Genomic DNA, 922,746 nt, shown 5'->3' with positions numbered 1-922,746 from the left:
GCAAGATAAAAAATCAGTCAAAAAAATCGCTGGGCAACCCGAATGCATCATGATTATGCAGGTACATGATGAATTGGTTTTTGAAGTAGAAGAAAGTGTGATTGGTTCGACAAAAGAAAGTGTCATTGAGCAAATGGAAAGCGCTGCAGAACTATCGGTACCATTAGTTGTAGATGCAGCCATTGGTAATAATTGGGATGAAGCTCACTAGCACAGATTCAGCTATCAGTTAGTTACCTATATGCGTAGCAGTATTGCGCAGTTAAAATTCCCACTTATCATATTGGCCTCACCATTTATCTTGCCTGATACGCAGAGTCGTAACGTAGAAATATAATTCTGGTTAATTCACTTGGAGTTGGAACGCTTTACAAAGTGAAGATTACTTACTCTCTATAGGACGGATAATGATAAGGAACATCATTACTGCAGCCATACTTCTAGCGGCTTTAGTATCTATGGCATCCATCGCACAGATTGCGAGCGCCGTTGAGCCAGAATTAAATTTAGATATTTCTGCTTATAAAGATAATGTAGCCACTTCGAGCAGTGCGTCTGCTCATCCATTCTCATGGACACCCGATTTGTCACAACAAGCAAGAATCATTAAGTTGTATGAGCATATGATTATGCCTAATACTATAGATACCACTGGTTTTCCTGTTGAATCTGCGGCACATGAGCAGCGCCTAATATCGTTTGAAATATATCAAGGCGATGGCTTAGACGAGTTGCGTCAAAGGTCTAAATACCACAATAGCCTTACACTTCCAGATGAAGACCCCGAAGCGTATGGGATCACGGTAAAGCAACGATTTTAGCTTTTTAAGATTTCTCCCTGCTGTTTACTACAGGTATGGCACCAAAAAGCTGTCTATTTATTAGCCGATATGACCACCAATTTATGCCATTTTTAGCGAACTTTTTTTAGTAACGATCCTCTAACTTATAACGCAATAGCGTTACCCGCTTCCCTCCCTTAGCGGGACAAAAAGACTCGGGTTCCCCAACCGAGTCAATTTTAGCCCCGGTTACCTAATGTTTAACCGGGGCGCTTTTTTTCATACTCATCGGTCATGGCTGCATCTAACCACGCTCTAATTTTATTTTGGGCCTGGCTTAAGCCTATTTGTTTGGTGGCGGAGAACGTTTGTATGCCGAATTCAAAACCTTCTTGTTCAAGTTTAGAGCTGACTTGAGTCATGGTTTTTACCGTATGGTTTCGATTAACTTTATCGGCTTTGGTTAACAAGATATAAAGTGGGAGATGGTTATGACTTGTCCAGCGAATCATAGTCCAATCAATTTCAGTCAGTGGATGACGTATATCCATCAGCAAGATTAGCCCACATAGTGGATTTCTATGCATCAGGTACGTCTCCATTAACTTTTGCCACTGTTGTTGCACTTTAACGGGTGCTTTGGCATAGCCATAGCCTGGCAGATCGACCAAACAGGTGTCACCGTCTAACTTAAAGAAATTGACTAATTGGGTGCGACCTGGGGTTTTGCTTGTGCGAGCTAGCGAGTTTTGACGGCAAAGCGTGTTAATCGCACTCGATTTGCCCGCGTTAGAACGCCCACAAAATGCGATTTCGGCTTTGATATCATTTGGGAAGTCTTTCTCAGAAGATGCGCTGCGCAAGAATTGTGCTTTGGAAAGCAAGGTAGTCATTTAGAGGCCTATAATGGATAGATATACAGTTAGTAAGATAGATTTTAACGCATTTGAGCTGAACAATTGTGCCTACAGCAAATCAGCTCATTATCATTGAGTTTCTTGGCTGTTTTGCGGCCATAAGTGCTATATGCTATGCCCCAGTAAGTTTTAACAAGAAAGGTTTTGAATAGGTCTGCTTCAATTTAAACTGCAACGCTATGATAGTTTAATAACAAAGCTTAGTTACCAATATTAATATCTGTAGTAAGGATTCTATACATGAAGAGAAAACAGTGTTTGCTAATCGCAATCTTAATTCTGGTCGGATTTTATGTGGGCGGTGTTCATGCCGCGGGTGATGCTGACGCTGGCAAACAAAAATCTGAACCATGCGTTGCATGTCATGGTGCAGGTGGAGTGAGTGCAAATCCTGCATGGCCAAAATTAGCTGGGCAAGGTGAAAAGTATTTAGTAGACCAACTGCATCTCTTCAAAGAAAAAGTTCGTGTGAGCACGCTGATGAATTCACAAGCTGAAAATCTATCTGATCAAGATATAGTAGACATAGCTGCTTACTATTCAAGCCAAGCCACTAATGCAGGTAGTGCAGACCCAGATAAAGAATTTCAAGGTGAAAAGTTACATATTATTGGCGAGCGAATTTATCGTGGCGGTAATGCTGAAACCGGTGTGCCTGCATGTATGTCCTGTCATGCGCCTGATGGTGTGGGTAATACTGCAGCAAAATTTCCTGCTTTAGCAGGCCAGCACGCGGTATATACCGCAGCACAACTAAGGTCATATCGAAGTGGTGCTAGATATCAACCTGATGATAATTTAAATATGATGAAAGAAATCGCAACTTATTTAAGCGATACTGAAATCGACGCAGTTGCTGAATATATTTCTGGTTTACACTAAATAAAGGCTTTCTAAGAATTGGAGCCAGAAAATTAACCTGATAGGTTGACCCGAAAAGTTAACCTAAAAATTGATAAGATAAGCGGTAGAATTTGTCTAACGATGGCAGAACTACCGTGTATTATCAGTGTCTATATAAGTAACTAATACTTTGCCTAAAAATAAAACATAACTATGCACAACCTTTATCGTATTTTTCCGAATCTACTCGCTGCTCTAATTTTCTCATTGTTAACTGTAAGTGCTAGTGCTGAAGATGGACATGATCATGCGCCGATTACTAATTTTGTAGAAGGTAAACATTATCATCGCATTTCTCCTGCAGTTGAGACGGATGTGGAAGATGGTCAAGTTGAGGTGTTGGAATTATTTTGGTATGGCTGCCCACACTGTTTTCAATTTGAACCACATTTGTCGGGCTGGAAAGATACCAAAGCAGATTACATAAGTTTCATTCGTATGCCTGCTGTACTTAATCGAGGTTGGCTTGCGCATGCACGAGCCTATTACGCATTAGAAACTATGGGTGAATTAGAAAGAATGCATCCTATATTTTTTGAAGCGATTCATGTTCAGGGTAGACGTTTACGAGATGTAGAATCGATGGCACGATTTTTATCACAACATGATGTGGATGCCGATAAATTCAAAAGCGCTTATGATTCTTTATATGTAGAGACTAAAATTAATCGCTCTGGACAGATGGTTCGTCAATATGGTTCAAGCTCTGTACCTACGATAATTATTAATGGTAAATATCGTACATCCGCAGGTGATGCTGGAGGCTTTGAAAATGTTCTGCGTATCATAAATATGTTGGCAGAAAAAGAAGCAGGTATAGCGGCTGCTAACCTTACTGAAGAAAGCGCTGAATAGATTAGTTACTAAGCTTATTCTTTGCTGCGAACTTGAGGGTCTAATTCCTCATAATCGCGAATCAACTTATCGACGTTATCACTTCTTCGGGATTTCATCCTAGGCTGTTTTTTTCTAAGATTATTAAAAATCTTTCTAATAGTGTCTTTAACTTCCTTGTCCACTTTACGCTACCTTGATACATCCATGTTTAAGGTCAATCCATTTTAGAGAATTTGAGAGTGGCTATGGTCTGGATGAGGATAGGAGGGATGGCCGGGGTGATAGATGGGGAAGTTTTGTGAATGGATACTGTTTGATAAGCTAATAGAAACGGCCACCGCTAACGAATCGTGGTTGCCAATAGTTGTCGTTTAAATTATTCACTGCCACACGCTTACCACTTTTTGGAGCATGTATGAAACGACCGTTACCCACGTAAATTCCAACATGTGAAACGTTAGTTTTATTTAGAGTAAAAAATACCAAGTCACCAGCATGTAAATTACTTAGATTGATGTTCTTTGCACTTTTATATTGTTGCAATGATGTACGTGGTGTACGAATTCCTAATTTTCCGTGTGTGTAATGCACCAAGCCACTGCAATCAAAACCCTCCGGTGACGAGCCACCATATTTATATGGACTGCCCAATAATGATGTGGCTAAATTCGCAATTTCATCACCTGCATTAAGTTTCTTCTGATTGCTTTTCGCCGTTGTAACTTTGGTTTTGCTAGATGTTTCACTGTGTTGAGGTGAATGCGAGCAGGCAACAAGCAAGCCTGAACATAATAGCAAGAATATAAGTGGGCGAAGAATAGAAAGCATACGATAAGTTATCTAAAGGAAATTTGAGTTCTATTTTATAGTAAGCAGCTGAACACCAGTAAATGAGATGGTATAAAGACTAAATTATACTGGATGGATGACTGTTATTGGCCCAAGGTGGGCATAAAAAACATGTATTTATCAATGGTAATTAACGATGACTAATGCAAATGTATTGATATTATTTTTTGGGCTATTAGGCCTAATGGGTTTGGTTTTTCCAAAAGTTATTCAAATTATATATGCTGAAATTGTGAAATTTAATTTACGGTCTCAGAATGAACTAAACAATGAGCTTGATTCATTATCGAGTACAAATCTAATTCGTTTGTTAGGTATAGTCGTACTGCTTATCTCTACGCTAGTTTATTTTCTTGAATGATGATTACACCTCATTCGTTTAGTATTGATCGTGTATCCATGTCGAGTGCATATAATTAATTTTTGATGTGCTAGCAGTTTAAATCTTCTTATATTCGATAAATATTTTAAGGCCGTCTTGCATTGTTAACGGCACAATAGACTGTGCACGCTTAACTATAGAATTTAAGCTAAGTAACTGCTGGAAACAGAATTAGGCATTTCCAAATAAAATAATAGAGATACCTAACTCAATAGAAACTATCGTTCTCTTTATTTGATTCTATTTATGAATTATTATGATTTGAAACTACTTGGTTGGAGCAAAGTATGTTATTTCCCCCGATACCGCAAAATGAATCTAGTCGATTAGTCGCGTTGCGCGCGCTGGAGATTCTCGACACTGCTGCTGATGTTCGGTTTGACTGCATTACACGGTTTGCTGCAGAAAAACTTCAAGTGCCAATCGCATTGATTACTTTTATAGATTCCGATCGCCAGTGGTTTAAGTCTGCGTGGGGAATTACACCAAAAGAAATATCACGAGACATTTCTATTTGCGCACATGCAATTTGTGAACTAACAAGTAATCATCCTTGGGGGCGTATTTATGAAATTTGTGATACGAGTGAAGACAGTCGATTTTTTGATAGTCCACTTGTGGTAGGTGAACCGTGGGTACGCTCTTACATCAGTTTTGTTTTGCAATCTGATTCTGGAATGAATATTGGCACGCTATGTTTAGTGGATACTCAACCCAGAAGATTCGACAATGATGAAATTAATTTGATTGTAGAACTTGGTTCAATGGCTGAAGATATAGTAAATGGCCGCCAGGTTTCTTCTAATAATATTAATTAGTCTGTTAATATATCTAACTAGTTAATTAGATTCTCATCATCAAGCCACGAAATTTTTATAAATCGTAAATCCACGGTAATAGCCACGAATAACTCAACCACATAATTATCGTTAGTGGTGTGCCTACTTTTACAAAATCCATAAATTTGTAACCACCTGCATTCATGACTAATAAATTAGTTTTGTAGGCCATTGGTGTGATGTAGCTCATATTGGCACCAAATAATACGGCTAAGATAAATGGAGCTACGGGTTGATCTAGTTGTTGAGCAATGCTTACTGCAACAGGTGTACCAATTACGGCTGCTGCATTATTAGAAACAATATTAGTAAGTAATGCCATCAACAACATTAAACCACTTAGTACTATTGGTGCGCTTGCACCTGCTGTGAGATAAAGAAACACACTTGCTAAGTATTCTGTGCCACCTGTAGCTAGCAGTGCTGCGCCCATGGCTAAACTTGCAACGACAATAAGTACAATTGGAGTGCTGAGCGCTTGCGTGGCATCACGCCAGTTTAAACAGCCAGTTACTATCAACAGCAGCACTCCACACACTGCACTAATGGCAATGGGCAAAACACCAAGTGCAGCGGTTGCGACTATGGCAATCATGATCCATAACGCTAACGGCGCTTTAATAGAATGCGGGAGATCTTCTGTGGAATCTAAAATTAGTAGTTCACCACTTTGTTTCAGTTTTTTTAGTGCTTCGGCTTTGCCTTGCACTAAAATAATATCGCCTGTGCGCAACCATACTTCGCGTACACCAGAATGTAGTGTATCGATGGTGGTACCTGCATGGTGTAATGCAAGTGGTATAAGTTGATAACGGTCGCTAAAACGTAACCGAGAAATTGTGGTGTTTTCTAGCGGCGAGCCTTGTGAAACCACGATTTCTGCCAACTGTTGTTGCGAGCTGGACTTTAATTCGTCTTCGTCAATGAGCTCGTTGTTTTTTGAATATAGTGTAGCGCCTAGAACATCTTCGTATTCTTTTAATTCTTTAGGTGTGTCACGCACGAATAAACGATCACCTGCTTTAATTTCTACATCCGGTAATAAAGAAAGTTGTGTGTCTTCGCCTCTTTGTATGCGTTCTACTTTCATTGCGCCATTAGTGAGTTTAATTATTTGCGCCAAGGTTTTACCTACCACACGACTTTCTTCCGGTATATGTAGTTGAGCCAGAAATACACGAGGTGAGGTATCTGATAAAGGGGTGTCACGTTCAGAAACAATAAGTGGTGCAATCAGCCATAAATAAGCAATTCCAATTACTGAAGCAATGCTTGCAGGCAATACGAAATCAAACATGGAAAACTTTTCCACGCCCATGTCAGAGGCAACAGACACCACTAATAAATTAGTAGAAGTACCTATTGTTGTACACATGCCCCCTACCAATGTGGCAAAGCCCATTGGCATTAATACACCCGAGGGAGAGCGATTAGTTCGTAGAGAAACACTCACTAAAATTGGCAGCAGTAGTACGACTACAGGAGTGTTATTAATAAATGCACTGAGCACCGCTCCAATAATTAATGTTAATAACAATGATAGTAATGGGCTCACTCTCCAGAGTTTTGCAAGTGAACGACCGATAGGTTCGAGTGCGCCAGTACGCACCAGTGCTTGTCCAGCAATCATTAAGGCACATACCGCAATTAAGGCTTCGTGCCCAAATCCAGAGAATAGGTCAATGGAGTGGAATTTTTCACCTTCTATTTGATAGGGAAACAGTTCAAACCCTACGGCCAAGATCGCTATCACTAATAAGCTAGAAGTCTCTAAGGGGATACTTTCTCTTGTGAATAGAAATAATGCGAAAATAGTAAGTAGTAAAATACCTATGGCATGGGGGTCTGGGCTGGATGGGAATGGCATGATAAGACCAGATTAAGTCATATTTGTAGGTATTAAGTCGAATAGCATAGTGAGCCCTACCTAAAAATTTTCCTATATATAACTGTTATAGGTGATTGGTTTCATGTCTCGCATTCACTATAATTCGCCACGCTTAGATAAGGTAACAACAACAATTTAGGAGTTTGTGTGAAGGACAATCAGTTTGCAACGACATTGATGACTATTGTAGGCGTACTCATAGCGCTAACGGTCATTATTTTAGTGATTTCAAATATACTCACAAATACTGATTATACTGATGATAGTCTTGTGCAGGGTAATATAGAAGATCGAATTCAGCCCGTCGGTACGGTAGCTATCGCTGGCGTTACACCCGTTAATGCAAGTGAAGGCGGAGAAAGTTCTGCTGATACAGTGATGGCATCGAATGATGCAGGTGAGAGTAAAAGTGCTGCGGATCTTTATAAAGGTTGTGCAGCATGCCATGACTCTGGTGTGCTTAATGCGCCAAAGCTAGGCGATAAAGCTGGATGGGGTCCTCGCGTAGCGAAAGGTGCAGATGCACTATACTCAAGTGCTATAAATGGTATTGGTACAATGCCAGCTAAGGGTGGTCGTGCAGATTACTCTGATGACGACATTAAGAAGGTTGTCGATTACATGTTGGAATCAGTAAAGTAGTCAACTATTTCTAATTTAACCTACTTATTGAGTAGGCGATCATATTGTCGATAACTAATTGCCTCACTGAGGTGATTAGTTTCGATGCTTTGCGAATTATCTAGATCTGCAATGCTTCTCGCGAGCTTGAGTGTGCGATGGTAACCTCGTGCTGATAATCCTAATTGTTCAAATGCTTTATCCATAAGTTTGTCGCAGTCTTCATTAAGTACACAAAATATCTCAATTTCTTTGTTAGTCATATAAGCATTGGGTTTTTGCTGTCGATTAATTTGCAGCTCGCGCGCAGCGCACACTCTTTTTTGTACGTCATGACTTGTTTCGCTGTTGTTCGGACTTTTTTGTTTAAGTTGTTCTTTAGCTACACGCGGTACATCAATATGAATATCAATTCGATCCAATAGAGGTGCTGAGATGCGTCCTCGGTAGCGGCGAATTTGTTCTGGAGTGCAGGCGCAATTTCCATTTATATCAATATCACAACCTTGCGGACATGGATTCATCGCGGCAACGAGTTGAAAGCGAGCAGGGAACTGCACCTGTCTCGCAGCGCGAGAAATGGCAATGTTACCTGTTTCAAGAGGTTCTCGAAGCACTTCTAAAACATGTCGATCAAATTCAGTCAGTTCATCTAAAAATAAAACACCATGATGCGCTAGGGATATTTCTCCAGGCATCGGGTTGGAGCCTCCGCCGACTAATGCGACTCCTGATGCAGTATGATGCGGTGCGCGAAATGGGCGAATACCCCATTGATCACGAGAGAACCCACCATGACTTATTGAGTAGATAGTTGCAGACTCCACTGCTTCAGTTTCACCCAACGGTGGCAGAATACTCGGTAGACGACTTGCCAACATGGTTTTGCCACTGCCAGGGGATCCCACCATTAACATATTATGAAAACCTGCGGCGGCTACTTCTAAAGCCCGTCTTGCACGGTGTTGGCCGCGTACATCATAAAGATCTAATGCTTCTATGCTTTGATTGGGCTCGATATTATTTTCATAAGCCGTTAGCAATTCTTGTCCAGATAAATGTGCGCAAAGTTCTAGCAAGCTATTACTTGCAAACACCGTAGTTTGTTTTGCCAGTAAGGCCTCGTCGCCATTTTCAATTGGCGCCACAATTGCGCGTTGTTTTTTGCCGCTTGCAACTGCTGCAGGCAATACACCATGTATGGCACGCAACTCGCCACTTAAGCTTAGTTCACCTAAGAACTCGTACGAGGTTAGAGACTCTTTAGGTAATTGCTTTGATGCAGCCAAAATTCCTAGAGCAATAGGTAAGTCAAATCTTCCACCTTCTTTGGGAAGATCTGCTGGCGCTAGATTTACAGTGATACGCCGTGCGGGAAATTCAAATCCTGAATTCAGCAGTGCTGCACGGACACGATCTTTACTTTCTTTTACAGCAGCTTCAGGTAAGCCAACAATAGATAATCCAGGCAAACCATTTGAAAGATCTACTTCAACAGTGACTAGGGGTGCGTCCATACCCGTTTGAGCGCGGGAGTAGACAGTGGCGAGACTCATTAGAAATTATTTTTATTATGGATTTTTATTATTCCTTAAAATTCATTTCTTATTTACTGCTTCTTCCAACTCACTAATTCGTTGTTCCAGATCTTTCACACGTTGCTGACTTTTTGATAACAACATAACCTGAATATCAAATTCTTCACGGGTGACAAGATCAAGACGTTGAAAGGCGCCTTCAACTGTAGCGCGCGCATTTTTTTCTAGTCCTTCTTTAGCTGTTTTTAAGTCTTCAGGTATCGCGGCACTGATTTTTTGAACGATCTCGCTGACTGTTTTATCCAACCCTTCGGTATCAATCTTCATTTCTTTTGCTCCCACATTGTGGCTACTAGTTTAACGGAATCTTAGTAAATTTCAGCGCACCATTTAAGAGCAAGAGCATGTGTTCGTGGTGCATAATTTTGCTGCATGAGATTACTTTTCAAGTAAGTGATTGTTTTATATCGAATAAAAAGTTGGCACGTCACATGCATTAGTGAAAGGAAATGGTAAATCGGAAATATAAACAATACCTATTTTAAAGGGAGATATCTAAATGAATAAGAAACTACAACAACTGTCAATAGCAGCTGTTCTAGCCACCAGCACTATAGTGCTATCAACTAATGCATCTGCATATGAGGCGACACTTACCGGTAATGCAGGGGTTTTGTCTGAGTATATCTTTCGCGGCATCGTGCAGAACGATACGGCATCTGGCAACGGTGGAATCGATATAGAAGTTGGTGGTTTTTATGCCGGCACTTGGATTGCCGATGTGGATGATGGCATTGAGTACGATCTCTATGCAGGCTATGTACATGAGTTCACAAATGGATTTTATCTAGGTGCTGGCGGTACGAGTTATCAATATTCGGATAGTTTTGATAATGAATACAACGAAGCGAATTTTTATGCTGGCTGGTCGAATGATCTTTGGTCATTAGATCTTGAATATTCCAAAGGTGATTACAACGGTGATTTTGTTGATGACGCAGGCAATATCGAAGGGGATGAGTATGACTTTATTGGCGCCTCTGTAGGGTGGAATGGTGCGTATCTCACATACCGAGTGTTTGGAGATGATGCAGACGATCAATTAGGTGAATCGTTTGAGTTTGGTTATGGCTTTGAATTAGCAGGTTTTGATGTCACGGCAGCTGTGATGCATACCGATTTGGATAAGGATCCTGCAGGACTCACCAGTGATTGTGGCAGTGTGGTAAGCGCAGATTGTGATGGCTTGGGAGATGGCGATGAAACTTCGGCTTATGTAGGCATTCATCGTAGCTTCGACATCATGAAATGGGGAAGTGGTAGCTAATCAAATAATAATTCAACTGTGCTCGGGAACTTGCACAGTTATCCACTTAAGAAATTACAAACTAAATCCTAAATAAGGAGATAAATTATGAAGCTTGTTACAGCAATAATTAAGCCTTTTAAGCTTGATGATGTACGCGAAGCTTTATCTGAAATTGGTGTAGCGGGCGTTACGGCCACAGAAGTTAAAGGATTTGGCAGGCAAAAGGGTCATACCGAGTTATATCGTGGAGCAGAATATGTGGTCGACTTCTTGCCAAAAGTAAAACTCGAGATTGCGATTGATAGCAGTCTTTTAGATTCTGTAATCGAAGCAATTATTAAAGCTGCAAATACTGGAAAGATCGGCGATGGAAAAATTTTTGTTTCATCGCTAGAGCAATCAGTGCGTATACGAACTGATTGCTCTTTAAGTACTTACAAAAAAATTCCTAATAGGAGGGAATTGTGGAAAACAATATATTTGAATTGCAGTATGCATTAGACACCTTTTATTTTTTGATGTGCGGTGCGTTAGTAATGTGGATGGCGGCAGGTTTTGCAATGCTAGAAGCTGGTTTGGTGCGTTCTAAGAATACAACTGAAATCTTGACCAAAAATATTGCTTTATATGCAGTGGCTTGCACCATGTACATGATATGCGGTTACTCAATAATGTATGGCGGAGATGATTTCACAATGTTTTTAAATGGCATTGCTGGTGACGGGGTTGCAGGAGCGGAAGAGCCCGCAACATATGCACCATCCGCTGATTTTTTCTTTCAAGTAGTATTTGTTGCGACGGCTATGTCGATTGTCTCAGGCGCGGTAGCAGAAAGAATGAAGCTATGGGCCTTCTTAATATTTGCCGTTGTGTTAACAGCATTTATTTACCCAATGGAAGGTAGCTGGACTTGGGGAGGTCAGCCCGTATTTGGTATGTATACCTTGAGTGACCTTGGATTTTCTGATTTTGCAGGCTCTGGAATTGTGCATATGGCAGGCGCTAGTGCAGCTTTGGCTGGTGTTTTATTGCTGGGCGCGCGTAAAGGTAAGTACACGAAAGATGGTAGGTCTATGGCATTACCAGGCGCTAACTTACCATTAGCAACATTAGGTACGTTCATTTTATGGTTAGGATGGTTTGGGTTTAATGGCGGATCAGTATTAGCCACAGCAAGCGTGGAAAGCGCTAACTCGGTTGCTGTTGTGTTTATGAATACCAACGCTGCAGCTGCAGGTGGGTTGATTGCTTCATTAATCCTGGCACGCTTTATGTTTGGTAAAGCTGATTTGACCATGGCATTGAATGGAGCATTGGCTGGTTTAGTTGCAATTACTGCAGAGCCATCAACACCAACTGTAGTACAAGCAACTATGTTTGGCGGATTGGGTGGAGTCATGGTTGTGCTTAGTATCCTTGCGCTCGATAAGATGAAAATAGACGACCCAGTAGGCGCTATATCCGTTCACGGTGTAGTTGGTTTATTAGGCTTGTTATTGGTCCCTGTTACGAATGGTGAAAATTCATCATTTTCTGGTCAGCTTATCGGAGCGGCAACGATTTTTGTTTGGGTATTTGTAGCCAGCTTAATTGTTTGGGGCATTCTTAAAATGGTGATGGGTATTCGCATATCTGAAGAAGAAGAGATGGAAGGTGCAGATATTTCAGAATGTGGGATGGAAGCATACCCAGAGTTTGTGATTAAGTAAGGACATGTTGTATGTAAAATATTTTAGCGTCTTCATATGAGGCGCTTTTTTATGGAGAAATAAATTCCTAGAATTGTTTCAATAGAAACTGAGGTGAGGCAAAACTCGCTATGTGGATAGCGTGATTGTAATATTGTGTTTCAAACTGTAAAGATTTTGACTCTTGCTCTCGACAATAATGAATCGAACTTTGTTTGTTTGCTAGCGTAGCTGACCACCATCCAGTCGGGTAAACAGGTTGCGGAAAGTTAAGTAATTGAACGTTTGTAAAGCCTGCTTCACCCATATACTTGTGCATGGGATTGATGATGCTATCTAGGTGTATGAGGGGCGACTCACTCTGTTGTACCAGCAACCCATCTGTTTTTAGTGCACGAAAGCAGTCTTTATAAAAGGGTGTTGAGAACAACCCTTTAGCAGGACCAATTGGATCTGTACTGTCTACTATTATTAAATCTATTGAATTTTCTGGCGCATTTCTCATCCACTCGATTGCATCATCAAATATTAACTTCACGCGTGGATCATAATTTGCTGCACAAAGTTGTGGGAAATATTCTAAAGATAAATCAGTGACACGTCGGTCTATTTCAACTTGTGTAATTTTTTCAACGCAATCATGTTTAACAACCTCTAATAAGGTGCCGCAATCTCCGCCACCTACAATGACAATATTGCGCGGCATTAGGTGAGAAAATAGCGCGGGATGACTCATCATTTCATGGTATATAAAGTTATCGCGTTCCGATAACATGATAAAACCATCAATCACCATAAGTTTGCCAAAGTTTTTGGTCGAGTATATTTCTATTTTTTGGTATGGAGTTTTTTCCTCATGCAGTTTTTCGTTAATTTCTAGTGAAAATGCAGTGCCAGCCGCGGCGCACTCTTCCGTAAACCAATTATTATTTTGCATTCTTTGATCCTGCGTATATTCTAAGTTCTATTAACCAAGCTGTACTATAAATTGCTGAGTATAAAAATATATAAAAAAGTCTATTCTTTATGAGTTACCAAAATAAATGGAATGTTAAACAAGCAAAAAATCATTATCGAGTAGATGATTGGGGTTTGCAGCATTTTGATATCAATAACCGAGGACATGTGGTTGCTAAAGTGGCAGCTGCAGAGCTAGATCTATACGAACTCACTGAAAGTCTCAAAGGTAAAGGTATAGGTTTTCCGATTCTGGTGCGTTTCCCACAAATATTACAACAATCATTAAGTAATCTAAATTTGGCTTTTCAGCAAGCTATTAAAGCTAATAATTATTTTGGTAAATACATTGCTGCCTATCCTATTAAAGTAAATCAACAAGCTACAGTTATTCAGCATTTCCATGATCAGGAACAGTGGCCCATCGCCTTTGAGGTGGGAAGTAAGGCTGAGCTGATAGCTTGCTTAGGCGCAAATAAAAAACAGCAAACCATAATATGTAATGGCTATAAAGATGAGAAGTATATTCGCCTTGCTTTAATAGGTTGTTTGCTAGGAAATGAGATTATAATTGTTATGGAGAGTCTGGCAGAATTTCAACATGTTCTAAAGCAGTGTTCAGAACTCAATGTACAACCACTCCTTGGTATGCGTGTACGTTTAAATTCAATCGCGCAAGGTAATTGGCAAAATACAGGCGGAGAGCACTCTAAGTTTGGTTTAACTTCAAATGAAGTGCTTGCTTTAGTTAAGCAGCTGCAAGAGAGCAATATTTTGCATTGGATGAAAATGTTGCATTTTCATATGGGTTCACAAATTCCATCGCTACAAGATATTCAGTCAGGTATGCAAGAAGGTATGCATTACTTTTCTGAGTTAACAAAACTGGGTGTGAAATTCGAGTTGCTGAATATCGGTGGCGGATTAGCGGTGGACTATGAAGGAAACAATACTAATTCATATTTTTCTATGGACTACACGTTAAATGATTACGCCGAAACAATTATTAAAATCGTTACGGATAGTTGTGAAAAACATTTGTTAACTCAGCCTACAATCTTTAGTGAAAATGGCCGTGCTATGACCGCTTATCATGCGGTATTGTTAACCGATGTAATTGATATAGAACATGCACATTTAGATGCAAAGGCTGATCAAAAAGAATTGGTTAATGATTGGACTTCAAGTGCTAGTTTGAAATTACTTGAAAATTATATAAAAAATATTCAAGCAGTATCTTTTAATGAATATGATTCGCCGAAAATAGCTGAGAGTTATGCAGAATTAAAAAAACTTGCCTATGAAATTGAGCGAGAATTCTCTTGTGGAGATCTTTCGCTAGTTGAAAAAGCTGAAGCTGAAAAACTATTGAGTATTGCTTATAAAGAGATATTTAAAGTTAAGCATTGTTTGGTAGATTCAGATCGATTAGATCTTGAGGGCAAGTTTGTTGCGAAATACTTCTGTAATTTTTCTTTATTTCAGTCCACACCAGATATTTGGGGCTTGGATCAAATATTTCCAGTTATGCCACTACATCGGCTTGATGAACATCCTACAATTAAAACAAGAATTTATGACTTAACTTGTGACTCTGATGGACGAATAGATAGGTATATAGAGGCAGGATCTATCCTGCCTTATCTATCTTTGCATGATATTAGTGAACAGCAAGATTATATATTGGGCCTGTTTTTAGTCGGGGCATACCAAGAAATTCTTGGTGATATGCATAACCTGTTTGGCGAAACCAATGCGGTCAATATAGTTATAAAAGCTGATAATTCATATCAAATTTGTGATGAAGAACCTGGAGATACGATTTCGGAAATATTATCTTATTTGCACATGGATACTGGTAGAATGCGCCAGGTTTGGCGGGAAAGGCTTTCGAACAATAATGTTTCGAAGCAAGAAAAAGAGCTTGTAATGGATGAATTAGAAGCGTCTTTAAATTCAAACAGCTATTTAAGTTAAAAAGGCTTTAGGGGTAAAAATATGCTAGCTCAAGTTGTTTTGATTCTTGCACTACTATTGATTTTAGTGGGCATGATTATGGTGCTGCTAGATGCATTTAATGAAAGTTTTTTTTGGGGGCTGATGGTTTTATTAATACCACCAATATTTGTGCCTATTTATAGTTTTGTTAAGTGGAACAGAAGCCAGGCTCGCAATGGCTTTGCAATGGGCTTAGTAGGCTTGGTCATGGCCGGAGTTGGAGCTTATGGTGGAGGATTAAAAAATATCCCACTTTTGGATGACAGTGAAATTGTAAGTAACATACCAACTGCAACACCTAAAGATGAGCCTTTGCCTAATGCAGAAGAGGCGGCTGAAGTTGAATTAGAAGATGAAGGCACTTATGACCCTATGCTAAGTACTGATAAAGATCGTTTTTCTTCTAAAGATATTGAACCGTTAGCACCAGAAGAAGATAAAACAGTAAAAAATATCGGCAAAGGCAAATCTAGCGCGGTTCGCATTGCACTTGAAAATATTAGCGCTTCGATGGGCTCGAATATCGAAATTACGCTCAGCGATGGTGTAAAACATATAGGCACATTGGTGAGAAGCACAGAAAATTCAATTTCAATTGAGCAGCAATCTAGTGGCGGTACTGTTTCATATGAATATACTCTAGATAAAATTAAGTCAGTTGTACGGCTTTCCCGACCTACAAATACGGTTACTCCTCCTGTAGTTGAAAGTGGGGATGAGCCATAAAAATATTCTGCTGGTGTTGGTGATGAAATGTTTTGTGTATAAAAGTCTCAAGAAAGCTGATAGTTATATCTATCTCAATGAGAAAGATAATTTTAAAAATATACCTGAACAACTATTTGTGCTCTTCGGAAAACCTGAATTTACCTTAGAATTTGATCTTACTGAGGATCGTAAGCTTGCTTTAGCAGATGCACAGCAAGTGCTTCAAAGTATAAATGATCAAGGGTACTACTTGCAGATGCCATCTAAAAATAGTCTGCCCATCTGATTGCATATAAATATTTAAAGTACATATGTCCGCTCGATTAATTTTACATCTCACGTTAACGCTCATTTTGTTCGCATTTGGTTGGTGGCTGTATATGCGTTTAGAAGATAATAGCTCTACTGCAATTGACTCTGTTGGTGTGGCGGCATACTGGTTTGCGGTACTAGTATATGTGCTATTTAGCTGGCTCTTTTATTGGATAGTGCATAGGCTCAAATTAAAAGCTTGGGGAGTCGCGCAGATTTTTGCAGTTGTAATAGCTGCTGTTTCCACTAGTTCACTATTATTTGTTTCCCACGAACATCAGATGCAGTTGGAAGCCGAAGCTCTGCAGAAAGAAGAAAGTAAGGATGCCCTGAGCTCTGAAAAGGTGCAAGAGGCTAAAGCAAGGGCTAATCAAGAGGATAAAATAAAAACGTTGAATCTTTCCGAAGATGATGAAGTCGATGACTCAATACTTGAGCCAGAAGAAGGACAATAAGAACAGTAATTAAATATAAAAAGAATTGGACAGTTAATTTTATAATTTGAACATGGATTTGCTTGCGCGTCTAAGCTCGGTAAGAATATCTTTTTGCAATTGATCCAGTTCGACCATTTTATTTTCAGCTGCACCGCTAAGCCATGCGGTAGCCGTGTTTTTCTTCTTGGTAAAATAGTTCAGAATAAACGTCTCAGACATCAACACAAATTTAATTGCTTTTTCAGGGTCAACCTGTATGAAAGGGTTTTTTGCAATTTGAATTGCTGAGGCTTCTTGTGAGGCACAGAATTTATTTAATAAATAGAATAATGAGATTCTTGCTTGTCTCAAGGATTTAAGAACTCTTTGCTTTGAGCCTTCGTTTAAGCTGGCTTCAACAATCGCATCTAACCAAAGGATTAAGTCACTTTCAGCAATGACAACTTCGCTGGCTTTAATTTCATTAACTAAATCATAAATTCGCTGTTGCGTATCTTTGGTGTCATCTATGGTTTTCTTTCGCTTCATGGTGCGGTTCCATAAAGTTTGCGCTTCTTTAAGATCGGTTTGTAAATCATCAAGCTCTTGTTGTTTTATTTGCGTTGTTTCTTCCCGAATCTCAATCAGTTTACGTTTTTGATGTATAGCGCGCGCTAGTACTTTTAACCTTAAAATATAATATTCAGAAAGAATTTTACCTACTGAAGTAGTTTCTTTCTTTAGTGAATATAATGAAGATGAAAACCTTTTTTTGTCAGCGTCATTGATTGGTTTTGATTTCTGCAAAACCACTATATTTTCATGCAAGCTTATCGTTTCGCTACGCACATCAATTAACAGATTATTTATAGATGTAATATGTTTTACAAAAGTATCATTACCAATCTTCTTGGTGCCGCGTTGAGTGGATTGAAGCATCTCCACTAATAAAAGAATTTTATTTTTAAATACACGTAAATTCGCAGATCCTGATGCGCCCTTGGCTTTGTCTAATGCAGTTACCACATGTGTACCATAAGACTCTTGATCTCGCATGCGACGCTTAAGGTGAAAAGAATTCGCAGTCATGATCAGATCATCGACGGCACTTCTCGATGCCATTGGAATCTTTTCACTAATATCTGCCGGTATATTATTTGGCAGTTTTTCTATCGGTAAATCTGCTATACGCCCAGGCGGAAGCTTCTGCAACAGCTTGATGAATTGCTGCAGGGAAAGTGGATTTTGAATTTCTATAGTTGCTTGAGCAGTCATTAATTGTTTAATTAGGCTGAATGTACTTCCCGCTGAAAGGCCTCTATCAGCTATTAGTGCCTGATATTGCGTGAATTTTAGCTAAAAGTTTAGGGACTAGTGCACAAAAGGTACGAAAGGGCGACGAACTCTATTATTCGACAGTTTAGAGGGTGGCTTTGCCTATAAATGGGCACTTTGAAGGCTATTAGTGGGCAACAAATTCGAGCATCCGGCTGGTTGACCGGTACGCTTTTTGACGAATATCCTCGTCGACAAATATCTCATTTTCACCTGATTTGAGGCCAGATTCTAAAACTGCCTCCAGATTATGCAAACCATTCATGGCCATCCATGGGCAGTGCGCGCAGCTCTTGCATGTTGCACCTTCTCCTGCAGTTGGGGCTTCAATAAAAGTTTTGCCCGGAGCTTCTTGCTTCATTTTATAAAAGATTCGATTATCAGTGGCAACAATGAATTCTTTATGCGGAAGTTCTTTTGCCGCTTTAATAAGTGCTGTAGTGGAGCCCACAACATCAGCAATATCTATTACAGCAGCAGGTGATTCAGGGTGTACTAAAATACCGGCATCTGGGTGTTTTTCTATTAATTCACCCAATCCACGCGCTTTAAATTCTTCATGCACAATGCATGCACCTTGCCATAGCACCATTTCTGCACCAGTAACTTTTTGAATATAGTGCCCAAGATGTTTATCCGGTGCCCATAAAACCTTTTTTCCTTGGTCCATTAAGTGTGAGACAACTTTAAGCGCAATACTTGAAGTTACAACCCAATCTGCTCGTGCTTTAACTTCTGCACTAGTGTTTGCATAAACAACCACTTCATGATCAGGATATTGATTACAAAATTCATTAAATTCTTTGCTAGGACAACCTAAGTCGAGTGAACAAGTTGCCTCTAGGGTTGGCATAAAAACGCGTTTTTCTGGACTTAATATTTTTGCGGTTTCACCCATAAAGCGTACCCCTGCAACAATTAAAGTTGTTGCGGGATGGTCATTACCAAAACGCGCCATTTCTAATGAATCTGATACTACGCCACCTGTTTCTTCAGCAATCATTTGCAGATCTTCATTGGTGTAATAGTGGGCCACTAGCACAGCATTTTCACGTTTTAACAAACGTTTAATGTTGGCGATTTTTTCATCGCGTTGTTCTGCGTTATAAATTGGCAGATTGGACTGAATCACTGCAGTTTCGGGAATGCCTTTTAGAGGCACAGCAAATTCAACAGGTGTTTCCGTTATATTTTCAGACATATTCTAGAATTGCGATTGTGGGTAACATTAGTTATTTAATAAAATATGGGTGCAATAAGTAGCAAATTCAACCCCAAAAACTAAGGGTATTTATTACGTAACTAAATATAACAGGGGCTATGATAATTAGGCAATTTGCTATAAATAATAGTGATTATTGAATATTTTAGTTCAAATTAATGCCTTTAAGTCAGATGATGTGAGATATGGCAAACACCGATTATATAACACCAGAAGTTGCAAAGACGCTACCGGGTTTGTTGCAGCAACGTGTCCTGCATTCTGCTAATGCGATCGCTTATGGCTACCATAATGGTGAGCAAGGTTGGGCAGATCTTAGCTGGCAAAATGTTGCTGATCAAATTGCGAATATTCAACAAGCGATCAAGCAAGAACAACTTGAAAGAGGCGATCGTGTCGCCATCATGTTGCGAAACTGCCCTGAATGGGTGATGTTTGATATCGCTGCTATGGCTTGCGGTTTAGTAACGGTTCCTTTGTATACCAATGATCGGCCGAACAATGTTGCATATGTTATTAAGGATGCGGGGGTAAAAATTTTATTGATTCAAAATCAACGTCAGTGGCGAGAACTATCTAAAATTCCATCTATAACGGACGCGCTGCAACGTGTAATTAGTGTTGAGTCGCCAGAAGATGATCAACAAAGTGAGCAAATAATTCGTTTGCATCAATGGATAAATACAGGTGAGGCAAGTACGCCATTTACAATTGAAGGTGTTAATAGTGAAGATTTGGCGACGATAGTGTATACCTCCGGCACCACCGGGAAACCTAAAGGTGTGATGCTGAGTCATAAAAATATTTTGGCGAATGCTTATGCCGCCTTGCAATGTGGTGAATTTTATCCTGACGATGTGTTTTTATCTTTCTTGCCCTTGTCTCATACTTTAGAACGCACCGGCGGATGCTTCTTGCCGATGATGGCTAGTTCAAAAGTATCTTTTGCACGCTCTGTTCAGCATCTTGCTGAAGATATTCAAGCAGTAAGGCCAACAGCCTTTATTTCGGTGCCGCGTATTTATGAAATGATTTACGCTAAAGTGTTGGGTTCCTTGCAGAAAGAATCTTCTTTTAAGAAAAAAGTATTTGAGCTCACACAGCAAGTGGGTTGGCGTCGGTTTCAATATCAAACTAAAGCTACAGGAAGTCATTGGAGTTTATTATTTTGGCCAATACTAGATTTTTTGGTAGCTAAGAAAATTAAACAAAGATTGGGTGGTAGGCTTCGATACGCAATTGCTGGTGGAGCGGCTCTAAATAAATCTATTGCGCAATTTTTTATCAGCTTAGGTATACCGGTTTATCAAGGCTATGGTATGACCGAGTGCAGCCCCACCATAAGTGTAGGTCGCAAAGAGGATAATGACCCATTTAGCATAGGTAAGCCGCTTCCTGGTATAGAAATTAAAATTACCGAGCAAGGAGAGTTGTGTACTAAAAGTGATTGTGTAATGCAGGGTTATTTTAATAACCAGCAAGCTACCGAGGATGTTATTGATGAACAAGGCTGGTTACATACTGGAGATCTAGCCTCTATTAGTGATGATGGATATCTGTATATTACCGGCCGCATCAAAGATATTATTGTTTTAGCCAGTGCAGAAAAAGTGCCTCCACAAGATATGGAAACTACAATTTGTGCGGATCCACTATTTGACCAAGCGATGATAATAGGTGAAGCCAAGCCTTTTCTAGCGGCTCTATTAGTTTTAAATGAGGTTGAATGGAGAACCCTTGCCAATAAACTAGGTATAGATCGAAATACACCAGAAAGTTTGCACGATACTGGTGCACATAAACATATTATAAAACACTTATCAAAATGCCTGAGTGAATTCCCAGGTTATGCTCAAGTGCGGCGAGTTAGTTTATATCTGGAACCTTGGAGTATTGAAAATGGATTACTTACTCCAACGCTAAAAACAAAACGTCCTCAACTTTTGCAGACATTTTCTGAAGATATCGAATCTATGTATGAATCGCTTACATAATAACAATTACAGCAGTTTTGGGGTCTTAGGGACAATTGGATCAGATCTGCCCGATAAAGACCAAACTGTAGTTTCTTTCTAAATTATCGTTCAGTAAAAAGATTCGTAAATTAATACTACTTTTTAGCTTGCAACAGAATCGTATCGATTTGACTGGACTTTAAACGTTTGCGAAGTTTCTCAAGCGCATTGCGATCATTGGAAGGGCCAATTTGCACGCGATGCCATTTGGTTTTATTCACCTCTACAGATTGAATATTCGCTTCTACGCCAATTAACGCTAAGCGTGCTTTCAGACTGTCGGCCTCATTAAATTGTTGAAACGAACCTGCTTGTAATAAGTAACCGCCTCTATAGTTTGTTTGTTGTTTGTTAGTAGTGTCGGGTGAAGCAGAGGGTTTCTGTTTAGGTGGTTGTGACTCTTCCAGAGGTATCACAATTTCAAGTTCAGGCAACAAGGTATAAAAATCGAATTTGCGTTTGGTTTCAGGTTCTTTAGTGACTTTTGATTGTGAAGATGTAGTCACTTGCTCTACATTGCCGACATTTGAACCGGTAAACATTGCTATACCCAAGCCGATTAAAATACCAAGCGTCAACCATATCCATGCTGGAATGATGCTGGATGATTTCGCTGTAGAGCGTTTTCTTTTGCGTGCCATGAGTTTTCTAAACCTGCTCTTTACATTCTTTGGGGTGCACTTACATCAAGAAGCGTCAAGCCGTTATGGATGACAATTTTGGTGGCATATATTAACTTAAGTCTAGCATTCCGTAATACGACATCATCAACTAATACCTTATTTTCTTTTTTGTCATAAAAACTATGGAAAGCATTCGCCACATCGCGCAGATAGTTTACTAAAATATGTGGAGATAGTTTATCTGCAGAAGATGAAATACTTTCAGTAAATTGACTTAATATTTTCAATATATTTTTTTCATATTCATTCGATAATTTCTCAGTATCTGCATTAATAACGGTTTGATCATTCATATCGATGCCTGCTTGTTCAAATATCCTACAAATTCTGGCATGTACATATTGCACATAGAAAACAGGATTATCCTTCGATTGCGAGGTAGCAAGATCCAAATCAAAGTCTAAATGCTGTTCATGTTTGCGCATTACATAAAAAAAGCGTGCAGCATCTTTACCCACTTGTTTACGAAGCTCGCGCAAGGTAACAAACTCACCAGAACGCGTAGACATTGCAAGTTTCTCACCGCCTCTATACAGATTTGCAAATTGTACTAATGGAATTTGCAAGCATTTAGGATCTTTGCCTAATGCTTGCACCGCAGCTTTTATCCGCGTTATATAGCCGTGATGATCTGCGCCCCAGATATTAATTAGTTTGTCAAAGCCACGTTGATATTTGTCTAAGTGATAAGCTATATCAGATGCAAAATATGTATGCGAGCCATTAGCACGAACTAAAACTCGATCTTTTTCGTCGCCAAAGTTAGTACTACGAAACCAAATTGCATCATCTTTAATGTAACTGTGACCGTTTTCTTCTAGCGTTGCGAGTGCAGCGTGTACCTTGTTATTGGTTACTAGTGATTTTTCTGAAAACCAATTATCATAATGTACACCGAATAATTCTAAATCGTCTTTGATATCATTAGTGATCGTATCTAAAGCACATTTGGTAAAAGTGCCATAACCACTTTCACCTAATAAAGTTTTAGTTTTAGCAATGATGGCATCGATATAAACTTCTTTATCGCCACCTTTGGGTTCGTCAGCAGGTAGGTCGGACACCCATTCTTGAGTTGCGTGGTTATATTTATCAGCATGTTCACGATGTAATGTGGCTGCAATATCCCAAACATAATCGCCTTGATAACCATTAGTAGGGAATGCAAATTTTTCATCACATAATTCTAAATAACGCAGCCAAACAGATGCAGTCAGGATATCGATCTGTCTGCCGGCATCATTTACATAATATTCGCGCTGTACTTCATAACCTACTGCGGCTAATAGATTTCCAATAGTAGCGCCATAAGCTGCACCTCTACCATGACCTACATGTAAGGGTCCTGTAGGGTTTGCGGATACGAATTCAATCTGTACTTTTTTATCCGCATAAATTTTTGAAAGACCGTATTGGTCTTGTTGCTGCATGATGATATTAAGCACCTCACCATGTAAGTTTTCTTGTATATAAAAGTTAAGAAAACCAGGTCCAGCAATTTCAATTTTTGCCACGATAGGGTCTTCAGGCATGTTAGCCAGTAGCATTTCTGCTAATTTTCGAGGCGGTATTTTCGCTTGTTTCGCGAGTTGCAAAGCAACATTGCAGGCAAAGTCTCCATGAGTTTTATCTTTACTGCGAGCCACATGCACATCTGTTCTTAGATCTTCGGAAATGCTTCCAGCCGATTGAAGATTCGCTATTGCTGCGCTGATAAGTTTGGCTATTTGTGATTGCATGTAGGCAGGTTTGGGTCTTTAAAGGCGTTGCATTGTACTGAATTTCAGAAGATTTGCGTTAGTTATGATAGTGAATAAAGTAGAGATAGCCTAGTTCATTTCTAGTAAATCGTTAATTCATCTCTAGGGGGTCAACCTCAATATCCCACCGTACGCGCTTGGCGAGTGGCCGTGCGGTGATCGCTTGGGTCCAATTGGTTAAATTTTGTTGAATTGATTTCCTGTGCTTGGCAAAAATAATCAACTGGCTTTGATACATTCCTGCTTTACGCTCCATCATTGCAGGAATAGGCCCATAGATAGTTAAGCCCTGAATGTTTTCTTTTTCCATGAGAGATTTAACGTCCTGTAAAAAGTTTTGTGTCAACCCCATACTATTGGCACGCGCACGAACCATGAGCATAAAGGTGTAGGGGGGTAGGGCGCATTCTTTGCGAATTTTTAATGCTTCTTTACTAAAAGCGGTATACCCCTCGGCCAATAAACAATTTAATTGCGGGTGTTCTGGCAAATAGGTTTGCAGTAATACTTTACCTTTTTTTGTACTTCGTCCAGCCCGGCCTGCGACCTGTACAAGTAACTGCGCAAGACGCTCGGTAGCACGAAAGTCAGTACTGAATAGACCATGATCAACATTCAAAATGCCGACTAAAGTAACATTGGGGAAATCATGTCCTTTGGATAACATTTGTGTGCCAATAACGATCTGATATTTGCCAGAATGAATTTCATTCAGCTTCTCTTCTAAGGCATTTTTTTTACGTGTACTGTCGCGATCAATACGTGTGATCGCTGTATTCGGAAAAATTTCTTTTAATTTATTCTCAATTCTTTGTGTACCTTCGCCCAACCATAAAAGTTTATCTGAGTTACACGTGGGGCAAATTTCAGGAACTTTTTCTTCCTTCATACAATGGTGACATTTTAAAATATTTCTTTTTTTGTAAAATGTCATACGCGCATCGCACCTTGTGCATTCTGCTATCCATGCGCATTCTTGGCAGAGTATGGTTGGAGCGTAACCGCGACGGTTTAAAAATAATAGTATTTGATTGCCGTTCGCTAGCTCAGTTAGCATCGCTTGTATGAGTTCATTAGATAGGCCGTCTGATGAAGCTACTGAACGCATATCAACTAATTTAACATCGGGGACACTTGAATCTTTTGCCCGCTTAGAAAGCACCAATTTTTGATAACGCTGGTTATTAACATTGTGCTGAGTTTCGAAAGAAGGTGTTGCAGTACCAAGTAAAATAGGTATTTTCAATTGATGGGCGCGGTAAACTGCAATATCTCGCGCATTGTAAAGAAATCCTTCGTGTTGTTTAAAAGATAGATCATGTTCTTCATCTATTATAATTAATCCAAGTTTGGAGTAGGGTAGGAAAATAGCCGAGCGCGTACCTACTACTATGCTTGCTTTATTGGTTTTTGTTGCAAGCCAAGTTTGTGCGCGTTCGTTATCGTTTAAACCTGAATGCGTTAAATGCACTTTCTCGCCTAAGCGAGATTCAATGCGTTGTAATAGTTGAGGCGTGAGACCAATTTCAGGTACAAGTATAAGAACCTGCTTCTTTTTTGCTATTACATCTGCAGCTAGAGATAAATAAACTTCAGTTTTTCCACTACCGGTAACACCATCTAATAAACAACAATTAAATTTATTAAGCTTAGTGGTTAATTCCTCATAAGCTTGTTGTTGCTCTGTGTTTAAGTTCAATTTCTCTATTGATTTTTCAGTGCTTATTGATTGGGGTAAAATTTCTTGTTGAACCTTCTTTATGAAATTTTTACTCAAAAGCGCATTCATAGCGCTTCGCCAATTAGGCATATGAATTGCGACTTCTTCAGCACTGAGTCCGTTGGGGCTCGCTTTTAATAACTCAACGATTAAACGTTGTTTGGGTGCACGAGCTAATTCAGAATCTAAATTTTGATCAGTGGATAATTTGTATAGTGTGCTGGTTGTGGGAGTAATTAACTTGCCTTTACGTAATACCGAAGGTAGTGCGGTAAATAATACTTCACCAATAGCTTGTTGATAGTATTCTGCCGCCCAGAATAATAATTCTAATAACGCCTTATCAAATATTGGTTCATCATCTAATACTTCTGTTACACGTTTGAGTTTATTGATGGGCAGTGAGCTATTAGCTGCCTTTTTTATAATTAGACCAATCAGCTTGCGTGCTCCAAATTGCACACGTACACGTGTACCTATTTTGTAATGTTTAAAATCCAGGTCTTTAGCAGGTAAATACTCAAACGTCTGGTATAGCGGGATGGGTAAAGCAATGATTAAAACAGAGGGAGAATTCATACGTATTTGTGGATAACTCTGTGAATAAAATCGCTAACAAATATGAGAATATAAAGATTTAATTGCATTGAATGGGTAAATATACGGTTTTAGTACCCTTAAAGTACTGATATTCATAGTTAAAATATTTTATCGAACTGCATTAAGCTGAAACTTATACTGGATTTTCTAATTACAGGATAATGTGCATAAACTACATTAACATTGTGAACTATCTAATGCTTTTACTTAGGTGAATATGTCAACCAAATGAGCGCTCATGCGTTGTTAATATTGTAAGGGCATTCTATGTCGTGAAATGTGGTTCTTCCACATAGTTAGCCAGCCTATCAGCACGGTATATGATTTTGCTGAAAGATTTAATTAATAAAGCTGCTGAATAAATGAGGAAAGTTTGAATTCAACACAGTCACAGCAGCTTGAAGAGTTTCTAATGAAGACGGAAAGACGTGCCTTTCGTATGGCTCAACTGTCAACTAGAAACCGAGAAGACGCTTTAGATGTAGTGCAGGATGCCATGATGCAGTTAGCGAGTAAGTATGCCAATAAGCCTGCGGATCAGTGGGCGCCGCTGTTTTATCGCATACTGAATAATCGCATAATGGACTTTCACCGCAAAAACACCACGCAAAGCCGCTGGCGGGTTTGGTTTAGCAATGCTGATGATGAAGACGATGGTTATGATCCAGTGCAGCACGCACCTAGTAGTGATTTAGGTCCCGGTGCAGTTGCAGATTTAGATGACTCTGTTGAACGCGTCGATCATTTTATTCAACAGTTATCGCCACGTCAGAGACAGGCTTTTTTATTGCGTGCTTGGGAAGGTATGGATGTAGCAGAAACCGCAAAGATTATGAAATGTTCACAAGGAAGTGTAAAAACACATTACTCAAGAGCTGTGCATTTTTTGCGTGAACAATTACAGGAAAACTTATGAACAAAGATGACCAAAATGTAAATGATGAAAAACTAGTTTCAATAGTATGTGATGCTTTGGATGATTCTATAAATCGCATCGATGCAGAAACCAGTCAACGTATTGTAGCGGCTAGACAGCAAGCTTTAGATAAACCCTCTAGAGGGTTTAATGTACCTAAGCTGTTTGCAGCTGCGGCTACAGCCTTCTCAATTTTTATCGCAGTAGTGATTGTAACCACACAATTGAATCAGCCCATGGATGCCGAAGAGGTTCAAGAAATTGAGCTTGTCGCTACTCAAGATGCAACTGAATTATACGAAGAGCTAGAGTTTTATACTTGGTTAGTCGAAGAAGATGTTACAAGTTAATAGGCAACAATACTGAATCCGCTGATGAGTAAAGTACTTACTACAATTATCTTGCTAATGCTTTGTGTGAGCGCGCATGCACAAGATCCCATTGCGTGGGATGATTTAAGTGCTGAGCAGCAGCGAGTGTTGAAAAAGTTTGAAGGCAAATGGTCTGATTTACCCCCGCACAAGCAAAATAAGTTGTCACGTGGCGCTCAGAATTGGCAAAACATGACGCCAGAAAAACAAGATAAAGTTCGTGAACGTTACAAGTGGTACAAGGATTTACCGCCAGAGAAAAGAGAAAGATTGCGTGAGAAATGGCAGAGCATGTCTCCGGAAGAGCGTAAAGCATTTCGTAAAAAACACAAAGGTAAGCATAAGCAGAAAAAGAAAAAAGGCAGTTGGAATAAAGACCACTAATTTGACGCTATATAAATACTTGTCATTACAATTATCTATTTAGCGCTTATAGGCCTGAACGAACCAATACTGTTTTGCATTCACACATCTTTAGGATAAAGTATATTCTTTAACCAGCACTATTTACTTCATGACTATAGCGCCTGGCGATACCCGACAACTTTCCACGCTGTCACGGCTTGGTTTGTTTGGTGCGGTAGATTTGGAGCAATGTTCCGAGTTATTGGTTAAGTGTTCAAGTAAGTCTTTAAACCCTGGTCAGATGTTGTTGTATAAAGACCAGGAGAATCACTCCATGTATGTCATTGTTGACGGCCATTTAGGTATGCATCTTCAAGAAGATGCATCCGCAGTTGTGACATTAAATCCTGGCGATACGGTAGGCGAAATGTCTGTCATTGGTGGTCAAGCGACAAGTGCATTTGTAATTGCCCAATCCAACTGCAAAGTACTAGAAATTCCTGAAAAGCTTTTATGGGAATTTGTTTCCAGTGATTTAAATTTCGCAAAAAATTTAATGAAGCTATTTGTTAAGCGTATGCTTGATTTAAATCGTTTGCTGTACCAACGCATGCATGAAGAAGCTAGAAGTAAAATTAAAGCAGAAAAAGATCAAGCAACCGGTTTATATAATATGGAGTGGATGAAGGAAACACTGCCGTATGAAATGACGCGCTGCGCAATGCGCAATCGTGCATTGTCGATCATGATTCTAAAGATCGATCGTTATGATAATTTTGTTCATTCTTACGGATCCTATACAGCAGATAAAATATTTCAAGCGGTGGCTAATGCAGTGCAAATTCAGCTGCGTGGTATGGATATGGCCGTTAAGCACGATGAAGGATGCATAGCATTGCTATTAATTGGCACAGATGAGATCCAAGCTGAAAATGTAGTGAAACGAATACATAAAGCCGTAAACCACCTTGTCTTGGGTGATCAAAAGCTAACTGAAAAATTTACACTTTCGGTTGGTGTAGCAGAAATGGCAGAAGAAGATTATGCAGAACTGTTGATAGCAAGAACTCAGGCTGCATTAGATCGAGCTGTAAATGATGGCGGTAATCAAACTTCACACTAATTATGCAAGTAGTAACTCTTAGCCTTAATTGATGTAAATTTAAGCAACCTCAGGCTATAAGTCTCATATTTACTGAGGTTTTAAGAATTTTATATTATCTCTCTGGTCAAATCTTTAATTGCAATGCTTTACGGTTTACCTATACAGTTTGCAACCTAAGGCTATCGTTGGAGTAACCAGAGTGATTGATCTCGGTCTACAAATACTACGCACGGATGTGTCAGGTATGCCAATGGAATGGATTAACTACCAAGATGCTGCGCGTCTATATCATGTCGGGCAGGTGGCTTATACATGTGGTGAGCGTATGTATGAGATACACGGAGGTATTAATGCACGCAGTGGTCTTAGAAGCACATTAGATGTTCATTCGATTATTGCTACCTACGGCAATAATAAGTCTTTGCACGATAGCTATGTTCCTCCACTTAATAACCGAACCTTATTCAAGCGCGATGCAAATTTGTGTTTGTATTGTGGCGATCACTTTGATCGTCGTGAATTATCCCGCGATCATGTGCGTCCCATCAGCCAAGGTGGTGTAGATCTTTGGAATAATGTGGTGACTGCCTGTAAGCGCTGTAATAACCACAAAGCCGGCCAAACACCTGAGGAAGCGGGGATGCAGTTATTAGCGATCCCGTTTAGTCCTACGCATGCAGAGTATATATATTTACAAGGCCGCAGAGTACTTGCGGATCAAATGAAGTTTTTGCTCGCCCATTTCCCACGTACAAGCCCTTTGCATCAACGGCTCAGCAACTTGACGTAATGGCCTAAAGTATAAGCCTGCCCAATAGATTGAGCTAGAAGATTGAACCAGTAGATTAAACAAGACAGATCGTCTATAAAAACTCGTGAAGTTTTGCTTATAGACAGGAAATTACAGTAGTCTTAGTTTAAAGTCTTTACCTTAAAAAATAATTCAAAACACTCATGCCAAAATTTCAAGGCAGTCAAAATTATGCGCACGGCAGTAATACTTGCCTGGGTGTGTTAATTACTAATCTGGGCACACCTGAAGCGCCTACCCCGCGAGCGATTAGAAAATACTTAGCTGAATTTCTTTGGGATCCACGTGTGGTTGAAATCCCAAGGCCTATTTGGTGGTTGATTTTACATGGTGTAATTTTACGCACGCGTCCACGGGCAAAGTCAGGAGACTATGCAAAAGTATGGACCGATGAAGGTTCGCCACTTTTAGTAATTAGTAAACAGCAGCGTGATGCGTTGCAAACCAAGCTTAGTAATCTTTGCTCGGGTCCAGTAAAAGTTGAACTTGCCATGCGTTATGGGCAACCTTCCATCACTTCAGCTTTAGAAAACTTAAAAGCGCAAGGTGCACGTAGAATTTTATTATTTCCGTTATATCCTCAATATTCAGCTAGCACAACGGCTTCAACATTTGATGCGGTAGCAAAAGTATTTATGCAGCAACGTTGGATGCCTGAACTTCGAATGGTAAATAATTATGGTGCTGATGAAGGCTATATCAATGCTTGTGCTACACAAATCCAGAATCACTGGGATAATCATTCGCAAAGCCAAGAATTAATATTTTCATTTCATGGTCTACCGAAACGAAATTTAGAGCTAGGCGATCCCTATCATTGTGAATGCCAACAAACGGCCAGGCTTATTGCAGAGAAATTAAATTTAAATGAATCGCAATGGCGGTTAACATTTCAATCACGGTTTGGTAGAGCAGAATGGATGCAACCCTATACGATTAAAACTATGGAAGAACTTCCTGGTGAAGGGGTTAAGTCTATCGATGTGTTTTGCCCGGGTTTTTCAGCAGACTGTATAGAAACACTTGAAGAGATTAGTTTAGAGAACCGCGATGTATTCTTACATGCAGGTGGCGAGTCATTTAGTTATATTGCAGGCCTTAATGCAGAGGCTGTTCATATTGATGCACTTGCAAATATTGTTATGCAGCACACTCAAGGTTGGCCTGAAGTGTCATCAAACTATCAAGGGTCTGATGAGGGTACTGCTAAAGAACGTGCAATGAAGTTGGGCGCTATGCAATAACGAATGACCGCTACGACCGCCATGGATGGTGGAAGTGCAGAAATTGCACGACTGCATGGGTGCAGGAGATAGAGCAACGCAATAGCAGTTGCCGAGGAGAAAATTTCTACCAATCTAATACAGACATTCGACTTAATGATTAATTAAATGGCTACTAATGATTTTCGAGAAAACTTAATTAGTTTATTGCGCACTATTGCTTCGGATGGAAGTCAGCACAAATATGAAAAAGAAGTATCAATAGGAAATGTTTCGGAAGAATTAATATGCGGGTGGTGTGATGATTTATATCATCCAAATACATCGTTGTTTGAATCAGCATTTAATTCTCAAGAACGAAGAGAGTTAGATAGGTTTAATTACTTTTTTGATAAATATATAAATTCAATTCCTGAAAAGCAAAAATTAATTGATTTGCAAAATAGCTATGAATGGAAAGAAATACAATCATTGGCTAGTCAGACAATAATTAAATGTGGCTGGGACGAATGACCGTTAACGACCCAAAGCGGACATAAATTTCTGAAATAATGTAAAGAAAAATAAAGCACAACACGGATTAGTAATTTTGTAATTATCGAAAAACAATATCGAGGTAATAGCATGACATTTGCAAAGGAATGGAAAACAGTACAGGCAAAAATTCACAAGAACGCAGTAGATCGTGGATTTTGGGACAACGAGCGCAACGAGGGCGAATTGATTGCGCTGATTCATTCTGAGTTAAGTGAGGGGCTAGAGGCATTGCGCAAAGATTTAGATGACGACAAAGTCCCAGAATTTAAAGGCATAGAGGCTGAGTTAGCGGACGCTGTAATTCGCATTATGGATTATGCGGAAGGGTACAACTACAGAGTGGTCGAAGCTATCGAAGCGAAGATGGCTATGAATAAAACTAGAGAGAGAATGCACGGCAAGAAATTTTAATTACGTTATCTAAATATAACGGCTTATAGTTCAAAGCGGACATTATCTAACTATATTTTAAAATTTTTAATATCCATACTTTTGTACTCGCCAAGAGTAAGCGGGCCTAATTCAATTGGCCCAATCTGGTGGCGGATCAGTCTAAGGGTTGGATGATTCACGGCTGCCGTCATGCGCCGTACTTGTCGGTTGCGACCTTCTTTTATCACGATATCTAACCATTGTGTGGGGATGGTTTTGCGAAAGCGAATGGGCGGATCGCGTTCCCATAAGTTTTTTGGTTCATCTATACGCGTGACTTCTGCGGGGAGTGTTATTCCATCTTTTAACTCAACGCCTTGCCTTAGTGCGTGTAATGCTTCATCACTGACTTCACCTTCTACTTGCGCCCAATAATGTTTGGTCCATTTGAACTTAGGGTCAGCAATGCGTTGTTGTAGTTTGCCATCGTCGGTAAGGAGCAATAAACCTTCGCTATCTTTATCTAAACGGCCAGCAGCATATACATTAGGAGTATCGATGTAGTCTTTTAGCGTTTGCCTGTTCGAATTATTATTGGCATCCGAGTCCGTAAACTGGCTGAGTACACCAAAAGGTTTGTTGAATGCAATTAATTTTGCCATCTAACTTACTTGAGCTAGGCAGCTTTTAAAAATCTCATCCACTTTTCGCGCCGGAATTCACCAAAATTTAACACCTCAAATAAATCATTCAGCATGGTGAAGTCGGGCATGTTGCGTTTCAGTGTGACACTGTCATCAAGTTCAACTTCACAGTGAATTTCAGTGAGCTTTTTATATAAAAGCAATTCTTCTTCATGGTCAGCTAGTAAGCCCTGTATACGTTTGGCACCGCGTATTTTCATTTCACTGACTTTATGAATATTTCGCAATAGTTCGTCGAGACTTGAAAACTTGTTTAACAACTTTGCAGCAGTGGCCATACCGATTCCAGGTACTCCTGGGATGTTGTCGGCAGTATCACCGGCAATTGCAAGCTGATCTGCTATTTGATTTGGGTACACCCCAAACTTTTTTTTGATTTGTGGGATAGAATTGCGTTCGCCTTTAGCAAAATTCCAAAAAATATCATCTTCAGTGATGAGCTGTGCGAGATCTTTGTCTGCAGATAGAATCGTAATAGGGTGGCCTTGATTGCGCATACGTGTCGCTAAGGTGCCGATTAAGTCATCTGCTTCATAATGTGGGCTGCCAATTTCGCAAATCCCTAAAGCTTCTATAAATTCTCGGCAATACTTAAATTGGCGTTTTAATTCTATAGGCGCTGGATCACGGTTCGCTTTGTACTCTGGGAACATTTCATTTCGAAATGAAGACTTCAAGCTTTCATCAAAAGTAAACGCTACATATTTGGGTTTAGCTTGTTGTAGAAATTGATAGACAAAATCTGCGAAACCATACACTGCATTTACTGGTTCATTGGCTTGATTTACAACACTATCCGGTACCGTGAACCAGGCACGGAAAACATAGATACTAGAATCTATTAAGTAGACGTTATCGGTCAAAATATTAAAGAGATGTGCATAAAAAAAGCGACTCTACTAGAGAGTCGCTTTGAAGTCATCAACAGAGGTTTGTAGGTTTATTGTACGATTTTAATCAGTTGTCCAGCTTTTGGTTCACCCTCAGGGTACATGCCGTTAAGTAAACGTAGTTGCTCAACTGGATGATTTTGTAGATCAGAACGCTTGGCTAGTTTTGCAAAGGTGTCTCCCGACTTTGCACGTATTATCTTGATGTTTTTTGGTTTAGCTAATTTTCTTTCGGCAGTTTTAAGTTGGCGCATGCTTTTAATGGCGCCTAATCCTACAGAGTCATACTTATCCAACGCTGCACTATCTTTACCAGCAATTAAAACTTGATAAATACGTTTACCGTGGAAAACAGCAGCAACACGACTGGGTACACTTCCATTTTTAGTAGAAAGATTGGTATAGCCAGTATAGCCTTGGAAGTTAGCCGTTTGGACAGGTTGACCTTTAGTCACTTTACCTTTGAACTGTTCATCCAAATATTGTTTTGGTGTTTGTTTCTTGTTCAGGTCATCAATCGTGATTTGTAGTTGTACATCACCTGTTTTCGGTGTGGCGATGAGGCGGTCTGGTAAATTATTTACTTTCCAGCCTTCAGGGAATGCAACAAATAAATTTAAATCACTATGATAGAACCTATTCTTACGTAGCACACCGTCTTGTTCGGCAGTACCTAAGACTGCGCCATCCATATATTTTAAAAACTTCTCGCGACCTGCTTCACGAGTAGCAGCGGTTTTAATTTTATCTGCTGCGCCTATTACTTCTTGTAAGCGCGCATCATTTGCAGGGTGAGTAGAGAATGTGCCGTGATAAGCGCGAGGTTCGCGACCTTCTTCTTTAGCGAGTTGCTTATCAAAATCTTCCTGGTCTTTAAGAATTTCAACTACCTTAAGCATTTCTTGAGGGTCGTAGCCCACATTAGCTAAATACTCAGCGCCTAAGCGATCGGCTTCTAATTCATGGTTGCGGCCATAACCACGTATCAATGCTGTACTTCCAACATTGGCAGCTTGTGCAGCTTGGCCACTACCGGTAAGAATTCCAACGCCTGCACCTAAGATGCCTGCAACCGTTCCAGCACTTTGTTGGCGCACACCATGGCGAGCGGTAATGTGTCCTAGCTCATGTCCTAATACACCAGCAAGTTCGGCTTCAGAATTCATATAAGCCATGATGTCGCGAGTGATGTATAGGTAACCGCCAGGGAGTGCAAAAGCGTTTATTTGTGGGCTGTCTAAAACCGTTACATGGTAAACTAAATTACTACGATGACTCTTATTGCCTATTTCTTCTACAAGACCTTCAACATAACTTTGTAAAGCCGGATCATTGTAAGGACGGTATTGTTTCATCACTTGTTGATGAGCTTGTTTGCCTAGATTGATTTCCTGCTCTTCAGACATCAATACAAAATCTTGTTTGCCGGTAACAGGGTTTGTGGCACAACCCGAAAAGAAAAGGCTTCCAAGTAGGAATATGCTCAATACGAAAAGGTTTGCTTGCTTGCCCATCATCGATTCCTCATTTTTTTTGGCTTCAATTTTTTGCTTGGTGTTCTGTTTATATTTTGACGTAGATTAACCATATAAAGTTTCCACTTTTACATATACTTTTTTATAATATGCGCAATCGTAGCCCTGATTTGGCGATAAGCCAAATGTCAGTAATGATAAAACCCTAAATTAGAGGGTGTTATAAATAGACTGTGTAATGTTTGCTATGGGGTTTGCTAGATAAGCAAGAGCAAGATTTGTGTTAGCTTTTGTTGCCGTAACGTTTGCGGAATTTATCTACCTGACCAGCAGTATCCACAATCTTTTGTTTACCCGTAAAGAATGGGTGACACTTAGAGCATACATCAATGCTCATGGCGTCATTACCATAAGTGGAGCGAGTAGCAAAGGTGTTACCACAGCTGCACGTCACATTAACTTCTTGGTAATTTGGATGTATGTCTGCTTTCATGGCCTAATAAATGTGGTATGGGTTTCTTTGTAGAGCCAGCGGATCATACGCAACCCTAAACGCCAACTCAAGTGTCCTAATTAGGCTATCTCATTAGCCCATAGTTTGCGCCATTCCTTTATAAAATTCCTGATGATTGAGTCTTAAGTGATTGTCCAAATAGAGGTTTATCACTTATCCACAAAATCTGTGGATAAATCTGTGTGTAAATTTAAAGTCTATCGACAAAACACGAGTTTTTTGACACTTTTATTAAATCGCCTAAATAATGTACAAGAATTTAAGTTGTTGATTAGTAAAGAGTTACACCTTTAAGGGTTAGCTTGATGATTTATTGATCAATAAAACCTACTGTACATGAGGATATTGTTTCACTTGTGTATAACCCGACCGATAAATACCAAATATAGGGTCTGAAATGGCTGAATTTTAGTCTGTATCTCGTTTGGATTGGATGTTTGCTATTTCACCAGAAGAGTCAATTTGCACAGATATTTCAATAGGTGAGCAACACACTTGGCAGTCTTCTACATAGTCCTGATTACCAGCACTGCTGTCTATGAGTATTTCTAACCGCTCACCACAATAGGAGCAATCAATGCTTGAGGGTGTGAGGAGATTGTTCATTGTGGCAAATCAGCTTCTTGTTTAGGCAGGCGCGCATAAAGTTCCTCAGCGCGTAGTGGATCGTTATAAGAGATTTGATCGGCAATTTGTCGGATCAAGGCATTGCGTTGTGTTTGAGTCGGCATGCTGTGTGCAAGCTCTAATGCATATTCCACATCACTACTGGTGGCAACCCCCACAACCGAGCTAAGTAAGCTCTCGAAAATGGCTTCGCCTCTAAAGTTTTCAACCCAAGTTGCCGCTTCGTTTAAATCGTAAGATGAATAATAATAGGTAATATTCTGTGCCCAACTATCACGCACTGGGCCAGAAAGTTGCGGCAAGTAACTTGCCGCTAAATCTGGATCTACGCTAGCCAGTTGATTGCCGATACTAATCAACCCATTTTCTTGAACTTGCCCGCTTTTGCTGTTTACCCAAGCCATCGCTGCATCTGGATCACTATTTGCCCAGTTATATACCACGGAGTTAATCGTTTCTGCATTTACATCTGCATATGGTAATTGATCAATCATTTCTGCAGCGCGCTGGGGATCATTGTAAGAAAGGTTATCCACCACCGTTACGATAAGTTGCTTTCGTAGTGTAGGTTGTTGTGAGCTCAGTGCAATTTGCAATGCACGCTCAGGGTTTTCAGATGCAATTTGAGAGACAACAGTATTCTGTAAATATAATTGTCCAGTTGGATCTTGTTCGCGCGCCCAAGTTAAAGCTTCATCTGGTGATTGCGTACTTAAATATTGGATAACCGTTGGCGCGAGTTGCTGCTTCAATTGTTTATTGTCTAGCTGGGCTACAAAATTTGCTGCAGCTTGTGCGTCACTTGCTGCCCAAGTTTGTATCGTAGCGTTATAGGCATCCACTCGACTACGAGAAGAGGGAATATTTTCAATTATATTAAGTGCGTCTCTAGGATTCTCATTTGCTAAATAGGTAAACACCGTATAACTAATGCCGCTGGTTCTTCCTGCATTGGGCAGTGTTTGTAATTTGTCATAGGCCTCTTGAGGATCGGTCTCTGCCCATCGATATAATACGGTCTCTAATAACTGTTGACGTATGCGATTGTCGGCAATGCGTTCAACATATGAAAATGCTTGTTGAGGGTTTTGTGTGGTCCAAGTGTCTACAATTCCTTGAAGAGCACTATCTCGTTCATATCCAGTTATCATTCTCATAGCTTCTTGTATAGCGGCTTCTGGATCTTGAGAAGCTTTTTCTATTAAAGCATTGCTGACATATTGTTCTTTTGAAGATTCTATTCCTAAGCGTTTAGAAACCTCCGTTATCAACTGAATATCATTAACATTGATTGCGGTTATCACACCTTGTGATGCAGTATTTTTTTGGTAGGTGTTTTTAATGTCATTTGCGCTCTTAATAGCAGTTTCTAGATCTAGCTTTGCCCAATGCTGATATACCTGAGGAAGTAAGGAAGGATTTTTATTTTCATAGGCATCCATTGCGATGTTTGCAGCGGTTTGAGGGTCTATCTCAGTAAAACGAGCCATTAATATTTTCAATATGCCTTCACGTTGTTGTGTATTAACTACACCTGTTGCCTCTTTTAGTAACTGTTGTAAGTGAACTCTATTAGCGCGGCCTGCAATGGCATGTAACGCTTCTTGTTGTGCAAATATTGACGGTAAAGATAAAACTTCAGCAATACTGTTTAGGCTTTGATAATGTTCTTTACGCTGTAGTTGTGCAGCTTCGACTGTTATGGCCTCTGTAGTTTCAATTGGTGTTAAAAGTTTTTGGCTAAATAGATCACTCTTGGCGCCACTTCTAAAATTTTTGCCGAGCCAATATCCACATACACTCGTGAGAATTAAACTTAATACAACTAAGGGTAGCCATTTCGTTTGCATTGCAAGTACCTATTAATATTTGAAAGCAAATTTTCTAATATAATTATGTTTTAAATATGTCGGGTTTGTGTCATTGCATGTCTGTAATAAGCAAGACGACGCAACAAGCCAGAGTTGTGAGTTGAAAAAACGGACGGTGTTGAGACATTTAAGTTGTCGTGGCTTGCGGCAACCAGTTTTGTAAAACATCATCTAAAAATCGATAACCACGACCACTGCAGTGGATGTTATCGTTAGTTATTACCAATAAGCCTTCAGAAATGTGGGACTGTAAAGGCTCATTAATTATTTCAATAGGCAAGCCTGTGTGCAACTCAAATTGTTGTTTTGTAAAGCCATGCTTTAAACGTAATGCGTTTAACATAAATTCAAAAATAATATCTTCTTCGATTAACGTATGAGTACCCAAAGAAGGTTTTCCTTCATTTATGTAACGCATATATTGCTGTGGATGTTTGGGTTTTTCACAGCGAGTAATAGAATTTGGTTCATGCATAGTTGAACTTTGTTGGGTTAACTTTTGATGTGCTCCCGCACCAATACCCAAGTAATCACCAAATTGCCAATAATTAGTGTTATGCATGCATTGAAAATCGTCTTTTGCATAAGCCGATACTTCGTACTGTTGGTAACCGTGATTGGCGAGCAATTCCATTCCACTTTGTTGTATTTCCCAGCTTTCTTGGTTATCGGGTAGGCGTGGTGGTTGCCGATAAAAGCTAGTGTTCGGTTCTATGGTGAGTTGGTAGTATGAAATATGGGTTGGGTTTAGGCGGATCGCTTGTTCAATGTCGTGTAGTGCCGTGGTTAAGTTTTGTTGCGGTAGCGCATACATTAAATCGATATTAATGTTTTCAAATCCAGCTTGCTTAGCAATATTTACAGCGTTGATAGCATTTTGTGCGTCATGAATACGCCCAAGTTTTTTTAGTTGCGTGTTTGTAAAACTTTGTACACCGATGGAAATGCGATTCACTCCAGCCGCACGAAAGCCGGAAAAATTTTCTTGGTCGGTTGTGCCAGGATTGGCTTCGATGGTAATTTCTGCAGTAGGGTTTAGATTTAGTTCATTACGAATTGCGTCTATAAGGCGCTTAATGTTTTTGGCCGTAAAAATACTAGGAGTGCCGCCACCGATAAAAACACTATTGATATCTCGATCTTGCGCTTCTTTCGCATGAGATTTTAAATCAAGAATTAATGCATCAATATATTGGTCTTCGGGGAGCGTATTTTGTATTTCGTGTGAATTAAAATCACAGTAGGGGCACTTCTTGATGCACCAAGGGATATGCACATATAATGATAAAGGAATACTGTTTTCACGTTTGGTCATATTTGATCATGATGACGCATGCTCAATTCTTGTTACACTAATTTAGTTTAGAAATTAATTTCTGTAAAGCTTGTGCACGATGACTGATACGGTTTTTTTCCGCAGGCTCTAATTCAGCGGAAGAGCATCCGTGTGTCGGCACAAAAAATAACGGGTCATAGCCAAAGCCATTAGGGCCCGTTAAATCATGCAATATTATTCCTTCCCAACTGCCTTCGCAGATGAGTGGCATAGGATCTTCCGCGTGACGCATGTGCACAATGACGCATTGAAAACGTGCTGTACGGTTTTCTTCTGTTACATCTTTCATCTCAAGGAGCAGTTTTTTATTGTTGGCATCATCCGCACCATGCTTGCCGGCATATCGTGCGCTGTACACACCGGGTGCACCTTGTAGTACATCAACTTCTATACCGGAATCATCAGCCAGTGCAGGTAGACCGGTGAGTTCTGCCGCATGACGAGCTTTAATGATGGCATTTTCAACAAACGTTGTACCCGTTTCAGGAACATCAGGGACATTAAATTCTGATTGTTTAATTAGTTTAAAGCGTTGTTGATCTAGAACCGCTTGGATTTCTCTTAACTTTCCTGAGTTCCCACTGGCCAATACGATTTTCTCACTGTTCATTATGTTAGGTATGGCCTATTGAATTAACGAATTAGCTTAAACAAGCTTTCTGCTGCTGGATAATCTCTTGAATGCCTTTGTTGCCCAAGCCTAATAAGCTACCTAATTCATCTTGAGTAAATGCTTGTTGCTCTGCGGTGCCTTGAATTTCGATGAATGCTTGGTTGTCGTTCATCACAATATTCATATCGGTTTCAGCATCACTATCTTCAGCATAGTCGAGATCTAGGATCGGTACATTTTTATAAATACCTGCTGATATGGCAGCTATATAATGATTCACAGGGTCTTTCTTGAGATCGCCAGAGGCCAACATTTTTTGAATAGCATCGTAGAGCGCAACAAAGCCGCCTGATATAGAAGTAGTACGTGTGCCTCCGTCTGCTTGGATAACATCACAATCTATAGTGATTGAGTACTCGCCAAGCTGTTTTAGATCTACAGCTGAGCGCAGCGATCTGCCAATTAAGCGCTGAATTTCAAGTGTACGCCCACCTTGTTTGCCGCGAGAAGCTTCGCGCCCCATTCTGCTGTTCGTAGAACGTGGCAACATGCCATATTCTGCAGTGATCCAGCCTTGTCCTTTGCCTTTTAGAAACCTTGGTACTTGATCTGACACGCTGGCGGTGCATAGAACCTTGGTATCACCAAATTCTGCTAATACTGAACCTTCCGCATGCTTGGTATAGTTACGGGTAAAGCAGATATCGCGCATTTGGTCTGGTTGACGGCCGCTAGGTCGAGCGATGGTTGTACCTGATGTATTGGAAGAATTCATAAAACTACCTGGTGGAATTGCAAAGAGTCGCGCATTATACGCAAAAAATTTCCATAGTATTTCTACTTATAAGAAGACATGCTTATTTATGTAGTATGAGAATGTAAAAGGATAAAATTAAATGCTTTGTAGTATGACGGGGTTTGCCCGAGTTGAAGATGTATGTGATCAGGGTAATGTGAGCTGGGAGCTGCGGTCAGTTAATCATCGCTATCTAGAGATAAATTTTCGTCTACCTGAGGAAGTTCGCAGAATTGAGCCGCAATTGCGTAAGTTGCTTCAATCTAAACTTGCACGGGGTAAAGTGGACTGTACTTTTCGTTATCAATTGGCCGAGGCGCAAACGGCTGCACTAGAGATTAATGAGCCTCTACTAGAGAGTCTGATAAAACAGGTCAATCACGTAAATGAAAAGCTGCCACAAGCCACCCCAGCAGAGGCGGTGGATCTTCTTTCTTGGCCAGGCGTGGTACGTACTGCAGAAACAGATATGAACAGTTTTCATACAAGCTGTTTGGAATTATTCAAAAACGCAACTGATCAGCTTGTAGACATGCGCGGTACAGAGGGTAAGCGTTTAAAAAATATGTTACAAGAACGCTGCGATGAAATTACAAATATTGTTAAGCGTGTGCGAATACGTTACCCGCAAGTTTTGGAATCAATAAAACAAAAACAACAACAGCGCATTGATGATCTTAATGTGGATATGGATCAGCAACGTTTCGAGCAAGAGCTAGTATATGCATCGCAAAAATTAGATGTCGCTGAAGAGCTAGATCGGTTGGATAGTCATTTAACCGAAATGCAGACAATATTTGACCGCAAGGATCCTATTGGTAGACGTTTGGACTTTTTAATGCAAGAGTTTAATCGTGAAGCGAATACTCTGGCATCAAAGTCTGCAGATGTTGAGACCACGCAAGCCGCTGTAGATTTAAAAGTATTAATTGAACAGATGCGTGAACAAGTGCAGAACATAGAGTAAAAGTAGGTCATACATGTCAAATCAAGAGCATTCTAAAAATCATCAAGTCAAAATATTTTGTACCGGCGGTACGATTGATAAAGTTTATTTTGACGCATTAAGTGACTACCAGATTGGCGAGCCTGTAGTCGGTAATATCTTAAAAGAAGCGTTAGCTAAATTTTCTTTTGAAGTAATATCTATTCTTAAAAAAGATAGCTTGGAAATTACTGATCAAGATCGCGACATGATTTTTGATAAAGTATCTATGGATGCTTGCGAGCACATTTTAATTACTCATGGAACGGACACGATGATTGATACTGCACAACGTTTAGAAGAAATTAAAGATAAAACGATTGTCTTAACCGGAGCGATGCAGCCTGCACGTTTTCGCAATACCGATGCAATCTTTAATATTGGTTATGCAATTTCAGCCGCACAGCATTTACCGCATGGAATTTATCTTGCCATGAATGGTCAAATTTTCACGCCTGATGCGGTGCAAAAGAACCGTGCTGCAGCACAATTTGAAGCTACCTAGAATAGGGAAGTTACCGGTAACTGCATCCTCGGCAACTGCTCCTGCGTTGCTCTACCTCCTACATCCTTGTAGTCGTGCATTATCGGCATACATTACATCCCTGTAAATAAAAACTTTAAAAATAGCTAAATATTCACTTGAAAAGCCAAAATGAGCCCATATATTTTAACTATCAAAGTTAATTACTCTAATGTGAGGAGGCTAAAATGCTTGCACGAGTTTATCGAGATCCAATGGATTCCTTCCGCGAGTTTCGTGGAGAACTAGATCGTATATTTAATACTAATGCGGCTGCATATACCGATACCGATACCGATACAGAATGGGTGCCTGCTGTAGACATCAAAGAGGCTAAGGATGCCTATGAAGTGGTTGCAGATGTCCCGGGAGTTGATCCGAAAAATATTGATGTTTCAATTGAAGACAGTGTGCTAACCGTTAAGGGTGAGCGCAAGTCTGAAAGCAAGGATGAAGGTGAAGGATTCACCCGCACAGAGCGGGCCTACGGAAGCTTTTATCGTCGCTTTACGCTTCCAGATACTGTAGATGCAGAAAATATATCGGCTAAAACGGAACATGGTGTTCTTAAACTATATATTCCTAAAAAGGAAAAGGTATTGCCGAAGAAAATTTCGGTTGAAGGATGATCTGACTCAACACGGATGTGATTACATGGAAGTTCCCTGGAAATAGCAAAAGGGAATAGATAGGGAATATGGACAAGGCGCCGCGTTTATTCGCGGCGTTTTTATGTAAGGCTAGTGAAAATAGATTAGTATCATTGGGATCTTATGGAATACAAAGACTATTACAAAATACTTGATGTAGAGCGCGATGCAGAAGAAGCTGCAATTAAAACGGCTTACCGTCGTCTTGCGCGCAAGTATCATCCTGATGTTAGTAAAGAAGCAGATGCAGAAAAGAAATTTAAAGAAGTAGGCGAAGCCTATGAAGTGTTAAAAGATAAAGAGAAGCGTCAAGCATATGACCAACTAGGTGCGAATTGGAAGCAAGGGCAAAACTTTAATCCTCCGCCAGGTTGGGAAGATGTATTTTCAAATGCGGGTTCTTCTGGTCACGCAACGGGTGCAGGTTTTGGTGGTGCAGGTGACTTTAGTGATTTCTTTGAATCCATGTTTGGCGGTGGGTTTAATCAATCTGGTGGTTTTCAACAAGGTGGCTATCAGGCAAAAGGTGCTGATCAAAATGCGAATATCTCTATAACACTGGTAGATGCCTATGAAGGGGTTAAAAAAAATATTCGCCTGGGAAACAAGCAAACCGGTAACGGTCGTAATCTAGATATAAAAATTCCTGCTGGAATTACTTCAGGTAAGCGCATACGTCTCAGCGGGCAAGGTGGCCAAGGTGCAGGGGGTGGTCCAAATGGCGACCTGTATTTAGAAGTAACCATTACTCCACATCGACTATTTAAAATAGATGGGAAAAATATTTTACTAGATCTTCCGATTTCTCCTTGGGAAGCGGTATTAGGTGCGCAAGTTAAAGTGCCAACCTTAGGTGGGTATGTGGAAGCTAAAATTCCCGCAGGCTCACAGTCAGGAAAAAAACTACGATTAAAAAATCGAGGTCTTAAAGGTCAATCAAGTCAAGGCAGCCCTACAGGCGATCAGATTGTAACGTTGCAGATTGTTATGCCTGATAATGGTTCAGAAGTAGATAAGGAATACTTTGAGGATATGGCGAAGCGATTTGATTTTGATCCACGTCAAAATCTCTAACTCGTAGCTATGCTGCGAGTTTTATACACTAAGGGATCTTTATACATATAATAACGTCTTACTTGCAAGAATAACCAATAACAATTGTTCAATATGAAGCTACCTATCATTTGCAGTCTTATCTTATTAACGCTGTTGTTAAGTGCTACTAATGTTTTTGCTGGCTTACCCAATAGCGTAGACGGCCAACCGTTGCCAACGTTAGCGCCCATGTTGGAGCGTACGACTCCTTCAGTAGTAAACATTTCTACTACCGGCAAGGTAATGGTTCGAGGTCCATTTTTTGATGACCCGTTTTTCCGGCGATTTTTTGATGTGCCACAGCAACAACGCGAACGACGTACAACCGGATTAGGTTCTGGGGTGATTATCGATGCACGCAATGGTTACGTGGTTACTAATTCACATGTCATTGATAAAGCACAAGATATCGTGGTGACGTTGGAAGATGGCCAACGTTTTGATGCACAAGTGATTGGTAAAGATCCTGGTGCAGATATCGCAGTGATACAAATTGATGCTACAAATCTCAAAGAAATTTCTTTAGGAAATTCTGATGATTTGCGACAAGGCGATTTTGTTGTAGCGATTGGCAATCCATTTGGATTGGGCCAAACCGTGACTTCTGGAATTGTGAGCGCCTTAGGTAGAAGTGGGCTGGGGATTGAATCGTATGAAGATTTCATCCAAACCGATGCTTCGATTAACCCGGGAAATTCCGGTGGAGCATTAGTAAATTTACGCGGCGAGTTGATTGGAATTAATACGGCTATTTATGGGCCTAGCGGTGGCAACGTGGGGATTGGATTTGCCATACCCATGAACATGGCAAAGCAAATCATGCAACAACTCATTGAACACGGAGAAGTGAAACGTGGGCGTATAGGGTTTAGTGCGCAAGATTTAACGCCTGAACTAGCAGAAGCGTTCGGGATCAACCGAAATAAAGGGGTGGTGGCACGAGTTGAGGCTGATTCACCTGCTGATAAGGCTGGAATGAAAGTTGGCGATGTTATTATTGAAGTGAATGGCAAAGAGGTTCAAAGCTCCGGGCAGGTGAGAAATGAAATTGGTCTGCTACGTATTGGCAGCCATGTAAAAATTGAAGTACTACGTAACGGTAAATCACGCACCTTAACTGCAACCGTAGAGGATCAAGTAACCAATAGTGTAGCAGGTGTAAAACTTAGTAAACGTTTAGCGGGAGCAGAGTTTGGTGAGGTGAGAGAAGAAACTTCGCGGGGATCGATTTCTGGGATAGAGGTGCTAAGCGCCAGCGGTAAAGCCGCTTCAGCTGGATTGCGTAAAGGCGATATTATTCTGAGTGTGAATAAAAAACGCGTAAAAAGTATTGGTGATATGAAAACGGCTATTAAAAGAAATGCAGACGCAATGTTGCTAAACATTCAACGAGATTCGCGTGGTTTATTTTTATTAATTCAGTAAAAGCTTTTAGTCACTTTCATAACCTTTGTGAACAAGAGAGGCTTTTAACCATTGATTGCCTTTAAACCCTACATAGAGATGTATCAATAATAGTAATAGAGTCGGTATCAGTAGATAAAACTCTGGTAGCTTCTTAGCATCTATTAAATAAGCCATCACAACAGAGTGAAAAAAATAAACTGGGATATAGGTTAGTAAAACAAAAAGACCTTTAATCCAAAGTCCTCTGGATAATAACCAACCCCAAGCAAACACTAATCCGAAAAAAGTAAAACCGTTGCCGACATTAACTACGCGATGTTCGCGTTTATAATTAGCCACCCGTTACCGGCGGAAAAAATGCAACTTCATCTCCATCACAAACTTCTTTATCAAAGCTTGCATATTCTTGGTTGACAGCTACTAACAAGCGATCAGGTTTTTGCATGTTCTGGGTGGCATGCTTCCATACTTCTGTAACCGTGATGGTAGTTGTAAACGGTATATCATCGTGGCTGCGACCCATAGCTTCTCGCAAACTAGCAAAATATTTAACGTGAACTGACATCCTCTAAATATTAACCTCGAAATCTTTGTCTACAAACCGATCCGAAATGGTACCATTTACCTAACATGAGCAAACTAACCCACTTTAATAAAGAAGGTGAAGCCCACATGGTTAATGTGGGGGGGAAACCCGTGAGTCATCGTATTGCGGTTGCGGATGGCCGCATTCGTATGCAAACCGAAACCTTGAAGTTGGTGCAAACGGGTGGTCATAAAAAAGGTGATGTTTTAGGCATTGCACGCATTGCGGGCATTATGGGCGCTAAAAAAACCTCAGAGTTAGTACCGTTATGTCATCCTTTGGCGCTAACTTCAGTCGAAGTTGAATTTCATATCGAAGAAGCCCCGGCAGCAATTTATTGTAAAGCGACTGCAGAAACACGAGGGCAAACGGGTGTTGAAATGGAGGCAATAACGGCTGTTCAGGTTGCATTGTTAACGATCTATGACATGTGCAAGGCGGTAGACCGAGGTATGATTTTGCAAGATATCGCATTATTAAGTAAGACGGGTGGGAAATCAGGTACCTGGACGCGCAAATCATAAACTTATCGTTTAGTAAGTGGTCCATTAAAGAATAACTATAAGAGTAGTCAGGAGAACGACCATGAAAATAATTAAGTATCTTGTTATCGCGATCATTTTGTTGGTTGTGGTCGTGATTGGCGGCGGAGTATTTTTTCTTAGCACCTTAGACGTCAACAATTATAAGGAAGAAATTGCAAGTGAAGTTAAAAAGGCAACGGGAAGAGATTTAGTCATTACCGGGGGTATCAAGACTTCTTGGTGGCCGCTCGGCTTAAGTTTAGGTGAAACCACCTTTGGTAATGCACCTGGCTTTGGCGACACACCCATGGCTACTGTAGAAGAAGTTAGCATAAGTGTTGCAGTACTGCCTTTACTTAAGAGCAAAGTAGAAGCCTCTAAATTAATATTACATGGCTTAAAAGTGAACTTGCATAAAAATGCGCAAGGCGTTACCAATTGGGATGACTTAGTGTCTGAAGAGTCATCAAGTGAAGAAACATCAGATGGAAGTTCGGCAGCACCGGAATTGGTGATCAACGGAATTGATATTAGTGATGCAGAATTCCATTGGCAAGATGATCAAGTAGGCACCAAAATTCAAATTGCTCCGTTTAATTTAACTACGGGTGAATTAGGTGATGGCAAAGCGACTGATGTAAAGATGGATTTAAAACTGAAGAATGCTGAGCCAGTGATGGATGCAAGTTTAAAGATTGTTACTAAAGCATTGTTTGATTCAAAAGCACAAACCTTGAGTTTAAAAGATTTAGATGTGGAGCTGCATAGTACGGGTGAATCTTTTCCAAATGGTGCGATGGATTTAGATTTAAATTCTGATGTTAGTGGAAACTTTGCGACACAAAAATATGCGATGCAAAATACGCAGATAAAAATTTCTGGCACTGGAGATGCTTTCCCAGAGGGTAAGCTAGAGGTAGCGTTGCAAACTAATATTGATGCGGATGTTGCCAATGAAGCATTAAGTCTATCGTCGCTTGTAGTATCGATGTTAGATACACAACTAACAGGTAATGCATCCGTAAAATCGTTTAGCAAACCCGATGTTAAGTTTACTTTAGCATCTGAATTACTAGATTTAGATAAATTATTGCCAACTTCCAGTGCGGATGAAAAAGCAGAAAGCACCTCGGCAGATGAAAACGAACCGATTGAGCTGCCTACTAAAACATTGAGAGACATGCGCGTAAATGGTGATATAGCCGTCGGAAAATTAATAATTTCCGGCATGACCATGACGAACGTCAAAGCGACCGTGACAGCTAAGGGCGGTTTGCTGCAAGTCACTCCTATGTCGATGAATCTTTACGATGGAAGCATGAAAGGTAAGGCCAGTGTAGATGTACGTGGCGATAAACCAAAATATGCTTTGGCTACTGATATTGCTAATGTAGCCATCGATAAACTCAGTATTGATTTTCTAGGAGAAGAGCAAGCATATATAAGAGGTGCCAGTAATCTCGCATTAAATATTCATACTACGGGCAATAGTATTGCAGAACTTAAACAAGCGCTTGGGGGTAAAGTTAATCTTAAAGCGAATAATGGCGCATTACGCGATGAAAAGTTAGCGTCCAATGTTGAAAAAGCGGCGGCATTATTGAGGAAACGTGATGCTAAGCCGAGTGGAGAGGAATTGGTATTTGATGAATTGTTTGGTAGCTACAATATTGCCAATGGAGTGGCGACTAATAAAGACCTAACGTTTAAATCCCCGGTGGTTAATGCTAAGGGCGAGGGTACGATTGATATTGGAAAATCAAAAACAGATTATAAAATTGCGATAGGTTTATCGGACGAACCTGATAAATGTGGCGTACCTGTGAAGATTAAAGGGCCCTTTGAGGATCCAAAATATGGTTTGGATACAGAAGGTTTATTGAAGTGCACCTCTTCAGAGAAAATTGCAGAAAAGAAAGAAGAGTTAAAAGAAGAGTTCGAAGAGAAGAAAGAAGAAAAAGTAGAAGAGCTTAAAGAAAAATTTGGCGGCAAACTAAAAGATAAGCTCAAACTATTCTAATGAAATGCATGATATGCGTTTTGCTGTTTGGGCTAAACGTATGTGTGGTTACTCATGCAGTTGAAGTGAACGTGCGTTATGCGGATAAAACCTATTTTCTAAGCGCAGAATTTACAGTCGAAGCCGCGCCCGCGCGAGTGATGGAAATACTAACCGATTTCAAAAATATATCAGATCTTAATCCCTCTATTATCGAGAGTGAAATACAAGATTCGTCAATAGCAGACAGCCTGCGAGTAAGAACGGTAGTGCACGACTGTATTTTATTTTTTTGTAAAAGCATTACGCGGGTGGAAGATATTACTCAATTTGAAAATTCAAAACTTGAAGCTTTTATCCTTCCTTTGCTTAGTGATTTGCGTTCTGGTTACGCTGTGTGGGGACTCACACAACATTCGTTAGATACCGTGGTGAAGTATGATGCAAGTATGCAGCCAAAGTTTTGGATTCCTCCCATTATACGTTCCTATGTTTTGAAGAAAAAATTCAAACAACGCGTCATTGAAAGTGTCAAATTGCTGCAACAAAAAGCTAAAGAATAACAACTTATAACACAATGAAGAAAACCTTTAGCCAGCAGGTGTTGTATTGGTTTGAAGATCATGGCCGTAAAGATTTACCTTGGCAATGTGATCGTGATGCGTACAAAATTTGGGTGTCGGAAATCATGCTTCAACAAACGCGTGTAGATACGGTAATTCCTTATTACAAAAAGTTCATACAACACTTTCCTGATGTAAATACACTTGCTACTAGTGATATTGATGATGTGCTGCATCATTGGACAGGTCTGGGATATTATGCGCGCGCACGAAATTTGCATAAAGCTGCGCAGCAAATCTGTGCGTTACATGAAAGTAAGTTTCCAAAAGAAACTGAACAGGCTATTGCATTGCCTGGTATAGGTCGTTCGACTGCAGCAGCAGTTCTAGCGTTAAGTTATAACCAACCTCATGCCATTTTAGACGGCAATGTAAAACGAGTATTGGCGCGGTATTTTGCGCTAGAGGGTTGGCCAGGTGCGCGAGAAATAGAGCAACAACTTTGGCAGCATGCGGAATCTTTATTACCTTCCGAATCATTTGCTGAATATACACAAGCCATGATGGATTTAGGTGCGAAGCTTTGCACGCGTAGTAACCCAAATTGCAGTGCTTGTCCGGTCCAAGAAAACTGCATGGCTCTTGAGCAGCAGCGACAAAACGAATTACCCACACCCAAGCCATCTAAAAAAATCCCACAACGGGATGTGGTGGTAGCCATTATTCAAGACTATCAAGATGACTCGATTTGGTTGGGAAAGCGGCCACCGACAGGAATTTGGGGTGGGTTATATAGCTTTCCGGAATTTGAAGATAGCGCCAAGCTGGATGCTTGGCTGAGCCAGCATTATGAAAATAGCTCACCTCGTTCCAGGACATTGCCAGTAATTTCGCACACTTTTTCTCATTTTAAGCTCCATATGCATCCCAAACTCATTCAGATCAATAAAAAACCCAATGGTGTAATGGAAGACGATCTCGGGGTTTGGTATAAACTTACAGATCAAAAAGTTGGCCAAAAAATTGGCCTGGCAGCACCCGTAAAAAAGGTGTTAGAACAAGTCTTAAACTGTAACAAGGAACAACCTCATGGCGCGCATGGTGCAATGTGTGAAGCTCAATAAAGAAGCTGAAGGTCTCGAATACTTACCCTATCCAGGCGAGTTAGGTCAGAAAGTGTATGACAACGTCTCACAAGAGGGCTGGCAAATGTGGGTGGGTCACCAGACCATGTTGATGAATGAGTATCGCCTCACTCCAGTGGACCCTAAAGCACGTAAATTCCTAGAAGAAGAAATGGAAAAATTCTTTTTTGGTGAAGGCTCAGAAGCTCCTAAGGAATTTGTTGATCCTAACGCTAGATAAGGATTAGTTATCAAAAACGTATTGACTCACTATATAGAGCCACGTTTAATAGCCCGTTTTAAGTAAACATCCCGTCTTTGGCCTATGTAGCGGGGTCGTGTAGCGACAAGGTAGGCTAGGTTGAAAATAGTGTTTTCAATCTCCGCAATGTAAAAACGGGAACCCGTTTCAAAATTTGGCCGAGTAGCTCAGTTGGTAGAGCAGTGGATTGAAAATCCTCGTGTCGGTGGTTCAATTCCGCCCTCGGCCACCATTTATTCAATAATTTATAAAAGCTCTTGAGGTAAGAAGGCACAAACTTTTTGATTTTCCACCATTCTTCCACCAAGAAAAATTATACCTTTACGATAATTTGTATTTCTTCAGCGACTTTTCTCTAAGTACTAGATATTTAAGCAGTAGTTTAAGAGCAGGAATTTTTGTCTCAAAAGAATATGTTGTTTGAGTATCTTTTTTATCTACCTTTCTTAAAGTAACTGCAGCCCATGGTAGGGGTTCATGCAATTTTTATCTTTGATGAATGTAGCTGAACGACATTATTTTTTCGATTTTTAATCTCATATATTAAATCTTGTCCCTCATTTATCATGGCTTGAATTGAGCTATGTTTTAAAGCGTCGAATTCAACTGTGCAGTGGGTAAAGGCTATAGTGTATCCTTCCTTTACATTGTTGTTGTACACATCAATAAGTTTTTGAAATACTCTAATGCAATCTTCTGCTTGATTTTTATCTTTATTGCCAAGCAGTAAACCAAATTCATCGCTTCCAATTCTAGCGGGTACTTCACATGTTCTAAATGAATCTTTCAACATTTTTGTAAAACTTATTAAAAGTTTATCGCCTCTTGCATGACCAAATTCATCATTAATGGATTTAAAATTATCAATATCAAAGTATATAAGTGATGCTGGGAACCCATGTTGAATACACACATCCAGATTATTTTGAGCTAACATCTTAAAGCCACGGAGATTAAATATTTTTGTTAACTCATCATTGGTTGCAATATGCAGCATGGAAAGTTCTCGTTCTGCTATGCAACCTAAGTCTATTAGAGTTTGAGCATTCTTATCGTTTAGAGCTCTAGGCTTACTATCAATAATGCAGAAGGTACCAAGTCTTTCCCCGTTCATTGCCTTTAGCGGATACCCCGCATAAAAACGAATCCAGGGTTCACCTTGCACCAATGGATTATCATGAAAGCGTATATCACGTTTAGCATCACGGATTATGAAAATATCGTCGCTGTGAATAGCGTGACCACAAAATGAAATGTCACGGGGAGTTTCACTAACTTCTAAGCCAACGGATGACTTAAACCATTGCCTATTCTCATCTATAAGACTCACCAAAGCAGTGGGCACATTAAATACTTCTCTTGCTATACGCGTCAGACGATCAAAACGTTCCTCAGCGGGTGTGTCTAAAATCTTGAGTGCTTTTAATGTTTCAATTCTAGTGTCTTCGCTTAATGTAATTTTTGGCGTTTCCAATGCAGAACTCCCAAGAGTCATGAGTTATTCAATTATTATTAAATTCATATTTTGATGAATTACATCTAGTGAAGTTTTTTTGACTAGATAGCAAATATGTAACGGCATGAGAATACATTTCTGAAGAGATTATTAAGTAATAGATAGGTCCATAAACGGACATAGTTATTAGTTAAATATTACTTCAGACAGAAGTCGGGCGGACAAAACAGTGGGAAAATTTGCCGCTCTTTTCAATTGAAAGTCAGTCTTAACTCCACATATTCTTTCATAACTGCCCCGAGGAGGTGTAGTTCTCAGACCACTTAAAAATTATCGATCTTGTCTTCGAGAACACAATCCTTTTCGTGGAATGTATTATTGCTTAGGTGACAAAGGAAGTCCTAACTAGAAGGAACAGAAGTTTCAGTTCTCTCTAGTTGGAACTGGTACTGCAGTTTTGGAACTTTGCCATCGATAACAATCCCACTTACATCGTAGACTTCACTGCTTAGCTTTTTAATATGCTCTATACCTCGGTACTGATGCTCAGGCATCTCGTAGCATTTAAATAAGCTATCCGCTGAGATAGTTATCACTCCTACCAATTCGCCAAAAATAAAGCAGTTTCCTATGAAGCGAGAAACTTTAATATCATCCAAGATTGGAGGAACATGCATAACCACTTGGTTTTCAGGACCACCCGAATTAACAAAATCATTCCTGATGGTCCATATTTCTTCATCGTGCGTTATAGTCGATAAGCCAACTAAAGGTAATAATTCGCCATTCTCAGTTGCTGCTTCACCGTTAATGTTCCAAGTAGATTCTTCTAATAGATAAGTATTTTCTGATTCAGTTAAATTTGTAATCTGATAAACTTCATCGCTAAAAACTATATCCACTAGACTTACATCATCTGTGTTGCTGCATTTTGCTTCAATTATATTGAGTGCTCTCGTTATACGCGATGCATCAGAAAGTAGTTTCTTTATATCTCTACTCTTATTCCGTAGCACTGTTCTAATATCATCGATGTTATCTTTATGCTTATCGATCTCAATAATTTCTTTGATCTCAGTCAGGTTAAAGCCAAGAGCTTGAGCACGTTTTATGAACTCGACTTCTTTAATGGACTCGTTATTGTAAATTCGATAGCCCGATCTTCGCCTTTGAACGGGGAGTACTAGCCCCTGCTTTTCATAGTATCGAAGTGTATCGATATTAATTCCTGTTTCTTCAGATAGTTTCCCAATTTTGAATTCCATAGGATGACCTCAATTAGTGCATAGACTTTAAACTCTGGACCGGTACTAGAGTCAAGTGATTACGGAATGGAATTATTAAAGTTTTTAATGACACTTATACTTATATATGTGTCCAGATTTGGACCTATTGCTAGTATGAAGACTGGCTTACGTTTCCGCCGTAAAGTGAAATAGTTTCGTCGCTTGGATAGCCATACAGCTGAACATGGTCGCCATCACCTTCTCTCAGCGTGCCGATTATATTGCCGTCTTGATTAAGGTAGGCTCTGCCGTAAGCATATGTGCCATCTTCCATGAGAATTTCAAATTCCCATTCCATTAGGACATTTTCAGCGAATACGCTAGTTGAAAAAAATAATATTAATAATGAAATCCATTTCTAAGTTGGTTCCTATTCGTTTATATGAGTTAGTTCTATTGGTAGTCCGTAGTACCAGACTAAATTCTGTGCGCGATTAAAAAATTTGAAATCTTCTGGTTTTTTGTAAATCAGAACACATGCGCCCTTTCTGTTGGTAAACATGCCGTAATGTAACGCTTGTGTTAAGCATTCCGCCCATTTCTCAGCGAAGTCGAACTCGTAAGCCACATCTTTAGTTAAGCAATCGACACGCGTTTTGTCGCGCAGTGTTACCTCGGCCTTGCCTTTACATTCACGATCTACCACATCGCGCTCTGATGCATGGACTGCCGTGAGCATTAAAATTAAAGCAATCATGTATTTCATTTCTTTTTAACTTCGTATCCATGATCCTGTAAGTATTTAATATATTTTGCAGCCTTATCATCTTCACTTCCCTTGCACTGTTGTTGCTCAGGATGGCATGCACAATGTAGGTTCATACGGTGCACATGGTAGTTACCCGTCTTACGATTATTGTGGCCGCCACATGTATTTAGTCCACCGCCATGCGCAAGCACTTCACCTGTAGTAAATATTATAAGTAACGCAATCCATCGCATTAGTTTTTTCATTATGAATTTTCTTGTTCGGTAAATGTTGCTCTATTTATACCTAGAGCATTTGCATTTACGTTTGCTAATACCCTAAGCGTTTACGTTTAACTATTAACTGGTCGCCTATCATAAGTCTGTATATGTCCAGAGTTTATAAAGAATTATTTAATAAAAAATAAACATTGACTCTAGACTTAGGACAAGACACATACTTAATAAAAATTCTATTAACTATCATTAAGTTTTTAATTGTCCAAATTTGGACTAAGTCCTATGGAATCGAATTAACAGTATAAATAACCTAATTTAATTGATGATATGAATTACTGATGTTAACGAAGGAACAGTTGATTGCGATTGATAAATTGCGTGGATGCATTCATGCCGCACAACAATTTGTAAATAAAACATTTAATGCACATCATTTAGACATTTTATTTCTGATTAGTTTACAAAAAGGCATAACACGCAAACAAATTAATGAAGCGCTCGCTCCGCAAGCATTAACCACTACCAAACGTTATGTAGGAGATTTAACTAAATACGCCTTTGATCGTGACCGTGACAATAAACAACGACTACCGGGCTTTGATTTGATCTATGAAGAAGAAAATGAATTTGACAGTAAAACGAAACATCTTTTTCTCAATGAGCGCGGAGAAAAATTATGCGGTGTATTAGCCAATCGCGTATTAAGTGAGTTACCTACACTGAATGATCGAAAATATGAGAATTCTAACCAAGACTCTTGATTCACTATGCCATGTTTAAGTTCACGCATAACTATAACGCCTTTGTAGGGTTGGTCAATGAGAACCTTAAAAAAAGAAACGAACTTGCAGTGAAAGAAAATGATTTGGTTTATGTCAACAAATGGTTTCATGCACAAGCTACCGAACGCGCCGCATATATGAAAGCGGTAGAAGAAATTATTCACGTAAGAACACATCCGAAGGAAGACTAGGTAATTACTGATAAAAAACCATGAGTTTAGATCTCAGGTTCGTCAAATTAAGGGAGATAGATTCATTGTCCCCAACTCCAAACGAACCTGAGATCACCTTATGTCAACTGGTGTTAATGGACGTTGGAAATCACGTTAACTTAAATAGGGAGTAAGCAATGAAGATACATTTTGTATTGACGTTATTTCTAATATCCATAACTAGCACGATAACAATAGCCCATGCTGAAAGATCAGACACGGGATTTTATGCAGGCGTCGGGGTAAGTCAAAATTACTTTGACGTGGACGATCTCGAGGATGATTTAGAGGGCATAGCTGGTCCTCCATTTTCAGCAGACATAGACGACGATGATACAGGATTCAAAGTTTTTGCAGGGTATAACTTTGTTAAGAACTTTGGTTTCGAAATTGGCTATCACGATTTAGGTTCTCTTGATGGTGAAGTGAATGCTACTGGTGCTGCTGTTGATTTAGCAACAACAGAAGTTGACGACATACAAGCATTCAGTGCAAAACTTATTGGCAGATATCAAGTATCTAACTATGACTTCTTTGCAAGTGCTGGCATTGCGTTTATCGAAGCAGATGCAGAGATAGTCGTAGATCCTTCAGGTCTTGCCGGTGGGCCGCTAGTTGCATCAGATGATTTTGATGATGAAGTATTCACATTCGGTGCTGGCGCTACTTGGTATTCCCAAAGTGGCTTTGGTATCCGAGGTGAGTGGGAGTATTTCGATGAGTTTGAAGATGTGTCAACCAACAGTTTCACGCTTGGCATTTTATATAACTTTTAAACTGAGTTATGTCGCGCTGAGTGTTGTGTATGTCAGGACTTATTTCCAACGTCCATCTGGTGTACAGCTTTGGCGTGACACCTATTTAATTAGGTTTATTGCATCTGGGAATCTCCACCTTGAGGTTAAGTTGATATTCCAACAACTTATCCCAGGTGCGATTTTATTCAATAGGTACGGTGTAAGTCGGGTTCATATACGTCGTTTGGGTGGGCATGGCGGTGGAAAGATGGATACCAGTAAGCACGTGAGCTGTAACACCTGTGCAGGCTTGGTGTGATACTAAATGATCGGTGGAGGGTACATCCTCGTGTAGATGGTTCAATTGCTCACTACGTCCATGTAGTTTACCCTTCAGGTCAGTCTATGGCTGTTCAAAAATTGCTCCTGGCAATTTTGTCCTTCAGGCCTCCATTCAAATTTTATATTACTTGCTATGTCTACCGATTGTATTTTTTGTAGAAAACTTGATCTTGTTTATCAGGGTGATCTAACGTTTATTAGTCAGGATAAATATCCTGCATCTCCTGGCCACCTGCTTATCATTCCAAACCGACATGTACCCAACTACTTTGATTGCATGCATGAAGAAATAACAGAGTTATGGGAGAACGTACATCGTGCTAAGCAAATGGTGGAAAAAGATCACCAGCCAGATTCCTATAATATTGGTATTAATGTAAGTAAAATTGCGGGGCAATCTGTACCGCATACTCATATTCATTTGATCCCTAGATATGAGGGAGATGTTGAAGACCCTAGGGGTGGGATTAGGAATGTGATTCCGGCAAAAAGAACCTACAAATAATATATTTTTAGATTATTTGGCACAATTAATAAGTCTTATATCGTCATTTCCGACGAAACGTTAGTTTAACTTCACATTTTAGGCATATTTGGGTGATTCCAGCGCTGCTCTATTCAGAATGAAATGTACTATTTTCAGACAGATTCAGGCATATTTCAGCCCCGGCTAGAGGCTGGGCCACTGATTATCAAATTCAAAAACACTGGAATTAATTTTGTCTGAATCGTTAAGAAATATTGCAATTATTGCTCACGTAGATCATGGAAAAACCACTCTGGTTGATAAGTTATTAGCACAGTCTGGCACCTTGGATCGTAAAAGCATGGATGCGGAGCGCGTCATGGATTCTAATGACCAAGAGCGTGAGCGTGGTATTACTATTCTGGCAAAAAATACTGCGATCTCATGGAAAGATCATCGTATAAATATTGTGGATACACCTGGACATGCTGATTTTGGTGGTGAAGTAGAACGTGTGTTATCGATGGTGGATAGTGTTTTATTGTTAGTGGACGCAGTTGACGGGCCTATGCCGCAAACTCGTTTTGTTACGCAAAAAGCATTCGAGCGTGGTTTAAAACCTATCGTCGTTATCAATAAAGTAGATCGTGATGGTTCGCGGCCTGACTGGGTAGTAGACCAAGTATTTGATTTGTTTGATCGCTTAGGCGCGACAGACGAACAATTAGATTTTCCCGTCGTGTATGCCTCAGCATTGGAAGGTATTGCAGGGTTGGAAGTAGATGCCATGCATGAAGACATGACGCCGATGTTAGATTTAATTATTGATAAAGTGCCTGCGCCAGAAGTGAATTCAAGTGGCCCATTGCAAATGCAAATTAGCGCGCTGGACTACAACAGCTATGTTGGCGTGATTGGTGTAGGCCGTATCACTCGAGGAGTGATCAAAAGAAATATGCAAATTGCTATTGCAAGCTCAGATGATAAATCTCGCAATGGAAAAATTCTCAACGTAATGACCTACCATGGCTTAGATCGTGTAGATGTAGAGCAAGCTGAAGCTGGCGAGATTATATGTATCACTGGCATCGACGGTTTAAATATCTCGGACACCATTTGTTCTCCCGATGCGATCGAAGCTATGCCGCCGTTATCTGTAGATGAACCTACGATCAGCATGACGTTTCAAGTGAACGACTCACCGTTTGCTGGACAAGATGGAAAATATGTAACCAGTCGTAATATTAGAGAAAGGCTAGATAAAGAGTTGATTCATAACGTGGCTTTACGCGTAGCAGAGGGCGACACAGCGGATAAGTTTAAGGTATCTGGGCGTGGTGAATTGCACTTAAGTGTATTAATCGAATCGATGCGTCGTGAGGGTTTTGAGTTGGGTGTATCGCGACCTGAAGTGATACGCAAAGAGATTGATGGAGTCATGCACGAACCGTATGAGCAGTTGGTGATTGATTGTGAAACGGAACATCAGGGCTCAGTGCTTGAAGAACTTGGTGAGAGACGTGCTGAAATTAAAAATATGGTGCCAGATGGTAAAGGCCGAATTCGACTTGAATTTATTGTTCCTGCACGCGGATTGATTGGGTTTCGTTCCCAGTTTATGACGATGACATCAGGTGGTGGAATCATGACGCATATATTTGATCATTATGGACCCGTGAAGGCTGGTCCGGTTGCTAAGCGTCAAAATGGCGTATTGGTTTCAATGGTGTCAGGTAAAGCGCTTGGTTATTCACTCTATGCATTACAAGAAAGAGGGCGTTTAATCATTGGTCCTGCGATTGAAGTATATGAAGGTATGATAATTGGTATTCATAACCGCGATAACGATCTAGCCGTGAATCCAATTAAAGGGAAACAGCTGACAAATGTTCGTGCCTCTGGAACGGATGAAGCGATTACCTTGACCACTCCAATTAAACATACTCTTGAACAAGCCCTTGAATTTATCGAAGAAGACGAGCTTGTTGAAGTAACGCCAAATCATATACGTCTACGTAAAAAATACCTTAAAGAGATTGAGCGTAAACGTGCGGGCCGAAGTGCTGCAGCTTAAATAAAATTAAGTTTTTAAATTATATAGGAGAGCGATAACATGTCTGGAAGAATTGGAATGCGAGTAGGTGAATCATTAGTTGCTGGTGGCCCAGCGGGAACTGCTGCGGAGCCAGAAGTTGTAATTGGTGAGCTAGATGGTCCTGTAGGCACAGCATTTGCAACATTACTTGGAGACCAAGTTAAGGGTCATTCAAGAGTACTTGCAATCATGAATACAGATATCCAAGTTCGCCCTGCAACCTTGATGGTAAGTAAAGTAACGGTTAAAGACGAGCGCTATACCAATATTTTAATGGGCACGGTTCAAGGCGCGATAGCAAATGGTGTATTAGATGCAGTGCGTGCAGGCGACATCCCTAAAGAAAAAGCAAATGATATTGGTATTATTGTATCGGTTTGGTTGAATCCTTTAGTAGCCAAAGCGGATGACTTAGATCATAAAATTTTATTTGATATCCATCGTAAAGCGATGGCAAGCGCTATTCATAAAGCAATGAATAATGAACCCAGTATTGATTGGTTGTTAGAGAACCAAGAAGAGATTACACATAAGTATTATCAAATGGGTTTGGATGGGAAGATATAAATATATTTTTGCACTAGTCGTACACATGGATGTGCATAACGTATGTTTGTAGGTTGAAAGTAGAATTAGCAATACTCAAGCTAATTATTTTATTGAATTTCTATTCATAACTAGCTGTAATTTCGATAGTTGTTGTGTGCAACCACTGGTAGCTTAGTTTCTACTAAATATCGGTAAGCCTCTAAAGTTTCTAAAAGGCATATGTATACTATAAATATTATAAGTATTTGTATTTAATATACTTATTTTTAATTTTCGAGAGCAAGGTTGGTATTCAATGTCGGATAGTTCTGCAGAAATTGAATCATTAAATGGTTTAGATACTGCTATGTTAAATAACCAGGGTTGGCATTTGGTGACGCATTTTCGTGTGCGAGAGGGCACTGATGGCTCTAAAGCTTATAACTATGCTGTTGATAAAGTTCAGAACCATAATCGGCATGCAGGGATACGAACTATTATTAGGGGTGGTGTTACTTACCACGAGATTTGGGACTTTTGGAAGTAACGATTGTTGTATTTTTAGTGCGTTACATCGCTAAGTTAAAAGCCTCTTTTTTTTATTCATTCAATTTCATAGCAAGGTATGTAGCCGTTACTTGAAATTTTCATTCGCTGCATAGCTGCAAAAGATTCTAATAATAAAGATAAAGGTTTCAATATTTCCTGATCACCTTTGATTTTAAATGGACCATTTTCTTCTATAGCTTTAATACCTTCTTCTTTTACATTGCCCGCAACGATCCCTGATAAGGCGTTACGAATGTTTGCGGCAAGCTGATATTTTTCTTGATTAAAGTGTAGCTGTAAGGCCAGCATATTCTCATGGTTAGGAATAAAGGGCACTTGCATCATTGGGTCTATGTTGAGTGTCCAATTAAAGTAGTAAGCGTCATTTTTATTTTCACGATATTTTCTGACTTTTTTAATACCATTTTGAACTTCTTTGGCAACCGCTTCAGAATCTGCAATGATAAGTTTATAAAACTTTTGGGCTTCTTTGCCTAAAGTGCTTAAGATAAAGTTATCTATTTCCATAAAATAATCTTTTGCACTTTCTGGTCCGGTAAAAATTAATGGGAAAGGAATATCCCGATTACTCGGATGCATTAAAATACCGAGGGTATAGAAAATTTCTTCTGCAGTGCCAACGCCGCCAGGAAACACGAGCATGGCATGTCCAAGACGTACAAATGCTTCTAAACGTTTTTCAATGTCAGGTAATATAACCAAGTCATTCACTATGGGGTTAGGTGGCTCAGCAGCAATAATTCCGGGCTCGGTTAGTCCTAAATACTGTGAGCTTCTGATGCGTTGTTTGGCATGCCCAATGGTGGCACCTTTCATTGGACCTTTCATTGCGCCGGGGCCACAACCTGTGCATATATTTAAGCCACGTAAGCCTAATTCGTAGCCTACTTCTTTAGAATAATCATATTCTTTTCTGCCAATTGAGTGGCCACCCCAACAAACGACTAAGTTAGGTTCTGTGTTGGGTTGCAGTACATCTGCATTACGAAGAATGTGAAATACCGCATCAGTGATTCCTTCTGAGGTATTCAAATCCAGTTTAGGGTTTGAATATATTTCATCATTTACATAAATAATATCTCGTAATACTGCAAATAGATGTTCACCAATACCTTTAATTATAGTGTTGTCGACAAATGCGCTGGCAGGTGCATTTTTTAATTTTAGGCTAATACCTTTTTCTTCTTGAATTAAGATGATGTCAAATGATTGATATCGTTCTAATAATTCTTTCCCATCATTAAGAGGATTTCCACAATTCAGTACTGCTAGTGAGGAATTACGAAATAGTCTGTATAAACCACCTTGGCTAGTGTCGAGTAATCGACTTACTTCAATTTTAGATAAAACATCCAATTGCCCATCGGGATAGACATGTGCATCGATAACTTCGTAATTCATTTTATAGCTTTTTTTATGAGAAAATATTTATAGTCTAGTAAACTAAATGCTAGAAATGTGATCTGTTATTAAATATTAAGGAGTTCGGCATGGCAAATGAAGGTTATCATGAACCAATAGGTGAAATATCGGATGAAACGCGTGACATGCACCGTGCGATAACATCTTTAATGGAAGAGCTCGAGGCCGTGGATTGGTATAACCAACGTGTAGATGCTTGTAAAGACGCTGACTTGAAAGCCATCCTAGCGCATAACCGTGATGAGGAAAAAGAGCATGCAGCAATGGTATTGGAATGGATACGTCGCAAAGACCCTGTCATGGATAAAGAGTTAAAAGATTATCTTTTCACTGATAAAGAAATCGCTCATAAATAACGGTTTAAAACTCTAGTGAGCATGAAAGATTGCTTGAATCTAAAATATATTAATAGAAAGTTATGATTTTTCGCCAACTATTTGAACCTAGTTCCTCTACCTATACTTATCTTGTTGCTTGCCAAGAGCAAGGTGTTGTTGCGTTAATTGATCCTGTATTAGAAACGATGAAGCGAGATCTAGAGCTCATTCAACAGCTAGGGTTGAAGCTCACGTACACGATCGATACACATATCCACGCAGACCATCTCACTAGCGCAACTAAGCTTAAGGCGGTAACTGGAAGTGAAATTGTTTATCCTAAACAAGCTGAGTTGCCTTGTGCAGATATTCAGATAGAAGAGGGTAAGGTTTTCCGTATTGGCTCAGTAGAACTACATCCATTATTTACGCCGGGACATACAGATCATCACTATGCATATTTAATAGATCATGCACCGCAACAGATGGTGTTTACAGGCGATGCCTTGCTAATAGATGCGTGTGGCCGAAACGATTTTCAATCTGGTGATGCAGGAATGCTATTTGATAGTATTCAACAAAAGTTGTTTACGTTGTCTGATGAAACCTTAGTCTATCCTGGGCATGATTATTCTGGACATCATATTAGTAGTATTGCGCAAGAGAAGGCGCGCAATCCAAGGCTGGGAAATGATATGCCAAGAAATGAATTTATACATATGATGGACAGCTTAGATTTACCGTACCCAAGAAAAATAGATTTCGCGGTTCCCGGAAATGAAGCTTGTGGGGTATGTCCACCTAATGTACCTGAAGAAATGCGTAGTCCATGCGAAGTGCATGATCAGGGCTGATCTAAATAATAAATTTATTGCTCGTAGTTACAGGTGCCATAAAACTGGCTGGGGATAAGTTCACTATCTAAAATCGTATTCCTGCTATGCGCTGTTTTGCCATGGATATCAACAGTCGTTGTGAGTACATTGCCGCGTTCATTAACTTCGATAAAAGTAAACCCGCCACCGCTAGGATATAAATCCACATCCGTTACGCCTGTTTTACGAATAATCTGTGCTTCACTGGTCTCAGTATCTACCGTGAATACTAATTGCATGATCTCAATAGCTTGTTCAACTCTTTGAATGGATGCGAAGGCGTCGTAATCGCATGTAATGGTGGTCACTGCTGAATATGCATGTTGAACAGTCATACAATACAAGAAAATGGTGAATATAAATGCTTTCATAGTCATAAGCATGTAAATACGAGAGTGCGGCTTAAAAGATATATCGGCCAATAGGCTGTAATCTGTAACAAATAGTAGTATGTGTTTTCTAAGTTATTGGTGGTGTTACAGAGCGAAACACTGAGAGAGCATCCTACTAAGTAGTGTGGCCAGGAGTAGGTTGGTTATTTATACAGCCCCATTGCATTGGCAGTCTGCGAAGATGAATACAAATAACCCGCACAAATAAATAATTGAGTAGCCAAATAAACGTTTTGTACTTTGGTGCGTAATAGGTTTGCGTGCAAAATCTATAGTGATGACTAAATAGATAATGCCTAGTACTAAAGCAGCAACTAGGTAGATAGGGCCAGCCAGTTTGAACCAATACATTGTGGTGCTGACGGGTATCAATACGATGGTGTAGAGCAGCATTCTAAATTTAGTCACCTCCATACCACTAACCACTGGTAGCATGGGTAAGTTAGCTTTACGATATTCATCTGCACGTAGCAAGGCTAGCGCCCAAAAATGTGGCGGCTGCCAAATAAACATTATTAAAAACATTACCATGGCTTGCCAACTGATATCGTTGGTAACTGCAGCCCAACCAATAACGGGAGGTAATGCACCTGCAACTCCACCAATTTCTGTGCACAATGGAGAAGTGCGTTTCAGCCAGATGGTATAAATCACAACATAGAAAAATGTAGTGCCTAACGCTAAGTATGCGGTTAGTGGGTTTACTAAATAAAATAAAATTGCGAAAGAAGAAATGCTTAGAATTGCACCAAACCATAAAGCTTGTTGCGGTTGTAGTCTTGAGGTTGGCAAGGCACGATTACGTGTGCGCGCCATGAGTTTATCAACCTCACGATCTACGTAATTGTTTAATGCGCCACTTGAGGCAGAAGCTAAACCTGTGCCAATGAGTGTGTAGATGACTAAGTCTAATGGTACATAACCTCCACCCGCTAACCACATACCGGTAAAAGTAGTAAGCAAGACTAATAAAGCAATGCGGGGTTTGCTTATCTCAAACAGATCACTTGCCTGGGTGCGTACCGCTGAAATGGTGGCGTTCAAATCTTAGACTCCAAAATTGAGAAGAGATTATAACGGGTTTAATTCTAAGAAACTGGCAAATTATTTATATCCTTAACAGGATAGATTGCTCAGGCTGCAATGCTATTTCTTTAGCAATAGGATGGGTAAAATTCGCTTATTTATGTGGATTAATTAGCCACTTCGAATCTGTTATGAGCGGTGCAGATAAACTATGTAGAAAAAGTGTAAGTCGTTTTCTTTCTTTTTTGCTGAGTTCAAGAGGATTAGCTTCATTGTGTCCAATCATTGCCAATGGTGCTTGATTGTAATGTTCTATAACTTCTTCCAAGGTGCTTAATTGTCCTGCATGCATATAGGGTGCGGTGTCTGCTACATTTCTCAATGTTGGTACTTTATGGGCAGCTATTAATTCATCACCTGTTTTAACAAAGCGTAAATGTGCACATTGACTTGAAGCAGCATCACTAAAATTACCTTGGCAGTTAAATGGATCAGCTAAGACAACTCTAACGCCGTTTACACGCCCTAAACTTGGTAATTGTCGTGCAGCAGAAAGGACGCCAGTATTATGAAATTCATTATTGGTTAACAACGGCCCATTATGACAATTTATACATTGTGCTTTGCCAATGAATAATCTTAAGCCCATAACTTCATTTTTATTTAATGATTTTAATTTTTCAGAATCTTTATTAATTACTCCTTCAATATAGGTATCAAACCTTGATGCTGCGGGCTGCAGCAATCTTTGATATGCGGCTATAGATTTTGCAATGTTTGAAAAAACTATATTTACTGTTTTTTGATCTTCGGAGTTCATTGCTTGCCATGCATTCTGCAACTCCTTGCTATCTGTAGGGGCAGCCATAATTGGAAAACGTTTCATGTCAGATAAATCTGGCATCGGCCCAAATAATTCAGCGTAGTATTCGCGATAGTTTTTGTCTGCAAAAATAATATGTGCAAACTGATTTCGAGAACCCGCATGTTCCAAACTATTCTCCAGCGGTGCTAAAGCTTGCGACCATAGACTATCGCTGCGACCATCCCAAAATTGCCATGGACTATACGCGGTACCTACTAAAGTAGGAGTATTGCGAATACCGGCTTGCGCACCTGCGGCGGTGACTAAGCCGTCAGTAAAATATTGTTCAGGTATGTGACAAGTTGCGCATGAGATCTTTGAATTATAGCTAAAGCGCTCATCAAAAAATAACTGTCTGCCAAATTCTGCTGCGCTTAAGTTATCTGCAACGGCATTGCTGCGATCATTTGGTAGTGGTGGGAGCTCTCTTATGGATAGAGATTGCAGAATTTTAATTTCATCTGCAGACCAATCATATGGGTTGTTATTTTGGCAGCTCCATAACGTAAGTATAGAAACAAATATTATTACAGCGGTCGCAAAGCACGTATTGCGGGGATACTTCGGCATTAGCGGTTTTATAATTTAAGATTAAAAGTGACAACGTCGCTAATATCTTTAATAGTGATAGATACAGTCACGGTCCACCATCCCAACATGTGAAACTTCATGCCTTCAAGCAAGTAACATCCATCGCCGAGATCTTTGGTTATCTGCGGTTGTGTAGGAAGCCCATGGTTATGTTCGGGCATGCCGCCAATTACGTTAACTTCTGCATTGGGGATGTCATTTCCATCTTTATCTTTAATATGAATAATCCAAGCGTGTAGATTGTTAATTTCTATTGGCTCCAGTTTGCTGATGTAACGAACTTGGAAATGTCCATTGTCCGAAGACTTACTTGCTGCAAGATCCATCTCTGCAAGCGTTGAAGTACAAAACAATAAAGAAATAAAAATAATAATTATTGTTCTCATGATTTAAATAGTTTCCGTAAATGAGTAAAGCCACCATTCATTAACCAGTAATTTAGTTGTAAGAATAATGCTAAACTTATTATCGCTGGAATATAGCCCCAGTTACTACCACCTACTTGAAAAGGAAATACAGCTGTATATATTTTTTCTTGATCTGGGTATTTAGCAGTGACTATACCTATATAGTATTCCTTTTCAGTGAAATCGTATTGTGCCAGGTAAACACCATCAATATTGAATGTGGGGGCTTGGTAAAATATGGTTTGTTGCTGTATATCTTCTAATTTTTCAATGTCTTCAAGTTTGGCAAAACGACCAAGTTTCTGTGTATCTTTAATAATCCGAAAATCTACTTGCATGTCGCGTAAGCCATCGTGTAAATATTCCATGACAAAAGTACTTTCGCCAATTTCTGGAATGTCTTCACAGAATTGTTCGTGTTTGCTGATTTGTGGTTGGTAGATAGTGAAATGCGCTTTATAGAAATCTATTTCTATAATACATACGTCTTGTTCAAGAAATACGCCACCATGAGCTCCTACACCCGCACTGTGCAGTGCTAGGGCAAGAGCTAGGCATGTAAAAACTAATTGGGAATTACAGCGAAGGCGATAATTTATAAATCGAATCGTGGAAAGGGAAATATCAATCAAATAATTTAATGTTCTTTTTTCCCATGGTGTTCTACTACAGGTGCTTCGTCAAGACCAAAGAACGTTGCTCGTTGTGAGTGAGTATATTTTCCTTCGATGGACATTAATATGATAAGAACCAATAAGCATAAGGGGGGGACTAATATGGCACTTATCAGTGCAATTCGTTCCCACGTCATATGCATAAAAATAGAAACAATAAATCCGGCTTTCAACATCATGAAGATGATGATCAGGTTCCACCTTAATGCACCTTGAAGCTGATAATAATCCACCATATAAGAAAAGGTACTGAGTACAAACAGTAAAATCCAAATCCAAAGATAGATACTAAGTGGATGCTCTTGATGTCCTGAATCTGTCGCTGACATGGTTATACCTCACCAAAGATAAAAGAATGCAAAAATAAATACCCAAACTAAATCGACAAAGTGCCAATATAGGCCACAAATTTCGACAATGTCGTAACCTTTTTTCTCATAACGCCCATTCATCACGCCAATGGCAACGTAGGTTAAATAAATTACGCCCCCCGAAACGTGTGCGCCATGAAAGCCGGTAATCATGAAAAAGCATGCGCCAAATTGTGGTGCACCAAAAGGATTGCCCCAAGGTCGAATACCTTCTTCTACTATGAGTTTAGTCCACTCAAAAGCTTGCATACCAACGAATAGCAAACCAAATGCTGCTGTGATAAATAGCAGGAGTGCTGTTTTGTTACGATCACGTCGATAACCATAGTTCACTGCGAGTGCCATGGTGCCGCTACTGGTGATTAATACAAATGTCATGATAGCGATTAAAATTAAAGGAATGGGGTCGCCACCAAAACTGAGTGCAAATATTTCACTAGCATTTGGCCATGGGATGGTGGAGCTAGTGCGTATCTTCATGTAGCCAGTGAGAAAAGAAGTAAAAATAAAAGTATCACTTAAGAGGAAGATCCACATCATGGCTTTGCCCCAGTGCACTTTAAACACTTCTTTATCGTCGGCCCAATCCGTGATTAGCTCATCGACTACACCACTCTCAGCGACTTGACCTGAATCTTGTGACATACGCTTATGTTCCTTTCTATCTTAAGTAGATAACAATAGTGCAAAAAGCACTAACCAAACCAGTAATAAAAAGTGCCAATAGATCGTACATAGTTCGACACTTACGCGAATTTTATGAGCTTCAGCTTTGTTTTGTAATTTGAACACCGTTTTACTCCACACCCAAAGACCACCAATAATATGCAATGCATGTATTGCAGTTAACACATAAAAGAAAGAGTTGGCAGGGTTTGAGGTAAGAAAATAACCTGCATCATATAATCCTTGCCAAGCCCATAATTGGCCGGCAATAAAGGTAAACGTAAACAAGCCAGCAATGAGCAAGTTGATTTTCACCTTACTCACTTGGCTTTTAATCGCGGCGTTACGTGCGCGTTGAAAAAACACACTGCTTAATATTAATAAAACGGTATTTACCCAGAGCACACCAGGTTCAATAAGTGGCGTCCAGTCACCGTAGTCCATGCGCTGAAAGTAAGCACTTACAAAAAGTGAAAATAATGAACTAGCAACTGCCAGAAAGGCGACTAAGCCAATTTTTGCTGCTGGGATAGAAAGGGGCCCGCCAGCATGGTGCTGTTCAATGGGTCCTTCTTCTGCCCAAGGTTGAACATTAATCGTCTGGCGAATTAGCCAGAACACAACTGTGCCCATTATTATCGCTAGGATGATGAGTGTTGCAGTCATGATTAGTGCACATCGCCTTTAGTATTTTCACTAGGCTCTTCAGTTTGAGGAATGAAATCTTCAATTGCACCCGGCACGCTATAGGAATACGCCCATCTGTGAACGATAGGGAGCTTTGCTCCCCAGTTGCCATGCTTGGGTGGATAATCTTCGGTTTGCCATTCCAGTGAAGTCGCACGCCAAGGATTACGTTCGGATTTCTTGCCTTTGAAGGTGCTCCAAACAAGATTTATAATAAATAAGAATTGCGCACCACCGACAATGAGCGCTGCAATCGTAATGCTTACATTTGCAGCTTGTACGGAATCCGGCAAGAACTCGGTTGACCCATTTGCATAGTAACGACGCGGTACACCCAGTATGCCGATGTAGTGCATCGGTAAGTAGATGGCATAGGTGCCTAAGAACGTCGTCCAGAAATGCAATTTGCCCATGGTGTCATTAAGCATGCGCCCCGTGAGCATTGGAAACCAATGATAAATGCCACCAAATACGACTAAGAACGGTGATACGCCCATCACCATATGAAAGTGTCCCACTACAAAGTACGTATCAGAAAGCGGTACGTCTACCACAACATTACCTAAGAATAAGCCGGTGATACCGCCATGGATAAAGGTAAACACAAAGCCAATGGCAAATAACATTGGCACATTAAGATGAATGTTGCCTTGCCAGAGAGTTAACACCCAGTTGTAGACTTTAATCGCTGTCGGTACCGCAATGATCAATGTCGTGGTTGCAAAGAAGAAGCCGAAGTACGGATTCATTCCACTTACATACATATGGTGTGCCCAAACAATAAAGCTTAGTCCGCCAATGGCGACTAAGGCCCATACCATCATGCGGTAGCCAAAAATATTTTTGCGCGCATGCGTACTAATTAAATCTGAGACGATGCCGAAGGCAGGTAATGCGACGATATACACTTCAGGGTGTCCAAAAAACCAAAACAAATGTTGAAAAAGAATAGGGCTGCCACCATCGTGACTTAAGTTTTCCCCAAGTGACGATATTGCAGGAATGAAAAAGCTGGTGCCTAAAGTTTTATCTAACGTCATCATTATCACGCTAACTAATAAAGCAGGAAACGCTAGTAAGCCCAGGATGGTGGCCATAATAATGCCCCAAACAGACAAAGGCATACGCATGAGTGTCATGCCACGTGTGCGTGCTTGGAAAGCGGTGGTGACATAATTTAATCCACCCATGGTGAAAGCAATTACAAACAGTCCTAGAGAAACTGTCATACAAACAATTCCCCAGTCAGCCCCGGCGGTTCCTTCCGTGATGGCTTGCGGTGGGTATAAGGTCCAACCTGCTCCAGTGGGGCCTTCAGGTATAAAGAAGCTCGCACATACCACTATCACAGATAGTAAGTACACCCAGTAGCTAAGCATGTTCATGAACGGGAAGGCCATATCTCTTGCCCCACACATCAGTGGTATTAAGATGTTACCGAACCCCCCTAGGAAGAATGCCGTCAGCATAAACACGATCATAATCATGCCGTGCATGGTGACGGCTTGGTAATATTCGCTAGGTTGAATTAAATCAAACGCACCGGGGAAACCTAGTTGCAAACGCATCATGAATGATAGAACTAACGCTACAACGCCTACTGCCGTGGCAGTGAGAATATATTGAATACCAATAATTTTATGATCTTGGCTCCAGACATATGCGCCTATCCACGTTTTAGGGTGGGCGAGATCTTGACCTTCATCGGCTAATGCTACATGTGCCATTTTGTTACTACCTCATTTACAAATACAAAATTTAATATCAAATAAAAATTTACAGGGAATTAATGTATGCAATTACATCTTGCATCTTTTCTTCATTTAAACTTAAAACCATCGATTCCATTTGCCTTCCAGTAATGTCGCCAGGATGGGCGCCACGTTTTCCATCTTTAAAGTTTTTTAATTGCGTGAGCAAATACCAATCACTCATGCCTGCCATGCGTGGAGCATTTAAGGCCCATCTGCCTTCTGCTTGCTTTCCATGACATTTGCTACATGTGATATAAAGTTTTTTACCACGATCAGCATCGCCTTTGATGGTTTGTGCTGCAGGTTTGTTTGGTAGAGCTTCAATATAAGCTGCAACATTATTCATTGCAGTATCATCCACTAGCGTTGCCGCCATGGGTGCCATTTGTGCACCAAAAGTGTCATCTGGGTTGCTGCCGCGAATGCCGTGTTTGAAGTATTCAAGTTGACGTTTTACATACCAAGCTTCTTGGCCACTAATTTTTGGTGAATTGAGTGCGGGGTTACCTTCACCCTCTAAACCATGACAGGAAGCACATACTTGATAGTTTGCTTTACCAGCGTGTGCATCACCTTGCGGTGCAGCAACGAGTTGAGCATAAGTTTTTTGAGCAGCAAGCCATGTTTTGTATTGTTCTTCTTCTTCAACTACTACTCTGCCACGCATAGTGTGATGGCCGATGCCGCATAACTCTTCACAAAGTATTTCATAGCTGCCAATGCGTGTTGGCGTTAACCATTGCCAAGTGATCATTCCTGGTACTAAATCCATTTTCACGCGAAATTGAGGTACAGTGAAATTATGCAAAACATCTTTTGAACGAAGATTGAACTTAACTGGTTGATCTATAGGGATGTGTAGTTCATTAGATGAAATTAAAACATCATCTTGACCGTAAGGGTCGTCAGCATTCATGCCAAATGGATTATCGATACTTATCTTTCTTGCATCGACTGTACCGAGTCGATTGTCTTCACCCGGCAAACGAAATGTCCACTGCCATTGTTGTCCTACGGCTTCAACAATAGCTGCATCTTCAGGCGGTGATACAAACTTTGCCCATACCACTAAACCTGGCGCTAACATTGCAGTTACACCAATGGTAGTAATTATCGTTAACCAACCCTCGAGCTTTTTATTTTCCGGTTCGTATGCTGCGCGCTGCTCTTTGCTCTTGTTACGAAACTTAAAAATGCAATAAGCCATAAACAAATTAGATGCAACAAAAACTATTCCGCAGACAATAAAAGTTATCGTCACGGTGGTATCAATATCACCCCAATTAGAAGCCAGTTCGGTGAAGTACCATGGACTCATGAAGTGGAAAACAATGGATCCAATCACTAAAAGAACTAATACAATGGCCATAGCCATACTCAATACTCCCTATATATAAGGTGTGTTCATGCGGCAGCACCGCCACACTTACAGTCAATAAAAATTAAAGTAAATAAACCAAGTAAATATAAAATTGAAAAGCCGAATAGTTTTCTTGAGCTTTTGTGCGTGATCGGCTTGCGTGCAAAATCGATCGTTAACACTAAATAAGTAATACCCAGGATCGAGGCTAAAACTAGATAAGTAGGCCCAACAAGTTGTAGCCAGTACATTGCTAAACTAGTGGGAATTAAGGCGATGGTATAAAGCAACATACGGTTTTTTGTTGCTTGGTCACCATGCGTGACGGGCAACATGGGTAACTTTGCTTGGCGATATTCATCTTTACGTAATAACGCTAGCGCCCAAAAATGTGGTGGTTGCCAGATGAACATAATTAGAAACATCATCAGTGCCGGCCAACCAATATCATTGGTTACAGCAGCCCAACCAATTACAGGCGGCATCGCCCCCGCTATTCCGCCAATTTCAGTGCATAAAGAAGATTTACGTTTTAACCAAATAGTGTAAATCACGACATAAGAGAATGTAGTGGCCTGAACTAGGATCGCAGTTAAGGGATTAACTAAATAAAAGAGAATTGCGAATGACCACAAACTTAACATTACGCCAAGCCATAAAGCTTGTTGAGGGTGTAGTCGAGAAGAGGGTAGAGCGCGCATTCGTGTTCGCGCCATAAGCTTATCGACTTCGCGATCAACATAATTGTTGAATGCGCCGCTTGCAGCAGAAGCAAGACCGGTGCCTAGTAATGTAAGTAGAACAAGATCAAATTCTAAAGACGTGCTTGCAGCTAACCACATGCCAGCAAAGGTGGTAACTAGTACAAGTAATGCTATGCGCGGCTTGCAGATTTCAACCAGGTCAGATGCCAGGCTGCGGGTTGCTGTTATCGTTACACTCACTATTAATTTCTTATTATTGTTCTTGCTTGATGTTGTAGCAGGTTAATTTTCTATTCTCTTAAGCGGGCAAAAAGGATTGAAGTATTGAATATCCGTTGCAACCAGTTCTGCTTCTGGATGTTTCTTTGCCATTACCTCTTTGACAGTTTGCTCTTGGCTTTTCCAAACGTAGATTAGAATTAAATATTTGCCTGCTTCTAGGTCATCATGAAACTTAGCAAGCTTTTTATTTTCACTGGCGACCCCAGCAAGACCACCTTCCCATGTGCCAAATAAAGTAAACAGAGCAACAACAATTAGATAAACGAACTCCGGCATATTGGGCCCAAATGGTTTGAAATACATTAATGCACCTGCTGCGAATACTCCAATGATGAAACCAATTAAAGCGCCGATTGCACCATCACGTACTAAATCTAATGTTTCTAAATAATTACTAGAGTGTACATGCTCTTTGTTGAGACCCGCTTCGTCTTTACTAATAACATGAATAAATAAATCGTTAACGCCTACTTCATGTAGATCGTCTGATATTTGATGAGTGCTTTTTAAAGTAGGTGAAAGATAGTAATTAGTTTTCATAGATACTCTACCTCCAGTTAAGCATCCTAATTAAAATACATCATTAAAAGTTACTCTAGATTATAGTGGCAACCAATAATGAAGCTCTTGCTACAGCATTAATTTATCGACAATTCCACTTTATTTAAACTGCCAAAATAGCTTATGTGCTTCGTTTATTATTTTTATGAGTGTTATGTTCTTTTATAAGTATTATTTAAGTAGATCATAAGATTTATAACACGAGTTTATTATGCATGATAAAAAGCGGACTATATATAATAGTTTTATATGTGCCTCATAAATTATTTTAGAATTATTAACGATATGTTTCTTTGTGGCGCATAAATTAAAATATACTTATGAGGCTTAATAATTAAATTTATGAAACACGCAGTAAATATTGATCAAATATTTATACTATTAATAAAAGATCTCGCATGATAAATAGATATTCTCAATAATGAATTCAAATACCATCACTATTTCTTATAGTAATGGTATTTAATGGAAAAAGTACAGTCATTAAATGCTGAAAAAAACTTTAGATGTCAGAAATAAAAAAGCCTCCGTTTAGGAGGCTTTTAAACATTAGAGGTGAGTGCGCTAAATCACTTTTTCGCTCATTTGTTTTGCAATGTAATCTGCTTGTCGAATAGCAAGCGTTACAATAGTTAAGGTTGGATTTTCTGCAGCACCGGTAGTGAACTGGCTGCCATCTGAAATAAATAGATTAGAGATGTCATGAGCTTGACCGTGTGCATTACATACACCATCATCCGCTTTTGCGCTCATGCGACAAGTGCCAAGATTGTGTGTGGAAGGATACGGCGGAACTAAATAATTTTCTTTAGCGCCTGCTGCATCGTATACCGCAGAACCTTGTTTATACGCATGCTCACGCATCGCAATGTCATTTGGATGATCATCAAAATGAACATTGGGTGTTGGCATTCCATGCTGATCTTTATTTTCAGCATGCAAAGAAACCGCATTGGACTCTTGAGGCATATCTTCACCGACAATCCACATGCCTGCCATGTGACTGTATTCATCCATCTTTCTGGTGAAATCATGGCCCCATGAGCCAGGATCAAGAAACGCTGCCATGAACGGCAGACCAATGGATAAGGTTTCTAGTTCATAACCTCCGACAAATCCACGTTTCGGATCGTTAACAGATTCATCTGTGATGATGCCGGCCATCGTAGTACCTCTCCACATGTGAACAGGTTTTTCAAATGCGGCGTATACAGAACCTGTCATGTGTCGCATGTAGTTTTTACCAACCTGGCCTGATGAATTGGCTAATCCATCTGGGCTTTGGCTATTTTCTGAATTTAATAATAAACGTGGTGATTCAATTGAATTACCTGCTACGCAAACCGCACGCGCCTTTTGCATGTGTTGATTACCATCTGCATCCGCATAGACAACGCCGCTGACTTTGCCAGATTTGTCTTGTTCAATTTTTAAAACATGTGACTTAGGGCGTAGATCCAATTTACCGGTCGCTTCTGCTTTTGGAATTTCAGCAACAAGAGTCGACCATTTAGCACCGGTTTTACATCCTTGGAAACAAAACCCAAGTTGTAAACAAGAAGCGCGGCCGTCGCGTGGTTTACTATTGATCGCCATATTTCCGGTATGACAATTTTTATAGCCAAGTTTTGTGGCGCCAGCGTGCATGACCTTAAAATTGTTATTGCCCGGTAAGCCAGGAATACCATTAGTACGAGTTACACCCATTTTGTCTTCGGCTTTATCGTAATAAGGTTCCAAGTCTTTAAGCGTAATGGGCCAATCTAAAAGATTTGCGCCATCAATGTCACCGTATTCAGTTTTCACTCTTAACTCATGCTCTTGAAAACGCAAGCTAGCGCCTGCCCAGTGGGTGGTTGAGCCACCTACGGTTTTACAAATCCATGCGGGTAAACCATTAAAATCTTTGCCTACACGCCAGCTACCGGAAGAGCTGCGTGAGTCTAACCATGAAATTTGTCCAAACGAAGACCATTCGTCATTTACAAAGCTTTCGTTAGATTCATGTCCGCCGGCTTCAAGTAATACAACTTGAACGCCTTTTTGGCACAACTCATTGGCTAACGTGCCGCCACCTGCACCAGAACCTATTATTACGACTACTCCATCATCATCTAAATCATATTTTGCCATGATGTTTTCTCCTTATGCCTTAATTATTATTTTAGGGCTGAAAATGCTGCGGGACTCGCATCAGCAGGTGGATCGGGTAGCCAGTTCAAATCATCAAAGCCACGTGTGAGGTAACCGCCTTGTTCCCAAGCGTCTCCTTCATAACCAAAATGCGCCCAGGCCATTTCATTGTTATATAGAGAGACAATGGCCGTGCCACGAATTTTTTCAAAAAAGTCATTGCCTGCCATTTTTTCAATCACTGAAAACTGTTTGTCGTTATCTGCTGCTAACCAATCACCGCCCGCGCCTGCATTCAGTTCAGTTGCACCATCAGTAAGTAATTTAGCTACGCCATCATCACCTGCAGCAGCGGCATCTAAGTCTTTAACCACTAGTGCATAGACAGCATCGTCTAAGGTTGCATGAGGTAATATGTGCCGTGTGGCTTGTAAGAGTGTTTGACCCGTAGCTTTATCAAGCTTGGTTAACTCTAAAGCCCAGGTTTGGCTTGGCGCCAACAAGCCGAGCACACCTGTGCTGGTTGCTAATGTTCCCATTAACACTGTGCCGCTGGTTTTTAAAAAATCGCGACGCGTTAGATCAAGGTCTAACATAGATACCTCCTCCGGTAAGCCTCAAGTTTTTGTTTTATTTTGTTGAGGCGGTTTTTTGTGTTTTACGTATATGCTCCATGCCTTTGTAATACTTCGATCTCATATCCATCAGGATCTTTAATGAAGAAAAATTTTGCTAAAAGTTCACCACCTGGGCTGAATGACACTACGTCTTGCGGTTCATAACCGAGCGATTTAATGCGTGCATGTTCTGCATCTAAGTCATCAACGCAGACTGCGATATGCCCATAACCATCTCCATGGGTGTAAGCATCTTTTTGATCTTTGTTTAAAGTAAGTTCAATTTCAAAGTCGTTTTCATCATTGCCTAAGTACACCAATGCAAAGTCATCAAAATCGAGATAACGTTTTTCTTTTAAACCAAATGCCTTTGCATAAAAATCTTTGGAGCGTGCAACATCGAGTACACGAATCATTGAATGAATAACTTTCGCCATGTTGATCCTCTTAGCTAATAAATAAGTATAAAAACCTATTAAAAAATCAGGTAGTAAGTGAATACTACTTGTGCATATATAATAGTTGCACTATAAGTAAGTATAAAATTAATAAATTAACCATAATATTTATAAGGTTCAAATTTTATGTGCAATGTTTATACAGGAACCCCGCAAGAGCGCTATGAAAGTGATTGTCGCTCCATACGTATACAGGGCTGTGTGACGAGTATTCGTTTAGAAACAGAATTCTGGGAAATCCTCGATCAAATGGCAGATGAAGAAGATCAAACCGTACCGCAGTTTATTAATGTTCTGTATGGCGAGATATTAGAAAAACATGAAGATGTTAGTAATTTTACATCCTTTCTGCGTGTAGCTTGCGCAATTTATTTGCATCGGAAAGGTGAAGTTGTACAAGCGTTAGCTTCTTAAGCTCTATTTATCTACTTCTCAAATAGTAGCCTACTTAAAGCTGGGCTTTAAATATATGAATTTTCGTGTTGCTTCGTTCAATTTGCTTAATCTTGTGAGGCCTGGCGTACGTTATTACGGTCTGCCACCACATACAGAAGATGAGCATGAGCAAAAAATAAAGTGGATTGCTCAAACACTAGATCGAAGCCAGGTAGACATTGTTGGTTTTCAGGAAGTATTTAGCAGTTCGAGTCTACAATCTGCCGTTTCCCTTTCACAACATTTCACTAATCATGCACAAGCTCAAGAGCAAGTATTGTCGCCAGGAGCAAGCGTTGAAGATAATGAAGAAAAAGGTAAAGCCTTGCGTCCAAAAGTTGGATTGGCTAGCCGTTTTCAAATTGTGCGTCATGAGTCGATAATAGAATTTCCTTCAACGGCTGATTTCCAAATACCCAGTAAATCACCTGAAGGAGTAGAGCAGCTTATCGATGTGCCGATCAAACAATTTGAACGCCCGCCCTTACGCGCTGAAATTTTAATACCTGATGCAGATGTAACCGTTGTTGTTTATGTAGCGCATTTAAAATCAAAACGACCTATCTATAAAGAAGACGAAGATCGCGAAAATCCAATTCATCGTGCTTTAGGCGCATTGCGAGCACAAGTGATACGTAGTTTAGAGGCCACAGCACTTCGCGCAAGAATAGTTAAAGATATAGAAAAGAACCGGCAGCCATTAATAATGTTGGGTGATCTGAACGATACGGTTGAGAGCACCAGTACGCAAATCATTGCCGGCCAAGCACCACATTTTCGTTGGCCCGCAAAAATTAAACGCATGTATTGGGACGTGTTGCTGTATAGCACCAACACTATTCAAACGCGACAAGATTTAAAGGACTTCAGCTACACGCATATACATCATGGCCAGCGTGATGTGTTGGATCATATTTTAGTGTCGCAAGAGTTTTATCATCGTAATTCAAAGCGAATAGGTAAAGTAACGTACCAACATATCTTTAATGATCACTTATTTGATTGGTCGTTAACGGAACGAGAGCCTAGTCGGGTGATGTCGGATCATGGTGTTCCGGTAGCTGAGATAGAATTGGATGCATCGTCCTTGTAATCAACCATATAAAACAGGTTGTGCATTATCTGTGCCCAGCATTAATAATGCTTCGGGATTGCTAGAGCATATCGATACTTCAACTTCAGGAAATGCAGATTGTGATTCTTTTATATCTGCGCTGAATTTAACTTTTTGTCCGGGAGAAAACTCTTCCCAGTAACTTGGGTTAGAGGTTTCCATGGATAAGAAAATATAGTTGGCAACAATCAAGCGCCCATCTAGCAATCTAATTTTTACTTCAGGCATGTCTATTGCGATACCTTTAGAAAAATTTTGATCTAGTTCATTGTTCCTAATGGTTCCTGACCAGGTAACTGTACTGCCAGCGAAAACATCAGTAAGCTCGTCTTGGTTCATTCCATCGGAGTAACCCTTCGCTACTTCCTGTACAAACTTTTCCCAATCATTTTTCCATAAGTTCATTTTCTAATTAAAAATATTTTTAATTAAATTGTGAATGGACGCATTCATGAAGTTCAATGCCATTGGGTATAGGAGCATGTGTTGCAAAACCGTAGGTAATGTCTACTCCGGACAAATAACCTCGGTCATCCGTGAACACTAGAAAATCAACGACATCATCTTTGTTGGTATTGAAGGCTGCTTCAAAAAACAGGCCATTGCCAGGCGCCAAGGGTTCCAGGTCTGCATCGCTAGGAATTTCAATTTCAAATGAATTGCATCCACAATTGCACAAATTGGTTATTTTTCCTGCAAAGACGTGCTTCTTAAATAGGTTTTTATCGGGTAGTTCAAAGTCGTATATAATTTTCAGCCATTTAGTGGCTTGAACTAAATCATTTTTCATAATATATCTGTAAGTACGCTACTCAATGCTGTAATTCTGCACATTAAACTGCAATTTTTCAGGATTTTAGCTTAAATATTACGTTAATAGCCTAAAGGTAATCTAGATCTAGGCGATAAGCATTTGTACTATGGAGTAACATAAAGATACGTACAAATTTGTATGTTTATTGTACGAATTCTATGAATCTTAATTAAACCAAAGTTGGAGTCCTAATCTTGAAAGCAGTTGGCTTATATAAGTATTTACCAATCGATTTACCTGATTCATTAGTGGATGTTGAAATTGACAAGCCAAGCCCGAAGGGTCGTGAATTGCTTGTAGGAGTACGTGCGGTAGCGGTAAATCCTGTGGATACTAAGATGCGTTCCCCACAAGATAAGGTGGAAGATAGTCCGCGAATTCTTGGTTGGGATGTAGCCGGTGTAGTTGAGGCAGTAGGGTCAGAATCGAACATTTTTAAAGTTGGAGACGAAGTGTTTTATGCAGGTAGTTTTACTCAACCGGGTTGCAACAGTGAATTTCACATAGTGGATGAACGTATTGTTGGGTGTAAACCAAAAAATCTAGAATTTCCCCAAGCTGCAGCAATGCCTTTAACTAGTATTACTGCTTGGGAGGCAATGTTTGATCGTTTAGGAATTGATAGTGAAGGAGCTGATGCAGGTAAGCACCTATTAATTATTGGTGGTGCAGGTGGAGTAGGTTCTATTGCCACACAGTTTGCAAAACAGCTTGCGAAGCTCACGGTTACCGTTACTGCTTCGCGACCTGAATCTAAAGTATGGGTTAAAGAATTAGGTGTAGATCATATTATCAATCATTATTTAGATATTCCCGAACAAGTGAATAAACTTGGCATAGCAGGATATGATTATATTTTGTGTTTTAACGATACCGATGAGCATTGGCAATCTATGGCGACCGTCGTAGCGCCACAAGGAAAAATTTGTTCGATTGTTGAGACGGCTGGCGATGTTGATCTTGGGGCTTTGAAGAGTAAGAGCGCGACATTCTCGTGGGAGTTTATGTTTACACGGTCGATGTATGAAACCGATGATATGATTGAGCAGCATAACTTGTTAAATCGAGTAGCAGCTTTGGTGGATGCTGGTACGATTAAAACTACAACTAATCAAGTGCTAGAGCCTATTAATGCGACGAACTTAAAAACAGCGCATGCTGGGATTGAAGGCAGACACGCTATAGGGAAAATTGTATTGCATGGTTGGTAAACGTCTTTAAAAAATTATGAAAATAAAACTTCTAGTTATTCTTGTTACAGCCTTATGTATAAGTGTGATTTCGTTAGGTGGTTGTGCGTCTAAAAAGAAAAATCAAACATTAAGTTCATTTGATGAGACGACCAAACTGTATGGAAGGTTATTGCGTTGGAGAGAATTCGAAGGTGCGGTAAATATGATTCGTCATCAAGACGAGGCAAGCGTAGAAATTGATTTGGATAAGTATAAAGATTTACGTGTTACCGATTATGAGATCAAGCAAGTAGTTATGGGTGAAGAGTTAAAGACCGCTGTAGTAGAAGCAGATATTTCTTACTATTTTGAAACAACAAATAGCGTAAAAGAGATTCGCGACACGCAGAGTTGGTGGTATTTAGAAGAAGCAGAAAAGTGGTTTTTGGATGATGATTTCCCAGCCTTTTAGCCAGGTTTTTATCTAGTAGTAATATTCTCACTGAGAAAATTGCGCCACTGATTATTCATATCTCCAACTGCAAGAAAAGGCGGGTTTAATAACGAATCTTTTGTATTGTATTGCAATGTTTGTAAATTCATATCTACAATTTCTCCACCTGCTTCATTGACCACGCAATGTGCTGCTGCGGTATCCCATTCTGATGTAGGGCCAAAGCGTGGGTAAATATCGGCGACACCCTCGGCTACTAGGCACATTTTAATCGAGCTACCCATGCTGATGAGATCAAAGTTTCCAATTTTATCTTGTAGTGCCAGTAATGATTTACCCGCATGTGAGCGGCTACCGCAAATGGTTGGTTTGTTATCCGGTGCTGAAGTTCGTGAAGTAATTATCTCAGCGGTGGAATTTTGATTTTGTTTGAATGCGCCTTGATTCCGGGACGCAGAGTAGCAAATATCTTGAACGGGAATATAGACTACTCCTAGGCTTGTTGAGTGTTCAGTGACGAGTGCAATGTTAACGGTGAATTCACCATTTCTTTTAATGAATTCGCGTGTGCCATCCAGAGGGTCAATTAGCCAGTAGTTTTCCCAGCTAGATCTTTCCGCATATGAGATTGAAACAGACTCTTCAGACAAGATAGGGATATCTGGAGTGAGTTTTTTTAGACTCTCTAGTATGAGGTGGTGCGAAGCTAAATCTGCAGTAGTAAGCGGCGAATGATCTTGCTTTTCCTCTATCTCAAAGCCTTCCGCATAGATTTTCATAATCTCAGCACCCGCTTGTTTTGATATTTCACAAACTGGATTGACCAGTTCCTTCAGCCGTATATCATTCATTTCCATAACAATGTTAATTATCTAGGATCTATTTTTTAATGCAAACACTGATGGACTGGAAATCAATCACAGCGGTCTTTCTTGATATGGATGGCACATTGCTGGATTTGTATTTCGATAATTATTTTTGGCATGAGCATGTGCCATTACGATTTAGTGAGAAGCATGCAATTGAGCTGCACGCTGCAAAACAACATTTGCTAACACGCTACAAAAGCAAATCTGGGACGCTTGATTGGTACTGCGTAGATTTTTGGGCAAACGAGCTTGATCTAGATATTGTTGCATTAAAACGTGAAGTTTCTAAACATATTCAGATCTTTCCAAATGTTGAAAAGTTCCTAAAAAAGCTTAAATTACATAAAAAGTATATTGCCATGGTGACCAATGCGCATCGTAAAAGTATTGCTGTCAAAATGGATCATTTGGATCTAGAAGGCTATTTCGACAAGGTTATTTCATCTCACGATTATGGTCACGCTAAGGAAGAACAAGAATTTTGGCATACACTGATGCATGAAGAGCCATTTGACCCGGCTACTACGTTATTTATTGATGATAATTTAGCCGTGTTAGCGGCAGCAGAGGCTTATGGAATTCAGCATCTGCTTTCTATTCAAAAGCCTGATAGTTCACAGCCGTTGCAAGACACTCTGCACTATCGCGCTTTATCTGATTTTGATGAGATTATGCCTATACAGCTTTAGTGTTTACCTGTAATTGTTATCCTCTTTTCCAGCGCTTAAAGCGTTTTTTGCAATATATTAATAAGCTTTCGTAGTCAGAAAAGTACAAATCAAAATCATCTTCAGCCGGCGAGTCAAATTCACAATAGTCATTAGTATGATCACGACATATTTGGGGGCGCGCTTCATAAATGCCGCAACCGCCATCAGCTTGCAAGTGATTGCACTTCGTAGCAAAGGATACCCACCAGCCTTCATCATCTTTGTAGACAGACACATTCTTGTGCGAGACTTGCCAAAGCATATGCTCGAAGTCGACTTTTGTTTTCGGGGTTTCAAGCTCTTCAGTAACATATGAGCAGCAATAGGAATTTGTGCAAAATCCACATTTATTCTCGGCAGTGATTTCAACGCCAGGTTTGAGCTTAACTTTAATGTCTGCTAATAGTTCCATTTCAATACACTTATTTGTTGAACGAGACCAGCATTATAAGCATGCGAGTGCATGGAGGGAATAAACTTAAGCTATTTATATACTGGTTAATATTATTTTTATGATGGATGCGTTATTTGTAATTACTAAGAGACTCGCTCCATGAGAATGCACAATCTAGTTCGGAGCGCACCATGCGCAAGCCATTTAATCCTTGTTCTGACAAAATGGATAAAGGTGGTTGATTTTGAAAGCGTCGATGTGGTGTATGCATCCATAGAATTCCCATATGCGCATTACGCGGGAAACTTGTACGCAATGCATCGGCAATTCCAGCAATATGTTCAATGCGCTCTAGTGTTGTCTGTGATTCCGGGAAAGCCTCACCATCACGAAAGCGATCTAAATTTCGTAATCGTACTTTGTTAGGTAATTCCAAGAGTTTAATAATTTCTTTGCCAGGTAATTCCCATTCGTCTAAAACACGCATGATATGCCGAGTGATTTCGACCTGATTCTGTAATGAGGCGGACATTAATTAAAAGGTTATAGTTTGCTCAATCAAGAATATGCTTAGTCATCACTGGGAGTTTTGTCGGGTTTTACTTTATTAGGTGCTTTGAACTCTAATACTGTCGAAGTTTTAGGTTCATCGACATAACGAGGTCGGTCTTTATTCTCAATACCTGCTTGCTCAGAAAGTTCCCGTTCTCTAGCAGAAATGAGCCCAAAGCAATCACGTATATCTTTTATAGTTTGCTCATTCAGTGGATGACGCATACCGGGACCAGGAGTTGTGTCTTTTACAATTTGTGCCAACAGCTTGCGCATCACAACTAGAATACGTTGTTCCTTGCTTCGAGTAGTCATTAAATAGCCAATTTGTGAATTAAGTATATGAAGAGAAAGCTCAAAATGGTTCATAAATAATCAACTATAGCCTAGCAGATTATGTTGTTTATACCATTGATCTTTTATGCGTAAGGCCCATAGATAGCGTAAAATCTGCGTATTCTTTATAGCAAATCTAATATCTAAGGAGCCACCCTTATGCATCAAGCACAGTTTTCAATTGGCCAACTTATCGTGCATAAGAAATTTAACTATCGCGGCGTAATTTATGATGTAGATGCTGAATATACGGGCACCAAAGAATGGTATGAGAAAGTCGCAAAATCTCAGCCACCAAAAGATAAGCCTTGGTACCATATTTTAGTTGATGGACAACTAATGACAACCTATGTAGCAGAAAGAAATCTTGATGTTGATATCAGTGCAGAGCCTATTACACATCCTTTAACTGAAGATTTCTTTGATAGTTTTGAGGATGGCGCCTATCAAAATTATAGACTTAATAATTAGGCTGTATTGGGAAAGTAGCAATGTTTAAATCCATATCAAAATTTGTACAAGAAACAATTCGCAAAGACTTTGATGATGATGCGGATGAGAAGCAGCTCATGCACTTGGCATCAGCGGCATTATTGTTAGAAGTGAGTCGTGCAGATTTTGATATTCAAGATGAAGAATTGGAATCTATTGCTAAATCATTTACTGAAAGATTTAATTTTTCAAAACAAGAAGCAGATAGTCTTATTGAGTTAGCAAGAACAGAGCAAGACAGTCATGTGTCAATTCACCCATTTGTAAAAATTATTAATGATGGATGTTCGATGAATGAAAAAATACTATTACTAGAGGATTTATGGCGAGTTGCTTATGCAGATGACAAGCTTGATAAATATGAAGAATATCAATTACGAAAAATTGCAGACTTATTGTACATTCCGCACAGTATGTTTATTAAAACTAAATTGAAAGTAATCGAATCTTAACCGAAATAATTTTTCGGATAGAATAATTATAAAGCTTAACGAGAGAGTATCGAGGGAATAACTTTTTAACTTAAAAAAACAGGGTGCTGTAATTTAAGAAAATCAAGCACCCTGTTTTATTTAAACCATGCTTTTCAGACCTTTAAGCGGAAGTACTTTTATACCTTTGCTAGCAGGTTTTGCTTTAAACATCATTTCTTCACCAGTGAATGGGTTGGTGCCTTTGCGTGCTTTTCTTGCAGGTTTTTTTACTACTTTTATCTTAAGTAAGCCTGGGAGGTTAAAATAACCAGCGCCACGAGGCTTAAGCTCTTTGGAAATTAAACCTTCAAGAGACTCAAGTACTGATGCAACTTCTTTTCGAGAAAGATCAGTATCAGCAGCGATGTTATTTAAGATTTCTGATTTTGTAGGTGGTTTCTTAACGGATGAGCTTTTTGTAGCGGCCATGCATAATTCCTCTAAATCGATAATGAACAATTAATTAAGTGCGGCGGTATGATCAAACACTATGAATAGAAATACAATAGCAATGTTAGGAAAAGTGCGAGGAAGTTATCACTTTTTTCAATTTCTATGAATGATCGAATGAAATTATTCTTCGAGACCAATCATTTTTTAAGCCGATCTTGAATTTGCAGCTTAGGCTGAGTTTTTGCAAAATCGATACAGGGCGATTTCGCCAAGTAAATTTGGAAACAATTTGCTTCCCAAGCTATATCGATGAGCGTGATCTACCGCTGCGCGCTGTATGATTTTTATACTGTTAGTGTCGCATAGCGCTTCAAAATCTTGCAATGAGCATAGATGTATATTTGGAGTATCGTGCCAATTATCAGGCAATGTACGCGTAATCGGCATATGTCCACCAAGCGCTAGCTGAATTCGATTTTTCCAAAAAGCCATATTTGGGAACGTTACAATGCCTTCTTTGCCTATTCGCATCATTTGTCTTAATAGTTTTTCAGGGTGTTGAATGGCTTGCAATGTTTGGGTCATAACAACGTAATCAAAAGAATTTTCATCAAAAAATTCTGTAATGCCTTCATCTAAGTTGGTCTGAATAACTTGTACACCATTGACGACACACTTAAGAATATTTGTGTGATCGATTTCTAAACCGTAACCCGTCACGTTGCGAGTCTTATGTAAATGATTAAGTAATGCGCCGTCACCACAACCCAAGTCAAGAATGCGAGTATCAGGTTTTATCCATTCACAAATAAGCTCTAGGTCTGGTCTTAATTTATTGTTTAAGTGTTTATCGCCCATGGAACTACTCAATATTATCCATATAGGCATTAAGCACGCCATGATATTCAGGTATAGGCGTTAGAAATGCATCGTGACCAAGTTCGGCATCAATTTCTGCATAGCTTACTTTTTTATCCGCGGCAACTAGAGCTCGAACAATTTCACGTGAACGTGCAGGTGTGAATCTCCAATCTCCAGTAAATGACACTACTAGAAAATTAGCATTGGTATTTTCAAATGCGCTTGGTAGATGATTATTAAATTGTAAGGCGGGGTCAAAGTAATCTAAAACTTTAGTCATTAGAAGATAGGTGTTTGCATCAAAGCGATCAACAAAAGACTTTCCTTGGTAACGCAAGTAACTTTCAACTTGAAATTCAACGTCAAAACCAAAACTAAGTTTACCTTCGCGTAAATCACGTCCAAATTTTTCACGCATTGCGTCATCAGATAAATAGGTAATATGACCTAACATGCGAGCAAGCATTAAACCTTGGCGCGGAATCGTTTCGTGCTCATAGAAGCGGCCTGCGTGAAAGCCAGGGTCAGAGAAAATGGCTTGGCGTGCAACTTCGTTAAAAGCAATATTTTGAGCTGTGAGTTTAGGTGTTGCAGCGATTACTAATGCATGACGTAGGCGATCTGGATAATCAATGGCCCATTGCATCACTTGCATGCCGCCTAGGCTGCCACCAATTACGGCTGCCCATTGTTGTATGCCTAATTCATCAGCAAGGTGGCCTTGGCTAATAACCCAATCATGTACGGTGAGTAATGGGAAATCAGGGCCATAAGGCTTACTTGTTGCTGGATTGCTGGTGCTGGGTCCACTACTACCTTTGCAGCCACCTAAATTATTTGGACAGACGATGAAAAAACGATTGGTGTCAAATGGTTTGCCGGGGCCGATGCAGTTATCCCACCAACCTGGCTTGCGATCATCCGTGCTGTTGTAACCCGCTACATGCTGATCGCCTGAGAGTGCATGGCAGATTAGCAGCGCATTGCTTTTGTCATCATTTAGTTTGCCATAGGTTTCATATGCAAGCGTAAACTCAGGTAGTGAGCGACCGCAATCAAGCTCTAACGGTTTCTTAACCGTTAAAAATTGTGTCTCGACGAGACCCACTGAATCTGGTGCAAATGTTTTTGGCACGTTTAAATAAAGTAATGTTACTAGAGTATGGAGTGTAATGAGTGCGTGTAACGCACGCAATCATTTAGAATGAGTGCAAGAAGATTTTAATGCAATATAAACCAAGTAACACTACAAAAGTTGAAAGATCGAAAACTCCCACAGGAGGGATAAGTTTTCGAGCTGGGCGAATCAATGGTTCCGTGATGGAGCGTAATATCGGTGTAATCGGATTGCTTTGCCCATGTATGTGAGGGGCAACCCAACTGATCACGACCAATATAATGATCGCAAATATGAAAATATTCACTACCTGATTAAGCACGCCAAATACTGAAGGCACAATAAGCGAAGTTAGTAAAACTTGTTTGCTAATTAAGAAACTTCGTGTTGCTAATTCAACAAATTTAAGCACTAGTATTAAAACAATTGCCGATGTGTCAATTCTCCCAATGCTGGGCAGTAGCTTGCGAAGTGGTGTGAGTACGGGGTTAGTAATAGATAAAATAAATTGAGAAAATGGATTATAAAAGTCAGCGCGTGTTAACCCTAATAACATACGAATAATGACCGCATAAATATATGAGGTAAATAAAACATGAATTAAAAAATCTAATACGTTATTAATTGGACTCATATTTTCTTTGCCTAGTTACTTGCTGGTATCAGAAAGTTGTTGAGATCTTTTTGCAGCATTCTGAATAGCTGTTTCAATGATTTTCTTCATTTCATGCTGTTGCAGGGTGTTAATTGCAGCTTCGGTAGTGCCACCTTTTGAGGTAACTGCATGGCGTAATGCTTGCGCTGATTTATCACTATTAGAAATTAATTTTGCTGCTCCAGTTGCTGTAGCCACGGTGAGTTCACGAGCTTGTGCTTCATTTAAGCCTAAATTCTGACCAGCTTCCATCATGGCTTCAATTAAATAAAAGAAATAAGCAGGACCGCTGCCAGATACAGCGGTTACTGCATCCAATAACGATTCATTTTCTATCCATAAAGCTGTGCCTACACTGTTAAGAATTTCATAGGCAAGTTCACGCTGTCCAATTGAAACTTCTGGATTGGCAAATAAACCGGTAACCCCAGCTTGTACTAATGCGGGAGTATTTGGCATGCAACGAATAATCGGTAATTCGCCACCCAGCCAAGTATCGATACTATTAATAAGTATTCCTGCTGCAATAGATATGATTAAAGGACGCTTAACTTGGCATTGTGTGGCTATTTGTTCACAAGCTGTTTGCATGGCTTGTGGTTTTACTGCTAACACTACAACATCAGCAAGATTAAGTGCAGCTTCAGACTGTGTGTAAACATGACAATGAGAAAACTTCTCGTTTAGCGTAGTTGAAATTGCCTGGTCATTATCAACAATTGCGATATTGTCAGCATTCCAGCCATTATCTAGTAAGCCAGTTACTAGTGCTTGGCCCATATTACCGCCGCCGATAAATACGATACTAAGGTTTTGCATAGTTTGGTTCATCTAGTCAGTTTTCATTTTTATGTTTTAGCAGATCGTTTTCCAAATATCGCAGTTCCAACACGCACCATCGTGGCACCTTCAGCAACCGCAGCTTCCAGATCATCACTCATGCCCATAGATAAAGTGTCAAGTACAAAACCATTTCGGTTTAGATGTTCAAGCTGTTCGCGTAAATTTGCAAAGGATACCCTTTGCTTACTAGTATCGCTATTAGCTTGAGGAATTGCCATCAATCCGCGTAATTTAATGCGTTCTAATTTCGATATAGATTCTGCCAAGTCTTGAATATCTTCAGTTTTGACGCCTGCTTTTGAAATTTCATTATCTATATTTACTTGTATGCAAACTTGTAAGGGAGGTAATGAACTAGGACGTTGATCGTTTAAGCGTTGTGCAATAACCAGGCGATCTAAACTGTGCAGCCATTGAAAATGTTCTGCAATTAAGCGGGTTTTGTTTTTTTGTATAGGCCCAATGAAATGCCAATGCAGTGTTGGCTTATTTAATTGTGATACCTCAATTTTTTCTATAGCTTCTTGGACGTAATTCTCGCCAAAATGTATTTGGCCAGCTGAATTTGCAGCGTAAATATCGTTGATAGGTTTGGTTTTGCTCACAGCGAGGAGCTCAACACTTTTAGCCGAACGTTGGTACTTTATTTCCAGTGTACGTAAAGTTTCTAAAACACGTTTTAGATTAGCTTCAATTTGTGGATTTTGTTTTGAATTTTCTGGCATATTTTTTATTAAGGCTAATGATTAAATCAGGATAAAAGTACCCATTGAGGCCGACTCAGAATATTGACTGAGGTCACATAAGTAACTCAATTACCCTCAGTTTTTTAGCATGCATAGGGCATATTGGCCAGTTATCTGGCCATTTAGTCGCATGAATGAAACGGCTTGTCGAGAATCAAAGTCCAGCTCTGCATATTCGATCAAAACTAAGGATATTAGATACCTAACCCAGGGCAAAACCGCCTTATAACTGACTGAGGTGGGAAGGGTTAATCCATGGGGTATCTATAAACCGAATTAGATAAAAGGAGTATTCGTGGACATTTCGCAGTTACTTGCATTCAGTGTTAAAAATGGCGCTTCAGATTTACATCTTTCTGCAGGCGTTCCGCCGATGATTCGAGTCGATGGTGACGTTAGACGAATTAATGTTCCTGCAATGGAGCATCGGCAAGTTCATGAAATGGTGTACGACATCATGAATGATAAGCAGCGTAAAGATTACGAGGAATTTTTAGAAACAGATTTCTCGTTTGAGATTCCTGGTTTAGCTCGTTTTCGTGTTAATGCATTTATTCAAAATCGTGGTGCAGGTGCAGTTTTTAGAACTATTCCTAGCAAGATCCTTACTTTAGAAGATCTAGATTGCCCTAATATTTTTGCAGAAATCGCCAGTTATCCACGTGGTTTAGTTTTGGTTACTGGGCCGACTGGTTCTGGTAAATCAACAACACTCGCTGCGATGATGGATCATAAGAATGAAAATGAGTATAGCCATATTCTAACCATTGAAGATCCAATTGAATTTGTTCATGAAAGTAAAAAAAGTTTGGTTAATCAACGCGAAGTGCATCGTGATACCTTAGGTTTTAATGAGGCATTGCGCTCAGCACTGCGTGAGGATCCCGATACAATTCTAGTGGGTGAGTTACGAGATTTAGAAACCATTCGACTTGCGCTAACGGCTGCAGAGACAGGCCACTTGGTATTAGGCACATTACACACTAGTTCTGCCTCAAAAACGATTGATCGAATTATTGATGTATTCCCAGGCGCTGAAAAAGATATGGTGCGCTCGATGCTGGCCGCATCTTTGCGTGCGGTAATTTCACAAACGTTGTGTCGAAAAATTGGCGGCGGCCGTGTTGCTGCGCATGAAATTCTGATTGGTACTCCAGCGATTCGCAACTTGATTAACGAAGATAAAGTTGCACAGATGTATTCTGCAATCCAAACTGGCAACAGTGTAGGCATGCAAACTCTTGATCAAAACTTACAAGAGGTTCTTAAGAAGGGATTGATAGCGCGTGAAGAAGCGCGACGTAAAGCAGAACACAAAGCCGACTTTTAAGGCTAATTTATAAGGGCAGATTTTTAAAATTATTTTGAAAAAAATTCTAGTTAAAGGAAGAAACTATGGATAGAGATAAGGCCATCAGCTTCATGCATGACCTGCTGCGCAACCTGCTTACTAAAGGTGGTTCTGATTTATTTGTAACGGTTGGCGCACCACCTTCAATGAAAATTGATGGCAAAATGGTGCCGGTTACTAACCAACCTTTAACCATTAGCCATGTGCAAGTTTTAGTACGTTCCATCATGAACGACAAACAATCAAGGGAGTATGAAGAAACACAAGAATGTAACTTCGCAATCAGTTTGCCTAACGTTTCTCGTTTTCGTGTTAATGCCTTTGCGCAACGCGGAAGCCCCGGCATGGTGTTGCGTGTGATTGTTTCTGAAATTCCAAAATTTGAAGACTTGCAACTGCCTCCAGTATTGCGAGATATTTCAATGACTAAGCGTGGCTTAGTTATTTTCGTTGGTGGTACGGGTAGTGGTAAATCAACTTCGTTAGCGGCCATGGTGGGCTATCGAAACGAAAATAGCTTTGGGCATATCGTTACTATCGAAGACCCAATAGAGTTTGTACATAAACATAAGAACTGCATTATCACTCAGCGTGAAGTGGGTGTAGATACTGAGGATTATGATATTGCGCTGAAAAACACTTTGCGTCAGGCGCCAGATGTTATTTTGATTGGTGAGATTCGTGATCGAAAAACGATGGAGCATGCGATAGCTTTCGCAGAAACTGGACATTTATGCTTATCCACCTTGCACGCTAATAGCACTAACCAAGCATTAGATCGAATCATCAACTTTTTCCCAGATGAACGTCGCGCCCAATTGTTGATGGACTTATCTTTGAATTTAAAATCTGTTATTTCACAACGACTGTTACCCATTAAAGGTGAAGAAGGGCGTGTGCCTGCAGTAGAAATATTATTGAACACACCGCTAATGGCTGACTTAATATTTAAAGGTCAGGTGCATGAAATGAAGAGTTTGATTGCAAAATCAAATGAGTTAGGTATGCAAACATTTGATCAGCACTTATTCCACCTTATTGAGGCCGGATTAATCACTATGGAAGATGGCTTGCGTAATGCAGATTCCGTTAATGATTTGCGCTTACGTTTGAAACTGGACGGGAAAGACGCAAAAGACCATGATCTGCTTGATGGTACGGCTGACTTGATGGTGGAAGAAACCGATGATGATGCAGGTTTAATTGCTTCAACGAAACGCGCTAATTTAGGCTAAATCGATATAATGTTGAGTAGAGTCTAAAATACAGCATGAATATAGATCCTTATTTAAAACTAATGGTGGAGCAAAATGCTTCCGACCTGTTTTTTACAACAGGTGCTCCTGTATGCACTAAAGTTGAGGGTGTTACTCGGCGTGTAAGTAGAAATGTTCTAGAGCCAGGCGTGGTGAAGAAAATTGCTTACAGCATCATGGATGATCAACAGATCAGAGAGTTTGAAATGACTAAGGAAATGAACCTTGGTATTTCAATAGCCGGTGCAGGACGTTTTCGTGTAAATGCGTATTATCAGCGCGGCGAAATTTCCATGGTAATTCGTTATATTAAAGGCGATATTCCTGAAATGGCGGAGCTAGGCTTGCCGCCTATTCTTAAAAAGTTGGTGATGCAAAAAAACGGTTTAGTTTTGCTGGTAGGCTCTACAGGTTCAGGTAAATCAACATCACTCGCTTCGATGATCGAGCATCGAAATAAAGCACAAACCGGACACATTCTTACTATTGAAGATCCAATTGAATATGCCTTCAGTCATAAAAAATCTATTATTGGCCAACGTGAAGTTGGTTTAGATACACTTTCTTATGAAAATGCTTTGCGAGAAGCGATGCGTGAAGCTCCTGATCTGATCATGATTGGTGAGGTGCGCGATAAGCAAACCATGGAAGCTGCCATTACCTATGCGGATACTGGTCATTTATGTTTAACCACATTACACGCGGTAAACGCGAACCAAGCATTGGATCGCATCGTTAACTTTTTTCCACCAGAAGGGAAATCTCAAATATTGATGGATTTGTCCTTGAACTTGCGTGGAATTGTAGCGCAACGATTGATTCCAGATGTAGAAGGTGGTCGAGTACCTGCGGTAGAAGTATTAATTAATACACCATATGTTTCTGAGCTTATCAAGCGCGGTAGTGTGGGTGAAATTAAGCCGATTATGGAAAAAGGGGCTGCTGCAGGTATGCAAACCTTTGACCAATCACTTTACGATTTATATAAAGGCGAAAGAATTTCACTTGATGATGCACTTGGTAATGCCGATTCTCGTGGCAATCTCGAATGGCAAATTAACTTTGGTGGTGGTGTTAAGAGCGTAAGTGAAACTAGCGACCAACTTGTTTTTCCAACGGAAGAACCTGCTAGTAAAAAAACAACAAATGGCAAAAAGAAGCCACCCGTTTTATCTACTCCCGCTAGCGATGAAGAAGCATTGGATAGTCATGTAGGGTTTGATGACCAAGAGTTTTTGGATGAGATGTCTACAGAAGAAATTGCATCTGTCGAAGCAGGTGAATCTTCTATTCTTGATAATGAAGATGGGGAAGGTAAGGACTCGGGGTATTTTGATCGATTGAAGTCGGTGTTTGGGGATCAATAATTTCTTTTTTTAGTTTTTATATAACTTAAATTCATCTTTCTAATTAATTTTATTGCTGGGTTCTCGCAGCTAGGGGCGAGTAACTTTTGTTACGTCTGCTATGGATGGCGGAAGTGTAGATATTTCAGGAGCAAAATTTTTCCGACCCAAAGTGGACATTCAGAAGTACAGATTTTAAATCTCTTTATAGCATTATTCAAAGTAGTATCTTTCATCAATCTCACATGCACAGTACATATATTTTTATTAATGCTATATTTTCTTTCCAATTTTGACATTCAAAAACGTGGCGTGCGTCGCATTGGGTCTTAGGTTTCAACTATAGAATAACAATTATTCCAAATATATTAGAGTTAATGTAAAACTATTGTCAGCTGCTATGGAAATTAATATTTCTTTGAAATCTACAACTAAGTTATATATTAAATTATTTGCACTTGTTCTCCTTCTGCATTTCTTAACTCTTTTTGTAAAGCATGGTCTTGGATTTGAAACTGCAAAGGGTTTTGTGCCTCTTTTCCATATGGATTTTGAAAGAAATATTCCTACCCTTTTCTCTGTATTTATAATTTTGCAATTGTCAGCTATTTGCATGGTTATTGGATTAAGTGTGGCAAGAGATAGAAAGTATTGGCTGATACTCTGGTTAGTTTTTGCCTTTCTTGCAATTGATGAATTTGCATCAATTCATGAACGTCTTATCGATCCAGTTCGCGAAGTATTTAATACATCAGGAGTTTTTTACTTTGCGTGGATAATTCCATATAGCTTAGCGACATTGATTCTTTGTATTTACTTGCTTCCCTGGTTAATTAAACTTCCGAAATCTACAAAATATGGCTTCGTATTTAGTGGTTCGTTGTACCTGTCGGGTGTTTTACTACTCGAAGGAATAGGTGGTTGGCACCATGAAAACAATGCAAGTCAAAAAAATCTGGTATACGACTTGATAACAACTGCTGAAGAAAGCTGTGAAATAATAGGACTTTTAGTTTTTTTTTACTTCTCTGTAAAATATTTAATAACAAATGCTGGACTTAAACGAATACAGCTGAAGGAATAGACTTGTTGTTATGGCTGCGTTACAACATATTCATGCAGGATAAAAACACTACGCTTTACCTTTTGTATGACCTCAATTGACTGAAAGAAGATATTTAAGATAAGTAAGAGTTTAATCTGAATACATTATCCAAGATGCAACATTTACTCGCACACCCATGTGCTTGCTAATTGGTCAGCAGAAATTTGCTCCTCGGCCACTACTCCTGCGTTGTTCTCGGTCTCTTTTCCCGGCTCGACTCTACCGATTCCTTTCATGGAATCGTACCTCCTGCCTCCATGCAATTTCTGCACTTCCACCATCCATGATGGTCGAATGCAGACATTTAAGAATTAATAAATATTCTCAGAATTGAATATTGGACCATCTACACAGACGCGTTTCATGGCTACAACCATATCATTTTCTTTAAACGGCACAACGCATCCTGCACAGCCGCCTACGGCGCAGGCCATGTGTTCTTCTAGGGAAAGTTGACAGGGTAGGTTGTGCAGTTTAGCGAAAGCTGTAACGGCTTGTAGCATGGGGGTTGGGCCGCAGGAGAATACTTCTACTCCGCTGGTGTCATCTAAACTCTCTACCCATTTTTCAGCGAGCTCGTGTACGTAGCCTTGATAACAGCCTTGATAATCTTGTTGGCTGGTGAGGCGTGAGGCTATTCCCCAGTCATCGAGTAGCGGCATAGCGGCGATGACATCGTTTGGAATGCCGGGCATTAATATTTTTGAGGGTTTAGCGGTAAACGGAAAAGGAACTTCCGAACCCATGATTACGAAAGGTGTTAGTGCTTTGTCTTTTCTAAGTTCATCTGCTAGAAATACCATCGGTGGAATGCCGACGCCACCACCTAGTAACAAAGGATGTGTGGTGGATTCGTTAACTGTGAATTCATTTCCAATTGGACCTAAGCATTGAATAGTATCGCCGGCTTTGCGAGTGGATAAAAGCGAACTGCCTTGACCAACTACTTTGTAAAGAATATCGATGTGACCAGTTTGTTTGTTCGCACGCATAATGGAATAGGGGCGGCGCATGACTAATTGTTGATCACATTGTATATGCACAAAATTACCTGCACGTGCACGTTGTGCGCAATTTGGTGCATGTAAAGTGAGAAAGTGTTGCCCTGCGGCGAGGGCTTCTTGATTAATGACGTTTGCAGTTTCTTCAAAGATGGGATTGCGGTTAGATTTCAGTTTGTTGTCCTTAGTTTTCTAATGAATTTTCGTAAATTAATTTGCCATTAAGAATGGTGTGTGTGACGCGACCATTTAGTTGGTCGCCTAACAATGGAGTATTTTTACCTCTACTGAACATGTTCTCACTATTAAGAATCCAACTATGTTTTAAGTCCACTATGCAGGCATCAGCATTCGCCCCTACACAAAGATTGCCAGCTGGAATACCTAAAATGTCTGCAGGTTGTTGGGTGACTAAATTTACAGCATCACTTAAAGTTAATGCATCTTCTTTAACTAATTCTAAAGTTAAAGGCAGTAGGGTTTCTAATGTGGAGCTTCCAGGCTCTGTAGATTGAAACGGAGCCAACTTAGCTTCAATTTCATGTGGTTGATGGTCTGCGCAAATTGCCGAGAGTGATCCATCCTGAAGGCCTTTGCGTAAATCTTCGCGGTCATCGTATGTTCTAAATGGAGGTTGATTGTGGCACAAACCATCAAAACCCTGAATTTCTTGATCAGTTAAATACAAGTGCAATATGCTGGTATCTGCCGTAAGTGGCAATTTGTCAAAACGTGCGCGTGCAATCATATTTACTGACCGACCGGTAGAGATGCGACAAAAATGTGTGCGTACATTAAGCTCTTCGATCAACGCTATCTGAAAGGCAACCGCAGCCGTTTCTGCAGCAGCTGGGATACCTGGCAAACCTAGACGTGATGATGCAATGCCTTCATGTACACAGCCATTGTTAGCGAGCGCATGCACGAGTGGGTAAGAGAATACGGTTAAGTCTTGACTGCTGGCGTACTCCATTGCGCGACGTAATACCAATGAACTTTTCATCGGATGAAATACATTACTAACGCCCACACAACCTGCAGCTTTTAATGCCGCCATTTCACTTAAGTTTTCGCCGTTGAGATTGGTGGTTAACGCGCCGATGACATAAACATTGCATTGCCCACTACTTTGCGAAAGCTGTTCGATTAATTCTACCTGAGCAGGAGTGTCGACAACGGGATCGGTTGTAGGCAAACAAGCAAGGCTCGTAATGCCTGCAGCGGCAGCTGCTTTGGTCTCAGATCGCACGGTGGCTTTATGCTCATGTCCAGGTTCGCGCAAGCTTGCGGATAACTCTACTAAGCCGGGTAGTACTAGTTTACTTTTTGCATCAATACTCTGGTCGGCTTGCCAATCTGCAGGTTGTTTGCCAACCGCGATTACTTTGCTATCGGCAATATATACATTAGCTTGTTGATCAATTTCATTCTTTGGATCAACAAGATGGCCATTTATAATTTCAAGTTTCATCAGTTGTTGCTCCCTGTATCAGGGGAGTCATCTGAACTCATGGCAAGAGACAAAATGGCCATACGTACTGCAATTCCGTATTCCACTTGTTGTAAAATTACTGATTGTGGTCCATCGGCAACTTCAGAACTTATTTCGACACCGCGATTGATCGGGCCGGGATGCATTACAATTGCATTAGGGTTGGCGATAGCTAAACGTTCGGGTGTTAACCCGTAAAGTTGGAAATATTCATGTTCACTTGGGATAAAGCCACCTTGCATACGCTCTTTTTGTAATCTAAGCATGATGACTACATCTGCATCGCGTAAGCCTTCTCTGCAATTTTGAAAAACTTCGACACCAAGTTGTTCTACGTTTGCTGGCAGCAAGGTTCTTGGTGCGATTACACGTATTTCTTTGGCACCTAACAAATTTAGCGCTTCAATTTGTGAACGTGCCACGCGTGAATGTAAAATATCTCCAATAATCGCAACACTTAGTTTAGAAAAATCTTTGAAATGTTTGCGAATGGTAAACATATCTAGCATGGCTTGAGTGGGATGAGCATGCCTTCCATCGCCTGCATTAATAACGCTGACATGTGAATCTACATATTTACTTATGAATTCTGCAGCACCGCTTTCGGGGTGACGGACAACAAACATATCCGTATTCATAGCTTGTAAATTAAATAATGTATCGAGTAGGCTTTCGCCTTTGGTGGTCGCAGAAGTAGCAATATTAATATTCAACACATCAGCTGAAAGTCGCTTAGCGGCTAATTCAAATGTAGTTCGTGTACGTGTGCTGGGCTCAAAGAAAAGATTAACAATGGTTTTGCCGCGTAATAGCGGGACTTTTTTTACTGCACGGTCATCTACACTGGTGAACGATTCTGTGGTATCTAATATATGATGTAGATCTTCTGTGCTCAGTCCGTCTATTTGTAAAAAATGCCGCATTATTATTTATGTTTTGGGTTGCTCATCTTTAGTATTAATAACTTCTAGAATTTTCAGTTCTAATGGATTTGGGCCGCTTAACTTGATGTGTTGGGTTGCATCTAAGGTAAGTGTACTAGCCACTACATCTGCTTGTATGGGTAGTTCGCTACCGTTTCGCTGTACTAAAACCACCAAGCTTACTGAAGCGGGTCGACCGTAATCAAATATTTCATTTAAAGCTGCGCGAACGGTGCGTCCGGTATATAAGACATCATCGACCAATACAATATGTCTGTCATTTACGTTCAATGGTAATTTAGAAGGCTTTACGGTTGGCTGTATACCCGCTTGGCTAAAGTCATCGCGATAAAAGGTAATGTCTAGCACGCCAAGTTTGTCTTTATTGTTTAATAAAGATTGCAATTGTTTAGCTACCCATACACCACCAGTTTGAATGCCAATGAAAATCGGATCATCGATTTTATGTTCGGCTAAATAGTTATTGAGACCTTTGGCAAGATCTTCAAGTAATTGATGGGCATTTAACTCGGTCATTACTTTAGTTTTGTGGCATCTTTAAATGAAAACCACGAATCAAGAATGATAGCAGCAGAGGCTTTATCTATGTCCATCTTATTAATTTTTTTACGTTGCCCTTTGCTACGTAGATCTTTAAGAATTTCATAAGCTTTCACTGAGGTATTCGACTCATCAACGGTCTCTACTGGTAAATGGTAGCGTGTATTTAGGATTTTGCAAAAGTTCTGTACTTGTTTTTGAATGGCATTATTATTTTGAGTAGCGTGAGTTACCGTGCCTACGATCAGTGTGCTGGGTTGCCATTCTTCGATTATAGTGGTGATCTCATCCCAAGGGATGCCAGAAGGTGGAACAAGGATAGCGGTAAGCGGGTTGGCAGTTTGCAGATCTTTATTACCAATTGCGATACCTATTCTTCGTTGTCCGTAATCAAATCCTATTACACTAGACATAGCACTTGAGGCTGAGTGTAACGGCTTTTAGGTAGAAAATGTTGCCAGATATTAAGCTGGGTATATTAAAAATATAGTTATGCATGTCCAGCCTGATTGGAGATCAGATGTAAATCTATGCCAATTTTAGTCGCTGCTCTTTGCCAACGTTTTTCTATTGGAGTGTCAAAAATAATGTCAGCTTCGTATGGCACGGTAAGCCAAGCGTTTGCAGAGAGCTCTTGTTCCAGTTGACCGGCTTCCCAGCCTGCATAGCCAAGTGCTATTAAGGTGTTTTCAGGGCCTTTTCCTTGTGCAATCGCGAGTAGTATATCTTCAGATGTGGTAAGGCTTAAATCGTTATCAATCATATGAGTCGATTCCCATTGCTTATCGGAGTCATGCAAGATAAATCCTCTATCTATTTGCACCGGACCGCCGGCATAAACTGGCTCATGATTGTGAAGGGGGTTTAGTGGCTTATCTTCTGTGTCTTTGTTATTAGATTCTGTTACATCAAAATTACTGAGCAACTCATCAACAAAAAGTGTAGTGGGCTGATTGATGATGATGCCCATGGCTCCATCTTGGTTGTGTTCACAAATTATGGTGACAGTACGAGAAAAATTGGGATCTTCCATGCTAGGCATGGCGATGAGTAATTGCTTGGTCAGGTTTTCTGACATTCTATATTTTTACTGCACCATTTTATTCGGTAACTAGGGTGTTATCTTTTCCAAACAACCAGGTCCGTGTAATCATTAATTGGTCGTAGTTATCATGCATTTCAGGCGGGAAAGACTGATACGGAGAGGCTATATTAACAATTCTTTTTGCTGATTCATCCAGCAAAGATTTGCCTGCCGATGACCGTACTTCCATCAATTCCACAGTGCCATCATGATTTATAAGTACACTAAGTATCAATGTCCCAGATAGATGATTATTTCTAACCTCATCGGGATAATTTAGGTTGCCTACTCGCTCTACTTTTTCTACCCATTCGCGTACATAGGTTGCTTCGGTAGCGGTTTTAGCGCTGAGAGTATCGATATAGTTTACTCTTGGGCGCTTGGCGTAATCACTCTCCTCTTGTCGCAATTCTGCAACTAGTTTAGCTAATTCTAATTGTTGCTCAGAAATCTTTTCTTGATAATTGAGATTAGGTTGGTCAGGTGTTTCAGTTGCTTCATTTGCAAACACATTGGTAGGCGCTTCATTCTGTACGATTAACTGCTCATGTTGTTCGTTTAGTTCTGATGCGGGCGACGACATTGCGCTGCTTTGTGTTTGAGCAATACCTTTGCTGTCATCTAAACTAGTGCCTGTAAACGGAGCTGAAGGTTGGTTTTCTTGATCAGTGCTGCCACTGGCTATTTGGTTTTCGCTAGCTATATGCTCAGCATTTATAGGTTCTTGGTGAGTTTTTGTAAGCACCATAGTGACTTCAAGCATTGATGCAGCGTTAAAATCACGAGCAAACGGCAGTCCAAAGCCTAAACCTAGAATGAAAATGGCATGCAAAATTACAGCAACAAATATACTAAAACCTAGTCGATCGGACGCAGTAACCTGGGCAGGATCCATTACTGCTGACATGTGTATGTATGTAAATATTGCATGTAGCTATGTTAGTAACTGCTTATTATGAATTTCGCAAATGTATTGTAAAAGTTTATAAGTCAGAAATGTCTTGTTACAGATTGCGTTTATCTTGTGATATGAGCCATAGGGTGAGAAATTAGTTAGCTTTAAGTTGAGTTTCTATGTGATCAAATAAGGTTGCGCTAATATTTAGCTGGTACATCTTATCTAATTCACGGATTCCTGTGGGACTAGTGATGTTAATTTCTGTTAGATATTCGCCAATTATATCTATGCCTACAAAGCTGAGTTGCATATCTTGCAGAGCAGGTTTGATCTGCTCACAGATGTAATGATCGCGTGCATTGAGCTCTATTCCCTCTCCAGTGCCTCCTTTAGCTAGATTTGCACGCAGTTCTCCTTTTGCAGGAACTCTAAGTAATGCATAGGGAATTGGTTCTCCATTGATAAGTAGTACGCGTTTATCTCCTTCTACATACTCTGGTATGAGTTTTTGTGCCATCACAGTGCGTTGTTCTAATCTCGTAATGGTTTCTAAAATTACGTTCCGATTGGCATCATTGTGGTTGATTTGAAAAATAGAATCACCGGCCATGCCGTCAAGAGGTTTCACGACAATTTGTTTATGTTCATCAATAAACTCGTTTAATGCTGCTTGTTGTTGTGTTACGAGGTACGGTACTACGCAATTGCTAAATTGCGTGGCAAATAGCTTTTCGTTGGCATTGCGTAAACTCGTAGGGTGATTGACTACCAGTGTGCCTAGTGTATTTACTCGGTCTAGCAAGTAGGTGGTGTAGATGTACTCCATGTTAAAGGGAGGGTCTTTGCGCATCAGTACGACGTCAAAATATGACATTTCTACTGCTGTTGAGTCTTCTGCGGCAAACCAATTGCTGTATGTGTCTTGGACACTAATTTGTGCAGTATTCGCGAACACACTACCATCTTTGAGAAATAGATCAGGGGCTTGTAGATAGTGGATTTCGTAGTCACGTTTTTGCGCCTCTAATAGCATGGCAAAGGTGCTGTCTTTGCTTACATTAATGCCCTCTATCGGGTCCATGATTACGCCTAGTTTTACGGTCATCTCTGTATACCTCGTCTGAGATTAGACTACTTATATCGGAAGCTTGTTGTCCTATATTCAATAGCTGGCATGGTTAGGACCTCACCTGCGTTAGTTTAAGTAAGTAATTATGCTTGTGTGGGTTACAGAATAACAATCTGATCATTAAGGATACTTAAGGTTCCAATTTCGATCTTTAGGAAGCAATTATGCAAGAAAGTGGTTTAGCGCTAGACGATTCTACACAAGCCAGTGCTCACGCATCCGGCGCATTAAAAGTAATGGTGATTGACGATAGTAAGACTATTCGAAAATCAGCTGAATCTCTACTAACAAAAGAAGGTTGTGAAGTATTTACAGCAAATGACGGTTTTGAAGCTTTAGCTAAAATTGCAGAGCATCGTCCAGACTTAATTTTTATCGATATTATGATGCCACGTTTAGATGGCTATCAAACCTGTGCACTAATCAAAAATAATCGATTATTTAAAGCGACTCCTGTGATTATGTTATCGAGTAAAGATAGTATTTTCGATAAAGCGCGAGGCAAAATTGTTGGTTCAGAGCAATATCTGACTAAGCCTTTCACCAGAGACGATTTACTTGGGGCCATTGCTGATTACAGTGGCAAATAGTAAACAGAATATAGCTGATATGGCTCATATCTTAGTCGTAGATGATTCTCCTACAGAACGTCATTTCATTTCAAAATTGCTAGAACAAACGGGGCATAAGGTCTCCACTGCAGATAGTGGTGAAGAAGGAGTTGTGGCGGCAAAAGATATCCATCCTGATTTAATCTTAATGGACATAGTTATGCCAGGTATGAATGGCTTTCAGGCGACACGACAAATAACCCAAGCTCCTGAGACTGCTGAAATTCCAGTAGTAATGGTGTCTACAAAAAGTCAGCAAACGGATAAAGTTTGGGCCACTAGACAAGGTGCAAAAGGGTATTTAGTCAAACCTGTCAGTTCTGAAATGTTAATCAATTCGATTAAATCATTTTTAGCTGCTTGATGCTTGTGTAACTTTTAGGCATGGCGGCTTCCGAAGAAACAACACCCTTTGAATATTTATTATCCGTAGATCGTAAATGTATAGCGCATCAAGGCGGTTTGGTGCAGCAAGAATCTGATGTTAGTTTTTCACATGGTCTAGCTTTTCAGTTAGGTACTCATCGATACATTATTCCAATTACTGATGTTAGTGAAGTGTTGACGGTAAAAGATCTTACCTCAATTCCACGTTCTCCTTCTTGGTTAGTAGGTATATCTAATGTACGAGGCAACTTAATCACCTTGCTTGATATTCATGAGTTTGTTTTTGGCACTCCTATGAAAGAAAAGTATGACTCAAAACGTATGCTGCTTATAAAGCAAGAAGATCATTTCTATGGGTTAATTATTGATTCAATAATTGGTATGAAATCGTTTAATGAAGAGCAAGCTACTGATGAGGTGCCAGAATGTTTCGATTATGAACATATTGATCATATCAGCGCTTTTTACACATCTGGAGAAGAATGGTTTGCAGCTTTGTCTATACAAAGTTTGTTGTTAGATGAGCGTTTTACTCAACTACGTAATTATTCTTAAAGACCGCTTTCCCTGTGTTGCCGCAGTTGAAGCTAACTGCTTGCGATATTCAAGCGCCTAGCTTCAATTTGGCTGATATTGCACTTTGAAGCCCATCATGCAAACCGATAAAAGTGAGTATTTTCACGACACAGCTATGACTTGACTAACGGCATTCCCCCGTATCATTAGTATCTGGAAATTATTGATTCTAGGTGGGTATTTGAGAGACCACAGAATTTTCTCGGATCAACACAAATTATTGAAAAACGAATAAATTAAAAAAGTGTCTATTAGGAATTCTTGAATTATGGCGTTAACAAAATCTATTGCTCGTGCAGACAAGGATAGTCAATCTAGCAAGTCAACTTTGACAGTATTGGCACTATTTGCTTCTTTAATTATGGGTGCAATGGCGATACTGGCTTTCGATTTAGGAAAGTTTGCCGGTTTAGATTCGAATGGTGGTTTTTTCTCTGCGGCTATCTTTGTGGTGGGAATGGTTTGTTTAGTAATGTTATTGGTATTTGCTAATAAGTGGGGCAGTAAAGTTAAACAACAACTGTCTGCAGTAGATGAACAAAACCGAAGAAACCAACAAGCTATTTTGTTGCTGTTGGATGAGATGACTAATTTAGCTGAGGGTGATTTAACCGTACACACAACAGTAACGGAAGATATTACGGGTGCAATTGCCGACTCAGTGAATTATTCGATTGACGCATTGCGTAATCTTGTGCACACCATTAACAACACTTCAAAACAGGTTGCATCGGCAGCCGATGTGACGCACGACTCAACACAAAAACTTACTACGTCAAGTGAAAAACAAGCGCGAGAAATTGCCAATGTAACTTCGGCGGTTACTGAAATGGCTAAATCTATTGAGCAAGTTTCAGAGCACGCTAAGAGTTCAGCAGATGTTGCACAACAATCCGTTGGCATTGCACATAAAGGTGCGCAAGCTGTGAGTAGGACTATTGATGGTATGGATACAATTCGCGAGCAGATACAGGAAACCTCAAAACGAATTAAACGCTTAGGTGAAAGCTCTCAAGAAATTGGCGACATTGTTGGATTGATTGATGAGATCGCAGATCAAACTAACATTCTTGCCCTTAATGCCGCGATTCAGGCATCTACTGCTGGTGAAGCGGGTAGAGGATTTGCGGTAGTTGCAGATGAAGTACAAAGACTAGCAGAGCGCGCAGGTACAGCGACTAAACAAATTGAGGCATTAGTGAAGACCATTCAAAGTGATACTAATGAAGCGGTTATTTCCATGGAGCAAAGTACCTCCAACGTTGTGAGTGGTGCGAGACTTGCCGAAAACGCTGGTGAAGCGTTGGTAGAGATTGAGTCGGTATCCGATAACTTAGCTGCACACATTCAAAACATTACCGATGCAACAGATAAACAAACTGTGGCAGCGAGCAACGTGACTAAGACTATGAATGTAATTCAAGAAATCACTATGCAGACATCTGACAGTGCAAGTAACACAGCAAGTTGGGTAGGTAAGCTTAAAAATCTTGGTCAAGACCTTAAACGATCTGTTGCTGGCTTTAAGTTACCGCAAAATATTGAAGATACTACTATTGAAAATAGAGAAGCATCTTAATAATTGAGTCTAATTTAGAATTACATAAATATGAAAATGCGAAATAGTGCGCTAGAAAAAGTAGCGGTAAAAAAGGTTAAGCATGAAATCGATACTATTATCGATGTCGCTCGCGCTAAATTAGAAGAATATGTTGAAGATGGATCTGAGGCTTCATTATTGGCAGAGGTTTCTACTGCACTAATACAAGTAGAGCGTACATTGCAGCTTGTACAAATCAATGGTGCAGCTGTATTAGCCCGCGAAATGTGTGAAGTGGTTGATGGGCTAGTTAATGGCTCCATTCAACAACAAGATAAAGCTCAAGAATGTTTGTCTCGAGGCATTTTGCAAATGTCTGACTATCTTGAATATGTGCAGGCAGGTAATAAAGACTTACCTGTAGTGCTATTACCATTATTGAATGATTTGCGTGGTGTTAGAGATGAGCCTTTGCTTTCAGAGCATATCTTATTTTTCCCTGACCTAGATGATATCGATGTTCCAAATGTAAGTGTGAAGTTAGGTATGCCTGCGCAGGAATATGCAAAGAAGATACGTTACGGCTTTCAAATAGGTTTGGTTGGCATTATTCAAAACAAAGAAATTGATATAGCTGCTACCAAAATGTGCAAGGTCGCTATTCGTTTACATCAATGCTCGACTACAGCTGCATCGCGAAGACTTTGGTGGGTAACTAGCGCAATTGCCCAGGCAGTAGCGATCGAAGCTTTGCCTACGAGTATGGGTTTAGCATCTTTATTGGGTCAGGTTGATCGCCAGATTAAAAAATTTATTGAATTAGGTGAGGCTAATTTCGCAACAGAAATTCCATCTGGTCTTATTAAAAACCTACTTTATTATGTTGGTATTGCAGATGAGCGTGGCCGTATTGTTAGTAAGGTAAAACAAGCTTATAGCTTGAATGAACTAATACCTGACGAGATGGATATCGATCAAATGCGTGAAGGAATGGCTGGCCCTAACTCAGATGTGCTAGAAGCAGTATCTAAAGCACTGCATGAAGATATTGAAACTGTTAAAGATTCAATTGAAATGTATGTGCATAGTAAAAATCGTTCTCCCGAAAGCGTGGCTGAGGTGAGTAAAGAATTACAAAAGATTGCAGATACCTTAAGCATGTTAGGGCTGGATGAACCAAGAGAAGATGTATTGCGAGAAGTGACGGCGTTAAATGGTTTATCTTCAGAAGAATTAGAGCATGCAGATAGCAATTTTATTGCTATTGCAGAAACATTGATTAAAGCCGAAAACATTGTAGATAACTTTGTTAATTACAGAGTTTTAAATAAACCAGCTGTTCAGGTGGTTGATGCCGTAGATGATAGTTTAGATGTTCCAAGTGATGCAGGTCAGCTTAGGAAAATACAGGTACAAACAATTTCGGAAGCTTTGAGTGAATTAGAAGAAGCTAAAAATGCTTTTTCACAGGTGCTTACTTCCCCAGAAGATGAAGATCAGTATGAGAAAGTGCAAGACTATTTCCGCAAAGTTATAGGTGCACTATCCATTCTAAATTTAGATGACGCAGCAAAGATATTAGAATGTGTGCAAGTGTTTTTACTAGATGATAATGCGACACAAGAACTTAGTTCTAATTCCGATAAGCTAGATGCGTTTGCAGACTCTATTACTAGCGTGGAATGTTATTTAGAGGCACTTATTGTAGACGATAGTGATCCAAAAGATATTCTCGAGTATGGAATTAAAAATGCGTCTAAGCTGGTAGGTAGTGAAATCGAATTATCAAGTAGTTCTGGGCCATTACAAACGGTAGAAGTTGAAGAGCTTGCAAGTGTAGACCCAGTAGCAGATGACGATTCGCTAGCATTACTCAGCTCGACAGATCTAGAATTAAAAAAAAACCAAAAATACCCGTAAACTACGATTTAAATAATGCTGCTACTGAAGAAGCGCTTGTTAAACAGGCTGATTCAGAAGAGCTTGATTTAGAACGATTAAGTGCAACCTCTTTAGACCTCGCTGTTGATTACGATCTGTTTGAAATCCAAGAGGAAACAAATAAAGATGAGGCTGCAACAACAACAGATACTAGCGCAGTTGAAGAGCATACAGAGCTGTTTGATTTGCCTAATGCTGAAGAAGAATCCGAGCTATCTCCTGAATTAGCAATACTTGAATCTACCAGTATTGAGGAAGCAGCCACTGAGCTTAATAGTATGGCTAATGTAGCTTTCGAAGATGCTCTTAACATAGATGTTAGCGATGAAGATGAGAGTGTTGGTGTAGTAGAAGTTGATCTTGACGCAACTAACTTACTCGAGCTTGATGAACTCGAAGAGCAGCTTAGTACTAATTCTCAAGCATATGATTTAAGTGAGTTAGATGAGCAGGATGAGTCAGTTTTCCTTGATGAGGCCGATCTAGATGAGCTTTCAAGCCATGATGCAACAGAATTACTGTTACCAGAAATGATTAGCGAAGATTCTATTGCTGCTGAGTTTGATGATAAGTCATATGCAATCACAATAAGTATCGATGGTGTAGAACAAAGCTTATTAGCTAATAGGGGAGATGCTGATGAGGAAGTGATTGAAATATTTATCGAAGAGGCTGAAGAAGAAGTAGAAAAAATAAATTTAAATCGAACAATATGGAGAGATGATACTGGGAATGAGGATGCATTAACTATTATCCGCAGATCATTTCATACCTTAAAAGGTGGTGGACGACTTGTCGGTGCTGAAATTATTGGTGAATATTCCTGGCAACTTGAAAATACTTTAAACAAAGTAATTGATAAATCATTCGTAGTTACAAGTGATCTGCACGATTTGCTAGAAAACGCTGTTGCGTTATTGAATGAATTAGTCTTCCAACTTAAAACTCATCGTGAACCTGTAGCAGATGTCGTGGGATTGTTTGGTGAGGCGCAAAGCTTTTTAGAAAAGAATAAAGATATAAAACAAACTGCGGATGAATCCATTGAAACTTTTGACCCCATTGCCACCAATATTGATGTAGTCAATATAGATCTAGAAGAGCTAGAGAAAATTGAACAACAAAATATTTATGATGATGTTCTAAAAGATGCAGTAGATGATGTATTACCTAAGGATGATCTTGAAGAAGAGCTTTATGCGCTATTTCTCGATGAAGCTAAGCATCATGTAGATTCAATTGAAAAAATTCTAGCGACTAAAAAAGAACATAAAATATTACCTGTTGACGATAAGCTGCTACATGCATTGCACACCTTGTATGGTTGTTCGCGCACTGCTCGGGTTGCTTCTGTTGCTAAGCTTATCGCTCCTTTGGATAAATATTGTCAAGAATGCAATCAGAGTAATAAAAAACTTAAAGCAAAACAATTTGATGTATTTGTTGAATGTATTGAATATGTGAAACTGGGTATAAATGAAAAAGCTGCGTCATTAAGGAATTCAGAAACTAATGATGCACTATTGCAAAAAATAAATGATTTAAATTTTGTTGAAATACCCGTATTAGAGAATAGGGTAGCAAATGCAAGAGATGTTAAGCATGAAAAAAATCAGAATCAATCAGAATCTGAGGCAGTATTTAGATCTGAAACTGAACTAGAAACATCATTTGATGATGCGGTGCAAATTCTTCACAAAGCTATACCTTCTGATATCAATATTACGGCTAATGAGTCACATGAGCATGTAGATATTTATGTCGGCAAAGATGCTGATTTGGTGGAGATATTTCTAGAGGAAGCCAGCGATATTCTAGAAACTTGTAATCAATGTTTGGAAAAATGGAGAAGCAATAATGACGAGGAAAACATTGTTTCCGAATTTCTTCGTCAATTACATACCCTTAAGGGTAGTGCGCGCATGGCAACCTATAGCAATATCGGTGATTTCAGTCATACATTCGAAACTTTTGTGATTGATATTTCGGAATCATGTATAGACGCAAACGATAAAACATTTGATGTTGTGCAGCGTTGTCTTGATCAAATAAATGAAATGGTAGACCTTGCGGTTGCTAGAGAGCCTGTATTACCTGCATCAAACATGATTGCGGAATTAGAGGCACTACAATCTGGGCAAGAGTATTGTGGTATTGAACAACCAGAACAACCAGAACAACCAGAACAACCAGAACAACCAGAACAACCAGAACAACCAGAACAACCAGAACAACCAGAACAACCAGAACAACCAAGAACTATTGATAAAAGTAAGCCTGCTACGAAAGCGGCGACTAAAGCGAAACCAGGTAAAATCGTAAAAATTCCTGTTTTACGCAATCCTGTAGATTTGAATACTCAACAAAATGCTCAGCCATTAATTTCTGGTCAACAAGCCGTAAGATTGCAATCGAGCATGTTGGATAACCTTGTTAATAACGCAGGTGAAGTAAATATCTTTCAGGCCCGCTTGGAGCAAGTAGGTAATAACTACAATGTAAATATATTTGAACTCGAGCAGGTTGTTGATCGATTGCGCGAACAACTGCGTAACTTAGAAATTGAAACGGAAACACAAATTTTATCTCGCCATGCGCATGAAGTTCCTGAGCAAGAGGATTTTGATCCTCTGGAACTAGATCGTTATTCCAATATTCAACAGCTTTCAAGATCACTAGCAGAGAGTGTTAATGATCTATTAAGTATAAAAGACATTCTTTCAGATCAAGTGCGTGAATCAGAATTATTACTTGCTCAGCAACGACGTATAAGTGGAGATTTGCAAGAAGGATTAATGCGTACTCGCATGGTGCAGTTCAGTCAGCTTGTGCCGCGTTTGCAGCGCATTGTAAGACAAACCTCTCGCGAGCTAAATAAAGATGCTGATTTAAAAGTCATTGGTCAAAACACTGAGGTAGATAGTTCGATTCTTAATCGTATCGTTGCACCGCTAGAGCATTTGGTTCGTAATGCAATTTCACATGGAATAGAAGAGGAAGGGCTTCGCGAAAAAGCTAAAAAGCCTAGGCAAGGTGAAATTAAGATCGATGTAATTCGTGAAGGTACAGAAATTGTAATAGTAGTATCTGATGATGGTGCTGGGCTTGATGCTGAAAGAATTAAAAGCAAAGCATTGGAACTGGGAATTATTGATGATAGTGAATTAACTGAACGTGAAGCATTAAATCTAATTTTAACTCCTGGCTTTAGTACTGCTGGGGAAGTTTCACAGGTATCAGGACGTGGTGTGGGTATGGATGTAGTTGCCAGCGAACTAAAACAGTTAGGTGGTTCTCTGCAAATAAACTCGGTATTAGGTGAAGGTGCTAAATTTGTTATTCGTATTCCAATTACCTTAGCAATCACTCAGTCATTGCTAGTTAAAAGTGGAACTGAAATTTATGCCATTCCTTTAGCGAGTGTGGAAGGTGTAGTGCGTTTGTCTGCCCATGAGTTAAAGCAAAAGTACGCAGAAAAAAATGCTAGCTATCATTATGCTGATAGAGATTATCGCTTATGTCATTTAGGTAGTTTATTAGAAATATGCCAAGCACAACTAAGCGGTGCCGATAAAATGTTCCCAGTCTTATTAGTGCGTTCTGGTGATTCGCGTATGGCCATTCATGTGGAGGCTACATTAGGAAATCGCGAAATTGTTGTTAAGCCTTTGGCAACTCAGCTAAGTCGGTTGCCAGCGATTTCAGGCGCAACTATCTTGGGTGATGGCAATGTTGTATTAATTCTTGATATTCAAGGTTTGATTCGCATGGATGCTGTTAGTCAGTTTGAAGATGCAGCTTTAAATATTGCAGAAACTGTTGATAATGCACAAGCTACTATTATGGTTGTAGATGATTCTATTACCATTCGAAAAGTTACCACGCGCTTCCTTGAGTGAAATAACTACCAGGTAGTTACCGCTAAAGATGGTGTGGATGCGGTGCAAAAACTACAAGATTTTACGCCTTCCCTTATATTGTTGGATATCGAGATGCCGCGAATGGATGGTTATGAGCTAGCGACTCATGTCAGAAATAACGAACGTTTAAAAAATGTGCCAATCATAATGATTACCTCTCGTACTGGTGAGAAACATCGCCAACGCGCAATGGATATAGGTGTGCAAGAATATTTAGGTAAACCTTATAATGAAAGTGAGTTATTGGCTTACGTGCAAGATGTGGTGAAGTAATATTATGTCTCTACCCGAATCTACAGTCTATCCAACCCTAAGTTGCATGCTATTGCCTCTCAATGGCAACGATGTGTTAATACCCAAGTCGATTGTTAAAGAAGTTATTTACAAGCCAAATATAAATCTTTTGGGAGAAGAGGAAGATTGGTTAATTGGTGAAATTGATTGGGAAGATTACGTGATTCCTGTAATTTCATTTGAGCGGCTTTGCAACCAAACTAGATTAGTAAAATCAAAGAATATTCGCGCAGTAATTTGCCATGTAATTGATAATACTGAATCGTTTCCTTTGTATGCAATAGAAGTGCAATCGATGCCTAGGCCACTGATTTTAGATAGCCGAGCTTTATTTAATCATGATGGCATGATGAATAAATATTCAGAGCTGGTTTCCTACTATGTAAAAATCGGCAGTAAAGAGTTGGCAATTCCTAACTTCCAGAAGTTAGAAGAAATACTTTTAACGCGCGCTACTTAATTAAAATTATTGTGTTAGCAATGGAAAGTAATAGGCCATAGTAATCTAACATTTCATTTACTTTGCAAGATCACCCCATAGTTGCTGAGCAGTGAGCACTGCAGCAAGTGCCGCGGTTTCTGTTCGCAGTATGCGTGGCCCAAAGCGCACAGATTGAAAACCTTTTAGCGATACAACTTTTACTTCACTTTCAGTTAGCCCGCCTTCAGGGCCAACTAACAATTTTATCGATGATGGTTTATTTATGTTTAAGCTATTAATGGTTTGATTAGAGCTAGCATCGAATGTCAGGCCATGCTCATTATCATTCAGTTGTTCAATCTGATTGAGCTCGGTTATAGGTAATAACTGGGGAATGATAGATCTGCCAGTCTGTTCACAAGCACTATGAATAATGCGTTGCCAGTGTTGATGTTTATTCTCAGCAGATTTATCTGTTGATTTGTTAACAATGCGTTCAGTAATTATAGGGTGGATATTCGTTACACCTGCTTCCACAGATTTTTGAATTGCAAAGTCCATGTGCGAACTTTTTGATACGCTGAGGTATAAATGTGTAGTTAATGAAGATTCGCTATACAAGGTTAACTTTTCTGTGATTTTGACTCGCAGGATTGCTTTACTGTAATCGATGATTTCGCAAGCATAATCATGCCCATCACCATTGAAAAGTCTTAATGAGGAACGTTTATTTAGCCTGAGGACGTTTACAGCATAATGTCGAATATCATCATCTAGCTCCAGTTCTATATTTGGAGCTAGACTTTGATGGGTATGAAGGCGAACTACTCGCATTGAGTGTTCAGTGTAGTGCTTTATGCAGAATTAATAACGATAATAGTCTGGTTTGTAAGGACCATTCACATCAACACTAATATAATCTGCTTGTTCTTTAGTGAGTTTTGTTAACTTCACACCAATTTTTTCTAGGTGTAAGCGCGCAACTTCCTCATCCAATGATTTAGGTAAAACATAAACTTTATTCTCATAGGTGCCAACATTTCCCCAAAGTTCCATTTGTGCCAATACCTGATTGGTGAACGAGTTAGACATAACAAAGCTTGGGTGTCCTGTTCCACAGCCTAAATTCACTAAGCGACCTTCGGCTAACATAATAATACGTTTTCCATCCGGGAATATGATGTGGTCTACTTGTGGCTTAATATTTTCCCATTGATACTGTTTCAAGCTTGCGATATCAATTTCATTGTCAAAATGGCCAATGTTGCAAACAATCGCTTGATTTTTCATCGCTACCATATGGTCATGGTTAATAACGTTAAAATTACCTGTGGTGGTTACGAAGATATCTGCTCTGTCTATAACATCTTCTAATCTCACAACGCTATAACCTTCCATTGCAGCTTGTAATGCACAAATAGGGTCAATCTCAGTGATCAAAACAGTTGCGCCAAGTCCGCGTAGAGATTGCGCACTACCCTTACCCACATCACCATAACCACAAACAACTGCAGTCTTGCCTGCAACCATCACATCGGTTGCACGTTTAATACCGTCTACTAATGATTCACGGCAGCCATATAAATTATCGAATTTAGATTTGGTTACCGAGTCGTTAACATTAAACGCAGGGACTTTTAATTCGCCACGTTTTTCCATTTCGTGTAAGCGGTGTACACCCGTTGTGGTTTCTTCAGAAACACCTCTTACATCTTTAAGCATTTCAGGATATTTTTCATGCATGATTTTGGTTAAGTCACCACCATCATCCAAAATCATATTGGGCTTCCATCCATTTGGTCCGGTAATAGTTTGTTCTATACACCACTCATATTCTTCTTCAGTTTCGCCTTTCCATGCGAAGACCGGTATGCCTTTTGCTGCAATGGCCGCTGCCGCATGATCTTGTGTTGAAAAGATATTACAAGAAGACCAACGAATTTCTGCACCTAGTTCAACTAAGGTTTCAATTAACACAGCAGTTTGAATAGTCATGTGCAAACAACCAACGATACGCGCACCTGTTAGTGGTTTTTCTTTACCGTATTTTGCGCGCAGTGCCATTAAGCCTGGCATTTCTGTTTCAGCAATGGCAATTTCTTTTCTGCCAAATTCAGCACCGTTTATATCGGCAACTTTAAAGTCCGCGTCGATTTTTTCAGCAGATTGAATAGTCATATTTAATTATGCTCCTTAAGCATTAAGTAACTTATTTAGTAAATGTGGTGTAACTATGATGCGCGGTCTTTTAATTCTGAAATTTTATCAGTTCTTTCCCAATGAAAACTATCTTCACTACGTCCAAAATGGCCATAAGCTGCTGTAGATTGATAAATTGGGTGTAGTAAGTCGAGCATAGTAACGATTCCGTATGGGCGAAGGTCGAATACATCTTGTACAACATCTTCTATTTTGTTATCCGCAATTTTACCAGTGCCAAAAGTATCAATCGATACCGAAGTGGGTTGTGCTACACCAATTGCATAAGAAATTTGTATCTCACATCTCTCAGCTAAACCTGCTGCGACTATGTTTTTAGCTACGTAGCGACCAGCATACGCTGCTGAGCGATCTACTTTAGATGGATCTTTGCCAGAAAACGCTCCACCACCGTGACGGGCCATGCCGCCGTAAGTATCTACAATAATTTTACGGCCGGTTAAGCCACAGTCACCCACTGGCCCACCTATTTCAAAATTACCAGTAGGATTGATGTGGTACTTTGTGTCTTTTGATAACCACTTTTCAGGCAAGGTCGGTTTAATAATGTGCTCCATTACCGCTTCATGTAAATCTTTTTGACTTACATCAGGGTCATGCTGGGTGGACAACACCACTGCATTAATGCCAGTAGGTTTACCATCTTCATAAACAAAAGTGACTTGGCTTTTTGCATCCGGGCGTAACCAGGATAATTTACCCGATTTTCTAACTTCAGATTGTTCTTGTACTAGTCTATGTGAATATGTAATCGGTGCAGGCATGAGTACATCTGTTTCGTTACTTGCGTAACCAAACATCATGCCTTGGTCGCCAGCGCCTTGTTCTTCTTTGGATTTCCGATCTACACCTTGTGCGATATCTGGAGACTGCTTGCCAAGTGCATTTAGCACAGCACAGTTATGGCCATCAAAACCTACATCAGAGTTGTCATAACCAATACTATTAACTGCGTCACGTACAATGTTTTCATATTCGATTTGCGCAGAAGTTGTTATTTCACCTGCAAGTACTACCATGCCGGTTTTTACCATGGTTTCGCAGGCTACACGAGCGTTGGTGTCTTGTTTTAGAATTGCGTCTAGAATGGCATCAGATATTTGATCTGCCATCTTATCTGGATGGCCTTCAGAAACAGATTCGGATGTAAAAACGCGAGTGATGGGCATTACTAATTCCTTGGTGGAGGCTACTATTTAAGCGACATTTTATTACAGGTGTAGAATAATTAATTAACTCATTAGTTATATGAGTCACATTCAGGCGCGTTATTTTACGTATGTGTAAGCCAATGAAAAGTAAGCAGATCACGTTATGACACAGACCCCTTCAAATATGTTGCCTTTAGGCACACATGCTCCAAACTTCACCTTACCAGACGTTGTGTCTGGCAAAGACTTATGTTTGCAAGATTTACGAGGTAAGCGAGCGACACTGATTATGTTCATTTGTAATCACTGTCCGTTTGTAATCCACATTCAAGACGAGCTGGTAAGGCTTGGGTTAGACCTCCCTCTAAGAGGAGTTAGTATGATTGCGATTAGCTCTAATGACGTAGAAAACTATCCTGAGGATGCTCCAGAAAAGATGAAGCTACAGGCAGAATCATTAGGTTATAACTTCCCCTATTTATATGATGAAACCCAAGATGTTGCAAAATCCTATGATGCAGCGTGCACACCAGATTTTTATATTTTCGATAAAGAATTAAGGTGTGCATATCGAGGTCAACTTGATGATTCTCGTCCAGGTAATAATGTCCCAGTTACAGGTGTAGATATACGCCATGCTCTTGACGCTATTACTGAAGATAAAGAATTTAATCTTCAGCAGAAACCTAGTGTTGGGTGCAATATCAAATGGAAATAATACTAAGTTTCTAGCTAAAGTTATTCTGTAATTTTCGTATATAATTGAATTATATAGAGTTTTTCGCGTCCACACACAATTGTGTTTTTTTGTTAAAAATAATCTCCTTTTGTCCTTGCAAATCAACAGTTTATCGTCAAATCAAGTTAATATTTTCTTAAGTCCGTCTGTCACCAAATTGGCCTCCTAAATCGGTTATACCCCTCTGATTCCTTAGTTTTGAGACCTGTACCGTCTAAAATTTGACGCTATAGCCGTAATATTGACTTCAACAAGGAGATATAGAATTTCCTTCAAAAGTCAATTGTTTACGTCAATTGCTCTGCATGCAGAAGCAATTATTAGTGCCTCATCTCGACTTGAATAGCTCAATATTTTTTGAGTAGCAATTTAGGTTTTTTCTAAATTGTTGGCGGGCGAGTGTGGGTTGATGAACGCGTTAAAGGAATAACGAGTGTTAAAACTCAGAAAATTAAATCATTCTTGCAGACATGCACAAAAGTGCATGCAAGCATATTTATGTTTTTTTTCATTATTTCTTTTCTTAATTTCTTTTCCAGTTCATGCAGCATTTCCTGATCCACTGGTAAATACGGCTACTGTTACTGCTCCAGTTGGTGTTACTGATCCTGCTGGTAACAACATTGCTACTGATAGTAATAATCTTGATTTGCCAAGTTTAGCGATTGTTAAGACCTTGGATAGCAATGCCGATGAAGACACCAGCACCACGGTCACCTTGAATGACACCTTAACTTACAGTGTCACGGTCACCAACGATGGCAACACCACGTTGAATAATGTTGTGGTCAGTGATGCGTTGTTAACGCCGAACAGTAATACCTGTGTGACCTTGGCACCGAGTGCGACCTGTGTATTAACCGGCACGCATGTGGTGAGCCAAGCGGAATCGGATGCGGGCACGGTGGATAACACCGGTAGTGTGACCAGCACGGAAGTGCCAGGTCCGACCACCGACACGTTAAACACGCCAGTGATCCAAGATAATAGTTTAGCGATTGTTAAGACCTTGGATAGCAATGCCGATGAAGACACCAGCACCACGGTCACCTTGAATGACACCTTAACTTACAGTGTCACGGTCACCAACGATGGCAACACCACGTTGAATAATGTTGTGGTCAGTGATGCGTTGTTAACGCCGAACAGTAATACCTGTGTGACCTTGGCACCGAGTGCGACCTGTGTATTAACCGGCACGCATGTGGTGAGCCAAGCGGAATCGGATGCGGGCACGGTGGATAACACCGGTAGTGTGACCAGCACGGAAGTGCCAGGTCCGACCACCGACACGTTAAACACGCCAGTATTATCATTTATAAGTATCAATGACGTAACAATAGTGGAAGGTAATGCTGGTGTCACAGCTTACAATTTCACAGTCAGTGTAGATGGTGGTGGCAATGCAGCGAACAACATCGATTTCACGTTTGATACTGTAGACGGCACAGCAACCTTAGCGGATACCGACTACGTACAAGTTACTGGTGGTAGCGGCACCATTGTGGCCGGAACCAACAGCACTACAATCACGGTAAATGTAAATGGTGATACCAATGTCGAGACAAATGAAACCTTCTTGGTAAATGTAAGCGCACCGGTAAATGCAACAATAAATGATGCACAAGGTATTGGTACGATCAATAATGATGACTCTGCAGTTAGTGTTGCAAAAGCTTGTGTGCCAGATACGATCGTTGCAAATGCGCCAACTACTTTAACCATTTCTTTAGGTAACTCGAATGTAGGGTCAGCCACATTAACGGCAGACCTTGTTGATAATATGCCAACGGGGATGACAGCACTTGCTGTGAATCCTGCAACAACCTGCCCAGGTGTAATTGATATAAGTGCAAGTTCAGTTGTTAGGTATGTGTCTGGTTCTAATATTCCATCGGGCGGTTGTGATATAGCAGTTGATATAACATCAAATGCACAAGGTACTGCTACAAATGTTATTCCAGCTAATTCTCTACAAACAACTCTTGGAAATAATTTAGTAGCTGCAACGGATGACTTAACAGTGATAGGTGATCCATTGGGTTATTTTTATTGCGAAGCCACAGGCCAAATTATTCCAGGTGGTAATGTAAGTTTCACGCCACCGGGCGGCGGCGTTGTGACATTACTTGAAGATGGTTCAGCAGGTAGATATCAAGCTTTGTTTGCTGGTGGTGGCATATATAATATGAATATAATGGTTCCTCCAGGAACAGCTTTGAGCACATCGAGACTAGTTGACCCATTAGATTTTGATGGAACGGGTGGGCCTAATCCAACCATTCTAGGTAGTGGCGAAGGTGTTGCAGGATTTTTAGCAGACTTTAGTTTAATTACTAATACACCGTGGTACGACAGTTTTGATTTTACTGCTGGTGATCCGATTGTTCTAAATAATAATATTCCACTAACCAATTGCGCTGCAATTACCGCACCCGTTTTGCTAACAAAAACAGCAACACCTGATGAAATAAGTATTGGTGATGTTGTTCAATACAATCTACAAATCGAAAATAGTTCTGGTGCTGCATTCACTGGCACAAGAGTTGTCGATAATATTCCTGGTGGATTTAGTTATGTGGATAACTCTGCTTTATTGATAACAGCTGGGCCAGACGGAATTATCAATACTGGTGACGATGTTGAGTCTGCTATTACAGTATCGGGTGCAGATCCAATAACATTTGAGAATATTGATATACCCGTTAATCAAGTTCAACTAATACGGTACTTATTACGTGTAAGTTCTGGTGTGGTTGAAGGTGAATATGTGAACACAGCTCGTATTGCGGGTGTAGGTGGCGTAAATGTTAGTAATGAAGCCAGTGCAACCGTTCGAGTTATTCAAGACCCAATTCTGCAAAAGACTACTATCATCGGAAAGGTCTTTAATGACCGTGATGAAGATGGCTGGCAAGACAGTGCGCATGCAACGAAAGTTACTATTAAGAGTGAATACTTTGGTTGGGATGGGCATAGTCTTGGCACTATATTCGGCCGCAACAGCGAGTTTGATTCTATAGAAGAGAATCAAGTGGAAGTGCGTATACCACTTGATCTACAGGGTGATAACAGCTTTGTGATTGAAAGTGCTGAAGGTACGGTTATTAAAGTAGATAACGATGGCAATGTGCAAGCAGAGTACAGAGATGAGAAACGTAAAGGTTTAACTGCGCAAGATCTAACGGTCATGACAGTACGTGATAGTGATGAATTTGTTATTACGATTACAAACCATGGAATTCAAGAAGCTGGCATTCCAGGTGTGCGATTGGCAACGGTTGAAGGATTATTGGTTGAAACTGATCAATATGGTCGTTATCACTTGGCAGATATTGATGGCGGTCGTTGGGAGCGTGGAAGAAACTTTATTATAAAAGTAGATCCAGCAACGTTGCCTGAAGGAAGCGAGTTTACAACTGAGAATCCGCGCGTACTACGTATCACTCAAGCACTAATGAGTAAGTTTAACTTTGGTGTGAAATTGCCATCGCAAGAAGCAGTAATGATGGAAAGAGGGTACGGTGCATCAAAACGTGTTGAACGAGATGTTGAAGTGGTAGAGACGCGAGAAATTAAAGATGTGGTGGATCCGATTTACTTTAGCTCGGGTAAAGCCAAAATATCGCAAACAGCGCTTAATACTTTGCAGCAAGAGATTTCTCGTTTACAAAATAAAGAGAGAGTGGTTGTACGTATTTCCGGTCATGCGGATAGTCGAAAACTTTCAGAAAAAACAAAAGCTAGGTTTGGGGACAACCATGGCTTAGCGCAAGCGCGCGCCGAACAAGTTGCAAAAATATTGCAACAAGAATTAAATCTAAACGAAAACATGATTACGGTTGTGGAGCATGGTGCGGATAAACCTATTGCATCAAACGATACCAAAGTTGGTAGGGCGCAGAATCGTCGCACTGAAATCGATGTGGTTTACGATGAGCGTTATACCAAGACTGTAGTAGAAATTGATTACACTCCTACATCAGAGCCAATTATCAAACGCGAGTCTGAAATTCCAAATGGTGGCGCAATTTGGGCAGTGGAAGATCCTGCAACATTAGATCCACGTTTAAACGCAATTGCACAGGGTGGAATTATTCTTAAACGCGGTGAAGTTAAAGATCCAATTAATTTCACGCTTTACAGTAACTACATTGCCTTTATCGATCGTTGGGAATTATCTGTTTACGCAAACAATGATCGGGATTTAATTAAACCAATCGCGACACAATCGGGTGATAGATTTGCTTTTACCGACACGGTTGAATGGCAAGCCCAATTAGTTGATGAGAAGTATTTTGAAGAAGGGGAAAGCTTGTTTTATGTGTTACGTGTATTTGATAAACAAGGTCGTATGGATGAAACCATTCCACGTGCATTGACAGTTACAGATGAATTAATTATCAAAGTTGAAAGACGTGAGCTTAAAGAAGAGCGGGAAGAGGTTGCGCTAGCAAGCTATGGTGAATCGAATTTGCTTCGTCAGACCATTCCATTGGCTGGGTCGCGTGTACGAGTAAATGGTGTTGATCTTGATGAGGATTACACGATTAAAGTTAATGGCGAAAAAGTGATTGTTGATGAAGATGGTAAGTTTGTACTAGAACAGCATTTGCCATTAGGAAAACATCAAATGGTGGTTGAGGTGAGTGATGCCAATGGCCTTGATTTTGAGCGAACTCTAGATGTTGATGTAAGCGGCAAGTATATGTTCATTGTTGGGCTTGCAAACTTAACCGTAGGCGAAAACGACTTGTCCGGAAGTGTTGAGGCATTAGGTGATGATGACCACTTTGATGAAGATGTTTGGGTCGATGGCCGTGTTGCGTTCTACCTAAAAGGTAAGATTAAAGGCAAGTATTTAGTTACTGCGCAATTAGATTCCACTGAAGACGAGTTGCGAAATTTGGGTGATCGTTTGGAAGAGGAAGATCCAACCGAAATCTTTAGACGCCTTGACCCGGATCGTTACTACGCAGTTTATGGTGATGATTCTACAACAATTGATGATACCGATAGTCAAGGTGCAGTGTATCTACGTGTCGATTGGGATAAGAGTATGGCACTGTGGGGGAACTACAATACTGACCTTACCGGTACTGAGTTTGCGCAATACAATCGTAGCTTGTATGGCGCTAAGTTAGAGCATAGAAATGTAGATACCACTAAATTTGGTGAACATAAACATGAAGTGCATTTGTTTGGTAGTGAAGCGCAAACGGCTGCAGCGCATAATGAATTTATTTCAACCGGTGGGTCACTTTACTACTTACGAGATACTGATGTAGTGCAAGGCTCTGAAAAAGTTTGGGTGGAGGTGCGCACACGTAATACTGAGCAAGTGGTTGAGACTCTAACCCTTGAGCATGGTCGTGATTTTGATATTGATTATCTGCAAGGCCGCATTATTTTAACTCGCCCGCTGACTCAATTTGATTTAGGGTCAGGCCCGTCAATCATTAGAGACACACCATTAGATGGTAATGATGTGTTCTTGCTAGCAGATTATGAGTATCGACCAGATGCCTTTAGCGCAGATGACATTACTACAGGCGCGCGAGGTAAAGCTTGGTTAAATGATTTCATTGCGCTGGGTGGTACCTATGTCAATGAAGATCGCGATGGCGTTGATTATGAATTGAAGGGTACAGATGTAACGTTGCGTGCAGGTAAAGGAACCTACTTACGACTTGAATATGCAGAGTCTGATGCTAAGCAAGCGGATAATAATTTCTTGTCTGCAAATGGTGGTATTAGTTTCAATAAGCAAAATAATCTAAGCGATGATGCTGATGGCGAAGCCAAGGGAGTTGAGGCGCGCGTTAACTTTGCTGAATTAAGTGATCATAAAGGTTACTTAATGGGTTGGTGGAAAGATCGTGATGCTGGCTTTTCCTCTACTGCACGTTTAGATGATGGTATTGAAACCATCGACACAGGTATTGAAGCGCAATGGCAAGCAACCGAGCGTTTAGATTTAACGGCACGCGCGACGAGCCTTGATAAGAAGACAGAAAGTGAATTTTCGGCAATCAGCATTCAAGGTGACTATGAAGCTAGTGACAGATTAAGTGTTGGTCTAGAACTACGACATGAAGATGAAAAAGACGAAATTTTAAATACCGATGGTGAAGCTACATTAACCGGTGCGGAAATACGTTATGACTTAACTGAGCAAACTGAAGTGTATACCAGTGGGCAAGTTGTTGTGGATGATGAGGGTGATTATGAAAGCAATGCCTTAGCGACCGTTGGTGTTGAAACACAAGTTAATGATCGGTTGGCATTGAAAACTGAACTCAGTACGGGTGATCGTGGAGACGCCGTAGTTTTGGGAGTTGAATATGATGTTACGCCAAATATGAATATAAGTTTAGATGCGGGCTTTGGCAGTGGTGCGACTAGTCAGGTCGGTACAAATTACACTACCGCAAATGGATTAGAGCTATATGGTAGCTATGCTACAGACCCCGATCGCACGGATAGTGGTGAATCGCTGTATACATTTGGTTCTCGTAAGAATTATGGAAATGGACTCTCTATATATAGTGAAAACCAATTTGGTGAGGGTGAAGAAGAGCAAAGTATTGCACGTACTTATGGACTAGATTTTGATCTCACTGATCAGTGGCGTTTGTCTGCATCCATGCAAAAGAATGATATTGAATATGATCAGGGCGACATTGATAGACGTGCCGCAACTTTAGGTGCGAGTTATAAAGGTGATGATCTTAAATTTGGTTCGGTGCTTGAATTCCGTGAAGACGATAATAGTCAAACTAATGAAGATGCAGCGCAATGGGTTACTTCAAACACCGTTGAATGGCAACAGAGTGAAAGCTTGCGTTGGTTAGGTAAAGTTGAATTATCGACAACACATAGTGATGCAAATAAGAGTGATGAAGCTAAATATGCTGAGCTAGATATAGGTTTTGCATATCGACCTGCATTTAATGACCGATTAAATATTTTGGGTAAGTACACTTTTGTATATGACCTAGCGAGCAGTGGTCAAGATACCTCGTTTGCTGATCAACGCAGCCATATCTTTGCAGTGGAAGGAATTTACGACGTAAATCAGAAATGGGAAGTGGGCGCCAAGCTTGCATACAAGACCGGTGATACGCGAGTGACTCGTGGAGCCGGGCCGTGGTTTGAAACGGGCGCACACTTAGCTGTAGCACGTGCCCGTTACCACATGCTTAAGAAGTGGGATGCATTGCTTGAATATCGTTGGCTAGAGACTGAAGAGCGTGATGATAGTAAAGATGGTGCTCTGTTAGGTGTGTATCGCCATGTTGGCAAGCACATGAAGGTGGGTACGGGTTATAACTTTACAGATTTTGATGATGATCTAACTGATAACGATTATGACTCGAACGGTTGGTTCTTTGACATTACAGGAAAATACTAAGAGTTAAGTTGTGAATAATCTTAATTTAATAAAAGTTTCTACCAAGATATTAAGTGCCAGATTTTTAAGCATCCTTCCTTGGGTGGTTATTTTAATTATGTTTTTTCCTATGTCTGCACAAGCTGCAATATTGGATTGGAGCGCGAACGCATGGGCGCCAACGGGTGGCCTTACAGAAACATATAGTGTAGGTGGTAGCAATGTAATATTTGCTTTTGAGGATTTAGATGGTGGGTTGACTACCACAGCAGATGGTAGTCCAGGATCACCAGAGACTAATATATTTCAAACTGGCGGGACTGGGGATACAACCCTTTTTATTCGCACAAATTTTACAGATGTTTTTAATGACGAGATTACAATCACAATAGATTTTACTCACCCTGGTGGTGTTAGTGACGTTAGTTTCTCTTTGTTTGATATGGATGCAGCATCACCGCAGTGGATTGACGAATCAATTGTTACGGCAACAAACGGCACGAATACATTTGATCCAAGTTCTATAATCTCTAGTGTATCAAATCAAGTTATTGGTACAAATACTGTTCGGGGTACGTCAAGCGCAGGAAACACTTCTGCGAATGGTAATGCTACTTTCACATTTAACCAAACAGGTATTACTCAAATTACTATTGTTTACAGTAATGCAACTGGTACTAGTCAGCCGCCGAATCACAATCAATGGATCTCGCTACACGATATTACTTTTGATGTGCCGCCTACTGTTACAAAGCAGTTTAGTCCGAGCACGATTACGGCTGGCGGTGTAAGTACTCTAACAATTGATTTAGGTAATAACGACACCACTGCAGCAACACTTAGCTCAAGCTTAGTTGATAACTTACCGGCTGGTGTAACGGTGGCAAGTCCTGCCAATATAGGGGGCACATGTCCTGGCACTATAAATGCACCTGTAGGTGGTGGAACTATTACTTATACAAATGGTTCTTCTATTCCTGCTGGAGGTTGTTCGATTAGTGTGGATATTGCATCCACTTCGATTGGTACAGTTATTAACACAATTCCTGCAAATGCTTTGCAAACAGATCTAGGCAGTAATGCCAATGCAGCAACAGACAACTTAACAGTAAATTTTGCAGCACCAGCGATTACTAAAGGCTTCACTACAAGTCCAATTAATATTGGTGGGGTAAGCACGCTTACGCTTACGCTAAGTAATCCTAATGGAACTGCACTAACAGGAGCAGCGATAACTGATACATATCCTGTTCAAATAATTAATGCTACACCTTCGAATGTAGTTACAACATGTGGCGGCACCGTTACTGCAATAGATGGCGGCCCAAGTGTTAGTTTGTCTGGTGGTGCAATACCTGCTTTAGGAAGTTGCACAATAACTGTAGAGGTTACTTCTAGTACTGCGGGCACACATACCAATACAACAAGTGTAGTCAGTACAGCGCAAGCTCCCAATAGTTCAACGGCTAGTGATGATTTAATTGTCAATGCTGCGCCTACAGTAAGTAAAAATTTTGCAACTGACCCCATTGCATATGGTGCAACAAGCGTTTTGACTATTACATTGGGTAACACAAATGCTACAGCTGCAACTTTAAGTGCAGCTTTGATTGACACGTTACCAACTGCTGGGAATGGTGATGTTGTTATAGCCGCATCGCCTAATATTGGAGGTACTTGTAATAGTGCAGATGTTACGGCAGCAGCAGGTGGATCTACAATTACTTATGCAGCAGGTGCGAGCATTCCAAGTGGTGGTTGCTCTATTACAGTCGATATTTCTTCTACATCCACTGGCACTCATACAAACACGATTTCCGTAGGTGCTCTGCAAACTGATATGGGTAATAACACTGTTGCGGCTAATGATGACATCACAGTGAACCCGTCTGTGGCACCGAGCGTGAGTAAAATATTTAGTCCAGATCCAATTAGTGTTAATGGGACTAGCACCCTCACCATTACTCTTGGGAACACAAATGGAGTTGCTGCAATATTAAGCGCAGATCTTGTTGATACATTACCTACAAATGTAGTGATAGAGAATCCAGCGAATATTGGTGGCACATGCCCAGGCACAACTAACGCTACTATTGGAGGGGGCACCGTTACATATACAAATGGATCATTAATTCCTGTAGGTGGTTGTACGATTACGGTAGATGTTACATCTTCGGTTGCAGGAAATTACACAAACACAATCCCTGTAGGCGCATTACAGACAGATATAGGTAATAATCTTGTAGCGGCAAGCGACAATTTGACAATAAATATCACAGCACCGCCCACGGTTGCAAAATCTTTTAGTCCAAACACGATCAATGCAGGTGGAACCAGCCAACTAACCGTTACACTTGGAAATACAAATGCAAGTGCAATTACCTTGACGGCTAATATGGATGATAATCTTCCGGCCGGCGTTACGGCTACATCCTTAAGTGGTGCCACAACCTGTCCCGGTACGGTAGATATCAGTACCAATACACTTGTTCGTTATACAAATGGTTCTAGCATTCCAGGCGGAGGTTGCATTATTGTTGTTAATGTAACGTCTAGTACTCTTGGTGTAGTGACCAATACAATTATTGTTGGAGCACTGCAAACAAATGTTGGTAGTAATGCAAGTACAACTAGCGATAATTTAACTGTTAACGCTAGTGGAGGATCGCCTTCTTGTCCATCGGGAACAACACTTGTAACGCTTGGCACACCACGAAATGCAGATGTTGTAGTGGCAGGCAACCCATTTAATCCTACACAAGCACTGGGAACGATTTTGTCTCTAGGAAGTGGTACTAATGATAGCAACTCAGCTAGATTAGTGAACTCCAGGCCTACGATGACTTTAGATTTAACAGATACAGTGCCTCAGAATGGAACAATTATTCTTTCTATTGCGCGGAATAACAACGGCGGTAATTATGATGTTGATAGTTCAAGCGACAATGTAAGTTTTGCAGGTGTAATTAATTTTAGTGCAGGGCCAAATGATATTTCTCAACAAATTAGCTACACCGCGCCAAGTGGTGGCACAAGATTTGTTCGTTTTACCCGTAATGGTGGAAGTTTATGGGTTGATGGAGCGCAGTACTCGCAAATTTGTGAGCCTGTTCCACAAACAGATCTATCAATAACTAAAGATGATGGTAGTGCAACCTATACACCTGGAGGAACTGCTACATATACTATAACCGTTACCAATGCAGGACCAAGTAACGCGAACGGTGCAAGTGTAAATGATATCTTGCCGCGCGGCGTCAGTTTTAATGGATCTGTTACCTGTGTTGCAAATGGCACAGCCAATTGTGGAACCATAACTACCGGTAATAATGGCGGGGATGGCACGCAAGATTATTTCAATGCAATAGGTATTAATGTAAATGCCGGTGTGGGCAACAGCGCTGTCTACACTGTGCCGGTGCTGTTCTCGCCAGATATGACTGATTACTAGTTAGTAGCAATCAATATAGAGCAAATTTTACCCACTTAGTGTTGTTGCCCTTCTGAGGCAACTATTTCACAATAGCCCCAATTAATTATAGTACTGAGCCCTGTTAGACGCAGGGCTCTTTTTCTATAGAAATCTAATAATAGCTAGATAGCGGCCTCAAGCCCTACACCTTATATATAAGTATATATCTTCATGGATAATCGTCGAGAAATTGCCAATGCCATCCGAGTGTTGAGTATGGATGCCGTTCAACAGGCTAATTCAGGACATCCCGGTATGCCTATGGGTATGGCAGATATAGCCGAAGTGCTCTGGAATGACTTTCATAAGCATAATCCGAAAAACCCAAATTGGTCAGATCGTGATCGATTTGTGGTTTCAAATGGACACGGGTCCATGTTGTTGTACTCGCTACTACATTTATCGGGATACGATCTTTCCATTCAAGATCTTAAAGATTTCCGTCAGTTGCACTCGAAAACACCAGGCCACCCAGAATATGGTGACACGCCAGGTGTAGAAACCACTACTGGTCCGCTAGGCCAAGGGGTGAGTAATGCTGTGGGGCTTGCGCTAGCTGAAAAAATACTCGCGGCGCAATTTAATCAAGACGGGCTCGATATTGTTGACCACTATACCTATGCATTTGTAGGTGATGGCTGTTTGATGGAAGGTATTTCGCATGAAGCTTGTTCCTTAGCTGGAACATTGGAGCTTGGCAAGTTAATCGTTTTTTATGATGACAATGGTATTTCTATTGATGGCGAGATTGATGGTTGGTTTACCGATGATACGCCTATGCGATTCCGCGCTTATGGATGGGATGTAATCGAAAGTGTAGATGGCCATGATGCCGCGCAAATAAAAAGTGCAATTGAATCTGCTAAAAAAGAAACTTCTAAGCCAACGATTATCTGCTGCAAAACCGTTATTGGTTGGGGGGCGCCAAATAAGCAAGGTACTGGTAATGCGCATGGTGCACCACTTGGAGACGATGAAATTAAATTAGTGCGTGAAAAATTAAATTGGTCGCACGAAGCCTTTGAAATTCCAGATTCAATTTATAAAGAATGGAATGCAGACGAGAAAGGTGTACAAGCCGAAGCACAGTGGCAAGAAAAGTTTAATGCATATAAAACGAAGTATCCTGAATTAGCAGCAGAATTCGAACGTCGTACTCAGAATAAACTTCCTGATACTTGGCAGAAAGATTCTATGCAAGTTATTCAGAATGCGGTAGATGAGAAAAAGACGGTTGCAACACGAGTTGCATCTCAGCTGGCATTAGATGGTTTTGCAAAATTGCTACCTGAGTTGGCAGGCGGCTCTGCTGACTTGACGCCGTCTAATAATACTTGGTGGTCAGGCTCTAAGGATCTTGCTAAAACCGATTGGTCAGGAAATTACATACGTTATGGCGTACGTGAATTTGGCATGTCAGCGATTAATTCAGGTATCGCATTACATGGTGGGTTTATTCCATATAGTGCAACGTTTTTAGTATTTTCAGATTACGCGCGCAATGCACTACGTGTAGCAGCATTAATGAAATTGCGTAATATATTTATTTACACTCATGACTCAATTGGTTTGGGTGAAGATGGACCCACGCACCAAGCTGTAGAACAAACCGCGACCTTGCGCATGATTCCAAATATGTCAGTTTGGCGTACCGCAGATACGGTAGAGTCCGCTGTTTCTTGGAAGCACGCAATCGAGCGTGAAGACGGGCCTACATGCTTGGTATTCTCACGTCAAAATCTTCCGTTTTTAGAACGAAGTGCAGAACAAGTGGATGCTATCGCAAAAGGTGGCTACGTGCTGCATGATTGTGATGGAGCTCCAGCGCTTATTTTAATTGCTGCCGGTTCGGAAGTTGGGATAGCAATGGATGCAGCCAAACAACTTAACCAGCAAGGCAAGCAAGTACGTGTGGTATCGATGCCAAATACCAACCTATACGACCAACAGGATGCGGCCTACAAGGAATCAGTTTTACCTGCAGTAGTAAGCAAGCGAATTGCAATCGAAGCTGGTGTATCAGATTACTGGTGTAAATATGTAGGTTTACAAGGGCGTACAATTGGTATCGACACATTTGGAGCATCCGCTCCAGGTGGTGTGGCGATGAAGCATTTTGGATTTAGTGAAGAGAATATCATTAAGCAAGCATTAGAAATGCTAGCGTAAGACAACAGAATTTATTCATATTTAGAGATAGAGTACGGAGAAAGAAAATGGCGATAAAAATTGCAATTAATGGTTATGGGCGTATTGGCAGAAACATCATGCGCGCTATCTATGAATCAGGCCGCAATAATGAAATTCAAGTGGTTGCAATTAATGACTTAGGCGATGCAAATACTAATGCACACTTAACTCAGTACGATACTGCGCATGGAAAATTTAATGGGACTGTAGTTGTAGATGGTGACTACATAGTTATTAATGGTGACCGTATTCGTGTTTGCTCCGAGCGTGATCCAAGCAAACTTCCTTGGGCCGAACTTGGAGTAGATGTTGTACACGAAAGCACTGGTTTTTTCGCCAGTAAAGAAAAAGCTTCTGCACATTTAAAAGCGGGCGCTAAAAAAGTAATTATTTCTGCACCGGGTGGAAACGATGTTGACGCTACGATTGTATATGGCGTGAATCACGATACATTGAAAGCCAGTGACACGGTTATTTCTAATGCTTCATGTACAACAAACTGTTTGGCGCCATTAGTAAAGCCTTTGCATGAAAAGATCGGTGTTGAGAATGGTGTGATGACCACAATTCATGCTTATACCAACGACCAAGTTTTAACAGATGTATTTCATAGTGACTTAAGACGTGCGCGTTCAGCAACCATGTCGATGATTCCAACAAAGACTGGAGCTGCAGCTGCGGTAGGATTGGTGTTACCCATGTTAAATGGGAAGCTCGATGGGTTTTCAATGCGTGTACCAACTATAAATGTCTCTGTGGTAGATCTTACTTTCTTGGCTTCAAGAGACACTACCGTTGAAGAAGTTAATGCAGTAATGAAAGACGCGGCAGATGGGCATGTACTGGATTATGTAGATGCGCCGCTGGTATCGATTGATTTTAATCATGACCCACATTCTTCTAATTTTGATGCGACGCTTACGAAAGTGATGGGTACGCGTACTGTCAAAGTATGTTCTTGGTATGACAACGAATGGGGCTTCTCAAATCGTATGATAGATACCACCGTTGCTTTAATGAATGCTAAATAAGCAAGTGGTAAAAACACAAAAGTTTTAATTTTTATTTCATCGATGAGGGTTCTATAAAGCTATGTCAGTCTTAAGCATGGCTGATCTAGATCTTGCGAATCAGCGTGTGCTAATTCGCGAAGACCTGAATGTCCCAATAAAAGAGGGTCGTGTCACCAGTGCAAAGCGCATACAAGCTGCATTGCCTACTATACAATTTGCTGTAGATAAAGGTGCAAAAGTAATTTTACTTTCACATCGAGGTCGACCTACTGAAGGTAATTTTGATCAAAATCAATCACTACAGCCAATAGCGGATTACTTGAGAGACCAATGTAATCTTAAAATCAGATTGGAAAAGGATTGGTTGTCCGGAGTAGAACTTAATGCTGGTGAAATAGTGCTATGTGAAAATGTTCGCTTCCAAGTTGGTGAAAAAAGTAATGATGACCAGCTTGCTAAACAGATGGCACGTCTCTGTGATGTGTATGTAATGGATGCATTTGGTACTGCACATCGCGCACATGCTTCAACACATGGGGTAGCGAAATTTGCTCCAATTGCCTGTGCTGGCCCTTTATTAAAGAAAGAATTAGATTCTTTGCAAAAAGCATTAGCTGAACCTGCTCGCCCAATGGTTGCAGTTGTTGGAGGATCTAAGGTTTCCACCAAGCTAACGGTGTTGGAAACTTTATTAGATAAAGTAGATCAATTGATAGTAGGTGGAGGAATTGTGAATACATTTCTCGCTGCAATCGGCAAGCCAGTTGGCAAGTCTCTTTATGAGGCTGATTTAGTGGATACTGCAAAGTCCTTGCTTGATGTGGCTGCCAGTAAAAATACTGAGATTCCACTACCTGCTGATGTGGTATGTGCTAAGGAATTTTCTGAGACAGCTGTGGCTACGACAAAATCAGTAAATGATGTGGCAGAAGACGATTTAATATTAGATATTGGGCCTGAGTCATCTAAGCATATCGCGTCATTGATGCAAGATGCTGGCACAATTGTTTGGAATGGCCCTGTTGGTGTATTTGAGTTTGATGATTTCGCAAATGGAACTGAGGTGATGGCGAAAGCTATTGCGAATAGTCAGGCATTTTCAATAGCTGGTGGTGGCGATACACTTGCCGCAGTAGATAAATTTGGATTAGAAGAAAAGATTTCATATATCTCAACCGGTGGCGGAGCATTTTTAGAATACCTTGAAGGCAAGAAACTTCCTGCAGTTGCAGTCTTAGAACAAAGATTTAATGAACAACAATCTGCCTAAAACATATAAAGCGAAATATAAACAATGAGTTTAGTAACTGAAATACGCCAACGCAAAGCTATTCTGCGGCATACAAAAATTATAGCCACGCTTGGTCCTGCCACTGATAGTGAAAAGGTGATGGGCGAATTGATGGATGCAGGAATAGATTTAGTGCGCCTGAATTTTTCTCATGGCACGCATGAAGAGCATGCTTGGCGGATAAAAACTTTACGTAAGCTCAGCAAAGAAAAAGATTATGAAGTTGGAGTGCTGGGAGACTTGCAAGGTGCGAAAATTAGAATTGGTATATTTAAAGATAAGAAAATCCATCTTGAAGTCGGTGACCCGTTCTGCATTGATACTAATTTATCAATTGATGAAGGAAACCAACAAAGAATAGGTACGACGTATAAAGGATTAGCGGGTGATGTTGGTCCTAAGGATATTTTATTGGTTGATGATGGGCGCATCGTTTTAAAAGTGCTGGATGTTGAAAAGGGTAAGATCAATTGTGAAGTGGTGATGGGAGGCGAACTCAGCAGCAATAAGGGTATTAATCGCAAAGGTGGCGGTTTATCTGCACCAGCACTTACAAATAAAGATCGTGAAGATATAAAGCATGCAGTTGATTTTGATGTTGACTACATTGCAATTTCATTTCCACGTGATGCAGAAGATATTTTACTAGCCAAAAAATTATTTGAAGATGCTGGCGGTAATGCAGGAATCATTGCAAAAATCGAGCGTGTTGAATCATTGGAATCGATCGACGGCATCTTAGATGCGGTTGATGCCATTATGATTGGTCGCGGAGATTTGGGTGTTGAAATTGGTGATGCAGAAGTACCGGGTGTGCAAAAGTCTTTAATTGAGATGGCGCACAAAAAAAATCGTATCGCAATAACTGCAACTCAAATGATGGAGTCAATGACCTATAGCCCAATTCCGACTCGTGCTGAAGTATCTGATGTCGCCAATGCGGTATTAGATGGCACCGATGCAGTGATGTTATCGGGTGAAACGGCGGTAGGGAATTACCCGGTAAAAGCAGTGAAGGCGATGAACCGAACCTGTCTGGCTTCCGAAAGACAGGCTTTGAAAAAAATATCGGAGCAACGCACCAGTACAAAGTTTGAGAGAGTGGATGAGGCAATTGCGATGTCGGCCATGTACACCGCTAACCGTTTAGAAGTAGCAGCGATTGCAGCATTAACCGAATCTGGATCAACTGCATTGTGGATGTCGCGGGTTAATTCAGCGATACCTATTTATGCGCTTACACGCCATGAGAAAACTTTGCGTTTAGTGACATTATATAAAGGTGTCTATCCTGCAAAATTTGACGTACTGGGTCGTACCCATGCAGAAGTGAATAAAGAGGCAATAGATGTACTACAGATATGTGGGGTTGTTCAAGAAAACGACTTGGTCATAATTACTAAAGGTGACCTGATGGGTGCAGGCGGTGGTACAAGCGCTTTAAAAATTGTTCGAGTCGGTCACTTAATTGATCCTCAATAATTGCTAATATAAATCCCATAATTTATTAATAAAAATTTCGTAATTCTAAATTATAAATTAGTAGGTCTCATAGGAGAATAGAAATGAATGTTCAAGAATTAAATATAATCGCATCTGCCATGGTGGCCCCAGGCCGAGGTATTTTGGCTATGGATGAAAGTCATCCTACCTGTAATAAACGTTTTGAAGGCTTGGGTATCACAACTACAGAAGAAATGCGTCAAGCGTATCGCGACATGTTAGTTACAGCACCTGGTTTGTCTGATTATATTGGTGGCGCGATTCTGTTTGATGAAACCATTCGCCAAAAAACTTTAGAAGGTACTCCATTTGCTGAATACTTAAGAAAAAATGGGATAATCCCAGGAATTAAAGTTGATGCAGGTGCGAAAGTTCTAGCTGGACATGAAGATGAAAAAGTTACCGAGGGTTTAGATGGGCTACGTGAACGTTTAGCAGAGTATTATAAACTGGGCGCGCGTTTTTCTAAGTGGCGCGCGGTTATTACCATTGGTAAAGATATTCCTAGTTGGGCATGCATAGAGGCAAATGCGCATGCGCTTGCTCGTTATGCATTGCTCAGCCAAGAAGCAGGCATTGTGCCAATTGTAGAGCCAGAAGTTTTAATGGATGGTGATCATTCTATAGAGCAATGCTACGAAGTGACTGAATTAGCACAGCGTATTACCTTCCAGCAAATTAAAAATCAAGGTGTTGCGCTTGAAGGCATGATTCTAAAACCTTCCATGGTGATCTCGGGTGCGTCAGCTGCTAATCGTGCTGATGTGCAAACGGTTGCTGAACAAACTATTAAATGTTTATTAGCATCGGTGCCCGCATCAGTCCCTGGTATTGCATTTTTATCAGGTGGGCAAAGTGATGAAGAAGCCAGTGCACATTTAAACGCTATGAATGCGATGGGTGTGAAATTACCTTGGGCATTAACTTTTTCTTATGGCCGTGCATTGCAGCAAACAGCAATGAAAACTTGGATGGGTGAGAGCGCAAATGTTGAAAAAGCACAAAATGCATTGTTATGGCGTGCTAAATGCAATGGTTCTGCTGCTCTTGGAAAGTACACTGAAGCTATGGAAAAGCAAGCTGCTTAAATTCTACAGAAATTATTGTGGGGGAGCTTGGCTTCCCTACAAATTGATACTTCTGTGTCTTGCAAATTTTTAAGTTACTTTAACGCTCAATAAATACTCAAATCTGTAAACATGCGCACTTTATTAGTGCATATGCATGTAAATGGCCAGCAATCTCGTTACCCACTTATCGCTACTATAGTGCAATCGCACTACATATTATTTATAGTACTTTTATATTAGGAATGGGCTTGAGAGAGTCGCCCAATTATAAGAATTACATCTGTCAGTCAATAAAATTATTGAAATTAGGAGTGCTGTCATGAAAATGGTTACAGCCATTATTAAACCTTTCAAGCTTGATGATGTTCGCGAAGCATTATCTGAAATAGGCGTTATGGGTCTTACCGTAACGGAAGTAAAAGGCTTTGGTAGGCAAAAAGGACATACCGAGCTTTACCGTGGAGCAGAGTATGTAGTCGATTTTTTACCAAAAGTTAAATTAGAAATTGGCATTACTGAAGAATTAGTTGAATCCGTTATCGAGGCGGTCACCAAAGCAGCTAATACAGGAAAAATTGGTGATGGAAAAATATTTGTAACGAATATCGAGCAAGCGATTCGTATCCGTACCGGAGAAACCGGGAAAGATGCTTTATAACAATAATAAATTAAGAATCAGTAAGGAAAGATTATGAGTTTGTTTGCTAAAAATAAGTTATGGCTACTTAGCCTGGTATTTTTTGCATTGCCAAGTATGGCCTTTGCTGAAGGAGTTATAGATTCTGGGGACACTTCCTGGATGTTGACTGCTACCGCATTGGTTTTATTTATGACTATTCCTGGCTTGTCACTTTTTTATGCAGGTCTTGTGCGTAGTAAGAATGTTTTATCAGTGTTAATGCAATGCTTCACTATTACATGTATAGCTTCACTGGTTTGGCTAGTATTTGGTTACAGCCTTGCATTTAGCAATGGCGGTGAATCGCTAAATAACTGGATAGGTGGATTGTCTAATTTCTTTTTATCGGATGTAACACGCAGTTCGTTAAGTGGCACGATTCCAGAGAGTGTGTTCGTAATGTTCCAAATGACGTTTGCCATCATTACGCCTGCATTAGTGGTTGGCGGTTTTGCAGAGCGCATGAAATTTTCTGCGATGATGTGGTTTTCAGTTTTGTGGCTAGCTGTTGTTTATCTTCCAGTTTGTCACTGGGTGTGGGGTGGTGGCTGGTTAGGCGAAATGGGTGTATTAGATTTTGCTGGTGGGCTGGTTGTACACATAACTGCAGGTGTGGGTGCAATCGTGGCAGCGATGGTGCTGGGCAATCGAAAAGGATTCCCAAGAACCGCCATGCCTCCGCATAATTTAACCATGACTGTTACAGGCGCAGGAATGCTGTGGGTGGGCTGGTTTGGCTTTAATGCAGGTAGTGCAGTTGCTGCAAGTGGCGATGCAGGCATGGCTATGTTGGTTACACATATTAGTGCTGCGACGGGTTCATTAGTGTGGATGTTTGCAGAGTGGGTTAAATATGGGAAACCAAGTGTATTGGGAATAGTCACTGGCATGGTGGCAGGTCTTGGAACCATAACCCCTGCATCTGGATACGTAGGTCCAATGGGAGCAATAATAATTGGTGCTTCAGCAGGTATTGTTTGTTTTCTGGCTACAAACTTTATAAAACGCGCACTCAAAATTGACGATTCACTGGATGTTTTCCCAGTTCACGGAGTGGGCGGAATATTGGGAACACTACTAGCTGGTGTTTTAGTTGCAGAACAGTTTGGTGGAGCAGGACTAGCAGAAGGCATGACCATTAGTTCACAACTAGGTGTGCAAGCAATTGGAGTGATAGCTGTATTGGCGTGGACTGCTGTAGCAACCTTTATCATACTAAAAGTGATAAAAGCTATTATTGGCTTACGTGTTGATGAGCAAGAAGAAACTGAGGGTCTAGATATCACTCAGCACGAAGAGACTGGCTACAACATGTAGAATTAGTATCAGCAATAGTTTTAAAAAGGGCTGCAAATCGCAGCCCTTTTTGTTTCTAAATGCTGATTAGAAAGTCCACTAGAGGCTTATTGCTCTTAATTAATTCGTTGTGAGAGATTAAAAATATAGGAATCTCGAAGTAATTTTTTAAATCATCCAAATTATCCATAGCATCGTCATGTGTGGCATTTTTACTGTTTAGAATTACTGCACTTAATTCAAGCTCTTTTTGTCGAATGGCTTCAGCAGATAATAAAATATGGTTAATACATCCAAGTTGATCGTTAGCAATTAACAGCACAGGTAGCTGAAGTGCTTTTGCTAAATCCGCATTTAATCCATCTTCACATAATGGTGAATAGAAACCACCAGCACCTTCAACAAATAAGAAATCATCTGATGTACTATTTTTTAAACAAACATTCTTCAATTCTTTGATTGTTATCGGCTGTTTAACCAATCGTGCTGCGCGCTGTGGCGAAATAGCAGGCTGAAAACGAAATGGGCATATATCAGTTAATGGAATATTTTTTTCTACAGCATCATAGTAGTGATTAGCATCCGCGGGCTGTAACTCACCATCCAGTAGCCCGCAACCAGACTCAATTGGCTTACGTGGCTGCACAGAAATTTTCATTCCATATAATAAAGATACAACTTGTGAACCAATATAGGTCTTGCCAACATCAGTATCTGTACCTGTTATAAATAAGCCGTTTCTCTTCGTAGTATTTTTCATTTATATAATCAATTAGTTATAAGATCTGTTGACAAACATACCGTATGGTATGTATAACATACCGATCGGTATGATATGAAATATAAAGAATAAGCCATGCCATCTACAGCAAAGAATACTGAACAAGAAGTTGCTACCCGGCAAGTGATTTTAGAGGCTGCCTATGAAGAAATTCATGCGCGTGGGTTTCAGGGCGCAAGTCTGTCAAAAATATTGTCTTCAACAAACGTTACTAAAGGTGCGTTGTATCACTATTTCCCAACTAAATTAGAACTTGGCTATGCAGTGGTGGATGAAATTCTTGCCGAGCATATTCAACAGCAATGGGTGCAGCCACTATTAGAAACCGACGATCCTATTGCTAATTTTAAAAATATCATTATGCAAACTGGCGGGGAAATCACTGAAGAAGATATTCAATGTGGTTGTCCATTGAATAATCTCGCGCAAGAAATGGCTCCGATAGATGAAGGGTTTCGGTCACGTGTAGAAGCAGTTTATCGTTCATGGCGAAAAGGTATTGAAAGTGCATTGCTGATAGGTCAAGAAAAAGGATTTGTTAAAAAAGAAGTAAACGTTAAAAGTGTTTCCACTATGGTGGTTGCTAGTCTTGAGGGATGTATGGGTCTTGCAAAAAATGCACAAAGTAAAAAAGTATTGTTCCAATGCGGACAAAGTATTATTGATTATCTTGAAAGTTTAAGAGCATAAGGAATCGAGCATGTTAAGTAAGTATTCAGATTTTATTCTTCGATGGCGTTTTTTAGTAGTGCTCATAAGTTTGGTATGTGTGTTTTTATTTGCAGCAGGTGGGAAGAATTTAGTATTTACTAATGACTACCGTTATTTTTTTAGCGAAGATAATCCTCAATTGCTCGAATTTGAAACATTGCAAGATACTTATACAAAAAATGATAATGTTTTCATTATGTTGGAGCCTAAGGATGGCAATGTTTTCAATAAATCTTTTTTGACTGCACTAAAAGAGCTTACGGAAAATTCTTGGCAAGTACCTCACTCTATTCGGGTGGATTCCATCACTAACTTTCAGCATACGTATGCACAAGGCGATGATTTAATAGTCATAGATTTGGTTGACAATGTTGAAAGTTTGTCTAGCAAGGATTTAACTTACATTCAAAACGTGGCGCTAAATGAACCATTGTTGGTGCATCGATTAGTGTCTGCTTCATCTGAGGCTGCAGCAGTAAACATTACTATAGAGCTCCCAGGTAAGAATGAAATTATAGAAGGACCTGAAGTTGTAAACTTTACTAGGGACATGGTGATGAACTTTGAGCAGTCACATCCTGAAATTAATGTTTATAGCACAGGTATTGTGATGATGAATAATGCTTTTCCCGAAGCTAGCATTAACGACATGAAAAGTTTGATTCCCCTGGCCTTCGTCGCAATAATCATAGGGCTTTTCCTATTTTTACGCAGTATAAGCGCAACTATATCCGCATTAGTTGTAATTATTTTTTCGATTATGATGGGAATGGGTGCCGCTGGATGGTTGGGTTTTAAATTAACTCCTCCTTCAGCATCAGCACCAATTATGATTCTTACTCTTGCAGTTGCAGACTGTGTCCATTTTCTCACGACATTCTTGCATTCCATGCGCAATGGTTTGGATAAATTTGCAGCGATAAAAGAATCCCTGCGGATTAATTTTAATCCTATATTTTTAACATCACTGACTACAGCAATTGGATTTTTGAGCTTAAACTTTAGTGATGTGCCGCCATTCCATGATTTGGGCAACATCACTGCAATGGGAGTGACCTTTGCTTTTATTTTGTCTGTATTTTTCTTGCCTGCATTAACTGCGGTCTTACCATTTAAAGTGAAGCAGGGTGTGGATAGAAAAACTAAACTTATGCAAAATATTGCGAAAGTAGTGATATTGAAACGCAAAGCATTGCTATGGGGAATGGGTGCTGTGATCCTTGCGTTTTTAGCTATCATTCCACGCAATGAAATTAATGACCGTTTTGTTGAATACTTTGATGACTCTATTGAGTTTCGGCGTCATACAGATTATGTAACGGAAAAAATTTCAGGTTTATATAGTGTCCAATTTTCTCTGGAAGCTGAATCTTCAGGTGGTATTAGTGAGCCAGCGTTTTTACAGAAAATGGATAGTTTTGTCGAGTGGTTGCGCCATCAGCCTGAGGTAATGCATGTAAACGCTGTTTCAGATACATTTAAACGTTTGAATAAAAATATGCATAGTGATGACGGAAGCTTTTATAAATTACCAGGTTCACGAGAGTTAGCTGCACAGTACTTACTGTTGTATGAATTATCTTTACCTTATGGACTGGACCTAAACGATCAAATTAATATTGATAAATCATCTACGCGTATATCAACCACATTAGCAACGCTCAGCACAGATCAAATGCTAGGGTTTGAGCAAAGAGCGCGAGATTGGATTATAGGTAATGCTTCCGATATGAAAATGATTGCATCGAGTCCAGCGGTAATCTTTTCTCATCTTGCGGTGCGTAATATCGATAGCATGATAATTGGTACTTTGGTTGCATTGGCGCTTATCTCTATTATTTTAATATTTGCATTGAAATCGTTTAAGTTGGGATTAATAAGTTTGATTCCTAATCTGACCCCAATAGGCGTCGCATTTGGTATCTGGGCAATTTTTGATAGTGAGATTGGTTTAGCTTTATCTATTGTTGCTGGTATGACATTAGGAATTGTCGTTGATGATACGGTTCATTTTATGAGTAAATATTTAAGAGCGAAGCGAGAAAAAAATCTTTCAGCTACGGAAGCTGTACGTTATGCATTCGAAAATGTTGGCACTGCACTTTTAATTACTACCATTGTCTTAGCAGCAGGGTTTTTAGTGTTATCCATGTCAGCATTTGAGTTGAATTCGGCGATGGGTTTGTTGACCGCTATTGCTGCAGATAAACGTGATACCGGCTTTGAATCGCAAACTGCGGAAATGGTAATGACCTTGCGCAATCGTCAGGGTCAAGAAAGCACGCGTTATATTCGAACTCGTACATTAGAAGTGGAAGGCGATGGCGATAAAACCTTATCCATTTTTGATCGTCCTGCAGACGTGAAGCACACTGCAGTATTAACCTATAGCCATGGGCTGGAACCGGATGATCAATGGCTATATTTGCCTGCGCTCAAACGAGTTAAAAGAATTAATTCGCGAAATAAATCTGGCCCTTTTGTGGGAAGCGAATTTGCGTTTGAAGATCTTGGTTCACAAGAAGTAGAAAAATATTCTTATAAACATTTGCGAGATGAGTCATGCGGTGAATGGGAATGCCATGTAATTGAACGTTACCCTGAATATGAGTATTCGGGTTACACGCGTCAGATTGGCTGGATTGATAAAGCGGAATATCGTGTAGTCAAGATAGAGTTTTATGATCGCAAAGATGCACAACTAAAAACGTTAAGCTATTCAGGTTATCAAGAATACGAGGGAAGGTTTTGGCGACCGGATGAAATGTTTATGGTTAATCATCAAACTGGGAAAGAGACGACGTTAAAGTGGTCAAATTACGAGTTGAAGACAGATGTGCCAGAGCGTGATTTTAATTCTAATGCGCTGCCGCGATTACGCTAAAATTAATTATTAATCATGTCTACTTTACGTAAGAAATATTCTTACTTGTGTGTACTGATATGTGTTGTATCGCAAACAGTATTTCATGTTGTATCTGCGGACGAAGACTCTGCGGGAGTTTGGTCTGGCTATGTTTCTGGCCAGGGGCGAGGGTTTTGGCAAAACCCACAGTTTGATGACCAGCGTGATGGAGATCTATCATTTGCTCTCGAGCCTGAATACTATAAAGATTGGAATAACGGATTACGCGCTGTAACTTTTAAACCTTTTGCACGTCTAGATTCAACCGATCCCGAACGTTCTCATGTTGATATTCGCGAAGCGCATTATTTACATGTGCTGGGAGACTGGGAATGGCGTGTAGGTGTTGCAAAAGTATTTTGGGGAGTAACCGAATCCCAACATTTGGTCGATATAATTAATCAGACAGATCTTGTAGAGAATCTAGATACCGAAGACAAGCTGGGTCAACCCATGATAGAGACCACTTGGCTACAAGATTGGGGCGTTGTCCAATTTTACGTATTGCCTGGATTTCGAGAACGCACCTTCCCAGGGCGTAAAGGTAGGTTGCGTACAGGTTTGGTGGTCGATACGGATGAAGAAGAATATGAGTCTGGTGCCGAGGAACATCATGTTGATTGGGCGCTTCGCTTAAAAACTCAACTTGGCCCTTTCGATTTAGGGTTATCTCATTTTAATGGCACTTCACGCTCGCCAGAATTGCGAACTAAGCTAAATTCAAACGGTAGTGTTGAACTTATACCTTACTACGGGTTGATTGATCAAACGGGTTTGGATCTGCAGGCGATTTTAGGTAATTGGACCTGGAAACTAGAGTCTATTCTGCAGACTAAAAAAGGACGTGGCTTCACTGCAGCAGTAGGTGGTTTTGAGTACACCTTCTATGGAGTCAGTGAAAGCGGAGCGGATTTGGGTGTGTTATCTGAATATCACTTTGATGATCGTCATCGAAATGCTCCGGTTGGTTTTCAGGATGATATGTTTTTAGGGGCTCGCTATGTATTAAATGACGCACAAGATACGCAACTTCTGGCAGGTGGGTTCTATGATTTTGACTACAGCAGCAAAAGTGTGCGCGTTGAGTTGCAGCGAAGATTTAGCGATAGCTGGAAACTAGAAAGTGAATTGCAAATGTTTAGTGATGTAGCGAGTGAAGACCCACTACATACATTTCATCGCGACGACTATTTCCAAGTAGATCTTGCTTATTACTTTTAATTAAGTTTCTAAATGTAATCTTAAAAATTTGGAAATGCTTTGTTCATCCAGCAGTTTAAAAGATTACTAAGCTCATTTTCTAATGTCTCATCCGTGCATTCAATTTGTTTAATACTTTCTTCAATAGGAGTATAAATGCGAATTAGAACTGCTGTTACGATCCCTAATATTACAACAACAATACAATCAATAATCCCATTGTTTAATAATGTCATTATTGCAGTGAGGGAGCCTAATCCTAGAAAGAAAAACAAAATAAGTGCTGAATACATATTCTCTCTTGCGATAGGTTTTAGAATTTCTAGTGCTACACCGTTTTCAATCACTGGATGATCGTGAAGAAAAGTCTCTAGTTTTTTCTTGCCGTAAAGAATAATCGCGATCATGCAGGTCTCGCTGACAAGAAACAGCTCGAATGCAGCGCCTTTTAGCGAGGCAAGTAGTCCTGTTTCAACGCCACCGTTCAATGTAAATATCCAATATCCAACATATATGGTGAGTACCATAACGACTGAAACTGGAACAATGATGGGTGTCTTAAAGTCTCTTCGGTTTTTATCTTGAGACTTGGGTGCTGAATAAGGGTTTTCCATAAAATGCATCCTCAGCTGTCTGAAAATTTATCTTATGAGAATTATGTCTTGTGCGAGTACCGTTACATATTGAGGAAGCGTAAGGAGGTCAAAACAGCAGATGAATTGCATAATTGAACTCAACACATTTATCCGTTACTGGCAGTATTAAAGCTTTAAGCCGGTTAACCGCTCACAGGCTTCTAGGTATTTCGCGCTGGTATTGTCGATAATTTTTTGCGGAAGTTTGGGTCCGGGTGCTTGCTTATTCCAATCAAGAGTTTCCAAATAGTCACGCACATATTGTTTGTCATAACTTTTTGGGCTTTCGCCAATTTTGTATGTGTCTTGTGGCCAAAAGCGTGATGAGTCAGGCGTTAAGGCTTCATCAATTAACACGATTTCATCGTTTTCATCTAAGCCAAATTCAAACTTGGTATCGGCAATAATAATGCCTTTTTGTAATGCAAAATCGGCAGCTTCTTTATATATCTCTATGCTTAAGTCTTTTACAGTTTCTGCAATATTTTCCTCGACTAAATCTATAATTTTATCAAAGCTGACATTCTCGTCATGGTCACCGACTGCTGCTTTGGTAGAGGGGGTAAATATAGGCGAGTCGAGTTTCTGTGCTTGCTCTAAGTTTGGTGGAAGCGGCACGCTACATATAGCTCCAGTGTTTTGGTATTCCTTCCACCCGGAACCAATAACATAACCGCGTACAATCGCTTCAAAGGGTAGTGCTTTTAATTTGCGTACAATGACGCTTCTACTTCTGAGCAGTTGAATTTCTTCATCGTCTTGAATTACATCTTCCAGTTTGATATCGCTAAGGTGATTTTTTACTTTGTTGGAAAAACGATCAAACCAAAAATTCGATACTGAGGTCAGGACCATGCCTTTTTTTGGTATGGGGTCAGGTAGAATTACGTCAAAAGCTGAAAGTCGATCACTGGTGACAATTAACCAATGTTGGTCGTCTACCTCATAGATATCGCGAACTTTGCCTTGGTAGACCTTTCTGAGCGATTTTAGGTTGGATTCAAATAGCATTTTTATTCTTTTAAGTGCCTAATTCTCTTATATATGCTGGTTTTATTGGTCTGTCTCAGCCAAAATGCCCGCTTATTTTTTTATTATATTTTTCTATAGGTATCAGGGGTAGCATAAATGGCCAATCCACAAGTCAGCATAATTATGGGTAGTGATAGCGACTGGCCCGTCATGCAGGCTACTGCCGCAATTCTGGATCAGTTTGGCATATTGTACGAGAAGCGCGTGGTTTCTGCCCACCGAACACCAAAATTAATGGCTGAATTTGCTGAGTCAGCAGCATCCCGTGATGTTAAATGCATTATTGCAGGTGCAGGTGGGGCTGCACATCTACCCGGCATGGTAGCTGCGATATCAACTGTCCCTGTGCTAGGTGTACCTGTACCAAGTAAGCACTTATCGGGCCAGGATTCTTTGTATTCAATTGTGCAAATGCCTAAGGGTGTACCCGTTGCTACCTTTGCTATCGGGGAGGCGGGTGCAGCAAATGCAGGATTATTCGCAGTGGCCATGTTGGCAAATAACAATTCAGATATAAAAGCAAAGCTTGATGAATTTCGAGCATCTCAATCAGAGAAAGTTTTAAACACACAACTTCCGTAATACGCATGATTTTACCTGGCGCAACTCTTGGCATGTTAGGCGGCGGTCAGCTTGGCCGGATGTTTGTGCATGCTGCTACTTCAATGGGCTATAGAGTCATTGTGCTTGACCCAAATTCTTCGAGTCCCGCGGGTGAAATTGCTCATCTGCATCTGCAAGCTAAATACGATGACGCACATTCTCTAAAGGCATTAGCGCAAGAGTGTTCTGTAATTACTACTGAATTTGAAAATGTGCCTGCAGAAGTGTTTGAACATCTTGGTAAAGCTTGTTTAGTGTCTCCAAATGCGCGTGCCTTAGAGCTCGCACAAGACCGCATTAAAGAAAAACAATTTGCACTGTCACTCAAAATCCCACCTACACCTTATTATGCGGTTAGTAATACACAGGATATAGAGCAAGCATTTGCAGACTTAGCATCACCGATGATATTAAAAACAACTCGCTTAGGTTATGACGGTAAAGGCCAAGCAGTGGTTAACACAATACAAGAATGCATTGATCAGTGGAATACATTAGATAATGTTGAATGTGTGTTAGAGAAAAAGATTACGCTTAAGTCTGAGGTTTCAGTTGTGCTTGCGCGTTCCACTACTAAAGAACTTAGCTTTTTTCCTGTTGCAGAGAATGTGCATAAAGATGGAATTTTGTTTACCAGTACGGTACCGGCAAAGGTAAGTGAAGATGTTCAAAACTTAGCTAAATCACACGCGCAAAAAATTGCTGAGAATTTAGATTATTGTGGTGTACTTGCAGTTGAGTTTTTTATTGATAATGATGGCAACTTGTTTTTTAATGAGATGGCGCCACGTACACACAACAGCGGACATTATACGATGGATGCTTGTTATACCTCGCAATTTGAACAACAAGTAAGGGCAATATGTGGTTTGCCGCTTGGAAACCCACAAGCACATAGTGCTGTATCTATGGTGAATATTTTGGGAGATCTTTGGAATGCACAAGACGAGCAACCAGATTGGTCGCGCATTTTGACAAAGAACGTAAAATTACATCTATATGGTAAACATCAAGCTCGTGTTGGTAGGAAAATGGGTCATTTTAACTACCTTGCCGAACAAGGTACGGATACACTGACTAATGCAATGAATTCCTTCGTGGTGCTTTCGACAGAATAGCTTCAAAATTTATCTACATGAAAAAATTTCCAGCATTTCGAATATTTTCAGATCAACAACACACTCGTTCGGGGATAGAGCAACTTAGTATCGATGATCTTTGCGAAGGCGAAGTGGTCATTCGCGTCAAGTACTCAAGTGTTAATTATAAAGACGCGTTAGCAGGTACGGGTAAAGCTCAAATTCTTAGGCGATCACCCTTAGTGGGTGGAATAGATCTGGCTGGTGAAGTAGTTGAATCAGCTAGTAGTGATTTTGGGCAAGGCGACCAAGTACTTGTAAATGGTAGCGGCTTAAGCGAAACCCATGATGGTGGCTACGCAGAATTTGCACGCGTTCCAGCAGACTGGGTGGTGCCATTACCAAACGGTTTGACGCTTGCTCAAACGATGATTATAGGTACTGCAGGATTTACTGCGGCACTGAGTATTCATCTGTTACAACAAAATAACCAACAAATAGAAGATGGCCCTATTGTAGTGACAGGCGCCAGTGGTGGTGTTGGAAGCTTTGCTATCGATTTGTTACATAAATTAGGTTACGAAACCATTGCAGTAACTGGTAGTCAAGATGCGCATGAATATTTGTATGAGCTAGGAGCGAGTAAAGTTGTTGCACGCGAAAAAATACAAATTGGCAGCGGAGTATTAGAAAAAACACGTTGGGCAGGCGCGATAGATAATGTAGGTGGCGATACCTTGAGCGCGTTGGTACGTGCCAGTAAACCTTGGGGAAATGTTGTTAGTGTGGGTATTGCAGGTGGTGTAAAGTTTAAGCTTTCAGCAATGCCATTTATTATTCGCGGGGTGAACTTATTGGGGGTAAGCTCGTCTAATTGCCCACAATTACTTAGAAAACAAATATGGAGTCGGCTAGGTGATGACCTTCACCCAGAACATATAGCGAAAATAAAAACGCAGACAACTAATCTCGATAATTTACCAATGGTATTTGAAAAACTATTAAATAATGAAATTCGAGGCCGAGTACTGGTTGAAATTTAAGGTGGAGATTTAATAATGATTAAGACACATATAACAAAACGTCTATATATAGTTGCACTGTTGAGCTTAACTTTGCTCTTAAGTGCCGTGGTTTATGCAAAACAAGTTAATCCGCCAGCCACCATGCCTGAGTTTACGCAAATTGATGAGGCAGCATGGCTTAACTCAAAACCACTAAGTTCAAGTGATTTACGAGGCAAGGTGGTTTTGATCGATGTCTGGACCTACGGTTGTTGGAATTGTTACAACTCGTTTCCATGGTTGAGGAGTGTAGAAGAAAAATTTTCTGATCAAGATTTCACTGTTATAGGTATCCATACTCCAGAATTTGATCACGAGAAAGAGCGTGAGAACGTAGTTAAAAAAATTGAAGATTTTGAATTACACCATCCAGTGATGATGGATAATAACAAGGCTTATTGGCGCGCACTGCGCAATAGATATTGGCCGTCGTACTATATTGTCGATAAGCAAGGCAATATTCGAAAAGGCTTTATTGGCGAAACTCACGAAGGTGATCGTCGCGCTAAAAAGATTGAAAAGCTGATTGCTAAATTACTAAAAGAATAAAATATTCTTTAATTTACACAGGCTTTGCAGATTGCTTCTATATGACGGTGATCTGTACCGCAGCAACCACCAAGTACATTTAGATTCGGTAGATACTCTCTTAACTGACGGTATTGATGACCAAGTTCTTCAGGATTGCCTTCATCCAGTACTTCTGCTTCATCTAGTTCAGCATGACTACAACTTGAAGCATTTGCACGCAGACTTCTAATTTTATCTAACCAAGGTTCGCCAGTTGAAATAATATTTTCAAAATGACTTGGGTGAGCGCAATTAATTTTATAATAAATAGGGGATTGATCCGTTTCTGTCTCTACTTGTTCAATGGCATCTCTTAAACTTTGGCCTGTAGGCAGTTTGCCATCTGTTTCAACAGTAAACGAAATAACGGCTGGCATATTGTGTGCCTTTGCTGCTCGCGCAATACCAATGGCTTCGTCAACGTAGTTAAGCGTGAGCACGGTCAACATATCTGCTGAAGTTTTGCTGAGAGTTTCAATTTGCATGGAGTGGTAGTCTTCGGCTTCATCAATTGACATTAACTCGCCTGGCACATAGCCGTCACCGCGTGGACCGATGCAGCCGCTTAATACCATTTTCGATTGTTCATTCTCGTATTCCTCTCTAAAAGGCATTAAGAACTCTACTGCTTTATGTAACATTTCATCTAAGCCAGGCTTAGAATAACCTAGTTTTTCAGCCCAATCTAAACTGGCACGCCAAGTAACAGCTTCTAAAATAAATCCGACTTTATATTTAGCTGCAATTGCACAGTGATTATGAAAATATTTTGTAAGGGCTGCTTGTCCTTTTGGTTCATTTAATAAAGTAAATGCAGCAAAGTGTGGCAGATCTAAACCTTCATGAAATAGCATGGTAGTTTCTATTCCTCCGTCGGTAAGAAATAGATCGCCAGATAGTTGAGGCAAACTCATTCTGTATTTAGCCATTGCGGACCTCAGCTTATTACAAAATATCTATTATAAAGTTGGTTCTGAGAGGTTGGTAGTAATTGGCTACTAATATTTATGAAAAAAACCAATAACCAACAAATATTGCCGCTGTAATGCCAACAAAATCTGCAAATAAACCACAGCCTATAGCATGGCGTACGCGTTTAATGCCGACACTACCAAAATATACTGCTAATACATAAAAGGTAGTTTCTGTACTACCTTGCACTATGGCGGAAACATTTGCAGCAAATGAATCTACACCATACGTGTTCATGGTCTCTAGCATCATGGCGCGAGCACCACTACCTGAAAAGGGTCGCATTAATGCTGTGGGTAGTGCTGCAATAAAGTCTGGATTTAATCCCAGGGCAATCACGATCTTTTCAATACCTGCTAATACTGCATCTAACACTAAGCTGGCACGTAACATTCCAATCGCCACTAACATGGCCACTAAGTAAGGGATAATTTTTAAGGCCACGTCAAAACCTTGTTTGGCACCATCGATAAAGGCGTCATATACATTTACTTTGCGAAGAAAACCCATGGTTAAAAACGAAATGATTACCAGTAGCAAGAGTACGTTGCCCAAAAAGCTAGAACGTTCTGCTAATGAGGCTGAATTGCTATTGAGCAGGAACATGAGTAACAACCCAATTACAGCTAATAATCCTGAAGCATAAAGAAATATAGTTTTATTGAATAAACTCAGTCTCTGAATGTAGGCAACTATTAATAGGCCCGCCAAAGTGGATGCGCAGGTGGTTAATAAAATAGGAATAAATACGGCCGTTGGATCAACCGAGCCTTGTTGGGCACGAAACAGAAAAATGGTAACGGGCAATAATGTGACAGAAGAAGTGTTTAAAACTAAGAATAATATTTGTGCATTGCTTGCAGTATCTTTTTCAGGGTTTAAGTCTTGCAGATCTTGCATGGCTTTAAGGCCAAGCGGTGTTGCGGCGTTGTCTAGGCCCAACATATTGGCAGCCATGTTCATGGTGACGGAACCAATCGCAGGATGATCACTGGGCACTTCCGGCATAAGTTTTTTAAACAAAGGTCGAAATGCTTTCGTTAGTAACTCTACAAATCCAGCTCGCTCAGCAATAGTGAAAAAACCTAACCATAAACACAGTACACCCACGAGGCCGAGTGCAATTTCAACACTTAAACTCGCCATATCAAATGTTGCTTGCACAACTTGTGCAAAGATAGCGCTATTGTCTTTAATGAATGCTGAAAAATGCAGCTGATAAATGCTGCAATAAAAAAACCAATCCAGATGTAATTGAGTACCATTTGTGTTTTGGAGGGTTACTTTTTAGCGACCAATGGCTAAAAAGAATGGCAGCCACATTATTAATAAGAAAAGCGCTGCTGCTAATTCTATATATCCGATTGTGCTGAATTTTTCGCGAACAGCTTCATCCGACATGCGAATACGACACATCATAAAGTCAAACATCAATACCATGAATATTAGAGGTGTGGCGGCAGGGATAACAGCAGTGGGTATTATTCCCCAACCATCAAGATCTACAGAAGTGCCTGGTTCGGGTGATAAAAAAGCAATAATCAATGCACTAGCAACGAGTATTAATCGTAGTGCTCCTAGCTCTTTAATTATATTCATCTACAATAATTTTCCTTATTGTTGTTAACAACTGTAAATCATCAGTGATGCTGCTCACGTTTGCAGTAAAAATAATGGACCAAATTTGTCACTTTTAGACCCACCTCAACACTTTAGCGAGTGCCGTAACCTCTTGTAACTAAAGCGCTTTATCTTATCGGGCGAGATAATCTAAATTAAAATATAAAGATATACTTTAGCTCATTGATCTGTGATTTGAACCCATTCGTAGGGAACTCAGCAGAAAAAAGATTTTAACACCAAAGTGATTTGGGAAAAATTTTAAACTTATATAAGGATTGTAAAGATGGAAATGAATAAATTAGTTAAAGGATTGACGGCTGCTGGACTTATCGCATTTGCGGGTAATTCGTTTGCAGTAACTGCAGATGGACCTTTAGATACAACATCAGAAGGTACCGTAGATATTATAGTTGATGTGGGTGATTTAGTACAAATCAGCGGCCTCATTGGCATGACGGGTCTTACCAACACATTTGGTTCAGCTACCACTGCAAGTACCCCTGCATGCGTTTATCGCAACGGCAGTGCAGACTATGAAGTAACAATGTCTAGCGATAATGGTTCGGGAACGGACTTCTTTTTATCTGACGGAACAAATGACATTGTATATGACGTCACCTTTGATGATGGAGTGGTAGTAACTGCTACTGATATGGATCATGGTGCTGCAGCAGTAAACTTCACTGGCGCTGATACTTCTAGCACTAGTTGCGGTATTGCTGGTAGTAACGCACTCATTTCGATTTCAATTCCGGAAAATGATCCAAGCCCTACTCTAAATGGCTGGTCAGAAGTTCCTGCGGCGACCTACATTGATGAATTATCAATCACTGTAGCACCTCGTTAATTTTTTTGAAGATCTAGAGTGCTGTCAGTTTCCGATTGGCAGCACTTATTTTTCACAAATCTAGTTGAAATAAAATGCGATTAAAGCTCATTATCAAATCTGCAATTCTAATGTTTGTGCTAGTTGTATTTTCTAGCTCAACATTCTCTGCCACTACACAGGGTACGATAGATCTATATGCATCTACTGGTTCTGTAGATATCTCGGTGACCTCAGGCAATATCATTCAAATTTCTGGCTTACAGCCAGTGAATTTTGGTCCATGGGTGGCGGGTGATGGTGACTTAGCATTAGATCAAGATATCTGTATTGGTAAATCAGATTGGTTTCAAGGTTATGCCATTGTTGCTTCGGGTGATGGGGATGCATTTGATCCATCAGCTTTTACTATTACCAATGGTTTAGACCAAATTTATTACGATGTGAGTTGGAATGACCAAACAGGCACAACTGGTTCAACAATAGTGTCACCAGGTTCAATACTTGGAAGTCAAACTGGTTTCTGGAGAGATTTTCTATACAACTATGCGTTTTCCTTCATTTTTGGTGGCGCACCTTGTGATACACCATTAAATTGGTTTGGTAATCCGCGGCGTCCGCCTAATGCAAATCTAGAAGTTAGAATTCCTTCAGCTCAATTGACGGGTGCAATTGGTGGTTCATACACTGGAGTCTTGACTTTACTAGTAATGCCTCTATAGCCTAGTGTTTTAAACGCAGGTCATGCGTTAAACGTAGGCGTATCTTGTTAATATTTCAAAAACATATAGCTAGATTCTTTATCGTATTGGCAACTTGTGCTGCATTTGTGCCACAAGTGCATGCCCAAATTATTGTCTCAGAGCTCAAAACCTTTTCATTGGGAAGGTGGGCTTTAAATTCAGGTAATATCACTGCTAATCAGAATATATGTGTTGGCTTACGGCCACGTGGACCTTATAGCGTAACGGTAAATGGTGATACGCATGCTGGATCATTCGCATTAAAGGATGGATTAAATAGTATTGCCTATCGATTATTTTTCAATGATAGACCACGAACCAATGGGCGCGAGGAATTAAGACCTGGGCAAGCGCTTACAGGGCAACGCGGACGTAGGTTGAGAGCTGACGGAACGTGCAGGCGCCTAAGCGCAAATCTTTCACTAATCGTTCGAGAATCTAATATTCGAGCTGCAGCTGCTGGAAGATACTCTGCCACTATTGTGATTTTGGTAAGTCCTGAATAGGGCTGCAAACAATTTCATCTAAAAATGCGACACCTTGTTGCACTTCGAATTCCGGAAGGACTATTTCGCATAGCGGTTTGCCTTGCTTGGATAGAACTAATGGCTCTCGGTCAGCGATTTCAATTTGGAACCATCCACCAGCATCGGTTGCCGCAAAGTTAATGGTGTTTTCAAATTTGGCAAATTCTACCGGGGAGCCATCCTCAGATACTGCATTGGAGATCAAGATGGTTATCGGGCTAACTTCCCAGCTTAAGGTTTCTACATTTCCAGGATATAAGGTTACCCTTCTTACTCGATCATCGAAGTGTACAATTTCATCACCTCTTGGTTTAATTTGAATTTCATATTCATTATAGCTACGTAATGCAATAACGGTAGATTTCCCAGTTTCAGCGTAACCATAGGGTTGGCGATTCACAAATACTTCAAATGGTGAGTCCGTGGCATCACTTTCTAGCTCAATGATCACTCCTGAGTCTGCTCTCTGTTCTCCACCCCAGGCAAGTTTTTTGTCACTACTGAAGATGCTGAAGCTAGCATTGCCTAGATAGCGAGTTATATCATCTGAAGTTTCATTGTCTATGTTTTCAAGCAGCAGATCCATTTTACCTAAGGAGGATTGGGAGCGTGCTCTAGCACCAACAGACTTGCTGCTTACCGTGTCATTGACGTGCAACCCAAGGCTATATTTTCCAAATGTAGGGTCCTGATCTGAATAAACTGCATTGCCAAAATATTCGACATCGCTATCAGTGATTCCGTTATTGTCTTCATAGGTATATCGGGTGTTACTGCTTAGTTGAAAACTATTTGCTGAGCGAGTGAATGTAAGACCTAGGTTTATAGACATGTCGTCATCTTCAATAAACCCACTCGTATTAAAATTAATTTGATAGCGATTTTTTCTATATATAGGTCTTCTATATTGTAATCCAATAGAATCTACAGAATCATTTTCACCACGTTTATTTTGGCGTGCCCGAAAATTTATTGTGCCGCCTGCAAACGCCCTGCTGGCAGAAAAAGATGCTTGGGTAAAACTTTGAGGGATAATTGAAATTTCATTTTCAAAATTACTTTCATCGTTATTGTCTACTTTTCTATAATTAAGATTAAATTGACTGCCGAATTTTTTCATTTGACCATTTAAATCAATTCCCCAGTCTCCTTCATTGCTGTACATAAGATTGGATTGAATATTATATTGATTTCCTAAGTAAACCCCTCCACCTTGAATGACACCTATATCAGAGCTCTGCAATAATTCAAAATTTGCTCCTAAATTATCTTGTAATCTATATGAAGCCCCAGCTCTGCCAAAATATTTGTCGATAAATTTAGGGAATAAATTGTCTTGTTCAGACTCACCAATTTTCCCTAGTTCCGCAAAATATAGTGGTTGATCTTTGGGTGGTAAAAGTTCGGTCTTAGCAAAGAAATATTCTTCTTCCCTAGTGACTCCTTGGGAATCAGTAATACGAAGAGTTATAGGATAGGATCCATTTGGTAGGTGTCTGGTATCAATTTGTTGGTTACCTGCTTCATATTCTTGTGCAGCAGCTAATTTCTCATCCTTATATATTTCTACAACACTTGGACTTGATAAGAACAGAAATATATCTGTGCTATAGGAATAATCTAAGTCTGTACGAGTGTTGGTTGAAGAATAAAGTCTAGCACCTAATAACTCTATTTCATTATAAAAGCTAGAATTTCTAGTGGATGACTTAAACACACCTGCTTCAGATGTCCATACAGATTTATCATTTTGTAATGAGATATTATTTACAGATATATTTTTTGTGTTTGACAGGTCCCAGTCAAAACGAAATCTAGATTGTTTGTAGCCAAAAATTTCACTTGAAGCGAATGTGTAGTTGTCTTCATTGTCATTGCCGCTAAAGCTAATATTGTTAGAGCCGATAGTGGAAAAACCAGTTTCCGATTCTGGTATAAACTTACTGTATGCAATATTTTGATTCTCTAGATAATAAGCATTGATAAAAACGGTTAGTCTAAAGTAGCCTTCATCAAAGATGATGCCGGCAACTGCAGGTTCTAAAAAACCACAATCACGTTGTATTTCAGTTAGGCATAATTTATCAGCATTTGTTTCTAGTGGGCCACTTAAAGCTTCTTGCACTGCTTCAAAATTTTCAATACGGGGAATTAATGAAACTATTTCCTCTGGGTAATCAAATTCAATAGTTTCGGGTGTGTAGGTTGCAAGTGTAGTGCCCACTAAGCGATCTCCATAGTACACGTCCACTGCAGTTGTTTGCGGATTGGCTAAGTCTTCGAATCCTGGCGGAGCACCTGGTTTAACTTTAATGCTAGTGTCTTGATGGGTTACTTCAGTGTCGACTAAATGCTTAAACTCTGATGGAGCGTCTGAGTTATTTCCTGATTCTGGGTTTGCATTTTCCTCTGCTTTAGCGAATGAGCAGATGCAAACAAAAAGAATGGCATAAGCCAAAAACTTTTTCATTTTGTAATGTTATAAGACTAGTACTCTTTTATAGAGTTTTTAGTGCCTATGCTCAGATAGTATTTAACCGGCTGACTATTTGGTAATTTTATTGTCCATTCATTACCCGCATAAAGGCGATTGCCTTTGAATATTTCACATTCTTCATCAAGGCTATCTTTAGAGGGGCATTGCTTACCTTCGCGTAAAAGAATATTTGTATTGCCATTATTTTTAAAGCGAATAGTGCTGCCTGAGCGTGTAGCAATTAAGTCTGGTTTTGGGTTTAGCGGCTGTGCTAACACAAGAACTTGATAAGCAATCACAATTTTAACGCCAACTTGATTATTTTCCGCTATCAATTGATTTGAAATTGGTTTGAAAGTTACTCGGTAAACTGCTTCTTTGTCTGTTGGCGGCTTGAGTAAAACAAAACGTGCGAGCTTTCGACCTTTTGGCGGAATAACTAATTTATTTGGAGAAACAAGTAAACCCGATTCTCTTGGGTCTTTGATTATTTCCCTTGTTTCATTTTCAGTGCCTGGGTTTTTACAATTATTGGCTCCACTTGAATGTAGAGTGTTTCACTACCCGCATTCTCTACTTCAATGTCTTTGCGTAAGGGTTTGCCAGGTTCAAAATGTATGATTGCATCGCTTAGCACCATGTTTGCAAATACTGACGATGTAGGAACGGCTAATAAAAAACACAGTGAAAGAAATACCGCGGCATGCGAAATTAATTTCTGTAGTGTTAGATTTTTCAAATGTGCGAGCATGAGAATTGGGATCCTTTGTATTGTACTCATTTGTATATGCACGGGATTAGACCGCCTAATTGACTGAAATTCCAACAGAAAATGCTCAAATGCACATTTGATTGGCTGGTTGGATCGGGTGTTTAAATTGCTTCTAGCACGTCTACAACAAAAACAGTCTGTCAACATATTCAGGCCATTCATCATTGGAAGCCACTCTAACTCGCTTTCCACAATTATTCATTTTGAACGCATATTTTCGTCATCTTTCCTAGTTAGCCTCTTGAGCAAACCACAAATTACTAACGGAAGTTGCATGTTTATCGGGGTACTTTTTTCGCTCATATTATTAGCCATGCTCGTAGGTATCGGTTTAATAATCTTTTTATTAGTTCGCAAATTTTTACAGGTAAATCCAACAGATATGAATAGTGTAAAAGACACCTATCAAGGTGTGGTAAAAAATATGAACCAAAAATTAACTGTACGCGGGGTCATTATAGGAATACTAGCGATTGTAATGTTAATTCCATTGGGCATGTTTGAGGGAGTTGTGCACGAGCGGAATGGCCTGTATCGAAATGTATTACAAGAAATTTCCAATACATGGGGAGGGCAACAAACACTCCAGGCACCAATTTTAGTCATCCCATTTGTCATTGAGCATGTAAGTAAAGAGACAACAACGGATGAATACGATAGGGAGAAAACTAAGACCAAAATTAAATACTTAACGCGTTATGCAGTGCATTTACCAAAAGATTTAAAAATTGATGTGGATTTGTTAGAAGAGCACAGGAAACGTGGCATTTATGATTCTCTAGTATATAAAGCAGACATCTCGTTAAGTGGCAGCTTTGAAAAACCTAATATTGAATCATTGTCTGATCATATACACCGCATTGATTGGGATAAAGCATTTGTAATATTAGGATTATCGGATACACGAGCAATTAATAATGTAACGTCACTAAATTGGAATGGTGTAGAGAATGGTTTTAATTCTGGAACAAAGCTTACAAAACTTTTGCAATATGGTTTTCATGCAAGCTTGGCTGATTTTGATTCATCAAAGGATAAGCATGAATTCAATGCCAATCTCTCTGTTAATGGTAGTAAAGGTTTTCGTTTTGCGCCCTTTGGAGAAAACACAGTGGTTAATATGAATTCTAGTTGGCCGCACCCTAGTTTTCAGGGCATGACATTACCAACTGAATACAAAATCAAAGAGGATGGTTTTTCGTCAATGTGGTCGATTCCGCATTTGGCTAGAAATTTTCCACAATCTTGGGAATCGTCCTCGAATTCCTATAATTTGAATGAGTTTATTGCCGGCGTAGATCTTTTTGAACCGGTGTTTTTGTATTCTAAAGTTATTCGTGCTGTGAAATATGGAATTTTATTTGTTGGGTTAACTTTCTTAACTTTTCTAATTTTTGAATTAACCATGCAGGCGAGGTTACACTTTGTGCAGTACGGATTAATTGGAATAACGCTTAGTTTGTTTTATTTGATTCTTTTGTCGGTTGCGGAGCATATGGAATTTCTAACAGCATACATTATTGCTGCAGCAATCAACGTTGGATTAATAACGTTGTATACGGCGGCAGCGTTAAAAAGTTGGTCACGATCTGGCGTTATACTTGTCTTACTAGGTGCACTTTATTCTGTTTTGTATTCATTATTACAGTTAGAGGACTACGCGTTATTAATGGGTACAATGTTGTTATTATCTGTATTGATGGTCTTAATGTATGTAACACGTAATCTACGTGTGAATACGTCCGATTCTAGTCAAATTCCACATCTAGGCAATGGATAAAATGAGTAAAATTATGCAAAATCTGCTTCGCTAATGAACCATTAGCTAACATAAGCAATCAAAAGCATATAAAATTTCACTACAATTATTCGGAGCATTCTAAATGAAACACTTAGTAGGGGTTGTTAGTATTTTGTTGTTATCACTTTCTTCAGTTGTCGTCTATGCGGGTGATGCAGAGGCAGGTAAAGCAAAGGCAGTTACTTGTGCAGCATGCCATGGTGGAGAAGGTATAAGCCCAACTGATATTTGGCCAAACTTAGCCGGGCAGAAAGAACAGTATTTATTAGCACAAATTAAAGCGTTTAAAGATGGCACCAGAGTGAATGCACAAATGGCGCCGATGGTGGCTAATTTAAGCGATGATGATATGGCTAATTTAGCTGCCTATTACTCTTCACTAGGTTGCAAAGAGTAATAATTAAAATAAGCTGATGTACTGCAGGTGGTTTAAGGTGTTCGTTAGACTGCAATATAACGTAAGCCGCCTGCAACCATTACTACAATCACGCCAAGTAATAAATTAATACCAATAAACTTGCGAACTTGCGCAAGGTTCTCGCTCGCCAGCTGAAAATTTTCTTGTTTCACTGCTTTGCACAAGCGTCTAAAGGGCGAAAAGAAGACGTGCATAAAAATTAAAATCATAATAATGCCGATCACTTGCATAAGATGAATATGCCATCCTACACGTGCCATGCCACCGTAATGTTCGACAATTATCCAGTAACCGGTTGCGGGTAGCGTAATTACACAAACCCATACCCAGAAGAAGAAACTTGATAGTGTTCTTTTCCATAGCTTTAGCCGTTGTGGCATTTCCAGTGCCTTAGCGGCCGCTGGTCTTGGTGAGATATAGGCAAAAAACATTCCTCCTACCCAGATCACTGCGGCAATTAAATGACCCGCGATTGCGGCAGGGAAGTAATACGGTTGTAAGTCCATTATTGTGGTCTCTCCTTGGGCTCTCTTCTTTTGATAAGTATTATTTTCTTAGAGTGAAGATAATTGGTGTCTATTTATGGATAAAGTTTACTGGAACTTTGCTGCAAATTACATGCTGATAAGCTAAAGTGCGAGCCTCATTTTTGTCAAATGTCGTGAATTTATGTCAACAGACTCAACAATGGACTGGATAGCCCCCTCAATATTGTCTGCAGATTTTGCGCGCCTCGGTGAAGAGGTGAGTACCGTGCTTGCTGCAGGGGCTGATATTGTTCACTTTGATGTAATGGATAATCACTATGTACCGAACCTGACTTTTGGGCCGGTTATTTGTAGGGCCTTGCGAGACTATGGTGTGCAGGCTCCAATCGATGTCCATTTGATGGTAAAACCGGTGGATCAAATGATTGCAGATTTCGCCGCAGCGGGAGCAAGTTATATCACTTTCCATCCAGAAGCCTCTGAACATGTGGATCGCAGCTTACAGTTAATACACGATCAAGGCTGTAAGGCAGGTTTGGTATTTAATCCGGCGACGCCGCTTGATCAGTTGGAATATGTGCTCGATAAAGTAGACATGGTGTTACTGATGTCGGTTAATCCTGGTTTTGGTGGTCAAAAGTTTATTCCTGCAGCGCTCACAAAATTAAAACATGCAAGAAAGATAATTGACCAATCTGGTTTGCCAATTCGTTTAGAAATCGATGGTGGGGTGAAAGTCGATAACATTGCAGAAATAAAAGCAGCGGGCGCAGATACTTTTGTTGCAGGTTCTGCAATATTTAATACTAAAGATTATCAAGGCACGATTGCTAAAATGCGCGAGCAACTCGCTAGCAGCAATAAAGTTACTTCCTAAAGCATTTCTTTTAGATTAGTTTTGTTATGAGTGCTCAATCTCTAGTGCAAACGCGTTGTGTGATGTTTGATTTGGATGGCACATTGGTCGATAGTGCGCCGGATATCGCCATCAGCATGAATAAAATGTTGCTGGAATTAAATTTTCCACCGCACGATCTTGCTCAAGTACGTGACTGGATAGGAAATGGCGCGGGTCGTTTAATTAAACGTGCATTAACAGGACAATTGGATGGCGAGCCGCCAGAAGGTTTGTTTAAGCAAGCACATCAATTATTTTTTGATATCTATGAACAACATATACATGTTGAGAGTGCAATGTACCCTGGTGTATTGGAAGGTTTAATGGCATTGCGTGAGCAATCCTATATTTTGGCTTGTATAACTAATAAGCCAAGAAGATTCACGCCACCGCTTATGGAGGCATTTAAAATAGACCATTTTTTCGATTACCTGATCTGCGGTGATGACTTAACTGTAAAAAAGCCCGATCCTCAAGTGTTGCAAGCGATTCTCAAGCAGACCAACTTGAGCCCACAGCAGGCAATAATGGTGGGGGATTCCGCTAGTGATATAAAAGCGGCTCAATTGGCGAATATGAAGTCATTTTGCGTCAGTTATGGGTATCATCAAGGGAAAGGAGTTGATGCTTTGGGCGCAGACTATATAATTGACTCCATTGCGGAGATACCGCAATACCTTCTTTCAACCGCGTAAGGAATTATTTTTCAATGTTCATCTCATTGCAAAAAGGAATTGCTGAGTTATTTAGTTGGCGTTGCTAGTACAACACTAACGTTTTTGCTCGCTTTTCTTTTTAATATTCTGGAGATGACATGGATTCCGCACAATTTGATTTACTAACTAGCCAAGGCTATACCTGCATTCCGCTGGTGCGGGAAGTGTTAGCTGATCTTGATACTCCTCTTAGTGCTTATCTAAAACTGGCTCATCAGCCATATACCTATTTATTTGAATCGGTACAGGGTGGAGAACGATGGGGTCGTTACTCCTTTATAGGTTTGTCTAGCGCCGAACACATCAAAGTGTTCGGTAATAAAGTGGTGCATGAGAAAAATAACCAAGTTCACGAACAGAATGTACAAGATCCATTAACTTGGGTGCAAAGCTTTCTACAACAATTCAACGTGCCTGATATTCCAGAATTGCCGCGTTTCACTGGCGGAGTAGTGGGATATTTTGGTTACGAAACTATTCAATATATTGAACCACGTTTGAAAGGCGAGGCTAAGGCGGATGTTTTGCAAACACCCGATATATTTCTCATGGTGTCTAAAGAGCTAGTGGTGTTCGATAGCTTAAGCGGAAAAATATTTATCATTGTTCATGTTGATCCAAAACAAGAACGTGCATTAGCATCAGGTGAAATGCGTTTAGATGAGATTGCTGCAATGCTGCAACAACCTGCACCAAAAGTTGCTGCGAAAACTCCACAAGTACCGGTAAATTTTGTTTCAGAGTTTCCTGAAATTAAATTTAAGCAAGCAGTGGATGGGGCACGTGAATACATACGCGAAGGAGATGTCATGCAAGTCGTGTTGTCACAAAGACAAAGTACTGAATTTACTGCGCCGCCAATTAATTTATATCGAAGTTTGCGTAGCTTAAACCCATCGCCATACATGTACTACTTGAATATGGAGGACTTTTATATTGTGGGTTCTTCTCCAGAAATTTTAGTTCGCTTGGAAGATGATGAGGTAACCGTTAGGCCCATTGCAGGTACGCGACCAAGAGGCAAAGATGCGCAACATGATCTCGAGTTAGAAGCAGAGCTTTTGCAAGACCCAAAAGAGCTTGCGGAACATCTTATGTTAATTGATCTCGGTCGTAATGATGTTGGCCATGTAGCGAAAACAGGTTCGGTAGAGCTCACTGATAAAATGATTATTGAACGTTATTCTCATGTTATGCATATCGTTTCAAATGTTACGGGTCAGTTAGATGGAAAATTGGATGCGATAGATGTATTAAGAGCGACTTTCCCTGCAGGTACGGTAAGCGGCGCACCTAAAATACGCGCTATGGAAATAATCAGCGAATATGAGCTTACTAAACGCGGCATTTATTCTGGTGCAGTAGGTTACATATCCTGGGATGGCAACATGGATACTGCGATTGCAATTCGCACAGCCGTTATTAAAGACGAAAAACTTTATATACAAGCGGGAGCAGGAATCGTTTATGACTCTGTTCCTGAAAATGAATGGATTGAAACGAATAATAAAGCAGGCGCAATGCTTAAGGCTGCTAAAGCTGCGGCATCCATTGTATAGTTCATTGAAAGACTGCTAGTGGCTCAGATATAAATAATCCTATGATTTTAATGATTGACAATTATGATTCATTTACCTACAACCTGGTGCAATACCTCGGGGAGATTGGTGAGGAAGTTAAAGTTGTACGTAATGATCAAATTGGCATTAAAGAAATAAAAGCGCTGCAGCCACACCACATTGTTATTTCCCCTGGCCCTTGTACACCAAATGAAGCAGGGATTTCATTAGAAATCATTGCGGAGTTAGGCGGAGAAATACCAATTTTAGGAGTTTGTTTGGGCCACCAAAGTATTGGTCAAGCGTATGGCGGTAAGATTATTAAAGCCCAACAAGTCATGCACGGTAAAACGTCAATGGTGCATCATCACAATCAACATGTTTTTGAAAAATGCGACAATCCATTTACGGCTACACGTTACCATTCATTAGTCATTGAAAAGCAATCGATACCAGATTGTCTGGAAGTCACAGCTTGGACAGAAGATGCTGCCGGCGAATTAGATGAAATTATGGGTGTGCGCCATAAAGAACTTGCAGTTGAAGGTGTGCAGTTTCATCCGGAATCGATTCTCACAGACTTTGGTCATCATTTGTTAACTAATTTCGTTCGTCAAAACTAATATTTCTTTTAGTGCTCTTTTTATGAATATTCAGCAAGCTATTAATACTGTAATCGAAGGTAATCATCTTAATTCAGAGCAAATGACAGCGGTCATGCGTGTGGTAATGTCGGGTGAAGCAACACCTGCACAGGTTGCGGGTTTTCTAGTAGCGCTACGTATGAAGGGCGAAGTGGTCGAAGAACTCACCGCTGCTGCTGCTGTAATGCGTGAGCTTTCTGCAAAAGTAAATGTAGCCACAGAAAACTTAGTCGACACATGTGGTACAGGTGGAGATTCGAAAGGTACCTTTAATGTTTCTACATGCGTTGCGTTTGTGGCCGCTGCAGCCGGCGCAAGAGTCGCTAAACACGGTAATCGTTCAGTTTCTAGTAAAAGTGGTAGTGCAGACGTATTAGAAATTGCAGGTGTAAATCTTCAGCTAACGCCAAAGCAAGTTGCTAATTGTATAGAAGAATTAGGCATAGGCTTCTTGTTTGCCCCAGCGCATCACAGTGCAATGAAACATGCGATTGGCCCGCGCAAAGAGTTAGGTGTGCGCACTATGTTTAACTTATTAGGCCCGCTAACGAATCCAGCCAGTGCGCCGCATCAAGTATTGGGTGTGTTTAGCAAGCAATGGCTTGAGCCGTTGGCAAATGTACTAAAATCATTAGGAAGTAAGCATGTACTCGTCGTGCATGCAGACGATGGTTTGGATGAAATTAGTATTGCCAGCAATACTCAAATTGCCGAACTAAAGAATGGAGCGGTATCTTGTTATAGTATTTCGCCGAAACAATTTGGGCTGGACGAAGGTAATCTTGCTGATATTGTGGCGAAGGATGCTGCTAATAGTTTACTAATAGTGAATGATGTTTTTGAAAATAAAACAGGTGCAGCGTTAGATATTGTAAAGCTAAATGCAGGTGCTGCATTGTATGCAAGCGATAAAGCCGCAACGCTGGAAGAAGGGGTTAGTTTGGCGGCGGACGTTATTGCTTCTGGTGAGGCTAAGAACAAATTTCAACAATACATAGAATATACAAATAGTTTTAAATAATAAAAATGATAAATACTCAACCAAGCTCTCAAAATGACACCCCAGAAATTCTCACCAAGATAATTGAGCATAAAAAAAATGAGCTAGTGGAGCGTAAGCTGCATATGCCGCTGGATAAAATTCAAGACATGGCTAATGATGCGCCTAGTCCACGCGGCTTTGAGCGTGCATTGCGTGGTGCGCAAGCGGCTAAACGTGCAGGCGTAATTGCAGAAATTAAACGTGCCTCACCAAGCAAAGGTATTCTACGAGAAAATTTTAACCCCATGGAAATTGCAGCAGGCTACCAAATGAATGGCGCAAGTTGTGTGTCTATATTGACCGATACAGAATTCTTTAAGGGATCTTGTGCAATTTTGGAACTTGCGAGAAAGACTTGTTTCCTGCCTATTTTACGCAAAGACTTTATTATCGATACCTATCAGGTGTATGAGACACGTGCGGTAGACGCAGATTGTTTGTTACTGATTGCAGCATGCCTGGAAGATGATCAAATGGCAGAGCTATATGCACTCGGTAAAGAATTACGATTAGATGTACTGATTGAAGTGCACAATGCAGAAGAAATGGGCCGTGCCTTAAAACTCGAGCCCACAATGATTGGGATTAATAATCGTAACTTACATAATTTCGAAGTTTCTCTAGATACAACGTTTGATCTGTTATCTAAAGTGCCAGAGGATTGTCATGTAGTTACCGAGAGTGGAATTCATACTAAAGAAGATATCGCTTTGATGATTGATAAAGGAGTTAACTCCTTCTTAGTAGGTGAAGCATTTATGGTGGCAGAGAATCCTGGCGCTAAATTAAAAGAATTGTTTTTTTAAAATTAAAATAAATTGGAGTGACTTATGGCTAAACCTACATTAAATAATTCACATCCAATTATGCGCTTTATCTTGTTTGTCGAGCGTGCCGGACTTGTGCTCATTACACTTGCAACGATTGTAGCGATTGGGCAAGAGTTACACGTTATATATCAGCAAGGCAGGGTAGAGCTGCACGATATCTTGCTGTTATTTATCTACTTAGAAATTCTAACCATGGTGGCGTTGTACTTCACTAGCGGTAAGCTTCCAGTACGTTATCCGATTTACATCTCAATTGTAGCGATTACACGATTTATAATTTTGGGTATGAAAGAAATGAATGCGCAGGATATTATTTTACTAGCAGGCGCCATTCTTTTACTAACACTTGCATCCGTTGTGTTGAGGTATGGGTCTTTTAAGCTGCCTTATAAGCAAGACAATATTGATTAGCAAGCACGGAGGATGTGCCTAATTACGTAAAATAATCATTCTCGTATTAGGATCTAACTAACGTATTCCTACGACGTTGCTCATTTGTACTATAAAGCTGCTTGCGAAAGATGATTTTTATGGCATTTTGTTTGGGATCTCTATATTTCTCAGTTTTTTTCCAATTATTGGCGAGATAAAAATTACTAGCACTAATATTTTCTTCAAAACTTTCTAATGCAATTACTTTGTAGTGTTCAAATAGTAGTTCTTCGCAATGATGAAGCAATATTGTTCCATATCCCTGGTGATGATAATCCACATCGATCATCATAAAGTCTATTACATTATCGATACATATTGAGAAGCCAAGAGCAGTAGTATTTTTATGCAAAATCCAAGTATTGTTAATATTGCTTTCTAAGAATACTTCAAGATGTTTACTATTTAGGTAATTATCTACCGTAAAGTTATCAAGAAAATCTCGATAAGATCGATCTATCGTTTTATTAGCAATTGCTTGTATAACATATTTGTCGGATAAACTAGCGCGTGTAAAGGTTAGGTCTGCCACAATTATTTGTCTTTATATTTTTCAAAGCATGAATTAAAAGCATCCTTTGATAGATTTGATTCAGTAATATCTAGTCCTGATGCATGGCAATTATTTTGAGCATGATGATCATGGGCAGCAGTAGTATTACTGCTATTTTGCAAAGAAAATGTTTCATTTACCTTTACGGTTATTTGCTCAACGTTTAAATGATTAATTTTGATATGGCCCATATACTTACATCCATGTAGGTAGAGTCCGGCAATTATAATTAGCATTCAAAAATTATTGAGTGTCCTAAGTCCTATAAAATTACCGTTCATAGTAATTTTCGTACCGCCCATACCTAGTATTATTCTGAGCCGTAAGAGGGAGATGCATGGCTGAGCATCTCAAAATTTAATTTTATGTCAGCTAACGATTCAAGGCGGACATTCAGAGTTAATTAAAGGTCTTGGTAGAATAATTCTTAATGTAGCGTATAAAAAACTACGATGAGCGCGCATACAAGCAGTATTTAATTATATTTATTAGTTCGTTACTTCTGTTTTTAATAATTAAACAGAATAAATAACGATTGCTACATTAATGTGGGTTGATTACGATAATGAACATTCAAGAATAGGATTGTTCTTGAATAATAATAATTATAAAAATAACTAGAGAGAAGCGACGTAGCTAGTTTGGAGTTGGATAAGAGCCTCTTTACTTACATATCTGTAAGTAAACCTTTCCTTGTGCCTCATTAGCAAATAGAAATTGCGAAACAAGGCGGTAACGCAATGTTAATTAACGTAGTTAATAATGCGTCGAGGTCTCAATATGTATTTATCAGCCCATTTTTTACAGTCTGTTCGTGGTTGTGTTTTTAATTTCCAACTAACCAAAATTTTACCATTTATTATTTTGCTTCTAGGGTTTGAGTTTGTACAAGATGTGCAAGCAGAACTGGTGCCTTGCGATAAAGTAGATGCAGGTACCGTGAATGCGCCAGGCGGGTGTATTGCTAAACGTTTAGATGAGCAAATTGGTAATGGTCATGGTGATAAAAATACTGCAGGTTCGGCTGTATATTTAGTTAAGCGGGATCCAGCAAGATCCATACGCCGTGGCCGACAACTTTTCCAACGAAAGTTTTCTACAGACGAAGGTCTCGGCCCACGAGTTAACGCGAGTTCAACTGGCGATATCACACAAAATCGCGCATTGGGTGCGGGTCTTACAGACAGTTGCGCAGCTTGTCATGGGCGGCCTAGAGGTTCTGCTGGATTTGGTGGTGATGTTAATACCAGGCCGGATAGCCGAGATGCCCCACATTTGTTTGGCTTAGGAATAGTGGAACAACTCGCAGAAGAAATGACGCAACGGTTGCGTAACCGTCGTGCTCGAGCACTTGAAGTGGCTGAGCAACAAAACAGATGTATCACTACGCCATTGCGCGCAAAACGTGTGTCGTTTGGAATGATAACTGCTTGTCCGAATGGAAAAATAGATACTTCTGAAGTTAAGGGTGTCGATGAAGATTTACGTATTCGCCCGTTTTTTCATCAAGGTGGCACAGTATCCATACGTGAATTTATCATTGGTGCTTTTAAAGATGAGATGGGCTTACAAGCGTGGGATCCTGTGTTGTGTGCAGTAACGGATCCAGAAAACCCACAAGCTGTTGTTAGCCCTAGTGGGTTTGCATATGACCCAGCACAAGATACATTTGAGCGTCCGGCTGTATGCGATGCCAGTGATGATACAGACAATGATGGTGTTGTCAGTGAAATTGATCCCGCATTAATTGACCATATGGAATTTTACTTACTTAATTACTTTAAGCCTGGACAATACCAAGTGACACAACAAGCTGAGCGTGGTCGGAATCTGTTGAAAGAAATTGGCTGCACTTCTTGTCATAAACCTAATTTAAGAATTAATAGTGATCGTCGTGTGGCAGATGTTGAAACGGTTTACGATCCTGAGCGTGGCATCTTTAATCAACTGTTTGCTACGGCGACTGAATTGTTTACCCTTGAAGATGATGGGAATGAATATCCATTGCTTCTACCCAAAGGAGAACCATTTATTGTTAAAAATTTCTACTCAGACTTGAAACGACACGATCTGGGACCGGCATTTCATGAGCGCGATTTTGATGGTTCCGTGGTAACAGAGTTTGTTACTGAGCCACTTTGGGGTGTGGGTTCAACGGCACCGTATGGACATGATGGACGTAGTATCAATTTAGATGCAGTGATAAAGCGCCATGGTGGTGAGGCTGCTGAATCGAGAGATGCTTACTTAAATCTTAGTGTAAGAGGTCAACGGCGCATCCTCGCTTTTCTGGAAACATTAGTGTTGTTTCCACCTGATGACACGGCTTCAAATTTAAATGCTGGAAATGTTAATGATCTGGAAACAATTCAGTCACCCGATACGCATGGTAGTATTAATCTAGGCGCCTTGTTTCAAATTGATGGAGAAGGCGCTGAATAGAAATATTAATTTAGCTATCTAAGATAGTTTAAGTGTTTGTTATTTATTTTTGCCTGAAATATTGCTCCAAGCTATATATACAAGTGCGATGCCCATTATTAAATAAATGGGGTTGTACAAAACATTTTGCATCTCTTCCATGTGTTGTGCTCCTCAGTCCAGGCAACTTAGGTGCCAGACAATAATTAGTAAGTGATGACATAGTGTCATGCCATGAGTAGATACCCTTTCTGGGTCAGTCTGGTAAGAGGCGTATGAGGTGAAGCTTTTAAGCTGAAAAAGACTCAGTTATATGCCGCTAAACAGGCAGGTCCTGATTTAGATAAATAGTAGGTACACTCTATAAGGTTGCTGTGGCTTTAGCAATTAACCTTATATCCATATATTTATGCAGATAACAATATGAAAACCATCGCTATTTTTGCAGACGTGCAAAATATTTACTACACCACGCGCGATGCTTATGCGCGTCAATTCAACTATAGAGAATTGTGGAAACAGCTTAGTTCAGAAGGCAAGATTGTGATAGCAAACGCCTATGCCACACAAAAAGGTGATGACAAACAACATAAGTTTCAAAGAGCATTAGAACATATTGGATTTAACGTAAAGCTTAAACCGTATATTCAACGCAGCGATGGTTCAGCAAAAGGTGATTGGGATGTAGGTATCACTATAGATGTGATGGAAAAAGCTAAAGAAGTCGATGTTGTAGTGTTGTTGTCAGGGGATGGGGATTTTGATCTTTTATTAGAGAAAATTAAAACCGATTATGGCGTAACAGCTAAAGTGTATGGCGTGCCAGGCTTAACTGCAAAAACGCTCATTGAATCCGCAAGTGTGTATCACCCGATTGAAGAGGATTTACTACAGTAAATTATTAAAGTGCTGCTGAACATCGGGCATTATGCGATGCTCTTGTGGTGAGTACATTACTAATATGTCCAGCTGCATGAATGATGCCGCCAATTATAGTTAATACAGTTTCGCCTGTGGGTGAAAGCAAGTGATTATGGATAAGTGGCTCTGCAAAAAGTGCAACAGTTACTAAAATACATAAGCCGAGGCCACCAATTAGCATGGGCAAATTCTTTCGATGGCATCGATATCCTGCAACTAATGCAAACAAGCTAACAGGGATTATGAAAAATAGAATGAATTGGTGAAACCAAAACTCATGGCTGTCATGACCATGTTCAACAGTAGATATAAGAAGCGGGGTTACACTTGCGGCAATTGGTAAGGCTATGCAGTGGATAGCGCACAAGCTGGATAAAGCTATTGCGAAGCGGTCAAAAGTTTCGTGTCGAATCATTTTTAGTATTCTTGATTTATTCGCGTGCGCAATGTGAGCATGTGCCGTGAATTTCTACATTTACAAGGCTGGGTATGAATCCTTGTTTTTTACTGATCTCGCTAAGCGTTTTGTTAATTTTCGGTTCGCTGAGTTCTTCTACTTCATTGCATTGGTCACAGATAAGAAACTTGCTATCTAAAGTTCCATGATCAGTGTTACATCCAATATAAGCATTTTGGCTTTCGATGCGATGGATTAAGTTGTTCTCAATTAAAAAATCCAGCGCTCGATAAACTGTAGGGGGTTTTTCAATAAAATCTTCTGAGCTTAGTTGCGCTAATAGATCATAAGCTTTAATGGGTTTATGGCTTTTCCAGATTAGCTCCAACACTTTTTTGCGTATAGGTGTGAGTCGGCATTTGTGATCGATACAGATCTGTTCCGCATTACTAAGTGCTTCTTTAATGCACTGACTATGTTGATGTCGTTGCCACATTTTGTGATGTTATACTATAACATTAGCTAGTTCAATTAGTAGTGAACAATCGCATATGCACAGCAGTTCCCCTGACGGATGTCAGGTTAGTAAATCGGATTGTATGGATGTATTAAGTTAGGCTAAGCTAAGAGCTTAGTCTAAAGAATTAACGAGTGCCGTAGACGACGATGGTTTTACCATGTGCCGAAATTAGGCCTTGTTGTTGGAGTTCTTTTAGTACTCGACCCGCCATTTCACGCGAGCAACCGACAATTTTGGCGATCTCTTGGCGAGTAATGCGAATCTGCATGCCTTCTGGGCGCGTCATGGCATCCGGCTGTTTCGCTAAATCAAGTAAAGTATGTGCAACACGACCGGTTACATCTAGATAGGCAAGATCAATTACTTTTTGGCTTGTGTCGCGTAAACGCTTAGCAAGTTGCCCCGCCATGTGCATTAAAATATCGGGTTCAGTTTGTACTAACTCACGAAATTTTGAATATTGAATTTCGGCAACGTCACATTGCTCTTTAGCAATTACTAAAGCACTGCGTTCGTTTTCTGCAAATAAACCCAGCTCACCAAAAAAATCACCTTTGTTGAGATATGCTAATACCATTTCATGCCCAGTATCATCTTCCAGCATGATCTTCACAGAGCCATGCGTGATGTAATACAAAGTATTGGAAGGGTCACCCGCATGGATAATGCGATTCCCAGAGGCATAACGTTTGGTATGGCAATGTTCTAGAAATCGGTCCACAACAGGTTCCTGTACTGGTACGGTTGGATTTGGATTGTTCAAGTTCGTATTCAGAAATTGTGATTTTCACTAGTCTATGCCAGATAACTTACTGATGTCGATAGTAAAAAGGATCAAACGGTAGAAATGCAAGTACGAATCAAGTGGTTAGAGCAACGATCCTTCCAAGCTGAGACGGGTAGTGGGCATACTTTGACGATGGATGGCCCTCCCGAGCACGGTGGGCAGAATATAGCTGCTCGCCCTATGGAGATGATTTTAGTGGGTTTAGGGGGCTGCAGTGCCTTTGATGTCGTGGAAATACTCGAAAAATCCAGGCAAATCGTGAACGATTGCCAAATAGAAATCGATGCTGAAAGGGCCGATGAAATTCCTGCCGTGTTTACAAAAATTCATATGCACTTCATTATCGCTGGCGATGAATTAAACGAAAAACATGTGAAACGAGCCGTGGAGTTGTCGGTCGATAAATACTGTTCTGTAGTAAAAATGATGCGGCCTAATGTAAACATAACGTTTGATCATGAAATTAGATGAAGCTTAAAACTGTATTTATCCTAAAGGCAATAGTTTAAATAACACAAAAATTACAATATGGAACATGCTAAATGGACCTGGGTGATAAAAAAATACAATTACATGGATTTAATAATCTTACTAAAACCTTAAGTTTTAATTTTTATGATATTTGTTATGCGCGGACTCCAGAACATCAACAAGAGTATTTAGAGTATGTTGATGAAGAATATAATGCTGCTCGTTTAGAGACTGTATTAACTGAAGTTACGAACAGAATTGGCGCAAGTATTCTCAATATGTCTGTTTATGACTACGAGCCGCGTGGCGCAAGTGTTACTTGCATGATATCTGAAGAGCACGATCTGGCAGAAGCGATATTCTCTAAAGAAGATACACCGTATGAAGTGGTTCAGAACGAAATCAAGCAATCTGTTGTTGGACATTTAGATAAGAGCCATGTAACGGCGCATACATATCCTGAATATCACCCTGATAATGGGATCAGTACTTTTCGCGTAGACATAGATGTTTCGACTTGTGGGAGAGTGTCGCCACTTAAGACGCTAAATTATCTAATCGATAGTTTTAACGAAGATATTGTTATCTTGGACTATCGAGTACGAGGATTTACCAGGGATATTGATGGTTTAAAGCACTACATTGATCATGAAATAACATCGATTCAAGACTTTTTGTCAGAAAAAACAAAAAACCAGTATCAAATGATTGATATGAATGTTGATCAAGAAAATATTTTCCATACTAAGATGATGTTGAATGACTTTGATCTTGATAGCTATTTGTTTGGGAAAGGAATGGGTGCGCTAGAAAGCTCAGAACAAGAAAATATTGAAGAAAAATTGAAGAAAGAAATGAGTGAAATATTCTATGGTATTAATTCCCTAGACTAATGATTCAAATTTATTAAATCCAGTAAGAAGTTTTTGTCATTACTTTTGAAACGGCAGCCATCAATGTTTTGGCAGGCTGCGGTAAATCATAGGCGCCAGCAGCTTGAGCACTCTTATCATGCATCGCTTCTTCTTCGCGCATTGTTAATAAAACTTCACGACTTTTAATATCATCTTCGGGTAGACGTGATAGATGTTTGTCTAAATGTTTTACTACTTGTTTTTCGGTTTCTGACACAAAGCCTAGAGACCATTTGTCTCCAAGTGCGCCTACTGCTGCGCCCATTGCGTAAGAGCCAAGATACCAAACGGGTGTGAACACACTGGGACGATCTTGAAGTTCATCAAGACGTTTTTCGCACCAACTTAAATGTGCCTCTTCTTCTTGTGCGGATTGGTTAAACTTTTGCTTAATGCTTTCGTCTTTAGCCATTAGCATATGTCCATGATATAGGCCTTGAGCAGCAATTTCACCTGCATGATTCACGCGCATTAATCGAGCGGATAATTTTTTATCAGGCTCACTTAACTCAGGTTTGCTCTGTACTTTATCCGCAGGCGAAGATGATTTTTTCGCATTCGGTTTAGCTAATAAAGTTCTTAAACCTTTATCAACATGTGAAAGGAAATGGTCAGTTGTATTGAAGTTACGCATATAATTAATCTCTCTTGAAATTATAGCATCTGTTGTGCGAGTAATGTGATGGGGTGGCAAACCTGTGTGTCGATATTTTTGCGCTTTAGCTGTGAATGGAGGTGCAATACACAGCCAATATTACTGCTTACAAGATAATTTGCTGAAGAGCTTTTTATCTCATGAATTTTATTTTCAATAAGTTGATCTGCAATTTTTTCTTCCGTGATGGTATTCATCCCTCCGGCACCACAGCATGCCAACTGATCTTCAAAATGAATGATTTCAATATCAGGAATAAATTGTAGCAAGCGCTCTACAGCTTTAGGATCGTTTGTTATTTGTTGTTGCGAGCAAGGCTTATGTAGATAAACTATTTCTGCGAGAGGTTTGAATGTTAGGTCGTTTATATTTAGCTGCTGTAATACAAGATCATTTACGTCTATAAGTTTATTAACAAGATCGTTTGTACTGGGCGACTCATCAAAATTTGAGTAGCGTTTGATCTGTGCACCACAACCTGTTGCTAAGCTGACTACGTGATCTAATTTTTGCGTCTCAAGGGAGTGTAAAAAATCTTCTCTTAATGACTCTGCGGTTTTTAGATTACCTGTGTGTTGATGTAGTGCGCCACAACATTGAGTCTGTTTCTGCGGAATAACATTGCATCCTAATTTAGATAAAATTAACGCTGCCGACTTAATTGTTTGGTCATTAATAAGATCAGCAGCACATGAGTTAATGATGGCTACCTTGGGGCCGCTACTGCTGCTATCTATATTATTGTTCGGAATGCTAATTGAGGTTTCAGGCAGTAAGTTAAATAAACGGATACTTGAAAATAAACCATATAAACCAAGCGATTGAAAAATTGAAATACACATTTTTGTAATTTTTCGTACGCTAATACTGCTTAATATAAACAATAGCAGAGACTGTGTTAGTGAATTACGCTGCTTGCGAGTTATCGCACGACCTGCATCAATAATTTTTTCATAGTCAACATTTGCGGGGCATACGCGTTCGCAACTCATACACGTAAGGCAATGATCCAGGTGTGAACTTATGGATTCACTTGCATCTAATTGCTCTTCATATAATGCACGCACGAGTGCGATGCGGCCTCTAGGTGATTCCGGCTCCGTTTTTGCAATTGCATAGGTGGGGCAATGAGGTAAACATAAGCCACACAGCACACACTGGTCTGCAGCCGTAATGATCTCTTGCTTGCTTATATTCTCGGCTATCGACATAGGTTTAGGCATCTATATTTAGGTATGCTTTTAAAAACGTTCTTGGCCCAACTAGGAAATGGGTGGAGAATCCTGTCTTGATACAATTATGAAAGTTTAATCACCAAGTAGTTTGCCCTATATAAATTAAGAAGGGCAAATCGATAAAGGTATAAAAGATGTCTTATTACAAACGTCACTTGTTTATGTGCGTGAATGAACGTGAAGACAAGGCCTGTTGCCAAGATCATGATGCAGCAGAACTCCGAACTTATGCTAAAACTAAAACCAAAGAACTGGGTATATCGGGTCAGGGTGGGGTACGCGTTAATCAGGCTGGTTGCTTAGATCGTTGTGATGAAGGGCCCGTTGCCGTGGTATATCCAGATGGAGTTTGGTATCGCTATACGAATGAAGAAGATTTGGATGAAATAATCACTAAGCACTTGATGCATGGTGAAATTGTCGAAAGGTTAAAAATTTAAAATTATTATTTATCTCAAGATAGATACAACTACCGGCAATAACGCTATATATAGCAACAATTAGCTACAATATTAGTTGACAATAATAGAAGAATATTAGAACATACACATATTCTGATAGCCGTTAAAGCTTCAGAACTCCTCCATCTACTTCTAGTAGATATATTATTAAGCGCGGTACGCAAGTTTCCGCGCTTTTTTTTGCCCTAAGAAAATAGGCGAGAAATGGCCAGAAATAGGAATGTATAGCCAAATAGTTAGCTAAGTAGGCCTCGATTTCCTTGTAAGCATGGGCGTAGTTCGATAGTATTTCGCGCCTTTCCTGAGATATAAGTCTCCAGAATAAACCAGATATAAAACAGTAGAAGAAATAAGATGTTAACTACCAGTACTGTAAGCGCCAAACCAGCAGAAGTAGAAAGAGACTGGTTTCTAGTAGATGCTACCGATAAGACCCTTGGGCGCTTAGCGAGTGAGATTGCCAAAAGACTAAAAGGTAAGCACAAGCCTATTTATACTCCTCACGTAGATACAGGTGACTGTATCGTTGTGATTAATGCTGAAAAAGTACGTGTTACTGGCAATAAGCTTGCAGGCAAGATGTACCACAAGCATACCGGCTATGTGGGTAACCTTAAATCAGTTCCTTTAGGTGAAATGTTGGAAAAACACCCGACGCGAGTACTAGAAACTGCGGTTAAAGGCATGTTGCCAAAAAATCCACTAGGTCGAGCCATGTTTAGAAAATTAAAAGTATATGCTGGTCCTGAACACAATCACGCTGCACAACAGCCACAAGTTTTAGATATATAGGTTTATAGAAATGGCATTAGAACAATTTTATGGCACCGGACGAAGAAAGAGCTCAACGGCTCGTGTTTACATGAAGCCGGGTTCGGGCACAATCACCATTAATACGCGTGCCGATGATGTTTATTTTGGTAGAAAGACATCACGCATGATTATTCGACAACCATTTGAAGTTACCGAAACATCAGACTCTTTTGACCTTAATATTATGGTTAAAGGTGGTGGCCCAAATGGTCAAGCGGGTGCAATTCGACTAGGAATCGCACGTGCGTTATTAAAATACAATGAAGAGCTTCGTTCACCATTACGCAAAAGTGGCTTCCTTACTCGCGATGCTCGTGAAGTTGAACGTAAAAAAGTTGGCTTACGTAAAGCTCGTAAGAAAGAGCAGTACTCAAAGCGTTAAAGCAATTATTACTTGCTTCAATCTTCAAGTTATTAGCAAGTTATTTTTTGAAACACTGCCCACTTAATGTGGGCAGTGTTGTTTTCAAGGAATGCTTATTTGCAGAAGCTTGAAAAATTTAAAATCTTCCAGTCAAAAAGCTTGAGTTTTTTGTAATTTTTTTGCAAAAATGCACTCACCATGTCGATTCAATTTAAAACGGGCCAGTTACAAGATTGTGATCAGATTGCTAGTTGGATCAATTCAGTTGGTCATGGGCATATAGAGTACTTGTTAGATTCACTGGTGCCTGATTTATTTGCACTGCGACATCTAGCTTTAGTGCTTGCTGAAGATTCGAACTACTCGTATAAAAATGTAGATCTAGTCCTAGATGAAAATAGCATCGCTGGACTAGTATTTTCCTATCATTCAGATTCAAATCAATTAACTTCAGAAATACAAAGCGTACTAAGTGAAGACCGTGTTCAATGGATGCGGTATTTTTCTGATAATCAGATTGATAATAGTTGGTATATCAACACATTAGGTGTGGCTGATAAATATCGACGCCAAGGTCTGGGGAGCCAATTACTTGACCATGCTGCTAAAAGAGCATTGCAAAAAGGAATTCAGTGTTTAAGCTTGCACGTATATGCAAATAATATTGCAGCAATAAAATTATACGAGTCGTACGGATTTTCTAAAGAAAAGGAAATAGATTTAACAGCACATTCATTTTTCGTTTCCAGAAACCTTTCTGAAAATATTTTAATGAAATGTGATATTTCTGATTTTTGAATGTAGCACTTGTATATTTTAGGTTCGTTGCAGTAGTAAAGTTTAATCATTGATTCAAGCGATAATATAATGCCAAGTATGTTTCTATTAGTGGTTGTAATTTTGACTGTAGCCGCAGGTTTATTGGTTATTTTGCAGCACAAAAAAGTTATTTCTGTTAAAAAAAATAGCTACAATATTATTTTGCATTTTTCCTTAGTTATTGGAATTATTTACATTGCACTATCTTTGTTTGGTGGGCCACTGTTAGATAAAATTAATGCATATCGGGAAGGTGTTCTGATGGAATCTGAAGAACAATGTAAAGGTGAAAATGCGCCTTATTGGTGCCATTTGTGAAAATATGAATAAATGTATTAAAAGAATTTCAATGACTGTATTTGCTGCTTATGTTATCCAATCATCAGTAGCATACGCAGAAGTTTATGGCGGGGGTTATTGGGAAGCGATTGGCTTGGGCAATATGCAATGCGCAGAATTCACTATGAAAACTGAAGAAGAAAGCTATAGGGAGCTCGGAGCTGTGTGGCTTTCAGGATTTATGTCTGGAGTAAATTTCACATCCGAAGATGTTTATGACATTACTTGGGGAGAAGATATTTATGTACTTACAGATTTGGTGATTAAGCGCTGCTCTGAAAATCCAAAAAAATTATTATCAGATGTTGCGACTGAATTGGTTTATAAGCGTTACCAAGACAAAAATTACTCTGCTACAAAAGACGTTAACGACAAATAACGAAGCTGATTTATTTTTGGTCTATATGCTAGGTAAATATTCTAAAAAAAGTCTTTTCAGGTTTCCACCCATTATTTTGTGTACTTGTGGTTCGCTAAATCCAGCTTGAGTTAGTGCATGGGTAAGTTGCTCGATACTTGATGAAGTGAAGGGTACCAGTACATTGCCATCAAAATCGGACCCGAGACCAACATAATCAATTCCCACTAGGTCGCTTACATAGCGGATGGGTTGCACGATGCCAGCTATGCTTTTATTGCACGTGGCTGTGGGCCAAAAGCCAATCCCGATTAAACCACCTGATGCGGCAACTCGCGTAATTTGTTTGTCGGTTAAATTTCTTTTTGATGCAGAGGCGCAAACCGTTTGCACACCGGTGTGAGTGGCTAAAATAGGGCGTTTACTTAAGGTGAAAATATCCTCTATTAACAAAGGAGAAGCATGTGATATATCGATAAATATATTTAGCTCATCCATGCGTTTTAGCACCTGTTTACCAAATTTTGTAATCCCCCCTTTATTGATTCCATGCGCTGATCCGCCCAACGCATTATCAAAAAAATGTGCGAAGCCAATGACCCTGAATCCTGCCTTAAATAAGTTATCTAAATTTTCAAGTTTTCCTTCTAATGCGTGTGCGCCCTCAAGGCTAAGTAGCCCTGCAGTAATGTGAGGATTATTTTCACGTTTTTGCAAGTAGTTTTTAAAATCTTGTTGATTTTCAATTAAGTGAAAATCACCTTCTGAATGATCCGCTACACGATGTAGTTTTTTTGCTTGGTAGTTGGCTCGTTCAAATAAGCTAAACCAAGATTCAATTGGCCACAGCTGTGCGATAGCAAGTAAGGTGATGTTGTCCGTATCATCAGAGTTTTTAATTAAATTAAGGTTCTTGGGTGTCTTCGTGACGACTGAAAAAACTTGTAGTCCAATATTGCCTTCGATTAAACGTGGGATGTCTACATGTCCGTAGTCCGATTTTTTGGCTAAATTACGGTTCCACAATAGTGAATCGCTATGTAAATCTGCAATGAATAACGATTGGTGTAGTATTTTCGTTTCAGCTGGAATCTCTGCATCTACACTAGGCAATACTCGATTTCTCGATTTTTCTACATATGAAGGTAGCCAGGTAAAAACGACTATTGCTGCAGCCATGAAGATTGCGCCTATTACATATGAGAATTTATGTGCGATTTTCACAGTTTGAAAGAGTCTTGTATGGTGGGTGGTAGAAGGTGCTAGGGCATGAATTGATTATTGAAACCATCTGCTACATGTTCGGTCTATAAATACTTGGTTGATGTAAAATTATAAAAGTTATGCGGATAAAACAAAGTTATGTGAAGGTAATATTTTGGATAGTAGCTATAGCCGTTGCAGTTTTATCATCGATGCCAGGTTCGGTTAGCTATTCGATAAAAAATTTGGACAAACTTGCTCATTTTGGAACATTTTTCCTTTTATCCATTTTATTGTTGTTTGCATACAAATTCAGTAAGCCTTTTTTTACCACCGCGCTGGTAATGGCGGTGTTTGGTTTAGCGATTGAAGTGTTACATCTTTATGTGCCTAGACGGGTATTCAGTATGTATGATTTTGCAGCAGATTTATTGGGAATAATCGTTGCGCTGATAATTTACCGTATGATCCGTAGCAAATTTATCGCTACAAGCTAATGCTTTATCTAAGTTCAAGCTTAATTGCATCACCCGATTGCACATCTTTCAGTGCGGTTAAATCATAATCAGTATCTGCCCAAATATTGATGCGAGCTGCAAGTCTTATTTCATCAGCTTGAGAAATAGGAGTGGGGCCAAAGCCTATAGCAATGCAATCACCTTCTACCCAAAATGCGAGCTCACCTAATTCAACAACATCTTTGGCATCGTTTTCTAAGATTTGATGGGACACAGGAGTTGAGAAATAAACTTCATCACCCCAAGTTTGCACATTCGATGCAAACGGTAAAGCAGCATAAACTGCATTTGCTGTGGCAGTGTTGCGTAAGCTTGCGAATATTTTATGTTCGTTAATCGTTATTTCTAGTTTACGAGACATGATCAGATTGAATTTAAGCGTTCATTTCATCTAAAAGCAGTTGTGCGCTATTCAAAACGAATAAACTATCTACGCCAATAGTAAGCAGTGTGAAGCCTTTTTCCCTATAGGGAAGCACTGATTCCGCATTCACCCCAAAATAACCTAGTTTTACGCCTACTTGTTTGCATGCAGATTCAACTTTATCAATAGCTGCAACTACTTCCGGATGTGTAATCTCGCCTGTATAGCCAAGATTGGCTGATAAATCATAAGGGCCTATTAAAATTGCATCGACATCTTTGATCGCAACAATTTCTTCTATGTGCTCAATAGCACCACGCGTTTCAGCCTGTATCACCACACAGGTTTCATTATCTGCTTTGGTTAAATAGTCAGTAAACGATATCCCATATTCATGCGCGCGCTAAGCCAACTCCACGATTACCTTGTGTTGGATATTTGGCTGCACGGACGGCTGCTTGGGCTTCTTCTGCATTATTAATTTGCGGAACAATGATGCCAGCCGCACCGATGTCTAAAGCTTGTTTGATGTAAACCAGATCATTGCTAGGAACACGTATTAAACATGGGCAATTATTACCCGCTGCTTGCAGCATTCTTTGCATTTCAAGCGTGCCAAAAGGACCGTGTTCGCCATCGATAAACAGCCAATCAAAATTTAGCTTTGAAAGTAACTCAACAACCTCAGGGCTTGGAAATGAAACCAGGGTGCTTAATAAAACTTCACCTGCTTGCAGGCGTTGGCGAAAAGATTTCAAAAATGCTTCACTCAGCTACATGAATTATAATTGGCTTAGATAGAATAATAGGATCGTGAGGGATATGTACAAAATCAGCAAATAAAAGCTGCATTGAGTGTGTACCCGGCGAAAGTTCTACTAATGCTTCTGTTTGCCCTTTGCCAAAGTGTACATGGTTTTCATCAGAGGGAATGGGTTTAGTCGTATCCGGTAAAACTTGTACATCTATTAATAAATGATGATGGCCAGTATTTTTTATTTCGGCTCCGGCAGGTGCAATACCCATGCCTCGCAATCCAAACTTTACTAATACCGGGCTGTTTACGACTTCTCCATTTACGGGGCTGATGATGTAGACATAGGCTTCTGGTTCAGGGGGTGTTTTGGCATGGCTAGGGATAAAGAATACGCAACATGCCAATAATAAATATAGTGCAATTTTTATATTCATGAAATTCTCCAAAAAATTCAGTATTCTGAGGTTAGAGTCCTTTTAGCCTAAGATGTTTCAGCTCCTTGGTCGGTGCCGAGAATAAGTACATCTGCAGGGCGAATTGCAAAAATACCTACTGTGACAACCCCTGCTAAGTTATTTAACTGCTTCTCCATCTCTATTGGGTTCAGTATCTCAAGGTTATGTACATCCAAAATAAGGTTGTCGTTATCGGTTTTAAAGTCTTCACGTAATTCTGGAGCTCCACCCAATTTTACTAATTGTCGAGCAACATAGCTGCGTGCCATTGGAATAACTTCTATAGGTAGAGGAAAATCACCTAATACATCGACTAATTTTGAATCATCCGCGATACAAATAAATTTTTCGCAGATCGCTGCAACAATTTTTTCACGCGTATGCGCGCCACCGCCGCCTTTGATTAAATGTTTATGCATTGTGGTCTCGTCTGCGCCATCTACATAGATTGGTAGCGATGCAACACTATTTGAATCCAACACAGCTATGCCATGTTGTTTTAATCGCTCAGAAGACGCTACAGAGCTTGCTACGGCACCTTCTATTTTACCTTTAAGCTTTGCAAGACCATCAATAAAGTAATTTGCAGTGGATCCAGTGCCTACACCGACAACATCATTAAGTTGGATATAATCTAGCGCGGCTTCAGCAGCAATTTGTTTCTTTTTTTCTAATGACATGTATGTATCGACTTGGTTTTATTGAATAATACCCACAGTCGCTGCCAAAAGCATCGTAAATTTAGCGAATAAGAATTTCATATTAAGACTCGAATGGCTAAAAATAGGCCAAAATAACGAACTCAGAAAAGTGGATCAAGAAAGTGAACGAGCAACTAATAAAAAATATAGAAAGCGCACGCGTCTATGATGTGGCAATTGAGTCACCACTTGATTACGCAAAAGTCGTTTCTGCGCGTCTTGGAAATAAAATATTTCTAAAGCGGGAAGATCAGCAAAGTGTATTTTCTTTCAAACTAAGGGGTGCCTATAACAAAATTGCACACTTAACCGAAGAAGAACGTAACCAAGGTGTAATTGCTGCGTCTGCCGGTAATCATGCGCAAGGTGTGGCGTTAGCTGCAAACAAGCTTGGAATTCCTGCAACTATAGTCATGCCAACGACGACTCCAAGCATTAAAGTTGAATCGGTTACGAGATTAGGTGGCAAAGCAGTGTTATTTGGAGACACCTATGACGAGGCATATCAGTATTCATTGCAATTGGCTGAGCAACAAAATCTTAGCTATGTGCATCCCTATGATGATGAGGATGTAATTGCTGGGCAGGGCACGGTTGCCATGGAGATACTGAAACAACATCCTGAACCTATTGATGCCATTTTCATTGCAATAGGTGGTGGTGGTTTAGTGGCAGGTATGGCCGCATATATCAAATATTATCGACCGGAAATAAAAATTATTGGAGTCGAACCGCAAGATGCGCCGACTATGCATGCTGCGCTTAAGGCCAATAAAAGGGTGGATTTGGGCCAAGTAGGTATTTTCGCAGATGGTGTAGCGGTGAGGAAGATAGGTGAAAAGACCTTTGAAATAGCAAAAGATCTTATTGACGAAGTATTGCTAGTCAGTACAGATGAAATCTGTGCCGGGATTAAAGATATATTTGATGAAACTCGCTCTTTGGTTGAGCCTGCAGGCGCATTGTCTTTAGCGGGCATTAAGCAATACATCGCTAGAGGAAATGCTCACGGCGAAAAGATTGCTAAACAAACGTTAATTGGAATTAATTGCGGGGCAAACGTTAATTTTGATCGTTTGCGTCATATTGCGGAACGCGCTGAACTTGGGGAACGTCGCGAATGTTTATTTGCGGTCACCATTCCTGAGCAGCCAGGTAGTTTCTTAAAATTTTGTCGAATCTTGGGTTCACGCGGCATTACCGAATTTAATTATCGTTATGCGGATAATCGCGCTGCGCATATATTTGTCGGAGTGAGGGTCGAGAATGCGGATCAGGAAAAGCAGCAATTGTTGCAAACCATGAATTCCGATGGTTATTCTGCTTTGGATATCTCAGAAAATGAAATGGCGATTTTGCATTTACGTCATATGGTGGGCGGTCATTGTTCAGAAATTAAAGACGAAATACTGTTTAGATTCGAATTTCCCGAGCGTCCAGGCGCTTTGTTAAAGTTTTTAGAAACTATCAGTCACGATTGGAATATAAGCTTATTTCACTATCGTAATCATGGGGCGGCATATGGTCGCGTTTTGGTAGGTATACAAGTTCCCGTATCGCAACGTACTCGTTTTGATGAGTTTCTAGAAAAACTAGGTTATCGGTATTGGGAAGAATCAACTAATCCGGTCTATAAACTGTTCCTAGCCTGAAGTTTTGCATGACGTAGCGTAAATCCTATATATAAAGCTATTTATAGACTTAATTTACAGTCTTTAAATGATTCTTCAGACATAAAAAAGGGCTCTTAAAGAGCCCTTTTTTGTTTGGATTATTAATCCAACTACTACTATCTACGACGTTTAGTCTTGCGCTTGGTCTTACGCTTAGTAGTTTTGCGCTTGACCTTACGTTTGGTCTTGCGTTTTGCTGCTTTACGCTTGGTCTTACGCTTAGTAGTTTTACGTTTAACCTTACGCTTAGTTTTGCGTTTGGTCTTACGCTTCGCGGTCTTACGCTTAGTTTTGCGCTTCGTCTTGCGTTTCGCAGTCTTACGCTTAGTTTTGCGCTTCGTCTTGCGTTTTGCAGTCTTACGCTTAGTTTTGCGCTTCGTCTTGCGTTTTGCAGTCTTACGCTTAGTCGCTTTACGTTTAGTTTTACGTTTAGTCTTTCGCTTAGCGGTTTTACGCTTTGCTGTAGATTTACGTTTCGTAGCCTTACGCTTAGTCGCTTTACGTTTTGTAGCGCGACGTTTAGTGGTAGATTTACGTTTGATGGCCATCAATACTCCCTCCAAACAATTATATGTGAGTTGTAAACGCGGCAAAGTATATATATTTAATCTATAAATACTAGTATTTTTGTAGTGTTTTTATAACTTTCCATCGTTAATGTTTTTTAGTTTGTTAAACTTTTTTCGTTTTTAAAATTACAAACGTTTTTTTTATTTATATAAAAGTGTGACTGCATTCACGTCAAAAACAGCGAAAATAGCTATTTATTTAACATAACAACAAGTATTTTGCTTAAATCAGGGAAAAGTAACGGAAAATTTGTAGTTTGTGCGCAACGTTTTTTTATTAATAAAACGTTATTTAATATAGAAAATTAATGTGAATTTTTTTTAAAAAAAACTAAAAAAATATTAAAAAAAATGCAAATTTAGTAAAAATAATTAGTTTTTTTTACTAAATTTATAAAAAAAACAAAGTTTTTTATAAATTTTTGTAAAGAAATCACTCTAAAGACAGAATAAATTCCCAATGTTTTTCACTTACCGGCATGATTGAGAGTCGGTTTCCGCGTTTTAATAATTGCATCTCTAATAATTTTTTATGTTCTTTTAGTTCTGCAAGGGTAATGGTGCGTTTTAATTTTCGCTTGTAACGAACATCAACCATAAACCAACGTGGGTTTTCAGGATCGCTTTTTGGGTCATAATGCTTGTCTTTTTTATCAAACGCAGTGTGATCAGGATACCCTTCATGCGCAATGGTCATGATTCCAACAATACCTATCTGGTCGCAATTAGAATGATACATAAAGGCTAAGTCGCCTTTCTTCATTTCTTTGTTCATCATATTGCGTGCTTGGTAATTTCGCACACCATCCCAGGGTTCTACTTTAACTTTCTTTAAATCATCAATACTGAATTCGCTTGGCTCGCTTTTCATTAACCAGTACTGCATAGCTATGTTTCCTCGAAAATTAAATTAGTTCTGAAATGCGTTTAAAAATAATGCGGGTACCCCACGAATACCGTGGCTGCCGTTGTCCTTGAACCAAAGGTTCAAGTGGGAGCACCGGAAAATGAATTAGGCTCTCCGCAGAACGGATATGCACATCAACATCTAAACAGCATTGCCCCCGGGGGTAAAAGTAGGCTCAAGGGAAATACCAGGAAGCACACCTGTACCGCAGCGGTACCCGACGTGTGAAATTTTAACAGATATCTAGAGTGCGCGAGCGGTTACAGCTCGAGTTGTTGCGTATTCTTCAATGCAACATCGATGCGGTCTTGTAAGCTACGAACACGATTGAAAAATGACTTGCTATGTTTTTCATGGTCAGTTTTCTGATTCAAAAACTCATGAGATATGTTAAGCGCTGCCATGACCGCAACACGGTCAGTGCCAATTGCTTTACCGCTATCACGAATTTCTTGAATTTTTGTGTTTAGATAATGGGCAGAGGCCTGGAGGGACTCTTCTTCACCTGTAGGGCAGGCGATACGATATTCTTTTTCTAGGATATTGAGAGTAATCGGTTCGTCCATAAGATTAAGCGCTTACTTCCATTGACTTGAGACGGGTTATCATGGCTTCAACTCGCTTGCGTGCTTGTTCGTTTTTGTCGATCAAATTAGCGCGTTCTGATGAGTAAGAATCTTGTTGTAACTTTAAAAGTTTATTTTCTTTTTTCAGTTCTTCACAAGTGGTGATCAATTCGTTTACACGAATTTCTAATCCCTTTAAATCTTGCTCGCTGAGCTTTCCGGTGTCTCGCTTTTCCATGGCAAAATGTTAGGCTGTACAGGCTTACTCGTCAACTAAAATTGTTAACAAAATTACCAATAAAAACCTTTTAATACCGCTTTAATTTCAACCATAATTTCATGATAGAAATAAGGGAAATGAGTTTTAAAAGCAATAATTACAAAACTACATTTTTATATAGACATCTTTAGCGGATCAATTTCGAGTGATTACGCTGGTGAGATGTTAGAATCAACAACCTATGACACCTGACTACGAAAAAATTCAAGATATTCTGTCTTACGTGCAATCACCTTACACACCGGAAGATTGCCACGGCATGCTGTGCGCAATGTTGATAGTGAATAATTCTTTGCAATGCAAAAGGTGGTTGGGTGAAATTTGCACACAAAATGGAGAAGGGGAGTCGCTAGAAGGCGATCATCACGACACCCTTTGCGCATTATATGAACATACCAAACAAGAGCTGAATGATACCTTGTTGAATTTCACATTGCTCATTCCCGAAGAGCACAATAGCTTGAACGCTAGAGTAACCTCACTAAAAAAATGGTGTGATGGTTTCTTGTTTGGATTAGCGCTAGCCGGCGTAAAAGATTTAACCCACGTGCCAGAAGACTCAATGGAGATCCTGCAAGACATCACTACAATTTCTCAGGCTTCAGAAGAGGAGGAAGAAGATGAGATGAATGAAGTCGCGTACTCGGATATCGTTGAGTATGTGCGTATGGGGGTACTCCTTATTAATGAGGAAATGCACCCAATGAATCGGCCCCAAACGATTCAATAATCTCTTACAATAATCCCAGATATAATCTGTGTTCAATAATTCCTAATCTAACGTTAAGTTTTTAGTTTGTATAAGATTGATCAAAAAGAGCTACTAAAGCGACGCAAAACACTCATGCGTATGGTGGGTAATGATGGTGTAGCCATAATTCCTTCAGCAACATCAATTTCCAGAAACCGTGATGTAGATTTCGTCTTTAGACAAGACAGCGATTTTCTGTATTTAACCGGATTTGATGAACCTGATTCATTGGCGTTGATCTTGCCGGGCAATCCAAAAGGCCAATTTATTCTATTTTGTCGAGAACGAAATCCAGAACAAGAAATTTGGGATGGTCGCCGAGCGGGTCTTGAAGGTGTGAAAGAAAATTACGGCGCGGACCTTGCATATCCGATCGAAGAGCTTGATGAAATGGTGCCGAAACTATTTGCAGATCGTGAACGTTTCTTTTATCCCATGGGCCGTGACACTAACTTTGATCGTCGCCTAATCAACTGGGTGAATCAATCACGTGGCTCTGCACGTAGTTCAAAGCATGTGCCTCATGAATTATTGTCGTTAGACTATTTTGTACACGACATGCGTTTGTATAAATCACGCAGCGAACTCACACTTATGCGCCAAGCTGCTAAAGCGGCTATCGCAGGACATACTCGCGCCATGCAGGCATGTCAGCCCGGCATGTATGAATACGAAGTGGAAGCGGAATTATTGTATGAGTTTAGAAAAGCAGGTTGCGTAACTGCGTATCCTTCTATTGTAGGGGGTGGTGACAATGGTTGTATTTTGCATTACATCGAGAACAATCAAGAACTCAAAGACGGTGATCTTTTATTAATTGATGCCGGAGCAGAATACCAAGGTTATGCAAGTGACATTACGCGCACGTTCCCAGTAAATGGCACATTTTCTAAGGCGCAACGAGAAGTGTATGAGCTAGTACTAGAGTCGCAACTTGCTGCGATTAAAAAAGTGAAGCCGGGCAACCACTGGAATGATCCGCATCATGAAGCGGTAAAAGTACTAACCAAAGGTCTAGTAGAAATTGGTTTGCTAAAAGGCAAACCCGCAAAACTCATCAAAGATGAAGAATATCGGCAGTTTTACATGCATCGCACTGGGCATTGGTTGGGTTTAGATGTGCACGACGTGGGCGATTACCGATTTGATGAAGAATGGCGTCTGCTAGAACCAGGCATGACACTTACCGTTGAACCAGGCTTATACATTTCTAAAGCTAGAGGTGTGCCGAAGAGATTTTGGGATATCGGTATTCGTATAGAAGATGATGTATTGGTTACCAAAGACGGCAGTAGTGTGCTCACAGAAAAACTTACTCGTGATCCAGATGAAATTGAAGCGCTTATGTCAGCTTCTGTTCATTAAAAATAAGCCATGTCTGAATACGACATTGCAGCTTATTAATCTAAAATCTACTCATGGCTTCACATTATGATATCGCAGTAGTAGGCGGGGGGCTGGTTGGCAGTAGTTTAGTATGTGCCTTAGCTTCTTCTTCATACCGTATTGCATTAATAGATTCTCAACCATTGGTTGATATAGAACTCAAAGCCGATCAACTTGATGGACGCAGTATCGCGCTCGCACTGTCCTCAAAGAAAATGCTGTCTGCATTAGGCATGTGGGAAAAATTACAAGAACACGCGACAGCAATAAAAAAAATTCATATTTCAGACCAGGGCCACTTTGGTGCTACACGCTTAGACAGTGCGCGTTATGAAGTAGAAAGTTTCGGTTACTTGGTACCTGCAGACCATCTTATCCATACACTGAATAAGCAGGTGGATGCCTTAGACAACGTGACACGTATACAACCATATGAAGTATCCGCAATTGAAAATCACAGTGACCACGTCACTCTCAAACAGAAGAGTGGCGAAGAAATTCAAGCTAGCTTACTCGTCGCAGCAGACGGCGCAAATTCCTTTATTCGTAAAGCGCTGGAGATAGAGGTGGAAGAAAAACAATATCAACAGTCAGCTATTGTCGGAAGTGTTGAGTGTGAGGGAGTACATAACAACACCGCTTATGAGCGCTTTACAGAAGAGGGCCCGCTGGCCTTGTTACCCAGAGAAGGAAATCGTTGCGGCTTTATATGGATGAATCCAACGGAGGCCGCTGAAAATCATCTCGCATTAAGCGATCAAGCTTTCAAGGACAAACTCCAACAGGCGTTTGGCTTTCGTTTAGGCCATTTTCAAACAGTGAGCAAACGCTTTGCCTATCCATTGGCCTTGCTAATGAGCGAACAACGCGTGCAACAGCGTGTTGTGTTAATTGGTAACGCTGCACAAACTTTGCATCCCATTGCAGGCCAAGGACTGAATCTCGCGTTACGTGACATTGCAGAACTAGTTGAACTATTAAATGAGAATGATCTAAATAGTTCCGATGGAAATCTAGACAAGATGCTCATGTGCTATGCGCGTAAACGCCAGCCAGATATAGAAAAAACGATTCGTTTTACTGACCGATTAAATTTTTTGTTTAACGCCGACTATCCTGTATTAAAACAATCACGAGGTTTGGGGTTAGCCATGCTGGGAGCAATACCAGTATTAGAAGAGCGGATTGTGAAACAAAATCTTGGCGAGTCAGTTTCTAGCGCCAACCTTCTGCGTGGGAATGCAGTTAACTCATGAAATTAATTCTCTTAACATTTAATGTAGTTATTACAGGCGCTCATACAAGCCTGCTTAGAGGTAATTCGGTAAACTCATGACATCTGAGCATTTTTCAGTTGATGTAGTTATTACGGGAGCCGGCATGGTCGGACTAACCCTAGCAAACTTACTTTCTAAGCAAGGTAAGTCGATTGCCATTATAGATCGAAGCGAAGTTGCAGCCTTTAAAGATCAGCAAAAATATCAATCACGTGTCACAGCAGTAAGTCCAGGCTCACAAGCCATCTTTAAATATTTGAATGCATGGCCTGCCATGCAAGCTAAAAGGGTTTCACCGTTTCAGCATATGCATGTGTGGGATGAGGCAGGTGGCTCCCAAGAAAATGGTGGGGTTCACTTCAACGCGAATGACATGGATAGGAACAATCTTGGGCATATCGTTGAAAACTTTGTCATCCAATCCAGTCTGAATGAAGTTTTGCGGCAGCAGGAGAATGTTGAATGGTTTTTGCCAGAACACATAAGCAAAGTCATAACCTTTCAAGATCATGCGGAAGTAGAGTTAGATAGTGGCACGGTTATATCTGCCAAACTAGTGGTAGGTGCAGATGGTGGTCGCTCAACCGTACGCAATTTGGCAGAAATTGCCTACACTGAAAAAAGCTATCAGCAAATAGGATTGGTAGCGTTAGTGCAAACAGAACAGCCGCATGAAAATACTGCATGGCAACGTTTTTTAAGCACAGGACCGTTAGCACTTTTGCCACTAGATAATGGCCAATGTTCGATAGTTTGGTCAGTCAGTGGAGACTATGCAGATGAACTCATGAAGCTCAATGAACACGAGTTTGCAGAGGCCTTAACCCAGGCCAGTGATAGACAGCTAGGCAGCATCACATTGAAATCAAAGTGTGCAGCCTTTCCATTAGTATCAGGTCAAGCCGAGAGCATGGTGCAGCCTCGTATTGCATTGGTGGGCGATGCCGCACATGCATTGCATCCATTAGCAGGCCAAGGCGCAAATTTAGGATTTACCGATGCAGCAGTGTTAGCAGATGTTCTAGAACAAACAGAACGTGACATCGGCAGCTTAAAAGTATTGCGTAAATATGAGCGTGCAAGGGTGGGGGAGACACAAATTATGCAAAGTGCAATGGATGCATTTGTTGCGGCATTCGGTTCAAGCAATAGTACGGTGGTGACAGCAAGGAATGCAGCTTTGCGATCGGCAGACTCCATTCAACCCGTGAAGAAGTTTTTTATGAAGCATGCCATGGGGTTGAGTAAGGACAGACCCACATATGCAAGATAATCATTTAATGTCTGCTTACGACCCAAAGCGGACATTATATGACGAAAATACTTTGTAAATTAATTCAAATAATTAAACATAAAAATGGGGGAATCATGAACTCTTTTTCTTACATTCGTATACTTTTAATAATCAGCATAATTACTTTATTTATAAATATAACCAGTGCAAATGAACTAGATTTTTCTGATGAAGCAGTCGCAAAAGAAATTATAGAGGGGAATTGGACTTGTTCTCATTGGGACAAATATGGATCTGGAGAGACATACTGGAATTTTAAAAAAGTTACTGGCAGAAAAGTAGCAGGGGAAAATCATTATGGATATTGTCCTTCTGAAAAAGGAACAGTGAAAGGTAAATTAAAAAAGAATAATATGAGAATAAATGTAAAAAGACCATTACCATGCTCAGATTTAACTGGTGTGCTTACGTTTCAAGCCAGTGATGATGGGTTACACACCGCAGAAGGTATAGTCGTGCTTACTAATCACGAACGTACAAGAGGCACGCTTAAATGTGTAAAAGCTAACGTTAGAGATAAAGGATTGTTATCAGAATAAATCTAAGTATATACAGTAAATAATTTTGGCAAATGTCCGCTATTGGCCGAAAGCGGACGCTTGGAGTTTAATTAAAAAATGAAGCTCATGAAAGGCTTGCGGACATAATTGCGGAAATGCGTGATTTGGATTGCGAGTGTCGGAAAAAGTATGCTGCACTTATAAAAGACAACTTCCAAATACGTCTAGTCTCTTTGCAGGCAGCTAATGAGAAGCTAGGCGACTATATGAAGACAAAATACATGGCTGTGGTAACAGAACTAAAGCGAGATATAAGAATATTTACAGGAAGTAATATGCTTATATTTTTTCTATTATTAGTTGCTTCTTTATTAAAACCCAAAGCAATGACACATCTTTTTCTTCCAGGTGTGCTACTAGTAACTTCAACCTTGATTTGCTCATATTTTTATATTTTTGAACAAAACTGGTTGTTCACAATTATCTATAGTGACTATTTAGGTTATGGGTATCTAGCCTATGTCGGAGTACTGTTTCTATTTTTGTGTGACATAGTTTTCAATAGAGGTAGAGTTACTACCGAGATAATTAATGCCTTACTGAATGCAATAGGCTCGGCTGCCTCACTGCTACCATGTTAATTATTTATGGTTGATGAATGTCCGCTATTGGCCGAAAGCAGACATAAACTAAACCATTGAATGGGATTTCAGGTTGGATTCAAAAATAAACAGAATTAAAATGACTGCTAACGACCCAAAGCGGACATTTAACAAGAAGGAAAATTCATGAGTACTCGAGCAGGTGAGTTAATAGAAATCATGAAGACTCGACTTGAAATGCAAAAAGACGGAATTACAAAACCACCACCGTCTGTAAAAATAGCAACTGAAACGCTAGTCGAGAGACTTTCAGAAATGGAAATGGATGAGAGAATAGAAATTAATACAGACACAGAGTCGGTGGCGAAATATATTCATTCATCGACTGGTGAAATTTTAGCTGAAATACATATTCAAGATGACCGCTAACGACCCAAAGCGGACAATCATAAATTAACCTGGGTGCTGCGATAGCAATGCAAATTAGTCATTTATTACAATGTAATTTAAAAAAGAAAAATGACCCGCTCTAGTATATTTTCTTTATCATGTATTGCGTTACTAGTTAGCTACCTCCTCTATCTAACTTTTTTCTACCAATCCTCATCAGACAAATGGCATGATTGGATTCGTATTAATTCGTTGAAAAATCCACAAAATGTAGTAGAAGCCATAATTGAGAAGAATCTTCATTTTGGTAATGAAGTGGTCGGCAATCTTTTACGAGTTTCATTAGAATCTGAACATGATGAAAGAATAACTGTTTGGGAAAGTACCGATAAATCATATCCTTCTTTAACTTGGGATTCTGATACTAACCTAATCATTTCCTATAAAAGTATCTCAACACACTCATATAGTTCAATAATAGAGCTAGATGGCGTTACCTATACTATCTCGCTAAATATGAATCCAGATTTTGAGCATGTTACGACGGATGCATGGACTGGTTGGGAATGGCATCATGTTAGTACAATTGATCATCCATCAAATAAAATCACTACATTTATAGAACGTGGCACTCATAGAGATGCGTCACCAGTAATACGTGTATTACTGTCAAGCAACCATCCCCCAAACAGCGAAGTGTGGGTTGGTGCAGAATTCAATAATCCAGATATTTCATGGGAAGGAGATGATCAGTTAATAATTTCTTCTGACGAAAACTATTTTTATAGCTACTTCCCTACATATAAAGCAGGTGAGATGATTTACAAAATAACTCTACGGAAAAAATAATAATTGCTTTTCACATAACAAATGCATGCAATCGGACGCAGCAAAACTGCGATAATGATGAATAGCGTTTATGACCGCTTATGGCCGAAAGCGGTCATAAATCAATTCAAATATGGGGAATCTTGGTTGGAAACTCTAAATAACAACTTTAAAATGTCTGCTTACGACCCAAAGCGGACATTCACACTATTAACAAAATGCTAGATAAATACATACTAGATCAGTCTCAATTTGATTGGTCAACAATACTGAAGACATGGCATTGGTTGCTGCCCACAGAATTTACAGTGTGGTTTATGAATCGTTTTGGAGACTTATTTATCGTCACAGATAATGGGTCTGTATGCCACTTACACATGGACGATGGTGTCTACAATGAAGTGGCAGCTAATAAAGATTTATTTTCAAACGTTATAGATGAAGGTAATAATGCAAACGAATGGTTATATATCCCTCTGGTAGATAAATTAGTTTCTAGTGAAGTTCATTTACAGGAAAGTGAATGCTACGGTTTTATCAAACCTCCTGTAGTTGGTGGAGATTACACATTGGAAAATATTAAACCTATTTCTGTATCTGACTATATTTCGTATCTGGGTACATTTTACGAGCAAATTAGAGATTTGCCTGATGGTGCAAAGATAGAGTTTAGAGTAACTGACTAATGTCCGCTATTGGCCGAAAGCAGACATAATCATTTTAAATAAGGGGAATCTTGGTTGGAATCTCAAAACTACACACTTAAAATGACCGCTTACGACCCAAAGCGGACATTCAAGATTCATAAATATTAATCATGGATAACCAATATTCAACACCAAAAAGCAACTTAACAAATAAGACAAAGAAAAGTACAAGTGGTAAGTGGATAAGTGTATTTGCTGTAATTCTTGCTGGTTTGTATTTTGTGTGGTGGGCCTATCAGTCTAATCAGTGGAATTACGCGATTTATTCAATTCCATATTTATTTGCAGGCATAGCTTTAATAATGAATAAAAGCTGGTCTCAATATATTTTTTATATCATTGCAATTTTTCATATTGGATGGTGGTTATATAAGCTTCTTTCGGTAGAAGAATGGAATTATGTAGGGCTTTTAGATCTCTTTATAAGTCTAGTCCCAGGATTATTATTTATGATTGTAAATATAGGTTTAGTTGTACTGATTTATAAACATTTTCGTAATACTTAATGTCTGCTTATGGCCGAAAGCAGACATAAACTACACTACTATCGGGAGAATCTGGTTGGATTCAAAAACATTATTGATTAGTAGTATTTTTCTTTTCTTATCGGGATGTGGTTGTACAGGCAATCTATTGTTCGGTAATGCTGGATTTGAAAAAGATATGCAACAACATATAGGCGATCATCTTAAAGATAAAATCAGCATTAACGCATATGAAAATCTCTTAGAATCAAGAATATATGAAAGTAAGACTCTGACTCCTAACAATCAGTCTTTAACACAATTTAACGAAGGGAAACTATTGTATAAATCAGATAGACAGCCATTCATAAACAGCAATGAAGATAAATGTAACGTTTCTTTAGTTATTAATGAAAAAACTATGGTTATAGAAGACTTCATTTACGTAAGCGAGAGAAGTGCTTGCAAACTCGATAAGCATTACTGTGGTCCGTGGTAACGACGTTTTATGAATGTCCGCTATTGGCCGAAAGCGGTCATAAATCAATTCAAATATGGGGAATCTTGGTTGGAAACTCTAAATAACAACTTTAAAATGTCTGCTTACGACCCAAAGCGGACATTGAGTCTTGAGCAAATAAGGGAATATATATTAATATGAATAACCTTTCATTATTTTTGCTCTTTTCTTTTTTTATTTTGGTTTTGTTGCTCTCAGAGAAGAGCTTTAAAACTCAATTATATTTTATAGGGTTAGGGGTTCTAATTGGCCTATTAAGTCTATTTAAATGTGATGTTGCAATACTTTCTTATCCAGAATCATTGAAAAATATTATATTGATGGAGGGTCGGTATGGATCTTTTTGTTATGTAGTTCATATCGGCTACGGAATTACTTTGGCAGGAATATTTGGAATACTTATTGTCTTTTTTACTGCAAAAAAATAGTCACTTGATGTGCCTTCATGCTTGAAATTGCATCTTACATAAAATGACCGCTATTGGCCGAAAGCGGACATAACTTAAACCACTGAAGGGGATTTCAGGTTGGATTCAATAAATAACAATCTTAAAATGACTGCTTACGACCCAAAGCGGACATTCAGAGGTTAGCATTGCAGAGTAATTATGAGATCAAATTTCATACCTTTTTTGATCATTGCACTAATATCACCACTTGAGATTTGTGCGGAAATTACAATTTCTAACCTTTTGGATTCAGCTATCTCTCTAAATGAATCGAACAAATACGATAAAGATTATGAATTTGTAAAAGAGTCATACGAATTAGCAAACTCACCACAACTATTTTATGCCTCAGTTGTAGAAGGTTCAAAAGGAAATGAGCTGGAAGCAATTAAATATTTAATTGCTGGTCAGATCCGTAGTACAGCTGATATGAAACTATTTACAGCCAATTCAGAAAGTGATGGAAAATTAGTTGGAGAGCTTTGGGAGCTAATATTTTATCAATTTGGCGGGGCTGGTGGCACTGTGCGCTACAGGGATAAAGAAATATATGAAGAAATATTTAGAAACATAAATAATTATTCTCCAATTATAAATGATAGCTACAATCCCGGATGGCAATTTAGAAGTTCTATAGACACGATTGAGTACTCTAAAGAGATAAGTAAAAGCAAAGAACATCGACTTCTGCAATTACACGGCTTGGTAAAGCTTATGAAGAACGATGAATATTATGCTGCCAGTATGGAGCTTCAAGAAATTCAAGAAAGAATTAAAAGAGGTACTAAAATTGAATCTGACGGAGAGCGCTCAGTGGAGCTAGTTAATAAAATGAGAGAAATATCAGGTGAGTCTAAACTACCGATTCCCAATTAAAATTTTGAATGTCCGCTATTGGCCGGAATCAGACATAATAATAATTAAACTATGCTTTCAATATAGTTAATACTGGTTATCCAACTTTATAAATTCACTTAAACCAGGGAAATCTAAATGAAAATTCTTATGGTACTTACATCGCATGATCAGCTAGGTGATACTGGAAAGAAAACTGGATTTTGGTTAGAGGAATTTGCAGCCCCGTACTATGTATTCAAAGATGCAAATACAGAGATTACACTTGCATCACCGAAAGGCGGGCAGCCACCTTTGGACCCCAAAAGTGATGGGCCAGGCGCCCAAACAGAAGCAGTCAAAAGATTCAAACAAGATAATGATGCTCAAGCAGTATTAGCAAATACCATTTGCTTATCTGAAATTTTGCCAAGTGATTATGATGCGGTATTTTATCCTGGAGGGCATGGACCTCTATGGGACTTGGCAGAAGATGTGGATTCAATAGCATTGATTGAAGCGATGCATCAATCTGGGAAACCGGTTGCTGCAGTATGTCACGCACCGGGAGTACTTCGACACACTAAAAATTCTGATGGATCACCATTAGTTGATGGGAAATCGGTAACAGGCTTTAGTAATTCTGAAGAGGACGCAGTCAAACTTTCTGAGATAGTGCCTTTTCTAGTTGAAAACGAGTTAAAGGCTAAAGGTGGAATCTATTCCAGTGTTGATGAATGGCATCCATATACTGTCACCGATGGCAACCTGATTACCGGCCAAAATCCAGCCTCATCATATCCTGCTGCGGGTGCTTTGTTAGAGATGATTAAGACATAGATACCCATTTAATTAAATGTCTGCTTATGGCCGAAAGCGGACATTAGGTTAAAGAGTTAATTTGAAGGCATCGTCCAGGATGCGCCTCTTATTCGTACGGTCGCTTCCGACATCCTGTCTCACGCGACACTTGTGCATCCTGCACATCGTCCCTGTACTCATTAACTGTCCGAATTAGGACATGCGCGACTGAAGGTCTGCGAATTAAAGCTCTTTTTCTAAAGCTTTTGTGCAGTTAATATATTTCTCAGTTGCGCTTTCGACCATGGCCGTAAAGTCTTCTTTTGAAATTGTGCCGCTTTCAATGTCGGTTTTCATCATTTCATTTACTTGTTTGGTAACTTCGCTTAGATCTCCACCTTCTGCTACTGGGTTGATGGAAGCATCTTGATATTTTTGCGGGTAGGCGCTGAGCGTTTCAATTTGGCAATTAGCCATACCTTCTGCGACAAGTTTTAATTTAGCTTGCGGATCTGCTTCAGTCGCTAAAGCATCTTTAAACTGTTTTTCAAGAATAGGGGTTATCTGTTCAATATAGACTTGTTTGTATTTTTCTACATTGGATTCTGCATGTGCAATATTGAGTAATGCGACAATAATAACTCCGAAGATGATGTGTTTCATTTTTATAAACATTACGGTTGAAGTTATTCAGGGATTTTGTTTTGACATATTATTGAGGCATATTGTCTGGATTCGGCTCGGCGTCGCTTAGGCAAATCTTGTATTTTTCAACCGCAGCTTCAGTCATTGTTTTGAGTTCTTGATCGGTTACTTCGCCGCTTTTGATATCTTCTTGAATTATTACCTTTAAGTCTTCATTCGCTTTGTTGAGATCGACGCCATTTGCAATCGGTACGATTGAGGCATCTTGATACTTTTGAGGGTAGTTTTCTAGTGCGATTAATTGACAGCTTGCCATTCTGTTTGCCAGTGTTGTGACATGCTCATGTGCATCAGCCTCAGATTGAATTTTAAGCTCCATACCCATTCGTTCTTTTAATAATGGAATAAGTTGTTTCGCATAATTTTCTTTATATTTTTCAATGTTTGTTTCTGCATACACATTGCTAAACAGTGCAATGAATATAGCGAAAACGAAAATGTGAATTTTCATATTTTATCCTTGGAAGGATTGCGTTTTGGTTGTAATGGTATTAACCACTTCATCATACGCTTGTTTATTGGGTAGTGCGCTCTGCTGAATAGCGATGTTGCCGTTTGTATGTTCAATTTTAAGCATTCTTTGTCCTTTGACCGATATGGGTGCTAAGTGTGTGATATCAGAATAATGTACGGCCACTATAGTATTGCCGATGAGACTTTTTGGTGCTGAAAAACCAGTTTCCATCAAGATAATTTCATTTTTTGAAGTTAAGGCTGAGTAAATACCTAGCAAACCAATGACTACAAATATTGTAGCTGCAGCTGTCAAGCACCAGTAAAAAATCGTTGCATTTATCGCAGAGAATTCAACAAAGCGATTTAAAATTAACCCTTGTGTATTTGATGAAGCGACTTTAGATAGAATGGCTGCACAGCCGCCAAAAAATAGTGTGATAAATATGAAGGTCAGAGGGTTGGGTTTATATGGATGTTTAATTTTGCTCAATGTCGATTAGTCTCGTACAAGCACACCTTCAAATTGCTTTTTCCCGCCAATATTAACTTCGACTTTGTCGCCTTCATTAGGTTTTTGAAGAGCAAATTTTTCATTAATATATGTTCGAGCACTAGTATTTTTGGATACAGGTATCGTATAGATAGATTTATTATTTAGAATGATTTCAATGTCTTTGTTTTGATAAAGGTCTTCTAGGGTGAATTTTAATTCTATAGAGCTGCCTTTTTTCTTGTGGCATTCAAACTCTACCTCACCGCGACCCACACCAGGTTTCGTTGGAAACTTAACTTCTAGTTCCCATAGTTTCTGGTCACCAAATACGAACATAAAAATAATAAAGCCGCCAAATGCCCAAGCCCAAATTGGAATGGTGGAAAGTAATTCTAGAATTTGAGTGAAATCCATTTTTACGCCTTAAACATTGAATTTAGAGCGCATAATTATATCTACAAGCGAAATGAATTCGAATTCTAATCAGTCTCAACTGTAGCAATTTCATGCCGTGCGTTAGGAAAAAACAATTGCTGATCTTCCAATGTATAGTCTGCAATGGCTTGTTGGCCTTCGTTTGAAATGAGCCAGTCAGAAAACTGTTTAGCGTGTAGGTATTTAATATGCCCATGTCGATCTGGGTTTACCAAGATCACGCCGTATTGATTAAATAACGGGGGGTCATTTTCAAATAGTAAGGTGAGGTCATCACGGTTTTTGAACGATAACCACGTACCGCGATCTGTCATGGTATAGGCACTCATGCCGTTGGCAATATTAAGGGTAGCCCCCATGCCGGCACCTGCTTCACGATACCAGTCGCCGCTGTGCTTAACAGCGTCTACGTTAGCAAGTGACCATAACTCTATTTCTTTTTTATGTGTGCCGCTGTTATCTCCGCGCGATACAAAAGGAACTTGGTGCTGACTAATTAACTTAAATGCGTCTGCTGCATGTTTTAACTCATTAATATCTGCAGGATCATTTTTGGGTCCTACTATCACGTAGTCGTTATACATGACATCGCGGCGGTCTATTCCAAAGCCGCTCTCTACAAATTCTTCTTCAGATATTTGATGATGCACTAATACAATATCTGCATCTCCTCGTTCACCCAATAGAAGTGCTCGACCGGTTCCTACTGCAATGACACGCACATCGATACCGGTTTTGTTTTTAAACTTAGGAATTAAATATTCCAACAAACCAGAATTATCAGTAGACGTAGTTGAAGAAAGAGTAATAAATGATTCATCCTCGGCAAGTACCACATTCATCGTGATGAGCAATAGAAAAAAGATGGTTAAAATCCTATTCATTATTTTCTAATCTCCATTTAGTAATTTTCCTGCAATAAAGTCCTGTGCCATTTTGCTTTGTGGCTGTTCAAAAAAAGATTTAGCGGGCGTGTGCTCGACTAATTTTCCTTGATGTAAAAATACGATGTCATTAGCTAATCTATGTGCCTGGCCTAAGTCGTGAGTCGACATGATTATTTTAGTGCCTTGTTGGGCAATTGTCTTGATTAAACGTTCAATAGCCGCAGTCCCATTGGGGTCTAATTCTGCAGTGGGTTCGTCTAGCAGAATCACTTTGGGCTGTAATACCCATGCACGAGCGATGTTGAGGCGTTGTTGCTCTCCTCCTGATAACACGCGCGCATTGCGATCCGCCAGTTGGCTTAATCCAGTATGTTCTAGTGCTGTATCTATCAATGAAGTGTATTCGGCCTTGTTGATATTATGTAGGGATAGCACATATTCAAGATTAGCGCGCACACTGCGGCGCAATAATACTGGTTTTTGGAAAATATAGGCACGCCAAGAATGTTGTGGTTGAGGGGTATGTGTATTCCATTGCAAAGAACCTTTAGAAAGCGTTTCTAAACCATGTGCTGAGCGTAATAACAGGCTTTTGCCAGCACCATTCGGGCCAAGAATAACGGTTACATCATTAGATTCTATCGAGAGCGTGACATCGCTTAATAGAGCATTACCATTTTTAGTAATTTGCAGATTATTCACCTGCAAAGGCAAAGCATTTACTTCATTCATGTTAGCTATGATATTGGTATGCAGCATGCTTAGCGCTCATCACAAGTGAAGTAACAATTAAAGAAATAGTAATAAGAATAATACCAAGAGCGAGAGCAAGTTCGATGTCGCCTTTGCGTGTTTCTAGTGCAATGGCAGTGGTCATGACTCGAGTTGCATGGTTGATGTTGCCACCTACAATTAATACCGCACCTACTTCGGCAATGGCGCGACCAAAACCTGCAAACACGCCTGTCATTAAACTAAAGCGTGTTTCCCACAATAAAGTTTTCATCATGCGTGATGCTTTGGCACCTAGCGCGCGCAGTTGTTCATGGTATTCAACATTGGCATCAAGAATGGTTTGACGTGTAAGGGCAGCGATGATAGGAGTGATTAAACACACTTGTGCAATGATCATCGCAGTGGGTGTAAACAATAAACCTAACACTCCAAGCGGGCCCGAGCGCGATAAAAGCAAATACACTACTAACCCCACTACTACAGGTGGCAATCCCATAAAAGCATTCAGTAGTGCAACAATTATTCCGCGGCCATGAAATTTATACAAAGCCAGTGCTGCACCCAGCGGCAAGCCAATTAAGCTGGCAATAAAAACGGCAGTTATGCTCACACGCAAAGATAGCCCAATTATTTCTATCAGAGCTGGGTCTAATTGAAATATAAGTTGGAACGCTTTGGAAAAAGCATGTGAAAAATCGTTCAAGACAAGTACCAATTGAGTTGCAGATTATTAATACATCTGCATGGATAATTATTTTTAGATAACGGCTACAGAGATAATACCGAATTAAGAATCTCGCTTACGCGTTATTTGGGGATAATATTCTTATTAAGCCTTGTGATTATTATGGTTATTGTTTATGAATTAGGCTTTTTAACCGGCATTACGATATCGACTTCCTGAATATTATCGTCCAATTTTAAGCCGACCGTTACGGTAATTTCATCATTGGCTTTAAAAGCAGATTTTGGAGTCATTAGCATCAAATGATAACTGCCTGGCTCCAGTATAAGCGAGCCACCAGCAAGTATTGGTAAGTCCTCTTGGCGCCGCATTTTCGCCACACCGTTTTCCACAATAGTGCGGTGAATTTCAACTGCATTGAATTGATTGCTTTTTGCAAAGGAAAGTATGCGGTCTTGGTCGGTATTGTTTTTAATAGTTACATAGCCAGCCATAGCGCCCGCATTGGGTGGTGCTTCACGTACCCAGGCACCTTCAGTGCTGAAGGATTCTGTAGGGGTTTGATTGCAGGCTACAAGTAGTGTGATAAAACTAAATAAGATTATTTTGTACATTAATTTGACGGTAGTTATAGGGTAATTACGGTTCGATTACAGTGCATGAAACTTTTATAATTATACAATGAATAGCATAAATTTATGAAAGGACCTGAGAGTTTATTATGAGTGAAAGCCCTGACGATCGCATATATTCAGAAGAACATATTTGGTTGCTGTTAGAAACTGATGAAATAGCCACCATTGGTATTACTGAGTATGCGCAGTCTGAATTGGGCGACATTGTATATGTAGAGCTGCCAGAAGTTGAGAATGAGTATCAGCCAGGTGGTGCTTGTGCAATCGTGGAATCCGTAAAAGTTGCAAGTGATATTTTTGCACCTATTGGATGCAAAATAATTGCAGTGAACGAGGAACTTGTTGATTCGCCTGAAGTATTAAATGAATCACCTTACGATGAAGGCTGGTTATGCAAGATTGAAATATTAGATAAATCATCAATTGACAGCTTATTGAATGCAAGCCAATATGATTCTTCTATTGAGAATTAGTGTTTAAAAATTAAACACTTCAAAATAATAAATAAGCCATAACGCAAGTTATCTCGGAGAAATACATGGCAAAAATTACATTACAAGGTAATGAAATACACACAAATGGAAACCTTCCAGAAATTGGTTCTACAGCACCCGATTTTGTATTGGTTAATAAAGATTTAGAAAATGTATCGCTTGCATCTTTCCCTGGCAAGAAAAAGCTTCTTAGTATTGTTCCAAGTTTAGATACACCGGTTTGCGCAACTTCTACAAAGAAGTTTAATGACTATGCTAAAGAGCATGAGGATACAGTGATTTTAGTCATTGCAGCCGATCTACCATTTGCAATGTCACGTTTTTGTGGAGCTGAAGGGGTGGATAATGTTAAGCCACTTTCAATTATGCGATCTAACGAATTTTCGCGCGATTACGGCGTTTTAATAGAAGACGGTCCTCTGGCAGGGATTACAGCACGTGCACTAGTAGTTCTTGATCAAGAAAACTCAGTAGTTCACGCTGAGCTTGTGGGTGAAATTGCTAATGAGCCCGACTACGATGCTGCTATGCAGGCATTAAATTAACGTTAAATTTCTATTATTTGCGCAATCGTATCTCTTGCTGATTGCGCAAGTTCTTTTCTAAGTTGATCTTTACTTTTTATAGGGTTACATAAAGTCACGTCAGCAATCGTGCGTTTAGCACACATAATTCTAAAAGCATGTTGCACTAAATTTGGTCCTTCAACATAAGGAACAATCGGATTGATGTTTTCAGTAGATTGATTTTCTAATGGCGGATAACGCAATGCGACAGCTTGCACAGGTGTGTCTGTCTCAATTGCAGCTGCAAATAAACGCGCATGAAACATTTCTACTGAACTACCTTTAGTAGTTTTGGCTTCTGGGAAAGATGCCACGCTATGACCTGCTTTTAATTTTATCTTTACGAGTTCAACCGCTTCCGCAGCACCATTTTTTGAACCGCGATGAATAAACAAAGTGCCTGCCTTAGCAGATAAGGTGCCTACGATAGGCCAATTGCGTATCTCTGCCTTAGATAAAAATGAAACCGGCAGTACGGAAGATATGATTAATATATCGAGCCAAGAAATATGATTAGCAACAACGAAAGCTGGAGCCACAACTGGAGTACCTTTGACCTGAATTTCAATTCCAATAATTTCGGCAGTTTTTCGCAGCCAGCTAAGAATGATGTGGTGTTGTTCTTGTGATAGATCATGGCTTTGCGTGCCATGAAGTTTTGTATATGACAAAAACAGCCCTTTGAATAGATGTGCAACGAGATGAAACAGTCGCAAAATGCCACGTAATGCACTCATGTTTGAAAATTATTATTGGGTTTAATTTGTTGGTGGTTGAATGCTTGTATCAGCAAGAATCTTCTGTAATTCAGCAAATGATTCAATGGGCGCATCGCATTGCATGCCTTGACAAACATATGCAGTAACACCTTCGTTGCTTGAAGTCTTATGCTTCTTTTCAGCAACGGCTTCAGGTAGGTCTTTAGTTTCTTCATCAATAGCATACACCATGCGTTGCGGCGCATAGCCTCGAGTACATTCTTCATACCATTTTGTTAACGCTTTCTTTTTTCCATTGAGAATAATAATTTGCGGTGGGTGCAATTGTTCTTCAAAAGCATGTAACAAGCTTGTGTGGCCCATAGGTGATTGGCTGATGGCATGTGCTGCAAACTGAATTACGCGTTCAGCAGCTTCTATATACTTTGAATCTGCTAATAAATAGCCGAGACGCGCTAATGCAAAAGCAGCAACACCATTACCAGAAGGAGTGGAATCATCACTAATGGTTTTCGGTCGTTGAATGAGTTGTTCATGATCACTGGCAGTGAAATAAAACCCACCCAGTGTTGGGTCTTCAAACTGTTCTAACATAACATCTGCAATTTCACATGCCCAATTCAGATCTTCTGTATTCCAACGAGCCTGTAACATTTCTAGCAAGGCATCTAGTAAGTATGCATAGTCATCTAAATAAGCATCGAGATGTGCTTTACTTTCTGTGCCAGAGGCTTTATAGGTTGCAAATAAACGCTGGTTTTTCCACATGGTGGTTCGAATGAAGTTAAGAGCACGATCTGCGGACTCTATATATTCGCCATTGTTTAAAGTGCGGCCAGCTATTGCCATGCCGCGAATCATGAGTGCGTTCCAGCTCGTTAGAATTTTTTCATCACGACCAGGGCGAATGCGTTTTTCTCGTAGTGCAAATAATTTTTGTTTAGCGCTATTTAATAGTTCATTAAACTCAATAATACTAATCGATTGATCTTCACAAATTTGTTTATCGGTTTTAAAAATATGCAAATGATATTGGCCCTCAAAATTAGCTGCGCCATCCAAACCAAAGTGTGGTGCAAAGATGGCGTATTCTTCAGCACTTAGAACATTTAGAACTTCAGATTTATCCCATACGTAGAATTTTCCCTCTGTTCCTTCCGAGTCTGCATCCAATGTTGAATAATAACCTCCTTCAGGAGACTGCATCTCACGCATCAGCCATCTTGTAGTACCTTCGCAAGCTCTTTTAAACTGGTCTGAATAATTTAACGAAAAAGCTTGTGCATACAGTGCTAGTAAAGGGCCATTGTCGTAGAGCATTTTTTCAAAATGCGGGATCATCCAATATTGATCTACAGAATAACGACTAAATCCTCCTCCAAGATGATCATAAATTCCACCTGCAGCCATTTTTTCCAAACTGAAAATAGCGGCATGCAAAGGGCGAGATTTTTCTATACCGGCTAACTTTGATAGGGCATAAAAACGTAATAGCCGTTCTATGTTTGTTGGGTGCGGAAATTTTGGAGCATTACCAAACCCGCCATGTTCCGCATCAAAAGTTTGTTCGAGGAGTTGATTGCAACTATCAAGAATATCTGGTGTTAAATCCGTTTTTGTGTAATTGGGTTCATAGATATTTTGCAACGCAGTATTCATTGATTCATTTTGAGCACCAATTTCTTCACGTCGGCTTTGGTAAAAGTCAGAGATGTGATGTAGCAGTTCTTTAAATGCAGGTAGTCCATGACGAGCTGTATCTGGAAAATAGGTGCCACCAAAGAAGGGCATTTGATCGTCAGGAGTTAGAAACATCGTCAGGGGCCAGCCGCCTGAACGTTGTGTCAGCAAAAATTGTGCGGTTTGATAAATTTTGTCGATGTCAGGACGTTCCTCTCGATCAATTTTTATATTGATGTATAACTCGTTCATTATTTTCGCAGTGGCCTCGTCTTCAAACGATTCATGCGCCATGACGTGACACCAATGACATGCAGAATAACCAATCGATAACAATATGGGTTTGTTTTGCTCTTTAGCTAAATTTAGTGCGAGCTCACCCCATGGATACCACTCTACTGGGTTGTATGCATGTTGTAGTAAGTAGGGGCTGGTTTGATCAGCGAGATGGTTTTTGTTTTTTGTCATTTCTGTATTTTCTTAATTTTCATCACACAACACATCGCTCAGGGTGTTCAAATTTTATACATTATTTTACTTGTTACTACCAAAGTCTATCTATTGTTATAGTGTAAGTATGCTAACTTTTCCTGAAATAGAACCTGTAATTTTTGCACTTGGCCCACTTAAATTACGCTGGTATGGGCTTATGTATGCCATAGGCTTTTTAGGGTTCTGGATTTTGGGGCGAATCCATGCCAAAAAACCACATACCGTGGCGCAACCCGATGACGTCGGCGATATCTTATTTTACGGTATGTTAGGTGTGATCCTAGGTGGACGCATTGGTTCAGTGTTGTTTTATAACTTTTCTTATTTTTTGGAAAGCCCACTATACCTTTTCAAAATTTGGGAAGGTGGTATGAGTTTCCATGGCGGGTTGCTTGGAGTAATCGTCGCATTATGGATGTATCAACGGATAAAAGGGTATGGTTTTTTGCGATTATGTGACTTTGTTGCGCCGATGGTACCTATAGGGTTAGGCGCGGGTCGCATTGGTAATTTTATAAATGGTGAGTTATGGGGTCGAGTTACAGACGTTCCTTGGGGAATGGTGTTTCCGTATGCAGGAGAATTGCCACGACATCCATCGCAGCTGTATCAAGCTTTTTTAGAAGGTTTGCTTATGTTCATCATTCTTTGGATGTTTGCACAAAAGCCTCGTCCAGTCGGGGCAGTGTGTGGTTTGTTTGTATTGTTATACGGTGTTTTCCGATTTGTTATAGAGTTTGTGCGTCAACCGGACGCGCATTTAAACTTTATTGCTTTTGATTGGTTAACCATGGGGCAGTTATTGTCATTACCGATGATCATTGTAGGCATCGTAACGATGTGGTTAGCCTATAATAAATTTGGAATGGCTAAAGAATAATAAACCATGCAGCAGTATCTTGAACTTCTAACTCATGTCATCACGAATGGTGCTGAAAAAGGTGACCGCACAGGTACTGGAACTGTGTCTGTGTTTGGGTATCAAATGCGTTTTGATTTACAAAACGGTTTTCCGATGCTGACAACTAAAAAGTTACATTTAAAATCCATTATTCATGAATTGCTTTGGTTTTTGCGTGGCGAGACCAACGTAGACTACTTGAATAAAAATGGTGTCTCGATTTGGAACGAATGGGCAGATGAAAATGGGGAGCTCGGACCGGTATATGGTTCGCAATGGCGAAGTTGGCAAGGGGCTAATGGCACTGTGGATCAAATTAGCCAATTGATTAAGGACTTAAAAGAAAACCCGCTTTCTAGACGCCATATCGTTAGTGCATGGAATGTGGGTGAGCTCGACAATATGGCTTTACCGCCATGCCATGCTTTTTTTCAGTTTTATGTCGCACAAAATACACTTTCATGCCAGCTTTACCAGCGCAGCGCAGATGTTTTCTTAGGTGTGCCGTTTAATATCGCCTCTTATGCATTGTTATTGCAAATGGTAGCGCAAGTAACGGGTTATCAAGTTGGAGAGTTTGTGCATACCTTTGGCGATGTGCACTTATATAACAATCATATTGAACAAGCGAAGAAGCAATTAAGCCGTACACCCTATGAATTACCACTAATACATATTAATCCTGATGTTAAATCTATATTTGATTTTACATATAAAGACTTTGAATTACAGAATTATAAATGTCATGAACATATATCTGCGCCGGTAGCTATTTAAATATTCTCTAGTATGGAAATTGCAATCATCGTCGCGATGACACCACAAGGTCTTATCGGCAAAGATAATCAAATCCCTTGGCACTTGCCAGCCGACTTGCAACGCTTTAAAAAAACCACTATGGGCCACCCCATTATCATGGGACGTAAAACTTTCGAATCGTTACCAGGCCTACTCCCTGGTCGCCAACATTTTGTGCTAACACGAAATACTAATTATATTGCAGAAGGTTGCACGGTTATAACTAACTGGGCACAACTTGAGATCTTGATTGATGGTAAAGCGTTTGTAATCGGTGGGGCGGATATTTATAACTACGCATTGCCCATATCCAAACATCTTTATACAACCATCGTGCACGCAGAGCTAGAAGGGGATACGTATTTTCCAGCATGGGATAAAGACGAGTGGCAAGAAGTTGAGCGCGAGTTTCGTGAGAAGGATGAAGAAAATAAATTTGATGTAGATAATATCTTATTCAAACGAATTACTTAAATTATTGTTGAAACTAATTATTAATATTCTATTTCAAGGTAATAGGAGGTGTAATGATGCAAGCTGTATGCAAAATATTCCTACTTAGTATGCTCGGACTCTTGTTGATCAGTGTTGCTTCTGCGGAAAAGCCAAAGGATACAAATGCATTAGAAAATATTGAGGTAGGGAAGGTGGTTTGGGATGTGTTGGCAAGTCGTCCTGATCGGTTGCTTTTTTATTTAAAATTAATTGACGAAACTTATGATGACCTAGTGAGACAGGATGTAGAGCCGGATATGGTTTTTATTTTTCATGGCCGTGCTTTACAGCTGATAAAGTCGGAAAAAGTGGATTTCCTTACTAAAGACAAGCAAGCACATCAAGAAGTCCTGACTTTAATTAGTGATCTTAATGCTAGGCCAGGTGTGCAAATGGAAGTATGCTCGATTTCAGCGCGTATGCAAGAAATTGAAAATGACGGCATCATTTCAGATGTAAAGATGGTCGGAAATACATATGTGTCGTTAATAGGCTATCAATCAAAGGGATATTCTGTAATACCTATACATTGACTTATTTCATTTATCTTGGGACTTGTCTTTTTGCTTCGCATTCAACCTGGTAAGTAATAAATTTATCATTTTCGATTTGCACAGCAGTTAAGGCGCCGCCCCATAAGCACCCTGTGTCGGTAGCAATGATGTTGTAATTATTTACGTGCCCTAGTGTTGACCAGTGACCAAAAACAATTGTGGTGTCTTGGCTTTTGCGCGAAGCTATTTCATACCATGGTTTCATGCGAGTACTTTGGGTTCCAGGTGGACCTTTATCTGTAAAGCTCATTACACCTTGGTTGGTGCAGTAACGAACCCGCGTCATGAAGTTGGTAATGGTGCGGAGGCGGTTCCAACCTTTTAGTCTTCCATCCCACTGGTTGGGTTGGTCGCCATACATGTTGTTGAGAAAGTCTTTGTAGTTTTTAGAGCGTAACTTTGTTTCAACCTCTTTGGCATAGCTTAAAGCTTCTTTGATGTCCCACTGCGGTGCCAAGCCTCCATGTACCATAGCAAAGTCTAATTTCTTGCTATAACTCATCAAGGGTTGTTGTCTTAGCCAATTGATGAGTTCGTCTATATCTTTGGCTTTTAGTACAGAGTTTAAACTACTAGTGGAACTTAGTTCTTTTATGCCAGCATACGCCGCTAGAAGATGGAGGTCGTGATTACCTAATACGGTAACTGCAGCGCTACCTAATGATTTTACCCAACGTAAAGTCTCTAACGATTTAGGACCACGGTTAACTAAATCGCCAACAAACCAAAGTTGGTCTTTCTCTGGGTTGAATGAAATATAACTAACAAGTTCTTGTAGTTCGTCAAAGCATCCTTGCACGTCGCCTATTGCGTATATCGCCATTTCAAATTGCACTCACTAAAAGAATTTACCAAATATTTGGCAAGAAATAATTTTGGTGAATTGTATATCAGCTTTGATAAAAGCCGAATGCAAATCTCGTAGAGTTTGTCTTAGTGTAAAACTCGTGGGGCGGCTAAGGTAAAGGCGTTAATCGGCGCATCAAATTCAGTTCCGTCGTCCGCCACCATTTGATACGTGCCTTGCATGGTGCCAACGGGTGTCTCTAACATCGTGCCACTAGTATATTGAAAGGCTTCGCCAGGTCGTAAGTAAGGCTGTTCGCCGACAACCCCTTCGCCTCGGACTTCCTGTGTTTTTCCGTTAGAGTCTGTAATCAGCCAATGACGTGTGACTAACTTTGCAGGCACGTGTCCTGAGTTGTGAATAGTTACTGTATAGGCAAATACAAAACGACTTTCTCCCTCATCAGACTGAGCTTCTATATAAGAGGTATCTACACTGACGTCAATCTCGTTCTTATTTGTCATGTCACTATTATTTTCTTCCATGATGGTAATTATACCTAGTTAAAAATAAAAAACTCAGAAGTAGCTAACAGAATATACTGTTTACTTATTAACCACTATCGCCTTAAGCCTATTACTCTTAGGCAGCATGAAGCTTAAAAGATTCAATTAGTTGCAGAGGTATGGGCTAGGCAGCTAACTCATTGGAAAGTTTTATATATTGTGGAATAGAGATGTCTTGAGGCCGCAGACTGGTCTTTATATTTGCATTAGTCAATTGTTCTTCAGTGGCGAGATTCGACAAGCTATTTTTGATGGTTTTGCGACGTTGTTGAAAAGCGGTTTCTACCAGTTTACTAAACGCCAGGAGATCTTTAATTTGCTTAGAGTATTCATCGCTAGGAGTGAGGCGCATAAAACTTGAATTAACTTTGGGTGGAGGGGAGAACTCATTAGGACTGATGTCGAATAAGCTTTCAACTTTGTAACTACATTGAATCATGATGCTTAAGCGACTGTAGTTGGAGTCGCCCGCAGAAGCGATAATACGGTCCACCACTTCTTTTTGCAGCATGAAATGCATATCGATGATTAAATCAGAAAACTTTAATAAGTGGAACAGAAGTGGTGTCGAAATATTATAGGGTAGGTTGCCAAATAATCGTATCGGACTGCTTGAGTTTGCAACTTCATTAAAATCAAAATTAAGTACATCGCCTTGATGAATTATTAAATCACCAATAGCTTTACAGTTTTCACTTACTTCATGAGCAATGTCGCTATCAATTTCTATAGCATGTAATTGGCCAATACTTTTAAGAATCGGAATAGTTATTGCGCCACGACCTGGGCCGATTTCAACCAATTTGTCATTATTTTTAGGATAAATAACTTTTACAATATTATTTATTGTATTTGGGTTGGTTAACAAATGTTGACCAAAGCGCTTTCGTAACGGCCTAGTCATTAATGTATCTTTCGGAAGAATTCATAAAACATCCTTCATCAATGCACAATTTATGTATTTTTGGCTCATTATTTTTTTGGTTAGAGATCGCTATAACGTCATCGTTAAATTGATTTACAATTTTTTAATGTAAATCAAACGATATTTTATTGATGTTGTAAGAGCAGAAAAGATGAGATTAATTCGTAGTAACTTCTGGTAGGTTTTCCGCTGGAGCAATGTCGTTGTTAGTTCCTGGCTGTTGAGCAGATGTGGTAGGTGCGACTTGCTGTGAATCAGTTGGAGGTGGGATTACTACTTGCTGGTTTGCGTCTAATTTAACAAGATCTTTTAATGCATAAGTGCAAATAATTTCATAATCACTGCTTTCATTAGGTTTTGCTAAAGCTAGAGTAATGGTTACGCTTGGATGATATAATAATAATAATTCATTTGTTTTTAAGGCTTCTGATGTATTGGAGTCTGCGATGACTCCAAAACTTACATCTAAGCTTTCACCTATTTGATCGGCTATAGAACGTAATGCTGATAACGCAGTGTTGTTTTCTTTTAATTTAATCTGCCCAAGGTAGGCAACGCCTAATGCCGCTGCATCATTAGTAATTTCTAGTTTGCGAGCATCTTCAGACAAAGGTTGAAATTTAAAGGTTACAGTATTTGCTTGAACTAATTCAAAGCGCTCGTTACCTTTAAGTGTAATGGTTTTGTCTTCTAATCCTGCTGCGAATCCAGCGCTTGATATTGCAGAGAAGAACAATACCAGAGCGGTAAAAAATATTTTGTATTTCATAATTTTTGATAATTTGTTAAACAACTTGTTCAGCACCGTAATACACTTCTTCAATATTTAGGACTAATGCGCCTTTGCCTGGAAATTTAGGGTCTAACCAAATTTTCATATCATCATAGATCGGCCCGTCCGTATGGTATTCCAATGTGCCTTTCACTTGATAAGATTCTCTCTCAGGCGCTATGTATAGTAATGATCCTCTACTTCCAAGATTAATATTTTGCAATGTTTTACTAAATGCATTATTTGCTATTACAAATTGATCATCGTTGATCAGTTTTGCGCAGATCACCCATATAGAATTAGGCGCATTATCTTGGCTAGTAGTCGTCAAGACCATTCTTTCATCATGATTATTCCAAGCTTCTAAGGCCTGAGATGTAAGTTTTGCCATGTGTTTGTCCAGATGTATAGTTTTTCGTTACCGAGGTTTGCTCAGTTTTGCTGCTAAATTTGCTGCAGTGAGCAGGCTACTTTCATCTGCAATACCTTGTCCAGCAATATCTAAGGCTGTGCCATGATCTACTGAGGTGCGAATGATGGGTAAGCCTAGCGTAACATTGACGACTTCTCCAAAACCTTGATGTTTTATGACAGGAAGTCCTTGATCATGGTACATCGCTACTATGGCATCTTTCCCTTTGAGCTTGTGTTGAGTAAATGCGGTGTCTGCAGGTAAAGGACCTTCTAGATTCATGCCTTGTTGGCGTAATTTTTCAATAGTAGGAATAATAATGTTAATTTCTTCTTTGCCAAGATGGCCATTTTCTCCAGCATGGGGATTTAATCCACACACCGCTATACATGGCTTAGCAATGCCAAACCGATTAATTAAATCATGATACAAAACTGTTAGTACTCTAGTGATTCGGTCAGCTGTGATGTGTGAGGCTACTTCGCTTACTGGCAGGTGAGTGGTTATTAATGCAACGCGTAAATAGGAATCAGTGTTTGCGTCTATTTTTTCGTTTGCAAGTAACATAACAGGATGCCCACCCGTTTTGTTAGCAATGAATTCTGTATGTCCAGAAAAAGGGATGCCAGCATCATTAATAATGCTTTTTTGTACTGGAGCTGTGGTTAACGCTTGCAGGGTATTATTTTCAACAAGGTCGACTGCACTATTAAGTGTTGCGATTACGTAGGCAGAGTTACTGGTATTCAGCTGCCCAAACTCAACTGCGTTAGGTAGATCGACATTAAATACTTTTAGAGTGTTTGCTTGGTGTGATGTACTGGTTGCGCTTGCATCAAAAGGCGCTAGTTCTATTTCTATACCAAAATGTTTAGCTTGCTGTTGCAGTAGCTCATGGCTTGCGATGGCTACTATTTCATAGGCTAATGGTTGCTTGGCAAGTTTTAGGGTTAATTCTGGGCCAATACCTGCAGGCTCTCCTGATGTTACAGCAATTCGAATAATCTTAGACATTAACTTCAGCAGGATTAGTTAACAAGCAAGGCGAGCTTGCGTAACTAATTTGATGTGTGTAAGCGGTTTTCTATGTAACTTTCATCACGAAGTTGTCGCAACCACAATTCTGTTTCTTCCTCAATTTTACGTTGTCTAATTTGCTCACGTGCTTCTACACGCATCGCTTCTTGAGAATTGTCATGTTTGCGTTTATCTAGAACCTCCACAATGTGCCAGCCAAATCTACTTTGGAATGGTTCACATATTGTTTTAGGTTCAAGGTTATCGACAGCCTCTTGAAATTTTGGAACAAAATTGCTACTTACAGTCCAATCCATATTGCCACCACTTACTGCACTTCCTGGGTCTTCAGAATTTGCACGCGCTAACTCTTCAAAGTCATCGCCATTTTCGATTCTTCTTTTTAAGTCCTTAAGTTTTCGCTCTGCAGTTTCATCTGTCACTAAAGCATTGGTGCGAATTAAAATGTGTCGAGTAAGAACTTGATCAACCATAGTATTTTCGATTGCTCTTCGATCGAGCAATTTAAAAATATGGTAACCCGTTGCACTTTGTCCAATTCTGCTTATGTCGCCGACTTGCATGCTATCAATTTGTTGTAAAAAAACTTCGGGCAATTGGGCTGTATTGCGCCAACCAAGGTCACCTCCTTGTAAAGCATCTTGTGCATCAGAGGCTGCAATGACCAATTTGGAAAAATTATTTCCAGATCTTGCACGGTCATGCACAAGAGATGCGCGATGTTGAGATTTTTCGATTTGCCCTGGTTTAGGGTTTTCAGGCACAGCAATGAGAATGTGTGCAATATTGTATTCATATTCTTTCTTTAATAAGTCTTTATCTACCTTGGTTACTAATTCATTTACTTCGCTTTCCGATATTTGTATGTCATCGTCTATGATGCGTCTACGTAGTTGATCGAGTAACATTTCATTGCGTACTTGATCACGGTAGGCAATATAATCTATACCTTGTTTAATTAATGCTTCGCGGAATTGTTCTAGTGTCACACGGTTGCGTTTTGCTAAATCACGCATTGTTTGATCGAGGCTCAATTCATCTACTTGAATGCCTCTTTGTTCGGCGAGTTGAAGTTGTAGGCGCTCGACAATAAGGCGTTGTAGAACTTGCTCAACGATAACATCTTGCGGTGGCAGCGCTTCCGGGTTGCCTTCGAACTGTTTTAGAAGAACGTTTACACGCTGGCGTACTTCACTTTCCATGATTACATCGTTTTCTACTACAGCGACAATGCGATCAAGGAGTGTTGCATTAGCGATAGAAGTGAATGCAAAAGCTAGCAGCGCACTTGTGAATAGTGTTGCAGTGAAAAGTCTAAGCTGTTTTATATTAATCATATTCATTTTCAAAAATACTCATCGTCTCTGGCATCGTAGCCGCGTATACCACGTTCTAGTAATTCACCAATGGGTGATCCAATTTGGCCTAAGTCCTTTAATACGAGTTGAAGCTCAATGCTATTATTATAATCTTCATCAGTATTCTGATTATAGCGGCGTCCTGCTAAGCGAAGTTTCCAGCAACAAGTGTCATATTCGACCCCTACTAGTTGCTCTAAGTTGCGTTTTTCCTGTAAATCATAATTCCAGCGAGTGACTGCACGCCAATGTTCATTGATAGGCAACACCATAGAAATATCGGATTGCTCTAGATTTTCTCGCCTGTTGCTTAAGGAGTCGATGGGCTCAATGTCTCTTCTACGATAGCGGTATCCCATGTTAAAAATAAAATCATTCTCGCTATGGTACTGGAAACGTACTGAATTTCTTTCGGTATGGTCGTCGTGGGTGTCGTATAAAGTCGATGCGATAGCCTCCCAACGATCGTGCAAACCGATTTTAAGTTCGGCTGCCACTTCGGAAGAGTCTGCACCATCACGGGATTCTCCAGGTAGCGCCACTTTGCGATCACGAAAATGAAAAATCCGACCTATACTGGCGCGAAATTTTTCAGCCCCATTTTCAAGGTCAAGTACACGAGTCGTTAATCCTATGCTTAAACGGTCTGCGTCACCTATGCGATCACTGCCGCTGAAACGATCGTCACGGAATAATTGTTCAAATCCAAACTCATATTCAGCAGAATCAAATACAGGGATATCGTCTTGATTGCGAAAAGGTGTGTGTAAATAATAAAGGCGTGGCTCTAAAGTCTGGATATGAGCAGATTTTTTTAAATTCTTTTCAAAGATCAGACCAGCATCTAAATGCGCGCTGGGTATGCTGCGCGTAGGTTTGTCGTCTACACCATCTCTACGATTTAAATCATATTCAGTATAGTTCAGTCGTGCGCCGGGGCGAATAAAATATGCATTACTTTCAAATGGGCGCTCAAGCTCAATGCCCAAATGTAAGCGGTCTCCATCGATCTTATCATCATGCTCAAATTGCACCCACTCGCTTTCTGAGCCGAAATCAAATCCACCTGGTAAATTATAATAATCACTATCGAGTTTAATTTGCGGTATACGTTTAAAAGGCTTGTCAATATTGGGTAAGCTCTCATCGGCAATTTGAAAGCTTTGCGCTCGTGCTAAAAAGTCCCAATGGTCAGTTTGATAACTTAAATCTCCATGGCGCTCTACATACTGCGTACTACTTAATCCTAGTCCGTCACCTAAGTCTTCAAAGTAATTTTCATCAGAAAGTTTGTTGTATAACAAATCAAGTTTTAGATTTGAGGTAAATTGGCTAATGTGCTCAAAGCTTGCTAAATAGCGATCATCTTTAAATTCACTATCATCTAAATATTCCAAACCTAATTGACCAGCACTTTTTTTGTTTAAGTAACGAAAGTTAGATTTTAATTGTAAGCCTCGATCAGTTAACAGCCTTGGTGAAAAAATTGCATCTTTGTTTGGCGAAATATTCCAGTACCAAGGTGTTTCAAGTTCAAATCCTGAATCATTAGAGCTGCCTATAGTAGGCGCTAAGAATCCAGATTTTCGTCTGTCATCAATTGGGAAGCGAATCCAGGGTGTATAGAAAATGGGCACACCTTTGAATTTAACTAACACGTCACGTCCGATGCCATCACCTGTAGATTTGTTTAATTCAACTTCATCTGCGGAAAGTTCCCAAGTGCGGTCGTCTTCTTCACAGGTACTATAGGTGGTATCTTCAAAACGTACCAAGTCAGCAGAAGAGCGTTCAATACTTTTTGCCTTACCACTTGCGTGCAATGGTTTATATATGTAACTGGCATCTTCAGATTTTGCATAATCTGTTTCAAGATTGAGTTCTGCAGCTTGACTGGTAATTATTAACTGTTGATCTTCGGCGCGAACATTGCCGCTGGCGACAACATTTTTATTGTTCTCGTCATATTCCAATTTTTCGGCATCAACTGTCTGTGTGCCGCGTGTCATTTGCACCGCCCCCTCTAAGGTTGCTATTCCATTTTCATTACGTTTCGCTTGATCTGCGGTAAACTCTGCAGGCGTATTAGGGTCTAAAGGTATAACTTGTTGGCTAGATTCTGTAACTGAGCTGTCACTACATTGGCCATACGGGCTGTCTGCCGCTTGAGCCCACGTTGATAAGAAAACGCATGTCAGCGCTAAAACGGATACATACAGCTTGCTTATGGCTTTTATCAACACGGGATATAGGTAGAGTTGGCTAATTAAAGTACGTTAAAACGTGTTTATTATTGATTCTTATTATATGGGATCTAACCGCAAAGTCTGATTATTAATCAGACACTTACAGTGTAACAGTTTTAGGGTGAGTCATTGACCGAATCTGAGCAGCATAATGATAATTCTATGGGTAATTCCAGTGGTTCAAAGCAATTGGCTGGAAGCTTGATAGCGATTCTTACCGCAGGTTTATTGGTGGGTGCTTTATTTTGGACAAAAAAAGGCCCAGAAGCCAAGCTAGAGGAATTGCCCCCACTCAAAGTCGTACTTTTAGAGGTGCAACGACAAGACTTGAAGCCAACGGAATCTCTAACTGGCCGCTTGCAGCCTGTGAAAACAGCACAACTGAAATTTGAGGTTCAAGGCAGAGTGAAGAAGCGCTCGGTTGAACCCGGCGTATATGTTGAGCAAGGTGATGAGTTATTAAAGCTTGATGCTCAAGATTTGCAAGATCAATTCACTCAATCTAAATCTCAATACGACATTGAGCAGGCTGGAATACGGCGTGATCAGCGTATGCTAAAACTAGCCAAACAAAATTTAGAACTTCAAAAAGCTGAAGTACAGCGATATGAGCAACTAAATAGTGATTCACTGATTTCTGCATCTCAGTTAGATGCTGCGCGCCAACAAATGTTAACACTAGACTCACAAGTTTCTGACCTGCAATACAAGGTGACTACCTCAAAAGCTAGAGTCGCATTGAAAGAATCAGAACGTGATTTAACACAACGAAATTTGCAGCGTGCAACGCTTGCAGCTCCTTTTTCAGGTTATGTGAATGAAATTAATGTCGAAGTTGGTGACTATGTTACAGCAACTCAAGTTGTTGCAACGGTAGTTGATACGAATTCTTTAGATTTGCATCTCGATGTCCGCGGTGAAGTGGTTGCTGCTTTAAAGCTTAATCAAAAAATTGATGTGATGATTGGCTCAAACACCATGCCTGGGGAGCTTATCGCATTGCAACCTGATCCAAATATTACAACGAATACTCATGCGATTCGAATAAGACTTGCAGGTGATCAAGTGCAGTCCGGAATGTTGGCGACTGCAGATGTTCCATTAGGTCAGCAGATTGGCGTGCTTACGGTGCCTGTATCTGCTGTATCTACGAATGCGGGTGAAAGTTTTGTGTATAGCTATCAAGATGGTGTGCTAATTAAACTACCTGTGGTAGCCAGTAATAGAGTAGGAAGTAATTACGTTATTGCGTCGGGTGTTAAAGCAGGTGAAAAAATAGTAGCGCGTGATGTTGCAGGACTTAAGAACGGTCAACGAGTAATTGTTGCGCCTTAGTTTATTAGACTCTATACATGCAAAAGATTAGTGATTTAAATGTGCAGCATTTGGGAAAACTAGAAGGATCAGTATTAATATTTGGAGGTCCGTATAGTAATCTAGCGGCTAGTCGAGCAATACATAAGAAATCACAGGAATTAGGTGTTGCACCTCAAAATATAATTTGTACAGGTGATGTAGTGGCATACTGTGCAGAACCTGAAGAAACAACACAGCTTATAAAAAATTGGGAAATTCCAGTAGTAATGGGTAATTGTGAAGAATCTTTAGGAGATGATGCAGTTGATTGTGGTTGTGGATTTGAGGAAGGTTCTACTTGTGCATCGCTATCAGTAGACTGGTACAACTATTCTTTGCCAAAGGTCAGTGAGAAAAGTAAAGCATGGATGCGAGGGTTACCGCATGCAATAGAATTTAATTTGAACGATAAACTATTCAGAGTTGTTCACGGAAGTGTCAGTAGTATAAATAAATTTATATTTGATTCATCTCCAAATGATCTGTTTCAGAAAGAACTTAATTTAACCAGGGCAGATATTGTTATAGCCGGCCATAGCGGGATTCCATTTGGCAAACAAATCGAAAATAGATATTGGTTAAATGCTGGCGTGATCGGTATGCCAGCTAATGATGGAACTAGAGATGGTTGGTTTATGCTGCTCGAACCTGAAAATGAATCCATTGTCGCTCGTTGGTTTCGATTAAAACATGATTATTCATTGACCTCGCAAACAATGAAATCAAGCGGATTGGCAGGAGGCTATGCGGATTCAATTACTTCAGGATTATGGCCGAGCATGGATGTATTGCCAAGATTGGAAAAAACTCAACAAGGCACGAAAATACAAGTTCATTCAATGGTGATTTAGAGACATCCGGCTTATTTTTGATTGAAGCCTTAAATCAAAACTATCTATTTTTAAAACTGTAGACAATTATTAAAATGGGAATCATTAATTTCTCAATCAAAAACCCCCTTGTAGTGAACCTTTTTCTAGTGCTAATTATTGTGCTAGGAACTTTATCTTGGCGCAGTATGCCGCAAGAAATGTTTCCAGTAGTTGAAATTGATAAAGTCCGCATTAATACCATATTTGAAGGTGCGCCTCCCGAAGAAGTTGAGTCGCAAGTAACGATTCCTATAGAAGATGAATTAGATCTACTTGCAGATATTGATGTGGTGACTTCTGAAAGTAATGAGGGCGTGTCTAAAATTGTTATTGATCTTAAGCCAGATGCTAACATAGATGAGTTTGTGCGTGATCTGCGGTCTACCGTAGATGCAATAACTGACCTGCCAGAAGAATCAGAACGACCTACGATTACGCGGCTAAAAACTCGTTTTCCGGTTATTAGTATTAGTATTTATGGCGACGCGTCAGCCGGAACTTTGGTGCAGACCGCTAAAGATATTAAAAGTCGTTTACAACAAATTGATGGTGTTGCCAGTGTAAGCATTGCCGGCGAGCGTGAATGGGAATTATGGATCGTGGTTGATCCTTTTGTCTTGTCGGCACGAAATGTGTCATTGGCTGCGGTCACTATTGCATTGCGTAACAATCTGCGAGATTTGCCTGGTGGGTCACTGAAAGCATCAGAAGGCGATATTCTTTTACGAGGCAAAGGGGCGGCGCCGAATATCGAGGCGACCAAGAAGATTGTTTTACGTAGCGATACAAACGGTGGGCAACTTGTATTAGGTGAGGTCGCTGATGTGCAACTGCGTTTGGAGGAGACTAAAACCTTAGGTCGTTTCAATAATAAACCCTCTGTAAACCTCACCATTACTAAAACGGCTAAGGCTTCTACCATTGAGGTATCTAGATTAACACGTGAGCTTGCGGCGCAATTACAACAAGAGCTTCCACCCAATATTAAAGTTGGGTTATTTAGTGATTTATCTATTTATGTAAAGACTCGGCTAGAAACCTTAAAGTCATCTGGTGCAATAGGGTTAGTTCTGGTTTTGTTGTCACTGTATTTGTTTTTAAATTTTAGAGTTGCTGCAATTACTGCTATGGGAATACCGGTTTCATTTTTGGTTGCTGTAATTATTATTTATTACCTAGGCTATACCATCAACATGGTCTCCATGTTTGCGTTCTTAATTGCCTTGGGGATGATTGTTGATGATGCCATCATCGTGACTGAAAACACCTACCGTCATTTAGAGGGCGGTATGGGTGCCGTGCAAGCAGCAAAGAAGGGTGCGAATGAGGTGTTTTGGCCAGTAATGGCATCAACCTGCACCACAGTTGCTGCTTTTTTACCAATGTTTGGCGTGTCTGGAACGCTCGGCTTGTTTATTCAAGTGATTCCGGTTGTGGTTACAGCAGCCCTGGTAGGTTCGTTGTTAGAAGCTTTCGTTGTTTTGCCTTCACATTCAGCCGAGATGTTGCGTTTAGCTAAGCAAAAGAAACGCAGTAGGGTAGATTGGAATAAATGGTTAGAAAAGTATATTTCCGTTGTGAAATACGCTTTGCACAATCGTTATTTTATTTCTGCAATAACAATAGGTGTGTTAAGTGTTGTGTTGGCATTCGCTAAGACGCATATGCCATACAATCAATTTGGTGATGTTGAAATTGGTCAATTTCTGGTTAATGTTGAAGCACCCAATACCTACAGTATTGAAGATACTACTGAGCTAGCAATTCAAATTGAGAAAAAATTCGATGGAATATTTCAAGAGAACGAATTGGATACACTGCTAACGAATGTGGGTGTGACACTAATCGATTTTAATCGTTTAAAGCTTGGCAGCAACTACATTCAATTTGTGGTGGACCTAAAAAAACCAAAACCAAAAGGAGTTGTTGAAAAATTTGTAAGTCCATTGGTGAATATGCGTTTTACATCGCAAGGAGTACGAGAGCGTAGTACTGAAGAAATTTTAAATGAAGTGCGCGAGAGCGTGTCTTCAATACCTGGTATACAGCGTTTTTCTATATTGCGTCCACAAGGTGGTCCTGCAGGATCTGATATAGAAGTGGGTATAGTCGGTAAAGAAACAGAAAAATTACTGAGTTTGTCTGGTGAGGTAGTTACGTTTTTGCGACGTGTACCCGGAGTGCGTGATGTACGGCAGGATTTAGAACCCGGCAAACTTGAATATCAATACACTATTAATGCACGAGGTCGAGAGTTAGGTCTTACGCAAACGCAAATTGCCGATGCAGTACGTACAGGTTACTTGGGCTTGGAAGTGATGCAGGTAAATTGGAAATCTGACCGATATCCTGTAAGAGTGATTTATCCAGATTCGATACGTGAAGATGGAGCGGGTCTTAATCGCTTGCCGATTACACTAGAGAGCGGCGGTACGGTTTATTTAGGTGAGGTGGCCACGATAGAACTGGGTCGTGGATTGGGTGCAGTGCAACGACGCGATTCAAAACGATTATCTTTAATTACGGCTGAAGTAGATAAAGATGCCATTACACCACTAGAAGTAACAGCACTGTTAGAAGAAGAATTTAAAACTTTAAGTGATGATAATTTTGGTTACTCATTATTATTCTTGGGCGAGAAAAAAGAGGCGCAAGATTCCTTTAATGATATAGGTAAGATGCTGATAATTGCTTTGGCAGTTATCTTTTTTATCTTAGCCGCACTATTTAAATCATTATTAGATCCGTTTGTAATCATGTTTGCGATACCATTCGCAATTGTAGGAGTGATTGTTGGACATATGCTCTTCGGGTATAACTTGCAGTTTTTATCTATGATAGGTTTTCTTGCTTTGACGGGAATTGTAGTGAATGACTCACTGATTCTGATTGATTTTGCTAAAAAGAAAATTGCAGATGGAGCGAATTGTTTTGATGCGTTAGTTGAAGCAGGGCGGGTAAGGATTCGGCCTATTTTATTAACCACCGTTACTACATTCTTAGGTATATCGCCGCTGATATTTTTTGCTAGTGGCCAAACTGCATTTCTTTCACCGATGGCAGTAAGCTTAGGATTTGGTTTGATCTTTGCGACCGTATTAATACTTATTGTATTGCCGTGTTTTTATATGATTGCAGATGATTTACGTAATTATACTTCTGAAAAAATTAGATCTATGAAGGAAAATCCTGCATAGAAGCTTTACATTTAGGTTTATGAGTTTTGGTAATACGGATATTGGTAATATGATTTTGGTAATATAATGAGCCTAGCCTTTTGCGCACTTATGTTGGCCAAAAAACCTGCTATAGTCATTTTTCAATCTAAGGTGCACATTGGTCTGCATCCTTGTTCAAAACGGTAATCATATTGATTCACCTCAGTAAAACTAAAATAAACACAAAAATAGTTTTCGCCTAGACCATTCCAAGCTTTTGCATTGGGTGGGCCGATCTCTGGAGATAGTAAAAAAATGTCATTTGAATCACTCGGTTTAAGAACCGAATTACTCCGTGCTGCGTCTGAAAAAGGCTACAGCACTCCTACACCCATACAAACCCAAGCCATTCCTCCTATATTAGAAGGACGCGATCTAATGGGTGGCGCGCAAACTGGTACCGGGAAAACCGCTGGATTTACTTTGCCGATGTTGCAAAGACTGATGGAAAGCAAACCACAGAAAGGTCGACGTGTAATACGTACTTTAGTGCTCACACCAACACGTGAACTTGCCGCACAAGTTACCGAAAGCGTACGTACGTACGGCAAATATTTGCCTCTTCGATCTACTTCAGTGTTTGGTGGCGTAAGTATAAGACCGCAAATTAAAAAACTACGCGATGGTGTAGATATATTGGTTGCGACACCAGGCAGATTATTAGATCACGTAGGTCAAAACACAGTAGATTTATCTAAGGTCGAGATTTTAGTGCTTGATGAAGCAGATCGCATGCTGGATATGGGCTTCATTCATGATATCCGCAAAGTTCTAAAGTTAGTACCTAAGCAAAAACAAACACTACTATTTTCCGCAACGTTCTCAAATGAGATTAAGCATTTGGCGGGAGATTTACTTCACGAGCCCGAGTTAATTGAAGTAGCTCAACGTAATACTGCAGCGGAACGAGTAACGCAAGTGGTTCACCCGGTAGATGCCAAGAAAAAGCGCAAACTACTTTCCAAGCTCATTGGTGCTGGTAATTGGAAACAAGTACTAGTGTTCGCACGTACTAAACGAAATTGTGATCGTCTTGCGCTAGCATTAGTTAAGGATGGCTTGGATGCTGCTGCAATCCATGGCGGCAAAAGCCAAGGCGCTAGGACCAAAGCATTAGCACATTTTAAATCTGGAAAAGTGAGAGTGTTGGTGGCAACAGATATTGCAGCACGTGGCTTGGATATTAGCCAGCTCCCACATGTCGTGAATTATGAATTACCGCATGTGCCAGAAGACTATATACATCGAATTGGTCGCACGGGTCGTGCGGGTCATGAAGGTGAAGCGGTATCGTTAGTATGCATAGACGAAGCAAAACTACTAAAAGATATTGAACGTCTGATTAAGATTGATATTCCTAAAGTAATTATTGAAAACTTTGAGCCCGATCCGACCATCAAAGCGCAACCGATTACTATGGGGCGTCAGCAACAGCCGCGCCGTGGCAAAGGGCAAGGTGCTAAAAAACCATCACAAAGAAGGCAGTCTGGATCTGGAAAGAAACAAGCCAATGGCAATAAAAAGAAGCCATCTCCTTCTTCGTCTCCATATAAGGGTCGTTCTAATAATCAAGGACGATCAGGCAATCGTGCACGCCAGCAGAGCTCGCATGCTTAAGTAATCAGTCTGTTAAATGTCCGCTTTCAGCCATAAGCGGACATTACTCAATACCACCTATATTAACTTCTACTCATTCCAGTAGTCCGTTACTCGGTTGATTTCCCCATTTTCATGCTCCATAACTGTAGCTCCACGAACATCCCAAGCCTCATCACCACTGCCACCACTCATAGTCCATTCGATCGCAGCTTTATTGTTCAAAATCATGATGTTGTTCGGAATCATTTTGAGCCCTGGCGTGTCGTTCAGAAATTTTTGTATGAATGCTCGTGCTTCAATTTGTCCTGTAGATAATTTACTTGTTGGAATATCTTCATAAACAATTTCGTCTCCGAAATAGGCCATAATTTTATCTACGTCACCCACAGACCATGCCTCAAAATATTTCTTTATATCTCCTTCACCTAGTCCACTTGTCATTATGATCTCCACTAATATTGATTAGAAAAATTTTGTAATAGCATAAATTATAGGACCTAATTTACACCTCACATTCATTCCTACTATCACATACCTCAGTAAAAATGAGAATGTCTGCTTTCGGCCATAAGCGGACATTTTGATCTGTTAATAGACACCAATTCTAAACCAAAAAAAACGCCGAATAAAAGATTCGGCGTTTTTGTTTACCTAGCATTAATAATTAAAGTAACGGTGCAATCACTAAACTTACTATTGCCATTACGTTAATTAAAATGTTCATGGATGGACCTGAGGTGTCTTTGAATGGATCACCTACGGTATCACCCACCACTACTGCAGTATGGGTATCGGAACCTTTGCCACCCAAGTTACCTTTTTCTACATACTTTTTAGCGTTGTCCCATGCGCCGCCTGCGTTGGCCATCATCAGTGCCATGAGTACGCAAACGAGTAATGCGCCGCCTAACATTCCGCCAAGCGTTTCAGCACCAAATCCAAAACCAACTGCTACCGGTGCGATAACCGCTAACAAGCCGGGTGGGATCATGCGCTTTAATGCAGCTGTAGTTGCAATATCTACACAACGAACCGTATCGGGTTTTGCGGTGCCTTCTAACAGACCCGGAATCTCTTTGAATTGGCGACGAATTTCTTTAATCATGTCAAAGGCTGCATCGCCTACAGCAGTCATGGTCATGGAGGCCACAATGAATGGGAATATTCCGCCTATGAATAATCCGATTAACACTCGAGGATTACTAATATCGAGAATGATCTTACCGCTACCATGTGCGCTTACTTCCGCAAGGTAGGCAGTAATGATCGCTAATGCAGCTAATGCGGCGGCACCAATTGCGAATCCTTTACCTATCGCTGCAGTGGTGTTACCCACTTCATCAAGTCCATCCGTTATTTCTCGAACGTCTTCACCTAGCTCGGCCATTTCGGCAATTCCACCTGCGTTATCGGCTACAGGCCCGTATGCATCAATCGCCATGGTAATTCCTACGGTTGCTAACATGCCTACGGCGGCTATTCCTACACCATATAGATCCGCAAACTGGTTGGCGAAGAAAATAATTGCGGCAATGGCTAATACGGGTACCACTACCGATTGCATGCCGGTAGCTAAGCCAGAAATCATTACCGTTGCAGGACCAGTTTCACCACTTTTAGCAATATTTCTTACAGGAGGGCCGCCGGTGTAATACTCAGTTACGAGTCCAATAACGATTCCACCTACTGCACCTGCAAGTACTGCAATCCATACGCCATTATCAACACCTAGTGATTTTATGGTGAAGTATGCAGCGATAATGAAAACCACAGCGGATGAGAATGTGCCAATACGTAATGCGGTGGCAGGGGCTTTAGCGGCAAATATCTTAACAATTATGATGCCAAGAATTGAACAAAGCAGGCCAACCGAGGCTAAACCTAATGGCAAGAACATTAAGGTCTGTTTTGCGCCTAGTTGTTCTAATACTAAGGGGCTAAGTGTTGCAGCAATTGCGATAGTGGCAATAATGGAACCGCAATACGATTCAAAAATATCTGAACCCATACCGGCAACATCACCTACGTTGTCTCCAACGTTGTCGGCAATTACGCCTGGGTTACGTGGGTCGTCTTCCGGGATACCTGCTTCAATCTTTCCCACCAAATCCGCACCAACGTCAGCGCTCTTGGTAAAAATGCCGCCGCCAACACGAGAGAATAAAGCAACAATAGAAGCGCCCATGCCAAAGCCATGTATTAAATGGGCTGTAGCGGGATCACGCCCAAACATTAAATAGAGTGCGCCTAGTCCTAATAAACCCATTGAGGCAACCGTGAGGCCCATTATAGAGCCGCCAAAAAAGGCCACGTTTAATGCCGCACCTGCGCCTTTCTCGCTCGCGGCCGTTGTGGTGCGAACATTCGCTTTGGTTGCGGTATGCATGCCGATGAAGCCGGCAGCAGAAGAGCATAATGCGCCAACAGTGAAGGCGATGGCAGTTTTGTAGCCTAACGAGAGCCAAACTGCGACACCTACGAAGGCTGCAAAAATAAATAAGATTGTGTACTCACGGCGTATGAAGGTCATAGCGCCTTTATGAATTTCTTCACCAATTTCAACGACTTTGCCGCTGCCAGGTGAGTAGCTCATAATAACTCGGTAAATAATAAAGGCTGCGACGAGGCCTATTCCTCCAAGAATTACGGGTAGCTGGTCGATGTTCATTAATCTTTCTCCAAAATCGCTGGTTATTTATGTCAAAGGTGAGAGCAGTCGAATGGTTGTCGTTATTCTAGTCATTTTCGACTGGCCGCTGATTATATAAGTAAATTGGGGTGATTCAACTAATGAATAATCTTATGCAATCAAAAAATTGAATTGGTTAAAATACACTATAAAAAGTAGGTTAGAATCTTTTACCTGTTTCTCTATATATAAGGTGTATTAGCGAATTGGCATCACGCGATTTTCTCAAAAACCCAAAGCTTGAAGAGCGCTATTTCCGTGCACGCGTTTATGTGGTCGCATTTTTAGTTTTTTGCTGCATTTTTGTGCTGGGTGCTAGGCTGTTTCATCTGCAGATTGTCAGCAATGAACATTACACAACCTTATCTCAAGACAATCGAGTCCGTGTGGTGCCCATAGCGCCTACGCGCGGGTTAATTTTTGATCGCAACCTGAAATTACTAGCGGATAATAAATCGACTTATCAAATAGAGATTACTCCTGTACAAGTGGATGACCTCCAACAAGTTGTCCAGCAGCTTGGAGAATATATTCAACTAGAAGAGCATCATTTAAAGAAATTTTTTGAAGATGTGAAACGTAAGCAATCATTTGAATCGATTCCGTTGAAATTAAATTTAAATGAAATTGAAGTCGCAAAATTTTCAGTAAACCGTCATCGTTTCCCTGGTGTTGAGATCACGGCACGTGCAAATCGTTTCTATCCTTTCTCAGGGATGAATACCCATGCACTGGGTTATGTGGGCCGAATTAATGCACAAGAAGCACAACGGATTGATAAGCAAAAATATAGTGGCACCACTCATATAGGTAAAGTGGGAGTAGAGAAATTTTACGAAGATGTATTGCATGGTGAAGTGGGTTATCAACATATTGAAATTAATGCTCAGGGTCGTAAGCTGCGCGTATTGGAAAAAGTGTTGCCCACTCCAGGTGCAGATTTAGTTTTATCGATTGATGCGCATTTACAAAAAATTGCGCAACACAGCCTAGGTGAACGAAATGGTTCGGTAGTGGCAATGGATCCTGTCACTGGAGAGGTTCTTGTATTTGTAAGCACGCCCACTTTTGATCCCAATCTTTTTGTAAATGGAATTAGCAGTAAGCAATATTCTCTGCTGCGAGATGATGATGATCGTCCTTTATTTAATCGCGCACTGCGTGGCCAATACCCCCCAGGTTCTACGATAAAACCAATGATGGCATTGGCAGGACTGCATTATGGCGCAGTCTGGGCAGGCGAGACTATGTATGCCGGGCCGTTTTATAAGTTACCAGGACATGAGCGAAAGTATCGTGATTGGAAAAAAGGTGGTCACGGTAAAGTTGATATGTATAAAGCGATTATCCAGTCTTGCGATGTGTATTTTTATACTCTGGCAACTGAACTCGGTATTGATAAAATTTCAGAGTTTTTAGTTCAATTTAATTTAGGTTCTCGAACTGAGTTAGATACTTGGGGAGAGGCAAAAGGATTAATACCGTCGGTACAGTGGAAAAAAGCAGTTTATGGCCAACCTTGGTACCCAGGGGAGACGGTCATTACCGGTATTGGTCAAGGATATATGCTGACGACACCTTTGCAGCTCGCCACAGCAACCAGTGCGCTAGCGATGCGTGGGCAAGGTATACGTCCTAGATTTTTACGTTCAACACGTAAACAAGATCAAACTGAAGAGTCTGCAAGTGCCACTGCAATGCCATATATAAATGTAGAAAGTGAATTGTATTGGGACCAAGTAATATCCGCGATGATTGATGTGGCGCATAAACCAAATGGCACAGCTTTTAGGATAGGCAAAGACGCAAAATATAAAATTGCAGGTAAGACGGGTACGGCGCAAGTTTTTGGTTTAGCGGAAGATGAAGAGTATGAAGAGGAAAACGTAAGTGAAAAGCTACGTGATCATGGGTTGTTTATTGCCTTTGCACCAGCAGATGATCCAAGAATAGCGATTGCTGTGATTGTTGAGAATGGCGGCGGTGGTAGTAAATCGGCGGCTCCAGTAGCAAGAGCTGTAATGGATCATTATTTGCTGAGTAAAGAAGAGTTGATTGCCACATACGGTGCTAACTATGGCTCTGGGGATCAACAACAATTTGGTAAATCGTCTGCAGCGCTTGCAAGTTCATTGGTGCAATAAATAAAGTAGAATATATATGGCAAGTAGCTACTCCATTAAAGATTCATTGGTAACTTCGCCAATCCGGGAAGAACGGAATTTATTTAATATTGATCCAGCTTTATTTGTTTCTCTATTGTTGCTTTGCGGCATAGGTTTAGCGGTTTTATATAGTGCTACTAGTGGAGAAATGGCAGCCATCACACGGCAATCCATTCGTTTTGGATTAGGATTTGTGGCGCTATTATTTTTAGCACAAATTCCAGTAAAAGAATTAGCGCGTTGGTCACCATGGTTATATTTGTTAGGAATAGCCTTATTGTTAGTGGTAATGGCAATTGGCTACAGTGGTAAAGGTGCACAGCGTTGGATTGATCTTGGTTTTGTGCGCTTTCAGCCATCTGAGCTGTTAAAAATTTTCCTACCCATGATGGTGGCTTGGTATTTCAGTGAAAAACCTATGCCACCCACCATCTTGCAAATCTTTATTGCATTATTGATGATTGCGATACCAGTAGGTTTGGTATTGATCCAACCAGATTTAGGCACCGCCTTGTTAATTGCATTTGGTGGAATTTGCGTAATTTTTCTTGCCGGGATTACTTGGAAGTTGCTGGCAATATTTGGTGGAATCGCAATGGCATTAATGCCGGTGTTTTGGTTTTATCTGCATGAGTATCAGCGGCAACGTATCCTCACAATGTTTAACCCTGAGAGTGATCCACTTGGAACTGGTTACCATATAATACAGTCTAAGATAGCGATTGGCTCAGGCGGTATATATGGTAAGGGTTGGTTGAATGGTACTCAGTCACAGCTTGATTTTATTCCAGAAAGGTCTACAGATTTTATATTTGCCGTGTTTAGTGAAGAATTTGGTTTTCTTGGTGTGGTGGTGTTGTTATGTGTTTATGGCTTTATTGTTATGCGTGGTTTGACGATTGCCGCACGTGCACAAGATACTTACTCTAGGTTGTTGGCGGGGAGTTTGAGTTTGTCATTTTTTGCCTATTTTTTAGTAAACATTGGCATGGTGAGTGGACTGCTCCCAGTGGTGGGGGTGCCATTACCATTAATTAGCTATGGCGGCACCTCTGCCGTTACAATTTTAGCTGCATTTGGAATTTTAATGTCAATCCATTCACATCGTAAATTTTTATCTTACTAATTTTATGTATAAGCATTTAATTTCAGTTGCAGTTTTATTTTTTTGTTGTAACACGCAAGGATTTTCTGAAAACGATTACCTAAACAGAGCCGAGGTAAAGCAATTCATTGATGAATTTTCATCTAAAAACAAATATCCAAAAGAATCTTTGGACGATCTATTTAAAAATGTCTCAACGCAAACACAGGTTTTAGAGGCTATACAGCGACCTGCTGAAAAGAAAAAAAACTGGCAGGAATATCGCAAGATATTTATTACCGACAAACGAATTCAACAGGGTCTTGCATTTTGGAGTGAGAATGCCTCCATTCTGGCTGCGGCAGAGCGAGAGTATGGAGTGCCGCCAGAAATAGTGGTGGCCATAATTGGGGTTGAAACTTTTTATGGACGTTACAAGGGGAAGTATCCAGTGCTTGATTCACTGGTAACGCTTGGGTTTGATTATCCGCCTAGACAGAAATTTTTTCGTAGTGAGCTGGAACATTTTCTTTTGTTAGCACAAGAAGAAAAGTTAGATCCTTTAGCAATAAAAGGTTCTTACGCCGGTGCGATGGGTAAGAGTCAGTTTATTTCTAGTAGTTACCGACACTATGCAGTTGATTTTGATGAAAACGGAACACGCGACCTTTGGGGCAGCAATGAGGATGTGATCGGTAGTGTGGCAAATTACTTTAAGCGTCATGGGTGGAAGGCAGATGAAGTTGTAACGGTGCCAGCAAAAGTGCAAGGTAAACGTTTTAAAGCATTGCTAGAAAAAGGACTTAAACCAGTTGCATCCGTTTCTGAGTTGCCTCAATATAATGTGACTTCTGAATATAATGCAGATACAAAACGAGCTGTTGCTCTACTTGAGTTTAAAAATAATAACTCCGAGGAGTACTGGTTAGGATTTAATAATTTTTACGTTATTACTCGCTATAATCATAGTCATATGTACGCCATGGCAGTTTATCAATTGAGCCAGCAAATCAAAAAAGATATTAAAGACTACGTTGTTCAAAATTAATTCCATTCAGCATAGCCATAATCTAGCTATATGGATTTTGGTTTTGTTTGTTCTCAGTGCATGCTCTTCCACGCGCCCCTCTATATCGGATGATCCACCGTTAGATGTGGATCGAACTAAGTCTCAGTTACCAGCAGATCAAGTGCCAAGAGTAGAGCCACTTAGCAAGTATGGGAATCCCAGCTCATATGTTGTGTTTGGTAAAACGTACCATACCTTGCCAAGTAGTCAGGGATTTGTGCAGCGAGGTATCGCTTCTTGGTACGGTAAAAAATTTCATGGTAGACGCACATCAAGTGGAGAACCCTACGATATGTACGGCATGACAGCCGCGCATACGCAATTGCCATTACCGACATACGTGCAGGTTACTAATTTAAACAATGGTAAGCAGGTTGTTTTGCGTGTAAATGACCGTGGGCCATTTCATGGTAATAGAGTTATTGACTTGTCGTATACGGCAGCCACCAAGCTGGATATCGTTAAGGAAGGAACGGGGTTAGTGGAAGTGCGAGCACTCGATCCGCGTAACTATCGAATCACTCATAACCGAGTTGTTAGTGCCAGTAGTGAACTAGATATTAATGTGGAGTCTGAAATGGTTGCAGATTCATCGCCCGAGATTGTTACAGAAGCTACCACTATTTCTAATCAAGGGCCGAAAATTTTTGTGCAAGTGGGCGCTTTTGGTGAGTTTAAGAATGCAAGTCAGTTAAAGAGTCAGCTCAGTGGGCTTAACTTGGGTGTAGTGACCATTTCTTCAATAGTGAAAGATACTAAGCAGCTGCACCGAGTTCGTATTGGTCCAATAGCGACGGTAAAGTCTGCAGATGATACGGTTGCAGAGTTAATTGCAATGGGTATAAGTGATCACCGCGTAGTGATTGAATAATTAATTAAGGAGCGGTTTTTGTGGAGGCATTGGTGAAATTTACAGTTATAAAACTTAGCGCTAAAAAATTAAGTGCAATTATTTTTTTAGCATTGATGTTTCTTGCAAATATTGCAAATATTGCAATTAGTGCGGAGCCATTACCGGTGCCCGCGCCACCCAAATTCGATGCGAGCAGTTATGTGTTGATGGACTTCGCTAGTGGCGCAGTGCTAGCAGACTACAATTCAAATGAGCGCGTTGATCCTGCGAGCATTACAAAAATTATGACAGCCTACGTGGTCTATAAATCTTTGCAGGCAGGAGATATTAGGTTAGATGACCAAGTAGAAATTAGTGAATATGCTTGGCGAAGTATTGGTTCAAGAATGTTTGTTGAAGTGGGCAATAAAATTTTATTAGATGATCTAATGTTAGGGCTCATTATTCAATCTGGCAATGATGCGAGTATTGCGTTAGCCGAGCATGTTGCGGGTACTGAACAAGCGTTTGCTGATGTAATGAATGCTCAAGCGATGCGAATCGGAATGAAAGATACACACTATATTAATGCTACAGGCCTACCGGATACAGATCATTATACCACTGCATATGACATTGCTTTATTGTCGCGCACAATGATCAGTGAATTTCCTGAAGAATATGAGCGCTACTCACAGAAAGAATACACCTTTAATGGCATTAAGCAGTTTAACCGTAATCGTTTGCTTTGGCGTGATAGTGCAGTAGATGGAATTAAAACAGGTCATACAGAAGCGGCTGGTTATTGTCTTGCGGCATCCGCACTGAAGAATAATATGTGCTTAATATCTGCAGTGATGGGAGCTAATAGTGATAGAGCGCGTACGGTAAACAGTCAAGCGTTGTTGAACTATGGTTTTAGATATTATGAATCTCATAAATTATATAAAGCTGGAGAAGTATTAGCTCAACAACGAATGTGGAAAGGCGAGTCAAAGTCCATTCAACTTGGTTTGGATAACGACTTGTTTGTGACTATTCCAAGAGGGCGGTACGAAGATTTAAAAGCTGATATGAGTATTGATACTGAAATTATCGCACCGATTGAACAGGGTGATCACGTTGGGGTGGTTAAAGTCACACTAAAAGGTGAAGATTATTTAGAGCAAGCGTTAGTTGCGTTGCAATCAAACCCTGAAGGTGGCTTATGGCGACGCATTGTGGATTTCTTCGTGAAACTATTCTTCTAAGTCATACGTTCTGTGGCTTCTGTTCCTGCATTTTTAAATGGCGAATACCTGCCGTTAGAGGATTGTCGTGTTTCCGTATTAGATCGCGGCTTTCTATTTGGCGATGGTATCTATGAGCTAATCACGGTCTATCAAAATAAGGCTTTTTACTTGTCCCAACACATGGGTCGTTTGCAACGCAGTATGGCGGAGATAAAAGTAGTTAGTCCGTATAGCGAGTCTGATTGGCTATCATTAATTGAAAAATTAATTCAGCAATCAGAATGTGATGATCTCGCCATTTATATTCAAGTTACTCGAGGAGTTGCGCCACGAGATCATGTATTCCCAGATGCCACGCAAGCCACAGTGTTTGCTATGGCTAATCCGCTTCCAATAGTGCCAAGTAAATATATAGAGAATGGTGTCGAGCTGATAACGACTAACGACACTCGCTGGCAACGTTGTGATGTTAAGGCAATTAGCTTGTTGGCAAACATTCTTGCTAAACAAGAGGCTGCAGAGGCTGATGCCGTTGAAGCGATAATGATTCGTGATGATTATGCGTTGGAAGGTTCTTCTAGTAACTTATTTTTAGTGCGTGACGGGATAGTGTATACGCATCCAAAAGACAATTTAATATTGCCGGGTATAACGCGAGATTTTATATTGGAATTATTGGAAGAGCTTGGTATTGAATGCAAACAACAACGCATTCCAAAAGATTGGTTATATTCCTCAGATGAACTTTGGATTGCAAGTTCTACAAAAGAATTGTTGGCTGCAACTAAAATTGATCAAAGAGTAATTGCTGATGGTAAGCCAGGTAAAATTTGGCAAAAAACGTATAAATTGTATCAACAGCGCAAGATGTAGATATCTTCTAAATTCTAAATTTATTTATGTCAGACGAAGAGTCGTTATTAGTTTTTCCATGTGAGTTCCCAATTAAAATAATGGGAAAGAATCATCATGGTTTTCATAAAGCGGTAGTCGAAATACTAAAGAAACATCTTAACGATTTTGAAGATACCAAGATCAATGAGGTGGAAAGTAAGCAAAAGAATTATTGCAGCATCACGGCAGTGGTAAATACGACAAGCCAAGAGCACTTGGATGGAATTTATATGGACTTAACTGCCAGTGAATGGGTCATAATGGCACTATAAATAAACGCCGATTAATCCTTTCATGATTAGAATTCATGGCTGTAAAATAGCTGAGCTTAATAGATGTGTGAACTACACATACGTAATCTAGGTTTACAAGAATACAGTTCTGTATTCAATAAAATGCGTGAATTCACCACGCAACGAACTTCAACTGCAGCGGATGAAATTTGGTGTGTGCAGCATCCTGCAGTAATCACCTTGGGTGCGAATGCCGATCCGCAGCATGTTCTCAGCCAAACTGATATTCCTATTGTGCAATCTGATCGCGGTGGGCAAGTGACTTATCACGGGCCGGGGCAAGTAATCATCTATTTATTGGTCAATTTGAAACGTAAATCTATAGGTGTGAAACGTTTTGTTCAGCTTGTTGAGCAGGCAGTAGTAGATTTGTTAAATGACTATAAAATTGATTCTCAGGCACGTGCTGAAGCGCATGGCGTATATGTAAATGATGCGAAAATTGCATCGCTTGGTTTACGCGTGCATAGTGGCTGCAGTTATCACGGAGTTGCATTGAATGTTGATATGGATCTAAGTCCATTTTCGTTAATCAATCCCTGTGGGTTTCCGGGATTGACGGTTACTCAACTTAAAGATGTTGGAGTAACTGAAGGCATACATGCAGTTTCGGAAAAATTAATGCTTAAACTATGCAAACATTTAGAATATAAAGTTAATAAAATAAATATTCATGACAGCTAAAAATTCAAATACTTCGCAATCTAAGTCACATGTGGCAAAGCTTGGTGTTAAACAAAGAGGTCATGAAAAAGTAACTAAGATTCCTATTTCATTTAAATCTCTAGATGAAATTACCCGGAAACGCATACCTAAACCTAAATGGTTGCATGTCAAAGCTCCTACATCAGCTAAAGTTCGAGAATTGAAGAGCTTATTGCGTGAGCAGAAATTAAACACTGTTTGCGAAGAAGCATCTTGTCCAAATTTAACCGAGTGTTTTGATGGGGGCACTGCAACTTTCATGATTATGGGAGATGTTTGTACGCGGCGATGTTCGTTTTGCGATGTTGCGCATGGCAGACCTTTGCCTTTGGATGTGAATGAACCTGTAAAGTTAGCAGAAACTGTATTGAAGTTAGGTTTGCGCTATGTTGTGGTCACTTCTGTTGATCGCGATGATTTAAAAGATGGTGGCGCTAGTCATTTTGTTGATTGTATTCGAGAAATTCGTCAACAAAGTAGTGAAGTAAAAATCGAGATTCTCGTGCCTGATTTTCGAGGCAGGATGGATAAGGCCCTTGATGTTCTAAGCAAAGCGTCAGCAGATGTATTTAATCATAATTTAGAAACCGTACCGCGATTGTATCCAGCGGCGCGCCCAGGTGCGGACTATCTACATTCATTACAGTTGTTACAGAAGCACAAGCAACGAATTAAACATGTACCTACGAAATCTGGATTAATGCTGGGTTTGGGCGAAGAGATTAATGAAGTAATAGAAGTGATGAAGGATTTGCGTGCGCATGATGTTGATATGCTAACTTTGGGTCAATATTTGCAGCCTAGCGCCCACCATTTGGCTATGCATCGCTATCTAGATCCTAAAGAGTTTGAAGCCTTGAAAAATATAGGCAACGAATTGGGTTTTGAGCATGTGGCCAGTGGTCCATTAGTGCGATCTTCTTATCATGCAGACCTTCAAGCGCAGCAAGCATTGAGTTACTCTTAAGCTATGAACTCTGAAACATTACGCATTGTATGCGACATTTTGCTCCCTCCATCCGGATTTATCGTCTTATTAGCAATTGGCCTATTTTTCTGGTTGATTCGTCTGCGTAAAACAGCTGCTTTTAGTATTTTGTTAGCATCGGTACTGTTGTATTTTGCCAGTACACCGTTCATGGCGCATAAATTGTTGGATCCATTGCAATTTGAATATGATGTTCTAAAAGAAGTGCCTCAAGATACTCAAGCTATAGTGGTTCTATCAGCGGGACGAATTCCTATAGCCCGCGAATATGCAAATCTAGATACGGTAAATGCAGCCACATTAGAACGCTTGCGATATGCATCAAGGCTTTCGAAAGTGCATCAGCTACCTATAATTATTTCTGGCGGCAGTGTGAATGATGAACGAGATTCTTTAGCTAAGTTAATGAAAAAGACACTTGAAACAGATTTTGGTGTTGAAGTGAAATGGTTGGAAGAAAAAAGTAAAACTACTTTTGAGAATGCAATGTTCACTAAGAAAATACTAAATGAAAATTCTATAAGTAAAGTTTTGTTAGTTACGCATGCTTATCATATGCCTAGAGCAATGTGGTGTTTTGAAGACGTGGGGCTAAATCCAATCTCCGCGCCGACTGTATTCTATAAACGCAGTGCCTCTACTTCAGAATTGAAAGAGTATATTCCGAACGCTGGCGCACTAAAACAAACAAGCAATGCATTGCATGAGTACGTGGGTAAGTTTTGGTATAAATATATTGGTTATTGAGAAATAAAGAATATTGTAAAGAGTTAGTTAATTTTTGATACATAAGCTTCAGTTTCCACCAAACGTTCTTGTGTTCCAATATCAAACCACTTACCGGTAAAATATTCTGCACTCACAAGTTCTTGATCAATTGCATCTCTAAGAAGCGGCGCTAAAGCACGTTTTTCAACTGTGAAGTCTTTAAATAAATTAGGGTCGTATATGCCAATACCGCTAAAGGTGAAGTGGCTACTTCCAGTATTATATATTCTCCCAAATTCATAAACGAAGTCGCCATCAGGGTTATGTGCTGGGTTATCTACTAGCACTATATGGGCAAGCTTGCCGTGTGTAAGGTTTGCAAATGACAGCGAGTGATTACACCAAATGTCTGCATTGAGTACTAAAAATGGTTTATTGCCTAATAATGGTAAGGCGCGAATGATTCCTCCTGCAGTTTCCAGTGGAGTTGCGCCTTCGTGAGAATATTCAATGGCTAAATCAAATCGAGAACCATCGCCAAGATGCTCTTCTATCATTTCGCCTAGATGCGAAAGATTGATAACGATTTCCTTGAAACCTGCGGATTTTAAGTTTTCTAAATGATATTCAATAAGTGGTTTTCCTGCGACCTCAACTAAAGGTTTAGGAATTTTATCTGTAATAGGGTGTAGACGTCTGCCTAATCCAGCTGCGAGTAACATGCATTTCATAACGATATTAAATGTTCACTTTGCTATTGATGAAACTTGCTAGACTCTTTGTTTGTGGATAAATATTTGCGATAGATTTTATATAGTTTAATGTGCGAGGAATATCATCTAAATAGTTTGGCTTGTTGTCTCTGATATTAAGGCGAGAAAATATACCTACTGCTTTAAGGTGTCGTTGAATTCCCATTAAGTCAAACCATTGTATAAAATTTTGCTCACTTACCTCGTTAATTATTTCACAAGAAATAGCTTTTTTATGGAAAACTAACGCTAATTCTTTTACCTTCTCATCGGGCCAATTAATGTAACAATCACGCAATAAAGAAACAAGATCGTAGGTGACGGGTCCAAGTACTGCATCTTGATAGTCTATAATTCCAGGGTATTTCCCATCAATATTCATCAAATTGCGTGAATGATAATCACGATGAACAAAAACCTGAGGTTGTTCAGTGGCATTTTTAATTAAGCTTTTGAAAGCTTCACTAAGTAAGGTGTTTTCATTTTCACTGATTTGTAATTTTAATTTTTTAATGAGGAACCAATCTCTAAATAATTCCATTTCTTGCGCTAATAATTTTTCGTCATAAATAGGCAAGTTAGTGGCCTCTGTTTTTTGAATTAATAACAGTGCATTAAGAGCTTTTTGATATAATCTTTCAGCATTCTCCGTGGTGAGTACATTAAGTAATATGTCGTCACCCAAGTCACTCAATAGAAAAAATCCAAAATCTAAAGAATTGTAGTGAATATGTGGTACAGGTAGACCTTCTGCACCCAATAAATGCGTTACATTTATAAATGCATCATTGCTTTCTTTTTCGGGTGGTGAATCCACAGCAATGTACTGGGCATGTGGAGTGACTAAGCGAAAATAACGCCGAAAACTTGCATCACCAGAAACAGAATTTAGCGAGTATTCAATATTTCCAAAGATTTCTTTTATCCACTCATGCAGTTGAGTGAGACGAGGGTCTGAATTCATTTTTGTTATTCGACAAATGACTCTAGTTACCAGCCGCCACCACCGCCTCCTCCTCCTCCGCCTCCAGAGGAGCCGCCACCTCCAAAACTACTGCTACCGGAAGATGAGCCAGGAGCCGTTGAGGATGATGAGATTGCTGAGTTTAGTGAGCTACCTACTGAATCAGTGAAAGAACCTAAGTTGTTGTTATTCCAATGACTGCCACTATACCACGCTGGATGATAGTCTTTATTTTCGCCGTGCATGCTAAATACATTAGTGAACTGTTCTGCCCATTCGTTTTCTACACCAAGAGCGAGCGCATAAGGCAAATAAGCCTCAAACAATTTTGGTGTTTTTCTGGGCGGGTGTCTCAAATTTAATTCTTCTTGCTCTGCGACTTCTAAATATTTTTTAAAGCCCTCAGTTTTGTCTAATAGTTTTCTTCCTTCCAGTGTCGGTTTTTTGAGTAAAAAATAAAAAATAGTATTAACGATAAAAATTGAGATTAGCATTAAGCCATTTGCTATACCTATTATTGAACATAATGCTACTAAGGCGCCAATTTCGCCTGCCGACCATGCTCCTGCAAAAATGGTGGCTACAGGTAGTTCTGCCACCTTTCCTATAGTAAAGCGAGATTTAAAAAGGTTGAACCATGCAAGAATTAAAAAAACGGTTACCGGTGTCCATATAGATAGCCAAAATATGAGAAATAATGCTGCTCCAGCATCTTCACCTTTGTTTAAATTGAACAAAATAACCGCGCCAATAATTATTGAGATAAGGATGCCTATATAAAGAACTTTACGGTTATGAATGAAATAACTTTGACTATATTCTTTTTTTAACGCGCCCTTGTGTTGCGAGATAGCTTTAGATATTTTTTCATGGTTAGTATTTTTTAACTCTATATTGTGATCAGCTTTACCAAAAAAACTAGAATGGATTGCTTGTTCGCCAGGAGGTAATCTGAGATCAGTGTTCTTTAATTTATGCAATTTATATGTTTTGCCAACTTCTTCTATTTTCAAATAACCTTTTACTGCAAGACTTAGTAGAGCTGCAGTAAAAGCTTTTTTGTCGTGGCCCATTTCTTTGATATAACGAAGTCCGCCAGCTGGAAAACCTGCAGGTGGTTGGTAGCGGGGAATGATGATACCCGGTTTTGGGTCTCTGCCTAATTGCCACCAGGCACTTAGATAAAAAATTAATAATCCTAAAAAACCGAGTAAGTTAATGGGGCTATCGATATTCGCTTGCCACCACCATATCGCTTTCTGTGTGAAACTCGGCAGATGTATATGGCCCTTAGGCCAGGTAACTACGATAGTTAAGCCTTCCCTATTTGCAAGGGGTCTATTGGTTTTAAATAAGTAATTGCCAGAATAACCTATATCAGTGTCATAACTCTGGCCACGACTACCAGTGAAACCTGTATATGCCTCAAGCTTAACTTCGCTTGCTTGAATTGAGTCTGGTAAGTGCACGCTTGCCTTAGCTTCAAGAATTGGGAATTCCCATCCATTGCCGGTAACGTTCCAGTAAAGTTCATCATGTGAGCCAAAAAAACCAAGTTGCTGATTGGTTTTATATTTAATGGAATATTTGTGTTCGCCTCTATTTATGTAGCGATTTTTATCTCCTATATAGATGCGAATGCCATTGCTCATTTTTTTTGTATGATAAGGCTCTAATACACCATTTCTCAATACTTCAATTATTTCAAAACCGACTTTAATTTTATTACCAAGTTTTCCGTTATATTTTGTAGGAAAGTCACGGTATATGCCGCGGTTTATTTTTTTGTTTTCTGCGCGTACGGTTATTTCTTCAGTCACAGACATGCTAGAGTCGTCATGAACTTGAATGTGGCTATCAAAAAATAAGATTTCTTCGGCAGAAAAAGCCTGTTCTGATAAGCAGAAAAAGGTAACTATTAAAGCTAGAAAAGTATTTATAAATATAAGTATTGTGCGTTGCTTAATCATCTAATTGAAAATATTCATGATATTTGTATTTAAAAAAACGAGCGATAATTAAATCTGGGAAAGAATCAATACGCGTATTGATATTACGAACTGCTCCATTGTAATAGCGTCTTGCATATTGGATGTTATTTTCCACGTCAGAAATATCTTTTTGTAGTTCCAGAAAATTTTGATTTGCTTTTAATTCTGGGTAGTCTTCCACTACAGCGATAAGTTTATGCACTTGTGATTGCAATTCGCGTTCTACATTCTCGCGATCTGATATATTTTCAATTGACTTTGCTTGTGAGCGTAATTCAGTTACTGATTGTAATAAGCTGCTCTCGTAGTCTGCATACTGTTTAATTGCTTCAACTAGCTTTGGAATTAAATCATGTCTACGTTTGAGCTGAACATCGATGTCACTCCAGGCTGCAAAGGATGTATTTCTGTCATACACAAGGCTGTTGTAAACTAATATCCCCCATATAAGTACAGCAACAATAATTGCAATGATTACAATAGATGTCATAAGTAAGTATTCAGATAGAGTGTAGTTTATTCTATGAGTTTTAAGCTGTATCCAAGGTCGATCAAGGCATTATTTATTGTATTAATATCATAACCATATACTACCTCTGGACCGATGGCCGATACTGGAACCCCTCTAGCACGTAATGCCCAGAAACCTGCGATGCCCGAAAGTGATTTTTCAATATCATGTTCCGTGAAAGGGATGCTGTTTGCCTGGAAGTGTATTCGCAGGCTATTGCAATATGGGCACCACTTTGTTGTGTAAAGAACAATATCTGTAGAACCGGGTTTGGGTTTATAAAGAAAGGCAGCACTTCGATCTATAGCCAGTAAAATTATGACTGTAAATAACAGCGTATATAGAATACGTTTTTTCATCTCGCTTTTAATGTTTGAAAGGCAATAAAAGCAATATATAAAAATATTAAAACATTTATGAAAAAGAAACTATATGTAGCGGTGCCGGCTTCTACCATTCGCCAAGCTCCAATTGGTACCACCATCGCTAGTCCTAGGGTAATTACTGCAATGCGTTTTGTATGTCGATCACTAAAAATGCTGAGCAGGAAAAGTACATGCGCTACTACTATAGGTTTAACTAAAAGTTGGTTATAGAAAAAGAACTGTAATGCAGCTGCTACAATTAAAATTACTGCAATTATTCTTAATGGCATGGTTAGAGACATTTTAAGCTAGCTTTTTAACGGTTTTGTAGCGAAAACAATCAGCCGTATGGTCATTTACCATACCCACAGCTTGCATAAAGGCATAACAGATCGTAGTGCCAACAAATTTGAAGCCGCGTATTTTTAGGTCTTTACTCATGGCATCTGATTCTATTGTATTAGCAGGGACTTGAGATGAAATTTTCCATGCATTTTGAATCGGCTTACCGTTTACAAATTGCCAAATATAGTTATTAAAACTTTTGAATTCTTGTTGTATTTCTATAAAAGCTTTAGCATTTGTTACTGCTGAGTTAATTTTAAGTTTATTGCGCACAATTTCAGGATTCAGTAGTAGCTTTGCTATTTGATTATTTGAATAGCGTGCAATTTTTTGAGCTTCAAAATTATCGAAGGCTTTTCTGTAGCCTTCACGTTTATTTAAAATAGTAGACCAGCTTAAACCTGCTTGTGCACCTTCTAGGATTAAGAACTCAAATAAAAGTCGATCATCGTGGAGTGGAACACCCCATTCTTCATCATGGTATTTTTCTTCTGAGGGACTGGTTTGAGCCCAAGTGCAACGTTTCATCGATATTGTTCATAAATGCGATGCACCCAGTCTAGTTTATCTCCGTATTTACGGATAGTACTATGTAAAGGTTCTGGAAACTTTTCAGGCCATTCTATGCCATAGCCTTTTGTTCTACATAACGGTGCCAATAATGATGCTACTGAAAGGTCTGCGCGGCTGAAAGTATTGCCTACAAAAAATTCTCTATCTTTTATATGAGCGTAGATCTTTTCAATCGTTTGAGTGAGTCTTTGGTTAATTTCTATTACGGTTGTATCGTCAAGCTTCATTAATTTACGCATAGTTTTAGATAACTTAGGGAAAGTGACATTCATATAGAGCTTTCCATACCAGGGGCCATCAATTGTAAAATAAGGAGTGATGATATCTGGATGGTTCAGTAAGGTGTGATAGCAAATGCGACGTACATCTGATCCAATTTCTTCGTCTGCAAATTTTTCCCATTGTGTAGCTTCTTGTTTTAAATACTGGTCACTTGGGGTAAGAGAGTTGTTAGGGAAGGCCTGGTCAAGATAGCTAATAATTTTACTAGATTCGTTGATTACTATTTTATCATGAATAAGTATCGGTAAAGAGGAAGTAGAGGTAAGGTTTTTTGCTTTTTTAGTATGAAGTCCAGGCAGTAAATTTACTTTTTTATATTCAATATTTTTATATTCCAGTGACCAGCGTATCTTTTCGCAATAATGAGAAATTGGGAATTGGTACAGTGTTAACATATATATTAATTATTGTGTACTTTGGATTATTTATAATAATTATCAGAAATTTATATGTCTTATAATAAAGATAAACCATTTGTGCGATATTATAAGCGTTATAATTACATGACGAGATAAGAAAATAAAACAAACCTACATACCGATTTACCCAGATCTAAAATTTTAGGAGGGACACCATGTCACAAGCAACCGTAAAAACCGCTGTCGATAGTTTAGCGGCAGCAATCACTGATAATCCAAAATCTGCACAATTAAAATATCGTGCAGAAGTAATTTGGGATGGCGATGTTCACTGCACATCACAAGTTCGAAATTTGCCGCCTGTTCCAGTTGATGAGCCTGCAGCTTTTGGTGGAGGTGATGCTGCACAAAGTCCTGGAGATTTAATTCTTACCGCTTTGGGTACCTGCCAAGGGATTATGTATGCAGCTTTAGCCTCTGCAATGGGAATTGAATTAACATCATATAAAGTAAAGCTTGAAGGTAACCTAGATTTGCATGGCTTATTTGGTATGGGTGCGGATAAAGGTATCCCGCCAGGTTTTCAAGATCTTTCTTTTGAATCCATTATTGAAAGTCCAGCAAGCGATGAGGAGCTAAGGCAGCTCGTTGATGCTGTTGAAGCGCAGTGTCCGATTCTAGATACCTTGGTGAGATCTATCCCAGTTACAGGAACAGCAACCATTAATGGTAAACCTGGCTATATCGCCGCAAAAGCAGCATAGACCCAATATAAAATTAGATGAGCATAAATTAGAAGAGCAGATTTTTATCTGCTCTTCTAATGGTTAGCTATTGTGCTGCTGAATCTGCAGATTCAGATACTGTTCCCAAAGCAGTATCATTCGTACTTTCTGAAGCAGAACCAGCCACACTATCAGAATTGTCTGCTTCGTCTGATGAATTTTGCTGTGCTGCAAGTTCATTCGCACATTTAGTTGGGCCCGTCATAGTCAATGTCATTACATTTATTTTCTGGTTTGGCTCTAGTGTTGTATGCCCTTTATTTACTTTTTCTTGATCTTTCGCAGCTATAGCGTAAAAAAATTCAAACTCTTCTTCGGATAATTCTTTCCCTTTACTGCCCATGCATTCACATAATTCAGGGCCCATTTTGTTAGCTTGATTGTCGGTACAAACTTTTACATACTTATCTAGTGATGTTGCATAAAGGCATTGCGAAAATAACAAAATAAACATAATAAAGATTCTTTTTAGTGTGACCATGAACTTCCTCCACTGCTAGTTTCTAGTTACTGAAAATTACTATTTAAGCTATATTAAATTATCAGGAATTATGCATCCAGTTTTAATCTATGCGGTCGTATTTATAGCAACAACAATAGGGTTGTTATTTGTTTTTGAGAATTATCAGCTCGGATCGATTTATTTATTGCTATTAATCTCTTCAATATTCACTGCAGTTGTAGGGAAAGCACTGGCAAGATTATTTCCGTCCGAAGATCCTATGCAGGATGAAATAGAGAAAGAAGATCTAAAAGTGCGTGCGAATCAGTATCAGCGTGAAATCCGATGTTTATTCAATATTGTTCAGCCTGATCCAAAATTTCAACCTAGCCCTAAAAGACTAGGAGAAAGTTTGAATGAATGCTTTGATCTAAGTGTGGATGAAATGAATGTACGCCTTAAATTATATTTTGGTGATTCGTTTAATATTGATATAAATCAGCCTCTTCCAGACATGGTTGAAGAAATGAAACAACAATATAAGAGTTGGCTATCTTAATTGGTATATAAATTAATTACACAACAGACATTATTTCGCGCTGTATTTTTTTAGTAGTAAAAAAAGGTGGAGAAGAGTGTAGTAAACCAGATTTTGCTGTAACCAAAATATCCGTGTCGTTGCTGCAATGAAATAACACTTGATCTTCAGCAATGGGTTCATGATTTTCTAGTAAAACGGTTGAGTAAATATGGCCAATATGTTTTTTGCATAAAACAGTTAAGTCTTTTGATAACAATATAAACTCTTGTGATTCTTCGTATGGGCAATCCCAGGAAGTTACGATTAGATATAAGTTCTTATACGCGTACTGTGCACCAATCACAAAACCTGGCACATATTTTCCAGTACGTTTGCCATTCAAAATCAGTTCAGAGCATAAGCTCCATGTTTCATAGGGACCAGGTTGTGGTTTGAATGAGAAAATGGATACTTCTTTCATGTTTATCTCCTTAGGCGTCGATAGGACTGCCCATCTGTTTTCCAGAAAGTTACGGCTGCAAAAAAAATGATGCTGAGCTCAACTAATGCAGTCCAATGTAATATGTAATTCCACACCCAGTAGTTTTGTCGAGCAGGTATGGAAAAAATGTTGATATATGAATTTTGAAAAGGGTATAACCACTTGATGCCACCACCGGCAAATGTATCGAGTGACAAATGCAACAAGATGCAGCCAATAAATACTGTTGCAGAAGCTACAAGAAATCGTGATTTAAGAAAGGCTGCTATTGTGTAACTAACCGCTAGTAAACAAACCCAATAAAAAGGGATGTGTGTCCAATAACTGTGATGACCATGTTGTCTATTATCGATCAAATAAAAATAGAACATGTCCAGGTCTGGAAATATGCTCCCTAATAAACCCAAGAACAGTAACCATTTTGTTTTAGGTGGATCTAAACAAAATTGCGCAACTAGGAGTTTGCTTGCTAGATAGCCAGCCGGCATATGTGCCAAAAACATTCGAGACTCCTTAGTAACTAGTGAGCCTCGAATTAAACAGTTTAATTATGGCAAGAATATGACGTGCTTATAGCGATATCATGGAATTTGTTTTCCATGTGGTTATCTAGGGTTGTTTTATTGTTATCTGAAAAAAAACTTTTTAATTAGTGAGGTAAACAATAATGCCCATGGAGCGCCATGTAAAAAGAAATCAAACCAATCAATCGGTCGCATTCCTTCGGCGCCAGAGATAACCCATTTTAATTTTTCCCAAACATGAGGTTCAGGGGAGAAGGGTGCTAAACCCAATGTTAAGGCTATCACTAGCCATAACATAGGATTTAGAATTATATTTGAAGTTTTTGCCACTAAAGTGGGCTGACATTCTCGGCTTGCAGGCCTTTATCTCCATCGACAATATCCATTAAAACTTTTTGGCCTTCGCGTAGTGATTTTCTACCCGTGCCTATTATAGAACGGTGGTGAACAAATACATCTTCACCATTTTCTTGTTCGATAAAGCCAAACCCTTTTTTATAGTTAAACCATTTAACCGTGCCCGATGTTTGATTTGAACTCAGACCCGAAGTGGTAGCTTTTTCTTTTCTTGGTCTACTTGATATTTTTCTGACTAGATTCTTAATAAAAGTTAAAACGATCGCAAATGCAAATAAACCGCCAGCAATCTTAAGAGCAGTGTTGATAGGTTGAAAAGACATATTTTCAGTAAACATGGTAAGGATGACGCCTAAAAGAATACCTAGGCTAATTAATATCTTTGAATCGATCTTCATGATTCTGTTCTCTCTCCCTGGTGTAAAATATTTTTGTGGTGTTTGGAGTATGTTTCCAGCGCTGATTATAGTCACTTAGCGCTTGGGCGTAAGCCCCTCCGTCCTGGCTATACCGCTTTGCTATAGGCCTTTGAATTTCGCTGATAGTTGTATAAAGCCCTCTTTTTCATGGGTAGGGACTCTATTTTGGAGGTTTTAAAGCCATGCTCACGAAACCAATGAGAGGTTTGTGTGGTGAGCACAAAGAGCAGATTGACCCCAGCTGCTGTGGACTTTTTTTCTAAATGGGTCAGCATTTTGCTGCCTCTTCCGTTAGATTGGTATTCTGGGTGCACGGCAAGGCAGGCTACTTCTGCTGCACTTTCTTGCGCATAAATTTGTAGAGCGCCACACGCTAGCACCATGCCATCTCTCTCAATGACATCAAAACTCTCAATTTCTAATTCAAGCTGCTCACGTGTACGTGACACTAATGCACCTTTGTCTATGAGTGGTTGAATGAGTTCAGTAATTCCACCGACATCATTGATGGTTGCCGGTCGAATTTCGTCATAGGTTTCTGCAGTTACTAAGGTAGCCACACCATCTAGGGTGTAGAGCTCTTCTAGCAGCGCGCCAGGTTTAGAAGCATCTAGCAAATGCACTCGTTTTACGTTTTCTAAACAAGCTTGCACAGCTATACCTAGATAGTCTTTAAGTAATTGTTTGGTATTCGGTAATTTTTTAGCTAGCTCTTTAGCTTCATTTACATTGAAGTGATTGTCACTTTGTTTCTTTTTTCCAGGTACGCTAAATTTATCTAGCATAAGAATCAGTTTTTCACTTTGCAATGCACACGCTGCATGCTTTGCTACTTCCATACTGGTTAAATTAAAAACATCTCCCGTTTTCGAATAGCCTAAGGGCAACATTAATACAATATTGTTTGCATCTAATTGTTTCTGAATTTCTTCTGCGGCAATGCTGCGTACTTCGCCCGTGTGTTGGTAGTCTGTGCCATTGCGCACACCTACCGGTTTGGCACGCACATAGTTACCGCTGACAACATTCAGCTTCATTCCAGACATAGGTGTATTGACCAGACCAATAGAAAATAGTGCTTCTATGTCTGTTTTGACGCATCCTGCAACCTCTTTAATGGTATCCAATGTTTTTGCATTGGTAATGCGCCAATTATTCTCAAATGAACTAGCAGATTGTTTGCCAAGTTTTTTATCTATAAACGTGCGTAGACCTAACACTAAAATTAGCTTTACGCCTAAGGTATGTACGAGTGCCAGATCATGTATAAGTGAAGCTCGGTTGTCTTTTGCTAATAAAGCATCACTTATGTAGAGCACAAACGTTTTACTACGATGCGCATATATATATGGCGTAGCTTGTCGAAAACTCTCTAGCTGAAATGTGGAATCTTTTGGCACGGCTAAATTATGGTTAAAACTTTATAAAATTAATTGGTATCGTATTTGTTAAGTCTATGAATTCGCATAGATTATTGGTACTAATCTTTTGCTATCTTAGACCTCATTAGGACCTTATAATAGGTGAAGAGAATTTGCCTACGGTAGCGCTATTTCACTAGCCGGTCGAATTTTATACATCTAATCAAAAACATGGAACCAAGAATGCGAAAAATACGGCTAATTAATGCTGGCATATGTATAACTTTGATGCTTTTCATCAGTTCAACCAGTTTTGCTGGGGGCGAGACCATTAAGTCTCCTATCTTAGATCGAGTAAAGGTACTGCATAAGGTCCCAGAGAATCTAGGCGGTCTTAGTATGCAGCAGCTGCATGCTGAGCGAGAAACACGACAGCGAGATCTCGATGTAATTCGCCAAGCTAGCGATGAACCTGAAGTCGCTAAACAACGGTTGTTAGAAACCATCATGGCTCACGATGATGTGCGTTTGAAGATCGCGCAAGTTATTCCAGTGATGATTGAAGATTATAAGATAGAAGGCAAGTTTCGTGATTCACTGATGGGTTATAGCAATACCTTTAATGTAGATATGCGTGAGGCGCGCAAGGATGTACATTCAATTGGCGACTATAAATCCTATGATTTTCGTTTTTCGGCAGTTTATATGTCCATGATGTTTAAATTTAATGAAAATCCAGAGTTTCATAAAAGATTAGTGTCAGATATGCAAGATTCGGATACGGCCATTGGTGGTTACCGAAAAGAATTAGATGAATCTTATGCCATGGTTGAGCATGATAAGTATCTAATTCAAAATATTTATTCTGTGAATGAATTGGAACAATCCATCGCTGCGATAGACGAAGAAATATCAAAGCGAAAACAAGCAGAGTTATAACACTTAATATAATTTTAAGGTTAAGCAGGTAGACTTAATCTTTTTATACTGAGGAGTTGGGTATGAGTAGATTAATGTATAGATCTTTATGGTCCACCTTGTGGATTATGTTGTGTGTATGGTTAGTTGTTGGAGTTGTTAATGCAGAAGAAACTTCGGAAGCTCTACCGCCGCCAGAAATTGTTATTGATACCCCGCCACCTACGCAGTCACCGGTAAAACAAGAGGCAAGTGGTAGTGAAACTGTTACCATTTATGAATCAAAAGTGTTTCCAGGTTTCCGCCCTTGTACGACTGAAGATTACCGTAATCAAGACACTGATCCAGTGGCCTGTCAAGATGAAGAAGCTGCACGTGTGATTTCCACCCGTGATAGTCAAGCAGTATCTGATGATCTAATTGTAGAAGATGATGCGGTACCGCAAGGTAATATTTTCAAATTAAAGTTTGAGCGTTTTAAGAAAAAGAAAACTAATTAAGAATTGGTGTACTTTGCGGTCCGCAAGTATTTTTACATTAAAAGGTGAGCCCATGACTAAATTTTCACATTTAGCAATTGTTTATGTTTGTGTTTTTGCACTCGTATTTACTCACACTATGCCTGCATATGCAGGAATGGTTGGAACGAATGAAATATTGCAAGAGCAATATACTGATCTGAAAAGAGAGAATCTTTATCAAATTTTATATCAAGCTGAAGCGCGCAGTCTCTTAGAGCAACATGGCGTTACTGCAGAACAAGCACAAGAGCGTATTAACTCCTTAACCGATGAAGAAATAAGGGTATTTGCGCAGAATTTCGAAGATCTGCCTGCGGCAGGTGGAATAGGTGGTGCAGCTGCTATTTTGATATTAGTGTTGCTTGTAATTATTTTGGCGCTCGCTAAATAAACGTTTTTCTTTGTGATGTCCGCTTTCGACCCAAAGCGGACATTCGGACTGTCTAATAAATAGCATTATCAAGATACTTTAAAATTCTCTTACTTAGTAATGAATACAGATAGATAACATTATTACTTTTTCGAGAGCTAGAATTCCCTTTGCTAGGCCTTCTAAACCTACGAGGAAATTTAATTACATTATTAATAGGGAAGTCGCACTTTTGTTTGGTGGAAACATCTTCTGTAATACTTTTTAGCAGTAAGTCTCTAATAACTTCGCTTGTTTCTTCAATGCTATTTAAATCATTCACACAAAGTTCGCCTTTATTTAGCCAATCATTTAACACGTCACCTTCAATATGATAAACCATTCTATTTGTAATGGATTCTCTTAGCTCCAAAATAGGATTTTCGCGTTCTAGCCAAGCATTGAGGAAAAAAGTCATAAATACTCCATTAGCCTACTTGCAAATGATAATCATTCTCATTAATATTTACAAGTATTAAAGATTAGGAGTGATGTATGGATTCAACTAAACATTCATTGGAACAGGAGCCCTTGGTAAATCGGACATTAGTGAACTTTAAACCTGATGAGTACGAAAGAATTAAAACAGCTGTAGAGCAAAATATAGATGTAGTCGCACGCACATTTTGTGAGTCAGAGCTTTCAATGTTATGTGCAATTAGAAATGGCGACGTAGTTATTGGAACCGTAAACGACCATCAAGGGGCTTTTTGTATTTATATAGAGTTTCAGGGTAGGCAAGCACTTAAACCTGTGCATGTAATTCATTAATCTTAAGGAATGTTTAATGTCCGCTATTGGCCGAAAGCGGACATTAGGTAAAAGAGTTAATTTGAAGGCATCGTCTAGGATGCGCCTCTTATTCGTACGGTCGCTTCCGACATCCTATCTCACACGACACTTGTGCATCCTGCACATAGTCCCTGTACTCACACATCGTCCATGTGTTTATTTAATGCAAACTTCGTGAATCACATTCTTCAACAATTCAATCGTAGGATTAATTGAATCTAACGTTAAATATTCATTTTGCTGATGAGCCTGGTCTATAGAACCAGGACCCAATACAACGGTTTCCATGCCCATTGCATTAAAGTAAGGACCTTCGGTTCCGAAAGCAACGCTTGTGGGTTTCTTTTTACTCAATTGTTTGGTGAGTTGAATGATCTTTGAGTGTTTATCTGTCTCAAAAGCAGGTACGCCATCAAATAAAGCTTCAAATTCAATTTTTAAACCTAGTGGTTCAGTTATTTTTGTAACGCGTTCGCAAAGTTGTTCTCTAAGAGTATCAATCTGCATACCAGGCAAAGGGCGCAGATCAATATGTAATTCGCAATCGCCGCAAATTCGGTTCGGGTTATCGCCACCATGTATGTGTCCTAAATTTAAGGTCGGGATCGGTACAACAAAGTCATGATTGATGTATTTATTAGCAAGTTCTTGTTTGAATTGATCAAGCTCATTAAGTACAACACGCATTCCTTCCAATGCATTATTGCCTAAGCCAGGGTCACTAGAATGTCCGGCTTGACCATGAATTTTAATCGCTTCCATCATTACACCTTTGTGTTGGTGTATAGGAGTTAAGTCTGTAGGTTCTCCAATGATGCAATATTTGCCAAGCTTTTGACCATTAGTCTCCAATGTTTGAACTAACGTTTTTGCACCTTGCATAGTGGATTCTTCGTCCGCTGTGGCAATGATGGTTAAGCGTTGCTTAAAATCTTTGTTGGTAAACTCTTTTGCCGCCTCAATCGCGATAGCCAAGAAAGATTTCATGTCCGCTGTGCCTAGCCCATATAATTTATCGTCTACTTGAGTGGCTTTGAATGGATCGGTATTCCAGCCAGTTTGGTCAAAGTTTACCGTGTCGGTATGACCGGATAACACTAAGCCATCGTCGCCATCACCTATACTGGCAATTAAATTTACTTTAGGGCAGTTAGAATCTGATGAATCAGAATTAGCAACAATTTCAGTTTGAAAACCTAAGTCATTTAACCAATTTGCAAGACTGTTGACGACAGGCTGATTGCTAGTATCAATTTCAGCTTGGGTGCTGCTAACGGAGGGGAGGGCAATTAACTGCTCGATCATTTCGAGCAGTTTGGGGAAGCCTTCATAAGAAAATTATTTAAGCCATGCTCTGAGCTATTTTATAAATAGCTTCTGCATCCAATGCAATATCATTTGATTCGAATAGTTTAGCAATGCATGCACGGTGCAGTTTTAGTTTTAGTGCTCCAATGCCGATGCCACCAAACACTCGCTTGCCATGGCGTTCAGTATCTTTATCCATCACATCAATGCCTTCAAATCCTAGAATTTTAGAGGTGCCTACATCCGCAATCAGTTCTAAAGTAGGATGATCTTGCCACTGTTTAGCATTGAGTAATTGAATTCCCGCTTTTGCTGCGCCAAATACGACATGGGCGCCATCCATTGCAGCTTGTATGGATTCATCGTCACTGGCTTGCATAGGCGTCATTACAACGCCAAAGCGCTCGCGCATTTCATCACAGGCTTCCACTGAGCGGGACTGTTTGCGGGAGGTAAGCCGAACCTTAGCGCCACTTTTAGCGAGTAACACTGCTGCACGCTGCCCTACCGGACCGGTGCCAGCGAGCACTACTGCAGTTTTGTCTTGCAAATTAGTTGCTTTGCTCAACAGCGCAACGCCTGCTGCTGAGGTGGTATTGCAACCATTGCTGTCTAACATAACCGATACACGGAAGTTTTGAAAAAACTGATCATGTACTAGTTGAAAAAGCCTTTGACCTTCAATTAGATCACTGCCCCCTACAAAAATTGCAGTATTCTTTTTGTCTTTTGGGGCACGTGTATAGATTGCACCTTCTACGAGGCCGCCACAATTTTCTTCATTGACGCCACCTAGTTGAGTTACATGATCGGCGCCACCATCGTAAGCGACGACTGAGTCAAATACGCTAGGTATAGCATCGGTATCAAAATGGTATAAAAGTTTTTTCATGTTTATTATTTTAGGTCTTATTATTTTTAGTTTTTAAAATTTAACCAGTACTGCCTATCCCCGCTGCTACGCAGTTAATGGATAACAATAGTGGAACTAACACGTCTTCTATATTTTGGATTTCATCGCCTTCGCTTCGAAATTTCTTCACTAGTTCTACCTGTTCAATACCCACTTGATTGAGTGATTCGATGCGTCGATAGAAGTGGCGTTTAAAATTAGGGAAGCGATCACAGAGCTGGTCTTCGCCAGTAATTTTTAATATATTATTCTTCGTCAGTTCATATTCTTCTTTTATGTCAGAGAATATCTGAGTTCGATGTTCTTCGTTTGTAACCAGTTCGCAATACTTCTCAGCAACTTCCATATCTACTAGTAAAAGTGTTTTTTCAGCACCGTCTAATATTAATTTAAACAGCGGGTGTTTCTCGTACATTTTATTAAGGAGATCTGTGCCGAGTTCACCACGTATCTTGATGATTTGCTCTAAGCTGCTACCTACTCCATACCAGCCAGGGACTAGCAGTCTATTTTGCGTCCATGCAAATACCCAAGGAATAGCGCGTAGATCATCTAGAGAGGCTGCACCAAAGCGTCGCGCAGGGCGCGAACCAATTTTCATTAAGGTTAATTCTTCAACTGGACTGGCTTGCTGATAAAAGTCGACTAAACCCGGGTGCTCAATTAATTTTCGATACGCGACATAGGCGGTTCCAGAAAGCGCTTCTAGCACTTCATCTAATTCTGAATTGCTTTGGTATGCAGGGTCTTTGCCGGACATAAGTGAGTGCGTGATGACACTGGAAGCCAAAATTTCCATTTGTTCTTCAGCAAAGCCACGGTTTGCGTATTTATATGAAACCACTTCACCTTGTTCGGTAACTCGCATACGGCCATCAATAGTGCCAACCGGTTGCGCGGCAATCGCACGACCACTCGGCGCACCGCCACGACTCACCGAGCCGCCACGACCATGGAAAAATGAAATCGGTACTTTATGTTTTTCACCAGCTGCATGTATTTCTGATTGAGCTTTGCTGATAATCCAGTTAGAGGTAAGAAAGCCGCCATCTTTGTTAGAATCTGAGTAACCCACCATAACCTCTTGTGAGCCACCGAATTTTTTAATCGTGCGTCGCACAAATGCATGTTCTAAAAGTTCTTCTAATACAGCTGGGCCGTTTTCAAGATCATCAATAGTCTCTAGCAGTGGCACAATCATAATGCGACATGCTTCAAGTCCATCAGAATCAGTAAATAGTCCTACATACTTTGCTAATAGATATACACCCAGCACATCCGTTGCGGTTTGCGTCATACTTAATACGCATACACCAAATGCTTTTCGATCTAGTTTGTTTTGGAAATACTTAACTTGTTCGAGCATGGCCAACGTAGATTGCGCTTGTTTGGATAAATTATCGAAACGAGGAACTACACGTAGAGGTTGCGTTAATTGATTAACAATCCAGTTATTCCATTCTTCAGATGTTGGATCAGGTAAATCTATATGAGTTTTTTGGTGCAATGCTTGCCATATCTCTGCTAGCACACTATTAACTACCGTAGTATTTTCTCGAATGTCTAAGCTAACCGTTCTAAATCCAAAGGTGTCCACCATGTGTCGCAGAGGTCGTACATCTGCATCACTTAAATGTCCGCATTTGGCATCGGATAGTCCTTGTTCCAGAAGATAGAGGTCCGCCGATAAATCTGCTGCACGATGATAGGCAATTTTAGACTTACTTGGATCATTAATATGCTTCAAGGTCGCATCAATTCTGGCCAACATGTAACGCAAGTACTGCCTAAATATTTCACCTGGATTGCGTTGTGAATAGGCTTCTGTTTCGCCCAGCATTCCAAGTTTTTCTTGTAAAACTTTAGTAAAGTTTTCTGAAACGTTGACTGAATGATTAGCAATACTTAATTTAGAACCAAGCTCAAAAATATCTTGCCGATAACGTTTAATGCATGCTTTAGCATTCGTTTGTATTGCGGAAGCAGTAACTTTATGTGTGACATTTGGGTTTCCATCACGGTCTCCGCCAATCCATGATCCAAAACGGAAAATAGGAGGCACTTTAAATTCATAATGAGGATAGGCTTGTTCTAATGCGCGATCCAATTCTACATACAGTTCTTTTACACCATCAAATAATGATTCAACAAAAAAGTGCAAGCCCCAAGTTACTTCTTGTCCAACACTGGGCTTTTCTAAACGAATTTCGCCCGTTAACCAAAGTAAATCAATTTCGTTGCGAAGTTCATTAGCTAAGTCATCTCTTTCTCTAGGGGTCCAGCGTTCGAGTTCTAACTGTTTAAGTAATACATAGATTCGACGATGTACTTCTAATACCGTTACACGTTTCGCTTCTGTAGGGTGCGCTGTGATTACAGGGCTGATTAAACTATTATTTAGTAAGGTTTGAATATCTTCTGCGGAAATACCTTTTTGCTCAGCACTTGAGAAGGAATACGCAAAAGTGCCAGGTACACGATCACGATTATATTCTTTTTCAATTTGTCGACGTTGCTGCACCATGGCATTTTGTTCAGCAATGCTTAATAGTTGGAACCATATTCCATAGGTTTGCAGGACATATAGAATTTTTGAAGTAGGGCAGTCGCGAATATCTTGCTGACCATTAAAATAAGCTTCGATATCAGGTTGACGCGCTCGAATAACACTTAGTAGTTGTTGATAAAGTAACTCTACTAATTCATCTTCATAGGATGCCGCAGGATTGATAATCATACTGCCGGTGGCAACCTTGGTAAGTTGCGTCCAGGAAAGCGGGGAGTCGTTGTCAGTCATACTTGTTTTAGATTAATAATTTTAAGCTACACATAGTAAAAGAGGTCCAAAAAAGGACCTCTTCATAATAGGACTGATCTAGCCATTTTGATATGCCCGAATGGGCATAGATTGGCCGATGATGGCCTATCTACTGGCTTATACGAGCTTATCTCGTGGAGTTTCGCCTGCTTCAAATGCCTCTAGGTTCTCAAGCACTCGATTGCCCATGGCTACGCGTGTCTCGATAGAGGCACTACCTAAGTGCGGAAGTAGAACAGCATTCTCAAGTTCTAGAAAACGCTCATCTAACGCGGGTTCTCCTTCAAAAACATCAAGGCCTGCACCTGCAATTACACCACTCTTAAGAGCTTCGATGAGTGCATCATTATCAATTACATCTCCACGAGCAGAGTTGATTAAAAATGCAGAAGGCTTCATTTTCGCAAGGCTTTCTTTATTTAATAGATGGTAAGTATCTTTTCCGCCTGGGCAGTGAATAGAAACAAAATCAGAATTGGCTAATACTTCATCTATCGAGTCTACTTGTTGCGCATTGTACTTCTTAATTACGTCAGCAGGAGGTGGGTAAGGATCAGAAAAAATGATTTTCATACCGAAGCCATGATGCGCGCGTTGTGCCATGGCTTGTGCAATACGTCCCATGCCAATTAAACCTAATGTCTTGCCAGTGACTTTGGTGGCTAACAAGTGAGTAGGGCGCCATCCAGCCCAAGACTTAGAGCGTAATTCTCTTTCGCCTTCACTGGTGCGACGTGCAACCGTTAACATCAAAGTCATTGCAATATCCGCAGTACAAGCAGTTAATACTTCAGGTGTATTAGTAACGGTTAAGCCGCGTGCTTTGGCAGCATCTAAATCGATGTGGTTAAAACCAACACCAAAGTTACCAATGAACTTTGCGCGTAATGGTTCTGCACTGAGTACTTCTGCATCTACTGGATCAGTTACAGTTGGTAAAAATGCATCACAGTTAGCTAATGCTTCTTTCATTTCATCTTTGGACATGGCCACGTCATTTTCATTCAACGTTACGTCATATTTTTCTCGTAACGTGGCTTGAACTTCTTCAGGCCAGGCGCGTGAAACGATTACTTTTAATTTGCTCATTATTATTCTCTCCTACAAGCTTCAACTACGAGATGTCTTTCATTACTCTTTCCATCGTTGAGCCTAGCTCAGATGGATTTGGCGCAACAATAACACCTGCTTCTTCTAGCATTTCTACTTTCTCCGCAGCACTCTCACCTTTGCCTGAAACTATCGCGCCTGCGTGACCCATGCGACGACCTTTCGGTGCAGTTAAACCTGCAATATAAGCAACCAAAGGTTTGGTCATATGCTCTTTAAAGTATTCGGCAGCTTCCGCTTCTTGTGGGCCACCAATTTCACCAATCATCATCACCGCTTTGGTTTCAGGATCCGCTTCAAATAACTCTAAGATATCCTTGTGTGAACTTCCGTTGATGGGGTCGCCACCGATACCAATACTGGTGCTAATACCGATGCCTAATGCTTTCATTTGTGATGCAGCTTCATAGCCGAGTGTGCCAGAACGCGCAACTACTCCCACATTTCCGGTTTCATAAATATGGCCAGGCATAATGCCCAATAAACATTTTCCTGGGCTGATGCTACCAGCACAGTTAGGGCCGGTTAGGCGCATACGATCTTCTTTTTTGTAGCGATACATATAACGTTTAACACGCATCATGTCTTGAGCGGGAATTCCATCCGTGATGGAAACACAAGTTTTAATCCCTCCATCGGCAGCTTCCATAATTCCATCTGCAGCATAGCCACCTGGAACAAATACGATACTAGCTTCGGCACCGGTGCTTGCTACGGCATCTTTAACTGTATTAAACACAGGTAATCCCATGTGTGTTTGACCACCTTTTCCAGGAGTAACACCACCCACCACTTTGGTACCGTACTCAATCATTTCTTCAGCGTGAAAGGTTCCGATTTTGCCAGTAAAACCTTGAACAAGAACTTTAGTATTTTCATCAATCATTATTGTCATTTTATTTCTCCCTAGCCTTTTGCAACACGGTTGCGTTCGGCTACCGCTTTTTGTGCGGCTTCGTCTAAAGTATCCGCTGTAATGAGTGGTTGACCGCTGTCTTTTAGTATTTGCATACCTTTTTCAACATTGGTGCCAGAAAGTCGTACGATAACCGGTACTTTCACCTCTAATTTTTCAAACGCTTGTACAACACCTTCGGCGATCCAATCGCAACGATTAATACCAGCAAAAATATTAACTAATATTGCTTTTACCTTTTCATCATCAAGTACTAATTTGAATGCACTGGTAACACGTTCTGGTGAAGCGCCACCACCAATATCTAGGAAGTTGGCCGGTTCGCCGCCTTTATGCTTAATCATGTCCATGGTGGCCATAGCAAGACCGGCACCATTGATCATGCAACCGATATCGCCATCTAGGCCTACATAACTTAAGCCTCGATCTGACGCCGCTGTTTCGCGAGGATCTTCTTGCGATTTATCACGCAGTTCTGCAATCCGTGGACGGCGGAATAATGCGTTGTCGTCAAAACCCATTTTTGCATCGAGTGCTAATACGCGATCATCTTTAGTAATGACCATAGGGTTGATTTCAACCATAGTCGCATCGTAATCACGGAATGCACGATATGCACCTTTGATTGTGTGAACGGCTTGGCTCGTAAGTTCAGGCTTTATGCCTAATGCGAAAGCAAGTTCGCGTGCTTGAAAGTCACGCAGACCTACTGCAGGCTCAACTTCTAATTTGTGAATCGCTTCAGGCTTGGTTGCAGCCACTTCTTCGATATCCATACCACCTTCAGTTGAGGTTACAAAAACAACACGTTGCTTATCGCGATCAAGTACCAGTGCTAAATAAAGTTCTTTTAAAATATCCGTAGCTTGCTCGACGTAAAGTCGATATACCACTTTGCCGGCAGGGCCAGTTTGGTGAGTTACCAAGCGTTTGCCTAATAGTTCATCCGCTGCATTCCAAATTTCTTCGTCATTGCTGCATAGCTTGATACCGCCAGCTTTGCCGCGAGCACCAGAGTGTATTTGTGCTTTAATGGCCCATTTGCTGCCACCAATTTCTTTGGCTCGGTAAACTGCTTGTTCAGGGCTATATGCTAGTCCACCTGCTGCTATGCCTACGCCGCACTCGGATAATATTTCTTTTGCTTGATACTCATGGATATCCACTAAAATTCCCTCCCGAGAAAATGATTCGTTTTTATCTTATTGGCTTAATCTTGGAGGCCGCCTTATAGATCGTTGTAATTTCGGCAGACCAAACGACTTTTATAGCCTATTCTGACGCCCAAGGACAAACTCTCTTGTTGGGTAATTGCTCAATTCATGAGCAATAAGGATGGGCAAAAATAGAAATTCTAAAAGGAAGAAACAAAAGTGCCCGCAATGCGGGCACCTAGGACATAAAAAATAACAACAATAAAAGTTAGGTAATTCTAACTTTATGACTTCGCAGCAATGGCCTCAGCTGCTCTAACAACATTTTCTGCCATTTTTGCAGAAGCCGCATCGATCATTTTGCCATCTAATGTTGCCGCGCCTTTACCTTCTTTAGCTGCTTTTTCGAGTTCTTCAAGAATTCGATGCGCCTTGGCTACTTCAGCTTCTGGTGGAGAAAATACCTCATTCGCCATTTCGATTTGTGATGGGTGGATGGCCCACTTACCTTCAATACCTAATGCTGCGCCACGACGGCATGCAAGCATGTAGCCTTCAGGATCCTTGATATCACCAAATGGACCATCAATAGGACGCAATCCGTATGCACGACATGCAACCACCATGCGTGAAATAGCGGAATGCCATTGATCGCCAGGATAATCAGGATTTAAGCCACCGATATTGACCGTACGTGCACGAGTACTTGCTGAATAGTCCGCCACACCAAAGTGCAAGGCTTCTAGGCGTGGGCTAGATTGTGCAATGGCTTCTACATTGGCCATGCCTAGTGCGGTTTCAATGATTGCTTCTATGGCTATTTTGTTTTTAAACCCTTTTGCTTCTTCTATTTGAGTAAGAAGTGCATCCACCATGTATACGTCTGCTGGGTCACCTACTTTTGGAATAAAAATCGTATCTAGCTTACTACCCGCTTGTTCAACAAGATCAATGACATCACGATACATGAAATGAGTATCAAGACCGTTAATACGCACTACAATGGTTTTTCCTTTGCCTGCCCAGTCGATACCATTTACGGCTTCGATTGCATTCTTGCGTGCTTGTACTTTGTCTCCAGGAGCAACAGCATCTTCTAAATCTAAAAATACGAAGTCTGCATCGCAGTCGGCTGATTTTTCAATCATTTTAACGCTGGATGCAGGAACAGCAAGTTCACATCGCTGTACTCTTGATCTTGCTGGTGTAGGTTGTGTAAAACTCATAGTATGTACCTTCTATTTGTTATCTATTTATTTTCTATTCGTTATTTATTTCTTGGGGGCTTTTCTTTTAGCCGGTGCTTTTTTCTTAGGTGCTGCTTTCGGAGCAGCAAACTTTTTAATTTTCTTGCCGGTCTTGCGGTAGTACTCACCTGCAGCAGCAACGCCACTTCCTGGCTTAATTTTAATGCCTGCGTCTAGCAGTGCCATTTCTACAGTACCTAAAGCTGCCATCATACGCGCTTCGTTGTTATCGCCAAGGTGACCGATGCGGAAAACCTTACCCGCAACTTTAGATAAGCCAGCACCTAATGAAATGTTGTACTTATGGTATGCAATATGGATTACTTCATTCGCATTTTTGTTTTCAGGAACCAATATTGCAGTTACGGTATCTGAATTCAACTTAGAAGATTTTGCACAAGTTTTTAAGCCCCATGCTTTAACCGCAAGACGCACACCTTCTGCAAGACGGTAATGACGTTTGTGACAGTTATCAAGACCTTCGCCTAAAATCAAATCAATCGACGCACGCAGTCCACGTAACATGGGTACAGATGGAGTGTAAGGGAAGAAACCATCTTTGTTGGTATTAATGTGGTCTTGAATATCCAAGAAACAGCGTGCACATTTTGCAGATTTACGTTTTGCTAATGCGCGTGGGCTGAATGCCAAGATAGCCATGCCTGCTGGAAGCATGAAGCCTTTCTGAGAACCACTTACCGCGATATCAACGCCCCATTTATCCATTTGGAAATCGATACTGGCAACAGAACTTACACAGTCCACCATTAATAATGCAGGATGCTTAATTTGCTTTAGCATTTTGCCAACTGCACCAATATCACTGGTCACACCCGTTGCAGTTTCGTTATGGCAACAAACAACAGCTTTAATTTCATGATTCTTATCTGCTAGGAGAATTTTCTTAAACTTCTCAACAGGAACACCTTCACCCCATGGAGTTTCAATTAGATCAACTTCCAAGCCGATGCGGCAAGCCAGGTCGTACCATAAGTGGCTGAACTGACCAAAACGTGTAGTTAAGATTTTGTCACCTGGTGACATGGTGTTTGCTAAGGCAATTTCCCAACCCGCTGTACCGGTTGCTGGGAATAAAAAGCATGTGCCTTTAGTGGTTTTGAAAATCTTTTTAACGTCGCGTAATAAAGGCTTAACGAGTTCCGGAAAATCTGGTGCACGGTGATCTTCTTGAGGAACGATCATTGCGTTTTGTACTGCTTGTGGTATGTGTGTTGGGCCTGGGCAGAATAAATAATTTTTTCCAGGATAAGACAGTTTTTGTCCAGGCATTAAGAGAACCTTTATAAGTGATATTAATTTTTAGTTTAGAAGTAGCTCCGCTATATATAGTTTTTATTCGAGATGGCCAGAGCTGCCAATATATTTACGTGCAAACAAGTCGCGCGAAAGGTCAAGCATCTTGCCATAAGCCCTAAAGTGGCTCAAGCCATTTGCATATTACGAGTTGGGTATTATAGGGATATAAAAGTGGTTTTAGCGAATGTGTTGTATCAATTTGCAGTGAGCATTGCTTATAAGGTGTTTTGTAATTTGGCCGCATACAAAGTGTTTTCTAGTAAACAAGCTACCGTCATAGGTCCTGTGCCACCTGGCATAGGTGTGATGGCACCCGCTATTGATTGCACGGCATCAAAATCTACATCACCGCGAATACCTTCATCGGTTCGAGTGACGCCTACATCAATCACAGTAGCGCCTGGTTTGATGTGTTCCTGTTTAACAAGATGGGCAATTCCGGCTGCGGCAATCACAATGTCTGCTGATTTTGTAAATTTGCCAATATTACCACTACGAGAATGAGCCAAAGTTACCGTGGCATCTGTGCCTTTACGGCCTAGTAATAAAACTTGAGGGAGGCCAACTAAAGTAGAGCGTCCGATAACCACGGCGCGCTTGCCACTGGTTTCTATTTCATAGTGTTCGAGTATGCGCATCACGCCAAGAGGGGTGCAGGGCACTAATCCAGGTACACCACGAATTAGTTTGCCCAGATTATTTTCACTTAAACCATCGACATCTTTTTCAGGCGGCAATAAATCGATAATTTTATGTGTGTCGAGTTGTTTGGGTAACGGTAACTGAATCAAGATTCCATGCACGCTTGGATCATTCGCAAGCTTAATAATTTCTTCACAGGCTTGTGACATGGATATATTGCCAGCGAGTTCAACATGCTTGGATTGAATGCCAATGGCGGCTGCACGTTTTTCTTTCATGCCCACATAAAGTTTGCTAGCGGGATCGTCTCCTATTAGAACGGTGGCAAGCGTTACCTTTGCGTTAGGAGATTGTGCTAGCTGCTTGGCTATTTTACTTTGAACAGCTTCGGCAACCACGCTTCCATTCATAAGGATTGCGCCGCCAGGAGTCCTTTCATATTGTTTGGAAAATTCTGTAGTCATTTGAATATTATGCTTTAGAACTTGTGTTTAGGATAGGTGGGGGAAGTGATACCTAAATTAGGTTACGCAAAAAAAAAGCCGCTAGAAGTAGCGGCTTTTTTTAAACATGTACTACTTAATTATTCAGCAGGCTGTTTACTTGGATCTAGATAGATAAAGCTCTTACCTAACTTTCCATTGTAGTTGCCAGCAGAAATCATAATCAGTCCTGGTGTGTCTACCGAAGCTTTAATCGCAGCTTGCGTGGCATCAATAATCGGTTGCATACCTTGGCCATTCATGATGATTTCCATTACACAGTTAACGCCTTCTGGTAATCCAGCTTCAACCGTAGGATCATCTTGTAACATTGGGCAGAATTTTTCGTACGTGCTGGCAATGGTAAAGTCGTAGTTACTTCCAGCTTTTGAACCACTGCTTGCAATACCGCCAGGGAAGGTTGAGATAACACCCGGCATTGGTAGGATCGCTTCCACGCCTTTTTCTGCAGCAAGTAGTGCAGAATCCACACTGTCACCGAAGAACCAAAGGTTGCCGCCCATGAGCCCATCTGCATAACCAAGACGACGATCTAAAATGAATTCTCCACCTAGGGTTGGAATCCACCACATCTTGCGACCAAATCGTTCGATACGTTTCTGGTAACCGTTACCAAAGTAAGCCACTTTACGACCCATATGGTAATACTCTTCTGAATCAACCAAGTTGAAACATGAGGCGGTAGGGCAAGTCATAACGTTTTGACTGATACGCACTAATGCAGATTTTTCTAACGCTTTTACACGATCTTTGCGAAAGCGTGGAATGTGAAGTTGTACGATAGCCCCTGGGCGACCGTCAGGAGTCTCAAAACTTTCATCACCACCAGGACCGACATAGCGATCCATTCCAGCTTCACAATCACACAAGATTGAACTTGATGCGTTGCCCGTTGCAGCATTAACCGCGTGGTCTAGCCATTTGCGGTCACGTGCAGTGATTAAGAATTCTGTATAGAGACTTTTAAACGCTTCTGCGTAAGTATCATCAATTTTTGCAGCCATAATAATTAACCTCGACCGATGCCTTCGTACACAGCATCTTCAGTAACCACTTTGTCCATGAATACATCATGAGGCGCCACAAGAATTTCATCAAACATTTGTGACTCATAACATAGTGCTACTAGAGGACAATCTGCGCGAAGTTGCTCGAGTAAACGATCGTAATAGCCTTGACCATTACCCATGCGACCACCTTTCTTATCAAAGCCAGTGCCTGGAACCATAATGATGTCGATTTCTTCAGGAGTTACTTCTTTTTCTGGGTTGCCCCATAATTCTTTAGGTGGCTCTAGGATGTCCCATTTGCCAACAACCATTTCTTCCAAGCTTTCCATCCACCACAGGCCAAGCTTGTTATCGCCATTTTCGTCTTCAGTGCAATAAGGAACAATAATTTTCTTTTCCCCTTTATTAACTTCTGCAATTAATTCATCTTTAGTGCGAGTCTCTGAGCGGCAATCGATGTACCACATAGCAACATTAGATTTTTGGTATTCAGGAAGTGTCATAAAATTTGCACATGCTTTTGCGCTAACTTCTTCTTTATTTTCTTGTGCAGCACGGCGGTCATATGCTTCGCGACGCATTTTGTTTTTGCGCTCTATGACCTCTTCTAGTGCTTTACCTGTGAGTAATTCCGCCATCGACAGCTCCTTAAAGTTTTAGTGGTAATACTAAAGTGGTAATAATTAGAACGGGCAATCCTATCTACTTATTCCACGCCTGACAATTTATGCTTTATAGATACTTAGTAGCTCTGAATGAAGCCATTCTGAGTTCTTCAGAGACGAAAGACGATAATGCGATATCTTTTTCACGATTTACAATCACTTATGTGCTGGTAAATCAGTGATGCTTCCCTGCATCAAAGCGAATTTATAGAGCCATCAATTAGGTTAGTCCGTTACAGCGCCATTTGATGCGGAAGATACTTGTGCTGCATATTTAGCTAAAACCCCACGTTTATAACGGGGTTTAGGTGCAGTCCATTTCTTTTTACGCAGCGCGAGTTCTTTCTTAGATAGATTCACGTTGATTTCGCGCTTCTGTGCGTCAATGGTGATTTGATCGCCATTCTTTACTAGAGCGAGTGGCCCACCAACCGCAGCTTCTGGGGTGATGTGGCCGACCACAAAACCATGACTACCGCCTGAGAAGCGGCCATCGGTAATTAAAGCAACGTCTTTGCCGAGTCCTTTTCCCATGATTGCAGAAGTAGGTGACAACATTTCGCGCATCCCCGGTCCGCCTTGCGGGCCTTCATAGCGAATCACGATTACATCACCTTTCTTAATTCCACCATCTAGAATTTTTTCTAAAGCTTTTTCTTCTGACGCAAACACCCGCGCTTTACCGGTGAAATTTAAACCTTCTTTGCCGGAAATTTTAGCCACAGCTCCTTCGGGCGCTAAGTTTCCATATAGAATAACTAGATGGCTGTCTTTTTTTATTGGATTATCAAAATCACGAATAATATCTTGCGACTTTGGATAAGGCTTAACAGTTTTTAAATTTTGCGCCAATGTTTTGCCAGTCACCGTTAGGCAATCTCCATGTAATAATCCTTTGTCCAAGAGCATTTTCATCAGCGGTTGGATGCCGCCAATTTCTATCAGCTCGGACATCATGTATTTGCCGCTCGGGCGTAGATCTGCAAGAACCGGTACTTTTTTACCCACGCGAGTGAATTCATCAATGGTGAGTTTCACTCCCATAGCATGCGCCATGGCAAGTAAGTGCAGTACTGCATTGGTTGAACCGCCTAGAGTAATCAGAACCGTAATAGCATTTTGGAACGCTTTTTTAGTCATGATATCTTTGGGTAAAATATTTTGTTTAATTAAATCCATCACCGCTTCGCCAGCAGCGATGCAATCATTTTGCTTATCATTTGAAATGGCATTTTGTGCGGAACTATTAGGCAAACTCATACCTAAGGCTTCTATAGCTGAAGCCATGGTATTGGCGGTGTACATGCCGCCACATGAGCCGGCGCCAGGTATTGCTGTCGACTCAACTTGCTTAAGTTCTTGATCGCTTAATTCTTTTTTAGCGTGCTGCCCCACGGCTTCAAAAACGGAAACCACATCCACTTTTTTGTTTTTATAATTGCCAGGCATGATTGTTCCGCCATAGACAAATACTGAGGGACGATTCAAACGCGCGAGCGCAATCAAACATCCCGGCATGTTTTTGTCGCATCCGCCAATGGTGACGATGCCATCGAAACCTTCACAACCTGCCACCGTTTCTATTGAATCAGCAATTACTTCGCGAGACACCAAGGAGTACTTCATTCCCTCTGTGCCCATCGAAATGCCATCGGAGATTGTAATGGTGTTAAAGATTACCGCTTTGCCACCAGCCTGGTTCGCGCCTTTTGCAGCCTCATCAGCAAGTTTGTCGATGTGCATATTGCAGGGGGTAACCATGCTCCAGGTAGAAGCGATTCCAATCTGTGGCTTGTTGAAGTCTGCATCTTCAAAGCCTACTGCACGTAGCATGGCGCGGCTGGGCGCACGCTCAACCCCATCGACCACCATCGAGGAATATTTTCTACTAGCTTTGTTTTTAGTTTTTTGTTTGGCCACTTTTACACCATGCAGAGATTTACAGGCTGCATAGTGTAAATGTAATCGACTGCTGGTGTCAGCATATGTGTATCGATGTTTGGTTTATCGATTTATCGTTACATGGACGTATCTAATCAGACCTAGGCAAGAGTGGTTGTAGGGGAGTAAACCCGCACCATAATTACTTATGGGCTGCCACAACGGATTCTCGGGCAAGACTTTAGGGTTGATTTGTTGGTTGACTGAGTGATTTCGCGATGCGAGTCCAGGAATTCAGCACTACTGGGATCTAAAGAAATTGCACAGTTAATTGAACGTAATGATGACTGGTAACAAGATTGTGCTTGTAGACTATAGGCGAGATTGTTATAGATATCTGCCCGTTGCGGTTCCAATTCAATAGCACGCAAATAGAATTTAGTAGCGTTATCAGGATTGTCTAACGTTAAATGCGTATTCGCAGTACCCATTACGGCAACTAAACTATCTGGCCAACGTTTTGTAATGGTTTGATACGTTTGATTTGCGGCTTCGACTTGGCCTACTTCTTCTAAGTCTACTGCCGCTTGTAATACATTTATAAGATTGCGGTCATTGGGTAATGTGTCTGTTGGCAGCACTGCCATCGCCCAGCGTTTCGAACGTTTCCAGGTAAATTCAAACACACTCATTGATACCGCGTAATTTTTATTTGTGCCTGAGTGTAAATAAATTTGTTTTTTATTTAAGTCATAACCAATAACTAAAGCGTAATGCCAGACAGGGTAATATTTAATAGATTTGTTTTGTAAAATAATAACTGGGTGTCCCACCGAAACTTCGGCGAGTAAATAGACCAGTTCAGGAGTGAGCTCATATGCAATCATTCCGCGTTTGCGTACCGCTGCTTTCATTTCTGCTTGAAAACTGCCTTTGCGGCCTGGAGTGAACACATCTTTAGCAAGATTTTCAGGCGTTACATTTTTACTATAAAAATTCATTGCCATGGCTAAGCTAGAAGGGCCGCAATGAAATTGCTGTTGCGGGTAAAAGGGTACGTTTTTTATAAACGCTTTGGTCGGTAGGTCGTGCGGGCGCTCTATTTGTAATTGCTTAGTTTGAGGCGCAACGCATGCAGAAAGCGAGATTAAGAACAAAAAAATGCCCGCAATACAGCGGGCATTATTAAGTATGAAAAATATTTTACGGGCGATCAAATGCCGGTAAAGATATCGGTAATACCCGCAAGTTCAAGGACCAATACAACTAAAGCGATCACAAGAACAACCACTGCTGCGTCACCTGCTGCAGGTAATTCATCAAATTTCTTCGCCATCTGGCTTACTTCTTTATCTGTCAGAGAATCCACACGCGCTTGTGCTTGCTCCATAGTCAGGCCATTGGTTTCTAGTAGTAAACGAACCTCGTCACGTGACATAAGTGCGCGTAAGTCTTCACGGTCTTGCTGGATAGTTTGCTCAGATAGATAACTATCCGTTCCAACGATGCCAGCAAAAGCGGGTGAAATTTGTACAAAAATAAATGAAAGTATTAAAAGGTAAATTATGGATTTACTAAGTCTCATGCTTGACTCCTCTAGTTAGCATCTTCCTTATAATTGTTGTGGTTTATACGCCTAAGGTCAAGTCCAATTTAATAATAGGCCTCTAAGTCCTTGAATGCTCATTTATGAATGGATTATATCTATCCATCACGAAGGGAGACCAATAGAGGTTCAATGTCCAAAGTAATGCCAATTAAGCCCTTGGGAATACCACTAAATGTTCTAGATCCAGCTTTATACCAATCGGTTCACCAATTTTATGATTGTGGTGACTAGGCGCGTAACAGAGTACAAAATTGCCACTTTGAAGACGTAATTTGTAGAGGAATTCTGCGCCTCGAAAACGCTTTTCTTCAACCAGCGCAGTAATATGGCTACTATCGTCATGTGGAATGTCATCGGGCCGCACTAATAGGTCTACCGTGTCGCCAATAGCGTGCTCACCGTTAAGCGCACCTTTTACTTCACCAAATTCTGTATCCAGTGTTTCATCATTTACAACTGTAGCCGGAACCATGCTCCCCAAACCTACAAAGTCAGCGACAAAACGGGTTTTAGGTTTATGGTAAATATTGTAGGCACTGTCCCATTGAGCGATGTTGCCATTTTCCATTACTCCAATTTCATCGGCCATAGCAAAAGCTTCGAGCTGGTCATGGGTTACGAGTACTGCAGTTACATTTTCATGTTTAAGAATCTTGCGTACTTCAGTGGCAACCTGTTCTCTTAAGTCAGGATCTAAGCTTGAAAAAGGTTCGTCGAGTAAAAGAATTTCTGGTTTCGGTGCAAGTGCACGCGCTAAGGCAACGCGCTGTTGCTGGCCGCCAGATAGCTGATGCGGATATTTTTTTTCTTGTTGATCAAGTTCGGTTAATTCGAGCACATGTTTAGTTCTTGCCTGCTGTGCTGATTTTACAAGTGATTTAAGGCCAAAGTTAATATTTTGCTCGACCGTTAAATGTGGAAACAATGCTAAATCTTGAAACATCATACCCAGGTTCCGATTTTCCGGTGCTAAGGAATAACCTGGTTTGCCGAACAATTTGTCGTGCACATAAATTTCGCCTTTGGCAACGGGCTGAAACCCTGCAAGAGTTCGCAATAAAGTTGTTTTGCCGCAGCCACTTGGCCCTAACATTGAAGCAATTTGACCTTGCTGTAATTGCAACGAAACATTCTGCAATACTTTTCTGCCTTGCAGTTCAACACTAAGGTTGCGCACATCCAGTCTTGTGGTCATAATTTTTTATTCACTATTATTCTTTGGCATAATCGCATCTTGGTATTACTGATTCTTAGTGATAGAGCGATTTAGGATTAGGATGGGCAGGATACCTACTGCAACGATGAGTAGTGCACTACAAGCTGAATCCGCTAATCGTTCGTCTGATGCTAGCTCATAAGTTCGAACAGCGAGGGTATTAAAATTAAATGGGCGCAATACTAATGTTGCAGGCAGTTCTTTTATTACTTCGACAAATACAAGTAATGCTGCAGTAAGCACACCGCTACGGATTAAGGGTAGATGCACACTGAAGAAACGATCAAAAGTTTTATGCCCTAATAGTTGTGCAGCATCATCAACATTGCGGTGAATTTTAGCAAGACTTGCATCAACAGAGTTAAGGCCGATTGCCATGAAGCGCACAACATGCGCAAAAACCAGTGCTGCAAGTGTGCCAGTTAATAGTAAGCCACTCGATATTCCAAAGTTGTTTTCTAACCAAGAATCCAACGCATTATCGAACCATGCAAAAGGTAGTAAGACACCTACTGCAATAATAATTCCTGGAACGGCATAACCCATTGCGCTGATATTAACACTGTAAGGGACGATATAATGAGAGCTTACGCGTTTCCCATAGGCCAGAAAGGTTGCAGCTGCTACAACGAGTGTTGCAACCATTAATGCAAGTCTAATGGTGTTAAAAACCAATTCGTAAAACGAGTTGTTAACAATATCCGGTGCTGTTTTGATGGCCCAGAAAAATAACTGTAGTGCTGGAATAATAAATCCTAACAAAATGGGTATTGAGCAAATAAATATTGCTAACGTTGCTTTGGTGCCTGATAAGGGGTAGCGCCATTTTTTTTGTGCGTTAGAAAGATTCTGATATTTTTCTGATTTACGACTGTAACGTTCGATAATTATTACTAGAAACACAAAAAGTAATAATAGGCTGGCTAATTGTGTAGCAGCAACACGATCACCCAGTCCAAACCATGTACGAAAGATTCCTGTGGTAAAGGTAGGAATGCCAAAATAATGTACGGTTCCATAGTCTGCTAAAGTTTCCATTACCACGAGTGTTAAACCAGCAATTATCGCGGGTCTTGCTAAAGGTAATGCAGCTTTTAGGAATGTTTTACCTAGGCCTATACCTAGTATATGACTGGCTTCGCGAAAGCTTGCTGATTGCTCTGAAAAAGCGGTGCGTGTAAGTAAATAGATATACGGATAGAGCACCAATGATAGCATCGTGATTGCACCGCTAAGAGTGCGCACTTGTGGAAACCAGTAATCTCCAAATCCCCAGCCAAATTGTTCGCGTATGATACTTTGTATTGGGCCAGCAAAATCCAGCAAGCCTGTGTAGGTATAAGCGATGATATAGGGTGGAAAGGCGAGAGGAAGAAGTAATAACCAACTAAATATTTTACGTCCCGGAAATTCGCATACGCTACATAACCAAGCCGTTGTTATTCCAATGGTGAGCGTGCCAACGCTGACCCCGATTACTAGCAGGAGTGAGTTTTTTATGTATTCTGTTAGTACTGTAGCTTTGAGATGTTGCCAAACATCGCTACTTGGAAGAATTATTGAAGATAAGACCGTAAGAACAGGAATGCTAATCAATAAGGCAATAACGACTGTGCCTAGAATCCATCCAAAGTTGCTTTTTTGCTGCAAAAAATTGCGCAATAAAATGTGTTGCTTGTCAATTTCGTGAGTTGCGTCCATGGGATGGTTACAGAAGTATTTTTATTTATCTAATTCCACTAGCTCATTTCCATTTGGCACGATCCATAATCATCACGGCTTGCGCATTATGTTCGCCGAGATGATGCAAGTTTAATGAATCAGCCTTAAATTCACCCCATGACTGTAAGATCTCACTAGGTTGTATCCCTGGTTTGATAGGGTACTCAAGATTTTTTTCTGCATACCATTGTTGTGCGGCATCACTTACTAAGAATTCTAGTAATTGGAGGGCAGCTTCCTTGTTTTTAGATGAAGCGGTTATGGCGGCACCGCTAATATTGACATGTGTGCCTCTATCTTTTTGGTTTGGCCAAAATATTTTTACCTTTTTAGCTGCTTCAGCTTCCGATTCATTTTTAGAGGTCAGCATATTGCCAAGATAATAATTGTTTACTAATGCGATATCACACTGTCCTGCTGCAATGGCTTTAATTTGATCGCGATCTCCACCTTGAGGCGGCCGAGCAAAGTTTTTTACAAATGATTCAGTCCATTTAAAGGTATCTTCTTCGCCTAACTGCGCAATTAAAGAAGCGACGAGTGATTGGTTATATATGTTGTCCGAGGATCGTATACAAATTTTTTGTTTCCATTTCAGATTAACTAATGCTTCATAAGTTGAGAGTTGATCGGGCTGCACACGATCTGTAGCGTAAACGATTGGCCGTGCACGTAGTGTTAGGCCAAACCAGTAGCCCTCTGGATCTCGATATTGTTCTGGGATCGAGATTGTTAACGTTTCGGAGTCAATTTTTTGTAAGACCTTTGCATTTTTTGCACGGTATAGACGACCCGCATCTGTGGTAATTAAAATATCTGCGGGGCTGTTTTTACCTTCACTAATTAAACGCTGCAATAGTGCATCCGCTTTTCCTGTAATGAGATTAACTTTAATGTCAGTGTCTTGCTCAAACTTTTCAAGAATGGGTTTGATGAGATCTTCTTTTCTCGCAGAATAAATATTAACTTCAGCGGCGCTGGCGACTGCAGCTAACAGCAACATTCCTAGAGCGATGGTTGAGTAAATTTTAGGTAGAATATTTGTATTCATATATGCACCGATCATTGTTGATATAATCCATACTATAATTATGGATAAACTTAATATAAATGATACCTATTCTCATTAGCATTTAGAATATCTAAATCGCACAGGTTGGCCAACAGGCTGGCTAATTGACTGGTTTGAATAGATGTCTCGAAGGTTGTTATATACCAATGCTTAAGCCTGCGCCTAAAACCGCAATATCTAAGTTTCAACAAGATTTTGATACCGTTCTTGTTGATCTCAAAAATGATTCAAATATTCTTGAGAATAGAGACGAGCTGTTCGCAGTTTGGTATGCGAGTCCCTTTATAAAGCGTGTTTGTATTTCCCATCCTGGGTGGCTAAAAAAGTTATTGGCCAGTGGAGAACTGCATGTTGATTACGATATAGAAGTATATCGTCACTTGTTGAGTGAGGCCATTTCAGAGGCTAATAGTGTTGAGGGGTTGCAACAACTATTACGACAGATAAGAGCAACTTGCTTTGCAAGAATTGCTTGGCGGGATCTTCAGCAAAACACGACAGTACAACAAACACTAAGTGAATTAAGCTTTTTTGCAGAAATTTGTGTTCAAGAAACATTGCAATGGTGTTTTGATTGGCTTCAGTCACAATCGCTTGTCAAAGATTTTGTAAAAACTTTACCGCAAAACATTGTTATTTTTGCGTTAGGTAAATTAGGTGGAGGCGAACTTAATTTTTCATCAGATATCGATATTGTTTTTGCCTATTCTGATAACGATGAAAATAATCAACAAGTAGTTGGGCAAGAGCAAGCAGGTAAGGCGATAGAGTTTTACCTTAAAGTCGTTCAGTTATTTATAAAAATTCTTTCTGAGCCAACTCAGGATGGGTTTGTGTTTCGTGTTGATACAAGACTAAGGCCATTTGGAAATTCTGGAACACTTGTTCCTAGTTTTCTATCTATTGATCAATACTTTCAGGCTCATGGGCGTGACTGGGAGCGTTATGCGTGGATGAAAGCGCGTGTGATTGCTGGAGATCGTCAAGTTGGCGAACATTTCCTGCAAGAAGTCACTCCCTTCATATATCGACGTTATCTTGATTATGGGACGATACAGTCATTGCGAGAAATGAAGGCTTTGGTGGATGCAAAAGCACGTCAAGATGCAGCAAAAGAAAATTTGAAGATTGGTTTTGGCGGTATCCGTGAAATTGAATTTATTGCGCAGATGTTTCAACTTATCTATGGAGGGAAAGATTCGTCATTACGCATTCGTTCTACACTCAAAGCTTTGCAGCAGTTGCAAGAGCAGAGCTTGCTTAGTGCTGAGTGGACTGAGAATTTGACAGATGCTTATTTATTTTTACGTAAGGCGGAGAATGGTTTGCAGCTTCGTGAAGATCAGCAAATCCATGCGCTACCGTTTGAGCGTCAACAGCAGGCGCACTATGCATATTTAATGGGGGTGCAAGATTGGCCAGCATTTTATGTTGAGTATAAAAAGTATACAAATATAGTAAATACTGTATATCAATCTTTATTAGAAACGACGAATCTGCAAATGAAGATGGACATGATGAAGAAGAGTTAGAAAAGGTATGGCTTCAGATTGACGATGAACAGCATTGTTTAAATGTTTTAACAAAAAATTACTTTAGTGACGCAAAGTTTATTTATGAGCAGCTGAATAACTTTGCCGTAAGCAGTCTTGTGAAAAAGCTTATTCCGGTAGCAAGAACTAGGTTAGATAGCTTCATGCCAATATTTTTGCAACAACTTTTGCAATTTGAAGAGCCGTTGCCAATTTTTAATCGGTTTTTAAATATATTGAAAAAAATTGTACAGCGTTCTACTTATATTTCTTTGCTGATTGAGAATAAAAACAAGATTTCAAAACTCTTTGAGCTTATACATGCAAGCCCATGGGTCTCGCAATATCTTGCAACCCATCCTATTTTACTTGACGAAATACTAAGTATGGATGATGCATACGAGCCACCGGGCATGCTCGAAATGCAGCAACAACTAACCGCAAGTTTAGTGAATTTCGATTCCGACTTGGAAAAATACATGGAAGCTTTGCGCGAATTTAAGCATACGCAAATGATCCAAATAGCTGCTGCAGATATTGTAGAAAATTATCCAATCATGAAAGTAAGTGATCATTTGTCATGGTTAGCCGAAACCTGTATCAATAGTGCAGTCCAGTATTCCTATAATATGTTGCTAGAACAGCATGGTGAACCACAATGCGTATTGGGTGAGCAGACTTACGTGCCAGAGGTGTTAATTGTTGAATACGGAAAGTTGGGTGGTTTGGAGCTGGGCTATGGTTCAGATTTAGATATTGTATTTTTGCACAACAGTATGGGAGAAAATTGTGAGACAAGTGGAGATGGAGCTGCAGGCAGTAAAAAAATACATAACGATATTTTTTTTACTCGTCTTGTGCAAAAGTCTATTCATAGTTTGTCTACAGTTACAGCAGGTGGCAAAGTTTTTGATACTGACTTGCGACTACGTCCGCATGGAGAGTCGGGATCAATTGTTAGTTCGATGCATGCATACGAAAATTATCTAATTAATGATGCTTGGATGTGGGAGCATCAGGCATTAGTGCGTGCACGCGCCATAACGAGCAGTCAGAAGCTCAGTAAAGAGTTTTTAAGAATCAGGCAACGAGTGTTGTGTCAATCACGCGTAGTTGGAGACGTTCAGTCTTCAATTATAGAAATGCGAAACAAAATGCTGGATGCGAATCCAGTTAACACAGAAGCTGATTTTAACATTAAGAAAGATGTGGGAGGGGTAATTGATATTGAGTTTATCGTGCAATTTCTTGTGCTGAGTTATTCTGATAAGCATCCTCAAATTTGTGAGCATACTGATAATATAAGAATTCTTGATGCCTGCGCGCAGGCAGATTTGTTGGGGCAGCAGAATGTACAAGAGCTGAAAGAAATTTACCTAAAATACCGTAAGTATTTGCATCAACTAAGCTTAAGGTTATTGCCTGAAACTGTGGGTATGAATGTATTTGAAAATGAGCGAATCGCGGTGCAAAATAATTGGGCAAGTCTGTTACACTCAGATGCTACTTAATTTACAATGCAATTCTGCATATTTGTGATTACGTTTTCTTGGCTGTATTTAGAGTAATTTATAGGGAGTTAAGCTCAGGTGTTGATGTCTGATAGAGATGGATGGATTTGGTATGACGGTGAATTTGTGCCGTGGCGCGAAGCGACTACACATGTACTTACGCATACCCTGCATTATGGAGCAGGTGTGTTTGAAGGTGTTCGTGCTTATAAGGCAGAACAAGGGACGGCAATATTTAGATTGTACGATCATACCGAAAGACTTTTCAATTCAGCAAAAATAATTGGCATGCCAATGCCATTTTCAGCAGAAGAAATCAATCAAGCGCAGATTGATGTAATTAATAAAAATGAATTGAGCTACGGATATATGCGGCCGATGTGTTTTTACGGTTCAGAGGGTATGGGGTTGCGTGCGGATAATTTGAAGACACATTGCATTGTTGCTGCATGGGAGTGGGGATCATATTTAGGCGAAGAAAATATGAAGAATGGCATACGAGTAAAAACATCATCCTACTCACGACACCATGTAAATGTTGCAATGTGCAAAGCAAAATTAAATGGCAATTACGTGAACTCTATGCTGGCATTAAACGAAGCATTGCATGACGGTTATGATGAAGCGTTATTGTTAGATGTTGATGGCTTTGTGGCTGAAGGTAGTGGTGAAAATGTATTTATCGTTAAGAAAGGTAAATTGTATACACCAGAGCTAACCTCAGCATTAGATGGAATTACGCGTAAAACAATTATCACACTTGCAGGTTTGCTCGATATTCCTGTCATAGAAAAACGTATCACTCGCGATGAAATGTATACCGCTGACGAAGCGTTTTTTACTGGAACTGCGGCTGAAGTCACTCCCATTCGAGAACTAGATAATCGCATGATAGGTGAAGGTGTCCGAGGCGAAATTACAACAAAACTTCAATCAATGTATTTCGATTCTGTGTATGGCCGTCATAACTACGATGATTCATGGCTTTCTTATGCAACTCTAGTAGCTTAACTCTTTGGTTATTTTGCCTAGATAGTATTCTATTTCGTGTTTGAAAAATCTGATTTAATTTTGCCTAATTGGAAATTTATTCCTATCGGGCTGTTAGTTTTTTTACTTCCTTCAGTAGCGGTAAGCGTAAAGTCAGGAGCTACAAGTGTTTTTTTGCTGATTTTAGTACCAAGTCTAATTTTTGCTTGGATGAGTTTGGAGAAATTATTTAAAGAAGAGAAGTTTTTGCTTTCATGTTTCTTGCTATATGTATTGCTGGTTGGGTTTTCCTTAATAAATAGTAGTGATTTGAATGAGGGGTTTGGGTCATATGAAAGATTTTTAAGATTCGTAGTCTTTATTCCTATGTATATGTTTGTCCGCAAATATAGTCTTGAGCTTGGGCCATGGATTGCATGGGGACTTGTTCTGGGTTGTGCGGTAACTGGTATGGTGGCTATTTATCAACATCATTGGTTGGATGTGGCAAGACCTGGTGGTGCGCGACATTGGTCTAGGTATGGCTTGACTGCGGTAAGTATATTTTTATTATTGAGTCTGGCAATTATTTTCGAGTACCGCAAAACAAAATTTCTTGTCTTGGGTTTAATTTCAGCAGTAATAATTTTATATGCAATCAAGCTAAATCAAACTAGAGCAGCTATGCTTTCAGTAGTCCCATTTATTGGGCTTTTAGGTTTTTATTTCATAAATAAATTTAATAAAAAGACCGCCCTTGTCTTTGCATTGTTTGGTGTTGCGATTGCAGTAGTATTTTTGCATCCGTCTTCTCCAGTTGCGCAGTCATTTCTTCAGGGTATAAATGAATTGCAAAACATGGCTAAAAATCCGAGCGAAAATTATTCTTCTTCATGGGGCTTGAGGCCACATATGATGCATACCGGGGTATTAATATTTTTACAGTCTCCAATTATTGGCACAGGCTTGGGTGACTATGCCTTGGATGCGCAAGCGCTGATGGATAGTGGCAGAACGTATATTAAAGATGGTTGGTTATTAACTTCTCCGCATAATATTTATGTAAGCATTTTGGCAGAAGCAGGCTTGTTAGGGTTTGTCGGATTTATTATGGCAGTTTGTATTGCTCCTATACATTGTTACTGGAAAATATATAAGCAGTATGGTCAAAGCCCTAGAATAGCTTATTTGGTATTATCAGGAGTGACCACTTCTATTTGTTTTCTTTTATTCGGTTTTTTCCATACCTGGATAAATATCAATAACGCGGTTTCTATATTTCTGTTACTTCACTTAGTGTTTTTAAGTAATGCATTTAATCTGATACAAAAAAATAAAGCTGTATAAATTTAAAAGTTATGTTCTGATTAATGACAGTGGATATATCGGTAATAGTTAGCACTTACAATCGACCTGATGCACTACTAAGTGTATTAAATTCCTTGAATGATCAAATGAACTTATCGTTTGAGCTAATAATCGCTGATGATGGTTCTGTCGACGATACGAAAGATATAGTTGCCAGGTTTCAAGAAATAGCAAGATTTAAAATTCAACATGTTTGGCAAGAAGATGATGGGTTTCGCGCTGCACAAATCCGTAATAAAGCAGTTGCAAAAGCAAAAGGAGAGTACCTGATATTTATTGATGGTGACTGTGTAGTTTTCCCTGATTTTATAGAACGGCACGCTCAGTTAGCGGAGCAGGATTATTTTCTAAGAGGAAGCCGTGTAATGATGTCAGAAAGTTATACCCAAGAGTTTGTTGGTTCTGTGCTAGCTCCATCAAAGCTGACATTTACTGACTTGTTGAATCTTTGGAGAATCAAAGACATTAAACGAGTTCTCCCATTAGTACGGTTGCCAATTGGGTGGTTGAGAAAACTAAAAAAGAAAGAATGGTATGGGGTCAAAACCTGTAATCTAGGAATGTGGCGCAAAGATTTCATGGCTGTAAATGGATTTGATGAGCAGTATGTTGGTTGGGGTCACGAAGATGCAGATTTAGCAATTCGACTCATCAATAATGGTGTATATAGAAAAGAGGGTGTTAATGCTGTATCGGTACTACATTTGTGGCATTCTTTGAATGATCGCTCACACCTTGAAGATAATGAGCAAAGGCTTAAAGAGCGTATACAATCAAACGTCACACGTATTGAGAATGGCGTGTCACAGTATTAATTACTTACATTTTACATATGCCAACTTCTTTACCAGATTTCTCAAAGGCTAACATTCTTGTTGCGGGTGATCTAATGTTAGATCGTTACTGGAATGGCGATACACAAAGAATTTCTCCAGAAGCACCAGTGCCTGTGGTGTTGGTCAAAGATTTTGAAGAGCGGCCTGGAGGGGCGGGTAATGTGGCTCGTAGTATCACTGCATTAGGCGGTCAGTGCACACTGGCAGGATTGCTGGGTGAAGATGAGGCTGCAGAGCACTTAGAAAAATTATTGCAGCAGGAAGATGTAGCTCTGCATTGCATAAAAGATCCGTTAGCAAAAACCGTAGCTAAGCTACGTGTTCTCAGCCGCCACCAACAACTAATACGCTTAGATTTTGAAGGTGAGTTTTCAGGAGATAGTGTCAGTAAATTAACTAGCAGGGTTTGTAATGAAATCGAAAGGCACAATGTTCTGATTTTATCAGACTATAAAAAAGGCGCATTAAAGGACATTGCTGAGATTATTAACAAAGCCAACTCTATGGGTACTAGTATCTTTGTGGATCCTAAAGGGGGTGACTTTTCTAAATATAAAAATGTAACCGCAATTACACCTAATCAATCAGAGTTTACAGCTGTAGTTGGGCAAGTTTCCAGTGAGCAAGAATTAGTAGATAAAGGATTAGGCTTGTTAAGCGAGCTAAATCTAAACGCTTTAATCATTACTCGCAGTGAAAAAGGCGTTATGCTTATAGAGAAATCAGGTAAAACTGTGAATATTCCAGCCCGAGCCAAAGAAGTGTTTGATGTAACCGGTGCTGGCGATACATTTATTTCCGTATTAGCGGCCTCTTATGCTGCAGATTCTTCATTCGAAGATGCTGTGAACATTGCTAATGCAGCGGCGAGCGTTGTGGCGGGTAAACTTGGTGCAGCTACGGTAACAAGAAACGAAATTGAACATGAACTCAATAGATCTAGTGAAATTTTAGGCAAGATAATTCCTCAAGATGACTTGATTAAAAAAGTAAAATCTCTTCGAGGTGAAGGAAAAAAAATTGTTATGACCAATGGTTGTTTTGATATTCTGCATTCTGGTCATGTTGAATATTTGTCGAAAGCAAAAGAACTTGGTGATGTATTAATTGTGGCCGTTAATTCTGATCGTTCGGTGAATAAAATTAAAGGTGGTTCTAGACCAATCAATAAAATTAAGGATAGGATGACCGTTTTGTCTAGTTTGCAAGCTGTAAATTGGCTAGTAGAGTTTGATCAAGACACGCCTGAAGAATTAATTCGTGCAATATTGCCGGATGTTCTGGTTAAAGGTGGAGATTATAAGATAGAAGATATTGTTGGTGGTGAATCGGTAACTGCAAATGGTGGTGAAGTTAAGACTATTGAATATGTTCAATCTAGGTCAACTTCTGAGCTTATTTCAAAAATAAAAACTAGTTAATTATTTTCTTTTTTTCTCAAATTTAAACCACTTGGTGAAATTAAACCCACCAAGCATCCAAAATTCTAAAACTATAGCCCATAATTTAGAATGTTTATTTCCCATATAAATCTTTAACATATCTTGCTGGTTTAGTTTGCCTAGTGTGCAACGTCTAAAACAGCGAACATCAAAAAATAGCTTTATATGGCTAGCATTAATTCGAGCATTACTGAACTTATCTAGGTCTATGATAGATATTTGTGCTTGGTTTATTTCATCAGTAGTCAGCTCTGATATCTTTTTGGTAAAGTTTGAAATTAAAAAATTACCAGGGTGAGGGTCGCCTTGTCTGTAGCCTGCGCTATGTATACTTTGCACAACGCGAACTATTTTGTTTGCGAGCACATTCTGTATTTCGTCTAAGCTGGATTTACGTTTAGCGCTCAACTTTTCAGCAAAGCTGTGTACAGTGTTATCAGCTTCGATCATTTCATAAAGATAATAACTTTTTTTAATTAAAAAATAATGCTTTTCGTTCCAGTAGGCTATCGGCTCTGGGCAAGTAATATCATTTTCACGCAAAAGGCATGCGCCAGAAAATGCACGAAAATTATAATCATTAAGTAAGGTGGATAGATATAAGTTAACTCTTCTCGTAAGCTTGTATTGCTTGTCTATTTCGGAAACCTTGAGGATAACTTGTTTATCAAAAATTGGGTGTTGAAAAGTATATAGTTTGTTTCGTTTGCGGGTGTGTCGAAGTAATTGATTACCACCATTTACGAATTTTTCGAAATTCTTGTTTTGAATCCAACTGAGCAAGGTGTTTTTATCTGATATATTAGGGGAAATTGCATAGACGCCACTTTTGCCATCTATATATTTCACAGGTAGTTTTTTAAAAATCATGTTTGTTTTAACAATTTCTTGTATTGGATTATAAGGCAAAATTAAAAACTAACCATGTCCAATCACAATATAAAATTATCTATAATTATTCCCAGTTTTAATTATGCAGACTATATTGACGTAGCGATCAAGTCAGTTATTGATCAAACCATGTCTGCTCACGAAATCATCGTTGTGGATGATGGTTCAACGGATCATACAAGCACGGTAGTAGAGGCTCTGCAGGGCAAGTATTCTAATTCTAATATTTGTTACTTTTATCAAGATAATCAAGGTGTATCCACCGCAAGAAATTATGGATATAAACGATCCAGTGGGGATTATTTACTATTTCTGGATGCGGATGATAAGTTGTTGCCGGGTACTTTGAAGGTTGTTTATGAGGAAATTAGTAATCGATCAGAAATAGATATGATCTTTGGTGGTTATCAAGCTGTAAGCTACAGTGGTGAATTGCGATTACGTACGCCTGTAAAATTAGTAGAGAGCAATTTGGAAAACGTTATAACTCTTCTGAATGGAAAGATGGTTGGTCTACGACCTAGTTCATCAGTGTTAAAGCGATGTGTATTAGATAAGATTAAATTTCCTTTAAAGGTGCATGTGGATGAAGACACTATGTTTTTTAGCCATGTTATGTATCATTATAAATGTGTTTCTATTCCAGACATCTTAGTGGAGATGCCAAGGCATACAGATAGCTTGCGCGAAAACTATCAACGAATTATAGAAACTGGAGTACATGGTGTTGAGGAATTATTTGCGAGCCTGCCTTCTAGCAACGAGCTATTAAAATTAAAAAAGCATGTATTGGTAAAAAGATATTTAAAAGTTGGCAGAATATCTTGTATCAATAAAGATTATAAAATTGCATCACAAAATTATTTAAATGCTGCCAAGCTTGAGCCAAGAGCGGTATTAAATTTGAAGCATTTTCCAAGATTAATGAAAAGTTTAGTGTTGCGTTAGTGTAATAATAGATCGCCTGGATGAGCGCATATCCCTAACAAGAAAAAGTTCCATGGAATCAAAAATAAATTTACCGAATGATATTGAAATTGCTGAGTATATTGGTAGAGGTGGGCGTGCTCACGCATATAACGCATACGTAGATAGCGAGCCGGTAATTATAAAGATCTACCATGAAGAGGTGGCGCAAAAATATGCACATAAATATCAAGTTGATATCGCTAAGTATGAATATGGTAGAAATGTGGCTCTGTATGAGTTGCCGAAAATAAAGCGATATATTGCTAAGCCTTATAGAGTATTTCCACAGGATGGCGAGTTTACTCACTGTATGGTTCAAGAGCGGGTTACGGGACAAATACTAAAACAAGTGATAGTTGAGCTTGGTTGTTTACCTAGTGAAATATTGGAGTCCGGTTACGAAATAGTGCGCGAAGCAGAGGCAAATGGCATACACGATCTAGATATTAGTGTTGGTAATGTGCTTGTAAATAAAGCAAGTGGAAAATGGATTCCTAAGCTGTATGATTTTAATATTATGCCGCAATATCTTTTCCCGCCTAATCCAATTGTTGGGCTTGCATTTAAACTAGGTATCCGAAAAAAATCATTTCGTGACTACCGTAGTTTAAGAAACTGGGATAGAAGGGGTAAGCAAAAAAAATGGATTGGTAGAAATTGAGGTTGCGTAAAATTTATGAGTAAAGATTTACATAAAATAGTTTGGTTGTTGTTACCCATTGTTGTTGCGGTGATGCCTTATATAGCTCGTTTTATAGGCGTGCATACAGATGCATATATGTATGGAGAAAAGGGGATAATCGAAAATATTACAGTGTTATTTTTACTTACTGCAATAATTGCCTGTTTGTTATTTTTATTTGCAAAACAGAGAGTACAGTTTTCTGGCTTGAAGATCTGGATGGTTTTATTTTTACTAGGTGCTATTTATTATGCTGGCGAAGAAATGAGCTGGGGGCAGCACTTTTTTGGCTGGGGTACTCCGCAACAGTGGACTGAGTTTAACGATCAACAAGAAACCAATTTACATAATACTGCTGCTATATTTGATCAAATACCCAGAACTTTATTGTCACTAGCTGCTTTGATTGGTGGAGTGTTAATTCCTATATTTAGAAGGTATAAACATCATATGCCTAATAAAGAGTCATTTTATGATTGGTTGTTGCCGACCTATGTTTGTTTGCCAGCTGCATTACTTTCTTTGTTAGTAAGCTGGCATGAGAAAGTCTATAGGCTGCTTGAAATAGATATCCCAGTTGTCTTGGATATACGTGCGGGTGAAACTAAAGAATGTTTACTCGCACTCTTTATGATGATGTATGCGCTTTCTGTCTGGTATCGCAATCGGAATGTAAGTGGCAAGTAACTTAGTAATCCGCATAAGATTTTTCTTCAACGATCATCGATCCAAGCTTTAGGTTAATTTTTTTCTTCGTATCTGCGCGCTTGTCATTTTGAATATATACAGAGCGAGCTAATTCAATAAATACGTGATCAAATTCTTTATTAGATTCCTTGATACGAATTTTATCTTCAATTTCCCATAGAGCTTTATTATTGTCTTTTAACTCTTTTTTTAGAGCTTCGAGATCTGAATCTTGCGATGTATTTCCCCAAATTTTACTTAAAAGATTCAGTTCTATTGCAACGTTAGCAAGTTTTTCTTCATTTTCAATATTTTCAGATTTAATTTCTAATATTGTGATTTTGTCTAAGAGCTCACCGGGGGAGATTGGTATGTTAATGTTTTCCATATTTGTATATTTAATTATTGCCTTTTGTTTGTCGTTTTACGAGTTGTTCTAGTTTGCATGTAACGTCATCTACGGTGATTAAATCCATAACGCCATCATATTCTAATTTTGTACCCCATTTAAGTTCATTGGCAGGTTTGTTCTTAAATCTTATTGCTGCATCATTATACTTATCTATACACCAATCTTGACTAAGATAGGGGCCACTACGTTTAGGATTGCTTGCTGCATGTAAACCAAGTACGGGGGTGTTAAACCCGGTTGCCATGTGTGCCGGGCCGGAGTCAGGTGTGATAATGGCGTCAGCATATTTTAAAAGCGCAAGAAACTTATTTAAAGTGTCTTTGCCAATCAAATTTGTTGCTCGAGCTTGCATAGATCTTTCAATCTCGATACCTGCTGTTTTTTCTAAATCGGATGGGCCGCCGCATAACATTATATGTGCATCTAATGTTTGAGCTGCGTAATCTGCAACGGCAGCATAACGTGCGTTACTCCAATTGCGTCTTGGGTGGCTTGAGCAAGGGCTGATAATTAAATTAAAACGATTTTTATCGATGTGTTGACTTGCAAAACTTTGAGCGTCATCAGAAATTTCATATTTCCAACTAAGTTCGCGTTCATTTAAGCCAAGATATTCAATAAAGCTAAAAAAACTATCTAAAACATGTTGTTCAGGCGTATCTGAAATACTTTCATCAATAAATAGTGTATGTAGATCTTTTGCGCGTGCTTTGTCGTAACCAAGTTTAAGTTTGGCAGGTATGAGTGTGCTGATAAAATTAGCTCGGAATGATACTTGTGCACAAACCAATACATCAAATAACTGCTTTCTCATCGCTTTAGCAATGGATCGGTAGCTTGCAATAGTATTGGATTTATCGAAAATGATGAAATCGATACCAGGAAGGTCCTTGACTAAATTAGCCTCACTTTTACCAATAACCCAGGTAAGTTTGGTGCTGGGCCAGTATTTTTGCAGGGTATGTACTACTGGGATCATGTGGGTTACATCACCAATTGCGGATAAACGCAGTATGCAAATTGAGTTTGGCGGATGTTTCATTGTGGGGTTAAATCAGTAGAATCAAATACGTAGAATTAGATTTAGAGTCAAAAACAAATATTCAAGATAACGTAATGAAAGATATTGAAGTCAACTATGAGGGTGATGATATCGTTGCCTACAATAAATTACTATTCGAAAGGTTTCCGCAAGCGTTATTTGACCCTGATTTCCTAGAATCTAATTCGCTACTAAGTATTAACAATGCAGAATTGCAGCATGGCAGAGGGGGTATTTATGGTTTTGAATATAATGAAATAAACTTAGTATTGCGTCATTATCGGCGTGGTGGTGTTCCCGCTATATTCATTGATGATAAGTACTTATGGATGACCTTGGCTAAAACCAGAGCCATGCAGGAAATGGAAATATTGTTAACAATGCATGGAGCTGGGCTTCCTGTGCCAATACCTGCGGCAGCGCATATCCATAGAAATGGATTAACGTATCAAGCAGACATCATCACAGTTTTGATACCCAATGCAAAAACACTTAGTTCCCTGCTTGTGGAAGATTCTGTTTCTAGTGAGGAATGGCAGAGAATGGGTCAGATTATCAAAAAATTTCACCATTATAATTGTCATCATGCGGATTTAAATGCACATAATATTATGCTGGATCAGCAAAAAGAGATTTACCTGATCGATTTTGATAGATCGATTATTAAGGCTTCATCAGAAAAATGGAAGATGCAAAATCTAGGCCGACTCAAGCGCTCGCTAGAGAAATTAGCGAATAGCAATAAAGATTTTCATTACCATCCAACAGACTTCTCATCACTAATGCAAGGTTATGCAGATTAAGACTAGGAAAGTGGTTAATTTGATTTTTCTAAGATCGGTTGCAAGTACTCTAAGTAGGCATACAAAACACCTGATTGCTTTTCCATAAAATGCATAGCATTTTTTCCATAATGTTCTCGTTGTAAGTCATCTTTCAATAAGCTGATGAGTTTAGTGCCTAGCTGGTGGTTACCTCTTACTTGTATGAGCGCATCTACTTGTAATAATTCTTTGGTTTCTAGCGCAAAATTATCCGTGTGAGGACCAACAATTATACATTTCCCAAAACTTGCTGGTTCTAATATGTTATGCCCGCCGCGAGTGATAAGAGAGCCGCCTATAAATACTAGCGCAGCTTCGTTAAAAAACACATTTAATTCACCTAACGTGTCTACAATATAAATATCGGTTGCGTCTACAATTTCATCGCGTTGGCTGCGCACAGCAACCTTCATTCCACTGTTTTGAAACTGTTGCGCAAGTTGCTTGCAACGATCTGGATAACGCGGTGCAAAAATAAGCAAATAGTTTTTTCTTTTTAATAACTCAACATGTTCGGCAATCTGCGTTTCTTCGTCTTCGTGGGTAGATGCGGCTAAGAAAAAAGGACGTTTGATGGTGGTGCATGCGAGTTTTTTATGTGCACTTTCGGTTATAGCGTATTTTAAATTTCCAACGGCGTGTGATTTTTCAGTCATTGCGCCGAGTTCTATATATTTATCATGGTCTTCTTTTGAGCGGGCTAATATTAAGCTTATATTTTTGAGTGCACGTGCATATTCACTTTTAATAAATTGGTTTGTTTCAGAAGTTTTGTTTGAGAGCCTGGCATTAATAATTATGATTGGAATTAGTTTATTTGCAGCAGAAGAATAGTAGGTGGGCCATATCTCTGTTTCTAGAATGAGTGTGCAATGTGGGTGAATCTTGTTTAAAAAGCGTTTAACAGAAAAGGCTAGGTCTATAGGTAAATAATGGTGAGTAATATTCTTATGATCGAGTTTATTTACTAATTTTGCTGCAGTAGGCGTGTTTGTAGTTACAACGATATTTTTATCAGGATATTTAGCATGTATAACCTGTATTAGAGGTTTTGCAGTGATAAATTCACCTACCGAAGCACAATGAAAGTGTATGGGGCGTGAGCTAGTTTGCACATACCCAAATCCAAATCGTTGTTTGAAGAAACGCCATCCACCGTCTTTGAACGCGCGATAGGCTACATGAGCCAGTGCGAGAGGGCTTAGCGCTAGAAGTGAAAGTTTGTATCGAGTGCTTGTAGGGTGCAATGTTTTAGCATCTGAAATTAATTTAGCCAACCATCAATCTGAACTAAATCATCAACACTAAGAGTACCTACAGCCTGTTTTAAATTCAATGTATTTAATAAATAATCATAGCGTGCGCGTGAATAATCACGTTTAGCACGGAATGTTTCTCGTAGAGCTAGCAAGACGTCTACCGATGTTCTGGTGCCTACTTGAAAGCCTGCTTCTGCAGCGCGAGCTGCTGCTTCTGTGGATTCAAGCGCTCGTGCAAGCGCTTTTACTCGACTGACGCCAGAAATGACATTTAAGTACGCGTCACGTGTGTTTTTTATGGTTTCTCTGCGTATTTTTTCATGCTCGTTTGTTGAGAGCTCTGCTCTGTAGCGTGCTTGTTTGGTGCGATAGTGTGTGCGGCCGCCCTCAAATATAGGGAAGCTTAATTCAAGACCTATACGTGAATCTTCAGATTCTCGATTCCCTGATAATCCGCCAGTGTCTGTGTCCGTGTGCGTAGCGACAATATCAAGTTTTGGATAGTGCTGAGATTGTTGTAACTTTACTTCTTGTTGCGCAATTTTTCTTGTGTGTTCACTGGATAGTAAAGTTAAATTTTCATTCAAAGCTTTGTTGATCCATTCATCAACATCATTAGGGACAGGGGTAATTAATTGCATACGATCAGACAAAGAATTTAGTTCGCTGGCACGTTCAGCAATAATGACTTCCAGCGAATCTTTAGATATCTCAAATGCATTTTGGGCTTCGATTTCACTGGCTACCGCTAGATCATAAGATGCTTGAGCTTCCTTAACGTCGGTAATGGCAATAAGTCCAACTTCAAATCGCTTTTTAGCTTGTTCAAGTTGACGTTCAATGGCTTCTTTTTCAGATATTCGAAAATTTACATTATCTTGTTCGGCTAGAACGTTAAAGTATGCATCCGCTGTTCGTGTTATTAGTTCTTGATATGAGGCGTCTAAATCAATGCCAGCTCTTGCTACTGACGTTTTCGCCTGGCGTAATTGAACATAGTAATCATGATGGTAAAGCGCTTGGGTGATGCTTAACGTGTAGCCGTGATCATTAAAATCTACTTCTCTGCCAGATACACCAAATGTTGAGCCATCGGTTTCTTGGTTAACATCTGTTGTATTGGCATTAATACTGGCTTGTGGTAATACATTGGCGCGTGCGATGGGTGTTTCTAGTATTTCAGCGTTGTATCGCGATTCAGCAGCATGAATATCAGCATCTTGTTGTTTTGCCATCATGTATACATCCATTAGGCTGAATGCATGTGCTGGGTTAAAAAACGACAATACCAGCATATATATTGTGCTGAGCAGAATGAAATTAGGGAAATTAAGAGTCTTTTTACTTGGAAATTGCATGCCTATGTATCTGTAATTTACGTGATGTATTAAGGGAATATTGAATGATCGGTAGTAATTCATTAGTAGATGGGCATGGTGGTATCTATATCTCGTGCCCAACCGTCAATACCTGTCGATAGATTAATCACTTTTGAATAATTTTGCTGAGCTAAATAGTTTGCTACCGCACGACTGCGTATTCCATGATGGCATATCACAACAATCTCTTCATCTATATCAAATTCACGTAATGCACTGGGTACTTGCCTCATAGGAATTAACTTTGAATTTTTTATATAACAACGTTCAAACTCCCAAGGCTCTCTTACATCTAATAAGATCGGTTGTTTGCTTACTTGTTCGAGATGATCCTGTAATTGTTGGGGGCTGAACTCCTTAAACATAATAAAAAAAGTCTCATTACAGCTCAAATACCTGTGCTGCCTGTAAGCCTATTAAGGGCTGCAGATTAGTTTCAAAAAGATTTGTATAGGTAAAACCATGATTATCGATGCGAGTAATAATTTTTGCATGCATGACCGGTGCGTTGTCAGTCACTACAAACATGCGCCCATTTTCGGTCAAAAAGTCTTCAAACATATCGTTATAAATAGGCATTGAAGCGGTAATAGCGATGACATCATATTTTTTATTAATATGGCTGCTAAAAAAACTTTTATCCAAAATGTCACCCGTTTTAAAACAAATGTTTGTTATTTTTTGTTGGTGTAACGTTGTTTGGGCATGTGCGCTTAGATCTTCGTATAGTTCTATCGTGTCAACATGATTACTGAGCTTTGCTAGGCAAGCCGTAACAAATCCAGTTCCTGTACCGATCTCTAGAACATTGTTATCTGCTTGTAATTGCAATGCTTGTAGCATCCTTGCTTCTAATTTGGGCGACATCATGAATTGATCATGATTGAGAGGAATCTCAAGATCAGAAAAAGCTAGTTTTTGATGTTGAGTGGGCACATACAATTCTCGTGGTGTATCTTCGATAACCTTCAAAACATCAACATCTAATACATCCCAAGGACGTATTTGCTGTTCAATCATGTTGAATCTTGCTTGCTCTATATCCATATGTTTCTATACCCAGCTGATTTATCTGGTTTAGTGGTGTGTTTTATATTATATGCACGTCATAATATCAGAATACATCCGTGCATTATTATTTATAAATCTACTACGGTTATTCATCGCTTTTGAGTACAAATAAGATACTTGTAATTGGCCCCGCTTGGGTTGGTGATATGGTGATGGTTCAGAGTTTATTCATTGCTCTGAAACGCCAAAATCCAGGCAACATCATTGATGTGGTAGCGCCCGCATGGTCAGCACCCGTACTTGCGCGGATGCCAGAAGTGCGCCAGGTTATAAAAGTGAATCTCCAGCACGGTAAGCTACAAATTGCTGAGCGTTATCGAATAGGCAAAAGCTTGCGAGGTGAATATGATCGGGCGATTATTCTGCCGCGTACCTTTAAGTCTGCATTAATTCCATATTTTGCCAAAATCCCAAAACGCATCGCCTATCGAGGGGAAATGCGCTACGGGGTTGTAAATGAAATGCGAGAGCTTGATACAGAATTAACCTATAAAGCTGTGGAAAAATATCTGCATCTGGCAGCCGATCCAGAAAAAATAAAACAGGCTCCGCAAATCTACTATCCTCAACTTATGGTGGACGAGAAAAAACGTCACCAAACTGCAAAAAAAGTAGGAGTTGATGAGTTAACTCCTTCGATAGCATTCATGCCTGGTGCTGAATTTGGACCATCTAAACAATGGCCAGGAAAATATTTTGGTGAGCTTGCTATTCGATTTAAGCAACAAGGTTATAACGTGTATGTTTATGGTTCTCAAAAAGATAATCCAATTGGCGAAGAAATTGCTCAAGCTTCAAATGGCGATGCAGTTAATTTGTGCGGACAAACTAATCTAGAAGAAGCTATTGATTTACTTTCACTGGTAAAAGTGGCAGTTACAAATGATTCTGGCTTAATGCATATAGCAGCAGCAGTAGGCAGTCCAGTGGTCGCTATCTATGGCGCGATAACACCTAAGTACACACCGCCATTAACAGATAAGAAAGAAATTCAATACTTAGGTTTAGAGTGCAGTCCTTGCTGGAAGAAGCAATGCCCTTTCGGGCATTACAACTGTTTGAATAATATCGAAGTTGATAAAGTCTACGAAAGTGCGCAGAGATTATTAGAGAAAGAAGTCGCCACGATCAAAACTTGAATCTAATGAGTCTAGTTTTTCAGGATGATTGATTAAATCCTCAATAAACCAGTTTGCATGATTATATAAACAGGTCACATCTTTGCATTCTTCTGTAGCATCAAAAGCTTCAATAAGGCGCAATGTATTTTTTTGTGTTTCGATAACACCAGCTTGTGTATCGTAAGCATGTTTTTCACCTAATAAAGCTTGTGGTACATGGCGATATACTGGGCAATTGAATACACCAAGTGGGCTTAGTACTTGTCTGAAATACTGCATATGACAGTTATGTGGCTGTTCAGTGTAGTTCATGTAGGTGCCATTTTCTAACACACGTAAATTTGTGCTTTCAATCACGGCAAAGTTATCGTCTTCTAATTGCATAGATTCTGTAACTGAAGCACGAATTTTTTTCATGATTGATTCAACATGCTCTTGTTCTTTATCAATGCCGATAACTTCTGCGTTGTTTGCCTCTGCGCGCGTTAAGAAAGGCTTGAAAGAGATGTAATCGAATTGATGGTCTTTCGCCATTTTGGCGGCAGCAAGCATCTCATCAACGTTTTCGATGATTTTTGTATCGTTGGTTTCGCAGTCTTTCCATACAATAATGAAACTAAAACCAATTTTAAATTTTGGGTTAACCTTTTTGATATGAGGAATATGGCTACAAATCCATTCTAGAGTAACTTTCTTGCTGCCAGGCTTATGCATTGCGCGAAAGGTTTCATTGGTTCCAGAATCTAAAGATAGTCGCACCCAATCACGTTCATCTAGCACTTCGGCAACTGCTTCAACTTTCTTCATCAAGCTGCCATTGGTTACCACACCAATCTGAATGCCCATTGACTTTAAATGGCGAACAATATCTTCAAAGCCCTTGTAAGCCGTGGGTTCGCCGCCGCCAATAATGATTACAGAGCGTAGGCCTTTTTCTGCTAGATAAGTGAGTGAGTTTTTTAATTTCTCATGCTCGTAGTGAATATTTTTATTTAGAATATCCATGTCCACGCAGTGATCACATTTGTAATTGCATACGGTGGTAGCGTCTAAGTTAATAGAAATAGGTGCGCTGATAGGTGCCATTTCTAAGGCTTCATCAAGCGTCATAGAGTTATTAGCGTAACCTTCGCGCCATTGTACTTGCCATTCGACGTATTCTTTTAATTTACCAAGCACTTCCGGTTGGCGTAGCTTGCCCATGAAGTCATGAATGGGGGACAGCTCAGTCTGCTTAACGACTTCGTGTGAAACAGTCTTCACATGAAGTGGAGTAGAATCTTGTTTTTCCTCAAAGTTATGCTTAGTAAAATCAATGAGGGGTGAAAGAGTCATTAACACTTCGCCGCTTTCAGTATGTATTTTTTCCATTATTCCAATGTATTCTTTGGTTGGGTTGCCGCTTGATAAATTTGCGCTAGCTGCGTCATGCCGTCAATTAATGTGACTTCATCAGATGTGGCTTTAGAGTGAATAGTACTTATAAAGTTCTTGATAGAGCAAACCAGAGGGTCTTCTACAGGTAATTGATGTTCAACTGAGCGTAATGATATCAGGTAATGAGGGAGTTCAACATGTCTATCAGCCCGCAGATCGTTAATGGCATAGGCTGCTGGTTTGGGGGAGGTATTGCTAGAAGTTAGTGAGATCGAAACTCGCGTATCCCCGAATGCATGTAAGTAATCGAATTTAATCAGTAAGTCCTGATCAAGATTTGCTGCAATATAATTTGATTCGATATTATTGATTTTTCCATTGCCGACTATGGAAAACAGCATGCTTAATAAATGCGGGACAGCATCTACGATCATAGCGCTGCCTTGGCTTTGTGGCGATAGCCACATTGAAAATGACTCGATAGCCTGTGGGCTTTTTAGTTGTGGGTATAGCTCATAGTATGTGGGCAGTGTGTAAGGCCATTGAGTATTTAATTGCAGTAATACTTTGTTGGTACGGCATAAATTTACTACCTCTTTAGCTTCACTGGTGATTTTTCTTATATCACTTTCAGAAGTAAAATCTAAATTAGACCACCAAAGAGGTTTTTCGCAAAACACATGACATCCTGCCTGGACTGCTGTGATTAGGTGCTGAAGGTGGGTATTGGCTGGACTACTGATTACGACTATGTCAATTGAGTGAGTTTTTAATAACGCTTCAAGATTTTCATAAGCTGTGCAATTAATTGCATACTCATTTTTCAAAACATCGGCTGCCTGATGGCCAGAATCTAGCGAGCTGCTAACTATAGCTTGGACGTCGCATCCCAGCTGTTTAAAAGTTCGCGCAATGAATGGGCCTGTGCCTTGCTTGCTTCGGCCAGGTCCGACAATAGCCACGTTAAAAGTCATAAATAAGTTTAATAAATCAGAATATGTAAAAGGGTACGGTGTGTTCACTGTTTGAGCAACACATTCAAGTAATTCTTATACCAATAATGATCCCTTAACCATATCAATGCAGTCGTGATTCAATTAAAATTACAGATCCTGAAGCTGGGGGAGTCCATTGCACAAGGCTTAAATTAGTTATTGGTGTATTGGGCTGAGATTTACCCTTACAACCTGAACCAGATAATGCTGGCGGAGGGAAGCTACAGCTTAAAAGCCAATTAGCTGCGCGCCCGCCATACAAGAGGTCACTACCAATGAGCGCAAATGCTGAAAGCATTCAAAGTAAAACAGCCCAATTATCAGAAGAGCTTACACAAGCTTTTTCTGGCTCAAAAAAGATATTTGTACAAGGATCTCGCGACGATCTTAAGGTAGGTATGCGAGCAGTTTCATGTGCAAGCACCTCCGCAAGTTTTGGTGAAGAAGTAAATCCCCCGATAACGGTTTATGACACATCGGGTCCATATTCAGAAACAGATGTGAATATTGACTTGTTAAAAGGACTTCCGTCCTTAAGAAGCAAATGGGTTGAGGAGCGCAATGATACAGAACTCTTATTAGGTCCTTCTTCTGAATTTGGCCACGCTAGACAAGAAGACCCAAAAACTGCGCATTTACGTTTCGCTCATTATCATGCGCCACGTCGTGCAAAGGTGGGCAAAAATGTAACGCAAATGCATTATGCAAGGCAAGGTATTGTCACGCCTGAGATGGAATATATTGCAATTCGCGAAGACATGCGTTTGCAAGAACATCGAAAAGATCCACGTTATAAAAAAATATTAAAACAACACAAGGGGGTCAATTTCGGTGCAAACATTCCGGAACAAATTACACCTGAATTTGTGCGCGATGAGGTGGCAAGTGGTCGCGCTATCATTCCAAATAATATAAACCACCCTGAATCAGAACCGATGATTATCGGTAGAAATTTTCTAGTTAAAATTAATACTAATTTAGGAAATTCAGCGGTAACTTCTTCTATTGAAGAAGAAGTTGAGAAGATGGTTTGGGCAGTACGCTGGGGTGGCGACACCGTAATGGATTTGTCTACCGGCAAACATATTCATGAAACTCGAGAATGGATTATCCGTAATTCCCCTGTGCCGATTGGTACGGTACCCATTTATCAAGCTTTGGAAAAAGTAAATGGAAAAGCGGAAGACTTAACCTGGGAAATGTTTAGAGACACGTTAATTGAGCAAGCCGAGCAAGGTGTGGATTACTTTACGATCCATGCTGGTGTGCGTTTGGCGTATGTGCCGATGACGGCAGATCGCGTAACCGGTATTGTTTCGCGAGGTGGGTCCATAATGGCGAAGTGGTGTTTAGCACATCACCAAGAAAATTTTTTATACACGCACTTCAGTGAAATCTGTGAAATCATGCAAGCCTATGATGTGGCTTTTTCATTAGGAGATGGTTTGCGTCCAGGATCCATAGCCGATGCAAATGATGAAGCTCAATTTGCAGAATTAGAAACGTTGGGTGAGCTAACAAAAATAGCTTGGGAGCATGATGTTCAAGTCATGATTGAGGGGCCGGGGCATATTCCTTTGCAAATGATCAAAGAAAATGTAGAAAAAGAATTAGAAGATTGTTTTGAGGCGCCTTTCTATACGCTTGGACCACTGATAACCGATATTGCACCTGGGTATGATCATATAACCTCAGCCATTGGTGCTGCGAATATAGGGTGGTATGGCACGGCTATGCTTTGTTATGTAACACCTAAAGAGCACTTAGGGTTACCTAACAAACAAGATGTTCGAGATGGAGTTATTACCTACAAGATTGCCGCACATGCAGCAGATTTAGCCAAGGGTCATCCAGGTGCGCAAATTAGAGACAATGCGCTCTCAAAGGCGCGATTTGAATTTCGTTGGGATGATCAATTCAATTTAAGTTTAGATCCTGACCATGCGCGTGAACTACATGATGAAACATTGCCAAAAGATTCTGCCAAAGTGGCGCATTTTTGTTCAATGTGTGGGCCACATTTTTGTTCCATGAAGATTACTCAAGATGTGCGTGAATATGCGGCTAAGCAAGGCATTGAAGCGATTCCAGTTGCAATAGAGCAGGGTTTGAAAGAAAAATCGCAAGAATTTAAAAATGCTGGTGTTGAGATCTATCAAAAAGTATAAATTTAATTATATTTAACAAATCTACACATTTGCATTGTGTAAGTGATTCTATAATCTAACGACATGGCAGGTTCTTCTAAAAAGGTAATTTTTGCAGCGCTGATCGGTAATGCAATTATTTCAATAATGAAGTTTGCTGCAGCAGTATTTACAGGTAGCTCTGCTATGTTCTCTGAGGGTATTCACTCATTGGTGGATACTGGCAATCAAGTCTTACTTCTATTCGGCTTAAGGCAGGCAAAGAAACCTGCTGACAAACGATATCCATTCGGACATGGAAAAGAAGTGTATTTTTGGAGCTTTGTGGTTGCGATTCTAATTTTCGCGGTCGGTTCAGGCTTGTCTATTGTTAAAGGCCTGGAGCATATTAAGCATCCTCAAGTTATCACTGATCCAATTGTAAACTATGCCGTATTAACTTTTGCTTTAATTGTAGAGGGGTGGGTTTTTTACATAGCAATTAAAGAATTCAACAAAGTAAAAGGCTCCAAAGATTATTTGCAAGCCATTCAACAAGGAAAGGATCCTGGTTTATTTGTAGTTCTTCTTGAAGATGCTGCTGCAACTTTAGGTCTTATTGTAGCAATGATTGGTATCGCAATCAGTCAACTTACTGGCAACTATATTTATGACGGTGTTGCTTCGGTTGGTATAGGAATAATTTTAGCGTTTGTGGCGGCATTGTTAGCTTATGAAACTAAAGGTTTGCTTATCGGGGAGAGTGCAGATGATGAGGTCGTGGATGGAATACGAGAAATGGTTGACGGATTCACAGGTGTAGAGCGCGTTAACGAAGTGCTTACCATGCATATGGGGCCTGAATATATATTGGTTAATCTAAGCGTTGAGTTTAATGATGATATTCATACAGAACAAATGGAATCTGTTATTGCGCATATTGATAAAAATATTAAACAAAGCTTTGTAAATGTTAAGCGCGTGTTTATCGAAGCAGAGTCGTGGAAGTTTACGCATTAGAAAATGTCTTCAGGGGAGAATTTAACACAAGAGTCACTTAGTAAGACTATGCGAGTCTTTTTGTTGTTCGCAACAATTATAATCATAAGTATCACGGTTACATTGATGTTTAAAAAGCAGCCAGAAATCACGCAAGTTGCTCTGCAACAAGAGATTCAATCCTTACAACAACAGCTGCCGATAAAAATTGATGCGCATACTGAGCTTCAAAATGTTGAAGCAAGGAGAATGGAGATAGAATATTCATTTATGGTAACCGATGGCTCAACACAGCAAGCAGGTATCAGTGTTAAGGAGGATAATTTTGCTCAACAAATCGAAGCTGCTGTAAAAACCAGTGCTTGTCAAAATAAAAATACCAGACGTTATATAAATAGCGAAGTATCATTATCTTATCGTTACGTTAATGCAGATGATATTCCCATCGCAGACTTTGTCGTCCCTGCAGGTTTCTGCAAAAAATAAGCGAATAGAAATGCTATGAGCGCTTCAGGTCATTCATCTTCATTAAAAGCTATTTTCTTTGCGTTCGGTGCTAACTTAGCGATTGCATTAATGAAAACTGCGGCAGCGATTTATACTAACTCGGGTAGCATGTTGGCGGAGGCAATACATTCATATGCTGATACCGGCAATCAAGTTTTACTTTATTTGGGTTTAAAGCAATCTCAAAAGCAGCCAGATGAAAAACACCCGCTTGGTTATGGTAAAAATAGCTACTTCTGGAGTTTTGTTGTTGCCGTATTGTTGTTCAGTGTAGGTGGATTGTTTTCTATATACGAAGGATGGCATAAATTGCAACATCCTGAGGCGCTAAATCAAGCGTGGATCGGCTTGCTTGTTTTAGGTGTAGCTATAATTATAGAAATAATTAGTTTATTAGGTTGCTTGAGTGCAATTAACGATGTTCGTGGTGAAAAGTCATTAGCTAATTGGCTAAAGCATACGCGTAATGCTGAGTTAGTGGTTGTCCTTGGAGAAGATAGTGCTGCAATCTTAGGTTTAATTATTGCTTTTGTGTTTGTGGGCATTAGTGTACTCACGGATAACCCTATCTATGATGCAATAGGTTCTATCTGTATTGGCATTGTATTGATCATAGTTTCAATATTCGTAGCATGGCGCATTAAAGCATTAATTATAGGCGCGTCGGCCGAGCCTGAAGTCAGAGAAATAATTAATCAAATTATCCAACAAGATAAAAATGTCGAGCAGCTGTTTAATGTAATCACTATTCAGTTTGGTTCAAGGATTATGTTGGCAGCAAAAATTAAATTACCTGATGCCATGCCTACAAAAGAATCAGTTGAAAATATTAATGCGTTAGAGAAAAAAATTAAAGCACAGCTGCGTGATGTGGGTTGGTGTTTTATAGAGCTAGATAGCAAAGATTAAGCTGCAGAGTGATAAATTTTATTAATTAGCCCTTATAAATTATATAATGCGAACAGGTTCAAACTTTTAATTTTATTAGCTCTAAGGGTTAAATATTTCACACCGTTTAGCAGAAAGGCCGATACGCATGCATGAATTGCTCTTAAGAGTTGCCTATATAAGTAGATAAAATATAGGCAGACAATAATCACAAGCAATGCTTGCATCATTATAAGGAGCGTAAGATGAAGCACCTTACTATAATTGTTCTTTTATATTTATTTGCCACGGCAGGTTATGCTGCAGATCTCACTTGTCATTGGCCTACTAATCAAATTCTAAATTCTATTGTTCCTATCGAAAGCGGTGAGAACAGTCACGCTAGTGGCGTCGTTGTGTCAAGTAACTTAGTAATCACTGCAGCGCATGTTTTGGAAGATTACTATAATACCGCTGTAGAAATTAATAATGCGATGTATTTAGCATCAGTATTGTTGGTAGATAAAGAATCCGATATCGCATTACTATCCGTATCGACTGAAAATCTTTATCCAATTCCTTTAAGTAAGAATGACTTATATGAGAGCCAAGAAGTGTGGGCAGCTGGGTACCCACGTGCACAAAGTTTGCATACAAGTTCAGGCAACTTTGTTTCCAAAAAGGCTGAAGCGATTCATACCAGTGCAGGGATAGATTCGGGTGAATCAGGTGGTGGTTTGCTTAGTTGCGAGCAAGGTGAATTTGTCTTGGCAGGAATGTTGCGTGGGTATGGTGCATACCGTACCGATCAGGGTTTAGTAAGATTAGAAGATTATTCAATCTCTGTTGCAGCGAGTGATATTAGATTCACCTTAGATTTAAGTAAACTAAGTCATAACGAATTTTAAATTCTCTATAGTTTCAGGATTTATAAAACGTTAAACTGTTGGCTTCACAACCAACAAGTTAGCGATGCCATATTCTTATTACAAAAGATTGCCTGCCAAAGATAAAAAAATCTATCGCGCCAGCGATAAAATTTCTAATGTGAGCCTAAAAGATTCAGCTGAATTATTGCCATTGGTGCGCTCTGTGCAATCAGCGCTAAAATCAAAAGAGAAAAGAATTGTATTGCAGGCCAGCCAAGCATTAGTAAATCAGCTCACCCACCAACTTACAATTCCGCCAATTAAAGTAAAGGTACTTACCAGTCGGCCGCATAATAATTATGGTGAATTGCACGGTTTGTATGAACCTGTGTCGAAAAAAGTAAAAGTTGCCGAGATTTCTGTATGGATGCTAACTGCAAAACGTAAACAAGTAGTCGCTTTTAAAACCTACATGCGCACTTTGTTTCATGAGGTCTGCCACCATCTAGATTATGAGTTGTATAAATTAGAAGACTCTTACCACACGGAAGGTTTTTTTAAACGCGAATCTAGCTTGTATACACAATTAGTTTTGGAAGGTTTGGTGCAATAGAGTGATGTCTGATCTTGTAGTGAGTTGGGCAGCTATTAACGATTTTCTAGAAATAGCAGAGTTAGATAGAATCTCCTGGTTGCATAATAGAAATTCGGAATTTATTCCTGATGGCGAGCATGTGTGGAGGCATTGGGTGGAGCATGGTTATGTTTGTGTGGCAAAACAGAATCAAGAAATAGCAGGGGTTGCACTTTCATTTGCATCTACACGACCTAAATTTCATTTTTTACATAAAGTATTTTTGGCAAAAAGTTATACCGGCCAAGGTGTTGGTAGAAAACTGCTGAAAGTACTATGTGAAAAATATGATGAAAATAAAATTTCAGTTCAATTAACAACAGATACGAATAATATGGCCATGCAATGCTTAGCAGAAAGAATGGGATTTTCTGAGAAGGAATTAGTTAAAGGTTACTATCGAGAAAATGAAGATAGGTGGGTGTATACAAGGGTGCCTGGTTAAAAACTGTTTTCGATTCTGAACAGATATTATGAATATTAATTTGATAAGTGTGCCGCAGCAAGAATGTGAAGAAATCGCCGCATTCGTAACTAGTTTGAAATCAGAAATTGTTGAAGTTTAATCACTGCTAACGACCTAAGGCAGTTATGTAATGTTGTAATAGAATCCCAAAATTTATGAACTGCTATGAAATGGAATGAAGTAACTAGAATCGAAGTTAAAGGAAAAACACTTGCCATTAAAGATGCAATGGTGATGCTCAGCAATAATGAAATTACACCAGAAGGACCTTCGATTACCTGCGAGCCTGGTGAATACATATTAGAAATTTACGTTCCAGTTCCATTTCATGCGCATCGTGTAAGGATGAGGAAAGTTGATTCAGATCCAAAACTTGGTAATGAGATTGGCGCAGTTGAAATCGATCACGCTTTTGTGGGTTTCATTGACTACGAGTTGTTTTTAGCTAGTATCAAAGAGGACTTTGAGTCGTACGAGGAATGGACCATGATGGAGTTAGATGATGAGTTAACTCTTAATTTTTCAGGTGAAATTTTATTTAATAATGAAAAATTAGTATATGTAAAATCAGGTGATGGTGATGGAACTTATCCTGTTTATGAGCTGGTCGCTAATGACAAACAAGTTGGAATTGAATGTGTCTTTATTCCGTAAGTCTATTTCTTGAAAAGCTTAGAAACTGCTTTTAACGGGTTGTTGATTATCTTAGAGTTTGTAGTTCTTCGACTTGATTTCCTTCTTTCTTTCATAACAAGCTTGCTATCATCATCTACGAAAGGAAAACGAATTTCTTCATCAGATTTTCTGCGATCTGAATTTTTTCTTCGATTAATTTGAGTGCTCTCAGTCTTGGTGGTCTGAGAGTTTTTATCTGTATGTAACATATTCTAAACCCAACGATTAGATGTGCGTAAATATTAGGCTTTACCTCCATGAATAAAATGGAAGACGGAACAAGAGGTTTGACTTACACCCTGAGCGGCAAATAGGTTGTTATAAATGTGATCTTCCACACACCAGTTTAAATGGTTGCTCGTTTCTGGAATGGATGTACACAGCAAAATAGAGCGCACCTTCCTTGGTGCGACTCTTAAGCGTGCATCCATGTGCTCATTAGTTGCGTTTGTCATGATGCTTCTTATGACGCTTGGCGTGCTTGTATTCTCTTTTGCTTACTTTTCCATCATCGTTAACATCGATTCGATCATGCTTTTTCTTTGCGTGTTTATATTCTCTTGGTCCTATTTTGCCATCGTTATTTTTGTCGGCAGCATTATGAATCTTTCCGGCCCGTTTATATTCTTTTCGTGAGACTTTCCCATCGTCATTGTAATCTGCAGCTTCATGGAAGCGTTTTGCACGGTTTGCTTCACGTGGACCAATTTCACCATCGTTATTATAGTCAGCGGCATTATGCACTCTTCTAGCACGATGAAATTCAGCACGGTTAATGGCGCCGTCATCGTTATAATCGATAACATTATGTGCACGGCGTGCTAAGGCTTTCTCGCTCTCATTGAGCATGCCGTTACCGTCTTTGTCAAAATATTCAAATGCCTTTTCTGCGCGCGTACCAGCCACCTCGGTGTCATCAGCGTTAGAGGTAAAAGGCAATGTCATTAAGGTAGCCAATAGTGCCGCGCATAATTTATTGCTGGCCCTAAAAGCCAGCATGCTTTTTTTATTTAAATGAAACATAATAATTCTCCCTATATAACTCAATTTAAAAATGCTTTGTGTAGGTTCAGTAACGCGCAAGTTGTGAATTGGTTGACAGTTCGCGTTACACTAGATTTTGTAATAGAGATGGCTTGATTAACTCATTGAATTAAATATGTTGTTTGCAAATAAAAAGACCTTAATGCCTTCACCTCAAGATGCGTTGCCTGGCAGAGCAGAAGCAATACAAGTAAGTAAACTGCATTACGTAAATGAAAATACAATCGTGCCACCATTTCCAGATGAGTTGGATATGGCGATGTTTGGTTTGGGTTGTTTTTGGGGAGCCGAGCGTAAGTTCTGGCAGCTGGTTGGTGTGTATTCCACCGCGGTGGGTTATGCAGGTGGGTTTACTCCAAATGCTACGTACGAAGAGGTATGCACGGGTTTAACCGGCCATAATGAGATGGTGCGTGTGATGTTTAATCCAAAATTTATGAGTTATGAGAATCTACTCAAGGTATTTTGGGAGTCGCATAACCCGACTCAAGGAATGCAGCAGGGTAATGATGTCGGCACGCAGTATCGCTCTGGTATTTATACCTATAGCGAAGAGCAACAAGAGATAGCAGAACGAACCCAGCAGGCATATCAGCAAGCCTTGTCTAAGCAGGGGTATGGGGTGATTACAACAGAAATTATAGAGGCGCCTGAATTCTATTATGCTGAAGATTATCATCAACAGTACTTGGCAAAAAATCCTGGGGGCTATTGCGGATTAGGCGGTACTGGCGCTTTATTAAATCAAGATTAGTTTAGAAAAAAAGAAGTGAATAATATAAATGAGCAAGGAAATTCATCAGCTACGGAAGAATTATCAAACCATAATGTTAGAAAAAAAACACTCAAGTAAAAACCCATTTTCACAATTTAAAGTTTGGTTTGATGAAGCTCGTGATGCGGAATTTGTAGAACCAAATGCCATGAATCTGGCTACTGCTGATAAATATGGAACAATTTCGTCTCGTATGGTGTTGTTAAAGGCATTTGATGAAGTTGGGTTTGTGTTCTTTACTAATTATGCAAGTAATAAAGCGCAAGATTTGGATAGCATAAAGATGGCTGCGTTGAATTTTTGGTGGGATAAGATGTATCGCCAGGTGCGTATTCAAGGTCGGGTTGAAAAAATTTCAGCGAGTGAGTCTGAGGAATACTTTCATTCACGTCCCAAGGGTAGTCAGATTGGGGCGCTTGCTTCTAGGCAAAGTTCAGTGATTGAGAGTTACGGTGCTATCGAAAAAGAATATCAGCGTTTGGAGCAAGAATTTGGTGATCAAGAAGTGCCTTATCCAAGTTTTTGGGGCGGTTACAGGGTTGTGCCAGAGCTATTTGAATTTTGGCAGGGAAGGCCTAATCGCTTACACGATAGACTTCGTTATGCTAAGACGGATTCTGGTGAATGGAAAATAGATCGACTTTCACCTTAGTGGAATGATTCTGGCTTAACTGTAGAGTCTACTCATATAAAATATGCCATTCTGGGGCTGCTTTAACTTTTTCTGGCCAAAAAGTTTTTTCAGGATTTTTCTCATTTAACTCAGCGCACTTTTCTTTAGCTTCACCATAGGTCATGGTGTTGTCTTTCATTTTGCCTGTTTCAAAATCGTATTTAAGCTTCCAGGCAATAATGTAATCAGAATCGCTATCGCGGCGTATGAGATTTTCAGCAACCATTTTATATTCCATCTATGTAAATGCGTGCGGCAAATTTTTGTCTTACAACTACGTCATTCGTTTGGCGTAGTATCAAATTTGAATTGTAAAGATACTATAAAACCACTTAGCTTGCCATGCCGAAGACTTTAAGTAAGAAGGCGTACATTAATGCCACTTCTTTAAGATAGTCAAAACGTCCTGAAGCACCTGCATGTCCGGCACCCATATTCATTTTTAATACTAGTATATTATTATCTGTTTTCAGTGCGCGTAGTTTTGCCACCCATTTTGCCGGCTCCCAATAGGTTACACGTGGGTCGGTTAGTCCTGCAGTAACTAACATATGCGGGTAATTCTGCTTAGCAACGTTTTCGTAAGGGGAATATTGTGAAATATTTAAATAATCAGATTCATTATTTATTGGGTTTCCCCACTCGGGCCATTCTGGAGGGGTGAGAGGTAAATTCGCATCACTCATAGTATTGAGGACGTCAACGAAGGGAACATCAGCAATTGCGGCATGAAATAATTCAGGCTGCATATTAAGCGTAGCTCCAACCAGCATACCGCCTGCAGATCCACCATGAACGACTATTTTTCCTGTTTGAGTATAATTATTTTCAATAAGGTGGTTGGCGCATGTGATGTAGTCACTAAAAGTATTGGTTTTGTTTTCCAATTTTCCACCATCGTACCAGGCATATCCTTTTTCCATGCCGCCACGTACATGGGCGATCGCATATATAAACCCGCGATTTACCAAACTAAAGCGATTAGTTGAAAAACTAGCAGGCATTGTGCTGCCGTAGGAACCATATGCGTATAACAACATTGGTGCACTGCCATCTAAAGGTGTTGTGTTTTTGTAAAGTAAAGAGATGGGAACAGTTTCACCATCTGCGGTGGCGGCAAATAATCTACGAGTTGTATAGTCCGTGGCTTGATGTCCACTCGGCACCTCTTGCTGTTTAATGAGCTCGCGCTGACGTGTCGACATCTCATAGTCAAAAATTTGTGTAGGAGTTGTCATTGAAGTGTAAGAGAGTCGTAATATGTGAGTATCGAACTCAAAGCCACCCATAATATTTAGCTCATAAGCTTCTTCATTAAATTCAATACAATGTTCTTCTGAAAAATTATCATTTTGGAAACCAACCACTACAATGCGTGGTAGGCCATTTATCCGTTCTGATCGAATTAAAAACTCCTTAAATATATAAATGCCTCTTAATAGAGTGCCTTTAGGAGGTGTGTACGTATCTTGCCAATTAATTTGTTCAGAGTGCTGCAAGTCAGTTTGCATAATCTTATAGTCTGCAGCGCCATCTTTATTGGTAACAATATAAAAAATACCATTACGTTCTGAGATTTCATATTCAACACCGGTTTGTCTTTTGGAAAAACATAGCGCAGCTTGTGTGGGCTGGTGTGCATCGATGGTATATATTTCACTGGTTACATGGTCATGTGCTGAAATTAAAATAAAATTATTAGATTCAGTGATATCTAGTGAAACAAAAAAGCCAGGATCATCTTCTTGGTAAATAATTTCGTCATTTTCTGTATCTGTACCTAAGGTATGTCGAATAACTTTGTCAGGACGATGGCTGTCATCCAAAGTGGTGTAGAAAATAGTGCAGCTGTCCATGGCCCATACGAAAACACTTTGAATATTACTTATTTCATCATTAAGTAGCTTACCGGTTGCCAGCTCAAGGGTATAAAGCGTATAAAACTCAGACCCTTTGGTGTCGGCGCTGTAAGAGAAATATTTATGATCGGGGCTATGGCCCGCATCTCCTATATCAAAATACTTGTGGTCTTTTGCGGCTTCATTTGCATTTAACAAGATCTCTTCTTGCTCAGGAGAGTCTTTGTGATAACGGCAATAAATTGGGTACTGCTGATTTTCTTCGTAACGATCATAATAAAAGTAATCGCCATCTTTATCGGGCACGGTGCTGTCATCTTCTTTAATGCGTGCGCGTAATTCAGCGAATAACGTTTCCTGTAATGGCTTGGTGTCACCTAGGGATTCTTCTAAGTATGCATTTTCCGCTTCAAGGTAATCTCTAATTTCTTTTGCTAGCACGTCTGGTGTTTGGATCACCTGCTGCCAGTTTTCATCTTTTAGCCAGGCATAGTCATCTGTGCGAGAGTAGTCGTGCTGGATGATTTCAGTTTTTTTCTTATCCGCAATAGGAGGAAGAGCTTTAGCAGCCATCAAGTTAGAACCTTTTTAGTGGTGATTATTTATTTTTTAGAGGCTGGTAATGCTACTTGCCACTGCACACGGTACACGTTGCGATTGGGAATGGGCCCCTTGGGTCCGCTGTGACTGATCGTAGTGGATTGTGGCCCCATGACTTGTTGATAGTATTGTACAACCATTTTAGAAAAATCATCACAATCGAAGGGCAGTTCATAGCGTACTTCATAGATGGGTCTACCGTCTGCTTCCCATTCTTCTTCGTCAACAGGCCATAAGTCTGCTAACAAGTGAGAATGAAATTCACCTTCGAAGTCTACATCAAATAACACTTTGCAAACTTGCTTGCCGCTACCTTCATTGGCTTCGATGTGGTCTGGAAATAATCCATGAAAAAAAAAGTTTGCTGTAGACACAAAAAACCTAATAGAAATATTCTGAGTTATAATGAATGCATGAAGTATAAGTTAGAAACCGACGTATCAACATTTGAAATACAAATTGAACCGCTAGGATTGTGGGACTTGTGGGTGGACAATATGCCCACATTGACTTTCCATACCCCTGAAGAAGCGGCACTCGCAGTGTATGAGCAGCAATCGGGTTATACTACCTGGGATTTATTAGAAGAACATACTGCTCCTAAAGACTTAAGTGGCTGGCAAAAAGTTGAAGATTAGCGGTTTTATAAGCGATAACATGACAGAACTAAGACTTAGCGTTAGAGTCTTAATATTATGTATATAAGTAAGCGTAATTCCCCAATACTTATAACGTTATTGTTTTGTGTAGTAACGTTGCCGGTGTATGCAGGTGCTGTGCATAAATGGGTGGATGCGCAAGGGGTTACGCATTATTCAGATCAGTTGCCTGAAAATACCTTGAACACCGTCAAGCAAATAGATGTATCAAATGTGTACAGCAATTCTGCCAGTAGGGATTACCAGAGTACGGCTTACCAAGAGAATTATTATTCGGTCACCAATCAGTGGGCTAGAATGAAAGAGGAGCGTTTAGAGCGCAAGCAATTACAGCTAGAAAAAGCTAAACAGAAAGCAGCCCAACAACCGGTGGTGCCGCAAGTTGTATATCTTAATCAGGCTGAAGAATATCGGCCTGGAAATGCCTACTATCCAGCTTATTTTGGTCATCGTGGTAATGGGTATAAATACCATAATCAAAATAATCACTATGCTGGTAGAAAGCGCGGTGGTGCTTATTCAAGTAGATTTACGGATAGATATTCTCGATCAAATTGTAGATTGCCACGTAATGGTTATTCAAGACCAGCAAGGTCAGGTATTACTCTAACCATTCGTTAGGGCGAAATACCGCAATTTATTCGCATTCGCGAATTAAATATTTTATTAATTTACTGCATTGTCTTGCAACCCGGGCTCTGCTTGAGCAGAATTCATCCTCGATTTTATTCTATCCAACCAAATTTATAAGAATAACTAGCTATGGCGGATGCAGCATTTCATTTAACTGAAGAATTTATCACTGAAGATTTAGAGTATTACTTTTCAGGCGAGCGTGATAAGAATAACCAGATACGCCCTGACGATAATATTTACAGTATGACGCCAACTTCAACTCATTTAAGCGTGAGTTTAGAAGATGACAAAGTGGGCAATTTTTTTTACCCAACATTGCCTAATCTTTTTGACAGAGTGTATATCGGCATCAGTATTCCTTTGTTTGCAAGTAATTGGGGCGCGTCATTTTTGTTGGAGCTATTAAAAGTGGTTAAGCCAGGTGGGGTCATAATTTTACCTGTTTATCCTGAGGGGCAGGCTCAGGAAAAAGGCCATTGGTCGCGTAGTTTTTTAGAGAATATTTTCTTAAGTCGCGAGCGTTGGACAGGTTTCAGTAATGTGCGTGCAGAAAATGATGGCGTGATGTCTTTAAGTGTAGGTCGTAAATGGCCTGATCCGATTGCAAGTACCGCGCAGTGGTTTTATCAACAGCGTGCAAATCTTGCCCTAGGAAAACTATTAGAAGCGGGAAATCGTGATGGTTTGGCTGAGGCATTTGCTGAAATTGCCACAAGAGTATGGGCAAATTACACGCACAATTCAGTTATAGAGCGAATTATATTAGATACCTTTGGAGTAAAAGCACCTGTAAAGGTGAATTGTGTCAGCAACGATTATGGTTTGTTAGTTACCGATTTATTGTTAAGTAGCTATATTAATGTTGAGGGGGGCAGTACGGTACATATAACTCAAACTGAAGAAGCCGTTGCGAAAAGTTTTGCCAGTTATTTTGCTCCGCATACTGGAGATCAGCATGATGTGAAGATGGGAGATAGGGATAGTATCGAATTTAATAATAATTCTGATGTGATTTGTTTGATTCACGCACTATCGGGATTAAACCAATCACAACAGGAAGCATTGATCGATAAAGCTTGGGGAAATCTCAATACGAATGGATTGTTAATTGTGCATGATGTTATGCCCTCTGCTTGGCATAAGTCTAGTGAAGCTGGGCTGCATCAAAAACTAGAAAATTTAGGTGCTCTAAGTACGTATTCGTCCATTGTTGCATCAAAGATTGAGAACAACGTGGAAATTAGTCACTATTCTTCTATTCAAGAGGCAAAGTTAGTTGAAGAGCGCGAACAACAAGCTACTGTATTCAAAGTCATACAAAAGATGTAGTGTTTATATCCATGCATACAAGTAAAACGCGTACGCTAATATGCAAGTACAAATAATAAAAATGATTAGGTTTAATAACAAAGGTTTTGTTATTTGATTAAACTCACTTTTACCGCTTATATAATTAGATAGGTCTTGCTGTATAAGATTGCCGCTTACAATTGCTGGTAAAATCGCTAATGCAGCCAATACTAGCCACCCATATGAATAGTGAGGAGCGTTAAACAGCGCCTCAATAAAATTCTTAACTGTATCCATAGTTTGCGAATTTTAAGCAAATTGTCAGTTCATAGCATAATCTTACTCTTCAGTCGGGATGAAAGGCCTGCACAGTACATGCAGCCGTTAGCATGGGTATACTATATAAACACTTATATATGCGTGGAGGCACCATATGGGTATGCGAAAATTACGTGACAAGGTATCAACACCAGGCACAATAGTTGGTAAAGATTTCATTATAGAGGGTGATGTAAAAGGCACTGGTTCTATAATAATCAGCGGCACAGTTAAAGGTAATGGCGAAATTGATGGTTTAGTGGAGCTTGTTTCGACAGCTGTTTGGGAAGGCGATATTCATACCGACGATATTACTATTGGTGGCACGGTGAAAGGCGATGTATTCGCTCGCGGCAAGCTAGAAATCACAGGAAGTGCTAGAATCTTCGGCAATGTGAGTGGTACCAGTGTATCGGTTGCGCAAGGTGCGATGATCGACGGTACAATGAAGATACACGATGGAACTGGTCTGGTTGACCAATCAGATTCGAAAAGTGCTGAAATTGCCTCAAATAAATCTCAAGAAGAGCTCAATAAATCTTTCGAAGAAGCCACTTCGTTCTAAATACTATTCTAAAAATTCTGCACAGTGTTTATTCTCGCTGTGTAGATTTTTTCTTAAACCCAATCCATTTTCAAGCCACTTTTCGCTAACTTGTTTATCGGGCAGTGTCCTACTGTCGTGTTTGTTATTCGGTATAGCTCATGCAGATACTGAATGGTCTCATGAACGAGAATTATATAATAAAGCTCGTGCTGCACTAAACAAAAAACAAATCAATCAATACAATAAATATCTTACGCAACTAACAGAATATCCTCTCTATCAATATTTAGTTTATAACGAGTTGCGTACGCGACTTTCGAGGTCAAATGATGAGGAGATAGATGCGTACATAACGGCATATAGTGATGGACCTTTAGCTAGAAGATTACGATTGGCTTGGTTGTCACAGCTACAAAGAAAAGGTCGTTCAGAAAGTTTCCTTAAATATTACCAAGACGAACAATCTGCAAGTCTGCAATGCTATTATTTGAATACAAAAATTCGCAATCACCAGTTTGAAGAAAATAAACAACAATTTTTGAATCAAGTTCGTGATTTATGGCTGATTGGAAAATCGCAGCCAACACAATGTGATCCGTTATTTAAGTGGTATGAGGATCAAGGTTATTTAACTACCGAACAAGTTTGGGAACGATTCTATTTGGCTATGGATAAGAATCGGCCAGGTTTAGCAAAGTATGTGGCTAAAAAATTACCGACCAGTGAACAGTCTACCGCAAAGGTTTGGCTTGAGGTTCATAGCAGTCCCAAAAATAAAATTCGTAGTAAATCTTTACTAAAAGATAATCACCTTAATCGTCAAATAGTTCGCCATGGTCTTAAACGTTTAGCCAGGAAAGATTTAACGTCAGCGCATAATGTATGGTTGGATATTCAAGAAGACTATGCGTTTGGTTCAGATTTGCATGATGAGGTTGAACGAAATTTGGCATTGCGGGCAGCATATAGACACGATGAACGGGCGACTGCTTGGATGTATCAGCTGCCTAAAGATCTAGTTGATCCTTCCACAGGTATGTGGCGCGCGCGTTCTGCTTTGCGCAGTCTTGATTGGGATTTGGTGCTACGTGGTATCGCGATGTTAAATGAAGTAGAGAAGGCTGAGCCGCAATGGCAATATTGGAAAGCACGCGCATTTTCAGAAAAAGGTTTGCAGTTAGAGGCAAAATTAATATATGAAAAAATTGCTAATGAGCGAAGCTACTACGGTTTTTTAGCGGCAGATAAACTTTCGGTTCCATACAATATCGTGGATGAGCCGGTGCAGTACAATGTTCAGGAGCTAGAGAAAATAGAGCAAACGCCAAGCATCGTTCGCGCAAGAGAGTTGTTATTAGTGAATCAATTAACGGATGCGCGTAGAGAATGGAATCATGCAACGCAAAATTATTCTCCTCGGCAATATCAAATTTCTGCGTCTTTGGCACATCAATGGGGCTGGCATGATTATGCAATTCGCACCATTGCTAAGGGCGAATATTTTGATGACCTGGGTATTCGTTTTCCCACTCCATTTACGACTCAAGTAAATAAATACTCGACTAAAAGAAGTCTTGAGCCTGCTTTTATTTTCGGAATTATTCGCCGAGAAAGTGCATTTAATCCGCAAGCTAGGTCTCCAGTGGGTGCGCGTGGACTCATGCAACTTATGCCAGCCACTGCTAAACAGGTATCTAGACAATTAAAGATCAAGGCTCCAAGTCGCTATGATTTGAACACCCCTGGCTTGAATATCAATCTTGGAAGTAAATATATAAGAGATATGCTGAAAAAGTTTAATGGCCACCGAGCTTTAGCCTCTGCTGCTTATAATGCCGGCCCTCATCGCGTCAACGCTTGGTTGCCAGAGAAAAACGAATTACCTGCAGATGTTTGGGTAGACACGATTCCATTCACCGAGACACGTGAGTATGTGCGCGCAATATTAGCGTATACAGCGATGTTTGAATGGAAACTAGACCAAACACCCACGCGCTTAAGTGTGCATTTACAACCAATTCCGCCTTCACCCAAATCATAATTCACTGAATTTTCATAGTAAAATTCTAGTTCACATTTTTCTGAAGTTTTAATCATGACAAATGGGCAAAATTAACGGATCAGTGGTCTGTTATAAATTATTAAATATTCTTTGAGGCCACTATCATAGGCATTGCATATTAGATCATGAATGTTTGGTCTTATATTATTGATTTTATGTAAGAGAAAGCTTTGCGAAAGTAAAATTATTTCTAATTACATTAAGCACTTGCATTAAATGGAAAATAGGATTTTTCGGTTTAGCTGTAAGTAATAAATAAATTGATTTCAATTGGAGTTGGAACAATGAAAGGTATTATAAAAAGTATCGCTGTAATAGCGATCATATCGTTTGGTTTAAGCGCATGTGGCGGGTCGTCATCTGGCGAAAGCACAGGCACAATGTCGAATGGCCCTGTTGCAAATCTTTCACAATTATCAGCAGAAGCTGTGCGTGGTTATGCTCTTTATAATGGTGCTACACAAGCTTGTTCATCTTGTCACGGTGCACAAGGTCAAGGCACACCAAGCGCTTCAAACCCAATTAATAGTGCTGCATCATGTATGTTTGTGGATTGTAATGATGTTACGGCGCTGACAAATTACAATACTTTTGCAATGCCTAAAACGCCTTATAGTCCAGGTGCGTGTGTAGGTGCTTGTGCATCGGATGTATCAGCATTTATTCATGAAGGATTTATTCTAGGCTTACTTACTTATGATACGGGTGGCAACAATAATCCACCAACACCGAATTTGAATTTAACTGGTACTGCAAACTTTAGTACCACAGAAGGGGCCAACAGTAGTTTTACAATGTCGTTAACTACAGAGCCTGCCGACACAGTGACCATCGATTTCGCCATTAATCTAGCTGGTGAAGCGACCATGGTACAAACTAGCTATTCTATATTGCCTGCAGATTGGCAAACTCCTGTAACCGTGACGGTAATGGGTGTTGATGATAACGTGTTAGATCCACTAGCAGCTACGCCATATAGTATTGCCGTTACTACAATTAGTAATGATCCTGATTACAATGCGTTATCCATCCCAGCGATATCCGCAACCAATATGGATAATGAGCTGGTGGCTCAAGGTCAATTTGTATTCAATCAAACCATGGGATTAATGACCACAGAAGATGCTGGAACTGACAGTTTTACAATCGCGCTAAACACTTTACCTGCTCAAGATGTGGTGGTAAGTCTTAGCAGTAGTAATGCGCTGGAAGGCACAGTGAATCCTGCAACTCATACGTTTAATGCAGGTAACTATAATACTCCACAACTGTTTACCGTGACGGGTGTGAATGATACTCCTCCAGTTATAGATGGTGCGATTGCTTACAATATTGTAGTAGCGGCTACCAGCACAGATCGTGCATATATGGGAGTTGACCCCTCTGATGTAATGGTGACTAATCAAGATAATGATGTTCAAGTGAGCATCGCTAGTTTCACTTCCAATGCAGTAGGCAACTTACCTTATGGTAGTGATGTAGTTTTAACATGGGCTTCTGATGGTGATTCCTGCACTGCGGGTGGGGCAACTGCCAATGGTCAATGGGCAGGAGCGCTAAATGCTTCGGATAGTGCAACCTTAACGAACCTCACGACTGCGGGTGTAAACACCTTTAGCATTACCTGTACGAATGCTGCAAATGCTGTACCGGCTACTGCAAATACAAACGTCACAGTGGATGCACAAATTGGTGCACCCGTTATAAATACCTTTACTGCTAACCCCACTACGGTTAACTATAATGGTACAAGTACGATTAGTTGGACCACCACAGATGCGGCTTCGTGTAGCGCAACCTCGGTGCCAGCAAATGCGGCGTGGGACAACGCGAACAAAGCGGTAAATAATGCTGCAGGTGAAGCAATAGGGCCACTTACAGCGACTACCACATTTACACTTTCATGCACTAACGCGAGCATGTTAGTAACGAATGGACAGGTAATAGTTACCGTAAATCCTGCTCTACCAAGTCTTACTTTTAGTGCAAATAACGCAATGGTTAATAGTGGCGACCCGGTTACGTTGAACTGGAATGCTACGGACTTAGCCACTTGTACTGCGAGTGCGACACCTGCTAATGCTGAGTGGGTAGGTGCTAGAGGCGTGATGCCAACAAACAGCCAAGTCGTTAATAACTTGACGGCTGATACTACCTTTACCTTGGCCTGTACGGGCATAAATAATGTTGCCCTTGCACCTCAGAATGCACTGGTAACGGTTAATGCTGGTGATCCGGAATTATTACTCGGCAAGTTTGAATACGAAAAAATTGTCAACAGCCAAAGCTGTGCAACCTGCCATGGTGTTACAGGAGAAGGTGGATTGGATGATTCTGTTACTCCTTATTTGGACGTAAATGATTTGACACTCACAACTGGTTACGTCAATTTCGTTATGCCGAAGTTCGTTGATTACGGTGGTGGTGTAATGGGTGGCGGTACCCCAGTTGATTGCATGGGTGCCTGTGCCACTGCTGTTGCTAAATACATGAAAAATGGCTTTAGCGTATTCCCAGCGGCTCCTTAAAGTATAACCGGGACTTCCTTAAAACCTACTGTGTCTCATGATGCAGTAGGTTTTTTTATGTTTGTAGGTTTTTAATAACTTGTTCGTCAATCCAATTCATATTAAACAATCCGTTTAAATAGCCACAGTGGCCTCCAAACTGAGTACGGTGAATATTTAGGTATTCAGATGCATGTAGATTCTCCCAGTCATTAGAAGGAATCACAGGGTCGTCTTCAGCTATGTATACATCGCTATCTACTGATAGAGAATTTAGGTAATCACCCGTAATTGAATAGCCTTCTAGGTAACTTTTTACAGAATTAAATTCTGTATATTTTAATAATAAATGTTCAGTCATGTTGGTGAGTGATCTTTGCTTATTGATGGTGGCTAAATCATAATTATCGGGGAATAGCTTATGTTTTACCTTCAACATATTTTTCCAGCGCTGTAGATAATATTCTGTATAAATTTTCAACATAGAATTAGTTTCATCTAGAGCATTAGTTGCATTCATGACGGGGCAAATGGAGATGATCTTATCAATCGTTAAATTTTTGTCTTGTGCTTTTGAGCCAATGCGTAACGCAAAATTTCCACCTAGTGAAAAGCCTACAATATAAAAATTTGAGTGTGGTATTTGTTGTTGAATCGCTTGAGTGGCGTTTAATGCTTCATCTAAACGACAGGAATGGAAGAGGTCTTCATTTAAATGTTGTGTACCACCGTGGTCTCTAAAGTTTAGGCGAAATATATTGAAACCGAGATCGTGTAACTTGCTGGCGATAGGTAAAAGATATAAGGAATCAGCACAACCCAACCAGCCATGAAGAATCATTACTAAAGGTTTTTGGCCCGAGAATGAGTTTGAGGTTTGGCTTGTGTCTTTGTGTGTAGTTAATAATCCTTGTAACTGAACATTATTTTCAAGGGATAATATGAGAGATTCACTGTGTTCGCGTAAGTTATGACTAACTCGCAATGCATAGGCTTTGCGAAGGAAAGTTGCCGCCGCAATGGTATTGGCATGACCATTGCGGTAAATGATAGGTGGTTTGTATTCCGCCACTACCTAGCTTTATTCAGAGCTTGCTCAACATCTTCTAAAATATCGTCTATATGCTCAATACCAATGGAGAGTCTTACTAAATCTTCACTTACTCCTGCAGCAGCTTGTTCATCTTTAGAAAGCTGACGGTGAGTGGTGGTAGCGGGGTGGCAAGCTAGTGATTTAGCATCTCCAATATTGACCAGGCGCACTATGAGCTTAAGGGCATCAATAAATTTGGTGCCTGCCTCAATACCGCCTTCAATACCGAAACTTAATATTCCCGAAGCGCGCCCACCAAAATATTTTTGTGCGAGTTTGTGATCAGTATGTGAAGACAATCCTGCATAGCTGACCCAGTTTACAAGTTCATGCTTATCTAAATATTGTGCAACGGCCAAAGCATTTTCACAATGCCGGTCCATACGCACTGCAAGCGTTTCAATGCCTTGTAATATTTGAAAACTATTCATGGGGGAGATCGCAGCGCCCATATTGCGTAATGGCACTACTCGAACGCGGCCAATATAAGCAGCTTTGCCAAACGCTTCGGTGTATATAACGCCATGATACGAAGGATCGGGTTCATTCAATACAGCGAAACGTTTTTTATGTTTTTCCCACGGAAAGTTTCCTGAATCGACCACGACTCCACCTATAGAAGTTCCATGTCCACCCATGTATTTGGTTAACGAGAGAATGCTGATATCCGCGCCAAAATCAAAAGGTTTGCATAAGTAAGGTGTGGGCACAGTGTTATCCACCATTACCGGGACGCCTTTATTGTGTGCAACCTTTACTAATGCTTCTAAGTCGATAACATTCCCGGCTGGGTTGCCTAGTGATTCGCAAAATACTGTTTTAGTATTGTCATCAATCGCGGCGTCCATGGCATCCATGTCACGATAATCAACAAACCGAACTTCTATACCAAGCTTTGGTAAGGTGTGCGCAAAAAAGTTATAGGTGCCACCGTATAAGGTAGATACGGAAACAATATTGTCGCCTTGTTCGGCGAGTGCAAAAATTGCATACGTTATAGCGGCCATGCCAGAAGATAATGCCAATGCGCCAACACCGCCTTCCATTTCTGCAACACGCTGTTCCAGCACTGCCGTGGTGGGATTCATGATGCGTGTATAAATATTGCCTTCAACTTTTAGGTCAAATAAATCTGCACCATGTTGCGTGTTATCAAACGCGTAAGAAGTGGTTTGATAAATAGGTACTGCAACCGCTTTGGTAGTAGGTTCTGGAGTGTAACCACTATGAATGGCTTGAGTTTCGATTTTCATATTTAAATACCTCTAAATTTTATGAGGCGAATCTAAAAGTTAATGACTAACCCTATAAGCGTGAGTTTCGTTAATGTGTATTAGCGAAAATTTCTATGACAATAACGTAGACTCTTTATTGCTACGATTATGAAAAGGGATGTGTTAACCATTGAATCCGTCTTCAGCTTCAAATTAATTTGGCGCTGACTCGACCTAGAAGCTTTGAGGACGGTCATCGCTTTAGCAGTATTTATGTGTCGCCCTGCAAGTTGTTGAATTAAAGCAGCGACTAAATTAGCTAGTGATTTAACCAGCTGTTAAAAATGCTATGGATATTTCAGCCCGTTGTCAATCTTTGATGGGCTAGAGGGGCACTTAGACCTTCAACGGTGGGGTTTAAGTATGGTTTCATTTAATGGTCGAGATTCAAAATATGTATCTCGTAGCTTCCAGGTCGGTATGCTTTGAGAATTAATAATTTGCTGATTTATGAGCCATTGCAGTACTTCTTCAGCGTCTTGGGTGAACCAGGCATAGCTTGAGCCAAGTCTAAAACTGTAACCCCAGGCATCCATATCTTTCATCAGCTGGGAGCTACTGTAGCCATCAATATGATCGGCTAACAAGATCTGTAAATAACAAGTCGCATTTTCTTCCATAGCGGAACCTTTGGCATCAACATGCGGGAGTGAGCGTTGCTCTTCAGGCATGCATATGTAGTGGCAGGATTCATGCAGAATCGAATGGATTGGTGTATCGGCACGTATATATAACCGATTTTTTTTGCGTCCGGCTTCGGGGGTTCCCCAGAAGCTATGAGGTATAGCAACTCCAGGTGCAGAGCAATTAATCTGTATACCATAGTGGCTCAGCAGCTCTTTAATAGAGTCGGAATTTAAATTTTCGTAATGCACCATTTTAATGACGGTTATATGACATTTATAAACTTTTATCTATTGCCATGTTTCTTTTACGTATCCACTGCCAGATTTACCTCTTGTCCAAAAGGAGAGATCCCTATTGTATGAAAACTAGGTATACTCAGCGACCAATTTCTAGCCACACAACTTCTACGGAGAGAATCAACTATGCGTTTATTTCTACGCACCACATCATTGATTATAGCTTTAGGCTTGTTTGCGACTTCTGCAGGTTTTGCAGCGGGAAGTATTGAGCAAGGCAAATTGAAATCAGAAACTTGTTTGGGTTGCCACGGTGTACCGAGCTATACAAATGTATATCCAACTTATCATGTTCCTAGATTAGGCGGCCAGTACGCTGACTATATTGTTGCCGCGCTTAAAGGGTATCAATCAGGTGAGCGGAGTCACGGCACGATGCAAGCACAAGCAGCAGGTTTAAGTGAAGAAGATATGGCAGACATCGGTGCCTATTTTCAGTCACTTCAATAATAAATATATTTCTCTCAATTAAAAAATAGAAGATAAATCATGAAAAAATTATTCATATACGTTGTGGTTGGTTTATTTGTTATAGCAGCGGAACCCAGTTTCGCTTCAGAAGAAGAATCTCATGAATCAAGTCATGATGCAGCGCCAGCTAAAAGTGGTTCGGAAGTAGCAACGCAATGTGTTGCTTGTCATGGTGAAGATGGCAATAGCCCTACACCTAATTTCCCACGCATTGCAGGGCAGCATGCTGATTATATGTTTCATGCGCTAATGTCTTATAAGAATGGGGACCGTAAAAATCCCATCATGGCAGGAATTGTTGCTGCACTGAGTGAAAAAGAGATGAAAAATGTTGCTGCGTTCTATGCAAGTCAGAATGGCTTGTCAGTAGTGGACATCGATGACGAAGATAAGCACTAAACTTGTTTCTGAAGATGTGTATTTAAGCGAATAAATCAGAGTTTTCGTTACTTAATTTTTTCCCATTCTTCCGGTGTGTAGGCCTTAATGCTCAAAGCGTGTAACTCGCCGCTTGCGAGTTGTGGCTTAACTGTGGCGTACACCATTTGGTGTTCTTTAACCATGCTCAAATCAGCAAAGCTCTTGCTAATCACGATAGCTTCGTATTTGCCTTCACCACCACTTACCATGGCTTGTGAGTTAGGCACACCGGCCTCAATTAATTTTTGAATTTCATCAGTAGTCATATCGGCAATTATCTATTAAGGGCTTATATATGCTATATCGCATTGGCCATAGCACCCGGCCATATCATTCAGGTCCTATTAATTAGCTTTGTGCATTAGATTGGATTGCTGGATTCAATCAGTTCTACAAGCGCATCACCAATAAGCTCTTTTTTCCAGCTAGATAAGATATCTAATTCTCGTTTACCGCGGATTAGTTTTTCAACCACACTGCGTGTAGCCAATAAGCTTGGTGAAATATTTAGCTCTTCAGCTCGCTCACGAATAAAAGACTGTGCTGTCTTGATGAGTTTGCGCTGCTCACTGCTTAGTGGGCCAGTAAAATTGGTTTCAGGCCATTCTGCTTCAGGAATATTTTTGGCTATACTTATTTCTTCAAAAAGTGCATCTACATATCCAACATGTTCGCGATTGATATCATCTACATGTTGCAGAGAATTTGTATCGATAGGTTGTTCTATAGCTAAACTGCGTAATGCTTTGTCACTTAAAACCCAGCGGCGAGGTTTATTTTCTGCAATGGCTTGAAGTTCGCGCCACTGTGCGAGGTGCTTGAGTACGACCAGTTGTTCGGATTCTAATTTTCCAACGCCTTTAACGGTTTTCCAAATTTTACTCGCATCCACTTTGTATTTATCTAAAGCAGATAAATTATTGCATTCAAATTCAGCCCAATGACTGCGTTGCTGTTGGGCAAGTTCTTCTTTTAAATACAGATAAACTTTAGCTAAATATTTAACATCATCTACTGCATATCGTATTTCATCACCTGTTAACGGTCTGCGTTCCCAGTTTGTACGAGAGAGAGATTTATCAAGCTCCACGTCACATATCTCATTTACCAAATAGGCATAACTCACTTGATCGCCATAGCCTAATAAGCTGGCCGCAATCTGAGTATCAAACATAGGAGTAGGGACTTCGTCATAAAGGTTTACAAAAATTTCAAGATCTTGGCTTGCGGAATGAAATATTTTAGTAATAGATGGTAGATATAACAGCTTTCTAAGCGAGGAGAGGTCTTTGATAGCAATGGTGTCAATGCAAACAATGTCTCGTTCCGAGGCAATTTGCACTAAACATAAATTTGGATAGTACGTCCTTTCACGTATAAACTCTGTATCAAGCGCTAGCCATTCAACGTCGTAGCATGCTGTGCAGAACCTCTCTAACTCTTGTGTTGTGGTTAATATTCTAAATTCCATTATGAATACATTGGTGATTCTAAAGTTTCGGAAGTATTGCCTGAAGCATTATATGAAACATTTTCTGAATGTTTTGTTGCTGATGTTATTCGTTTTCCAGGGCAGTGTAACAGCTAAGCAAGGGCCAAAGGACTGGCAATCACCTTTTTTTCAAGACCATATATTAGTGGGAAAAATTTGGGATACCCATAAAAATGTATGGCTTACCAATAAGCAGTTTAATCAAGAGTTGTTGTACTACGACTATATACTTTTAGGTGAAGCGCACACCAATGCTGATCATCATCTTTTACAGGCCAAGGTTATTAATACACTAGTAAGTTCAGGTGTAAAACCAACCGTAGTGATGGAAATGTTGTCACAACAAGCATGGCAAGAACAACCGCATGTATGGAACAAGTCTGATGAGTTGCAAGAGTTAGCAGGGATGCTAAATGAGGGTTGGCCTTGGGAATTGTATACGCCAATATTACAATCTATCGTGCAACATCAACTTGAATTATATGCGGGTAATATCAGTAGTGAAGAATTGCATCGTTGGTCTAATGAAAAAAGTACTGATAAAAAAATCGATGTACTGCGCGAGTATTTTTATACAGAAGATAATTTTACAACTTTAAATAAAAATATCATTGATTCTCATTGTGGTCATGCTAACCAAGGGTTTGTAGATTTTATGTCGCGAGCACAAATGCAGCGCGATCGTATAATGGCAACTTCGCTAATGGGCAAAAAACTTCCTGTGGTTTTTATTGCGGGCAATGGTCATGCAAGAAATGATTACGCGGTGCCTATGCAACTGCGAAGAAAATTCAAGCAAACATCTTATTTATCTATTGCGTTTATTCCGGTACAGGAAGGTAATGATAATCCTCAGGAGTACTTGCAAGATGAGTTGGCGATTTACGATATTTTATATTTCACGCCTAGTCATACAAATGAAGATCCCTGTGAGAAATTTAGAAAACAATTGAAAAATATGCAGCAAAAACATCCATAACACAGACTCCATAAGGGGTTGAAGGCATATTGATGCCTGTAGTTGCTTGCAGATGTTCCGCTATATGCGACAATAACTGCCACTCAACTTTATCGCTACATTTAATAGGACATTAAATGCTCACTGGGCCCGATGCCAATCTTAAGGCAAGAATAAAAAGCCTTCGCAGCCATATCAAAAACGAAAACCCACTACTTGTAGAAGTGGTGGATCATTTTTGTGAGTTAGATAAGCTCGCATACAAGCTAGGCATTCTTACTAATAAAGAATCGTATTCCACCGATATTTCGTGGTGGCCGTTAATCTCAGTACTCGGTACCTTTTCAGCCGGTAAGTCCACCTTCATCAATCACTTTGTGCAAACCGATTTACAAAAAACCGGCAATCAAGCGGTGGACGATAAATTCACTGTAATTTGTTACAGCAGTGATGACAAAGTTAGAGTACTTCCCGGCTTAGCGCTAGATGCTGATCCACGTTTTCCGTTTTACCAAATCAGCGATGAGATTGAAAAAGTATCCGCGGGAGAAGGTTCGCGCATAGATACGTATCTACAACTTAAAACCTGCCCAACGGATCTTATTAAAGGCAAGATTTTTATCGATTCGCCTGGCTTTGATGCCGATGCACAACGCACCTCAACGTTGCGGATTACCGATCACATCATTAACTTATCCGATTTGGTTTTAGTATTGTTTGATGCGCGTCATCCTGAGCCAGGAGCAATGAGAGATACATTAGAGCATTTGGTTGCAGGCACTGTGCGCCGCAATGATTCCAATAAAGTGTTATTTATTCTTAATCAAATTGATACCACTGCGGGAGAAGATAACGCTGAAGAAGTAGTCGCCGCATGGCAACGAGCAATGGCATCCGGTGGTTTAGTCAGTGGACGTTTTTACGCTACCTATAATGAAGATGCAGCGGTGCATATAGCAGATAAGAATTTGCGTGACCGTTATCAACGTAAACGCGATGCAGACTTAGGTGAAATTTATCAGCGTATTTCTGAAGTCAGTGTAGAGCGCGTGTATCGCATAATAGGTTCATTAGAAAATACCGCGAACCAAATTGAAAATAGTTTGGTTCCAAGAGTGCAAGAAGCCACACGCACATGGGTAAAGCGTGTACTGATGGTGGATGTATTTATTTTGTTACCCATTTTTTTCGCTATGTTAATTTATTTCATTAAACATTTCGGCACCGGTACGGCTTTTGATGGTTTCGGTAATGCAGGAACGATAACCGCCATTATTTTGGCGCTTTTATTGTTGTTTGGCATACATCAATTCGTTAGAAAGTTAGCGGCTAAGTGGGTAGCCAGATCTTTACCTGAAAAAGAATTGACTGGAAGCGTTCGCAATGCATTTCTACACAATACGCGTTGCTGGCAGCCATTAGCGCGGCCATTTGTGGTCGGGTGGAATAAACATGCGCGCGGTAAACTGATAAAAATTCGTGAAGATGCAAATCGATTCGTCCAGCAATTGAACGATGAATACACAAACCCATCGGGTGAAAATTAAATCTCACATAAAAGTTTTTTATAATTTATATTCTTAGTTATAAAGTTAAGTAACTAATTTTAATAATAAATTAAATATGTAGTAATTCTTTACTACATGCATATATAAAACTTTACTTGACGGTTAATTAACAAGAGGAGCAGAATAAACTATAGAAAAATAAAATAATTCTTTGGGAGAAGAGCTATGAACCTAGTCGGGGTGCGTTCATGCTTTATGGTTGGCACTGTAAAGATATTTTTTGTTTTATCTATTCTTTTATCATCGCTATATTTTTCACAAGCGTTAGCTTGTCCGTGGTGTCCACCGCCACCACCAACACCCACTTTACAATCCATTTCTCCAAGTAGTGGGACATATGAAGGATCAGTGACAGTGTCCATTGTTGGAAGCCCATATGTCAGATATTCGACGAATGGCTTCACACCTAATTCAAATTCTCCAAGGTATACAGGTCCATTTACAATAACGTCTTCAACAACGGTCAAGGCTAGAGCATATCGAATTAACAATTGTGGTGCTCCAGGGTGTGGTACCGGTCAGAGTATTTGGGGTGGGAGCGCAACGGTAAACTATACGATAGATACTGATGTCGCAACGCCTACAATTACGCCTAATGGTGGTTCATTTGCAAACAATGTCACCATTTCATTATCTTCACCCACTTCAGGTGCGCAGTTACACTATACAACCAATGGTTCTGCACCAACTTCAGCTTCACCTCTATATACAGGTTCAATTGATTTAATCAGTAGCACTCACTTAAAAGTGATCGCTGTTAAAAATGGACTAAATGATAGTGAAGTGGTTACTGCTGAATTTAATATAAATGGGCAGTTAGCTGCACCTACCATTACGCCAAATGGCGGTACACACAATGGAAGTGTGCAAGTGCAGCTTTATTCACCAGATCCAGGTGCCGATATTCGTTACACCATTGACAACACGATCCCAGACTCAAATTCGCCCTTATTCAGCAGTCCTTTCACGTTAAGCACTGCAGGTACAACTACAGTTAAAGCAGTCAGTGTTAGTAATGGCTACTCGAGTAGCAATATATCAAGCCGTGTTTTCACAATTGAATCAAGCAATCAAGCATGTACTGCTGATAATGGATCTCCAGCTTCCAGTCGTATTACAGTTCCATCAGAAAGTGATGCTTCTGTAGGAGCAATAGCGGGACAGCATTCTGTTGGAACAACAGGTGTGTCTACCTATAGCATTCCATTGAGTGTTTTACCGGGCACTGCTGGAGTAGAGCCGAAACTTTCGCTCGAGTATATGAGCGGGAGTGGCAATAGTATTTTCGGATTAGGTTTTCAACTCAGTGGTTTGTCTTCCATTGCACGTTGTGGAACTACGATTGTAGATGATGGTGCATTTGGTGCAGCAGATTTAGATGCTGATGATAAGTTTTGTATTGATGGTGCGCGTTTGGTTGCGGTCAATGGCGGAACATATGGCGCTCCTGACACTGAGTATCGCACGCAAATAAATTCATTCAATAAAATAGTATCTCTGGGTACAACGGGCATCGGTCCGGAGAAGTTTCAAGTGTGGACGAAGTCAGGTGAAATACTTGAATATGGGTTTACATCTGATTCCAAAATTACAATCAATAGTGATGTCGTAAATTGGTCTTTAAATAAACTCTCCGATACTAAAGGTAACTCTCTAAACGTCATTTACAATTATGACGCTTCCACACATGAACAAAAACCATTCCGTATTGAATACACAGAAAATGATAGTGCAAGTCTAAGCGCAAACCAATTTGTTGAATTTGTGTATGAGTCACGAACGGATGACGTGAGTTCAATTGCAGGCACTACAGTGCTCTCAACCAATGAGCGAGTCTCGCAAATTAAAATTGGTGAAGGATTTACTGATAGAAAACTGTATAAGTTTACTTATAAAGACCCCTATACCGATGCATCTCTGCTCGAGCAAGTGGATGAGTGTTATCTAGATGCATCACAAGCAGAGCATTGTGTAAGACCGACAAAATTTGAATGGGAAGAATCCACAGGTGATTTACAACTCGGCGCTTCTCAAGATTGGAGTCCTTCAAACACACGGAATATAGAACATAGTTTAGTGGGAGATGTGAATGGAGATGGATTAGATGATTGGGTTTATTTTGAAAGACCAGCAGACAGTCCAAATGGACACCCACATTATGGCAGTCCAACCAATATCTATATGCGTCATTCCACAGGCTCAAGCTTTGGTCCTGAAATTCAAATTGCAACCTACACACCCAGTTGCAAATGTACTTTAAGCAATGGACATATTGGATGTCAAGACACTGTTTGTAATTTCGATGGGTATACCCATCTAATCGATATTAATGGGGACAATAAAAAAGATTTCCTATTAGAAAACACGATTCGCATATCCAATGGAAGTGATTTTCAACCTGCACAAACGTATTCAGGTAATTACACGCACGATTTTAGTGATGTAGGTGATTTCAATGGTGATGGTTATGAAGACATTGTTTATAAGAATGGTTTAGGGTTGTATTTGCATGCATCGGATGGAACCAACTTAGCCAGTATTTCTTATATTGATGCTTTGTTTCAGTATCCTGGGAAAACAAAGGTATTTGCAGCGGATTACAGCGGAGATGGTCGAGATGACATTTTGACCTATTATGAAATTTCTGGTCAAACGACGTTATGGAATTCTCGCTTATCTCGAGGCGATGTGTCCTTTAATGAAGTCCCTTTTTATGCTGATGGAATTTATGCTGATAGTAATGTTATCCATTTTAAAGATATTTCTGCAAATGGAGTGGACGACTACATTCGAGTCTCTGGTAATGGTGGGTCAACACAAAGATATAACGGAGCGCCGGGTGGTGGTGGTTCAAATTATCCGCTGAATAAAACTTTTAATGCACCCATCACAATCCGTAAAGGTTCTGGACTAGCCATTGGAAGTTCAGTAAGTCTAGGTTCATATAGCGTTACCCAGTATTGCGATATACCGTATTTCAATTCTTTGCCATTTGGTGGGACTGAATGGGGAGGATATAAATGTCCAAATGCTAGTGTTGGCGTTGGAGACGTTAATGGTGATGCGATTGCAGATGTGGTGATGTTTGATGAAACCGGGTTTAGTGGTGCATCTGTACGCATCACTGAAACACCAACGCCGACTATAATCAAAAAAATTACCGAAGGGTATGCGGGTAATGGTGAAGGCAAATCAATTGTATTTAATTATGCAACACTTGATGATCCAAATGTTTATACACCGGGAACAGGAGCAGTGTTTCCTAATCATGATCTAAGCGCATCCGTTCATGGCAGTGTTGTTTCAAATGTACTAGTGGACAATGGTATTGGCGGGCAACTATCTACTTCCTATAAATATAAACACTGTCGTGTAAATTTCCATGGTCACGGAAATTTAGGTTTCGAAGAAGTTATAGAGATAGATGACGCCACCGGCATTCAAACCATCACTTACAGTAAGCAAGAGTACCCTCATATTGGAGAGGTGTATAAAACAGAAACGAAGTTACCGTCAGGTGATCTGTTAAGTGTTTCTGAAGTGTTGGAATTCGATATTAAAGGCACTTTAGGCACCGAAGGTAGTTATGGCGATGGCGACCCGATCTATCCGTACGTTAAAAAACAAACCGAGCGCACCTATGATCTTTTAGATCATCAACTCATCACCACGGTTACAACAGAAACTACGTTAGATGACTATGGTAATGCGTTAACCGTTTTGGTAACCACAACGGATGCAGAAAGTGGTAATGAATACACTACTTCTACAGCAAGCCTCTATGACAACATTGAAAATGATCCTGAAAAATGGCATTTAGGTCGCTTAACGCAAGCCACAGTTACGAAAACCGGTGGCGTTGCAGATCCAACAGATGGTTCACCGCCGAACGATACGCGTGTTTCTGCATTCACCTATGCTTCTGATACAGGATTCTTGCTAACTGAAACGATAGAACCGGGACCAAATGCACTTACAAAAACGTACATCCATGACGATTATGGCAACCGCAAACAAGTTGAAACAACAGGGGCAGGGCTTGTAGGTACGCGAATTACTAAGACTACATATGATGCGAACGGGCGCTTCCCGGTGTATGCAGAAAATGCAATGGGTCCCACGCATAGCGAAACGCGGGAATACAACAACCCATGGGGTGGGGTTACCAAGCTCACTGGGCCGAATGGCTTAGACACCATCTGGCAATACGATGCACAAGGAAGAAAGATAAGAGAGATCCGTTCGGATGGCACCGAAACCAACATTTATTACAACTGGTGTAATAGTGCTTGTGAAGATCCAAATGCGGTATTTAAAGTCACTACCACATCAACGGCTGGGGCTACCAGTGTCGCGTACTTCGATAAACTTGGTCGAGATATTTTAAAAGAATCTGAAAGCTTTAATGGCGCTTCAGTATATGTGGCAACTGATTATGACTATTTGGGCCGGACTAAAAAAGTCTATCAACCCTACTCAGACATTAGCGGTGGCCCAGGTGCGTTTACTGAATATCATTACGATTTACTCGATCGTGTTAAACAAGAAGACTCACCAGTAACGGGCACCACTACTAGTGATTACGACGGATTAAGTGTTCTGATCACAGCCGTTAATGCTAATGGCGAAGGTGAAGCGAAAGATCAAGAAACCATAGAAGTTAAAAACGGCTTGGGGTGGACACTCAGCACTACCGATAATGGCTTGAACACCGATGTTGGAGTACCAGGCGACACCATCTTCCAATACGACTCGTATGGCAACTTGCGCTTCGTTACCGATGAACACAGTAATATCACAGAAAACCGCTACACCATCCGAGGTTTTAAACGCTATATGGATGACCCTGATATGGGCGTGTGGCTGTATGAGTACAACGTACTAGGTGAGTTAACTCAGCAAACTGATGCGAAACTTAAAGTCGTGGACATGAAATACGACGTGCTGGGTCGACTCTATGAACGCAATGAATTTGAAGGGCAAAGTACTTGGACCTATGACTGTAATGCAGATAGCACTAGTAGTTATCAAGGTATTGGTAAATTATGCGCTGATGGTCAAGATGTCGGGTTAAGCAGAAGCTACAGCTTTGACAGCTTAGGTAGACCGACCGAAACCGCAACGACAATTGGTGGAATAACGTACACCGCTAGCGTGAGTTATGACAGCGTTGGGCGTGTGGATATCAACACTTATCCAGAATCTGGCCCTGGTAATAGCTTCCAAACTCAAAACATCTACAACGCAGTTGGTTTCTTAGAAAAAGTACGTGAGGCCAAAGGCAGCTGTATTAATTACTGGCAAGCACTCGCAGCGAATGACTATGGAAGTATCAGCTTAGAGACATTGGGCAACAATGTAATGACTGCACGCTCGTACTCCCAAAGTACAGGCCGAATAAATTCTATATACAGTGATGGAGGTTTTCTGCAAAATTTAACTTACGTTTGGGATGATGTAGGAAACCTCAAACAACGAAATGATCTAGAGCAAAACTTCACCGAGAATTTCTTATACGACGGTTTAAATCGTTTAAAGTCAGCAGAATTCATTGGTGTTGGAGCAACTACTAAAACATTCACCTACGACAGTATTGGCAACATAAAAACCAAGTCCGATGTAGAGGCCGGTGCAACCTACAACTATGGTACGCGTAATATAATTGGTTCTGTTGATGCAGGGCCTCATGCGGTAACGAGTGTAGGCAGCAAAACCTATGTCTACGATGACAATGGCAATATGATCTCAGGGGATGGCCGCACTATAGAATGGAGCAGTTACAACAAACCGATTTCCATAACTAAAAACGGCAGCGAATCAGAGTTTAAATACGGGCCGAGCCGCGCGCGTTACGAGCAAAACTTAATTGAAGGCGGTGTAACCACCACCACCTATTTAGGTGGTATGGAGAAAGTAGAGAAGAGCGATACTAGCGTTACCGAATACAAGCACTTCATTAGTGCTGGTGGCAACACCATTGCAATATATACCCATCGCAGTAACAACACCAACGACACACGATATCTTCATCGCGACCATTTAGGTTCCATAGATGTAATTACTGATGAAAACAAAGTGGAGGTAGATCGCCTAAGTTACGATGCGTTTGGTAAACGCAGGCTAGCCAATTGGAATGATGGCATCCCAACCATCGCCAGTAACAACACACGCGGCTTTACCGGGCACGAAATGTTAGATGCCGTCGGCATCATTCACATGAATGGCCGTGTGTATGATCCAACACTGGGCAGGTTCTTAAGTGCAGACCCGAATGTGCAAGCACCGAAGAACATGCAGAGTCTCAATCGATACTCTTATGTATTAAATAATCCACTGAGTTATACCGACCCCAGTGGCTTCTTCTTTAAGAGTTTGTTTAAGAAAATTAAACGAGCGATACGAAGATTGGTGCGGAGTATCGTTCGCGCCATTGCAGATTTTATAAAGAAATATGGTAGGACAATTGTGTCCATTGCGCTTGTAGCCATACCTATACCCGGCGTAAATGTATATGTTGCAGCTTTTGCATCGGGGCTGGTGGCAAGCGGAGGTGACCTTAAAGCAGGATTGGTAAGTGCGTTGACGGCAGGTGCGTTTAATCAAGTGGGCGGCTACTTTAATTATTTAGAAGGAGGTAATGCGGTCACAGGCTTGGCTAATGGATTAACTAAAGGTCAGCAGGCATTAAAAACACTAGCGCATGGCGCAGTGGGTGGAGTATCGAGCGTTGTAAGTGGCGGTAAATTTGGCGAAGGTTTTGCAGCCGCAGGAGTAACGCAAGTATTTTCAAAACAAGTTGGCGGTATTGATAGTGGAAACAGAGGTTTTAGCACTCAGCGTACAATAGCTGCATCAATTGTTGGCGGAACAGCTTCTGCAGTAAGTGGTGGCAAGTTTGCAAATGGTGCAGTTACAGGTGCATTTTCAAGGGCGTTTAATGATGAAGCGCATTCAGGTGGTTTTTCACCTACTTCTGGTGAATTTGAGACTTACGACGGCCAAGTAGTGTCGCTAACTGTTTACAGTGCTGAGGGTGGATTTACATACCTGGCTGATGGAGACTTCAATATTTATCAATTTGATTACCGAACTGGTTATGTTGAACGAGCATTGTTTAGTGGTAGTGCAGAGTCAGTTTGTCCAGAATGTTATTTAATAGGCGGTACAGGTGCAATTAGGGGTTTTGCGCGCGGAGGTGAGATTGCATTTAGTAAAAACTTTAGAATAGCACCATTCGGTAATAGAACAGGAAATGCAATTGGGAGATTTCCGCATTATCATCGTAGAGGAATTAATGTTTTGACTGGAAAAACCAAGCCAGGACAAGGTATAGGAAGACATAGACCGTGGGAGAAAAAAGCTACAGATAAAGGTTTTGGGGATCGTTTTTAGTGAAATTACCGATAATTTTAAATGAGAATAGCGATCTATTGTTATTTTCATCTGAAGAAGAACTTACTTCGTATATAGAGCCTATCGATGTCAAGAACAATGAATATGTGGCATACGATGCGAATGGTAAATTATTATCTTTGCTGGTAGAGGCGCAAGAATATAAGGGTAGATTATTTGGAAAGAAAACTAGAGAGATTGTTAAAATTTCATCTAGCAGTAATATTCAAAAACCTTCGGAACTAAAATCTTCAATCGAAGAGTACTTAATTAATGTTAATGTATTGGATAAAAGTGAGGCTTTAACATTATCTGAATTAATATTTAAACTAAAAGAATTTCTAAGAGTATAAAAAATCAATCGAGTTCTGTTACGTATGAGAGTAAAAGAAGAGGTCAGACTTTTTTATAAAAAAATTAATAAATCAAAGCCGTTTTTCTTACTGCACGCAACACCAAAAAGATCCACGGCCAAACTAACACGCTGGTGATCACCGGTGCCCAATAGACCCAGGTCTTAGGGTCTTGTCCTAAGATTCCTAAAATCCATAAAGAGATGCTCATGTAGGGCAATAAAATCATGCCGACAAACATGGCTTGCTGGTGTAATGGATACACGCGCACGCGCTGATGAAAGCGAATCGCGATGTAAGCGGTAATCGCAAAGCCTAATGCATGTTGGCCGAGTAAAGCACCTTGAATGACATCCACGCATAAACCCAACATCCAAGCGATGCCGACGCCGACTTTTTTCGGTACGGCAATGTTCCAATAGATAAGGGCTAATACAATCCATTCGGGTCGGTACGCGCGCGCCCAATCAGGCAAGGGCATGATCATTAGCATCATCGCTACTACAAAAGTTACCACAATGGTGAAAAAGTCAGAAGAGTTATTCATGTGTTCAAATCAATTACGAGTGCCTGAGTTTTGAATCACAACATTTTTGTCGCCAGAATTTTCAAGAGTATTCTCAAGTTTGTTCTCTTGAATATTCTGGGCACTATAGTCTGCATCGGCAGCGCTTGGCCAAATTAAAAGCACTTCGCGAATACTATTTAATTCTACCAATGGTTTGGCTTCGATTTTAACAAACGGGTCGCCCGACACTTGTTTGATGCTGGTGATTTCTGCAACCGGATAATCGGATGGATAGCGATCATCTAATCCTGAAGTAATGACTAGATCACCAATTTGAATATCAGCCGTACTGGTTAAATGTAATAACTCGAGTTGTTGAATGTTGCCGGTGCCGACCACTAAGCTGCGTTGCCCACTTCGCGCAATGACACCCAGCAAAGCATGATTCGGATCCGACACTAATAGTGCTACAGAATTAAAGGGTCCGGCTTTATCGATTTGTCCAATAATGCCTCGTGCGCCTAATAAAGGTTGTCCTTCGTAGACACCATCTCGTGTGCCTTTGTTGACGACAATGCGTTGTTGGTACGGATCTAAATCCACCGAGAGTAGTTCGCCAATGAGTATACGTTCTTCTTTAAAATACTTAGCAGAACTAAGCATTTCTCTAAGTCGAGTATTTTCTTGTTCTAAGGTAGTAAGTTTTTGCAGTCGTAACTCAAGACGTATTTGATCTGCACGCAGTTCTGCATTGTTGCGAAGTAATTTATTGCGCCCCGATAAAGATTCAGATCCCCAGTTGTACACTTTTGCAGGCAGGCCGGCTAAATATTCAATTGGATACATGGCCACGCTAATGGTTTGGCGCACTTTGCTTAAATGATGAAAGTGATGATCTACCGTCATCATTGCGACGGATGCCAAGATCAGCAAGAGTAATCTTGTAGAGGTGGAAGGGCCGAGGCCGAACAGCGTTTTTATAGCGAATTCTCCATAAATTACACAATAATTATCCCACTAGATTAGACGCAATCTATAATAACGAATTACTCGTTATGCGTCAGTGTAAAGCGTTGGGGGAATATTAAGTGTCTACGGTGAGGAGTTCGTTGCCTAACTCATCCATCAGCTCTAACGCTCGACCGCCGCCGCGTGCAACAGAAGTAAGAGGGTCATCGGCAATGACGACGGGGATACCTGTTTCTTCCATAATAAGGCGATCTAAGTCGCGTAGTAATGCGCCGCCACCGGTTAATACGATGCCTCGATCGGCAACATCGGCACCTAATTCTGGTGGTGTTTGTTCAAGCGCTGTTTTTACTGCACTGATGATTCCATATAGCGGTTCTTGTAATGCTTCAAGGATTTCGTTGCTGTTAAGAGAGAAGCTTTTTGGAACGCCTTCTGAAAGATTGCGGCCTTTTACTTCAATTTCCAACATTTCTTTGCCTGGGTAGGCCGTGCCAATTTCATGTTTGATGCGTTCAGCAGTTGATTCACCGATTAATACGCCGTAGTTGCGACGAATATAATTCACAATGGCATCATCAAATTTATCACCACCAATTCGTACGGATGATGAATACACAATGCCATTGAGCGAAAGCACGGCGACTTCTGATGTGCCGCCACCAATATCTAGCACCATCGAGCCACGCGCTTCTTCTATCGGTAAGCCTGCGCCGATTGCGGCTGCAATGGGTTCTTCAATTAAATAGGTTTTGCGAGCGCCTGCACCCATGGCAGATTCGCGAATCGCGCGACGTTCAACTTGGGTGGCGCCACACGGAACACACACTAATACGCGTGGACTGGGTCTAAAATAACGTCTTTCGTGCACTTTCTTTATAAAGTGCTGAAGCATTTTTTCGGTAGTGGTGAAATCGGCGATTACGCCATCTTTAAGGGGTCGAATAGCCTCAATATTGGCCGGTGTTCGGCCCAGCATGCCTTTAGCGGAGACACCAACCGCTTCAATCGTGCGTTGCCCACCTTCAGGGTTTTTGCGGATAGCAACGACTGAAGGCTCATTCAGGACAATACCTTTATCACGCATGTAGATCAGCGTGTTGGCGGTGCCTAAATCAATGGATAGGTCGTTGGAGAAAGCCCCAAGAATGCGTTTAAACATATAGGATTAATTTTTGGTATTAAATTCGTGAGTTAGCGTACTCTATCAGTGGCCTAAATATTCGGCAAGCCATTAAATATAAGGGATAAGTGTGATAGTTTTGCCATTCATTTGTAGATTTGTCTACCCCGCAAATAGCTAGTCGGTAGTAATTTACATAGTCTTCTGTTTTGTCGGCAGGCTAGAATAATTTAATAACACAAAACCTGTATCAGTTACCTGAATAAGTAAAGAGCCATGTCTATTTCTCCTGAAGAAGTTTTAAAAATTGCCAACCTGGCGCGCTTGCAAATTAAGCAAGATGAGGTGGAGCAATATGCAACGGATTTATCCAATATCATAACTTTAGTTGAGCAAATGAATGCGGTGGATACCCAAGATATTCTACCAATGGCGCACCCCTTAGACGCTACACAACGCTTGCGTGAAGACAAAGTTACTGAAGAAAATCAACGCGATAAGTTTCAAACCATTGCTCCATCAGCAGAGAAAGGTCTTTATTTGGTGCCTAAGGTTATTGAATAAGATGTATTGCCGATTTCAATTATTAGAGCTTATTTAAATTTACATGTACGAACTTTCCGTATCACAATTAATTGACGGTTTACGCAACGGCGAATTTTCTAGTGTTGAGTTAACGCAGTGCTTTGTAGATCGCATGCAAAAGTTCGGCGACCTCAATGCATTCATTACAGAACTTGGTGAGCGTGCAATGCTGCAGGCAAACCATGCCGATAAATTAATTAAAGAGAATAAACACGGTTTGTTAACCGGTGTGCCAATTGCGCATAAAGATATTTTTTGCATGTACGGTGTGAAAACATCATGCGGTTCTAAAATGTTAGACAGTTTTAATGCACCGTATGATGCAACCGTTGTAGAGAAATTAGATCAAGCGGGTTGTGTAACCATTGGCAGAACCAATATGGATGAATTCGCAATGGGTTCATCAAATGAGAGTAGTTATTACGGACCGGTAAAAAACCCATGGAATACGGATTGCGTGCCAGGGGGTTCTTCAGGGGGTTCGGCTGCTGCAGTTGCGGCACGCATTGCGCCCTTGGCAACCGGCACCGATACCGGCGGTTCTATTCGCCAGCCTGCGGCCTTATGCGGTGTTACCGGCTTGAAACCCACTTATGGAAGAGTGTCGCGTTATGGGTTGATTGCTTATGCCTCGAGTTTGGATCAAGGCGGGCCATTTGGAAAATCTGCTGAAGATTGTGCCTATATGTTGCAAGCCATGGCGGGGTTTGATGAGAAAGATTCCACCAGCTTAGATCAAGCCGTGCCTGATTATGTCCAGCCACTTAATGACTCGTTAAAGGGAAAAGTGATTGGGGTGCCGGAAGAATATTTTAGTGAAGGTTTAAGTGCTGAAGTTAAGAGTGTGATTGAAGATGCTATTAAATGGTATGAGCAACAAGGCTGTGAAATAAAAAGTATTAATTTGCCTAATACTAATTTAGCTATTCCTGCCTATTACGTCATTGCACCGGCAGAATGTTCTTCAAACTTATCGCGTTTGGATGGTGTGCGTTATGGGCATCGCTGCGAAGAGCCGCAAGATTTGCGTGATTTGTATGATCGAAGTCGTAGTGAAGGGTTTGGTGATGAGGTGAAGCGTCGCATCATGATAGGAACGTATGCATTATCAGCAGGCTATTACGATGCTTATTATTTAAAAGCACAACAGATTCGACGTTTAATAAGTGAAGACTTTAAAAAAGCCTTTGAAGGTGTTGATGTAATCTTAGGGCCTACCACACCGGAACCTGCTTTTAAGATTGGAGAAAAAACGGCAGACCCTGTCACCATGTATTTGTCTGATATCTATACTATCTCGATTAACTTAGCAGGCTTGCCGGCGATGTCCGTGCCGTGTGGGTTTTCAAACAGTTTGCCGGTGGGTATGCAGTTAATTGGAAATTATTTTGAAGAAGATACATTATTAAATTTTGCGCATCAGTATCAGCAGGATACGGATTGGCATAAAAAGTCTCCGCCTGGTTTTAATGAGTAAGGTGTTTAAATAGTGATGCAGTGGGAAACCGTTATTGGCTTAGAAATTCATGTGCAGTTGGCCACCAACAGCAAGATTTTCTCTGCGGCATCAACTGCATATGGTGCGGAGCCTAATACACAAGCTTGTGCGGTAGATCTTGGATTGCCAGGTGTATTGCCAGTTTTAAATAAAGAAGTGGTGCGCATGGCAGCGATGTTTGGTTTGGCGGTGGGTGCTAAAGTGGCTGAGCGTTCTGTGTTTGCACGCAAAAATTATTTTTACCCTGATTCACCTAAAGGTTATCAAATTAGCCAATTTGAATTGCCTATTGTTGAGCACGGTACTTTGGAAATTGTTTTGGGTGATGGCGAGCGTAAAACCATTGGTATAACGCGTGCACATTTGGAAGAGGATGCGGGTAAATCTTTGCATGAGGAATTTCCAGATTCAACAGGGATTGATTTAAATCGTTGCGGCACGCCATTAATTGAGATTGTATCTGAACCCGATATGCGCTCTGCTGAAGAAGCGGTGGCGTATATGAAAAAAATACATTCTATTGTGCGTTACTTGGGAATTTCGGATGGCAACATGCAAGAAGGTTCTTTTCGTTGTGATGCAAATGTTTCGATGCGGCCTAAAGGGCAAGAGGAATTTGGAACGCGTACTGAAACTAAAAATTTAAACTCCTTTAGATTCGTAGAGCGTGCTATCCACTATGAAATTGAGCGACAAATTGATGTGCTTGAAGATGGTGGTAAAATTGTTCAAGAAACGCGTTTGTATGATGCGAATAAAGATGAAACGCGATCCATGCGTTCAAAAGAAGAGGCGAATGATTATCGCTACTTCCCAGATCCTGATTTATTGCCGGTTGTTATTGAGCCAGAATTTATAGAAGAGCTTAGAAAGCAATTACCAGAATTGCCTGCAGATAAAATTACACGCTTTAAACAAGATTACGAGCTCAGTGATTACGATGCTGAAAATCTTGCGATGAGTAAAGAAACTGCAGAATATTTTGAAGCAGTGGTAAAAAGTTCTAGTGCAAAAACCCAGTCTAAAATATATAAGCTAGCGGCGAATTGGGTATTGGGTGACCTTAGTGCTGCGTTACATCAAGATGACATGGAGATTGGTAACAGTCCGGTTTCATCTTCAATGCTAGCGGGATTATTAGATCGTATTGAAGACAGCACCATCTCAAGCAAAATTGCGAAAGAAGTTTTTCAAGCTATGTGGGCGGGTGAAGGCGATGTTGATACCATCATCGAGGCGAAAGGCTTAAAGCAAATCACCGATAGTGGCGAGATAGAGGCATTGGTTGAGCAGGTTGTGAAGGATAATCCTGGCCAGGTTGAACAATATAAATCAGGCAAAGATAAAGTATTTGGCTTCTTTGTGGGTCAAGTGATGAAGCTTTCAAAAGGCAAGGCAAATCCACAACAAGTTAATGATTTGTTAAAAGATAAATTAAAGTAACTTGTGTATGTCTGTTCAATTATTCAGGCTTAAAAATGTTCCTGATGATGAGGCAGAGGAAATTCGCAGTCTCTTAGAAAAAAACTACATTGATTATTTTGAAACTCCTGCAGGCAGTTGGGGAATTTCGATGCCAGCCATTTGGTTAAACGATGAAGATCAGTTAGAAAAAGCTATGCAGTTAATTGATAGCTATCAAAGTGAGCGACTCGCAAGATATAGAAGCGAGCCTGCTGATCGTAAAAATATATTAAGTGAGTTGTTCAATAATCCTGTTCAATTTGTTGCTTATATCGCTTTTGCAGCAGTTATTCTTTATTTTTCCATCAAACCTTTTTTGAATTTTGGCCAATAGAATCAGATTAGTAATCGTTCATATCTGTAGAAAAGTTTACAGGTATTGAGAAGACCAGAGATTTTCCTGCAGGGATATCTATATTTTGATTAATATTCCCTGTTCCTGTTGCGGTAGTGCCTGCGGCAGTGCCGGTAATACAGCTCGCGGTTCCATCTCCAGGTGCAATACTCGGATCGCATGTCCAATTACCGTTAACGGTGACGCCATCTGGCAAAGTATCACTGACATTTATATTTGTCACATCCACTAACCCGTTATTACTAACAATAATGCTGTATGTAGTATTTCCACCCGGTGTATAAGAGTTAATGTTGTCGGTTTTAGTAATGGAAATATCTGCTAATACTTCTGTGCCAATAAATGCTGTGCTGATGTTTTCAACTGGACACTGTCGTGTTACTAAGTTTAAGTTTGCTGCTGAAAGTTCTTGAAATGACCCGCCTGGGGTACGGAACTCAATGCTTGCGGGTCCATCACAACATGCTTCTGAGCCTAAGGTACGAAAACTATGGAAACCGGTAGGCAGAGGAGTTGTAGTGCCGCTTAATATTTCATTTACGTTTCCAAAATTAAATGACCACCAAAGATCATCATTCCACTCGGCGTCTACTGATTGGTTATCAATATATAGATCGCCACCAAGACCAAAGTCGGGCCCAATACGAAATTCCCATATGCCTGCGTTGGCTGCAGTGACTTCAAAAAACGTTTCGGTAAAATAAATAATGTCATTATTTGGACCGGTGAATGTTCCGCTATTATCAATATTGGTTATATTATTTAGTATTGTGCAACCATAGCCAGCAACGTTGTCGGGTAAGCTGTTAAAGTCTGCCTCAGCTTGAGCGCGTGTTGTAGGATCAAATGTAGTATTTCGCGTGTGGTATTTTATTCCAGTTTCGCTAAAAGTTGCAGCTGCGTCACTAACATTAGTTGCAGCATTATTGTGGTAATAAATATAAATAGTGCGAACTTCGCCATTATTAAATGTTGGAATGTTTACCCAAAGAGTTGCAGTTTCTGTGGCAGAATTTAAACTGTCAATATAGAAATCAAGTTGCGTAATTTCATCAGTATCAATTACACGCAAATCGTCGCCGTTATTATTCCAGTCAAAGCCAGGCAAGTTACTGGCAGATATATCAATGTCTACAGGGTAGTTGATTAAGTTACTTCCAGAACTATTGGTGAGTTGCAATGAGACATTACGATTCCAGTTGTTATCCCACCATGCGGCTATGCAAATATTTTGCATACATAGGAGTAGTAGCAAAATTAAAACAGATTTAATTTTACTGAGTATGTGGAGAATATTATTGTGCATAATATTGATTGGATTACCGGCATTACAAACATGCATTTTTATAATAAATTAGTGACGAACAATGTCATAGTGTGTGTGTATGAATGGTTGTAAAACCCACACAAATGGAATTTTGACTGAGATGGTTACCCAGGTGAAGTGATTATATTTATTGTCAGATAGAAGATTATCTAAAAGACGAATTATAGGATAAGGGTTGAGTCGAATGTTCTTGCTTTTAGGTCTTTGCTGAGTGCATCTAAGAAATTAGAATCATTATCAAGCAAGTAGTTTTTTTCTACTCCTGTGCTTACTCGAAAAACATAAAGGATGTACTTAGGGTCTGGCTGACCTTGCGAATAAGAATGCACACGTTCCGTGGATATCTCAAAATCGCGATAATCGTATCCCTTTTTTTCCATCACAGCTATTACTAACCCCAGGTAATTTTTTGTGATTAAAGTTCTGTCGTTCATCGGAGTTTTTAGCAGCATTTATGATGCTTGTGTAATGCATATATTTTTTGTGATCAATAAAACATTTGAGCACATATACATAAAAAGAACTCGATACTGGTTAACAAAAATAATTTGTTAAAGCAGACTATTGTATTGCTCGATTAAGTATTACCCATAGTGCAACGAAGGTTTCCTGCTAAGTCTTTATGCGTACTTACATTGTTGTAGTTAGCATTGGCGAATAATTCACTCACTAAGTCGGCTTGTTGAAAACCATGTTCGACAATTAGGCTGCCAGTACGCAGTAAATAATTTGGAGTATTTTTTATTATTTCGGTTAAAGCGTGTAATCCATTTTTTTCACTTAATAATGCTTGTTTAGGCTCATATTGCGATACAAATTGATCTAATTCTGTGTCACTTATGCTGATATAGGGTGGGTTAGAAATAACTACATCATATTTTTTCTCAGGCACACTTTTATACCAATCACTATGTATAAATGTGATGTCTGCTTGATGTTGTTTTGCGTTGAGCTTCGCTAGTTCTAATGCTGGTAAAGAGATATCGGTTGCAGTTATATCGCAATTCTCTCTTTCTTTAGCGAGGGCAACCGCAATGGCGCCAGAGCCTGTGCCTAATTCTAAAATACGGGGGGTATCTATGTTTGAGATTTCTTTGAGAGCAAGTTCTACTAACAGCTCTGTGTCCGGTCGTGGGATGAGTACTTGTTCATTAACCATGAGCTCAAGCGACCAAAATTCTTTTGTACCCGTGATATAAGCGAGAGGCTCACCTTTAGCGCGTCGATTTAATGTCGAGGTAAATATTTCTAGCTGTTGTTCGTTCAGCGCTTGTTCTGGATGAGCAATAATTTTAGTTTGCTTAATTTTGCATACATGGCAAAGAAGAAGCTGGGCATCCAGTTTTGCACTATCACTGATTGTGGAGAGTGTAGTGGTGGCGAGCTCCACTGCCTCTTTAAGAGTCATAATAGGCTGTTATAGATCGCTCATACTGGCGAGTAAATCAGCTTGGTGTTCGTTACGTAAAGGTTGAATCACTTGATCCACATTGCCTTGCATCATGTCGTCTAATTTGTAGAGGGTGAGGTTGATGCGGTGATCAGTAACCCGGCCTTGTGGAAAATTATACGTGCGGATTCTCTCCGAGCGGTCCCCGCTGCCGACAAGATTGCGTCGAGTTTCTGCTTGCTCATCAAATTGTTTTTGTCGCTCTTGATCTAATAGTTTAGCGCTGAGCAATGACATCGCGCGTGCTTTATTTTTGTGTTGTGAGCGTTCATCTTGGCACTCAACTACTACACCAGTTGGTAAGTGCGTGAGGCGTATCGCAGAGTCGGTTTTATTAACATGTTGTCCACCAGCGCCTGATGCGCGGAAAGTGTCGATACGTAAGTCAGAGGTGTCAATTTCAATCTCACCTACTTCATCTACCTCAGGCATCACTGCAACGGTTGCAGCCGAGGTATGTACGCGTCCTTGAGATTCGGTTTCAGGCACACGCTGTACTCGATGAGCACCGGATTCAAATTTCAAGTTAGAAAACACTTCTTTGCCGGTTATTTTCACAATTATTTCTTTGTAGCCACCATGATCACCTTCGTTTTCATTCATCACTTCTACTTTCCAGCCTTTGTCTTCTGCAAAACGTGAATACATGCGATATAAATCTCCTGCAAAGATAGCGGCTTCGTCACCCCCGGTGCCTGCACGTATTTCTAAAAATACATTGCTTTCATCATGAGGATCTTTAGGGAGTAATAAAGTCTGTAATGCTTGTTCGAGTTGTTCTAATGCTTGCTCAGCGGTTTTTATTTCTTCTTGAGCCATGGCCTTCATATCTTTATCAGAATCATTTGCCATTTCTTGAGCAGTTTCTAAATCTTCTACCGCTTGTAAATGTTCATTAAATTTAGAAACGATAGGGCTTAACTGAGCATATTCCTTTGATAATTTAGTGAACTCATTTTGATTATTAATTACATCAGGATCAGAAAGCTCGGCAGAAATTTCTTCATGCCGTTCTTTAATATTTTCTAGCTTTAATAAAATAGAGTCTTTCATGCGTTATAGTCTTTACAAATAATTTATATAAACTCGATATAGAAAATTCGAGCGTTGCGTGGAGAAAAGTTATTTGTAGCTAATGAAAACGCAGAGCGAGATTCTTGCCCAGATGGTGAAGAAGATGGGTAACGTCAGGAATAACTTGATTGTTGAAGGCAGTATTCATTTGAGATTAATCGTTGGGTGAGATATTTAACAATATACGAGCAGCATCAATCAACTCATTTTTGCCTTCTTTGCCTGCGATGTTTAATGCCTCTGTCGGGTCATGTGTGAGTTTGTTGGTAAGAGTATGAGCTAAAAATTGCAGTACTTCTTCAACTGATTTCCCTTGCTCTAGCATTTTATGTGCTTTGTCTAATACCGCGTCTCGCTGCAATTCAGCTTTATTGCGAAATGCACGTACGGTATCCACAACTCCTTGTCCACGCAGCCATAATGAAAAGTTTTCCACTTCGTGGTCTATAATTACTTCAGCTTGGTGTGCAGCTTCTTTGCGTGATTGTAGATTGGATTCAATTACATTTTGCAAGTCATCAACTGTGTATAAATACACATCAGAAAGATTGGCAACTTCCGGTTCAATGTCTCTTGGCACTGCAAGGTCAACCATAAAAATAGGTTTGTGCTTGCGTAGTTTGAGTGCACGTTCGACTAATCCCTTACCTAGTATTGGTAGAGTGCTTGCGGTTGCGGAAATAACAATATCTGATTTTGGTAAAATTTCATTTACAAACATTAAAGTTACGCCAAAGCCATCCACTTGATTAGCAATACGCACTGCGCGTTCAATGCTGCGGTTAGCAATGGTAATTTTTTCAACACCTGAACTTTTTAAATGTTCCGCTGCAAGTTCAATAGTTTCACCTGCACCAATGAGTAATGCAGATTGTTTGCTTAGATCGCCAAATATTTGTTTCGATAAAGATACGGCAGCAGACGCTACAGAAACTGCATTAGCTCCAATGGCAGTGTTGGTGCGAACTTTTTTCGCTACATTGAATGAATGTTGAAATAGGTGATTTAAATTTCTACCTAAGGTTCCTGCTTCAACTGCATCTTGGTATGCCGATTTTAATTGCCCCAATATTTGTGGTTCGCCTAGCACCATGGAGTCGAGACCGCAGGCAACACGAAAAATATGTCGAACTACTGAGTCATCTAAGTGGTCATAAAGATATGGTTGTGTATCGCTGGATTGGAGATTGTGAAAAGTGTTGAGCCAGGCAAGGATTTCTCGTTTGCCTTGATCAACATGATTCACTTTGCAATATAATTCTGTGCGATTGCAGGTCGATATAATTGCGGCCTCATCAACCTGTGGAACGGTGATTAATTTTTTCAGCGCATGTTCTAGGTTTTGCTCGTTTATAGCCACCCGCTCACGCACCTCTACAGGGGCAGTGGTGTGATTGATACCTAGGGTGAGTAATGACATGAGAGTTTGAGGGTTTTTACGCTGTACAGTTGTAACAATATGATTGAGTTTAATTGATTGAATGGGCCCGCATAAACTGGCCTAAGTACCCGTAAAATCTGTCAAAATGCGTATGCATTACTCAGATATCTACAGTACTATTAGGTATAGTCTAATCGACCCAGCTACACAACACAGTATATTGAAGATCAACGTCACAATTCCACGGATTCTCTACCTATCAGGAGCTATATTGCTGGCTTTTGGGCTGGCTAGTTGTTCATCGATACCAGGTAGCACAGGCGGTGCTCGCTCCTCTGAAAACTCGATTCAGATTCGCAAACCCCAATCTGAGAGATATGATGCCCAATCTGAGCTCATGTATGAGGTCTTGGTAGGTGAGCTATCAGGGCAGTTTGGAGATGTAGATCAGGCGCTCGAGCATTATGTAAATGCTTCATTACTTACAGACGAGCCATCAGTGGCTGAGCGTGCAACTCGAATTGCAATGTTTGCTAAAGATTGGCCGGCAGGCATAAAGGCTGCGAGCCGCTGGTCTGAGTTGGTGGGTGAAAATTTAGAGATTAGCCAAATTTTGGGTGTGCTTGAATTGCGAAGCGGTAATGTTGACGGTGCTGTGCCACACTTTGAAAAGATTATGCTTGCTGCGGATGACTCGCCTGCAAAAGGTTACAGTATTATTGGAGCAGTGCTTGCACGTGAACCTGATTCCGAGTCTTCACTTAAGTTGCTTGAAAAATTAGTTAACAAGCATTTTGAAAATCCTTACGGACATCTAACACTAGCTAGTCTTGCGTTTCAGTCGCAAGACTTTCAACGCACAATTGATGAAAGCGAACTCGCTCTTGGTTTTAAGCCTGACTTGATCGAAGCACGTGCGATGCGTGCGCAAGCCTTAATGAATCTTGATGAAGTTGATCAAGCGCTTGCGGAAATGAAAATTATTGTAGAGGAAGAGCCGGGTAATCGTGAAATGCGCACCGCGTATTCACGCATGTTGATTGGGGCAGAGCGTTATGATGAAGCTATTCAAGAGTTTGAAGTATTGCTTGTGGCGAATCCAAATGATGGCGAACTTGTATATCGGTTAGGCTTGTTGTATTTGCAACAAGAAAAATATGCAAAGGCAAAAGTTAAGTTCAAGAGACTAGTTGATCGTAAACAGCGCGTTGATGAAAGTCATTACTACATTGGGCGTACAGATGAAGAACTAAAGAATTATTCTGAAGCGATTGCTGAATTTGAAAATGTAAAGCAAGGTGAATATTACATTGATGCAAAAGCTAGAATTGCGTCTATACATGCTGAGCGAGACGGCCTTGATAAAGCGCAAAGCTACTTAAAAGACTTGCGTGACACTCTGAGCGCGCCGGAATCAATTATTGAAGTGTATTTAATTGAGGGCCAATTACTGCATGATGAAGAGCTTTATGTTGCTGCAATGGATCTATATAGCGAAGGTTTGCAAGAGTTTCCTGGCCACAGCGATTTGTTATATGCACGTGCCTTAATGGCGGAAGAAATAGATCGTATTGATCTATTGGAAGCTGACCTGAAGACAATCCTTTCTGAAGACCCAGAAAATGCATCCGCACTCAATGCATTGGGTTATACCTTAGCAGATCATAATACTAGAGTGGATGAAGCGCTGGGATACATCAAAAAAGCATTAGAAATTCGCCCTGATGACCCTGCGGTGATGGATAGTATGGGTTGGGTGCATTTTCGTTTGGGTAACTATGCTGAAGCCGAAACGTATTTGCGCAAAGCGTTTGGTATCTTAGAAGACGCGGAAATTGCTGGCCATCTTGTAGAACTTTTATGGGCGCAAGGTAATTACGATGAAGCCAATAAAGTTATGAGCGATATGCTAAAGCGATACCCTGAAGATGAGTACATATTAGAGTTAAAACAAAGACTCCAATAATGAAGCGCTACTCGTTGCGGAGGCAGGTGCGCCTTCGTAAATTATCTAATCTAGTTTGGTTGTTATTTTCTGTTTTTATCTCATCGGCATGTGTCACGGTTGAGAAACATCAACTCCCACCAGGCTCTGAAATCAGCAAGCAAGCGGCTTGGGAAGTTCACCGTGCAAATATTCAAAGTGTACAAACCTGGAAATTAAAAGGTCGTGTAGCAGGGAAGTCAAATAATGAAGGATTTCGTGCAGGTGTGCAGTGGAATCAATTGCAGCACAATTTTATTATTGACTTGCATGGGCCATTGGGAAGAAAAGTAGCGGTAATTACTGGCAAGCAAGGTAGTGTTCAGTTAAAAACGTCTAAAGGTGAACATTTTGATGCGCAAGATCCAGAGGAATTAATGCAAAGGTTGTTTGGCTATTCTTTGCCTGTGAATGGATTGCGACATTGGTTGCTGGGAATCCCTGATCCCAAGCAATCGTATGGTTCATTAGAGTTGAATGAGCAAGGTCGCTTAAGGCAGCTTAATCAAGCGGGTTGGATAATTGATTATAAGCGTTATCATGATAGTGAGCCTGTATTGCCAGCTTTAATTCAAATATCTAGTTCGACATTGAATGCCAATATTAAAGTTGATCGCTGGACTTTGGGTGCGCAAGAAAATTAAATCAAATTTAGTTAGCTGATTCTGCTATGCAAACATGGTCTGCACCCGCAAAGTTAAATCTTTTTTTGCACATTATTGGACAGCGCGAAGATGGCTATCATTTGCTACAAAGTGCAATTCAGTTTATTGATCTTTGTGATGAACTAACATTTAATTCGCGTGCTGATGCCAATATCGTTTGCAAAAATTCTAATTCCAGTATTTCTCAACAAGAAGATTTGTGTGTTAAGGCTGCGCAACTGCTGCAGAATAAAATGGCCGCAAAGTCTGAAAATAGGCAAGGCATTGATATTCAGGTAAACAAGAAAATCCCTCTTGGTGCAGGATTGGGAGGAGGTAGCTCAGATGCTGCAACAACTTTATTGGCACTAAACCAAATCTGGGACTGTGGATTTCAGCAGCAGGAACTTGAGTTAATGGCTGCGCAATTGGGTGCAGATGTACCAGTATTTGTTCGTGGGCACGCGAGTTGGGTAGAAGGGATAGGTGAACAGCTTTCATCTATTACTATATATGAGACTTGGTTCGTGGTGGTATTTCCTGGTGTGCATTTGAATACACAGCAGATGTTTGCAGATTCAGATTTGACACGCAATTGCGTGCCGATCAAAATACGCGACTTCTTGAGCATGTGTAATAAGGGGTCTTCATGCTTTGCGGATACTCGGAATGTATTTGAACCCTTGGCGCGACGCCACCCTGTAGTAGAGCGTGCTTTTCAGTGTTTAGGTGAGTATGCTCCTGCTCGATTAACAGGTTCTGGAAGTGCATTGTTTACATCTTGTGCATCTAAGCCACTGGCTGAAGAAATAGCTGCAGGCTGTGCAAAAGAATTTACTGCTTACATAACGAAAGGCTTAAATGTATCACCTGCTATTTCGTTAAGTGAGTATAATCAGCCATAGTTCTAGTGATAGTTCTGGTAATTATGGATATTAAAAGAATTGGGCCGTCGCCAAGTGGTAAGGCACTGGGTTTTGATCCCAGCATTCGCAGGTTCGAATCCTGCCGGCCCAGCCAATTTTTTGTCATATAGTATGACGCAATAAAAAACTTAAGGCATTAACTCAACATGCTTCGTCAAAGATCGCTCCCCGCAGATAGCAATTTAATGGTTTTTTCTGGTAATGCACATCCAAAACTTGCACAGGATGTTTGCGATGATTTAAACATTCCGATTGGAAAAGCGTTTGTTAGCCAATTTAGTGATGGTGAAGTACAGGTTGAGATTCAAGAAAATGTGCGTGGTAAAGATGTTTTTGTAGTGCAACCAACGTGTATGCCTACCAATGACAATGTAATGGAATTACTGATTATGGTGGATGCGCTAAAACGTTCTTCAGCAGATCGTATTACCGCCGTAATGCCATATTTTGGTTACTCGCGACAAGATCGACGCGTGCGATCGATTCGTGTGCCTATTTCAGCCAAGGTGATCGCTAACTTACTACAGGTTGCTGGTGCGGATCGGGTGTTAACGGTGGATCTGCATGCCGATCAAATCCAAGGTTTTTTTGATATTCCAGTGGATAATATTTATGCCTCACCCATTTTGTTAGGGGATGTGTACAAACGTAAAGACCCAAATTTAATTGTGGTCTCTCCCGATGTGGGCGGTGTAGTGCGTGCGCGAGCCCTTGCAAAAAGATTGGATGATGCCGATTTAGCCATTATTGATAAACGTCGTCCTGAAGCGAATAAGTCTGAAGTGATGCATATAATTGGTGAGGTAGAGGGTAAATCCTGCTACATCATTGATGATTTGGTCGATACTGCAGGCACGCTATGTGCTGCGGCCACTGCACTAAAAGGGCATGGGGCCACAAGTGTGCGGGCTTATGCCACTCACCCGGTGCTTTCGGGCAAAGCCATTGAAAACCTTGAGAATTCTGTGCTGGATGAATTGGTGGTAACTGATACAATTCCGCTCCGCGAGGACGCTAGGCAGTGCACTCGAATCCGCCAAGTAGAGGTTTCGGGCTTAGTAGCAGAATCAATGCGTAGAATTAACCAGGAAGAGTCGGTTAGCTCTCTATATATGGACTAAGGTATATGGATTTACTAGGCGCTTTGCCTGCACCATAGCCGCAAATTTAGATCGTTGAAATTAAAGAGAATATTGAAAGTTTGGAGTAAGTAATGAGTGTCGATTTCACATTAAATGCAGAACTGCGTAACGAGCAAGACCTTGGTAAAGGCGCTAGTAGAAGATTGCGTAAAAAGGGCAGAGTGCCTGCAGTAATTTATGGCGGTGGCGAAGATTCAGTTTCAGTAACCTTGGACCATAATTCATTAGTGCATAGTCTTGAGCAAGAAGCTTTCTATTCTCATATTTTAAATGTAGAGGTTGCTGGTAAATCACAGCGTGCAATTTTGCGTGATTTGCAACGTCATCCATATAAGTCAACGGTTTTACATATGGACTTGTTGCGAGTACGTGAAGACACTGCAATTAACGTTCACGTTCCATTGCACTTCTTAAATGAAGATACCTGCCCAGGCGTAAAACTTGATGGTGGTGTAATCAGTCATAATACAACTGAAATTGAAATTTCATGTTTGCCTAAAGATCTACCCGAATTCATTGAAGTAGATGCTGGAGAACTTAAACTAAACGATTCATTGCATCTTAGCGATATTAAAGTTGCTGATGGTGTAACCATTGTTGAGCTTTCGCATGGTGAAGATCACGATCACGTTGTGGTTTCTGTGCATGTTAAACGTGCTGTAGAAGAAGAGCCGGTCGCAAGTGATGAAGTGGCTGAAGGTGAAGAGGTCGAAGGTGAAGAGTCTAAGGAAGAGGGCGACGATAAGGGTGATGATAAATCATCTGGAGATGATTCTTAGTAAACCACTTGCGTCCTGAACACTATGTCTAAGTTTAAGGGCATACGTCTGATTGCCGGTCTCGGTAACCCAGGCGAAAAACACGCACAAACCCGGCATAACGCCGGGTTTTGGTTTGTAGATACCCTAGCCTGTAGAGAAAACGCAACGTTTAAACTAGAAACAAAGTTTAAAGGTGAGGTTGCTCACTTTTCCTGTCAGGGTGAAAAGATCTGGTTACTTAAACCCCAAACCTATATGAATGACAGCGGTGAATCGCTGCGACCTTTTTGTGACTTCTATAAGATTTCCCCCGAACAAGTTTTAGTCGCGCACGATGAAATCGATTTACCGAATGGTGAGGCGAAAATTAAATGGGCGGGTGGGCACGGCGGCCATAATGGTCTGCGCAGTATATTTTCTCATTTAAGTAGAGATATTTGGCGATTACGGTTAGGAGTAGGTCATCCAGGGCATAAAGACCAAGTGGTCGGTTATGTGCTTAAACAAATCAGTAAGAGTGATCGCGCTGCAGTCGATGATGTAATTATCGATGCTATGAACACAATTGAAGACTGTGTTAGCGGTGATTTGGAAGCAGCCATGCGCAGACTGCATTCTAAATAATGTGCATGTAAAGACTTTGGGTATTAGATATGGGTTTTAAATGTGGAATCGTGGGGTTACCTAATGTTGGTAAGTCGACATTGTTTAATGCGTTAACTGCGACAGAAATTGCCGCGGAAAATTATCCGTTTTGTACGATCGATCCAAATGTAGGTATCGTGCCCGTACCAGATCCGCGTTTAGATCAGCTAGCAAGCATTGCAACTTCAGAAGAAATCATTCCAACCACGATGGAATTCGTGGATATAGCCGGATTAGTTGCAGGAGCATCAAAAGGAGAAGGCCTGGGGAATCAGTTTTTAGGTCATATACGTGAAACCGATGCGATCGCTCATGTGGTGCGGTGTTTTGATGATGAAAATATTATTCACGTAGATGGCAAGGTGGACCCATTATCTGACTTGGAAACCATTTATACCGAATTAATTTTGTCAGATTTAGAAGCAGTTGAAAAAGCGGTTTATAGAGTAGAGCGTGTTGCAAAATCTGGTGATAAAGAAGCGGTGGCCCAGCTGGAATTATATAAAAAGCTAAAAGAGCATTTAGAAAACGAAGAAGTTGCGTTTACCTATACAGTTAGTAAAGAACAAATGCCTTTGATTCGCGAACTGCAATTAATTACCGGCAAACCTGCATTTTATATCGCCAATGTTGCTGAAGATGGTTTTGAAAATAACCAACACTTAAATAATCTTGAAGAGCTAGCCAAGAAGAGATCTATTCAAGTGATTCCTGTATGCGCGCAAATCGAAGCAGAAGTTGCGCAACTTGATCGCGATGAGCAGCAAGAATATTTATCAGAATTAGGTTTAGAGGAGCCGGGGTTAAACAGAGTCATTCGAGCGGGCTATGAACTACTTAGTCTGCAAACGTTTTTTACTGCTGGCCCAAAAGAGGCTAGAGCTTGGACCGTTTCAAAGGGAGCTACGGCACCTCAGGCCGCTGGAAAAATCCACACCGATTTTGAAAAAGGTTTTATACGTGCTGAAGTGGTGGGCTTTCAGGACTACGTGGATGCAAATGGTGAGGCAGGAGCCAAAGATGCTGGGAAATGGCGCCTAGAGGGAAAGGATTACCTCATGAATGAAGGTGATGTAGTTCATTTTAGGTTCAATGTGTAGGGCTTAAATACCTAGAACTGGATCTGTAATAATTGGGGTCGATTTAGGTAGAATTGACACTGGTCGCGACGTTTTATAAGGTCCGCCATCAAAAATCAAATATGGCTATGTAGCTCAGCTGGTTAGAGCACAGCATTCATAATGCTGGGGTCCGTGGTTCAAGTCCACGCATAGCCACCACCCTTGCGTGGGGGTATTCCACGTAAATTAGTTATCGCGAAGCGATACACAAATTTATCAAAGTACAACAAGTCAGGCAATCAAATAGATTCAATCAAACGAATTGCAGCAATTTTTGAATCGCTCCTAAATGTTTTCATTGAACCCAATGGGCTAAGTGATTCTACATTGAAGTAAATACCCACAAGTCCTGCCGCAACAATTCGATAATCACTCGGTTTAGCTTTTGGATTGATTTGCTTAAGAGTTCTTATAATTGACTTAGTAAAGTGTTCAGACCACTTTTGTAATCGGGGCCTAATTTTTGGGTAGTTGGGTGCAGCAATAATTAGTGCCATTGCTACAAGAATAGATTGTTTGTCAGAATATGACTCATCAAACAAATAGTTAATAAATTCTTTTGGTGTTGTTTTACTGGATATATAGGATTCAAGTAGTTTTGAATCATTCATAGTTTTTGGTATGAATCTATCTACTAGCGCATAGAGTAAATCATCTCGATTGCCCACATTGTGCCTAAGTAAGCTGCGTTGCAGTTGAGCTTCTTCTGCTATTTTTTCTAGAGTAGCGCCCTCTACACCGTATCTCGAAACACAACGCTCGTAAGCATCCAATATCTCTTCACTTCTCTGGGCTTTCAGGCTTGGTCTTGGCATAGACCCTTAGTTTATTATCAAATTTGACAATAAACAACTACAAGAGTTAATTATCAGTATTGATAATTAACTGGATATAAACAAATGGATCTCGCGAACGTCAAATGGCGAACTATTATTGGATTGATCTTGATCTACATAACGGTAGTGCTTTATCCAAATTATCAGTGGATATGGGCAATTCTATTTTTATATTGGGTGATACCGGATTTATTTACCGGTACAACTCATTTTATCGAGTCCATACATCGAAATGTAAATCCAATTTTATACTGGATAACTGTGTTAACTTGGCTTTGGTTCAGTGCATACATTATATGGGAGGCGTTCCAATGAGTAATAAAGTACCTGTGTTGCCTAAAGAAGCTTACCTATCGCAAGAATGGTTCGATAAAGAACAAGAGTTTTTATTTTCTAAGACCTGGCAGTTTGTGGGATTAATTGAAGATGTTAGTGAACATGGAGATTACACAACAGCACAAGTAGGAAATCATCCGATACTAGTCGTTAATAACAACGGTACATTAAAAGCGTTCCATAATATTTGTCGTCATCGTGGTACACCACTAGTAACAGGTAAAGGAAAGTTATCCGATTTTATGACGTGCCCTTATCATCATTGGTCGTATGATTTAAATGGTCAATTAAAAGGTGTTCCTGAACGTAAAGAAGAATTTTCAGACTTAGATATTGATAGCATATGTTTGCACTCTGCATCCGTTGATGTGTGGCGGAGCATGTTATGGGTGCATGTAGATCCTGATGCAGGAAAAGCAAGTGATTACTTTGATCAAGTACTTCCACACTTAGGGCCACACCATCCTGAAAAGCTTCAAGAGTATCCTGAATACAGTACACATCACGAGATTAAAGCGAACTGGAAAATCGTTGTAGAAAATTTCATGGATGTTTATCACTTGCGATACTTGCATCAAAAGACGTTATATATGTACGACCATAAAAAAGCAGATTACGGATGGGATGGGCCACATTATTGGTTTTATGAGCCATTAAGCAAAGGGCATAAGCCAGAGATGCCACTCATTGATCATATTCCAAAAGATAAAGTAGGGGCTTACGTTCCTATGTTATTTCCAAATTTAGGGTTGGCTGAATCAGAATCTACATGGAGTACATTCCATGTGAAACCAGTAGCACCTGACAAATGCGTTGTAGAAACGCGGACACGTGCTATGCCTTCCAAAACAGCAAAACTTCTTGGCTCTGCAATCTCTTGGTTATATTCGAGTTCGGACAAATCAGATGATCAGCTTAACTCCGGGGATTTCATGGAAGAGGATATTTACGTATGTGAGCAAGTGCAGAAGGGAATGAATTCCCCTTTGTACAGTGTTGCGCAGACTGCTAAACGAGGAGAAAGTACAGTAAGAACGTATCAGGAAAAAGTATTAGCATATATTGGACATAGCAAATGATCTCTTACGACCTAAAGCGAATATAATATTTATGAAATTGTGACAGTATCAATCGTTGGTGAGCTGGGTTGTAACCTGATTGAACAGGGTTTTTAATAAGGGCAGGTGTCGTAAGTGGCTGAATTTATTTAAAGTTAATTATATAAAGTTAAAGTTCATAATGCTGGGGTCCGTGGTTCAAGTCCACGCATAGTCATCACCTATGCGCGTTGGTACTACACGCAAATTAATAATTGCGGAGCGATACTTACTGTTATTTTGGATGGCAGGTAGCATTACCCTTGTATGTATTTCCATCTGTCCATTTGAAAGAATAAGGTCCTTTCATATAAAAACTTCCATCTTTCTTTTCGTAAACTTTGTAATGCCCCTTGGTGGTATCATTGCAAGGTTCAGATTGTGTTAAAACACCATGTAATTTTCCTTTCTTATAATTACTTTCAATTGCACCAACACTATCAGGACAGTATGAATTGACGACTTTTGCGGTGATTTTGTTTAGAGATACAGTTTCATATGTATAAGTCTTTGTGCCTGAGGTTGTTGCTGGTGGTGTATGTTTCCATTTGCATTCCCATTTGCTGCCTACTTTAATAACTTCTTGTAGCTGCGCATCGTTTTCAAATTTCACTTTCTTATCAGCGCTTGCGGTGGCTGCTGAAAATAACAACAGCACAGAAGAAGTTGCTATAACAATTTTTTTTACTATTAAAAATTCCACAATATAAATCCCCTGTTTAAAATAGGTTTACTATTGATGTTATTTATTATCTCAAAATTAGCCTACGCCAAACATTATACTTGCGCAATCTCATTATGCTTTCTTAATAAAGTGATGTATACAAAGTGCTTTTTTGGGAGAGGTATGCGATTGTCCAAAATATGTGAACACTCGTTCAAATAAGACTATAAGTTTTGATGTAAAGAATAATCTGCCATGATATTGAAACGTGACTCAAATGTAGTAGCGACTACAACTTTTCTGTGTTGACGCTACACGCAAACTAAAAAACTATGGTGTGATGTAAGTTATTTATGAGGCCATTGCTAGTTTAGGTTTTGCGCGGTGGTCTTTTGTGCCGGGGATATATTTTGCTATACGTGGTACTGCATGGGCTAGCACACATACATCTTTTATGCCTTTTTCTTCGGCTTTCGATTCTACCGCATCCGTTACTGAGTCGGCTGTTGCTTGATTTGTTATGCAGCGAATCGTTGCATATTCTTGACTTACATGTGCGTTAGCTATATCGGGATGTTCATGCGTTTCTTCGTTCATTGCAACAAATCGTGAGTAGCTGACATTTAAGCCTGGCGCTCCTGCGTCTAGCATGAGATCCATAAAATCTTGTGATTGGTCACGGTTAACGACTGCAGAGAAGCATATTTGGTTAGTGAGTTCTTGATTATCTTTCTGCCCAAGATTTAGTCCAATTCCTTTGCCTTCACCGCCCACATTGAACACTGCTTGATCACGCCAATGTTTATGTCCCGTTAAATGATCAATTGCATGAATAATTTGTTGGGTGTTTGCAGGGTAGTGAGGATTTGCAATGCGACCAGGCAAATTAAACATACCTTTATCGATCGGAAGTCGATACATAAAGCCTCGTCCTGGCAAATGAAATTCACCAGCTTTAGCCATCGCTGCAAAAATTCCTTCTACATCTGAATTGTCAGCAAGAACCATTAATATTTCTTGTTCACTGTCTTTGGTAATACGCAGCCATCCGAGACGATCCCGTAAGCCTTTGCCTTCTGCGTAATGCACAATAGGTCCGTGTGCTCCGGCATTGATTGCAGCTTTGGCAATTCGATCACTTAAGCTGTGACCAACACTGCAAAAGATTGCACTTAAATTTTCAGATAGTTTGTTTGATTCGGTGGTGGTATTTAACGTTTCTTTAGTACGCAAGTTATGAAACTCAGATCCAACGTAAGCACTTTCACATGGTGTGCTAAAAACAGCTCCTGCTGCTTGCAAGTCGAGTCGTCCTTCAGATATTACGGTATTGACAACGCGATCTACATCGGGCGCAGAAACGACCATGCGTAACATGGTTTTTGAAGGGCTAATGGGCGGCACCCAGGATTTCCACCAATGATCACGAAGCAGTGTTCCACGTGCATTTGAGACTAAAACATCAGTCACTTCGTTTGAGGTTAGATCATCTATCACTGCTTTAGCAGATGGTTCTGGTAATACTGCTGTGATCAGTGAAATATGGTGTTTACTGTTAAACATTTATGCGGCTCCTAGTTGTTTTGAGTCACTATCTAAATCACTTTCAAGATTAGGCTCACTTGCTGCTTGTAGTTTTTTCTCATTTCTTTGGGTGTAGAGGCCAACTGAAAGTACAGTCATGATTGGACCTACTGATGCGAGCGCAAGTATTCCAAATCCATCGCTTACACCTGGAACATTGGCGCCAACACCAAGGCCCATGGCTAATACAAGAGGGACGGTAATGGGTCCAGTTGTAACTCCTGCGCTATCCCAACCAAAATTTACAAAACTATTTGGTGCGCGCCAGGTTAATAATAAAACTAAGGCGTAAGGAGGAATGAGCATCCAGATTAATGGCAAGTTATAAGCCATTTTCACGATGCCAGCTCCAATTCCTAAGCCAACGCCTATAGCAACCGCCTGCATAAGTAGCTTTTTGCGGAAGGCGCCGACAGTGATGCGTTCAACGGTATCACCCAATGCATTTAGCGCAGGTTCCGCAAGCGTTGCTCCGTAACCTAAGAAGAATGCAAAGCCGATGGCGACTAATTTTCCTAGATGGCCTTCGCCAAATAATGGCCCTTCTGAATGATCAAGACCCCAAGGTACTATTTCTGCAAAGGATATAGGTATATTGCTACCAAGTTGACCGCCGAGAGGAGTTAAGCCAAGCGCAATGCCAAGACTAAACAGTGCCATGCCAATCAGTGCAAAGGTCACACCAATGCCAACGTCATTACCTTTGTCTAGACGTTGTTTAAGCACTAGGCGAAGTACAAAATATAAAAATAAACATAGTGGAATGATTGCTCGAAGTGCACCAATAGTGGCTTCTTTTAGTTGAGTGTAGAAAGAAGACTCAGCATCCCAAGTTTTCTCATCAATAATTTTATATTCACGCGAGTATATTTTTTTAACGACTAAATTTGGATCAGTTACAACAATTTCTCCATTAATTAGTTCAGCACGACCACCATTAAAATCTAGTTCATAACCATCAGGCAGTTCGCCAGTTTTTAAATATCTATCAAATTCAACATCGGTTATTGCAACTAATTCTGTGTCTACGCTTTTCTCATCGCTGGTTGCGTCAATTGATTGAGTTGCTACGATTTCAGTGCCTTTGTAATTAGATACTCCATAATAATCATTACTTGTGTAGTGATATAGAGAAAGAAGTAGAACAGCAAGTATTGGGAACAATGATGCTAGTGTAACAATACCAAACCCAGAACCACCGCCACCACCTGTGCTACTACTAACGACACGACATACACCTATTCCAAGTGCAAGCACTAATGGAACGGTAACGGGGCCTGTTGTTACTGCACCGCAATCCCATGCAAGTCCAAGTATGTCGCGTAATTCTGGAACTTGGCTAAAGAAAAAAGATAGTGTAAGCAAAAGAAGTACTGCAGGTATGGCAAGAAATTTTAACGGCCATGCATAGAAAAAACGTAATACACCTAACATTACTGCAAGACCAACGCCGACTCCAACACTGCTAACGAGTTGGCCAGAAAAATCATTTAATAAGCTGTACAGTAAGGGTGCTTTATCAGGTAGTACACCACTACCTGCTGCTTTAAGTACCGCTATAGCAGGTTCAGCAAAGGTCGCTCCAGCGCCGAGTAAAAATGCGAATAGTAAAATGATGGGCATACCGCTACTGCGGGGTAAGATACTGCCAATAATTTCACCTAGTGGCATTAAGCCTAATCGCAGGCCTTCCATGAAAAACATCAAGCCGACTGCGACGATAAAAATTCCCACTGCAATCATGGCTGCATACACAATAGGAAGTTGCAGAACTAATAGTTGAAATATAATGAGATAAAAAACAATAAACCAAATACCTTCAATTTGGCTCATGAAGTTTCGTTTACTGTAGGGCCATAACACACGCAAAGTGTCACGAAGACTTAAGCGAAAGCGAGGATTATCAGGGGTCTTGAGGGTGTCCATTATTTTAAATCACTTGTTGAGTTAATGAGTTATATCGGCGGCTCCCTATATTCCTTAAGTTTTCAACAAGATGAATGGTGTTAATGTAATTATTAACCTGAAATATGTTCTAAATGCTAATTGAATAGTAAAATTACTAGCTAACATCCTGTTTTATAAGGTCTAATATTTTTATTTTATTGGTGAGACGATGAGTGGAAAAAGAAAAATATCATTAGTATTGGGTAGTGGGGCAGCGCGTGGATTAACCCATATTGGTGTAATACGTTGTTTGGAAGAGCATCACTACGATATTAAATATATATCGGGTTCATCTATAGGTGCGCTAGTAGGTGGAATTTATGCTGCCGGTGAACTTGACGTATATGTTGAATGGGTAAAGGCATTAAAAAGAAGAAATATTATTCGATTGTTGGATATTTCATTTAGCAGAAAATCATTATTTAAAGGTGAGAAGATAATTGAGGTACTTAATGAGATTATTAAAGACCGTACGATTGAGGACTTGCCTATTGGTTACACCGCAGTCGCTACTGATATTCTAGAGCAAAAAGAGATATGGCTTACAAGTGGGTCCTTGTTCGAAGCCATACGAGCTTCAATTGCAGTGCCAATGATATTTTCCCCAGTACAATATTCAGATCGTCTACTTGTGGATGGTGGAATTATTAATCCTGTACCCATTGCGCCAACCTTAAATGATGATACTGAGTTAACTATAGCAGTTGCGTTAAATGGGCCATCTGAAATATTTTCGACTGAATGCGAAGAAGTATCTGAAGCTAGCGAGGAAAACCACGCTAAAAATAAATATCAATTAGGTGTTGAGAAACTAATAGATAGTATGTTGCCTAAAGGCGATGTTGAAAAGGATAAGCACAATTTAGGAATTTTCAATTTAATGACTCAGTCGATGGATACCATGCAATCTTCAATAACACGCTTTAAGTTGGCAACCTATCGGCCTGATATTGTGATTGAGATTCCGCGAAATATTTGCGGCTGGTTTGATTTCGATCGTGCGGATGAATTGATTGAATTTGGTTATGAGCGAACAACGGATGCTCTTAAACAGTATGAAAAACTGCTAGAACGTAGAAAGTAAGTTTTAGTAAGGCGTTGCTAAATACTTTTACTAGATAATCAACTTTATCAACTAATATTCATAGGCATAGCCTTGTATTCCCTATATTTGTCCAAATATGCAATTCGCTACATAATTTTTAATCTGGGTGCGTTAGGGTCTAAGAAGAGCTTGATCTAGGTCTAGGGATATTAGATTAATTTAATTAATAACTGTTCAGATATGGAAATCATTTGTATCAACAAAATCGATCAATAGCAGCCTTAGATTCAAATATTTCAGAATTGAATGCTTCTAGTATAAATTTTCTATGCTGGAATATTAAAAAAGGCCTTAAGCCAAATTGGCGAGAAGATTTATCGGATCTTGCAAATGGTAAAGATCTTGTGATCATCCAGGAAGCAATACTTCATCCAGATTTAACTGAGGCCTTTGATGAGTCCGTGCATTGGTCCTTTACAAAAGGTTACAAGACAAAAAACGCACAACGGGAGTAATGACGATAAGTAAGCATGAGCCATTACGATCTCATAATCTCACTTGCTGGGAGCCATGGTTAGCAACACCAAAGGCTACAAATATTACCGAATACGCTTTGTCAGATACTGATGAAACACTTATTGTAGTTAATATTCATGCTATTAATTTTACTTTTGGCGTTAAGCAATTTCGCAAACAAATAGATAAAGTAAGAGAAGTGTTAGCTAGGCATACTGGGCCGATAATACTTTCTGGTGATTTTAATACTTGGCGTAAAAAGCGCATGAAAATTCTTGAAGCGTTGGCATTTGAGCATGAGCTTGATGCTTTAACCTTTCAAGAAGATCATCGTAAAACTGTATTTGGTCAATTATTAGATCATATTTACGTGCGCGCACTCACTCCGAAGAGTACTGGAACGCACCATGTTAAATCTTCAGATCATAATCCACTCTCTGCTGAGTTAAGATTTAGTTGGTCATCGGGTTGCCTATGAGTTTGGTGCACCAGTCCATCAATACCTTAATGGTCCACAACTAGAAACTGATTGGGCCTTTACGGTGAGTGATCAAAAAGCCTTTTAGCAAAGTATTAAACTGATTTTAGAATGTAACTAATTAGTGGCCTATAGAGGTGTCTATCGGCTTTTTGCTACATGCTGTTATGCATAGCTTGACCACAATTTACCTTGCATAAACAATTGAATTACAAAAGAATAATCAATATTCAATTAATTCTATAATAGTATTTAGGGAAGTAACTGTGTCTGTACTTGAGACGATTATTGGTAAAAGAAAGCCAAATTTTGATTCTTATAACTTGATATTAGACTTGTTGCAGAAGTTTATGATCGAGAGTAAATCACAAGCGTCAATACGTGATGTCACTCCACCTCAACAGGCTGTTATGACGATGTACACCTATGGTGCGTTGGCATATTTTGCGGAGGTGCATGAAGTACCAGAGCAAGAATTAATTTTAGTGTTAGATTCTTATCTACAACGCCAAGGTCTGTCCGATAAACAATCAGTTATGGAAGCAAGAATAATTGTTGAGCAAGCTAAAGACCCAGCCATGCAATGGGGTATAGAAACCGGCTATAACTCTTCAATGTATTGGTATAAAGATAAAAATTCTGACGCACCAAAAGCACTTGCGCGTCTGTTAAAGACAACAAGATAAAAATTTACGCATTAGTTATTAACAGGTATTGAATTGACGAGGCTTAAGCGAGTGTTAAACCTCGTCAAAGTATCCCCAAACCCAAGTAAAATTCTCAGTAGTATCACGAAGCATTACTTTCAATAGAGAAAGTATGTGGTTTGAGAGGAAATGTGTAAATCCGTATCTCTACATCCGTATGAACACGGATGTATTTCTTTAAGATTTAGATAGATGTATTGGCGGCTGTTTAGGTATTTTGAGGTTTAAGCTGTACAGAGCTTGCACTTTTTACCATAGTTATTAGTTCATACAGTGAGTTAGCTTGCATTTTCAACATAATTTTTGCGCGATGGTCTTCAACGGTACGATGACTAATATCTAATGCTTCGGCTATTTTCTTATTAGAGGTGTTGGCGTTGTCAGTAGCTAACATAGCCAATACTTGTTTTTCTCTGGGCGATAGGCGGTTAATGCGTTCATTATAACTCGCTAATTCTGCTGATTTTTGTCTAAGTATTTTGGATTGGTCCAACGCTTGTTCGATTCGATCGTGTAATATTTCTTGCCGATATGGTTTTTCAAGGAAATCTATCGCGCCATTTTTAAGCGCTTGAACTGACATGGGAACATCGCCATGACCTGATACGAATATTATGGGTATGTTGTGATTTTTTTCAGCAAGAATTTCCTGTAACTCTAGTCCATTTATTCCTGACATACTGATGTCTAATACCAAGCAGCCAATTTTATTGTCTTGGTAAGAGCGTAGAAAATCCTCTGCTGATTCATAGTTCTCAACTACTAGGCCGCGTAGTTCTAGTGATGCAGTAAGTGCATTACGAATTGCGGGGTCATCATCTACAACATGAACTGTACCTTGTGTTGACATCTAATTATCTTGTATCAATAGGTAATGTGAAGTGAAACTGCGTTTCTTTTTTATGAATGGGGTCAAGCCAAAGCTTGCCGCCATGGGCATCGATTATTGAACGGCTAATGGATAAACCCATTCCCATCCCGGTTGATTTGGTGGTATAGAACGGTTGAAATAAATTATTGATTTGTGAAATTTCAAGACCCGGGCCGGTGTCTTTAATCGACACTTGGGCTTCAGGCTTATTTTTATTTTTTCCATTGAGGTGTGTGTAGATGGTAAGGGTGCGAGCTTTTCCATTATTGTTTTGCATGGCTTCTAAGCCATTGCGTATTATGTTCACCAATACTTGTTGAATTTGAACTTTATCTACCTCAATAGAGGGCAATTCTTTATCTAATGTGACGTTTATTGAAATATCATGGTCTAGGGCATCTGAATTTAAGAAACGCACAGTTTCTTGGGTGAGATCATTTAAGTTTATCGCGCATTTTTCCATAGGTTGTTTACTGGCGAATTGTCTACAATGTCGTACGATTTCCCCGGCACGGTGGACTTGTTCGGATGCATTTTGAATGATCTCTAATAGTTTATGGTTAATATTAGGTTCAGCAGCCACTAGTGTTTGTGCAGCATCACAATAAAGCGAAATAGCACTTAAAGGTTGATTAAGTTCGTGCGCTAAACCGGTAGCCATTTCATTCATATTGCTTAGTCGTGAAACATGCGCCAATTCATGTTGCAGTTGCTTATGTTTCTTTTCGCTTTCTACACGATCTGTGATGTCTTTCATAAAGCACTGATGTCCTATGAAACATCCATTGTTATCCATGCGTTTTGAAATCAAAATATGTTTGAAGATAGTCGATCCATCTTTTTTAACGCCTTTAATATCGAATTCTACATTCTCCTTTTCGAGCATTTGTCGATAACCGCGTTCACCAATAACTAGTTCACTGGGATCTACAGTCACTTTCCAGGATTGACCGATAAGCTCTTGTCGCGAGTATCCTAGTAGCTCTGCGTAAGTATTGTTGACATAAGTGTACAATCCATTGTTGTCTAAACGTGAAATTCCTGGCAAAGAGTGGCTGAGCGCAATATTTATTTCACGTAGCTCTTGTTCAGCATTTTTTGACTTGGTGATGTCTCGCATAGCCCCCAAAACTCTTGTAGCCTTGCCTTTTTTGTCTCGTGCGATGTATGCATGATCATCTACATAGCAATAACTACCATCTGGTTTTTTAAATTGATATTTTTCATCCCAGCGTTCTGAAGTTGATTCCGTAATATTCGCAAGAGAACTTTGTACGCGTTCTCGGTCATTAGGGTGGATTCTCTCTAGCCACCAATCCCAGGTATTTTCTTCTGGTGGTCGACCAAAATTGTCGGTATAGGTTTTATTCCACCAGACTTTATTTGTGATTTTATCCATATCCCAAACACTGTCATTAGTAGCACACATAACAAGCTCTAAGCGTTCCATTTCTTTTGCCAATTTTTCTTCAGCATTTTTGCGAATAGAAATATTCTCAGAAATGCCCATAAGCTTGGTTACATTGCCTTGTAAATTTTTAATTGGAACAAAGCATGATGAGTAAATGTCTCCATTAGTGCCTGCAAATTCAAAAGTAGATGTTTGGCCTTGTAAAGCGCTATCAAGAAGGCATTTAATTCGGTCGTAATCTTTTTCTGCTACATTAGAAAGGTAGGGGGTTCCTCGCACTTGGCTTTCCAGTTTTAGGTCTAGCATTTTTAATCCAATTGGATTCATGCTGGTAAAGCAGCCATCTAGATCAATTCCATGAATACATATAGGGGCATGTTTGAAAAATAAACGACTACGAGATTCTTGTTGCTGTTTCTCTACTTCTAAGCGCTTAGATTCAAGAGATTTCCCAACAATTTTACTGAGCTTTTGTAATGATTTAATTTGAAATGAATTTAGATGATTGGGTTTATCGTCTAGCACACAAAGCGCCCCAATTGCGTGGCCATCAACTGTGATAATAGGAAAGCCTGCATAAAAGAAAAAGTTTGGATCATTCGTGACCACGGGGCTATTTTTGAAGCGTGGATCTAGTCTTGCATCTTCTACTATTAGCGGATCTGTCCCCATTATTGTGTGGTGGCAAAATGAAATATCTCTAGGTACGCTGGATACTCCGTCTAAGCCGCACTTAAATCGAAGTTTTACATCATTGGTATCCACAAAACTCACTAAAGCGATCGATACCTTGCAAATATCTGCCGCTAATTCGGTGATGGTATTAAATTCCGTTTCATCAGAATAATCGATGTCACGGTAGCGCATCAGCGCAGCAATACGCGAGACTTCTTTGTCGAGTGGAGGAGGGTTGATTGCCATGGTGTTGTTTAATCAACTTCTATAATTATAAATAAGCTTATTATTGCATTAATACTATTATGATATTCCTTATAAAAACTATGGTGATTTTATTAGATTTCTGATTAACGTATTGAATTTAAACCTGAATTATTATCTTGTGTACATTATCCGCCGCTTCTTATTGCAAGATTTGCAACGGCATTGCGCAAGTTATCTGCATGTGAGTTAGTGGCTTTACGCTCGATCAAAATTTTGCGCGGTGCCGTTTCGCTACCGTAATAATCATGATTCCAGTCATTGCGTATTTTTAATACAGCGCCTTCAATATTAACACCGCCATAAATTCCTTTGGTTCTTGAGAATGCTAAAATATCTGCAGTTTGAGCTTTGGCACCGGCACCGATGGGGCCTGCGGCAATACTAACATCGCCGCCTAATTTGAAAGAAGAAGTAAGCAGTGCGTCGACGCCTCTATCGGTCATTACCATTAAAATAATTTCGGATACCTCAACACCAATTTGAAAACCTACGGTTCCAGATCCCATTGTGTAGAAAGCAGGATCACTCCAGATATTTCCGCCACCTTTCACCAGTAGAACACCACTGCCACCTGACCCGCCAAATATGAAACCACCTTTAACCAGTTGAGGCACGACTAAGACGCCTTTGGCATTGCTCATATTGTCTCGGAACCATTTCATGTCAGGGTCAATCGTGAAAGTGTTTACTGAAGTAGTAGCTGCATCAACCAATGCTTCAGCGGTAGCTTCATTTGCAGTTACTTGAGAAGAGGAGATAAGTAAAATGCCTATAAAAAGTAAACTCAGAAGAACATGTTTATGCATGATTTTGATCCTTAAGATGAACAAAGCTAGTGATTGGAAAATATGGTTATAACTTTAAACCATAATTAGCAGATAAAGTTCAATATTACTTATTAGTTTGCTACGGGTTTATATAGCGCTTAGTCCAGCATGCGATATTTTCTGCAATATACTCAGCATCGCGTTTTTTGGAAATTAAATGATCTGTGTGATCTAGCGATATAAAGCTTTTGGGGTGTTTGGCTTCCATAAAAATTCTTGCAGCTTCATCGATTGAAACGATGTCATCGAAAGGTGAATGAAAAACCAGTATTGGTTTATTCAGATTTCTTATGAAATGGCGTTCATCATAATCTTTAAGATCCAAAATATATTCTTTGGTGAGTCTGAATGAACGATCAAAGACTGTTACGTCATCAAAACCATTTTTAAGAATCTTAGGAATATGTTGCTCGAAGTGATCAAGCACATGTGCAGGACGGCTAGGTGCAGCAATAGTCGTTACGGCTTGAATTTCATCTAATTCACATGCCGCCGCTACTGCAGCAATGCCACCCAAACTATGGCCTATCAATAATTGTGGCGCTGAGTGATTTTTGGTTAAAAAGTTTACTGCAGCTTTAATATCATCGATGTTGCTGGAGAAGTCAGTAGTAGAAAAGTCGCCTTCACTTTTACCAAGACCAACGAAGTCAAAACGCAATACCTGAATGCCTTGATCAGCAAGAGCTTTGCAAATGCGATAACTCGCCGCATGGTCTTTGGAGCAAGTGAAGCAGTGCGAGAAGATAGCTTGTGCAATCGGATTTTCTACTTGGTCGATTACGCCTGCTAATATTTCGCCACGGTTATTTTCGAAAGTTACATCCATAAGTATTTATTTGTTTGCACTTTCTGGAGGCGCTTTATCCCAAGGATAGCCGTCTTTAGCAAGTTCATAACCAATATTAAATAGTGCTTTAGTGTATTCGGGATCAAAGGCTTCTTTAGGTTTTAAATCAAAAGATTTAGGAATAATAGCTAAGTTATAGTCTATTCCATCGCGTGAGGTTATTTCATAAATTCTATACAAGTCACCCACCGCTTTATTTTCTATAGTCATACTAAGTGATTTAAGAGCAATCGAATATAGGCTGGTTTTTACCGGTTCATATATAGCCTGACTCCGCCCATTGCGTATGATGTAAAGTCTACGCTCAACTCTATTTTCTACTGCTTCAATAAGGTCGGATTCAACTAATTGCGGTGGATATAGGAATGCTTGCCGAGTTACACCTCCATCAACATGAAGCTCAGTAAAAGGCTGATTTTCTGCAGTTACATTAATAATTACTGGCGGGAAAATTCCAGGTACAGCCGATGATGCTAATAAAATATTATGAACCAGATCTAATGAATTTGGTTTTCCGCTGAGTGCAATTTCTCCAATATCCCAAATTACGGGTCTACCTGCATCGAGATTGGTAGTGCCTATCCACAGTCGCCGACCTTTTAAATGCTGCTTAGAAATTAAATCGAGGATTTCAGCAGTTACGTATTGGCTAATTAAGTTCTTTAAGGGGCGGGTATCTAAGATTGCGCTACCACCGAATAGGCCGCTGAAAATTTGCGTACGATAAATATCTTCTTGCCCTAAATTTGAATACACATCAAAAAGCATGTCGTCATATTCAGAGCCTAAAAATACAAACGGTGCTGCTAGGGCGCCAGCACTAACTCCCGTTACCACATCAAATTCTGGTCGATCACCATGACGCGTCCAGCCCGTGATAATGCCTGCTGCAAAAGAACCATCTTCACCGCCGCCTGATAAAGCAAGAAAGTTAATTATAGGTGTGGATTTATTCGTGCCCCAGTATTGTGATCGTTTTTGTAGCCATTCGGTTAAGTTGTGTGTGTTTCGAAAGTTTTCAGATTCTTCGTCTCCCCAAAAACGTATCGAGGGAGTGTCAATGACAGTGGCTTTTGATACAAGTTGTTCAGGAACAGGAGAGTGTGTTAATGAAGTTGCGCATCCTGCGAGAGAGAGAAGTATAAGTGGTAAGAGTGTTTGTGAATGCATGCTTTTATGCTGCGAAGTATTTAGAGCTTATGCGCTAATAATATATATGCTTAATTAATTATATACATAAAGTATAAATTAATTTTTTCATAGTCTCGATTATAGTTGACTTTCTTCAATAAAATTTCTACTCAAGGACAGGTGAAAGCTATGATTAATTTGTAGGTTTTGCCATGTCTGGAACTTTCTTCTATAGTCGCACTCAATTAAATATCCTTAGCTTAGGGGTTTGTGCTTTTTTATTAGATCTCATATTGAAGATTAATTTAAGTTTTAGCAACTGGAGGGTGGAATGAGCAAAATATTAGCAGTGTTAATTATTGTTGTTATGGTGTCTCCCGCATATGCTGTGGCGTATCACTTTTATAATGGTGAAAAGTTAGCGGAAGCGGCTTTGGAGTGGGAAAAATCTCAAGACTCGTCTAAAGATGCGGACTTACTTCTCGTAGCTAAATACGCCGGCTATGTGGGGGCAATGTTTGATCATTTATCTGTGTCATTAGCGATCTGCGCACCAGATGAAATGACAAAAAATGAAGTGCTTAAGGCTGTGGCGGACCATGTGAAAACAAAAAATAAAGGTCTCAAGTATTCTGCTTCGATTATCGTTGAAGAAGCATTAGTTAAATCGTATACCTGTAAAAGGTAATGGTAAAATCTAAAATCACAATAACGATGGTCATGGGCCAATAGAACTAGTCAGAAAATTCAGGAGTGAGTAATGAGATTTAATATTTTTATTGTTTTACTGTTGATGTTATCTGTGTGCGTGCAAGCTGATGAGCATATAAATAGTGAGCAACTTTCAAAAATCTATACGGAAGAAATTGCATACCAGGTAGGTGATACAAAGTTAAATGGTTATTTAGCATATGATTCATCTACCGATACTAAACGTCCCGGTATATTGGTGGTACATGAATGGTGGGGCCACAATGAATATGCACGCATGCGCGCTGAAAAGTTAGCAGAACTTGGTTATGTTGCCTTTGCGGTAGATATGTATGGAGATGGCAAGCTAGCTGAGCATCCTGGTGATGCGGGCAAGTTCATGAAACAAGTCACTGGAAATATACCTCTGGCAGAAAAGCGCTTAGCAGCAGCATTTAAAGTGCTTAACCAGCAAGATAAAACCGATACTTCTAAAACAGCTGCAATAGGCTACTGTTTTGGCGGTGGTATGGTGTTGCATTTAGCTAGAATAGGAACTGATGTTGATGGCGTGGTGAGCTTTCATGGCAGCTTGGGTACTGAGACTCCCGCTAAGAAAGGTTCTGTTAAGGCTAGAGTTTTAGTGTTGCATGGGGAAGATGATCCATTTATTCCAGCAGATCAGGTAGATGCTTTTAAAGAAGAAATGCAAAATGCTGGTGTAAAGTATGAATTTATAGCCTACCCGAATGTTAAGCATAGCTTTACTAATCCACAGGCAGATGAGTTTGCTAAGAAATTTAATCTACCCGCATTAGGATATAACCAAGATGCGGATGAAGACTCTTGGAACCGTATGCAGGTGTTTTTTGAGCAGATTTTTAATTAATATTTTTTTATTTAAGCAAGTTTATTGTACTAATAAGAATATTTTATGTAATCAATTCATTTCCACAAAGGTCTCTTTTTGTACCTGTGAATATTTATTTAAAAATGGAGATTATTATGAAATATATACTATTAGCCTTAATGGCACTTTTTTTAACTACACAAATAGCGATGGCGCAAGGTGGCGGGCCATCTTTTGAGCAATTAAATAAGGCAAATCCTCAAGGCAAACAAGTTGTTGAGTTAATTGATAGTGCGTCTAAAAAAGGACACCAGGAAATTTGTTTAACAAATGCTGGGAAAAATATAGTTAAGGAAAAGATCTGCTAGATTAAGGAGAGTTAACAATTGGCATGGATGCCTAAAAAGCCCTGTGAACTTTCAGTTACGGGGCTTTTATGTTTTAAGCTAGTAATTAATACAGCCTTAGCTGGTAATGCTGTAAAAATTTAGCCAACTCATTTTTCAAAGCTTGTGTCATACAGGCGTCGCGCTCATTTAAGTGCCAGCTACGCTGCATTTCATATTGTCATTTAGCAACTAAATATCTGTTTCTGAATCCGCCTACAGCGGCATTTATTCTAATGACGTAGTGCTAGTATTGAATATTTCCAGTTGAATTTGGCCTAATTTCCCGACCAGTAACCTCAAGAATTCCTAAATACCACTCATAATAAAGAATAGGTCCTTTCAGGATGAAATAGGGCTGCGTAAATCTAGCTGAACGTATCGAAATTATTGCGTTGAGCCAAACAAGGAAGTGAGTGGTTGAAAATGTTGCGGAGATTTTCTGTAAAAATATTTGTTATAGCAACACTGTTTACGTTGTTGCTTGCAGCTGTATCTGCACAAGATCAAGACAAATGGGAAGGGTATATTGAATTCTCGGCTAAACCTGGAAGTGATCGCTCTCTAGCCAAAGGCGACTTATTTCTACCTATTCAACAAAATGAAGACTCCCTATTATTTGTTAGTCTTAAAACAAATTTTGATGACCATAGTTATAAAGAGGGCAATGTAGGTCTTGGTGTTAGAAAAATTTATGACAATTGGATTGCTGGTGGGTGGGGTTTTTACGATTGGAAAGAATCCACTACGGATAATACGTTTGATCAGATGACGATTGGTGGAGAATTGCTTAGCACTGAATGGGATATTCGTGCAAATGCTTATATTGCTGAAAACAAAAAGAAAGATTCTGATCGCGCAAGTGTTGTTGAATTAAATGGTAATCAAATACAAGCAAGACTTGGTGAAGAAAGAGCTTTGTCTGGTGTCGATTTGGAAATCGGGAAAAAACTTCCTTTTTTAGAGGATTCCCGTTTTTTTGTCGGTGGTTATCACTACGATGCGAACGGGTTTAAAAAAGTGAGTGGCCCTAAGCTTAGATTCGAGATGCGGTTTCATGATTTGCCTATGCTCTCATCTTTTTCACAAGGGTCACGTCTAACCCTAGGCGCAGAATATACAGAAGATAGTGTTCGCGGTAGTGAATCATTTGCTTTGCTTCAACTTAGAATTCCATTCGGTGGGAAAAGTAAAAAACCATCTTTATCCTTATTAGAAAAAAGAATGGTTGAAATTGTTAAACGTGATGACGACATCATAACGAGTGAGCGTCAAGGTGATACGTTAATGTCCTTGCTTAATCCTAAAACGGGCCAAGTGATCAGTGCGGTTGAAACGATTAATGCATCCACCACAAATGTCGCAAGCACGGTAACTGCAGCAGGCCAGAATAGTTTGATTATTGCAGATGGTAGTGAAGGTGCGATTAATGTAGGTGGAACAGCAATCAATACTGCACCTGGACAGATTATTGTAGGTGGTGGTCAGAACATTACATTGCAAGCGCAAAAGCCAGATGGCAGTTTAATTGATATGGATTACACGCCAGCAGGTGGTCGAGGAAGTATTTCGAGAACAGGTAGTGGGGAACTCATCTATGTTAATAACGATGATGATGTAACCATCACAGGTGTAAATTTATCTGGTGGTAGACCGATTAGAGTTAATAATTCACAAAATGTATGCGTGTTAAATACGAATGTATTAAATTCTGCTTCAAATCGTCAAGGTATCTATGTGCAAAATAATTCCGAGGTTAATTTTGAAAATATCAATATATCTAATATTGGTCGTCAAGGATTACTATTGACCTCGGGTTCTAGTGCAGTCGTTAATAACCTACATGTGTCTGATACGGATTTTGAAGCCGTGTATTTTAGTGGCAATACTTCAGCCAATTTAAACAATATTAATATTTCAAATTCTGGGCGAGAAGCTTTGCGGATACGTTCAGGTTCTAATGTCACGGCTAATAATGTAGCAATTACCAAATCAGGTTCTGAAGCAATTGAGCTACATAATTCTGTACTAAATTTAAGTAACGCTTCAATTACAGATATAGACGTGAATGCAAACCGTGATGGTATTTATGCATATGCTGGTTCAACATTAAATGTAAATAATTTGTTAATAGATAATGTAACCAGTCAAGGAATTATCACTAATAACACTACATCTAGCATTAAAAATGCAATTATTCGAAATACTGGTCACCAGGGGGTATATGCATACGGTAATTCTTCAATGGATTTGGAAAACGTAAGTATTGCTAATGCAGGTGCACAAGGAATTTATACCCGAGATGCAACTTTAAATGCCGAGAATTTAAGTGTTAATAATTCTGTAAGGCAGGGTATTTATTTGCTAAGAACAGCGGCAAATTTTGATAATGTCGATATTATGAATTCAGCTCAGCAAGGATTGTATGTAAATAGAGGTTCATTAGATTTCGATGATGTGAGTATTCAAAACTCTGGTAGGGAAGGTTTACTTGCGACGAGTACTACTTTCTTTAATGGATCTAATTTGACTGTAAACAATTCGTCCAATCGCGGAGTGTATTTAAATAGCACAACTTCTAATTTAAATAATGTATCTATCGATGCTACGACTTCGCAAGGTATGTTAGTCAGAAACACAAATTTAACGATTGATAACCTGGATATACGTGATGCTGGAACACAAGGGCTATATGTATATAACGGCTCTATTGCAAATATCACAAATCTTGATATTACAGATGCAGGCAGACAGGGTATATATAGTCGTGGTGCAACGTTTAACGCAACAAATGTAGATGTGGTCAATGCAAATAATCAGGGCGCATATCTACACAGCACAACATCAGTTATAAACGGAATTCGGATTAACAATGCGGGTCAACAGGGTTTATATTTAACGAATAATTCCGACGTTGCGATTACCGATGCAACTATTGATTCATCAGCTAGAGAGGGGCTATATCTACGAGATTCGGATTTGAATTTAACTAATGCATCGATTACGAATATCACTGCTTCTGCAAATAGAGATGGAATTTATATTTATAGAAATTCAGATGTTACATTAAATAATGTAACAGTCAGCAATGTAACAGGGGATGGTTTTCAAGTACAGGGTACGTCAACCATTGCGCCTATCGTTACCGCTACAAACTTAACTGTTTCGAATTCTGGTCGATATGGCGTGGTCAACACATACGGTGATGTAACGTTTAATAATGCCAATATTTCTAACTCAGTGTTTGATGGGATTTTGGTAAATCGTGGAAACTTAAATATAAATATGGCTTCGGTTACCAATAGCGGTCGATTTGGTGTTTATGCCTTAAGAAGTACTGCAGCTATTCAAGACTTATCAGTCAATACCACTGCAAGAGATGGAATGTTGATTAATCGCAGTATTGTTTCTTTAGATACTTCTTCAATTAGTAATATTGGTGATGGTGATACGAGCGATGATGCAATACAAGTTACAAATTCCACTGTGTCGGGTGTTGGAAACAGAATTGAAGGGGTTATAAATAGTGGCGTTGCATGTCGTGCTACGGGTACGAATACAGGTAGCATAGGGTTTTCTTCTGGGCCTATCGCTTCTTGCCCATAAAACATACACACATAAAAAAGCCCCGGGAGTGTTAACTCGCGGGGCTTTTGATTTTTTGCTAGTTAAAAAAACTATGCAGCTTTTGCTTGTAAGGCTGTAGAGATTTTAGCTAACTCATCTTTCATGGCTTGTGGCATACGTGCACCGTACTCGTCTAAGTATTCGCCGATTGCCGCAACTTCTTCTTGCCATTGACCTACGTCAACACCAAGTAACGCTTCCATAGTTTCGTTAGAAACATCTAGACCTGAGATATCGATATCAGAAACATTTGGTAAGTAACCAATTGGCGTTTCTCTAGCATCGATTTTGCCTTCAACACGATCAAGGATCCATGACAGAACACGCATGTTGTCTCCAAAGCCAGGCCACATGAACTTGCCATCTTTATCACGACGGAACCAGTTAACATGGAACATCTTTGGTAGCTTGTCTGACTTTCCATTAAAGCTTAACCAGTGTGCAAAATAATCCGCAAAGTTATAACCACAGAAAGGTTTCATGGCCATTGGGTCACGTCGAACCTGTCCCGCACCACCGATTGCCGCAGCAGTCATTTCAGATGCACAAGAAGCACCTACTAGAACACCGTGATTCCAGTCTTTGGTTTCATATACAAGTGGAGCCAATTCTCTGCGTCGGCCACCAAATACAATTGCTGAAATTGGAACACCATTAGCATCATCTGCCATTGGAGAATATACAGGGTTGTTCTTAGCCGAAACGGTAAAGCGTGAGTTTGGATGTGCAGCAGGACCTACGTCTGCATCGTATGGGTTGCCTTTCCAATCAGTAGCAGGGACTGTTCCATCATCTTTCTCTTCCCACCATGGTTGGTTGTCTGCTGTTGTGCCAGCGTTTGTGAAAATAGCATCTGACTTCAAGCATTCATATGCATTTTTGTTTGAATGTTCGTTAGTTCCTGGAATAACACCAAAGTAACCCGCTTCTGGGTTAATCGCCCATAAACGACCATCTTCACGTAAATGTAACCAGCAAATGTCATCACCGACTGTAGTAACTTTCCAGCCTTTGTACTGCTCTGGTGGAATTAACATGGCAAGGTTAGTTTTACCGCATGCTGAAGGGAATGCGCATGCAATGTAATGAGTTTCACCTTGTGGGCTTTCTAAGCCAACAATAAGCATGTGCTCTGCAAGCCAACCTTCAGTACGTGCTTGCCAACTTGCGATTCGAAGTGCGTGACACTTCTTACCAAGCAGTGCATTACCGCCATAACCAGAACCAATGCTCTTAATAGAAAGTTCTTCAGGGAAATGCATGATAAAACGTCTTTCTGGATCTAAGTCACCCGTTGAGTGTAAACCTTTAACAAAAGTGCCATCTTTTTCTATGCGGTTTAATGCAGGAGTACCGATGCGAGCCATTATTTTCATGTTGGCTACTACATAAGGGCTATCGGTAATTTCAACACCGTTTCTAGATAGTGGTGAATCAATTGGACCCATGCAGTAAGGTATTACATACAAGGTGCGCCCTTTCATGCAGCCATCAAATAAAGCATCTATTTTTTTGTGCGCTTCTGCAGGTTCCATCCAATGGTTATTTGGACCAGCATCTTCTTCACTCTTAGAGCATACAAAAGTTAAGTGCTCAACACGTGCAACATCAGAAGGATCCGAACGGTGCAAATAGCAATTAGGGTGAGTTTCTTCGTTAAGTTTACTTAGCGTGCCTGTTGAAAGCATCTGATCAACCATGCGATCGTATTCAGCATCACTACCATCACACCAAACAATATTGTCAGGTTGTGTTCGTGCCGCTACCTCTTCTACCCATTTTGCTAGGGCATCATTTGTCGTACTCATCAGTAATTCCTTGGTTTGTATGAATTTATGTCGCTCGACCTAATTATTATTATGGTGGGCAAGCACTAAAAAAGGAGCGTCCGATTATACATAGGGAGGTTAAAATTTTAAGACTTGGAGTGAATTTATTACGAGAAGCTTGTAAAATATATCTCATTAGAGATATCATATTAATGTAGGTTCTTAAATAAAGGTGTCAACTAGAGGCTTAATTTCTCTAATTTGGACTGACTACTAGTATCAATAACCCAGCCGCATTGGACTGTAATGCTGTTTTCTTAATAGTATTATTTTTTTCGATTAAAAGCTGCGCGCCTGTATTAGAGCAATCACTTATTAAATTATCGCTTGTTTTTAAGCTGCTGTGTTTGGATAGTGCAGTACCTTTTATAAGCAGTTGTTTACTTTTGTTTGAATTTTTATCTTCTAAGTAAATGTTAAACGGTAGTGAATGTTGCTTTTCGTTTACTGGAATGAGTCGATCAACAATTAGCTCGTAAGGTACGCTGGCATTTTTATTGAATCCATTGTGTGCAATGCAGAATGGTTTGTTAGCCGTCAAGCCAGATTGATTAAAATTGTTTAGTAATAGTTCATTTGGGCTTACTGCGCTTAAAGATTGATTCACTGTAACTGCAATTTCAACCGATGCAGTAGATTCCGTGCCCAATTTTCCTTGTGACGCAGCATGGGCAACGTTGAAAATTTGAAAAATTAATATGCATACGAATAAAAACTTTACAGAGAAGTAAAGATTACCAAATTTTGAATGCGCAATTGAATGGTACATATGTTATTCCGATATCAAGTCGCACGGTTAACAAGACCACTCAGATGAACATGAATACATGCTCGATGTTTACTGGCGGTCCCGCTATCTTAGATTTATGCATTCTCAATTTCAGAGTTTGCATGGCATCCTTAGACCGGTGACTTTGCGTCTCCATCTTTCGATGAATTTGCCTTTTTATACACATCAACGTAACGGCCGTTGTGTAATAAAATTGAGCGCTAAATCCTGGATTCGGGTGACTTAGTTCTATTTATACGAATTATGTATTTAAGAGCCTTTATTTTTATTATTATTATAATATCTCTCTATTATTCTGAGAGTTATAAAAATTAGTGAGTCTATTCTTTGATGCGCTAAAATAGTGTTCATAGATAAACTATTATTTATGCGAGAGTTAATTATTGAGTGCTTGAATCAAGTTTGCAAATACCAACAACTAAATTAAGTGTTTAGTTGGACGGTACCTATAATTTCAGCCGAACCTGGAGGTGTAGAATATGAAAGCTAGTATCTTTTATAAAGGATTATTTTTAATTTTTATCTGTTGTTTTGTTTCGACTACAAATATTCATGCAGCAGATTCATCTTACAAATATCGAAGTAGTCATCATGGCTACCAATTTGCAGAATCTGGCTCAGCCGAAGTGATGGTTGCAGATGCTATTGTTGCAAGACCCATTGGTTTGGTTGCAACGGTGGTAGGTTCGGCAGTTTATGTAGTGTCTTTGCCATTTAGTATATTGGGTGGCAATGAGAAACAGGCAAGGGAAAAGCTAGTGACAGAACCTACGGCATTTACCTTTAAGCGGCCATTGGGTAAATTTCCCAGTTTGGACTGATCGAGCTTAGATTAGTTTATAGCGTGCTATGTAAAACGACTTTATTTCTGCCGTCTTGTTTGGCTTGATAAAGTGCTTTATCCGCTTTGCGTAGTAACTCACGGCCAAGATCAAAAGTATTCTGTTTTGTATTTGGATTTTCAATAGTTGAAACACCAATGGAAACGGTTAAAGAGCAATTCTCGCCACTAACAAAAGTAGTTTCCGCAATGCTTTGTTGAATACGGTCAGCGACTTCTTCAGCCCAGTCTTGACCAGACTGCTCTAGCAGCACTGCAAATTCTTCTCCACCGTATCGTGCAACTACATCAATATTTCGTAATTGTGCTCTGATTAGTTCCGCAACTTTAGTGAGCACTCTGTCACCGGTTTCGTGTCCAAAGCTATCATTAACAACTTTGAAGTGATCGATATCAATAAACAAACAGCTAACAGATGATTTTAGGCGTTGCGCACGTGATATTTCTTCGTTGAGACGTTGGTCAAAGAATCTGCGGTTGTTTACTCCGGTTAGTGCATCGGTTAAGCCTGCTTGTTTGAGTTTTTCTTGGGCGATCGTGGTGTCAAGGCAGGTGGCTAAAACAGCCGCTAGATGCTCGAGAAAATCAGTCGCATCTTGTTTGTTAAATCTACCTGTCTGAAAACTACCTAGGTTCAGGCTGCCAAGTAATTTATTTTTACGAAATAGCGGCAGCAACGCTACACTGCGCGGGAACTTTCTATCCGTTAGAAATAATTCTTCGTGAAGATTACCATCGAATGATCCAAGTAGTGGTTTTTTGAATCGGCCGTAAAATTTCTTAAGTTGTAAAATGTCATTTGTGAAAACAAGTTCTGGATATCGGCTAGTGTCTTCGCCGACATCGCGCAATAATCGTTTTATGTCCTGATGCTCGTCATGCAATATGATTGTTAATACATCCCATCCAAAGGTAGATTTACTTTTGTGAGCAATCAGCTGCATAAGTTCAGCAAGTGAGCTACAACCTAGTAACCTTAATTCTAAATTTTGGAATTTGCGTAAAGTGACTTCATTTCTGCGTGCATCATGAACCAGAGATTCTAATTTGTTGCGCAGAGCATCCACTTCAGTAATTTCTTGTTCGATATGTGGTGAGATAGGCATGGCTTAACTTAGCTGCTTCAAGCCTTCAATTGGGACAGGAGAGCCCATGGCGTAACCTTGCGCATAATCCACGCCAAGTTTGCGCAGCATATCAACGACTTCTTCACTTTCAGCGCATTCAGCAATAGTACCTATGCCCATAATGTGGCCTACCTGATTAATTGCTTCAACCATAGCGTGATCAATTGAGTCATCAATCATGTCATGCACAAAACTGCCATCAATTTTTAAATAATCAACTGGCAGATTTTTTAAGTAGGTAAATGATGAAAGTCCGCTGCCAAAATCATCTAAAGCAAAGCGACAACCAATTCTTTTAAGCTCTAGTATCAGTTGGCTAACTTGATCTAAATTGCTGATTGCAGCAGTTTCTGTAATTTCAAAGCAAACATTCGAAGGTTCAATTCCAGTTCGGGTAATCTCGCCTTTGATAAAATCGAGTAGCGAATCATCATTTAGTGAATTGCCTGATAAATTAATAGAAATTTGCACGCCAGACTCTTTGCCAAAGATGTCGTTATAACTATTGAAAGCAGTGCTTATCATCCAGCGATCTAGACTAGTCATTAAGCCATAACGTTCTGCTGCTGGAATAAAACTGGCAGGCATAATCAAATCGCCTTGAGGGTCAGTTAACCGTATTAACAACTCATAATGTAACGATTCATTTTGCTTAGGTGATAATGGTACAATCGGTTGGCAATAAATACGGAACCGATCTTCTTGTAGTGCGCCGGTTACGCCAGCTGCACGCATCATTTCAGTATGCCGACGTGTTAGCTCATCATCTTCTTTTCTGTGGATGTGTAATTTATTTCTTCCATGGTCTTTTGCGGTAAAACAGGCAAGCTCTGCACGCGTTAACATATGTGCAGGATCTTGGGAGTGTTTATCTATAGTAATCAGCCCGATACTTATGCCAATCTCAAAATGTTGATCACGCCACTTAAATGTGGAGCTGCGAATTGTGTTAATAAGATTTTGTGCAAGTATTTTGGCCTGGTCTGCTGTGGTGTTAACCAGCAGCAAAGCAAACTCATCGCCACCTAAGCGGGCGAATACATCAATGCTGCGCATATGTTGCTTCATATGTTCTGCTGCTTGTTTTAGAACAATGTCTCCCGCAGTGTGGCCAGCTTGTGCATTAATGATTTTGAATTGGTTGAGATCTAGGTAGCACAGAACATGTTGAACATCATGTGTTGCAGCACTGGAAATTGCGCCATCTAAGCGTAATTCAAATTCTTGTCTGTTGAGTAATCCAGTTAAGGCGTCATGCGAAGCCTGATGGCTGATCTCTTGTGTAAGTCGATTTGTTTCAGATGCGTCTTTAAATATTAAGACTAAGCCACCAGTTTCAATATTCAATGAGCTGCTGGGTGTTACCGATAATTCTATTGGATGCTCGTTATTGAAGCGATCAAGCAAAATGAGATTGCTTCTTGATTCTATAGGCTTGCCGGTATCTAAGCAGCCTTTGCCTAAGTTTGTAATGCGCTCTCTTGTTGTAGCGTCTATTAACTTAAGGATGCTATCAATATGATTACCTTTTGCTTCATAACTTGGCCACCCTGTTAAGCCTTCAGATACAGGGTTCATAGACTCAACTTGGCACTTCATATCTGTAGCAATTACACCATCTTTAAGTAATTTTAAAGTGATACGGTTGCGCTGTTTTTCTTGTTCTAGTTTATTTTCGGTAATTGATGTTTTAGTAATGTCTTGTAGAACTAAGCTAAAAACAGATTGATCTTTGTCATCATCGTTGAAGGCAGATGCTCGAAAGAACTTTACCGAATCATCTAAGCCAAGAAATTTTATTTCTGGATTGATCTCTTCTAAATTATCATCGCAGGTATTAATAATATGATGTAGCTTGATAATTTCGGATTGCTTGAAAATCAATGATAGTGGTGTGCCTAATGAATCTTGCTCATCAAGATTTAGCATTTTTGCAGCAGTACTATTCAGTTCGACGAGAGTGTCTTCTTCATCAATACTCAGGAGGCCAATTGCTGCAGCTTCTAAGATTGTATCCAGCTTGTTTTCAGAATTTAGCTCTGGGTCTATTGGAATAATATCTGGTTTAGATTCAAGAGAAGTTTCAAACTCAATTAGTTTGTCTTGGTCTGTGTTGGGATCATCTAATGAGTTTTTTAATGCCGCAGGCAGTGCTTTTATATTAGCCGTTGACCAGACTTCTACGTCTTTTGCTAGCACAGGTGAAGCTTGAATAGCTTGATCCATAAGATCAAAGTCAGTGGGTTTGCGTAGTAAAAAGATTTTGATTGTTACGTCGTGTTCGAGAATCCAGTTGATTACATGTAACGGTTCTTTCATATGATGGCCAAGTACTATTACTTTGCTGTCGATATGGCCATCGTGGAGAATGTCTGTTAATTGCTGCTCGTTTGCTAAGTTAGATATAGCAAGTGGTGGTGGGGTATGGCGACAAAGATACGTCCAAAGATCTTTACCAACATTAACTAATGAAACTTTTATGGCCATATTTGATAATTGGCTAGTATCGCTATCACTATGTGCGTGATTTGCGCTCACCTTATTTTTATAGCGTTTGTCAATGGTTCGGATCACGTGTTAAATAAATCTTCTTGTGAATTAGCTTTTATATATTGCCGTATCCACTGCCTAACAAGGCGAGAAGCGCTATCGTCTTCATCTTTAACCTGGCGCATAAATTCATCACGTAGATCACGAGATATCCTTACTTGCAATAGGGCTGAATTTTGAGGTCTTTTCTCTTCGGGTGGTGTCATTTCATTATCATTCGAATATCATGATAATAGTATGACAAACTTCACATAACTATACAAAAAAAGTGGTTTCAGAAGTTCTCGGAACGTATTGATATATATAGAAGCACGGCATTATTCCGAGGCATATACCTCTTTAATAAGATTATTATTAAATACTAATATATAAGCTCCTACCCAATCTTTAATTTAAGTCTTCAATTAATCAGATATATCGATGGATAATTTACTGCGTTTACTCAATATTATGCAGGTGCTGCGTGATCCAGAGAATGGCTGTCCTTGGGACATTCAACAGACGTTTGCCTCTATCGTGCCATATACGATTGAAGAGGTGTATGAGGTTGCTGATGCCATTGATCAGCAAGATATTGTGCAATTGAAAGATGAGTTGGGTGATTTGTTATTACAGATTGTTTATTACACGCAAATGGCAAAAGAGCAAAATCTATTTGATCTGGAAGATGTTGCGGCCAATATTTGTGACAAGTTGGTACGCCGTCATCCGCATGTGTTCGATAAACAAAATTCAGAAAATAAAGATTGGGCCAATGAAAGTTGGGAAAAGATTAAGCAGCAAGAGCGAAGTGAAAAAGCAGATGAAACTTCGGTAAGTTTATTAAGTGATATTCCTGTTGCTATGCCGCAATTGCTTCGTGCAAAAAAAATACAAAAACGAGTATCTAGTGTCGGTTTTGATTGGCCAGATCTTTCTGGAGTAATTGAAAAGGTAGAAGAAGAATTAAATGAGTTAAAAGAAGTTATTAATACTGATAATAAACAAGAGGCTCTTGAGGAAGAGTTAGGTGATTTATTGTTTTCCGTTGTTAATATCAGCAGACATATACATGTTAATGCTGAAGATGCTTTACGCAAAGGCAATATAAAGTTTATTAAACGATTTCAGTATTTAGAGGAGCAAGTTCGGTGCGAAGGTAAGCTCATAGCTGATTATTCATTAGAAGAGCTAGAGCAATTTTGGCAACAAGCGAAAAAAGTTACTCAGAAGTAAAACGCATCGAGAAATCTATTGCTTGAACATGTTTGGTGATTGCGCCAATAGAAATATAGTTCACGCCAGTTTTTGCAACTTCACGTATGTTTTCTAAGGTCATATTGCCTGAAGCCTCAAGTTTCTTTTTCCCATCCGTTGTTGTAACAGCATTTTCTAGCTCAGCTAGGGAAAAATTATCAAGTAAGATAACATCAGTCTGAGTTTGTAATGCTTCTTTTAGTTGCTTGGCGTTTTCTACCTCAACTTCTAATTTAATAGAGGGGTATTTTTGCTTGGCCTCGTTCACTGCTTTTGATACAGACCCTGCGGTTGCAATGTGATTTTCTTTAATCAAAATTGCATCGTATAAACCCATGCGATGATTCTCGCCACCACCACATCGTACGGCATATTTTTGTGCATAGCGCATTCCTGGCAGTGTTTTTCTTGTATCCAGTATTTGCGCATTAGTGCCTGATATCCGATCCACATATATTTTGGTTTTAGTAGCCGTGCCAGATAAAGTCTGTAAAAAATTTAATGCAGTGCGTTCACCCGTTAAAATGGCTTGCGCATTCCCATTCAAAGTGCAAACTGCTACATCTTTATCTAACTTGTCACCATCGTTAAGATCCCAGTTGATAACAATGTTGGGGTCGAGTTTATGGAAAGTTAATTCGAACCAGTGTTGTCCGCATAGGATAGCCTCTTCGCGGCAAATGACTTTCGCTGAAGCCATTTCGTTATTGCTGAAAGAGGCTGCGGTGACATCTCCGCTACCTATATCTTCTTCTAGTGCAGCATTGACGGCACTATTGATCGCTTTTAAAGCATCCTTGCTATGGTTGGGTAAGTCCATTTCGTATTACTTTTTAACAGCTAAAGGATTAATTTTTATTTAAATAATCTTTAGTTACTTTGAAGATAACAGGGCTTAACAATGCAAGTGCAATTAAGTTAGGTATTGCCATAAAGCCATTCATTACATCTGCGAGTAACCAAACAAAATTAAGTTTAATGAGTGCACCGGTCATTACTGCAACCACCCAAACTATTCTGTAGGGAATAATAACACCAGTGCCAAATATATATTCTGCACAGCGTTCGCCATAATAGCTCCAGCCAATTAATGTAGTGAACGCAAAGATGACTAAACCAATCGTTACAATATAGTTTCCACCAGCAATACCTTGCCCATAGGCTAGTGTCGATAATGCAGCGCCAGTTTCGCCACTAGTCCAAGCTCCTGTTAAAATAATCACCAATGCGGTCATGGTGCAAACAAGAATAGTGTCAATAAAGGTTCCTAGCATTGCAATCATGCCTTGGCGCACGGGGTCATCTGTTTGCGCGGCAGCATGTGCAATCGGGGCGCTGCCTAAGCCTGCCTCATTAGAAAAAATACCTCGTGCGACACCAAAACGAATTGCAGCCATTACAGCTGCGCCTGCAAATCCACCAGTAGCAGCAGTGCCACTGAAGGCACTGGAGAAGATAAGGCTAAATGCGTCTCCAATCCCTCCAAAATTCGCAAATATAACGAGTAGTGAACCTCCGATATACGCTACTGCCATGACTGGAACAAGTTTTCCAGCTACTTCACCTATGCGTGTAACGCCACCGATAATGACGAGTCCTACAAGTATCGCTAGTACAATGCCTGTGATCATAGGGTCAACATTAAAGTTGCTATGTAGTGCGTCGGCTACCGAATTTGATTGCACCATATTGCCAATACCAAATGCTGCGATGGTGCCAAATAGCGCAAACATAAATCCTAGCCATTTCCAATTGTCGCCTAAGCCGTTTTTAATGTAGTACATGGGGCCACCTTGGCGTTTACCCCGTGAATCTACTTCTCGATATTTCACTGCTAATACCGCTTCTCCATATTTTGTAGCCATACCAAACAAAGCGGTTACCCACATCCAAAAAATGGCCCCGGGTCCACCTAAGAATATTGCGGTTGCCACACCTGCAATATTTCCTGTACCGATGGTTGCCGAGAGTGCTGTCATTAATGCTTGAAAGGGACTAATGTCGCCTTGGCTTTTATCAGCTTGTTTTGAAAAGAGTAATTTAAAACCATGACCAATTTTTAGCCATGGCATTAGTTTTAAGCCCAAGGTTAAGTAGACTCCTACGCCGAGGAGCAAGAACAGCATGATGGGCCCCCAGATAAAACTACTTAACGTACTTAATAGTGATGTTAATGCTTCCATTAGATCCTCCCTCAATAATTTACTGCAGCAAATTATTTTTTATGAAGTATGTTGAAAATATATAAAGCTAAAGAGTGTAATTCTTATTTTTATTTAGCTTTGTTAGTAATGCTGCAATTTCACAGCTATTTATAGACAGTTTCAAATTAGACTGTTTCTAGTTGCAATGCTACCCTGATTTTAAAGTGATATCTAATGGATTTGTCTCTGCAAAGTAAACGGTTTCATATACATGAATTACCCGCCCAAGATTCATCTGATGTGTTGCGACAGGATGTCCAAGAGGGTTTATTTGAGCGCCCGCGCAGCCTTCCGCCTAAGTATTTTTATGATGATGAAGGTTCTAAGCTCTTTGATGCCATCTGCAAAACGCAGGATTATTACCCCACAAGAACAGAGGCAAAATTATTGCAAGAGCACGTTGCATCCATAATTGATGTTGTAAAACCGAACTCTTGTGTAGAGCTTGGTGCGGGCACTTCTGCAAAAACTGAAATAATTTTATCTAAGCTAAACTCAAGTTTAGATTCTTTTTCATATTTAAGTATAGATGTATGTGAAGAGGTGTTATGCGAATCTGCACTTCGCTTGCTAGATAAGTATGAAAATTTGCACGTTGAATCGGTTGTTGGGGAATACATTCCTGCAATTCAAGCTGCGCCAAAACTTAAAGGTCCAGTTCTTTATGCATTTATCGGCAGTTCAATAGGCAACTTTACTGAACAGGAGTCTATAGTACTTTTGTCAGCAATTGCCAAAAAAATGAATACAGAAGATTATTTTTTGATTGGCATGGATCGTGTAAAAGATAAAGGTGTTCTTGAACGCGCATATGATGATAGTGAAGGGGTTACTGCAAAATTTAATCTGAATGTTCTGAATGTATTAAATTATAAATTAGGTGCTAATTTTGATTTAAATAAATTTTCTCATCAGGCACTTTATAACGAGTCATTGCAGCAAATCGAAATGTATCTAGTTTCACAATGTGAGCAAGATGTAACTTTCCCTACGCTTGATAAAACAGTTTCTCTAGAAAAAAATGAGAAAATACTTACTGAAGTAAGTAGAAAATATACTAAATCGTCTATTAAAAATTTATTTGAAAAAAGTGGCTTGCAAGAGGTAGAGCATTACGAACTTTTTAATAAGTATTTTTCACTGGTGTTAGCTAAAAAGAAGATGTAGTAGAAACTAGGAAGCTTAGAGGCTTTAGTTGCACACCAATTTATTTAAGGATCCTCCTAGTTAATATAAATATTAAGATAATAGATTTTCCATTAAGGCTTTCTGGGCATGCAAACGATTTTCAGCTTCATCCCAAACTACGCTCTGTGGTCCATCAATTACTTCTGCGGTCACTTCCTCGCCTCGATGTGCTGGCAAGCAGTGCATGAATAAAGCATCTTTGTTGGCTAAAGAAAGTAGTTCTTTGTTGACTTGGAAAGCTTGAAATTCTTTTTGTCTTTCGTTTTGTTCATTTTCCTGACCCATGCTAGCCCAAACATCGGTGACAATAAGGTCAGCATGTTTAACGGCTTGGCTTGCATCCTGAGTAATCATGATTCTGTCTTTGGCTTTATTAGCAAAATCCGCATTTGGGCTATATGTTTTTGGACAGGCAATATTTAACTGAAAATCTAGCTGAGTTGCCGCGTTTATATAGGAATGGCACATATTATTGCCGTCTCCTATCCAGGCAACCGTTGCGCCTTTGATGTCGCCTCGATGTTCAAACCAGGTTTGCATGTCCGCTAACAACTGGCAGGGGTGAACTAAATCAGTCAATCCGTTAATTACGGGTACAGAGGAGTGCGCGGCAAATTTTTCTACATTGCTGTGTTCAAATGTTCTGATCATTACGCCGTCTACCATGCGTGATAAAACGCGCGCGCTATCTTCAATTGGTTCGCCACGACCAAATTGTGTGTCCCTGGGAGAGAGAAAAAGAGCGTGGCCGCCTAGCTGCACCATGCCTGTTTCAAAAGATACACGTGTACGAGTGGAAGACTTTTCAAATACCATTGCCAAAGTTTTGTTTTGCAGAGGCGTATGGCTAGTTCCGTTTTTAAGTAATTTTTTTAGTTCAACTGCGCGCGTTAACAGTGCCCGTAATTCATCAGGATCGAAATCTAATAATGTTAAAAAATGACGAGTGCTCATATTGAATGAATGTTATTAAATTATGTTTGCGTCACAGAAAAATCTTCAATGCAATTGACTAGTATTTCAACCATAGTGTCTGCATTCGATTTATCAAATATTAATGGTGGTAGTAAGCGTATAACACGTTCCGCAGTTACGTTAATCAATAAATTCTGTTTTAGGCAGCTATCCACTAGCTCGGCGCAAGATGCATTCATTTCTATGCCTATCATGAGCCCTTTGCCTCGCACTTCTTTGATTAGTGTATTAGAAGAAAGCTTTTCTTGTAACTCGCTAACGATATAGTTACCCAGTTGCTCGGCATTTTTGATTAAATTATTTTTTTCAATGGTCCCTATCGTGGCCAAGGCAGCACGACATGCTAATGGATTACCACCAAAGGTAGAGCCGTGGGAGCCGGGAGAAAATAAATCAGCGACTTTTTTCGTTGCCATGCAGGCGCCAATTGGCACCCCATTGCCTAAGCCTTTTGCAGTTACTAGTACATCGGGTTGTATGTTTTCATGCTGAAAACAAAACCATTTTCCAGTTCTGCCGTTACCCGTTTGCACTTCATCTAACATCAATAAAATTTCATGCTTCGTGCATAAGTCTTTTAGTTTAGAAAGGTAATTTTGTTGTGGAATAATAACTCCGCCTTCACCTTGTATCGGCTCAACTAATATAGCGGAGATGCTGGTATTGTTATTTATAATATTTTCAACAGCGGCTAAATCATTGTAAGGTGCTCTTACAAAACCAGGTACAAGTGGCTCAAATCCAGCATGTGCTTTTCGGTTTCCCGTTGCGGTAAGTGTTGCCATCGTTCGCCCATGGAAACTGTTTTTCATTACGATAATGGCAGGTTCTTTGATGTTTTTATGGTGTCCGTAAACGCGTGCTAATTTAATGGCAGCTTCGTTTGCTTCTGCGCCCGAGTTGCCAAAAAACACAGCATCCATGCCGGATAGCTGGCAAAGTTTCTTTCCCAGTTTTTCCTGTAATTCAATTCGATAGATGTTGGAAGTGTGCATTAATGTTGCAGCTTGGTCGGCAATGGCTTTTGCCACGTCTGGATGCGCATGTCCTAATCCACACACAGCAATGCCTGACAAAGCATCTAAATATTTATCCTGTTGATCAGAGACTAACCACACACCCTCGCCACTTAAAAAAGTGATCGGTTTGCGTGCATAAGTCGACATCAAATTGTGCTCATTCTTTGGCATTCAGATTTACATAATTACTTAGGTCAAAATAAAAACGGCAGCTATAAAAGCTGCCGGAGGCAAAATTATACTGCTGTCTAAAAAATAAGCAAAAAAACCCGACTCTAGCGGAGCTAGGGCCGGGTTTAGCTCTATTTGGCTACCTTATTCAGGGTTAGAGCAGTATTTGAAAAAGCTCTGCTTTAGAAAAATAACCCGTGCCCAGGCGCTACCATGCAAGCCAGCATGGGAATAGATAGCAAAGTGTTGGTGCGAGACGCCATGAAAGCGATCTTTTTCGCAGTAGCTTTCTCATCATCACTCGCTTGTTTTATACCAAGTACTTTTTTCTGGTTTGGCCAAATTAAGCCCCACACATTTAATAACATGATGGTGCCAAGCCACGCGCCTATTCCAATGATAGTGATTCCATTGGTAAAGAAGAAGTTCTCCATAATTCCACCAACATAATGTAAAGCGGCTGCACCGGTTATCCAAGTAGCCAATGCGCCCCAGCGAAACCATGCTAATGCACGTGGCGCTACATATTTACCTATCGCGGCGGGTCCTGGTCCGTCGCTGTCTGCAGCGGCTTCACCTAATGCAGGCACCTGTACGAAATTAAAATAGTACAACAGACCAATCCAGGTAATTCCTGCAAGGACGTGAAACCATACAATTAGTGACCAAGCGTGTAATGCATTTGGATCAAATGCGAATGCAATTATGATTGCAAGAATAAAACCAGCAATGATTGTGCCGAGTATCGAGTTTAATGGATTCATTGATTACGCCTCTCTAGACTGAATATAGTTATTATTTGAATTATTTTTCTGGAATAGGTCATATTGACTTATTCTTATTTGGCAAGATTATAACCAACCCGATCTATAAACTTAACTATTATTATAAGTGTATGAATCCTGTGCAATTAAGCCTGCGGATGTGAATAACAAACGGTCAGGTATGGTTATATCTGCATTATCACTAAGATTAATCAAAGGATTATAAATGTGCGGCGTATGTGGTGAATTTCGATTTGATGGAAATGTGGTGGAGCCGCAGACATTGCAGCGCATGCTTCGGCCACTGCGAAATCGAGGTCCAGATAATGAAGGCGTATTTCAATCCAAGGCGATTGGTTTAGGGCATCGTCGATTATCGATAATTGATTTGTCGGCAAATGCTAATCAACCGATGCTAGATAGCAATACCAATCTTAGTATCGTATTTAACGGCACGATTTATAACTATCCGCAGTTACGTGAACAGCTCAAGCAAAAAGGTCATAGTTTTGTTTCTACTGGCGACACTGAAGTTATTCTTAAAGCATATGCAGAATGGGGTAAAGATTGTGTAGAAAAGTTAATCGGTATGTTTGCATTTGCAATATGGGATGATGCTAAGCAAGAATTATTTATAGCGCGTGACCGTTTAGGTATAAAACCTATTTACTACAGCCAAACCGAGAAACATTTTCGTTTTGCATCCAATACGCAATCACTGCTCGCGGCAGGTGATGTAAATACGCAATTCGATGCTATGGGTTTGCATCACCATTTAACCTTGCATGCTGTCGTGCCTGCGCCGACTACCATTCTAAAAGGTATACGTAAAGTTCCGCCAGCTCATTACATGTTAATTAATCAATTTGGGGAAGTGACTACTGAGCGTTATTGGAAACTTCGTGCAGATAATGTTGATGCTCATCGTGATGAACAGGAATGGCTGCATGATATTCGTGCTGCGTTAAGTTTGGCAGTTGAGCGTCGACTTAACATTGCGGATGTCCCGGTAGGTGTGCTGCTTTCAGGAGGGTTAGACTCTAGTTTGTTAGTCGGTCTATTAGCTGAGTCAGGAGTATCTAAAATACAAACCTATTCGGTTGGATTTGAAGATCAGCCTGAAGAACAAGGCAATGAATTTGAATATTCTGATGCAGTGGTTGAACAATTTTCTACTCAACATCATAAGTTCTATATTCAAAACAATGAGGTGCTACAAAGACTTCCGCATGCAATAGAGCAGATGTCAGAGCCTATGGTTGGGCAAGATGCCGTAGCCTTTTATTTGCTCGCGGAACAAGTCAGTCAGCATATTTCAGTTGTGCAATCCGGCCAAGGTGCAGATGAAGTGTTTGGGGGTTATTTTTGGTATCCCTTGATGCAGGCTGAAAAAAACTTTTCAGTTGAAAGTTTTGCTAAACATTATTTTGATCGCACTCATGTAGAAATGACTGAAACTTTACATCCGGATTTAATCATGGAAGATTTTACTGTTCAAAAAGTCTCGCAATTATTGGAAGAAGCAAATACTAAAAATTTTTTAGATGCAGTGTTGCATATGGATGTTACGACCTTGGTTGTGGATGATCCGGTTAAACGAGTTGACAATATGACGATGGCATATGGCCTAGAAGCGCGTGTGCCTTTCTTGGATCATGAGCTAGTTGAATTAGCGATGCGTACGCCGACGAAATATAAAACTAAAGATGGCGGGAAATTTTTGCTTAAAAATATCGCGCGGGGTTTGTTGCCAGATAAAGTTATTGATCGTAAAAAAGCTTACTTCCCTGTGCCGGCTTTAAAATATGTGCGTGGGGAGTTTCTAGAATTTATGTGTGAAATATTGAGCACAGATGCGTGTAGGCAGCGTGGTTTGTTTCAGCCTGCGTATATAAACAAGCTACTGAATAAACCTGAAGCGTTTATGACTCCATTGCGAGGTAGCAAACTGTGGCATTTAGCCTTATTAGAGTTGTGGTTACAGCGCAATGTGGATACAGCTATTGCCAGCTAATTTAAGCACAGTAAAATAATAATCAGATTATTAAACAAATATCGGAGCTAGATGAAATGGACGTATTAGAGCGCATAAAAGAACAAGTGGAGTCAAACTCAGTCGTTCTTTATATGAAAGGTACCCCGCAAATGCCGCAATGTGGTTTTTCAAGTCGCACTGCAGAAGCGCTAAAATCATGTGGTCATGAGTTTGCATATGTGAACGTGTTAATGGATCCGGAAGTTTTTGAAAACTTACCAAAGTTTGCTGATTGGCCAACCTTTCCTCAGTTGTATATTGATGGTGAACTCGTAGGTGGGTGTGACATCACCATGGAGTTGCATGAGAAAGGTGAATTGCAAAAAATGGTTAGTGAAGCAATAGACAAATAAAGTTAACCCAACAATATTTACCCAATCTAATTCACTAGAATGCTAACTATTTTTTATAGTGGGTAACTGATTGCGCATATTCATGATCTTGCAGAATACATCGGCAGTTTTTTCAGCATCATAGACTGCTGAATGTGCACAGTTGTTGTCCCATTCTATTTCTGCAGCCTCTACTATTCTAGATAATACGGTTTGTCCGTATGCCATTGCGCCGAGGCTAACCGTATCTAAGCAGCTAAAAGGATGGAAAGGGCTATTTTTAATCCCGGTGCGTGTAGCCGCTGCGTTGAGGAAACCTAGATCAAAAAAAGCATTGTGGCCGACTAAAATCGCGCGAGTGCATTTATTTTCTTTTACATGTTTACGTACGGGTTTAAAAATTTCAGGTAAGGCTTGTTTCTCATCTAAAGCGAGTCGCAATGGATGATCTGGGTCGATACCATTAACCTCTAAAGATGCGGGTTCTAAATTTGCACCTTCAAAAGGTGTTACATGGGTAGAGAGGGTTTCTTTTCTAACCAGTTCGCCGTCTTGATTGATACTTATTAATACTGCGGCAATCTCGAGTAATGCATCGGTGTTGGAATTGAAGCCTCCTGTTTCGACATCTACGACAACTGGGCAAAAGCCGCGCAGTAGATTGGCGAAAGGGCTAAATTCTTGTGCTATTTCTTCGCTCACTTGGTAATGCTTCACCCATATATGTTTTCACTTGTGGGGCCTTGTCATGGTAATGTCTGGCATCGAGTTATAATTCAACATTCATATTAAACGTGCACTAAGTGCATCAATAAAATACATACTATGTCATCAGTTCGTAAAGTTGTACTCGCCTATTCGGGTGGTCTAGATACCTCAGTAATTCTTAAATGGCTGCAAGAAGTCTATGACTGTGAGGTAGTCACCTTTACTGCCGATATTGGTCAAGGAGAAGAGGTTGAGCCAGCACGTGCTAAGGCGCAAGCGCTAGGCATTAAAGAAATCTATATTGAAGATCTCACTGAAGAATTTGTAAAAGATTACGTATTTCCAATGTTTCGTGCCAACACCGTCTATGAAGGTGAATATCTATTAGGAACATCTATTGCCAGGCCATTGATTGCAAAACGTTTAGTTGAAATTGCAGCTGAGACTGGTGCAGATGCCGTGTCACATGGCGCAACCGGCAAAGGTAATGATCAAGTGCGCTTTGAATTAGGGGCTTATGCGTTAAATCCTGATATTAAGATTATTGCACCCTGGAGAGAATGGGATCTTAACTCCAGAGAAAAACTATTGACCTATGCCGATAAGCACAATATTGCAGTGGAGCAAAAGCGCGGTAAAAAATCCCCTTATTCGATGGATGCTAATCTCTTGCATATTTCATATGAAGGTGGGCCATTAGAAGATCCGTGGTGTGAGCCTGAAGAGGATATGTGGAAGTTAAGTTGCTCACCTGAGAATGCGCCAAACGATCCGACATATTTCGATATTGATTTTGAGCAAGGTGATGCGAAAAGTATAGATGGCAAAGATCTAACACCTGCGCAATTGCTCACTGCGCTTAATTCAATTGCATGTCAGCATGGTGTGGGTCGCCAAGACATTGTTGAAAATCGTTATGTAGGCATGAAATCACGCGGTTGTTATGAAACACCAGGCGGCACGATTTTGCTAAAGGCGCATCGTGCAATGGAATCACTAACCATGGATCGTGAGCTTGCACATTTAAAAGATGAGCTTATGCCGCGGTATGCCAAGCTAATTTACAATGGCTATTGGTGGAGCCCTGAGCGACTGGCAATGCAACAGCTTATTGATGCTACTCAGTCAAATATTACCGGAACCGTGCGTATAAAATTATTTAAAGGTAATGTTAGCGTAGTGGGGCGCAAGTCTGAGAATCATAGTTTGTTTGATGCTAATATCGCCACCTTTGAAGATGATGAAGGTGCCTATAATCAACAAGATGCTGAGGGTTTTATTAAATTGAATGCTCTACGTATGCGAATAGCGGCAAAATCTTCTAGACATCGCGGCTAAATCAATTTACAACATCAACTATTATTATTTTTTATAATTCATTATGGCTAAATATCTAACTTTCTTAATATTAATCGCTTTACTAAGCGGTGGTTGTGCTACGTCGCCCGACATTGTCGCGGATGATAGAGATCCTTGGCAAGGCTTTAACCGCAATGTTTATAGCTTTAATGATGCGCTCGATCGGACGTATCTAGTGCCTGCGGCTGAACTTTATCGTGGAGTAACGCCAGAATTTGCCGAGAAAGGCGTACATAATTTCTTTGCGAATTTAGGTGATCTTGGTGTGGCGTTTAACAACACTCTGCAATTCAAATTTCTAGATGCAGCTTCTGACGTGGGTCGAATAATCGTTAATTCAACAATTGGTTTGTTGGGTTTTATGGATGTAGCGAGTCGCATGGGATTAGAAAAACATGATGAAGATTTTGGTCAAACTTTAGGGTACTGGGGGATGGGAACAGGCCCTTATGTCATGCTGCCATTTTTTGGTCCAAGTAATTTGCGCGATGGTCCCGGGAAGGTGGTGGACTCATTTATTTATCCTCCAAATTGGGCCGATATAAAAACTTCTGAACGTAATGGTTTGTTCGCATTAAATCTGGTCAATACGCGTGCTGAATTAATGGTTACGGAAGAAAAAGCTAAAGAATTAAGCCGAGACCGGTATGTATTTATTCGTGATGCTTATCTAGATAATAGAGAGTTCAAGGTGAATGATGGCCAGTTGTCAGCTGATGAAGGGCTTTATGATGAGTTGGAAGACGAATAACATTCCTCAGTAGTTAATTCCCCAGAATAGTATGAATTGTGGCTAAGTGCGTTGTATGCAGCAAGTCTGCCGGGCCATTTCATTCATTGCACAAATCCTGTCTGCCTGAATATCAAGGCACGCGAAAATGTCTGCATGATGTATTTTCTGACGGTGTGTCGTCAGAGGAAATGTCAGTAGATGTAATTGCAAACATAAGATCTTGCAAGTCTACAGCACAATTTTTGGATTCCCAATTTAATGAACTGGTTGCTAAGGCTTGGCACAAGCAAGCAGATATTGTCGTCAAAGATTCTTCGTATAACCTTGTAGCAACTAAAAACTTATTATGTATTGCTGATGAGTTTGGTATTGATAAAGCAGATGACGACGACTATAAGTTAGTTCGTTTGTTAAATGCTGAATATCTAGACCGTATTCAAAACAACCAATTCATTGAAAAATCTTTTCCACAGGTATTGGAAGGTATCGAGCTAGGACAAGGTGAACGGGTTGTATGGGAATTTAAAGAGACTGCAAAATCAGAACCACAAAGGCATGCGCAAGAAAAACAATGGACTGTTTTTAGTTCTGTGTTAAATAATATTTTGATGAGAAAACGTTATAATGAGTTAGCAATTAAAATCGAAAAGTCAGGTGTGTTGATTATTACAAACCAAGGACTTTTTTACAAAATCAACAACTCCATTTCGCAGACTAAGTATTCAGAAATTCATTCCCTTACGCCCATGAAAAATGGTGTAAGGGTGCAAGCAAACCTAAGTGGCGCAATGCCAGATACCTACGTTACAGGTGATGGTCGTTTTACTTATGCCTTGCTGCAATATGCGCAAGGTTTGAATCGTTAGTGTTAGCCGCCAAAAATTCGTTTCAACCAACCCATTAACCCGCCGCTACTTTGTGATGGTTTGCTTTGGTTGTTCTTGTTATTAGAAGAATCGTAGTGTCGACGAAGAACAGAGTCTGTGGGAATTGCATTACTCATAGTTATACCCTCTAAGGTTATTTTTGGAATCATTAAAGTTGTTGGGGCTTTTTGGGCTATCAGCTAGCCAAGGTCATTTTCTGCTTTCGTATAGGGTGGGTCAACACAGATAAAATAGATTTTATAAATAAAGTGCTTATATTTCAATAATGGGCAGTTTTAACTCGTCAGCAATAAGCTGTTATTATGAGAACACATAAAATTATTAATCATTTTACGATCTGTAAGGAATGCTCGGGATGAACAAGAAAACATTAGAAGTGCTAGCTGGTGGCAGATATTTTGAAGACACCATTATCCCTAGTGATGATAAAAATCGTGATACCGAGCTTGAAGGTCACGTGCGCAAAATGTTGCAGCTGCTTGGCGAAGATCCTAAGCGTGAGGGATTATTGGATACCCCTAAACGTGTTTCCAAGGCCATGCATTTTCTTACCGGTGGATATCAGCTTGGAGTGCAAGACGTCGTCAAGAATGCACTGTTTGAAGAAAAGTGCGAAGAAATGGTTATCGTTAAAGATGTTGAATTTTATTCACTATGTGAACACCACATGCTGCCATTTTTCGGGCGTGCACATGTTGGCTATTTGCCAAAAAACAAAGTGATTGGTCTAAGTAAAATTGCACGTGTGATTGATGTGTTTGCCAGACGTTTGCAAGTGCAAGAAAGACTCACCACACAAATTGCAAGTGGGTTAATAGAAGTGTTAGATGCGCACGGTGTTGCAGTGGTGCTGGAAGCCAGTCATTTTTGCATGGTGATGCGTGGTGTACAAAAACAAAACAGTAAAACGGTAACCAGTTCTATGTTGGGAGCATTCCGTGAAGATTCGCGGTCTAGGTCTGAGTTTATGGAGTTGATTAGAGACTAAATTATATGTCTGAGTAGGTTGGAACGTTCAAATCAAATGTTAAGAATGTCTGCTTACGACCACCATGGATGGTGGAAGTGCAGAAATTGCACGACTGCATGGATGCGAGAGGTAGAGCAACGCCGGAGCAGTTGCCGAGGAGCATAATTCTGTCGACCCAAAGAAAGCGGACACGCATATCTAGCTGATATCAGGTCATGATGCTCGAAAAGTGGTCTGGCACAAAAATTTGATCATGCATTGGTGGTCGCACATAGTTTCCGCCTGATTTTCTTGGAGGTAACTTAAAGGGTTTAGGCGTTAAGTCTTGATATGGAACAGCACTTAACAAGTGCTTAATGCAATTTATACGCGCTTTTTTCTTATCATCAGATTCAACTACATTCCAAACTGCAGGTTTAATATCAGTATGCGCAAACATATCATCTTTAGCATTAGAATAAGCTGCCCAGCGTTGTCTAGACTCTAAGTCCATTGGACTAAGCTTCCAACGTTTAGTTGGGTCTTTTAAGCGGCCTTGGAAACGTTTTTCTTGCTCTTCATCACTCACAGAAAACCAGTATTTAATTAAAACTATACCTGAGCGAATCAGCATGCCTTCAAATTCAGGGCAGTCTCGTAAAAACTTGCGATATTGTTCTTCAGTGCAGAAATTCATTACACGTTCTACGCCAGCACGGTTGTACCAGCTTCTATCGAAAATGACCATTTCACCAGCAGCAGGTAAGTGAGATACATAGCGTTGAAAATACCATTGCGTTTTTTCACGGTTAGTTGGCGCTGGTAATGCAATGATACGACAATGACGAGGGTTTAAGCGTTCTGTAATTCGTTTAATAGTACCGCCTTTTCCTGCTGCATCACGGCCTTCAAAAATCAATACAACTTTTAAACCTTTTTCTTGAATCCAGTGTTGTTGTTTAATGAGTTCAATTTGCAATTTTCGTAATTCATTTTCATAACGTTTACTACGTTCCTCTTTGCTTGTTGCCTTTGTTTTTTTTATTGTTTTCTTTTTACTCATCTCGAATTCCTAACAGTGGTTTTTAAGTATTTAGTAACTACTTTTGCAATGCTGATTAATCGATCAATATGCTCTTCAAGCTTAGTATCTAAAACTTTAAGCGCTAGTAGTGTGTCAAGGCGAGTATTTTCACCAGGAGGAATCTCTGGTTTCTTCATATGAATACCGAATAAATACTAACTCTTAAAGTTATCGGCAGACATTTAAATTACTTTAGAGTTAGCATAAATAAGGGCTAAGCTAAGTATTCAAACAAATTACATTTTATAGATTTGCTATTTAGCTAATGGCTGCTATTGGCCAAAAGCATATATAAGTTAAAAGGGATTTAATCTGTTGCATCGTCCTTGTTGCTACTCATTTTCGTACGGTCGCTCCCGACGTCCTGTCTCACGCGACACTTGTGCATCCATACACATCGCCCCTGTACTCCACAAAAATCGGCCGGCAGAAAACTGTTCCTCGGCAACTGCTTCTGTGTTGCTCTCGGTTTCTGTGCTCAACTCTACCGATTCCTTCCATGGAATCGTACCTTCTGCGTCCATGCAGTCGTGCATTTTTCTGCACTTACGCTGTCCATGGTGGTCGAAGCAGACATAAAAAAGGCAGCTTTAAGCTGCCTTTTTTGTTTTTGTAGTGATTGATTTCTAACTATCAGCTGCAGGTTCCGCTGTTTCTGCGGTTTCATCCGAACGCGTAATTGTTGCTTTGCCTTCTAACTCATCCACATAACTCTCAATCGTCTGACGCGTCAAACTTTGTTGAACGTTTTGTTTCACGTCATCAAACGCAGGTTGTTCAGTGGTGCGCTTGTCTTCTAGTAATATCACATGCCAGCCGAATCGAGTGTTCACGCCTTCAGTGGAGTAAGCGCCTTTCTCCATTTTGCCTACCGCTTCAGCAAATGCAGGCACCATGGTTTCTGCTTTAAACCATCCTAAGTCACCACCATTAGGAGCGGATGGACCTTGAGATTTAGCTTTTGCCAATTCTTCAAAGTTTGCTCCGCCATTTAATTCTTCGATCACTACTTTTGCTTCATCTTCTGTTTGTAACAAAATATGACGGGCTTTAAATTCGCTTGCATCATTCAGTCCAATCAGTCGATCATATTCTGCTTTAAGCTCATCATCAGTGAATTTTAAATCTGCAAATTTTTCTGTCATTAGTGTATTTATTAAAATATTACTTTCTTGAAGTTTTATTTGCTCAACAATTTCTGGGCGTTTTGATATTCCAGCATTAATTGCTTCTTGACGTAAAATTTCAGTTGCAATCAATTCGTCGGCAATAGCTTTGTCGCTGAGATTTGCTTCAGGTTGTGATTCACGTTTCCCTTTTGCAAATGAGGCAAAATCATTGTTGCTGATTACGACATCATTAACGCGTGCATACTCACCACTTTCGTCAATAACGGCAGCCATCTTAGGTGCTTCTTCACCTTTGCATCCAAATAAAAGGCCAAAGCAAAACAGTGTTGCTGCCATCGCAGCGAATGTTTGTTTAAACATGAAAAATTCCTTAATAGTTTGAGAGTAAAAAAATAATGGAACTGTAAATAATTATGGTAAGACGAGCTTAAAAGGTTTTACGATAACTTTTTCATAAACGCCAGCTTCAATGTAAGGGTCACTATCAGCCCAAGCTTGTGCAGCAGTTTGTGATTCAAATTCAGCGACAATTAAGCTGCCCGTAAAACCAGCATCACCCGGGTCGGGGCTATCAATCGCAGGGTGTGGTCCTGCAATTATGAGTCGGCCTTGGTCTTTTAGTTCATTTAATCGTGCAACGTGTTGGTCACGTACCGATAGGCGTTTTTCAAGACTGTTTTCAACGTCCTGGCTGATAAAGGCATATAGCATAGAAAATAGATTATTTTAGGGTTCTAGTTTTATTTGAAAAGCGGTAAATGTTTGCAGAAACTAGCGTAATAACGGAACGGAGTATAGCAATAAATAGATGAAAAGCAGCCCAGAAGTAACCAATAACTAGCTTAGTAGTGGCTCAAGATCAGCAATAATGTTAAATAAGTTCTTATGAGCCAGTACTTTGTTATACACCCTGTCACACCTCAAAAGCGCTTGATACAGCGTGCAGTAGAAATAATTGACCAGGGTGGAGTGATCGCTTATCCCACAGATTCTTGTTACGCATTGGGTTGCCATATAGGTGATAAGCAAGCGATGCAAAGAATTCGTAAAATTCGCAAGGTTGACGATAAGCATCATCTAACTTTGGTGTGTAAAGATTTGTCCGAGCTATCTACTTATGCGGTGGTAGACAATAGTGCCTATCGTTTGATGAAAAACTGTACTCCAGGGCCATATACCTTTTTATTAAAAGCGACGCATGAAGTGCCCCGTCGCTTGCAAACCCCTAAGCGCAAGACCATTGGATTGCGAGTGCCAGACCATCCCATTGCGTTGAAATTGTGTGAGGAGCTTGGGCAGCCATTAATGAGCAGTACGCTAATTTTACCAGACCGTGACGAGCCGCTTTCTGATCCTCAGGAAATGCGTGAGTTGCTAGAGCATGATGTGGATCTTGTTATTGATGGGGGTTATTGCGGTATTGAGGCGACAACGGTAATAGATTTTGTAGATTCAAGCCCAACTATATTAAGGCAGGGGAAAGGTGATGCCGATTGGTTAAATAATTGATGGCTTCGATCAATAACAGGTTAAAAGCTAGGCAATATAGTCATTACGAGCATACAACTTCATAAATACGCTGCGTATAATGGGCGCAACTAATGAACACCATTCAAACGATCACAATCTGGGCTATACCTGTACTTTTCGCGATTACTCTTCATGAAGTGGCCCACGGTTGGGTAGCAAAAAAGTTTGGTGATACAACGGCTCAGTCTTTGGGGCGTTTGAGCCTTAATCCTCTTAAGCACATTGATCCTGTAGGAACTATTTTGGTGCCAATCGTTTTAATTGTAGTTACGGGTTATGCGTTTGGCTGGGCAAAACCTGTGCCAGTGAATTTTAACCAGTTACGTAATCCTAAAAAAGATATGGTTTGGGTTGCAGCAGCCGGTCCATTTGCAAATGTCTTAATGACAATGCTTTGGTCGATTATTTTAGTTACTGCTATTAGCAGTGCGGGCAGTGAAAATAAGTATGCTGAATTTTTTGTTTTAATGAGTATGGCTGGAATTTTTATTAACTTAGTATTAATGGTTTTGAATTTACTTCCTATTCCACCTTTAGATGGTGGTAGAGTTTTATCAGGATTGGTGCCAAATAATATTTCAGCATTGTTGTCTAAAATTGAGCCGTATGGTTTGTTTATTCTCCTGGGCTTAATGTTTATGGGATTGCTAAATAAACTCGTTTTTACTCCTTCAATATTAATACTTTTTTTTATAATGTCATTTTTAGGAATCCTTCCTCAAGAATATATACCGTACCTTGAAAAGCTACTGGGCCAAGCAAGTTAATATTTAGTCATGAATACAAATCCTTCTCAGAATAATCGCGTGTTATCTGGCATGCGTCCAACAGGAAAATTGCATCTTGGTCATTTGCATGGGGTGTTGCATAACTGGTTAGAATTGCAACATACACATGAATGTTTTTTCTTTGTTGCAGATTGGCATGCATTAACAACGGAGTATGACAATACACAAATTATTTCAGCAAGTTCGACTGAGATGGTAATTGATTGGCTATCGGCGGGAGTGAGTCCCAGCGCAGCAACCTTATTTATTCAATCGCATGTTCCCGAGCATGCGGAGTTGCATTTGTTGCTTTCGATGATTACGCCATTAGGTTGGTTAGAGCGTGTGCCTACCTATAAGGATCAGCAGGAAAAGTTAAAAGAAAAAGATTTAGCCACTTACGGATTTTTAGGCTATCCATTGTTACAAAGCGCAGATATTTTGGCTTATAAAGCGGGTAGTGTTCCAGTGGGTGAGGATCAAGTTGCACATGTGGAGCTCACGCGTGAAGTGGCGCGCAGATTTAATTTTTTATATGGCAAAGAGCCCGATTTTGAAGAAAAAGCTAAGTTAGCGATCAGTAAAATGGGTAAAAAAAATGCCAAGCTATATCGCGAGCATCGCAAACGTTACCAAGAACAGGGTGAATTAGAAGCGCTTGAGGTTGCTCAGGCTTTGTTGGAATCTCAGCAAAACATCTCAATTGGTGACAAGGAGCGGTTGTTTGGCTATTTAGAAGGTGAGGGCAAAATAATACTTCCTGAGCCACAATCGTTGTTAACGAAGGCTTCTAAGATGCCAGGTCTAGATGGGCAAAAAATGTCCAAGTCTTATAACAATACGATTACTTTGCGCGAAGAAGCTAAATCGGTTGAGAAAAAAATTCGCACCATGCCGACCGATCCTGCTCGCGTGAAAAGAACTGATCCTGGTAGCCCTGAAAAATGTCCAGTTTGGCAATTTCATGAGATATATTCTTCAGAAGATACTCGAAGTTGGGTGAAACAAGGATGCACTACCGCAGGCATTGGTTGTATTGATTGCAAACAGCCTGTTATCGATGCGGTTGAGTTAGAATTGCAACCCATACGTGAGCGTGCAAATGAATATCTTGAAGATGAAGCAACCGTGCAAAGCATAATCAAAGAAGGTTGTGAGGAAGCGCGCGATGTTGCGCGAGATACTTTGGACGACGTTAGGGAAGCAATTGGGTTATCATAACTACGCATGACAGATAACGAAAACACACCACAAGACAACCTTCAGGGCGAATTACCTTTTGCAGTAGTCAAGGGTGAGCCGATGACGGTTCCACCAGAAGATTTATATATTCCTCCGGATGCATTGGAAATATTTCTTGATGCTTTTGAGGGTCCGCTAGATTTACTTTTATATTTAATAAAACGCCAAAATTTAGATATTTTGTCGTTGCCTGTTTTCCAGATTACTCAGCAATATATGAACTATATTGAGCTGATGAAAGAAATGCGCTTAGAGCTCGCAGCGGAGTATCTTGTGATGGCGGCCATGTTGGCTGAAATTAAATCGCGTCTACTGTTGCCGCGACCCGTTGAAGAGGATGACGAAGATGATCCTCGTGCAGAACTGATTCGTCGCTTGCAAGAATACGAGCGATTCAAAAAAGTTGCAGAAGACATAAATGAAATTCCACGTATGCATCGCGATACGTTTGGTGTATCAGTTATTCAAGCTGATTATGATTATGAGCGACCGCAACCGACGGTAGATCTAAAGGATGTTATTGCAGCATTTCAGGAAGTTATGCAGCGTGCACAAATGTTTGCCAGTCATCATATTGGGCGTGAGCCGTTATCGGTTAGAGAAAGAATGTCACGTATACTTTCGATGTTAAATGTAGAAGACTTTGTCGAATTCAATCGTTTTTATGATGTGGAGGAAGGACGAAGTGGAGTAATTGTTACCTTCTTAGCTATGCTTGAGCTTATTAAAGGCCATGTCATTGAACTTGTCCAGTCTGAACCTTATGCGCCTATCTATGTTAAGCCTGCGGTTAAGGGCCCTATAGAAAATGAATTAGATGATGATGAATTTAATTAAGGCTAAATGATTAGGAACGTGTTTTATGAAAGATGATCAACTAAAAAATATTATTGAAGCCGCGTTGATGGCGGCAGATAGTGCACTCAATATTGATCGATTATTGCAATTGTTTGAGCTCGATGAAGAGAAGCCCACGCGCGATCAAATTAAAGAAGTGTTAGCAGCATTAGAAGCAGAGTGCGAAGGGCGAGGGGTGGAGCTGAAACGTATTGCTAGCGGTTATCGATATCAAACACGAACAGATGTGCAGCCTTGGGTGGCGCGTTTGTGGCATGAAAAACCACCGCGTTATACACGTGCATTGCTAGAGACATTGTCTTTAATTGTTTATCGCCAACCCATTACGCGTGGTGAGATTGAAGAAGTCCGTGGTGTTAGCGTAAGCAGCAATATCATTAAAACCTTGTTAGAAAGAGAATGGGTCAAAGTGGTTGGTCATAAAGAAGTGCCTGGCCGCCCTGCGTTGTATGGAAGTACCAAACAATTTCTAGATTACTTTAGTTTAAAAACCCTAAATGAGTTACCAAGTCTTGCGGAGTTGGCAGACTTAGATCAAGAGCACCCGGAGCTAGATTTGGGTGCCCCTGAAGATACTGAAGAGCAGGCGCAATTAGGTGTTGTTACGGATGAAGGTGAAATTGTGGAGTCTAATCAAACCCGCCATTAATTTTTTTAAAACCGATACAGTTTTAATTAAATGTAATTTTGTCATAGGTTATTCGAATCCAGAGTCGAGGTAATCAGATTTTTCCAAAAGTACTAATAGCATTTGCGTCGAACATCACATAATTCTAATTATGCTCGATAAATTTGGCGGCTAACCAACTCGCTACGTTTAAATACGATTCTACTTCCTCTAAAATAACATTGTGCTTCTCCATATGATGTAATTTGCGATTTAGATGAGATGGAAATATGTTTAATAACTGTTTACTACCCAAAGCGCGCAAACGTATATTTTCCTGACAGCTGCGATTCCCATGCTTTATTACTCAGTTATCACGGTTAAGATGAGGATTAAATATAAAATCACCTTAATTGAAATTCTTGCGTATATAGAGTGATATCTATGCAACATTGCCTTGTATTAAGATGTTGAGTTTGAAAAAAAGCATAAACTATAAAATATACACACTTTGAAATATTCAAATGAATATAACAATTGATTTCAAATCATATGATCCGCTAACTGAAATTACTACAATTAAAAACATTTGGTCTTTCTTGCTGCCTAATTGTAGTCACAGCTTTTTCCTATCAATTGATTGGATCTTTACTTGGTTATCTACTTTGCCAGAACAGCAAAAAATTACCTGTGTTGTTGGCTATATGTCCAATAAGCCTGTGCTGGCTTTTTTTATTGGAGAAAGAAGGGTTGTAAGAAATAAATTATTTCATTCCCAAGGCTTATATTTAAATACTACAGGCATTGACGATTATGATGAATTAACAATTGAATATAACTCAATTTTAATATCTTCAAGCATAAATGAAAAGATGCGCCCTATTGTGTGGTCGGAAACGATAAAGTATCTGGATACATTTACCACATGGGATGAATTATACATTCCAGGGGCTACAGAAAAAATGCGTACGCTGTGTAGCGAGGTGATAAAAATTCACAAAGACACTTTAGTTTTTTTAGAAAATAAAAATGTCAATTCATATTATGTTGATTTAAAGAAAATTCGTACCAATAGCATGGATTATATCGGTTTATTGAGTTCAAAGTTTAGAGCACGAATAAGAAGATCAATAAGGGAATATGAAAAAAATGGGGAAATAAGAATGAGTCAGCCAGAAACTATAGAAGATGCTATTTCGATGCTGAATGGATTGGCAGAATTACATCAACAGGAATGGAAAAAAAGAGGACACCCGGGTTCTTTTTCTAACAATTTCTTCTTTAATTTCCATAAGCAGTTAATTGAAAACACATTCGAGAAAGGGAATATTCAATTGTTGAAGTTCTACAATGATTCATACACCATTGGCTATATTTATAATTTCATATATGGAGAAAACATATTGAACTATCAGTGCGGTTTTAATTATTCAGATAATCATAATATGCGGCCAGGTATAGTTTCGCACTACCTGGCAATTATTTACAACGCAAAAATGAATTACAGAAAATATGATTTTCTTGCTGGTGATTACGAATATAAAAGAAGCTTATCGACAGATGCAAACAAAATGTTATGGTTGGTTTTACAAAAAAACAGGAAAAGATTCTTGATGGAGAAAATTCTTAAATATATTAAAAACACTATTAAATAAATCGGAGGAGCGCAAAGGGGTAAAGAAATATTGGCTGACATATTAAATACAGCAGGATTTTTTGATATCTTAAGGAAGTAGAGCGAAGATAATCATCTTGTTATTAATTACCATCGTTTATATTTACCTCCTCTTCATACTCCGCTAATTTCATTCGCTTCAATTAAGAGTTAGAGCATTGTCCGAAAGAATTCAAAAATTACTTGCTAATCAAGGCATCGCTTCGCGACGAGAAATTGAGCGTTGGATTAAGGCGGGTGAAATTTTGGTGGACAGCGAGCTTTGTGTTTTGGGTCAAGTGATAACAGGCTCTGAGCGGATTGAGATTCGTGGAGAACTCATAACCCTGAAAGCGAGTGTGCACAGTCGAGTGATTATGTACCACAAGCCGTGTGGTGAAATCGTTTCTCGATCAGATCCTGATAACAGACCAACTGTGTTTCATTCTTTGCCTAATTTAAAAACCGGTCGATGGGTATCTGTGGGTCGTTTGGATATAAATACATCTGGTCTTTTGCTGCTGACCACCGATGGAAAGTTGGCAAATGATTTAATGCACCCCAGTAATCGCGTCGAGCGTGAGTATCAAGTTAGGGTGCAGGGCAAAATCACAAATGAAATTATGTCGAACATACAAAATGGAGTTCAGTTAGAAGATGGTTTAGCTAAGTTAAAAATCCTAGAAGTGAAAGAGGGCGAGGGTGCTAACACGTGGTGTAAAGTAGTTTTACAAGAAGGTCGAAATCGAGAGGTGCGTAGAATTTGGGAGTCGCAAGATTTACGTGTGAGTCGTTTGATTCGTACTCGTTATGGGTCAATAGAGTTGCCGTCCGATATGAGATTAGGTAAATATCTGGATCTCACTCCAGGTCAGTTTAAAGGGTTACAAAGTTTGGTTTCGGCTCCTGATTCAAAGTAGATTAGTTGTTTATATATAAAATTTAACCAATAAAGTCTGTATTAAGTTTATAATTTTCCCCTGTAATACCTTTGCTATCCGATCCAATAAAATAAAGGTATGGCGCAAGTACATCTTCTGGTGCGGCAAAATTTTCAGGATTAATTCCTGGGAAATTTGTGAGTCTCAATTTGGTTCTGACCGGTGATGGGTCAATGCCATTTACTCTAATGGGTTTATCACCATCTAATTCATTTGCAAGAATTTTCATCATGCCAAGTTGTGCAGACTTGGCAACACCATAGGCACCCCAATACGCTTTGTTGCAATCGTGGGTAGAAAAAACAATGCTAGGGTCATCTGACATTTCTAATAATGGGATGCAGCATTTTGCTAGCATAAAAGGCGCATGTTGATTGACTGTAATAGTACGTAGCCAAAGTTCAAGTTGATAATTGCGTATGCCTTGTAGGGCATCTATGTAGCCTGCATTTAATATAAGTGAATCAATTGGTTTGTTTTTTTGAGTAAGATATTCAGCAAACTTTATATAATCAGATTCTCCTGCAATACTGAAATCTATGAGATAGAAGCTATGGTTTGCATTTGAGAATTGTGATAATTCTTCAATAAGTGAACTTAGTTTTTTTTCATTCTTGGAAATTAGTAAAATTTTTGCACCATATTGCGCGCACGACAGCGCTAATGCTCTACCGATACCATCAGTAGCCCCAGTGATTACAATATGTTTTTGGCTAAATGAATTCTCTTGAGGTATGTACTGGTCTACTAATTCTGTCTTATTCAAGAGATTTCTTCCATGAATTGTGTAATGTCTTATAGAGACTTGGGAGTGTTTTCAACAATCTTTAGTTCGGGAATAGTCTTTTTCTTTTCTATTCCTAATTCAGTGAATTTTCGAGCGCCACTTAATACTTGACGGTCTAGTGAGCCAGTTGCCTTGTTGAATTGTTCTACACTGGCATCTAGATGTTTGCCTAGTTTTTGTAGATGCTCTGCAAAAGTAGCTAATCGATGGTAAAGGTCTTCGCCTAATTCACGAATCTTTTCCGCATTTTCCGCTACCGCAATTTGTCGCCAGCCAAATGCCACAGCCCGTAGCAGAGCTATGATGCTCGTTGGGGTTGCAAGTATGACTTTATTCTTCAAAGCATCTTCTAGTAGCTGAGGGTCTTTCTCCAATGCTGCAGATAGGAATTGTTCACCTGGTATAAATAACACTACAAAATCTGGAGAGTTTTTAAATTGACTCCAATAAGACTTGCTTGCAAGTTCGCGCATTCTTTCTCTCACATTACGTGCATGCCGCACTAAAGATTGGTCGCGAATTTCAGCATCAGTGGTTTGTGTAGCATTTAAGTAAGCATCCAGAGGGGTTTTGGCATCAATAATCAGTTCACGTTGATCAGGCATGCGTACAATCATGTCTGGGCGCATTCGTGAATCACTGCTTTCACTTTGCTGTTGTTCGTAAAAGTCACAATGATCAACTATGCCGGCAAGTTCAGCAATGCGCTTTAATGTTAGTTCACCCCATTGTCCTCGCACTTCAGGCCGGCGTAGTGCTTGCACTAAATTTTGGGTTTCAAGTCGCAAATCTGCTTGGGATTCGTTAATTATTTTTAGGTGTTGCGATAATGAACCAAAAGATTCTTTGCGATCTTTTTCAATTGATTGAATCTGTTCTTCAGTATTTTTTAACGCTGATTGAATTGGCTGCAACAACGTTTCAATTGATTTTTCTTTCTTGTCTAGGTTGGCTTCAGCTTTGATTTGAAACTGAGAAAGCTTTTCGTTTGCAAGTGTGAGGAAATTTTCGTTATTTAATTTTAGTGCTTGTTGTGAAAGTACTGTGAAAGAGCTCTCTAATTGTTTTCGCGATTCTTCGATAGTTTCAATTTTTTCAAGATAGCGTTCTTTTTCCAGCTGCAGCTGCATGGATAATTGTTGAGAAATAGACTCAAGCTTTTCATGTTCTTTGCGAGCGCGGTTGCGCATAATGAGCGCGCCTAAAGCGGCACTTAATAAGCAAAGGCTTGCGCATAAAAGCACAAATTGCCAAGCATTTTGGAGTTCTACACTGATCATGTAGATATTGTCGATCAGCTGTTGCTAAAAAGCCAATCCTTCAGGTCTAAGGCTTGATGGAGGATCGCATCTGCATCCCAAGTGAGCGGGTCTTGATCGTCTTGTATATATCCATAGGCTGCAACGGCGGTTTTCATGCCAGCAGCTTTGCCAGCAATGACATCTCTAGGGTCATCTCCCATATAGACGGTGTCTTGTTCGCTGATGCCTAGCATGTTGGCTGCATGATGCAGTTGGTCGGGATCTGGCTTTCTGCGTGTTAGAGAGTCACCACTCACCATGCAAACTGCATTAAATGCGATACCAAGTTCCTGCACTAAAGGTTCCGCCAGATTGCCAGGCTTGTTGGTTACAATACCCCAGGGGATTTCAGAGTCATCTAAATGCTCTAGTAATTCTGTAACACCTGGGAACAAACGAGTTTGGTTACATAAATTTTCAGCATAAATTTGTAAAAATTCATCTCGTAATTGATGGCTATAATTTTCCTCTAACGTTTCTTCAAAGCCTAATTGAATCATTGCCACACTGCCGCGTGATGTATGCTTACGAACTAGCCCGTAATCTAGAGATTGTTTGTCATGATTTGCGAATAATTTATTGAGAGCATCTGCCATATCGGGTGCAGTGTCGGCTAGGGTGCCATCTAAATCAAATAGAACGGATTTAACTCTTGCGTTGTTGTGCATCAATCTAATACTTTTTTCTTGCCGGAAAACTTTTTTGTTAAATATTTTTCGAGTGTACAATGTAGTTAACGCTTGTGTCAGAAGATAATTTATACGTTTTGTGAAGTGGGTTGTAATTCATGCCGACAATTTCATTAGTTTGTAGTGATGCTTGTCTTATCCAACGATCAAGCTCTGAAGGGCGTATGAGTTTTTCGTAATGGTGAGTGCCCTTGGGTAACAGGTTAAGCACATATTCAGCGCCCACGATGGCAAATAAAAACGATTTTGGATTTCGATTTATGGTGGAGAAAAATACATGACCGTTAGGTTTAACTAAGGCAGCGCAAGCAGTTACGATCGCCGCTGGATCAGGAACATGTTCTAACATTTCCATGCAAGTAACAATATCGTATGAGCTAGGTTCTTGCTGCGCTATATCTTCTGCAGCAATAGCTTGGTATTCAATCTCTAGGTTTACTTCTTTAGCATGTATTTTTGCTACCGTTAAAGGGGCTTCTCCAAGATCAATGCCTTTAACTTTGGCGCCGCGCTTAGCCATAGATTCTGATAGGATTCCGCCGCCACAGCCAATATCCAACACCTTTTTGCCCGTAAGATTTGCATGCTTATCAATAAAGTCCAAGCGTAGTGGATTAATGTCGTGCAGAGGCTTGAATTCGCTTTCAGTATCCCACCATCGAAAGGCTAATGCTTCAAACTTAGCAATTTCTTGTTGGTCGACATTGTTATTTATTTTTTCTTGTGCGTTATTCATTCTTTGCAAGCTATTGGTTGATTTTTTGATTCCATTCTTTGGTTTTAGCTAAAATTTCATTTTTATCTAGTGTTAATAATTCTCGATTACTTAATAGTTGTTTTCCTGCTACCCAAACATCCGATACTTGGCTGCGTTGTGTTGCATAAACCACATGACCGATTGGATCATACATCGGTTGCGCTTCAAGTATATCTATATCAATAACTGCTAAATCAGCAGATTTCCCTATTTCTAATGATCCGGTGTCTTGGTCTATTCCTAGTGCAGTTGCTGCATTAATGGTTGCGCAACGAAGCGCTTCATAAGCAGGTAGAGCAGCTGCGTTATTCGCTACGCCTTTTGCTAGCAAAGCAGCGCTATGCATTTCACTTAGCATGTCTTGGTCATCATTGCTTGCGCAGCTGTCTGTTCCTAGTGCAACGTTGATATTTTTATCTCTGAGTTTTTGTACAGGGCAATAGCCACTGGCTAATTTCAAATTTGACTGCGGGCAATGCACAACATTTGCATTAGTTTCAGCAAGCAGATTAATTTCTTGATCTTCAATATGTGTCATGTGTACAGCCAGTAATCCACTATTTACTAATCCAATATCGTGCAGACGTTGTAGTGGACGAGCTTTATGCTGCTCCATGCTTTGTGAGATTTCGTCTCGGGTTTCATGTAGGTGTATGTGAACCGGTAGTTCTAGCTCATTGGCTAGCATGGCAACACGTTCTAATGGCGCATTGGAAACCGTATAAGGAGCATGAGGAGCAAAGGTACATTTGACTAATGGATGGGCTTTGAATTGATCATATAAAGCTAGACCCTTAGAGAAGTACTCATCTGCGTTGTTTGCATATTGCGTAGGAAAATCCAGCAAAATCATACCGATGTGCGCGCGTATGCCGGACTTGGTGGCTACCTGTGCAGTGGTTTCTGAAAAGAAGTACATATCATTAAAACAGGTCACACCACCGCGTAACATTTCTGCTATGGCTAGTTGAGTACCTAGTTGCACGAAATCTTCGTTTACCCATTTTTGTTCTGCAGGCCAAATATGTTTTTCTAACCACTCCATAAGATGCAAGTCATTCGCTAAGCCACGAAACAATGACATCGCAGCATGTGTATGCGCGTTAATGAGCCCGGGTATTATAATATGATGCTTGTAATCTAAGTTAGACTCGCTTGAATATTTTGCAGTTGCTTCTGAAGTAGCTAATACATCTAGGATACGACCATCTTGAATGGCGATGCTATAGTCTGTTAGAACGTGCGCATTGTTGTTGCTCGTATTTTTTTTTGTATCATCGCTCATAGGAATAATTGTTTTCCCATGAATGAGTGTTTGCACCTGTTCCATTTTGCGGCCTAAGTAATAAAGCTTTATGCTGACTTTAACAGATAGTTCAAAGCGACAATATATAAAGCTACCAAAACGAAATATATATAAATATTCACTTTTCAGTCAGATATGCATAGTCTTGCAGCATGCTGAAATAAGGTTAATTTAGTTGGAAAAGAATATGAGCTCGTTAGCGGATCAAGCCATCGCATGGCAAGACAATCATTTAGTGCTACTTGATCAGCGCAAGTTGCCAAATGATGTTCAGTTTATAGATTGTCATGAAGTGGTGGATATTATTCATGCGATTAAAGATATGGTCGTGCGAGGTGCGCCTGCAATTGGTGTAACTGCTGCATTTGGTGTGGTATTAGCAGCAAGAGCGCGTTTCAAAATATCCGCAGAAAATTGGAGACAAGAAATAGAGCAAGACTTACATGACATGCTGCTTGCAAGACCCACTGCTGTGAACTTGCAATGGGCGATCGATAAAATGCGTAGTGAGATTGTAAGTTTGCCTGATGGTGATCCTGTGCCAAGCCTATTGGTTGCGGCTCAAATTATGCATCAAGAAGATATCCAGGCAAATAAAACCTTGGGCGATTTCGGCGCAACATTATTAACAAATGAGTCTGCTGTGCTGACACATTGCAATGCGGGTGCGTTGGCAACAGGTGGGTATGGAACGGCTTTAGGTGTAATTCGCAGTGCTTATGCACAAGAAAAAATCACTGCAATTTATGCGGATGAAACTCGTCCTTGGTTTCAAGGAACAAGGCTTACTGCCTGGGAATTACTACAAGATAATATTCCATTAACTTTAATCTGCGATAGCGCAGCTGCAAGTTTGATGCGTCAAAAACAATTAGCATGGGTAATTGTTGGGGCAGACCGTGTAGCCAGTAACGGTGATGTGGCAAATAAAATTGGTACCTATTCACTTGCAGTGATGGCGCGTCAGCATAATGTGAAATTCATGGTGGCGGCGCCTACAAGTACTATTGATATGCAAATAAACAATGGTGACGATATTGAAATCGAAGAACGAGCAGCTAGTGAAATAACCAGTGTGCGAAATCAGTCTATTGGTCCAGATCAGGCGGGTGTTTGGAATCCGGTTTTTGACATTACACCTGCCGAATTTGTCACTGCCTTGGTGACTGAGAAAGGCATTATCGAAGCCCCAAACGCCAGCAAAATACAGATACTCATGGAATCCTAGTGATTTAGCGGTTTCTGGTACAGGCAGGTATAAATATCAGGCTTATAAATCTATTAAATTGATTTTTAAGGCAGTCAGTTCGATTTTAAATGCCTTTTCTTGCAACCCACTCTCCTAGACTTGTGTTATAATTTCTCGCATTAGAACGAATATAAATAACCCTCTACAAAGCACATAAATGGCTGCAATCGCCAAAGAAATACTGTCAGTAAATCTCGAAGACGAGATGCGTCAATCGTATCTTGATTACGCGATGAGCGTAATTGTGGGTCGTGCGCTACCTGATGTCCGAGATGGTTTAAAACCAGTGCACCGCCGTGCTTTATATGCCATGAGTGTATTGGGTAACGACTGGAACAAGCCGTATAAAAAATCTGCTCGTGTAGTCGGTGATGTAATTGGTAAATATCATCCGCATGGCGATACCGCGGTATACGATACCATTGTGCGCATGGCGCAGCCGTTTTCCATGCGCTATATGTTGGTTGATGGTCAGGGTAACTTTGGTTCGGTGGATGGTGATGCGCCTGCTGCAATGCGTTATACCGAAATACGCATGGCGAAGATTGCACATGAAATCGTTGCCGACCTTGAAAAAGAAACCGTTGATTTCGTTCCTAACTACAATGACGAAGAAACTGAGCCTTCAGTTTTTCCAACACGCATTCCAAATTTATTAGCCAATGGCTCTTCAGGCATTGCTGTAGGTATGGCGACGAATATTCCGCCGCATAATTTAACAGAAGTCATTAATGCCACGATTGAGCTAATTGAAAACCCAGAAGCTGACTATAAAGAATTAATGGAACATATTCCTGGGCCGGATTTTCCTACTGCCGCATTAATTAATGGTCGCGCGGGAATTGTTGAAGCATACCGTACTGGGCGTGGGCGTGTGCATATGCGAGCACGCACACATATTGAACAAGATGAAAAGAGTGGTCGTGAGCGAATTGTTGTTACTGAGCTACCTTATCAGGTTAATAAAGCTAACTTGATTATTAAGATTGCAGATTTAGTGAAAGAAAAACGCCTTGAAGGTATTGCTGGCGATGGTTTGCGTGATGAGTCAGATAAAGACGGTATGCGTATTGTTGTAGAACTGCGCCGTGGTGAAGTCAGTGAGGTTATTCTTAATAATCTTTACAAGCACACTGCAATGCAAAGTGTGTTTGGTATCAATATGGTGGCCCTGGTCGATGGTCAACCACGATTGTTAAATCTTAAGCAAATACTACAAGCCTTTATTAGGCATCGTCGAGATGTAGTAACACGGCGTACCATTTTTGAGTTACGCAAAGCACGTGAGCGCGCACATATATTAGAAGGCCAGGCCGTTGCGCTGACGAATATTGATGAAATCATTGCATTAATTAAAAAATCTGAAAGCCCTGCAGTTGCCAAAGAAAAATTAGTTGCAAAACCTTGGAAGCCTGGTGTCGTAGTCAAGATGTTGGATCGAGCAGGTGCGGATTCATCGCGGCCCGATGATCTTGATGCAAAATGTGGTATGCATGAAGGTGAATATCATCTTTCGCCTACGCAAGCACAAGCAATTTTAGATTTGCGTTTGCATCGTCTTACTGGTTTAGAGCAAGACAAAATTGTTAGCGATTATAGCGATCTGTTGGAAAAGATTATTGACTTGCTGGATATTTTGCAAGATCCAGAGCGATTGTTAAACGTTATCCGTGGCGAGTTAGAAGAAATTCGTGATCAATATGGTGATGAGCGTCGTACTGAGATTAATGATGCGCAAGCAGATCTTACTATGGAAGACCTGATACCTGAAGAAACAGTAGTCGTTACTTTGTCGCATGCGGGTTATGCGAAGTCACAGCCATTAGATACATATCGTGCACAACGTCGAGGTGGTCGCGGGAAAGCCGCTACATCTGTTAAGGCAGAAGATTTCGTTGACCAGCTATTTGTTGCTAATACGCATGATACGATTTTATGTTTTTCCAGTCGTGGCAAGGTGTATTGGTTAAAAGTCTATGCATTGCCGCAAGCGGGACGTACTGCGCGAGGCAAACCAATTGTTAATCTTCTGCCTTTGCAAGAAGATGAACGTATTAATGTTGTATTGCCTGTTAAAGAATACAGTGAAGATGCATATGTAGTAATGGTTGCAAGTAGTGGTACGGTTAAGAAAACAAAATTGACTGAATTCTCAAGACCACGCGCCAGTGGTATTTTGGCGGTCGATTTGCGTGACAATGATCGTCTTATTGGGGTCGAAGTAACTGATGGTAATACAGATATATTGTTAGTAGGTGATACAGGTAAAGCGATTCGCTTTAAAGAAGATGATGTGCGTGCGATGGGTAGAAATGCTACCGGTGTACGCGGTATTAAATTAGCAGAAGGGCAGCAGGTTGTTTCATTAATTACCATTAAAGAAAACATGAGCTCTACCGATGTGCTGGTTGCAACCGAGAACGGTTATGGCAAACGCACAGTGATGGAAGAGTACCCAGTTCAAAAACGTGGGGGCCAAGGTGTAATTGCCATTCAAACATCAGGGCGTAATGGCAATGTGGTGGGTGCGGTTGCAATATCTGATGACGATGAAATTATGTTAATTACGGACAGTGGTACATTAGTTAGAACTCCTGTTAAAGATGTTTCACAGATGGGCCGCAATACACAAGGCGTACGATTAATTCGTCTTTCTAAAGAAGAGCGTTTGGTTGAGGTTGAGAAGATTGAAAATTTGTCTCAGGATGACGAGCAAGCTGAAGACGATGAGTCTTCTAGCGAATAGATATATTTAGATTTATGCATGTTTAGGGTTTCTTTCTAGCCTTTTCTCTTTTTAAGTTGATTTTTTATAAAATCTTTACTTATATAAATTAGCTTTTAGTCTTTATTATGCAAGAAACCTTTTATTTTGGTGCGGGGCCTGCAGCTTTACCTAAAGTGGTCTTGGATAAGATTAAAAATGAGCTTATGGATTATCGCGGCACAGGCCTATCTGTGCTCGAGTTGTCGCATCGCAGTGATGAGTTCATAGAAATTCTAGACCAAACAGAAAGTTTATTGTGCGAATTGATGGGTGTACCTAATGATTATGCAGTGTTGCTATTGCATGGGGGTGCTACTGCACAATATTCAATGTTGCCGCAAAATTTTTTACAACAAGGTGATAGCGCCGACTATGTTTGTACCGGTCATTGGTCGTTAAAGGCAAGTGAAGAGGCGAAAAAATTTGCTGATATAAATGCAATACAAGCGCTTGTTAAGTCAGAAGAGATTGCTATTAGACCAATAGAAGAATGGGGATTAAAAGAGCAATCGAGCTATATCCATTACTGCGATAATGAAACCATTAATGGCGTAGTTAATGACATTGCTGGAGTAGAGAGTTTTAATATGAATGATGCAACATTATTTTGTGATATGACTTCTTCGATCTTAACCCGACCCATTCAAGTAAAAGATTTTGGTTTAATTTATGCTAGTGCGCAGAAAAATTTGGGGGTGGCTGGCTTGTGCGTAGTGATTGTTAAAAAAGAGTTGTTGGGTAACGTTTGTGGGAATGTGCCAAGAATTTTTAATTATAAAAAATGTTTCGCGAATAGATCGCTAGTGAATACGCCACCGACCTTTGCTATTTATGTTTTAGGTCTGATGTTAAATTGGCTTAAAGCAGAAGGTGGGGTGGAGAAAATGAACCAACGAGGACAACAGCAAGCAGATGCTTTGTATGATGTGATTGATACTAGTGAGATTTATGAAAACAAAGTTAGAGTAAAAGATCGCTCGAAAGTTAATATTCCATTTAAAATTAAAGATAAGTATTTGCAAGACAAATTCTTGCAACAAGCAGAGTATCAAAAATTGCTAGGTTTGTGCGGACATAAGTCTGTGGGGGGGGTGCGCGTTAGTATGTATAACGCAATGCCGCAACGGGGTGTTCTTAAGCTGCTTGAGTTTATGCGTTACTTTGAAACAAACCATCTATGATTGATTGGAGACTATCAGGTTTGCAGGCGACGTTCGAAATACACCATGGTCCCATCTTCACAAGTAAGCGGGAAACTGCAAGAAGTATTTCTGCGGCGTTCTTCGAGGTTAGATGGGTCACGACCTGCTAAGGATGTTTGATCAGATCTTGAAGATGCTATGATTGCGCATAGCGAAAGAACGGTGATACCTGAAACAAGTACGATCAAGCCTATAGTAAGCAGAATATTTACCAGCTGCATGAGATATGCTCTCCTACATTCATTATAAAGGTACGATACTAATTAAATATTTAGTTAGTAAAATCAAATAATTACTAACAAAACAATAGAATCTATAGGGGAATGATACCTAAGCCATTGTTTGCAGACAAGGGCCAATTATTGACGGAGTAAAATCAGGGGTTTAGGTGTTATAAAATTCTTTGTACCAATCTACAAAGTTTCGGATGCCCACTTCTACAGTAGTATTTGGTTTGTAATCAACATCTTGCACTAAAGCTTCAACATCAGCATAAGTGTCTGGTACATCTCCAGCCTGCAAAGGTAGCAGATTACGTTCGGCTTTTTTACCAAGACAATCTTCTAAAACTTCGATGTAGTGACTGAGCTCAACAGGTGCATTATTGCCAATATTATATAAACGGTATGGCGCAAAACTGGATGCGCTATCTGGGGTGTCGCTATCCCAAGCTTCATTTTTTTCTGGCAGATGATCTAGAGTGCGAATGACACCCTCTACAATATCATCAATGTATGTGAAATCTCGTCGGTGATTACCATAGTTGAATACGTCAATCGGTTTGCCAGCCAAGATATTTTTTGTGAACAAAAATAATGCCATATCGGGTCGACCCCAAGGTCCATACACGGTAAAGAATCGCAGGCCGGTAGTGTGTAAGCTATATAAATTGCTGTAGACGTGTGCCATGAGCTCATTGGCTTTTTTAGTTGCTGCATACAAACTTAAAGGATGGTCGACATTTTGGTGCACAGAGAAAGGCATTTTTGTATTTGCGCCATAAACCGAACTACTTGATGCATAGACAAGATGTTCAACGCCATGATGTCTACAGGCTTCTAAAATATTACAAAAACCAACTAAGTTAGTGTCTACGTAGGCAGATGGGTTCTCAATTGAGTAACGTACGCCTGCTTGTGCTGCTAGATTGATTACTCGTTGAGGTTTGAATTTTGATATAGCAGCTAAGATAGCTTCTTTATCTTCTAAATTAATTCGTGCCTCTGTGAATTTATCATAGGCTTTTACTCTTTCTAGTCTGCCGAGTTTTAAATTAACATCATAATAATCGTTAAGATTATCTATACCTAGAACCTCATCGCCACGATTTAATAAGTGCATCGCAACGGATGAGCCAATAAAACCAGCTGAGCCAGTAACAGCAATTTTCATATTATATTCTTATACTTTTGTTTTGACTTTAATCTATTGCTAGATTGATTGTATCAGAGACGGCCATCTGCTTGATCTTTTGGAAGTACATTTTTAACATCAAATAAAATGTGATTGTCTTTTCCTAGTGCATGTATTTTTTCTGCGCCTAAGTTTTTGAATTCATCATGATTTACTGCAAGTATAATTGCATCATACTTGCTTGATGGAAGCTCGGGCAAGAAAGAAGCATGATATTCTCCATGTGCTTCTGTAAGGTCAATCCAGGGGTCGTAAATATCAACTTTAGAATGATAATTGTCAAATTCTTTTACGATATCAATTACACGTGTATTGCGAATATCTGGACAATTTTCTTTGAAGGTAAACCCAAGTATTAGAATTTTTGCATCGACAACATGAACCTTTTTTTGCAACATAAGTTTGATCACGCTTTCTGCAACATGAGGGCCCATACCGTCATTTATGCGGCGCCCAGATAAAATTACCTCTGGGTTATAACCAATCTCTTGTGCTTTGTAGGTTAAATAATATGGATCAACACCTATGCAATGTCCGCCTACAAGTCCAGGTCTAAACGGAAGGAAGTTCCATTTAGTGCCAGCAGCTTCAAGGACCTCAAGTGTGTCGATATTCAGGCGCCCAAAAATTAGGGAAAGTTCATTTATCAATGCAATGTTGACGTCGCGTTGAGTGTTTTCAATTACTTTTGCCGCTTCAGCCACTTTTATGCTACTAGCTTTATGTGTACCGGCAGTAATAATTTTCAAGTAGAGCTGATCAATAAATTCAGCTGCTTCAGGAGTTGAGCCTGAGGTCACTTTCTTAATGGTTGGTAAGCGGTGTTCTTTGTCACCAGGGTTGATTCGTTCAGGGCTATAGCCTACGTAAAAATCATTGTTGACAGTGAAATTAGTGCCTGACTCTAAAATCGGCACACAAATATCATCGGTAACCCCTGGGTAAACAGTTGATTCATAAATTACGACATCGCCTTTTTTTAATGCCTTGCTAACGGTTTCTGAGGCATTACGAACTGGAGTTAAATCTGGGACTTTATGCTCATCGATCGGGGTGGGTACTGTTACTATAAATACGTTGCAAGTTTGCAAATCCTCTATAGAGGATGAAAAGCTTAGATTAGCCGAGGAAGTAAGTTCTTCTTGGGTTACTTCTAAAGTACGATCAATGCCTTGTATTAGCTCGCTGAGGCGAGAAGTGTTGATATCAAACCCCATGGTTGGGAGATGTTTGCCAAATTCTACAGCTAGGGGCAGGCCTACATAGCCTAGTCCGATAACGCCAATCTTGATTTCTTTAGGTAGCACGATGATTGATTTCTTTTGGTTAATTATGGGGTTTGTAGCTAAACAGTTATTAGCCGACATAAAATAAATGGATTCACTTAAGAATTATGTGATTTTCGCCACGTGGTTACAAATCTTAAGGGGATATAGTGCTTTATTTCATGTCTGAGAGGAGCTGGCTGGGGATTTAGTAACAATAGTGTATTTTTCATCCAAGCTGCACATGATTAAATTGAGCAAAATACTAAAAATTAAAACTACTATGAACTTTTATGTTTGATATAAAAATAGGCGATCAGCACATTAAGGCCCCGTATCTTTTATTAGCTTTAGCAGATGCAGTGGTGTTGTTTATCAGTGTTTATATCGCTGCGTATATGCGTTTTTTCGGGGAGCTCGATCCATTATCTTCAGCAGCAGAAAATGTAGGTAATTTATTTCCACGAGCATTAATGCATGCCGCTGTAGTAATTGTCACACTTTTTAGTATGGGCATGTATCAGAGGCAGCGCCGAGAGCATATTGTTAATAAACTTAGTCGTCTAACGGTTGGATTCATTATTGCTTTTGTTGCATTTGGATTCATATTTTACATTTTTCCAAATATCTATATGGGCCGAGGTGTATTTTTAATTGCAGCCAGTCTTTCATTTGTGTTTTTAATTATATTTCATTTTATATTTTCACATACTGTCAATCTAGATGCACTGAAGAGAAATGTGCTTATTTTGGGCGCAGGAGAAAAGGCAACTTGGGTTACAAAATTGCGGAGGAAATCAGATCGCAGTGGAATTAATGTAGTAGGTTATTGGCCTGTTGGCAACGAAGCAATAAAAATCCAAGTTGATTTATTGCTTGATAAGAATAAATGCTTTATGGAATTGATAAAAGTGCATGAAGTTGATGAGGTTGTGGTTGCCTTGACAGACCGTAGAGCTGCTTTGCCGCTAAAAGAGCTTATGGATGTACGATTAAAGGGAGTTAAAATTGTTGAGTTAGTTACTTTTTTAGAAAGACAGCTAGGCAAGGTGTACTGTAATTTACTTAATCCCTCATGGATAATATTTTCAGATGGGTTTAAACAAGATAACATCCGTTATTTTACTAAACGTGCGTTTGATCTGATTGCAAGTTCAATCTTGCTAGTTACCACTGCACCTATATATATATTTGCAGTTATGATGATTTGGTTTGAATCAAAAGGTAAAGAGCCTGTTTTTTATCAGCAAACTAGAGTGGGATATGGCAATAAGAATTTTAATTTACTTAAATTTCGTACTATGCGTTCAGATGCAGAGCAGGAAGGTAAAGCTGTTTGGGCAAGTCAGGGCGATCCGAGGGTAACCAAGATTGGTAAATTGTTACGTATCTATAGAGTGGATGAATTACCACAAATCTATAATGTGTTTCGAGGTGATATGAGTTTAGTTGGGCCAAGGCCAGAACGGCCCGAGTTTGTCAAACAGTTAGCTAACGATATTCCATTTTATAGTGAACGTCATCGTGTTAAGCCAGGATTGGCGGGTTGGGCGCAAATGAAATATCCCTATGGTAGCTCTGTGCAAGACGCGATAGAAAAACTTAATTTTGATTTATATTACGTCAAACACCATAGCTTAATATTTGATTTAGTTATTTTGTTGCAAACCGCTGAAGTTATTCTGTGGGGTAAAGGTGCACGATAATAAGAAATTTAACTCTACGCAGAACTATTAGACAGAGGCTTAATTAATTGGATGGTTATTACAACTTCGGTATACGGTAAAAAAAATTCTCAGTTAGCTTTGGGTTTTTTGATTGCTTCATTGATTGTATTCGTTGCAATCTATAAAGATTTACTTATTCTGCTTGCTAGATACTGGGAGGAGGCTGGATCGTATTCTCACGGTTATTTAACCGCGATATTGTCTATAGCATTAATACTCCTTAATAAAAAATTTAAGTCGTTGAGAATCGTAAACCCATCTTATGTGGCAATTGGGTTTATTTTTATTATGTCATTGGTCTGGCTTGTGGGAAGTGTTGCTAGTGTAAACACCATCCAGATGCTTACTATTCCTTTATTTTTAGGCTTAATTGTAACAATATTTTTTGGATGGGCTGGTACTAGAATATTGTTAGTGCCTATTTTCTTATTATTTTTCTCAATTCCAGTATGGTCGATTCTACTGCCTTATATGCAGTATTTGACAGTAGAAGTAACAAGGATAGCGCTAACGTTATTTGGAATTCATTTTCAAATCAATGCCAATGCTGTATCGATTCCCCAAGGCGTATTTCTGATCGAAGAAAGTTGTAGTGGGCTGCGATTTTTATTGGTTGGGATTCTACTGTCTGTGGTGTACGGGCATCTAAACTATTCTAGTTATTGGAGCACAGTTAAATTAGTGCTTACGTCTATTTTAATTATGCTAATTGGGAATTACATAAGAGTGCTGATAATTATATTTATTGGAATAAGTAAAGGCATGTCTTATCCGCTTGTCCAAGATCACGCAAATTTAGGCTGGATTGTATTCGCATTTTTGCTCATACCTTTGTTTATTGTTGCATATAGAATAAATCCTGGGGTTCCATGTAGTTCTAACAGTGAATCTGAGGAGGTCAATAGTAATAGATCTGATTGCAAGAGTGAGGGTGTATTTAAGTTTAGTGTGTGTTTCGCATTTTATTTAGTCGCTATTTCCGCTGCCCCTTTGTACGCAGGCCAATTAACAAATAAGTTTGATTATAAATTAGATTTAAATCGAAGTAATTTCCGTGCTTCAGGTGAATGGATGGGGCCGATCACATACCTATCCAATTGGGTTCCAAGCTATAAATCTTATGATGAAATATATACTGCACAATATAACAAGCAGAGCAACAAAGTAACTTTAAATGTCTTGCTTTATCTTAAGGAAAGCCAAGGTAATGAATTAATAAGTTCTGGCAATAGACTTGTTGATAAAGATATATGGGATGTAGATGATGATTCAAAAAATCAAGTTGTTCTTGGTAAAGGAAATACAACTAATTTAGAAGTAAATAAAGCAACTATAAGCTCTAGGGTTGATGGCCAATGTGCGCGAGTTTGGTATTGGTTTGAGATAGGTGGAAATTATTATACTAAAAAATGGCAGGCTAAACTTTATGGTGCGCTAGCAAAGCTTCAAGGGAATTTTGGAGCTGCTTTTATATCTGTTTCGACTACATGTCTTGAAAGTAATAAGTTGTCTGATGCGGTTTTGAATGAATATGTCCTAGATAACTATCAAGCAACTAGGAAATCTATAAAATGGTAAATCTGTTAACTAATAATTTTGCGTTGTAATAATTTATGAAATTTATAAGCTCTTGTGCACTGATTAACTGCGTTTGTTTAAGTCTTATGCTCATATCATGTACAGATAACATTGAACAGTCAGTCAGCGAAAAAAATCTAGGATTAGCCCAATTCTATTTTGATAAAGGTCGGTATAACGACGTATTTGTTGAGGTTCAGAAGCTGTCTGATGAAGAGAAAAAAACCCAATTGCAAGATTTATAATTGCTAAAACGTTTTTAAATATTGGCTATGCTGACCGGGCTTATGATCAATTTAAGCAATTGGAGCAAGTAGCAGAAATAGATGAAATTGAGGTATGGGTTATCGAATCGTTATTTCAACAAGGCAAAGTAGCAGAAGCAAATGAAATAATGAATTCGGAGAAGATTCGTACTAAATATATAAATAATTCAAAATTTATTTTAGTAAGCGGCCAGATTGAATTGGCTATGAAAAAAATTAAAGTAGCAAGATCTACGTTTGAAAAAATACCACAAGACGCAGCAGAGTATCCGTATGCGCAAGTGTGGCTATCAAAAATAGATGTGATTGAGCATAAAGATGTGGATGCAAAAGAGAGAGTTGAGAAATTATTGGCTGATGATCCGAATATTAGTGAGGCATGGGCTTTTAAAGCAGATTTAAATTTCGCAAGTGGAAATTATGATGCTGCAGAAAATGCATATTTACAAATACTTAGGTTAGATAATTCAAATATTCTGACTGAAAAGAGTTTGAGAGTGGCGCAAAGTGTTGTTCGTTCAAAAGTTGCGCTTGGTAATTCTATTGGCGCAAATGATTTTTATAAAACGTTTATAGAATCATATCCTAAATCACCTACTTATTACTATGAGCTTGGTAAGTTAGCGTACTCAGAAAATAATTATATGTTGGCTGAGGAGCACTTTGGGCAAGTCTATGCATCTATGCCTGAGTCTCCAAATATTGTTTTACTGCTTGCAAAAGTATTAATTAAACAAGAGAAGTTAGAAGATGCAAGGGAGCTACTACAACAGAATTTAGTTAATGAAAGTGAGCGTATTGAATATGCAATATACACAGCTGTAATAGACATTAAACAAAATAAATTTACTACTGCAGCTGAAACTTTGAATGAGTTTGTAAATAAAAATGTAGACCATAAGAGCTCATTAGTCCCTCTGATTTCCTATGTGTATCTTCGGCAAAGTAATAAGGAAAAATTTGATTCTTTACTTCAAGATTATAAAATTTCGGAACCAAAGCATCTAAATGCTGTGAATAGTATACGCGCAGTATTTTTAGATTTAGGGGCTCAAATTGAGGCAGAGAAAATTTTAACAGAGCTAATAGAATTTTATCCTAATTCGTTTGAGCTTAAATCAATGCATTTAAATACGTTAGGTATTCTGGGTAGAGAGAATGAAGTGGGTGACACAATTAGCTTATGGTTGACTGCGCAGCCACATAACCTAACTTTAAAATTTGCATGGATTAATTATCTTATAAATAATAAAGATTTTAATACTGCGATTAATACGCTATCGAATATAGATGCTGTGAAACTCACAGAAAATGAAGTGAGCCTATTATTGAATATCTTAAATATTGCGGCGGCACAAATTAAAGAGTCTGAAGGGCGAGCTAAAATCATTCAGTTGACTTTGCATTGGGCAAATAAATTACCAAAGCAACTTAGGCTTAAATTGCTACTTGCAAATATGTATATCGCTGAGAATAACTATAAAAAAGCTATACCATATTTTGAGGATGCTATTCAAAATAATACAGCAAGTCCTGTAATCTTAAATAATCTTGCATGGAGTTACTATGAAGTTAATGATCCGCGAGCTTTGGCGACAGCGGAATTAGCTTTCACAGGTAATCCAAATGACGCATCAATCTGTGACACTTTAGGTTGGATATTAGTTAAAAACGGGAAGGTGGAGCGTGGACTTGAGTTGATCACAAGAGCGTTAAAGATAGAGCCTGATAATCTTGCAATTCAAGAGCACTTTGAAATAGCTAGCAAATAAGCGTATGGCCTATTGCGTAAAATAGACGAACCTATTGATTAGATGACGTATTCTTGAATCAAACACTATCATCATAGACTGGCTAGACTGATTGGCACGGATGTCGAATTTTTAAAAAATAGATCCTAATGGTATTATTTTATATATCTGTCAGTTTTGCCTATTCGCCGTTCATTTCATGCTGATTATTGGTGAATAGTGGGACATTACTCACGGCGTTGGACAATATTTTCCTTACAATTAGTCTTTGAATTAAATGACAAATTCACGAGCCAGCATTAATATAAACATATGAAAATTAACATCCTTTTATTCAGTACTATATTTGCAATTATTTCTTGTGCAAGCCCAAATATTCCGACTGACGTATTGGACACAAATCAGCATTCAATTGTAACCGATGAATACCGTATTGGTGTTGATGATGTAGTTCAGGTTCATGTTTGGGGAAATGAGCAGCTATCGGTCTCGGTTCCTGTGAGGCCCGATGGTAAAATATCAATGCCATTGCTTGGTGATGTTGCAGTTGCGGGCAAAACTGCTGAAGAGGTTTCTACAGATATTACGCAACAACTTAAAAGTGATATCCGAGATCCTAATGTAACGGTAACGATGGTTTCACTCGATAGCAAAGAATATTTACGACGCGTAAGGGTTACAGGTGCTGTACTTGAGCCTATATCCCTAGATTATAGGCAAGGAATGACTGTGATCGATGCGGTGTTAGAGGCTGGTGGATTGGGAGAATTCGCCGCTGGGAACCGTGCAATTCTAATTAGAAAGAACGAAGGCAAAACAGTATCGGTGCCGCTGAGACTGGAAGATATGTTGGTTAGAGGGGAAATAAATTCCAATCACATTTTATTACCTGGAGATATTATTACAGTTCCAGAGAGAAGGTTTTAAGCTGCGGTTGTTTTGTTAGAAAATAGTTACGGAATAAATTCATTATGAACATTTTACAATTACCACCAAATTTAATTATAAAATTATTTTTTGAGCTAGCTAAAAAGAAAATACTTTGGTTGTGTGCAGGATTTGCAATTATATGTTTTATGTTTTTAGCTGCAGCATTCATTTGGCCAAAGTCGTACACTTCATACACTACTGTTTTAGCTGACAAATCTGGGGTTTTGTCACCGTTGATGGAAGGGGCTGCGGTAACAACGGAAACTGGCGGACCTGCTGGTCAGCGCATTGAGCTATATAAAGAAATGCTTTTTGGTGCAAATATTATGCAGCCGGTTATTGTAAATGCTGGATGGGTAAGTTCAGATGCATCGGATGTTGTAAAAGCTAGAACAACTATAGAGGTTATCGAGAATATTGAGGTTTCGTCGGCGGGGCCGAATTTGGTTCGTATAGAGGTAAGCGACACAGATCCAGAGAAGGCTTATCTAACGGCAAAATTGCTGGGTGATGGGTTTATAGAAGAGAGCCTTAACAGCAAACAGCGAGAAAGTAGAGCTGCATTTGAGTTTGTGGACAAGCAAGTCAATGATTACCACAATAAGCTTTTAAAAGCAGAACAAAAATTAAAAGAATATAAAACGATAGCTATGGGCGAGCATGTGGGTGATGAACTTAGCGTATTTGATAGGATAGGAGATTTACGTGCTTCAATTGAAGAGTTAAGTTTGCAAGTGCAGGAAGAAAGAATTCGTGAACGTGCGTTAATGAGTCAGCTTGCAGGTGAGAAACAACTGGGCGCATCTGTTCAGCGAGCGGGAGGATTAACTTCTCGTATTGCGGCTTTAGAGCAGGAGTTAGCAACATTGCGTTTAGATTATCATGACACTTATCCAGATGTTGTGCGCCTTAAACATCAAATAAGTGATCTTAAGGAGATGCTAAATTCTGGTGATAGCTCTTCACCATTTGCAACAAGTGCAGGCGTAGGTGATTTAGATACTGTATATGGAGCGTTGCGAGATCAGTTAATTAATACAAAAACAAATATTGCTGCATTAAATTCTAGGCACGCACAATCTAAGAAGCTCTTAGAGGTCGAGTTAGAACGAGCCAAAAAGTTACCTGGAGTTGAGGCTGAACTTGCTGAATTAACACGTGATTATGACGTGACAAATGATGTATACCAAGATTTAGTCAAGCGACGTGAAAATGCTCGTGTGTCAATGAATATTGATGTTGAGCAAAGTAGTCAGCGATTTGCGATTCAAGAGCCTGCATTATTGCCGCTTACATCAGATGGTTTGCGTTTTTTCCAAGTTGCCGGCATGGGACCGCTATTGGGATTACTAGTACCATTGAGTATTTTATTTGCGTTTTTTCAAGTAGGCACAAATATAAGAGATAAATCGTATATTACAAAATCAATGGGCGCAAAATTATTAGGAGAAATTAGTTTTGCTCCTTTGCCAAATTCGAAAAGGCCTCCTAGTAGGATTACATTGTTTGCGTCGTTAGCGATTGTTGCAATAGTGGTAAATGTATTTATATTTGCGGTGTATATAAAAATGCAACAACTGGGAATATCAATCTCGTTAGTTTAATTAGAAAGATAAATACATAATTAGGAAATTAAGTCATGAGTTTAATAGAGCGTGCGTTGCAGAAAACAGATTCAGAAGACGACAGAGGAAAATCTAGGTCGCAGCATATTAAGCGCAGACATGGAAAAATTTCGCCGACTAAAGCTTTAAAAGACCTTCAGAAAATGATTGAGCGGAATCCGCTTAGTAATAAAGAATTAACAAAATTAGGCATTGCCACAGACAGAAAGACTGCAAATAATTACAGAGAGTTAAGAACTGAGCTACTTAAGGTTACTCACGCAAATAATTCCGTGTTAGCGATAAGTGCATGTAAGGATAATTCTGGAACATCGTTTGTGGCTAAAAACTTAGCGGTTAGTTTTGCGCAAGATTCTACTAAGAGCGCGTTATTGGTTGATTGTAATTTTCGAAACCCATCATTTGCAAAAACATTTGATATGGATATTGGTGCAGATTTAACAGACTATCTTACTGGTGATGTTGCGGTTGAAGAAATAATTTATTCAGTAGGAGTTAATAATCTAAGAGTAATTCCTTCACGTGAAAGTCGCATAAGTGAAATTGATAATTTTGCTACTTCCTCTAAGTTAGGTGAGTTAATATATCAGCTTAAAAATAGATATCCAGATCGTTATATAATTCTGGATGTGGCAGATATGAAATCTTCGGCAGATGCAAAAATACTTGATTTGATTGCTGATTACTCAGTACTCGTAGCTGGACATGATACAGTTACTGAAGATGAGCTGCGTATAGCCATTGATGGTTTCAATCCGAGCAAATTTTTAGGTATTATCTATAATCACTGCCCCTCATAGCCACTCGAGCTATAAAACTGGGCCGAATTTATTAAATAATTTCAAAAGGCTCTTAATATGTATAATTACAAACTTACTTGTTATAAATTTTTATTAGTTTTCTTAGTACTGTATTTCTTGATTGGTTCACTTGCTCAAGCGGCATGGAAGTTTAATTGGGAGGCAGGAGTGTTTTTGGAGCATTCTGATAATATAGGTCGTGCTGATACTGATGAAGATGATGGGACCGTACTTGAGCCACGCGTAGCAATTTTAGCAATTCACGAAGGCCCTAGGCTTGATGCAGAAATTGGTGTTGCTAATGAATATCGTGATCATTCAAGTGGCGTAATAGGAAGTAATAATAATTTTAATCTAGATGGTGTAGTAGATTGGAAAATTATGCCAAATCTACTGGTTTGGACCTTTGAAGACCATTTTGGAAGCGAATTTCCTGTTGATATTAGGGATTCTCCGGATGAAGAAAATAGGCAAGATGTAAATACTTTTTTAACTGGACCAACTTTTACACCCCGCATTTTTAGTCGTACTAATTTACTGTTAGAAGGTCGTTATATTAATACGGAAGCAGAAGAAACTGACATCGATAATGATAGGTTGCAAGGTAAAATAGGAATACAACGCGATCTAACACCAAATAGTAGTATTTCTATCAACTATCTATATGAAGATACAGATTTTGATGAGGATACTCTAGATCCAACAATCGGAAATATTGATTTTGATAGAGACAACTATTTCCTAGAATATAATCTAGCGAGAAGATCATTAGATATTAGAGCAGTTGTTGGCTATTCTGAAATAGAACGAGACGAGGGTGCTAATAGAAAGTCTGAGGGGGGGGGTAATAACTTGCTATCTATTTCCTACGTAATTAATTCTACATCTTCTCTTAGCCTGACGGCTTACGATCAATTTACGGATACAACCAGTGACTCAAGTACTAATGGCGAGGCAGGATTAGGTGGCGGATTTGGTGGTATAGGATCTGGAGGGAGTACAGGAGTGGCTGGTGGAATAGATGTTGGCGATATTGCGATGGATGTTACGGGCGACACGGTTGATACAGAGGGTTTCGTAATAGATTACAGTAAAAGATTTTCAAGAATTGAGTCTAGCTTTTCATACTTTCAAAGTGATGATGATCATGATTTGGTAAATATTAATGATCGTGAAACGAATGGCGGGACAATTTCATTTGAATTGCCACTGAATGGCACTACTACTATTGGGCTAGCGAGTGAATATAGAGAAACAGAATTTGATGTCGATAGTCGAGAAGATGAGGATTTTCTTATTATGCTTAGTGGAGAATATCACGCTAGACGTAATCTCGTATTTGAATCGACGCTTGAATATCAAGAAAAAGATAGCGATGCGGTCGGCGAAGACTTTGATGAGCTGGTGGCAAGAATTGGTTTTGTATACACAAATTTTTAGTAGTTTGTTAAAAGTATAAATTTGTCATATAACCTTTCTCTCGAGGTTGTTCAAACAGCTGATTCATTTCATGCCCTAAGAGAAGATTGGGAGAAAATTTTAGATTCATATTATAGAGCATTCACCGTTTTTAACTTGGGAGTGAATGTATACTTGGGGGGTATTTATAGAACAAAATATACTAAATTACATATTTTGGTTCTTAGGGAAAAAATTTGGTTGTTGTCATTGCCTCTTTATGTAGTAAATTAAATTATTCGCTGATTCCTCATAAAGGTATCTATTGTTTAGGTATAGGTGAGTCTGAGGTAAAAGAAGTCTGCTCTGAATATTTTGAATTCATAACAGTTAAAGCATATATAAAAGAAGTATGTAAAAGAATTTAGCATCATATAAAAATTGAGTGTCAAGATTGGGATTTCGTCCAGTTTAAAAAGGTGCATTGTAATAATATCGGTTTAAGATATTTTAAAGTAATTTCAAGACAAGCTTTATTAAGTGCATCAGAAATTAAATGTGGTTTGCGCTACATTATAGATTTACCTGCTACTTGGGAAGAATATTTGAAATCTTTTAGGCAGTCATTTCGTAGGTCTATAAATATTGCAAATAGAAAATTAAATGCTTGTGAAAACATAAAAATATATTTGATAGATAAAGTGGGTATGGTGGAGCCTGCAATGAAAGTGTTACGCGAACTTGAATACCCAGAGTTGGAGATTAAAAAATAAACCTGGCGTATTCGAGAGTACTGAATTCCAAAATTTCATTTACAAATTGCAAAAACGTTTTCTGAAAAAAATACTACAATTGCCCCAATAAAAGTTGATGGTGAATATATTGCTATATTTTATGATTTAAGGAACTGTTTATTGTTACCAATCGGGGACTAACATGAAAATCTTTGCCAAGATGTCACCAGGGTTTATCGCTCATTCTGAAGCAATTAAGCTTGCATTTGCGAATATCATAAAATCCTATAATTTTATGATGGCGAGCGGTGAAACATATAAAAATCAGTATAATTGCAGGACTGAAAATATGTTCAATTTGATAATTTTTAATAGCACACTGAAAGCATTTTTATTGCATAAGTGGGCGCGTATCTCATAAACCCTTTATTATTGATGGTAGCATGCTGCTATGTTGTTATCGGCGCTATACACACTTTACCTTTCTTTTTATTTCTTAAGGTTGCACGAATATCGGCCTGAGACAGCTGAGTCAGATATTTTATTTTTGACACTTGCTATTTGTTTGTTGATATATCTGTTTAAAAGAGAAAAAAATTTAAGTGTGATCCAAACCACTATGTTGGTAGGATTATTTTGTGCAGCTATTATGTCGCATGTAACTCAATTTTATTTGCAGGGTGTTATAAATACAGCAGATGAATTATTAAGATTGTTTGTGCTGTATTTTATATCCGCATCATTATTTATAGATAAGTTTAGATTAAAATATTATTTTAAAATATTTTCTATTTGCGCATTGGTTATCGCTGTTCATGGAATAAATCAATTTCATGGCGGAGGAATAGGGTGGACTGGGGAGTCTTTATATCTAAATAGAGTTCGCTACATTGGGGTTTTTAACGACCCAAACGATATGGGTATGCTATTACTCGTTTCCCTGCCTTTCATTTTATACACTATTAAACAATATAAATTTATATTACCTAAACTGATATGGGCAAGTACATTACCTTTATTACTGTATGCGATCTATTTAACAGGATCTCGTGGAACCATGCTGGGCTTGTTGTTAATGGTTGCTGTTAATGCGTGGTTTAAATTTAAACGCGTAGTTAGCTTATTTTTAATTGCAATTACTGTGCCTATTGCCTTTTCGTTAACTCAACTTTCTACAATTAGTTCCGGCGATGCTTCTTCTGCTGGAAGAATAGATGCTTGGGGATCAGGAATTCAAATGCTTAAATCTAATCCATTATTTGGAGTAGGTTATGGTCTGTTTACGGTTCATCACCCTATTCCTGCGCATAATTCATATGTACAAGTATTTTCAGAGATTGGCTTAGTGGGTTACTTTTTTTGGTTAGGTTTTCTAGCTATGTCGATGTATGGTTTATATAAGTTTTCTTATAAATTTAATATCTCTAATGAGAAATCAGAATTATATTTAGAACACAAATCGGTTGCTACTACTGTTTTGTTTTCGTTACTAGGCTTTGCTATCACTTCATATTTTATATCAAGAAGCGTGCAGCCGTTACTTTTCATATTATGCGCTATGTCAGCAGGTGTTTATTATCAAATTCGAAAAAATTTCCCAGAATTTGAGATGTTAAGGTTAAGTAATAGTTACAGGATTTGTGCGTTCCTTGTAGTTTGCAGTATTTTATTTGTGTATGCATCAATAAGAGCATTTTGGTAATGTGATTATCTATCTTAGATTCTTAGAATTCTAGTAGACATTGACGTGCAATAATTTCTGAATAATTTATTAGTCCATGAAAATATTATTTTATATATCAGCGTTTATAATATTTTACTCATATGTATTATTTCCTATTTTTATTTTTCTTGTAGTTAAAATAAAGAGAAGTACAAGAAACGAAGAAGTTCTGGTTAGCAAGGATGATGTGCTCCCTAGTGTTGCTGTTGTAATAGCAGCTTATAATGAAGAGGCTCATATAACAGAAAGAATTGAAAACTTATTGGAATTAGATTATCCAGAAGATAAGATAAGATTTTATATAGGTTCCGATGGAAGTACGGATAATACTAATTATCTAGCAAAGAAATTTAGCGATGATTCTGTTCGTTTTTTTCCATTTTCGCAACGTCGCGGGAAAGCCTCTGTTCTTAATGATCTTGTAGACAAAACTAATGAAGAGATAATTGTTTTTTCTGATGCAAATACGAATTTTGAAAAAGAATCAATTAAATTAATGGTAAGTAGTTTTGTAGATAATGTGGTTGGAGGGGTTTGTGGAGAATTAAGAATTTTATCAAAAGCAGGAAACACTAACCTGGATAGTCTTTATTGGAAATACGAACGTTTCATTAAAGAGTGCGAAGGTGGGATAGGTTCGTTACTGGGTGCAAATGGAGCAATTTATGCAATTAGAAAGGTATTATATGAGCCTATACCAGCCGATACAGTTGTTGACGATTTCTATATAGGAATGTCTATAGTTAAAAATGGCTTTCGATTTGATTATTTACCTCAGGCTATTGCTTTAGAGTATGAGCCTGAAGATCAGAAAGATGAGTTTCGTCGGCGTGTTCGAATCGGTATGGGAAATTATCAAGCGTTTATGAGATTGAAATATTTCCTAAACCCATTTAACAGCTTTAAACATACATTCGTATATATATCACATAAAGTATTTCGATGGTTTACGCCACATTTGATGTTAATTATGCTGATAACAAGTCTTATATTGATGGCTAACGTGTATTTTCTGATAGCATTTTTATTGCAATTAATTATGTATATTTTTACCTGGTGTATAATAAAAACATCGAGTCATAAAAAACTTCCAAAGACGGTATCCCTAATTGTATTTTTTATTAGTATGAATGTTGCGTTGTTTATGGGTTTCATTAAATATATTTCTCAAAATGTGAATCCAGCATGGGAGAGAACAATTAGGTGAGTGTTGATTCTATTATTATGTAATGTGGGCGAAGCGCTGAGCTCCGAGTGATATTTTGTAAAAATATTAATATTAACAGTTCGAAGTAAAATTAATGCCCATCATGAGAACAGGTGCCTGATTTCTTTAGCAGAGTACGATAAATTGTATTATTTTTTAACTAGGAGAATTTGATAGTGCGCGTATTATTAATAGGTGCTGGAGGTATCAGTGAGCACCACGCTAAGGCATTGCAAAATATTGACCAGGTCGAATTAGCTGGCTTTATTGACTTAGACCAAATTAAAGCTAATGAAGCAATAAGCCACTATGGCGGCAAACTTTATAAAAATATCGATGAAGCGATTCAAGATCGGGTAGAGGTTGCGCACATTCTTACGCCCCCAGACTCACACGCAAAGATTGCGATAGAGTGTCTTGAAAAAGGACTGCATGTATTAGTTGAAAAGCCGCTTGGAATTAGTATAGAAGAATGCGAGGCGATTGATAATGCAGCTAAAGTAGCAGGTAAGTTGGCAACGGTAAATCATTCATTGCTTTACGATCCTGAAATACTAAAAGCGATTGAACTAGTTAAAAATGGTGCTGTAGGTGATGTAATTTCTGTCGATATTATACGATCATCTGTTTATCCATCCTATCCTGGAGGTCAATTACCTCCACATTATCGTGAGCCTGGTTATCCGTTTCGTGATATAGGAGTGCATGCGCTTTACTTGATTCAACAGTTTCTCGGCCCTATCAATTCTGTAGAAGGAAAATACCGTAGTTTGGGTGGTGACCATATGCTTGCCTATGATGAGTGGCGGGCCGTTGTCGATTGTGAAAAAGGCATGGGTCAAATGCATTTGAGCTGGAATATTAATCCATTGCAAAACATGATGCTCATTCAGGGTACTAAGGGTGTGTTGCGTGTGGATTCATTCCATATGTTTACATCACTTAGAAGAGTTACTCCTGCTCCAAAAGCTATAGAGCGAGTAATTAATACTATTAGAGATTCCTCGCGACCTCTGTATGACACACCTAAGAACGTGGTCGCTTTTATAATGAAAAAACGCAAACCTTATCAAGGGTTGCATAACCTAGTTGGTGCATTCTATGAATCAATAAGGAGTGGTAGTTCTCTTCCTGTATCCATTCAAGAAGCTAAAACTGTTGTGCATTGGACGGAATCACTTGCGCGCCAAGCTGATAAAGATTATAAATCATGGAATGAATTAAACCCTGTTGCTAAAAAAGATGCCATTCTGGTAACGGGTGGTAATGGAGGTGTAGGTTCAGCCGTAGTTGCTTCATTGCTGAATTCAGGGAAACAAGTCCGCATTCTCTGTAGACGTCCGCCTAAAACTATAAATATTAATAGTAACCTTGAATATATTGTAGGCGATTTGGGCAGTCCTGATGTGGTCTTTGAAGCTGTAAAAGATACAAGCGCCGTTGTGCATGTAGGTGCAACAATGTCAGGTGATTGGGATGCTTTCTTGGGTGGAACGATCGAAGGTACAAAAAACATTTTGACGGCCATGCAACAACACTGTATTAAAAAACTCGTTTACATCAGTTCCATGTCTGTTGTTGATTGGGCAGGGTCTGATCAAGCTGCTGTGATTGATGAGAATATTTCCTTGGAGCCAAGATCAGATGAGCGTGGCTCTTATACTAAAAGTAAGCTCGAAGCAGAAAAACTAGTCGTTGAAGCAAGCAAAGCAGGCTTAGTAAGCTCAGTAATTCTAAGGCCAGGACAAATATTTGGTGGCAAGCTACCATTAATGACTGGTGCGGTTCGTCGCAAGGCAGGTAGGGTATCGATTGTTTTAGGTGATGGTAAATTAACATTACCTATGATCTATATTGATGACGTTGTACATGCGATTAATTTATCTTTAGAGAAAGATGTTGAGTCAGGGACAGTTATTCAGCTTATAGATCCATCATTGTGGACACAACGCGATGTAATTAAGGCTTCAGGTGAGAAAGGTAAAGTAATATACCTGCCGAGAAAATTTGTATTTGCAATTGGTGGATTGTCAGAAAAAGTTTTAGGGTTGGTTGGAAGGCAGTCGCCTTTTGCGCGTTATCGACTGTATTCTGCACTTGCGCGTTTAAAGTTTGAAAGTGATCGCGCAGAAAAATTACTTGGTTGGAAGCCTATTGTTGGTGTTGAGAAGGCTATATCAGAGCGATTAGCATCTGATCTAAATTAATATTTTGGAGTTAACTTTAAGTTAGATTTCAAAGATTAATTTATGATTCATTAAGCTAATTCATGAAAAATGCTTTATTTATAAATTTTCTCAGGGCTGCTTTTCATGACTAACACTATCGAGCTAGAAGAAATTATAACTCACAACTTGCTTAGCGTAAAATGTATCAATTTTATGTTAAGGATGATTATATTCTAAATTATATTCTGTGAAAAATTGTTTAGTATGAGTGATAAAGGAAAAGCCGTTAAAAATCTAATATTTTCCTCTTCTGGAATGTATGTAGAGACATTTTTTGCCATGATTATGTCAATTATTATTGCGCGGACTTTAGGGCCTGAGACATATGGGGTTTATGCATTGCTAATATGGATCAGTGCATTGGGTATAAAGATTACGAATGGTGGAGTTACAACTGCTATTGTAAAATTTATCTCAGAGTGTCGTGTAAAATCACCAGAATATATTTCTTCAACTATAGACTATCTTAGAAAAATTCAGCTAATCAAACTTTGTTTGGTTTTTGTATTGTTCTTTCTTGTTTTCTATGTAGCACAAGGTGTTTATCTAAAAGACATCTCGTTAACATTATTTGCATTACTAATGCTTGCAATTGCTCTTCGATCTACATATATGTTTTATGTTTCATATTCTAAAGGCTTTGAGAATTTTAAAGCGATAGCTGTAATATCGTCAATAGGCTCATTTATTTATCTGCTAATAATAGTTTTAACAGCTGTATTTTTTTCATCGCTAACTGCTTTCGTTTTTGTATATGTATTATCAGGGTTGATATATTTGATAATATCTAAATATTTTACATTGAAATGGTGTAAACATCACGGCCAGCAAAAATTAATTTCAAATAAGTTAAGCAAGAGAATTAAGAATCATGTAAGTATTGTTTTGTTGAATACACTACTTATATTTTTAATCACTAAAGAATCAGAGCTTCTATTTCTAAAATATTATGCCGAACCTGATGATCTAGGATATTTTAAAGTTGCTTATATGATTGGTTTTGCAATTGCGTTGCTTCTACCTGGCTTGTTTGATGCGATATTGTTGCCATTGATGTCTGGAAGTATCGCAAAATCAAAACAGGTAGCTGCTTCAAGATTTATTAGTAGTATAAAATATATTTTACTTCTTGCTGTTCCTGCTTCTATTTACTTCAGTGCATCTGCCAAAGACATAATTCTTTTGTTATATGGTGAGAGTTATCAGCCAGCGGTAGTGCCATTTCAGATGATCGTATTCGCTTGTTGTATTTATAGTATTGGAAGTGTAGCCACAAGTTATTTGTTGAGTGTAGACAAGCAAACAATTATTTTACGTATAACTATTTTAGGGACTATTGTAAAATTAGTATTAGATTATTATTTAATTAAAAATTATTCTTTGGTGGGGGCTTCAATAGCATTTTCACTATCTCTATTTTTTATGTTTATTGTAACTATGATTGTGGCAATTAAATCTTTGAAGGTAAGGTTGCCAATTATTCATATTATAAAAGTAATTATGGCAACTATCTTTAGCTTTTTTATAATGAATTTGATTCCTACTCAAAGCTTTGAAATATTGAATCTATTTTTCACTGCAACTTTATTCTTGTTTTCTTACATAATTTTTTCGTTAATGCTCAGATGTTGGGGAAAGGAGGAAATAAATTATATTCGACAGTCCATGAATACCACAAAGTATGTTTTTTAAAGCCTGTAGATAAATTACTTTGGTGGGCAGGCGGATAGTCAAATAGAGCCATGATATTTATAAATAACATAGACATAAAATATTTAGTACAGCTAATTGCGTGTATAGTTTTATTTTGTACTAGTCAAGAAACGCCCTCTAGTGAAAACTTAAATTATGATTCTGTAGTTCCTTTGTTGAGCGAGCAACGGTTAAAAATAATTAAAGAATCTATTAAGTCTAACCCTCGTACATACAAGGCGTTAATCTCTAAAGTTGATGCTTATTTAACAAGAATAGATATAAGCGATAAAGCATATGATTTACTTCCAGCAATGGCGCTAAGAATAGCTATTGAGGGAGACGGTACACCCAAGCATTGGGAAATGTATTTCAAGGAAGATTTGCTGAGTTCAATCCAAGAATTTGATTATAAGAATAGAAATAATATGCGCCAGCACGGTGCTGATTTAATTTATTCACTGATATGGTCAGATGCATATTACCGAGGTAATTTATTTAGTAATTTAGAGAGAAAAAAAGCTGAAAAGAAAATCAGCGAATGGGCCCAATATTGGGTAAATTACTATTTATCAGATAAGCATAAACATCTTTTTCCGCAAGATTCTGATGAAACTACTATGCTCCTAGAAAACTTTTTATTAATGCAATTTTTAGTTACTGGCAGCACCTTAAAAAACCTTAAGGAAGCTCATGAAAAAATTAAAACACAGTTAGAAGTTAATTATATTCAAGAAAATGGAATTATGGCAGGTGGTATGTGGTCTGAATCGCCTAGCTATAATGCAAATACTCCTCGATTTTATTTGCGCTGGCGGGAAGTTTATAAGCAGCTTGGAAAAATGCCGTTAGATAACTCATGGTCAGATGATCATGCGCTATTTGTTTTGTTCTCATGGATGGCAGATTTTAGTGGATATTGGCTATTTAATGATCCAATAGGAGTCGATGCTAAATATGGGGGAGATTTTGTGTATCCTGCATCTAACTTTCGGTCTGCGAGATTTACAACTAATCCCCTAATAGGTGCTAAGTATAATAATGTAAGAAATGGTTTGTTATACGTTTTGAATGAAATCAAGTGGCCAGGAAATGCTAGTCATTATAACGGTTACATACGATTATTATTTGAAAATAATTTGATTGATAAGCCAATAAATTTATCTAAATTAGACTTGCCAAATGAATACTTTTCTGGAGGGCAAGGAGTATTTATTGCACGCTCTAACTGGAGTGAAAATGCAAATCAGTTTTATAGTCAAAACTTTACAATGTGGATGGTTGATCATGTCGGAAACATGGCTCTTAACTATGAGATATTTTATAACTCTAAACCCGTAACGAAGTATGCACCTTCGCACGGATTATCTAACCATAAAAACCCTGCAAACACTATATACATTGAAAATATGGATACGGCTGGCGGATTGTATCCAGGGGTTCAGAGCCCCACTCTTAGGCCAAAAGGTGTAGGTGCAAATTTAGGTCATTACGCAGATGAGAAGTATGCAGCTGTAATTTGGGATGCGAAAGATATATATAATATCATTGGCTACAATCAAGAAGCAGATTATGCAAAACAAGTTACACGTTCAATAATTAATTTTTGGGAAGGGATAACTTTTGTATACGACAATGTAAAAACGGATCCTAAAGAAATTGGTGATCTGTATAAGAGTAATAGTAATATCAAAGCTCCTTATATTAGAGAGGTAATGAAGCTAACAAGATTTCAGAATATGCCAGTTAAAATTGGCGAGTACTATAAAGCTACATCAGGTGATGTTGAACACTATTATAAAATTCTATCTAAAGTGGATAAGATAAAGGTTGTCAATGAAAAAAAAGATATGCCATGGGCTGTAATGAAACCGAGTGAAATGTATGACTCACATAAGACAGCGCATATAGAAGAATATATCAATCGTGAAAATTCTGAATTTTTGGCAATGCATGTTTGGGGCAATAAAAATATAAAATTACCAAAACAATGTAATATTGAAGTAAATAGTTTGGATGTATTGGGGTACTGTTATCAGCTAAATAATGAGACTAACGTCATGCTGTTCAATCGAAACCCTGAAAACCCAATTGAGGATGATATTTCTTTTACATTAGAGGGTTTGTCGAATAAATTTAATTTATATGCATTAGGATGGAGTGTGGATAAAAGATTTAGCACTCATGTAATAGAGGATAAGAATCAAATATTAGTTAGATCTGGTTCAGGAGTTAGACCAAATTCAGGGCTTGTGTTTACATCATTTCACTAAATATTTTAAATTATCTATCAGGAAATTTAATATGAGCAAAATCGGTGAACTTATTCTATATCCGCTTGCATCATTTATTTATAAACGTAAATTGCATATAAATAGTGAATTGGAAAATGTAAATGCTGACAGTGCATATTGGCAATGGCAGAAAAATTCATCAGATAAACTATTTAAACTTTATAAAGGGCTGGATATCAAAGGCAAGAATGTTCTAGATATTGGGTGTGGCATTGGGGGGCGGACATGTTATTTAGCAGATCAAGGACCAAAAAAAATAGTAGGTATTGATATTAACAAAGATGAAATAGAAACAGCAATAGAACTTGCTAAGCAAAATGGCTATGGAGATAAAGTTGAATTTATTAATGTGGATGGTGAGAATTCAAGTTTTGGTATGGGTTCTTTCGATACAATAGTTTTAGTTGATTGTATGGAGCATGTAGAGTCACCGTTAGATTTAATGTCCAACTCATATGAAAAACTAAAAGCAGGGGGTTCATTCTTTTTTGGGACAATTGGTTGGTATCATCATCAGGCAACTCATATGAGAAGAATAGTTCCTGTGCCATTTTTGAGTGTGTTTTTCTCTGATAAGACAATACTAAATGTTGCAAGGAAGATACTTTCTTCTTCTTATTATAAGCCTTCACATTTTGATAGTGATCCGCCAGTCAAGAGGTGGCAAGGGGTAATGGATTTAAAGGACAGGCCTGGTGAATATCTGAATAAAAATACTATTTCAAGTTTCCGCAAACTTTTCCAAAGTAGTAAATTTGAAAAAACAACGATTATTGTGCATGGATTTGGCGCGAGTAAAAAATTTCTAAAACCTTTTAATATTTTGGCAAAAGCCCCATATTTAAATGAAATTTGGCATAGTTATATAGTTGGCGTGGGTGTAAGAAAAAATAAATAATATATGGTGTGTATGTGAGTAATCTAAAAAATATCTTTATTAACTGAATATTCACATTATCTATAAATTGAAGAGTAATAAATTGAGTAATTAAATGTATTATCATTTATTAAAGACACGATCATATATGATTATTATTTGTGTATGGCTGTTGTTATTTTTATCCCTAAATAGTTGTAATGCAATTTCTAACGTTGTTGAAGAGACAATAGTTCCTGCATTCCCAAAAGGTATCATGCCTGCATTTCCTGGGGCGGAGGGCTTTGGTGCTTATGTGACTGGCGGGCGCGGTGGTAATGTTATTAAAGTAACTAATTTAGATGCATCTGGTCCTGGCAGTTTACAGGCAGCGCTAGATACCCGTGGCGCAAGAATTATTGTTTTTGATGTTTCTGGTGTAATTCATGCAGAAAAAATTGTGATACCACATAGTGATGTAACGATCGCAGGTCAGACGGCGCCAGGCGCAGGGATTACTATCGAAGGTAGGCTTTTGGGTGCTTATGATTGGGGTGTTAAAAATATTATTATTCGTCACATACGAGTACGTCCACCTAAATTTAACTGGGAATCGGATGGCACAAAGTTTGATGCTGTTCAGCTTTCAAAAAATTCAAATATTATTTTAGATCATGTATCGATGTCTTTTGGAGTTGATGAAACATTGGATCTTTATTCGGCAAGGAATGTAACCATACAGTGGTGCACGATTGAGCAATCTGCCTTACAAGGTCACGATGAAGGTAAGCATAACTTTGGCTTGATAAATGGTCCGGATGGAGGTCGTATAAGCGTTCTCAATAATTTATTTGCCCATCTTAGTAAACGGGCGCCTGCACTTTCTGTTGGGCCAGCCGAAACGATAAATAATGTTGCCTATAATATCAAAGACAATTGGATGCACCACAATCCAGCAAGCGGAAAATTTGTGGTAAGTAATAACTATTTCCGACGTGGACCTAGTACTTCTATGACGCCTTATTTCTTAGATGCAGAATATGTTGGAAAAGAGTTGGGATATTATTTTGAATCTAATTATGTAGACGATCCTGAGCATTTTGAAGGAGTGCTTGATCCATGGGCGCCTAAGCATGTCCATCCTTCGCTTCAGTATTTATGTAGTTACTTTAATGGTCCAGATTGCAGATCTTTTAGATTGAAGGATCGTCCAAGCTTTACTGCATTGAAAGCGTATAAGGCACCTACAGAAAAAACATTTAAGGTAGCATATGATGATGTGCTAAATTTCGCAGGGGCATTTCCACGTGATGTCGTAACCAAAGTCTCTGTAAGCGATGTGAAAAATCGTACTGGAGTTTGGGGTGCTAGAATTCCAGATGACTTGATGTATGGGTTGGTGCCAAATAAGGCACCTCAAGATTCTGATGATGATGGAATGTCAGATGATTGGGAAGTTAAAAATGGTTTGAATCCAGGTAGTCATTTGGATCAACATAAGATAATGAGCACGGGTTATAGTGCAATAGAACAGTATATAAATGAAGCGGCTGACTTGCTGATAGAGGTACAGCAAAATAAATTTTAATAATCATGCAAAGAGCATGACTTAATTTAAGTATTTGATACTCGCTTATAATTTCATTCTGTAAGAAAATATTGATGGATCATGTAAGGCTTAGAACTAAAAAAGTTATTTTCTATACTTTATAAGCTATATAATATTCAATCTTATTTAAATGTATTAGTGCCAGCGCTCAAAAGCAAATAATTTTTCTAAAAAAATTCAAGATAAGTATTTTAATATGAGAACAAAGTCTATCCATTTGATTGCGGCTGCACGGCCAAATTTTATGAAAATAGCGCCTCTGTATCACGCTTTAGCTAATGAGCAATGGGCTAATCCAGTCATTGTCCACACCGGCCAACATTATGATTACAATATGTCGGATGCTTTTTTTGTGGATCTTGGCTTGCCTAAACCTGACTTTCACTTAGGTGTAGGGAGTGGTGGTCATGGCCTTCAAACTGGACAGGTGATAATAGAGTATGAAAAAGTATGTATTAAGAATCGTCCTAACTGGGTCGTAGTTGTAGGTGATGTAAATTCTACAGTTGCTGCTGCTTTAGTTGCGACTAAATTAGGGATACCTGTTAGCCATTTAGAAGCCGGTCTTCGTAGTTATGATCGATCAATGCCGGAGGAAATTAATCGCTTAGCAACTGATGCAATTGCGGACCGTTTATGGACACCCTCATATGATGCAGATCTGAACTTAAAGAATGAAGGTGTGCATTCAGATCGAATCGTGTGTATAGGTAATATCATGATCGATTCATTAGTGATGATGGGCGAAAAAATTAAGGCTTGTAAAGAGAGAGAAAAATTGGGCCTAAATGATGATAACTACGCGGTAGTCACATTACATAGACCATCAAATGTGGATGATCAGCATTCTCTCTCTCTATTAATAGACTTGTTTATCAAAGTTGCAGAGAATATTCCATTATTGTTTTATTGTCATCCAAGAACTATTAAAAATTTAGAAAAATTTGGGTTATTGAAACAGGTTCAAGACAATGCAAGTATTCAATTGGAAGAGCCTTTACCGTATATACGTTTTATGAATGTAATTTCCGGTTCACGAATGATCATCACTGATTCAGGTGGTCTTCAAGAAGAAACTACTTATTTGAAAAAACCTTGTCTTACATTACGTCCTAATACAGAGCGTCCAATTACAATCACTGAGGGTACAAATGAATTGGTAACTTTAGACAATCTTGAAGAACATGTGAATAAGGTGCTTGAAGGTAAATGGAAAAAGGGCGGGGAAATAGATTTATGGGATGGGAAAGCAGCTAGCCGAGCGGTCGAAGCGTTGCGTATGGACTTAAAACTTATAAGTCAATAGCATTTTAAATATACTTCTCAACAGTTTTTTCTACTTTGTCAACAACGGCTTCCCAGGTTTCATTTTTCATTTTACTAGATCGATCCAATCTTTTTTCATGAGTATCGTTTTTTATGAATTCTTCACAGGAGTTTAAAAAATCTTTTTTATTAGAAACAAGAGCGCAGTTAGGTTTATAAAATTCAGCCTCATCCAATGGCGTGCTGACGACAGGTAATCCAGCACTTAAGTATTCTCGCAGCTTGATAGGGTTAATATGACGAGTTAGTTCATTGATTTTAAATGGTATAATTCCAACTGAAAAATTTTGGATATATTCAGGTAATTTTTCATAAGGTATCCTGCCGCATAAAATAATATTTGATACATTTTCTAATTTTTCAATATTAACTGTCGCATTACCAAGAATTACTATTGACCATTGAGGTCTTTGTTTGGCAAGGTAAACAATTAAGTCTTGATCTACCCAATCGTGTACAAGTCCCATAAATCCGATTATTGGGCCATTAATGTGAAGCAGTTCTTTTGGGGGATTATTTTCTGCATGTTTAGTATTTGAGAAGTGTTCATAATCTACGCCATGTCTGGCAAGATAACAGCTTTGAGTATATTTTTTTCGACTTTCCAGTAAAGAGTATGCAGTTGCAAATACCACATCCACTTTTTTACAAAGCGCATTTTCCATAGCAACTGTCTTTTCTGTGTTCAGCTCACTAAATTCTGACCATTCATCGATACAGTAATAGACACCAACTGTATAATTTAGTTTGTTGAAATATGGTTGGGCGGTTGGTAAAAATGTCCAAAGTTGAAAATCATCGAATTTTAATTTTCGAGTAATTCTTTTTAGCTGATACTTTAGCAACAGTGCATTAATCAAATGCGCCCAACTACTAAATGGGAAAGGTAGAACTAGGGGAGTGTAAGTCCATAACCGGTCTTCTACTTGTTCGGAATTACTAAATAATTTACTTAGTTTATTAAAAATTTTACCCCAATCTCTTCCGCTAGAAAAACTTGGTGCGCGCGTTGCAATAGAGTTTAGCCAAAGCACATTGTTGCGTTTGGATATATTTCTCATAACATGATTGTTGCTTGTTGGATCTTCATGCCAGTCTTTTGCAAAGCAAACTATGTTTTGATTTTCCATTTTTGTAGTTCTGTTAATTTTATAAATATGAAGTTTTATGCAATGTCTACTTTAGAAATTACGTGAAAAGTTTAGTAAAATAATTAACGTAAGTGTGGGGGTGGTGGAAGCACATAATTACGGAAATCATTTGGATTTCCGATAAGGCCATCTTCAGCAGCTTTGATGATATTAAATTGTTCGCGGGCAGACACATAGTGTAGACAGTAACGCGTTCCATCATTGTATTTATTTTCGAGATACTTGTGCATTTGGTCAGCTGGATTGCCTAGCAATACTGGCATGTCTGCTTCCTGAGTTCCGTGCGTATGAATTTTGATGAATTTCCATTCTGGTCGATCTTTTACAGTGGGTGCAAGGCGTACCCAGTTATCAACACGCGATTTTGTCGGTAGCTGAGTAGATCTAATATCACTGTTCTCAATTCTGGGTATTACTCCCCATTTACGCGATGTCCAGTCCCAGCCTAGAATGCCTTGAACCATCATCAGATCTCCACAAGGCGATTTTCCACTTTGAACATCAATCCCTGTATTGTGAGATTTGGGTTTTTCGGGATCGTCAGTGGCATAGTAAATACTATTAATTTTACTAGTTTGTGTTGGGCTGGGTGCGCTTGGCATAGTCATATCTACATAACAACCCTCTTCTTTGAGAATCACTAGTTCGTTATTTATTCCACACCATTTTCCATTAGGATGGCTATTATCCAGCGCCCAATTTCCATGAATAAAAGCCCATGCCAATCGTCCGTCTTGGAATTCAGAAATTGCACCATGTTTGTCTCTTAGCGTGCGTGTAAAGGAGCTTAGTTTATTGCGTAATCCTGCCTCAGTATCATTATCATGATGCAAATGAATCTCAATTTCTCCATATCCTTCGGAACACATTTTTGCAAGTTTGTTTAAATGTTCTTCACGATATTCTTCTTCTGGATAAAAGAAGGTATGTTTAGGATGGCACCCATCAGCATCTAAATATTTACTTGCTAGCTGTCTGTAGTCTTCGCACCACCTATCAACTCGTGCCACTTCTACTTCATATGATGGTTTTTTCCATTGAGGCTCGAAGTGATCAACAAAACAAAAAATTATATGAGTTAGAGAATTATCTTGGTGTTTTCTGCTAAAGTATTGACAAATATAGGTTGGTAGCCAAATAAACGCATTTTTTTTAAATAGCAAATATATAACTACTACCAATAGCAAGCTAATAATAATGATTGAAATTATAAGTAATAATTGCACTAAATTTCCTTGAATTAATTTGATTTAATAGATGTTGGGTTGGTGCACGATTTCATCATAAATATAATAGCTAAAAATATTCTTAAAGTTTAGTCTGTGGTGTTAAGTCGGTCACGAATATATTCAAAAGTGAGTAATGCATTTTTCGTCCAGTCATATTGCTTGCTATGTGATGCTATTTTGTTGGGGTCCCAATTGGTTGTAAGGGCTAGATTTAGTGCAGCGGATAATGCAGTGATATCACCTTTCTTTACTAAGATACCGGCATTCTTATGTAAAACTTCGGGTATTCCACCAACCCGTGTTGCAACTACCGGTCTACCGCAAGCCATCGCTTCTAATACCACATTGGGTACTCCCTCATTGTGGCTAGGAAGAGATAACGCATCACTTGCTGCCAGCCAATCTACAATTGCGACATGATTTTGAGTTCCTATTAGTTTGATGGATTGGTCTTGTTTTAACTCACCACTCATTGCAGTTATTTTTTCTGCGTCTATACCACGACCTATGTATACGAGTGAGGCATTATTTACTCCACTAATAAATGCTTTTGCCAGATCTACAGCACCTTTCGCAACTAAAATATTGCCTACAAATAGAATTATTTTGACATCATGCTCAAGACCTAATTTAGTTCGAGCATTTATACGATCTGCTGGGGAAAAAAGTTTGTGATTAATTCCATTATAGATAACAGTTTGTTTACTTCTGCTAAATCCAAGTTCGGCTACATTTTTAGCCAGTGCTTCACTAACAGATATTACTCCACTGACAATTGTTAGCGCTTTAATTATTTGTTTCCTAGTGTTTTTTATTTTTGCCATTACGTTTATATCGGTACCATGCACCTTAATAAAGCAAGGTACTCCAAACTTATGGGCAACAATACTTGCAGCTACACCATCAGGATAAGCGAAAGAGCCTAGGATAAAATCCGGTGAAAATGCTTTAATTAATGGTTTTTTAAAAATCAGTATCCAAATAGCCAATATTTTAGCATTTAGCAATGAGCCAACTATTGGGAGCATAGGCACTTTGAAATAATGCACCTTATTTGTTTTGGATAATTTTGATGTTGACTGTAGAAGATTAATTTTCCGATCTGCAGGAAATATAGGAACAAGCACTAATAATTCACAATGACTGCTTAAATGCTCGAATTGCTGGAAATTAAATGTCGCTCGATTCGGTTGTTCAGGGTTAGGGTATAAATTAGTTATGATGATGCCGCGCATTCTAGTGTCTTTATAGGTGGCGTCGATATACGTTCATATAAGCTGTTTCCATTATTGCTACAGAACAGGTTTGTGCTACCCACTCAAATCCGCTTAAGCCCATGTTTAAAGCTAACTCTGGATTAAGGAGAAAGTGCTCTAGTTGTTTTGCTAGTGCACTTGAATTGCCGTGCTGTACTAATAAGCCATTTATTCCTGCTTTTACAATTTCTGGGTTACCGCCCACGTCTGTAGCAACGATAGGCAATGCGGCTGCGCAAGCCTCGAGAATTGCAATAGAAAAGCCTTCTGTTGCAGATGATACAGCATAAATGTCAAATCCAGACATAAGTTCTCGCGCGTCAGATCTGTCGCCTAGAAGAAATACTTTATTCTCTAGTCTGTTATTGGAAATTGCTTGTTCTATATTTTTTCGCTCGGGACCTTCCCCAAGTATTACTAAAATGGTATTAAGGCTATTGTCAATTTTTGCGAAGGACTCAACAAGTAATGGAAAGTCTTTTGCTGGCGATAAACGACCAACGCTCCCAATAACATTTACATTTTTATTAAAACCTAATTTTTTGAATGCTATCTGCTGTTCGATTTTGTCTGGCGGTTCATTGTTAACGTGAATTCCATTATAGATAACAGTAGAGTTGAATTCAGATAATACCTTAGCATTTAAGAATGCTTTTTTTGCAGATTCAGAAACACAAACACAAAGTTCAGTGAAAAACATACTAAGCTTAAATAGTCGCTCCACCATTCTACCTTGGGTCGCTCCATTCCCGTGTCTCGTGTTGATTTGACATTTTATATGGCTGCCTAGTTTTGCGGCCACTCCGTAGTAATTTGCAACTGCATTGTGTGTATGGAGAATACTGATATTGTTACTTTTTAAAATTTTTCTAAGTTTTATTATCGCTTTAACGTCTATTGCCGACTTCTTGTTGCAGTTATATATAGTTATATCTTTCTCTCTAGCTTCCATGGCTAGTGCACCTTCTTCATTTAAGCAAATTATGCATACGTCCAATCCATTTTTTACTTGTTGGGCCGCAAGGTCTACAACAACACGTTCTTGCCCACCACGGTTTAGGCTAACAATTAAATGAGATATTTTCATTTACGAAAGATTATTTTAGAAATAGAATATATAGAAGTGGCAGAAATACTAAACTCAAGATATTTCATAATCAATTTCATTTATGACAGTTGGTATATTTATAGTGTTCCAAATAATTGAACTATTACAATAAAATGATAAATAACTAGTTATTTGATATTGTGGCTACACTTAGGAAGGGCTAGCTCTAAAGCAAATACTCTTTTGGTGTTGGGTGGCTTAGAAAATTAATAGGGCTTGCAGATAACGCGTATGCGCCAGATTGAAATATAGCAAATAAATCGCCTACCTCGCACATGCTGATATGTACTTCATCAGCAAGAATATCTAAGGGCGTACATAGTTTTCCAACTATGTTTACAGTTTCCTTGCTGGGTGAATTGATTTTATTCGCAATACAAACTGGAAAATTCTTTCTATTTTTCTGGCCTAAATTCCCTGAAGCTGCAAGATGATGATGCATGCCGCCATTTGTGATTAAGAAAGTTTTGCCTCTTGAGGTTTTTTTATCAACAACTTTGCATAAATAAATTCCTGACTCACCGACAATAAAGCGCCCTAATTCAATTATAGGCGATATCGGTTTTATAAAATTATTATTTTTGAGTGATGGAATTAAATTATCTAAATTCTTAGCTATTGGTTCCAAGTCTAGAGGAGTGTGGTATGGAAAATAGGGAATGCCAAAGCCTCCTCCTAAATTTATGGTTTTTATAGGATTCTTGCATAGAGTACAAAATTCATTTATGAGTTCTATGGCTTTGTTCTGGGAATAGATAATTGCTTTAGCATCAAGAATTTGTGATCCGCTGTACACATGGAAACCATGCAAATCAATGCACGAATCATTTAACCATTTAAAAAGATCTGGAATATTTTCAGCATCGATTCCAAACTGGCTTGAACCGCTTGCCATTTTCATTCCAGCACGCTTCTGTGTGAATGTTGGATTCACGCGAATTAACACAGAGGGTTTGAGCATTCTATCCATGCCAATTTCATCAAGTCTATATAATTCTAGGCTTGATTCTGCACTGATTAAGATATTATTTTTAACTGCAATCTCAAGTTCTTCATAACTTTTTCCTGGTCCTGTAAGGCAGATGTTTGTGCTTGCAATGCCTGTTGAAAGTGCAATTTTCATTTCGGCTAGTGATGAAACTTCAAGACCATCAACGTAATCTTTGATAAATGAAATTAGATCTAGATTCGGATTAGCTTTGATCGAGTAATGCACTCTCACAGCAGCAGGGAGTGTGTCTCTTAATAGTTGAATTTTTTTTCTTATTATTTCTTTAGAATAAATGTATGCAGGTAAAGTAATTCCTGAACAAATGTGATCGTTTAAGGTTTTATCCGCAATGCATAAACAATCATCACGAATTTCGAAATAATCTAATGGGTTGTATGTCATCAAGTTGTTAGGGGTGGCTCAGTATAGTTAAAATATTATATCTTGAGATTAGCTTAAATTAGCTGATTTATCTGTGTATATTTAATGAGTTATGTAATAAATTTAGTAATCTATATAAGCATATCGAGAATGTTGAAAGGGTTCACTGTATTGAGTTATAGGAAAGTGTACATTTAGTAGGTGTATAGAAGATATCGCTAGCAATTTCAATACGTTCGTAAAAAATTTGTGTCTATCAGGGTCTGTGGGAATAAGGTTTGAGAATATGGGGAGTCAATTAATTGTGGATAAAGAGGTGCCGTTATGTGTAGATTTAGATGGCACATTGATCAAAACAGACCTGTTATTAGAATCTATAATACAACTTGTAAAGCGTAATCCTTTTTATTTAATTATTTCGATTGGTTGGTTATTAAAAGGTAAAGCTTATTTCAAGTCAGAGGTTGCTAAGCAGATAAACATATTACCTGCATCGCTCCCATATAATACAGAAATAGTTGAGTATATAAAGAAGGATAATCGCCATCTATTACTCGTTACTGGAAGTAATATTAAATTTGCTGAATGTGTGGCAGAGCATCTGGGTATTTTTGATGAAGTGATTGCATCAGATGCAATTACTAATGTAACAAAGTCTAATAAATTAAAAATTTTAGTAAATCGATTTGGTCAAAAAGGGTTTGATTATATCGGCAATGATAGGGATGACTGGAGTGTGTGGCCAGCTGCGCGCCGAGTACTAGTCGTAGCTAAGGAAGGTGGTTTTCTAAAGAAAACACGCAATAAATTTACTATAGATGAAGAATTCCTGTTGCCGAAAATATCTTTCCGTAGCTTTATAAAAGCCATTCGCGCACACCAATGGGTTAAAAACCTACTTATATTTGTTCCGTTTCTTTTGGAACATAGTTACAACGATCTGCAATCATTCTTAATTGTGGCACTTGGCTTTGTTAGTATGAGTTTGCTTGCATCACTTACTTACATAGTAAATGATTTGTTAGATTTGGAAGCAGATCGAACTAATAAAGTTAAGCGCTTACGTGCCTTTGCATCAGGCCTAATTTCTGTAAAGCAAGCATTGCTTATAATGACTGCTCTAGTGCTGCTTGTCTTTATGATAGCCGCCCAGTTACCTATGTTGTTTCAGTTGATATTGTGTGCTTACTTTTTGTCGACATTGTCTTACTCTTTTTTATTTAAACGTGTCGCAATATTAGACGTTTGTGTTTTGGCTTCACTTTATACGCTTAGAATAGTCGGTGGCAGTGTTGTGATAAATGCAGAGTGGTCATTTTGGTTGCTTGCATTTTCAATGTTTTTCTTTTTAAGTCTCGCCTTGGCTAAGCGGGTATCTGAGCTAGAAAATATAAAACAAGAGCAGGGGTTATTTCCAGTTGGACGAGGGTATCAAGTAGTTGATCTTCCAATGCTGACTAGTACCGGAGTGTCTTCAGGGCTTCTTTCAATTTTAGTTGTTGCATTATATATAAATAGTGAAAAAGTTGAACAAATGTATCAGTACCCGCAAATTTTATGGCTAATTTGTCCTTTGTTGTTGTATTGGATAGGTAGAGTATGGATGATAACTGCGCGTGGTAAAATGCATGAAGACCCTATACTTTTTGCAATTCGTGATCGTGTAAGTATGTTCACTGCTGCTATTGCAGGTTTAGTTGTGATTGGTGCAGTGTTCTTGCCAAAGCTATTTTCATGAGCACCTATCGAAGTTGGGGCTATTGTCCGAAAACTAAGCAACAGGCGGTTAGACCAGGTTGGAGAGATTTCGCACTTGACTCATATGACGGCTCTCTTTTGCCGTATGGAAATGGCCGTAGTTATGGCGACTCATGCCTCAACTCGGCGGGACAGGTAGTCGATGGACGCTCTCTCAATAAGTTTATCTCCTTTGATGCTGAGCATGGCGTACTACGTTGTGAAGCAGGAATTACATTTAAAGATATATTAGAGGTAATTGTTCCGCATGGTTGGTTTTTACCTGTCACACCTGGGACAAAATACGTCACTGTAGGGGGTGCTGTTGCAAATGATGTGCACGGCAAAAACCATCATCGAGATGGTACTTTGGGTCGACATATTCTGGCTTTTGAATTACTACGTTCGAATGGTGCTAGATTATCATGTAGCCCAGGTAGCAATGCAGAATTATTTAATGCCACTATAGGAGGCTTGGGACTTACTGGATTTATAAGTTGGGTGGAAATAAAGCTGATTTCCATAAAGTCTCCTTACCTTGAGGTCGAAACAATTACATTTAAAGGGCTAACTGAATTTTATGAGCTGTCTGAGCAATCACATGAAAAATATCAATACACTGTCGCTTGGTTAGATTGTGTGTCTGGGGGAGAAAATTTTGCACGTGGTGCATTTATGCGCGCAAATCATTCTGATGAAGTAAAACGGCATGAGGAGAAGCCTGTTAGACGACACCTTGCTGTGCCATTAAACTTGCCAGCATGGGTAATTAACAAGTATTCAATAGGGGTTTTTAATGCTGTTTACTATAGTCAGCAAAAAAAAGTCTCAAATCGAAATGCTACTAAGTATTACGATTCCTTTTTTTATCCTCTAGATGGTATAAAAAACTGGAATAGAATTTATGGGAAAGATGGATTTTATCAATATCAATTTGTAGTACCGAAGGCTGCCACAAAAGTGTTGGAAGAGATGCTGAGAAAAATTATTTTATCTGGCCTAGGTTCATTTCTTGCAGTGTTGAAAGAGTTTGGCGATATGAAATCTCCCGGAATGTTGTCATTCCCCAAGCCAGGAATATGTTTAGCGCTAGATTTTTCTAACAGAGGCCAATATACATTACAGGTGCTAGATGAGCTTGATGATCTTGTGATGAGTGCAGGTGGCGCTGTGTATCCTGCTAAAGATAATAGGATGTCCAGTAAAGCTTTCAAAACTTACTATCCTGCGTGTGACAAATTTGCAGCATTTATTGATCCGCGATTTACTTCTAATTTTTGGAAACGTGTTTACGATGCAAAATAATACTGATGCAATTCTAATTTTTGGTGCAACATCGGCCGTGGCGCAAGTATTAGCAAAACTACATGCGCAGGCTGGAGATCCTTTGCTGCTTATTGCAAGAAATCAAGAACGATTAGAAAGTATTGCAGCAGATCTTCGCGCCCGCTCCACTCAACCTGTTAAATGCATCAATACGGACTTGGCGTTGGTGGATCAACACCCTAATTTGATGCAGGATATAGCAGAACAGTTTGGCGGTATAAGTAAGTACTATTTTTTTTATGGAGTACTGCCTGATCAGAAAGCCTGTGAAGGTTCATGGGATCTAGCCTACGATGCACTAAACACAAATTTTCTAAGCAAAGCTTCGTTATTGACTTATGTTGCAAACAAGGTTGAGAAAGAAACTAACCGGAGCTTAATAATTGTTTCGTCTGTAGCAGGTGATCGTGGTCGACAATCAAACTATATATATGGTGCAAGTAAAGGTGCATTAAGTATGTTTGTGCAAGGATTGAGAAATCGATTGCAGAAAGCGGACTGTTCGGTAACTACAATCAAGCCAGGTTTTATCGATACACCTATGACAAAAGAATTTGATAAGAACATTCTTTGGGCGACGCCTGAGCAGGTTGCCAATGATATCTTTAAGGCTTCTATGAAGGGTCGAGATGTAATATACAGCCCATGGTTTTGGCGTTATATAATGTTTATTATCAGGTGTATTCCTGAAGGCATTTTCAAAAAACTAAGTCTTTAGTCATATATTTAAGGATTATATTACGCATGAGCAGCTTTATACCGCTGATACTTTTTACAGTACTGACAAATTTCGCATCACAAATCTTGCTAAAAAAAGGCATGACGATGATCGATAAATTTGAAGTATCAATTTCTGGATTTATATCATCAGCTACTGATATTATTTTTAATTGGTATGTTATTACTGGTTTGTTGGTAATGGTTATTAGTATGGCATCGCATCTGGTGGTTCTTTCGCGCGTTGAGATAAGTTATGCCTATCCTTTTTTAGGTTTATCGTTTGTGTTAGTAACAATGTGGGGATATTTAGTATTGCAAGAAGGTGTTAATTTCTGGCGTATACTCGGTGTGCTGTTGATTTGTGCGGGCGTTGCTGTGGTTGCGCGCACTTAGTAATTGTAGTTAATAAGGAATTGTTTGTAATATGAAACATATAATATTTGGCGGTGATGGATTTCTAGGGACTGAGTTGACTAAAAAGTTATGTGCGCGGAATGAGAATGTACTTATCTGTGACAGAAAACAAACTTTGTCGTCCGGAATTTACGAAAGCGAGTTCGTGACGTACTTAAAGATGAATGTTATCAATAAAGAAACGTTTCAAGAGATTAAGGTTGAGGAAGGTGATGTTGTTTATCACTTTGCAGCTGAATTATTAGTGCCCATCATAAAAAGAGCAAAACGAAAAGAATACTTTTGGCAGGCGCTATATGTAGGCACTCAAAATGTTTTTGATTTTATGCAAGAGCATGGCTTGCGTAATCTTATTTATTACACAACAGATATGGTGTATGGACATACCCTTGAAGATCCGCGTTTTGAGTCGCACCCAAGAGCACCATTAGGCCCTTATGGGGAAGCTAAATATCAAACTGAATTGCTTTGTGAAAAATATCGCACAAAAGGTTTCAATATTCCTATATTTAGACCGCGCTTAATAATTGGTCCTGGTCGCTTAGGCATATTAGAAAAGTTATTCAAACTTATAGATAAGAATCTTCCTGTCCCCACTATTGGTAACGGCAAGAATTATTATCAATTTATTTCTGTTAGTGACTGTGCAGATGCTTGTTTGTGTGCTGTTGAAGCGGGATTTCCTAATGAGGAATATAATCTTGGTTCACTTAATCCACCAACTGTTAATCAACTACTTGGGACGTTAATTAAAACTGCTGGAAGTAAGTCGTTCTTAATTCCGACGCCTGCTCCTATTGTTAAGTTTGTTCTTGAAATATTTGATCGCATTAATTTTCCGATAATGGATCCGGAGCAGTATTTAATTGCAGACGAAACATGTGTGCTAGATGTTAGTAAAGGCGAGCGAGAGCTTAATTGGGTACCAAAAGATGGTGATATCGATATGTTACTAGCAGCGTATAGGGACTACAAGAAGGGTTCTAATCAATCACTCTAAGAGGGCTGAAGCAGTAGCTCAGCTAAATTGTTTTGAAACGTGTAGAAATCTGGGATGGTTGGCGAGGAATTGCGATTAGTTTTCTGCTAATTGGGCATTTTTTTGATATCGAATGGATTTGGGAAGATCGCTTAGGTGTAGATATCTTCTTCGTCCTTTCTGGAATGCTGATGAGCAAAATCTTATTCGAGAAGCGGTTAAATTTAAAGGATTTTTATATTCGACGCTTCAGTCGTATTTTGCCTGTTTTATTTTTGTTTGTATTTGTTGTCTATATATTTGAAACAATCGTAGGTCATGAATATTTAACACGAGAAATATTTGCTAATTTAACCTTTATTAGAACGTATTATCCAAGCGTTCCTCATATTTGGGATGTTAATACTCCGACCGGGCATTTGTGGTCGTTGAATGTGGAAGAACACGCTTATGTATTAATGAGTGTTATGACTGTTATATTTCTACGCAATAAATTAGCCGCTACATGTTTAGTTATGCTTGGATTTTTATCTATTGCAATTTGTTTTTACAAATATTTAAATTTGGAGAATTCAGGTTTGGAGAATTCAGTTGAGGTGTTTCGTATACGAACAGAGTGTGCAATCAGCTTCATATTTTTGTCTGCAGGATATAATTTAATTAAAAATAGTTTGGCATTGCGGGTGCATGCAATCATCCCTTTTTTAACATTTGGAGCAGTGATTTTATGCTACATAGTAAAACCTGTACCAGGATGGCTAAGTTTTTCGCTAGCCCCAATATTGCTCGCATTCACAGTTAATCACTTAGAGGATACATCTGGACTGTTTCGCAACTTATTGAGTTTAAAGTATTTGCGCTTACTTGGTGTTTGGTCGTACTCAATTTACCTATGGCAGCAGCTTTTTTATCAATATAGTTATAAATTACCAGGCGGAGAATTATCTGGTTTCATTCTGTCGATTATAGTAGGTGCAATATCATTTCATCTCTATGAAAATCCTGTTCGATCATGGATTAATAAGCGCTTTACAAATAAATCTTATACTTTGCAGCAAAGATAATTTAGATGGAAATCAAGAGTAAATCACAGAGCATTTCGTCATTTAATAATATGTTAAATAAGCTTTGTTATATTTTCATTATTTTTTCAAGTTTATTTTTCTTTTTAGTCTGTATGAATTCACAAGATCAAAATTGGGACATGTTGGGATATGCGGCTTCTGCGTTGACCTTGGATAACCAAGAGCCTGAGATCGTGCATGAATACTTGTATAGAGAACTACAGAATTATGTGTCCGAGGAGGACTTTGAGAAGCTAACTAAAAAAGATAGTTATAGAAAATTAATGAGTGAGGATTCGGATGCTTTTAATCAACAAATTCCTTATTATAAAATTAGAATTGTCTTTGTAGGATTAATTTTTATTTTAGTAAGTTTAGGCGTTAATATATTTACCGCTGGCCACGTGATTACGGCAGCTGCAGCAGCATTGGGGCTAGTTGTATTTTTTCACGCGTATCGTAATGAAATCAAACCTGTATTTTTCAGAGCGCTATTGCCTTTGCTATTCGTACTAACTGGGGTGATTGATGCAGGGCAGAAGACTTCTGCCGATTCTTTAGCATATTGTTGGCTTGGCTTGATTTGTTACGCGTTTATTAGAAAGCATTGGGCAGTTTTCCCCCTGTTAGTACTTTCAGTATTGATACGTACGGATATGGTGATATTTGTATTGCTTGTTCTTACATATTATTTTGCAATCAAACCTGAATGGCGAGTGCAGGCTTGTGTGTCAGTTGCAGCAACAGCCGTTTTATATTTTGGTGTGAATGAATTGGTTGGGAATTATGGTTGGAGTACGGTATTTTACTTCGTTTTTATCAGCGATATGCTTGCCGCACATCCATTAGAATTCTCAAATTTAGGCGTGAGTCTGCAGCAATATTTTACCGTAGTTTTAAGAAATAGCATTAAAGTTGTTAATGAAGATAGGTTTTGGGTGTTTGTTCTAAATGTTTTGCTGCAACTTATTCTATTTTTTCGTATGAAGAATTTTAAATCACTTAATAAAAAAACTATTATTGAATTAATGGAGAATCCAGTAACTGCTCTTACGATGATTTCTTGTGGGTATATAGCTATTCATTATCTGTTATTTCCAGTGCTGTGGTCGAGATTCTTTATAGGTCAATATATGATTGCTGCATTGGGGTTAATCTATATTTTAACTCGTTTGATTGAAAGAGACACAGCAAGCTACGAAAGAATTGATACCACATAATTCTATTAATTAAAGTTTAAGGAGATTGTCTATAGAGGTTTAGATTCTCAGCTTATAATTAGGGAATTTCGTATCGAAAGCAGGTACTTAGTCATTCATTCAACTTCAAGCTTAAGTGTAGTTGTTATGTACAAAAGCTCAATAACCTACTGATGAATAGTGAGTTATCCATACGTCTAATGACAGATTTAGTGAACTACGTCACGAGATAGTAAATCTATTAAATTCAAGGTTTTACACGATATTAGAAGTTGGTATACTCTGCACAGAGAAGAGGTTCAGTATTATTCAGTTTTACTAGGGAGAGTTAACTATGATTAAGAAGTTTTTTGTAATATGCGTACTGGGATTTGTTTTTCTTCCAGTTAACGCATGGGCGCTTGCCAAAATTAAATACGATATTTACAGCCCAGGTTACGGCTATAGCCAAATACATGGTAATACTAGTATCAAAAAGTTATCAGGCACTCTAACTGGATACTGGGATGATACTGTTGGTAAATTTTCTCAGGTACAAGGCTGGTTAAAAGGTCGGTATGGTCGTGTTGATTTTTCTGGTGGCTATCTAAACTTCGATGGCAGTGGTTCGCTTTATGGCACTGTAACAAAGTATGGTTACTCTGGTATATCAACATATAAGGGCGGTTTCCACTTTGCAGACGCTGGATGGTATGGCGGATACTACAACAATGTTGTGACTGAAGATTATTTAAAAATATGGGGTGGTGGTAAATTTTGGAAATCATTCACACCTTACTATGGTGATTGGGTCTACAACAGTAAATACAAAAAATGGCTTGGGGCAGATCTATATGGTCATGGAACGAAAGTGCCAGAGCCTGCAACATTGGGCTTAATGGGATTAGGCTTACTTGGATTAGGTTTGGTTCGCCGTAAGAAGCAAAAAAATATATAAAACTAATATGTTATTTGAAAAAGCCCACTTGTTAGTGGGCTTTTTTTTGTCTGATTGCTAAGGTGGCATTAACCAAACTGCAGAAAAACTAAAGCATAAAGGCGTATTTCAGTTTGTGATAGCACTAATCCGTTTAGTGTGATCATATTTGTTTCTGAGCAGTCTGCAATATGATTTTTTATTATTGCTTGAATGCAAGGTTCAGCTTGTTCTACTTTTGTATATGGAATGTCGCCCCATAGTTTTGATTTCAGTAAGGATTCATTTGATTCTTTGGGCTGTAGACGCAGATATTGTTTCCCTATGAAAGCAGCATCGCTTAAATTTGGACAGCATTCTTGAAATATCTTATTGAGTACTGGTGATGGTGAAACAGGCGAAATCTGCGGAATTGAGTGTGAATACTTCGCAACACAAGGAAAAGATAATCCGCTTGCAATTGTGAATATAATATTACGTCTATAACGATTCATTTGGGTTTAAATTGGTTATTGAATCTTTAGATGATCAGCTAATTTTATAGACAATGCTACTATTGTTAAGGTTGGATTGCAGTAGCCTGAGGTCGGGAAAACAGAACTTCCTGCTATATATAAATTGTTAACTCCGTGTACTCGACAGTCTGCATCGACAACGCCTTTAGATTGCGATTCGCTCATGCGCGTAGTTCCTATGTGATGCCAATTACCTAACGGACCTGGCGGCCAGCCGGATTCTGGGTCCATTGCGCCTACAACTCGACCTATTCCGAGTCGTGCTAATTCCGCCCCTAATAATTCGTGTCCACGTGCAATACTTCTTATATCGAGATCTTGCAATTGCCAATCAAGACGAAGTTTGCGTTGTCCAAGAATATCTATGTCGTCAGTTAGAGTAACGCGACTATCTGGATTCGGGGCCTGTTCTATCTCATTTATAAGTGAGAAGACTTGATAATCTGACGAATCCGAGAAAGTATCGTGTAGTACTTTGGCTGCAAGCTCATCAATATTGGCTATTGCTCTTCCTATGCGAGAGTGCCAGCTATCATTTTCCATCGGCTTTGTTATCAGCCATTTGAGATTTGCGCCTGGTTCTACAACCAGACTTAAGTTAATAATCTTCTCCTTTCGTTGGGTCTCAGGTGTAAATGCTATAAAGCCTTGTACATTGGTTTTTTGGCCCTTGGAAGAGGATGCAATAGTTTTGCCATACTCGTAGAAAGCTGAGCTTAAGCTGGGTATTGTAGAAACAATCCCTGCAGCAGCAAACCAGGTGTGATTCATATAATAGCGACCTACATTATCGTTATTATTACCCAAGCCATTTTTATGAATATTATTAGAAAGTAGAAGAATTCTTGGGTTATCAAGCCCGCTGGCCGCCAATACGAATTGTTTTGCTTTTATTGAGAATGCTTTCCCATCAATTGGGCGAACCGTTATATCATTTATGTTTTCGCCGGTTTTGTTAGCATTTATAGTGGTTACATTTGAATTTAGAAAAACTCGAATATTATTTGCCGCAAATAGTTCTTCACGATAGACTTCGCCAAATCTTGTGGGCGGGCTATGCTGGACCAATCGATTAATGATTCGTGATTGAATTTCATTTGAGTTAGATTTTTCTTGCCCAAAGTTCCATGGTTCGTTGGATAGGGACTCCCATTCTTCCGGTAAGTATTTATATGGGCCAATTTGCATTATTTTTTGAGCGCGAACGTAGTAAGGTTTCAATGTATCAAATCCGTATGGCCAACCACTATCTGGTACCCAATCACGTTTTTCAAAATCGATAGGCTCCATTGGTCGGCACCAGCCTGTCCAGTGGCCTGTAGTACCACCAAATGCTCTTAGCCTTGTTGTTTCAAGTGGAAAATATTCATGACCAACATTTTCGCCACTCGCTAGACCTTGGTTTTCTTGAGTAACTGTCAGCCCTCCGCTTTCTACTAAACAGATATCTTTTCCGGAAGAAATAAGCTCTTTTGCGATAGTAATTCCTGCAGCACCAGCACCAATAATACAAATATCTGTTTCAAAAATATTTGTTTCCCCAGTTAAACGGCCATCAATCTGCATCTAAATTATCCTAACTCTTTTTATTTGGTAAATTTGTATTAAATATTAGCATATAAAGTCAAGTATTTTAGAGTGAGTAATTTATAGAGTCAGATGTTTGTAATAATAGGGTGATTAATATTTTAAAAAGAAAGCAGAGTGAAATGATAAATATGCTTTCATGAAAGTGTATTTGCATATGTGATTATTCTATGTAGGCAGCGATATACTTGCATGGAATGATGCTTGCGTCTCGGAATGAGCAGAGCCCTCGTCTGGTCTGAAATTGAAGTAGTATAATAAGCACTAGACTAAGAGCTAATATCTCAGTATTAGCCCACTAGAATATATATAGAAAAGAATTCAATGCAATCATTTGTAACATGATTTGTATTTCTTGATATTATTCACTCTAGATTACACGTAATAAAATTTAAACAAGTATGGTTATGTTAGACATATTGCAAATATTCTTCTTAGTATCAAATGGATAAAAAATCACTTTCAGAATTGAGGCAAGAAATTGATGCTGTAGATCGAAAATTGCTCGATTTTATTAGCGAGCGGGCAAAGTTGGCTCAGGAGGTTGCACAAGTAAAAGCAGAATCGGGAGAAGGCAATGCGTTTTACCGACCTGATCGTGAAGCGAGTGTGCTAAAGAGAGTGCTTGAGTATAACAACGGCCCACTTTCAAATGAGGAGATGGCTAGGCTTATTCGCGAAGTGATGTCCGCGTGTTTGGCGCTAGAGCAAAGATTGCAAGTAGCGTTTTTAGGCCCATCGGGCACATTTACCGAAGAAGCAGCATACAAGCACTTCGGGCATTCAATTCAAACACTCGCAACCAATAACATAGACGACGTGTTTCGCGAAGTGGAATCAGATAATGCTAATTATGGCGTAGTGCCAATAGAGAACTCTACTCAAGGAATTGTGAACAGTACTTTAGATATGTTTTTAGAATCTACCTTAAGTATTGTAGGTGAGGTGGAGATGCGAGTGCATCAACATTTATTAAGTAATGTGGAAAAACTTTCTGACATAGAAGTTTTATATTCACATCAGCAATCTTTGGCGCAATGTAAAAAATGGCTAGAGACGAATTTGCCGGGTGTTAAACGCGTGCCAGTGAGTAGTAATGCCGATGCGGCAAAGCGTGCGGCAAATGAGGAAAATGCAGCTGCTATTGCTAGTGAAACTGCAGCTTCTGTTTACAGTTTAACGATACAGAATAAAAAAATCGAAGATTCTCCGGATAACACCACTCGATTTTTAATCATTGGTAAGCAAGAAGTAGGGCCTACGGATGATGATAAAACCACTTTATTGATTTCTGCACGCAACAAGTCCGGCGCGCTCTATAGTTTATTGCAGCCACTCGCGAAAAATAATGTAAGCATGACGAGAATCGAGTCAAGACCTTCACATTGTGTGAATTGGGAATATGTTTTCTTTCTAGATCTTGAGGGACATATTAAAAGTGACACTATTAAAAATTGTGTAGCAGAATTAAAAACAGAGGCAGACTTACTTAAGGTGCTTGGTTCATATCCCCGTGCAGTATTATAAATCTCGGTACTATAAAGTTATAGTTTTCTCTTTAACATCGTTTTTTTAATAAATTATGTTTAACAAAGTATACCTTGTTGGTGTGGGCCTGATTAATGCCTCGCTGGCTAAAGATTTGAAGCAACACAATCTTGCGCGATCGATTGTGGGTGTGGGTAGAGATGCACAAAGATTGGCTGCAGCACAAGCGTTAAACATTATTGATGAATATCAGTTGTTGCAAGATGTTGATGTTTCCGATGCAGATATTATTGTGGTGGGTGTGCCGGTAGGGAAAATTAAAGATACTTTTTCTATTTTAAAACCCAGCTTAAATGCTAAAACACTATTAACGGATGTTGGCAGTAGTAAAGCAGATATTGTCCAAGCGGCTTTAGATGTTTTTGGCGAGCTACCGATTAATTTTGTTCCCGGGCACCCCATTGCTGGGGGTGAGCAGAGTGGTTTTGAGCACGCTGTGGAGCAGTTATATAAAAATAGGAAAGTGATTCTGACTCCAACAGAGGAAACTGCTGCATCTGCTAGCGATGCAATTACTAAAATGTGGGAGGGAGTAGGCGCCAATGTGGATTTTATGTCTGCAAGCCAGCATGATGCTATTTTATCAGCTACCAGCCATTTGCCGCACATGGTGGCCTACAATTTGGTGAATTATTTGGGTCAACGAGAGGATGCGGAGAGTATATTTAATTACGCAGCAGGTGGATTTTATGATTTTACGCGTATTGCATCTAGTGACCCAACCATGTGGGCAGATATTTGTGTGGCAAATAAAGATGAAATTATTAATTCCATCGATGGTTTTATTAATTGTTTGGCAGAATTAAAACAAAAGATAGCTATGCAGGATGGCAAAGCTATCCATGCGTCTTTCGATCAAGCGAAACAGCTGCGCGATAAAAATATGAACAACAAAAACTCTAATAAATAGGGTAGTTCATCTAACCAGTTTTAGAATAATATCCTATGGGATCTGCAAATTTTCATTTAGAGCCAAACGCGATGTGCAGTGGCGATATGCAGGTACCTGGCGACAAATCGATTTCGCACCGTGCCGTTATGTTTGCCTCGCTGGCTGAAGGTGTTAGCGATGTGATTGGATTTTTGTCGTCCACAGATTGTGAAGCAACGCTAACTGCATTCCAAAACATGGGTGTGCAGATCGAACGCATTGGCGACACGCATGTGCGCATAGAAGGTGTGGGTCTAAAAGGTTTGCGTGCACCAAATAAAGTGCTCGACATGGGGAATTCTGGTACTGCGATGCGATTATTGGCAGGTATTTTAAGTGGGCAAAATTTTACATCTACCTTAATAGGTGATCACTCACTTTCATCACGGCCCATGCAACGTATTCAAACACCTTTAAAGAGAATGGGTGCAAACATTGCTAGTGAAGAAGGCTATACGCCACCTTTAGTGATGCAGCCATCAAGGGTGTTGTCAGGAATTGAGTACTTGCTTCCCGTTCCCAGTGCGCAGGTAAAGTCATGCGTGTTATTGGCAGGATTGTATGCACAAGGGAGAACATGTGTCGAAGAAAATACTCCTACACGTGACCATACTGAAAGAATGTTGCAAACGTTTTCCTACCCTGTCGAGTTAAATGATCAAAGTGCTTGTGTCATGGGAGGTGGAAAGTTATCTGCTTGTGAAATCGAAATTCCGGGCGATATTTCTTCCGCAGCTTTTTTAATTGTTGGTGCATTGATTTCTGATAAGGCTATGTTGACTATACGTAATGTTGGAGTTAATCCTACTCGTGATGGAGTGATTAAAATACTGCAGTTAATGGGAGCGAATATTCAGGTTACTAATCAGCGAAATATGGGTAAGGAGCCGGTTGCAGATCTAATTGTTCAAAGTAGTGCACTGCATGGAATTAAAATTCCTCATTCGCTAATTGCTAATTCAATTGATGAATTTCCAATTATATTTATTGCAGCCGCTTGCGCCCAAGGTGTAACTACCTTAGTTGGTGCAGAAGAATTGCGGGTAAAAGAGTCAGATCGAATTGCTGTCATGGCAAACGGTCTGAAAATGCTGGGCATAAGTGTTAATGAAAATCCGGATGGATTGGTGATTACAGGTGGGCAATTTCAAGGTGGTGAAATTGATAGTGGAGGTGATCATCGTGTCGCCATGGCGTTTGCTATGGCCTCAATAAAAGCGAATGCTGTTATAACAGTTCTAGATACAGAAAATGTTATGACCTCTTTCCCCAATTTTGTTGACACGGTCTCTGATCTCGGCCTCAATATTTCTCAACGTTAAACTCCTTAAATCACCATGACCGAAAACTCTATACCTGTAATCACCATCGATGGTCCTGCAGGCTCTGGTAAAGGTACGATTGCCAGACAAGTTGCGTCTACTCTGAAATACCATTATTTGGATAGTGGCGCTATGTATCGGGTATTGAGTTTGCTGAGCCAGCAAAAAGAGATAGAAGTAGATGACATACAGGGCCTGGTGTCTTTATGCGCGGAAATGAATGTTAGGTTTGGCTTTGATGCTCAAAACATGAGCGCTCAGACACAAGCAAATGATCAGCAAGAGAATGTACCCGTATTCTTGAATGAGTATGAGGTATCAGGCGAATTACGTACTGAGGATTGTGCAAGCAGAGCCTCTGAGTTGGCGTCTTTGCAACAAGTGCGGGCTGCTTTGCTAGAAAAGCAGCATTCTTTTAGACAATTACCAGGTTTGGTAGCAGAGGGGCGAGATATGGGTACGGTGGTTTTCCCGGATGCTGAGCGTAAAATATTCCTCACTGCTAGCCCACATGAGAGGGCACTGAGAAGGCAGAAACAGTTGAAGAAACAAGGCATTAGTGCTAGCCTTGGGCCCCTTTTGAAAGAGATAGAGACGCGAGATTCTAGGGATCAAAATCGCAATGTCTCTCCATTACGTCCTGCCGATGACGCTTTACTTGTGGATTCGACGAATTTATCAATTCAGCAAGCTGTAGATCGAATTGCTGAAATTGTTCGTGGCGGGCATTAACCGATCCCTAAAAATAATAGGAATTGAAATAAGATTACTATGAGTGAAAGTTTTGCAGAGCTCTTTGAAGAGAGCGTAATCAATTTAAATACAACTGTAGGCGCCATTATTAGTGGCACTGTTGTAGATATTAATAAAGATGCCGTAATTGTATATGCCGGTCTAAAATCAGAAGGCATCATCCCAATTGACCAATTCAAGGTTACTGATGGTGTTCTAGAAGTAGAAGTAGGCGATACCGTTGAAGTTGCATTGGACATGCTTGAAGATGGTTATGGCGAAACTAAACTTTCACGTGAAAAAGCTCGACGTGCCAAAGCATGGACCGAGTTAGAAACCGTTCACGAGTCTGGTGAAACGGTTACCGGAACGATTACAGGTAAGGTTAAAGGTGGATTCACAGTTGAGCTAGGTGATCTTCGTGCCTTTTTACCTGGGTCATTAGTCGATGTGCGTCCAGTACGCGACACTTCATACCTAGAAGGTAAAGAACTTGAATTCAAAGTAATTAAAATCGATCTTAAGCGTAATAACGTGGTGGTATCACGTCGTGCAGTAGTTGAATCTGAATACAGCGCAGAACGTGAAGAACTCATAGAGGCATTGAAAGAAGGTGCTGTTGTTAAAGGTATCGTTAAGAACTTAACGGATTACGGTGCGTTCTTAGATCTTGGTGGGGTAGATGGTTTATTGCATATCACTGATATGGCATGGAAGCGTGTTAAGCATCCTTCGGAAATTGTCGCTATTGGTGATGAAATCGAAGTGCGTGTACTTAAGTTTGATAAAGAAAAGACTCGAGTATCACTTGGGCTCAAGCAGCTTGATGATGACCCATGGAGAGACATTGATCGTCGTTATCCTGAAAACACTCGCATCTTTGGAAAGGTTACTAATATTGCAGATTATGGTTGCTTTGTTGAAATTGAAGAAGGTATCGAAGGCTTGGTTCACGTTTCTGAGATGGACTGGACTAATAAGAATGTAAATCCTGCAAAGATGGTATCGTTGGGTGATGAAGTTGAAGTGATGATTCTAGATATCGATGAAGAGCGTCGTAGAATTTCACTAGGCATGAAACAGTGTAAATCGAACCCATGGGACGACTTTGCAACCAGTCATGATAAAGGTAGTGAAGTGACGGGTACTATCAAATCCATCACTGATTTTGGAATTTTCGTTGGCCTTGATGGCGGTATTGATGGTCTAGTTCATCTATCAGATTTGTCATGGAGCGATACTGGTGAGGAAGCTGTACGCAGCTACAAGAAAGGTGATGAACTACGTGCCATGGTGCTTTCTGTAGATGCTGAACGTGAGCGTATCTCGTTAGGCGTTAAGCAAATGGAGAAAGATCCATTCTCAGGCTTCTTTGCAGAGCATCCAAAGGGAAGTATCATTACTGGTAAGGTGTTGGAGATAGATGCTAAGGCAGCCATTATTGATTTAGGTGATGGGGTCGAAGGTGTATTAAAAGCGTCTGAAATCGCACGAGATCGCGTTGAAGATGCGCGCACCGTGCTAAAAGAAGGTGATGAGGTCGAAGCTAAGTTTATTGGAGTAGATAAGAAATCTAGAACTATAAATTTATCGATCAAGGCAAAAGACTATCAAGAAGAATCAGCAGCAGTTCAGGAATACAGTAGTAATGAATCAGCTTCTATGAGTCTTGGTGATATTTTGAAGGAATCGATTGAAGATAGTAATGGCGATTCTACTGAATAATTAATAATAATTAACTACAAACGAATTAAGTAACGGTCCAAAATAGGAGTAACTCATGAACATACATGATGAAAAAAACATGATTACTAAGTCGGAGCTTATTGAAAAGATATCATTAAAACAAAATCATCTTGCTCATAAAGATATAGAACTATCGATTAAAAGTATTATTGAGCAAATGAGCACGTCATTGTCACAAGGTGACCGTATAGAAATACGTGGTTTCGGTAGTTTTTCGTTACACTTTCGGCCGCCGCGTATCGGTCGTAACCCAAAAACAGGTGATGCTGTGTCACTACCTGGGAAGCATGTGCCTCATTTTAAACCTGGTAAAGAACTACGCGAACGTGTCAACAAAAGTTTAACCGACGATTAGGTTTTATTGCATTAAACCTGTGGTAGGTTTGTACGTGGTTCAATTCTAAATGGCACGTTTTTCACTCTTCATTTTTTTCCTCGCGTTAATTCTTTTATTTTTCGTATTTACACTAGAAAATCTTGATCTGGTTTCCTTGAATTTAGTCATTCAAAGCTATCAAGTACCTCTCGGTTTAACGATGTTGGTATGTTTTGTGTTGGGAGCATTAATTGGAATATTATTTAGCATAAGCATAATTCTAAAGAACAAAAATAAAGCTAGAACATTAGCTAAAAAAGTAACTGTTGCAGAACAAGAGGTTGCTAATCTTCGTCAACTTCCCATCAAGAGTTCTCATTAATGCCGGAAATATATTGGTTACTGCTGCTTTTAGCGGGAGTTGCGGGTTGGTTTCTAGCGCAAATATTTTATAAAAATCGTTCAAAGCCAAAAATACCTGGTGAATATTTAAAAGGTTTAAACTATCTATTAAATGAACAGCCAGATAAAGCGCTTGAAGTATTTATTGATTTGGTTGATGTCGATACGGAAACGGTGGAAACGCATTTGGTGTTAGGCAATATGTTTCGTCGTAGAGGTGAAGTGGATAGAGCCATTCGCATTCATCAAAATTTAATCGCCAGACCAACTCTAGAAGTAATCGATAAGTCTACTGCACTACTGGAGTTAGCTAAAGACTACCTCAAAGCAGGTCTGCTAGATCGAGCTGAGTCCTTATTAAACGATGTTATAGAAATTGGGCTGCAAACTGATGAAGCATACCCATTATTGCTTGGTTTGTATGAGCAAGAAAAAGAATGGAGTATGGCGATTGAGACCACTAAAAAGTTAGAAAAGGTACAAGGTAAAAAATTGAATCACATTACTGCGCACTATTATTGTGAGCTTAGTGAGATGGCTTTAGAAAACAGCGGTAATGATGAAAATGAAGCTAAGAAACTAGCTAAAAAAGCACTTTCCTATGATAATAATTGCGCGCGCGCTAGTGTGTTGTTGGGTCATATTGCTATGCATGAGGAAAATTTTAAATCTGCAATAAAGTCTTATGTTGCTGTAGCAAAACAAAAACCTGAATATTTGCCAGAAGTTTTTATGAAACTGCGAGAAGCTTTTTTACATCAGGGTGATCGCCAAGGGTTTAAGCAGTTTCTTCGTAGTATTAATGATACTAATTTAAGCGCGTTAACGTTAAGCAGTTTACTTGAGGAGTTAAGAGAAGACGATGTTGATAAAAAAATTATTTTAGACTGGTTGTTAGAAAAGTCTGAGTTGTCTCTGCTTGAGGTAAATGGATTTCTAAAAAGTAAAAATTATGAACATGAATCTATAAGTGAAATGGGATTGGTGAAAATTCAGAAAAGTGTTGAGCAATTTATTAGTAATCGCAGTACACACCAATGTAAACAATGTGGGTTTCATGGGAAATTATTATATTGGCAATGCCCAAGTTGCCATTCTTGGGGGACTGTTGTACCCGTTATGCCTAGTTTAAATTAACAAAGTTTGGATATAAGGAAATATACATCTACTTGTTATGACTGAAGATAGTCCAATCATCGTTGCTCTTGATTATCCTAATGCTAAGTTAGCAAATGATTTTTTGCTGCGCATACAAGGACAGCCGTGTAAATTAAAAGTAGGTCTTGAATTATTTATCGCAGAAGGGCCGAAATTTGTTGAACAGTTAAGTGCCAAAGGCCACCAAGTTTTTTTGGACTTAAAGCTCCACGATATCCCAAATACCGTAGCTTCGGCATGTAAGTCGGCTTCTAACTTAGGGGTGTGGATGATGACGTTGCATGCTTTGGGTGGCGCTACTATGATGAGAGCTGCTTATGACGCAATGTCTGCAACGCCATCATCTCAAGCAACTAAGTTAGTTGCGGTCACGGTGTTGACGTCAATAGATCAACAACAATTAAATAGTATAGGTATTCAACAAACTCCTAGCGAATGCGTTATGACACTCGCTGAGTTAGCGATAGCCGCTAAATTGGATGGCATGGTGTGTTCCGCTCATGAGGTGGCCATAATTAGAGCAAAGTGGGGAAAGCAACCGATGCTGGTTACACCTGGAATACGCATGCAAAATGATCAGGCAAATGATCAAAGCAGAATTGCATCCCCTCAGCAAGCTCGCATATTTGGTGCGAATTACATTGTTGTAGGTAGGCCTATTACAGCAGCGAGTGATCCTATTATGGTTATGAATCAATATCTTGAAGACTGGTCCTCGAGTATTTAGATGTAAAAATAAATCCTCAGAAAGAATTGTAATTTTTAGCTAACCTAGATAAATTAAATAAGACAAATAAATATAAACCATAGTTAGATAGATTCTAACTACCACTAAAATTGTGCAATGTCGGGTGGGTCGAATGTTGCGATTATTGTTACTCTCTTTTGTTATTCTATTTATGTCTGTTGTCTATGCAGAGCCTGTCAATATTAATGTTGCAAGTGCGGTTGAGCTAGCAGAAAACTTAAAGGGTGTTGGACCTAAAAAAGCTATGGCTATAATCGAATATAGAGAAGCAAATGGGCCTTTCTATGCAGCGGAAGAGTTAGCTAATGTAAAAGGAATTGGTCCAAAAACCTTAGAGAAAAATAAAGAGGATATCTTAGTGCGGTAATTGTTACTCTTTGTCGCTCAATCGCGAAGCTCTAAGAATAAAGCATTGCTTTGATGTTTTATTAACCAAAATATTAGTTTTCTAATTCAGAATAAAAATAGACTAATACACATGAAAAGTATACGTAAAGCAGTATTCCCAGTTGCGGGGCTGGGCACGAGATTTCTTCCAGCTACTAAAGCTAATCCAAAAGAAATGCTACCAGTGGTTGATAAACCATTGATTCAATATGCAGCGGAAGAAGCCGTAGCAGCAGGAATTGACACATTAATATTTATAACAGGCCGCCATAAACGTTCAATTGAAGATCACTTTGATAAAGCATATGAGTTAGAAACAGAGCTTATGGCTGATGGTAAAGAAACCATGTTGGATCTGGTACAGAATATTCTTCCTAAGAATGTAAATTGTATTTACATTAGACAATCTGAGCCTCTTGGTTTGGGTCATGCAGTGCTATGTGCAAAACCTGTTGTAGGTGATGAGCCATTTGCTGTAGTGCTTGCGGATGATCTCATTGATGATGGTGGTAGTGGTTGCCTTTCACAAATGTTGGATGTATATGAGAAAGAGCGTTGTGGTGTAGTAGGTGCGCAGGTAGTAGCAAAAGAAGATGTAAAAAACTATGGTGTTATTAGTGGCCAACAAGTTAAAGATAATCTGTGGGATGTAGAAACAATTGTTGAAAAACCAAATCCAAAAGATGCTCCATCTAATGTGGCAGTGGTGGGTCGCTATTTATTAGAGCCCTCGATATTTGATATTCTAGAAAAAACTCGTGAAGGTGCAGGTGGGGAGATCCAACTTACCGATGCATTGGCAAAACAAGCTAAAACTGAAAAACTTATAGCGTATAAGTTTACTGGTAAGCGCTACGACTGTGGAAGTAAGTTGGGGTACCTGGAAGCTACGGTTGAATATGCCCTTCGCCATGAACAGATCGGCAAGTCTTTCAAAAAATATATAGATGGTATTTAAATTATTAGTGAGTAATAAAATAATATTAATTCATAATCTATACTCAAGATCTGATTATTGCTTCTATATTTAAAATTTAATTTAAAAGTTTTCAGATAGTTACCAAGATATGCTAATCATATATATGAATTTATTGGAATTTTTATCGCAAAAATTTTATATCATAAATAAATATTCTCGTCTTTTTCGTTTGTATAAATAGCGCTCACAGTTTTACCACTCGTCTTAATTTCATAACCTTTGGTCAAATGCCAAAGGAAAATAAATTTCTTTAAATTTATATTTGTGACCTAGTTCACAAAAAATTATCACCTTGATTCAGTTCATTACATAGATTGCAAACAATCTAAGAATCAACAATCAAAATAATATATGCATAAATTTAATTTACGCGTTTGATTTTATGGGCTTACTGATACTGCTAATGAAGGCCTATCAGCAAAATTAATTTCACTAACACCAGGCGAGTTGGATTTATGTGTTCCAATAAAAGTTTATTTATATCTAGAATATTTCTTTGTCTTTTCATATCTGTTTTATTAGTTAGCTGCGGTGGCGGTGGCGGTAGTGATTCTCCAGTATCTGCATCATCAGCATCTTCACCATCAGCACCTACACCATCAGCACCTACACCATCAGCACCTACACCATCTGCACCTACGCCATCTACACCAACACCAACACCATCTACACCTACACCATCTGCACCTAGGCCATCTGCACCAAAAACAGATCCACTAGATTTGCCCGGTTCAGATTTAGATCCTCCTGTGACACCTACTACCAATGATGTTCCTTTGTTGACTCCGGAGAGAAGAGATCTAATCATTCAATCGGCATTGAACGATCCAACACGTTATTCAAAACTAGTAGAACTTGCGCGCGCCTATACAGTTGATGGACGCAAGGCATATGAAAATTCAAGTTTATTCCCAGGGATAGTATTGCCACTGGTATTGTTCGGAAACAACGCAATCGCAGTGCCAAGTGGTGTTGCTGGAAATTGGAAAGATGTTGTTAGACCTATGCTTATCGATGAAATTGTTAAACATAATTTTAATGATCGAAATAGTTTTAGACAACATGCTGCAGATTTTATGTATTCTTATCTTTGGTTGGATGCATATTATCCAGTAATATTTAGCTCATCTGACAGACAAAAAATACTATCTGTATTTACAAAATGGGCGAATCATTTAAATACTGAGTATGCAAATAATTTCTTACCGGATGATACTGATGAGGGCACCTCATGGTTGGAAATTTCTGAATTACTAACTCGAACAGAAAAGGGTTCAGTATTAGCAAACATTACAAACGTGCGTAATGAACTTCGTGATAATTGGATGAATGCAAAATTAGTTGCACCCAATAAAGGTACCATGGCTGGAGGATTTTGGAACGAAGCTACCAGTTATACTGCTAATACAGCTCGATTTTATGCTAGATGGAGAGCTGTAGCTAATCAGACAGGTCAGCCAAATCCTGATCCTAATTGGTCAAATAAATTCGCGCTACTTACTGCTTTACTGCATATATCCGATGAGTCAGGTGTATGGCTCTGGAATGATCATCAAGATCAAAGCGCTAACGGAAATTACGCAGCGGATTACCCTATTACACAGCCTATAACGAGCCACCGGATGCATTATTTTACTGAAAATGCTTTATTGGATACTACCGGTTCAGCCGCGCATAAAGCTTTATTATATTTTATGGAAAATGCGGCGACACAAAACATTAGTAATGTGGGGTCTAACTGGAATGGATACCAGCAAGCAATGTATACGAACTCTTTTGTGGATTCCATACCAAATTCACTAATTTCAATTCCAAATTTACCAACATTTATAAATACAGGTGATAAAGGAGTTTTTGCAGCGCGCAAAGATTGGAATTATGGCGCACCACAGTTTTTCTATAATCAGCAACAAATGGGGCAGCAAGATCATGTCGGTCAGGGAATGTACTATGAAATTTGGCATGGCGGTAAGCCAATTACACATCAGTCTGCAGCGTCGTCATTACATAATAAGAGGAATTCAATTAATACAGTTTATATTGAGAATTATGGTTCTGGTCGTGGGCCAGATGTTGTTACAGGGTTTTTCCCTGGTTCTCAAGGGCCTCGCTTGCAGAAGGTGGAAGGGCCTAAGCATCTAGCCCATTATTCTGATAATAATTATTGTGTTGTGATGTCCGAAGGCAAAAAACGATATTGGGATAATACTTCTTATCAACAACAAACGAATTTTTTGCGTCAATGGACAAGATCCATTATAAATTTTTGGGACGGCCTGACGATTGTATACGACCATTTGAAATTAGATCCAACCGATATTGATGATATAAACAAGCGTTATAACACTTCTTATTCAAGTTATACGCGAAAGTCGATGAAAGTAACTAGAATGACGAGTGTTCCCCGTGCTCCAGTTAATGGTTGGTATACTTCAACTGGGCATAATAAAACAGGGCACTACAAACCATTAAATCCTGTTAGGGTATCTGAAAAAATTATTAATGAACAAAAAGATGCGCCCTTTGCGAGTTCTCCGAATAGCGATTTTTATTCCAACAATAAAATAGCGCATTTGCAGGAAAGCATTTCTGCAAATGATGTTCAATTTCTTGGTGTGCATGCTTGGGGAGATGCAGGTGTGGCGGCTCCAAGAGATGAAAATGTAACGGTTAGTGCTGGTAACGCAATTGGACATGCGTTCTTACATAACAACAAATGGAAAGTAGTATTGTTTAACACTAATCCTGAAATCCCACTTAAGGATAACGTAGTTTTAAAATTAGGAAATGGTATTCCGTTATCAGGAATTACAATTTATGCTGTAGGTTGGGATAAGGCTACATCTTTTTCTGCCAGTATTGCGAGTAGTGCAGCTAGAGAGATCAGAATTACTTCTGGAAACGGAGTACGCCCAAATAGTGGTCAAGTACTTCAAATTGCACTGTAATAAATGTGTCTACCTTTTTTATTAAAATTATTCTTTTGACTAAAATTACTTACTAGAGCTTTACCTAGTCACTGAGTAAGAATGCCTTTATTGGGGTCTACTAATATCAGGCATGCCTCTTTCCGCCGTCCAGGCCTATATAGTTATGAGCCCACTTAATATAAGTTTATTTACTTATATTTCTGCTTTGTAGTATGCGTTGGCAGGCTGACGTCTGTTACTCTTAAAAAACATACTAATCCAGTAAATTTCCAAGAGTCTAAATAGTAAGGCTGAAAGTAACTAGTTAGAGGCATTTTGTGCTGAAAATTAGCTCAATCTTACAAAGTCCGCACGCGATTTTAAATTTAAAATGAGTGTGAATTATAATAAGACCAATGTAAGTAATTAAATGTTGAAGTTGTTTTGCCTAGTTATGCTGTAGAGAGTGGAGATGTGATATCTAATTCCAGTGTGTTAATATAGAAAAAAAGTTTAAAAAACGTATATGACAAAAGCCATTAAAGTCTTCGGTCTGGGGAAATGGTTTTACGGTTTCCCTACCTTTGTGGCTGATAAAAATAGTGCGCATGAGTGTGTTCTAAGACACGCTAACTCCATAAAATTCAATTCACTCCATATTTTTGAAAGATAATGAATTTAAGTTCAAATGAACGTAAAAAAAATGCTTTCATTATTACCATAGACACTGAAGGTGATAATTTGTGGAGTAGGCCCAAGGAAATAGGTGCCAAAAATGCCAAGTATCTTCCTAGATTCCAGGAATTGTGTGAGCGGTACTCATTCAAACCAACTTATTTGACGAACTATGAGATGGCGGTCGACAATTTTTTTGTTGAATTTGCTAGAGATGTTATAAAACGTAATACAGCTGAAATTGGTATGCATCTGCATGCTTGGAATTCTCCGCCGATCACGCCAATTACCGAAGATGACTATTATTGGCAACCTTTTTTGATCGAGTATCCGCAAGATGTAATGTTGAATAAAATCGAGTATATGACAAAGCTATTAGAAGATACTTTTCAAACTAAGATGACGAGTCACCGTGCTGGACGATGGGCATTTAATGAAAGTTATGCACGTATTTTAGCAGACATGGGTTACCGTATAGATTGCTCAGTTACACCTGGTATATCGTGGCAAGAAACAGGCGAGGGTTCTGCAGGAATTAAGGGTACAGATTACACTTCGTTCCCTAAACATCCTTATTATTTGAATTTAGATTCTATTTCTGAGTCTGGAAATTCGTCACTTCTTGAGGCGCCTGTCAGTATAGATACTTGGAGACCTGCCTGGGCAAAAGCCGCATCAAGCGTTCCAATATTAAATCGTATAGCGCGTCGGCTTGCTCCTGAGAAACAATGGATGAGGCCAAAACCGAAGTCGTCTACATCAAAAGCCTTGTTAGCAATGGCGGCTAGATATTCAAACTTAGAAACTGACTATCTTCAGTTTATGCTGCATTCGTCAGAATTTATGCCTGGTGGGAGTCCAAATTTTCCTAATAATGAATCGATCGAAGAATTATTCCGTACGCTGGATAAACTATTTGATTTTTGTGCAAATCGGTACACGGGTTTGACACTTACCGAGTACGCTGATCAGTATTCAAGCTAAGCCATATTGAGAAACGATTTAATGAGCTTGAAACGAGTATTGATACTCGGGCTGGGGGACCGCGCATTTTTGGCAGTAGCTCGGTCGTTGGGTCGTGCCGGTTTAACGGTGCATGCTATAAATACGAGTAGTACCGAACCGCTTCCTGCTTCTAAGTATATACAAGAAACCCATTCTGTTTTCGATTTCGATAAAGATTCTAAGAAATGGTTATCGGAAATGCTGAAATTGATGCAGGACTACACATTTGATTTAGTAGTGCCGACGGATGACCAGAGCATTATTCCAATTCAGATGCACCTGAAACACCTAGAAAAATACGCAAAAATATATACATTAAATAAACACGCTTATGATATTGCTTCAAACAAAAATAAAAGTAGGCAGGTGGCCGAGGCGCTTGGCGTACCCTTAGCAAAAGGATGTGTTGTAGATTCATTTGATGCTGCAAACCAGTTGGCAAAATCGTATGGCTGGCCGATTGTTGCTAAGCCTTTATCATCATTTGATGCAAGTAACCTGTCTAGCAAGAAGTTCGTAAAGATTGTTCGCAATGAAAAGCATCTGAAAAGTTTATTTGATACTAATAATAAGAATATAACGAAACCTTCATTTGTATTAGAGCAATATTTTCAAGGCATTGGTGTTGGCATCGAATTTATTGCAAAGGACGGAATTCCTCTATATATGTTTCAACATGAAAGGGTGCATGAGCCCCTAGAGGGAGGCGGAAGTTCGTATCGGAAAAGTGTCGCTGTAGATGCTCGCTTGGCACAATACAGCTCGCAAATAATTCAGAAACTTGATTATAGTGGAGTTGGCATGGTGGAGTTCAAAATGTCTCCTGACCGTGCATCATTTATCTTTATCGAAATTAATGGCCGATTTTGGGGTTCATTACCTTTGGCCGTTGCAGCCGGAGCAAACTTTCCACTTTGGCTGTTTGAAATGATTGTGCATGGGGAAACTAATTTTACGGTCGAATATAAAAAAAATATTTACGCTCGTAATTTTCTAAAAGATATTGGCTGGATGGTAAAAAATTACCGAGCTGATCATGATGATCCCACTTTGATAACTAGATCTTCAAGTTCAGTCGCGGCTGAATTATTAAATCTGTTGAAAGGTAAAGAATCATTTGATTCATTTGCACTCGATGATCCTAAACCTTTTCTAATGGATATAAAACAACTGGTCTCAAAAGTTTTAGATCGGTTCTTAATTAGGCCAATAAATGTTCGATGGCATGCGTCAGGATTCGCACGTAGAAAGGCGAGACGCCTTATCAATAATGTCTTTATGCAAAGTGGTCAAGTTTTGTTTGTATGCAAGGGCAACATTTGTCGTAGCCCATTTGCAAAGGAATATGCTGAAAAGATTAGTTCAAATGAGGTTCAGTGGTATTCGGCAGGTTACTTTCCTGTTTCTGGCCGTTCTTCGCCAGATTCAGCATTGGCCGCGTCTCAAAAGTTTGGAATATCTCTAAATGATCATCGATCTCAGGAGGCAGATAAAATTGATCTCAATAAATACAGTTTAATTATTGTATTCGATAAACATAATTATCAATCTATATTAGGTAGCAACGGAAATATAAAAGGCAAGTTAATTTTTCTTGGGCAATTATCAAATACGCAAGACATTGAAATTCCAGATCCATATGGAGAAAGCATCGAATACTTTGAATCAATATACGAGTCAATAAAAAATATACTCGATGAGGTATTGTTGGAATAGAATTAGGATATTTAAATTCAAGATAATGAATTTGATAAGTTAGTTATCATTGTTAGTTTAAGTCTGTGTCGTTTCGGAACGATTCGAATAGTGATTAATACGAGTTATTAAATTCGGTTTTTGCTTCGCCGTATGGGTGGCTCCCTGGGACGGGCTCGAACCGCCGACCTAGTGATTAACAGTCACCCGCTCTACCAACTGAGCTACCAGGGAATAATGGAAGCGAGAAAGAATAACGATCCGCTTCATGCGGGTCAACATAGATTCGGTAGTATTCCTAAATTGTTGTCTTAAAAAGTAACACTCGTTATCCTGGCTCACACAATTTGTTGAATTTGATGTTTATTTGGCTCTACACAAATAAGTCTTTAATACCTCAATATAGATTCCATTTAGCCCGCGAGTAACAGGATTCACTGGTCGGCCCATATAGCCTTTGGTTTTTTTGCCCTAATTTGCCGCTCAGGTCATCTGGCTGATAGTACCAATAAGCGGCAACCATCATCTGTAGGTCTTTGATCGTTCTATAAATATTCCCAAGTTAAGCGACATATGTCGCGTATGAGAATTGTGTGAATACAAGGAGTGACACAAAGTGAGTAACGTAACGCTATTTGAGTATAGTGGCCATCAGATTCGGATCGTCAAGGAAGGGACCGGTGAGCCATGGTTTGTTGCGGCAGATATATGTAGGTGCTTAGGTTTAGCGATTAATAAGCGAACCGGTAAGCCAAATGTAACTGTAGCGACACGAAATTTAGGTGATGACCAAAAGCGTAAATTTCGAATTGATACTCCGGAGAATCCAAAAAATCCGTGGATTGATATGATGATTTTATCTGAAGATGGTATGTATAAAATGCTACGCATCTCGGACAGTTTAGATGTGCAGCGTTTCAAGCAGCACGTTCAGCGCGATGTACTGCCACAACACCTTAATGGTGCTTCAGCTACGAAGTTTGCTAGCCAAGGTTAATTAAGTTTAGCTTAATTCTAAATCCCAACGTTTGGTCTAATCGATATTAGAAGATCAATTTGATCTGTCCAATCTCCAATCGTTGGAAAAGCCTTGTTCTAAAGATTCTAGATAAGGCTTAGCTCTTATAAGTTTCTTAAGCGACTCATTGCTTGTTCTAAAACTTGCATGCTCGTTGCGTAAGAAAAGCGTATATGACCTGGTGAGCCAAATGCGGTACCCGGTACGCCGGCGATTCCAGAATTCACTAGTAAATGCTCTGCAAAATCAACATCATTTGAAATTCCATCTGTTCTATCAATGAGTCCTTGTATGTTTGGGAAACAATAAAACGTACCGTCACAACTCATACAATCAACGCCATCAATTTCATTTAATGCGCTTACAATGTACGCGTGTCGTTCTTCAAATGCTTTACACATAGTGCTCACACAGCTTTGATCACCCGTTAGTGCAGCTTCGGCAGCAGCTTGAGAGATAGAGCTTGGGTTTGAAGTGCTTTGTGACTGAATATTAGTCATAGCTTTAATGATGTCACCTGGTCCCGCAGCAAAACCAATGCGCCACCCTGTCATTGAGTACACTTTAGAAACGCCATTTAAAATTACGGTACGGTCTTTAAGTGAAGGCGTGGTATTTAATATGTTGGTAAATTTTTGTCCGCCAAACATAATGTGTTCATAAATATCGTCAGTAATCACTACAATGTTTTTATGTTTCTCTAAAACCTTGCCAAGTTCGGCTAATTCTTCTTTGGTGTAAGCAATTCCTGAAGGATTAGATGGGCTATTAATTACAAATAACTTTGATTTTGGGGTAATGCGCTTTTCTAAATCCGCAGCGGTGATCTTGCAGCGGTTTTCATCGTTACTAGGGATGATTACTGGTTCGCCGCCTGCTAATAAGGCCATGTCAGGATACGATACCCAGTACGGTGCAGGAATGAGCACCTCGTCACCATCATTTAGAATTGCTTGGCATAAGTTGTAAAATACTTGTTTGCCGCCATTTGAAACCATAACTTCATTGGCTTCATAGCTAAGTTGATTTTCACGTTGAAATTTATCAATGACTGCATTTTTTAAGGAGATAGTTCCAGGTACAGGAGTGTATTTGGTTTTACCATCTTGCATAGCCTGAATAGCAGCGGCTTTAATATGTTCTGGTGTATCAAAGTCTGGCTCGCCTGCTGCAAGGTTCAAAATATCTCCACCTTCGGCACGGATTTGATTTGCCCTAGCCGTTATGGCTAAAGTGACGGATGGCTGAATGCGAGATACGCGATTGGCTAATGGACTGGTCACAAGAGTTCCCTTGTATTTTAAGTTGTCAAAGTTGAGGTTTGGTGGGTCACTTTACAGCGGCAAGGCATCCTACGTGAACTTTCTAAAAGAGATAAGCCAAGAGATAAGCAAGTAAGTGTTCAAATAGCCATCACAGCCATGCAAAGTAATTTTCAGCTAAATACAAAATTTGATCCAGCCGGTGATCAGCCAGATGCCATATCGGCATTGGTAGAGGGTTTGGGTGATGGTTTGGCTCATCAAACCCTTTTAGGTGTTACAGGATCCGGTAAGACCTTCACTATTGCCAATGTTATTCAGGAGGTTCAAAGGCCTACCATCATCTTGGCGCCCAATAAAACTTTGGCAGCCCAATTGTATGGGGAAATGATGGAGTTTTTCCCTAAAAATGCAGTTGAATATTTTGTCTCGTATTACGACTATTATCAACCAGAAGCCTACGTACCTTCAAGTGATACCTTTATAGAGAAAGATGCCTCGGTAAACGACCACATTGAGCAAATGCGTTTATCGGCGACTAAGGCGCTATTTGAGCGTCCTGATACCATCATTGTAGCAACGGTATCGGCTATCTATGGTCTGGGGGATCCAAAAGCATATCTAGGCATGGTGATGCATCTCGATCGAGGTGATCGCATCGATCAGCGTAAATTATTGCATAAACTCGCTGAACTGCAGTATAAGCGGAATGATGTTGAGCTGCGCCGCGGTACTTTTCGTGTACATGGAGATGTTATTGATGTGCATCCTGCAGAATCTGAGCGAGAAGCGATTCGCGTCGAATTATTTGATGATGAAATTGAAAACCTCAGCTATTTTGATCCCCTTACCGGTGAGCTGATTCGTAAAGTTCCACGCTTAACTGTTTATCCAAAAACACACTATGTAACGCCACGAGAAATTTTATTAAACGCTGTAGATCAAATTAAAGATGAATTAAAGGATCGTTTAAAAGTGTTGAAAGAAGAAAATCGTTTAGTTGAGGAGCAGCGCTTAGAACAACGTACGCGCTTTGATTTGGAAATGATTCAAGAAATTGGCTACTGCAACGGAATCGAAAATTATTCACGTTATTTGTCAGGGCGTGCTCCTGGTGAGCCACCGCCATGTCTATTAGATTACTTGCCTGATAACGCACTTATGGTAATGGATGAAAGCCATGTATCCGTTCCACAATTTGGGGGGATGTATAAAGGCGATCGTTCGCGTAAAGGCACTTTGGTTGAATATGGCTTTCGTCTTCCCTCGGCCATGGATAATCGACCGTTAAAGTTTGAAGAGTTTGAAGATCTAGCGCCACAGATGATTTATGTGTCTGCAACACCGGGCCCGTATGAAGCCGAAAAGTCAGATGCGGTAGCAGAGCAGGTAGTGCGCCCAACAGGCTTAGTGGATCCAGAAATTGAAGTGCGCCCTGTTGGCTCTCAAGTAGATGATGTGTTGTCTGAAATTAATGAACGTGTTCAAAAAGATGAGCGAATTTTAATTACTACGTTAACTAAACGTATGTCAGAAGACCTTACTGAATATTTAAATGAACATGGTGTGCGAGTGCGTTATCTGCATTCTGATATTGACACGGTTGAGCGCGTAGAAATAATTCGTGGTTTACGTAAAGGAGATTTCGATGTGCTTGTGGGAATTAATTTATTAAGAGAGGGTTTAGATATTCCAGAGGTTTCACTGGTTGCGATTCTAGATGCCGATAAAGAAGGATTTTTGCGTTCTGAACGTTCTCTTATTCAAACCGTAGGTCGCGCGGCAAGACACTTAAGTGGTAAAGCCATTATGTATGCAGATAAAGTTACTGGCTCTATGCAGAAAGCAATTGAAGAAACAAACCGCCGTCGCGAAAAACAAGTGACTTTCAATAAAGAGCACGGAATTACACCTAAGGGTATAAAAAAGAACGTCTCTGACATCATGGAAGGCGCTTACAAGATGCCGTATGCATTGAGTAAAGGCGCATCGCGTAAAAAAGTGGCAGAAGAAGTTTATGAATATTCTCGTATGACTCCAGGGCAAGGTATGAAAAAAGTCAGGCAGCTCGAACAAACAATGTATAAACATGCGAAAGACTTGGAGTTTGAAGAAGCCGCTAGAATTCGTGATGAGATTACAAGGTTGAAAGATATAATCGTTGGTAAGCCAAGTGCGATGTAGTGCACCGTGGAGAGGTGCTAAGCGATAGGATCTATGTTAATTTCGTCAATCGCAATAGGCGCGTAGCTCAGTTGGTAGAGCGCTACCATGACATGGTAGATGTCAGCAGTTCGAATCTGCTCGTGCCTACCGCCTGTGCGAATGGGTGCTATTCGCAAATTAAGTGTGACGGAGTCACACAAGCTTGTAGTAAATAAAATTTTTAAACATGTGGCCAGTCGTAGAGGTCACCACTGAAAGAGAGAAAATAGAATGCCAGTCATTACCCTTCCTGATGGAACTCAAAAACAATTCGACAACCCTGTCACCACGCATCAAGTAGCAGAATCTATTGGTCCTGGTTTAGCGAAAGCCACCATTGCTGGGCGAGTTGATGGTGAACTTGCGGATGCTTGTGTGGAGATCACTGAAGATGCCAGTTTAGAAATTGTTACCAGCAAAGATTCCGATGGCGTTGAAATCATTCGCCATTCGTTTGCGCATTTAATGGGGCATGCCATTAAACAACTTTATCCCACTGCAAAGATGGCAATCGGCCCGGTGATTGATAATGGATTTTATTATGACATCGAATACGAGCGCCCGTTTACACCCGAAGATTTAGCTGCGATTGAAAAGCGTATGGGCGAATTGATTAAAAAAGATTACGACGTAATTCGCAAAGTGGTTAGTCGTGACGAAGCGGTGAACACCTTTAAAGAACGTAACGAAGATTATAAGGTAGAAATTGCATCAGCGATTCCAGACGGTGAAGTCATTGCTTTGTATCATCACGAAGAATACACCGATATGTGTCGTGGCCCGCATGTACCAAATACTAAGCATTTACGTGCGTTTAAATTAACCAAACTTGCGGGAGCGTATTGGCGTGGTAATTCAGATAACCAGATGTTGCAGCGCATTTATGGAACGGCATGGGCAGATAAAAAACAGCTCAAACAATATTTAACTCAGTTGGAAGAAGCTGAGAAGCGTGATCATCGTAAACTTGGAAAGCAAATGGATTTGTTTCATTTTCAAGAAGAGGCACCTGGTATGGTGTTTTGGCACGACCGTGGATTTACTTTATATAAAGTAGTCGAAAATTATATTCGCGATACGCTTAAAAAGCGCGACTATCAAGAAGTGTTAACACCACAAGTGTTAGATCGAAAGCTTTGGGAGAAATCAGGTCACTGGGATAAGTTTGGCGATATGATTTTTGCAACCCAGTCTGAAAATCGTGAATATGCAATTAAGCCCATGAATTGCCCTGGGCACGTGCAAATTTATAACCAAGGTTTAAAAAGTTATCGTGACTTACCGTTAAAACTTTCAGAGTTTGGCTTGGTGCATCGCAATGAACCTTCTGGAACTTTGCATGGCTTAATGCGTTGTCGACGCTTTGTGCAAGATGATGCGCATATCTTTTGTACCCGAGAGCAGCTGCAAGAAGAAGTGGCTGAATTAATCAAACTAACTTTTGAGGTATATAAAGACTTTGGTTTTGAAAAAATTGAATTAGCGTTATCTACTCGCCCAGAGCAGAGGGTGGGAGCGGATGAACTTTGGGATGAGGCTGAACAGGCTCTTGAGCAAGCGTTCAAAAATCAAGACTTGGAATACAAGCTGCAGCCAGGTGAGGGAGCTTTTTATGGCCCGAAGATAGAATTTACGCTTCGAGACTGCATTGGCCGAGCATGGCAATGTGGCACCATTCAGGTGGATTTCTCTATGCCAGGGCGCTTAGACGCTAATTATGTGGCAGAGGATGGGGATAAGCATGTGCCAGTGATGATTCACCGTGCCATATTGGGCTCTTTAGAGCGATTCATAGGTATTTTAATTGAGAACTATGCTGGTAATTTACCCTTCTGGTTGGCGCCAACACAGGCGGTGATCATCAATATTGCAGATAAACACAGCGAATATGTGAGTAAAGCGCTAGAAACGCTTAAAAATCAAGGGTTCAGAGTCATTTCCGACTTGAGAAATGAGAAGATTGGCTTTAAGATTCGCGAGCATACAATGACCCATGTGCCGTATATGCTGGTAGTGGGTGATCGTGAAGTTGAATCAAATCAGCTGGCCGTCCGAACGCGCAGTGGTGAAGATCTTGGCTCGATGAGTGTACAGGACATCGTTAAGAAATTTACTGAAGAATGCGTGAACCGCGGCCATTAATTTTTTTGGAGGATTAGAATATTAGCGCAGCGAAAGGTAATCGTTTAAATGGTGATATAACCGATCAAGAAGTTCGTTTGATTGGAAGTGATGGCGAACAAGTTGGTGTAGTTGCGATTGACGAAGCGCAACAAATTGCACAAGACGCTGATTTAGATTTAGTTGAGATCGTACCCAATGCTAAACCTCCGGTTTGCAGGGTTATGGATTACGGTAAATTTAAATTTGAGCAAAGCAAGAAATCACACGCTGCGAAAAAGAAACAAAAACTAATTCATGTAAAAGAAATTAAGTTTAGACCGGGAACTGAAGAAGGTGACTATCAAACTAAGTTAAGAAAACTTACTGAGTTTTTAACCGAAGGTGATAAAACGAAAGTTACTATTCGATTTCGAGGCAGGGAAATGATGCACCAAAATTTAGGTGTAAAGTTACTGGATAGAGTAGAAGAAGATTTAAAAGAATATGGCGAAGTAGAGCAACGACCAAAGTTAGAAGGAAGGCAATTGGTGATGGTGTTCACTCCGCTAAAGAAATTAAAGAAGTAAAAGTCAAAGAAATTATATAAACATTTATAAACGAAAATTAAGATGCCAAAATTAAAAACAAACAGAGGTGCTGCAAAGCGCTTTAAGAGAACTGCTAAAGGTGGCTTCAAGCGTTCACAATCTCATTTAAGGCATATTCTTAGCAAGAAGAGCACTAAGAGGAAAAGGCACTTGCGTGCTGATGCAATGATCGCCGATGCAGATGTTAAAGCTGTGAAGCAAATGCTTCCTTATGCTTAAGTCATAGACATAAGATATAACCCATATCAAAAGAAATTAGTTAAACAAACTTAGCTAAAGAAATTAGCCAAAAGATTAGAGAGTACTGAGATGCCAAGAGCAAAAAGATCCGTTGTCGCACACGCAAAACATAAAAAAGTGCGTGCTAAAGCTAAAGGGTATTACGGAGCACGAAAAAATGTTTACCGTGTTGCCAAACAAGCGGTAATTAAAGCGGGCCAATATGCATATCGTGACCGCAGACAAAAGAAGCGTCAGTTCCGTTCACTTTGGATTGTACGCATCAATGCTGCAGCGAGACAGTTTGATTTATCTTATAGCAGATTGATTGATGGCTTGAATAAAGCTTCAATTGATATCGACCGTAAAGTATTAGCGGACTTAGCGATTCATGATATTGATACATTTGGTAAGCTGGCTGAAAGAGCAAAAGCAAGTTTAGCAACGGCTTAGCCAAGTACCTGTTCAGAGGATTGTTATCAACACAAAAGATCTATTTGTATAAGTTGATTAAAGGGAAAGGCATCGCCTTTCCCTTTTTTGTTTAAGAGAGTTGATTTTAAAAACATGTCCGATCTTAGTTCTTTAGAAGCCGCTGCAATTAATGAAATCCAGTCGACTGACGACTTGGGGAAATTGGAAGCTTTGCGCGTAAAGTATCTTGGCAAAAAAGGCGTGCTGACTGATCAGCTAAAAGCACTTGGAAAACTTCCTAAAGAAGAGCGTCCTGTGGCGGGTCAAGAAATTAATAAAGTTAAAGTACGTATTCAAGAAGCGATTGAGAGCAGAAAATCGTATTTGCAAGAGACTGAAATAAGTCAGCAGCTAAAGAGTGAAACTCTAGATATCACTTTACCAGGAAGAGCGCAAAGCTATGGAGGTCTGCATCCAATCACTCTTACGCTTAATCGAATCCAAAGCTATTTCAAGCAATTTGGTTTTGTTGTAGAAGAGGGGCCAGAAATAGAAGATGAGTTTCATAATTTTGAAGCGCTGAATATTCCTGATCATCATCCCGCACGTGCAATGCACGACACGTTTTATTTTGACGATAAGCTTTTATTGCGCACTCATACATCTTCGGTGCAGATTCATGTTATGCAAGAGCAAAAGCCGCCAATAAGAATTATTGCTCCTGGCCGTGTATACCGATGCGACTCTGATCCCACGCATAGCCCAATGTTTCATCAAGTTGAAGGTTTATTGGTGGACGAGCAGGTTTCCTTTGTAGACTTGAAAGGCATCATCATAGATTTTCTGCAAAGCTTTTTTGATGATGAAAATTTGCAAGTACGTTTCAGACCCTCCTATTTTCCTTTTACTGAGCCTTCTGCAGAAATCGATATTGGCATGTTGGATAAAAAAACTAATTCAACAAAATGGTTAGAGGTGATGGGCTGTGGCATGGTGCATCCGAATGTATTTGCAAGTGTTGGTATAGACACCAATAAATATAATGGTTACGCCTTTGGTATGGGGGTTGAGCGTTTGGCGATGCTGCGTCATCAAGTGAACGACTTGCGTCTATTTTTTGAAAACGATTTGCGTTTTTTGCAACAGTTTGCCTAACTACTAGGTTAAGAATTAAATCATGCGTGTAAGCGAAAACTGGTTGCGTGAGTGGATAGATCCAGGAGTGGGTACACAGCAACTGGCTGATATTTTAACAATGGCCGGTTTAGAGGTTGATGGTGTTGAGTTTGCAGCGCCTATGTTTTCTGGTGTGGTAATTGCTAAAGTTATTAAAGTAGAACCTCATCCCGATGCAAAAAAACTTCATATCTGTCAGGTAGATGACGGGAAAGGCGAAGTTAGCAACGTTATCTGTGGTGCTAACAACGTGCGCAAAGGACTTATTGTTGCTTTTGCAAAAGTAGGAGCAGTGTTGCCCAACGATTTTAAGATTGAACCCAAAGAGCTGCGCGGTGTGGAATCTTTTGGCATGTTGTGTTCGCCAAGTGAGTTAGGTTTAACAGAGTCTTCCCAGGGAATTTTGGAATTACCTGAAGATGCCAAATTAGGTGTAGATGTATATTCTGGTTTAGATTTGGCTGATAAAGTGATTGATATTGATTTAACGCCAAACCGTTCTGATTGTTTAAGTGTTCAAGGTGTGGCACGTGAAGTGTCAGCGTTATTAGATAAGCCTCTGCAAAAAAATTTTACAATAGCCGAAGTTAAAGCAACTATTAAGTCTGTACTTCCTGTTTCTATAAAAGCTAAACAAGAGTGCCCGCGTTATGTGGGCAGGGTGATTGAGGGAGTGACGGGGTCTGTACAGAGCCCATTATGGATGCAAGAAAAATTACGACGTGCAGGTGTGCGTGCAATTAATGCGATAACGGATATCATAAATTTCGTTATGCTTGAGATGGGGCAACCTATGCATGCATTTGATTTGGACACATTAAATGGTGGTGTGGTAGTTCGCTTTGCTAATAAAGCAGAGAAGCTTGAATTGTTAGATGGTCAAACGGTAGAGCTATCGGAAGACGAACTAGTAATAGCAGATGAAAAACAAGCGGTGGCACTTGCTGGAATTATGGGCGGACAGGAAACTGCAATTCAGCATGGCACTGCGAGAGTATTTTTAGAAAGTGCATCATTCAAGCCGGAAATCGTTGCAGGGAAAGCGCGACGATATGGTTTGCATACTGATTCTTCTCATCGGTTTGAGCGTGGTGTTGACCCTAATTTAGCAACGCAAGCAATCGAAAGAGCAACACAGTTAATTTTAGAATTGGTTGGAGGTGAGGCTGGGCCAGTAATTTTCGAAGAAGACTTATCTGAATTGCCTAAACCTGTAAAAATATTGTTAGAGCATTCTAAGGTTGAATCATTACTGGGTATAAAGCTTGCCGTGCAAAAAGTGCAGTCACTACTTGTGCGTTTGCAATGTAAAGTGGAAGTTGAGAAAAATGTGTTACATGTGCAGCCACCAAGTTATCGGTTTGATTTGAAGATAGATGTTGACTTAATAGAAGAGGTTGCGCGCTTAGTGGGGTATGAGAATATTCCTGCTGATGTGAAGGCATTAGCCATTAATACCACTTTAAACATCGAAGCCAATCAACTTGGAGCAATGAAGGGTGTATTGGTATCTCGTGGCTACCATGAAGTTATTACCTTTAGCTTTGTTGCCCAAGAGATTGAAGAGTTGTTCAATGATGGGAATCCAAGTAAACAACTCGCAAATCCTATATCTCAAGAATTATCAGTGATGCGAAGTAGTGCTTGGCCGGGTTTGCTAAAAGCTGCACAACACAATCTTCATCGACAACAACCTCGAATACGCATTTTTGAACAGGCATTACAGTTTAAAAATACAACTGATGGTTTAAAACAATCACCTAGTCTATCAGGCCTCATTGTTGGTGATTGTGAGCCGGAACAGTGGGGTTCGATGAGTAGAAGGGTGGACTTTTATGATCTTAAGGGTGATGTAGAGCATGTGTTAAAGATTTCTTCTTTGCCGATAGATCGAGTTTCATTTTTACCTGCAGAGGATGCTGCGCTACATCCAGGACAATCGGCAAAAATTTTATTCGGTGATGTGGTGATTGGTCGTTTAGGTAAGTTGCATCCACGTATTCAATCTGCAATCGATATCGATTCGGCTGTTTATTTGTTTGAATTGCAGTTAAATGAATTAATAAAGAAACCTGCGGCTAGTGTTTTCCAAGCGTTATCCAAATACCCCTCGATTCGTCGGGATATCACGATGATAGTTAATGATAATGTCAATGCGGCAGAGATTCGTTCAAACATTGAACAAATGAATATTGCATGCCTGCAATGTGTCGAAGTGTTTAGTGTTTACAAAGGTGAAGGCATCTCAGAATCAAAGAAAAGCGTCTCTTTAAGCTTGATTTTACAAGAGTTTTCACGCACCCTTACAGATAAAGAAATAGAACAAACAGTCTTATTAATTATTTCTCAACTTGAAAATAAAGTTGGAGCAGAAATAAGAAGCTAATAAAAAAATGGCGCTCACTAAAGCAGACATGGCAGAAAATTTGTTCGAGGAATTAGGCCTCAACAAAAGAGAAGCAAAAGAACTCGTCGAAATCTTTTTTGAAGAGGTTCGTGTCGCACTTGAACAAGGACATGAAGTAAAGTTATCAGGCTTTGGTAATTTTATTTTGCGTGATAAAAATCAGCGTCCTGGGCGTAATCCAAAAACGGGTGAGGAGATTCCAATTTCTGCAAGACGTGTGGTTACATTCCGTCCTGGGCAGAAATTAAAAGCGAGAGTCGAGGCATATGCTGGAAATCAATAATAATAATGAATTACCGGTAATTCCGGGCAAACGATATTTTACAATTGGAGAAGTTAGCGAATTATGTGGAGTAAAACCACACGTGCTTCGATATTGGGAGCAAGAATTTCCTTCTCTTAAGCCTGTAAAGCGTCGCGGTAATCGTCGTTACTACCAACGGCATGATGTCATCTTAATTCGTCAAATTCGTAGTCTCTTATACGAGCAGGGATACACCATAGGTGGGGCAAGACAAAAACTTGCTGGGTCAGATGCTAAAGAAGACCAGAATCAAAGCCAACAAGTCGTTCATCAAATGCGTGTAGAGCTTGAAGACCTGCTTCAAGTTTTGAAACGTTAAGTCACTTATAAACCAATATAGCTATTTGTCATTTCTCGGGGTGTAGCGCAGCCTGGTAGCGCACCACACTGGGGGTGTGGGGGTCGGAGGTTCGAATCCTCTCATCCCGACCAAAATTTTCTATATATTCTTGCTAATTGTCGGGTCTAGGCTCGCACTCACCAGGTATAGCTTCTATACTTAGTAACTACATGATTTTATGGCTATTCATAGCGTAGAATTTAGTTTCCTTTTAAATTAAGTAAAGCACTAAATAGACAGCACTTTGCTATCTGTTCTAATGTATTGCTGATAAATTAATATATATGTCTCCAGATTTGCACTTTGATTTAGAATTGGCCTTATTAATAGGTGCTTTAGTTACCGGACTTGTTTGGTTGCTAGATAAACTTTTTCTAGGTGATAAGCGGCGAAAACGTGCACTAGAGAAATCTTATGATTCAACACATGGTCAAGAGGCTGTAGGGCCGAGTAACAGAGAATACCGTGAACCATGGTTTTTAGATCTTTGTAAGTCCTTTTTTCCTATATTGCTTATTGTCTTGATATTGCGTTCTTTTATAGCTGAACCATTTCGTATTCCATCAGGCTCAATGATGCCTACTTTGCTGCATGGTGATTTTATTCTGGTGAATAAATTTGCCTATGGAATTCGTTTACCGGTGTTGCATAAAAAAGTGCTGGGTATTGGCATTCCACAACGTGGAGATGTAGCAGTTTTCCGTTTTCCGAAAAATCCTGCAGATGACTACATTAAACGCGTGATTGGTTTGCCAGGAGACCACATAACGTATCGTGATAAAAAACTGTATATCAATGGTGATCTGGTTAATCAGCAAAAGAATGGAGTTTATCAGGGTGAAGGTGCAAATAGTGTAATGAATGGTGCGACCATATTACGCGAAGACCTTGAGCATCAACCGCACGATATTTTATTAAAGAAGGTGGGGTATAGTGTGCCTGGAGAATTTACCGTTCCGCAAAATCACTTTTTTGTTATGGGTGATAATCGAGATCACAGTAGTGATAGTCGAATCTGGGGGTTTGTGCCAGAAGAAAATTTAGTAGGGCGAGCTTTTTTAGTTTGGATGAATTGGGATTTTGCTGGAAAGAAGTTTAATTTTGATCGAGTAGGCAAAAAAATAATTTAAGATGAGGATATTCAAATGATTACTATGCATAAGCAACGTGGTGCAACATTTATATTTTGGGTATTTTTTTTGGCGCTTATAGGGTTTTTGATGATGATAGGCATAAAGCTATTTCCCGTGTATTACAAAGGCCTCACCACAGAAAAAATTGTGGAAGATATTGCCTTTGAGATGCAGAGCAAAAAACCTAATAAGAAGCAACTATGGCAGTCTATAAGTAAACGCCTAAATATCAATGGTGTCTATGGAGTAAAGAAAGATCATTTTGTTTTTAAAAGAAATAAAACTTCAATCGATTTTGGTTTGGATTACGAGGTAAGAGTTCCTATTATTGCAAATTTGGATGCGATAGCTACATTTGATCAACGTCAAACTATCAGTACTAAAAAATAAAACCTAAGAATATAAACATTGAGTCTTGTTGATCTACTTGGAGAAGAGTTTTTAAGTTCGGATCAGTGCCTTCGCGCTTTAACGCATCGAAGTGTAAACAGTAATAATAATGAACGTCTAGAGTACCTGGGTGATTCTTTGTTAGGATTCTTTGTTGCAAACTGGTTGTTTACCCATTTCCCGTCCTATCCTGAAGGTGACCTTACTCGTATGCGAGCTCATCTAGTTAAAAAAGATACCTTGGCTGAAATTGCGCGTGAACATAATTTGGCAAGTCATTTGGTTTTAGGTGCAGGAGAGCTAAAGTCTGGTGGGCTTCGAAGATCTTCAATTTTAGCGGATGCACTTGAAGCGTTGATAGGAGCGGTCTTCATTTCTAAAGGTTACGAGAGTGCCTGTGTATTTATTGAAAAGTTATATACAAGCCGATTCTCTAATATTCCAACAGTTGATGAGCTCAAGGATGCAAAAACCAGGTTGCAAGAATTATTACAATCTAATGGTGAAAACCTGCCGTTGTACAACATTGTTGAGAAGCAGGGTAAATCTGGAAATGAGACGTTCTCAGTTCAATGTGTAGTTGAGAATTGTAATGAATCCTTTATTGGGATCGGAACAAGTCGTCGAAAAGCAGAACAAGTTGCTGCAGAGATTGCTTTTGAATTTGTTTCAAAGAAAAATAATTAATAAGAAATGGCAACTAAAACACGTTGTGGTTTTGTAGCTATTGTTGGCCGTGCAAACGTAGGTAAGTCCACTCTATTTAATGCTCTCTTGGGCGAGCAACTATCTATTGCCACACATAAGCCACAAACTACGCGCCACAATATTCGTGGAATCTTAAGTTTAGAAACGCGTCAGCTGGTTTTGGTAGATACACCTGGAATTCAGTTAGGTAATAAAAGATTAATTAACAAAGTTCTTATCAGTAATGCATTGTCTAGCTTGCAAGAGGTGGATGTGATTTTAATGGTTGCAGAAATGGGCCGTTGGAGCGATGAAGACGACTATTTGTTAAACCAAGTTAAAGAAGCGAATCGACCTACTGTTCTCGTGATAAATAAAATTGACAGAATGAAAGATAAATCAGCGTTATTGCCAATTTTGGAAGATGCAAAAGGTCGCTATGAATTTGAGGATATTATCCCTATATCCGCCTTGCATGATAAAAGTATGAATACGTTAACGAATGTTTTGTGTAGCCAGGTGCCAGAATCTGTTTTCCTTTTCCCCAAAGATGTCACTTGGGATCGAGATGATGCATTTGTGATATCTGAAATTGTGCGTGGTACTGCCATTACTCAGCTTCATAAAGAACTTCCTTATGCTATCTACACAGAAGTTGAAAATCTAACTTTTGATGAAAATTTAATATCTATTGGTGTGGTTATTTGGGTAGAGAAAGATAGTCAAAAAGGTATCGTGATTGGTAAAAAAGGTTCAAAATTAAAAACTATTGGCGAGCAGGCTCGTAACAGGCTTGAAAGAGTATTTAATAAAAAAGTAATGCTAAAAACTTGGGTAAAAGTCAAACAGAATTGGCAAGATCAGCAAGATATCGTGTCGCAATTTAAGGAATAATTGAACTCGATTATGAAGATGCAACTATGAGAGTGCAATTACAGCAAGCTTACTGTATGCATGCCAGACGTTATCGAGAATCTAGCCGTATTGTAGAGATGCTTACTCCTGAGTATGGTTTGGTTTCTTGTCTTGGGCATAGTTCAAAGAAAAAAAATTCAAGTGTAGACTTATTGTTTACGCCTCTTCTTATTTCTTGGAGTGGTAGGGGTGAGTTGTTCACGCTTACTCATGTGGAGAGTGTTACGGCAAAACAAGTAACAACACCTGAAGTGTCTATTATGGGAATGTATTTGAATGAGCTGATTTTAAAGCTAGTGCCTAAGTCCAGTCCAAGCAAAGAAATTTTTGATCTATATAAAAATGTTATTCATCTGTTGGAGAAAGGTGATAGCCAGGAAAAGGTTTTGCGGTTATTTGAAATAGAATTGCTTGAGCTGGTAGGTCACGGCCTTTCCTTAGATAAAGAAGTAGATCATGAAACTCCGATCCATGAAGATGGGTTTTATCGATATGACGTAGGACTAGGCCCCGCTAGAATTCCCTGTAAAAATGATGCAAGGGAAAATACCGCATGGAATGTAATTAAGGGTGCGACGTTAATAGGTTTGCAATCACCTTTGAGTATGGATACATCATGTCTAGCAGAGGCCAAGCGACTCATGCGAGGTGTTATAAATTGGCATTTGGACAGTCGACCATTGCACAGTCGAGAAATTTTGCAATTTATGCAAGCATAATCACTTAAGTAATTTCTAAAATAATTAAATGTCGGTTAATTCGAAAGTGCGTTTAGGCGTAAATCTTGATCATGTGATGACGATCCGTCAAGCACGATTCACGCCCTATCCAGACTTAAAGCAGGCGATAAAGTTGTCAGAGCAAGCGGGCGCTGATGGAATCACCATGCATTTGCGTGAAGATAGACGTCATATTCAAGATGATGATGTTTACTTGGCAAAAGAAGTTATTCAAAGCAGTATGAATTTAGAAATGGCGGCTACGAATGAGATGCGAGATATTGCATTGAAGGTCAAGCCCGGAAATTGTTGTATTGTTCCAGAACACCGCCAAGAGCTGACGACTGAAGGTGGTTTAGATGTTATTAAACATAGTGCTCGAATAAAAGATGTTACTGCTTCTTTAACAGAAGCAAATATAGCTGTTTCATTGTTTATTGAACCGGATTTTAATGTAATAGATGCATCGGCTGAAGCAGGTGCTCCCGTCATTGAATTGCATACTGGAACATACGCAAGTAGTGAGGGTGATAAGCAATCTCAAGAGTTAGAAAGAATCAAAAAAGCGGTAGCGCATGCTGCATCACTTGGTTTAGTGGTGAATGCAGGGCATGGGTTGCATTATGAAAATGTTGCAGCCATTGCAAATATTGAACGTATGTATGAACTAAATATTGGCCATTCAATTGTGGCCTATGCATTATTTGTGGGCTTAGAAACTGCAGTGCGGGAAATGCGAGAAAAGATGGATGCAAAGCCTTAAATTGGCATGTAATCAATATGAAGATTTTAGGAACAGGAATAGATATAGTAGAAATTTCACGTATTGCTAAATCGTATGAGCGATTTTCTGAAAACTTTGCTTCGAAAATACTCCATGATGATGAATTAATCGAATTAAAGAATTCAATAGATAAGGTCTCATTCTTAGCAAAACGATTTGCAGTAAAAGAAGCGTTTTCAAAAGCGCTAGGTACAGGAATAAGAGATAATGTGCACTGGTGTAAAATGTATGTGCGGCATGATGAAAAGGGTAAGCCTATATTAAAGTTTACAGATGAATTTGCGCAAGAGATCCTAGCTGAAAAGCTCGATGTTCATATCAGTATTTCGGATGAAAAAAAATATGTAGTTGCGCAAGCGCTAATAATTGAAAAAGCTACATAGAAATATATGTATAGAAGTAAATAATAATTAAATGAAAATTCCTACTATAGAACAGTTTGTTGGTAATACACCGCTAGTGCGGCTTCAACGTTTGCCTGGTAATACCTCTAATTTAGTATTGGCGAAATTAGAAGGCAATAATCCAGCGGGTTCCGTTAAAGACCGGCCTGCATTAAGTATGATTGTTGAAGCTGAAGAGCGTGGTGACATTAAGCCAGGCGATGTGTTAATTGAGGCCACTAGCGGTAATACGGGTATTGCCCTGGCAATGGTAGCGGCAATGAAAGGCTACATACTAAAGTTAATCATGCCTGAAAATATGAGCATGGAACGTCGTCAGTCGATGCAAGCGTTTGGTGCAGAGCTTATTCTTGTAACGGTAGAAGAAGGGATGGAGCATGCGCGTGATTTAGCGTTACAAATGCAAAGTGAAGGTAAAGGTAAAGTGTTAGATCAGTTTGCAAACCCTGATAATCCTTTAGCGCATTACAAAACAACCGGACCTGAAATTTGGCGAGATACCGATAAAAAAGTTACTCACTTTGTAAGTTCCATGGGTACTACTGGTACGATAATGGGAACCTCAAAATTTCTTAAAGAAGTGAACCCAGATGTCCAGATTGTAGGGGTTGAGCCGTCAGAAGGTTCAAAGATTCCAGGTATTCGAAAATGGCCAGAAGAATATGTTCCGAGCATTTTTGATGATAAAGATATTGATAATGTAATTCAGGTTACTCAAGAAGAAGCAGAAGTGATGATGCGTAGAATGGGTAAGGAAGAAGGAATATTTTGTGGCGTATCTTCGGGTGGCGCAATGGCCGCTGCATTAAAACTTTCCAAACAAGTAGAAAATGCAGTAATAGTAAGCATTGTATGTGATCGAGGTGATCGGTATTTATCAACGGGTGTTTTTGCCCAGTAATTTTTACCAGCATTAAAATATGAATACTTTAGTTTTTGATATAGAAATTGAACAGGCTTGCAAATAAATAATGAATACCCTTGTGTTTGATATTGAGACAGTACCTGATGTGGAATCAGGTAAGAAAATTTATGATCTAGATGGTTTGCCTGATAAAGACGTGATTAAAGCTATCGAGCACATGCGTAATCAGCAAACTGGTAGTGATTTTATGCCTCACTACATGCAGCGTATTGTTGCTATTTCTGCGGTACTAGCCACACATGATTCAGTAAAAGTTTGGTCGTTAGGCGATACAGATTCACCCGAAAAAGAATTAATCAAACGGTTTTATGATGGTTTGGAAAAATATAATCCAACTATCGTTTCCTGGAATGGAGGTGGCTTTGATTTGCCGACCATGCACTACCGTTCTTTATTGCATGGTGTAAATGCTCAGCACTATTGGCAAATGGGGGATGATGATACGAGTTTCCGTTATAACAACTATATAAGCCGTTTTCACTGGCGACATATCGATCTAATGGATGTGCTTGCGGGTTTTCAAATGCGTGCCAACGCAAAGTTAGATCACATTGCAACCATGCTAGGTTTCCCAGGTAAATTGGGTATGGACGGTAGTAAAGTGTGTGGCGCATTTTTAGATGGAAAAATTGAAGAGATCCGTAACTACTGTGAAACGGACGTGCTCAATACCTATTTAGTATTTCTGCGATTTGAATTAATGCGCGGAAAGATATATGAAAAAGAATATGAGCGCAGATGTGAGCAGCTCAGAGATTACTTGTCTGATTCAGGTGAAGAGCATTTAGAAGAGTTTTTGAAAGCTTGGGTTTAATTACTATGGGTAATGAATATAATTACGATATATTTTTAAATAAAGAAATTATCGCTACGGTTGGTCCCAGCACACTTAAACAATTGCATATTTCTTTTGGTGTTTCTGAAGGAAGACCTTTGGTAAAAGCAAGTGGGATATCTAATGAAGAGCCAGGATTGTTATATATCAATTGGCTTGAGGAGATTGTTGATTTTGGTGATTCATTAAGAGTTTCACCATCACAAGAAAATAAAGTAACAAGTCCTCGTCATACTAAGAAGCTAAAACGAGGAATGGGAAGCACAGAAGAAGACAGCTTCTGTGAGTTTTGTAAGGGCTCCGAAAAAGAGACTGGCCAATTGATTAGACTTGGGGGGTAGTCCACAAATTTGCAATGAGTGTGTAAAGCTTTGTGTAGAGCGATTTAAATCTTTTGAATGATTTTCGTTTGTCGGCAGAAATTACGTGAGTAACTTCTCCAAAACCTTCTGATAAATATCGGTCAACTGGTCCAGCGCCTCTACGTCCACGCACTCATTCATTTTGTGAATGCTTTCATTCACTGGGCCGAGTTCCACCACTTGTGCGCCGGTAGGCGCAATGAAGCGTCCATCTGACGTACCACCGCCGGTGGAAAATTCTGGTTTGATGTTTACGGTTTCTTGTATGGCTTGTTCGCAAGCATTGGTTAGCAAACCCGGCTCGCAGTAGAACGGATTGCCCGATAAATGCCAGCTTATTTCGTAATTTAGGTTATTTTTATCCAGAACGGAAACTATTATAGTTTTAATTTTATCAGCTGTAATTTCTGTAGAGAAACGTAAGTTCAGTTCAATTTCCATGCTGCCAGGAATAACGTTGTTTGCGCCTGTTCCCGCATTGATGTTTGAAACTTGGAATGTAGTCGGGGGAAAGAATTCATTACCGGCATCCCACTGCAACGTAGTGAGTTCTGCTAGTACGGGTGCAAATTCGTGAACAGGGTTCTTGGCCAAATGCGGATAAGCCACATGCCCTTGAACACCTTTGATATTTAAGTTTGCAGAAAGAGAGCCGCGGCGACCAATTTTGAGAGTGTCACCTAATGTTTCGCTGCAACTTGGTTCGCCGACAATGCACATGTCTATTGTTTCATTGCGTTCTTGCAATGCTTCAATTACTTTCACGGTACCATTGGTTGCGGGGCCTTCTTCATCGCTTGTTATAAGGAAAGCAATGGATCCTCCGTGATGAGGATGAGCTGCGGCAAAACGTTCACATGCCACAGCCATAGCAGCTATGCTGGATTTCATATCTGCTGCACCGCGCCCAAATAATTGTCCATCACGAATAGTGGGTGTGAAGGGTGGTGAATCCCATTCTTGTTCTGGCCCGGTTGGTACTACATCAGTGTGTCCAGCAAAAACTACTAAAGGTGATGCTTCTCCACGTCGTAACCACAAGTTGGTTACATCTTCGAACTGCATGACTTCTGCTTTAAATTCTGCAGCTTTTAAGTAATCACTTAAAATCGTTTGGCAGCCAGCATCTTCAGGTGTAACTGAAGCCTGAGAGATTAACTGCTTAGCTAATTCTAGAGTGGCGGACATGGTTGGTTATTTGTAATTTTGGCAGAATATTTTGTCATCAAAACCTACTGTAATGGTTTTGCCATTTTGAATCACAGGGCGTTTGATTAATGTGGGATTCTGTTGCATTAGCGTTATCGCTTTAGCCTGAGTGAAATTAGACTTGTCTTTCTCGGAAAGTTCCTTGCCGCTTATTTCTTTCCAAGTCCTGCTGCGTTTATTCAGTAGTATTTCCCACTTAATTTCTTTGCACCATTCGCCTAACTGTTTTTTGGTGATGTTTTGTTTTTTGTAATCGTGAAATTCAAATTCAATCCCACGATCTTTAAGCCATTTTTGCGACTTTTTTACTTGGTCACAATTAGGGATACCAAAAACTTTAAGCATGCTAATGAATCGAGGTTTAGTCGATAGTTCTTAACAATTCGTTAATACCTACTTTACTACGTGTTTTTTCATCTACCTGCTTAACGATAACTGCACAATAAAGACTATATGTGCCATCTTTAGAGGGTAGGTTGCCAGATACGACTACCGATCCTGCTGGGATTCGACCGTACGTTACTTCGCCGGTTTCACGATTGAAGATCTTTGTGCTTTGGCCGATGTATACGCCCATTGAAATTACCGCACCTTCTTCAACAATTACACCTTCAACAATTTCAGACCGTGCACCGATAAAACAGTTGTCTTCGATAATAGTAGGGCTTGCCTGCAATGGTTCAAGAACACCGCCAATGCCTACGCCGCCAGAAAGGTGAACGTTTTTACCAATTTGCGCACACGATCCTACGGTAACCCAAGTGTCGACCATAGTACCGGTATCTACATAGGCGCCAATGTTTACATAACTGGGCATTAAAATAGCATCAGGTGCAATGTATGCACCTCGTCTTACCATCGCGCCAGGTACAATTCTAGCACCTTGTTTTTTAATTTGGTCATCGCTCATTTGCGAAAACTTAGTTGGAACCTTGTCGTAATATTTGGTTACGCCTGCGTCAATAATTTCGTTTTCATTCATGCGAAACGAAAGTAGTACAGCTTTTTTAATCCACTCGTTAGTGATCCAGTCATTGCCCTGTTTTTCTGCAACGCGAATTTCACCTGTATCCACTTTCTTTAAGGTGGACTCAACGGCATTGCGAACTTCTGGGTCTGTGTTTGCTGGGTTGATGTCTACACGTTTTTCAAATGCTGCTTCGATAATATCTTGTACTTGTGAATTATTGTCTTGCCCTGGCATGGTCTCTCCTGAATAGCTGGGTATTTATTGTTCTTCGAGTAACTCTTTTATACGCTGTGCTGCCTCAATGCATTCTGCTAGTTCGGCAACCAGCGCTAAGCGTACACGGTTTTCACCCGGGTTATAACCATTAACCGATTTGGCCAAATAACTACCGGGAAGGGTTAGTACGTTCTTCTTACGAAAAAGTGTCTTACAGAATTCAACCTCATCCATAGGTAATTTGGGCCAGAGATAAAATCCTGCATCGGGTCTTTGGCAAGGTAAGACAGGTTGAAGAATGCCCAGAACAGCATCAAACTTTTCCGCATATTTTTGGCGGTTCGATGCTACGTGCAACTCATCTGACCAGGCGGCAACACTAGCAGCTTGTGTGGGTAATGACATGGCGCAGCCATGATAGGTGCGATAGCTGAAGAAATTTTCAATTAATTCACTGGAGCCTGCTACAAATCCAGAGCGTAGACCTGGTGCATTGGATCGTTTGGATAAACTATAAAATGCCATGCAGTTTTGAAATGTTTCATTACCTAGTTTTTGTGCATTGTGAAGCAAGCCATTAGGTGGTGTTGCATTTGGCGAGTAAATTTCTGAATAACATTCATCTGAAGCAATTACGAAGTTATATTTGTTGGAGTGTTCGATTAATTTTTGCAGAGTGTTGGCGGGAGCTACTTCGCCAGTAGGGTTGCCAGGTGTGCAAATATAAAGTAGCTGACAACGATTCCAGATTTCATCGCTGATCTCCCATAATGCAGGTATATCACCATCGATTACCGTGCAGTCATAATAAATTGGTTCAGCTCCCGCAAGTAATGCCGCGCCTTCGTAAATTTGATAGAACGGGTTGGGTATTAACACTGCTGGTTTGCTGGTTGGGTCGATTACGCATTGTGCGAATGCAAATAATGCTTCACGAGTTCCATTTACGGGTAATACATTATTTTTGTTATCTAGGTATTTTTCGCTTAGTTGGAACCGGTTTCTTATCCAGTTTGCGCATGCTTTACGTAATTCATCGGTGCCTCGGGTGGTGGGATATTTAGCAAGATCGCTAACATTGCGATTTAATTCATCTTTGATTATTGATGGAGTTAGGTGCTTAGGTTCACCTATCGCAAGTGACACAGCTTGTAGTTGTGTATTGGTTTCTATTTGAGAAATTAACTTGTTAAGTTTCTCAAATGGATAAGGCTGTAGTTTTGTAAGATTAGTATTCATATAGAAAGCCAGTAGCTTACACTTTTAGTGCCACTTGTTTCGGTTGTTGTAAATATTCTAAGATTACCTTTCTTAGTTTTTCTTGATGTTCTTTGTCTAATGCCTGGTAATCTAGGTTACTAATGTGAAATAGATTGTGCACACGTTCCCCTAATGTTGAGATACGTGCATTATGTATGGCTATACTGCAGTCCACAAATGCATTTCCTAAGCTGGCGAGTAAGCCGGGAAAGTCAGGTGCTTTTATTTCCATGGTCGTGTAATTATTGACAGTGCTAATATCAAAATAAATTTCAACAGGTACACGTAGCTCTCGAATCTGTCTTGGCAGGCCTTGGTTAATGCAGGGGGTGATTTCTTCAGGGTGTTCTAAAGCTTGAGTTAGCTCTTTTTTAACTAAATCGCATTGTTTCTCGTCGTCGATTGCTTTTTCGTTTGCGTCTAATACTAAGAATGTATCTAGTGCATGTCCTTTGTTTGATGTTATGACTCTTGCGTGGACGATTGACAGTCTTAATTTAGCAAGTGTTGAGGTGATATGTGCAAATAAATAGTTTCGATCATTACAGTAAATGAATATTTCAGTTGCACCTCTAGCGCTGTATTGATGGATATTTACCACTACATTGCTTTTGTCTCTGTGATTTAATATGGCTTGTGTATGTCGCATTACCTCATCATCTGAATGGCGAATAAAATAATCATCACCAAGCTCTTGCCAGAATGCTAAACAGCTGTCTTGGTTTAAGTTGGTATTTTGTAATAATTGCAAAGCAGAAGATTTAACTTGATCAACCAGTTCATCTCGATTGGTTGGGGATTCTACATCTTGGCGCAAATACTGTGATGCACGTTGGTACAATTCTGAAAGCAATGCGCTTCGCCAACTATTCCAGAGTTTTGGATTTGTGCCGCGCATATCTGCAATGGTTAATAGGTATAAATAATTAAGCCTTGTTAGATTTCCAACATTGTTTGCAAATTCTTTAATTATGTAAGGGTCGTCTATATCTTGTTGTTGCGCTGTAATCGACATTACGAGATGATTTTTTACCAGCCAAGCTACTGTGTTTGCATCAAATGACGTCAAGCCATGTTGTAAGCAAAAAGATTTAGCTTCTACTTCACCTAGTTCAGAATGATCCCCACCACGGCCTTTTGCAATGTCATGAAATAATGCGGCTAAATAGAGTGTTAATGCTTTTGGAGTTTGGATGAAAATATCATGATAGGCGGCATATTCGCCTTCAGAAGTATTTTTACTGAATTGGCATGCATTTTCAAAAACTCGAAGGGTGTGTTCTTCAACGGTATATATATGAAAAAGGTCAAACTGCATTCTACCGGTTACCGCATCAAAGCTTGGCCAATATTTCCCGAGCACTCCAAGTTGTGCCATGCGCTTTAATTCACGGTAATTGGTTCCAATGCGGCTGATTATAGATATGAATGTGCCGCTATTTGTTTTGTTGTTTCTGTAGCTGTCATCTATAACATTTAAGTTCTCGATGATTAGTTTTTGCAATTGATCGCTAAGGCCAGTTAGATTTTTGTGTTCTTGTAATAACTGAAAACATTCTAGTAACGCTTCTGGAGATTTTTTAAATATTTCTGGTGTAGTTGCTTCAAGTAGCTGCGCGCGCACTTGAAAATTTTCATTTATAGGTTTAGCTCTACGTTTAAATAAGCTTGGGAATATGGTTGAATGCAAACGTTCTATAATTATATCTGACAATGTAGAGAGCTGGTTGCTAGTGCGATAGAAAACCTGCATAAATTCTTCAACCCGCTGATTGCGGTTTTCATTCTTATAACTAAGTAGAGATGCAACCTCGTATTGATAATCAAATAACAAGCGGTCATCACCGCGCTGAACAAATAAATGTAGAGCGAACCTTATTTTTGCTAAAACTAAGTAGGCTTCTTGTAATAACGATAATTCGCTATTAGATAAAAATTCTAGTTCTGCTAATTCTTCAAAGCTCTCTGTTTTAAAGTGGCGGTTGGTTAGCCAGCGTAAGGTATGGATATCGCGCAATCCGCCTGGGTTTTCTTTTATATTGGGCTCCAGGTGGTTGGCGGTGTCTCCAAATTTTTTGTGTCGGTCTTCTAGTTCTTGTCTTTTTTCTTTGAAATATTTTTTACTGGGCCAGATTTTATTATTTTCAACAACATCTCTAACCTGGTTGTATAAGTCTTCACTTCCCGCTAAGTAATAGTGTTCCATTAAACTAGTTAAAACTGTGACATCTTTTTTAGATTCTTCTATGCAGCTATTTATGGTTCTAACGGATTGTGCGATGTGTAAGCTTATGTCCCAGAGAAAAGTTAAGAAAGATTCAATTTTGGGTTTTACAATTTCATTGTTTTCGTCCTTGAGGACAATCATAATATCTATATCTGATTCGGGAAACATTTCTCGACGACCATAGCCGCCTATGGCTAATAATGCTGCGGAGTCGTTTGGGATTTCGTATGAGTTCCAAATATTTTTCAATAAAGCATCAATAACGCAAGTGTTTAGAGATATGAGTTCATAAATATTGGCTTGAGCTCTGAAGCGTTGATCAAGCAGCTTTAGAAGTTCGATTCTGAAGTTTTTATATTTTTCTACGCTTAGTGGAAGGGCGTGGTCTTGTTGCAGAAATTGCAAAATAGGCGCATCCGCTTCAAGCACCTCATAGATATCAATATTGAGCATGACTTAGTGATTGGGCAAAGATCCAAACGACTGCTTGGGTCTGTATTTAAAAACTTTCGTCACTACGTTTGGTTAATACTTCGTAACCTTGATCGGTAACTAAAATTGTATGTTCCCACTGAGCGGACAAACTATGGTCTTTTGTGACTACGGTCCATCCATCGGGGAGTAAACGTACATTTCTTTTTCCCGCATTGATCATTGGTTCGATCGTAAACGTCATCCCGGCTTCTAACTCCATGCCCGTGTCAGGTTTGCCGTAATGCAATACTTGAGGATCTTCATGGAATGTGCGACCAATGCCATGTCCGCAGTATTCACGAACCACAGTGCAGCGATTTTTTTCAGCGAAAGTTTGAATTATATGACCAATGTCTCCAAGTTTTGCGCCAGGTTTTACTTCTTGTATGCCAAGAGATAGTGCCTCATAGGTTAAATCCACAAGTCGTTGGGCAAGCACAGGTGGTTTACCTAGCATGAACATTTTGCTGGTATCGCCGTGAAATTCATCTTTGATTACGGTTATATCAATATTCAGGATATCGCCGTTCTTGAGAACTCGATCCCCAGGAATACCATGACAAACTTGATGATTTACTGATGTGCATATAGATTTGGGAAAGCCGCGATAATTGAGTGGTGCAGGGATCGCCTGTTGCTCGTTTACGATGTATTCATGGCAGATTTGATCTAATTCCAAGGTGCTGATACCAGGCACCACGTGGGATCCAATCATTTCCAGAACTTCTGAGGCAAGTCTCCCAGCGATGCGCATTTTTTCGATTTCATCGGGGGTTTTTATGGTTACGCTCATAATTTTGGCTAATTTAGTTAATGCTGATTGTGGTGGAATGATAGCGTGGATCTAAGTAATTGTTCTGAATATGTAATCATGTTATAAATCGCCCGCGCTTAAGGCAAATGCAACTGGGCGCACATACTTTAAATCTACACGTATTATCGACACATATGGTCGGGTGCTCCTTTAGAGTTTCCATATGGGATATGCGGACGTATAAAACCCTATAGGAGTATTTATATAATGACTAGCGTTACTATGCGCCAAATGTTAGAGGCTGGCGTGCACTTCGGTCACCAGACCCGTTACTGGAACCCAAAAATGAGTCCTTACATTTTTGGAGAGCGTAACAAGATTCATATTATTAATCTTGAGAAAACATTACCAATGTTTCTCGATGCTGCCACTTTCCTTGGCAACATGGCGGCTAATCGCGGCACCATTTTATTTGTAGGTACCAAACGCTCAGCACGAGATTCGGTGCGTGAAGAAGCGATTCGTTGTGGTATGCCATACGTTAACCATCGCTGGTTAGGTGGCATGTTGACTAACTTTAATACCGTGAAAAAATCTATTCAGCGTTTGCATGATTTAGAGCAAATGTTAAGCGGCGATGGAATAGCGCGTCTAAATAAGAAGCAAATACTTATGCTTAAGCGTGAGCTTGATAAATTAGAGCGTAGTCTGGGTGGTATTAAAAACATGCCATCACTGCCTGATGTTTTATTTGTTATTGACGTAGGTTATGAAGCGATTGCCATTAAAGAAGCCAATAAGTTAGGTATTCCGGTAGTTGCAGTAGTAGATACCAATTGCAAAATCGATGGTGTGGATTATGTGATTCCTGGTAATGACGATGCCATTCGTGCAATACAGTTATATTCCTCGCATATTGCAGATGCAATTTCTGAAGGCAAAGAAAGTGTTCGTGTTATGGCAGGCGGTAACGAAGATGATTTTGTCGAAGTCGATGAATCTGGAAAAGTAACCGAAAAAGAGACAAGTTCTAAAGCTAAGACTAAGCCTAAGCAAAAAGTTACAGTTAAGAAAAAAACAGTGGTTAAGCCTGTTGCTGAAATAGCCACTAGTGATGCTGTAGTAAATGAAGGCACTAAAATTACTGACATCGAAGGTATTGGTCCTAAATATGGTGAGGCTTTAGAAAAAGTTGGAATATCAACTGTTGAGAAGTTGCTTGATCAGTGTGCATCTCAAGATGCGCGTGAAAAATGCGCTGAAACAGCAGGGTTGAATGTGAAGTCACTTGATCGGTGGGTGAAGATGAGTGATTTCTTTCGCTTAACCGGCGTAGCTGGAAATGAAGCAGAACTGCTTGAAGTCAGCGGATATAGCAATATGGCCGAGCTTGCAGCTGCAGCAGCAGCAGATGTTTTGTCAAAATTACAAGCTACCAATACAGAGAAATCTCTTGCTCCAAGTGTGCCTGAAGAGGCAGTAATTGATTCATGGATTAGCCAGGCAAAATCATTACCAGCCAAACTGTCTTGATAAAACGTATTAAATATATAACTAATTAATAATCTGGAAGAAGTAATGCAAGTAACAGCAATAATGGTGAAAGAGCTGCGTGAACGTACTGGCGCAGGAATGATGGAGTGTAAAAAAGCACTTACGGATGCAAGTGGCGATATGGATGCCGCTATCGAGCAAATGCGCAAATCAGGTCAAGCTAAAGCGGATAAAAAAGCGAGTCGAATTGCAGCAGAAGGAACAACTGCAATTGCTAGCAATGGAAAACAAGCCGTTATTCTAGAGGTGAACTGTGAGACAGATTTTGTTGCTAAAGATGATGGATTTCAAAACTTTACTAATCAGTTGGCTGAGTTGGTATTGAGCAGTGAATTAAGAACAGTTGAAGATTTGAATGCGGCTTCAATGCCGAATGGGCAAACCGTTGAACAAACTCGTCTTGAGCTAGTAACTAAGATTGGTGAAAATATTCAAGTAAGACGCTTTGAAAAATTATTTTCTGATGCGAGTGTTGCAAGCTATGCGCACGGAAAGCGAATTGCAGTATTGGTTGACCACAATGGTAGTGATGAGGTTGGCAAAGATGTGGCGATGCATATTGCGGCAACTAAACCACTTTGTATCAGTGAAAACGAAGTGCCTGCAGATGTATTAGACAAAGAAAGAGATATCGCTAAAGCTCAAGCAGAAGCCAGCGGCAAACCTGCAGAAATTGTTGAAAAAATGGTTCTGGGGAAAGTGAATAAATTCTTAAAAGAAAGTACGTTACTTGGTCAGCCATTTATAAAAGATGACGGTCTTACGGTTGAAGAATACTTAAAAGGTGCGGGTGCATCGGTAGCTAAATTTATTCGTTATGAGGTCGGCGAAGGGCTTGAGAAAAGGTCAGAAAATTTCGCCGATGAGGTGCAGAAACAAATCGATGATTTAAAAGATAAAGGTGATGATGCTTAATCACTAAAAAAGGGGCGTTGCCCCTTTTTTTATGTCCTATATAAACAGACAAGGATCATATGTCAGAAAAGAAAGCAATTTATAAGCGTGTTTTACTCAAGCTGAGCGGCGAAGCGCTGATGGGTAAATATGATTATGGTATAGATCCAGAAATTATCACTCGCATAGGTGCAGAAATTGCTCATGTAAGTAAGTTAGGTGTAGAAGTAGCCATTGTGATCGGCGGTGGCAATATCTTTCGAGGGGCAGGGCTTGCGCAAGGAGGTATGGACCGAGTCACAGCAGACCATATGGGAATGTTAGCCACAGTCATGAATAGTTTGGCGTTGCAAGATGCACTAGAAAATTTGGGCGTTTACTGTCGCGTAATGTCTGCAGTAAAAATTAATCAGGTCTGTGAAGATTATATTCGCCGACGTGCAGTAAGGCATCTTGAGAAAGGTCGTGTAGTGGTGTTTGCGGCAGGCACTGGAAATCCTTTTTTTACAACAGACTCTGCTGCTAGTTTAAGAGCTTCGGAAATTAATGCTGACATTATGTTGAAAGCTACTAAAGTAGATGGTGTGTACGACGATGATCCACATAAGAACCCTAATGCCAAACGTTACGATAAAATCAAGTACGACGATGCAATTCAGCAGAAGTTAGGAGTAATGGATGCCACGGCGCTTGTGCTTTGTCGCGATAATCAAATTCCTTTGCGAGTGTTTAATTTATTCTCTGAAGGGGGCTTAACTAAAATAATTCAAGGTGAAAGTATTGGTACGGAAGTGACAGGAGTATAAGTGTGATTGAAGATATTAAAACAGATGCTAAGCAACGTATGCGTAAGAGTATTGATTCATTATTAAATGAATTATCAAAAGTGCGTACGGGGCGTGCGAATGCAAAATTGCTCGATCACGTAATGGTGGACTACTACGGTAATCGTGTGCCCATCAATCAAGCCGCAACGGTAGCGGTAGAAGATGCACGTACTTTAGCGGTAACGCCATGGGAAAGTAATCTTGTTGGTGATATTGAAAAAGCAATCATGAGCTCCGATCTCGGATTGAATCCAACTGTTGCAGGAACAATTATACGTATTGCAATGCCACCTTTAACAGAAGAGCGCCGCAAAGACCTGGTTAAAGTTGTGAAAAACGAGGCAGAAAAAGGCCGTGTCGCCATTCGCAATATACGTCGTGATGCAAATGCTGATTTCAAAGACCTGTTGAAAGAAAAAGAAATTTCTCAAGATGAAGATCATCAAGCGCAAGATGAGATTCAGAAAATGACAGATGAGTTTATAGCAGAAATTGAATCGATCTTAGGGCAGAAAGAAAAAGATCTTATGGAAGTCTAATATTTATAACGTGACTTTTTGAAAATTAATTTCTCTTAATTGATACAGTTTTGTAAATGTCGGATGAAACTACTCCAAACCATGTTGCTATTATTATGGATGGCAATGGTAGATGGGCAAAGCAACGCAAGTTACCACGTACTGCTGGGCATAGAGAAGGTGTAAAAGCTACGCAAGAAGTCATAAAGGCCAGCGGAGAGGCAGGGGTAAAATATTTAACTTTATTTGCATTCAGTAGCGAGAATTGGAATAGACCTAAAACTGAAGTGTCGGCGCTGATGGATCTATTTATGCGTTCATTGAAAAATGAAGTACAAAATTTGGCTGAGAATGGTGTTCGCCTTAAATTCCTTGGTGAAACTGATGCATTTTCAAAAAAGTTATTTCAGCAAATTCAAAAATCTGAACAACTTACAGCTAATAATGAAAAATTATTTCTAAATATTGCAGTTAATTATGGTGGTAAGTGGGACATTCTTCAGGCGGTAAAAAAACTGATTGAAGAGGCTCAAGATGACAAGCTGTCGTTATCTGATATAAATGATAAAGCATTGGAGGTTAAGCTTGCCACGCAAGGCATGCCTGCACCTGACTTATTCATTCGGACTGGTGGGGAGCAACGTATTAGCAATTTCTTGTTATGGCAGCTAGCGTATACAGAACTATATTTCAGCGATGTCTTGTGGCCAGACTTTTCTACTGACGAGTTAAATAAAGCTTTTGAGTCGTATCGTTTAAGGCAAAGAAGGTATGGTCGCACGCAAGAGCAAATTACAGAGTAACTTATGTTAAAGCAAAGAGTCATAACTGCGGCAATTTTAGGCTCGCTAATTGTTTTTGCAATATTTAAATTTCCCAACACATTAGTAGCTGCTGTTTTTGCTGGTATCACATTGGTAGGTGCCTGGGAATGGTCAACACTGATTGGGGTAAAAACTTTAATCAAGAAATTATTATATGTGGTTTTAGTGGGTGGGTTGATATTGGTGATATGGTTTTTTGCAGGCGCTAATCAAGAAAATTCAATTTTACTTGCTGCGAGTTTATGGTGGCTGGGTGTGGCCTGTTTGTTAACGCTATATAAATCGAAATGGTTACAGTCGATTCGACTACAATGGTTGTTGGAATATTCAGCGATAATAGTATTAGTACCTGCATGGTTAGCACTTACAATGTTGCATGCTCAAAATCCAGCAATGTTAATGTTTTTATTGGCTTTAATTTGGGTTGCAGATATTGCTGCATATTTTACTGGCAAACAGTTTGGCAAAAATAAATTAGCGCCTGAATTGAGTCCAGGCAAGTCTCGAGAAGGAGTGCTCGGGGCATTAGTGGCGTCAGTTATTATGGCATTTATTGCGGTACGTTTATTCGCAGTCGACAAACAGGAATGGGTTTATTTTGTATTTTTGTGTGTGGCTATAGCTTTAATATCAGTGGTGGGTGATCTGTATGAAAGCTTGCTAAAGCGTAAGGCAGGTGCAAAGGATAGTGGTACTATTCTCCCTGGACATGGTGGGGTGCTTGATCGGATTGATAGCTTAACTGCGGCAGCCCCAGGTTATGTGTTTGGCTTATCTTGGTTATGTATCGGCTGTTAAAGCAATATAAATTTGTAATTCTGAAAAATTAAGAAACCAGTATGAAAAAAGTCTCAATATTGGGTGCAACCGGTTCAGTCGGGGTTAATACGCTAGATGTTATTGGGCGTCATCCAGAATTATTTTCAGTTGTAGCGTTAACAACAAATCAAAATATTGATCTATTGTATGAGCAGTGTATTAATTTCCGCCCTAATCTAGCGGTAGTGGCGAATGAATCGCTTGTCGATAATTTCGCAGCCAAATTTGTTAATAGCCAATATAAGCCCGAGTTAGCGAACGGAAACGATGGATTAAATCTTGCTGCGAGTCTTGACGAAACAGATTGTGTGATGGCGGCAATAGTTGGCGCTGCTGGCTTGCCAGCTACCTTGGCTGCGGCCAAGGCAGGTAAGAATATATTGCTGGCTAATAAAGAGGCTTTGGTGATGTCTGGTGATTTGATGATGAAAGTTGCCAAACAAAATAATTCTCAATTACTGCCAATCGATAGTGAACATAATGCGGTATTTCAATGTCTACCATTAAGTAATGATCGTTGTGAAATTGAAAAAATAATTCTTACTGCTTCTGGCGGACCATTTTTAACAAAAGCATTAGCAGAATTTGAAAATATAACGCCTGAGCAAGCTTGTGCGCATCCAAATTGGGAGATGGGGAAAAAGATCTCAGTGGATTCTGCGACTATGATGAATAAAGGTTTGGAATTGATTGAAGCATGTAAATTATTTGACGTTAATGTAAAGGATGTTGAGATAGTGATTCACCCTCAGTCAATCGTACATTCGTTAGTAGCCTATCCAGATGGTTCCGTGCTTGCACATATGGGTTATCCTGATATGCGCGTTCCCATTGCGCATGCTTTGGCGTGGCCACAACGAATTAACTCCGGCGTTGATATTTTAAATTTAACTGAAATTGGTGCGCTAGAGTTTTCGAAGCCTGATCATAATCGGTTCCCATGTTTGCAGTTGGCTTATGATGCGATGAGTGCTGAGCAAAGCGCTACAACAGTGTTAAATGCAGCGAATGAAGTGGCGGTTAGTTCTTTTTTAGACCAGCAAATTCGTTTTACTGATATTTCTTCAGTAATAGATGCCACTTTGCAAGATATTGAACATGTTGTAGTAGATGAGCTGAATGTTATATTCGAAAAAGATCAACAAGCGCGAAATTATGCGAGAAATTATATTCGCAACTCGCTGGTGAGGCACTAGAGTATGCAGTTTTTAACATATGTATTAGCTTTTGTGGCTGCAGTTGGGATCATAGTGACTGTGCATGAATTTGGGCATTACTGGGTCGCTAAAAAACTCGGTGTGAAAGTGTTACGTTTTTCGGTTGGTTTTGGAAAACCACTTTTTACAAAGTTAGCCGGTACTGATAAAACTGAATATGTACTTGCGAGCATCCCGTTAGGCGGATATGTAAAAATGTTAGATGAGCGAGAAGGTGAGGTGAGCGAGAGTGAAGCGCATCGTGCATTTAATCGTCAGCATGTATGGAAACGATTTGCGATTGTTTCTGCAGGTCCAATTTTTAATTTTATTTTTGCTGTGTTTGCTTATTGGATCACTTTTGTTGCAGGTGTAGACGGTGTTAAACCTACTGTTGGAGAAATACAGGCTGAAAGTATCGCTGCTAACGCGAAAATTGAAGTGCAAGATACGTTCACGCATATAGAAGGTGAGCCTGTTAAGACTTGGCAAGAAACATCTATTCAGATGCTTAATGGTGCGCTTAAAACTGGTTCAGTAAATGCAACATTGAGCAGTGATGGTTCCCAAAAGACCGTAACGCTTGATTTAAATGACACAAAACAGTTATTAGCTGAAGGAAACTTGCTTGAAAAAATTGGTATCTCACCATGGCGTTACCAGTACCAAGCTAGATTTGGCGAAATTAAACGCGGTGTAGCTAAAGATGCGGGTGTGCTCGAAGGTGACCAAGTCGTCAGTGTTGATGGCAAAGAGATTGATACTTGGGTGGCTTTAGTTAGCTATATTCAAGAGCGCGCAGATATTCCAATTAGTTTTGTTTTGCAAAGAGGTGCCGAGCAATTAAGTGTACAGCTTACCCCTAGAGCTGATGCGCTTGATGGGAGAGTAATAGGGCGAATTGGTGCCTACCCTTATGTAGATAAACAGCAGTTAGAGGCGCAAAAAGTGGTTGTTCGCTATGGGCCGATCGAGTCAATGGGGAAGGGCTTAGTGAAAACCTGGGAAGTCTCTATATTAACATTAAAGCTACTGTGGAAGCTCGTAGTAGGTGAGGCTTCATTAAAGAATATAAGTGGGCCTGTTACTATTGCAGAATATGCCGGTGTGTCTGCAGCTATCGGATTTTCGGCATTCGTTGGTGCGCTTGCGATTATAAGCATTAGTATTGGTATACTTAACCTGCTACCTATACCTGTACTCGATGGTGGCCATCTGTTCTATTATTTGGTCGAGATGGTTAAAGGCAGTCCTGTGTCAGAAAAAATTGAGGCTGCTGGACAAAGATTAGGCATTATTATGTTAGCAGGACTGATGGGTCTAGCTTTCTATAATGATATACAGCGCTTGTTGCAATAAATAAATTAAGAAATAAAAAATATAATATGGAGTCATTTTTAATCAAGCGACTTGTGCTTGTTTGCATACTTGTGGTTAATTCTTTGCCTGTATTTGCAGAATCCTTTCGGTTACAAGATATTCAAATAGAAGGCCTTGAGCGAATTGAAGCAGGTACAGTATTTACGTATTTGCCTATTAAAGTTGGCGACGAGTTAGATGAAAATAGCACTGCTAATATTGCCCGTGAACTCTATAAATCCGGTTTCTTTAATGATATTCAATTACGCCGTGAAGGTAATATATTAGTTGTTACTGTCCAAGAAAAACCAACAATTGCAAGTTTGAATTTTGATGGCAATAAAACTCTTGACGATGAAGAGCTCGCTGAAGTATTGACAGACGTTGGTATCGCAAATGGGCGTGTATTCAATCGTTCTGTTCTTGAAAGACTTGAAAATGAGTTAGTGCAACAATATTTTGCCTTTGGAAAATATAGTGTAGATATTGATACGCAAATTAGGGAGCTAGAAAGGAATCGCGTTGATATTGGCATTCATATCATTGAGGGCGATGCTGCTAAAATCAAACAAGTAAAAATTGTTGGTAATAGCGCATTTGAGGAAGAAGATCTCACTGACGATTTTGAATCTGGATTAAAGCCTTGGTATAAATTTTGGGGGTCTCGTGATCGTTACGCAAAACAAAAACTTCAGGGTGATATAGAGATCTTGCGCTCACAATATTTAAATGAAGGTTATCTGAGATTTGATGTGCCCTCTACTCAAGTATCTATTAGTCCCAACAAAGAAGACATTTTTATTACCATCAATGTAGATGAAGGCGAGCAGTATACGATTGACGAAATTAAACTTGCTGGGAAATTTATATTTCCGGAAGAAGAGTTGAGGTCTTTGGTCGATGTATCTATAGGAGACAAATTCTCGCGTGCAAAAATCGTAAGGTCTACTGCGGCTATTTCACGTAGGCTTGGTGATGAGGGCTATGCATTTCCAAATATCAATCCTGTTCCTGAAGTAGATGAGGAAACTAAAAAAGTAGACTTAACCTTTTTTATCGATTCTGGAAAACGCGTCTATGTACGTAGAATTAATTTCACTGGTCATAAAACCACGCGTGATGAGGTCTATCGAAGAGAACTGCGACAAATGGAAAGTGGTTGGTATTCGCAAACAAATGTTGAGGCATCACGGCGCAGAATTCAAAGATTGTCTTATGTGGATGCTGTAGAAATAGAAACTCAACGTATCCCTGGGGTCGATGATTTTGTTGATTTAGATATCGCAGTTGAAGAGAGATTGGCGGGAAGTTTTAACATTGGTGCGGGATTTTCAGATAGTCAGGGTATCGTGGGCTCCACTAGTGTGAGCCAAGAAAACTTTTTGGGTACAGGTAAAACTGTATCGTTCCAAGTTAACACTAGCAGTGTGAATACTGTCTATGGTCTTAATTATGTTAATCCATATCACAATATTGATGGCGTGAGCAGGGGGTTTGGATTTAATTTTGTGTCTACTGAGGCTGACGAGGCAGACATATCCGATTTTGATTCAGACCAATTTTCGCTTAGTGTGAATTACGGTATTCCACTCACCGAGGTGGATCGAATTGGAGCTACATTTCAATTGGGGAATACAGATATTCAGACAAATTCAAATACTCCACTCGAAATTCAGCAATTCATTGATGAAAATGATGATAGCTACACTAATCTAACGTGGACTACCAGATTCACACACGATACTCGTAATCGCAGTCTTTTCCCTGATAAAGGCAGTCGACAGAGCTTTGCTACAGAAATAACTCTTCCTGGTAGTGGTTTAGAATTTTATAAACTTACGTATGAAAACGTATTTTATTTCCCGCTTGGCGAGACATTCACTCTGTCGTTAGGTAGCGAAATCGGTTATGGTGATCAGTACGGAGATACAACAGATTTGCCATTTTTCGAGAAGTTTCGTGCTGGTGGTTTTGATTCTGTGCGAGGTTATGAGAGTAATTCCTTAGGTCCGCGTGACTCGCAAGACGATTCATTTGGGGGTAATTTTGTTTCAGTTGTTAGAGCCCAGGTTTTATTTCCACCTCCATTTTTGGAAAACAAGAATCGGGCGCGGTTAGCGCTATTTATTGATAGTGGAAATGTATTTCCAGAAATTAGTGATTTCGATTCAAGTGATTTGCGCGGGGCATTTGGGTTGGGCGTGAATTGGGTTACAGCATTAGGTGGCATAAGCGCAGCACTTTCTACACCGTTTAATGATGAGCCCGGAGATGACACCGAGACATTCCAATTTAATTTAGGGACGAGCTTTTAAGTTTAGGAGAAACATGTTTTATGTTTAAGATAGCGATTAGATTTTTTGCAGTTCTATTTTTAGTTGTGCCAATGTCTGCAATGGCTGAGATTAAAATTGGGTTTGTTAATATGGTAGAGCTGATGGAAAAGTCGCCGCAGGCAGAAATTGCACGCAAAGGTTTGGAGTCTGAGTTTTCTAGTCGCGATAAAAAGCTTACTGCAGTGCGTGATGAAGTATTGAAGCATGAAGAGACATTAAAAAATGATGGGCCAATCATGAATGATAAGAATCGTGCTGACTTAGAAAAAAAGATACTCAATAGAAAGCGTGAATATAATCGTCAGCAAGATGAGTTAAGAGAAGATTTTAATATTCGTCGAAACGAAGAATTAGGCAAACTGCAAAAGAAAGTACATGAGGTCATTGTAGTGGTTGCTAAAGCAGAGAATTATGATTTAGTGGTTACTCAGCCAGTTCTCTATGCGAGTGAGAAGATAGACTTAACCGAACGTGTGTTGCAAGAGATGCAAAAACAATAGTAATTTTGAGTATAAAAGTTACGATATTGATCAGATTGTATTAATTTATTGGGTTTGCATTCTGATATTTGAGTGCGCTTCTATTATTTATTAAAGATTTTTCTTGCTATATTAAAATGTGATTCTAGCTATTTTTGGTTGGTAAGCTATTACAATTCTATAAGATAATTTATTAAGTACGTGACATGTCTAATTTAATCGAGATGAGTATCCATGATATTTTAAAATATCTGCCTCACCGTTATCCGTTTTTACTGGTGGATCGAGTGATTAAGTGTGAGGTAGGAAAATCTGTATTAGCGATTAAAAATGTAAGCTTTAATGAGCCATTTTTTCAAGGCCATTTTCCTGGTGCTCCGGTTATGCCTGGAGTGTTAATTCTGGAAGCGCTAGCCCAAGCTTCTGGGTTACTGGCTTTGAGTAATCCGGAGTGGCGTCCAGATGATGAAAGTTTGTATTTGTTTGTTGGTATAGATAAAGCTCGATTTAAGCGTCAAGTGAGCCCGGGTGACCAACTTACATTGGATGTGAGATTAAAAAGGCAAAAACGAGGCTTTGGGATATTTGAAGCTGTCGCTTCAGTAGAAGATGAAGTAGCAGCAAGTGCTGAGTTAATGTGTGTGTTTAAGGAAGTTGAGAAAAATTAAGCTAAAGTATGCAGAAGTCTTCCGTGAAGATTAAAAAATCAGAAGGCATACATCCTACTGCAATGATCGATTCCAGTGCTGAGTTGGACACTGATGTGTCTATCGGTGCTTATTCTATTGTTGGTCCAGGCGTAAAAATTGGGAAAAATACCACTTTAGGTCCGCATGTAGTGCTCAAGGGGCCAACAACAATCGGCACAGGTAATCGCATCTTTCAGTTTTCATCCATTGGCGAAATACCGCAAGATAAAAAATATCACGGTGAAAATAGCGAATTAATCATTGGTAATGATAATACTATTCGTGAATATGTGACCATTAATCGCGGTACTGAAGAAGATCAAGGATTTACAAAAATTGGTGATCGAAACTGGATTATGGCTTATGTGCATATTGCTCATGATTGCAACGTCGAAAATGATATAACATTTGCGAATGGGACTACCTTGGCGGGCCATGTGGCCGTTGAAGATTTTGCCATCCTTGGTGGTTTTACATTGGTGCACCAGTTTTGCCGTATTGGAGCACATTCATTTTGTGCGATGGGCACAGCATTAAACCGTGATTTGCCACCCTATGTGATGGCTTCTGGAAATTACGCGAGTACGCATGGCCTAAATAAAGAGGGCTTGAGGCGTAGAGGATTTTCAGAAGAGTGTATAAAGGCATTGCATAAATCTTATAAGTTGTTAGTGCGAAGCAAGCATTCGAAAAGTGAGAATCTAGCTGAAGTTAAAATACTTGCTGATCAATTTCCAGAAGTGAAGCATTTTATGGATTTTGTAAATTCAAGCAAGCGTGGAATTACTCAATAATTTAAGTATTAATTAAATCTGCAGCAAGACGGGCTGTATTTGCAGATCCATCTTTGTTTCCAAGTTCATTTTTAATTTTCTGCATATTGTTTATCATTTCCGCAATATATCTTTCATCAGATAATAATTTGTTTAATTCGGTTGAAACATTTTTAGCTGTAGCATCTGCTTGAATGAATTCGCGAGATATTTCTTTCCCTGCGATCACATTCGCAATACCAGCATAAGAGAATTTAACTATTCTTTTGAAGATTTGATATGTGATAGGGGATATTTTGTAAATGATCAGCATTGGTACTTGCATGAGAGTAATTTGCAAGGTGACAGTACCTGATGCAGCAGCAATTGCGTCACAAGCGTTAATTACATTATAGATATTATTAGATGTAGTATTTACCTCTATACCAGCTTCAGAAATATACTTCTGTATTAGATCATTCGATAAAGTTGAGGCGACAGGGGTGATAAATTGAACATCTTCTCTTTGCTTAAGTAATGTTTTGGCAGAGTCTAATAAAACAGGGTAATTATTTTCTATTTCACTTAAACGGCTGCCGGGGAAGAGGCCAATTAATTTCTTATTAGGATCTAACTCATTGGAATTGATGAGTCGATTCTTTTCAACCGTAGCTTTAGCTTCTTTGGTGAGCGGATGCCCAACATATTCAACCGGTACATTAGCATCAAGATAAAATTTCTCTTCAAAAGGAAATACCACCGCCATCATATCTACATATTTCTGAATCAATTTAATCCTATTTTTACGCCATGCCCATATCTGCGGGCTGATGTAATACAACACTTTGATACCGCATTGCTTTGCAGTTTTCGCTAAAGGTAGATTAAAGTCTGGGGAATCAATTAAGATTAATAAATCAGGTTTTTTTTGCTTTAATGAGTATTTAGTTTTATTCAGAATTTTGCGTAGTCGTGGATAATGTTTAAGCACTTCAGCTAGACCCACTACAGAAAGTTCAGAGACGTTGGTGTGTATATCAACCCCGACTTGTTGCATTTGTGTGCCGCCAATTCCATAGCACTCAATAGTAGGAAATATTTTTTTTATTTCGCGAACGACATGTGCACCATGCAGGTCACCAGAAGCTTCCCCCGTTACGATCATTAGAGAGGAGGTATTGTTATGTGCAGCTTGTTTAGGCACGTTTAACTGTGTCTACTACTTTTTCTATTTGTTCGTCGGACATCTCGGGGTACATGGGGAGCGATATGCATTTGTTACAAATTTCTTGTGTGATGTTAAGACTTTTTGTGTGTGAGATTGAGCTAAAAGCGGGTTGTTCTGAGAGCGGTATGGGATAATAAATCGCATGACCAATACTTTCTTTATTGAGTTGTTCTGAAATAGCATCACGTTTTTCGCTTAATAGAGTGTACTGATGAAATACATGTGACATGTTTTCTTCAAATGATGGGGTGCTAATAGAGGTTGATGATAGTAACTCGTTGTATTTCTTGGCTACAGTCATCCGATTTTTATTGAACTCATCGATGTTTTTTAACTTGATTCGTAATATGGCTGCCTGCAACTCATCAAGTCGGCTATTCCAGCCAACCATCTCATGTTGATTCCTAACTTTGCTGCCATGACTTTTTAACAGTGTAAATTGCTCTGCAATATCATCTGAATTAGTAGTAAAAAGACCTCCATCCCCATAGCAGCCTAAATTTTTACTAGGGAAGAAACTAAAACAACCTGCGTCTCCAAAACTACCGGTTTGTTGGTTATTGATATGAGCACCAAATGACTGGGCGCAATCTTCAATAATTTTTAGATTGTTATCTTTTGCAAGTTTGGTTATTTCTTGCATGTTAGCCACTTGGCCAAATATATGTACGGGCAAAATAGCTTTGGTGTTGCTACTTATTGCGGATTCGATCGCTTTTGTGGAAATGTTGTAAGTATCTGATTCAATGTCAACAAACACGGGAGTTGCACCGACATAACAAATTGCTTCAGCGGTGGCAGCAAAGCTAAATGGTGTAGTGATGACTTCATCATTTTCTCCGATCCCGCATGCACGAAGCGCCAAGTGCAGAGCATCGGTTCCTGAATTGCATGAAATTGCATGTTTAACGCCTAAGTATTGTGCTGCTTCTGACTCAAACTGTTGAACATTTGGGCCCATAATAAAATGTGTGTTTTGCAGCACATCCGCCACGGCGGCATCTATTTCATTCTTCAGCGTTGCATATTGCAACTTTAGGTCAAGCATAGGGATCATATGGATTTGTTAGGTAAATTTTAGTTGAAAGTAGAGTGAGTATAGTAAATTAAAGTGCAGTTATGCCAAAAGTTCACTTATTTGAATTGCAGTTTGCAAAGCCCGTCTTGCGTCTTGTCCTGTCACTTTAGGAATGGAATTAGTTTCAATACAATATAGAAAGTGCTCTATTTCTGATTTTAATGCATCGGCTTTATCAAAAGTATTTTTTTGAATGTCAATATTCGGTATACCTGGGTACATTTCGCCATCACCTTTTCGATAAGTAGCTAATTCTCGATTTTGGAAATCGACAGAAAGGTATGCATCATTTTGAAAGATACGCATTTTCCTATCAGTTTTATTACTCACACGGCTTGCAGTAACATTTGCAACGCAACCATTTTTAAAAACAATGCGTGCATTGGCTATATCAATATCATTTGATAACACGGGTGTGCCACTAGCATCAATTTTATCAACTTCAGAGTCTACGATATCTAAAATGATATCAATATCGTGAATCATCAAATCGAGTACCACACTTACTTCTGTGCCACGCGGGTTGTAAGGTGCTAGGCGATGAGATTCGACAAAACTGATTTGTGAAATCTCTTTTTCAATAGCAATAATTGCCGGATTGAATCGCTCCAGATGACCTACCTGTAATACACAGTCATTTGATTTCGCTAGTTCAACCAGTTGATCGGCTTGTTCAATACTCGTAGTAATCGGTTTTTCGACTAAAACATGAGCCTTATGTCGGAGAAAGTCTGCAGCAATTTGATGATGAAGGTCGGTGGGAACAACAATGCTTACTGCATCCACTTTTCCTAGTAGATCGTGATAATCCGTGCAAGCATCACAGCCCACGGAAGTGGCTACTTCTTGAGCACTTTCAAACTCTTTATCAACAACAGCGAGTAACTTGCTGTTTTTTAATTCTGAATATTTTTGTGCATGAAATTTGCCTAAATATCCAACACCTATGACGGCAGTTCGTATCTCTGACACTGGTTTTTAGGTATCCTTTTAAGTAAGCGCGCAGTATACGAAGTTTATGTATCTAGGCATAACGTTCGTCATAACGAATCGGTCAATATTTAGCCGCTAACACATTTATATTTTTACTAAAGAAAGCAATATTTAATGCCTATTATTAAAGCAGAATCAGGTCTTGTTGCGGGTATAGATGAAGCGGGTCGTGGACCGCTTGCTGGTCCCGTTGTTGCGGGAAGTGTGATTTTAGATCCTGATTTTCACATTGAAGGTCTTGCCGACTCAAAAAAACTTTCCGCAAAGAAGCGTGAACATTTATATAATGAAATTATAGCTACAGCCTACGCTTGGGGTATTGGCTATGCTACTGCTGACGAAATTGATGAGATTAATATTCATCAGGCAACGCTTCTAGCAATGCAACGCGCATATGTCGCAATGCTAGAGGAGGCAGTTCATGTATATGTTGACGGTTTGCATTGTCCGGCGTTGCAAGTTCCGTGCACTGCAATAGTCAAAGGTGACCAGCTCATTGCAGAAATAAGTGCTGCATCCATTTTAGCAAAAGTTACTCGTGATACAGAAATGGAAGAGCATCACAGAACTTTGCCGCAATACGGTTTTGATCAACATAAGGGTTATCCTACAGCAATGCATATTGCTGCGTTGCAAGAGCATGGTCCATGTAAATTGCATCGTAAAAGTTACAAACCTGTAAGAGATGCAATAGCTGCATTGAATGCAATATAAAGCTATTTAGTAATTACCATGTCACAATTTGTACATTTGCATTTACACACCGAGTATTCGCTTGTAGATAGTATTGTTCGCGTACCTAAGCTAATGGAGCAGCTTAGTAGCTCAGGTATGTCATCAGTTGCGTTAACCGACTTTAATAATTTATTCGCATTAGTAAAGTTCTATCAGAAGGCGCTAAAAAATGGCATTAAACCCATTATTGGCGTTGAGGCACAGTTATCTGGGCTTTCTGCAAAAGAACCCAATTCACGTGTTGTGTTTTTATGCAAAAACAATGAAGGCTATCAAGAACTCACAAAACTTATAACTCGAGCGTATATAGAGGGTCAAAGAGGAAGTGGTCCGACACTTGAGCGAGATTGGTTGGTCGGAGCAGGTAAAAACTTAATTGTAATTTCCGGTGCGCGTGATGGTGATGTTGGACGTGCAATTTTGGCTGGGAATAAAAAATTAGCCGTTGAATATGTTTCATTCTGGGGCAAACATTTTAAAGATAATTATTATATAGAAATACAGCGTACAGGTAGAGATGAAGATGATCTTTATAATCAACAAGCTATTAAGCTTGCAGCTAAATATGCTTTACCTGTGGTGGCTACTAATGATGTGCGGTTTTTAGAGCAAAGCGAGTTTGATGCGCATGAAGTACGTGTTTGCATTAACTCGAGTAGAGTTATAAACGATCCGCGTCGCCCACAATTATATTCATCACAGCAATATCTTCGCAGTAGTGAAGAGATGGTGGAATTGTTCAAGGACATTCCTGAAGCTATCACTAATACGGTGGAAATAGCCAAGCGTTGTAATGTTACTTTGTCATTTGGCGAGAATGTATTGCCAGAGTTCCCAATTCCAGAGACGCATACGGCACCTGAATTTATGCGTGAGCAATCTGAGAAAGGCTTGCAGAAGCGGCTGCTAAAACTGCAGATTGATGATTCTGATGTTGTGCAAGACTATCAAGATCGTTTGGACATTGAATTAGATGTAATTAATACAATGGGCTATGCCGGATATTTTCTCATCGTTGCAGATTTTACAAGTTGGGCTAAAGCGAATGCCGTGCCAGTAGGCCCAGGGCGCGGCTCGGGTGCTGGTTCATTGGTTGCTTATGTTCTAGGTATTACAGATGTAGACCCACTTAAATATGATTTGCTATTTGAGCGTTTTCTAAATCCAGAACGTGTATCAATGCCTGACTTTGATATCGATTTTTGTATGGATAATCGAGATCGCGTTATTGATTATGTTGCTGAGCGGTACGGGCGAACTCGAGTCAGTCAAATTATTACCTACGGCACGATGGCTGCACGTGCGGTAGTGCGAGATGTGGGCCGTGTGCTCGGCCATCCATATGGGTTTGTTGACCGAATTGCCAAGCTGATTCCTTTTGAAGTCGGTATGACTTTAGATAAAGCGCTGAAAGCGGAGCCTACGCTGAAAGAGCAATATGATAATGAGGAAGATGTGCGCAGTGTGTTTGATATGGCGCTGATACTCGAAGGCTTGGCGCGCAATGCGGGTAAGCATGCCGGAGGTGTTGTGATTGCACCTACGGAGTTAACCGCATTTACTCCTCTATATTGTGAGCCAGGTGGAACCAATGTTGTTACACAATTAGATAAAGATGACGTTGAAGCGATGGGTCTTGTGAAGTTCGACTTCTTGGGTTTAAGAACGTTAACGATCATCGACAATACCGTTCAGTTGGTAAACGAAAAACAAAAACTACTTAAGCAACCGCTAGTTGAAATTGAAGATTTACCACTAGATGACGTAGCAACGTATGACACCCTAAAACGTCAACAAACTACTGCAGTATTTCAGTTAGAGTCGAGCGGTATTAAAGATATTATTAAACGTCTTCAACCTGATTCCTTTGGTGAAATTGTTGCGCTTGTTGCACTTTATCGTCCTGGTCCATTGCAATCTGGAATGGTCGACGACTTTATATTGCGTAAACATGGTGCACGTGTCGATTATTTTCATCCTGATATTGAGCATATTCTTAAAGAAACCTACGGTGTGATTCTGTATCAAGAGCAAGTGATGCAAATTGCACAAATCCTGGCGGGGTATACGTTGGGTGGTGCGGACTTGTTGCGTCGTGCTATGGGTAAAAAGAAACCTGAAGAGATGGAGAAGCAGCGCGAAATTTTTGTAAGTGGTGCAGTAAAGCGTAGCGTTGACCTAAAGCTTGCCACGCATATATTTGATTTGATGGAAAAGTTTGCAGGTTACGGCTTTAATAAGTCGCACTCTGTTGCATATGCATTGTTGGCGTATCAAACCGCCTGGTTGAAAACGCATTTTCCAGCTGAGTTCATGTCTTCGGTGATGTCATCTGATTTAGATAACACCGATAAGGTTGTTATTCTTATTGATGAATGTCGTGGCATGAATATTAAAGTGCTTTCGCCAAGTATTAATAGTTCAAACTATAACTTTACGGTTCCTGAAGACAATATTGTTTTATATGGATTGGGTGCGTTAAAAGGCGTCGGTCAAGCAGCTGTAGAAGAAATGGTGAATGAGCGATTAGAAAATGGTGAGTACCAAGATTTAGATGATTTTTGTTTGCGTCTTGGTTCGCAAAAAGTAAATCGCCGTTGTATCGAAGCTTTAATTCGTGCAGGCGCAATGGATTGTTTTGGCTATACGCGTGCAAGTTTATTTCAGCATCTTGATAAATCTTTACGTTTTGCAGAACAACGGCACCGTGATGATGATGCGGGACAAAACGACATGTTCGGTCATGCTGAGGTGAGCATGAAGAGCAGTAAGGTTCAGGAAGTGGCTGAATGGGAAGAAGAGAAAAAGCTGCTTGGTGAGCGTGAAACGCTAGGTTTGTATTTAACAGGACATCCGATAACTCGTTATCGAAATGAGCTGGATAAAATCACCAGTAAGAATATAAAAGAACTGCTTGCAACAGGGAATGAATTAGGCCCGCAAAAATCTTGGCAAGCTCGCGATGAATCAAAAACTATATTAGTTGCAGGTCTATTGGATCAAATACGCTTACGAAACAGTCCAAAAGGGCGGATTGCTTTTTTAAGTTTAGATGACAATACCGGGCGAATGGATATTGCAGTGTTTGCAAAAGATTATGCTAAGTTTGATCATGTATTAATTAAAGACGCTATTTTAATTATAAAAGGCAGCTTAGGCTGGGACGAATATACAGGTCGGGTACGGGTGCGCGCAGACCATGTCTGGAGTTTTGATGACTATTTAAAACAGTTTGGTGCTCTGTTGAATATTAAAATTAAAGCCAATAGCAGTTCACCGTCTTGGGTGCAAGAACTACATCAGTTACTTTTACCGTTTAAAGACGGTAACTGCCCAATTAGACTTGTATATGAAAATAATTCTGTGGAGACAGGAGTGGAATTTCCTGAGCACTGGAATATCTCATTAGATGAAAAACTGTTACAGCGCTTAAGTAAAGTATCTGAGGTTTTAAATACAAGTGTCGTATACAAGAAACCAAGTATTAATGCATAATTGCCAGTATCTTGATTAATAAAGACTAGAATGAATCCTGATTATCTTGAATTTGAACAGCCCATTGTTGAGCTTGAAGCAAAAATTGATGAGCTACGGTTAGTTGAGAGTGATAATGAATTCAATCTCAATGATGAAATTGCCAAACTGCAAACTAAGTCGAAAAGTTTAATTGAATCTATCTTCTCAAGTTTAACGCCTTGGCAAGTAGCGCAATTAGCTAGGCACTCTAAACGGCCTTATACCTTAGATTATGTCGAAAGACTGTTTACTAACTTCTCTGAACTGCACGGGGACCGTATGTATGCCGATGATGCGGCCATCGTTTCAGGCATTGCAAAATTTGAAGGTGATTCAGTGGCTATTATTGGCCATCAAAAAGGTCGTAATACCAATGAAAACATAAAACGTAATTTTGGTATGCCACGGCCTGAAGGTTATCGCAAAGCACTACGCATCATGGAATTGGCAGAACGCTTCAAAATGCCCGTGTTCACATTTATTGATACACCAGGTGCATATCCAGGTATTGGTGCAGAAGAACGCGGACAAAGTCAGGCGATAGCAGTGAACCTGCAGAGAATGTCCTCACTGCGTGTGCCAATCATCTGTACTGTAATTGGTGAAGGTGGCTCAGGTGGGGCCTTGGCTATTGGTGTGGGGGATTATTTAGCGATGCTTAGTTACAGTACTTATTCGGTAATTTCGCCTGAAGGTTGCGCATCGATTTTATGGAAAGATGCAGCCAGGGCAGAAGATGCCGCAACAGCACTCGGAATCACTGCGCCACGTTTGTTGGAGTTAGGTTTAATTGATGAAATTATTGAGGAACCGCTGGGCGGTTCACATCGAGATATCGAAACTACATGTGAAAATGTGCGGGTATCATTAGCGACTACTATAGATCGACTAAAATCACAAACAACGGAACAGTTATTAACGAATCGATTTCAGCGTTTAACGCAGTACGGAGAATTCAAAGAATCTAGCTAGATTTTTTTAATGGCTAAATAGTAAAGCTGATGCACTAATGTCTTTTTCTATTTCTCTGTTGCAACGATTTTTCTCGTCCTACCAATATATTGAAAAGTTTTATATCGCATACAGTGGCGGTTTAGATTCAACTGTTTTGTTGCATGCTATGCATGCGGCAAAATTACCGATACATGCCGTACATGTGAATCATCATTTACAACAAGACAGCGATGGTTGGCAGCAACATTGCGCAGCTGTATGCAATGGTTTGGGTGTATCTCTTACTGTTAAACATGCACAAATAAACAAGTCTCCACAAAAAAGTCTTGAAGACTGTGCAAGAGATGCTAGGTATGCATTGCTAGAAGAAATGCTAGATGTAAATTCTGCAATGGTGACTGCGCATCATCAAGACGATTTAGCGGAAACCGTATTGTTGCAGCTGTTGCGTGGTGCTGGCCCTGCAGGGCTAGCAGCTATGCCAACGGATAAAAAATTATCTATTGGAATTCATCTGCGCCCAATGTTAGCTAGTGCACGAGCAGAATTATTGGAGTATGCAAGATCAAGTAATCTGCAGTGGGTGGAGGACCCCTCTAATGAGTTTAACGATTTTGATCGTAACTATTTGCGCAATCAAGTTATGCCAAAGCTGATTGAGCGTTGGCCGGGTGCGAATCAAACTTTATCTAGGTCTTCTACGTTGCAAGCAGATGCATTGAGTTGTTTAAGTGATCTTGCAGAAATCGATATTCAACCAGCTAGAACGACTCAAGTTCTAAAATTGGATGTAAGGGCTTTGCAAGTGCTTAGTAGTGAGAGATTAAATAATGTCCTGCGGTACTGGATTCAATCCAATCACATGCGCGTGCCAAGTATGAAAGTCTTGCAACAAATCGTCTCAGATATAGTGCTAAAGAAAGAAATAGAGACATCGCCGTTGCAATCCTGGAAAGAGGGAGAAATTCGTCGCTTTCGAAATTGCGTGTATTTAATGCAACCCTTAAAGCCGCATGATGCTAATCAAGTGATTCGTTGGAATATTGATCAGCCGTTATATATCGAATCTTTAGATAGAACATTACAGCCGAAGGATCTTAAAGATGCTGGCGTGCCTTTTCCTGATGGCGTTAACGAATTGATTGTTCGATTTCGAGCGGGTGGTGAGCGTCTAAAGCCATTTGGAAGTAAGCAACATAGGTCATTGAAAAACCTTCTGCAAGAGGGAGGTATACCACCCTGGGAAAGAGCACGTATCCCATTGCTATTTCATCAAGAGCAACTCATTTCAGTGTTGGGATATTGGAATATAGGGCGCGACTGTGAAACCACTTCCTAATTGTGAAACCTAAATTAGCTAATCTATAGATTGTGGTTAAGCGCTTCATTTGATACGCTTTTCTCCCGTCTTGAATACGTTCTCACCACAAATTACAGCACTATTTGGTAGCTTTAATCTTATCAGTGCACGCGAGGTTTAGATGACACGATATGTTTTTATCACCGGCGGTGTAGTTTCATCTTTAGGTAAAGGTATTTCCTCGGCTTCTTTGGGCGCAATTCTTGAGGCGCGAGGATTAAAAGTCAGTCTGATGAAGCTCGATCCTTATATCAATGTTGATCCTGGCACCATGAGTCCATTTCAACATGGCGAAGTGTATGTCACTGCAGATGGTGCAGAAACCGATCTAGATTTAGGCCATTACGAACGCTTCGTGCGTTTCCGTTCAAGCAAGAATAATAACTTTACCACTGGACAAATTTACGAAAACGTTATTCGTAAAGAACGTCGTGGTGATTACTTGGGTGGCACGGTTCAGGTCATTCCACACATCACAGATGAAATTAAAAAATCAGTTGAGCTTGGAGCGCAAGGTGCAGATGTTGCATTAGTAGAGATTGGCGGAACAGTAGGTGATATAGAGTCGCTGCCATTTTTAGAAGCGATACGTCAACTAGGTGTAGAGTTGGGACGGGAAAATACAATTTTTATTCATTTAACTTTGGTGCCTTATATACAAGCAGCTGGTGAAATGAAAACTAAGCCGACTCAACACTCGGTTAAAGAATTACGTTCCATTGGTATACAGCCTGATATTTTATTATGTCGTTCTGACCGCCCATTGCCAGATGGTGAGCGTAAGAAGATTGCATTGTTTACCAATGTAGAAGAACGTGCAGTAATTTCTTGTGTGGATGTAAGTACAATTTATAAGCTTCCGCTTTGGTTGCACGCGCAGGGATTAGACACCATTGTGGTTGATAAATTTCAACTGCAGTTACCTGCGGCAAATTTAAAAGATTGGAAAGATGTTGTGCATGCGATTGAATTTCCTGAGGCGGAGATTACTGTGGGTATGGTCGGTAAGTATGTAGACCTTACCGAATCGTATAAGTCGCTTAATGAAGCACTTACACATGCGGGAATACAAACACACACAAAAGTTAATATTCAATATATCGATTCAGAAAGTATCGAATCTAGTGGTGTTGGAGTATTAGAAGACTTAGATGCGATTCTCGTGCCAGGCGGTTTTGGTGATCGTGGAATTGAGGGGAAAATTGCTGCTTCTCGTTACGCACGTGAACAGAAAATACCGTACTTAGGTATTTGTTTGGGAATGCAGGTTGCCGTGATTGACTTCGCTAGATATGTCGTAGGTTTAAGTGATGCGCACAGTACTGAATTTGCACAAGGCACAAAAAATCCGGTCATTGCTCTGATTACTGAATGGCAAGATCGTGAAGGTAGTGTTGAGCGACGCAGTCAAGCTTCAGAGATGGGTGGCACTATGCGTCTTGGCGAACAAGAATGTAAATTGCAGCCTGGCTCTTTAGTGCATCAGCTATATGGAAAAGAATTAATTGCAGAGCGTCATCGACATCGTTATGAGTTTAATAATACGTTTATGGAGACATTACAGAATGCTGGTTTGTCATTTACCGGAATGTCTAGTGATGAAACCTTGATGGAGGTTGTCGAGATCAAAGAACATCCTTGGTTTATCGGCTGCCAGTTTCATCCAGAATTTACTTCTACGCCACGTTCGGGACATCCTTTGTTTTCAGGTTTCGTACAGGCTGCGCGAGGTCACCACGATCAGCAGCTAAGACCGAATATATATAAGTCTGATGAAAATCCAACGTCTTCGCCTGATTTAGTTTCTCAAGCTGAAGACCAAAAGAACCCAATAAGTTAATGAAGCTTTGTGATTTTGAAGTAGGGCTTCAACAGCCCTTTTTTCTCATTGCGGGGCCTTGTGTGGTCGAGAGTCTCGAATTGGCGCGTGAAACAGCCGGCCAGCTGCAAGAAATAACACAGCAACTGAAAATTCCTTTTATTTATAAATCTTCTTTTGATAAAGCCAATCGTTCATCGATAAATAGTTTCCGAGGATTGGGAATGGAGAAAGGATTACAAATTCTTGCGCAAGTGAAAAAAGAATTTAAACTTCCTGTGTTGACCGATGTGCATGAGGACACGCCGATGCAAGAAGTGGCTGATGTGGTAGATGTATTCCAAACGCCCGCATTTCTATGTCGTCAAACGAATTTTATTCAACGCGTTGCGGCATGCAACATACCTGTAAATATCAAAAAAGGGCAATTTTTATCGCCTACTGAAATGAAGCATGTTGTGAATAAGGCTAAAGCTCAAGGCAATCAAGATATAATGGTTTGTGAGCGCGGCGCATCATTTGGCTATAACAACCTAGTGTCTGATATGCGTTCCCTAGCCATCATGAGGGATACAGGTTGCCCAGTAGTATTTGATGCTACACATTCAGTACAATTGCCTGGTGGTAATGATGGTAGTTCAGGCGGGCAACGAGAGTTTGTTCCGGTGTTGGCGCGTGCAGCTATAGCCAGCGGTATCTCAGGTTTATTTATGGAGACTCATCCAAACCCAGAAGCTGCAAAAAGTGATGGACCAAACTCATGGCCATTAGCAAAAATTAAAGCGTTACTAGAACAATTAAAAGAAATTGATCAGGCAGTTAAAAAATCAGGTTTTATAGAACAAGACTTAATGATTTAGGGAAAATAGTAATTACATAGGAAATATTAGGGAAATAGAATGTCAAAAATAAAATCAATCCATGCGCGAGAAATTATCGATTCGCGCGGTAACCCAACGGTAGAAGCAGATGTAATCCTAGAATCTGGTCAAGCAGGTAGAGCTGCAGTGCCTTCTGGAGCTTCAACTGGATCCTTGGAGGCGGTGGAATTAAGAGATGGTGATAAGGCACGTTACTTGGGTAAAGGCGTGAAGAATGCGGTAAATAATGTAAATACCGAAATTCAAAAAACGCTTACTGGTATGGACTGTTTTCAACAGCATGAAATTGATCAGGCAATGTTAGATTTAGATGGTACTAAAAATAAAGGTCGCCTAGGCGCGAATGCATTGTTATCTGTATCTTTGGCAGTAGCTCAAGCCGCTGCAGTTGCAAGGCAAATCCCTTTATATAAATATTTACATCAAGGTGGTGATTTCATCATGCCTGTGCCGATGATGAATATCATTAATGGTGGTGAACATGCTGACAATAGTGTCGACATGCAAGAATTCATGATTGTACCCACTGGGGCATCTTCAATCCGTGATGCGATTCGTTACGGTGCTGAAGTGTTTCACGCACTTAAGGGTGTATTGAGTAAAAGAGGTCTTAACACTGCTGTGGGTGATGAGGGTGGCTTTGCGCCGGATTTTAAATCAAACAATGAAGCGGTAGAAACGATATTGCAAGCAATAGAGATTGCTGGTTTTAAAGTGGGTCAAGATATTCATCTTGGTCTAGATGTTGCAAGTACTGAATTTTACGAAAATGGTAAATATGAATTACATTCTGAGAGTAAGTCTTATAACTCAGAGCAGTTTGTTGATTATCTTGTAGATTGGGTAAACCAATATCCAATTATTACTATCGAAGATGGTGTTGCAGAAGATGATTGGGATGGTTGGAAACTGTTAACTGAAAAAGTAGGTAAAAAAGTTCAATTAGTTGGTGACGATTTATTTGTAACCAATACTGAGATACTGCAAAAAGGCATTGATCGTGGAGTAGCGAATTCTATTTTAATTAAGGTGAATCAAATTGGCACGCTCAGCGAAACATTAGCGGCTATTAATATGGCGCATGCAGCAAACTATACTGCAGTGGTGTCGCATCGTTCAGGTGAGACAGAAGACGTAACCATTGCAGATCTTGCGGTAGCTACTGGTGCAGGGCAGATTAAGACCGGTTCGTTGTCACGCTCTGATCGAGTGGCAAAATACAACCAGTTAATTCGTATAGAGGAAGAGCTTGGTACAGCCGCCAAGTATCCCGGTATGAAAGCGTATAATTTTTAGCAATAAGTTCAATTGTGAAAGTCATTATCATCATTATGAGTGTCTTATTTCTGCTGCTGCAGTTCAAGCTATGGTTTGGTGATGCAAGTGTGCGGGATGTGATGGAGCTAAAACAAACTGTAAAAGAACAGCAAGCTAAAAATGAGCAAGTTAAACAACGCAATGCAGTCTTGGCAGCAGAGGTGGAAGATTTAAAGACTGGTTTAGAGGCCATAGAAGAGCGTGCAAGAAATGAGTTGGGCATGATTAAAAAGGATGAAACTTTTATCCATATTGTAGAAAGCGAATCTAAAGAATCCTCTAGTCAATGATGAATTGATGATGGCGGCATTACGGTTCTGGGCGATTATTCCTGCGGCAGGAATTAGTCAGCGTATGAAATCTTCGGTTCCAAAGCAGTATCTTCCTTTAGCCGATACAACCGTTATTGAGGCCTCGCTAAGTAGCTTTTTACAGCAGCCTAATATTACAGGTGTAATTGTGGCGCTGAATGCAGATGATCAGAATTGGGATACTCTGAGCGTTTCAAAAAATGAAAAAATCCATACAGTAATTGGTGGCAATTCTAGAGCAGAGTCGGTTTATAACGCGTTGCAATATTTAGATGATACTCTTGCTGAAGATCAAGACTTTGTTTTAGTGCATGATGCAGCTCGGCCTTGTTTGCGACATTCAGATTTGGACTTGCTAATGCAGGAGCTTGAACAAGATGAAGTAGGTGGGATTCTTGCCTCACCTATGAGCGATACCCTGAAGATGGCTGAGATGCAAGAAGGGTCTGGCAATGTTGTGAGTAAAACACTAGACCGCGAGATTATATGGCGTGCTCATACTCCGCAAATGTTCCGCTTAGGTACTTTGAAGAAAGCATTAGCGCATTGTGTCAAAAATAATATAAAAATTACTGATGAAGCATCTGCTATCGAGCATTTAGGTTTGCAAGTTAAATTAATTAAAGGGCAAAGTGATAATATTAAAATCACTCATGCTGAAGACTTAGCGCTAGCAACGACAATACTTAAAATCATTAATCAATAATCATTCAACATATGGTAGTAAGAATAGGTTTCGGTTATGACTCACACCGATTTAATGATGGCGACTTTATTGTTGTAGGCGGTGAGAAGATAGCCTTTGAGAAAGGCTTGGATGCGCACTCAGATGGCGATGTTTTGTTACATGCTCTGTGTGATGCTTTGTTAGGAGCAGCTGCAATGGGAGATATTGGCAAGCACTATCCCGATAATGATCCTAAATTTAGAGATATTGAGAGCAGCGTATTGGTTAAAAATGTAATGTTAGAGTTAGATAAAAAAAACTTTATGGTTGGGAATATTGATAGCACAGTTATTTTAGAAAAACCTAAATTAGCTGGCCATATTCCTGCTATGCAAAAGAATCTATGTGATTTGCTTAATACTTCTATGGACAATGTAAATATTAAGGCTACTACCAATGAAGGTATGGGATTTGTTGGTCGTGGAGAAGGTCTTGCTGCCTATGTGATGGTCACATTGTTTGGTAAACCTTAAAATGTCATTCGATGAAGTAATAAGCAGTGTTGAAAATATTAGTGGAAGTATTTTCAGTAAAGAAGGTTTGTTATCAGAGCATCTAGAAAAATTTCGCTATCGTCCACAACAACAATCCATGAGCGATGCAGTAGAAACTGCATTGAAAAACTATAGCCAGTTAATTGTTGAAGCAGGCACAGGGGTAGGTAAAACTTTTGCTTATCTCATACCGGCCTTACTTTCTAAACAAAAAGTAGTGATATCTACTGGCACCAAGCATCTGCAAGATCAATTGTATTTTAAAGATCTGCCAACCATTCTAAAAATTCTTAAGTTACCAGTTAAGACGTCTTTGTTAAAAGGGCGCGCGAATTATCTGTGTTTGCATAGACTGGAGCATAACGCGCCTAGTGCAATCATGCATAACCGTCAGCTTGCTAAAAAAGTAAATATAATTAAAGAGTGGTCTCAGTTTACCAAAACGGGTGAAATTGCAGAGGTAACGGCAATCTATGAAAATGATGCGGTTTGGCCAATTGTTACTTCAACAATAGATAATTGCTTAGGTGCAGAATGCCCGAGTTATGATAAATGTCATGTAATTAAAGCCAGACAAAAAGCACAACAGGCAGATGTGGTTATTATTAACCATCATCTATTTTTTGCTGATCTAGCGTTAAAGATGGAAGGTTTCGGTGAGCTTCTTCCAAGTGCAAACTCTGTAATATTTGATGAGGCACACCAGTTGCCGGAATTGGCCAGTACCTTTCTTGCCACTTCTAGCAGTAGTCGGCAAATGAATGACTTAACAAGCGATGTGCTTGCTGCACAAATCGAAGAGGCCCCAGAAGTTAATGAAGTGCAGCCAGTGGCAGACGCGTTGCAGAAAGCAATAGCGGATTTTCAGCTTGCCTTGGCTGGTAAGAATGGTCGCTTCCCATGGTATGAAATTATTTCTGCCTCCAAGATTGAAGATCAGTTTGATGTGTTGTGTAAAGTGGTACATGAATTATATGAAGTGATTGTGCCATTGAGTGACCGTGGAAAGTTAATGACTAAGTGCATCGAGCGCTGTGAGCGCATAGAGCAAGCTCTGTATTTAATCTCAGAAGGTAATGACGAGAGAATTAACTGGTTAGAATGTTTTGAGCGCGGTTTTAAATTACATAGTACGCCACTAGTCGTAGCTGATTCATTTCAAGAATTTATGCGGCAGTACAAATGTAGTTGGATATTTACCTCTGCGACATTAACCGTGAGTGCAAAATTTGATCATTTTCAACAACAGCTGGGTTTGCTGGATGCTGAAACGTTAATGTTGGACAGTCCGTATGATTATCAAAACAATACGCGTTTATATTTGCCAGTGATTGACGTTGAGCCTAATGATAAGAACTACACTCATAAAGTAATTGATGCAGTGCTACCGTTATTGGAAGCAAATCAAGGCCGCACTTTTTTATTGTTTACCAGTCATCGAGCTCTGCGCGTTGCAGCAAACTATCTAGCCGACCACGACGAGTTTACCTTGTTGGTTCAGGGTGATTCACCGCGTAGAGAATTACTGGCAGTGTTTGCTAAAACAGACCATGCGGTGTTATTAGGTACCAGTAGTTTTTGGGAAGGAGTGGATATCCGCGGGGATGCGCTGAGTTGTGTTGTGATCGACAAGCTTCCATTTGCCTCACCAGGTGATCCTGTGTTGAGTGGGCGCCTACAGGCTTTACGTCAGACAGGTGAAAATCCATTCATGAAACATCAACTGCCTCAAGCGGTGATCTCTTTGAAACAAGGGGTTGGTAGACTGATTCGTGATGAAGAGGATTATGGAGTGGTGGTTCTTTGTGATCCTAGAATTCTTTCTAAACCTTACGGGAAAACATTTATAAAAAGTTTGCCTAATATGATGCGTACTTCAAGTCTTGATGATGCGATAAACTTTTTAGAGCTGCGTGAGTCTGAGTATGAAGCTGTTAGCTATTGAGACGGCTACAGAGTCATGTTCTGCTGCCTTGCTGGTAAATGATGAAGTAATTTGCCTAAGTGAAATTGCGCCCAGAAGGCATAACGAAATTATTTTATCTATGTGTGAACATGTACTTGCACAAGGCCAAATCAGTCTTTCACAATTAGATGCGATTGCTTTTGGAAGAGGTCCGGGCGCGTTTACCGGTGTGCGTTTAGCGGCTAGCGTAACTCAAGGGATTGCATTAGGACAGGATCTGCCTGTAGTTCCCGTTTCGTCTTTAGCTGCACTAGCTCAGGCTGCTTTTGAGACTGTACAGGCTGCTCAAGCGCTGCCCTGTATCGATGCACGTATGCAGGAAATATATTATGGTTTATATAAGTTAGGTGATAATCATGTGATGAATCTGGTAGGCGAAGAAAAAGTTGCCCCGGCAAACCAAATTGAGCTAGATGTGGGTGATGACTGTTATGGCGTTGGCTCTGGGTGGGGTCCATATGCAGGAGATTTGCAACATGCAATTGGTAAAAAATTAGCTTTTAAGGAAAAAGTATTTCCTCAAGCAGAGTATGTTGCGAAGTTGGGTAAAGTAGCTTATGAACAAGATAATTATGTTTCGGCAATTGAAGCCTTACCAGTTTATTTGCGTGACAATGTAGCAGAAAAACCAAAAAATAAAATGGTGTTTTAATTATGGCAACATCTGTTTTTCATTTAGCGTTCCCAGTCTATGATATAGAGGAAACCAGAGCATTTTATGTTGACCTTCTAGGTTGTGTGGTTGGGCGCGAAGACGCGCGCTGGATAGACTTTAATTTTCATGGTCATCAGCTTAGTGCACATTTGTATGACCATGAAGATATGTTTACGCCTTCTAATCCGGTAGATGAACATGATGTGCCGGTTAGGCACTTTGGAATTGTATTAAATTGGGGTGAATGGGAACATTTCGCGGAACGTCTTAAGCGCGAAGGAGTCAAATTTCACATCGAGCCATGTATCCGCTTTAAAGGGCAGGTTGGCGAACAAGCTACAATGTTTATTCAAGATCCAAGCAATAATTATCTGGAATTTAAATCCTTTAAAGACATGGGTCAGATTTTTGTTAAAGAATAATTGGGAAGTAATAATGCGAGTTTTAACTATATTTTTATTGACAATATTTTCGAGTGTATGCTTTGCAAGTGAAGTAGAAATAATTCAGGTCAAAACTGAAAAGACTACTGCGCAGAAATATAATGTCACTGTTACTTTGGAGCATGCTGATGAAGGTTGGGAGCATTATGCAAATGCTTGGCGTATATACTCTGCTGAAGGAGAATTGATTGGTGAGCGCACGCTTCATCATCCACATGTTAAAGAACAACCATTTACCCGGAGCCTTTTAGGAATTACTATTCCTAGCGAGCATAGTGAAGTAGAAATTGTTGCGGTCTGCTCCAAAACCGGCGAAAGCAAAAAAAGCTACACTTTAAAGCTTCGTTAATTGAGTATTCCCGAAGATATTCTTTAACAATCATTAACTAAAATATCCCATTAGGCCTTTGTTATACTGCGTGAATGAAGCGCATCTATAGCGAACCTAATCCAATCTTTATTTATCAGATAAAAGAACTCCTTGAAGAAAAGGGAATCGCCTCGATTATCAAAAACGAACATCTATCCGGTGGCGTGGGAGAACTTCCTCCTACAGAGGTCTGGCCTGAATTATGGGTGGTAGATAAAGACGATATTGCCCCTGCTAAAAGAGTTGTAGATGAGTTTATGCTGTCGATTAAAGCCAATCCGCAGACCTGGAAATGCATAGGCTGTGGAGAAGAAATTGAGGGGCAATTCAATATATGTTGGAGTTGTGGGCAAGAATCTACCTCTAAATGATATAAATTCCGTACTATTTATTGATAAAAAGGCTAGAAATCTCTTTTTTATTGGCGTTATGCCTAGAAAATGATTAGCATGTGTGGTTATTGAGACGTCACGGTAGTGAATAGCAAAGTCTGTTCAAAAGCAGTAAGCCTCGATTAAATTAAGATTCATTAAATTAGGAAATACAATATGAGTAACGGTACAGTAAAATGGTTCAATGCAGATAAAGGCTTTGGCTTCATCACTCCAGAAGACGGCGGAAAAGATTTGTTTGTACACCATTCTGAAATTCAAAGTGGCGGCGACTATGCAACACTAAATGACGGACAGAAAGTAGAATACGAAGTAGGCGAAGGTCAGAAAGGACCATGCGCTAATAAAGTAAAAGCTATCTAATTAGTTCTACTGCTTAACGCAGTTTACCCTCAGTAAATTATCACAACAGCCAAGCAGCGATTAATATCGTTGCCTAGCTGTTGCGTTAAGTTTCAATACAAGATGAACCTTAATTTATAAGCGATTCATCCTTCAACTCGGTTTCAACATCAAGTGCGAAGCCTGTTTAGTTGTGCAATCAAAATACGGCTCTTATAATGAGGGTGGTTGAAATTTCTCATGAGCCTATTGAGCTCTATAAAATTCTCAAATTCGAAGGTATGGCCGCCAGTGGTGGCGAAGCCAAAGCTGTGATTGCTGAAGGTCTCGTTCTGGTTAACGGAAAAACTGAAACTAGAAAGCGAAAGAAAATAGTTTCAGGCGATGTTATAGAATTTAATCAAGAGAATATTTGCATTCAAAAAAGATGAGTATTTTTTGAAAAATTAAGGAGAACTAAACAATTATCGTGTCTATTCCAACATGAAGTTGAAGGTTTTTCTCTTTGGTTTCTTTGCGCATTTCGCGGCGCATTTTCCCTGCATCAAAAAGTTTTTGTTCGGTTTCTGATTCAATTTGCAATGTGGGCGCTTGTTGAGGCACACCATTTTCATTGACAGAGATCATGGTAAAATAGCATGAGATGGCATGATACTTTGTTTTTTCTCTAATTTTTTCGCCTTCTACACGTATGCCGATTTCCATTGAGCTGCGACCAACATAATTTACATTGCATTTGAAGGTAACAAGATCACCAACGGTGATGGCTGACTTGAACTCAACATGGTCTAATGCAGCAGTCATTACATAAGATTTGCAGTAGCGAGATGCGCAAGAAAATGCAGCTTCGTCTAAGAGCTTTAATATTGTGCCGCCATGAACATTGCCAGAGAAATTAGCCATGTCTGGCGTCATCAGGCGAGTCATAAATAATTTTTTTTCTTGTTTTACAGAGTCACTCATCTAAATATCCATAAATGTTGGTGCTAGAGCTTATTTATTTTTGCTAATTGTTCTTTTAGTTGATTGAGTTTAGTTTGAAGTTTTTCGGCGTTCTTACGAAGGTTATCAACAACCTCTTTTGGAGCTTTGTCGGCAAAATTAGGGTTATCTAATCTGGTTAAGGTTTTCTCTAAGTTGGTTTCATTTTTGCCAATTTCTTTTTCTAATCTAGCGCTTTCAGCTTCTTTATCAATTAAGCCTGCTAGAGGGATGAGAATTTTCATTTCACCGACTAAGGCTGTGGCAGATTCAGGTGCAGAGTCATCTTCCAACCATTTAATATCTGAAACTTTTGCTAGAGAATAAATAAATTGCTGGCTATTTTCGAAATAGCTTTGATCTTGCGGTGACCAATTCTGCAACAATATGTTTAATGGTTTGCCAGGTGCGATGTCCATTTCAGAGCGTATTTTACGAATGCCATTGATAAATTCTTTTGACCATTCAAGTTCTCGTAAGCTTTCTACGTCGACATAGTCGTTGTTGCTTCTAGGGAAGTCTTGAGTAGAAATGCTGTCACCTGACAGATTCAATTGTTTGGCGATCGGTTGCCATGTTTCTTCTGTTAAAAAAGGAATAATAGGGTGTAGAAGCTTTAGCAAATTTTCAAATACTTCCAACAAAACGCGGCGAGAGTTTTGTTTAACGTTTTCATCGACGTCATCTTTAAAAAGAGTGGGTTTGCATAATTCAACATACCAATCGCAGAATTCGTGCCAAGAAAATTCATATAATGCTTGTGCGGCAAGATCAAAGCGATAATTTTTTAAATGCTTGTGCGTTAAATCAATAACTTCTTGTTGCTTGCTTAATATCCAACGATCCGCCAAGGTGAGTTTTTGTTTGTCAATTTGACTGGCGATATCTTTGTCTTCGCAATTCATTAATACGAAATTAGTAGCATTCCAAAGTTTGTTGCAGAAATTTCGATAACCTTCAATTCGATTTAAATCAAATTTGATATCTCGCCCTGTTGAAGCTTGCGCCGCAAATGAAAAACGCATGGCATCTGTACCATAGGCGTTAATGCCGTCTGGGTATTGTTTGCGAGTTGCTTTTTCGATTTTAGAGGCCATTTCAGGCTGCATGAGGCCGGCTGTGCGTTTCTTTATTAAAGTCTCTAGATCGATTCCATCAATGACATCGATTGGATCTAAAACGTTACCCTTAGACTTAGACATTTTTTGCCCATCTGCATCACGCACAAGGCCGTGGATGTATACTTTTTCAAATGGAACATCTTCCATGAATTTCAAACCCATCATGATCATGCGAGCGACCCAGAAAAAGATGATGTCGAAACCGGTAATTAATACTGAAGTTGGGTAAAACGTTTTTAGTTCTTTAGTTTGTTCGGGCCAGCCTAAGGTTGAAAACGGCCATAGTGCAGATGAAAACCAAGTATCGAGTACATCTTCATCTTGCTTAAGTTCAAAATTGACATCCAAATTATATTTTTTACGTACGTCTTCTTCATTTTCAGCCACATAAATATTTCCATCGCTGTCGTACCATGCGGGTATGCGGTGTCCCCACCAAAGTTGTCGGCTGATGCACCAGTCTTGAATATTATTCATCCATTCAAAATAGGTTTTGCTCCAATTTTCTGGAACAAATTGAATGTTGCCATCTTTTACGGCTTTGATTGCAGGGTCGGCTAATGGTTGAATTTTCACATACCATTGATCTGTTAAGTAGGGTTCAACCACAACGCCTGAACGATCACCTCTAGGTATCATCAGTTTGTGGTCTTTTATTTCTGCTAGCAGATTTTGTGTTTTTAAGTCGGCAACAATTATTTTGCGTGCTTCGAAACGGTCCAGTCCTTGATATTGTGTAGGGGCGTTGTCGTTAATTTTGGCATCTATAGTGAATATATTAATTATTTCTAAGTCATGACGTTTACCTACTTCATAATCATTAAAATCATGCGCAGGGGTAATCTTTACGCAACCAGAACCAAATTCAGGATCCACATAGTCATCCGCTATAATGGGAATTTCGCGATCAGTTAAAGGCAGTTTTACAGTTTTACCGATTAATCTCTTGTAGCGTTTGTCTTCAGGGTGCACGGCAACCGCAGTATCACCTAACATTGTCTCTGGTCTTGTCGTCGCTACAATTAAGTAATCATTTCCATCTGAGCTTTTTGCATCCACCAGTGGATAACGCATATGCCACATGTGGCCATTTTCTTCTTCTGAAATAACTTCTAAATCTGAAACCGCAGTGTGAAGTTTTGGATCCCAGTTCACCAAACGTTTGCCGCGATAAATTAAGCCCTCGTCATATAAACGTACGAATACTTGTTTAACCGCTTCAGAAAGACCTTCGTCCATAGTGAAGCGTTCGCGCGACCAATCCAGTGAAGAACCCATACGTTCTAATTGGCCATAAATAGTGTTGCCAGATTGCTCTTTCCACTCCCAAACTTTATCTACAAACTTTTCGCGACCTAAGTCATGACGAGTTTTATTTTCAGCGTTTAGCTGTCGTTCAACCACCATTTGCGTCGCGATTCCGGCATGATCGGTTCCGGGCTGCCACAAAGTGTTATAGCCGCACATGCGATGATAACGAGTGAGGCAATCCATCAAGGTGTTATTGAAAGCGTGGCCCATATGTAAGGTTCCCGTTACATTGGGTGGTGGAATCATAATGCAGTAAGAATTTTCGCCTTCGCCTGAAGGCGAAAAGTAATTATTACTTTTCCAAAACTGATACCACTTCTGTTCGATATCTTTGGGTTGATAGGTCTTTTCCATGTCGAGATTTGTGACTATATTGAGGCGATCAGATGATTTGAAAAGTAATTCGAATGGTTATTAGTACGTATGATGCAGCGAGGTATGAAGTTGGTGCAAGCTATTAGTATAACAATATAGATGCGCCTAAGAAGTACTCAGGTAAGCATACAGCATTGGCTTAGCCAATATGTAGGGTTAAGACTTTCTTTGACCGGGGAGGCGAGCGCGAACTTCGCTTAGTACTTGTTGCACAATTTGCTCGCTCGCATTTTCAAAATGCTTAAGCATAATATCGTGCACGGTTTTGGTGAGCTCGATTTCAAATAGTGATTTATCAGTGCGACGATTTTGAGGTGTATTTTCAGCTTGTACGGCAGCATTCTGAACAGCTTGAGCAGTGCTAGTGGAGGCTCCATTGCCATTCATTGGCGCAAGTACAGGTTTGACCTGAGAAGGCGTCTGAGCTTGTGGTGGTCTAGTAGGCGTCTGTTTATTACCGATGGGAGTATTTGAGGTACCCACTAAATTGTCTAAGACCGGTGCCTTTTTAGCGCTGTTTCCATCCATAGAAGCAAGAGAATTAATTGATTAAGTCAAGCAGAGGATACGTCATGGTGCTGGGGGTCTAGGCCGCTCTCACGATAAAAGCGATAGCGTTCACGACCAGCGACAATGGAATCAGGATGACTATCAATGATTTCCGCAATCCTCTGAAATTGCTTGAAATTTTCCGGTTGATGATCGGATACATTCACTAACATATCAGTATGTCCTGAGGTCATATCTGGGCTCTTTTCAGAGCTGATCGTGACCGGGCAATCTGCTATTGGCACGGGTGAGATCTCATGAGGAATAAAGCTGCGATCACGAAATGTCCAAAGTAGAGCATCTAGTTTTTCGCAATCCGTTTCATTATTCATGTGTATATGAATTCGATGGCCTGCTGAAAATGCTTTTTCCGCAATTCGGCAGGCCGTGCTCAAAGCAAATTGTGGCGTACTGTTTTTGGTCACGTAGAAATCAACGCGAGGTATTTCTGTGTTCGCCATGTTAATACTTAAAATTCATAAGATTGATGTAATAAGTACTCAGTAAGTAATGGAACGGGTCTACCTGTGGCGCCCTTCATTTTACCTTGGTGCCACGCAACCCCGGCAATGTCTAAATGTGCCCAAGTATATTTTTTGGTGAATCTAGATAGGAAGCACGCTGCTGTGATGGTGCCGCCCCATCGTCCGCCAATATTGGCGATATCTGCAAAATTGCTATCTAACTGAGATTGATATTCATCCCAGAGTGGTAATTGCCAAGTGCGATCTCCTGTTAGCGCGCCAGCGTTAATAAGGTCTTTGGCAAAGTCATCATCGTTGCTCATTACGCCTGATGGAATCTGGCCTAAAGCCACCACACATGCTCCAGTAAGGGTGGCAATGTCGATAACGACTTCAGGATCAAACTTATCTACATAAGTGAGTGCATCGCATAACACCAAGCGGCCTTCTGCGTCAGTATTTAAAATTTCTACAGTTTGCCCTGACATGGTAGTGACCACATCACCAGGTTTGGTAGCTTTACCATCAGGCATATTCTCAGCGCAAGCGATTACACCTACTACATTAATGGGTAAATCTAATTCACAACAGGCTTTCATAGTGCCTAACACGCTTGCCGCGCCACACATATCAAATTTCATTTCATCCATGGTCGAACCGGGTTTTAATGAAATGCCACCTGTGTCGAAGGTAATGCCTTTGCCGACTAAAACAATTGGGCGTTCGTCATCATTGCCTCCGTTGTATTCCATGGTGACCAGTTTTGCAGGCTCTACGCTTCCAGTTGAAACTGAAAGTAGTGCGCCCATTCCGAGTTTTTTCATTTGTGCTTCTTCAAGCACAGTTACATTTAGTTTTTTAACCCCTTTCTTTAGTGCCAGTGCTTGTTCAGCAAGGTAAGTGGGAGTGCAAATATTTCCAGGCAAATTTCCGAGTTCTTTGGCTAAATTCATTCCACTGGCAATCGCTTGTCCAAATTCAATACCATCACGCATGCCAGCAATATCATCTTTATTTGCCGTTAAAAACTTTTGCTTTTTAAGACGAGTTTTAGAATTTGCTGCGCTGGGCTTGGTTTCGCTATAGATATACATAGCGGATTCAATAGCAGTCACACTAAGTTGCACTTTAGTCAGTGTGTCTACGTTTTTAACCGGTAGCTCAGTCAAGCAATTAATTACATTACTTGTTTTATTGCGTTTAATTTCATTGGCTACCGTAGCGAGTACTCTTTGGTATGCGCTAATGGTGAATTCATCTTGCTCTCCACAACCCACTACAATAATACAGTTATGTTTGCTGCGGCTAGAGTTATGCAGTGTTGTAATTTGACCTAAGCTACCGCCAGCGATGCCACGTTGGCAGGCATTGGAAATACTGCCTCGATAAAGCTTATCTAGCTTATTGGCAGAATCACTAAGACGTTTGGGTTTGAATATGCCCACTACGACACAATCTGCGGCTTCTTTGTCTACGGAAGTGGTTTTTGCAATGTAATCCATGGTTTTCCTCAATTAAACTGTCTGTGTTTACTGCATTATTGCTAATATTGGGCTAAATGTAACCAAAGGATCTGGTCTGTATCAATAAAAAGCACATATGTTTTCTACATTAAACCGATACTTCTCTAAAGAACTTGCTCAAACTTTCGCCGGAGTTAGCATAGTGTTGTTGCTGGTGATAGTGGGGCAGTCCTTTGTAAGCCTGCTTGCAAAAGTAATGAAAGGAAAGTTGCCGGCAGATGTTGTCGTTTCGATGCTAGGGCTTGGAATTTTAAAGTCTGCAATATTATTAATTCCTTTTGCGCTATTGCTGACGATTATGCTTAGTTTGGGTCGCCTGTATCGTGATAGTGAAATTTATGCCATTAAAGCGAGTGGTATTGGTTCGCGTTCATTATTGCGTTATGCAAGTTTGCTTTTTATACCGCTGATTATATTTCTGTTATACCTTTCAGTATTTTCCGCACCTTGGGCAGAGCAACAAATTGAAATCATAAAACAAAAGGCCGGGGGTTTTACCGATATTTATAGTTTAACACCTGGACAGTTTATTGAATCGAATCAAGGCAATTGGGTGGTTTTTGTTGAACAATCTGACAGAGAGTCTGGTGAAGTTAAAAATATTTTTATTTACGACCGAAGAGATGGAAATGTTGCCATTGAAACGGCGCAATATGCGGAGCAGAAAAATTTAGCAGAACTGGGGGGCGAATCGCTGATTCTAAAAAAAGGCCAGCGTTATGAAGGTACACCAGGAGAGGGTGGCTTTACCTTGCTTTCGTTTAATCAACATGCAATACGCATACCTGAATTTGATTTAAATATGGATAATCAAAATCCCGAATTCAAATCTACTGCCGAACTGTTGAAATCAAAACAGTTGCCAGATATAGCAGAGTTTCAGTGGCGTATATCTGTACCGATTGCAGCAGTGCTTCTGGCTTTACTGGCATTTCCGTTAAGTGTAACCAGCCCAAGGCAGGGTCGATTTGCAGGCTTGGCCATTGCAATCGTCATTTACTTAATTTATTCAAATTTACTCATCCTCGCAGAAACATGGGTAGCAGACGGAAAGCTTCCCTTAATGCCAGGTATGTTTGTAGTGCATGCGGGCATGCTTGTGTTGGTGATTGTGCTGAGTATGCGACAACGATTAGGTGCTTAGCATGAATGTGTTTAAACATTTTGATCGTTATTTAGGAAGAACTGTATTTGTCGGCACGTTATTTGCGTTATTAGTTCTATTTTCTATTGATTCGATTATCGATTTTATAAACGACATTGAATCTGTGGATGATCGCGGGTTCACCGTTGGACATGTCATGTTACGACTGTTGTTTGAAATGCCACAGCGTCTATATGAATTTATGCCCACTGCACTTTTATTAGGCGCCCTAATTGGTTTGGGCGGATTGGCTGCTAAAAGTGAGTTAGTCGCGTTGCGTTCTGTTGGGATAAGCAAGTTACGAATCATTTGGTCGGTACTCAAGGTTGGGATAGTGTTAATCGGGATTAGTGTATGGGTAGGAGAAATGGTGGTGCCTACCGCTCAAGGCTATGCAAATAGTTTAAGTAAAAGCCAAGTTCGAGATGCGAAAAATACTAATGGAGAGATCGGCGACATTGAGAAAATATCATTACGCTCAAAATACGGGATATGGGTGCGCGATAATAATCGTTACATCAATGCACAAGAAATCTACCCTGATTATCGAATGCGAGATATTTGGATTTATGAATTAGACGAGCAATACAAATTAAAACGCGCAAGCTTTGCTAAACAAGCAGTGTATGAAAACGATGTTTGGAGGTTGTCCGATATAAAACATAGTTTAATTTCAAATAGCGGTGTAGAAACCGTGGCTGCAGAAGAGGAGCATTGGGAACGACTGGTTTCGACAGAATTGTTTGATGTGATCACCGTTAAGCCTGAATTTATGGGGGCCATTAAGTTAAAAAAATATATCGGTTACTTAGAAGATAACGAGCTAGATTCAAAACGTTATCAACTCGCCTATTTTAACCGTTTTGCAGTGCCGCTATCAGGTATCGCAATGCTATTACTCGCAGTGCCTTTTGTATTTCGCTCTGCACGCGCAGGAGGTTTAGGTCAACGTATTGCACTGGGAATTGGGGTTGCGGTGATATTCAATTTGCTAAGCAGAGTGCTAAGCAATACCAGTGTGGTGTATGACATCCCGCCAGTGGTGGGTGCTTTTTTGCCAACATTAATTGTTATAGCAATTGCCTCTATTGCGTTGCGGAAAATGGCTTGAAAATTAAACCACTGCTACGACCACCGTGGATGGTGGAGGTGCAGAATTTGCACGACTGCATGGAGGCAGGAGGTAGAGCAACGCAGGAGCAGTTGACGAGGAGTATATTTTCCCGACCCAAAGCGTGAGCACAGGATGTGCGAATTAGAGACGCATCAGGGATGATGCGGCCGATCAATCTTTTTTCTTAATGTCTGCTAACGACCCAAAGCGGACATTCAGAAACGTTCTTACCTAAGAAAAATAAGTTCAGGAGAAGCATATGAATATACTGACTATTACCAGTAATGATGGGGTAAAGAGTGTTGTCATTAATAACCCACCAGCAAATATATTGACAATTGACTTGATTAACGAAGTCAATGCATTTGTCCTCTCACTAAAGGACGATCGCGATACCAAAGTAGTTGTATTTAAATCGTCGAATGATAAGTTTTTCTCGGCTCACTTAGATTTGAATGTCATTAATGGCACGCCGGGAGGGCAAGCTGCATGTATTGAGTTCAGTCATATGATTAATAACATTAAGGCCATGAAGCAGCTTTCTATTGCTCTCGTGGATGGCATTGCACGCGGTGGCGGCAATGAATTTGTTATGGCCTGTGACTTGGCATACGGTACTGAAAATTCAGCATTTGCCCAGCCAGAACTTAATATAAATATTCCAACAGGGGGCCAAGGCGGAGTTCAATTTGCCCGCCGACTGGGTAAAAGCAAAGCACTTCAAGCATTATTAACCGGCGCAGACTTTACCGCTCAACAAGCTGAGGCTTTTAATATCATTACTCAGTTTGTACCTCTAGCAGAGATTGACACTTTTCTTGAACAAATACTCTTAGTTGCCAGAAATTTAGAAGTTCGCGATATTGTTATGTATAAAGAAATTATCGCTGCATCAATTAATGATGAAGAAGCTGGTACAGAGCTTGAATTACGTCACTTTCTAGAGCGTGCTAAAGAGCAAAAAACACAGACAATCATCGCAGCATTTTTAAAACATGGTGGACAGACCGAACGAGAAGCTGATGACTTTGAGGGTGTATTTGCTGATACAGCAGCAGAGCTTTCTAAATAAGCATGGACTTATAAAAAGCACAAACAACGGATGATTGAATGTCCGCTTATGGCCGAAAGCAGACATAAACTAAACTACCGAAAGGGATTTAGGTTGGAATCACTAAATTACACATTTAAAATGACTTCTAACGACCCAAAGCGGACATATTAAACACTTATATGGAATATATATTATAGACTCTATTACGCTTTACAATCGTTACCCTCTATTTGCCACGATTGAATCGTTTCGTTCTTAGAAACATCAACAGTAATTTTGCAATATATAGTTATTGCATTAATAGAGCCGCTAATAGGTGAATTAGTTATGCCGTCGTCAAACAGCCAAGTATATAATGTACTACCATTTGAAAGATTATTAACATCTGATGGTGTCCCCCAATGTTGAACTAGTCCATGCACACTATTACCAACCCAAGTGTCTAGACTTAATTCAAGATTTGCTTTAGAAGCACATCCATATACAAACGTTAATAGAATACATAAGAATAAAATCCTATTCATAGTCTCTCCCGTTTAATATTTTATATTTTTTATCAGAAGTATTTTATAATTAACTACAAAAACTTGCAGAAATGTAATAACTCACTGATTTGATGAATGTCCGCTATTGTCCGAAAGCAGACATTAGTAAAGCTCTCCACTAAGTAATGAATAGCCAAAAGAAAAAAGAAAAATATGCAAGCTGATTTTCTTACTAAAGTAATTCTCCCAATCTCTCTCTTCTGCATTATGTTTGGAATGGGCATTTCTTTAAGGCCACTAGATTTTAAGAAGATTGTTAAATCACCAAAAGTCGTGGCCATTGGTATTTGCGCGCAAACGCTCTTACTGCCATTGATCGCTTTTATTATTACTATTGCGTTAAAACTACCGCCAGAAATTGCTGTAGGTCTAATTATTATTGCGTTAGCTCCAGGAGGTGCAACATCAAATATGTTCACTTATTTATCTAAGGGCGATGTGTCTTTATCCATTACCTTAACTGCAATAGTAAGTTTAATTGCGCCTTTCAGCATTCCTATCCTTGCTGGTTTGAGTATGGATTATTTTATGGGTAGCAATACAGCATTTAACTTACCTATTGTTAAAACGATTATTCAATTGTTAGTCATTACTGTTATTCCTGTTGTTTTAGGTATGTTCGTCTTGTCGCGTTGGGAAAATTTCGCAAAAAAAATTGAGCCTATACTCAAATGGCTTTCAATTTTATTTCTGATTTTTATCATTGTTTTAATTGTATTAAAAAATAACACTAATATGACTAGTTATTTTTCTCAAGCAGGATTAGCAACGTTAGTGCTTAATTTGACTGCTTTAATTTTGGGGTATCGACTTTCTAAATTTGCAAAACTTTCACATCCCCAGGCCGTAACAATTGGTTTTGAAGTTGGCATTCAGAATGGAACGTTAGCCTTAGTCGTTGCAGGAGCATTAATTGGCAATGATGTCATGATGATTCCAGCTGTTACTTATTCATTGATTATGTTTTTTAGTGGCGGTTTATTTGGCTGGTGGATGAATAAACGCGCATAATTTGAATAGAGCAATACAATCATTGGTTAAGCTCAGAGATAACAAAGCACTAACCAGTGGTTTCAGTTGGCAACTCGCTGCCACTGAGGCTGGTCGTCCAATGTCCGCTATTGGCCGAAAGCGGACATTCGAGAAAAAGATTTATTTTATTCACGTCGGCAGAAAATTGCTCCTCGGCAACTTCTCCTGCGTTGCTCTACCTCCTGCCCCCATGCAGTCGTGCAATTACTGCACTTCCGCCATCCATGGCCGTCGTCCATGTAAGCTTTATGTTCTTATAAGCTTTGTCTTTGATGCCATGTCGTGCCAGGTGCGGTGTTTTTTGTCCCATAGGCTCCAAAGATATCCTAGGCCAAATGGCAACCAGGAAATTATGGAAACAATAAAACGGATTAATGCGGTTTCGTAACTAATTTTTGTTCCATCATGATTAACCACTTTCATTTTCCAGGTGCGCATCCCCAGTGTCTGGCCACCACGCGTCCAAAACCATGCAAAGAAAAGATATGCAATAAGAAAGATATACGCTTGAAATAAAAAGAAATATGGGTCTTCAGGTTTAATACCTGTGGGAATGACAATTACAAAAGAAGCAATAAATAAAGCTGTGAGTAACAAAAAGGAATCATAAAGAATTGCACTGAATCGTCTCAATAATGAAATGTGTTGAATGCTGTCTTCTTTTTGAGTTTGCATGATGTGCTGTAGAAATTGTACAAAAGTTGCTTTTATTATGTGAAATTCATAAACTTGTATTTTATCTACGAGTATATCTATTTCTCTATTCCTGTTCATGAGCAATTCATCTTACTCATTACCACCGGATCAACCAGTTATTGAGGCGTTTTTAGATACGCTATGGGTTGAGCATGGTTTAAGTGAAAATACTTTATCTGCTTATCGTAATGATTTAATTGGTTTGTCTAAGTGGCTCTCTAAAGCAACGGTTAATATTACTGAGGCTCGGCGCGATCATTTGTTAGATTATTTATCGTATCGGGTACAGCAGGGGAGTATGCCGCGTACCTCGGCCAGGTTGTTATCTAGTATTCGTCGTTTTTATCGTTATCTTGTTCGCCAAGGGGCTGTGCAAAAAGATCCATCTTCGCAAATCGAATTTCCTAAATTAGGCAGACCTCTACCTGAAACCTTAACTGAAGAAGAAGTAGATCGTTTACTTGCAGCGCCCAATATTAATAAATCTCATGGGATAAGAGATCGGGCAATGTTAGAAGTGCTTTATGCATGTGGCTTGCGCGTGAGTGAATTAATCGGTTTAACCTTGGGTCAAGTGAATTTGAATCATGGTGTGATACGCGTTACGGGTAAAGGCAATAAAGAGCGATTGATTCCATTTGGCGAGCAAGCGAACGAATGGATTTCAAAATTTATTAATGAGGCGCGTGCCGACCTACTTAAGAAACGCCAGAGTGATGCCTTGTTTGTTTCTAATCGCGGCACGGCGATGACACGCCAAGCATTTTGGCATCTAATTAAAAAGCATGCGAAAAATGTCGGCATCACAAAACATCTCTCTCCGCATACATTGCGCCATGCCTTTGCTACACATTTGCTCAATCATGGGGCGGATTTGAGGGTAGTTCAAATGTTGCTCGGACATAGTGATTTATCTACTACACAGATATACACTCATGTGGCCCAGACGAGATTGCAGGAGTTACACCGGAAACACCACCCAAGAGGGTAATTTCACCACTCTATTGGATGAAATTATTCTCCAAGATCCAGGTCTTATATAGTAGGGCCGTAAGAAGCCTACATAACCAATTCAAATCTAATAGGGAAATACCCATGTATAAGTTGATCATATCTTTCGTTATTGCCATTTTTTGTGTGCAAATTGCATCGGCGGGTGAGGCTGAAGATATTGCGAACATTAATGAACGCTTAGAAAAATTAGTACCTCAGGATAAGCCAGATTCTATAAGACCAACCGCAATTAATGGAATGTACGAAGTTGTTTTTGGTTCGGATATTTTTTACGCCTCTGGTGACGGTCGTTACGTATTTCAAGGTGCTGTTGTGGATTTGGATACGAATGAAAACCTCACTGAAACCACGCGCACCGAAATTCGTAAAGGATTGATGGGTAAACTGGATGAGTCAGAGATGATTGTGTTTTCTCCAAAGAAACCTCGTCATACTTTAACCGTGTTTACAGACATTGATTGTGGTTACTGCAGAAAACTACATGCGGAAATGGATGAGCTAAATAGTTACGGTGTGGAAGTACGTTATATGATGTTTCCACGAAGTGGTCCAAACACTCCATCTTTTCAGAAAGCGGTTAATGTGTGGTGCGCTAAAGATCAACAAATTTCGATGACTAAAGCAAAGGCTGGTGAAAGTCTTCCGCAAGCAAATTGTGATAATCCAATTGCTGCGCAATTTAATCTAGGTCAGCAGTTAGGTGTAACCGGCACTCCGGCATTGCTTTTAGATGATGGCACGTTATTACCGGGATATCGCCCTGCAAAAGATTTAGCCGCTATGTTAGATGAGGGAGCGAATAAAGCTAAGTAGCACTGAAATTTATCGCAGTGCTTTTGGACTATCTATTCTAGTTCAATGTCATATAGCGCTGGGATTGCTGTAAATAAGATGGATGCTCGAATAGATTTTCCTGGGTAAAGTTTTTTTACCGCATAAATATATGTGCTGATTTGATGCTGGTACTGCTTTGCAGTTTCATGCATAGAATCAGTATTAACGTCACGTGTTGTCTTGTAATCAATAATCCATGCTTGGTTATGGTCAATTACTAAATGGTCGATGACTCGATATAAAGCTTTTCCATTTCTGATAAAGCTGATCGGTACTTCTTTTAATGCTTCACGACCGTTAACGGAACTGAACACATGTTTAATATCGGTAGACTTTAAGCAATTAGTGACTTCATTCACTGCATTTTCAAATTCTTTAGAATTAATCTTAATCCCAAGTGAAGCTTCTACTGCTATCTTAAATGCTGAACCATTTCTAGTATGCTTTTGTTCAAACAGCTCAAAAATTTTATGCACTAGCGTCCCATAATTGGCGTGCTCTATGTTTTCTGGAGCTGCCTGTTGAGCATCGTCATTAATGGTTTCTTGTGTTGGTAAGGGTTTGCTTAGATCATAGTTAATTGATGGGATTTTAACCACTTTAGTCGGATTTTGTTTTGTAATCGATGGCGGTGAGCCAAATTCGAACTTCCACACAGGTTTTTCTGCATCTAGAGATTCTTCACATAACGCATTACAAATAATAGAGTGCCAAGATTTTTCTGAGCTTAGTTTTGCTGCAGTACCGCTAATATATAAATACTGTTTTGCGCGAGTAAGTGCTACGTATAATAAATTTAGTTCTTCATTCCAATTAATATTTGCTTGTTGGTCGATAATGGATTGAGTGGTGATATCTATACCATCTTTGCGTCCAAGCAAGAAAAATTGTTCGGGCCGATGTGCATGAGAAGGCCAATTAATCATAGATTTATAAGTTTGTAATTGTGGTTTTTTGGGGCCACTGTCAACAAGAAAGACTACAGGTGCCTCTAAGCCTTTTGCTGAATGTACAGTCATGATCTGTACTGCATCATCATGTTGCGGTAGCTGTGTCATGCCAATGGCAGGGCTTGATTGCAATGAGGTTAAAAACGATTGAACGCTTGAATATCTACCGGCATCTAAATCTAAACTCAGTTGTAAAAGTGCAATTAGATTGTTGAGTACTTGGGTATTTAGTCCGCCCACCTCTTCGCTTGGTAAGCTGCTTGCGTAGCGTGATAACAGATTAGATTCAAAATAGATGTGGTCTAACAAGTCATGTACGGGCAATGTATTAGCCAGGTTACGCCAGTTTTGCAATTGCTCAAATGCTTGTTTCGCAAGTGTGTTAGTTGATGTCTCTGTATAGGATTTTAGTTTTTCATGCCAAGAGCTTGCAGACATGCAGGCTATCTCCATCAAGTCTTGGTCGTTCATCCCATACAATGGTGATCGCAACACTTGTGCAAGTGCCAAGTCATTATGTGATTGAATCAAATAAGTGAGCAATGACAGTATATCTTGGACTTCGAGTTTATTTAGGAAGTCTCCATCATAAGTGCTGCTATAAGGAATATGTTGTTCGCTTAGTGCGAGTTCTAGTTGTGCCAAATGAGTTCGGTTTCTGGCAAGGATAATGATGTCGCTAAATTTAATAGCTCGTGGAGTTTGATTCTCCATAATGGGTGTAGAGTCAGATATTAATTTACTAATTTTACTTGCGACTTGCTGTCCTTCTAGAAAATGACTGTCGATTTCAAAAATTTCTTTAGGTTCACGTAAAGGATCTCGAAAGCCTGTTTGTTTTAAGTTTTCTGCTTCTAAATTTTCAGCATGTGTTAGCGCAGTAACTTGAACATGGCCCCATAGTTCAGATTGGATGGCTTGGTGAGAGTTAAAGTTATTTAGCTCAATGTCTTGTTGAGAAAAAATTTTATTTATAGAACTTATGATTGCAGGAGATGAGCGGTAAGAATCATCTGTTTCTAATATTTGTGCGTTCAGATGTTCTTTTGCCCATTCGGCTGCCGTAAACTGTAAATCAGAGTTCGCGCGTCTAAATCCGTAAATTGACTGCTTAGCATCACCCACGAAAAATAAGCTTCTATGATTTTCGTGTGAGTCGAATGCTAATTCAGTTAGTAAGGGAAAGAGTAGATTCCATTGAGTTGGATTCGTATCTTGAAATTCATCTATTAATATATGCTGAATACGCTGGTCCAGCTTGTACTGAATCCAAGCTGCATTATCATGTTGATTTAGGAGCAAATAGGTATACCACTCCAGATCATCGAAATCTAAAGCGTGTTGGTTAAATTTCAATTTTTGATATTCTTCTAAGAGATGATGTCCTGCGTAAAACCATGCTTGGTTGAATTCGATCAATTTTTCTTTTTTTATCACATCTAAGTAGTTTGAAATTTGCGCGCTTAATTTAATGTGCAAAGAAATAAAATCTTGTGTCTTTTCGGCACCTAAACTTTTTTCTAATGCCTTGCTTGCTTTTATTTCCCTCATTTCCATTTTACTGGTGAAGAATATAGGTGTAATAGCCATTAGTTGATCACGCTCTAACGGCCTGTGTTCTAAAGCAGAAGATAGTATTTCGCAATAAGACTGATAGGTTTTCGTTTTGTGGATTGATAGGTAAGCTAGATATTTATTTAAATCTGGTATGAGCAGGCTAAGGTCTTTGTCTGCCTCTTTTTGTTTGGGAAAAACCAGCTTTTCAAGGCATTCATTCGCATAGTGAGCAGGGTTTTCTTGGTTTTCAGTAAAGCTCCGCCAATCGCTTCTTGAGTCGATGAACGTATCAAGCACCTCATGTACATTATTTACTGTGCTGCAATGTTGTAGAAGAGTGAAAAGAGCTCTGCTTAGTTCTTGATCACCCTGCTGAGCCGTTTTAAATAAGTTTTTACGCGCTTCCTGTTTGAGCTCATCGTTGGTTTCTATAACGTGAAAGCCCGCGGGCACACCTGCATGGATAGCAAATCGTTTTAGGATATCCTGGCAAAATGCGTGAAAAGTAGTTATGCGTATTTCATATTCTGAAAATAATAATTCTTCATATAATTTCCTAGCTTTTGCTATGCTTGCGCCATCGTGGGGGTGGGAGAGATTTTGTAGTATGGTTTTAGCTTGTGATTCACTCGCATTAGCCCATTCTGCTAGAACTTTCATTAAACGTTCCTGCATTTCGGCGGCTGCTTTGCGCGTGAATGTGATCGCAAGAATATGCGAGGGTTCTACACCGCTAAGTAGTAGTTTTAGAATTCTATGTACGAGGAGATGGGTTTTGCCGCTGCCAGCAGATGCGAATACAGCGATATTTGCCTCAGGATTGATTGCGAGTGCAGTCTTATCAGCTTTAGTCTCTTTCGAATTTGCTGAATTAGATTTTTGATGAGCCATTCGGTTAGCATACTGGTGTGGTTTCATTCCTACAATTATTTGGCTGAACTTGATAAATAATATTTTAGTTTAACTTTGGATATATAAATGGCAGGGAAATATAACGCTTCAGATATTGAAGTATTGAGTGGATTGGACCCAGTTCGTAAACGTCCAGGGATGTATACCGATACCACTCGACCTAATCACTTAGCGCATGAAGTAATCGACAATAGCGTTGATGAGGCGATATCAGGACATGCAAAGTCTATTGATATCAAGTTATATAAAGATGGTTCGCTCGAGGTAGCAGATGATGGGCGTGGCATGCCGGTGGATAAGCATCCGAAATTAAAGCTACCTGGTGTAGAAGTCATTCTTAGTACATTGCACTCTGGGGGTAAATTTTCTAATAAAAATTATTCTTTTTCTGGTGGTTTGCATGGTGTAGGTGTTTCCGTAGTGAATGCTTTGTCAAAGAATCTTGAGATTTGGGTACGTCGTGGCGGTAAAGAATACAACATGGCTTTTAAAGGAGGCAAAAAGAGCTCCAAGCTTGAGGTGGTAGGGACGGTAGGGCAAAGAAATACTGGAACCACTATTCGCTTTTGGCCAGATGCTAAATATTTTGAGAGTAATAATTTTTCAGTTTCTAAGTTACTGCATACCATGCGCGCTAAGGCGATTCTTTGTCCTGGCCTAAAAATTGGTTTTGATGACCAGGTAAACAAGAAGAAATATGAATGGTGTTATGAGGATGGCTTAAAAGATTATTTATTGGAGTCGATAGAAGGGCTTGAGTATCTTCCACAAGATGGCTTTTGTGAACACTTTGAAGGCGATGAAGAAGCAGTAGAGTGGGCCATTACTTGGTTGTTGGAAGAAGGGGAAGGTCTAAAAGAAAGTTATGTGAATCTAGTGCCTACTGCACAAGGGGGTACGCATGTTTCTGGTTTACGAACCGGTTTAACTGAAGCATTGCGTGAGTTTTGTGAATTTCGCAAGCTGCTACCACGTGGAGTAAAGCTTACTCCTGAAGATGTATGGGAAAGGCTTTGTTATGTGTTATCTGTAAAAATTAAAGAACCACAATTTGCAGGCCAAACTAAGGAGCGTTTAAGTTCTAGAGAGACCGCTGTATTTGTTGCTGGGGTTGCTAAAGATTCATTTGGACATTGGTTAAATCAAAATGCAGAATCAGGCGAGTTGATCGCACAACTTGCTATTAGCAATGCAGAAACTCGTTTAAGAAAAAGTAAAAAAGTTGTACGTAAAAAAATTGCTAGTGGTCCAGCACTACCTGGAAAGCTGGCGGATTGTACCTCTGAAGATTTGTCGCGTACTGAATTATTTTTAGTGGAGGGCGATTCTGCAGGCGGTTCAGCCAAGCAAGCGCGAGATCGCGTGTACCAAGCGATTATGCCGTTGCGCGGTAAAATTCTAAATACTTGGGAGGTTTCCTCGGATCAAGTTTTAGCATCACAAGAGGTGCATGATATTTCTGTTGCTATTGGTATTGAGCCCGGAAGTTCAGATTTATCAGGACTTCGTTATGGTAAAATCTGTGTGCTTGCAGATGCAGATTCAGACGGTTTGCATATTGCGACACTATTATGCGCTCTGTTTTTACAGCATTTTCAAACTTTAGTTGAAGCCGGCCACGTATATATGGCGATGCCTCCGCTTTATCGAATCGACGTAGGTAAAGAGGTGTTTTACGTCTTAGATGATGAAGAGCAGAAAGGTGTGTTAGATCGTATTAAGGCCGAAAAGAAAACCGGTAAAATAACGATCACGCGTTTTAAAGGTTTGGGAGAAATGAATCCCATGCAATTAAGAGAGTCCACGATGGCAGTAGATACTCGACGTCTTGTGCAGCTTTCGTTAACCAATGTAAAAGAAACCTTTCAACTGATTGATATGTTGCTAGCTAAGAAACGCTCTGCTGATAGACGAACTTGGTTACAAAAGAAAGGTAATTTGGTTGAAATTTAGAAAATTAAATGAATAAATTATGAGTGATAATTTAGAAATGGATTTTGATCCTTCAGACAAGCTGCCTATCCAGGAGTTTGCAGAAAAAGCGTACTTGGAATATTCCATGTATGTAATTCTTGATAGGGCTTTACCTAGCATTGGTGACGGTTTAAAACCTGTGCAGCGCAGAATAATTTACGCTATGTCAGAGCTGGGTCTATCTGCTGTATCAAAGCATAAAAAATCTGCTCGTACCGTAGGTGATGTGTTAGGTAAATATCATCCACATGGAGACAGTGCTTGTTATGAAGCCATGGTGTTGATGGCGCAATCTTTTTCCTATCGTTATCCTCTCATAGATGGGCAGGGAAATTGGGGTTCAACCGATGATCCAAAATCTTTTGCCGCGATGCGCTACACAGAGTCGCGATTAACCAGATACGCTAAAGCTTTGTTGCAAGAGCTAGATCAAGGTACTACAGAGTGGGCGCCGAACTTTGATGGGACTATGCAGGAGCCACTTGTCTTACCTGCACGATTGCCCAATGTTTTATTAAATGGTGGCATGGGCATTGCGGTGGGAATGTCGACTGATATTCCTCCACATAATATAAAAGAGGTTGTGGGCGCTTGTGTGCATCTGCTAGATAACCCTAAGGCGACCGTTAAAGACCTTTGCAAGTTTGTTAAAGGTCCGGATTATCCCACTGATGCTGAAATTATTTCAGATCCGAAAGAAATTAAAGAAATTTATGAAACTGGTAATGGTTCGATTCGGATGCGAGCAGTATACGTTAAAGAAGATTCCGATATCGTGGTTACTGCCCTACCGCATCAGGTATCTGGGGCTAAAGTGCTTGAGCAAATTGCCCAACAAATGCAAGCAAAGAAGTTACCGATGGTGCAAGATTTGCGTGATGAGTCTGATCACGAAAATCCAATTCGAATTGTGATTACGCCAAAAAATAATCGAATAGACATGGATGACTTAATGTCACATCTGTTTGCTACTACTGATTTCGAACGTAACTATCGTGCCAATTTAAATATGATTGGTATTGATGGTCGACCTCAAGTTAAAAATCTTCGAATGGTTCTCAAGGAATGGTTGGCGTTTCGTATTGAAACCGTTAAACGAAGATTGCAATGGCGTTTAGATAAAGTTTCAAAGCGATTACATGAATTAGAAGGACTGTTAATTGCATATCTAAATATTGATGCAGTCATCAAGATAATTCGTACCGAAGATGATCCTAAAGCTAAATTAATTAAAAAATTTAAACTCAGTGATGAACAAGCCGAATTTATTCTGAATTTAAAATTACGTAATTTAGCAAAGATTGAAGAGATAAAAATTAAGGCTGAGAAAAAAGAATTAAGCGAAGAGCGTAAATCCATTGTGCAAACATTAGGTTCTAGTGCGCGTTTAAAAACTTTAGTTAAAAAAGAGCTTAAGCAAGATGCTGAAGAGTTTGGAGATGAACGTCGATCTAAATTAGTTAAACGCGAAGTAGCTGCTGCAATTGATGAATCTAAATTAGTGCCCTCAGAAGCAGTTACTGTGGTGCTATCAGAAAAAGGCTGGGTGCGCGCGGCTAAAGGTACTGAAGTGGATGTGCGCGAACTAAATTATAAGTCTGGAGATACCTATCAAGCTCACGCATATGGAAAGTCGAATCTAAACGCTATGTTTTTAGATTCGAGAGGGCGATGTTATTCATTAGCTGCGCATACATTGCCTTCTGCGCGTGGCCAAGGTGAGCCTTTAAGCGGCAAACTGAAACCTGCGGATGGCGCAGTGTTTGTTGGTGTAATGATGGGCGAACCATCAGATTTGTACTTAATATCAAGTAGTGCAGGTTATGGATTCGTCGGAAAACTTGAGGATATGTTTACTAAAAATCGTGCGGGTAAAGCGTTGCTCTCCGTTCCTAAGGGGGCGCTGGCATTAGCGCCAGTTAGGGTGCGGGACATTGAAGAAGATTGGGTGGTTTCTATCGGTTCAGAGGGGAATATGTTGGTTATCCCATTGAGCGATGTACCAATTTTACCAAAAGGCAAAGGCAATAAAATTATTAATATACCGAGCAAGAAGGTTGTTAGTGGCGAAGAATCTATGCGTGCCATTGCGTTGGTACAGGATGGTGAGGCGATAACTTTATATTCGGGTAAGCGTACTAAAAAAATGAAAGGCGACGAGATTGACACTTTTGAGGGTGAACGTGGTCAAAGAGGCTTAAAGCTTTCTCAAGGATATCGAAATATTGATGCTATAGAGGTGCATTTCAAGGACGACCAAGAGCAAGGTTTAAATTAAATATAGATTGAACAACTTAAGTTTTATGAGGGTTTCCTAATGGGCGCACGAATATTTTTATTGATCGCTACAAATTTTGCAGTGGTGGCTGTTTTCGGAATTGCAGCACAAGTTTTTGGGCTAGATAAAATTCTTGCTCAAAATGGTATGTCGGGTCAGCTGACTGGGCTATTTATTATGTCTCTGCTCATAGGTTTTGGTGGTTCCTTTATTTCTTTGGCGATGTCTAAGTGGCTAGCTAAAAGATCTATGGGTGTGCAAATGATTGAGCAGCCTTCTAATGAGGCAGAGCAATGGTTAGTGGATACCGTTCAACGTCAAGCGGAACAAGCTAACATTGGTATGCCTGAAGTGGGAATTTTTGATACTCCAGAAGTGAATGCCTTTGCTACAGGGATGCGACGTAATAGTGCGATGGTAGCGGTAAGTACCGGCTTGTTAAATGCAATGAGTCGAGACGAAGCAGAAGCCGTTATGGCGCATGAGATTAGTCATGTTGCAAATGGGGATATGATAACGATGGGGCTAATACAAGGGGTGTTAAATACCTTTGTAATATTCTTGTCTCGTATTGTTGGTATTCTGGTTGATAAGGTTGTATTTAAATCTAGAAGTGGTTTTGGTCCTGGTTATTTTATTGTCAGTATCGTTGCGCAAATAATTTTAGGAGTGTTGGCTTCCATGATTGCAAGTTGGTATTCACGTAGGCGTGAATTCCGAGCCGATGCAGGTGGTGCTGACTTAGCAGGTAGAGAGAAAATGGCTGCAGCCTTGGAGCGTTTAAAAGCTCAGCATCAACCTGAAGAATTACCAGGACAGCTTGCAGCTTTTGGAATTTCTGGTGGGGTTAAAGATGGGCTTAGGAAGTTATTTAGTACCCATCCACCATTAGAAGATCGTATTGCTGCACTTAGAAACCACGAATAAGAAATCCGTAAAGTGGATACACTGAATTGTTAGTGATGTTTTTTCAGGTGTGAAAAAACTTACAGAGAGAAGTCGTAATTTGGATATTCGCTAGGCGGCTGTAGGAAATTACCTTGTGTATAGTTGATACCTAAACTCCATAAGATTGACAAGGTGTCTGCATCTTCAATGAATTGAGCAATTACTTTTGTACCCATTGGTTTTAATGCTTCAGCAATTTCACGAATAGCACTCTGATTTTCTTGGTTGTCACTTACATCAGACATCAAGCTATGACAGATTTTTACGTAGTTTGCTGGAATTGCTTTAAGAATTTTCGATGGGTTGTCGCCTGCGCCGAAAGCATCAATTGCGATTTCTGACTTCATTCCTTGTAGTGCGCTAACTAATATTTTTGATTCTTTGAAATTTGATATTAATACTTGTTCTTTAATTTCAAAGCAAACAAAACTAGGTGAAATATTATTTGTTTTAAATTGAGCTTCTAACCAGCCAGGTAGATCTTTATCTAGAATTGAGTTAGAGCTCAACTTGATAAATAAACGCATATCTGCGCCTTTAGTGCGCAATTCTGACAGCTTTTTCAAGGCATTTAATATGATCCACCGGTCCAGCATTTTGCCAAAGCCGGTGCGCTCAATGCGCATAACAAACTCACTAGCCGGTACGAGCTCATTGTCTTTATTATGAAGAGCAGTGTAGATTTGGTAACGCTCACCAGGTTCACCATGCAAGCTAATGATGGGTTGATATAGAAGAGCCAGTCTATTTTCTTTTACTGCCTCGCGTAATTTGAGAGTCCATCGTTCGTCTTTTTCTTGTTCGCCCATTTGAGCGTCATTAGGCTTATAAATAACGATTTTATTTGCGTCATTCTCCCAGGCTTCATCGCAACAATTCTTAGCTTTATTTAAGATATCTGGAACATCGGATGTGAATTGGTCAATCTTCACCGCGCCTACGGCAGGTTTGATAGAGATATAATCACTACCTGAGGTGGTAATTAACTCGCCTAAGTTTTTAATGACATTGGCGCCAAAAGCCATTAAGAATTTAGTGTCTATGTTTGATGTGAGTACACCAAATGACTCTTCAGTTAACTTGGAAAGTGTTTCATTTTCAGTGCAGCAGTCGCGTAGTGTGCTAGCAACGTTGCTGCTGACTTTGTCGATTGCCGCAATACCAAACTTATCTTTAATATCATTGAAGTTAGCGATATCTATTTGAATAAAGGCTTGTGAAATTTTTCCATGCTTGGCTGTATTCGCTGCCTCATCTAGTTGATCCATAATAGATCTGCGATGGTAGAAGCCAGTATGTACATCTCGTTCACTAAGATAGCTCAGTTGCTCTTCTAGCTCTTTGGTGTCACCACCACCACTGGCGCTTTGTATAACAATTTGTACACATTCTTCGCCGGATACACTAACAGGGTTGAAGCTAAATTTAGCAGAAAACGTTTCATCGTCTTCTTTCTTAAATGTAAGGTTTTTTTCTCCGGCTTCTTTTGATTTGGAGAATTGTTTGAGCAAGTCTTTCATTGCTGATTGGTCATCAGGTGCGACCAAATCCATGATTGACAAACCATATAGTTCTTCACTGTTGGTATAGCCAAATTTTTCTAAATATTTTTCATTTGCATATGTATGCATGCCTTCGTGTAAGTAACAAATTGCATCGCGAGAACTTTCCATGAGTCTCTGGCAGCGGTTTTCAAGCTCATTGCAGTTTTCGGCAGCTCCTTTAAGTTCCTGAATATGAAATTGAGTTTTCGCAGTACTGTTTACAACTAGATTCAGATGTTCAGTGTTATTTTTATTTACTAATGTTGTAGCGCCTTGTTGCATATACGCGACAGGGTCTTGTTCCGAAGATTTTGTTAAGGCAATTATGGGTATTTCAGGTGCGCGGCCGTTAATAGTAGAGACGGTTTGTTCTAAGCTTACTTCGTTATTTTCGAGAGCATGCAGAATAATATGCGGCTGAGCTTCGTTCAGCAGAGTTGTTAAATCATCCGCGTCTTGAGCAATTCGCGAGCGTACAGCAATCCCCGATGTTTTTATGGAACTAACCATTTCTTCAACATCATTAGGATTGCTGTCAACGAAAATGAGTTGCAGCGGATGATTCATAATATCTCGAGTATTCCGTACTTTAGATGGTTATTGGCGCCAATTGACATTTTGGCAAGTAGCGCAGGCTATGCAATAGGCAGACGACAATGCCTTTATTTACACTTCTGAACGGTATTGGGTTGCGTAGAAACGAGTAAATTACTTGATATTTCAGGTACTTCAAGAATTTAATCATATATTATTCTTGCTTCCCATTCGGCATGGTTGGTGTCTCGCTGTAGGAGAATTTTGCAAATGAGATGGTCTGTTCTAATCGATCTTGAAAGACAATATTTTGTGATTTCCTGCCAACTTGTATGACTAGGTGGTCGCCATTAGTAGCTGCGTTTGGTGGTGTGATGATGGTTTTGCAAATTCCGCTAGGTGTGTTTTCGGTTACCTGCAGAATATAATCTAGCTCTATAGACTTATTATAAATTTGGTGCGCGTCGATAACTTCCAGTACTTCAACAGAGCCATGCAAGATTTCCATGCCCATTTTCACACCTTGTTCTGATGATGATTGCATCCAGCGAATAACACCTAGGCGCCACTCGTCATTTAGCTTGTTTTCAAGTCGAATTAAAATGATATCGCCCACCTGGGATTGATAGTCAGATATGTTATTGGAGCTTAGACAGTAACCGCCTTTGCTCGCATTGCTAATATCCCAAGTCTGTACAACAGGATTGAGGCAGATATTTTGGTTTTTTTCAATCTCGATCTGTGTCTTCTCGTGATCTTGCTGACCTGAAACTACATTGCCGCGACTTATCCAGTCCCAGGCATCCGAACTTGAAACAAGATAACTTTCTTCATCTTCATTGTGGTTGTCATTAAAAAATGTAGCTACTCGAGAGTTATCGATCGGCATTAATTCTAAGTTTGATTTGTTGTTTTCAGGGTTTGGAATGTTCTTAGCAGTGCTATGTCCAGTTTGAAGAATATCAATTGTGTCACGCATGCCCATTACTACATGCAGTCTACCTTTCGCAGGAACTGCTCGTTTAGAAGTTCGTTTAGGTTTACTAGTTAATTTTTTTAGCAAGCGTTTGGATAAAGATTTGCTTAAATCATTCGGCAAATAGTTTGATTCAATTTCGCCGCTATGATTAGAGCTAATTGCTTCATTTAATTTATTTATTAGTGACGTAGCATCGATATAGCGGTTTTTTGAAGATATCGGAATTTCCTCGTCAGGCATAAGGCGTACAGGTTTGCGCAAGGCAAGGTTAATAAAAAACGTATATTCACGATTTGTAGGAAAATTTTCTGTTAAGTCTGCTAGTTGGCTTGTCTTACTTAGGAACGCTGCAATTTTTCCAGCTTCGCCATGACCGTAAGTATGTAAATTGGAAAGTGATAAAAGGCATGCTTGGGTAAACAAGTCTTCAGGCGAAGATTTAGGGCTTACTAGATCAATTTCATTTTTAGTTTGCATGTCTGTTAGATCAAAATGTTCCGCAATTCCATATAGTTGACATAAATCTTGCCAAAAACTCTGTGGTGGTTCGGAATAAACTTGAGCTAACGTTATATATTGTTCTAACTGGTAATACATCGCATGATGAACGCAAGTGATTAATTTTTTGCTGCTGAGGCGATTATCTCGGTTTACTGTTTCTTGAATAATTATTTTATAAACAACTGCTAGCTCATTGAGTATGTTTTGCTGAAGCTTTAAAACTTCGGTAGCTTTTTTTGACAATGGAAATGGCTGAGATAATAAATATTTTCGTTGGTTTTTTAGAAAATCATGGGCAACTGGGCGCATAATTTCAATTGCAGCAAGTCTTTGTTTAGTGGCATGTGCCTGTCGATTAGAGCGCTTTAATCCATCATAGAACTGCTGCACAGCAAGATCTTGGTCTACATAGGGTAAATTATTTAGCCACTTACGTAAGTCACGGGGTAGCAATGAAAATTTGTTCTCAGCCATTGGATCTTGGCTGGGCATGGAGATGTGTGTATCGAGAAGCATAATTCCTTACATAAACAATGATTTAGCAAGTGCTAATTTAGTCAAATAAATTCTATATAAGTGTATAGATTTATTAGCTAAAGCAGTGGTATTTGCCCTGCGACTTGTCTCTAAATCTTGTGGGTTTGTCCGGAAGAATGTCTGAATAGAGTGTTTGCTATTTTGAAGTGTGACCGTGTTGGCATATTGGACGACTATGCATGGTGATTGAAAATATGCAGCTCAGTAGCTTACTAAGCTCTTAGATTGCTTTCCGGGAATCTCCATGACTAGTTTAGGAACTAGGTAGCCGGGCAATTGCCTGGTGATTTCTTGCATGAGTTTGCGAGCATTTTCTTTGCATACATCAAAATGTGCTGCGCCATCGACTTTGTCTAGAAGATGTAAGTAATAAGGAAGAATGCCAGCATTAAACAATGCTTCACTTAAATCGATTAGGCTGGATGATTGATCGTTTATGTTTCGTAGTAGCACGCTTTGATTTAGCAGTGTGCAGTTTATCTTTTTCAATTTTTGCAGGCCGTCATGAAGAGCAGAATTAATTTCTTGAGCATGATTGATGTGCAGAACCATAATTACATTCAATCGAGAGTTACTAATCCAGTTTAGTAATTTTTCATTAATACGATTTGGTATCACTACTGGCAGGCGAGTATGAATACGTAATCTTTGTATATGCTCAATAGATTCTAGTTTTGAAACAAGTTTTGCCAATTCTGAGTCATCTAGTACTAGTGGGTCGCCACCGCTTAGAATAATTTCTGTAATGCTGTGATCTTGTTGAAGTTCTTGTACTGCTTGTGTCCAGTTATCATGACGTGGATTTTGTGCAGAGTAAGGAAAGTGTCTGCGAAAGCAATATCTGCAATGTATAGCGCAACGACTGGTTGCAAGTAGTAAAGCGCGGCCATTATATTTTTTCAGTAAGCCGGGTGCTTTGGCGCTGTTTAAATCTCCAACTGGATCTTTTAAATATCCCTCAATTGATTTTTCTTCGTAACTTGTGGGTAAGACTTGTAAAAGTAATGGGTCACTAGGGTTAGACGCTTGCATGCGATCTACATAACTCTGAGGAACTCTTATTTGAAATTGTTTGTTTGCTTGTGAGCTAATGGGCAGCTGTTCAATTCTTAATCCTAATGTTTGACAAAGTTGCTCAATGTTAGTGATCGATGTTTTGTATTCTAGCTGCCAGTTAGAAGGTGGCTGTGTTATTAATGTTGGTTCAATGTTGATTTTAGAATCTTGTTCATCTTTAGAGCTTGAACGATCTCGTGTTAGACTATGGATATTCGATGAACTCATAAAGTTTCGTGTTTTTAATTATGGCAAACTACAATAGTAATGAATTTCGGTCAGGTTTGAAGCTAATTTTAGATGGCGATCCTTATAATATAGTTGAAAATGAATTTGTTAAACCAGGTAAAGGTCAGGCATTTAATCGTGTAAAGCTTCGTAATCTTAAAACAGGACGCGTGGTAGACCGTACATTTAAATCTGGAGAAACTGTTGAAGCTGCAGATGTGATGGATACAGAGATGCAATATCTTTATAACGATGGTGAAGAATGGCATTTCATGGAGCCTAAATCATTTGAGCAATTTGCAATCTCTAAAGCAGCTGTTGCAGAGGCCGCTCAATGGCTAAAAGGGCAAGAAGAATGTGTTGTGACCCTGCTAGATGGTTTGCCGTTGTCAGTGGCCGTTCCTAATTTTGTCGAATTGCAGATTACTCAAACAGATCCTGGTCTACGAGGTGATACTGCACAAGGCGGTACCAAACCGGCTACCTTAGAAACAGGTGCGGTTGTGAAAGTGCCATTGTTTGTGGAAGAGGGTGAAATTTTACGAATAGACACAAGAAGCGGAGAATATGTGTCTCGCGTTAAAGATTGAATTTAGAGTAGTCTGAAGTCGTTAAGTCTAATCTATACGTTTTGGTCTTTAATGAACCGCAGCATGTTTAAATGAGTTGGGAGCCTCAAGCTACACTAAACGTACTAAATATGCGTGCAGAAGTTAATGCACAAATTCGTGCATTCTTTCAAGTACGGAATGTCGCTGAAGTAGAGACGCCAATCCTTAATCGCTATGCTGTAACGGATTTGCATATCGATAGTATGACTGCAGGCAACTCTAAATTCCTACATACCTCGCCTGAATATGCGATGAAAAGATTATTGGCTTTTCATAAGTGTGATATCTATCAATTATGCAAAGTGTTTCGAGCCAACGAAAGAGGAAACCAGCATAGCAATGAATTTACTATGCTCGAATGGTACCGCGTTGCATGGACATATAAAGACTTAATGAAAGAAGTTGCCGAGATAATTACGACTTTAGTGAGCAATTATCTTGAGCCGCCTGATGTCACATATATTAGCTATAAGAAAATTTTCAAAAAATATGCAGCTATTGATATCCAAACTGCAGATCAGGCAGACTACTTACAAGTATGTGGAGATCATTCGATAAAAATGAATTCCGTGCTAAACACTGATCAATACCAAGATCTTGTTCTTGACCAAATAATTATTCCTAAAATAGAAAAATTACGCATGACATTTGTATATGATTTTCCTGCAGAACGGGCAGCGTTAGCAAAAATAAATGATAAAAACTGTGCTGAACGATTTGAATTGTACTTTGGTGGGCTTGAGCTTGCTAATGGGTTTCAGGAGCTAACGGATGCGCAAGAACAGTTGCTTCGTTTTGAAGAAGATAATCGCCAACGAATACTGGTGGGTAAAAAGGCTTTAGAGGTCGATGCAGACTTTATTGCAGCACTTGAGGCGGGGTTACCTGAAAGCGCAGGTGTTGCGTTAGGGATTGATCGTCTGCTGATGGCAATGTTGGGTGTAGATGATATTAAAAATGTTTTGTCTTTCTCTTTGGGTTAGTTGACTACTTCTCCTAGGGTCGCCCCAATAGTCTGGCCCATCTGCACGGCTTGCTGTAATTGCAAGTTGTTGTGCCATTCTATTTTGTTTTCTTCAAATGCCATGATGGCTGTTGAGCCCATATTAAAGACACCAAGTTCGTCGCCTTTTTTTAGCTTAACGTTTCCATAAGTTTTTCTAACAATATTTTTGCCGTGTGGAGGGGTAACTAATCCTTCCCAGGCCATTTCAATCGCTGCAACATTTACCGCGCCCACCATGACGACGGCCATGTAACCCACTTCAGTTTTGAAGATAGATGCCACACGTTCATTTCTGCTGTACAAACCTTTGATTACTTCTGCAGAATACGGCGCTACACTAAATAATCTGCCAGGTATGTAAATCATTTCAACTAATTCGCCATCGTAAGGCATGTGTACGCGGTGATAATTTCTAGGTGACAAATAAATGGTTGCAAAATTTCCGCTTTCACAAAGTGTACCGTAATTATTTTTCCCGCCTAATAATTGAGATATAGAAAAATTTTGCCCCTTGGCTTGAATAACTTGGCCATCTTTATAGTGTGAAATTTGACTAATTCGTCCATCCGCAGGGCAAGCAATTGTGTTTGTATTGTTATCGATAGGACGTGAGCCTGCGATTAATTTGCGGGTAAAGAATTGATTGAAGCTAATGTAGTTTTCTGCAGATTGGTGTTCTGACTCACTCATGTCAACATCAAACGCGCGTATGAAAAGTCGAATTGCAGGATTTTTAAGCGGTGTTTGCAAACGTGTTAACCAAAAGGTAAAGCGCGAAACTAAATGATGAGGGAATAAGAGGAATAAAAATCCCTTGGTTTGATTCCACATAATATCTAAAGATAACTTTTATTTTTTTTCGTAGAGTGCACTGATTATTTTAAAGTCTTCAACTATGACTTCTGTATCATGTGGGGTGCTGAACAAAGCAACCATTTCGCCATTCGGAGCGACGACAAAAACATGTGCGCTATGATCGACTAAATAATTCTCTGTTGAATCATCAGCAATAGCATAAATGGCACCAAGTGATTGGGTGAGGGTGTCGATTTGTTGTTTATCGCCAGTTAAGCCAACCATATCATGATCAAAATGTTCTACATACTCTTTTAATTTTTCAGGCGAGTCGCGTTTAGGGTCTACAGATATAAATAGGTTACGTAGAGTAAGATTCGTATTTTCAAGTTTGTTGCTCACTTGATCTAGTATGTTAAGTGTAAGTGGGCATACGTCAGGACAATGAGTGAAGCCAAAAAAAATTAAATTCCAAGAGCCGATTAAATCTTTATTGCTGAATGTTTTGTTGGAATGATCTGTGAATGAAAACTTTGGAAGTTCGCGTGGGTTACTATATAAAGAAGTTGCTTTCTGTAAGTTATCTACACTTATTGTTTTTGAGCTCTTATATGAATAAAACGCCACTCCGATTGCGAATGTAGCTATCGCTACAAGCAAAATATTTAAACTACTGCCATGCTGAAATGAGTATTTAGGCATCAAGACTTGGTTCATGTGGATATTATTTCATAGCCAAAATTTGTGTATACCAAGCAGAATAGATAGTGAATAGTTTTGTAATCAATCAGTATGCTGCTATTCCTTACACTGATAAGTTACAATTCGAGAATGTCTGGTAATTCTATAGGTAAATTATTCACCGTTAGCACTTTTGGCGAAAGCCATGGCAAGGCGATTGGTTGTATTGTGGACGGCTGTCCTCCAGGTTTGGCTTTGTGTGAGGGAGACCTGCAAAATGACTTAGAGCGCCGTAGGCCAGGCAAGTCTCGTCATACCACGCAACGGCGTGAACCCGATCAGGTTGAAGTTCTATCTGGAACATTTGAGGGCAAAACGACCGGTGCCCCAATAGGTTTGATCATTTACAACCAAGACGCACGTTCGAAAGACTACTCCGAAATTATGGATAAATTTCGACCAGGTCATGCGGATTACACCTATCTTAAAAAATATGGTTTGCGTGACTATCGTGGTGGTGGGCGTTCATCAGCAAGAGAGACTGCAATGCGTGTCGCAGCGGGTGGAATAGCGCGTAAGTATTTAAATGAAAAGCTAGGTATAAAAATTAGAGCCTACTTGGCGCAACTTGGCGAAATTGCTGTCGAGCTTAAAGATTGGGCAGTGGTAGAAGATAATCCATTTTTTTGCGCGGATGAAAGTAAAATACCTGAACTAGAAGCCTATATGGATGACTTGCGTAAGCAGGGTGATTCGGTTGGTGCGCGAGTGAATGTTGTGGCAAGTGGAATACCAATCGGTTTAGGTGAGCCTATATTTGATCGGCTAGATTCAGATATCGCACATGCCATGATGAGTATTAATGCGGTTAAAGGTGTTGAAATAGGTGCAGGCTTTGATAGCGTTGCCCAAAAAGGTTCGCAGCACCGTGATGAAATCACACCACAAGGTTTTGTTACTAATCATGCAGGTGGAACGTTAGGTGGAATTTCTTCAGGGCAGGATATTCTTGCTAGTGTTGCATTTAAACCAACTTCAAGTATTCGTATTCCTGGTAAAACGATTGATCGGCAGGGTAACGCTACTGAAATAGTTACTAAGGGTAGGCACGATCCTTGTGTAGGTATACGCGGAGTGCCTATCGTTGAGGCTATGCTTGCATTAGTTTTAATGGATCATGTCTTGCGTCATCGCGCGCAAAATGCAGATGTAATTACTTCAACGCCGGATATACCAGCGTCCATTTAGTGCTGTAGCTGTATCCAAGTCTTCGCTAAATTATGTTTGTTAAGCAGAAATCATCTGCAGAGCATCAATCGCTTGCAGGATTTTATTTTTTCTATTTCGCCAGCATTGGCGCATTTCTTCCGTATTGGAATTTATATCTAAGGCATCTCGAATTTTCAGCACGTCAAATTGGTGAACTTTCTGCAGTACTATTAGCTACAAAAATTTTTGCGCCCTATATTTGGGGGTGGGTCGCGGATCACACGGGCAAGCGTTTATCGGCAATTCGCTTAGCGTCGTTTGTTGGCATGGTGATTTTTGCTGCAGCGTTAGTGCTTAAAGGTTATTGGTCACTACTAATTATATTAGCGGGCTTTAGTTTTTTTTGGAATGCAACGCTTCCACAATTTGAAGCTGCCACTATGAATAATTTGGGTGACAGCAAACATATGTATAGTCGTATTCGTTTGTGGGGATCAGTCGGTTTTATTGTTACCGCATCCTTGTTGGCGCCAGCGTTGGAAAAGTTTGGTATTCAGCATTTGCCATGGGTCATTCTAGTGATCTTATTATTTACTTGGATGAATACATTATTGGTTAATGAGACTCCGCCAAGTTTGCATAAAATTGCACGTCCCTCGATGTTGAAGACTTGTTTGCAGCCACAGGTATTTGCGTTGTTGTTAGCGTGCTTTCTAATCCAAGCTAGTCATGGTCCTTACTACACTTTTTTTAGTATATATGCGGAAGATAATGGTTATTCTAGAACGTTAATTGGGCAGTTGTGGTCGCTAGGGGTGCTGGCTGAGGTGGTCGTGTTTTACTTCATGTATCGATGGTTGCCGCGGTTTGGGGCAAAATTGTTGCTAGTAGTCGCGATGATGCTTACGGTGGTTCGCTGGTGGCTAATTGCCTACTATGTGGAGTATTTATCTATACTTTTATTTGCGCAATTATTGCACGCAGCTTCATATGGGCTATTTCATGCTTCGGCGATTCACCTTATAGATAAATACTTCTCGGGCAGTATCCAGGGTCGTGGCCAAGCGTTATTTGCAAGCATAAGTTTTGGTCTTGGCGGCTCGCTTGGGAGTCTGGTGAGCGGGTATACTTGGAATTCAATCGGGCCTTCCTATGTATATTTATTGGCGATGTGTATAGCATTGCTCGCCCTTATTCAGTACTTATGGATTGTGAAGCCTAGGTTTACTAGTTTAACCTAGGATTGAATTGATACTGTTTATAGATTTTATTGAAGAAAATGCAAAATAAAACACTTTACGACAAAGTTTGGCAGAGCCATGTGGTGCATGAACGCGACGATGGTATGAGCTTGCTTTATATCGACCGACATTTAGTGCATGAAGTAACTTCGCCGCAAGCATTTGAAGGATTACGCTTAGCGAAGCGTAATTTATGGCGTAAAGATTCAATTTTAGCAACGGTAGATCACAATATTCCCACTACGGATAGAAGTGCCGGTATTGACGATGTGATTTCTAAAACGCAGGTCGATACTTTAGATCAAAACTGTAAAGATTATTCTTTAACGCAATTTTCTATGCTAGATGTTCGACAAGGTATTGTGCATGTGATCGGCCCAGAACAAGGCGCTTCTTTACCAGGGATGACTATTGTTTGTGGTGATTCACATACTTCTACACACGGTGCATTAGGTGCGCTTGCATTTGGCATCGGCACTTCAGAGGTTGAGCATGTGCTAGCGACACAATGTTTGTTGATGAAAAAGTCTAAAAACATGTTGGTGCAAGTGAATGGTCAATGCAAAGTAGGCGTGACAGCAAAAGATATTGTCTTAGCTATCATCGGTAGATTAGGAACAGCAGGCGCGAATGAGCACACGATTGAATTTGCAGGTAGTGCAATACGTGCATTATCAGTAGAAGGGCGCATGACAGTTTGTAATATGTCGATTGAAGCAGGTGGACGTGCCGGTATGATTGCTGTGGATGATGCAACCATTGAATATGTTGCCGGTCGACCTTTTTCTCCAACGGATAAAAATTGGGATTTAGCAGTAGCGCAATGGTGTACATTGCATTCTGATGAAGGTGCGTACTTTGACTCTACAATTGAAATAGACGCGAGTGAGTTGCAGCCACAAGTTACCTGGGGAACCTCTCCAGAAATGGTGGTGGGAGTGGATGGAGCGGTTCCAAGTAATGTTACCGCTGACCAACAACGTGCACTGCAATATATGGATTTACAGCCAGGCACTCGCATGGAAGAAATTAAATTGGATAAGGTTTTTATTGGTTCATGCACTAATTCACGAATTGAAGACTTGCGTGAAGCCGCCAATGTCATTCAGCAAAGAAAATTAGCGGATAATATTAAATTAGCCTTGGTGGTGCCGGGTTCAGGCTTAATTAAACAGCAAGCAGAACAAGAAGGCTTAGATAAAATTTTTGAAGCTGCGGGGTTTGAGTGGCGAGAACCTGGTTGTTCGATGTGTTTAGGAATGAATGCGGATCAGTTGGAACCAGGTGAACGGTGTGCTTCGACCTCTAATCGAAATTTTGAAGGTCGACAGGGTAAAGGTGGTCGCACGCATTTAGTAAGTCCTGCAATGGCTGCGGCGGCTGCAGTGCATGGTCATTTTGTGAATGTAAGCAGGGAGGTGTGAAATGAAGGCGTTTACAGAGATAACCGCGGCTTTTTACCCGCTTGATCGCAGCAATGTAGATACGGATGCAATTATCCCGCAACAATATTTAAAATCCGTTAAGCGTACTGGCTTTGGCGTCAACCTTTTTGATAACTGGCGTTATCAAGATCCTGGTGTACTTGGGCAAGATCATAGTCAACGGCGTTTACATGATGATTTTGTGTTAAACCAAAAGCAGTTCCAAGGCGCTAAAATTTTATTGGCGCGAGAAAATTTTGGCTGCGGTTCTTCTAGGGAGCACGCTGTTTGGTCTATTTTAGATTACGGCATTGAAGTTGTTATTGCGCCAAGTTTTGCTGATATCTTTTGTAGCAACTGCTATAAAAATGGTTTATTACCTGTGTCATTAAGTGTAGACGAAGTTGATTATTTGTTTAAGAAAATAAGTGTTGATTCGGCATACAAATGTAATGTTAATTTAGATTCACAAACCGTAACGGGTGATAAAAATAAGTCTTTTTCTTTTCAGATCGATGAGTTTAGAAAGTATTGTCTAGTGAATGGTTTTGATGAAATTGATCTTACATTGCAACATGCAGATAAAATTAAAGCCTACGAAATACAATTAAAACAGACCAGTCCCTGGTTGTTTGCGGCAGAATAAAAAAAGATGAGTAAAGTTTTATTATTACCAGGTGATGGCATTGGTCCAGAAGTTATTGCGCAAGCGAAAAAAGTATTGTTGCATTTGCGTCGCGAATGCGGACTTAAGGTTGAAATCGAACAAGCTTTAATTGGTGGCAGTGCTTATGACGAGTTCAAAAAACCTTTGCCTAATGAAACGCTTGCATTAGCTAAAGCAAGCGACGCTATTTTATTAGGTGCAGTGGGCGGGCCAAAATATGATGAGGTTGAGCGCGAAATGCGCCCAGAGAAAGGCTTGTTGCGTATTCGGTCAGAATTAGATCTGTTTGCAAATCTTCGCCCAGCTATATTATATAAATCGTTAGCGGGTGCATCTTCGCTCAAGCCTGAATTGGTTGCGGATCTAGATATTATGATCGTGCGTGAGTTAACAGGCGGCATTTATTTTGGCGAACCACGTGGAATACGTACTCTAGAGAATGGTATTCGTCAGGGATTTAATACATTAGTGTATGACGAAAATGAGGTAACTCGAATTGCGCATATTGCATTTCGTATTGCGCAAAAGCGTAACCGCAAGCTTTGTTCGGTGGATAAGGCTAATGTGTTAGAAGTATCAGAGCTTTGGCGTGAAGTGGTAGAGAATGTGCATGCAGAATATAAAGATGTAGCACTAAGTCATATGTATGTAGATAACGCTGCTATGCAGTTGGTGCGTGAGCCTAATCAATTTGATGTGGTATTAACGGGTAATATGTTCGGCGATATACTTTCTGATGCAGCAGCAATGCTGACTGGATCGATCGGCATGCTGCCTTCGGCTTCGTTGGATAGTAATGATAAAGGAATGTATGAGCCTATCCATGGTTCGGCGCCAGATATCGCAGGCAAAAATATTGCTAATCCTTTAGCCACTATTCTATCGATCGCTATGATGTTGCGTTACAGCTTAAATGAAGTAGATCTTGCCAATAAAGTAGAGCAGGCTGTGCAACAGGTCATTGCAGAGGGTTTACGTACAGCAGACATCGCAGGCAAGCATTCAGCTATTGGCACAAATGAGATGGGCGATGCAGTTATCAGTGCCTTATGTTAAATGATCAAAATTAATTACAGATAAGAACTAATTAAATAGAAATGAAAAAATATGATGTTGCGGTAGTTGGAGCTACTGGTGCGGTAGGTGAGAAAATGCTTTCTATACTTTCGCAAAGAAAATTTCCGGTTAACAATGTTTATGCTGTAGCGAGTTCTCGTTCAGCAGGTAAAAAAGTTTCTTTTGGTGATGTTGAATTAGAAGTGCAGGACTTGGCTGAATTTGACTTCTCTCAAACTCAGATTGGTTTGTTTTCTCCAGGCGCCAGTGTTTCTAAAGAATATGCCCCTAAAGCCGCTGCGCAAGGTTGTGTGGTGGTAGATAACACTTCGCAATTTCGTTATGACGATGATATTCCATTAGTCGTTCCAGAAGTGAATCCACACCAAATCGCAAATTATAAAACTCGCGGCATTATTGCGAATCCAAATTGTTCTACCATCCAAATGCTGGTGGCCTTAAAACCTCTGCATGATGCGGTAGGTGTCGAGCGTATCAATGTAGCGACGTATCAAGCCGTATCAGGCACCGGCAAAGAGGCGGTCGATGAGCTGGATGAGCAAAGCCGAGATATCATTAACAATAAGCCGATTAATTGCGACGTTTATCCGAAACAGATTGCCTTCAATGCCTTGCCACATATAGATACGTTCATGGATAACGGCTATACCAAAGAAGAAATGAAAATGGTCTGGGAAACGCAAAAGATTATGGAAGATGATTCAATTCTGGTGAACCCAACTACTGTGCGTATTCCAGTGAAATATGGGCATTCCGAGGCTGTACATCTTGAGTTAAAAGAGAAGCTATCTGCTCAAAAAGCACGCGATTTATTGGCAGCAGCCCCTGGGGTTGTGGTCATGGATGAGCATAAAGATGGTGGTTATCCGACTGCGGTAACGGAGGGTGAAGGCACGGATCCTGTATATGTAGGGCGTATTCGTGAAGATATTTCCCATCCACGCGGTCTAAATATGTGGGTGGTAAGCGATAACCTTAGAAAAGGGGCTGCATTGAATAGTATCCAGATCGCCGAAGTTTTGATAAAAGGCCATATTTAATTTATAGTTACCTAGTGAATTAATTCGATAACTCAAAGAAATTCTTAGAGTTTTTTAGTTTTGCTGACATATAAAATACGAACAATCTTTTAAGCACACAACTCAATTAAGGTGGAGCACAAAAATGGTGCGTAAATCATCTATATATATTCTTCTTATTTCATTTTTACTACTAGTTCCTGGGCAATTGCTGTCATTGGGTTTGGGCGAAATAGAAGTTGATTCAGCGCTGAATCAACCGCTAAACGCGCATATCACTTTAATTTCAGCACGTGCAGATGAATTAGAAGAAATGCGAGTTGAATTAGCTCCTGCAAACGTGTTTGATCGGGTGGGTGTTCCCCGTCCCTATTTTTTAACCCAGCTAATATTTAGACCTGTTTCTTTGCCAGGTGGTGGTACCGCTATTCGCGTTACCTCGAAAGATCCTGTGCGTGAACCATTTTTAACGTTTTTAGTAGAAGTTACCTGGCCAAAAGGAAGATTGTTAAGAGAGTACACCGTTCTACTTGATCCCCCTGAGTTTGCTCAACAACAAGCGCCGCAAATTGCAACACCGGTTACAGCTCCTGTTATCCAGGAGCAAGTGGTTGAAGCCGAGCTCGTTGCTCCACAAGTTGTAACACCAGCAGAAGTTATTGCTGAGCCTGCTACTGATCTTGCAGCGGTTCGTGAACATATGGATCGTGAATTAGGGATAGATAGCTCTGAACCGATCACAAATGTTGAAGAAGAAATTATTGTCGAAGAAACTGTGACGATAGAACCTACAGCAGAGCAACTAGAAGAAGTTGTGGCTGAAACCATTGAAGAATCCCAGCCCGTTGCAGAAGTAGCGGATGATATTGTTGTGCCAGAGGATGTTTCTGCCAATGAACAGATGAATGAATCTGAATTGCAAGATCTTGAATCAATTCGTGCGCATATGGATGAGACGCTTGGAATAGATAGTACTGTGCCGCTTGAAATTGCAGATAACACAGACTCAGAAGTTGTTGCTGAATCAGAAGTATATTCAGAAGCTAGCGTTGCTGGTGAGCATGCCGTGGTTGCTGGTGATACTCTATATGCAATAGCTAGGCCTGCAAGTAGATCAAGTGCTTTGTCAGTTAACCAGATGATGATTGCTATTCAACAAGCCAATCCAAATGCCTTCACACGCAATAATATAAATTTACTTAAGAAGGGCGCGGTGTTGCGTATCCCTGATGCAGGAGAGGCACAGATTGTATCGACCATTGATGCGCGTCAAAAGGTTTCACAACAAAATGCATTGTGGAGAGAGTATCGAGGTAATGTTTCCCAAGTAGCGGCAACCAATGTGGATGCTCCTGAATTGGTAAAGGAAAAGAGTGATGTTGCAAAGCAAGCTAAACAGGCACTTAAAGAAACAACAGAAAAACCAGATACTGCAAAACAGGACCTTAATATTTTAGCTGCGGATGATGGCAAGCAATCAAAAGGCAATGCACAAGTAGCAGGTGGAGAAGAAGTTAAGAAGTTACAAAATGAAATAACGTTAAGCAAAGAGCTTGCTGAGTCGAAAACTAAAGAGTCTGAAGAATTGAAGAGCCGTGTTGAAGCGCTTGAGTCGATGTTGGAAAAGAAAGAGAAGATTTTAAATATTCAAAACCAACAGCTAAAAGATTTACAGCAACAGTTGAGTACAGAGGCTGATAAAGCTGCCGCAGCAGAAAAGATGTTGCAAGAAAACACAGCTAAAGAAGAAGCTAAACCTGAAGTCAAACCTGCAGTTAAGCCGGCAGAAAAACCAGTTGCTCAAGAAATTAAAAAACCGGTTGTGGAGCCGTTACCCGAATTTAAGGAACCTATAGTCGCTGAACAGGTAATTAGTAAACCAAGATTAGAACCACTTCCCGATTGGAATTCTCTACCAGAAATTGAACCGATTAAAGAAGAGATCGTCGCAGAAGTAAAACCCGCTGAGAAACCTGCCGAAGTTAAGCCCGAACAAAAACCAGTCGAAGTTAAGCCCGAAGTTGAACAAGCTGAATTACCTAAGGTGGCAGAAGCTGCACCAGGTATTTTAGGTTTTTTGGGTTCTCTAAAAGAGCGTGCTAAAAACGCAGTAGTTCCTTTAGTGGCTGGGGTTTTATTATTACTGGGCGGCTTATGGTTTTGGCGTAAGAAGAGTGTGAAAACCATCGAGCTGACAGGGCTTGGAGAAATGCCATTAGAAGATATTGGCGAAGACGATGAGCATTTTGATGACATTCTCGATGAGACGATTGTAACTCCACAAGCAAATGCAGCGGCAGAGGTGAGTAATAATGATCTAGGGACAATGGAAGACCTGGGATTGGATGATGAGGAAGATTTCAGCCCGATGTCAGATGCTTCTGGAGATGCTGAGGTTGGCGAAGATGTGTTGGATGAAGCAGATGTATATATATCTTATGGTTTACATCAACAAGCACAAGATTTATTAACCGATGCTATCGCCAAAGAGCCTGGCAACAATGAATATAAAGCTAAGCTTGCTGAAGTGTATTACAGCCAAAAAGATCAGCAAGGTTTCGAACAATACGCAGAGAAAATTAAAGATGAAGTTGGAGAATCCAGCAGTCAGTGGCAAAACATCATGGCTATGGGTAAAGAGCTTGCACCTGGCAGTGCTTTATTTGCTGGGGCGGCTGCAGTCGGTGCTGCTGCATTTTCGGGTGCAGATAAGCCTGATGCTGCTGATGTAGATATCGGTTTACAAACCGTTATTGATAATCCGTTATCAGATGCGAATTTGGAAGACACAATGCTTGATAATGATGCTAGCGACGATGATAACGGCCTGGATTTTAATATTGACGATCCAGTAATTGAAGATGAGTTCGAAGATGATCCGGTTGCCAGTAAAATTATGGAAGCTAATGAAACTTCCGATATTCTGAATTTTGAAGTGGATGATTTGTCTGACGATATACTTAATGACGATGATGCAGAGGATACTGAAATCGATGCGATTGCTACTGGCTTACATGAGACCGCGAGCATGGATGATCTTACTCAAGAGTTAGAGCAGATCGGAATGCAGACAACGATGAACGATCTAAAGCCACTAGATATTGATGAAGATGAGATTGATATATCTGAAGCGCTAGATGATACTGTTGCCATGCAAGCGGATGAGTTGAATGTCGATACTGGAATTTCGCCAGCTGATCCAGAAGCGACTGCAGCCTATACACCAAGTTCTTTAAGCGATGCATTGGATGGTGATGATACAGAGCAATTTGATGCCAGCAATATGGATACAGAATTTCTTGATCCAGCAGAGCAAACTGTAGCGCAAACCCATACTGATTTAGAAGAACTTGGCCCACCTTCTTTAATTGAAGAAGTGGGAACCAAGCTTGATTTAGCTAAAGCCTTTGTGGATATGGGTGACTCGGATGCTGCTAAAGAAACTTTACTTGAAGTAATTAATGAAGGTGATGAGTCGCAAATTAAAGCTGCCAAAGATTTAATGGATAAGCTGGGTAGCTAAAATCCAGCAGTAGCTCGAAATAGTATTGTTTTAATAAAATCTCTGTAGGCTTTGCGTCTGCTATTTATTTGATTCGAAATAGTTTACTTGTAGCTAAGCTGTCTACAAATTCATACAATTAAACCGATGCGTATCGCTTTAGGGATTGAATACAACGGTAGTCAATTTTATGGTTGGCAACGCCAATCGAATGCGGATTCTGTTCAGCAACGTCTAGAAGAAGCAATATCAAAAGTCGCGAATACTCCAACCGTAATTACTACTGCGGGTAGAACAGATACTGGCGTGCATGCTACGGAACAAGTTGTTCATTTTGATTGTGATATTCAACGTGAGCTTAAAGCTTGGGTGCAGGGGGTGAATAGATATTTGCCTAATACAGTATCTGTGTTGTGGGCTAAGCAGGTGCAAGATGAATTTCATGCCAGATATAGTGCGCTATCCAGGCTTTATCGATATGTAATATTCAACCATGCAACGCGTCCTGCATTGCTAGATCATCTGGTGACTTGGGAATATGCGGCATTAGACTTGCAAAAAATGCAGCATGCTGCAGAACATTTGCTGGGCACACATGACTTTACTTCATATCGTGCAGTAGCATGTCAAGCAAAAAGTCCTATACGCACCATAAGTAAGATTACACTCAGAAAACATAATGAATTTATTTGCATGGATATTCATGCCAATGCATTTTTGCACCATATGGTGAGAAATATCATGGGTGTATTAATGACTATTGCTAAGGGCGAGCAAGCTGAAGACTGGTCGCTTAAAGTTTTGCAAAAATGTGATCGCACATTAGGCGGAATTACTGCGCCCGCAGCGGGCTTATATTTAGTTAAAGTGCAGTATGATGAAGGCTTTGGTTTAGATGCCAAAATAAGGTGGCCTGCTATTGCGGGTAGTTAATTTTTTAGTAAAAAATTTCAAATGCAAACACGTATTAAATTTTGTGGTTTAACCAGGCAGCAAGATGTGCAAAATGCAGTAGCACTGGGTGTGGATGCATTGGGGTTTGTGTTCGTAAAAAATAGTGCACGTAATATAGATGTTGAAACTGCTGTGAAATTAGTTAGTAAAGTACCTCCATTTATTATTAAAGTTGGTTTATTTATGAACATGCAAGTTACTGAAGTTGAAAATATAATAAAACGTGTGAAACTAAATTTACTGCAATTTCATGGAGACGAAGAAGAGACGTTTTGTGCGCAGTTTAATATGCCTTACTTAAAAGCAGTACCTATGGCGAGCACCTCATCACTTGAGGATTTTTGTCAGCGTTATGTTTCGGCCACAGGGTTTATATTAGATAGTCACGCACAAGGCCAGATGGGAGGTAGTGGCGAAAAATTTACATGGAACGCAATCCCCAAAAGTATAGATAAACCCATCATTCTTGCAGGTGGGTTAACAGTAGACAATGTCGCCGAGGCGATACGTGTAGTGAACCCTTATGCGGTTGATGTGAGTAGTGGAATTGAGGCTGGCAAAGGTATCAAAGACCCCGCTAAAATGGAGCAATTCATTAAGGAAGTACATCGTGACTAGGATTGCACAAAAAACTACGCCCCGAGCAGCGGGAGACCATATTTCAGGTGAGATGCCAGATAAACAAGGTATGTTCGGTGAATACGGTGGCCAATATGTATCGGAGACATTAATAGAGCCGCTGGCAGAGCTTGAACAGGCCTATTTCCATTATAAAGATGACCCTGAATTTGTAGCCGAATTTGATGCAGATCTCGCTAATTATGTAGGAAGACCCAGCCCGCTTTATCATGCACAACGGTTGAGTCAGAAATACGCGGGTGCGCAGATATATCTAAAACGCGAAGACCTGAATCATACGGGTGCGCATAAGATCAACAATACGATAGGCCAAGCATTACTTGCTAAACGCATGGGCAAGCCGCGCATTATTGCGGAAACAGGTGCCGGTCAGCATGGTGTTGCCAGTGCTACCGTGGCTGCGCGTCTAGGGCTTGAATGTGTAGTGTATATGGGTGAGCAAGATATATATCGCCAAGCGCCTAATGTCTATCGGATGCGTTTACTTGGGGCCAAGGTTGTGCCGGTCACTTCAGGCTCAAAAACGCTAAAAGATGCTTTGAATGAAGCGCTGCGAGATTGGGTAACCAATGTTGATGATACTTTTTATATTATTGGTACCGTTGCAGGACCGCATCCATACCCATTACTGGTTCGAGACTTTCAAGCGATAATTGGTCGTGAAGCAAAAACTCAAATGTATGAGCAAACTGGTGATTTGCCAGATGCGCTGGTTGCTTGTGTAGGCGGCGGTTCAAATGCAATTGGTTTATTTCATCCTTTTATAGACGATGAAGGCGTCAAAATGTTTGGCGTAGAAGCTGCCGGTTTGGGAATTGACACCGGTAAGCATGCGGCACCATTAAATGCAGGACGCCCAGGTGTGTTGCATGGGAATCGAACGTATTTAATGGAAGATGATAACGGGCAAATTGTTGAAACACATTCTATATCTGCAGGCTTGGATTATCCTGGTGTAGGTCCAGAGCATGCTTGGCTAAAAGATATTGGCAGAGTGGAGTATGAATCGATAACTGATGATGAAGCGCTAGCCGCATTTCATGAGTTAACACTGGTTGAAGGAATTATTCCGGCCTTAGAAAGCAGTCATGCAGTTGCGTATGGATTAAAGTTGGCTAGCTCAATGTCTAGCGATAAAAAGATTATTGTAAATTTATCGGGTCGTGGTGATAAAGATATCAACACCGTAGCAGATATCGAAGGTATAACGATATGAGTCGTATACAAGCTTGTTTTGATAAGTTAGCAAAATCAAATCGCAAAGCGTTAATCTCATATGTTACTGCAGGAGACCCTCACCCGGAGCAAACTGTCAAAATTATGCATACCTTAGTCGAAGCAGGCACTGATATTATCGAGCTAGGTGTACCGTTTTCAGATCCCATGGCAGATGGACCTGTTATACAAGCTGCATGTGAACGTGCGCTAGTGCATGGCACAAGTTTGCAACAAGTTTTAGATATGGTTGCAGAATTTCGGCAACAAGATGCTGACACACCAGTTGTGCTGATGGGTTATCAAAATCCAATTGAGGTGATGGGAGTTAAAAAGTTTTCACAGCAAGCTGAGCAAAAACAAGTTGATGGGGTGCTTACCGTAGATATGCCTATTGAGCAGGCTGGGTATACTGTAAACGAATATAAAAAATGCAAGCTTGATAATATATTTCTAATAGCACCAACAACAAGCTCGGAACGGATTAAAAATATTTGCGATCATTCTTCAGGTTTTGTGTATTACGTTTCTTTAAAAGGGGTAACCGGTGCAGGAAATCTCGATACCGCGGAAGTTGCAAATAAAGTAGCAGAAATTGGGAAAGTAACTTCATTGCCAGTGGGTGTAGGCTTCGGCATCAAGGATGCGGAAAGTGCTAGTAAGATTGCATTAATAGCCGATGCCGTGGTGGTGGGTAGCGCAATTATTCGTGAAATAGAAGCCCATGCATCTGACCAAGATGTTATGTTAGAAAACATAAAATCTTTGCTGTCTACCATGCGCTTAGCTATGGATAATGTGACCTGTGATACATTGAGCAATGAACACGGCAATGAAGAAGTTGCTTAAGATAATAATGAGAAAATTTGCATGAGTTGGCTAGAAAAATTAATGCCTTCGCGCATTCGTACTGAAGGTACCAGTAAGCGCAAAGTGCCTGAAGGTTTGTGGGAAAAATGTCCGAGTTGTAGTGCAGTGTTATATCGTTCAGATTTAGAGCGTAATTTACAAATTTGCACAAAATGCAATTATCATATGCGAATCGGCGCACGTGCGCGTTTAGAAGCGTTTCTTGATCAAGAAGGGCAAGAAGAGTTGGCTGCAGATATTGAATCTGTCGACTTTTTGAAATTTAAAGATAGTAAGAAATATAAAGATCGCATTAGTGCTGCTCAAAAAGCTACTGGTGAAAAAGATGCTTTGATTATAATGAAAGGTTATTTGAAAGAATTGCCAATAGTTGCTGTGGCTTTTGAGTTTAAGTTTATTGGTGGCTCAATGGGTTCGGTAGTGGGTGAAAAATTTTTACGCGCAGCGAAATATGCACTTAGTGAAGAAATACCATTAATTTGTTTTTCGACTAGTGGGGGCGCGCGCATGCAAGAAGCTTTAATGTCGTTATTTCAAATGAGCAAGACCAGTGCGGTGCTAGAACGAATGCGCGAACATGGTGTGCCTTTTGTCTCTGTATTAACAGATCCAACTACGGGTGGAGTTTCTGCTAGTTTTGCTATGTTGGGCGACCTAAATATTGCTGAACCCAATGCTTTGATAGGTTTTGCTGGGCAACGAGTGATCGAGCAAACCGTGCGCGAAACCTTGCCAGAAGGTTTTCAAAGAAGTGAATTTTTGCTGGAGCATGGCGCACTAGATATGATTGTTGATCGAAATAATATGCGTGATCAACTGCATGAGATGCTATGCATTCTCACTCATGCGGATATCGTTAAAGAAGAATAAAACTAAAATAAGAATAATCACCGTTTAGCTAGTTACGTTAGCTATAGAACTTTTACTGATAATTCAATTTTCTTAAATTCTTAGTTGTCTTAGAGATCTATGTATCTCTTAAGCCGACTTTATTTAAATTGTTTTAATTTGCAAAAGACTGCTGCTATGAAAATTAAATATTTAATAATTGCTTTATTGAATTTCAGCGTTAATCGTATCTGCATAATAATCAAGCAGGGGATGCAATGAGATTTTCTACATTGCAAGAGTGGCTGGTTTGGCAAGAAACCTTGCACTCGCAAAAAATTGAGCTAGGCCTTGAGCGCATTTTAGATGTCGCTAACAGTATGGATGTAGGCAAACCTAATTATACCGCTATTGTTGTAGCAGGCACTAATGGTAAGGGTTCTATCGTAACTATTTTAGAGTCTATATTTCATCATGCTGGGTATCGTGTGGGCGCTTATACTTCGCCACACTTACTACACTACAATGAACGTATACGTGTTCAGCAGCAGAATGCAGATGATAGTTCTTTATGTAATGCTTTTGATAAAGTTGACCGCGCGCGGGGAGATACGAGTCTTAGTTATTTCGAGTTCGGCACTCTAGCAGCGATGCAAATTTTTGCTGAGTCGGACTTAGATGTAGCAATCTATGAAGTCGGGCTGGGTGGTCGTCTTGATGCAGTAAATATTCTTGATGCTGAAGTCGCGATTGTGTCGAGTATAGGAATTGATCATGTGCAATGGTTAGGTTCTACTCGAGAATTAATAGGATTTGAAAAAGCTGGAGTATTCCGAGCAAACCGACCTGCAATTTGTGGCGATACAAACCCGCCAAATAGTCTAATTGAATATGCTGAAAAACTGGGTACAGAGTTATTATTAATAAATAAAGATTACTCTTACACTAAGCGCAGCGATGATACGTGGTCGTTTAGTGGAGCAAGTGTGAACTGGGATGGTTTGCCCATGCCGAGTCTCTATGGTGAGGTGCAGATTGGAAATGCAGCAACCGCATTGATGGCATTAGTTCGACTTGATAGTGTCTTAGCCGTTACTCGGGAAAGCGTAGATCGAGGTTTAAGTAAAATTAGTCTTCCTGGGCGTTTCCAACGTATTCCAGGACCTTGTGAAATCATTCTAGATGTAGCGCATAATTTGGACAGTGCAAAGGTATTGGTTAATAACCTACGGGAACTGAAGCCTGTACAGAAAACCATCGCAGTTTTTGCAGTGTTAGCAGATAAAGATGTCTGCGGTATTATAGAGTGTGTAGGAGGGATGTTTGATGAGTGGCATATTTCTCAGTTAGATTCTGAACGAGCGCTTGAGAAAGAAAGTCTGAAAAAGCAGCTTGATAACTGTTGCCACGATTGCGTCATATATTCTTATTCCTCTATATCAGAGGCCTATAATGCTGCTAAAAACACGCAAGATGAATCATTGCGCATTGTGGTATTTGGATCTTTTTTAACAGTAGCAGAAGTACTGAGCCTAGAAGTATAATTCTGACAAATATTTCTATGTCTAAATATGCATGGATTGTAAACTGATTGAGGGATTAGAGGTCAAATAGACTTCAAAATCAAAATATTATCTATATGGAAACTACATTAAAACAGCGTTTAATTGGTGCAGCCGTTATTATTGCCCTTGCAGTAATTTTTGTGCCGATGATATTAGATGGCTCAGGGCGTCAAGAATCTGTGGCACTTAATATGGAAGTACCGCCAGAGCCCACCTTTACTTTTGATAGTGATTTACCCGACACTAAAAAGTTGGATGAGTTACCACCAATAGAAAAGCCTGAAGATGCCGATATTAATGCTTCAGTTCAGGTGGAGGAGGCAGAAAAAACTTTGCCTGAACCGGTTGAAGAAACTAAAACTACCGTTACTCAAGTTGCTAAGGTGCAAGTGGTAGAAGCTACCGAAAATCATATTAAAACAAATCCAGCTTTAACCGCCTGGGCTGTACAAGTGGCTGCATTTGGTGAAAAAGGCAAAGCATTAGCGTTGCAAGAGAAGTTATTGGCAAGCAAATTATCGGCTTTTACTGAGCGATCGGGTAGTGGTGATAAATCAGTCTATCGAGTGAAAGTTGGGCCTGAGTTGCAGCGTGAGAATGCAGATAAATTGCGTGATAAGATTGAAAAAGAACATGGTTTGAAAGGAAGTTTCGTCACTAAACATCCATAAATGATGTTTTTGTAATGTTTAAAAGCTTATGCGGGTTTAAATTAAATCTAGTAGATACACATTGTTAAAATAAAATATGGAATTTTCTTGGATTGATATAGGGATTGTTTTCATCCTACTAGTCTCGGTTGTTGTTGCCATCTTCCGCGGCTTTGTGAAAGAGGCTGTGTCTTTAGTAAGTTGGATTGCAGCCATTTGGTTAGCAATAAACTTTTCAAATCAAGTCGCGTTATTTTTACCTGCAAGTATTGATGATGCCACTTTTAGTCTTTCGCAAAGTGAGATTGAGGTGAGTAAGTTGCGTGTAGGGATAGCATTTGTATTGATTGTTATCGGCACTTTAATTGCAGGTGCTTTGCTGAATTATATTCTTAGTCATTTGACAAAAAATCGTGCGTTACGAGGGGTGGATCGTCTTTTAGGAGGCTTTTTTGGTATTTTTCGTGGCACCGCTATAGTTGTATTACTTATATTAGCGGCTTCCTATACAAACTTTCCATTATCAGATACATGGAAAGCTTCACAGATTTTACCGCCTTTTGAACTGGTGGCTAAAAAAGTTATTGAGTTTATGCCGCCAGAATTCTCCAAATATTTTTCATTAGATGAAGCGGATCTACAAGCTTCAGCTTATCACTACTAATTAAATTAAGGCTTAACGCATGTGTGGCATAGTAGGCGTCGTTGCAAACAGCGCGGTTAATCAAGATTTATATAACGCATTATTGATGTTGCAGCATCGTGGGCAAGACGCGGCAGGAATCGTTACTTATGATAATGGTAGGCTTTTTCAGCGTAAGTCTATTGGTTTAGTGAGTGATGTATTTCAAAGCCGACATATGGAGCGCTTAAAAGGCAATGTAGGCATTGGTCATGTACGTTATCCCACCGCTGGTTCATCATCTTCTGCTGAAGCACAACCGTTTTATGTGAATTCTCCATTTGGTATTTCTTTAGCGCATAACGGTAATTTAATTAATGCCGTACAACTTAAGAAAGAACTTTTCTTAGAAGATCGTCGTCATCTTAATACCGATTCCGATTCTGAAATTTTGCTAAATGTTTTTGCACACGAGCTCGCTAAACAAGAATCATTACAACTGCGTGCAGAAGATGTATTCGCTGCAGTGCGAGGTGTGCATCGACGTTGTAAAGGTGCTTATGCAGTGGTTGCGATGATTACCGGGCGAGGCATCGTTGCGTTCCGTGATCCTAATGGAATAAGGCCACTTGTTTATGGTGTGCGTGAATCCAAACATGGCATGGAATACATGGTGGCATCGGAAAGCGTTGCGCTAGATTTACTTGGATACAGTCTAGTGCGAGATATTTCACCCGGCGAGGCTATTTTCATTAATGAAGACGGTAAAGTGGCAAGCGAACAATGCGCTACAGACGCTGTGCATACACCTTGCATATTTGAGTATGTATATTTTGCAAGACCCGATTCAGTAATTGAAGATGTTTTCGTGCAAAAAGCGCGTATGCGCATGGGTCAATGTTTAGCGAAGAAAATTCTTCAAGATTGGAAAGATCATGATATTGATGTAGTTATGCCGATACCCGATACCAGTAGAACTACAGCAATTGAAATTGCGTATTTGTTAGGTGTTAAATACCGCGAAGGGTTCATTAAGAATCGCTACATTGCACGAACATTTATCATGCCTGGGCAAAAGAAACGCAAAAAGTCAGTACGTCAAAAACTTAATCCTGTTGGCTTAGAGTTTCGGGGTAAGAATATTTTATTAGTGGATGATTCCATTGTGCGTGGTACCACATCGCGAGAAATTGCACAGATGGCAAGAGACGCAGGTGCAAAGAAAGTATATTTCGCTTCTGCTTCGCCACCCGTTCGCTACCAAAATATTTACGGCATTGATATGCCGGCTCGTAGTGAACTGATAGCATTTAATCGTGATGTAGATGGGATTTGTAAAGAAATTCAGGCAGATAGGCTCATCTATCAAGATTTAGATGACCTAATCTGGTCTGTGCAACAAGGCAATCTGCGCTTAGAAAAATTTGATACTTCGGTATTTAATGGTGATTATGTAACCGGGGTTGAAGAAGGTTATTTTGAAAACCTAGAAAATTCTCGCAATGATGATTCAAAGCAAGAGCGTGAAAAAGAGTATGCAGGGATTGATTTACATAATAGTAATTAAAACCTCATTGCATGTCTGACTCTAAATCAGCTGAAAAGCTGTTGCCCTTATTGCAGCAAGCACGTGAACAATATCCTCAATATGTAGATTTTCCCACTGCAATCGTAAGTGTTAGTGAACAAACCTTGTCTCTTTTTGAAAAAGATTCGTTTGTTTGTAGCTATCCAGTTTCAACTTCACGTCATGGGGTGGGTCAACAAGAAGGATCTTATCAAACACCTATTGGTGTTCACTGTATTAAAGAAAAAATTGGTGCAGAAGCTGAGTATGCTGAAATATTTTTATCCAGAGTACGGACAAACTCATTAGCATCCATCGAACATGAAGCAGTGTGTACAGAAGTAGAATGTATAACTTCTAGAATACTTTGGTTAGAGGGTTTAGAAGAAGGTTTTAATAAAGCTAAAAACTCTGAAGGCCATAACGTAGATAGTTATGAGCGCTATATTTATATTCACGGTACACATGAAGAAGGCTTGATTGGCCAAGCTGCATCGATTGGATGTGTGCGCATGAAAAATGCAGACGTCATTGATCTTTTTGATAAATTGCTCGTATCTTCTTTGGTTATTATCAAAAATTAGTGTCCTCGTAATGTAATCATGATTGCAGTATTTAAAGAAACTCTAGCCTGTTTATTGCTTGCGCAGCCCGAACAAAAATGCGCAGCGGTGTTTGCATTGCAGGCTCGCTTTAATGAAGAAGACATTGATCTTTCGAAATCCGAAAAAATAGAATCAATTGTCACTCCTGGCAGGCCTAATCAACCAAAACTTGTTTCGCCTCGTGAAGTGCCGCGCCGCAATTTGGCTACAGAAGAGGGAAGAATTGCATTAATTCATGCAATTGCACATATAGAATTTAATGCAATCAACCTGGCATTAGATGCTATGTATCGGTTTCAAGATATGCCATTGGAATATTATGAAAATTGGATGCAAGTGGCATTTGAAGAAGCGCAGCATTTCACAATGCTACGAGCGCACTTGCAAGAACTAGATTGTGAGTACGGGGATTTTGATGCGCATAATGGATTATGGGAGATGGCGCTGAAAACCCAAAACAGTGTGATTGCACGCATGGCATTAGTGCCACGTGTTTTAGAAGCGAGAGGATTGGATGTTACGCCAGGAATGATTAAACGCTTACAGGGGCATGGTGATACTGCGACGGTTGAGATTTTAAAAATTATATTTGAGCAAGAAATAGGTCATGTAGCGATTGGCAGTCAGTGGTTCAACTATGCATGTAGCTTGGAAAATAAACTGCCAGAAGAAACATTTCAAGAATTGTTAAAGGAATACATGTCTGGCGAGTTGCGTGGCCCATTTGAAATAGAAGCGCGAAAGAAAGCAGGGTTTAGTGACCTAGAATTGCAAGCACTACAAAACGTATAGATGTATTGACCTGGAAAGATCTTATGGGAAATAACACAAAAGAAAATAGACTTAGTGATTGTGGTTATGTTGTGATTGGATGCGGGCTTTTTATTACAATCAGCATATTTGGCTATCAGTTTTATCACTGGCTTGGAAATGGAGAGTGGCTACCGATTCCTTTATACAAACCGTTGCAGTATTTAGGAGTTAGTTTTGATGGGCTTCTAGACTTGGAATGGAAAGCGATGCAAAAATTGATATTTTGGATACTGGAGCAACCTCTGGCTGGTGTGATAGGTGTCTCCAGCTTAGTAATTGGATGGCTTATGACAATGAAAAATTAAAATGATTGCTTTCGGCCAATAACAGACATCACTTTTTAAATCTAATATTAACCCCTAAATTTATTTCTAAGAAACGTCATTTTGTAAGTTTTCAATTTGATCTAATATTGCAACAAATTTTTTGCCAAAATCAGTCAAATTATATTCCACTCTAGGCGGTACTTCTGGGTGTACTTTTTTAACTAATATTCCATATCGCATCATTTTTACAAATCGCTCATTTAGGACTTTAGTGGAAATTCCATCAATTGATCTTTGTATCTCCCCTGGTCTTTGCAGTTCATTTCTAATTGCCTTTAGAACAGACAAAGACCATTTGCATCCAATAATATCTTCAACCATGCGAGAAACAGGAATTATTTGAGTTCTATTTTTCTTTTGCTTTTCCATAATTTGTACCGATTTGTAACTACCTTTCCAAAAAGTGCGTGCTTGTTTGCGGCACTAAATTTACATACTTTATAACGAAGTATAAAAGGAGATCATCATGTATACAGTAACAAAAAGGGCGTTAGTTATAACAGTTATTACATTATTAATAGGCATCATTGCACATGCATCAGATTCATTGATTGAATACCCTGCGGAATACCGGAATTGGACTCATATAAAAAGCATGATCATCCAAGAGGGGCATCCGCTACATGCATCATTTGGAGGAATCCATCATATATATGCGAATGATAAAGCTTTACAAGGTTATCAGTCTGGTAAGTTTCCGGATGGCTCAGTCATTATTTTTGATTTACTAGAATCAGTCGAATCTGATAATTCTATTACGGAAAGAAAACGCAAGGTGCTTGGAATAATGAAAAAAGACTTACAAAAGTTTTCGAATACTGCTGGATGGGGTTTTGAAGGATTTGGAGCTGGAGATCCTGACAATAGAGTTGTGGGCGCTGATTATGAAACTGCCTGCTTTGCTTGTCACATCTCACAAAAAGAAAATGATTACGTTTTTAGTAAATGGAGAGAATGATTTCTATGCGAGAAATTGGATCGCGTTATAGATCATGAATGTCTGCTTTGAGTCGGCAGAAATTTGCTCCTGCAATTTCTGCATTTCCGCCATCCATGGCGGTCGTAGCTGGACATTTAAGTATTAATTGTTTCCAATTTCATCAAATTTGGTGTACAGCGTAGAACACTGCCGTGTTCGTACCAGTCTCCAAGCACTATTCTTTTGTATAAATTTCCGCCCAAATTAAATTCATGTTTTGCGGGTCGATGGGTGTGGCCGTGAATGAGGTGGTTAACATTATGTTTCTGCATCACTTGTTCAACGGTGAGTTGATTAACATCCATAATGTCTTCAGGTTTGTCTTGTGTGGCGGATTTACTTTTGTTGCGTAGACCTTCTGCAATTATTAAACGCCGTTTTACACTTAACATCAATAATGGTTTTTGAATAAATGGGTTGCGGGCTTTGGCACGGTATTTTTGATAAGCAATGTCGTCAGTGCACAGTGTGTCGCCATGCATAATAAGTGTAGGGGTGCCGTATAAATCTAAAACGGTTTCTTCTTTTAGAATTTTGCACTGAGTTTGTTTGGCGAATCGTTTGCCAATTAAAAAATCTCGATTACCGTGAATAAAATATACAGGTACACCGGTATTGCTGAGCTTTCGAATAGCGCTGATTGCAGGTTCTAATCCTATTGCAGGGTCATCATCTCCAATCCAGTATTCAAATAGATCACCTAAAATATATAGCGCATCTGCAGAGGAACATTCATGTAGAAAACGACAAAAGGCCGCAATGATATGCGGCCTTTTTTGATCGAGGTGTAAGTCAGAAACAAATAAAGTTTGAGACATTACTCCGTTACTTGCGTGAAGATAGGTTTACTCAACAATGGTGACCTTTTCAATAATGATGGCTTCAACCGGCACATCTTGATAAGGGCCTTTGGTAGTCGTTTCTGTAGCTTTAATTTTTTCTACAATATCCATGCCTTCAGTAACTTTGCCAAAGACTGCGTAACCCCAGCCTTGAGCGGTTTCGCTGCTGAAATTTAAAAAGTCATTGTCTTTAACATTAATAAAGAATTGCGCAGTGGCTGAGTGTGGGTCGCCGGTGCGCGCCATCGCAATGGTGCCATTGTCATTTTTTAGGCCATTATTAGCTTCGTTTTTAATTGGGTCGTGAACATCTTTTTGGTTCATGTCCTCTGTAAAGCCGCCGCCTTGAATCATGAAATTTGAGATTACACGATGAAAAATTGTGCCATCAAAAAAACCCTCTTTTGCATAAGTTAGGAAATTTGCCACAGTGTTAGGAGCGTTATCTGCGTCGAGTTCGAGCATGATTGTTCCTTGATTAGTATCCATTTTTACCATTGTAGTTTCTGCCTGAATGTTAGATGTGAGTGTAAATAAAAGTATGAATACTATTAGAAATATTTGCTTACGCAGTGTATTCATTTCGCCTCCAGTACGTTTGTGAGTGTGGATAATTCCATATATTGGTCTGGAAAACCAGCCAATAGTTCACCTCGGATAGATTGTGAGGGCCTTTAAAGTAGCAATAAATCTGCAATATCTGCTTTTACGAGTTAAGCACTGCTTTAGTGGCATTGACCTTATTATTCAGTACCACGTATGATCCGCAATCAGTCGGGGCATAGCGCAGTCTGGTAGCGCACCTGCTTTGGGAGCAGGGGGTCCGAGGTTCGAATCCTCGTGTCCCGACCACCTTTGCGTGTAGGTACTACACGCAAGTAAATAATGGCGAAGCCATTTCTTGTTGTCTTTTATATGCCGTTAAGCACCTTGTTTTATAGATCACTTCCCGTACATTTCCCTCATGCAATTTAAAACTTTAGTCGATGCATTAACGCATAACCGAAGTGAAGACCGTTTTGTGGGTTTCATAAACGGGCAAGATGAAGAGAAAACCATTACCTTTAATGTCTTATATGAGCGTGCCTTAGGGTTGTTGTACGTGTTGCAGCAAACAGGCTTGAAGCAAGGTGACTACCTCATGTTGAATTTAAGCGACAATGAGAAAATAGTGGATGTTTTTTGGGCTTGCCAATTTGGTGGCATTGTACCCGTGCCCTTAGCACTAGGGATTAGCGACCAGCATCGACACAAAGTATTAAATGTATACCGCCAATTAAGCAATAAAAAGTTAACCAATAAAAAAATAAATAGCGCTTACTTATACACAGACCGTAAAACACTTCTGAAATTACAGGCGAGTGCTCGTGAGCCAGCAGAAGTTTCAACCTATGAAGAATTATCTGAGAATGTAATTCTTACAGATGATGTGGTTGATCTCTCTAAATTTGGGGAGGTTGCTGATGTAGCTCCTGAAGATATTTCTTTTATTCAATTCTCATCAGGTTCTACCGGTAGCCCTAAAGGTGTTGTGCTAAAGCATCGTAATTTGATGGCTAATATCGATGGAATTCAGCGTGCTGCACAATTTACTAAAGACGACACTAGCTTAAGTTGGATGCCGCTTACTCACGACATGGGGTTGATAGGTTTTCACCTTAATCCAATTGTATGTAACTACAATCATTACATTATGCGTACTGATTTATTTATACGCCGCCCACTATATTGGATGATGGCCGCAAGTGATAAAAAAGCCAATGTGTTGTGTTCTCCTAATTTTGGTTATAAGCATTTTTTGAATGCTTATAGTCGGAAAGGTCAAGAAAATAAAAACATGGCAAATGTAGATTTTTCGCATATGCGTTTAATTTTTAATGGTGCCGAACCTATTTCGGTAAATTTGTGTGAGCAGTTCACCAGTGAGTTGTCGCAGTATGGATTGCCAAAAAATAGTATGTTTCCAGTGTATGGTTTAGCAGAAGCCAGTTTGGCAGTTAGTTTCCCTGCAGTAGGGGCAGATTTAAAAATCATTAATGTAGAGCGAACATCATTAGCTATTGGTGCGAAAGCAGAAATTTTGCAGCAAATGGATTCAACTTCAACTCTGGTAGGGGTTGGCAAAACGATTCCGCATTGCAACGTTAGGATTAGTAGCAAAGAGGGTGAGGCGTTACCAGATGGTGTCGTTGGGCATATACATATTTCTGGAAACAATGTAACCGAAGAGATTATTGGAGATGACGGAAGTATATTTTTTGATAACGGTTGGGTGAACACGGGAGATCTTGGTTTTGTCTCGGACCAAGAGTTATTTATTACTGGTCGTTATAAAGAGATTCTGTTTGTAAATGGCCAAAACTACTACCCATATGATATTGAAGAAACGTTGCATCAATTAGCGGGGCTTGAATTAGGCAAGGTTGTGGTGAGCGGGATATCATCTGATAAAAATGATCTTGAGCAAGTGTTAGTGTTTATCTTGCACAAAGGGAAGTTAGACGATTTTCAAGAAATAAGTGCACTTGCTAGAACAAAAGTAAATGAGCAGTATGGTATTGAGGTGCATCATGTTGTGCCAATAAGGAAGGTGCCAAAAACAACCAGTGGTAAAGTGCAGCGTTCTGCGCTTGCAGATCAATTTCTAAATGGTGAGTTTGATGATGTGTTGCAAGAACTAGCGCCCGTACAAAATGTAAGCGTGCAAGCTGATCAAATGAGCGATGATGAGATTGTGAATGCGATCAAAAATATCTGTCAGGAAGCATTACCAGAGAAAACATTCAGCATTGATGACAGTTTATTAGAGATTGGGGCAAGCTCGCTTTCTTTGGTAGAAATACATTCAGGATTGGATGAGTTGTATCCTGGTAAAATTGAAATCACAGACTTAGTTGACCATCCTTCTATTGCTACACTTGCTCAATATATAAAAACGAAAGAGTCTTTAGTCGTTTAAAGACTTTTTCTTTTTCCATCTTTTATGAATCCATAACCAATCCTGGGGGTGTTGTAGAATTTGTTCTTCAACAGCCTGCACGTAAGATTTTGAAATCAAAGAAGACTCTTTGTCATAAGGCGGCTGTGCAAGCTGTTTAAAGGTGGCTTGGTATTTCCCTCTGCTAGTTCGTTCTAATTGCATAAAAAATACTGGGTACTTAAATAAGGTGGCGATCTTTTCTAAACCTAAATAAAACGGCGTTTCTTGATTTAAAAACGTGGCCCAGTATGCCTCGTCTCTACGCCTTGGCGCTTGATCTGGTGCAATAGCAATAATGCGTGTTTGTTTCGCACGTTTGATTAAATCGGTGACACAGGTCTTAGCAGGGATTAGTGTGATATCAAATTTAGAGCGCGACTCAAGCGTTAATTCATCAAGCCATTTTTGATGTAATGGTTTATATATGCCGTCAATTGGATAAGCAGTGTGTAGGCTTGCGGCTAGTGTGGCCCATTCAAGATTGCATTGGTGTGCCAGAGATAAAATAATCGTTTGGTTTTTTTCTAATGGTTTCTCGATTATTTCAGAATTTTTAAAACTGACCCATTGTTTTAGTTGTTCTGGTTTTAGATTAGTTGTTTTTAGGATCTCTAAGATAACGTCACAATAGTTTCGATAATGTAGCTTGAGTAATGCTCGATGTTCATGTTTGCTAAGTTTTGGGAATGAATTGCGTATATTATTTTCAGCAATGTCGCGCCTGAAACGTACTATATAAAATAGTAGAATATATAACGACCAAGATAAGCCATAAAGTATCGGCAATGGTATTGCCGCAATGCATTTTAAAGTGAATTTTCGCAAGAAATGTATTGAATATAATTAAAAAAATAATATTAGTTGCAAGCAGGTTTTTCGAATTTCCATCTTCGATATGCCCATAGCCAATCTTTTGGGTTCTCTAGTATTAATGTTTCAAGTTCAGACACATAGGCGCGCATTATTTGATTAGGATCTTGCGTAGTATAAGGAGGTTCTGCAAGTAACTTTAAGGTTGCCTGATAATGTCCTCTACGCATTCTTTTTAACGACATGAAGATTATCGGATATTTGAATGCACGGGTAATTTTTTCTGATCCGGTATGAAAAGCAGTATCACGGTTTAAAAAGTGTTGCCAATATACTGCATCCTCTTTCTTTGGGGATTGGTCAGCTGCCATAGCGAGCATGCGTGTAATTTTCGATCGTTTCAACGAATCAGCCACGCAGGTTTCCATTGGCAATGGGGTTACGTCAAAGCGTGTGCGTAAATAATAAAATAATTCTTCTAAGCTATCGGTGCGTTGTTTGCGATATACAGTGTCTACTGGATAGTTTAGGTGTTGTGCGCAAGCTAAAAGTACCCACTCGAAATTGCAATAATGCGCAGTAATTATTATTGCAGATTGATCTTGTTCTAAATATTTTTCTAATACATGTAAGTTTTTAAATTCAACACGATTTTTGATTTCTTGTTTACTAAGACTAAGTGCTTTGATGGTTTCAGCTATTACCATGCAAGTGCTTTTGTAATGCTTCTTGGCTAGGTTAAGGCATTCAGATTCTGAGTATTCTGGAAATGAAGCTTTAATATTTTTAAGTGTGAGTTTTCTACGAACTTTAAGCACATGAAAAAGAAGTAGATAACATAGCCAAGATAAACTATGTAGGAAGGAAAGAGGGAAAAACGAAAGAAGTTTAAGAAGAGGGATTAAAAGTTTAGGCATGTGTAAAGGAGCGCTATTTTAGCAAGTTCTGAGTCATTATACTCTCGATATTAAATTTATTAATAAGAGGTATGAGTTAACCGTATTTACATGTTTATTGCTATTTTTGTTGTGTATATCCACTAATTAATCTGCTTATTTGAAGTTGGTCAAAACTTTTAGATTACCGTGGAGTCATAATAATAATACTCATCATGATCGTACAGGGAAGGTGGCGAAAATGAATTGGATAATCTATGTGACATTGGCCGCGACCAAATTGACTATTGTAGGTGGTTTGGTTTTGTTATCTGTTTTAGCGTTGCCCATTATTTTATTATTGCTTTCGTTAGGCGTGTTGCTCGGGTATTTAAGAGATGTTGAGCCGAATATTTATACCAATAAATTTTCTTCGACTAAATTCAAAATGCTAGAGCTGACTAATATTAAAGCAATTTGGTTTTATACCTATCCGCAAATCATCGCACGATTTCAGCATTTTCTAATAGCTAAAAATAAAACGAGTTACTAGTTTACGAAATTCTAGGCTGAAAGCGCTTACGCACAGATTAGTTTCTGAGCTAGGCCAAATTCTATTTCTATACAGGCATTATATTTGGCATTCACTGGGAATGATGGCTAGTGATACACTTACTCGGTGTGAGCGCCCGTAGCTCAGCTGGATAGAGCATCGGCCTTCTAAGCCGAGGGTCAGAGGTTCGAATCCTCTCGGGCGCACCATTTAATTTATGGCCTGAAAGGCCATAAATTAAATGGTATGTTCGTTGATATTTGAATTCCAGGTACGACAAATTCGTATGGAACGAATTTGAACATCGCCGAAGGCGATGGCCCGAAGGGCAAAATACGAGGAAGTATTTTGTAATCCTCTCGGGACTTTGCGTGTAGGTATTACACGCTAATATTTGATCACGAGGTAATTCTTACTCTCTAATTAGTAACATAGTCAATCTAACTAGAAATACGTTAAGATCCGTTTCTCATTATGGTGAGCGTAGCTCAGTTGGTAGAGCGCAGGATTGTGATTCCTGTGGTCGTGGGTTCAATCCCCATCGCTCACCCCACCAAATTATTCTTTAATTTTCAGGCTCTGGGTGTATAGCAAGAGAATTTATTTATAAGGAAATCTTGTTTTTGATACACCATTCAATTACTTCCGTGGTATCAAAAATATAATCTTTTGAAGTAGTAGGCTGAGCAGTATTTTTTTTCGGTTTAATAGAAAAAGGCAATCCCTGGTCGGCCCAGGTATCAATTTTAGTTTGACTGACGCCAAATATGGCGGCCAAATCAGAACAGTTCACTTTAAGGCCCACACTTACTCCAAATAATAAAATACAGTTATCAAGTTGCGATTTATAACAAAAATTTAATAATTTTGCTCATATTTAACCAATAAATTTAAGTGGGTCGTTTGTCAGTGGTGAGAAGTTATTTGATTTTCGAAGACCCATCGCTGAAGCGATCACCTATAATTACATGCAAAACCCTGTGGGCCGGTCATGAATCATCTCAAAAAAGCGTTTATCTGGCATGAAAAAACTATCTAATTGGGCGCCTGCCTGGGCAGCATTCAGCATACTTATCTGTTTGCTTGTAAATGCCGATGTATTAGCAGATGCATTATTGGAGAGCACTGACACCATTCCTCAGCAATGCAGTACAGATTGCAAAACCCGCTACGGGAGTGAAATAGGTAAATCACCGGCGGGTGTATCTGCATATTCAAACTGCAATTCAAATTGTGTCATTTTTGAGCCTAATCATCGGAACGATGTCTACACGGGTATAAAATGGCAGTGTGTTGAATATGCAAGAAGATGGTTATTGAGCGAACAGAGTGTTGTTTTCGGTGATGTAGATATAGCGGCTGATATCTGGGGGATGCAGCAAGTAAATAATCCGTTTAGTAAACAAGTTTTAAGTTTTGATTCTATTGTAAATGGTGCTGCTGAATTACCACAAAGAGGCGATTTGTTAATTTATGGTAAAGACTATTTAGGCACTGGGCATGTTGCAGTCGTGGTCGCCATCGATGAAAAACTACACACAATTAAAATTGCAGAACAGAATTTTAGTAATACAAAATGGCAAGCTGAATATGCACGAGAAATTGCGTATACCAAGTCTGAAAATCGCATCTGGTTATTAGATCCCTATTTAATAGGTTGGAAACGAGTGGCCCAGGTTAAACACTAACTAAAAATATAATCTAGCCTTGCGTTTTCCGTGTTTGTATATTTAGCAGCAATACGATAAAGGCAGCAATACACACAGCTGCGAGATAACCAATTACCTTGTCATAATTTCCAGTTAAAAAAGCATAATCTGAATATATGTTTGTATCAGTAACGCGTTTGAATATTTTAATTGAGATAACCCAGCCAGCATGGATACCGATACAAAGCGCAATACGGTTAGTACGTATTCTCACAATCGCAAGTAGTGCGCCTGCTAAAAACAAAGCGATAAGCGAATCGATAATAAGGGGAATGTCAGCAAAATTCGGCAGCGCATTTTTTAACAGCACAAATCCACTCATCCAATTCAGAGTGTTTGTATTCAATTCGATATCAGGCTGGATAAAATGTACCAGCGCATAAAATAAACTGGTGACAACCACTGCAAAGATAGCAGAGCTGTATTTTTTGATAGCCCCTAGCATCGCTCCTCGAAAAAGAGTTTCCTCTAAAATGCCAATGATTAAGCCGGAAATTAAAGCGGTAATGGCTAGTTTGAGTATATTGAACAGAGATACTTCCCAGTCCATATCGATCATGCGGTTTTGGGTGATCAATAAACCGGCTATGACCGGAGACATTATTAATATGCCAAAGCCTATGCCTTTAGCTAAGTCTTTGAAGAACTGTTTCTTATCCGAGCTAAAGCCAATTTCCTGCCATGAGCCAAAACCGAGTTTTCTATACAGTGCTATAAAAAATATGATTGCTACAATTAAAACGCTGCGGCTGGCTACTCGATCAAAATCCAGCTCAAACCAATTTGCCAAAAAGGTATGTAGGGGATATGAAATAGCAGCCCCACTCAAAAGTGCTATTGCAAAATAGGCAATAAAGATTAAAAGTGCAGGCATAGAGGAATTATAAGTTTAATATATCTTCAGAATATATGGCTGTAGCTACATTTCTGATAAATAAATTCGGTTATAATTCTGTGCGGCTCATATGTATGGGTCTCCTGCCTAGTTAAATATTGCGAGAGTGGCGGAATTGGTAGACGCGCTGGTTTTAGGTACCAGTGGGGCAACCCGTGGGAGTTCGAGTCTCCCCTTTCGCACCATCCTAAGGCAGAGTAATTGAAAAATGTAAGGAGTGTTGGTCTAGAACCGAGCCAACTGCTTAGTTAAAGAAGGGCGCTTATTGGTTTAGAGTTGAGCAAGTGAGTGATCAAAAAGAGCTTAGAATGGTTTAGGGCTGTACAAATAATACATACAAAAGGGCGCAATAATTAAACGCTGAAATTTCCATAATATTTTCATAATATTTTCATAATCAATAGAATAATATAAATCCCATGCAAGTATCTCTAGAAACATCAGAAGGCTTAGAACGCAAAATGACGGTAGAAGTGCCGGCTGAAGAAGTTAATTCTGCTATCGAAATTAAGCTAAAAAATCTAAGTACACAGGTAAAAATGTCAGGCTTTCGTCCAGGCAAAGTACCTTTGCGTGTAGTGCGACAACAGTACGGAAAGAAAGTAACGCAAGAAGTGATTGCAGAAACCATGCAAACAAGTTTTCAAAAAGCGGTAATGCAAGAAAAACTTCGCCCTGCAGGTAGCCCAAGTATTGATCCTGTCAGTTTAGAGGTTAATCAAAATTTAAAATATATCGCAACTTTTGAAGTGTATCCTGAGGTCGAATTAGCCGACGCCAGTAAGTTTGAAATAGAAGTGGCTGACGTTGAAGTTGCGGATAGTGACATAGATGATATTGTGGAAAAACTTCTTAAACAGAAAATGAAATGGACTGAAGTTGAGCGTAAAGCGAAACAAGATGATCAAGTAAGTATGAATTTTGTTGGTAAAATTGATGGCGAAGCATTTGAAGGCGGTAGCCAAGAAAATTTTCCAACAGTAATAGGTTCTAGTAATTTATTGCCTGATTTTGAGAAGCAACTAACAGGTGTTGTAAAAGGCGACAAAAAATCTTTCGAGGTAACATTTCCAAAAGATTATATGCAGCAAGATCTTGCAGAGAAAGTCGCCACTTTTGAAATTGAAGTTTTAAAAATTGAAGAGGGTGAGCTGCCAGAGCTTAATGAAGAACTCATTAAAGAATTTGGTATTCAAGAAGGCACGATAGAAGCTTTTCGCAAACAATTAAGCGAAAACATGACGCTTGAATTAGAGCAGCGTAAAAAAGCCTTTGAAAAGAACAATGTAATGGATTGCTTGTTTGAAGAAATCAAAGTAGACATACCCAATGCATTGGAAAAGCAAGAAATTGAAGCGTTACGTGGTCAAGCAATGAGTAATATGCAAATGCCAGATAACTCAGGCTTGCCTGATGATGTGCTTCCAGATCGCTTATTTGAAGAAGAGGCGAAGAAAAGAATATCGCTTGGTTTAATCATTAGCGAAATAGTACAGAAAAAAGAAATCAAAGTTGACCAGGATAAGGTAGCTCAGCAACTTCAAGTAATCTCTGCGGGCTATGGTAAGCCTGATGAGGTGATTCAATACTACAGAAACAATCGTGAAGCGATGGCCAATGTAGAAATGATGGTTATGGAAGAACAAGTGGTAGACTATGTACTGGGCGAGGCTAAAAAGAAGTCTAAAAAATTCAGCTTTGATGAATTTGTTAACAAACAAACTTAAGTTTTCAGCTTAATAATTAGTAGGAAATAAATATGCCTGACTATAATTCACAACACTCAGACTCACAAAATGGTGCTCAACATACACAAGCCTTAGGTCTTGTGCCAATGGTAGTAGAACAGTCTGCACGCGGAGAGCGTGCCTATGATATATATTCGCGTTTATTAAAAGAGCGAGTGATTTTTATTGTAGGACCCATTGAAGATCAAATGGCCAATCTTGTAGTAGCGCAATTACTTTTTTTAGAATCTGAAAATCCAGATAAAGATATTTCTGTGTATATCAACTCACCTGGTGGTTCTGTTACAGCTGGCATGGCTATTTACGACACCATGCAATTTATTAACCCAGACATTAGTACTTTGTGTATTGGGCAGGCTGCTAGCATGGGTGCATTATTATTGGCAGGTGGAGCAGCAGACAAACGCTATGCATTGCCACATTCACGAGTAATGATTCATCAACCTTTAGGCGGTTTTCAAGGTCAGGCAACAGACATTGATATTCATGCGCGTGAAATCTTAAAAATTCGTGAAGAGCTAAATAATATTTTAGCGAAACATACTGGCCAATCTGTGGAACGGATTGGTGAAGATACTGATCGTGATAATTTTATGGACAGTGCAACCGCTAAGGAATACGGGATAATTGACGAAGTATTGGATAAACGCACGCAAGATACCGAGAGCTAAATAACCTGGCGTCAAAATTCCAGCAAGAAATCAGGAGCTTAGCTCGCTAGAACTAACTCGGAATCAATAGGTTGTGAAAACGCTCAAATTTTGTGCAAAAAGTGCCTTCTAGGTCTACTACAAAACTCTAGAAATAAGCGTATAGTTGCCTTAACTAGAGCGTATTATCTTTAGGGATAATCAATTTCCACATAGAACTTAATTCAAATATCAGCATCTTAATTTATACGAAGATGTGCGGTAATTCTTAATGAGTGACGACAATACAACCAAGGATCAAGAAAGCGGCAAGCTGTTGTATTGCTCTTTCTGCGGTAAAAGCCAACATGAAGTTCGCAAGTTAATTGCAGGCCCGTCAGTATTTATATGTGATGAATGTGTCGAGTTATGTAACGATATTATTCGTGAAGAAATGCAGGATCAGGCGCCAGCCGGCTCCACTAAACTTCCTAAGCCAGTCGAAATCAATGCAATTCTAGATGAATACGTAATCGGTCAAGATCGCGCTAAAAAAGTGTTGTCCGTTGCGGTTTATAATCACTACAAACGTTTAGATGCAAAAAATGCTAGTAAGAATGCAGTAGAACTTGCTAAGAGTAATATTCTTTTGGTAGGACCTACAGGTTCGGGTAAAACATTACTTGCAGAAACCTTAGCGCGTTTATTAAATGTTCCCTTCACTATTGCAGATGCCACAACACTTACTGAAGCAGGTTATGTGGGTGAGGATGTTGAAAACATTATTCAAAAGTTATTACAGAAATGTGATTACGATGTAGATAAAGCGCAAACGGGTATTGTCTACATAGATGAAATCGATAAAATTTCACGTAAGTCTGACAACCCATCCATTACTCGAGATGTTTCTGGTGAAGGCGTGCAACAAGCATTGCTAAAGCTTATTGAAGGTACTATCGCATCAGTCCCACCACAAGGTGGAAGAAAGCATCCACAACAAGAATTTTTGCAAGTAGACACCAGTAACATTTTATTTGTTTGTGGCGGTGCGTTTGCAGGTTTAGATAAAGTAATACGCGACCGAACTGAAAAAGGTGGCATTGGTTTCTCTGCAGAATTGCGTAGCAAAGAGAAAAAAGCAAACATTGGCGAAATTTTGCATAACGTAGAACCGGAAGATTTAATTCGCTACGGACTGATTCCTGAATTTGTTGGTCGTCTACCGGTGGTAGCGACGTTAGAAGAATTAAATGAAGAAGCCTTAGTGCGAATTCTTACTGAACCAAAAAATGCAATTACTAAACAATATAAGCGTTTATTCGATATGGAAGGCGTTGATATTGAATTTAGAGAAAATGCATTGTATGCAGTGGCACGTAAAGCCATGGACCGTAAAACCGGTGCCAGAGGTTTGCGTACCATTTTAGAAAATGTATTGTTAGACACCATGTATGATTTACCTTCCCAAGACAGCATCAGTAAAGTGGTGGTGGATGAAGGAGTGATCACTGGAGACTCTAAGCCTTATCTTATCTATGAAGGCACTGAGTACGAGAAGGCTGCCTCTGACGACTAATTGGTTAATAAATGGGCAAAATAACTCTATTTAACTCATTTATGTGCACAGTCAGCCAAGCTGGCCTTGAATTCCCTACAAAATATCCCCATATTTTGATTTACCTGCAAACTTCCCATAACCATAAGAATAATTGATTTAATCAACTAATTTGCCTTACGTAAATAAATAGATTTAACCAACGGTATATAAAACATATGAGTGAAGATTCAAGTTCAAATGATGTAATCGATGATGCTAGCCAGACGGTACCCGTGCTCCCACTGCGCGATGTGGTGGTGTATCCGCACATGGTCATTCCATTATTTGTAGGACGAGAAAAATCTATCCAAGCGCTAGATGCAGCGATGTCGGATAACAAACAGATATTGTTAGTCGCACAAAAGAGCGCAGAAATTGATGATCCTCAAATAGATGAGATTCATCAAATTGGAACACTTTCTACCATTTTGCAATTGCTTAAACTTCCAGATGGAACCATTAAAGTATTGGTTGAAGGCGTAGAGCGTGCAGAAGTCATTAATTATTCAGAAGACGATGAATTTTTTAGTGCGCAAATTGCGTTACTAGAAAGTGAAGAAGCAGATGATGAAAAAGAATTAGAAGTTTTAGCACGTTCAGTAACTTCAATGTTCGAGCAATATGTAAAGCTAAATAAAAAAGTACCACCAGAAGTATTAACTTCATTGGCGGGTATAGATGAGCCATCTAGACTTGCCGATACCATTGCGGCGCACATGTCGTTAAAGCTTGATGAAAAGCAACATGTATTAGAGATAAGAACGGTACAACTGCGTTTAGAACATCTTATTACCTTAATTGAAGGTGAGTTAGACGTATTGCAAATAGAAAAGCGTATTCGCGGCCGTGTTAAGCAGCAGATGGAAAAATCTCAGCGCGAGTATTATTTGAATGAGCAAATGAAAGCCATTCAGAAAGAATTAGGCGAAATTGAAGATGTGCCTAATGAGGTTGATGAGCTTGCAGATAAAATTGAAAAAGCAGGCATGTCTAAAGAAGCTAAAGAAAAAGCGGATTCTGAATTAAACAAATTAAAAATGATGTCTCCGATGTCTGCAGAGGCAACCGTAGTGCGTAACTACATCGACTGGTTAGTGGGTGTGCCTTGGAAGAAAAAATCTAAGGTGCGTAATGATCTCGGTGCCGCAGAAGATATTCTTGAAGAAGATCACTTTGGTTTAGATAAAGTCAAAGAGCGTATCCTTGAATATTTAGCTGTGCAACAAAGAGTGAAAAAATCTAAAGGCCCTATTTTATGTTTAGTGGGACCTCCAGGTGTGGGTAAAACTTCAATTGGTAAATCCATTGCGCGTGCGACGAATCGCAAATTCTCCCGTATGTCATTAGGTGGTGTACGTGATGAGGCCGAGATACGCGGACATAGAAGAACGTATATAGGTTCTTTGCCGGGTAAAATTATTCAAAACTTGTCCAAAGTAGAAGTGCGCAACCCGCTATTTTTGTTGGACGAGATTGATAAAATGGCAGCGGATTTCCGTGGCGACCCCGCATCAGCAATGTTGGAAGTGCTCGATCCTGAACAGAACCATACGTTTGGTGACCATTATCTAGAAGTGGACTACGACTTATCCGATGTCATGTTTGTGGCGACGGCTAATACTTTGAACATTCCAGGACCTTTATTGGATCGTATGGAAGTAATTCGTTTGCCGGGTTACACCGAAGACGAAAAGAAAAATATCGCAATTAAATATCTTGTACCTAAGGTGATGAAGGCCAATGGACTTAAAGATAAAGAATTTCATATTGCCGAAAACGCAGTGCGTGACATCATTCGTTATTACACGCGCGAAGCCGGTGTACGTAATTTAGAGCGAGAGATATCAAAGATTTGCCGTAAGGTGGTTAAGTTAATTGTACTTAAAAAAGGCAAAGATAAAGACACGACAAAAGCTTCGATTACGCCTAGAAGTTTAGAAAAATTCTTAGGTGTGAAACGTTTCAGCTATGGGTCTGCCGAGGAAAAAGACCAAGTTGGACAGGTAACAGGATTAGCCTGGACCGAAGTCGGTGGTGAATTATTAACGATTGAAGCCGTAGTGGTTCCAGGTAAAGGTAAGACCAGCCGTACCGGTCAATTGGAAGATGTCATGCAGGAGTCAATCCAAGTGGCACATACCGTTGTACGTAGCCGTGCATCGGTATTAGGCATTAAGCCTGATTTTTATGAGAAGGCCGATATCCACATTCACGTCCCTGAAGGTGCCGTGAAAAAAGATGGCCCAAGTGCCGGTGTGGGTATGACCACCGCGATCGTTTCAGCCCTCACAAAGATCCCAGTTCGAGCCGATGTGGCGATGACAGGTGAAATAACTTTACGTGGCGAAGTACTGCCTATTGGAGGCCTAAAAGAGAAACTTTTGGCCGCTCATCGCGGTGAAATTAAAACCGTGATGATTCCAAAAGAAAATGAAAAAGATCTAACTGAGATTCCTAACAATATCAAACAAAAGCTTGAAATCATTCCAGTTCAATGGATTGATGAAGTACTTCAAGTAGCACTTGTAAAGATGCCCGAGCCACTCGATGATGCGGATACGGTAGGCAATTTGCGATCTAAAGGTAAGAAAGCTGCAGCAAAAAATAAGCCTGTACAGGCACATTAAAAAGTAAATTTGTTGTAAATAAAGGGCTATCCTTTGTTGACTTGCTTCCGAAGCGCTTGGTATAACACTTGCGTTCAATGATCTAAACACTACGCGATCATCAAAAAACTGCGACCAACAATGTCCTTTCAATTCATCTCGTGTAGTACTACTGAGATTAACGAGCAATTATTTTTTTATTCTTAACAACGTACAGCCTTAACCGGTTGTATCAACCTATATAGGGGAGCTTGGCTCAATGAATAAATCTGAACTAGCAGAAGCCGTAGCAGATGCGGCAAGTCTTTCTAAAGCAGATGGCGCAAGAGCATTAGACGCCGTTATAGATTCCATCACATCGACTCTTAAGAGCGGTGATACGGTCTCATTAGTGGGCTTTGGAACCTTCCAGGTAAAAGCACGAGCGGCTCGCCAGGGACGCAATCCACGCACCGGTGAAACCATTCAAATTAAAGCCTCAAATGTGCCTAGCTTCAAGGCTGGCAAAGGCTTGAAGGATGCCGTAAACTAGCGCGCCTTTTGGGGTGCTTAGCTCAGCTGGTAGAGCGTCGCCCTTACAAGGCGGATGTCGTGGGTTCGAATCCCTCAGCACCCACCACAGTTATGACGGAGTGGTAGTTCAGCTGGTTAGAATACCGGCCTGTCACGCCGGGGGTCGCGGGTTCGAATCCCGTCCACTCCGCCATTTATTCCCAAAAAATAAATAGCGACCTGACCTATGAAAACCCGGCAGTGTAGTAAAGAGTAGTAGTCATTAACCAGTACTTAATAAGTGCTGGTTAATATCAATAGTATAAATATATTAGAAAAGTAATTAGGTCTTAAACAATCAGAATTCACATGAGCTTATTGTTTATTTATAAACGCTCATCGCCATAGAAAGTAATTCATCATTATGCTACAAGATATTAGAGATAGTGCCAGCAGTTGGGTGGCTTACATCATCATCGGTCTGCTGATTTTAGCCTTCGCTTCTTGGGGGATACAAGAATATTTTGGCGGTGGTGGTGCAGCACCCGTTGCTAATGTAAACGGTAATGAAATTACTCAGCCGCAATTCAATCAGCAAGTGCAGCAGCGCAAACAAATGTTGCAGTCAGTGCTGGGTGCAAACTATCAACAGCAATATCCAGATGAAAGCATCGTGCGCAAGCAAGTCATTAAAGACATGGTGCGTACTGAACTATTACGCCAAGAAGCAGATAAAGCAGGGTTTCGCATTAGTGATGCGAGCCTAATAAAAAGAATCCAACAGATTCCACAGTTTCAAAAAGACGGTAGGTTTGATCCTACACTGTATCAACGTTTACTAGAGTCGCAGCGTTATAGCAAAGCGCAATGGGAAAATGATTTAAGAGAACAAGATAAATTACGCCAATTTGAAAACTCATTAGCGGCATCTTCGTTTATTCCGAAAGCCGAGCTACAGCGTTTTCAAACAATCTCAGAACAAACGCGAGACTTTAAATATGCAATCGTCACTGTAAAACCTGAAACCATTACGGTGAGCGATGCGGAGATCGAAGCCTACTACAATGACAATAAGCAGCATTATCAAACTGCAGAGCAAGTCAAACTCGCGTATGTAGAACTAAAAGAACAGGATTTAGCGGATAGCCTTAGTGTTAGTAAAGAGGACGCGCAAGCGATTTATGATTCACAAATAGAGCGCTATCAAACCGCACAGCTGCGCAAAGCCAGACACATCATGTTTAAAGTCCCCAGTGAGCTAGGCGCAGATGCCATAGAGTGGGATCAAGCCATTGAAAAAGCTGAAGGCATTATTAAACAATTAGAAGACGGTGCTGCGTTTTCAGTGCTTGCGGTAAAAAATTCTGAAGATAAGCTCTCTGCTCTAAAAGGCGGAGAAATGGGATTCATTGCACCCGGAGACTTCACCAGTACAGCGTTAGAAGATGCTTTGTTCTCGCTGGATATCGGTGGTTACAGCAAGCCAATTCGAACCGAGCAAGGAATTCAAGTGATACAACTTGATGAAATTCAGGCGTCAGAACAAAAACCGTTCGAAGATGTGCGCGAACAAATCATCAATGAGCGTAAAAGCCAATTGGCACAAGAACGATTTATCGAAGTTGCAGATGAAATGGCAAATCTAGTGGTAGAGCAACCGGATGACTTGATAGAAGTATCTGAAAGCTTTGATTTAGAGATTAAACAGACAGAGTTTTTAACTACCGCAAGCAATGAGGGAATTTTCGCTTTCCCTAAAGTTAAAACCTTAGCCTTTTCAGAAGATGTGCTCGTTGAAAATTTGAATAGTGAGTTAATTGAAGTGGCAGATGGGCATGTTGTTACCATGCGCTTAGTCGAGCATAAACCATCCGCACAAAAACCAATTGATTCCGTTAAAGATGAAATCAAAAATTTAGTCACCTTGCGTAAAGCGGCCGAAGCCACTTCCGAGCAAGGTCGAGGCTTGTTTGTGAAGATGCAAAATGGCGCAAGCATAAATTCCATCGCGAGTGAAAGTTCTTTAGAACTTATTTCGCATGGCGCCATACGCCGTGATGATAATCGAGTGCCACAAGTTTTAAGTCAGCACGCGTTTACAATGCCCCATCCTTCAGACGGTGAAAGCGTAGTAGATGGCGTGCCGCAAGGCGATGGTAGTTTTGCGTTGATTGAGCTATTTGGCGTAACTCCCGGTCCTGAAGAATTAGACGATGCTAAATTTCAGCAGCTGTCCCAACGTGTGAATTATGGCCGTAGAGAATTCTCGGCGGTTATCGATGCCATACAAGAAGAGGGCGAAGTCATCATCTTTGAAGATCAAGTTTCTACACCAGAGCAGTAAGCCACTACTGTTAGCCAAGACCATTAGTTAGTACTGTTAACTAGATAAGTCTAGTATACTCTTCGCCCATGCAGCTAAAGCTTCATTGGCAAATTCTTATCGCACTGTTACTCGCAGTGCTAGTCGGGTTATTTCTTGATTCGCAATCCAGTATTTTTAGCATTACCTTCGCATCGATATTTGAATTCGTCGGCAAACTTTTCCTGAATGCCTTAAAGATGATCATTGTGCCACTGATCGTCTCATCCATTATCTTAGCGATTAGCAATCTAGGTTCAGGGGATGCGTTCGGGCGTTTAGGCGGAAAAACACTGGGCTATTACGTAATGACCAGTGCCATTGCAATATTAATTGGCATTACCATAGTAAACATCACTCAGCCCGGCATTATTGACGGAGTACCTGCAAAAGAAATCTTAGGCTTTAGTGAAAATACTGACGAAGTAATGAAAAATGTAGAAGGCAAATCCGCAGGCGATGTGGTGGAAGTTTTTCTACGTATGGTTCCCAAAAACATTATTAAAGCCGCGGCAGAAGGCCAAATGTTAGGTCTGATCTTTTTCAGTCTATTGTTTGGTTTTTTCATGATTAAAATTAAAAAAGAGCTTAGTAACTCGCTGAAAAACTTTTGGGAAGGTGTGTATGAGGTAATGCTGCTCATTACGGACTTAGTAATGAAATTCGCACCGATAGGTGTATTTGCGCTGGTGGCCAATGTAATGATCGTATCCGGCCTAGAAGCATTTGAACCACTGCTCTTGTTTTTCTTTACCGTGCTAGCCGCATTGTTTATTCACATTGCAGTCGTCATGCCGCTGTTATTAAAATTTGTAGGTGGCGTCAGCCCCATCAAACATTACCAAGCCATGATGCCTGCATTACTCACCGCATTTTCTACTGCATCCTCATCTGCAACACTACCCGTCACCATGGATTGTGTGCGTGATCGTGCAGGGGTGTCTAGGCGTACCACCAGTTTCGTGTTGCCGCTAGGCGCAACTGTAAACATGGATGGCACCGCGTTATATGAATGTGTCGCCGCAATGTTTATTGCACAAGCGTATGGTTTAGATTTAACCATCGGCACGCAAATTTCGATTGTGGTACTCGCATTAATGACTTCTATCGGAGTTGCAGGTATACCTTCTGCAAGTCTGGTCGCCATTGCAGTGATATTAGCTGCGATTGGTTTGCCAGCAGAAGGCATTGGATTAATTTTGGCAGTCGATAGAGTGTTAGATATGTGTAGAACTGCAGTGAATGTATTTAGTGATTCATGTGGTGCAGTAATTATAGGTAGGACGGAAGGAGAGAAAGGCATACTTGAGGCGTAAGTTTGTAAATGGAAATAAACGAAGTTGCAATGGGATGGGTTGAAAGGTGGGCGTATGAAGTGGATGACCCAAAAAGAGACGAATTTGAATGGGTAGATGAATTCGAATACGTGGCTACCCATGAAATACCAGAAGTCGGGTTAAAATTAATCCTAGCGATTCTAACGTTAGAACCGAGTAGTCATTTAATTAAAGTACTGGCTGCAGGTCCCTTAGAAGATTTATTAGCCAATCATGGTGAAAAAATAATTGAGAAAGTGGAGTCAGAGGCAAAAACCAATAGCAAGTTTGCATTATTACTAAGCGGTGTTTGGCAAAATTCGATACCAGATAAAATTTGGGGACGAGTTCAAAACATTTGTAAATAGAAAGAGATGGGATGGAAAACTATACGTAAATTAAAGAGGAAATTATCATGAGTAAAGGGCAAGACAGTAAAAAGAATGTTAAAAAGAAAGCGCTTTTAACACCAAAAGAAAAGAAAGCCGCAAAGCTAGCCAAGAAAAATGCAGCTAAAGGCGGCACTATCCTTTAAATAACGTTGTTCAGAACGATAAGGGATACTGCTTTTTATCTTTAACAAGCCGTTGTTTGTATTTCCGTACATTCAGTTTGTGTTACTTGGTTTTATTGAGTAGTGGTTAGCATTAAATTTAAAGCAAAAGAATGAAGGGGTTGTAAAGTGCAAGAGATGAATAATAATTCAGCATTAGGGCTAAACTTGACGCGTTTAACTTTGGGTGGGTTCTTTCTATGGATGGGTTTTTTAAAATTCTTTACCTATGAGTCGGATGCAGTAAGCGGTCTAATGATGACTAATCCATTAACCAGTTGGGTAGTAAACATTTTTGGAAATTCACTTTCTACAGGAATAATTGGAATTGTAGAAATCCTTGCGGCAGTTCTTATTTTTATAGGCTGCATGAATTCCAAGCTAGGGGCTATAGGCGCTGGATTGGCTGCGTTAACGCTTCTTGTGACCAGTACGTTTTTGATCTTTGGTCCAGTCATACAGGAAGGCCTTAACTTTCCATTTTTGTCACCTATGCCAGGTCAATTTATATTAAAAGACCTTCCATTATTTGGGGCAGCAGTATGGTTATGTTTGTCTGACTTAAACAAACAGTAAATCACGTAATAACATTTCTTCTGCTGTTTGCCAGGTTACAAAGGTCACTTAGGTTGTAGGACAGATTGAATTTGAAACAACTTCTTAAGGTCCGCTATTGACCGACAGAAACTTGCTCCTCGGCAACTGCTCCTGCGTTGCTCTACCTCCTGCATCCATGCAGTCGTACATTTTCTGCACTTCCGCCATCCATGGTGGTCTAAAGCGGAAATGATTTGTTTTATTCTTCTGCTAGCAAATCGCGAATGATCGTTGCTACTTCCGGATGATCAAATTCTCTTCCGCCGACGGCTCGGTATCTTACTTTTCCCTTCTTATCTACTAAATATGTGGTGGGAATACCTTCAACCTTGTAGGCCTCAGAAATCTTACTTTCCAGATCAAAAAGGATCGGGAAACTTGGGTCGGTACCGAGTTCACCCATGTAAGAGAAAACATGGTCTTGGCTTTCAGATTGATTAATCGCAATGATGATAAAATCTGTGCCTTTCATGGTTTGGTATAGCCTTTCCATTGAAGGCATTTCTCGGCGACAGGGTGGGCACCAGGTGGCCCAGAAATTTATCAGTAACACTTTTCCATGAAAATCTTTCAGAGAATAGGTATCTTCGTCCATATCTTGAAGGTTGAAATCGGGCGCATCAAAAGGTTCGGATATTTTATTTAATTGGAAGCCAAGCTTTGGAAGTGTTTGTTCAGCGGCCCACACTGGCGAAGCAAATAAGGAATAAATAACTAGCAGTATTATTGTGTGACGCATTTTATTTATTCTGTAGACTGATGGGCGCACAGCGTAAGCTTTTGATCTTTCCCATTATCTTTTCACCATCCAGATTCCAGCTGTAGATGAGATCGAATGGTTCTTCGTGTGGCAGTTTGATGGTAGTGAACCCCTGACTCCAGTCCCCAATGTTAAACGTTTGTTCTGATGGCAGCATTGTCCAGGAGTAGCGTATGTTCATTATTTTCCATTCGTCCAACCACTGAGTCTTGGTTTTGAATGTATGCTTTACTCCATCAGCAGTTTCTGCATACCAATCCTTTACACGGTAAGACAAACTCGTTTCAGAAGTGTTTCTAACGATCGTTCCAAAAGCGCAATAACTGGCAATATTTTCAATGGCTTCACTTGGAAACCCGTGTGAACCATAAATAGCACGAATGTAATCTGGTAGTAGTTGCATCAATTCTAGATGGAAGCCTTGATTATCTATTTTCCAGGAGAGTAGTCCGCTATCAGGATCTCTGATTTGTTGAGCCTCACTGGCTAACAGTGAAGACTGAAAACAAATTAGGAGAGTAATTAAAATGTATCTCAACGTAGTAAGTACTCGGCCAACACCGCATAATACATAGTGTTGTCCATAAGCTCAGTTAATAAAATAGAATATATTTTAACACTTAAAGGTTAATGTTTGCTATTGACCGACAGAACTTGCTCCTGCACTTCTTCGATCCATGGCGGTCGAAAGCAGACGTACAAAAATTATTAATTTGTTAGCACCAGCCTGTATCGGTGATCAAGATTGAGATATACCAGTCTAGTGTTAATCTTATTTCTATAACCAGATGGTTAAATATACTGAAAAATGAAACCAACTCTCGTTTTACTGCCAGGCTTTGATGGTTCGGGTCGTTTATTTACTCCGCTTCACAAAGAACTATATGATGTAAATACAATCGTTTTGTCTTATCCAAGTGATAAGGTGATGACGTATTCTGATTTGTGTCATTACTTAAAAGATGAGTTGCCCAATTCGCCGTATGTGCTTCTTGGAGAATCCTTCGGTGGGCCGTTGGCGATGATGTTGTCTAAATATGCAGATGAAAACCTAAAAGGCATTATTTTATGTGTCTCATTTGTTAAAAATCCTCAGGTTCTTCTCTCTAGATTAATTCGGCCTTTTCTAAAACCCAAACACTTGCAAAAAGAAACTCCTGCTTGGCATATTAGAACCATGCTAATGAATGGGGTGTCGGATACTACTTTAATTCGTAATATTCAAGCCGCAACCGCTGAGTTAACGCGTGAAGTGTATTTTTATCGCTTAAGAGAAATAGCAGATGTAGATGTAGCGGATATTTTGCAGAAATGTGAGCTGCCCATTTTATATCTCAGAGCAAAAAAAGATCGACTGGTGTATGAAAGCTCAATGAAACTGGTTGAAAAGCTGGGTAAGAATGTAACCGTTGAAACTTTTGATGCTCCGCACATGTTGTTGCAAACAATGCCAGCGCAAACGGCTCAATGCATTAAAATATTCATGAGTTTGTTATAACGTAAGCGAAAATAAAGAGTTAGATATCTTCGTTGTGCAAAATAAAATGTATCACTCATAAAGTAATTTTATTGAGTTCAAAATTCAGCGTTTTACTTAAACCGATTATCGGGAAGTGGGACGCGCCTGCATTGAAATAATCCAAACTGTACTTTCATTTTTATATGAAATAGCAATGGGTAAGTTCGATACCATAATTCAATCTATCGCTAAAACCAGTGATAAGCTAAGTGCAAAAGCATTTCGACGCTATTCAGATAGGTATCATCTTAAGGCAATAAATCAAATACCCGTTCTATTTCCTGAAAACATACATGAGCTTAATGAAACTTTAGAGTGTTGTAGGGAAGAAATTCAGAATTCAGAAGACTCCGGCATCATGCCGGCACCCAAGCATTTTGAGCAAGTTGCCGACTTATCAAGAGCGGAAAAACGATATGAGAATGAAATCGCAATCTGTGAAATGTATATTAGCCTCGTTAATCAATATGCTGCCAGAGAAAGACTGACTGAAGCTGAAATATCAACAAACTTGCTGCCAAATTGCGCACCTTTTGTTAAGCGAATACATATTGCAAAAATAATACAGAAAAGCAATAGAACTTAGCTCACTTTAAATATTAAAATAGCTTACACCACAGGCAGCAGTAAACAGGCGTTAAAGCAGAGGCTAAGAGTTCAGAGTAATGTTTTTTTTATGCTATTCCCCTGGCGCATCCGCTAAATCTATACTTCGGCAATTCCCGGTAAGTTTCAACTTATTCATAACATCTCGTAATGCAGTGCGAACACCTTCTTCTAAAACGGGATGATACACGGGCATTTCTAAAGCCTGTTGAATGGTCATTTTTTGCTGAACCGCCCAAGCAAGTAAGTGTGCTAAATTTTCAGCTCGTGGTGAAAACAATTCTGCACCGACTAATGTGCAATCTGTTTTGTTTGCATAGATGCGAATTATGCCGCGATGTTGGTTCATGACTCTTGCTCTTCCTTGATCATCATAAGAAGCCTCGCCAACTTCAATGTTTTTAGGCTGAAGTTCACTATAGGTTTTACCCACTAGTGCCATCTGTGGATCTGTAAAGGTAATGGCAAGAGGCGTACGACGTACTTGTGCAATGGTATTAGGATACAAGGCTGCATTTTTACCTGCAATGCGTCCTTCATCAGAGGCCTCATGTAGAATTTGCCTATGACCTGCAGCATCTCCTGCAACAAATATGGGCAAATCACCTACTTGAGCAGTTTGCTCATTCCATTCTTGTCTAACTTGCTCGTTTGTTAATCCTACAGCTTCTAAATTTAAATGTTGTAAAGTAGATTTGCGACCGGTTGAGATAAGAATTTTGTCGAACAGTTGGCTATGTTCAGTATCATTCGCATCTCTCCATTTCAAGTGTATACCTGAAGAAGATTTATCTGCATGCGTGATGTTTGAATTGAAGACAAAATTAAGCTCTTTACTTAACACTTCACGAGCCTTGCTATGTACAACAGGATCGGTAAGTGCACTTAATTGGTCAGAGCGGCTAAAAAATGTCGTCTCAACCCCAAGGCGATGCAATGATTGACCTAATTCAAGCCCTATAATGCCAGTTCCAATAACCGCTAACGTGCGTGGGAACTCTTGCAGCTCAAATACATCATCATTAATTAATAGGTCATCTTTAATTTTATTAAAAGCAGGTGGGATAAAGGGTTCACTTCCTGTAGCAATTACAATCGATTGCGCATTAATAATGGTGTGATCGTCAACTTGTAAGGTATTGTTATCGATAAATTTAGCGTGGCCTTTGATGCGAAACTCTTCTGGCCTCGCTTGGGTACTTTTTACAACGAATCCAGCAAAGCGATCTCGCTCGCTACGCACACGCTCGAACACGGATTGAGCATTGATGGTTTTATCCTTGGCATGAATACCAAATACGTCTGCATGATCTATAGTATGAGAAACTTCTGCAGCAGCGATTAATAATTTGGATGGCATACAACCCGTGCGAGCGCACATGGTGCCGTACTCTCCAGATTCTATGAGTAACCAACTTAATCCAGCTTTTTCAACTTCACGCAGTGCATTAAGGCCCGCAGTGCCAGATCCTATAATTGCTACATCGGTAGTTAACGTTTTCATTATTTTCTCAATTTAATTTCTTTGTTTTATTTAATAAAAGCTGCCCGCCGAAGCAGGCATAACCATCAGGCTGTTTTAATATTCATCGCCGCTTGAATGCCAGCAAGAGGGAAGATTTGTCCGCCGCCGGCCCAGTTGCCTTCATTAAGGTCGTAGAGCATGGTCCAATGATTTAACCGACCATCAAATGGGCCAACGATATCGTCGACAATTTCGCCAATTTCCGCTACGAGAGTTTTACGTGTACTTTCATTAAGTGCACCTTCAGGTGTGGTGACATCAATGCGCAGAGGCGCATCTTCCAGATTCTCTCCGCCGACATAAATTGACCCTTCAGGTAATTCATTAAAGTAGGCCCACACCAAAGACTGAGCACCGGCATCGTCAATCGGTGCGCGTTCTGCTTTAAGCACGGCATTGGACACTCTAGACATTAGCGCATCCTGATCATTTTTATTAAGTGTGTCTTGTGTGGCGGTAACTTGAATTAATGGCATGTCGATCTCCTAAATGTTTTGATTAGTTAATGACTGATTTTAAAAAGCGTCCCTGCTATATTTTTCTCTAGTTGAATAAGTTCAAATTTCCGAATTATATTTTCCTTGTGAAATAAATTCTACAAGCTGTTGATAGCTACCAATATGCTCATCATTTATAAATATTTTAGGTAATGGACTATCTTTAAATAATTCAGTAGTGTCATGAGGATGTTTGGTAGTACTTGTTACATTAATTTCCACATAACTAATTTCATTCCAATCCAATAATGTCTTTGCTGCATCGCAGTAAGGGCAACTTGGTTGTGTATAGATTGTTATTTGCATAGCGTTATTTAAAAATAGTTAATTACTTTGAAATATTTACAAATGCGATTTCACAACGCTGTTGTTCGATAAAAGCAATTTCATCGGGACTAATATCACCCTCGATTCCATAGACACGATCGATCAGTGGAATCATTACACTTTGTTCTCCATAACTTTTTCCTTCTGATAAATACTTTCCGATAAGGTCATATTCATCCATTCCCAATGCTCGGTTTTTTGCAACAGACGTTGCCGTATCGCCAAGCCATTCACAAAAGTGTGGTTCTGAAGCTATGTTGTCTGCATAACTCACTGTGCTTAAGGTTAATAAAATTATGCTAGGTATTAGTGATTTCATGATCTACCTCGTAATTAATATCTAAAGAACGTCCTTGTTCATAAGCCATCCATGTGTGCTGGTATTAACACGCAACCCTCTTAAGACTGGCCGTTATAAGTCGGTCCGTTAGAAGGCTTGCCTAATATAGACAGGTCGAAAAAAACCGGTCCGTTAGAAGGTCCGCCTCTATAAGCCGGTCCGCTAGAAGGCTTGCCTAATTTAGACAGGTCGACATAAGACTCGTCGCTTGAAAACGAACTAGCTTGGCTAGTATCAACCGGAGCAACACCATAATGTTGCTCAAAGTTATCTACTGATATGCCACCTTGTGCCCATGCAAAGTTAGAAGCGGCAAGTAGTACAGCTGTTAAAAGTGCTTTTGATTTCATGATTAAATCTCCTATGTGATTTAAGTAGTTTCTTGTTTAAGAACTTCAGTATTAAAGTTCTTACTAGGCTCTATTGCATAGGCCGTGCCAACTTTATTATTTCAATAAAAACAAGTACTTGAGTGATTTCAGCAATTACAATATATTGTTAATCCCAAAATATTGGGAATAGATTCCTAATATTTCGTATAATTTAGCTAGGTTGTTACGTTGTTTTCCTAATGGAGCGTTTGGGGAGTAATTAAATTCTTAATTTAAAATTTTAGAGTGAATATTGATGTCAGAACGGCTTGTAAATCTTAAACAAACACTAGAAGAATCTGGCAATCAGAGGCTTTTAGAATATGAGTTAATTTTAGATGCTGCGGGTGAAGGGATTTATGGTTTTGATGCAGATGGACATGCCACTTTTGTAAACCAATCTGCAACAGATATGTTGGGTTGGGAGCTTAAAGACTTTCTTGGTAAGAAAAACACACACGAATGTCATCATCACAGTAGAGCAGATGGTTCGCATTATCCTCAAGAAGAATGTCCCATTTATAAATCTCTAAAAGACGGGAAAGTGCATCGTGAAAACAATGAAGTATTTTTCACTAAAGATAATATTGCTATTCCAGTTGAATATATCAGTACGCCCATTATAGAAAATGGCAAGGTTGCAGGTGCAGTAGTTGTATTTAGTGATATAAGTGATCGTAAAAAAGCAGCATTAGAATTACAACATGCTTTTGAAGAAATACAAAAACTACATTGTGCATTGGAGAAAGAACGCGACTATCTTCGAGAAGAATTTGAAGTTACATTAAATTTTGGTGAAATCGTTGGCGAAAGTTCCGCTCTACAAAAAATGTTAGTGCAAATTGAGGCGGTAGCACCTACGCCAGCAAATGTATTGATTTATGGTGAGTCAGGAACTGGTAAAGAATTAACTGCACGTGCCATACATAGTAAAAGTAATCGATCAAACAAACCACTTATAAAAGTAAATTGTAGTTCCATACCAAAAGAATTATTTGAGAGTGAGTTTTTTGGCCATGTTAAGGGTTCTTTTACGGGTGCGCACCGAGATCGTGTGGGGCGTTTTGAACTTGCGGATGAAGGCACACTGTTTCTCGATGAAATTGGTGAAATTCCATTAGATCAGCAAAGTAAATTATTGCGCGCACTCCAAGAAAAAGAATTCGAACGTATCGGCGATGAAAAAACAAAAAAAGTTGATGTTCGCATAATTGCTGCTACTAATCGTGATTTAAAGACAGAGGTTGAAGCAGGCCGGTTTCGAGAAGATTTATTTTATCGACTAAGTGTTTTCCCTATAGAAGTGCCACCCTTGCGTGAGCGACGTGAAGATATTATTCCACTTACTATGCATTTTCTAAATGCCACCTGTACCGATATGGGTAAATGTGAATTTAATCTTACCCGCGAGCAAGGAAGAATTTTAGAAAACTATAAATGGCCAGGAAATATCCGAGAATTACAGCATGTTATTGCAAGAGCTGCGATATTATCCACTGGTAAAAAATTACAATTGGATTCTGCTCAATTTCAATCTGATGTAACCACACAAACAAGTAGTACAAAAGCTGTAGAAGCTTTGCCAAAATCTAAATATATAAGCGTAAAAGAATTTAAGCAGCGCGAAAAAGAAAACATCATTGCTGCTCTACAACATAGTGGCTGGAGAGTTTCGGGGAAAGAGGGTGCTGCAGAATTGCTAGGTATTAAGCCCACCACGCTTGCACATCAAATGAAAATATTAAAAATACAGAAACCACCAGGAGTTTGAATGTTCAATTAGACCCCAAATCGGACATTCGATGAATCGTTGTCGACAGGATTACTATCTAAATTCAAAAATTTGGAGAAGCAATGAGAGATTACATAAGTGATATAGCATTTACCGATACGGTGAAAAAGATCCAAGATCAAAAAGGTTCACGATCTTCCTATATAAATATGGAGGAGCGAGGTAGTTGGCAAAATACAGTTACACACCAACTCAGAGATTTTATTGCAGAATGCGATTCCTTTTATATGTCCACTGTTAATAGTGAAGGGCAACCTTATATTCAACATCGTGGTGGACCTAAAGGCTTTTTAAAAATAATTGATAGTCGCACACTAGGTTTCGCCGACTTTTCTGGAAATAGGCAGTACATCTCTTATGGCAATCTGGAAGATAACAATAAGGTATGTCTTTTCTTCATGGATTATCCGAATAGGGCACGCATCAAACTCTGGGGTACTGCTGAGATAAATGAAGATGATACAAGCTTAATTCAACAACTTTCAGTATCCGATTACAAAGCCAAAGTGGAACGTGCCTATATTATTCATATAGAAGCCTGGGACAGGAATTGTCCACAACACATCATGCCCCGCTATACGCAACAGGAGATTTGTGATCTGGATATTTGCCCAAGTTGTGAACCAACCGATGAGTAACTAAATGTGACTAACAAACCATAGCAGTTCGCCACTTAATCTTTAACATCACCAAAAAAAGGGCCAGACCTCTTTTTTCTTACTCTGTATAAAATGGCGCACCCTATGGCTTGCCATTTTTATAGGCCTAATAAGACTTCAGCTTAAGCTGCTGCTGCACTAAAATTAGTATCCGCTGCAACAATCAGTTCTGATTCGTTACCATCATTCCAAAGTGCTAAGGCATCCGTTTTTTCATTTTTCAAAAATAAGAAAAGACGATCATTCACTATTTTGTAATTCGTTGGGTCAATAGGAAATATTTCATTCACTGATCTACCAAAGGCACATGAGCCGCTAAATGCTGGCACAAACTTAGCAGGATTAGCATCGAATGCCTTTTTGGCATCCTCACTAACCAAATGATACGTTTTCCCTTCATGGGTTGAACTAAATTCAGCACTACCTTTTAACGGGCCATCTGCAACGAAATACGCTACTGGACAATATCCTTCAATTTCTACATCACTCATTTTATTACTCTCCGTAAATGATTTTATTAAAAGTCGACCCAGGTATGTTTTGTTGAGTCGATTTAATGTGGGTTGATTAATATTCATTACGTTTATTTTGCGTTAAGAATAGGTTTATAGAACTTTATGAACACCATGTTCTCTGCACTAGCGATATGACAAGCTGCACAAGCCTCTTTAGGTAAGGCAGCTGCTGTCTTTGCGTATGGCGGTGCATGGTGACCAAAGTTGAAGAAACCCCAACCATTGGTATCTTTGTATCGTTCACTATCTTTAACTGAAATATCAATTCCATTTAAAGCTGCTGGGAAATAACCACGGCCAGAGGCTTCACCTCTTGAACCATCATCGTTGGTACCTTCAATCGTTAATTGCAGTTCTTTTAAAAGAATAGTGCCCTCTGGAAACACTCCAGTCTTTCTATAGGCCGTATAGGCTTCATATTGCGTATACACATTATGATATTCAGGGAATCCTGCTTTTCCATTATTTAGTGCATGCGGAGTAAGTGGTGCGCCTAGAAAAATCCATCCGTGGTAATTTGTAGGGAGTATTAATTCACCTTTAGAATTATATTTTGGTCCCCAATCGGTATCTGATGCCGAGTTTGCGAAACTTGAAAATACGAAAATACTTGTGGTTAAAAGCAGCAGAATAAAAATTCTAGCTCTTTTAATGAGATTAATTGTAATCATAGTCTTCTCCTGGTTGTTGTAAAATTTACAAATAGTTGATTTTAAGTTTGTTAAAACGATATAAATTATTTAGATCTTTGTCTTTAATACTTACAGTAAAATTGTTGCGCCAATCATTAAGATTGCTGCCCAAGATACGAGATATACGGGTGTACGTAAGTAAGGTAACCCCAGAGTAAATACAACTGCGTGAGCAATGCGACTAAAGAAAAATAGTTTTGCCAACATGCCAACTGTTGCGCCAGCCTCCACATTTCCTTCTAATAAAAACATTGCTGCTACCACTACTGCGATGAACGCTGGCATGGTCTCAACCATATTTTCATGTGCAGCTTGCGCACGCTGTGCCCACATGGGTGGTTCAGGTTGTTGTGCTGGATACCCTTCTGGATAATTATTTAAAAAGGTTGGTAATCCCCAGACAAATACTCTTGCAAGAATATAAGGTGTCCATAAAAGCACAGTAAGTACTCCACTGAGCGCTAAATAAAATAATGCTGTTTCCATAAATCATCTCCTAAAAATAAAAAAGAAAGCCTGCACTACAGGGGGAGTTAGGAATGCAATAAACAGGCTTTCAAGCTGGGACCTAGAGATCAGAGTAGTGTTTGTTCTTGATTTTCGGCCAATTAGCATCCGCCTTTTTGATGTTGCCGGGGATGTCCTTCACCCACATGCTTTTAATGCTGTTATCAAGGTTGAAGTACAATTTGCCATCAACGATTTCCCAGACAGTTGGGTCACCGATGAATTTTTTGTTTACAGAAACACCAAAAGCACACCAACCGCCATAGGCAGGAAGATACTTGTTAGGGTTCTTTTTAAACGCCTCTTGGTTATCAGCACTTGAGAACAAATAGTTCACGCCGTCATGTGTGACTAAATGATTGCCATTTCCCTGTACGGGTCTTTTCCCAGTTTGGTACGACACTAGGCCATAGCCCTGGACGCCTACTGTGCTATGGACAATCTCTTCTGCTTGCACCGCAGTGGCGCTAGCACTCGCAACAAACATGAGCGCTAAAAGTGGTAATAATAGTTTCTTCATCATAGTTTCCTCTTGTAAATATTATTTAAAGTAGATGATTAAGCCGCACGGAGGGCTTTATCTGTATTGACCTCAGGGAAATCGATATCGATATCGAATGCCGCGTTGAAGTAATTCGTGAAAGTATTTAAAGCAACATGAGCAAGGATTTCGACGATTTCTTCATCGCTGAACCCTGCGCTACGAACGGCTTGTATATCTTGCTTGCTTACATGACCGCGTTTTTGGATTAACAAACGAGCAAACGTTAATGCATTTTGCGTTTTCGTGTCTGTAGATACTCCAGAAAGATTAAGAACGAGCTCATTTTGCTCAATACCCGCTTGCTCTCCTAAAAAGGTATGCGCAGAGGCGCAGTAATCGCAACCGTTGGTTCCGGCTGTTACTAATGCCAGCTTTTCTCTTAATTGAGCGTTCAGTACACCATTACTGAGAGCTCCGTTTAAATTTAAATAGCCTTCTAATGCGGCCGGTGCATTGGCAAATGCGGTAAAAATATTGGGCGTTGCCCCCATTGCTTTTTGAACCGCCGCTAACAAGGTTTTGGCTTTACCTTCCGCTGTAGCTGGGTTTATTAGGGTTAGAATTGACATATAAACTCCTCTAGTTGAATTATGGTCTTAAAAGGATACCGATCTGTTTCCTTAATGACGCGTAATATAGGCTTTATTTTTACATAGTCAAGAGTTTATTTTAATAATGTTTAAAGGTGACTCGCTGTTTACTTGTTGATTAATATGATATATTTTAATCTAAATAGTATGTGATATGGATGCAATAGCACTTATATTATTGAATTTAAAAAGGATACTATATAGTATCCTTGAATGAGGATGTTATGCCAAGACAAAGTAGAAGAGAGCATTTGATCGATACTGCAATCACATTATTTTGTGAGCACGGTTATCACGCTACCGGGATTGATCGTATTTTAGACACCGCAGGGGTTTCTAAAAAAACGATGTATTTGTATTTTCGTTCGAAGGAAGAACTGATTTACGCTGCGCTACAACAGTATGACAGCGTTTTTCGTAACAACTTTATGAGAGCGGTTGAAGAGCAGGGTCCGTCACCTAAGGATAAAATGCTCGCAATATTCGATGTCGCCGGTGCATGGTTTAACGAGAATAATTTTTTCGGTTGCATGTTTATCAATGCGGTCGGTGAATACTCGGAATCTGAATCCCCCATCCGAGAAATAAGTAGGCAGTTTAAACAGCAAATGCGAAGTTACGTAGCTAAGCTTGCTGAAGAAGCCAATATTGAAAATCATTTATTACTAGCCGATGAGCTATGTCTCTTATTAGAAGGCGCAATTGTTACTGCGCAAGTTTCGCAAAGCCCTACTGCAGCGCTAACGGCAAAAAAAATAGCGCAAAAACTTATTGAATGATCTCTTAAACGAGCATTCTTACGCAAATGAAAAAACTACAACTTAAGCGGATTTACGAAAAATCAAACAAAGATGATGGCTATCGAATTTTAGTGGATAGACTATGGCCGCGGGGACTGAAGAAGGCTGAAGCTAAAATTGATCTTTGGTTGAAAGAAATAGCCCCATCAAATGAGCTTAGAAAATGGTTTAATCATGATGTAAATAAATGGAAACCATTTTGCACAAAATATAATAAAGAACTAAAAAGCAAAGACGAAGAATTAGATTTAATCACACAGCATCTAAAAAAATCAAACGTTACGCTTCTATTTGGGGCCAGTGATAAAGAACACAACCAAGCTGTCGCTTTGCTACACTATATTCAAAATAGTTAAATGTTGATTTCTAACCGAAAGCAGACCTCAGTATTATTGCTAAAATGAGCGAAAAAAATTTTCGTCTAATTCTTTTTGTCGCATTACTTTGTGTGGCACCAACTATTATATTTTTAGTGCAAGTTGTCATTACTATACCACCTGCTGTTATTCTCTCTGCATTGATTGTGCTGATTGTAGAATTTCTTAAAGAAAGTGGGGAAGTGCCAATTCTCATCATTGCATTTTTAGCGGCTACCTTTCTTATTTCATATGGTATTTTTTGGCTCATTGCATTTGTATTTGCCAGGATCGCAAGTTGGTTGCCAAGCATGTGGTTGCGCTATGCATGGCTAGGAACCCTGTTTTTGGTGTTATGGAGAGTGTCGCAACAGCCCTACTATGGCGCAGGTGGGCATGGACCGGGTTCGTTTGGGCCCATTCAAGATATATGGAAACAAGGCTTAGGATTTAAACCCGAGGCTACATGGAAATATTATTTTATAACGGTGGGTGTGATTATTGGATTCGCTTTTTTATGGCGCACTATTGTTCATTTAATTTCTAGAAAAACTGCTTGAGCAGTGTATAAGTTTTTGTTGAGAGAATGTGAAAATTGAATGAATGGCCAAAAAAAACCTAAAGGTGATTATCGTCACCCTGAACTAAAGAATATAGCTACTAAATTAGTTACTAACTGACTCGATTTATCCGTATAAAAAGTAAAGAATCATTATTGCGATTAGTGTTATTAGTGAAATAACAGTAATTTTAAGATCTTTATTTGTTTCTATGTAGTATCGTTCTGTTTTTGTAACTTCTTCCTTTCTTCTATTCATATTTTTTATATTTGTTGTAATACGCAACTTTATTTTCCGCTGATTATTTTAGATTGCAATAAAAATTGTCATTGAATTATGCTTTAGTTTTTTCAGCTTTTATAATTCTTATAAAAAGTTTGTATCGAATTGACGCTTTCATAGAATTGATCATAATTTCATTTCATAAAGAAACATCCAATGCTTAGTCATAAAAGAATGATTTTAATTTTAGGCCTCATTTTGGCAGGTGAAGCCATTTTTGCGTTGCCGTTTCACATTGCTCGTTTTTTTAGACCGATTATGCTCGAGATGTTTAATCTAACTGCTACTGAGCTAGGCGCTGCACAAGGTATTTATGGAATTGTAGCGATGCTTTGCTATTTTCCTGGCGGATTTATCGCAGACCGCTTTCCGGTTCATAAATTAATTGCACTCTCCTTATGGATGACAGCACTGGGTGGTTTGTTCATGGCGACGCTGCCAAATTACCCTGAATTCGTTGGGTTATATGGTTTTTTTGGTTTTACCACCATTATTCTATTTTGGGGTGCTTTAATTCGAGCGACCAGAGAGTGGGGTGGTCACCAAGAACAAGGATTAGCATTTGGAATTCTCGAAGGAGGGCGTGGTTTGCTCGCAGTGGTGTTGGCTTCCGCTGCAGTGATGGTTTTTCATTTTTCCTTCCCGATGGGTTATGACTCGGCCACTTTTGTTGAGAAAACAAACGTCTTTCGTACTGTCATTTATGGCTATACATTCATTACTGCTGCCATTGGGCTCTATGTGTGGTTTGCATTTGCTTCTTTTTCTAAAAAAAAGAGAAAAGTATCTGCGATTAACCAACAGAAACCTATTTTTAATAATATTAAAGAAGTTTTTTCGTACCCAGCTGTTTGGCTGCAAGCGTTAATTGTTGTATGTGCTTATGTTGGCTACAAGGGTTTTGATAACTACACACTATTTGCAGTGGATGTATATGGCTATGATGAAATTGAAGCAGCAAAATTAGTTACGTTAGGGTCATGGATTCGACCCTTTGCTGCTATTGCAGCGGGGCTTCTCGCGGATCGGTTTCATGTTGTGAAAATGCTTTCGATTTGTTTTCTAATGTTGCTTTTCGCTGACATGTATTTTGCATTTGCAACACCCATACTTAATATTTCATGGATTTTTATGGGTAATGTATTGGTCACTTGTATTGCAATATTTGGATTGCGCGGATTATATTTTGCGATTTACGAAGAAGTGAAAATGCCCATTGCTATTACAGGAAGTGCAGTAGGGCTAGTTTCCGTCATAGGTTTTACCCCAGATATTTTTGTCTTGTTGGTAGCGGGTTTGTTAGTTGATCATTCACCTGGCTTGCTGGGGCACCAACACTTTTTTATGTTTCTTTCTGCATTTGCTGCAGTAGGCTTGGTAGCAAGTCTATCGTTATCACGTTACCTATCTGGGAAACAATAGATGCAGATATTAATGGTTGATAATTATCAAGTAATTAATGAATCTACATTCAACTACACAGTAATTTCTACCTTTAATCGTTTATTTTCGTCCGCATACTTCTGTGTGGAGGAGAATAGCGAATACATGCTAATTACTTACTTCAAATTTTAAATGAGCGTTTTAGATACACTTCTTAACTCACTCATTCGCAAAAGCAGCTTTACTCTAACCAGCCTCTTTGAGAGAAGTAAAAATCTTAAAGAAAAATCGATTGATAAAACCGCTGTAGAAGAATCCGATTTATTGCAAGCGGTGAATGCATGCAGAAATGAAATTGCTCGTTCAGAATCCGCTAATGATGTTCCTTCACCGCAATATTTTGAAAAAGCAGCCATGTTTTCAAGGAGTGTTAGAAATTATGAAAATGAAATCGCAATTTGTCAGATGTATATAGACCTTGTAAACAAGTATGTTTACAAATATAAACCCACAAGACAACGTGTAGATGACGATTTAATGCCATTGTGTGAGCCATTAATCCACAGAATAAATAATGCAAAATCACTGATGAATAAACATTCGATCTAGGTGAGTTTGATCCATTTGATTGTTAATAGATTTGATTTATTCGTCAAAGACATATTATTAATTGCTCTATGTGCTAGCAGTTAGCTAAGATCATATATATCACTCGAATAACAAAGGGATCCACTATGTCTTCAACCGTGCCTGAATTGCCCGAGCAATGGGCGAGTCTTGATTTAGTAAAAATTTTAGCTCAACCCGCGGCTTTCGTTTCCATTAGTCAGTGTAATAGTTTGTATAAGCCTGAGGGCGCGCAAGGTGATGAGAAACAGTGGGAGCGTGGCACACTAGAAAATACGATTAAAGTGGCGAATGCTTGTCGTGCAGCAGATATGAAGTTTTTTTGGATTGGTTACGATGTGTTTCGCGAAGATTATCCTATGACTGATCTGGATCGGGCACAGTATGGTAGTTGGGGGGATGCCTTCGATGTAAAAAATAGATCGGTAGATTATAAGAAATGGGATGGAGAGTTAGTGGATGAGCTAAAAGAGATTTCGCGGCCTGAAGATTCAGAATTTTTTGAGTATGCTCACCAAAGTTCATTTGTAGGTACTCCTCTAAAGTTAATGCTTGAGCGCGCTGGAATTAAAACTATTGTGCTGTGTGGTATTCACATGGATTGGTGCATAGAAGGTAACGCACGTGCAGCAAGAGATGAAGGTTATATGCCTATTGTCATTGGCGATGCTTGTTCTTGTCAGGATGCAGCAGATGATGTAGCAACCATGAATAGAATAAATAGGATCGTTTGCCCTGTGCTGTCTGCTGATCAAGCGGTTAGTTTAATCTTGCAAGGGCAGTCAAAAGTTATAGCCGCGTAACTTGTTTCTCAATTTATTGTTGCCTGCTACCCATGTAGTAGGCACATTAATCAGCCCTGTATAGCAATCCCAGATAGTAAACCCAGATAGTAAAGTAGTTCCATCTACTAGATTGTGTTGCAAGTTCAGCGGTACTTCTCGCTGGGTTTATACGTAAACTTGGGTGTGTGGGAGTTCATATAGCTGTATAAAAAGTCCATTCATACCAAGCAGTAAAACTTCACGATGATAATTGTGATATATATTGCAACTAAGTATATCCAGTCATAGACTAACCATCATGAAGATGCATCGCAGACCTATCATTCGAACGCTAATATTCTTGCTGCTAGCAGGGCCTTTGCAAGCACAGCAAATGTTTGCGTGTGGAATGATGGATGCGGTATTCCTGGATGAATGTTGTTGTGAAGATCATAACCATTGTTCAGATTCAGATAGCAGCGATGCGTTAACACCTGAAAATCAATGTTGTGAAGTTTCTATAGAGCTTGGCTTTAGTGATGAAATAAATGGTGAGACAGGTGTCATTAAATCTGTTGAGATTCGTTCTGATGTGGATCCTCCTGTAGCTATTTTAATTGCAAGTGAACAATGGGTGAACCCTATTCGTTTCGCGGAAATTAATAATTACTATACAAGCCCCCCCGATAGCCAAGGTTCTAATACCTACCTCGTTACACGACGTCTTCGAATTTAAATCTAGCAACCTCTAACTTGTAGGTGATGTGCTGCGCGCGCATTTCTTCATGAGTAGTTTATTACTTTGTTAATACGACGTAATGGAGGTGGCATATGGATGCCGTATCAAATCGAAAAAAATTATTATTTAGTTTATTTGTATTTTTATTAGTGCCGGGCTGGGTTAGTGCAGAGCACGGGCATCATGCCGATCAAAACAACAGCGAGCTTATTGCTGCTGATAGTCTGGTTAATTTGGTGCTGGACCGAAATCCAGGTATTGAAGCACTTCTTGCCATTGAAGAAGCTGCAAAGTATCAGATAGATCCTGCTCGTTCTTTGGACGATCCTACTTTTAGTTATGGGTTTGCGCCAAAAACATTAGACGCTGATGATGGTAGAGGATTAAACCAAAATATTAAACTAAGCCAGAAAGTGCCGTGGCCTGGCACACTTGCCGCGCGAGAACAAGAAGCACTTCAAGAATCAAAAGTTGCGCATGAGGATGTGAATGCCTTGCGATTGCGTCTTATTGCATTAACAAAGTCAGCTTACGCTGAATGGTACTTTGTAAATCGATCATTGCAGATTCACGAATCAACCAGTGAGCTGCTAGAAGAATTACGAGCCGTTGCTGAAACACGGTATGCAGCAGGGCGCGCATTACAACAAGATGTATTGCAAGCTGAAGTTGAGCAAAGAAACCTGGATAGACATGGATTGCAGCTAATTCGATTAAAAACTTCTATCCAGGCGCAAATAAATACCTTACTGAATCAGAATCCGAATACACCACTTCCATCTGTCGCGGATGTAGCTATTCAAACACCTATACCCACCTTGGCTTCACTAGAGCAAAGAGCGCTTGAGCTGCATCCAGAGTTAAAACGCATAGACGCACAAGTGGCTGCAAATACGGCTCGCATTGATTTGGCTGAGAAAGATTTTTATCCCGATCTACAATTTTTTGCTGGTTATAACAGTTTGTGGAATGCGCATGACAAACGTCCAATTGTAGGCGTGTCTATTAACGTTCCCTTCGATCGTAGTAAACGCAAAGCGGCTTTAAGTCAGGCAAAGGCGAATGAACACAGTTTGAAAATGAAGTTAGTTGACCAGCGCGCGCAACTGCTTGGTGAATTAGCCAGAGCGTATGCGGAAACTATTGAATCTTCTGAGGCCATTGAGCTTTACGAAGACTCTTTAGTGCCATTAGCAAATGAATATTTAAGTGCAGCGCTTGCAGACTATGAAAGTGGAGCAGGGAGCTTTTTATCTGTGATAACTGCTGAGCAAAAGAAACTTATAACAGAAGAAGCATTAGAGCGTAATCGTGCAAATTACTTTAGTCGTGTAGCAGATCTAGAGCGTTGGACAGGTAACGGACTTGATGGGCGCGTTGCATTTAGCGCAGGAGTAGATTATGAAAACTAATATAAATAATATTATTAGTATTGTTGTAGTGCTCGTTGTGATAATTGGTGCGGGGTTGTTTTATTGGAATCCTATGCAGGGCGGCGATGCAGAAACTATGGGGTCTGAAAAGTCTCAAGAGCTTTCTACCTTAAAGCTTGACCCTCAAGAATTTGTTACGGTTGGAAATTATCGTATACGTACAGTAATGGATCCTGTAACTCCTGAGACTGGAGTTCATACACTATCGATTTGGATACGAGATCAAAATGATCAACTTGTTGGTCCTATTCAAGGGCGTGCTGTAGTGCAGTTTGAGCAAGATTCAAATGAGATACCGATTAACATTCCTATTGAGCTTAAATCCACACAGCCTGGGCAATTGCAAGGGACTGTTACGCTGGAGCAAGTCGGAGAGTGGGCATTAGCTATTGATATAGAAACAGAGTCATTGGGCCACGGTGATCTAATTCTTGGTTTTAAAACAGGTGAACCAGGGCTTACACAAATCGTATCGACTCCTAGTGGAATTTCTCACTATACCTGTGCGATGCACCCCTCTGTTAAATCAGCAACACCAGGAGCTTGCCCGATTTGCAGTATGAATTTGGTAGCGGTGACACATGATGATGTCACTTCTAAAACTATCACTATCGACAATCGTCGCAGACAAATGATTGGCATAGAAACCGGGAAAGCTATACACGGTGATATGCGCAAAGAGATTCGGGCTGTTGGGAGTGTGACTTATGACGAACGCCGATTGAGTAATGTTACTTTAAAATTTGATGCATGGGTGGGCGAGCTCTCTGCAGACTATGTGGGTGCTCAAGTAAAAAAAGGTGAAATGTTATTTACGGTATACAGTCCTGAGCTTTTAGCCGCGCAACAAGAATATCTCGAAACTCTAAAACGTTTAGCGCGACGTGGCTCAGACGACAGCTTGTTAATTGCTGCACGTCAACGTTTAAAGTTATGGGATATGTCTTCTTGGGAAATTAAAGCACTCGAAAAACGTGACCGACCTCGCGAATACATCCCAATTTATGCATCTTCAAGTGGAACAATAGTTGAAAAAAATGTTGAAGAAGGTGGCGCAATAAAAATGGGGGAAACATTATTTCGAATTGCAGACTTGTCACAGGTATGGGTTGAGGCAGAAGTATATGAAGCTGATTTAGAGCTCATTCAAGAAGGAATGGCGGCAACTATAACGTTGCCTTACTTGCCTTCGAAAACTATTGAGGCAACCGTCGATTACATCTATCCCTATCTTGAGGGTGATAGTCGTACTGCGCGTATACGTTTGAATCTTGATAATGAAAATGGTGCATTAAAACCTGATATGTATGCTGAAGTTAAATTAGTGGCTGAGTTTGGCCACCGTCTCGTGGTGCCTGAAGAGGCTGTCATGATTGCAGGTGATAGTCGTGTGGTATTTGTCGACTTAGGTGAAGGAAAACTCAAACCCGTAAAAGTAAAAACTGGAAGGCGTGTAAATAACGTAATTGAAATTGTAGACGGCTTAGAACTAGGAGATATTGTGGTCACTTCAGGCAATTTCTTAATTGCTTCTGAAACAAAACTAAAAGCGGGTATAGATCAATGGTAAGTGATAACGATGTATCGGTACGCCATGGATTGTTAGAAAAACTTATTGAAGTATCTGCACGAAATTGGCTGCTTACATTAATGATTGTATGTGCAGCAGCCTTTTGGGGCTATCGCTCACTCATGAATGCACCACTGGATGCCATTCCCGATCTGTCGGATGTGCAAGTTATCGTTTTTACTGAATGGCCAGGACGTAGTCCAGATCTCGTAGAAGATCAAATCACCTACCCACTCACTACAACACTTTTAGCCGCTCCAAATGTTGATTTTGTGCGTGGCCAAAGCTTTATGGGTTTGTCATTTGTGTATGCAATATTTGAAGAGGGCACAGATATTTATTGGGCGCGTTCCCGTGTGCTTGAATATCTAAATTCTGCCACAGAAGATTTGCCTGATGGTGTGAGACCTACATTGGGTCCTGATGCAACCGGTGTTGGTTGGGTCTATCAGTATGCGCTGGTTGATAAATCTGGAAATCAAAGCTTGGCAGATTTGCGCTCAATACAAGATTTTAATTTGCGCTATGCGTTAGAGGCGGTAGAGGGTGTTGCAGAAGTTGCATCGGTTGGAGGCTTTGAAAAAGAGTATCAGATTAATGTTGACCCTAACAAACTTGCGGCATATAAAATTCCCCTTAATAAAGTTACTGCTGCAGTGCGTAGTTCGAATAATGATGTCGGTGGACGAGTTTTAGAAATTGCGGGTCATGAGCAATTTATTCGGGGTCGTGGTTATGTGAAATCTGTAAAAGATTTGGAAGAGGTTGTGTTAGGTATTGGTACAGGTGGTGTTCCTATCCGCGTTGCCGATATCGCAACGGTTAGTTTGGGTCCTGCGTTACAGCGTGGTCAAGCTGATCTTAATGGAGAAGGTATTGCAGTGGGTGGGATTGTTGTAATGCGTTATGGAGAAAATGCATTAACGGTGATTGATAATGTAAAAAAACGAATTAAGGAATTGCAGGCAGGTTTGCCTAAAGGAGTTGAACTTGTAACGGTTTATGATCGTTCAAGTTTGATCGAGCGTGCAATAGATACTTTAAAGAAAACATTGTTGGAAGAAATATTTATTGTTTCATTGGTAATCATAATTTTCCTATTACATGTTCGTTCAGCATTAGTTGCAATTGTAACATTGCCTATTGCAATACTTCTTGCATTCATCCCAATGTATTATCAAGGACTCACTGCAAACATTATGTCGCTAGGAGGTATTGCAGTTGCTATTGGTGCAATGGTGGATGCGGCAATTGTAATAATTGACAACATTCATAAAAAACTTCAGGGTGAAAATGTACAAGGTGAAGCACGGACAAGCTTAATCATAAAAGCAATGCAAGAAGTTGGTCCAAGTATATTCTTCTCGCTACTAATTATTACAGTCTCATTCTTGCCTGTATTTGTATTAGAGGGTACCGAGGGTAGATTGTTTAAACCTCTTGCTTTTACAAAATCTTATTCAATGGGTTTTGCAGCATTGTTGTCTGTTACGTTAATACCAGCGCTTGCAGTTCTCGTCATTAGAGGTCGAATTCGTGGCGACACAGGCTGGTTAAATCGTAGCTTGAAGGCAGGTTACGTTCCACTCGTTAGGCTCGCGGTAAGGTGGCGATGGTTCGTGTTGGCAGCAGCAGGAATTGCGATGGTATTTACCCTACCTGCATACCGTCAATTAGGCAGCGAATTTATGCCGCCATTGAATGAAGGCAGCATTCTTTATATGCCTACTGCGTTACCCGGAATGTCAATTGGTGAGGCCACGCGTGTCATGCAAACGATGGATCGGGAATTGTTAAAATTTCCTGAAGTAGAGCTTGTGTTCGGTAAAGTAGGTCGTAGCTCGAGTCCAACTGATCCTGCGCCATTATCGATGATGGAAACCAATATCATGTTAAAGCCTAAAAGTGAGTGGCGTGCGAATATGACGTGGGACAAACTTATCGATGAGATGGATGCTGCTATGCAATTTCCTGGTATGCCGAATATTTGGTGGATGCCGATACAAACACGAACAGAAATGCTTGCTACAGGCATTCGTTCCACGCTTGGTATAAAAGTTTTTGGTGCTGATTTAGCGCAGATTGAAAAAACGGCTGTAAATATTGAGCGAGCATTGCTAGATGATTCACGTACTGCATCCAATACACGAAGTGCATTCGCAGAGCGAACTACAGGGGGGTATTTCCTTGATTTTGATATTGATCGTGCAGCGGCTGCTCGATTTGGTTTGAACATTGGGGATGTGCAAAGTGTAATTGAAGCTGCAATGGGAGGAATTAAGGTAAGTGAAACAGTAGAAGGGCGAGAACGATATGGAATCTTAGTGCGTTATGCGCGTGAGTACCGCGATAGTGTGGATGCACTTGAGCGCGTGTTAATTCCCACGTCAGATGGGGCACAAATTCCAATTACTCAAGTAGCGAACATTCAGTTTAGAACTGGGCCTCCAATGTTGCGGAATGAAGATGGCCAACTTGTCGGATTTGTCTTTGTTGATGTTAAAGATACAGTCGGTATAGCAGATTACGTAAAACAAGCAAAACAAGTAGTAGATGAGAAAGTTACTATTCCTTCAGGGTATCGTTTGGCATGGGCAGGGCAATTTAAATATTTTGAAAGAGCGAAAGCGAAACTAAAAATCCTCATTCCGCTAACACTATTTTTTATATTTTTTATGTTATTTATGCATCGAAAATCATTAGTAGAAACATTGTTAGTTATGACAGCTCTATTATTCTCTTTAGTGGGGAGTATTTGGTTACTTGCAGTATTGGACTACAAACTAAGTGTTGCAGTGGCGGTTGGGATGATTGCTGTTGCTGGTTTAGCCATTGAACTCGGTTTATTAATGATGCTATATCTCGATATTGCATGGCGTAATCGACTCAATGAAAATCGCTTGAATTCACGCATTGATTTGCAAGAAGCCATTATTGATGGCGCAAGTCAACGAATACGTCCAATGCTTATGACGTGGTTATCTACTTTTATAGGTTTATTGCCAATAATGCTAAGCACAGGAACGGGTGCAGATGTTATGAAACGAATCGCTGCCCCTATGATTGGTGGAGTAGCTTCTGCATTAATTATGGTGCTATTTGTATTCCCTGCTTTATTTTCAATATGGCGTGGCTCGCAATTACCATCAAATAATCAAATTGATTCGTTATAAATATTTTATAAATTATTTAAAAATAATTGTTAACAACACCACAGAATCTTCTGTTGCTTTCAGAGAATGAGGTTCGCCTGGCATAAGATGTAGTAATTGGTTGTAATTTAATTCTTGTGTGGCGCCCATGGTAGTAATTGCAACCTTTCCTGATATACATTGTATTGAAATTGGCCCTGATACTTTGTGATTGGGGATGCCTTTCCCAGCAGGCAATACTATTCTAATAAGCTCCAATCCGCTTGTTTTGACGATAGCTTTTGTGTGTTCTTTAGGTAAATCCGCAGCCCATGTTTGCAGGTCAACGATTTCACCAGGGTTTGCATGATGTGTTGCCATATTGGCTTAGTGTACTCTTTCGATGGTTAATTTCCTTCCATAATATTTCACTAATTTTAGTTATCAGCTTAAAATGAAAGTTAATGTGTCAAAATGTGGTCTATGATTAATGTATTGGGTAATTTTTTCTTCATTTTATAATAACTGTATTTAAAAAAATGATAATTTCTGTCACAGGCCAGATTCTTATATTAAGTGGATTAACTATTGTTGGGCTATTAGTTAATCGTATATTAAAACTTGAGTTAACACTTTCTTGTGCACTGGTGGGTTTGTTAATGGGCTTGAGTCTTGAGTTTATTAATATAGATACCGGTGTTCGCGCGTATAATCTTCAGGACATTATATTCTTTATTGTTTTGCCAGTGCTGATTTTTGAAGCCGCTTGGAATCTCAAACTAAGTTTATTAAAAAAATGGGTTATTCCAGTCTTGGTGTTAGCCATTGTTGGTGTATTAATTAGTTGTGTTGTAACTGCGGCGCTCATTTACTTAGGTATTGGCCACTCTGCAGGTTTCCCTTGGATAGCAGCACTGCTAACTGGCGCTATTCTTGCTGCAACGGACCCTGTAGCGGTAATTTCTCAACTGCATGCAAACAATGCGCCCGATGATTTAACTACCTTGTTTGAAGGTGAGAGTTTGTTTAATGATGCTGCGGGGATTGTGTTATTTACGATTGTATTGGGTTTTGCAACTCAAACTTGGCCAGAAGGATCAAACTATATAGGTTACTTTGCATCTGTATTTTTTGGAGGCATTGTTGTGGGTTTGCTGGTGGGGTTGTTAGCATCATTGGTTATTGTTTTTATTTCAAACTCAACTGCAAGCAAATTTATTTTAGTACTTACGGCTTTTGCAAGTTTTTATTGTGCAGAACATCTTTTTCATGTCTCTGGAATACTGGCCGTTACTATTGCAGCATTGACTACACGATTTACATTAGACAAAGCAGACGCTGCTCTGACTAAAGGTATTGGAGAAACATGGGAGTGGTTGGGATTATTTTTTAACAGTTTTCTGTTTGTGTTGATGGGGCTGGTAGTAACATTAAATATGTTTTCCGAGCGTTGGCTTGCAATAATAATTGCGATTGTCGCTTCACTCATTGCAAGAATGGTTGCGGTAATAATTTGTAGTTTAGTCACAAAACCGTTAGAAAATAATATTTCAATGGGCTGGCAAATTCTTCTAGTGTGGGGTGGGATGCGTGGTGCAATCGCGATTGCGTTAGTATTGTCATTACCAACAACGTTACCTTACTGGTGGACGATACAGTCAGCAGTATTTGGTGTTGTTGTGTTTAGTATGATTGTGCAAGGCACAACCAATGCTGCGTTGATAAAAAAGTATGGATGTTCCTAGCATTAAACAATAATATTGTTAGCCTGTATTTTTTTCGAGTATACATATAAAAATACAGCCACTAAAAATATCGCAGCACTAAATACTAGTGAAAATGGATCGCCCATGATTTCAATGCCATTTGTAAAAGCATAGATGTAAATGGTGTTGAGTGTCATGCATATCAAAGAAATTAAAAATGTGCATACTGCTAATTTATTTCTTAGCAACAAGAGAATGCAGCCTAGCATACCACCCCAAACTGCAATGGCCCACAAAGCTACAGACCAAGAGGGAAAGCTATAAAAATATTCAAGTTGTTCAGGGGTGAACATCTTCATATAAGCTTCGTTTTTAGATTGCGACATGACGTAGTCGAATGCTCCCATTGCATTCCATAAAAGCGCAATTACACCGATTACCCATAGATGCCACGGAGCAGGTGTTTGAATAGATTCAGGCAAGTGACATCTCCTTCTCTTGCTTCCATGCAGTCGTGCAGTTTCTGCACTTGCGTTTTTCTTAACGGCCGTACCCAGACATCCCTACAATATTAAATCCTGCATCGACATAGGTAATTTCACCAGTGATTCCGCTAGCTAAATCAGAGCATAAGAATGCAGCAGTGTTACCCACTTCTTGGATGGTTACGTTTTTACGTAGCGGGGCATTTTCTTCTACGTGATCAAGCATTTTTCTGAAATCACTAATTCCGGCTGCGGCAAGGGTGCGAATTGGGCCCGCGGAAATGCCGTTAACTCGTATACCATCAGGACCTAAGGCATAGGCCATGTAGCGAATATTGGCCTCTAAACTGGCCTTGGCGAGGCCCATAACATTGTAATTAGGCATGGCGCGTACGGAGCCCATATAAGTAAGTGAAACAATGGCGCCATTGGTTCCTTTCATCATGGGTCTAGCCGCTTTTGCTAGAGCGGTGAGGCTGTAGCTGCTGATGTCATGCGCTATTTTTGAGCCTTCTCGGGTGGTGAGGTCTACAAAGTCTCCAGCTAATTCTTCTTTAGGAGCAAATGCGGCAGAGTGGACTACAATATCGAGACTATCCCAAGATTTGCCTAACTCAGTGAATAATTGGGTTATATCGTCATCATTTCCAAGGTCACAGGGTAAGGTAATTTTAGCCCCACATTCGGCTGCAAACTTTTCAACACGACCTTGAAGCTTTTCGTTTTGGTAGGTAAAGGCTAATTCGGCACCTTCGCGTTTCATTGCTTCAGCGATGCCCCAAGCGATTGAGCGGTTACTTGCTATGCCGACGATTAAGGCGCGTTTTCCTGCTAAAAATCCCATGTTGTATTCCGATTTATATTTTCGTAGAGGTTAAAAGTTGTACTGTTAGTCTTGTTAAGACTGAACTACATTTACTGCTAAACAGTCTATAATACTGCCACTCAATTTACGTTTAAGGGAAGAATAATCTTTAACTGTTAGATTATCATAAACTCATCACGTGAGCAGTCGTTCAGCAATTCTAATTATTACCTTCACAGCGTTTTTGCTTAACGCATGTAGTGAGGGTGTATGGAATAATCCTTATCCTAGTGATCGCCAAGGTGATACAGCAAACGTTATCTATTCTTCGTTTAGTGAACGACCTAAACGCTTAGATCCTGTTAGTTCATACAGTTCTAATGAATACCAATTTATAGCGCAAATATATGAGCCACCATTGCAATATCATTATTTATTGCGCCCGTACACATTGGTTCCACTTACGGCTTCTCGGTTGCCTGAGGTGCGTTATTTTGGTGAGAACGAAGTGCTGGTGGATGAAAACGCAATAGATAGTATTCAGTTTTCAGAATATACAATCAAAATAAATAAAGGTATTCAATTTCAACCTCATCCTGCATTTGCAAAAAATGACGAGGGAAATTCGGTTAATTTAAATTTAATTGAAAAAGATTTAGAAGAAATCCATACGTTAAGTGATTTTGAAGCAACAGGTTCACGAGAGCTCACTGCTGAAGATTATGTGTATCAAATTAAAAGAGTAGCGAGTCCTTATTTGCATTCCCCCATTGCAGGCGTAATGCGTGAATACATTGTTGGCTTTGACGAGTTTCGTAAACAAGCCAGTGAGATATATCCAAATCCAAATGAAGGTTGGCAAGATCTACGAGATATTAAACTCACGGGGGTGTCTGTAGTAGATCGTTATACATATCGAGTTCGAATTAAAGGCAAGTATCCACAACTAGTTTATTGGATGGCAATGCCGTTCTTTGCTCCTATGCCATGGGAAGCTGAAAAGTTTTATGCGCAAGATGGTATGGAGGAACGCAATATTTCTCTCAATTGGTATCCAGTTGGTACCGGGCCATACATGTTGACGGAAAACAATCCAAACTTGCGCATGGTGATGGAAAAGAATCCTAACTTTCATGATGAGCGTTATCCTTCCGAAGGTGAGACAGAAGACCGAGAGAATGGGTTGCTAAAAGATGCGGGGAAACGTCTGCCATTGGTAGATAAAGCGGTTTACAGCTTAGAAAAAGAAACTATTCCGTATTGGAGCAAGTTTTTGCAAGGCTATTACGATGCTTCTAGTGTGTCTTCGGATAGTTTTGATCAGGCTATTCAATTTGGTTCGGGTGGCGACTTGCAGTTAACAGAATTAATGCAAGAGAAAGGTATCCAGCTCGCAACAGCGGTTACGACTTCTATTCTTTATATGGGCTTTAATATGATTGATCCTGTTGTAGGGGGTGAGTCAGAACAATCTCGGTTGTTGCGCCGTGCGATATCTATTGCTGTTGATTACGAAGAATACATTTCTATTTTTGCGAATGGCCGTGGTGTTGCTGCGCAGAGCCCAATCCCTCCAGGCATATTTGGAAATATAGAGGGTGAAGCAGGTCTTAATCCATTTGTATATGACTGGAAATTTGGCGAACCTAAAAGAAAAGATATTGAGGTTGCCATAGATCTAATGAAGCAAGCAGGTTATGAAGGCGGAATTGATCCGAAAACTAATAAACCTTTGGTGTTAAATTTTGATACACCTTCTGCAGGTCCTGATGCAAAAGCGCAATTAAATTGGATGCGTAAACAATATCAAAAGCTTGGCATACAACTAGTAATACGTGCTACAGACTACAATCGTTTCCAGGAGAAAATGCGTAACGGTACGAGTCAAATATTTCAGTGGGGTTGGAATGCAGATTACCCAGACCCAGAGAATTTCTTTTTCCTTTTATATGGTCCAAATGGGAAGGTAAAGGAGCATGGTGAAAATGCAGCGAATTACGCTAATCCGGAATTCGATCGACTTTTTGAAAAAATGAAAAACATTCAAAACGGACCAGGACGTTTAGCTATTATTAAAGAGATGACAAATCTTGTCCAACAAGATGCGCCTTGGTTATGGGGTTTCCACCCTAAAGCATTTTCTTTGTTTCATGATTGGTACCAAAACGTAAAACCGAATTTAATGGCAAATAATCTTTTGAAATATAAACGTGTGGTAGGTGAAGCGCGGCAAGCTAAACGTGAAGCGTGGAATAAGCCCAATTACTGGCCATTAATATTTATCGGATTATTTTTATTAGCTTCGTTAATACCTGCAGTGATTTCTTTTAGAAAACGTGAGCGGAGCACTTTGAAATGATTGCCTACATTATCCGCCGCATCTTATATGCGATTCCGATTCTTATTGGCGTGAACGTTCTTACATTCTTGTTATTTTTTGTTGTGAATTCTCCAGATGATATGGCGCGTATGTTTTTAGGTCAAAAGCATGTGACGGAAGAACAGATTGAAGATTGGAAATCTGAGCGCGGATATCATCAACCGCTTTTTTATAATGCGGAAGAGGAAGGTGCTGAAAAAATAACAAAAACTATTTTTTACACTAAGTCAGTGCGTTTGTTTGTGTTCGATTTTGGACGTTCAGATAGTGGTAGAGATATTAGCTTTGATATCAGTCAGCGTATGTGGCCAAGTTTAGCGATTGCTGTACCGCAATTAATTATCGGATTGCTGGTAACGATTTCTTTGGCATTGTTGATTGCCTTTTTCCGTGGCACCTATATCGATTATTGGGCAGTAGTGATATGCGTGGCACTAATGTCTATATCAAGTCTGTTTTACATTATTGGTGGGCAATTTGTCATGGGTAAGATATTGCGCGTGGTGCCGATTTCTGGGTTCGAAGATGGTATGTTTGGTATAAAGTTTTTAATCCTACCGGTATTGATTGGTATTGTCGGTGGAATAGGGTCGAGTACGCGTTGGTATCGCACTATATTTCTAGAAGAAATTAATAAAGATTATGTGCGTACAGCACGTGCGAAAGGAATTTCAGAACAAATGGTGCTGTTCAAGCATGTGTTGCGCAATGCAATGATTCCTATTCTTACGGGTGTGGTCGTGATTCTTCCATTGTTATTTATGGGGAGTCTGATTACGGAATCGTTTTTTGGTATACCTGGTTTAGGAAGTTACACTATTGATGCAATTAATAGACAAGATTTTTCTATCGTACGTTCGATGGTTTTCTTGGGTGCTGTTTTGTACATCATTGGCCTACTGTTAACAGATATTTCATACACTGTGGTGGACCCCAGAGTAAGGTTGAACTGATGCTGGGATTTGATTAAATATGTTTGCTAAGCCAGTGTTTTTGATAACGGATGTGCTAATTTTTGTATTAGTGTTTGTTATCTTCGCTTTCTTCATGTACGCCATGCGCAAACCGCACTTGCGTAAACCTTGGAGACAAGTGGTTCGTAGCAAAGCGGGTGTGATCTCGATGATAGTTTTGTTGGTATACATCAGTATCGGTATTCTTGATTCTATGCACTTCCATCCTAAAGTTGAAAACTCTTCAGCGGATATGGAAACTCAATATAGTGGTGAAATACAAAGTGTATTTGATCTTATTGTTGCAGATATTCGCAATAGCACTGAAAAAACTTATTCAGCACCATTCGCGGCGTATTTGTTTGCTAAAGAAACCGTGCAATTAGAGGATGGTACAAAGATGCGCGAGTATCCGCGTCTAACTTGGGGCGGTGTTCATCTAGAAAACCCAGAGCAGGAGAAAAGTGCTGATATTTTACGCTTAGCGGTTGCCGGAATTGTTAAAGCATTCGTAGTTTGGTTGGTGCTGATGGTGTTGCTGTGTCTGATTATGTCGGTTCGCACTAAGAAATTATTTTCTACTGTAATTAAAAATATCTCGTGTGGTGAATCAGATATTCCATGGCGCACTATTGCGGCTACTTTGGCCGCCTTGTTGGCAATTTTATTAGTGGGGGCGGAGTGGGCCACTAAATATCATGTTTTAGGTACAGATAAAGTTGGGGAAGATGTTTTATACCAAGCTTTAAAGAGTATTCGCACAGGTGTTGTAATTGGCACGTTAACAACATTATTAATGTTACCGTTTGCGATTACACTGGGAATTATGGCGGGTTATTTCCGTGGTTGGATTGATGATGTTATTCAATATCTGTACACGACTTTGAATTCTATTCCTGGAGTATTATTAATTGCTGCAGCAGTTCTGATGTTAAATGTTTACATGGGTAAACATGCAGAAGAGTTTGCTAGCCTTACCCAGCGCGCAGATCTGCGTTTATTGTTCTTGTGTCTTATTTTGGGTCTAACTAGCTGGACAGGTTTATGTCGATTATTACGTGCTGAAACACTTAAGTTGCGAGAAGTAGACTTTGTTCAAGCGGCATCTGCATTTGGTGTTGGGCCAGCGCAAACTATATTCCGCCATATTTTGCCTAATATGATGCATATCGTTTTGATTACCATAGTGCTTGATTTTAGCGGATTAGTTTTAGCTGAGGCGGTGTTGTCTTACATCAATATAGGAGTCGATCCAACCATGAATAGTTGGGGCAATATGATTAACAGTGCGCGACTTGAAATGGCACGGGAGCCTGTAGTGTGGTGGTCTCTAGCGGCTTCATTGTTCTTTATGTTCACGATGGTGTTATTTGCGAATTTATTTGCGGATGTCGTGCGTGATGCATTAGACCCTAGAATTGCCAAGTCATAATAGCTAAACAATAAATGTGTCTGAGAATATGTCAACTTTAGGTAAACAACCAAAATCATCTCCGCTATTGCGAATTGAGAATTTAAGTACTGTTTTTGAATCAGGAGGTCGCAAGCTTACGGTAGTGGATAGTGTGAGTTTTGAAGTGAATGAAGGTGAAACATTCGCATTGGTAGGTGAATCAGGAAGTGGTAAATCTATTACTGCATTGTCTACGATACGCTTGCTTCCAGAAACTGCACGTGTAACGACGGGTTCAGTTCATTTTGGTAGTCAAGATTTATTGTCACTTCCGGAGCGAGAAATGCGCGATATTCGAGGTAGCGGCATTTCAATGATTTTTCAAGAGCCGATGACTTCATTAAATCCAGTGGTCAAAGTCGGCAAGCAAATATCAGAAGTGTTGATTCGTCATAAGGGGATGACTAAAGCGCAAGCAAGGCAACGAGCATTAGATTTATTGGATGCAGTGAATATTAAGAATCCTGCACATACCATAGATACGTTTGCACACGAGTTATCTGGCGGCATGAAGCAACGCGTAATGATTGCGATCGCCTTAGCCTGTGAACCAAAGTTATTAATTGCTGATGAGCCAACCACTGCGTTAGATGTAACCATTCAAGCACGCGTATTGGACTTGATTAACGAACTGCAACAGAAATTTAAAATGGCCATTTTGTTTATTACTCATGATTTAGGCGTGGTGAAGCAGGTAGCAGATCACGTAGCGGTGATGAAGCAAGGCAAGATTGTCGAGCAATCGAGTAATGAAATATTTTTCTCTAATCCTCAGCATGATTATAGCTGGGATTTATTTTCGGCTTTGCCAGCAATGGAGAAGCGCGGCAAGCCTTTGTTGGCAGCCAATAAAACTGAAAAAACTGTAGGCCAACAGGTCACAGCAAAAGACAGCTTGCGTGTTACAGATTTAAAAGTACATTTCCCGATCAAGAAAGGAATATTTAAGCGTACCGTTGGCCATGTGAAGGCGGTTGATGGTGTTTCGCTAGAAATCCCACCAGGACAAACCGTTGCACTCGTGGGTGAGTCGGGAAGTGGCAAGACTACTGTTGGTAAAGGCATATTGCGTTTAGTGCAACCCACTTCAGGTGAAGTTTTGTACTTAGGGTTGCCAATCCATAAGATTGATAAACAACAGTTACTAGAGCAGCGAACCAATCTGCAAATTGTTTTCCAAGATCCTTATTCTTCTATGAATCCACGCATGCTGATTGGAGACATTATTGAAGAAGGAATGAAAGCACTTAATGTGTTGGCCGATTCCACAGCCCGTAAAAAACGAGTATTGGAGCTTCTAGAACAAGTAGGGCTTTCTAAAGATACGCATTTACGATATCCGCATGAATTTTCGGGTGGGCAACGTCAACGTATCTGTATTGCTAGAGCATTAGCGGTAAATCCTAAAATAATTATTTGTGATGAGCCTACCAGTGCATTAGATGTTTCCGTGCAGGCGCAGATATTAGATCTACTGAATGATTTGCAGGCGCGTTTGGGTATTAGTTATTTGTTTATTACCCATAATATGTCAGTGGTGGCTTATTTTGCAGACCGTGTAGCAGTGATGTATCAAGGTAAAATAGTAGAGGAAGGTGATGTGGTGCAGGTGCTAACTAATCCTCAGCATGAATATACAAAAAAGCTGCTAGCTGCAGTACCTAAGTTAGTGCCACCAGAAAAAGTAGCTTGACTGATTGATTTCAGTGTATAAAAAAGTGTTATAAGTTTGTATCAGAAAGAAGACGCTTGCGAAATATATACTTCACTTCATTGTATTTAGAATCTTTGTATTTAGCTATTTTTTCCCAATTGTTAGCTTCATAAAATTCATATGCTTTTGTGTTTTTCTCAAAACTTTCAAGTGCAATGACGTGGTGATTTTCAAACAAGAGACCTTCGCAGTGTTGAAGCAATATTGTTCCAAGTCCTTGGCGATGATGATCTGAATCAATCACCATAAAATCTATTACGTTATCAATGCATACAGAAAAGCCAAGAATATTATTATCCTGATGTAATGACCAAGTATTATTAATATTAGTATTTAAGTATGTCTCAAGATGACCACTTTCTAGGTAGTGATCAACCGATACATCATCAAGAAAGTATCGATAACTATGATCTATAGTTTTTTTTGCAATCTTTCGTATTCGTTTTAGATCAGACGTATCAATGTGTTTAAATGTTGTATTCACAGTATTTTCATACGCACATAATTTACAAAATATCTAAGAATATCGGCTTATTTTCAATTTTCTTTACTGAGATAGGATGTGAACTTGTAAATTAATGCAAAGCATTGATTTCTAGAACTAAGATTAATCCCAGAATATCACCAGATGTTACTAAAATTGATTTGACTGCTGATTTCAGCTAGTTCAGAAGTATTAAGTGACCCCTAACGGTCGAATGTAGATGTTTAGGAAAAGAAGGCTTTTAACTGAAAAGCATGTTCGGATGCATCTCTTGCAGACACAGGTTCGTGCTAGGTTACTCGACGAAAAATTCTAGTTTGATTCCTGCTACATCAATAATGTCGTGATCTTCAATAGGTTCTGCTTTTGCGCCGATCACTTCGCCATTGAGTTTTGATGGAGTATTTTTATTTCCATCAATGTGCATGATGAAGTAGCCAGTATTTCGTTTGGTTATTCCCACAACTGCTATGTCAGGTTTCCCCACTGTGGTTAAAGATTTGTCTAGCGCAATTTCTTTGCCACTATTTTTCCCGTTCAGTATTTGAATACGACCAATACTTGAAGAGGGAGGTTGTGAGTTTATTTGAATATCATCTACGTCACTAGATATAGAACTTTCTACAGGGTTGGATGATATGGCCTTCTCAAATTTTCTACTCGTAGTTTCTTTGCTGCGTGAATCATCAATTTCGTTGTTGTTATCTTCGTTTGTTTGGTCTGAAGAATCCGCTACATTTTCGTCAGTAGCACGAGGGTCACACATTGCATCTTCAAGCTGGTTAATTTGATGCTCTAAAGCTTGCAGGTCTTGCTCTTCTTTAAGTGCATTCTTTCTCTCAGTAGTGGCAGTCATAATCAGTGTTTTTTCAAATTCACTGTTAGCTGAACTAGATGCTAAGTGATTCACATACTTGATTCGATGATTGCCAATATCGATGATATCGCCATCTTTGAGCGCATGTTTTTTGACAATTTTTGAGTTCACAAAAGTGCCATTGGTACTATCTAGGTCTTCTAAAAAACAATCATCTAGTACGGTACTGATTTGTGAATGGTATCCACTGATGCCTAAGTTATCTAGACATAGATCGTTATCCGTACGTCTGCCAATAGTGATGATCTCTTTTTCAATTGGGATCTCATCAACGATTTTTTCATCAAGACTTATAATTAGTTTTGGTGTGCTCATAATCTATTTCGACAATAATTTACCGAATTTTGATTTCCAGTTTTTCTTGCCTGGGAATTCTTTATTTGGTTGTGCTAACAAAACCGAGACATTGTCACGGCCACCGTTATCATTAGCTATGGCGACAAGTTTGTCAGCTAACTTATCTAGATTGTCTCTAAAGGCTGTTACGGTTGCATGAATTTCCTGATCATCGACCATGTCTGTCAGACCATCGGAGCACAAAAGGTAGATGTCACCAGGCATTGCTAAGTCTTCTTTAATGTCAACCGCTATGCTGCCTTCGATGCCTAATGCACGTGTAACTAGGTTTTTATTTAACGAGGTATTGGCTTCTTCTTGTGTGTAGAAGCCGCGATCTACAAGTTCTTGTAATAATGTATGGTCTACGGTGATTTGTTGTAATTTGCCATCGCGGAAGCGATACATTCTAGAGTCACCAACATGAGCAATAGTGATTTGGTTATCGTAAAAAATACCCATTACTAAGGTTGTTCCCATGCCGCGATATTGCGCTTCATTGCTACTCATGGAAAAAATAGCTTCGTTTGCTTTAACCACAGAATTTCTAGCCGCTAAACTTTCTTTTGTGTAACCCGTTTGCTCGTCAATTTCACCAGGAGGAAGATCTGGTATTGATGAGCGCAATTCTTCAAGAATCGTGTTTACCGCTATTTCACTTGCGACTTCGCCACTCTTATAGCCTCCCATGCCATCGGCAAGAACTACTAAACCTATTTCTTGGTCTTCACCAATCTTGTCTTCATTGTTTGTTCGCACTAACCCCACATTAGAACGGCCTGCGATTTCTAGTGTACCTTTGAGATTCATAAACTATCTAACATCATCTCGCATTCGCGTAATTTGTTGGCCATGCTTGCAGCAGATTGGAATCGTTTGTCTGGTGCTTTTTCGAGTGCTTTGTTTACGGTCCAGGCTATGCATGATGGTGTGCTAGGGTTGATTTCAGAAATATCTTTATGTTGTTCTTGTGTGATAGAGCGCATCAACTCAGCCATTGTTTTTGGTCGGAACGGTGGCGAGCCTGTTAATAGATGGTATAGGGTTACTCCCAATGAATACAGGTCTGAACGTGCATCTAACCTTTCACCAGCCAGTTGTTCTGGCGACATATATAAGGGTGTGCCTAAAATGGATCCAGCACGCGTTCTAGTTGAATCAGGAATTCTTGCTATACCAAAGTCTGTAAGCTTAACGTAATCATCGGTTTGGTTATAGATGATATTTGCTGGTTTGATGTCCCTGTGGATAAGATCTTGTTTATGAGAATAAGCGAGGGCATCCGCGCATTGAGCTATGATTTTTAACACGGTTTTGGGGTGTAGTAAGCTATCTGCGCGTGCGTAACCTCGCAGATTGATCCCCGCAACATATTCCATAGCAATATAAGCAAAACCATCAGTTTCGCCGCTATCGAGAATTTTTACTATATTGGGGTGGCTTAAATTGCCAGCAGTTTCGATTTCTCTATGAAAACGAAATTTATATTCTTCTAGCTGATTGGCTTCCAGTTCTGATGATAGGTTGAGAACCTTGATGGCGATAATTTGATCAGTGACAATGTCTTTACCTTTAAATACAGCCCCCGTGGTGCCTTGGCCTAATGCGTTTTTAACTTTATAACGGCTACCATAAAGTGTTGGGTACTCACTTAATTCATCATACAGTACGGCTTCTTTTTCTGGCTCTTGCTCCGGAGCTACAATTATGGTTTTTCCTGAAGCAATTGTCTTATCGCTTATCGTTGGCTGCGATTGTATAACGGGTTCTGGAGTTATTTTTTCTGGAGTTTCTTTTTGTAAAATTTCTTTATTTGGGTTTTCATTGGCAACAAAATTTCCAGGTATTGTATCTCCATTGAAAAATGCAATGCGTTCCTGCACATCTTTAAAGTTAGGTTCAAAAGTTGAGATAAATTCAAATGTTTTTTTAGCGTTTTTTGGTTCACCTTTGATTTGAAAATCAGTTGCTAAGTTATACAACAAGTTAGCCGTGTCGTGGTTATGTGCGCATTGCTTAAACTTTTCAAATGCTAAGTTTAACTGTCCTAAGCCTTGCAGCTTAAGTCCTACACTGCGTTGATTATTGCGAGATTCAAATCGGCTGGCTGCATCTGTTTGTGATGTGTCTGATATACCTTTGCTAGACGAATCCATAAAAGCCCAAGCGAGCGCGACCATTGAGATTAAAGAGATGACGGCAACTTGGGTGACTAAGATTGGTGGTTGAGTCACCCAAAGAAATATGGCGGTTAACACTGAAACCAATAGGCTTAGCGCAAACCATGTTGAATTGATTTTATTTTCTCTAAGCATGTATAGCATGATGCTTATTCAAGTCTGGTGCTCGACTTATTTGCACATCCATTTGTTCCATGAGTTATCGATGACTTTTCCTGGTAGATTAATTGCCAGCCAGGGTTAGTTATTCCAAAACACATCCAAGCAATTACCTATTTACTAGGCATCTCTAAGGTGCTGATTTCCATACCAAGTGTATTGGCATTACAAGGCTTTGGAGCATACTACAGACCCTGCTAAGGCGACTATATGCGCTGGCCTAGAGTGCGACGAGTTATCGTATTTTAGGGACGTAAGTCATTAAAATCAGTGAATTATGTGATATTCCTTCCATTTTGAAGGCTATAGAAGCTAGTGAGATGAGATGCTAGGAGGCGGTGATCTTAATCTACTAAGATGGTTTCGCCAGGTTGAAGCGGCTTATCGGCGCTGCGACCGTTAATCTCAAACAATCTTTTAACTGTGGTGTTGTTACGATTTGCGATTTTCCAAAAGCTATCACCCATGGCGACAACGTAGATGTAAGGTTCATCGACGGTTCTGCCGGGCTTAACGTGAGTGCGATTAGGTTTGGGCGTAGCTTGCGCCGCAATTTGTTTATGAGATGTTTGGCGAAGTGGTATTACTAAATTACGTCCTGCAACTATTTTATTATTCTGCATGTTGTTTGCTTCGCGCAAGGCGCCAATAGTGGTGCCATATCGTCTCGCTATTCCACTTAGCGACTCGCCGCGATTAATTCTATGATTTGCCCATGTAGGTTGAGGTGCTTCTTGCATGTTATCTATAGCAAGCGCTAATAATTCTGCATCACGTTTGGGTACAAGTAAATGGTAGCCTGCTGCGATCGGTGTACTAAGATTTCGTATTGCAGGGTTTAGTAATTTTATCTCAGTTTCGTTGGCATTCGCAGCTTGTATTAATTTTGCAGGTGAGATGCGTTTACTAAGTTTAATAGATTCTAAATAAGCAGTGTCTTCAATTGGGTGCAGCAAAGTGCTACTGAGTTCTTTGTCTTTTATAATTGCGCATAAAGCTAAAATTTTAGGAACGTACTCGCGTGTTTCGCGTGGTAATTTCAAATCCCAGTAAACATCACTGTTGTGAGCGTTGGTTTTTTTCAGTGCATTGATAACACGTTGTGGGCCGGCGTTATACGCAGCGAGTGCAAGTAACCAATCTTCATCAAATTTGCTGTACATTTGTTCAAGATAATCGAGTGCTGCAGAAGTGGATGCGTAAACATCATGACGGCCGTCGTAGCCTACTGAACGTTTTAAGCCAAGGTCTTTGGCTGTGTACGGCATAATTTGCCATAGTCCTTCGGCGCGCGCGCGCGAACGAGCTCTAGGGTAATAACCACTCTCAACTATCGGTAAGATAGCGAGTTCTGCGGGCATATTTCGATTTTCAATTTCACTTAAAACGAAGTGAATAAAGGGCTCAGAGCGTTTGGTTACTCTCTCTAAATATTTGCTTTTGTCTAAAAACTTATCTTTTTGCTGAACAACATGTGGGTGATCATATGAATTCGTTAAGGCAAATTTATTTTCAAAATGTTGCCATATGAGATGATGGTTTCTAGTATTGGCTAGTACATTATTATCTAGAGTATCGCTAAGTAGTGGTGGACTAATAAAATCTGCTTTTTGGACTAATGCATCCGCATTTTCGGATACTGCGGGGTTGTCAAATTCGGTGTTTGTTGGAGAGTGTGTGCAAGCTACTACAGAGAAAGTCAAGAGTACTATAGCTAGACTGTTCTTGTGCTCCTTCATGGCCGCGAAGCATAAAGAGACAATATAAATAGATCAACTATTAAATTTAGTGGGATTTTTGCTAACCATAATGAGGCTCTGATCTAGTATGAAAAGTTTGCGTTCCAAGCATCTGTTTTAAGGTAGAATTAATACATGGAAGAATCCGTGCTTTTTAATTCGGCTAAATATACACAACAATTACAGGGGTGGTATGAAACACCTGCAGGACAAAATTTATACAAAGACTTATTAATTAAGTTAGATAAGTTGTTGCCGAGTTTGTTTGGTTACCATGCATTGCAAATTGGTGGTTTAGCGGATGAGATAGATCTAATTTCTAGTAGTAAGATTGGGCAAAAAATATACATGACCTTAAATACTGAGCAAGGTAATGTTGCTGCCACGCCACTAGCTTTGCCGTTTCCGCAAAATACTTTAGATTTAATTGTTTTACCTCATACATTAGATATTTCACCTAAGCCGCACCAGGTGCTGCGTGAGATTCATCGTGTACTTATTTCTGAAGGACACTTAGTAATAATTGGTTTTAATCCATTTAGCATGATGGGCTTGAGTAAACTGGTATTTATGCGCAGTCAGCGGGCACCCTGGGCAGCTCATTTCTATACACAAAGAAGGTTGAAAGATTGGCTTTCGCTATTAGGTTTTAAAGTTATGACGATTGAGCATGTAGGTTTACAACCACCCATTCAGAATTTGCGTTTTCAACAACGGATGCAGTTTTTGAGTAAAGCTGAGAAAGTGGGTTTAGGACGTTTAGGCGGGTTGCAGATATTTATAGCGAAGAAGCGTGAGCTTACACTGACACCTATACCGCAGCCATGGAAGCCGCGACGTCGTATGATTCCGGTGAATGTCACTGAACCTACCGCCAGGCAGAGTAAATATGTCCGAAAATCGAGTTGAGATCTTTACCGATGGTGCTTGCAGGGGCAATCCAGGTCCGGGTGGCTGGGGTGCAATACTTCGCTATGCTAACAAAGAGACTCGTATAAACGGGGCATCAAAAGAGACAACAAATAATCGAATGGAATTACAAGCGGTAATTTCTGCATTTGAAAAGCTAACTAAATCTTGTGCCGTTCATGTCACCACCGATTCAAGATACGTTATGGATGGCATTCAACAGTGGCTGGCAAATTGGAAAAGTAATGGTTGGAAAACGGCTGCAAAAAAACCTGTAAAGAATGAAGACTTATGGAAACAGTTAGATAAATTAGTTGAACAACATAATGTTACTTGGGAGTGGGTCAAAGGGCATAGTGGCCACACTGAAAACGAACAAGTAGATCAATTGGCAAATGATGCGATTGATAATCTGTTATTGTAGATTTTTTTAAAACATACACATTTTGATATGCGACAAGTTGTACTCGACACAGAGACTACGGGCCTAGAAGTTTCACAAGGGCATCGAATTATTGAAATTGGCTGTGTAGAAGTTTTGCATCGTCGCACAACGGACCAATTGTTCCACCAATTTCTAAATCCCGAGCGTGAAATTGATGCAGGCGCACAAGAAGTACATGGTATATCGCTCGATTTTCTTGCTGACAAGCCAAAGTTTGCAAGTATCGCTGATGACTTTATAGAATTTGTCGCTGATGCTGAATTAATTATTCACAATGCCAGTTTTGATGTGGGTTTCATTAATGCTGAACTTAAAAAAATGGGACATCGCATTACTGATATCAATAGTTGCTGCAAAGTCATTGATTCACTTGGCATGGCAAGAAAAATGCACCCCGGGCAAAAAAATAATTTAGATGCCTTATGTAAGCGTTACGAGATTGATAACTCTCATAGAGAGCTGCATGGCGCTTTGCTTGATGCGCAAATTCTTGCAGATGTGTATCTTGCCTTAACCGGTGGGCAAACTACCCTTAGTTTGGCGGCAAATGCAGATTCTGCGAGCAAACGAAATAGTGCGCAAGCTGGACTTGATGCTAATCGTGAAGCATTGAAAGTAATTTATGCTAGTGATGAGGAGTTACAGGCGCATGATGCTTTTTTGAACAAGATTCAGCAGGAAAGTGAGGCGGGCTGCGTCTGGTCGAAAGATTAGCATGAATAATCAATGCGAATATTTCGTAAACGGTTGCTGACTAGCTCGAATTTCGTTACATTTTGCCAAGTCTTAATTTACACAATTTTGCACAACCCCAAGAATCAACCCAAGGATAAACTATGTGGAGATATCTAATGTTACCTAAGTTTTTAGTATGTATTTCATTTGCCGTAACGCTATTGCTTACAGCTTGTGGTGATGACGGTGGTTCTGCAAGTGGAAAATGGGTGGGAGAAGTGTATGCGAGCTCTAACTCAAAGACTTCAACGGTAGTAGGTGAATTTGGTTCTTACTCTGATTGTTTGGAGGCCACTCAAAAAGAATCTAAGTCTGGTATTTTTAACTGCGGAGTAAAAAACTAACTAAAAGAAACATTTATAACATACAGCATAGAATCTAATTTATGCTGTAGTAAGGTGTCACATAAAGTTAGTTAATTCATTTGCCAAGTTTTAACAGTCGTTGCTTATCACGCTGCCAATCTCTTTCCTTAATACTGGCACGTTTATCTTGTTTTTGTTTTCCTTTGGCAAGACCGATTTCTAGTTTTGCCTTGCCCTTTTTCCAGTACATGGATAATGGTACGAGTGTGAAACCTTTGCGATCTACAGCACCAATTAATCTCGCCAGTTCTTTTTTGTGCATGAGTAGCTTGCGAATACGGGTAGGGTCCGCTACTTTGTGGGTAGAAACTGAAGGTAGAGGACTTATATGTGCGCCCTGTAACCAAGCTTCCATATTTTTTACTAGCACATAACTTTCTTTTAATTGTACACTTTTTGACCGCAAGCTTTTGACTTCCCAGCCCTCTAAAACCAGTCCAACCTCAATTTTTTCTTCGATAAAGTAATCGTGTCGGGCTTTTTTATTAACTGCAATAGAGTTATCTGATTTATGCTTAGGCTTTGCCATGTGGCTATTATGGTGTATTTAACATAAGCATTCGATGGCAATTTTTAGCTATAAGAATTACTTGCGATAACCTCTTGTTCATTTTGTAAATGATCACAAGTTTATAATGAAATAAAAAAGCTATGGCAACAGTAAGAACCTCAATACATGGATACTGGTCTTCACGCTTTGCGTTTGTGCTAGCGGCGGCAGGCTCTGCAGTGGGCCTAGGAAATATTTGGAAATTCCCCTATATGGTGGGTGAAAATGGCGGTGGTGCATTTGTGCTTCTGTATTTGTTATGTATCGCTTTATTTGGAATACCAGTCATGATGTCTGAAGTATTGTTGGGGCGTCGCGGCAGAAGTAGTCCTGTGAATACTATGACGATTCTTGCGGAAGAAGAAAAGCGTAGTAGTGCATGGCGTTTACTAGGTTTGCTAGGCGTCTTGGCTGGTTTCTTAATCCTTTCTTACTACAGTGTGATTGCAGGTTGGGCATTAGCGTATGTAATCGAAACTGCAACCGGTACGTTTTCAGGAGTAACGAGTGAACAAGCTGGTGAAGTGTTTAGTAATTTAATTTCTAATCCACGACGTTTATTATTTTGGCATAGCGTATTTATCTTTCTCACTATGGTAATTGTAGTAAGAGGAGTGAGTAAAGGTTTAGAAACTGCTGTTCGTATTTTAATGCCAGCCTTGTTTATTCTGATTTTTATTATGATTGGTTATGCCATGTTGCACGGAGATTTCATAGAGAGCTTGAAATTTTTATTTGCTCCCGATTTTTCCAAACTAAGTCCAGAAGTTGTGTTGAAAGCAATGGGCCAGGCATTTTTTAGCCTAAGTTTGGGTATGGGTGCCATCATGATGTATGGCTCTTATTTGCCGGATGATGCATCGATTGCGACCACTAGTTTTCAGGTTGCGCTTGCAGATACATTGGTGGCAATTTTAGCAGGTTTAGCTATTTTTCCTATCGTGTTTGTAAATGGCTTAGAAGCAGGGCAAGGGCCAGGTTTAATTTTTAATACACTTCCATTGGCATTTGGTCAGATGACTGGCGGATTATTTTTCGGCACATTATTTTTTATCTTACTTGTATTCGCAGCATGGACTTCTGCGATATCGTTAATTGAACCAGCAGTGGCTTGGTTGGTCGAGAAATTTACAATTTCTCGTGCAAAATCTTCAATAATTTGTGGATTAGTGGCTTGGACAGTTGGTTTAGGGACGGTCTATTCGTTTAATAGTTGGAAAAAAATTGAAGTATTTAATGGCACCTTCTTGGAAGGAAAGTCTTTTTTCGACATACTTGATTATTTAACTTCAAATATTATGCTTCCCTTGGGTGGCATTTTGATTTGTATTTTTGCTGCATGGATAATGTCAGAAAAATCACGACGTGAAGAACTAAAAATCAAACACGAAGGTGCATATAAGCTATGGCGTATTTTAGCTAGGTATATTACGCCGATTGGAGTGATTCTTATCTTTTTGCATGTGCTGGGTATTCTTGAGAAATTCAATCTAACATAACGTTCTTTTATGACTCATGTTCAGCGTAGTGCATTGCTGCCATATTCTGCGGCGCAAATTTTCAAACTAGTCAATGATGTGGATTCATATCCTGAATTTGTTCCCTGGTGTGTGCAGTGTACTGTACATAGTGATAGTGGAAATGAAAAACAAGCAACTATGAGTTTTGCAAAACGTGGTATCAATGCATCCGTCACAACCTGCAATGAGCTAGAAATAGATAAAAAAATTACAATGCGTTTATTAAAAGGCCCATTTAAGCACTTAGTAGGTACATGGGTATTTTATGAATTAGATAAACACTCATGCAAGGTCGAATTGGATATGCAGTACTCGTTTTCAAATCGCTTATACGCACTTACATTTGGACCGATCTTTAATCAAGTTGCAAATAAATTAGTGTCTGCATTTACTGAAAGGGCTCAGCAGTTATATGGATAGTGAGCAGAATATAAGGGTTACAGTGGTTTACGCATTAAGTGATCATCAGGAATTAATAATGGTGAAGCTTCCTGAAAATAGTACCGTTGAACAAGCCATAAACGAGTCAGGCATTTTGCAGAAATACAGTGAAATTGACATTGTAAAAAATGCGGTTGGTATTTACGGGAAAGTCGTACAAAATACACAGATACTGCATGATCAAGATCGAGTAGAGATTTATCGACAGCTTACTATTGATCCAATGCATGCACGCCGCAGACGTGCAGAGCTGCAAAACTAATAGATGTTGAAGTATTGCTGTAATATATGATTAGTAAATTAAACTAGAATAAGGCTTTTCCATGTCAAATAATTTATGTAAAGCGTTCTTAATGGCGTCTCTATATTTCACTTCAGTTTTCGCAGCTTTGGTTAATGCTGAAGACATGAGTATTGACCCCGGCTTATGGGAAATTAAAAGTCAGGTTACAAGCCCAGCTGGCACACAAGAAGATGTTGCTCAAGAGTGTATACAAGAGTCTGAATTCTCTCCTGAGAGCATGATGGATGCCGCCGCTGGTTGTACAGTAACGGATTCCAGTACTGATGCTTCATCTATGCAGTGGTCAATTAACTGTGTAAACCAAGGTGTCACGATGACTGGAACTGGCCATGCAGAGTCCTCTGGAGACTCACTCACTGGTGGAATGAATATGAATGCAGACTTCAATGGTCAGCAAATGACGATGTCTACTACGTGGGAAGGTAAGCGAGTAGGGGATTGTCAGTAATTACGTTGAGGTTTAATTTTCAAGGTTTTTATTTTCTTCTAGTACATCTTCTAAATTATCAGCTTGTTTTTCAATTTCTTCTAATTTTTCTCGGTCTTTTTTGCTTAAGTCTTCTTTCTTTTCCTCCTTATTTTCTTTATTCGCATTGTCAGTGTCTTTGTCTGTGGAGGCATCGAGCGAATCGCTTTCTAAAATATTATGTCTATTTATGTCGATCACTTCGTCACGATCAAATTTTAGTGTGAGTTGTCTTCGTTCTTGTTCGCCATAGCCGGGTATAAATAAATATATATAGTCCCAACGATCTGGGTGAAAGCTATCTGTAATTATTGGGCTGCCAAGTACGTATCGCACTTGTTCTTTGTTCATGCCTATTTTAACTTTATCAACCATTTCAGCATCTAACGCATTGCCTTGTTGCACGTCAATTTTATGCACTGTGAGCAATTTGTTTTGGCAAGCCAGCAATAATGTTATTGATAATATGTAGGTTAAGGTTTTTAAATGTTTCATTTTTTATAATTTGCTTTGACGGAGCATCTCTTCGGCATGCTCTTGTGTATTCTTTGTTAGCTCTACCCCGCCTAACATGCGCGCTATTTCTTCAATGCGTTCATCTTCTGCCAAGTGAGAAATTTTAGTGGCTATGGATTCATTTTTTTCAAATTTATTCACTTTATAATGGTGATGAGATTGTGCAGCAACCTGAGGTAAGTGTGTCACACAAAATACTTGTGCATTATTACCTAATTTGCGTAGGTGTTTGCCAACAATTTCTGCAGTCGCTCCGCCCACGCCGGTATCGACTTCATCAAAGATAAGGGTAGGGATTTTTAAATTATTTGAAGTTGCCATTTGTATGGCAAGACTAAGTCTGGAAAGTTCACCGCCTGAAGCCACCTTGTTTAGCATTCGCAGTGGCTGTCCGGGGTTGGTGCTGACTAAAAATTGTATTTCATCTAGGCCGTTTAGGGATAGTTCTGGAGTTTTTTTGGGTTCCACGTTTATATGAAAGCGACCACCTTGCATACCTAGTGCTTGCATAGATTCGGTTATTTTTTCATTAAGTTCATTTGCGGCTTTCTTTCTCGCACTGCTGATCTTTTTGGCAGTAGTGCGATACAACTGTTCTGCTTCTTGCATAGAGACTTTAATTTTTTCAGGATCATCGTGACCACTTTCAATGCTATTCAATTCCTCTTTAATTGAGACATGCATAGCTACTAGTTGATTAGGCTTAACCTTGTGTTTGCGAGAAATTTCCTCTACTGCAGTAATGCGGTCTTCAAGTAATTGTAGTTCTTGTGGGTTAGATGAAATTTTTTCTGAGTAATTTCGTAAACTGTTTGCGACTTCTTTGATTTGTATATGGATGCTACGTAATGCTTCTAGTGGTTCATTTAGTTTATTGTCAATGGCCGCATACTTTTCGGCATCATTAATTAACGAGCTTAGTGAATCATAAATCGAATTCTCATTGTCACCGGGAAGTTGTTGTGAGATGCGCATGCTATTTTCATTGAGATCTTTTGAATTGTTTAATAATGTGAACTTTTCATTGATCTCGTTAAATTCATCAGTTTTTAAATTTAGCTCTTCTAATTCGTGGTATTGATAACGCAACAAATCTAATTTGGCGCGAGTATCAGCTTGATTGTTTTCTGCTGATTGCAGCTGGTTTTTTAAACTTTGCCAACGTCGAAAAACTGTAGCTAATTCCTCGATATGTTTACTATTACTGGCATAACCATCTAATAGTTGGCGCTGCATATCTAAGCGCATAAGTGATTGGTGCTCATGTTGACCATAAACATCAACAAATAAATTGCCAAGACTGCGAAGTGCAGTTACTGAAGATGGGCTGCTGTTTATATAAGCTTTTGATTTTCCATCCTTGCTAATTACGCGGCGTAATACACATTCTTCGCCATCATCAAGATCGTGTTCTTTAAGCCAGGTTACGGCTTCTGCTGAACTACCGGCATCAATAGTGGCTACTACTTCTACATTTTCATTTTCGATTCGTGCAACAGAACGGTCGGCACGATTTCCTAAAGTAAGATTAAGCGCATCTATTATAATTGATTTGCCCGCACCAGTTTCACCTGTTAATACACTCATGCCATTATGAAAATCCAGCTCTAACTCATCAATGATTGCAAAGTTTTTAATGAAAATAGATTTTAGCATTGGCTTGCTGAAAACTGCTGAAGCTTAGCTGTGATTATTGTCTGGAGAGGTGCTCCAGCGCAATTTTTCACGTAGCACATCAAAGTAGTCGTAGTCTTTGGGTTGTATTAGTCGTAAAGCTTGTTTTCCTTTTTCAATCATGATCGTATCATTTGGCATGAAATCCATATCAATTTGACCATCGATAGAAGCGAGTGCGGTATGACGGCTTCCTTCCGGCAATAAAATTTCAACCTTACTGTTGGCATCCACCACTATAGGTCGGTTACTTAATGTATGGGGACATATTGGCACTAACACAATTGTATCGGTATTTGGGTGTAGAATTGGGCCGCCACCGGATAAAGCATAAGCAGTTGAACCAGTAGGGGTGGCGACAATATAGCCATCTGCGCGCAATGTATTTACATGGTTATTATTAACGCGTGTTTCCAATTCAATCATGCGCACCATTTGTTTTGCATGTACGACAACATCGTTAATGGCACAACATGATCCGATTGACTTGCCATCACGTATTAAACTGGCTTGTAAAACTAATCGTTTTTCTTCTATGTAATCGCCGGCAAGAATTTTACCTAGTTGTTTTTCAATTTCGTTTGGACTTATGTCTGCAAGAAATCCTAGACGTCCTAAATTAATACCGAGCAGGGGAATTTCTTTTTGAATTAAACTGTGTGCAGCATGCAAAATTGTGCCATCTCCTCCTACGACTATGACAAGTTCACTATTGGATGCAATTTCATCAATGCTAGAGGCTTTTATAGGCTCACTCGTTAAAAACGTAGTCGATACAGGGTCGGCACAGATCTCTAGCGATTGGCTGTGAAGATATTGATATAAAGATTGAACCGTAGACGCAATGGCAGAATCGTCTGGTTTGGAAATTATACCGATTTTGGAAAACTGGCTCACGAGTGGTCTATGTCTTTGATTTTTTTTAAAGCTATCATGGATCTAGTGCGTACACCATGGTCTGCCACACCTGTATGCAGGCTTCTTGACATGTATAGGGTGGGCTGCAATGATTATTTGGCACTCTCTTATATTGAGTGCTAAATCTATCCATTGGTTATATATGCTGCTTTTTAATCTATGAGTCCTAATGACGATTTCAACAGCTCTTTAAATGAGCGTGCGCAACGTTTGCTAAAAGTGTTGGTGCAAAGCTATATCACTGATGGTCAGCCGATGGGCTCGCGGAATTTGGCAAAAATGTCTGCATTAGATATCAGTCCAGCAACCGTACGTAATGTAATGGCAGATCTGGAAGATATGGGCTTTGTTGAAGCGCCACATACCTCTGCGGGGCGTATACCCACAACAAGAGGATATCGTCTGTTTGTCGATACCATGTTGACAGTGCAACCTCTAACAACAGATTTGGTAACTCGGGTTTCAAAAGATCTTAAATCAAACTTAAGTATGAGTGGTTTAGTTGAAAGTGCCTCTGGGTTGCTTTCAGGATTAACCAGTATGGCAGGTGTCGTTACTTTGCCCAAGCATGACCGTGTTGAGTTACGACAAATTGAATTTTTACCATTATCGGATCAACGCGTACTTGCGATTTTAATTGTTAATCAAAAAGAAGTTCAAAATCGCATCATTCACACTGACAGAGAATACAGTCCTTCGGAATTGGAACAAGCCGCTAATTATTTGAATGAGCTATGTGCCGGGCAAGACTTGGTGATGGCGCGGCAGAAAATATTGCAGGAACTAGATCATGTGCGTGAGAACATGAATGAGTTGATGCGATCGGCAGTAGAAATGGGTGAAAAAGTTTTTTCTGACACGAGTTCTGGCGAGCCAGACTACGTGGTTGTAGGTCAAACCAACCTGATGGAATATGAAGAGCTCTCCGACATATATAAGTTACGCGGTTTGTTTGATGCTTTTAGTCAAAAGCGAGAATTTTTACATTTATTAGATCGGTGTATATGTGCAGAAGGAGTGCAAATATTTATTGGTCAGGAGTCAGGTTATAAGGCATTGGATGATTGTAGTGTGGTGACTTCGCCCTACACCGTTGATGATGAAATTATGGGTGTGTTAGCAGTGGTAGGGCCTACGCGCATGTCTTACGAAAGAGTAATACCCATTGTTGATCTAACTGCTAAGCTTCTTGGTGAAGCCCTAAATGCTAAATAAGCACACTAAAAATTAAATAATAATACTTGAATATTTAGAATTAGCCTACATATTGGCCTATATCTAAAATAGAACCTTATGACCAACACAGAACAAAATGTAGAAACGGATGATTCAATTGTGAATGAAACAACGCATGAACAAGAAGATGCTCAGCCTCAAGCTGATGCAAGTGAGCCTAATACAAATGAGCCAGTGCAAGAATTAGATCAACAGTTAGAAGATGCACAACAACAAGCGGCAGAGTATCACGACAAGATGTTACGTATGCAAGCTGAAATGGAAAACTTGCGTAAACGTACAGAGCGCGATGTATCCAATGCGCATAAGTATGCAGTGGAGAAATTTGCGAATGAGCTTCTGCAAGTTAAAGACAGCTTAGAGCTTGGTCTAAGTACTGAAGATATCAATATAGAAAAGCTGCAAGAAGGTACAGAGTTGACTCTTAAGATGCTTTGTAATTCATTTGAAAAGTTCTCGCTAGAAGAAGTGAACCCTGTGGGTGAGGCTTTTGATCCAAATTTACACGAAGCAATGACGATGCAAGAGAGCGCAGATCACAAGCCTAATACGGTGTTAACCGTGGTGCAAAAAGGCTATACCTTGCACGGCCGATTGATCAGGCCTGCGATGGTAATTGTCGCCAAAGCGGCTGAATAAGGGAAAGCCAGTAGATAAACGCTAAAATCCCAATAATTTTGGGTAAAAATCGCATATTTTATAGATGGATCCTTGAAAACCACCTTCATGGCCCAATCTATGAGTATAGATAAGAGTTAGTTAAATTTTAATCAATATAATTTTGAGTATTTTGGAGAACAACGATGGGTAAGATAATTGGTATAGATTTAGGTACCACCAATTCTTGTGTGGCAGTTATGGAAGGCACCACACCAAAAGTCATTGAGAATAGCGAAGGTGATCGAACTACTCCTTCGGTTGTTGCGTTTGTAGACGATAGCGAAGTTTTGGTGGGACAAGCAGCTAAACGTCAATCAGTTACTAATCCTAAAAATACTTTAAGTGCAATTAAGCGTTTAGTGGGTCGTCGATTTGATGAAGAGGCCGTTCAAAAAGATATCAAGCTCGTTCCATACAATATTGTAAAAGCAGATAACGGTGATGCATGGGTAGAAGTTAATGGTGAAAAGATGGCGCCACCAGAAATTTCTGCACGTATATTAATGAAAATGAAAAAAACTGCTGAAGATTATCTTGGTGAAGAGGTGACCGAAGCAGTGATTACTGTGCCTGCATATTTTAACGATTCGCAACGTCAAGCTACTAAAGATGCAGGAAAGATCGCAGGTCTTGACGTTAAACGAATTATTAATGAGCCGACTGCTGCTGCACTTGCTTATGGCATGGATAAAAAACGTGGTGACAGCAAAATAGCGGTATACGACTTAGGCGGTGGAACGTTTGATGTGTCAATTATTGAAATAGCTGAAGTAGATGGAGAGCACCAATTCGAAGTGCTATCTACAAATGGTGACACCTTCCTTGGTGGTGAAGATTTTGATATGCGCTTAATCGATTACCTTGCAGATGAATTTAAGAAAGACCAAGGTTTTGATTTACATAACGACCCTATTGCATTGCAAAGACTTAAAGAAGCAGCAGAAAAAGCTAAAATCGAATTATCTGCTGGTCAACAAACTGAAGTGAACCTTCCTTACATCACTGCAGATGCATCTGGTCCTAAGCACTTAAATATTAAAGTTACACGAGCCAAACTTGAATCCTTGGTAGACGAGCTTGTGCAACGCACTATTGCGCCATGTAAACAAGCACTCAAAGATGCGGATTTATCTGCGTCAGATATAGATGATGTGATTTTAGTGGGCGGGCAAACTCGTATGCCTAAAGTGCAACAAGTTGTGCAAGATTTCTTTGGTAAAGAGCCACGTAAAGATGTAAATCCTGATGAAGCGGTTGCAGTAGGTGCAGCCATTCAAGCTGGTGTGTTAGGTGGTGATGTTAAGGATGTATTGTTGCTAGATGTTACTCCGCTTTCATTAGGTATTGAAACCATGGGTGGTGTGATGACTAAGTTAATTGAAAAGAACACCACGATTCCAACAAATGCGCAGCAAGTGTTCTCAACTGCTGAAAATAATCAAACTGCGGTAACGGTGCATGTCTTGCAAGGTGAGCGTGAACAAGCCACAGGGAATAAATCGTTGGGACGCTTTGATTTAACAGATATTCCGCCGGCACAGCGTGGAATACCACAAATTGAAGTTTCATTAGATATCGATGCGAACGGCATTCTAAATGTTTCGGCTAAAGACAAAGCTACCGGCAAAGAACAGTCTATTGTGATTAAAGCTTCTAGCGGTTTGTCGGATGAGGAAGTCGATAGCATGGTGAAAGATGCAGAAGCGCATGCAGAGGAAGATAAGAAATTTGCAGAAATTGTTGCTTCGCGCAATACCGCGGACCAAATGATACATGCGACTGAAAAATCACTTGAAGAGATGGGTGATAAAGTAGAGCAAGAAGAACGCATGCAAATTGAAAATGCAGTTAAAGATCTCAAAGAAGTTTTAGAAAAAGATGATAAAGAGATTATCGAGACTAAAACACAGGCTCTCGCAGAAGCATCGAGTAAACTTGCCGAGCGAATGTATGCGCAAAATGATGGTGCAGGTGCGGAAGGTGCACCAGCTGGTGACGCGAGTGCTGCTGCAGATGATGATGTAGTGGATGCGGAATTTGAAGAAGTGGACGATAACAAATAAATTAAATTAAAAAACTAGTAATGAAACCGGTCCGGGGTCGTGAAAACGAGTCCGGATTTTTGTGTATACGACGCTAATAAATTTTTGAAAGTAAAAATCTTAAAATAAAAATGGCAAAAAGAGATTACTACGAAGTTCTAGGGGTAGAGCGCACTGTCAATGAAGGCGATTTGAAAAAAACCTTTCGTCGACTTGCAATGAAATATCATCCAGATCGGAATCCAGGTGATCATGAGGCCGAAGCAAAATTTAAAGAAGCTAAAGAAGCGTATGAAGTTTTAGGCAACGCCAATAAGCGCCAAGCCTATGATCAATATGGTCATGCAGGCGTGCAGCAAGGTGCTGGTGGAGGAACAGGAGATTTCGGTGATATTTTTGGAGATATGTTCGGCGACATCTTTGGCGGCGGTCGAGGTGGCGGGCAACGTGTCTACCGTGGTTCCGATTTGCAATACGGATTAGAAGTAAGTTTAGAGGAAGCCGTATTTGGTACCGAATCTACGATTGATATTCCTAAGCAATCTACATGTGAGAAATGTGAAGGTTCAGGAGCAGCGCCAAACACAACCATAGAAACATGTGAAACTTGCGGTGGCGTGGGCCAAGTACGCATGCAGCAAGGTTTCTTTTCTATTCAACAAGGCTGCCCTAAATGCAGAGGTAAAGGTAAAACCATTAAAGTACCTTGTGATTACTGCCGGGGTACGGGTCTCACCAAAGAAAATAAAAAATTATCTATTAAAGTACCTGCAGGTGTAGATACAGGCGATCGAATTCGTCTAAGTGGAGAAGGTGAGGCGGGTGCGAACAATGGTCCATCTGGTGACTTATATGTTGAGATCCACGTGCTTCCGCATGAATTATTTACTCGCGAAGAAAACCATTTACATTGCCAAGTTCCAATTAGCTTTAGTATGGCAGCACTGGGTGGGGAAATTGAAGTACCAACACTCAATGGAAAAGTTAAATTAAAAATACCTGCTGAATCTCAATCAGGGCGTTTATTTAGATTACGTGGCAAAGGTGTAAAACCGGTACGAGGTGGAGCAACCGGTGACATGTTATGCACCACGATGGTAGAAACACCCGTGAATCTCACTAAAAAACAAAAAGATCTGATGAAAGAGTTCTCAGCTGAGATTGAGAAAGGTGGAGATCAGCACAGTCCTAAGTCACATTCTTGGACGGACAATGTGAAAGGCTTTTTTGATAACTTGAAGTTCTGGGACGAATAATTTCTGCAATTCACCTCGTGTGACGATCGAATAGTTTGGTGTACACTTTAACCCTTCATTCAAAGGGAATTCAAAATGGTTCGTGTAGGAGTAAATGGCGCTAGTGGTCGTATGGGTAAGACACTCATACAGGCGTGTGTTGAGCATCAAGATACCCAATTAGGCGCAGCATTTGAAATTGCGTCTTCAAGCTCTATTGGTGAGGATGCAGGTCAAACCGTCGGTTTAGAAAGCTCAGGTGTTTTGATCAGTAGTGATTTAGCGGCTCATGTTAGCGATTTTGATGTGCTGATCGATTTCACTATTCCAGAATGCACCATGCAATCATTAGAATTATGTGTATCACATGGAAAATCAATGGTGATCGGCACCACAGGTTTGGATGACTCTCAAAAGCAAAAATTACAAAAAGCCAGCGAAACCATTTCAATTATGTTTGCACCCAATATGAGTGTTGGTGTAAATCTTTGTTTAAAACTTTTGCAAACTGCTGCAAAAACCTTGGGTGATGAATACGATATTGAAATCATCGAAGCACATCATCGTCATAAAATAGATGCTCCCTCGGGCACTGCATTGCGAATGGGTGAAGTCGTTGCTGAAAGTTTAGGTAGGGACTTAAAAGATTGTGCGGTATATGGTCGACAAGGTGTTACAGGTGAGCGTGATAAAAAAACCATCGGATTTGAAACCATCCGTGCGGGTGACATTGTAGGTGATCACACCGTAATGTTTGCAGGAACCGGCGAGCGTGTCGAAATTACACATAAAGCTTCTAGCAGAATGACTTTTGCGCAAGGTGCGATGCGTGCTGCGAGTTGGTTGTCCGCCAAAAATTCTGGTCTATACGATATGCAGGATGTCCTCGACCTTACATAAAACGTTCTTAGCACTTGCGATCAGCTTGTTTCTACAAGCAAGTATTGTTCATGCAGATATTTTACTCGATTCATTTTCTAACCAGCTCGTAAATGCTGCGCAAGAACGAACCCAGCATGAAGTTAAATATGATGGTGCGTACCGCGCCATTAAGTATCCCATGGGTGATGTGCCCTTAAACAAGGGTGTATGTACTGACTTAGTAGTTAGAGCTTATCGAAAGCTAGGTGTTGATTTGCAACAACGGGTTCACGAAGATATGAGTGCTAATTTTTCTAAGTATCCCAATATTTGGGGCTTGCGTGCTACAGATACTAATATCGATCATCGTCGCGTACCTAATTTACAGGTCTACTTTAAAAGACAGGGTAAAGAGTTGCAGGTGAGTCAGGATGCAAGAAATTATATGGTTGGAGATATTGTTACGTGGATGTTGCCGGGCAATTTGCCGCATATTGGTATTGTCTCAAATCAATCTGTCCCAGACTCAAAACGTCCGAAAATCATTCACAATATTGGTGGTGGCCCGGTTGAAGACGATATCCTTTTTAAATATGAAATAACTGGGCATTATCGTTACGAAATTAAGAGTTCTTAAACCAAGGTATATGACTATGACATTAACTTACGCATTACTTTTGTTCTCGGGATTTTTTATTGGTATCGCAGCATCATTCACAGGTCTAGGTGGTGGTTTTCTAATGGTGCCTCTACTCATTGCATTGGGTTATACTGCTCAAAAGGCAGTTGGAACTTCTTTTTTAGCTATTTTAATTATCTCCGCATCTGCAGTGTTTGCGCATTCAAAATTTTCTAATGTAGATTATAAAATAGCGATTGTATTAGGCTTGGGTGGAATTATTGGTGCGCAAATTGGGCCACACATACTAGAGCATGTGTCTACAGCTAATTTTAAAAAGATATTTTCTTTAATATTAATCGCATTTGCAGGCTATTTATTCTTTAGCAAATCATAAATGGATGTCCAAACTGATGAGGACGGATTTTTATTAGACCCAGAAGATTGGACTGAAGAAATAGCAAAAAAGATTGCTGTAAAGGAAGAGCTAGAACTCACTGAAGATCGTTGGAATCTAATCCGCCTTATTCGAGAATATTATTACGAGAATCACTCGGTTCCAGAGCTGCGGAAAATATTAAAACAACTAAAAGCAGAACTTGGTCCGGAAAAAGCAACCCGTAAGTATGTTTATGCGCTATTTCCATATGGATACGGGCAACAAGGTTGTAAAATTGCAGGCATGAGGCAACCTAAAAAACTTTGGTTGGATTTATAACTCGCAATTTGGTTGGTATAATATGACAACTCCTTCATCGCTTTTAGTAATTCTTTTATTTATATTAAGTACTGCTTGTTCAAATGAAAAAGCAGTAGTCGTCGAAAAATCATCACAAAAGCTAAGTGAAGACAATGTATTTAAAGAGTATGAATCAGCACTAGATAAAGCAAAAGGAGTAGAACAAACAATTCTTGATTCGGCGGATGCAAGAAAAAGAGAAATGAAAGAACAGGGGTACTAGACCATGAATAAAGTACTTTATATATTAATAGTATTTTTGCCTTTTACGGCATACGCAGAAATATATAAAACAGTAGATGAAAATGGACGAGTAATCTTCACAGACAAGCCCACAGCAAAAGCAGAGCAAATTGAAGTTAGGGTTAATTCAGTCGAAGGGCCAGCAACAATTTCAAGTCAAGATACAGGTTATTCCGGAAAGAAAGTTGTTATGTATTCCACTGCTTGGTGTGGTGTCTGTAAAACAGCAAAAAAATACATGTCAAATAATGGAATAAGTTACAAAGAATACGATATAGAAAAGAACTCTAATGCGCACCGTAAATTTAAAAGTTTAGGCGGTAATGGGGTGCCATTAATTGTTGTAGGTAAGCAAACAATGAGTGGGTTTAGTGCCCCAAGATTGGAGTCGATGCTTGGGAGATCAAAGTAAAGCTTGGATTTTTGCTTTCGATTAAAAGCAGACAATAAGAATAAAGTTAAATTTCAAATGAAAAAAGAACAACAGGTTGAGGCGGATGGGTTTAGCTCGTTTTGGTTCGGGGTATTTACCCTGATTTTAGCGCTTATTGGAAGTTGGATTAGTTTGCACGCATTTGCAGCTATTATTAGTGGGATTATATCTGGAGCAAGTTTCAGTCTTTCTGGGGTGGAAATTCAATCAGTACTTGTATTTCTAACGATAACATTCGTTACACCCGTAATTACAATTTTACTTTTTGTTTTATCTTATCGTTTAATTACTGGCAAGGGTCGTCAATCAGATAATGGATTAATGAGCCCATCTGTGTTGATAACATTATCAATTTTGACAGTTGCTATTGGTATATTAGGATTTTACTTTGCCTGGACTAGAAAGGATTTGAGTTCTGCAATAGTTGGGATAGTGTTTTCTATTGTAGGTGTGAAGGGTGTTTTTCATGGTACGGATAGGGTTGTAAAAAATAATTAATGTCCGCTTTCGACCCAAAGCGGACATGAAAAAATTACCCGACCTTTAATTGTACTTAGCAAACTTCTTGCGTGAAAAAAACTGAATATTTATTATCCAATACAAAATTACTATCAGTACCAGCATAGTCGGAATGCCAACAATGAAAAATACTTGTTCTTTTGGCATTTCTTTAACGCTAGAGCCTTGCATTTTTACAATCTTGTCTGTGAATGCTAACAAAGCCCAAATCAGCGAAAATCCGATTCGCCATACGTGTCTAATTATCCGTTGATTTCCTGTTAAGCCTGACCGGTATAAATTTCGTGTATCTCCAATTGTACAAAGGATTGCAAAGCCTGCCCAAAAAAGATAAACACTTGGAACATTTACTCCACGCCAACCTGCGCTTACAAAAAGTGCCGCTATAGCAAAAACAACAATCCATACAAGAGCCATATATTCCATGAAACCAGTTTCATTTTTTTTATGCTTTACCGTTAGCCATGCGGTAAATACGGTATAGATCACTACAGCACTTAAAAACATGTCATCTGTGGAATCTTTTAAATATGCCGCTGCGAATCCTGAAATCAACATGATGAACATTGAGATAGTGAACAAATTACCAGCTTTTCGATGAATAGCGCCTCCTTTGATTACGAACAAGGCAACAACAGCAGTGACGAGTCCAATCGTTCCTGCTGGAGTATGAATTACCCAAACTACCATCTCTTTCATGAAGCTATTCTCTATCAATTGAATTTTAATTAACCACTGTCAGTGACATATAATGAGTTAAAATTTAACAAAAATAAATGGCCGCTATTGGCCGAAAGCGGACATAATTAAATAGATTTAAGGGGAAGCTAGATTGGAAACTCTAAAAAACAATTCTAAAATGACTGCTTACGACCCAAAGCGGACATTACCAATATAGAACTATTGTCTGAATATGATTTACGTTTTTTTTATCCTTCCAGCAATAGTTTTCTTTTTCCTTCTAGGCCGACAATCAAGAAAAGTTTGGGATTGTTATGAGAAAAATCATGTGGGTTTGTATTCTAAATTCCAGGTGATCGATAATCGGCCCAAATCACCTTGGGAATGGTTTATAGCGCAATGGTCACACCAGCCACCCAGTACATATATAGATCCAAATTCTGGAATAAGGAAAAATATATTTTCATTGTCAAAAGACTTAGAGCTAGCCAAAAGCACGAATGATGAAAATTTAATTAAGCTAGTAAACACTAGAATAAAATACTGGCAAGCCAGTGTTATATCAGCAGCTTTTATTCCACTAATGGTAGTTATTTACTGGATTTTAATTTTAACTAAATGACCGCTATTGGCCGAAAGCAGACATTAGTAAGTAAAAACATTTGATTTGATGCAGCATCCTTGTTGCAGCTCATATTTGCATTTCCCTATGCTCACTATTGGCCGTAAGCAGACTTCGCAAAGAAAGATTTAATTTGATGCATCATCCTTGATGCGACTCATATGCGCACATCCATGTGCTTACTAAACTGATTAATTCTCAGCCAATATCTCTAATTCTCGGTTTCACTAAGCCGATGATTTGAGTACAATTCTCCCGGTCCACCGATTGCACAGAATTTTTACGGGATGACCAACTGGTCGTCCCGTTTTTACATCTGCGCCTTATAGATTAGGAGAGTCGTTTTTTGAGTCATCAACCCGCCTTGCTTGCTTTAGAAGACGGCAGTCTTTTTTGGGGAAGCTCTATTGGCATATCGGGTTTATCGGTAGGGGAAGTCGTTTTCAATACTTCTATGACGGGTTATCAGGAAATTCTCACAGACCCTTCTTACGCGCAACAAATCATCACACTGACGTATCCGCACATTGGTAATGTAGGTGTTAATTTTGAAGACGAAGAATCTGCTCAAATTTTCGCGACTGGATTGGTCATTCGAGACTTACCGATACAGGTAAGTAATTGGCGACAACAATCTGATTTATCTACTTATTTAAAAAAACATAATGTAGTTTCGATTGCCGATATTGATACTCGTAGGTTGACTAGAATTCTACGAGAGGAGGGTGCGCAAAACGGCGCTATCATGGCCGGAAATTCGTTGAGCGATATTAGTGAAGAACAAGCTTTAGCCGCTGCGAAAGGTTTTGCTGGTTTGAAAGGCATGGATCTGGCAAAAGAAGTTACCACTGATAAACCTTATGCATGGAACGAGGGCTGTTGGGATTTAGAAAATGGTTACCAAAGTAATCAGGATGGTACCAAGAAGAATAATCATAGTTTCAAAGTCTTAGCATATGACTTTGGAGTAAAACGTAACATTCTGCGTATTCTTCATGACCTTGGTTGTGAGCTTGAAGTAATCCCTGCAACTACGACAGCAAGTGAAGTGCTGGCAAAAAATCCTGATGGAATTTTTCTATCTAATGGCCCGGGTGATCCGGAACCTTGTGATTATGCGATTCAAGCTATTCAAGAAATAATTGCGGCAGGTGTACCTACCTTTGGAATTTGTTTAGGTCATCAATTGTTAGGTCTGGCATGTGGTGCAAAAACCACCAAGATGAAATTTGGTCACCATGGTGCGAACCATCCTGTACAAGATTTGAGCACTAGCTTGGTAATGATTAGTAGTCAGAATCATGGTTTTGCAGTGGATGAGAAAACCTTGCCGAATGAGCTAGAGGCAACACACCGATCTCTATTTGATGGATCGTTACAAGGTATCCGCCACACTCAAAAACCCGCTTACAGTTTTCAAGGCCATCCAGAAGCCAGTCCGGGTCCTCAAGATGTTAAACCTCTATTTGAACATTTCATCAAGTTGATGGAAGAGTATAAGGCACGTTTAAACCATGCCTAAACGTACGGACATAAAAAGTGTATTGATAATTGGTGCCGGACCGATAGTGATCGGGCAGGCATGTGAATTTGATTACTCTGGCGCGCAAGCATGTAAAGCACTACGCGAAGAGGGTTACCGTGTAATTTTGGTGAACTCTAATCCAGCTACCATCATGACGGATCCTGAGATGGCGGATGCGATCTATATCGAACCCATCACGTGGCAAACCGTTGCACAAATTATTGAAAAAGAACGTCCTGATGTGTTGCTGCCAACTATGGGTGGGCAAACCGCTTTGAACTGTGCTTTGGACTTAGATCGTGAAGGCGTTTTAGAAAAGTTTTCAATCGAAATGATTGGTGCGAAAAAAGAAGCCATCGACATGGCAGAAGATCGAGAATTGTTCCGCAGAGCGATGGAAGACATTGGATTAAAGTCTGCACGTTCCGCACTTGCACATAGTTTAGAAGAAGCGATTCAGCAGCAACCTAGCTTGGGGTTCCCAACCGTAATTCGACCGTCATTCACTATGGGTGGCAGTGGCGGAGGAATCGCTTATAACTTAGAAGAATTTAAAGAGATCATTGCGCATGGTTTGGATCTCTCGCCGACTAGCGAAGTATTGCTCGAAGAGTCTTTGTTGGGTTGGAAAGAGTATGAAATGGAAGTGGTGCGAGATAAAAATGACAACTGCATCATTATTTGTTCAATAGAAAACTTTGACCCGATGGGTGTGCACACGGGTGATTCAATTACCGTTGCTCCCGCACAGACTCTTACCGATAAAGAATACCAAATCATGCGCAACGCATCGTTGGATGTGTTGCGTAAAATTGGTGTGGATACTGGTGGTTCTAATGTGCAGTTTTCAATAAATCCTGAAGACGGTCGCATGGTGATTATTGAAATGAACCCTCGCGTGTCTAGATCTTCAGCATTGGCATCCAAAGCAACGGGTTTTCCTATTGCTAAAGTTGCTGCAAAACTTGCGATTGGCTATACGTTAGATGAATTGCAAAATGAAATTACTGGTGGTGCAACTCCGGCATCATTTGAGCCGAGTATTGATTATGTAGTAACAAAAATTCCTCGGTTTACGTTTGAAAAATTCCCGCAAGCTAAAGCGAAGTTAAGTACGCAAATGAAATCGGTGGGTGAAGTAATGGCCATAGGCCGAACTTTTCAAGAATCATTTCAAAAAGCTTTGCGCGGTTTAGAGGTAGGGGTCGATGGTTTAGATCCTATGCACGAGGAATATGATGAGGAACATCTAGGTATATTAACTTCTGAGTTGCAGGAGCCTGGTCCAAATCGTGTTTGGTATGTGGGTGATGCAATGCGCTTGGGGCAAAGTAATGAAGAGCTATTTGAATCTACATCAATTGACCCTTGGTTTCTTGCCCAGCTAAAACAGCTTGTCGATATGGAAGCGGATATGGCTTCGATGAAATTAGCGTCTATCGATGAGCCAACGATGCGTGGTATTAAACGCAAAGGTTTTTCGGATCGTAGAATCGCAAAGCTGTTGCAGTGCAATGAAAATGATGTGCGAGCAAAACGAACAGCTTTGAGTGTTCACCCTATATATAAGAGGGTGGATACCTGTGCAGCAGAGTTTGCGACGAGTACTGCGTATATGTATTCAAGTTATGACGAAGAGTGCGAAGCCGAGCCAAGCGACAACAAGAAGATTATTGTTTTAGGCGGCGGGCCAAATCGCATTGGCCAAGGTATCGAGTTTGACTATTGTTGTGTGCATGCAGCCTTTGCAATGCGCGAAGATGGTTATGAAACCATTATGGTGAACTGTAATCCTGAAACTGTTTCAACAGATTACGACACATCGGATCGACTCTATTTTGAACCGTTAACGCTAGAAGATGTTTTAGAGATTGTGCGTGTTGAAAAGCCGTATGGAGTAATTGTGCAGTTTGGTGGGCAAACTCCACTAAAGCTTGCTCAAGATCTCGAAGCCGCTGGCGTTCCGATTGTTGGCACCAGTCCGGATTCAATTGATCTTGCAGAAGATCGTGAACGTTTTTTGCAATTAGTCAATGATTTAAAATTATTGCAGCCGCCTAATGCAACCGCGACCAGTACTGAACAAGCAGTTGAAGCAGCAGACAAGATTGGTTATCCCGTAGTGGTTCGTCCTTCTTATGTTTTAGGTGGGCGCGCAATGGAGATTGTTTACAATCGTTCCGATTTAGAGCGCTATATGCGCGAAGCCGTTAAGGTTTCTAATGATGCGCCGGTATTGATAGATCATTTCCTTGATAACGCGGTAGAAATTGATCTCGATGCGATATGTGACGGAAAGAATGTGTTAATTGGCGGCGTTATGCAGCACATTGAGCAAGCTGGTATTCACTCAGGTGATAGCGCATGTTCATTGCCTCCTTATAATTTAAGTGATGAAGTGCAAGATGTAATGCGCAAGCAAGCGACTCAACTTGCATTGGCTTTACAAGTTAAAGGTTTGATGAATATTCAGTTTGCGATTAAAGATGAGAAAGTTTATTTAATCGAAGTAAATCCACGCGCATCACGTACCGTACCTTTTGTTTCTAAAGCGATTGGCCAGCCATTGGCAAAAATTGCTGCACGTTGCATGGTGGGTAAAACACTTAAAGAACAAAATGCAACTAAAGAAATCACACCTAAATATTTTTCAGTTAAAGAAGCGGTATTCCCATTTATCAAATTTCTTGGAGTAGATCCAATACTGGGTCCTGAGATGAAGTCTACTGGTGAAGTTATGGGAGTGGGTGAAACCTTTGGCGAAGCGTTTGGTAAGTCACAATTAGCCGCAGGAACGAATTTTCCTGAGTCGGGGTGTGTGTTATTAAGTGTGCGTAAGGAAGATAGAGAACAAGCTACACTTATTGCTGAGCAGCTAAAAATGCTTGGTTTTAATGTTGTGGCAACAAAAGGAACAGCAAGAGCTCTGAGCGAAAAGGGCATTGAATGCGATACGGTGAATAAGGTTAGGGAAGGGCGTCCTCACATTGTCGACATGATAATTGATGGTAAAATTGACTTAATTGTGAATACCACAGAAGGTAAACAAGCGATTGCGGATTCGTTTACAATTAGAAGGGAAGCGCTGCAACATAAGGTGTGTTATACCACTACGATTGCGGGGGCTTGGGCGCTTAAAGAAGCCATGCAGAGCAAAGATAGTTATCAGGTTTATCGACTTCAAGATTTGCATGCCCAAACAAATCATTAATGTAAAAGATTAGTATTTTTTGCACATTATTTTAATTATTTTGGTGTGAAGTATGAATAGAGTTCCATTAACCGTTAAGGGTGCTGAAAAATTACGCGCTGAATTAGACGAGCTTAAGAATGTTAAGCGACCTCAGATTATCGAGGCTATAGCAACCGCACGTGCACACGGTGACCTAAAAGAAAATGCAGAATATCATGCAGCAAGAGAACAACAGTCATTTGCAGAAGGTCGTATTAAAGAGATTGAAGGAAAATTATCTAATGCTGAAGTTATTGATGTAACTAAAGTAAATGCTAACGGTCGTGTTGTGTTTGGTGCAACGGTTATATTGGCAGATGAAGATAGCGGTGACGAAGTTACCTATAAAATAGTTGGTGAGGATGAGGCCGATATTAAGCAGGGTATGATTTCTGTAACTTCTCCGATAGCTCGTGCAATGATTGCAAAAGAAGAAGGTGATTTGATTACGGTTGAAGCGCCTGCGGGGAACAAAGACTATGAAGTAGTTGAAGTCCGCTACGAGTGAGTGCTTGAAGCTCTGATTTATTCCACCCTAATTAATTGTATTAGGTCGTTAAATGTTCTTTCGAAATGCTCTAGTATGAGCATATACACTCCGCTTTCTCATTCTCATTTGCCTCGTCTTGAAATAAACTAGAACTTCTTTGAGTTCTAATTGTTATTCACACTAATAATTTCTTATGAAAAGTAAGGCCTGGTTAAAAGAACATAATGATGATCCATTTGTTAAACGCGCGATCAAAGAGGGTTGGCGTTCGCGTGCGGTTTATAAATTAGAAGAGCTTGATAAAAAATACAATCTTATTCATCAAGGAAAGAATATTGTTGATTTAGGTGCTGCCCCTGGAGGTTGGAGTCAGTATGTGGCTAAGAAAGTGGGTAAGACCGGTAAGTTGATCGCTATTGATGTACTGGATATGGATGCAATAAATAATGTGCATTTCTTAAAGGGTGACTTCACCGAGCAAGATATATATGAATCTTTGCGTGAATTAGTGGGTCAAAACCCTATAGACCTTGTTTTAAGTGATATGGCCCCCAATATTAGTGGTATCAACAGCGTTGACCAGCCAAAGGCCATGTATCTAGCAGAATTAGCCGTTGAGTTTAGTGTTGAGGTCTTGGCGCCGGACGGTGGTCTGGTAGTGAAACTGTTTCAAGGCACTGGTTTTGATGATTATGTAAAAATATTGCGCTCAAAATTCAGTAAAGTATTGATTCGTAAGCCAGAAGCGTCCAGACCGCGTAGCCGTGAGATGTATGCCCTGGCCACTCATATTAAGTTATAGTAAGGTCAATATTCGTTTAAGTGTTTGAATTATAAGTAAGAGGTTAACTTTTTGAACGACATGGTAAAAAATTTATTGCTTTGGGCTGTGATTGCAGTCGTCTTAATGACTGTTTTCAATAACTTTGCACCACGCCCAGAGACGCCAGATGAACTTGATTATTCTGAGTTCATAAAACAAGTTAAATCAGGCAACGTTCAATCGGTAATGATTAGTCCCGATAATCGCCAGATTACGGGTATGCTCGAAAATAACGAAAAGTTTGAAACGAATAGTCCAGGCGATGAGAAGTTATTAGATACATTACTTAAATATGATGTGGTGGTTGAGGCGGGTGAAGCAAAGCCGCGTTCATTACTTTTAGATATATTAATTAGCTGGTTCCCAATGTTATTGCTCATTGGTGTGTGGATATTCTTCATGCGCCAGATGCAAGGTGGTGGTTCTGGTCGTGGCGCGATGTCATTTGGTAAGAGTAAAGCGCGCTTAATGGGTGAAGATCAAATAAAAGTCACGTTTGCTGATGTAGCAGGCGTTGAAGAAGCAAAAGATGAAGTTTCCGAACTGGTAGAATTTTTACGTGATCCAGGTAAGTTTCAAAAACTGGGTGGTAAAATTCCTCGCGGTGTTTTAATGGTAGGTTCACCGGGTACTGGTAAAACCTTATTAGCGAAAGCCATTGCAGGTGAAGCTAAAGTTCCTTTCTTTACTATCTCTGGTTCAGACTTTGTTGAGATGTTTGTCGGTGTGGGCGCATCACGTGTACGTGATATGTTTGCTCAAGCTAAGAAACATTCCCCATGTATTATCTTTATCGATGAGATTGATGCAGTAGGTCGGCACCGTGGCGCAGGTCTTGGTGGCGGGCATGATGAACGTGAACAAACTCTTAATCAATTGCTGGTTGAGATGGATGGATTTGAAGGTAACGAAGGCGTAATCGTGATTGCTGCAACTAACCGGCCTGATGTTTTAGATCCAGCGTTACTTCGCCCTGGTCGATTTGATCGTCAAGTAACGGTTCCACTACCAGATATTCGTGGTCGTGAACAAATCCTTAAAGTACATATGCGTAAAGTCCCTATGGGTAAAGATGTTCGACCAGATTACATTGCCCGTGGAACTCCTGGTTTTTCCGGTGCAGATTTAGCAAACTTGGTGAATGAAGCAGCTTTGTTTGCTGCACGTGCAAATAAACGTACGGTAGACATGGAAGAGTTTGAGCGCGCCAAAGATAAAATTCTTATGGGCGCAGAACGTAAGTCCATGGTGATGGATGAAGAAGAAAAGAAAAACACTGCATATCATGAATCGGGTCACGCTATTGTGGGTCGCTTAGTTCCTGATCATGATCCGGTTTATAAGGTAACCATTATTCCACGAGGACGTGCACTAGGTGTGACGATGTTTTTGCCAGAAGAAGACCGCTACAGCCACAGTAAGCAACGTTTAGAAAGTCAGATTTCCACTTTGTTTGGTGGTCGTATTGCAGAAGAAATCACTTTAGGGGCTGACCGTGTAACTACCGGTGCATCTAATGATATAGAACGTGCAACTGAACTAGCACGCGCGATGGTAACTAGATGGGGTTTGTCTGAGAAAATGGGTCCACTCTCTTATGGTGAAGATGACGGTGAAGTTTTCTTAGGTCATTCTGTAACGCAGCACAAATCAGTTTCAGATGACACTGCAAATTCCATAGATCAAGAGATTCGTCGTATCATTGATACTAATTATGAGCGTGCAGAAAAAATTCTTAATGAAAACATGGATAAGTTGCATGCGATGGCGAAAGCATTGATTAAATATGAAACCATCGATAAAGATCAAATCAATGAAATTATGGAAGGCAAAGTACCTAGTCCGCCTAAAGATTGGATGGATGATGATAAGCCTGATTCTGGTTCTACTGCATCGTCTTCACAAGATGAAAAAGATTCTGGTCCAATAGGTGGACCGGCAGGTGAGCACTAGTAGTATTTAATCTTACAAGAAGCGATTTAATCTAGTTGCTTCTTGAATACCCTCAACTAATCTCTAAAAGAAAGGCCATAACAATCACGCAAACGCGTGATTCTGTCGTATTGTGAACAAATCAAAGTACTTTTTTTGTGCAATAGGCTATAAAATCTACTACTAAATAATGAGTTGGATTTAGTTTTTATGGAACGAAAATATTTTGGTACCGATGGAATCCGCGGTCGCGTAGGCGACGGGGTGATGACGCCTGAGTTTGTATTAAAATTGGGTTGGGCTGTGGGTCGAGTTTTATGTAGCGAAAATAACAATTTAGTTTTAATTGGCAAAGACACGCGTATTTCCGGTTATATGTTTGAGTCGGTGTTAGAAGCAGGACTTTCTGCTGCAGGTGTTGATGCGCGTTTATTGGGCCCTATGCCTACTCCTGCGGTTGCGTATTTAACTCGCACATTGCGTGCAGCAGCTGGAATTGTAATTAGTGCTTCACATAACCCTTACTACGATAACGGTGTTAAGTTTTTTTCTTCTGAAGGAAAAAAACTTCCAGACTCGATCGAATTAGAAATTGAAAGCCAACTGGATAAGCCGTTAGAAGTAGTTGCTTCTGATCAACTTGGAAAAGTTGAGCGTATAACGGATGCCGCTGGGCGATATATTGAGTTTTGTAAGAGTACTATCCCAACGCGAATTACATTAAATGGTTTAAAGATCGTACTTGATTGCGCGCACGGAGCTACTTATCACATTGCTCCAAATGTATTTACAGAATTAGGCGCTGAAGTCATTAGTCTCTCATCTAAACCAAATGGTTTGAATATAAATGAAAAATGTGGCGCAACCGATCCAAAAGCATTGCGTATGGCTGTTATTGAGCATCATGCTGATTTAGGAATTGCGATTGATGGTGATGGTGATCGTTTAATAATGGTAGATGATACTGGTGCAATAGTAGATGGCGACGAACTTTTATATGTCATCGCACAAGCACGAAAAAGTGAAAATCTTTTGCACGGCGGAGTGGTTGGAACATTGATGAGCAATCTAGGGCTTGAGCACGCATTACGTGCACAAGATATTGAGTTTAGTCGCGCTGCGGTAGGTGATCGTTATGTCATGGAAATGCTCAAGGAGCGTTCATGGTTGCTTGGGGGAGAATCTTCTGGACATATTATATGTTTGGATAGAACCACTACGGGAGATGCGATTATTTCAGCCTTGCAAGTATTACAAGTATTGGTAAATCAGCAAGTCAGCTTGCGTGATGCCAAGTCAGGGATGAGTAAATATCCGCAGATACTTATTAATGTACCGATTAAAGCTAAGATTGATCTAGATAATACGCCGCAAATTCAACAAGCCGTAAAAGATGCAGAATCTGACCTTGCTGATACAGGGAGAGTGCTACTTAGACCTTCTGGGACTGAACCGCTTGTACGGGTGATGGTTGAAGGTGTAGATGCACCAAAAGTTCAGCAATTAGCCCAGCAGATTGCGGACAGCGTAAGCGCCGCTTGCTAAGCTAGCCCGCGTAGCTAATCCAACCTCATCTGTAAAAGTGATTTTGAGAAAAATATAGTATTTGCCTAAAGCGCCTGGCATAGGTAAGCTGCGCGCCTTTATATTCTGACATTAGACACTTATATATGCGTCAACCACTGGTAGCAGGAAACTGGAAGTTAAATGGCTCGCTGGATAGTATTTCGGAGCTAATTTCTGGTATTCAGGAGCATTTATCTACTGTGAAGAATGCTGAGCTCGCGGTGTGCCCACCTTATATTTATTTGTCTCATGTGCAGAAATTATTAGAGGGTAGCGATATATCGATTGGTGCCCAAGATTGTTCTGATCAAGAAAGTGGTGCATATACGGGTGAAGTTGCGGCCGCGATGGTGAAAGAGTTTGGCTGTAAGTACAACATCATTGGTCATTCTGAACGCCGACATGTCTATGGAGATAGTAACGAAAAAGTTGCAACAAAATTTGCCCATGTTATAAAAAATGGATTAGTACCAATTTTGTGTGTAGGTGAGACATTAGAAGAGCGTGAAGCCGGGCATACGGAAGTAGTAGTGGCTTCACAGATTAACGCTGTGCTTGATCTATTTGGTATAGGGGCATTTAAAAAAGCAGTGATCGCATATGAGCCTGTATGGGCAATTGGAACAGGACAAGTTGCCACCCCAGCTCAAGCGCAAGAAGTGCACAAAGAAATTAGACTTACCTTGGATGCGCAAAATAAAGATATTGCGGCGAATATTCGAATTCTTTATGGTGGCAGTATGAAGCCTGATAATGCGCGGGAATTATTACAACAACCCGATATTGATGGCGGTTTGATTGGTGGGGCAGCGCTTAAGGCTGATGATTTTATTGGAATTGCCCTTGCTGCAAATTAAGGCTGAAAACTAAAACCGCAAACTTATGCAGCTTCACAAGTTGTCAATGAAATAAATATTTTAATAACGATATCTTTAATACATGAATACTTTATATAGCATCTTAGTTTCCATCGATGTGCTGCTTGCAATTGGCATTATTGGATTAATTCTTATTCAACATGGTAAAGGTGCTGATGTTGGGGCGGCGTTTGGTAGCGGTGCCTCCGGAACCGTATTTGGTTCGCAAGGTTCAGCGTCTTTCTTAACGCGTTTGACTGCGATACTTGCAACATTATTTTTCATAAATAGTTTAGCGCTTGCATATTTAGCGAGTAATCGACCTGTTGCAGAAAGTGTCATCGACAATGTTGAACAAACAGAAATAAATACGACTGTTACCGATATTCCCGATGTTGAAAGTATGAAGGAATCAGAGTCTTCTGATCTACCAGACCAAGAGATGGGTGTTGAAGATGATATGCCTGTGGATACACAAACTGATGCTATCTCTAATGATTCGTTAAACGAAGTTCAAGACAGCATGGATGCGATTAAAGAAGAGGTTGAAAGCACTCTGGATAATGTGACGCCAGACGACGTTCCAGAGTAAGGCTAACTAAGTTATTTTTCTAACTTTAAACCATTAGCCTTGGTGTTAGCTGAAAGGCTTAAGGGAATACGAAAGCCATAACGAGAGCATATACAACGATTACTATGCCTACGATGAGTGCGGCCATATCGAATACTTTATATTCGTCTTTATCCATTATTAGTTCTCCCTAAGTACAAACTTTATATATTTGGTTGTAAACTGTTGATTGAACCATGATCCCATGATCTTTTATTGTTGTCTATATTGTAGTTTGTCGAGCTAACCCCTTCTTGTTAAAGCTAATTTGGATATTAATAAGCTAGGGATTATCCTGTCTTATATCGCTATCAGCGAAAAATTATCCTAGTTAGAATACCTTAGGATAAAATGGTCTTTTCATGCAGCCGATGTGGCGGAATTGGTAGACGCGCTAGCTTGAGGGGCTAGTGGGGGCAACCTCGTGCCGGTTCGAGTCCGGCCATCGGCACCACGCATGCGCAGACTAAATTTGCGTGCACCTATTACAGGCAGATAGCGTATCGCAGTGCGATTCCTTATTCCGTGTGCGGGAGAGTTTGCTCATAAAATGAACAAGCTATGTCTGTCAAGTATACGTCGTACGATATAATTAAGTATGTGTTTGAATACTCAGGTATTCTGACAAGATATACTGCGTAATTCGCTGTATAAATATTTAGATCAAATTCTACAAAACAAAAATAATAAGTTAATAGTGGTCATGCTTTTTTGGGCCACGAGGATATAGATCGAATGAAACATCAATCTAAGAGTATATTTATTCGTGAGACTATGTGGCTTGATCTACAAGAGAAACTATAATGATTGAAAACTACCTTCCAGTTTTAATTTTTATTGTCATAGCCTCAGTTTTTGGTGGAGCCATAATGTTTTTGGGTTTAGCCCGAATAGGTTTGGGACCACATGTAAAAGATGCAGCAAAAGAATCACCTTATGAGTGTGGTTTTGAAGCATTTGAAGATGCACGCATGCAATTTGATGTGCGTTACTACTTGGTGGCTATTTTATTCATCATTTTTGATTTGGAAATTGCTTTTCTATTTCCTTGGGCCGTGGCGATTCGTGAAGTAGGTTTGGTAGGTTTTGTCTCAATGGCAATCTTTTTAATCATTCTTACCATCGGCTTTATCTATGAATGGAAAAAAGGTGCGCTTGATTGGGATTAAACCTAGTTAAGAAATAAAAAGGTTTGTTATGGCAAATATTAACTCTTCAATTAATACTCCTATGAGTCCACTAGAACAAAGCTTTCATGATCAAGGTTTTCATGACAAAGGTTTTGCAACAACCAAACTTGACGATTTAATTAATTGGGCACGAACAGGTTCAATGTGGCCGATGACATTTGGTTTAGCTTGTTGTGCAGTAGAAATGATGCATGCAGGTGCAGCGAGATATGATCTTGATCGCTTTGGTGTAATGTTTCGTCCGAGTCCTAGGCAATCGGATGTGATGATTGTCGCCGGAACATTAGTAAATAAAATGGCGCCTGCATTACGTAAGGTTTATGACCAAATGGCTGATCCTAAGTGGGTGATTTCGATGGGTTCATGTGCAAATGGTGGTGGTTATTATCACTATTCCTATTCAGTAGTGAGAGGCTGTGACCGCATCGTACCGGTTGATGTGTATGTGCCAGGTTGTCCTCCCACTGCAGAAGCACTGCTATACGGTATATTGCAGTTACAAAATAAAATTCGTCGCACCAATACTATTGCACGTTAAGTGCTAGTTCTATGCAAGATCAACTCAATAAATTAAGTACTGAGCTGCAACGTGTATTTGCATCTTCGCTACAGTCAGTAGAAATTAAATATGATGAACTTACAATCCTTGTTCATCCAGACGAACTATTGCGCGTGCTTTCAAAACTAAACAGTGCATCAGAATTTAAATTTGATCAATTAATAGATTTAGCGGGCGTTGATTATTTAGAGTTTGGAACGGATGAGTGGAATACTGAAACTCCTTCTTCTTCTGGATTTAGTCGAGGAGTAGAGAAAGCTTCTTTTGGTCGTTTTACTTTTGATGACGCTAAGCAAGGTACAGAAATGGATGGGCCGCGCTATGCAGTGGTTTATCATCTGTTATCTGTTGCGAATAACTTAAGAATACGTGTGAAAGTGTATTGCGAAGACAATGAGTTGCCGATCCTTTCCTCCGTGACAGGTTTATGGTCTTGTGCAGATTGGTATGAACGTGAAGCGTTTGATCTTTTTGGAATTGTTTTTGAAAGTCATCCAGATTTGCGGCGTATTCTTACAGATTACGGATTTACAGGTCATCCGTTCCGCAAAGATTTTCCATTGGTGGGTCATGTTGAGGTGCGTTATGACCCAGATCAAAAACGCGTTATCTATCAGCCGGTTTCAATTGAACCAAGAATTAATGTTCCGAAAGTGATTCGAGACGATCATCGGTTTGAAGAGGGTCAGTCAGCGGACCAATCAGAGGGCCAATCAGAGGGCAAGTCTGAAAAGGAAGCAGCTGATGGCTGATTTACATAATTACACAATGAATTTTGGGCCGCAGCATCCTGCAGCACATGGGGTGTTACGTCTAGTGTTGGAGATGGATGGTGAGGTTGTGCAGCGCGCTGATCCACATATTGGTTTATTGCATCGCGCAACCGAAAAACTTGCCGAAAGTAAACCGTATAACCAAAGCATTGGTTACATGGATCGACTCGATTACGTATCCATGATGTGTAATGAGCACGCATATGTTATGTCGATTGAAAAGTTATCCGGTATTGAAGTGCCTGAACGGGCGCAATATATCCGTGTAATGTTTGATGAAATTACTCGAATCCTTAATCATTTATTGTGGTTGGGTGCACATGCTTTAGATATTGGTGCGATGACCGTATTTTTATATGCGTTTCGTGAGCGTGAAGATCTAATGGATTGTTATGAAGCTGTATCAGGTGCGCGTTTGCATGCTACTTATTATCGCCCGGGCGGTGTCTACCGTGATCTGCCGGATGAAATGCCAAAATATACTAAATCACGTTGGCATGATGAAAAAGAAGTAAAAAAGTTAAATGAAGCGCGAACCGGTTCTTTTTTAGATTTTATCGAAGACTTTACCAAGCGTTTTCCAGCTTGTGTAGACGAATACGAAACACTATTAACTGATAATCGCATTTGGAAGCAGCGCACGGTTGATATAGGTATTGTGACTCCCGAACGTGCATTGCAGTTAGGATTTACAGGACCAATGTTACGCGGTTCTGGAATAGAGTGGGATTTGCGTCGCAAGCAGCCATACGATACCTACAACGAAATTGATTTTAAAATTCCAATTGGTGTAAATGGTGATTGCTATGATCGCTATCTTGTTCGTATGGAAGAAATGCGCCAATCCAATGAAATAATTAAACAATGTATAACTTGGCTTAGAAATAATCCTGGGCCAGTGATGGTAGATGATCATAAAGTATCACCGCCATCACGTGGTGATATGAAAATGGGCATGGAAGAACTGATTCATCATTTTAAGTTATTTACTGAAGGTTATTGTTTGCCTGAAGGGGAAGTGTATTCGGCCATTGAGCATCCTAAAGGTGAATTTGGAATCTATTTAATTTCAGATGGCGCCAATAAACCATACCGAGTAAAAATTCGCGCGCCTGGTTTTGCGCATCTTGCTGCTCTAGATGAAATGTCGCGTGGGCATATGCTTGCAGATGTTGTAGCGATTATTGGTACTCAAGATATCGTGTTTGGAGAGATAGATCGATGAACGAGATCTCTAGTAAAAAATCAGTTCTATCAGATCATTTGCAAGACGAAATTGAAGATTGGATTTCGCGCTACCCAGTGGATCAAAAGCAGTCAGCTGTGCTAGGCGCTTTACGTGCTTTGCAACATGAAGAAGGCTACCTGCCAGTGGAAAAAATGGATGCCATAGCGGAGTATTTAGAAATGCCTGCTATAGCGGTATATGAAGTTGCATCGTTTTATTCCATGTTTGAATTGAAGCCAGTAGGCAGGCATACAATTTCTGTATGCACTAACTTATCTTGCATGCTTCGAGGTGCAGATGAGATTGTTGAACATTTAAAAAATAAACTTGGTATTGATATAGGTGAAAGTACACCAGATGGAAAGTTTTATTTAAAAAAAGAAGAAGAATGTTTAGCGGCATGTTGTGGTGCGCCAATGATGCAAGTAGATCATGTATACAAAGAAAATCTAACCATTGAAAAAGTCGATGATATCTTAGAACAATTAGACGGCTAAATTGAATTAGTTATGCAATTAAATAACGTTTGTTATCAGACCTTAAAATTTGACCAACCATGGACGCTGGAAAATTATTTAAGTGTGGGCGGATATTCTGCTTGGGAAAAAATTCTGCGTGAGAATACTTCACCAGATGAAGTTATCGAACAAATTAAAGCTTCGGGTCTGCGTGGTCGTGGCGGCGCGGGCTTTCCAACAGGTTTAAAATGGAGTTTCATGCCGCGTAAAGCTGAGATTCAAAGTTATGTTGTTTGTAACTCAGATGAGGCTGAGCCTGGCACCTGTAAAGATCGTGATATTTTAAGGTATAACCCGCACTCAGTTATCGAAGGTATTGCCATTGCAGCATATGCCATGCGCTCTTCGGTGGGTTATAACTATTTGCGCGGTGAATTTTTAGATGAACCTTATATAAGATTTAAACAAGCCTTAGATGAAGCCTACGCTGCTTGTTATTTGGGCGACAATATAATGGGAACTGATTTCACTTTTTATTTGTATGACACATTGGGCGCAGGTGCATATATATGTGGTGAAGAGACGGCATTGCTAGAATCATTAGAGGGTAAAAAAGGCCAGCCTCGATTCAAGCCTCCGTTTCCAGCCAATGTAGGCTTGTATGGAAAACCGACTACCGTAAATAACACCGAAACTTTTGCTTCCGTACCAAGCATTATGCGCGAAGGTGCAGAATGGTTTGCCGCTATGGGTGTGGAAAAAAGTGGTGGTACAAAATGTTTCTCTGTGTCAGGACATGTGAACAAGCCTGGGAATTTTGAAGTGCCATTAGGCATGCCATTTTCAGAATTGCTCGAGTTAGCCGGCGGGGTAACGGATGGTGCAAATTTAAAAGCTGTGATACCTGGAGGGTCTTCTGTGCCTGTATTACCAGGCGAAATAATGATGAACACTAATATGGACTATGAGTCGATTGCCGCTGCGGGATCAATGCTTGGTTCAGGCGCAGTGGTTGTGATGGATGATTCCACTGACATGGTAAAAGTTTTGCAACGTATTTCACGATTTTATTTTTCTGAGTCTTGTGGCCAATGTACGCCATGTAGAGAAGGTACTGGCTGGCTGTATCGAATGTTGTGTCGCATTGTGGAAGGTAAAGGGCAGCTAGAAGATATCGATAAACTTGATGATGTTGCAACCAAGATAGAAGGTCGAACGATTTGTGCTTTAGGTGATGCTGCTGCTATGCCAGTGCATAGTTTTATTAAACATTATCGTGATGAGTTTGTGCATTACATTGAACATGGCTGCAGCATGTTAGATGTGGCTAAACAAAAAGATGCAGCATAAGTATTGGTGATCTGTAATGTCTGAAGAAACCGTACAAATATTTATCAACGACAAAGAAGTTACTGCGCCAAAAGGTGCAATGGTGATCGAAGTTACCGATCAACACGATGTTGAAGTGCCGCGTTTTTGTTACCACAAAAAATTATCGGTGGCAGCAAATTGTCGCATGTGTATGGTCGAAGTTGAGAATGCGCCAAAGCCACTCCCAGCTTGTGCTACGCCGGTTATGGAAGGAATGAAGGTTTACACAAAATCTCCTTTAGCATTAGATGCGCAGCAAGGAACCATGGAGTTTTTGTTAATTAACCACCCACTAGATTGCCCAGTATGTGACCAAGGTGGTGAGTGTGAATTGCAAGATGTTGCAATGGGATATGGCAATAGCATTTCTCGTTACACCGAGCGTAAACGCGTGGTGCAAGATAAAGAGCTAGGCCCATTGGTTTCTACTGATATGACGCGCTGTATTCATTGTACGCGTTGTGTTCGGTTCGGAACTGAAATTGCAGGAATTAGTGAATTAGGTTCTACCGGTCGCGGCGAATTCATGGAGATTGGGACCTATGTAGAAAAATCTCTAAGTTCAGAACTGTCAGGTAATGTTATTGATGTCTGTCCGGTGGGCGCGTTGAATGCAAAACCTTCTCGTATGTCAGCGCGCGCCTGGGAGGTAATGCAATCTGCAAGTGTAATGCCACATGATAGTGTTGGATCCAATGTGTATTTGCATACACTACGCAATCAAGTGATGCGTGTTGTGCCACGTGAAAATGATGACATTAATGAAACCTGGATTTCGGATCGTGATCGTTTTAGTTACGAAGGCTTAAATGCAAGTGATCGTGCAACCCAAGTAATGTCGAAAACGGAACAAGGTTGGCAAGCAGGTGATTGGGATACGTCTTTAGCGCATGTTGCAGACAAGCTTAAACATTTTCAAGTAAATGATATTGGTATTCTGGCTGCACCACATTCAACTTTAGAAGAATTGTATTTATTGCAAAAAATATTTCGTCAGTTAGGTGTTAATAATATTGATCATCGTACGCAACAAATTGACTTTACTGATCAGGAAGCAATGCCCTTGTTCCCATATCTAGGGCAATCGATCAAATCTATAGAAGAAAATAATAGTCTCTTCTTAGTGGGGTCTAATATTCGTTTAGAACAGCCTATGTTGGCTCACCGAATTCGTAAGGCTAGCGCAAAAGGGTGTGAAGTAAGTTCGTTAAATCCACAACAATATGATTTCCATTTTACTAGTCATTACGCTTGGAGCCTTGCTCCACAACAATGGCTAACCGCTCTGGCTGAAATAGCAAAATGTTCAGATTCTTTAGATAATTTGTCAACTGAGCTTAAAAGTATCGTTAATAATGCAACCGTTTCAGAAGATGCGAAAAATATATATAACTCACTAAAGAATGGACAACGGTCAAGCATAATGCTTGGAGCAATTGCGGAAGGTCACCCGCAAGCTTCAGTGTTACGTGCTTTAAGTAATTTTGTTGCGCAAGCAACGAATTCTAATTTTGGCATACTTGCACAATCTGGAAATACAGTAGGTGCATGGTTATCAGGTGTATTGCCGCACCGTTTGCCAGCGGGTGAAATTAATACTGATGCTGGATTAAATTCATCGGAAATGCTGGCAGTACCTAGACGTGCCTATGTTTTGTTTAATTTGGAAGCTGAATTTGATTTTGCAAATTCGCCTGCAGTGCTTGAGGCAATGCAAGCAGCGGATTTGGTTGTTGTGTTTACTCCTTATAATAATGAACGAATCCAACAATATGCAGATGTTATTTTACCTATTGCAACTTTTGCTGAAACGGATGGTACTTTTGTTAACACCGTAGGGCATTGGCAAAGTATAGGTAAAGCCGTATCTGCACCTGGTGAAGCACGACCGGCTTGGAAAGTATTGCGAGTGCTGGCAAACAAACTAGGGTTTGATGATGTGCAATATCAAACTAGTGAGCAGATAAGAGATGAATTAAAGAAGTTATTTTCTGACGAAATGAATTTTACTAGTCATCTAGAAAACTATGACCATGTAAATTTAAAATCTGATGTTAACAAGTTGCATCGCGTTTCTGACACACCTGTCTATGCAGTTGATAATATAGTTCGCCGCGCAGCTTCATTGCAAAAAGCGGCGGTGGATCAAGAGAGCCATGTTGCAATGTCTGTAGAACAGGCTAAGCAGCTAAATATGTTAAATGAGCAAGTGGTCCGAGTTGTTCAAGACAAGCGGGAAGTTACACTGCCATTACGAATTGTTGAAAATATGCCAGATCATTGTGTGTGGATACAAAAAAGTTCTACACAAGTAGATGTATTAGGTGAGGCAATCGCTCCTGTTGAAATACAAAGGACTGCGAATGTTTGAATGGGCGCAAAATATAATTTCAATCGTACCGCCAGTAATACTGATGACGGTTTATATGTCTATTTTTGTGTTGGTGTTATTTGGTTGTGTTGCATATGTGACTTTAGCTGAACGTAAAGTAATTGGTTTTATGCAAGTCCGTATTGGGCCTAATAGAGTTGGGCCAAAAGGTTTTGGCCAACCAATTGCAGATGCTTTGAAGTTAATGTTTAAGGAAATGATATTGCCGAATGATGCAGATCGTTTCTTATTTCGTTTGGCGCCACTTCTGTCCATGATTCCTGCGTTAGCGGCATGGGCGGTGATTCCATTCGCAGATGGATGGAATTTTGCAGACATCAATGCAGGCTTATTGTATTTGTTAGCTATGACATCATTGGGTGTATACGGTGTCATCGTTGCAGGTTGGGCTTCGAATTCTAAGTATGCATTATTGGGAGCATTACGCTCAGCAGCACAAATTGTAGCGTATGAAATTGCCATGGGATTTGCACTTGTTGGGGTATTGATGGCGAGTGGAAGTTTAAATCTTGGCGATATCGTTAGAGAACAACAGGGAGGTGTATTCAATTGGTACTGGCTACCTTTGCTGCCTTTATTTATTACCTACCTAATTGCAGGGGTAGCAGAAACGAATCGTGCGCCTTTTGATGTGGTTGAAGGTGAGTCGGAAATTGTTGCTGGTTTTCATGTTGAATATTCAGGAATGGGATTTGCATTATTCTTTTTAGCAGAATATGCCAATATTATTCTAATTTCTGCATTAACTGCATTATTATTTTTGGGCGGCTGGCTCAGTCCTTTCCCGGAAAGTTGGACAAGTGTTCCTTATTTAGGTTTTGTGCTCGGCCATGGGCCACATATGTTTATTGCTAAGACATGCTTATTTATCTTTTGTTTTCTTTGGTTTCGCGCCACGTTTCCACGATATCGTTATGATCAAATTATGCGTTTGGGGTGGAAAATATTATTGCCAATTACATTAATTTGGATCTTCGTTGAAGGTGTTCTTTTATATTTCCAGATACCACCATGGTTTGATTAGCAATGAGAGCTCTATTACATATACTTAAAAGCTTTACTCTCTTCGAGTTACTTAAGGGTTTGCAGTTAACAAGCAGGCGTTTCTTTACTAAGAAATTTACCATTCAGTATCCTGAAGAGAAAACGCCGCAATCCCCAAGATTTCGTGGTTTACATGCTTTGCGTAGATACCCGAGTGGTGAAGAACGTTGTATTGGCTGCAAGTTATGTGAAGCAGTATGCCCGGCACTGGCCATTACCATTGATAGCGAAGAACGCGAAGATGGAAGTCGACGCACAACACGCTATGACATAGATTTATTTAAGTGTGTGTATTGTGGTTTTTGCGAAGAAGCTTGTCCCGTTGATGCCATAGTGGAAACGCGAGTATTTGAATACGCATTTTATGAGCGAGGTCAGCAGGTGATGACCAAAGATATGTTGCTAGAGGTGGGAAGAATTTATGAAGAAGAAATTGCTGCTGACCGTCAAACAGATGCGCCTTATAGATAGCAAAAAACAGGTAAGCCAAGAAAGTAAAAGTACAATTTAGATGTTAATACAAACGACAATATTTTATTTTTTCGCCGGAATTCTAGTGTTATCTGCGCTAGCGATGATCACGGTACGCAACCCTGTGCATGCGGCTTTATTTTTAGTTTTAGCGTTTTTTACTAGTGGTGCGCTTTGGTTGTTACTAGAAGCTGAATTTTTAGGCATTGTATTAGTGTTGGTATATGTCGGCGCTGTAATGGTTTTATTTTTGTTTGTGGTGATGATGTTAGATATCAATATCGCAAAGATGCGCGCCGGTTATGCTAAATATTTGCCAGTAGGATTGATTGTGGGCGCCGCAATGGCAGCAGAAATGATCATAATTTTGACTAAGTCTAATTTTGAGCATGTTCAAGCAAATCCAAAACCTGCGGATTACAGTAACACTCAAGAGTTGGGAAAGTTGTTGTTTACTGAGTATGTGTATCCATTTGAAATTGCAGGGGTGATTTTATTGGTCGCAATTATTGCCGCCATTACCTTAACCATGCGGAAACGTACGGTTTCTAAGAAACAAAAGCCACATCAGCAAATTAGTGCGCAGCGAAAAGATCGCGTTCGTTTGGCGGATCTGGATAGAGAATAAACTATAAAGATAAATTGAGATTAGTAAGTAAATAATAATTAAAAAATGATTACTTTGACGCATTTTCTTGTGCTTGGCGCAATTCTATTTTCCCTGAGCGTTGCGGGCATATTTCTTAATCGAAAGAATGTAATTCTATTGTTAATGGCCATTGAATTGATGTTGTTAGCGGTTAATATGAATTTTGTAGCTTTTTCATACTACTTGGACGATCTTGCAGGCCAAGTTTTCGTATTTTTTATACTTACCGTAGCTGCAGCTGAAGCGGCAATTGGTTTAGCAATTTTAGTTGTGTTGTACCGCAATCGTTCTACGATTAACGTGCAAGATATCGATAATTTGAAAGGTTAGGCAAAGAAGGTATGAAAGCGCTTTGTTTAACGATTGTTCTTGCACCTTTGATTGCATCTATTGTTGCTGGTTTGTTTGGGCGAGTAATCGGGAGAAATGGCACGCACTGGCTAACAATTCTGGGTGTGGCGGTTTCTTTTGTTTTAAGTTTATTTATATTTAAACAAGTAATCTTTGATCAGGTTTCACACACTTCAATCGATATTTACCAATGGTTAGCGTTAGGTGACTTTAGTTTTAAAATTGGTTTTTTAATTGATCCGTTAACTGTAACAATGATGTTGGTAGTGACTTTTGTATCATTAATGGTGCATATCTACACTATTGGTTACATGCATGATGACCCTGGTTATCAGCGTTTCTTTTCTTATATCTCTCTGTTTACCTTTTCAATGTTAATGCTGGTAATGGCAAATAATTTTTTGCAATTATTTTTTGGTTGGGAGGCAGTTGGATTGGTCTCATATCTACTCATTGGTTTTTGGTATACAAGAGACAGCGCTATTTTTGCCAATATGAAGGCGTTTTTAGTCAACAGAGTAGGGGACTTTGGTTTTTTGTTAGGTATAGGTGCGGTATTGGCAGTTTTTAATACGCTGGATTATCAATCTGTATTTGCTCAGGCGCCTTTAATTAATACTCAAACTTTCGCAATCACTGAAAATATCCATTGGCCTGTAATGACGGTAATTTGTTTGTTACTGTTTGTTGGTGCAATGGGTAAGTCTGCTCAAGTGCCATTGCATGTTTGGTTGCCAGATTCGATGGAAGGTCCGACACCTATATCAGCTTTAATTCATGCCGCTACCATGGTGACAGCAGGAATATTTATGGTGGCACGTATGTCGCCTTTATTTGAGCTTAGTGATACTGCGTTAAACTTCATGCTAATTATCGGAGCAATCACTGCCTTCTTTATGGGGTTAGTGGGAATTGTGCAGAACGATATTAAAAGAGTTGTTGCCTACTCTACATTGTCACAATTAGGCTACATGACCGTTGCCTTAGGGGCATCTGCGTATTCAATAGCAATTTTCCATCTATTTACACATGCCTTTTTTAAGGCTTTGCTATTTTTAGGCGCTGGTTCTGTGATTGTCGCACTACATCACGAACAAGATATGCGCAAAATGGGTGGCTTACGTAAATATATGCCAATTACTTACTGGACGGCATTTATAGGCACATTGGCGTTAATTGGCTTCCCAGGGTTTGCAGGTTTCTTTTCTAAAGATTCCATTATCGAAGCAGTACATTATTCAAATTTACCTGCTGCAGAATTTGCTTATTGGTTAGTCTTAGCAGGTGTATTTGTCACGGCGTTTTATTCATTCCGTTTATTGTTTTTAGTGTTCCATGGTGATTCACGCATGGACAAACATACCGAAGAACATGTGAAAGAATCTTCTAAAGTAATTACCATTCCACTAATTCTATTAGCGATTCCTTCAGTATTTGCAGGCTTGTTTATAGGGTCATTCGTATTTGGAGATTATTTTGCGCAGAGTATTTTTGTAGCCGAGAATCATCATGCGGTAGCTGAACTTAAAGAGCACTATCATGGAATTGGATCCTTTGTTGCACATGCATTTAAAGGTTATGCAGTGTACTTGGCATTTGCTGGCATATTCTGCGCTTGGTTCTTGTATTTAAAACAGCCGCAATTGGCTGAAAGCTTAAAGCAAAAACTACATATTCCTCATAAAGTGCTATCAAACAAATATGGCATTGATGAGTTATACCAGATTTTATTTGCAACGGGCGCACGAAAAATTGGTGCATTTTGTGATTCATTTGGTGATCGATTGCTAATTGATGGTTTGATAGTAAATGGTTCTGCAAAAATCGTTAGCTGGTTTTCTGCTAAAACACGAACCATACAAACAGGTTATTTATATCATTATGCCTTTGCCATGATCATTGGCTTGTTAATTTTGTTAAGTAAGGTTTTTCTACAGTAGCCAAAATGTTCTATTCACTTCCAATTTTAAGCGTATTAATTTGGTTACCGATAATAGGTGGCTTATTGGTACTTGCAGTAAAAAAAGTATCAGTTGGTGCAGTTAGATGGCTGTCATTAATAATTGCATTAGCTACTTTACTTGCCAGTGTTGTGCTAATGAGAGGTTTCGATAGCAGTCAATATGCAATGCAGTTTTATGAACAAATACCGTGGATCGATGTATTTAATATTTACTATGCATTGGGTGTGGACGGTATTTCAGCACCATTAATTTTATTGACTACCATTATAACTGTACTAGTCATTATTGCAGGTTGGGAAATCGCTCGTGAGCGTATTGCTGAGTACTTAGCAGCATTTCTTATTTTAGAAGGCCTGATGATCGGTGTATTTTGCGCATTAGATGCCATTCTCTTCTATATCTTCTTTGAAGCTATGTTGATCCCAATGTTTTTAATTATTGGAATGTGGGGTGGGCCAAGAAGAGTATACGCAACCATTAAGTTCTTTTTGTATACCTTTTTCGGCTCAGTGTTTCTATTGATCGCGCTTATTTATATGTATTTAAATACTGGTACATTTGAGATCGCGGCATTGCAGCTCGCTCGATTTAACGAAAATCAGCAACTGTTTTTGTTTTTAGCCTTTTTCATTGCCTTTGCGGTAAAAATTCCTATGTGGCCAGTGCATACTTGGTTACCAGATGCTCACGTGGAAGCGCCTACGGGTGGTTCAGTTGTATTGGCTGCCATCATGTTGAAAGTAGGTGGCTATGGTTTCTTAAGGTTTAGTATCCCTATCACTCCTTACGCAAGTAATCAGTTGGCTTATTTGGTAATTGCAGTCTCACTAATTGCTGTGGTGTATATCGGTTTTGTCGCTTTGGCGCAAAGAGATATGAAAAAGTTAATTGCATATTCTTCGATTGCGCATATGGGATTTGTTACCTTAGGATTCTTCGTAATTTTTAAATTGGCCGCTAGTAACAGCTCGTATTCCGAACTCGCATTACAAGGTGGCATGGTGCAAATGATTTCGCACGGCTTTATTTCTGGCGCAATGTTTCTTTGCGTAGGTGTTTTATATGATCGTATGCATAGTCGACAGATAGCAGATTATGGTGACGTAGTAAATGTAATGCCTAAATTCGCAACCTTCTTCGTGATTTTTGCCATGGCTAATGCAGGTTTGCCAGGAACTTCAGGCTTTGTTGGAGAGTTTATGGTGATATTGGCAAGCTTTAAAGCCAATGTTTGGTTTGCATTTTTAGCCGCAACCACTTTAATTTTAGGCGCAGCGTATACACTGTGGACGGTTAAGCGTGTGCTATTTGGTGAAGTAGGTAATGATGAAGTGGCTAAACTTAAAGATTTAAATGGTCGCGAATTTTTCTGTTTGTTTGTTTTAGCGATATTTGTTTTGTGGATTGGTCTTTGGCCGGCGCCACTTATAGAAATGATGGATGCATCAGTTTCGCATCTTTTGTATCAAGCGCAGCAAACTAATCTCCCTTTATAAAACGACATAATCGTAATGGATAGCTTAGATATAAATTCAATTGATTCAGTTTCAAGCTTGTTTGCTATGTTGGCAAAATATTTAGTTGTGATGCCTGAAGTAGCGTTACTAATTGCGGCGTCGGTTATCTTGATGATTAGTATATTTGCAGGCCGCAGAAGCGAGCTATTTACTTTCACATTGAGTATGGCCACTTTGTTTGGCGTAGTTTTTCTGATACTGCTAGGTATAAAACAACCTGATGTCGTGCTATTTAATGAAATGTACGTTTATGATGATTTGGCTAAATTTATTAAGTTGTTGGTGTGCGTTACTGTTGTGGTGATTTTTGTCTATGCGCGACCCTATTTGATGAGTCGCAGCCATTCGCGCCCAGAATTTTATATATTAGGATTGTTTGCCACATTAGGAATGTTAGTGATGGCATCTGCGCAAAACTTTATAACTATTTATTTAGGCTTGGAGTTACTGTCTTTGTGTTTGTATGCATTGGTTGCATATATGCGTGACTCTAATGATGCAGCAGAAGCCGCGATAAAGTATTTTGTTCTCGGTGCGATTGCTTCAGGCATGCTGCTGTATGGCATGTCTATTATGTATGGAGTTACTGGCGCATTGAGTATGAGTGAAATCAGTGCCTATATAGCAAATGTTAATGATTTAAATATAGGTTTAATTTTTGCATTAACATTTATTGTTGTTGGGGTTGCATTTAAATTTGGTGCGGTGCCATTTCATATGTGGGTGCCAGACGTTTACCAGGGAGCGCCTACAGCGGTTACCTTATTTATTGCTACTGCTCCAAAATTTGCTGCGTTTGTGATGGCGATTCGCTTATTAAGCCATGGTATGCAGGAACTGGTTGTGGATTGGCAGCAGATGTTGATGATATTAGCAGTGTTGTCTTTAATATTTGGGAATGTAATTGCTATTGCGCAAAGCCATATCAAACGTATGCTCGCTTATTCAACCATTTCGCATATTGGTTTCGTATTGCTAGGGTTCTTGTCTGGCGAGAATTTTGGTTATGCATCTGCATTGTTTTACACAGTAATCTATGTGCTCATGGCGGCAGGTGCTTTTGGTGTATTACTGTTATTAAAGAAAAATGATGATACTGATGTGGATGCGCTCTCAGAATTTAAAGGCTTGGGGCAATCGCATCCACGTTTAGCCATAATCATGTTATTGATAATGTTTTCAATGGCAGGTATGCCGCTCACGGTTGGTTTCTATGCTAAATTATATGTATTACAGAGCTTGGTTTATAACAACTTTCTTTGGTTAGCCGTTTTGGCGGTAATAATGTCGATCGTAGGTGCGTTTTATTACTTACGGGTTATTAAACATATGTACTTTGATGAACTTGATCAAAGTTTGGGTGCGCAAAACGCACTAGTTGCCAATACCGTTCTTTCAGTAAATGGTTTGCTTATTGTGGGATTGTTTATCTTTCCAAACTATTTGTTGAACTATTGTGTGAATGTGTTCCAGTAGAGCATCGTTGCTTGTGTTTAGCATACTCATTAGTTAATTCAGCGGAGATATTCGGGGCAAGGGGTGCTAATTACAAAATAACTATCACGAATCATACTTGCTTTAAGCCAATTAAATAAATCGTGATAAAGTCATGCAAAATTGATTATTCATCGCCGAACACCTAATTTACTTTCTTGTATTATTTAACTTATCTGCGTAGACTTCTGCGGCTCAGATTGATGCGGGGTGGAGCAGTCTGGCAGCTCGTCGGGCTCATAACCCGAAGGTCGTAGGTTCGAATCCTACCCCCGCTACCACATCTGCGAGTGGGTATAACTCGCAAATCAATTGTCACGAAGTGACACCGTATTTTTCTTTATTATCAGTGATCTAATAAAAGCTAAATTCCCGCACTAAGTTGTTTCTTAATGTGGTTAAATTATCTGCATGCTCATCACATTTGAAACCAAAGCCTACGCAAATATCACTATGTTTGGTGATGTGGCTATTAAGCTCATTAAGTCTATGGGCCATAGTGGTGCTGTACCAGGAGTTATTCAAATAGATGATTTGCCAAAGGCATTAGAACAGCTGCAAAGCTCGGTGCGTGCAGAGATGGCTATTGATCAAGATTGTGAACAAGGCCAGGCATCAGATGATAGTGAAAATTATGTGAGTATCGATAAGCGAGCTAGACCGCTTATAGAGTTACTTGAAGCTGCTATTGAACAAAATACGGATGTTCTGTGGGATGAATAAGAATATTGCATACCGATGCAGTGTATATGCCAAACCAAGTGTTAGATAAATATTTACTTTACAAGTAGTTACGTTGAGTTTGCAAGATGTTATTGAGAACCTCTTAGGCTAGCAACTCAAGTAAAGAACACGGTATAATGGCCCAATAGTCTGTGTATATGTTGAAGTTTATAGTAATTATAAGAATGTAAAGGAGTTTTCAAATGAGTGGAGCAAGTTTATATGACCGTCTTGGCGGCGGTGACAAGTTAAGAAATATCGTTGCGGATGTATGGGCTAACCATACCAGCAACCCTAAGGTTAAGAATCGCTATGTGAATAGTGATGGCGAAAAAGTTAAGCAGGTTGTTTGGGAATTCTTCTGTTCCGGAATTGGCGGACCTCAAGAATACACGGGTCAAGATATGCTTACTGCGCATACTGGAATGAATATTAATGATGAAGAATTTGTTGCGGTTTGTGATGATGTCTTAGCAGCGCTTGATAAGAACAATGTAGCCCAAGGTGAGAAAGATGAAGTGCTTTGCATTCTTTATTCAATGAAGGCTGACATAGTAGATGTATAAGGTAGACGTATAAGCGCAGATTTAGCGTTAGAGAAAAAGCCCGATTTATTCGGGCTTTTTTTATGGTTAAGGCGTATAGGCGGGGAGATTGCTAGCTTTAAGCCTTGCAGAGAAGGATTCTTATCTCAAAAAAGCTACCCCCAGCCAGTGAAACAGGCAGCAGATAAACTCTTTGCTTGAAGCCGCGATTTTTTTTACCTATACTGGCTGGGTATTAGTTTGCTAAGTCATTGTTTTTCAATGATTCGGAAGGGCCCCTAGAGGGCCTTTTTTATTGGGCCTGGCGAATTGGTTAAATATATTTGGTCAAGAAATTTAGGCCGAGAAAATAGGTAAAGCGAAGTTGTTTAATGATCCGTACGGAATAGTGCCCATTGTTGAGCCCGTAATAGTAGGTATGGGATACAACTTCTGGGGATTAGAGTACCAAGCAAGTGAAAATACGGCACAGATACGAATATTTATTGATCATGGTGAAGGTATAACATTAGATGATTGTTCGCGAGTAAGTCAGCAACTTAGTGCTGTGCTGGATGTAGAAGATCCTGTGCAAGTGCCATATACCTTGGAGATTTCCTCTCCTGGTATAAATCGAAAGCTGTTTAGTACCGAGCAAATGAAAGATGCAGTTGGAAGTAAGGTGAAAGTCAAAACAACTTGGCCAATAGATGAGCGACGAAATATACGTGGGATATTGATAAATGCGGATGATGTGCAACTAACGGTAGTTACACAAGAAGGTAAAGAGTTTTTAGTGCCAATTGAGGCAATAAAAAATGCGAAATTAGATTTGGATATTGATCCGAATCTGAGCACTAAAAATTAATTTTATGGTATTAGATTTTTTTAAGTATAGGAACTTAATATTTTTTAAATTATGAACAAAGAAATTTTACTTGTAGCCGATGCTGTCTCTAATGAGAAAGGCGTCGAAAAAGATATTATTTTTCAAGCTATCGAAGCGGCTCTGGCGACTGCAGCGCGCAAGAAACATGGCATGGAAATGGATATACGTGTGGAGATTAACCGTGAGACGGGTGATTACGAATCTTTTCGGCGTTGGGAAGTGCTGGACGACGAAGATCCAGAATTTGATTCGACTGAAACGCAGATACTTTACAGCTATGCCATTCAGAATCATCCGGAAATGCAAATTGGCGAGTTCATAGAACAACCAATTGAATCTGTAGCCTTTGGTCGAATTGCTGCACACACTGCAAAGCAAGTAATCGTTCAAAAAATCCGTGAAGCTGAGCGTGCACAAATTGTAGATATATTTCAAGACCGTGTCGGTGAATTGGTTATGGGCGTGGTAAAGCGAAGCGATCATTCTGGAACCTTTATAGATTTAGGTAGTAATGCAGAAGGGTTTATTTCACGTGAACACATGATTGCGCGTGAGGCAATGCGACCTGGTGATCGAGTGCGAGCATTCTTGTATGAGGTTCGTGAGGAAGTGCGTGGCCCGCAACTATTTTTAACTAGAACGGCTCCTGAGTTTTTAATTGAGCTATTTAAATTAGAAGTTCCAGAAGTTGGGCAAGGTTTAATTGAAGTGCTTTCTGCGGCAAGAGACTCAGGTTTGCGTGCCAAAATCGCAGTTAAATCTAATGACCCGCGATTGGATCCAGTCGGTGCGTGTGTTGGTATGCGAGGTTCTCGAGTGCAGTCAGTGTCTAACGAACTGGCCGGTGAACGTATTGACATTATTCTTTGGGATGAAAATTCTGCGCAATACGTTATCAATGCTATGTCTCCTGCAGCAGTAACTTCTATTGTTGTTGATGAAGACAAGAACAGTATGGATATTGCAGTTGAAGATGAAAAATTATCTCAAGCTATTGGTCGTGGCGGCCAAAACGTAAAACTAGCTAGTCAATTAACCGGCTGGGAGTTAAACGTAATGACTGAGGGTCAAGCGGAAGAAAAAAGTGAAACTGAAACGCGAGAAATTGTTGAGATGTTCATGTCTCAACTTGATGTGGATGAAGAAGTTGCAGTGATTCTAGCTCAAGAAGGATTTTCGAGTGTTGAAGAAGTGGCTTATGTTCCACCCAAAGAATTAGTAGAAGTAGAAGAATTTGAGGAAGAGATGGTGGAGGAATTACGCGCTCGTGCTAGAGACGTTTTACTTACTACTGCGTTAGTAACAGAAGAAAAGTTTGCCGATGTGGAGCCATCTGCCGATTTGCTAAATATGGAGGGCATGGATAAAGATCTAGCCTTCGAATTGGCCTGTAGAGGTATTTCTACTATGGAAGATTTAGCAGAGCAGTCTGTTGATGAGCTGTTGGAAATTGAAGGTTTAGATTCTGAGCGCGCAGGTTCGTTGATTATGTTGGCGCGAGCACCGTGGTTTGAAAATGAAGGCGCTACAACGTAACGCGAAAGTTAATCAAATTTAATATTAAATTATTAGTGAATAAATTAAATAATGAGTGAAGTTACTGTAAAACAACTAGCGGACGTAGTTAAAACTCCAGTTGAGAAATTGCTAGTTCAGCTTTCAGAAGCAGGATTGGAGTTTAATGCTGCAGATCAAGTGGTTTCCGACGAGCAAAAAATGCAATTGCTAGACCATTTGCGTAACAATCGTAGTAAGGCTGCTGAGGAATCTTCCAGTGAACCTGCTAGTGAAGGTAAAAAGATTACGTTACGTAGGAAAAGCACTTCTACTTTGAAAGTGGGTGGTTCTACAGGTAGAAACGCTACAGGTGGAAGTACAGTTAATGTTGAGGTTCGCAAAAAACGCACCTATGTGAAGCGAAGTGTGGTTCTGGAAGAAGCGGCGAAAGAAGAAGAGCAGCGCGCTGAAGAACAAGCAGAGAAGGAGGCTAAAATTGCAGCGCAATTAGAGCAAGTAGAAGCTACGAAAGCGGCTGAAGAACAAGCTAAACAGCAAGCTCAACAAGAAGAGCTCGAAAAGCAAAAAACACCCGAGCAAGAAGCGGTTGCTCAAGATGTGGTCGAGAAGGAAAAAGCAACTGATCCCGTTGGAATAAGAGTGGTTACTCCTGCACCTGAAAAACCTGAAGAAGATAAAAAACCTGCATCTAAGAAGCCTAGTAAAACAAAGCGCCAAGAATTACATGTAGCAAGTGATAAGCGTGGTAAGCGCAAAGCAAAACCTAAGCACCGTCGCCCAGGGAAGGTCGCTCCTAGTGATAAACATCAGTTCGAAAAGCCAAGTGAGCCAGTTAAGCGTGAAATTTTAGTGCCAGAAAATATTTCGGTTGCTGATCTTGCACAAAAGATGGCGATTAAAGCTGCTGAAGTGGTTGGAGTGATGATGAAAATGGGCGTAATGGCCACCATCAACCAAATTCTTGATCAAGATACTGCGATCCTTGTGGTAGAGGAAATGGGTCACGAAGCAAAACCGATGGAAGCTTCAAGTGTAGAAGACACTGTGTTGCAGGTTGAATATGATGATTCAAAAGCGCTGGTTAGAAACCCTGTAGTAACGGTCATGGGTCATGTTGATCACGGTAAAACTTCTTTACTGGATTATATTCGCCGAACCAAAGTGGCATCGGGTGAGGCAGGTGGAATTACTCAGCATATTGGTGCCTATAGCGTTAGCACCGATAAAGGAACGATTACTTTCCTCGATACACCAGGTCATGCTGCCTTTACTGCAATGCGTGCAAGAGGAGCAAAAGCCACGGATATTGTTGTTTTAGTTGCAGCGGCAGATGATGGTGTAATGCCGCAAACAAAAGAAGCTGTGGAACACTCGCGTGCTGCTGGCGTGCCGATGATTGTCGCGGTAAATAAAACAGATAAACAAGATGCTGATCCAGAACGTGTGCGTAATGAGCTCTCTGCATTAGAAGTGTTACCAGAAGAATGGGGTGGCGATACGATCTTTTTGAATGTCTCAGCACTTACAGGCGCAGGTATAGATGAATTGCTAGAAGCTATTTCATTGCAAGCTGAAATTCTTGAATTAAAAGCCGTAGATCACGGTCCTGCCTCAGGTGTAGTGATTGAATCAAGTTTAGATAAAGGTCGTGGGCCAGTTGCAACCGTATTAGTGCAACAAGGGATGTTATCTAAAGGCGATATGCTGTTAACCGGTGAAGAGTTTGGCCGTGTTCGTGCCATGTTTGATGAAAACGGTAATGAAGTTGAAACCGCAGGGCCATCTACACCCGTAATGGTTTTAGGATTATCCGGCGCAGCCAATGCAGGTGAGGATGCCATCGTTGTTGCCAATGAGCGCAAGGTGCGTGAAATTGTTGATGTACGTAAAAGCAAATCAAGAGATACGAAATTTGCTTCGCAACAAGCTACTAAACTCGAAGACGCATTCAGTCAGATGGGTGGAAGTGTTGCCGCTACGGTTAACGTTATGATTAAAGCGGATGTTCAAGGTAGTGCGGAAGCGTTGAAAGATGCCCTTGAAAAGCTTTCCACAGAGGAGGTTAGAGTTAAGATTGTAATGGCAGCTGTGGGTGGAATTAATGAATCTGATGTAAATTTAGCCGAAGCATCTAAAGCGGTAATGATTGGTTTTAATGTGCGAGCTGATGGTGCTGCAAAGAGAACTGCATCTGATGTAGATGTCGAGATTCGTTATTACAGCATTATTTATGAAGCGATTGATGATGTGAAGTTGGCTATGAGCGGAATGCTTACACCAGAGCTGCGCGAAGAAATTATTGGTCTTGCTGAAGTTAAAGATGTATTTAGATCATCGAAGATGGGTGCAGTGGCGGGTACGCAAGTAGTTGAAGGTGTCATTAAGCGCGGTAATCCAATTCGTGTATTACGTGATAATGTGGTTGTATTTGAAGGCGAATTAGAATCGTTGCGTCGTCATAAGGATGATGTGAATGAAGTTAAATCGGGTACAGAGTGCGGCATCGCAGTTAAAAACTATAATGATGTTTTGCCAGGAGATCAGATAGAAGTATACGAACGTACAGAAATTGCCAGAACGATTTAACCCAAATGATTTAACTAGAACAATTTAGAACGACAACCTTTATAAAAAGCATTTATTAAAATGCAACGAGAATCATCCAGGCCTCTACGCATCGGCGAGCAACTTCGTCGCGAACTTACTTTAATGTTACGTAATGAAGTTAAAGATCCACGTGTTGCTGATATCATTATTTACGATGTGGTAGTTAGTAAAGATCTCGGAACTGCAAAAGTGTATTTCAGTCCGATGGATATACAACAAGATGCAGCAGAGATGATTAAAGGTCTGCAAAGTGCTAGTGGTTATTTGCGAACACAATTAAGTAAAATTCTAAGTTTGCGCAAAATGCCTGAGTTACGATTTATTGTTGACGATACGGAAGCTAAAGGTGATCGAATCGAGCAACTGATTCAAAAAAGCCTTAATAAGCAATAATTCATATCGCGAGTGTCAAGAAGGAAAAATAAAGGTCGTGCGCTGAATGGTTTGTTACTTTTTGATAAACCAGCTGGTGAATCATCTAACCTCGTACTGCAAAAAGTAAAACGCATCTTTAATGCTGCAAAAGCGGGCCACACTGGAACCTTAGATCCTTTGGCAACAGGCTTGTTAGTGATCTGTTTTGGTCGCACAACAAAAATTTCTGATTACCTGTTAGCCGTAGACAAACAATACCGAGTCGTTCTAAAACTAGGAGTGACTACAGATTCAGCTGATGCAGACGGTGTAATTCTGGAGCAACGGGATGCTTCTAAGGTTACTAAAAATCAAATCCTGCAACATGCTGCAAGCCTAACCGGTAGCATTGAACAAATCCCGCCTATGTATTCTGCTTTAAAGTACCAAGGTTCACGTTTATATGAGTTGGCTAGAAAAGGCATTGAAGTCGAGCGAGCACCTAGGAAAGTAGAGATTCACAATTTTGAGTTGATAGAACAGCAACAAGACTTGGTTACCATGCAAGTGCACTGTTCAAAGGGCACGTATATTCGAACCTTGGTCGAAGATCTTGGAAAATTATTGTTATGCGGTGCGCACGTGGTGGAATTAAGGCGCACTTCATTAGGGCCTTTTACTGATCCAAAAATGTATTGCCTTGAGGAGTTAGAGCAGTTTTCTGAACGAGGGTTTCCAGATTTAGATCAGACATTACTGCCAACCGACCATGCACTACAAGATTGGCCGGCAATATCAATCGGTGAGGATCAAATGGTAGATATACGTAATGGGCACGCTATGCGCCTTGCCAATTTACCTGCACAAGGGCTGGTGAGGATATATGAAGCGAACCAGCAATTTTATGGAATAGGTACAATTCGAGAAGACGGACGTATGGCTCCAAAACCCCTTTATTGAGACAATTAATACCTCTTTAAGGTTAGGTTTTTGATGACTGGGTACACCAAGAGATTTCCCTTGTTCGTAAGGGCCTACGTGGTAGAATCGCGCACTTGGTAAAAGGCGGAATTGCAAGAAGTAGGCATAAGGCCCATAAAAATTTAGGGCAGAGAAAATAAGGCAAGAAATAAGATGACCATTACAGCACAAGACAAGTCAGAAATCGTAAAGAAATATCAACGAGAAAGTACCGATACCGGTTCACCCGAAGTGCAAGTAGCACTCCTATCTGCGCGTATCACCCATTTAAGCGATCATTTCAGCAAGCACAAGAAAGACCATCACTCACGTCATGGCTTATTAAAGATGGTAAATCACCGTCGCAAACTTCTTGATTACTTGCGTTCAAAAGATCAAAAAAGATATCAAGATTTAATTGGCTCTCTTGGTTTAAGACGCTAATTGCTAGTGCTCTCTAAGGTAAGAGGGTATTCAGTGTCTGTATCTTTAACGCATTCAATTAACATCACGAATTTATTTTCATTGGCAATATGAGATTGTCGTGTGAATGAGTTTGTTTCAAAGAGTTCGTAACATTAACAGTAAATCAAACATTGGAAATTATCAGTGAACAAAATAACTAAGACATTTAAGTACGGCGACCATGATGTATCACTTGAGACTGGCGAGATTGCTAGACAAGCCTCAGGAGCGGTAATGGTTGATGTGGGTGGCACTACAGTTATGGTAACGGTAGTAGGTAAAAAAGATGCTGACCCAAGTCGCGACTTTTTCCCACTTACGGTTAATTACCAAGAGAAGACTTATGCAGCAGGAAAAATTCCTGGTGGCTTCTTTAAACGTGAAGGTCGTCCTAGCGAGAAAGAAACGCTTACTTGTCGCCTAATTGATCGTCCTATTCGCCCACTGTTTCCAAATGGTTTCATGAATGAAGTTCAAGTCATTGCAAACGTTGTTTCGATGAACACTGATATTAATCCTGATATTCCCGCAATGATTGGAACCTCGGCAGCATTGGCGATTTCTGGCATTCCTTTCAGTGGTCCAATAGGTGCAGCACGCGTTGCTTATGTTGATGATGGCTATGTGTTAAACCCAAATTATTCTCAGCTAGACAATTCAAAATTAGATTTAGTGGTTGCCGGTACTGAAAGTGCAGTACTCATGGTTGAGTCTGAAGCGCAAATTCTTTCCGAAGAAGTGATGTTAGGTGCAGTAATGTTTGGACATGAAAATCTGCAAACGGCAATTACTGCAATTAAAGAATTCGCTGCTGAAGTGGGTACCCCAGCATGGGATTGGCAAGCAGCAGTGGCAGATGAATCTCTAGCGACTAAAGTGAATCAAGCATGTGCTACACAATTAGGTGAAGCGTATAGCATTGCTGAAAAGATGACTCGCCAAGAAAAAGTCGGCGAAGCACGTGATGCAGTAGTGGCGTCGTTAGCAGATGAAGAGAATGGACCAAGTGCAGCAGATGTATTGACTGCATTCAAAAAAGAAGAAAAGAAAATTGTACGCGGTCGAATTATTTCTGGCGAAAAACGCATTGATGGTCGTGATCAGAATACGGTTCGCCCTATTAGTGTTCGCACAGGATTTTTACCACGCACACACGGTAGTGCCTTATTTACTCGTGGTGAAACTCAAGCGGTTGTAGTGACTACTCTAGGTACAGGTCGTGATGCACAAATTATTGATGCAATCGAAGGTGAATATAAAGATATGTTCATGTTGCATTACAACTTTCCTCCATTCTGTGTAGGTGAAACGGGTTTTGTGGGTTCACCTAAACGTCGCGAGATTGGTCACGGAAAATTAGCTAAACGCGGTATTCAAGCGGTTATACCTAGTGAAGAAGAATTCCCTTATGTTCTACGTGTTGTATCAGAAATTACAGAGTCTAATGGTTCCAGTTCTATGGCGAGTGTATGTGGTACCAGTTTGTCTATGATGGATGCAGGTGTACCGTTAAAAGCACCAGTCGCAGGTATTGCTATGGGCTTAATCAAAGAAGGTGATGACTTTGCGGTTTTGAGCGACATCTTGGGTGATGAAGATCATCTTGGCGACATGGATTTCAAAGTTGCAGGTACTACTGACGGTATTACTGCTTTGCAAATGGATATTAAGATCGAAGGCATTACCAAAGAAATTATGGATAAAGCCCTCATTCAAGCTAAAGAAGGTCGTTTATTTATTCTTGGTGAAATGGCGAAAGACATATCCTCTGCACGTGAAGAAATGTCAGAATTTGCACCACGCTTTACCGTGATGAAAATCAACCCAGATAAGATTCGCGATGTAATTGGTAAAGGTGGCGCAACGATTCGTCAGCTTACTGAAGAAACTGGCACTACCATTGATATCGATGACGAAGGTGTAATTAAGATTGCATCGATTGATAAAGCTGCAGGCGACGATGCGAAGAAACGTATCGAAGAAATCACGGCTGATGTTGAAGTGGGTAAAATATATGAAGGTAAAGTCGTAAAGATTATGGACTTCGGTGCTTTTGTAAGTGTGTTGCCGGGTAAAGATGGATTGGTTCATATCTCACAAATTTCAAATGAGCGCGTTGAAAATGTTACGGACGAATTAACAGAAGGCGACATCATTAAAGTAAAAGTGCTTGAGATTGATAAGCAAGGGCGCATTCGTTTAAGTATGAAGGCTATAGAAGAATAAGAGCAGTCATCAGAGTTAATAAAGGGCGCAATATGTGCCCTTTTTTTTGCTTAATATATTTTATGGTTTAACGTAGTTAAAAATGTCTGCTTACGACCCAAAGCGGATATTTGTATTTTTTTCAATTTAGTTCCACACTTCCTGATTATTCAGTAATTATCTTCTCTGACCACTCTACATCTTCTACGAAGGATTCCGGGGTGCCTATAAGTGCACCAGCTTTTGCGATTTCTTCATTGGTAACGCCTCGGGCCCTAGAACACGCACCACAACATTCAATTTGGATGCCTAGTTTTACGCTTTCATCCCACTGTTTTGCAATCGAAGGCCATCCTACTGGGATCAAATTTTCACGTACAACTGGGCGGGCCAATGTCACCGCTTCAAAGAGTTGGAATATCCGAACATCATTTCCAGCTTCTGCCAGCGCATTGCCGTGCCCAAATACCATTTCAGCATTTGTTGGGTTGTCACTTCCCCATGAGGACTTCATGAATATCTTTGACATGACTTTTCTCCTGATTTTTAGTTTTGTTTATTAGGAACGTCCCATTGACGGCTATTAATTGTGTAATTTGTGATCTTGCCAATAAATGGCATCGCCAACATGCCAGGTAACAAGGTGCAATGTTGACGATCGCGGAATGTATTAATGCCAATAGTCATCAGTTTATGTCCCGCACGTGGTTGATTGCGATAGGTACCAAATAATCGGTCCCACCACGGTAAGTTAAATCCGAAATTACTATTCGTTTCATCATCTTCAACAGAATGGTGAACTCGGTGCATATCTGGCGTCACGATAAACCAGCGCAGTAGTCGATCTACACTTTTTGGTATACGTACATTTGCGTGGTTGAACATGCTGGTGGTATTTAGCAGCACTTCAAAAATCACAACCGCAATAATTGGCGGGCCAAGCACAATAATCGTGGCAAACTTAATAAGCAGGGATAATATAATTTCAATCGGATGGAAGCGTGATCCAGTGGTTACATCGAAATCGAGGTCAGCATGGTGAACTCGATGTAATCGCCAAAGCACAGGGACAGCGTGTACTAACACGTGTTGGAAATAAATTACAGCATCCATAATAATTACGGACACAATTAAGGTAAGCCAGATCGGAGACTGTATATAATTTAATACGCCCCAGCCCTGTGTTTCTGCTAATGCCGCCATACCTATTGCGGCGGCTGGAAATATTAGTCGTAAAATAATTGTGTTAAGCGCTGCAATTCCAAGGTTATTCATCCAACGTGTAGATTTTGAAACATTAAGAGTCCTTCTAGGAGCAAGAATTTCCCACACTGCCATTATTGCTAGCACTGCAAAGAAGAACCCAAAGCGAATGCTCAACTCATAACTAGATATAAATTCCTCTATAGGCACTGCGTATTTCTCTTAAATAATTGAATCTAAACCTAAAGTACAATATAATATTCAATAGATCAATTGAATATTATATTATTATGTCTTCTAGTACATTCAAGAAAGAATTGTTTGCTCAATTTGCCCAGGTTGGCAAATCGCTTAGTAACGGTAATCGCTTAGCGCTATTGGAATTCCTGGCGCAAGGTGAATGCACTGTAGATGGGCTAGCAAAAGCGTCTGGGCTGAGCGTCGCCAATACCTCTCAACATTTACAGGGACTGCGAAGGTCTGGTTTAGTCAAATCCAGAGCGGAGGGTCAAAAGTCATTTTATCGCTTAAGTGATTATTCAGTTGTGGCGTTATTAGCGCTCATGCGGAAGATTGCCGAAGAAAATATCGCTGAAATTCAAATTTTGGTAAAAGATTATTTGTCTTCCAAAGATGATTTAGAACCCATTTCAAGAGATGAGTTATTGAAGCGTGCACAAAAAGGGACAATCACGGTTCTAGATGTGCGTCCCGAACAAGAATTTGAATCAGGTCATCTTCCACATGCTATTAACATTCAACTATCCGAATTAAAAGATGAGTTAAAGCGCTTACCACAGAAAAAAGAAGTTGTTGCGTATTGCCGAGGACCATTTTGTATCATGGCATTTGAAGCTGTTGAACAATTGCGTTCTAAAGGTTACAAGGCTCGTAGGTTAGAAGACGGATTTCCAGAATGGAAACTTGAAAATCTACCTATTGAAGATGGATTAAGTAGTACAAAATAGGAACACCTATTAATGTTTAATATCCGCAATTGTTCGATAACAGACATTAGCAAAAAAGAATTAAGCTGATACAACATCCTTGTTGTAGCATGCGAACACGGTTGCTTCTGATTTCCAAATTATTTTTGAACTTAATTCGCATGTATAGCTGTAAGTATTTGCGATATCACTCGAGACACTTGTGCATCCATGTACATCGTCCATGTGCTTAGGTGGTTGTTCGAAGGGATTTAGTTCAAACTATCTAATATGACTGATAAATCAAAAATCAAAAAAACCGATGATGAATGGCGTGAAGAATTAACGCCGGAGCAGTTTCATGTTTGTCGGCAGAAGGGTACGGAGCCCGCCTTTAGTGGTGAGTTTAATGGTCATAAAGAAAACGGCATGTATGTATGTGTGGCTTGTAAGGCTCCACTATTTGAATCGGGACATAAATTTGATTCGGGTTCCGGTTGGCCAAGTTTTTTTCAACCAGCCAATGCTGAATGTGTTCAAGAGGAGTCTGATGAATCTCATGGTATGCGCAGAACCGAAGTAATGTGCAATGCTTGCGGCGCACATTTAGGGCACGTTTTCGAAGATGGTCCTAATCCTACAGGTCTTAGATATTGTATTAATTCATTATCCTTAGACTTTGATTCTAAAGATAATTCTTAAGCTAGATGTATGGCTATTAATGTAATTTCTAACATTAGTATTCTCTATTTTCGCTCTAAAATTGGCTAATTGCGTATTCCATCAATGAGTTAGCTGATGGTTCATTAGCCAGCTTGTTCATGCTGTGTTTAGTTTTTGAAGCATATATTTTGACCTTAAAATTGTGAAGGCTAGGCTATAAAAATACATTCAACGAGTGCTATAATTCCTATAAATATCAGTGTGCTGGCCGATAATTATAAAATTAAGTGCCTCATGCTCGAAAACAGATTTCAAATATCTATTTTTATAATCTTAATTTTCTTCTGCACAGGCATAAGCTTGTGATGAAGTGGAGACGAACATGAAGAAGTTATTAATCAACGCGCGGTACTTTCTCGCACCATTATTAATATTCGCCAGTTTATTTGGCGTGATTGCGGGGGGTCCATGGGTGTGGACCGGCGTAGTTTTATTAGGCGTAGGCATCATTGTCGACACCTTAACCACGGCCCAAACTCCGGGTGCAGGCTTTGATGACGAAGGCGACACCATGGGCATCGTCCCGTTACTCAATGGCACCATGTACGGCATGCTGGCCGTCTTTGCCTTGATACAACTCGCCCTTGCTTGGCGCATCTGGCAATACATGGGCAACGTGCCGATTGGCGAAACCAGTATTCTGGGTCTCACCGTTCAAGACGGCATCACCGGACGCCAACTCATCGGTGCAGTGATGTCCTCCGGCATCTTTGCGGGGATTGGTATTATTTACGGACACGAACTGGCCCACACCAAAGGCTTCAGCTTTGTGATCGCGCGCTGGATGATGGCCTTAAGTGGTAAAGCCCACTTTTGCTACGCCCACGTCTACAACCACCACCTAGAACTCGGTCACCAAGACGACCCGGCGACTGCTCCACGTGGACGCAGCATGTACACCCACTATCCTTTATCAGGATTTGGGCAAAGCAAATTCCTCTTCATGATGGAGAAGCAACGCCTCGAAAGAATCGGCGTGAACTTCCTCTCCTGGCAAAACCGCTGGATCCGAGGCTACTTCATGGCCCTACCGACCGTTCTATTATTTTGGTTCGTAGGCGGCTGGACCGGCATGCTTTGTTTAGCCGGTGTATGGCTCATCTCCAACTTTGAACTTGAAGTACTGAACTACCTTGAGCACTACGGCCTGATACGCGAAAAAGGTCAACCGATTGACTACCGTCATAGCTGGGACAACAGTACCGCATTTACCAGCTGGTTCTTTATCGAAATTGGTCGCCAAGCGGATCACCACGATCGAGGCGAGACCCACTTTTGGGAACTCGACGAAGTGGGGGCTCCGAACTGCGGGCGCGGCTACTTCACTCTCTTTGCATTAGGCTTATTGCCACCTGTGTTTCATGCCTACATGAAGAAACAGCTGGGGAAGTGGGATGACGAGATGGCGTCTGAAGGTGAGCTTAAGATCGCTGCACAGATGAATAAACAGGCTGGATACGTTTAAGTATAAAAAGATAAACCCTTATCCTTGCTCATATTTTGAACATAATTTATTAACCAGGTTAAGGGCATTTTTAGCTAAAAAGCTATTAAAGTATAAAAAAAAACGGCAAACTATAGTCATACTAAATAAGACTATAGCTATACAATATAATAGAGAAAAACGAGGAGTTCAGAAATGAAAGTAACTTATGATGCGAATACTTGTAGCCATGCTGGCGAGTGCGTTAAAGGCTCACCAAGTGTATTTAAAGTAGAAGATGGTCAATTTGTAATTGATACAGATGCGGCACCTGAAGCAGAAATTCGTGAAACAGTTTCTAAGTGTCCTTCTGGCGCTTTGAAAATTGAAGGTTAAGCTGATTAGAATCAGCTATAACGTTTTACTTTAGCGCCTATAAACACTAAAGTTTATTTGAAAATTAATGGTTGAGTAGTGCTCTAAAGAGCACTATTTAACATTTGTACTATCCTAATAAAGATTGCCTGTTAGGGGGAGATATGATCGGAGATCAGTTAAGAACAAAAATGATATTGAGTGGACACCCAAGCTGTCCAGACACTGGGAAGTGTATGCAAACAGCAGGTGAGAAAGGCGTTGATGTTGAAGCCGTGCTCATTAATGGAATGGATGACAGTGATTTTCTTGCAAAATCTCCTTATGGAATTGGGCCCGTATTGCAAGATATTGACTTTATTGTTTATGGCACTACTGCCGTAATGTCATATCTTGATGATAAAGGTTTTGGTCCATCTTTAGTTCCACGTAACGGTGTGCATCGTGCGGTGATGTATCAGTGGGCAGGTGTTGCTTCTGAGAAAGTTCAGGCAATGATGGGTGATAACCTAGATAAAAACGGCTTAGCCACTTTGTTTGATGGATTAGAAAATCAACTTAAGACTCCACCTAAGAAAGGTGACTTTATCTGTGGAGACTTTACTTTAGCCGATATTCACTGGGCAGCATGTTGCAACTTACTTGAGCACAGTGGAGCGGGTGATTTAATTAGTTCACGTGCGGGTGTGAATGCTTGGTACGGCAAAGTGAAATCGCATCCTTCAACGAGTAAGGAAAAGCTTGAGCCTTATAGCTGCTTGCCAACTGCAAGCGATGTAAGTTCTGGAACCTTGCGAGACATTTCTATTAACGTTTAAGCGTCTCTCTTAAACATACAATAAGCGTTCTCAACACTGGAAAGGACGCCAGTGAGTATTTGATATCATGTTTGGATTATTTGGCGGTAATAAAGACTGGCAAGCAACCGTTAATGGTGGCGAGCATACCATTACCGTAAAGGCCGGTGACAACTTGTTAAAAGCTGCTTTAGAAGCAGGTGTCCCGTGGCCGCACGATTGTCGTGTGGGTAGTTGCAGCACCTGTCAGTGCACGCTTAAAAATGGAAAAATCAAAGCTTTAACAGATTTTTCTTATGTACTAGATCAAGATCAACTCAAGAGCGGTAAGATTCTTGCTTGCCAAACGCGACTTAAAACCGATGTTGCAATTGAAGTTGAGCTCAGTGATGCGCCTGCAATAGCGTTAAATTCATACGAAGGTCAAATCATAAGTACTCGTAACCTAACGCACGACATTAAAGAGCTAGTCGTTAAGTGTGAAGGCAAAGTCGAGCATTCAGGAATGGCTGGACAGTATTCTGAAGTCGCGATTAGCGCTTTAGATGATCCACGTTCTTATTCTTACGCAAAAGCCCCTAAGCAAGAGAATCCAGGTGAATTTACATTTTATGTGCGTTTAGTGCCAAACGGTAAATTTACTGAATGGCTATTCGCAGAAGAGCGTGTTGGCGAAACTGTTAAAGTAACAGGTCCCTATGGACAGTTCTTTCGACGTGATGAAGATTCTACGATGGTGTGTGTAGCAGGCGGCAGTGGTATGAGCGCTATTAAGGCCATTTTAGAAAGCTCTGCTGCGGAACAAGTGAAACGAAACTGTTTATATCTATTTGGCGCACGTGCGCAGCAAGATTTATACTGCATGGACGAATTAGCAGAAATTGGTAAAAAATGGAATAAAGACTATTCCTTTGAGTTCGTTCCTGTATTAAGTGAAGAGCCAGAAGGAAGCGGCTGGCAGGGCGCAACAGGGTTTGTGACCACCTATTTAAAGGAAGCTTACGTAGATACTGGTAAATTGTCTTTGAACGAAGCTCAGGGCTATTTATGTGGTCCTCCACCGATGATCGATGCAGCAATTGATGTCATGGTTGACCAAGGTATGAATAAAGAGAATATATACTTTGATAAGTTTTTAGATGCGAGTTCAATGCCTGGCGGGCGTTAAAGAATTAGTTAAATTTAGAGTTTAGGAGATAGATATGCGTACTTTACAAGCATTAGGCGTTATGGCGTTATGGACCGTCGCGTTCCTTGGAATTATGAATTGGCTCAATATTGGCGAACATAACCGCGAGCCAGTTTGGGCGATCCTTACCGCTTTGATGTTCATTATTATGATCATTGGCAACTTCTGGATCTTTTTTGCGGTGGGTAAAGAAGAGCCATGGGATTGGGTTAAAAACAAAGAAAGTGGAGGCGATGAATAAGCCTCGTTTTCGTCTTTAATAATTAACTAATAACGGCCGTACATCACGGCCGTTTTTAGTTTTGGGATGGATAAACTTGTTTGATTTTGGGAATGTTATCTACATTCCAGTGTTTAATTGCCCAATTCCATATTTGTCCTAGCTCGTCATTCCCAGAGGACTCTTTTTCAAGATTTTCTGGGACAGGTTGACCTAAATCTTTCAGCGCCTGAACTAACACGCTCCCACAATTTTGCTTGCTGATAGCATCTGCGCCGGTTTGTTTGCTTAATTTTTGTCCCTGTTGATTGAGGATAATAGGGATATGTAGAAACTTCGGTATAGGTAGCTGTAACAGTTGGCAAAGATATATTTGTATTGGGGTAAAGGCGAGTAAATCATAGCCGCGCACTACTTCGGTAATGCCTTGGTAGGCATCATCTATTGTTACTGCTAAAGCATAGCTTGGCAGGTCCAATTTACGATAAATAATAATGTCACCAATCTCTTTCAAAAGATTGTGTCTTAATTTTCCATAAGTGATGTCCTGAAAATTAATATTTTCATTTTTAGTGCGCAGTCTTAAATTCAGAGATGTTTCACGAGTATTTAACTGTTTGTTTGCACAGGTTCCTGGATAGCGTTTTCCTAATTCACTTTTCTGAATATTATTGGCTAAGTCTTTTCGCGAGCATGAACAAGCATAAGCTTGGTTTTGTTGAATTAAACTATTAACTGCAGAGCGGTATTGCTCACGACGAGTCGATTGATAGAGTGGTGTTTGATCCCACTCAAACTGAAAGTGTTCAAGGGTTTTAAGTATTTCGTTTGCAGCGCCGGCAACTTCACGTGGTGGGTCGATATCTTCTATGCGAACTAACCACTTTCCATTATTGTACTTTGCTTGCAAATAACTTGCTGTAGCTGCTACTAACGAACCGTAATGTAATGGCCCGGAAGGAGAGGGGGCGAATCGACCTATATAGTTTTGTTGTTTCACAAATTAACTATACTAGTAAGACGTTTAGGTTAACTATTCAGGGCTCTCATCCCAAAAAAATTAACTTAATTTTCTCTGAGAAATATCAGGTAAATATTTGTTTTTCCTTGATTTCTTGCAAGGTCTTACAGTCAATGCATAAGGTGGCAGTTGGCCGTGCTTCCAAACGTTTAATGCCTATTTCAATGCCACACGATTCGCAATAACCATAGTCTTCAGAATCGATAGTTGACAGCGTCTGGTTGATTTTTCTAATCAATTTACTTTCACGGTCACGTGTTCTGAGCTCTAAACTAAATTCTTCTTCTTGCGTAGCACGATCGGCCGGATCAGCAAATTGACTAGCGTCATTTTTCATTTGATCGACCGTGCGTTTAACTTCATCAATTAATTCTTGTTTCCAACACAATAATATATTGCGGAAATGTTCTAGCTGCGCGTCACTCATGTAGCTTTCACCACGATGTAGGGTGTAGGGCGTGATACCTTCAACCGGCAATTCAACTGGGGAACGTTTATTTAACAATTCAATTCTTTTCTGTTTTTTCTTTTCTCTTTCTGCTTGCGCCTTCTGTTCTTTCAGCTCAGCTTTGGAAGGTTTCTTTTCTGCTGGTGGTGCTTTAGGCGCAGCTTTTTTCTTAACCGCAGCCTTCTTTTTAGGCGCAGCTTTCTTTGCTGCAGTTTTTTTCTTAGGCGCGGCTTTTTTCTTGACTGCAGCCTTTTTCTTGGGCGCAGCTTTTTTCTTAACCGCAGCCTTTTTCTTAGGCGCAGCTTTTCTTTTGACCGCTGCTTTTTTCTTAGGTGCGGCTTTTTTTACTGCAGCCTTCTTTTTAGGAGCGGCTTTTTTCTTGGTTTTGACTTTTTTAGCTGGCATGGAAGACTCTTGTGAAAATGAAGCCCGCTTTTATGCCAGATAAGAAGGCTTCTGGCAAGCAATGGTTATAGGTATAAAGCTGAAATTTTCTTGAAATGTGTCAAGAATGGCTTATTGCTTACCTTTAACCTTAGCGAAAATATGCCCCTTGGCCACTTGGATAGATATTTCGTCATCTTTTGATACCTGATTACTATTGTGCAAAATTTGTCCACTTGCCCGGTGGCTGGCAATGGCATAGCCACGATTCAAAGTACCCAATGGACTGACTGCATCCAGAGTTCTAGCTAAAGCATGTATATCTTGTTGCTTTTGTTGCAGATGGGTCTGAATGCTTCGGTGCATCTGTTTGTGGAGATCGATTAATTTAATTTTAGCTTCTCTTACACGTGCATGGGGAGAATGGCTTTCAAACCTGAGTGATAATCTACTTAGCAGATTTACTCGGTCTGACAACTTAAGTTTAACGGCACTATGCGCGCGTCGCTGTAATTCGATTAAGAATTCTTGTTTGCGTTGGATAATTTGTTTGGGATGTAAAGATTCTAAGCGTTGTGTCATCCAGTCAACAGCTTGATGAAAATTGCTTATCGAATCGCGCAACAAGCAAAGCAGAGTATTTTCATATTGTATAAATGTTTCTAGCAGTTCATCTTGATGTGGAGTAATAAGTTCTGCTGCTGCAGTGGGTGTGGCGGCACGCACATCGGCAACAAAATCGGCAATAGTAAAATCTACTTCGTGGCCGACGCCTGCGACGATTGGGATTTTGGAGGAATAGATTGCACGTGCAACTTCTTCTTCATTGAATGACCAAAGATCTTCTATCGAGCCACCTCCTCGAGAAACAATCACCACATCAGCGTCTTTACGTTTATTGATCTCTTGAATGGCGTCTACGATAGCAGCGGCCGATTTATTTCCTTGAACCGGCACGGCATAGATGCGAATAGTAAGCAGGGGATAGCGACGATGTAGCACGCTAAGAATGTCACGTATCGCGGCTCCAGTTGCAGAGGTTACGATGCTTACAGCATGTGGATAAGAGGGTAGTGGTTGTTTATTGTCTGGGTCGAACAGGCCTTCTTGATTGAGTTTTTGTTTTAATGCCTCATATCTGCGTTGCAGAATACCAACACCCGCTTCTTCCATATGTTCGATGGTGAGTTGGTATTCACCTCGAGGCTCGTATATACCGACTCGTGCCCGTACTAATACTTGCATGCCATTTTCAGGTTGAAAGGCTAAGCCTAAATTTGCCTTGCGAAACATCGCGCAACGAACTTGTGCTTGCTGATCTTTTAGCGAGAAATAAATATGTCCTGAAGCGGGACGCGCCACATTAGAGAGCTCGCCTTCTACCCATAGTAATGGAAAGTTTTGTTGTAATAGTTGTTTAACTTCTCGATTGAGTTGCAGGACGGAATATATTTGCCGTTCTTCGAGATCCATTCCTATTTGAGAGCTATCCATATTGGGCATAGTACTTGATTATTGACAGTGTAGATTGTAGTCGTTAATGGTTCGCGAGTATTGTTCCTCGGTAACTGCTCCAGCGTTGTTCTATCTCCTGCATTCATGCTGTCGTCGATAATCGCTCCTGGCATTACTCTGGACCTCTGTTCCTGATTCGACGCTACCGATTCTATCCATGGAACCGTATCTTCTGCGTTCATACAGTCCGTTCATGGGCATAATACCGATAACTGCTCCTGCGTTACCGGCATACAGTACATCCATGCGCATAAATTAAGTTTACCGCGTATCGCGCAATCACTATAATGAGCCGCCACTTAGGCACATGGACCGCACAATGCGAATCAAACAAGACGCGCTCACTTTTGACGATGTTTCTCTCGTCCCAGCTCACTCTAGCGTCTTACCGCGCGAAGTTGAACTTAAGACTCAGCTAACTCGCGAAATTAGTCTCAACATGCCGCTGGTTTCTTCTGCAATGGATACCGTAACAGAAGCTCGCTTAGCGATCGCGATGGCGCAAGAAGGTGGCTTTGGGGTCATTCATAAAAATCTTTCAGTGACTCAACAAGCTAGCGAAGTCAGAGCGGTTAAGAAATTTGAAAGCGGTGTAATCAAAGAACCCATTTGTGTAGAACCCAATACCAGTATTGGTGAAGTGCTGGAGCTTACGCGCGAAAAAAATATTTCCGGTGTGCCAGTTGTAGCGGGAGAATCATTGCTTGGTATTGTAACCAGCCGTGATCTACGATTTGAAAAACGTAGAGATGAGCCAGTATCAAAAATCATGACGCCGCAAGATCGACTTGTTACTGTTAAAGAAGGCGCGAGTAAAGGTGAAATTAAAAAACTTTTACATGAGCATCGAATTGAAAAAGTTTTAGTGGTAAATGATGATTTTGAATTGCGTGGGCTAATAACAGTTAAAGATATTCAAAAATCAAAAGACTTCCCATTAGCGTGTAAAGACCATGAAGGGCGGTTAATTGTTGGTGCTGCAGTGGGTGTGGGTGCGGAAACTGATCAACGTGTTACAGAACTTGTGCAAGTTGGAGTGGATGTGATCGTGGTGGATACCGCGCATGGTCATTCGCAAGCGGTGTTGGATCGCGTCGCTTGGGTGAAGAAAAACTTTCCAGAAGTGCAAGTTATTGGCGGAAATATTGCTACGGGTGAAGCTGCTTTAGATTTAATTAAAGCAGGCGCAGATGCGGTAAAGGTGGGTATTGGACCTGGATCCATCTGCACAACCCGTATAGTTGCCGGAGTAGGCGTGCCGCAAGTTAGTGCAGTTGATAATGTAAGCGAATTAGTAAAAGGCAAGGTACCCATAATTGCAGATGGTGGCATTCGTTATTCAGGTGATATTGCCAAAGCCATAGCTGCAGGAGCAAACACCATTATGATTGGTGGATTGTTTGCTGGAACTAAAGAAGCTCCGGGCGAAGTCGAGCTTTTTCAAGGGCGCTCTTATAAAAGTTACCGAGGTATGGGTTCTTTGTCAGCCATGCAACAAGGTTCTAGTGATCGTTATTTCCAAGATGAAGAAGGCGGCGCAGACAAATTTGTACCAGAAGGTATTGAAGGTCGTGTGCCTTATAAAGGGACTGTAGTTAATATTATCCAACAACTTCTTGGCGGGCTGCGTTCAAGTATGGGGTATGTGGGTTGTGGAACGATTGATGAAATGCGTACTAAACCTGAGTTTGTGAAAATATCTGCTGCCGGCAATCGAGAAAGTCATGTGCATGATGTGACGATCACTAAGGAAGCACCAAATTATCACGTCGAATAAACTATCTTCGTGCATCATTTCAAATTTTAGTTTTTCATGAAAAATATTCATGCCGATAAAGTATTAATCCTGGATTTTGGATCTCAATACACACAACTGATTGCAAGACGTGTTCGCGAACTTGGAACGTATTGTGAAATCTATCCTTGGGACATTGCTTTAGAAAGAATCACTGCTTTTGGTGCAAAGGGTATCATTCTTTCTGGTGGCCCTGAATCCGTTACGCTGCAAGATACACCGGAAGTTTCCAATGAAATCTTTAAACTGGGCATTCCTGTGCTTGGGATTTGTTACGGTATGCAGGCCATTTCTAAACACCTAGGTGGTGATGTTGAAGAGTCAAATGAAAAAGAGTTTGGCTATGCGCAAGTGAATACTGAGAGTGGGAGCGAACTATTAGATGGCATTTCTGACGGCAAGAATTGCTTGGATGTTTGGATGTCGCATGGAGATCGTGTTGCAACACTACCTGATGGCTTTGAAGTTATTGCAAGTACAGATAGTGCGCCGATTGCCGCAATAGAGAACAAACAACTAAAAATTTACGGCTTACAGTTTCATCCAGAAGTTACCCATACCAAACAAGGTAAAGAAATATTAGGACGTTTTATTCGTGATATTTGTGGGTGCGGTTCCGATTGGACCTCTGCAAACATCGTTAATGAGTCGATTGAAAACATTAAGCAACAGGTTGGCAATGATCAAGTTATTCTCGGTTTATCAGGGGGTGTAGATTCATCGGTAGTTGCTGCTTTGTTACATAAAGCTATTGGTGAACAGCTCACTTGTATATTTGTAGATACAGGGTTATTGCGTTTAAACGAAGGCGATCAGGTAATGGAAACTTTTGCGCAACACATGGGTGTGAAAGTAATTCGTGTTAATGCAGAGCAACGCTATTTGAATGAATTGAGAGGCGAGATTGATCCTGAGAAAAAACGCAAAATTATAGGTAACCTATTTATTAATATCTTTGAAGATGAATCTTCTAAATTAAAAAATGCTAAATGGTTAGCGCAAGGCACAATTTATCCAGATGTTATTGAGTCTGCTGGTTCTTCTACGGGCAAAGCACATTTAATTAAATCGCATCACAATGTTGGTGGCTTGCCAAAAGATATGAAATTAAAATTAGTGGAACCATTGCGAGAACTTTTCAAAGATGAGGTGCGCAAAATGGGTGAAGAACTTGGTTTGCCGCGCGAAATGATTTATCGCCATCCTTTCCCTGGGCCCGGTTTAGGTGTGCGCATACTGGGTGAAGTAAAAAAAGAATATGCAGATCTATTGAGACTGGCGGATGATATTTTTATTTCAGAATTAAGATTGCATAAATTATATGACGATGTCTCACAAGCTTTTGCTGTTTTCTTGCCGGTAAAATCAGTAGGCGTGATGGGTGATGGAAGAAGGTATGATTATGTGATTGCCTTGCGAGCTGTAGAAACTATTGATTTTATGACCGCGCGTTGGGCGCATCTTCCTTATGAGTTTTTGGATCATGTGTCGCGTCGTATTATTAATGAGATTGAGGGAATCTCTAGAGTGACTTACGATATTTCGGGGAAACCGCCCGCCACGATTGAGTGGGAATGATTTTAACAGCGACCTTAATTCTTTGACTGATGATCAAAAATGGATGCATGAAGCCTTAAGTTTGGCTGAGCATGCAATGAGCCAACAAGAAGTTCCTGTAGGTGCGGTAGTGGTTCTTGAGGATAAGATTATCGGTAAAGGATGGAATCAATCGATTGCTAGTAATGATCCCTCCGCACATGCAGAAATTATGGCTTTACGTGATGCGGCTAAAACTATTGAAAATTATCGATTAGTTAAAACCACACTCTATGTAACTTTAGAGCCCTGTCTGATGTGTGTGGGGGCAATCTTGCACGCTAGAGTAAAAAGGCTGGTCTTCGGGGCATATGATCCAAAAACTGGGGCGGCGGGAACTGTGTTTGATGTGCTTTCTGACGCAAGGCATAACCATTCGGTTGAAGTACAGGGCGGAGTTTTAGAGAAAAAAAGTGCAGAGATGTTGCAGCAGTTTTTTCGCCAGCGTAGGTAATAAAAATTGCTAGTTTTGTGCGACCATGTCGTAAAGTTCGCCCTTATTTTCTAGCCAAACTAATAAATCAAAGTAGTTGCGTATATTCTGTACGTAGATCACAGGTTCCTTGCCTCGTGCGTAACCATGGCGAGTTTTTTCATACCACTTTTTGTTACTTAAAAGCGGAAGATATTTTCGAACCGCCATCCACTGATCTGGGTCGTCGCCAGCATTTTGGGTCAGAATTCGTGCATCTTCTAAATGACCAAATCCAACATTGTAAGCAGCAAGGGCCATCCAGGTGCGATCTGGCTCTCCAATGCGTGCTGGTATTTTTTCGTGCATCGATAAAAAATATTTCGTTCCACCGTTTACGCTTTTATGTGGATCAACACGATCTTTAATGTTGAGATCATTAGCGGTATCACGGGTAAGCATCATTAAGCCTTTAACACTCGTGGGAGAAACAGCATTCGAATTCCATAATGACTCTTGATAACTTACTGCTGCAAGAAATCGCCAGTCTTGGTCATATTCAATAGCAGCTTCCTTAAAAAGATTTTCATATTTAGGTAAACGTTCACGTACATGTTTAAGAAATGTATGACTATCTACTGGAGTTATATCGTTTATATGACCAAAATATTTTTCTCTTAAGTGTGTTAGCGAACCATCACTTTCTATTTTCACAAAAAAATTATTAACCGCTTTTTGTAAAGAATCGTCTTCTGATTTTCTTAAGGCCCATGCAAGAGGTTGTTCTGGACCTAAGTTAAAACCGACTCTTAATTTTGGAAAATAACGTCGCGTTACGGCAAGTTCATTTGAATCGGCGATTGTGTAATCAATCAAACTATCTGTGGTTAATAGCATCAGCTCTTCTGAAGTTAAATCGGGGTATTCTTTCCACTCTAGATTTGGGAAAAACTCTTTATGATCTAGTAGCATTTGGGCATGAGAGCTGCCTTTGACGACCGCTATACGTTTGCCTTCAAGGTCGACGATAGATTTAGGCTTTTTTTGGCCACTTTTATAAGCGATTTGTGAGACCACCTTGGTATATTCAGGACCAAAGTTGACATAGGCATCACGTTGTTTGGTATGGGTAATTCCAGCAGCACCAATATGCGCATCATTATTTACAATGCTAGGTAATATTTGGTGAAATTCGTTTTTTACAATGATGTTTAGTTCAACACCCAAAAAGTCTGCAAACTGTTTTGCAAGTTCATATTCAAAACCAGTGGGTCCATTCGGACCTATATAATAAGTGGTGGGACTGTTACGCGTAATAACCGTTAATTTATTATCGCGTTTAATTTCGTGCAATAAAGATGAAGAATACTTTTGATTAACAACAATAAGAATTGCGACCACTGCAACAGCGAGTATTAATATTTTAAATGTGCGCAATGTTGAGTTCATGGGAATAGCGGTTTCGTTTTACTCTTATTAGATAGTGCTTCCCTATCAGAGTTCATGAGCATTCTAAAAAGGAATAATATGATGAACTGTGATATGTCTTGCAAGTGTGCATGAATTAGCGAAAAAAATGTAACGAAAAATTCTATATTTTCATAAGAAATTTAACTTCGTTGCTTAACTTTTCTGCAGAAAAAAGCATTACATTTATAGCAGTTAGTTAAGCAAATCCGCTAAGTGACTATTCTTAAATGTTTTTATTGTTTTTAGAATATTTAGAGTGATATAGCGGTAGATTTCAAATATACAATTTGAAATAGGTATTCATATATCTCAATAGGCGTTTGCTGAAGAAGTGCCAAAAGGTGTTTTGTCTCATCGGTATCTGCGAATCAATATGGTTTGAATTCGGTCTTAAAGATATCTGATTTCAATCTTTAGAAGATAAGCGCACTTAGCTTGCATCTATAAATTCATTACGCACTTTTAAAGTTTAATAGCTCGTATTGGTTATTATAATTATCTGCAAATAGCATTTATAAAGGTTACTGAGGGTTTTATGTAAAGGTTCGATATAAATAGAGGGGTAGCTAAGCATGTATTATTTAATAATTGTATTAGCCGCATATATGTCTGTTATCACTAACCATAGCTTCGTTACTGTTCCATTAACTTGGTTGTTAGGTGGTTAAATAAAATTTTTAACGATTCGAAATTCTAGATTGGCTTGTCTTACCGTGTGGACAATGGATGGATTCTTTAAATTCTCCAAGAATCATTTACTTATGAATACACTTGAAAAATAGTAAATAAATGCATGTTAAACACACGTAAAGTGTTGTATTTTGCTTAATAACAACTAAAAATAAATATGAATACATTGTTAATAGTTGTAAATACAAACTATTACGAGATCACTTCAATAAATAAATCACGTATATTTAATACACTTACATAAATAATAGTTTAAACACACCAGAGTTGAGAGATGGCTGCAAACGGAGATGACATTAGTTCTGCATCTTTAATGGATATCGTTACAGAAAAGAGCGATGCATTAGAGATTGGTGCGCGCAATGTTGTTGATTTGCCTACAGCAAATGATTCGCAAGTTTACGATGCTGCGCCGATCACTTCGAAAGAATCTTATGAAGTGGGAGATTTACTTGTTTCCTACTTAGAGTACATAGGTGTTGAATTTGTATTTGGTATTCCTGGTGGCGCAATCGAACCGTTGTACAACGCATTGTCGCGCAGTGCTAAAAGGGGTGGGCCAAGAGCGGTAGTAGCCAGACATGAAACGGGTGCTGCGTTTATGGCGGATGGTTATGCGCGTAATAGTGGTAACTTGGGTGTATGTTGTGCCACTGCAGGGCCTGGTGCTACAAACCTTATAACAGGAGTTGCCTCCGCATATGATAATCATTCACCGTTACTGGTTATAACAGCGCAAACTGCGCTAGAAAATTTTGGGCGCAATGCAGCGCAAGAATCGGGTGATACAGGAATTAATACTGTAGCAATGTTTGAGCCTTGTACTCATTTCAGTACATTGGTATCTCACGTTAACCAATTTGAACAGAAGTTAGCTTCAGCAATTATGACAGCATTTCGTTCACCGATGGGACCAGCCCATCTCAGTATTCCTTTAGATGTTCTAAGAGCTGCTAGCCCAGTTAATTATCCATCGAACGATTTAGCTAATTTACTTTGGAAGCCACAACCAGTTGATAGTGACAGTGTAGAGATACTTACAAAAGAACTTTCATCATCAAAGAATATTGTATTCATTGTCGGTGAAGGTTGTTTGAATGGAATAGGGCCAATTTTAAATGTAGCAACGAGTGTAAATGCAAAGATTGTAACTACGCCTCACGCAAAAGGGCTTGTTAGTCCATTTCATCCATTATTCTGTGGCGTTTTAGGATTTGCAGGGCACGATAGCGCAATCAATGTCATTGATGATGAAGTAGATACCATCGTTGCAATCGGAACAACACTCAGTGAGACCGCAAGTAATACTTGGGATCAAAAAGTGTTAAATCAACGATTAATACACATTGATTCTTCGGAAGGTAATTTAATGCATTCTCCAATGGCGCGTTTACACGTTAGAGGAGATGTTGCAAAAGTATTTGAAGAAGTTGAAAACAGTCTTGATATTAAAAAAATAGCGACCTCTAATGATAGAGGTTCAAGCAAAAGCCGCAGCAATACTTTAAATGAATCAGAACTAAAACGATCATTTAAGTTGTTGGAAGAAAAAAAATGTACTGACAATAGTGCTCCAATTAAGCCGCAAAGGCTTATGACATTATTGCCAAAAATATTTCCTCCCGAAACAAAATATTTATGTGATTCCGGTAATAGCATGGCGTGGTCGATACATTATTTGCATCCGTATGATCGACGCGTTGCGGGATCAAGAGATGAGCATGGCGGATTATTTTGGACCTGCTTAGAATTTGGTTCTATGGGCTGGGCAATTGGGTCATCAATTGGAACTTCGCTAGCAAATGATAAACACCCAGTGGTATGTATAACCGGTGATGGTTCAATGCTGATGTATGGCGGTGAAGTAACAGTAGCCTTACAAGAAAAATTACCCGTATTTTTCATTATTCTTAATGATTCAGAATATGGCATGGTAAAACACGGCCAAAATTTAGGCGGCGGCGAACCCGTTGGTTATGAGTTGCCAAAGATTGATTTTGTTCAGTACGCAGATTCAATGGGCATCACGAGTCGTTTGATTAATTCAATTGATGATTTAGAAGCATTAAATGTTAAAGAGTTAATGTTAGATGGTCCGGTGATTTTAGATGTGCGCATTGATAAAGACGAAGTGCCGCCAATTGATAATCGATTAAAAGCATTAGGCACGCTTAAATAAATTATTTATTAGCATAAGCATTTCTTAAAATACATAAAGCCTTTGTTTTTATTCCGAGCTTTTAAAGTTATATTTAGTAAAGTCTAAATTCCCATAGCAAGCGTTACCGATAATGTCCTCGGAAGAAAAAAAACAAGAAGTCATTCATTCAAAAATCTGGAGAGAAGAACCTGAACCAGACAATCCCTTTGCTGCAAAAAAGTGTTTTTGTGCGGGTTACGATGTGTATGGGGACTTGTTAGGAAAAGCAAGTTGGATTGAATATTTATATCTTCTTTTTAAATTAGAAAAACCTACAAAAGAGCAGGCTACGCTACTTGAAACGATTGCAGTTGCAATTGCGAATCCAGGAATACGTGACCACAGTGTCCGTGCTGCAATGAATGCAGGTGTTGGTGGTTCAACCGCTGCTTCAGCTTTAATGGCAGCGCTTGCGGTAGGAGCCGGGCAATATGGCGGTGCGAGAGAAGTGTTTTTGGTTATGCAGTTATGGGAAGAATGTGGTCAAGATATTACAAAGTGGAAAGAAATATTATTAAATCCGCCAAAAGAAGAGCGTGCAGATATTTGGCTACCTATGGAGCATCCACCGGGATTTGATCCGCACGGTGTAACTTGTCCTACACCAGTAATGAAAACTTTAGACAAGTTATCATCGTTAACTAATTCAAACTCTAATATTAATTGGCTTAAAAACAATCAATCTGAGTTAGAAAAAATTATCCAGATTCCAGTTTCTTTTACAGGCTTAATTGCAACTGCATTAAGAGATTTGGAATTATCTAAAGAACAGGGTGAAATGTTGTATCTACTGTTAAGATTACCTGGGGCTGGCGCGAACGCACTTGAGCAAAGTTATTATGGCTGTAATAGATACCCTTTTTTCTTGCATCAAGTAAATCTGAAAAATGAATCACGTGATAAGTAATCGAATTAAAGCATGAGTAACGATGATTTATTCAAATTTGAGCACAGGTGGGAAACTACTATGGGGCTTGTATTTCCTGGAGAAAGAGTAGTTTTTCGCGATAAAGATTTATTTACCGAATTTTCAAATAAATCATGGATGGAGTTATTGCTATATGGAGTAACTGGTCGTGAGTTTTCAAAAAAGCAAATACAATTATTCGATTCAATTTGGACTATATGTACAAGTTATCCTGATCCACGAATTTGGAATAATCGAGTATCATCATTAGCAGGGACTGCAAGAAGCACTGCATGTCTAGCAGTGGGTGCTTCAAGTGCAATGTCTGAAGCGCTTTTATATGGCCGACGTCCTGATATCAGGGCTATTGATTTTTTCTACCGTGCACAGGAGCAAATTGAAAATAATAAGGAATTGTCTGAAATTGTCTTAAGCGAGTTAAAAAATTTTAGAGCAATTTTTGGGTATGCAAGACCAATAGTTAAAGAAGACGAGAGAATAAAACCTCTAGTAGAGTTAGCGCATAAACTTGGTTTAGCGAATGGAAAGTACTTGAAACTAGTATTTGATGTTGAAAAAATTCTTAGTGAGGGTCGTTGGCGCAAAAAAGCAAACATTGCTGCGGTTGCTGCTGGACTTGCTGCTGACCAAGGGCTAACTCCCAGAGAATATTATAATTATCTGTTGGTCTCATTTAGTATAGGTTTTACAACGTGCTTTATAGATGCAGCAGAAAAGCCAGAGAATATGTTTTTTCCATTTAGATGTAATCGCATAAAGTATGAAGGTAGCAGTATAAGAGAATGGTAGATGACACTCTTGTTTGGGATGTAATTGCTGGTCGAATTAGTTATAACACTCTCATTGTGGCTCATGATCTTGAGATATTTGAGAAACTTTCAGACTCTTCAAAAACATTACTAGGACTATCAAATGAATTGGGTTTGGAGGAAAGACCAGTAGAGGCGTTAGTGTTGATGTTGGTAAATTTAGGGTTTGTTGTTTCGAAAAATGGGAAATATACATTAACCGATGTTTCAAAGAAATATTTGCTTAAAGAAAGTGAAACTTATTTTGGTGGAATGTTGGCATTATCGAATAAATCGAACTGGACATGTGAGCAATTAAAGCAATCTGTAATAACCAATTCGCCTCAAGTGTATAGTGGAGTTGATATATTTGATGCTCATATTGACGATAATGATAAATCTGAAAAGTTTACTCATGCCATGCACAGTGCAAGTATGTCTGCAGCATTAGGGTGGCCGGATAAAGTTGATCTTTCAAGTAACCATACACTGCTTGATGTGGGAGGTGGTTCTGGCGCACATATAATAGGGATATTAAAATATTATCCGCATTTAAGTGCAGTACTTCTTGATATTAAAACTGTTATAACCGCGGCTAAAAAATTATTATCAGAATACAATTTACAAGCAAGAATAAAATTTGTTTCTGATGATTTTTGGAAATGCGAGTTCCCAAAAGCTGACGTGCATTTTTACTCGCAAATATTTCATGATTGGCGAGAAGAAAAATGTCTACTTCTTGCTGAAAAAAGTTTTCAGAGCCTACCCGAACAAGGAAAAATTATTATTCATGAAATGCTTTTTGATGATGATAAATCTGGCCCTTTAATGGCATCAGCAGGGAATGTTGGCATGATGGCCTGGACTGAAGGTAAGCAATATACTGGAAGTGAAGTTAAAAAAATTCTAAAAAAGTCTGGATTTCAAAATATTCAAATAATGCCAACTACTGGGTACTGGAGTGTTGTAGTGGGTTGTAAAATATAGATAAATTTATTGCAAATCTTCAAACATTCAAGTCACAAATAAATTCCATTCCACGCATCCTAATAAAACATCCGTTAGTCCTCAAAATCGTTTGACCCGCGGTATCAAACATCCGATACATATAGTCTTTAAAACGCTCGTAAGTCCTTAAAATAAGGTGTGTTAATAGGTTTTTTCGCTTGTCTGGCGAGGTGTGTCCTCGTTCGGATGGTAATGGAATGTACTCATAACTTTGCAAGCGAAGGGAATAATAATGTACGACATCAAGGAGTGTCAGCATGAACCACCAATCAATTTTTGAATTTAAATTCATATTTTTAAGTGCACTTTTGTTTGTAGCTTTTACAAGCATTGCATATTCTGATTACGATGAAGAAGAAGCGCTTATCGAACTCTATGGAGACGAGGAGGTAATTAGTATTGCAACAGGTAGTGCACAACCTATTTCACGTGCGCCTGCAGTAGCTACTGTTATTACTGCTAAAGATATAAAGCAAATGGGTGCAACTGATATTGATGATGCATTAGAAACTGTGCCGGGTTTGCATGTATCTAGAACTGCGCGTGGCTACTTACCTATATACACTTTTCGTGGTGTTTATGATCAGAATAACCCTCAAGTGCTTATGTTAGTTAATGGAATATCTATTAATAACTTATATGTTGGTAATCGAGGGGAAGTATGGGGTGGTTTCCCTGTTGAATCAATTTCACGAATAGAGGTAATACGCGGACCAGGTTCTGCTGTATATGGTGCGGATGCTTTTGCAGGTGTAATCAATGTGATTACCAAAGATGGTTCTGAAATTGATGGTGTTGAAGTTGGTTCACGATTGGGTAGTTTTGATACGCGTGATGTCTGGGCTCTATATGGCGGTGAAGTGGGCGGCTTTGATGTTGCATTATCTGCTGAATTTCGTGATACCGATGGTCATGATGAAGATGTTGATGCTGATGTTGCAACTGCACAAGGTTCATCATTAGCACCAGGTTCAGTGAATACTGCCACTGAAAATTTTGATACGCGTTTGACTATTTCAAAAAACAACTGGAAGTTTCGCACAGGGCTGCAACGTAGAGAAAATTTTGAGACCGGTGCAGGAGTTGCAGAAGCATTGGATCCAAGTGGAGAGCTTAAAAGCAGTCGTTGGAATGCAGACTTAACTTATCATAACCCAACATTTACAGACGCATGGGACGTGTCAGCACAAGTAAGTTACTTAAATACCTCGCAAGAGGTTTCTGATGATCTTATTTTGTTTCCACCAGGTTCTAGTTTGTTTATACCTGGAGTTGGCTTGTCGCCGCCATTTGCAGATGGCGTAATTGGGAATCCTGAAGTATGGGAACGACATTTACGATATAACCTTACTGGTATTTTCACAGGCTTCGATAGTCATACGATTAGATCAGGCATTGGTTATACGCATCAGGAAATTTATAAAGTAGAGGAAGAAAATAATTTCAGTCCAATAGGGTTTGGTACTTTAACCGATGTAAGTGATACGCCTTTTGTGTTCCTGCCTGAAAAGCATCGAAATAATTCATTTGCGTTTGTTCAAGATGTTTGGCAGTTGAGTAATGATTGGGAACTTACTGCTGGTATGCGTTATGACGATTACAATGATTTTGGCGACACTTGGAACCCTCGGCTTGCACTTGTTTGGGCTGCGCGCCATGACTTAACTGCGAAGTTACTGTATGGCGAAGCTTTTCGTGCACCATCTTTTGCAGAATTTAGAAACCAAAATAATCCAGTGGCAAATGGAAATACAGATCTCGATCCTGAAGAAATAGAAACTATTGAGTTGGCATTTGATTATCGGCCAAAAAATAATTTAAAACTCGGATTGAATTTATTTAAATATGAGTGGGATGACATTATTCGCTTTACACCGGATTCTGCCACTTCGCTTACAGCGCAGAATATAGGTGAACAAGAAGGCTACGGTCTCGAATTTGAAGCCGATTGGACGATTAATAGAGACTTAAGCTTTACAGGTAACTATGCATATCAAGAATCTGAAGATAAAGATTTAAATGAAGATTCAGGTAATGCTCCGCAACATCAATTTTATGTGCGTGTGAATTGGGAGTTTATTCCAGACTGGCATGTCACGCCACAATGGAATTTTGTAATGGATCGAGCGCGTGTAGATGGAGATGCACGCAGTGATATCGATGATTATGATATTTTTGATGTGACTTTAAGAACCAAAGCATTTAGTAATCGCTGGGAGTTAGCATTATCAGCTCGTAATTTATTTAATAAGCGTGCTTTTGAATCAAGCCAGAATGGTTTGGCTGGAGCTGCTATTCCAGGTGATTTACCACTTGCTAGAAGGAGTGCTTGGGGGGAGCTGCGATTTATTTATTAAACTAATTTAACCATAAAGGTATCCAATAAAAACTATAAAGAATTCAAAATAGTTAATGATTAGAAAATTACATTTCTGTAATTACTTCGCAAAGAAATATTCTATCAAAAGAATAGTTATGGCTGCTTGTGTATTTTTACTTATTTTATCAATCCCAAGTTTTGCAGCAACACCTTCTGTTGCGGTTATCTATCCTGAATTGCGTGCACCATATAATAAGATTTTTGAAGATATTGCTGAAGGCGTTGAGAAAAAAATTAACGGGCGAACTAAGCGATATGTATTGCCGAAAGAATATTCCCAAAAAGATTTGAATGATTGGATAAGAAAGAATGACATCAAAGTGTGCGTAGCATTGGGTGGTCGTGGAGAAAAAGCCGCCAATCAGTTTACGCAAGATATTCCAATTGTATTAAGCGGCGTGTTGCAATCTAAATCAATCACACACCCAGGGATATCATTTGCTGCTTCGCCAGATAAATTATTTTCAACGTTAAAGCGGCAAAAACTAAACATTAAGCAAGTTATTGTCGTTTATAACCCTAAAAAATCAGAATGGTTAATGAGGGAGGCGCAATCTGCTGCCACGAAACATGGTTTGGAGCTGATTACCTATGCAACTTCTAGTCTTTCTAACTCTGCAAAACTTTATCGTGAAATATTTAAGCGTTTAAGAATTAAGGATGCTGCAATTTGGTTACCACCAGATTCAACCTCTATAGATAATCGCACGCTGTTGTCTTTTGTGCTTGAGAAATCCTGGTCTCATCATGTAGCAGTGTTCTCAAGCAGTCCTGCACATGTAAACAAAGGGGTTTTGTTTGCAATGTATCCAGACAATTTAAAACTTGGGTTTAGTCTTGGCGCAGTAGCGCTAGAAGAGTTAAACGGTGGCGCAGAAATAGATACATTGATTCCTGTTGAAGATTTAAAAACTGCATTTAACAAGCGTACTGCGGAACATCTTGGGGTGCGCTTTACAAGTAATGATTTGCGTAAATATGACGCAGTGTTTCCATCTGAGTAGTGGTAACAGTAAACAGAAGAAATAAGTAATAATGAATCCATTTAGAATTATAAAACGTTTTTATACAAGAGGCTTTAAAGAGCAGCTTGTTACTGCGTTTTTAGTGGGTATTTTTATTACGGCTGCAATATCTACTTATTTGATTACCACTTTAACTTCGAATCAGGTTGAAGAAAAAGTTGAATCTGAAGGATTCCAGATTACTCGTGATTTTGCTGAGCGAAATATACTGGCTTTGCTTTATCTCAGCGAAGAAAGCGCAAAAGATAATGTAGAGGCGATTAAGAATTTCCAAGATGTGGAAGGGGTTGCGGTTTTTGATGTTCAAAAAGCGCCGTTAATTGAATATGGAGATAGCGCACTTGCAGATAATGTGGCGCATTGGCCAAATGAAATACAGCTAGTTTCAGAAACAAATGATGCATGGTATTTCGTGTCACCGGTATTTGCGCGAGGCACAGACCCTGTTATTGCTGAGTTACCGTTTATTGAAGATGTGCAAGAAAAAGAACTGCTTGGTTATGTTCGAGTTCGTATGGGAAAAGAAAGTTTGCACGCTCTTGAGCGAAAGATATTAAATATAAATATATTAATTTCATTAATACTCTCTGCAATTTTAGCGTTTGTTTTATTTTCAATTACAGATCGTGTAATCAAACCTTTGAAAGAATTAGCTAGTTTTATGCATGAAGCTGAAGATGGCAACATGGGTGTGCGTGCAAGTCTGTGGGGACCCAAAGATATAACTCAGATGCAACACGCATTTAATACCATGATTAAATCACTCGGTGATCGTGAAAATAACCTAGAGAGTGCACGGCAAGCCGCACTGCAATATGCACATGCTAAAGGTGAATTCGCAGCAAATGTGAGTCATGAGTTGCGCACGCCATTGAATGGAATCATTGGTATGTTGGATATCTTAAAAGATACGGAACTGGGGCCCAAGCAAAAAGAATATGTAAGTGTTGCACAGAGTTCAAGTGATGCGCTTTTAAATTTAATTGATGATGTGTTGAGTTTCTCCAGAATGGAATCAGGTAAAACGGTAATTGAGCATGAGCAGTTTAATTTGCGCGAATTGCTCGATGATATTATTGGCATTCTAACCGGGCAAGCAACTTCTAAAGATCTCGATATTGCATACGTAATTGGAAAAGACGTGCCGTCTCACCTTAAGGGAGATATTAGTCGGATTCGTCAATTGCTTATCAACTTGGGTGGTAATGCTGTCAAGTTTACCGATAGAGGTGAAATAGGATTTCAGGTGCATAACATTGCAAATGAAAGTGGTTATCTTACTTTAAGATTTGAGGTAACAGACACAGGTGTTGGTGTAACTGAAGAGGCACAAAAGAAAATTTTTGAAGCGTTTCAGCAAGAGGATGCATCTACTACCAAAAAATTTGGTGGTACTGGTTTAGGGTTAGCTATATGTAAGCAGCTAGTGGAGTCTATGCATGGTGAAATAGGGGTAGAGAGTAATGCAGGGAAGGGCAGTGCGTTTTGGTTTGAGATTCCGTTTAAGGAAATGTCTTCTAAAGCAGAGGTGTTTGATAATCGACATTCAACTGCTTCAGGGTTGCGAATATTTGTTGTTGACGACAGTAAAATGGTACGTGCGAATTTGCAGCAGACTTTTGAAGAATGGGGGTGCTTATGTGGTAAGTGCAAAAAATGATGACCAAGCCATAAAATTATTACGTGAAGCGAATGATAGGAAAAGACCATTTGACGTTGGGTTTGTAGATGAGACGATGGGTGACATAAATGGTATCGAATTGATACGTACCATTGCTAAAGATTCCAATATAGCGCCGATGAAACTGGTGTTGATGACTAATCAATTCAATCCAGAAGCATTTCTAGAGCGCTTTAGAGAAATAGATTCTTACGTTAAGAAACCTCTGCGTCAATCCACTGTATTTAATTGCATTTCTGACATGATTAATATGCCAGTACCTATCATTACTGATAAAGATAAAATTGCTCCTGGTATAAATTCTATTCCAAATTTCAATGCAACGATCTTAATCGTTGAGGATAACCATGCTAACCAACAAGTAGCGCAGGCCATGGTAGAAAGGCTTGGCTGCAAAAGCTCTATTGCAAGCAATGGAATTGAAGCTTTAAAACTACTAGAACTTGCAAAGTACGATGCCATTTTTATGGATTGCAACATGCCGGAAATGGATGGATATGAGACCACTAGTAAGGTTCGTCAGCTTGAATCAGAAATATCTCAGATTCCTATAATTGCTATGACGGCAAATGTCCTTAAAGGAGATCGTGAGAAATGCATTCAGGCTGGAATGAATGACTACACAAGAAAACCTCTCAAGCTTGAAAAATTAATAGAAAAACTTGACCGATGGATTGAAGCCGCTCCAGTCACAGAGGAAGTTGGCATGGACACAGATGCTAACTTAACTGTGGTGAGTCACACGGCAGGAATGGAAACAGATGAGCAAAGCGCTATTGATAAAGGTGCGGTTGAAAGCTTGCGTGAAAATGTGGGCAGTGGTTTCAATGATATGGTGCAAGTATACATTGATGACATGGAAATTTTATTACGTTCTCTTGAAAAGAGTGTTGAAGAGAGTGATCCGAGTTCATTACGTCACTATGCGCACAGCATAAAAGGGAGTAGTTCAAATTTTGGTGCAGCTAAGTTGGTACATCTTGCGAAACAGTTAGAAGGAATTGGTAGAAATGATTCTGTAGAAGGTGCGCATGCATTGGTCCAAGCTATTTTTCCACAAGCAGCTCTTGTATTGAGTGATTTAAGAAAAGAAATCAATGTAACTAAAGAAGACACGCTGTTAATGCAAACCGATGTGGAAAGAATTTTGATTGCAGATGATGACCGCAGTATGCGCGTGGCATTGCAAAATGTTCTAGTCTCTGATGGTTACGAGATTGAATCAGTATCTGATGGTGTTGAGGCGGTAAAACGTTGTGAGCTAAGTATGCCTGGCTTGATACTTCTAGATGCGTTGATGCCTAATTTAAATGGTTTTGATGCATGTAGAAAAATTCGCATGCTCAAGGGTGGCAAACATGTACCAATATTAATTGTTACAGCACTTGATGATGAAAGTTCTATTGAGCAAGCATTTGATTCTGGTGCTACAGATTTTATTCCTAAGCCGGTTCACTTTGCGGTTATGCGTCAACGTGTTTCTCGATTACTTAAAGCGAGTCGTGCAGAAGTCCATGTGCGTGAGCTTGCGTATAACGACTCACTGACTGGATTGCCAAATCGAACAATGTTCATTGACCAAATGAACAAGTTAATTAAGAGAGTACGTCTACAATCGCAAATGATTGCAGTGTTATTTTTAGATCTAGATCGTTTTAAATATGTAAATGACACTTTGGGGCATAGTGTTGGCGACATGTTGCTCAAACAAGTGGCGGAAAGAATATTAAGTTGTGTTCGTTCTGTGGATACCGTGTCGCGTTTGGGTGGAGATGAATTTACGTTGGCGTTGGATGGTATTGAGGATCGAGGGGTTGTATCTAATATCGCCGATAAAATTTGCAGGAAGTTAGGTGAGCCTTATACATTTAATGGCAAAGATATATATGTTACTGCCAGTATTGGAATATCTATACACCCGGATGATGGCGTCGATATTGGTGAGCTGATGAAGCGCGCAGATACAGCAATGTTTAAAGCAAAAGAACGCGGTGGAAGTTTCTTATTTTATGAGCCAGAAATGGAAGCTGTGGTTACTAATAAAGTAGAAATTGAGCAAGATCTACGTCAATCATTAGATCGCGAAGAATTAGATGTGTACTACCAACCAAAATATGATTTGCAGACTTCTAAAGTGATGGGTATGGAAGCGTTGGTGAGATGGAACCATCCAGAAAAAGGTTTAGTAGGGCCTAACGACTTTATCCCGCTTGCAGAAGAAACAGGGTTGATCTCAGAAGTTGGGCTTTGGGTGCTCATTAGCTCATGCGTTCAAGTAAAATCGTGGATTGATAAAGGTCACAAGCCTATACCTGTCTCTGTAAATTTATCTGGGAGGCAGCTTGAGAATGGTGATATCACCGCACAAGTTGAGCATGTTTTAGCTGAATCAGGACTTGAACCTAAGTATCTAGAATTAGAAATTACAGAAAGTATCATTATGAAACGACCAGAAGAGGTTATTTCAATTTTGCATCAGTTGAAGGCAATGGGCGTGAAGCTGTCTATTGATGATTTTGGTACTGGATATTCTTCACTAAATTACTTGCGTAAATTCCCTATTGATTTACTCAAGATTGATAAAGCATTTGTGCGTGATATTGAAACCAATAACGAAGATCGATTAATCGTAAAAGGAATTATTGCATTAGCCAAAAGTTTGAATTTAGAAGTACTTGCTGAGGGCGTTGAGACGGGTGAGCAGCAAAAATTGCTTGAGGAAGAGGGCTGCGATTATATTCAGGGCTACTATATTGGCAAGCCAATGAAGAGCGAAGAGTTTGAGCGAGATTTTTTGCGTTCTACTGATAGTAATATTGAGCAGATATCCCATTACCGTAAATGAAATCCGAACAATATTTGATCGTTTAGAACGGTTCTAAAAACACTTCCTATCCTTGTTGATTTTATTCAGCATACACGCAGATAACCATACTGCTCATGAGGTTTTGTTGGTTAAATTGTGATACATCTAGCACATCCCCTGTGCTTGGACTTGCCTACAATCATCCTTGTACAAATTCATTTTCTATGAAAATTTATCCCTGTATCAGCTACAATTTGCTTACACAAAGGCTTGCAAAGCATTGGTTTGCTAGTGTAGTTTAGCGGTCTTGTCTGATATCGCTGATTTGGCAATCTACTGCTAGGTGGTATAACAATAAATAGAAAGATATAGACGCACTTTACTTAACTTTTTTAAACTAGGTACTGGCACAGTGTTTTGAACTTTATCGATGTTCAAAACTAAAGTAATAACTCTACTATAGTTATTGCTTATAATACTGTTCGATAAATATTATAATAATTTGCCAGTAAACAGATGGAGCGATAGGGGTTTGAATTTTTAGCATGGATACATTTCCTAGTCTTTTCTTACAACAAACTAGAACAAGATCTTCCGATCCAGCGATACGATTTAAACATCATGGATTGTGGAAGACATGGACATGGGCAGATGCAAATAGCATTGTAAAAGAATTAGCATGTGGTCTAGCTGCTAAGGGTCTTAAGCCAAATGAAAAAGTTGCTATCATTGGCAACAATATTCCCAACCTTTATTTCGCAATGATTGCTGCACAGTGTTTGGGATCAGTGCCTGTTCCAATTCATCCAGATTCAAATACCAAAGAACTGGTTTCGTTTTTAAATAATTGCGAAGCAAAGTTTGCAATGGTCCAAGATCAACAGCAAGTTGATGCCTTACAAGATGTAATGGATCAGTGTGAAGGTTTGCAAGAAGTGATTTATAGCGATGGTCGTGGAATGACTTCGTATGACCATTCTCACTTATCAAGCTTTGAACAAACACAGGAAGTCGGTAAAAAGTTTGCGCTAGAGCATGTTAGCTTTCTCGATGATGTCGTATCGAAAGTTACGCAAGAAACAGAGGCATTCATACTTTATACCGCTGGCACATCAGGAAATGCAAGAGGTGCTGTGCATACGCATGGTACTTTGGTAAACACTGGGTCGGCGTTTGCTAATCAAGAAAATATTAAACAAGAAGAGCAAGTACTTGCATTCTTACCTTTGTCTTATTCGGCTAATACACTCTTCACATATACATTGTGGTTGTTGAAAGGCTTTACAATTAATTGTCCTGAAAGTAATGACACGGTAATGACTGACTTGCGTGATGTGGGCCCCACATTACTTTACGCACCACCACACTTTTATAAGCAACTCTATTCTGAAATTACTGCACGTGCGCAACGATCTAATTCTAAGTCATTTGATAAATGGTTTAAGTATGCGCGACAAACTCGAGAAGAATTGTTAGGCGGAAACAGCAGTGCTGGTGGTGGCCTTAAAGGCATGCTAGGCAGGTTGGTTATGTTCTCGCCACTTAAAAATGTCTATGGGCTTTCTAATATTCGAGCGGCTTACACCGGTGGTGATGTTATGAGCGGTGAGATTTTTAATTTCTTTCGCGGTATAGGTGTAGATCTAAAGAAATGCTATGGCACTACAGAAAGTGCTGGCTTTATTTGTGTGCAAGGTGCAGAGCAAGCAAATACAGCAGCAGGTGAAAACAGTATGGGTGTTCCTTTGCCAGGTGTAGAGATAAAGGAGTTAGACAATGGCGAAATAGTCTTTAAAGGTATAAACGCTTTTAAAGAGTTTTATCGAGATTCAGAAACAACTCGTGCAGCAAAAGATTCTGATGGGTGGGTAAGGACCGGTGATTTAGGAGATATCGATACACGTGGTATTTTAAAGATAACAGATCGTGTTGACTCGGTGGGTAAATTTAGTACTGGGAGTGTGTTTGTCCCACATCGTATTGAGGCAGCACTGAAATCATCACCATATATTCAAGAAGCGGTTGCAGTGGGTGAAGGCCAAGACTCTATTGCTGCCTTTATTGTTATTGATGGGGTGACAGTGGGTAGTTGGGCTGAAGTAAATAACATTCGTTTCGCTGGATATCGTGATTTAGCGACTCAGCAAGAAGTGTATGACTTGGTTAAGACGACGGTAGAAGAGGTTAATTCGCATATCAGTGAAACTGAAGGCGGTAGTTGTCCGCCGATTAAACGATTTGTAGTAATGCACAGAGAGTTTAATGTCGATCAAGGTGAAATTACACGCTCACGTAAAATTAAACGTGATGTTGTAATGGGCACACACAAAGCATTAGTGAATGCGATGTATTCATCACAAAATAGTGTTGAAGTTAAAGATGATTCGAGTGGTCAAACCGTTGCTGAACTAAAAATTGAGTCAACGTAAAAGAAGTAGAGTTAGGTAACAAATAATTTAAAACTAATTGCTGGAAAATATATAAGTGAGTAACGGAGTCAACGGAAAAGAGCCGCATATGGTGATCGAGAATATCGATCTAGCATTTGGTGGCACAAAAGCCATCACCGATATCAGTTTTACGGTATATAAAGGTGAGATCTGTGCAGTAATTGGTCCTAATGGAGCGGGTAAAAGTTCCATGTTGAATGTCATTAACGGGGTATATATTCCGCAACAAGGTTCAATTACTTACGAAGGCAAAAAATTCAATAAAATGAAACCGCACTCAGCTGCGGTGATGGGTATTGGTCGTACTTTCCAAAATATTGCACTGTTTTCCGGAATGTCTGTAGTTGAAAACATTATGACGGGTAGAAACTTGATGATGAAATCGACATTCATCGAAAATGCATTAGGCATTGGGCGCAGCAAAAGAGAGGAGCTCGAGCACAGAGAAGTGTGTGAAGAGATTATTGACTTTTTAGGTTTGCAGTCCATTAGAAAAACATCTGTCTCAGCCTTGTCGTATGGATTGCAAAAACGTGTTGAGTTAGGGCGAGCACTCGCTGCTGAACCTAATATGCTGTTAATGGATGAACCAATTGCCGGGATGAATATCGAAGAAAAATTAGATATGGCGTGTTTCATTCAAGAGATTAACCGTAACCGCGGTACCACTATTGTATTGATTGAGCACGACATGGGGGTTGTGATGGATATTTCTGACCATGTTGTGGTGATGGATTACGGCGCAAAAATTGGTGATGGAACACCAGAAGAAGTAATGAGTAATCAAGATGTAATCGATGCGTACTTGGGTGTGAGCCATGAGTAACAAACAACACAAGTATGTAGTGTAGGAGGATCACTCGAGTGGAATTTATAACAGGTGTATTGGCTATTTTCACAACAGAGGGGATTTTCTCTCCGTTTGGGCTTGAAACTGTAATTGTTGGAATGCTTTCAGGTGTGATGTACTCACTGGTGGGCATTGGCTTTGTATTGATTTATAAGTCTTCAGGCGTGTTTAACTTTGCGCAAGGCACCATGTTGTTATTTGCCGCACTGACCTTTGTAAGTCTCACGGAAAGGCAAGTGAATGTTTACGTGGCATTTACGATTACGGCTGTAGTGATGGTGATCATGGGGATTATCATTGAACGTACAGTGATGAGGCCGTTAGCAAATCAATCATTATTGTCACTATTTATGGCGACGGTGGGGTTGAATTACTTCTTGGAAGGGTTGGCACAAGGGACGTGGGATTCGGCTGTGCATGGACTGGAGCTAGGTATACCAAGTGATCCATTACCGATTAGAGAAATGGCCCCTGACAACCCGTGGTTTGATTTAATTATTAGTAAGTCAGATGCTTTTGCAGCATCGGTTGCTTTTGCTTTAGTGCTGGGGCTTTATTTATTCTTCCAATATACCCGTACAGGATTGTCTTTACGCGCGGTGTCTGATGATCATTTAGCAGCACAAGCAGTGGGTATTCCGCTTTCTAAAATTTGGGCGATTGTGTGGGCGGTAACGGGCGTTATCACTTTCATCGTTGGACTGATTTGGGCGGAGCGTTTAAGTGTTTCGTTTACATTAACCGCTGCGGTATTAAAAGGATTGCCTGTAATTTTGATTGGTGGTCTAACCTCAATTCCTGGATGTATTGTTGGCGGACTTATTATTGGCGCGAGCGAAAAAATAGGTGAGTTGTATTTTGCCCCGGTGCTGGGTGGACAAGGTATTGAGCATTGGTGGGCATATTTAACTGCGTTAGTTTTCATTCTTATACGGCCTACCGGAATATTCGGTGAGCGAGAAATTGAACGTATATAAATACGCTTACTAATAAATAATTTAAAAAGAATTAAGTAGAGAAATTTAAAAATGTATTACCGAGAAACGGGCCAATTAGTTAAAAGTTATTCTGAAGATCGTCGCATGATGCCTGTGCGCGAAGATCGCTGGGTGATGTGGGCATTTTTAATATTCATGTTTACTATTGTGCCAGCATTTCTTGTTTGGATTGGTGAAGAGGATTACGTATTTAGCGCAATCTTAATTCCGATGATGGTGTTAGGGGTTGCATCACTAGGTTTAAATATTGCTACCGGATACACAGGGCAACTTTCATTAGGATCGGCCGGTTTTATGTGTTTTGGTGCGTTCACAGCCTTTAACTTGTTATTTCGACTGGAGTGGATGAATGTTTGGTTGGCGTTCTTGGGGTCAGGAATTATTGCGGGCTTAGTCGGGATTATATTTGGTCTGCCGAGTTTGCGGATTAAAGGGTTCTATCTTTTAGTTTCTACCTTATGCGCACAATTTTTTGCAGAGTGGTTTTTTAATGCCTACCCATGGTTCTTGAATAATAGTACTTCGGGTGTTGCAGCGCTGCCTCCTTTTCATTATCGCTTCTTGCCGTTCCAGCAAGAAATTTTTGATTTTTTTGGAATTACTAGAGACTACAACGACTACATTTTCCGCTACTTTATCGCCTTGATCGTTACCGTATTATTAACCCTTGCCGCAAAAAACATGGTGCGTAGTTCTACCGGACGTAATTGGATGGCGGTACGTGATATGGATATTGCTGCAAGTGTAATTGGTATATCAGTAGGTAAAACAAAACTCAATGCTTTCTTTGTAAGTTGTTTTTATAGTGGAGTTGCTGGAGCCATGTATTGCTACTGTTACATTGGTAACCTAGATTTTATGATCTTTAACTTAAGAAGATCATTCTTGATTATGTTTATGGTAATACTAGGCGGCTTAGGCTCAATCTTAGGTTCGTTCTTGGGTGCTATATTTGTATATTTCTGGCCGATCTTTATCACTATTATTGGAGATAAAGTTTTCCAAGGTGCTTTTGATACTGCATTTGTAGAGAATAACTCTAAAATTATTGTAGGTACGATTATTGTATTGTTGCTGATTTATCAACCTATGGGGTTTGCGGGTTTGTGGAATTCTGCAAAACACCGTTTACGAATTTGGCCGTTTAAACAATAGGAATTATAAAAAGTTTTTTGTAACTGTTTAATTAAGAACAGTTACGGAAAAGAAAATAGCTTGCGCAAGCTATTTTTAAATAAGTAAAACTCTTTGGAGGAGTACACATGAAGATAAGACTATTAACGTTAATGGTAGCATTAGGATCGATGCTAAGCGTTAGCACAGCAGTGTTAGCGGAAGACACCATGTACGTACCGATTCCAAGCTACCGTGTAGGACCATATGCGGCAGGTGGAACAGGGTACTTTGGTGGGATCTTAGACTACTACAATTTATTAAATGAGCGAGACGGCGGTGTAAACGGCGTAAAGCTTATTTGGTCAGAGTGCGAAACTGAATATTCAGTAGAGCGCGGAGTAGAGTGCTACAAGCGATTGAAAGATCGTGAAGGTGGTGCGGTATTCTTTGACCCACTATCAGTAGGTATATCTACTGCATTGATTGAAACCGGTCGTAAAGACAAGATGCCAATCATCGCGGTAAACCACGGTAAGACAGCCGGCCAACGCGGCGACATCTTCCCGTACTACTTTATGCCAGGTATCAACACCTATGACGAGCACTCCATTATGGTGCACTTCATTGGTGACGTACTAGAAGGCGGACGTGACAACCTTAAAGGCAAGAAGATTGCCATGTTGTACCACGGCTCTCCATACGGTCGTGAAGCGATCGACTTCATGGACAGCATGTGTGAGAAGCACGGTTGCACCCACCACCCTCTAGAAGTACCTCATCCAGGTAACGAGCAACAATCACAATGGTTGAACATTCGTAAATTAAAGCCTGACTATGTATTGCTAAGAGGCTGGGGTGTTATGAACCCAGTTGCGATGCAAACTGCGGTACGTACCGGTTACCCAGTAAGCCGATTAATCGGCAACATCTGGTCTAACTCTGACGAAGACGTAATCCCAGCGGGTAAAGCAGCGGATGGCTACCAAGCTATTACCACTCACCCAGCGGGTACCGACTTTGATGTGGTACAACAAATCATCAAGACCGTATACGGCGGCGGAAACGGCGACTTACAAGACAAGTCACGTTTAGGCTCAGTATATTGGAACCTTGGCGTACTAGCGGGTGTAGTACACACAGAAGCGCTACGTATTGCCCAAGCACGTTTTGGCAACCGCGCGTTGACTTCATCTGAAGCACGTTGGGGCTTTGAGAACCTACAATTGGGTGCGGATCGCATCGAAGAGTTAGGCGCTACGGGTCTTGTACCAGAACTTGCTTTATCTTGTCTTGACCACGTAGGCGGACATCTTGCTAAATTCCAGCAATGGGATTCAGGTGCACGTCAGTGGAACATCGTATCGGATTGGATTGAGGGCGACGTACCTCTATCACAAGCGATCATTGATGCGGGTGCAGAGCAATATGCAACCGACAACAAGATTGCGGCTCGTCCGTGTTCTGCAGACAGTAATGATGATGATTTTGACCTTTAATTAGGGATCTTTAAGTAATTAATTTACTTATTAGATTAAGTCATTAACTTCTTCTCAACCGGTCATCATATTGTTGGCCGGTTGGTTGAAGAAGCTAAAAAGGAAATATGAAGTCGTAAGTTTAGGTATTTGAGGAAGTTGTGATTTATTAGATAGTCTGAGATTCCATTAAGGCTAATAAATCAGAGTTTTCTTTCGCAAGATTCAGGCCCAAAGATTTGGGATTTTAGTATTTTAGGAAAATAGTTATGAGCGAAACACCATTACTTTCAATTAATAATATTGAAGCACTATACGGAGGCGTTATTCTCGCTTTACGTGGTGTGACTCTTACCGTAAACAAAGGTGATGTCGTATCTTTGTTAGGTGCTAACGGTGCGGGTAAAACTACAACCTTAAAAGCCTGTTCACGTTTGCTTGAAGCAGAGCGTGGTGAAGTAACTAAAGGAAGTATCGAACTTAATGGTGAAGATATTTCGCAGTACAACCCATATGAAATGGTTAAACAAGGGGTTGTTCAAGTATTAGAAGGCCGACATATATTTTCTCACTTAAGTGTTGAAGAAAATTTAATGACAGGTTCATTTATTCAGAACATGAGTAAAGCTGAAGTAAAAACTAACCTTGAACATGTGTATGAATTATTCCCACGAATTAAAGATCGACGCAAAAATCCTGGAGGATTATGTTCAGGTGGCGAGCAACAGATGATTGCTGTAGGCCGTGCGTTAATGTCTAAGCCAAGTCTCATTCTTTTAGATGAGCCATCAATGGGCCTAGCACCACAGTTCATCGAACAAATATTTGAAATTGTTAAACGACTTAATGAAGAAGAAGGCGTAAGCTTTTTAGTGTCAGAACAAAATGCAATGGTTGCATTACGTTATGCTTCAGTTGGCTACATGATTGAAAATGGTCGCGTTGTTAAAAAAGGTTTAGCAAAAGACTTGCTTGAATCATCCGATGTTGCAGAGATGTACATGGGTGGCGGTAAGGATAAGGTTTCGTTTGATGGGGTTAAGTACTACCACCGTCGTAAACCTTGCTTCGTTTAGAGCAGGAACGTATCTAAATCACTGAATACTTCGTTGCAGGTATCCTTTCAGTACTCATTTACTTATAAGTAAACTCGTTCCTTAAAAATAACTGCGGCTCAATTTATGTACAGGATGTACTGTATGCCGATTTTGCAGGAGCAAAAATCGGTCAGCGCATTAGCTCCATTCTTTGGTCACTACGCATAGATGCAGACATTTACTTACCAAGTTTTTTTCGTTTATCTGAAAAATTTACCCCACAAAATGGACAAAAATTTATTAGTAAAGTGTCTGAATGAAGCGGTATCCTCACTTCACGTGCCAAGCCATCTTCCACTTCCGATTCTGTTGCATACCAAGTAGTTTCAATAATCCATGACCATTGTTCTTTGTTGATTTTCCCATATCGAATTTCGACATCTTTATACTTGTTTTGACTACACTGATGTATTTCTTCCTTTTTAGCCATAGTGTTTCTAAACTCAAATATAAGTATTTAATTATGTACGCTTTGGGTCGAAAGCAGATTTTCTAAGCAGCTTTCTCAAGTCGTTTTACCCACACTTCTAATCCTGCTGCATTCAGGTCTAGGTCTGAATCAAATAATTTGGTGAATTCAATCACTTCGCTTTCTGAGTAACGCTCTCGCAGTTTAGTTTGTAGGTGTTCGGTTATTTTTTCTTTAATGGTTTGTTCTCGACTTTCACTAGAAATCTCAGAGTTCATGCAACCTTTTGCGATATTTGCATATTCGTCGATACCTTCTCGTAGCTGCTTGCCTAATTGGTCAATTTCAGTGACGCGTCCAAAGTGTGTCAGGTACATGTTTTTAGGTTGATGATCTAACATTCGGGTGAGGGTGTTTTGCCAGGCGTCTGGTTCAAACTGCACAGGGGTTGTGGTGGGCAGTATGAAGGCACCATGTTCGTTATCTAACTCTTTATATGAAAGGCCGAAGGTGTCGCCAGTGAAAAAGCTTTCGCTGGTTAGGTCGTACACGCAAAAGTGGTGTCTTGCATGACCGGGTGCATCTAAAAACTTTAGAATGCGGCTAGCTAATTGTATTTCATCTTCATCTTTTGCAACGATGACACGTGGTTCATCGATGGGAATAATCTCACCGTAGTACTGTTTAAATTTTTCTTCGCCATATACTGCGGCCGTGCCTGCGGCTAATCTTTCGGGATCAATCATATGTTGAGCGCCACGAGGATGGATGACTAATTTTGCATTGGGCAGTTTGCTCATGAGTAAACCTGCACCCCCGGCATGATCTAAATGCACGTGTGTTGGAATTACATAATCAACATCTTCAACGCTTAAGTTTTTTAATTTGAGTGTTGCGAGCAGATAAGGAACGCTATGACCTGTGCCAGTATCTATAAAAGCTGCACGACCATTTTCAACCATTAAGTAACAACATGCGTGACCAGGTTGCATATACATAGCATCGATACAAGTTATGCCTGCATCATATTCAATAAGAATTGGCTCCATGAATGTATATCGCTAACTTAATAAATTATCAGCGCTAACAATGATGCCGTCTTCGTCTGCATAGAGATAATGCCCAGGAATAAAATCTACATCCGCAAAATGAACCGTTAAGTCTTGTTCGCCAATGCCTTTTTTATCGGTTTTCATGGGCAGTGTACCCAGCGCTTTGCAGCCAATTTTGATGGTCGCAATTACACCTGAGTCACGTATGCATCCGTTTACAACGATGCCCGACCAATTGTTATCTGCACCGGCTTGAGCGAGTAAATCTCCTACCAACGCTCTACGAATAGAACCGCCGCCATCTACAACTAAAACACGACCTTCGCCAGGCGTTTTAAGCGCTTCACGTACTAATGAATTATCTTCAAAGCATTTGATGGTAATAATTTTCCCACTAAACGAAATGTTGCCTCCAAAATCCGCAAATAGTGGTTCTGCTACAGATATTTTGCCTTCATGGTCATCGCATAGATCAGCGGTTTTAAATGTCATCGATTTGTTTCCTGTGTTGCTATTACTTTGCTAAATACATTTTCGCAGTAGAGATCAGTCAAAATATATCCCAAGGTAGATACCAAGATAGAGATTTAAGCATGCTCAATTAACTTTCTTATTTACCTATTCACGACTTGCATGACCGATATCCCAATATTTATAGTAACTCTAAATTAGTATCTGTTAATATACACGGCCCATAATTACTTGGGCACGATTCATGGGTCTGGAAGTATATATATTCAATCAGGGGTTATTAAGGAGTAGATAGTGAGCAAGAGTAGAGCAGAGCAAGTTAAAGAATTAGAAAATGACTGGGCAACTAATCCACGTTGGAAAAATGTTAAACGTGATTACAGTGCTGAAGACGTTGTACGTCTACGCGGTAGTGTACAGCCTGAGTGTACCCTTGCACGAAGAGGTGCTGAAAACCTTTGGGAAAAAGTGAATGGTAGTTCTAAAAAAGGTTATGTGAATGCTTTTGGCGCGATTACTGCTGGCCAAGCAATGCAACAAGCAAAAGCAGGTTTAGAAGCCGTTTATCTTTCAGGTTGGCAGGTAGCTGCTGATGGTAACTCTTCTGAAACCATGTACCCGGATCAATCTCTTTATGCTTACGATTCTGTTCCAACCATGGTGCGCCGTATTAACAACACGTTCCAACGTGCTGATCAAATTCAATGGAAAAATATTGCTGACGGCAAAATGTCTGAAGAAGATGCGATTGATTATTTCTTACCTATCGTTGCAGATGCGGAAGCCGGTTTTGGTGGTGTATTAAACGCATACGAATTAATGAAGAATATGATTACTAACGGTGCTGCCGGTGCTCACTTTGAAGATCAGCTTGCTGCGGTTAAGAAGTGTGGCCACATGGGTGGTAAAGTGCTTGTGCCAACGAAAGAAGCTTGTCAAAAATTAGGCGCTGCGCGTTTAGCTGCAGACGTAATGGGTGTGCCAACGATTGTTTTAGCGCGTACAGATGCTGAAGCGGCTAACTTATTAACCAGTGATTTTGATGACAATGATAAGCCTTTCCTTACAGGCGAGCGTACACCAGAAGGTTTTTATCGAGTTAAGAATGGTTTAGAACAAGCAATTAGCCGTGGTGTAGCATATGCACCTTATGCTGACTTGGTTTGGTGTGAAACGGGAAAACCGGATATTGGCTTTGCGCGCGAGTTTGCACAAGCAGTGCAAGCTGCAGTTCCTGGTCAATTGATGTCTTATAACTGTTCACCTTCATTCAACTGGAAGAAGAATCTAAATGATTCTCAAATCGCCAGTTTCCAGGAAGACCTATCTGAGATAGGTTATAAATTCCAGTTCATTACTTTGGCTGGTATCCACTTAAACTGGTACCGTACTTTTGACTTCGCACATAACTACGCACAAGGCGAAGGCATGAAGCACTACTGTGAAATGGTTCAAGAGCCTGAATTTGAAGGTCGTGATCGTGGCTACACGTTTGTATCTCACCAGCAGGAAGTGGGGGCAGGTTACTTTGATGATGTTACTACTGTAATTCAAGGTGGTGCTTCTTCTGTAACAGCATTAACCGGTTCTACGGAAGAAGAGCAGTTCAGCGATAAATAAGTAACATAAGTTTATTGAAACCCGGTATGTTCTTCACATATCGGGTTTTTTTATGCCCGTTTCATAGTTAGTTGATGAAAGATTGAGCAGATAAAGCCTGTCTTTAATTATTATGAACTATAATAAAGTCCAGAAAGTAAAATTAGAATATTAAATAAAAAATAACTCGGTGATTAAGCATCTACCTTGTTTTGAAATGTAGAGGATAGTAAATGGCGAATCAGCCTTATCAACATGTTCAACTTCCCGCGGATGGGGAAGCTATTCAGTTTAACAAAGATGGATCACTGAAAGTCCCAGACAATCCAATTATTCCATTTATCGAAGGTGATGGAATTGGAATCGATGTCACTCCGGTGATGCGGAGAGTGGTGACTGCAGCGGTGGATCAAGCCTATGATGGCAAACGTAAAATTCGTTGGATGGAAATCTATGCGGGTGAAAAAGCATCACGTCTTTATGGTGCAGTGAATTTCTTGCCAGAAGAAACGCTTGATGTAATGCGTAACTACGTTGTTTCTATTAAAGGACCATTAGCGACTCCTATTGGAGAAGGAATTCGTTCTTTAAATGTATCAATTCGACAAGTTTTAGATTTGTATGCATGTATACGACCCATTCGTTACTTTGCGGGCACTCCAACACCTCTACAGAATTCGACAACTACAGATATGGTTATTTTTCGTGAGAATACTGAAGATATCTATGCTGGAATCGAATGGGAAGCACATAGCGATGATGTGAAAAAGGTTATTGATTTTCTGATGAATGAAATGAACGTAACTAAAATTCGCTTTCCAGATTCCTCTGGAATTGGTGTTAAACCAGTTTCTAAAGAGGGCTCAGAACGCTTAATTCGCAAAGCCATTCAATATGCAATCGATAATGATCGGCAAAATGTTTCCTTAGTGCATAAAGGTAACATAATGAAATTTACAGAAGGCGCATTCCGTAATTGGGGATTTGATTTAGCTGTTCGTGAATTTAGTGCCGAAGTTATAGGGGATGGGCCATGGTGCAAGATTAAAAATCCTCTTAACGGTAATGAAATTATTGTTAAGGATGTGATTGCAGATAACTTCCTGCAGCAAATATTATTAAACCCTCAAGACTACGATGTGATTGCTACGTTAAATTTAAATGGTGATTACATTTCAGATGCGCTGGCAGCGCAAGTAGGTGGTATAGGAATTGCTCCTGGTGGCAACATTTCAGATAGCGTCGCGGTGTTCGAAGCTACACATGGTACGGCACCTGGATTTGCAGGAAAAAATCGTGTTAACCCAGGCTCAATTATTTTATCGGCAGAAATGATGTTGCGTTATATCGGTTGGGATGAGGCTGCAGATCTGATTATCAAAGGTGTGGAAGGTGCAATTGCAGCGCGAACGGTAACCTATGACTTAGCGCGTGCACGTGCAGGGTTCGGTGCTAACATGCGTCGCCCAGGTACCTCTAGAGAAGTCCAAGAAGACTTAGAACGATTAATGCCGGGTGCGACACTCGTGAGTACTACCGGTTTTGGAGAGGAAATTATCAAAAATATGGAGCTTGATATGTAAAATATTCATTGTGTTCGTTACAGCTTGAGTAAATAATGCATATCAATCATAGGCTTAAGAAGTATCTGTAAAAATAACATTATTTATATTTTCAATATTTATATTATTTTAATTGTATAGTTATTGAATTATTCTATATTTTAATTTACCCACTGCTTAGCAATTCAACTAAGGCTTTATAATGAGAATTGCACTGCTCGAAGATGATCAAGATCAAGCTAAACTTCTAGAAGTTTGGCTATACGACGCCGGTCATCAACCATATGTTTATCATGCAGGCGCCCAGATGGTAGGTGCGCTTAATAAAGAAAGTTTTGATGTCATTATGCTTGATTGGGAAGTGCCCGATATGAGCGGCTTTGAAGTCTTGCAATGGGTACGTGAGAATCTGGATTGGAGCTGCCCAGTGCTTTTTATTACTCAGCGTGATCAAGAAGAAGATGTAGTTAAAGCGCTAGAAGCGGGTGCCGATGATTATATGTCTAAACCCATTAATCGAGCAGAGATGTTAGCGCGTATTAATTCGGTTCATAGAAGAAATAACCCTCCTGACGAAAATGAAACGGTTCTTGAGATTTCTCCATATGTAATTGATTTAAAAAAGCGCAACATCACTTGTAAAGGTATAGAGGTGGAATTAACCCAGAAAGAATATGAACTTGGTTTGTTCATATTACGAAATGTTGGCAAAGTATTATCGCGAGGTTACTTGCTGGAAAGAGTCTGGGGTAAGAATCCGGATATTAATACGCGCACAGTCGATACGCATGTTAGTCGTTTAAGGCGTAAGTTAGCATTTAATAAAGAAAATGGATGGAAGTTAACGTCTGTTTATCAGCATGGGTATCGTCTTGAGCCTGATGTGGACTAACTTTGTCTGCACTAAAATTATATCTAATTATTTAGATTTTTCTGTTTCAAGCATCTGTGAATAGCTTGGTGTAGGAAAGCAATAGCCAGCCATATCTATTTCTATGACCGTTATCAATAAAAAAGTTTGCATGATTGGAGATTTTTCTGTTGGTAAGACTAGTTTAACTTCAAGGTTTGTAAAAAATATTTTCTCCGATAAATATATTAGTACTGTTGGAGTAAAGGTGGATGCTAAAGAAATTGAAATGGATAGCCACACTACTTTAAAACTAATGGTATGGGACGTTGCAGGGAAAGATGTTTTTACTGCACTTGATGATAATTATTTAAAAGGCTCATCAGGATATTTGCTGATAGCGGATGGCACACGTCCGAATACCATCGAAACAGCCTTTAAACTACAAGAGCATATACATAATGTATTAGGTGAAATCCCTTTTTGTATGCTGATCAATAAAAAAGATTTGCTGAGTGAATGGCAGTGTACTTCACAAGAGCTGAATGATGTTGAATCCAGAGGATGGGACTATTATGAAACTAGCGCCCAGTCGGGTGAAAATGTAGACACTGCTTTTTTAGAATTGGGGCGTAAATTAATCTAATGAACCAGCATGTCCAAAAGATTGCTGAGAATTTATATACCTTAACCGCACGCAAGCTGAAGCCACTTATTGTAGTAGTGGATGATGAAAATAATTATATTTCCCATTATGGCGAATTGGCGGATTATCAGCTCCCACCATTCGAAGCAGGCCAAAGTTGTATTGAAGCGCTTCCATTTCTAGTTGGCCTGGAGCAAGAACCTTACGTTTCATTGCCAATTGTAAATTTTAATGAATCAAACGTTAGTAGTGTAAACGTTATCAGGATCAGTATTCATCGTTATGTGGTATTGCTTGAGGCGGGTGAAGAACATCAACGTCAGCAGCAAGCTACTCAAGACTCGAATGAAGCGAAACTTTTATATCAAAAGTTACAAAAACTGACGCAACAATTAGAAGTTGCAAATAATGCTAAGTCTCGTTTCATTTCCAGGATGTCACACGAGTTTCGTACTCCTATATCTTCAATTTTGGGCTATTCAGATTTATTGGCGAGTAACTATTCATCTGATGATAACGAGCTTCAGTATGCAAGAGCTATTGAAAGCAACACACAGTATTTATTATCACTTATCGATAATGTTCTAGAGCATGCCCAACTTGAAGCCGACAAGCTGCTTATTAATATCGCGCCTTTTCCGCTCAATGAGCTGATCGACACTCTCGAGCATATGTTTAGAGCTCATACGGAAAACTCAAATATCAGCTTTAATGTACAAGCTAGTAAGACACTGCCTAAGGCCATATATTCAGATTATATTCGATTGCAGCAAATACTTATTAATCTTATTGGCAATGCATTTAAGTTTACCGATGAGGGTTCGGTGACGGTTAATTTTAATTGGGAAGATGGTGAATTAATCATTAGGGTTAGCGATACAGGTCCGGGGATTCCTGTCGAGCATCAAGCGAATATTTTCCATGCCTATAACCGTTACGATGCAAATAATAAAAAAGGCGCAGGTTTAGGTTTAGCCATCAGTGCGCAAATTGCAGAAAAACTAAATGGCAGGCTTGAATTAGAATCCAAGTTTAGAGAGGGTTGTTTATTTATACTACGTGTTGAGGCACGGCCGGCAGATTTATCCTCTATAAAAAGTGCATTACTAAATAATAGTGCTAAAAATGTATTGATTGTAGAGGACGATATGGATCTAGTAGAACTGTTGAAAATATATTTGGATGAATTTGGTTATTCAACCATTACTGCTACAGATGGTAAGGATGCCTTGCATCGCTGTGAAAATGAAGCCATAGATTTAGTTTTGTTAGATATGCAATTACCTAAACTTAGTGGTGTTGATGTGGTTACAAAATTACGAGAAAAAAATTTCAATACACCCATTATTGCGATGACTGCTTCATTGAATAATGATGATAAAACGCAGGCTATGCGAGCTGGGTGCAATGAGTTTTTATCAAAACCAATTCAACTATCTCCTTTAATGAATGCAATCAATAATATTTTCGAAAATCATGTCTGAGCTATCTGCTGAGGCCCAGCAAAAAGTATCCGAGTTAAAAAAGATCTATATTGATAGTTTTCCAGATAAGTTAGAGCAGCTTAATCGCTATTGGGAAAATCTTCAGACCGGTAAATTTGAAGAGAGTGGTTTAGTAGAATTGCGTATAGTTTGTCACAAAATTGCGGGATCATCGGGTTCGCATAAAATGCTAGAAATTTCGCAGGCAGCTCAAGCTCTTGAGCAGATTTGTTCTAGTGATAATTGGAGTCTGGCTGATCCTTTGAGTAGGGAAGTTGAGTTGAAAGCTTGCTACGAAACATTGATTGGATTGATGCAAAATTGCACATAGCGAGGTTCCAAGCGAGCTTAAATCTGCATCAAAAAAGAGTATTCCGGACAAAATTATTTGACTAAATTTTGCTTATAATTGATAAATACATGATTTCTATGAGTTAATATCTTGTTATTTCATTATTTGAAAATATTAACTATATTGACACATTCGTTTACAATAGCGTTTATAAAGTAAGGATATATAAGTGCTATATTTTCCAAATTCAAATAATGATTAAAACAAACCCATTGGGAGATACACACATGAAACGTATTAGTTTGCTACTTGCAGCATTTATCACTGCAATGATCTTAGCAGCTTGTCAAACCAGTCAGACCACTGCTACTGCAGAAGCGGAAGCGCCTGCAGCTGAAATGACTGAAGAAGAAAAGATTGCTGCTGAAATGGCAGCTGAGCGCGAAGCAAATATGGCTGAGTACGAAAGGCAGAAGAAAATGGCTATGGAAGGCGGGGAAAGTCAGCCGGCTGCAGCTCCAGCCATGTCATCTGCGTCAGGTGATCTTTATCCACCTAATGCCCGTCCTGGTGAATGTTATGCGCGTATGTTAATACCTGGCGAGAGACGCACAATCACTGAAAAAGTGGTTAAGAAAGAAGCCTCTGAAAGAGTTGAGATTATCCCGGCTACTTATAAGACGGTAACCAAGCGCGTTTTAGTTAAGCCAGAAACTTCAAAACTTGTTTCTGTTCCTGCTAAATATGGAACAAAGACTGAAAGAATCCAAGTTTCTGAAGCTACTACAGTGTGGAAGAAAGGCGCAGGTACTATGGCTGCAGGCGCAGGTTCAGGAGCTGCCGGTGGTTCAAGTGCTGCAGCGATCGTTGATCGTTTCGGTAATCAAAAGATAATTGGTTCGCGTGTAACTGATACGGGTGAGCTAATGTGCTTGGTTGAAGTGCCAGCGCAATACAAAACGGTTACAAAAACGGTTCTAGTTAGCCCAGCGGCTACTAAAACCATTACTTCTCCAGCAGAGTATAAAACGGTTCAGGTAACTGAATTAGTTACTGCATCTCAAGAAAAACGTGTAGCCATTCCTGAAGAATATGGAACCGTTACCCGTACCGAGCAGGTTCGTAGTGAGCAATTAACATGGGTGCCTGTGTTATGCCAAGTAAATATGACGACTGGCAACGTAACTACATTACAAAGTGCTCTTAAGAGAAATGGTTGTTATCAATGTGAAGTTGATGGAATTATGGGTCCATGCACTTTCCGTGGCACGCAATGCTACGCGAAGAAGAAAGGTCTTCCATACGGAACTAACTTCGTTACTGTAGAAACTATTCGAGCTCTTGGTCTTAAGTTTTAAGTTACAGCTACAAAATTAGATTAGCGATAATCTGATATTTCTAAGTAAAAACGCCACGCTTTTGCGTGGCGTTTTTCGTTTCTAGGATAAAATCTATAGTCATAGGCCGTATTAATTTGATTCCACCTGGTCTGCCTAATCAAGCACTTAGTATTGAATTTGATTCAATAACGCTTAAATTGCGATTACTATAGGTAGTTTGTGCTGTGTCATACAGCAAAAATTTTAATGTGTCACGATATTCTAAATTCTTAATGCTCCAATCCGTATATGAAAATTAAAATAATTTCTGATATCCATCTTGAATTTGGAAGCTTTGACTTTCCAGATCAAGAATGTGATGTGCTGATTGCTGCAGGTGACATTGGGGTAGGGCTCGAGGGGCTTGAATGGTTGCAGACACTTGATATGCCTGTGATCTATGTGGCCGGTAATCACGAATATTGGGGTTATGATATAAATGAACTGCAGGACGAGCTAATAGGGATGAGTAAGGGTAGTAATGTTCGCTACTTGGAGAAGAAGAGTGTAGTCATAGATGGGGTTCGTTTTCTAGGTTGTACGATGTGGACTGACTTCAATGAATGTGATGACAAAGAAATGATGACTGATCTGCAAAATATCATGAATGATTTTCGCTATGTATCACTTGATAATTCTACAATAACACCTGAGAAGTTGATTAAGATTAATCACGATTGTAAGAAGTGGTTGGATCGTGAGCTAGCTAAAAAATATGATGGACCTACCATTGTGGTTACCCATCATGCGCCTACTAAAAAAAGTTGGGCGGGTGATCCAGATGATTATTTAAAGTTTGCCTATTGTAACCAGTTAGAGCCGACGCTGAAAGAAAACCAAATCGAATTATGGGCGCATGGGCATATACATCATGCTAGTGATTATACGAAGTACGGTGTACGCGTAATATGTAATCCTCGTGGCTATAAAGGCTATCAAACCGTAGATAACTTTGATGCCCAAAAATCAATTAAAATATAAAGTTTAAATTTTAATTTGTTCGTGTAATTATAGATTTATGGCTGCAAAAAATATATTCAAAATAAGCTTTTATAATCAAGGTAATGTTTATGAAGTCTATGCCAGCAAAGTCTATCAATCCGATTTGCATGGGTTTATTACTATTGAAGAGTTGAAATTCGACGAGCGCACCAGTGTAGTAGTTGATCCTGGTGAAGAAAAACTCAAAACTGAGTTTGATCAAGTAAAGCGATTTTTCGTGCCTATGCATGCAATTATTCGTATTGATGAAGTGGAAAAGCAGGGTGTTGCAAAAATATCTGAAGTAGGTGAGAACATTGCACAATTTCCATCCCATATTTATAACGCAAGTACCGATAAAGATAAGCAGTCTTAGTCTTTTAGTATTACTAGAGGCGGTGCCGAATAATTCACTATTCTGGTAGTATTTATCCACTCAAATGTGGAGAGATGACAGAGTGGTCGAATGTGCTCGCTTGGAAAGCGTGTGTGTCCTAATACGGCACCGAGGGTTCGAATCCCTCTCTCTCCGCCAACCAGTCTTGACTCTTGTAAGAGATACTTAAATTAGAATATAACTGCCTATTTCTGCAGGTTTTGCGGATATTGTTAGTTGCAAAGGGGCACCGGGAAACCTAATGGTTATCAGAAAATACCCAAAGTACTCTTTTGTGAAAAACACGGTTCCCCTTGATGTTAATTATAGTTTAGATTAAAAGTACTCAAATGTTCATCAAGACATGCAAACAGTCTTGTGTGCTGTTGCTACCTATCTGGCCAATAATTAATCTACCTCCGTTTTGCTTAGGTGAGTATATCTGTAATGCTAATGATGAGGACGCATGTGGAATCTAAGAGGTATGTTTATAATGTTCAAAGGAATAAATTAGCGTATTTTGTTTGCAATTAACTAATTTAAGAGGTTGTGATGGGAAAGCTATTCGAGAAAGAATTAGAGCAATTTGATGCAACTTATAAGTGGGCATTAAGCATAGATGTATCGGTAATATCTGACCTGATAAAGAGTACCTGGAGCTTTCCATTGCTCTCTGTCGGATCGGGAGGTTCTTTTTCTGTTGCAGAATTCCATGCGCTTTTACACAAAATATTTTATTCATCGATTGTGAAAGCTGTAACTCCTGTTGAATTGATCTCTGCTCTTCCACGCAATGCAGAAGCTTCAGTTTGGTTTATGTCAGCTAGCGGAAATAACGTAGATATTTATCGAGCCTATAAACATACAATCCTACGTGAAATGAATACTGTTAGTGCGATAGTAGGTCGGAAAGGAAGTAAGCTTAATAAGCTGTCAAAAAAGCATGAGTATACAAATTGTTTTGAGTACTTTCTTCCATCTGGTAAGGATGGATTTCTTGCTACTAATTCACTTCTTGCCTTCACTACCCTTTTATATAGGGCTTATAGTGATTCTAGTGATGAGATAAGAGAATTGCCAAAAACCACTGGGGAGTTAATCAATAAATGCATATTCAATTACAGTGAACTCGAGCATATCAAGAAAACCATAGAACCGCTTTGGGATAAACAATCTCTCCATGTTCTATATAGTCTCAATTTAAAACCTGCGGCATTGGACATTGAGTCAAAGTTTACAGAGTCAGGACTAATATCAACGCATCTAGCGGATATAAGAAATTTTGCTCACGGTAGACATCATTGGTTTGCTAAGCATCAAAATGATAGTGGCATAATTGCTTTATCAACTAAAAATGACTATGAAATTGTAGAGAAAACTCTTGGATTGCTACCAAATACAGTACCTAAAGTTCATGTCTCATTTAATTCGCTGGGCGGTATTGAAGCAATTGCAGGGATCATTTTATCTATGTATTTGACGAAATGGCTAGGCAAAGTAAAAGGGATTGATCCGGGTCGCCCAGGTGTTCCGCCTTTTGGTTCAAAAATTTATAGATTATCCGCTAACCCAGGATTTGTAACTTCCATAAACAAAAAAAAAGCAGCAATAGAAAGAAAAAGAAAATTGTCCCCTTTGAGTTACGACACTATAAGTGAAAAACAATGGGACAAAGCTTATGGTGTTTTCATCAAAACACTTTCAGAAGCAAGTATTGGTGGGATTGTATTAGATTATGATGGCACTGTTGTGGATAGTAATAAACGTTGGGACCCGCCTAGTAATAGCATGGCCGTTGAGCTTATAAGATTACTAGAAGAAGGTGTGATTGTCGGATTTGCAACAGGTAGAGGAAAATCTATAAGAAGAGACTTACAACAGGTTATTCCTAAAAAGTTTTGGAGCAAAATTTTAATTGGATATTACAATGGTTCAGAATTGAAAAATCTGTCTAATAATAATTATTTGAATACTGCTTCTGACCCTGTGATGGAGCTGGAATCATTATTTAAGAAATTAAAAGATAATATTTTCTTGTCTGAACTTGCAAGTTTTGATCAAAAAAAATATCAACTAACAGTGAAAAGAAAAGATGACAAACCTCTTTCAGAAACATTTCTTTGGGATTTAGTCCAAGATGAATTATATCAATGTGAAGAGCACAAAGGAGAGGTTCTTCGTTCTAGTCATTCAATAGATATCATTGCAAGGGATATATCAAAATTATCCGTAGTAGAAGAAATTAAAAAAGAAATAGATGAACATTCTGAAATATTGAGTATCGGAGACAGAGGAAGGTGGCCTGGAAATGATGCTAGATTACTTAAAGAAAACTTTTCTTTAAGCGTTGATGAGGTCTCATACTCTCCAGTAACTTGCTGGAATCTGTGTCCTGCTGGGATACGTGGTGCCCAAGGCACACTTTATTATCTTAGTCGTTTGAAAAGAAAGAATGGAAGCCTGAGGTTTTTCCCTTAAAGGAAAAAATATGAATAGAGAACTAGGTCTTCAAATACTAGCTCAAATAATGGCGTGGTCTGATGAGCAGGCTCAAGAAGAGTTCCGTTGGCTCTCCTTTATGTCCGCTTATAAGTATGACGGATATAGAGGGTATCTTGCTGGCGCAAGATTTATTGAAAGCCTTGCTACATGGCTCCAGCAATTTCCACTTAAGGATAGAGGGGTAGCCTATACATATATAAAAGAGAATTTAATTTATATTGGTCAGGCTGAAATGCAGCGGCTTGTCCAGAAGTTTTTTCCAGAAATAGTACAAAAAAATCTCCAGAAAACAGTTGCTGAGAAATTGGATATTCCGGATTACATGGTTTGGTCTACTATAAAGAATCTAGAATATTTCAAATCTGAAATTCGAAAAACATTATTTATGGGATTAAGTGATGGTGCGCGATTAGATTCATTTAGAAGAGTTAATGTAGGAATTATATCAAATGAGCAAGTTGCGATAACAACTGAAATCAGTAATTTCAAGTGGGAAAATTTACTTAGTGAGTTGAAAAACGATCCTCAAATTAAAGATGGAAGTTTAAAATTTGCAAGAGTTTACCTAGTTGATGACTTTGCAGCCTCAGGCACAACTTTGATAAGAGAAGATTCTGCTGGTTCAAGTAACTTTGTCGGGAAACTAAAGAAGTTTGCGGATGCTCTAGTGCAAGCAACTAAGGACTTAGGAGGAAGCAGTCCTTTTGTAGATAAGTTTCAAATAAGGGTGCATCACTACATTGGCACTCATCAAGCACAAGAAAACATTGAGAAACGATATTCTCAAGCTAAGAAAGAGCTGGAAGAAATGGGGATATTTGACGTTCAATTTTCATTTGGCATGCTTCTTCCTTCAGAGATAAAGTTGACTACTTCATCAGATGAGCCTTTCGCCAGTTTATGTGAGCGATATTACGACCATTCCATCTACGATAAGCACTTTAAAAAAAGTGGATGCTCTGATGGCAAATTCGGATATGCTGGATGTGGTTTGCCAGTAATATTGGATCATAATGCGCCTAATAACTCGCTTTCATTGTTATGGGCGGAGACTAAAGGCAATGAAAAGGTTCATTCTATGAGACCTTTATTTAGAAGAAGACAACGTCACATGGAGTTTTCTGGATAAAATCATGGCTAACCCATTTGAAAAAAGAACTACTGAATATATGCGTGATGATGCGGCATTTTTGTCTGTTGTTGCACCAGAGCCTTTACATACATTTTTTGAAAAACATTCCAAAGAAGGAACACTTTATGATCGTCTCAGTATGATCATAGGGACTCCAGGAAGCGGTAAAACAACAATTTCAAGCTTATTACAGTATAAAACTGTACAGACTCTCTTAGATAACCCAAATTTATCTGAATATAAGCCGTTAGTAAACGCTCTAAAAAAATGTGGAATTATAGAGGTTTCAGGAAACACGCTTGCTATCAAATTTCTTGGCTGCAGAATTCCTATGGAATCTGAATATAGAGATTTTTGGGAATTGCCTTATAGCCTAGACGTGAAGATGGGATTACTAAAATCTTTTTTGCAAGCACGTGCGATGCTTTCATGGTTAAGAGGTTTAGAAGACGCCTCTCATGTCAAGCTCTCAATGATAAATCTTCAATACCGTGAGGGTGCCGAAGCGGCCGAGACTAGTATAGGGGGCTGTAATGGAGCAAGCCTTTTTGAAAGAGCTAAAGAAATTGAGCGATCTATATACGAAATAGGAACCGCTTTAGTACCACCTTTAGAGGAGGATCTTGGAAAAATAGCTACTGGTTCATATCATCCTTTTGATGCTATCAAGTATTTTACTTTCGACAGAGCAGGTGGTTCAATTTTACTAAGACCAATGGTTATGTTTGATGATGTACATACTCTTCATCCAGACCAGTTGACAATACTAGTCAATTGGCTGGTTAAAAGAGAGATGAAAATTGCAAGATGGATGCTTATGCGACTGGATGCACAAACGCCCCAATCAGTCCTTTTAGAAGAGTTAGATACAAACTCAGTTATAGAACAAGAGTCACCAGTTAAGCCAAGTAGAGAAATCACTTATATTTGGTTGCAAAGCTCTAAAGATAGAGCTAAAAAGCGATCAGAGTTCCGAAAAATGGCAAGGAGTATGGCGGATAAATATCTGCGTTTAATGCCGGTTTTTTCGCGTCAAGGCCTTACAAGTTTTCCTGATCTTCTCAATACTAATATTCCCCCAATTTCTGGTTCTAAAATAGAAAAACTAAAAAGTAAGCTAGAAAATCTAAGGCATAAAGTAATAGTTAGTAATAAGATTTATGAGGAATTTAAGAGAGATGTAGATGCATATTTTTCTACTGCGCAGACTATTGATAACTCTGAAGATGTAAAACTAGCAATGCTTCATATTATGGTGCATAGATATACTAAGAGAGTGCCACAAGCAAGCCTATTTGATCAAAACGATGATCAATCCAATTCGGTAGAATTAAACAAACCAATGAAAGTTAGTTCTGGTTTGGCAGATGGTGCAAGAATATTTCTTATGCATGAATATGGACGCCCGTATTATTATGGCATAGATGCAGTTTGTGATGGGGGTTCAGAAAATGCGGAGCAATTTTTGCAATTAGCTAGCCAGCTTGTAAATGCTGCGGAAACAAGAATAATCAGGTCGCAGCCTGCTAGTTTGCCCCCGTCTTATCAACATAAAATGATTATAGACCGCGCTATTGAAATGGTCAGAGAGTGGGACTTTCCTAAAAATCGTGAAATGAGGAAATTGTGTAAGCAAATAGCTTTTGAGTGCCTACAGAAATCCTTAGAACCAAACGCCCCCTTGAATGGAGGAGCAAATGCTTTTGGCATTCCACAAGATGAATTTAGTAAAATACCATCACAATATCCTGAGTTAGCAAAAATCCTAAAATTTGGTGTCGCATATAATGCGATCTCTATAAAACCTAGCCAATCTACTAAGAACAAAATGTGGTCCTTAATAGAGCTGTCTGGGCCAGTAATTATTTCTTCTGGTCTGACATTATCAAGGGGCGGATTTTTAGAAAGAACTGTAGAAGATTTATTGCATCCACTCGAAGAATAATGACTATGAATGGACGTGATATGAGATGGAATTTTTGCATTGAGCACTATAATAATGAAGTATTTCAATTTTACTCTCAGTATTTTTCAGAAAAACGCCATAGGTGCCTTTTTATAGGAGGTGCAGGTTTTGATCCCAGAAGTATTATTCTTCTTAGGGAATTGTCCTTGGTCATGGGTGAGCGTTTACATGCCATGCTGATTAGAGAAGAGCGCCCCGATCCCGATCCAGAATTGGTAAAAAGAGCGAAAAAAAATGTTGAGGAAGCTAATAACATGTCTTGCTCTATAGAATTCCTAGAGATCAATATATTTGCTGATGATAATGCTGTTGTTGGCGGTATTAATATTTCTAACAGTATTAAAAATATAGATATTACTGACTATACTGATATTGTAATTGATCTTAGTGCCTTGTCTGTTGGTGTAAGCTTTCCTGTTGTTTCTTATATTTACGAATCTGCCAAATCATCTAATAAGCTTATTAATGTTCATCTTTCAGTCGTTTCCAACGATGAACTAGATTCTTCTATTTCTTCAACTCCCATAGATCGTGTTACTGATATTAGAGGTTTTTCAATTCCAAATTTAATGGGGGAAGGGGAAAAGGCGAAACTCTGGCTTCCACTTATGTCTACTGGTAAAAAAGGAATCTTAAATCGCATTCACGCGAGTGAGGAGCCACATGATACATGCCCAATTTTCCCTTTCCCATCAGAAGACCCTAAGAAAGGAGATAAATTAGCAATTAGTTTTTTGACAGAATTAGAAAGTGATTGGGAAGTTGACCCAAGAAATTTTGTGTTTGCAGACGAAAAAAGGCCTTTAGATATTTACAGAACGATTATGAGAATTGATGAGGAACGTCAGCCGGTATTTGAAACGTTTGGTGGTTCAATGCTCATTCTGTCTCCCTTAGGTAATAGAATGCTTGCTATTGGTATGCTGATGGCTGCACTTGAGGGGAAATACCCCGTGGTTTATGTTGAAGCACTGGAGTATCATGTCGATTGGTCAAAAGTTGATGCAATGTCAATAAAAGATATTGAAACTGCCCATGTTTGGCTCTATGGAGAAGCCTATCAAACAGACAGGAGAAATTCATAAAGTGATCAAATATAAATCTTCACCAGTTGCCTATGGCACAGGCTTGGTTTCACTTGACATCATTGTAAGTTCAGATCCAGAAGTGCCTTGTTATAATTGGGCTGGTGGTACTTGTGGAAATGTTCTTACAATATTGAATTATTTAGGATGGAAATCTTATCCAATTGCTAGGTTAAACGGTGATGCGGCATCGATTCGTGTTAAAGCTGATATGGAGCGATGGGGTGTTGACTTAAATTTTGCTGAGCAATCGCCTACAACCAACACGCCGATAATAACGCAAGAAAACATTACAAATAAGCAGGGAAAGCCTGTACATAAATTTCATTGGAAGAATTGCCCTAAATGTGGTGCATGGCTTCCAAATTACAAGGCTGTGACTCTTGCTGCTACCAAGATGATAAAAGATGAAATTGCCTCAGGAACACTTTTCTTTTTTGATAGAACTTCTCCTGGAGCCATTGATTTGGCAAAACATTTCAAAAGCCTAGGAGCCATTATTTTTTTTGAGCCATCAGCAAAACCAGATGTTAAACATCTTAAGCAGGCATTAGAACTTGCAGATATTGTTAAATATTCTAATGAAAAGTTCCTTTCTTCACTTACTGATATCAAAGGTTTTACATCTGCTTTTCTTGAAATTCAAACTCTTGGGAATAAAGGCTTACGATATAGAACGCATTCTTCAAATAATCTAAATAGAAAGTGGAAAAAAATGCCAGCGTTTCAAACTTCTGCATTTAAAGATGCTTGCGGCTGCGGTGATTGGACAAGTGCGGGATTGATATCAAAGCTTTGCAATAGAAAAGCTATAAACTTAATGGATACTTCAGAAGATATAGTTATTGAGGCTATAAGATATGGGCAAGCTCTGGCGGCATGGAACTGTGGTTTTGAAGGTGCACGTGGTGGAATGTATCAAGTGAGTGAAAGTACTTTTAAAAAAGATATTCAGCAAATAATTAAAATCGGCATTATTAGAAAGAAAAATCGCACTAAGAGGCTAGAAACTGAAATTATTAATAGTGAATTCTGTTTGTGTAACAATCACTAGTTTACTTTTATTGCTTTCTCGGCATTATTTAATTTATATTATCTTTATATAACCCTTAGAGTGTTAAAAAGTAAAATATGAATATGAATATGAATATTAATTTATTCATTTCATAACAATGTTTGTTCAATGGTTTCTCTTTATCATAAAAAAATCAATTCGTTCCATATTTACTATTCTGTTTTCCCCAATCTAATGGAAAAATCTCTCTTATTTCTTCAAGTGCTAGATCTGTCGAGTTCAAACCATTATTAATTGCACTTAGTATTATTGGTGACAAATACGCCAGTCGAAGAATCCTTCGAATATAACTCACCCGCACTTGCTCTTTATTTGCAATTTCTCGCAGAGAAGCAATTGACCCATCCAGTAAACCTTGATTCCATTCCATTGCCTTAGCAATCGCTCTTTGAACAGCTTGAGTAGAAGAAGTATTCACAACAGCACTTTTCCCATTGATCACCAATGTTTGACCTTTACCGACATGTTGCCATTCAATGGCTTTCTTATAGATATAAGAATCTTTATTTATAGGGTCTAGCCCAAATAGAAGTGCTAATTGCTCAGGAAAGATATGTAGAGCTAGCTCAGCACGTTTGATAATGATCTTGCTAACAGACTTAAGATTGTTATGTTGTTTGAAATCATGGTTTTCTTCTTTTAGTAATCTCTTTATTTGCTTGTTAACCATCTTTATTAACGACAGCTTGGGTTTCTCATAACCGATAATCTCTAATACTTTTTGTGCATCAGAAAAAAATTCAGTCAGTGATTTTAATACTGTAGTTTCCACTTCCTCTGCAGTGACCCGTGCGATGGAGCCTGCTTCTTGATCTTGATGTTGCAGCAAGGCTTGGCTCACATAATAGCGATAGCGTTTATTACCTTTTTTACTATGTGAAGGTGTCATGCGATGACCTCTGTCATCAAACAACAATCCTGCTAAAGGACTCCGCTCAAGTGCATGCGTTTTATTGATAGACTCGTGATGGTTTATTCGCAGGATGGATTGTGTCTGCTTCCATACTTTAAGTTCTACTATGGCAGGGTGTTGGCCATCGAAGACCTGGTCTTTATGTCTTACTTTTCCAATATAGAGTGGGTTATGAAGTATTTTATACAAAATACCGCGACTGAAGTGTTTGCCTTGTTTAGTTTTATATCTTGATTGATCTAAATGCTGTTTCAGTAAACGGACTGATTTGAATTCAATATATCGATTAAAAATATAGTGTATGGTTTTGGCTTCTTTCTTATTAATTACTAAGAGCCGATCTTTAACGTTATACCCGAGTGGAATGGGTCCACCCATCCACATGCCTTTCTTTTTAGAAGCGGCAATTTTGTCTCGTATGCGTTCACCGGTGACTTCACGTTCAAATTGCGCAAATGAAAGTAATACATTGAGCGTCAGTCTACCCATGGAGGTGGATGTATTAAATTGTTGTGTCACGGAGACAAAAGACACCGAATGCTCATCAAACAATTCCACTAGCTTGGCAAAGTCGGCTAAGGAGCGACTGAGACGATCAACTTTATAGACTACAATCACATCAACGAGCTTTTGCTTGATAGCGTCTATTAGTTTTAAAAGAGCAGGGCGCTTTATATTCCCGCCTGAAAAACCACCATCATCAAATGTATCTTTCACTACAACCCAGCCTTCATGCTTTTGACTATGTATATACGCTTCAGAGGCTTCACGTTGCGCATCAAGTGAATTAAAACTTTGATCGAGTCCTTCTTCTGAAGACTTACGGGTATAGATTGCGCAGCGTTTGGTAGCGTTATTTTTCATGGAGGGTTTTCGTTAGGCCAAAGAATTTGGGTCCTGAGATATGATTGCCCGTAATGTGTTTGGCTATGGGAGTTAAACTTTTATAAGTTTGTTGATTGTAAACAAAGCCTTCTTTGGTTTTGTTTACGATATACGTATGACCACGCCATTCACGTATTAATTGGGTGCCCGGAGATGGGGATGCCGTTTTTTGCTTGAGTGTATTCTGGAACTGTTTGTATATTTTCTTGCGTAGTTTAATGGGATTTTGTCCTTGTGCTTCAGCTTGTAAGCCCCAGGCCACATTGCCATGTAAAAAGGTAGTGCTTACTCGTTTAGGCACCTCTCTTTTATATAGGCGTACAAACTGCTCTTTAAGTACGGCTTTGTCCTCACGGCTTAAGTCCTTGGTAGCTTTGTTAATAAGTGCTTGATGTTGTCGTATCACCCCACCATTCGTCCATACAGTGGGGTGGAAGTCCAGTGACAAGAGTTGTTTTCTGGGAAGATTTGTGAGGCTGGGTTAAACTTTTTAATTGACTTCATAAAAATATATACCTAATTATTAGGGATCCAATAAATAGAGCGAGCTGTGTGAATTCGTTATTTTGGGTAACAAAATATAAGTATTCATCTTGTAAAGAATTTGTAAAAGATTGATTGTATATCTGGAGGAATTATGTCGAAAACACAACCAAGATGGGGCGGAAATGAGGCAATTAAGCAACCCGAAGTGCCTGAATGGAATTTAGATATTTTGAAAAAAATTAGTGAGCTGTTGGGTATTCAGGAGCCGTCCGAATATGAAGCTATGCGCATATATATGCGAGAAATTTCCGCGGATTATTTGCGTTGGAAATATATAGAAGAGATATCTTCAACAAGAGCAGAGCAACGCGCGGAGCTTGAATCCGTGTTGGAAAAAGTTCAGAGTTTAGAACATGTGCTACAGGAGTTAAATATGGCTTCTGAGAATGGAATAATAGATGAGCTTATGATGAATACGCATAAAACGAAAATAGAAGAAGAGTTGAGATTTATGCAACTAAGTGAGTTAAGAATACAATTGGAGCACCTTAGCGATGCTACGCAAACAAGTATTAATAAATTAAAATCACAGCGTGGACCCGATATTAAGACCGCACTTAGGCTTACTATACAATTACTAATTGAATATTATGAAAAAGTTACAGGTAAGAAGCCGACTCACTATCCTTATGATAAAACAGAATACATAAGCGGTGGTCTATTTTCCGAAGCCGATTGTTTTGTCAAGGCGTTTTTCGAACATGTAGACACATCTTTGGTGGGTCCATCTGTTAAGGACCTATCAAAAAATGATGCAAGAATCTCAACTATAATGGCTGAATTAATTAAAAATTAAAATAAAAAATGTAATTGGACTAATATAATTAATTTACTCATGGCCAAATTATTTAATATTTTTAGTTAAATAAACCATGCAAGCTTAGCGATTTCTACATAGGAAGTCGTTATGCATGCATTAAAATCTACTTTCGATACATCTGTTGCTCTTGAGATCAAACAGATTCCACTTTCACAATTAAATCCTCTAGGTCGGCAGATCCGTAAGTATGACAAGAGGCAAAGTAAAAAATTACAGCACAGTTTAAAAACCTATGGCTGCGTGTTACCGATTGTTGTCGATCAAAAAAGCCAGGTGGTAGGTGGATGGGCTTTGGCATCTGCGGCAAAAGCACTTGGTTGGGATGCGTTGCCATGCGTGCGGATTGATCATTTATCCGAGGAACAGCTGCGCGCATTACGTATAGCACTGAATCGTTTAGGAGAAGAATCCGAGTGGGATTTACCTGCGCTCAAGCTGGAAATTACTGAGCTAATATCGGTTGATAGCCAATTTGATATCACTTTCACCGGATTTGAAATGGGAGAGGTGGACGTGATGCTATGTGATCTAGATTCCGATGAAGAATCACCACCACCAGTACTTGATCCACAAGAGCCTATCGTATCTCGCTCAAATGATTTATTTATGTTGGGGGAGAACAGGATTTTGTGTGCCGATGCACGTGACAAAAATAATTACCACGCATTACTAAATGGTGAGCCAGTGCAGATGGTGATTACGGATCCACCATTTAATGTACCGATTCGAGGCCATGTATCAGGCAACGGTCGCGTTCAGCACAAAGAATTTGCCATGGCTTCAGGTGAACTGTCTGCCACAGAGTTCCTCGAATTTTTACTCACGGTATGTCGTGCGATGGTTGAGGTTAGTAGAGAAGGTGCATTGCACTATCTTTTCATGGATTGGCGACACATGCATCTTCTACTCAACGCGACGCAAGATATCTACGCTTCACTGCATAATTTATGTGTGTGGGTGAAAAGTAATGGCGGCATGGGTAGCTTTTACCGCAGCAGACATGAATTAGTGTTTGTCTTTAAAGTAGGCACTTCCTCTCATATTAACAATGTCGAACTGGGGCGTATGGGACGTTATCGAACAAACGTTTGGGAGTACGCTGGGTGTAGCAGTTTTGGCCCAGACCGTGAGGCGTTGTTAGCGTTGCACCCCACCGTCAAGCCAAAACAATTAGTGGCTGACGCTATTTTAGATGCCTCCAATCGTGGCGGTGCTATTTTAGATCCGTTTCTTGGTTCAGGGACAACCATTATTGCTTGCGAGGAAATCGGTCGGCGTGGCTTTGGAATGGAACTTGATCCAATGTATGTAGATATCGCTATTCAACGTTGGCAAGAAGCTACTCAACAAGATGCCATTCATGAGTCGTCAGGTTTGGCTTTCCATGCCATAGCGCAACAACGCAAGGAGAATAGTGATGACAATTCATGATGATGACTACGAAATTGGATACAGCAAACCTCCCAGAGATTCACAGTTTAAAAAGGGTCAATCAGGTAATCCGAAAGGTCGCCCTCGTGGAGTGCGTAACTTTAAAACGGAATTAATAGAAGTCATCAACAGCAAAGTGAAGGTAAATCGTAATGGAAAAAAACAAAAGATCTCGGCAAAGTATGCTGTTTTTTTAAAGTTAACGGAAAAAAGTTTAAGCGGTAATGTGCCTGCCATACGAACCTTAATCGAATTGATGCGCACCTACGATGAGGAGGAAATCGATTTAGCCGCTGCAGCGTTATCAAATGAGGATGCAAAAATTATCGAACGCTTTACGAAACAAATTCGTGATCAAGCTAAGCATGATAATAACGCAAAGGAGGTGTCTGATGATGAGTAACTCGCAACAATTGCTGAATGCTGTTTTAAAAATAGAGTTGTCAGCATTTGTGGCCAAAGTGTTTGCAACCTTGTCTCCTGGTGTTACGTATCTTCATAACTGGCACATCGATGCGATTGCCTATGCGTTAATGCAATGTTATGAAGGCAAGGAGCCGCGATTGGTGATTACCCAACCTCCGCGCTCTTTAAAATCGATCTGTACATCAGTCGCATTTGTCGCCTGGGCGCTAGGACACAATCCTGGCTTGACGTTTATTTGTGTTAGTTATTCACAAGACTTAGCCGTCGATCTTGCTCAGAAGTTTCGTGTAGTCATCAATAGTATGTGGTATTGCGCTTTGTTTCCCAAGGTTCGATGGACTAAAGAGACCGAAGCCCATTGTATTACGACTTTGGGTGGCGGGCGGCTGGCCACCTCCATTGGGGGCACGCTTACAGGACGGGGTGCGGACATTATTATTATCGATGATCCACTCAAAGCAGAAGATGCACTTTCCGATGTCGCACGTAAAAATGTCATCACTTGGTATACCAATACATTGTTAAGTCGATTTAATCGGCCATCCAAAGGTGTGTTGATTTTAGTCATGCAACGTTTGCATGAAGAAGATTTAGCGGGCGAAGTGGCGCTAGACTGGGAACGTTTGGAATTACCCGCCATTGCCATTAATGATCAAAAAGTTTCCATTGGGCAAGATACTTTTCATTATTGGAGACAAGGTGAGTTGTTGCATGAAGCACGATTGTCTCAATCGTATTTGGATGGTGTAAAAAAAGATATTGGCAGCATGGCATTTTCTGCACAGTATCAGCAACGTCCTATTCCGGTTGAAGGCAATTTGGTGAAGCGTGAATGGTTTCAGTGGTATACACATGAACCTACCCCTAGCCATCGTCGCATTGTCCAAAGTTGGGATATTGCTGGCACATTAAAAGGTGATTATTCGGTGTGTACGACGTGGCTTGTTATCAAGAAAAAGTACTACTTGTTACATGTGTGGCGACGGCAAGTCGAATTTCCTGAGTTAAAACGTCAAGTCGTTCGTCTTGCGAATGAATTTGATGCAAACACATTGCTGATCGAAAAAGCCGGGTTGGGGTTATCGTTGATTCAGGAATTACGACAATCTAACGAAGTGATAAACCCTATAGCCATACAACCTCATGGCGATAAGATCGTACGTTTGGAAGGGGTGAGTTCGATGATTGAAAATGGACAGGTGACTCTTCCAAAAGACGCATCATGGCTAGATGATTACTTGCATGAGATGTTAGGGTTTCCCAATACTAAATATGATGATCAAGTCGATAGTACCTCTCAATTTCTTGAATGGATTCGGCGACGTGGCTCTACACCTACGAATATTATAGTCGGACCAAAATTATTTACCAATTAAGGATTTTACTTACTTGGAAATAATGTGATCAAAAAATCGTTCGAACTCATCTTCATGGATATGAAGTTGCTGTATTTTCCTTATTGCAAATCATTTTCTATATTTCGTAATCAACTCCATTGCAAGCAGCCTAGAAAGTTCTTCTTTTCTACTGCCACCAAGTTGTGTTGGGCCAACCGATCCAAATTCGGGATGAGTCACTTTTAGCATTGCTAATTCATCTGCACCTTCCAACCTACAGGTAAATGTTTCATTTTTTACAAGTATATTAAATTTGCTCATCTTATTACTTCCTTGTTAATCAATTGACATAAAATGTGTAGCAATTTTTTTCCACTCGTCTAATCTCTGGCGCTCATACAAGTCGACACAAAATCCTTTGCTGCTCATATGCGACAACTTGAAAATTATTTGATAGTTTTGTTTAGTATCACTGCTATTGAATTCGAAAGTCATGTCACCTATGACGGGTGAATCATTAGATACGTTTCGAAACGACTCCCTATCAATAATGCTCATTGCCGAGCTTTTTGCGACGGGCCATTTTTTGAGCATAGCAAAGTTCGGGAGTTGATTCTGTGCATTGACCTCAAAATAGTCGTAGAGAAAGTTAGTAAGTTTATGTAAGCACACTGTTAAGGCGGTTATTAAATTTTCTAGGGAGCTACAAATATTGGTAACTGTACGCTTGCCTAGATTTATACTGGCAACATATTTCTGGCTACTCTATCGCAAAAATTTTGTGGCATGAAAGATTGATTTTCATCTCCTCCGGAGTTGGAATGAGTGTCCCATGGGCGGATAGAGGTTTGCCCTCAAATAAGATTTCCTCCTCACAAATAATTTGGCCGACAAAATCCATATACCAGTTTTGAAGCCCAGGAATTATAGATGTTGCGTGTTCGTTATATTGTACGATGTTGAGTCTGCCACTAACTTCTTTATCATTACAGTAGCAGTTTCCAACGTAATAGAATCCACTGTCTCCCCCAATGATTCGATTATTTTCTAATACCACCATTCCCATCCCGTATGACTTGATAAACGGGACATGAAATTCTACAGTCCAAAGTCCATTGATCTTCATTGGTTTTTCTCCGGCTTGTCTTACTAAATACTACGCAAGTATAAAGGTTGCACTTAACTGCAAGGCTAGGCAGTGCGTCACATAATGGAAAATTTGAACTTTTACTTTTTCTTCATCCTCGATCTTACAATTTCCAATGCTGCACTGTAATATGCTTTATTACACAAATTAGCACGCTGCTGCTCAAGCCACTTTTTCGTCACTTCGTACTCGGTTTCAGTATGAAGACAGACATGTTTTTGGCTAATTTGTTCTAAATGAAGATTCACAATACTAATAAAAATAGTAAAGTGGTCTGTTTGTTTAAGATTGATCACCGAAATACTCCAATGCAGCTTGTATCCATTCTGTTATTAAACACTATGAACTATAAGATAATGTCAAGTGAATTTAGTGTCGATTAATTTTAGTATGTTAAAAATGCATGAGAGAAGAAACGAATTACACTAGGGTGCGCTGATGTTGTCGTGCTTTTTATGCCATAGCATTCACTGGATGAATGCTTTTGGCTAAAGGCAATCATTAGGGCAGTTTGTTGAGTTCATACTCAATGCTGGTAGAAAAGTGATGGCCATAGATGATGTTCTCGACCATTGCTCCAAGAATGCTAACCATACGTCTTTCATGAAATGTGAATATCCTAGGACTTGTATCAAATAAGCATAGTGTTCCGATGTTCTTGCCGGATTCAGATTGCAATACATAGCTAATGTAAGATCTTATCCAAGGTTTGCCAGCTACTTGTGGATTATCAAAAAAACGAATATCTGATTTCGTATCGTAAATCTCATAAATACGATCTTTCAGGTTAGTCGATTTGATTTCACAAATTGCATGTGCACAAATTGAGATTTTTCGTGGAATTTCAATTTTATTAATCCCATATGTCGACTTGGGCCATTGGCGGCTTATATCGATCAGAGTAATGAGGCAAATTGGTGCATCAAGTGTATTAGCTGCAAATTGAGTAATGCAATCAAACCGCACATCAGGTTGAGTATCGAGCAAATTGCTCGCATGCAGTGCCCGTAAACGGGTAAATTCGTCTTGTGGCATTGGGGCGAAAATCATCGTTGTAACTATTAAATAAATGTTTTGCTAGATACAGAGTCTATTTTTTATCTATGACTTTAGTGTAAGTAATGTCTACTCGCTTCAGATTGTCTGGAGTCCTTCAATTTTTTGTGTTTGGTAGATGTTGCTACGTCCTAAATAAAATATATGTGTTGTGTTTCCTAATCTGAATGCTCTTTGTATAAAAGATTGCATCAGCCATAATGAAGAAATAGAAGAGAAAAAAGTAAACAGTAAATCATGACGAGGTGCTCTCTATTATATTAATGGCGTCAAATCGAATTCATAATTTACTTTTTGCTAACACCGTAGTCCTGCAGATAAATTTCTTAAATTCAAGCACTGCATTTTTTTCTGTTAGTTCATCTTGTTCAAATTTATGTATCACCCTATTTTTTACATCTTCGATTGCATGTTCAACTGAATCAGCCTCTAACCGGTAGAGTCCACCAGTGTCATATACCTGGTATATCCCATCCGCGTCATCCCTTGCAAATACTTAGATTAGAAAATACATCTTCTAATGCTACTGTAACCATCAATGCAGGCATTACGTTTACTCTCACGACTACTCAACCTGATTTTTTGGTTATAAAAAATAATAAAACGGCTTACATGGGTAAAAATGTAGCAAAAAAATAACTTCATCGTCTTCTTGTAGAGAACTTTATATTAAGCACTATGCACCTAAGATTAGTGTCAAGGGATTTTTGTCTGTTAACGGTGAACAAATTGAAAAGGTTGAGCGCAAGCAAATTTTTTCAGTGCAAGAATTACTATGCACTTAGCTTCATAGGTCGAGTTTAACTTCAAAAACAATTTTAAATAAGGGTTGACTTACACTTAAGTTCATAGCGTAAAAACTTAGGGGTCTAATAAAAAATTTTAAGAATAAAAATGAACCCTGCAACCTATATAAGACTGCACACTACCTTGTTTAACGATACGAGCCTACGCGTGTGTAGCGATCAAACAAGTCGTGTACCCAAAACTATCAAGTTCACCATGCTTCTCCTGATCAGTGTCAGTCTTCTCGGGGCATGTGACTGGGGAGGTGGAGGTGGGTCTTCAAACGCTAGTTTAGCGATTGTGAAAACCTTAGATAGCAATGCCGATGAAGACACCAGCACCACGGTGAGTCTGAACGACACCTTAACTTACAGTGTCACGGTGACCAACGATGGCAACACCACGTTGAACAATGTGGTGGTGACGGATGCGCAACTGACCCCGAACCCCACTACCTGTGCGAGGTTATTACCGAGTGCAAGCTGTGTGTTAAGCGGCACCTATCAAGTGCAACAAGGTGATGTCGATGCCGGCAGCATTAACAACACCGGCAGTGTGACCAGCACCGAAGTGCCGGGTCCGACCACCGACACGTTAAACATGCCGGTCCCACAAAACGCTAGTTTAGCGATTGATAAAACCTTAGATAGCAATGCCGATGAAGACACCAGCACCACGGTGAGCTTGAATGACACCTTAACTTACAGTGTCACGGTGACCAACGACGGCAACACCACCTTGAATAATGTGGTGGTGACGGATGCGCAACTGACCCCGAACACAAATACCTGTGCAACGTTAGCACCGAGTGCAAGCTGTGTGTTAAGCGGCACCTATCAAGTGCAACAAGGTGATGTCGATGCCGGCAGCATTAACAACACCGGCAGTGTGACCAGCACGGAAGTGCCGGGTCCGACCACTGACACGTTAAACACCCCGGTCCCACAAAACGCTAGTTTAGCGATTGTGAAAACCTTAGATAGCAATGCCGATGAAGACACCACCACCACGGTGAGTCTGAACGACACCTTAACTTACAGTGTCACGGTGACCAACGATGGCAACACCACGTTGAACAATGTGGTGGTGACGGATGCGCAACTGACCCCGAACCCCACTACCTGTGCGAGGTTATTACCGAGTGCAAGCTGTGTGTTAAGCGGCACCTATCAAGTGCAACAAGGTGATGTCGATGCCGGCAGCATTAACAACACCGGCAGTGTGACCAGCACCGAAGTGCCGGGTCCGACCACCGACACGTTAAACATGCCGGTCCCACAAAACGCTAGTTTAGCGATTGATAAAACCTTAGATAGCAATGCCGATGAAGACACCAGCACCACGGTGAGTCTGAACGACACCTTAACTTACAGTGTCACGGTGACCAACGACGGCAACACCACCTTGAATAATGTGGTGGTGACGGATGCGCAACTGACCCCGAACCCCACTACCTGTGCGAGGTTATTACCGAGTGCAAGCTGTGTGTTAAGCGGCACCTATCAAGTGCAACAAGGTGATGTCGATGCCGGCAGCATTAACAACACCGGCAGTGTGACCAGCACCGAAGTGCCGGGTCCGACCACCGACACGTTAAACATGCCGGTCCCACAAAACGCTAGTTTAGCGATTGATAAAACCTTAGATAGCAATGCCGATGAAGACACCAGCACCACGGTGAGTCTGAACGACACCTTAACTTACAGTGTCACGGTGACCAACGACGGCAACACCACCTTGAATAATGTGGTGGTGACGGATGCGCAACTGACCCCGAACACAAATACCTGTGCAACGTTAGCACCGAGTGCGACCTGTGTGTTAAGCGGTACACATGTGGTGAACCAAGCGGAAGTGAATGCCGGCAGCATTAACAACACCGGCAGTGTGACCAGCACCGAAGTGCCGGGTCCGACCACCGACACGTTAAACATGCCGGTCCCACAAAACGCTAGTTTAGCGATTGATAAAACCTTAGATAGCAATGCCGATGAAGACACCAGCACCACGGTGAGCTTGAATGACACCTTAACTTACAGTGTCACGGTGACCAACGACGGCAACACCACCTTGAATAATGTGGTGGTGACGGATGCGCAACTGACCCCGAACACAAATACCTGTGCAACGTTAGCACCGAGTGCAAGCTGTGTGTTAAGCGGCACCTATCAAGTGCAACAAGGTGATGTCGATGCCGGCAGCATTAACAACACCGGCAGTGTGACCAGCACGGAAGTGCCGGGTCCGACCACTGACACGTTAAACACCCCGGTCCCACAAAACGCTAGTTTAGCGATTGTGAAAACCTTAGATAGCAATGCCGATGAAGACACCACCACCACGGTGAGTCTGAACGACACCTTAACTTACAGTGTCACGGTGACCAACGATGGCAACACCACGTTGAACAATGTGGTGGTGACGGATGCGCAACTGACCCCGAACCCCACTACCTGTGCGAGGTTATTACCGAGTGCAAGCTGTGTGTTAAGCGGCACCTATCAAGTGCAACAAGGTGATGTCGATGCCGGCAGCATTAACAACACCGGCAGTGTGACCAGCACGGAAGTGCCGGGTCCGACCACTGACACGTTAAACACCCCGGTCCCACAAAACGCTAGTTTAGCGATTGTGAAAACCTTAGATAGCAATGCCGATGAAGACACCACCACCACGGTGAGTCTGAACGACACCTTAACTTACAGTGTCACGGTGACCAACGATGGCAACACCACGTTGAACAATGTGGTGGTGACGGATGCGCAACTGACCCCGAACACAAATACCTGTGCAACGTTAGCACCGAGTGCGACCTGTGTGTTAAGCGGTACACATGTGGTGAACCAAGCGGAAGTGAATGCCGGCAGCATTAACAACACCGGCAGTGTGACCAGCACCGAAGTGCCGGGTCCGACCACCGACACGTTAAACATGCCGGTCCCACAAAACGCTAGTTTAGCGATTGATAAAACCTTAGATAGCAATGCCGATGAAGACACCAGCACCACGGTGAGCTTGAATGACACCTTAACTTACAGTGTCACGGTGACCAACGACGGCAACACCACCTTGAATAATGTGGTGGTGACGGATGCGCAACTGACCCCGAACACAAATACCTGTGCAACGTTAGCACCGAGTGCAAGCTGTGTGTTAAGCGGCACCTATCAAGTGCAACAAGGTGATGTCGATGCCGGCAGCATTAACAACACCGGCAGTGTGACCAGCACGGAAGTGCCGGGTCCGACCACTGACACGTTAAACACCCCGGTCCCACAAAACGCTAGTTTAGCGATTGTGAAAACCTTAGATAGCAATGCCGATGAAGACACCACCACCACGGTGAGTCTGAACGACACCTTAACTTACAGTGTCACGGTGACCAACGATGGCAACACCACGTTGAACAATGTGGTGGTGACGGATGCGCAACTGACCCCGAACCCCACTACCTGTGCGAGGTTATTACCGAGTGCAAGCTGTGTGTTAAGCGGCACCTATCAAGTGCAACAAGGTGATGTCGATGCCGGCAGCATTAACAACACCGGCAGTGTGACCAGCACGGAAGTGCCGGGTCCGACCACTGACACGTTAAACACCCCGGTAGGGGTGCCGAATGTGAGTGGGGTGGCCCAATTTAGCGACGTCAACAGAAATGGCGTACTGGACGCCAACGACCAGTTAATTGTGCCGTTTGACCGCGAGATTCGTGTGACTAACGCCGATGCCGACGACCTGAACTTGCCGATAGAGGGCGACAGCCTGGGCAGCGGTGCGACGATTGCACTTGGACCGGGGAACGACAAGATCACGGTGACCCTACCTGATGATAACAGCATAAATTTCAAGACCCGCGGGACCTTTGATGCCGCCACCACCACCCTCAATGCTCCCTCGGGCATTGATGTGAGCATGATGATCATGCCAAACAGCATCGAAGGGGTTAATGGTGAGGACGCGGCGGCGTCCATCCCGATTGATCTGGTGCCGGGGTTTGTAAATTCTGACCAGTCGCTGGGCACCAATAACAGTTTTGGCGTAGCGCTGGGCGATGTAAACGGTGACGGCGACCTGGATGTGGTGGTGGCCAATTTCGGCCAGGTTAACCGGGTGTATATCAACGACGGCAGTGGCGGCTTCAGCGGTGCGGATCTGAGCAGCGATACCAATAACAGTTTTGGCGTAGCGTTCGGGGATGTGGACGGTGACGGCGACCTGGATGTGGTGGTGGCCAATGCCGACCAGGTTAACCGGGTGTATATCAACGACGGCAGTGGCGGCTTCAGCGGTACGAATCTGAGCAGCGACATCAATAACAGTCGTGGTGTGGCGCTGGGGGATGTGGACGGTGACGGTGACCTGGATGTGGTGGTGGCCAATGCCGGCCAGGTTAACCGGGTGTATATCAACGACGGCAGTGGCGGCTTCAGCGGTGCGAATCTGAGTAGCGATACCGATGACAGTTTTGGCGTAGCGCTGGGGGATGTGAACAATGACGGCGACCTGGATGTGGTGGTGGCCAATGACGCCCAGGTTAACCGGGTGTATATCAACGACGGCGACGTCAGCGACGGTTTCAGCGGTACGGATCTGAGCAGCGATACCGATGACAGTTTTGGCGTGGCGCTGGGGGATGTGAACAATGACGGCGACCTGGATGTGGTGGTGGCCAATGACGCCCAGGTTAACCGGGTGTATATCAACGACGGCAGTGGCGGCTTCAGCGGTACGGATCTGAGCAGCGATACCGATGACAGTTTTGGCGTGGCGCTGGGGGATGTGGACGGTGACGGCAAGCTGGATGTGGTGGTGGCCAATGACGCCCAGGTTAACCGGGTGTATACCAACACCAGCACATCCAGCGGCATTAACTTCAGCGGTGCGAATCTGAGCAGCGATACCCTTAGCAGTTTTGGCGTAGCGCTGGGGGATGTAAACGGTGACGGCGATCTGGATATGGTGGTGGCCAATGACGCCCAGGTTAACCGGGTGTACCACAATTCCTTGTCCGGCACCTGGGGCAGTTCCAGCTTCAGCGGTGCGAATCTGAGTAGCGACACCGATGACAGTTCTGACGTGGCGCTGGGGGATGTGGACGGTGACGGTGACCTGGATGTGGTGGTGGCCAATGCCGGCCAGGTTAACCGGGTGCATATCAACGACGGCAGTGGCGGTTTCAACGGTGCGGATCTGAGCAGCGACGCCAATCAAAGTCGTGGCGTGGCGCTGGGGGATGTGGACGGTGACGGCGACCTGGATGTGGTGGTGGCCAATGCCGGCCAGGTTAACCGGGTGCATATCAACGACGGCAGTGGCGGTTTCAACGGTGCGGATCTGAGCAGCGACGCCAATCAAAGTCGTGGCGTAGCGCTTGGGGATGTGGACGGTGATGGCGACCTGGATGTGGTGGTGGCCAATGTCGGCCAGGTTAACCGGGAGTATATCAACGACGGCAGTGGCGGCTTCAGCGGCGCGAATCTGAGCAGCGATGTCCTTAGCAGTTTTGGCGTAGCGCTTGGGGATGTGGACGGTGATGGCGACCTGGATGTGGTGGTGGCCAATGTCGGCCAGGTTAACCGGGAGTATATCAACGACGGCAGTGGCGGCTTCAGCGGCGCGAATCTGAGCAGCGATGTCCTTAGCAGTTTTGGCGTAGCGCTTGGGGATGTGGACGGTGATGGCGACCTGGATGTGGTGGTGGCCAATGTCGGCCAGGTTAACCGGGAGTATATCAACGACGGCAGTGGCGGCTTCAGCGGCGCGAATCTGAGCAGCGATGTCCTTAGCAGTTTTGGCGTAGCGCTTGGGGATGTGGACGGTGATGGCGACCTGGATGTGGTGGTGGCCAATGTCGGCCAGGTTAACCGGGAGTATATCAACGACGGCAGTGGCGGCTTCAGCGGCGCGAATCTGAGCAGCGACACCGATGACAGTTCTGACGTGGCGCTGGGGGATGTGGACGGTGATGGCGACCTGGATGTGGTGGTGACCAATGACGCCCAGGTTAACCGTGTGTACAGCAATCAGTGAGCCTTCATGCACTGTTGTAGAAATGTACGAACGTTATCTTGGAGCCAGTGGTACAAAGGAAACGGTGATTTTATAACGTGGATTCAAGTTGCAACATCTAATCACTAACTATAGGAAGGGGATGTTGAAAAAGAAGTACAGACAGAAGATCTACTACATTGACGAACAGAGGGATGCAAGAGAACTGCAAGAGAATTGGCTGTTGGTCGCGATGAGCCTCACTCTATACATATATATATGTATAGATGAGGCCGGACTATACGGAATCGATTGATAATTTGGTTGCAATGATGGATGAAAAAAGGACAACAATATAAAAACTCCTGCTGCTTATCTAGACCGGCAATTACACCTTATTATATGGCGGACAATACCTATCCTCATTGGTGTCAGTTTACTCAGTGCTTGCCTTAATTATTATTTCATAGTTAAAAAAATAACTGTATTTAATGTTTGCCTTAGACATAGGTTCATAGTTAAAAAAATAACTGTATTTAATGTTTGCCTTAGACATAGGTTCATAGTTAAAAAAATAACTGTATTTAATGTTTGCCTTAGACATAGGTTCATAGTTTAAAAAATAACTGTATTTAATGTTTGCCTTAGACATAGGTTCATAGTTTAAAAAATAACTGTATTTAATGCTTGCCTTAGACATAGGTTCATAGTTTAAAAAATAACTGTATTTAATGCTTGCCTTAGACATAGGTTCATAGTTTAAAAATACAAATGAGTTATGACATGTTAATAAGGACAAATAATGGAATTAACCATCCAGCAAATAGCGAATGTAGCGGGCGTGACTGTACCCACGCTTCGCTTTTATGAAAGAGAAAAATTACTTTTGCCAGAAGGTAGAAACGGATCGAACTACCGGATTTACTCCGAACCATCTCTAATTCGCATTAACTTTATAAAGGCAGCACAAACACTTGGGTTTACATTGAGTGAGATCAAACAAATTTTAGTCATTAATAATAAAAGTGAAAATTATCCAAATGCTTTAGATTTTGCGGTATTAAAATTAAACCAAACAAATAATAAAATTAGTAAATTAACAAATCAAAAAGACAAGTTAGCGGAACTCATTGAAAAATGCAGTTTGGGTGGTACTAAAGATGTTGCTACTTTTTTTGAGTATTTAAATAAACAGCAACTTACGCCCAGTCCTGATTTTATGTCTTGTCGGCATTCTTATTTATTTGATATTGGCCGGTGGGTTTTAAAAGGGCACTGCCATGCCAATGGAGAGCTGGGTGTGAAAATGACAGGCAATGTTTACATTGAACACAAGAATAATTTGTGGAGCGTTCGACGTAAATTGCATTTATTAGACAAAAATAACACCAACGAATCCATCACGTTTAATATTCCTATTGTGAAGGACTCCAATGTTACACAAAAATTTACTGCTGAATGTTCAGTGTATGGTGAAGTGCAGGGCATCATTACCTTTGCAGGCCAGGATATTTTTAAACAATATGAGGTGTCTGGTCATGGAATTAGTGGGTGTGAATTTCTAAAAAGGATCCATAAAGATTTATATGAATCAAAAGGAGTATTATCGAATGGCACCAAAACCCTAATAGATTGGGACTATTCGATGAAGCGTGATACGGATATCAATACACCGTGAGTGGCGGCTATGTTATGCAAAGAAGAGAGGGAGATAAAGACATTATTATTACTCGTTTTTTACATCAGTTGGATGAATCACTCCGCTTGTTTTTTAAAGAAGTTGATCAAAAAAAATTTCTTACTACAGAAAAACATGTGACGGACATAATAAGTGCGATTGATTATTTGAATCTATTTAACGTTGATAAAATAGATATTTATAGAAACTTAAAACTACTTGGTAACGACGGAGATGAAAACTTGCGCTTCTTTTATGGAGTGTCGAGAGAGGGTTGCAATTTGCCGCTTGAGCTTAAATATGTTTTTGAAAAAATAGGGATAATTAAAGTGAGCTGATGAATAGCCTGCGTTGTTGTCAGCATACCGGTCAATGTCACGCATCAATATTGATATGAATCCCAGGCTCCTCCACCTCGATATTTTTGTGTGACATTCAATCAATTTTGAAGGGACTTTTAAAAGCAAAAAAAAATAATTTTCTTTTTTTATTCGAGCGGTCCTAGATAAATTGATTGAAGCTGCGCAAAAGGAAATTACCACTAAGAAATAGATAACTATAGAGGCATAATTTGATCAAAGAAGCTTGTATACCTCGATGCATGAGCCACTTTTTCATTTTGCTAAATTGATACTTGACTCTTACCTGTAGTGCAACCTATACAATATTCTTAGCATTGAAGTGTAATGATGAATAAGGGTCAATCAAGTTAAGAAGAATGGCAATTCAATGCAAACGATGAGCAACACATCAATATATTTCGTTAGCCTAATGTCTTGTGGAACTATTGTATGCGTTGTTTTTGAGGAATAGAATTTATGTACGCAAGAGTATAGATTAAAACATACAAGATACAGAATAAATGTTAATGATGGAACATCATAGTAAGCAACATAACTTTTTTATTGGTTAGGAAGCAGTGTTTGCATGGCATTTTAGTATTACTACCTGGAATACCAGAATACGTTCAACGTTTGAGAAAATATCTCTCCATAAGAGCAGGGGCATAGATAGTGATTATTTCCCATTGCGGGGTCTCCGATAGGTTGGCCTCGCCTTTTTAAGGGGTAAGCAATGAAATGCATATGCTTAGTATATATAAAGGGAAGATTAGAATTAGAGCGTTGTAGCTTTATGCAATTGAAATAAATTATTGTAAGTACATTTAAATTGTCTCTTTAAATGCCACCAGTTCTTGAAGTTAATAGCTGATTTATTGTCATTTGTTTAATTAGAATTTAAAAAGATTTTTGCAAGTTCTTCTTTTTTTCAGTTCCTCTTTTTGGTAATTATATTATGGATCATGAGAAAAGTTTTATACCAATTAAGTTAATGAAAAGAGATTTTGCAAATTTAATTAGGCGAGGTTTTAATGAAGTAAATCGAGTCACTGCGTACTATGCGGTCAGATGGATTAGATACTAGTGCATTTTGTGACTGCCAGAGTGCTGTTATCCCTCCTAAGAGGAGTAATGGTCCGAGTCCAGCGTCCGCCAACCTGCGCTGGGCTCACTTTTAAAGAGTTTGTTTGGTGGCAATTTCATTAACATTTTTAATAAACATTTTCTGCAATTTTTCTTTATTTACTCTAAGCGCTTGCCTTAACCATAGGTTCATAGTTTTAAAATACAACTTAATTATAACAATCTTGCTAGAGGGATAAACTGGTGGAACTGACTATTCAGCAGATAGCAGATAAAGCGGGCGTAACCGTAGCCACGCTTCGCTTTTACGAAAGAAAAAGTTACTTATGCCGGAAGGCAGAAACGAATCTAACTATTGTATTTATAACAAAGTATCTCCGCTTAAGAAGAACTAATGAGCAGTGCTATATCCGTTATTAGCATACTGATTAATGTCACGTCACACGCAGACGACATTGTAAATGTATACCTCAATGCAAACTATTTTTTTATTTTGTGAAGTCGGTACTTGACCCTTATGTATGGTGTAACCTGAATAATGCATCTTGTGATTAAGTGTAATTAAATTAGAGATCAATCAAAAAATTATGAAAGATAAAAATCCAATGCAAACAATATTCAGCTTGTCGATATGCATCGCTAGCTTATGTTTAGTGAGCCTGTTGTATATGTTGTCTGAGAGAAATCTTTTTTCGTCTGTGTATTTGCTTTATATCGTGAGTTGCTTAGGCTTTTATATTTATCTTCGAATACAGAAACTATGATGGTGTGCTGTTTTTTAATTGCATATGGGAATTGTGGTGGAAAGTAGTGAAACAGGTAAAAAAACAAACCATGAGTGAGATTCTCACTCTTTAGTACACAGTTTTGTTGTTTTAATTGGATTGTAACTGTGTTCTATATTTGCTATTTTTTCGTACATTTGACAATAAGGTATAGAGTTTAAGGAATACAAAAGCATGAAACAAAACTTGCAAGATTCAGAAATAAATGTTGATGAAGATAGTTTTCGTAAATTTAATAGACAAACAACTAATACATATAATTGTTTAGTAGCTGAAGTTGTTGAATTGAAAAAAATTGTCTATGAAACAAGAAATACACAAAAACACACTTTAGGATTTGTAAATGAGGTATTTGGAATAATAAGTAGAAGACAAGTAATTCAAGCTATCATTTCTAGCGCCTTAGTTTTTGTCGGTGTAATTATCTTGTTGGTAAATTATTTGTAACGAGAATATGGATGAATACAATATTACTTCAATTGACGATGTGCCTATAATTGCGTGGCATATACAACACCACGGTACTTTTTTATTTACGTATTCCATGGACAAGGATATAGCTTATATCTTTTTAATCTCATCAAGATCTGTTGGAGTTTTTCTTGGTCCGGCGGGTCTTTTAGCAGGATTGCTTGCTGGAGGTAAGAAGAAACAAATTACCTTTGTATGTAAGTTTAAGGATGGAAGAAAGTTCTTAGCCACTGTACCTTCTAAAGTTTATATGGAGATTTCGGCGTCGGTTTTCTAATCTTACTTCGCAAATCAATTATCATCTTTGTCAAACTCAAGTCGAATTTTTGATACACCAATCTCACTAAAGTAAACAAACTTTCGAGGATACTTATGAGGCAGCTGTAGGGGGAGTCCGCAACTAAATGCGGACTATTGGATGAAAACATATAAACAGATTGTCAGCTATAAACGTCTTCGAAGTGAACCTGCTTGGAAACTGTTGGCGACAGACAATGCTCCCGCTACATTAGCGCTGCTTACAACTTACTTTACTGGAAAAAGAACGTCGTCTACCTAGTTCTATTTTACATGAGCGCATCAATCGTGAGCTGAAGCAATTGAGAGCCTATGGAGAATATTTACCCCAAACTGCACAAAGCTATATCAGTAAATGGTTATCGTCGGGCTTTTTAGAACGATCTTATGAGCCACAGGCAAGTGAAGAAATGTATGAGCTTAGCGCGCCAGCGGCCCAAGCCCCAGAGTAGCCCCGCTAGGTCCTCATATCTAAGTTTTGGCAGAAGTAAAGCATTAGAGATTGATGGCGACCTGATGCTGGTTTGTTTAAATTGTTTACGAAAAGTGAGGAAAGCAAAGTGAATAAATTGATAATGCTAATCTTGACCGTTCTATTTTTTTTGTTTGGTAGCAATGGCGGCAGCGACGAAGGCGGTCCGACTGTAACGAATTTATGTGATCCTAACGATGACTTGGTTTTGCAAGGTCTGTATGAAATAACCTTTAATCCATTTGTTAATGATGATCTTGTTGTGGATGGTCAGCTATTAGTTACTGAAGATTGTAAATTTATAACCATGGTTAATGAAAACCAAGAAGAACTTTTTGCATACCGATTAAACTTTGGCGAATTCACATTACAATTAGTGGATGATCTTGTGCTTTGGGCTGTATCGATGCGTCCTTACACTGATGTGAACGACAACGGGGTTCTTTTAAGAGATTTGGAACTTAGAACTAATGAACCTTTAGTTCTCACAGATCAAGGTAGTTTTGTATTTAATGCCGACGCAATAAATGTCGATGTGATTAATGAAATCGGTGAATTCCTAACGCTTTTAAAGTTACCGCAGGAAACGATTAATCCAGATGATATTGATATCTCAACCGATCTAATACCCGCGCCTTTGTTTAATGCGGTATTTGCTAATGTATCGTTTACTGCACCTCTGGTCAGAAGTGTAAATACTCAATTAGTTTATAATGCACCACTTAATGGCTGCACATTTAGAAATACGTTTACTGATCGGGTGGATACCAGTATTTATAATATTGGCGGCCTCTTTCTTGGTTGTGGTGATTTGGATAGTAACTTTAATGGCTTGGCTAACTTTGGCCGCAATAATGGTTGGCTTTATTTTATTGCTGCTGTTGAAACTAATGATGGCTTGATGGCTAGTGCATTTGCAATGCGAGAGGTAGAAGTGAATGAGTAATACAAATTACGTAATTTGGGAAGATACCTCAGAAGTTCTTTGTATAATGGACCTAGGACCATGGTATCAAGCCCGTGCGATGAACACTGTTAACGAAGGAGTATCAATACGAAAACACTTTTCTCACTAATATTAACGATCACGCTTACAGGTTGCGTGAGCATGATTGTTTCGAGCTTCATTATGGATGCGGATACTAATGGAGATAAATATGTAGATAAGGCTGAATGGGATGCTGACTTTGATTACCGCAAAAAGAGTAAGCCTGAACTAACTCGTGAAGAACACGAGGCAATCTTTCAAGATATGGACCTCAACAAAGACGGTCGTTTGAATAAGGAAGAGATTTTGGAGTGGGCTGAAAAGGCTTAGGAGTTCTTACATGAAAACACTTATTACAGTAGTCATCAGTTTATTTGTTATAGCTGAAGCTATGCATCATACATTGGCTTATCTACCCAGGCTTGATTGCAGAGCCCTTGCTTAATCCTGAAAATGTTAGCACTACATTATGGGTCGGTGCGGTACACTCGTTGGTCTGGGTGCAAACAAGTTTAGCTGCCTTCGCTAATGGCAGGCTCAGTAGATATAAAAGAAGTTGCGGCTATTTTGCTAGAAGAGAGTGAAGGAATGTGTCTCGACATTCTGCTGCAAAAACACTCACCGCAAAACATTCGCACCAAGTACGGCCCGATCCTGCGCAGACATTTGGTACATGGCGATATTGATATCATCCAAAACCATTTAATTCTGCAGAAGTTCAAACCTATTCTGTTTCGTTACTCCCATTCAGAAGTAAATACACAAGCTCTAGCGTTAAATGTAAATCTATTTTGGTTAGAACGTATTATATTTAATGGCATTGAATTTGGCATGCCACCGAACACCACAACACCCACCAAGAAAAAGAATAGAGCACCTCGCAAAATTAAAGTTAAAGAAACTAACGCTAAGCCGAAAAAATTTATCGATCAATGCATGTGCGTACATCAAGGCTCGCAGTTTTCTAGGTATGACTTTATTAAGTTTCATGTAAACTATCTGGGCGGTGCTCATCTGAGTAAGCCAGCCGAAGATCAATTAAGATTAAGAGAAACCGTTGCTTTTGATTGTGAGACGCCCGGAAACATCAAAATATTGATGGGAGCTGGAATTCTACAAGCCAAAATGGATGACCAACGCAGACGACATATCTATGAGCTCGCTGATCTTGTATTACTCGACACTGCTCTACATTTCTGCAAAAGCGTTGTGAAAAGACAAAAAGATATTAGCCAACTATCATCACAGTGATTAAGGCGTGCTTTTAAGTATTCGTAATCTTAACTCGTGACGCTTGCTAATCGGTTGGGGTCGCGAGTTCGAATCTCGTTTCCCGCTCCAAAAAGCTATCCTTAAATCAAGCATTTATTCTCTCCTTGCTAACACCTGGATTCTCCCTGGGATTAGGAATGGGGTTAGGTTCACTCCTGAATTATAGAATTATCAGGTAAAGACAGCCGCCAGATTGTCGAGATTGTTTACAAGAGGCCCGAAGACTTCAAGAGGTACAGCACGGGGATTGTTGGGATCCTGATATAGAAACTATTCGTGTTAATCAATTCTTAGGCACGATATCCAATCTCCTTAAAGATTCTTTACTGTGTGATGAGATCAAAGATGTTTGTCTATTTGCTATGCAAATTACTGGCAAGCAGGTCAAAGGAGTTTACTCATGATGAAATTCTTTGATGCAGTAGGCAGCGTGATGTTTTCGTTTTTGTGGGTGGTGTTTTTGATCGGCTATGGGGCGGGCTTTATCTTTGATCATCATCATTGTCCTTAAGTTCGCTGTAAATATTTAAATTTCATTTATCGCAGATATTCCCTTATGGGTGTAATGAGTGGATAAAGGTTTGGGTCTAGATTTTTAGGAATTTAGACTTATTCTAAATTTAATGACAATTTGGTCACATTTTGAACAAAGTGTGACCAAGTTCACAAAAAACATGGATGTTGGACCTAGGTCTATAGCCACAAAGTACTTGCGGTTGTACCTGCGTCTAACGCTTTAATTAACAACTTCAATTGTTTCCAAGAGAAATGGTTATGTTGAAAGGTGGCATTTATGAAATTGATGAAGCGTGGCCAGATTGCCGTAGAGCTTGGTATTGGCCGAGATACATTGCTCGTGTGGGAGCAAGCTGGATTACTTTCTCCTGGACGCAACGATGCTGGACATCGGATGTATGGGGATCTGTGTTTTGCCCGATGTCGATTTATACAAGCTTCACAAGCATTAGGGTTCACCTTAGAGAAAATCAAACGTGTATTGGAATACTCTGAGACTACACACGCAAAGGAGTTTGTGAGGTTGGAAGCACTGACACGACTAGAAGAGATCAGTGTAGAGATAGATCAGATGAAGGAAAGTCGTGCAGTGTTGTTGGAGATCATCAAGATTTGTGATGGGGATCCAACTTGTGAGTGTGAGTTTATGAATTACCTATTCTCACATATCAAGCATGAAGCGCATTTGAATATTGTACAAGGCGGTAAACGATAAAAAAATAATCAAACACATGAAGGAATATATATGGAGGCAGCTACATTAAAACATCGAATCTATAACCCGGTTGGTTTTCGAGGATTAGTGGACCTGCATTTAGAAGCCAACAAGCAGCGACCTATACATGGACGCGAGCTAGAGATCTTGGAGATCTACCTACACAAACAAGGGGGCGGTAATGGAATGCATAAAAAATGTGTGGACGCGATTATTCGCTTTCGCAAAAAGCAATCTGAAACCACTCAGTATTGTAGTGCTAGTGCTCATGCTTCAAGCATGCTGGCAGGTAGCCAGTCCAGATGAACCGGGAGTGATCACCGACTTTGCTGACACGGGCGAAGCCCGCTGTTTTTCGCAAGTGGTGCTCGTCTCCATTGTGAATGGAGATGCGCTCAGATTGAGCGACATCCCTACAAGTTATAGCGTGCATCGCTCCATTGTGAACCAAGCATTCATTAATGATGTGAATAACGATGTAGATAAAACATTACCGGTGGGGGTGATGTTTGGGGTGAGCTTTCCCATCAATACATCCTTTGATGTGGTGAGTGCGTTCTTAGCCCCCGATCCCCCGGCTAACACCGAGAAACTAAACAACGACGCCAACAATGAATACGTGGAACTGCATCTAACTGATGTGGAGAACGTGCTCTACATAATTACAAAGAGTTTATATGATGAAATTGTACAAGACTGTGTTTAAACCGCGTCCCCAGCCATGGTATGACCCACAAGAAATTACCGTGGTCCGAGCCTGTCTAGCCCCAACCCTGAGCAGGCTCATCTTATTACTTCTCTTGTGTGCAACAACCCTCCATGGCGAGGATGCACAAGATGAGATTGATCCAGAACAGCTCACACCGATCATGCCAGATGAAGTGTTGCCCGCGAATAAGCCTGATAACAATCATATGAAGATGATGATGGAGGTCTGCAAAGATCAGATCGTCTCCATGATGCTTAACGGCATCGAGATCCCAGACACTGGCATCCTGCAAGACGTCGATCATTTTATATTTATGTGGGATCGCACTATTAAAACCAGTAACGATGAACAAGACGCTACCAAAATCAGTGCACATTGTTATGTGGGTAAAGAGAAAGGGGACATCACCAAGTTGCTCATAGATGGCATACAGGTGATCTAGGTTGTAATTACCCTCAATTGGGGAGGAGAGACTATGAAAGTAAAAAACCTATCGATGATAGGTTGGTTGTTAATGATATGGATATTAGGAGTATCACAAGGACATGCTATACCAACTGTCACCATTGATCGCGCCTTCGAGCAGCAAGGTAATGCGATGAATGTCACCATACGCGTGAGTGTACCGGCCGGTGATCCTGTCACCTCGGGACAATTCAGAGCCTTTATGTGGTTCCGTCCTGGCACCTTCAGCACCGATGAAGGCGTGCTGGATCATATTGATACTTCACGTAAATACTTTAATTTTAATACACCACCGGGAAACACCTCGGCTACCACGTTTGTGATTCGCCTTGCTGATCTTGGACCCTTTGCCAGTCCTGTCTATGGTCAGCACTTCATCATGCAACTGAATCCAGATAGCGGGCATGAAGGCGCGTTCACCCCGGTGGCACAATACGCTACGGTATTGAATCGAAACCCAGGGACCACGGTGTATAACCCTAACAATCGATGTGCATGTCAGTATCCAGCTTTTTTTTGTACTGCCTGGAAACCCCCGACGGGTTGTTCGGGTTCACCCTACACCGACATCACCAAGGTGTGTCAGGCAAACACCTGTGAGGGTGAGTCTGAGGTATGCAGTAATAATGTAGGAGTCGTCATCAGACGCGAATGCTTACCAGACTGTGCAACGATCTGTGAGAACTATGTGCAAGAGCATCCTATTGATGCACCTACACTTGCCTGTGAGTTTCCTGCCTTTTTCTTAAAATCCAGACGTACCTGCATGCTGCCACCGTTCCCAACGGATGATAACGATCTCGCAGGTAAAGACATGGATGCCGACGGTATTCGTGATGATGCAGAGTTCTCCATCATTGGACACACCCAAAGTTTACCGGCACGGATTCACTATGCAGAGATGGCCAAAGGTTACCAAGCATTGCTTTCCTCTCCCGGTGTACCGGTGGTAACACAAGCGGCTGAACGGATCATCTCAAGCAAAGAGGCATGTCTTGAAGGCATGACGGAGCTTGGTGATGTACGTGGTTCTGACTTCTTGTTGCCTCAAGTATTGAACAACCCCGTTAGAAGTCGTGCGTATTGGAGTCATCTTCAATCACAACATGCAACACTCGCGGAGGTACCGCCACCGTGTCAGTAAGAGTGATCCTATTGATGTTGATAACAAGCTTGCTCACAGCTTGTGCGCCTCGTCTTGCAATGGATGTCATTACTAATCGTTATGTCATCGACATACACGAGGACCATGCAGACCTTGGCAAAAAGATTTGTTTTGTTAAAGAGGTCAAAGGCTACAACCAAGGAAGCAGACAGATCCTAGGTGGCCAAGACGATCGCTTGAAGGACTACAAATATATTCCTGGTTATCAGTATCACATTGAGGATCACGACTTCGTCGTGACACGTAAAGACGTATTCAAAATTATTGGCGTGGTAGACATCACAGCTAAAGGACTCGCAGAGTCTTTCGGTGGTGACTCACGCTTTACCATTTACCTTAAAGATGGCGAGAAGTATCTCGCATCAGGAGGCTATTATTATGAAACAGATAAAAGGTGCAGCGCTGCTACTGGTACTAGCAGCACTGCTATCACCGTCGATCTGCATAGCAAATCTTAGTGACGTTCAAATCTATTATATCAATGGGATTCAAACTAAAAAGGCTAAAGCAGATAGAGTCCCAGGCAAGCTAGATGTCATGCATGGCAGGCCGGCAGGCAGCACTCGCTTGCTCCACAATGCTACGGCTGGCGTACCGCTTGGATTACTAAGCGATCTATGGGAGTCGGATGCAGTAGTCACCGAGGCTACCCGTGTCGGCATGAAACCCACTACCTATTTCTGGGGTGTGTTTTACGGCACGATTAAAGTAGTCCCCACTGCGATCCAAACGCTGTTCCAAGCATTACAAGGCCAAATTGCCTCACTGCCCTCTAGTGCCACCATCGATGTGGAGCGTTGGATGGGCATCATTAATGCTGGTCGTACTGCAAACCCCTACCAGAAGATCCTGCTAGTGGGTCACTCAGAAGGTACGGCTTATGTGAACCTTGTGTATAACCGCATGGCTCAAACTGAAGTTACGAGCAATACGGAAACCAATAACTGCACGCAAGTGTTTCAGATGGCGAGCATCACCCCCACGGTGGCCAATGGTGGTCGCTATGTGACGGGTACGAATGACCGCGCTATCCAACTGGTTCGCGCAGTGCTTAACAACATCTTGCCTGCCAACATCTTCTCGCTATCCACGGATACAAAAGATGGGTGGCTTCGCCACGGGATCAACGAAGTGTATTTGTTTGAGCCCAATATCGTGGCCAAGGTTAAGAGTGACATGGCTGTGGCAGGTACGGATCTTGTGCGTGAATGTATTGCCCCGACCTGTAACGGTACGTGGGGGAATGGTTCATCCAATATGGATGACCGAGAGAATCATTCACGATTGAATGGACCGGTCACGATGAGCTATCGCATCCGTCCTAACAATCCAGGCTTTGTCGGACCCTCGGCATGGCATGCGGATCATGTGGCAACGTTAGGCGGGCAGGTACGAATCAATCGTAGCAATGTCATGCAAGAGGAGACGGGTACCTTTACCTATAACTTCCGTGCTGGACAACCGGATCTAATTAACATGGTTACCAGTGGCACCGTGCGCCCTAATGGCTGGGTAGCGATCTCAGCCCGACCCGCTTCTTTTTGTATTTCATGCGGAAGTGGAACCTGTTCCACCTTTGAAGGCAAGAATCGTAGCAAGCAATGGTGGCTCAATGGCAGCGTTGGAAATTGGGAGTGTCCTGATATTCGCAACGTAGACGTTGCACTCAATAACATCATTACCAATGTCGGCCAGAAGATCCGCAATGGCAAGTATCTGTTTAGTACTAATACCCGTGGCTGTTTCTGTCGCAGTGCCTTTGGATGTCCAAGCGGTGTTGCGCCTCGAATTCGTTACGGCGGCACGGTCGTTGAGGTCCCAAGACTAGGAACCTTTAAGGAGATCGAACTGAGATAAGAATTCGTCATTCCCCATGGCGAAAACTACGCCGTGCAAGACAAGGATGACTTAGTACCCTTGCACGGTTTTTTTAAATAGGAATAGGAGTTGATATGAAAATAATAATCGCAGCCGTAGCGGTAACTTTGTAACCGTAAATTAATTTTAGAGAAACAAGGCAAACAGTATTTGTTTAACGGTGCGTATTACCCGCACAACCATAGGAATTGTAAAGCAAGGGAAGATAGCCATGAGTGAACAATCTAGAGAGCAGCTAAATCAGAATCGCCTTAACAAGTTTGAAGAGCGATTTAAGAAAACAACGAGCACAATGAATTGGTTCATTATCATCACCATCATTGCATTCACTATTATGATGATCAAATGATGTTAGAAGAAACAGTATTACATTCATCACGCATAATGAACAAGAATGATGCACAGTTAATCGCTGCAATGTTAAGTGATGAAACTCCCGTGACATTCGGTTATGCACATGACGAACAGAGCGAGTTTGTGCTAATGATTAGTTGCACACACATACAAATAGGACGCTTGCCTATTGGTGGGGATTCTAACAACAAGATGTTAGTCGGTGTCTTGCATCACAATTTCTATTGGTTTAATGCAGATGAAGAGTTTTATGCCAGCAATGTAGCTGAGAAGCTTAAGCTAGGGCAAAAAGATTCTATCTCGATTGCAGAATTACTCAACAACATAAGGGAATATTTATGAGTGTTCACCTTGTACTTAAGAGCGTTGTAATAAGCGTGGTTCTTGGGTCTTCCTCAGCTCACGTACTTGCTGAGGAGGATTCGTATCAAGTGGAACTGGAAGAATCTCACGCTCAGTTTCATAACGACTGTAAAGATCATCCTGCGCAGGATGCGTGTGTAGCGAACTTAAAAATACAGTTTTACATCGCTTTTTGCTGCAAGACATTTTAAGTGAACAAGAGCGAACAAACGAGTTGTTAATTATCTTGGGTCACCCGTAATAACTATGAAAAGAGTTTATTAACGATGGCGTATTCAATGATATGTAAAACACCACGGTGTGATCGTAACGTGACATCGGTTATATAGAGCTTATGGAGTAGGTGCGCGAATACGAAAGCATTAACTTTACTGTGTATTGCACTGTGGCTCACGAAATTAATGCATATGAATGCAAGTATGTATTTTATTTGTCACTGAGTAAAGGCTGGATAGCGATGATGGAAAAAAAGAAAGAGTGCTTGCTGGAAAAAATAATCACGATGCCAGCCGAGCAGCACAGAGCGAGCGTAAGCGCGCAAGAGCACGAGTCGGCTATGCAGGTACGTGAAATTACCAAAGCTTTTTCCACACCTAAGCAGTTCAAGCAAGCAATGCACGGAGGGGACTTAACGCTCGATTACAAAAAATGTTTCACACTTATAACCGGGTCAGAAAACACTATAAAGAACATGCGCAAGAACACGGAATAAACCCACGTACGTTGTATTCAAGCTTATATAAATATGGCTGGGGTGCGCCAAATATTGGAGTCATAAATGAATGATCAATATAAATTACCACAACTAAACACCATCGTCATCGTAGATGGTTATGAATTCAAGGTAACCTCAGTCGGTCCTGAAGGTACGAGAAAGATCTTAGTAAAACACGAACGCTTAGGTGCTAAAACGTTTGTGCTGACTTATGCTGATCAGCCTCGTGAAGTAGCATGCATGTTAGCTAAGCGATTATTACAGCAAAGATAACAAAAGATTAAATGAGAATAATGAGCACATATCATTTATTTTTTGTAATTAGTTTGGTAGTAGTTCTAGCTATTGCATTAATTTTTCTTGCCGATAGCTTCCGTATTAAGAAAAACTAATGTCCGCTATTGGCCGAAAGCGGACATAATTAAATTGAAACAAGGGGAAGCAAGGTTGGAAACTCTAAAATACAGTCTTAAAATGTCTGCTAACGACCCAATGCGGACATTGGCTAGAATATTGTTTGTTAAAATAGGGAGCATTTATGGGAATCGATGAATCAAAAGCTAAGCTGCAAAAAGCAATTGATATTCTAAATGAGAACAACATACCAAAATCATTAGAATGGTTGATGGATAACAGAATTGGAATTTCTGATGGAATTGAGATGGATAGCTCAAAGACAAAAGAAGATTATGAGAATTGTCAGATAGTCAAGAGGTTCACGTATAAGAACAACAATTATGAATTATTTTATGTAAATGGTCATTCTTTCCACACATACGGTGATACGGGATACCACGGTGATTTTAGGTTATTTTTTAATAGTGAACTTGTAATAGAAACAACCTATTTAAAAAATTATCTAGATAATGAATGGGACTCGGTTTCAAAAAGTATTTTATTTCATGATTTTGCTGTTAAATCTATAAAGTTAAAAAAAGACTGGGTCAATGATACTTCAACTTTGGTGGGAGAGGAAAAAAGGAAAATTGAAGAAATAGAAGAAGAAAAAATTAAAAAAGATGAAGAGGATTCAAAAAAAATAGATGAAGGAATTGATCTGGGGGATTTTGAATAAAACAAACAATTTCAGTTGCAATGTCCGCTATTGTATTGGCCGAAAGCGGACATTCACAGCTTGATGCTAGGTCGATAATTAAACCCTCCCTTTTAAAGGGGGAGGCTCATCTACAGCAGGTTATTCATTCCTAAGGTCTTTTTATTCGATATATTTTATATAGGGCTCGAAAAGAAAAGACGAGAAACGGAAACAATATATAAGTCGTTTCACATTACCTATGCAAAAATGAATAACGAAATATGGGTGTCGACCTTAAGCGCATCAATGCTAGTGTCCTCCCTAAAAACCAACTTGTTGTCCCACACTAGGTAGTGGATGCCGATGGGTTGGAGTTGGAAATGTACCCATGAATCTCTAAGTAAGAGAGAGATTGAGGATAACCCACCGACACCCAACTATAGTATGCGCTATGCAGCTAAGTGTAAGGCAAAGACTATTTGCAGTAGAGCGCTCCATTGATGTACTTACTTTAGATGAAACATCCCTGTGAGGCTCTATTTTCTACCGAGTGTGACATTCAGGGGTACCAAGTCGGCGCACCTATTAACATTCGAATAAAGTATTTTTGCTTTGTTAACAGCTTCTCGACACGAGACGAAGGTTCCTAAATTCAATCGATTAACTCAAATCAAGCAAGTATAAGCAATTAGCTTCTACGTTATGCACCATGTGCTCTCCAGTACTTTGAGCATGCATGTTTACATAGAATCTGGACATTTTGATTCTCCATAAACGAGTAATGCTTTTGATGTAGTCATTGACGGCCAACCTAATGATCATCCTACTTAGAAAAGAGCCAGGGTGATAAGTTGGTTTAAAAATACAGATTGTGAATCACCCTGGCAGTCTCATCATGCACTCGCGCTACCCTCTAGAGCGAGTACATTTGATGATTTCTCAATGTTTAGTAATGAACGTAGTTTGCACTATGCACTGTAGATCAAAGTCAAGCAGTGCTTTTAACTGCGTGGTGAAAGGTAAAATGAAGGGCGTAGCAAAGACCAACTTTGTTCGTACAGGCTATTGCCTTATATGTAAGTTCATAGTGTTAAATTAAACACTGAACAGGAAAACTTAAAGCATATTTAAATTGGTTTCCAATTCCATTCAACTAAATAGCACAAACTATTTGGCCGATCACGTCTATAAGGGGCACAAAGGGAAATATCATGAGAAATTTATTTATCGCAATGCTCACTGTGAGCATAGCCGGGTGTGCCACCTTGACTTCAGATGCAATGACCCCCATTACGCTCTCATTTGGTGATGGATCCAGTGGTGATTGCGTACTGACTAACAAACGAGGAGTGTGGTCAACGACAGCTCCCGCGACTGTCTCTGTCAGGAGATCGGATGATGCATTGAAATACCAATGTAAAACGGCAGATGGTTGTGTCTCGCAGTTTTCTTGTGCTACTGCTGTAAACGAAAAGAATACGATTCTACATGCACAAACAGCTTACACTCATCAAAAATCAGGAGATTGGAAAGCTGCGCGTATCGAATGGGCAAGAGCCATTGTGAATGCAAATTTAGGGGAAATGGATGATAAAGTTCGTGCAATATTCTATTACGAATATGGAAGATCACTTGGTGTAACTTGCATTTTTGACGTAGCAGAATTCTTTTTAAATAAAGCATTAGAACTAGATAAGAAAACAGGTGAACCTCTATATTTGTCTTTGACAGAATTGTCTCGTTTATATCTGGATCAAAATAAATTTGAGCAAGCCACTAAATATTTGGAGAAATCATTCTTTGAGCTTGATAAAAAAAGTAGAGAAAAAGAAACACCAATTGAATATGCAAATATGTTAGATGAATACGCACTAGCCTTATCTAAAATTGGGAAAAAAGCTAAATCGGAGGGTGCCAAGATACGAGCAATTAAACTCAGAAAAGAAAATCCGAAAGGATACTTGATTACAGAACGAACACCATACGGAACACAATGTGAATATCCGCTTTTGACCCAAAACGGACATTTAAACTAAGTGCTATTTAGATACTAAATTTAGTGAGGAGGTTTATATAAATGATATAAAGTTTAAACTCGGAACTGGCTGCAATTTTTATTTACCACATGCAATTGTTTTATGTCTACTATTAATATTTCCCATTCCAGGCAGTGCTGGTGATATTGAACGCCGTGGAGATGCATATGTTATTTATTTGTCGGGGGAATTAGGCTTCAATGAAGTAGTCAATATCCTTGAAGAAGAAGTAGAGGGTGAAAATTGGCAAATAGTAGAACGCCATGATATTGGTGCAGCCATTAAATCATTTGGCAAATACGCGCATAACAAAGTGATACCGGTTTGCAAGACGCAGTATCTTGCACGAGTAATAGAAGAAGACCCTTTCGTTTCATTAATCATTCCATGTCGATGTACAGTTTTTCGTGATTCCACTGAATAATCTCCGCCAGGTAGAATTGTTGTGGGATTTTATGACCCCGTGGCCGAAGCTAATGGTCTAAATCTCAAGCAAGCTAAAGCAGCAGAAATTGCCACTAAAGAGTTAAAAGCGATATTACTTCAAGTTGCAGAATTCTATCAGGAATAGATTGGCTATTTAGAAAAAGAGATGTATGTCCGCTAACGACCCTAAGCGGACATTACAGTTTCTACATGAATAGCGGGTTAGGAATGCATTTAAACAATCTAATAAATAGTTAGAGACTACAAACGAAATGAATGAGTTGTGTTTACTATCGAATTTAACCAGCGCTGAGTGGGCTACATGGGTTCAGGCTGTCGGCTCTGTCAAGGAGTCAAAGAAATGATTGAATTTATACTAGGCGTTGCAATCGGCATCGCGTTATCAGAATTACATCAAAGAGGGCTAATTCGACCAGCCTTTCAATTGGTTGAAAAACAAGATCTCTTCGATCAATGACTAACCAACAAAAACATGCGGCATGTATGGTAATGGCTGGTAAATACACGCCTATTGTTAAGTAGTTTACCCAGTGTTGCGCGGTTTAACGTACCAAGTTGCTGCGCTTTTTTAAAGGAGATAGAAATGTTTTTGGATGGGGTCTTTTAGCTTTCTTCTTTGGCTTATTGGTTTTGTTTACATCAAAAATAACACCAAAAAAATCTAACTAAATTAAGGAGAAATTGAAATGGAAAATTTTATGTCACCAGGCACAGGGCTAGTAATTATTCTACTTTTAGTGGTTTGGTTTTTAGTATGGCTGTTCTTACCTTTTGCTATATTCGGTATTAAAAGGAGACTAGATACTAGCAATGAATTAAATGCTCGTATCGTTAAGCTTTTAGAGTCTAATAAAACCGAGTAAGGTGTTGCCATGATCAGGACTATGTTTCTCCTTGTATTTGCGTGTCTTTCGATTTCCCACGCAAAAAACTACAATTCTGATTATGGCGCTTTTAGTGAACATGAAATTGAATGGGTCACTCGCCCGTTTGTAAATTCAATGATGTTTATTGATATGGTTGTGCCATGTCCAAACAAACTAATACATCTAGATGAAAATACTAAATGTTATTTGGTTTCAATGACAACTAAATCATTTGATGAGGTTAATATGTTGGTGATGTGGTCCAAGTTGCATAAAGCCTGGGTTTATCAATGGCTATAGAAGAAGAAAGTGAAATAAGTAGATTACTTCTGTTAAGAAGTGATTTTTTAAACAGGCAACTTTGTTTAGTGACTTTTTTCAAACTATTAGCGATATGAGCACCAGCATCGACGCCACGTGTAAAGATATCGACGCAGAGGTAAAACGCCTTGAAGCTAGTGATTAAACTATGCTGCCACCTAATTTGTTTGATGACCGCTATTGGCCGAAAGCGGACATAAATAAAAGCATTAAGGGGAGAATCTGGTTGGATTCACTAAATAACAAGCTTAAAATGTCTGCTAACGACGCAAAGCGGACATATCTAAAGTAATTTATTGGGAGGACCCATAGATATGAGCGAAATTAAAACCGTCACTATCGGGTTGCCTGTTGCCGACATAGGCAGCGCGACAAAGTGGTATCGCCGACTACTAGGAAGTGTAGAGGAGATTAATCCAGTACCTGATGTTTGGGAATTTAGCCTTACACCAACATGTTGGCTGCAACTCTTTGAAGTCGAAGCCAACGAACCTAATCCATCAGTCGTGCGATTTGAATCAAACAACATCAAGGAGAGTCATGAGTTAGCTCTTAAGGTTGGCAGTGCGGTAACAGAAATTGAATCAGTGCCTGGAGCAGTAAAATATTTTGAATTTCGCGACCCTTTTGGGAACTCGTTGTCATATTACGAGCTCTTGGATGAGTGATGCTGAACCACGGTGTTATGTCCGCTTATGGGCGTAAGCGGACGTTTAAATTCCCTGATATTTCCCTGTTATTGAAAAGACATTTCCGATTTGAAATGATCTAAGTGCTTGGTAATTCGAAAGAATGTCTGGAGGAGGAGATGAATCAAGCGCTAATGTATAAATATTCCCTGTAAATAGGATGTTAATCAGGGAATTTATACATTATATAAGAGAGTAGGGTTTGCTTAAGACTCCAACCACCGCCAATTTCAACATCCTGTATTTTCGGCCGAATATCTTCGCTTTTCGTCGGTCATGGTGAAAATAATAGAGGATCAAATGTATGCTTTCTACCGTTCAATTTGAAGCAGTAATAGTTGAAAAAGTGCTTCTGAATTCAATCTAATTTTGGGGGTGATGTGAAAGCAGATCTAAAAAAATATAAAAACTATACGATTTTATACAAAACTAAGGAAACTGATTCTGGCGAGTTCAAGCCTGTTGCGACATTATTCAAGTCAGGTGAAGATGCTGTAACACTAGATATTAGTAAAACCTTTGCGGATCGAGATGCTGCACTTTCCTTTGCGTTAGGAGCTGCCGAAGCTACTGTGGAAGCTAAAGTAAATGGAAACAAACCAGATTTTACGTTACTGGTGAGTGGGCAATTAACTTAATTTATAAATTCTCTTGAGTAGATAATTCTGTTAGTAATGAATTAGGGAAAACGATGCATTTGTTTGCATATAATTTCTTTAATTCTTTAATATTAATATATATTTCATTTTTCCAGATGTCATCGTGAATAGTGTTCTTTAAATTATCTTCACTATTTTCGGATTCTGTATTCTTTAGTATTCTCCTATCAACTTCAGATTCAATAGAATCTAACGTCACCAATGCTTTTTCACGAAATATTTGTAGAAGATCTGTCTGAATAAAATAACGAAACATCTCTGCAACAACTTCGTCATCAGATGGCATCGGATTTTTGGAATTACTAGTCATGGCTATAGTTTTAGCAAATGTCTGATAATATTCTTTGTCTTTCAATATGTTTATTAATTCAGATAAAAGAATGAATTCTGATGTGTTTTTAGAAGGCATGAAAACTATAATGTAGTATTATTTAACCTTAAGCTAGCTAATTTAATAATCCTGAATTAACGAAAGTATACTAATTTATCTGTGCGTAATTTACTAATAGTATTCTTATCAGCACTATGTGTTATTGCTTGTAACAATGAGCAAATTGTTTTTTCCTATGTTGTAGTGAAACCTACTGTTGAAGATAGTGTGGTTAATGAATGGCGCCCGGTAATGAAAGTAGCGTACCGTGTGGGTGAAAACACAGTAATTAGTGAAGTTGCAAATTTGTTAGATGAATACAAAAACTGCTCGATTAAGGATAAAAATAATTGGCAATGCCAGTACGAGGATGGGACAGGTAAAAATAAATTTGGCTTTAATGAGGGGGGAATACTGGAAAGCGCCCGTTTTGGGTGAAGATGTTAGGTACGTTTCGCGTTGGGAGTATAATGTAATTCGATGCAAATGGTTCCAGTATGATAGTGGAAAATTAAAAGGTATGGTTTCATGTTTGCAGACATATATATAAAAAATAATTAGTTTGCAGAATGTATTTAAACTATATAAACAACTAAAAACTGGGTAAATGTCTTATCAATTCTACATAGTTGATGTGTTTGCTGAACAGTCTTACTCGGGAAATCAGCTAGCCGTAGTAATAGGTGAGAGATTACCTTCAGAAGATTCGATGCAAAAGATAGCGGCGGAGATGAATTTTTCTGAAACCACTTTTGTTACTCCAGAACCTGAGGAGAATGGAGGCTACCGTGTGCGGATCTTTACGCCGTCAAAAGAAATAGCATTTGCGGGTCATCCAATTCTTGGAACAGCTCAGGTGCTTCGTAATCATGTTATTTCTGAATCAAGTGCACATATAAAACTAAACCTAAGCGAATCTCAGGTACCAGTAACATTTGAAATATCGGATGCTGGGAAAGAAATTGTGTGGTTTTCAGCTCCAGAAATGTTGCTGGGTGCTATTTCAGCCGTTGAGCCTGTTGCCACTGCTTTAGGTATATCGTCAGATGACATTGAGATGAGAACGCCTATTCAGGTGGTTTCTGCTGGAACATCTGCCATGATAATTCCACTCCGCAGTTTAGATGCACTTCGAAAATGTATGTTAAATATTGAAAAATATTCTTCAATGTTAGCGAATGGATTTCCACCGCTCACTTACCTTTTTACTCAACAAACATATAATTCTGAGAATGATCTTTGTGTGAGGTTCTTTTTTGAGTCGCATGGTGTGCGTGAAGACCCAGCAACGGGAAATGGCGCTGCATTTCTTGGTGCTTATCTGTTGGAGCATCAGTATTTTCCTGAATCTGGTTTGTCCTTAAGAATAGAGCAGGGTTATGAAGTTCGTCGACCATCGTTGATTATGCTGCGCGCGAAGATGCTTGCAGGGATTCGTGAGGTCTATGTGGGTGGTTATGTTGTGTCAGTTGTAGAAGGTAAGTTGCTTTGATGCAAAAAAACATGAGCCTAAAAATTATACTATTTAATGCTGTTTATAAGAGATGAGTTTGAAAATCCTCGCAGATAAGGTAAACAGTTGCACTAAAGATGTATCGGGTTGGCAACAAGTCCGGGAAGAAATTATTAACAGGCATGAAAAATCATCAAAGGTTGAAGACTATATAACATTGCTTTCATTGTATAAATCTTTGATGGATGCTGTTGAATTACATATGCAAGATAGTGTAGATATAGACAAGATTAGAGAAGTTAGAGATCAAGATTATAAAATGCTGATAACTCGAGAATGCACTATTGGTGGTAGCGTTTGTATTGAAACCTTGTATGAGTTAACGCAACGAGAGTTAGAGGCGGGCAGGATGGGACCTGAGCATAGCTTAATTAATTTAGCTGTTGATGCGATAGCTGAACCACACTATTCTCGTGAACAATTGCTTAGGCAAGAGAAAAAAATTCAAAAGCTTGAAAATAATGTAACTTTGCGTGAAAAATTTTCACATATATTTAGAAAATAGATTTTAAGTAGTATATTTTTAAAGATCGGTGTTAGTTCTTTTTGTGGCTTGTTTAAAACTCAACAGCAAGTTGAGAAGTGATGGTGTCTCCACCAAATTCTCCGGTACCGCCATCTGAATCACTGTAGTCATCATCATGTGCCCACTCGAACGAGAGTGCGGTGCCATCAAATATTTCAGCAGATAAACCACCTATTATGCGTTCCTCTGGAAGCTCTAACGCAACCGCTTCATCAGTGCCTTGATAGGCAAGTGCTGCCGTCATAGGCACGCCACCCACATTAAAGCTATAACCCACTTCTATATTAAAAGCTTCAGGTTCTGCGCCGCCGGTTCGATAAGTCAACTCATTCGCTTCGAAATCGTCCGTAGCCATAATGTATTCAGCAATAACATTGAAAGGCCCATAGGTGAAGATGCCGTCAATAGAGAACCCACCGACTTGGTCACTGTATTCAACTGCAGCAGCATCAATGTTGTCCTGAATAACATCTTGTAAATTGTCTGAATCACCAATGTCATTTATATAACCAAGATTAATTGCGAAAGAACTATTTTCATTTTCTTGCATATAACCGGCAAACGCACCAAAGTTATCAATGTCATCGTCACCTTTTTCAGAAAGATCACCATTAAAAACATACACACCGCCACTAAAACCATTATGCTCAATTCCAGCAAGCACTGAAGTTTCGCGCGTTTCAGCAATCTCTAATGTTAATGGGTCAGAAATTAAATTCGTTTCAAACATACCAAAAGGCTCGTACATTAAACCGGAAGAAACAAACCAAGGCTTATTTGGATTCGCAATGGTCACAATGGCAACGTCAACTTCAAGATCGGTATCGTCTTCTTCAAATAGTAAAACAGTCTCTGCAGATACCCATTCATTCACCTCAGCGGCAACACTAAGCTCGGCAGTAGCCAACACAATATCACTGCTGCTTTCTCCATCATCAGGATCGTTATAACCCGCTTCCACTTCCGTGACACCACTGATTTCTATTTTATTAAACCATCCGTCATCCGATTCTGAATTTGTATTCGAGTTTTGCACCAACTCTTCAATTTGTTTGGACTTCTCTTCAATTACATCATTTTGCTGATTAATCGTTTCGCTTTGTTTATTTACAATTTGTTCGAGTTGGTTTAATCGCGCTTTAATCGCGCTTATTTCATCTTGGATGTCATTTGCGTAGACGTTTTCAAAAGTAGCTAAAATAACTAACGAAGTAACTAAAAATTTAAATATACTCATGGGTAAACTCCTTCTTCTTTTTCTTCTGATTTTTACAGATCAATCAATTTAGTGTGATGAGATGTACAGATCTATTTATAAAAATTTGGACATTTCTATCCAATAAGTGATTGAAGTAATTTCAATCACTTATTTATAAATATAACAACAGGGAATGCTAATTTTTAGCTAACAGTCTCACTAGCTGAGCGGATTGCGCTGCGATCTTCAATACGGACATAAAAATATGCACTTAGAGTCCCCAGCACGATCCAAAAAATTGCATTTGTCCCAAGCGATGCAAATTTGAATGAAGTTCTCAGTTCCTCAGGTGCGAGCCCATGGTGAACTTCTGGTTGTGGTGCTCCAAACACATGTGGCAATGCTATCAAAGCAATACCAAATAGTTTTAAATATGATTTTGGTTGAAACGCAATAATCCACAACCCTATTGCTGTAAGCACTACGGTAATGACCCACCATACTTGGCGTTGTTCCAATTGTGCCGCAGCATCACCAGGCAGTTCTGGCGGTAAGCCAAAGGATGGCGCGAGATGAAATGCTGCAAAACCAGCGAGTCCCCATAAAATTCCATGATGCCATCTGATGTTGCGGCGTATTGCATAGCATGCAGATAGCAGTAGCCCAAATCCTATACCGACGATTATGCTATTGGTTGCAGTGTAGAATGTACGTTCAGTGCCGTCTTCAGGAGCCCATGCTTCTTCTTCACCATGATCAGCTGCATCATCGCTATCTGTAACTTCATAGGTCTCTGCTTCCAAAATCATAGGAATTACAGTGTAGTGTTGAAGGCCTGCAAGTGCTAAGCCGGCCAGCAGACCGGCAAACAATGCGGTTAAGAATATTCTGTTAAAAGTCTTCATTGCTTAACTCCTTAGTGGCAAGGAAATGCAAGTCCGTGTCGGATGTCGTGTGCGGCATTATGCAGCATTTCCGGTCCGGCAAAACCCACAGCAGAAATAATCAATACACCCGTTACAACCGCGGCTGACACGGCATAAACATTTGCCCATGAGATGGTTCTGGTCTGAGCTTGAATCAATAAGTGTGAGGTTTCTTTGGCTATGTTCATTTTTGCTACTCCTTCCTAATTATTTTTTATTCAAACAAGACATCTTGTTTGGATTAAGTGAACACGAATTCTTTGTTCGTCTATTGCACTTGATAGTCTTCTTATATGCTTGATTAATATACCGTTCATCCAAGCTGATCGTTAAGTCTAAATGAGATGAATAATGTATCCGAATACTTTGTATTTATTATATCTATAGATTTTGCCTATAGATCTCCGAATTATAATTGGTAAATAAGGTGAATATCATTCAAATGACTGATTTGTTATACAATTTCACTCAATATGATGAATTTTTGTACGTATATTAATTGTTTGGTGGTTGTCTAAATCCAAGTTAACGATCCTATATGAGGGTGGAGGTGTAATTTCGACTTGTATGGTGTCGGAATATTTTTTGAATTGATAGCAGGTGGAGGGGGTTGAGAGCAAACGTAACTTATTTTTTTGCTGGTCAAAATCTTGATGGATATGCCCAAATAAAACGAGCGCATCTTGAGAATAATTTTCAACAAGCGTTATAAATTCAGTCTTATTCATGAGTCCCAATTCATCTAGCCATTTGCTGTTGATCAATACAGGCGGATGATGCATGGCAAATATATTAAATTGGCCTTCGCTATTTTTAAGATGCATTTTGAGCTGTTGTAAACAGTTTTGTGAAATTACACCGTGATTTTGTTCATCTACCCAGCTACTCAATAAAACCAATGAGAATTTACCCATTTGGATGATGTTGATTGAATCATAAGGACAATTAGAGATGACCTGTTGTAAAAGATTGGGTACATCATGATTGCCTGGCACACAATAAATGGGAAATGCATATTGTTGTAATATCGTTTTTAAAACGTTATAGCTCTGTTGATCGCCTGTTTGCGAGACATCTCCAGTAAGCAACAAAAAATCGATATCGGCATAATTTGATTGGATGTGAGATAAAACCGACTCAAGAGAATTTTTTGTATTTAAACCGTTAAAAGTATCTTCTGACTGATTTAATAAATGAGTGTCCGTGATGTGGGCGAACTGTAAAACATTTGGCTGATTATTTTGTAATGCACTTAACATACGAAGTGTTGGTCGAGCTAGAGAGTAGAGTTTTTAAAATACTCTTAATAAATCATCAATCAATTTTGTCTTGCATGAAATAATTTCATTAAGCCACTAACGATAAATGTATTCCATTCCAAAATTCTAGTCTACTTGCTAAAGCTTGTTCTGCAATTTCAACTGCTTCAGATTGCTTATCTATAGCATTGCCACATAGCTCATTAGCCATGCGTACAGCAAGTGGGCCATGTTCATGTTTATCAAGTTGCACATGTCTAGCTAAATAAGCATGCAAATTAGGTGCATCATTTCGGTTAATCTGTAATCCATTTTGAATAGATTGGAAAAGTTGTGGAACTATAGTTTCTCTTCCAAAAGCTATAACCGTTGCTAACAAATGAGGCTGATTACGTTCAATAAGTTTAAAGGTGAACGTCAAAAATTGTTTGGCAGGGTAGGGTATGTGTCGAGTTTGCAGGGCGCTCTCAAGACCTTTGGTTTCAACTAGGTTAATAAAATGTGAAATTGGTAGTGTGTTAGCACCTATATCTGTCATGGCATTCAAGTAACCTTGAAAATGACTAGCATGAGAAAACTCTGCAGCTTCCGTTAGTGCTAGATCAGACTCTTCCTCTAATACAAGCTGATTGATGAAATTGGCATGATGTGGATATTTAATCGGTATCCAAGGGATCGTAATAGGGGCAAGGTGCAATTGAAGTGCCTTAATAAGCGACATGAAATCCCATACCGCAAAAACATGATGCTCCATGAATATTTTCAGATTGTTTTCATTATTTAAAAAATCATAAAGAGGGTGGTTATTAAGCTGCTTAAGTAATGATTTGTATCGTGGTGAGTCGATATTGTTATGTAATGGCTCTTTAGTCATGGGCGCTTGATTCAATACGTTTTTTAAGTCGCTTTAATGTTCGTGTAAATACTTTTGGATTGTCTTGTGATCTTGCCAGGACTAACGCTCCTTGTATGCTTGTGACGACATCTTCAGAAATGTCATTGGCGAGATTGGCATTTAGTCCATCGCGTTTTAGCGCAGATGCAAGTGCCTGGTTCCATGATGTGAAATATGAATTTAGTTTGCAAGCAAACTGATCGCGCGTGTTATCAAGCGAAAATGCACCCACGAGGCAAATACGTTTGCCTGAATGGAAATAATCATCTACTGCCTTAAACATTACTTTAATTCCATGTTTTGGATTATTGCTCTCACGAAGTGGTAGAAATACATTTTCTTCAAACCAGATGGCTACATTATCAAGTACGACCTCAGCCATCTCTTTTTTGCCATTTGGAAAATAATGGTAAAGACTACCTTTGCCGAGGCCGGTGCGATGAGTAATTTCTGCAAGGGAGGTGCCTGCAAATCCAAATTCTCGAAATATTTCACCAAGCGTGGGAATTACGTCGTGATGTTCGGTAATGTCTCGTGCCATAAAGTCAGAGACCTAATTCGGTTAACCCGGGGAAATCATCGGGTCTTGGGCCTTTATCCCACAGAAATTTTCGCTCAGTTTCCTTAATAGGAATATCGTTAATACTCGCTTGACGCTGGCGCATGAGGCCACGTTCATCAAACTCCCAGTTTTCATTTCCATATGCTCGAAACCAATTTCCAGCGCTATCATGACACTCGTATTGATAACGTACCGCGATACGGTTGTCATGAAATGCCCAGAGTTCTTTGATGAGTCGGTAATCTAATTCTTTATCCCATTTGCGTGTGAGAAAAGCTACGATCTCATCGCGACCGTTAATAAACTCATCTCGATTTCGCCAACGGCTATCCTCAGTGTAGGCAAGTGAAATTTTCTCTGGGTTACCTATGTTCCAAGCATTTTCAGCCATACGAACTTTTTGAATTGCAGTTTCCTGAGTAAATGGTGGTAAGGGGGGTCTTTCAGACATCATTGCATCCTTAGTCATAGTTAACTGATATATGAATATTGTACCGAACGGTACAATATTTCAATAGCTAATTACCTATGTTTGTAAAATATTCTATTAGTGGAGTCAGGCAAGTTTATGTCATGATTGCTTTACTGAGAGAATACAAGACGATGCAAAAATTTTTAAACAAATTTGTTGATGTAATAATGACTGGCACGAGGCCATTTCGCATATTATTTTTTGGAGGTGTGTTCTTAGCATTAATAATAATGAATGTGTTAGCAATGGTATTTGATATTAATACAAAGCTTGGTGGAGATATTAATTTAGCAAATATTATTTTAATTATCTTTTCAATGTTTGCAGGTTTTGGGATTTCTTATTCTATTATTCATTTTGCAGGCGCTAGTAAGCGAAAACGTGAGTAAGGCTGGAAAAATAACGATTAAGGAAAATATTGTTCTACCAGAGCTAATTAACTTTGTTATTCCAAATTAAGGCATAACGAGATTTATCTACCTTAGCTTGATTATCAGAAATATTGATTTCAGCACCATGTATCTTCACTGTTTGATTGATAGGACTGTTATATAAAATATTTCGAAATGTTAGGTAATCAACAGAGCTGAATACATTATTTTGGTTTTGAAGAAAAGAATGTAAATTTGGCAAGGTAAATTGCCATCTTTTATTGTCTATATCAAAGCTCTGTTCTATTTCTATCTGTGTCAATAGAGCTTTGTTTTTTAAAGCGACCTGTTCAAAAAAATTGATAAGTGCTTTTTCAGTTGCTTGCATATTTTAATCAGAAGAAATTAAATTCTAATTTTGTATTCATCATCAAAGTGTAGTTAATCATTTACATGATTATTTGACTTTAACTTGTATGTTAAGTAATTCCTCAAGGAGATTTAACTGTAACTAGTGTTTAGGCAACTCATCTTTAGACCATAAGTGGGCTAATTCTGAGAATGCAACGGTAGCAGGACTTTTATAACCATCTTTACGGTAAATTAATGTTATTTCCTTACGCTGCATTTCTGGTGAAAGATTGATAGCGTGTAAGCCTTGTTGTCTAACAATGCTTAGAGGAAGTATGGTTGCAAGTGGGCGATGTTTAATTAGTGAAATTATAGCGCTTAGTGAATTGCTCTCAACTGCAAAACGAGGTTCGATTTCATATTTATTGCAATATTCATCCACATGACGGCGCAAAGCAAAATCATTATTCAACAAAGCTAGAGATTCTTGCCCGAGGTTTTGTGCGCTCATCCTTTCTTGTTGTTTAGTTCTAGGATGAGAGTTGCCTACTGCAACACAGAGCTTCTCTTCAAACAATACATCGGTCTCCAGTTCATTCGGGCGTGTGGTAGATGCAAACGGTTTGCTAAACACTATACCAATATCAATTCGTGATTCTGCAACAGACACTTCAATGTCATCTTGCGGCATTTCTAAGGTATTGATGTTGATGCCTGGATACAGGCCATTAAAATTTTCTAATAACGAACAGGTTAGGTAATCAGTAATGGGTGTCCAGCCTAAACGTAATGATCCTCTGCTTAAATTTTGCACATCGTGAATTGCACGAGCACCGCCATCTAATTCACCCCAAGCGCGGCGAGCATGTCGTATGTATATTTCGCCTGCATTAGTTAACTGTACGGATCTTCCGGATCGATCTAGTAATGGCGACTGTAATGATTCTTCTAACTGTTTTATTTGTTGTGACAGGGTAGGTTGTGATACATGCAGTGCTTCTGCTGCACGGGTGTAACTACCGTATTCCGCTATGGCTACTAAGTATTGTAGTGATCGAGGAAAGATATCTCGCTGTTGCATAGCTAAATCCTATAGGTCTGATAAAAACAAAGTAATGGATTAATAACATAGCTACATTAGACTTGTCATCAAGTAATTTGTGCGCCTATAAAAATAATGTATAAATACCTATTATTATTTTTTATAAAAAAACAATGGTAGTAGTAAGGCAACAAATTAAAAAGAATTATAAATATCAGAGGAGTCACTAGGTTATGTCAACACCTACACGCAATAGAGTGCTTGGTCATCTAGATTACGTAGGCATGCTACAGCCCGCGATTCACAAAGAAACACACGCACCCGCACCGGATGAAATATCAAACGAACAGTATCGTGCATATACACGTCCTGTACACGATGTCGGCGGCGAACGAGATGTACCTATACCATGGGAAGAGAAAGAAGAAGAAGTTTGGGAGCACAATACTTTTGTAACGTGTGAAGTATTAGCGTGGCGTGGCGTATGGACTGCAGAAGAAAGAAGAAGACGTCAAAATGTTGATGTGGGTCAAACTCAATATTTAGGATTACCTTATTACGGACGTTGGTTGTTAACGGCTGCATTGATCTTGGTTGACAAGCAATTTGTCTCCCTCACTGAACTACACGAAAAAATTGATGAGGTTAAGAAACGTTATGAGTAAGCCACATTATGATTTAGAGCATCATGCAAAAAAAGCAACTGGTATTGGTGATCCACAATGTTTCAAAGGTGAAGCAGGGACCGCTAAATTTAAAGTAGGCGATAAAGTTAAAGTACGTGATATTTCTGATCTATTTTACACTCGTACACCGATGTATACGCGCGGCTTAGAAGCAACGGTTGTGCGTTTAGTGTATGAAAGCCCTCCGGCAGAAGATGAAGCTTGGGATAACACTGATAATGTTGAGTGGATGTATAGCGTGCTATTCATGCAAAAAGATATTTGGCCTGAATATTCTGATACTTTTTCTCAAGATACATTGGAGACAGAAATTCCTGAGCATGGGTTAGAACCTGCTTAACTGGTCCTGGCATAACTTACGTCTAGATAAAAAGAACGAGAAAAGAGGAGAGACACATGTCAAAAAATCATAAAGCTGCACCAATGGTAGACGAGGTCAGTGAGTTTGAAATTCTTGAGCTTGCAGTTCGCGAACTTGCAATCGAGAAAGGTTTGTTTACTCAAGATGATCATAATGCATGGACAGAATACATGCATACACTGGGTCCCGTGCCTGCTGCACGCTTAGTGGCTAAAGCGTGGTTGGACCCAGAGTATAAAAAACTATGTATAGAAGATAGTGTTAAGGCGAGTCTTGAAGTAGGTATTGATTGGGTGAACCAAATGCCAACTAAATTCGGTACGCCTAGTGATTATTGTAATTTGCGTGTAATGGCAGATTCACCAACTGTAAAACATGTTGTTGTGTGTACACTTTGTTCTTGTTATCCACGGCCTATTCTTGGTCAATCACCTGAATGGTATCGAACACCTAATTATCGTCGTCGCTTAGTGCGTTGGCCGCGCCAAGTATTAGCAGAATTTGGTTTGCAGATATCTGAAGAGGTTGAAGTGCGAGTCGTAGATTCCAATCAGAAGACCCGTTATATCGTCATGCCTGAACGTCCTGAAGGAACAGATGGTTGGACCGAAGATCAGCTAACCGAAATTGTTACACGAGATTGTTTAATTGGTGTTGCGTTACCTAAGCCAGGTAAGACCGCTAATGATAAGCGATATATACGTCCAGCTGTGAACCCATACGGGCACTAGATTATAAGACGGGGCTATAAGGAAATAGAGATCATGGTCGAAATTAATCCAGAAAAAATTTCTCTTGATGAGGAGATGGCTAAAAGAAAATTAGATAAGTCATCTGTGTCATTACTTGAAGAAGTTAAAGCTAAAGCTGAAGGAAAATCTTGGCGTGACTTAAGTAAAAAATGGGGTGTCGAAAATCCTGATCCTCCATGGAAGATCACACTTGAGGCAACTTGTGATGTGCTTTCAGAAGTTTCTTGTGCATTACCTGGTGTTGAGCGTCGTTGGGAAGAAGATGAGCTTACTGATGAGCATTATAAAGATGTTCCATTTCCTGAGAGACAGTTACTTGCCTTAGCTCATTCAATGATACGTCGAGGATTGATTGATGAAGATGATTTAAAAAGTCGTATGCAGGAAGTTGATAAGCGGTTGAATATGGTCGAATAATTTAAAACATTGCTGCTAATAAAAAAATAACTAAAGCAGTTATACAAGTAGGAAGAGGAGTCATGTCAAAAATATTTATGAAATCATCGTGGGGTAGCGATGACCCAACTCGAGCAGCAATGGTGTTAGGCCACGGTCATGCGCTAGCCAGTGCTGGTCACGAAGTTCGCATCTTTTTACTTGGCGAAGCAGTTTGTATGGCGCGCGAAGTAGTACGAGAAAATTTAAAGCCAATGGGCTGGCCTTCCGTTGCAGAGCAATGGAAAAATGTTCTTGCAGAAGGCGCACGTATTGAGTTTTGTGGTGCATGTTCGCGAGCACGAGGTATTACAGAAGAAGATATGGCGAATGCAGGCGGCCAACCAGGAAACCCAGATACCTTTGTAGAAGATACTGAGTGGTGTGACAAAGTTATAGCAGAATAGAAATTTATGGGTAATTGCAAAGATGTTTTTGTTAAGAGCTGCTCTTGCCAAACGAATGGTCGAATGGAGTAGTTAGTTGAGTAAACAAGAAATACTCAAAGGAACAATTAACTCTTTGCTAAGCACTGGGTCAATAGATAACAGTGCTAAAAAAACGAATATAAATAAGGGAAAAACACGTATGTCAGAACGCAATGGCGTTAGCATAAACCTCAAGGAGGTTACGCATCGTTATAACTCAAAGTCTCCGCTGACCTTTGAGAAGTTGGATATGCAATCGGATCCAGGTGAGTCCCTGGTAATTATTGGTCGTTCTGGCTGTGGTAAATCAACCTTGCTTCATATAGTAGCCGGTTTGCTGGGTGGATTTAACGGAACGGTAGAAGTTAACAACAAAGCGGTTAAAGCGGCATCATCTAAATGGATCATGATGTTTCAAGCGCCTCATCTTTTCCCCTGGATGACAGTGGAGCAAAATGTTGGCACAGGCTTAAGGTTTGCTGGTTGGTCAAAAGATAAAATTGCTGACCGCGTTAAAGAAGCGGTTAGTCTGGTTCACATGGATGAATATGCGCATAAAAATACACAAGACCTATCCGGTGGACAACAACAACGTGTAGCGTTAGCGCGTTCTTTGGTTATGGAGCCAGAAATGTTATTGCTGGATGAGCCATTTTCTGCACTGGACGCATTTACTAGGGCGACTCTACAAAAAGATGTGCGAGCGATATCCAAAAAAATGGGATTCAATATTGTAATGGTAACGCATGATATTGACGAAGCTGTGATCATGGCAGACCGCACACTCATCATGGCAGGTTCGCCAGGAAAAATGGTTCATGATTTAAAAGTGGATCTCCCGGATCCGCGAGACCGTGAAGATCCTGCCGTACAAGAATTAAGAGCTAATTTAATGCAAGTATTTCAAGATGCTGCAAATGTTACTTAAAGTAACCACTTATAATAATAAAAATAATGTGGGTATAAACTTATGAACTACGCAGTTAATATATAGGTCTGATTGTGCACATCAGATGAATAACCCAGAAGAGTAACCCAGAAGAGAAACGATGAGAGGAATTCCAACATGAAGAAGATCTACCAGAAGCATGGCGAAGGGATTGTACATGATGATCCTAATCTCGCGATTGAGTATGACCCGACATTTACCGGCGCATTAGGTACCGGTGTAAATCGACGTGAATTACTCCAAGTTGGTGCGGCGTTAGGAACTGCTGGCATGACCATGCCTGCTTTTTCTGCGAAAAAGAAATGGGATCCAGTAATTAAAATTGGCTACATCCCGATCACGGATGCTGCTGCGTTGTTAATTGCGCATGAATTAGGATATTTCAAAGATGAAGGTCTCGACTCTAAAAGGCCCACTTTGATTCGTGGCTGGTCGCCTTTAGTGGAAGCGTTTGCAGCACATCGTTTTAATCTCACGCACATGTTGATACCGATTCCGGTTTGGATGCGCTACAACAATAAATATCCTATCAAAGTTACAGCGTGGGACCATACCAATGGTTCAGCAATCCTTGTGGGTAAGAATAGTGGTATCAATGAGCCAAAAGATTTTGGTGGCAAACAGTTTGCAGTACCGTATTGGTATTCGATTCATAATATTGTTTCGCAAAAAATTATGAAAGCTGCCGGAATTAAACCTGTCATTAAGCCTCAATCAGCAAAATTGGCGCCGGACGAATGCAACTTCCTCGTTTTACCTCCTCCGTCCATGCCGCCTGCGCTCGCAGCAGGAAGTATTGATGGTTATTGCGTTGCAGAACCGTTTAATGCTCTTGGTGAACTTAAAGCGGGCGGAAAAGTGTTGCGCTTTACCGGTGATGCTTGGAAAGGACACCCATGTTGTGTTGTGGTGATGCACGAAGATGATGCAATGGATCCAGATCGTGCTGCTTGGGCGCAGGGTGTACATAACGCAATCATAAAAGCGCAAATACATCTAGCCGAGAATAGAGAAGCGATGGCTGAGCTATTATCCAAAGATGGTAAAGGTTATTTCCCTATACCAAAAGAAGTCGTGAAGCGTGCAATGTTGTTTTACGATCCAGCGTACTATCAAAATCCTGAGGCCATTAAGCACCCAGACTGGGATCAGAACCGCATTGACTTCCAAGCTTGGCCTTATCGGTCTGCAACAGAGCTTGTAATTAATGATTTGAAAGAAACAGTGGTTACAGGAAATGCAAAGTTCTTAGATACGCTTACGCCTGAGCATGTAAATGAAGATTTGGTTAACTACGATTATGTTAAAGCAGCATTAGAAGCCAATCCAAAATGGCGTAATGATGCCAGCGTACCAACTGAAGGCGATCCTTATACTCGCACGGAGGTATTTGAACTTTGAGCAATGGAGATGCCAATACTGACTTAATAGATGCTGGTGCAGGAGCGCTTCCTAATCAGGAAGGCTCCTATGCAAAGAATTTTGGTGTCAGCTTGTTTTATTGGGTTGCCGGCCTATTTATTCTTTTCTTGCTTTGGTTGTTTGGGGCTTATCTCATTGAGATTAATCCTAATACCACTAACTTTAAAGACTTTGGACCCATTCCAACATTTCAGGCATTTCCTGAATTATTTGCAGAAGGAAAAATACAATCAGCGATTCAGTCTAGTGGCTACCGCTTAGGTATTGGTTTATTGATTGCCATTATTGTTGGTGTACCCATTGGAATCCTATTGGGTAGAAGTAAAATCTTTCGACAACTGAGTAATTCACCATTTCAATTAATACGTATGATCAGCCCACTTTCTTGGGAACCGATTGCAGTAATCGTATTTGCAACTTGGAATGGTGCAATTGTGTTTCTTATTGCCATTGCAGCAATTTGGCCTATTGTTTTTGCTACTGCAGCTGGGCTTGCTAAGGTAGATCCGGCCTGGTTTAAAGTTGCCAAAAACTTGGGTGCAAAACCATGGCATATGGTTACACAAATAATTATTCCTGCGATTGCGTTCGATATCCTTACCGGTATACGCCTTGCATTAGGTGTGGCGTGGATTGTACTCGTACCAGCTGAATTTTTGGGCGTAACTACAGGTCTTGGTTATTCCATTGCGGATGCACGCGAGACGCTTTCATATGACCGTTTAACTGCGATGGTACTTACCATCGGAATTATGGGTTACATACTGGATAGCTCATGTGCAATGTTAATTAAACGCTACAGTTGGCATCACTAATACACATTTTATTTAAATAATTATCAGAAAATATATTTTTCAAATCTAGGAGGCATAACTATGCAAAATCAAACAGCAACTGAAAGTACTATTCAACTTGCAACTCGTACAACTTCGCTATCAAAGCCGTTACAAATTGCATGCGCATTTATTTTAGGATCAGTGATTCTATACGGTGCTGGTTTCGTAAGTACGGCGGCCGTGCATAACGCTGCTCACGATGTGCGACATGCGCAAGCATTTCCTTGTCACTAAATAATAGAGTGGCACAAATGCATAACTATGTAAGCGGTGCATATCCATAGCTAACACCTATGAGTTCAATAACGACAAAGTCTTGGACGAATAACGTGCCGTTCTTTTATATTGATTATTAAGATAATATAACAGCCCATAAGATTAGTATATAATAACTATAAAATTTACAAATTACTAAGTCAGTATCCGGTCGGGATTCAAGTAATCTCGGCCTAATTCTTTCAAGGGAGGAGAAGTACCCATGGTCTATTTCAAACCACTACCGTACCTTGTGGCGATTGCCATATTCATGATCGCTCAAAGTGCTAACGCAGTAGGATTTAATGATGTTCCCAATGCACACTTTAACGCACATCATAAACTCTACCCTGAAGTAGGAACACTAAACGCCATGTTTACGCAAGGCGGTTCAGATTTGTGGCTTAGGGCAAGACATGAGGATGTGCAAGAAGATCGAGGCGGGACTCCACTTGCAGGTACGAATGATGCGTCTTTATCCAGTATCCGAGCTCAACTTGGCTTTACCACGGCTCGTTATAAAGGATTTTATTTGCGTGGAGAATTAGAAGCGGCAATTAATCTTAATGATGATGCTCTCAACCTAGATGATGATTTTAGAATTCCCCCTGGTCCAGTAGGTTCTAGGCTTGCTGAAGGAAACGCCATTATTCCGGACAATGATTTTGGGGAAGTGAATGAAGCCTATATTGGTTGGCGCAGTGGTAATAATTCTTCCTGCGGAGCTTCGCCAGGAGCAGGATTTTGTGATGGAAAGACTTCTTTTAAATTAGGCAGACAAACCATTATTTATAACAACCATCGTTGGGTAGGTGATGTTATTTGGCGTAATAATAACGTATCCATGAATGCATTTAGATTTGATAGCAGCTCGATTAAAAACCTTAACTTTTCATACTCATATGTAAAAAAAGTGAAGCGACTGTTTGGAGCTGGGTCTCTTTTTGATGAATGGAAATTTGATGATGGTCATTTAATAAATGTAAGCTACACCTTCCCAGAAATTGGAACACTAACAGCTTATGGGTATTTGTTAGACTTTGATGACAACCGCAGAACTCCACCCTTTCAAGAAGGTTCTGGACTACCAGCAGGTCCTGGTGCAGTACCACCCAATGCGCTAGATTCAGATACCTGGGGTGCACGTTTTGTCGGTACACACGAAATAGGTAACGTTAATTTACAAACTGAATTCGAATGGGCTAACCAAGATCCAAAAGGCGATGAAGGTGAAAACGCCATGGGTGTGCAGGTCAATACTGAACTTGATGACAATGATTATATCAATATAGAGTTAGGCTTAAATTGGGGCGGAACGAGAGTTGATAACGTTGGATTTCTGCCTGTAGGTGAGCCTTCTTATCAGATCAGAGTGGGTTATGAAGTTCTAGAAGGGCAAGGTGATGGTGGAAATGCACTACAAACCCCTTTGGCTACTGTTCACGCTTTTAATGGATGGGCAGACGTGTTCGTAGGTGCGCCAGGTGGATCAGCGACCCCTGTGGGCGGCCTTGAAGATACCAGTATTACGTTTCAAGTATTGGGTCTTTTTGGTGACACCATTGGTAAAAATAAAATTGTGGTGGCCTATCACGACTATGAAGCAGATAAAACCTTCACAGGTGCAGGCTCCAGTGGAAGGATTTCTGACTATGGAGATGAGTTAAATTTATTGTGGGGCAAGCCCAATATCTTCGGTGTGAAGAATTTGCTTGGAGCCATAAAATACGCAGACTACGATGCAGATGATTTTGGTGTAGATACTCGTAAAGCATGGGTGTTACTCCAATACAGATATAAATAAAAAGAAGGCCTTATAGAAAAGGCCTTTCTCTAACTACCAGGCTCTGGTCCGGCTTGACGTAATATAGGGAGGTGCGTACTCCATCTCCCTTTTTCTTTCACGTATTGATTTTGAACTTAGCCCTTAGGCACGACAACAAATGAAGTGCTTTAGCATTATGGGGTGTATCTAAGTTCTTTATTCACCGCGCTTTCTTCTTAGTGTTACTGGTTCGCCAGCAATTCCCCAGTTGTCTGTGTCTACTTCGTCTATAACTACTATTGTCGTGGCAGGATTTTTATTTAACACATTTTCAAGTAGTGCTGTTACACCTTTTATAAGCTCTGACTTTTGTTGTGATGTTACATTTTCTTTCGTTACTTTTATATTTACGTAAGGCATGTTTCTTTCTTTTATCTATAGGTTCAACTTTTGAATTTAATGGCGTTTATTGTAGCTCAATTTTTTGCGTAATTAATTCTTCTCTTAGTGAATCAAGATTATTTTCAAGTAATAGCAAAGTTTTTTCTTTGAATTCAATAATTTTTTCATCAAATTTATTGGCTATATATACAGTATCGTTTGTTGGACCTCTTTTACTTAATTTTTCTATAACCAGTCCTGAATACTTATAAAAGTTGCTTACCCCAGCTAATATTTCAGGCGGTGTGGTTAATAATGCGGGCGAAGATTTGAGAGATTCCCACACAAAATATTCTGGATGATTTTGCCATTGACTGTTTTTACTATAGCCACTTTTGCCGTTACGATAATTTTTAATAATTTCCTCATACACGTCGATGTTATTCTCAAGCTCATTATGAAGTGAAGTACGTACGTAATAACTGTCACGATCTGCTCTTACGGCTTCAAATTGTATTGCCGTCTCAAGTGCAGCGTGAGCCGCCAAGTACACACCTAGAACGGTAGAAAAAACTACAAAAAAGTTACCTATCCAGAATTCCCAATTAGCCTTACCTATTCGAGTTTTTGCTTTGGTAAATACCCTCCTAGGTGAGAGCAAAAATAACAAAGACATACATCCTCCTTTACGAGTAAGGTATTATTTTATATCCAAATTTAAAGGTCTGGTTATACTTTAATCAGTATTTGCCATGTTTTAATACGACGAGCTGTAAGTTATAGTCTTGCTGCGGCCTGTGTCAGTGCCCATGTGACGAAATGCTGTGAACTCCGCCAGGCCTGGAAGGGAGCAACGGTAACAGTTGCTTCGGGTACAACGGGATTGCTGGCACAGGTCGCACTATATAATAAGTTAATTGCACATCATTAAATTTCGATCTAAATACGAATTTCAAACCATCATTAAATGAGTTATCAAGCATTAGCGCGTAAGTGGCGGCCTAAAAATTTTACTGAAGTGGTTGGGCAAGGTCATGTGGTAAAAGCATTAGCAAATGCGCTAGACCAAGAAAGAATTCATCACGCATATCTATTTACTGGTACTAGAGGGGTCGGTAAAACCACTTTGGCGCGTATATTTGCAAAGTGTTTAAATTGTGAGCAAGGCATGACTTCTTCACCGTGTGGAACCTGTGGTTCATGTGAGGAGATCGACGCAGGAAGATTTATTGACTTGATTGAAGTGGATGCCGCATCACGTACTAAAGTTGAAGATACAAGAGAGCTTCTGGACAATGTTCAATATAGTCCCACACGAGGTAATTTTAAAGTCTACTTAATTGATGAAGTGCATATGTTATCTGGGCACAGTTTTAATGCATTGTTAAAAACTTTAGAAGAGCCGCCGCCTCATGTTAAGTTTTTGTTGGCAACTACAGATTCGCAAAAATTACCTATCACTGTTTTGTCCCGTTGTTTGCAATTTAATCTTAAACGTCTATCAAATGATGCCATTACTACGCAGTTAAAAAAACTCTTGCAAGCAGAAGAAATTTCTTTCGAAAAAAATGCTTTGCATGCATTAGCACGTTCTGCTGATGGCAGTATGCGTGATTCTCTCAGTTTGTTAGATCAAGCAATCGCTTATAGTGATGGCAATGTTACGGATATAGCCATACATGAAATGTTAGGCACAGTGCCTAGAGAGTTTTTGCATAAATTGATGCAAGCATTAGCAAATTCAGATTCAGCCGCTATCATGCAAGCAACACAAGAGTTAGCGCAACTTTCGGCAGATTTTAATGGTTTATTTGTAGATATAATAGAAGTTTTGCATCAAGTGGCGTTGTCACAAGCAGTGCCGAGTATGCTAGAAACGTTAGAGTTTGATGCGGCACTTGTAAAAGAGTTGACGGGTAGTTTTAGTCCTGAAGATGTTCAGTTGTATTATCAAATTGCATTAATTGGTAAGCGAGATTTGTATTTGTCTACTACACCGCAAAGTGCATTAGAGATGACATTATTGCGAATGCTGACGTTTAGGCCAACGGAGAGCACGAAAATAAAAATAGATGTGGCTCCCTCTCCTGGCAACACGTTAAAAAAAACAGATACGACGCAGAAAACAGAAAAAAAAATTAAAGAAAGTTCTGAATCTAACAAAGCGGGAAAACCCAACAAAAATGCATCGCTGAAAGATCTAAGTGAAAATAATGAAGAATGGCCAAAGTTAGTCGAAAAACTTGGTTTACAAGCAGTTTCTTATTCGCTTGCATCTAATTGCAGTATAGAGTCTATAACGGATGAAACGATCACCCTGCATCTAGCATATAAACACGAAGGAATTGCTACCAAAGGTGCTCAGCAAAGATTAGAAAAAGCTTTGCAAGAATATTTTGGCAATGAACTCAAATTAATTATCGAAATTTCTTCGAATCAGCTTGAGACTCCAGCTAAAAAGAAAGATCGAGCAAGAGAAAAAATACAATCACAAGCAGAGAAAACTGCTGAGTCAGATGAAGCAGTAAAGGCGTTAAAATCACAATTCGGCGCAGAAATTATTGAAGGGTCAGTGAAGCCATTATAAATCTAATCGATATAGACGCAATATCTGAGTATATGTGAAACCCATTAACAATTATTTCTATGAATAAATGGATGAGATAAATAGGTGAAATTATGAAAGGTGGAATTGGCAACTTAATGAAGCAAGCGCAGAAAATGCAAGAAGACATGCAAAAGGCGCAGGATGAACTAAAGAATTTAGAAGTAGAAGGGCAAGCGGGTGGCGGTTTGGTTAAAGTTACTATGACAGGCAAGCATGCGGTCCGTAGAGTTCAGGTTGACGATAGTTTATTGAAAGACGATAAAGAAATGTTGGAAGACTTAATTGCTGCAGCAATGAACGATGCTTCCAATAAAGTTGAAGAACTGACTAAAGATCAAATGTCAGGGTTAACGAGTGGATTAAACTTACCACCAGGTATGAAGCTCCCGTTCTAGAATTTTCGCTAAGTAAATAACATGTCATTTGGTTTTTCAGGTAATGGTTCGCAGCCCCCAACGCTTTTGGACGCCCTGATCGAGTCTTTAAAGTGTCTGCCTGGTGTAGGTCCTAAATCTGCGCAAAGAATGGCATTTCATTTATTGCAACGTAATCGTGATGGCGCAAAAAATTTAGCTGATAACCTTAACAAGGCTGTAAAAGAAATAGGACATTGTGCTAACTGCCGTACTTTTACAGAGCATGATTTATGTGTAATTTGTAATGATAATTCTCGCTTAATTAAGCAGATTTGTGTGGTTGAGAGTCCAGCAGATGTATTCACTATTGAAAAGAGCACTGATTATAAAGGTATGTATTTTGTTTTGATGGGTCGCCTTTCGCCACTGGACGGGATAGGCCCTAAAGAACTTGGTTTAGAAGTGCTTGAAAAGCGTCTCACTGAGCAGAATATTGAAGAGATGATTCTGGCAACCAATTCAACGGTTGAAGGTGAGGTAACAGCGCATGTGCTGAGTGAGATGGCGCGTAAGCAAGATATTAAAACAACTCGCCTTGCACAAGGTGTACCGGTAGGAGGGGAGTTAGAGTTTGTAGATCAGAATACGATTGCACAAGCGTTTAACAGCCGCAAACATTATTGATAATTTTCTTCTTTTATATTATCCATCATTTTTAAATACGATTCATAACGCTGCTTATTAATTCTATTTTCTTTAACTGCTTCGAGTACTGCGCATTTAGGTTCTTGTATGTGTATGCAATTATGAAATTTGCATTCATTTCTAAATTTTTCAATTTCGACAAATCCTTTGCTAATGCTTTTTGCATCAAGTTTAGGCATGACAAACTCTCTTACACCTGGAGAATCAATTAATTCTCCTCCTAAGGGGAGGTCGTATAATGTGGTTGAGCTTGTCGTATGCCGGCCTTGCCGACTTAAGTCTGATATTTCTTGTGTGTCAATATTAATATTTGGGACTAGCGCATTAATTAATGTTGATTTACCGACGCCTGATTGACCAACAAAAATGCACGTTTTATTTTTTAGTAGATTTATTAAGGCATCTAAATTATGAATAGAAGAAAGCTTGCTTGTTGTGACGATTGGGTACGGTAGATTAGTATATTTGGACTGCAATGACTCTATAATTGATAAATGATTTTCTAAGTCAATTTTATTTAAAGTAATAACTACGTCGGAGGGCAATTGCTCTGCTGCAACAATGTAGTGATCGATTAATTCCAATGAAGGCTCGGGTTCAACTGCACAAACTATAATAATAGTATCTATGTTTGCGGCGACTGATTTCTTTGCATATTCGGTTTGTCGTACAAGTTCATTTTTACGTGGCAGGATATTAAGAATTTGGTCTCTATCTTGATCAATTTTGGAGCACTCGACACGATCACCGCAAACAATATGGCTGAATTTTTTAGAAGATATGCAAGTATGTCTGATGCCTTGATCATCTTTAACAACAAGATGTGCACCATGACGACTTACGATCTTTGCGGAGTATTTATTAATAATAGCTTAGGAGTTGCCAGCAATTAAAACTGATAAAATAATTCATTTAAATACTGCTGGACACTGTTGATCTTGTTATTAGACCAATTTAAGCCAAGACTCGATTGGCATCTGTCAACCTGTTTGTTGAGTGCGCCCAAAGAGATTACGTTTCGATCATCACGCGTATATAAAACCGAGCCATCGCCTCCTGTCATGGCTGAATGGCAGGCTATGCAATTCTCTGAATGTAGTGCTGAGCCATCTTGAGCATCAACAGGAACTAAAAATATAGCATTCGCTAAACAGAATAGGGAGATGACTAAGAACTTGAAAGTTTGGCAATGCATTGGACCGCGAGATGGATATAATATATTTTTAGTCATATAGGTATGATATACAAAACTGGTAAGGAAATACTAATGTCTGTGAACGCTGAAAATTTAATTTGGATCGATTTAGAAATGACAGGCTTGGATCCAATGTCGGATCGTATCATTGAAATAGCCACCATCGTTACTAATAAGCATTTAGAAGAATTGGCAGTAGGTCCAGTTATTGCGGTACATCAACCTGCTACTTTAATAGCTGGAATGGATGAATGGAATACCAATCAACATGGTCAATCAGGTTTAATTGAGCGTGTAAGAAAAAGTGAATTCAATGAAGAGCAGGCTGAGAAAGCAACTATTGAGTTTTTGCAGCAATACATTTCAAGCAACACATCGCCTATGTGTGGAAATAGTATCTGTCAGGATCGTCGTTTTCTGGCGCGATTAATGCCGAGCCTTGAGGAATATTTTCATTATCGAAACCTAGATGTTAGTAGCCTGAAGGAGCTAGCAAATCGGTGGTATCCTAAAATTGCTAGAGGGTTTAGTAAAGAGTCTAAACATCTAGCTCTAGATGATATTCGCGATTCCATTGATGAGCTTAAATACTATCGACAAAATTTATTTTCGCAAGTTTGATAACTGGTTTGAGCTACTAGCTCGCGTAAAGTGATTTAGCAATTATTGTCTCAGTTTTTGGATCGAGAATAGTGTCTGTATTTTCTAAGTTAGGGTCTGCGTCAGGGTAATCTAACGTATAATGCAAACCGCGGCTTTCTCTTCTACTTAATGCGCTACGTATAATTAAATCTGCAACTAAGGTTAAGTTTCTTAATTCAATCAAATCACTGCCGACTCGGAAATTACTATAGTACTCATCAATTTCTGAGCTGAGTAAATCTGCGCGATGTTTTGCGCGTTGCAGACGTTTGTTGGTGCGTACAATACCAACGTAGTCCCACATAAACCTTCTTAGTTCATCCCAGTTGTGAGCGACAACAATTTCTTCATCTGGCTCCGTTACTCGGCTGGCATCCCATGGTGGAATTTTTACGGAGGGGATATTGTCAATGCCTTTTGTATTAATCAATTCACTTGTTGAGGATGCAAATACTAAGCACTCGAGAAGCGAATTACTCGCCATGCGATTTGCGCCATGTAATCCTGTGTGTGTGGTTTCGCCGATTGCATATAAGTTTTCTACATCAGTTTGGCCTTTCAGATCTGTCATCACGCCACCACAAGTGTAATGTGCAGCGGGAACAACTGGCACAGGCTCTTTCGACATGTCGTAGCCTAGTTTTAAACAACGGGCATACACATTGGGGAAGTGTTCTTGAATAAACTTTTTCGGTTTATGGCTTATATCTAGATATACACAATCTACACCCATTTGTTTCATTTTATAGTCGATTGCACGTGCCACGATGTCGCGAGGTGCTAGTACACCACGGGAATCAAATTCATGTGCGAATTCCGCGCCATTAGGCAGTAATAATTTTCCGCCTTCACCGCGTACTGCTTCCGTAATCAAATAAGATTTTGCGGTAGGGTGGTATAAACAGGTTGGGTGAAATTGCATGAATTCCATATTGGCAACACGGCAACCTGCGCGCCACGCCATCGCGATACCATCACCCGAAGCCCCATCAGGATTACTGGTATATAAGTACACTTTGCTAGCGCCGCCAGTAGCTAAAATGACATGCTTTGCTTTAAAAGTTTTAACTTGATTGTCATGCGTATTTAGTACATAGGCACCAACACATTGATTGGCTTTGTCGCTAGCTCTTCTTTGTAAATGTTTGTGTGTGGTAATTAAATCAATTGCAATATGATGATCAAACAATTCAATGTTACTTTTATCCTGGGTATTTTTAATCAGTGCGTTTTCAATTGCCCAGCCTGTGGCATCTGCTGAGTGTACGACTCGTCGATGGGTATGACCGCCTTCGCGAGTGAGGTGTAAATACTTCTTTCCATCTCGACCAGTTTCATAGGTAAATTCGACCCCTAATTCTTGTAACCAGGTGATCATTTCCTTGCCGTGAGAGACGGTGTGCAATACGGCCGCTTCATCGCAAAGCCCAGCTCCAGCATCCAAGGTATCTTCCACATGCTGTTCAATCGAATCCTCACTATCCATCACCGCAGAGATGCCACCTTGTGCCCAGGCAGTGCTGCCATCATCCAGTGGACCTTTTGAGATCACAGCTATACGGAAGTCGTTTTGCAAGCGCAAAGCGAGGCTCAGCCCAGCTGCACCACTACCGATAATTAATATGTCAAAATCATGCATATACAACGACTAAATCCGTATTATTTTCCTGTTTCTGGACTACTTTTGGTCTAATAGAGGCCATTGTGGCATAGAAGGGTGATCTGGTTAACAAAACTACACCACTTAGCGGTAGAATCCCTTCCTGAGCAAGGGATGTAGAACTCTTCACCAATAACATTGTCATACAGTAGCAATCCTATATATAAGATTGCACGTACAGGAGTTTGGCCCTAATGGGCGAGAATAATAACGATAAGGAGCTCGTAAAGAGGGCTCAGAAAGGGGATAAAGTAGCGTTCGATGCGCTGGTGACCAAGTACCATCTGAAGGTGGTTAACTTGGCGACCCGCTTCGTTAAGGATAAAGACGATGCTCAAGATGTAGCACAGGAAGCTTTTATTAAAGCCTATCGTGGTTTAAAAAACTTTCGCGGCGATAGTGCTTTTTATACCTGGCTGTATAGGATTGCGATTAATTCAGCAAAGAATTATCTGGTTTCGCAGAGTCGTAAGACACCTACCTATGCCGTGGATATAGAAGATGCCGAGCATATTGAGTCAGCAACTGCGTTGAAAGAGTACGATACGCCTGAGGGCAATATGCTGACCCGCGAAATAGAAGAGACAGTCTATCGAGCGATAAAGGAATTGCCTGAAGACTTGAAGACCGCAATCACACTGCGTGAGTTAGAAGGAATGACTTATGATGAAATTGCATTAGTGATGGAATGTCCAATTGGTACCGTTAGATCAAGGATATTTCGCGCACGTGAAGCAATTGATAAACATCTTAAGCCACTATTGAGCTAATTAGACTGAGTAAATAGCTTAGACTAAATATGGAATGAATATTATGAAGGAAATAGATCAAGAGTTACTGTCAAGAATTTTAGATGAAGATGTATCTGAATTTGAGACACAACGTATCTTAAAAGAAATGCAGTCAGACAATGAGCTTCGCGTGAAGCTGCATCGTTACAATTTGATTGGGCATGCTATGCGAAATGAGCTGCCTAAACAAATTGACCAAAACTTTGTTCATAATGTTATGAGTAGGTTGGATGATGAAGATATGGATGTGCCAGAGCTTAATGTGGTAATTAAATCTGAAAAAGACTCAGGTCGATTTAAAACTGCAATTGGTTTGGCGATTGCTGCTTCAGTTGCAGTGGTTTCTTTTGTGTCGTTTCAAAACTATATGCAAACTAAAAATGAAATAACTCCTGCAGCTGTCGTTGCGGATCGTGTGGTAGAAGAGAGTGATATACAACGTGTTAGTAGTGAAGATTTACAGAACTTTATTTCAAATCCAGAAGCAGCAGCGAGTTTCAATAGCTACATAATGAATCACGCTGAGTATGCGTCTCCACGTGTTTCTGTTCCGCATGTCAGAATTGTTGGCTACGGCAAAGACGAGTTAGAAACAAAAGATTAAGTTACCAATGATTTTATTACGATTACCCATAATTCTGCTTATAACTTGCAGTTTTTCTGCTGTATCGGTGGGTGCTTCCGAAATTGAAATGCAGAATTTGCTAAGCAAAATGAATAATACGCTGGAGAGAGGTAACTACGAAGGTACTTTTGTTTTCATGCACAACGGAAATGTTGAGACTATGAGCATTGTGCATGGTTATTCCGATAATGGTGTGCGAGAGAAGCTTGTTTCACTTACAGGCGATGCTCGAGAAGTCATTCGTGATCAGGATGTGCTAACTTGTATTTGGCCGCGTGATAAATTAGTGGTAATTGAAGCAGCTAGTGAGGCGCATGGACTGCCATCATCCTTGCCTACTGACATAAACGAATTAGCCTTTCATTATAAATTAACCGATGTTGGTCAGGCGAGAGTTGCGGGGCACAACTGCACCTTAGTTCGTTTTGAACCGCTAGATGATCTTAGATATGGCCATGAACTTTGCGTAGAGGCTCAACAGGGTATGGTTTTAGAATCTAAGACCTTCGACGCCAGTGGTAAAGTAATCGAAAACATGATGTTCACTAGTTTTCGCATGCGCGAAACTGCGCCCGAAAAATTATTTCAACCAAGTGTGCATTTGAATGATTACACCTGGAAAACTGCGAGTGTTGAGCTCAATGGCGAGTTGCAACCTGATCGGGCATGGAAAATTGAAGAGTTGCCCCCAGGGTTTTCGCTACGAAGCGTAACCAGTAGATTGATGAGTGCGAGTAATAATCCTGTGCAGCATATGGTGATTACGGATGGTTTAGCCTCTATTTCAGTATTTATCAGCAAGGTAGATGATCCAGAGCATATGTACGAAGGAGCGCATAAACAAGGTGTAATAAATGCTTATGCCAGAGATCTTAACCAACATCAAATTACAGTGGTGGGAGAAGTTCCGCAAGGTACAGTAAAGATGATTGGTTCATCTATTATCTACACGCCTCTTAACTAAATAAATATAAATAATATTTAGATTAAACTTTTTCAGTTTTCAAATTGTCTAGATATCTTTAGAACATGTATATGAGTTTTTTGCTCAGATACGTAAGTAATAAAAAATATAAATAAATCACAAAGCCAGAACGGAGAGTAGCTAATGAAGAATAGGAATGTTTTTATTGGTTTATTAATAAGTTTTTTTATTTTAATTTGCACTGTCTCAACCAGTGCAGTAGCCCGCTATAATTTACCCGATTTCACAGAGCTCGTAGAAGAGCATGCTGATGCAGTGGTGAACATAAGTACCAGTAAGCAAACCGAGGTTAAAAGAGGTTTGCCGCCTAGAGTAGAAATCCCTGAACTTCCTGAAGGCAGTCCATTCGGAGATTTTTTTGAAAAGTTTTTTGGTGAGCATGGTGGTAATGGTGGGGAGGAATTTTTTAATTCGCGCTCATTAGGCTCAGGATTTATTATTTCAAATGATGGCTACGTAATTACAAATCATCATGTTGTTAAAGGTGCAGATGAAATTATTGTAAAGTTAAGTGACCGCAGACAATTGGTTGCTGAAATGGTAGGTAGTGATCCGCGCAGTGACATAGCGTTGCTTAAACTAGAAGGAGCTAATTTTCCAAGTGTACAACTTGGTGATTCAGATGCGGTGAAAGTTGGGCAGTGGGTATTGGCTATTGGATCACCATTTGGATTCGATGCTTCAGTAACTGCAGGGATTGTGAGCGCTAAAGGTAGAAGTCTTCCGAGTGAGAATTATGTGCCATTTATTCAAACCGATGTGGCAATAAATCCAGGTAATTCTGGTGGGCCACTGTTTGATCTTGACGGAAATGTTGTAGGAATTAATTCGCAAATTTACACACGTTCAGGTGGCTTCATGGGATTGTCGTTTGCGATTCCAATTGAAGATGCCATGGATGTGGTTGAACAATTGAAAACTAACGGTTATGTGTCGCGTGGTTGGTTGGGCGTCTACATACAAGAAGTCACACGTGAACTTGCTGAATCCTTTGGAATGGAAAAACCAACCGGTGCATTAGTAGCAAAAATATTACCAGAAAGTCCTGCGCAAGATACTGATATACAAGTGGGTGACATTATTCTTAGTTATGATGGTGAGGAGGTTAAGAACTCTGCATCATTGCCGCCTCTCGTCGGGCGTACGCGTGTTGGTGGCACTGTCAAATTGAAATTAATGCGTGATGGGAAAACTAAAAATATAAAGTTAAAAATTGGCCAACTGCCTGAAAAAGATCAATCTCTAGCAAGTAAAGATGCACCTGAAGAAGAATCTGAAAATACTGTCTTTGGTTTGGTGTTACGTCCATTAACTGACGATGAAATGGAAAGTTTAGAACTTGAGAATGGCGGTCTACTCGTTTTAGATGCCCAAAGTGGGGCAGCGAAAGCTGCAGGTATACGCAATGGTGATGTTGTACAGATGATTAATGGTGAACCTGTAGAAACGGTTGCTGCGTTCTCGAAATTGATGGACGATCTACCGGAAGGTAAATTCATATCTATATTAGTACAACGCTCTCATGGGCCAGAATTTCTGGCAATGAGAATTCCCGAGAAAGAATGAGAAAACGAAAAAGTAGTGTCCCTAAAGAGATAAGTGCTATTAATTAATTGTAAGAATGCTAGGAAAGGTTAGTAAAAGTTACTAAAAATAAGCGATAATTAGACCTGTTATTTAATCGTATAAAATTCACACAGGTCTTAAGGAAAACTCCTACACTAATCTATGGAGCGAATTCGCAACTTTTCTATCATTGCACATATTGATCACGGAAAATCTACTCTAGCAGATCGTTTTATTCAGCACTGCGGTGGCTTGTCGGAGCGTGAGATGAGTGCACAAGTGTTAGATTCAATGGATTTAGAGCGTGAGCGTGGTATCACCATTAAAGCTCAGAGTGTGTCGCTCGACTATAAAGCAAAAGATGGTCATACCTATCAGTTAAATATAATTGATACTCCTGGTCATGTGGACTTCTCATACGAAGTTTCTCGTTCCCTTGCGGCTTGCGAAGGTGCGCTGTTGGTCGTAGATGCTTCTCAAGGGGTAGAAGCGCAAAGTGTTGCTAACTGTTACACCGCTATCGACCTTGGCTTAGAAATACTCCCAATACTAAATAAGATGGATTTAGATTCTGCTGATCCTGATCGCGTTTCTGAAGAAATTGAAGATGTTATTGGTATCGATGCAACTGATCCTTTGCTGGTCAGTGCAAAAACAGGTATTGGTGTTGAAGAAGCTCTTGAAACGATAGTGCAACGGTTCCCAGCGCCAACGGGTGAAGTTGATGCGCCACTAAAAGCCTTAATTGTAGATTCTTGGTTTGACAGTTATGTAGGGGTTATTTCTTTAGTACGAGTGATGCAAGGAGAGATCAAACCAAAACAAAAGATAACTGCGATGTCTACCGGGCGAAGTCATCAGGTTGAAAAGGTGGGAGTATTCACACCAAAACGAAAAGAAAGTGATAGTTTAAACACTGGACAAGTGGGCTACATAATTTGTGGGATTAAAGATATTACTGCAGCTAAAGTTGGTGACACCTTTACGAATACTTCTAATCCTGCTGAAGAAGCGCTTGGAGGTTTTAAAGAAGTGCAACCGAATGTATTTGCTGGTGTGTTTCCTGTTAACTCTGAAGACTATGAGTCATTTCGTGATGCATTAGATAAACTAAGTTTGAATGATTCTGCTTTTAGTTTCGAACCAGAATCATCTGATGCTTTGGGCTTTGGATTTCGATGTGGCTTTCTTGGAATGTTGCATATGGAAATTGTGCAAGAACGTCTTGAGCGAGAATACAGTTTAGATTTAATTACTACTGCACCTACTGTAATTTATGAAGTGCATACTTCAGATGGCGAGGTGAAAAAAATTCATAATCCATCCGATTTGCCAGAGATTAGTAAAATAAACGAAATTCATGAACCAATCATTCATGCTTCAATTTTAGTGCCACATGATTATGTCGGCAATGTAATTACTTTATGTATCGAAAAACGTGGTGTTCAGAAAAATCTAAATTACCATGGCAATCAAGTTTCTATTAATTTTGAGTTACCGCTGAGCGAAGTAGTGTTAGATTTTTTCGATCGACTAAAATCTGTAAGTCGTGGTTATGCGTCATTTGATTATCACCATGCTAAATTCCAAGTAGCGCCATTAGTAAAGTTAGATACGCTCATTAATGGTGAGCGTGTTGATGCGCTTTCGTTAATTGTGCATAAAGATCAAGCAGCTAATTTTGGAAGAGATCTTGCAGTTAAAATGAAAGAGATAATTCCAAGGCAAATGTACGATGTGGCTATTCAAGCTGCAATCGGTTCGAAAGTGATTGCCAGAACAACCACTAAGGCTTTGCGTAAGAACGTAACTGCAAAGTGCTATGGAGGAGATATAACAAGAAAGAAAAAATTACTAGAAAAGCAAAAAGCAGGTAAAAAACGAATGAAACAAATCGGTAGAGTAGAAATACCTCAAGAGGCTTTCCTTGCGGTATTGCGTGTTGAAAAGTAGAAAATAAAAGTAATTAACTATGTTGGTGAGTAAGACATGTTAAAAAGAATTTTATTTGTACTAATGCTTAGCTTATATGCGGTAGCATGTAATGCTGATTTCATAAAAGTTACTTTGTTAGGTACGGGTAGTCCTCGTCCAAGTGTAGAACGTAGTGGCCCTGCAATATTGGTCGAAGTTGGGGGGAAATATTTGCTTTTCGATTCGGGCCGCGGTGTAGTGCAACGTTTGCAGCAACTCGATATCCGTATTTCCGATATACAACATATATTTATCACTCACCTCCACTCAGATCATATTTCAGCTTTAGATGATGTATGGCTTACAGGCTGGATTTATCAACGACCTCTGCCACTTAATATTTATGGCCCAAATGGCACAAAATCTTTTGTTGATCATTTAGGACACTCCTACTCTTATGATGTGCAATTACGAAACCAATATTCAGGGTTAGATATCAATGCTGGAGCTGTAGCCACTAATGATATAAAACCAGGCGTAATTTTTTCTGAAGATGGCGTTAAAGTGACAGCATTTCTGGTAGACCATAGACCTGTTGATCCGGCATTTGGTTACCGCATTGATTTTGGTAAACGTTCAGTAGTCATCTCTGGCGATACAACTTACTCACAGAGTCTCGTAGACCACTCACTTAAAACAGACCTTTTAGTGCACGAGATAATGGCTGTTAAAAGTGAAATACTAGAGAATAATCCTCGCCTGCAGAAAATACAGCGTTATCACACCAATCCTGAGCAACTCATAAAAGTGCTAGACAGCACAAAACCTCGGGCAGCGGTAATGACACATGTAATTATTGTGGGAACTCCAGAGGAAGAAGTATTAAAGCAAGTCAATGATGGTTACGAAGGTGAGTTGTATATGGGTGAAGATCTTATGAGTATTGAAGTAGGTAGTAGTATAAAAGTGATACCATATTCAAAAATGTAGTGATGTCTAATATGCAACTTGATTATACAAAACCATTATTAATGGGGGTCTTAAATGTAACCCCAGACAGCTTTTCTGATGGTGGCATGTATCCATCTTCTAAAGATGCAATTACCCGTGGTTTGGAAATGATCGAACAAGGTGCAGACATTATTGATATTGGAGGAGAGTCCACACGACCTGGGGCAGAACGCGTTAATGCTACGGAACAAAAAAGAAGAGTACTAGATGTGATAGCTGGTTTGCGTAAGGAAATCCCTCAGCATATACACATTAGTATTGATACAACTTTATCGGAAGTGGCAAAAGCGGCATTAGAAGCAGGGGCTACAATGTTGAATGATGTGAGTGCTGGACGTGAAGATGAATCTCTATTAAAACTCGCGGCGAGTTGCAATGTGTCTATTTGCTTAATGCATATGCAAGGCGACCCTGGAACCATGCAAGATAATCCTAGTTATGAGAATGTAACGCGTGAAGTATCTGAATATTTACTCGAACGTGCTCAGCATGCAGAAAGTTTAGGGGTTGAAAAATCTAATATCATTCTTGATCCGGGAATTGGCTTTGGTAAGCGCACTCTGCATAATTTAGAGTTGCTACGAGATCTTAAGAAGATTGTAGAGTTAGGTTACCCTGTGCTACTTGGAACAAGTCGCAAACGATTCATGGGTGAGATTTCTAATCGTGAAGATCCGAGAGAGAGAATGCCTGCAACCTGTGCAACTACCGCGCTTGGAGTTTTAGCTGGTGCAAATATTTTTCGTGTACATGATGTTTGGCAAAATCGCCAAGCATTAGATGTCACACAGGCAATTCGAGACTGTTGATCTTGCGCTTCTCTAGAACCTAGGGTCAGGCGAATACTCCCAATACCTTTTGTAAAAATGAAAAAATATATTTTTATTACTATGCGTTGTAAAAGCTTTTAATATAATACATACGAAAAGGATTAGAGCTAACCAATTCATTGACCCTCCGCCCCCTGAAAATCCTGGGCGATATGCAATTTCTACACTTTTATCTTGCTTAATACGTTCCTTGAAGCTGACTAATTCATCTTCAAGATTTATAGATAAGTTATTTATTGCTGTAGCGAAACTTTTTTGTCTTGCAGTACGAAGTTTTTCTGAACTATTAATCAGTGTTGATTTTGCGATAACCTCATCCGTACCTGGCGCGCGCAACAGCAATTTATGGCTTTCAATATCAAAAATTGCCACATCGACAAATGTATTAATGTCGTTTTTGCTTCCGTTGATGAAGTATGCGCCAACGATAGTCCAATATAGAATTGAAGCTCGTGTGTCGTCAGTGTAAATAACTTGGTCATATGAAATTAGAGCTATGGTATCTAACCCATATAACCGTGCTACTTGATCAACACTGTCAAATCCATGATTGGAACGCATATAAGTTTCGGGAATGATAATGATCTCATGAATATAGGTTTTGTCTTCAAATGAGGTTTTTACTTTATTAAGTAATTCGGATTTATGTGTAGCGGTTAGCGCAATTGAATCGTCTGCATGACTAGGAACAAATGCAACACCAACTCGCAAAGGTAGTTCTAATTTAGGTGATTCTTCTTTGAATTCGGGCGGAGTCTCACCTTTAGGGTATAAATATTCAACTAGGCTGGAAGATACTCCACGGCGCATACCTTGGTCGGTAAACTGTTGCATGAGTGTAGTGCATGAAGAGAGTAGTGTGACTGCACCGATCCCAATTACTATTGACAAAATACGATACAAGCGCATCTTAATTTCCTTAAGTAAGTTTTGTGAGTAATAGTAAACTTGCTTAAAGAGGTTTCAATAAAAATATAAGAAGTATAATTATTTAATACTATGAGTTTATATGGAGATACTTTTCGTGATTATGTGAAGGTTCCGTAAATAAAGAGTGGCGAGGGAAATTAATCAACAGTTTCGTTAATTAGTTCTTCTTTCTGTTTTCGGCTTAGCTTTTTAATTTCAGCTTCACGAGTGCTTGCACTACTACGTGTATGTTCGTTTTCTATATACACAAATTTGACTGGTTTTCGACCATTGAAAAATTTAGCACCTTTGCCATCCAAATGTTGCTTGAAACGTTTTTCAATATCAGTAGAGATTCCTGTGTAATAGGATTGATCGTCTGCTTCAATGATATAAACAAACCAATTCATATTAAAGTGATCCTAGTGCCTTACTTAATATAGGCCATACATTTTCTAATATTACGGGTTGAGCATCAGCGGTAGGATGTAATCTATCGGCTTGTAGGAATTCATCTTTCAATGCAATACCATCAAGAAAAAAAGGTACTAGCGAGATATCACATTCACTGGCAACATCAGAATAAACTTGATGAAAGGCCTGTGTATATCTTTCTCCATAATTAGGAGGTAGTTTTATACCTAAGAGTAATGATGTTCCTGAAACACTGCATTGTTTCACCATTTGTTCTAAGTTTTGTCTCATGAGAGAGGTAGATTGGCCTCGCAAGCCATTATTGGCGCCAAGCTCAATAATGCATAGTGCGGGATTATATTTTTCTATCAATTTGGGGAGACGTGCTAGACCGCCTGCGGTGGTTTCTCCACTAACTGAAGCATTGACTACATTCCATTGCCCGTCTTCGCTATAGTTATCCAAACGATTACGCAAAAGATTGACCCAGCCATGTTCAATCTCTATGCCATAGGCAGCACTGAGGCTGTCACCTAATACCAAAATGGTATTGTCCCTGACATGGTCATGGGCATGACATAAATTAAAGGCAGCCAGAAGGGTAATCAGGAAAGTAATAATTACAATACGGAGAAACGTCATTTCAAATTCATCTGTTATTCGTTGTAGCCAAGTTAGCAAAAATGTCTCTACGGAAGAAGGGCCAATTTCAATTTTGGAAGAGGTTAATCTTCAGGTGAGCGAAGCAGAGGCAGTTGCTGTAATTGGTCAATCTGGTTCGGGTAAAACAACCCTGCTTAGTATGTTAGCAGGCCTTGATATTCCGACCACAGGAAGTATTGAATTGTTCCATCATAAGCTTGAAGAGTTGAGTGAAGATGAGCGTGCAGCACTTCGCAATCAATATGTAGGCTTTGTATTTCAAGCATTTCATCTACTGCCAGGGTTTACGGCATTAGAAAATGTAATGCTGCCACTTGAAATCAATAATGATGCTCAAGCAAAAGAAAAAGCAACATCATTATTAGACCGCGTTGGTATGAGTCATAGAAATAATCATTATCCAACAACACTCTCGGGTGGTGAACAACAACGGGTAGCCATTGCGCGCGCATTTTCGACAACACCACCATTACTGTTGGCAGATGAACCAACCGGTAATTTAGATAGTAACACCGGATCTAAAATTATTGATTTATTATTTGAGCTTAATCAAGAACAAGGTACTGCATTGGTATTGGTCACTCATGATGAGTCGTTAACGAAACGCTGTGATTCCTGTTATCGCCTTGATGGAGGTAAATTACATCAAGGTCAATTACATAAAGACTCTTCTCTTAAAGACAACTTGCATAAAAATCAATAGTCATGTTTACATTTTATAACAACCTTCTAGTCAGGCAACTTCGCCAAAACTCTATGCGTTTGTTTTGTATAGCGGTAGCCATTGCTTGTGCAGTTACATTTAGTATTACTTTACTAGGAGACCGATTAGAGAAATTATTTAATAGTCAGGCAAAAGAAGTCATTGCGGCAGATCTAGTGTTTCAATCCACAACAGATTTAAGTGATGAACAAAAAGCGGTTCTGGAATCATTTTCTCTTAGTAGTGCAAAGACGCTCACTTTTCAGACTATGGCTATGGCCATGACTAATTCAAGTACTAATGATCAAGTAGCAGAAAAAGAAGCCTTTCTGTTATCAAGTGTTAAGGCAGTTTCGAATAGTTATCCTTTGTTGGGCGAGCTTCAGGTGTCTAATCAACTTTATGGAGATCCGCAAGCTACTCAGGAAGTGCCTAAACAGGGTGAGGTGTGGGTAGAAGATAGAGTATTAAATGAATTGGGACTCTCATTAAACCAACATCTCAACGTAGGTGAAACATCTTTCAAAATATCTAAAATTTTAGTGTATGAGCCCGATCGAGGGAATAGCTTCTATAGTTTTACCCCGCGCATAATGATGAACTGGGAAGATGTAGCCGCTACACAAATAGTACGCCCGGGAAGCCGCGTAAAATTCCGTTACCTGTTTACAGGTGAGGCGTCCAAGTTACAAAGTTTGCAGCAAGAGCTTGAATCTAATTTACAACTGAATCAGGAATTCATCACAATCGATGCTGCAAATCAAACATTGGCGAATACACTGAATCGTGCCTACCGATTTCTGCACATCACAGCACTCATAGCAGTGTTGCTCGGTGCAGTTGCAGCGGCACTCGTCAGTTACCAATATGCAAATGAAATGACTTATCAATATGCGCTATTACGCTGTTTAGGGCTGCAAGGGAAAAGAATGATTGCTGCAGTTGCAGTACCTTTTGTCGTGTTTAGCTTAATCGCAGTAGTCATAGGTTTAATGATAGGCGGTGTGGCGCATATCATTATATTAAGAAGCCTGGGTGACCTGATACCGGAAACGTTGCCTGCTGCAAGCATCCAACCATACTTGCTGAGTGCTTTTACGGCACTGGTAGTAGTGGCTAGCTTTGCATGGCCATTTTTAAATAAGCTTTTAAAGACTGCTCCAAAACTATTGCTCAATCGTACAGAAACGCAGCAGCAGCCTATTATATTTACAATAGCAATAATGCTAATGGGCTTGTCGACCATTGTTTACGTGGGCACGCAAGAGGTAAAGATTAGTTTGTATATCATTGTTGTGTTATTTCTATTTGTCTTACTTGCATACTTTGTAACAAAATACTTCATTAGTTGGTTTTCAAAATATAGTGAATCGAAATCAGTGTCGACAAAACTTACTGCAAGAAGTCTAAAGGCGAATCGTCGTATGGTGATTGTCCAAGTAGTTGGTATCGCAATTACTTTTTTCTCACTAGCGCTCATCTCAACCATTCGAGATGACTTAGTGGCCTCATGGCAATCTAAAGTACCCGATAATGCGCCAAATATATTCGCCATTAACTTATTTGAGAATGAAAAGTTGTCATTTCTTGAAAAAGTAAAAGAACAGGGCCTGGAGCATAGTCCATTGTATCCAGTGGTAAGAGGCCGTTTAAGCGCAATCAATGATCTGCCGATTCGAGAATATGCCAGTAAAGAAACGGAACGCCAAGACGAGTCCTTAGGAAGGGATCTAGCGCTGACCTGGAACAAACAATTACCAAAAGATAATAAAATTATACGCGGTGAATGGCATCGTGATTGGTATATCGAATCTAAAAATAAAAATACTGCTACGGTTTCGGTAGAAGAAGGTCTAGCAGAAAACCTGGAAATCACATTGGGTGACAAGCTTTCATTCACAGTAGAAACACAAGTAGTAGAAGCAGTAGTCACCAGTATTCGTTCAGTAGAGTGGGAGTCTTTTACACCTAATTTTTATATGATCTTCTATCCAGGTGTATTAGATGGTTTGCCGGTTTCTTATATGGGAAGCTTGCATCTAGATAAACAACAACGGCCAATATTACGAGATTTTGTAAAACAGTTTCCGAGTGCTACTTTTTTTGATGTGGATTTCTTGTTAAATCGAATTCGTGGTATTGCTCAAAAAATTAGCTATGCGGTTGAAACCGTATTGTATTTTGCTTTGTTTGCAAGTGTATTGGTGTTTGTCTCAATAGAAATGATTCTGCGTAAGAATAGATCTTACAGTACTGCAATTTTTAAAGCAGTAGGGGCAGATACAAAGTTGGTGCAAAAAGTTTTCCGTACCCAGTTTCTTCTAATTGGGTTCATTGCAGGGGCAATTGCTTATCTATTGAATTTAGTAATCAGCTTTGTCTTGTCTAATTACCTAATAGAAGGGCAGTTTGTCTTTAATCCTAAAACGGCAATTTTGTGCTTGATGTTAGCGCCTTTGTTAGTATTAGTGGCAGGATATGTGTCCATTCAACGTACTAAACAAATGCCGGTTAAGAGATTGCTGGCAGAAAGTTGATGGTTATATAAAATGTCTGCTTTCGGCCAAAAGAAGATATTTATATAGTTAAAAAGTGACTGCTTTATATATCTTTCCCTGTATGGGTGGTGTGTCTTGTGGTTCAGCATTTTTAAATGTAATAGGAATAGTTTTACAACCTTTTAAAGAGTATTTTGAAGTGTTTGGTTGCTCATGGAGACTCAATTGGCAAGTGTCGTGCTCTTTTTCTGTGATATGGAAATGTAAATGGGGTCTATATTCAGTATAACCACTACTACCTGATATTCCGATAATCTCGCCTTGTTTAACCTCATCGCCAATTTCTACAAATACACCTTTTGTATTCAGATGAAGGTAGACTGCAATAGTTCCATCTTCATGTTTTATCCCAATCCAGTTTGTTTGCGAGTGGTCATTGGTATCATTAGGGAACTGTTCATCGAGATTGATTACTTCGCCATTCCTTACTGCCGTTATATCTCCACCTATTGGTATAGGGAAATCATAGGAAAATCGTAAGTTATATTCACTTCTATGTGTATGTAATCCACAGTTCCCTTGAGTCACGGTATATTCTTTCCCGATTGGGAAAGGTAAAACATAATCAGATTTATCTGCAAGCGTGTAGTCCGACATCATACAGCCTGGTGTTTGGCCAATTATTTCATCATCATTCGAACTAACGCTACTTATTGAAAGTAAAATTAGCGGCATGACTAAAAGTGTTTTATTCATAATCATCTAAACCAATTTTTTCATAAATATATACCAATCTGAAACTAATTAGATGTGATATATGTTACTTGAACTATTTTAGTGTATTATATTTTATAATGTCTGCTTTGCATCGTAAGCGGACAATTTAGCAAAAATAATAATAATTTGATGCATCATCCCTGATGCTTCTCATATGCGTACAGTCGCTCCCGACATCCTGTCTCACGCGACACTTGTGCATCCTGCACATCGTCCATGTACTTACTATGGTCAATGATTTGGGTCAGGTATACTACTGTGAGGCAGATGAAGAAGACCAAGCAGATGGAAACTGGAAGCTAGTGAATCTTGATCTGCATGCTATAAGCCTATTGCATTAATTAAAGTTAGAGATCTTATGATCAAAAGCATGATTAATGAAGTTCTGTCACATATTAAAAGCTGATCGTAAACTCTATGCAACCTAAAGTCTTTTCGGATAAGCTCCAAACTTCACCCGAATCAATAGAATTTCAGGATACCATGGCTGTAATTGAAACAGCTTATGCGTATACACCTACTGCATTTACCAATGGAAATCTTGTTAACCAAGCTGGGGAAAATGAAGGTTCTTGTAAACTTTTTGCTTTTGCAAAATTAAATAACTTTGATGAAGAAAAAACACTCGCTTGTTTTGGTGTGTACTACCGTGAGGATGTATTGCAAAACCCGGATAGTAATAATCACCAGAATATCCGCAACTTCATGAAAACAGGGTGGGCAGGTATAACGTTTGATAATGATGCCTTAGCTAATAAATGAAACTCCACTCAGAGTCATGTGAGCAGAACAAAAAACCGATTTTAGAAGTACTGCAAGAAGTATTTAAAGACCGTAAATCGGTACTAGAAATAGGCAGTGGCTCTGGGCAGCATGCTGTGTATTTTGCCAAGCATTTACAACACCTGAATTGGCAACCCAGCGATCGCGCGGAAAACCTACCTAGTATTCAAGCTTGGGCCGTAGAAGCGGCTCTATCTAACCTCAAGGCACCTGTTGAGCTGGATGTACTTAATCAACCTTGGAATATTCAAACGGTAGATGCGCTCTTTACTGCAAATAGCTTACACATTATGTCATGGGCAATGGTGGAGCGGTTTTTCAAAGGAGTGGGTGAAGTATTGGCACCGTCTGGGAAACTGTTGATATATGGGCCATTTTCCTATGCTGGGGCGCATACCAGCCCTAGTAACGCCAGATTTGACCAATATTTGAAGCAGCAGAACCCTTTGAGCGGCGTTAGGGATTTTGATGATCTAAATGATCTTGCCAAGCAACAGGGGCTTGCTGTTATTAAGGATTACGCAATGCCTGCCAACAATCGATGCTTGTTATGGGTGAAGGACTAGTGCTGTAGGCTACCGCTCGTCTAGTCTTCTACTCCAAATATCACCAACAGAGAAATGTGACGTAGTTCACATTAGACAATGCGCCTTCCTAATCTGATCTTTTTAGAGAGATATTTTTATAACCTAAAGTATGGAGTTGGAAATGGAAGCGTTATTAATTATTGCATTGCAAATAACAGTTGTTGGATTAACGCTAGTAGGAATGTGGCGTCTAATGAAAGAGCGTGATGGTTATCATGATTCTGAACTTAAGCGTCATCACTAAATACTAAGCCCTTCCCTGAGTAAAAAAACCCGGCGTATGCCGGGTTTTTTTGTTTGCTTAAAGTAATGTTTCTTTATATTTAATTATATCGTTTACGAGTACAGCTTTTATGTCTGATCTTCCATACTTATCGATTGCAACACGGATATCTACCACTTGATCGTTGTCTCTTCGCTCAAGTTCAAGCCCTTCATATTCAGGAACAAAATAGTTTTCTATTCCATATTTTATCTGTAAATTTGTAATCTCATCTGAGGTTTCAGTTTCTTGATTCCAAGAATGTTGGCTGACATATTGTATTGTGCCTTTCAGGTATAGATCGTTTTCTTGTGGTGCTTCATGAGTTACAGATTGAGGAACCCAATATTTTTTCTGTTTTTTTAATGTAACGTAAATTACATCGTGCTTTTTAAACTCATCGTCACCTGTAAGTTCTGAAGGTTTAAGATTGCTAATTGAGTAATTTAATCTTACATAGTCACCGCGGAATAGAGAGCGAGGGTCAATGGGTTGGGTTTCTAATAGAACGGGTGTTCCTGTGCTTAGGGTCCATTGTTTCATGCCGATCATGGAGCATAAAAATAATGTAAATAGGATTAATATAAATATTATTTTTGAAACCATGCTAAATTACCTGCTTAGAGCTGCTTGCAATAGTTGCAGTTAACTTTCTACGTTGTTTTTCGAGAAAATATCCTCCTATAATAAGAATTATCCCTCCTGCCATAAAGAAGAATGAGCGGTTCAATAAACTCCAAAATGTATCAAAGTACCGAGTTATTAATGCTAATGCGAAGAATAAGAATGCTAAGTTAATGAGTGTACGGTTATTGGTATGCGTACCTGCAAATAATAACCATATCATTCCAGCAAAAAATAATAGATTTAATGCGATAGCCATCCAGCCACCGTAATTTCCTGCAAGAAATAAATTAAAGATAATCAGTAACACAACCGCTGCAATTAAAAACTGACCATAAATAAGATATTTTGGTTTTTCTTTAGTGGTAACTCTTGATCGGTGCCATATTGCTAAAATAACTAGCAGTACTAATGCGGAAAATGTTAATGCCAGCCAGACAGTTGAAGCTTGTGTTCTAAGATGGTCATCAAAGTATCTGAAGCCTCGTTGAATTTCAGGGAAAGTGAGCATATAAAAACTCAGTAATGCAGCGAAAGCGCCATAGTTCTGAAGAGGTTTGGCAAAATAATTGAGTTGATTCGTAGTGGCACAAAGCATTCCAATCAAAAATAATGTTAAATATAGTACAAAATAGAGTTGTACTAGATAAATCTGCGTGATTTGTTGGTCTCTATAATCAATCCCGAAAAAACTATAAATGCTCCATATGATTAATGCGATCAAAGCTAAGTGCAGTGCGAAATTCCAGCGGCGAAAATAAATTAGCGGCAAAAAGGTCACCCAGATTGCCAAGTACCAAAAATGAATATGATTAAATCCAAATGTTTCTAATGATGTCCATAATACTGATAAAGCAATAGTCAAAACCAACACTGCATGAGATTTCATAAGATATGCAGTAACTAAACCTCCTAAAGCCCAAAATAGTACGCCATTGGGGTAGTGTTCATCGATATGATAAATTTGTGCAATAAGCATAATGTTGGCGCCAAAAATTATGACTCCCAGCACGAGTAATGCTTGCCCTAACATGGGTGATTTATCTGTTTTTAAAAAGTATCCTGCGCAGGCAAATGAAACGTACATGGCGCTGAATAACAAAATAAGTTTTGTGATCTTAGCCATTTCTGCCCAATTTGCAGCAAAATAGGTAATGATTCCTGATCCGAGTAATAATACGCCTAGAACTGCGATACCAAATGCGAGCAGGTTAAATCTGGACTCTGAACTTCCTACGTGCTCTAGGATTGACTCGCTATTTTGCTTGGTTACCCAGCCTTTTTCTTCCCAAACAGGTAATTCTTTTTCTAGAGATTTTTGAAATTGTGCATGTTTCATATATATGCTTTCTAAGTATTTACGATGATTATTTAACTTATAAGTTTAAATGTATAGAGCTAGAAATTGTGAAAATGAATAGTGTTTATAGATGATATATGAATTTAGTTATAATAAAACCATGTCTAAGGTAAATTATTTTTAACCTTTATGTGAGGGTCTTGCGATGTCATATAAAACAGTTGTGCTAGTGATTCATGGGATGGGAGATACACCGCGTAATTATGCTGAAAAATTAGAAAAAAAATTATCTAAAAAGGTAGGCAGTGCATGGCCGAGTGTTTATTTTGATTCTATCTACTATGCGGATATTTTTCAAAAACACCAAAAAGATATTTTTACCAGAATAAAAGCAACAGATGACATTGATTGGATAGCTTTAAGGAAGTTTCTCTTGTATGGGTTTTCTGATGCTGCGGGTTTAGAACGTAGAGCGAGCCAAGCAGGAAGTCCATATGAGCAAGTGCAAGATAGAATATTGGATGCGCTAGATAAGGCTTATGATGCAGCAGGCCCTAATGTGAAAATTGTTTTAATGGCACATTCATTGGGTTGTCATGTAATTTCAAATTATATTTGGGATGTGCAATCTAAACAGACCCAACTTGGCGCGTGGAGAGAAGGGGGATTCGATGATTCTCCAGTAGGGTCTGATTTAGACAAGTTTCGAAGATTGAAAAACTTAAAGTTACTTTGTTTTACAGGTTGTAATATACCAATCTTTCTTGCTGGAATTCCACATGGAAAAATAAAAGCTATTTCTTCTAGCAGTAAAGGATATTCATTTAAATGGAAAAACTTTTATGATCCTGATGATCCACTAGGTTGGCCGTTAAAGAACATATCGACTAGGAATATAAAAGAAAGCTTTAAATATGAAGTGAATGAGGATAATGCGGTTAATGTAGGTAATTTGTTAAATAATTGGAATCCATTGAGTCATAATAATTATTGGTCAGATAATGACGTGATTAATCCAATTGCAGATGATATTAAACGACTAATAGGATAGCGTTTATATTAAAAATTATCTCTGTAAAGGTTTAAATATACCAAATTCCCAATTACGCATCGCAAGCACTAGCGTAACGCCATTTCGTTCAAATATATCTAATGATGAATCTTCGTTATTTAGATCGTTAAATTCTCTGCTTAATCGCTTAAGTTTGCGTTGAAATTCACCATTTGAAAGTTTAGATAACATACCATTTAAAACGATTAATGTTTCCTCTTCTTTTTGAAAACTGCTTTTGAAGTATTCTTGACCGATATTCTCTTGAAAAAATCTTTGGATAGGTCCGTTTTTTCTCCAACTAAAGTTCGGTGCTATGAGTAGTTTAATTTTATTTTTAGGTAAAAGCTCAATCACTTTTAGCTTATCAAGCTGCGCTAGCTTATGAATACATTCCGCTTCAGTTATTTTGTAACGCTCTACCATATTCTCGAATAACCATTTATTTAAAGCACAAACAGTGACCAGTAATAAAAGTAAGTCGTCGGCAATTACGCGTTCTTGTTCTTCAGATAGCTGCTCTAGATGAAATTGCGATTCATTCATTTGTTGAACGAGATCTGAAATCTGCATATCCAGCATCTGGCATACGGTTTCCAAACGATTTAAAGAGAAGCTATGTTGTGAAAACAGCCGCTTTACGCTTGCCTCAGTCAAATTTAAGGCCTTAGCTACATCTACATAAGTTTTGTCTTGAGCCTTCAAGCAGGACTTCAGTGTATGAATGAGTGCTTTGGTTTGTGCCATATTTTAACCTGCCTAATTTAATGATTCCTCTATAAGTATTAAAATATAATACTTAATGTTCAATATATAGCAACTATTATCAAAATAGTTTAACTATACGATTCTTTGGTCAATACTCACTTCGAACCCACAAAAAGTAAAGGAGATTTGATTATGAGTATTATCCGCCGTTTACAAGCCACCATAACAGCCGGCTTAGACAATGCCGTCTCACAAGTGGAAAACCATGATGCGGTTGTAGAAGCTGCACTTAAGGATGCAAGGACTGCTGCAGCTAGAGCACGCGTTCGATTGGCGCGTGTACAGAAAGAAGAAGCCAACATGCGAACCAAGCATGGTGAGTTACAAACTATGCATCAAAAATGGACTGATCGAGCGATCCGTGCAGCAGAGCAAGATGAAACTCAAGCATTGGAATGTGTCAAGCGAAGGAACGCATGTGAGCAGCAAATTACACAAACACAAGAGGCCATCACACGGCATAAAGAGCTAGAAAGAAATGTTGGTACTAGTGTGGATCGTATTGAATCTCGAATCACCGATTTGACTCAACAAAGAAACTTAATGCGATCTAGGCATTCTGCAGCGGATGCACTTAGGGTTATCAATAAAATTGAAGGAGATTGTGCTGACGGAATTGATGACACATTTGAGCGTTGGGAAATGTTGGTAACGGAAACAGAGTATATGGCAGGTAATACTGCACATATCGATACATTAAATGATTCTTATAACGAAGCAGAAGATGCTGAATGTCTTAAAGCTGATCTTGCAGATATATTGAGTAAGGAAAAATCAGACAAGGAGGTCGACAATGAGTAATACAAAAAGGATTACGAGTCCGTTTCATCGCTGGAATAATAGTTTCGACGATAATCAAAATGACAAAGAGCTAAATAAAACTTTAAGAAAGCGAGCGAAACATATCGATGAAAGTGAAAGTGAAATTGAGGAGGAGGATAATAAAAATGTATTTGAATCCTTGAAGAACTTTGTAAATATTTCTAAGTTGCTACGTTTCTCAGGTGCGATGGCAGTTATTGCGTCTATGTCTGCATTCCTAATGCAAGACTGGTCAGTAGGTAGTGATGTAAACCGATTCTATTTGATGTTGATGCAAACATTACTGTTAGCAGCAGGTGGTTTCGGGTTAAGTTTCTTAATGAAAGAAAATAAAGGAGGTAGAGTATTTTTTGGTTTAAGCTTAATTTCCATTACGGCTAACTTTGCTATTCTGGGCGCACTTGTTTTCTCACAAGTGCAATGGTTTGGGTCGATAAATGAATATCCAGACTTTCTAACTTGGACCACCTCTAGCTTAGCTTCGGTTGGTGTGGCAGGGGTAAGCGCACTAATTGTAATGGTGCCTATTGCCTGGTTTAGCTATATGGTTTTTTCCAGAAATTTTGCAAAACACTTATTAGTGCTATTTGTGATAAGTAATTTATTATTACTAATACCTGTACGAACATCATTAATGGTGGGATTAATTGTATTAGCGGCGGTGATGGTGCCTCTTTGGATTTTGCGAAAAAGATTGTTTAGTGAAACTTCACTGAAGACGCCAGAAGGAATGTTTGCTGTAGCAACAGTATTTATTCCAGCGTTGATAATGTTAGTTAGAAGTTTTTGGTTATATCAAGTAGACGAGATATTGCTTGTAATGCTAGGCGCAATTGTATTTCTGATGATGAGGATATTCTCTACACCGTTAGATGAGAGTTCGATATTAAAACAAATATTAAATTGGGCTTCGATCGCTACTGCTGGATTTGTGGCATTTAATGCTGGAATTTCTTCCTTAGCAATCATTCCCATTAATTATGAATTTTCAGTTATGGGTGTGGTATTCGCATTACTTGCATTAGATGTAGCTAAAAGAGCAGGTTCTTTGCATTCATTGTTTTCTGCGTTTGCAGTATTCGCTTTATTGATGACTAACTTCCTAGTGCTTCTTATAAATGGAGGTGCTGCGGCTGCAGTGCTGTTATTAGTAGCAGGAATAGCGGTAGTAGTCATTGGTCAGGCTGAGAGATCTAGATTAACTTTAATTTCTGGCTTGGTAGCTACCTTTATTGCATTTGCTCACCAAATGTATAACACGTTAATCCATATTGATTTCACTAACTGGGCGACGTTAGCTGTAATAGGAGTGTCAGCAATCATTTTCGCTTCATTGTTAGAGCGACATGGAGTTGTTCTAAAACACAAGTGGGAAAGATGGTCGCAATTTAAAACTACTAAGGAGGTGTAAGTGATCATTTTATAGAGCATGTTGTCATTCGGTGTGGCAACATGCTTGTTTTTTTCTACACGACTATTTCAATAATTCTGCGGCCACTTCTTCTCTGAATCTGAAGCTTACTTGTTGATTGATCATGATTGCGAAAGGAGTCCAATAATCATTTCGATGTATATAACCTGCATAGGTGCTAACATTATTTAGTGTGCCTGATTTTGCAAAAATATCATCTGTTTGTGAAGGCATTAAGTGTCGATAGGGTTTGAACTTATTGAGTACATCAATCAGCTGCTGAGCGCTCAATCTATTTTGTCTGGATAACCCAGCGCCTTCAATAATTATGTGGTCAGACCAATTAAAATTATTGTTTATATATTCACTTACTACGACTTGTGATTTAGTGGTGTTCGCAGGTGCATCATAAATATCAGCACCTAGCGTTAAAAATAATTGATTGGCTATAAAATTATTAGAAAACTCCAACATAGAAAGAATGATTTGCTCAAGTGTATTGCTGTTTTGATGGGTGAAGAGTAATACTGCTTTATCAGGAATATTTCCACTTTGAAAAAGTGCGTCGGTTGGTATTTCCGATAAATTTAATTTAGCTTTTAGTAATTCTGCGAAATACCTAGACCCATATTCTGCATTGCCTAAATTTATCCGGTGAGTGCCAATATCTAATCCTTTTGCTAGCTTATTGGCTAGTGGTGTCAAAGGTGTTTGCGTTTCACTGCTGCTGACTGCATCATAATAAACACGAACATTAATGGTATTAAAATTAGCTGCGGTTGCTCCAAGTGAAGCATCATAGGGGTTTAATGAGCTACCCTGGCCGTCAATATTGATCGATTTACTAAAGTAACTATTATCAACACTAATTCCATCCAACTCGCTTATGCCTTCTTGCTTGATTTTGTTGACGATAATATCTATTTCTTCGGAAACTAAATAAGGGTCACCATAACCTTTTACCCATAAACTGTTTGCTACGGGGTCATAATAGAAATCCGTCTTAAATCGATAATCACTTCCCCAGTGCTCAAGGGCAATTAAGGAGGTTAGTACCTTTATAGTGGAAGCAGGTATATATGGGAGCGCTGCATTTTTTGCATGCAGTACTTGCTTATTTTCATCGACCAGCAATAGTGATGAAGACGATAGTTTTTTAAGTGCGTCTAAAGGACTAGCCGCAAGACCAGGGCTTGTGAAAAAGTAGAGCGTTAAACTAAATAATATTGCACGTAATAGCATCGTTTAATCAAATAGCCACTTGAAATCCTTCAAATTCAGGCTTACCAAGATAGACAGGTTTTACGTCACCTACGTTGGCATGAGCTTTACGAAAAGCTTCGGACTTAGTCCAATTTTCAAAAGCTTGTTTAGAGTCCCAAATAGAATGTGAAGCATATAAGCTATATTCTTCTGTTTTAGGGCCTTCCAATAAATGAAATTCTTTAAAGCCTGGAACTTCATCTAAAAAAGTTTCGCGGTTTCGCCAAATGTCTAAAAAATCTTCTTCATTTCCTGGAATTATTTTGAATCGATTCATGGCAATAAACATTTAATTCTCCGATTGATCATTTGTTATAGGTGTTGCATGTAATTAGATAGATTGCATCGAGAATAGTTCAAGATGTGATAAGGACCTCGTTATCCCATGTAAAGCTATCGTCAGTGAACGCTTTAAAGCAATAAATGAATGTAGAGACCATTCCCCAAGCTAATCCAAGTACTACACCAAAATCGAGCAAGCCTTTCCAGGGTTGGGGGATAAGTCTAAAGGTAAAAATGAAAATAATAATCATCACGGTAAGTGCCCAGGTAGCAATTACGCGTCTCTTGGGTGCGTGAAAATACGCCATGCAGAAAAGTGGGGCGAGTAGTAATTGTAACGATGTAGTGCTATGCGATAAATATTTACAGCGTGCAGCAAAGCGTGGCGAAAATTTCTTTTGAAAACCTTTGTATCCTTCCCCATGAGCCATAAATATTGTCCAAGCTATAAACACGACCCAATGCATCCAGTTTAGAGGCATGGAGAATGATTCAATGGTGTAAGCAGATAAGCGCCAACAGGCAAAGCCTAGTAGCAAAAATAACCCTACAATAGCCCATGCAACTGCAAGGAGTCCTGTGATAGTGATACGTTTGTTATTCATATTTAAGTTTATTATCGCATATATATATCAACCTAATACTTTGATTTGATTGCTGGGCTATTTTTCATTACAAAGTGCTAGAAATTTTATTATTTTTCATTTAGTGCTTGCTAATTATACAAACTCGCTGGCAGCAGCGCCTGATGCCCAGGCCCATTGAAAATTAAATCCACCCAAGTGACCGGCCACATCGATTGCTTCTCCAATAAAATATAAATTATCTTTTTTATTGGCTTGCATGGTTTTAGAAGATAGCTCATTGCAGTTAATGCCACCTAATGTTACTTCTGCTGTTCGATAGCCCTCGGTGTTATTGGGTTTTAATTTCCAACTATGAAAATGGTCTGCTATTTCTTGTAATTGCTGGTTAGAAAATTGATTTATCTGTTTGTTGCTATATTCGTCATCTGAAAACCATAAATGAATTAGTGTTTGTGCAATATTCTTTGTCATAAGTTCGGATAGCAGTGTTTTCAATTCCACTTTGGGTCGTTGTGATTTCCTGTCTTTAAGATATTCATATAAATCAATTTTAGGTAGCAAGTTTATGGTGAGTTCATCGCCTTGGTTCCAATAGGACGAAATCTGTAGCATGGCCGGTCCACTCAGTCCTCGATGTGTGAATAGAAGATTCTCATGAAAGCTCATGGCATTGCAGGTAACGACCACTTCAATAGAACTACCACTCAGTTGAGATAAAATATTTAGAATAGGCTGGTTTAATGTAAAAGGAACAAGGCCAGCGCGTGTAGGAAGTACTTCTAAATCAAATTGTTTTGCAACTTGATATGCAAATCCTGTGGCGCCCATTTTTGGTATAGATAAGCCACCGGTTGCAATCACTAAAGATTCGCAAGTTGTAGTGCCTAAAGAAGTTTTAATTTCGTAACCACTCCCTAATGGATTGATCTGCTCAACAGAACAATGTGTGCGAACTTTAACACCAGCTTGGTTGCATTCATTTAAAAGCATCTCCAGAATATCTTTTGATTTGTTATCACAAAACAGTTGCCCCAATGTTTTTTCGTGGTAGGGGATATCGTGGCTACGTACTAATTCGATGAAGTCATAGGAGGTGTAACGCGAGAGCGCGGACTTGCAAAAATTTTTATTATTGGAAAGAAAATTGTCGGGTTCGCAGTATAAATTTGTGAAGTTACAACGGCCGCCACCTGACATAAGTATTTTTTTTCCTACTTTATTAGCATGATCTAATACCAAAACGCTTCTTCCCCGTTGCCCAGCACGAAAAGCACACATCAATCCAGCTGCCCCAGCACCAATAATGAGTACGTCAGAGTTCTTTGGTATTGGGGTGAATGATAAGTCAGACATCAGTTAGAAAAAATTGAATACGCTATCTATCTATTAGATAAAGCGAGCCACGTTGTAGTAATTTCAATAATAAATTTAGATTTTCATCAGTCTGAATTATGTCTTGCTTGTTAAATTTAATATTAGCGCAGAGTGTTTCTATTAATGGGTTCAAGCTTGTAGTGTTTTCAAAACTTTCTCCATCGACATATAAAATAAGATTATTATCTTTCGCTTCGAAGGCGAATCGAGAGATTTCATTTCTGAAAATGAAATTTCCTGAATCTAGATATATTTTTAAATCATCTGATGTGTATATTTTTTCTGATTCTTGAGAATACTTCGGGGTAGTAATGTAATGCCCAAACCAATTGCTAATCACTTCTTTATTTCCAGTATATTTTTGAAGGATGTGTTGTATTTTTTCTATTGTTTGTGCACTAATCTCACCTGTGTTGTTTTGCATGAGTAGATCAGGGTCTTCATAGCGTATTGATTCGCTAAGCTGTTCTCCAATAAAGTCTGTGTATTCGCGTAAAATTTCACTATGTGAGGGAGCGCGAAAACCAACGGAGCAAGTAATGCAGTCATTCCCTTCAGCAATACCATTGTGTGCAAAGCCGGGTGGTACATATAGAATATCGCCGGGCTCCAGTACCCAGGATTCAGTCGCACTAAAGTCACTTAAAATAGAAACGGGCAGGTTTTTAAGTAACGGAGCATCTTCATTATAGATGCCACCAATTTCCCATTTTCGTTTACCACTCGTCTGCACCAGGAATACATCGTAGTTATCGTAATGTGGGCCTACACCACCGCCATCACAAGCATAGCTGATCATTAGATCATCGATTCGCCAACGTGGGATAAAGGTAAATAGCTCCAAAAATTTAGCCGCTTCAGGATTCCAATGGTCAACGGCTTGTACCAATAAGGTCCAATGTGAAATTGGCAGGGTTGAAAAATCACTTTCTTTGAATGGACCGTGTTTAAGTTCCCAGCCTTTTTCAGATTGATGTTGAATAACGATGCGTGATTCAATTTCATCTTCGCAGGCTAATCCCGCAAGAATCTCTGCGCTGACAGGGGAGCTTACATTAGGCAGTGCATTACGAATTAATAATGGTTTTTTCTGCCAATACTCTGCTAGAAATTGTTCGCATGGGATTTCACCTAAAGGCATTAAATTCATCGTTTAGCTCAATTACTAATTTTGTTTTTATCTTTTAGCATTTCGATATGTGGAATATAATCTTCAAGATAGGAGCTTGATACTTTTATGAAACCAAATTTCTCATAAAATTCTTGCAAATATTCTTGCGCACTTATTTTGATATTGTGTTTAGGCCAAGCTTTATTGGTTTCATCAAGACATTTTTTTATAAGTAATGAACCAATGCCTTGCTGGCGCGAAGATGACTCAACCGCGAACCTTCCAATGCTTGTTTCTGCGTAGCTTAACCCTGGTGGTAGCAGTCGCGCATAAGCAATCAATTTTTCATTGTCATGTGCACTAAGGTGTAGCGTTCCATCGTGTCGATCTTTTTCATCCAGTTCAGGGTAGGGGCATTTTTGCTCTACAACAAAAATATCTATTCTAAGTTTAATAATTTCATATAGGGTATTTTTATCAAGTTGCTGAAAAACATTACATCGCCATTGAAGATCTTTCATCAGGTTAAGTTTAATTGTTTTATGTTAGCTATGAATCTAAATTAAAGTATAAACATAAAAAAACCCGCTTAGGCATATGCTCTAAGCGGGTTTGGTATGCAAAAGATGTTAATTACTTATTTTTGGCTGCAGCACGCTCTTTAGCTTGCTTAATGACCACTTCTGCAACGTTCTTAGGGCATGGCATGTAGTTAGAGAACTCCATTGAGAACTGTCCACGTCCTGATGTCATGGTGCGTAAGTCACCAATATAACCAAACATTTCAGATAATGGTACGTCTGCTTTTACGCGTGTACCTGTAACGCCAGCGTCTTGAGATCTGATCATTCCGCGGCGTCTGTTTAAATCACCAATTACATCACCTACGTGATCTTCTGGTGTGAAAACATCAACCTTCATAACTGGCTCTAGTAGTTGTGGGCCTGCTTTAGGAATTGATTGTCTATAACCTGATTTAGCCGCAAGCTCAAATGCAATGGCTGATGAATCCACTGCGTGGAAAGCACCATCCACTAAAGTAACTTTTACATCAAGACACGGGTAACCCGCTAAGACACCGGTGTCCATCATCATTTGAAAGCCTTTTTGAACAGCAGGCCAGAATTCGCGCGGGACATTACCACCTGTTACTTTAGATTCAAATTCGTAACCTGTGCCAGCTTCTGCAGGCTCAATAATGTAATCGATTTTACCAAATTGACCTGAACCACCAGATTGTTTCTTGTGTGTATAACTATCTTCAATTCTTTGGGTAATTGTTTCGCGATAAGCTACTTGTGGCGCACCGGCTACTACTTCAACACCATGCGTGCGTTTAAGGATATCAATCTTAATGTCCAAATGGAGTTCGCCCATTCCTTTAAGAATAGTTTCGCCACTGTCTTCATCGGTAGCCACGTGGAACGAAGGATCTTCTGCAATCATTTTACCTAAAGCGACACCCATTTTTTCAGACGCAGCTTTATCTTTAGGAGAGATTGCCATTGAAATAACGGGGTCAGGGAAAACCATTGGTTCTAAGGTCGCAGGATGATTTGGGTCACATAATGTGTGTCCAGTTTGCACATTCTTCATACCTAGCACAGCAACAATGTCGCCAGCTTGTGCAGATTCTAGTTCTTCACGTGAATCGGCATGCATTTCAACTATTCGTCCGATGCGTTCGGTTTTACCAGTAAAGCTATTCATTACTGTCATGCCTTTATTTAACTTGCCAGAATAAATTCGAATAAAGGTTAGGGCGCCATAACGGTCATCCATTATCTTGAATGCTAATGCGCGTAGTGGTTTATCAATATCAACTTCTGCAAACTCACCGGTTTCATTACCTTCTAAATCTACTTCTGGTTGCGGTGGCACTTCCGTAGGGCTGGGTAGATAATCAACCACTGCATCTAATACTAATTGAACACCTTTGTTCTTAAATGCGGAGCCGCAGTATGTAGGGAAGAAATCAAGTGCGATAGTACCTTTGCGTATGCATGCTTTAAGTATTTCATTACTTGGCTCTTCACCGTCCAAATATTTTTCCATCGCTTCGTCATCTTGTTCAAGCGCGATTTCAACCATCTCTTCACGAAACTGTTCTACTTTGTCGACCATGTCAGCAGGCACATCTTCTTCTTTATAATTCATTGGGTCATCAGAGCCGTCCCAAATCCATGCTTTGCGGGTTAATAAATCAACCACGCCCACAAAGTCGTCTTCGGTGCCAATAGGTAAGGTCATTACCAATGGGTTTGCACCTAATACTTTTTTGATCTGATCCACAACGCTATAAAAATCAGCGCCTAGACGATCCAGTTTATTAACAAAAATGATACGCGCTACAGCCGATTCGTTTGCATAACGCCAGTTGGTTTCTGATTGAGGCTCAACACCGCCTGATCCGCAGAATACGCCAATGCCGCCATCTAGAACTTTAAGTGAGCGGTAAACTTCAATGGTGAAATCTACGTGCCCTGGAGTGTCGATAATATTTAAGCGATGGTCTTTCCAGAAAGTGCTGGTGGCAGCAGATTGAATGGTAATACCGCGCTCACGTTCTTGGTCCATGAAGTCCGTGGTAGCCTCACCATCATGTACTTCGCCAATTTTATGAATTTTTCCGGTAAGGCTGAGGATGCGTTCTGATGTTGTGGTTTTGCCTGCATCCACGTGTGCAAAGATGCCAATGTTTCTGTAGTTAGATAGATCGCTCATTACCTTTACCTTTATGTAATATATTCAATAAGTTCTGGATATTAATTGAAGTGCTAAATAGGGCCGCAAGTCTACTTGATTGTATGAATCAAGACAGCTTAATTAGCTCCCATTTATCAATAAAATGCTTCGAATACCCGGAAAGCGCCGGATTCTGGCCTATATAAGAGATTGCTTCAATAGTGCCTAGGGGGTAAGTCGATCAAGGCATTATTGAAGCTAATGTGTGATGGGTTTTACCTGTAGGGCGCAGAACTTAAATTCAGGGATTTTACCAAATGGGTCTAGCGCTTCATTGGTGAGCAAGTTCGCTGCCGCTTCTCGATAGCAGAATGGCATAAAGACTTGTCCTGGGCTAATGCCATTATCGATTCTAGCGAAACATTCAATTTCCCCACGTCGTGAAGCAAGTTTGATTTTGTCGCCACCCTTAGCACCCATCTTGTCTAAATCCGATGCATTGATGCTTGCTACGGGTACTGGTTCAATGGCATCTAGCATGCTTGCACGTCTGGTCATCGCTCCGGTGTGCCAATGTTCTAATTGACGACCCGTTACGAGAACAAATGGATATTCTTCGTCGGGTAATTCATCCGCATTTGTAAATTCAGCAGCAACAAATTTACCTCTACCATTTTCAGTAGGGAAGTCGTCAGTGAAAATTACACTTTGACCTGGATCATTTTCTTCCTCGCATGGATAAGTAATGGAATGTTGTTCTTCCAAACGGTCCCATGTCATACCTTTAATGCTATCCATACCTTGTCGCATTTCATCAAACACATCGGAAGGGTAATGATATTTCCAATCGGTGAGCCCCATCCGTGTGGCAATTTCTTGGATGATCCATAAATCTTGCTTCGCTTCACCAGGTGGCATGAGTGCCTGTCGGCCAAGTTGTACGCGTCGATCGGTATTGGTAAAGGTGCCAGTTTTTTCTGGGAATGCCGATGCGGGCAATATTACATCTGCAAACCAAGCGGTTTCTGTCATGAAAATCTCTTGCACCACACAATGCTTAAGTGATGCAAGTGCTTTGCGCGCATGATTTAAGTTCGGGTCCGACATGGCAGGGTTCTCACCCATCACGTACATACCATGGAGATTTCCATCCGAAATGGCATGCATAATTTCTACTACGGTTAAACCAGGGTTGTTGTCTAGTTCAGTATCCCAAAGTTTTTCGAAACGTGAGTGAGCCTCAGGATTATCAACACGTTGATAATCTGGGAATACCATTGGTATAAGTCCTACATCCGATGCACCTTGCACATTGTTTTGTCCACGTAGTGGATGTAAACCTGTACCAGGTTTACCAATTTGACCCGTCATCATAGAAAGGGCAATTAAACAACGCGCGTTATCCGTTCCATGTATGTGCTGAGACACACCCATGCCCCAGAAAATGATGGAAGCATTAGAGCTTGCATATACTTTGGCAACTTCATGAAGTGTTTCAGCCGGGATACCACAAATCTTTTCTACGCTCTCAGGAGTGTATTTGAGAATGTGTTTAGCAAAGTCTGCAAAATTTTCAGTGCGATCTTTAATGAAATCTTTATCAAGCAAGTTTTGTTTGATAATCGAATTCATGATGCCGTTTAACATGGCAACATCAGTATCAGGTTTAAACTGTAAGAAGTGGTCTGCATGGCGTGCTAAATCAGTACGCCTTGGATCCATTACAATTAATTTTGCACCATTGCGTTTAGCATTCTTAATAAAGGTAGCTGCAACGGGATGATTATCTGTTGCATTGGAACCAATAATTACAATTACATCGGCTTTAGCTACATCCTCTACTGGATTGGAAACGGCTCCAGATCCGATGCCTTCTAGCAAGGCAACAACAGATGATGCATGACACAAGCGTGTGCAGTGATCAACGTTATTGGTTTTAAATCCGGTGCGAACTAGTTTCTGGAATAAATAGGCTTCTTCGTTAGAGCCTTTTGCTGAACCAAAGCCTGCTAAAGCGTTAGGTCCATGTTCATCTCGAATATCAACTAAACCTTTAGCAGCAAAGTCTAAGGCTTCTTCCCAACTAGCTTTGCGATAATATTTATCGATGTCTTTGAATGATAACTTTTCGACATCAGTAATTTTCTCCATGCCAGGTTTGCGAATTAATGGAGTGGTAAGTCGACCATCATGGTGTACATAATCAAATCCATAACGACCTTTTACGCACAAGCGACTTTTGTTAGCGGGTCCGTCTCGTCCTTCTACATAAATAATTTTTTCATCTTTAATATTGTAAGTAAGCAAACAACCGACACCACAATATGGACAAGTTGATTCAACTTTGCGGTCAGGCTTTTGTAAGCCAAGTTGATTGGAAGGCATAAGTGCGCCAGTGGGGCAGGCTTGAACACATTCGCCACACGCTACACAGGTGCTATCACCCATAGGGTCTTGGATATCAAATACAATTTCAGAATGAGAACCGCGGTTAGCATAACCAATTACATCATTGTTTTGTTCTTCTCGGCATGCGCGTACACAACGTGTACATTGAATACATGCATCTAGATTTACTGCGATAGCGGGATGGGATAAATCTTGTTCCGGATTATGTCGCGATTCAAAACGTGGTAATCCAACTTCTAGTTTCTGTGACCATTGATCAAGTTCGCTGTTCAGAGTGTATTGGCTTTCGGCCATATCAGACTGCAATAACTCCAGCACCATTTTTTGCGAATGTGTAGAGCGATCATTGTCTGTATGCACTACCATGCCTTCAGTAGGTGTGCGTACACAAGAAGGTTGTAATACGCGTTCACCTTCAATTTCAACTACACATGCACGACAGTTTCCATCAGCACGCATGCCTGGTGTGTAACATAAATGAGGAATGTCTACACCATGACGACGAGCAGCTTCTAGGATAGATTCATCTTCATAGGCTTTTATAGTTTCACCGTTAAGTGAAAAAGCTATAGTTTTGAAATCCTGTAAATGTTCTGGATTAGCGGCCATTAAGTTGCTCCAACTTTCCTTTGCCTAGTTTATTCATTTTGGTCTAGTCTAATTCTTTAGGGAAATAATTTATTACTGATGTCATTGGGTTTGACGCAGCTTGTCCTAAACCACAAATCGATGCGTCATTCATGGTTTGTGAAAGTTCATGCATTAATGGTTGATCCCATTTTGGCTTATCCATTAACATCACCGCTTTTGATGTGCCTACACGACATGGTGTGCACTTTCCGCAAGACTCATGCGCAAAAAAGCTCATCGCATTGCGTGCAAGTTCACGAGCTTTGTCTTTGTTTGAAAAAATAATAATCGCAGCTGAACCGATGAAGCAACCGTGTTCATTTAAGGTGTCGAAATCTAATGGGATGTCGCCCATTGAGGCAGGCAATATTCCGCCTGAAGCGCCGCCGGGGAAATACCCATAAAACTCATGGCCGTCTAACATGCCGCCGCAATGTTCTTCAATTAATTCATTTATCGTGATGCCGGCATCTGTTATATGAACGCCAGGTTTTTTAACTCGACCACTTACAGAAAATGAGCGCATTCCACTTCTACCATTACGGCCTTGTTCTGAAAACCAAGACGCACCTTTTTCAAGGATGTCGCGCACCCAAAATAGGGTTTCTAGATTATGTTCTAAAGTAGGGCGCCCAAACACACCAACTTGAGCAACAAAAGGAGGGCGTAAACGTGGCATACCACGTTTACCTTCAATCGATTCAATCATGGCTGATTCTTCACCACATATATATGCACCTGCACCACGGCGTAATTCAATGTGTGGGAGTTGGCATGGTGGATCTTTTTTAAGCTCATCCAGCTCATGTAATAACATCGTGTAACAGTTTGCGTATTCGTCACGCAAATAAATATAGATGCTATCAATGTCTACCACTTGTGAAGCAATTAAGGCGCCTTCAATAAATCGATGTGGATCTTTTTCTAGGAAATAACGATCTTTAAACGTTCCAGGTTCACCTTCATCGATGTTAACCGCTAGTATACGAGGACCATCTTGTTTGCTAACAATTTCCCATTTTTGTCCTGCAGGAAATCCCGCGCCACCCAGGCCACGTAAGCCAGAGTCCTTCATTATGTCTATAATTTTTTCAGGACCATTAGTGGTATCAAACATACGTTTAACTAATTGATAACCACCGCTATTTATATAACGGTTATAGGTAATGTAATCCGTAGTAGGTGAATCTATATCATTCACTTCAACAGCTTGGTTCACCGTTTCTAATGTTGCGTGATCGATGGGCTTTTGGCCTACAACCGCGATAGGTGCAGTATCACATCGGCCTACGCAAGGAACGCGTTGAATGCGAACGTTGTTGCCATGGTATTTTTTGAGTTCGCTGACTAATGTTTCAGCATTATTCATTTCACAACTGATGGAATCACAAACACGTACGGTTAACGCAGGTGGGGCTTGTTCACCTTCTTTAACTACATCAAAGTGATGATAGAAGGTAGCTACTTCATATACTTCAGTAGTGGATAAGCGCATTGTGCTAGCAAGTGCTGTTATATGCGCTGCAGATATGTGGCCAAATTCATCTTGAATTAAGTGCAGGTATTCAATCAATAGATCGCGTCTGACTGGAAGAGAGGAGATTAGATCTTGAACTTGTTGTAACGCATCGGCATCCACGCGTCGTCCGCGTTTTTCGCCCTTCATTTTATTGCGTTTGCGTGAAACAGCTTTATCCATTGGCTTCAAAAATTCCCTAATAATCGAATGTGTACAGCTAAATATAGACTATGGTTAGCGCATAAAATAGCGCATATACCAAATGTTAATCAAATACTTATAGTTTTTATCCAATCCAAATTAACATTTCGCCTTGTCCACCAACAGTGGTATCTCCAATATAGCGTTGTACACGGCGGCGCATGGGGTGGAGTGACTGGAAAGTACTTTTATACTGCCTTAATTCATGCAGTAATAAGGTTAAGTAACCTAAATTATGGCGCCCACAGTCATGAAAACCTGTGAGTACATCTTTTGGCTTATGGGGCAATAGAATAGTGCCTCTTCTCATACCAACGCCTACTTGTTTACCTATGGTACCAAGGTTGGTGATGGTGCCAGCAATCATCCTGCTGGCGCAGTAATCACCTATATTGCCAACTACCATAATGGTGCCGCGTCGTAATAGATCGCCGGTAAAATTACCACTATTTCCATGTACTAGAATAGTGCCGCCAGACATGCCTTTTTTGTCGCCAGCAAATGCGCCACCTAAATAATCATTTGCGTTGCCTGTTATTTCAATTTGGCCTTTAGACATTCCGCAACCAGCATAATTTTGTGCATTGCCTTTCACGACTAACTTACCACCTGCTAATTTAGCACCGGCAAAATGACCCGCATCACCGTTAACAGTGAGTTCAGTTTTCTTTTTAAGCGCATGACCAAGATAATCCATGCTTTGATTTGAATTTTCTAATGTTATAGGTTGGTTTGAAAAATTCCCTGTGATATCAAAAAATTCACCAACGTTTGATTCTTCGTTGCCTATTTGCAGTGGTTGGTTTTTGACAGCATCACAATTTATTGACTCATTAATGGCTTGACTCAACCAGCGCATATCCAGGCGCTGTTTAGTACTACTTTTATATGTAACGGTTGTAAGACTCATTCATAATCTCTCTTAAATGAAAATGATGCGGGCCTAAGTTGCCGCCATAATTACCACCGGTTATTTTTTCTATACCTTGTGACTTTCCTAAATCGCAAATTGCTTCAATGCCTCGATACATTGCTAACGTTACATCTTCTTTGGTAAGCCCATCGATAACAATTTCCATTGCCGCTTCAATATTTTTCCCCAACACATTATCTGGTCGTCCCTTTAATGTTGGGCAGAATGGGTGGTTAGTAGATGCGTTAAGAAATTTATATTTTGAACCGACTTTTGACCCTGAACGAACACCACCGCCGGGGAATGGCATTATGATATTGGGTAACATGCCAATTGCATCGATAGCAGCTTCACATGCTAGTAACGCATGTGAAATGCCTCGTGCAAACACTAAAATATTTCCACCACCAATAGCTTTTTGATATCCCGTGCTTTCAGCACATAAAAATTCTCCGTCCATAACAGGGATGCGCCAAAATCTCTTGTCACCAATTTTTTTAGAAGTTTGAAAGCCGTCGCCAAAGTAGCGAATATTTTTACCAAGTGCGATTTGATCTTCACCGTCCATGCCAGAGAATACAGCAGTAGTGGGGCAGGTTAGTACGCATTGACCAATGCGGGTTTGCAGCTGTTTTTCTAATGTTTTCTTGTCGGTGGAAAATAACAACACCGAAATGCCTGGGCGGCCATCGGGCGTTTCATGATTGCCAATAACTTTCTCTATTCCAGCTTCAACTCCGCAGCCAATTACAGAAGTTGCAAATCCGGTCATAGTTTCAGCTGCGTGGCGTGCCCATTTGTAGTTAATAGCGGTAATTATGACGCGCGTTGCACGCATAGAGAATGCTTCTGCAAAAGTGTCCTCAATTTCTACGCCATTAATAATCATGCTAAACGATTGCTTCTAATTGTATCCAGCTAGTTATTGCCACTTGGATGAATTTCTATTTGATTGCCAATGCATTCTACCATTTCATCATTTGAAATCTTGAAGTTATTAAGTGAAATGGTCTGATAATCATCAAAGTATTTTTTCAGTGGCTTCTCGATAGCCTGGTCATACTCAGGCTTAACTACATGGGTTACACCCTGTACGGTTTCAATAATCTTGCCATCCTTTACAATCAGTTTTCCATCTTTGAAGACATAGGCAGGTATGGCAAACATCTGTTCAATATCGTCTTGTTTACGGTAAACCGTAACGTTACCACTAGCACCTTCACCTAGATGTCCGTGGGTGTTTAATCCTAAAATCTTTGCAGGAGCTGCACGTGTCATGATGGCGATTTCGTATAAAGAATACTCGCGATCCATTGAGGCAAGATTAGATGCTTTTTGTGCATCTACATTATGAATTTTAAACACATCTTTTCTGAACGAACGATCCATCAGCAATTTAATTAAATGCGGATAGCTTGTAAAAGGTGCGCCATTTGGATGGTCTGTGGTTAGGAAAATACGCCACGGGTCATTTACTTGTAAAAATATTTCTAAACCAATAGCCCATTGCAAAGAATTCACAAAACTTTTATCACGATATTTAAAAGGAATTACGCCGCAACCTGCTTCGCATTCAATGTCCATCACTGTCCATTTTTTTGGCGACGCATGATCGTGACCAAAATATTGCATCATGGTGTCGCCAGAAGTGGTTATGGTTTGGCCAAACATTATTTGGCCAACGTCTGCGCTTACATTTTTGTTTCTGTTTATTGCTTCTGCAATTTCACATGCAGCAGAAGAAAATTTATAATCACCCTCGGTGCCATAACTATGAAATTGAATATGGGTTAAATGAATAGGTAAGCCATCAGCAGCAGCCATAGTGGCTAATGTTGAAGAAAAGTTACCTGGTACTCCTAGATTACTTGCGTGCACATGCAATGGGAAAGCAATGCCAAGTTCGTGTACCGCTTTGCTTAAGGTTGCAATAATTTCTCTTGGATTGCTGCCAGCTGGTCCGGTTTCATCAATATCAAGCCGACGTTGATTGTATTTAAATGCATGAATACCTCCTGCATTGACCACTTTAATACCAATGCACTGAGTAGCATTTAATAGCCATGCAACATAATCATTGACCGCATTTTGCGTGGCGCCTTCGCGGATCATGTTTAATAAAAAATCATCGTTACCAAGTAATGCGTAACCACCTTTGTCTACCATAGGTGTATCTGCCAGCTCCATGTGCGCTTGGCGAGCATTAACCGGTAGTACAGCAGGCTCAAAACATGCGGTATATCCCATTTCCGCGTAACGATACCCTGCGCTGAAAGTTGAAGGGACTGCACGTCCATTTCCAGAACGTAGAATGTCAGTGCCTGGATGAGGGTGAGAGTGTGCATCTTCTAACATCATGGTGCGTGCAATGTTTACCTTGCCGCCACCAATATGGGTATGTAAATCAATTGCACCTGCCATAACAATGCAATTACTTAGGTCATACGTTTGATCTAACTTATCATTATCCGTTAAATTCTTTTTTAATTTTCCATCTACTATATAAAGATCTTTATTCTCGCCATCTATTTGATGTGCCGGGTCGTAAATTTCGCCGCCTGATAGTTTGATTGCCATATTAAAGTAGCTCGATGAGTTTGTTTAATAGATCGCTTGCAGCGGGAAGTTTGCTATCACGAATTTTATGTAGCGGTAGTGTTGCAACATTATCTGTTCGACATGCAAGACCTCGATGATCAATTCCTGGTACACCGACTGGCAAGTAAACTTCGGCGGAATTACATTTCATATTGGGGTGGCCGAGCACAATGGTAGGAATGTCATGCTCTGGTGGAACGTCGTCCGAGTTATAGGTAGCAATCCACAGTAAGCAATCGGCTTCTTGGTTTTCTAATACGGACGTGCCATCGTAAAGTACTGGATTGTGTATGGGTGATTCCTGAGTGAAGGATACAGGTAGTGGCACGCCTGTTTGCCAGGTTGCAACTTGACTTGCTGTGATTTCACCTTTTGAACCACCTAAAGGCAATCCCACACAACGAACATCTTTCATTAAAGTTTTAATGGATTCAGTAAGTGCTTGCACAGTATGTTCAGCTGATTCTTGATTGAAATCTCCAACACTCCATATAAGAGTGGTGTACTGACTTTTTGAAATAGTGTCGAGAATACTAAATAGGTGTTTAGTATCCTTATCATGTTCAGGATCAGATTCTGAGTTGTGTTCTAAAAAATATTCCTTAGGCCTAGTAACTACTTCTTGGAACCGGTACACAAGTGATTCAAGTAACGGGTAATTTAAGTAGATGTGCGAAACATTATTCTCAGTCTTGCATCGTGTTGTGTTGTCGCTGGACACATCAAGAATGAATATTTTTTTCTGATTAGTGTTTTCAGTGCCAAGTGTTTTTTCTGGAGTTAAAATTCGATCCATTAAACGTGGAAATCTTGTAGAAACACCTGAACCAAATATCACAACACAATCAGCACGATTGCGAACTTCAGCCAAAGTAGTTCTAACTTCGCCAATACGTTGCATTACAGCGGTGCCTTTTCGAATTGAGCGTCCATTGGCATGATCAATTACACCACTCAACTTTTCAGTTAGTGCAACAGCTTCCCGACAAGATTGCACGTCAGCAATCAACCCGCTTACCAATGGCAGCTTTGCTGCGTGTAATAATTCTGCGGCTTTTTTTAGTGCTTGTGCTTCAGAAGCAGGTTTGCCAGAAATTAACGGTGTTGGCAGAGAATTGGTTTGTATTGACGCGTCATCAAAAGCTTTGCAGCAGGGATGCGCAGAATCAGTAAGCTTCACAATTAAATCGGTCACATCTACTGACAGATCATCACAGAGTAATCCGCAATGCGGACAAGTAACATTTTCAAATTGCATGACTAGTTATATTGGGCGAGCCTAACGGAGGAACAGTGTGATCGGGTACGGCACTAAACAGATAGTGAAGTGCTAGGTGTGACTGTTCGCATTTACTTCATAAATCCACTATTAAAATGTACCGTATAGAGCATAAATTGTCTGTATCTCAAATTCGACAGATTTGTTGAAAATGCTACTGTATATCAGTCAATTTTATCCACACTTTATACATATAAACAATCAGTATAGGAGTCAAATCAATGTCTAAATGGCGTGAAATTAAACCCGAACAAACGTATACAGAAGATCAAATTAATCAGCGATTAGCAGAAGACTTGCCAGAGTGGGTCTACGAAAACGGCTGGATTCGTCGCAAGTATAAAACTCACAGTTGGAAAGGGACATTGATGGTTGTGAATACGATTGGTCATTTGGCTGAAGTAGCCTGGCATCATCCTGACTTAACCGTTTCCTACGCCTTTGTTATCTGTAAATTGATGAATCATGCTGCTAAGGGAGTGACGAACAAAGATTTTGAATTGGCGAAGAAAATAGAAGAAGTGGTGTTATGGCAGCCAAGTCAGGAAGAGAATGATCTTGAAGGCACGCCAAAAGATCAGCGGTTTGCGTATCTACAGTACTAATAGATGAAATAGGAACAGATTTGTTCTGAGGCTCTTAATATTTTACTTTAAGTAATAATATTAACTATCTATACCATCAAGTAGTTTTTCTATTGAATTGGTAATGGCTTGAGGTGGTAAGCCATAGGGAATGATATTGGTAACCTCACCGGCTGTATTAATAATATAGAGGTTGGAGGTGTGATCGACTGTATATTGACTACTTGCTAAATCGCCATCATAAGAATAGAAGCCTTGAAACTGATTTACTACTTTATCTATCTCTTCAGGTGTTCCTGTTAAACCAATGAAATCATTATTAAAATATTGTAAATATTTATGTAAAATTTCAGGTTTGTCACGTTCAGGGTCAACTGTAACAAAGATTGGTTGCACATGTTTTGCGCGTTCGCCGAGTTGCCCTAGAACGGTTTGTATCGTTCCCAGTGTATTGGGGCATACATCTGGGCAATGTGTAAAGCCGAAAAACAATATCACAACCTTGCCGTGTGCATCGGTAGATGTAAAAGGCTGATTTAGTTGCGAAGTTAACTCAAAATTACCGCCAATGCGGCTCTCATCGCTAAAAACAAAAGCAGGTAATAAGCATATGAATAAAACAGTTATTCGTAGGAGTGAGAAATTAAACATATTGAGTAATAGTTGTAATACGTAGCAAAAAGCGTCGTAATCGTTACGGATATAGAGTTAGAGAACGTGGCATCCTAGCAGTTCCCTAATTTATGTATTAAAAAGCATAAATTCAATAATAATTACAATAACTTATCTCTTGCCAGCGAATATTATTAATATGCATATTAAAATGATCGATTTTGTCTAGTTTATGTCTAATAAAGTTGAGTAGCACATTAATTTTCAGTGACTAGGAAGAGGAATGATATATCTTTGAATGGACTATCAAGATGCGTCATAATGCCGCAATAGGTTCTTACAGGATTGGGCATTGCTTTTATCTATAGTATTAATAGAGAGAGGTGGCTGCTTGGTTTTGCTTGAATAACACTAAGATTTTTATCCTCGGTTAACTAATCTATAACGATATGGAGTCATAAGATTATGAAGAAGAAGGCAATATCAAAAGCCAAATGGATGCAGAGCATCGTCACATTAACATGTGTGTTGTTCGCTTCGGTAATTGGTTTTCAATCTACCGCAATGGCGGATGAGACATGCATGTCTCCCTACATGGCGAAAATTGTAGGCCAGGAAGACTATGTATATGTTTGGACTTTAGGTGTTGAAGGAATGGGCGATGGGCAAGATAAGCTTGTTACTCTTTCTGTAAATCCTGAATCTAACAATTACGGAAAAGTTGTAAACGTATTATCTGTAGGCGGTCGTAATGAAGCGCATCACTCTGGCTTAACAGATGACCGTCGTTATCTTTTTGCTGGTGGATTAGACAGCAATAAGATCTTTATTTTTGACGTACACACAAACCCAGGCAAGCCAACGCTTCACAAAGTAATTACTGACTTTGTTGAAAAGACTGGCGGTATGGTTGGTCCTCACACTATGTACGCATTACCAGGACGTATCATGGTAAGTGCTTTATCAAATAACGTTGACCACGGTGGTCGTACTGGTATGGCTGAATTCACTAACGAAGGTGATTTCATTGCTGCACACTGGAACCCAACTGATGAAGATCTACGCGGAGCAGAAAAAGTAGGAAATGCTGCTGATGGTTATGGTTATGACATTCGTGCGTTACCTCGTCGTAATGTAATGATTACTTCTTCATTCACTGGCTGGTCTAACTACATGATGGACTTTGGTCAAATGCTTGGTGATGCTGAAGCGATGAAGCGTTTTGGTAACACTGTAGTAGTTTGGGACTTGCACACTCGTAAGCCTAAGAAAGTATTTGAAGTACCAGGTGCGCCATTAGAAATTCGTTGCGCATGGGGAGCTACTAATAACTATTGTTTCACTACCACTGCATTAACTTCAAAAATTTGGTTAATTTATGAAGACGAAGCAGGTGAGTGGCAAGCAGCAGACGTAGGTGATATCGGCGATCCTTCTAAAGTGCCTCTACCAGTTGATATCTCAATCACTGCTGATGACAAAGGTCTTTGGGTTCAAACGTTCATGGACGGTAAGACTCGTTTCTTTGATATCACAGATCCACACGCTCCAAAGCAAACATATGAGCACGAGATTGGCGCACAAGTGAATATGATTTCACAAAGTTGGGACGGTAAGCGTGCTTACTTCACTTCATCTTTGCTAGGTAGCTGGGATAAAACAGGTGAAGCAGATGAGCAATACTTCAAGCTATTCACATGGAATGGTAAGAAGCTTGCGCATGAGTTCACTGTAGACTTTTATGAGTTGAAGTTGGGTCGTGCGCACCAAATGCGTTTCGGTGCATACTCGCTTTACTCTCAAAAGCCGAACTCTAGCGACACTATGTTGTCTCAAGCTAAGTAAGGGCTGTAAAAGTTACATTGATGTAAAGCATTTATGTGATTTAACAAGCTAAGTTCGAAACAAGGCCGCCCTCGAGGCGGCCTTGTTGTTTCTGCAAAAGATTTATATAGAGAATTTTCATAGATGAAAGTTTTGATTGCATTATTCTTTTCGTTACTTGTGTTATCGGGATGTGGGCACAAAGATGATGATGCACCCATACCGGGTTCACATGCTGCGGTTGCTGAGGCGGAAGTACGCGTGATTGCCGATGGCTGGGTGGCAGAACTGCCATACGAATTGCCTAAGCCGGGTAGCTATTCATTACCTGTTATCAACACTGCTGGCGGCGGCGGAGTATTAGGGGTGGATGGAGAGGCGCTTGAGCTAGATGATTTGTTAGGCGATAAAATTGTACTACTGACTTTTATATACAGTAGCTGCACAGACCTTAATGGTTGTCCGTTAGCGACAGCTGTGTTTTACAAAATTAAAGAGCGATTCAAGGACAATCCTAAGCTTGCTGATAAGATACGCCTAATAAGCGTTAGTTTTGATCCAGAGCATGATTCGCCTGAAGTTATGAGATTGTATGGTGCAGGCTTTGAAGGTGGTGAGCCGGAATGGGTGTTTCTAACTACTGCCTCTGAGGAAAAACTGCTGCCGATCACCAGTAGCTATGGCCAAATGATGATTAAACAGTATGACAATGAAGGCAACTACACAGGTGCCATGGCGCACGTATTGCGTGCGTTTTTAATTGATAAGTCTAAGAAAATTAGACAAGAATATAGCGTGTCATTTTTGCATGACCAATTAGTGAGTACAGATATTAAAACACTATTGATAGAAGATGGAATAATCGATAAGGATGCTACTTTGTAATGACTTTTAGTCGACGACAAATAGCATATGTTATTAATACCGTAATTCTAGCCGGTGTTGTTGGCTTGATAATGTCTTCGGATAAGTTGCGTAGCTCAACAGAGACCGAAAAGAGTGCTGATGATAGTAAGCATTACTATGGTCCTGGTGATAATAAGCAGGGCTATGATTCTATAAATTACAAAACCAACGCCTTGGATTTACAAAAGCGCATTGGAAAGAAAGCTAATTTATTAGAATTTGTTAATAACCCTCCATTAGGTTTGCCACCTGTTCCCGTTCCTGCAGACAACCCTGTAACTGAAGAAAAAGTTTCATTAGGAAGAAGATTGTTTTTTGATAGGCGCCTATCAATTAATGATACGTTTTCATGTGCAATCTGCCACATACCTGAGCAAGGGTTTACTAATAACGAAATACAAACTGCGGTTGGAGTGGAGGGTCGTTCTGGAAAACGTAATTCACCCATGAGCTACAACGTGGCTTATTTGGAATTAATTTTTCATGATGGGCGTGAGTCAACCTTGGAGCAACAAGTTTGGTCACCTTTCTTAGCGCGTAATGAAATGGCTAACCCTTCGATAGGTTACGTAATTGATAAAATTAAAGCTATTCCAGAATACAAAGGTTTATTTGAAAAGGCATTTGATGGGCGTGGACCAACCATGGAAACAGTCGGTATGGCGCTGTCGAGTTACCAGCGTACATTGAATTCGGCAGATTCGCCTTTTGATCGATGGCATTTTGGGAAACAAGAAGATGCGGTAAGCGAGCAAGTAAAAAAAGGTTTTGAATTGTTTAATGGCAAAGCAACTTGCAGTGCATGCCATTTGGTGCATGAAGACTATGCCTTGTTCACAGACAATCAATTGCATAACACTGGTTTGGGTTATCAAGCTTCAATGGGTATCCAAGGTAAAACCACGCGCGTGCAACTTGCACCAGGTGTGTATGCAGAGCTTGATAATGAGGTTATAAAAGCTGTGTCTAGACCAAAGGCAAATGACGTGGGTCGTTATGAAGTGACAGAAAACCCGAATGATCGCTGGAAATTCCGTACGCCAACGCTACGAAATGTTTCCTTAACCGCGCCCTATATGCATGATGGTTCATTACATACATTGCGACAAGTCGTGGAGTTTTATAATCAGGGTGGCGTTCCAAATGAAGTGCTTAGTCCTTTAATTAAACCATTAGAACTTACGAATGAAGAAATGGATGACGTGGTTGCGTTTATGATGTCGTTAACCGGGAGCAATATTGGGGTTTTAGTAGCAGACGCTTTTGCAGCACCCATTGGAGACATTAGTAAGGATGATCCGAACTGGGCACATGAGAAGAAGGCTGAATAATAATCAGTAAATAATGAATAAAATACCAAAATACGTGTTAGCGGTTGTCGTAGGATTTGTCGTAAATTTGACAGCGACTATTTCAGTCAGTGCAGAAGATGGACAGTTGATGGAGGCCTATCCGCCAAATTATGAAGCTAAAAATTTTAAGCTTTCTTATCTAGATGGAGAAATGCATGAGCTAGAAGATTATCGTGGCAAACATGTGCTAGTAAATTTTTGGTCGATGTCTTGTAATGTATGTAAAAGTGAAATGACTACACTGCAAAGTGCGCAGGAATTACTAGATAGAGAAGACATGGTGATTATTTCTATTCATGCTGGAGATCCTTCTGAAGGTATAGAGTCAGTGCTAAATCTAAATAACGTTAAATACCCAGTATTATTTGACATGGATTTACAGTTGGGTGACTGGGGTATTCCGATCATGCCGACTACCTTTATAGTCAATCCAAAAGGAAACATTCGCTATAGAGCTGTAGGCACAAGGGTATGGAATGCACCATTTATGATTGATTTTCTACAAAGCATATTAGATAGTGATGAATCTTCATCCTCCTCGTCAAAGCCTTTATAGTGCTGCGAACTTATTGACATAATTTCAATCTAACCGGTATTCAGAAAATCAGCAGGATTAGTATATAAATGACCAGATTATTGTTTATCTTTTTAATATGTTTTGCGGTAGCTATGCCGGTGATGGCAGAAGGCTTGATGGACCCAATTAGTGGTTCACCCAAGGCCGGTGGCTTTAACCTCGAAGGCATGAATGGCAATGAAGTAAATTTAAACGATTACAAAGGTAAATTTGTTCTACTTAATTTTTGGGCGACTTGGTGTGCACCTTGTCGTAAAGAAATGCCAGCAATGAGTAATTTACATAATGAGTTCGGTGGTTCGGGTCTTGAAGTAGTAGGTGTGCATGTGGGCCCAAGTTTAGCGGGAATAAAAAAATTCTTAGAGGCAGTGCCAGTTTCGTTCACTATCCTTATAGATAAAGATATGAGTTTAGCGAGTTGGGGAGTACGTGGTTTGCCAACCACTTTTTTGATTAACCCTGAAGGTAAACTTGTGTATAAAGCAGTTGGTGAGCGTGAGTGGGACTCACCAGAGATGGTGAAATTTTTAAAAGACTTGGTTACAAAATATGAACGTATGGCGGAAACGGGAGAGGTGATAGAGAATCCATCAGCAATCTATGAGCCTGAAAAGAAATCATTTTTCGCTAGCTTGAAAGAAACCTTTGGTTGGTCTACAGCTGATCAATGCGATACTAATAAATTACTTCCAAATTAATAGCAGCTATGACTGCTTATGCTGACTTTAGTAAACCAATACTAGATTACATTTCTAAAAATTTTCCTGGTGCTACCGTTGATGAATGGGAGCACGAAAAAAAAGAAAGTTTAAACTTTAATATTCTCGAAAATGAGAAAACCTTCGTGCTGCGTGTCATGCACGAGTGTTTAATAGATATTGAAGTAAATGAAGTCGAGCAACTGCTTACAAACTATAATACTGCTCAAGTATTACGAGATATTGGTGATTTTCCAATTGTGGTTACTAATATGGGGTGTATATTTGGTTCTCCATAAGCACGGATGCTTATGGAGAATAATCTAGAAATCACTCGGAAGTAGTGGGGTCAATCATTCCACGAATTTCTGAAATTTTATTCGCTGGGAAACCGCCTTCGTTAGCATGTTTGCGAATTTCTTCTTCGTTAGGCGCAATATAAGTACAGTACACTTTGTCATCTGTTACTACACTTTCTACCCACTGAATTTGTGGACCCATGTTTTTTAGAATGCTACATGATTTCTGCGATATGCCTTGAAGGTCGGCAGCAGTTAAATCGCCTGCGCCGGGGATTTCACGTTCGATAATATATTTAGGCATGTGGAGTCTCCTGGTCGTTAGTTGTTATTATTTGTTGTAATGTTTGCTTCTATAGAGAGTGTAGCGAATTTCAAGCCGAGTTCGCTAGTTTCTCGATGTACATTTTTTACCCAATTGGGTGGGTGGGCGACAGATACCCTATCTAATTGAGGAGATAAATTTGCTGGATTTTGAAGGAACTATGCTATTATTTTGCTAAAGAAGAGTTAGTACACACTACTTTCAAGGAAGAATTCGGTAGATAAATAGCGGTTTTATATTTGATGGACTCCAATCGCTCCTCTATTTTCTCTCACATATGTGACCAAACCAATATGACTTTTAAGGATGTATAGATGGCGGAGACCATGATTCTAGTACCCGGTCGTTCGCAAAGTCAGGGCACCTCATTAAATGAAGGCAAGCTCAAAGACGAATATAAGAGGGTAACGTCGACAGCGGAGCTGAATGAAAAAGATATGCGGCGTTTAAAGCTTAAGGATGGCGATAAAATCAAACTTAAGTCGGATGTAGGTCAGACCGTAGTGACTTGTAAGAGTAAAAAAGATCAGGATTTACCAACTGGAATGATATTTATTCCTTACGGCCCGCCATCAAGTGAATTAATGGCATCGGACACTGCTGGGACAGGCATGCCTTTATCCAAGCATATGGAAGTTAAGATCACTAAAGTTAAATAATTAGTTCAACGCTAGGTATTTTCTATGACTGAAGCAGTATCAACAGAAGACAAGAAACCTGTACCAAAAAAAAGGGTAGATCCTAATGCAGGTAAGAATGTAAAAATTGTAAAAGATGCAACGTGCACATTTTGCGGATGTGTATGTGACGACATGGAGCTGACGGTTGACTTAGATGAGCATCGTATTATTAAAGCTAAAAAAGCATGTGTATTAGGTCGTGCATGGTTTTATGAGCATACGGTTGATACTCGCCCTGTAGTACTTGTCGACGGCAAAGTAGCCACTTTTAAAGAAGGTGTTGATGCTGCAGCAAAAATTTTAGTCGACGCAAAATTCCCAATCACCTATGGTATGAGTGATTCAACTTGTGAAGCGCAACGTGTAACCGTAGATATTATGGATACCATCAATGGCAATATTGATACGACTACTTCTGTTTGCCACGGTCCGTCCGGCATGGCCTTCCAAGGTGTTGGCGAAAGTACTGCAACTCTTGGTGAGGTAAAAAACCGGGCTGATTTAGTTATTTATTGGGGCGGTAATCCCGCAGAATCTCATCCTCGTCATTTCACTCGCTATGCCGTTACCCCTAAAGGCATGTACATACCAAATGGAAAGAAAGATCGTACTGTTGTATTGGTAGATGTGCGCAGAACACCTAGTACACCGGTTGCCGATATTTTCATGCAAATAAAACCAGGTAAAGATTTTGAAGTATTGTGGGCACTACGTGCGTTGGTTAAAGGCAAAAAGATTGCGGACGATATCGAACAACAAACCGGTATATCACGTGAAGTACTGGATGACCTAGTTGAGCGCATGAAAAATTGTCAATTCGGTGTTCTGTTTTTTGGAATGGGTCTGACCATGACAAGAGGGCGTCACTTTAATTCAGGAGCACTGCTTTCCCTTGCGGCAGATTTAAATGAGTTCACTCACTTTGTTGCAAAGCCTGTACGCGGTCACGGAAATGTAACCGGTGCAGACAATGTTGTTTCATGGCAAACGGGTTATCCGTTTGGTGTAAATTTCAATAGAGGTTATCCAAGATTTAATCCAGGTGAATTTACAACAACAGATGTGCTCTCGCGAGGTGAAGCCGATGCTGCAATGATTATAGCATCCGATCCTGCTTCAAACTTTCCTAAAGCTGCAATTGAACATATGAAAAAGATTCCTATCATTTCATTAGATACAAAAGACACAGTGACTAGCAGTATCGCTAAAGTGCGTTTTGCGGTATCGACTTATGGGATTAATACTGGTGGAACGGTGTATCGAATGGATGATGTGCCGATTACGTTACGTCCAGCAATGGAATCAACCTATCCAGGTGATCAAGAAGTGCTAGAAGCTATTCGAGATCGAGTTAAAAAGTTATTAAGCGGCAAGAAGGCCAGAGTTGCAGCGTAAATGTTGCAAAAGAAGCTGGAGAAAGAGTAATTTTATTACACGGATGTTGTTAAAAATTATAAGCAGAAGAATAGGATTCATCTGTAAACATAAAAACAAATAGAACATGTCATCTGAATTAAAAATTGTTAATGGTCGTGTATACGACCCTGCAAACAACATTGACGGAAAAGTACAAGACATCTTTATAAGGGATGGCAAGATAGTCGATTCCGTTTCAAGCTCTGCCACTAAAATTGATGCGCATGGCATGGTGGTTATGCCAGGTGCAATTGATATCCATTGTCACATTGCGGGTGCAAAAGTTAATCTTGCGCGTAAGTTACAGCCTGAAGATCATCGTTTAGACGTGCATCCTAAAACTGCGCATACACGCTCTGGAACGGGTGGTGTGGTGCCATCCACATTTGCAACCGGGTATCGTTATGCAACTATGGGGTATACCACTGCAATGGAAGCAGCAGTACCACCAATTACCGCAAGACACACATTGGAAGAGTTAGACGATACGCCTGTTATTGATAAAGGTTTTTACGTCTTGTTAGGGAATAACGCATTTTTACTTAAGTTATTAAAAGAAGGACGCAAGCAAGAATTTAAAGAAGCCATTGCATGGTGGATTGACTCTGTGCATGCATTCACTCTTAAGTTAGTGAATGTGGGTGCGGATGAACTTTGGAAGGGCCGTAAGAACGCTAACATAACAAACGTTAACGACAATATTGATCATTACGATATAACCCCTACACATGTAATTGAAAGTTTCATAGAAGCAGCGCATGAATTAGGTTTACCTCATCCTCCGCATGTGCATTGCAATAATCTAGGACATAGCGGCAATATCGAAACTACTTTGGATACTATGAAGGCAGCTCAAGGGCGCCGTGTGCATATGGCGCATATACAGTTTCATAGTTTTGGTGGAGAAGTAAATAAAGACGCAGTTTCTGGTGTTCGCTCTATCATTGACTACATAAATGATAACGAAAATATAACGACTGATGTTGGGCAAGTTATGTTTGGTAAAGCCACGGCAATGACGGCCGATGCACCATTAGCTTGGATGCTACGTAATGTTAAAATGAACAAATGGATTAACGCAGACACGGAGTGTGAAAGTGGTTGCGGTATTATCCCATTTACCTACCAAGATCATATTTACACCCATGCATTACAGTGGGCGATGGGCCTAGAATTATTTTTACACTCAAAAGATCCTTGGCGTGTGCTGTTATCAACAGATCATCCAAATGGTGGTTCGTTTATGAGCTACCCAAAACTCATAAAATTATTAATGGATAGCGGTTATCGTAAAGAAGCGTTATCGCATGTAAATCAAAAAGCTATTAATCAAACTAGTTTGCGAGAGTTGGATCGCGAATACACTTTAAATGAAATTGCCATCATTACACGAGCAGGGCCAGCACGTGCATTGGGATTAACCAATAAAGGCCACTTGGGTATCGGTGCAGATGCGGATCTCACTATTTACACTGAAGAGCACGATAAAGAAGCCATGTTTAATGCACCGCGTTACGTCATAAAAGATGGCGTAACCATCATTAAAGATCATGAGTTTGCAACGGACCATTCAGGCAAGCTGCTGCATACAAAGCCTGGTTATAATAAAGACATTGCAGGTGAAATCGAACCGTTCTTTGAGGATTACTATTCAGTCAAATTTAATAATTATGCAATTAGTGATGACTATTTGCATAATCATGAAGTGATTCCTACGAATCCTAAATCTTAATGGCTAAAGTATGGTCTTATAATCATGAAGATTAATAAAACAGAAATAGTAGATACATTCGCAGAAGCGTTTTCGATGTGGGGTGCTCGAGTCATCATCACTGCCGATACCAAACAATGGGCGCGCGCAGCAGCAGCTTCAATGACAGGGTTTGCGACTTCAGTGATTCGTTGTAAGTTAGAAGCAGCAGTAGAAAGTGAAATTCCTGAAGAAGATACGCCTGATGGTCGCCCAGGTATTAGCGTGTTGTTATTCACCATGAGTAGTAAAACCATTGCAGGTCAATTAATTGACCGTATTGGTCAATGTGTAATGACCTGCCCTACTACAGCCTGTTTTAACGGTTTAGAATCTGAAAAATCTGTATCAGTAGGTGGCAAGCTGCGTTACTTCGGTGATGGGCATCAAATTAGTAAAGTTATAGATGGCATTCGTTCATGGCGTATTCCTGTGATGGAAGGTGAATTTTTAATTGATGATAAGTTCGGTATTCAATCCGCTATTGGTGGTGGCAACTTAATTATCTTCGGACCAAGAAAAAGCACTACCTTGCGAGCTTCAGTCGCAGCCGCAAATGCCATGCGAGAAGTAGCTGGGGTATTCTTGCCATTCCCTCAAGGGTTGGTTCGATCAGGCAGTAAAGTAGGCTCTAAATATAAGGCTCTTATCGCATCAACGAATGACGCTTATTGTCCAACCTTACGTGCCATCTCAAAAGATTCTGTAGTGCCAGAGAATGTAGAGGCTGTGTATGAAATTGTAGTAGATGGCCTAAGCGAAGAAGCGATCAAGGAATCCATGCGTCGTGGCATTCATGCTGCGGCAGAAAAAGGCGCGACGATGATTACTGCAGGTAATTATGGTGGTGATCTGGGTAAATTTCATTTTCACTTGCATGAAATTGCGAACGGTTAAAATAAGAAACTAAAATAATAAATTATTTAGTAAAAACATAAAGATATTAAAAAGACCTTAAGTAAATAGATATGTCTGTTACACACTTAAAGCTGTATACAAAACCTGAAGTGCCTTTGGAAACTGAAGTGATTAATCCCACTGTGTTCGCGAGCTTGTCTCAATCCGGTATCGAGCATCTCAACGTTATGCACGGTAATGTGAAGTGTAAATTAGGTGATTTTTTCAAAGTAACCGGTAAGGGTGCTGCAGAAATTCATGTCGAAGGGGATTTAAGTGGTGTAAAACTTATTGGCGCTGGAATGTCAAAGGGCAAGATCATTATCGATGGTGATGTGGGTATGCACCTGGGTGCCGGGATGTCGGGTGGCGCAATTGAAGTGAATGGTTCCGCAGGGGATTGGGTAGGGCCAGAAATGTCAGGTGGGCGCATTACGATAAAGAAAAATGCAGGTCACATGGTTGGTAGTGCTTATAGAGGTCAATCCACTGGTATTACAGGTGGAGAAATATTTGTGCACGGTGATGCCAAGAATGAGATTGGCAGTGCAATGCGTCGCGGGCTAATCGCTATTGGTGGCAATGCCGGCGACTTTACAGGTGTAAATATGTTGGCCGGCTCGATAATTGTTTTGGGTGAATTAGGAATACGGACAGGCGCGGGAATGAGACGAGGCACCATTGTGTCGTTACAAGATGCACCCATGTTGCCTAGTTTTGAATATTCGTGTACATATCATCCATTGTTTTTGCGTTTGTATTTCACAAAATTACGTGAGAATGGATTTAAAAGAAAAATCCAAGATAAACACCTAAATGGGAAATTCAAGCGCTATTGCGGAGACGGGATTGAGCTCAATCGTGGTGAAGTACTACTGTTTGAACGTTAGTGCAACGACCACATGACACTTATCACGGCATCTACATATTTAGTCTAACTTTTTTATCTCATTGGGTAAGTCACATAGGAGAAACTACATGACTACAGTTGTTACAGAGAATTGCAAAGGCTGTCGATTTACAGATTGCGTATCCGTATGTCCAGTAGCTTGCTTTCATTTTGATGATGAAATGCTCTACATCGACCCAGATGTATGCATTGATTGCAGCGCTTGCATACCGGAATGCCCAGTAGAGGCAATTTACGAGGAAGATGATATTCCTGAAGGCCAAGAAGGATGGGTGGAGATCAACGCTGATAAGTGTGGTGATTTGCCATTAATCGAAGAGCCAATGGATCCTCTGGATGGTGCTGAAGATCGTAAAACAGAGCTAGGATTTTAAATAATCAATAAAGCTTAGATTTTATAAGACGCACAGCTTTATGTTGTGCGTTTTTGTTTGTGTCATATAAAACGGAATGATCGAGAAGGGATTCAAGAAGAATAATAAGAATAGAATCTAGAGAGAAATAGGAGAGTTTTGAATGAGTATTGGTAGTGAGAGTAATCCATTACGTGTAGCCATTGTCGGAAGCGGTCCAAGTGGTTTTTATGCTGCTGAATCACTAATTAAATCTGATCTCAACGTTGAAATTGATTTAATCGAAAGATTGCCTGCACCATTTGGTTTAGTGCGTAGTGGCGTAGCACCCGATCATCCAAAACTTAAACAAGCCATCGAAGTCTATAAAAAAATTGCGCAAAACCCAGAATTTAACTTTGTTGGTAATGTAACAGTCGGTAAAGATGTTAAAGCTAAAGAGTTGCAAGAAATTTATCATGCCGTTATCTATACTTGTGGTGCAGAAACTGATCGTAAATTAGGTGTTCCAGGTGAAGATTTAGCGGGTAGTTATACCGCAACCGAATTTGTCGGTTGGTATAACGGCCATCCTGATTATCGTGATCGTAGCTTCGATCTTTCGCATGAAACCGCAGTGGTAATTGGTCAAGGTAATGTAGCGGCTGACGTGTCTAGAATACTGGCTAAGTCTGTTGATGAACTAAAACACACTGATATCTCACAGCATGCGCTTGATGCCTTAGCAGAAAGTAAGATCAAAACCATTTATGTAGTTGGCCGTCGTGGTCCTGCACAAGCCAAGTTTGCTTCAAAAGAGTTGAAAGAGTTTTTAGAAATCGAAAACTGTCGCGCTTATATTGATCCTAAAGAATTAGTACTGAACGATGTTAGTCAACAAGAGTTAGAAGAAAAAGCAGGGCGTGGCAATAAAAAGAACGTCGAAATATTTCAAAAGTTTGCCGAATCAGAAGATAGCGGTAAACCGCGCACATGTATTTCAACTTTCTTAAAAAGTCCTATTCGTCTTGAAGGCGATGGTCGTTTAGAAAAAGTTGTATTCGAAATTAATACACTATCAGGTGAGCCCTTTAAACAATCGTGCAAAGGTACGGGTGAAACTATGGAAATCGATTGTGGAATACTATTCCGTAGTATTGGTTATAACGGCGTGCCCATAGAAGATGTGCCTTTTTATGATCGTTGGGGCACCATTCCAAATGAAGAGGGTCGCATTACGACTGAACATGGAGGTGATGTAGTGACGGGTTTGTATACCGCAGGGTGGATTAAACGTGGGCCTTCCGGAATTATCGGTACCAACCGCGCATGCGCGGTAGAGTCAGTCGAAATGCTATTAGAAGATGTAAATAAATTTACTAGCGATAAAGCAGGGCGAGCAGCACTGTACAAAATACTTGATGCTAATGGTGCGAGCTATATTAATTATCCGCAATGGGAAAAGATTGATGCAGCAGAAGTAGCAGCTGGTGAACCAAAAGGGAAACCACGCGAGAAATTCACTCGCCGCGATGAAATGTTAGCCATCGCTAACGGATAGATCTCGACTTAGTTCTGCTTTTATAGCTAAAGCATTTTCTTTGGTTTGGTCATTAAGGTGCTGTTTGAATTATAAATTTATTGACAAATACAGCATCTGCGATGTTAATGTTATATTTATCCGGCATTTTTGGTTGGTTGCTTCCAACTAGGCTATTACTAATTTACAACAATGGGATTATCTATGATGCAAATGTCTAGACTAATGTCTTTTCCAATGGGTTTAATATCTTTTTTCGCTTTAGCAACATTCGTTTTGCCAGCACATGCGGATGGGGTTTCTGGTTCTGCGGGTGGCGCAAATTCAACTGGTGCAGATAGCCAATTAGAATCTTGTTCCGAGCCTCTTGGCACATTAGCGGTGCATGAAGATCAACACTCAACCTGGTGGCATAGCTATTATCGTCGTTACCCAACGTTAGGCAGTACAACCCCTTTGCTACGTTTAATGGTTCAGCAATCAAATTGTTTTGTTGTGGTTGAGAGAGGCAAAGCAATGAAAGAAGTGATGGGTGAGCGCCAACTAGAAGCATCAGGTGAAACTCGTGAAGGCAGTAATTTTGGTAAAGGCCAAATGGTAGCGGCGGACTATACTATGAGCCCTGAGATTCAAGTTTCAGAAGAAACTGGTGGAGCGAAAGGTAAATTATTTGGAAAGCTTGGGGGTGCAGGCGATTTATTAGATAGTGTTGCTGGAAAATTAAAAAGAGACGAGGCTTCAACCACATTATTATTAATCGATAACCGCTCTAGTGTGCAAATAGCCGCTGCACAAGGCACTTCAAAGAAATTCAGTTTTGGCGCAGGGTTTGGAATATTTAATAAAGGTGGTAGCGGTGGTGCAGCATCTGCATTTACTAAAACACCTGAAGGTAAAGTAATTGCAGCAGCCTTTGCAAACTCATACAACAATATGGTCAAAGCATTACGCAATTACAAAGTACAAAACGTTGAAGGTGGACTTGGGAAAGGTGGAAAACTTGGTGTAGGCGAATAGCCCTTCATACATAGGTTTATGCAAAGGGTTTATGTAAAGGCAGCCTTCGGGCTGCCTTTTTTATTGCCCAAAAAAGAAGACAATAAATTAACAGAATAAGAAGCCCAAAAAGAAGAAAATTAATGCCACCTACTACAAAACCCAATTCCGTTAGTTTATTTGAAGCCATGAAATGGTGGCTTAAGCTTGGTTTCATCAGCTTTGGTGGGCCAGCAGGTCAGATCAGCATGATGCACCAAGAACTGGTGGAGCGTAGGCGCTGGATATCTGAAAATCGATTTCTACACGCTCTTAATTACACCATGGTGTTACCGGGGCCAGAGGCGCAACAGCTCGCTACGTATATAGGTTGGCTCTTGCATGGTGTGAAAGGCGGTTTAATTGCAGGGTTCTTATTTGTACTGCCATCCTTATTTATTCTCATCGCACTTACTTGGATTTATTTAGAATACGGCAACACACAAATTGTGGCAGGGGTGTTGTATGGGGTTAAACCTGCCGTTACTGCTATTGTGTTATTTGCAGCATATCGAATTGGTTCACGTGCACTTAAAAACAATGTGTTGCGCGCTATGGCTGTGCTTGCGTTTGTTGCGATCTTTTTCTTTCATATTCCATTTCCGATCATCGTACTGGCAGCAGGTATTTTAGGTTTTATTGGTTCTAAGGTAGTACCTCAATATTTCAGTGGCAGTTTGCATCCAAGTGAAGCACATGATTCCTATGGCCCTGCATTAATCGATGATAATACGCCCGCACCCAGTCACATAAAGTTTAATTGGCCTAGATTGGTTACATTTATTGTTGTGGGCTTGGGAATAGGGCTGGCTGCTTTTGCTGCTCTGTATTTTAAATACGGATGGAATCACACGCTTACACAGATGGGTATCTTTTTTACTAAAGCAGCGTTAGTAACCTTTGGTGGTGCCTATGCCGTGTTGCCGTATGTATACCAAGGTGGGGTAGATCAATTCGGTTGGCTCACCGGTACACAAATGATCGATGGTTTAGCGTTAGGCGAGACCACGCCAGGCCCATTGATTATGGTGGTAACCTTCGTAGGATTTGTAGGCGGTTGGACCAAAGAAATATTCGGCCCAGAGATGTTACCGCTTGCAGGCATTGCCGCAGCCTGTGTAGCAACCTTCTTTACCTTTCTACCATCATTTTTGTTTATATTTATTGGCGGCCCCGCCATTGAGGCGACAAGAGAAGATTTACACTTTACAGCACCATTGTTAGGGATCACTGCTGCAGTAGTGGGTGTGATTATAAACTTAGCAATCTTCTTCGCCTATCACGTGTTGTGGTCGAATGGTTTTAATGGGCTTGAAGAATTAGTAGGTAAAATTGATTGGGTATCATTAGTAATCGGAATAGTCGCGTTTATTGCTCTATTTAAATTTAAAATTGATATTGTAAAAGTGATATTAAGTTGTGCATTTTTAGGATGGGTTCTTAGTATAATAGAATATACTTAATGTCCGCTTTCGACTCAAAGCGGACATTCACTCCGTTCTCTATAATAATGCTCTGCGGTTCTTTGATAAGAATTTAGTTCTTTTTTACCAAAGAAACGCAGAGTTTAAGAACAAGCCACAGGGGATTATTTGTTATTGCTTGTGGATTTTATCCAGCAGTGAGGCCTAAAGGATTTTCTTTTGATTGCTGTTTCCAAGACCAAATTTGCTTCCCTTCCTCATTACTGAACTCGTTAACATAAACTGCCTTTGTGTTTTCGTCATAATCGCCTTGAATAACCACATTTTTACCTACATACCGTACTTTTGTATCACGATTTAAATTATGTAGAGTATGGATTGACCCGTCTTCTTTAACCATAACGAAATCTTGTTCCATCACAATATGTTCCTCTAGTCCAACAAGAGGGCACATTTTGCTCAGTTGGGCACAACGATGACCAACTATTTTACCTTTAAACTCTTCGGCACTGACAAACGCTGGCATCATAAGCGCTACACCGACAAGCAGCATTGTTAATGTTTTAATTGTATTCATTACTTTTTCTCCTTTAACATGATTAATGTATAAAATTTAAGAACCATGCATGATCTTGTGTTAGGAGACCTACTTTAAGATATGTTTATTACATCTAATTTAAATATTTTTAAATTATTTTTATTAAGCTCAGAATTAGTAATACAGTCATTTATCGATGTCCGCTATTGGCCGACAGAAATTTGCTCCTGCAATTTCTGCACTTCCGCCGTCCATGGCGGTCGAAGCAGACATTGGGCCATAGTGTTTGATAAGATCAAATCAACTTGAACCTTATTAAATTTAATTTAAGCAATAAATATGAATACAATCGAAGCCATCTACAACCGTCGTGCCGTTAAACATTTTGATGAAAATCATAAGTTAACTCAAGAAGAAGAAACTAAGTTGCTTGAAGCAACCATCCAAGCACCTACCAGTTTTAACATACAGCATTGGCGTTTTGTTATTCTTCGTGACCCTGAGTTGCGTTCTAAAATTCGAACCGAGTTTGGTAATGATCAAGCGCAAATTACCGATGCTTCTCTATTAGTGCTTTTTACTGCAGACGTTAAAGCTTGGAATAAAGAGCCTGAGCGTTATTGGAAGAATGCACCGAAAGAGGTCGCAGAATTGCTGGTGAATTGGATGGGGCCGTTTCATGTGGAGAAAGAATGGTTGCAGCGTGATGAAGCGCAACGATCCATCGGGATTGCGATGCAAACCATGATGCTTGCTGCACAAGAGATGGATTATCAATCTTGCCCCATGATTGGATTTGATCATGAAAAAGTCACAGAGCTTATTAATCTGCCTGCCTTTCATGTGATTGGACCAATGGTTGCGATTGGGAAAGGCATAAAAGACCCTTGGCCTAAACCTGGGCAACTTCCTTTAGACGAGCTTGTGGTCGAGAATTCTTTCTAACGAATTGGTTTACCCATATAGAAAGTAAAGCGCCATTACCGCAAACAAAACTAAAATAGAATAAACAGAAGTAATGATATCTTTTTTAGTTTGTACGTACTGTCGTTGATGAGAAGAATTATTGTTTGAATCTTCGTTCACAATTACTGGCCCCCAACCTAGTAGATTTGTTAGTTTGTATTTTAGATATAAGTGTTGATTTTGGCAATCCGGTAACCTACTGACAAGTTAAATTTGTGCATTTTAATTTGATTAATATTGGATACGAAAAGAAATATTGGTTGAATATTAATCAATTGAAGTCAATTAATATCCGATTGTATAAAACTCAAGACAGGCTTCAGTAGTTATGTTTAAGTGGCTTGAATGATTGATGGGTAGTTAGAAGAATATGTGTATGGCTAATGAAGCAAATTTCTAACAGACATTAGGAAGATAAAAGTATGTGTGGGCGTTTTTATTTGGATTCTGTACCTCTGTCTATTGTTGAAGCATTGATCGATGCTGAAATAGGGTTTACTACACGTGAGCAGATCTATCCAACCAATGAGGTCGCGGTTGCCATTCGCACGGACAATGGTAATGAATTTGCACAAATGAAATGGGGCTGGGAGCGGTCATTTAGCAAACAACCGCTTATCAATGCCCGAAGTGCTGAAGCTTGGGGTAAGAAAACCTGGAGTAAGGCGATGTTTAATAATCGCTGCATTATTCCTGCTAGTGGTTTCTTTGAGTGGGATCAGAACCAGCCTAAGGGTAAGCGAGATCGTTATAAAATTAGTCCGTCAAAAGTGGATGGCTTTGCATTTGGTGGTTTGTATGAAATCAATAGTGAAACCGGTGAGATGTTTATGTCGATTCTTACTACGGCACCGAACAAAAAAATGCAAAAGATACATCACAGAATGCCAGTGATGCTTGAGCAAGATGAGTTTAATAACTGGTTTGATTCAGATGATCGAGCAGAAGTGGAGCAGATGATGCAAGCTGCGGAAAATGATTGGATTGATGTAAGATTAGACGCATGACGTACGACCATGATCCTAAAACCTTCGATTTAAGACAACGACTTGCAGCTACTGAAGAAAGAGTAGGGACTTACCAGGGACTTTGCTCTGCAAGCATGAATAAAATTCATAAGCTTGAAGCTCGTATTGGTAGATTAAAGGCAGCTCAACGCAGAGCGCATTTACCATTTAAAGGTAGTATTGAATAGCTAACATCTTGCCAATACTTATGATTTTCATTGCTCTAAAAGGCTTTTGGTCTTTTTACCATAAAACATTACGCCGCTGAAATTTATAATCTCTAATATTGTAATTCTGTTTGCAATAACGCTTGGTTGTTTATCAGCAAATGAGAAACCTGAGGACAAGGGATTGCAAAAAGAATTAATTGTACTGGCTGCGCCGATTTCCGGTGATCCCTATTACGCTGATCAGGCTAAGAATATATTTGAATTTCATGTGGAATATGTAAATCAAATTCATGATCGTGATGATGTGTTGGTCTTTGTTGATGAGTTTGCCTACGATGATTATGTGGATGCTCTTGGTGAAGATAAAGTCGTTATTGCGCCAATGAGTGATATTTGGATGCGTGATTTCAGTTTTTCCAATGCGGCGCAACCCATAATGTTTCGTTACACCGCTGCAGGACAAGGTGGTGGCCAAAAAGGTCAAGGCGATGCAGATGCTGTACAGGAGCGGATTGCTGTTGTGTCTGAAAATGCAGAACTTGTTTTTAAGGAAACTGATTTATTGAATGATGGCGGTAACTATGTAGATGATTACGCTGGCAATGTAGTGATCAGTCGTAAATTTTTGCGTGATAATGACTTCTCTGAAGAACAAGCACGTTCTAAGCTCAGAAAATTATTGGCAGTGAAAAACGTTGCTTTTATTGAATCGGACGAACAAGGTGGCTTAGAGCATGCGGATGGTGTAGTTGCATTTGTGGATGCTAATGTCTTAGTAATTAATTCTTATGCAGAAGATCCTGATTATGCTAATGACCTACGAGCTGATTTAGAGCGCGGTCTACCTGGTGTTACGATTCACGAGATTGTTACACCCTATGATGACAGCGAGATATACGATGATCGTTTTGGTTCAGCTTGTGGTTTGTATACCAATGCATTAGTTACAGCGAATAGAATCTATCTGCCTCAATTTGGTATTCCTGAAGATGAGATTGCTTTACAGCAAGTGCGGGCAGCAACTTCTCGCGAAGTTGTGCCAGTTTCTAGTCATCATGTTTGTTCAATGGGAGGAGGTGTTCGGTGCATGTCATGGCAGTTGCGTGGTGATAATGCAAAAGCACTACTTGAGCGCTTTAAATGAATAACGTTGGTTAAATGATAAAGGTAAAAATTAAGCATATGAAAATATTATTAGTTATCTTGTTGATTTTTTGTGGTACGGCTATAGCGGAAAATTTAGAAGTTGAGCTGCACCTCACTTCGTATCACTTTGATGATGATGGTTATGAAGAAGATAACTATGGTTTAGGTGTATCGTATTTCTTCAAAGAGCGATGGTCTGCTACAGGTGGTATTTTTAATAATTCTTATGATGATACTTCTATTTACCTTGGCGTTGCGTATACCTATGATCTATGTTCTTCGGATACGTTTATCTGCACCATAGGTGCTCTTGCTGGGCTGGTTACTGGGTATGAGGATAATATTGACCATGCTGGTGACCTTTATCCGATTATTCTTCCAGAATTTAAAATTGGCTATCAACAGTATTTTCTAAAATCACGATTTATTCCGGATCTGGGTGATAATGCTAGCGCTGTTTTCACTTTCTCTGCAGGCCGTGAATTTTAAGTTCCAGAGCAATCATATCGTTCCAAGTATCTATTCTCTATTAAATCGTAAGGTGGTGAAATGAAATGCTCATCTATTGGGTCTATTTCTGTATGTCATAAAATTTATTAGGAGAAGACATGCGAAAGCTTATATTTTTACTCATTCCCATGCTGTTAATTGCCATGCCGTTGGTTTCACATGGTGATGAGAGCTCAACTACCGCTAAACCTGCTGTCTACGGCGTGCTTTTTTATGCAGATTGGTGTGGTAGCTGCAAAGCGCTTGACCCAAAAGTGGCAGAGGCTAGGAAAGAGGCCAAGCTTGATAATCAAGATATATTATTTGTGACCTTAAATCTGACTGATGAAACTACGAAACATCAGGCCGCAATGATGGCAGCCGCTTTGGGGATAAGCGACTTATATGACAGTAATGCTGGTAAGACAGGGTTTATGCTTTTGCTGAATGCTGAGACCGGCGAAAAACTTGCTCAGCTAACCATGAAAATGGAAGTAAGCGATATTGCAGCACGCATTAAAGAAAGCGTTAAAAGTGTTAAGTCTTAATTAGATACCAATCATAATCAGCAGTGTGTATTGCCTAACATCGATAAACACTGCTGGCTTTATAGTTTATCGTAAGGGAAATTTGACAAGTACCTCGAGTTATCATCTTTTATCCCATTCTATCTCTAGCAGGTGGGCATGCCTTATGGGACACAAGATTTGAAGTATTTCCCAGTTTGTTCACTTAAGCATGAAGTTTTGCTGTTCTTTTAGCGTCTTCTTTGGAAAATTCAAGTTTTATCCCGCATGAGTAGGCGAATACATAGTTCGGTATAGGGTTGTTTCTAGTTTGTGTACAGTATTTTTATATGGGTATTTAAGCATCAGAAAAGACCATTATAACTTGCATAAATTTCGTCTACGGGCTTTTTACGCCAAAAAAGCGTAAACTAGCACTTCCTTGTCATATCGTTTCTTTCGAGTCTGCCGGTAAAATTGCCCTCATCCTCATAGACGGTTATTAAACCTTTAGGAGGTTGTTGTGGAAAAAAAATTATTCGTTGGGAATTTGCCCTATTCAGTAGATCAAGCAACACTACAAGATACATTTGGTAAATGTGGCACGGTTGAATCTGCAAATGTAATCATGAATCGCGATACGGGCCAAAGTAAAGGCTTTGGTTTTGTTGAAATGTCTAGCAGTGCAGAAGCACAAAAAGCGATTCAAGAAATTAATGGCACTAATCTTGATGGACGTGCGTTAACGGTTAATGAAGCTAAACCACAAGAGAAGAGATCGAGTGGCGGCGGCAATCGTTGGTAAATTTCTTTTTATACCCGGCGGCCCTGAAATTATAAATGTAAATTAACTATTCAAGTAAAACATATGACAGATGAAGTTCCAGTAGTTCGTAAGCTGTATGAGATCAAATCGATTTTAAAAACAGACCCACCACCAGGCGCTGAAGGCTCTGACTGGTATCGTTATGAAATTGCTCATGGCACAAATTGTATAAATGGTTATAAGCAAGGCAGCCTTGAAGAGGTGACAGAGGCGATGGAAGAAAATGTAGTGCTATTAAACGAACGTCAGTTTGGTAAGCGTGCGACTGCATCAAATAAAAAGACAGAAGCTAAAACAGAAGCTAAAACAGAAGCTAAAACAGAAGCTAAAACAGAAGCTAAAACAGAAGCTAAAACAGAAGCTAAAACAGAAGCTAAAACAGAAGCTAAAACAGAAGCTAAAACAGAAGTAAGCGCTGAAGAAAGTACTGAAAATAAAACAGATAGTTAATATTTCTGTTAGCTATCAAGCTATCAATTTTTAATCAAAGCTTTAAATGGAGCTTTGTGAATGTCATCAAAAAAATTGAGCGAAGACCTTAAAGGTCTTGCTAATCCTGAGTACGCTATTCACTCGCAACGTTTTTTCAAAACTGGGAAAGGTGAGTATGGAGAAGGGGATCAATTCCTCGGTATACGTGTGCCTGTTCTTAGAAAACTTGCAAAACAATATAGCGAGCTCTCGCTGATTGAAATTCATAAATTATTAATGTCTGTATACCATGAAGAACGTTTATGCGCGCTCTTTCTTCTGGTTCAAAAATTTGAAAGTAGTAAGCATGAAAAATCAGTCATCTACAGATTGTATTTGGATAATACAAAATATATTAATAGCTGGGATTTGGTCGATTGTTCTGCATATAAAATTGTAGGCATGTACCTTGAGGATAAAAATAAAAGTCCATTATATAAGCTTGCCAAGTCAAAAAACTTATGGGAAAGGCGTATTGCGATAATCTCTACCTTGCATTTCATTAAAAATAATCAATTTGATGACACATTGGAAATTTCGAAACAATTGTTGAATGATAGTGAGGAATTAATTCATAAAGCAGTGGGCTGGATGCTGAGAGAAGTAGGCAAGCAGAATCCAAATATTGAACGAGCATTTTTATTGAATTGTTATAAGAAAATGCCTCGTATGATGCTACGTTACGCTATAGAAAAATTTCCTGAACCAGAGCGGAAAAAATACTTGCACGGTAAAATATAAGTCTGAACAATGTAAATGAAACAAAGTATTGTTGGGTATAAACTAGATGAAGAAAGCCATTGGGTCGCTGAACTTTCGTGTGGGCATTTTCAGCATGTAAGGCATAACCTTCCAATGGTGAGTCGTCCTTGGGTGTTAACAGAAGAGGGTCGTAAAGAGATGTTAGGGCATGAGTTAGAGTGTAAAAAGTGTGATGAACAATAGCTTTATATAAATAACCGAATTGTATGGAACAAAAATAATATGGACATTAAGTCGCTTATCCGAGATATACCTGATTTTCCAAAACCAGGAATTGTCTACCGCGATATTACAACGTTGTTGCAAAACTCTGAAGGACTGAATTATGTGATTGATCATTTTAGCGATGAGTTTTTAGATCAAAAAATAGATTATGTAATTGGTGTGGAATCGCGCGGCTTTATATTTGGTGCACCGATAGCATATAAGCTAGGAGCAGGGTTTGTGCCAGTCCGTAAAGCAGGAAAGTTACCAGCTGAAATACATTCAATTGAATATGAGCTTGAATATGGAACGGATTGTTTAGAAATACATCAAGATGCAATTCATGCAGAGGGTCGAGTTTTGATTGTTGATGACTTAATTGCAACGGGTGGAACTGCTGCTGCAACAGCTGAACTTATAGGGAAATTAGGCTGTAAGCTAGTTGGTTTTGCCTTTATTATTGAATTGCTAGCTTTGGATGGCAGATCAAAATTACCTAATGCACCCGTTTTATCTATGGTTACTTATTAATTTTTATAGTAAGTATTGATCTTTAAGATTAATTAAATTTATTTCTACCAAGATGCACCAATTATAGCGCTGTTTAATAATCATGGTTAATGAGCCTCATAGGAACGTGTTCTAAATCGTCAACAAAACATCGTTGCGAATTTGTAGATTGTTGAATTACAAAGTAAAATAGTGCTAATTACATAAGCTAATTAGCGTGAGAGGTTGTTAGTTATGAATACAGTTCCTTTTGAGCATAAAGTACATGACTTTGTTGAGCATTTAAAAGTAAATTGGGCGGAATCGGTGATTCTTGCCATATTTTTTATAGCAATATTGTGCTTAGTATTAAGCTCTTCAGTCAGCTACGGATAAGTAAGCGCTCTAGATAGATTTAATTAGATTGAGTGGTATTAAACTGCCTAGTAAATAGGTGGGTAGTTTTTGTTGCTGTCATTTCTTCTCGGCCACTTAGCTGTAGGTGTAAGTGGTTTTTGTTCATTTTCTCTTCATTGTTCTAAAATACTTCAGTGTAACATTTTAAATTCAACGTAATTTTAATTGCGTGTTTTCTTAATTGACTCAGAAATAATAAGTGATGATGTAAATTGAATTAATACAATCTTAATTGTATTGCTGATTACTACATTGATGCTTAGTTAAGCGGCCTATCTTCATTTCGATGCTTGATGCTTAAATGCACTGCAAATTATGAATGGGGCTGAGAGAACAAATAGTGATCAAAAATATATCTAATTAGAGGTTTTGCTAAAACATGATATAAATCATGTATGAACCCTATAATTTCTGTTACTAACCTTTCCAAAACCTATGCAAGTGGGCATCAAGCACTCAAAGGTATTAGTTTAGAAATTCAGCCTGGTGAAATTCTTGCGCTGCTGGGGCCAAATGGTGCAGGTAAAACAACATTAATATCTGTTATTTGTGGAATTGTGAATGCAAGCGAGGGTTCAGTAACAGTTGATGGTCATGACATCGTTAATGATTATCGACTAACTCGCAGCATGATCGGGTTGGTGCCACAAGAGTTAACGCTAAGTATGTTTGTGACGGTCTGGGACACTATTTGTTTTAGTAGAGGCTTGTTTGGCAAGAAACCTGATCCAATTTATCTCGAACAATTGTTGAAAAACTTATCACTGTGGGACAAAAAAGATAGTGATATTTTGACTTTATCTGGCGGAATGAAACGTCGTGTATTAATTGCTAAAGCTTTATCGCATGAGCCTACTATATTGTTTTTAGATGAGCCCACTGCTGGAGTCGATGTTGAGTTGCGTAAAGATATGTGGACCTTGGTGGAAAAGCTACGACAATCTGGGGTAACTATTATTCTTACTACTCATTATATTGAAGAAGCTGAGGAGATAGCAGATAGAGTGGGAGTGATTAATGAAGGTGAGCTTATTGTAGTGGATGAAAAAGATTCGTTAAAACACAAATTGGGTAAACGGCAAATGATGATGGAGCTAGAGCAGCCAATTGATTCAATACCTGAGTCATTATGGACGTGGTCTTTGGAGTTATCTTCAGAGGGTAATCGGCTAACGTATACCTATGATAGTCATAGTGAACATACTGGCATTGCAGAGTTATTGCGTGCTGTGGATAAGAGTGGTTTATTGTTGAAAGATATAAATACTTCGCAAAGTTCTCTTGAAGATATATTTATTAATTTAGTGAAAGTGTCTACTGAGGAAAGCGCATGAATACGCAAGCAGTAAGAGTGATCTATAAATACGAGATGCTGCGTGCATGGCATACGATTTTGCAAAGTTTTGCTTCGCCTGTTATTTCAACGATCTTGTATTTTGTGGTGTTTGGTTCTGCAATTGGCAGTCGTATCGAAACGGTTGGAGGTATCTCGTACGGCGCCTTTATCGTGCCTGGTTTAATGATGCTGGCATTGCTTACACAGAGCGTATCTAACGCTTCTTTTGGAATTTATTTCCCACGCTTTACGGGCACTATGTATGAAACTTTATCTGCGCCAATTTCTTTTGTTGAAATCGTATTGGGTTATGTGGGTGCTGCGGCGACAAAGTCATTCATCATCGGCTTAATAATCCTTGCTACTGCTGGATTTTTTGTTGAATTAAAAATTGCACATCCAATTTGGATGCTGAGTTTTTTGGTACTAACGTGTATTTCATTTAGCTTGCTTGGCTTTATAATAGGCCTGTGGGCCAAAAGTTTTGAGCAATTGCAATTGATCCCATTGTTGGTGATTACGCCTTTAGTCTTTTTAGGTGGAAGTTTTTATACGATCGGTATGCTCCCTCCAGCTTGGCAAACTGTAAGTTTATTTAATCCTGTAGTGTATTTGGTAAGCGGTTTTCGTTGGAGTTTTTACGAAGTATCAGATGTCAGTATTCAAGTCAGTTTATTGATGGTACTGCTATTCTCAACAGCGTGTTTAGCCATCGTATGGTGGATGTTTAAGACAGGATATCGTTTAAAACAATAATTAAATATAAACGCAATAATTAATGCAATAAAATATAAATGCATATGCATATGCATATGCATATGGCGGAAAGCAATTAATTATCTCTATTTGCGGCATCAGCTATTCGGATTAATAATTAGATTATTATAGGCGTATAATTCTTACTATTAATGTAGAAATTCAGGAGGCGTTCCATGCAAACTGATAGCGTTAAAAGTATCTGCTCTGGTCTAATGTATAAAGCTAAAACTGAGCATTTTTTAGATCATTCGGCCTATAATATTAAGAAAGATGCAAATAAGTTCGTTGAGAACTTTGCTAAAGAGCACGGGCTAACTGCACATACATTATCAGCTTCTAGATGGTATTTTCAATCAGATAAATATTTATTAGAAGATGGTTTTGTCGAGCTTCTTTGCGAGTCTAATATATTTAAGCATAACCGAGCATGCACATTTCGCGTTGTAGATATTGGTGAAATCGATAGCATTAAGCATTTATATGAAGCTTAATTTCAATTATTCTAGAATTTAAACTACGCTACCAAACCCTTTGTCTACAGAACCTGCTGGCGGTTGCAGTCCCGCTAATCGGCAGCCTTGAGCTATAGGACCGCCTGGAAATAAGCTATATACATATTTCATTCCACCACTATGATGAAATTTCTCATTTAATGCATCGTGCAGCTCACGAATGTTGATCTGATTTATTTCGTGCCGTGAGTAATATTCTTGTAAGGCATGTAGGACATCTAAATGATCAGCGGAAAGCCTAAGCCCTTCAGATAAAGCGATGCTTTTTGCATTATCATCTGACCAGTTTTCTGGAAAAAAAGTATTTTCTGCATTGTCTTTTATAGATTTCACAAACAAAGTTTACTCCTTGCGTGAAAAAGAAGTTACGCTAATAACAATAAAGATACGAATTGACAGTGTTGATAAACATACAATATATAGATTTAAATACGGCTATTAAATTTAATTTATAGGCGTCTGCATTGATTATAATTAACTAAATTATTATGACTCCCAGTAAGATTGCTATATAAAGTGATTAATTTGCGTAGGCAATTAAATTATCTTCTATATTTAGCGGTTACTTATTCAATTATTTTGATATGTTTTATAAAGAAAATAGAATGTAATCTTTGCTTATTTTTCTGGCCATATTCTCTTAATGACAAGATGCATTTGAGCTGATTAAGTTAGGTTTGAATGTATTTGCGGCATCCTCAAGAAAAAGGGTACAATTAGTAAGGTATTTATATTTCCAAGCAGGTGGCGACTATGAAAAAACTATATATCTCTCTAATTTCATCTCTATTAGTTGTATCGACATGGGCCATTGCAGAAGAGACGGACCTTTTAGACGCATATCTAGAAGATTTGCCCAGTACTAGTACCTCTCAAAACGTTATTGTAGGCCAACCCGTAGATGTGGTGGTTGATGAAAATGGCCAAACTCATGAGGTAATTCGACCACAAGCTATGGAATATCGCAGGATTGAGACTGCTGACGGTTCTGAAATCTACCAAGAAGTTCCGATTAAATCTGCTGCGAATACCAAAGGTAATGTGCAGATTGACGTTCCAGAGGTAGTAGTAGTTCCTGAGGGCGAGATGAGTGCTGATGTAATGGTGAGTAATGAGTCAGAAGTTCGGGGTAATGGAGATTTAGAGGTTATCGAGCTTGAGCCTGAAGAAGGTGAAATAGCTATTATCGAGGCTCCTGAAAATCAGACTACGCAAACTGTTGCGGTTACAAATTCCGCTTCGAATCGAACTGCGATTTCTGGTCATGCTTTCTGCCAACAAAATCCATATACAAGAGAATGTTTGTTATCAAAATATTTAAGCTTATGTAAAAAGGATCCTCAGTCTACGGATTGTAAGAGTCAGTTACAGAAGTTTGATAATTTCTGCGGGACTTTTCCTAACGCATATAAGTGTAAAAAAGCTAAGATCGCAGCTGCATGTCAAAACGATCCATCCAGTAATGCTTGTAAGGACTTTACTCAACGCTTTTGTCAAAAATTTCCCAAGGCAATTTTTTGCAACTATAACTAGGGTATTTGCAAAATACAGTTATTTATCTGGCTAAAAATAAGGGACTCTAGCTTGGATTACCTCTTTTGATCGGTTAATTTTGTCGTTTAGCCCAGGCAAGGGCTTAAAGATTTGCCTATATAAGGTAACGTAAAGCATCTACATATACTCAAATGGAGCTTGAGTGATGGCAAGCACTATACCTCTACCTACGGACGTCAGATCAAAATTAATGCGCAATTTTTTGAAGAGAATTGTTGATAATGATAGACGTGCAAAGCAAATATTTAGACTTTATTTTGACCGCAAAGAAATTTCTGAAGAACAGTTTTATAAAGCCATATCAAATTAAGCTAAATCAGCCTTCTCGTCTCACCACCTTATACCTTTTGGTACGTATTACTGGCTCGTAATACACTCTAAAATCGCCTTTCCAAACCTCTTTAGGTTCTATTCGACTTTAAGCTGAGAGAGTTATTTCTCTTTTTGGTTTGCTTTATCCTTTTATAGGATTATTCATAATATTTAAGGCGTAAATGGATATTCAGTTTGTACCTGGTCAAAGGTGGGTAAGTAACACAGAGTCTGAGCTCGGTCTTGGAATAGTCGTAGATACTGCTAATCGTCGTGTAACCGTTAGTTTCCCCGCTGTTGGTGAACGAAGAACCTATGCAATAAGCAATGCTCCTTTAAGTCGAGTGCATTACACGGTGGGTGAAAAAGTCAGCAATGCAGATGGTGTGAGTTTTGCAATTGCTGAAGTAATCGAACAGGGCGGTTACTTGATTTACCAAGGTTTAGATGAAGAAGGTAATCAACACAGTCTTGAAGAAATAGATCTTGAAAGTTTTGTGCAATTTAGCCGGCCACAAGATCGCTTATTTGCTGGTCAGGTTGATAAGGTTAAAAATTTTTCATTGCGTGTAGAAACTTTACATCATCAACATCGTTTACAAAAGTCTCCAAGCTATGGTTTGCTTGGTCCGCGAGTACAGCTACTTCCACATCAGCTTTATATTGCTTCACAAGTTGCAAAACGATATGCACCTAGAGTATTGCTCGCTGACGAAGTAGGACTTGGAAAAACCATAGAAGCAGGTTTGATCTTGCATCAGCAACTTATTACTGGTGCAGCCAGTCGAGTTTTGGTTGTAGTACCAGACAGTTTGGTGCATCAATGGCTAGTTGAGATGTCACGTCGTTTTAATCTGCAATTCACTATTTTGGATGAAGAGCGTTGCCATGCATTAGACGAAGCAGAACCTGGGAACCCTTTTGAAACTGCACAATGTGTGTTGTGTTCATTATCATTCTTAACCGATAACAGCGAACGCTTTGAACAGTCATTAGCGGTAGATTGGGATCTATTAATTGTAGATGAAGCGCATCATCTAACATGGTCTGAAGATAATGTAAGCAATGCATATGAATGTATTGAAGCATTAGCGCGAAATGTTGCTGGGTTACTATTGTTAACCGCAACTCCTGAGCAGCTTGGAGTTGATGGTCACTTTGCAAGATTGCGTTTGTTAGATCCTGATAGGTATCACGATCTGAAAAAATATAGGCAAGAAGAAACAAGCTATCAGCCAGTTAATGAGCTTGTACAAAAATTACTTACTGATGATGCAACTGAGCAGCTTCGAAAAAATGCAAGTTTATTAGATGAAATTTCTGCATTATTAGGTAATGAAGTCACTGCGAATTTTAAAACTGCATTACAAAATCCAAATCATTCACCAAGAAAAGCTATAGATGAATTGATTCAAACTATATTGGATCGACATGGCACAGGGCGAGTATTGTTTAGAAATACACGTGATGCAGTGGAGGGTTTCCCACAGCGTGAATTACATCAGCATCTTTTGGAAACCTCTCAAGAGGCATTAGACGTAATAGTCAGTATGCAAGAAACCAATGAAGATGAGTCAACTACAGATCTCGTTGCTTCTCATTTACGTACTGAGACTCGCTTAGGTGAAAACTGGTTAAATTTAGATGCTCGTGTTGAATGGTTGTCAAAATGGTTACTAGAAAATCGCAACGAAAAAATTTTAGTGATCTGTGCATTGGCGAACACAGCAAGTCAATTAGAGGATTATTTAAATCAACAACATGCGATACGCTCAGCAGTGTTTCATGAGGGATTAGATCTGATCGCTAGAGATCGTGCCGCTGCGTATTTCGCAGATGAGGAAGAGGGTGCGCAAGTACTCATTTGTTCTGAAATTGGAAGTGAAGGAAGAAACTTTCAATTCGCGCATCATTTGATATTGTTTGACCTGCCATTAAATGCGGATTTATTGGAGCAACGTATCGGACGTTTAGATCGAATTGGACAGTTACATACGGTTCAAATTCATGTGCCTTGCTATAAGAATAGTGCGCAAGAAAAATTAATGCGTTGGTATGATGAAGGATTGAATGCATTTCGTCAGGTATGTTCAATAGGGCAAGCGGTGTACCCATTATTTTCTGATCGTTTGCAAGAATGCTTAATAAATCAGAAAGATAATGAAGATTTTGAGCAATTAGCTCAGGACACAAAAACTAAAACTAATGAAATGCAGCAAGCTTTACAGCAAGGTAGAGATCGTTTGTTAGAACTTAATTCATGCAATCCAAATCAAGCGGCTGAGGTAGTGCAAGATATTTTGACTTCAACCGAGCAAATGGAGTTAGCTGATTATATGGAGCGTGTATGTGATCAGTTTGGAGTGGATCAGCAATATCATAGTTTGCATAGTGTTGTATTACAACCAGGCGACCATATGCATGAGCACAGTTTCCCATGTTTGCCAGAAGATGGATTAACTGCATGTTACGATCGAGCTAAAGCTTTAGTGCGAGAAGACATGCAGTTTCATACTTGGGAGCATCCCATGGTTACGGGTAGTATGGATATGATACTTTCTGGGGAGTTTGGAAATGTAACTTTGTGTACTCTCAAGTTACAAGCACTGAAGCCGAGTACAGTATTACTAGAATGCATTTTTACTATTCATTGTGCCGCACCAAAAATATTAAGACTAGACAATTATTTTTCAAAAGCGATTATCCGTGTATTGATTGACCATAATCATAATGATTTAGGTGCAGTATTAACTTCTGAACATATGGATCATAAGGCAGAGCGTGTTAAGAAAAATGTTGCACAAAGTATTATTAAGCATACTCGTGCGCAAATTACTGAGTTGATCGAACATGCAAATGGTATTGCCGAAGTAGAGATGGAAGAAGTGATTAAGCAAGCAACCGATACGATGAAAGTACAACAAGCTGCTGAGTTAGAGCGCTTAATTTCACTATCAAAAGTAAATCCAAATATACGCCAAGAAGAAATTGAATATTTAGAATCAATTACTGTTCAGGTTGAAGAGTATATGCAACATGCACAGTTAAGGTTAGATGCAATTCGAGTAGCAATTTCTCGACGTTAACTAAAATGGCTGAAATACATCTTTTAGAAGAGCTATGTAGCAAAACACATGATATTTTACAGGTGGCTACCCAAAATCTACCAATTCCTGCACAAGAAAAGACAAGAGATGTGCGAAAGATGATATCTGTTTTTACCTATAGTTTAATTAAAGAATTGTCTGCGGATGTAGAGGTTCACGAAGACGATATATACTTGCGTTATTTAATGGGCGGAGGTTTGAGTGCTGAGCAGGGCAGAACTATTGTAAATCGCACTCGAGATGAATTTAGTAAAAAGGAATATGGGAGAGAATGTCTGCTAGCAGGTCATGATGTTGTTAAGAAGTGGCTTGCGGGTGATAAAAACATCCAGGAGCATTTGCATGCATTGCTGACTTAGACATTTAAGATAAGTATTTAGTTAGCGTGAATCTCAATAATCAGCTAACGTAGGCATATGAGTAATTCTTTTCCTGAAGACAAAGAATCATCTGAAGGTGAGAGTGTTAAAAATCATCCATTTGATGCACTTACTCCCAGTTTTGTACTAAATGCAGTAGATCAGCACGATTATGTTAGTGATGGCAGAATTCTGGCATTGAACAGCTATGAGAATCGTGTTTACCAAGTAGGTATAGAGGATGATGAGCCTATAATTGCCAAGTTTTATCGACCTGAGCGTTGGACTGATGCACAGATTCTAGAAGAGCATCAGTTATGCGCAGAATTAGTCGAACAAGATCTTCCTGTTGTACCCCCTTTAGTAAAAAATTCTGAAACTTTATTTAAGTATGGTGATTTTCGACTAGCTTTGTATTCACGAAAGGGCGGTCATGCGCCTGAGTTAGATAATTTAGATAATTTGTTTATTATGGGTCGGTTCTTAGGGCGTATGCATACTGTAGGTGCTGTGCAGGCATTTCAGAAACGTCCTTCTATAAGTTGTAAACATTATGGTCATGAGAGTGCCGCATTAATTAAAGATAAATTTATGCCTGGCCATATTCGGGAATCTTATGATGCTGTTGTAAATGAAATCTTAAAAATAATTGATACTATCTATATTGATGGTGAGGATGCGGAATATATTCGTGTTCATGGTGATTGCCATGTAGGTAATATTCTATGGCGTGATGATGCTCCACATTTTATTGATTTCGATGACTCTAGAATGGCACCGGCAATACAAGATATATGGATGTTACTTTCAGGTGATCGGGCAAGGCAAACTGCGCAACTAAATGAGGTCGTAGAAGGCTATAATGAATTCTCGGAATTTCCTTTGCAGCAAATCAAATATGTAGAATCGTTAAGAACGCTGCGGATAATGTATTTTAGCGCATGGCTGGCAAAGCGATGGGATGACCCTGCTTTTCCTCGTGCTTTTCCCTGGTTTAATACCACTCAGTATTGGGAGCAACATATTCTTGATTTACGAGAACAATTAGGTGAGCTAAATGAGCCTGCTATACAATTATTTGGATAATAGTGATGTCAAAAGATAAGCCTGAAAATATTCTAGAAGAGCGAATAGTAGAGTTAGAAACAAAACTATCTTTTCAAGAAGACTTGTTGCAAGAGCTTAATTCTCATGTTGTTAATCAGCAAAAGAAGATTGATGAATTAACTGTGCTTAGTAATCAATTGAAAGAACAGTATAAAGAAATTGTTTCAAGCCTGCCTGATGCAAGTGCGGGGGATGAGGTTCCTCCACATTACTAAAATGTGCTCTATTAATAATAGCTTTCAGGTAACCACCCGCCTGTTGCTTGTAAAGGCTTTAAGTCAGTTCCATCGCTGATCCAAATGGCTAAGCCATATCTTTTTGCTTTCGGACTAACTTTGTCAGGTAGTTTGATTTCCCATTTATGGTTAGAGCTTATATATTCAGAGTGTGAAAGAAGTACAAAATCTTCTTGTAGTACACGATTATAATTTTCACCAGCTTGAATTTGAGATTGATAACCGAAGCCTAATATTCCAACATTTAATGTCGCAGGACTAATTGACTCATGAAATTCATAATTTACCTTGAGGATATTGCCGCTTAAAGTGGCTGCTAAATTGCCTGTGGCGTCATTACTTAAAGAAGGTGTTTTTCGTCCAAACTTTCGTTTCCATTCTTCTCCATTAAGAAAAAAGCCAGGGGTGTAAACCACTTTTACATTGCCCTGTCTTCTGTGCAAACGTTGTCTATCGGAATATTCTTTTTTTGAGAAACTATCTTTCCAGCCTAAGAAATCCCAATAATCCACATGAAAGGCGACAGGGACAAATTCACTCCATAAGCCAGGTTTGTTTTTAAGATTACCTAGCCATTCGTCGGCAGGCGGACAGCTACTACAGCCTTGTGAGGTATACAGTTCTACTAAGGCTACTTGTTTATTGCCACTTTTAAACTCTATATCTTGACTCCAAGTTAGGCTTGCACAGCTGAGGAGTAGGCAAGTAAACACTAATTGGTATCGCATCGTCATGGAGTGGTCCTTTAACTGTTAGTTATAAGTGATGATTTTAGAAGGCAAATAGAATGATTGCTATATTGGACTAACTAGCAGTATAGATGGTTCATCTAGAATTATAAATATAGTCAGGCAGCCTTTGAATAGTTGCATATATACATTATTCTTAAATAACAGTAATCCATAATACAAAGGGAGTGTCATATGTCTGAACAAAATCCGTATCAAGCGCCTGATGCAAATTTAACAGAGGGAAGAAAGGGGTCTGATGTTGAATTAGCCGTTACCGGAATAAAGTCTTTACCTGCCATGTCAGGTCTTAGCTGGATAAAAGATGCTTTTAATTTATTTAAAATGAGTCCATTGATATGGATTGTTCTAATTATATTGTGGTTTGTGTTAAATATTGTAGTTCAGTTTGTTCCTATTATTGGTGGGCTAGCGATGTCACTATTATATGCAGTATTCATGGCTGGATTTATGATCGGCTGTGCAGCACTAGAACGCGGTGATAATCTTGAAATTGGTCATTTATTTGCAGGTTTTAAGAGCAACACGGGTTCCCTGATCGGTTTGGGAGCAATCTATCTTGGGGTAATAATTCTTTTAGTAGTGATTATTGGTGCGTTCATGTTTAGTGGTATGGGTGGGTTAGGTGCATTAGCAAACCCTGAATCGATTGATCCTGCTGCAATATTTAATTCTGGAATAATGTTAGCTGTTTTAGTGGCTCTTTTGCTAATGATTCCAGTTGCCATGATGTTTTGGTTTGCGCCGGCGCTCATCTCACTTGGCGGTGTTCCACTTATAGAATCTCTGAAAATGAGTTTCATGGGTTGTTTGAAAAATATTCTGCCATTTTTGATATTTAGCATAGTGATGCTTGTTTTAGCATTTATTGCATCAATACCGTTTTTCTTAGGCTGGTTAGTGTTGCTGCCGATGGGTATGGCGGCTTTTTATACTGCCTATAGAGCAATTTATACTGATTAGATTACTTCTGAATATATGATTTGAGTTTAAAGCTTACTTGAGCGCTTAATGTTTAGGTACTCATTGACTAAATGAGTAGGTAATTGCTCGGCAGACACATCAAGGCAAATTACACCTAAATGTCTAAGCTTGCGGTGATTTTCTTGACGTTGGTGGAGAAATTGCTCGGTAGCATGAAATTGTAGTGCGCTGTCTAAGTCAGTTACAGATTGTTTTTGAAATTCGTTTAGCGATTCTTCACGTAAGTCGGCAAGAATTACTAAATGACGTGTGCTTAATAAGCGAATGGCTGAAACTAAGTTATCGTAATCGTCATCACGGGTATTGGTAACAAAAATAATTAGAGACCGTCGTCGTTGCAAGCGGAGAATTTCTTCTGCAACTATTAGATAGTCAGCAGAGTATAAAGTAGAAGGAAGGTCATAGGTTTTGTGTAGTAAGTTATTTACTACATTAGGTCCTTTTTTGGGAGGCACCCAACGTTCATCACCTGCGAAAGACTTAAAACCTACAGCATCACCTTGTTGTATTGCAACGTAGGCTAGTAGCAACATAGAGTTGATAGCTTGATCTAAGTGAGTATATTTTTCGTCTGCGTGGCGCATACGTCGACCACAATCCAGTAAAAAAACAACTTGTTGGTCGCGTTCGTCTTGATACTCTTTAGAAATAAGTTTGTTTAAGCGAGAGCTGGCTTTCCAATCAATTTGTTTCAAACTATCACCAATATGGTATTCACGTAGCTGGTGAAAATCATTTCCTTCGCCTCTACGCTGTCTTTTTTTGATACCTAACTGGCTTAGTCGGTTATCAGTAGCCAGCAAAATATATTTACTAATAGAGGCAAAGTCTGGAAATACCCTTACATTTTTTTCATTTTCATAAAAGAACTTACGTAACCATAAATGCCAAGGGGAGCGCCTTAAAATATCTGTGCCGCTAAAACTGAAGTCGCCACGAGCGAGCGGTTTAATTCTATATTGCAGCTCAACACTATCATTTGGCGCAAGCGTAAATGCTTCAGGTAGGCTTTCGATCTTAAAACCAACAGGGTAGTGGTCGTGTACTAGTAGGTGTAAATTATCTGCTGATTGATTACGGATTATTTGTTTAATACTGCTCCAACTATAAATTGGCAGGTTGTGATTAACCTGATGGTGAATATTAATGTTTGGTTTTTTAAAGACAGCGAATGCATCAATTAACAATATCATCAGAAAGCCAATACCAAATAATTCCCATAGTATTTTTAATTGCGGGAAGAAAGCTGCAAGCAGGCCTAGCGCTACCCAAAAGGCAATAAACCAAATCGTAATTCTTGAGGGCTTCATATTAAGGAATTATTGGCTCACAGATTCTTATATTCTAGGCGCATCGACTTCTTTTAGAATGTCATCTATGACTTTATCAACAGGATAGCCTTCAATTTCTAGATCTGCATTAAGAACTATACGGTGGCGTAAAACATTAGGGGCGACCGATTTCACATCATCTGGTGTAACAAAGCTATTACCGTTAATCAAAGCGTTGGCACGTGCAGCACGCAATAATGCAATACTGCCTCGTGGGCCAGAGCCGATATCTATACCATTGCGATTTCTAGTAGCAGAAGCGATACGGACAGTGTATTGAATGATTTGTTCATCAATATGTAATTTGGCTGCTGCTTGTTGTAAGGCAACGACTTGTTCTGGTGTCAGTTGTTGTTTTACAGCAGAAACATCAAGTTTGTCACCAATGCTTTGCGAGGTGACTTGTTTAACAATACTGACTTCATCTTCATGGTTAGGGTAATCAATTTTAATTTTTAGTAAAAAACGATCTAATTGCGCTTCCGGCAATGGGTAAGTGCCTTCTTGTTCAATCGGATTTTGTGTTGCCAGTACTAAAAAAGGGTCATTAAGTTGAAATGATTCACCTTCAATTGTCACTTGTTGTTCTTGCATGACTTCTAGCAAAGAAGATTGCGTTTTTGCAGGAGCGCGGTTGATTTCATCTGCTAACAGAAAATTGCAAAATACAGGGCCGCGCCTTACTTTAAATTCTGTTGTTTTCATGTCGTACATGACATGACCGGTAACATCGCTAGGCATCAAATCTGGTGTGAATTGCACGCGACTGAATTTTCCGCCAACTGCAGTAGCTAAAGATCTTACTAATAAGGTTTTACCTGTTCCGGGTACGCCTTCAATTAAAGCATGACCAGCAGCAATAAGCGTTACAAGAATTTGTTTGACGACATCGCGTTGTCCTACAACGGCTAAAGAAATAGCAGTTTCCAGTTTTTTGATTTGTTCGCCGGTAGCTTGTAAATCAATATTGTTGCTCTCGTGGCTTGTATTATCATTCATTGAAGTATCCATAATTTTTGCAAGTAATGTGATGAGTTGATGAATTCATTGGTTGATTTGGGTTCGAAATAAAGTGCGCTATGCACTTTTTTAGCTTCAATATCTAATATATCTGAAATGTGGTGTAGGCGTTCTAGAGTAGACATCTGCTTTAATGTTGGATATCTTTTTAGCATAGCATTCTCACATGCGATACGGCTCTGGTTAAGCAAGTGTATGCCATGATCTTGTCGCCAACTAAATCGTGCAATTGCGGTTAAGTGTTCTGTGATGTTTCGATTTGAATAATTAATAACAGGCATTATAGGTCCGAGTCTATTGCGTAATGACCATAATCCTAGAACTAGAAAAGCGAGAAAGGCAATGCATGCTTCTCTCCCATGTTTCCAGATTAATGTAAAAATTGAATCCGACTGGTTGTTATAAAGTAAAAGTATTTTTTTACTTGTTGAATTATTAATTTCGACTAATGATGATAATAAATATGCATGATCATGCTCACCAATATAATTATTACTTAATAAATAGTTATCGCTCAGTACGGTTAACTTTCCTTCACCAATATCAAGCTGTATTAAATGAGTGCCGTAATGGTCACTTAATGAAAGTGTTGCAGAATTGGCGGTGTCTAAGAGTTGAGTTGAGGAAGAAAAGTCTATGCTTATTTCTGTATTGTCACGGAGTATATAGTTTGAAATATTATTATCTTCATTGTCATTGTCGCTGTTTTCGTTATTTTCATCAAAATTAGTGTAACTGGGAAGAATTCCGTATTCATTTAGTAGCTGATTATTTTTAAAATCATTTTCAATATACTCATCTTCATCATCATAGCTGTATTGAAAATTGTTAGCAGTAAATATCAGGTGTCCGCCATTTTCAATCCATTGTTTAAGTTTTTTAAAATGTGTAGGAGAGAGTTTAGGACCATAATCATTGATTAATATAGTTTGATAGCTCTCATGCGTTTCCAATAATCGCGCACGATTACTGTCGCTTTCTACTTCACGACCTAAATTTCGCAAATAGTATTCCGCTGCTAGAAACTTATTGCGCCTAGCTTCCGCCGAATATCCAGTGCTTTTTACCACTTCTTTTTTTTCAAAGTTGTTGAAAAACCATTTTATAGTCAAGGTAGAGAAAATGGCTAATAGTCCTACAAGAAGTAAAGCAACTACACGACGATCATTTGTCATGAGTTCTCCTTGTATTCGCTGTTTTGGTAATGTCTAGTCCATCCTTCACGCAAGTGAGATAAAGTTTCAACGGATGGGGAACGATCCGCATAGGCAAGCATCACCCAAGCGTTTGTCAGCGCCTTAAAGAAGTTAGACTCATCTTTACTGCGTTTGTCGGCGATCATATTACTGCATTCTCGTTCTGTAGCACTGGTAGGAATATCAATATCACCTCGATGAATAATGGCTGAGAGAGTAGCTCTATATAATAAGCTCAAGGCTTCTCTATACTGTTTGTTGTTTATATAATTGGAAAATGTAGCCAAGACATCATCAGGCAAAGATTCTTGAGTGATATCCATGCCTAAAATTATATTAGGTATAGATTTGGCCTTTTTACTTAAGCGGGGTTGTAGATTTATCCAGCTTAACCAATGTGAATATTTGTTGATTAGCCAAACGACTATGACCGCAACGGCAAGCCATATCACTATTTCAAAAATTTTCAGACCAGAGCTTGCATCGCCGTCAATAAAATTACCGAACAGCCATTTTAAGAATTTCTCTAACCACTCGGGTGAGTCTTTTTCTTCATCATTATCAGTAGCAGAGCCAACATAAGTCCATTCCATTTTGGTAGTTTTTTTGCCAAAGTCTTTACGTTTAGCACTTCTTCTATGGAAGTTTTAGCCGTTTCTTTTGTTACGGAGAGCTTGTCATTTGCATAACTTTGGGTTGGAGAAAATGCAGTAAAAAGAAGGCACGCTACGAGCGGAAAACTGGCTAATACAGAGTTAAGAGGCTTAGTTTTTGTTTTCTTGTTACCTTCGATGCGATTTTTCATTTGTTTAAAAGCAAGTTCAATGTCCCAGCCTTCGAGTTTTACGCGTCTTGTAATGTACAGAGCAAATCCTGCTGCTACATAGATGGGCGCTATGATGGAGATAGCAATAAAATAAGCGATGTTCGTGATGGTAATTAATAGTAAATTTTCTTCATCAAATAACTCAAGTATTGTAAAGCCATCCATTAGTTCGGAGGGTACTAGAGCAAACATAAAAAACAGAAATGAGAGGTAAAGTAGAAGTTCTAAGTGTACACAAACGATGGTTAACCATTGGCTTGCGCTGCTCTGTTGTGAGTGCAATACGCTAAGTCTGGTGCGACGCTGTTTACCTTTAATGCTTTCTAACATGGCAACAGGGTTATTAAATGAACGACTTAAGCTTAATCTTCTCCATAGTAATAGGGCGCCTAGCTGAGGTTTTATCACTTTGAGGTAATTTTTAAAAATATCTTGCAAGGCAACTGATTCTGAAAATAGTTGACGACTTAAAATATATAGTAATGGCTGTTCATATAAAGGTTTGCACCACCAGAATAAAATGAATATTAATGAATTAAACAATTCATCATTTACCGCATATGTCAATATCATGACGATAATGAAAATGGGAAACGCAGCAATCAACCAGGCGCCCCATAATCTTAAGAACCATTGTCTCGCTAACGCAAAACCTAAATCGATTGCTTCCCAATTGGAACGATTGCGCAAAGTAATAGCTAAATCTTCAACTTGCATTCGAACTTCGACCCGCAAAAGTAAAATAAGTAATCACAATTGCCCACAATATTGCTGCAACAATATATTTGATGCTTGTGTCTATAAACGAAGAGGGTGACCAAAATGCTTCTATAAATGCTGCAACAACTAACATTAATGCTGCGCCCATGACCAACTGAATTGAATCTTTAGCAATGACTTTTAAAGCATCGGCACGTTTCATATTGCCTGGAGAAAATATAGGTTTTGCAAGTAATAGGCCTGCCATGCCGCAAATGACAATTGCAGTAAGCTCAAATGATCCGTGACCAGAAACAAAAGACCAAAAGGTTTCAGTAAAGCCTAAGCTAGTGAGGTAACCAGACACGCCACCGATTACCAAGCCGTTATAAAATAAAAAGAATAATGAACCAATACCTAAGAGGATGCCGCTCGCAAAAGTGCGAAATCCAACTGATATATTATTAAATATATAGTAACCAAACATCATAATGTCAGTGTCAGCTTGCCGGTTTTCGTTACGTCCTACACTTTTGTTTTCTGGGTCATACATATATTCCATATCTGCTACAGAAGATTGATCCATTACACTATAAATAACTTCGCTGTTCTTGAAACAGGCCAAGCCCATTGTGATAGCTGGAAGATAAAACAGCATGGTTGCTAACCAGAAAATCTTATAGTGTTTGCGCAATAAGCTAGGAAAATCGCTAGATAAAAACTCTACAACTCTCCATAACCAAACTGTTTTATTACGATAAATTTGTTCATGACCCTTTAACACTAGAGTATGTAAATGCTCAGTAAGAATAGGGCTGTAATGCCTTTGCTTAGCTATGGCAAAGTGATTGCATACTTCTCGATAGTGTTTAGGGAATTTGTAGCGTTCTAGTAGGTTTGAAGTCTGGTTTTTCTTATTTTTCCCAAGATCATTAACTAGATGCTCAAACATTTCCCAAAAAGAATTGTATTTATTTTCAAATTGAATCTGTTTCATTTTTACTGACCTTTTAAAAGCCAGTTGGCATATTTATGTAATTCTTTTACTGAAGCATCATTTTCCTTGCAAGTTAAATTGCTGAGGATATTGCTAAGTTCTTGCTGACGCGGAACAGATAAAAAATCATGTCGTTCTGCAAAGTCTAAGATAGACCGTTGTTCGGTAATCGTTAGAGGTAAAGGCAATGGGTTGGGGTCTTCTATGGGCACATTGATTTTTGAATTCTTGTTATTGCGATAAACCACAACAGTACCTGCAGCTATGTCGCCGAGACGTTTAAAATCTCGATTTATGAACATAGAAAGCAAGCCTAAGGCATAGCCAAAAGGTAAAAAGTCGGCTACACGTAATAAATTTCTTAACATAGAGCTCTGCCAATTTACCGGCGTCCCATCGTCATGGCAGACGTATAGGTTGAGCGTTTTCTTCCCGGGGGTTGCGCCTTGATACAGCTCAAATAGAACAGGATAGAACCACTCTACTATAAAGATGCAGAGTAAGATTAATCCCCAGCCAATACTTCCTAGCCATATAAGAACGAAATACGCAACGGTTTGAATAACAGAGCGAATAATAAAATCTATTAACCACGCATTGATTCTAATCACCGGACCTGCCAAGCGTAGCTCTAGGTCAACGCCTTCAGGCACTTCAAACTTGCGAATGGTATCTAACATAGGATTTTGAATTATTGTATAAAGGTTAGATAAGGGCTGAATGTCATTGAAATATATAAAGCTCTAGATTTTACTTAATTTGAAGTCTAAGTCAGCAAATATAGCCTTAGAGTTGCTGAATTCTGTGTTAGACGGCAATAAGTAAAATAGAGAATAAAAACGATGGTTAGCAGGCTTCAGGAACAGCAGGATATATTAGTCCAGGCGGAATGAAAGTGAGTGCAGATGTGGTTCTAGCACTAAGTTCAGATAGTAAATTCTTAGTGATGAGCTAATTGACAAATAATCGACCCCCGCAATCTTAATGCAGGGGTCGATTTGATTTTAATCGAGAGGAATGCGAATTTTCTGTCCTGGATAGATTAAATCTGGGTCTTTAATAACTTCGCGATTTGCTTCAAATATTTTAGGGTAATCCATTGCGTTGCCGTAGTACTGCTTAGCAATTTTAGATAGAGAATCGCCACTTTCAATTACATAATATTCAACCTTAGCTTCAATTTCTGATGCTGGGACCATAAGACCTTCAGCAGATACTTCGGTTACACCTTTGACATTACCTGCCATGAGAACGGCTTTTTCATAGGCTTCCATGCTCGAGGCATTTCCAGCCAGTGTTACTTTTCCATCTTCAAATGCAACGCTAAATGGATCAACACCTGGATTAGATTCCTGAATATGTTGTGAAATTTTTTCCGCGGCATCGTCGTCTTTGCCAAACAATTTTTTGCCGAATTCTTTTGCAAAATCAAATAATCCCATTTTTATTCTCACTTTTTTTATTGGATAGAATAAAAATCATATCTCTATGTGATTACTAAGTCTATGAATTTAGCAATTTATGGATAATGAAAATGGCGACATGTAGACTTATATATATGATTGATAATAGTAATTAATTAGGAGATCTTGATGTTTAATCCTCTTAGCATTCCGTTTGGATGCGTCATGTTATATAACGTTGTTAAGCTTAAAGAAGGCGTATCTGATGAAGATGTACAGCTTGCATTGGGTGAAATGTGTAATGTTGTAAAAAATAAGTATGGTGATGATAAAGGTGGCTTTATTGGAGGTCAGGTATACAAATTTTCTGGTTTTGTATCGGATGAAGGTTCTATTGCTTCAATAAAGCAGACACAGGATCACATTGCAATTGTGACTTATTGGAACTCATTTGAGCAGCATGAAAAATCCCATGCAGATTCTGTATTTAAAGAGAAATTTGAAGCCTTAGGATCTTATGCAAAAGAAGCGTATGAGATCGGTTATGAAATGCTTTGGCAAGGTGAGCCTGAATAGTTTAGTTATGATTATGTAGAGCGACTGGATTTCTTTTTTTGCGGCGCTTTTCGTTTGCTTCTTTTGGGGCCCAATGTAAACCAAAACTCTTTGTTGAGAGCATGGAAGTAATCTGCTTCTTCTATTAATAGTTTTGAAGTCGTGCTGGGTACTGCGGCAATTTCAACTCGCACTCCTTCAGCTTTAAGATGACGCACTAGTTCGATAAAGTCAGAATCACCTGACATGATAATGATGGTATCTACTTTACTGGCTACCTGAGTAGCCTTGATTGAAAGTGGAATGTCTGCGCTTTTATGACAAGGACGGACAGAGCCATGGTAAAATTCATGTAAACGTTCTTTTAGCTTATGTGAAATTTGTTTGCCCTCACGAAAATACACGAGTCTACTTAAACCACGATTATCAAGTAGTCTAGGGATAAGAGTGTCAAAATTGAGCATGGAGTTTTCATCACCAGTCTCACTATGAATACTTCGTTCGATATTGTTGCCATCAATTAAGATTGCAACGGATTGGCTAATTAAAACGCCTTCTGTATTTTGGGTTGTCATATTTGTTGTGTTGTTTTCTACTGTGAGTCGATCATATATGTTCAATGATACTATTGTTATCTAAATATTTTTTTGCAAGTCCTAGAAGCTCTAGGCTGTTATTCACTACACAATCTGGCTGATGAGGGTGCTTAGTTGTACCAGGGAAGATTTTATCAATCCATTCCTGATCCCAATTTGCACCATTGTAAAAAATTGCGGTTACGTTTGCTTCTCTTGCAGAGATAATATCCGTTGTACTGTCTCCCACGTACCATGCGTGTGTGCCTGGCTTAATATTTAATTCTTCTAGCGTTTTTAGGATTAAATCTGGATGAGGTTTGCGATGTTCTACATCGTCTCCACAGACTACTGCGCTAAAAAAGTGCGACCAATCGTGACCATCTACGCAGGTTATTTCTTTTTCCATGAATTCGCGTTTTCTATTGGTAAGTACAGCAAGAATTATACCCATGGTTTTGAGCTCGTTTAGTACATTTTCAAACCGCAGTTCAATTGCAGTTACTTTGCCAAAATGATTACGGTAAGCGTGATCAAAAGCCTTATGGGCAGCTTTTTTTGCTTCTTTATTAGTTCCAAATAAAATTTCAAAAATATCTGTTCTTGATATTTTGCGAGCTTCTTTGATTTTTGGGTGTAACTTGCGTTGTTCTTTTACATATTTAACAAGCTTTGCATCATCGATTGTTTTACTTTCTTCGATATCAATGAGTTGATCAGCTAGCCCAAGTTCTTCAAGCTTTGGTAAGACCTCATCTATGGCGTAATACATTGCATCGTGTGTGTCGACTAAAGTTGCATGCCAATCAAATATAATAGTCTTAGGTGCGGCATAAGGGACGTCTAGTATGCTCATTCGGTACTATTGTATTTTTTCTTTATGCAAGTGTTTATCAATATACCTACGGAATAAAATAATATTATTAATAGACCTAGTGCTTCACGTGTTTGTTCAATATAGGGTTTGTCGTTGCTCATTGAGAAAAAAATCTCTGAGTATGTGTTGGTTTCTATGAAACTCACTATTCCTGGAGCTACGCCAATCAGCATATAACTCGCTAGTAGAGTAGTTACTAATGCCCACGCAACTGAACAAGTTAGACATATTTGTTTATACGTTATCAATGCAAGCAGGGCAGTTACAAGATATATAGAAATCCAAATAGGTGCATCGATATCATTCCATTGCAAAGCAGCAAAAACGAGCATCAGGAAAAGAAAAATAAGATGAAAATATTTCATCAAATAACAAAGTGAGAATTATGGAATATGACCTTGGTATGGATCATTAAGGTAGATAAGGATTACCAACTGCGAGCTTTTCCAATATCAATATGGATAAAGTTGCTTTTTGCATAATAACCCACTCCGCCAGCCTCTAGTGAAATAGCGGCATCGCGTAAGCGTGAAAGTTCTACATCAGGTAGACGTATATCAACAGCCTTGCCTTGCATATGTAAGCTTCTCTTTGCCACGCCATTAGTTTCTTGGCGCAATTTTTCATTGGTTTGCGGAGATCGGTATGCAGAGATAATGTGGAAAGGGGCATTTGAGCCGGTAGTTTCGTGTAATGCATGCAGCAAATCAATCAAACTAGGATCCATTTCACACACTTCGTTCGCACGGTGATCGCGAAGAATGTGGTTAATTTCGCTCAAACTGTTCGTGTCATATTCTCCATTTGCCCAGTAGCAACTGTGCAATGTTTCATCGGTGTGTAAGTTTATAAACTCTAAAGTTCTTTCTGAAGATTGAACAGTATTTGCATGAATTAGATGAGGAAAAGTGCTTGATGCAGCCAGTATAACTGAGCATTTTAAGAATTTACGACGATTTAATTTGCTCGAATCGAGAGGTTCGGAAGGTTGATTCACATAACACCCTTGTATACATACTGGTTAACTTAATGTGCAGTATTATACAAGTTGTTTGCTATTTGGCTATCGTGCTTGTAGATGTCTGGTCGAAAATTAATGATGCCTTGTTCGTCTGCCCAGGCGGTCATGTAAGTGATATGTATTGGAATTGGCTTATCTAATCTAATTATTTTAGTTTTTTTTCGTTTAGCAAAATAATCTAGCTTTTCGTTTGACCAGTTTTCGCTATTAGAAATAAGTACTTTTGCTAATTCGAAAGGGTTTTCTACTCGCACACAGCCATGACTAAATGCGCGTAAATTACGTGTAAATAGGGTGCGGGAAGGAGTGTCGTGTAGATAGACTCTATAATTATTGGGGAATACAAATTTAACACGTCCCAATGCGTTTTTTTTGCCGGGATCTTGTCGAATTCTCAATGAATCGATTTCTGGGTCCATAGTTGTCCAATCGATAATATCTGGATCAACAAAAATATTCTGATTGTTAAACTTCGAAATAACTTTCATATTATTTTTGGAAAGATATTCTGGATCTTCTTGAAGTTTAGGGATGATTTCGTTTTTTGTAATTGAAGTGGGCACATTCCAATATGGATTTAATACGAATTCAGATATCTCAGAAGTCAATACAGGCGTTTTATGTTTCTTTTTTCCGACAACTACGCGAGTTTGATAAATTGCTTTTCCGTTTTCAATTACATGTAACTTATATTCAGGCACATTAACTAAGATATAACGATTGCTACCAAGTTCTGAGATTTGTTTTGCTCTATCAAGATTCACTTCTAATTGAAGAGTGCGTTGTTCGATGGACTTGTTGATTTCTCGGACGGTTCTTTTGCCAAGAATGCCGTCTGCTTCTAATCCATGACGATATTGGAAGTCACTAATTGCTAAGGCAAGCGTTTCGTCAAATACATCATTTGTTAAATCGGCGCTTTTGTGATCACCTAATTCATATAGCCTACTTCTTGTCTTTATGATCTCAGAAGATGCATCACCAATTGTGAGAGATTTCTTTTGTAAAATAATAGGTTCGAACTCATTGCTTAAGTTGCGATATTTTTCTAATGCGTTCAGTAATCTAGAATAGGGGTCTTGGTTTAAAAGCGGAGTCTCGACAATATTTTGTGTATTACTGGTTTCATTTGCTTGTATGTTCGTTAAGAATGAATTGTTTGTAAAAAGACTATATTCATCAGTTAAAGTATATGAAACAGCTTTATTATTAATATCACTGGCCAATTTCAAATATGCATGTGTAAAGGTAACATCTAACTTTCCTAAAATACTTGAATCATCAATGGTGGTTTCCAGAAAATATTTAATGACATCTAAATCATAGTCTGCGGGATTTAACCCTAGTTTGCGCGCATTTTGAATTGCATTATATAAAGCATGCGCGTGGTGGTTATATTGATTGCCGTTGCTCCATAAAAGGTTGTATTTTCTAGATTCGTAAAGCTTAGTAACTTCATTAATTAAGGGTAATGTAGAGTTGTTTAAAGCATAATTTAGGCTAGAGTGTAGAGAGTTGTCTGGGGAGCTTATAATTTCGGGCTGCGAGAAATTATTAGCAAAAACAATTACTGGACTGGTTGCATTTATAATAATCGCAATAATGCCTATCCGGCATAACGTACAGATATGCATAGGCAATTGATAAATTGCTTTTATTATAAGCATGTTGTCTCTCTCCTTGGGTGTGATCCAACTTCCATGTGAATGCACATACTTACTGTAAGGCAGAGATTGATTTACTTCTTTGTTCTAGATCACGACTATGATAAAAACCTGCCTTAATGGATGATGGTTTATGTGATGCTCATAAAAATACTGCTATTCAATAAGTTATTGAATGAGCTGTTATCAAAAAAGAAAAACGGTCAATAAAGATAGGGAAGTGTTTAGGTGGGTCTTGAATTTGTGAGTATGTATGTGTGAATTAATATCTGCCTATAACCAATTCATTTCTGGTGTTATATTTGCGCTAACAGCAAGGATGAAGAAATAGTTACATGAATATACATATCTATAATACGCTTTCGCGAAAAAAAGAAGAGTTTGTGCCAGGTGATCCTGAGCGGGTAACCATGTATGTATGTGGCCCGACTGTTTATAGTCATCCTCATATTGGAAATGCAAGGCCAGCCGTGGTTTTTGATACGTTCTTTAGACTTCTTCAAAATGAGTTCCCTAATGTAGTTTACACAAGAAACATTACTGATGTAGATGACAAGATAAATGCCTCTGCGTTAAAGGAAAAAACTTCAATTGATACCATCAGTAAGCGCTTTACTGAGGTATATCATCAAGACATGGGCGCGCTTGGTGTGCTGCCGCCAACCATTGAGCCGCGCGTGACAGAACACATGTCGCAAATTATTGACATGATTCAGCGATTAATTAATAACGGACACGCCTATGAGGCAGAAGGGCATGTGCTTTTTGATGTTCCCTCATATAAAGAATATGGGAAGCTCTCAGGTAGAAATCAAAAGGAAATGTTAGCAGGTGCGCGTGTTGAAGTGGCACCCTTTAAAAAGGATCCGTCTGATTTTGTATTGTGGAAACCTTCTACTAAAGATCAGCCTGCTTGGGATAGCTCCTGGGGCAGTGGTAGGCCGGGTTGGCATATCGAATGTTCTGCAATGATCGAGAAACATTTAGGTAAAACCATAGATATACACGGCGGAGGCCAAGACTTGGTGTTTCCACATCACGAAAATGAAAGGGCGCAAACCACCTGTGTGCATGGAGGAGAATTATTTAGTCGTTACTGGATGCATAATGGTTTTGTGAATGTTGATCAAGAAAAGATGTCCAAATCCATTGGCAATGTTTTGTTGGTTAAAGATTTGTTAGAGCAGGCACCTGGTGAGGCTATTCGTGTGACATTGTTAAGCACACATTATAGAAGCCCATTGGACTGGACAGATGACGCGCTTAAACAATCCTCAAGAAATCTGGATAAACTTTATGGGGCGTTGCAGGATTTACAAGATATAAAAGTTGAAGTTACTGCGGAAGATGTGCCGACTGAATTTTTACAAGCGCTTAAAGATGATTTAAATACTCCTGCTGCATTTGCTGAATTGCATAAGTTGGTTAAGCAGGTGAGTGGCGGGAAAGATGGCGAGAAAAATCCTAAATCTAGGAAAATTCTTAAAAAACAATTATTAGCTGCGGGCAATATGCTGGGTATCTTGCAGCAAGACCCAAATGAATGGTTTCGTGGGATAGGAGATCTTGATGAAGATGAAATTCAAAAGCTATTGAATTCAAGAGCTCAGGCTAAAATTGACAAAAATTTTGAATTAGCCGATGGAATCCGCGATAAACTTACCGAAATGAAAATCCAAATTCAGGATCATCCAGATGGAACTTCGAGCTGGCGAAAACTCTAATAATTATAATGATTGGTGGAGAGAGAATATATGACTGATATAAGTGTAAATGGGGGCAGTGCTAAAAAAGGCTTCAGCGGTAAGCAGGTATTTTTAATTGTACTGCTAACCTTATTAGTTGCAGTTGTATTGACATATTTTGTATTGCAATACTATGTGTTTGCAAAAGAGTTCAAGCCCGTGCATTTATCTCAAAATGAAACGGTAGTTTTAAATGAAAAATTGCAAGCATTAGGATTTCAGCCGGATACCACAGTTGCCAATAACGAACCTAAAAAGAAGAAAGGCTTATTTGGAATTGGCTCAAAAGATGATGAAAACTCAGAACAAATAAATGAGGAAAAGGAGTTGACGCCTGAGCCTTATAAAGAAGATGCCAGCAAACGCGAAATAAATTTTAGTGAAAAAGAACTTAATGCCATGTTAGCTAACAATACGGATATGGCGAAACGAGTTGCAATTGATTTAGCAAATGATCTTGCCAGTGCGAAAATGATTATACCCATGGATCCCGATTTTCCCTTTATAGGGGGCAAAACCTTGCGCGTGAATACTGGTTTAGGTTTATCTTTTGCAAACGATAGACCAGTAGTGATTTTAAAAGGGGTTAGCATTATGGGCGTGCCCATTCCCAATGCATGGTTAGGAAATTTAAAAAATGTAGATTTAGTTTCTGAGTTTGGTTTGGAAAGCGGATTTTGGAAAACTTTTGCAGCAGGGGTTGAATATATAAATGTTGCAGAGGGTATGCTGCAAATTAAATTAAAAGAATAATGAGAGGGTATGTGCCCCCGGATCCGGCGGGAGGTGTATCTGATATTCAGTATGCTGTGGTGTATGAGCCAAAGCGCAATAAGAAAACAAAAAGAGAATCCAAGCGAGATAACAAACGCTTTTCCGCGAACTGTGTTGAAGTCAAGTCCAGCGAAGAAGAAGCACTTGCGGAAGTGGATGAAACTTCTAATCGATTTGCCGCGAAAGTGTTGGGTCCTTCTAAATCTTCAGAAGGGCAGATTATTTATTATTTAGTTGAATGGTTAGTGTAATTGAAGTGGAAATTTATTGGTCTAACTAGATGCATGCCAAATACAGATAATTAGGAGAATAGTCATGAAAACAATATTTATATTTAGTATAGCCTTTTTTGCGGCCACATTTTCATACGCACAAAACAAAGCACCTGATGATGTGGTTGAAAAGATTGATATAAATAACTGTTTTAAACAAATGCTAAAAACAAAAATTTCTCTTGATCCACATCACGTACGTGTTGAATCTGCTCATTACACTGTAGAAGACGAAAAGATTCTGCTAACGGTAATTGTTAGAGAGAGAAATGATTACGGAGCACCAGTTGGGCTTCATGAAAAGCAATGTGAGTTAAATAAATAACGTATCAATACAAATTGTTGCATTGGGTAGAAAGTAGATTTACGTTTTTTGATGTGTGAAGAAATGTAAAAGTAGCCTGGACAAGAAAAATTAAGAATGTAGACGGAAAAGTCTTAGAAAGGCTTAAAGATATAGGCAGAGCCTGGCGACAAGTTAAAGAGATTGTTCTGATAATTAAAATCCTCGAAATTCGAGGCATTTTTTAAGTGCTGATAGATTCTAATTAGTTAAAATCTAAGGTCTTATTAGTTTAGATAGAATAGACTTAGCCCTATGAAATCTTCACCTGTCTATGTAGAAGCACCCGCACGTCTTCACCTTGGGTTTTTAGACCTTGAAGGTGGTTTGGGCAGGCGTTTTGGTAGTGTTGGGCTCACATTAGATGGGGTAGCAACTAAAATTATTGCTAGACCTTCTGAACAACTCAAAGTTATCGGGGATCCTTCCGGGCGTGTGCAAAAGTATGCGGAGAAGTTTATTGCGTATAAGGGCCTATCTAATAACTTCGAAATTGAAGTAATAGAACAAATTCTTGATCATTCTGGCTTAGGGTCGGGTACCCAGCTAGCTATCGCAGTAGGCACCGCTATTTCTAGGTTATTTGAGATAGATTGTACAAGTTCAGAAATTGCAGTTTTATCTAATCGTGGTGCCAGGTCAGGAATCGGTATAGGTGCATTTGATCGAGGTGGATTTTTAGTTGATGCAGGCCGTAATTCTGACAGTCAGGTGCCGCCCATTATTTCCAGGTTGGAATTTCCTTCAAATTGGCGTGTGATATTAATTTTCGATCAAGACCAGCGTGGTTTGCACGGCCAAGATGAAGATGCTTCTTTCACCACTTTGCCTGATTTTTCATCTCAAACTGCTGAACATCTATGTCGATTAGTGCTAATGCAGATTTTGCCAGCAGTATGCGAGCAGAATATTGATGTATTTAATCTAGGTATATATGAATTACAAAGGTGTATCGGCGAATATTTCGCGTCTGCCCAGGGAGGACGCTATACTAGCTCTGCAGTAGCCGGGGCATGTAACTACCTAGAGTCGTTAGGCGTTAATGGTGTGGGGCAAAGCTCTTGGGGGCCAACAGGGTTTGCGTTTGTCGATAGTGAGACCAAAGCGCATTTAATGTTACGTAAATTGCAATCTAAGTTTGAAAAGAATAAGGACTTGGATTTCAAAATTGTTTCTGCAAGAAATATTGGGGCACTTGTAAAAGATTTAGAAGAAAAAGATATTGAAAAACAAAATTTCACTCCTTTATCCAAATCAAATAAGTCTTAAAACAGTATTATATATTTGAATGTGCAAACTTGTTTTGTGCATTGAGTTATTTATTAATTTTATTTAAAGAAAGAAACGAGAGAGAAAAAAATGGAAAAGCCATACATCCTTCATATGTTCACACCTGCAAAAAATTTAAGTCCTTTTGACGTTAATATGGCATTGGATGCAGGGTGGGATAATGCTGTTGGTTATACAGACGTAGAAAAAGACGATGTGCAAGCATTAACCCAAGATGCGATATTTTCACGTAGTCCATCTGGCCTAAAACGCACAGGGATTTTTCTTGGCGGACGCGATATGCATATGGCAATGGATATGATGGAAATTGTGCAAGAATCTATGGTGCCTCCCTTCCAGGCCTCGTGTTTTGCTGATCCTAGTGGGGCGTTTACAACCGCTGCAGGGATGGTAGCAACTGTAGAGCAGGCTTTAAAAGACAAACATGATACTGACCTGAATGGAAAGTGTGTGATTGTAATGGGCGGAACAGGACCAGTAGGCTCTACTGCTGCAGTATTAGCTGCAAGAGCAGGTGCTTCGAGCGTTAAAATATTAGGTCGGAAAAAAGATAAATCGCAACGTGTTGCAGCACTTTGTAATAGTGAATATGGAGCGGATCTGTCTGGTATCGAAGGCGAAGCTAACGATATGATTGACGGTATTGTCGGCAAAGCAGATGTGATACTGGCTTGTGCAGCTGCAGGCATTCAAGTAATTACTGAAGAGCATATTAAGAATGCAGCCACAAACTTAAAAGTTGCAGCGGATGTAAACGCGGTACCTCCTTCAGGCATTTATGGTCTTGATGTAATGGGTGCATGTGAGCCAATTGAAGGTTCTAAAAATGCATTTGGAATTGGTGCCTTGGCTATTGGAAATGTGAAGTATCAAACTCAACACAGACTACTGCAAGAGATGCATGATAGAGACGAGCCAATATTCCTTCACTTTGAGCGCGCTTTTGAAGTCGCTAGAGAAATTGTGCAGGAAAAGTAGTAAACAGATAATCAATTAAGGCTAGGCTTTTACCTTGCCTAATTATCTGGTAGTGGCGACTTCGGGCCGGGCGATTGCGCAAGGTTTAAAGTCGCTGGGATGCTCAGTAGCAGCTGCAGATGGATTTGCTGATGTTGATACTAGTGTAGCAACTACTGAACTTAAAAAAGTAAAGCGATCTCATTTTGGGCTTGATCATGATGAGGTTTTGCAAGTGGTTGATGCGTTGCAATCTAAAACATCATTCGATGGCTTGTTTTTTGATGCTGCAATGGAATCCAACCCAAGCTTGTTGGATGAAATTAATGTCGATCCAGTGTTTGGTAATTCTAGTCAAGTGCTAAGTGCATGTAAAAATCCAAAAGTATTTTTTTCAATACTAGATCAGCATTCAATTCCATATCCTGATGTACGATTTGAGTTTGAGACTCGTTTAATTTCGAATGACGCATGGTTAGTTAAAGATGCGCAGAGTACAGGTGGAGTAGGTGTAGCTCCTGCTAATGGTGAGATAGATTCTTGTAGAAATATATATTTTCAGAAAAAGATAAATGGCCTAAATTTTTCACTCACTTTCCTAGCGAATGGAAAAGCAATTTTGGAGTTGGGGTTTAATACTTTATGGAGCGAAAAGCTAGGCGATTGCGTGCCTTATGCATATGCTGGCGCCATTAATCAGGTAAAGCTGGATAAGGAAATTAAAGATAATGCTTTACGATATGCGAAAGTAATTGCAAAAGAATTCCAACTTATAGGATTAAATAGTATTGATTTTATTTGTACAGGTAAGTCAGTCTATGTTTTAGAAGTAAATCCGCGTATTCCAGCCACATATGAATTATATGAAACAAAATTTGGTGAGTTAATGAGTCAACATATTGAAGTATGTAAAAGTCGAATACTTCCAGCTGTTAAAGGCCAGCAACTGCTGCGAGCTCATGCAATTGTTTATGCACCTACAGATATTAATGTGTCAGAAAGCATATCGTGGCCGCTTTGGACAGCAGATCGACCTCATGCAAAAGAAGTTATCAAGAAATTTGAGCCAGTTTGTAGTATTTTTGCTGGTGGGCAAAATAGTGCCCAGGTATATGAGATGATTAAAACTCGCAAACAATCGATTCTTGCGAAGTTTGCTCAATAAACAATAAATCTAAATAAAATATTTAAATAACAATTAGCTAAATAATAAGGAAGAAGTCGATGATCAGTGTGAATGAATTAGTCAAGCCATTGGTGCACGAGCTGATAACAAAAAGCGAAGCATTGCGAGTGAATATTGGAAAGTTTTCTAATGGCGCTACTTATATTGATGCTGGAATAGAATGTGTAGGAGGGTTGGAAGCCGGTAGGATTATTGGTGAAATATGTATGGGTGGTTTAGGGAATGTGAATTTATACCATGCCTCTGCGGTAGATGATTGGCCACTTTCTTTGCATGTACATACTTCGCATCCAGTTTTAGCCTGTTTGGCGAGCCAGTATGCTGGTTGGAGTTTGTCGCATGAAAAATTCCATGCACTAGGTTCAGGGCCAGGACGTGCAATTGCTCTAAAAGAGCCGTTATTCGAAGAGCTAGGGTATAAAGATCAATGTGACAGTGCAGTTTTTGTGCTTGAGGTCGATAAATTGCCACCCATTGAGGTGATCGATAAGGTTGCAGATACGTGCAAGTTAGATCCTAGTGCAATAACCTTTGTCTTAACACCAACCAGTTCAATAGCTGGCAATATGCAAGTGGTTGCACGTGTGCTTGAAGTGGCTATGCATAAAACCCATGAACTACATTTCCCTTTAGAGCATGTTTTAGATGGCTCAGCCAGTGCGCCATTGTCTCCACCGATTCCAGACTTTGTAAAAGCTATGGGCCGAACCAATGATGCGATTCTATTTGCTGGAAGAGCGCAGTTGTTTGTTAAAGGTGATGATGCCGCAGCAGAAAAATTGGCGAAAGAATTACCGTCAAGCTCATCCAAAGATTATGGCAAACCTTTTGCGCAAATATTTAAGGACTATGAGTATGACTTTTTTAAAGTCGATCCGATGTTATTTAGTCCAGCGTCAGTGATGGTTACTGCAGTAGAAAGTGGAAACACCTTTAGAGGTGGAAAACTAGATCCAGCCTTGTTAAATAAATCTTTTTCATAGTAGAGCTTTTGTGTCAAAACGTATTGCACTTGTTACCGATGATCCAGGGTGGCACGGAAGAGAATTGCATAATGCCTTTGCAAGAAAAGGCTATAAGTGTACAAATGTCTCGTTAACGGACTGTTACATCAATGTCAGTGGTCATGAAAAAAATAAAAATGGTAGTAGCTTATTCATACCGGGTTTTGAAGGAGCATTGCCAGATGGGGTGTTTGTGCGAGGAGTGCAGGGTGGAACCTTAGAGGAGGTTGTCTTCTATCTTGATGTGTTGCATGCCTTACACGAATTAAAAATATTGGTTTACAACAGTGCGCGAGCTATTGAGCGTAGTGTTGATAAAGGCATGACAAGTTTTCTATTAGATCAAGCTGGAATACATACACCACCTACGTGGATTGGGAATGATGTGCATCAAGCTTATTCCTTTATTCGACGTGAATTAGCGATGGGTAATAAAGTGGTCGCAAAACCACTTTTTGGGTCGCAAGGTAAAGATCTACAGCTTATTTGTAAGCCTGAAGATATTACAAATTTTAAGGTCTATAACAAAATCTATTACTTGCAGCGCTTCATACAAACTGGTGATGAAAGTGCATTTGATTGGAGAATATTCGTGATTGGTGATCGGGTGATTGCCTCGATGAGAAGAGAAGGTATGGATTGGATAAGTAATGTTGCCAATGGTGGCAAGTGCTACTCAGCCGTCATAAATGACCAGTTTGCAGAAATGGCTAAAGATGCCGTGCAGGCAGTCGATATGCACTATGCTGGAGTTGATGTAATGCAAGATCTGGATGGAAAATTATGGGTCACCGAGGTGAATAGCATTCCTGCCTGGAAAGGGTTGGAAAGCGTGAATAACTTAGTGGTGGCAGACAGGCTTGCTGAGGATTTTGTTAACTGTATGCAAACACAGGCTGACTTAACTGTCGCTAATTAGTTTAACATTTGAATTAATGCTAGTAGGTTCTTATGAGTTTATTTGAAATTATCTCACTACTTCTATCTTTTGCTGCAGTGTTTTCCTATATAAATTATAAATATATTAAGCTACCAACAACGATTGGCATTATGTTGCTGAGCTTGTTGTTCTCGTTAGCGCTGCTGTTATTTGGAGAATTTGGATTTTCTTTAGATGAGCAGGCAACAGCGCTGGTTAAAAGCATAGATTTCAATGAAGCATTGTTGCACGGTATGTTGAGTTTTTTGCTTTTTGCTGGTGCATTGCATGTAAATATTAACGACTTACGAGAGCAGAAATGGTTAATTGCCACACTGGCTACTGTCGGAGTAATTAGTTCTACATTTATTATTGGTACTGTAATGTACTACATTCTGCAATGGCTAGGAATTCCTGTTGAATATATGTATTGTTTGGTGTTTGGCGCACTAATTTCACCTACTGATCCTATTGCAGTGATGGGAATTTTAAAATTAGTGGGTGCACCAAAAACCTTAGAAACTAAAATTGCTGGCGAATCATTATTTAATGATGGCGTTGGAGTAGTTGTTTTTCTTGTGTTGTTAGGGATTGCTGCCGGTGGTGATGAGATGACCACTTCGCATGTAATTAAGTTATTTTCGATAGAAGCCATTGGCGGAGTTTTCTTTGGTCTAGGTCTGGGTTTACTTGGATTCTTTATGTTGCGTGGGGTAGATAACTATCAGGTTGAAGCTTTAATTACTTTGGCACTTGTTTCTGGTGGGTATGCGTTTGCTGAATCTATCCATGTCTCTGCACCGATTGCAATTGTGGTAGCAGGACTATTCATTGGTAATCAAGGCAGAATGTTAGCCATGTCAGATAATACCCGCGAGCGCCTTGATGATTTTTGGGAGCTTATTGATGAGATTCTCAATGCAATTCTGTTTTTATTAATTGGTGTGGAATTGTTGATCCTAACCTTTACTAATCAATTTATGATAGCTGGATTGCTCGCAATTCCAGTCGTACTACTTGCGCGATTTGTATGTGTGGGTATACCAATCAAGATAATGAGTAAGTTCAGAACTTTTTCCCCTTATGTGACAACCATACTAACATGGGGTGGATTGCGCGGCGGGATTTCTGTTGCCTTAGCACTTTCAATACCAGATGGGCCGGCACGAGAGCCTCTTCTTGTGATTACTTACTTCATAGTAGTCTTCTCGATTCTCGTGCAAGGGCTTACCATTAAAAAGGTTCTAGCTTTTTCACAAAAGTAATTACGGTCAGTGTGCTTCCTCAAGCACACTGTATAGATCTAGAGTATATTTCTAGTAGACCTAGAGAATTTCATCCGGATTTATAAAACAGCAAAATGAGTGGCTATAATGAACTGCGAGCAGAGCTTACTCGTCTCTATCTGCATGTATGTCAATTAGATGTCCAATCTCTAAAGCCGGGTAATATCAGTGTCTACTCAGGCGCTAAAGATCTCAGTGTTGATGATTTTTTGACCAGTGCCAAAGTAAGTGCAGAATCGATTACTGATCCCAATTCAAGTTTAGGACTTCGTATCTTGAATGCCGCTTCAGCTACTCATGCTGCGGTGGGCACCAATACTAATCTTGGCATGATTCTTTTAATGGCCCCGCTAGTTCATGCTGCCTATGCACGGGGGACTGGAGGCGATATTCAGCTGGCTTTAGAAAATATACTACAGCAGACATCAATTGAAGATGCGCAGCTTGTGTATCAAGCGATACGCATAGCGAAACCTGGGGGAATGGGCGATAAAGACGATCAAGATATTTCTGAAGAACCTAGCGTAACTCTCTTAAATACAATGAAAATTGCATCTAGCTGGGATCAGATCGCTGCTCAATATTCAAACAATTATCAGGATATTTTTAACTTTGGTGTGCCTCGCTACCAGACGTTGATGGAGAAATGGAAGGACGAAAAATGGGCTACAACAGGGTTGTTCATGTCCTATTTAGCACATTACCCAGATAGTTTAATTGAACGGAAATTTGGGCTCTTAAAAGCTAGGGAAATTAGTGATATGATCTCGGATCTTGAGATGGAGCTCTGCCGTTCGGACATACCGAGTGGGCACGAGGCACAATTATTAGAAATTGACCGCCAACTCAAGCGAGACCTAATCAACCCGGGAACCTCAGCGGATCTTACTGCAGCTAGCATCTTCGCGGCTGGCCTATACTAATAGGATGGGTCGGTTGTAAGACAGTGGTAGGTTCACAGACATTGTCTGCGGAGTTCCAAGGGAGATTGTAGGTTTATCAGCAGATGAACCTATGTTTGTCGACAAATAGAAATATAATTTTAGGAGAATAAAATAATGGCATTAATCAATAGAGTTATGACTGGAGAGTCTCTCGTTAATGATAACGACCCTTCAGGCACTATGGCTGAAATCGCGCACATCGATTTATTAATCGGACCACGCGGTTCTGCTGTTGAAACAGCTTTCTGTAATGGCTTGGTAAATAACAAGGACGGCTTCTCAACTTTATTAGCTGTTGTTGCACCAAACCTACCTTGTAAGCCAAATACTATGATGTTCAATAAAGTGACCATCAAAGGTGGCGAGCAAGCAGTACAAATGTTTGGCCCAGCTCAAGCAGCTGTTGCTAAAGCAGTAGCAGATAGCGTTGAAGACGGCACTATCCCTGCAGACGAAGCGGATGATGTTTTCGTTTGTGTTGGTGTTTTCATTCACTGGGAAGCTAAGAGCAACGAAGCTATCTATGAAAACAACTACAAAGCTGTAAAAGAATCTTTAGAGCGCGCCGTTAAGGACGAGCCTAAGGCTGCTACAGTTGTTGCACAAAAAGACAGCGCAGAGCACCCATTCAAGGGTTTCTAGGCTACTTTTTAGAGCAATTTATAGAAATGCCTCGATTTTTATCGGGGCATTTTTTTGCCTATTGGTTTCTTCTTAACCTGTAAGATTTTCTTATATAATGAGCCCCAGATCTATTAACTAGATATATTGACTAGATAGTTTCACTAGACAGATTCGATGGTATTCGTATGCAATGTAATGAATGTAAAACAGAGCTTGGCAATCAAATAGACAATGAGCATTTGTTTGCTTGTTGCGGGTTAACCTTGCAAGAGTATGCATTGCGTCATCATCTACCTCTAGATCTGTTGCTTAATGCTGATCAGGTAAATCAAAAAGATAATGTTGCAAGCTATTTAAAGCCCACTAAATCATTCAACCAACAGGTGCAGGATGTGCTTGCTGGCTTATATATGGCAGATGCGATTCAACAACAAGGTGAATTTTACTGCATTACGCTCGGCATACGCAGGTTAGAGCAATTGCTCTGGTACCAAAAAGTGCTGCATGCACTAGGTTTTCAGTTCAAACAAGAATACTTTTACGAAAATGATAGTCATCGAGTAGTTGCAAAGAACTTTTTAAAAGTACCGAGCGTTTTTCTGCCACCAAGGATCGTTAACAGTTCTGGGTCTTCATTTTTACAGCAAATTGCGGTTTTAATTGCGCATATTGGTGAGCTACATGCAGGCTACCTGTTTGTTGATTTTCCAAAAATTGAAGATGCGCAACGAGTGGGAGTCGAACTGGCGAAAGAATATCAGATTCGACTAAAACCTCTTGCTGCGTCTGAATATACAGAAGGCCAATTAATGAGGTGTGAAACACTGGAAGACACTACACGGTTAGTTAACCTTTTATCTGAATACTTGCAAGACATACCAAATGCATGTGAACGATTCTTTGAACAGCATGAAAAGGCGACAGTAGTTAAAGAACTGGTTTTTGATTCTGCGCATTTTATTACCGATCACCCTGATAAATGTGAGAATCTTCATGGCGGGCGATATGCAATGAACGTTAAGGTCAAAGATCATATTGACCCATTAACAGGATTTGTTCTCGACTATGGTTATTTGAAGCGTATCGCAAAAGAAAAAATTGTTAATGAGTTAGATCACCATAATTTAAATTACGTGGCAGCAGAACTATCTTGGCGTTCAAGTACTGAACTGTTAAATATTTTCATTTGGGAAAAGTTAATTGAATATCTTCCGGGATTAACTGAATTACAAATATATGAAACCAGTCAGTCACATTGTACTTATAAAGGTCCAAGTTTGGATGAGATGCAAAAGAAAGGGCAAAGTGCTTTGTTAAGGTACTTTGTTTCAGACGAGTTAGGTAAATCTCAGCTGCGTAATATTTTAAGTCAAAGTTCTCAGCGAAGGCTTAAGGCTATTGGTTAAGTAAGTGGATATCATCACCCGTTATATCTTGATTATGTAAAGCAGTTGAAACAAGTGCGCCTGCGAAACTAAATGAATTAAGTTTTTTTATGTCGTTTAAATTGCGTATACCTCCACCATAATAGGTATTAAAATTATTGGTTATTTCGTGATGATTAAGTTCGGTTGGGATTTGAACACCAGCTTTAGCGCCAACACTATTAAGATTTAACACAATCACATCTTCTGGCCATTGTTGTTTGTGCTGTAAAAGCCCTTGTGGCCCAAGCAGTGTATTGGCTTTGTAGTCTAGAGATAAAAGAAAATTATGTTGAGGATATTGGTCTAGCAGTGAAGAGAAAGTAGTTACTGAAGGCAGTGACTCTGAGGAAAGAATTAAACGTAAATTATGAAAATCAGTTTTCTGTAAATAATGCTCTATCAATGAAGGGCCGGTATCCAACCAAACTTCTAATTCTGGGTGTTTATTGCAGATGGATTCAACAATTTTTAAATGAGCATTTTGTTGTTCTAATGCATCTAAATCCGCAATATAAATTGATTTGAAATTAAATACTTTTAGAAAGCCACTTATGACATCTAATGGATCAGCAGAAGAGCAAAGCTTAGATTCAATGGCCTGATATTCTTTTCTATTACCTTCAATTGCATGAACAACAATACCTTTGCAAAGATCTATAACAGGGACGATTAGCATTTCAAATAATATGAATATATTGATCTTCGAGTATATCACTGGTGGAGGGTTGGTAGGCGAGGCGTTGCCAGCTACGTTAGTGAATGAAGGTAAATTAATGCTTAATGCTGTAGTTGAAGATTTTTCAGAATTGGCTGATGTGCAAGTCAGTATAATGCGTGATTATCGATTGCAGCGTAACCCTTGTGTTAATGATGAGCATGTTGTGAGTGCAGAGCACGATTATGTTGAGGTGATTGATACTTTGTCCTCGCATGTGGATGCTTTGCTGATTATTGCACCAGAAAGTGGAAATATTTTATCTAGTTTGTGTGAGAAATATTCTAATAGAGGGTTCATGTTGCTTAATAGCACAGCCGAAAGCATAGCGCTGGTGGGCAATAAGCTAGATACTTTCGAATATTTGCAAGGCTATGGTGTTTCTCAAATTCCAACGTACGGAATAGAAAATATAGAATCTGTAGAAGCAGATAGAATCATTATAAAGCCCAAAGACGGGGTTGGATGTGAAAACATCCATTTATTAACCACTACACAACATCTAAGTGATGCAATAAACCTGGGCGAGATGAAGAACTACATTATTCAGCCCTATATTCAAGCACAAAGCGCAAGTTTAAGTTTGTTATGTTGGCAGGGTAAATGTCGGGTGTTAAGTGCCAATATACAAAAGCTTATCGAGACAGACGACAGTCTGAAATTAAAAGAATGTGTGGTTAATGCGCTTGAGCGAAATGATTTTATCGAATTTAGTAAGAAGTTAATAAAATCCTTGCCTGGTTTAAAAGGTTATATTGGAGTAGATATTTTAATTACCAATAATGAAGTGTTATTGGTTGAAATTAATCCAAGATTAACGACCTCATATGTGGGTTTGAAATCAGCATTAGGCACAAACCCTGCTGAATGGTTGCTGCAGACTTTTGCTAAGCAGGAATTGCCAGAAATTATTGCCACTATAAACGCTAGCGTTACTGTTGAGGTCGGGGCAGAACGTGCAGCCTAATATTATAGGATGGGATGTTGGTGGCGCACACGTAAAAGTTGCAATCGCTAACAAGCAAATTATTTCTCAAGTTCAACAATTGGTTTGTCCTCTTTGGAAGGGAGTTAATGAATTAAGTGACTGCATAGATGTGGTTCAAAAAAATGCTAATTTTGAACAGTATGTGCATGCCATAACTATGACGGGAGAGTTAGTGGATCATTTTGTGGATCGCGAGCAAGGCGTGCTTTCGATAATTGCAGAAATGTCAAATAAACTAGGCGCATCTAAGGTGCAATACTATGCAGGGACGGATGGGTTTGTGGGTGCTGATCAAGCGACTGCTGAATATTGTAAAATTGCTTCTGCAAACTGGCTGGCAAGTGCGCATTATGCCGCAGCTAACATTGAGAATGCTTTATTTATTGATATTGGCAGTACTACAACTGATATTGTCGAAGTGCGTGATCATAAAGTGGCGTATGCAGGATACACGGATGAACAAAGGCTGATTGCAAGAGAGTTGGTGTACTGTGGCGTGGTTAGAACCCCTATATTTGCTATCAGCAAGTCTGCTCTAGTAAAAGAAAAACAAATCCCTGTCATCAATGAGTACTTTGCAAATACTGCAGATGTATATCGTCTAACCGGTGAGTTATCCGCTTACGCAGATCTAAGTGATACGCTTGATGGTCGCGCAAAAGATGTATCAAGTAGTGCAGCTCGCCTTGCAAGAATGTTTGCTAATGATGCAAAGAAAGAGGAGTTGGAAGTATGGCGTAAAGTTGCAAAACAAATACGTGCCGCTCAAGTTCAAATAATCAAGGATGCCTGTCGCCATCAATTCATGAAAAAGAGCGTATCACTTGCCACGCCAATCGTAGGTGCTGGTGTAGGGCGTTTCTTAGTAAGAGATCTGGCACAGCAATTGGGTAGAGAATATATTGATTTTGAAGAATACTTTGATCTAACAGCGCTAAATTGTGAATTTGGGGTGGGTGATTGTGCACCTGCAGCATCGGTGGCGTGCTTAGCCTATGCAAGTCCTGCTTTTATAGGCGATGATGGATGAATAAGTATTTAATTGCAGAAATACCCTATTCACATAATAGCAGTATATTGTTTGATAAATTTGCTGAAGAACCTTGGTCAGTATTTTTGGATAGTAATCAGCCGGATGCTATATATGGCCGCTATGACATTATCAGTTCAAGACCAAAAGTTTGCATAACTAGTAAAAATAATAAAAATAATATTGAATCATGGTCAGAATCTTTATCCGCTCCTGGTGATCCTTTTTCTGTACTAAAAGAATATCTTCTACCCCAAATACAAAAAAACAAATCCGATTCCCTAGAGAATGATTTAAAACTGCCTTTTGTAGGCGGTGCGCTAGGTTACTTTAGTTACGATTTAGGTAGATCACTGGAAAAGCTTCCATCTATTTCGCAAGACGATATTGATTTGCCTGATATGAAAATAGGGATCTACTCCTGGGCAATAATTGTAGACCACAAAAAGAAAAATACTGTTTTGGTGGGCGATAAAACCGATCTTCGCATACAGCGAGATTGGGATGATTTAGTTAAATATGTTCTGGATAAAAAACCGCTAAAAAAACGCCAAGAATTTAATGTATTGAGAAGTGTCGAATCTAATATGGATGAAGCAGCTTATGCAAAAGCTTTTGCACAGATTAAGTCTTATATAAGAGAAGGGGATTGTTATCAGGTAAATCTAGCCCAGCGGTTTAATGCGCTAGTTGAAGGCGATCCTTGGCAAGCTTATTGTGTGCTTCGTCGTATCAATCCATCACCGTTTAGTGCCTATTTGAATTACACGGATTTCCAAGTCCTTAGTAATTCTCCAGAACGGTTTTTATCGGTTAAAAACAATGTCGTTCAAACCAAACCAATTAAAGGCACGCGCCCACGCTCACAAAATTTACAAGAAGATGATGCGCTTTTGCAAGAACTGATAAATAGCAAAAAAGACCAAGCTGAAAACGTCATGATTGTAGACTTGCTACGCAATGATATTAGTAAAAACTGCGCTTTAGGCTCTGTTAAAGTGCCAAAATTATTTGATATAGAGAGCTATCCAAATGTTCATCATATGGTAAGCACTATTACTGGAAAATTACGAGATCATCGTAGTGCGCTTGATTTGTTGCGTGGTAGTTTTCCTGGAGGATCTATTACAGGGGCTCCTAAACTACGATCGATGGAAATCATCGAAGAGCTAGAACCACATCGTCGAGGTATTTATTGCGGTGCGATTGGGTATATAAGTAATGATGGCAATATGGATACTAATATAGCAATTCGAACAATTTTGCATAAAAACCAACAGATGTATTTTTATGCTGGTGGCGGAATTGTTCACGACTCAGAAGTGAGTGCGGAATACCAAGAAACCTTTGATAAGGCAGCGGCCATGATGCGCGTACTGAAGCAAGGTAAGGAATATGCCCAAGGATATTAGGATTAATACTGAAGCTTGGGTGATTAAAATAGGCGGTAGCTTATGCGATAGTAAGTATCTAGTTCAGTGGTTAAATTCTATTAGCGAATATTCGAGTAAAAAAATCATCATCGTTCCTGGGGGTGGGCCATTCGCAGATCAAGTGAGGTTGGCTGATAAGAAATTTGATTTAGGAGTTTATGCGCACCATATGGCGGTTATGGCAATGCAGCAATATGCGAATGTATTGGCTTCACTTTGTCCTGCAATGGCATTAACGCATTCAGCAGAACGCACACACCAAATCTGGGTAGAGTCAAAAGTAGCTATATGGGAACCCTATGAGATGGTTCGTAATCAATGTACATTGGACCAAACTTGGGACGTGACCTCAGATAGTCTGGCAGTATGGTTAGCGGGAAAGTTGGGTATAAATAATCTATTATTAGTAAAATCTTCAAAACAAGTACTAGAAGAAACAGATTTAGACTCTCTTACTAAAAGCAAATGTATAGATGCAACATTAAATAAATTAGTCAATGCTAATAAAATAAATTTAAATATTTTGCATAAGTCGAAAGTGAGCGACTTACAGAGCTTGCTTAATACACATTAATATAAATTACTTTAAAATAAAAAATCATGTTCCAAATTATTAGCAGTGCAATAACTGAAATAGTTATACGCAAACCAATCGTTGTACTTGTGAGTATGTTAGCGCTCGTTGCAGCATCTAGTGTCTATATTGCAAATCTAAACATTGATGCTTCTCCTGATTCGCTCATGTTAGAGAGTGATCCTGATCTTAAATATTATCGAGAGGTGCACCGCGAATATGGTACGGATGAATACATAATTGTTGGTTTTAAGCCCAATAAAGCTATGTTGGAGCTTGAAACCATTCGCTATATAGAAGATATATCGAATCAATTTAAGAAAATCAATGGAATAGCCGGTGTCACCTCATTGAGTAATGTGCCACTTTTATTGCAACTCAAAGAAGATGAAAAAACAGGCGAAACTAGTTTTTCCAATTTATTGAACTCAAATGTTGATCTTAAAAAAGCGGAACAAGAATTCACCTCGAGTCCGATATACGTTAATAATTTAATCAGTAAAGACTTAAGTACAACCGCTATAAAAGTTGATATACAGAAGAATAAAGAACTTGTTGGTTTAATTGAGCATAAGTATGAGCTATTAGAACAGCAAGAATCCGACCCTAAGAAAACACAAATCACAAATGAGCTAGAGGAGCTGCGTGATAATATTATATTAGAACGACAAGTCATCAATCAGCGTTATAAGGAAGTGCTAGATTCTGTAAGAGGAATACTGGCTGCGGAAGTGGATAAAGGGGAATTTTATTTAGCAGGTGCGCCTTTAATTGGAAATGACATGAAAGAGTATGTGGTTAAAGACATACGTACTTTTGGCATTGCCATCCTGGGTATTATGATAGTGGTATTGTTCTTGTTTTTTAGAAAACCAGCGTGGATTTTCTTAGCACTTATTTGTGCAGTATTAAATGTTCTACTGGTTGCAGGTTTAGCATCGCTATTAGGCTTTCAGTTAACCATTATTTCCTCTAATTTTGTTGCCTTGCTGATTATATTTTCAGTCACGTTATCGATACACGTAATAATTCGCTATCAGGAAATTCAGGCAAAACATCCTGATGATAGTGTTGAAGATAAGATTAGAACTGCTATCTCTCAAATCATCACTCCGTGTTCGTACATGGTGTTGACTTCTGCGATAGCGTTTTTCTCATTAGTGGTGAGTGATATCAATCCAGTAATCACTTTTGGCTACATTATGATACTTGGGCTGTTTTGTGCATTTCTGCTGACGTTTACGGTGTTGCCTGCACTGATAAAACTGATTAAGCCTATATCACGCAAACTAGAGAAAGATAAATCTGCTGATTTTCTTGAAAATATTTTGCAAGTTATTGTTAAAAATAAGAAATTAACTTTAACGATATTAATTGGAATGTTTGCACTGAATATATTAGGTATCAGTCAACTTACTGTAGAAAATCGATTTATTGATTATTTTAAAAAATCTACTGATATATATAAAGGACTGGAATTAGTAGATCAAGACTTGGGGGGGACGGTTCCGCTAGAGATTATGCTAGAAGCAGGTTCTGAGCAAGAGGAGATAGATGACGAGTTAGAAGAAGATGAAGAGTTTGGTGATTATTTAACAGAGCTGGAAGAAACCCAAGATGACTTTACGGCAAAAAGTTATTGGTATAACCGCAGCGGAATTAAAAAGATTAACAAAGTTCATCGATATTTAGAAGACCTGCCGCAAATTGGCAAGGTGTTGTCTTTATCAAGCACTGAGGAAGTGTTCAGAACGATCAATAAAGGTGGGCCATTAGAGGATTTTCATTTATCACTGGTCTATTCAAAAGTACCAGAAAAAATTAAAAACGTATTGATATCGCCCTACGTTTCAAGTGATGGAAGTCAAGCACGTGTACTAGCGCGTATCAAGGATTCTGACCACACTTTGATTCGCAATGACTTGCTGAAAAAGATCAAGGCAGATTTAAATGGCGAATTTATAAAAAATGGTGAAAGTGTACGGTTAACAGGAATTAGTGTTTTATACAATAATGTTCTACAAAGTTTATTTAAGTCACAGATCTTAACGCTCGGTACTGTTTTTGTAGCAATACTTATTATGCTGATTGTTCTATTCAGAAGTGTGAAGCTTGCGATTATTGGAACATTGCCGAATATTTTTACAGCGCTCTTTATTTTAGGGTGTATGGGTGTGTTCGGTATTCCGTTAGATATAATGACCATAACGATTGCAGCCATCACGATAGGAATAGGGGTGGATTATGCCATTCACTATATCCATCGCTATAAGAAAGAATATGCTGAAAGTGGTGATAACTACCAGGCTATACATAAATCACAAACAACTGTAGGTAAGGCATTGTACTTTACCTCTATCACCATCACCTTGGGGTTTGTGGTATTGATCCTTTCTAATTTTGTGCCATCCATTTATTTTGGCTTGCTGACAAGTGTGGCAATGCTTGTGTCGCTATTTGCAACCTTTAGCATCATTCCGTTGTTGCTATCGGTAATGAAACCACTCAAAGTTTAAAATGAATGTAAAATGGCTTAGTTTAGCTTTCTGGATAGGCTTGTGTTTATTCGTTGGATTTGTAGGGTCTTTCTTTACTCCTGGGGAATGGTACCTAGGTATGCAGAAATCTTCATTGACCCCTCCTAATATCGTATTTCCAATTGTATGGAATATTTTATTTATTTTAATGGGAGTTGCTGCGTGGCGTATTTGGGGGAAGCGTGAATATGGGCTGAGCATTGCGCTGTTATTGTTTATTGTGCAGTTAGGTTTAAACATTCTATGGTCGTATTTATTCTTTGGTATACATCGACCTGATTTAGCGCTATTAGAAATTATCATTCTATGGCTTGCGATATTGTCTACAGTCATTATTTTCTTTAAGACTGACAAAAAGGCGGGTGTATTGATGTTGCCGTATTTAACATGGGTAAGTTTTGCTATATATCTAAATTATTCTTTTGTGCAAATGAATAATCTTTAGTTATCAAGATCGCATGCTCGCTATCGGTATTGCAGCCTTTTCAATTATCCTTTTAATCGTACATACTGAATTCTTATGCGCTTATGGTCAATTCATCCGAAATATCTCGATACTAAAGGTTTGGTAGCTCTTTGGAGAGAAGCATTGCTTGCCCAAAAAGTATTGAAAGGTGAAACGCAGGGTTATCGTAATCACCCGCAGCTAGATCGGTTCAAGTCAAAAAGAGCACCAATTTTTGCAATTGGTAAATACCTTTATCACATTCATCAAGAATCTTTACAGCGAGGGTATAGCTTTAACGTTGATAAAATTGATAAGACAACATCTAGATTAATAATGGATGTAAATATTGGCCAACTGGAATATGAGAGGCGGCATTTACTTGTAAAGTTAAAATCTCGAGATCGACCATTATATTTTAAGGTAAGAGCGATTAAGGAGCTTGATGCTCATCCTTTTTTCCGCATAGTAACAGGTGGAATTGAAAGTTGGGAAGTCATGAAATAGAGCAACTGAATCATGTAAATGTCTGCTATTGGCCGAAAGCGGACGTAATATAAATTATTAATGCATGGAATGTGTTTAGCCAAAGATTAGCTATACACTATCAAGGTGGGCTTGGTCACATAAATGCGCATTTTTTCCAGATTCAATTTGTATAGTCGGGTGGATAATTCCAAACTTATTTTGTAATTCAGAACTAAGCTGTTGTAAAAACTGATCATCTAAATTTGTTGTATCACGAACAATATGAGCAGTAAGTGCAACTTGGGTGGTGCTCATGGCCCAAACATGCAAGTCGTGAATAGCCGTAATTCCATCTTGTTGTAAAATAAAGCTTCTTACTTCTTCAACATCTATGCCTTTGGGTACACCATCCATGGCTAAGTTAAATGAATCTCGAAATACACCCCAAGTACTGATCACAATCACAATAACAATTAGTAAACTAATTGCAGGGTCAATCCAAAACAGTCCTGTTAGCATTATTGCGATGCCTGCAATGACTACACCTAATGAAACTCCTGCATCGGCAGCCATGTGAATAAATGCGGCTTTAATATTTAAATCATCATGTTGACTCGTTAAGAATAGCAGTGCAGTAGCAGTATTTATAACGACACCTATTGCCGCTACAATAATAATCGTCATTGAATTGACTTCGGACGGGATAGAAAATCGTCCCAAAGCTTCCCAGGCAACAATGCTCATCGTCATTAAAAGAATTAGACTGCTTATAAAGGCCGCTAAGATAGTTCCTCTGCGTAATCCATAGGTTTTTGTGTTGGTGGGTTTGCGTTGAGCTAAGTACGTTGCGCCCCATGCCAAAAGTAGTGCAAGAACATCTCCAAGATTGTGGCCTGCATCTGCAATGAGCGCTAAAGAATTAGATAAAAAGCCAAAAGTTGCTTCAACAATTACAAAAATTACATTTAAAGCCGTGCCAATGCCAAACGCCAAGCTGTAATTTTTAGGAGTAGGGTGCTGGTGGGAGTGTTCCATGTCTGTATTGTATATAAACTACAGTGCTTAGGTTACCCGCCGTTTTAGTAATAAGTAAAAGCAAAACGTAGCTATAGCGGCAAGCAGGTGTTTTATTGTATGACCACTTACTATTTGTCCCATTAATTCATATATTTGCTTATCAAAGTGTTCAGCAAGCTTAGAGAGAGTGTAGAAAACAAAGGCATATACAAGATATTTTGTTTGTAAGTGGTAAGGCTTATAAATAGAAATGATTATCAGTAGCAAACCCATAGAAACAAATTGTACCCAAGCATAAATACGTAAATCATCTGTCATATGCCAGTATATGACCGAAGCCACTCCAACTAGGCACATTGGGATCAGCAGCCATTTCTCAAGTTTACTGTTTACGTAATCGGTCAGAACAATTACAAATAAAGCCATAAATCCTATTGCCATGGGTAAGCGATCCCAGGTTAAGGTCTTATTCTCTGGGCTTAGATGATAATAAGAAGAGCCAAATGCGACAAGAAAGACAGCTAAGAAAAGGATCAACCAACTCCAACTACTGCTTACACCCCAATTTTGGTAAATACAGAATAAACCTAAAATACCTACAAACAAAAACGGTAGATTAGAAGCCACGTCAAAAAAGTTGCTGATGCTCAGCATATTTCGTTTATCTGCAAAGCTATGGTATGCAAGATCTTGAGAAATTGGTTCGATAAAAAATAAACTAACAAAAGAAATGATGACTAGTGAAGCTATCAGCGAGTCTTGCCAGCTGATGGGCCAATTCTTTCCTGTTGGCATGGGTAGGCTATCCTTTAAATGCTTGTGGCGAGGCTAAATACTCTAGTTCAGCATCTGTGCTTGTTCGATTTAATATGTTGTTTCTATGTGGGAAACGTCCATATTTTTCAATGATATCTCGATGATGTTTTGCAAATCGTATATTACTTTCTAATTCAGCTTGTTCAAATAATGTAACTGAATAATTTTGGTCATCAAGGTTTTCACTATGCATGAGTGGCATATATAAAAATGGTAGTTGAATACTACTTAATTGTTTGTCGAAACTTTGGGTTAACGCAGTTCTTGACACGATAATGGCTTGGGCTTCCGTAGAAAAGCTTTTCGCAGTTCCACGAAACATATTTAATGGGAATTGGTCTAATACGATTACTAATGATAATGCACCTAACGAAGTATCGCGCCAACTTTCAAGCAGGCCTTCAGATGCTTGTTCCCATAAAGGTTGATATTTTAAGCGAATAGATTGGTCAAACTCGGGGATTGAGTTAAACCAAAGTCTTTTGGTAGATTCAGAAAACCAAAAATCTAGAATATTATTATGAGTAATCTCATCATTAGTAGAGTCATTCATGCATGAGATTAACCGTTAATATAATGTTCGAGTTGTTCAATTATGTGTTTTTGTTCTGATATAATTGTTTTTACTAAGTCACCAATAGAAACAATCCCGAGAAGGTTGCCATTTTCGATCACGGGTAAATGTCTTACGCGTTTATCTGTCATTAAAGCCATGGCTTCTTCTATTGTTTGTTCTGGTTTAGCGCATAAGACGTTGCTAGTCATTATATCTTTAACAGGTGTATTTGCAGAAGATTTCCCTTTGAGAATTACATTTCTTGAGTAATCTCGCTCAGTAATAATTCCTATAACATGTTTGTTTTGCATGACAATTAATGAGCCAATATGATTATCTGCCATAGACTTGATTGCATCGTATACTGAATCGTTCGGATCAATTGTTGATATCTCATTACCTTTGTTATCTAACAGCTGTTTAATGGTTTGCATGATAATTAAACTCCTTTAGTTAGGTGGTTTAAATCAAAAAAGTTATTGGTTATAAATTCGTTTACAGTTTTCCAATATTGATCGCTATCTTCAAATTTGTTCTTTAGTAAATAGTGCTAGCCTTATTTTTATATAGTGGGTAGTCTTTTGACAATGCGTAATAATTTTGCAAGTTCTATCTCTATTTCCTTGCGTTTTCTTTCAAGATATTCGCGTAGCTGTTTTTTTCGCATGAATAAAAAAAATATTTTTACATTGTCGATAATTATATGATATTCCTTGCGTAGCTTTAGTGCAAAAGGTGCGCTAATTGCAACACTAGTAAGATATATTATCGAAGATGTCATTCCAAAATAGAGATTTATAATATAAGTTTGCGCTGCCCAAAATACTAAAAAGAAGAGCATTCCAAACGATACATTGGCAGTATCATATTGGTCTGGAGCTTTCGCTATGCGTCGCGCGACGTCACGAGTGAGCTGATAAGGAATAAAGCTATTAATAGCTCCCCAGGCTGCAATGGGTAAGCCGATTAATAGGATCAAGAGTAAACGTAAAATATATATGGTAACGAGTAATGGCTTGTATTTAATTGTCAAATGGTAGTCGCGAATACCGCAACATTTGCATAATCGTTCAAAGCCTCGTAATTGTTTAACTAATGAACGCACTTTGTCTGGTTCATAGATTCTTAAAATACGCTGTGCATCGATAAGCCGTTGCAGCGCATGGAAACGCTCTTTTAATTGTCCCTTTCTATATTTTCCTCTTCGAAGAGCAAAGAATTTTTCTAGGCGAGTAATCAAATAGATATCTTCCCATGAATCCGCATTCAACGTAACTTTTGCAAGTTCTTGTTTAATGCGATCCGTTATTAGTTCTACTGACTCAAATGAATCTAATTTTTCAGATGTGGTTATATCTACAGCTATTCCATATTGTACTAATACATCGCTGCGAAATTTCCCTTTACGTGAGAAAGTGAGTCCGACTGGGATAACAACAGGAGCTGCCTTGTTGTTTTCTTTTGCACCAAGTGCAATGCGTGCGGCGCCAGTCTTTAGTTTGTTAATGTGCGGATCTGAATGACTTTGCCCTTCGGGAAATATTATTATGGTTTCATTTTCTGCTAAAAGCTCATAGCACTTTGCAAATGAGTCTTGATTTTGTGTGGTATCACTATCTGGGTCATGGCGACGATAAATGGGTACAGCGCCTATCGTATTTAATATTGGTTTGAGAAATGGATTTAAAAATAGGCCGCTACGTGCAAGCGGGCGTAAGTCTTTATTAGTGGATGCTTGCAATACAACGACATCCACTAAAGCATTCACATGATTGGCGCATAGTAATAATCCAGAATCCTTAGGAATATTTTCTAGCCCTGTAACTTCAAGTTCTCGATAGAAGATACGTGTTACAAGACGACAAAATCGCTTCCATGGGCTAAGAAATCTTGTTCGAGATAATGATTTTTGTTTTTTGGGTATCGCCATAGATAGTGTATCGATACTTTAGCGACTTAAAAATTTACTGCAGTAGCGGGTGATCTTTAGGGAGTTGTTTGGATACCCAAATAGCAAGTTTGTGTTTCATGCCGGGTAAGCCTTGTTGGTCTTTTGCTAAAGGTTGAATTAGCTTGTCGTGTACAAGTAATTTGTATAGATATTCAATTTTTTCACTTGCAGAATCGGTGGATTCAAATTTAACTACACCGCGTTTCTCAGCATAGATCATTCCCACGCGTATTGCTTTTTTAACTAACTCTGCTTCATTTTTTAATTTTTTCATGGAGCAATTGACAATAATTAATAGAAATGTTTTAAGCTAGTTTTCGTAGTAATTTTTCTGGAACCGGGACTGATTCTCTTACAGACTGTATAGCTTGTTCGTTTAATGAGCCGGTTCTTAGCTTGCTAGTGCATAAAGCGGTCCTAAATCCAACATAATCAGGAGAGGCTTTAAGTAAGGTAGGGACATCTTTGGTAGTGAGTGATCCTGCAAGTCCAGTAAGTAAATCATTTTGTTTGGCCCGATTAACAAAATATTCTAACTGCATAATGTTCTTGTGGGTCAGTAAACTTCCGGATCCTTTGCGTGCAGTGTCTAACATGACGCCTTTTAAACGTGCATCTGCTGCGGCTTTAATGGCTAGGTCCACATCAAATTCCATGTCTGCAAAAAATACAGCGATGATTGAGATGCCTTTATTGGTGCAATGAATGAGGCTTGGTAAACAAGATTCGATATGGCGCTCACTGAATATGCCAACTTTTACGTAATCAACACCGGTTTCAGCAGTTTGAGTTACTTTTTCATTTATTTTGGCGGTGTCTGCAGGTAAGTCACCGATGGTTGCGCTAACTACACATTTTTCCCATAAATCATCAACCACGCGATGTATCTCGTTTAATGGCACAGCGCCTAATGCACCTTCATTGGGTTCTTTCAGGTCAATAATGTCTGCACCACCTTGATAGACTAATTTAGCTTCTTCAAGATCGCGAACACTGGCTAGCATTCCTGTCATGTTTGACTTTCCTTATTCCTATGGGTATCTATTTTTTCCATTAGCCATGCCCAAGCTTCTTGTTCACGTGGTCCAGAAGTTTTTTCATAACCAATGCTTAGATATTCAATTTCTTGTTGTATCTTATCTGGATGCAACATGTGTAGGCGACTCGTTAATATAGCGAGTTCAATAACGGCTGACTGAGCGCGATTATACCCATGAAATGGTTTGTGTGTGACTTCGTGAGCCACTTTGCAAGTGTATCTGGGTCGTTGTTCATCTTCTACCTTATCAATTACTTCTAACTCTGTGTGGGCTAGGCAGTTTTCTAAACGTATACCTTTGAGTACTTCGGTAGGGCATGTAGGCCAGTCTCGATGTCCGGTTAAACATCCAGCAAACACGCGCACATCATCAGTGTAGTTCAATGTTGCGGTGCCATCTCTTTGTAAATTATCTAAGGTTGCTGAGGGTTTAAACGGCAAAATAATAAGATGTTCTCCTTCTTCATGAATTCCCATCGGGGCAATATGAATACTTTTATCATCGCGGATCGATGTAACGATACATTCTCTAATAAAGGGCATTACTTTTTCTTCTTTGTGTTTAGTCTTTTGTCTTTTCTGGTCTTCCGTGTGTGCATGGTTGTGCCGGCTTCTTTGAATTGACTTAAGTCATCAGCTGCACTTTTTGTGCTTACACCCCAGTCTAATTCTTCATCTTGCTCATAGCGTTTGCCTAATTGCCATGCAATTTGCGCTCGTGCATGCTCAATGCCCAAGTAAAAAGCATGCCCACCATCATCATCTACATTTAATTTAGGGTAGATTTCGTATGGATCGGTTGCGGTATGCATACCATCTCGATTGTATGTATGTACACCTTCTTCACTAACTTGAATACGAAAATTAGGATCTTTAATTTCGGCAGCAAATTCTTTAACTTCTTCTATCGTGTATGGGAACGGTTTGCGTTCATGTAGCGCCATCAGACCATTGTCGTAGCCCTTGGGAGGAATGCTATCAATTCTGGATGCGTACATAACTCTTCGTGCAAGATCTGCTTCTCGTACAGCGTATCGGCAATGCTCACTTACCTCGGTGGCAAGTACATGTCTGATTTCTAACTCAGAGATTATGCCCAGTAGTATAGCGTTGGTGCCTGCAGAGTCTGCATGCGTGAGTTCGGTGAGATTACCAATACCCATGATGATCTCGATGTCAGGATAACGTTTGCGCAAGTTACGATAACGAATAATTGACTCGGTGAAGCCGAAATGAATGGGATCTAAAATTGAGTCTGCGATGAATTCTCGTCCCTGTTTAATCAGTTGTTCAATAGCACGATAAAGTGAGCGCGCATCTGAAGGAGTGTTGCCTATCAAAATCGGGGTGGAATTAACTTCGTCTAAAATCCAAAGAGTTTTTTCACTTAAGCTCAGTAAAAAGTCGGCTCCTGCTTTTCCGCCCGTTACTAAATCTTCGGGAGTTAATGAGTCAACACTGACCTTAAAACCTTCGGCTTTAAGTGCTTGCACAGATTCAGCTAAGTGTGGAAAAGGAGTGCTAGGTAAGCAGCCAAGGTCAATTACATTTGCACCATCTTCTTTGTAGGTCTGAGCACGTTTAACAATATCAGCAACGGTCATCATCGGTGCATCAACAATTTCTGCAAATATTTGTACGTCGTACTGACTTAAGTCTGCTTTTCGATCGACCTGTCCAAAATACGCTGGTAAATCTTTTAATTCATCAGGGCCTCGTTCGACGGGTAGTTTTAATGAATTGGACAGCGCTTCAATGTCTCCTCGACATCGACCTGGGAGGATAACTTTTTGTGCTAGACCCGTATCCGTTAAGCGTTTCTCTATTAGCTGGGTCGTCATTAATGCAGCGACGCTGACTCCCAGCTGACGTACTTCATAGGTAAATTCTGTGGGCTGCATAGATTCCAATACTCGATGCAAACTTTTTTCTGCAAGTTTGCCGGTTAAGAAAAGAATATGTTCAGCCATTATCTGTGTAAAACAACTACTTGAGTAAGTTTAAATAAGTACTTAATAAATATAATCATTTTACACGCACTTAAATTAAATTCTTGGTTTTTTGATGAGCTCAAAAGAGAGAGTGAGCAATAAATAACAGTGATTTAAGTTTAGTATCTTGTTTAGAATGCTCATGTAATTATATTTCATATTGGTCATTCATACATGCTAACCACAATTAAGCGCCGTCCTGATGTTGCTATCAGTGAGGATATCAATGAACTGCCTCTCATATTGCAGCGCATTTATGCTCAACGTGGCATTAGTAATGAAGAAGAAATTAATCATTCGCTTACTAAGGCTTTGCCGCCTGGAAAATTACTTAATGTAGAAGCAGGGGTAGAGCTAATCTATCGCTGTATGAAAAATGATCAGCATATCTTGATTGTGGGTGATTTTGATGCGGACGGTGCAACCAGCACAGCGTTGTTTATTCGAGCATTGAAAAGCTTTGGCTATTCAAATGCTTCCTACCTTGTGCCAAATCGATTTGAGTTTGGTTATGGGCTAACGTCTGAAATAGTTGAAGTCGCTGCTGAATCCAATCCAGCCTTGATTATCACTGTAGATAATGGGATCTCTAGTATAGAAGGAGTGGCTGCTGCAAAAGCAAAAGGTATTGATGTCTTAATAACCGATCATCATCTGCCAGGTAGAGAGCTTCCGAAAGCGGATGTCATAATTAATCCTAATCAAAATGGTGATAATTTTCCAAGCAAACACTTAGCAGGGGTAGGTGTGGTGTTTTATGTGTTATCTGCATTGAGAGCGTTGCTCCGAGAGAGCAACTGGTTTACTGAAAAGCAATTAAGAGAACCTAATCTTGCCCAATTTTTAGATATTGTTGCGGTAGGTACCGTTGCAGATGTAGCAAAGCTTGATTACAACAATCGAATTCTTGTTGATCAAGGACTCCGTCGCATACGTGCAGACAAATGTTGTGCAGGAATTCGAGCAATGCTTACCGTGTCTGGTAAAAAGTTATTTAGGGTGAGTTCTACAGATCTTGGGTTTGTAGTAGGGCCTCGTCTCAATGCAGCCGGTCGTTTAGAAGATATGTCTTTAGGTATTGAGTGTTTGCTTACAGATGATGAGGGACATGCGCTAGAACTTGCTAAACAACTTAATGATCTAAACGAGGAGCGCAAACAAATTGAGCAGCAAATGCAAAAGCAGGCATTAGAGGTATTGAAGTCTAATAAATTTGAAAATGTTGATGCGCATCGATTTGGTATTGCATTATATGATGCAGACTGGCACCAAGGTGTCATCGGAATTGTCGCTGCACGATTAAAAGAAAAGTTTCATCGCCCCGTTATTGTATTTGCGCAAACTAACGATACAGAACTTAAAGGTTCAGCGCGGTCTATTCCTGGCTTGCATATTCGCGATGCAATCGACTTACTTGCAACAAGGCACCCTGAATTAATTAATACTTTTGGTGGACATGCCATGGCTGCAGGGATGTCGATTCCAAAAGAAAAATTTAATGAGTTTGCCTCAGCTTTTAATCATGTGATAGAAGAGCTGGTTACTCCAGAACAATTGGAGGCAATTTTATTGTCTGATGGCGAGTTAAAAGAAAATGAGCTATCGCTGGATATAGCTGAACTATTATTTCGCGCCGGTCCTTGGGGTCAAGGTTTTCCAGAGCCTATTTTTGATGGCGTATTTAACGTGAATGATCATCGAATTGTCGGTAAACACCACTTGAAGTTAAATTTAACACCATCAGGGGGTCGACAAAAGATAGATGCGATTGCTTTCAATATTGAAAAGCATCAATGGCGTGAAGAAAGTAGCGAAGTTAGAATTGCATATCAGCTCAGCATAAATGAGTTTCGTGGCGCCCGTTCTGCACAGCTCATTGTCCAGCATTTAGAATCGATTTAAACTTAACAAATCGCTTAATAATTCGCTTTACTTGGCTTATTTCGGGGCAAGATATGCGTTACTATACGCGCGCAAATAATACGACTTAAAATTTAATAAAAGAATATGGAAATTAACCCTCTACAAAAATTGATCGAAGATCTACAAACACGTTCGTCTAGTCTCCGGGGGTATCTTTGACTATGAAAATAAATGTGAACGGCTCGATGAAGTCAGTCGTGAATTAGAAGATCCAGATATCTGGAACCAGCCTGAGCTTGCTCAAAAACTGGGTAAAGAACGTGCTAGCTTAGAAATAATAGTCAAAACCATAGACGATGTTGAAGGAGGAGTGACGGATGCGAGTGATCTTCTAGAGTTGGCTTCAGAAGAAGGGGATGAAGAAACGCTTAAAGCCATCGGTGAAGACTTGCAGGCGCTAGATGCACGTGTTGCTGTGCTCGAATTTCGTCGCATGTTCTCTGGTGAAATGGACCCTAATAATGCGTTTCTGGATATA

General features: G+C 39.7%; 919 protein-coding genes, 15 tRNA genes, 2 other RNA genes, 5 pseudogenes and 2 riboswitches (2 of these 943 only partly in view). Of the genes and pseudogenes, 593 read left to right on the top strand and 348 right to left on the bottom strand.

From position 1 onward, the window contains the following. Positions 1 to 211, top strand: the final stretch of a protein-coding gene (gene polA / locus GKR92_09195) for a DNA polymerase I (GenBank protein ID QMU61860.1). 2,591 nt of this gene lie to the left of the window's left edge; only the last 211 of its 2,802 coding nucleotides appear in the window; the start codon falls outside the window, past its left edge; the stop codon is at positions 209 to 211. 196 nt (positions 212 to 407) lie between these two features. After that, positions 408 to 821 (top strand): hypothetical protein, encoded by a 414-nt coding sequence (locus GKR92_09190; GenBank protein QMU61859.1) that lies wholly within the window; start codon positions 408 to 410, stop codon positions 819 to 821. Between the two features lie 221 nt (positions 822 to 1,042). Here the strand turns inward: GKR92_09190 and GKR92_09185 are convergent, their stop codons facing one another. Continuing rightward, complete coding sequence (locus GKR92_09185) at positions 1,043 to 1,675, bottom strand: YihA family ribosome biogenesis GTP-binding protein (GenBank protein QMU61858.1); 633 nt, start codon at positions 1,673 to 1,675, stop codon at positions 1,043 to 1,045. A 264-nt stretch (positions 1,676 to 1,939) separates the two neighbouring features. On the opposite strand from GKR92_09185, the gene GKR92_09180 reads away from it, so the two are divergent. Together GKR92_09180 and GKR92_09175 are read left to right on the top strand one after the other, a co-directional pair. Then, positions 1,940 to 2,581, top strand: a complete 642-nt coding sequence (locus tag GKR92_09180; GenBank protein QMU61857.1) for a c-type cytochrome — start codon at positions 1,940 to 1,942, stop codon at positions 2,579 to 2,581. A gap of 174 nt (positions 2,582 to 2,755) precedes the next feature. Next, positions 2,756 to 3,457, top strand: coding sequence for a thioredoxin domain-containing protein (locus GKR92_09175; protein ID QMU61856.1), 702 nt, complete (start codon positions 2,756 to 2,758; stop codon positions 3,455 to 3,457). A 303-nt stretch (positions 3,458 to 3,760) separates the two neighbouring features. On the opposite strand, the gene GKR92_09170 is transcribed toward GKR92_09175, so the two are convergent. Then, on the bottom strand, positions 3,761 to 4,267 hold the full coding sequence (locus GKR92_09170; GenBank protein QMU61855.1) for an NlpC/P60 family protein: 507 nt from the start codon (positions 4,265 to 4,267) through the stop codon (positions 3,761 to 3,763). A 157-nt stretch (positions 4,268 to 4,424) separates the two neighbouring features. On the opposite strand from GKR92_09170, the gene GKR92_09165 reads away from it, so the two are divergent. Together GKR92_09165 and GKR92_09160 are read left to right on the top strand one after the other, a co-directional pair. Next, a complete protein-coding gene (locus GKR92_09165) occupies positions 4,425 to 4,649 on the top strand; it encodes a hypothetical protein (protein QMU61854.1) in 225 nt (74 codons plus the stop codon). A gap of 308 nt (positions 4,650 to 4,957) precedes the next feature. After that, entirely contained in the window at positions 4,958 to 5,488 is a 531-nt protein-coding gene (locus GKR92_09160) for a GAF domain-containing protein (GenBank protein ID QMU61853.1), read from the top strand. Positions 5,489 to 5,543: 55 nt separating this feature from the next. Here the strand turns inward: GKR92_09160 and GKR92_09155 are convergent, their stop codons facing one another. Beyond that, a complete protein-coding gene (locus tag GKR92_09155) occupies positions 5,544 to 7,376 on the bottom strand; it encodes an SLC13 family permease (protein QMU61852.1) in 1,833 nt (610 codons plus the stop codon). A 168-nt stretch (positions 7,377 to 7,544) separates the two neighbouring features. On the opposite strand from GKR92_09155, the gene GKR92_09150 reads away from it, so the two are divergent. Further along, on the top strand, positions 7,545 to 8,039 hold the full coding sequence (locus tag GKR92_09150; GenBank protein ID QMU61851.1) for a cytochrome c5 family protein: 495 nt from the start codon (positions 7,545 to 7,547) through the stop codon (positions 8,037 to 8,039). Positions 8,040 to 8,059: 20 nt separating this feature from the next. Here GKR92_09150 and GKR92_09145 read toward each other — a convergent pair whose 3' ends face one another. Beyond that, on the bottom strand, positions 8,060 to 9,574 hold the full coding sequence (locus tag GKR92_09145; protein ID QMU61850.1) for a YifB family Mg chelatase-like AAA ATPase: 1,515 nt from the start codon (positions 9,572 to 9,574) through the stop codon (positions 8,060 to 8,062). A 42-nt stretch (positions 9,575 to 9,616) separates the two neighbouring features. Next, positions 9,617 to 9,883 (bottom strand): accessory factor UbiK family protein, encoded by a 267-nt coding sequence (locus GKR92_09140; GenBank protein ID QMU61849.1) that lies wholly within the window; start codon positions 9,881 to 9,883, stop codon positions 9,617 to 9,619. Positions 9,884 to 10,115: 232 nt separating this feature from the next. Between GKR92_09140 and GKR92_09135 the strand changes: the two genes are divergently transcribed. The 3 genes from GKR92_09135 (at position 10,116) to GKR92_09125 (ending at position 12,574) form a co-directional block, all read left to right on the top strand. After that, entirely contained in the window at positions 10,116 to 10,883 is a 768-nt protein-coding gene (locus GKR92_09135; protein QMU61848.1) for a hypothetical protein, read from the top strand. Between the two features lie 87 nt (positions 10,884 to 10,970). Continuing rightward, positions 10,971 to 11,366, top strand: a complete 396-nt coding sequence (locus GKR92_09130; protein QMU61847.1) for a P-II family nitrogen regulator — start codon at positions 10,971 to 10,973, stop codon at positions 11,364 to 11,366. Beyond that, positions 11,330 to 12,574, top strand: a complete 1,245-nt coding sequence (locus GKR92_09125) for an ammonium transporter (GenBank protein ID QMU61846.1) — start codon at positions 11,330 to 11,332, stop codon at positions 12,572 to 12,574. Before GKR92_09130 ends, GKR92_09125 begins: the two co-directional genes overlap by 37 nt. A gap of 67 nt (positions 12,575 to 12,641) precedes the next feature. Here GKR92_09125 and speE read toward each other — a convergent pair whose 3' ends face one another. Next, the gene (gene speE, locus GKR92_09120) at positions 12,642 to 13,490 is read right to left on the bottom strand and encodes a polyamine aminopropyltransferase (GenBank protein ID QMU61845.1); all 849 of its coding nucleotides are present in this window, start codon (positions 13,488 to 13,490) and stop codon (positions 12,642 to 12,644) included. An 89-nt stretch (positions 13,491 to 13,579) separates the two neighbouring features. Between speE and speA the strand changes: the two genes are divergently transcribed. The 4 genes from speA to GKR92_09100 are packed head-to-tail and all read left to right on the top strand — an operon-like array spanning position 13,580 to position 16,983. Beyond that, positions 13,580 to 15,487, top strand: coding sequence for a biosynthetic arginine decarboxylase (speA, locus tag GKR92_09115; GenBank protein ID QMU61844.1), 1,908 nt, complete (start codon positions 13,580 to 13,582; stop codon positions 15,485 to 15,487). Between the two features lie 21 nt (positions 15,488 to 15,508). Beyond that, positions 15,509 to 16,234 carry a hypothetical protein gene (locus GKR92_09110; GenBank protein ID QMU61843.1) on the top strand — a complete coding sequence of 242 codons (726 nt, stop codon included), beginning with the start codon at positions 15,509 to 15,511 and terminating at the stop codon, positions 16,232 to 16,234. 22 nt (positions 16,235 to 16,256) lie between these two features. Then, a complete protein-coding gene (locus tag GKR92_09105; protein ID QMU62763.1) occupies positions 16,257 to 16,502 on the top strand; it encodes a hypothetical protein in 246 nt (81 codons plus the stop codon). A 25-nt stretch (positions 16,503 to 16,527) separates the two neighbouring features. Beyond that, on the top strand, positions 16,528 to 16,983 hold the full coding sequence (locus tag GKR92_09100; protein ID QMU61842.1) for a hypothetical protein: 456 nt from the start codon (positions 16,528 to 16,530) through the stop codon (positions 16,981 to 16,983). 39 nt (positions 16,984 to 17,022) lie between these two features. Here the strand turns inward: GKR92_09100 and GKR92_09095 are convergent, their stop codons facing one another. Both GKR92_09095 and nadA read right to left on the bottom strand, forming a co-directional pair. Next, positions 17,023 to 18,219 carry a hypothetical protein gene (locus tag GKR92_09095; protein QMU61841.1) on the bottom strand — a complete coding sequence of 399 codons (1,197 nt, stop codon included), beginning with the start codon at positions 18,217 to 18,219 and terminating at the stop codon, positions 17,023 to 17,025. Positions 18,220 to 18,406: 187 nt separating this feature from the next. Beyond that, positions 18,407 to 19,480 carry a quinolinate synthase NadA gene (nadA, locus tag GKR92_09090; protein ID QMU61840.1) on the bottom strand — a complete coding sequence of 358 codons (1,074 nt, stop codon included), beginning with the start codon at positions 19,478 to 19,480 and terminating at the stop codon, positions 18,407 to 18,409. 197 nt (positions 19,481 to 19,677) lie between these two features. Here nadA and GKR92_09085 point away from each other — a divergent pair. Then, positions 19,678 to 21,495 (top strand): annotated as a pseudogene (locus GKR92_09085) (AMP-binding protein). 116 nt (positions 21,496 to 21,611) lie between these two features. Here GKR92_09085 and GKR92_09080 read toward each other — a convergent pair. The 3 genes from GKR92_09080 to GKR92_09070 all read right to left on the bottom strand — a co-directional run bounded on the left by GKR92_09080 (position 21,612) and on the right by GKR92_09070 (position 26,258). Further along, the gene (locus tag GKR92_09080) at positions 21,612 to 22,157 is read right to left on the bottom strand and encodes an SPOR domain-containing protein (GenBank protein QMU61839.1); all 546 of its coding nucleotides are present in this window, start codon (positions 22,155 to 22,157) and stop codon (positions 21,612 to 21,614) included. A gap of 20 nt (positions 22,158 to 22,177) precedes the next feature. Continuing rightward, positions 22,178 to 23,938 carry an arginine--tRNA ligase gene (locus GKR92_09075; protein ID QMU61838.1) on the bottom strand — a complete coding sequence of 587 codons (1,761 nt, stop codon included), beginning with the start codon at positions 23,936 to 23,938 and terminating at the stop codon, positions 22,178 to 22,180. A 112-nt stretch (positions 23,939 to 24,050) separates the two neighbouring features. Beyond that, complete coding sequence (locus GKR92_09070) at positions 24,051 to 26,258, bottom strand: primosomal protein N' (GenBank protein QMU61837.1); 2,208 nt, start codon at positions 26,256 to 26,258, stop codon at positions 24,051 to 24,053. A gap of 433 nt (positions 26,259 to 26,691) precedes the next feature. Here GKR92_09070 and GKR92_09065 point away from each other — a divergent pair, with 433 nt between their 5' ends. From GKR92_09065 to GKR92_09030, 8 genes are all read left to right on the top strand, one after another. Beyond that, positions 26,692 to 27,195 carry an RNA polymerase sigma factor gene (locus GKR92_09065; GenBank protein ID QMU62762.1) on the top strand — a complete coding sequence of 168 codons (504 nt, stop codon included), beginning with the start codon at positions 26,692 to 26,694 and terminating at the stop codon, positions 27,193 to 27,195. Further along, positions 27,192 to 27,545, top strand: a complete 354-nt coding sequence (locus tag GKR92_09060) for a hypothetical protein (protein QMU61836.1) — start codon at positions 27,192 to 27,194, stop codon at positions 27,543 to 27,545. Before GKR92_09065 ends, GKR92_09060 begins: the two co-directional genes overlap by 4 nt. Positions 27,546 to 27,569: 24 nt before the next feature. After that, the gene (locus GKR92_09055; GenBank protein QMU61835.1) at positions 27,570 to 27,950 is read left to right on the top strand and encodes a DUF3106 domain-containing protein; all 381 of its coding nucleotides are present in this window, start codon (positions 27,570 to 27,572) and stop codon (positions 27,948 to 27,950) included. Positions 27,951 to 28,080: 130 nt separating this feature from the next. Continuing rightward, on the top strand, positions 28,081 to 29,034 hold the full coding sequence (locus GKR92_09050; GenBank protein ID QMU61834.1) for a diguanylate cyclase: 954 nt from the start codon (positions 28,081 to 28,083) through the stop codon (positions 29,032 to 29,034). 226 nt (positions 29,035 to 29,260) lie between these two features. Continuing rightward, positions 29,261 to 29,806 (top strand): HNH endonuclease, encoded by a 546-nt coding sequence (locus GKR92_09045; protein QMU62761.1) that lies wholly within the window; start codon positions 29,261 to 29,263, stop codon positions 29,804 to 29,806. Between the two features lie 164 nt (positions 29,807 to 29,970). Continuing rightward, positions 29,971 to 31,071 carry a ferrochelatase gene (locus GKR92_09040; protein QMU61833.1) on the top strand — a complete coding sequence of 367 codons (1,101 nt, stop codon included), beginning with the start codon at positions 29,971 to 29,973 and terminating at the stop codon, positions 31,069 to 31,071. 147 nt (positions 31,072 to 31,218) lie between these two features. Further along, positions 31,219 to 31,563, top strand: a complete 345-nt coding sequence (locus tag GKR92_09035; protein ID QMU61832.1) for a hypothetical protein — start codon at positions 31,219 to 31,221, stop codon at positions 31,561 to 31,563. Between the two features lie 111 nt (positions 31,564 to 31,674). Next, positions 31,675 to 31,998, top strand: coding sequence for a hypothetical protein (locus GKR92_09030; GenBank protein ID QMU61831.1), 324 nt, complete (start codon positions 31,675 to 31,677; stop codon positions 31,996 to 31,998). A gap of 50 nt (positions 31,999 to 32,048) precedes the next feature. Here the strand turns inward: GKR92_09030 and GKR92_09025 are convergent, their stop codons facing one another. The 9 genes from GKR92_09025 to GKR92_08985 all read right to left on the bottom strand — a co-directional run bounded on the left by GKR92_09025 (position 32,049) and on the right by GKR92_08985 (position 40,764). Beyond that, positions 32,049 to 32,621, bottom strand: coding sequence for a pseudouridine synthase (locus tag GKR92_09025; GenBank protein ID QMU61830.1), 573 nt, complete (start codon positions 32,619 to 32,621; stop codon positions 32,049 to 32,051). A gap of 14 nt (positions 32,622 to 32,635) precedes the next feature. Beyond that, entirely contained in the window at positions 32,636 to 33,526 is an 891-nt protein-coding gene (locus GKR92_09020) for a flap endonuclease (GenBank protein QMU61829.1), read from the bottom strand. Between the two features lie 77 nt (positions 33,527 to 33,603). Further along, positions 33,604 to 35,070, bottom strand: a complete 1,467-nt coding sequence (locus GKR92_09015) for a M48 family metalloprotease (GenBank protein ID QMU61828.1) — start codon at positions 35,068 to 35,070, stop codon at positions 33,604 to 33,606. A gap of 241 nt (positions 35,071 to 35,311) precedes the next feature. Continuing rightward, positions 35,312 to 35,521, bottom strand: a complete 210-nt coding sequence (rpmE, locus tag GKR92_09010) for a 50S ribosomal protein L31 (GenBank protein ID QMU61827.1) — start codon at positions 35,519 to 35,521, stop codon at positions 35,312 to 35,314. A 429-nt stretch (positions 35,522 to 35,950) separates the two neighbouring features. Beyond that, positions 35,951 to 36,148, bottom strand: coding sequence for a CPXCG motif-containing cysteine-rich protein (locus tag GKR92_09005; GenBank protein ID QMU61826.1), 198 nt, complete (start codon positions 36,146 to 36,148; stop codon positions 35,951 to 35,953). Continuing rightward, the gene (locus GKR92_09000; protein QMU61825.1) at positions 36,145 to 38,019 is read right to left on the bottom strand and encodes a hypothetical protein; all 1,875 of its coding nucleotides are present in this window, start codon (positions 38,017 to 38,019) and stop codon (positions 36,145 to 36,147) included. Before GKR92_09000 ends, GKR92_09005 begins: the two co-directional genes overlap by 4 nt. A gap of 148 nt (positions 38,020 to 38,167) precedes the next feature. Next, a complete protein-coding gene (gene hemW, locus GKR92_08995; protein QMU61824.1) occupies positions 38,168 to 39,355 on the bottom strand; it encodes a radical SAM family heme chaperone HemW in 1,188 nt (395 codons plus the stop codon). A 37-nt stretch (positions 39,356 to 39,392) separates the two neighbouring features. Beyond that, on the bottom strand, positions 39,393 to 39,986 hold the full coding sequence (gene rdgB / locus GKR92_08990) for an RdgB/HAM1 family non-canonical purine NTP pyrophosphatase (protein ID QMU61823.1): 594 nt from the start codon (positions 39,984 to 39,986) through the stop codon (positions 39,393 to 39,395). A gap of 31 nt (positions 39,987 to 40,017) precedes the next feature. Continuing rightward, positions 40,018 to 40,764, bottom strand: a complete 747-nt coding sequence (locus tag GKR92_08985; protein QMU61822.1) for a ribonuclease PH — start codon at positions 40,762 to 40,764, stop codon at positions 40,018 to 40,020. Between the two features lie 121 nt (positions 40,765 to 40,885). Here GKR92_08985 and GKR92_08980 point away from each other — a divergent pair, with 121 nt between their 5' ends. The 5 genes from GKR92_08980 (at position 40,886) to GKR92_08960 (ending at position 45,463) form a co-directional block, all read left to right on the top strand. Continuing rightward, positions 40,886 to 41,752, top strand: a complete 867-nt coding sequence (locus tag GKR92_08980; protein QMU61821.1) for a YicC family protein — start codon at positions 40,886 to 40,888, stop codon at positions 41,750 to 41,752. A 13-nt stretch (positions 41,753 to 41,765) separates the two neighbouring features. Continuing rightward, entirely contained in the window at positions 41,766 to 42,275 is a 510-nt protein-coding gene (locus tag GKR92_08975) for an asparaginase (protein QMU61820.1), read from the top strand. Positions 42,276 to 42,508: 233 nt separating this feature from the next. Beyond that, the gene (locus GKR92_08970) at positions 42,509 to 42,922 is read left to right on the top strand and encodes an Hsp20 family protein (protein QMU62760.1); all 414 of its coding nucleotides are present in this window, start codon (positions 42,509 to 42,511) and stop codon (positions 42,920 to 42,922) included. 144 nt (positions 42,923 to 43,066) lie between these two features. Continuing rightward, positions 43,067 to 44,017 (top strand): DnaJ domain-containing protein, encoded by a 951-nt coding sequence (locus tag GKR92_08965; protein QMU61819.1) that lies wholly within the window; start codon positions 43,067 to 43,069, stop codon positions 44,015 to 44,017. A 93-nt stretch (positions 44,018 to 44,110) separates the two neighbouring features. After that, the gene (locus GKR92_08960) at positions 44,111 to 45,463 is read left to right on the top strand and encodes a Do family serine endopeptidase (protein QMU61818.1); all 1,353 of its coding nucleotides are present in this window, start codon (positions 44,111 to 44,113) and stop codon (positions 45,461 to 45,463) included. 6 nt (positions 45,464 to 45,469) lie between these two features. On the opposite strand, the gene GKR92_08955 is transcribed toward GKR92_08960, so the two are convergent. Next, on the bottom strand, positions 45,470 to 45,784 hold the full coding sequence (locus tag GKR92_08955; protein QMU61817.1) for a DUF2628 domain-containing protein: 315 nt from the start codon (positions 45,782 to 45,784) through the stop codon (positions 45,470 to 45,472). After that, positions 45,777 to 46,010 carry a molybdopterin converting factor subunit 1 gene (gene moaD, locus GKR92_08950; GenBank protein ID QMU61816.1) on the bottom strand — a complete coding sequence of 78 codons (234 nt, stop codon included), beginning with the start codon at positions 46,008 to 46,010 and terminating at the stop codon, positions 45,777 to 45,779. The genes GKR92_08955 and moaD overlap by 8 nt, the downstream gene beginning before the upstream one ends. A 65-nt stretch (positions 46,011 to 46,075) precedes the next feature. Here moaD and moaC point away from each other — a divergent pair, with 65 nt between their 5' ends. The 6 genes from moaC (at position 46,076) to GKR92_08920 (ending at position 50,735) form a co-directional block, all read left to right on the top strand. Beyond that, on the top strand, positions 46,076 to 46,555 hold the full coding sequence (gene moaC, locus GKR92_08945; protein ID QMU61815.1) for a cyclic pyranopterin monophosphate synthase MoaC: 480 nt from the start codon (positions 46,076 to 46,078) through the stop codon (positions 46,553 to 46,555). A gap of 61 nt (positions 46,556 to 46,616) precedes the next feature. Further along, the gene (locus tag GKR92_08940) at positions 46,617 to 48,575 is read left to right on the top strand and encodes an AsmA family protein (GenBank protein ID QMU61814.1); all 1,959 of its coding nucleotides are present in this window, start codon (positions 46,617 to 46,619) and stop codon (positions 48,573 to 48,575) included. Further along, a complete protein-coding gene (locus GKR92_08935; protein ID QMU61813.1) occupies positions 48,575 to 49,117 on the top strand; it encodes a hypothetical protein in 543 nt (180 codons plus the stop codon). Before GKR92_08940 ends, GKR92_08935 begins: the two co-directional genes overlap by 1 nt. 14 nt (positions 49,118 to 49,131) lie before the next feature. Beyond that, positions 49,132 to 50,241 carry an A/G-specific adenine glycosylase gene (mutY, locus tag GKR92_08930; GenBank protein ID QMU61812.1) on the top strand — a complete coding sequence of 370 codons (1,110 nt, stop codon included), beginning with the start codon at positions 49,132 to 49,134 and terminating at the stop codon, positions 50,239 to 50,241. After that, positions 50,207 to 50,482, top strand: a complete 276-nt coding sequence (locus GKR92_08925) for an oxidative damage protection protein (GenBank protein ID QMU61811.1) — start codon at positions 50,207 to 50,209, stop codon at positions 50,480 to 50,482. Before mutY ends, GKR92_08925 begins: the two co-directional genes overlap by 35 nt. A 177-nt stretch (positions 50,483 to 50,659) precedes the next feature. Then, positions 50,660 to 50,735, top strand: a tRNA-Phe gene (locus tag GKR92_08920). 243 nt (positions 50,736 to 50,978) lie between these two features. Here the strand turns inward: GKR92_08920 and GKR92_08915 are convergent. The 5 genes from GKR92_08915 to GKR92_08895 all read right to left on the bottom strand — a co-directional run bounded on the left by GKR92_08915 (position 50,979) and on the right by GKR92_08895 (position 54,187). Continuing rightward, entirely contained in the window at positions 50,979 to 51,977 is a 999-nt protein-coding gene (locus GKR92_08915; protein QMU62759.1) for a diguanylate cyclase, read from the bottom strand. 383 nt (positions 51,978 to 52,360) lie between these two features. Continuing rightward, positions 52,361 to 53,224 (bottom strand): MerR family transcriptional regulator, encoded by an 864-nt coding sequence (locus tag GKR92_08910; GenBank protein QMU61810.1) that lies wholly within the window; start codon positions 53,222 to 53,224, stop codon positions 52,361 to 52,363. A 130-nt stretch (positions 53,225 to 53,354) separates the two neighbouring features. Beyond that, positions 53,355 to 53,543: a hypothetical protein gene (locus GKR92_08905; protein QMU61809.1), complete on the bottom strand. Its 189-nt coding sequence runs from the start codon at positions 53,541 to 53,543 to the stop codon at positions 53,355 to 53,357. Between the two features lie 72 nt (positions 53,544 to 53,615). Next, complete coding sequence (locus GKR92_08900) at positions 53,616 to 53,924, bottom strand: hypothetical protein (protein ID QMU61808.1); 309 nt, start codon at positions 53,922 to 53,924, stop codon at positions 53,616 to 53,618. A 23-nt stretch (positions 53,925 to 53,947) separates the two neighbouring features. Beyond that, positions 53,948 to 54,187, bottom strand: a complete 240-nt coding sequence (locus GKR92_08895; GenBank protein ID QMU62758.1) for a YHYH domain-containing protein — start codon at positions 54,185 to 54,187, stop codon at positions 53,948 to 53,950. Between the two features lie 323 nt (positions 54,188 to 54,510). Here GKR92_08895 and GKR92_08890 point away from each other — a divergent pair, with 323 nt between their 5' ends. From GKR92_08890 to GKR92_08860, 7 genes are all read left to right on the top strand, one after another. Further along, complete coding sequence (locus GKR92_08890) at positions 54,511 to 54,933, top strand: hypothetical protein (protein QMU61807.1); 423 nt, start codon at positions 54,511 to 54,513, stop codon at positions 54,931 to 54,933. A gap of 370 nt (positions 54,934 to 55,303) precedes the next feature. Next, positions 55,304 to 55,942, top strand: a complete 639-nt coding sequence (locus GKR92_08885) for an outer membrane beta-barrel protein (GenBank protein QMU61806.1) — start codon at positions 55,304 to 55,306, stop codon at positions 55,940 to 55,942. Next, the gene (locus tag GKR92_08880; protein ID QMU61805.1) at positions 55,896 to 56,222 is read left to right on the top strand and encodes a hypothetical protein; all 327 of its coding nucleotides are present in this window, start codon (positions 55,896 to 55,898) and stop codon (positions 56,220 to 56,222) included. Before GKR92_08885 ends, GKR92_08880 begins: the two co-directional genes overlap by 47 nt. A gap of 156 nt (positions 56,223 to 56,378) precedes the next feature. Continuing rightward, positions 56,379 to 56,750 (top strand): HIT domain-containing protein, encoded by a 372-nt coding sequence (locus GKR92_08875; protein QMU61804.1) that lies wholly within the window; start codon positions 56,379 to 56,381, stop codon positions 56,748 to 56,750. Between the two features lie 214 nt (positions 56,751 to 56,964). Beyond that, a complete protein-coding gene (typA, locus tag GKR92_08870; GenBank protein QMU61803.1) occupies positions 56,965 to 58,785 on the top strand; it encodes a translational GTPase TypA in 1,821 nt (606 codons plus the stop codon). A 39-nt stretch (positions 58,786 to 58,824) separates the two neighbouring features. Continuing rightward, the gene (gene fae / locus GKR92_08865) at positions 58,825 to 59,373 is read left to right on the top strand and encodes a formaldehyde-activating enzyme (GenBank protein QMU61802.1); all 549 of its coding nucleotides are present in this window, start codon (positions 58,825 to 58,827) and stop codon (positions 59,371 to 59,373) included. 277 nt (positions 59,374 to 59,650) lie between these two features. After that, positions 59,651 to 59,881 carry a hypothetical protein gene (locus GKR92_08860; GenBank protein QMU61801.1) on the top strand — a complete coding sequence of 77 codons (231 nt, stop codon included), beginning with the start codon at positions 59,651 to 59,653 and terminating at the stop codon, positions 59,879 to 59,881. 56 nt (positions 59,882 to 59,937) lie between these two features. On the opposite strand, the gene GKR92_08855 is transcribed toward GKR92_08860, so the two are convergent. Continuing rightward, a complete protein-coding gene (locus GKR92_08855) occupies positions 59,938 to 61,305 on the bottom strand; it encodes a DUF3412 domain-containing protein (protein QMU61800.1) in 1,368 nt (455 codons plus the stop codon). 89 nt (positions 61,306 to 61,394) lie between these two features. Between GKR92_08855 and GKR92_08850 the strand changes: the two genes are divergently transcribed. Then, positions 61,395 to 61,682: a ferritin gene (locus tag GKR92_08850; protein QMU61799.1), complete on the top strand. Its 288-nt coding sequence runs from the start codon at positions 61,395 to 61,397 to the stop codon at positions 61,680 to 61,682. 62 nt (positions 61,683 to 61,744) lie between these two features. Further along, a complete protein-coding gene (locus GKR92_08845) occupies positions 61,745 to 62,497 on the top strand; it encodes an MBL fold metallo-hydrolase (GenBank protein ID QMU61798.1) in 753 nt (250 codons plus the stop codon). A gap of 14 nt (positions 62,498 to 62,511) precedes the next feature. Here the strand turns inward: GKR92_08845 and GKR92_08840 are convergent, their stop codons facing one another. From GKR92_08840 to GKR92_08770, 15 genes are all read right to left on the bottom strand, one after another. Further along, on the bottom strand, positions 62,512 to 62,889 hold the full coding sequence (locus GKR92_08840; GenBank protein ID QMU61797.1) for a hypothetical protein: 378 nt from the start codon (positions 62,887 to 62,889) through the stop codon (positions 62,512 to 62,514). A gap of 168 nt (positions 62,890 to 63,057) precedes the next feature. Further along, positions 63,058 to 63,954, bottom strand: coding sequence for a protoheme IX farnesyltransferase (gene cyoE, locus GKR92_08835; GenBank protein ID QMU61796.1), 897 nt, complete (start codon positions 63,952 to 63,954; stop codon positions 63,058 to 63,060). Positions 63,955 to 64,090: 136 nt separating this feature from the next. Then, positions 64,091 to 65,371, bottom strand: a complete 1,281-nt coding sequence (locus GKR92_08830; protein QMU61795.1) for a cytochrome-c peroxidase — start codon at positions 65,369 to 65,371, stop codon at positions 64,091 to 64,093. An 8-nt stretch (positions 65,372 to 65,379) separates the two neighbouring features. Further along, positions 65,380 to 65,778, bottom strand: a complete 399-nt coding sequence (locus tag GKR92_08825) for an Auxin-binding protein (GenBank protein ID QMU61794.1) — start codon at positions 65,776 to 65,778, stop codon at positions 65,380 to 65,382. Further along, positions 65,775 to 66,431 carry a hypothetical protein gene (locus GKR92_08820; GenBank protein ID QMU61793.1) on the bottom strand — a complete coding sequence of 219 codons (657 nt, stop codon included), beginning with the start codon at positions 66,429 to 66,431 and terminating at the stop codon, positions 65,775 to 65,777. The genes GKR92_08825 and GKR92_08820 overlap by 4 nt, the downstream gene beginning before the upstream one ends. Positions 66,432 to 66,436: 5 nt before the next feature. After that, complete coding sequence (locus GKR92_08815) at positions 66,437 to 66,802, bottom strand: cytochrome C oxidase subunit IV (GenBank protein ID QMU61792.1); 366 nt, start codon at positions 66,800 to 66,802, stop codon at positions 66,437 to 66,439. Between the two features lie 9 nt (positions 66,803 to 66,811). Beyond that, on the bottom strand, positions 66,812 to 67,489 hold the full coding sequence (locus GKR92_08810) for a bb3-type cytochrome oxidase subunit IV (protein ID QMU61791.1): 678 nt from the start codon (positions 67,487 to 67,489) through the stop codon (positions 66,812 to 66,814). A gap of 21 nt (positions 67,490 to 67,510) precedes the next feature. Further along, entirely contained in the window at positions 67,511 to 68,176 is a 666-nt protein-coding gene (locus GKR92_08805) for a hypothetical protein (protein ID QMU61790.1), read from the bottom strand. A 2-nt stretch (positions 68,177 to 68,178) separates the two neighbouring features. After that, a complete protein-coding gene (locus tag GKR92_08800) occupies positions 68,179 to 69,924 on the bottom strand; it encodes a cytochrome c oxidase subunit I (protein QMU61789.1) in 1,746 nt (581 codons plus the stop codon). Between the two features lie 49 nt (positions 69,925 to 69,973). Next, entirely contained in the window at positions 69,974 to 71,326 is a 1,353-nt protein-coding gene (gene coxB / locus GKR92_08795; protein ID QMU61788.1) for a cytochrome c oxidase subunit II, read from the bottom strand. A gap of 29 nt (positions 71,327 to 71,355) precedes the next feature. Continuing rightward, positions 71,356 to 72,258: a protoheme IX farnesyltransferase gene (cyoE, locus tag GKR92_08790; protein QMU61787.1), complete on the bottom strand. Its 903-nt coding sequence runs from the start codon at positions 72,256 to 72,258 to the stop codon at positions 71,356 to 71,358. Positions 72,259 to 72,297: 39 nt separating this feature from the next. Further along, positions 72,298 to 72,837, bottom strand: a complete 540-nt coding sequence (locus tag GKR92_08785) for a hypothetical protein (GenBank protein ID QMU61786.1) — start codon at positions 72,835 to 72,837, stop codon at positions 72,298 to 72,300. Between the two features lie 585 nt (positions 72,838 to 73,422). After that, positions 73,423 to 74,994, bottom strand: coding sequence for a GMC family oxidoreductase (locus GKR92_08780; GenBank protein ID QMU61785.1), 1,572 nt, complete (start codon positions 74,992 to 74,994; stop codon positions 73,423 to 73,425). A gap of 23 nt (positions 74,995 to 75,017) precedes the next feature. Next, positions 75,018 to 75,587 (bottom strand): twin-arginine translocation signal domain-containing protein, encoded by a 570-nt coding sequence (locus tag GKR92_08775; GenBank protein ID QMU61784.1) that lies wholly within the window; start codon positions 75,585 to 75,587, stop codon positions 75,018 to 75,020. A gap of 62 nt (positions 75,588 to 75,649) precedes the next feature. Next, entirely contained in the window at positions 75,650 to 76,045 is a 396-nt protein-coding gene (locus GKR92_08770) for a lactoylglutathione lyase (GenBank protein ID QMU61783.1), read from the bottom strand. A 147-nt stretch (positions 76,046 to 76,192) separates the two neighbouring features. Here GKR92_08770 and GKR92_08765 point away from each other — a divergent pair, with 147 nt between their 5' ends. Next, positions 76,193 to 76,480 carry a DNA-binding protein gene (locus GKR92_08765; protein ID QMU61782.1) on the top strand — a complete coding sequence of 96 codons (288 nt, stop codon included), beginning with the start codon at positions 76,193 to 76,195 and terminating at the stop codon, positions 76,478 to 76,480. A 55-nt stretch (positions 76,481 to 76,535) separates the two neighbouring features. Next, positions 76,536 to 77,594, top strand: coding sequence for an endonuclease/exonuclease/phosphatase family protein (locus GKR92_08760; GenBank protein ID QMU61781.1), 1,059 nt, complete (start codon positions 76,536 to 76,538; stop codon positions 77,592 to 77,594). On the opposite strand, the gene GKR92_08755 is transcribed toward GKR92_08760, so the two are convergent. Both GKR92_08755 and GKR92_08750 read right to left on the bottom strand, forming a co-directional pair. Beyond that, a complete protein-coding gene (locus tag GKR92_08755; GenBank protein ID QMU61780.1) occupies positions 77,595 to 78,020 on the bottom strand; it encodes a hypothetical protein in 426 nt (141 codons plus the stop codon). 19 nt (positions 78,021 to 78,039) lie between these two features. Beyond that, entirely contained in the window at positions 78,040 to 78,405 is a 366-nt protein-coding gene (locus tag GKR92_08750) for a hypothetical protein (GenBank protein ID QMU61779.1), read from the bottom strand. Positions 78,406 to 78,623: 218 nt separating this feature from the next. On the opposite strand from GKR92_08750, the gene GKR92_08745 reads away from it, so the two are divergent. Next, the gene (locus tag GKR92_08745) at positions 78,624 to 79,640 is read left to right on the top strand and encodes a zinc-binding alcohol dehydrogenase family protein (protein QMU61778.1); all 1,017 of its coding nucleotides are present in this window, start codon (positions 78,624 to 78,626) and stop codon (positions 79,638 to 79,640) included. A gap of 16 nt (positions 79,641 to 79,656) precedes the next feature. After that, entirely contained in the window at positions 79,657 to 80,073 is a 417-nt protein-coding gene (locus GKR92_08740; protein QMU61777.1) for a hypothetical protein, read from the top strand. A gap of 8 nt (positions 80,074 to 80,081) precedes the next feature. Here the strand turns inward: GKR92_08740 and cysQ are convergent, their stop codons facing one another. Further along, the gene (cysQ, locus tag GKR92_08735; GenBank protein QMU61776.1) at positions 80,082 to 80,912 is read right to left on the bottom strand and encodes a 3'(2'),5'-bisphosphate nucleotidase CysQ; all 831 of its coding nucleotides are present in this window, start codon (positions 80,910 to 80,912) and stop codon (positions 80,082 to 80,084) included. Positions 80,913 to 80,956: 44 nt separating this feature from the next. Between cysQ and GKR92_08730 the strand changes: the two genes are divergently transcribed. Beyond that, positions 80,957 to 81,613 carry a GMP/IMP nucleotidase gene (locus GKR92_08730; GenBank protein QMU62757.1) on the top strand — a complete coding sequence of 219 codons (657 nt, stop codon included), beginning with the start codon at positions 80,957 to 80,959 and terminating at the stop codon, positions 81,611 to 81,613. Positions 81,614 to 81,629: 16 nt separating this feature from the next. On the opposite strand, the gene GKR92_08725 is transcribed toward GKR92_08730, so the two are convergent. The 3 genes from GKR92_08725 to GKR92_08715 form a co-directional block, all read right to left on the bottom strand. Then, on the bottom strand, positions 81,630 to 82,046 hold the full coding sequence (locus GKR92_08725; GenBank protein ID QMU61775.1) for a YkgJ family cysteine cluster protein: 417 nt from the start codon (positions 82,044 to 82,046) through the stop codon (positions 81,630 to 81,632). A gap of 112 nt (positions 82,047 to 82,158) precedes the next feature. Beyond that, positions 82,159 to 82,560, bottom strand: coding sequence for a DUF2384 domain-containing protein (locus GKR92_08720; protein QMU61774.1), 402 nt, complete (start codon positions 82,558 to 82,560; stop codon positions 82,159 to 82,161). A 38-nt stretch (positions 82,561 to 82,598) separates the two neighbouring features. After that, positions 82,599 to 82,895 carry a segregation and condensation protein A gene (locus GKR92_08715; GenBank protein QMU62756.1) on the bottom strand — a complete coding sequence of 99 codons (297 nt, stop codon included), beginning with the start codon at positions 82,893 to 82,895 and terminating at the stop codon, positions 82,599 to 82,601. A gap of 180 nt (positions 82,896 to 83,075) precedes the next feature. Between GKR92_08715 and hspQ the strand changes: the two genes are divergently transcribed. Together hspQ and GKR92_08705 are read left to right on the top strand one after the other, a co-directional pair. Further along, on the top strand, positions 83,076 to 83,387 hold the full coding sequence (hspQ, locus tag GKR92_08710) for a heat shock protein HspQ (GenBank protein QMU61773.1): 312 nt from the start codon (positions 83,076 to 83,078) through the stop codon (positions 83,385 to 83,387). Between the two features lie 20 nt (positions 83,388 to 83,407). After that, positions 83,408 to 83,860 carry a TerB family tellurite resistance protein gene (locus GKR92_08705; protein ID QMU61772.1) on the top strand — a complete coding sequence of 151 codons (453 nt, stop codon included), beginning with the start codon at positions 83,408 to 83,410 and terminating at the stop codon, positions 83,858 to 83,860. A 120-nt stretch (positions 83,861 to 83,980) separates the two neighbouring features. Here the strand turns inward: GKR92_08705 and GKR92_08700 are convergent, their stop codons facing one another. The 6 genes from GKR92_08700 to GKR92_08675 form a co-directional block, all read right to left on the bottom strand. Further along, positions 83,981 to 84,310, bottom strand: coding sequence for a DNA-binding protein (locus GKR92_08700; protein QMU61771.1), 330 nt, complete (start codon positions 84,308 to 84,310; stop codon positions 83,981 to 83,983). 192 nt (positions 84,311 to 84,502) lie between these two features. Continuing rightward, on the bottom strand, positions 84,503 to 85,132 hold the full coding sequence (gene metW / locus GKR92_08695) for a methionine biosynthesis protein MetW (GenBank protein QMU61770.1): 630 nt from the start codon (positions 85,130 to 85,132) through the stop codon (positions 84,503 to 84,505). A gap of 4 nt (positions 85,133 to 85,136) precedes the next feature. Continuing rightward, a complete protein-coding gene (locus tag GKR92_08690) occupies positions 85,137 to 86,270 on the bottom strand; it encodes a homoserine O-acetyltransferase (protein ID QMU61769.1) in 1,134 nt (377 codons plus the stop codon). A gap of 64 nt (positions 86,271 to 86,334) precedes the next feature. Then, positions 86,335 to 86,886, bottom strand: a complete 552-nt coding sequence (locus tag GKR92_08685; GenBank protein QMU61768.1) for a YggT family protein — start codon at positions 86,884 to 86,886, stop codon at positions 86,335 to 86,337. A gap of 15 nt (positions 86,887 to 86,901) precedes the next feature. Then, positions 86,902 to 87,738, bottom strand: a complete 837-nt coding sequence (locus GKR92_08680; GenBank protein QMU61767.1) for a pyrroline-5-carboxylate reductase — start codon at positions 87,736 to 87,738, stop codon at positions 86,902 to 86,904. A gap of 17 nt (positions 87,739 to 87,755) precedes the next feature. Beyond that, positions 87,756 to 88,475, bottom strand: a complete 720-nt coding sequence (locus GKR92_08675; protein QMU61766.1) for a YggS family pyridoxal phosphate-dependent enzyme — start codon at positions 88,473 to 88,475, stop codon at positions 87,756 to 87,758. 316 nt (positions 88,476 to 88,791) lie between these two features. Between GKR92_08675 and GKR92_08670 the strand changes: the two genes are divergently transcribed. The 4 genes from GKR92_08670 (at position 88,792) to GKR92_08655 (ending at position 93,533) form a co-directional block, all read left to right on the top strand. Further along, a complete protein-coding gene (locus GKR92_08670; GenBank protein ID QMU61765.1) occupies positions 88,792 to 89,826 on the top strand; it encodes a PilT/PilU family type 4a pilus ATPase in 1,035 nt (344 codons plus the stop codon). Positions 89,827 to 89,891: 65 nt separating this feature from the next. Next, positions 89,892 to 91,082: a PilT/PilU family type 4a pilus ATPase gene (locus tag GKR92_08665; GenBank protein ID QMU61764.1), complete on the top strand. Its 1,191-nt coding sequence runs from the start codon at positions 89,892 to 89,894 to the stop codon at positions 91,080 to 91,082. Between the two features lie 35 nt (positions 91,083 to 91,117). Beyond that, positions 91,118 to 92,470, top strand: a complete 1,353-nt coding sequence (locus GKR92_08660; protein ID QMU61763.1) for a PilT/PilU family type 4a pilus ATPase — start codon at positions 91,118 to 91,120, stop codon at positions 92,468 to 92,470. A 379-nt stretch (positions 92,471 to 92,849) separates the two neighbouring features. Beyond that, on the top strand, positions 92,850 to 93,533 hold the full coding sequence (locus GKR92_08655; GenBank protein ID QMU61762.1) for a hypothetical protein: 684 nt from the start codon (positions 92,850 to 92,852) through the stop codon (positions 93,531 to 93,533). 332 nt (positions 93,534 to 93,865) lie between these two features. On the opposite strand, the gene GKR92_08650 is transcribed toward GKR92_08655, so the two are convergent. From GKR92_08650 to gshB, 8 genes are all read right to left on the bottom strand, one after another. Beyond that, the gene (locus tag GKR92_08650; GenBank protein ID QMU61761.1) at positions 93,866 to 94,729 is read right to left on the bottom strand and encodes a dihydroorotate dehydrogenase electron transfer subunit; all 864 of its coding nucleotides are present in this window, start codon (positions 94,727 to 94,729) and stop codon (positions 93,866 to 93,868) included. A gap of 10 nt (positions 94,730 to 94,739) precedes the next feature. Beyond that, a complete protein-coding gene (locus tag GKR92_08645) occupies positions 94,740 to 96,026 on the bottom strand; it encodes a dihydroorotase (GenBank protein QMU61760.1) in 1,287 nt (428 codons plus the stop codon). Next, positions 96,026 to 96,970, bottom strand: a complete 945-nt coding sequence (locus GKR92_08640; protein ID QMU61759.1) for an aspartate carbamoyltransferase catalytic subunit — start codon at positions 96,968 to 96,970, stop codon at positions 96,026 to 96,028. Before GKR92_08640 ends, GKR92_08645 begins: the two co-directional genes overlap by 1 nt. A 6-nt stretch (positions 96,971 to 96,976) precedes the next feature. Continuing rightward, positions 96,977 to 97,507, bottom strand: a complete 531-nt coding sequence (gene pyrR / locus GKR92_08635) for a bifunctional pyr operon transcriptional regulator/uracil phosphoribosyltransferase PyrR (GenBank protein QMU61758.1) — start codon at positions 97,505 to 97,507, stop codon at positions 96,977 to 96,979. After that, a complete protein-coding gene (gene ruvX / locus GKR92_08630; GenBank protein ID QMU61757.1) occupies positions 97,507 to 97,944 on the bottom strand; it encodes a Holliday junction resolvase RuvX in 438 nt (145 codons plus the stop codon). Before ruvX ends, pyrR begins: the two co-directional genes overlap by 1 nt. 77 nt (positions 97,945 to 98,021) lie before the next feature. Then, entirely contained in the window at positions 98,022 to 98,609 is a 588-nt protein-coding gene (locus GKR92_08625; GenBank protein QMU61756.1) for a YqgE/AlgH family protein, read from the bottom strand. A gap of 22 nt (positions 98,610 to 98,631) precedes the next feature. Next, a complete protein-coding gene (locus GKR92_08620; GenBank protein ID QMU61755.1) occupies positions 98,632 to 99,522 on the bottom strand; it encodes a TonB family protein in 891 nt (296 codons plus the stop codon). Between the two features lie 142 nt (positions 99,523 to 99,664). Beyond that, positions 99,665 to 100,618, bottom strand: coding sequence for a glutathione synthase (gene gshB, locus GKR92_08615; protein ID QMU61754.1), 954 nt, complete (start codon positions 100,616 to 100,618; stop codon positions 99,665 to 99,667). 188 nt (positions 100,619 to 100,806) lie between these two features. On the opposite strand from gshB, the gene GKR92_08610 reads away from it, so the two are divergent. The 8 genes from GKR92_08610 (at position 100,807) to GKR92_08575 (ending at position 110,371) form a co-directional block, all read left to right on the top strand. Continuing rightward, a complete protein-coding gene (locus GKR92_08610; GenBank protein ID QMU61753.1) occupies positions 100,807 to 101,232 on the top strand; it encodes a response regulator in 426 nt (141 codons plus the stop codon). Between the two features lie 19 nt (positions 101,233 to 101,251). Further along, complete coding sequence (locus GKR92_08605) at positions 101,252 to 101,617, top strand: response regulator (GenBank protein QMU61752.1); 366 nt, start codon at positions 101,252 to 101,254, stop codon at positions 101,615 to 101,617. Positions 101,618 to 101,637: 20 nt separating this feature from the next. Next, complete coding sequence (locus tag GKR92_08600; protein QMU61751.1) at positions 101,638 to 102,195, top strand: hypothetical protein; 558 nt, start codon at positions 101,638 to 101,640, stop codon at positions 102,193 to 102,195. 289 nt (positions 102,196 to 102,484) lie between these two features. Beyond that, positions 102,485 to 103,795: a hypothetical protein gene (locus GKR92_08595; protein QMU61750.1), complete on the top strand. Its 1,311-nt coding sequence runs from the start codon at positions 102,485 to 102,487 to the stop codon at positions 103,793 to 103,795. A 30-nt stretch (positions 103,796 to 103,825) separates the two neighbouring features. Beyond that, positions 103,826 to 105,676, top strand: a complete 1,851-nt coding sequence (locus tag GKR92_08590) for a hypothetical protein (protein ID QMU61749.1) — start codon at positions 103,826 to 103,828, stop codon at positions 105,674 to 105,676. 206 nt (positions 105,677 to 105,882) lie between these two features. After that, positions 105,883 to 109,596: a hypothetical protein gene (locus tag GKR92_08585; GenBank protein ID QMU61748.1), complete on the top strand. Its 3,714-nt coding sequence runs from the start codon at positions 105,883 to 105,885 to the stop codon at positions 109,594 to 109,596. 33 nt (positions 109,597 to 109,629) lie between these two features. Beyond that, on the top strand, positions 109,630 to 109,890 hold the full coding sequence (locus GKR92_08580; protein QMU61747.1) for a response regulator: 261 nt from the start codon (positions 109,630 to 109,632) through the stop codon (positions 109,888 to 109,890). A gap of 4 nt (positions 109,891 to 109,894) precedes the next feature. Further along, complete coding sequence (locus tag GKR92_08575; GenBank protein QMU61746.1) at positions 109,895 to 110,371, top strand: hypothetical protein; 477 nt, start codon at positions 109,895 to 109,897, stop codon at positions 110,369 to 110,371. 57 nt (positions 110,372 to 110,428) lie between these two features. Here GKR92_08575 and GKR92_08570 read toward each other — a convergent pair whose 3' ends face one another. Genes GKR92_08570 through GKR92_08560 form a run of 3 tightly spaced genes read right to left on the bottom strand, consistent with a single transcriptional unit; the run spans position 110,429 to position 113,721 of the window. After that, entirely contained in the window at positions 110,429 to 111,166 is a 738-nt protein-coding gene (locus tag GKR92_08570) for a 16S rRNA (uracil(1498)-N(3))-methyltransferase (GenBank protein ID QMU61745.1), read from the bottom strand. Between the two features lie 30 nt (positions 111,167 to 111,196). Then, entirely contained in the window at positions 111,197 to 112,510 is a 1,314-nt protein-coding gene (locus GKR92_08565) for an adenosylhomocysteinase (protein QMU61744.1), read from the bottom strand. Positions 112,511 to 112,563: 53 nt separating this feature from the next. After that, positions 112,564 to 113,721, bottom strand: coding sequence for a methionine adenosyltransferase (locus tag GKR92_08560; protein QMU61743.1), 1,158 nt, complete (start codon positions 113,719 to 113,721; stop codon positions 112,564 to 112,566). A 145-nt stretch (positions 113,722 to 113,866) separates the two neighbouring features. Here GKR92_08560 and GKR92_08555 point away from each other — a divergent pair, with 145 nt between their 5' ends. From GKR92_08555 to amt, 10 genes are all read left to right on the top strand, one after another. Continuing rightward, on the top strand, positions 113,867 to 114,421 hold the full coding sequence (locus GKR92_08555) for a redoxin domain-containing protein (GenBank protein QMU61742.1): 555 nt from the start codon (positions 113,867 to 113,869) through the stop codon (positions 114,419 to 114,421). 505 nt (positions 114,422 to 114,926) lie between these two features. Next, positions 114,927 to 121,856, top strand: coding sequence for an OmpA family protein (locus tag GKR92_08550; protein ID QMU61741.1), 6,930 nt, complete (start codon positions 114,927 to 114,929; stop codon positions 121,854 to 121,856). Between the two features lie 10 nt (positions 121,857 to 121,866). Then, positions 121,867 to 125,286: a DUF11 domain-containing protein gene (locus GKR92_08545; protein QMU61740.1), complete on the top strand. Its 3,420-nt coding sequence runs from the start codon at positions 121,867 to 121,869 to the stop codon at positions 125,284 to 125,286. A 192-nt stretch (positions 125,287 to 125,478) separates the two neighbouring features. Continuing rightward, positions 125,479 to 127,476 carry a transketolase gene (tkt, locus tag GKR92_08540; protein QMU61739.1) on the top strand — a complete coding sequence of 666 codons (1,998 nt, stop codon included), beginning with the start codon at positions 125,479 to 125,481 and terminating at the stop codon, positions 127,474 to 127,476. 47 nt (positions 127,477 to 127,523) lie between these two features. After that, positions 127,524 to 128,528 carry a type I glyceraldehyde-3-phosphate dehydrogenase gene (gap, locus tag GKR92_08535; protein QMU61738.1) on the top strand — a complete coding sequence of 335 codons (1,005 nt, stop codon included), beginning with the start codon at positions 127,524 to 127,526 and terminating at the stop codon, positions 128,526 to 128,528. A gap of 61 nt (positions 128,529 to 128,589) precedes the next feature. After that, entirely contained in the window at positions 128,590 to 129,780 is a 1,191-nt protein-coding gene (pgk, locus tag GKR92_08530; protein ID QMU61737.1) for a phosphoglycerate kinase, read from the top strand. Positions 129,781 to 129,843: 63 nt separating this feature from the next. Then, a complete protein-coding gene (pyk, locus tag GKR92_08525) occupies positions 129,844 to 131,283 on the top strand; it encodes a pyruvate kinase (protein QMU62755.1) in 1,440 nt (479 codons plus the stop codon). Positions 131,284 to 131,366: 83 nt separating this feature from the next. Beyond that, on the top strand, positions 131,367 to 132,392 hold the full coding sequence (locus GKR92_08520) for a fructose-bisphosphate aldolase class I (GenBank protein QMU61736.1): 1,026 nt from the start codon (positions 131,367 to 131,369) through the stop codon (positions 132,390 to 132,392). Between the two features lie 301 nt (positions 132,393 to 132,693). Continuing rightward, a complete protein-coding gene (locus GKR92_08515; protein QMU61735.1) occupies positions 132,694 to 133,032 on the top strand; it encodes a P-II family nitrogen regulator in 339 nt (112 codons plus the stop codon). Positions 133,033 to 133,065: 33 nt separating this feature from the next. After that, complete coding sequence (gene amt / locus GKR92_08510) at positions 133,066 to 134,370, top strand: ammonium transporter (GenBank protein QMU61734.1); 1,305 nt, start codon at positions 133,066 to 133,068, stop codon at positions 134,368 to 134,370. 55 nt (positions 134,371 to 134,425) lie between these two features. On the opposite strand, the gene bioD is transcribed toward amt, so the two are convergent. After that, complete coding sequence (bioD, locus tag GKR92_08505) at positions 134,426 to 135,109, bottom strand: dethiobiotin synthase (GenBank protein ID QMU61733.1); 684 nt, start codon at positions 135,107 to 135,109, stop codon at positions 134,426 to 134,428. Between the two features lie 96 nt (positions 135,110 to 135,205). Between bioD and GKR92_08500 the strand changes: the two genes are divergently transcribed. From GKR92_08500 to GKR92_08490, 3 genes are read left to right on the top strand one after another with little or no spacing between them, the layout of a single operon-like run. Continuing rightward, positions 135,206 to 135,820: a TetR family transcriptional regulator gene (locus tag GKR92_08500; protein ID QMU61732.1), complete on the top strand. Its 615-nt coding sequence runs from the start codon at positions 135,206 to 135,208 to the stop codon at positions 135,818 to 135,820. Between the two features lie 10 nt (positions 135,821 to 135,830). After that, positions 135,831 to 138,725: an outer membrane lipoprotein-sorting protein gene (locus GKR92_08495; GenBank protein QMU61731.1), complete on the top strand. Its 2,895-nt coding sequence runs from the start codon at positions 135,831 to 135,833 to the stop codon at positions 138,723 to 138,725. Between the two features lie 54 nt (positions 138,726 to 138,779). Beyond that, positions 138,780 to 139,967, top strand: coding sequence for a hypothetical protein (locus GKR92_08490; protein QMU62754.1), 1,188 nt, complete (start codon positions 138,780 to 138,782; stop codon positions 139,965 to 139,967). A gap of 20 nt (positions 139,968 to 139,987) precedes the next feature. Here the strand turns inward: GKR92_08490 and GKR92_08485 are convergent, their stop codons facing one another. After that, a complete protein-coding gene (locus GKR92_08485) occupies positions 139,988 to 140,560 on the bottom strand; it encodes a hypothetical protein (protein QMU61730.1) in 573 nt (190 codons plus the stop codon). A 147-nt stretch (positions 140,561 to 140,707) separates the two neighbouring features. After that, a complete protein-coding gene (locus GKR92_08480) occupies positions 140,708 to 141,592 on the bottom strand; it encodes a phosphoribosylaminoimidazolesuccinocarboxamide synthase (GenBank protein QMU61729.1) in 885 nt (294 codons plus the stop codon). 117 nt (positions 141,593 to 141,709) lie between these two features. Here GKR92_08480 and purE point away from each other — a divergent pair, with 117 nt between their 5' ends. The 4 genes from purE to GKR92_08460 are packed head-to-tail and all read left to right on the top strand — an operon-like array spanning position 141,710 to position 144,908. Further along, complete coding sequence (gene purE, locus GKR92_08475; protein ID QMU61728.1) at positions 141,710 to 142,195, top strand: 5-(carboxyamino)imidazole ribonucleotide mutase; 486 nt, start codon at positions 141,710 to 141,712, stop codon at positions 142,193 to 142,195. A 5-nt stretch (positions 142,196 to 142,200) separates the two neighbouring features. After that, positions 142,201 to 143,334, top strand: a complete 1,134-nt coding sequence (locus GKR92_08470; protein QMU61727.1) for a 5-(carboxyamino)imidazole ribonucleotide synthase — start codon at positions 142,201 to 142,203, stop codon at positions 143,332 to 143,334. A 17-nt stretch (positions 143,335 to 143,351) separates the two neighbouring features. After that, positions 143,352 to 144,338 (top strand): acryloyl-CoA reductase, encoded by a 987-nt coding sequence (locus GKR92_08465; protein QMU61726.1) that lies wholly within the window; start codon positions 143,352 to 143,354, stop codon positions 144,336 to 144,338. A 15-nt stretch (positions 144,339 to 144,353) separates the two neighbouring features. Beyond that, the gene (locus tag GKR92_08460; GenBank protein QMU61725.1) at positions 144,354 to 144,908 is read left to right on the top strand and encodes a redoxin family protein; all 555 of its coding nucleotides are present in this window, start codon (positions 144,354 to 144,356) and stop codon (positions 144,906 to 144,908) included. Between the two features lie 8 nt (positions 144,909 to 144,916). Here the strand turns inward: GKR92_08460 and GKR92_08455 are convergent, their stop codons facing one another. From GKR92_08455 to GKR92_08445, 3 genes and pseudogenes are all read right to left on the bottom strand, one after another. Beyond that, entirely contained in the window at positions 144,917 to 145,858 is a 942-nt protein-coding gene (locus tag GKR92_08455; GenBank protein ID QMU61724.1) for a homocysteine S-methyltransferase, read from the bottom strand. A 76-nt stretch (positions 145,859 to 145,934) separates the two neighbouring features. Beyond that, positions 145,935 to 147,166, bottom strand: a pseudogene (locus GKR92_08450) (hypothetical protein). A gap of 22 nt (positions 147,167 to 147,188) precedes the next feature. Continuing rightward, the gene (locus GKR92_08445) at positions 147,189 to 147,500 is read right to left on the bottom strand and encodes a hypothetical protein (protein ID QMU61723.1); all 312 of its coding nucleotides are present in this window, start codon (positions 147,498 to 147,500) and stop codon (positions 147,189 to 147,191) included. Between the two features lie 307 nt (positions 147,501 to 147,807). Between GKR92_08445 and GKR92_08440 the strand changes: the two genes are divergently transcribed. The 3 genes from GKR92_08440 (at position 147,808) to GKR92_08430 (ending at position 149,599) form a co-directional block, all read left to right on the top strand. Further along, a complete protein-coding gene (locus GKR92_08440; GenBank protein QMU61722.1) occupies positions 147,808 to 148,371 on the top strand; it encodes a hypothetical protein in 564 nt (187 codons plus the stop codon). Positions 148,372 to 148,445: 74 nt separating this feature from the next. Then, entirely contained in the window at positions 148,446 to 149,072 is a 627-nt protein-coding gene (locus tag GKR92_08435) for a hypothetical protein (GenBank protein QMU61721.1), read from the top strand. Between the two features lie 44 nt (positions 149,073 to 149,116). Continuing rightward, positions 149,117 to 149,599, top strand: coding sequence for a hypothetical protein (locus GKR92_08430; GenBank protein QMU61720.1), 483 nt, complete (start codon positions 149,117 to 149,119; stop codon positions 149,597 to 149,599). Here GKR92_08430 and GKR92_08425 read toward each other — a convergent pair. The 3 genes from GKR92_08425 to GKR92_08415 form a co-directional block, all read right to left on the bottom strand. After that, entirely contained in the window at positions 149,571 to 152,090 is a 2,520-nt protein-coding gene (locus GKR92_08425) for a hypothetical protein (GenBank protein QMU61719.1), read from the bottom strand. The genes GKR92_08430 and GKR92_08425 overlap by 29 nt on opposite strands. A gap of 17 nt (positions 152,091 to 152,107) precedes the next feature. Next, positions 152,108 to 152,431, bottom strand: a complete 324-nt coding sequence (locus GKR92_08420; GenBank protein QMU61718.1) for a hypothetical protein — start codon at positions 152,429 to 152,431, stop codon at positions 152,108 to 152,110. Positions 152,432 to 152,583: 152 nt separating this feature from the next. Continuing rightward, the gene (locus tag GKR92_08415; protein ID QMU61717.1) at positions 152,584 to 152,877 is read right to left on the bottom strand and encodes a hypothetical protein; all 294 of its coding nucleotides are present in this window, start codon (positions 152,875 to 152,877) and stop codon (positions 152,584 to 152,586) included. Between the two features lie 265 nt (positions 152,878 to 153,142). Here GKR92_08415 and creD point away from each other — a divergent pair, with 265 nt between their 5' ends. Continuing rightward, positions 153,143 to 154,648 carry a cell envelope integrity protein CreD gene (creD, locus tag GKR92_08410; protein ID QMU61716.1) on the top strand — a complete coding sequence of 502 codons (1,506 nt, stop codon included), beginning with the start codon at positions 153,143 to 153,145 and terminating at the stop codon, positions 154,646 to 154,648. 103 nt (positions 154,649 to 154,751) lie between these two features. Further along, positions 154,752 to 155,066: a c-type cytochrome gene (locus tag GKR92_08405; protein ID QMU61715.1), complete on the top strand. Its 315-nt coding sequence runs from the start codon at positions 154,752 to 154,754 to the stop codon at positions 155,064 to 155,066. Between the two features lie 44 nt (positions 155,067 to 155,110). Here the strand turns inward: GKR92_08405 and GKR92_08400 are convergent, their stop codons facing one another. Next, entirely contained in the window at positions 155,111 to 155,593 is a 483-nt protein-coding gene (locus tag GKR92_08400) for a hypothetical protein (GenBank protein ID QMU61714.1), read from the bottom strand. 181 nt (positions 155,594 to 155,774) lie between these two features. Between GKR92_08400 and GKR92_08395 the strand changes: the two genes are divergently transcribed. The 7 genes from GKR92_08395 to GKR92_08365 all read left to right on the top strand — a co-directional run bounded on the left by GKR92_08395 (position 155,775) and on the right by GKR92_08365 (position 161,675). Next, positions 155,775 to 156,452 carry a ribulose-phosphate 3-epimerase gene (locus GKR92_08395; protein ID QMU62753.1) on the top strand — a complete coding sequence of 226 codons (678 nt, stop codon included), beginning with the start codon at positions 155,775 to 155,777 and terminating at the stop codon, positions 156,450 to 156,452. 26 nt (positions 156,453 to 156,478) lie between these two features. After that, entirely contained in the window at positions 156,479 to 157,168 is a 690-nt protein-coding gene (locus tag GKR92_08390; GenBank protein ID QMU61713.1) for a phosphoglycolate phosphatase, read from the top strand. Positions 157,169 to 157,287: 119 nt separating this feature from the next. Next, positions 157,288 to 158,748: an anthranilate synthase component I gene (locus GKR92_08385; protein QMU61712.1), complete on the top strand. Its 1,461-nt coding sequence runs from the start codon at positions 157,288 to 157,290 to the stop codon at positions 158,746 to 158,748. A 41-nt stretch (positions 158,749 to 158,789) separates the two neighbouring features. Further along, the gene (locus GKR92_08380) at positions 158,790 to 159,371 is read left to right on the top strand and encodes an anthranilate/aminodeoxychorismate synthase component II (GenBank protein QMU61711.1); all 582 of its coding nucleotides are present in this window, start codon (positions 158,790 to 158,792) and stop codon (positions 159,369 to 159,371) included. 22 nt (positions 159,372 to 159,393) lie between these two features. Next, positions 159,394 to 160,413, top strand: coding sequence for an anthranilate phosphoribosyltransferase (trpD, locus tag GKR92_08375; protein ID QMU61710.1), 1,020 nt, complete (start codon positions 159,394 to 159,396; stop codon positions 160,411 to 160,413). A gap of 5 nt (positions 160,414 to 160,418) precedes the next feature. Next, positions 160,419 to 161,240 carry an indole-3-glycerol phosphate synthase TrpC gene (trpC, locus tag GKR92_08370; GenBank protein ID QMU61709.1) on the top strand — a complete coding sequence of 274 codons (822 nt, stop codon included), beginning with the start codon at positions 160,419 to 160,421 and terminating at the stop codon, positions 161,238 to 161,240. A gap of 60 nt (positions 161,241 to 161,300) precedes the next feature. Next, on the top strand, positions 161,301 to 161,675 hold the full coding sequence (locus GKR92_08365; GenBank protein QMU62752.1) for a phosphate starvation-inducible protein PhoH: 375 nt from the start codon (positions 161,301 to 161,303) through the stop codon (positions 161,673 to 161,675). Positions 161,676 to 161,721: 46 nt separating this feature from the next. On the opposite strand, the gene GKR92_08360 is transcribed toward GKR92_08365, so the two are convergent. Beyond that, the gene (locus GKR92_08360) at positions 161,722 to 162,234 is read right to left on the bottom strand and encodes a GNAT family N-acetyltransferase (GenBank protein ID QMU61708.1); all 513 of its coding nucleotides are present in this window, start codon (positions 162,232 to 162,234) and stop codon (positions 161,722 to 161,724) included. Beyond that, positions 162,231 to 162,440, bottom strand: a complete 210-nt coding sequence (locus GKR92_08355) for a hypothetical protein (GenBank protein ID QMU61707.1) — start codon at positions 162,438 to 162,440, stop codon at positions 162,231 to 162,233. Before GKR92_08355 ends, GKR92_08360 begins: the two co-directional genes overlap by 4 nt. A 571-nt stretch (positions 162,441 to 163,011) precedes the next feature. On the opposite strand from GKR92_08355, the gene GKR92_08350 reads away from it, so the two are divergent. Then, positions 163,012 to 164,691: a thiol oxidoreductase-like protein gene (locus GKR92_08350; GenBank protein QMU61706.1), complete on the top strand. Its 1,680-nt coding sequence runs from the start codon at positions 163,012 to 163,014 to the stop codon at positions 164,689 to 164,691. A 402-nt stretch (positions 164,692 to 165,093) separates the two neighbouring features. Next, complete coding sequence (locus tag GKR92_08345; protein QMU61705.1) at positions 165,094 to 165,567, top strand: NYN domain-containing protein; 474 nt, start codon at positions 165,094 to 165,096, stop codon at positions 165,565 to 165,567. A 4-nt stretch (positions 165,568 to 165,571) separates the two neighbouring features. On the opposite strand, the gene GKR92_08340 is transcribed toward GKR92_08345, so the two are convergent. From GKR92_08340 to crp, 3 genes are all read right to left on the bottom strand, one after another. Further along, positions 165,572 to 166,006, bottom strand: a complete 435-nt coding sequence (locus GKR92_08340; GenBank protein ID QMU61704.1) for a MerC family mercury resistance protein — start codon at positions 166,004 to 166,006, stop codon at positions 165,572 to 165,574. A gap of 16 nt (positions 166,007 to 166,022) precedes the next feature. Then, positions 166,023 to 166,484: a transcriptional repressor gene (locus tag GKR92_08335; protein QMU61703.1), complete on the bottom strand. Its 462-nt coding sequence runs from the start codon at positions 166,482 to 166,484 to the stop codon at positions 166,023 to 166,025. 148 nt (positions 166,485 to 166,632) lie between these two features. After that, positions 166,633 to 167,271, bottom strand: coding sequence for a cAMP-activated global transcriptional regulator CRP (gene crp / locus GKR92_08330; GenBank protein QMU61702.1), 639 nt, complete (start codon positions 167,269 to 167,271; stop codon positions 166,633 to 166,635). An 84-nt stretch (positions 167,272 to 167,355) separates the two neighbouring features. Between crp and GKR92_08325 the strand changes: the two genes are divergently transcribed. Both GKR92_08325 and speD read left to right on the top strand, forming a co-directional pair. Then, a complete protein-coding gene (locus tag GKR92_08325; protein ID QMU61701.1) occupies positions 167,356 to 167,766 on the top strand; it encodes an OsmC family protein in 411 nt (136 codons plus the stop codon). Between the two features lie 71 nt (positions 167,767 to 167,837). Continuing rightward, a complete protein-coding gene (speD, locus tag GKR92_08320) occupies positions 167,838 to 168,659 on the top strand; it encodes an adenosylmethionine decarboxylase (GenBank protein QMU61700.1) in 822 nt (273 codons plus the stop codon). A gap of 13 nt (positions 168,660 to 168,672) precedes the next feature. On the opposite strand, the gene coq7 is transcribed toward speD, so the two are convergent. After that, a complete protein-coding gene (gene coq7 / locus GKR92_08315; GenBank protein ID QMU61699.1) occupies positions 168,673 to 169,314 on the bottom strand; it encodes a 2-polyprenyl-3-methyl-6-methoxy-1,4-benzoquinone monooxygenase in 642 nt (213 codons plus the stop codon). Between the two features lie 20 nt (positions 169,315 to 169,334). Further along, entirely contained in the window at positions 169,335 to 170,558 is a 1,224-nt protein-coding gene (locus GKR92_08310) for a 4Fe-4S dicluster domain-containing protein (protein ID QMU61698.1), read from the bottom strand. Positions 170,559 to 170,704: 146 nt separating this feature from the next. Here GKR92_08310 and GKR92_08305 point away from each other — a divergent pair, with 146 nt between their 5' ends. The 6 genes from GKR92_08305 (at position 170,705) to GKR92_08280 (ending at position 173,745) form a co-directional block, all read left to right on the top strand. Beyond that, positions 170,705 to 171,010 carry a (2Fe-2S) ferredoxin domain-containing protein gene (locus GKR92_08305; GenBank protein QMU61697.1) on the top strand — a complete coding sequence of 102 codons (306 nt, stop codon included), beginning with the start codon at positions 170,705 to 170,707 and terminating at the stop codon, positions 171,008 to 171,010. A 375-nt stretch (positions 171,011 to 171,385) separates the two neighbouring features. Continuing rightward, positions 171,386 to 171,823 (top strand): 50S ribosomal protein L13, encoded by a 438-nt coding sequence (gene rplM, locus GKR92_08300; GenBank protein ID QMU61696.1) that lies wholly within the window; start codon positions 171,386 to 171,388, stop codon positions 171,821 to 171,823. A 10-nt stretch (positions 171,824 to 171,833) separates the two neighbouring features. Continuing rightward, positions 171,834 to 172,226 (top strand): 30S ribosomal protein S9, encoded by a 393-nt coding sequence (gene rpsI, locus GKR92_08295; GenBank protein QMU61695.1) that lies wholly within the window; start codon positions 171,834 to 171,836, stop codon positions 172,224 to 172,226. A gap of 180 nt (positions 172,227 to 172,406) precedes the next feature. Next, positions 172,407 to 173,006 carry a GNAT family N-acetyltransferase gene (locus GKR92_08290; protein QMU61694.1) on the top strand — a complete coding sequence of 200 codons (600 nt, stop codon included), beginning with the start codon at positions 172,407 to 172,409 and terminating at the stop codon, positions 173,004 to 173,006. A gap of 69 nt (positions 173,007 to 173,075) precedes the next feature. Then, positions 173,076 to 173,345, top strand: a complete 270-nt coding sequence (locus tag GKR92_08285) for a hypothetical protein (protein ID QMU61693.1) — start codon at positions 173,076 to 173,078, stop codon at positions 173,343 to 173,345. Beyond that, positions 173,320 to 173,745: a hypothetical protein gene (locus GKR92_08280; protein ID QMU61692.1), complete on the top strand. Its 426-nt coding sequence runs from the start codon at positions 173,320 to 173,322 to the stop codon at positions 173,743 to 173,745. The genes GKR92_08285 and GKR92_08280 overlap by 26 nt, the downstream gene beginning before the upstream one ends. A 21-nt stretch (positions 173,746 to 173,766) precedes the next feature. Here the strand turns inward: GKR92_08280 and GKR92_08275 are convergent, their stop codons facing one another. Continuing rightward, the gene (locus GKR92_08275) at positions 173,767 to 174,903 is read right to left on the bottom strand and encodes a peptidase M19 (GenBank protein ID QMU61691.1); all 1,137 of its coding nucleotides are present in this window, start codon (positions 174,901 to 174,903) and stop codon (positions 173,767 to 173,769) included. A gap of 164 nt (positions 174,904 to 175,067) precedes the next feature. On the opposite strand from GKR92_08275, the gene GKR92_08270 reads away from it, so the two are divergent. Continuing rightward, positions 175,068 to 175,424: a hypothetical protein gene (locus GKR92_08270; protein QMU61690.1), complete on the top strand. Its 357-nt coding sequence runs from the start codon at positions 175,068 to 175,070 to the stop codon at positions 175,422 to 175,424. Between the two features lie 4 nt (positions 175,425 to 175,428). Here GKR92_08270 and GKR92_08265 read toward each other — a convergent pair whose 3' ends face one another. Genes GKR92_08265 through rpiA form a run of 5 tightly spaced genes read right to left on the bottom strand, consistent with a single transcriptional unit; the run spans position 175,429 to position 177,701 of the window. Next, positions 175,429 to 175,806 carry a hypothetical protein gene (locus GKR92_08265; protein ID QMU61689.1) on the bottom strand — a complete coding sequence of 126 codons (378 nt, stop codon included), beginning with the start codon at positions 175,804 to 175,806 and terminating at the stop codon, positions 175,429 to 175,431. Between the two features lie 13 nt (positions 175,807 to 175,819). Next, complete coding sequence (locus GKR92_08260) at positions 175,820 to 176,194, bottom strand: hypothetical protein (protein QMU61688.1); 375 nt, start codon at positions 176,192 to 176,194, stop codon at positions 175,820 to 175,822. A gap of 7 nt (positions 176,195 to 176,201) precedes the next feature. Next, positions 176,202 to 176,582: a hypothetical protein gene (locus GKR92_08255; protein ID QMU61687.1), complete on the bottom strand. Its 381-nt coding sequence runs from the start codon at positions 176,580 to 176,582 to the stop codon at positions 176,202 to 176,204. Beyond that, positions 176,575 to 177,000 (bottom strand): DUF4399 domain-containing protein, encoded by a 426-nt coding sequence (locus tag GKR92_08250; GenBank protein QMU61686.1) that lies wholly within the window; start codon positions 176,998 to 177,000, stop codon positions 176,575 to 176,577. The genes GKR92_08255 and GKR92_08250 overlap by 8 nt, the downstream gene beginning before the upstream one ends. 47 nt (positions 177,001 to 177,047) lie before the next feature. Beyond that, positions 177,048 to 177,701, bottom strand: coding sequence for a ribose-5-phosphate isomerase RpiA (rpiA, locus tag GKR92_08245; GenBank protein ID QMU61685.1), 654 nt, complete (start codon positions 177,699 to 177,701; stop codon positions 177,048 to 177,050). 143 nt (positions 177,702 to 177,844) lie between these two features. On the opposite strand from rpiA, the gene ilvA reads away from it, so the two are divergent. Continuing rightward, positions 177,845 to 179,374, top strand: coding sequence for a threonine ammonia-lyase, biosynthetic (gene ilvA, locus GKR92_08240; protein ID QMU61684.1), 1,530 nt, complete (start codon positions 177,845 to 177,847; stop codon positions 179,372 to 179,374). A 137-nt stretch (positions 179,375 to 179,511) separates the two neighbouring features. Here ilvA and GKR92_08235 read toward each other — a convergent pair whose 3' ends face one another. From GKR92_08235 to GKR92_08215, 5 genes are all read right to left on the bottom strand, one after another. Continuing rightward, a complete protein-coding gene (locus GKR92_08235; protein QMU61683.1) occupies positions 179,512 to 179,943 on the bottom strand; it encodes a histidine biosynthesis protein HisIE in 432 nt (143 codons plus the stop codon). A gap of 454 nt (positions 179,944 to 180,397) precedes the next feature. Next, positions 180,398 to 180,850, bottom strand: a complete 453-nt coding sequence (locus GKR92_08230) for an EVE domain-containing protein (protein ID QMU61682.1) — start codon at positions 180,848 to 180,850, stop codon at positions 180,398 to 180,400. 55 nt (positions 180,851 to 180,905) lie between these two features. Next, a non-coding RNA gene (ssrS, locus tag GKR92_08225) (6S RNA) lies at positions 180,906 to 181,088 on the bottom strand. Between the two features lie 43 nt (positions 181,089 to 181,131). Further along, a complete protein-coding gene (gene zapA, locus GKR92_08220) occupies positions 181,132 to 181,437 on the bottom strand; it encodes a cell division protein ZapA (protein ID QMU61681.1) in 306 nt (101 codons plus the stop codon). A 4-nt stretch (positions 181,438 to 181,441) separates the two neighbouring features. After that, a complete protein-coding gene (locus tag GKR92_08215) occupies positions 181,442 to 181,675 on the bottom strand; it encodes a TIGR02449 family protein (protein QMU61680.1) in 234 nt (77 codons plus the stop codon). Positions 181,676 to 181,898: 223 nt separating this feature from the next. Here GKR92_08215 and GKR92_08210 point away from each other — a divergent pair, with 223 nt between their 5' ends. The 13 genes from GKR92_08210 (at position 181,899) to GKR92_08150 (ending at position 192,559) form a co-directional block, all read left to right on the top strand. After that, entirely contained in the window at positions 181,899 to 182,447 is a 549-nt protein-coding gene (locus GKR92_08210) for a UPF0149 family protein (GenBank protein QMU61679.1), read from the top strand. Positions 182,448 to 182,522: 75 nt separating this feature from the next. Continuing rightward, the gene (pepP, locus tag GKR92_08205) at positions 182,523 to 183,833 is read left to right on the top strand and encodes a Xaa-Pro aminopeptidase (protein QMU62751.1); all 1,311 of its coding nucleotides are present in this window, start codon (positions 182,523 to 182,525) and stop codon (positions 183,831 to 183,833) included. 53 nt (positions 183,834 to 183,886) lie between these two features. After that, positions 183,887 to 185,110: a 2-octaprenyl-6-methoxyphenyl hydroxylase gene (ubiH, locus tag GKR92_08200; GenBank protein QMU61678.1), complete on the top strand. Its 1,224-nt coding sequence runs from the start codon at positions 183,887 to 183,889 to the stop codon at positions 185,108 to 185,110. Between the two features lie 76 nt (positions 185,111 to 185,186). Next, positions 185,187 to 186,404, top strand: coding sequence for a 2-octaprenyl-3-methyl-6-methoxy-1,4-benzoquinol hydroxylase (locus GKR92_08195; protein ID QMU61677.1), 1,218 nt, complete (start codon positions 185,187 to 185,189; stop codon positions 186,402 to 186,404). A gap of 38 nt (positions 186,405 to 186,442) precedes the next feature. Next, positions 186,443 to 186,964, top strand: a complete 522-nt coding sequence (locus tag GKR92_08190) for a hypothetical protein (GenBank protein ID QMU61676.1) — start codon at positions 186,443 to 186,445, stop codon at positions 186,962 to 186,964. A gap of 116 nt (positions 186,965 to 187,080) precedes the next feature. Further along, positions 187,081 to 187,566: a hypothetical protein gene (locus GKR92_08185; protein ID QMU61675.1), complete on the top strand. Its 486-nt coding sequence runs from the start codon at positions 187,081 to 187,083 to the stop codon at positions 187,564 to 187,566. A gap of 147 nt (positions 187,567 to 187,713) precedes the next feature. Next, entirely contained in the window at positions 187,714 to 187,956 is a 243-nt protein-coding gene (locus GKR92_08180) for a hypothetical protein (GenBank protein ID QMU61674.1), read from the top strand. Positions 187,957 to 188,046: 90 nt separating this feature from the next. Further along, positions 188,047 to 188,766: a hypothetical protein gene (locus GKR92_08175; GenBank protein ID QMU61673.1), complete on the top strand. Its 720-nt coding sequence runs from the start codon at positions 188,047 to 188,049 to the stop codon at positions 188,764 to 188,766. A gap of 197 nt (positions 188,767 to 188,963) precedes the next feature. After that, positions 188,964 to 189,431 carry a DUF1851 domain-containing protein gene (locus tag GKR92_08170; protein QMU61672.1) on the top strand — a complete coding sequence of 156 codons (468 nt, stop codon included), beginning with the start codon at positions 188,964 to 188,966 and terminating at the stop codon, positions 189,429 to 189,431. A 131-nt stretch (positions 189,432 to 189,562) separates the two neighbouring features. Then, positions 189,563 to 189,958: a hypothetical protein gene (locus tag GKR92_08165; GenBank protein ID QMU61671.1), complete on the top strand. Its 396-nt coding sequence runs from the start codon at positions 189,563 to 189,565 to the stop codon at positions 189,956 to 189,958. 55 nt (positions 189,959 to 190,013) lie between these two features. Next, positions 190,014 to 190,415, top strand: a complete 402-nt coding sequence (locus GKR92_08160) for a hypothetical protein (protein ID QMU61670.1) — start codon at positions 190,014 to 190,016, stop codon at positions 190,413 to 190,415. 629 nt (positions 190,416 to 191,044) lie between these two features. Continuing rightward, on the top strand, positions 191,045 to 191,761 hold the full coding sequence (locus GKR92_08155) for a hypothetical protein (protein ID QMU61669.1): 717 nt from the start codon (positions 191,045 to 191,047) through the stop codon (positions 191,759 to 191,761). Between the two features lie 117 nt (positions 191,762 to 191,878). Further along, positions 191,879 to 192,559, top strand: coding sequence for a type 1 glutamine amidotransferase domain-containing protein (locus tag GKR92_08150; protein ID QMU61668.1), 681 nt, complete (start codon positions 191,879 to 191,881; stop codon positions 192,557 to 192,559). A 204-nt stretch (positions 192,560 to 192,763) separates the two neighbouring features. On the opposite strand, the gene GKR92_08145 is transcribed toward GKR92_08150, so the two are convergent. From GKR92_08145 to GKR92_08110, 8 genes are all read right to left on the bottom strand, one after another. Next, complete coding sequence (locus GKR92_08145) at positions 192,764 to 193,183, bottom strand: hypothetical protein (protein ID QMU61667.1); 420 nt, start codon at positions 193,181 to 193,183, stop codon at positions 192,764 to 192,766. A gap of 49 nt (positions 193,184 to 193,232) precedes the next feature. Then, positions 193,233 to 193,676, bottom strand: a complete 444-nt coding sequence (locus GKR92_08140; GenBank protein QMU61666.1) for a hypothetical protein — start codon at positions 193,674 to 193,676, stop codon at positions 193,233 to 193,235. A gap of 3 nt (positions 193,677 to 193,679) precedes the next feature. Further along, positions 193,680 to 194,171, bottom strand: coding sequence for a hypothetical protein (locus GKR92_08135; protein QMU61665.1), 492 nt, complete (start codon positions 194,169 to 194,171; stop codon positions 193,680 to 193,682). Positions 194,172 to 194,177: 6 nt separating this feature from the next. Then, positions 194,178 to 194,588, bottom strand: a complete 411-nt coding sequence (locus tag GKR92_08130; protein ID QMU61664.1) for a hypothetical protein — start codon at positions 194,586 to 194,588, stop codon at positions 194,178 to 194,180. Between the two features lie 65 nt (positions 194,589 to 194,653). Continuing rightward, complete coding sequence (locus GKR92_08125) at positions 194,654 to 195,493, bottom strand: sulfate transporter (protein QMU61663.1); 840 nt, start codon at positions 195,491 to 195,493, stop codon at positions 194,654 to 194,656. 6 nt (positions 195,494 to 195,499) lie between these two features. Then, on the bottom strand, positions 195,500 to 196,228 hold the full coding sequence (locus tag GKR92_08120; protein ID QMU61662.1) for an ATP-binding cassette domain-containing protein: 729 nt from the start codon (positions 196,226 to 196,228) through the stop codon (positions 195,500 to 195,502). A 1-nt stretch (position 196,229) separates the two neighbouring features. Next, on the bottom strand, positions 196,230 to 196,934 hold the full coding sequence (locus GKR92_08115) for an ABC transporter permease subunit (protein ID QMU61661.1): 705 nt from the start codon (positions 196,932 to 196,934) through the stop codon (positions 196,230 to 196,232). Positions 196,935 to 197,089: 155 nt separating this feature from the next. Next, the gene (locus GKR92_08110) at positions 197,090 to 197,530 is read right to left on the bottom strand and encodes a copper chaperone PCu(A)C (protein QMU61660.1); all 441 of its coding nucleotides are present in this window, start codon (positions 197,528 to 197,530) and stop codon (positions 197,090 to 197,092) included. A 107-nt stretch (positions 197,531 to 197,637) separates the two neighbouring features. Between GKR92_08110 and gcvH the strand changes: the two genes are divergently transcribed. Both gcvH and GKR92_08100 read left to right on the top strand, forming a co-directional pair. After that, positions 197,638 to 198,024, top strand: a complete 387-nt coding sequence (gene gcvH, locus GKR92_08105; GenBank protein QMU61659.1) for a glycine cleavage system protein GcvH — start codon at positions 197,638 to 197,640, stop codon at positions 198,022 to 198,024. A gap of 65 nt (positions 198,025 to 198,089) precedes the next feature. Beyond that, complete coding sequence (locus GKR92_08100) at positions 198,090 to 198,590, top strand: thiol peroxidase (GenBank protein ID QMU61658.1); 501 nt, start codon at positions 198,090 to 198,092, stop codon at positions 198,588 to 198,590. A 2-nt stretch (positions 198,591 to 198,592) separates the two neighbouring features. On the opposite strand, the gene GKR92_08095 is transcribed toward GKR92_08100, so the two are convergent. Next, entirely contained in the window at positions 198,593 to 199,348 is a 756-nt protein-coding gene (locus tag GKR92_08095; GenBank protein ID QMU61657.1) for a 1-acyl-sn-glycerol-3-phosphate acyltransferase, read from the bottom strand. Between the two features lie 21 nt (positions 199,349 to 199,369). Further along, on the bottom strand, positions 199,370 to 201,478 hold the full coding sequence (locus GKR92_08090; GenBank protein QMU61656.1) for a DUF255 domain-containing protein: 2,109 nt from the start codon (positions 201,476 to 201,478) through the stop codon (positions 199,370 to 199,372). A gap of 109 nt (positions 201,479 to 201,587) precedes the next feature. On the opposite strand from GKR92_08090, the gene GKR92_08085 reads away from it, so the two are divergent. Genes GKR92_08085 through GKR92_08070 form a run of 4 tightly spaced genes read left to right on the top strand, consistent with a single transcriptional unit; the run spans position 201,588 to position 204,229 of the window. Beyond that, positions 201,588 to 202,382, top strand: coding sequence for a prolipoprotein diacylglyceryl transferase (locus tag GKR92_08085; protein ID QMU61655.1), 795 nt, complete (start codon positions 201,588 to 201,590; stop codon positions 202,380 to 202,382). 6 nt (positions 202,383 to 202,388) lie between these two features. Beyond that, the gene (locus GKR92_08080) at positions 202,389 to 203,180 is read left to right on the top strand and encodes a thymidylate synthase (GenBank protein ID QMU61654.1); all 792 of its coding nucleotides are present in this window, start codon (positions 202,389 to 202,391) and stop codon (positions 203,178 to 203,180) included. A 12-nt stretch (positions 203,181 to 203,192) separates the two neighbouring features. Beyond that, a complete protein-coding gene (locus GKR92_08075; GenBank protein QMU61653.1) occupies positions 203,193 to 203,675 on the top strand; it encodes a dihydrofolate reductase in 483 nt (160 codons plus the stop codon). A 53-nt stretch (positions 203,676 to 203,728) separates the two neighbouring features. After that, the gene (locus GKR92_08070; protein QMU61652.1) at positions 203,729 to 204,229 is read left to right on the top strand and encodes a hypothetical protein; all 501 of its coding nucleotides are present in this window, start codon (positions 203,729 to 203,731) and stop codon (positions 204,227 to 204,229) included. A gap of 10 nt (positions 204,230 to 204,239) precedes the next feature. Here the strand turns inward: GKR92_08070 and GKR92_08065 are convergent, their stop codons facing one another. The 8 genes from GKR92_08065 to lptD form a co-directional block, all read right to left on the bottom strand. Next, entirely contained in the window at positions 204,240 to 205,073 is an 834-nt protein-coding gene (locus tag GKR92_08065; GenBank protein ID QMU61651.1) for a symmetrical bis(5'-nucleosyl)-tetraphosphatase, read from the bottom strand. Positions 205,074 to 205,183: 110 nt separating this feature from the next. Continuing rightward, positions 205,184 to 205,561, bottom strand: coding sequence for a Co2+/Mg2+ efflux protein ApaG (gene apaG, locus GKR92_08060; protein ID QMU62750.1), 378 nt, complete (start codon positions 205,559 to 205,561; stop codon positions 205,184 to 205,186). A 166-nt stretch (positions 205,562 to 205,727) separates the two neighbouring features. After that, complete coding sequence (gene rsmA / locus GKR92_08055) at positions 205,728 to 206,507, bottom strand: 16S rRNA (adenine(1518)-N(6)/adenine(1519)-N(6))-dimethyltransferase RsmA (GenBank protein ID QMU61650.1); 780 nt, start codon at positions 206,505 to 206,507, stop codon at positions 205,728 to 205,730. A 178-nt stretch (positions 206,508 to 206,685) separates the two neighbouring features. Continuing rightward, positions 206,686 to 207,297 (bottom strand): hypothetical protein, encoded by a 612-nt coding sequence (locus tag GKR92_08050; GenBank protein ID QMU61649.1) that lies wholly within the window; start codon positions 207,295 to 207,297, stop codon positions 206,686 to 206,688. 16 nt (positions 207,298 to 207,313) lie between these two features. Then, positions 207,314 to 207,691 (bottom strand): pyridoxamine 5'-phosphate oxidase family protein, encoded by a 378-nt coding sequence (locus GKR92_08045; protein ID QMU61648.1) that lies wholly within the window; start codon positions 207,689 to 207,691, stop codon positions 207,314 to 207,316. Between the two features lie 27 nt (positions 207,692 to 207,718). Further along, positions 207,719 to 208,726 carry a 4-hydroxythreonine-4-phosphate dehydrogenase PdxA gene (gene pdxA / locus GKR92_08040; protein ID QMU61647.1) on the bottom strand — a complete coding sequence of 336 codons (1,008 nt, stop codon included), beginning with the start codon at positions 208,724 to 208,726 and terminating at the stop codon, positions 207,719 to 207,721. Between the two features lie 44 nt (positions 208,727 to 208,770). Beyond that, positions 208,771 to 210,093, bottom strand: a complete 1,323-nt coding sequence (locus GKR92_08035) for a molecular chaperone SurA (protein ID QMU61646.1) — start codon at positions 210,091 to 210,093, stop codon at positions 208,771 to 208,773. 2 nt (positions 210,094 to 210,095) lie between these two features. Next, on the bottom strand, positions 210,096 to 212,351 hold the full coding sequence (gene lptD / locus GKR92_08030; protein ID QMU61645.1) for an LPS assembly protein LptD: 2,256 nt from the start codon (positions 212,349 to 212,351) through the stop codon (positions 210,096 to 210,098). Between the two features lie 165 nt (positions 212,352 to 212,516). Between lptD and GKR92_08025 the strand changes: the two genes are divergently transcribed. The 4 genes from GKR92_08025 (at position 212,517) to GKR92_08010 (ending at position 219,417) form a co-directional block, all read left to right on the top strand. Continuing rightward, positions 212,517 to 213,689 (top strand): efflux RND transporter periplasmic adaptor subunit, encoded by a 1,173-nt coding sequence (locus GKR92_08025; GenBank protein QMU61644.1) that lies wholly within the window; start codon positions 212,517 to 212,519, stop codon positions 213,687 to 213,689. Positions 213,690 to 213,706: 17 nt separating this feature from the next. Continuing rightward, on the top strand, positions 213,707 to 214,561 hold the full coding sequence (locus GKR92_08020) for a metallophosphoesterase (GenBank protein ID QMU61643.1): 855 nt from the start codon (positions 213,707 to 213,709) through the stop codon (positions 214,559 to 214,561). 80 nt (positions 214,562 to 214,641) lie between these two features. Continuing rightward, entirely contained in the window at positions 214,642 to 217,779 is a 3,138-nt protein-coding gene (locus GKR92_08015) for an AcrB/AcrD/AcrF family protein (GenBank protein QMU62749.1), read from the top strand. 276 nt (positions 217,780 to 218,055) lie between these two features. After that, positions 218,056 to 219,417, top strand: a complete 1,362-nt coding sequence (locus GKR92_08010; protein ID QMU61642.1) for a DEAD/DEAH box helicase — start codon at positions 218,056 to 218,058, stop codon at positions 219,415 to 219,417. A gap of 69 nt (positions 219,418 to 219,486) precedes the next feature. Here the strand turns inward: GKR92_08010 and GKR92_08005 are convergent, their stop codons facing one another. Next, positions 219,487 to 219,840 (bottom strand): hypothetical protein, encoded by a 354-nt coding sequence (locus GKR92_08005; GenBank protein ID QMU61641.1) that lies wholly within the window; start codon positions 219,838 to 219,840, stop codon positions 219,487 to 219,489. A gap of 223 nt (positions 219,841 to 220,063) precedes the next feature. Further along, on the bottom strand, positions 220,064 to 222,067 hold the full coding sequence (locus tag GKR92_08000; GenBank protein ID QMU61640.1) for a sodium-translocating pyrophosphatase: 2,004 nt from the start codon (positions 222,065 to 222,067) through the stop codon (positions 220,064 to 220,066). Positions 222,068 to 222,294: 227 nt separating this feature from the next. On the opposite strand from GKR92_08000, the gene mrdA reads away from it, so the two are divergent. The 10 genes from mrdA (at position 222,295) to GKR92_07950 (ending at position 232,097) form a co-directional block, all read left to right on the top strand. Beyond that, positions 222,295 to 224,232 (top strand): penicillin-binding protein 2, encoded by a 1,938-nt coding sequence (gene mrdA / locus GKR92_07995; GenBank protein QMU61639.1) that lies wholly within the window; start codon positions 222,295 to 222,297, stop codon positions 224,230 to 224,232. Between the two features lie 16 nt (positions 224,233 to 224,248). Beyond that, positions 224,249 to 225,379, top strand: coding sequence for a rod shape-determining protein RodA (gene rodA / locus GKR92_07990; protein QMU61638.1), 1,131 nt, complete (start codon positions 224,249 to 224,251; stop codon positions 225,377 to 225,379). Positions 225,380 to 225,383: 4 nt separating this feature from the next. After that, entirely contained in the window at positions 225,384 to 226,385 is a 1,002-nt protein-coding gene (mltB, locus tag GKR92_07985; protein ID QMU61637.1) for a lytic murein transglycosylase B, read from the top strand. Positions 226,386 to 226,389: 4 nt separating this feature from the next. Next, positions 226,390 to 227,277: a septal ring lytic transglycosylase RlpA family protein gene (locus tag GKR92_07980; protein ID QMU62748.1), complete on the top strand. Its 888-nt coding sequence runs from the start codon at positions 226,390 to 226,392 to the stop codon at positions 227,275 to 227,277. A 95-nt stretch (positions 227,278 to 227,372) separates the two neighbouring features. Next, positions 227,373 to 228,488 carry a serine-type D-Ala-D-Ala carboxypeptidase gene (locus tag GKR92_07975; protein QMU62747.1) on the top strand — a complete coding sequence of 372 codons (1,116 nt, stop codon included), beginning with the start codon at positions 227,373 to 227,375 and terminating at the stop codon, positions 228,486 to 228,488. A gap of 12 nt (positions 228,489 to 228,500) precedes the next feature. Continuing rightward, complete coding sequence (locus tag GKR92_07970) at positions 228,501 to 229,343, top strand: D-amino acid aminotransferase (protein QMU61636.1); 843 nt, start codon at positions 228,501 to 228,503, stop codon at positions 229,341 to 229,343. Between the two features lie 26 nt (positions 229,344 to 229,369). Further along, positions 229,370 to 229,636, top strand: a complete 267-nt coding sequence (locus tag GKR92_07965; protein ID QMU61635.1) for a DUF493 family protein — start codon at positions 229,370 to 229,372, stop codon at positions 229,634 to 229,636. A 63-nt stretch (positions 229,637 to 229,699) separates the two neighbouring features. Then, positions 229,700 to 230,341: a lipoyl(octanoyl) transferase LipB gene (gene lipB / locus GKR92_07960; GenBank protein ID QMU61634.1), complete on the top strand. Its 642-nt coding sequence runs from the start codon at positions 229,700 to 229,702 to the stop codon at positions 230,339 to 230,341. Further along, positions 230,331 to 231,329, top strand: a complete 999-nt coding sequence (gene lipA, locus GKR92_07955) for a lipoyl synthase (GenBank protein QMU61633.1) — start codon at positions 230,331 to 230,333, stop codon at positions 231,327 to 231,329. The genes lipB and lipA overlap by 11 nt, the downstream gene beginning before the upstream one ends. A gap of 3 nt (positions 231,330 to 231,332) precedes the next feature. Next, a complete protein-coding gene (locus GKR92_07950; protein ID QMU61632.1) occupies positions 231,333 to 232,097 on the top strand; it encodes a YdcF family protein in 765 nt (254 codons plus the stop codon). Between the two features lie 23 nt (positions 232,098 to 232,120). Here the strand turns inward: GKR92_07950 and GKR92_07945 are convergent, their stop codons facing one another. From GKR92_07945 to GKR92_07910, 8 genes are read right to left on the bottom strand one after another with little or no spacing between them, the layout of a single operon-like run. Then, positions 232,121 to 232,789, bottom strand: a complete 669-nt coding sequence (locus GKR92_07945; GenBank protein ID QMU61631.1) for an NTP transferase domain-containing protein — start codon at positions 232,787 to 232,789, stop codon at positions 232,121 to 232,123. A 7-nt stretch (positions 232,790 to 232,796) separates the two neighbouring features. Beyond that, complete coding sequence (locus tag GKR92_07940; protein QMU61630.1) at positions 232,797 to 233,774, bottom strand: phosphotransferase; 978 nt, start codon at positions 233,772 to 233,774, stop codon at positions 232,797 to 232,799. Between the two features lie 26 nt (positions 233,775 to 233,800). Beyond that, on the bottom strand, positions 233,801 to 235,744 hold the full coding sequence (locus GKR92_07935; protein QMU61629.1) for a DUF2207 domain-containing protein: 1,944 nt from the start codon (positions 235,742 to 235,744) through the stop codon (positions 233,801 to 233,803). Continuing rightward, positions 235,737 to 236,255 carry a LemA family protein gene (locus GKR92_07930; GenBank protein QMU61628.1) on the bottom strand — a complete coding sequence of 173 codons (519 nt, stop codon included), beginning with the start codon at positions 236,253 to 236,255 and terminating at the stop codon, positions 235,737 to 235,739. Before GKR92_07930 ends, GKR92_07935 begins: the two co-directional genes overlap by 8 nt. A 26-nt stretch (positions 236,256 to 236,281) precedes the next feature. After that, positions 236,282 to 236,635, bottom strand: a complete 354-nt coding sequence (locus tag GKR92_07925) for a hypothetical protein (protein ID QMU61627.1) — start codon at positions 236,633 to 236,635, stop codon at positions 236,282 to 236,284. Continuing rightward, positions 236,632 to 236,943: a hypothetical protein gene (locus GKR92_07920; protein QMU61626.1), complete on the bottom strand. Its 312-nt coding sequence runs from the start codon at positions 236,941 to 236,943 to the stop codon at positions 236,632 to 236,634. Before GKR92_07920 ends, GKR92_07925 begins: the two co-directional genes overlap by 4 nt. 1 nt (position 236,944) lies before the next feature. Beyond that, entirely contained in the window at positions 236,945 to 237,514 is a 570-nt protein-coding gene (gene tag, locus GKR92_07915; protein ID QMU61625.1) for a DNA-3-methyladenine glycosylase I, read from the bottom strand. Beyond that, positions 237,511 to 238,236, bottom strand: a complete 726-nt coding sequence (locus tag GKR92_07910) for a glutathione S-transferase family protein (protein QMU61624.1) — start codon at positions 238,234 to 238,236, stop codon at positions 237,511 to 237,513. Before GKR92_07910 ends, tag begins: the two co-directional genes overlap by 4 nt. Before the next feature lie 179 nt (positions 238,237 to 238,415). Here GKR92_07910 and GKR92_07905 point away from each other — a divergent pair, with 179 nt between their 5' ends. Continuing rightward, a complete protein-coding gene (locus GKR92_07905) occupies positions 238,416 to 238,964 on the top strand; it encodes an OsmC family peroxiredoxin (protein ID QMU61623.1) in 549 nt (182 codons plus the stop codon). Positions 238,965 to 239,031: 67 nt separating this feature from the next. Here GKR92_07905 and GKR92_07900 read toward each other — a convergent pair whose 3' ends face one another. Next, positions 239,032 to 239,466: a hypothetical protein gene (locus GKR92_07900; GenBank protein ID QMU61622.1), complete on the bottom strand. Its 435-nt coding sequence runs from the start codon at positions 239,464 to 239,466 to the stop codon at positions 239,032 to 239,034. A 70-nt stretch (positions 239,467 to 239,536) separates the two neighbouring features. Between GKR92_07900 and GKR92_07895 the strand changes: the two genes are divergently transcribed. Further along, positions 239,537 to 239,986 carry a hypothetical protein gene (locus tag GKR92_07895; protein ID QMU61621.1) on the top strand — a complete coding sequence of 150 codons (450 nt, stop codon included), beginning with the start codon at positions 239,537 to 239,539 and terminating at the stop codon, positions 239,984 to 239,986. A 16-nt stretch (positions 239,987 to 240,002) separates the two neighbouring features. Here the strand turns inward: GKR92_07895 and GKR92_07890 are convergent, their stop codons facing one another. The 5 genes from GKR92_07890 to GKR92_07870 all read right to left on the bottom strand — a co-directional run bounded on the left by GKR92_07890 (position 240,003) and on the right by GKR92_07870 (position 243,149). Next, the gene (locus GKR92_07890; GenBank protein QMU61620.1) at positions 240,003 to 240,428 is read right to left on the bottom strand and encodes a hypothetical protein; all 426 of its coding nucleotides are present in this window, start codon (positions 240,426 to 240,428) and stop codon (positions 240,003 to 240,005) included. A 2-nt stretch (positions 240,429 to 240,430) separates the two neighbouring features. Beyond that, positions 240,431 to 240,952, bottom strand: a complete 522-nt coding sequence (locus tag GKR92_07885) for a metal-dependent hydrolase (protein ID QMU61619.1) — start codon at positions 240,950 to 240,952, stop codon at positions 240,431 to 240,433. A gap of 123 nt (positions 240,953 to 241,075) precedes the next feature. After that, positions 241,076 to 241,270: a hypothetical protein gene (locus GKR92_07880; GenBank protein QMU62746.1), complete on the bottom strand. Its 195-nt coding sequence runs from the start codon at positions 241,268 to 241,270 to the stop codon at positions 241,076 to 241,078. Positions 241,271 to 241,302: 32 nt separating this feature from the next. Further along, a complete protein-coding gene (locus GKR92_07875) occupies positions 241,303 to 241,653 on the bottom strand; it encodes a hypothetical protein (GenBank protein QMU62745.1) in 351 nt (116 codons plus the stop codon). 182 nt (positions 241,654 to 241,835) lie between these two features. Beyond that, the gene (locus GKR92_07870) at positions 241,836 to 243,149 is read right to left on the bottom strand and encodes an amino-acid N-acetyltransferase (GenBank protein ID QMU61618.1); all 1,314 of its coding nucleotides are present in this window, start codon (positions 243,147 to 243,149) and stop codon (positions 241,836 to 241,838) included. A 249-nt stretch (positions 243,150 to 243,398) separates the two neighbouring features. On the opposite strand from GKR92_07870, the gene GKR92_07865 reads away from it, so the two are divergent. From GKR92_07865 to GKR92_07855, 3 genes are all read left to right on the top strand, one after another. Beyond that, positions 243,399 to 244,049: a hypothetical protein gene (locus tag GKR92_07865; protein ID QMU61617.1), complete on the top strand. Its 651-nt coding sequence runs from the start codon at positions 243,399 to 243,401 to the stop codon at positions 244,047 to 244,049. Positions 244,050 to 244,111: 62 nt separating this feature from the next. Beyond that, positions 244,112 to 244,528, top strand: coding sequence for a hypothetical protein (locus tag GKR92_07860; GenBank protein ID QMU61616.1), 417 nt, complete (start codon positions 244,112 to 244,114; stop codon positions 244,526 to 244,528). A gap of 52 nt (positions 244,529 to 244,580) precedes the next feature. Further along, positions 244,581 to 244,940 (top strand): PA2779 family protein, encoded by a 360-nt coding sequence (locus tag GKR92_07855; protein QMU61615.1) that lies wholly within the window; start codon positions 244,581 to 244,583, stop codon positions 244,938 to 244,940. Between the two features lie 52 nt (positions 244,941 to 244,992). On the opposite strand, the gene GKR92_07850 is transcribed toward GKR92_07855, so the two are convergent. After that, positions 244,993 to 245,376 carry a hypothetical protein gene (locus GKR92_07850; protein QMU61614.1) on the bottom strand — a complete coding sequence of 128 codons (384 nt, stop codon included), beginning with the start codon at positions 245,374 to 245,376 and terminating at the stop codon, positions 244,993 to 244,995. A 77-nt stretch (positions 245,377 to 245,453) separates the two neighbouring features. Here GKR92_07850 and GKR92_07845 point away from each other — a divergent pair, with 77 nt between their 5' ends. Next, positions 245,454 to 245,729 carry a hypothetical protein gene (locus tag GKR92_07845; GenBank protein ID QMU61613.1) on the top strand — a complete coding sequence of 92 codons (276 nt, stop codon included), beginning with the start codon at positions 245,454 to 245,456 and terminating at the stop codon, positions 245,727 to 245,729. 177 nt (positions 245,730 to 245,906) lie between these two features. Here GKR92_07845 and argE read toward each other — a convergent pair whose 3' ends face one another. The 17 genes from argE to GKR92_07760 form a co-directional block, all read right to left on the bottom strand. Continuing rightward, the gene (argE, locus tag GKR92_07840; GenBank protein QMU61612.1) at positions 245,907 to 247,055 is read right to left on the bottom strand and encodes an acetylornithine deacetylase; all 1,149 of its coding nucleotides are present in this window, start codon (positions 247,053 to 247,055) and stop codon (positions 245,907 to 245,909) included. Between the two features lie 37 nt (positions 247,056 to 247,092). Further along, positions 247,093 to 247,950: a methylenetetrahydrofolate dehydrogenase gene (locus GKR92_07835; protein ID QMU61611.1), complete on the bottom strand. Its 858-nt coding sequence runs from the start codon at positions 247,948 to 247,950 to the stop codon at positions 247,093 to 247,095. 40 nt (positions 247,951 to 247,990) lie between these two features. Beyond that, a complete protein-coding gene (locus tag GKR92_07830; protein ID QMU61610.1) occupies positions 247,991 to 250,768 on the bottom strand; it encodes a phosphoenolpyruvate carboxylase in 2,778 nt (925 codons plus the stop codon). Positions 250,769 to 250,906: 138 nt separating this feature from the next. After that, positions 250,907 to 251,878, bottom strand: a complete 972-nt coding sequence (locus GKR92_07825; protein ID QMU61609.1) for a D-glycerate dehydrogenase — start codon at positions 251,876 to 251,878, stop codon at positions 250,907 to 250,909. A gap of 25 nt (positions 251,879 to 251,903) precedes the next feature. Continuing rightward, complete coding sequence (sucD, locus tag GKR92_07820) at positions 251,904 to 252,794, bottom strand: succinate--CoA ligase subunit alpha (protein QMU61608.1); 891 nt, start codon at positions 252,792 to 252,794, stop codon at positions 251,904 to 251,906. Between the two features lie 11 nt (positions 252,795 to 252,805). Further along, a complete protein-coding gene (locus GKR92_07815) occupies positions 252,806 to 253,981 on the bottom strand; it encodes a malate--CoA ligase subunit beta (GenBank protein ID QMU61607.1) in 1,176 nt (391 codons plus the stop codon). Positions 253,982 to 254,253: 272 nt separating this feature from the next. Further along, entirely contained in the window at positions 254,254 to 255,195 is a 942-nt protein-coding gene (locus tag GKR92_07810; GenBank protein QMU61606.1) for a CoA ester lyase, read from the bottom strand. 45 nt (positions 255,196 to 255,240) lie between these two features. After that, positions 255,241 to 256,506 (bottom strand): aminotransferase class V-fold PLP-dependent enzyme, encoded by a 1,266-nt coding sequence (locus GKR92_07805; protein QMU61605.1) that lies wholly within the window; start codon positions 256,504 to 256,506, stop codon positions 255,241 to 255,243. A gap of 242 nt (positions 256,507 to 256,748) precedes the next feature. Next, positions 256,749 to 257,639, bottom strand: a complete 891-nt coding sequence (locus tag GKR92_07800; protein QMU61604.1) for a bifunctional 5,10-methylene-tetrahydrofolate dehydrogenase/5,10-methylene-tetrahydrofolate cyclohydrolase — start codon at positions 257,637 to 257,639, stop codon at positions 256,749 to 256,751. Positions 257,640 to 257,758: 119 nt separating this feature from the next. Continuing rightward, positions 257,759 to 258,682, bottom strand: a complete 924-nt coding sequence (gene fhcD, locus GKR92_07795) for a formylmethanofuran--tetrahydromethanopterin N-formyltransferase (GenBank protein ID QMU61603.1) — start codon at positions 258,680 to 258,682, stop codon at positions 257,759 to 257,761. 5 nt (positions 258,683 to 258,687) lie between these two features. Then, positions 258,688 to 259,326: a 5-formyltetrahydrofolate cyclo-ligase gene (locus tag GKR92_07790; GenBank protein QMU61602.1), complete on the bottom strand. Its 639-nt coding sequence runs from the start codon at positions 259,324 to 259,326 to the stop codon at positions 258,688 to 258,690. A gap of 252 nt (positions 259,327 to 259,578) precedes the next feature. Continuing rightward, positions 259,579 to 261,225, bottom strand: a complete 1,647-nt coding sequence (gene ilvD, locus GKR92_07785) for a dihydroxy-acid dehydratase (GenBank protein QMU62744.1) — start codon at positions 261,223 to 261,225, stop codon at positions 259,579 to 259,581. Between the two features lie 215 nt (positions 261,226 to 261,440). Then, positions 261,441 to 262,451, bottom strand: a complete 1,011-nt coding sequence (locus GKR92_07780) for a PA2778 family cysteine peptidase (GenBank protein QMU61601.1) — start codon at positions 262,449 to 262,451, stop codon at positions 261,441 to 261,443. Beyond that, a complete protein-coding gene (locus GKR92_07775; GenBank protein ID QMU61600.1) occupies positions 262,448 to 262,819 on the bottom strand; it encodes a PA2779 family protein in 372 nt (123 codons plus the stop codon). The genes GKR92_07780 and GKR92_07775 overlap by 4 nt, the downstream gene beginning before the upstream one ends. A 172-nt stretch (positions 262,820 to 262,991) precedes the next feature. After that, positions 262,992 to 264,038 (bottom strand): ATP-binding cassette domain-containing protein, encoded by a 1,047-nt coding sequence (locus GKR92_07770; protein QMU61599.1) that lies wholly within the window; start codon positions 264,036 to 264,038, stop codon positions 262,992 to 262,994. Between the two features lie 45 nt (positions 264,039 to 264,083). Then, positions 264,084 to 265,760: an ABC transporter permease subunit gene (locus tag GKR92_07765; GenBank protein ID QMU61598.1), complete on the bottom strand. Its 1,677-nt coding sequence runs from the start codon at positions 265,758 to 265,760 to the stop codon at positions 264,084 to 264,086. Between the two features lie 43 nt (positions 265,761 to 265,803). Next, on the bottom strand, positions 265,804 to 266,832 hold the full coding sequence (locus tag GKR92_07760; protein ID QMU61597.1) for an extracellular solute-binding protein: 1,029 nt from the start codon (positions 266,830 to 266,832) through the stop codon (positions 265,804 to 265,806). A gap of 167 nt (positions 266,833 to 266,999) precedes the next feature. Between GKR92_07760 and GKR92_07755 the strand changes: the two genes are divergently transcribed. The 6 genes from GKR92_07755 (at position 267,000) to hldE (ending at position 274,490) form a co-directional block, all read left to right on the top strand. Next, positions 267,000 to 268,385 (top strand): hypothetical protein, encoded by a 1,386-nt coding sequence (locus GKR92_07755; protein QMU61596.1) that lies wholly within the window; start codon positions 267,000 to 267,002, stop codon positions 268,383 to 268,385. Next, complete coding sequence (gene glnE, locus GKR92_07750; GenBank protein QMU61595.1) at positions 268,322 to 269,896, top strand: bifunctional [glutamate--ammonia ligase]-adenylyl-L-tyrosine phosphorylase/[glutamate--ammonia-ligase] adenylyltransferase; 1,575 nt, start codon at positions 268,322 to 268,324, stop codon at positions 269,894 to 269,896. Before GKR92_07755 ends, glnE begins: the two co-directional genes overlap by 64 nt. Before the next feature lie 84 nt (positions 269,897 to 269,980). Beyond that, the gene (locus GKR92_07745) at positions 269,981 to 270,907 is read left to right on the top strand and encodes a branched-chain amino acid transaminase (GenBank protein QMU61594.1); all 927 of its coding nucleotides are present in this window, start codon (positions 269,981 to 269,983) and stop codon (positions 270,905 to 270,907) included. 36 nt (positions 270,908 to 270,943) lie between these two features. After that, entirely contained in the window at positions 270,944 to 272,212 is a 1,269-nt protein-coding gene (locus tag GKR92_07740; GenBank protein ID QMU61593.1) for a hypothetical protein, read from the top strand. Between the two features lie 29 nt (positions 272,213 to 272,241). Then, positions 272,242 to 273,048 carry a glycosyltransferase gene (locus tag GKR92_07735; protein ID QMU62743.1) on the top strand — a complete coding sequence of 269 codons (807 nt, stop codon included), beginning with the start codon at positions 272,242 to 272,244 and terminating at the stop codon, positions 273,046 to 273,048. A gap of 17 nt (positions 273,049 to 273,065) precedes the next feature. Beyond that, positions 273,066 to 274,490, top strand: coding sequence for a bifunctional D-glycero-beta-D-manno-heptose-7-phosphate kinase/D-glycero-beta-D-manno-heptose 1-phosphate adenylyltransferase HldE (hldE, locus tag GKR92_07730; protein QMU61592.1), 1,425 nt, complete (start codon positions 273,066 to 273,068; stop codon positions 274,488 to 274,490). Here hldE and GKR92_07725 read toward each other — a convergent pair whose 3' ends face one another. Beyond that, the gene (locus tag GKR92_07725) at positions 274,491 to 275,381 is read right to left on the bottom strand and encodes a hypothetical protein (GenBank protein ID QMU61591.1); all 891 of its coding nucleotides are present in this window, start codon (positions 275,379 to 275,381) and stop codon (positions 274,491 to 274,493) included. Positions 275,382 to 275,435: 54 nt separating this feature from the next. Between GKR92_07725 and GKR92_07720 the strand changes: the two genes are divergently transcribed. From GKR92_07720 to GKR92_07710, 3 genes are read left to right on the top strand one after another with little or no spacing between them, the layout of a single operon-like run. After that, on the top strand, positions 275,436 to 276,350 hold the full coding sequence (locus GKR92_07720; protein ID QMU61590.1) for a glycosyltransferase: 915 nt from the start codon (positions 275,436 to 275,438) through the stop codon (positions 276,348 to 276,350). A 52-nt stretch (positions 276,351 to 276,402) separates the two neighbouring features. Further along, on the top strand, positions 276,403 to 277,032 hold the full coding sequence (locus tag GKR92_07715; GenBank protein ID QMU61589.1) for a hypothetical protein: 630 nt from the start codon (positions 276,403 to 276,405) through the stop codon (positions 277,030 to 277,032). 15 nt (positions 277,033 to 277,047) lie between these two features. After that, positions 277,048 to 277,740 carry a hypothetical protein gene (locus GKR92_07710; GenBank protein QMU61588.1) on the top strand — a complete coding sequence of 231 codons (693 nt, stop codon included), beginning with the start codon at positions 277,048 to 277,050 and terminating at the stop codon, positions 277,738 to 277,740. A gap of 1 nt (position 277,741) precedes the next feature. On the opposite strand, the gene GKR92_07705 is transcribed toward GKR92_07710, so the two are convergent. Both GKR92_07705 and GKR92_07700 read right to left on the bottom strand, forming a co-directional pair. Further along, the gene (locus GKR92_07705; protein ID QMU61587.1) at positions 277,742 to 278,128 is read right to left on the bottom strand and encodes a hypothetical protein; all 387 of its coding nucleotides are present in this window, start codon (positions 278,126 to 278,128) and stop codon (positions 277,742 to 277,744) included. Positions 278,129 to 278,138: 10 nt separating this feature from the next. After that, positions 278,139 to 279,194: a glycosyl transferase gene (locus tag GKR92_07700; GenBank protein ID QMU61586.1), complete on the bottom strand. Its 1,056-nt coding sequence runs from the start codon at positions 279,192 to 279,194 to the stop codon at positions 278,139 to 278,141. A gap of 74 nt (positions 279,195 to 279,268) precedes the next feature. On the opposite strand from GKR92_07700, the gene GKR92_07695 reads away from it, so the two are divergent. Further along, on the top strand, positions 279,269 to 279,997 hold the full coding sequence (locus tag GKR92_07695; protein ID QMU61585.1) for a 3-deoxy-D-manno-octulosonic acid kinase: 729 nt from the start codon (positions 279,269 to 279,271) through the stop codon (positions 279,995 to 279,997). Positions 279,998 to 280,011: 14 nt separating this feature from the next. Here GKR92_07695 and GKR92_07690 read toward each other — a convergent pair whose 3' ends face one another. The 4 genes from GKR92_07690 to GKR92_07675 are packed head-to-tail and all read right to left on the bottom strand — an operon-like array spanning position 280,012 to position 283,703. Then, positions 280,012 to 281,295 (bottom strand): hypothetical protein, encoded by a 1,284-nt coding sequence (locus GKR92_07690; protein QMU61584.1) that lies wholly within the window; start codon positions 281,293 to 281,295, stop codon positions 280,012 to 280,014. Beyond that, entirely contained in the window at positions 281,283 to 282,698 is a 1,416-nt protein-coding gene (locus GKR92_07685) for a TolC family outer membrane protein (protein QMU61583.1), read from the bottom strand. The genes GKR92_07690 and GKR92_07685 overlap by 13 nt, the downstream gene beginning before the upstream one ends. Beyond that, on the bottom strand, positions 282,698 to 283,021 hold the full coding sequence (locus GKR92_07680) for a sulfurtransferase (protein QMU61582.1): 324 nt from the start codon (positions 283,019 to 283,021) through the stop codon (positions 282,698 to 282,700). Before GKR92_07680 ends, GKR92_07685 begins: the two co-directional genes overlap by 1 nt. Before the next feature lie 16 nt (positions 283,022 to 283,037). Beyond that, on the bottom strand, positions 283,038 to 283,703 hold the full coding sequence (locus GKR92_07675) for a methyltransferase domain-containing protein (protein QMU61581.1): 666 nt from the start codon (positions 283,701 to 283,703) through the stop codon (positions 283,038 to 283,040). 170 nt (positions 283,704 to 283,873) lie between these two features. Here GKR92_07675 and waaF point away from each other — a divergent pair, with 170 nt between their 5' ends. Then, positions 283,874 to 284,866: a lipopolysaccharide heptosyltransferase II gene (gene waaF / locus GKR92_07670; protein ID QMU62742.1), complete on the top strand. Its 993-nt coding sequence runs from the start codon at positions 283,874 to 283,876 to the stop codon at positions 284,864 to 284,866. On the opposite strand, the gene GKR92_07665 is transcribed toward waaF, so the two are convergent. Both GKR92_07665 and GKR92_07660 read right to left on the bottom strand, forming a co-directional pair. Further along, a complete protein-coding gene (locus GKR92_07665; GenBank protein ID QMU61580.1) occupies positions 284,834 to 286,219 on the bottom strand; it encodes a radical SAM protein in 1,386 nt (461 codons plus the stop codon). The two genes, waaF and GKR92_07665, sit on opposite strands and share 33 nt — an antisense overlap. Continuing rightward, positions 286,219 to 287,199 (bottom strand): hypothetical protein, encoded by a 981-nt coding sequence (locus tag GKR92_07660; protein QMU61579.1) that lies wholly within the window; start codon positions 287,197 to 287,199, stop codon positions 286,219 to 286,221. The genes GKR92_07665 and GKR92_07660 overlap by 1 nt, the downstream gene beginning before the upstream one ends. A 136-nt stretch (positions 287,200 to 287,335) precedes the next feature. Then, positions 287,336 to 287,456, top strand: a riboswitch (TPP riboswitch). A gap of 39 nt (positions 287,457 to 287,495) precedes the next feature. Between GKR92_07660 and thiC the strand changes: the two genes are divergently transcribed. The 8 genes from thiC to GKR92_07620 all read left to right on the top strand — a co-directional run bounded on the left by thiC (position 287,496) and on the right by GKR92_07620 (position 294,342). After that, positions 287,496 to 289,388, top strand: a complete 1,893-nt coding sequence (gene thiC / locus GKR92_07655) for a phosphomethylpyrimidine synthase ThiC (GenBank protein ID QMU61578.1) — start codon at positions 287,496 to 287,498, stop codon at positions 289,386 to 289,388. 63 nt (positions 289,389 to 289,451) lie between these two features. Beyond that, the gene (locus GKR92_07650; GenBank protein QMU61577.1) at positions 289,452 to 290,366 is read left to right on the top strand and encodes a cation diffusion facilitator family transporter; all 915 of its coding nucleotides are present in this window, start codon (positions 289,452 to 289,454) and stop codon (positions 290,364 to 290,366) included. A gap of 105 nt (positions 290,367 to 290,471) precedes the next feature. Continuing rightward, positions 290,472 to 290,831, top strand: a complete 360-nt coding sequence (locus tag GKR92_07645; protein ID QMU61576.1) for a hypothetical protein — start codon at positions 290,472 to 290,474, stop codon at positions 290,829 to 290,831. 15 nt (positions 290,832 to 290,846) lie between these two features. Continuing rightward, complete coding sequence (locus GKR92_07640) at positions 290,847 to 291,761, top strand: cation diffusion facilitator family transporter (GenBank protein QMU61575.1); 915 nt, start codon at positions 290,847 to 290,849, stop codon at positions 291,759 to 291,761. 224 nt (positions 291,762 to 291,985) lie between these two features. Beyond that, positions 291,986 to 292,627, top strand: a complete 642-nt coding sequence (locus tag GKR92_07635) for a trypsin-like serine protease (GenBank protein QMU61574.1) — start codon at positions 291,986 to 291,988, stop codon at positions 292,625 to 292,627. A 64-nt stretch (positions 292,628 to 292,691) separates the two neighbouring features. After that, positions 292,692 to 293,201: a hypothetical protein gene (locus GKR92_07630; protein QMU61573.1), complete on the top strand. Its 510-nt coding sequence runs from the start codon at positions 292,692 to 292,694 to the stop codon at positions 293,199 to 293,201. A 4-nt stretch (positions 293,202 to 293,205) separates the two neighbouring features. Then, entirely contained in the window at positions 293,206 to 293,667 is a 462-nt protein-coding gene (locus tag GKR92_07625) for a GNAT family N-acetyltransferase (GenBank protein QMU61572.1), read from the top strand. Positions 293,668 to 293,853: 186 nt separating this feature from the next. After that, positions 293,854 to 294,342 (top strand): hypothetical protein, encoded by a 489-nt coding sequence (locus GKR92_07620; GenBank protein QMU61571.1) that lies wholly within the window; start codon positions 293,854 to 293,856, stop codon positions 294,340 to 294,342. Between the two features lie 263 nt (positions 294,343 to 294,605). Here GKR92_07620 and GKR92_07615 read toward each other — a convergent pair whose 3' ends face one another. Both GKR92_07615 and GKR92_07610 read right to left on the bottom strand, forming a co-directional pair. Beyond that, positions 294,606 to 294,818, bottom strand: a complete 213-nt coding sequence (locus GKR92_07615; GenBank protein QMU61570.1) for a hypothetical protein — start codon at positions 294,816 to 294,818, stop codon at positions 294,606 to 294,608. Continuing rightward, positions 294,802 to 295,386 carry a hypothetical protein gene (locus GKR92_07610; protein QMU61569.1) on the bottom strand — a complete coding sequence of 195 codons (585 nt, stop codon included), beginning with the start codon at positions 295,384 to 295,386 and terminating at the stop codon, positions 294,802 to 294,804. Before GKR92_07610 ends, GKR92_07615 begins: the two co-directional genes overlap by 17 nt. 136 nt (positions 295,387 to 295,522) lie before the next feature. On the opposite strand from GKR92_07610, the gene msrA reads away from it, so the two are divergent. Beyond that, positions 295,523 to 296,161: a peptide-methionine (S)-S-oxide reductase MsrA gene (msrA, locus tag GKR92_07605; protein ID QMU61568.1), complete on the top strand. Its 639-nt coding sequence runs from the start codon at positions 295,523 to 295,525 to the stop codon at positions 296,159 to 296,161. A gap of 28 nt (positions 296,162 to 296,189) precedes the next feature. Then, positions 296,190 to 296,834: a pyridoxamine 5'-phosphate oxidase gene (gene pdxH / locus GKR92_07600; protein ID QMU61567.1), complete on the top strand. Its 645-nt coding sequence runs from the start codon at positions 296,190 to 296,192 to the stop codon at positions 296,832 to 296,834. Positions 296,835 to 296,862: 28 nt separating this feature from the next. Here pdxH and GKR92_07595 read toward each other — a convergent pair whose 3' ends face one another. The 3 genes from GKR92_07595 to GKR92_07585 form a co-directional block, all read right to left on the bottom strand. Then, on the bottom strand, positions 296,863 to 297,081 hold the full coding sequence (locus tag GKR92_07595) for a hypothetical protein (protein ID QMU61566.1): 219 nt from the start codon (positions 297,079 to 297,081) through the stop codon (positions 296,863 to 296,865). 106 nt (positions 297,082 to 297,187) lie between these two features. Further along, positions 297,188 to 299,287 carry a prolyl oligopeptidase family serine peptidase gene (locus tag GKR92_07590; GenBank protein QMU61565.1) on the bottom strand — a complete coding sequence of 700 codons (2,100 nt, stop codon included), beginning with the start codon at positions 299,285 to 299,287 and terminating at the stop codon, positions 297,188 to 297,190. 29 nt (positions 299,288 to 299,316) lie between these two features. Continuing rightward, a complete protein-coding gene (locus GKR92_07585; protein QMU61564.1) occupies positions 299,317 to 299,688 on the bottom strand; it encodes a hypothetical protein in 372 nt (123 codons plus the stop codon). Between the two features lie 39 nt (positions 299,689 to 299,727). On the opposite strand from GKR92_07585, the gene GKR92_07580 reads away from it, so the two are divergent. The 6 genes from GKR92_07580 to GKR92_07555 all read left to right on the top strand — a co-directional run bounded on the left by GKR92_07580 (position 299,728) and on the right by GKR92_07555 (position 307,354). Further along, positions 299,728 to 299,952, top strand: a complete 225-nt coding sequence (locus tag GKR92_07580; protein ID QMU61563.1) for a hypothetical protein — start codon at positions 299,728 to 299,730, stop codon at positions 299,950 to 299,952. Positions 299,953 to 300,009: 57 nt separating this feature from the next. Beyond that, complete coding sequence (locus GKR92_07575; protein QMU61562.1) at positions 300,010 to 300,594, top strand: DUF4124 domain-containing protein; 585 nt, start codon at positions 300,010 to 300,012, stop codon at positions 300,592 to 300,594. Positions 300,595 to 300,735: 141 nt separating this feature from the next. Beyond that, positions 300,736 to 301,938 carry a hypothetical protein gene (locus GKR92_07570; GenBank protein QMU61561.1) on the top strand — a complete coding sequence of 401 codons (1,203 nt, stop codon included), beginning with the start codon at positions 300,736 to 300,738 and terminating at the stop codon, positions 301,936 to 301,938. 394 nt (positions 301,939 to 302,332) lie between these two features. After that, positions 302,333 to 302,782, top strand: a complete 450-nt coding sequence (locus tag GKR92_07565) for a hypothetical protein (protein ID QMU61560.1) — start codon at positions 302,333 to 302,335, stop codon at positions 302,780 to 302,782. After that, complete coding sequence (locus GKR92_07560; GenBank protein QMU61559.1) at positions 302,676 to 304,805, top strand: transglycosylase SLT domain-containing protein; 2,130 nt, start codon at positions 302,676 to 302,678, stop codon at positions 304,803 to 304,805. The genes GKR92_07565 and GKR92_07560 overlap by 107 nt, the downstream gene beginning before the upstream one ends. A 305-nt stretch (positions 304,806 to 305,110) precedes the next feature. Next, positions 305,111 to 307,354 (top strand): hypothetical protein, encoded by a 2,244-nt coding sequence (locus GKR92_07555; GenBank protein ID QMU61558.1) that lies wholly within the window; start codon positions 305,111 to 305,113, stop codon positions 307,352 to 307,354. A 55-nt stretch (positions 307,355 to 307,409) separates the two neighbouring features. Here the strand turns inward: GKR92_07555 and GKR92_07550 are convergent, their stop codons facing one another. The 3 genes from GKR92_07550 to GKR92_07540 all read right to left on the bottom strand — a co-directional run bounded on the left by GKR92_07550 (position 307,410) and on the right by GKR92_07540 (position 310,578). Further along, the gene (locus GKR92_07550) at positions 307,410 to 308,405 is read right to left on the bottom strand and encodes an alpha/beta fold hydrolase (protein ID QMU61557.1); all 996 of its coding nucleotides are present in this window, start codon (positions 308,403 to 308,405) and stop codon (positions 307,410 to 307,412) included. Further along, positions 308,405 to 309,679 carry an aminotransferase class I/II-fold pyridoxal phosphate-dependent enzyme gene (locus GKR92_07545; protein ID QMU61556.1) on the bottom strand — a complete coding sequence of 425 codons (1,275 nt, stop codon included), beginning with the start codon at positions 309,677 to 309,679 and terminating at the stop codon, positions 308,405 to 308,407. Before GKR92_07545 ends, GKR92_07550 begins: the two co-directional genes overlap by 1 nt. Before the next feature lie 365 nt (positions 309,680 to 310,044). Beyond that, positions 310,045 to 310,578, bottom strand: a complete 534-nt coding sequence (locus GKR92_07540; GenBank protein ID QMU61555.1) for a hypothetical protein — start codon at positions 310,576 to 310,578, stop codon at positions 310,045 to 310,047. 198 nt (positions 310,579 to 310,776) lie between these two features. Between GKR92_07540 and GKR92_07535 the strand changes: the two genes are divergently transcribed. Together GKR92_07535 and GKR92_07530 are read left to right on the top strand one after the other, a co-directional pair. Further along, positions 310,777 to 311,073 (top strand): cytochrome c, encoded by a 297-nt coding sequence (locus GKR92_07535; GenBank protein ID QMU62741.1) that lies wholly within the window; start codon positions 310,777 to 310,779, stop codon positions 311,071 to 311,073. A gap of 39 nt (positions 311,074 to 311,112) precedes the next feature. Next, positions 311,113 to 311,493, top strand: coding sequence for a c-type cytochrome (locus GKR92_07530; GenBank protein QMU61554.1), 381 nt, complete (start codon positions 311,113 to 311,115; stop codon positions 311,491 to 311,493). Positions 311,494 to 311,540: 47 nt separating this feature from the next. Here the strand turns inward: GKR92_07530 and GKR92_07525 are convergent, their stop codons facing one another. Together GKR92_07525 and rnd are read right to left on the bottom strand one after the other, a co-directional pair. Then, entirely contained in the window at positions 311,541 to 311,780 is a 240-nt protein-coding gene (locus GKR92_07525; GenBank protein QMU61553.1) for a BolA/IbaG family iron-sulfur metabolism protein, read from the bottom strand. 95 nt (positions 311,781 to 311,875) lie between these two features. Next, positions 311,876 to 312,985: a ribonuclease D gene (gene rnd, locus GKR92_07520; protein ID QMU61552.1), complete on the bottom strand. Its 1,110-nt coding sequence runs from the start codon at positions 312,983 to 312,985 to the stop codon at positions 311,876 to 311,878. A 1-nt stretch (position 312,986) separates the two neighbouring features. On the opposite strand from rnd, the gene GKR92_07515 reads away from it, so the two are divergent. From GKR92_07515 to GKR92_07500, 4 genes are all read left to right on the top strand, one after another. After that, positions 312,987 to 313,985, top strand: coding sequence for a hypothetical protein (locus GKR92_07515; GenBank protein QMU61551.1), 999 nt, complete (start codon positions 312,987 to 312,989; stop codon positions 313,983 to 313,985). A 116-nt stretch (positions 313,986 to 314,101) separates the two neighbouring features. After that, on the top strand, positions 314,102 to 315,511 hold the full coding sequence (locus GKR92_07510) for a dynamin family protein (protein ID QMU61550.1): 1,410 nt from the start codon (positions 314,102 to 314,104) through the stop codon (positions 315,509 to 315,511). Between the two features lie 186 nt (positions 315,512 to 315,697). Continuing rightward, positions 315,698 to 322,924: a hypothetical protein gene (locus tag GKR92_07505; protein ID QMU61549.1), complete on the top strand. Its 7,227-nt coding sequence runs from the start codon at positions 315,698 to 315,700 to the stop codon at positions 322,922 to 322,924. Then, entirely contained in the window at positions 322,924 to 323,277 is a 354-nt protein-coding gene (locus tag GKR92_07500; protein QMU61548.1) for a hypothetical protein, read from the top strand. The genes GKR92_07505 and GKR92_07500 overlap by 1 nt, the downstream gene beginning before the upstream one ends. Positions 323,278 to 323,341: 64 nt before the next feature. Here the strand turns inward: GKR92_07500 and mreD are convergent, their stop codons facing one another. From mreD to GKR92_07485, 3 genes are all read right to left on the bottom strand, one after another. Beyond that, on the bottom strand, positions 323,342 to 323,824 hold the full coding sequence (gene mreD / locus GKR92_07495; protein ID QMU61547.1) for a rod shape-determining protein MreD: 483 nt from the start codon (positions 323,822 to 323,824) through the stop codon (positions 323,342 to 323,344). 9 nt (positions 323,825 to 323,833) lie between these two features. Further along, positions 323,834 to 324,784, bottom strand: coding sequence for a rod shape-determining protein MreC (mreC, locus tag GKR92_07490; GenBank protein ID QMU61546.1), 951 nt, complete (start codon positions 324,782 to 324,784; stop codon positions 323,834 to 323,836). A gap of 85 nt (positions 324,785 to 324,869) precedes the next feature. Then, positions 324,870 to 325,916: an MreB/Mrl family cell shape determining protein gene (locus GKR92_07485; protein ID QMU61545.1), complete on the bottom strand. Its 1,047-nt coding sequence runs from the start codon at positions 325,914 to 325,916 to the stop codon at positions 324,870 to 324,872. Positions 325,917 to 326,153: 237 nt separating this feature from the next. Here GKR92_07485 and gatC point away from each other — a divergent pair, with 237 nt between their 5' ends. The 4 genes from gatC to GKR92_07465 are packed head-to-tail and all read left to right on the top strand — an operon-like array spanning position 326,154 to position 329,758. After that, complete coding sequence (gene gatC, locus GKR92_07480) at positions 326,154 to 326,441, top strand: Asp-tRNA(Asn)/Glu-tRNA(Gln) amidotransferase subunit GatC (GenBank protein ID QMU61544.1); 288 nt, start codon at positions 326,154 to 326,156, stop codon at positions 326,439 to 326,441. A 43-nt stretch (positions 326,442 to 326,484) separates the two neighbouring features. Next, positions 326,485 to 327,939 carry an Asp-tRNA(Asn)/Glu-tRNA(Gln) amidotransferase subunit GatA gene (gene gatA / locus GKR92_07475; protein ID QMU61543.1) on the top strand — a complete coding sequence of 485 codons (1,455 nt, stop codon included), beginning with the start codon at positions 326,485 to 326,487 and terminating at the stop codon, positions 327,937 to 327,939. A 15-nt stretch (positions 327,940 to 327,954) separates the two neighbouring features. After that, a complete protein-coding gene (gene gatB, locus GKR92_07470) occupies positions 327,955 to 329,403 on the top strand; it encodes an Asp-tRNA(Asn)/Glu-tRNA(Gln) amidotransferase subunit GatB (protein ID QMU61542.1) in 1,449 nt (482 codons plus the stop codon). Between the two features lie 7 nt (positions 329,404 to 329,410). Beyond that, positions 329,411 to 329,758 (top strand): hypothetical protein, encoded by a 348-nt coding sequence (locus GKR92_07465; GenBank protein QMU61541.1) that lies wholly within the window; start codon positions 329,411 to 329,413, stop codon positions 329,756 to 329,758. A gap of 7 nt (positions 329,759 to 329,765) precedes the next feature. Here the strand turns inward: GKR92_07465 and GKR92_07460 are convergent, their stop codons facing one another. From GKR92_07460 to GKR92_07440, 5 genes are all read right to left on the bottom strand, one after another. Next, positions 329,766 to 331,121, bottom strand: coding sequence for a DUF2341 domain-containing protein (locus GKR92_07460; protein QMU61540.1), 1,356 nt, complete (start codon positions 331,119 to 331,121; stop codon positions 329,766 to 329,768). Positions 331,122 to 331,267: 146 nt separating this feature from the next. Beyond that, complete coding sequence (locus GKR92_07455; protein ID QMU61539.1) at positions 331,268 to 331,486, bottom strand: hypothetical protein; 219 nt, start codon at positions 331,484 to 331,486, stop codon at positions 331,268 to 331,270. A 197-nt stretch (positions 331,487 to 331,683) separates the two neighbouring features. Next, positions 331,684 to 332,514 (bottom strand): peptide chain release factor N(5)-glutamine methyltransferase, encoded by an 831-nt coding sequence (gene prmC / locus GKR92_07450; protein QMU61538.1) that lies wholly within the window; start codon positions 332,512 to 332,514, stop codon positions 331,684 to 331,686. A gap of 9 nt (positions 332,515 to 332,523) precedes the next feature. Continuing rightward, positions 332,524 to 333,609 carry a peptide chain release factor 1 gene (prfA, locus tag GKR92_07445; GenBank protein QMU61537.1) on the bottom strand — a complete coding sequence of 362 codons (1,086 nt, stop codon included), beginning with the start codon at positions 333,607 to 333,609 and terminating at the stop codon, positions 332,524 to 332,526. Between the two features lie 175 nt (positions 333,610 to 333,784). Continuing rightward, entirely contained in the window at positions 333,785 to 335,050 is a 1,266-nt protein-coding gene (locus GKR92_07440) for a glutamyl-tRNA reductase (GenBank protein ID QMU61536.1), read from the bottom strand. A 106-nt stretch (positions 335,051 to 335,156) separates the two neighbouring features. On the opposite strand from GKR92_07440, the gene GKR92_07435 reads away from it, so the two are divergent. The 9 genes from GKR92_07435 to GKR92_07395 all read left to right on the top strand — a co-directional run bounded on the left by GKR92_07435 (position 335,157) and on the right by GKR92_07395 (position 342,393). Beyond that, positions 335,157 to 336,977 (top strand): tetratricopeptide repeat protein, encoded by a 1,821-nt coding sequence (locus GKR92_07435; protein ID QMU61535.1) that lies wholly within the window; start codon positions 335,157 to 335,159, stop codon positions 336,975 to 336,977. Further along, entirely contained in the window at positions 336,977 to 337,639 is a 663-nt protein-coding gene (gene lolB / locus GKR92_07430) for an outer membrane lipoprotein LolB (GenBank protein ID QMU61534.1), read from the top strand. The genes GKR92_07435 and lolB overlap by 1 nt, the downstream gene beginning before the upstream one ends. A gap of 26 nt (positions 337,640 to 337,665) precedes the next feature. Then, positions 337,666 to 338,544, top strand: coding sequence for a 4-(cytidine 5'-diphospho)-2-C-methyl-D-erythritol kinase (gene ispE / locus GKR92_07425; GenBank protein QMU61533.1), 879 nt, complete (start codon positions 337,666 to 337,668; stop codon positions 338,542 to 338,544). A gap of 40 nt (positions 338,545 to 338,584) precedes the next feature. After that, positions 338,585 to 338,659, top strand: a tRNA-Gln gene (locus GKR92_07420). A gap of 91 nt (positions 338,660 to 338,750) precedes the next feature. Beyond that, on the top strand, positions 338,751 to 339,686 hold the full coding sequence (locus GKR92_07415) for a ribose-phosphate diphosphokinase (GenBank protein QMU62740.1): 936 nt from the start codon (positions 338,751 to 338,753) through the stop codon (positions 339,684 to 339,686). 92 nt (positions 339,687 to 339,778) lie between these two features. After that, positions 339,779 to 340,486, top strand: coding sequence for a 50S ribosomal protein L25/general stress protein Ctc (locus GKR92_07410; protein ID QMU61532.1), 708 nt, complete (start codon positions 339,779 to 339,781; stop codon positions 340,484 to 340,486). Between the two features lie 24 nt (positions 340,487 to 340,510). Continuing rightward, positions 340,511 to 341,092, top strand: coding sequence for an aminoacyl-tRNA hydrolase (locus tag GKR92_07405; protein ID QMU61531.1), 582 nt, complete (start codon positions 340,511 to 340,513; stop codon positions 341,090 to 341,092). 29 nt (positions 341,093 to 341,121) lie between these two features. Next, positions 341,122 to 342,213 (top strand): redox-regulated ATPase YchF, encoded by a 1,092-nt coding sequence (gene ychF / locus GKR92_07400; protein QMU61530.1) that lies wholly within the window; start codon positions 341,122 to 341,124, stop codon positions 342,211 to 342,213. A 103-nt stretch (positions 342,214 to 342,316) separates the two neighbouring features. Continuing rightward, positions 342,317 to 342,393, top strand: a tRNA-Met gene (locus tag GKR92_07395). 80 nt (positions 342,394 to 342,473) lie between these two features. Here GKR92_07395 and GKR92_07390 read toward each other — a convergent pair. Further along, positions 342,474 to 343,049 (bottom strand): TetR/AcrR family transcriptional regulator, encoded by a 576-nt coding sequence (locus tag GKR92_07390; protein QMU61529.1) that lies wholly within the window; start codon positions 343,047 to 343,049, stop codon positions 342,474 to 342,476. Positions 343,050 to 343,381: 332 nt separating this feature from the next. Between GKR92_07390 and GKR92_07385 the strand changes: the two genes are divergently transcribed. Then, positions 343,382 to 344,485, top strand: coding sequence for a Rieske 2Fe-2S domain-containing protein (locus tag GKR92_07385; GenBank protein ID QMU61528.1), 1,104 nt, complete (start codon positions 343,382 to 343,384; stop codon positions 344,483 to 344,485). A 253-nt stretch (positions 344,486 to 344,738) separates the two neighbouring features. Here the strand turns inward: GKR92_07385 and GKR92_07380 are convergent, their stop codons facing one another. The 3 genes and pseudogenes from GKR92_07380 to GKR92_07370 form a co-directional block, all read right to left on the bottom strand. Continuing rightward, the gene (locus tag GKR92_07380) at positions 344,739 to 345,206 is read right to left on the bottom strand and encodes a hypothetical protein (protein QMU61527.1); all 468 of its coding nucleotides are present in this window, start codon (positions 345,204 to 345,206) and stop codon (positions 344,739 to 344,741) included. A 312-nt stretch (positions 345,207 to 345,518) separates the two neighbouring features. Continuing rightward, the gene (locus GKR92_07375; protein QMU61526.1) at positions 345,519 to 346,730 is read right to left on the bottom strand and encodes a hypothetical protein; all 1,212 of its coding nucleotides are present in this window, start codon (positions 346,728 to 346,730) and stop codon (positions 345,519 to 345,521) included. Between the two features lie 1,122 nt (positions 346,731 to 347,852). Next, a pseudogene (locus tag GKR92_07370) lies at positions 347,853 to 348,677 on the bottom strand (DUF1538 domain-containing protein). Between the two features lie 190 nt (positions 348,678 to 348,867). Here GKR92_07370 and GKR92_07365 point away from each other — a divergent pair. From GKR92_07365 to GKR92_07350, 4 genes are all read left to right on the top strand, one after another. Then, positions 348,868 to 349,782 (top strand): serine protease, encoded by a 915-nt coding sequence (locus GKR92_07365; protein QMU61525.1) that lies wholly within the window; start codon positions 348,868 to 348,870, stop codon positions 349,780 to 349,782. A gap of 212 nt (positions 349,783 to 349,994) precedes the next feature. Then, positions 349,995 to 350,258 (top strand): hypothetical protein, encoded by a 264-nt coding sequence (locus GKR92_07360; GenBank protein ID QMU61524.1) that lies wholly within the window; start codon positions 349,995 to 349,997, stop codon positions 350,256 to 350,258. After that, the gene (locus GKR92_07355) at positions 350,258 to 350,737 is read left to right on the top strand and encodes an endonuclease/exonuclease/phosphatase family protein (GenBank protein QMU61523.1); all 480 of its coding nucleotides are present in this window, start codon (positions 350,258 to 350,260) and stop codon (positions 350,735 to 350,737) included. The genes GKR92_07360 and GKR92_07355 overlap by 1 nt, the downstream gene beginning before the upstream one ends. A gap of 266 nt (positions 350,738 to 351,003) precedes the next feature. Then, positions 351,004 to 351,423, top strand: a complete 420-nt coding sequence (locus GKR92_07350) for a hypothetical protein (GenBank protein QMU61522.1) — start codon at positions 351,004 to 351,006, stop codon at positions 351,421 to 351,423. 229 nt (positions 351,424 to 351,652) lie between these two features. On the opposite strand, the gene GKR92_07345 is transcribed toward GKR92_07350, so the two are convergent. From GKR92_07345 to GKR92_07325, 5 genes are all read right to left on the bottom strand, one after another. Continuing rightward, entirely contained in the window at positions 351,653 to 352,294 is a 642-nt protein-coding gene (locus GKR92_07345; protein QMU61521.1) for a response regulator, read from the bottom strand. A 4-nt stretch (positions 352,295 to 352,298) separates the two neighbouring features. After that, positions 352,299 to 354,647 (bottom strand): PAS domain S-box protein, encoded by a 2,349-nt coding sequence (locus GKR92_07340; GenBank protein QMU61520.1) that lies wholly within the window; start codon positions 354,645 to 354,647, stop codon positions 352,299 to 352,301. Positions 354,648 to 354,793: 146 nt separating this feature from the next. Next, positions 354,794 to 355,474: a hypothetical protein gene (locus tag GKR92_07335; GenBank protein ID QMU61519.1), complete on the bottom strand. Its 681-nt coding sequence runs from the start codon at positions 355,472 to 355,474 to the stop codon at positions 354,794 to 354,796. 100 nt (positions 355,475 to 355,574) lie between these two features. Next, entirely contained in the window at positions 355,575 to 356,324 is a 750-nt protein-coding gene (locus tag GKR92_07330; GenBank protein QMU61518.1) for an alpha/beta fold hydrolase, read from the bottom strand. Between the two features lie 6 nt (positions 356,325 to 356,330). Further along, on the bottom strand, positions 356,331 to 357,515 hold the full coding sequence (locus GKR92_07325) for a hypothetical protein (GenBank protein ID QMU61517.1): 1,185 nt from the start codon (positions 357,513 to 357,515) through the stop codon (positions 356,331 to 356,333). Between the two features lie 292 nt (positions 357,516 to 357,807). On the opposite strand from GKR92_07325, the gene GKR92_07320 reads away from it, so the two are divergent. The 4 genes from GKR92_07320 to GKR92_07305 all read left to right on the top strand — a co-directional run bounded on the left by GKR92_07320 (position 357,808) and on the right by GKR92_07305 (position 363,008). Then, positions 357,808 to 358,164: a hypothetical protein gene (locus GKR92_07320; GenBank protein QMU61516.1), complete on the top strand. Its 357-nt coding sequence runs from the start codon at positions 357,808 to 357,810 to the stop codon at positions 358,162 to 358,164. Positions 358,165 to 358,269: 105 nt separating this feature from the next. Beyond that, a complete protein-coding gene (locus tag GKR92_07315; GenBank protein ID QMU62739.1) occupies positions 358,270 to 359,055 on the top strand; it encodes a prolyl oligopeptidase family serine peptidase in 786 nt (261 codons plus the stop codon). Positions 359,056 to 359,171: 116 nt separating this feature from the next. Beyond that, complete coding sequence (locus GKR92_07310; protein QMU61515.1) at positions 359,172 to 359,384, top strand: hypothetical protein; 213 nt, start codon at positions 359,172 to 359,174, stop codon at positions 359,382 to 359,384. A 444-nt stretch (positions 359,385 to 359,828) separates the two neighbouring features. Further along, on the top strand, positions 359,829 to 363,008 hold the full coding sequence (locus GKR92_07305; GenBank protein ID QMU61514.1) for a hypothetical protein: 3,180 nt from the start codon (positions 359,829 to 359,831) through the stop codon (positions 363,006 to 363,008). Between the two features lie 71 nt (positions 363,009 to 363,079). Here the strand turns inward: GKR92_07305 and GKR92_07300 are convergent, their stop codons facing one another. Beyond that, positions 363,080 to 364,837, bottom strand: coding sequence for a phosphoenolpyruvate carboxykinase (GTP) (locus GKR92_07300; GenBank protein ID QMU61513.1), 1,758 nt, complete (start codon positions 364,835 to 364,837; stop codon positions 363,080 to 363,082). A gap of 217 nt (positions 364,838 to 365,054) precedes the next feature. After that, positions 365,055 to 365,627 carry a hypothetical protein gene (locus GKR92_07295; protein ID QMU61512.1) on the bottom strand — a complete coding sequence of 191 codons (573 nt, stop codon included), beginning with the start codon at positions 365,625 to 365,627 and terminating at the stop codon, positions 365,055 to 365,057. A gap of 71 nt (positions 365,628 to 365,698) precedes the next feature. Further along, positions 365,699 to 365,811: riboswitch (cyclic di-GMP riboswitch) on the bottom strand. A gap of 316 nt (positions 365,812 to 366,127) precedes the next feature. Between GKR92_07295 and GKR92_07290 the strand changes: the two genes are divergently transcribed. Continuing rightward, the gene (locus GKR92_07290) at positions 366,128 to 366,469 is read left to right on the top strand and encodes a hypothetical protein (GenBank protein QMU61511.1); all 342 of its coding nucleotides are present in this window, start codon (positions 366,128 to 366,130) and stop codon (positions 366,467 to 366,469) included. A 16-nt stretch (positions 366,470 to 366,485) separates the two neighbouring features. On the opposite strand, the gene GKR92_07285 is transcribed toward GKR92_07290, so the two are convergent. From GKR92_07285 to GKR92_07275, 3 genes are read right to left on the bottom strand one after another with little or no spacing between them, the layout of a single operon-like run. Further along, positions 366,486 to 367,595, bottom strand: a complete 1,110-nt coding sequence (locus tag GKR92_07285) for a DUF484 family protein (GenBank protein ID QMU61510.1) — start codon at positions 367,593 to 367,595, stop codon at positions 366,486 to 366,488. A gap of 3 nt (positions 367,596 to 367,598) precedes the next feature. Continuing rightward, complete coding sequence (locus GKR92_07280) at positions 367,599 to 370,154, bottom strand: EAL domain-containing protein (protein ID QMU61509.1); 2,556 nt, start codon at positions 370,152 to 370,154, stop codon at positions 367,599 to 367,601. A gap of 32 nt (positions 370,155 to 370,186) precedes the next feature. After that, positions 370,187 to 370,372, bottom strand: coding sequence for a hypothetical protein (locus tag GKR92_07275; protein QMU61508.1), 186 nt, complete (start codon positions 370,370 to 370,372; stop codon positions 370,187 to 370,189). Positions 370,373 to 370,586: 214 nt separating this feature from the next. Here GKR92_07275 and mazG point away from each other — a divergent pair, with 214 nt between their 5' ends. Beyond that, on the top strand, positions 370,587 to 371,381 hold the full coding sequence (gene mazG / locus GKR92_07270; GenBank protein QMU61507.1) for a nucleoside triphosphate pyrophosphohydrolase: 795 nt from the start codon (positions 370,587 to 370,589) through the stop codon (positions 371,379 to 371,381). Here the strand turns inward: mazG and nadC are convergent. Together nadC and GKR92_07260 are read right to left on the bottom strand one after the other, a co-directional pair. Beyond that, positions 371,368 to 372,222, bottom strand: coding sequence for a carboxylating nicotinate-nucleotide diphosphorylase (gene nadC / locus GKR92_07265; GenBank protein QMU61506.1), 855 nt, complete (start codon positions 372,220 to 372,222; stop codon positions 371,368 to 371,370). The two genes, mazG and nadC, sit on opposite strands and share 14 nt — an antisense overlap. Before the next feature lie 28 nt (positions 372,223 to 372,250). After that, entirely contained in the window at positions 372,251 to 373,585 is a 1,335-nt protein-coding gene (locus tag GKR92_07260; protein ID QMU61505.1) for an amino acid carrier protein, read from the bottom strand. A gap of 195 nt (positions 373,586 to 373,780) precedes the next feature. Here GKR92_07260 and egtD point away from each other — a divergent pair, with 195 nt between their 5' ends. Then, positions 373,781 to 374,773: an L-histidine N(alpha)-methyltransferase gene (gene egtD / locus GKR92_07255; GenBank protein ID QMU61504.1), complete on the top strand. Its 993-nt coding sequence runs from the start codon at positions 373,781 to 373,783 to the stop codon at positions 374,771 to 374,773. 72 nt (positions 374,774 to 374,845) lie between these two features. Here egtD and argF read toward each other — a convergent pair whose 3' ends face one another. The 3 genes from argF to GKR92_07240 form a co-directional block, all read right to left on the bottom strand. Beyond that, entirely contained in the window at positions 374,846 to 375,748 is a 903-nt protein-coding gene (argF, locus tag GKR92_07250; protein QMU61503.1) for an ornithine carbamoyltransferase, read from the bottom strand. 20 nt (positions 375,749 to 375,768) lie between these two features. Then, on the bottom strand, positions 375,769 to 376,935 hold the full coding sequence (locus GKR92_07245; protein ID QMU61502.1) for an acetylornithine/succinylornithine family transaminase: 1,167 nt from the start codon (positions 376,933 to 376,935) through the stop codon (positions 375,769 to 375,771). 206 nt (positions 376,936 to 377,141) lie between these two features. After that, positions 377,142 to 377,723: a hypothetical protein gene (locus tag GKR92_07240; protein QMU61501.1), complete on the bottom strand. Its 582-nt coding sequence runs from the start codon at positions 377,721 to 377,723 to the stop codon at positions 377,142 to 377,144. A gap of 226 nt (positions 377,724 to 377,949) precedes the next feature. Between GKR92_07240 and GKR92_07235 the strand changes: the two genes are divergently transcribed. Then, complete coding sequence (locus tag GKR92_07235) at positions 377,950 to 379,737, top strand: N-acetylglutaminylglutamine amidotransferase (protein ID QMU61500.1); 1,788 nt, start codon at positions 377,950 to 377,952, stop codon at positions 379,735 to 379,737. 56 nt (positions 379,738 to 379,793) lie between these two features. Beyond that, positions 379,794 to 380,111, top strand: coding sequence for a Grx4 family monothiol glutaredoxin (gene grxD / locus GKR92_07230; protein ID QMU61499.1), 318 nt, complete (start codon positions 379,794 to 379,796; stop codon positions 380,109 to 380,111). 42 nt (positions 380,112 to 380,153) lie between these two features. Here grxD and GKR92_07225 read toward each other — a convergent pair whose 3' ends face one another. Beyond that, on the bottom strand, positions 380,154 to 380,792 hold the full coding sequence (locus tag GKR92_07225; GenBank protein ID QMU61498.1) for a ribonuclease T: 639 nt from the start codon (positions 380,790 to 380,792) through the stop codon (positions 380,154 to 380,156). Between the two features lie 123 nt (positions 380,793 to 380,915). Between GKR92_07225 and GKR92_07220 the strand changes: the two genes are divergently transcribed. The 4 genes from GKR92_07220 (at position 380,916) to folE (ending at position 384,765) form a co-directional block, all read left to right on the top strand. Next, a complete protein-coding gene (locus GKR92_07220) occupies positions 380,916 to 382,136 on the top strand; it encodes an argininosuccinate synthase (GenBank protein ID QMU61497.1) in 1,221 nt (406 codons plus the stop codon). 43 nt (positions 382,137 to 382,179) lie between these two features. Beyond that, positions 382,180 to 382,908, top strand: coding sequence for a VacJ family lipoprotein (locus GKR92_07215; protein QMU61496.1), 729 nt, complete (start codon positions 382,180 to 382,182; stop codon positions 382,906 to 382,908). A gap of 38 nt (positions 382,909 to 382,946) precedes the next feature. Continuing rightward, positions 382,947 to 383,756 (top strand): hypothetical protein, encoded by an 810-nt coding sequence (locus GKR92_07210; GenBank protein ID QMU61495.1) that lies wholly within the window; start codon positions 382,947 to 382,949, stop codon positions 383,754 to 383,756. A gap of 376 nt (positions 383,757 to 384,132) precedes the next feature. Next, the gene (gene folE / locus GKR92_07205) at positions 384,133 to 384,765 is read left to right on the top strand and encodes a GTP cyclohydrolase I FolE (GenBank protein QMU61494.1); all 633 of its coding nucleotides are present in this window, start codon (positions 384,133 to 384,135) and stop codon (positions 384,763 to 384,765) included. A 190-nt stretch (positions 384,766 to 384,955) separates the two neighbouring features. Here the strand turns inward: folE and ppk2 are convergent, their stop codons facing one another. The 5 genes from ppk2 to GKR92_07180 all read right to left on the bottom strand — a co-directional run bounded on the left by ppk2 (position 384,956) and on the right by GKR92_07180 (position 387,651). Further along, complete coding sequence (ppk2, locus tag GKR92_07200) at positions 384,956 to 385,789, bottom strand: polyphosphate kinase 2 (protein QMU61493.1); 834 nt, start codon at positions 385,787 to 385,789, stop codon at positions 384,956 to 384,958. Beyond that, complete coding sequence (locus GKR92_07195; protein QMU61492.1) at positions 385,786 to 385,947, bottom strand: hypothetical protein; 162 nt, start codon at positions 385,945 to 385,947, stop codon at positions 385,786 to 385,788. The genes ppk2 and GKR92_07195 overlap by 4 nt, the downstream gene beginning before the upstream one ends. A 195-nt stretch (positions 385,948 to 386,142) precedes the next feature. Continuing rightward, positions 386,143 to 386,334 (bottom strand): hypothetical protein, encoded by a 192-nt coding sequence (locus GKR92_07190; GenBank protein ID QMU61491.1) that lies wholly within the window; start codon positions 386,332 to 386,334, stop codon positions 386,143 to 386,145. A gap of 102 nt (positions 386,335 to 386,436) precedes the next feature. Beyond that, positions 386,437 to 387,300 (bottom strand): peptidylprolyl isomerase, encoded by an 864-nt coding sequence (locus GKR92_07185; GenBank protein ID QMU61490.1) that lies wholly within the window; start codon positions 387,298 to 387,300, stop codon positions 386,437 to 386,439. Positions 387,301 to 387,351: 51 nt separating this feature from the next. Next, positions 387,352 to 387,651 (bottom strand): YciI family protein, encoded by a 300-nt coding sequence (locus GKR92_07180; protein QMU61489.1) that lies wholly within the window; start codon positions 387,649 to 387,651, stop codon positions 387,352 to 387,354. Positions 387,652 to 387,825: 174 nt separating this feature from the next. Between GKR92_07180 and GKR92_07175 the strand changes: the two genes are divergently transcribed. From GKR92_07175 to GKR92_07145, 7 genes are all read left to right on the top strand, one after another. Beyond that, the gene (locus GKR92_07175; GenBank protein QMU61488.1) at positions 387,826 to 388,449 is read left to right on the top strand and encodes a threonylcarbamoyl-AMP synthase; all 624 of its coding nucleotides are present in this window, start codon (positions 387,826 to 387,828) and stop codon (positions 388,447 to 388,449) included. A gap of 92 nt (positions 388,450 to 388,541) precedes the next feature. After that, positions 388,542 to 389,237 carry a site-2 protease family protein gene (locus tag GKR92_07170; protein QMU61487.1) on the top strand — a complete coding sequence of 232 codons (696 nt, stop codon included), beginning with the start codon at positions 388,542 to 388,544 and terminating at the stop codon, positions 389,235 to 389,237. 9 nt (positions 389,238 to 389,246) lie between these two features. Then, positions 389,247 to 390,458: a tryptophan--tRNA ligase gene (locus GKR92_07165; protein QMU61486.1), complete on the top strand. Its 1,212-nt coding sequence runs from the start codon at positions 389,247 to 389,249 to the stop codon at positions 390,456 to 390,458. Between the two features lie 6 nt (positions 390,459 to 390,464). Further along, positions 390,465 to 391,316: a segregation/condensation protein A gene (locus GKR92_07160; protein QMU61485.1), complete on the top strand. Its 852-nt coding sequence runs from the start codon at positions 390,465 to 390,467 to the stop codon at positions 391,314 to 391,316. Between the two features lie 25 nt (positions 391,317 to 391,341). Next, complete coding sequence (gene scpB / locus GKR92_07155) at positions 391,342 to 391,986, top strand: SMC-Scp complex subunit ScpB (GenBank protein QMU61484.1); 645 nt, start codon at positions 391,342 to 391,344, stop codon at positions 391,984 to 391,986. 482 nt (positions 391,987 to 392,468) lie between these two features. Next, positions 392,469 to 393,599, top strand: a complete 1,131-nt coding sequence (locus GKR92_07150; protein QMU61483.1) for a GNAT family N-acetyltransferase — start codon at positions 392,469 to 392,471, stop codon at positions 393,597 to 393,599. A 178-nt stretch (positions 393,600 to 393,777) separates the two neighbouring features. Further along, on the top strand, positions 393,778 to 394,518 hold the full coding sequence (locus GKR92_07145) for a pseudouridine synthase (GenBank protein QMU61482.1): 741 nt from the start codon (positions 393,778 to 393,780) through the stop codon (positions 394,516 to 394,518). A 22-nt stretch (positions 394,519 to 394,540) separates the two neighbouring features. Here the strand turns inward: GKR92_07145 and GKR92_07140 are convergent, their stop codons facing one another. The 5 genes from GKR92_07140 to GKR92_07120 all read right to left on the bottom strand — a co-directional run bounded on the left by GKR92_07140 (position 394,541) and on the right by GKR92_07120 (position 399,403). After that, complete coding sequence (locus GKR92_07140; GenBank protein ID QMU61481.1) at positions 394,541 to 395,338, bottom strand: SDR family NAD(P)-dependent oxidoreductase; 798 nt, start codon at positions 395,336 to 395,338, stop codon at positions 394,541 to 394,543. Continuing rightward, positions 395,335 to 396,516: a DNA recombination protein RmuC gene (gene rmuC / locus GKR92_07135; GenBank protein QMU61480.1), complete on the bottom strand. Its 1,182-nt coding sequence runs from the start codon at positions 396,514 to 396,516 to the stop codon at positions 395,335 to 395,337. Before rmuC ends, GKR92_07140 begins: the two co-directional genes overlap by 4 nt. Before the next feature lie 104 nt (positions 396,517 to 396,620). Then, the gene (locus GKR92_07130) at positions 396,621 to 397,295 is read right to left on the bottom strand and encodes an HAD-IA family hydrolase (GenBank protein ID QMU61479.1); all 675 of its coding nucleotides are present in this window, start codon (positions 397,293 to 397,295) and stop codon (positions 396,621 to 396,623) included. 37 nt (positions 397,296 to 397,332) lie between these two features. Further along, entirely contained in the window at positions 397,333 to 398,052 is a 720-nt protein-coding gene (gene ubiG, locus GKR92_07125) for a bifunctional 2-polyprenyl-6-hydroxyphenol methylase/3-demethylubiquinol 3-O-methyltransferase UbiG (GenBank protein QMU61478.1), read from the bottom strand. Between the two features lie 10 nt (positions 398,053 to 398,062). Next, positions 398,063 to 399,403, bottom strand: a complete 1,341-nt coding sequence (locus GKR92_07120; GenBank protein ID QMU61477.1) for a TRZ/ATZ family hydrolase — start codon at positions 399,401 to 399,403, stop codon at positions 398,063 to 398,065. A gap of 163 nt (positions 399,404 to 399,566) precedes the next feature. Between GKR92_07120 and mtnA the strand changes: the two genes are divergently transcribed. From mtnA to serC, 3 genes are all read left to right on the top strand, one after another. Beyond that, a complete protein-coding gene (gene mtnA, locus GKR92_07115; GenBank protein ID QMU61476.1) occupies positions 399,567 to 400,607 on the top strand; it encodes an S-methyl-5-thioribose-1-phosphate isomerase in 1,041 nt (346 codons plus the stop codon). A 178-nt stretch (positions 400,608 to 400,785) separates the two neighbouring features. Further along, entirely contained in the window at positions 400,786 to 403,374 is a 2,589-nt protein-coding gene (gyrA, locus tag GKR92_07110; GenBank protein ID QMU61475.1) for a DNA gyrase subunit A, read from the top strand. A gap of 107 nt (positions 403,375 to 403,481) precedes the next feature. Beyond that, positions 403,482 to 404,576, top strand: a complete 1,095-nt coding sequence (gene serC, locus GKR92_07105; GenBank protein QMU61474.1) for a 3-phosphoserine/phosphohydroxythreonine transaminase — start codon at positions 403,482 to 403,484, stop codon at positions 404,574 to 404,576. A 14-nt stretch (positions 404,577 to 404,590) separates the two neighbouring features. On the opposite strand, the gene GKR92_07100 is transcribed toward serC, so the two are convergent. The 3 genes from GKR92_07100 to tviB form a co-directional block, all read right to left on the bottom strand. Next, positions 404,591 to 404,818, bottom strand: a complete 228-nt coding sequence (locus GKR92_07100) for a hypothetical protein (GenBank protein QMU61473.1) — start codon at positions 404,816 to 404,818, stop codon at positions 404,591 to 404,593. 163 nt (positions 404,819 to 404,981) lie between these two features. Then, complete coding sequence (locus GKR92_07095; GenBank protein QMU61472.1) at positions 404,982 to 405,989, bottom strand: NAD-dependent epimerase/dehydratase family protein; 1,008 nt, start codon at positions 405,987 to 405,989, stop codon at positions 404,982 to 404,984. Between the two features lie 53 nt (positions 405,990 to 406,042). Next, positions 406,043 to 407,377, bottom strand: coding sequence for a Vi polysaccharide biosynthesis UDP-N-acetylglucosamine C-6 dehydrogenase TviB (gene tviB / locus GKR92_07090; protein ID QMU61471.1), 1,335 nt, complete (start codon positions 407,375 to 407,377; stop codon positions 406,043 to 406,045). A gap of 191 nt (positions 407,378 to 407,568) precedes the next feature. Here tviB and GKR92_07085 point away from each other — a divergent pair, with 191 nt between their 5' ends. From GKR92_07085 to GKR92_07005, 17 genes are all read left to right on the top strand, one after another. Next, entirely contained in the window at positions 407,569 to 408,981 is a 1,413-nt protein-coding gene (locus GKR92_07085; GenBank protein ID QMU61470.1) for a TIGR03013 family PEP-CTERM/XrtA system glycosyltransferase, read from the top strand. 51 nt (positions 408,982 to 409,032) lie between these two features. Continuing rightward, positions 409,033 to 410,580, top strand: coding sequence for an EpsI family protein (epsI, locus tag GKR92_07080; GenBank protein QMU61469.1), 1,548 nt, complete (start codon positions 409,033 to 409,035; stop codon positions 410,578 to 410,580). A gap of 304 nt (positions 410,581 to 410,884) precedes the next feature. Beyond that, positions 410,885 to 412,618, top strand: a complete 1,734-nt coding sequence (locus GKR92_07075) for a tetratricopeptide repeat protein (GenBank protein QMU61468.1) — start codon at positions 410,885 to 410,887, stop codon at positions 412,616 to 412,618. A gap of 291 nt (positions 412,619 to 412,909) precedes the next feature. Beyond that, positions 412,910 to 413,524 carry a sugar ABC transporter substrate-binding protein gene (locus GKR92_07070; GenBank protein QMU61467.1) on the top strand — a complete coding sequence of 205 codons (615 nt, stop codon included), beginning with the start codon at positions 412,910 to 412,912 and terminating at the stop codon, positions 413,522 to 413,524. A 44-nt stretch (positions 413,525 to 413,568) separates the two neighbouring features. Next, positions 413,569 to 415,131: a hypothetical protein gene (locus GKR92_07065; GenBank protein ID QMU61466.1), complete on the top strand. Its 1,563-nt coding sequence runs from the start codon at positions 413,569 to 413,571 to the stop codon at positions 415,129 to 415,131. Between the two features lie 35 nt (positions 415,132 to 415,166). Further along, positions 415,167 to 415,952, top strand: a complete 786-nt coding sequence (locus tag GKR92_07060) for a polysaccharide biosynthesis protein (GenBank protein QMU61465.1) — start codon at positions 415,167 to 415,169, stop codon at positions 415,950 to 415,952. Between the two features lie 57 nt (positions 415,953 to 416,009). Beyond that, complete coding sequence (locus GKR92_07055) at positions 416,010 to 417,392, top strand: hypothetical protein (GenBank protein ID QMU61464.1); 1,383 nt, start codon at positions 416,010 to 416,012, stop codon at positions 417,390 to 417,392. Positions 417,393 to 417,829: 437 nt separating this feature from the next. Further along, positions 417,830 to 418,123, top strand: a complete 294-nt coding sequence (locus tag GKR92_07050) for a hypothetical protein (protein ID QMU61463.1) — start codon at positions 417,830 to 417,832, stop codon at positions 418,121 to 418,123. Between the two features lie 163 nt (positions 418,124 to 418,286). Continuing rightward, entirely contained in the window at positions 418,287 to 418,505 is a 219-nt protein-coding gene (locus GKR92_07045) for a hypothetical protein (protein QMU61462.1), read from the top strand. Between the two features lie 30 nt (positions 418,506 to 418,535). Then, the gene (locus GKR92_07040) at positions 418,536 to 419,786 is read left to right on the top strand and encodes a hypothetical protein (protein QMU61461.1); all 1,251 of its coding nucleotides are present in this window, start codon (positions 418,536 to 418,538) and stop codon (positions 419,784 to 419,786) included. A 76-nt stretch (positions 419,787 to 419,862) separates the two neighbouring features. Continuing rightward, positions 419,863 to 421,014 carry a glycosyltransferase gene (locus GKR92_07035; GenBank protein ID QMU61460.1) on the top strand — a complete coding sequence of 384 codons (1,152 nt, stop codon included), beginning with the start codon at positions 419,863 to 419,865 and terminating at the stop codon, positions 421,012 to 421,014. Positions 421,015 to 421,184: 170 nt separating this feature from the next. Then, positions 421,185 to 423,221: an NAD-dependent epimerase/dehydratase family protein gene (locus GKR92_07030; GenBank protein QMU61459.1), complete on the top strand. Its 2,037-nt coding sequence runs from the start codon at positions 421,185 to 421,187 to the stop codon at positions 423,219 to 423,221. 225 nt (positions 423,222 to 423,446) lie between these two features. After that, a complete protein-coding gene (locus tag GKR92_07025) occupies positions 423,447 to 424,934 on the top strand; it encodes an oligosaccharide flippase family protein (protein ID QMU61458.1) in 1,488 nt (495 codons plus the stop codon). Positions 424,935 to 424,984: 50 nt separating this feature from the next. Continuing rightward, entirely contained in the window at positions 424,985 to 427,207 is a 2,223-nt protein-coding gene (locus GKR92_07020) for a hypothetical protein (GenBank protein QMU61457.1), read from the top strand. A gap of 31 nt (positions 427,208 to 427,238) precedes the next feature. Continuing rightward, positions 427,239 to 428,126 carry a methyltransferase domain-containing protein gene (locus GKR92_07015; protein QMU61456.1) on the top strand — a complete coding sequence of 296 codons (888 nt, stop codon included), beginning with the start codon at positions 427,239 to 427,241 and terminating at the stop codon, positions 428,124 to 428,126. 235 nt (positions 428,127 to 428,361) lie between these two features. Continuing rightward, positions 428,362 to 429,672: a pectate lyase precursor gene (locus GKR92_07010; GenBank protein QMU62738.1), complete on the top strand. Its 1,311-nt coding sequence runs from the start codon at positions 428,362 to 428,364 to the stop codon at positions 429,670 to 429,672. Between the two features lie 217 nt (positions 429,673 to 429,889). Next, positions 429,890 to 430,999, top strand: a complete 1,110-nt coding sequence (locus tag GKR92_07005; protein QMU61455.1) for a UDP-N-acetylglucosamine 2-epimerase (non-hydrolyzing) — start codon at positions 429,890 to 429,892, stop codon at positions 430,997 to 430,999. 4 nt (positions 431,000 to 431,003) lie between these two features. On the opposite strand, the gene GKR92_07000 is transcribed toward GKR92_07005, so the two are convergent. The 5 genes from GKR92_07000 to GKR92_06980 all read right to left on the bottom strand — a co-directional run bounded on the left by GKR92_07000 (position 431,004) and on the right by GKR92_06980 (position 437,156). Further along, entirely contained in the window at positions 431,004 to 432,149 is a 1,146-nt protein-coding gene (locus GKR92_07000; protein ID QMU61454.1) for a glycosyltransferase, read from the bottom strand. A gap of 83 nt (positions 432,150 to 432,232) precedes the next feature. Further along, positions 432,233 to 433,369, bottom strand: a complete 1,137-nt coding sequence (locus GKR92_06995; GenBank protein QMU62737.1) for a hypothetical protein — start codon at positions 433,367 to 433,369, stop codon at positions 432,233 to 432,235. Positions 433,370 to 433,485: 116 nt separating this feature from the next. Continuing rightward, positions 433,486 to 434,634 (bottom strand): glycosyltransferase, encoded by a 1,149-nt coding sequence (locus GKR92_06990; GenBank protein QMU61453.1) that lies wholly within the window; start codon positions 434,632 to 434,634, stop codon positions 433,486 to 433,488. A gap of 10 nt (positions 434,635 to 434,644) precedes the next feature. Beyond that, positions 434,645 to 435,742, bottom strand: a complete 1,098-nt coding sequence (locus GKR92_06985; GenBank protein ID QMU61452.1) for a glycosyltransferase — start codon at positions 435,740 to 435,742, stop codon at positions 434,645 to 434,647. A 187-nt stretch (positions 435,743 to 435,929) separates the two neighbouring features. Continuing rightward, positions 435,930 to 437,156 carry a pyridoxal-dependent decarboxylase, exosortase A system-associated gene (locus tag GKR92_06980; GenBank protein ID QMU61451.1) on the bottom strand — a complete coding sequence of 409 codons (1,227 nt, stop codon included), beginning with the start codon at positions 437,154 to 437,156 and terminating at the stop codon, positions 435,930 to 435,932. Positions 437,157 to 437,421: 265 nt separating this feature from the next. Here GKR92_06980 and GKR92_06975 point away from each other — a divergent pair, with 265 nt between their 5' ends. From GKR92_06975 to GKR92_06940, 8 genes are all read left to right on the top strand, one after another. Next, entirely contained in the window at positions 437,422 to 438,873 is a 1,452-nt protein-coding gene (locus tag GKR92_06975) for a UbiA family prenyltransferase (GenBank protein QMU61450.1), read from the top strand. Next, positions 438,870 to 440,177, top strand: coding sequence for an FAD-binding protein (locus tag GKR92_06970; GenBank protein QMU61449.1), 1,308 nt, complete (start codon positions 438,870 to 438,872; stop codon positions 440,175 to 440,177). Before GKR92_06975 ends, GKR92_06970 begins: the two co-directional genes overlap by 4 nt. Further along, on the top strand, positions 440,167 to 440,916 hold the full coding sequence (locus GKR92_06965) for an SDR family oxidoreductase (GenBank protein QMU61448.1): 750 nt from the start codon (positions 440,167 to 440,169) through the stop codon (positions 440,914 to 440,916). Before GKR92_06970 ends, GKR92_06965 begins: the two co-directional genes overlap by 11 nt. 26 nt (positions 440,917 to 440,942) lie before the next feature. Then, positions 440,943 to 441,311, top strand: coding sequence for an EamA family transporter (locus GKR92_06960; protein ID QMU61447.1), 369 nt, complete (start codon positions 440,943 to 440,945; stop codon positions 441,309 to 441,311). Positions 441,312 to 441,342: 31 nt separating this feature from the next. Then, positions 441,343 to 442,332 carry an NAD-dependent epimerase/dehydratase family protein gene (locus GKR92_06955; GenBank protein QMU61446.1) on the top strand — a complete coding sequence of 330 codons (990 nt, stop codon included), beginning with the start codon at positions 441,343 to 441,345 and terminating at the stop codon, positions 442,330 to 442,332. A 26-nt stretch (positions 442,333 to 442,358) separates the two neighbouring features. Beyond that, positions 442,359 to 443,375, top strand: coding sequence for an acyltransferase family protein (locus tag GKR92_06950; protein ID QMU61445.1), 1,017 nt, complete (start codon positions 442,359 to 442,361; stop codon positions 443,373 to 443,375). Between the two features lie 5 nt (positions 443,376 to 443,380). After that, a complete protein-coding gene (locus tag GKR92_06945) occupies positions 443,381 to 444,595 on the top strand; it encodes a hypothetical protein (GenBank protein ID QMU61444.1) in 1,215 nt (404 codons plus the stop codon). A 313-nt stretch (positions 444,596 to 444,908) separates the two neighbouring features. Next, complete coding sequence (locus tag GKR92_06940; protein QMU61443.1) at positions 444,909 to 445,511, top strand: PEP-CTERM sorting domain-containing protein; 603 nt, start codon at positions 444,909 to 444,911, stop codon at positions 445,509 to 445,511. A gap of 68 nt (positions 445,512 to 445,579) precedes the next feature. Here the strand turns inward: GKR92_06940 and GKR92_06935 are convergent, their stop codons facing one another. Both GKR92_06935 and GKR92_06930 read right to left on the bottom strand, forming a co-directional pair. Beyond that, a complete protein-coding gene (locus GKR92_06935) occupies positions 445,580 to 445,984 on the bottom strand; it encodes a hypothetical protein (protein ID QMU61442.1) in 405 nt (134 codons plus the stop codon). A 15-nt stretch (positions 445,985 to 445,999) separates the two neighbouring features. Then, positions 446,000 to 447,571: an FAD-dependent oxidoreductase gene (locus GKR92_06930; GenBank protein QMU61441.1), complete on the bottom strand. Its 1,572-nt coding sequence runs from the start codon at positions 447,569 to 447,571 to the stop codon at positions 446,000 to 446,002. 465 nt (positions 447,572 to 448,036) lie between these two features. On the opposite strand from GKR92_06930, the gene pheA reads away from it, so the two are divergent. From pheA to galU, 11 genes are all read left to right on the top strand, one after another. Then, positions 448,037 to 449,119 (top strand): prephenate dehydratase, encoded by a 1,083-nt coding sequence (gene pheA, locus GKR92_06925; GenBank protein QMU61440.1) that lies wholly within the window; start codon positions 448,037 to 448,039, stop codon positions 449,117 to 449,119. Between the two features lie 55 nt (positions 449,120 to 449,174). Beyond that, on the top strand, positions 449,175 to 450,050 hold the full coding sequence (locus tag GKR92_06920; GenBank protein QMU61439.1) for a prephenate dehydrogenase/arogenate dehydrogenase family protein: 876 nt from the start codon (positions 449,175 to 449,177) through the stop codon (positions 450,048 to 450,050). A gap of 35 nt (positions 450,051 to 450,085) precedes the next feature. Then, complete coding sequence (aroA, locus tag GKR92_06915) at positions 450,086 to 451,393, top strand: 3-phosphoshikimate 1-carboxyvinyltransferase (GenBank protein ID QMU61438.1); 1,308 nt, start codon at positions 450,086 to 450,088, stop codon at positions 451,391 to 451,393. A 15-nt stretch (positions 451,394 to 451,408) separates the two neighbouring features. Beyond that, the gene (locus GKR92_06910; protein QMU61437.1) at positions 451,409 to 452,125 is read left to right on the top strand and encodes a (d)CMP kinase; all 717 of its coding nucleotides are present in this window, start codon (positions 451,409 to 451,411) and stop codon (positions 452,123 to 452,125) included. Between the two features lie 39 nt (positions 452,126 to 452,164). Next, positions 452,165 to 453,850, top strand: a complete 1,686-nt coding sequence (rpsA, locus tag GKR92_06905; GenBank protein QMU61436.1) for a 30S ribosomal protein S1 — start codon at positions 452,165 to 452,167, stop codon at positions 453,848 to 453,850. Between the two features lie 82 nt (positions 453,851 to 453,932). After that, positions 453,933 to 454,226: an integration host factor subunit beta gene (locus tag GKR92_06900; protein ID QMU62736.1), complete on the top strand. Its 294-nt coding sequence runs from the start codon at positions 453,933 to 453,935 to the stop codon at positions 454,224 to 454,226. Positions 454,227 to 454,275: 49 nt separating this feature from the next. Further along, positions 454,276 to 454,569, top strand: coding sequence for a DUF1049 domain-containing protein (locus tag GKR92_06895; GenBank protein QMU61435.1), 294 nt, complete (start codon positions 454,276 to 454,278; stop codon positions 454,567 to 454,569). Further along, complete coding sequence (gene lapB, locus GKR92_06890) at positions 454,569 to 455,726, top strand: lipopolysaccharide assembly protein LapB (protein QMU61434.1); 1,158 nt, start codon at positions 454,569 to 454,571, stop codon at positions 455,724 to 455,726. Before GKR92_06895 ends, lapB begins: the two co-directional genes overlap by 1 nt. A gap of 37 nt (positions 455,727 to 455,763) precedes the next feature. Further along, positions 455,764 to 456,474: an orotidine-5'-phosphate decarboxylase gene (gene pyrF, locus GKR92_06885; protein QMU61433.1), complete on the top strand. Its 711-nt coding sequence runs from the start codon at positions 455,764 to 455,766 to the stop codon at positions 456,472 to 456,474. Between the two features lie 133 nt (positions 456,475 to 456,607). Further along, positions 456,608 to 456,862 (top strand): helix-hairpin-helix domain-containing protein, encoded by a 255-nt coding sequence (locus tag GKR92_06880; GenBank protein ID QMU61432.1) that lies wholly within the window; start codon positions 456,608 to 456,610, stop codon positions 456,860 to 456,862. 111 nt (positions 456,863 to 456,973) lie between these two features. Then, positions 456,974 to 457,840: a UTP--glucose-1-phosphate uridylyltransferase GalU gene (gene galU / locus GKR92_06875; protein ID QMU61431.1), complete on the top strand. Its 867-nt coding sequence runs from the start codon at positions 456,974 to 456,976 to the stop codon at positions 457,838 to 457,840. Between the two features lie 421 nt (positions 457,841 to 458,261). Here the strand turns inward: galU and GKR92_06870 are convergent, their stop codons facing one another. After that, positions 458,262 to 458,627, bottom strand: coding sequence for a hypothetical protein (locus GKR92_06870; protein QMU61430.1), 366 nt, complete (start codon positions 458,625 to 458,627; stop codon positions 458,262 to 458,264). On the opposite strand from GKR92_06870, the gene GKR92_06865 reads away from it, so the two are divergent. The 3 genes from GKR92_06865 (at position 458,611) to GKR92_06855 (ending at position 464,166) form a co-directional block, all read left to right on the top strand. After that, positions 458,611 to 460,809, top strand: a complete 2,199-nt coding sequence (locus GKR92_06865; protein QMU61429.1) for a hypothetical protein — start codon at positions 458,611 to 458,613, stop codon at positions 460,807 to 460,809. The two genes, GKR92_06870 and GKR92_06865, sit on opposite strands and share 17 nt — an antisense overlap. 633 nt (positions 460,810 to 461,442) lie before the next feature. After that, positions 461,443 to 462,429 carry a deacetylase gene (locus tag GKR92_06860; protein QMU61428.1) on the top strand — a complete coding sequence of 329 codons (987 nt, stop codon included), beginning with the start codon at positions 461,443 to 461,445 and terminating at the stop codon, positions 462,427 to 462,429. Between the two features lie 21 nt (positions 462,430 to 462,450). Next, positions 462,451 to 464,166, top strand: coding sequence for a hypothetical protein (locus tag GKR92_06855; protein ID QMU61427.1), 1,716 nt, complete (start codon positions 462,451 to 462,453; stop codon positions 464,164 to 464,166). 137 nt (positions 464,167 to 464,303) lie between these two features. Here the strand turns inward: GKR92_06855 and GKR92_06850 are convergent. After that, positions 464,304 to 464,379 (bottom strand) — tRNA-Asn (locus GKR92_06850). Between the two features lie 382 nt (positions 464,380 to 464,761). Between GKR92_06850 and GKR92_06845 the strand changes: the two genes are divergently transcribed. Beyond that, positions 464,762 to 465,142: a hypothetical protein gene (locus tag GKR92_06845; GenBank protein ID QMU61426.1), complete on the top strand. Its 381-nt coding sequence runs from the start codon at positions 464,762 to 464,764 to the stop codon at positions 465,140 to 465,142. A 125-nt stretch (positions 465,143 to 465,267) separates the two neighbouring features. Here GKR92_06845 and GKR92_06840 read toward each other — a convergent pair whose 3' ends face one another. After that, entirely contained in the window at positions 465,268 to 466,446 is a 1,179-nt protein-coding gene (locus tag GKR92_06840) for an aminotransferase class I/II-fold pyridoxal phosphate-dependent enzyme (protein ID QMU61425.1), read from the bottom strand. Positions 466,447 to 466,584: 138 nt separating this feature from the next. Here GKR92_06840 and uvrB point away from each other — a divergent pair, with 138 nt between their 5' ends. The 21 genes from uvrB (at position 466,585) to GKR92_06735 (ending at position 483,334) form a co-directional block, all read left to right on the top strand. Further along, positions 466,585 to 468,609: an excinuclease ABC subunit UvrB gene (gene uvrB, locus GKR92_06835; protein ID QMU61424.1), complete on the top strand. Its 2,025-nt coding sequence runs from the start codon at positions 466,585 to 466,587 to the stop codon at positions 468,607 to 468,609. A gap of 56 nt (positions 468,610 to 468,665) precedes the next feature. Further along, a tRNA-Val gene (locus GKR92_06830) sits at positions 468,666 to 468,738 on the top strand. A gap of 123 nt (positions 468,739 to 468,861) precedes the next feature. Further along, a complete protein-coding gene (thrS, locus tag GKR92_06825; GenBank protein QMU61423.1) occupies positions 468,862 to 470,772 on the top strand; it encodes a threonine--tRNA ligase in 1,911 nt (636 codons plus the stop codon). A 20-nt stretch (positions 470,773 to 470,792) separates the two neighbouring features. Beyond that, the gene (gene infC, locus GKR92_06820; GenBank protein QMU61422.1) at positions 470,793 to 471,320 is read left to right on the top strand and encodes a translation initiation factor IF-3; all 528 of its coding nucleotides are present in this window, start codon (positions 470,793 to 470,795) and stop codon (positions 471,318 to 471,320) included. A 42-nt stretch (positions 471,321 to 471,362) separates the two neighbouring features. After that, positions 471,363 to 471,560: a 50S ribosomal protein L35 gene (rpmI, locus tag GKR92_06815; GenBank protein ID QMU61421.1), complete on the top strand. Its 198-nt coding sequence runs from the start codon at positions 471,363 to 471,365 to the stop codon at positions 471,558 to 471,560. Between the two features lie 90 nt (positions 471,561 to 471,650). Then, complete coding sequence (rplT, locus tag GKR92_06810; GenBank protein ID QMU61420.1) at positions 471,651 to 472,013, top strand: 50S ribosomal protein L20; 363 nt, start codon at positions 471,651 to 471,653, stop codon at positions 472,011 to 472,013. A gap of 114 nt (positions 472,014 to 472,127) precedes the next feature. Next, positions 472,128 to 473,129, top strand: coding sequence for a phenylalanine--tRNA ligase subunit alpha (gene pheS, locus GKR92_06805; protein ID QMU61419.1), 1,002 nt, complete (start codon positions 472,128 to 472,130; stop codon positions 473,127 to 473,129). Positions 473,130 to 473,151: 22 nt separating this feature from the next. Beyond that, positions 473,152 to 475,536: a phenylalanine--tRNA ligase subunit beta gene (gene pheT / locus GKR92_06800; protein ID QMU61418.1), complete on the top strand. Its 2,385-nt coding sequence runs from the start codon at positions 473,152 to 473,154 to the stop codon at positions 475,534 to 475,536. A 7-nt stretch (positions 475,537 to 475,543) separates the two neighbouring features. After that, on the top strand, positions 475,544 to 475,840 hold the full coding sequence (gene ihfA, locus GKR92_06795) for an integration host factor subunit alpha (protein QMU61417.1): 297 nt from the start codon (positions 475,544 to 475,546) through the stop codon (positions 475,838 to 475,840). Then, positions 475,824 to 476,180, top strand: a complete 357-nt coding sequence (locus GKR92_06790; GenBank protein QMU61416.1) for a MerR family transcriptional regulator — start codon at positions 475,824 to 475,826, stop codon at positions 476,178 to 476,180. Before ihfA ends, GKR92_06790 begins: the two co-directional genes overlap by 17 nt. A gap of 36 nt (positions 476,181 to 476,216) precedes the next feature. After that, a tRNA-Pro gene (locus GKR92_06785) sits at positions 476,217 to 476,293 on the top strand. Positions 476,294 to 476,485: 192 nt separating this feature from the next. Next, the gene (lepB, locus tag GKR92_06780; protein QMU61415.1) at positions 476,486 to 477,331 is read left to right on the top strand and encodes a signal peptidase I; all 846 of its coding nucleotides are present in this window, start codon (positions 476,486 to 476,488) and stop codon (positions 477,329 to 477,331) included. Positions 477,332 to 477,346: 15 nt separating this feature from the next. After that, the gene (locus GKR92_06775) at positions 477,347 to 477,724 is read left to right on the top strand and encodes a DUF4845 domain-containing protein (GenBank protein ID QMU61414.1); all 378 of its coding nucleotides are present in this window, start codon (positions 477,347 to 477,349) and stop codon (positions 477,722 to 477,724) included. A gap of 18 nt (positions 477,725 to 477,742) precedes the next feature. Continuing rightward, a complete protein-coding gene (locus tag GKR92_06770) occupies positions 477,743 to 478,411 on the top strand; it encodes a ribonuclease III (protein ID QMU61413.1) in 669 nt (222 codons plus the stop codon). A gap of 6 nt (positions 478,412 to 478,417) precedes the next feature. Further along, positions 478,418 to 479,305, top strand: a complete 888-nt coding sequence (locus GKR92_06765; protein ID QMU61412.1) for a GTPase Era — start codon at positions 478,418 to 478,420, stop codon at positions 479,303 to 479,305. Between the two features lie 26 nt (positions 479,306 to 479,331). Next, positions 479,332 to 480,045 (top strand): DNA repair protein RecO, encoded by a 714-nt coding sequence (gene recO, locus GKR92_06760; protein QMU61411.1) that lies wholly within the window; start codon positions 479,332 to 479,334, stop codon positions 480,043 to 480,045. 28 nt (positions 480,046 to 480,073) lie between these two features. Next, entirely contained in the window at positions 480,074 to 480,808 is a 735-nt protein-coding gene (gene pdxJ, locus GKR92_06755) for a pyridoxine 5'-phosphate synthase (protein ID QMU61410.1), read from the top strand. A gap of 17 nt (positions 480,809 to 480,825) precedes the next feature. After that, entirely contained in the window at positions 480,826 to 481,212 is a 387-nt protein-coding gene (locus tag GKR92_06750) for a holo-ACP synthase (GenBank protein QMU61409.1), read from the top strand. Positions 481,213 to 481,243: 31 nt separating this feature from the next. Then, complete coding sequence (gene cysM / locus GKR92_06745) at positions 481,244 to 482,134, top strand: cysteine synthase CysM (GenBank protein QMU61408.1); 891 nt, start codon at positions 481,244 to 481,246, stop codon at positions 482,132 to 482,134. Between the two features lie 70 nt (positions 482,135 to 482,204). After that, positions 482,205 to 482,972, top strand: a complete 768-nt coding sequence (locus GKR92_06740) for a 3'-5' exonuclease (protein QMU61407.1) — start codon at positions 482,205 to 482,207, stop codon at positions 482,970 to 482,972. Positions 482,973 to 482,977: 5 nt separating this feature from the next. Continuing rightward, complete coding sequence (locus tag GKR92_06735; GenBank protein ID QMU61406.1) at positions 482,978 to 483,334, top strand: hypothetical protein; 357 nt, start codon at positions 482,978 to 482,980, stop codon at positions 483,332 to 483,334. 81 nt (positions 483,335 to 483,415) lie between these two features. On the opposite strand, the gene dapE is transcribed toward GKR92_06735, so the two are convergent. The 6 genes from dapE to map are packed head-to-tail and all read right to left on the bottom strand — an operon-like array spanning position 483,416 to position 490,504. Beyond that, positions 483,416 to 484,543: a succinyl-diaminopimelate desuccinylase gene (gene dapE / locus GKR92_06730; GenBank protein QMU61405.1), complete on the bottom strand. Its 1,128-nt coding sequence runs from the start codon at positions 484,541 to 484,543 to the stop codon at positions 483,416 to 483,418. 6 nt (positions 484,544 to 484,549) lie between these two features. Further along, positions 484,550 to 484,909 carry a Spx/MgsR family RNA polymerase-binding regulatory protein gene (locus tag GKR92_06725; GenBank protein QMU61404.1) on the bottom strand — a complete coding sequence of 120 codons (360 nt, stop codon included), beginning with the start codon at positions 484,907 to 484,909 and terminating at the stop codon, positions 484,550 to 484,552. 16 nt (positions 484,910 to 484,925) lie between these two features. Then, positions 484,926 to 485,768 (bottom strand): 2,3,4,5-tetrahydropyridine-2,6-dicarboxylate N-succinyltransferase, encoded by an 843-nt coding sequence (gene dapD, locus GKR92_06720; GenBank protein QMU61403.1) that lies wholly within the window; start codon positions 485,766 to 485,768, stop codon positions 484,926 to 484,928. 24 nt (positions 485,769 to 485,792) lie between these two features. Next, positions 485,793 to 486,989: a succinyldiaminopimelate transaminase gene (locus GKR92_06715; GenBank protein ID QMU61402.1), complete on the bottom strand. Its 1,197-nt coding sequence runs from the start codon at positions 486,987 to 486,989 to the stop codon at positions 485,793 to 485,795. Positions 486,990 to 487,005: 16 nt separating this feature from the next. After that, positions 487,006 to 489,690 (bottom strand): [protein-PII] uridylyltransferase, encoded by a 2,685-nt coding sequence (glnD, locus tag GKR92_06710; GenBank protein QMU61401.1) that lies wholly within the window; start codon positions 489,688 to 489,690, stop codon positions 487,006 to 487,008. Between the two features lie 46 nt (positions 489,691 to 489,736). Continuing rightward, positions 489,737 to 490,504 carry a type I methionyl aminopeptidase gene (map, locus tag GKR92_06705; protein QMU61400.1) on the bottom strand — a complete coding sequence of 256 codons (768 nt, stop codon included), beginning with the start codon at positions 490,502 to 490,504 and terminating at the stop codon, positions 489,737 to 489,739. 228 nt (positions 490,505 to 490,732) lie between these two features. On the opposite strand from map, the gene rpsB reads away from it, so the two are divergent. The 12 genes from rpsB to lpxA all read left to right on the top strand — a co-directional run bounded on the left by rpsB (position 490,733) and on the right by lpxA (position 502,754). After that, positions 490,733 to 491,998, top strand: a complete 1,266-nt coding sequence (rpsB, locus tag GKR92_06700) for a 30S ribosomal protein S2 (protein QMU61399.1) — start codon at positions 490,733 to 490,735, stop codon at positions 491,996 to 491,998. A gap of 45 nt (positions 491,999 to 492,043) precedes the next feature. Beyond that, positions 492,044 to 492,934: an elongation factor Ts gene (locus tag GKR92_06695; protein ID QMU61398.1), complete on the top strand. Its 891-nt coding sequence runs from the start codon at positions 492,044 to 492,046 to the stop codon at positions 492,932 to 492,934. A gap of 59 nt (positions 492,935 to 492,993) precedes the next feature. Beyond that, complete coding sequence (locus GKR92_06690) at positions 492,994 to 493,719, top strand: UMP kinase (GenBank protein QMU61397.1); 726 nt, start codon at positions 492,994 to 492,996, stop codon at positions 493,717 to 493,719. Between the two features lie 2 nt (positions 493,720 to 493,721). Further along, the gene (locus GKR92_06685; protein QMU61396.1) at positions 493,722 to 494,279 is read left to right on the top strand and encodes a ribosome recycling factor; all 558 of its coding nucleotides are present in this window, start codon (positions 493,722 to 493,724) and stop codon (positions 494,277 to 494,279) included. Between the two features lie 56 nt (positions 494,280 to 494,335). Then, entirely contained in the window at positions 494,336 to 495,061 is a 726-nt protein-coding gene (locus tag GKR92_06680; protein ID QMU61395.1) for an isoprenyl transferase, read from the top strand. A gap of 3 nt (positions 495,062 to 495,064) precedes the next feature. Continuing rightward, on the top strand, positions 495,065 to 495,880 hold the full coding sequence (locus tag GKR92_06675) for a phosphatidate cytidylyltransferase (protein ID QMU61394.1): 816 nt from the start codon (positions 495,065 to 495,067) through the stop codon (positions 495,878 to 495,880). A 41-nt stretch (positions 495,881 to 495,921) separates the two neighbouring features. Next, positions 495,922 to 497,097, top strand: a complete 1,176-nt coding sequence (locus tag GKR92_06670; protein QMU61393.1) for a 1-deoxy-D-xylulose-5-phosphate reductoisomerase — start codon at positions 495,922 to 495,924, stop codon at positions 497,095 to 497,097. Positions 497,098 to 497,100: 3 nt separating this feature from the next. Next, positions 497,101 to 498,456: an RIP metalloprotease RseP gene (rseP, locus tag GKR92_06665; GenBank protein QMU61392.1), complete on the top strand. Its 1,356-nt coding sequence runs from the start codon at positions 497,101 to 497,103 to the stop codon at positions 498,454 to 498,456. 26 nt (positions 498,457 to 498,482) lie between these two features. After that, positions 498,483 to 500,771: an outer membrane protein assembly factor BamA gene (bamA, locus tag GKR92_06660; protein QMU61391.1), complete on the top strand. Its 2,289-nt coding sequence runs from the start codon at positions 498,483 to 498,485 to the stop codon at positions 500,769 to 500,771. A gap of 20 nt (positions 500,772 to 500,791) precedes the next feature. After that, positions 500,792 to 501,292, top strand: coding sequence for an OmpH family outer membrane protein (locus GKR92_06655; protein QMU61390.1), 501 nt, complete (start codon positions 500,792 to 500,794; stop codon positions 501,290 to 501,292). A 185-nt stretch (positions 501,293 to 501,477) separates the two neighbouring features. Beyond that, positions 501,478 to 501,939 carry a 3-hydroxyacyl-ACP dehydratase FabZ gene (fabZ, locus tag GKR92_06650; protein QMU61389.1) on the top strand — a complete coding sequence of 154 codons (462 nt, stop codon included), beginning with the start codon at positions 501,478 to 501,480 and terminating at the stop codon, positions 501,937 to 501,939. 8 nt (positions 501,940 to 501,947) lie between these two features. Further along, the gene (lpxA, locus tag GKR92_06645) at positions 501,948 to 502,754 is read left to right on the top strand and encodes an acyl-ACP--UDP-N-acetylglucosamine O-acyltransferase (protein QMU61388.1); all 807 of its coding nucleotides are present in this window, start codon (positions 501,948 to 501,950) and stop codon (positions 502,752 to 502,754) included. 1 nt (position 502,755) lies between these two features. Here lpxA and lpxB read toward each other — a convergent pair whose 3' ends face one another. From lpxB to GKR92_06630, 3 genes are read right to left on the bottom strand one after another with little or no spacing between them, the layout of a single operon-like run. Further along, positions 502,756 to 503,916, bottom strand: coding sequence for a lipid-A-disaccharide synthase (lpxB, locus tag GKR92_06640; GenBank protein ID QMU61387.1), 1,161 nt, complete (start codon positions 503,914 to 503,916; stop codon positions 502,756 to 502,758). Then, on the bottom strand, positions 503,909 to 504,997 hold the full coding sequence (locus tag GKR92_06635) for an aminotransferase class V-fold PLP-dependent enzyme (GenBank protein ID QMU61386.1): 1,089 nt from the start codon (positions 504,995 to 504,997) through the stop codon (positions 503,909 to 503,911). The genes lpxB and GKR92_06635 overlap by 8 nt, the downstream gene beginning before the upstream one ends. Positions 504,998 to 505,057: 60 nt before the next feature. Next, positions 505,058 to 505,990, bottom strand: a complete 933-nt coding sequence (locus GKR92_06630) for a gfo/Idh/MocA family oxidoreductase (protein QMU61385.1) — start codon at positions 505,988 to 505,990, stop codon at positions 505,058 to 505,060. Between the two features lie 135 nt (positions 505,991 to 506,125). Between GKR92_06630 and rnhB the strand changes: the two genes are divergently transcribed. The 17 genes from rnhB (at position 506,126) to GKR92_06545 (ending at position 522,724) form a co-directional block, all read left to right on the top strand. Next, positions 506,126 to 506,725 (top strand): ribonuclease HII, encoded by a 600-nt coding sequence (gene rnhB, locus GKR92_06625; GenBank protein QMU61384.1) that lies wholly within the window; start codon positions 506,126 to 506,128, stop codon positions 506,723 to 506,725. A gap of 18 nt (positions 506,726 to 506,743) precedes the next feature. Beyond that, positions 506,744 to 510,241 carry a DNA polymerase III subunit alpha gene (gene dnaE / locus GKR92_06620; protein QMU61383.1) on the top strand — a complete coding sequence of 1,166 codons (3,498 nt, stop codon included), beginning with the start codon at positions 506,744 to 506,746 and terminating at the stop codon, positions 510,239 to 510,241. Positions 510,242 to 510,271: 30 nt separating this feature from the next. Next, on the top strand, positions 510,272 to 511,234 hold the full coding sequence (locus GKR92_06615; GenBank protein QMU61382.1) for an acetyl-CoA carboxylase carboxyltransferase subunit alpha: 963 nt from the start codon (positions 510,272 to 510,274) through the stop codon (positions 511,232 to 511,234). Between the two features lie 37 nt (positions 511,235 to 511,271). Then, complete coding sequence (gene tilS / locus GKR92_06610; protein QMU61381.1) at positions 511,272 to 512,555, top strand: tRNA lysidine(34) synthetase TilS; 1,284 nt, start codon at positions 511,272 to 511,274, stop codon at positions 512,553 to 512,555. A gap of 142 nt (positions 512,556 to 512,697) precedes the next feature. Beyond that, complete coding sequence (locus GKR92_06605) at positions 512,698 to 514,416, top strand: CTP synthase (protein QMU61380.1); 1,719 nt, start codon at positions 512,698 to 512,700, stop codon at positions 514,414 to 514,416. After that, the gene (gene kdsA, locus GKR92_06600) at positions 514,416 to 515,255 is read left to right on the top strand and encodes a 3-deoxy-8-phosphooctulonate synthase (protein QMU61379.1); all 840 of its coding nucleotides are present in this window, start codon (positions 514,416 to 514,418) and stop codon (positions 515,253 to 515,255) included. The genes GKR92_06605 and kdsA overlap by 1 nt, the downstream gene beginning before the upstream one ends. Positions 515,256 to 515,294: 39 nt before the next feature. Further along, positions 515,295 to 516,572, top strand: coding sequence for a phosphopyruvate hydratase (locus GKR92_06595; protein ID QMU61378.1), 1,278 nt, complete (start codon positions 515,295 to 515,297; stop codon positions 516,570 to 516,572). Positions 516,573 to 516,586: 14 nt separating this feature from the next. Further along, complete coding sequence (gene ftsB, locus GKR92_06590) at positions 516,587 to 516,883, top strand: cell division protein FtsB (protein QMU61377.1); 297 nt, start codon at positions 516,587 to 516,589, stop codon at positions 516,881 to 516,883. 7 nt (positions 516,884 to 516,890) lie between these two features. Continuing rightward, a complete protein-coding gene (gene ispD / locus GKR92_06585) occupies positions 516,891 to 517,610 on the top strand; it encodes a 2-C-methyl-D-erythritol 4-phosphate cytidylyltransferase (protein ID QMU61376.1) in 720 nt (239 codons plus the stop codon). A gap of 11 nt (positions 517,611 to 517,621) precedes the next feature. Continuing rightward, a complete protein-coding gene (locus tag GKR92_06580; GenBank protein ID QMU61375.1) occupies positions 517,622 to 518,104 on the top strand; it encodes a 2-C-methyl-D-erythritol 2,4-cyclodiphosphate synthase in 483 nt (160 codons plus the stop codon). 1 nt (position 518,105) lies between these two features. After that, on the top strand, positions 518,106 to 520,070 hold the full coding sequence (locus GKR92_06575) for a DEAD/DEAH box helicase (GenBank protein QMU61374.1): 1,965 nt from the start codon (positions 518,106 to 518,108) through the stop codon (positions 520,068 to 520,070). After that, a complete protein-coding gene (gene tsaB / locus GKR92_06570; GenBank protein ID QMU61373.1) occupies positions 520,051 to 520,743 on the top strand; it encodes a tRNA (adenosine(37)-N6)-threonylcarbamoyltransferase complex dimerization subunit type 1 TsaB in 693 nt (230 codons plus the stop codon). Before GKR92_06575 ends, tsaB begins: the two co-directional genes overlap by 20 nt. Positions 520,744 to 520,745: 2 nt before the next feature. Further along, positions 520,746 to 521,168, top strand: coding sequence for a glyoxalase (locus GKR92_06565; GenBank protein QMU61372.1), 423 nt, complete (start codon positions 520,746 to 520,748; stop codon positions 521,166 to 521,168). 13 nt (positions 521,169 to 521,181) lie between these two features. Continuing rightward, positions 521,182 to 521,538: a hypothetical protein gene (locus tag GKR92_06560; protein ID QMU61371.1), complete on the top strand. Its 357-nt coding sequence runs from the start codon at positions 521,182 to 521,184 to the stop codon at positions 521,536 to 521,538. A 74-nt stretch (positions 521,539 to 521,612) separates the two neighbouring features. Then, the gene (locus tag GKR92_06555) at positions 521,613 to 521,930 is read left to right on the top strand and encodes a DUF2007 domain-containing protein (protein QMU61370.1); all 318 of its coding nucleotides are present in this window, start codon (positions 521,613 to 521,615) and stop codon (positions 521,928 to 521,930) included. A gap of 177 nt (positions 521,931 to 522,107) precedes the next feature. Beyond that, positions 522,108 to 522,314 (top strand): cold-shock protein, encoded by a 207-nt coding sequence (locus GKR92_06550; GenBank protein QMU61369.1) that lies wholly within the window; start codon positions 522,108 to 522,110, stop codon positions 522,312 to 522,314. Positions 522,315 to 522,511: 197 nt separating this feature from the next. Beyond that, positions 522,512 to 522,724 carry an RNA-binding S4 domain-containing protein gene (locus tag GKR92_06545; GenBank protein QMU61368.1) on the top strand — a complete coding sequence of 71 codons (213 nt, stop codon included), beginning with the start codon at positions 522,512 to 522,514 and terminating at the stop codon, positions 522,722 to 522,724. Between the two features lie 25 nt (positions 522,725 to 522,749). Here the strand turns inward: GKR92_06545 and GKR92_06540 are convergent, their stop codons facing one another. The 5 genes from GKR92_06540 to GKR92_06520 form a co-directional block, all read right to left on the bottom strand. After that, positions 522,750 to 523,256 carry an acyl-CoA thioesterase gene (locus tag GKR92_06540; GenBank protein QMU61367.1) on the bottom strand — a complete coding sequence of 169 codons (507 nt, stop codon included), beginning with the start codon at positions 523,254 to 523,256 and terminating at the stop codon, positions 522,750 to 522,752. Positions 523,257 to 523,279: 23 nt separating this feature from the next. Further along, complete coding sequence (locus tag GKR92_06535; GenBank protein QMU61366.1) at positions 523,280 to 526,060, bottom strand: valine--tRNA ligase; 2,781 nt, start codon at positions 526,058 to 526,060, stop codon at positions 523,280 to 523,282. 177 nt (positions 526,061 to 526,237) lie between these two features. Then, positions 526,238 to 526,609: a hypothetical protein gene (locus tag GKR92_06530; protein ID QMU61365.1), complete on the bottom strand. Its 372-nt coding sequence runs from the start codon at positions 526,607 to 526,609 to the stop codon at positions 526,238 to 526,240. A 26-nt stretch (positions 526,610 to 526,635) separates the two neighbouring features. Then, positions 526,636 to 527,076 (bottom strand): DNA polymerase III subunit chi, encoded by a 441-nt coding sequence (locus GKR92_06525; GenBank protein QMU62735.1) that lies wholly within the window; start codon positions 527,074 to 527,076, stop codon positions 526,636 to 526,638. 23 nt (positions 527,077 to 527,099) lie between these two features. Then, positions 527,100 to 528,596 (bottom strand): leucyl aminopeptidase, encoded by a 1,497-nt coding sequence (locus GKR92_06520; GenBank protein ID QMU61364.1) that lies wholly within the window; start codon positions 528,594 to 528,596, stop codon positions 527,100 to 527,102. Positions 528,597 to 528,693: 97 nt separating this feature from the next. Between GKR92_06520 and lptF the strand changes: the two genes are divergently transcribed. The 3 genes from lptF (at position 528,694) to GKR92_06505 (ending at position 531,947) form a co-directional block, all read left to right on the top strand. Next, complete coding sequence (gene lptF / locus GKR92_06515) at positions 528,694 to 529,761, top strand: LPS export ABC transporter permease LptF (protein QMU61363.1); 1,068 nt, start codon at positions 528,694 to 528,696, stop codon at positions 529,759 to 529,761. A 1-nt stretch (position 529,762) separates the two neighbouring features. Continuing rightward, positions 529,763 to 530,872, top strand: a complete 1,110-nt coding sequence (lptG, locus tag GKR92_06510; GenBank protein QMU61362.1) for an LPS export ABC transporter permease LptG — start codon at positions 529,763 to 529,765, stop codon at positions 530,870 to 530,872. A 262-nt stretch (positions 530,873 to 531,134) separates the two neighbouring features. Then, the gene (locus GKR92_06505; protein ID QMU61361.1) at positions 531,135 to 531,947 is read left to right on the top strand and encodes an enoyl-CoA hydratase/isomerase family protein; all 813 of its coding nucleotides are present in this window, start codon (positions 531,135 to 531,137) and stop codon (positions 531,945 to 531,947) included. 185 nt (positions 531,948 to 532,132) lie between these two features. On the opposite strand, the gene GKR92_06500 is transcribed toward GKR92_06505, so the two are convergent. Further along, positions 532,133 to 532,453, bottom strand: coding sequence for a hypothetical protein (locus GKR92_06500; protein QMU61360.1), 321 nt, complete (start codon positions 532,451 to 532,453; stop codon positions 532,133 to 532,135). A 174-nt stretch (positions 532,454 to 532,627) separates the two neighbouring features. Here GKR92_06500 and GKR92_06495 point away from each other — a divergent pair, with 174 nt between their 5' ends. Beyond that, positions 532,628 to 533,485 carry a bile acid:sodium symporter family protein gene (locus GKR92_06495; protein QMU61359.1) on the top strand — a complete coding sequence of 286 codons (858 nt, stop codon included), beginning with the start codon at positions 532,628 to 532,630 and terminating at the stop codon, positions 533,483 to 533,485. 267 nt (positions 533,486 to 533,752) lie between these two features. On the opposite strand, the gene GKR92_06490 is transcribed toward GKR92_06495, so the two are convergent. After that, the gene (locus tag GKR92_06490; GenBank protein ID QMU62734.1) at positions 533,753 to 534,181 is read right to left on the bottom strand and encodes an RDD family protein; all 429 of its coding nucleotides are present in this window, start codon (positions 534,179 to 534,181) and stop codon (positions 533,753 to 533,755) included. A gap of 97 nt (positions 534,182 to 534,278) precedes the next feature. On the opposite strand from GKR92_06490, the gene xerD reads away from it, so the two are divergent. Beyond that, positions 534,279 to 535,193: a site-specific tyrosine recombinase XerD gene (gene xerD / locus GKR92_06485; protein ID QMU61358.1), complete on the top strand. Its 915-nt coding sequence runs from the start codon at positions 534,279 to 534,281 to the stop codon at positions 535,191 to 535,193. A gap of 104 nt (positions 535,194 to 535,297) precedes the next feature. Further along, positions 535,298 to 536,029 (top strand): thioredoxin fold domain-containing protein, encoded by a 732-nt coding sequence (locus GKR92_06480; GenBank protein QMU61357.1) that lies wholly within the window; start codon positions 535,298 to 535,300, stop codon positions 536,027 to 536,029. 32 nt (positions 536,030 to 536,061) lie between these two features. Here the strand turns inward: GKR92_06480 and GKR92_06475 are convergent, their stop codons facing one another. After that, positions 536,062 to 539,475: an AAA family ATPase gene (locus GKR92_06475; protein QMU61356.1), complete on the bottom strand. Its 3,414-nt coding sequence runs from the start codon at positions 539,473 to 539,475 to the stop codon at positions 536,062 to 536,064. Between the two features lie 60 nt (positions 539,476 to 539,535). Between GKR92_06475 and parE the strand changes: the two genes are divergently transcribed. The 3 genes from parE to htpX are packed head-to-tail and all read left to right on the top strand — an operon-like array spanning position 539,536 to position 544,648. Next, on the top strand, positions 539,536 to 541,422 hold the full coding sequence (gene parE, locus GKR92_06470) for a DNA topoisomerase IV subunit B (protein ID QMU61355.1): 1,887 nt from the start codon (positions 539,536 to 539,538) through the stop codon (positions 541,420 to 541,422). A gap of 19 nt (positions 541,423 to 541,441) precedes the next feature. Further along, positions 541,442 to 543,721, top strand: coding sequence for a DNA topoisomerase IV subunit A (gene parC / locus GKR92_06465; protein QMU61354.1), 2,280 nt, complete (start codon positions 541,442 to 541,444; stop codon positions 543,719 to 543,721). A 39-nt stretch (positions 543,722 to 543,760) separates the two neighbouring features. After that, positions 543,761 to 544,648 carry a protease HtpX gene (gene htpX / locus GKR92_06460; GenBank protein ID QMU61353.1) on the top strand — a complete coding sequence of 296 codons (888 nt, stop codon included), beginning with the start codon at positions 543,761 to 543,763 and terminating at the stop codon, positions 544,646 to 544,648. Positions 544,649 to 544,707: 59 nt separating this feature from the next. Here htpX and GKR92_06455 read toward each other — a convergent pair whose 3' ends face one another. From GKR92_06455 to epmB, 3 genes are all read right to left on the bottom strand, one after another. Beyond that, complete coding sequence (locus GKR92_06455) at positions 544,708 to 546,780, bottom strand: EAL domain-containing protein (protein ID QMU61352.1); 2,073 nt, start codon at positions 546,778 to 546,780, stop codon at positions 544,708 to 544,710. 181 nt (positions 546,781 to 546,961) lie between these two features. Continuing rightward, complete coding sequence (locus tag GKR92_06450) at positions 546,962 to 548,743, bottom strand: hypothetical protein (protein ID QMU61351.1); 1,782 nt, start codon at positions 548,741 to 548,743, stop codon at positions 546,962 to 546,964. Between the two features lie 222 nt (positions 548,744 to 548,965). Further along, entirely contained in the window at positions 548,966 to 550,048 is a 1,083-nt protein-coding gene (epmB, locus tag GKR92_06445; GenBank protein QMU61350.1) for an EF-P beta-lysylation protein EpmB, read from the bottom strand. A gap of 20 nt (positions 550,049 to 550,068) precedes the next feature. On the opposite strand from epmB, the gene efp reads away from it, so the two are divergent. Together efp and genX are read left to right on the top strand one after the other, a co-directional pair. Continuing rightward, positions 550,069 to 550,638 carry an elongation factor P gene (gene efp, locus GKR92_06440; protein QMU61349.1) on the top strand — a complete coding sequence of 190 codons (570 nt, stop codon included), beginning with the start codon at positions 550,069 to 550,071 and terminating at the stop codon, positions 550,636 to 550,638. A 71-nt stretch (positions 550,639 to 550,709) separates the two neighbouring features. Next, positions 550,710 to 551,642, top strand: coding sequence for an EF-P lysine aminoacylase GenX (gene genX, locus GKR92_06435; protein QMU61348.1), 933 nt, complete (start codon positions 550,710 to 550,712; stop codon positions 551,640 to 551,642). On the opposite strand, the gene psd is transcribed toward genX, so the two are convergent. Together psd and GKR92_06425 are read right to left on the bottom strand one after the other, a co-directional pair. Next, positions 551,639 to 552,496, bottom strand: a complete 858-nt coding sequence (gene psd, locus GKR92_06430) for a phosphatidylserine decarboxylase (GenBank protein ID QMU61347.1) — start codon at positions 552,494 to 552,496, stop codon at positions 551,639 to 551,641. The two genes, genX and psd, sit on opposite strands and share 4 nt — an antisense overlap. A gap of 18 nt (positions 552,497 to 552,514) precedes the next feature. Next, entirely contained in the window at positions 552,515 to 553,177 is a 663-nt protein-coding gene (locus GKR92_06425) for an SCO family protein (GenBank protein QMU61346.1), read from the bottom strand. A gap of 114 nt (positions 553,178 to 553,291) precedes the next feature. On the opposite strand from GKR92_06425, the gene aroC reads away from it, so the two are divergent. The 19 genes from aroC (at position 553,292) to GKR92_06330 (ending at position 573,913) form a co-directional block, all read left to right on the top strand. Further along, on the top strand, positions 553,292 to 554,389 hold the full coding sequence (gene aroC, locus GKR92_06420) for a chorismate synthase (protein QMU61345.1): 1,098 nt from the start codon (positions 553,292 to 553,294) through the stop codon (positions 554,387 to 554,389). Between the two features lie 32 nt (positions 554,390 to 554,421). Continuing rightward, positions 554,422 to 555,591 carry an MFS transporter gene (locus GKR92_06415; GenBank protein QMU61344.1) on the top strand — a complete coding sequence of 390 codons (1,170 nt, stop codon included), beginning with the start codon at positions 554,422 to 554,424 and terminating at the stop codon, positions 555,589 to 555,591. 38 nt (positions 555,592 to 555,629) lie between these two features. Next, entirely contained in the window at positions 555,630 to 557,015 is a 1,386-nt protein-coding gene (gene leuC / locus GKR92_06410) for a 3-isopropylmalate dehydratase large subunit (GenBank protein QMU61343.1), read from the top strand. 1 nt (position 557,016) lies between these two features. Next, positions 557,017 to 557,661 carry a 3-isopropylmalate dehydratase small subunit gene (gene leuD / locus GKR92_06405; protein QMU61342.1) on the top strand — a complete coding sequence of 215 codons (645 nt, stop codon included), beginning with the start codon at positions 557,017 to 557,019 and terminating at the stop codon, positions 557,659 to 557,661. A gap of 6 nt (positions 557,662 to 557,667) precedes the next feature. Continuing rightward, the gene (leuB, locus tag GKR92_06400; GenBank protein ID QMU61341.1) at positions 557,668 to 558,738 is read left to right on the top strand and encodes a 3-isopropylmalate dehydrogenase; all 1,071 of its coding nucleotides are present in this window, start codon (positions 557,668 to 557,670) and stop codon (positions 558,736 to 558,738) included. A gap of 35 nt (positions 558,739 to 558,773) precedes the next feature. Further along, positions 558,774 to 559,799 carry an aspartate-semialdehyde dehydrogenase gene (locus GKR92_06395; protein ID QMU61340.1) on the top strand — a complete coding sequence of 342 codons (1,026 nt, stop codon included), beginning with the start codon at positions 558,774 to 558,776 and terminating at the stop codon, positions 559,797 to 559,799. A gap of 124 nt (positions 559,800 to 559,923) precedes the next feature. Beyond that, positions 559,924 to 563,301 (top strand): hypothetical protein, encoded by a 3,378-nt coding sequence (locus tag GKR92_06390; protein QMU61339.1) that lies wholly within the window; start codon positions 559,924 to 559,926, stop codon positions 563,299 to 563,301. A 126-nt stretch (positions 563,302 to 563,427) separates the two neighbouring features. Next, entirely contained in the window at positions 563,428 to 564,213 is a 786-nt protein-coding gene (gene truA / locus GKR92_06385; protein ID QMU61338.1) for a tRNA pseudouridine(38-40) synthase TruA, read from the top strand. Positions 564,214 to 564,234: 21 nt separating this feature from the next. Then, positions 564,235 to 564,852: a phosphoribosylanthranilate isomerase gene (locus GKR92_06380; protein ID QMU61337.1), complete on the top strand. Its 618-nt coding sequence runs from the start codon at positions 564,235 to 564,237 to the stop codon at positions 564,850 to 564,852. 52 nt (positions 564,853 to 564,904) lie between these two features. Further along, a complete protein-coding gene (trpB, locus tag GKR92_06375) occupies positions 564,905 to 566,089 on the top strand; it encodes a tryptophan synthase subunit beta (GenBank protein QMU62733.1) in 1,185 nt (394 codons plus the stop codon). Further along, positions 566,086 to 566,937 (top strand): tryptophan synthase subunit alpha, encoded by an 852-nt coding sequence (locus GKR92_06370; protein QMU61336.1) that lies wholly within the window; start codon positions 566,086 to 566,088, stop codon positions 566,935 to 566,937. Before trpB ends, GKR92_06370 begins: the two co-directional genes overlap by 4 nt. 21 nt (positions 566,938 to 566,958) lie before the next feature. After that, positions 566,959 to 567,828: an acetyl-CoA carboxylase carboxyltransferase subunit beta gene (locus GKR92_06365; protein QMU61335.1), complete on the top strand. Its 870-nt coding sequence runs from the start codon at positions 566,959 to 566,961 to the stop codon at positions 567,826 to 567,828. Between the two features lie 236 nt (positions 567,829 to 568,064). After that, positions 568,065 to 569,330 carry a bifunctional tetrahydrofolate synthase/dihydrofolate synthase gene (folC, locus tag GKR92_06360; GenBank protein QMU61334.1) on the top strand — a complete coding sequence of 422 codons (1,266 nt, stop codon included), beginning with the start codon at positions 568,065 to 568,067 and terminating at the stop codon, positions 569,328 to 569,330. A gap of 95 nt (positions 569,331 to 569,425) precedes the next feature. Continuing rightward, complete coding sequence (locus GKR92_06355) at positions 569,426 to 570,022, top strand: hypothetical protein (protein ID QMU61333.1); 597 nt, start codon at positions 569,426 to 569,428, stop codon at positions 570,020 to 570,022. Positions 570,023 to 570,098: 76 nt separating this feature from the next. After that, positions 570,099 to 570,665, top strand: coding sequence for a CvpA family protein (locus GKR92_06350; protein ID QMU61332.1), 567 nt, complete (start codon positions 570,099 to 570,101; stop codon positions 570,663 to 570,665). 19 nt (positions 570,666 to 570,684) lie between these two features. Further along, positions 570,685 to 572,190 carry an amidophosphoribosyltransferase gene (gene purF, locus GKR92_06345; protein QMU61331.1) on the top strand — a complete coding sequence of 502 codons (1,506 nt, stop codon included), beginning with the start codon at positions 570,685 to 570,687 and terminating at the stop codon, positions 572,188 to 572,190. Between the two features lie 11 nt (positions 572,191 to 572,201). Next, positions 572,202 to 572,774: a L,D-transpeptidase family protein gene (locus tag GKR92_06340; protein ID QMU61330.1), complete on the top strand. Its 573-nt coding sequence runs from the start codon at positions 572,202 to 572,204 to the stop codon at positions 572,772 to 572,774. A gap of 18 nt (positions 572,775 to 572,792) precedes the next feature. Beyond that, the gene (locus GKR92_06335; GenBank protein ID QMU61329.1) at positions 572,793 to 573,587 is read left to right on the top strand and encodes a DUF455 family protein; all 795 of its coding nucleotides are present in this window, start codon (positions 572,793 to 572,795) and stop codon (positions 573,585 to 573,587) included. Between the two features lie 23 nt (positions 573,588 to 573,610). Next, positions 573,611 to 573,913 (top strand): hypothetical protein, encoded by a 303-nt coding sequence (locus GKR92_06330; protein QMU61328.1) that lies wholly within the window; start codon positions 573,611 to 573,613, stop codon positions 573,911 to 573,913. 66 nt (positions 573,914 to 573,979) lie between these two features. Here GKR92_06330 and GKR92_06325 read toward each other — a convergent pair whose 3' ends face one another. Next, positions 573,980 to 574,303 (bottom strand): transcriptional regulator, encoded by a 324-nt coding sequence (locus tag GKR92_06325; GenBank protein ID QMU61327.1) that lies wholly within the window; start codon positions 574,301 to 574,303, stop codon positions 573,980 to 573,982. 97 nt (positions 574,304 to 574,400) lie between these two features. On the opposite strand from GKR92_06325, the gene GKR92_06320 reads away from it, so the two are divergent. Next, complete coding sequence (locus GKR92_06320) at positions 574,401 to 574,892, top strand: cytochrome C (protein QMU61326.1); 492 nt, start codon at positions 574,401 to 574,403, stop codon at positions 574,890 to 574,892. 116 nt (positions 574,893 to 575,008) lie between these two features. Here the strand turns inward: GKR92_06320 and GKR92_06315 are convergent, their stop codons facing one another. Further along, a complete protein-coding gene (locus GKR92_06315) occupies positions 575,009 to 575,731 on the bottom strand; it encodes a UDP-2,3-diacylglucosamine diphosphatase (GenBank protein QMU61325.1) in 723 nt (240 codons plus the stop codon). Positions 575,732 to 575,758: 27 nt separating this feature from the next. Continuing rightward, entirely contained in the window at positions 575,759 to 576,328 is a 570-nt protein-coding gene (locus GKR92_06310) for a peptidyl-prolyl cis-trans isomerase (protein ID QMU62732.1), read from the bottom strand. A gap of 202 nt (positions 576,329 to 576,530) precedes the next feature. On the opposite strand from GKR92_06310, the gene GKR92_06305 reads away from it, so the two are divergent. Next, positions 576,531 to 576,607 (top strand) — tRNA-Pro (locus GKR92_06305). A 112-nt stretch (positions 576,608 to 576,719) separates the two neighbouring features. Continuing rightward, positions 576,720 to 578,714, top strand: a complete 1,995-nt coding sequence (locus tag GKR92_06300; GenBank protein ID QMU61324.1) for an AMP-binding protein — start codon at positions 576,720 to 576,722, stop codon at positions 578,712 to 578,714. Here GKR92_06300 and GKR92_06295 read toward each other — a convergent pair. Next, positions 578,703 to 579,569: a lipid A biosynthesis protein gene (locus tag GKR92_06295; GenBank protein ID QMU61323.1), complete on the bottom strand. Its 867-nt coding sequence runs from the start codon at positions 579,567 to 579,569 to the stop codon at positions 578,703 to 578,705. The two genes, GKR92_06300 and GKR92_06295, sit on opposite strands and share 12 nt — an antisense overlap. Positions 579,570 to 579,592: 23 nt before the next feature. Then, complete coding sequence (locus GKR92_06290) at positions 579,593 to 580,462, bottom strand: hypothetical protein (GenBank protein ID QMU61322.1); 870 nt, start codon at positions 580,460 to 580,462, stop codon at positions 579,593 to 579,595. A 220-nt stretch (positions 580,463 to 580,682) separates the two neighbouring features. On the opposite strand from GKR92_06290, the gene GKR92_06285 reads away from it, so the two are divergent. From GKR92_06285 to GKR92_06270, 4 genes are all read left to right on the top strand, one after another. Then, complete coding sequence (locus tag GKR92_06285) at positions 580,683 to 580,973, top strand: hypothetical protein (protein QMU61321.1); 291 nt, start codon at positions 580,683 to 580,685, stop codon at positions 580,971 to 580,973. Between the two features lie 132 nt (positions 580,974 to 581,105). Continuing rightward, positions 581,106 to 581,182, top strand: a tRNA-Arg gene (locus tag GKR92_06280). A 268-nt stretch (positions 581,183 to 581,450) separates the two neighbouring features. Continuing rightward, a tRNA-His gene (locus tag GKR92_06275) sits at positions 581,451 to 581,526 on the top strand. Between the two features lie 469 nt (positions 581,527 to 581,995). Further along, positions 581,996 to 582,661, top strand: coding sequence for a CHAP domain-containing protein (locus GKR92_06270; GenBank protein ID QMU61320.1), 666 nt, complete (start codon positions 581,996 to 581,998; stop codon positions 582,659 to 582,661). Between the two features lie 13 nt (positions 582,662 to 582,674). Here GKR92_06270 and GKR92_06265 read toward each other — a convergent pair whose 3' ends face one another. After that, on the bottom strand, positions 582,675 to 583,556 hold the full coding sequence (locus tag GKR92_06265) for a CPBP family intramembrane metalloprotease (protein ID QMU61319.1): 882 nt from the start codon (positions 583,554 to 583,556) through the stop codon (positions 582,675 to 582,677). A 121-nt stretch (positions 583,557 to 583,677) separates the two neighbouring features. On the opposite strand from GKR92_06265, the gene GKR92_06260 reads away from it, so the two are divergent. From GKR92_06260 to GKR92_06205, 12 genes are all read left to right on the top strand, one after another. Beyond that, positions 583,678 to 583,762: transfer RNA gene (locus GKR92_06260), tRNA-Leu, on the top strand. A 234-nt stretch (positions 583,763 to 583,996) separates the two neighbouring features. Next, entirely contained in the window at positions 583,997 to 585,304 is a 1,308-nt protein-coding gene (locus GKR92_06255) for a trigger factor (protein QMU61318.1), read from the top strand. 32 nt (positions 585,305 to 585,336) lie between these two features. Beyond that, positions 585,337 to 585,996: an ATP-dependent Clp endopeptidase proteolytic subunit ClpP gene (gene clpP, locus GKR92_06250; GenBank protein QMU61317.1), complete on the top strand. Its 660-nt coding sequence runs from the start codon at positions 585,337 to 585,339 to the stop codon at positions 585,994 to 585,996. Between the two features lie 250 nt (positions 585,997 to 586,246). Continuing rightward, complete coding sequence (clpX, locus tag GKR92_06245; protein QMU61316.1) at positions 586,247 to 587,530, top strand: ATP-dependent Clp protease ATP-binding subunit ClpX; 1,284 nt, start codon at positions 586,247 to 586,249, stop codon at positions 587,528 to 587,530. A 197-nt stretch (positions 587,531 to 587,727) separates the two neighbouring features. Then, positions 587,728 to 590,178, top strand: a complete 2,451-nt coding sequence (locus GKR92_06240) for an endopeptidase La (GenBank protein QMU61315.1) — start codon at positions 587,728 to 587,730, stop codon at positions 590,176 to 590,178. 238 nt (positions 590,179 to 590,416) lie between these two features. Beyond that, on the top strand, positions 590,417 to 590,689 hold the full coding sequence (locus GKR92_06235) for a DNA-binding protein HU (GenBank protein ID QMU61314.1): 273 nt from the start codon (positions 590,417 to 590,419) through the stop codon (positions 590,687 to 590,689). 11 nt (positions 590,690 to 590,700) lie between these two features. Continuing rightward, positions 590,701 to 590,776, top strand: a tRNA-Val gene (locus GKR92_06230). A gap of 10 nt (positions 590,777 to 590,786) precedes the next feature. Next, positions 590,787 to 590,863: transfer RNA gene (locus GKR92_06225), tRNA-Asp, on the top strand. Positions 590,864 to 591,073: 210 nt separating this feature from the next. After that, positions 591,074 to 592,993 carry a hypothetical protein gene (locus GKR92_06220; GenBank protein ID QMU61313.1) on the top strand — a complete coding sequence of 640 codons (1,920 nt, stop codon included), beginning with the start codon at positions 591,074 to 591,076 and terminating at the stop codon, positions 592,991 to 592,993. 68 nt (positions 592,994 to 593,061) lie between these two features. Further along, a complete protein-coding gene (locus GKR92_06215; protein ID QMU61312.1) occupies positions 593,062 to 594,327 on the top strand; it encodes a cation:dicarboxylase symporter family transporter in 1,266 nt (421 codons plus the stop codon). An 8-nt stretch (positions 594,328 to 594,335) separates the two neighbouring features. After that, positions 594,336 to 594,695: a hypothetical protein gene (locus GKR92_06210; protein ID QMU61311.1), complete on the top strand. Its 360-nt coding sequence runs from the start codon at positions 594,336 to 594,338 to the stop codon at positions 594,693 to 594,695. 314 nt (positions 594,696 to 595,009) lie between these two features. Then, positions 595,010 to 595,456: a DUF417 family protein gene (locus GKR92_06205; protein QMU61310.1), complete on the top strand. Its 447-nt coding sequence runs from the start codon at positions 595,010 to 595,012 to the stop codon at positions 595,454 to 595,456. A gap of 220 nt (positions 595,457 to 595,676) precedes the next feature. On the opposite strand, the gene GKR92_06200 is transcribed toward GKR92_06205, so the two are convergent. Both GKR92_06200 and GKR92_06195 read right to left on the bottom strand, forming a co-directional pair. Continuing rightward, on the bottom strand, positions 595,677 to 596,216 hold the full coding sequence (locus GKR92_06200) for a redoxin domain-containing protein (protein ID QMU61309.1): 540 nt from the start codon (positions 596,214 to 596,216) through the stop codon (positions 595,677 to 595,679). A 1-nt stretch (position 596,217) separates the two neighbouring features. Beyond that, on the bottom strand, positions 596,218 to 596,640 hold the full coding sequence (locus tag GKR92_06195) for a hypothetical protein (protein QMU61308.1): 423 nt from the start codon (positions 596,638 to 596,640) through the stop codon (positions 596,218 to 596,220). A 405-nt stretch (positions 596,641 to 597,045) separates the two neighbouring features. On the opposite strand from GKR92_06195, the gene GKR92_06190 reads away from it, so the two are divergent. Next, the gene (locus GKR92_06190; protein QMU61307.1) at positions 597,046 to 597,735 is read left to right on the top strand and encodes an alpha/beta fold hydrolase; all 690 of its coding nucleotides are present in this window, start codon (positions 597,046 to 597,048) and stop codon (positions 597,733 to 597,735) included. A 175-nt stretch (positions 597,736 to 597,910) separates the two neighbouring features. Continuing rightward, positions 597,911 to 598,342 (top strand): hypothetical protein, encoded by a 432-nt coding sequence (locus tag GKR92_06185; protein QMU61306.1) that lies wholly within the window; start codon positions 597,911 to 597,913, stop codon positions 598,340 to 598,342. 93 nt (positions 598,343 to 598,435) lie between these two features. Here GKR92_06185 and GKR92_06180 read toward each other — a convergent pair whose 3' ends face one another. The 5 genes from GKR92_06180 to GKR92_06160 form a co-directional block, all read right to left on the bottom strand. After that, positions 598,436 to 599,866, bottom strand: a complete 1,431-nt coding sequence (locus GKR92_06180; protein QMU61305.1) for a dihydrolipoyl dehydrogenase — start codon at positions 599,864 to 599,866, stop codon at positions 598,436 to 598,438. A 65-nt stretch (positions 599,867 to 599,931) separates the two neighbouring features. Further along, complete coding sequence (locus tag GKR92_06175) at positions 599,932 to 600,363, bottom strand: hypothetical protein (protein ID QMU61304.1); 432 nt, start codon at positions 600,361 to 600,363, stop codon at positions 599,932 to 599,934. Positions 600,364 to 600,444: 81 nt separating this feature from the next. Beyond that, complete coding sequence (locus tag GKR92_06170; protein QMU61303.1) at positions 600,445 to 600,690, bottom strand: glutaredoxin; 246 nt, start codon at positions 600,688 to 600,690, stop codon at positions 600,445 to 600,447. 22 nt (positions 600,691 to 600,712) lie between these two features. Then, positions 600,713 to 601,030: a hypothetical protein gene (locus GKR92_06165; protein ID QMU61302.1), complete on the bottom strand. Its 318-nt coding sequence runs from the start codon at positions 601,028 to 601,030 to the stop codon at positions 600,713 to 600,715. Positions 601,031 to 601,110: 80 nt separating this feature from the next. Further along, entirely contained in the window at positions 601,111 to 601,401 is a 291-nt protein-coding gene (locus tag GKR92_06160; protein ID QMU61301.1) for a hypothetical protein, read from the bottom strand. Positions 601,402 to 601,678: 277 nt separating this feature from the next. Here GKR92_06160 and GKR92_06155 point away from each other — a divergent pair, with 277 nt between their 5' ends. Both GKR92_06155 and GKR92_06150 read left to right on the top strand, forming a co-directional pair. Further along, complete coding sequence (locus tag GKR92_06155; protein QMU61300.1) at positions 601,679 to 603,193, top strand: PAS domain S-box protein; 1,515 nt, start codon at positions 601,679 to 601,681, stop codon at positions 603,191 to 603,193. Positions 603,194 to 603,276: 83 nt separating this feature from the next. Continuing rightward, entirely contained in the window at positions 603,277 to 603,852 is a 576-nt protein-coding gene (locus GKR92_06150) for a pyridoxamine 5'-phosphate oxidase (protein ID QMU61299.1), read from the top strand. A 143-nt stretch (positions 603,853 to 603,995) separates the two neighbouring features. On the opposite strand, the gene GKR92_06145 is transcribed toward GKR92_06150, so the two are convergent. The 5 genes from GKR92_06145 to GKR92_06125 all read right to left on the bottom strand — a co-directional run bounded on the left by GKR92_06145 (position 603,996) and on the right by GKR92_06125 (position 606,700). Continuing rightward, entirely contained in the window at positions 603,996 to 604,364 is a 369-nt protein-coding gene (locus GKR92_06145; protein ID QMU61298.1) for a YHS domain-containing protein, read from the bottom strand. Between the two features lie 92 nt (positions 604,365 to 604,456). After that, positions 604,457 to 605,059 (bottom strand): chain A cytochrome P460, encoded by a 603-nt coding sequence (locus GKR92_06140; GenBank protein QMU61297.1) that lies wholly within the window; start codon positions 605,057 to 605,059, stop codon positions 604,457 to 604,459. A 90-nt stretch (positions 605,060 to 605,149) separates the two neighbouring features. After that, positions 605,150 to 605,566: an MAPEG family protein gene (locus GKR92_06135; protein ID QMU61296.1), complete on the bottom strand. Its 417-nt coding sequence runs from the start codon at positions 605,564 to 605,566 to the stop codon at positions 605,150 to 605,152. Positions 605,567 to 605,648: 82 nt separating this feature from the next. Then, a complete protein-coding gene (locus tag GKR92_06130) occupies positions 605,649 to 606,110 on the bottom strand; it encodes a YHS domain-containing protein (protein QMU61295.1) in 462 nt (153 codons plus the stop codon). A gap of 35 nt (positions 606,111 to 606,145) precedes the next feature. Then, positions 606,146 to 606,700 (bottom strand): carboxymuconolactone decarboxylase family protein, encoded by a 555-nt coding sequence (locus GKR92_06125; protein ID QMU61294.1) that lies wholly within the window; start codon positions 606,698 to 606,700, stop codon positions 606,146 to 606,148. Positions 606,701 to 606,945: 245 nt separating this feature from the next. Here GKR92_06125 and GKR92_06120 point away from each other — a divergent pair, with 245 nt between their 5' ends. From GKR92_06120 to GKR92_06075, 10 genes are all read left to right on the top strand, one after another. Beyond that, complete coding sequence (locus GKR92_06120; GenBank protein ID QMU61293.1) at positions 606,946 to 607,500, top strand: TetR family transcriptional regulator; 555 nt, start codon at positions 606,946 to 606,948, stop codon at positions 607,498 to 607,500. Between the two features lie 26 nt (positions 607,501 to 607,526). Beyond that, complete coding sequence (locus GKR92_06115; GenBank protein QMU61292.1) at positions 607,527 to 607,877, top strand: DUF488 family protein; 351 nt, start codon at positions 607,527 to 607,529, stop codon at positions 607,875 to 607,877. Positions 607,878 to 607,921: 44 nt separating this feature from the next. Then, the gene (locus GKR92_06110) at positions 607,922 to 608,437 is read left to right on the top strand and encodes a hypothetical protein (protein ID QMU61291.1); all 516 of its coding nucleotides are present in this window, start codon (positions 607,922 to 607,924) and stop codon (positions 608,435 to 608,437) included. A gap of 438 nt (positions 608,438 to 608,875) precedes the next feature. Next, positions 608,876 to 610,141, top strand: coding sequence for an MFS transporter (locus tag GKR92_06105; protein QMU61290.1), 1,266 nt, complete (start codon positions 608,876 to 608,878; stop codon positions 610,139 to 610,141). 153 nt (positions 610,142 to 610,294) lie between these two features. After that, a complete protein-coding gene (locus tag GKR92_06100) occupies positions 610,295 to 610,711 on the top strand; it encodes a hypothetical protein (GenBank protein ID QMU61289.1) in 417 nt (138 codons plus the stop codon). A gap of 125 nt (positions 610,712 to 610,836) precedes the next feature. After that, positions 610,837 to 611,532: an isochorismatase family protein gene (locus GKR92_06095; GenBank protein QMU61288.1), complete on the top strand. Its 696-nt coding sequence runs from the start codon at positions 610,837 to 610,839 to the stop codon at positions 611,530 to 611,532. Positions 611,533 to 611,812: 280 nt separating this feature from the next. After that, positions 611,813 to 612,229, top strand: a complete 417-nt coding sequence (locus tag GKR92_06090; protein ID QMU61287.1) for a hypothetical protein — start codon at positions 611,813 to 611,815, stop codon at positions 612,227 to 612,229. Between the two features lie 95 nt (positions 612,230 to 612,324). Continuing rightward, entirely contained in the window at positions 612,325 to 613,644 is a 1,320-nt protein-coding gene (locus GKR92_06085) for a TolC family protein (protein QMU61286.1), read from the top strand. Then, positions 613,634 to 615,235: an efflux RND transporter periplasmic adaptor subunit gene (locus GKR92_06080; GenBank protein QMU61285.1), complete on the top strand. Its 1,602-nt coding sequence runs from the start codon at positions 613,634 to 613,636 to the stop codon at positions 615,233 to 615,235. The genes GKR92_06085 and GKR92_06080 overlap by 11 nt, the downstream gene beginning before the upstream one ends. Next, the gene (locus tag GKR92_06075; GenBank protein QMU61284.1) at positions 615,229 to 618,408 is read left to right on the top strand and encodes a CusA/CzcA family heavy metal efflux RND transporter; all 3,180 of its coding nucleotides are present in this window, start codon (positions 615,229 to 615,231) and stop codon (positions 618,406 to 618,408) included. Before GKR92_06080 ends, GKR92_06075 begins: the two co-directional genes overlap by 7 nt. A gap of 12 nt (positions 618,409 to 618,420) precedes the next feature. On the opposite strand, the gene GKR92_06070 is transcribed toward GKR92_06075, so the two are convergent. Then, positions 618,421 to 618,747: a hypothetical protein gene (locus tag GKR92_06070; protein ID QMU61283.1), complete on the bottom strand. Its 327-nt coding sequence runs from the start codon at positions 618,745 to 618,747 to the stop codon at positions 618,421 to 618,423. A 158-nt stretch (positions 618,748 to 618,905) separates the two neighbouring features. Here GKR92_06070 and GKR92_06065 point away from each other — a divergent pair, with 158 nt between their 5' ends. Then, positions 618,906 to 620,111, top strand: coding sequence for a sodium:proton antiporter (locus GKR92_06065; protein ID QMU61282.1), 1,206 nt, complete (start codon positions 618,906 to 618,908; stop codon positions 620,109 to 620,111). A gap of 2 nt (positions 620,112 to 620,113) precedes the next feature. Here GKR92_06065 and GKR92_06060 read toward each other — a convergent pair whose 3' ends face one another. Both GKR92_06060 and GKR92_06055 read right to left on the bottom strand, forming a co-directional pair. Then, positions 620,114 to 620,554 (bottom strand): hypothetical protein, encoded by a 441-nt coding sequence (locus GKR92_06060; protein QMU61281.1) that lies wholly within the window; start codon positions 620,552 to 620,554, stop codon positions 620,114 to 620,116. Positions 620,555 to 620,612: 58 nt separating this feature from the next. After that, positions 620,613 to 621,401: an SDR family oxidoreductase gene (locus GKR92_06055; GenBank protein ID QMU61280.1), complete on the bottom strand. Its 789-nt coding sequence runs from the start codon at positions 621,399 to 621,401 to the stop codon at positions 620,613 to 620,615. A 205-nt stretch (positions 621,402 to 621,606) separates the two neighbouring features. Between GKR92_06055 and GKR92_06050 the strand changes: the two genes are divergently transcribed. The 4 genes from GKR92_06050 to GKR92_06035 are packed head-to-tail and all read left to right on the top strand — an operon-like array spanning position 621,607 to position 627,841. Further along, on the top strand, positions 621,607 to 623,721 hold the full coding sequence (locus tag GKR92_06050; protein QMU62731.1) for a peptide ABC transporter substrate-binding protein: 2,115 nt from the start codon (positions 621,607 to 621,609) through the stop codon (positions 623,719 to 623,721). Beyond that, positions 623,718 to 624,695 carry an ABC transporter permease subunit gene (locus tag GKR92_06045; GenBank protein ID QMU61279.1) on the top strand — a complete coding sequence of 326 codons (978 nt, stop codon included), beginning with the start codon at positions 623,718 to 623,720 and terminating at the stop codon, positions 624,693 to 624,695. Before GKR92_06050 ends, GKR92_06045 begins: the two co-directional genes overlap by 4 nt. Before the next feature lie 19 nt (positions 624,696 to 624,714). After that, complete coding sequence (locus tag GKR92_06040) at positions 624,715 to 626,127, top strand: ABC transporter permease subunit (protein QMU61278.1); 1,413 nt, start codon at positions 624,715 to 624,717, stop codon at positions 626,125 to 626,127. 28 nt (positions 626,128 to 626,155) lie between these two features. Then, positions 626,156 to 627,841 carry a dipeptide ABC transporter ATP-binding protein gene (locus GKR92_06035; protein ID QMU62730.1) on the top strand — a complete coding sequence of 562 codons (1,686 nt, stop codon included), beginning with the start codon at positions 626,156 to 626,158 and terminating at the stop codon, positions 627,839 to 627,841. A 28-nt stretch (positions 627,842 to 627,869) separates the two neighbouring features. On the opposite strand, the gene GKR92_06030 is transcribed toward GKR92_06035, so the two are convergent. From GKR92_06030 to GKR92_06010, 5 genes are all read right to left on the bottom strand, one after another. Further along, the gene (locus tag GKR92_06030) at positions 627,870 to 628,379 is read right to left on the bottom strand and encodes a GNAT family N-acetyltransferase (protein ID QMU61277.1); all 510 of its coding nucleotides are present in this window, start codon (positions 628,377 to 628,379) and stop codon (positions 627,870 to 627,872) included. A 262-nt stretch (positions 628,380 to 628,641) separates the two neighbouring features. Then, positions 628,642 to 629,538 carry an FHA domain-containing protein gene (locus tag GKR92_06025; GenBank protein QMU61276.1) on the bottom strand — a complete coding sequence of 299 codons (897 nt, stop codon included), beginning with the start codon at positions 629,536 to 629,538 and terminating at the stop codon, positions 628,642 to 628,644. Positions 629,539 to 629,541: 3 nt separating this feature from the next. Beyond that, positions 629,542 to 630,369: a Stp1/IreP family PP2C-type Ser/Thr phosphatase gene (locus GKR92_06020; GenBank protein QMU61275.1), complete on the bottom strand. Its 828-nt coding sequence runs from the start codon at positions 630,367 to 630,369 to the stop codon at positions 629,542 to 629,544. Then, a complete protein-coding gene (locus GKR92_06015) occupies positions 630,366 to 631,883 on the bottom strand; it encodes a protein kinase (protein ID QMU61274.1) in 1,518 nt (505 codons plus the stop codon). Before GKR92_06015 ends, GKR92_06020 begins: the two co-directional genes overlap by 4 nt. Before the next feature lie 359 nt (positions 631,884 to 632,242). After that, positions 632,243 to 633,637, bottom strand: coding sequence for a transglycosylase SLT domain-containing protein (locus tag GKR92_06010; protein QMU61273.1), 1,395 nt, complete (start codon positions 633,635 to 633,637; stop codon positions 632,243 to 632,245). A gap of 135 nt (positions 633,638 to 633,772) precedes the next feature. Here GKR92_06010 and GKR92_06005 point away from each other — a divergent pair, with 135 nt between their 5' ends. The 4 genes from GKR92_06005 to GKR92_05990 all read left to right on the top strand — a co-directional run bounded on the left by GKR92_06005 (position 633,773) and on the right by GKR92_05990 (position 636,070). Continuing rightward, complete coding sequence (locus tag GKR92_06005) at positions 633,773 to 634,546, top strand: methyltransferase domain-containing protein (GenBank protein QMU61272.1); 774 nt, start codon at positions 633,773 to 633,775, stop codon at positions 634,544 to 634,546. Then, positions 634,527 to 634,970 (top strand): ribonuclease HI, encoded by a 444-nt coding sequence (gene rnhA, locus GKR92_06000; protein ID QMU61271.1) that lies wholly within the window; start codon positions 634,527 to 634,529, stop codon positions 634,968 to 634,970. The genes GKR92_06005 and rnhA overlap by 20 nt, the downstream gene beginning before the upstream one ends. Before the next feature lie 27 nt (positions 634,971 to 634,997). Beyond that, positions 634,998 to 635,705 (top strand): DNA polymerase III subunit epsilon, encoded by a 708-nt coding sequence (gene dnaQ / locus GKR92_05995; GenBank protein ID QMU61270.1) that lies wholly within the window; start codon positions 634,998 to 635,000, stop codon positions 635,703 to 635,705. 137 nt (positions 635,706 to 635,842) lie between these two features. After that, positions 635,843 to 636,070 carry a hypothetical protein gene (locus GKR92_05990; GenBank protein ID QMU61269.1) on the top strand — a complete coding sequence of 76 codons (228 nt, stop codon included), beginning with the start codon at positions 635,843 to 635,845 and terminating at the stop codon, positions 636,068 to 636,070. Positions 636,071 to 636,146: 76 nt separating this feature from the next. Here GKR92_05990 and smpB read toward each other — a convergent pair whose 3' ends face one another. Beyond that, complete coding sequence (gene smpB, locus GKR92_05985; protein ID QMU61268.1) at positions 636,147 to 636,620, bottom strand: SsrA-binding protein SmpB; 474 nt, start codon at positions 636,618 to 636,620, stop codon at positions 636,147 to 636,149. Positions 636,621 to 636,742: 122 nt separating this feature from the next. Here smpB and GKR92_05980 point away from each other — a divergent pair, with 122 nt between their 5' ends. The 4 genes from GKR92_05980 to GKR92_05965 all read left to right on the top strand — a co-directional run bounded on the left by GKR92_05980 (position 636,743) and on the right by GKR92_05965 (position 639,354). Beyond that, the gene (locus GKR92_05980) at positions 636,743 to 638,140 is read left to right on the top strand and encodes a sodium-dependent transporter (GenBank protein ID QMU61267.1); all 1,398 of its coding nucleotides are present in this window, start codon (positions 636,743 to 636,745) and stop codon (positions 638,138 to 638,140) included. 9 nt (positions 638,141 to 638,149) lie between these two features. Continuing rightward, positions 638,150 to 638,581, top strand: a complete 432-nt coding sequence (locus GKR92_05975; protein ID QMU61266.1) for a ubiquinone-binding protein — start codon at positions 638,150 to 638,152, stop codon at positions 638,579 to 638,581. Then, complete coding sequence (locus tag GKR92_05970; GenBank protein QMU61265.1) at positions 638,574 to 638,864, top strand: RnfH family protein; 291 nt, start codon at positions 638,574 to 638,576, stop codon at positions 638,862 to 638,864. The genes GKR92_05975 and GKR92_05970 overlap by 8 nt, the downstream gene beginning before the upstream one ends. Positions 638,865 to 638,925: 61 nt before the next feature. Continuing rightward, positions 638,926 to 639,354, top strand: coding sequence for a DUF3617 family protein (locus GKR92_05965; GenBank protein ID QMU61264.1), 429 nt, complete (start codon positions 638,926 to 638,928; stop codon positions 639,352 to 639,354). A 12-nt stretch (positions 639,355 to 639,366) separates the two neighbouring features. Here the strand turns inward: GKR92_05965 and bamE are convergent, their stop codons facing one another. From bamE to GKR92_05950, 3 genes are read right to left on the bottom strand one after another with little or no spacing between them, the layout of a single operon-like run. After that, on the bottom strand, positions 639,367 to 639,867 hold the full coding sequence (bamE, locus tag GKR92_05960; protein ID QMU61263.1) for an outer membrane protein assembly factor BamE: 501 nt from the start codon (positions 639,865 to 639,867) through the stop codon (positions 639,367 to 639,369). Between the two features lie 3 nt (positions 639,868 to 639,870). Further along, positions 639,871 to 641,544, bottom strand: a complete 1,674-nt coding sequence (gene recN / locus GKR92_05955; protein ID QMU61262.1) for a DNA repair protein RecN — start codon at positions 641,542 to 641,544, stop codon at positions 639,871 to 639,873. A 24-nt stretch (positions 641,545 to 641,568) separates the two neighbouring features. After that, on the bottom strand, positions 641,569 to 642,459 hold the full coding sequence (locus GKR92_05950; protein ID QMU61261.1) for an NAD(+) kinase: 891 nt from the start codon (positions 642,457 to 642,459) through the stop codon (positions 641,569 to 641,571). 180 nt (positions 642,460 to 642,639) lie between these two features. Here GKR92_05950 and hrcA point away from each other — a divergent pair, with 180 nt between their 5' ends. From hrcA to GKR92_05895, 11 genes are all read left to right on the top strand, one after another. Next, on the top strand, positions 642,640 to 643,695 hold the full coding sequence (hrcA, locus tag GKR92_05945) for a heat-inducible transcriptional repressor HrcA (GenBank protein QMU61260.1): 1,056 nt from the start codon (positions 642,640 to 642,642) through the stop codon (positions 643,693 to 643,695). Between the two features lie 78 nt (positions 643,696 to 643,773). Continuing rightward, positions 643,774 to 644,355, top strand: coding sequence for a nucleotide exchange factor GrpE (gene grpE / locus GKR92_05940; GenBank protein ID QMU61259.1), 582 nt, complete (start codon positions 643,774 to 643,776; stop codon positions 644,353 to 644,355). 164 nt (positions 644,356 to 644,519) lie between these two features. Then, positions 644,520 to 646,439: a molecular chaperone DnaK gene (gene dnaK, locus GKR92_05935; GenBank protein ID QMU61258.1), complete on the top strand. Its 1,920-nt coding sequence runs from the start codon at positions 644,520 to 644,522 to the stop codon at positions 646,437 to 646,439. A 110-nt stretch (positions 646,440 to 646,549) separates the two neighbouring features. Continuing rightward, positions 646,550 to 647,674: a molecular chaperone DnaJ gene (gene dnaJ, locus GKR92_05930; protein QMU61257.1), complete on the top strand. Its 1,125-nt coding sequence runs from the start codon at positions 646,550 to 646,552 to the stop codon at positions 647,672 to 647,674. A 75-nt stretch (positions 647,675 to 647,749) separates the two neighbouring features. Further along, on the top strand, positions 647,750 to 648,553 hold the full coding sequence (dapB, locus tag GKR92_05925; protein QMU61256.1) for a 4-hydroxy-tetrahydrodipicolinate reductase: 804 nt from the start codon (positions 647,750 to 647,752) through the stop codon (positions 648,551 to 648,553). Then, the gene (locus GKR92_05920; GenBank protein QMU61255.1) at positions 648,534 to 649,151 is read left to right on the top strand and encodes a DUF1287 domain-containing protein; all 618 of its coding nucleotides are present in this window, start codon (positions 648,534 to 648,536) and stop codon (positions 649,149 to 649,151) included. Before dapB ends, GKR92_05920 begins: the two co-directional genes overlap by 20 nt. 16 nt (positions 649,152 to 649,167) lie before the next feature. After that, the gene (locus tag GKR92_05915) at positions 649,168 to 649,530 is read left to right on the top strand and encodes a TSUP family transporter (GenBank protein ID QMU61254.1); all 363 of its coding nucleotides are present in this window, start codon (positions 649,168 to 649,170) and stop codon (positions 649,528 to 649,530) included. Then, entirely contained in the window at positions 649,531 to 649,851 is a 321-nt protein-coding gene (tusE, locus tag GKR92_05910; GenBank protein QMU61253.1) for a TusE/DsrC/DsvC family sulfur relay protein, read from the top strand. It abuts the gene before it with no gap. A gap of 22 nt (positions 649,852 to 649,873) precedes the next feature. Further along, on the top strand, positions 649,874 to 650,095 hold the full coding sequence (locus GKR92_05905; GenBank protein QMU61252.1) for a hypothetical protein: 222 nt from the start codon (positions 649,874 to 649,876) through the stop codon (positions 650,093 to 650,095). A gap of 3 nt (positions 650,096 to 650,098) precedes the next feature. Next, positions 650,099 to 650,527 (top strand): DUF4124 domain-containing protein, encoded by a 429-nt coding sequence (locus tag GKR92_05900; GenBank protein ID QMU61251.1) that lies wholly within the window; start codon positions 650,099 to 650,101, stop codon positions 650,525 to 650,527. Between the two features lie 57 nt (positions 650,528 to 650,584). Further along, positions 650,585 to 651,046: a hypothetical protein gene (locus GKR92_05895; protein ID QMU61250.1), complete on the top strand. Its 462-nt coding sequence runs from the start codon at positions 650,585 to 650,587 to the stop codon at positions 651,044 to 651,046. Between the two features lie 45 nt (positions 651,047 to 651,091). On the opposite strand, the gene GKR92_05890 is transcribed toward GKR92_05895, so the two are convergent. Beyond that, the gene (locus GKR92_05890; GenBank protein QMU61249.1) at positions 651,092 to 651,766 is read right to left on the bottom strand and encodes a hypothetical protein; all 675 of its coding nucleotides are present in this window, start codon (positions 651,764 to 651,766) and stop codon (positions 651,092 to 651,094) included. Between the two features lie 214 nt (positions 651,767 to 651,980). Here GKR92_05890 and GKR92_05885 point away from each other — a divergent pair, with 214 nt between their 5' ends. The 34 genes from GKR92_05885 (at position 651,981) to pnp (ending at position 689,132) form a co-directional block, all read left to right on the top strand. After that, complete coding sequence (locus GKR92_05885; protein ID QMU61248.1) at positions 651,981 to 652,370, top strand: hypothetical protein; 390 nt, start codon at positions 651,981 to 651,983, stop codon at positions 652,368 to 652,370. A 346-nt stretch (positions 652,371 to 652,716) separates the two neighbouring features. Then, positions 652,717 to 653,892 (top strand): glutamine-hydrolyzing carbamoyl-phosphate synthase small subunit, encoded by a 1,176-nt coding sequence (gene carA / locus GKR92_05880; GenBank protein QMU61247.1) that lies wholly within the window; start codon positions 652,717 to 652,719, stop codon positions 653,890 to 653,892. Beyond that, on the top strand, positions 653,885 to 657,106 hold the full coding sequence (carB, locus tag GKR92_05875) for a carbamoyl-phosphate synthase large subunit (protein QMU61246.1): 3,222 nt from the start codon (positions 653,885 to 653,887) through the stop codon (positions 657,104 to 657,106). The genes carA and carB overlap by 8 nt, the downstream gene beginning before the upstream one ends. 52 nt (positions 657,107 to 657,158) lie before the next feature. Then, the gene (gene greA, locus GKR92_05870; GenBank protein QMU61245.1) at positions 657,159 to 657,635 is read left to right on the top strand and encodes a transcription elongation factor GreA; all 477 of its coding nucleotides are present in this window, start codon (positions 657,159 to 657,161) and stop codon (positions 657,633 to 657,635) included. Between the two features lie 175 nt (positions 657,636 to 657,810). Next, on the top strand, positions 657,811 to 658,419 hold the full coding sequence (rlmE, locus tag GKR92_05865; GenBank protein ID QMU61244.1) for a 23S rRNA (uridine(2552)-2'-O)-methyltransferase RlmE: 609 nt from the start codon (positions 657,811 to 657,813) through the stop codon (positions 658,417 to 658,419). A 51-nt stretch (positions 658,420 to 658,470) separates the two neighbouring features. Continuing rightward, positions 658,471 to 660,393, top strand: a complete 1,923-nt coding sequence (ftsH, locus tag GKR92_05860) for an ATP-dependent zinc metalloprotease FtsH (protein QMU61243.1) — start codon at positions 658,471 to 658,473, stop codon at positions 660,391 to 660,393. A gap of 189 nt (positions 660,394 to 660,582) precedes the next feature. Further along, a complete protein-coding gene (glmM, locus tag GKR92_05855) occupies positions 660,583 to 661,917 on the top strand; it encodes a phosphoglucosamine mutase (GenBank protein QMU61242.1) in 1,335 nt (444 codons plus the stop codon). Between the two features lie 125 nt (positions 661,918 to 662,042). Further along, entirely contained in the window at positions 662,043 to 662,795 is a 753-nt protein-coding gene (locus tag GKR92_05850) for a triose-phosphate isomerase (protein ID QMU61241.1), read from the top strand. A gap of 82 nt (positions 662,796 to 662,877) precedes the next feature. After that, positions 662,878 to 663,387, top strand: coding sequence for a preprotein translocase subunit SecG (secG, locus tag GKR92_05845; GenBank protein QMU61240.1), 510 nt, complete (start codon positions 662,878 to 662,880; stop codon positions 663,385 to 663,387). A gap of 385 nt (positions 663,388 to 663,772) precedes the next feature. After that, positions 663,773 to 663,859: transfer RNA gene (locus tag GKR92_05840), tRNA-Leu, on the top strand. A gap of 349 nt (positions 663,860 to 664,208) precedes the next feature. Next, complete coding sequence (locus GKR92_05835) at positions 664,209 to 664,574, top strand: NADH-quinone oxidoreductase subunit A (GenBank protein ID QMU61239.1); 366 nt, start codon at positions 664,209 to 664,211, stop codon at positions 664,572 to 664,574. Between the two features lie 61 nt (positions 664,575 to 664,635). Continuing rightward, positions 664,636 to 665,133, top strand: coding sequence for an NADH-quinone oxidoreductase subunit B (locus GKR92_05830; protein ID QMU62729.1), 498 nt, complete (start codon positions 664,636 to 664,638; stop codon positions 665,131 to 665,133). A gap of 11 nt (positions 665,134 to 665,144) precedes the next feature. After that, complete coding sequence (locus GKR92_05825) at positions 665,145 to 665,906, top strand: NADH-quinone oxidoreductase subunit C (protein ID QMU61238.1); 762 nt, start codon at positions 665,145 to 665,147, stop codon at positions 665,904 to 665,906. Next, positions 665,899 to 667,152: an NADH-quinone oxidoreductase subunit D gene (locus GKR92_05820; GenBank protein ID QMU61237.1), complete on the top strand. Its 1,254-nt coding sequence runs from the start codon at positions 665,899 to 665,901 to the stop codon at positions 667,150 to 667,152. Before GKR92_05825 ends, GKR92_05820 begins: the two co-directional genes overlap by 8 nt. After that, complete coding sequence (gene nuoE / locus GKR92_05815) at positions 667,149 to 667,652, top strand: NADH-quinone oxidoreductase subunit NuoE (protein QMU61236.1); 504 nt, start codon at positions 667,149 to 667,151, stop codon at positions 667,650 to 667,652. The genes GKR92_05820 and nuoE overlap by 4 nt, the downstream gene beginning before the upstream one ends. Positions 667,653 to 667,664: 12 nt before the next feature. Continuing rightward, positions 667,665 to 668,963: an NADH-quinone oxidoreductase subunit NuoF gene (gene nuoF / locus GKR92_05810; GenBank protein ID QMU61235.1), complete on the top strand. Its 1,299-nt coding sequence runs from the start codon at positions 667,665 to 667,667 to the stop codon at positions 668,961 to 668,963. 16 nt (positions 668,964 to 668,979) lie between these two features. Beyond that, entirely contained in the window at positions 668,980 to 671,355 is a 2,376-nt protein-coding gene (locus GKR92_05805) for an NADH-quinone oxidoreductase subunit G (protein QMU61234.1), read from the top strand. Further along, positions 671,348 to 672,400 (top strand): NADH-quinone oxidoreductase subunit NuoH, encoded by a 1,053-nt coding sequence (gene nuoH, locus GKR92_05800; GenBank protein ID QMU61233.1) that lies wholly within the window; start codon positions 671,348 to 671,350, stop codon positions 672,398 to 672,400. The genes GKR92_05805 and nuoH overlap by 8 nt, the downstream gene beginning before the upstream one ends. A gap of 2 nt (positions 672,401 to 672,402) precedes the next feature. Continuing rightward, the gene (gene nuoI, locus GKR92_05795) at positions 672,403 to 672,891 is read left to right on the top strand and encodes an NADH-quinone oxidoreductase subunit NuoI (protein QMU61232.1); all 489 of its coding nucleotides are present in this window, start codon (positions 672,403 to 672,405) and stop codon (positions 672,889 to 672,891) included. 40 nt (positions 672,892 to 672,931) lie between these two features. Further along, positions 672,932 to 673,519: an NADH-quinone oxidoreductase subunit J gene (locus GKR92_05790; protein QMU61231.1), complete on the top strand. Its 588-nt coding sequence runs from the start codon at positions 672,932 to 672,934 to the stop codon at positions 673,517 to 673,519. Positions 673,520 to 673,564: 45 nt separating this feature from the next. Continuing rightward, complete coding sequence (gene nuoK, locus GKR92_05785; protein ID QMU61230.1) at positions 673,565 to 673,870, top strand: NADH-quinone oxidoreductase subunit NuoK; 306 nt, start codon at positions 673,565 to 673,567, stop codon at positions 673,868 to 673,870. 11 nt (positions 673,871 to 673,881) lie between these two features. Next, positions 673,882 to 675,831 carry an NADH-quinone oxidoreductase subunit L gene (nuoL, locus tag GKR92_05780; GenBank protein ID QMU61229.1) on the top strand — a complete coding sequence of 650 codons (1,950 nt, stop codon included), beginning with the start codon at positions 673,882 to 673,884 and terminating at the stop codon, positions 675,829 to 675,831. A 5-nt stretch (positions 675,832 to 675,836) separates the two neighbouring features. Next, complete coding sequence (locus tag GKR92_05775) at positions 675,837 to 677,351, top strand: NADH-quinone oxidoreductase subunit M (protein QMU61228.1); 1,515 nt, start codon at positions 675,837 to 675,839, stop codon at positions 677,349 to 677,351. Positions 677,352 to 677,417: 66 nt separating this feature from the next. After that, a complete protein-coding gene (gene nuoN, locus GKR92_05770) occupies positions 677,418 to 678,848 on the top strand; it encodes an NADH-quinone oxidoreductase subunit NuoN (protein ID QMU62728.1) in 1,431 nt (476 codons plus the stop codon). A gap of 222 nt (positions 678,849 to 679,070) precedes the next feature. Then, positions 679,071 to 679,147, top strand: a tRNA-Met gene (locus GKR92_05765). Positions 679,148 to 679,277: 130 nt separating this feature from the next. Continuing rightward, entirely contained in the window at positions 679,278 to 679,589 is a 312-nt protein-coding gene (locus tag GKR92_05760; GenBank protein ID QMU61227.1) for a DUF1840 family protein, read from the top strand. A 203-nt stretch (positions 679,590 to 679,792) separates the two neighbouring features. Further along, the gene (locus tag GKR92_05755; protein ID QMU61226.1) at positions 679,793 to 680,155 is read left to right on the top strand and encodes a group 1 truncated hemoglobin; all 363 of its coding nucleotides are present in this window, start codon (positions 679,793 to 679,795) and stop codon (positions 680,153 to 680,155) included. A 397-nt stretch (positions 680,156 to 680,552) separates the two neighbouring features. Continuing rightward, positions 680,553 to 680,981, top strand: coding sequence for a ribosome maturation factor RimP (locus GKR92_05750; protein ID QMU62727.1), 429 nt, complete (start codon positions 680,553 to 680,555; stop codon positions 680,979 to 680,981). 51 nt (positions 680,982 to 681,032) lie between these two features. Then, the gene (gene nusA, locus GKR92_05745; GenBank protein QMU61225.1) at positions 681,033 to 682,538 is read left to right on the top strand and encodes a transcription termination/antitermination protein NusA; all 1,506 of its coding nucleotides are present in this window, start codon (positions 681,033 to 681,035) and stop codon (positions 682,536 to 682,538) included. A gap of 51 nt (positions 682,539 to 682,589) precedes the next feature. After that, the gene (gene infB / locus GKR92_05740) at positions 682,590 to 685,106 is read left to right on the top strand and encodes a translation initiation factor IF-2 (protein ID QMU61224.1); all 2,517 of its coding nucleotides are present in this window, start codon (positions 682,590 to 682,592) and stop codon (positions 685,104 to 685,106) included. Between the two features lie 60 nt (positions 685,107 to 685,166). Then, positions 685,167 to 685,520, top strand: coding sequence for a 30S ribosome-binding factor RbfA (gene rbfA, locus GKR92_05735; GenBank protein QMU61223.1), 354 nt, complete (start codon positions 685,167 to 685,169; stop codon positions 685,518 to 685,520). Positions 685,521 to 685,532: 12 nt separating this feature from the next. Then, on the top strand, positions 685,533 to 686,441 hold the full coding sequence (gene truB, locus GKR92_05730; protein ID QMU61222.1) for a tRNA pseudouridine(55) synthase TruB: 909 nt from the start codon (positions 685,533 to 685,535) through the stop codon (positions 686,439 to 686,441). 174 nt (positions 686,442 to 686,615) lie between these two features. After that, positions 686,616 to 686,885 (top strand): 30S ribosomal protein S15, encoded by a 270-nt coding sequence (rpsO, locus tag GKR92_05725; GenBank protein QMU61221.1) that lies wholly within the window; start codon positions 686,616 to 686,618, stop codon positions 686,883 to 686,885. Positions 686,886 to 687,050: 165 nt separating this feature from the next. Beyond that, positions 687,051 to 689,132 (top strand): polyribonucleotide nucleotidyltransferase, encoded by a 2,082-nt coding sequence (pnp, locus tag GKR92_05720; GenBank protein ID QMU61220.1) that lies wholly within the window; start codon positions 687,051 to 687,053, stop codon positions 689,130 to 689,132. A gap of 145 nt (positions 689,133 to 689,277) precedes the next feature. Here the strand turns inward: pnp and GKR92_05715 are convergent, their stop codons facing one another. Together GKR92_05715 and GKR92_05710 are read right to left on the bottom strand one after the other, a co-directional pair. Then, on the bottom strand, positions 689,278 to 689,640 hold the full coding sequence (locus GKR92_05715) for a hypothetical protein (protein QMU61219.1): 363 nt from the start codon (positions 689,638 to 689,640) through the stop codon (positions 689,278 to 689,280). A 17-nt stretch (positions 689,641 to 689,657) separates the two neighbouring features. Continuing rightward, positions 689,658 to 690,449 (bottom strand): sterol desaturase family protein, encoded by a 792-nt coding sequence (locus GKR92_05710; GenBank protein ID QMU62726.1) that lies wholly within the window; start codon positions 690,447 to 690,449, stop codon positions 689,658 to 689,660. A 155-nt stretch (positions 690,450 to 690,604) separates the two neighbouring features. On the opposite strand from GKR92_05710, the gene GKR92_05705 reads away from it, so the two are divergent. The 7 genes from GKR92_05705 to GKR92_05675 all read left to right on the top strand — a co-directional run bounded on the left by GKR92_05705 (position 690,605) and on the right by GKR92_05675 (position 695,988). Continuing rightward, on the top strand, positions 690,605 to 691,282 hold the full coding sequence (locus tag GKR92_05705; GenBank protein ID QMU61218.1) for a metalloregulator ArsR/SmtB family transcription factor: 678 nt from the start codon (positions 690,605 to 690,607) through the stop codon (positions 691,280 to 691,282). 249 nt (positions 691,283 to 691,531) lie between these two features. Next, the gene (gene msrB, locus GKR92_05700) at positions 691,532 to 691,942 is read left to right on the top strand and encodes a peptide-methionine (R)-S-oxide reductase MsrB (GenBank protein ID QMU61217.1); all 411 of its coding nucleotides are present in this window, start codon (positions 691,532 to 691,534) and stop codon (positions 691,940 to 691,942) included. Positions 691,943 to 692,504: 562 nt separating this feature from the next. Further along, positions 692,505 to 693,428 carry a fatty acid desaturase gene (locus GKR92_05695; GenBank protein ID QMU62725.1) on the top strand — a complete coding sequence of 308 codons (924 nt, stop codon included), beginning with the start codon at positions 692,505 to 692,507 and terminating at the stop codon, positions 693,426 to 693,428. Between the two features lie 174 nt (positions 693,429 to 693,602). Next, positions 693,603 to 693,782, top strand: coding sequence for a hypothetical protein (locus GKR92_05690; GenBank protein QMU61216.1), 180 nt, complete (start codon positions 693,603 to 693,605; stop codon positions 693,780 to 693,782). 143 nt (positions 693,783 to 693,925) lie between these two features. Continuing rightward, positions 693,926 to 694,579 carry a hypothetical protein gene (locus GKR92_05685; GenBank protein QMU61215.1) on the top strand — a complete coding sequence of 218 codons (654 nt, stop codon included), beginning with the start codon at positions 693,926 to 693,928 and terminating at the stop codon, positions 694,577 to 694,579. A 67-nt stretch (positions 694,580 to 694,646) separates the two neighbouring features. Beyond that, positions 694,647 to 695,726 (top strand): 2Fe-2S iron-sulfur cluster binding domain-containing protein, encoded by a 1,080-nt coding sequence (locus tag GKR92_05680; protein QMU61214.1) that lies wholly within the window; start codon positions 694,647 to 694,649, stop codon positions 695,724 to 695,726. A 34-nt stretch (positions 695,727 to 695,760) separates the two neighbouring features. Further along, complete coding sequence (locus GKR92_05675) at positions 695,761 to 695,988, top strand: hypothetical protein (GenBank protein QMU61213.1); 228 nt, start codon at positions 695,761 to 695,763, stop codon at positions 695,986 to 695,988. A gap of 55 nt (positions 695,989 to 696,043) precedes the next feature. Here the strand turns inward: GKR92_05675 and GKR92_05670 are convergent, their stop codons facing one another. The 3 genes from GKR92_05670 to GKR92_05660 form a co-directional block, all read right to left on the bottom strand. Next, the gene (locus GKR92_05670; protein QMU61212.1) at positions 696,044 to 696,967 is read right to left on the bottom strand and encodes a tRNA glutamyl-Q(34) synthetase GluQRS; all 924 of its coding nucleotides are present in this window, start codon (positions 696,965 to 696,967) and stop codon (positions 696,044 to 696,046) included. Between the two features lie 85 nt (positions 696,968 to 697,052). Beyond that, complete coding sequence (dksA, locus tag GKR92_05665; protein QMU61211.1) at positions 697,053 to 697,841, bottom strand: RNA polymerase-binding protein DksA; 789 nt, start codon at positions 697,839 to 697,841, stop codon at positions 697,053 to 697,055. A gap of 111 nt (positions 697,842 to 697,952) precedes the next feature. Next, positions 697,953 to 699,323: an exodeoxyribonuclease VII large subunit gene (locus GKR92_05660; GenBank protein QMU61210.1), complete on the bottom strand. Its 1,371-nt coding sequence runs from the start codon at positions 699,321 to 699,323 to the stop codon at positions 697,953 to 697,955. Between the two features lie 331 nt (positions 699,324 to 699,654). On the opposite strand from GKR92_05660, the gene guaB reads away from it, so the two are divergent. Genes guaB through tadA form a run of 3 tightly spaced genes read left to right on the top strand, consistent with a single transcriptional unit; the run spans position 699,655 to position 703,180 of the window. Beyond that, the gene (guaB, locus tag GKR92_05655; GenBank protein QMU62724.1) at positions 699,655 to 701,112 is read left to right on the top strand and encodes an IMP dehydrogenase; all 1,458 of its coding nucleotides are present in this window, start codon (positions 699,655 to 699,657) and stop codon (positions 701,110 to 701,112) included. A 36-nt stretch (positions 701,113 to 701,148) separates the two neighbouring features. Then, a complete protein-coding gene (gene guaA, locus GKR92_05650) occupies positions 701,149 to 702,708 on the top strand; it encodes a glutamine-hydrolyzing GMP synthase (GenBank protein QMU61209.1) in 1,560 nt (519 codons plus the stop codon). A gap of 43 nt (positions 702,709 to 702,751) precedes the next feature. Further along, on the top strand, positions 702,752 to 703,180 hold the full coding sequence (tadA, locus tag GKR92_05645; protein ID QMU62723.1) for a tRNA adenosine(34) deaminase TadA: 429 nt from the start codon (positions 702,752 to 702,754) through the stop codon (positions 703,178 to 703,180). A gap of 9 nt (positions 703,181 to 703,189) precedes the next feature. On the opposite strand, the gene mltF is transcribed toward tadA, so the two are convergent. Then, positions 703,190 to 704,587, bottom strand: coding sequence for a membrane-bound lytic murein transglycosylase MltF (gene mltF / locus GKR92_05640; protein QMU61208.1), 1,398 nt, complete (start codon positions 704,585 to 704,587; stop codon positions 703,190 to 703,192). 1,024 nt (positions 704,588 to 705,611) lie between these two features. On the opposite strand from mltF, the gene GKR92_05635 reads away from it, so the two are divergent. The 14 genes from GKR92_05635 (at position 705,612) to GKR92_05570 (ending at position 726,079) form a co-directional block, all read left to right on the top strand. Continuing rightward, on the top strand, positions 705,612 to 707,477 hold the full coding sequence (locus tag GKR92_05635) for a thiamine pyrophosphate-binding protein (GenBank protein ID QMU62722.1): 1,866 nt from the start codon (positions 705,612 to 705,614) through the stop codon (positions 707,475 to 707,477). 112 nt (positions 707,478 to 707,589) lie between these two features. Beyond that, entirely contained in the window at positions 707,590 to 708,405 is an 816-nt protein-coding gene (locus tag GKR92_05630) for a citryl-CoA lyase (GenBank protein QMU61207.1), read from the top strand. A gap of 12 nt (positions 708,406 to 708,417) precedes the next feature. Continuing rightward, positions 708,418 to 709,215 carry a hypothetical protein gene (locus GKR92_05625; GenBank protein ID QMU61206.1) on the top strand — a complete coding sequence of 266 codons (798 nt, stop codon included), beginning with the start codon at positions 708,418 to 708,420 and terminating at the stop codon, positions 709,213 to 709,215. Further along, positions 709,209 to 710,201 carry a methyltransferase gene (locus tag GKR92_05620; GenBank protein ID QMU61205.1) on the top strand — a complete coding sequence of 331 codons (993 nt, stop codon included), beginning with the start codon at positions 709,209 to 709,211 and terminating at the stop codon, positions 710,199 to 710,201. The genes GKR92_05625 and GKR92_05620 overlap by 7 nt, the downstream gene beginning before the upstream one ends. 278 nt (positions 710,202 to 710,479) lie before the next feature. Next, positions 710,480 to 712,579 carry a TonB-dependent receptor gene (locus GKR92_05615; protein QMU61204.1) on the top strand — a complete coding sequence of 700 codons (2,100 nt, stop codon included), beginning with the start codon at positions 710,480 to 710,482 and terminating at the stop codon, positions 712,577 to 712,579. Between the two features lie 55 nt (positions 712,580 to 712,634). Further along, positions 712,635 to 713,606, top strand: a complete 972-nt coding sequence (locus tag GKR92_05610; GenBank protein QMU61203.1) for an ABC transporter substrate-binding protein — start codon at positions 712,635 to 712,637, stop codon at positions 713,604 to 713,606. Between the two features lie 31 nt (positions 713,607 to 713,637). Continuing rightward, positions 713,638 to 715,287 (top strand): HAMP domain-containing protein, encoded by a 1,650-nt coding sequence (locus GKR92_05605; protein ID QMU61202.1) that lies wholly within the window; start codon positions 713,638 to 713,640, stop codon positions 715,285 to 715,287. Then, a complete protein-coding gene (locus GKR92_05600; GenBank protein ID QMU61201.1) occupies positions 715,091 to 718,153 on the top strand; it encodes an EAL domain-containing protein in 3,063 nt (1,020 codons plus the stop codon). Before GKR92_05605 ends, GKR92_05600 begins: the two co-directional genes overlap by 197 nt. A gap of 506 nt (positions 718,154 to 718,659) precedes the next feature. After that, entirely contained in the window at positions 718,660 to 720,543 is a 1,884-nt protein-coding gene (locus GKR92_05595) for an AMP-binding protein (protein ID QMU61200.1), read from the top strand. Between the two features lie 88 nt (positions 720,544 to 720,631). Then, on the top strand, positions 720,632 to 721,390 hold the full coding sequence (locus tag GKR92_05590; GenBank protein QMU62721.1) for an ATP-binding cassette domain-containing protein: 759 nt from the start codon (positions 720,632 to 720,634) through the stop codon (positions 721,388 to 721,390). Between the two features lie 122 nt (positions 721,391 to 721,512). Further along, positions 721,513 to 722,391, top strand: a complete 879-nt coding sequence (locus GKR92_05585) for a branched-chain amino acid ABC transporter permease (GenBank protein QMU62720.1) — start codon at positions 721,513 to 721,515, stop codon at positions 722,389 to 722,391. A gap of 51 nt (positions 722,392 to 722,442) precedes the next feature. Continuing rightward, entirely contained in the window at positions 722,443 to 723,567 is a 1,125-nt protein-coding gene (locus tag GKR92_05580; GenBank protein ID QMU61199.1) for a branched-chain amino acid ABC transporter permease, read from the top strand. Positions 723,568 to 723,674: 107 nt separating this feature from the next. After that, complete coding sequence (locus GKR92_05575; GenBank protein ID QMU61198.1) at positions 723,675 to 725,024, top strand: ABC transporter substrate-binding protein; 1,350 nt, start codon at positions 723,675 to 723,677, stop codon at positions 725,022 to 725,024. Positions 725,025 to 725,272: 248 nt separating this feature from the next. After that, complete coding sequence (locus GKR92_05570) at positions 725,273 to 726,079, top strand: ATP-binding cassette domain-containing protein (protein QMU61197.1); 807 nt, start codon at positions 725,273 to 725,275, stop codon at positions 726,077 to 726,079. 199 nt (positions 726,080 to 726,278) lie between these two features. Here the strand turns inward: GKR92_05570 and GKR92_05565 are convergent, their stop codons facing one another. From GKR92_05565 to GKR92_05555, 3 genes are all read right to left on the bottom strand, one after another. Continuing rightward, positions 726,279 to 726,530: a hypothetical protein gene (locus GKR92_05565; GenBank protein ID QMU61196.1), complete on the bottom strand. Its 252-nt coding sequence runs from the start codon at positions 726,528 to 726,530 to the stop codon at positions 726,279 to 726,281. Positions 726,531 to 726,592: 62 nt separating this feature from the next. Continuing rightward, positions 726,593 to 727,558 (bottom strand): MBL fold metallo-hydrolase, encoded by a 966-nt coding sequence (locus tag GKR92_05560; protein ID QMU61195.1) that lies wholly within the window; start codon positions 727,556 to 727,558, stop codon positions 726,593 to 726,595. A gap of 12 nt (positions 727,559 to 727,570) precedes the next feature. Then, positions 727,571 to 728,053: a putative 4-hydroxy-4-methyl-2-oxoglutarate aldolase gene (locus GKR92_05555; protein ID QMU61194.1), complete on the bottom strand. Its 483-nt coding sequence runs from the start codon at positions 728,051 to 728,053 to the stop codon at positions 727,571 to 727,573. Between the two features lie 270 nt (positions 728,054 to 728,323). On the opposite strand from GKR92_05555, the gene aceA reads away from it, so the two are divergent. The 15 genes from aceA to GKR92_05480 all read left to right on the top strand — a co-directional run bounded on the left by aceA (position 728,324) and on the right by GKR92_05480 (position 744,940). Next, a complete protein-coding gene (gene aceA, locus GKR92_05550; GenBank protein QMU61193.1) occupies positions 728,324 to 729,652 on the top strand; it encodes an isocitrate lyase in 1,329 nt (442 codons plus the stop codon). Between the two features lie 212 nt (positions 729,653 to 729,864). Continuing rightward, positions 729,865 to 731,214: an NADP-dependent isocitrate dehydrogenase gene (locus tag GKR92_05545; protein ID QMU61192.1), complete on the top strand. Its 1,350-nt coding sequence runs from the start codon at positions 729,865 to 729,867 to the stop codon at positions 731,212 to 731,214. Positions 731,215 to 731,395: 181 nt separating this feature from the next. Beyond that, the gene (locus GKR92_05540; GenBank protein ID QMU61191.1) at positions 731,396 to 732,085 is read left to right on the top strand and encodes a response regulator; all 690 of its coding nucleotides are present in this window, start codon (positions 731,396 to 731,398) and stop codon (positions 732,083 to 732,085) included. Between the two features lie 103 nt (positions 732,086 to 732,188). Beyond that, a complete protein-coding gene (locus GKR92_05535) occupies positions 732,189 to 732,689 on the top strand; it encodes a GTP-binding protein (GenBank protein QMU61190.1) in 501 nt (166 codons plus the stop codon). Further along, entirely contained in the window at positions 732,689 to 734,173 is a 1,485-nt protein-coding gene (locus GKR92_05530) for a response regulator (protein ID QMU61189.1), read from the top strand. The genes GKR92_05535 and GKR92_05530 overlap by 1 nt, the downstream gene beginning before the upstream one ends. Then, on the top strand, positions 734,139 to 734,504 hold the full coding sequence (locus GKR92_05525) for a hypothetical protein (GenBank protein QMU61188.1): 366 nt from the start codon (positions 734,139 to 734,141) through the stop codon (positions 734,502 to 734,504). Before GKR92_05530 ends, GKR92_05525 begins: the two co-directional genes overlap by 35 nt. A 215-nt stretch (positions 734,505 to 734,719) precedes the next feature. After that, positions 734,720 to 735,823: a hypothetical protein gene (locus tag GKR92_05520; protein QMU61187.1), complete on the top strand. Its 1,104-nt coding sequence runs from the start codon at positions 734,720 to 734,722 to the stop codon at positions 735,821 to 735,823. A 270-nt stretch (positions 735,824 to 736,093) separates the two neighbouring features. After that, positions 736,094 to 736,825, top strand: coding sequence for a metallophosphoesterase (locus tag GKR92_05515; protein QMU61186.1), 732 nt, complete (start codon positions 736,094 to 736,096; stop codon positions 736,823 to 736,825). 37 nt (positions 736,826 to 736,862) lie between these two features. Further along, positions 736,863 to 737,201 (top strand): DUF1820 family protein, encoded by a 339-nt coding sequence (locus GKR92_05510; GenBank protein QMU61185.1) that lies wholly within the window; start codon positions 736,863 to 736,865, stop codon positions 737,199 to 737,201. A 68-nt stretch (positions 737,202 to 737,269) separates the two neighbouring features. Continuing rightward, positions 737,270 to 737,360, top strand: a tRNA-Ser gene (locus GKR92_05505). Between the two features lie 393 nt (positions 737,361 to 737,753). Continuing rightward, positions 737,754 to 739,679, top strand: coding sequence for an HAD hydrolase family protein (locus GKR92_05500; protein QMU61184.1), 1,926 nt, complete (start codon positions 737,754 to 737,756; stop codon positions 739,677 to 739,679). A 10-nt stretch (positions 739,680 to 739,689) separates the two neighbouring features. After that, positions 739,690 to 740,832, top strand: coding sequence for a hypothetical protein (locus tag GKR92_05495; GenBank protein ID QMU61183.1), 1,143 nt, complete (start codon positions 739,690 to 739,692; stop codon positions 740,830 to 740,832). 4 nt (positions 740,833 to 740,836) lie between these two features. After that, complete coding sequence (locus tag GKR92_05490; GenBank protein ID QMU61182.1) at positions 740,837 to 742,780, top strand: hypothetical protein; 1,944 nt, start codon at positions 740,837 to 740,839, stop codon at positions 742,778 to 742,780. A gap of 5 nt (positions 742,781 to 742,785) precedes the next feature. After that, positions 742,786 to 743,886 carry a hypothetical protein gene (locus GKR92_05485; GenBank protein ID QMU61181.1) on the top strand — a complete coding sequence of 367 codons (1,101 nt, stop codon included), beginning with the start codon at positions 742,786 to 742,788 and terminating at the stop codon, positions 743,884 to 743,886. Beyond that, entirely contained in the window at positions 743,837 to 744,940 is a 1,104-nt protein-coding gene (locus GKR92_05480; GenBank protein ID QMU61180.1) for a carbohydrate kinase, read from the top strand. Before GKR92_05485 ends, GKR92_05480 begins: the two co-directional genes overlap by 50 nt. Positions 744,941 to 745,094: 154 nt before the next feature. On the opposite strand, the gene GKR92_05475 is transcribed toward GKR92_05480, so the two are convergent. Both GKR92_05475 and GKR92_05470 read right to left on the bottom strand, forming a co-directional pair. Next, positions 745,095 to 746,738, bottom strand: a complete 1,644-nt coding sequence (locus GKR92_05475) for a hypothetical protein (GenBank protein QMU61179.1) — start codon at positions 746,736 to 746,738, stop codon at positions 745,095 to 745,097. Beyond that, on the bottom strand, positions 746,728 to 747,207 hold the full coding sequence (locus tag GKR92_05470; protein ID QMU61178.1) for a DUF2924 domain-containing protein: 480 nt from the start codon (positions 747,205 to 747,207) through the stop codon (positions 746,728 to 746,730). The genes GKR92_05475 and GKR92_05470 overlap by 11 nt, the downstream gene beginning before the upstream one ends. Before the next feature lie 189 nt (positions 747,208 to 747,396). On the opposite strand from GKR92_05470, the gene GKR92_05465 reads away from it, so the two are divergent. From GKR92_05465 to terL, 4 genes are all read left to right on the top strand, one after another. Continuing rightward, the gene (locus GKR92_05465; protein QMU61177.1) at positions 747,397 to 748,101 is read left to right on the top strand and encodes a hypothetical protein; all 705 of its coding nucleotides are present in this window, start codon (positions 747,397 to 747,399) and stop codon (positions 748,099 to 748,101) included. A gap of 111 nt (positions 748,102 to 748,212) precedes the next feature. Then, entirely contained in the window at positions 748,213 to 749,556 is a 1,344-nt protein-coding gene (locus GKR92_05460) for a DNA methylase N-4 (GenBank protein ID QMU61176.1), read from the top strand. Further along, positions 749,543 to 749,959, top strand: a complete 417-nt coding sequence (locus tag GKR92_05455) for a hypothetical protein (protein QMU61175.1) — start codon at positions 749,543 to 749,545, stop codon at positions 749,957 to 749,959. The genes GKR92_05460 and GKR92_05455 overlap by 14 nt, the downstream gene beginning before the upstream one ends. Then, the gene (gene terL, locus GKR92_05450; GenBank protein QMU61174.1) at positions 749,865 to 751,358 is read left to right on the top strand and encodes a phage terminase large subunit; all 1,494 of its coding nucleotides are present in this window, start codon (positions 749,865 to 749,867) and stop codon (positions 751,356 to 751,358) included. Before GKR92_05455 ends, terL begins: the two co-directional genes overlap by 95 nt. A gap of 90 nt (positions 751,359 to 751,448) precedes the next feature. Here terL and GKR92_05445 read toward each other — a convergent pair whose 3' ends face one another. The 4 genes from GKR92_05445 to GKR92_05430 form a co-directional block, all read right to left on the bottom strand. Beyond that, positions 751,449 to 751,640, bottom strand: coding sequence for a hypothetical protein (locus tag GKR92_05445; GenBank protein ID QMU61173.1), 192 nt, complete (start codon positions 751,638 to 751,640; stop codon positions 751,449 to 751,451). Between the two features lie 15 nt (positions 751,641 to 751,655). Continuing rightward, a complete protein-coding gene (locus GKR92_05440; GenBank protein QMU61172.1) occupies positions 751,656 to 751,913 on the bottom strand; it encodes a hypothetical protein in 258 nt (85 codons plus the stop codon). A gap of 166 nt (positions 751,914 to 752,079) precedes the next feature. Further along, positions 752,080 to 752,445 carry a hypothetical protein gene (locus GKR92_05435; protein ID QMU61171.1) on the bottom strand — a complete coding sequence of 122 codons (366 nt, stop codon included), beginning with the start codon at positions 752,443 to 752,445 and terminating at the stop codon, positions 752,080 to 752,082. A 522-nt stretch (positions 752,446 to 752,967) separates the two neighbouring features. Next, complete coding sequence (locus tag GKR92_05430) at positions 752,968 to 753,516, bottom strand: GAF domain-containing protein (GenBank protein QMU61170.1); 549 nt, start codon at positions 753,514 to 753,516, stop codon at positions 752,968 to 752,970. A gap of 492 nt (positions 753,517 to 754,008) precedes the next feature. Between GKR92_05430 and GKR92_05425 the strand changes: the two genes are divergently transcribed. The 21 genes from GKR92_05425 to GKR92_05325 all read left to right on the top strand — a co-directional run bounded on the left by GKR92_05425 (position 754,009) and on the right by GKR92_05325 (position 773,827). Then, positions 754,009 to 754,161, top strand: a complete 153-nt coding sequence (locus GKR92_05425) for a hypothetical protein (protein QMU61169.1) — start codon at positions 754,009 to 754,011, stop codon at positions 754,159 to 754,161. Positions 754,162 to 754,416: 255 nt separating this feature from the next. Further along, positions 754,417 to 760,338, top strand: a complete 5,922-nt coding sequence (locus GKR92_05420) for a hypothetical protein (GenBank protein QMU61168.1) — start codon at positions 754,417 to 754,419, stop codon at positions 760,336 to 760,338. 760 nt (positions 760,339 to 761,098) lie between these two features. Then, a complete protein-coding gene (locus tag GKR92_05415) occupies positions 761,099 to 761,974 on the top strand; it encodes a MerR family transcriptional regulator (protein QMU61167.1) in 876 nt (291 codons plus the stop codon). Beyond that, a complete protein-coding gene (locus GKR92_05410) occupies positions 761,971 to 762,312 on the top strand; it encodes a hypothetical protein (GenBank protein ID QMU61166.1) in 342 nt (113 codons plus the stop codon). The genes GKR92_05415 and GKR92_05410 overlap by 4 nt, the downstream gene beginning before the upstream one ends. Positions 762,313 to 763,638: 1,326 nt before the next feature. Beyond that, positions 763,639 to 763,818 carry a MerR family DNA-binding transcriptional regulator gene (locus GKR92_05405; GenBank protein ID QMU62719.1) on the top strand — a complete coding sequence of 60 codons (180 nt, stop codon included), beginning with the start codon at positions 763,639 to 763,641 and terminating at the stop codon, positions 763,816 to 763,818. 539 nt (positions 763,819 to 764,357) lie between these two features. Then, on the top strand, positions 764,358 to 764,630 hold the full coding sequence (locus GKR92_05400) for a hypothetical protein (GenBank protein QMU61165.1): 273 nt from the start codon (positions 764,358 to 764,360) through the stop codon (positions 764,628 to 764,630). 7 nt (positions 764,631 to 764,637) lie between these two features. Further along, the gene (locus tag GKR92_05395; GenBank protein QMU61164.1) at positions 764,638 to 764,931 is read left to right on the top strand and encodes a hypothetical protein; all 294 of its coding nucleotides are present in this window, start codon (positions 764,638 to 764,640) and stop codon (positions 764,929 to 764,931) included. Positions 764,932 to 765,072: 141 nt separating this feature from the next. Further along, positions 765,073 to 765,213 carry a hypothetical protein gene (locus tag GKR92_05390; GenBank protein QMU61163.1) on the top strand — a complete coding sequence of 47 codons (141 nt, stop codon included), beginning with the start codon at positions 765,073 to 765,075 and terminating at the stop codon, positions 765,211 to 765,213. Further along, the gene (locus tag GKR92_05385) at positions 765,188 to 765,403 is read left to right on the top strand and encodes a DUF3375 family protein (GenBank protein QMU62718.1); all 216 of its coding nucleotides are present in this window, start codon (positions 765,188 to 765,190) and stop codon (positions 765,401 to 765,403) included. The genes GKR92_05390 and GKR92_05385 overlap by 26 nt, the downstream gene beginning before the upstream one ends. Before the next feature lie 108 nt (positions 765,404 to 765,511). Further along, on the top strand, positions 765,512 to 766,369 hold the full coding sequence (locus tag GKR92_05380; GenBank protein ID QMU61162.1) for a hypothetical protein: 858 nt from the start codon (positions 765,512 to 765,514) through the stop codon (positions 766,367 to 766,369). A gap of 162 nt (positions 766,370 to 766,531) precedes the next feature. After that, positions 766,532 to 766,741: a hypothetical protein gene (locus GKR92_05375; GenBank protein QMU61161.1), complete on the top strand. Its 210-nt coding sequence runs from the start codon at positions 766,532 to 766,534 to the stop codon at positions 766,739 to 766,741. Positions 766,742 to 766,939: 198 nt separating this feature from the next. Further along, positions 766,940 to 767,662, top strand: coding sequence for a hypothetical protein (locus GKR92_05370; GenBank protein ID QMU61160.1), 723 nt, complete (start codon positions 766,940 to 766,942; stop codon positions 767,660 to 767,662). An 814-nt stretch (positions 767,663 to 768,476) separates the two neighbouring features. Next, positions 768,477 to 768,914 (top strand): MerR family transcriptional regulator, encoded by a 438-nt coding sequence (locus GKR92_05365; GenBank protein QMU61159.1) that lies wholly within the window; start codon positions 768,477 to 768,479, stop codon positions 768,912 to 768,914. Between the two features lie 30 nt (positions 768,915 to 768,944). Next, on the top strand, positions 768,945 to 769,220 hold the full coding sequence (locus GKR92_05360; GenBank protein QMU61158.1) for a hypothetical protein: 276 nt from the start codon (positions 768,945 to 768,947) through the stop codon (positions 769,218 to 769,220). 7 nt (positions 769,221 to 769,227) lie between these two features. After that, positions 769,228 to 769,620, top strand: a complete 393-nt coding sequence (locus tag GKR92_05355) for a hypothetical protein (protein QMU61157.1) — start codon at positions 769,228 to 769,230, stop codon at positions 769,618 to 769,620. A 94-nt stretch (positions 769,621 to 769,714) separates the two neighbouring features. Next, a complete protein-coding gene (locus tag GKR92_05350; protein QMU61156.1) occupies positions 769,715 to 770,065 on the top strand; it encodes a hypothetical protein in 351 nt (116 codons plus the stop codon). A gap of 33 nt (positions 770,066 to 770,098) precedes the next feature. Then, a complete protein-coding gene (locus GKR92_05345) occupies positions 770,099 to 771,232 on the top strand; it encodes a hypothetical protein (protein ID QMU61155.1) in 1,134 nt (377 codons plus the stop codon). Positions 771,233 to 771,246: 14 nt separating this feature from the next. Beyond that, entirely contained in the window at positions 771,247 to 771,711 is a 465-nt protein-coding gene (locus tag GKR92_05340) for a hypothetical protein (protein QMU61154.1), read from the top strand. Beyond that, the gene (locus GKR92_05335) at positions 771,632 to 773,110 is read left to right on the top strand and encodes a hypothetical protein (GenBank protein ID QMU61153.1); all 1,479 of its coding nucleotides are present in this window, start codon (positions 771,632 to 771,634) and stop codon (positions 773,108 to 773,110) included. The genes GKR92_05340 and GKR92_05335 overlap by 80 nt, the downstream gene beginning before the upstream one ends. 232 nt (positions 773,111 to 773,342) lie before the next feature. Next, a complete protein-coding gene (locus GKR92_05330; GenBank protein ID QMU61152.1) occupies positions 773,343 to 773,480 on the top strand; it encodes a hypothetical protein in 138 nt (45 codons plus the stop codon). A 35-nt stretch (positions 773,481 to 773,515) separates the two neighbouring features. Beyond that, a complete protein-coding gene (locus GKR92_05325) occupies positions 773,516 to 773,827 on the top strand; it encodes a hypothetical protein (protein ID QMU61151.1) in 312 nt (103 codons plus the stop codon). Between the two features lie 15 nt (positions 773,828 to 773,842). Here the strand turns inward: GKR92_05325 and GKR92_05320 are convergent, their stop codons facing one another. Continuing rightward, positions 773,843 to 774,034, bottom strand: a complete 192-nt coding sequence (locus GKR92_05320; GenBank protein ID QMU61150.1) for a hypothetical protein — start codon at positions 774,032 to 774,034, stop codon at positions 773,843 to 773,845. 199 nt (positions 774,035 to 774,233) lie between these two features. Here GKR92_05320 and GKR92_05315 point away from each other — a divergent pair, with 199 nt between their 5' ends. From GKR92_05315 to GKR92_05275, 9 genes are all read left to right on the top strand, one after another. Continuing rightward, positions 774,234 to 774,560, top strand: coding sequence for a hypothetical protein (locus GKR92_05315; GenBank protein QMU61149.1), 327 nt, complete (start codon positions 774,234 to 774,236; stop codon positions 774,558 to 774,560). Between the two features lie 66 nt (positions 774,561 to 774,626). Continuing rightward, positions 774,627 to 774,836, top strand: coding sequence for a hypothetical protein (locus tag GKR92_05310; protein ID QMU61148.1), 210 nt, complete (start codon positions 774,627 to 774,629; stop codon positions 774,834 to 774,836). A gap of 265 nt (positions 774,837 to 775,101) precedes the next feature. Next, positions 775,102 to 775,638 (top strand): hypothetical protein, encoded by a 537-nt coding sequence (locus GKR92_05305; protein QMU61147.1) that lies wholly within the window; start codon positions 775,102 to 775,104, stop codon positions 775,636 to 775,638. A gap of 1,172 nt (positions 775,639 to 776,810) precedes the next feature. Then, on the top strand, positions 776,811 to 777,635 hold the full coding sequence (locus tag GKR92_05300; GenBank protein ID QMU61146.1) for a hypothetical protein: 825 nt from the start codon (positions 776,811 to 776,813) through the stop codon (positions 777,633 to 777,635). Between the two features lie 37 nt (positions 777,636 to 777,672). Then, a complete protein-coding gene (locus GKR92_05295) occupies positions 777,673 to 778,059 on the top strand; it encodes a DUF302 domain-containing protein (GenBank protein ID QMU61145.1) in 387 nt (128 codons plus the stop codon). Between the two features lie 709 nt (positions 778,060 to 778,768). Continuing rightward, positions 778,769 to 778,945, top strand: coding sequence for a hypothetical protein (locus tag GKR92_05290; protein QMU61144.1), 177 nt, complete (start codon positions 778,769 to 778,771; stop codon positions 778,943 to 778,945). Positions 778,946 to 778,954: 9 nt separating this feature from the next. Then, complete coding sequence (locus GKR92_05285; GenBank protein ID QMU61143.1) at positions 778,955 to 779,248, top strand: hypothetical protein; 294 nt, start codon at positions 778,955 to 778,957, stop codon at positions 779,246 to 779,248. A gap of 335 nt (positions 779,249 to 779,583) precedes the next feature. Beyond that, a complete protein-coding gene (locus GKR92_05280) occupies positions 779,584 to 779,937 on the top strand; it encodes a VOC family protein (GenBank protein QMU61142.1) in 354 nt (117 codons plus the stop codon). A 401-nt stretch (positions 779,938 to 780,338) separates the two neighbouring features. Then, positions 780,339 to 780,596 carry a hypothetical protein gene (locus tag GKR92_05275; protein ID QMU61141.1) on the top strand — a complete coding sequence of 86 codons (258 nt, stop codon included), beginning with the start codon at positions 780,339 to 780,341 and terminating at the stop codon, positions 780,594 to 780,596. 1 nt (position 780,597) lies between these two features. On the opposite strand, the gene GKR92_05270 is transcribed toward GKR92_05275, so the two are convergent. Continuing rightward, complete coding sequence (locus GKR92_05270; GenBank protein ID QMU61140.1) at positions 780,598 to 781,026, bottom strand: hypothetical protein; 429 nt, start codon at positions 781,024 to 781,026, stop codon at positions 780,598 to 780,600. Between the two features lie 81 nt (positions 781,027 to 781,107). Between GKR92_05270 and GKR92_05265 the strand changes: the two genes are divergently transcribed. From GKR92_05265 to GKR92_05255, 3 genes are all read left to right on the top strand, one after another. Next, on the top strand, positions 781,108 to 781,425 hold the full coding sequence (locus GKR92_05265; GenBank protein ID QMU61139.1) for a hypothetical protein: 318 nt from the start codon (positions 781,108 to 781,110) through the stop codon (positions 781,423 to 781,425). Between the two features lie 169 nt (positions 781,426 to 781,594). After that, positions 781,595 to 782,479 (top strand): PhzF family phenazine biosynthesis isomerase, encoded by an 885-nt coding sequence (locus tag GKR92_05260; GenBank protein ID QMU61138.1) that lies wholly within the window; start codon positions 781,595 to 781,597, stop codon positions 782,477 to 782,479. Positions 782,480 to 782,531: 52 nt separating this feature from the next. Further along, positions 782,532 to 783,005 carry a hypothetical protein gene (locus tag GKR92_05255; GenBank protein ID QMU61137.1) on the top strand — a complete coding sequence of 158 codons (474 nt, stop codon included), beginning with the start codon at positions 782,532 to 782,534 and terminating at the stop codon, positions 783,003 to 783,005. A 52-nt stretch (positions 783,006 to 783,057) separates the two neighbouring features. On the opposite strand, the gene GKR92_05250 is transcribed toward GKR92_05255, so the two are convergent. The 7 genes from GKR92_05250 to GKR92_05220 form a co-directional block, all read right to left on the bottom strand. Continuing rightward, on the bottom strand, positions 783,058 to 784,263 hold the full coding sequence (locus GKR92_05250) for an LbtU family siderophore porin (GenBank protein ID QMU61136.1): 1,206 nt from the start codon (positions 784,261 to 784,263) through the stop codon (positions 783,058 to 783,060). Between the two features lie 164 nt (positions 784,264 to 784,427). Continuing rightward, positions 784,428 to 785,129: a cobalt transporter gene (locus GKR92_05245; GenBank protein QMU61135.1), complete on the bottom strand. Its 702-nt coding sequence runs from the start codon at positions 785,127 to 785,129 to the stop codon at positions 784,428 to 784,430. An 11-nt stretch (positions 785,130 to 785,140) separates the two neighbouring features. Then, positions 785,141 to 785,338, bottom strand: coding sequence for a hypothetical protein (locus GKR92_05240; GenBank protein QMU61134.1), 198 nt, complete (start codon positions 785,336 to 785,338; stop codon positions 785,141 to 785,143). Between the two features lie 276 nt (positions 785,339 to 785,614). Further along, entirely contained in the window at positions 785,615 to 786,409 is a 795-nt protein-coding gene (locus GKR92_05235) for a phosphodiesterase (protein QMU61133.1), read from the bottom strand. 88 nt (positions 786,410 to 786,497) lie between these two features. Continuing rightward, positions 786,498 to 787,283, bottom strand: coding sequence for a DUF3050 domain-containing protein (locus GKR92_05230; GenBank protein QMU61132.1), 786 nt, complete (start codon positions 787,281 to 787,283; stop codon positions 786,498 to 786,500). Further along, complete coding sequence (locus GKR92_05225; GenBank protein QMU61131.1) at positions 787,276 to 787,845, bottom strand: TetR family transcriptional regulator; 570 nt, start codon at positions 787,843 to 787,845, stop codon at positions 787,276 to 787,278. Before GKR92_05225 ends, GKR92_05230 begins: the two co-directional genes overlap by 8 nt. A gap of 4 nt (positions 787,846 to 787,849) precedes the next feature. Further along, positions 787,850 to 788,317, bottom strand: coding sequence for a DUF1348 family protein (locus GKR92_05220; protein ID QMU62717.1), 468 nt, complete (start codon positions 788,315 to 788,317; stop codon positions 787,850 to 787,852). A 152-nt stretch (positions 788,318 to 788,469) separates the two neighbouring features. Between GKR92_05220 and GKR92_05215 the strand changes: the two genes are divergently transcribed. Continuing rightward, positions 788,470 to 788,727, top strand: coding sequence for a hypothetical protein (locus tag GKR92_05215; GenBank protein QMU61130.1), 258 nt, complete (start codon positions 788,470 to 788,472; stop codon positions 788,725 to 788,727). A gap of 43 nt (positions 788,728 to 788,770) precedes the next feature. Here GKR92_05215 and GKR92_05210 read toward each other — a convergent pair whose 3' ends face one another. Together GKR92_05210 and cynR are read right to left on the bottom strand one after the other, a co-directional pair. Continuing rightward, positions 788,771 to 789,097, bottom strand: a complete 327-nt coding sequence (locus GKR92_05210; GenBank protein ID QMU61129.1) for a hypothetical protein — start codon at positions 789,095 to 789,097, stop codon at positions 788,771 to 788,773. A 123-nt stretch (positions 789,098 to 789,220) separates the two neighbouring features. Then, complete coding sequence (cynR, locus tag GKR92_05205) at positions 789,221 to 790,141, bottom strand: transcriptional regulator CynR (GenBank protein QMU61128.1); 921 nt, start codon at positions 790,139 to 790,141, stop codon at positions 789,221 to 789,223. A gap of 194 nt (positions 790,142 to 790,335) precedes the next feature. Here cynR and GKR92_05200 point away from each other — a divergent pair. The 9 genes and pseudogenes from GKR92_05200 to GKR92_05160 all read left to right on the top strand — a co-directional run bounded on the left by GKR92_05200 (position 790,336) and on the right by GKR92_05160 (position 798,030). Continuing rightward, positions 790,336 to 791,128: pseudogene (locus tag GKR92_05200) on the top strand (nitrile hydratase subunit beta). A gap of 56 nt (positions 791,129 to 791,184) precedes the next feature. Next, the gene (gene scnC, locus GKR92_05195; protein QMU61127.1) at positions 791,185 to 791,880 is read left to right on the top strand and encodes a thiocyanate hydrolase subunit gamma; all 696 of its coding nucleotides are present in this window, start codon (positions 791,185 to 791,187) and stop codon (positions 791,878 to 791,880) included. A 75-nt stretch (positions 791,881 to 791,955) separates the two neighbouring features. Beyond that, on the top strand, positions 791,956 to 792,318 hold the full coding sequence (locus GKR92_05190) for a hypothetical protein (protein ID QMU62716.1): 363 nt from the start codon (positions 791,956 to 791,958) through the stop codon (positions 792,316 to 792,318). Between the two features lie 62 nt (positions 792,319 to 792,380). Continuing rightward, the gene (locus GKR92_05185; GenBank protein QMU61126.1) at positions 792,381 to 792,743 is read left to right on the top strand and encodes a hypothetical protein; all 363 of its coding nucleotides are present in this window, start codon (positions 792,381 to 792,383) and stop codon (positions 792,741 to 792,743) included. Positions 792,744 to 792,924: 181 nt separating this feature from the next. Further along, positions 792,925 to 793,692 carry an ATP-binding cassette domain-containing protein gene (locus GKR92_05180; protein ID QMU62715.1) on the top strand — a complete coding sequence of 256 codons (768 nt, stop codon included), beginning with the start codon at positions 792,925 to 792,927 and terminating at the stop codon, positions 793,690 to 793,692. A 138-nt stretch (positions 793,693 to 793,830) separates the two neighbouring features. Next, positions 793,831 to 795,114, top strand: coding sequence for a hypothetical protein (locus tag GKR92_05175; GenBank protein QMU61125.1), 1,284 nt, complete (start codon positions 793,831 to 793,833; stop codon positions 795,112 to 795,114). Continuing rightward, positions 795,111 to 795,950: an ABC transporter permease subunit gene (locus GKR92_05170; protein QMU61124.1), complete on the top strand. Its 840-nt coding sequence runs from the start codon at positions 795,111 to 795,113 to the stop codon at positions 795,948 to 795,950. Before GKR92_05175 ends, GKR92_05170 begins: the two co-directional genes overlap by 4 nt. A gap of 60 nt (positions 795,951 to 796,010) precedes the next feature. Continuing rightward, on the top strand, positions 796,011 to 796,205 hold the full coding sequence (locus tag GKR92_05165; protein ID QMU61123.1) for a CbtB-domain containing protein: 195 nt from the start codon (positions 796,011 to 796,013) through the stop codon (positions 796,203 to 796,205). 244 nt (positions 796,206 to 796,449) lie between these two features. Further along, on the top strand, positions 796,450 to 798,030 hold the full coding sequence (locus tag GKR92_05160) for a hypothetical protein (GenBank protein QMU61122.1): 1,581 nt from the start codon (positions 796,450 to 796,452) through the stop codon (positions 798,028 to 798,030). A gap of 177 nt (positions 798,031 to 798,207) precedes the next feature. Here GKR92_05160 and GKR92_05155 read toward each other — a convergent pair whose 3' ends face one another. Together GKR92_05155 and GKR92_05150 are read right to left on the bottom strand one after the other, a co-directional pair. After that, positions 798,208 to 798,411, bottom strand: coding sequence for a 2-hydroxymuconate tautomerase family protein (locus GKR92_05155; protein ID QMU61121.1), 204 nt, complete (start codon positions 798,409 to 798,411; stop codon positions 798,208 to 798,210). Positions 798,412 to 798,457: 46 nt separating this feature from the next. Then, complete coding sequence (locus GKR92_05150) at positions 798,458 to 799,048, bottom strand: hypothetical protein (GenBank protein ID QMU61120.1); 591 nt, start codon at positions 799,046 to 799,048, stop codon at positions 798,458 to 798,460. A gap of 122 nt (positions 799,049 to 799,170) precedes the next feature. Here GKR92_05150 and ffs point away from each other — a divergent pair. The 4 genes from ffs to recR all read left to right on the top strand — a co-directional run bounded on the left by ffs (position 799,171) and on the right by recR (position 802,020). After that, positions 799,171 to 799,267, top strand: an RNA gene (gene ffs, locus GKR92_05145) — signal recognition particle sRNA small type. A gap of 72 nt (positions 799,268 to 799,339) precedes the next feature. Continuing rightward, positions 799,340 to 800,959, top strand: coding sequence for a DNA polymerase III subunit gamma/tau (locus tag GKR92_05140; GenBank protein QMU61119.1), 1,620 nt, complete (start codon positions 799,340 to 799,342; stop codon positions 800,957 to 800,959). An 89-nt stretch (positions 800,960 to 801,048) separates the two neighbouring features. After that, complete coding sequence (locus GKR92_05135; GenBank protein ID QMU61118.1) at positions 801,049 to 801,375, top strand: YbaB/EbfC family nucleoid-associated protein; 327 nt, start codon at positions 801,049 to 801,051, stop codon at positions 801,373 to 801,375. Between the two features lie 21 nt (positions 801,376 to 801,396). Beyond that, positions 801,397 to 802,020 carry a recombination protein RecR gene (recR, locus tag GKR92_05130; protein QMU61117.1) on the top strand — a complete coding sequence of 208 codons (624 nt, stop codon included), beginning with the start codon at positions 801,397 to 801,399 and terminating at the stop codon, positions 802,018 to 802,020. On the opposite strand, the gene rsgA is transcribed toward recR, so the two are convergent. Together rsgA and GKR92_05120 are read right to left on the bottom strand one after the other, a co-directional pair. Further along, entirely contained in the window at positions 802,014 to 802,910 is an 897-nt protein-coding gene (gene rsgA / locus GKR92_05125; GenBank protein QMU61116.1) for a ribosome small subunit-dependent GTPase A, read from the bottom strand. The two genes, recR and rsgA, sit on opposite strands and share 7 nt — an antisense overlap. A 20-nt stretch (positions 802,911 to 802,930) precedes the next feature. Then, on the bottom strand, positions 802,931 to 803,272 hold the full coding sequence (locus GKR92_05120) for a cytochrome c (GenBank protein QMU61115.1): 342 nt from the start codon (positions 803,270 to 803,272) through the stop codon (positions 802,931 to 802,933). A gap of 36 nt (positions 803,273 to 803,308) precedes the next feature. On the opposite strand from GKR92_05120, the gene GKR92_05115 reads away from it, so the two are divergent. After that, positions 803,309 to 803,857, top strand: a complete 549-nt coding sequence (locus tag GKR92_05115) for an oligoribonuclease (protein ID QMU61114.1) — start codon at positions 803,309 to 803,311, stop codon at positions 803,855 to 803,857. A 16-nt stretch (positions 803,858 to 803,873) separates the two neighbouring features. On the opposite strand, the gene nadB is transcribed toward GKR92_05115, so the two are convergent. After that, positions 803,874 to 805,517: an L-aspartate oxidase gene (nadB, locus tag GKR92_05110; protein ID QMU61113.1), complete on the bottom strand. Its 1,644-nt coding sequence runs from the start codon at positions 805,515 to 805,517 to the stop codon at positions 803,874 to 803,876. Between the two features lie 215 nt (positions 805,518 to 805,732). Here nadB and rpoE point away from each other — a divergent pair, with 215 nt between their 5' ends. From rpoE to folP, 7 genes are all read left to right on the top strand, one after another. Then, a complete protein-coding gene (gene rpoE / locus GKR92_05105) occupies positions 805,733 to 806,308 on the top strand; it encodes an RNA polymerase sigma factor RpoE (protein QMU61112.1) in 576 nt (191 codons plus the stop codon). Positions 806,309 to 806,342: 34 nt separating this feature from the next. Next, on the top strand, positions 806,343 to 806,933 hold the full coding sequence (locus tag GKR92_05100) for a hypothetical protein (protein ID QMU61111.1): 591 nt from the start codon (positions 806,343 to 806,345) through the stop codon (positions 806,931 to 806,933). A gap of 7 nt (positions 806,934 to 806,940) precedes the next feature. Next, complete coding sequence (locus GKR92_05095; GenBank protein ID QMU61110.1) at positions 806,941 to 807,918, top strand: transcriptional regulator; 978 nt, start codon at positions 806,941 to 806,943, stop codon at positions 807,916 to 807,918. Between the two features lie 144 nt (positions 807,919 to 808,062). Then, entirely contained in the window at positions 808,063 to 809,505 is a 1,443-nt protein-coding gene (locus GKR92_05090) for a Do family serine endopeptidase (GenBank protein QMU61109.1), read from the top strand. A 162-nt stretch (positions 809,506 to 809,667) separates the two neighbouring features. Continuing rightward, positions 809,668 to 811,458: an elongation factor 4 gene (gene lepA / locus GKR92_05085; GenBank protein ID QMU61108.1), complete on the top strand. Its 1,791-nt coding sequence runs from the start codon at positions 809,668 to 809,670 to the stop codon at positions 811,456 to 811,458. A 36-nt stretch (positions 811,459 to 811,494) separates the two neighbouring features. Next, positions 811,495 to 812,409, top strand: a complete 915-nt coding sequence (locus GKR92_05080; protein ID QMU61107.1) for an MBL fold metallo-hydrolase — start codon at positions 811,495 to 811,497, stop codon at positions 812,407 to 812,409. An 11-nt stretch (positions 812,410 to 812,420) separates the two neighbouring features. Further along, positions 812,421 to 813,239, top strand: coding sequence for a dihydropteroate synthase (folP, locus tag GKR92_05075; GenBank protein ID QMU62714.1), 819 nt, complete (start codon positions 812,421 to 812,423; stop codon positions 813,237 to 813,239). Positions 813,240 to 813,251: 12 nt separating this feature from the next. On the opposite strand, the gene rhlP is transcribed toward folP, so the two are convergent. The 3 genes from rhlP to GKR92_05060 all read right to left on the bottom strand — a co-directional run bounded on the left by rhlP (position 813,252) and on the right by GKR92_05060 (position 815,225). Beyond that, entirely contained in the window at positions 813,252 to 814,169 is a 918-nt protein-coding gene (gene rhlP, locus GKR92_05070) for a rhombotarget lipoprotein (GenBank protein QMU61106.1), read from the bottom strand. A 158-nt stretch (positions 814,170 to 814,327) separates the two neighbouring features. Continuing rightward, entirely contained in the window at positions 814,328 to 814,579 is a 252-nt protein-coding gene (locus GKR92_05065; GenBank protein ID QMU61105.1) for a GIY-YIG nuclease family protein, read from the bottom strand. A gap of 1 nt (position 814,580) precedes the next feature. Continuing rightward, complete coding sequence (locus GKR92_05060; GenBank protein QMU61104.1) at positions 814,581 to 815,225, bottom strand: arylesterase; 645 nt, start codon at positions 815,223 to 815,225, stop codon at positions 814,581 to 814,583. On the opposite strand from GKR92_05060, the gene GKR92_05055 reads away from it, so the two are divergent. Both GKR92_05055 and GKR92_05050 read left to right on the top strand, forming a co-directional pair. Then, on the top strand, positions 815,224 to 815,949 hold the full coding sequence (locus GKR92_05055) for an ATP-binding cassette domain-containing protein (protein ID QMU61103.1): 726 nt from the start codon (positions 815,224 to 815,226) through the stop codon (positions 815,947 to 815,949). The two genes, GKR92_05060 and GKR92_05055, sit on opposite strands and share 2 nt — an antisense overlap. Before the next feature lie 2 nt (positions 815,950 to 815,951). Continuing rightward, positions 815,952 to 818,486: an FtsX-like permease family protein gene (locus GKR92_05050; GenBank protein QMU61102.1), complete on the top strand. Its 2,535-nt coding sequence runs from the start codon at positions 815,952 to 815,954 to the stop codon at positions 818,484 to 818,486. 48 nt (positions 818,487 to 818,534) lie between these two features. On the opposite strand, the gene GKR92_05045 is transcribed toward GKR92_05050, so the two are convergent. Next, positions 818,535 to 819,209, bottom strand: a complete 675-nt coding sequence (locus GKR92_05045; protein ID QMU61101.1) for a peptidoglycan DD-metalloendopeptidase family protein — start codon at positions 819,207 to 819,209, stop codon at positions 818,535 to 818,537. Positions 819,210 to 819,641: 432 nt separating this feature from the next. On the opposite strand from GKR92_05045, the gene GKR92_05040 reads away from it, so the two are divergent. Both GKR92_05040 and GKR92_05035 read left to right on the top strand, forming a co-directional pair. Further along, entirely contained in the window at positions 819,642 to 819,986 is a 345-nt protein-coding gene (locus GKR92_05040; GenBank protein ID QMU61100.1) for a type III effector, read from the top strand. Beyond that, complete coding sequence (locus GKR92_05035) at positions 819,983 to 820,573, top strand: DUF938 domain-containing protein (protein ID QMU61099.1); 591 nt, start codon at positions 819,983 to 819,985, stop codon at positions 820,571 to 820,573. Before GKR92_05040 ends, GKR92_05035 begins: the two co-directional genes overlap by 4 nt. 322 nt (positions 820,574 to 820,895) lie before the next feature. Here GKR92_05035 and GKR92_05030 read toward each other — a convergent pair whose 3' ends face one another. Both GKR92_05030 and GKR92_05025 read right to left on the bottom strand, forming a co-directional pair. After that, complete coding sequence (locus GKR92_05030) at positions 820,896 to 821,462, bottom strand: hypothetical protein (protein QMU61098.1); 567 nt, start codon at positions 821,460 to 821,462, stop codon at positions 820,896 to 820,898. 1 nt (position 821,463) lies between these two features. Next, positions 821,464 to 822,819 carry a DUF2157 domain-containing protein gene (locus GKR92_05025; GenBank protein QMU61097.1) on the bottom strand — a complete coding sequence of 452 codons (1,356 nt, stop codon included), beginning with the start codon at positions 822,817 to 822,819 and terminating at the stop codon, positions 821,464 to 821,466. Between the two features lie 166 nt (positions 822,820 to 822,985). Here GKR92_05025 and GKR92_05020 point away from each other — a divergent pair, with 166 nt between their 5' ends. Next, positions 822,986 to 823,831: a hypothetical protein gene (locus tag GKR92_05020; GenBank protein ID QMU61096.1), complete on the top strand. Its 846-nt coding sequence runs from the start codon at positions 822,986 to 822,988 to the stop codon at positions 823,829 to 823,831. A 15-nt stretch (positions 823,832 to 823,846) separates the two neighbouring features. On the opposite strand, the gene GKR92_05015 is transcribed toward GKR92_05020, so the two are convergent. Next, positions 823,847 to 824,578 (bottom strand): helix-turn-helix domain-containing protein, encoded by a 732-nt coding sequence (locus GKR92_05015; GenBank protein ID QMU61095.1) that lies wholly within the window; start codon positions 824,576 to 824,578, stop codon positions 823,847 to 823,849. 153 nt (positions 824,579 to 824,731) lie between these two features. On the opposite strand from GKR92_05015, the gene GKR92_05010 reads away from it, so the two are divergent. Both GKR92_05010 and GKR92_05005 read left to right on the top strand, forming a co-directional pair. Further along, positions 824,732 to 825,400: a hypothetical protein gene (locus tag GKR92_05010; protein ID QMU61094.1), complete on the top strand. Its 669-nt coding sequence runs from the start codon at positions 824,732 to 824,734 to the stop codon at positions 825,398 to 825,400. Continuing rightward, positions 825,393 to 826,832, top strand: coding sequence for a hypothetical protein (locus GKR92_05005; protein QMU61093.1), 1,440 nt, complete (start codon positions 825,393 to 825,395; stop codon positions 826,830 to 826,832). The genes GKR92_05010 and GKR92_05005 overlap by 8 nt, the downstream gene beginning before the upstream one ends. Before the next feature lie 63 nt (positions 826,833 to 826,895). Here GKR92_05005 and GKR92_05000 read toward each other — a convergent pair whose 3' ends face one another. From GKR92_05000 to GKR92_04940, 13 genes are all read right to left on the bottom strand, one after another. Then, positions 826,896 to 828,074: a peptidase S13 gene (locus GKR92_05000; GenBank protein ID QMU61092.1), complete on the bottom strand. Its 1,179-nt coding sequence runs from the start codon at positions 828,072 to 828,074 to the stop codon at positions 826,896 to 826,898. A 7-nt stretch (positions 828,075 to 828,081) separates the two neighbouring features. Next, complete coding sequence (locus GKR92_04995; GenBank protein ID QMU61091.1) at positions 828,082 to 828,384, bottom strand: antibiotic biosynthesis monooxygenase; 303 nt, start codon at positions 828,382 to 828,384, stop codon at positions 828,082 to 828,084. 67 nt (positions 828,385 to 828,451) lie between these two features. Continuing rightward, a complete protein-coding gene (locus tag GKR92_04990) occupies positions 828,452 to 828,859 on the bottom strand; it encodes a hypothetical protein (GenBank protein QMU62713.1) in 408 nt (135 codons plus the stop codon). Between the two features lie 237 nt (positions 828,860 to 829,096). Next, on the bottom strand, positions 829,097 to 830,317 hold the full coding sequence (locus GKR92_04985) for an aminoacetone oxidase family FAD-binding enzyme (protein ID QMU61090.1): 1,221 nt from the start codon (positions 830,315 to 830,317) through the stop codon (positions 829,097 to 829,099). Between the two features lie 22 nt (positions 830,318 to 830,339). After that, on the bottom strand, positions 830,340 to 831,488 hold the full coding sequence (locus tag GKR92_04980) for a cupin domain-containing protein (GenBank protein ID QMU61089.1): 1,149 nt from the start codon (positions 831,486 to 831,488) through the stop codon (positions 830,340 to 830,342). Between the two features lie 8 nt (positions 831,489 to 831,496). Then, positions 831,497 to 831,970 carry a GNAT family N-acetyltransferase gene (locus GKR92_04975; protein ID QMU61088.1) on the bottom strand — a complete coding sequence of 158 codons (474 nt, stop codon included), beginning with the start codon at positions 831,968 to 831,970 and terminating at the stop codon, positions 831,497 to 831,499. A gap of 112 nt (positions 831,971 to 832,082) precedes the next feature. Continuing rightward, on the bottom strand, positions 832,083 to 834,173 hold the full coding sequence (locus GKR92_04970) for an elongation factor G (GenBank protein ID QMU61087.1): 2,091 nt from the start codon (positions 834,171 to 834,173) through the stop codon (positions 832,083 to 832,085). A 219-nt stretch (positions 834,174 to 834,392) separates the two neighbouring features. Next, the gene (locus GKR92_04965; GenBank protein QMU61086.1) at positions 834,393 to 837,152 is read right to left on the bottom strand and encodes a formate dehydrogenase subunit alpha; all 2,760 of its coding nucleotides are present in this window, start codon (positions 837,150 to 837,152) and stop codon (positions 834,393 to 834,395) included. A gap of 43 nt (positions 837,153 to 837,195) precedes the next feature. Then, on the bottom strand, positions 837,196 to 838,872 hold the full coding sequence (locus GKR92_04960; protein ID QMU61085.1) for an NADH-quinone oxidoreductase subunit F: 1,677 nt from the start codon (positions 838,870 to 838,872) through the stop codon (positions 837,196 to 837,198). Between the two features lie 106 nt (positions 838,873 to 838,978). Continuing rightward, a complete protein-coding gene (locus GKR92_04955) occupies positions 838,979 to 839,803 on the bottom strand; it encodes a formylmethanofuran dehydrogenase subunit C (protein QMU61084.1) in 825 nt (274 codons plus the stop codon). Next, complete coding sequence (fhcD, locus tag GKR92_04950; protein QMU61083.1) at positions 839,778 to 840,695, bottom strand: formylmethanofuran--tetrahydromethanopterin N-formyltransferase; 918 nt, start codon at positions 840,693 to 840,695, stop codon at positions 839,778 to 839,780. The genes GKR92_04955 and fhcD (GKR92_04950) overlap by 26 nt, the downstream gene beginning before the upstream one ends. Before the next feature lie 29 nt (positions 840,696 to 840,724). After that, positions 840,725 to 842,383, bottom strand: a complete 1,659-nt coding sequence (locus GKR92_04945; GenBank protein ID QMU61082.1) for a formylmethanofuran dehydrogenase subunit A — start codon at positions 842,381 to 842,383, stop codon at positions 840,725 to 840,727. Between the two features lies 1 nt (position 842,384). Further along, positions 842,385 to 843,662 carry a hypothetical protein gene (locus tag GKR92_04940; protein ID QMU61081.1) on the bottom strand — a complete coding sequence of 426 codons (1,278 nt, stop codon included), beginning with the start codon at positions 843,660 to 843,662 and terminating at the stop codon, positions 842,385 to 842,387. A 242-nt stretch (positions 843,663 to 843,904) separates the two neighbouring features. On the opposite strand from GKR92_04940, the gene GKR92_04935 reads away from it, so the two are divergent. Next, entirely contained in the window at positions 843,905 to 844,288 is a 384-nt protein-coding gene (locus tag GKR92_04935) for a 4a-hydroxytetrahydrobiopterin dehydratase (protein QMU61080.1), read from the top strand. Between the two features lie 60 nt (positions 844,289 to 844,348). Here GKR92_04935 and GKR92_04930 read toward each other — a convergent pair whose 3' ends face one another. Beyond that, positions 844,349 to 844,918 (bottom strand): redoxin domain-containing protein, encoded by a 570-nt coding sequence (locus tag GKR92_04930; protein ID QMU61079.1) that lies wholly within the window; start codon positions 844,916 to 844,918, stop codon positions 844,349 to 844,351. A gap of 459 nt (positions 844,919 to 845,377) precedes the next feature. Here GKR92_04930 and GKR92_04925 point away from each other — a divergent pair, with 459 nt between their 5' ends. The 6 genes from GKR92_04925 (at position 845,378) to GKR92_04900 (ending at position 850,535) form a co-directional block, all read left to right on the top strand. After that, positions 845,378 to 846,724 (top strand): selenium-binding protein, encoded by a 1,347-nt coding sequence (locus tag GKR92_04925; GenBank protein QMU62712.1) that lies wholly within the window; start codon positions 845,378 to 845,380, stop codon positions 846,722 to 846,724. 123 nt (positions 846,725 to 846,847) lie between these two features. Beyond that, positions 846,848 to 847,588 carry a hypothetical protein gene (locus GKR92_04920; protein ID QMU61078.1) on the top strand — a complete coding sequence of 247 codons (741 nt, stop codon included), beginning with the start codon at positions 846,848 to 846,850 and terminating at the stop codon, positions 847,586 to 847,588. Next, positions 847,588 to 848,940: a c-type cytochrome gene (locus GKR92_04915; GenBank protein QMU61077.1), complete on the top strand. Its 1,353-nt coding sequence runs from the start codon at positions 847,588 to 847,590 to the stop codon at positions 848,938 to 848,940. Before GKR92_04920 ends, GKR92_04915 begins: the two co-directional genes overlap by 1 nt. 13 nt (positions 848,941 to 848,953) lie before the next feature. Continuing rightward, complete coding sequence (locus GKR92_04910; protein QMU61076.1) at positions 848,954 to 849,517, top strand: redoxin domain-containing protein; 564 nt, start codon at positions 848,954 to 848,956, stop codon at positions 849,515 to 849,517. A 68-nt stretch (positions 849,518 to 849,585) separates the two neighbouring features. Further along, positions 849,586 to 850,236, top strand: a complete 651-nt coding sequence (locus tag GKR92_04905) for a redoxin domain-containing protein (protein QMU61075.1) — start codon at positions 849,586 to 849,588, stop codon at positions 850,234 to 850,236. Between the two features lie 8 nt (positions 850,237 to 850,244). Further along, complete coding sequence (locus tag GKR92_04900) at positions 850,245 to 850,535, top strand: hypothetical protein (protein QMU61074.1); 291 nt, start codon at positions 850,245 to 850,247, stop codon at positions 850,533 to 850,535. Positions 850,536 to 850,566: 31 nt separating this feature from the next. On the opposite strand, the gene GKR92_04895 is transcribed toward GKR92_04900, so the two are convergent. After that, positions 850,567 to 850,839 carry a DUF4242 domain-containing protein gene (locus tag GKR92_04895; protein ID QMU61073.1) on the bottom strand — a complete coding sequence of 91 codons (273 nt, stop codon included), beginning with the start codon at positions 850,837 to 850,839 and terminating at the stop codon, positions 850,567 to 850,569. A gap of 335 nt (positions 850,840 to 851,174) precedes the next feature. Between GKR92_04895 and GKR92_04890 the strand changes: the two genes are divergently transcribed. The 9 genes from GKR92_04890 (at position 851,175) to chrA (ending at position 860,883) form a co-directional block, all read left to right on the top strand. Beyond that, positions 851,175 to 851,519, top strand: a complete 345-nt coding sequence (locus tag GKR92_04890) for a formylmethanofuran dehydrogenase (protein ID QMU61072.1) — start codon at positions 851,175 to 851,177, stop codon at positions 851,517 to 851,519. 24 nt (positions 851,520 to 851,543) lie between these two features. Then, positions 851,544 to 852,935, top strand: a complete 1,392-nt coding sequence (locus tag GKR92_04885) for a formylmethanofuran dehydrogenase subunit B (protein QMU61071.1) — start codon at positions 851,544 to 851,546, stop codon at positions 852,933 to 852,935. A gap of 106 nt (positions 852,936 to 853,041) precedes the next feature. Beyond that, positions 853,042 to 854,688, top strand: a complete 1,647-nt coding sequence (locus GKR92_04880; protein ID QMU61070.1) for a formylmethanofuran dehydrogenase subunit A — start codon at positions 853,042 to 853,044, stop codon at positions 854,686 to 854,688. Between the two features lie 24 nt (positions 854,689 to 854,712). Next, positions 854,713 to 855,603: a formylmethanofuran--tetrahydromethanopterin N-formyltransferase gene (gene fhcD, locus GKR92_04875; protein ID QMU61069.1), complete on the top strand. Its 891-nt coding sequence runs from the start codon at positions 854,713 to 854,715 to the stop codon at positions 855,601 to 855,603. Between the two features lie 71 nt (positions 855,604 to 855,674). Then, complete coding sequence (locus tag GKR92_04870; GenBank protein QMU61068.1) at positions 855,675 to 856,493, top strand: formylmethanofuran dehydrogenase subunit C; 819 nt, start codon at positions 855,675 to 855,677, stop codon at positions 856,491 to 856,493. 88 nt (positions 856,494 to 856,581) lie between these two features. Next, positions 856,582 to 856,887: a 4Fe-4S dicluster domain-containing protein gene (locus tag GKR92_04865; GenBank protein ID QMU61067.1), complete on the top strand. Its 306-nt coding sequence runs from the start codon at positions 856,582 to 856,584 to the stop codon at positions 856,885 to 856,887. Positions 856,888 to 857,029: 142 nt separating this feature from the next. Further along, positions 857,030 to 858,406 (top strand): NADP oxidoreductase, encoded by a 1,377-nt coding sequence (locus GKR92_04860; protein QMU61066.1) that lies wholly within the window; start codon positions 857,030 to 857,032, stop codon positions 858,404 to 858,406. Between the two features lie 183 nt (positions 858,407 to 858,589). Beyond that, positions 858,590 to 859,402, top strand: coding sequence for a peptidoglycan-binding protein (locus tag GKR92_04855; protein ID QMU62711.1), 813 nt, complete (start codon positions 858,590 to 858,592; stop codon positions 859,400 to 859,402). 122 nt (positions 859,403 to 859,524) lie between these two features. Further along, entirely contained in the window at positions 859,525 to 860,883 is a 1,359-nt protein-coding gene (gene chrA / locus GKR92_04850) for a chromate efflux transporter (protein QMU61065.1), read from the top strand. Positions 860,884 to 861,031: 148 nt separating this feature from the next. On the opposite strand, the gene GKR92_04845 is transcribed toward chrA, so the two are convergent. After that, positions 861,032 to 861,421, bottom strand: coding sequence for a hypothetical protein (locus GKR92_04845; GenBank protein QMU61064.1), 390 nt, complete (start codon positions 861,419 to 861,421; stop codon positions 861,032 to 861,034). Between the two features lie 300 nt (positions 861,422 to 861,721). Between GKR92_04845 and GKR92_04840 the strand changes: the two genes are divergently transcribed. The 15 genes and pseudogenes from GKR92_04840 (at position 861,722) to GKR92_04770 (ending at position 871,421) form a co-directional block, all read left to right on the top strand. Next, on the top strand, positions 861,722 to 862,327 hold the full coding sequence (locus tag GKR92_04840; protein QMU61063.1) for a nitroreductase family protein: 606 nt from the start codon (positions 861,722 to 861,724) through the stop codon (positions 862,325 to 862,327). A 443-nt stretch (positions 862,328 to 862,770) separates the two neighbouring features. Then, positions 862,771 to 863,355, top strand: a complete 585-nt coding sequence (locus GKR92_04835) for a hypothetical protein (GenBank protein ID QMU61062.1) — start codon at positions 862,771 to 862,773, stop codon at positions 863,353 to 863,355. After that, a complete protein-coding gene (locus tag GKR92_04830; protein ID QMU61061.1) occupies positions 863,352 to 863,543 on the top strand; it encodes a hypothetical protein in 192 nt (63 codons plus the stop codon). The genes GKR92_04835 and GKR92_04830 overlap by 4 nt, the downstream gene beginning before the upstream one ends. 106 nt (positions 863,544 to 863,649) lie before the next feature. After that, a complete protein-coding gene (locus GKR92_04825) occupies positions 863,650 to 864,669 on the top strand; it encodes a peptide ABC transporter permease (GenBank protein QMU61060.1) in 1,020 nt (339 codons plus the stop codon). 14 nt (positions 864,670 to 864,683) lie between these two features. Further along, positions 864,684 to 865,160 (top strand): hypothetical protein, encoded by a 477-nt coding sequence (locus GKR92_04820; protein ID QMU61059.1) that lies wholly within the window; start codon positions 864,684 to 864,686, stop codon positions 865,158 to 865,160. Between the two features lie 119 nt (positions 865,161 to 865,279). Then, positions 865,280 to 865,708: a hypothetical protein gene (locus tag GKR92_04815; GenBank protein QMU61058.1), complete on the top strand. Its 429-nt coding sequence runs from the start codon at positions 865,280 to 865,282 to the stop codon at positions 865,706 to 865,708. Positions 865,709 to 866,189: 481 nt separating this feature from the next. Continuing rightward, a complete protein-coding gene (locus tag GKR92_04810; GenBank protein ID QMU61057.1) occupies positions 866,190 to 866,471 on the top strand; it encodes an RNA-binding protein in 282 nt (93 codons plus the stop codon). A 321-nt stretch (positions 866,472 to 866,792) separates the two neighbouring features. After that, positions 866,793 to 866,870: pseudogene (locus tag GKR92_04805) on the top strand (4Fe-4S ferredoxin). A 132-nt stretch (positions 866,871 to 867,002) separates the two neighbouring features. Continuing rightward, positions 867,003 to 867,704 carry a DNA alkylation repair protein gene (locus tag GKR92_04800; GenBank protein ID QMU61056.1) on the top strand — a complete coding sequence of 234 codons (702 nt, stop codon included), beginning with the start codon at positions 867,003 to 867,005 and terminating at the stop codon, positions 867,702 to 867,704. Between the two features lie 15 nt (positions 867,705 to 867,719). Further along, entirely contained in the window at positions 867,720 to 867,908 is a 189-nt protein-coding gene (locus tag GKR92_04795) for a DUF3565 domain-containing protein (protein ID QMU61055.1), read from the top strand. A 39-nt stretch (positions 867,909 to 867,947) separates the two neighbouring features. Continuing rightward, a complete protein-coding gene (locus tag GKR92_04790; protein QMU61054.1) occupies positions 867,948 to 868,460 on the top strand; it encodes an adenine phosphoribosyltransferase in 513 nt (170 codons plus the stop codon). Between the two features lie 213 nt (positions 868,461 to 868,673). Continuing rightward, positions 868,674 to 868,814, top strand: a complete 141-nt coding sequence (locus tag GKR92_04785; protein ID QMU61053.1) for a hypothetical protein — start codon at positions 868,674 to 868,676, stop codon at positions 868,812 to 868,814. Between the two features lie 416 nt (positions 868,815 to 869,230). Next, positions 869,231 to 870,169 carry an ATP-binding cassette domain-containing protein gene (locus GKR92_04780; protein QMU61052.1) on the top strand — a complete coding sequence of 313 codons (939 nt, stop codon included), beginning with the start codon at positions 869,231 to 869,233 and terminating at the stop codon, positions 870,167 to 870,169. Further along, positions 870,166 to 870,927, top strand: coding sequence for a sugar ABC transporter permease (locus GKR92_04775; protein QMU61051.1), 762 nt, complete (start codon positions 870,166 to 870,168; stop codon positions 870,925 to 870,927). Before GKR92_04780 ends, GKR92_04775 begins: the two co-directional genes overlap by 4 nt. Positions 870,928 to 871,103: 176 nt before the next feature. Then, on the top strand, positions 871,104 to 871,421 hold the full coding sequence (locus GKR92_04770; protein ID QMU61050.1) for a hypothetical protein: 318 nt from the start codon (positions 871,104 to 871,106) through the stop codon (positions 871,419 to 871,421). A gap of 18 nt (positions 871,422 to 871,439) precedes the next feature. Here GKR92_04770 and tusE (GKR92_04765) read toward each other — a convergent pair whose 3' ends face one another. Further along, positions 871,440 to 871,781, bottom strand: coding sequence for a TusE/DsrC/DsvC family sulfur relay protein (gene tusE, locus GKR92_04765; GenBank protein ID QMU61049.1), 342 nt, complete (start codon positions 871,779 to 871,781; stop codon positions 871,440 to 871,442). A 414-nt stretch (positions 871,782 to 872,195) separates the two neighbouring features. Here tusE (GKR92_04765) and GKR92_04760 point away from each other — a divergent pair, with 414 nt between their 5' ends. The 6 genes from GKR92_04760 (at position 872,196) to GKR92_04735 (ending at position 878,096) form a co-directional block, all read left to right on the top strand. Then, on the top strand, positions 872,196 to 872,975 hold the full coding sequence (locus GKR92_04760; protein ID QMU61048.1) for a hypothetical protein: 780 nt from the start codon (positions 872,196 to 872,198) through the stop codon (positions 872,973 to 872,975). Between the two features lie 166 nt (positions 872,976 to 873,141). Next, on the top strand, positions 873,142 to 873,306 hold the full coding sequence (locus GKR92_04755; GenBank protein QMU61047.1) for a hypothetical protein: 165 nt from the start codon (positions 873,142 to 873,144) through the stop codon (positions 873,304 to 873,306). Positions 873,307 to 873,490: 184 nt separating this feature from the next. Continuing rightward, entirely contained in the window at positions 873,491 to 876,394 is a 2,904-nt protein-coding gene (gene rapA / locus GKR92_04750; GenBank protein QMU61046.1) for an RNA polymerase-associated protein RapA, read from the top strand. 5 nt (positions 876,395 to 876,399) lie between these two features. Further along, complete coding sequence (locus tag GKR92_04745; GenBank protein QMU61045.1) at positions 876,400 to 876,774, top strand: hypothetical protein; 375 nt, start codon at positions 876,400 to 876,402, stop codon at positions 876,772 to 876,774. Between the two features lie 57 nt (positions 876,775 to 876,831). Continuing rightward, entirely contained in the window at positions 876,832 to 877,860 is a 1,029-nt protein-coding gene (locus GKR92_04740; protein ID QMU61044.1) for a serine/threonine protein kinase, read from the top strand. Positions 877,861 to 877,889: 29 nt separating this feature from the next. Continuing rightward, the gene (locus GKR92_04735) at positions 877,890 to 878,096 is read left to right on the top strand and encodes a SlyX protein (GenBank protein QMU62710.1); all 207 of its coding nucleotides are present in this window, start codon (positions 877,890 to 877,892) and stop codon (positions 878,094 to 878,096) included. Positions 878,097 to 878,107: 11 nt separating this feature from the next. On the opposite strand, the gene GKR92_04730 is transcribed toward GKR92_04735, so the two are convergent. Then, positions 878,108 to 878,851, bottom strand: coding sequence for a DUF1223 domain-containing protein (locus GKR92_04730; GenBank protein ID QMU61043.1), 744 nt, complete (start codon positions 878,849 to 878,851; stop codon positions 878,108 to 878,110). A 189-nt stretch (positions 878,852 to 879,040) separates the two neighbouring features. On the opposite strand from GKR92_04730, the gene GKR92_04725 reads away from it, so the two are divergent. Then, positions 879,041 to 879,829, top strand: coding sequence for a hypothetical protein (locus GKR92_04725; protein ID QMU61042.1), 789 nt, complete (start codon positions 879,041 to 879,043; stop codon positions 879,827 to 879,829). A gap of 26 nt (positions 879,830 to 879,855) precedes the next feature. On the opposite strand, the gene GKR92_04720 is transcribed toward GKR92_04725, so the two are convergent. The 8 genes from GKR92_04720 to lysM form a co-directional block, all read right to left on the bottom strand. Next, positions 879,856 to 881,160, bottom strand: coding sequence for a DUF58 domain-containing protein (locus tag GKR92_04720; protein ID QMU61041.1), 1,305 nt, complete (start codon positions 881,158 to 881,160; stop codon positions 879,856 to 879,858). A gap of 27 nt (positions 881,161 to 881,187) precedes the next feature. Then, positions 881,188 to 882,180 (bottom strand): AAA domain-containing protein, encoded by a 993-nt coding sequence (locus tag GKR92_04715; protein ID QMU61040.1) that lies wholly within the window; start codon positions 882,178 to 882,180, stop codon positions 881,188 to 881,190. Beyond that, on the bottom strand, positions 882,177 to 883,376 hold the full coding sequence (locus GKR92_04710; protein QMU61039.1) for a hypothetical protein: 1,200 nt from the start codon (positions 883,374 to 883,376) through the stop codon (positions 882,177 to 882,179). Before GKR92_04710 ends, GKR92_04715 begins: the two co-directional genes overlap by 4 nt. After that, positions 883,373 to 883,990 carry a hypothetical protein gene (locus GKR92_04705; GenBank protein QMU61038.1) on the bottom strand — a complete coding sequence of 206 codons (618 nt, stop codon included), beginning with the start codon at positions 883,988 to 883,990 and terminating at the stop codon, positions 883,373 to 883,375. Before GKR92_04705 ends, GKR92_04710 begins: the two co-directional genes overlap by 4 nt. After that, positions 883,924 to 884,940 carry a hypothetical protein gene (locus tag GKR92_04700; protein QMU61037.1) on the bottom strand — a complete coding sequence of 339 codons (1,017 nt, stop codon included), beginning with the start codon at positions 884,938 to 884,940 and terminating at the stop codon, positions 883,924 to 883,926. Before GKR92_04700 ends, GKR92_04705 begins: the two co-directional genes overlap by 67 nt. After that, a complete protein-coding gene (locus GKR92_04695) occupies positions 884,930 to 885,919 on the bottom strand; it encodes a stage II sporulation protein M (GenBank protein ID QMU61036.1) in 990 nt (329 codons plus the stop codon). Before GKR92_04695 ends, GKR92_04700 begins: the two co-directional genes overlap by 11 nt. 2 nt (positions 885,920 to 885,921) lie before the next feature. Then, a complete protein-coding gene (locus tag GKR92_04690) occupies positions 885,922 to 886,599 on the bottom strand; it encodes an RDD family protein (protein ID QMU61035.1) in 678 nt (225 codons plus the stop codon). A 324-nt stretch (positions 886,600 to 886,923) separates the two neighbouring features. Next, positions 886,924 to 887,361 carry a peptidoglycan-binding protein LysM gene (lysM, locus tag GKR92_04685; protein ID QMU61034.1) on the bottom strand — a complete coding sequence of 146 codons (438 nt, stop codon included), beginning with the start codon at positions 887,359 to 887,361 and terminating at the stop codon, positions 886,924 to 886,926. A 150-nt stretch (positions 887,362 to 887,511) separates the two neighbouring features. On the opposite strand from lysM, the gene GKR92_04680 reads away from it, so the two are divergent. Continuing rightward, positions 887,512 to 887,898 carry a hypothetical protein gene (locus tag GKR92_04680; protein QMU61033.1) on the top strand — a complete coding sequence of 129 codons (387 nt, stop codon included), beginning with the start codon at positions 887,512 to 887,514 and terminating at the stop codon, positions 887,896 to 887,898. An 11-nt stretch (positions 887,899 to 887,909) separates the two neighbouring features. Here GKR92_04680 and GKR92_04675 read toward each other — a convergent pair whose 3' ends face one another. The 5 genes from GKR92_04675 to GKR92_04655 form a co-directional block, all read right to left on the bottom strand. Next, positions 887,910 to 888,452, bottom strand: a complete 543-nt coding sequence (locus GKR92_04675; protein ID QMU61032.1) for an NYN domain-containing protein — start codon at positions 888,450 to 888,452, stop codon at positions 887,910 to 887,912. Between the two features lie 31 nt (positions 888,453 to 888,483). Beyond that, complete coding sequence (locus tag GKR92_04670; protein QMU61031.1) at positions 888,484 to 889,308, bottom strand: HAD-IA family hydrolase; 825 nt, start codon at positions 889,306 to 889,308, stop codon at positions 888,484 to 888,486. Beyond that, a complete protein-coding gene (locus tag GKR92_04665; GenBank protein QMU61030.1) occupies positions 889,305 to 889,694 on the bottom strand; it encodes a hypothetical protein in 390 nt (129 codons plus the stop codon). The genes GKR92_04670 and GKR92_04665 overlap by 4 nt, the downstream gene beginning before the upstream one ends. 62 nt (positions 889,695 to 889,756) lie before the next feature. After that, on the bottom strand, positions 889,757 to 890,326 hold the full coding sequence (locus tag GKR92_04660) for a DUF882 domain-containing protein (GenBank protein ID QMU61029.1): 570 nt from the start codon (positions 890,324 to 890,326) through the stop codon (positions 889,757 to 889,759). Positions 890,327 to 890,355: 29 nt separating this feature from the next. Then, entirely contained in the window at positions 890,356 to 892,017 is a 1,662-nt protein-coding gene (locus GKR92_04655; GenBank protein ID QMU61028.1) for a L,D-transpeptidase family protein, read from the bottom strand. A gap of 332 nt (positions 892,018 to 892,349) precedes the next feature. Between GKR92_04655 and GKR92_04650 the strand changes: the two genes are divergently transcribed. From GKR92_04650 to GKR92_04590, 13 genes are all read left to right on the top strand, one after another. Continuing rightward, positions 892,350 to 893,738: a cysteine--tRNA ligase gene (locus tag GKR92_04650; GenBank protein QMU61027.1), complete on the top strand. Its 1,389-nt coding sequence runs from the start codon at positions 892,350 to 892,352 to the stop codon at positions 893,736 to 893,738. A gap of 30 nt (positions 893,739 to 893,768) precedes the next feature. Then, positions 893,769 to 894,512 carry an arginine N-succinyltransferase gene (locus tag GKR92_04645; protein QMU61026.1) on the top strand — a complete coding sequence of 248 codons (744 nt, stop codon included), beginning with the start codon at positions 893,769 to 893,771 and terminating at the stop codon, positions 894,510 to 894,512. After that, positions 894,512 to 894,784: a hypothetical protein gene (locus GKR92_04640; GenBank protein QMU61025.1), complete on the top strand. Its 273-nt coding sequence runs from the start codon at positions 894,512 to 894,514 to the stop codon at positions 894,782 to 894,784. The genes GKR92_04645 and GKR92_04640 overlap by 1 nt, the downstream gene beginning before the upstream one ends. Before the next feature lie 64 nt (positions 894,785 to 894,848). Beyond that, on the top strand, positions 894,849 to 895,130 hold the full coding sequence (locus tag GKR92_04635; GenBank protein QMU61024.1) for a hypothetical protein: 282 nt from the start codon (positions 894,849 to 894,851) through the stop codon (positions 895,128 to 895,130). A 273-nt stretch (positions 895,131 to 895,403) separates the two neighbouring features. Next, a complete protein-coding gene (locus GKR92_04630; GenBank protein QMU61023.1) occupies positions 895,404 to 896,417 on the top strand; it encodes a GHMP kinase in 1,014 nt (337 codons plus the stop codon). A 90-nt stretch (positions 896,418 to 896,507) separates the two neighbouring features. After that, positions 896,508 to 897,416, top strand: coding sequence for a methylenetetrahydromethanopterin dehydrogenase (locus GKR92_04625; protein QMU61022.1), 909 nt, complete (start codon positions 896,508 to 896,510; stop codon positions 897,414 to 897,416). Between the two features lie 34 nt (positions 897,417 to 897,450). Beyond that, positions 897,451 to 898,560, top strand: coding sequence for an ATP-grasp domain-containing protein (locus tag GKR92_04620; protein QMU61021.1), 1,110 nt, complete (start codon positions 897,451 to 897,453; stop codon positions 898,558 to 898,560). A gap of 59 nt (positions 898,561 to 898,619) precedes the next feature. Then, on the top strand, positions 898,620 to 899,564 hold the full coding sequence (locus GKR92_04615; GenBank protein ID QMU61020.1) for a methenyltetrahydromethanopterin cyclohydrolase: 945 nt from the start codon (positions 898,620 to 898,622) through the stop codon (positions 899,562 to 899,564). 10 nt (positions 899,565 to 899,574) lie between these two features. Continuing rightward, the gene (locus GKR92_04610) at positions 899,575 to 900,504 is read left to right on the top strand and encodes a RimK family alpha-L-glutamate ligase (protein QMU61019.1); all 930 of its coding nucleotides are present in this window, start codon (positions 899,575 to 899,577) and stop codon (positions 900,502 to 900,504) included. Between the two features lie 32 nt (positions 900,505 to 900,536). After that, entirely contained in the window at positions 900,537 to 901,769 is a 1,233-nt protein-coding gene (locus GKR92_04605; GenBank protein QMU61018.1) for a sodium:proton antiporter, read from the top strand. Positions 901,770 to 901,864: 95 nt separating this feature from the next. Further along, positions 901,865 to 902,713, top strand: coding sequence for a triphosphoribosyl-dephospho-CoA synthase (locus GKR92_04600; protein QMU61017.1), 849 nt, complete (start codon positions 901,865 to 901,867; stop codon positions 902,711 to 902,713). 135 nt (positions 902,714 to 902,848) lie between these two features. Next, entirely contained in the window at positions 902,849 to 903,376 is a 528-nt protein-coding gene (gene fae, locus GKR92_04595) for a formaldehyde-activating enzyme (GenBank protein QMU61016.1), read from the top strand. A 167-nt stretch (positions 903,377 to 903,543) separates the two neighbouring features. After that, complete coding sequence (locus GKR92_04590) at positions 903,544 to 904,764, top strand: 6-carboxytetrahydropterin synthase (protein QMU61015.1); 1,221 nt, start codon at positions 903,544 to 903,546, stop codon at positions 904,762 to 904,764. Here the strand turns inward: GKR92_04590 and GKR92_04585 are convergent. Then, a complete protein-coding gene (locus GKR92_04585) occupies positions 904,754 to 905,461 on the bottom strand; it encodes a hypothetical protein (GenBank protein QMU61014.1) in 708 nt (235 codons plus the stop codon). The two genes, GKR92_04590 and GKR92_04585, sit on opposite strands and share 11 nt — an antisense overlap. Before the next feature lie 10 nt (positions 905,462 to 905,471). On the opposite strand from GKR92_04585, the gene GKR92_04580 reads away from it, so the two are divergent. The 7 genes from GKR92_04580 (at position 905,472) to GKR92_04550 (ending at position 913,014) form a co-directional block, all read left to right on the top strand. Then, on the top strand, positions 905,472 to 906,467 hold the full coding sequence (locus GKR92_04580) for an ATP-grasp domain-containing protein (GenBank protein ID QMU61013.1): 996 nt from the start codon (positions 905,472 to 905,474) through the stop codon (positions 906,465 to 906,467). Then, on the top strand, positions 906,436 to 907,518 hold the full coding sequence (locus tag GKR92_04575; protein ID QMU61012.1) for a H4MPT-linked C1 transfer pathway protein: 1,083 nt from the start codon (positions 906,436 to 906,438) through the stop codon (positions 907,516 to 907,518). The genes GKR92_04580 and GKR92_04575 overlap by 32 nt, the downstream gene beginning before the upstream one ends. After that, positions 907,515 to 908,930, top strand: coding sequence for an aminodeoxychorismate synthase component I (gene pabB / locus GKR92_04570; protein QMU61011.1), 1,416 nt, complete (start codon positions 907,515 to 907,517; stop codon positions 908,928 to 908,930). Before GKR92_04575 ends, pabB begins: the two co-directional genes overlap by 4 nt. Beyond that, complete coding sequence (locus GKR92_04565; protein ID QMU61010.1) at positions 908,914 to 909,525, top strand: uridylate kinase; 612 nt, start codon at positions 908,914 to 908,916, stop codon at positions 909,523 to 909,525. The genes pabB and GKR92_04565 overlap by 17 nt, the downstream gene beginning before the upstream one ends. Positions 909,526 to 909,551: 26 nt before the next feature. Further along, positions 909,552 to 912,041, top strand: a complete 2,490-nt coding sequence (locus GKR92_04560; GenBank protein ID QMU61009.1) for an MMPL family transporter — start codon at positions 909,552 to 909,554, stop codon at positions 912,039 to 912,041. A 1-nt stretch (position 912,042) separates the two neighbouring features. Continuing rightward, positions 912,043 to 912,507, top strand: coding sequence for a tryptophan-rich sensory protein (locus GKR92_04555; GenBank protein ID QMU61008.1), 465 nt, complete (start codon positions 912,043 to 912,045; stop codon positions 912,505 to 912,507). Positions 912,508 to 912,582: 75 nt separating this feature from the next. Beyond that, positions 912,583 to 913,014, top strand: coding sequence for a hypothetical protein (locus GKR92_04550; GenBank protein ID QMU61007.1), 432 nt, complete (start codon positions 912,583 to 912,585; stop codon positions 913,012 to 913,014). Between the two features lie 90 nt (positions 913,015 to 913,104). Here the strand turns inward: GKR92_04550 and GKR92_04545 are convergent, their stop codons facing one another. From GKR92_04545 to GKR92_04505, 9 genes are all read right to left on the bottom strand, one after another. Continuing rightward, entirely contained in the window at positions 913,105 to 914,010 is a 906-nt protein-coding gene (locus GKR92_04545) for a cation diffusion facilitator family transporter (protein QMU61006.1), read from the bottom strand. Between the two features lie 27 nt (positions 914,011 to 914,037). Further along, positions 914,038 to 914,787 carry a hypothetical protein gene (locus GKR92_04540; GenBank protein ID QMU61005.1) on the bottom strand — a complete coding sequence of 250 codons (750 nt, stop codon included), beginning with the start codon at positions 914,785 to 914,787 and terminating at the stop codon, positions 914,038 to 914,040. Between the two features lie 7 nt (positions 914,788 to 914,794). Then, positions 914,795 to 915,361, bottom strand: a complete 567-nt coding sequence (locus tag GKR92_04535; protein QMU61004.1) for a DUF924 family protein — start codon at positions 915,359 to 915,361, stop codon at positions 914,795 to 914,797. 8 nt (positions 915,362 to 915,369) lie between these two features. After that, on the bottom strand, positions 915,370 to 915,798 hold the full coding sequence (locus GKR92_04530; protein QMU61003.1) for a CBS domain-containing protein: 429 nt from the start codon (positions 915,796 to 915,798) through the stop codon (positions 915,370 to 915,372). A 128-nt stretch (positions 915,799 to 915,926) separates the two neighbouring features. Next, a complete protein-coding gene (locus GKR92_04525) occupies positions 915,927 to 917,294 on the bottom strand; it encodes a hypothetical protein (protein QMU61002.1) in 1,368 nt (455 codons plus the stop codon). 34 nt (positions 917,295 to 917,328) lie between these two features. Beyond that, positions 917,329 to 917,589, bottom strand: coding sequence for a DUF5062 family protein (locus tag GKR92_04520; protein ID QMU61001.1), 261 nt, complete (start codon positions 917,587 to 917,589; stop codon positions 917,329 to 917,331). A gap of 31 nt (positions 917,590 to 917,620) precedes the next feature. Next, positions 917,621 to 918,328, bottom strand: coding sequence for a hypothetical protein (locus tag GKR92_04515; GenBank protein ID QMU61000.1), 708 nt, complete (start codon positions 918,326 to 918,328; stop codon positions 917,621 to 917,623). Further along, a complete protein-coding gene (locus tag GKR92_04510; protein QMU60999.1) occupies positions 918,325 to 918,897 on the bottom strand; it encodes a DUF447 family protein in 573 nt (190 codons plus the stop codon). The genes GKR92_04515 and GKR92_04510 overlap by 4 nt, the downstream gene beginning before the upstream one ends. Further along, positions 918,897 to 920,324 (bottom strand): dihydropteroate synthase, encoded by a 1,428-nt coding sequence (locus tag GKR92_04505; protein ID QMU60998.1) that lies wholly within the window; start codon positions 920,322 to 920,324, stop codon positions 918,897 to 918,899. The genes GKR92_04510 and GKR92_04505 overlap by 1 nt, the downstream gene beginning before the upstream one ends. A 195-nt stretch (positions 920,325 to 920,519) precedes the next feature. Between GKR92_04505 and recJ the strand changes: the two genes are divergently transcribed. Continuing rightward, the gene (gene recJ / locus GKR92_04500) at positions 920,520 to 922,247 is read left to right on the top strand and encodes a single-stranded-DNA-specific exonuclease RecJ (protein QMU60997.1); all 1,728 of its coding nucleotides are present in this window, start codon (positions 920,520 to 920,522) and stop codon (positions 922,245 to 922,247) included. 105 nt (positions 922,248 to 922,352) lie between these two features. After that, positions 922,353 to 922,746, top strand: a protein-coding gene (gene prfB / locus GKR92_04495) for a peptide chain release factor 2 (protein ID QMU60996.1) whose coding sequence is annotated in 2 segments (ribosomal slippage) — positions 922,353 to 922,424 and positions 922,426 to 922,746 — 1,095 coding nt in all (it continues 702 nt past the right edge of the window). Because the reading frame shifts where the segments join, the coding sequence is not laid out codon by codon here.

Source organism: Gammaproteobacteria bacterium, assembly GCA_014075255.1.
Taxonomy (GTDB): domain Bacteria; phylum Pseudomonadota; class Gammaproteobacteria; order UBA4575; family UBA4575; genus JABDMD01.
This window is presented reverse-complemented; position numbering and strand designations above follow the sequence as displayed.

Excerpts from the sequence above, each read along its gene's own strand:
- GKR92_09190 (QMU61859.1), top strand. The coding sequence starts at position 408 with ATGATAAGGAACATCATTACTGCAGCCATACTTCTAGCGGCTTTAGTA.
- GKR92_09185 (QMU61858.1), bottom strand. The coding sequence starts at position 1,675 with ATGACTACCTTGCTTTCCAAAGCACAATTCTTGCGCAGCGCATCTTCT.
- GKR92_09180 (QMU61857.1), top strand. The coding sequence starts at position 1,940 with ATGAAGAGAAAACAGTGTTTGCTAATCGCAATCTTAATTCTGGTCGGA.
- GKR92_09175 (QMU61856.1), top strand. The coding sequence starts at position 2,756 with ATGCACAACCTTTATCGTATTTTTCCGAATCTACTCGCTGCTCTAATT.
- GKR92_09170 (QMU61855.1), bottom strand. The coding sequence starts at position 4,267 with ATGCTTTCTATTCTTCGCCCACTTATATTCTTGCTATTATGTTCAGGC.
- GKR92_09165 (QMU61854.1), top strand. The coding sequence starts at position 4,425 with ATGACTAATGCAAATGTATTGATATTATTTTTTGGGCTATTAGGCCTA.
- GKR92_09160 (QMU61853.1), top strand. The coding sequence starts at position 4,958 with ATGTTATTTCCCCCGATACCGCAAAATGAATCTAGTCGATTAGTCGCG.
- GKR92_09155 (QMU61852.1), bottom strand. The coding sequence starts at position 7,376 with ATGCCATTCCCATCCAGCCCAGACCCCCATGCCATAGGTATTTTACTA.
- GKR92_09145 (QMU61850.1), bottom strand. The coding sequence starts at position 9,574 with ATGAGTCTCGCCACTGTCTACTCCCGCGCTCAAACGGGTATGGACGCA.
- GKR92_09140 (QMU61849.1), bottom strand. The coding sequence starts at position 9,883 with ATGAAGATTGATACCGAAGGGTTGGATAAAACAGTCAGCGAGATCGTT.
- GKR92_09135 (QMU61848.1), top strand. The coding sequence starts at position 10,116 with ATGAATAAGAAACTACAACAACTGTCAATAGCAGCTGTTCTAGCCACC.
- GKR92_09130 (QMU61847.1), top strand. The coding sequence starts at position 10,971 with ATGAAGCTTGTTACAGCAATAATTAAGCCTTTTAAGCTTGATGATGTA.
- speE (QMU61845.1), bottom strand. The coding sequence starts at position 13,490 with ATGCAAAATAATAATTGGTTTACGGAAGAGTGCGCCGCGGCTGGCACT.
- speA (QMU61844.1), top strand. The coding sequence starts at position 13,580 with ATGAGTTACCAAAATAAATGGAATGTTAAACAAGCAAAAAATCATTAT.
- GKR92_09110 (QMU61843.1), top strand. The coding sequence starts at position 15,509 with ATGCTAGCTCAAGTTGTTTTGATTCTTGCACTACTATTGATTTTAGTG.
- GKR92_09105 (QMU62763.1), top strand. The coding sequence starts at position 16,257 with ATGAAATGTTTTGTGTATAAAAGTCTCAAGAAAGCTGATAGTTATATC.
- GKR92_09100 (QMU61842.1), top strand. The coding sequence starts at position 16,528 with ATGTCCGCTCGATTAATTTTACATCTCACGTTAACGCTCATTTTGTTC.
- GKR92_09095 (QMU61841.1), bottom strand. The coding sequence starts at position 18,219 with ATGACTGCTCAAGCAACTATAGAAATTCAAAATCCACTTTCCCTGCAG.
- nadA (QMU61840.1), bottom strand. The coding sequence starts at position 19,480 with ATGTCTGAAAATATAACGGAAACACCTGTTGAATTTGCTGTGCCTCTA.
- GKR92_09080 (QMU61839.1), bottom strand. The coding sequence starts at position 22,157 with ATGGCACGCAAAAGAAAACGCTCTACAGCGAAATCATCCAGCATCATT.
- GKR92_09075 (QMU61838.1), bottom strand. The coding sequence starts at position 23,938 with ATGCAATCACAAATAGCCAAACTTATCAGCGCAGCAATAGCGAATCTT.
- GKR92_09070 (QMU61837.1), bottom strand. The coding sequence starts at position 26,258 with ATGAATTCTCCCTCTGTTTTAATCATTGCTTTACCCATCCCGCTATAC.
- GKR92_09065 (QMU62762.1), top strand. The coding sequence starts at position 26,692 with ATGAAGACGGAAAGACGTGCCTTTCGTATGGCTCAACTGTCAACTAGA.
- GKR92_09060 (QMU61836.1), top strand. The coding sequence starts at position 27,192 with ATGAACAAAGATGACCAAAATGTAAATGATGAAAAACTAGTTTCAATA.
- GKR92_09055 (QMU61835.1), top strand. The coding sequence starts at position 27,570 with ATGAGTAAAGTACTTACTACAATTATCTTGCTAATGCTTTGTGTGAGC.
- GKR92_09050 (QMU61834.1), top strand. The coding sequence starts at position 28,081 with ATGACTATAGCGCCTGGCGATACCCGACAACTTTCCACGCTGTCACGG.
- GKR92_09045 (QMU62761.1), top strand. The coding sequence starts at position 29,261 with ATGCCAATGGAATGGATTAACTACCAAGATGCTGCGCGTCTATATCAT.
- GKR92_09040 (QMU61833.1), top strand. The coding sequence starts at position 29,971 with ATGCCAAAATTTCAAGGCAGTCAAAATTATGCGCACGGCAGTAATACT.
- GKR92_09035 (QMU61832.1), top strand. The coding sequence starts at position 31,219 with ATGGCTACTAATGATTTTCGAGAAAACTTAATTAGTTTATTGCGCACT.
- GKR92_09030 (QMU61831.1), top strand. The coding sequence starts at position 31,675 with ATGACATTTGCAAAGGAATGGAAAACAGTACAGGCAAAAATTCACAAG.
- GKR92_09025 (QMU61830.1), bottom strand. The coding sequence starts at position 32,621 with ATGGCAAAATTAATTGCATTCAACAAACCTTTTGGTGTACTCAGCCAG.
- GKR92_09015 (QMU61828.1), bottom strand. The coding sequence starts at position 35,070 with ATGATGGGCAAGCAAGCAAACCTTTTCGTATTGAGCATATTCCTACTT.
- rpmE (QMU61827.1), bottom strand. The coding sequence starts at position 35,521 with ATGAAAGCAGACATACATCCAAATTACCAAGAAGTTAATGTGACGTGC.
- GKR92_09005 (QMU61826.1), bottom strand. The coding sequence starts at position 36,148 with ATGAACAATCTCCTCACACCCTCAAGCATTGATTGCTCCTATTGTGGT.
- GKR92_09000 (QMU61825.1), bottom strand. The coding sequence starts at position 38,019 with ATGCAAACGAAATGGCTACCCTTAGTTGTATTAAGTTTAATTCTCACG.
- hemW (QMU61824.1), bottom strand. The coding sequence starts at position 39,355 with ATGACCAAACGTGAAAACAGTATTCCTTTATCATTATATGTGCATATC.
- rdgB (QMU61823.1), bottom strand. The coding sequence starts at position 39,986 with ATGAACAGTGAGAAAATCGTATTGGCCAGTGGGAACTCAGGAAAGTTA.
- GKR92_08985 (QMU61822.1), bottom strand. The coding sequence starts at position 40,764 with ATGAATTCTTCCAATACATCAGGTACAACCATCGCTCGACCTAGCGGC.
- GKR92_08980 (QMU61821.1), top strand. The coding sequence starts at position 40,886 with ATGCTTTGTAGTATGACGGGGTTTGCCCGAGTTGAAGATGTATGTGAT.
- GKR92_08975 (QMU61820.1), top strand. The coding sequence starts at position 41,766 with ATGTCAAATCAAGAGCATTCTAAAAATCATCAAGTCAAAATATTTTGT.
- GKR92_08970 (QMU62760.1), top strand. The coding sequence starts at position 42,509 with ATGGATTCCTTCCGCGAGTTTCGTGGAGAACTAGATCGTATATTTAAT.
- GKR92_08965 (QMU61819.1), top strand. The coding sequence starts at position 43,067 with ATGGAATACAAAGACTATTACAAAATACTTGATGTAGAGCGCGATGCA.
- GKR92_08960 (QMU61818.1), top strand. The coding sequence starts at position 44,111 with ATGAAGCTACCTATCATTTGCAGTCTTATCTTATTAACGCTGTTGTTA.
- moaD (QMU61816.1), bottom strand. The coding sequence starts at position 46,010 with ATGTCAGTTCACGTTAAATATTTTGCTAGTTTGCGAGAAGCTATGGGT.
- moaC (QMU61815.1), top strand. The coding sequence starts at position 46,076 with ATGAGCAAACTAACCCACTTTAATAAAGAAGGTGAAGCCCACATGGTT.
- GKR92_08940 (QMU61814.1), top strand. The coding sequence starts at position 46,617 with ATGAAAATAATTAAGTATCTTGTTATCGCGATCATTTTGTTGGTTGTG.
- GKR92_08935 (QMU61813.1), top strand. The coding sequence starts at position 48,575 with ATGAAATGCATGATATGCGTTTTGCTGTTTGGGCTAAACGTATGTGTG.
- mutY (QMU61812.1), top strand. The coding sequence starts at position 49,132 with ATGAAGAAAACCTTTAGCCAGCAGGTGTTGTATTGGTTTGAAGATCAT.
- GKR92_08925 (QMU61811.1), top strand. The coding sequence starts at position 50,207 with ATGGCGCGCATGGTGCAATGTGTGAAGCTCAATAAAGAAGCTGAAGGT.
- GKR92_08910 (QMU61810.1), bottom strand. The coding sequence starts at position 53,224 with ATGGAATTCAAAATTGGGAAACTATCTGAAGAAACAGGAATTAATATC.
- GKR92_08905 (QMU61809.1), bottom strand. The coding sequence starts at position 53,543 with ATGGAATGGGAATTTGAAATTCTCATGGAAGATGGCACATATGCTTAC.
- GKR92_08900 (QMU61808.1), bottom strand. The coding sequence starts at position 53,924 with ATGCTCACGGCAGTCCATGCATCAGAGCGCGATGTGGTAGATCGTGAA.
- GKR92_08895 (QMU62758.1), bottom strand. The coding sequence starts at position 54,187 with ATGCGATGGATTGCGTTACTTATAATATTTACTACAGGTGAAGTGCTT.
- GKR92_08890 (QMU61807.1), top strand. The coding sequence starts at position 54,511 with ATGTTAACGAAGGAACAGTTGATTGCGATTGATAAATTGCGTGGATGC.
- GKR92_08885 (QMU61806.1), top strand. The coding sequence starts at position 55,304 with ATGAAGATACATTTTGTATTGACGTTATTTCTAATATCCATAACTAGC.
- GKR92_08880 (QMU61805.1), top strand. The coding sequence starts at position 55,896 with ATGTGTCAACCAACAGTTTCACGCTTGGCATTTTATATAACTTTTAAA.
- GKR92_08875 (QMU61804.1), top strand. The coding sequence starts at position 56,379 with ATGTCTACCGATTGTATTTTTTGTAGAAAACTTGATCTTGTTTATCAG.
- fae (QMU61802.1), top strand. The coding sequence starts at position 58,825 with ATGTCTGGAAGAATTGGAATGCGAGTAGGTGAATCATTAGTTGCTGGT.
- GKR92_08860 (QMU61801.1), top strand. The coding sequence starts at position 59,651 with ATGTCGGATAGTTCTGCAGAAATTGAATCATTAAATGGTTTAGATACT.
- GKR92_08855 (QMU61800.1), bottom strand. The coding sequence starts at position 61,305 with ATGAATTACGAAGTTATCGATGCACATGTCTATCCCGATGGGCAATTG.
- GKR92_08850 (QMU61799.1), top strand. The coding sequence starts at position 61,395 with ATGGCAAATGAAGGTTATCATGAACCAATAGGTGAAATATCGGATGAA.
- GKR92_08845 (QMU61798.1), top strand. The coding sequence starts at position 61,745 with ATGATTTTTCGCCAACTATTTGAACCTAGTTCCTCTACCTATACTTAT.
- GKR92_08840 (QMU61797.1), bottom strand. The coding sequence starts at position 62,889 with ATGAAAGCATTTATATTCACCATTTTCTTGTATTGTATGACTGTTCAA.
- GKR92_08830 (QMU61795.1), bottom strand. The coding sequence starts at position 65,371 with ATGCCGAAGTATCCCCGCAATACGTGCTTTGCGACCGCTGTAATAATA.
- GKR92_08825 (QMU61794.1), bottom strand. The coding sequence starts at position 65,778 with ATGAGAACAATAATTATTATTTTTATTTCTTTATTGTTTTGTACTTCA.
- GKR92_08815 (QMU61792.1), bottom strand. The coding sequence starts at position 66,802 with ATGTCAGCGACAGATTCAGGACATCAAGAGCATCCACTTAGTATCTAT.
- GKR92_08810 (QMU61791.1), bottom strand. The coding sequence starts at position 67,489 with ATGTCACAAGATTCAGGTCAAGTCGCTGAGAGTGGTGTAGTCGATGAG.
- GKR92_08805 (QMU61790.1), bottom strand. The coding sequence starts at position 68,176 with ATGACTGCAACACTCATCATCCTAGCGATAATAATGGGCACAGTTGTG.
- GKR92_08800 (QMU61789.1), bottom strand. The coding sequence starts at position 69,924 with ATGGCACATGTAGCATTAGCCGATGAAGGTCAAGATCTCGCCCACCCT.
- coxB (QMU61788.1), bottom strand. The coding sequence starts at position 71,326 with ATGGCTATGGCCATTGTATTAGTTCTTTTAGTGATTGGATCCATTGTT.
- GKR92_08785 (QMU61786.1), bottom strand. The coding sequence starts at position 72,837 with ATGAAAACTAATTACTATCTTTCACCTACTTTAAAAAGCACTCATCAA.
- GKR92_08775 (QMU61784.1), bottom strand. The coding sequence starts at position 75,587 with ATGTTAGACCTTGATCTAACGCGTCGCGATTTTTTAAAAACCAGCGGC.
- GKR92_08770 (QMU61783.1), bottom strand. The coding sequence starts at position 76,045 with ATGGCGAAAGTTATTCATTCAATGATTCGTGTACTCGATGTTGCACGC.
- GKR92_08765 (QMU61782.1), top strand. The coding sequence starts at position 76,193 with ATGTGCAATGTTTATACAGGAACCCCGCAAGAGCGCTATGAAAGTGAT.
- GKR92_08760 (QMU61781.1), top strand. The coding sequence starts at position 76,536 with ATGAATTTTCGTGTTGCTTCGTTCAATTTGCTTAATCTTGTGAGGCCT.
- GKR92_08755 (QMU61780.1), bottom strand. The coding sequence starts at position 78,020 with ATGAACTTATGGAAAAATGATTGGGAAAAGTTTGTACAGGAAGTAGCG.
- GKR92_08750 (QMU61779.1), bottom strand. The coding sequence starts at position 78,405 with ATGAAAAATGATTTAGTTCAAGCCACTAAATGGCTGAAAATTATATAC.
- GKR92_08740 (QMU61777.1), top strand. The coding sequence starts at position 79,657 with ATGAAAATAAAACTTCTAGTTATTCTTGTTACAGCCTTATGTATAAGT.
- cysQ (QMU61776.1), bottom strand. The coding sequence starts at position 80,912 with ATGGAAATGAATGATATACGGCTGAAGGAACTGGTCAATCCAGTTTGT.
- GKR92_08730 (QMU62757.1), top strand. The coding sequence starts at position 80,957 with ATGGACTGGAAATCAATCACAGCGGTCTTTCTTGATATGGATGGCACA.
- GKR92_08725 (QMU61775.1), bottom strand. The coding sequence starts at position 82,046 with ATGGAACTATTAGCAGACATTAAAGTTAAGCTCAAACCTGGCGTTGAA.
- GKR92_08720 (QMU61774.1), bottom strand. The coding sequence starts at position 82,560 with ATGTCCGCCTCATTACAGAATCAGGTCGAAATCACTCGGCATATCATG.
- GKR92_08715 (QMU62756.1), bottom strand. The coding sequence starts at position 82,895 with ATGACTACTCGAAGCAAGGAACAACGTATTCTAGTTGTGATGCGCAAG.
- hspQ (QMU61773.1), top strand. The coding sequence starts at position 83,076 with ATGCATCAAGCACAGTTTTCAATTGGCCAACTTATCGTGCATAAGAAA.
- GKR92_08705 (QMU61772.1), top strand. The coding sequence starts at position 83,408 with ATGTTTAAATCCATATCAAAATTTGTACAAGAAACAATTCGCAAAGAC.
- GKR92_08700 (QMU61771.1), bottom strand. The coding sequence starts at position 84,310 with ATGGCCGCTACAAAAAGCTCATCCGTTAAGAAACCACCTACAAAATCA.
- metW (QMU61770.1), bottom strand. The coding sequence starts at position 85,132 with ATGGGCGATAAACACTTAAACAATAAATTAAGACCAGACCTAGAGCTT.
- GKR92_08685 (QMU61768.1), bottom strand. The coding sequence starts at position 86,886 with ATGAGTCCAATTAATAACGTATTAGATTTTTTAATTCATGTTTTATTT.
- GKR92_08680 (QMU61767.1), bottom strand. The coding sequence starts at position 87,738 with ATGAACCAAACTATGCAAAACCTTAGTATCGTATTTATCGGCGGCGGT.
- GKR92_08675 (QMU61766.1), bottom strand. The coding sequence starts at position 88,475 with ATGCCAGAAAATTCAAAACAAAATCCACAAATTGAAGCTAATCTAAAA.
- GKR92_08665 (QMU61764.1), top strand. The coding sequence starts at position 89,892 with ATGGATAGAGATAAGGCCATCAGCTTCATGCATGACCTGCTGCGCAAC.
- GKR92_08660 (QMU61763.1), top strand. The coding sequence starts at position 91,118 with ATGAATATAGATCCTTATTTAAAACTAATGGTGGAGCAAAATGCTTCC.
- GKR92_08655 (QMU61762.1), top strand. The coding sequence starts at position 92,850 with ATGGAAATTAATATTTCTTTGAAATCTACAACTAAGTTATATATTAAA.
- GKR92_08645 (QMU61760.1), bottom strand. The coding sequence starts at position 96,026 with ATGAAACTTGAAATTATAAATGGCCATCTTGTTGATCCAAAGAATGAA.
- GKR92_08640 (QMU61759.1), bottom strand. The coding sequence starts at position 96,970 with ATGCGGCATTTTTTACAAATAGACGGACTGAGCACAGAAGATCTACAT.
- pyrR (QMU61758.1), bottom strand. The coding sequence starts at position 97,507 with ATGACCGAGTTAAATGCCCATCAATTACTTGAAGATCTTGCCAAAGGT.
- ruvX (QMU61757.1), bottom strand. The coding sequence starts at position 97,944 with ATGTCTAGTGTAATAGGATTTGATTACGGACAACGAAGAATAGGTATC.
- GKR92_08625 (QMU61756.1), bottom strand. The coding sequence starts at position 98,609 with ATGTCAGAAAACCTGACCAAGCAATTACTCATCGCCATGCCTAGCATG.
- GKR92_08620 (QMU61755.1), bottom strand. The coding sequence starts at position 99,522 with ATGTCAGCAGTAATGGATCCTGCCCAGGTTACTGCGTCCGATCGACTA.
- gshB (QMU61754.1), bottom strand. The coding sequence starts at position 100,618 with ATGACCGTAAAACTAGGCGTAATCATGGACCCGATAGAGGGCATTAAT.
- GKR92_08610 (QMU61753.1), top strand. The coding sequence starts at position 100,807 with ATGCAAGAAAGTGGTTTAGCGCTAGACGATTCTACACAAGCCAGTGCT.
- GKR92_08605 (QMU61752.1), top strand. The coding sequence starts at position 101,252 with ATGGCTCATATCTTAGTCGTAGATGATTCTCCTACAGAACGTCATTTC.
- GKR92_08600 (QMU61751.1), top strand. The coding sequence starts at position 101,638 with ATGGCGGCTTCCGAAGAAACAACACCCTTTGAATATTTATTATCCGTA.
- GKR92_08595 (QMU61750.1), top strand. The coding sequence starts at position 102,485 with ATGGCGTTAACAAAATCTATTGCTCGTGCAGACAAGGATAGTCAATCT.
- GKR92_08590 (QMU61749.1), top strand. The coding sequence starts at position 103,826 with ATGAAAATGCGAAATAGTGCGCTAGAAAAAGTAGCGGTAAAAAAGGTT.
- GKR92_08575 (QMU61746.1), top strand. The coding sequence starts at position 109,895 with ATGTCTCTACCCGAATCTACAGTCTATCCAACCCTAAGTTGCATGCTA.
- GKR92_08570 (QMU61745.1), bottom strand. The coding sequence starts at position 111,166 with ATGCGAGTAGTTCGCCTTCATACCCATCAAAGTCTAGCTCCAAATATA.
- GKR92_08565 (QMU61744.1), bottom strand. The coding sequence starts at position 112,510 with ATGACTATTCAATCTGCTGAAAAAATCGACGCGGACTTTAAAGTTGCC.
- GKR92_08560 (QMU61743.1), bottom strand. The coding sequence starts at position 113,721 with ATGCCCATCACTCGCGTTTTTACATCCGAATCTGTTTCTGAAGGCCAT.
- GKR92_08555 (QMU61742.1), top strand. The coding sequence starts at position 113,867 with ATGACACAGACCCCTTCAAATATGTTGCCTTTAGGCACACATGCTCCA.
- GKR92_08550 (QMU61741.1), top strand. The coding sequence starts at position 114,927 with ATGCAAGCATATTTATGTTTTTTTTCATTATTTCTTTTCTTAATTTCT.
- tkt (QMU61739.1), top strand. The coding sequence starts at position 125,479 with ATGGATAATCGTCGAGAAATTGCCAATGCCATCCGAGTGTTGAGTATG.
- gap (QMU61738.1), top strand. The coding sequence starts at position 127,524 with ATGGCGATAAAAATTGCAATTAATGGTTATGGGCGTATTGGCAGAAAC.
- pgk (QMU61737.1), top strand. The coding sequence starts at position 128,590 with ATGTCAGTCTTAAGCATGGCTGATCTAGATCTTGCGAATCAGCGTGTG.
- GKR92_08520 (QMU61736.1), top strand. The coding sequence starts at position 131,367 with ATGAATGTTCAAGAATTAAATATAATCGCATCTGCCATGGTGGCCCCA.
- GKR92_08515 (QMU61735.1), top strand. The coding sequence starts at position 132,694 with ATGAAAATGGTTACAGCCATTATTAAACCTTTCAAGCTTGATGATGTT.
- amt (QMU61734.1), top strand. The coding sequence starts at position 133,066 with ATGAGTTTGTTTGCTAAAAATAAGTTATGGCTACTTAGCCTGGTATTT.
- bioD (QMU61733.1), bottom strand. The coding sequence starts at position 135,109 with ATGAAAAATACTACGAAGAGAAACGGCTTATTTATAACAGGTACAGAT.
- GKR92_08500 (QMU61732.1), top strand. The coding sequence starts at position 135,206 with ATGCCATCTACAGCAAAGAATACTGAACAAGAAGTTGCTACCCGGCAA.
- GKR92_08495 (QMU61731.1), top strand. The coding sequence starts at position 135,831 with ATGTTAAGTAAGTATTCAGATTTTATTCTTCGATGGCGTTTTTTAGTA.
- GKR92_08485 (QMU61730.1), bottom strand. The coding sequence starts at position 140,560 with ATGGAAAACCCTTATTCAGCACCCAAGTCTCAAGATAAAAACCGAAGA.
- GKR92_08480 (QMU61729.1), bottom strand. The coding sequence starts at position 141,592 with ATGCTATTTGAATCCAACCTAAAATCGCTCAGAAAGGTCTACCAAGGC.
- purE (QMU61728.1), top strand. The coding sequence starts at position 141,710 with ATGGCCAATCCACAAGTCAGCATAATTATGGGTAGTGATAGCGACTGG.
- GKR92_08470 (QMU61727.1), top strand. The coding sequence starts at position 142,201 with ATGATTTTACCTGGCGCAACTCTTGGCATGTTAGGCGGCGGTCAGCTT.
- GKR92_08465 (QMU61726.1), top strand. The coding sequence starts at position 143,352 with ATGAAAAAATTTCCAGCATTTCGAATATTTTCAGATCAACAACACACT.
- GKR92_08460 (QMU61725.1), top strand. The coding sequence starts at position 144,354 with ATGATTAAGACACATATAACAAAACGTCTATATATAGTTGCACTGTTG.
- GKR92_08455 (QMU61724.1), bottom strand. The coding sequence starts at position 145,858 with ATGGCTAAATACAGAATGAGTTTGCCTCAACTATCTGGCGATCTATTT.
- GKR92_08445 (QMU61723.1), bottom strand. The coding sequence starts at position 147,500 with ATGAATATAATTAAAGAGCTAGGAGCACTACGATTAATACTCGTTGCT.
- GKR92_08440 (QMU61722.1), top strand. The coding sequence starts at position 147,808 with ATGGAAATGAATAAATTAGTTAAAGGATTGACGGCTGCTGGACTTATC.
- GKR92_08435 (QMU61721.1), top strand. The coding sequence starts at position 148,446 with ATGCGATTAAAGCTCATTATCAAATCTGCAATTCTAATGTTTGTGCTA.
- GKR92_08425 (QMU61719.1), bottom strand. The coding sequence starts at position 152,090 with ATGAAAAAGTTTTTGGCTTATGCCATTCTTTTTGTTTGCATCTGCTCA.
- GKR92_08415 (QMU61717.1), bottom strand. The coding sequence starts at position 152,877 with ATGAGTACAATACAAAGGATCCCAATTCTCATGCTCGCACATTTGAAA.
- creD (QMU61716.1), top strand. The coding sequence starts at position 153,143 with ATGTTTATCGGGGTACTTTTTTCGCTCATATTATTAGCCATGCTCGTA.
- GKR92_08405 (QMU61715.1), top strand. The coding sequence starts at position 154,752 with ATGAAACACTTAGTAGGGGTTGTTAGTATTTTGTTGTTATCACTTTCT.
- GKR92_08400 (QMU61714.1), bottom strand. The coding sequence starts at position 155,593 with ATGGACTTACAACCGTATTACTTCCCTGCCGCAATCGCGGGTCATTTA.
- GKR92_08395 (QMU62753.1), top strand. The coding sequence starts at position 155,775 with ATGGACTGGATAGCCCCCTCAATATTGTCTGCAGATTTTGCGCGCCTC.
- GKR92_08390 (QMU61713.1), top strand. The coding sequence starts at position 156,479 with ATGAGTGCTCAATCTCTAGTGCAAACGCGTTGTGTGATGTTTGATTTG.
- GKR92_08385 (QMU61712.1), top strand. The coding sequence starts at position 157,288 with ATGGATTCCGCACAATTTGATTTACTAACTAGCCAAGGCTATACCTGC.
- GKR92_08380 (QMU61711.1), top strand. The coding sequence starts at position 158,790 with ATGATTTTAATGATTGACAATTATGATTCATTTACCTACAACCTGGTG.
- trpD (QMU61710.1), top strand. The coding sequence starts at position 159,394 with ATGAATATTCAGCAAGCTATTAATACTGTAATCGAAGGTAATCATCTT.
- trpC (QMU61709.1), top strand. The coding sequence starts at position 160,419 with ATGATAAATACTCAACCAAGCTCTCAAAATGACACCCCAGAAATTCTC.
- GKR92_08365 (QMU62752.1), top strand. The coding sequence starts at position 161,301 with ATGCGCTTTATCTTGTTTGTCGAGCGTGCCGGACTTGTGCTCATTACA.
- GKR92_08355 (QMU61707.1), bottom strand. The coding sequence starts at position 162,440 with ATGGGCCATATCAAAATTAATCATTTAAACGTTGAGCAAATAACCGTA.
- GKR92_08350 (QMU61706.1), top strand. The coding sequence starts at position 163,012 with ATGCGTCGAGGTCTCAATATGTATTTATCAGCCCATTTTTTACAGTCT.
- GKR92_08345 (QMU61705.1), top strand. The coding sequence starts at position 165,094 with ATGAAAACCATCGCTATTTTTGCAGACGTGCAAAATATTTACTACACC.
- GKR92_08340 (QMU61704.1), bottom strand. The coding sequence starts at position 166,006 with ATGATTCGACACGAAACTTTTGACCGCTTCGCAATAGCTTTATCCAGC.
- GKR92_08335 (QMU61703.1), bottom strand. The coding sequence starts at position 166,484 with ATGTGGCAACGACATCAACATAGTCAGTGCATTAAAGAAGCACTTAGT.
- GKR92_08325 (QMU61701.1), top strand. The coding sequence starts at position 167,356 with ATGCAAGTACGAATCAAGTGGTTAGAGCAACGATCCTTCCAAGCTGAG.
- speD (QMU61700.1), top strand. The coding sequence starts at position 167,838 with ATGGACCTGGGTGATAAAAAAATACAATTACATGGATTTAATAATCTT.
- coq7 (QMU61699.1), bottom strand. The coding sequence starts at position 169,314 with ATGCGTAACTTCAATACAACTGACCATTTCCTTTCACATGTTGATAAA.
- GKR92_08310 (QMU61698.1), bottom strand. The coding sequence starts at position 170,558 with ATGCCTAAACCTATGTCGATAGCCGAGAATATAAGCAAGCAAGAGATC.
- GKR92_08305 (QMU61697.1), top strand. The coding sequence starts at position 170,705 with ATGTCTTATTACAAACGTCACTTGTTTATGTGCGTGAATGAACGTGAA.
- rplM (QMU61696.1), top strand. The coding sequence starts at position 171,386 with ATGTTAACTACCAGTACTGTAAGCGCCAAACCAGCAGAAGTAGAAAGA.
- rpsI (QMU61695.1), top strand. The coding sequence starts at position 171,834 with ATGGCATTAGAACAATTTTATGGCACCGGACGAAGAAAGAGCTCAACG.
- GKR92_08290 (QMU61694.1), top strand. The coding sequence starts at position 172,407 with ATGTCGATTCAATTTAAAACGGGCCAGTTACAAGATTGTGATCAGATT.
- GKR92_08285 (QMU61693.1), top strand. The coding sequence starts at position 173,076 with ATGCCAAGTATGTTTCTATTAGTGGTTGTAATTTTGACTGTAGCCGCA.
- GKR92_08280 (QMU61692.1), top strand. The coding sequence starts at position 173,320 with ATGCGCCTTATTGGTGCCATTTGTGAAAATATGAATAAATGTATTAAA.
- GKR92_08275 (QMU61691.1), bottom strand. The coding sequence starts at position 174,903 with ATGGCTGCAGCAATAGTCGTTTTTACCTGGCTACCTTCATATGTAGAA.
- GKR92_08270 (QMU61690.1), top strand. The coding sequence starts at position 175,068 with ATGCGGATAAAACAAAGTTATGTGAAGGTAATATTTTGGATAGTAGCT.
- GKR92_08265 (QMU61689.1), bottom strand. The coding sequence starts at position 175,806 with ATGTCTCGTAAACTAGAAATAACGATTAACGAACATAAAATATTCGCA.
- GKR92_08250 (QMU61686.1), bottom strand. The coding sequence starts at position 177,000 with ATGAATATAAAAATTGCACTATATTTATTATTGGCATGTTGCGTATTC.
- rpiA (QMU61685.1), bottom strand. The coding sequence starts at position 177,701 with ATGTCATTAGAAAAAAAGAAACAAATTGCTGCTGAAGCCGCGCTAGAT.
- GKR92_08235 (QMU61683.1), bottom strand. The coding sequence starts at position 179,943 with ATGGCCATCAAACGTAAATCTACCACTAAACGTCGCGCTACAAAACGT.
- GKR92_08230 (QMU61682.1), bottom strand. The coding sequence starts at position 180,850 with ATGCAGTACTGGTTAATGAAAAGCGAGCCAAGCGAATTCAGTATTGAT.
- zapA (QMU61681.1), bottom strand. The coding sequence starts at position 181,437 with ATGGACGAACCGATTACTCTCAATATCCTAGAAAAAGAATATCGTATC.
- GKR92_08215 (QMU61680.1), bottom strand. The coding sequence starts at position 181,675 with ATGGAAAAGCGAGACACCGGAAAGCTCAGCGAGCAAGATTTAAAGGGA.
- GKR92_08210 (QMU61679.1), top strand. The coding sequence starts at position 181,899 with ATGACACCTGACTACGAAAAAATTCAAGATATTCTGTCTTACGTGCAA.
- ubiH (QMU61678.1), top strand. The coding sequence starts at position 183,887 with ATGGCTTCACATTATGATATCGCAGTAGTAGGCGGGGGGCTGGTTGGC.
- GKR92_08195 (QMU61677.1), top strand. The coding sequence starts at position 185,187 with ATGACATCTGAGCATTTTTCAGTTGATGTAGTTATTACGGGAGCCGGC.
- GKR92_08190 (QMU61676.1), top strand. The coding sequence starts at position 186,443 with ATGACGAAAATACTTTGTAAATTAATTCAAATAATTAAACATAAAAAT.
- GKR92_08185 (QMU61675.1), top strand. The coding sequence starts at position 187,081 with ATGCGTGATTTGGATTGCGAGTGTCGGAAAAAGTATGCTGCACTTATA.
- GKR92_08180 (QMU61674.1), top strand. The coding sequence starts at position 187,714 with ATGAGTACTCGAGCAGGTGAGTTAATAGAAATCATGAAGACTCGACTT.
- GKR92_08175 (QMU61673.1), top strand. The coding sequence starts at position 188,047 with ATGACCCGCTCTAGTATATTTTCTTTATCATGTATTGCGTTACTAGTT.
- GKR92_08170 (QMU61672.1), top strand. The coding sequence starts at position 188,964 with ATGCTAGATAAATACATACTAGATCAGTCTCAATTTGATTGGTCAACA.
- GKR92_08165 (QMU61671.1), top strand. The coding sequence starts at position 189,563 with ATGGATAACCAATATTCAACACCAAAAAGCAACTTAACAAATAAGACA.
- GKR92_08155 (QMU61669.1), top strand. The coding sequence starts at position 191,045 with ATGAGATCAAATTTCATACCTTTTTTGATCATTGCACTAATATCACCA.
- GKR92_08150 (QMU61668.1), top strand. The coding sequence starts at position 191,879 with ATGAAAATTCTTATGGTACTTACATCGCATGATCAGCTAGGTGATACT.
- GKR92_08145 (QMU61667.1), bottom strand. The coding sequence starts at position 193,183 with ATGAAACACATCATCTTCGGAGTTATTATTGTCGCATTACTCAATATT.
- GKR92_08140 (QMU61666.1), bottom strand. The coding sequence starts at position 193,676 with ATGAAAATTCACATTTTCGTTTTCGCTATATTCATTGCACTGTTTAGC.
- GKR92_08130 (QMU61664.1), bottom strand. The coding sequence starts at position 194,588 with ATGGATTTCACTCAAATTCTAGAATTACTTTCCACCATTCCAATTTGG.
- GKR92_08125 (QMU61663.1), bottom strand. The coding sequence starts at position 195,493 with ATGAATAGGATTTTAACCATCTTTTTTCTATTGCTCATCACGATGAAT.
- GKR92_08120 (QMU61662.1), bottom strand. The coding sequence starts at position 196,228 with ATGAATGAAGTAAATGCTTTGCCTTTGCAGGTGAATAATCTGCAAATT.
- GKR92_08110 (QMU61660.1), bottom strand. The coding sequence starts at position 197,530 with ATGTACAAAATAATCTTATTTAGTTTTATCACACTACTTGTAGCCTGC.
- gcvH (QMU61659.1), top strand. The coding sequence starts at position 197,638 with ATGAGTGAAAGCCCTGACGATCGCATATATTCAGAAGAACATATTTGG.
- GKR92_08100 (QMU61658.1), top strand. The coding sequence starts at position 198,090 with ATGGCAAAAATTACATTACAAGGTAATGAAATACACACAAATGGAAAC.
- GKR92_08095 (QMU61657.1), bottom strand. The coding sequence starts at position 199,348 with ATGAGTGCATTACGTGGCATTTTGCGACTGTTTCATCTCGTTGCACAT.
- GKR92_08090 (QMU61656.1), bottom strand. The coding sequence starts at position 201,478 with ATGACAAAAAACAAAAACCATCTCGCTGATCAAACCAGCCCCTACTTA.
- GKR92_08085 (QMU61655.1), top strand. The coding sequence starts at position 201,588 with ATGCTAACTTTTCCTGAAATAGAACCTGTAATTTTTGCACTTGGCCCA.
- GKR92_08080 (QMU61654.1), top strand. The coding sequence starts at position 202,389 with ATGCAGCAGTATCTTGAACTTCTAACTCATGTCATCACGAATGGTGCT.
- GKR92_08075 (QMU61653.1), top strand. The coding sequence starts at position 203,193 with ATGGAAATTGCAATCATCGTCGCGATGACACCACAAGGTCTTATCGGC.
- GKR92_08070 (QMU61652.1), top strand. The coding sequence starts at position 203,729 with ATGATGCAAGCTGTATGCAAAATATTCCTACTTAGTATGCTCGGACTC.
- GKR92_08065 (QMU61651.1), bottom strand. The coding sequence starts at position 205,073 with ATGGCGATATACGCAATAGGCGACGTGCAAGGATGCTTTGACGAACTA.
- apaG (QMU62750.1), bottom strand. The coding sequence starts at position 205,561 with ATGACAAATAAGAACGAGATTGACGTCAGTGTAGATACCTCTTATATA.
- rsmA (QMU61650.1), bottom strand. The coding sequence starts at position 206,507 with ATGACTAGGCCGTTACGAAAGCGCTTTGGTCAACATTTGTTAACCAAC.
- GKR92_08050 (QMU61649.1), bottom strand. The coding sequence starts at position 207,297 with ATGAAATACAAAATATTTTTTACCGCTCTGGTATTGTTCTTCTCTGCA.
- GKR92_08045 (QMU61648.1), bottom strand. The coding sequence starts at position 207,691 with ATGGCAAAACTTACATCTCAGGCCTTAGAAGCTTGGAATAATCATGAT.
- pdxA (QMU61647.1), bottom strand. The coding sequence starts at position 208,726 with ATGTCTAAGATTATTCGAATTGCTGTAACATCAGGAGAGCCTGCAGGT.
- GKR92_08035 (QMU61646.1), bottom strand. The coding sequence starts at position 210,093 with ATGAATATGATTAATATAAAACAGCTTAGACTTTTCACTGCAACACTA.
- GKR92_08025 (QMU61644.1), top strand. The coding sequence starts at position 212,517 with ATGGGTAATTCCAGTGGTTCAAAGCAATTGGCTGGAAGCTTGATAGCG.
- GKR92_08020 (QMU61643.1), top strand. The coding sequence starts at position 213,707 with ATGCAAAAGATTAGTGATTTAAATGTGCAGCATTTGGGAAAACTAGAA.
- GKR92_08010 (QMU61642.1), top strand. The coding sequence starts at position 218,056 with ATGTCATTTGAATCACTCGGTTTAAGAACCGAATTACTCCGTGCTGCG.
- GKR92_08005 (QMU61641.1), bottom strand. The coding sequence starts at position 219,840 with ATGACAAGTGGACTAGGTGAAGGAGATATAAAGAAATATTTTGAGGCA.
- GKR92_08000 (QMU61640.1), bottom strand. The coding sequence starts at position 222,067 with ATGAACATCGACCAGCTACCCGTAATTCTTGGAGGAATAGGCCTCGTC.
- rodA (QMU61638.1), top strand. The coding sequence starts at position 224,249 with ATGGCAAGTAGCTACTCCATTAAAGATTCATTGGTAACTTCGCCAATC.
- mltB (QMU61637.1), top strand. The coding sequence starts at position 225,384 with ATGTATAAGCATTTAATTTCAGTTGCAGTTTTATTTTTTTGTTGTAAC.
- GKR92_07975 (QMU62747.1), top strand. The coding sequence starts at position 227,373 with ATGTTTCTTGCAAATATTGCAAATATTGCAATTAGTGCGGAGCCATTA.
- GKR92_07965 (QMU61635.1), top strand. The coding sequence starts at position 229,370 with ATGTCAGACGAAGAGTCGTTATTAGTTTTTCCATGTGAGTTCCCAATT.
- lipB (QMU61634.1), top strand. The coding sequence starts at position 229,700 with ATGTGTGAACTACACATACGTAATCTAGGTTTACAAGAATACAGTTCT.
- lipA (QMU61633.1), top strand. The coding sequence starts at position 230,331 with ATGACAGCTAAAAATTCAAATACTTCGCAATCTAAGTCACATGTGGCA.
- GKR92_07950 (QMU61632.1), top strand. The coding sequence starts at position 231,333 with ATGAACTCTGAAACATTACGCATTGTATGCGACATTTTGCTCCCTCCA.
- GKR92_07945 (QMU61631.1), bottom strand. The coding sequence starts at position 232,789 with ATGAAATGCATGTTACTCGCAGCTGGATTAGGCAGACGTCTACACCCT.
- GKR92_07940 (QMU61630.1), bottom strand. The coding sequence starts at position 233,774 with ATGAATTCAGACCCTCGTCTCACTCAACTGCATGAGTGGATAAAAGAA.
- GKR92_07935 (QMU61629.1), bottom strand. The coding sequence starts at position 235,744 with ATGATTAAGCAACGCACAATACTTATATTTATAAATACTTTTCTAGCT.
- GKR92_07930 (QMU61628.1), bottom strand. The coding sequence starts at position 236,255 with ATGACATCTATTGTAATCATTGCAATTATTGTTGCTGTACTTATATGG.
- GKR92_07925 (QMU61627.1), bottom strand. The coding sequence starts at position 236,635 with ATGAAAAAACGTATTCTATATACGCTGTTATTTACAGTCATAATTTTA.
- GKR92_07920 (QMU61626.1), bottom strand. The coding sequence starts at position 236,943 with ATGTCTCTAACCATGCCATTAAGAATAATTGCAGTAATTTTAATTGTA.
- tag (QMU61625.1), bottom strand. The coding sequence starts at position 237,514 with ATGAAACGTTGCACTTGGGCTCAAACCAGTCCCTCAGAAGAAAAATAC.
- GKR92_07910 (QMU61624.1), bottom strand. The coding sequence starts at position 238,236 with ATGTTAACACTGTACCAATTCCCAATTTCTCATTATTGCGAAAAGATA.
- GKR92_07905 (QMU61623.1), top strand. The coding sequence starts at position 238,416 with ATGTCACAAGCAACCGTAAAAACCGCTGTCGATAGTTTAGCGGCAGCA.
- GKR92_07900 (QMU61622.1), bottom strand. The coding sequence starts at position 239,466 with ATGGTCACACTAAAAAGAATCTTTATTATGTTTATTTTGTTATTTTCG.
- GKR92_07895 (QMU61621.1), top strand. The coding sequence starts at position 239,537 with ATGCATCCAGTTTTAATCTATGCGGTCGTATTTATAGCAACAACAATA.
- GKR92_07890 (QMU61620.1), bottom strand. The coding sequence starts at position 240,428 with ATGAAAGAAGTATCCATTTTCTCATTCAAACCACAACCTGGTCCCTAT.
- GKR92_07885 (QMU61619.1), bottom strand. The coding sequence starts at position 240,952 with ATGTTTTTGGCACATATGCCGGCTGGCTATCTAGCAAGCAAACTCCTA.
- GKR92_07880 (QMU62746.1), bottom strand. The coding sequence starts at position 241,270 with ATGTTATGGCTAGTGATAGCCTTAACATTGGGTTTAGCACCCTTCTCC.
- GKR92_07875 (QMU62745.1), bottom strand. The coding sequence starts at position 241,653 with ATGTCTTTTCAACCTATCAACACTGCTCTTAAGATTGCTGGCGGTTTA.
- GKR92_07865 (QMU61617.1), top strand. The coding sequence starts at position 243,399 with ATGCTTTTCATCAGTTCAACCAGTTTTGCTGGGGGCGAGACCATTAAG.
- GKR92_07860 (QMU61616.1), top strand. The coding sequence starts at position 244,112 with ATGAGTAGATTAATGTATAGATCTTTATGGTCCACCTTGTGGATTATG.
- GKR92_07855 (QMU61615.1), top strand. The coding sequence starts at position 244,581 with ATGACTAAATTTTCACATTTAGCAATTGTTTATGTTTGTGTTTTTGCA.
- GKR92_07850 (QMU61614.1), bottom strand. The coding sequence starts at position 245,376 with ATGACTTTTTTCCTCAATGCTTGGCTAGAACGCGAAAATCCTATTTTG.
- GKR92_07845 (QMU61613.1), top strand. The coding sequence starts at position 245,454 with ATGGATTCAACTAAACATTCATTGGAACAGGAGCCCTTGGTAAATCGG.
- argE (QMU61612.1), bottom strand. The coding sequence starts at position 247,055 with ATGATCGAGCAGTTAATTGCCCTCCCCTCCGTTAGCAGCACCCAAGCT.
- GKR92_07835 (QMU61611.1), bottom strand. The coding sequence starts at position 247,950 with ATGAAAAAACTTTTATACCATTTTGATACCGATGCTATACCTAGCGTA.
- GKR92_07830 (QMU61610.1), bottom strand. The coding sequence starts at position 250,768 with ATGACTGACAACGACTCCCCGCTTTCCTGGACGCAACTTACCAAGGTT.
- GKR92_07825 (QMU61609.1), bottom strand. The coding sequence starts at position 251,878 with ATGAGCAAATTAAAAGTAATCGTTTCACGCGCCTGGCCTGAAGAAGTT.
- sucD (QMU61608.1), bottom strand. The coding sequence starts at position 252,794 with ATGACAATAATGATTGATGAAAATACTAAAGTTCTTGTTCAAGGTTTT.
- GKR92_07810 (QMU61606.1), bottom strand. The coding sequence starts at position 255,195 with ATGAGTTTTACACAACCTACACCAGCAAGATCAAGAGTACAGCGATGT.
- GKR92_07805 (QMU61605.1), bottom strand. The coding sequence starts at position 256,506 with ATGCCTGGACAAAAACTGTCTTATCCTGGAAAAAATTATTTATTCTGC.
- GKR92_07800 (QMU61604.1), bottom strand. The coding sequence starts at position 257,639 with ATGACTACAGAATTTTCCAAACAATATGAAAGGACTCCTGGCGGCGCA.
- fhcD (QMU61603.1), bottom strand. The coding sequence starts at position 258,682 with ATGGCTGCAAAAATTGATGATACTTACGCAGAAGCGTTTAAAAGTCTC.
- GKR92_07790 (QMU61602.1), bottom strand. The coding sequence starts at position 259,326 with ATGGCGGAATTACTCACAGGTAAAGCACTAGAAGAGGTCATAGAGCGC.
- ilvD (QMU62744.1), bottom strand. The coding sequence starts at position 261,225 with ATGGTGGTCGATGGGGTTGAGCGTGCGCCCAGCCGCGCCATGCTACGT.
- GKR92_07775 (QMU61600.1), bottom strand. The coding sequence starts at position 262,819 with ATGAGACTTAGTAAATCCATAATTTACCTTTTAATACTTTCATTTATT.
- GKR92_07770 (QMU61599.1), bottom strand. The coding sequence starts at position 264,038 with ATGACCACAAGACTGGATGTGCGCAACCTTAGTGTTGAACTGCAAGGC.
- GKR92_07765 (QMU61598.1), bottom strand. The coding sequence starts at position 265,760 with ATGGACGCAACTCACGAAATTGACAAGCAACACATTTTATTGCGCAAT.
- GKR92_07760 (QMU61597.1), bottom strand. The coding sequence starts at position 266,832 with ATGAATACAAATATTCTACCTAAAATTTACTCAACCATCGCTCTAGGA.
- GKR92_07755 (QMU61596.1), top strand. The coding sequence starts at position 267,000 with ATGCTTAAGCCTGCGCCTAAAACCGCAATATCTAAGTTTCAACAAGAT.
- GKR92_07745 (QMU61594.1), top strand. The coding sequence starts at position 269,981 with ATGTCTGATAGAGATGGATGGATTTGGTATGACGGTGAATTTGTGCCG.
- hldE (QMU61592.1), top strand. The coding sequence starts at position 273,066 with ATGCCAACTTCTTTACCAGATTTCTCAAAGGCTAACATTCTTGTTGCG.
- GKR92_07725 (QMU61591.1), bottom strand. The coding sequence starts at position 275,381 with ATGATTTTTAAAAAACTACCTGTGAAATATATAGATGGCAAAAGTGGC.
- GKR92_07720 (QMU61590.1), top strand. The coding sequence starts at position 275,436 with ATGTCCAATCACAATATAAAATTATCTATAATTATTCCCAGTTTTAAT.
- GKR92_07715 (QMU61589.1), top strand. The coding sequence starts at position 276,403 with ATGGAATCAAAAATAAATTTACCGAATGATATTGAAATTGCTGAGTAT.
- GKR92_07710 (QMU61588.1), top strand. The coding sequence starts at position 277,048 with ATGAGTAAAGATTTACATAAAATAGTTTGGTTGTTGTTACCCATTGTT.
- GKR92_07705 (QMU61587.1), bottom strand. The coding sequence starts at position 278,128 with ATGGAAAACATTAACATACCAATCTCCCCCGGTGAGCTCTTAGACAAA.
- GKR92_07700 (QMU61586.1), bottom strand. The coding sequence starts at position 279,194 with ATGAAACATCCGCCAAACTCAATTTGCATACTGCGTTTATCCGCAATT.
- GKR92_07695 (QMU61585.1), top strand. The coding sequence starts at position 279,269 with ATGAAAGATATTGAAGTCAACTATGAGGGTGATGATATCGTTGCCTAC.
- GKR92_07685 (QMU61583.1), bottom strand. The coding sequence starts at position 282,698 with ATGAATTACTACCGATCATTCAATATTCCCTTAATACATCACGTAAAT.
- GKR92_07680 (QMU61582.1), bottom strand. The coding sequence starts at position 283,021 with ATGTTTAAGGAGTTCAGCCCCCAACAATTACAGGATCATCTCGAACAA.
- GKR92_07675 (QMU61581.1), bottom strand. The coding sequence starts at position 283,703 with ATGGATATAGAGCAAGCAAGATTCAACATGATTGAACAGCAAATACGT.
- waaF (QMU62742.1), top strand. The coding sequence starts at position 283,874 with ATGGTGATGGTTCAGAGTTTATTCATTGCTCTGAAACGCCAAAATCCA.
- GKR92_07665 (QMU61580.1), bottom strand. The coding sequence starts at position 286,219 with ATGGAAAAAATACATACTGAAAGCGGCGAAGTGTTAATGACTCTTTCA.
- GKR92_07660 (QMU61579.1), bottom strand. The coding sequence starts at position 287,199 with ATGACTTTTAACGTGGCTATTGTCGGACCTGGCCGAAGCAAGCAAGGC.
- thiC (QMU61578.1), top strand. The coding sequence starts at position 287,496 with ATGAGCGCAAATGCTGAAAGCATTCAAAGTAAAACAGCCCAATTATCA.
- GKR92_07650 (QMU61577.1), top strand. The coding sequence starts at position 289,452 with ATGGCAGGTTCTTCTAAAAAGGTAATTTTTGCAGCGCTGATCGGTAAT.
- GKR92_07645 (QMU61576.1), top strand. The coding sequence starts at position 290,472 with ATGTTTAAAAAGCAGCCAGAAATCACGCAAGTTGCTCTGCAACAAGAG.
- GKR92_07640 (QMU61575.1), top strand. The coding sequence starts at position 290,847 with ATGAGCGCTTCAGGTCATTCATCTTCATTAAAAGCTATTTTCTTTGCG.
- GKR92_07635 (QMU61574.1), top strand. The coding sequence starts at position 291,986 with ATGAAGCACCTTACTATAATTGTTCTTTTATATTTATTTGCCACGGCA.
- GKR92_07630 (QMU61573.1), top strand. The coding sequence starts at position 292,692 with ATGCCATATTCTTATTACAAAAGATTGCCTGCCAAAGATAAAAAAATC.
- GKR92_07625 (QMU61572.1), top strand. The coding sequence starts at position 293,206 with ATGTCTGATCTTGTAGTGAGTTGGGCAGCTATTAACGATTTTCTAGAA.
- GKR92_07620 (QMU61571.1), top strand. The coding sequence starts at position 293,854 with ATGAAATGGAATGAAGTAACTAGAATCGAAGTTAAAGGAAAAACACTT.
- GKR92_07615 (QMU61570.1), bottom strand. The coding sequence starts at position 294,818 with ATGACAAACGCAACTAATGAGCACATGGATGCACGCTTAAGAGTCGCA.
- GKR92_07610 (QMU61569.1), bottom strand. The coding sequence starts at position 295,386 with ATGTTTCATTTAAATAAAAAAAGCATGCTGGCTTTTAGGGCCAGCAAT.
- msrA (QMU61568.1), top strand. The coding sequence starts at position 295,523 with ATGTTGTTTGCAAATAAAAAGACCTTAATGCCTTCACCTCAAGATGCG.
- pdxH (QMU61567.1), top strand. The coding sequence starts at position 296,190 with ATGAGCAAGGAAATTCATCAGCTACGGAAGAATTATCAAACCATAATG.
- GKR92_07595 (QMU61566.1), bottom strand. The coding sequence starts at position 297,081 with ATGGTTGCTGAAAATCTCATACGCCGCGATAGCGATTCTGATTACATT.
- GKR92_07590 (QMU61565.1), bottom strand. The coding sequence starts at position 299,287 with ATGGCTGCTAAAGCTCTTCCTCCTATTGCGGATAAGAAAAAAACTGAA.
- GKR92_07580 (QMU61563.1), top strand. The coding sequence starts at position 299,728 with ATGAAGTATAAGTTAGAAACCGACGTATCAACATTTGAAATACAAATT.
- GKR92_07575 (QMU61562.1), top strand. The coding sequence starts at position 300,010 with ATGTATATAAGTAAGCGTAATTCCCCAATACTTATAACGTTATTGTTT.
- GKR92_07570 (QMU61561.1), top strand. The coding sequence starts at position 300,736 with ATGGCGGATGCAGCATTTCATTTAACTGAAGAATTTATCACTGAAGAT.
- GKR92_07565 (QMU61560.1), top strand. The coding sequence starts at position 302,333 with ATGGGTATGCGAAAATTACGTGACAAGGTATCAACACCAGGCACAATA.
- GKR92_07560 (QMU61559.1), top strand. The coding sequence starts at position 302,676 with ATGGAACTGGTCTGGTTGACCAATCAGATTCGAAAAGTGCTGAAATTG.
- GKR92_07555 (QMU61558.1), top strand. The coding sequence starts at position 305,111 with ATGAAAGGTATTATAAAAAGTATCGCTGTAATAGCGATCATATCGTTT.
- GKR92_07545 (QMU61556.1), bottom strand. The coding sequence starts at position 309,679 with ATGAAAATCGAAACTCAAGCCATTCATAGTGGTTACACTCCAGAACCT.
- GKR92_07540 (QMU61555.1), bottom strand. The coding sequence starts at position 310,578 with ATGGTGCATTACGAAAATTTAAATTCCGACTCTATTAAAGAGCTGCTG.
- GKR92_07530 (QMU61554.1), top strand. The coding sequence starts at position 311,113 with ATGAAAAAATTATTCATATACGTTGTGGTTGGTTTATTTGTTATAGCA.
- GKR92_07525 (QMU61553.1), bottom strand. The coding sequence starts at position 311,780 with ATGACTACTGATGAAATTCAAAAATTAATTGAGGCCGGTGTGCCTAAC.
- rnd (QMU61552.1), bottom strand. The coding sequence starts at position 312,985 with ATGGAATTTAGAATATTAACCACAACACAAGAGTTAGAGAGGTTCTGC.
- GKR92_07515 (QMU61551.1), top strand. The coding sequence starts at position 312,987 with ATGAATACATTGGTGATTCTAAAGTTTCGGAAGTATTGCCTGAAGCAT.
- GKR92_07510 (QMU61550.1), top strand. The coding sequence starts at position 314,102 with ATGCTCACTGGGCCCGATGCCAATCTTAAGGCAAGAATAAAAAGCCTT.
- GKR92_07505 (QMU61549.1), top strand. The coding sequence starts at position 315,698 with ATGAACCTAGTCGGGGTGCGTTCATGCTTTATGGTTGGCACTGTAAAG.
- mreD (QMU61547.1), bottom strand. The coding sequence starts at position 323,824 with ATGAATAACTCTTCTGACTTTTTCACCATTGTGGTAACTTTTGTAGTA.
- GKR92_07485 (QMU61545.1), bottom strand. The coding sequence starts at position 325,916 with ATGTTTAAACGCATTCTTGGGGCTTTCTCCAACGACCTATCCATTGAT.
- gatC (QMU61544.1), top strand. The coding sequence starts at position 326,154 with ATGTCTATTTCTCCTGAAGAAGTTTTAAAAATTGCCAACCTGGCGCGC.
- gatA (QMU61543.1), top strand. The coding sequence starts at position 326,485 with ATGTACGAACTTTCCGTATCACAATTAATTGACGGTTTACGCAACGGC.
- gatB (QMU61542.1), top strand. The coding sequence starts at position 327,955 with ATGCAGTGGGAAACCGTTATTGGCTTAGAAATTCATGTGCAGTTGGCC.
- GKR92_07465 (QMU61541.1), top strand. The coding sequence starts at position 329,411 with ATGTCTGTTCAATTATTCAGGCTTAAAAATGTTCCTGATGATGAGGCA.
- GKR92_07460 (QMU61540.1), bottom strand. The coding sequence starts at position 331,121 with ATGCATGTTTGTAATGCCGGTAATCCAATCAATATTATGCACAATAAT.
- GKR92_07455 (QMU61539.1), bottom strand. The coding sequence starts at position 331,486 with ATGGAAAAAAAGGGATACGATTATCGCGATTTTGAGATATCCACGGAA.
- prmC (QMU61538.1), bottom strand. The coding sequence starts at position 332,514 with ATGACTCTTAAAGAGGCAGTGGAGCTCGCCACCACTACACTCTCCACA.
- prfA (QMU61537.1), bottom strand. The coding sequence starts at position 333,609 with ATGAAAGACTCTATTTTATTAAAGCTAGAAAATATTAAAGAACGGCAT.
- GKR92_07440 (QMU61536.1), bottom strand. The coding sequence starts at position 335,050 with ATGTCATTACTCACCCTAGGTATCAATCACACCACTGCCCCTGTAGAG.
- GKR92_07435 (QMU61535.1), top strand. The coding sequence starts at position 335,157 with ATGCGTATGCATTACTCAGATATCTACAGTACTATTAGGTATAGTCTA.
- lolB (QMU61534.1), top strand. The coding sequence starts at position 336,977 with ATGAAGCGCTACTCGTTGCGGAGGCAGGTGCGCCTTCGTAAATTATCT.
- ispE (QMU61533.1), top strand. The coding sequence starts at position 337,666 with ATGCAAACATGGTCTGCACCCGCAAAGTTAAATCTTTTTTTGCACATT.
- GKR92_07415 (QMU62740.1), top strand. The coding sequence starts at position 338,751 with ATGGTTTTTTCTGGTAATGCACATCCAAAACTTGCACAGGATGTTTGC.
- GKR92_07410 (QMU61532.1), top strand. The coding sequence starts at position 339,779 with ATGAGTGTCGATTTCACATTAAATGCAGAACTGCGTAACGAGCAAGAC.
- GKR92_07405 (QMU61531.1), top strand. The coding sequence starts at position 340,511 with ATGTCTAAGTTTAAGGGCATACGTCTGATTGCCGGTCTCGGTAACCCA.
- ychF (QMU61530.1), top strand. The coding sequence starts at position 341,122 with ATGGGTTTTAAATGTGGAATCGTGGGGTTACCTAATGTTGGTAAGTCG.
- GKR92_07390 (QMU61529.1), bottom strand. The coding sequence starts at position 343,049 with ATGCCAAGACCAAGCCTGAAAGCCCAGAGAAGTGAAGAGATATTGGAT.
- GKR92_07385 (QMU61528.1), top strand. The coding sequence starts at position 343,382 with ATGAGTAATAAAGTACCTGTGTTGCCTAAAGAAGCTTACCTATCGCAA.
- GKR92_07375 (QMU61526.1), bottom strand. The coding sequence starts at position 346,730 with ATGTTTAACAGTAAACACCATATTTCACTGATCACAGCAGTATTACCA.
- GKR92_07365 (QMU61525.1), top strand. The coding sequence starts at position 348,868 with ATGAGTGGAAAAAGAAAAATATCATTAGTATTGGGTAGTGGGGCAGCG.
- GKR92_07355 (QMU61523.1), top strand. The coding sequence starts at position 350,258 with ATGACGATAAGTAAGCATGAGCCATTACGATCTCATAATCTCACTTGC.
- GKR92_07345 (QMU61521.1), bottom strand. The coding sequence starts at position 352,294 with ATGTCAACACAAGGTACAGTTCATGTTGTAGATGATGACCCCGCAATT.
- GKR92_07340 (QMU61520.1), bottom strand. The coding sequence starts at position 354,647 with ATGGCAATCAACCCTCCTCCACTCGACAAAGAAGTCTCGCGTATTGCT.
- GKR92_07335 (QMU61519.1), bottom strand. The coding sequence starts at position 355,474 with ATGCATAAACATGTTCTTCTGAGTTTACTTTTTATAGGCATTTTACTT.
- GKR92_07330 (QMU61518.1), bottom strand. The coding sequence starts at position 356,324 with ATGGATGTAACTTTCGAAAATAACCGTGGCGAAATATTAGCAGGCGTA.
- GKR92_07325 (QMU61517.1), bottom strand. The coding sequence starts at position 357,515 with ATGCATTCACAAACACTCTTACCACTTATACTTCTCTCTCTCGCAGGA.
- GKR92_07320 (QMU61516.1), top strand. The coding sequence starts at position 357,808 with ATGAGCAAAATATTAGCAGTGTTAATTATTGTTGTTATGGTGTCTCCC.
- GKR92_07315 (QMU62739.1), top strand. The coding sequence starts at position 358,270 with ATGTTATCTGTGTGCGTGCAAGCTGATGAGCATATAAATAGTGAGCAA.
- GKR92_07310 (QMU61515.1), top strand. The coding sequence starts at position 359,172 with ATGAAATATATACTATTAGCCTTAATGGCACTTTTTTTAACTACACAA.
- GKR92_07305 (QMU61514.1), top strand. The coding sequence starts at position 359,829 with ATGTTGCGGAGATTTTCTGTAAAAATATTTGTTATAGCAACACTGTTT.
- GKR92_07300 (QMU61513.1), bottom strand. The coding sequence starts at position 364,837 with ATGAGTACGACAAATGATGCCCTAGCAAAATGGGTAGAAGAGGTAGCG.
- GKR92_07295 (QMU61512.1), bottom strand. The coding sequence starts at position 365,627 with ATGTACCATTCAATTGCGCATTCAAAATTTGGTAATCTTTACTTCTCT.
- GKR92_07290 (QMU61511.1), top strand. The coding sequence starts at position 366,128 with ATGAAAGCTAGTATCTTTTATAAAGGATTATTTTTAATTTTTATCTGT.
- GKR92_07285 (QMU61510.1), bottom strand. The coding sequence starts at position 367,595 with ATGCCTATCTCACCACATATCGAACAAGAAATTACTGAAGTGGATGCT.
- GKR92_07275 (QMU61508.1), bottom strand. The coding sequence starts at position 370,372 with ATGACACCACCCGAAGAGAAAAGACCTCAAAATTCAGCCCTATTGCAA.
- mazG (QMU61507.1), top strand. The coding sequence starts at position 370,587 with ATGGATAATTTACTGCGTTTACTCAATATTATGCAGGTGCTGCGTGAT.
- nadC (QMU61506.1), bottom strand. The coding sequence starts at position 372,222 with ATGGACTTACCCAACCATAGCAAGGATGCTTTAAAAGCGATCAATAGT.
- GKR92_07260 (QMU61505.1), bottom strand. The coding sequence starts at position 373,585 with ATGGAAGCATTAACATCACTATTAAGTACGTTAAGTAGTTTTATCTGG.
- egtD (QMU61504.1), top strand. The coding sequence starts at position 373,781 with ATGGATTTGTCTCTGCAAAGTAAACGGTTTCATATACATGAATTACCC.
- argF (QMU61503.1), bottom strand. The coding sequence starts at position 375,748 with ATGAGCACTCGTCATTTTTTAACATTATTAGATTTCGATCCTGATGAA.
- GKR92_07245 (QMU61502.1), bottom strand. The coding sequence starts at position 376,935 with ATGTCGACTTATGCACGCAAACCGATCACTTTTTTAAGTGGCGAGGGT.
- GKR92_07240 (QMU61501.1), bottom strand. The coding sequence starts at position 377,723 with ATGAATCCATTAAACTCGATACTCGGCACAATCATTGCTGGTTTTATT.
- GKR92_07235 (QMU61500.1), top strand. The coding sequence starts at position 377,950 with ATGTGCGGCGTATGTGGTGAATTTCGATTTGATGGAAATGTGGTGGAG.
- grxD (QMU61499.1), top strand. The coding sequence starts at position 379,794 with ATGGACGTATTAGAGCGCATAAAAGAACAAGTGGAGTCAAACTCAGTC.
- GKR92_07220 (QMU61497.1), top strand. The coding sequence starts at position 380,916 with ATGTCATCAGTTCGTAAAGTTGTACTCGCCTATTCGGGTGGTCTAGAT.
- GKR92_07215 (QMU61496.1), top strand. The coding sequence starts at position 382,180 with ATGGCTAAATATCTAACTTTCTTAATATTAATCGCTTTACTAAGCGGT.
- folE (QMU61494.1), top strand. The coding sequence starts at position 384,133 with ATGAACAAGAAAACATTAGAAGTGCTAGCTGGTGGCAGATATTTTGAA.
- ppk2 (QMU61493.1), bottom strand. The coding sequence starts at position 385,789 with ATGAGTAAAAAGAAAACAATAAAAAAAACAAAGGCAACAAGCAAAGAG.
- GKR92_07195 (QMU61492.1), bottom strand. The coding sequence starts at position 385,947 with ATGAAGAAACCAGAGATTCCTCCTGGTGAAAATACTCGCCTTGACACA.
- GKR92_07190 (QMU61491.1), bottom strand. The coding sequence starts at position 386,334 with ATGGACGCAGAAGGTACGATTCCATGGAAGGAATCGGTAGAGTTGAGC.
- GKR92_07185 (QMU61490.1), bottom strand. The coding sequence starts at position 387,300 with ATGTTTAAACAAACATTCGCTGCGATGGCAGCAACACTGTTTTGCTTT.
- GKR92_07180 (QMU61489.1), bottom strand. The coding sequence starts at position 387,651 with ATGCTATATGCCTTTATCAGCCAGGACGTTGAAAACAGTCTTGAAAAA.
- GKR92_07175 (QMU61488.1), top strand. The coding sequence starts at position 387,826 with ATGAGCCAGTACTTTGTTATACACCCTGTCACACCTCAAAAGCGCTTG.
- GKR92_07170 (QMU61487.1), top strand. The coding sequence starts at position 388,542 with ATGAACACCATTCAAACGATCACAATCTGGGCTATACCTGTACTTTTC.
- GKR92_07165 (QMU61486.1), top strand. The coding sequence starts at position 389,247 with ATGAATACAAATCCTTCTCAGAATAATCGCGTGTTATCTGGCATGCGT.
- GKR92_07160 (QMU61485.1), top strand. The coding sequence starts at position 390,465 with ATGACAGATAACGAAAACACACCACAAGACAACCTTCAGGGCGAATTA.
- scpB (QMU61484.1), top strand. The coding sequence starts at position 391,342 with ATGAAAGATGATCAACTAAAAAATATTATTGAAGCCGCGTTGATGGCG.
- GKR92_07150 (QMU61483.1), top strand. The coding sequence starts at position 392,469 with ATGAATATAACAATTGATTTCAAATCATATGATCCGCTAACTGAAATT.
- rmuC (QMU61480.1), bottom strand. The coding sequence starts at position 396,516 with ATGCGCAACCGCGCTCGCAAAGAACATGAAAAGCTTGAGTCTATTTCT.
- GKR92_07130 (QMU61479.1), bottom strand. The coding sequence starts at position 397,295 with ATGCACAACAACGCAAGAGTTAAATCCGTTCTATTTGATTTAGATGGC.
- ubiG (QMU61478.1), bottom strand. The coding sequence starts at position 398,052 with ATGAATAACGCACAAGAAAAAATAAATAACAATGTCGACCAACAAGAA.
- GKR92_07120 (QMU61477.1), bottom strand. The coding sequence starts at position 399,403 with ATGGAACAGGTGCAAACACTCATTCATGGGAAAACAATTATTCCTATG.
- mtnA (QMU61476.1), top strand. The coding sequence starts at position 399,567 with ATGAGCTCGTTAGCGGATCAAGCCATCGCATGGCAAGACAATCATTTA.
- gyrA (QMU61475.1), top strand. The coding sequence starts at position 400,786 with ATGGCTGCAATCGCCAAAGAAATACTGTCAGTAAATCTCGAAGACGAG.
- serC (QMU61474.1), top strand. The coding sequence starts at position 403,482 with ATGCAAGAAACCTTTTATTTTGGTGCGGGGCCTGCAGCTTTACCTAAA.
- GKR92_07100 (QMU61473.1), bottom strand. The coding sequence starts at position 404,818 with ATGCAGCTGGTAAATATTCTGCTTACTATAGGCTTGATCGTACTTGTT.
- GKR92_07095 (QMU61472.1), bottom strand. The coding sequence starts at position 405,989 with ATGAAAATTGCTGTTACTGGCTCAGCTGGTTTTATTGGCTCATCCGTT.
- tviB (QMU61471.1), bottom strand. The coding sequence starts at position 407,377 with ATGTCGGCTAATAACTGTTTAGCTACAAACCCCATAATTAACCAAAAG.
- GKR92_07085 (QMU61470.1), top strand. The coding sequence starts at position 407,569 with ATGTTTGATATAAAAATAGGCGATCAGCACATTAAGGCCCCGTATCTT.
- epsI (QMU61469.1), top strand. The coding sequence starts at position 409,033 with ATGGTTATTACAACTTCGGTATACGGTAAAAAAAATTCTCAGTTAGCT.
- GKR92_07070 (QMU61467.1), top strand. The coding sequence starts at position 412,910 with ATGAAAATTAACATCCTTTTATTCAGTACTATATTTGCAATTATTTCT.
- GKR92_07065 (QMU61466.1), top strand. The coding sequence starts at position 413,569 with ATGAACATTTTACAATTACCACCAAATTTAATTATAAAATTATTTTTT.
- GKR92_07060 (QMU61465.1), top strand. The coding sequence starts at position 415,167 with ATGAGTTTAATAGAGCGTGCGTTGCAGAAAACAGATTCAGAAGACGAC.
- GKR92_07055 (QMU61464.1), top strand. The coding sequence starts at position 416,010 with ATGTATAATTACAAACTTACTTGTTATAAATTTTTATTAGTTTTCTTA.
- GKR92_07045 (QMU61462.1), top strand. The coding sequence starts at position 418,287 with ATGAAAATCTTTGCCAAGATGTCACCAGGGTTTATCGCTCATTCTGAA.
- GKR92_07040 (QMU61461.1), top strand. The coding sequence starts at position 418,536 with ATGTTGTTATCGGCGCTATACACACTTTACCTTTCTTTTTATTTCTTA.
- GKR92_07035 (QMU61460.1), top strand. The coding sequence starts at position 419,863 with ATGAAAATATTATTTTATATATCAGCGTTTATAATATTTTACTCATAT.
- GKR92_07025 (QMU61458.1), top strand. The coding sequence starts at position 423,447 with ATGAGTGATAAAGGAAAAGCCGTTAAAAATCTAATATTTTCCTCTTCT.
- GKR92_07020 (QMU61457.1), top strand. The coding sequence starts at position 424,985 with ATGATATTTATAAATAACATAGACATAAAATATTTAGTACAGCTAATT.
- GKR92_07015 (QMU61456.1), top strand. The coding sequence starts at position 427,239 with ATGAGCAAAATCGGTGAACTTATTCTATATCCGCTTGCATCATTTATT.
- GKR92_07010 (QMU62738.1), top strand. The coding sequence starts at position 428,362 with ATGCCTGCATTTCCTGGGGCGGAGGGCTTTGGTGCTTATGTGACTGGC.
- GKR92_07005 (QMU61455.1), top strand. The coding sequence starts at position 429,890 with ATGAGAACAAAGTCTATCCATTTGATTGCGGCTGCACGGCCAAATTTT.
- GKR92_07000 (QMU61454.1), bottom strand. The coding sequence starts at position 432,149 with ATGGAAAATCAAAACATAGTTTGCTTTGCAAAAGACTGGCATGAAGAT.
- GKR92_06990 (QMU61453.1), bottom strand. The coding sequence starts at position 434,634 with ATGCGCGGCATCATCATAACTAATTTATACCCTAACCCTGAACAACCG.
- GKR92_06985 (QMU61452.1), bottom strand. The coding sequence starts at position 435,742 with ATGAAAATATCTCATTTAATTGTTAGCCTAAACCGTGGTGGGCAAGAA.
- GKR92_06980 (QMU61451.1), bottom strand. The coding sequence starts at position 437,156 with ATGACATACAACCCATTAGATTATTTCGAAATTCGTGATGATTGTTTA.
- GKR92_06975 (QMU61450.1), top strand. The coding sequence starts at position 437,422 with ATGGGGAGTCAATTAATTGTGGATAAAGAGGTGCCGTTATGTGTAGAT.
- GKR92_06970 (QMU61449.1), top strand. The coding sequence starts at position 438,870 with ATGAGCACCTATCGAAGTTGGGGCTATTGTCCGAAAACTAAGCAACAG.
- GKR92_06965 (QMU61448.1), top strand. The coding sequence starts at position 440,167 with ATGCAAAATAATACTGATGCAATTCTAATTTTTGGTGCAACATCGGCC.
- GKR92_06960 (QMU61447.1), top strand. The coding sequence starts at position 440,943 with ATGAGCAGCTTTATACCGCTGATACTTTTTACAGTACTGACAAATTTC.
- GKR92_06955 (QMU61446.1), top strand. The coding sequence starts at position 441,343 with ATGAAACATATAATATTTGGCGGTGATGGATTTCTAGGGACTGAGTTG.
- GKR92_06945 (QMU61444.1), top strand. The coding sequence starts at position 443,381 with ATGGAAATCAAGAGTAAATCACAGAGCATTTCGTCATTTAATAATATG.
- GKR92_06940 (QMU61443.1), top strand. The coding sequence starts at position 444,909 with ATGATTAAGAAGTTTTTTGTAATATGCGTACTGGGATTTGTTTTTCTT.
- GKR92_06935 (QMU61442.1), bottom strand. The coding sequence starts at position 445,984 with ATGAATCGTTATAGACGTAATATTATATTCACAATTGCAAGCGGATTA.
- GKR92_06930 (QMU61441.1), bottom strand. The coding sequence starts at position 447,571 with ATGCAGATTGATGGCCGTTTAACTGGGGAAACAAATATTTTTGAAACA.
- pheA (QMU61440.1), top strand. The coding sequence starts at position 448,037 with ATGGATAAAAAATCACTTTCAGAATTGAGGCAAGAAATTGATGCTGTA.
- GKR92_06920 (QMU61439.1), top strand. The coding sequence starts at position 449,175 with ATGTTTAACAAAGTATACCTTGTTGGTGTGGGCCTGATTAATGCCTCG.
- aroA (QMU61438.1), top strand. The coding sequence starts at position 450,086 with ATGGGATCTGCAAATTTTCATTTAGAGCCAAACGCGATGTGCAGTGGC.
- GKR92_06910 (QMU61437.1), top strand. The coding sequence starts at position 451,409 with ATGACCGAAAACTCTATACCTGTAATCACCATCGATGGTCCTGCAGGC.
- rpsA (QMU61436.1), top strand. The coding sequence starts at position 452,165 with ATGAGTGAAAGTTTTGCAGAGCTCTTTGAAGAGAGCGTAATCAATTTA.
- GKR92_06895 (QMU61435.1), top strand. The coding sequence starts at position 454,276 with ATGGCACGTTTTTCACTCTTCATTTTTTTCCTCGCGTTAATTCTTTTA.
- lapB (QMU61434.1), top strand. The coding sequence starts at position 454,569 with ATGCCGGAAATATATTGGTTACTGCTGCTTTTAGCGGGAGTTGCGGGT.
- pyrF (QMU61433.1), top strand. The coding sequence starts at position 455,764 with ATGACTGAAGATAGTCCAATCATCGTTGCTCTTGATTATCCTAATGCT.
- GKR92_06880 (QMU61432.1), top strand. The coding sequence starts at position 456,608 with ATGTTGCGATTATTGTTACTCTCTTTTGTTATTCTATTTATGTCTGTT.
- galU (QMU61431.1), top strand. The coding sequence starts at position 456,974 with ATGAAAAGTATACGTAAAGCAGTATTCCCAGTTGCGGGGCTGGGCACG.
- GKR92_06860 (QMU61428.1), top strand. The coding sequence starts at position 461,443 with ATGAATTTAAGTTCAAATGAACGTAAAAAAAATGCTTTCATTATTACC.
- GKR92_06855 (QMU61427.1), top strand. The coding sequence starts at position 462,451 with ATGAGCTTGAAACGAGTATTGATACTCGGGCTGGGGGACCGCGCATTT.
- uvrB (QMU61424.1), top strand. The coding sequence starts at position 466,585 with ATGCAAAGTAATTTTCAGCTAAATACAAAATTTGATCCAGCCGGTGAT.
- thrS (QMU61423.1), top strand. The coding sequence starts at position 468,862 with ATGCCAGTCATTACCCTTCCTGATGGAACTCAAAAACAATTCGACAAC.
- rpmI (QMU61421.1), top strand. The coding sequence starts at position 471,363 with ATGCCAAAATTAAAAACAAACAGAGGTGCTGCAAAGCGCTTTAAGAGA.
- rplT (QMU61420.1), top strand. The coding sequence starts at position 471,651 with ATGCCAAGAGCAAAAAGATCCGTTGTCGCACACGCAAAACATAAAAAA.
- pheS (QMU61419.1), top strand. The coding sequence starts at position 472,128 with ATGTCCGATCTTAGTTCTTTAGAAGCCGCTGCAATTAATGAAATCCAG.
- pheT (QMU61418.1), top strand. The coding sequence starts at position 473,152 with ATGCGTGTAAGCGAAAACTGGTTGCGTGAGTGGATAGATCCAGGAGTG.
- ihfA (QMU61417.1), top strand. The coding sequence starts at position 475,544 with ATGGCGCTCACTAAAGCAGACATGGCAGAAAATTTGTTCGAGGAATTA.
- GKR92_06790 (QMU61416.1), top strand. The coding sequence starts at position 475,824 with ATGCTGGAAATCAATAATAATAATGAATTACCGGTAATTCCGGGCAAA.
- lepB (QMU61415.1), top strand. The coding sequence starts at position 476,486 with ATGTCTCCAGATTTGCACTTTGATTTAGAATTGGCCTTATTAATAGGT.
- GKR92_06775 (QMU61414.1), top strand. The coding sequence starts at position 477,347 with ATGATTACTATGCATAAGCAACGTGGTGCAACATTTATATTTTGGGTA.
- GKR92_06765 (QMU61412.1), top strand. The coding sequence starts at position 478,418 with ATGGCAACTAAAACACGTTGTGGTTTTGTAGCTATTGTTGGCCGTGCA.
- recO (QMU61411.1), top strand. The coding sequence starts at position 479,332 with ATGAGAGTGCAATTACAGCAAGCTTACTGTATGCATGCCAGACGTTAT.
- pdxJ (QMU61410.1), top strand. The coding sequence starts at position 480,074 with ATGTCGGTTAATTCGAAAGTGCGTTTAGGCGTAAATCTTGATCATGTG.
- GKR92_06750 (QMU61409.1), top strand. The coding sequence starts at position 480,826 with ATGAAGATTTTAGGAACAGGAATAGATATAGTAGAAATTTCACGTATT.
- cysM (QMU61408.1), top strand. The coding sequence starts at position 481,244 with ATGAAAATTCCTACTATAGAACAGTTTGTTGGTAATACACCGCTAGTG.
- GKR92_06740 (QMU61407.1), top strand. The coding sequence starts at position 482,205 with ATGAATACCCTTGTGTTTGATATTGAGACAGTACCTGATGTGGAATCA.
- GKR92_06735 (QMU61406.1), top strand. The coding sequence starts at position 482,978 with ATGGGTAATGAATATAATTACGATATATTTTTAAATAAAGAAATTATC.
- dapE (QMU61405.1), bottom strand. The coding sequence starts at position 484,543 with ATGTCCGCCACTCTAGAATTAGCTAAGCAGTTAATCTCTCAGGCTTCA.
- GKR92_06725 (QMU61404.1), bottom strand. The coding sequence starts at position 484,909 with ATGCTTAAAGTTTTTGGTATCCCTAATTGTGACCAAGTAAAAAAGTCG.
- dapD (QMU61403.1), bottom strand. The coding sequence starts at position 485,768 with ATGCCAGGGCAAGACAATAATTCACAAGTACAAGATATTATCGAAGCA.
- GKR92_06715 (QMU61402.1), bottom strand. The coding sequence starts at position 486,989 with ATGAATACTAATCTTACAAAACTACAGCCTTATCCATTTGAGAAACTT.
- glnD (QMU61401.1), bottom strand. The coding sequence starts at position 489,690 with ATGCTCAATATTGATATCTATGAGGTGCTTGAAGCGGATGCGCCTATT.
- map (QMU61400.1), bottom strand. The coding sequence starts at position 490,504 with ATGAGCGTAACCATAAAAACCCCCGATGAAATCGAAAAAATGCGCATC.
- rpsB (QMU61399.1), top strand. The coding sequence starts at position 490,733 with ATGACTAGCGTTACTATGCGCCAAATGTTAGAGGCTGGCGTGCACTTC.
- GKR92_06695 (QMU61398.1), top strand. The coding sequence starts at position 492,044 with ATGCAAGTAACAGCAATAATGGTGAAAGAGCTGCGTGAACGTACTGGC.
- GKR92_06690 (QMU61397.1), top strand. The coding sequence starts at position 492,994 with ATGTCAGAAAAGAAAGCAATTTATAAGCGTGTTTTACTCAAGCTGAGC.
- GKR92_06680 (QMU61395.1), top strand. The coding sequence starts at position 494,336 with ATGTCGGATGAAACTACTCCAAACCATGTTGCTATTATTATGGATGGC.
- GKR92_06675 (QMU61394.1), top strand. The coding sequence starts at position 495,065 with ATGTTAAAGCAAAGAGTCATAACTGCGGCAATTTTAGGCTCGCTAATT.
- GKR92_06670 (QMU61393.1), top strand. The coding sequence starts at position 495,922 with ATGAAAAAAGTCTCAATATTGGGTGCAACCGGTTCAGTCGGGGTTAAT.
- rseP (QMU61392.1), top strand. The coding sequence starts at position 497,101 with ATGCAGTTTTTAACATATGTATTAGCTTTTGTGGCTGCAGTTGGGATC.
- bamA (QMU61391.1), top strand. The coding sequence starts at position 498,483 with ATGGAGTCATTTTTAATCAAGCGACTTGTGCTTGTTTGCATACTTGTG.
- GKR92_06655 (QMU61390.1), top strand. The coding sequence starts at position 500,792 with ATGTTTAAGATAGCGATTAGATTTTTTGCAGTTCTATTTTTAGTTGTG.
- fabZ (QMU61389.1), top strand. The coding sequence starts at position 501,478 with ATGTCTAATTTAATCGAGATGAGTATCCATGATATTTTAAAATATCTG.
- lpxA (QMU61388.1), top strand. The coding sequence starts at position 501,948 with ATGCAGAAGTCTTCCGTGAAGATTAAAAAATCAGAAGGCATACATCCT.
- GKR92_06635 (QMU61386.1), bottom strand. The coding sequence starts at position 504,997 with ATGATCCCTATGCTTGACCTAAAGTTGCAATATGCAACGCTGAAGAAT.
- rnhB (QMU61384.1), top strand. The coding sequence starts at position 506,126 with ATGCCTATTATTAAAGCAGAATCAGGTCTTGTTGCGGGTATAGATGAA.
- dnaE (QMU61383.1), top strand. The coding sequence starts at position 506,744 with ATGTCACAATTTGTACATTTGCATTTACACACCGAGTATTCGCTTGTA.
- GKR92_06615 (QMU61382.1), top strand. The coding sequence starts at position 510,272 with ATGAATCCTGATTATCTTGAATTTGAACAGCCCATTGTTGAGCTTGAA.
- tilS (QMU61381.1), top strand. The coding sequence starts at position 511,272 with ATGTCTTTTTCTATTTCTCTGTTGCAACGATTTTTCTCGTCCTACCAA.
- GKR92_06605 (QMU61380.1), top strand. The coding sequence starts at position 512,698 with ATGACACGATATGTTTTTATCACCGGCGGTGTAGTTTCATCTTTAGGT.
- kdsA (QMU61379.1), top strand. The coding sequence starts at position 514,416 with ATGAAGCTTTGTGATTTTGAAGTAGGGCTTCAACAGCCCTTTTTTCTC.
- GKR92_06595 (QMU61378.1), top strand. The coding sequence starts at position 515,295 with ATGTCAAAAATAAAATCAATCCATGCGCGAGAAATTATCGATTCGCGC.
- ispD (QMU61376.1), top strand. The coding sequence starts at position 516,891 with ATGATGGCGGCATTACGGTTCTGGGCGATTATTCCTGCGGCAGGAATT.
- GKR92_06580 (QMU61375.1), top strand. The coding sequence starts at position 517,622 with ATGGTAGTAAGAATAGGTTTCGGTTATGACTCACACCGATTTAATGAT.
- GKR92_06575 (QMU61374.1), top strand. The coding sequence starts at position 518,106 with ATGTCATTCGATGAAGTAATAAGCAGTGTTGAAAATATTAGTGGAAGT.
- tsaB (QMU61373.1), top strand. The coding sequence starts at position 520,051 with ATGAAGCTGTTAGCTATTGAGACGGCTACAGAGTCATGTTCTGCTGCC.
- GKR92_06565 (QMU61372.1), top strand. The coding sequence starts at position 520,746 with ATGGCAACATCTGTTTTTCATTTAGCGTTCCCAGTCTATGATATAGAG.
- GKR92_06560 (QMU61371.1), top strand. The coding sequence starts at position 521,182 with ATGCGAGTTTTAACTATATTTTTATTGACAATATTTTCGAGTGTATGC.
- GKR92_06555 (QMU61370.1), top strand. The coding sequence starts at position 521,613 with ATGAAGCGCATCTATAGCGAACCTAATCCAATCTTTATTTATCAGATA.
- GKR92_06550 (QMU61369.1), top strand. The coding sequence starts at position 522,108 with ATGAGTAACGGTACAGTAAAATGGTTCAATGCAGATAAAGGCTTTGGC.
- GKR92_06545 (QMU61368.1), top strand. The coding sequence starts at position 522,512 with ATGAGGGTGGTTGAAATTTCTCATGAGCCTATTGAGCTCTATAAAATT.
- GKR92_06540 (QMU61367.1), bottom strand. The coding sequence starts at position 523,256 with ATGAGTGACTCTGTAAAACAAGAAAAAAAATTATTTATGACTCGCCTG.
- GKR92_06535 (QMU61366.1), bottom strand. The coding sequence starts at position 526,060 with ATGGAAAAGACCTATCAACCCAAAGATATCGAACAGAAGTGGTATCAG.
- GKR92_06530 (QMU61365.1), bottom strand. The coding sequence starts at position 526,609 with ATGGATGGAAACAGCGCTAAAAAGGCACCGGTCTTAGACAATTTAGTG.
- GKR92_06520 (QMU61364.1), bottom strand. The coding sequence starts at position 528,596 with ATGGATTACATTGCAAAAACCACTTCCGTAGACAAAGAAGCCGCAGAT.
- lptF (QMU61363.1), top strand. The coding sequence starts at position 528,694 with ATGTTTTCTACATTAAACCGATACTTCTCTAAAGAACTTGCTCAAACT.
- lptG (QMU61362.1), top strand. The coding sequence starts at position 529,763 with ATGAATGTGTTTAAACATTTTGATCGTTATTTAGGAAGAACTGTATTT.
- GKR92_06505 (QMU61361.1), top strand. The coding sequence starts at position 531,135 with ATGAATATACTGACTATTACCAGTAATGATGGGGTAAAGAGTGTTGTC.
- GKR92_06500 (QMU61360.1), bottom strand. The coding sequence starts at position 532,453 with ATGAATAGGATTTTATTCTTATGTATTCTATTAACGTTTGTATATGGA.
- GKR92_06495 (QMU61359.1), top strand. The coding sequence starts at position 532,628 with ATGCAAGCTGATTTTCTTACTAAAGTAATTCTCCCAATCTCTCTCTTC.
- GKR92_06490 (QMU62734.1), bottom strand. The coding sequence starts at position 534,181 with ATGCAAACTCAAAAAGAAGACAGCATTCAACACATTTCATTATTGAGA.
- xerD (QMU61358.1), top strand. The coding sequence starts at position 534,279 with ATGAGCAATTCATCTTACTCATTACCACCGGATCAACCAGTTATTGAG.
- GKR92_06480 (QMU61357.1), top strand. The coding sequence starts at position 535,298 with ATGTATAAGTTGATCATATCTTTCGTTATTGCCATTTTTTGTGTGCAA.
- GKR92_06475 (QMU61356.1), bottom strand. The coding sequence starts at position 539,475 with ATGAAACCACACCAGTATGCTAACCGAATGGCTCATCAAAAATCTAAT.
- parE (QMU61355.1), top strand. The coding sequence starts at position 539,536 with ATGGCAGGGAAATATAACGCTTCAGATATTGAAGTATTGAGTGGATTG.
- parC (QMU61354.1), top strand. The coding sequence starts at position 541,442 with ATGAGTGATAATTTAGAAATGGATTTTGATCCTTCAGACAAGCTGCCT.
- htpX (QMU61353.1), top strand. The coding sequence starts at position 543,761 with ATGGGCGCACGAATATTTTTATTGATCGCTACAAATTTTGCAGTGGTG.
- GKR92_06455 (QMU61352.1), bottom strand. The coding sequence starts at position 546,780 with ATGAATCATCCGCTGCAACTCATTTTCGTTGACAGCAATCCTAATGAT.
- GKR92_06450 (QMU61351.1), bottom strand. The coding sequence starts at position 548,743 with ATGCTTCTCGATACACACATCTCCATGCCCAGCCAAGATCCAATGGCT.
- epmB (QMU61350.1), bottom strand. The coding sequence starts at position 550,048 with ATGAGTTCATCGAATATCCATAGTCTAACACGAGATCGTTCAAGCTCT.
- efp (QMU61349.1), top strand. The coding sequence starts at position 550,069 with ATGGCAAACTACAATAGTAATGAATTTCGGTCAGGTTTGAAGCTAATT.
- genX (QMU61348.1), top strand. The coding sequence starts at position 550,710 with ATGAGTTGGGAGCCTCAAGCTACACTAAACGTACTAAATATGCGTGCA.
- psd (QMU61347.1), bottom strand. The coding sequence starts at position 552,496 with ATGTGGAATCAAACCAAGGGATTTTTATTCCTCTTATTCCCTCATCAT.
- GKR92_06425 (QMU61346.1), bottom strand. The coding sequence starts at position 553,177 with ATGAACCAAGTCTTGATGCCTAAATACTCATTTCAGCATGGCAGTAGT.
- aroC (QMU61345.1), top strand. The coding sequence starts at position 553,292 with ATGTCTGGTAATTCTATAGGTAAATTATTCACCGTTAGCACTTTTGGC.
- GKR92_06415 (QMU61344.1), top strand. The coding sequence starts at position 554,422 with ATGTTTGTTAAGCAGAAATCATCTGCAGAGCATCAATCGCTTGCAGGA.
- leuC (QMU61343.1), top strand. The coding sequence starts at position 555,630 with ATGCAAAATAAAACACTTTACGACAAAGTTTGGCAGAGCCATGTGGTG.
- leuD (QMU61342.1), top strand. The coding sequence starts at position 557,017 with ATGAAGGCGTTTACAGAGATAACCGCGGCTTTTTACCCGCTTGATCGC.
- leuB (QMU61341.1), top strand. The coding sequence starts at position 557,668 with ATGAGTAAAGTTTTATTATTACCAGGTGATGGCATTGGTCCAGAAGTT.
- GKR92_06390 (QMU61339.1), top strand. The coding sequence starts at position 559,924 with ATGGTGCGTAAATCATCTATATATATTCTTCTTATTTCATTTTTACTA.
- truA (QMU61338.1), top strand. The coding sequence starts at position 563,428 with ATGCGTATCGCTTTAGGGATTGAATACAACGGTAGTCAATTTTATGGT.
- GKR92_06380 (QMU61337.1), top strand. The coding sequence starts at position 564,235 with ATGCAAACACGTATTAAATTTTGTGGTTTAACCAGGCAGCAAGATGTG.
- trpB (QMU62733.1), top strand. The coding sequence starts at position 564,905 with ATGCCAGATAAACAAGGTATGTTCGGTGAATACGGTGGCCAATATGTA.
- GKR92_06370 (QMU61336.1), top strand. The coding sequence starts at position 566,086 with ATGAGTCGTATACAAGCTTGTTTTGATAAGTTAGCAAAATCAAATCGC.
- GKR92_06365 (QMU61335.1), top strand. The coding sequence starts at position 566,959 with ATGAGTTGGCTAGAAAAATTAATGCCTTCGCGCATTCGTACTGAAGGT.
- folC (QMU61334.1), top strand. The coding sequence starts at position 568,065 with ATGAGATTTTCTACATTGCAAGAGTGGCTGGTTTGGCAAGAAACCTTG.
- GKR92_06355 (QMU61333.1), top strand. The coding sequence starts at position 569,426 with ATGGAAACTACATTAAAACAGCGTTTAATTGGTGCAGCCGTTATTATT.
- GKR92_06350 (QMU61332.1), top strand. The coding sequence starts at position 570,099 with ATGGAATTTTCTTGGATTGATATAGGGATTGTTTTCATCCTACTAGTC.
- purF (QMU61331.1), top strand. The coding sequence starts at position 570,685 with ATGTGTGGCATAGTAGGCGTCGTTGCAAACAGCGCGGTTAATCAAGAT.
- GKR92_06340 (QMU61330.1), top strand. The coding sequence starts at position 572,202 with ATGTCTGACTCTAAATCAGCTGAAAAGCTGTTGCCCTTATTGCAGCAA.
- GKR92_06335 (QMU61329.1), top strand. The coding sequence starts at position 572,793 with ATGATTGCAGTATTTAAAGAAACTCTAGCCTGTTTATTGCTTGCGCAG.
- GKR92_06330 (QMU61328.1), top strand. The coding sequence starts at position 573,611 with ATGGGAAATAACACAAAAGAAAATAGACTTAGTGATTGTGGTTATGTT.
- GKR92_06325 (QMU61327.1), bottom strand. The coding sequence starts at position 574,303 with ATGGAAAAGCAAAAGAAAAATAGAACTCAAATAATTCCTGTTTCTCGC.
- GKR92_06320 (QMU61326.1), top strand. The coding sequence starts at position 574,401 with ATGTATACAGTAACAAAAAGGGCGTTAGTTATAACAGTTATTACATTA.
- GKR92_06315 (QMU61325.1), bottom strand. The coding sequence starts at position 575,731 with ATGTCTCAAACTTTATTTGTTTCTGACTTACACCTCGATCAAAAAAGG.
- GKR92_06300 (QMU61324.1), top strand. The coding sequence starts at position 576,720 with ATGCAATTTAAAACTTTAGTCGATGCATTAACGCATAACCGAAGTGAA.
- GKR92_06290 (QMU61322.1), bottom strand. The coding sequence starts at position 580,462 with ATGCCTAAACTTTTAATCCCTCTTCTTAAACTTCTTTCGTTTTTCCCT.
- GKR92_06285 (QMU61321.1), top strand. The coding sequence starts at position 580,683 with ATGAATTGGATAATCTATGTGACATTGGCCGCGACCAAATTGACTATT.
- GKR92_06270 (QMU61320.1), top strand. The coding sequence starts at position 581,996 with ATGAAAAAACTATCTAATTGGGCGCCTGCCTGGGCAGCATTCAGCATA.
- GKR92_06265 (QMU61319.1), bottom strand. The coding sequence starts at position 583,556 with ATGCCTGCACTTTTAATCTTTATTGCCTATTTTGCAATAGCACTTTTG.
- GKR92_06255 (QMU61318.1), top strand. The coding sequence starts at position 583,997 with ATGCAAGTATCTCTAGAAACATCAGAAGGCTTAGAACGCAAAATGACG.
- clpP (QMU61317.1), top strand. The coding sequence starts at position 585,337 with ATGCCTGACTATAATTCACAACACTCAGACTCACAAAATGGTGCTCAA.
- clpX (QMU61316.1), top strand. The coding sequence starts at position 586,247 with ATGAGTGACGACAATACAACCAAGGATCAAGAAAGCGGCAAGCTGTTG.
- GKR92_06240 (QMU61315.1), top strand. The coding sequence starts at position 587,728 with ATGAGTGAAGATTCAAGTTCAAATGATGTAATCGATGATGCTAGCCAG.
- GKR92_06235 (QMU61314.1), top strand. The coding sequence starts at position 590,417 with ATGAATAAATCTGAACTAGCAGAAGCCGTAGCAGATGCGGCAAGTCTT.
- GKR92_06220 (QMU61313.1), top strand. The coding sequence starts at position 591,074 with ATGCTACAAGATATTAGAGATAGTGCCAGCAGTTGGGTGGCTTACATC.
- GKR92_06215 (QMU61312.1), top strand. The coding sequence starts at position 593,062 with ATGCAGCTAAAGCTTCATTGGCAAATTCTTATCGCACTGTTACTCGCA.
- GKR92_06210 (QMU61311.1), top strand. The coding sequence starts at position 594,336 with ATGGAAATAAACGAAGTTGCAATGGGATGGGTTGAAAGGTGGGCGTAT.
- GKR92_06200 (QMU61309.1), bottom strand. The coding sequence starts at position 596,216 with ATGCGTCACACAATAATACTGCTAGTTATTTATTCCTTATTTGCTTCG.
- GKR92_06195 (QMU61308.1), bottom strand. The coding sequence starts at position 596,640 with ATGCAACTACTACCAGATTACATTCGTGCTATTTATGGTTCACACGGG.
- GKR92_06190 (QMU61307.1), top strand. The coding sequence starts at position 597,046 with ATGAAACCAACTCTCGTTTTACTGCCAGGCTTTGATGGTTCGGGTCGT.
- GKR92_06185 (QMU61306.1), top strand. The coding sequence starts at position 597,911 with ATGGGTAAGTTCGATACCATAATTCAATCTATCGCTAAAACCAGTGAT.
- GKR92_06180 (QMU61305.1), bottom strand. The coding sequence starts at position 599,866 with ATGAAAACGTTAACTACCGATGTAGCAATTATAGGATCTGGCACTGCG.
- GKR92_06175 (QMU61304.1), bottom strand. The coding sequence starts at position 600,363 with ATGCCATTAATTCAAGTTACCGCCACACAAGACACACTTAATAAAAAT.
- GKR92_06170 (QMU61303.1), bottom strand. The coding sequence starts at position 600,690 with ATGCAAATAACAATCTATACACAACCAAGTTGCCCTTACTGCGATGCA.
- GKR92_06165 (QMU61302.1), bottom strand. The coding sequence starts at position 601,030 with ATGAAATCACTAATACCTAGCATAATTTTATTAACCTTAAGCACAGTG.
- GKR92_06160 (QMU61301.1), bottom strand. The coding sequence starts at position 601,401 with ATGAAATCAAAAGCACTTTTAACAGCTGTACTACTTGCCGCTTCTAAC.
- GKR92_06155 (QMU61300.1), top strand. The coding sequence starts at position 601,679 with ATGTCAGAACGGCTTGTAAATCTTAAACAAACACTAGAAGAATCTGGC.
- GKR92_06150 (QMU61299.1), top strand. The coding sequence starts at position 603,277 with ATGAGAGATTACATAAGTGATATAGCATTTACCGATACGGTGAAAAAG.
- GKR92_06145 (QMU61298.1), bottom strand. The coding sequence starts at position 604,364 with ATGAGTGATGTAGAAATTGAAGGATATTGTCCAGTAGCGTATTTCGTT.
- GKR92_06140 (QMU61297.1), bottom strand. The coding sequence starts at position 605,059 with ATGATTACAATTAATCTCATTAAAAGAGCTAGAATTTTTATTCTGCTG.
- GKR92_06135 (QMU61296.1), bottom strand. The coding sequence starts at position 605,566 with ATGGAAACAGCATTATTTTATTTAGCGCTCAGTGGAGTACTTACTGTG.
- GKR92_06130 (QMU61295.1), bottom strand. The coding sequence starts at position 606,110 with ATGATGAAGAAACTATTATTACCACTTTTAGCGCTCATGTTTGTTGCG.
- GKR92_06125 (QMU61294.1), bottom strand. The coding sequence starts at position 606,700 with ATGTCAATTCTAACCCTAATAAACCCAGCTACAGCGGAAGGTAAAGCC.
- GKR92_06120 (QMU61293.1), top strand. The coding sequence starts at position 606,946 with ATGCCAAGACAAAGTAGAAGAGAGCATTTGATCGATACTGCAATCACA.
- GKR92_06115 (QMU61292.1), top strand. The coding sequence starts at position 607,527 with ATGAAAAAACTACAACTTAAGCGGATTTACGAAAAATCAAACAAAGAT.
- GKR92_06110 (QMU61291.1), top strand. The coding sequence starts at position 607,922 with ATGAGCGAAAAAAATTTTCGTCTAATTCTTTTTGTCGCATTACTTTGT.
- GKR92_06105 (QMU61290.1), top strand. The coding sequence starts at position 608,876 with ATGCTTAGTCATAAAAGAATGATTTTAATTTTAGGCCTCATTTTGGCA.
- GKR92_06100 (QMU61289.1), top strand. The coding sequence starts at position 610,295 with ATGAGCGTTTTAGATACACTTCTTAACTCACTCATTCGCAAAAGCAGC.
- GKR92_06095 (QMU61288.1), top strand. The coding sequence starts at position 610,837 with ATGTCTTCAACCGTGCCTGAATTGCCCGAGCAATGGGCGAGTCTTGAT.
- GKR92_06090 (QMU61287.1), top strand. The coding sequence starts at position 611,813 with ATGAAGATGCATCGCAGACCTATCATTCGAACGCTAATATTCTTGCTG.
- GKR92_06085 (QMU61286.1), top strand. The coding sequence starts at position 612,325 with ATGGATGCCGTATCAAATCGAAAAAAATTATTATTTAGTTTATTTGTA.
- GKR92_06080 (QMU61285.1), top strand. The coding sequence starts at position 613,634 with ATGAAAACTAATATAAATAATATTATTAGTATTGTTGTAGTGCTCGTT.
- GKR92_06075 (QMU61284.1), top strand. The coding sequence starts at position 615,229 with ATGGTAAGTGATAACGATGTATCGGTACGCCATGGATTGTTAGAAAAA.
- GKR92_06070 (QMU61283.1), bottom strand. The coding sequence starts at position 618,747 with ATGGCAACACATCATGCAAACCCTGGTGAAATCGTTGACCTGCAAACA.
- GKR92_06065 (QMU61282.1), top strand. The coding sequence starts at position 618,906 with ATGATAATTTCTGTCACAGGCCAGATTCTTATATTAAGTGGATTAACT.
- GKR92_06055 (QMU61280.1), bottom strand. The coding sequence starts at position 621,401 with ATGGGATTTTTAGCAGGAAAACGCGCCTTAATCGTCGGCATAGCAAGT.
- GKR92_06045 (QMU61279.1), top strand. The coding sequence starts at position 623,718 with ATGATTGCCTACATTATCCGCCGCATCTTATATGCGATTCCGATTCTT.
- GKR92_06040 (QMU61278.1), top strand. The coding sequence starts at position 624,715 with ATGTTTGCTAAGCCAGTGTTTTTGATAACGGATGTGCTAATTTTTGTA.
- GKR92_06035 (QMU62730.1), top strand. The coding sequence starts at position 626,156 with ATGTCAACTTTAGGTAAACAACCAAAATCATCTCCGCTATTGCGAATT.
- GKR92_06025 (QMU61276.1), bottom strand. The coding sequence starts at position 629,538 with ATGAGCACACCAAAACTAATTATAAGTCTTGATGAAAAAATCGTTGAT.
- GKR92_06020 (QMU61275.1), bottom strand. The coding sequence starts at position 630,369 with ATGAATCTCAAAGGTACACTAGAAATCGCAGGCCGTTCTAATGTGGGG.
- GKR92_06015 (QMU61274.1), bottom strand. The coding sequence starts at position 631,883 with ATGCTATACATGCTTAGAGAAAATAAAATCAATTCAACATGGTTTGCG.
- GKR92_06010 (QMU61273.1), bottom strand. The coding sequence starts at position 633,637 with ATGAAGGAGCACAAGAACAGTCTAGCTATAGTACTCTTGACTTTCTCT.
- GKR92_06005 (QMU61272.1), top strand. The coding sequence starts at position 633,773 with ATGGAAGAATCCGTGCTTTTTAATTCGGCTAAATATACACAACAATTA.
- rnhA (QMU61271.1), top strand. The coding sequence starts at position 634,527 with ATGTCCGAAAATCGAGTTGAGATCTTTACCGATGGTGCTTGCAGGGGC.
- dnaQ (QMU61270.1), top strand. The coding sequence starts at position 634,998 with ATGCGACAAGTTGTACTCGACACAGAGACTACGGGCCTAGAAGTTTCA.
- GKR92_05990 (QMU61269.1), top strand. The coding sequence starts at position 635,843 with ATGTTACCTAAGTTTTTAGTATGTATTTCATTTGCCGTAACGCTATTG.
- smpB (QMU61268.1), bottom strand. The coding sequence starts at position 636,620 with ATGGCAAAGCCTAAGCATAAATCAGATAACTCTATTGCAGTTAATAAA.
- GKR92_05980 (QMU61267.1), top strand. The coding sequence starts at position 636,743 with ATGGCAACAGTAAGAACCTCAATACATGGATACTGGTCTTCACGCTTT.
- GKR92_05975 (QMU61266.1), top strand. The coding sequence starts at position 638,150 with ATGACTCATGTTCAGCGTAGTGCATTGCTGCCATATTCTGCGGCGCAA.
- GKR92_05970 (QMU61265.1), top strand. The coding sequence starts at position 638,574 with ATGGATAGTGAGCAGAATATAAGGGTTACAGTGGTTTACGCATTAAGT.
- GKR92_05965 (QMU61264.1), top strand. The coding sequence starts at position 638,926 with ATGTCAAATAATTTATGTAAAGCGTTCTTAATGGCGTCTCTATATTTC.
- bamE (QMU61263.1), bottom strand. The coding sequence starts at position 639,867 with ATGAAACATTTAAAAACCTTAACCTACATATTATCAATAACATTATTG.
- recN (QMU61262.1), bottom strand. The coding sequence starts at position 641,544 with ATGCTAAAATCTATTTTCATTAAAAACTTTGCAATCATTGATGAGTTA.
- hrcA (QMU61260.1), top strand. The coding sequence starts at position 642,640 with ATGAGTCCTAATGACGATTTCAACAGCTCTTTAAATGAGCGTGCGCAA.
- grpE (QMU61259.1), top strand. The coding sequence starts at position 643,774 with ATGACCAACACAGAACAAAATGTAGAAACGGATGATTCAATTGTGAAT.
- dnaK (QMU61258.1), top strand. The coding sequence starts at position 644,520 with ATGGGTAAGATAATTGGTATAGATTTAGGTACCACCAATTCTTGTGTG.
- dnaJ (QMU61257.1), top strand. The coding sequence starts at position 646,550 with ATGGCAAAAAGAGATTACTACGAAGTTCTAGGGGTAGAGCGCACTGTC.
- dapB (QMU61256.1), top strand. The coding sequence starts at position 647,750 with ATGGTTCGTGTAGGAGTAAATGGCGCTAGTGGTCGTATGGGTAAGACA.
- GKR92_05920 (QMU61255.1), top strand. The coding sequence starts at position 648,534 with ATGTCCTCGACCTTACATAAAACGTTCTTAGCACTTGCGATCAGCTTG.
- GKR92_05915 (QMU61254.1), top strand. The coding sequence starts at position 649,168 with ATGACATTAACTTACGCATTACTTTTGTTCTCGGGATTTTTTATTGGT.
- tusE (QMU61253.1), top strand. The coding sequence starts at position 649,531 with ATGGATGTCCAAACTGATGAGGACGGATTTTTATTAGACCCAGAAGAT.
- GKR92_05905 (QMU61252.1), top strand. The coding sequence starts at position 649,874 with ATGACAACTCCTTCATCGCTTTTAGTAATTCTTTTATTTATATTAAGT.
- GKR92_05900 (QMU61251.1), top strand. The coding sequence starts at position 650,099 with ATGAATAAAGTACTTTATATATTAATAGTATTTTTGCCTTTTACGGCA.
- GKR92_05895 (QMU61250.1), top strand. The coding sequence starts at position 650,585 with ATGAAAAAAGAACAACAGGTTGAGGCGGATGGGTTTAGCTCGTTTTGG.
- GKR92_05890 (QMU61249.1), bottom strand. The coding sequence starts at position 651,766 with ATGAAAGAGATGGTAGTTTGGGTAATTCATACTCCAGCAGGAACGATT.
- GKR92_05885 (QMU61248.1), top strand. The coding sequence starts at position 651,981 with ATGATTTACGTTTTTTTTATCCTTCCAGCAATAGTTTTCTTTTTCCTT.
- carB (QMU61246.1), top strand. The coding sequence starts at position 653,885 with ATGCCTAAACGTACGGACATAAAAAGTGTATTGATAATTGGTGCCGGA.
- greA (QMU61245.1), top strand. The coding sequence starts at position 657,159 with ATGAATAGAGTTCCATTAACCGTTAAGGGTGCTGAAAAATTACGCGCT.
- rlmE (QMU61244.1), top strand. The coding sequence starts at position 657,811 with ATGAAAAGTAAGGCCTGGTTAAAAGAACATAATGATGATCCATTTGTT.
- glmM (QMU61242.1), top strand. The coding sequence starts at position 660,583 with ATGGAACGAAAATATTTTGGTACCGATGGAATCCGCGGTCGCGTAGGC.
- GKR92_05850 (QMU61241.1), top strand. The coding sequence starts at position 662,043 with ATGCGTCAACCACTGGTAGCAGGAAACTGGAAGTTAAATGGCTCGCTG.
- secG (QMU61240.1), top strand. The coding sequence starts at position 662,878 with ATGAATACTTTATATAGCATCTTAGTTTCCATCGATGTGCTGCTTGCA.
- GKR92_05835 (QMU61239.1), top strand. The coding sequence starts at position 664,209 with ATGATTGAAAACTACCTTCCAGTTTTAATTTTTATTGTCATAGCCTCA.
- GKR92_05830 (QMU62729.1), top strand. The coding sequence starts at position 664,636 with ATGAGTCCACTAGAACAAAGCTTTCATGATCAAGGTTTTCATGACAAA.
- GKR92_05825 (QMU61238.1), top strand. The coding sequence starts at position 665,145 with ATGCAAGATCAACTCAATAAATTAAGTACTGAGCTGCAACGTGTATTT.
- GKR92_05820 (QMU61237.1), top strand. The coding sequence starts at position 665,899 with ATGGCTGATTTACATAATTACACAATGAATTTTGGGCCGCAGCATCCT.
- nuoE (QMU61236.1), top strand. The coding sequence starts at position 667,149 with ATGAACGAGATCTCTAGTAAAAAATCAGTTCTATCAGATCATTTGCAA.
- nuoF (QMU61235.1), top strand. The coding sequence starts at position 667,665 with ATGCAATTAAATAACGTTTGTTATCAGACCTTAAAATTTGACCAACCA.
- GKR92_05805 (QMU61234.1), top strand. The coding sequence starts at position 668,980 with ATGTCTGAAGAAACCGTACAAATATTTATCAACGACAAAGAAGTTACT.
- nuoH (QMU61233.1), top strand. The coding sequence starts at position 671,348 with ATGTTTGAATGGGCGCAAAATATAATTTCAATCGTACCGCCAGTAATA.
- nuoI (QMU61232.1), top strand. The coding sequence starts at position 672,403 with ATGAGAGCTCTATTACATATACTTAAAAGCTTTACTCTCTTCGAGTTA.
- GKR92_05790 (QMU61231.1), top strand. The coding sequence starts at position 672,932 with ATGTTAATACAAACGACAATATTTTATTTTTTCGCCGGAATTCTAGTG.
- nuoK (QMU61230.1), top strand. The coding sequence starts at position 673,565 with ATGATTACTTTGACGCATTTTCTTGTGCTTGGCGCAATTCTATTTTCC.
- nuoL (QMU61229.1), top strand. The coding sequence starts at position 673,882 with ATGAAAGCGCTTTGTTTAACGATTGTTCTTGCACCTTTGATTGCATCT.
- GKR92_05775 (QMU61228.1), top strand. The coding sequence starts at position 675,837 with ATGTTCTATTCACTTCCAATTTTAAGCGTATTAATTTGGTTACCGATA.
- nuoN (QMU62728.1), top strand. The coding sequence starts at position 677,418 with ATGTTGGCAAAATATTTAGTTGTGATGCCTGAAGTAGCGTTACTAATT.
- GKR92_05760 (QMU61227.1), top strand. The coding sequence starts at position 679,278 with ATGCTCATCACATTTGAAACCAAAGCCTACGCAAATATCACTATGTTT.
- GKR92_05755 (QMU61226.1), top strand. The coding sequence starts at position 679,793 with ATGAGTGGAGCAAGTTTATATGACCGTCTTGGCGGCGGTGACAAGTTA.
- GKR92_05750 (QMU62727.1), top strand. The coding sequence starts at position 680,553 with ATGGGATACAACTTCTGGGGATTAGAGTACCAAGCAAGTGAAAATACG.
- nusA (QMU61225.1), top strand. The coding sequence starts at position 681,033 with ATGAACAAAGAAATTTTACTTGTAGCCGATGCTGTCTCTAATGAGAAA.
- infB (QMU61224.1), top strand. The coding sequence starts at position 682,590 with ATGAGTGAAGTTACTGTAAAACAACTAGCGGACGTAGTTAAAACTCCA.
- rbfA (QMU61223.1), top strand. The coding sequence starts at position 685,167 with ATGCAACGAGAATCATCCAGGCCTCTACGCATCGGCGAGCAACTTCGT.
- rpsO (QMU61221.1), top strand. The coding sequence starts at position 686,616 with ATGACCATTACAGCACAAGACAAGTCAGAAATCGTAAAGAAATATCAA.
- GKR92_05715 (QMU61219.1), bottom strand. The coding sequence starts at position 689,640 with ATGTCAAAGATATTCATGAAGTCCTCATGGGGAAGTGACAACCCAACA.
- GKR92_05710 (QMU62726.1), bottom strand. The coding sequence starts at position 690,449 with ATGGCAGTGTGGGAAATTCTTGCTCCTAGAAGGACTCTTAATGTTTCA.
- GKR92_05705 (QMU61218.1), top strand. The coding sequence starts at position 690,605 with ATGTCTTCTAGTACATTCAAGAAAGAATTGTTTGCTCAATTTGCCCAG.
- msrB (QMU61217.1), top strand. The coding sequence starts at position 691,532 with ATGACTGATAAATCAAAAATCAAAAAAACCGATGATGAATGGCGTGAA.
- GKR92_05695 (QMU62725.1), top strand. The coding sequence starts at position 692,505 with ATGTACGGCATGCTGGCCGTCTTTGCCTTGATACAACTCGCCCTTGCT.
- GKR92_05690 (QMU61216.1), top strand. The coding sequence starts at position 693,603 with ATGAAAGTAACTTATGATGCGAATACTTGTAGCCATGCTGGCGAGTGC.
- GKR92_05685 (QMU61215.1), top strand. The coding sequence starts at position 693,926 with ATGATCGGAGATCAGTTAAGAACAAAAATGATATTGAGTGGACACCCA.
- GKR92_05680 (QMU61214.1), top strand. The coding sequence starts at position 694,647 with ATGTTTGGATTATTTGGCGGTAATAAAGACTGGCAAGCAACCGTTAAT.
- GKR92_05675 (QMU61213.1), top strand. The coding sequence starts at position 695,761 with ATGCGTACTTTACAAGCATTAGGCGTTATGGCGTTATGGACCGTCGCG.
- dksA (QMU61211.1), bottom strand. The coding sequence starts at position 697,841 with ATGCCAGCTAAAAAAGTCAAAACCAAGAAAAAAGCCGCTCCTAAAAAG.
- GKR92_05660 (QMU61210.1), bottom strand. The coding sequence starts at position 699,323 with ATGCCCAATATGGATAGCTCTCAAATAGGAATGGATCTCGAAGAACGG.
- guaB (QMU62724.1), top strand. The coding sequence starts at position 699,655 with ATGCGAATCAAACAAGACGCGCTCACTTTTGACGATGTTTCTCTCGTC.
- guaA (QMU61209.1), top strand. The coding sequence starts at position 701,149 with ATGAAAAATATTCATGCCGATAAAGTATTAATCCTGGATTTTGGATCT.
- tadA (QMU62723.1), top strand. The coding sequence starts at position 702,752 with ATGCATGAAGCCTTAAGTTTGGCTGAGCATGCAATGAGCCAACAAGAA.
- mltF (QMU61208.1), bottom strand. The coding sequence starts at position 704,587 with ATGAACTCAACATTGCGCACATTTAAAATATTAATACTCGCTGTTGCA.
- GKR92_05635 (QMU62722.1), top strand. The coding sequence starts at position 705,612 with ATGGATATCGTTACAGAAAAGAGCGATGCATTAGAGATTGGTGCGCGC.
- GKR92_05630 (QMU61207.1), top strand. The coding sequence starts at position 707,590 with ATGTCCTCGGAAGAAAAAAAACAAGAAGTCATTCATTCAAAAATCTGG.
- GKR92_05625 (QMU61206.1), top strand. The coding sequence starts at position 708,418 with ATGAGTAACGATGATTTATTCAAATTTGAGCACAGGTGGGAAACTACT.
- GKR92_05620 (QMU61205.1), top strand. The coding sequence starts at position 709,209 with ATGGTAGATGACACTCTTGTTTGGGATGTAATTGCTGGTCGAATTAGT.
- GKR92_05615 (QMU61204.1), top strand. The coding sequence starts at position 710,480 with ATGAACCACCAATCAATTTTTGAATTTAAATTCATATTTTTAAGTGCA.
- GKR92_05610 (QMU61203.1), top strand. The coding sequence starts at position 712,635 with ATGATTAGAAAATTACATTTCTGTAATTACTTCGCAAAGAAATATTCT.
- GKR92_05605 (QMU61202.1), top strand. The coding sequence starts at position 713,638 with ATGAATCCATTTAGAATTATAAAACGTTTTTATACAAGAGGCTTTAAA.
- GKR92_05600 (QMU61201.1), top strand. The coding sequence starts at position 715,091 with ATGCAGGGAAGGGCAGTGCGTTTTGGTTTGAGATTCCGTTTAAGGAAA.
- GKR92_05595 (QMU61200.1), top strand. The coding sequence starts at position 718,660 with ATGGATACATTTCCTAGTCTTTTCTTACAACAAACTAGAACAAGATCT.
- GKR92_05590 (QMU62721.1), top strand. The coding sequence starts at position 720,632 with ATGGTGATCGAGAATATCGATCTAGCATTTGGTGGCACAAAAGCCATC.
- GKR92_05585 (QMU62720.1), top strand. The coding sequence starts at position 721,513 with ATGCTTTCAGGTGTGATGTACTCACTGGTGGGCATTGGCTTTGTATTG.
- GKR92_05580 (QMU61199.1), top strand. The coding sequence starts at position 722,443 with ATGTATTACCGAGAAACGGGCCAATTAGTTAAAAGTTATTCTGAAGAT.
- GKR92_05575 (QMU61198.1), top strand. The coding sequence starts at position 723,675 with ATGAAGATAAGACTATTAACGTTAATGGTAGCATTAGGATCGATGCTA.
- GKR92_05570 (QMU61197.1), top strand. The coding sequence starts at position 725,273 with ATGAGCGAAACACCATTACTTTCAATTAATAATATTGAAGCACTATAC.
- GKR92_05565 (QMU61196.1), bottom strand. The coding sequence starts at position 726,530 with ATGGCTAAAAAGGAAGAAATACATCAGTGTAGTCAAAACAAGTATAAA.
- GKR92_05560 (QMU61195.1), bottom strand. The coding sequence starts at position 727,558 with ATGGAGCCAATTCTTATTGAATATGATGCAGGCATAACTTGTATCGAT.
- GKR92_05555 (QMU61194.1), bottom strand. The coding sequence starts at position 728,053 with ATGACATTTAAAACCGCTGATCTATGCGATGACCATGAAGGCAAAATA.
- GKR92_05545 (QMU61192.1), top strand. The coding sequence starts at position 729,865 with ATGGCGAATCAGCCTTATCAACATGTTCAACTTCCCGCGGATGGGGAA.
- GKR92_05540 (QMU61191.1), top strand. The coding sequence starts at position 731,396 with ATGAGAATTGCACTGCTCGAAGATGATCAAGATCAAGCTAAACTTCTA.
- GKR92_05535 (QMU61190.1), top strand. The coding sequence starts at position 732,189 with ATGACCGTTATCAATAAAAAAGTTTGCATGATTGGAGATTTTTCTGTT.
- GKR92_05530 (QMU61189.1), top strand. The coding sequence starts at position 732,689 with ATGAACCAGCATGTCCAAAAGATTGCTGAGAATTTATATACCTTAACC.
- GKR92_05525 (QMU61188.1), top strand. The coding sequence starts at position 734,139 with ATGCAATCAATAATATTTTCGAAAATCATGTCTGAGCTATCTGCTGAG.
- GKR92_05520 (QMU61187.1), top strand. The coding sequence starts at position 734,720 with ATGATTAAAACAAACCCATTGGGAGATACACACATGAAACGTATTAGT.
- GKR92_05515 (QMU61186.1), top strand. The coding sequence starts at position 736,094 with ATGAAAATTAAAATAATTTCTGATATCCATCTTGAATTTGGAAGCTTT.
- GKR92_05510 (QMU61185.1), top strand. The coding sequence starts at position 736,863 with ATGGCTGCAAAAAATATATTCAAAATAAGCTTTTATAATCAAGGTAAT.
- GKR92_05500 (QMU61184.1), top strand. The coding sequence starts at position 737,754 with ATGGGAAAGCTATTCGAGAAAGAATTAGAGCAATTTGATGCAACTTAT.
- GKR92_05495 (QMU61183.1), top strand. The coding sequence starts at position 739,690 with ATGAATAGAGAACTAGGTCTTCAAATACTAGCTCAAATAATGGCGTGG.
- GKR92_05490 (QMU61182.1), top strand. The coding sequence starts at position 740,837 with ATGGCTAACCCATTTGAAAAAAGAACTACTGAATATATGCGTGATGAT.
- GKR92_05485 (QMU61181.1), top strand. The coding sequence starts at position 742,786 with ATGAATGGACGTGATATGAGATGGAATTTTTGCATTGAGCACTATAAT.
- GKR92_05480 (QMU61180.1), top strand. The coding sequence starts at position 743,837 with ATGTTTGGCTCTATGGAGAAGCCTATCAAACAGACAGGAGAAATTCAT.
- GKR92_05475 (QMU61179.1), bottom strand. The coding sequence starts at position 746,738 with ATGAAAAATAACGCTACCAAACGCTGCGCAATCTATACCCGTAAGTCT.
- GKR92_05465 (QMU61177.1), top strand. The coding sequence starts at position 747,397 with ATGTCGAAAACACAACCAAGATGGGGCGGAAATGAGGCAATTAAGCAA.
- GKR92_05460 (QMU61176.1), top strand. The coding sequence starts at position 748,213 with ATGCATGCATTAAAATCTACTTTCGATACATCTGTTGCTCTTGAGATC.
- GKR92_05455 (QMU61175.1), top strand. The coding sequence starts at position 749,543 with ATGACAATTCATGATGATGACTACGAAATTGGATACAGCAAACCTCCC.
- terL (QMU61174.1), top strand. The coding sequence starts at position 749,865 with ATGAGGATGCAAAAATTATCGAACGCTTTACGAAACAAATTCGTGATC.
- GKR92_05445 (QMU61173.1), bottom strand. The coding sequence starts at position 751,640 with ATGAGCAAATTTAATATACTTGTAAAAAATGAAACATTTACCTGTAGG.
- GKR92_05440 (QMU61172.1), bottom strand. The coding sequence starts at position 751,913 with ATGCTCAAAAAATGGCCCGTCGCAAAAAGCTCGGCAATGAGCATTATT.
- GKR92_05435 (QMU61171.1), bottom strand. The coding sequence starts at position 752,445 with ATGAAGATCAATGGACTTTGGACTGTAGAATTTCATGTCCCGTTTATC.
- GKR92_05430 (QMU61170.1), bottom strand. The coding sequence starts at position 753,516 with ATGATTTTCGCCCCAATGCCACAAGACGAATTTACCCGTTTACGGGCA.
- GKR92_05420 (QMU61168.1), top strand. The coding sequence starts at position 754,417 with ATGAACCCTGCAACCTATATAAGACTGCACACTACCTTGTTTAACGAT.
- GKR92_05415 (QMU61167.1), top strand. The coding sequence starts at position 761,099 with ATGGAATTAACCATCCAGCAAATAGCGAATGTAGCGGGCGTGACTGTA.
- GKR92_05400 (QMU61165.1), top strand. The coding sequence starts at position 764,358 with ATGAAACAAAACTTGCAAGATTCAGAAATAAATGTTGATGAAGATAGT.
- GKR92_05395 (QMU61164.1), top strand. The coding sequence starts at position 764,638 with ATGGATGAATACAATATTACTTCAATTGACGATGTGCCTATAATTGCG.
- GKR92_05390 (QMU61163.1), top strand. The coding sequence starts at position 765,073 with ATGAAAACATATAAACAGATTGTCAGCTATAAACGTCTTCGAAGTGAA.
- GKR92_05375 (QMU61161.1), top strand. The coding sequence starts at position 766,532 with ATGATTGTTTCGAGCTTCATTATGGATGCGGATACTAATGGAGATAAA.
- GKR92_05370 (QMU61160.1), top strand. The coding sequence starts at position 766,940 with ATGGCAGGCTCAGTAGATATAAAAGAAGTTGCGGCTATTTTGCTAGAA.
- GKR92_05365 (QMU61159.1), top strand. The coding sequence starts at position 768,477 with ATGAAATTGATGAAGCGTGGCCAGATTGCCGTAGAGCTTGGTATTGGC.
- GKR92_05360 (QMU61158.1), top strand. The coding sequence starts at position 768,945 with ATGGAGGCAGCTACATTAAAACATCGAATCTATAACCCGGTTGGTTTT.
- GKR92_05345 (QMU61155.1), top strand. The coding sequence starts at position 770,099 with ATGAAAGTAAAAAACCTATCGATGATAGGTTGGTTGTTAATGATATGG.
- GKR92_05340 (QMU61154.1), top strand. The coding sequence starts at position 771,247 with ATGTTGATAACAAGCTTGCTCACAGCTTGTGCGCCTCGTCTTGCAATG.
- GKR92_05335 (QMU61153.1), top strand. The coding sequence starts at position 771,632 with ATGAAACAGATAAAAGGTGCAGCGCTGCTACTGGTACTAGCAGCACTG.
- GKR92_05330 (QMU61152.1), top strand. The coding sequence starts at position 773,343 with ATGAGTGAACAATCTAGAGAGCAGCTAAATCAGAATCGCCTTAACAAG.
- GKR92_05325 (QMU61151.1), top strand. The coding sequence starts at position 773,516 with ATGAACAAGAATGATGCACAGTTAATCGCTGCAATGTTAAGTGATGAA.
- GKR92_05320 (QMU61150.1), bottom strand. The coding sequence starts at position 774,034 with ATGTCTTGCAGCAAAAAGCGATGTAAAACTGTATTTTTAAGTTCGCTA.
- GKR92_05310 (QMU61148.1), top strand. The coding sequence starts at position 774,627 with ATGAATGATCAATATAAATTACCACAACTAAACACCATCGTCATCGTA.
- GKR92_05305 (QMU61147.1), top strand. The coding sequence starts at position 775,102 with ATGGGAATCGATGAATCAAAAGCTAAGCTGCAAAAAGCAATTGATATT.
- GKR92_05300 (QMU61146.1), top strand. The coding sequence starts at position 776,811 with ATGAGAAATTTATTTATCGCAATGCTCACTGTGAGCATAGCCGGGTGT.
- GKR92_05290 (QMU61144.1), top strand. The coding sequence starts at position 778,769 with ATGGAAAATTTTATGTCACCAGGCACAGGGCTAGTAATTATTCTACTT.
- GKR92_05285 (QMU61143.1), top strand. The coding sequence starts at position 778,955 with ATGATCAGGACTATGTTTCTCCTTGTATTTGCGTGTCTTTCGATTTCC.
- GKR92_05280 (QMU61142.1), top strand. The coding sequence starts at position 779,584 with ATGAGCGAAATTAAAACCGTCACTATCGGGTTGCCTGTTGCCGACATA.
- GKR92_05270 (QMU61140.1), bottom strand. The coding sequence starts at position 781,026 with ATGCCTTCTAAAAACACATCAGAATTCATTCTTTTATCTGAATTAATA.
- GKR92_05260 (QMU61138.1), top strand. The coding sequence starts at position 781,595 with ATGTCTTATCAATTCTACATAGTTGATGTGTTTGCTGAACAGTCTTAC.
- GKR92_05255 (QMU61137.1), top strand. The coding sequence starts at position 782,532 with ATGAGTTTGAAAATCCTCGCAGATAAGGTAAACAGTTGCACTAAAGAT.
- GKR92_05250 (QMU61136.1), bottom strand. The coding sequence starts at position 784,263 with ATGAGTATATTTAAATTTTTAGTTACTTCGTTAGTTATTTTAGCTACT.
- GKR92_05245 (QMU61135.1), bottom strand. The coding sequence starts at position 785,129 with ATGAAGACTTTTAACAGAATATTCTTAACCGCATTGTTTGCCGGTCTG.
- GKR92_05240 (QMU61134.1), bottom strand. The coding sequence starts at position 785,338 with ATGAACATAGCCAAAGAAACCTCACACTTATTGATTCAAGCTCAGACC.
- GKR92_05235 (QMU61133.1), bottom strand. The coding sequence starts at position 786,409 with ATGTTAAGTGCATTACAAAATAATCAGCCAAATGTTTTACAGTTCGCC.
- GKR92_05230 (QMU61132.1), bottom strand. The coding sequence starts at position 787,283 with ATGACTAAAGAGCCATTACATAACAATATCGACTCACCACGATACAAA.
- GKR92_05225 (QMU61131.1), bottom strand. The coding sequence starts at position 787,845 with ATGGCACGAGACATTACCGAACATCACGACGTAATTCCCACGCTTGGT.
- GKR92_05220 (QMU62717.1), bottom strand. The coding sequence starts at position 788,317 with ATGTCTGAAAGACCCCCCTTACCACCATTTACTCAGGAAACTGCAATT.
- GKR92_05215 (QMU61130.1), top strand. The coding sequence starts at position 788,470 with ATGCAAAAATTTTTAAACAAATTTGTTGATGTAATAATGACTGGCACG.
- GKR92_05210 (QMU61129.1), bottom strand. The coding sequence starts at position 789,097 with ATGCAAGCAACTGAAAAAGCACTTATCAATTTTTTTGAACAGGTCGCT.
- cynR (QMU61128.1), bottom strand. The coding sequence starts at position 790,141 with ATGCAACAGCGAGATATCTTTCCTCGATCACTACAATACTTAGTAGCC.
- scnC (QMU61127.1), top strand. The coding sequence starts at position 791,185 with ATGTCAAAAAATCATAAAGCTGCACCAATGGTAGACGAGGTCAGTGAG.
- GKR92_05190 (QMU62716.1), top strand. The coding sequence starts at position 791,956 with ATGGCTAAAAGAAAATTAGATAAGTCATCTGTGTCATTACTTGAAGAA.
- GKR92_05185 (QMU61126.1), top strand. The coding sequence starts at position 792,381 with ATGTCAAAAATATTTATGAAATCATCGTGGGGTAGCGATGACCCAACT.
- GKR92_05180 (QMU62715.1), top strand. The coding sequence starts at position 792,925 with ATGTCAGAACGCAATGGCGTTAGCATAAACCTCAAGGAGGTTACGCAT.
- GKR92_05175 (QMU61125.1), top strand. The coding sequence starts at position 793,831 with ATGAAGAAGATCTACCAGAAGCATGGCGAAGGGATTGTACATGATGAT.
- GKR92_05165 (QMU61123.1), top strand. The coding sequence starts at position 796,011 with ATGCAAAATCAAACAGCAACTGAAAGTACTATTCAACTTGCAACTCGT.
- GKR92_05160 (QMU61122.1), top strand. The coding sequence starts at position 796,450 with ATGGTCTATTTCAAACCACTACCGTACCTTGTGGCGATTGCCATATTC.
- GKR92_05155 (QMU61121.1), bottom strand. The coding sequence starts at position 798,411 with ATGCCTTACGTAAATATAAAAGTAACGAAAGAAAATGTAACATCACAA.
- GKR92_05150 (QMU61120.1), bottom strand. The coding sequence starts at position 799,048 with ATGTCTTTGTTATTTTTGCTCTCACCTAGGAGGGTATTTACCAAAGCA.
- GKR92_05140 (QMU61119.1), top strand. The coding sequence starts at position 799,340 with ATGAGTTATCAAGCATTAGCGCGTAAGTGGCGGCCTAAAAATTTTACT.
- recR (QMU61117.1), top strand. The coding sequence starts at position 801,397 with ATGTCATTTGGTTTTTCAGGTAATGGTTCGCAGCCCCCAACGCTTTTG.
- GKR92_05120 (QMU61115.1), bottom strand. The coding sequence starts at position 803,272 with ATGACTAAAAATATATTATATCCATCTCGCGGTCCAATGCATTGCCAA.
- GKR92_05115 (QMU61114.1), top strand. The coding sequence starts at position 803,309 with ATGTCTGTGAACGCTGAAAATTTAATTTGGATCGATTTAGAAATGACA.
- nadB (QMU61113.1), bottom strand. The coding sequence starts at position 805,517 with ATGCATGATTTTGACATATTAATTATCGGTAGTGGTGCAGCTGGGCTG.
- rpoE (QMU61112.1), top strand. The coding sequence starts at position 805,733 with ATGGGCGAGAATAATAACGATAAGGAGCTCGTAAAGAGGGCTCAGAAA.
- GKR92_05100 (QMU61111.1), top strand. The coding sequence starts at position 806,343 with ATGAATATTATGAAGGAAATAGATCAAGAGTTACTGTCAAGAATTTTA.
- GKR92_05095 (QMU61110.1), top strand. The coding sequence starts at position 806,941 with ATGATTTTATTACGATTACCCATAATTCTGCTTATAACTTGCAGTTTT.
- GKR92_05090 (QMU61109.1), top strand. The coding sequence starts at position 808,063 with ATGAAGAATAGGAATGTTTTTATTGGTTTATTAATAAGTTTTTTTATT.
- lepA (QMU61108.1), top strand. The coding sequence starts at position 809,668 with ATGGAGCGAATTCGCAACTTTTCTATCATTGCACATATTGATCACGGA.
- GKR92_05080 (QMU61107.1), top strand. The coding sequence starts at position 811,495 with ATGTTAAAAAGAATTTTATTTGTACTAATGCTTAGCTTATATGCGGTA.
- folP (QMU62714.1), top strand. The coding sequence starts at position 812,421 with ATGCAACTTGATTATACAAAACCATTATTAATGGGGGTCTTAAATGTA.
- rhlP (QMU61106.1), bottom strand. The coding sequence starts at position 814,169 with ATGCGCTTGTATCGTATTTTGTCAATAGTAATTGGGATCGGTGCAGTC.
- GKR92_05065 (QMU61105.1), bottom strand. The coding sequence starts at position 814,579 with ATGAATTGGTTTGTTTATATCATTGAAGCAGACGATCAATCCTATTAC.
- GKR92_05060 (QMU61104.1), bottom strand. The coding sequence starts at position 815,225 with ATGACGTTTCTCCGTATTGTAATTATTACTTTCCTGATTACCCTTCTG.
- GKR92_05050 (QMU61102.1), top strand. The coding sequence starts at position 815,952 with ATGTTTACATTTTATAACAACCTTCTAGTCAGGCAACTTCGCCAAAAC.
- GKR92_05045 (QMU61101.1), bottom strand. The coding sequence starts at position 819,209 with ATGATTATGAATAAAACACTTTTAGTCATGCCGCTAATTTTACTTTCA.
- GKR92_05040 (QMU61100.1), top strand. The coding sequence starts at position 819,642 with ATGCAACCTAAAGTCTTTTCGGATAAGCTCCAAACTTCACCCGAATCA.
- GKR92_05035 (QMU61099.1), top strand. The coding sequence starts at position 819,983 with ATGAAACTCCACTCAGAGTCATGTGAGCAGAACAAAAAACCGATTTTA.
- GKR92_05030 (QMU61098.1), bottom strand. The coding sequence starts at position 821,462 with ATGGTTTCAAAAATAATATTTATATTAATCCTATTTACATTATTTTTA.
- GKR92_05025 (QMU61097.1), bottom strand. The coding sequence starts at position 822,819 with ATGAAACATGCACAATTTCAAAAATCTCTAGAAAAAGAATTACCTGTT.
- GKR92_05020 (QMU61096.1), top strand. The coding sequence starts at position 822,986 with ATGTCATATAAAACAGTTGTGCTAGTGATTCATGGGATGGGAGATACA.
- GKR92_05015 (QMU61095.1), bottom strand. The coding sequence starts at position 824,578 with ATGGCACAAACCAAAGCACTCATTCATACACTGAAGTCCTGCTTGAAG.
- GKR92_05010 (QMU61094.1), top strand. The coding sequence starts at position 824,732 with ATGAGTATTATCCGCCGTTTACAAGCCACCATAACAGCCGGCTTAGAC.
- GKR92_05005 (QMU61093.1), top strand. The coding sequence starts at position 825,393 with ATGAGTAATACAAAAAGGATTACGAGTCCGTTTCATCGCTGGAATAAT.
- GKR92_05000 (QMU61092.1), bottom strand. The coding sequence starts at position 828,074 with ATGCTATTACGTGCAATATTATTTAGTTTAACGCTCTACTTTTTCACA.
- GKR92_04995 (QMU61091.1), bottom strand. The coding sequence starts at position 828,384 with ATGTTTATTGCCATGAATCGATTCAAAATAATTCCAGGAAATGAAGAA.
- GKR92_04990 (QMU62713.1), bottom strand. The coding sequence starts at position 828,859 with ATGCCTCTAAACTGGATGCATTGGGTCGTGTTTATAGCTTGGACAATA.
- GKR92_04985 (QMU61090.1), bottom strand. The coding sequence starts at position 830,317 with ATGTCTGACTTATCATTCACCCCAATACCAAAGAACTCTGACGTACTC.
- GKR92_04980 (QMU61089.1), bottom strand. The coding sequence starts at position 831,488 with ATGAATTTAATGCCTTTAGGTGAAATCCCATGCGAACAATTTCTAGCA.
- GKR92_04975 (QMU61088.1), bottom strand. The coding sequence starts at position 831,970 with ATGAAAGATCTTCAATGGCGATGTAATGTTTTTCAGCAACTTGATAAA.
- GKR92_04970 (QMU61087.1), bottom strand. The coding sequence starts at position 834,173 with ATGAGCGATCTATCTAACTACAGAAACATTGGCATCTTTGCACACGTG.
- GKR92_04965 (QMU61086.1), bottom strand. The coding sequence starts at position 837,152 with ATGGCCGCTAATCCAGAACATTTACAGGATTTCAAAACTATAGCTTTT.
- GKR92_04960 (QMU61085.1), bottom strand. The coding sequence starts at position 838,872 with ATGGATAAAGCTGTTTCACGCAAACGCAATAAAATGAAGGGCGAAAAA.
- GKR92_04955 (QMU61084.1), bottom strand. The coding sequence starts at position 839,803 with ATGAGTCTTACAACCGTTACATATAAAAGTAGTACTAAACAGCGCCTG.
- fhcD (QMU61083.1), bottom strand. The coding sequence starts at position 840,695 with ATGATTATTAATGGCGTAGAAATTGAGGACACTTTTGCAGAAGCATTC.
- GKR92_04945 (QMU61082.1), bottom strand. The coding sequence starts at position 842,383 with ATGGCAATCAAACTATCAGGCGGCGAAATTTACGACCCGGCACATCAA.
- GKR92_04940 (QMU61081.1), bottom strand. The coding sequence starts at position 843,662 with ATGCAATTTGAAAATGTTACTTGTCCGCATTGCGGATTACTCTGTGAT.
- GKR92_04935 (QMU61080.1), top strand. The coding sequence starts at position 843,905 with ATGTCTAAATGGCGTGAAATTAAACCCGAACAAACGTATACAGAAGAT.
- GKR92_04930 (QMU61079.1), bottom strand. The coding sequence starts at position 844,918 with ATGTTTAATTTCTCACTCCTACGAATAACTGTTTTATTCATATGCTTA.
- GKR92_04925 (QMU62712.1), top strand. The coding sequence starts at position 845,378 with ATGCAGAGCATCGTCACATTAACATGTGTGTTGTTCGCTTCGGTAATT.
- GKR92_04920 (QMU61078.1), top strand. The coding sequence starts at position 846,848 with ATGAAAGTTTTGATTGCATTATTCTTTTCGTTACTTGTGTTATCGGGA.
- GKR92_04915 (QMU61077.1), top strand. The coding sequence starts at position 847,588 with ATGACTTTTAGTCGACGACAAATAGCATATGTTATTAATACCGTAATT.
- GKR92_04910 (QMU61076.1), top strand. The coding sequence starts at position 848,954 with ATGAATAAAATACCAAAATACGTGTTAGCGGTTGTCGTAGGATTTGTC.
- GKR92_04905 (QMU61075.1), top strand. The coding sequence starts at position 849,586 with ATGACCAGATTATTGTTTATCTTTTTAATATGTTTTGCGGTAGCTATG.
- GKR92_04900 (QMU61074.1), top strand. The coding sequence starts at position 850,245 with ATGACTGCTTATGCTGACTTTAGTAAACCAATACTAGATTACATTTCT.
- GKR92_04895 (QMU61073.1), bottom strand. The coding sequence starts at position 850,839 with ATGCCTAAATATATTATCGAACGTGAAATCCCCGGCGCAGGCGATTTA.
- GKR92_04890 (QMU61072.1), top strand. The coding sequence starts at position 851,175 with ATGGCGGAGACCATGATTCTAGTACCCGGTCGTTCGCAAAGTCAGGGC.
- GKR92_04885 (QMU61071.1), top strand. The coding sequence starts at position 851,544 with ATGACTGAAGCAGTATCAACAGAAGACAAGAAACCTGTACCAAAAAAA.
- GKR92_04880 (QMU61070.1), top strand. The coding sequence starts at position 853,042 with ATGTCATCTGAATTAAAAATTGTTAATGGTCGTGTATACGACCCTGCA.
- fhcD (QMU61069.1), top strand. The coding sequence starts at position 854,713 with ATGAAGATTAATAAAACAGAAATAGTAGATACATTCGCAGAAGCGTTT.
- GKR92_04870 (QMU61068.1), top strand. The coding sequence starts at position 855,675 with ATGTCTGTTACACACTTAAAGCTGTATACAAAACCTGAAGTGCCTTTG.
- GKR92_04865 (QMU61067.1), top strand. The coding sequence starts at position 856,582 with ATGACTACAGTTGTTACAGAGAATTGCAAAGGCTGTCGATTTACAGAT.
- GKR92_04860 (QMU61066.1), top strand. The coding sequence starts at position 857,030 with ATGAGTATTGGTAGTGAGAGTAATCCATTACGTGTAGCCATTGTCGGA.
- GKR92_04855 (QMU62711.1), top strand. The coding sequence starts at position 858,590 with ATGATGCAAATGTCTAGACTAATGTCTTTTCCAATGGGTTTAATATCT.
- chrA (QMU61065.1), top strand. The coding sequence starts at position 859,525 with ATGCCACCTACTACAAAACCCAATTCCGTTAGTTTATTTGAAGCCATG.
- GKR92_04845 (QMU61064.1), bottom strand. The coding sequence starts at position 861,421 with ATGAATACAATTAAAACATTAACAATGCTGCTTGTCGGTGTAGCGCTT.
- GKR92_04840 (QMU61063.1), top strand. The coding sequence starts at position 861,722 with ATGAATACAATCGAAGCCATCTACAACCGTCGTGCCGTTAAACATTTT.
- GKR92_04835 (QMU61062.1), top strand. The coding sequence starts at position 862,771 with ATGTGTGGGCGTTTTTATTTGGATTCTGTACCTCTGTCTATTGTTGAA.
- GKR92_04830 (QMU61061.1), top strand. The coding sequence starts at position 863,352 with ATGACGTACGACCATGATCCTAAAACCTTCGATTTAAGACAACGACTT.
- GKR92_04820 (QMU61059.1), top strand. The coding sequence starts at position 864,684 with ATGATAAAGGTAAAAATTAAGCATATGAAAATATTATTAGTTATCTTG.
- GKR92_04815 (QMU61058.1), top strand. The coding sequence starts at position 865,280 with ATGCGAAAGCTTATATTTTTACTCATTCCCATGCTGTTAATTGCCATG.
- GKR92_04800 (QMU61056.1), top strand. The coding sequence starts at position 867,003 with ATGTCATCAAAAAAATTGAGCGAAGACCTTAAAGGTCTTGCTAATCCT.
- GKR92_04795 (QMU61055.1), top strand. The coding sequence starts at position 867,720 with ATGAAACAAAGTATTGTTGGGTATAAACTAGATGAAGAAAGCCATTGG.
- GKR92_04790 (QMU61054.1), top strand. The coding sequence starts at position 867,948 with ATGGACATTAAGTCGCTTATCCGAGATATACCTGATTTTCCAAAACCA.
- GKR92_04785 (QMU61053.1), top strand. The coding sequence starts at position 868,674 with ATGAATACAGTTCCTTTTGAGCATAAAGTACATGACTTTGTTGAGCAT.
- GKR92_04780 (QMU61052.1), top strand. The coding sequence starts at position 869,231 with ATGAACCCTATAATTTCTGTTACTAACCTTTCCAAAACCTATGCAAGT.
- GKR92_04775 (QMU61051.1), top strand. The coding sequence starts at position 870,166 with ATGAATACGCAAGCAGTAAGAGTGATCTATAAATACGAGATGCTGCGT.
- GKR92_04770 (QMU61050.1), top strand. The coding sequence starts at position 871,104 with ATGCAAACTGATAGCGTTAAAAGTATCTGCTCTGGTCTAATGTATAAA.
- GKR92_04760 (QMU61048.1), top strand. The coding sequence starts at position 872,196 with ATGAAAAAACTATATATCTCTCTAATTTCATCTCTATTAGTTGTATCG.
- GKR92_04755 (QMU61047.1), top strand. The coding sequence starts at position 873,142 with ATGGCAAGCACTATACCTCTACCTACGGACGTCAGATCAAAATTAATG.
- rapA (QMU61046.1), top strand. The coding sequence starts at position 873,491 with ATGGATATTCAGTTTGTACCTGGTCAAAGGTGGGTAAGTAACACAGAG.
- GKR92_04745 (QMU61045.1), top strand. The coding sequence starts at position 876,400 with ATGGCTGAAATACATCTTTTAGAAGAGCTATGTAGCAAAACACATGAT.
- GKR92_04740 (QMU61044.1), top strand. The coding sequence starts at position 876,832 with ATGAGTAATTCTTTTCCTGAAGACAAAGAATCATCTGAAGGTGAGAGT.
- GKR92_04730 (QMU61043.1), bottom strand. The coding sequence starts at position 878,851 with ATGACGATGCGATACCAATTAGTGTTTACTTGCCTACTCCTCAGCTGT.
- GKR92_04725 (QMU61042.1), top strand. The coding sequence starts at position 879,041 with ATGTCTGAACAAAATCCGTATCAAGCGCCTGATGCAAATTTAACAGAG.
- GKR92_04720 (QMU61041.1), bottom strand. The coding sequence starts at position 881,160 with ATGAAGCCCTCAAGAATTACGATTTGGTTTATTGCCTTTTGGGTAGCG.
- GKR92_04715 (QMU61040.1), bottom strand. The coding sequence starts at position 882,180 with ATGAATGATAATACAAGCCACGAGAGCAACAATATTGATTTACAAGCT.
- GKR92_04710 (QMU61039.1), bottom strand. The coding sequence starts at position 883,376 with ATGACAAATGATCGTCGTGTAGTTGCTTTACTTCTTGTAGGACTATTA.
- GKR92_04705 (QMU61038.1), bottom strand. The coding sequence starts at position 883,990 with ATGGAATGGACTTATGTTGGCTCTGCTACTGATAATGATGAAGAAAAA.
- GKR92_04700 (QMU61037.1), bottom strand. The coding sequence starts at position 884,940 with ATGCAAGTTGAAGATTTAGCTATTACTTTGCGCAATCGTTCCAATTGG.
- GKR92_04695 (QMU61036.1), bottom strand. The coding sequence starts at position 885,919 with ATGAAACAGATTCAATTTGAAAATAAATACAATTCTTTTTGGGAAATG.
- GKR92_04690 (QMU61035.1), bottom strand. The coding sequence starts at position 886,599 with ATGTTAGATACCATTCGCAAGTTTGAAGTGCCTGAAGGCGTTGACCTA.
- lysM (QMU61034.1), bottom strand. The coding sequence starts at position 887,361 with ATGGGATTATTTGATTTTGCAAAAGAATTCGGCAAAAAATTGTTTGGC.
- GKR92_04680 (QMU61033.1), top strand. The coding sequence starts at position 887,512 with ATGTTTAATCCTCTTAGCATTCCGTTTGGATGCGTCATGTTATATAAC.
- GKR92_04675 (QMU61032.1), bottom strand. The coding sequence starts at position 888,452 with ATGACAACCCAAAATACAGAAGGCGTTTTAATTAGCCAATCCGTTGCA.
- GKR92_04670 (QMU61031.1), bottom strand. The coding sequence starts at position 889,308 with ATGAGCATACTAGACGTCCCTTATGCCGCACCTAAGACTATTATATTT.
- GKR92_04665 (QMU61030.1), bottom strand. The coding sequence starts at position 889,694 with ATGAAATATTTTCATCTTATTTTTCTTTTCCTGATGCTCGTTTTTGCT.
- GKR92_04655 (QMU61028.1), bottom strand. The coding sequence starts at position 892,017 with ATGCTTATAATAAAAGCAATTTATCAATTGCCTATGCATATCTGTACG.
- GKR92_04650 (QMU61027.1), top strand. The coding sequence starts at position 892,350 with ATGAATATACATATCTATAATACGCTTTCGCGAAAAAAAGAAGAGTTT.
- GKR92_04645 (QMU61026.1), top strand. The coding sequence starts at position 893,769 with ATGACTGATATAAGTGTAAATGGGGGCAGTGCTAAAAAAGGCTTCAGC.
- GKR92_04640 (QMU61025.1), top strand. The coding sequence starts at position 894,512 with ATGAGAGGGTATGTGCCCCCGGATCCGGCGGGAGGTGTATCTGATATT.
- GKR92_04635 (QMU61024.1), top strand. The coding sequence starts at position 894,849 with ATGAAAACAATATTTATATTTAGTATAGCCTTTTTTGCGGCCACATTT.
- GKR92_04630 (QMU61023.1), top strand. The coding sequence starts at position 895,404 with ATGAAATCTTCACCTGTCTATGTAGAAGCACCCGCACGTCTTCACCTT.
- GKR92_04625 (QMU61022.1), top strand. The coding sequence starts at position 896,508 with ATGGAAAAGCCATACATCCTTCATATGTTCACACCTGCAAAAAATTTA.
- GKR92_04615 (QMU61020.1), top strand. The coding sequence starts at position 898,620 with ATGATCAGTGTGAATGAATTAGTCAAGCCATTGGTGCACGAGCTGATA.
- GKR92_04605 (QMU61018.1), top strand. The coding sequence starts at position 900,537 with ATGAGTTTATTTGAAATTATCTCACTACTTCTATCTTTTGCTGCAGTG.
- GKR92_04600 (QMU61017.1), top strand. The coding sequence starts at position 901,865 with ATGAGTGGCTATAATGAACTGCGAGCAGAGCTTACTCGTCTCTATCTG.
- fae (QMU61016.1), top strand. The coding sequence starts at position 902,849 with ATGGCATTAATCAATAGAGTTATGACTGGAGAGTCTCTCGTTAATGAT.
- GKR92_04590 (QMU61015.1), top strand. The coding sequence starts at position 903,544 with ATGCAATGTAATGAATGTAAAACAGAGCTTGGCAATCAAATAGACAAT.
- GKR92_04585 (QMU61014.1), bottom strand. The coding sequence starts at position 905,461 with ATGCTAATCGTCCCTGTTATAGATCTTTGCAAAGGTATTGTTGTTCAT.
- GKR92_04580 (QMU61013.1), top strand. The coding sequence starts at position 905,472 with ATGAATATATTGATCTTCGAGTATATCACTGGTGGAGGGTTGGTAGGC.
- pabB (QMU61011.1), top strand. The coding sequence starts at position 907,515 with ATGAATAAGTATTTAATTGCAGAAATACCCTATTCACATAATAGCAGT.
- GKR92_04565 (QMU61010.1), top strand. The coding sequence starts at position 908,914 with ATGCCCAAGGATATTAGGATTAATACTGAAGCTTGGGTGATTAAAATA.
- GKR92_04560 (QMU61009.1), top strand. The coding sequence starts at position 909,552 with ATGTTCCAAATTATTAGCAGTGCAATAACTGAAATAGTTATACGCAAA.
- GKR92_04555 (QMU61008.1), top strand. The coding sequence starts at position 912,043 with ATGAATGTAAAATGGCTTAGTTTAGCTTTCTGGATAGGCTTGTGTTTA.
- GKR92_04550 (QMU61007.1), top strand. The coding sequence starts at position 912,583 with ATGCGCTTATGGTCAATTCATCCGAAATATCTCGATACTAAAGGTTTG.
- GKR92_04545 (QMU61006.1), bottom strand. The coding sequence starts at position 914,010 with ATGGAACACTCCCACCAGCACCCTACTCCTAAAAATTACAGCTTGGCG.
- GKR92_04540 (QMU61005.1), bottom strand. The coding sequence starts at position 914,787 with ATGCCAACAGGAAAGAATTGGCCCATCAGCTGGCAAGACTCGCTGATA.
- GKR92_04535 (QMU61004.1), bottom strand. The coding sequence starts at position 915,361 with ATGAATGACTCTACTAATGATGAGATTACTCATAATAATATTCTAGAT.
- GKR92_04530 (QMU61003.1), bottom strand. The coding sequence starts at position 915,798 with ATGCAAACCATTAAACAGCTGTTAGATAACAAAGGTAATGAGATATCA.
- GKR92_04525 (QMU61002.1), bottom strand. The coding sequence starts at position 917,294 with ATGGCGATACCCAAAAAACAAAAATCATTATCTCGAACAAGATTTCTT.
- GKR92_04520 (QMU61001.1), bottom strand. The coding sequence starts at position 917,589 with ATGAAAAAATTAAAAAATGAAGCAGAGTTAGTTAAAAAAGCAATACGC.
- GKR92_04515 (QMU61000.1), bottom strand. The coding sequence starts at position 918,328 with ATGACAGGAATGCTAGCCAGTGTTCGCGATCTTGAAGAAGCTAAATTA.
- GKR92_04510 (QMU60999.1), bottom strand. The coding sequence starts at position 918,897 with ATGCCCTTTATTAGAGAATGTATCGTTACATCGATCCGCGATGATAAA.
- GKR92_04505 (QMU60998.1), bottom strand. The coding sequence starts at position 920,324 with ATGGCTGAACATATTCTTTTCTTAACCGGCAAACTTGCAGAAAAAAGT.
- recJ (QMU60997.1), top strand. The coding sequence starts at position 920,520 with ATGCTAACCACAATTAAGCGCCGTCCTGATGTTGCTATCAGTGAGGAT.